The sequence below is a fragment of the Streptomyces sp. NPDC057280 genome, assembly GCF_042668605.1.
In the GTDB taxonomy this organism is placed as follows: Bacteria; Actinomycetota; Actinomycetes; order Streptomycetales; family Streptomycetaceae; genus Streptomyces.
The window spans coordinates 599,126-1,457,652 of record NZ_JBHUYR010000001.1; the positions used below are offsets into that span (position 1 = coordinate 599,126).

At 71.9% G+C, this 858,527-nt stretch carries 795 protein-coding genes, 6 tRNA genes, 10 pseudogenes and 3 riboswitches (1 of these 814 cut by a window edge); of the genes and pseudogenes, 388 read left to right on the forward strand and 423 right to left on the reverse strand.

The genetic code is table 11. The features are described 5' to 3' along the window. The 4 genes from ACFUO4_RS02665 to ACFUO4_RS02680 all read right to left on the reverse strand — a co-directional run. Positions 1 to 48: the 5' portion of an MFS transporter gene (locus tag ACFUO4_RS02665; RefSeq protein WP_383479158.1), read on the reverse strand. Its footprint begins 1,251 nt before the window's first position; 48 of the gene's 1,299 nt are visible here — the first part of the coding sequence; the start codon lies at positions 46 to 48; the stop codon falls past the left edge of the window. Beyond that, positions 45 to 1,151, reverse strand: a complete 1,107-nt coding sequence (locus ACFUO4_RS02670; RefSeq protein ID WP_383479161.1) for a PLP-dependent cysteine synthase family protein — start codon at positions 1,149 to 1,151, stop codon at positions 45 to 47. Before ACFUO4_RS02670 ends, ACFUO4_RS02665 begins: the two co-directional genes overlap by 4 nt. Positions 1,152 to 1,289: 138 nt before the next feature. Beyond that, positions 1,290 to 1,697 (reverse strand): hypothetical protein, encoded by a 408-nt coding sequence (locus ACFUO4_RS02675; protein WP_383479164.1) that lies wholly within the window; start codon positions 1,695 to 1,697, stop codon positions 1,290 to 1,292. A 179-nt stretch (positions 1,698 to 1,876) separates the two neighbouring features. After that, positions 1,877 to 2,329: a hypothetical protein gene (locus ACFUO4_RS02680; protein ID WP_079309449.1), complete on the reverse strand. Its 453-nt coding sequence runs from the start codon at positions 2,327 to 2,329 to the stop codon at positions 1,877 to 1,879. Positions 2,330 to 2,526: 197 nt separating this feature from the next. On the opposite strand from ACFUO4_RS02680, the gene ACFUO4_RS02685 reads away from it, so the two are divergent. The 3 genes from ACFUO4_RS02685 to ACFUO4_RS02695 are packed head-to-tail and all read left to right on the forward strand — an operon-like array spanning position 2,527 to position 4,488. Further along, positions 2,527 to 3,054, forward strand: coding sequence for a hypothetical protein (locus ACFUO4_RS02685; RefSeq protein ID WP_383479169.1), 528 nt, complete (start codon positions 2,527 to 2,529; stop codon positions 3,052 to 3,054). Beyond that, positions 3,041 to 4,111: a tyrosinase family protein gene (locus ACFUO4_RS02690; protein ID WP_383479172.1), complete on the forward strand. Its 1,071-nt coding sequence runs from the start codon at positions 3,041 to 3,043 to the stop codon at positions 4,109 to 4,111. Before ACFUO4_RS02685 ends, ACFUO4_RS02690 begins: the two co-directional genes overlap by 14 nt. A gap of 26 nt (positions 4,112 to 4,137) precedes the next feature. Then, complete coding sequence (locus ACFUO4_RS02695) at positions 4,138 to 4,488, forward strand: VOC family protein (RefSeq protein ID WP_383479175.1); 351 nt, start codon at positions 4,138 to 4,140, stop codon at positions 4,486 to 4,488. 76 nt (positions 4,489 to 4,564) lie between these two features. Here the strand turns inward: ACFUO4_RS02695 and ACFUO4_RS02700 are convergent, their stop codons facing one another. Beyond that, positions 4,565 to 5,995 (reverse strand): DHA2 family efflux MFS transporter permease subunit, encoded by a 1,431-nt coding sequence (locus ACFUO4_RS02700; RefSeq protein ID WP_383479178.1) that lies wholly within the window; start codon positions 5,993 to 5,995, stop codon positions 4,565 to 4,567. Between the two features lie 169 nt (positions 5,996 to 6,164). On the opposite strand from ACFUO4_RS02700, the gene ACFUO4_RS02705 reads away from it, so the two are divergent. Continuing rightward, a complete protein-coding gene (locus ACFUO4_RS02705; protein WP_383479181.1) occupies positions 6,165 to 6,656 on the forward strand; it encodes a MarR family winged helix-turn-helix transcriptional regulator in 492 nt (163 codons plus the stop codon). 46 nt (positions 6,657 to 6,702) lie between these two features. On the opposite strand, the gene ACFUO4_RS02710 is transcribed toward ACFUO4_RS02705, so the two are convergent. After that, complete coding sequence (locus ACFUO4_RS02710; RefSeq protein ID WP_383479184.1) at positions 6,703 to 7,536, reverse strand: calcium-binding protein; 834 nt, start codon at positions 7,534 to 7,536, stop codon at positions 6,703 to 6,705. 170 nt (positions 7,537 to 7,706) lie between these two features. On the opposite strand from ACFUO4_RS02710, the gene ACFUO4_RS02715 reads away from it, so the two are divergent. The 6 genes from ACFUO4_RS02715 to ACFUO4_RS02740 all read left to right on the forward strand — a co-directional run bounded on the left by ACFUO4_RS02715 (position 7,707) and on the right by ACFUO4_RS02740 (position 14,507). Next, positions 7,707 to 8,912: a metallophosphoesterase gene (locus ACFUO4_RS02715; protein ID WP_079309444.1), complete on the forward strand. Its 1,206-nt coding sequence runs from the start codon at positions 7,707 to 7,709 to the stop codon at positions 8,910 to 8,912. Between the two features lie 64 nt (positions 8,913 to 8,976). Further along, positions 8,977 to 9,510, forward strand: a complete 534-nt coding sequence (locus ACFUO4_RS02720) for a CbrC family protein (RefSeq protein WP_079309443.1) — start codon at positions 8,977 to 8,979, stop codon at positions 9,508 to 9,510. 149 nt (positions 9,511 to 9,659) lie between these two features. Continuing rightward, a complete protein-coding gene (gene mscL / locus ACFUO4_RS02725; protein ID WP_059190926.1) occupies positions 9,660 to 10,106 on the forward strand; it encodes a large conductance mechanosensitive channel protein MscL in 447 nt (148 codons plus the stop codon). Positions 10,107 to 10,273: 167 nt separating this feature from the next. After that, positions 10,274 to 12,481, forward strand: coding sequence for an MMPL family transporter (locus tag ACFUO4_RS02730; RefSeq protein WP_383479189.1), 2,208 nt, complete (start codon positions 10,274 to 10,276; stop codon positions 12,479 to 12,481). Positions 12,482 to 12,579: 98 nt separating this feature from the next. Then, positions 12,580 to 13,833 (forward strand): sensor histidine kinase, encoded by a 1,254-nt coding sequence (locus ACFUO4_RS02735; RefSeq protein ID WP_383479192.1) that lies wholly within the window; start codon positions 12,580 to 12,582, stop codon positions 13,831 to 13,833. Further along, the gene (locus tag ACFUO4_RS02740; protein ID WP_383479195.1) at positions 13,830 to 14,507 is read left to right on the forward strand and encodes a response regulator; all 678 of its coding nucleotides are present in this window, start codon (positions 13,830 to 13,832) and stop codon (positions 14,505 to 14,507) included. Before ACFUO4_RS02735 ends, ACFUO4_RS02740 begins: the two co-directional genes overlap by 4 nt. Here ACFUO4_RS02740 and ACFUO4_RS02745 read toward each other — a convergent pair. From ACFUO4_RS02745 to ACFUO4_RS02755, 3 genes are read right to left on the reverse strand one after another with little or no spacing between them, the layout of a single operon-like run. Next, entirely contained in the window at positions 14,504 to 15,151 is a 648-nt protein-coding gene (locus ACFUO4_RS02745; protein ID WP_079309438.1) for a 3-oxoacid CoA-transferase subunit B, read from the reverse strand. The two genes, ACFUO4_RS02740 and ACFUO4_RS02745, sit on opposite strands and share 4 nt — an antisense overlap. After that, a complete protein-coding gene (locus ACFUO4_RS02750; RefSeq protein WP_383479198.1) occupies positions 15,148 to 15,843 on the reverse strand; it encodes a 3-oxoacid CoA-transferase subunit A in 696 nt (231 codons plus the stop codon). Before ACFUO4_RS02750 ends, ACFUO4_RS02745 begins: the two co-directional genes overlap by 4 nt. After that, positions 15,840 to 17,045 carry a thiolase family protein gene (locus ACFUO4_RS02755; RefSeq protein ID WP_079309436.1) on the reverse strand — a complete coding sequence of 402 codons (1,206 nt, stop codon included), beginning with the start codon at positions 17,043 to 17,045 and terminating at the stop codon, positions 15,840 to 15,842. Before ACFUO4_RS02755 ends, ACFUO4_RS02750 begins: the two co-directional genes overlap by 4 nt. A 71-nt stretch (positions 17,046 to 17,116) precedes the next feature. On the opposite strand from ACFUO4_RS02755, the gene ACFUO4_RS02760 reads away from it, so the two are divergent. Further along, a complete protein-coding gene (locus ACFUO4_RS02760; RefSeq protein WP_383479201.1) occupies positions 17,117 to 17,998 on the forward strand; it encodes a LysR substrate-binding domain-containing protein in 882 nt (293 codons plus the stop codon). A 39-nt stretch (positions 17,999 to 18,037) separates the two neighbouring features. Here the strand turns inward: ACFUO4_RS02760 and ACFUO4_RS02765 are convergent, their stop codons facing one another. Beyond that, the gene (locus ACFUO4_RS02765) at positions 18,038 to 18,775 is read right to left on the reverse strand and encodes a dienelactone hydrolase family protein (protein ID WP_383479204.1); all 738 of its coding nucleotides are present in this window, start codon (positions 18,773 to 18,775) and stop codon (positions 18,038 to 18,040) included. A 239-nt stretch (positions 18,776 to 19,014) separates the two neighbouring features. Continuing rightward, complete coding sequence (locus ACFUO4_RS02770) at positions 19,015 to 19,530, reverse strand: putative immunity protein (protein WP_383479207.1); 516 nt, start codon at positions 19,528 to 19,530, stop codon at positions 19,015 to 19,017. Between the two features lie 346 nt (positions 19,531 to 19,876). Here ACFUO4_RS02770 and ACFUO4_RS02775 point away from each other — a divergent pair, with 346 nt between their 5' ends. The 4 genes from ACFUO4_RS02775 to ligA all read left to right on the forward strand — a co-directional run bounded on the left by ACFUO4_RS02775 (position 19,877) and on the right by ligA (position 25,937). After that, entirely contained in the window at positions 19,877 to 21,292 is a 1,416-nt protein-coding gene (locus ACFUO4_RS02775) for a family 2B encapsulin nanocompartment shell protein (RefSeq protein ID WP_383479210.1), read from the forward strand. A 54-nt stretch (positions 21,293 to 21,346) separates the two neighbouring features. After that, a complete protein-coding gene (locus tag ACFUO4_RS02780) occupies positions 21,347 to 22,822 on the forward strand; it encodes a family 2 encapsulin nanocompartment cargo protein terpene cyclase (protein ID WP_383479213.1) in 1,476 nt (491 codons plus the stop codon). Positions 22,823 to 22,836: 14 nt separating this feature from the next. Continuing rightward, positions 22,837 to 23,712: a geranyl diphosphate 2-C-methyltransferase gene (locus ACFUO4_RS02785; RefSeq protein ID WP_079309432.1), complete on the forward strand. Its 876-nt coding sequence runs from the start codon at positions 22,837 to 22,839 to the stop codon at positions 23,710 to 23,712. 137 nt (positions 23,713 to 23,849) lie between these two features. Next, positions 23,850 to 25,937, forward strand: coding sequence for an NAD-dependent DNA ligase LigA (gene ligA / locus ACFUO4_RS02790; RefSeq protein ID WP_383479216.1), 2,088 nt, complete (start codon positions 23,850 to 23,852; stop codon positions 25,935 to 25,937). A 58-nt stretch (positions 25,938 to 25,995) separates the two neighbouring features. On the opposite strand, the gene ACFUO4_RS02795 is transcribed toward ligA, so the two are convergent. After that, positions 25,996 to 26,682 carry a TetR/AcrR family transcriptional regulator gene (locus tag ACFUO4_RS02795; protein ID WP_383479219.1) on the reverse strand — a complete coding sequence of 229 codons (687 nt, stop codon included), beginning with the start codon at positions 26,680 to 26,682 and terminating at the stop codon, positions 25,996 to 25,998. 53 nt (positions 26,683 to 26,735) lie between these two features. Between ACFUO4_RS02795 and ACFUO4_RS02800 the strand changes: the two genes are divergently transcribed. After that, the gene (locus ACFUO4_RS02800; RefSeq protein ID WP_383479222.1) at positions 26,736 to 27,857 is read left to right on the forward strand and encodes an FAD-dependent oxidoreductase; all 1,122 of its coding nucleotides are present in this window, start codon (positions 26,736 to 26,738) and stop codon (positions 27,855 to 27,857) included. Between the two features lie 34 nt (positions 27,858 to 27,891). On the opposite strand, the pseudogene ACFUO4_RS02805 reads toward ACFUO4_RS02800, so the two are convergent. Further along, a pseudogene (locus tag ACFUO4_RS02805) lies at positions 27,892 to 27,969 on the reverse strand (VOC family protein); the annotation flags it as partial. Positions 27,970 to 28,116: 147 nt separating this feature from the next. On the opposite strand from ACFUO4_RS02805, the gene ACFUO4_RS02810 reads away from it, so the two are divergent. After that, complete coding sequence (locus ACFUO4_RS02810; RefSeq protein WP_383479225.1) at positions 28,117 to 29,022, forward strand: NAD-dependent protein deacetylase; 906 nt, start codon at positions 28,117 to 28,119, stop codon at positions 29,020 to 29,022. A gap of 61 nt (positions 29,023 to 29,083) precedes the next feature. Here ACFUO4_RS02810 and ACFUO4_RS02815 read toward each other — a convergent pair whose 3' ends face one another. The 9 genes from ACFUO4_RS02815 to ACFUO4_RS02855 all read right to left on the reverse strand — a co-directional run bounded on the left by ACFUO4_RS02815 (position 29,084) and on the right by ACFUO4_RS02855 (position 41,684). Next, on the reverse strand, positions 29,084 to 31,204 hold the full coding sequence (locus ACFUO4_RS02815; RefSeq protein WP_383479228.1) for a PQQ-dependent sugar dehydrogenase: 2,121 nt from the start codon (positions 31,202 to 31,204) through the stop codon (positions 29,084 to 29,086). Positions 31,205 to 31,284: 80 nt separating this feature from the next. After that, the gene (locus ACFUO4_RS02820; protein WP_383479231.1) at positions 31,285 to 32,448 is read right to left on the reverse strand and encodes a sugar phosphate isomerase/epimerase family protein; all 1,164 of its coding nucleotides are present in this window, start codon (positions 32,446 to 32,448) and stop codon (positions 31,285 to 31,287) included. Between the two features lie 195 nt (positions 32,449 to 32,643). Next, positions 32,644 to 33,795 carry an inositol-3-phosphate synthase gene (locus ACFUO4_RS02825; RefSeq protein ID WP_383479234.1) on the reverse strand — a complete coding sequence of 384 codons (1,152 nt, stop codon included), beginning with the start codon at positions 33,793 to 33,795 and terminating at the stop codon, positions 32,644 to 32,646. A 327-nt stretch (positions 33,796 to 34,122) separates the two neighbouring features. After that, complete coding sequence (locus tag ACFUO4_RS02830) at positions 34,123 to 35,343, reverse strand: Gfo/Idh/MocA family protein (RefSeq protein ID WP_383479237.1); 1,221 nt, start codon at positions 35,341 to 35,343, stop codon at positions 34,123 to 34,125. A gap of 71 nt (positions 35,344 to 35,414) precedes the next feature. After that, positions 35,415 to 36,461: a substrate-binding domain-containing protein gene (locus tag ACFUO4_RS02835; RefSeq protein WP_059190947.1), complete on the reverse strand. Its 1,047-nt coding sequence runs from the start codon at positions 36,459 to 36,461 to the stop codon at positions 35,415 to 35,417. A gap of 250 nt (positions 36,462 to 36,711) precedes the next feature. Next, complete coding sequence (locus ACFUO4_RS02840) at positions 36,712 to 37,740, reverse strand: ABC transporter permease (RefSeq protein WP_383479240.1); 1,029 nt, start codon at positions 37,738 to 37,740, stop codon at positions 36,712 to 36,714. Next, a complete protein-coding gene (locus tag ACFUO4_RS02845; RefSeq protein WP_383479243.1) occupies positions 37,737 to 39,260 on the reverse strand; it encodes a sugar ABC transporter ATP-binding protein in 1,524 nt (507 codons plus the stop codon). Before ACFUO4_RS02845 ends, ACFUO4_RS02840 begins: the two co-directional genes overlap by 4 nt. 259 nt (positions 39,261 to 39,519) lie before the next feature. After that, entirely contained in the window at positions 39,520 to 40,701 is a 1,182-nt protein-coding gene (locus tag ACFUO4_RS02850; protein WP_383479246.1) for an ROK family protein, read from the reverse strand. 311 nt (positions 40,702 to 41,012) lie between these two features. Next, complete coding sequence (locus ACFUO4_RS02855) at positions 41,013 to 41,684, reverse strand: DUF1707 domain-containing protein (protein ID WP_383479249.1); 672 nt, start codon at positions 41,682 to 41,684, stop codon at positions 41,013 to 41,015. Between the two features lie 504 nt (positions 41,685 to 42,188). Here ACFUO4_RS02855 and ACFUO4_RS02860 point away from each other — a divergent pair. Next, positions 42,189 to 43,046 (forward strand): methyltransferase domain-containing protein, encoded by an 858-nt coding sequence (locus ACFUO4_RS02860; RefSeq protein ID WP_383479252.1) that lies wholly within the window; start codon positions 42,189 to 42,191, stop codon positions 43,044 to 43,046. A gap of 65 nt (positions 43,047 to 43,111) precedes the next feature. After that, positions 43,112 to 43,498 (forward strand): YrdB family protein, encoded by a 387-nt coding sequence (locus tag ACFUO4_RS02865; RefSeq protein WP_383479255.1) that lies wholly within the window; start codon positions 43,112 to 43,114, stop codon positions 43,496 to 43,498. 107 nt (positions 43,499 to 43,605) lie between these two features. Here ACFUO4_RS02865 and ACFUO4_RS02870 read toward each other — a convergent pair whose 3' ends face one another. The 4 genes from ACFUO4_RS02870 to ACFUO4_RS02885 all read right to left on the reverse strand — a co-directional run bounded on the left by ACFUO4_RS02870 (position 43,606) and on the right by ACFUO4_RS02885 (position 45,643). Further along, positions 43,606 to 43,809, reverse strand: coding sequence for a cold-shock protein (locus tag ACFUO4_RS02870; RefSeq protein ID WP_059190954.1), 204 nt, complete (start codon positions 43,807 to 43,809; stop codon positions 43,606 to 43,608). 242 nt (positions 43,810 to 44,051) lie between these two features. Next, the gene (locus tag ACFUO4_RS02875; RefSeq protein ID WP_383479258.1) at positions 44,052 to 44,675 is read right to left on the reverse strand and encodes a histidine phosphatase family protein; all 624 of its coding nucleotides are present in this window, start codon (positions 44,673 to 44,675) and stop codon (positions 44,052 to 44,054) included. 101 nt (positions 44,676 to 44,776) lie between these two features. Then, positions 44,777 to 45,190: a cytidine deaminase gene (locus ACFUO4_RS02880; protein ID WP_383479261.1), complete on the reverse strand. Its 414-nt coding sequence runs from the start codon at positions 45,188 to 45,190 to the stop codon at positions 44,777 to 44,779. A gap of 93 nt (positions 45,191 to 45,283) precedes the next feature. Further along, positions 45,284 to 45,643: a winged helix-turn-helix transcriptional regulator gene (locus ACFUO4_RS02885; RefSeq protein ID WP_383479264.1), complete on the reverse strand. Its 360-nt coding sequence runs from the start codon at positions 45,641 to 45,643 to the stop codon at positions 45,284 to 45,286. 87 nt (positions 45,644 to 45,730) lie between these two features. Here ACFUO4_RS02885 and ACFUO4_RS02890 point away from each other — a divergent pair, with 87 nt between their 5' ends. Then, a complete protein-coding gene (locus tag ACFUO4_RS02890; RefSeq protein ID WP_383479266.1) occupies positions 45,731 to 46,711 on the forward strand; it encodes a zinc-dependent alcohol dehydrogenase family protein in 981 nt (326 codons plus the stop codon). Between the two features lie 26 nt (positions 46,712 to 46,737). On the opposite strand, the gene ACFUO4_RS02895 is transcribed toward ACFUO4_RS02890, so the two are convergent. Beyond that, a complete protein-coding gene (locus ACFUO4_RS02895; RefSeq protein ID WP_383479268.1) occupies positions 46,738 to 48,633 on the reverse strand; it encodes an ABC transporter ATP-binding protein in 1,896 nt (631 codons plus the stop codon). A gap of 93 nt (positions 48,634 to 48,726) precedes the next feature. After that, entirely contained in the window at positions 48,727 to 49,611 is an 885-nt protein-coding gene (locus ACFUO4_RS02900) for a helix-turn-helix transcriptional regulator (protein ID WP_383479270.1), read from the reverse strand. A 128-nt stretch (positions 49,612 to 49,739) separates the two neighbouring features. Here ACFUO4_RS02900 and ACFUO4_RS02905 point away from each other — a divergent pair, with 128 nt between their 5' ends. The 6 genes from ACFUO4_RS02905 to ACFUO4_RS02930 all read left to right on the forward strand — a co-directional run bounded on the left by ACFUO4_RS02905 (position 49,740) and on the right by ACFUO4_RS02930 (position 55,696). Beyond that, positions 49,740 to 50,162 (forward strand): cupin domain-containing protein, encoded by a 423-nt coding sequence (locus ACFUO4_RS02905; protein WP_383479272.1) that lies wholly within the window; start codon positions 49,740 to 49,742, stop codon positions 50,160 to 50,162. Between the two features lie 120 nt (positions 50,163 to 50,282). Further along, on the forward strand, positions 50,283 to 51,008 hold the full coding sequence (locus ACFUO4_RS02910; RefSeq protein WP_383479274.1) for an SDR family NAD(P)-dependent oxidoreductase: 726 nt from the start codon (positions 50,283 to 50,285) through the stop codon (positions 51,006 to 51,008). A 116-nt stretch (positions 51,009 to 51,124) separates the two neighbouring features. After that, on the forward strand, positions 51,125 to 52,336 hold the full coding sequence (locus ACFUO4_RS02915) for a GNAT family N-acetyltransferase (RefSeq protein ID WP_383482247.1): 1,212 nt from the start codon (positions 51,125 to 51,127) through the stop codon (positions 52,334 to 52,336). A 165-nt stretch (positions 52,337 to 52,501) separates the two neighbouring features. Then, positions 52,502 to 53,647, forward strand: coding sequence for an ABC transporter substrate-binding protein (locus tag ACFUO4_RS02920; protein ID WP_383479276.1), 1,146 nt, complete (start codon positions 52,502 to 52,504; stop codon positions 53,645 to 53,647). A 142-nt stretch (positions 53,648 to 53,789) separates the two neighbouring features. Next, the gene (locus ACFUO4_RS02925; RefSeq protein ID WP_383479278.1) at positions 53,790 to 55,049 is read left to right on the forward strand and encodes a sensor histidine kinase; all 1,260 of its coding nucleotides are present in this window, start codon (positions 53,790 to 53,792) and stop codon (positions 55,047 to 55,049) included. After that, complete coding sequence (locus ACFUO4_RS02930) at positions 55,049 to 55,696, forward strand: response regulator (RefSeq protein ID WP_383479280.1); 648 nt, start codon at positions 55,049 to 55,051, stop codon at positions 55,694 to 55,696. Before ACFUO4_RS02925 ends, ACFUO4_RS02930 begins: the two co-directional genes overlap by 1 nt. Positions 55,697 to 55,716: 20 nt before the next feature. Here ACFUO4_RS02930 and ACFUO4_RS02935 read toward each other — a convergent pair whose 3' ends face one another. Next, positions 55,717 to 56,406 carry an NADPH-dependent F420 reductase gene (locus ACFUO4_RS02935; protein WP_383479282.1) on the reverse strand — a complete coding sequence of 230 codons (690 nt, stop codon included), beginning with the start codon at positions 56,404 to 56,406 and terminating at the stop codon, positions 55,717 to 55,719. A 139-nt stretch (positions 56,407 to 56,545) separates the two neighbouring features. Then, the gene (locus ACFUO4_RS02940) at positions 56,546 to 56,791 is read right to left on the reverse strand and encodes a DUF5133 domain-containing protein (RefSeq protein WP_383479284.1); all 246 of its coding nucleotides are present in this window, start codon (positions 56,789 to 56,791) and stop codon (positions 56,546 to 56,548) included. Positions 56,792 to 57,087: 296 nt separating this feature from the next. On the opposite strand from ACFUO4_RS02940, the gene ACFUO4_RS02945 reads away from it, so the two are divergent. Then, positions 57,088 to 58,068 (forward strand): tetratricopeptide repeat protein, encoded by a 981-nt coding sequence (locus ACFUO4_RS02945; protein WP_383479286.1) that lies wholly within the window; start codon positions 57,088 to 57,090, stop codon positions 58,066 to 58,068. A gap of 40 nt (positions 58,069 to 58,108) precedes the next feature. Here the strand turns inward: ACFUO4_RS02945 and ACFUO4_RS02950 are convergent, their stop codons facing one another. Both ACFUO4_RS02950 and ACFUO4_RS02955 read right to left on the reverse strand, forming a co-directional pair. Then, positions 58,109 to 58,810 carry a hypothetical protein gene (locus tag ACFUO4_RS02950; RefSeq protein ID WP_383479288.1) on the reverse strand — a complete coding sequence of 234 codons (702 nt, stop codon included), beginning with the start codon at positions 58,808 to 58,810 and terminating at the stop codon, positions 58,109 to 58,111. 97 nt (positions 58,811 to 58,907) lie between these two features. Next, complete coding sequence (locus ACFUO4_RS02955) at positions 58,908 to 59,351, reverse strand: hypothetical protein (protein ID WP_383479290.1); 444 nt, start codon at positions 59,349 to 59,351, stop codon at positions 58,908 to 58,910. Positions 59,352 to 59,583: 232 nt separating this feature from the next. On the opposite strand from ACFUO4_RS02955, the gene ACFUO4_RS02960 reads away from it, so the two are divergent. After that, a complete protein-coding gene (locus ACFUO4_RS02960) occupies positions 59,584 to 60,906 on the forward strand; it encodes an alpha/beta fold hydrolase (RefSeq protein ID WP_383479292.1) in 1,323 nt (440 codons plus the stop codon). A 142-nt stretch (positions 60,907 to 61,048) separates the two neighbouring features. Here the strand turns inward: ACFUO4_RS02960 and ACFUO4_RS02965 are convergent, their stop codons facing one another. Next, positions 61,049 to 61,978 (reverse strand): ornithine cyclodeaminase family protein, encoded by a 930-nt coding sequence (locus ACFUO4_RS02965; protein ID WP_383479294.1) that lies wholly within the window; start codon positions 61,976 to 61,978, stop codon positions 61,049 to 61,051. Next, positions 61,975 to 62,712 (reverse strand): IclR family transcriptional regulator, encoded by a 738-nt coding sequence (locus tag ACFUO4_RS02970; protein WP_383479296.1) that lies wholly within the window; start codon positions 62,710 to 62,712, stop codon positions 61,975 to 61,977. The genes ACFUO4_RS02965 and ACFUO4_RS02970 overlap by 4 nt, the downstream gene beginning before the upstream one ends. Before the next feature lie 197 nt (positions 62,713 to 62,909). Between ACFUO4_RS02970 and ACFUO4_RS02975 the strand changes: the two genes are divergently transcribed. Genes ACFUO4_RS02975 through ACFUO4_RS02985 form a run of 3 tightly spaced genes read left to right on the forward strand, consistent with a single transcriptional unit; the run spans position 62,910 to position 65,832 of the window. After that, positions 62,910 to 64,232, forward strand: coding sequence for an amidohydrolase family protein (locus ACFUO4_RS02975; RefSeq protein ID WP_383479298.1), 1,323 nt, complete (start codon positions 62,910 to 62,912; stop codon positions 64,230 to 64,232). Further along, the gene (locus tag ACFUO4_RS02980; RefSeq protein ID WP_383479300.1) at positions 64,229 to 65,332 is read left to right on the forward strand and encodes a dipeptidase; all 1,104 of its coding nucleotides are present in this window, start codon (positions 64,229 to 64,231) and stop codon (positions 65,330 to 65,332) included. The genes ACFUO4_RS02975 and ACFUO4_RS02980 overlap by 4 nt, the downstream gene beginning before the upstream one ends. After that, positions 65,329 to 65,832, forward strand: a complete 504-nt coding sequence (locus ACFUO4_RS02985) for a carboxymuconolactone decarboxylase family protein (RefSeq protein ID WP_383479302.1) — start codon at positions 65,329 to 65,331, stop codon at positions 65,830 to 65,832. The genes ACFUO4_RS02980 and ACFUO4_RS02985 overlap by 4 nt, the downstream gene beginning before the upstream one ends. Here the strand turns inward: ACFUO4_RS02985 and ACFUO4_RS02990 are convergent. The 5 genes from ACFUO4_RS02990 to ACFUO4_RS03010 all read right to left on the reverse strand — a co-directional run bounded on the left by ACFUO4_RS02990 (position 65,825) and on the right by ACFUO4_RS03010 (position 71,636). After that, positions 65,825 to 67,264, reverse strand: a complete 1,440-nt coding sequence (locus ACFUO4_RS02990; protein ID WP_383479304.1) for a GH1 family beta-glucosidase — start codon at positions 67,262 to 67,264, stop codon at positions 65,825 to 65,827. The two genes, ACFUO4_RS02985 and ACFUO4_RS02990, sit on opposite strands and share 8 nt — an antisense overlap. A 98-nt stretch (positions 67,265 to 67,362) precedes the next feature. After that, complete coding sequence (locus ACFUO4_RS02995; RefSeq protein WP_383479306.1) at positions 67,363 to 68,382, reverse strand: LacI family DNA-binding transcriptional regulator; 1,020 nt, start codon at positions 68,380 to 68,382, stop codon at positions 67,363 to 67,365. Continuing rightward, positions 68,361 to 69,485: an alpha/beta fold hydrolase gene (locus ACFUO4_RS03000; protein WP_383479308.1), complete on the reverse strand. Its 1,125-nt coding sequence runs from the start codon at positions 69,483 to 69,485 to the stop codon at positions 68,361 to 68,363. Before ACFUO4_RS03000 ends, ACFUO4_RS02995 begins: the two co-directional genes overlap by 22 nt. A gap of 96 nt (positions 69,486 to 69,581) precedes the next feature. Further along, the gene (gene hppD, locus ACFUO4_RS03005) at positions 69,582 to 70,787 is read right to left on the reverse strand and encodes a 4-hydroxyphenylpyruvate dioxygenase (protein ID WP_383479310.1); all 1,206 of its coding nucleotides are present in this window, start codon (positions 70,785 to 70,787) and stop codon (positions 69,582 to 69,584) included. Positions 70,788 to 70,964: 177 nt separating this feature from the next. Beyond that, complete coding sequence (locus ACFUO4_RS03010) at positions 70,965 to 71,636, reverse strand: IclR family transcriptional regulator (RefSeq protein ID WP_383479312.1); 672 nt, start codon at positions 71,634 to 71,636, stop codon at positions 70,965 to 70,967. Positions 71,637 to 71,808: 172 nt separating this feature from the next. On the opposite strand from ACFUO4_RS03010, the gene ACFUO4_RS03015 reads away from it, so the two are divergent. Genes ACFUO4_RS03015 through fahA form a run of 3 tightly spaced genes read left to right on the forward strand, consistent with a single transcriptional unit; the run spans position 71,809 to position 75,064 of the window. Further along, positions 71,809 to 72,990: a homogentisate 1,2-dioxygenase gene (locus tag ACFUO4_RS03015; RefSeq protein ID WP_383479314.1), complete on the forward strand. Its 1,182-nt coding sequence runs from the start codon at positions 71,809 to 71,811 to the stop codon at positions 72,988 to 72,990. After that, positions 72,987 to 73,853, forward strand: a complete 867-nt coding sequence (locus ACFUO4_RS03020; RefSeq protein WP_383479316.1) for a hypothetical protein — start codon at positions 72,987 to 72,989, stop codon at positions 73,851 to 73,853. The genes ACFUO4_RS03015 and ACFUO4_RS03020 overlap by 4 nt, the downstream gene beginning before the upstream one ends. Next, a complete protein-coding gene (gene fahA / locus ACFUO4_RS03025) occupies positions 73,850 to 75,064 on the forward strand; it encodes a fumarylacetoacetase (RefSeq protein ID WP_383479318.1) in 1,215 nt (404 codons plus the stop codon). Before ACFUO4_RS03020 ends, fahA begins: the two co-directional genes overlap by 4 nt. A 4-nt stretch (positions 75,065 to 75,068) precedes the next feature. Here the strand turns inward: fahA and ACFUO4_RS03030 are convergent, their stop codons facing one another. Further along, positions 75,069 to 75,458 (reverse strand): MarR family winged helix-turn-helix transcriptional regulator, encoded by a 390-nt coding sequence (locus tag ACFUO4_RS03030; RefSeq protein ID WP_383479320.1) that lies wholly within the window; start codon positions 75,456 to 75,458, stop codon positions 75,069 to 75,071. Between the two features lie 105 nt (positions 75,459 to 75,563). Here ACFUO4_RS03030 and ACFUO4_RS03035 point away from each other — a divergent pair, with 105 nt between their 5' ends. Continuing rightward, positions 75,564 to 76,832, forward strand: coding sequence for a cytochrome P450 (locus ACFUO4_RS03035; RefSeq protein WP_383479322.1), 1,269 nt, complete (start codon positions 75,564 to 75,566; stop codon positions 76,830 to 76,832). A 36-nt stretch (positions 76,833 to 76,868) separates the two neighbouring features. On the opposite strand, the gene ACFUO4_RS03040 is transcribed toward ACFUO4_RS03035, so the two are convergent. The 3 genes from ACFUO4_RS03040 to ACFUO4_RS03050 are packed head-to-tail and all read right to left on the reverse strand — an operon-like array spanning position 76,869 to position 79,747. Further along, a complete protein-coding gene (locus ACFUO4_RS03040) occupies positions 76,869 to 77,891 on the reverse strand; it encodes a YihY/virulence factor BrkB family protein (protein WP_383479324.1) in 1,023 nt (340 codons plus the stop codon). A 57-nt stretch (positions 77,892 to 77,948) separates the two neighbouring features. Beyond that, positions 77,949 to 78,608 carry a response regulator gene (locus ACFUO4_RS03045; protein ID WP_383479326.1) on the reverse strand — a complete coding sequence of 220 codons (660 nt, stop codon included), beginning with the start codon at positions 78,606 to 78,608 and terminating at the stop codon, positions 77,949 to 77,951. Further along, positions 78,605 to 79,747 carry a sensor histidine kinase gene (locus ACFUO4_RS03050; RefSeq protein ID WP_383479328.1) on the reverse strand — a complete coding sequence of 381 codons (1,143 nt, stop codon included), beginning with the start codon at positions 79,745 to 79,747 and terminating at the stop codon, positions 78,605 to 78,607. The genes ACFUO4_RS03045 and ACFUO4_RS03050 overlap by 4 nt, the downstream gene beginning before the upstream one ends. Positions 79,748 to 79,985: 238 nt before the next feature. On the opposite strand from ACFUO4_RS03050, the gene ACFUO4_RS03055 reads away from it, so the two are divergent. After that, positions 79,986 to 80,630 carry a hypothetical protein gene (locus ACFUO4_RS03055; protein ID WP_383479330.1) on the forward strand — a complete coding sequence of 215 codons (645 nt, stop codon included), beginning with the start codon at positions 79,986 to 79,988 and terminating at the stop codon, positions 80,628 to 80,630. Here ACFUO4_RS03055 and ACFUO4_RS03060 read toward each other — a convergent pair. Together ACFUO4_RS03060 and ACFUO4_RS03065 are read right to left on the reverse strand one after the other, a co-directional pair. After that, positions 80,627 to 80,956 (reverse strand): hypothetical protein, encoded by a 330-nt coding sequence (locus tag ACFUO4_RS03060; protein WP_383479332.1) that lies wholly within the window; start codon positions 80,954 to 80,956, stop codon positions 80,627 to 80,629. The two genes, ACFUO4_RS03055 and ACFUO4_RS03060, sit on opposite strands and share 4 nt — an antisense overlap. 140 nt (positions 80,957 to 81,096) lie before the next feature. After that, positions 81,097 to 81,564 (reverse strand): winged helix-turn-helix transcriptional regulator, encoded by a 468-nt coding sequence (locus tag ACFUO4_RS03065; protein ID WP_383479334.1) that lies wholly within the window; start codon positions 81,562 to 81,564, stop codon positions 81,097 to 81,099. A gap of 93 nt (positions 81,565 to 81,657) precedes the next feature. Here ACFUO4_RS03065 and ACFUO4_RS03070 point away from each other — a divergent pair, with 93 nt between their 5' ends. Beyond that, on the forward strand, positions 81,658 to 82,161 hold the full coding sequence (locus tag ACFUO4_RS03070; protein ID WP_059190992.1) for a PaaI family thioesterase: 504 nt from the start codon (positions 81,658 to 81,660) through the stop codon (positions 82,159 to 82,161). Between the two features lie 98 nt (positions 82,162 to 82,259). Then, on the forward strand, positions 82,260 to 82,727 hold the full coding sequence (locus ACFUO4_RS03075; RefSeq protein WP_383479336.1) for a hypothetical protein: 468 nt from the start codon (positions 82,260 to 82,262) through the stop codon (positions 82,725 to 82,727). Here ACFUO4_RS03075 and ACFUO4_RS03080 read toward each other — a convergent pair. Beyond that, positions 82,709 to 83,920, reverse strand: coding sequence for an MFS transporter (locus ACFUO4_RS03080; RefSeq protein WP_383479338.1), 1,212 nt, complete (start codon positions 83,918 to 83,920; stop codon positions 82,709 to 82,711). The two genes, ACFUO4_RS03075 and ACFUO4_RS03080, sit on opposite strands and share 19 nt — an antisense overlap. 352 nt (positions 83,921 to 84,272) lie before the next feature. On the opposite strand from ACFUO4_RS03080, the gene ACFUO4_RS03085 reads away from it, so the two are divergent. Next, on the forward strand, positions 84,273 to 84,947 hold the full coding sequence (locus tag ACFUO4_RS03085) for a hypothetical protein (protein WP_383479340.1): 675 nt from the start codon (positions 84,273 to 84,275) through the stop codon (positions 84,945 to 84,947). 48 nt (positions 84,948 to 84,995) lie between these two features. After that, complete coding sequence (locus ACFUO4_RS03090) at positions 84,996 to 85,352, forward strand: antibiotic biosynthesis monooxygenase family protein (RefSeq protein ID WP_383479342.1); 357 nt, start codon at positions 84,996 to 84,998, stop codon at positions 85,350 to 85,352. Between the two features lie 17 nt (positions 85,353 to 85,369). Here the strand turns inward: ACFUO4_RS03090 and ACFUO4_RS03095 are convergent, their stop codons facing one another. Continuing rightward, on the reverse strand, positions 85,370 to 86,107 hold the full coding sequence (locus ACFUO4_RS03095; protein WP_383479344.1) for a VOC family protein: 738 nt from the start codon (positions 86,105 to 86,107) through the stop codon (positions 85,370 to 85,372). Positions 86,108 to 86,489: 382 nt separating this feature from the next. Between ACFUO4_RS03095 and ACFUO4_RS03100 the strand changes: the two genes are divergently transcribed. The 3 genes from ACFUO4_RS03100 to ACFUO4_RS03110 are packed head-to-tail and all read left to right on the forward strand — an operon-like array spanning position 86,490 to position 89,845. Further along, complete coding sequence (locus tag ACFUO4_RS03100) at positions 86,490 to 87,599, forward strand: LLM class flavin-dependent oxidoreductase (protein ID WP_383479346.1); 1,110 nt, start codon at positions 86,490 to 86,492, stop codon at positions 87,597 to 87,599. After that, entirely contained in the window at positions 87,596 to 88,996 is a 1,401-nt protein-coding gene (locus tag ACFUO4_RS03105; RefSeq protein WP_383479348.1) for an NtaA/DmoA family FMN-dependent monooxygenase, read from the forward strand. Before ACFUO4_RS03100 ends, ACFUO4_RS03105 begins: the two co-directional genes overlap by 4 nt. A gap of 24 nt (positions 88,997 to 89,020) precedes the next feature. Next, positions 89,021 to 89,845, forward strand: a complete 825-nt coding sequence (locus tag ACFUO4_RS03110) for a DUF1684 domain-containing protein (RefSeq protein ID WP_383479350.1) — start codon at positions 89,021 to 89,023, stop codon at positions 89,843 to 89,845. Between the two features lie 31 nt (positions 89,846 to 89,876). Here ACFUO4_RS03110 and ACFUO4_RS03115 read toward each other — a convergent pair whose 3' ends face one another. Both ACFUO4_RS03115 and ACFUO4_RS03120 read right to left on the reverse strand, forming a co-directional pair. Beyond that, a complete protein-coding gene (locus ACFUO4_RS03115) occupies positions 89,877 to 90,659 on the reverse strand; it encodes a DUF899 domain-containing protein (protein ID WP_383479352.1) in 783 nt (260 codons plus the stop codon). A gap of 139 nt (positions 90,660 to 90,798) precedes the next feature. Beyond that, positions 90,799 to 91,686, reverse strand: a complete 888-nt coding sequence (locus tag ACFUO4_RS03120; protein WP_383479354.1) for an SDR family NAD(P)-dependent oxidoreductase — start codon at positions 91,684 to 91,686, stop codon at positions 90,799 to 90,801. 71 nt (positions 91,687 to 91,757) lie between these two features. Between ACFUO4_RS03120 and ACFUO4_RS03125 the strand changes: the two genes are divergently transcribed. Continuing rightward, the gene (locus ACFUO4_RS03125; RefSeq protein ID WP_383479356.1) at positions 91,758 to 92,693 is read left to right on the forward strand and encodes a LysR family transcriptional regulator; all 936 of its coding nucleotides are present in this window, start codon (positions 91,758 to 91,760) and stop codon (positions 92,691 to 92,693) included. Positions 92,694 to 92,888: 195 nt separating this feature from the next. Next, positions 92,889 to 93,737: a YhjD/YihY/BrkB family envelope integrity protein gene (locus ACFUO4_RS03130; protein ID WP_383479358.1), complete on the forward strand. Its 849-nt coding sequence runs from the start codon at positions 92,889 to 92,891 to the stop codon at positions 93,735 to 93,737. 10 nt (positions 93,738 to 93,747) lie between these two features. Here ACFUO4_RS03130 and ACFUO4_RS03135 read toward each other — a convergent pair whose 3' ends face one another. Together ACFUO4_RS03135 and ACFUO4_RS03140 are read right to left on the reverse strand one after the other, a co-directional pair. Next, positions 93,748 to 94,182 carry a VOC family protein gene (locus ACFUO4_RS03135; RefSeq protein ID WP_383479360.1) on the reverse strand — a complete coding sequence of 145 codons (435 nt, stop codon included), beginning with the start codon at positions 94,180 to 94,182 and terminating at the stop codon, positions 93,748 to 93,750. A 20-nt stretch (positions 94,183 to 94,202) separates the two neighbouring features. After that, positions 94,203 to 95,360 carry an aromatic acid exporter family protein gene (locus ACFUO4_RS03140; protein ID WP_383479362.1) on the reverse strand — a complete coding sequence of 386 codons (1,158 nt, stop codon included), beginning with the start codon at positions 95,358 to 95,360 and terminating at the stop codon, positions 94,203 to 94,205. A gap of 168 nt (positions 95,361 to 95,528) precedes the next feature. Between ACFUO4_RS03140 and ACFUO4_RS03145 the strand changes: the two genes are divergently transcribed. After that, positions 95,529 to 96,443, forward strand: coding sequence for a glycoside hydrolase family 16 protein (locus ACFUO4_RS03145; protein ID WP_383479364.1), 915 nt, complete (start codon positions 95,529 to 95,531; stop codon positions 96,441 to 96,443). Here the strand turns inward: ACFUO4_RS03145 and ACFUO4_RS03150 are convergent. Next, positions 96,406 to 97,413 carry a helix-turn-helix transcriptional regulator gene (locus ACFUO4_RS03150; protein ID WP_383479366.1) on the reverse strand — a complete coding sequence of 336 codons (1,008 nt, stop codon included), beginning with the start codon at positions 97,411 to 97,413 and terminating at the stop codon, positions 96,406 to 96,408. The genes ACFUO4_RS03145 and ACFUO4_RS03150 overlap by 38 nt on opposite strands. 107 nt (positions 97,414 to 97,520) lie before the next feature. Between ACFUO4_RS03150 and ACFUO4_RS03155 the strand changes: the two genes are divergently transcribed. Together ACFUO4_RS03155 and ACFUO4_RS03160 are read left to right on the forward strand one after the other, a co-directional pair. Further along, the gene (locus ACFUO4_RS03155; RefSeq protein ID WP_383479368.1) at positions 97,521 to 97,943 is read left to right on the forward strand and encodes a VOC family protein; all 423 of its coding nucleotides are present in this window, start codon (positions 97,521 to 97,523) and stop codon (positions 97,941 to 97,943) included. Between the two features lie 14 nt (positions 97,944 to 97,957). Continuing rightward, complete coding sequence (locus tag ACFUO4_RS03160; protein WP_383479370.1) at positions 97,958 to 99,052, forward strand: winged helix DNA-binding domain-containing protein; 1,095 nt, start codon at positions 97,958 to 97,960, stop codon at positions 99,050 to 99,052. Positions 99,053 to 99,059: 7 nt separating this feature from the next. Here ACFUO4_RS03160 and ACFUO4_RS03165 read toward each other — a convergent pair whose 3' ends face one another. Beyond that, positions 99,060 to 99,515 (reverse strand): Lrp/AsnC family transcriptional regulator, encoded by a 456-nt coding sequence (locus ACFUO4_RS03165; RefSeq protein ID WP_383479372.1) that lies wholly within the window; start codon positions 99,513 to 99,515, stop codon positions 99,060 to 99,062. 79 nt (positions 99,516 to 99,594) lie between these two features. Between ACFUO4_RS03165 and ACFUO4_RS03170 the strand changes: the two genes are divergently transcribed. After that, positions 99,595 to 100,695 (forward strand): Glu/Leu/Phe/Val dehydrogenase dimerization domain-containing protein, encoded by a 1,101-nt coding sequence (locus ACFUO4_RS03170; protein WP_383479374.1) that lies wholly within the window; start codon positions 99,595 to 99,597, stop codon positions 100,693 to 100,695. Here the strand turns inward: ACFUO4_RS03170 and ACFUO4_RS03175 are convergent. Both ACFUO4_RS03175 and ACFUO4_RS03180 read right to left on the reverse strand, forming a co-directional pair. Next, positions 100,650 to 101,903, reverse strand: a pseudogene (locus ACFUO4_RS03175) (sulfite oxidase). The gene ACFUO4_RS03170 and the pseudogene ACFUO4_RS03175 sit on opposite strands and share 46 nt — an antisense overlap. Before the next feature lie 294 nt (positions 101,904 to 102,197). After that, positions 102,198 to 102,677 carry a DUF5709 domain-containing protein gene (locus ACFUO4_RS03180; protein ID WP_383479376.1) on the reverse strand — a complete coding sequence of 160 codons (480 nt, stop codon included), beginning with the start codon at positions 102,675 to 102,677 and terminating at the stop codon, positions 102,198 to 102,200. A 312-nt stretch (positions 102,678 to 102,989) separates the two neighbouring features. On the opposite strand from ACFUO4_RS03180, the gene ACFUO4_RS03185 reads away from it, so the two are divergent. The 12 genes from ACFUO4_RS03185 (at position 102,990) to ACFUO4_RS03240 (ending at position 120,606) form a co-directional block, all read left to right on the forward strand. Beyond that, positions 102,990 to 105,047: a DUF1996 domain-containing protein gene (locus ACFUO4_RS03185; RefSeq protein ID WP_383482250.1), complete on the forward strand. Its 2,058-nt coding sequence runs from the start codon at positions 102,990 to 102,992 to the stop codon at positions 105,045 to 105,047. Between the two features lie 60 nt (positions 105,048 to 105,107). After that, complete coding sequence (locus tag ACFUO4_RS03190) at positions 105,108 to 105,596, forward strand: hypothetical protein (protein WP_383479378.1); 489 nt, start codon at positions 105,108 to 105,110, stop codon at positions 105,594 to 105,596. Positions 105,597 to 105,788: 192 nt separating this feature from the next. Then, positions 105,789 to 106,655 carry a DUF4132 domain-containing protein gene (locus ACFUO4_RS03195; protein WP_383479380.1) on the forward strand — a complete coding sequence of 289 codons (867 nt, stop codon included), beginning with the start codon at positions 105,789 to 105,791 and terminating at the stop codon, positions 106,653 to 106,655. Continuing rightward, positions 106,652 to 111,559, forward strand: coding sequence for a DNA-binding protein (locus ACFUO4_RS03200; protein ID WP_383479382.1), 4,908 nt, complete (start codon positions 106,652 to 106,654; stop codon positions 111,557 to 111,559). The genes ACFUO4_RS03195 and ACFUO4_RS03200 overlap by 4 nt, the downstream gene beginning before the upstream one ends. 80 nt (positions 111,560 to 111,639) lie before the next feature. Continuing rightward, positions 111,640 to 112,800: an AAA family ATPase gene (locus ACFUO4_RS03205; protein WP_383479384.1), complete on the forward strand. Its 1,161-nt coding sequence runs from the start codon at positions 111,640 to 111,642 to the stop codon at positions 112,798 to 112,800. Between the two features lie 104 nt (positions 112,801 to 112,904). Continuing rightward, on the forward strand, positions 112,905 to 116,426 hold the full coding sequence (locus ACFUO4_RS03210) for a DUF5682 family protein (RefSeq protein ID WP_383482253.1): 3,522 nt from the start codon (positions 112,905 to 112,907) through the stop codon (positions 116,424 to 116,426). Further along, positions 116,423 to 118,291, forward strand: a complete 1,869-nt coding sequence (locus tag ACFUO4_RS03215) for a hypothetical protein (protein WP_383479386.1) — start codon at positions 116,423 to 116,425, stop codon at positions 118,289 to 118,291. The genes ACFUO4_RS03210 and ACFUO4_RS03215 overlap by 4 nt, the downstream gene beginning before the upstream one ends. Before the next feature lie 102 nt (positions 118,292 to 118,393). Continuing rightward, on the forward strand, positions 118,394 to 118,570 hold the full coding sequence (locus ACFUO4_RS03220) for a hypothetical protein (RefSeq protein WP_383479388.1): 177 nt from the start codon (positions 118,394 to 118,396) through the stop codon (positions 118,568 to 118,570). Further along, positions 118,567 to 118,794: a DUF6480 family protein gene (locus ACFUO4_RS03225; RefSeq protein ID WP_383479390.1), complete on the forward strand. Its 228-nt coding sequence runs from the start codon at positions 118,567 to 118,569 to the stop codon at positions 118,792 to 118,794. The genes ACFUO4_RS03220 and ACFUO4_RS03225 overlap by 4 nt, the downstream gene beginning before the upstream one ends. Before the next feature lie 89 nt (positions 118,795 to 118,883). Next, positions 118,884 to 119,609, forward strand: a complete 726-nt coding sequence (locus tag ACFUO4_RS03230) for a nucleotidyltransferase family protein (RefSeq protein ID WP_383479392.1) — start codon at positions 118,884 to 118,886, stop codon at positions 119,607 to 119,609. Continuing rightward, positions 119,606 to 119,863: a BON domain-containing protein gene (locus ACFUO4_RS03235; RefSeq protein WP_383479393.1), complete on the forward strand. Its 258-nt coding sequence runs from the start codon at positions 119,606 to 119,608 to the stop codon at positions 119,861 to 119,863. The genes ACFUO4_RS03230 and ACFUO4_RS03235 overlap by 4 nt, the downstream gene beginning before the upstream one ends. After that, positions 119,860 to 120,606, forward strand: a complete 747-nt coding sequence (locus ACFUO4_RS03240) for a metallophosphoesterase (RefSeq protein WP_383479395.1) — start codon at positions 119,860 to 119,862, stop codon at positions 120,604 to 120,606. Before ACFUO4_RS03235 ends, ACFUO4_RS03240 begins: the two co-directional genes overlap by 4 nt. Here the strand turns inward: ACFUO4_RS03240 and ACFUO4_RS03245 are convergent. Then, entirely contained in the window at positions 120,557 to 121,285 is a 729-nt protein-coding gene (locus ACFUO4_RS03245; RefSeq protein ID WP_383479397.1) for a YoaK family protein, read from the reverse strand. The two genes, ACFUO4_RS03240 and ACFUO4_RS03245, sit on opposite strands and share 50 nt — an antisense overlap. A 181-nt stretch (positions 121,286 to 121,466) precedes the next feature. Next, positions 121,467 to 123,170, reverse strand: coding sequence for an NAD-dependent malic enzyme (locus ACFUO4_RS03250; protein WP_383479399.1), 1,704 nt, complete (start codon positions 123,168 to 123,170; stop codon positions 121,467 to 121,469). Between the two features lie 203 nt (positions 123,171 to 123,373). Here ACFUO4_RS03250 and ACFUO4_RS03255 point away from each other — a divergent pair, with 203 nt between their 5' ends. The 9 genes from ACFUO4_RS03255 to ACFUO4_RS03295 all read left to right on the forward strand — a co-directional run bounded on the left by ACFUO4_RS03255 (position 123,374) and on the right by ACFUO4_RS03295 (position 134,436). Further along, positions 123,374 to 124,297: a LysR substrate-binding domain-containing protein gene (locus tag ACFUO4_RS03255; protein WP_383479401.1), complete on the forward strand. Its 924-nt coding sequence runs from the start codon at positions 123,374 to 123,376 to the stop codon at positions 124,295 to 124,297. A 96-nt stretch (positions 124,298 to 124,393) separates the two neighbouring features. Further along, the gene (locus ACFUO4_RS03260; protein WP_383479403.1) at positions 124,394 to 125,038 is read left to right on the forward strand and encodes a dihydrofolate reductase family protein; all 645 of its coding nucleotides are present in this window, start codon (positions 124,394 to 124,396) and stop codon (positions 125,036 to 125,038) included. 11 nt (positions 125,039 to 125,049) lie between these two features. After that, positions 125,050 to 125,568, forward strand: coding sequence for a DUF664 domain-containing protein (locus ACFUO4_RS03265; protein ID WP_383479405.1), 519 nt, complete (start codon positions 125,050 to 125,052; stop codon positions 125,566 to 125,568). Between the two features lie 271 nt (positions 125,569 to 125,839). After that, complete coding sequence (locus tag ACFUO4_RS03270) at positions 125,840 to 126,907, forward strand: LacI family DNA-binding transcriptional regulator (protein WP_383479407.1); 1,068 nt, start codon at positions 125,840 to 125,842, stop codon at positions 126,905 to 126,907. Between the two features lie 331 nt (positions 126,908 to 127,238). Continuing rightward, a complete protein-coding gene (locus ACFUO4_RS03275) occupies positions 127,239 to 128,630 on the forward strand; it encodes an ABC transporter substrate-binding protein (RefSeq protein WP_383479410.1) in 1,392 nt (463 codons plus the stop codon). A 1-nt stretch (position 128,631) separates the two neighbouring features. Beyond that, positions 128,632 to 129,510 (forward strand): carbohydrate ABC transporter permease, encoded by an 879-nt coding sequence (locus tag ACFUO4_RS03280; RefSeq protein ID WP_383479412.1) that lies wholly within the window; start codon positions 128,632 to 128,634, stop codon positions 129,508 to 129,510. After that, positions 129,507 to 130,436: a carbohydrate ABC transporter permease gene (locus tag ACFUO4_RS03285; RefSeq protein ID WP_383479414.1), complete on the forward strand. Its 930-nt coding sequence runs from the start codon at positions 129,507 to 129,509 to the stop codon at positions 130,434 to 130,436. Before ACFUO4_RS03280 ends, ACFUO4_RS03285 begins: the two co-directional genes overlap by 4 nt. A 33-nt stretch (positions 130,437 to 130,469) precedes the next feature. After that, on the forward strand, positions 130,470 to 132,596 hold the full coding sequence (locus ACFUO4_RS03290; RefSeq protein ID WP_383479416.1) for a beta-galactosidase: 2,127 nt from the start codon (positions 130,470 to 130,472) through the stop codon (positions 132,594 to 132,596). Positions 132,597 to 132,624: 28 nt separating this feature from the next. Continuing rightward, complete coding sequence (locus ACFUO4_RS03295; RefSeq protein ID WP_383479418.1) at positions 132,625 to 134,436, forward strand: RICIN domain-containing protein; 1,812 nt, start codon at positions 132,625 to 132,627, stop codon at positions 134,434 to 134,436. A 58-nt stretch (positions 134,437 to 134,494) separates the two neighbouring features. Here the strand turns inward: ACFUO4_RS03295 and ACFUO4_RS03300 are convergent, their stop codons facing one another. The 7 genes from ACFUO4_RS03300 to ACFUO4_RS03330 all read right to left on the reverse strand — a co-directional run bounded on the left by ACFUO4_RS03300 (position 134,495) and on the right by ACFUO4_RS03330 (position 141,479). Next, the gene (locus tag ACFUO4_RS03300; protein WP_383479420.1) at positions 134,495 to 134,935 is read right to left on the reverse strand and encodes an OsmC family protein; all 441 of its coding nucleotides are present in this window, start codon (positions 134,933 to 134,935) and stop codon (positions 134,495 to 134,497) included. A 41-nt stretch (positions 134,936 to 134,976) separates the two neighbouring features. Then, positions 134,977 to 135,705 (reverse strand): hypothetical protein, encoded by a 729-nt coding sequence (locus tag ACFUO4_RS03305; protein WP_383479422.1) that lies wholly within the window; start codon positions 135,703 to 135,705, stop codon positions 134,977 to 134,979. A gap of 12 nt (positions 135,706 to 135,717) precedes the next feature. Next, a complete protein-coding gene (locus ACFUO4_RS03310) occupies positions 135,718 to 136,248 on the reverse strand; it encodes a SigE family RNA polymerase sigma factor (RefSeq protein ID WP_383479424.1) in 531 nt (176 codons plus the stop codon). Between the two features lie 308 nt (positions 136,249 to 136,556). Then, the gene (locus ACFUO4_RS03315; protein ID WP_383479426.1) at positions 136,557 to 138,467 is read right to left on the reverse strand and encodes an SMI1/KNR4 family protein; all 1,911 of its coding nucleotides are present in this window, start codon (positions 138,465 to 138,467) and stop codon (positions 136,557 to 136,559) included. Between the two features lie 76 nt (positions 138,468 to 138,543). After that, positions 138,544 to 139,371: a peptidoglycan-binding protein gene (locus tag ACFUO4_RS03320; protein ID WP_383479428.1), complete on the reverse strand. Its 828-nt coding sequence runs from the start codon at positions 139,369 to 139,371 to the stop codon at positions 138,544 to 138,546. Between the two features lie 252 nt (positions 139,372 to 139,623). Further along, the gene (locus ACFUO4_RS03325) at positions 139,624 to 140,274 is read right to left on the reverse strand and encodes a response regulator (RefSeq protein ID WP_383479430.1); all 651 of its coding nucleotides are present in this window, start codon (positions 140,272 to 140,274) and stop codon (positions 139,624 to 139,626) included. Beyond that, positions 140,262 to 141,479 carry a sensor histidine kinase gene (locus ACFUO4_RS03330; protein ID WP_383479432.1) on the reverse strand — a complete coding sequence of 406 codons (1,218 nt, stop codon included), beginning with the start codon at positions 141,477 to 141,479 and terminating at the stop codon, positions 140,262 to 140,264. The genes ACFUO4_RS03325 and ACFUO4_RS03330 overlap by 13 nt, the downstream gene beginning before the upstream one ends. A 135-nt stretch (positions 141,480 to 141,614) precedes the next feature. On the opposite strand from ACFUO4_RS03330, the gene ACFUO4_RS03335 reads away from it, so the two are divergent. The 5 genes from ACFUO4_RS03335 (at position 141,615) to ACFUO4_RS03355 (ending at position 145,565) form a co-directional block, all read left to right on the forward strand. After that, the gene (locus ACFUO4_RS03335) at positions 141,615 to 142,115 is read left to right on the forward strand and encodes a hypothetical protein (protein WP_383479434.1); all 501 of its coding nucleotides are present in this window, start codon (positions 141,615 to 141,617) and stop codon (positions 142,113 to 142,115) included. Positions 142,116 to 142,197: 82 nt separating this feature from the next. Then, positions 142,198 to 143,283 carry an ABC transporter substrate-binding protein gene (locus tag ACFUO4_RS03340; protein ID WP_383479436.1) on the forward strand — a complete coding sequence of 362 codons (1,086 nt, stop codon included), beginning with the start codon at positions 142,198 to 142,200 and terminating at the stop codon, positions 143,281 to 143,283. 20 nt (positions 143,284 to 143,303) lie between these two features. Continuing rightward, the gene (locus ACFUO4_RS03345) at positions 143,304 to 143,687 is read left to right on the forward strand and encodes a VOC family protein (protein ID WP_383479438.1); all 384 of its coding nucleotides are present in this window, start codon (positions 143,304 to 143,306) and stop codon (positions 143,685 to 143,687) included. 106 nt (positions 143,688 to 143,793) lie between these two features. Beyond that, positions 143,794 to 144,540 carry an SDR family oxidoreductase gene (locus ACFUO4_RS03350; RefSeq protein WP_383479440.1) on the forward strand — a complete coding sequence of 249 codons (747 nt, stop codon included), beginning with the start codon at positions 143,794 to 143,796 and terminating at the stop codon, positions 144,538 to 144,540. Between the two features lie 92 nt (positions 144,541 to 144,632). Further along, positions 144,633 to 145,565 (forward strand): sigma-70 family RNA polymerase sigma factor, encoded by a 933-nt coding sequence (locus tag ACFUO4_RS03355; protein ID WP_383479442.1) that lies wholly within the window; start codon positions 144,633 to 144,635, stop codon positions 145,563 to 145,565. Positions 145,566 to 145,602: 37 nt separating this feature from the next. Here the strand turns inward: ACFUO4_RS03355 and ACFUO4_RS03360 are convergent, their stop codons facing one another. Continuing rightward, positions 145,603 to 149,298, reverse strand: a complete 3,696-nt coding sequence (locus tag ACFUO4_RS03360; RefSeq protein WP_383479444.1) for a family 78 glycoside hydrolase catalytic domain — start codon at positions 149,296 to 149,298, stop codon at positions 145,603 to 145,605. Between the two features lie 256 nt (positions 149,299 to 149,554). On the opposite strand from ACFUO4_RS03360, the gene ACFUO4_RS03365 reads away from it, so the two are divergent. After that, the gene (locus ACFUO4_RS03365) at positions 149,555 to 150,163 is read left to right on the forward strand and encodes a TetR/AcrR family transcriptional regulator (protein WP_383479446.1); all 609 of its coding nucleotides are present in this window, start codon (positions 149,555 to 149,557) and stop codon (positions 150,161 to 150,163) included. 29 nt (positions 150,164 to 150,192) lie between these two features. On the opposite strand, the gene ACFUO4_RS03370 is transcribed toward ACFUO4_RS03365, so the two are convergent. After that, positions 150,193 to 150,693: an NUDIX domain-containing protein gene (locus ACFUO4_RS03370; protein WP_079310018.1), complete on the reverse strand. Its 501-nt coding sequence runs from the start codon at positions 150,691 to 150,693 to the stop codon at positions 150,193 to 150,195. Between the two features lie 144 nt (positions 150,694 to 150,837). Then, entirely contained in the window at positions 150,838 to 151,707 is an 870-nt protein-coding gene (locus ACFUO4_RS03375) for an alpha/beta fold hydrolase (protein ID WP_383479448.1), read from the reverse strand. Positions 151,708 to 151,936: 229 nt separating this feature from the next. On the opposite strand from ACFUO4_RS03375, the gene ACFUO4_RS03380 reads away from it, so the two are divergent. Further along, positions 151,937 to 152,506 (forward strand): TetR/AcrR family transcriptional regulator, encoded by a 570-nt coding sequence (locus ACFUO4_RS03380; protein ID WP_383479450.1) that lies wholly within the window; start codon positions 151,937 to 151,939, stop codon positions 152,504 to 152,506. 90 nt (positions 152,507 to 152,596) lie between these two features. On the opposite strand, the gene ACFUO4_RS03385 is transcribed toward ACFUO4_RS03380, so the two are convergent. The 4 genes from ACFUO4_RS03385 to ACFUO4_RS03400 all read right to left on the reverse strand — a co-directional run bounded on the left by ACFUO4_RS03385 (position 152,597) and on the right by ACFUO4_RS03400 (position 155,630). After that, a complete protein-coding gene (locus tag ACFUO4_RS03385) occupies positions 152,597 to 153,511 on the reverse strand; it encodes an RNA polymerase subunit sigma-70 (RefSeq protein WP_383479452.1) in 915 nt (304 codons plus the stop codon). 11 nt (positions 153,512 to 153,522) lie between these two features. Then, positions 153,523 to 154,077, reverse strand: a complete 555-nt coding sequence (locus ACFUO4_RS03390) for a dihydrofolate reductase family protein (protein ID WP_383479454.1) — start codon at positions 154,075 to 154,077, stop codon at positions 153,523 to 153,525. 112 nt (positions 154,078 to 154,189) lie between these two features. Next, positions 154,190 to 154,891 (reverse strand): SDR family oxidoreductase, encoded by a 702-nt coding sequence (locus ACFUO4_RS03395; protein ID WP_383479456.1) that lies wholly within the window; start codon positions 154,889 to 154,891, stop codon positions 154,190 to 154,192. Positions 154,892 to 154,982: 91 nt separating this feature from the next. Then, on the reverse strand, positions 154,983 to 155,630 hold the full coding sequence (locus tag ACFUO4_RS03400) for a DUF6461 domain-containing protein (RefSeq protein WP_383479458.1): 648 nt from the start codon (positions 155,628 to 155,630) through the stop codon (positions 154,983 to 154,985). Positions 155,631 to 155,936: 306 nt separating this feature from the next. Between ACFUO4_RS03400 and ACFUO4_RS03405 the strand changes: the two genes are divergently transcribed. After that, positions 155,937 to 156,248: a hypothetical protein gene (locus ACFUO4_RS03405; protein ID WP_383479460.1), complete on the forward strand. Its 312-nt coding sequence runs from the start codon at positions 155,937 to 155,939 to the stop codon at positions 156,246 to 156,248. Between the two features lie 29 nt (positions 156,249 to 156,277). On the opposite strand, the gene ACFUO4_RS03410 is transcribed toward ACFUO4_RS03405, so the two are convergent. After that, complete coding sequence (locus ACFUO4_RS03410) at positions 156,278 to 156,613, reverse strand: hypothetical protein (RefSeq protein ID WP_383479462.1); 336 nt, start codon at positions 156,611 to 156,613, stop codon at positions 156,278 to 156,280. Positions 156,614 to 156,856: 243 nt separating this feature from the next. Between ACFUO4_RS03410 and ACFUO4_RS03415 the strand changes: the two genes are divergently transcribed. After that, on the forward strand, positions 156,857 to 157,681 hold the full coding sequence (locus tag ACFUO4_RS03415) for an NAD(P)H-binding protein (RefSeq protein WP_383479464.1): 825 nt from the start codon (positions 156,857 to 156,859) through the stop codon (positions 157,679 to 157,681). Positions 157,682 to 157,700: 19 nt separating this feature from the next. Here ACFUO4_RS03415 and ACFUO4_RS03420 read toward each other — a convergent pair whose 3' ends face one another. Continuing rightward, positions 157,701 to 159,374, reverse strand: a complete 1,674-nt coding sequence (locus ACFUO4_RS03420) for a serine/threonine-protein kinase (RefSeq protein WP_383479466.1) — start codon at positions 159,372 to 159,374, stop codon at positions 157,701 to 157,703. A 137-nt stretch (positions 159,375 to 159,511) separates the two neighbouring features. Here ACFUO4_RS03420 and ACFUO4_RS03425 point away from each other — a divergent pair, with 137 nt between their 5' ends. The 3 genes from ACFUO4_RS03425 to ACFUO4_RS03435 all read left to right on the forward strand — a co-directional run bounded on the left by ACFUO4_RS03425 (position 159,512) and on the right by ACFUO4_RS03435 (position 161,845). Then, complete coding sequence (locus ACFUO4_RS03425; protein WP_383479468.1) at positions 159,512 to 160,756, forward strand: MalY/PatB family protein; 1,245 nt, start codon at positions 159,512 to 159,514, stop codon at positions 160,754 to 160,756. A 143-nt stretch (positions 160,757 to 160,899) separates the two neighbouring features. Further along, complete coding sequence (locus ACFUO4_RS03430) at positions 160,900 to 161,247, forward strand: hypothetical protein (RefSeq protein ID WP_383479470.1); 348 nt, start codon at positions 160,900 to 160,902, stop codon at positions 161,245 to 161,247. 13 nt (positions 161,248 to 161,260) lie between these two features. Continuing rightward, on the forward strand, positions 161,261 to 161,845 hold the full coding sequence (locus tag ACFUO4_RS03435; RefSeq protein ID WP_383479472.1) for an SMI1/KNR4 family protein: 585 nt from the start codon (positions 161,261 to 161,263) through the stop codon (positions 161,843 to 161,845). 203 nt (positions 161,846 to 162,048) lie between these two features. On the opposite strand, the gene ACFUO4_RS03440 is transcribed toward ACFUO4_RS03435, so the two are convergent. From ACFUO4_RS03440 to ACFUO4_RS03450, 3 genes are read right to left on the reverse strand one after another with little or no spacing between them, the layout of a single operon-like run. Next, positions 162,049 to 163,065 (reverse strand): zinc-binding dehydrogenase, encoded by a 1,017-nt coding sequence (locus ACFUO4_RS03440; RefSeq protein ID WP_383479474.1) that lies wholly within the window; start codon positions 163,063 to 163,065, stop codon positions 162,049 to 162,051. 11 nt (positions 163,066 to 163,076) lie between these two features. Beyond that, positions 163,077 to 163,937: a fumarylacetoacetate hydrolase family protein gene (locus tag ACFUO4_RS03445; protein WP_383479476.1), complete on the reverse strand. Its 861-nt coding sequence runs from the start codon at positions 163,935 to 163,937 to the stop codon at positions 163,077 to 163,079. Between the two features lie 27 nt (positions 163,938 to 163,964). Continuing rightward, entirely contained in the window at positions 163,965 to 164,825 is an 861-nt protein-coding gene (locus ACFUO4_RS03450) for an IclR family transcriptional regulator (RefSeq protein WP_383479478.1), read from the reverse strand. Between the two features lie 49 nt (positions 164,826 to 164,874). On the opposite strand from ACFUO4_RS03450, the gene ACFUO4_RS03455 reads away from it, so the two are divergent. Beyond that, the gene (locus ACFUO4_RS03455) at positions 164,875 to 166,587 is read left to right on the forward strand and encodes an IlvD/Edd family dehydratase (protein WP_383479480.1); all 1,713 of its coding nucleotides are present in this window, start codon (positions 164,875 to 164,877) and stop codon (positions 166,585 to 166,587) included. A gap of 20 nt (positions 166,588 to 166,607) precedes the next feature. Here ACFUO4_RS03455 and ACFUO4_RS03460 read toward each other — a convergent pair whose 3' ends face one another. The 5 genes from ACFUO4_RS03460 to ACFUO4_RS03480 form a co-directional block, all read right to left on the reverse strand. Next, on the reverse strand, positions 166,608 to 167,516 hold the full coding sequence (locus tag ACFUO4_RS03460; RefSeq protein WP_383479482.1) for a GlxA family transcriptional regulator: 909 nt from the start codon (positions 167,514 to 167,516) through the stop codon (positions 166,608 to 166,610). A 10-nt stretch (positions 167,517 to 167,526) separates the two neighbouring features. Further along, entirely contained in the window at positions 167,527 to 168,126 is a 600-nt protein-coding gene (locus tag ACFUO4_RS03465; protein ID WP_383479484.1) for a cysteine hydrolase family protein, read from the reverse strand. 96 nt (positions 168,127 to 168,222) lie between these two features. After that, positions 168,223 to 168,822, reverse strand: coding sequence for a dihydrofolate reductase family protein (locus ACFUO4_RS03470; protein WP_383479486.1), 600 nt, complete (start codon positions 168,820 to 168,822; stop codon positions 168,223 to 168,225). A 12-nt stretch (positions 168,823 to 168,834) separates the two neighbouring features. Next, the gene (locus ACFUO4_RS03475) at positions 168,835 to 169,695 is read right to left on the reverse strand and encodes a metalloregulator ArsR/SmtB family transcription factor (RefSeq protein WP_383479488.1); all 861 of its coding nucleotides are present in this window, start codon (positions 169,693 to 169,695) and stop codon (positions 168,835 to 168,837) included. 33 nt (positions 169,696 to 169,728) lie between these two features. Next, complete coding sequence (locus ACFUO4_RS03480) at positions 169,729 to 170,910, reverse strand: MFS transporter (RefSeq protein WP_383482256.1); 1,182 nt, start codon at positions 170,908 to 170,910, stop codon at positions 169,729 to 169,731. A 185-nt stretch (positions 170,911 to 171,095) separates the two neighbouring features. Here ACFUO4_RS03480 and ACFUO4_RS03485 point away from each other — a divergent pair, with 185 nt between their 5' ends. Next, positions 171,096 to 171,506, forward strand: a complete 411-nt coding sequence (locus ACFUO4_RS03485; protein ID WP_383479490.1) for a hypothetical protein — start codon at positions 171,096 to 171,098, stop codon at positions 171,504 to 171,506. A gap of 4 nt (positions 171,507 to 171,510) precedes the next feature. Here the strand turns inward: ACFUO4_RS03485 and ACFUO4_RS03490 are convergent, their stop codons facing one another. Next, positions 171,511 to 172,092 (reverse strand): heme-binding protein, encoded by a 582-nt coding sequence (locus ACFUO4_RS03490; RefSeq protein ID WP_383479492.1) that lies wholly within the window; start codon positions 172,090 to 172,092, stop codon positions 171,511 to 171,513. A gap of 231 nt (positions 172,093 to 172,323) precedes the next feature. Between ACFUO4_RS03490 and ACFUO4_RS03495 the strand changes: the two genes are divergently transcribed. The 6 genes from ACFUO4_RS03495 to ACFUO4_RS03520 all read left to right on the forward strand — a co-directional run bounded on the left by ACFUO4_RS03495 (position 172,324) and on the right by ACFUO4_RS03520 (position 177,572). Further along, positions 172,324 to 173,568 (forward strand): sensor histidine kinase, encoded by a 1,245-nt coding sequence (locus ACFUO4_RS03495; protein WP_383482259.1) that lies wholly within the window; start codon positions 172,324 to 172,326, stop codon positions 173,566 to 173,568. Continuing rightward, positions 173,565 to 174,212, forward strand: a complete 648-nt coding sequence (locus ACFUO4_RS03500; RefSeq protein WP_079309995.1) for a response regulator transcription factor — start codon at positions 173,565 to 173,567, stop codon at positions 174,210 to 174,212. The genes ACFUO4_RS03495 and ACFUO4_RS03500 overlap by 4 nt, the downstream gene beginning before the upstream one ends. A 117-nt stretch (positions 174,213 to 174,329) precedes the next feature. Beyond that, positions 174,330 to 174,959 (forward strand): DUF6629 family protein, encoded by a 630-nt coding sequence (locus ACFUO4_RS03505; RefSeq protein WP_383479494.1) that lies wholly within the window; start codon positions 174,330 to 174,332, stop codon positions 174,957 to 174,959. Positions 174,960 to 175,047: 88 nt separating this feature from the next. Then, positions 175,048 to 175,677: a hypothetical protein gene (locus ACFUO4_RS03510; RefSeq protein WP_383479496.1), complete on the forward strand. Its 630-nt coding sequence runs from the start codon at positions 175,048 to 175,050 to the stop codon at positions 175,675 to 175,677. A 69-nt stretch (positions 175,678 to 175,746) separates the two neighbouring features. Continuing rightward, positions 175,747 to 176,472 carry a DUF1775 domain-containing protein gene (locus ACFUO4_RS03515; RefSeq protein WP_383479498.1) on the forward strand — a complete coding sequence of 242 codons (726 nt, stop codon included), beginning with the start codon at positions 175,747 to 175,749 and terminating at the stop codon, positions 176,470 to 176,472. A gap of 128 nt (positions 176,473 to 176,600) precedes the next feature. After that, positions 176,601 to 177,572, forward strand: a complete 972-nt coding sequence (locus ACFUO4_RS03520; RefSeq protein WP_383479500.1) for an NAD(P)-dependent alcohol dehydrogenase — start codon at positions 176,601 to 176,603, stop codon at positions 177,570 to 177,572. Positions 177,573 to 177,577: 5 nt separating this feature from the next. Here ACFUO4_RS03520 and ACFUO4_RS03525 read toward each other — a convergent pair whose 3' ends face one another. Next, complete coding sequence (locus ACFUO4_RS03525) at positions 177,578 to 178,099, reverse strand: MarR family winged helix-turn-helix transcriptional regulator (protein ID WP_383479502.1); 522 nt, start codon at positions 178,097 to 178,099, stop codon at positions 177,578 to 177,580. Between the two features lie 40 nt (positions 178,100 to 178,139). Between ACFUO4_RS03525 and ACFUO4_RS03530 the strand changes: the two genes are divergently transcribed. Together ACFUO4_RS03530 and ACFUO4_RS03535 are read left to right on the forward strand one after the other, a co-directional pair. Then, the gene (locus tag ACFUO4_RS03530; RefSeq protein ID WP_383479504.1) at positions 178,140 to 179,054 is read left to right on the forward strand and encodes an EamA family transporter; all 915 of its coding nucleotides are present in this window, start codon (positions 178,140 to 178,142) and stop codon (positions 179,052 to 179,054) included. Continuing rightward, entirely contained in the window at positions 179,051 to 179,863 is an 813-nt protein-coding gene (locus ACFUO4_RS03535) for a class I SAM-dependent methyltransferase (RefSeq protein WP_383479506.1), read from the forward strand. Before ACFUO4_RS03530 ends, ACFUO4_RS03535 begins: the two co-directional genes overlap by 4 nt. Here ACFUO4_RS03535 and ACFUO4_RS03540 read toward each other — a convergent pair. The 3 genes from ACFUO4_RS03540 to ACFUO4_RS03550 all read right to left on the reverse strand — a co-directional run bounded on the left by ACFUO4_RS03540 (position 179,850) and on the right by ACFUO4_RS03550 (position 183,292). Further along, positions 179,850 to 181,046 carry a barstar family protein gene (locus ACFUO4_RS03540; RefSeq protein ID WP_383479508.1) on the reverse strand — a complete coding sequence of 399 codons (1,197 nt, stop codon included), beginning with the start codon at positions 181,044 to 181,046 and terminating at the stop codon, positions 179,850 to 179,852. The genes ACFUO4_RS03535 and ACFUO4_RS03540 overlap by 14 nt on opposite strands. A gap of 49 nt (positions 181,047 to 181,095) precedes the next feature. Next, positions 181,096 to 182,268 (reverse strand): serine hydrolase domain-containing protein, encoded by a 1,173-nt coding sequence (locus ACFUO4_RS03545; RefSeq protein ID WP_383479510.1) that lies wholly within the window; start codon positions 182,266 to 182,268, stop codon positions 181,096 to 181,098. Positions 182,269 to 182,362: 94 nt separating this feature from the next. Continuing rightward, on the reverse strand, positions 182,363 to 183,292 hold the full coding sequence (locus ACFUO4_RS03550) for a LysR family transcriptional regulator (protein WP_383479512.1): 930 nt from the start codon (positions 183,290 to 183,292) through the stop codon (positions 182,363 to 182,365). Positions 183,293 to 183,407: 115 nt separating this feature from the next. On the opposite strand from ACFUO4_RS03550, the gene ACFUO4_RS03555 reads away from it, so the two are divergent. Further along, on the forward strand, positions 183,408 to 184,700 hold the full coding sequence (locus ACFUO4_RS03555) for an MFS transporter (protein ID WP_383479514.1): 1,293 nt from the start codon (positions 183,408 to 183,410) through the stop codon (positions 184,698 to 184,700). 47 nt (positions 184,701 to 184,747) lie between these two features. Here the strand turns inward: ACFUO4_RS03555 and ACFUO4_RS03560 are convergent, their stop codons facing one another. Further along, on the reverse strand, positions 184,748 to 185,977 hold the full coding sequence (locus ACFUO4_RS03560; protein ID WP_383479516.1) for a PP2C family protein-serine/threonine phosphatase: 1,230 nt from the start codon (positions 185,975 to 185,977) through the stop codon (positions 184,748 to 184,750). A 271-nt stretch (positions 185,978 to 186,248) separates the two neighbouring features. Here ACFUO4_RS03560 and ACFUO4_RS03565 point away from each other — a divergent pair, with 271 nt between their 5' ends. The 4 genes from ACFUO4_RS03565 (at position 186,249) to ACFUO4_RS03580 (ending at position 193,760) form a co-directional block, all read left to right on the forward strand. Next, positions 186,249 to 187,355: a serine hydrolase domain-containing protein gene (locus tag ACFUO4_RS03565; protein ID WP_383479518.1), complete on the forward strand. Its 1,107-nt coding sequence runs from the start codon at positions 186,249 to 186,251 to the stop codon at positions 187,353 to 187,355. A 122-nt stretch (positions 187,356 to 187,477) separates the two neighbouring features. Further along, positions 187,478 to 189,958: a SpoIIE family protein phosphatase gene (locus tag ACFUO4_RS03570; RefSeq protein ID WP_383479520.1), complete on the forward strand. Its 2,481-nt coding sequence runs from the start codon at positions 187,478 to 187,480 to the stop codon at positions 189,956 to 189,958. Positions 189,959 to 190,126: 168 nt separating this feature from the next. After that, the gene (locus ACFUO4_RS03575) at positions 190,127 to 192,802 is read left to right on the forward strand and encodes a SpoIIE family protein phosphatase (protein ID WP_383479522.1); all 2,676 of its coding nucleotides are present in this window, start codon (positions 190,127 to 190,129) and stop codon (positions 192,800 to 192,802) included. A gap of 136 nt (positions 192,803 to 192,938) precedes the next feature. Continuing rightward, on the forward strand, positions 192,939 to 193,760 hold the full coding sequence (locus ACFUO4_RS03580) for a chitosanase (protein WP_383479524.1): 822 nt from the start codon (positions 192,939 to 192,941) through the stop codon (positions 193,758 to 193,760). A gap of 25 nt (positions 193,761 to 193,785) precedes the next feature. Here the strand turns inward: ACFUO4_RS03580 and ACFUO4_RS03585 are convergent, their stop codons facing one another. Together ACFUO4_RS03585 and ACFUO4_RS03590 are read right to left on the reverse strand one after the other, a co-directional pair. Further along, positions 193,786 to 194,784, reverse strand: a complete 999-nt coding sequence (locus ACFUO4_RS03585) for a CU044_5270 family protein (RefSeq protein WP_383479526.1) — start codon at positions 194,782 to 194,784, stop codon at positions 193,786 to 193,788. Next, positions 194,777 to 195,439, reverse strand: coding sequence for an RNA polymerase sigma factor (locus ACFUO4_RS03590; RefSeq protein WP_079312558.1), 663 nt, complete (start codon positions 195,437 to 195,439; stop codon positions 194,777 to 194,779). Before ACFUO4_RS03590 ends, ACFUO4_RS03585 begins: the two co-directional genes overlap by 8 nt. Positions 195,440 to 195,651: 212 nt before the next feature. On the opposite strand from ACFUO4_RS03590, the gene ACFUO4_RS03595 reads away from it, so the two are divergent. Next, the gene (locus ACFUO4_RS03595; RefSeq protein ID WP_383479528.1) at positions 195,652 to 197,016 is read left to right on the forward strand and encodes an FAD-dependent oxidoreductase; all 1,365 of its coding nucleotides are present in this window, start codon (positions 195,652 to 195,654) and stop codon (positions 197,014 to 197,016) included. 62 nt (positions 197,017 to 197,078) lie between these two features. On the opposite strand, the gene ACFUO4_RS03600 is transcribed toward ACFUO4_RS03595, so the two are convergent. Together ACFUO4_RS03600 and ACFUO4_RS03605 are read right to left on the reverse strand one after the other, a co-directional pair. Next, entirely contained in the window at positions 197,079 to 198,080 is a 1,002-nt protein-coding gene (locus tag ACFUO4_RS03600) for a zinc-dependent alcohol dehydrogenase family protein (RefSeq protein WP_383479530.1), read from the reverse strand. Between the two features lie 75 nt (positions 198,081 to 198,155). Next, complete coding sequence (locus ACFUO4_RS03605) at positions 198,156 to 198,788, reverse strand: GNAT family N-acetyltransferase (RefSeq protein ID WP_383479532.1); 633 nt, start codon at positions 198,786 to 198,788, stop codon at positions 198,156 to 198,158. A gap of 90 nt (positions 198,789 to 198,878) precedes the next feature. Between ACFUO4_RS03605 and ACFUO4_RS03610 the strand changes: the two genes are divergently transcribed. Continuing rightward, positions 198,879 to 199,844 carry a DUF1152 domain-containing protein gene (locus ACFUO4_RS03610; protein WP_383479534.1) on the forward strand — a complete coding sequence of 322 codons (966 nt, stop codon included), beginning with the start codon at positions 198,879 to 198,881 and terminating at the stop codon, positions 199,842 to 199,844. Between the two features lie 97 nt (positions 199,845 to 199,941). Further along, the gene (locus tag ACFUO4_RS03615) at positions 199,942 to 200,445 is read left to right on the forward strand and encodes a lamin tail domain-containing protein (protein WP_383479536.1); all 504 of its coding nucleotides are present in this window, start codon (positions 199,942 to 199,944) and stop codon (positions 200,443 to 200,445) included. 18 nt (positions 200,446 to 200,463) lie between these two features. Here ACFUO4_RS03615 and ACFUO4_RS03620 read toward each other — a convergent pair whose 3' ends face one another. Next, a complete protein-coding gene (locus tag ACFUO4_RS03620; protein WP_383479538.1) occupies positions 200,464 to 201,465 on the reverse strand; it encodes a hypothetical protein in 1,002 nt (333 codons plus the stop codon). Next, on the reverse strand, positions 201,462 to 201,824 hold the full coding sequence (locus tag ACFUO4_RS03625; protein WP_383482262.1) for a PadR family transcriptional regulator: 363 nt from the start codon (positions 201,822 to 201,824) through the stop codon (positions 201,462 to 201,464). The genes ACFUO4_RS03620 and ACFUO4_RS03625 overlap by 4 nt, the downstream gene beginning before the upstream one ends. Before the next feature lie 181 nt (positions 201,825 to 202,005). Between ACFUO4_RS03625 and ACFUO4_RS03630 the strand changes: the two genes are divergently transcribed. Together ACFUO4_RS03630 and ACFUO4_RS03635 are read left to right on the forward strand one after the other, a co-directional pair. Then, positions 202,006 to 204,393 carry an ATP-binding cassette domain-containing protein gene (locus ACFUO4_RS03630; RefSeq protein WP_383479540.1) on the forward strand — a complete coding sequence of 796 codons (2,388 nt, stop codon included), beginning with the start codon at positions 202,006 to 202,008 and terminating at the stop codon, positions 204,391 to 204,393. Between the two features lie 73 nt (positions 204,394 to 204,466). Continuing rightward, positions 204,467 to 204,820 (forward strand): ArsR/SmtB family transcription factor, encoded by a 354-nt coding sequence (locus ACFUO4_RS03635; RefSeq protein ID WP_383479542.1) that lies wholly within the window; start codon positions 204,467 to 204,469, stop codon positions 204,818 to 204,820. Between the two features lie 8 nt (positions 204,821 to 204,828). Here the strand turns inward: ACFUO4_RS03635 and ACFUO4_RS03640 are convergent, their stop codons facing one another. Further along, positions 204,829 to 205,494: an SDR family NAD(P)-dependent oxidoreductase gene (locus tag ACFUO4_RS03640; RefSeq protein WP_383479544.1), complete on the reverse strand. Its 666-nt coding sequence runs from the start codon at positions 205,492 to 205,494 to the stop codon at positions 204,829 to 204,831. A gap of 270 nt (positions 205,495 to 205,764) precedes the next feature. Here ACFUO4_RS03640 and ACFUO4_RS03645 point away from each other — a divergent pair, with 270 nt between their 5' ends. Beyond that, the gene (locus ACFUO4_RS03645; protein WP_383479546.1) at positions 205,765 to 206,844 is read left to right on the forward strand and encodes a hypothetical protein; all 1,080 of its coding nucleotides are present in this window, start codon (positions 205,765 to 205,767) and stop codon (positions 206,842 to 206,844) included. On the opposite strand, the gene ACFUO4_RS03650 is transcribed toward ACFUO4_RS03645, so the two are convergent. Both ACFUO4_RS03650 and ACFUO4_RS03655 read right to left on the reverse strand, forming a co-directional pair. Then, a complete protein-coding gene (locus ACFUO4_RS03650) occupies positions 206,837 to 207,523 on the reverse strand; it encodes a maleylpyruvate isomerase N-terminal domain-containing protein (protein ID WP_383479548.1) in 687 nt (228 codons plus the stop codon). The genes ACFUO4_RS03645 and ACFUO4_RS03650 overlap by 8 nt on opposite strands. 71 nt (positions 207,524 to 207,594) lie before the next feature. Beyond that, positions 207,595 to 208,632 (reverse strand): hypothetical protein, encoded by a 1,038-nt coding sequence (locus tag ACFUO4_RS03655; protein ID WP_383479550.1) that lies wholly within the window; start codon positions 208,630 to 208,632, stop codon positions 207,595 to 207,597. A 275-nt stretch (positions 208,633 to 208,907) separates the two neighbouring features. On the opposite strand from ACFUO4_RS03655, the gene ACFUO4_RS03660 reads away from it, so the two are divergent. The 3 genes from ACFUO4_RS03660 (at position 208,908) to tgmB (ending at position 210,568) form a co-directional block, all read left to right on the forward strand. Next, entirely contained in the window at positions 208,908 to 209,192 is a 285-nt protein-coding gene (locus ACFUO4_RS03660) for a hypothetical protein (protein WP_383479552.1), read from the forward strand. A 190-nt stretch (positions 209,193 to 209,382) separates the two neighbouring features. After that, entirely contained in the window at positions 209,383 to 209,574 is a 192-nt protein-coding gene (tgmA, locus tag ACFUO4_RS03665) for a putative ATP-grasp-modified RiPP (RefSeq protein ID WP_059191096.1), read from the forward strand. Positions 209,575 to 209,590: 16 nt separating this feature from the next. Then, positions 209,591 to 210,568 (forward strand): ATP-grasp ribosomal peptide maturase, encoded by a 978-nt coding sequence (gene tgmB, locus ACFUO4_RS03670; RefSeq protein WP_383479555.1) that lies wholly within the window; start codon positions 209,591 to 209,593, stop codon positions 210,566 to 210,568. A 3-nt stretch (positions 210,569 to 210,571) separates the two neighbouring features. Here tgmB and ACFUO4_RS03675 read toward each other — a convergent pair whose 3' ends face one another. Then, positions 210,572 to 210,793, reverse strand: a complete 222-nt coding sequence (locus ACFUO4_RS03675; RefSeq protein ID WP_383479557.1) for a hypothetical protein — start codon at positions 210,791 to 210,793, stop codon at positions 210,572 to 210,574. 102 nt (positions 210,794 to 210,895) lie between these two features. Continuing rightward, the gene (locus ACFUO4_RS03680; RefSeq protein WP_383479559.1) at positions 210,896 to 211,351 is read right to left on the reverse strand and encodes a DUF2269 family protein; all 456 of its coding nucleotides are present in this window, start codon (positions 211,349 to 211,351) and stop codon (positions 210,896 to 210,898) included. Positions 211,352 to 211,530: 179 nt separating this feature from the next. On the opposite strand from ACFUO4_RS03680, the gene ACFUO4_RS03685 reads away from it, so the two are divergent. Further along, positions 211,531 to 212,499 carry a GlxA family transcriptional regulator gene (locus ACFUO4_RS03685; RefSeq protein WP_383479561.1) on the forward strand — a complete coding sequence of 323 codons (969 nt, stop codon included), beginning with the start codon at positions 211,531 to 211,533 and terminating at the stop codon, positions 212,497 to 212,499. Positions 212,500 to 212,506: 7 nt separating this feature from the next. On the opposite strand, the gene ACFUO4_RS03690 is transcribed toward ACFUO4_RS03685, so the two are convergent. Next, the gene (locus ACFUO4_RS03690; RefSeq protein ID WP_383479563.1) at positions 212,507 to 212,695 is read right to left on the reverse strand and encodes a DUF5133 domain-containing protein; all 189 of its coding nucleotides are present in this window, start codon (positions 212,693 to 212,695) and stop codon (positions 212,507 to 212,509) included. A 240-nt stretch (positions 212,696 to 212,935) separates the two neighbouring features. Here ACFUO4_RS03690 and ACFUO4_RS03695 point away from each other — a divergent pair, with 240 nt between their 5' ends. Next, complete coding sequence (locus tag ACFUO4_RS03695; protein ID WP_383479565.1) at positions 212,936 to 213,283, forward strand: hypothetical protein; 348 nt, start codon at positions 212,936 to 212,938, stop codon at positions 213,281 to 213,283. 56 nt (positions 213,284 to 213,339) lie between these two features. Here ACFUO4_RS03695 and ACFUO4_RS03700 read toward each other — a convergent pair whose 3' ends face one another. Together ACFUO4_RS03700 and ACFUO4_RS03705 are read right to left on the reverse strand one after the other, a co-directional pair. Next, the gene (locus tag ACFUO4_RS03700; RefSeq protein WP_383479567.1) at positions 213,340 to 215,112 is read right to left on the reverse strand and encodes an ABC transporter ATP-binding protein; all 1,773 of its coding nucleotides are present in this window, start codon (positions 215,110 to 215,112) and stop codon (positions 213,340 to 213,342) included. A gap of 95 nt (positions 215,113 to 215,207) precedes the next feature. Next, a complete protein-coding gene (locus ACFUO4_RS03705) occupies positions 215,208 to 216,065 on the reverse strand; it encodes an aldo/keto reductase (RefSeq protein ID WP_383479569.1) in 858 nt (285 codons plus the stop codon). 265 nt (positions 216,066 to 216,330) lie between these two features. Here ACFUO4_RS03705 and ACFUO4_RS03710 point away from each other — a divergent pair, with 265 nt between their 5' ends. Further along, positions 216,331 to 217,218, forward strand: coding sequence for a Gfo/Idh/MocA family protein (locus ACFUO4_RS03710; protein ID WP_383479571.1), 888 nt, complete (start codon positions 216,331 to 216,333; stop codon positions 217,216 to 217,218). Positions 217,219 to 217,255: 37 nt separating this feature from the next. Here ACFUO4_RS03710 and ACFUO4_RS03715 read toward each other — a convergent pair whose 3' ends face one another. The 3 genes from ACFUO4_RS03715 to ACFUO4_RS03725 form a co-directional block, all read right to left on the reverse strand. After that, positions 217,256 to 218,218, reverse strand: a complete 963-nt coding sequence (locus tag ACFUO4_RS03715; protein ID WP_383479573.1) for a phosphotransferase enzyme family protein — start codon at positions 218,216 to 218,218, stop codon at positions 217,256 to 217,258. 49 nt (positions 218,219 to 218,267) lie between these two features. Continuing rightward, the gene (locus tag ACFUO4_RS03720) at positions 218,268 to 218,594 is read right to left on the reverse strand and encodes a hypothetical protein (RefSeq protein ID WP_383479575.1); all 327 of its coding nucleotides are present in this window, start codon (positions 218,592 to 218,594) and stop codon (positions 218,268 to 218,270) included. A 70-nt stretch (positions 218,595 to 218,664) separates the two neighbouring features. Beyond that, positions 218,665 to 219,564, reverse strand: coding sequence for a GNAT family N-acetyltransferase (locus tag ACFUO4_RS03725; protein ID WP_383479577.1), 900 nt, complete (start codon positions 219,562 to 219,564; stop codon positions 218,665 to 218,667). Between the two features lie 277 nt (positions 219,565 to 219,841). On the opposite strand from ACFUO4_RS03725, the gene ACFUO4_RS03730 reads away from it, so the two are divergent. After that, entirely contained in the window at positions 219,842 to 220,390 is a 549-nt protein-coding gene (locus tag ACFUO4_RS03730) for a hypothetical protein (RefSeq protein WP_383479579.1), read from the forward strand. Between the two features lie 174 nt (positions 220,391 to 220,564). Beyond that, entirely contained in the window at positions 220,565 to 221,641 is a 1,077-nt protein-coding gene (locus ACFUO4_RS03735; RefSeq protein ID WP_383479581.1) for a PP2C family protein-serine/threonine phosphatase, read from the forward strand. On the opposite strand, the gene ACFUO4_RS03740 is transcribed toward ACFUO4_RS03735, so the two are convergent. After that, a complete protein-coding gene (locus ACFUO4_RS03740) occupies positions 221,628 to 223,877 on the reverse strand; it encodes an MMPL family transporter (protein WP_383479583.1) in 2,250 nt (749 codons plus the stop codon). The two genes, ACFUO4_RS03735 and ACFUO4_RS03740, sit on opposite strands and share 14 nt — an antisense overlap. 142 nt (positions 223,878 to 224,019) lie before the next feature. Here ACFUO4_RS03740 and ACFUO4_RS03745 point away from each other — a divergent pair, with 142 nt between their 5' ends. After that, a complete protein-coding gene (locus ACFUO4_RS03745) occupies positions 224,020 to 224,226 on the forward strand; it encodes a hypothetical protein (protein WP_194082130.1) in 207 nt (68 codons plus the stop codon). A 37-nt stretch (positions 224,227 to 224,263) separates the two neighbouring features. Here ACFUO4_RS03745 and ACFUO4_RS03750 read toward each other — a convergent pair whose 3' ends face one another. Then, positions 224,264 to 225,394: a sulfite oxidase gene (locus ACFUO4_RS03750; protein ID WP_383479585.1), complete on the reverse strand. Its 1,131-nt coding sequence runs from the start codon at positions 225,392 to 225,394 to the stop codon at positions 224,264 to 224,266. Between the two features lie 115 nt (positions 225,395 to 225,509). On the opposite strand from ACFUO4_RS03750, the gene sthA reads away from it, so the two are divergent. The 3 genes from sthA (at position 225,510) to ACFUO4_RS03765 (ending at position 229,644) form a co-directional block, all read left to right on the forward strand. Next, the gene (sthA, locus tag ACFUO4_RS03755) at positions 225,510 to 226,919 is read left to right on the forward strand and encodes a Si-specific NAD(P)(+) transhydrogenase (RefSeq protein ID WP_383479587.1); all 1,410 of its coding nucleotides are present in this window, start codon (positions 225,510 to 225,512) and stop codon (positions 226,917 to 226,919) included. A gap of 290 nt (positions 226,920 to 227,209) precedes the next feature. Continuing rightward, positions 227,210 to 228,682: an APC family permease gene (locus ACFUO4_RS03760; RefSeq protein WP_383479589.1), complete on the forward strand. Its 1,473-nt coding sequence runs from the start codon at positions 227,210 to 227,212 to the stop codon at positions 228,680 to 228,682. A gap of 11 nt (positions 228,683 to 228,693) precedes the next feature. After that, complete coding sequence (locus ACFUO4_RS03765; protein WP_383479591.1) at positions 228,694 to 229,644, forward strand: hypothetical protein; 951 nt, start codon at positions 228,694 to 228,696, stop codon at positions 229,642 to 229,644. Between the two features lie 6 nt (positions 229,645 to 229,650). Here ACFUO4_RS03765 and ACFUO4_RS03770 read toward each other — a convergent pair whose 3' ends face one another. The 5 genes from ACFUO4_RS03770 to ACFUO4_RS03790 form a co-directional block, all read right to left on the reverse strand. Next, complete coding sequence (locus ACFUO4_RS03770; RefSeq protein WP_383479593.1) at positions 229,651 to 230,790, reverse strand: HoxN/HupN/NixA family nickel/cobalt transporter; 1,140 nt, start codon at positions 230,788 to 230,790, stop codon at positions 229,651 to 229,653. A gap of 133 nt (positions 230,791 to 230,923) precedes the next feature. Beyond that, entirely contained in the window at positions 230,924 to 231,778 is an 855-nt protein-coding gene (prcB, locus tag ACFUO4_RS03775; RefSeq protein WP_383479595.1) for a proteasome subunit beta, read from the reverse strand. Between the two features lie 172 nt (positions 231,779 to 231,950). Further along, positions 231,951 to 232,886, reverse strand: coding sequence for a YbhN family protein (locus ACFUO4_RS03780; protein WP_383479597.1), 936 nt, complete (start codon positions 232,884 to 232,886; stop codon positions 231,951 to 231,953). Positions 232,887 to 233,319: 433 nt separating this feature from the next. After that, on the reverse strand, positions 233,320 to 234,792 hold the full coding sequence (locus tag ACFUO4_RS03785; protein ID WP_383479599.1) for a hypothetical protein: 1,473 nt from the start codon (positions 234,790 to 234,792) through the stop codon (positions 233,320 to 233,322). 166 nt (positions 234,793 to 234,958) lie between these two features. Then, positions 234,959 to 235,372 (reverse strand): YybH family protein, encoded by a 414-nt coding sequence (locus ACFUO4_RS03790; protein ID WP_383479601.1) that lies wholly within the window; start codon positions 235,370 to 235,372, stop codon positions 234,959 to 234,961. 90 nt (positions 235,373 to 235,462) lie between these two features. On the opposite strand from ACFUO4_RS03790, the gene ACFUO4_RS03795 reads away from it, so the two are divergent. Further along, the gene (locus ACFUO4_RS03795) at positions 235,463 to 236,134 is read left to right on the forward strand and encodes a nucleoside/nucleotide kinase family protein (RefSeq protein ID WP_383479603.1); all 672 of its coding nucleotides are present in this window, start codon (positions 235,463 to 235,465) and stop codon (positions 236,132 to 236,134) included. 63 nt (positions 236,135 to 236,197) lie between these two features. On the opposite strand, the gene ACFUO4_RS03800 is transcribed toward ACFUO4_RS03795, so the two are convergent. Further along, positions 236,198 to 236,566, reverse strand: coding sequence for a winged helix-turn-helix transcriptional regulator (locus ACFUO4_RS03800; RefSeq protein WP_383479607.1), 369 nt, complete (start codon positions 236,564 to 236,566; stop codon positions 236,198 to 236,200). Between the two features lie 103 nt (positions 236,567 to 236,669). On the opposite strand from ACFUO4_RS03800, the gene ACFUO4_RS03805 reads away from it, so the two are divergent. Next, on the forward strand, positions 236,670 to 237,515 hold the full coding sequence (locus ACFUO4_RS03805) for an NAD(P)H-binding protein (RefSeq protein ID WP_383479609.1): 846 nt from the start codon (positions 236,670 to 236,672) through the stop codon (positions 237,513 to 237,515). Between the two features lie 36 nt (positions 237,516 to 237,551). Here ACFUO4_RS03805 and ACFUO4_RS03810 read toward each other — a convergent pair whose 3' ends face one another. The 6 genes from ACFUO4_RS03810 to ACFUO4_RS03835 form a co-directional block, all read right to left on the reverse strand. Next, on the reverse strand, positions 237,552 to 239,381 hold the full coding sequence (locus ACFUO4_RS03810) for a hypothetical protein (protein WP_383479611.1): 1,830 nt from the start codon (positions 239,379 to 239,381) through the stop codon (positions 237,552 to 237,554). A gap of 13 nt (positions 239,382 to 239,394) precedes the next feature. Then, entirely contained in the window at positions 239,395 to 241,086 is a 1,692-nt protein-coding gene (locus ACFUO4_RS03815; RefSeq protein WP_383479613.1) for a hypothetical protein, read from the reverse strand. Between the two features lie 2 nt (positions 241,087 to 241,088). Further along, positions 241,089 to 241,991, reverse strand: coding sequence for a carbohydrate ABC transporter permease (locus ACFUO4_RS03820; protein ID WP_383479615.1), 903 nt, complete (start codon positions 241,989 to 241,991; stop codon positions 241,089 to 241,091). After that, positions 241,988 to 242,908, reverse strand: a complete 921-nt coding sequence (locus ACFUO4_RS03825) for a carbohydrate ABC transporter permease (protein WP_383479618.1) — start codon at positions 242,906 to 242,908, stop codon at positions 241,988 to 241,990. Before ACFUO4_RS03825 ends, ACFUO4_RS03820 begins: the two co-directional genes overlap by 4 nt. 125 nt (positions 242,909 to 243,033) lie before the next feature. Then, a complete protein-coding gene (locus ACFUO4_RS03830) occupies positions 243,034 to 244,356 on the reverse strand; it encodes an extracellular solute-binding protein (RefSeq protein ID WP_383479620.1) in 1,323 nt (440 codons plus the stop codon). A gap of 276 nt (positions 244,357 to 244,632) precedes the next feature. Next, positions 244,633 to 245,763: an ROK family protein gene (locus tag ACFUO4_RS03835; RefSeq protein WP_383479622.1), complete on the reverse strand. Its 1,131-nt coding sequence runs from the start codon at positions 245,761 to 245,763 to the stop codon at positions 244,633 to 244,635. Positions 245,764 to 246,092: 329 nt separating this feature from the next. On the opposite strand from ACFUO4_RS03835, the gene ACFUO4_RS03840 reads away from it, so the two are divergent. The 6 genes from ACFUO4_RS03840 to ACFUO4_RS03865 all read left to right on the forward strand — a co-directional run bounded on the left by ACFUO4_RS03840 (position 246,093) and on the right by ACFUO4_RS03865 (position 255,797). Further along, entirely contained in the window at positions 246,093 to 247,001 is a 909-nt protein-coding gene (locus ACFUO4_RS03840) for a BadF/BadG/BcrA/BcrD ATPase family protein (protein ID WP_383479624.1), read from the forward strand. A 180-nt stretch (positions 247,002 to 247,181) separates the two neighbouring features. After that, on the forward strand, positions 247,182 to 249,116 hold the full coding sequence (locus ACFUO4_RS03845; RefSeq protein WP_383479626.1) for a phosphatase PAP2 family protein: 1,935 nt from the start codon (positions 247,182 to 247,184) through the stop codon (positions 249,114 to 249,116). A gap of 93 nt (positions 249,117 to 249,209) precedes the next feature. Then, positions 249,210 to 251,537 carry a phospholipid carrier-dependent glycosyltransferase gene (locus ACFUO4_RS03850; protein WP_383479627.1) on the forward strand — a complete coding sequence of 776 codons (2,328 nt, stop codon included), beginning with the start codon at positions 249,210 to 249,212 and terminating at the stop codon, positions 251,535 to 251,537. A gap of 124 nt (positions 251,538 to 251,661) precedes the next feature. Beyond that, positions 251,662 to 252,585, forward strand: coding sequence for a MurR/RpiR family transcriptional regulator (locus ACFUO4_RS03855; RefSeq protein WP_383479628.1), 924 nt, complete (start codon positions 251,662 to 251,664; stop codon positions 252,583 to 252,585). A gap of 376 nt (positions 252,586 to 252,961) precedes the next feature. Further along, positions 252,962 to 253,339: a hypothetical protein gene (locus tag ACFUO4_RS03860; RefSeq protein ID WP_383479629.1), complete on the forward strand. Its 378-nt coding sequence runs from the start codon at positions 252,962 to 252,964 to the stop codon at positions 253,337 to 253,339. Between the two features lie 100 nt (positions 253,340 to 253,439). Beyond that, entirely contained in the window at positions 253,440 to 255,797 is a 2,358-nt protein-coding gene (locus ACFUO4_RS03865; RefSeq protein WP_383479630.1) for a SpoIIE family protein phosphatase, read from the forward strand. 247 nt (positions 255,798 to 256,044) lie between these two features. Here the strand turns inward: ACFUO4_RS03865 and ACFUO4_RS03870 are convergent, their stop codons facing one another. Both ACFUO4_RS03870 and ACFUO4_RS03875 read right to left on the reverse strand, forming a co-directional pair. Continuing rightward, positions 256,045 to 256,707 (reverse strand): peptidoglycan-binding protein, encoded by a 663-nt coding sequence (locus ACFUO4_RS03870; RefSeq protein ID WP_383479631.1) that lies wholly within the window; start codon positions 256,705 to 256,707, stop codon positions 256,045 to 256,047. A 60-nt stretch (positions 256,708 to 256,767) separates the two neighbouring features. Continuing rightward, the gene (locus ACFUO4_RS03875; RefSeq protein WP_383479633.1) at positions 256,768 to 257,595 is read right to left on the reverse strand and encodes a hypothetical protein; all 828 of its coding nucleotides are present in this window, start codon (positions 257,593 to 257,595) and stop codon (positions 256,768 to 256,770) included. A gap of 231 nt (positions 257,596 to 257,826) precedes the next feature. Between ACFUO4_RS03875 and ACFUO4_RS03880 the strand changes: the two genes are divergently transcribed. The 3 genes from ACFUO4_RS03880 to ACFUO4_RS03890 all read left to right on the forward strand — a co-directional run bounded on the left by ACFUO4_RS03880 (position 257,827) and on the right by ACFUO4_RS03890 (position 262,096). Further along, positions 257,827 to 258,582 carry a TetR family transcriptional regulator gene (locus tag ACFUO4_RS03880; RefSeq protein WP_383479635.1) on the forward strand — a complete coding sequence of 252 codons (756 nt, stop codon included), beginning with the start codon at positions 257,827 to 257,829 and terminating at the stop codon, positions 258,580 to 258,582. A 169-nt stretch (positions 258,583 to 258,751) separates the two neighbouring features. Continuing rightward, complete coding sequence (locus ACFUO4_RS03885; protein WP_079308970.1) at positions 258,752 to 259,165, forward strand: Zn-ribbon domain-containing OB-fold protein; 414 nt, start codon at positions 258,752 to 258,754, stop codon at positions 259,163 to 259,165. A gap of 165 nt (positions 259,166 to 259,330) precedes the next feature. Then, entirely contained in the window at positions 259,331 to 262,096 is a 2,766-nt protein-coding gene (locus tag ACFUO4_RS03890; RefSeq protein ID WP_383479637.1) for a hypothetical protein, read from the forward strand. 63 nt (positions 262,097 to 262,159) lie between these two features. On the opposite strand, the gene ACFUO4_RS03895 is transcribed toward ACFUO4_RS03890, so the two are convergent. Continuing rightward, complete coding sequence (locus ACFUO4_RS03895; protein ID WP_383479639.1) at positions 262,160 to 262,540, reverse strand: PPOX class F420-dependent oxidoreductase; 381 nt, start codon at positions 262,538 to 262,540, stop codon at positions 262,160 to 262,162. 90 nt (positions 262,541 to 262,630) lie between these two features. On the opposite strand from ACFUO4_RS03895, the gene ACFUO4_RS03900 reads away from it, so the two are divergent. The 3 genes from ACFUO4_RS03900 (at position 262,631) to ACFUO4_RS03910 (ending at position 266,038) form a co-directional block, all read left to right on the forward strand. Beyond that, positions 262,631 to 263,674, forward strand: a complete 1,044-nt coding sequence (locus ACFUO4_RS03900) for a hypothetical protein (protein WP_383479641.1) — start codon at positions 262,631 to 262,633, stop codon at positions 263,672 to 263,674. Positions 263,675 to 263,725: 51 nt separating this feature from the next. After that, entirely contained in the window at positions 263,726 to 264,547 is an 822-nt protein-coding gene (locus ACFUO4_RS03905) for an SAM-dependent methyltransferase (RefSeq protein ID WP_383479643.1), read from the forward strand. Between the two features lie 111 nt (positions 264,548 to 264,658). Further along, positions 264,659 to 266,038 (forward strand): S1 family peptidase, encoded by a 1,380-nt coding sequence (locus ACFUO4_RS03910; RefSeq protein ID WP_383479645.1) that lies wholly within the window; start codon positions 264,659 to 264,661, stop codon positions 266,036 to 266,038. 72 nt (positions 266,039 to 266,110) lie between these two features. On the opposite strand, the gene ACFUO4_RS03915 is transcribed toward ACFUO4_RS03910, so the two are convergent. Continuing rightward, positions 266,111 to 266,275, reverse strand: a complete 165-nt coding sequence (locus tag ACFUO4_RS03915; RefSeq protein ID WP_165951053.1) for a hypothetical protein — start codon at positions 266,273 to 266,275, stop codon at positions 266,111 to 266,113. Between the two features lie 137 nt (positions 266,276 to 266,412). Further along, positions 266,413 to 267,576, reverse strand: a complete 1,164-nt coding sequence (locus tag ACFUO4_RS03920; protein ID WP_079308929.1) for an ROK family transcriptional regulator — start codon at positions 267,574 to 267,576, stop codon at positions 266,413 to 266,415. A gap of 167 nt (positions 267,577 to 267,743) precedes the next feature. Between ACFUO4_RS03920 and ACFUO4_RS03925 the strand changes: the two genes are divergently transcribed. Genes ACFUO4_RS03925 through ACFUO4_RS03940 form a run of 4 tightly spaced genes read left to right on the forward strand, consistent with a single transcriptional unit; the run spans position 267,744 to position 272,247 of the window. Beyond that, the gene (locus tag ACFUO4_RS03925; protein ID WP_079308930.1) at positions 267,744 to 268,709 is read left to right on the forward strand and encodes a carbohydrate ABC transporter permease; all 966 of its coding nucleotides are present in this window, start codon (positions 267,744 to 267,746) and stop codon (positions 268,707 to 268,709) included. 19 nt (positions 268,710 to 268,728) lie between these two features. Next, positions 268,729 to 269,655, forward strand: a complete 927-nt coding sequence (locus ACFUO4_RS03930; RefSeq protein WP_383479648.1) for a carbohydrate ABC transporter permease — start codon at positions 268,729 to 268,731, stop codon at positions 269,653 to 269,655. A gap of 10 nt (positions 269,656 to 269,665) precedes the next feature. After that, positions 269,666 to 271,009, forward strand: coding sequence for an ABC transporter substrate-binding protein (locus ACFUO4_RS03935; protein ID WP_383479650.1), 1,344 nt, complete (start codon positions 269,666 to 269,668; stop codon positions 271,007 to 271,009). A 38-nt stretch (positions 271,010 to 271,047) separates the two neighbouring features. Then, a complete protein-coding gene (locus ACFUO4_RS03940) occupies positions 271,048 to 272,247 on the forward strand; it encodes a Gfo/Idh/MocA family protein (RefSeq protein WP_383482265.1) in 1,200 nt (399 codons plus the stop codon). 29 nt (positions 272,248 to 272,276) lie between these two features. Here the strand turns inward: ACFUO4_RS03940 and ACFUO4_RS03945 are convergent, their stop codons facing one another. From ACFUO4_RS03945 to ACFUO4_RS03990, 10 genes are all read right to left on the reverse strand, one after another. Then, positions 272,277 to 272,972 (reverse strand): L,D-transpeptidase, encoded by a 696-nt coding sequence (locus ACFUO4_RS03945; RefSeq protein ID WP_079308933.1) that lies wholly within the window; start codon positions 272,970 to 272,972, stop codon positions 272,277 to 272,279. Between the two features lie 216 nt (positions 272,973 to 273,188). Further along, entirely contained in the window at positions 273,189 to 274,484 is a 1,296-nt protein-coding gene (locus ACFUO4_RS03950; RefSeq protein WP_383479652.1) for an MFS transporter, read from the reverse strand. A 65-nt stretch (positions 274,485 to 274,549) separates the two neighbouring features. Beyond that, positions 274,550 to 275,341 carry an SDR family NAD(P)-dependent oxidoreductase gene (locus ACFUO4_RS03955; protein WP_383479655.1) on the reverse strand — a complete coding sequence of 264 codons (792 nt, stop codon included), beginning with the start codon at positions 275,339 to 275,341 and terminating at the stop codon, positions 274,550 to 274,552. Positions 275,342 to 275,369: 28 nt separating this feature from the next. Next, a complete protein-coding gene (locus ACFUO4_RS03960) occupies positions 275,370 to 276,287 on the reverse strand; it encodes an SDR family oxidoreductase (RefSeq protein ID WP_383479657.1) in 918 nt (305 codons plus the stop codon). A 103-nt stretch (positions 276,288 to 276,390) separates the two neighbouring features. Then, entirely contained in the window at positions 276,391 to 276,765 is a 375-nt protein-coding gene (locus ACFUO4_RS03965; RefSeq protein ID WP_383479659.1) for a DUF4180 domain-containing protein, read from the reverse strand. Positions 276,766 to 276,810: 45 nt separating this feature from the next. Continuing rightward, a complete protein-coding gene (locus ACFUO4_RS03970; protein WP_383479661.1) occupies positions 276,811 to 277,440 on the reverse strand; it encodes an MBL fold metallo-hydrolase in 630 nt (209 codons plus the stop codon). Further along, positions 277,440 to 278,525, reverse strand: coding sequence for an S-(hydroxymethyl)mycothiol dehydrogenase (locus tag ACFUO4_RS03975; protein WP_383479663.1), 1,086 nt, complete (start codon positions 278,523 to 278,525; stop codon positions 277,440 to 277,442). Before ACFUO4_RS03975 ends, ACFUO4_RS03970 begins: the two co-directional genes overlap by 1 nt. A 90-nt stretch (positions 278,526 to 278,615) precedes the next feature. Then, entirely contained in the window at positions 278,616 to 279,047 is a 432-nt protein-coding gene (locus tag ACFUO4_RS03980; protein ID WP_383479665.1) for a transketolase, read from the reverse strand. Positions 279,048 to 279,118: 71 nt separating this feature from the next. Further along, complete coding sequence (locus tag ACFUO4_RS03985) at positions 279,119 to 279,547, reverse strand: spore germination protein GerW family protein (RefSeq protein WP_079308938.1); 429 nt, start codon at positions 279,545 to 279,547, stop codon at positions 279,119 to 279,121. 53 nt (positions 279,548 to 279,600) lie between these two features. After that, positions 279,601 to 280,440 (reverse strand): (2Fe-2S)-binding protein, encoded by an 840-nt coding sequence (locus ACFUO4_RS03990; RefSeq protein WP_383479667.1) that lies wholly within the window; start codon positions 280,438 to 280,440, stop codon positions 279,601 to 279,603. 172 nt (positions 280,441 to 280,612) lie between these two features. Between ACFUO4_RS03990 and ACFUO4_RS03995 the strand changes: the two genes are divergently transcribed. The 9 genes from ACFUO4_RS03995 (at position 280,613) to ACFUO4_RS04035 (ending at position 291,510) form a co-directional block, all read left to right on the forward strand. Further along, positions 280,613 to 281,605: a FecCD family ABC transporter permease gene (locus tag ACFUO4_RS03995; RefSeq protein ID WP_383482268.1), complete on the forward strand. Its 993-nt coding sequence runs from the start codon at positions 280,613 to 280,615 to the stop codon at positions 281,603 to 281,605. Then, positions 281,602 to 282,609, forward strand: a complete 1,008-nt coding sequence (locus ACFUO4_RS04000; RefSeq protein ID WP_383479669.1) for a FecCD family ABC transporter permease — start codon at positions 281,602 to 281,604, stop codon at positions 282,607 to 282,609. Before ACFUO4_RS03995 ends, ACFUO4_RS04000 begins: the two co-directional genes overlap by 4 nt. Beyond that, a complete protein-coding gene (locus tag ACFUO4_RS04005) occupies positions 282,606 to 283,439 on the forward strand; it encodes an ABC transporter ATP-binding protein (RefSeq protein ID WP_383479671.1) in 834 nt (277 codons plus the stop codon). The genes ACFUO4_RS04000 and ACFUO4_RS04005 overlap by 4 nt, the downstream gene beginning before the upstream one ends. Before the next feature lie 33 nt (positions 283,440 to 283,472). Then, on the forward strand, positions 283,473 to 284,495 hold the full coding sequence (locus tag ACFUO4_RS04010; RefSeq protein WP_383479673.1) for an ABC transporter substrate-binding protein: 1,023 nt from the start codon (positions 283,473 to 283,475) through the stop codon (positions 284,493 to 284,495). Positions 284,496 to 284,584: 89 nt separating this feature from the next. Beyond that, positions 284,585 to 285,763, forward strand: a complete 1,179-nt coding sequence (locus ACFUO4_RS04015; protein ID WP_383479675.1) for an acetyl-CoA carboxylase biotin carboxylase subunit family protein — start codon at positions 284,585 to 284,587, stop codon at positions 285,761 to 285,763. Beyond that, positions 285,760 to 287,424, forward strand: coding sequence for an IucA/IucC family protein (locus ACFUO4_RS04020; RefSeq protein ID WP_383479677.1), 1,665 nt, complete (start codon positions 285,760 to 285,762; stop codon positions 287,422 to 287,424). The genes ACFUO4_RS04015 and ACFUO4_RS04020 overlap by 4 nt, the downstream gene beginning before the upstream one ends. Next, positions 287,421 to 288,614: an MFS transporter gene (locus ACFUO4_RS04025; protein WP_383479679.1), complete on the forward strand. Its 1,194-nt coding sequence runs from the start codon at positions 287,421 to 287,423 to the stop codon at positions 288,612 to 288,614. Before ACFUO4_RS04020 ends, ACFUO4_RS04025 begins: the two co-directional genes overlap by 4 nt. Further along, positions 288,614 to 290,311: an IucA/IucC family protein gene (locus tag ACFUO4_RS04030; RefSeq protein WP_383479681.1), complete on the forward strand. Its 1,698-nt coding sequence runs from the start codon at positions 288,614 to 288,616 to the stop codon at positions 290,309 to 290,311. The genes ACFUO4_RS04025 and ACFUO4_RS04030 overlap by 1 nt, the downstream gene beginning before the upstream one ends. Next, complete coding sequence (locus tag ACFUO4_RS04035; RefSeq protein ID WP_383479682.1) at positions 290,308 to 291,510, forward strand: type III PLP-dependent enzyme; 1,203 nt, start codon at positions 290,308 to 290,310, stop codon at positions 291,508 to 291,510. Before ACFUO4_RS04030 ends, ACFUO4_RS04035 begins: the two co-directional genes overlap by 4 nt. On the opposite strand, the gene ACFUO4_RS04040 is transcribed toward ACFUO4_RS04035, so the two are convergent. Further along, positions 291,507 to 292,967 carry an aldehyde dehydrogenase family protein gene (locus tag ACFUO4_RS04040; RefSeq protein WP_383479684.1) on the reverse strand — a complete coding sequence of 487 codons (1,461 nt, stop codon included), beginning with the start codon at positions 292,965 to 292,967 and terminating at the stop codon, positions 291,507 to 291,509. The genes ACFUO4_RS04035 and ACFUO4_RS04040 overlap by 4 nt on opposite strands. A gap of 185 nt (positions 292,968 to 293,152) precedes the next feature. After that, entirely contained in the window at positions 293,153 to 293,443 is a 291-nt protein-coding gene (locus ACFUO4_RS04045; RefSeq protein WP_383479686.1) for a hypothetical protein, read from the reverse strand. Positions 293,444 to 293,612: 169 nt separating this feature from the next. Here ACFUO4_RS04045 and ACFUO4_RS04050 point away from each other — a divergent pair, with 169 nt between their 5' ends. From ACFUO4_RS04050 to ACFUO4_RS04060, 3 genes are all read left to right on the forward strand, one after another. Next, the gene (locus ACFUO4_RS04050; RefSeq protein WP_059191167.1) at positions 293,613 to 293,966 is read left to right on the forward strand and encodes a nuclear transport factor 2 family protein; all 354 of its coding nucleotides are present in this window, start codon (positions 293,613 to 293,615) and stop codon (positions 293,964 to 293,966) included. After that, positions 293,954 to 294,190, forward strand: coding sequence for a hypothetical protein (locus tag ACFUO4_RS04055; RefSeq protein ID WP_383479688.1), 237 nt, complete (start codon positions 293,954 to 293,956; stop codon positions 294,188 to 294,190). The genes ACFUO4_RS04050 and ACFUO4_RS04055 overlap by 13 nt, the downstream gene beginning before the upstream one ends. 4 nt (positions 294,191 to 294,194) lie before the next feature. After that, a riboswitch (ZMP/ZTP riboswitch) is annotated at positions 294,195 to 294,278 on the forward strand. Between the two features lie 22 nt (positions 294,279 to 294,300). Then, the gene (locus tag ACFUO4_RS04060; RefSeq protein WP_383479689.1) at positions 294,301 to 295,170 is read left to right on the forward strand and encodes a bifunctional 5,10-methylenetetrahydrofolate dehydrogenase/5,10-methenyltetrahydrofolate cyclohydrolase; all 870 of its coding nucleotides are present in this window, start codon (positions 294,301 to 294,303) and stop codon (positions 295,168 to 295,170) included. On the opposite strand, the gene ACFUO4_RS04065 is transcribed toward ACFUO4_RS04060, so the two are convergent. Together ACFUO4_RS04065 and ACFUO4_RS04070 are read right to left on the reverse strand one after the other, a co-directional pair. After that, on the reverse strand, positions 295,149 to 296,039 hold the full coding sequence (locus ACFUO4_RS04065) for a CU044_5270 family protein (protein ID WP_383479691.1): 891 nt from the start codon (positions 296,037 to 296,039) through the stop codon (positions 295,149 to 295,151). The genes ACFUO4_RS04060 and ACFUO4_RS04065 overlap by 22 nt on opposite strands. Then, positions 296,032 to 296,571 carry an RNA polymerase sigma factor gene (locus ACFUO4_RS04070; RefSeq protein WP_079308947.1) on the reverse strand — a complete coding sequence of 180 codons (540 nt, stop codon included), beginning with the start codon at positions 296,569 to 296,571 and terminating at the stop codon, positions 296,032 to 296,034. Before ACFUO4_RS04070 ends, ACFUO4_RS04065 begins: the two co-directional genes overlap by 8 nt. Before the next feature lie 106 nt (positions 296,572 to 296,677). On the opposite strand from ACFUO4_RS04070, the gene ctaD reads away from it, so the two are divergent. Together ctaD and ACFUO4_RS04080 are read left to right on the forward strand one after the other, a co-directional pair. Next, entirely contained in the window at positions 296,678 to 298,273 is a 1,596-nt protein-coding gene (gene ctaD / locus ACFUO4_RS04075; protein ID WP_128112121.1) for a cytochrome c oxidase subunit I, read from the forward strand. Beyond that, positions 298,270 to 298,581: a hypothetical protein gene (locus tag ACFUO4_RS04080; protein ID WP_383479693.1), complete on the forward strand. Its 312-nt coding sequence runs from the start codon at positions 298,270 to 298,272 to the stop codon at positions 298,579 to 298,581. Before ctaD ends, ACFUO4_RS04080 begins: the two co-directional genes overlap by 4 nt. Here the strand turns inward: ACFUO4_RS04080 and ACFUO4_RS04085 are convergent. After that, entirely contained in the window at positions 298,578 to 300,545 is a 1,968-nt protein-coding gene (locus ACFUO4_RS04085) for an RICIN domain-containing protein (protein WP_383479695.1), read from the reverse strand. The genes ACFUO4_RS04080 and ACFUO4_RS04085 overlap by 4 nt on opposite strands. A 205-nt stretch (positions 300,546 to 300,750) precedes the next feature. On the opposite strand from ACFUO4_RS04085, the gene ACFUO4_RS04090 reads away from it, so the two are divergent. Continuing rightward, positions 300,751 to 301,980: a glycosyltransferase gene (locus tag ACFUO4_RS04090; protein WP_383482271.1), complete on the forward strand. Its 1,230-nt coding sequence runs from the start codon at positions 300,751 to 300,753 to the stop codon at positions 301,978 to 301,980. Between the two features lie 65 nt (positions 301,981 to 302,045). On the opposite strand, the gene ACFUO4_RS04095 is transcribed toward ACFUO4_RS04090, so the two are convergent. Further along, positions 302,046 to 302,699: a TetR/AcrR family transcriptional regulator gene (locus tag ACFUO4_RS04095; RefSeq protein WP_383479697.1), complete on the reverse strand. Its 654-nt coding sequence runs from the start codon at positions 302,697 to 302,699 to the stop codon at positions 302,046 to 302,048. A gap of 191 nt (positions 302,700 to 302,890) precedes the next feature. On the opposite strand from ACFUO4_RS04095, the gene ACFUO4_RS04100 reads away from it, so the two are divergent. After that, complete coding sequence (locus ACFUO4_RS04100; protein WP_079308952.1) at positions 302,891 to 304,138, forward strand: YncE family protein; 1,248 nt, start codon at positions 302,891 to 302,893, stop codon at positions 304,136 to 304,138. A gap of 127 nt (positions 304,139 to 304,265) precedes the next feature. Here ACFUO4_RS04100 and ACFUO4_RS04105 read toward each other — a convergent pair whose 3' ends face one another. Further along, positions 304,266 to 306,128 (reverse strand): endoglycosylceramidase, encoded by a 1,863-nt coding sequence (locus ACFUO4_RS04105; protein WP_383479699.1) that lies wholly within the window; start codon positions 306,126 to 306,128, stop codon positions 304,266 to 304,268. 87 nt (positions 306,129 to 306,215) lie between these two features. Continuing rightward, positions 306,216 to 308,180 carry a GTP-binding protein gene (locus ACFUO4_RS04110; protein WP_383479701.1) on the reverse strand — a complete coding sequence of 655 codons (1,965 nt, stop codon included), beginning with the start codon at positions 308,178 to 308,180 and terminating at the stop codon, positions 306,216 to 306,218. A 226-nt stretch (positions 308,181 to 308,406) separates the two neighbouring features. Here ACFUO4_RS04110 and ACFUO4_RS04115 point away from each other — a divergent pair, with 226 nt between their 5' ends. Continuing rightward, entirely contained in the window at positions 308,407 to 309,510 is a 1,104-nt protein-coding gene (locus ACFUO4_RS04115) for an XdhC family protein (RefSeq protein ID WP_383479703.1), read from the forward strand. Between the two features lie 91 nt (positions 309,511 to 309,601). Here ACFUO4_RS04115 and ACFUO4_RS04120 read toward each other — a convergent pair whose 3' ends face one another. Next, on the reverse strand, positions 309,602 to 310,522 hold the full coding sequence (locus ACFUO4_RS04120; protein ID WP_383479705.1) for an aminoglycoside phosphotransferase family protein: 921 nt from the start codon (positions 310,520 to 310,522) through the stop codon (positions 309,602 to 309,604). A gap of 217 nt (positions 310,523 to 310,739) precedes the next feature. Next, a complete protein-coding gene (locus ACFUO4_RS04125; protein WP_079308954.1) occupies positions 310,740 to 311,240 on the reverse strand; it encodes a metallophosphoesterase in 501 nt (166 codons plus the stop codon). A 159-nt stretch (positions 311,241 to 311,399) separates the two neighbouring features. Between ACFUO4_RS04125 and ACFUO4_RS04130 the strand changes: the two genes are divergently transcribed. Beyond that, positions 311,400 to 313,355 (forward strand): glycosyltransferase family 2 protein, encoded by a 1,956-nt coding sequence (locus tag ACFUO4_RS04130; protein WP_383479707.1) that lies wholly within the window; start codon positions 311,400 to 311,402, stop codon positions 313,353 to 313,355. A gap of 70 nt (positions 313,356 to 313,425) precedes the next feature. Here ACFUO4_RS04130 and ACFUO4_RS04135 read toward each other — a convergent pair whose 3' ends face one another. The 4 genes from ACFUO4_RS04135 to ACFUO4_RS04150 form a co-directional block, all read right to left on the reverse strand. Then, a complete protein-coding gene (locus ACFUO4_RS04135) occupies positions 313,426 to 314,244 on the reverse strand; it encodes a hypothetical protein (protein ID WP_383479709.1) in 819 nt (272 codons plus the stop codon). A gap of 55 nt (positions 314,245 to 314,299) precedes the next feature. Beyond that, entirely contained in the window at positions 314,300 to 315,274 is a 975-nt protein-coding gene (gene rfbB / locus ACFUO4_RS04140; RefSeq protein ID WP_079308955.1) for a dTDP-glucose 4,6-dehydratase, read from the reverse strand. Further along, positions 315,271 to 316,338, reverse strand: a complete 1,068-nt coding sequence (locus ACFUO4_RS04145; protein ID WP_079308956.1) for a glucose-1-phosphate thymidylyltransferase — start codon at positions 316,336 to 316,338, stop codon at positions 315,271 to 315,273. The genes rfbB and ACFUO4_RS04145 overlap by 4 nt, the downstream gene beginning before the upstream one ends. Before the next feature lie 141 nt (positions 316,339 to 316,479). Beyond that, a complete protein-coding gene (locus ACFUO4_RS04150) occupies positions 316,480 to 318,927 on the reverse strand; it encodes a SpoIIE family protein phosphatase (RefSeq protein ID WP_383479712.1) in 2,448 nt (815 codons plus the stop codon). Positions 318,928 to 319,127: 200 nt separating this feature from the next. On the opposite strand from ACFUO4_RS04150, the gene lanKC reads away from it, so the two are divergent. The 4 genes from lanKC (at position 319,128) to ACFUO4_RS04170 (ending at position 325,574) form a co-directional block, all read left to right on the forward strand. Next, on the forward strand, positions 319,128 to 321,734 hold the full coding sequence (gene lanKC / locus ACFUO4_RS04155; RefSeq protein ID WP_383479714.1) for a class III lanthionine synthetase LanKC: 2,607 nt from the start codon (positions 319,128 to 319,130) through the stop codon (positions 321,732 to 321,734). A 50-nt stretch (positions 321,735 to 321,784) separates the two neighbouring features. Next, entirely contained in the window at positions 321,785 to 321,901 is a 117-nt protein-coding gene (locus ACFUO4_RS04160; RefSeq protein WP_079308957.1) for a SapB/AmfS family lanthipeptide, read from the forward strand. 122 nt (positions 321,902 to 322,023) lie between these two features. Beyond that, entirely contained in the window at positions 322,024 to 323,730 is a 1,707-nt protein-coding gene (locus tag ACFUO4_RS04165; RefSeq protein ID WP_383479716.1) for an ATP-binding cassette domain-containing protein, read from the forward strand. Continuing rightward, positions 323,730 to 325,574 (forward strand): ATP-binding cassette domain-containing protein, encoded by a 1,845-nt coding sequence (locus ACFUO4_RS04170; RefSeq protein WP_383482274.1) that lies wholly within the window; start codon positions 323,730 to 323,732, stop codon positions 325,572 to 325,574. The genes ACFUO4_RS04165 and ACFUO4_RS04170 overlap by 1 nt, the downstream gene beginning before the upstream one ends. Here ACFUO4_RS04170 and ACFUO4_RS04175 read toward each other — a convergent pair. Next, positions 325,497 to 326,186 (reverse strand): annotated as a pseudogene (locus ACFUO4_RS04175) (LuxR C-terminal-related transcriptional regulator); the annotation flags it as partial. The gene ACFUO4_RS04170 and the pseudogene ACFUO4_RS04175 overlap by 78 nt on opposite strands. Positions 326,187 to 326,288: 102 nt before the next feature. Between ACFUO4_RS04175 and ACFUO4_RS04180 the strand changes: the two are divergent. After that, positions 326,289 to 328,469 carry a PP2C family protein-serine/threonine phosphatase gene (locus ACFUO4_RS04180; RefSeq protein ID WP_383479718.1) on the forward strand — a complete coding sequence of 727 codons (2,181 nt, stop codon included), beginning with the start codon at positions 326,289 to 326,291 and terminating at the stop codon, positions 328,467 to 328,469. A gap of 69 nt (positions 328,470 to 328,538) precedes the next feature. Here ACFUO4_RS04180 and ACFUO4_RS04185 read toward each other — a convergent pair whose 3' ends face one another. After that, positions 328,539 to 329,873, reverse strand: a complete 1,335-nt coding sequence (locus tag ACFUO4_RS04185; protein ID WP_383479720.1) for a S1 family peptidase — start codon at positions 329,871 to 329,873, stop codon at positions 328,539 to 328,541. Between the two features lie 199 nt (positions 329,874 to 330,072). On the opposite strand from ACFUO4_RS04185, the gene ACFUO4_RS04190 reads away from it, so the two are divergent. The 5 genes from ACFUO4_RS04190 (at position 330,073) to ACFUO4_RS04210 (ending at position 337,124) form a co-directional block, all read left to right on the forward strand. After that, positions 330,073 to 330,486 carry a PaaI family thioesterase gene (locus tag ACFUO4_RS04190; protein WP_383479722.1) on the forward strand — a complete coding sequence of 138 codons (414 nt, stop codon included), beginning with the start codon at positions 330,073 to 330,075 and terminating at the stop codon, positions 330,484 to 330,486. Positions 330,487 to 330,947: 461 nt separating this feature from the next. Next, complete coding sequence (locus ACFUO4_RS04195) at positions 330,948 to 331,163, forward strand: hypothetical protein (protein ID WP_079308961.1); 216 nt, start codon at positions 330,948 to 330,950, stop codon at positions 331,161 to 331,163. 117 nt (positions 331,164 to 331,280) lie between these two features. Next, positions 331,281 to 332,087, forward strand: a complete 807-nt coding sequence (locus tag ACFUO4_RS04200) for an HlyD family efflux transporter periplasmic adaptor subunit (RefSeq protein ID WP_079308962.1) — start codon at positions 331,281 to 331,283, stop codon at positions 332,085 to 332,087. Beyond that, on the forward strand, positions 332,084 to 334,306 hold the full coding sequence (locus tag ACFUO4_RS04205; protein ID WP_079308963.1) for an NHLP family bacteriocin export ABC transporter peptidase/permease/ATPase subunit: 2,223 nt from the start codon (positions 332,084 to 332,086) through the stop codon (positions 334,304 to 334,306). The genes ACFUO4_RS04200 and ACFUO4_RS04205 overlap by 4 nt, the downstream gene beginning before the upstream one ends. 1 nt (position 334,307) lies before the next feature. Further along, a complete protein-coding gene (locus tag ACFUO4_RS04210) occupies positions 334,308 to 337,124 on the forward strand; it encodes an NHLP bacteriocin export ABC transporter permease/ATPase subunit (RefSeq protein WP_383479725.1) in 2,817 nt (938 codons plus the stop codon). A 179-nt stretch (positions 337,125 to 337,303) separates the two neighbouring features. Here ACFUO4_RS04210 and ACFUO4_RS04215 read toward each other — a convergent pair whose 3' ends face one another. After that, positions 337,304 to 338,134, reverse strand: a complete 831-nt coding sequence (locus ACFUO4_RS04215) for an alpha/beta fold hydrolase (RefSeq protein WP_383479727.1) — start codon at positions 338,132 to 338,134, stop codon at positions 337,304 to 337,306. A 124-nt stretch (positions 338,135 to 338,258) separates the two neighbouring features. Between ACFUO4_RS04215 and ACFUO4_RS04220 the strand changes: the two genes are divergently transcribed. The 3 genes from ACFUO4_RS04220 to ACFUO4_RS04230 all read left to right on the forward strand — a co-directional run bounded on the left by ACFUO4_RS04220 (position 338,259) and on the right by ACFUO4_RS04230 (position 341,142). Continuing rightward, positions 338,259 to 339,764, forward strand: a complete 1,506-nt coding sequence (locus ACFUO4_RS04220; RefSeq protein ID WP_383479729.1) for an MFS transporter — start codon at positions 338,259 to 338,261, stop codon at positions 339,762 to 339,764. A gap of 130 nt (positions 339,765 to 339,894) precedes the next feature. Next, on the forward strand, positions 339,895 to 340,902 hold the full coding sequence (locus ACFUO4_RS04225) for a Ppx/GppA family phosphatase (RefSeq protein ID WP_383479731.1): 1,008 nt from the start codon (positions 339,895 to 339,897) through the stop codon (positions 340,900 to 340,902). A 69-nt stretch (positions 340,903 to 340,971) separates the two neighbouring features. Next, entirely contained in the window at positions 340,972 to 341,142 is a 171-nt protein-coding gene (locus tag ACFUO4_RS04230; protein WP_179143358.1) for a hypothetical protein, read from the forward strand. Here the strand turns inward: ACFUO4_RS04230 and ACFUO4_RS04235 are convergent, their stop codons facing one another. Further along, a complete protein-coding gene (locus tag ACFUO4_RS04235; RefSeq protein ID WP_383479733.1) occupies positions 341,143 to 341,619 on the reverse strand; it encodes a hypothetical protein in 477 nt (158 codons plus the stop codon). It lies immediately after the preceding gene. 257 nt (positions 341,620 to 341,876) lie between these two features. Between ACFUO4_RS04235 and ACFUO4_RS04240 the strand changes: the two genes are divergently transcribed. Next, positions 341,877 to 342,275, forward strand: a complete 399-nt coding sequence (locus tag ACFUO4_RS04240; RefSeq protein WP_383479735.1) for an STAS domain-containing protein — start codon at positions 341,877 to 341,879, stop codon at positions 342,273 to 342,275. Positions 342,276 to 342,411: 136 nt separating this feature from the next. Here the strand turns inward: ACFUO4_RS04240 and ACFUO4_RS04245 are convergent, their stop codons facing one another. Beyond that, complete coding sequence (locus tag ACFUO4_RS04245; protein ID WP_383479737.1) at positions 342,412 to 342,834, reverse strand: protease inhibitor; 423 nt, start codon at positions 342,832 to 342,834, stop codon at positions 342,412 to 342,414. 324 nt (positions 342,835 to 343,158) lie between these two features. On the opposite strand from ACFUO4_RS04245, the gene ACFUO4_RS04250 reads away from it, so the two are divergent. The 4 genes from ACFUO4_RS04250 (at position 343,159) to ACFUO4_RS04265 (ending at position 347,902) form a co-directional block, all read left to right on the forward strand. Further along, on the forward strand, positions 343,159 to 343,710 hold the full coding sequence (locus tag ACFUO4_RS04250) for a hypothetical protein (RefSeq protein ID WP_079308969.1): 552 nt from the start codon (positions 343,159 to 343,161) through the stop codon (positions 343,708 to 343,710). Positions 343,711 to 343,916: 206 nt separating this feature from the next. Further along, the gene (locus tag ACFUO4_RS04255) at positions 343,917 to 345,509 is read left to right on the forward strand and encodes a purine-cytosine permease family protein (RefSeq protein WP_383479739.1); all 1,593 of its coding nucleotides are present in this window, start codon (positions 343,917 to 343,919) and stop codon (positions 345,507 to 345,509) included. An 81-nt stretch (positions 345,510 to 345,590) separates the two neighbouring features. Then, positions 345,591 to 346,760, forward strand: a complete 1,170-nt coding sequence (locus ACFUO4_RS04260; RefSeq protein ID WP_383479741.1) for a lactate 2-monooxygenase — start codon at positions 345,591 to 345,593, stop codon at positions 346,758 to 346,760. Between the two features lie 164 nt (positions 346,761 to 346,924). Beyond that, entirely contained in the window at positions 346,925 to 347,902 is a 978-nt protein-coding gene (locus ACFUO4_RS04265; RefSeq protein WP_383482277.1) for a 2-hydroxyacid dehydrogenase, read from the forward strand. Here the strand turns inward: ACFUO4_RS04265 and ACFUO4_RS04270 are convergent. The 3 genes from ACFUO4_RS04270 to ACFUO4_RS04280 form a co-directional block, all read right to left on the reverse strand. Beyond that, on the reverse strand, positions 347,877 to 349,493 hold the full coding sequence (locus ACFUO4_RS04270; RefSeq protein ID WP_383479743.1) for an RICIN domain-containing protein: 1,617 nt from the start codon (positions 349,491 to 349,493) through the stop codon (positions 347,877 to 347,879). The genes ACFUO4_RS04265 and ACFUO4_RS04270 overlap by 26 nt on opposite strands. Positions 349,494 to 350,001: 508 nt before the next feature. Beyond that, on the reverse strand, positions 350,002 to 350,379 hold the full coding sequence (locus ACFUO4_RS04275) for a toxin Doc (protein WP_383479745.1): 378 nt from the start codon (positions 350,377 to 350,379) through the stop codon (positions 350,002 to 350,004). A 3-nt stretch (positions 350,380 to 350,382) separates the two neighbouring features. After that, a complete protein-coding gene (locus ACFUO4_RS04280) occupies positions 350,383 to 350,628 on the reverse strand; it encodes a hypothetical protein (protein WP_383479747.1) in 246 nt (81 codons plus the stop codon). A 136-nt stretch (positions 350,629 to 350,764) separates the two neighbouring features. Between ACFUO4_RS04280 and ACFUO4_RS04285 the strand changes: the two genes are divergently transcribed. Continuing rightward, complete coding sequence (locus ACFUO4_RS04285) at positions 350,765 to 351,298, forward strand: methylated-DNA--[protein]-cysteine S-methyltransferase (RefSeq protein WP_383479749.1); 534 nt, start codon at positions 350,765 to 350,767, stop codon at positions 351,296 to 351,298. Positions 351,299 to 351,310: 12 nt separating this feature from the next. Beyond that, the gene (locus tag ACFUO4_RS04290; protein ID WP_383479751.1) at positions 351,311 to 352,033 is read left to right on the forward strand and encodes a 2OG-Fe(II) oxygenase; all 723 of its coding nucleotides are present in this window, start codon (positions 351,311 to 351,313) and stop codon (positions 352,031 to 352,033) included. On the opposite strand, the gene ACFUO4_RS04295 is transcribed toward ACFUO4_RS04290, so the two are convergent. Continuing rightward, positions 352,030 to 352,641, reverse strand: a complete 612-nt coding sequence (locus ACFUO4_RS04295; RefSeq protein WP_383479753.1) for a hemerythrin domain-containing protein — start codon at positions 352,639 to 352,641, stop codon at positions 352,030 to 352,032. The genes ACFUO4_RS04290 and ACFUO4_RS04295 overlap by 4 nt on opposite strands. 172 nt (positions 352,642 to 352,813) lie before the next feature. Here ACFUO4_RS04295 and sigJ (ACFUO4_RS04300) point away from each other — a divergent pair, with 172 nt between their 5' ends. Beyond that, positions 352,814 to 353,737 (forward strand): RNA polymerase sigma factor SigJ, encoded by a 924-nt coding sequence (gene sigJ / locus ACFUO4_RS04300; RefSeq protein ID WP_383479755.1) that lies wholly within the window; start codon positions 352,814 to 352,816, stop codon positions 353,735 to 353,737. Continuing rightward, entirely contained in the window at positions 353,734 to 355,179 is a 1,446-nt protein-coding gene (locus ACFUO4_RS04305) for a cytochrome bc complex cytochrome b subunit (RefSeq protein ID WP_383479757.1), read from the forward strand. The genes sigJ (ACFUO4_RS04300) and ACFUO4_RS04305 overlap by 4 nt, the downstream gene beginning before the upstream one ends. On the opposite strand, the gene ACFUO4_RS04310 is transcribed toward ACFUO4_RS04305, so the two are convergent. Beyond that, positions 355,180 to 355,644 (reverse strand): hypothetical protein, encoded by a 465-nt coding sequence (locus tag ACFUO4_RS04310; protein ID WP_383479759.1) that lies wholly within the window; start codon positions 355,642 to 355,644, stop codon positions 355,180 to 355,182. A 48-nt stretch (positions 355,645 to 355,692) separates the two neighbouring features. After that, entirely contained in the window at positions 355,693 to 357,936 is a 2,244-nt protein-coding gene (locus ACFUO4_RS04315) for a glycoside hydrolase family 9 protein (RefSeq protein WP_383479761.1), read from the reverse strand. Positions 357,937 to 358,284: 348 nt separating this feature from the next. On the opposite strand from ACFUO4_RS04315, the gene ACFUO4_RS04320 reads away from it, so the two are divergent. Further along, positions 358,285 to 360,666 carry a SpoIIE family protein phosphatase gene (locus ACFUO4_RS04320; protein WP_383479763.1) on the forward strand — a complete coding sequence of 794 codons (2,382 nt, stop codon included), beginning with the start codon at positions 358,285 to 358,287 and terminating at the stop codon, positions 360,664 to 360,666. Between the two features lie 16 nt (positions 360,667 to 360,682). On the opposite strand, the gene ACFUO4_RS04325 is transcribed toward ACFUO4_RS04320, so the two are convergent. Beyond that, positions 360,683 to 360,916, reverse strand: a complete 234-nt coding sequence (locus ACFUO4_RS04325) for a hypothetical protein (protein ID WP_383479765.1) — start codon at positions 360,914 to 360,916, stop codon at positions 360,683 to 360,685. Between the two features lie 91 nt (positions 360,917 to 361,007). On the opposite strand from ACFUO4_RS04325, the gene ACFUO4_RS04330 reads away from it, so the two are divergent. Then, the gene (locus ACFUO4_RS04330; RefSeq protein ID WP_383479767.1) at positions 361,008 to 361,670 is read left to right on the forward strand and encodes a DUF4232 domain-containing protein; all 663 of its coding nucleotides are present in this window, start codon (positions 361,008 to 361,010) and stop codon (positions 361,668 to 361,670) included. Positions 361,671 to 361,762: 92 nt separating this feature from the next. Then, positions 361,763 to 363,019: an arsenic transporter gene (locus tag ACFUO4_RS04335; RefSeq protein WP_383482280.1), complete on the forward strand. Its 1,257-nt coding sequence runs from the start codon at positions 361,763 to 361,765 to the stop codon at positions 363,017 to 363,019. Positions 363,020 to 363,031: 12 nt separating this feature from the next. Here the strand turns inward: ACFUO4_RS04335 and ACFUO4_RS04340 are convergent, their stop codons facing one another. Then, entirely contained in the window at positions 363,032 to 364,924 is a 1,893-nt protein-coding gene (locus ACFUO4_RS04340) for a ricin-type beta-trefoil lectin domain protein (protein WP_383479769.1), read from the reverse strand. 320 nt (positions 364,925 to 365,244) lie between these two features. Beyond that, positions 365,245 to 366,171 (reverse strand): helix-turn-helix domain-containing protein, encoded by a 927-nt coding sequence (locus ACFUO4_RS04345; RefSeq protein ID WP_383479771.1) that lies wholly within the window; start codon positions 366,169 to 366,171, stop codon positions 365,245 to 365,247. 63 nt (positions 366,172 to 366,234) lie between these two features. On the opposite strand from ACFUO4_RS04345, the gene ACFUO4_RS04350 reads away from it, so the two are divergent. Then, positions 366,235 to 367,032 carry a phytanoyl-CoA dioxygenase family protein gene (locus ACFUO4_RS04350; RefSeq protein ID WP_383479773.1) on the forward strand — a complete coding sequence of 266 codons (798 nt, stop codon included), beginning with the start codon at positions 366,235 to 366,237 and terminating at the stop codon, positions 367,030 to 367,032. A gap of 7 nt (positions 367,033 to 367,039) precedes the next feature. Here the strand turns inward: ACFUO4_RS04350 and ACFUO4_RS04355 are convergent, their stop codons facing one another. From ACFUO4_RS04355 to ACFUO4_RS04365, 3 genes are all read right to left on the reverse strand, one after another. Then, complete coding sequence (locus ACFUO4_RS04355; RefSeq protein ID WP_383479775.1) at positions 367,040 to 368,011, reverse strand: aldo/keto reductase; 972 nt, start codon at positions 368,009 to 368,011, stop codon at positions 367,040 to 367,042. A 70-nt stretch (positions 368,012 to 368,081) separates the two neighbouring features. Then, positions 368,082 to 368,597 (reverse strand): flavoprotein, encoded by a 516-nt coding sequence (locus ACFUO4_RS04360; protein WP_383479777.1) that lies wholly within the window; start codon positions 368,595 to 368,597, stop codon positions 368,082 to 368,084. A 9-nt stretch (positions 368,598 to 368,606) separates the two neighbouring features. Next, positions 368,607 to 369,065, reverse strand: coding sequence for a nuclear transport factor 2 family protein (locus tag ACFUO4_RS04365; protein WP_383479779.1), 459 nt, complete (start codon positions 369,063 to 369,065; stop codon positions 368,607 to 368,609). Positions 369,066 to 369,201: 136 nt separating this feature from the next. Between ACFUO4_RS04365 and ACFUO4_RS04370 the strand changes: the two genes are divergently transcribed. Then, entirely contained in the window at positions 369,202 to 369,759 is a 558-nt protein-coding gene (locus tag ACFUO4_RS04370) for a TetR/AcrR family transcriptional regulator (RefSeq protein ID WP_383479781.1), read from the forward strand. 9 nt (positions 369,760 to 369,768) lie between these two features. Here ACFUO4_RS04370 and ACFUO4_RS04375 read toward each other — a convergent pair whose 3' ends face one another. Together ACFUO4_RS04375 and ACFUO4_RS04380 are read right to left on the reverse strand one after the other, a co-directional pair. Beyond that, positions 369,769 to 369,957: a ferredoxin gene (locus ACFUO4_RS04375; protein WP_383479783.1), complete on the reverse strand. Its 189-nt coding sequence runs from the start codon at positions 369,955 to 369,957 to the stop codon at positions 369,769 to 369,771. Between the two features lie 13 nt (positions 369,958 to 369,970). Beyond that, entirely contained in the window at positions 369,971 to 371,185 is a 1,215-nt protein-coding gene (locus ACFUO4_RS04380; protein ID WP_383479785.1) for a cytochrome P450, read from the reverse strand. 375 nt (positions 371,186 to 371,560) lie between these two features. On the opposite strand from ACFUO4_RS04380, the gene ACFUO4_RS04385 reads away from it, so the two are divergent. Next, positions 371,561 to 372,184 (forward strand): LysE family transporter, encoded by a 624-nt coding sequence (locus ACFUO4_RS04385; RefSeq protein WP_383479787.1) that lies wholly within the window; start codon positions 371,561 to 371,563, stop codon positions 372,182 to 372,184. 168 nt (positions 372,185 to 372,352) lie between these two features. On the opposite strand, the gene ACFUO4_RS04390 is transcribed toward ACFUO4_RS04385, so the two are convergent. Continuing rightward, entirely contained in the window at positions 372,353 to 372,787 is a 435-nt protein-coding gene (locus ACFUO4_RS04390) for a nuclear transport factor 2 family protein (protein WP_383479789.1), read from the reverse strand. A 157-nt stretch (positions 372,788 to 372,944) separates the two neighbouring features. Here ACFUO4_RS04390 and ACFUO4_RS04395 point away from each other — a divergent pair, with 157 nt between their 5' ends. Continuing rightward, on the forward strand, positions 372,945 to 373,394 hold the full coding sequence (locus ACFUO4_RS04395) for a nitroreductase family deazaflavin-dependent oxidoreductase (protein ID WP_383479791.1): 450 nt from the start codon (positions 372,945 to 372,947) through the stop codon (positions 373,392 to 373,394). 111 nt (positions 373,395 to 373,505) lie between these two features. Here ACFUO4_RS04395 and ACFUO4_RS04400 read toward each other — a convergent pair whose 3' ends face one another. After that, positions 373,506 to 374,510: a cation diffusion facilitator family transporter gene (locus ACFUO4_RS04400; protein ID WP_383482283.1), complete on the reverse strand. Its 1,005-nt coding sequence runs from the start codon at positions 374,508 to 374,510 to the stop codon at positions 373,506 to 373,508. 135 nt (positions 374,511 to 374,645) lie between these two features. Between ACFUO4_RS04400 and ACFUO4_RS04405 the strand changes: the two genes are divergently transcribed. Together ACFUO4_RS04405 and ACFUO4_RS04410 are read left to right on the forward strand one after the other, a co-directional pair. Beyond that, on the forward strand, positions 374,646 to 375,674 hold the full coding sequence (locus tag ACFUO4_RS04405) for a glutathione S-transferase family protein (RefSeq protein WP_383479793.1): 1,029 nt from the start codon (positions 374,646 to 374,648) through the stop codon (positions 375,672 to 375,674). 23 nt (positions 375,675 to 375,697) lie between these two features. Then, positions 375,698 to 376,006: a DUF4235 domain-containing protein gene (locus ACFUO4_RS04410; protein WP_383479795.1), complete on the forward strand. Its 309-nt coding sequence runs from the start codon at positions 375,698 to 375,700 to the stop codon at positions 376,004 to 376,006. Between the two features lie 32 nt (positions 376,007 to 376,038). Here the strand turns inward: ACFUO4_RS04410 and ACFUO4_RS04415 are convergent, their stop codons facing one another. The 3 genes from ACFUO4_RS04415 to ACFUO4_RS04425 form a co-directional block, all read right to left on the reverse strand. After that, on the reverse strand, positions 376,039 to 376,431 hold the full coding sequence (locus tag ACFUO4_RS04415) for a VOC family protein (protein ID WP_059194651.1): 393 nt from the start codon (positions 376,429 to 376,431) through the stop codon (positions 376,039 to 376,041). 79 nt (positions 376,432 to 376,510) lie between these two features. After that, positions 376,511 to 376,975: a pyridoxamine 5'-phosphate oxidase family protein gene (locus ACFUO4_RS04420; protein ID WP_383479797.1), complete on the reverse strand. Its 465-nt coding sequence runs from the start codon at positions 376,973 to 376,975 to the stop codon at positions 376,511 to 376,513. Positions 376,976 to 377,026: 51 nt separating this feature from the next. Further along, a complete protein-coding gene (locus ACFUO4_RS04425; protein ID WP_383479799.1) occupies positions 377,027 to 377,746 on the reverse strand; it encodes a TetR/AcrR family transcriptional regulator in 720 nt (239 codons plus the stop codon). A gap of 126 nt (positions 377,747 to 377,872) precedes the next feature. Here ACFUO4_RS04425 and ACFUO4_RS04430 point away from each other — a divergent pair, with 126 nt between their 5' ends. The 3 genes from ACFUO4_RS04430 (at position 377,873) to ACFUO4_RS04440 (ending at position 382,989) form a co-directional block, all read left to right on the forward strand. Beyond that, positions 377,873 to 379,378 carry an APC family permease gene (locus tag ACFUO4_RS04430; protein WP_383479801.1) on the forward strand — a complete coding sequence of 502 codons (1,506 nt, stop codon included), beginning with the start codon at positions 377,873 to 377,875 and terminating at the stop codon, positions 379,376 to 379,378. Positions 379,379 to 379,462: 84 nt separating this feature from the next. Then, entirely contained in the window at positions 379,463 to 381,103 is a 1,641-nt protein-coding gene (locus tag ACFUO4_RS04435; protein WP_383479803.1) for an amidohydrolase, read from the forward strand. Between the two features lie 182 nt (positions 381,104 to 381,285). Continuing rightward, positions 381,286 to 382,989, forward strand: a complete 1,704-nt coding sequence (locus tag ACFUO4_RS04440) for a hypothetical protein (RefSeq protein WP_383479805.1) — start codon at positions 381,286 to 381,288, stop codon at positions 382,987 to 382,989. A 72-nt stretch (positions 382,990 to 383,061) separates the two neighbouring features. On the opposite strand, the gene ACFUO4_RS04445 is transcribed toward ACFUO4_RS04440, so the two are convergent. The 5 genes from ACFUO4_RS04445 to ACFUO4_RS04465 are packed head-to-tail and all read right to left on the reverse strand — an operon-like array spanning position 383,062 to position 387,404. After that, on the reverse strand, positions 383,062 to 384,312 hold the full coding sequence (locus ACFUO4_RS04445) for a cytochrome P450 (protein WP_383479807.1): 1,251 nt from the start codon (positions 384,310 to 384,312) through the stop codon (positions 383,062 to 383,064). Beyond that, the gene (locus ACFUO4_RS04450; protein WP_383479809.1) at positions 384,309 to 384,914 is read right to left on the reverse strand and encodes an ATP/GTP-binding protein; all 606 of its coding nucleotides are present in this window, start codon (positions 384,912 to 384,914) and stop codon (positions 384,309 to 384,311) included. Before ACFUO4_RS04450 ends, ACFUO4_RS04445 begins: the two co-directional genes overlap by 4 nt. Beyond that, positions 384,895 to 385,266: a DUF742 domain-containing protein gene (locus tag ACFUO4_RS04455; protein WP_059194658.1), complete on the reverse strand. Its 372-nt coding sequence runs from the start codon at positions 385,264 to 385,266 to the stop codon at positions 384,895 to 384,897. Before ACFUO4_RS04455 ends, ACFUO4_RS04450 begins: the two co-directional genes overlap by 20 nt. Beyond that, a complete protein-coding gene (locus tag ACFUO4_RS04460) occupies positions 385,263 to 385,673 on the reverse strand; it encodes a roadblock/LC7 domain-containing protein (RefSeq protein ID WP_109494137.1) in 411 nt (136 codons plus the stop codon). The genes ACFUO4_RS04455 and ACFUO4_RS04460 overlap by 4 nt, the downstream gene beginning before the upstream one ends. 6 nt (positions 385,674 to 385,679) lie before the next feature. Then, complete coding sequence (locus ACFUO4_RS04465; RefSeq protein WP_383479812.1) at positions 385,680 to 387,404, reverse strand: ATP-binding protein; 1,725 nt, start codon at positions 387,402 to 387,404, stop codon at positions 385,680 to 385,682. Between the two features lie 331 nt (positions 387,405 to 387,735). Between ACFUO4_RS04465 and ACFUO4_RS04470 the strand changes: the two genes are divergently transcribed. Then, on the forward strand, positions 387,736 to 389,541 hold the full coding sequence (locus ACFUO4_RS04470; RefSeq protein ID WP_383479814.1) for a helix-turn-helix domain-containing protein: 1,806 nt from the start codon (positions 387,736 to 387,738) through the stop codon (positions 389,539 to 389,541). On the opposite strand, the gene ACFUO4_RS04475 is transcribed toward ACFUO4_RS04470, so the two are convergent. After that, positions 389,519 to 389,995, reverse strand: coding sequence for a GNAT family N-acetyltransferase (locus ACFUO4_RS04475; protein WP_383479816.1), 477 nt, complete (start codon positions 389,993 to 389,995; stop codon positions 389,519 to 389,521). The two genes, ACFUO4_RS04470 and ACFUO4_RS04475, sit on opposite strands and share 23 nt — an antisense overlap. 102 nt (positions 389,996 to 390,097) lie before the next feature. Here ACFUO4_RS04475 and ACFUO4_RS04480 point away from each other — a divergent pair, with 102 nt between their 5' ends. Next, the gene (locus tag ACFUO4_RS04480) at positions 390,098 to 390,460 is read left to right on the forward strand and encodes a DUF1304 domain-containing protein (RefSeq protein WP_097271723.1); all 363 of its coding nucleotides are present in this window, start codon (positions 390,098 to 390,100) and stop codon (positions 390,458 to 390,460) included. Further along, positions 390,457 to 391,014 carry a TetR/AcrR family transcriptional regulator gene (locus tag ACFUO4_RS04485; protein WP_059194663.1) on the forward strand — a complete coding sequence of 186 codons (558 nt, stop codon included), beginning with the start codon at positions 390,457 to 390,459 and terminating at the stop codon, positions 391,012 to 391,014. The genes ACFUO4_RS04480 and ACFUO4_RS04485 overlap by 4 nt, the downstream gene beginning before the upstream one ends. A 4-nt stretch (positions 391,015 to 391,018) precedes the next feature. On the opposite strand, the gene ACFUO4_RS04490 is transcribed toward ACFUO4_RS04485, so the two are convergent. Together ACFUO4_RS04490 and ACFUO4_RS04495 are read right to left on the reverse strand one after the other, a co-directional pair. Then, positions 391,019 to 391,870, reverse strand: coding sequence for a hypothetical protein (locus ACFUO4_RS04490; RefSeq protein WP_383479819.1), 852 nt, complete (start codon positions 391,868 to 391,870; stop codon positions 391,019 to 391,021). 60 nt (positions 391,871 to 391,930) lie between these two features. Next, positions 391,931 to 392,887, reverse strand: a complete 957-nt coding sequence (locus tag ACFUO4_RS04495) for a GlxA family transcriptional regulator (RefSeq protein ID WP_383482286.1) — start codon at positions 392,885 to 392,887, stop codon at positions 391,931 to 391,933. A gap of 80 nt (positions 392,888 to 392,967) precedes the next feature. Here ACFUO4_RS04495 and ACFUO4_RS04500 point away from each other — a divergent pair, with 80 nt between their 5' ends. After that, positions 392,968 to 393,918, forward strand: a complete 951-nt coding sequence (locus ACFUO4_RS04500; protein ID WP_383479821.1) for an NADP-dependent oxidoreductase — start codon at positions 392,968 to 392,970, stop codon at positions 393,916 to 393,918. A 21-nt stretch (positions 393,919 to 393,939) separates the two neighbouring features. On the opposite strand, the gene ACFUO4_RS04505 is transcribed toward ACFUO4_RS04500, so the two are convergent. Together ACFUO4_RS04505 and ACFUO4_RS04510 are read right to left on the reverse strand one after the other, a co-directional pair. After that, the gene (locus ACFUO4_RS04505) at positions 393,940 to 395,046 is read right to left on the reverse strand and encodes an NAD(P)-dependent alcohol dehydrogenase (RefSeq protein ID WP_383479823.1); all 1,107 of its coding nucleotides are present in this window, start codon (positions 395,044 to 395,046) and stop codon (positions 393,940 to 393,942) included. Between the two features lie 40 nt (positions 395,047 to 395,086). Continuing rightward, entirely contained in the window at positions 395,087 to 396,541 is a 1,455-nt protein-coding gene (locus ACFUO4_RS04510) for an aldehyde dehydrogenase family protein (protein WP_383479825.1), read from the reverse strand. A 115-nt stretch (positions 396,542 to 396,656) separates the two neighbouring features. Here ACFUO4_RS04510 and ACFUO4_RS04515 point away from each other — a divergent pair, with 115 nt between their 5' ends. Together ACFUO4_RS04515 and ACFUO4_RS04520 are read left to right on the forward strand one after the other, a co-directional pair. Continuing rightward, positions 396,657 to 397,094 (forward strand): MarR family winged helix-turn-helix transcriptional regulator, encoded by a 438-nt coding sequence (locus ACFUO4_RS04515; protein ID WP_383479827.1) that lies wholly within the window; start codon positions 396,657 to 396,659, stop codon positions 397,092 to 397,094. A 206-nt stretch (positions 397,095 to 397,300) separates the two neighbouring features. Continuing rightward, entirely contained in the window at positions 397,301 to 397,681 is a 381-nt protein-coding gene (locus ACFUO4_RS04520) for an anti-sigma factor antagonist (RefSeq protein ID WP_383479829.1), read from the forward strand. A 6-nt stretch (positions 397,682 to 397,687) separates the two neighbouring features. Here the strand turns inward: ACFUO4_RS04520 and tuf are convergent, their stop codons facing one another. Beyond that, positions 397,688 to 398,881 carry an elongation factor Tu gene (gene tuf / locus ACFUO4_RS04525; RefSeq protein ID WP_383479831.1) on the reverse strand — a complete coding sequence of 398 codons (1,194 nt, stop codon included), beginning with the start codon at positions 398,879 to 398,881 and terminating at the stop codon, positions 397,688 to 397,690. Positions 398,882 to 398,936: 55 nt separating this feature from the next. After that, on the reverse strand, positions 398,937 to 399,890 hold the full coding sequence (locus ACFUO4_RS04530) for a ribose-phosphate diphosphokinase (protein WP_383479833.1): 954 nt from the start codon (positions 399,888 to 399,890) through the stop codon (positions 398,937 to 398,939). Between the two features lie 217 nt (positions 399,891 to 400,107). On the opposite strand from ACFUO4_RS04530, the gene otr(A) reads away from it, so the two are divergent. Next, positions 400,108 to 401,964: a tetracycline resistance ribosomal protection protein Otr(A) gene (gene otr(A), locus ACFUO4_RS04535; protein ID WP_383479835.1), complete on the forward strand. Its 1,857-nt coding sequence runs from the start codon at positions 400,108 to 400,110 to the stop codon at positions 401,962 to 401,964. A 9-nt stretch (positions 401,965 to 401,973) separates the two neighbouring features. On the opposite strand, the gene ACFUO4_RS04540 is transcribed toward otr(A), so the two are convergent. Beyond that, positions 401,974 to 403,164 carry a cytochrome P450 gene (locus ACFUO4_RS04540; RefSeq protein ID WP_383479837.1) on the reverse strand — a complete coding sequence of 397 codons (1,191 nt, stop codon included), beginning with the start codon at positions 403,162 to 403,164 and terminating at the stop codon, positions 401,974 to 401,976. Between the two features lie 200 nt (positions 403,165 to 403,364). On the opposite strand from ACFUO4_RS04540, the gene ACFUO4_RS04545 reads away from it, so the two are divergent. Next, a complete protein-coding gene (locus ACFUO4_RS04545; protein WP_383479839.1) occupies positions 403,365 to 404,006 on the forward strand; it encodes a DUF4230 domain-containing protein in 642 nt (213 codons plus the stop codon). Here the strand turns inward: ACFUO4_RS04545 and ACFUO4_RS04550 are convergent, their stop codons facing one another. From ACFUO4_RS04550 to ACFUO4_RS04575, 6 genes are read right to left on the reverse strand one after another with little or no spacing between them, the layout of a single operon-like run. Further along, positions 404,007 to 405,770 carry a complex I subunit 5 family protein gene (locus ACFUO4_RS04550; RefSeq protein ID WP_383479841.1) on the reverse strand — a complete coding sequence of 588 codons (1,764 nt, stop codon included), beginning with the start codon at positions 405,768 to 405,770 and terminating at the stop codon, positions 404,007 to 404,009. Then, positions 405,770 to 406,117, reverse strand: a complete 348-nt coding sequence (locus tag ACFUO4_RS04555; protein WP_383479843.1) for a sodium:proton antiporter — start codon at positions 406,115 to 406,117, stop codon at positions 405,770 to 405,772. The genes ACFUO4_RS04550 and ACFUO4_RS04555 overlap by 1 nt, the downstream gene beginning before the upstream one ends. Beyond that, positions 406,117 to 406,851 (reverse strand): hydrogen gas-evolving membrane-bound hydrogenase subunit E, encoded by a 735-nt coding sequence (gene mbhE, locus ACFUO4_RS04560; RefSeq protein ID WP_383479845.1) that lies wholly within the window; start codon positions 406,849 to 406,851, stop codon positions 406,117 to 406,119. Before mbhE ends, ACFUO4_RS04555 begins: the two co-directional genes overlap by 1 nt. After that, complete coding sequence (locus ACFUO4_RS04565) at positions 406,848 to 407,108, reverse strand: hydrogenase subunit MbhD domain-containing protein (protein ID WP_383479847.1); 261 nt, start codon at positions 407,106 to 407,108, stop codon at positions 406,848 to 406,850. The genes mbhE and ACFUO4_RS04565 overlap by 4 nt, the downstream gene beginning before the upstream one ends. Continuing rightward, positions 407,101 to 407,553, reverse strand: coding sequence for a monovalent cation/H+ antiporter complex subunit F (locus ACFUO4_RS04570; RefSeq protein ID WP_383479849.1), 453 nt, complete (start codon positions 407,551 to 407,553; stop codon positions 407,101 to 407,103). The genes ACFUO4_RS04565 and ACFUO4_RS04570 overlap by 8 nt, the downstream gene beginning before the upstream one ends. Continuing rightward, positions 407,550 to 407,732: a hypothetical protein gene (locus ACFUO4_RS04575; RefSeq protein ID WP_383479851.1), complete on the reverse strand. Its 183-nt coding sequence runs from the start codon at positions 407,730 to 407,732 to the stop codon at positions 407,550 to 407,552. Before ACFUO4_RS04575 ends, ACFUO4_RS04570 begins: the two co-directional genes overlap by 4 nt. 218 nt (positions 407,733 to 407,950) lie before the next feature. Between ACFUO4_RS04575 and ACFUO4_RS04580 the strand changes: the two genes are divergently transcribed. Beyond that, entirely contained in the window at positions 407,951 to 408,502 is a 552-nt protein-coding gene (locus ACFUO4_RS04580) for a VanZ family protein (protein ID WP_383479853.1), read from the forward strand. Positions 408,503 to 408,505: 3 nt separating this feature from the next. Here the strand turns inward: ACFUO4_RS04580 and ACFUO4_RS04585 are convergent, their stop codons facing one another. Beyond that, the gene (locus ACFUO4_RS04585; RefSeq protein ID WP_383479855.1) at positions 408,506 to 409,279 is read right to left on the reverse strand and encodes a sulfite exporter TauE/SafE family protein; all 774 of its coding nucleotides are present in this window, start codon (positions 409,277 to 409,279) and stop codon (positions 408,506 to 408,508) included. Between the two features lie 186 nt (positions 409,280 to 409,465). On the opposite strand from ACFUO4_RS04585, the gene ACFUO4_RS04590 reads away from it, so the two are divergent. Further along, positions 409,466 to 410,701, forward strand: coding sequence for a ricin-type beta-trefoil lectin domain protein (locus ACFUO4_RS04590; RefSeq protein ID WP_383479857.1), 1,236 nt, complete (start codon positions 409,466 to 409,468; stop codon positions 410,699 to 410,701). 27 nt (positions 410,702 to 410,728) lie between these two features. Here the strand turns inward: ACFUO4_RS04590 and ACFUO4_RS04595 are convergent, their stop codons facing one another. Then, on the reverse strand, positions 410,729 to 410,965 hold the full coding sequence (locus ACFUO4_RS04595) for a hypothetical protein (protein WP_383479859.1): 237 nt from the start codon (positions 410,963 to 410,965) through the stop codon (positions 410,729 to 410,731). 65 nt (positions 410,966 to 411,030) lie between these two features. On the opposite strand from ACFUO4_RS04595, the gene ACFUO4_RS04600 reads away from it, so the two are divergent. The 3 genes from ACFUO4_RS04600 to ACFUO4_RS04610 all read left to right on the forward strand — a co-directional run bounded on the left by ACFUO4_RS04600 (position 411,031) and on the right by ACFUO4_RS04610 (position 414,038). After that, positions 411,031 to 412,071 (forward strand): PHP domain-containing protein, encoded by a 1,041-nt coding sequence (locus ACFUO4_RS04600; RefSeq protein ID WP_383479861.1) that lies wholly within the window; start codon positions 411,031 to 411,033, stop codon positions 412,069 to 412,071. A gap of 40 nt (positions 412,072 to 412,111) precedes the next feature. Next, a complete protein-coding gene (locus ACFUO4_RS04605) occupies positions 412,112 to 412,786 on the forward strand; it encodes an HAD family hydrolase (protein ID WP_383479863.1) in 675 nt (224 codons plus the stop codon). 295 nt (positions 412,787 to 413,081) lie between these two features. Beyond that, the gene (locus ACFUO4_RS04610) at positions 413,082 to 414,038 is read left to right on the forward strand and encodes an SDR family NAD(P)-dependent oxidoreductase (RefSeq protein ID WP_383479865.1); all 957 of its coding nucleotides are present in this window, start codon (positions 413,082 to 413,084) and stop codon (positions 414,036 to 414,038) included. Between the two features lie 6 nt (positions 414,039 to 414,044). On the opposite strand, the gene ACFUO4_RS04615 is transcribed toward ACFUO4_RS04610, so the two are convergent. Both ACFUO4_RS04615 and ACFUO4_RS04620 read right to left on the reverse strand, forming a co-directional pair. Further along, positions 414,045 to 415,649, reverse strand: a complete 1,605-nt coding sequence (locus tag ACFUO4_RS04615) for a helix-turn-helix domain-containing protein (RefSeq protein WP_383479867.1) — start codon at positions 415,647 to 415,649, stop codon at positions 414,045 to 414,047. After that, positions 415,646 to 415,951, reverse strand: coding sequence for a helix-turn-helix transcriptional regulator (locus ACFUO4_RS04620; RefSeq protein ID WP_079083292.1), 306 nt, complete (start codon positions 415,949 to 415,951; stop codon positions 415,646 to 415,648). Before ACFUO4_RS04620 ends, ACFUO4_RS04615 begins: the two co-directional genes overlap by 4 nt. A 103-nt stretch (positions 415,952 to 416,054) precedes the next feature. On the opposite strand from ACFUO4_RS04620, the gene ACFUO4_RS04625 reads away from it, so the two are divergent. After that, on the forward strand, positions 416,055 to 417,083 hold the full coding sequence (locus ACFUO4_RS04625) for an SDR family oxidoreductase (RefSeq protein WP_383479869.1): 1,029 nt from the start codon (positions 416,055 to 416,057) through the stop codon (positions 417,081 to 417,083). 86 nt (positions 417,084 to 417,169) lie between these two features. Here ACFUO4_RS04625 and ACFUO4_RS04630 read toward each other — a convergent pair whose 3' ends face one another. The 3 genes from ACFUO4_RS04630 to ACFUO4_RS04640 all read right to left on the reverse strand — a co-directional run bounded on the left by ACFUO4_RS04630 (position 417,170) and on the right by ACFUO4_RS04640 (position 419,812). Continuing rightward, positions 417,170 to 417,403, reverse strand: coding sequence for a hypothetical protein (locus ACFUO4_RS04630; RefSeq protein ID WP_383479871.1), 234 nt, complete (start codon positions 417,401 to 417,403; stop codon positions 417,170 to 417,172). An 84-nt stretch (positions 417,404 to 417,487) separates the two neighbouring features. Then, entirely contained in the window at positions 417,488 to 418,777 is a 1,290-nt protein-coding gene (locus ACFUO4_RS04635; protein ID WP_383479873.1) for an ROK family protein, read from the reverse strand. A gap of 105 nt (positions 418,778 to 418,882) precedes the next feature. Continuing rightward, positions 418,883 to 419,812 carry a DUF3626 domain-containing protein gene (locus ACFUO4_RS04640; protein ID WP_383479876.1) on the reverse strand — a complete coding sequence of 310 codons (930 nt, stop codon included), beginning with the start codon at positions 419,810 to 419,812 and terminating at the stop codon, positions 418,883 to 418,885. A 110-nt stretch (positions 419,813 to 419,922) separates the two neighbouring features. Here ACFUO4_RS04640 and ACFUO4_RS04645 point away from each other — a divergent pair, with 110 nt between their 5' ends. Continuing rightward, positions 419,923 to 420,417, forward strand: a complete 495-nt coding sequence (locus ACFUO4_RS04645) for an FBP domain-containing protein (protein ID WP_383479878.1) — start codon at positions 419,923 to 419,925, stop codon at positions 420,415 to 420,417. Position 420,418: 1 nt separating this feature from the next. Here the strand turns inward: ACFUO4_RS04645 and ACFUO4_RS04650 are convergent, their stop codons facing one another. After that, on the reverse strand, positions 420,419 to 421,420 hold the full coding sequence (locus ACFUO4_RS04650) for a zinc-binding alcohol dehydrogenase family protein (protein ID WP_383479881.1): 1,002 nt from the start codon (positions 421,418 to 421,420) through the stop codon (positions 420,419 to 420,421). Between the two features lie 107 nt (positions 421,421 to 421,527). Here ACFUO4_RS04650 and ACFUO4_RS04655 point away from each other — a divergent pair, with 107 nt between their 5' ends. Further along, positions 421,528 to 422,109: a CGNR zinc finger domain-containing protein gene (locus tag ACFUO4_RS04655; RefSeq protein WP_383479883.1), complete on the forward strand. Its 582-nt coding sequence runs from the start codon at positions 421,528 to 421,530 to the stop codon at positions 422,107 to 422,109. Between the two features lie 10 nt (positions 422,110 to 422,119). On the opposite strand, the gene ACFUO4_RS04660 is transcribed toward ACFUO4_RS04655, so the two are convergent. Further along, positions 422,120 to 422,704 (reverse strand): TIGR03086 family metal-binding protein, encoded by a 585-nt coding sequence (locus tag ACFUO4_RS04660; protein WP_383479885.1) that lies wholly within the window; start codon positions 422,702 to 422,704, stop codon positions 422,120 to 422,122. A gap of 117 nt (positions 422,705 to 422,821) precedes the next feature. Here ACFUO4_RS04660 and ACFUO4_RS04665 point away from each other — a divergent pair, with 117 nt between their 5' ends. Further along, entirely contained in the window at positions 422,822 to 424,057 is a 1,236-nt protein-coding gene (locus ACFUO4_RS04665; protein ID WP_383479887.1) for an aromatic acid exporter family protein, read from the forward strand. 130 nt (positions 424,058 to 424,187) lie between these two features. After that, positions 424,188 to 425,393 (forward strand): lactonase family protein, encoded by a 1,206-nt coding sequence (locus tag ACFUO4_RS04670; protein ID WP_383479889.1) that lies wholly within the window; start codon positions 424,188 to 424,190, stop codon positions 425,391 to 425,393. Here the strand turns inward: ACFUO4_RS04670 and ACFUO4_RS04675 are convergent. Both ACFUO4_RS04675 and ACFUO4_RS04680 read right to left on the reverse strand, forming a co-directional pair. Further along, positions 425,361 to 426,086: a DUF2470 domain-containing protein gene (locus ACFUO4_RS04675; protein WP_383482289.1), complete on the reverse strand. Its 726-nt coding sequence runs from the start codon at positions 426,084 to 426,086 to the stop codon at positions 425,361 to 425,363. The genes ACFUO4_RS04670 and ACFUO4_RS04675 overlap by 33 nt on opposite strands. Positions 426,087 to 426,182: 96 nt before the next feature. After that, on the reverse strand, positions 426,183 to 426,791 hold the full coding sequence (locus ACFUO4_RS04680; protein WP_383479891.1) for a TetR/AcrR family transcriptional regulator: 609 nt from the start codon (positions 426,789 to 426,791) through the stop codon (positions 426,183 to 426,185). 129 nt (positions 426,792 to 426,920) lie between these two features. On the opposite strand from ACFUO4_RS04680, the gene ACFUO4_RS04685 reads away from it, so the two are divergent. After that, positions 426,921 to 428,540, forward strand: a complete 1,620-nt coding sequence (locus ACFUO4_RS04685) for a cytochrome P450 (protein WP_383479893.1) — start codon at positions 426,921 to 426,923, stop codon at positions 428,538 to 428,540. A 276-nt stretch (positions 428,541 to 428,816) separates the two neighbouring features. Here the strand turns inward: ACFUO4_RS04685 and ACFUO4_RS04690 are convergent, their stop codons facing one another. Continuing rightward, complete coding sequence (locus ACFUO4_RS04690; RefSeq protein ID WP_383479895.1) at positions 428,817 to 429,632, reverse strand: pentapeptide repeat-containing protein; 816 nt, start codon at positions 429,630 to 429,632, stop codon at positions 428,817 to 428,819. Between the two features lie 140 nt (positions 429,633 to 429,772). Between ACFUO4_RS04690 and ACFUO4_RS04695 the strand changes: the two genes are divergently transcribed. After that, positions 429,773 to 429,973, forward strand: a complete 201-nt coding sequence (locus ACFUO4_RS04695; RefSeq protein WP_383479897.1) for a DUF5999 family protein — start codon at positions 429,773 to 429,775, stop codon at positions 429,971 to 429,973. A 1-nt stretch (position 429,974) separates the two neighbouring features. On the opposite strand, the gene sigJ (ACFUO4_RS04700) is transcribed toward ACFUO4_RS04695, so the two are convergent. Then, entirely contained in the window at positions 429,975 to 430,868 is an 894-nt protein-coding gene (gene sigJ / locus ACFUO4_RS04700) for an RNA polymerase sigma factor SigJ (protein ID WP_383479899.1), read from the reverse strand. Positions 430,869 to 431,233: 365 nt separating this feature from the next. Here sigJ (ACFUO4_RS04700) and ACFUO4_RS04705 point away from each other — a divergent pair, with 365 nt between their 5' ends. Continuing rightward, complete coding sequence (locus ACFUO4_RS04705; protein ID WP_383479901.1) at positions 431,234 to 432,298, forward strand: hypothetical protein; 1,065 nt, start codon at positions 431,234 to 431,236, stop codon at positions 432,296 to 432,298. Here the strand turns inward: ACFUO4_RS04705 and ACFUO4_RS04710 are convergent. From ACFUO4_RS04710 to ACFUO4_RS04755, 10 genes are all read right to left on the reverse strand, one after another. Beyond that, positions 432,263 to 432,976, reverse strand: a complete 714-nt coding sequence (locus tag ACFUO4_RS04710) for a hypothetical protein (protein ID WP_383479903.1) — start codon at positions 432,974 to 432,976, stop codon at positions 432,263 to 432,265. The genes ACFUO4_RS04705 and ACFUO4_RS04710 overlap by 36 nt on opposite strands. An 83-nt stretch (positions 432,977 to 433,059) precedes the next feature. Continuing rightward, the gene (locus tag ACFUO4_RS04715; protein ID WP_383479905.1) at positions 433,060 to 433,803 is read right to left on the reverse strand and encodes a PIG-L deacetylase family protein; all 744 of its coding nucleotides are present in this window, start codon (positions 433,801 to 433,803) and stop codon (positions 433,060 to 433,062) included. A 15-nt stretch (positions 433,804 to 433,818) separates the two neighbouring features. Next, positions 433,819 to 435,120 (reverse strand): alpha/beta fold hydrolase, encoded by a 1,302-nt coding sequence (locus tag ACFUO4_RS04720; RefSeq protein ID WP_383479907.1) that lies wholly within the window; start codon positions 435,118 to 435,120, stop codon positions 433,819 to 433,821. Between the two features lie 101 nt (positions 435,121 to 435,221). After that, entirely contained in the window at positions 435,222 to 436,247 is a 1,026-nt protein-coding gene (locus ACFUO4_RS04725) for a LacI family DNA-binding transcriptional regulator (protein WP_383479909.1), read from the reverse strand. Positions 436,248 to 436,326: 79 nt separating this feature from the next. Further along, positions 436,327 to 437,739: a BNR repeat-containing protein gene (locus ACFUO4_RS04730; protein ID WP_383479911.1), complete on the reverse strand. Its 1,413-nt coding sequence runs from the start codon at positions 437,737 to 437,739 to the stop codon at positions 436,327 to 436,329. Between the two features lie 24 nt (positions 437,740 to 437,763). Then, complete coding sequence (locus tag ACFUO4_RS04735) at positions 437,764 to 438,084, reverse strand: L-rhamnose mutarotase (RefSeq protein ID WP_126275736.1); 321 nt, start codon at positions 438,082 to 438,084, stop codon at positions 437,764 to 437,766. 17 nt (positions 438,085 to 438,101) lie between these two features. After that, positions 438,102 to 439,181: a rhamnose ABC transporter substrate-binding protein gene (gene rhaS, locus ACFUO4_RS04740; RefSeq protein ID WP_383479914.1), complete on the reverse strand. Its 1,080-nt coding sequence runs from the start codon at positions 439,179 to 439,181 to the stop codon at positions 438,102 to 438,104. 96 nt (positions 439,182 to 439,277) lie between these two features. Further along, the gene (locus ACFUO4_RS04745) at positions 439,278 to 440,252 is read right to left on the reverse strand and encodes an ABC transporter permease (RefSeq protein WP_383479916.1); all 975 of its coding nucleotides are present in this window, start codon (positions 440,250 to 440,252) and stop codon (positions 439,278 to 439,280) included. Continuing rightward, entirely contained in the window at positions 440,245 to 441,285 is a 1,041-nt protein-coding gene (locus ACFUO4_RS04750) for an ABC transporter permease (RefSeq protein ID WP_383479918.1), read from the reverse strand. The genes ACFUO4_RS04745 and ACFUO4_RS04750 overlap by 8 nt, the downstream gene beginning before the upstream one ends. Before the next feature lie 84 nt (positions 441,286 to 441,369). Then, positions 441,370 to 442,887: a sugar ABC transporter ATP-binding protein gene (locus tag ACFUO4_RS04755; protein ID WP_383479920.1), complete on the reverse strand. Its 1,518-nt coding sequence runs from the start codon at positions 442,885 to 442,887 to the stop codon at positions 441,370 to 441,372. A 273-nt stretch (positions 442,888 to 443,160) separates the two neighbouring features. Between ACFUO4_RS04755 and rhaI the strand changes: the two genes are divergently transcribed. From rhaI to ACFUO4_RS04800, 9 genes and pseudogenes are all read left to right on the forward strand, one after another. After that, positions 443,161 to 444,321, forward strand: coding sequence for an L-rhamnose isomerase (rhaI, locus tag ACFUO4_RS04760; protein ID WP_383479922.1), 1,161 nt, complete (start codon positions 443,161 to 443,163; stop codon positions 444,319 to 444,321). A 136-nt stretch (positions 444,322 to 444,457) separates the two neighbouring features. Further along, entirely contained in the window at positions 444,458 to 446,497 is a 2,040-nt protein-coding gene (locus ACFUO4_RS04765; protein WP_383479924.1) for a bifunctional aldolase/short-chain dehydrogenase, read from the forward strand. Positions 446,498 to 446,505: 8 nt separating this feature from the next. Then, a complete protein-coding gene (locus ACFUO4_RS04770) occupies positions 446,506 to 447,933 on the forward strand; it encodes a rhamnulokinase family protein (protein WP_383482292.1) in 1,428 nt (475 codons plus the stop codon). 71 nt (positions 447,934 to 448,004) lie between these two features. Further along, a complete protein-coding gene (locus tag ACFUO4_RS04775) occupies positions 448,005 to 448,760 on the forward strand; it encodes a (Fe-S)-binding protein (RefSeq protein ID WP_383479926.1) in 756 nt (251 codons plus the stop codon). Next, on the forward strand, positions 448,757 to 450,241 hold the full coding sequence (locus tag ACFUO4_RS04780) for a LutB/LldF family L-lactate oxidation iron-sulfur protein (RefSeq protein ID WP_383479928.1): 1,485 nt from the start codon (positions 448,757 to 448,759) through the stop codon (positions 450,239 to 450,241). Before ACFUO4_RS04775 ends, ACFUO4_RS04780 begins: the two co-directional genes overlap by 4 nt. Next, positions 450,238 to 450,894, forward strand: a complete 657-nt coding sequence (locus tag ACFUO4_RS04785; protein WP_383479930.1) for a lactate utilization protein C — start codon at positions 450,238 to 450,240, stop codon at positions 450,892 to 450,894. The genes ACFUO4_RS04780 and ACFUO4_RS04785 overlap by 4 nt, the downstream gene beginning before the upstream one ends. 101 nt (positions 450,895 to 450,995) lie before the next feature. After that, positions 450,996 to 451,142: pseudogene (locus ACFUO4_RS04790) on the forward strand (ABC transporter ATP-binding protein); the annotation flags it as partial. Between the two features lie 149 nt (positions 451,143 to 451,291). Continuing rightward, the gene (locus ACFUO4_RS04795; RefSeq protein WP_383479932.1) at positions 451,292 to 452,527 is read left to right on the forward strand and encodes a glycosyltransferase; all 1,236 of its coding nucleotides are present in this window, start codon (positions 451,292 to 451,294) and stop codon (positions 452,525 to 452,527) included. A gap of 92 nt (positions 452,528 to 452,619) precedes the next feature. Continuing rightward, positions 452,620 to 453,045 (forward strand): DUF3224 domain-containing protein, encoded by a 426-nt coding sequence (locus ACFUO4_RS04800; protein ID WP_383479934.1) that lies wholly within the window; start codon positions 452,620 to 452,622, stop codon positions 453,043 to 453,045. Between the two features lie 36 nt (positions 453,046 to 453,081). On the opposite strand, the gene ACFUO4_RS04805 is transcribed toward ACFUO4_RS04800, so the two are convergent. The 3 genes and pseudogenes from ACFUO4_RS04805 to ACFUO4_RS04815 form a co-directional block, all read right to left on the reverse strand. Next, on the reverse strand, positions 453,082 to 454,008 hold the full coding sequence (locus ACFUO4_RS04805; protein WP_383479936.1) for a hypothetical protein: 927 nt from the start codon (positions 454,006 to 454,008) through the stop codon (positions 453,082 to 453,084). A gap of 83 nt (positions 454,009 to 454,091) precedes the next feature. Next, positions 454,092 to 454,661, reverse strand: a complete 570-nt coding sequence (locus ACFUO4_RS04810) for a hypothetical protein (protein WP_383479938.1) — start codon at positions 454,659 to 454,661, stop codon at positions 454,092 to 454,094. A 148-nt stretch (positions 454,662 to 454,809) separates the two neighbouring features. Beyond that, positions 454,810 to 454,926, reverse strand: a pseudogene (locus ACFUO4_RS04815) (ABC transporter permease); the annotation flags it as partial. Between the two features lie 168 nt (positions 454,927 to 455,094). Between ACFUO4_RS04815 and ACFUO4_RS04820 the strand changes: the two are divergent. The 4 genes from ACFUO4_RS04820 to ACFUO4_RS04835 all read left to right on the forward strand — a co-directional run bounded on the left by ACFUO4_RS04820 (position 455,095) and on the right by ACFUO4_RS04835 (position 459,572). Beyond that, positions 455,095 to 455,880: an ABC transporter ATP-binding protein gene (locus tag ACFUO4_RS04820; protein WP_383479940.1), complete on the forward strand. Its 786-nt coding sequence runs from the start codon at positions 455,095 to 455,097 to the stop codon at positions 455,878 to 455,880. A gap of 3 nt (positions 455,881 to 455,883) precedes the next feature. After that, complete coding sequence (locus ACFUO4_RS04825; protein WP_383479942.1) at positions 455,884 to 457,194, forward strand: FtsX-like permease family protein; 1,311 nt, start codon at positions 455,884 to 455,886, stop codon at positions 457,192 to 457,194. 171 nt (positions 457,195 to 457,365) lie between these two features. Continuing rightward, a complete protein-coding gene (locus tag ACFUO4_RS04830; RefSeq protein WP_383479944.1) occupies positions 457,366 to 458,223 on the forward strand; it encodes an AAA family ATPase in 858 nt (285 codons plus the stop codon). Further along, positions 458,220 to 459,572, forward strand: coding sequence for a VWA domain-containing protein (locus ACFUO4_RS04835; RefSeq protein ID WP_383479946.1), 1,353 nt, complete (start codon positions 458,220 to 458,222; stop codon positions 459,570 to 459,572). Before ACFUO4_RS04830 ends, ACFUO4_RS04835 begins: the two co-directional genes overlap by 4 nt. Before the next feature lie 28 nt (positions 459,573 to 459,600). On the opposite strand, the gene ACFUO4_RS04840 is transcribed toward ACFUO4_RS04835, so the two are convergent. The 4 genes from ACFUO4_RS04840 to ACFUO4_RS04855 all read right to left on the reverse strand — a co-directional run bounded on the left by ACFUO4_RS04840 (position 459,601) and on the right by ACFUO4_RS04855 (position 462,836). Next, complete coding sequence (locus tag ACFUO4_RS04840; RefSeq protein WP_383479948.1) at positions 459,601 to 459,966, reverse strand: cupin domain-containing protein; 366 nt, start codon at positions 459,964 to 459,966, stop codon at positions 459,601 to 459,603. Between the two features lie 72 nt (positions 459,967 to 460,038). Continuing rightward, positions 460,039 to 461,019 carry a threo-3-hydroxy-L-aspartate ammonia-lyase gene (locus ACFUO4_RS04845; RefSeq protein ID WP_383479950.1) on the reverse strand — a complete coding sequence of 327 codons (981 nt, stop codon included), beginning with the start codon at positions 461,017 to 461,019 and terminating at the stop codon, positions 460,039 to 460,041. Further along, on the reverse strand, positions 461,016 to 461,687 hold the full coding sequence (locus ACFUO4_RS04850) for a transcriptional regulator (protein ID WP_383479952.1): 672 nt from the start codon (positions 461,685 to 461,687) through the stop codon (positions 461,016 to 461,018). Before ACFUO4_RS04850 ends, ACFUO4_RS04845 begins: the two co-directional genes overlap by 4 nt. 183 nt (positions 461,688 to 461,870) lie before the next feature. Beyond that, positions 461,871 to 462,836 (reverse strand): pirin family protein, encoded by a 966-nt coding sequence (locus tag ACFUO4_RS04855; protein ID WP_383479954.1) that lies wholly within the window; start codon positions 462,834 to 462,836, stop codon positions 461,871 to 461,873. A gap of 143 nt (positions 462,837 to 462,979) precedes the next feature. On the opposite strand from ACFUO4_RS04855, the gene ACFUO4_RS04860 reads away from it, so the two are divergent. Genes ACFUO4_RS04860 through ACFUO4_RS04870 form a run of 3 tightly spaced genes read left to right on the forward strand, consistent with a single transcriptional unit; the run spans position 462,980 to position 464,314 of the window. Beyond that, a complete protein-coding gene (locus tag ACFUO4_RS04860) occupies positions 462,980 to 463,471 on the forward strand; it encodes a MarR family winged helix-turn-helix transcriptional regulator (protein WP_383479956.1) in 492 nt (163 codons plus the stop codon). Further along, the gene (locus tag ACFUO4_RS04865; RefSeq protein ID WP_383479958.1) at positions 463,468 to 463,917 is read left to right on the forward strand and encodes a MarR family transcriptional regulator; all 450 of its coding nucleotides are present in this window, start codon (positions 463,468 to 463,470) and stop codon (positions 463,915 to 463,917) included. Before ACFUO4_RS04860 ends, ACFUO4_RS04865 begins: the two co-directional genes overlap by 4 nt. A 49-nt stretch (positions 463,918 to 463,966) precedes the next feature. Then, the gene (locus tag ACFUO4_RS04870) at positions 463,967 to 464,314 is read left to right on the forward strand and encodes a tetratricopeptide repeat protein (RefSeq protein ID WP_059194731.1); all 348 of its coding nucleotides are present in this window, start codon (positions 463,967 to 463,969) and stop codon (positions 464,312 to 464,314) included. Between the two features lie 68 nt (positions 464,315 to 464,382). On the opposite strand, the gene ACFUO4_RS04875 is transcribed toward ACFUO4_RS04870, so the two are convergent. Further along, positions 464,383 to 465,768 (reverse strand): PepSY-associated TM helix domain-containing protein, encoded by a 1,386-nt coding sequence (locus tag ACFUO4_RS04875; protein WP_383479960.1) that lies wholly within the window; start codon positions 465,766 to 465,768, stop codon positions 464,383 to 464,385. A gap of 136 nt (positions 465,769 to 465,904) precedes the next feature. Here ACFUO4_RS04875 and ACFUO4_RS04880 point away from each other — a divergent pair, with 136 nt between their 5' ends. Continuing rightward, entirely contained in the window at positions 465,905 to 466,552 is a 648-nt protein-coding gene (locus ACFUO4_RS04880; RefSeq protein WP_383479962.1) for a peptide deformylase, read from the forward strand. A gap of 38 nt (positions 466,553 to 466,590) precedes the next feature. Here the strand turns inward: ACFUO4_RS04880 and ACFUO4_RS04885 are convergent, their stop codons facing one another. Then, a complete protein-coding gene (locus ACFUO4_RS04885; RefSeq protein WP_383479964.1) occupies positions 466,591 to 468,015 on the reverse strand; it encodes a dihydrolipoyl dehydrogenase family protein in 1,425 nt (474 codons plus the stop codon). Positions 468,016 to 468,137: 122 nt separating this feature from the next. Between ACFUO4_RS04885 and trxA the strand changes: the two genes are divergently transcribed. After that, positions 468,138 to 468,524: a thioredoxin gene (gene trxA / locus ACFUO4_RS04890; protein WP_194083483.1), complete on the forward strand. Its 387-nt coding sequence runs from the start codon at positions 468,138 to 468,140 to the stop codon at positions 468,522 to 468,524. A gap of 25 nt (positions 468,525 to 468,549) precedes the next feature. Here trxA and ACFUO4_RS04895 read toward each other — a convergent pair whose 3' ends face one another. The 3 genes from ACFUO4_RS04895 to ACFUO4_RS04905 are packed head-to-tail and all read right to left on the reverse strand — an operon-like array spanning position 468,550 to position 471,533. Then, positions 468,550 to 469,728, reverse strand: coding sequence for a 4-hydroxybenzoate 3-monooxygenase (locus ACFUO4_RS04895; protein WP_383479967.1), 1,179 nt, complete (start codon positions 469,726 to 469,728; stop codon positions 468,550 to 468,552). Between the two features lie 39 nt (positions 469,729 to 469,767). After that, complete coding sequence (locus tag ACFUO4_RS04900) at positions 469,768 to 470,802, reverse strand: LacI family DNA-binding transcriptional regulator (RefSeq protein ID WP_383479969.1); 1,035 nt, start codon at positions 470,800 to 470,802, stop codon at positions 469,768 to 469,770. 50 nt (positions 470,803 to 470,852) lie between these two features. Next, positions 470,853 to 471,533, reverse strand: coding sequence for a TetR/AcrR family transcriptional regulator (locus ACFUO4_RS04905; RefSeq protein ID WP_383479971.1), 681 nt, complete (start codon positions 471,531 to 471,533; stop codon positions 470,853 to 470,855). A gap of 99 nt (positions 471,534 to 471,632) precedes the next feature. Here ACFUO4_RS04905 and ACFUO4_RS04910 point away from each other — a divergent pair, with 99 nt between their 5' ends. Next, positions 471,633 to 472,196, forward strand: a complete 564-nt coding sequence (locus ACFUO4_RS04910; protein WP_383479973.1) for an NAD(P)H-dependent oxidoreductase — start codon at positions 471,633 to 471,635, stop codon at positions 472,194 to 472,196. A gap of 69 nt (positions 472,197 to 472,265) precedes the next feature. On the opposite strand, the gene ACFUO4_RS04915 is transcribed toward ACFUO4_RS04910, so the two are convergent. Beyond that, positions 472,266 to 473,171 (reverse strand): LysR family transcriptional regulator, encoded by a 906-nt coding sequence (locus tag ACFUO4_RS04915; RefSeq protein WP_383479975.1) that lies wholly within the window; start codon positions 473,169 to 473,171, stop codon positions 472,266 to 472,268. A gap of 130 nt (positions 473,172 to 473,301) precedes the next feature. Between ACFUO4_RS04915 and ACFUO4_RS04920 the strand changes: the two genes are divergently transcribed. Further along, a complete protein-coding gene (locus ACFUO4_RS04920; protein WP_383479977.1) occupies positions 473,302 to 473,493 on the forward strand; it encodes a hypothetical protein in 192 nt (63 codons plus the stop codon). 31 nt (positions 473,494 to 473,524) lie between these two features. On the opposite strand, the gene ACFUO4_RS04925 is transcribed toward ACFUO4_RS04920, so the two are convergent. Both ACFUO4_RS04925 and ACFUO4_RS04930 read right to left on the reverse strand, forming a co-directional pair. Continuing rightward, on the reverse strand, positions 473,525 to 474,406 hold the full coding sequence (locus ACFUO4_RS04925) for an LLM class F420-dependent oxidoreductase (protein ID WP_383479979.1): 882 nt from the start codon (positions 474,404 to 474,406) through the stop codon (positions 473,525 to 473,527). Positions 474,407 to 474,479: 73 nt separating this feature from the next. Next, a complete protein-coding gene (locus ACFUO4_RS04930; RefSeq protein ID WP_383479981.1) occupies positions 474,480 to 475,448 on the reverse strand; it encodes a TerC family protein in 969 nt (322 codons plus the stop codon). Positions 475,449 to 475,686: 238 nt separating this feature from the next. Here ACFUO4_RS04930 and ACFUO4_RS04935 point away from each other — a divergent pair, with 238 nt between their 5' ends. From ACFUO4_RS04935 to ACFUO4_RS04945, 3 genes are all read left to right on the forward strand, one after another. Continuing rightward, complete coding sequence (locus ACFUO4_RS04935) at positions 475,687 to 476,661, forward strand: alpha/beta hydrolase (protein WP_383479983.1); 975 nt, start codon at positions 475,687 to 475,689, stop codon at positions 476,659 to 476,661. 118 nt (positions 476,662 to 476,779) lie between these two features. After that, entirely contained in the window at positions 476,780 to 477,757 is a 978-nt protein-coding gene (locus ACFUO4_RS04940) for a helix-turn-helix domain-containing protein (RefSeq protein ID WP_383479985.1), read from the forward strand. A gap of 9 nt (positions 477,758 to 477,766) precedes the next feature. Beyond that, complete coding sequence (locus ACFUO4_RS04945) at positions 477,767 to 478,357, forward strand: S1 RNA-binding domain-containing protein (protein WP_383479987.1); 591 nt, start codon at positions 477,767 to 477,769, stop codon at positions 478,355 to 478,357. Here the strand turns inward: ACFUO4_RS04945 and ACFUO4_RS04950 are convergent. After that, a complete protein-coding gene (locus ACFUO4_RS04950; RefSeq protein ID WP_383479989.1) occupies positions 478,320 to 478,676 on the reverse strand; it encodes a hypothetical protein in 357 nt (118 codons plus the stop codon). The two genes, ACFUO4_RS04945 and ACFUO4_RS04950, sit on opposite strands and share 38 nt — an antisense overlap. A 147-nt stretch (positions 478,677 to 478,823) precedes the next feature. Between ACFUO4_RS04950 and ACFUO4_RS04955 the strand changes: the two genes are divergently transcribed. The 3 genes from ACFUO4_RS04955 to ACFUO4_RS04965 all read left to right on the forward strand — a co-directional run bounded on the left by ACFUO4_RS04955 (position 478,824) and on the right by ACFUO4_RS04965 (position 481,288). Then, positions 478,824 to 479,651 (forward strand): aldo/keto reductase, encoded by an 828-nt coding sequence (locus ACFUO4_RS04955; protein WP_383479991.1) that lies wholly within the window; start codon positions 478,824 to 478,826, stop codon positions 479,649 to 479,651. A gap of 138 nt (positions 479,652 to 479,789) precedes the next feature. Further along, a complete protein-coding gene (locus ACFUO4_RS04960) occupies positions 479,790 to 479,966 on the forward strand; it encodes a hypothetical protein (RefSeq protein ID WP_383479993.1) in 177 nt (58 codons plus the stop codon). 131 nt (positions 479,967 to 480,097) lie between these two features. Beyond that, positions 480,098 to 481,288, forward strand: coding sequence for a CaiB/BaiF CoA transferase family protein (locus tag ACFUO4_RS04965; RefSeq protein WP_383479995.1), 1,191 nt, complete (start codon positions 480,098 to 480,100; stop codon positions 481,286 to 481,288). 10 nt (positions 481,289 to 481,298) lie between these two features. Here the strand turns inward: ACFUO4_RS04965 and ACFUO4_RS04970 are convergent, their stop codons facing one another. Further along, positions 481,299 to 481,868: a PadR family transcriptional regulator gene (locus ACFUO4_RS04970; RefSeq protein ID WP_383479997.1), complete on the reverse strand. Its 570-nt coding sequence runs from the start codon at positions 481,866 to 481,868 to the stop codon at positions 481,299 to 481,301. A 25-nt stretch (positions 481,869 to 481,893) separates the two neighbouring features. Continuing rightward, positions 481,894 to 482,679, reverse strand: a complete 786-nt coding sequence (locus ACFUO4_RS04975) for an SGNH/GDSL hydrolase family protein (protein WP_383479999.1) — start codon at positions 482,677 to 482,679, stop codon at positions 481,894 to 481,896. A gap of 169 nt (positions 482,680 to 482,848) precedes the next feature. Between ACFUO4_RS04975 and ACFUO4_RS04980 the strand changes: the two genes are divergently transcribed. After that, entirely contained in the window at positions 482,849 to 483,688 is an 840-nt protein-coding gene (locus ACFUO4_RS04980) for a DUF2182 domain-containing protein (protein WP_383480001.1), read from the forward strand. Between the two features lie 152 nt (positions 483,689 to 483,840). Next, a complete protein-coding gene (locus ACFUO4_RS04985; protein WP_383480003.1) occupies positions 483,841 to 484,500 on the forward strand; it encodes a DUF1326 domain-containing protein in 660 nt (219 codons plus the stop codon). Between the two features lie 79 nt (positions 484,501 to 484,579). Here the strand turns inward: ACFUO4_RS04985 and ACFUO4_RS04990 are convergent, their stop codons facing one another. Then, positions 484,580 to 485,359, reverse strand: coding sequence for a TSUP family transporter (locus ACFUO4_RS04990; protein ID WP_383480005.1), 780 nt, complete (start codon positions 485,357 to 485,359; stop codon positions 484,580 to 484,582). A gap of 115 nt (positions 485,360 to 485,474) precedes the next feature. Here ACFUO4_RS04990 and ACFUO4_RS04995 point away from each other — a divergent pair, with 115 nt between their 5' ends. The 4 genes from ACFUO4_RS04995 (at position 485,475) to ACFUO4_RS05010 (ending at position 488,604) form a co-directional block, all read left to right on the forward strand. Then, positions 485,475 to 485,843 (forward strand): hypothetical protein, encoded by a 369-nt coding sequence (locus ACFUO4_RS04995; protein WP_383480007.1) that lies wholly within the window; start codon positions 485,475 to 485,477, stop codon positions 485,841 to 485,843. A 67-nt stretch (positions 485,844 to 485,910) separates the two neighbouring features. Beyond that, on the forward strand, positions 485,911 to 486,588 hold the full coding sequence (locus tag ACFUO4_RS05000) for a DUF3105 domain-containing protein (protein WP_383480009.1): 678 nt from the start codon (positions 485,911 to 485,913) through the stop codon (positions 486,586 to 486,588). Positions 486,589 to 486,693: 105 nt separating this feature from the next. Further along, positions 486,694 to 487,371: a hypothetical protein gene (locus ACFUO4_RS05005; protein WP_383480011.1), complete on the forward strand. Its 678-nt coding sequence runs from the start codon at positions 486,694 to 486,696 to the stop codon at positions 487,369 to 487,371. A gap of 315 nt (positions 487,372 to 487,686) precedes the next feature. Continuing rightward, the gene (locus ACFUO4_RS05010) at positions 487,687 to 488,604 is read left to right on the forward strand and encodes an NADP-dependent oxidoreductase (RefSeq protein WP_383480013.1); all 918 of its coding nucleotides are present in this window, start codon (positions 487,687 to 487,689) and stop codon (positions 488,602 to 488,604) included. On the opposite strand, the gene ACFUO4_RS05015 is transcribed toward ACFUO4_RS05010, so the two are convergent. Further along, positions 488,601 to 489,980, reverse strand: coding sequence for a glycoside hydrolase family 43 protein (locus ACFUO4_RS05015; RefSeq protein WP_383480015.1), 1,380 nt, complete (start codon positions 489,978 to 489,980; stop codon positions 488,601 to 488,603). The genes ACFUO4_RS05010 and ACFUO4_RS05015 overlap by 4 nt on opposite strands. Positions 489,981 to 490,215: 235 nt before the next feature. On the opposite strand from ACFUO4_RS05015, the gene ACFUO4_RS05020 reads away from it, so the two are divergent. The 4 genes from ACFUO4_RS05020 (at position 490,216) to ACFUO4_RS05035 (ending at position 493,997) form a co-directional block, all read left to right on the forward strand. Continuing rightward, complete coding sequence (locus tag ACFUO4_RS05020; RefSeq protein WP_383480017.1) at positions 490,216 to 491,640, forward strand: amidase; 1,425 nt, start codon at positions 490,216 to 490,218, stop codon at positions 491,638 to 491,640. 26 nt (positions 491,641 to 491,666) lie between these two features. Next, positions 491,667 to 491,885: a hypothetical protein gene (locus ACFUO4_RS05025; protein WP_383480019.1), complete on the forward strand. Its 219-nt coding sequence runs from the start codon at positions 491,667 to 491,669 to the stop codon at positions 491,883 to 491,885. Between the two features lie 133 nt (positions 491,886 to 492,018). After that, on the forward strand, positions 492,019 to 493,503 hold the full coding sequence (locus ACFUO4_RS05030) for a flotillin family protein (protein WP_383480021.1): 1,485 nt from the start codon (positions 492,019 to 492,021) through the stop codon (positions 493,501 to 493,503). Positions 493,504 to 493,541: 38 nt separating this feature from the next. Further along, a complete protein-coding gene (locus ACFUO4_RS05035; RefSeq protein ID WP_383480023.1) occupies positions 493,542 to 493,997 on the forward strand; it encodes a type II toxin-antitoxin system PemK/MazF family toxin in 456 nt (151 codons plus the stop codon). A gap of 28 nt (positions 493,998 to 494,025) precedes the next feature. On the opposite strand, the gene ACFUO4_RS05040 is transcribed toward ACFUO4_RS05035, so the two are convergent. Then, on the reverse strand, positions 494,026 to 494,841 hold the full coding sequence (locus ACFUO4_RS05040; RefSeq protein ID WP_383480025.1) for a TIGR02452 family protein: 816 nt from the start codon (positions 494,839 to 494,841) through the stop codon (positions 494,026 to 494,028). Between the two features lie 277 nt (positions 494,842 to 495,118). Between ACFUO4_RS05040 and egtA the strand changes: the two genes are divergently transcribed. The 5 genes from egtA to ACFUO4_RS05065 are packed head-to-tail and all read left to right on the forward strand — an operon-like array spanning position 495,119 to position 499,898. Continuing rightward, on the forward strand, positions 495,119 to 496,594 hold the full coding sequence (gene egtA / locus ACFUO4_RS05045) for an ergothioneine biosynthesis glutamate--cysteine ligase EgtA (protein WP_383480027.1): 1,476 nt from the start codon (positions 495,119 to 495,121) through the stop codon (positions 496,592 to 496,594). Further along, positions 496,591 to 497,901, forward strand: coding sequence for an ergothioneine biosynthesis protein EgtB (gene egtB / locus ACFUO4_RS05050; RefSeq protein ID WP_383480029.1), 1,311 nt, complete (start codon positions 496,591 to 496,593; stop codon positions 497,899 to 497,901). The genes egtA and egtB overlap by 4 nt, the downstream gene beginning before the upstream one ends. Continuing rightward, the gene (egtC, locus tag ACFUO4_RS05055; protein WP_383480031.1) at positions 497,901 to 498,680 is read left to right on the forward strand and encodes an ergothioneine biosynthesis protein EgtC; all 780 of its coding nucleotides are present in this window, start codon (positions 497,901 to 497,903) and stop codon (positions 498,678 to 498,680) included. Before egtB ends, egtC begins: the two co-directional genes overlap by 1 nt. Continuing rightward, positions 498,677 to 499,639, forward strand: coding sequence for an L-histidine N(alpha)-methyltransferase (gene egtD / locus ACFUO4_RS05060; protein WP_383480033.1), 963 nt, complete (start codon positions 498,677 to 498,679; stop codon positions 499,637 to 499,639). Before egtC ends, egtD begins: the two co-directional genes overlap by 4 nt. Positions 499,640 to 499,682: 43 nt before the next feature. Next, the gene (locus ACFUO4_RS05065) at positions 499,683 to 499,898 is read left to right on the forward strand and encodes a dodecin (protein ID WP_059194767.1); all 216 of its coding nucleotides are present in this window, start codon (positions 499,683 to 499,685) and stop codon (positions 499,896 to 499,898) included. A 24-nt stretch (positions 499,899 to 499,922) separates the two neighbouring features. On the opposite strand, the gene ACFUO4_RS05070 is transcribed toward ACFUO4_RS05065, so the two are convergent. Further along, positions 499,923 to 500,414, reverse strand: coding sequence for an HAD family acid phosphatase (locus ACFUO4_RS05070; protein ID WP_383480036.1), 492 nt, complete (start codon positions 500,412 to 500,414; stop codon positions 499,923 to 499,925). 95 nt (positions 500,415 to 500,509) lie between these two features. Between ACFUO4_RS05070 and rpmF the strand changes: the two genes are divergently transcribed. The 4 genes from rpmF to ACFUO4_RS05090 are packed head-to-tail and all read left to right on the forward strand — an operon-like array spanning position 500,510 to position 505,216. Continuing rightward, positions 500,510 to 500,680: a 50S ribosomal protein L32 gene (rpmF, locus tag ACFUO4_RS05075; RefSeq protein ID WP_097271518.1), complete on the forward strand. Its 171-nt coding sequence runs from the start codon at positions 500,510 to 500,512 to the stop codon at positions 500,678 to 500,680. 7 nt (positions 500,681 to 500,687) lie between these two features. Then, positions 500,688 to 501,839 carry a GTP-binding protein gene (locus tag ACFUO4_RS05080; protein ID WP_383480038.1) on the forward strand — a complete coding sequence of 384 codons (1,152 nt, stop codon included), beginning with the start codon at positions 500,688 to 500,690 and terminating at the stop codon, positions 501,837 to 501,839. 27 nt (positions 501,840 to 501,866) lie between these two features. After that, the gene (locus tag ACFUO4_RS05085) at positions 501,867 to 502,874 is read left to right on the forward strand and encodes an LLM class flavin-dependent oxidoreductase (RefSeq protein WP_383480040.1); all 1,008 of its coding nucleotides are present in this window, start codon (positions 501,867 to 501,869) and stop codon (positions 502,872 to 502,874) included. Between the two features lie 11 nt (positions 502,875 to 502,885). Beyond that, positions 502,886 to 505,216, forward strand: coding sequence for an ATP-binding cassette domain-containing protein (locus ACFUO4_RS05090; protein ID WP_383480042.1), 2,331 nt, complete (start codon positions 502,886 to 502,888; stop codon positions 505,214 to 505,216). Between the two features lie 16 nt (positions 505,217 to 505,232). Here the strand turns inward: ACFUO4_RS05090 and ACFUO4_RS05095 are convergent, their stop codons facing one another. From ACFUO4_RS05095 to ACFUO4_RS05125, 7 genes are all read right to left on the reverse strand, one after another. Then, on the reverse strand, positions 505,233 to 505,883 hold the full coding sequence (locus ACFUO4_RS05095; protein WP_383480044.1) for an SDR family NAD(P)-dependent oxidoreductase: 651 nt from the start codon (positions 505,881 to 505,883) through the stop codon (positions 505,233 to 505,235). 92 nt (positions 505,884 to 505,975) lie between these two features. Beyond that, positions 505,976 to 506,827, reverse strand: a complete 852-nt coding sequence (locus ACFUO4_RS05100; RefSeq protein ID WP_383480046.1) for a lysophospholipid acyltransferase family protein — start codon at positions 506,825 to 506,827, stop codon at positions 505,976 to 505,978. After that, entirely contained in the window at positions 506,827 to 507,594 is a 768-nt protein-coding gene (locus ACFUO4_RS05105; RefSeq protein WP_383480048.1) for a GNAT family N-acetyltransferase, read from the reverse strand. The genes ACFUO4_RS05100 and ACFUO4_RS05105 overlap by 1 nt, the downstream gene beginning before the upstream one ends. 156 nt (positions 507,595 to 507,750) lie before the next feature. Next, positions 507,751 to 508,776 carry a hypothetical protein gene (locus ACFUO4_RS05110; RefSeq protein ID WP_383480050.1) on the reverse strand — a complete coding sequence of 342 codons (1,026 nt, stop codon included), beginning with the start codon at positions 508,774 to 508,776 and terminating at the stop codon, positions 507,751 to 507,753. 124 nt (positions 508,777 to 508,900) lie between these two features. Continuing rightward, the gene (locus ACFUO4_RS05115; RefSeq protein WP_383480052.1) at positions 508,901 to 509,650 is read right to left on the reverse strand and encodes a succinate dehydrogenase/fumarate reductase iron-sulfur subunit; all 750 of its coding nucleotides are present in this window, start codon (positions 509,648 to 509,650) and stop codon (positions 508,901 to 508,903) included. Beyond that, positions 509,647 to 511,596 carry a fumarate reductase/succinate dehydrogenase flavoprotein subunit gene (locus ACFUO4_RS05120; RefSeq protein ID WP_383480054.1) on the reverse strand — a complete coding sequence of 650 codons (1,950 nt, stop codon included), beginning with the start codon at positions 511,594 to 511,596 and terminating at the stop codon, positions 509,647 to 509,649. Before ACFUO4_RS05120 ends, ACFUO4_RS05115 begins: the two co-directional genes overlap by 4 nt. 2 nt (positions 511,597 to 511,598) lie before the next feature. Then, complete coding sequence (locus ACFUO4_RS05125; RefSeq protein WP_383482295.1) at positions 511,599 to 512,270, reverse strand: succinate dehydrogenase; 672 nt, start codon at positions 512,268 to 512,270, stop codon at positions 511,599 to 511,601. Positions 512,271 to 512,390: 120 nt separating this feature from the next. On the opposite strand from ACFUO4_RS05125, the gene ACFUO4_RS05130 reads away from it, so the two are divergent. Next, positions 512,391 to 513,275, forward strand: coding sequence for a LysR family transcriptional regulator (locus ACFUO4_RS05130; RefSeq protein WP_059194780.1), 885 nt, complete (start codon positions 512,391 to 512,393; stop codon positions 513,273 to 513,275). A gap of 1 nt (position 513,276) precedes the next feature. Here the strand turns inward: ACFUO4_RS05130 and ACFUO4_RS05135 are convergent, their stop codons facing one another. The 4 genes from ACFUO4_RS05135 to ACFUO4_RS05150 all read right to left on the reverse strand — a co-directional run bounded on the left by ACFUO4_RS05135 (position 513,277) and on the right by ACFUO4_RS05150 (position 518,103). Next, on the reverse strand, positions 513,277 to 513,732 hold the full coding sequence (locus ACFUO4_RS05135) for an ester cyclase (RefSeq protein WP_079312838.1): 456 nt from the start codon (positions 513,730 to 513,732) through the stop codon (positions 513,277 to 513,279). A gap of 118 nt (positions 513,733 to 513,850) precedes the next feature. Further along, the gene (locus ACFUO4_RS05140; protein ID WP_079312836.1) at positions 513,851 to 515,986 is read right to left on the reverse strand and encodes a bifunctional diguanylate cyclase/phosphodiesterase; all 2,136 of its coding nucleotides are present in this window, start codon (positions 515,984 to 515,986) and stop codon (positions 513,851 to 513,853) included. Further along, positions 515,983 to 516,804 (reverse strand): SAM-dependent methyltransferase, encoded by an 822-nt coding sequence (locus tag ACFUO4_RS05145; RefSeq protein WP_079312834.1) that lies wholly within the window; start codon positions 516,802 to 516,804, stop codon positions 515,983 to 515,985. The genes ACFUO4_RS05140 and ACFUO4_RS05145 overlap by 4 nt, the downstream gene beginning before the upstream one ends. A 345-nt stretch (positions 516,805 to 517,149) precedes the next feature. Further along, complete coding sequence (locus tag ACFUO4_RS05150; protein WP_079312832.1) at positions 517,150 to 518,103, reverse strand: SCO0930 family lipoprotein; 954 nt, start codon at positions 518,101 to 518,103, stop codon at positions 517,150 to 517,152. 246 nt (positions 518,104 to 518,349) lie between these two features. Between ACFUO4_RS05150 and ACFUO4_RS05155 the strand changes: the two genes are divergently transcribed. The 3 genes from ACFUO4_RS05155 (at position 518,350) to ACFUO4_RS05165 (ending at position 520,515) form a co-directional block, all read left to right on the forward strand. After that, complete coding sequence (locus tag ACFUO4_RS05155; RefSeq protein ID WP_383480058.1) at positions 518,350 to 518,961, forward strand: hypothetical protein; 612 nt, start codon at positions 518,350 to 518,352, stop codon at positions 518,959 to 518,961. A 16-nt stretch (positions 518,962 to 518,977) separates the two neighbouring features. After that, on the forward strand, positions 518,978 to 519,742 hold the full coding sequence (locus ACFUO4_RS05160) for a DUF4239 domain-containing protein (RefSeq protein WP_383480060.1): 765 nt from the start codon (positions 518,978 to 518,980) through the stop codon (positions 519,740 to 519,742). A 236-nt stretch (positions 519,743 to 519,978) separates the two neighbouring features. Further along, positions 519,979 to 520,515 (forward strand): hypothetical protein, encoded by a 537-nt coding sequence (locus ACFUO4_RS05165; protein ID WP_059194786.1) that lies wholly within the window; start codon positions 519,979 to 519,981, stop codon positions 520,513 to 520,515. Positions 520,516 to 520,615: 100 nt separating this feature from the next. On the opposite strand, the gene ACFUO4_RS05170 is transcribed toward ACFUO4_RS05165, so the two are convergent. Then, positions 520,616 to 521,098, reverse strand: a complete 483-nt coding sequence (locus ACFUO4_RS05170; RefSeq protein ID WP_079312828.1) for a hypothetical protein — start codon at positions 521,096 to 521,098, stop codon at positions 520,616 to 520,618. A gap of 332 nt (positions 521,099 to 521,430) precedes the next feature. Here ACFUO4_RS05170 and ACFUO4_RS05175 point away from each other — a divergent pair, with 332 nt between their 5' ends. Then, positions 521,431 to 522,099 carry a class F sortase gene (locus ACFUO4_RS05175; protein ID WP_383480063.1) on the forward strand — a complete coding sequence of 223 codons (669 nt, stop codon included), beginning with the start codon at positions 521,431 to 521,433 and terminating at the stop codon, positions 522,097 to 522,099. 33 nt (positions 522,100 to 522,132) lie between these two features. Here ACFUO4_RS05175 and ACFUO4_RS05180 read toward each other — a convergent pair whose 3' ends face one another. Both ACFUO4_RS05180 and lysX read right to left on the reverse strand, forming a co-directional pair. Beyond that, complete coding sequence (locus ACFUO4_RS05180) at positions 522,133 to 522,981, reverse strand: polysaccharide deacetylase family protein (protein WP_383480065.1); 849 nt, start codon at positions 522,979 to 522,981, stop codon at positions 522,133 to 522,135. Between the two features lie 89 nt (positions 522,982 to 523,070). Continuing rightward, a complete protein-coding gene (gene lysX, locus ACFUO4_RS05185) occupies positions 523,071 to 526,337 on the reverse strand; it encodes a bifunctional lysylphosphatidylglycerol synthetase/lysine--tRNA ligase LysX (protein ID WP_383480067.1) in 3,267 nt (1,088 codons plus the stop codon). An 89-nt stretch (positions 526,338 to 526,426) separates the two neighbouring features. Here lysX and ACFUO4_RS05190 point away from each other — a divergent pair, with 89 nt between their 5' ends. Then, positions 526,427 to 526,888: a universal stress protein gene (locus tag ACFUO4_RS05190; RefSeq protein WP_383480069.1), complete on the forward strand. Its 462-nt coding sequence runs from the start codon at positions 526,427 to 526,429 to the stop codon at positions 526,886 to 526,888. A 15-nt stretch (positions 526,889 to 526,903) separates the two neighbouring features. On the opposite strand, the gene ACFUO4_RS05195 is transcribed toward ACFUO4_RS05190, so the two are convergent. Together ACFUO4_RS05195 and ACFUO4_RS05200 are read right to left on the reverse strand one after the other, a co-directional pair. Further along, positions 526,904 to 528,643: a RyR domain-containing protein gene (locus ACFUO4_RS05195; protein WP_383480071.1), complete on the reverse strand. Its 1,740-nt coding sequence runs from the start codon at positions 528,641 to 528,643 to the stop codon at positions 526,904 to 526,906. A gap of 143 nt (positions 528,644 to 528,786) precedes the next feature. After that, a complete protein-coding gene (locus tag ACFUO4_RS05200; RefSeq protein WP_383480074.1) occupies positions 528,787 to 529,605 on the reverse strand; it encodes an alpha/beta fold hydrolase in 819 nt (272 codons plus the stop codon). A gap of 73 nt (positions 529,606 to 529,678) precedes the next feature. Between ACFUO4_RS05200 and ACFUO4_RS05205 the strand changes: the two genes are divergently transcribed. After that, positions 529,679 to 530,152, forward strand: a complete 474-nt coding sequence (locus ACFUO4_RS05205; RefSeq protein ID WP_383480076.1) for a MarR family winged helix-turn-helix transcriptional regulator — start codon at positions 529,679 to 529,681, stop codon at positions 530,150 to 530,152. A gap of 1 nt (position 530,153) precedes the next feature. Here the strand turns inward: ACFUO4_RS05205 and ACFUO4_RS05210 are convergent, their stop codons facing one another. Then, a complete protein-coding gene (locus ACFUO4_RS05210) occupies positions 530,154 to 531,320 on the reverse strand; it encodes a CapA family protein (RefSeq protein ID WP_383480078.1) in 1,167 nt (388 codons plus the stop codon). A gap of 203 nt (positions 531,321 to 531,523) precedes the next feature. Here ACFUO4_RS05210 and ACFUO4_RS05215 point away from each other — a divergent pair, with 203 nt between their 5' ends. The 4 genes from ACFUO4_RS05215 to ACFUO4_RS05230 all read left to right on the forward strand — a co-directional run bounded on the left by ACFUO4_RS05215 (position 531,524) and on the right by ACFUO4_RS05230 (position 534,503). Beyond that, positions 531,524 to 532,072, forward strand: a complete 549-nt coding sequence (locus ACFUO4_RS05215) for a sigma-70 family RNA polymerase sigma factor (protein ID WP_383480080.1) — start codon at positions 531,524 to 531,526, stop codon at positions 532,070 to 532,072. 136 nt (positions 532,073 to 532,208) lie between these two features. Beyond that, positions 532,209 to 532,724 (forward strand): hypothetical protein, encoded by a 516-nt coding sequence (locus ACFUO4_RS05220; RefSeq protein WP_383480082.1) that lies wholly within the window; start codon positions 532,209 to 532,211, stop codon positions 532,722 to 532,724. Positions 532,725 to 532,906: 182 nt separating this feature from the next. Further along, positions 532,907 to 533,557 (forward strand): zf-HC2 domain-containing protein, encoded by a 651-nt coding sequence (locus tag ACFUO4_RS05225; protein ID WP_383480084.1) that lies wholly within the window; start codon positions 532,907 to 532,909, stop codon positions 533,555 to 533,557. 73 nt (positions 533,558 to 533,630) lie between these two features. Continuing rightward, positions 533,631 to 534,503, forward strand: a complete 873-nt coding sequence (locus ACFUO4_RS05230; RefSeq protein ID WP_383480086.1) for a hypothetical protein — start codon at positions 533,631 to 533,633, stop codon at positions 534,501 to 534,503. On the opposite strand, the gene ACFUO4_RS05235 is transcribed toward ACFUO4_RS05230, so the two are convergent. The 3 genes from ACFUO4_RS05235 to ACFUO4_RS05245 are packed head-to-tail and all read right to left on the reverse strand — an operon-like array spanning position 534,496 to position 538,780. Then, positions 534,496 to 535,359: an Fpg/Nei family DNA glycosylase gene (locus tag ACFUO4_RS05235; protein WP_383480088.1), complete on the reverse strand. Its 864-nt coding sequence runs from the start codon at positions 535,357 to 535,359 to the stop codon at positions 534,496 to 534,498. The genes ACFUO4_RS05230 and ACFUO4_RS05235 overlap by 8 nt on opposite strands. Positions 535,360 to 535,381: 22 nt before the next feature. Beyond that, complete coding sequence (locus ACFUO4_RS05240; RefSeq protein WP_383480090.1) at positions 535,382 to 537,469, reverse strand: SpoIIE family protein phosphatase; 2,088 nt, start codon at positions 537,467 to 537,469, stop codon at positions 535,382 to 535,384. A 45-nt stretch (positions 537,470 to 537,514) separates the two neighbouring features. Continuing rightward, positions 537,515 to 538,780, reverse strand: a complete 1,266-nt coding sequence (locus ACFUO4_RS05245) for a DUF6777 domain-containing protein (protein ID WP_383480092.1) — start codon at positions 538,778 to 538,780, stop codon at positions 537,515 to 537,517. 82 nt (positions 538,781 to 538,862) lie between these two features. Here ACFUO4_RS05245 and ACFUO4_RS05250 point away from each other — a divergent pair, with 82 nt between their 5' ends. After that, positions 538,863 to 540,284 carry a lipase maturation factor family protein gene (locus ACFUO4_RS05250; protein ID WP_383480094.1) on the forward strand — a complete coding sequence of 474 codons (1,422 nt, stop codon included), beginning with the start codon at positions 538,863 to 538,865 and terminating at the stop codon, positions 540,282 to 540,284. 33 nt (positions 540,285 to 540,317) lie between these two features. Here ACFUO4_RS05250 and ACFUO4_RS05255 read toward each other — a convergent pair whose 3' ends face one another. From ACFUO4_RS05255 to ACFUO4_RS05300, 10 genes are all read right to left on the reverse strand, one after another. Then, entirely contained in the window at positions 540,318 to 541,259 is a 942-nt protein-coding gene (locus ACFUO4_RS05255; protein ID WP_383480096.1) for an aldo/keto reductase, read from the reverse strand. Continuing rightward, positions 541,256 to 542,011, reverse strand: a complete 756-nt coding sequence (locus ACFUO4_RS05260) for an SDR family NAD(P)-dependent oxidoreductase (protein ID WP_383480098.1) — start codon at positions 542,009 to 542,011, stop codon at positions 541,256 to 541,258. The genes ACFUO4_RS05255 and ACFUO4_RS05260 overlap by 4 nt, the downstream gene beginning before the upstream one ends. A 136-nt stretch (positions 542,012 to 542,147) precedes the next feature. Continuing rightward, positions 542,148 to 542,624 (reverse strand): hypothetical protein, encoded by a 477-nt coding sequence (locus ACFUO4_RS05265; protein WP_079310745.1) that lies wholly within the window; start codon positions 542,622 to 542,624, stop codon positions 542,148 to 542,150. A gap of 76 nt (positions 542,625 to 542,700) precedes the next feature. After that, positions 542,701 to 543,831, reverse strand: a complete 1,131-nt coding sequence (locus ACFUO4_RS05270; protein WP_383480100.1) for a winged helix DNA-binding domain-containing protein — start codon at positions 543,829 to 543,831, stop codon at positions 542,701 to 542,703. Beyond that, positions 543,828 to 546,851 carry an alpha-mannosidase gene (locus ACFUO4_RS05275; RefSeq protein ID WP_383480102.1) on the reverse strand — a complete coding sequence of 1,008 codons (3,024 nt, stop codon included), beginning with the start codon at positions 546,849 to 546,851 and terminating at the stop codon, positions 543,828 to 543,830. The genes ACFUO4_RS05270 and ACFUO4_RS05275 overlap by 4 nt, the downstream gene beginning before the upstream one ends. A gap of 27 nt (positions 546,852 to 546,878) precedes the next feature. Further along, positions 546,879 to 548,894, reverse strand: a complete 2,016-nt coding sequence (locus tag ACFUO4_RS05280) for an endo-beta-N-acetylglucosaminidase (protein ID WP_383480104.1) — start codon at positions 548,892 to 548,894, stop codon at positions 546,879 to 546,881. Next, on the reverse strand, positions 548,891 to 550,147 hold the full coding sequence (locus tag ACFUO4_RS05285) for a glycosyl hydrolase (protein ID WP_383480106.1): 1,257 nt from the start codon (positions 550,145 to 550,147) through the stop codon (positions 548,891 to 548,893). Before ACFUO4_RS05285 ends, ACFUO4_RS05280 begins: the two co-directional genes overlap by 4 nt. Before the next feature lie 40 nt (positions 550,148 to 550,187). After that, positions 550,188 to 551,018, reverse strand: a complete 831-nt coding sequence (locus tag ACFUO4_RS05290) for a carbohydrate ABC transporter permease (protein ID WP_079310741.1) — start codon at positions 551,016 to 551,018, stop codon at positions 550,188 to 550,190. After that, the gene (locus ACFUO4_RS05295) at positions 551,015 to 551,920 is read right to left on the reverse strand and encodes a carbohydrate ABC transporter permease (RefSeq protein ID WP_383482298.1); all 906 of its coding nucleotides are present in this window, start codon (positions 551,918 to 551,920) and stop codon (positions 551,015 to 551,017) included. Before ACFUO4_RS05295 ends, ACFUO4_RS05290 begins: the two co-directional genes overlap by 4 nt. Positions 551,921 to 551,928: 8 nt before the next feature. After that, entirely contained in the window at positions 551,929 to 553,218 is a 1,290-nt protein-coding gene (locus ACFUO4_RS05300) for an ABC transporter substrate-binding protein (protein ID WP_383480109.1), read from the reverse strand. Positions 553,219 to 553,470: 252 nt separating this feature from the next. Here ACFUO4_RS05300 and ACFUO4_RS05305 point away from each other — a divergent pair, with 252 nt between their 5' ends. Together ACFUO4_RS05305 and ACFUO4_RS05310 are read left to right on the forward strand one after the other, a co-directional pair. Further along, positions 553,471 to 554,481, forward strand: coding sequence for a LacI family DNA-binding transcriptional regulator (locus ACFUO4_RS05305; RefSeq protein ID WP_383482301.1), 1,011 nt, complete (start codon positions 553,471 to 553,473; stop codon positions 554,479 to 554,481). Between the two features lie 107 nt (positions 554,482 to 554,588). Next, a complete protein-coding gene (locus ACFUO4_RS05310; protein ID WP_383480111.1) occupies positions 554,589 to 555,932 on the forward strand; it encodes an amidase in 1,344 nt (447 codons plus the stop codon). Positions 555,933 to 556,031: 99 nt separating this feature from the next. Here ACFUO4_RS05310 and ACFUO4_RS05315 read toward each other — a convergent pair whose 3' ends face one another. Further along, on the reverse strand, positions 556,032 to 556,205 hold the full coding sequence (locus ACFUO4_RS05315; RefSeq protein ID WP_383480113.1) for a hypothetical protein: 174 nt from the start codon (positions 556,203 to 556,205) through the stop codon (positions 556,032 to 556,034). A 396-nt stretch (positions 556,206 to 556,601) separates the two neighbouring features. Here ACFUO4_RS05315 and ACFUO4_RS05320 point away from each other — a divergent pair, with 396 nt between their 5' ends. Next, a complete protein-coding gene (locus ACFUO4_RS05320; RefSeq protein WP_383480115.1) occupies positions 556,602 to 557,405 on the forward strand; it encodes an SDR family oxidoreductase in 804 nt (267 codons plus the stop codon). An 8-nt stretch (positions 557,406 to 557,413) separates the two neighbouring features. Here ACFUO4_RS05320 and ACFUO4_RS05325 read toward each other — a convergent pair whose 3' ends face one another. From ACFUO4_RS05325 to ACFUO4_RS05350, 6 genes are all read right to left on the reverse strand, one after another. After that, positions 557,414 to 557,644, reverse strand: coding sequence for a hypothetical protein (locus ACFUO4_RS05325; protein WP_079310738.1), 231 nt, complete (start codon positions 557,642 to 557,644; stop codon positions 557,414 to 557,416). Between the two features lie 76 nt (positions 557,645 to 557,720). Then, positions 557,721 to 559,226 carry an SDR family NAD(P)-dependent oxidoreductase gene (locus ACFUO4_RS05330; protein WP_079310737.1) on the reverse strand — a complete coding sequence of 502 codons (1,506 nt, stop codon included), beginning with the start codon at positions 559,224 to 559,226 and terminating at the stop codon, positions 557,721 to 557,723. Between the two features lie 103 nt (positions 559,227 to 559,329). Continuing rightward, complete coding sequence (locus tag ACFUO4_RS05335; RefSeq protein ID WP_383480117.1) at positions 559,330 to 560,649, reverse strand: wax ester/triacylglycerol synthase family O-acyltransferase; 1,320 nt, start codon at positions 560,647 to 560,649, stop codon at positions 559,330 to 559,332. 148 nt (positions 560,650 to 560,797) lie between these two features. Continuing rightward, the gene (gene glgC, locus ACFUO4_RS05340) at positions 560,798 to 562,018 is read right to left on the reverse strand and encodes a glucose-1-phosphate adenylyltransferase (RefSeq protein ID WP_079310736.1); all 1,221 of its coding nucleotides are present in this window, start codon (positions 562,016 to 562,018) and stop codon (positions 560,798 to 560,800) included. A gap of 53 nt (positions 562,019 to 562,071) precedes the next feature. Next, on the reverse strand, positions 562,072 to 563,223 hold the full coding sequence (gene glgA / locus ACFUO4_RS05345; RefSeq protein ID WP_383480119.1) for a glycogen synthase: 1,152 nt from the start codon (positions 563,221 to 563,223) through the stop codon (positions 562,072 to 562,074). A 40-nt stretch (positions 563,224 to 563,263) separates the two neighbouring features. Further along, a complete protein-coding gene (locus ACFUO4_RS05350; RefSeq protein WP_383480121.1) occupies positions 563,264 to 564,019 on the reverse strand; it encodes a (2Fe-2S)-binding protein in 756 nt (251 codons plus the stop codon). 210 nt (positions 564,020 to 564,229) lie between these two features. On the opposite strand from ACFUO4_RS05350, the gene ACFUO4_RS05355 reads away from it, so the two are divergent. Next, positions 564,230 to 565,426: a DMT family transporter gene (locus ACFUO4_RS05355; protein ID WP_383480123.1), complete on the forward strand. Its 1,197-nt coding sequence runs from the start codon at positions 564,230 to 564,232 to the stop codon at positions 565,424 to 565,426. A 30-nt stretch (positions 565,427 to 565,456) separates the two neighbouring features. Here ACFUO4_RS05355 and ACFUO4_RS05360 read toward each other — a convergent pair whose 3' ends face one another. Beyond that, entirely contained in the window at positions 565,457 to 566,572 is a 1,116-nt protein-coding gene (locus tag ACFUO4_RS05360; RefSeq protein WP_383480125.1) for a transglycosylase family protein, read from the reverse strand. A 281-nt stretch (positions 566,573 to 566,853) separates the two neighbouring features. Between ACFUO4_RS05360 and gndA the strand changes: the two genes are divergently transcribed. Next, a complete protein-coding gene (gene gndA, locus ACFUO4_RS05365; RefSeq protein WP_383480127.1) occupies positions 566,854 to 568,293 on the forward strand; it encodes an NADP-dependent phosphogluconate dehydrogenase in 1,440 nt (479 codons plus the stop codon). 424 nt (positions 568,294 to 568,717) lie between these two features. Here gndA and ACFUO4_RS05370 read toward each other — a convergent pair whose 3' ends face one another. Further along, positions 568,718 to 569,065, reverse strand: coding sequence for a GNAT family N-acetyltransferase (locus tag ACFUO4_RS05370; protein WP_097271422.1), 348 nt, complete (start codon positions 569,063 to 569,065; stop codon positions 568,718 to 568,720). Between the two features lie 31 nt (positions 569,066 to 569,096). Beyond that, positions 569,097 to 569,516: an aspartate 1-decarboxylase gene (panD, locus tag ACFUO4_RS05375; protein ID WP_383480129.1), complete on the reverse strand. Its 420-nt coding sequence runs from the start codon at positions 569,514 to 569,516 to the stop codon at positions 569,097 to 569,099. A 191-nt stretch (positions 569,517 to 569,707) separates the two neighbouring features. On the opposite strand from panD, the gene icmF reads away from it, so the two are divergent. Continuing rightward, positions 569,708 to 572,935, forward strand: a complete 3,228-nt coding sequence (gene icmF / locus ACFUO4_RS05380; RefSeq protein ID WP_383480131.1) for a fused isobutyryl-CoA mutase/GTPase IcmF — start codon at positions 569,708 to 569,710, stop codon at positions 572,933 to 572,935. 72 nt (positions 572,936 to 573,007) lie between these two features. On the opposite strand, the gene ACFUO4_RS05385 is transcribed toward icmF, so the two are convergent. Next, the gene (locus tag ACFUO4_RS05385) at positions 573,008 to 573,769 is read right to left on the reverse strand and encodes a DeoR/GlpR family DNA-binding transcription regulator (RefSeq protein WP_383480133.1); all 762 of its coding nucleotides are present in this window, start codon (positions 573,767 to 573,769) and stop codon (positions 573,008 to 573,010) included. 89 nt (positions 573,770 to 573,858) lie between these two features. Between ACFUO4_RS05385 and ACFUO4_RS05390 the strand changes: the two genes are divergently transcribed. Beyond that, positions 573,859 to 575,040 (forward strand): MFS transporter, encoded by a 1,182-nt coding sequence (locus tag ACFUO4_RS05390; RefSeq protein WP_079310729.1) that lies wholly within the window; start codon positions 573,859 to 573,861, stop codon positions 575,038 to 575,040. Positions 575,041 to 575,563: 523 nt separating this feature from the next. Then, positions 575,564 to 575,800, forward strand: a complete 237-nt coding sequence (locus ACFUO4_RS05395) for an HAD-IA family hydrolase (RefSeq protein ID WP_383482304.1) — start codon at positions 575,564 to 575,566, stop codon at positions 575,798 to 575,800. 58 nt (positions 575,801 to 575,858) lie between these two features. Here ACFUO4_RS05395 and ACFUO4_RS05400 read toward each other — a convergent pair whose 3' ends face one another. Continuing rightward, positions 575,859 to 576,620 (reverse strand): FadR/GntR family transcriptional regulator, encoded by a 762-nt coding sequence (locus tag ACFUO4_RS05400; protein WP_079310728.1) that lies wholly within the window; start codon positions 576,618 to 576,620, stop codon positions 575,859 to 575,861. Between the two features lie 304 nt (positions 576,621 to 576,924). On the opposite strand from ACFUO4_RS05400, the gene ACFUO4_RS05405 reads away from it, so the two are divergent. From ACFUO4_RS05405 to ACFUO4_RS05455, 11 genes are all read left to right on the forward strand, one after another. After that, entirely contained in the window at positions 576,925 to 578,289 is a 1,365-nt protein-coding gene (locus ACFUO4_RS05405; protein WP_079310727.1) for an ABC transporter substrate-binding protein, read from the forward strand. Further along, positions 578,286 to 579,200 (forward strand): carbohydrate ABC transporter permease, encoded by a 915-nt coding sequence (locus ACFUO4_RS05410; protein ID WP_383480137.1) that lies wholly within the window; start codon positions 578,286 to 578,288, stop codon positions 579,198 to 579,200. The genes ACFUO4_RS05405 and ACFUO4_RS05410 overlap by 4 nt, the downstream gene beginning before the upstream one ends. Positions 579,201 to 579,297: 97 nt before the next feature. Then, positions 579,298 to 580,152 carry a carbohydrate ABC transporter permease gene (locus ACFUO4_RS05415; RefSeq protein WP_079310726.1) on the forward strand — a complete coding sequence of 285 codons (855 nt, stop codon included), beginning with the start codon at positions 579,298 to 579,300 and terminating at the stop codon, positions 580,150 to 580,152. Between the two features lie 8 nt (positions 580,153 to 580,160). Beyond that, positions 580,161 to 582,143 carry a hypothetical protein gene (locus ACFUO4_RS05420; RefSeq protein ID WP_383480139.1) on the forward strand — a complete coding sequence of 661 codons (1,983 nt, stop codon included), beginning with the start codon at positions 580,161 to 580,163 and terminating at the stop codon, positions 582,141 to 582,143. Then, on the forward strand, positions 582,140 to 582,487 hold the full coding sequence (locus tag ACFUO4_RS05425; RefSeq protein WP_079310725.1) for an L-rhamnose mutarotase: 348 nt from the start codon (positions 582,140 to 582,142) through the stop codon (positions 582,485 to 582,487). Before ACFUO4_RS05420 ends, ACFUO4_RS05425 begins: the two co-directional genes overlap by 4 nt. Before the next feature lie 18 nt (positions 582,488 to 582,505). Continuing rightward, on the forward strand, positions 582,506 to 583,414 hold the full coding sequence (locus ACFUO4_RS05430; RefSeq protein ID WP_383480142.1) for an amidohydrolase family protein: 909 nt from the start codon (positions 582,506 to 582,508) through the stop codon (positions 583,412 to 583,414). 85 nt (positions 583,415 to 583,499) lie between these two features. After that, positions 583,500 to 584,543: a zinc-binding dehydrogenase gene (locus ACFUO4_RS05435; RefSeq protein WP_383480144.1), complete on the forward strand. Its 1,044-nt coding sequence runs from the start codon at positions 583,500 to 583,502 to the stop codon at positions 584,541 to 584,543. After that, complete coding sequence (locus tag ACFUO4_RS05440; protein WP_383480146.1) at positions 584,540 to 585,301, forward strand: SDR family oxidoreductase; 762 nt, start codon at positions 584,540 to 584,542, stop codon at positions 585,299 to 585,301. Before ACFUO4_RS05435 ends, ACFUO4_RS05440 begins: the two co-directional genes overlap by 4 nt. Next, a complete protein-coding gene (eda, locus tag ACFUO4_RS05445; RefSeq protein ID WP_383480148.1) occupies positions 585,298 to 585,927 on the forward strand; it encodes a bifunctional 4-hydroxy-2-oxoglutarate aldolase/2-dehydro-3-deoxy-phosphogluconate aldolase in 630 nt (209 codons plus the stop codon). Before ACFUO4_RS05440 ends, eda begins: the two co-directional genes overlap by 4 nt. Continuing rightward, entirely contained in the window at positions 585,924 to 586,961 is a 1,038-nt protein-coding gene (locus ACFUO4_RS05450; RefSeq protein ID WP_383480150.1) for a sugar kinase, read from the forward strand. Before eda ends, ACFUO4_RS05450 begins: the two co-directional genes overlap by 4 nt. Positions 586,962 to 586,981: 20 nt before the next feature. Next, positions 586,982 to 587,998 (forward strand): aldo/keto reductase, encoded by a 1,017-nt coding sequence (locus ACFUO4_RS05455; RefSeq protein ID WP_383480152.1) that lies wholly within the window; start codon positions 586,982 to 586,984, stop codon positions 587,996 to 587,998. On the opposite strand, the gene ACFUO4_RS05460 is transcribed toward ACFUO4_RS05455, so the two are convergent. Together ACFUO4_RS05460 and ACFUO4_RS05465 are read right to left on the reverse strand one after the other, a co-directional pair. Then, entirely contained in the window at positions 587,952 to 591,815 is a 3,864-nt protein-coding gene (locus ACFUO4_RS05460; RefSeq protein ID WP_383480154.1) for a glycoside hydrolase family 2 TIM barrel-domain containing protein, read from the reverse strand. The genes ACFUO4_RS05455 and ACFUO4_RS05460 overlap by 47 nt on opposite strands. Positions 591,816 to 591,918: 103 nt before the next feature. Continuing rightward, positions 591,919 to 593,844 (reverse strand): ABC transporter ATP-binding protein, encoded by a 1,926-nt coding sequence (locus tag ACFUO4_RS05465; RefSeq protein WP_383482308.1) that lies wholly within the window; start codon positions 593,842 to 593,844, stop codon positions 591,919 to 591,921. 147 nt (positions 593,845 to 593,991) lie between these two features. Here ACFUO4_RS05465 and ACFUO4_RS05470 point away from each other — a divergent pair, with 147 nt between their 5' ends. From ACFUO4_RS05470 to ACFUO4_RS05480, 3 genes and pseudogenes are all read left to right on the forward strand, one after another. Beyond that, positions 593,992 to 595,023: a YbhN family protein gene (locus ACFUO4_RS05470; protein ID WP_383480156.1), complete on the forward strand. Its 1,032-nt coding sequence runs from the start codon at positions 593,992 to 593,994 to the stop codon at positions 595,021 to 595,023. A gap of 39 nt (positions 595,024 to 595,062) precedes the next feature. Next, positions 595,063 to 595,521: a hypothetical protein gene (locus ACFUO4_RS05475; RefSeq protein ID WP_383480158.1), complete on the forward strand. Its 459-nt coding sequence runs from the start codon at positions 595,063 to 595,065 to the stop codon at positions 595,519 to 595,521. 34 nt (positions 595,522 to 595,555) lie between these two features. Beyond that, positions 595,556 to 595,683: pseudogene (locus tag ACFUO4_RS05480) on the forward strand (enoyl-CoA hydratase); the annotation flags it as partial. Between the two features lie 45 nt (positions 595,684 to 595,728). Here the strand turns inward: ACFUO4_RS05480 and ACFUO4_RS05485 are convergent. From ACFUO4_RS05485 to ACFUO4_RS05495, 3 genes and pseudogenes are all read right to left on the reverse strand, one after another. Next, positions 595,729 to 596,631, reverse strand: a pseudogene (locus tag ACFUO4_RS05485) (NAD(P)/FAD-dependent oxidoreductase); the annotation flags it as partial. Beyond that, positions 596,628 to 598,019 (reverse strand): FAD-dependent oxidoreductase, encoded by a 1,392-nt coding sequence (locus ACFUO4_RS05490; RefSeq protein ID WP_383480160.1) that lies wholly within the window; start codon positions 598,017 to 598,019, stop codon positions 596,628 to 596,630. The gene ACFUO4_RS05490 and the pseudogene ACFUO4_RS05485, both read right to left, overlap by 4 nt. Next, the gene (locus tag ACFUO4_RS05495) at positions 598,016 to 599,443 is read right to left on the reverse strand and encodes an FGGY family carbohydrate kinase (protein WP_383480162.1); all 1,428 of its coding nucleotides are present in this window, start codon (positions 599,441 to 599,443) and stop codon (positions 598,016 to 598,018) included. The genes ACFUO4_RS05490 and ACFUO4_RS05495 overlap by 4 nt, the downstream gene beginning before the upstream one ends. 279 nt (positions 599,444 to 599,722) lie before the next feature. Here ACFUO4_RS05495 and ACFUO4_RS05500 point away from each other — a divergent pair, with 279 nt between their 5' ends. The 3 genes from ACFUO4_RS05500 (at position 599,723) to ACFUO4_RS05510 (ending at position 603,470) form a co-directional block, all read left to right on the forward strand. Next, positions 599,723 to 600,700 (forward strand): hypothetical protein, encoded by a 978-nt coding sequence (locus tag ACFUO4_RS05500; protein WP_079307297.1) that lies wholly within the window; start codon positions 599,723 to 599,725, stop codon positions 600,698 to 600,700. A gap of 36 nt (positions 600,701 to 600,736) precedes the next feature. Beyond that, positions 600,737 to 602,254 (forward strand): amino acid permease, encoded by a 1,518-nt coding sequence (locus ACFUO4_RS05505; RefSeq protein WP_383480164.1) that lies wholly within the window; start codon positions 600,737 to 600,739, stop codon positions 602,252 to 602,254. 157 nt (positions 602,255 to 602,411) lie between these two features. Then, positions 602,412 to 603,470 (forward strand): mechanosensitive ion channel family protein, encoded by a 1,059-nt coding sequence (locus ACFUO4_RS05510; protein ID WP_079307301.1) that lies wholly within the window; start codon positions 602,412 to 602,414, stop codon positions 603,468 to 603,470. 55 nt (positions 603,471 to 603,525) lie between these two features. Here the strand turns inward: ACFUO4_RS05510 and ACFUO4_RS05515 are convergent, their stop codons facing one another. After that, complete coding sequence (locus ACFUO4_RS05515; protein WP_079307303.1) at positions 603,526 to 605,061, reverse strand: M1 family metallopeptidase; 1,536 nt, start codon at positions 605,059 to 605,061, stop codon at positions 603,526 to 603,528. A gap of 207 nt (positions 605,062 to 605,268) precedes the next feature. Between ACFUO4_RS05515 and ACFUO4_RS05520 the strand changes: the two genes are divergently transcribed. From ACFUO4_RS05520 to ACFUO4_RS05545, 6 genes are all read left to right on the forward strand, one after another. Then, positions 605,269 to 607,491, forward strand: a complete 2,223-nt coding sequence (locus ACFUO4_RS05520) for an NADP-dependent isocitrate dehydrogenase (RefSeq protein WP_383480167.1) — start codon at positions 605,269 to 605,271, stop codon at positions 607,489 to 607,491. Positions 607,492 to 607,709: 218 nt separating this feature from the next. Then, on the forward strand, positions 607,710 to 608,573 hold the full coding sequence (locus ACFUO4_RS05525; protein ID WP_079307307.1) for a helix-turn-helix transcriptional regulator: 864 nt from the start codon (positions 607,710 to 607,712) through the stop codon (positions 608,571 to 608,573). Then, complete coding sequence (locus ACFUO4_RS05530; RefSeq protein WP_079307309.1) at positions 608,570 to 608,764, forward strand: DUF397 domain-containing protein; 195 nt, start codon at positions 608,570 to 608,572, stop codon at positions 608,762 to 608,764. Before ACFUO4_RS05525 ends, ACFUO4_RS05530 begins: the two co-directional genes overlap by 4 nt. 27 nt (positions 608,765 to 608,791) lie before the next feature. After that, positions 608,792 to 609,355 (forward strand): hypothetical protein, encoded by a 564-nt coding sequence (locus ACFUO4_RS05535; RefSeq protein WP_383480170.1) that lies wholly within the window; start codon positions 608,792 to 608,794, stop codon positions 609,353 to 609,355. 40 nt (positions 609,356 to 609,395) lie between these two features. Further along, the gene (locus tag ACFUO4_RS05540) at positions 609,396 to 610,184 is read left to right on the forward strand and encodes an N-formylglutamate amidohydrolase (protein ID WP_383480172.1); all 789 of its coding nucleotides are present in this window, start codon (positions 609,396 to 609,398) and stop codon (positions 610,182 to 610,184) included. Between the two features lie 104 nt (positions 610,185 to 610,288). Beyond that, the gene (locus tag ACFUO4_RS05545; RefSeq protein ID WP_383480174.1) at positions 610,289 to 611,506 is read left to right on the forward strand and encodes a cytochrome P450; all 1,218 of its coding nucleotides are present in this window, start codon (positions 610,289 to 610,291) and stop codon (positions 611,504 to 611,506) included. 19 nt (positions 611,507 to 611,525) lie between these two features. Here the strand turns inward: ACFUO4_RS05545 and ACFUO4_RS05550 are convergent, their stop codons facing one another. From ACFUO4_RS05550 to ACFUO4_RS05560, 3 genes are read right to left on the reverse strand one after another with little or no spacing between them, the layout of a single operon-like run. Then, positions 611,526 to 612,014, reverse strand: a complete 489-nt coding sequence (locus ACFUO4_RS05550; RefSeq protein WP_383480176.1) for a hypothetical protein — start codon at positions 612,012 to 612,014, stop codon at positions 611,526 to 611,528. Continuing rightward, positions 612,011 to 612,586 carry an RNA polymerase sigma factor gene (locus tag ACFUO4_RS05555; RefSeq protein WP_383480178.1) on the reverse strand — a complete coding sequence of 192 codons (576 nt, stop codon included), beginning with the start codon at positions 612,584 to 612,586 and terminating at the stop codon, positions 612,011 to 612,013. Before ACFUO4_RS05555 ends, ACFUO4_RS05550 begins: the two co-directional genes overlap by 4 nt. Positions 612,587 to 612,645: 59 nt before the next feature. Next, entirely contained in the window at positions 612,646 to 614,076 is a 1,431-nt protein-coding gene (locus ACFUO4_RS05560; RefSeq protein ID WP_383480180.1) for a S8/S53 family peptidase, read from the reverse strand. Between the two features lie 148 nt (positions 614,077 to 614,224). Here ACFUO4_RS05560 and ACFUO4_RS05565 point away from each other — a divergent pair, with 148 nt between their 5' ends. Beyond that, on the forward strand, positions 614,225 to 616,789 hold the full coding sequence (locus ACFUO4_RS05565) for a CHAT domain-containing protein (RefSeq protein WP_383482312.1): 2,565 nt from the start codon (positions 614,225 to 614,227) through the stop codon (positions 616,787 to 616,789). Between the two features lie 73 nt (positions 616,790 to 616,862). Here the strand turns inward: ACFUO4_RS05565 and ACFUO4_RS05570 are convergent, their stop codons facing one another. After that, on the reverse strand, positions 616,863 to 618,653 hold the full coding sequence (locus tag ACFUO4_RS05570) for a LuxR C-terminal-related transcriptional regulator (RefSeq protein ID WP_383480182.1): 1,791 nt from the start codon (positions 618,651 to 618,653) through the stop codon (positions 616,863 to 616,865). Positions 618,654 to 618,750: 97 nt separating this feature from the next. Here ACFUO4_RS05570 and ACFUO4_RS05575 point away from each other — a divergent pair, with 97 nt between their 5' ends. Together ACFUO4_RS05575 and ACFUO4_RS05580 are read left to right on the forward strand one after the other, a co-directional pair. Next, positions 618,751 to 619,836 carry a M12 family metallopeptidase gene (locus ACFUO4_RS05575; protein WP_383480184.1) on the forward strand — a complete coding sequence of 362 codons (1,086 nt, stop codon included), beginning with the start codon at positions 618,751 to 618,753 and terminating at the stop codon, positions 619,834 to 619,836. A 155-nt stretch (positions 619,837 to 619,991) separates the two neighbouring features. Beyond that, complete coding sequence (locus ACFUO4_RS05580; protein WP_383480186.1) at positions 619,992 to 620,240, forward strand: hypothetical protein; 249 nt, start codon at positions 619,992 to 619,994, stop codon at positions 620,238 to 620,240. Positions 620,241 to 620,266: 26 nt separating this feature from the next. On the opposite strand, the gene ACFUO4_RS05585 is transcribed toward ACFUO4_RS05580, so the two are convergent. The 11 genes from ACFUO4_RS05585 to ACFUO4_RS05635 form a co-directional block, all read right to left on the reverse strand. Continuing rightward, on the reverse strand, positions 620,267 to 621,400 hold the full coding sequence (locus tag ACFUO4_RS05585) for an LLM class flavin-dependent oxidoreductase (RefSeq protein WP_383480188.1): 1,134 nt from the start codon (positions 621,398 to 621,400) through the stop codon (positions 620,267 to 620,269). Further along, positions 621,393 to 622,466: an LLM class flavin-dependent oxidoreductase gene (locus ACFUO4_RS05590; protein ID WP_383480190.1), complete on the reverse strand. Its 1,074-nt coding sequence runs from the start codon at positions 622,464 to 622,466 to the stop codon at positions 621,393 to 621,395. Before ACFUO4_RS05590 ends, ACFUO4_RS05585 begins: the two co-directional genes overlap by 8 nt. Beyond that, complete coding sequence (locus ACFUO4_RS05595; RefSeq protein WP_383480192.1) at positions 622,463 to 623,833, reverse strand: NtaA/DmoA family FMN-dependent monooxygenase; 1,371 nt, start codon at positions 623,831 to 623,833, stop codon at positions 622,463 to 622,465. The genes ACFUO4_RS05590 and ACFUO4_RS05595 overlap by 4 nt, the downstream gene beginning before the upstream one ends. A gap of 19 nt (positions 623,834 to 623,852) precedes the next feature. Next, positions 623,853 to 625,055, reverse strand: a complete 1,203-nt coding sequence (locus ACFUO4_RS05600; RefSeq protein ID WP_383480194.1) for an LLM class flavin-dependent oxidoreductase — start codon at positions 625,053 to 625,055, stop codon at positions 623,853 to 623,855. Between the two features lie 192 nt (positions 625,056 to 625,247). Further along, positions 625,248 to 626,006 carry a GNAT family N-acetyltransferase gene (locus ACFUO4_RS05605; protein ID WP_383480196.1) on the reverse strand — a complete coding sequence of 253 codons (759 nt, stop codon included), beginning with the start codon at positions 626,004 to 626,006 and terminating at the stop codon, positions 625,248 to 625,250. Positions 626,007 to 626,028: 22 nt separating this feature from the next. Continuing rightward, entirely contained in the window at positions 626,029 to 627,051 is a 1,023-nt protein-coding gene (locus ACFUO4_RS05610; protein WP_383480198.1) for an ABC transporter substrate-binding protein, read from the reverse strand. Positions 627,052 to 627,106: 55 nt separating this feature from the next. Then, a complete protein-coding gene (locus ACFUO4_RS05615) occupies positions 627,107 to 627,892 on the reverse strand; it encodes an amino acid ABC transporter ATP-binding protein (protein WP_383480200.1) in 786 nt (261 codons plus the stop codon). Then, positions 627,889 to 628,875, reverse strand: coding sequence for an amino acid ABC transporter permease (locus ACFUO4_RS05620; RefSeq protein ID WP_383480202.1), 987 nt, complete (start codon positions 628,873 to 628,875; stop codon positions 627,889 to 627,891). Before ACFUO4_RS05620 ends, ACFUO4_RS05615 begins: the two co-directional genes overlap by 4 nt. A gap of 166 nt (positions 628,876 to 629,041) precedes the next feature. Continuing rightward, complete coding sequence (locus ACFUO4_RS05625; protein WP_179143282.1) at positions 629,042 to 629,191, reverse strand: hypothetical protein; 150 nt, start codon at positions 629,189 to 629,191, stop codon at positions 629,042 to 629,044. Positions 629,192 to 629,223: 32 nt separating this feature from the next. Continuing rightward, positions 629,224 to 629,332, reverse strand: a riboswitch (SAM riboswitch). Between the two features lie 39 nt (positions 629,333 to 629,371). Continuing rightward, a complete protein-coding gene (locus tag ACFUO4_RS05630) occupies positions 629,372 to 630,238 on the reverse strand; it encodes a glutathione S-transferase C-terminal domain-containing protein (RefSeq protein WP_079307332.1) in 867 nt (288 codons plus the stop codon). 118 nt (positions 630,239 to 630,356) lie between these two features. Further along, the gene (locus tag ACFUO4_RS05635; RefSeq protein WP_383480205.1) at positions 630,357 to 630,479 is read right to left on the reverse strand and encodes a putative leader peptide; all 123 of its coding nucleotides are present in this window, start codon (positions 630,477 to 630,479) and stop codon (positions 630,357 to 630,359) included. 141 nt (positions 630,480 to 630,620) lie between these two features. Between ACFUO4_RS05635 and ACFUO4_RS05640 the strand changes: the two genes are divergently transcribed. Then, positions 630,621 to 630,908, forward strand: coding sequence for a DUF1905 domain-containing protein (locus ACFUO4_RS05640; RefSeq protein WP_079307333.1), 288 nt, complete (start codon positions 630,621 to 630,623; stop codon positions 630,906 to 630,908). 12 nt (positions 630,909 to 630,920) lie between these two features. Here the strand turns inward: ACFUO4_RS05640 and ACFUO4_RS05645 are convergent, their stop codons facing one another. Continuing rightward, positions 630,921 to 631,784, reverse strand: a complete 864-nt coding sequence (locus tag ACFUO4_RS05645) for an LLM class flavin-dependent oxidoreductase (RefSeq protein WP_079307335.1) — start codon at positions 631,782 to 631,784, stop codon at positions 630,921 to 630,923. 238 nt (positions 631,785 to 632,022) lie between these two features. On the opposite strand from ACFUO4_RS05645, the gene ACFUO4_RS05650 reads away from it, so the two are divergent. Then, positions 632,023 to 633,138, forward strand: a complete 1,116-nt coding sequence (locus ACFUO4_RS05650) for a glycoside hydrolase family 19 protein (RefSeq protein WP_383480207.1) — start codon at positions 632,023 to 632,025, stop codon at positions 633,136 to 633,138. A gap of 15 nt (positions 633,139 to 633,153) precedes the next feature. Next, the gene (locus tag ACFUO4_RS05655; protein WP_383480209.1) at positions 633,154 to 633,912 is read left to right on the forward strand and encodes an NPP1 family protein; all 759 of its coding nucleotides are present in this window, start codon (positions 633,154 to 633,156) and stop codon (positions 633,910 to 633,912) included. Positions 633,913 to 633,990: 78 nt separating this feature from the next. Here the strand turns inward: ACFUO4_RS05655 and ACFUO4_RS05660 are convergent, their stop codons facing one another. The 4 genes from ACFUO4_RS05660 to ACFUO4_RS05675 form a co-directional block, all read right to left on the reverse strand. Further along, positions 633,991 to 634,626, reverse strand: a complete 636-nt coding sequence (locus ACFUO4_RS05660; RefSeq protein ID WP_383480211.1) for a hypothetical protein — start codon at positions 634,624 to 634,626, stop codon at positions 633,991 to 633,993. A gap of 22 nt (positions 634,627 to 634,648) precedes the next feature. Further along, positions 634,649 to 636,847 carry a glycoside hydrolase domain-containing protein gene (locus tag ACFUO4_RS05665; protein WP_383482315.1) on the reverse strand — a complete coding sequence of 733 codons (2,199 nt, stop codon included), beginning with the start codon at positions 636,845 to 636,847 and terminating at the stop codon, positions 634,649 to 634,651. Between the two features lie 271 nt (positions 636,848 to 637,118). Continuing rightward, positions 637,119 to 638,366: a serine hydrolase domain-containing protein gene (locus ACFUO4_RS05670; RefSeq protein WP_383480213.1), complete on the reverse strand. Its 1,248-nt coding sequence runs from the start codon at positions 638,364 to 638,366 to the stop codon at positions 637,119 to 637,121. Between the two features lie 46 nt (positions 638,367 to 638,412). Further along, positions 638,413 to 638,823 (reverse strand): hypothetical protein, encoded by a 411-nt coding sequence (locus ACFUO4_RS05675; RefSeq protein WP_079307343.1) that lies wholly within the window; start codon positions 638,821 to 638,823, stop codon positions 638,413 to 638,415. Positions 638,824 to 639,053: 230 nt separating this feature from the next. On the opposite strand from ACFUO4_RS05675, the gene ACFUO4_RS05680 reads away from it, so the two are divergent. From ACFUO4_RS05680 to ACFUO4_RS05695, 4 genes are all read left to right on the forward strand, one after another. Further along, positions 639,054 to 640,037: an ArsR/SmtB family transcription factor gene (locus ACFUO4_RS05680; RefSeq protein WP_383480216.1), complete on the forward strand. Its 984-nt coding sequence runs from the start codon at positions 639,054 to 639,056 to the stop codon at positions 640,035 to 640,037. Positions 640,038 to 640,175: 138 nt separating this feature from the next. Beyond that, positions 640,176 to 640,424 carry a hypothetical protein gene (locus ACFUO4_RS05685; RefSeq protein WP_383480218.1) on the forward strand — a complete coding sequence of 83 codons (249 nt, stop codon included), beginning with the start codon at positions 640,176 to 640,178 and terminating at the stop codon, positions 640,422 to 640,424. Continuing rightward, positions 640,421 to 640,798, forward strand: a complete 378-nt coding sequence (locus tag ACFUO4_RS05690) for a hypothetical protein (RefSeq protein ID WP_383480220.1) — start codon at positions 640,421 to 640,423, stop codon at positions 640,796 to 640,798. Before ACFUO4_RS05685 ends, ACFUO4_RS05690 begins: the two co-directional genes overlap by 4 nt. Before the next feature lie 35 nt (positions 640,799 to 640,833). After that, entirely contained in the window at positions 640,834 to 641,946 is a 1,113-nt protein-coding gene (locus ACFUO4_RS05695; protein WP_383482318.1) for a hypothetical protein, read from the forward strand. A gap of 27 nt (positions 641,947 to 641,973) precedes the next feature. Here ACFUO4_RS05695 and ACFUO4_RS05700 read toward each other — a convergent pair whose 3' ends face one another. From ACFUO4_RS05700 to ACFUO4_RS05715, 4 genes are all read right to left on the reverse strand, one after another. Next, positions 641,974 to 643,518, reverse strand: a complete 1,545-nt coding sequence (locus ACFUO4_RS05700) for a serine/threonine-protein kinase (RefSeq protein ID WP_383480222.1) — start codon at positions 643,516 to 643,518, stop codon at positions 641,974 to 641,976. Beyond that, on the reverse strand, positions 643,515 to 644,309 hold the full coding sequence (locus ACFUO4_RS05705; protein WP_383480224.1) for a serine/threonine protein kinase: 795 nt from the start codon (positions 644,307 to 644,309) through the stop codon (positions 643,515 to 643,517). The genes ACFUO4_RS05700 and ACFUO4_RS05705 overlap by 4 nt, the downstream gene beginning before the upstream one ends. 304 nt (positions 644,310 to 644,613) lie before the next feature. Continuing rightward, positions 644,614 to 644,687 (reverse strand) — tRNA-Pro (locus ACFUO4_RS05710). Between the two features lie 81 nt (positions 644,688 to 644,768). After that, entirely contained in the window at positions 644,769 to 646,196 is a 1,428-nt protein-coding gene (locus tag ACFUO4_RS05715; protein WP_383480226.1) for an MFS transporter, read from the reverse strand. A gap of 176 nt (positions 646,197 to 646,372) precedes the next feature. On the opposite strand from ACFUO4_RS05715, the gene ACFUO4_RS05720 reads away from it, so the two are divergent. Continuing rightward, complete coding sequence (locus ACFUO4_RS05720; RefSeq protein ID WP_383480228.1) at positions 646,373 to 646,957, forward strand: TetR/AcrR family transcriptional regulator; 585 nt, start codon at positions 646,373 to 646,375, stop codon at positions 646,955 to 646,957. Positions 646,958 to 647,044: 87 nt separating this feature from the next. On the opposite strand, the gene ACFUO4_RS05725 is transcribed toward ACFUO4_RS05720, so the two are convergent. The 7 genes from ACFUO4_RS05725 to ACFUO4_RS05755 form a co-directional block, all read right to left on the reverse strand. Then, positions 647,045 to 648,379, reverse strand: a complete 1,335-nt coding sequence (locus tag ACFUO4_RS05725; protein WP_383480230.1) for an MFS transporter — start codon at positions 648,377 to 648,379, stop codon at positions 647,045 to 647,047. Positions 648,380 to 648,516: 137 nt separating this feature from the next. Further along, positions 648,517 to 649,467, reverse strand: a complete 951-nt coding sequence (locus tag ACFUO4_RS05730) for a VOC family protein (protein WP_383480232.1) — start codon at positions 649,465 to 649,467, stop codon at positions 648,517 to 648,519. After that, a complete protein-coding gene (locus ACFUO4_RS05735) occupies positions 649,464 to 650,558 on the reverse strand; it encodes a 4-oxalomesaconate tautomerase (RefSeq protein WP_383480234.1) in 1,095 nt (364 codons plus the stop codon). Before ACFUO4_RS05735 ends, ACFUO4_RS05730 begins: the two co-directional genes overlap by 4 nt. Next, positions 650,555 to 651,259 (reverse strand): 4-carboxy-4-hydroxy-2-oxoadipate aldolase/oxaloacetate decarboxylase, encoded by a 705-nt coding sequence (locus ACFUO4_RS05740; RefSeq protein ID WP_383480236.1) that lies wholly within the window; start codon positions 651,257 to 651,259, stop codon positions 650,555 to 650,557. Before ACFUO4_RS05740 ends, ACFUO4_RS05735 begins: the two co-directional genes overlap by 4 nt. Further along, the gene (locus tag ACFUO4_RS05745) at positions 651,256 to 652,005 is read right to left on the reverse strand and encodes a PIG-L deacetylase family protein (protein WP_383480238.1); all 750 of its coding nucleotides are present in this window, start codon (positions 652,003 to 652,005) and stop codon (positions 651,256 to 651,258) included. Before ACFUO4_RS05745 ends, ACFUO4_RS05740 begins: the two co-directional genes overlap by 4 nt. A 51-nt stretch (positions 652,006 to 652,056) precedes the next feature. Continuing rightward, positions 652,057 to 652,707 (reverse strand): GntR family transcriptional regulator, encoded by a 651-nt coding sequence (locus ACFUO4_RS05750; protein WP_079307360.1) that lies wholly within the window; start codon positions 652,705 to 652,707, stop codon positions 652,057 to 652,059. Between the two features lie 91 nt (positions 652,708 to 652,798). Beyond that, complete coding sequence (locus ACFUO4_RS05755) at positions 652,799 to 653,653, reverse strand: LysR family transcriptional regulator (RefSeq protein ID WP_383480241.1); 855 nt, start codon at positions 653,651 to 653,653, stop codon at positions 652,799 to 652,801. 68 nt (positions 653,654 to 653,721) lie between these two features. Between ACFUO4_RS05755 and ACFUO4_RS05760 the strand changes: the two genes are divergently transcribed. Further along, on the forward strand, positions 653,722 to 654,630 hold the full coding sequence (locus tag ACFUO4_RS05760) for a DMT family transporter (RefSeq protein ID WP_383480243.1): 909 nt from the start codon (positions 653,722 to 653,724) through the stop codon (positions 654,628 to 654,630). Positions 654,631 to 654,679: 49 nt separating this feature from the next. On the opposite strand, the gene ACFUO4_RS05765 is transcribed toward ACFUO4_RS05760, so the two are convergent. Then, positions 654,680 to 655,189, reverse strand: coding sequence for a hypothetical protein (locus ACFUO4_RS05765; RefSeq protein WP_383480245.1), 510 nt, complete (start codon positions 655,187 to 655,189; stop codon positions 654,680 to 654,682). Positions 655,190 to 655,312: 123 nt separating this feature from the next. Between ACFUO4_RS05765 and ACFUO4_RS05770 the strand changes: the two genes are divergently transcribed. Continuing rightward, the gene (locus ACFUO4_RS05770) at positions 655,313 to 655,660 is read left to right on the forward strand and encodes a cupin domain-containing protein (RefSeq protein ID WP_383480247.1); all 348 of its coding nucleotides are present in this window, start codon (positions 655,313 to 655,315) and stop codon (positions 655,658 to 655,660) included. A gap of 23 nt (positions 655,661 to 655,683) precedes the next feature. Here the strand turns inward: ACFUO4_RS05770 and ACFUO4_RS05775 are convergent, their stop codons facing one another. Then, a complete protein-coding gene (locus ACFUO4_RS05775; RefSeq protein WP_383480249.1) occupies positions 655,684 to 656,709 on the reverse strand; it encodes a LacI family DNA-binding transcriptional regulator in 1,026 nt (341 codons plus the stop codon). 131 nt (positions 656,710 to 656,840) lie between these two features. Here ACFUO4_RS05775 and ACFUO4_RS05780 point away from each other — a divergent pair, with 131 nt between their 5' ends. Genes ACFUO4_RS05780 through ACFUO4_RS05800 form a run of 5 tightly spaced genes read left to right on the forward strand, consistent with a single transcriptional unit; the run spans position 656,841 to position 661,361 of the window. Beyond that, positions 656,841 to 658,007, forward strand: a complete 1,167-nt coding sequence (locus ACFUO4_RS05780) for a phytanoyl-CoA dioxygenase family protein (RefSeq protein ID WP_383480251.1) — start codon at positions 656,841 to 656,843, stop codon at positions 658,005 to 658,007. Between the two features lie 15 nt (positions 658,008 to 658,022). After that, positions 658,023 to 658,799, forward strand: coding sequence for an SDR family oxidoreductase (locus tag ACFUO4_RS05785; RefSeq protein ID WP_079307364.1), 777 nt, complete (start codon positions 658,023 to 658,025; stop codon positions 658,797 to 658,799). Positions 658,800 to 658,843: 44 nt separating this feature from the next. Beyond that, complete coding sequence (locus ACFUO4_RS05790) at positions 658,844 to 659,848, forward strand: Gfo/Idh/MocA family oxidoreductase (protein ID WP_383480252.1); 1,005 nt, start codon at positions 658,844 to 658,846, stop codon at positions 659,846 to 659,848. Then, complete coding sequence (locus tag ACFUO4_RS05795; protein WP_383480253.1) at positions 659,845 to 660,873, forward strand: Gfo/Idh/MocA family protein; 1,029 nt, start codon at positions 659,845 to 659,847, stop codon at positions 660,871 to 660,873. Before ACFUO4_RS05790 ends, ACFUO4_RS05795 begins: the two co-directional genes overlap by 4 nt. An 8-nt stretch (positions 660,874 to 660,881) precedes the next feature. Next, complete coding sequence (locus ACFUO4_RS05800; RefSeq protein WP_383480255.1) at positions 660,882 to 661,361, forward strand: GNAT family N-acetyltransferase; 480 nt, start codon at positions 660,882 to 660,884, stop codon at positions 661,359 to 661,361. Here ACFUO4_RS05800 and ACFUO4_RS05805 read toward each other — a convergent pair. Genes ACFUO4_RS05805 through ACFUO4_RS05825 form a run of 5 tightly spaced genes read right to left on the reverse strand, consistent with a single transcriptional unit; the run spans position 661,352 to position 666,295 of the window. Continuing rightward, entirely contained in the window at positions 661,352 to 662,371 is a 1,020-nt protein-coding gene (locus ACFUO4_RS05805) for a Gfo/Idh/MocA family protein (RefSeq protein ID WP_383480257.1), read from the reverse strand. The two genes, ACFUO4_RS05800 and ACFUO4_RS05805, sit on opposite strands and share 10 nt — an antisense overlap. A gap of 13 nt (positions 662,372 to 662,384) precedes the next feature. Next, on the reverse strand, positions 662,385 to 663,284 hold the full coding sequence (locus ACFUO4_RS05810; protein WP_383480259.1) for a sugar phosphate isomerase/epimerase family protein: 900 nt from the start codon (positions 663,282 to 663,284) through the stop codon (positions 662,385 to 662,387). Then, the gene (locus ACFUO4_RS05815) at positions 663,281 to 664,195 is read right to left on the reverse strand and encodes an ATP-binding cassette domain-containing protein (RefSeq protein WP_383480261.1); all 915 of its coding nucleotides are present in this window, start codon (positions 664,193 to 664,195) and stop codon (positions 663,281 to 663,283) included. The genes ACFUO4_RS05810 and ACFUO4_RS05815 overlap by 4 nt, the downstream gene beginning before the upstream one ends. A 4-nt stretch (positions 664,196 to 664,199) precedes the next feature. Beyond that, the gene (locus ACFUO4_RS05820) at positions 664,200 to 665,276 is read right to left on the reverse strand and encodes an ABC transporter permease (RefSeq protein WP_079307428.1); all 1,077 of its coding nucleotides are present in this window, start codon (positions 665,274 to 665,276) and stop codon (positions 664,200 to 664,202) included. Then, the gene (locus ACFUO4_RS05825; protein WP_079307375.1) at positions 665,276 to 666,295 is read right to left on the reverse strand and encodes a sugar ABC transporter substrate-binding protein; all 1,020 of its coding nucleotides are present in this window, start codon (positions 666,293 to 666,295) and stop codon (positions 665,276 to 665,278) included. Before ACFUO4_RS05825 ends, ACFUO4_RS05820 begins: the two co-directional genes overlap by 1 nt. A gap of 289 nt (positions 666,296 to 666,584) precedes the next feature. On the opposite strand from ACFUO4_RS05825, the gene ACFUO4_RS05830 reads away from it, so the two are divergent. The 3 genes from ACFUO4_RS05830 to ACFUO4_RS05840 are packed head-to-tail and all read left to right on the forward strand — an operon-like array spanning position 666,585 to position 670,047. After that, the gene (locus ACFUO4_RS05830) at positions 666,585 to 667,349 is read left to right on the forward strand and encodes a PfkB family carbohydrate kinase (protein WP_383480264.1); all 765 of its coding nucleotides are present in this window, start codon (positions 666,585 to 666,587) and stop codon (positions 667,347 to 667,349) included. Next, entirely contained in the window at positions 667,349 to 669,226 is a 1,878-nt protein-coding gene (iolD, locus tag ACFUO4_RS05835; protein ID WP_383480266.1) for a 3D-(3,5/4)-trihydroxycyclohexane-1,2-dione acylhydrolase (decyclizing), read from the forward strand. The genes ACFUO4_RS05830 and iolD overlap by 1 nt, the downstream gene beginning before the upstream one ends. A gap of 35 nt (positions 669,227 to 669,261) precedes the next feature. Next, entirely contained in the window at positions 669,262 to 670,047 is a 786-nt protein-coding gene (locus ACFUO4_RS05840) for a GntR family transcriptional regulator (RefSeq protein ID WP_079307379.1), read from the forward strand. Between the two features lie 8 nt (positions 670,048 to 670,055). On the opposite strand, the gene ACFUO4_RS05845 is transcribed toward ACFUO4_RS05840, so the two are convergent. Together ACFUO4_RS05845 and ACFUO4_RS05850 are read right to left on the reverse strand one after the other, a co-directional pair. After that, the gene (locus ACFUO4_RS05845; protein WP_383480268.1) at positions 670,056 to 671,039 is read right to left on the reverse strand and encodes an aldo/keto reductase; all 984 of its coding nucleotides are present in this window, start codon (positions 671,037 to 671,039) and stop codon (positions 670,056 to 670,058) included. 84 nt (positions 671,040 to 671,123) lie between these two features. Next, positions 671,124 to 671,792, reverse strand: coding sequence for an NUDIX domain-containing protein (locus ACFUO4_RS05850; RefSeq protein WP_383480270.1), 669 nt, complete (start codon positions 671,790 to 671,792; stop codon positions 671,124 to 671,126). A gap of 214 nt (positions 671,793 to 672,006) precedes the next feature. On the opposite strand from ACFUO4_RS05850, the gene ACFUO4_RS05855 reads away from it, so the two are divergent. Beyond that, positions 672,007 to 672,210, forward strand: coding sequence for a cold-shock protein (locus ACFUO4_RS05855; protein WP_079307383.1), 204 nt, complete (start codon positions 672,007 to 672,009; stop codon positions 672,208 to 672,210). A gap of 88 nt (positions 672,211 to 672,298) precedes the next feature. Beyond that, entirely contained in the window at positions 672,299 to 673,951 is a 1,653-nt protein-coding gene (locus ACFUO4_RS05860) for a DEAD/DEAH box helicase (RefSeq protein WP_383480273.1), read from the forward strand. Positions 673,952 to 674,066: 115 nt separating this feature from the next. Here the strand turns inward: ACFUO4_RS05860 and ACFUO4_RS05865 are convergent. Beyond that, positions 674,067 to 674,140: transfer RNA gene (locus tag ACFUO4_RS05865), tRNA-Pro, on the reverse strand. 118 nt (positions 674,141 to 674,258) lie between these two features. Here ACFUO4_RS05865 and ACFUO4_RS05870 point away from each other — a divergent pair. The 4 genes from ACFUO4_RS05870 (at position 674,259) to ACFUO4_RS05885 (ending at position 678,227) form a co-directional block, all read left to right on the forward strand. Then, positions 674,259 to 674,774, forward strand: coding sequence for a DUF309 domain-containing protein (locus ACFUO4_RS05870; protein WP_383480275.1), 516 nt, complete (start codon positions 674,259 to 674,261; stop codon positions 674,772 to 674,774). 49 nt (positions 674,775 to 674,823) lie between these two features. Further along, positions 674,824 to 675,597, forward strand: coding sequence for a precorrin-6A synthase (deacetylating) (cobF, locus tag ACFUO4_RS05875; RefSeq protein WP_383480277.1), 774 nt, complete (start codon positions 674,824 to 674,826; stop codon positions 675,595 to 675,597). 97 nt (positions 675,598 to 675,694) lie between these two features. Further along, positions 675,695 to 677,767, forward strand: a complete 2,073-nt coding sequence (locus tag ACFUO4_RS05880) for an MDR family MFS transporter (RefSeq protein ID WP_383480279.1) — start codon at positions 675,695 to 675,697, stop codon at positions 677,765 to 677,767. Between the two features lie 43 nt (positions 677,768 to 677,810). Further along, positions 677,811 to 678,227 carry a hypothetical protein gene (locus tag ACFUO4_RS05885; RefSeq protein WP_079307389.1) on the forward strand — a complete coding sequence of 139 codons (417 nt, stop codon included), beginning with the start codon at positions 677,811 to 677,813 and terminating at the stop codon, positions 678,225 to 678,227. Here the strand turns inward: ACFUO4_RS05885 and ACFUO4_RS05890 are convergent. Continuing rightward, positions 678,214 to 678,960, reverse strand: coding sequence for a cobalt-precorrin-6A reductase (locus ACFUO4_RS05890; protein ID WP_079307391.1), 747 nt, complete (start codon positions 678,958 to 678,960; stop codon positions 678,214 to 678,216). The genes ACFUO4_RS05885 and ACFUO4_RS05890 overlap by 14 nt on opposite strands. Before the next feature lie 50 nt (positions 678,961 to 679,010). Here ACFUO4_RS05890 and ACFUO4_RS05895 point away from each other — a divergent pair, with 50 nt between their 5' ends. Beyond that, positions 679,011 to 679,799 carry a TIGR01458 family HAD-type hydrolase gene (locus ACFUO4_RS05895; protein WP_079307393.1) on the forward strand — a complete coding sequence of 263 codons (789 nt, stop codon included), beginning with the start codon at positions 679,011 to 679,013 and terminating at the stop codon, positions 679,797 to 679,799. Between the two features lie 21 nt (positions 679,800 to 679,820). On the opposite strand, the gene ACFUO4_RS05900 is transcribed toward ACFUO4_RS05895, so the two are convergent. Continuing rightward, complete coding sequence (locus ACFUO4_RS05900; protein ID WP_079307395.1) at positions 679,821 to 680,594, reverse strand: sulfite exporter TauE/SafE family protein; 774 nt, start codon at positions 680,592 to 680,594, stop codon at positions 679,821 to 679,823. A gap of 100 nt (positions 680,595 to 680,694) precedes the next feature. After that, on the reverse strand, positions 680,695 to 681,882 hold the full coding sequence (locus ACFUO4_RS05905) for a thiolase family protein (protein WP_383480283.1): 1,188 nt from the start codon (positions 681,880 to 681,882) through the stop codon (positions 680,695 to 680,697). A gap of 109 nt (positions 681,883 to 681,991) precedes the next feature. Here ACFUO4_RS05905 and ACFUO4_RS05910 point away from each other — a divergent pair, with 109 nt between their 5' ends. The 5 genes from ACFUO4_RS05910 to ACFUO4_RS05930 all read left to right on the forward strand — a co-directional run bounded on the left by ACFUO4_RS05910 (position 681,992) and on the right by ACFUO4_RS05930 (position 684,859). After that, positions 681,992 to 682,789, forward strand: a complete 798-nt coding sequence (locus tag ACFUO4_RS05910; protein ID WP_383480285.1) for an alpha/beta hydrolase — start codon at positions 681,992 to 681,994, stop codon at positions 682,787 to 682,789. 12 nt (positions 682,790 to 682,801) lie between these two features. After that, positions 682,802 to 683,092 (forward strand): WhiB family transcriptional regulator, encoded by a 291-nt coding sequence (locus ACFUO4_RS05915; protein WP_383480287.1) that lies wholly within the window; start codon positions 682,802 to 682,804, stop codon positions 683,090 to 683,092. Next, positions 683,089 to 683,568 carry a Dps family protein gene (locus ACFUO4_RS05920; protein WP_079307397.1) on the forward strand — a complete coding sequence of 160 codons (480 nt, stop codon included), beginning with the start codon at positions 683,089 to 683,091 and terminating at the stop codon, positions 683,566 to 683,568. The genes ACFUO4_RS05915 and ACFUO4_RS05920 overlap by 4 nt, the downstream gene beginning before the upstream one ends. 28 nt (positions 683,569 to 683,596) lie before the next feature. Beyond that, the gene (locus ACFUO4_RS05925; RefSeq protein ID WP_383480289.1) at positions 683,597 to 683,929 is read left to right on the forward strand and encodes a DUF3140 domain-containing protein; all 333 of its coding nucleotides are present in this window, start codon (positions 683,597 to 683,599) and stop codon (positions 683,927 to 683,929) included. A gap of 117 nt (positions 683,930 to 684,046) precedes the next feature. Continuing rightward, positions 684,047 to 684,859 (forward strand): SAM-dependent methyltransferase, encoded by an 813-nt coding sequence (locus ACFUO4_RS05930; RefSeq protein WP_383480291.1) that lies wholly within the window; start codon positions 684,047 to 684,049, stop codon positions 684,857 to 684,859. 35 nt (positions 684,860 to 684,894) lie between these two features. Here the strand turns inward: ACFUO4_RS05930 and ACFUO4_RS05935 are convergent, their stop codons facing one another. The 9 genes and pseudogenes from ACFUO4_RS05935 to ACFUO4_RS05975 all read right to left on the reverse strand — a co-directional run bounded on the left by ACFUO4_RS05935 (position 684,895) and on the right by ACFUO4_RS05975 (position 693,648). Continuing rightward, on the reverse strand, positions 684,895 to 686,139 hold the full coding sequence (locus ACFUO4_RS05935) for an amidohydrolase (protein ID WP_383480293.1): 1,245 nt from the start codon (positions 686,137 to 686,139) through the stop codon (positions 684,895 to 684,897). A 75-nt stretch (positions 686,140 to 686,214) separates the two neighbouring features. Next, positions 686,215 to 686,904, reverse strand: coding sequence for an SDR family oxidoreductase (locus tag ACFUO4_RS05940; RefSeq protein WP_383480295.1), 690 nt, complete (start codon positions 686,902 to 686,904; stop codon positions 686,215 to 686,217). After that, positions 686,901 to 687,770, reverse strand: a complete 870-nt coding sequence (locus tag ACFUO4_RS05945) for a cupin domain-containing protein (protein ID WP_383480297.1) — start codon at positions 687,768 to 687,770, stop codon at positions 686,901 to 686,903. Before ACFUO4_RS05945 ends, ACFUO4_RS05940 begins: the two co-directional genes overlap by 4 nt. Next, positions 687,767 to 689,110, reverse strand: coding sequence for an amidohydrolase family protein (locus tag ACFUO4_RS05950; protein WP_383480299.1), 1,344 nt, complete (start codon positions 689,108 to 689,110; stop codon positions 687,767 to 687,769). The genes ACFUO4_RS05945 and ACFUO4_RS05950 overlap by 4 nt, the downstream gene beginning before the upstream one ends. Positions 689,111 to 689,132: 22 nt before the next feature. After that, complete coding sequence (locus tag ACFUO4_RS05955; protein ID WP_383480301.1) at positions 689,133 to 690,113, reverse strand: alpha-ketoacid dehydrogenase subunit beta; 981 nt, start codon at positions 690,111 to 690,113, stop codon at positions 689,133 to 689,135. After that, a pseudogene (locus ACFUO4_RS05960) lies at positions 690,101 to 691,079 on the reverse strand (thiamine pyrophosphate-dependent dehydrogenase E1 component subunit alpha). The gene ACFUO4_RS05955 and the pseudogene ACFUO4_RS05960 overlap by 13 nt, the downstream one beginning before the upstream one ends. After that, positions 691,066 to 692,406, reverse strand: coding sequence for a M24 family metallopeptidase (locus ACFUO4_RS05965; RefSeq protein ID WP_383480303.1), 1,341 nt, complete (start codon positions 692,404 to 692,406; stop codon positions 691,066 to 691,068). Before ACFUO4_RS05965 ends, ACFUO4_RS05960 begins: the two are co-directional and overlap by 14 nt. 52 nt (positions 692,407 to 692,458) lie before the next feature. Then, positions 692,459 to 693,091: a helix-turn-helix domain-containing protein gene (locus ACFUO4_RS05970; RefSeq protein ID WP_079307404.1), complete on the reverse strand. Its 633-nt coding sequence runs from the start codon at positions 693,089 to 693,091 to the stop codon at positions 692,459 to 692,461. A gap of 101 nt (positions 693,092 to 693,192) precedes the next feature. Continuing rightward, positions 693,193 to 693,648, reverse strand: coding sequence for an ion channel (locus ACFUO4_RS05975; RefSeq protein WP_383480305.1), 456 nt, complete (start codon positions 693,646 to 693,648; stop codon positions 693,193 to 693,195). 152 nt (positions 693,649 to 693,800) lie between these two features. Between ACFUO4_RS05975 and ACFUO4_RS05980 the strand changes: the two genes are divergently transcribed. The 6 genes from ACFUO4_RS05980 to ACFUO4_RS06005 all read left to right on the forward strand — a co-directional run bounded on the left by ACFUO4_RS05980 (position 693,801) and on the right by ACFUO4_RS06005 (position 699,685). Beyond that, on the forward strand, positions 693,801 to 694,130 hold the full coding sequence (locus tag ACFUO4_RS05980; protein ID WP_383480307.1) for a hypothetical protein: 330 nt from the start codon (positions 693,801 to 693,803) through the stop codon (positions 694,128 to 694,130). A 186-nt stretch (positions 694,131 to 694,316) separates the two neighbouring features. Continuing rightward, positions 694,317 to 695,123, forward strand: a complete 807-nt coding sequence (locus tag ACFUO4_RS05985) for an SAM-dependent methyltransferase (RefSeq protein WP_383480309.1) — start codon at positions 694,317 to 694,319, stop codon at positions 695,121 to 695,123. Positions 695,124 to 695,162: 39 nt separating this feature from the next. Continuing rightward, complete coding sequence (locus ACFUO4_RS05990) at positions 695,163 to 696,566, forward strand: glutamine synthetase (RefSeq protein ID WP_383480311.1); 1,404 nt, start codon at positions 695,163 to 695,165, stop codon at positions 696,564 to 696,566. A gap of 1 nt (position 696,567) precedes the next feature. Then, complete coding sequence (locus ACFUO4_RS05995) at positions 696,568 to 697,674, forward strand: amidohydrolase family protein (protein ID WP_383480313.1); 1,107 nt, start codon at positions 696,568 to 696,570, stop codon at positions 697,672 to 697,674. Positions 697,675 to 697,698: 24 nt separating this feature from the next. Further along, positions 697,699 to 698,226 carry an NUDIX hydrolase family protein gene (locus ACFUO4_RS06000; RefSeq protein WP_079307412.1) on the forward strand — a complete coding sequence of 176 codons (528 nt, stop codon included), beginning with the start codon at positions 697,699 to 697,701 and terminating at the stop codon, positions 698,224 to 698,226. A gap of 172 nt (positions 698,227 to 698,398) precedes the next feature. Next, complete coding sequence (locus tag ACFUO4_RS06005) at positions 698,399 to 699,685, forward strand: hypothetical protein (protein ID WP_383480315.1); 1,287 nt, start codon at positions 698,399 to 698,401, stop codon at positions 699,683 to 699,685. A gap of 112 nt (positions 699,686 to 699,797) precedes the next feature. Here ACFUO4_RS06005 and ACFUO4_RS06010 read toward each other — a convergent pair whose 3' ends face one another. Further along, positions 699,798 to 700,682 (reverse strand): DMT family transporter, encoded by an 885-nt coding sequence (locus ACFUO4_RS06010; RefSeq protein ID WP_383480317.1) that lies wholly within the window; start codon positions 700,680 to 700,682, stop codon positions 699,798 to 699,800. Positions 700,683 to 700,718: 36 nt separating this feature from the next. Between ACFUO4_RS06010 and ACFUO4_RS06015 the strand changes: the two genes are divergently transcribed. Both ACFUO4_RS06015 and ACFUO4_RS06020 read left to right on the forward strand, forming a co-directional pair. After that, on the forward strand, positions 700,719 to 701,615 hold the full coding sequence (locus ACFUO4_RS06015) for a LysR family transcriptional regulator (RefSeq protein WP_383480319.1): 897 nt from the start codon (positions 700,719 to 700,721) through the stop codon (positions 701,613 to 701,615). Positions 701,616 to 701,671: 56 nt separating this feature from the next. After that, entirely contained in the window at positions 701,672 to 702,673 is a 1,002-nt protein-coding gene (locus ACFUO4_RS06020) for a glycoside hydrolase family 43 protein (RefSeq protein WP_383482322.1), read from the forward strand. Between the two features lie 30 nt (positions 702,674 to 702,703). Here the strand turns inward: ACFUO4_RS06020 and ACFUO4_RS06025 are convergent, their stop codons facing one another. Then, complete coding sequence (locus tag ACFUO4_RS06025) at positions 702,704 to 703,702, reverse strand: LacI family DNA-binding transcriptional regulator (RefSeq protein WP_079308420.1); 999 nt, start codon at positions 703,700 to 703,702, stop codon at positions 702,704 to 702,706. Between the two features lie 129 nt (positions 703,703 to 703,831). Between ACFUO4_RS06025 and ACFUO4_RS06030 the strand changes: the two genes are divergently transcribed. Together ACFUO4_RS06030 and ACFUO4_RS06035 are read left to right on the forward strand one after the other, a co-directional pair. Continuing rightward, positions 703,832 to 704,992, forward strand: a complete 1,161-nt coding sequence (locus tag ACFUO4_RS06030) for a Gfo/Idh/MocA family protein (RefSeq protein ID WP_383482325.1) — start codon at positions 703,832 to 703,834, stop codon at positions 704,990 to 704,992. Between the two features lie 86 nt (positions 704,993 to 705,078). Next, positions 705,079 to 705,990, forward strand: a complete 912-nt coding sequence (locus ACFUO4_RS06035) for a TIGR01777 family oxidoreductase (RefSeq protein WP_383480321.1) — start codon at positions 705,079 to 705,081, stop codon at positions 705,988 to 705,990. A 54-nt stretch (positions 705,991 to 706,044) separates the two neighbouring features. Here ACFUO4_RS06035 and ACFUO4_RS06040 read toward each other — a convergent pair. The 8 genes from ACFUO4_RS06040 to tdh all read right to left on the reverse strand — a co-directional run bounded on the left by ACFUO4_RS06040 (position 706,045) and on the right by tdh (position 712,369). Then, a tRNA-Pro gene (locus ACFUO4_RS06040) sits at positions 706,045 to 706,118 on the reverse strand. An 81-nt stretch (positions 706,119 to 706,199) separates the two neighbouring features. Beyond that, positions 706,200 to 707,507 carry an MFS transporter gene (locus ACFUO4_RS06045; protein WP_383480323.1) on the reverse strand — a complete coding sequence of 436 codons (1,308 nt, stop codon included), beginning with the start codon at positions 707,505 to 707,507 and terminating at the stop codon, positions 706,200 to 706,202. A gap of 95 nt (positions 707,508 to 707,602) precedes the next feature. Further along, complete coding sequence (locus ACFUO4_RS06050; protein ID WP_079308418.1) at positions 707,603 to 707,962, reverse strand: MmcQ/YjbR family DNA-binding protein; 360 nt, start codon at positions 707,960 to 707,962, stop codon at positions 707,603 to 707,605. A 30-nt stretch (positions 707,963 to 707,992) separates the two neighbouring features. Beyond that, positions 707,993 to 708,526 carry a GNAT family N-acetyltransferase gene (locus ACFUO4_RS06055; protein WP_383480326.1) on the reverse strand — a complete coding sequence of 178 codons (534 nt, stop codon included), beginning with the start codon at positions 708,524 to 708,526 and terminating at the stop codon, positions 707,993 to 707,995. After that, positions 708,523 to 709,107: a helix-turn-helix domain-containing protein gene (locus tag ACFUO4_RS06060; protein ID WP_383480328.1), complete on the reverse strand. Its 585-nt coding sequence runs from the start codon at positions 709,105 to 709,107 to the stop codon at positions 708,523 to 708,525. Before ACFUO4_RS06060 ends, ACFUO4_RS06055 begins: the two co-directional genes overlap by 4 nt. A 35-nt stretch (positions 709,108 to 709,142) precedes the next feature. Then, positions 709,143 to 710,051, reverse strand: coding sequence for a LysR family transcriptional regulator (locus tag ACFUO4_RS06065; RefSeq protein WP_383480330.1), 909 nt, complete (start codon positions 710,049 to 710,051; stop codon positions 709,143 to 709,145). 37 nt (positions 710,052 to 710,088) lie between these two features. Beyond that, complete coding sequence (locus ACFUO4_RS06070) at positions 710,089 to 711,306, reverse strand: glycine C-acetyltransferase (protein WP_383480332.1); 1,218 nt, start codon at positions 711,304 to 711,306, stop codon at positions 710,089 to 710,091. 34 nt (positions 711,307 to 711,340) lie between these two features. Beyond that, positions 711,341 to 712,369, reverse strand: coding sequence for an L-threonine 3-dehydrogenase (gene tdh / locus ACFUO4_RS06075; RefSeq protein ID WP_079308414.1), 1,029 nt, complete (start codon positions 712,367 to 712,369; stop codon positions 711,341 to 711,343). 232 nt (positions 712,370 to 712,601) lie between these two features. Here tdh and ACFUO4_RS06080 point away from each other — a divergent pair, with 232 nt between their 5' ends. Next, positions 712,602 to 713,210 (forward strand): GPP34 family phosphoprotein, encoded by a 609-nt coding sequence (locus ACFUO4_RS06080; protein WP_383482328.1) that lies wholly within the window; start codon positions 712,602 to 712,604, stop codon positions 713,208 to 713,210. A 40-nt stretch (positions 713,211 to 713,250) separates the two neighbouring features. Here the strand turns inward: ACFUO4_RS06080 and ACFUO4_RS06085 are convergent, their stop codons facing one another. The 5 genes from ACFUO4_RS06085 to ACFUO4_RS06105 all read right to left on the reverse strand — a co-directional run bounded on the left by ACFUO4_RS06085 (position 713,251) and on the right by ACFUO4_RS06105 (position 717,604). Continuing rightward, entirely contained in the window at positions 713,251 to 713,829 is a 579-nt protein-coding gene (locus ACFUO4_RS06085; protein ID WP_079308413.1) for a GAF domain-containing protein, read from the reverse strand. Positions 713,830 to 713,912: 83 nt separating this feature from the next. After that, positions 713,913 to 714,512, reverse strand: a complete 600-nt coding sequence (locus tag ACFUO4_RS06090) for an ATP/GTP-binding protein (RefSeq protein WP_079308412.1) — start codon at positions 714,510 to 714,512, stop codon at positions 713,913 to 713,915. Further along, positions 714,490 to 714,861, reverse strand: coding sequence for a DUF742 domain-containing protein (locus ACFUO4_RS06095; protein ID WP_079308411.1), 372 nt, complete (start codon positions 714,859 to 714,861; stop codon positions 714,490 to 714,492). Before ACFUO4_RS06095 ends, ACFUO4_RS06090 begins: the two co-directional genes overlap by 23 nt. A 2-nt stretch (positions 714,862 to 714,863) precedes the next feature. Then, on the reverse strand, positions 714,864 to 715,307 hold the full coding sequence (locus ACFUO4_RS06100) for a roadblock/LC7 domain-containing protein (protein WP_059194969.1): 444 nt from the start codon (positions 715,305 to 715,307) through the stop codon (positions 714,864 to 714,866). Between the two features lie 92 nt (positions 715,308 to 715,399). Beyond that, positions 715,400 to 717,604 carry an ATP-binding protein gene (locus tag ACFUO4_RS06105; protein ID WP_383480336.1) on the reverse strand — a complete coding sequence of 735 codons (2,205 nt, stop codon included), beginning with the start codon at positions 717,602 to 717,604 and terminating at the stop codon, positions 715,400 to 715,402. Positions 717,605 to 718,496: 892 nt separating this feature from the next. On the opposite strand from ACFUO4_RS06105, the gene ACFUO4_RS06110 reads away from it, so the two are divergent. Genes ACFUO4_RS06110 through ACFUO4_RS06125 form a run of 4 tightly spaced genes read left to right on the forward strand, consistent with a single transcriptional unit; the run spans position 718,497 to position 724,258 of the window. Further along, positions 718,497 to 719,423: an AAA family ATPase gene (locus tag ACFUO4_RS06110; RefSeq protein ID WP_383480338.1), complete on the forward strand. Its 927-nt coding sequence runs from the start codon at positions 718,497 to 718,499 to the stop codon at positions 719,421 to 719,423. Then, positions 719,420 to 720,487, forward strand: a complete 1,068-nt coding sequence (locus ACFUO4_RS06115) for a hypothetical protein (RefSeq protein ID WP_383480340.1) — start codon at positions 719,420 to 719,422, stop codon at positions 720,485 to 720,487. The genes ACFUO4_RS06110 and ACFUO4_RS06115 overlap by 4 nt, the downstream gene beginning before the upstream one ends. Continuing rightward, positions 720,484 to 722,970, forward strand: coding sequence for a hypothetical protein (locus ACFUO4_RS06120; protein WP_383480342.1), 2,487 nt, complete (start codon positions 720,484 to 720,486; stop codon positions 722,968 to 722,970). The genes ACFUO4_RS06115 and ACFUO4_RS06120 overlap by 4 nt, the downstream gene beginning before the upstream one ends. Before the next feature lie 37 nt (positions 722,971 to 723,007). After that, positions 723,008 to 724,258 carry a toll/interleukin-1 receptor domain-containing protein gene (locus tag ACFUO4_RS06125; protein ID WP_079308407.1) on the forward strand — a complete coding sequence of 417 codons (1,251 nt, stop codon included), beginning with the start codon at positions 723,008 to 723,010 and terminating at the stop codon, positions 724,256 to 724,258. Positions 724,259 to 724,847: 589 nt separating this feature from the next. Here ACFUO4_RS06125 and ACFUO4_RS06130 read toward each other — a convergent pair. The 3 genes and pseudogenes from ACFUO4_RS06130 to ACFUO4_RS06140 form a co-directional block, all read right to left on the reverse strand. After that, positions 724,848 to 726,377 (reverse strand): annotated as a pseudogene (locus ACFUO4_RS06130) (diguanylate cyclase domain-containing protein); the annotation flags it as partial. Positions 726,378 to 726,541: 164 nt separating this feature from the next. Beyond that, positions 726,542 to 727,807, reverse strand: a complete 1,266-nt coding sequence (locus ACFUO4_RS06135) for an MBL fold metallo-hydrolase (RefSeq protein ID WP_383480344.1) — start codon at positions 727,805 to 727,807, stop codon at positions 726,542 to 726,544. A 71-nt stretch (positions 727,808 to 727,878) separates the two neighbouring features. Further along, positions 727,879 to 728,718, reverse strand: coding sequence for an MOSC domain-containing protein (locus ACFUO4_RS06140; protein ID WP_383480346.1), 840 nt, complete (start codon positions 728,716 to 728,718; stop codon positions 727,879 to 727,881). Between the two features lie 149 nt (positions 728,719 to 728,867). Between ACFUO4_RS06140 and ACFUO4_RS06145 the strand changes: the two genes are divergently transcribed. Together ACFUO4_RS06145 and ACFUO4_RS06150 are read left to right on the forward strand one after the other, a co-directional pair. Beyond that, positions 728,868 to 730,046 (forward strand): Glu/Leu/Phe/Val dehydrogenase dimerization domain-containing protein, encoded by a 1,179-nt coding sequence (locus tag ACFUO4_RS06145; protein ID WP_383480348.1) that lies wholly within the window; start codon positions 728,868 to 728,870, stop codon positions 730,044 to 730,046. A gap of 138 nt (positions 730,047 to 730,184) precedes the next feature. Beyond that, positions 730,185 to 730,805 (forward strand): TetR/AcrR family transcriptional regulator, encoded by a 621-nt coding sequence (locus tag ACFUO4_RS06150; RefSeq protein WP_383480350.1) that lies wholly within the window; start codon positions 730,185 to 730,187, stop codon positions 730,803 to 730,805. A 145-nt stretch (positions 730,806 to 730,950) separates the two neighbouring features. Here the strand turns inward: ACFUO4_RS06150 and ACFUO4_RS06155 are convergent, their stop codons facing one another. From ACFUO4_RS06155 to ACFUO4_RS06185, 7 genes are all read right to left on the reverse strand, one after another. Further along, entirely contained in the window at positions 730,951 to 731,709 is a 759-nt protein-coding gene (locus tag ACFUO4_RS06155; protein WP_383480352.1) for an SIMPL domain-containing protein, read from the reverse strand. A gap of 114 nt (positions 731,710 to 731,823) precedes the next feature. Beyond that, entirely contained in the window at positions 731,824 to 732,609 is a 786-nt protein-coding gene (locus ACFUO4_RS06160) for an SGNH/GDSL hydrolase family protein (protein WP_383482331.1), read from the reverse strand. Between the two features lie 145 nt (positions 732,610 to 732,754). Next, complete coding sequence (locus tag ACFUO4_RS06165; protein ID WP_383480354.1) at positions 732,755 to 733,471, reverse strand: DUF6250 domain-containing protein; 717 nt, start codon at positions 733,469 to 733,471, stop codon at positions 732,755 to 732,757. Then, positions 733,455 to 734,504 carry a GDSL-type esterase/lipase family protein gene (locus ACFUO4_RS06170; protein ID WP_383480356.1) on the reverse strand — a complete coding sequence of 350 codons (1,050 nt, stop codon included), beginning with the start codon at positions 734,502 to 734,504 and terminating at the stop codon, positions 733,455 to 733,457. Before ACFUO4_RS06170 ends, ACFUO4_RS06165 begins: the two co-directional genes overlap by 17 nt. After that, positions 734,501 to 737,224: a Tat pathway signal sequence domain protein gene (locus ACFUO4_RS06175; protein WP_383480358.1), complete on the reverse strand. Its 2,724-nt coding sequence runs from the start codon at positions 737,222 to 737,224 to the stop codon at positions 734,501 to 734,503. Before ACFUO4_RS06175 ends, ACFUO4_RS06170 begins: the two co-directional genes overlap by 4 nt. A gap of 213 nt (positions 737,225 to 737,437) precedes the next feature. Then, positions 737,438 to 738,358: a peptidoglycan DD-metalloendopeptidase family protein gene (locus ACFUO4_RS06180; RefSeq protein ID WP_383480360.1), complete on the reverse strand. Its 921-nt coding sequence runs from the start codon at positions 738,356 to 738,358 to the stop codon at positions 737,438 to 737,440. Positions 738,359 to 738,362: 4 nt separating this feature from the next. Then, a riboswitch (cyclic di-AMP (ydaO/yuaA leader) is annotated at positions 738,363 to 738,531 on the reverse strand. Positions 738,532 to 738,837: 306 nt separating this feature from the next. Continuing rightward, positions 738,838 to 740,919 carry an alpha-galactosidase gene (locus ACFUO4_RS06185; protein WP_383480362.1) on the reverse strand — a complete coding sequence of 694 codons (2,082 nt, stop codon included), beginning with the start codon at positions 740,917 to 740,919 and terminating at the stop codon, positions 738,838 to 738,840. A 180-nt stretch (positions 740,920 to 741,099) separates the two neighbouring features. Between ACFUO4_RS06185 and ACFUO4_RS06190 the strand changes: the two genes are divergently transcribed. Then, on the forward strand, positions 741,100 to 741,897 hold the full coding sequence (locus tag ACFUO4_RS06190) for a tyrosine-protein phosphatase (protein WP_383480364.1): 798 nt from the start codon (positions 741,100 to 741,102) through the stop codon (positions 741,895 to 741,897). Between the two features lie 17 nt (positions 741,898 to 741,914). Here the strand turns inward: ACFUO4_RS06190 and ACFUO4_RS06195 are convergent, their stop codons facing one another. From ACFUO4_RS06195 to ACFUO4_RS06290, 20 genes are all read right to left on the reverse strand, one after another. Beyond that, positions 741,915 to 742,037 (reverse strand): DUF6126 family protein, encoded by a 123-nt coding sequence (locus ACFUO4_RS06195; RefSeq protein WP_079308396.1) that lies wholly within the window; start codon positions 742,035 to 742,037, stop codon positions 741,915 to 741,917. Next, complete coding sequence (locus ACFUO4_RS06200; RefSeq protein WP_079308395.1) at positions 742,034 to 742,666, reverse strand: helix-turn-helix domain-containing protein; 633 nt, start codon at positions 742,664 to 742,666, stop codon at positions 742,034 to 742,036. The genes ACFUO4_RS06195 and ACFUO4_RS06200 overlap by 4 nt, the downstream gene beginning before the upstream one ends. A 76-nt stretch (positions 742,667 to 742,742) precedes the next feature. Then, positions 742,743 to 744,128, reverse strand: coding sequence for an aspartate aminotransferase family protein (locus ACFUO4_RS06205; RefSeq protein WP_383480367.1), 1,386 nt, complete (start codon positions 744,126 to 744,128; stop codon positions 742,743 to 742,745). Then, complete coding sequence (gene dxs, locus ACFUO4_RS06210; protein ID WP_383480369.1) at positions 744,125 to 746,086, reverse strand: 1-deoxy-D-xylulose-5-phosphate synthase; 1,962 nt, start codon at positions 746,084 to 746,086, stop codon at positions 744,125 to 744,127. Before dxs ends, ACFUO4_RS06205 begins: the two co-directional genes overlap by 4 nt. 27 nt (positions 746,087 to 746,113) lie before the next feature. Continuing rightward, complete coding sequence (gene ispG, locus ACFUO4_RS06215) at positions 746,114 to 747,271, reverse strand: flavodoxin-dependent (E)-4-hydroxy-3-methylbut-2-enyl-diphosphate synthase (RefSeq protein ID WP_383480371.1); 1,158 nt, start codon at positions 747,269 to 747,271, stop codon at positions 746,114 to 746,116. Between the two features lie 4 nt (positions 747,272 to 747,275). After that, on the reverse strand, positions 747,276 to 748,298 hold the full coding sequence (hpnH, locus tag ACFUO4_RS06220; protein ID WP_059194988.1) for an adenosyl-hopene transferase HpnH: 1,023 nt from the start codon (positions 748,296 to 748,298) through the stop codon (positions 747,276 to 747,278). A 5-nt stretch (positions 748,299 to 748,303) separates the two neighbouring features. Then, entirely contained in the window at positions 748,304 to 748,945 is a 642-nt protein-coding gene (locus ACFUO4_RS06225; protein ID WP_383480374.1) for a 1-hydroxy-2-methyl-2-butenyl 4-diphosphate reductase, read from the reverse strand. A gap of 1 nt (position 748,946) precedes the next feature. Then, positions 748,947 to 750,938 (reverse strand): squalene--hopene cyclase, encoded by a 1,992-nt coding sequence (gene shc, locus ACFUO4_RS06230; protein WP_383480376.1) that lies wholly within the window; start codon positions 750,936 to 750,938, stop codon positions 748,947 to 748,949. 119 nt (positions 750,939 to 751,057) lie between these two features. After that, positions 751,058 to 752,185, reverse strand: a complete 1,128-nt coding sequence (locus tag ACFUO4_RS06235; protein WP_383480378.1) for a polyprenyl synthetase family protein — start codon at positions 752,183 to 752,185, stop codon at positions 751,058 to 751,060. Further along, positions 752,185 to 753,579, reverse strand: a complete 1,395-nt coding sequence (gene hpnE / locus ACFUO4_RS06240) for a hydroxysqualene dehydroxylase HpnE (protein ID WP_383480380.1) — start codon at positions 753,577 to 753,579, stop codon at positions 752,185 to 752,187. The genes ACFUO4_RS06235 and hpnE overlap by 1 nt, the downstream gene beginning before the upstream one ends. Then, entirely contained in the window at positions 753,576 to 753,716 is a 141-nt protein-coding gene (locus ACFUO4_RS06245) for a DUF6380 family protein (protein ID WP_383480382.1), read from the reverse strand. The genes hpnE and ACFUO4_RS06245 overlap by 4 nt, the downstream gene beginning before the upstream one ends. Beyond that, a complete protein-coding gene (hpnD, locus tag ACFUO4_RS06250) occupies positions 753,716 to 754,666 on the reverse strand; it encodes a presqualene diphosphate synthase HpnD (protein WP_079308391.1) in 951 nt (316 codons plus the stop codon). The genes ACFUO4_RS06245 and hpnD overlap by 1 nt, the downstream gene beginning before the upstream one ends. Further along, positions 754,663 to 755,565, reverse strand: a complete 903-nt coding sequence (gene hpnC, locus ACFUO4_RS06255) for a squalene synthase HpnC (protein ID WP_383480385.1) — start codon at positions 755,563 to 755,565, stop codon at positions 754,663 to 754,665. The genes hpnD and hpnC overlap by 4 nt, the downstream gene beginning before the upstream one ends. Before the next feature lie 384 nt (positions 755,566 to 755,949). Further along, on the reverse strand, positions 755,950 to 756,741 hold the full coding sequence (locus tag ACFUO4_RS06260; protein WP_079308390.1) for an ABC transporter ATP-binding protein: 792 nt from the start codon (positions 756,739 to 756,741) through the stop codon (positions 755,950 to 755,952). Then, positions 756,734 to 757,669 carry an ABC transporter permease gene (locus tag ACFUO4_RS06265; RefSeq protein WP_383480387.1) on the reverse strand — a complete coding sequence of 312 codons (936 nt, stop codon included), beginning with the start codon at positions 757,667 to 757,669 and terminating at the stop codon, positions 756,734 to 756,736. The genes ACFUO4_RS06260 and ACFUO4_RS06265 overlap by 8 nt, the downstream gene beginning before the upstream one ends. A gap of 96 nt (positions 757,670 to 757,765) precedes the next feature. Further along, the gene (locus ACFUO4_RS06270) at positions 757,766 to 758,611 is read right to left on the reverse strand and encodes a glycosyltransferase family 2 protein (RefSeq protein ID WP_079308423.1); all 846 of its coding nucleotides are present in this window, start codon (positions 758,609 to 758,611) and stop codon (positions 757,766 to 757,768) included. A 47-nt stretch (positions 758,612 to 758,658) separates the two neighbouring features. Continuing rightward, on the reverse strand, positions 758,659 to 759,438 hold the full coding sequence (locus tag ACFUO4_RS06275) for a CDP-alcohol phosphatidyltransferase family protein (RefSeq protein ID WP_179143324.1): 780 nt from the start codon (positions 759,436 to 759,438) through the stop codon (positions 758,659 to 758,661). After that, entirely contained in the window at positions 759,416 to 760,477 is a 1,062-nt protein-coding gene (locus ACFUO4_RS06280; RefSeq protein WP_383480389.1) for an iron-containing alcohol dehydrogenase family protein, read from the reverse strand. Before ACFUO4_RS06280 ends, ACFUO4_RS06275 begins: the two co-directional genes overlap by 23 nt. Beyond that, complete coding sequence (locus ACFUO4_RS06285) at positions 760,465 to 761,217, reverse strand: sugar phosphate nucleotidyltransferase (RefSeq protein WP_383480391.1); 753 nt, start codon at positions 761,215 to 761,217, stop codon at positions 760,465 to 760,467. Before ACFUO4_RS06285 ends, ACFUO4_RS06280 begins: the two co-directional genes overlap by 13 nt. Next, a complete protein-coding gene (locus ACFUO4_RS06290) occupies positions 761,214 to 763,007 on the reverse strand; it encodes a DUF5941 domain-containing protein (RefSeq protein ID WP_383480393.1) in 1,794 nt (597 codons plus the stop codon). Before ACFUO4_RS06290 ends, ACFUO4_RS06285 begins: the two co-directional genes overlap by 4 nt. A gap of 277 nt (positions 763,008 to 763,284) precedes the next feature. Between ACFUO4_RS06290 and galE the strand changes: the two genes are divergently transcribed. The 3 genes from galE to idi all read left to right on the forward strand — a co-directional run bounded on the left by galE (position 763,285) and on the right by idi (position 766,103). Further along, on the forward strand, positions 763,285 to 764,250 hold the full coding sequence (gene galE, locus ACFUO4_RS06295; protein WP_383480395.1) for a UDP-glucose 4-epimerase GalE: 966 nt from the start codon (positions 763,285 to 763,287) through the stop codon (positions 764,248 to 764,250). Between the two features lie 135 nt (positions 764,251 to 764,385). Then, a complete protein-coding gene (locus ACFUO4_RS06300) occupies positions 764,386 to 765,321 on the forward strand; it encodes a cation diffusion facilitator family transporter (RefSeq protein WP_079308384.1) in 936 nt (311 codons plus the stop codon). A gap of 188 nt (positions 765,322 to 765,509) precedes the next feature. Next, positions 765,510 to 766,103, forward strand: a complete 594-nt coding sequence (gene idi, locus ACFUO4_RS06305; RefSeq protein WP_079308383.1) for an isopentenyl-diphosphate Delta-isomerase — start codon at positions 765,510 to 765,512, stop codon at positions 766,101 to 766,103. A gap of 6 nt (positions 766,104 to 766,109) precedes the next feature. Here idi and ACFUO4_RS06310 read toward each other — a convergent pair whose 3' ends face one another. Next, entirely contained in the window at positions 766,110 to 766,598 is a 489-nt protein-coding gene (locus ACFUO4_RS06310) for an ATP-binding protein (protein WP_079308422.1), read from the reverse strand. A 174-nt stretch (positions 766,599 to 766,772) separates the two neighbouring features. After that, on the reverse strand, positions 766,773 to 767,411 hold the full coding sequence (locus ACFUO4_RS06315; RefSeq protein WP_383480397.1) for an HdeD family acid-resistance protein: 639 nt from the start codon (positions 767,409 to 767,411) through the stop codon (positions 766,773 to 766,775). Between the two features lie 65 nt (positions 767,412 to 767,476). Between ACFUO4_RS06315 and ACFUO4_RS06320 the strand changes: the two genes are divergently transcribed. Then, the gene (locus tag ACFUO4_RS06320; protein ID WP_383480399.1) at positions 767,477 to 768,226 is read left to right on the forward strand and encodes an enoyl-CoA hydratase/isomerase family protein; all 750 of its coding nucleotides are present in this window, start codon (positions 767,477 to 767,479) and stop codon (positions 768,224 to 768,226) included. A gap of 3 nt (positions 768,227 to 768,229) precedes the next feature. Here ACFUO4_RS06320 and ACFUO4_RS06325 read toward each other — a convergent pair whose 3' ends face one another. Both ACFUO4_RS06325 and ACFUO4_RS06330 read right to left on the reverse strand, forming a co-directional pair. After that, positions 768,230 to 768,865, reverse strand: a complete 636-nt coding sequence (locus tag ACFUO4_RS06325; protein WP_383480401.1) for a DJ-1/PfpI family protein — start codon at positions 768,863 to 768,865, stop codon at positions 768,230 to 768,232. A gap of 218 nt (positions 768,866 to 769,083) precedes the next feature. Then, positions 769,084 to 770,043 carry a GlxA family transcriptional regulator gene (locus ACFUO4_RS06330; protein ID WP_383480403.1) on the reverse strand — a complete coding sequence of 320 codons (960 nt, stop codon included), beginning with the start codon at positions 770,041 to 770,043 and terminating at the stop codon, positions 769,084 to 769,086. Positions 770,044 to 770,156: 113 nt separating this feature from the next. Here ACFUO4_RS06330 and ACFUO4_RS06335 point away from each other — a divergent pair, with 113 nt between their 5' ends. The 3 genes from ACFUO4_RS06335 (at position 770,157) to ACFUO4_RS06345 (ending at position 773,758) form a co-directional block, all read left to right on the forward strand. Beyond that, complete coding sequence (locus tag ACFUO4_RS06335; RefSeq protein ID WP_383480405.1) at positions 770,157 to 771,026, forward strand: hypothetical protein; 870 nt, start codon at positions 770,157 to 770,159, stop codon at positions 771,024 to 771,026. 159 nt (positions 771,027 to 771,185) lie between these two features. Further along, positions 771,186 to 771,317 carry an LPFR motif small protein gene (locus tag ACFUO4_RS06340; protein ID WP_252100555.1) on the forward strand — a complete coding sequence of 44 codons (132 nt, stop codon included), beginning with the start codon at positions 771,186 to 771,188 and terminating at the stop codon, positions 771,315 to 771,317. Positions 771,318 to 771,397: 80 nt separating this feature from the next. Continuing rightward, entirely contained in the window at positions 771,398 to 773,758 is a 2,361-nt protein-coding gene (locus tag ACFUO4_RS06345) for a Tex family protein (protein ID WP_383480407.1), read from the forward strand. 56 nt (positions 773,759 to 773,814) lie between these two features. Here ACFUO4_RS06345 and abc-f read toward each other — a convergent pair whose 3' ends face one another. After that, positions 773,815 to 775,458: a ribosomal protection-like ABC-F family protein gene (gene abc-f, locus ACFUO4_RS06350; RefSeq protein WP_383480409.1), complete on the reverse strand. Its 1,644-nt coding sequence runs from the start codon at positions 775,456 to 775,458 to the stop codon at positions 773,815 to 773,817. Between the two features lie 62 nt (positions 775,459 to 775,520). After that, complete coding sequence (locus ACFUO4_RS06355; protein WP_079308376.1) at positions 775,521 to 776,543, reverse strand: oxidoreductase; 1,023 nt, start codon at positions 776,541 to 776,543, stop codon at positions 775,521 to 775,523. Between the two features lie 66 nt (positions 776,544 to 776,609). Here ACFUO4_RS06355 and ACFUO4_RS06360 point away from each other — a divergent pair, with 66 nt between their 5' ends. Then, the gene (locus tag ACFUO4_RS06360) at positions 776,610 to 777,554 is read left to right on the forward strand and encodes an FAD-dependent oxidoreductase (protein ID WP_383480412.1); all 945 of its coding nucleotides are present in this window, start codon (positions 776,610 to 776,612) and stop codon (positions 777,552 to 777,554) included. A 10-nt stretch (positions 777,555 to 777,564) separates the two neighbouring features. Here the strand turns inward: ACFUO4_RS06360 and ACFUO4_RS06365 are convergent, their stop codons facing one another. Together ACFUO4_RS06365 and ACFUO4_RS06370 are read right to left on the reverse strand one after the other, a co-directional pair. Continuing rightward, entirely contained in the window at positions 777,565 to 779,268 is a 1,704-nt protein-coding gene (locus tag ACFUO4_RS06365; protein WP_383480414.1) for a BCCT family transporter, read from the reverse strand. Positions 779,269 to 779,360: 92 nt separating this feature from the next. Beyond that, positions 779,361 to 781,307: a Xaa-Pro dipeptidyl-peptidase gene (locus ACFUO4_RS06370; protein ID WP_383480416.1), complete on the reverse strand. Its 1,947-nt coding sequence runs from the start codon at positions 781,305 to 781,307 to the stop codon at positions 779,361 to 779,363. Between the two features lie 184 nt (positions 781,308 to 781,491). On the opposite strand from ACFUO4_RS06370, the gene ACFUO4_RS06375 reads away from it, so the two are divergent. Both ACFUO4_RS06375 and ACFUO4_RS06380 read left to right on the forward strand, forming a co-directional pair. After that, the gene (locus tag ACFUO4_RS06375) at positions 781,492 to 782,994 is read left to right on the forward strand and encodes a M1 family metallopeptidase (RefSeq protein ID WP_179143323.1); all 1,503 of its coding nucleotides are present in this window, start codon (positions 781,492 to 781,494) and stop codon (positions 782,992 to 782,994) included. A gap of 233 nt (positions 782,995 to 783,227) precedes the next feature. Next, complete coding sequence (locus ACFUO4_RS06380; RefSeq protein ID WP_383480418.1) at positions 783,228 to 784,115, forward strand: arginase family protein; 888 nt, start codon at positions 783,228 to 783,230, stop codon at positions 784,113 to 784,115. A 337-nt stretch (positions 784,116 to 784,452) separates the two neighbouring features. Here the strand turns inward: ACFUO4_RS06380 and ACFUO4_RS06385 are convergent, their stop codons facing one another. Genes ACFUO4_RS06385 through ACFUO4_RS06395 form a run of 3 tightly spaced genes read right to left on the reverse strand, consistent with a single transcriptional unit; the run spans position 784,453 to position 786,938 of the window. Next, positions 784,453 to 784,941: a hypothetical protein gene (locus ACFUO4_RS06385; RefSeq protein ID WP_383480420.1), complete on the reverse strand. Its 489-nt coding sequence runs from the start codon at positions 784,939 to 784,941 to the stop codon at positions 784,453 to 784,455. Positions 784,942 to 784,960: 19 nt separating this feature from the next. Next, positions 784,961 to 785,440 (reverse strand): macro domain-containing protein, encoded by a 480-nt coding sequence (locus ACFUO4_RS06390; RefSeq protein WP_383480422.1) that lies wholly within the window; start codon positions 785,438 to 785,440, stop codon positions 784,961 to 784,963. A gap of 40 nt (positions 785,441 to 785,480) precedes the next feature. Then, positions 785,481 to 786,938, reverse strand: coding sequence for an amino acid permease (locus ACFUO4_RS06395; RefSeq protein WP_383480424.1), 1,458 nt, complete (start codon positions 786,936 to 786,938; stop codon positions 785,481 to 785,483). Between the two features lie 247 nt (positions 786,939 to 787,185). On the opposite strand from ACFUO4_RS06395, the gene ACFUO4_RS06400 reads away from it, so the two are divergent. Beyond that, entirely contained in the window at positions 787,186 to 787,899 is a 714-nt protein-coding gene (locus ACFUO4_RS06400) for a helix-turn-helix domain-containing protein (protein ID WP_383480426.1), read from the forward strand. Between the two features lie 32 nt (positions 787,900 to 787,931). Here ACFUO4_RS06400 and ACFUO4_RS06405 read toward each other — a convergent pair whose 3' ends face one another. From ACFUO4_RS06405 to ACFUO4_RS06420, 4 genes are all read right to left on the reverse strand, one after another. Then, on the reverse strand, positions 787,932 to 790,112 hold the full coding sequence (locus tag ACFUO4_RS06405) for a 3-hydroxyacyl-CoA dehydrogenase NAD-binding domain-containing protein (protein ID WP_383480428.1): 2,181 nt from the start codon (positions 790,110 to 790,112) through the stop codon (positions 787,932 to 787,934). 44 nt (positions 790,113 to 790,156) lie between these two features. Next, positions 790,157 to 791,371: an acetyl-CoA C-acetyltransferase gene (locus ACFUO4_RS06410; protein ID WP_079308365.1), complete on the reverse strand. Its 1,215-nt coding sequence runs from the start codon at positions 791,369 to 791,371 to the stop codon at positions 790,157 to 790,159. Between the two features lie 35 nt (positions 791,372 to 791,406). Beyond that, positions 791,407 to 792,549: an acyl-CoA dehydrogenase family protein gene (locus tag ACFUO4_RS06415; protein WP_079308364.1), complete on the reverse strand. Its 1,143-nt coding sequence runs from the start codon at positions 792,547 to 792,549 to the stop codon at positions 791,407 to 791,409. 190 nt (positions 792,550 to 792,739) lie between these two features. Beyond that, a complete protein-coding gene (locus ACFUO4_RS06420; RefSeq protein ID WP_383480431.1) occupies positions 792,740 to 793,879 on the reverse strand; it encodes a CaiB/BaiF CoA transferase family protein in 1,140 nt (379 codons plus the stop codon). Positions 793,880 to 794,079: 200 nt separating this feature from the next. Between ACFUO4_RS06420 and ACFUO4_RS06425 the strand changes: the two genes are divergently transcribed. Further along, positions 794,080 to 795,258: a saccharopine dehydrogenase family protein gene (locus ACFUO4_RS06425; RefSeq protein ID WP_383480433.1), complete on the forward strand. Its 1,179-nt coding sequence runs from the start codon at positions 794,080 to 794,082 to the stop codon at positions 795,256 to 795,258. 7 nt (positions 795,259 to 795,265) lie between these two features. On the opposite strand, the gene ACFUO4_RS06430 is transcribed toward ACFUO4_RS06425, so the two are convergent. From ACFUO4_RS06430 to ACFUO4_RS06450, 5 genes are all read right to left on the reverse strand, one after another. Beyond that, positions 795,266 to 795,922 (reverse strand): maleylpyruvate isomerase N-terminal domain-containing protein, encoded by a 657-nt coding sequence (locus ACFUO4_RS06430; protein WP_383480435.1) that lies wholly within the window; start codon positions 795,920 to 795,922, stop codon positions 795,266 to 795,268. Between the two features lie 56 nt (positions 795,923 to 795,978). Beyond that, positions 795,979 to 796,140, reverse strand: a complete 162-nt coding sequence (gene mmpA / locus ACFUO4_RS06435) for a morphogenic membrane protein MmpA (protein WP_383480437.1) — start codon at positions 796,138 to 796,140, stop codon at positions 795,979 to 795,981. Positions 796,141 to 796,269: 129 nt separating this feature from the next. Next, positions 796,270 to 796,959 (reverse strand): endonuclease V, encoded by a 690-nt coding sequence (locus ACFUO4_RS06440; RefSeq protein ID WP_383480439.1) that lies wholly within the window; start codon positions 796,957 to 796,959, stop codon positions 796,270 to 796,272. A gap of 38 nt (positions 796,960 to 796,997) precedes the next feature. After that, on the reverse strand, positions 796,998 to 797,327 hold the full coding sequence (locus tag ACFUO4_RS06445) for a plasmid stabilization protein (protein WP_079308359.1): 330 nt from the start codon (positions 797,325 to 797,327) through the stop codon (positions 796,998 to 797,000). 45 nt (positions 797,328 to 797,372) lie between these two features. Continuing rightward, entirely contained in the window at positions 797,373 to 798,428 is a 1,056-nt protein-coding gene (locus tag ACFUO4_RS06450) for a WD40/YVTN/BNR-like repeat-containing protein (protein ID WP_383482335.1), read from the reverse strand. A 325-nt stretch (positions 798,429 to 798,753) separates the two neighbouring features. Here ACFUO4_RS06450 and ACFUO4_RS06455 point away from each other — a divergent pair, with 325 nt between their 5' ends. Then, entirely contained in the window at positions 798,754 to 799,170 is a 417-nt protein-coding gene (locus ACFUO4_RS06455) for an SsgA family sporulation/cell division regulator (protein WP_059195027.1), read from the forward strand. Between the two features lies 1 nt (position 799,171). Here ACFUO4_RS06455 and ACFUO4_RS06460 read toward each other — a convergent pair whose 3' ends face one another. After that, the gene (locus tag ACFUO4_RS06460; protein WP_383480442.1) at positions 799,172 to 800,014 is read right to left on the reverse strand and encodes an isocitrate lyase/phosphoenolpyruvate mutase family protein; all 843 of its coding nucleotides are present in this window, start codon (positions 800,012 to 800,014) and stop codon (positions 799,172 to 799,174) included. A 109-nt stretch (positions 800,015 to 800,123) separates the two neighbouring features. Beyond that, on the reverse strand, positions 800,124 to 800,783 hold the full coding sequence (locus ACFUO4_RS06465) for a GPP34 family phosphoprotein (RefSeq protein WP_383480443.1): 660 nt from the start codon (positions 800,781 to 800,783) through the stop codon (positions 800,124 to 800,126). Between the two features lie 294 nt (positions 800,784 to 801,077). Here ACFUO4_RS06465 and ACFUO4_RS06470 point away from each other — a divergent pair, with 294 nt between their 5' ends. The 4 genes from ACFUO4_RS06470 to ACFUO4_RS06485 all read left to right on the forward strand — a co-directional run bounded on the left by ACFUO4_RS06470 (position 801,078) and on the right by ACFUO4_RS06485 (position 805,770). Next, positions 801,078 to 802,706: an ABC-F family ATP-binding cassette domain-containing protein gene (locus tag ACFUO4_RS06470; RefSeq protein WP_383480445.1), complete on the forward strand. Its 1,629-nt coding sequence runs from the start codon at positions 801,078 to 801,080 to the stop codon at positions 802,704 to 802,706. 183 nt (positions 802,707 to 802,889) lie between these two features. Then, positions 802,890 to 803,666 (forward strand): dimethylargininase, encoded by a 777-nt coding sequence (ddaH, locus tag ACFUO4_RS06475; protein WP_079308355.1) that lies wholly within the window; start codon positions 802,890 to 802,892, stop codon positions 803,664 to 803,666. Positions 803,667 to 803,891: 225 nt separating this feature from the next. Next, on the forward strand, positions 803,892 to 804,866 hold the full coding sequence (locus ACFUO4_RS06480; RefSeq protein WP_079308354.1) for an acyl-ACP desaturase: 975 nt from the start codon (positions 803,892 to 803,894) through the stop codon (positions 804,864 to 804,866). 64 nt (positions 804,867 to 804,930) lie between these two features. Next, positions 804,931 to 805,770 carry a hypothetical protein gene (locus tag ACFUO4_RS06485; RefSeq protein WP_383480448.1) on the forward strand — a complete coding sequence of 280 codons (840 nt, stop codon included), beginning with the start codon at positions 804,931 to 804,933 and terminating at the stop codon, positions 805,768 to 805,770. A 5-nt stretch (positions 805,771 to 805,775) separates the two neighbouring features. Here the strand turns inward: ACFUO4_RS06485 and ACFUO4_RS06490 are convergent. Further along, positions 805,776 to 805,851, reverse strand: a tRNA-Trp gene (locus ACFUO4_RS06490). A 90-nt stretch (positions 805,852 to 805,941) separates the two neighbouring features. On the opposite strand from ACFUO4_RS06490, the gene ACFUO4_RS06495 reads away from it, so the two are divergent. Next, positions 805,942 to 807,345, forward strand: a complete 1,404-nt coding sequence (locus ACFUO4_RS06495; RefSeq protein WP_383480450.1) for a hypothetical protein — start codon at positions 805,942 to 805,944, stop codon at positions 807,343 to 807,345. Between the two features lie 41 nt (positions 807,346 to 807,386). Further along, a complete protein-coding gene (locus tag ACFUO4_RS06500) occupies positions 807,387 to 809,183 on the forward strand; it encodes an AAA family ATPase (protein WP_383480452.1) in 1,797 nt (598 codons plus the stop codon). 3 nt (positions 809,184 to 809,186) lie between these two features. Here ACFUO4_RS06500 and ACFUO4_RS06505 read toward each other — a convergent pair whose 3' ends face one another. The 4 genes from ACFUO4_RS06505 to ACFUO4_RS06520 all read right to left on the reverse strand — a co-directional run bounded on the left by ACFUO4_RS06505 (position 809,187) and on the right by ACFUO4_RS06520 (position 811,872). Then, complete coding sequence (locus ACFUO4_RS06505) at positions 809,187 to 810,362, reverse strand: ribonuclease inhibitor (RefSeq protein ID WP_383480454.1); 1,176 nt, start codon at positions 810,360 to 810,362, stop codon at positions 809,187 to 809,189. Next, positions 810,359 to 811,687, reverse strand: a complete 1,329-nt coding sequence (locus ACFUO4_RS06510; protein WP_383480456.1) for an SDR family NAD(P)-dependent oxidoreductase — start codon at positions 811,685 to 811,687, stop codon at positions 810,359 to 810,361. The genes ACFUO4_RS06505 and ACFUO4_RS06510 overlap by 4 nt, the downstream gene beginning before the upstream one ends. A 30-nt stretch (positions 811,688 to 811,717) precedes the next feature. Next, positions 811,718 to 811,789: transfer RNA gene (locus tag ACFUO4_RS06515), tRNA-Glu, on the reverse strand. A gap of 11 nt (positions 811,790 to 811,800) precedes the next feature. Further along, positions 811,801 to 811,872: transfer RNA gene (locus ACFUO4_RS06520), tRNA-Ser, on the reverse strand. A gap of 97 nt (positions 811,873 to 811,969) precedes the next feature. Here ACFUO4_RS06520 and ACFUO4_RS06525 point away from each other — a divergent pair. Continuing rightward, positions 811,970 to 814,441, forward strand: a complete 2,472-nt coding sequence (locus ACFUO4_RS06525; protein WP_383480458.1) for a hypothetical protein — start codon at positions 811,970 to 811,972, stop codon at positions 814,439 to 814,441. 28 nt (positions 814,442 to 814,469) lie between these two features. Here the strand turns inward: ACFUO4_RS06525 and ACFUO4_RS06530 are convergent, their stop codons facing one another. Beyond that, positions 814,470 to 814,715: a WhiB family transcriptional regulator gene (locus tag ACFUO4_RS06530; protein ID WP_179143289.1), complete on the reverse strand. Its 246-nt coding sequence runs from the start codon at positions 814,713 to 814,715 to the stop codon at positions 814,470 to 814,472. A 197-nt stretch (positions 814,716 to 814,912) separates the two neighbouring features. Between ACFUO4_RS06530 and ACFUO4_RS06535 the strand changes: the two genes are divergently transcribed. Beyond that, complete coding sequence (locus ACFUO4_RS06535) at positions 814,913 to 815,704, forward strand: VOC family protein (RefSeq protein WP_383480460.1); 792 nt, start codon at positions 814,913 to 814,915, stop codon at positions 815,702 to 815,704. 186 nt (positions 815,705 to 815,890) lie between these two features. On the opposite strand, the gene ACFUO4_RS06540 is transcribed toward ACFUO4_RS06535, so the two are convergent. After that, positions 815,891 to 816,904, reverse strand: coding sequence for a LacI family DNA-binding transcriptional regulator (locus ACFUO4_RS06540; RefSeq protein WP_383480462.1), 1,014 nt, complete (start codon positions 816,902 to 816,904; stop codon positions 815,891 to 815,893). Positions 816,905 to 817,043: 139 nt separating this feature from the next. On the opposite strand from ACFUO4_RS06540, the gene ACFUO4_RS06545 reads away from it, so the two are divergent. Continuing rightward, positions 817,044 to 817,904, forward strand: coding sequence for a hypothetical protein (locus ACFUO4_RS06545; protein ID WP_383480464.1), 861 nt, complete (start codon positions 817,044 to 817,046; stop codon positions 817,902 to 817,904). A 12-nt stretch (positions 817,905 to 817,916) separates the two neighbouring features. On the opposite strand, the gene ACFUO4_RS06550 is transcribed toward ACFUO4_RS06545, so the two are convergent. Then, entirely contained in the window at positions 817,917 to 818,897 is a 981-nt protein-coding gene (locus tag ACFUO4_RS06550; RefSeq protein ID WP_079307631.1) for a multicopper oxidase domain-containing protein, read from the reverse strand. A 189-nt stretch (positions 818,898 to 819,086) separates the two neighbouring features. Here ACFUO4_RS06550 and ACFUO4_RS06555 point away from each other — a divergent pair, with 189 nt between their 5' ends. Together ACFUO4_RS06555 and ACFUO4_RS06560 are read left to right on the forward strand one after the other, a co-directional pair. Beyond that, positions 819,087 to 821,567, forward strand: a complete 2,481-nt coding sequence (locus tag ACFUO4_RS06555) for a ThuA domain-containing protein (protein ID WP_383480466.1) — start codon at positions 819,087 to 819,089, stop codon at positions 821,565 to 821,567. A gap of 44 nt (positions 821,568 to 821,611) precedes the next feature. Then, positions 821,612 to 823,756, forward strand: a complete 2,145-nt coding sequence (locus ACFUO4_RS06560) for an OmpL47-type beta-barrel domain-containing protein (RefSeq protein ID WP_383482338.1) — start codon at positions 821,612 to 821,614, stop codon at positions 823,754 to 823,756. 14 nt (positions 823,757 to 823,770) lie between these two features. Here ACFUO4_RS06560 and ligD read toward each other — a convergent pair whose 3' ends face one another. Next, positions 823,771 to 824,796 carry a non-homologous end-joining DNA ligase gene (gene ligD, locus ACFUO4_RS06565; RefSeq protein ID WP_383480468.1) on the reverse strand — a complete coding sequence of 342 codons (1,026 nt, stop codon included), beginning with the start codon at positions 824,794 to 824,796 and terminating at the stop codon, positions 823,771 to 823,773. Between the two features lie 74 nt (positions 824,797 to 824,870). On the opposite strand from ligD, the gene ACFUO4_RS06570 reads away from it, so the two are divergent. Continuing rightward, complete coding sequence (locus ACFUO4_RS06570; RefSeq protein WP_383480470.1) at positions 824,871 to 825,941, forward strand: ATP-dependent DNA ligase; 1,071 nt, start codon at positions 824,871 to 824,873, stop codon at positions 825,939 to 825,941. Between the two features lie 52 nt (positions 825,942 to 825,993). Here the strand turns inward: ACFUO4_RS06570 and ACFUO4_RS06575 are convergent, their stop codons facing one another. Further along, positions 825,994 to 827,184 carry a zinc-dependent alcohol dehydrogenase gene (locus tag ACFUO4_RS06575; protein WP_079307637.1) on the reverse strand — a complete coding sequence of 397 codons (1,191 nt, stop codon included), beginning with the start codon at positions 827,182 to 827,184 and terminating at the stop codon, positions 825,994 to 825,996. 212 nt (positions 827,185 to 827,396) lie between these two features. Here ACFUO4_RS06575 and ACFUO4_RS06580 point away from each other — a divergent pair, with 212 nt between their 5' ends. Then, positions 827,397 to 828,407 carry a DUF3048 domain-containing protein gene (locus tag ACFUO4_RS06580; RefSeq protein WP_383480472.1) on the forward strand — a complete coding sequence of 337 codons (1,011 nt, stop codon included), beginning with the start codon at positions 827,397 to 827,399 and terminating at the stop codon, positions 828,405 to 828,407. 19 nt (positions 828,408 to 828,426) lie between these two features. On the opposite strand, the pseudogene ACFUO4_RS06585 reads toward ACFUO4_RS06580, so the two are convergent. After that, a pseudogene (locus ACFUO4_RS06585) lies at positions 828,427 to 828,885 on the reverse strand (MarR family winged helix-turn-helix transcriptional regulator); the annotation flags it as partial. A gap of 173 nt (positions 828,886 to 829,058) precedes the next feature. Between ACFUO4_RS06585 and pcaH the strand changes: the two are divergent. The 5 genes from pcaH (at position 829,059) to ACFUO4_RS06610 (ending at position 833,740) form a co-directional block, all read left to right on the forward strand. Continuing rightward, entirely contained in the window at positions 829,059 to 829,832 is a 774-nt protein-coding gene (pcaH, locus tag ACFUO4_RS06590; RefSeq protein WP_383480474.1) for a protocatechuate 3,4-dioxygenase subunit beta, read from the forward strand. A 6-nt stretch (positions 829,833 to 829,838) separates the two neighbouring features. Further along, a complete protein-coding gene (pcaG, locus tag ACFUO4_RS06595) occupies positions 829,839 to 830,444 on the forward strand; it encodes a protocatechuate 3,4-dioxygenase subunit alpha (protein WP_079307641.1) in 606 nt (201 codons plus the stop codon). Next, positions 830,441 to 831,766 (forward strand): 3-carboxy-cis,cis-muconate cycloisomerase, encoded by a 1,326-nt coding sequence (pcaB, locus tag ACFUO4_RS06600; RefSeq protein WP_383480477.1) that lies wholly within the window; start codon positions 830,441 to 830,443, stop codon positions 831,764 to 831,766. The genes pcaG and pcaB overlap by 4 nt, the downstream gene beginning before the upstream one ends. Next, positions 831,763 to 832,884, forward strand: coding sequence for a 3-oxoadipate enol-lactonase (gene pcaD, locus ACFUO4_RS06605; protein ID WP_383480479.1), 1,122 nt, complete (start codon positions 831,763 to 831,765; stop codon positions 832,882 to 832,884). The genes pcaB and pcaD overlap by 4 nt, the downstream gene beginning before the upstream one ends. A 64-nt stretch (positions 832,885 to 832,948) precedes the next feature. Further along, positions 832,949 to 833,740 carry an SDR family NAD(P)-dependent oxidoreductase gene (locus ACFUO4_RS06610; RefSeq protein ID WP_383480481.1) on the forward strand — a complete coding sequence of 264 codons (792 nt, stop codon included), beginning with the start codon at positions 832,949 to 832,951 and terminating at the stop codon, positions 833,738 to 833,740. A 1-nt stretch (position 833,741) separates the two neighbouring features. On the opposite strand, the gene ACFUO4_RS06615 is transcribed toward ACFUO4_RS06610, so the two are convergent. Then, on the reverse strand, positions 833,742 to 836,426 hold the full coding sequence (locus tag ACFUO4_RS06615) for an ATP-binding protein (RefSeq protein WP_383480483.1): 2,685 nt from the start codon (positions 836,424 to 836,426) through the stop codon (positions 833,742 to 833,744). A gap of 274 nt (positions 836,427 to 836,700) precedes the next feature. Here ACFUO4_RS06615 and ACFUO4_RS06620 point away from each other — a divergent pair, with 274 nt between their 5' ends. Continuing rightward, the gene (locus tag ACFUO4_RS06620; RefSeq protein WP_383480485.1) at positions 836,701 to 837,744 is read left to right on the forward strand and encodes a DUF2510 domain-containing protein; all 1,044 of its coding nucleotides are present in this window, start codon (positions 836,701 to 836,703) and stop codon (positions 837,742 to 837,744) included. 168 nt (positions 837,745 to 837,912) lie between these two features. Here ACFUO4_RS06620 and ACFUO4_RS06625 read toward each other — a convergent pair whose 3' ends face one another. Continuing rightward, positions 837,913 to 838,527, reverse strand: a complete 615-nt coding sequence (locus tag ACFUO4_RS06625; protein WP_079307653.1) for a TetR/AcrR family transcriptional regulator — start codon at positions 838,525 to 838,527, stop codon at positions 837,913 to 837,915. 238 nt (positions 838,528 to 838,765) lie between these two features. Between ACFUO4_RS06625 and ACFUO4_RS06630 the strand changes: the two genes are divergently transcribed. Both ACFUO4_RS06630 and ACFUO4_RS06635 read left to right on the forward strand, forming a co-directional pair. Further along, complete coding sequence (locus ACFUO4_RS06630; RefSeq protein WP_383480488.1) at positions 838,766 to 839,584, forward strand: phosphatase PAP2 family protein; 819 nt, start codon at positions 838,766 to 838,768, stop codon at positions 839,582 to 839,584. Next, positions 839,581 to 840,588, forward strand: a complete 1,008-nt coding sequence (locus ACFUO4_RS06635) for a hypothetical protein (RefSeq protein ID WP_383480490.1) — start codon at positions 839,581 to 839,583, stop codon at positions 840,586 to 840,588. Before ACFUO4_RS06630 ends, ACFUO4_RS06635 begins: the two co-directional genes overlap by 4 nt. A 5-nt stretch (positions 840,589 to 840,593) precedes the next feature. On the opposite strand, the gene ACFUO4_RS06640 is transcribed toward ACFUO4_RS06635, so the two are convergent. After that, positions 840,594 to 842,648, reverse strand: coding sequence for a phosphocholine-specific phospholipase C (locus ACFUO4_RS06640; protein WP_383480492.1), 2,055 nt, complete (start codon positions 842,646 to 842,648; stop codon positions 840,594 to 840,596). Between the two features lie 249 nt (positions 842,649 to 842,897). On the opposite strand from ACFUO4_RS06640, the gene ACFUO4_RS06645 reads away from it, so the two are divergent. Next, entirely contained in the window at positions 842,898 to 844,238 is a 1,341-nt protein-coding gene (locus tag ACFUO4_RS06645; RefSeq protein ID WP_383480494.1) for a hypothetical protein, read from the forward strand. Here ACFUO4_RS06645 and ACFUO4_RS06650 read toward each other — a convergent pair. Further along, positions 844,229 to 845,566, reverse strand: coding sequence for a PLP-dependent aminotransferase family protein (locus ACFUO4_RS06650; protein WP_383480496.1), 1,338 nt, complete (start codon positions 845,564 to 845,566; stop codon positions 844,229 to 844,231). The two genes, ACFUO4_RS06645 and ACFUO4_RS06650, sit on opposite strands and share 10 nt — an antisense overlap. Positions 845,567 to 845,664: 98 nt before the next feature. On the opposite strand from ACFUO4_RS06650, the gene ACFUO4_RS06655 reads away from it, so the two are divergent. From ACFUO4_RS06655 to ACFUO4_RS06690, 8 genes are all read left to right on the forward strand, one after another. Further along, positions 845,665 to 846,288 carry a DJ-1/PfpI family protein gene (locus ACFUO4_RS06655; RefSeq protein ID WP_383480498.1) on the forward strand — a complete coding sequence of 208 codons (624 nt, stop codon included), beginning with the start codon at positions 845,665 to 845,667 and terminating at the stop codon, positions 846,286 to 846,288. Between the two features lie 129 nt (positions 846,289 to 846,417). Further along, positions 846,418 to 847,491 (forward strand): Rieske 2Fe-2S domain-containing protein, encoded by a 1,074-nt coding sequence (locus ACFUO4_RS06660; RefSeq protein ID WP_383480500.1) that lies wholly within the window; start codon positions 846,418 to 846,420, stop codon positions 847,489 to 847,491. Next, positions 847,488 to 847,658 carry a hypothetical protein gene (locus ACFUO4_RS06665; RefSeq protein WP_383480501.1) on the forward strand — a complete coding sequence of 57 codons (171 nt, stop codon included), beginning with the start codon at positions 847,488 to 847,490 and terminating at the stop codon, positions 847,656 to 847,658. Before ACFUO4_RS06660 ends, ACFUO4_RS06665 begins: the two co-directional genes overlap by 4 nt. Beyond that, positions 847,651 to 848,589 (forward strand): PDR/VanB family oxidoreductase, encoded by a 939-nt coding sequence (locus ACFUO4_RS06670; protein ID WP_383480503.1) that lies wholly within the window; start codon positions 847,651 to 847,653, stop codon positions 848,587 to 848,589. Before ACFUO4_RS06665 ends, ACFUO4_RS06670 begins: the two co-directional genes overlap by 8 nt. Before the next feature lie 129 nt (positions 848,590 to 848,718). After that, positions 848,719 to 849,687, forward strand: coding sequence for an ABC transporter substrate-binding protein (locus ACFUO4_RS06675; RefSeq protein WP_383480505.1), 969 nt, complete (start codon positions 848,719 to 848,721; stop codon positions 849,685 to 849,687). After that, positions 849,684 to 850,457, forward strand: coding sequence for an ABC transporter permease (locus ACFUO4_RS06680; RefSeq protein WP_079307667.1), 774 nt, complete (start codon positions 849,684 to 849,686; stop codon positions 850,455 to 850,457). Before ACFUO4_RS06675 ends, ACFUO4_RS06680 begins: the two co-directional genes overlap by 4 nt. Beyond that, the gene (locus tag ACFUO4_RS06685) at positions 850,454 to 851,233 is read left to right on the forward strand and encodes an ABC transporter permease (RefSeq protein WP_383480507.1); all 780 of its coding nucleotides are present in this window, start codon (positions 850,454 to 850,456) and stop codon (positions 851,231 to 851,233) included. Before ACFUO4_RS06680 ends, ACFUO4_RS06685 begins: the two co-directional genes overlap by 4 nt. Positions 851,234 to 851,253: 20 nt before the next feature. After that, on the forward strand, positions 851,254 to 852,066 hold the full coding sequence (locus ACFUO4_RS06690; protein WP_383480509.1) for an ABC transporter ATP-binding protein: 813 nt from the start codon (positions 851,254 to 851,256) through the stop codon (positions 852,064 to 852,066). Here the strand turns inward: ACFUO4_RS06690 and ACFUO4_RS06695 are convergent. The 5 genes from ACFUO4_RS06695 to ACFUO4_RS06715 form a co-directional block, all read right to left on the reverse strand. Further along, entirely contained in the window at positions 852,038 to 854,176 is a 2,139-nt protein-coding gene (locus tag ACFUO4_RS06695; RefSeq protein ID WP_383480511.1) for a discoidin domain-containing protein, read from the reverse strand. The two genes, ACFUO4_RS06690 and ACFUO4_RS06695, sit on opposite strands and share 29 nt — an antisense overlap. 78 nt (positions 854,177 to 854,254) lie before the next feature. Next, positions 854,255 to 855,820, reverse strand: coding sequence for an alpha-amylase family glycosyl hydrolase (locus tag ACFUO4_RS06700; protein ID WP_383480513.1), 1,566 nt, complete (start codon positions 855,818 to 855,820; stop codon positions 854,255 to 854,257). A gap of 33 nt (positions 855,821 to 855,853) precedes the next feature. Then, entirely contained in the window at positions 855,854 to 856,720 is an 867-nt protein-coding gene (locus ACFUO4_RS06705; RefSeq protein ID WP_383480515.1) for a carbohydrate ABC transporter permease, read from the reverse strand. Continuing rightward, positions 856,717 to 857,673 (reverse strand): carbohydrate ABC transporter permease, encoded by a 957-nt coding sequence (locus ACFUO4_RS06710; protein WP_079307675.1) that lies wholly within the window; start codon positions 857,671 to 857,673, stop codon positions 856,717 to 856,719. The genes ACFUO4_RS06705 and ACFUO4_RS06710 overlap by 4 nt, the downstream gene beginning before the upstream one ends. Before the next feature lie 2 nt (positions 857,674 to 857,675). Beyond that, a partial coding sequence (locus ACFUO4_RS06715) for an extracellular solute-binding protein (protein WP_383480517.1) occupies positions 857,676 to 858,527 on the reverse strand: 852 nt, incomplete at its 5' end.

Sequence of the window (858,527 nt, forward strand, 5' to 3'; positions counted from 1 at the left end):
CTGGACGCTGCGTTCGTACGTGCGGACCTGTGCGAGGGTGCCCTTCACCGGCTCTCCTCCTCCGCCTGGTCGCCCGGGTCCGCCGTGAGCGGATCGGCCACGGTGGTGCAGCGGGTCCAGCGGGTCACCTCCTTCTCGTCCGCGCGGCCGATCACCTCGGGTTCGGGCGCGGGCGGGGAGTCGAGCAGGCCGTGGGCGGCGCAGTAGTCGTCGTCGAACACCGTGCCGAGGTAGCGCTGCGGCCCGTCGGGGAAGATCGCCGCGATGCGGGTCCGAGCGGGCAGGGTGCGGGCCAGCCATCCGGCGACCAGGGCGACCGCCCCCACGCTCCAGCCGCCGGTCGCGTAGTGGGACGTGGCCAGTTGACGGCAGGTCCACACCGCCTCGGCCGGTGCCACCCAGTGGACCTCGTGGAAAACGTCGTAGGCGACGTTGCGGGGATAGATGCTCGACCCCAGGCCGCGCATCAGCCGCGGCCGGGCGGGCTGTCCGAAGATCGTCGAACCGATGGTGTCGACCCCGACCACCGTCACCTCGGGGTAGAGCTGCTTCAGCACGCGGGAGACCCCGGCGGAGTGTCCCCCGGTGCCCACGCTGCACACCAGGACGTCGATGTGGCCGAGTTCGGCGGCCAGTTCCAGGGCGAGCGGGGTGTAGGCGCTGGTGTTGTCGGGGTTGTTGTACTGGTCCGGGCACCACGACCCGGGGTGCTGGTCCAGCAGGGAGCGGACCCGCTCGCGGCGGGCCTGCTGCCAGCCGCCGGTGGGGTGCGGTTCCGCGACGACGTCGACCTCGGTGCCGTACGCGGTCAGCAGCCGGGTCATGGACGGCTCCAGACCGGGGTCGGTGACCAGGGTGACCGGGTGGCCGTGGACCAGGCCGGCCAGGGCCAGGCCCAGGCCGAGGGTGCCGCTGGTGGACTCGATGACCCGGGCGCCGGGTCGCAACTCGCCGCGGGCGCGGGCCCGTTCCACCATGTGCAGACCGGGCCGGTCCTTGATACCGCCGGGATTGAAGCCCTCCAGCTTGGCCCAGAAGCCTCGGTCCGCGGGAGTCAGTGGCTCGGACACCCGCAGCAGCGGCGTGTCGCCCACCAGCGCCGCCAGGGCGGACCGGTCGGGCGTGACGGTGGTGTGCGTCTGTGACTGCATCTCGTTCGCTCTCGCTCGATGAATACGCGTGCGTGCTCATCTCGCGCCTCGGGCCGGACGGCGGACGGTGACCTGTCCGTGCGTGCGAAGCCCGTGGCGCGGCAACCGACACGGTGCGGCCGGCTGCGGACGGGAGGTCTAGATGCGCCACCGCGAGGTGCGAACGAGCGCGGTCCTGCCGGCACGTCTTCCGCGGCGGCGATACGGCGTCCGGCCGGCGACCGGCCCCACCCGGGCCACGGATACGCCGACGAGTACGGCGGTCCCCACCTCGGGGGGCGCGTGCTGCGCCGCTTGACCCGTCACCAGGACGGCTGCGTCCAGGGCGCATTCCTCGTCGCCGTGGTGCCGATGAGGCCCGTGGGGCGCCGGGTCGCCCGCGACCGACGCCAGCTGTGACGTGACGGCGGAGTGCGGCCGTCCCTCCCCGCCGGACACGCCGTGGACGAGGGCGCACAGGCCGATCACCGCCGGCAGTGCGGCACGCAGCAGGACGAGCAGCGAGTGCCCCAGGGCAGGCGTGGGCGTACGGAAAGGTGACGGCACAGGTCCTCCCTGCGCACGCCGCCTCTTCGGTCACGGCTGATGCAGCCGGCGACCGAAGGGAGCGTGACGGGCGTGGTGGTGGGAGCGGGACGGAGTCGACGGCGGCGATGCCGCGTCCACGGTCGTGGTGGGCGGGTGCAGACGCGAGGTCTGTCGACCGCCACTCGCGACCCCGGCCTCTAGACCTGTCGCACCACGGACGATCCGCGAGCGGCAGACGGCACGGCGGCGAGCACCGGCCCACCGAAGGCCCGCTGGGCCAAGTGCGTCCCAGTAACGGCGGATTCGCCAACCGACACTGCAAAGGACGGGGGCGTCAGTACCGGTCCTTGCTGTGGCTGGCCGGACACGCAGTGCTCGTTCGGATGCGAGAAGCCGTGACCCTCACGCGGCTCGCCTGTCGCGGCGAGCCGGGACACGGTCTGTTCGTCGGTCACGTCGGCCTCCACGGCGACCGAGACGACTGCGAGCCCCGTCACGCCGGTGACCAGGTGTCCTTCGGCGCTCTCGGCATGGAGGCCATGGGTGAACACGACGCCGAACAGCAGCACGGCCAGGGCCGACACCCGCAGCGGCGGACCCGCAGCGACGCGGACCCGCGGCACACGCAAGAGTGACCAGGCCGTAATCATGCCGTGATACTAGCGGCTGACGGACCTGGGACCGCCAACTCCCGCGCCACAGCGCTCAACGCGCCACGACATGACCGATTTGCATCGGCGAGGTGCTCACCACGCCGACACCACGCGGTTCCGGTACGCCCTGCTCACCGCCCCTCGTTCAGACGCCCCCGGTCGCGCGGACGGACGACGGATTCAACGCTGGAGACATGGCACCATCCCCAGCCGCACCCAGCACGGCCGCCCTCACCAAGGGGGGAGCCTCGCTGGTGGACCTGCTCGTCGACGCTCCCGAGATCCGGATCGCCGTCACCGGCCCCCGGATGCTCATCGAGCAGCTGATCCTGGTCACCACCCTCTCCCCCTTCGACGGCTGCACCGCCCCCCGCCTCCAGGAACTCGCCGACACCCTGGAAGGGAGCATTCACTGCGGCCTGGTCGGCGTTCAGCCCGCACGGATCGAGGTCGCCTCGAACCGTTCCGGCGTCCTGCTCCAGATCGACCTGGGTCCCGCGAGCATGTACCAGAGCGAGCTGGCCCTCCGGACGAGGACCGGTGAGACACTCCGCGCGCTGATCAGCCGGCTGCTGAGCGACGACCCCGGCCGCCCGTTCTTCGCGGGGCTGTTCGCCGTGCCCGCCACCGGCCACCTGGAACACCAGCATCCATCCGGCGACGAACCCCCTCACCCCGGCCACGACCACCAGGGCGGAGGGCACAGCCATGGACATCCGTAGGAACGCCGTCGACCTCACCTCCCAGGAACGAGACAGGTTCCTGGAAGCCGTCATCCGCCTCAAGCACCGGCCCGCCCCGGCGGGCCCCGCGGGCGTGAGCGTCTACGACCAGTTCGTCGCCCTGCACAGCGCCGTCATGACCGTGCTCCCGCCGGGATCGCCCCCGAACCCGCCCGTCAACTACGCCCACTGGAACATCGGGTTCTGCGCCTGGCACCGCCAGTACGTCAGACAGTTCGAAAAGGCGCTCCAGGCCGAGGTGCCCGGCGTCACCGTCCCCTACTGGGACTGGACCGATCACACGGGCGCCCTCGACCGGCTGTTCACCGGCGGCTTCCTGGGCTCTCTCCACTCCGGCACCCCCGCACCGCTCACCGACAGTGTGCTGCGCAGCCCGGTCCCACCGGCCGAGCGCCCGGCCTGGTGGCCGACCGACATCCCGGGAGCGAAGGGTTTCCCGATCCACCCCCTTCTGGCCGAGGGCTTCGGGACCAGACTGGCCAGGGGAAGAGGCGCACTCACATGGCCCCCGGGCACGGCACAGATCGCCCAGCTCGAACAGCTCGTGCGGCAACAGCCCGGCGCGCACCCCTTCTGGTTCTTCTGGGCAGCGCTGGAAGAGGGCTTCATGGCCCAGGCCGCGGGCGGGTCACAGGTGTTCGCCCCCACCCACAACACCGGACACAATTTCATCGGCGGCCACATGTCCGGTGCCTTCTCGCCCAACGATCCCGTCTTCTGGCTCCACCACGCCAACGTCGACCGCCTGTGGGCCACTTGGCAGACCCGGCGCCTCGCCGCAGTCCCCGGTTCGAAGCCGAAGGACCACTACCCGCCGCCGCAGCAGCCCTCGCCGTCCACCGGCAAGCCACAGCCGCCCGGCCATGGCCTGAACGACAGGATGTGGCCGTGGGTGGGCGCGACGCCCGGCTACGAGACGGCCCAGCCACCCCAGCTCAAGGCGCTCCTGCCGGACTTCTCCGGCGACGACGCCGTGACCGTGCTCGACGTGCTGGACACGCAGACCATGGACGCCGCGGGCTACCGCTACGCCTGAGCGAGTCGACGATCCAGGAGTCAGTCATGATCAGCGGTGCGCATGTCATCGTCTACAGCCAGGACGCCGAGAAGGACCGCGCCTTCATCCGTGACGTCCTCGGTTTTCCCGGCGTCGACGCGGGCGGCGGGTGGCTCGTCTTCAAGCTGCCCCCGGCCGAAGTCGCCGTACACCCGACGGACGGCCCGCCCCAGCACGAGTTCTACCTGATGTGCGACGACCTCGACGCTCAACTCGAGGCGTTCCGCGCCCAGGGCGTCGAGGTCAGCCGCCCGATCAGCGAACAGCGCTGGGGCAGACTGACGGCGGTCCGGCTCCCGAGCGGCGCCGAACTTCCGCTGTACCAACCGCTGCACCCCGTCGCCCACAGCTTGTGACCCCACGGCCGTGCTGGTGGCGGCGCGGAACCCGGCGTACGGGTCCGGCCGGCCGCCCCGCGCGCTCCGGACGCGGTCACGCGTCGACCGCCTCGCGTCGGCCGGCCGGCCGGGTCGACGCGGCGACGCGGGCCGCGCGGTCCGGCATGGTGAAGGCGAAGAGCGCGGCGACCGCGGAGACGGCCGCGAGTACGAGGTAGGCGTGCTGGAAGGCGGAGACGGGCGGATGGGCGTCGGCGCCCGTGCCGACCGCGGTGGCCGAGGCCAGCACCACGGTCACCACGGCGGGTGCGGCGGCGTTGGCGGCCTGCCGTACCACGGTGTTGAGGGTCGAGGCGTGCGAGACGTCGGCCTTCGCTATGCCGGTGAACGAGGCGACCGTGGTCGGCATGAACACCCCGCCCATCGCCGCGCCGAGCAGGAACATCAGCCCCCGGAACGCCCACAGTGAGGACTCCGCGTCCAGCCGGGAGAAGGCCACCAGCACCAACGCCACCCCGAGCAGTCCGCAGCCCGCGATGCGGCGCGGCCCGACCCGCGCGTAGAGCGGGCCGACGAGCTGGACGGTGAGCAGGACACCGAGAGCCTCGGCGAAGGTCGCGGAACCGGACTCCCATGCGCTCAGACCCAGGCCCTCCTGGAGGAAGAGCGGGCCGAGGAACATCGCCCCCATGAAGCCGATGAAGCCGATGAACGCCGTGATGTTGGTGTCGCGGAAGAGCCGGTCGGCGAAGAGGCTGACCCGCAGGGCCGGTTCGGACACCCGCAGTTCGACCGCCACGGCCGCCGCCAGCAGGACCACGCCGCCGATCAGCCCGGCCAGCACCGGCGGGCTCCCCCAGCCCATCTCAGCGCCCTCGCTCACGCCGAACATCAGCCCGGCGGTGCCGAACGCGGTGAGCACCAGGCCCGGCACGTCGAGGCGGCCGGGGACGTGGTCCCGGTGCCGGTCCAGGAAGAGCAGTCCGAAGACCAGCACCGCGACGCCGATGGGGAGGTTGGCGTAGAACACCCAGCGCCACGACAGGTGGTCGACGAGCCAGCCCGCCCCCATGGGGGCCAGGGCGGGCGCCACCTGCTGCGGGATGATCATGTAGCGGGAGACCTTGACCTGCTCGGACAGGCTGAAGGTGCGGTAGAGCAAGGCGGCGGTGACCGGCAGCAGGATCCCGGCCGCCAGGCCCTGGAGGGCACGCCAGGCGACGAGTTCGCCGAGCGAGCCGGCCCCGCCGCAGAGTCCCGAGGCGAGGGTGAAGACGGCGAACGAGACGAGCACCGTGCTCCGGCCGCCGAAGCGGTCCCCGAGCCACGCCGACACGGGGACGGCCAGGCCGACACAGACGGGGTAGACCACGACGACGGCATCGAGGCCCGCGGTGGCGAGCCCGAAGTCCCGTCCGATGGAGGGCAGGGCGACCGTGGTCCCGGCTCCGTCCACGATGGACATGAACGCGGTGACGACACAGACGACGGGGACGACGATGCGCTGGGTGAGGCGTACGGACACATACTGAGCATACTCAGTTTGAGTAACCTCAGTGTTTCCAGGAGCCCTTCCTCCGCACCGGGACGGCCGGTCGCCCGACGGCCCGCCGCCCGCATGCGGTAGGAACGGACACGCGGCGCACAGCAGTTGTGGCCCGAGAAGACAAGCCGACGACGACGGGAGCGCCACGGTGAGGGACGTACCGGGCAGCAGCGATCCATTGATCGACGAGATGTTCGCCACCACGCACCGGCTGCGGACCTACGTCGACGGACGGCTGGCCGAGAAGGGCACCTCCGTGGCACGGCTGCGCGCCCTGCGTTTCCTCGCCCACACCGCCGAGCCGATGCGGATGCGCGACCTCAGCGACATGCTGGGCATCGCCGCCCGCACCGCGACCAGCCTGGTGGACGCCCTGGAACGGGACGGCCTCGTGGCACGGCTGCCCCACCCCACCGACCGTCGCGCCCATCTGCTCGCCCTCACCGACGCGGGCCGCTCCCGCCACCAGGAGGCGGAGGACCTGGACCGGGAGGCCCTGAGCACGGCCACCGGCGCCCTCACCGCCGAGGACCGCGCCACCCTGCGCACGCTCCTCGGCCGCATCCGGGACACGGTCGACGCCGCCCCGAAACACCCCCAGCCCGCCGGTACGACACCGGGCGGACGTCAGTCGGAGTAGGCCGGTACCGCGACATCGACGGCTGTTGTGCGTGATGCCAGTCGGTTCAGGAGCGTACGTCCACGTAGTCGCCGGCCGCCTTGGCGGGCCCCGTGGTGGACGAGCCGGGGAAGTTCCAGCGCCAGTAGCCGTCCTTGACCGCCTTCACGGTGGTGCGCAGGGTGCCCGTGCTGCTGGTGTTCACCGTGGCCACCGTGGTGTAGGTGCTGCTGCCCTTGGGCCGGAACTGCAGCTTCACCGCCCGGCCCGCGTACCCCGCGTACCGGTAGGTGTCCCAGTTGGCCCGCACCAGTTTGCCGGTGACGGTGATCCGCGCACCCTTCACCACCGGTTCCGGGGCGGCGTCGACGGTGAGCCGCGCGGCGCGCTTGAGGGCGAACGACCCTGCCCCGGGGGCGAAGACGGAGTCGCCGTCGACCGCGTCGACCAAGGCGTCCACCGACCAGGTGCCCGCGTTGGCGTTGGCCAGGTCCACCGGGTCGTCGCTGCCGGGGGCCGGGTGGGCGTTGACCGTGAACGTCGTCGTGCACGACGTGGCGGTCTCGCAGAACGCGTCGGTGGTGTAGAAGCCCCCGTGAGGTCCCTTCAGGTCCACATCGGCGAAGGACAGCCCGGAGTCGTCCGATCCGGTGACCGTGACCGGGAAGACCACGTCGCGGGTGATCCCCACGATGACGTCATGCCCGGAGTTGACCACCGCGCCGCCGACCACGGGCGCGCCGGCCGGGCTGTCGGACACGGCACCAGCCGAAGCCCCCGCCCCCACCAGCGCGAGGGCGACGGCACCCACCACCGCACCGCGCCTCGCTGCACGGGCCGGTGAGGAGACCTCACGCCCGTCGGTCTGTCTGACGCCCGCCATCGCGACGTACCGGCTCATCGATCCTCCAAAGGAGACGCACCGCGCCTCCAACCACTGCCCCAGCGAGGGAAGTTGGCGGCAAGCACGGAAAACAGGGCTGTGTCGCCCCGTACGACCACCGAACCGGCCCGACCGTTGCCCGGCAGCAGGCATCATGTGTCGGACAGGACAGCAGGAGGAGCAGCAGCGTGACCGACACCAGCGACACCCGGCCCGCAGACGGTGCGGCACCAGAGGCCCGGCCGAGTCCCGTGCTCCGTCTGGTGCGCTACCTCCCCTTGATCGCCCCCGTGCTGCTGTGGACCGTGCCCTGCGGGGTGCTGCTGTTCACCGGCCAGCACTGGCCGCTGCCCGTCACGCTGGCCGGCACCCTCCTGTGCGCCCTCGGGCTGGTCGGTATGCCGTTCGCGATGGTGCGTGGCCACGGCCGGCGCCAGCAGGACCGGGCGGCGATCATCGGTGACAGCCTCCTGGGCGGCAGCTGGGTCCTGTTCACCTGGTCCGTGCTGCTCGGCGTGCTGCTGCGACCGGCCCTGAGCCTGGCCGGTGTCGGGGACGGACAGGACCGGGCCCGTATCGTCACCTGGTCCGTTCTCGGTGTGACCGCCGCGCTGCTCGCCTGGGGGTCCTACGAGGCCCGGCGCGTCCCCCGCGTACGCGAACTCGACGTCCGCCTCCCGCGCCTGGGAGCCGGGCTCGACGGCACCCGAGTCGTCCTCGTCACCGACACCCACTACGGGCCCCTCGACCGCGCCCGCTGGTCGGCACGGGTCTGTGAGGTGGTGAACACCCTGGAGGCCGACCTGGTCTGCCACACCGGCGACATCGCGGACGGCACGGCCGAACGCCGCCGCGCCCAGGCCACCCCGCTCGGCACCGTGAAGGCCACCCGGGCCCGGGTGTACGTCACCGGCAACCACGAGTACTACAGCGAGGCCCAGGGCTGGGTCGACCTCATGGACGAGCTGGGATGGGAACCGCTGCGCAACCGCCATCTGCTGCTCGAACGCGGCGGCGACACCCTCGTCGTCGCCGGCGTGGACGACGTCACCGCCGAATCCTCCGGCCTGGCCGGGCACCGCGCCCATCTCGCGGGGGCCCTCGACGGCGCCGATCCCGATCTCCCCGTGCTGCTCCTGGCCCACCAGCCCAAGTTCATCGACCAGGCCGCCGCCGCAGGCGTCGACCTCCAGCTCTCCGGGCATACCCACGGCGGTCAGATCTGGCCCTTCCACCACCTGGTCCGCATCGACCAGCCCGCCCTCGCCGGCCTCACCCGGCACGGCACCCGGACCCTCCTCTACACCAGCCGCGGCACCGGCTTCTGGGGCCCGCCCTTCCGGGTCTTCGCCCCCAGCGAGATCACCCTGCTGGTGCTCCGCTCCGCCCCGTAGGACCTGGTCCGTCCCGTCCGCCGGACAGCTTGATCGGGGGCTGTCCGGCCAACAGACTGCACGGGTGAGCCCTCGACTTCCCGTCTTCCGCTATCACCCCGATCCGATCGCCAGCGGGTCCCTCCGCGAGAGCACCGAGACCTGTGCGTGCTGCAACCGCGCCACGGGGTGGATCTACACCGCGACGTTCTACACCGCCCAGGAGGTCAGCGGGAGCTTCTGCCCGTGGTGCATCGCGGACGGCAGCGCGGCCGAACGGTTCGACGGCGAGTTCATGGACGCCTACGGACTCGCGGGCGTCAGCGAGGAGATCCTGCACGAGGTCACGCGTCGTACCCCCGGCTTCCACGCCTGGCAGGATCCGCACTGGCTGACCCACTGCGACGACGCGGCCGCCTTCCTCGGCGAGGTCGGCCACCGCGAACTCGCGGCCCACCCCGAGGCCCTCGACCAACTCCGGCAGGATCTGCGCCTCGGCGGCCGGCACGACGCTGCGCGACTCGAGGAGTTCCTGACCCACCTCGGCGAATCCGCCACCGCGATGCTCTTCCGCTGCACCGTCTGCGGCACCCACCTCGCCTACGCCGACGCCTCGTAATCGAACGCGTCCGACGGCCAGGCTCCTGGGTTCACTTGAACGAGTGAGGCAGTTGGACGCCGGACAGGTCGAACGGCAGCATGGCCGCCGTCGGCCGCCCGGCCGTCGTGTTCCCGGTGCCTCGTCGCACCTCATCTCGGGAGTGTTCAGTGCTCAAGGGTTTCCGTTCGTTCCTGCTGCGCGGCAACGTCGTCGATCTGGCGGTCGGCATCGTCATCGGTGCCGCGTTCACCGCGGTCGTCACCGGATTCGTCACCGCGTTCCTCACACCGCTGATCGGTGTGGCGACCGGCGCGGTCGGCGACTTCAGCAAGCAGGAGTTCACCGTCGCCGGGACCGCCTTCCCGTACGGGGCCTTCCTGAACGCCCTGATCAGTTTCCTGCTGGTCGCCGCCGTGATCTACTTCGCCGTCGTGCTCCCGGTGGGCCGGCTCCAGGAGCGCTTCAACCCGGTCAAGGACCAGCCGGTCGCCAAGGTCGACTGCCCGGACTGCCTGAGCACCGTGCCCGCGGCGGCGGTCCGCTGCGCCTTCTGCACCGCCGAACTCGCCGGCCGCCCCGGGTTCCCGGCCCAGGCGACCGCGTCCGTCGGCTGACCGACCTCCGCTGATCCGCCCAGCGTCTCCTCCTTGAGGATGAGACGGGCGAGCTGCCTTGGTGCCCTCGTATCAAGCGCAAGTGCGGACAGCCGCACGATGCCCGGACACGTCCGGTCCGGCCAGGCTGGTGACACATCCCGAACCAGACCTGGAGACCCGTTTCCGTGGCTACCTTGCTCTACCGGCTGGGCCGAACCGCCTTCCGGCGTCGCTGGCTTGTGACCCTGTTGTGGGCGGTGATCCTCGGCGCCGTCGGCGTCGGTGCCGCCAAGGCGCCCGCCGCCTCCGACAGCGGTACCTCCTTCATGCCCGGCATCGAGGCGCAGAAGGCCTTCGATCTGATCGGAGAGCGCTTCCCCGGCTCGTCCGCGAACGGGGCGAACGCGCGGATCGTGTTCGTCGCCCCCGACGGCGAGAAGGTGACGGCCGCCGGCAACCGGGCCGCCATCGGCGCCTTCGTCAAGGAGGCCGGGGCCGCGCCCCAGGTCTCCGGCGCCGTCGACCCGTTCGCCGCGAAGGCGGTGAGCAAGGACGGCACCACCGCGTACGCGACCGTCACCTACAAGGTCGAGGCCGACGATCTCACCGACGCCGACAAGGCCGTGCTGGAGAAGGCCGTCGACCAGGCCCGCGACTCCGGGCTCACGGTCGAGGTCGGCGGCACCGCGCTCGCCGAGCAGCCGGCGGCGGGCGGCTCCTCCGAGGCGATCGGCATCGTCCTGGCCGCGGTCGTCCTGCTGATCACTTTCGGCTCCCTGGCAGCGGCGGGGCTTCCGCTGCTGACCGCCGTCATCGGCGTCGGGATCAGCGTGGCGGGCGTCCTGGCGCTGGGCAGCGTCTTCGGGCTGTCCATGACCACGGGCACCCTCGCCTCGATGCTCGGACTCGCGGTCGGCATCGACTACGCCCTGTTCGTGGTCTCGCGGTACCGGGAGGAACGCGCGAACGGGCACGACCCGCGTGAGGCGGCCGGTCTGGCAGTCGGCACGGCCGGTTCCGCCGTCGTCTTCGCCGGACTCACCGTGGTCATCGCGCTCGCGGGCCTGTCCGTGGTGGGCGTGCCGATGCTGACGAAGATGGGCCTGTGCGCGGCGGGCGCGGTGATCGTCGCCGTACTGATCGCCCTCACTCTGGTCCCGGCCCTGCTGGGCATGTGGCCCCGTGCCGTGCTCTCCCGCGCCACCCGCAAGGGCGGCCGTGCCACCGCGGCGGCGGACAACGGCGGTACGCGCTGGGCCCGGTTCGTGCTGCGCCGCCCGGTCGCCGTGCTGGTGACGACCGTCGTGGGCCTCGGCGCCCTGGCCCTGCCCGTCACCCAGCTGGACATGGGGATGCCGGGCGCGGAGTCCAAGCCGGTCTCCTCGACCGAGCGGCGTGCCTACGACGCGCTCGCGCACGGCTTCGGCGCGGGCTTCAACGGCCCCCTGACGATCGTGGTCGACGCCCGGGGTGCGGACGACCCCGAGGCGGCCGCGGCCGCGATCGCCCGGCAGATCGGTGGCACGCACGGGGTGGTGTCCGTCTCGCCCGCACGGTTCAACCCGGCCGGCGACACGGCCCTGTTCTCCGCGGTCCCGGCCACCGGCCCGAACGACGAGAAGACCCAGGACCTCGTCCACACCATCCGCGCGGAACGCGCCGCTCTGGAGCGGGACACGGGCGCGACGTTCGAGGTCACCGGCAGCACCGCGATGGACATCGACGTCGCCCAGGCCCTCCAGGACGCCCTCGTGCCCTACCTGGCCGTCATCATCGGCCTCGCCCTGGTGCTGCTGCTCGTCGTCTTCCGTTCCGTGCTCGTCCCCGTCAAGGCCGCCTTCGGCTTCCTGCTGAGCGTGCTGGCCGCCCTCGGCTCGGTGGTCGCCGTCTTCCAGTGGGGCTGGGGCGCGGGACTGCTCGGCGTGGAGCAGCCGGGCCCGATCATGAGCCTGATGCCGATCTTCCTGGTGGGCATCGTCTTCGGCCTCGCCATGGACTACGAGGTCTTCCTCGTCGCCCGGATGCGGGAGGCCTACGTCCACGGCGACCGGGCACCCCAGGCCGTCGTCACCGGCTTCCGGCACAGCGCACGGGTCGTCAGCGCCGCGGCCGTCATCATGATCGCGGTCTTCTCGGGGTTCGTCGGCGCCGCCGAGTCGATGATCAAGACGATCGGTTTCGGACTCGCCGTCGCGGTGCTGTTCGACGCGTTCGTCGTCCGCATGGCGCTCGTGCCCGCGGTACTGGCCCTGCTGGGCGACAAGGCCTGGTGGCTGCCGAAGTGGCTCGACCGGCTGCTGCCCCGCGTCGACGTCGAGGGCAGCGGCCTGGCCGGGACACGCCCACAGGCCGCCGGCGAGCAGCCCGCGGCGCCGGATCCGGTCCGCGTCTGAGCGGTACGACGGAGGCCGCGGCACCCACACCGGGGCGTCGCGGCCCACCGTATGTGAGCATGACCTTCTCCCCCTCCTCGGATCGCCCTCGGAGTGCGATGAACACAAGCCGGCAGCGCTGGGCAGCGGCACGCCCCCAAGCCGCCGAGGCGGGGGCGCTGGCGCTGGCGGCCGTGGTCACGATCAGCGGTGTCGTGTTCACCCGTACGTTCATGTCCACTCCGCCGCTCTGGCCCGCCCTCGCCCTGGCCGTCGTCGCCTGTGCCGCACTCCACTGGCGACGCGTCCGGCCGGTGCCGGTGCTGGCCGTCACCCTGCTGTGCACCATGGGCGTCGGCGCGCTCGGCTATCTGCTGACGCCGCTTCTGATGGGACCGCTGCTGGCCGCGCAGTACTCGCTGAGCGTGCACTGTCCGCGCCGCACCACCTGGAGCAGCGCGCTGGCCGCCGCCCTCGGCATGGTGGCCACCGGACTGTTCTTCCCGCCGTTCGAGCGCTCGCCCGTCCTGTCCATCGTCAACCCGACGGCCTGGGTGCTGCTGGCCGCGGCCTTCGGCAGCTACGTCCGGGTACGCCGCGAGTACGCCGCCGCCCGCGCCGAACACGCCGCCCGGGAACGTGAGGAGGAGGCCAGGCACCGGGTGTTCCAGGAACGGATGCGCATCGCCCGGGAGTTGCACGACGTGGTCGCCCACCATCTGACGCTCGCCGACGCCCAGGCCTCGACCGCCGCCCATCTCGCGGCGACCCACCCCGACCAGGCGCTGGACATCATCGGCAAGCTGCCGCAGACCACCTCCGCCGCCCTGCACGAGCTCAAGGCCGCGGTCGGGCTGCTGCGCCAGGACTCCGATCACGGCGACGACCTCACCCCGGCGCCCGGACTGCGCGACCTGCCCGCCCTCGTCGAGACGTGCGCGGCGGCCGGCCTGACGGTGACCGTCGGCGTCGAGGGACACGAGCGCCGGCTCACCCCGGTGCTGGACCTGACGGCGTACCGGATCGTCCAGGAGGCGCTCACCAACGTCAGCAAGCACGCCGCCACCCCGGCCGCGCGAGTCCGCCTCCGCTACGCCCCGCACCGGCTGACCCTGAGCGTCACCAACGACGCGGCCCCCGGCGGACCGCCGGACATCACCGGAGGGTTCGGTCTGGTCACGATGCGCGAGCGGGCCACCGCCGCGGGCGGCACCTTCCACGCGGGCCGCCGCCCGCAAGGCGGCTTCGAGGTCGCCTGCACCCTCCCGCTCGACGACCGCGACGAGAGCCCCGGGGAAGCTCTCGGGGAAGACCTCGGGGAACTCCGTCACGGCAGCCGCGCGACCCGTCCTCACGAAGGCCCCGCCCTATGACCATCCGCGTCCTGCTCGCCGACGACCAGGCGCTGCTGCGCGCCACCTTCCGCATCCTCATCGACTCCGTCGAGGACCTGACCGTCGTCGCCGAGGCCGCCGACGGCCAGGAGGCCGTCGATCTGGTGGCCGAGCACCGTCCCGACGTGGTGCTCATGGACATCCGGATGCCCAACCTCGACGGAGTGTCCGCCACCGCCGCCATCTGCGCCCGGCCGGAGCTCTCCGGGACTCACATCCTCGTCCTCACCACCTTCGAGAACGACGAGAACGTCGCCAAGGCCCTGCGGGCCGGCGCGAGCGGCTTCCTCGGCAAGGGCGTCAGCCCCGACGTCCTGCTGGCCGGCATCCGCACGGTCGCGGCGGGCGAGGCCCTCCTGTCGCCCGCCGCCACCCGGGCCCTGATCGCCCGCTTCCTCGCCACGCCCGAAACCGACGGCTTCCTGGCCCTGCCCGACGCCGTCCAGGCCCTCACCGACCGCGAGCGCGAGGTCGTGGCTCTGGCCGCGCACGGCAAGTCCAACGCCGAGATCGCCGACCGGCTGGTGCTGAGCCCGCTGACCGTACGCAGCCACATCCACCGCGCCATGACCAAACTGGACGCCCGCGACCGCGCCCAACTGGTCGTCATCGCCTACCAGAGCGGCCTGGTCAAGCCCCACCCGCACCGCTAGGGCAGCGTGATGCCGCACCGGTGCGCGAGTTCGCCGGCGTCGATGCCGTACGTCTCCCGGATGCGTACGCCATCGGGGCCGACGTCGAAGACGCCGTGGTCGGTGTAGACGCGGCTGACGCAGCCGACGCCGGTGAGCGGGTAGGTGCAGCGCGGTACGAGCTTGGGTTCGCCGGTGCGGGTGAACAGGGTCATCATCACGTAGACGTCCTTGGCGCCGATGGCGAGGTCCATGGCACCGCCGACGGCGGGGATGTCGTCGGGTTTCCCGGTGGTCCAGTTGGCGAGGTCACCGTTGAAGGCGACCTGGTAGGCGCCGAGGACGCAGACGTCGAGATGTCCGCCGCGCATCATGGCGAAGGAGTCGGCGTGGTGGAAGTAGGCCGCTCCCGGCAGTTCGGTCACCGGGACCTTGCCGGCGTTGGTCAGGTCGGGGTCGATCGCGTCGCCCTCGGCCTTCGGGCCCATGTTGAGCATGCCGTTCTCGGTGTGCAGCACCACACCGGAGCCGGCCGGCAGATGGTCGGCGATCTTGGTGGGCTGTCCGATGCCGAGGTTGACGAAGGACCCGGCCGGGATGTCGCGGGCGATGACGGCGGCCAGCTCGTCCATCGAGAGACGGTGGTCGGTGTACGCGGTGGTCATCGTGCCCCCTGGACGGTGTAGTGACGGGCCGTCACCTGGACGATCCGGTCGACGTAGATGGACGGGGTGACGACGGCCTCGGGGTCGAGTTCGCCGGCCTCGACGACCTGCTCGACCTGGACGATGGTCGTGGTCGCCGCGGTGGCCATGACCGGTCCGAAGTTGCGGGCGGTCTTGCGGTAGACGAGGTTGCCCAGCGTGTCCGCGGCATGGGCGCCGATCAGCGCGTAGTCGCCCTTGATCGGGTACTCCAGCAGATACGTGCGGCCGTCGATCTCCCGCACCTCCTTGCCCTCGGCCAGCGGTGTGCCGACCGCGGTCGGGCAGTAGAAGGCGCCGATCCCGGCCCCGGCCGCGCGCATCCGCTCGGCGAGATTGCCCTGCGGCACCACCTCCAGCTCGATCTTCCCGGCGCGGTAGAGGTCGTCGAAGACCCAGGAGTCGGCCTGGCGCGGAAAGGAGCACAGCACTTTGCGCACCCGTCCGGCGGCCAGCAGCGCGGCCAGTCCGACGTCGCCGTTGCCGGCGTTGTTGGACACGATCGTGAGGTCCTTCGCGCCCTGCCGGATGAGCGCGTCGATCAGGTCGAAGGGCATCCCGGCCAGTCCGAATCCGCCGACGAGGACGGTGGAGCCGTCCTCGATCCCGGCGACCGCGGCGTCCGCGCTCTCGACGATCTCCGCCCGGCTCATCGGCCCTCCCCCGTGACATCGCAGTTCTCCAGTACGACGGCCAGGCCCTGGCCGACCCCGATGCAGATCGCGGCGACGCCGTAGCGCTGCCCCGTCTCGCGCAGCACCTTGGCCAGCGTGGCGAGGACACGGCCGCCCGAGGCACCCAGCGGGTGGCCGATGGCGATGGCGCCGCCCTTCTGGTTGACGATCGCGGGGTCGATCTTCCACGCGTCGAGGCACGCGAGGGACTGCACGGCGAAGGCCTCGTTGAGTTCGACGGCGCCCACCTGGTCCCAGCCGATCCCGGCCCGGGCCAGTGCACGGTTGGCGGCCTCGACGGGGGCGTAGCCGAAGGCCTGGGGTTCCAGGGCCATGACGCCACGGCCGGCGATGCGGGCGATCGGGTCGGTCCCGATCGTGGCCGCCGCCCGCTCGCTGCCCAGCAGCACCGCGGAGGCACCGTCGTTGAGCGGGCTGGCGTTGCCCGCGGTGATGGTGCCGCCCTGTTCGGGGGTACGGAAGACGGGCTTGAGCCCGGCGAGCGTCTCGGGCGTGGAGCCGGGGCGGATGCCCTCGTCGCGGGTCAGGTCCACGCCCTCGACCGGCGCGACCAGATCGTCGTAGAAGCCGGACTCCCAGGCGGCGTGGGCGAGTCGGTGGGAGCGGGCGGCGAACTCGTCCTGCCGCTCCCGGGTGATGCCGAAGCGCTCCCGGAGCTGTTCGTTGGCCTCGCCGAGGCTGATCGTCCACTCCTTCGGCATGCGCGGGTTGACCAGCCGCCAGCCGAGCGTGGTGGAGACCGCGGTGACATCGCCGACCGGGAACGGCTTCGCCGACTTCGGCAGCACCCACGGCGCCCGCGTCATCGATTCGACGCCACCGGTCAGCACCACCTCGGCGTCGCCGGACTCGATCGTGCGGCTCGCCGTCATCGCCGCGTCGAGGCTGGAGCCGCAGAGCCGGTTGACCGTGGTGCCGGGCACGCTGACCGGGAGTCCGGCGAGCAGTGCCGCCATGCGGCCGACGTTGCGGTTCTCCTCGCCGGCGCCGTTGGCGTTGCCCCAGACCACGTCGTCGATCGCGGCGGGGTCGAGGTGCGGCACCCTGGCGAGCGTCGAGGTGATCGCGGCGGCGGCGAGGTCGTCGGGGCGGACGCCGGCCAGCGCGCCGTTGAAGCGGCCGAACGGCGTCCGGGTGGCGGCGTAGAGGAATGCGGTCATGGTGACGACGGTAGTCCGCGCGCTAGATATCCTGAAGTACGTATATCCGCGTCGATTGATATGGACGACATATGGATCTTCGCCACCTCAGGTACTTCGTCGCGGTGGCCGAGGAGCGGCACTTCGGCCGTGCCGCCGAGCGGCTGCACATGGCGCAGCCACCGCTCTCGCAGCAGATCCGCCAGCTGGAGGCGGAACTCGGCGTCGAGCTGCTGCACCGCACCACCCGTCGCGTCGACCTCACCGAGGCGGGCCGCGCCTACCTGGAGCGGGCGCGCGCGATCCTCGCCGAGGTCGACGAGGCCGCCCAGCACGCCCGCCGGGTCGCCGCCGGGTCGGTGGGCCACCTCGCGATCGGGTGCGTGGGATCGGCGACGTACAGCCTGCTGCCCGCACTCTCCCGGCGGCTCACGGAGGAACTCCCCGGCGTCGACTTCTCCTTTCGCGGCGAGATGCTCGCCCCCGACCAGGTCGAGGCGCTGCGCACGGGCGCGATCGACGTCGCGCTGCTGCGCCCGACGGCGGCCGACCTGTCCCTCGCGGTGCACACCCTGCGCCGGGACCGGCTGGTGGTCGCCGTGCCGGTCGGGCACCGGCTCGCCGGGCGCAAGCGGCTGCGCGTCGCGGACCTCGCCGGCGCCGACCTGATCGTGCACTCGGCCGACCGCCGGTCGGTGATGTACGACGTGGTGCTGGGCCTGCTGCGGGACGCCGGCGTCGAGCCGCACATCCGGCACGAGGTCGGCGAGACCTCGACGCTCGTCACCCTGGTGGCCGGCGGCCTCGGCGTCGCCGTCGTACCCGAGCCCGTGACCGCGCTGACGCTCGACGGCGTGGCCTATCTGCCGCTGGCCGGGGCCGGCGCGCGCGTGGAACTGGCCGTCGCCCACCGCGCCGACCGCGCCGAACCGCATCTGGCGCGGACGGTGGGGATCATCCGGTCGGCGTTCTGAAGCGTCGTACGACGCCCGGCCCACGCCCGTACGGGAGGCTCAGGTCCTGCCGGACAAGGTGCGGCCGAGAAGGGCCAGCAGGCGATCCCAGTGGAGCCGCAGGGCGGTGGCGTCGAAGGCGTCGGTGTCGGACATGGTGAAGCCGTGGACGGTACCGGGGTAGATCTCGGAGGTGTAGGTGACACCCGCCGCGTCCAGGGCCTTGTCGAGCTCGCCGAGGGCCTCGGGCGTCAGGTCGCTCTCGGCATGGCCGAAGTGGACCTCCGCGGTGAGCTCGGCCAGGCTGTCCGGTCCGTCGGCTCCCACGGGGGCGTGGAACGCGGCGAGGGCGGCCACCCGGCCGGGGTGAGCCGCGGCGGTGCGGGTGGCCGACAGGCCGCCGATGCAGTAGCCGGTCACCGCGACCGGTCCGGCGCTGACCTCGGGCTGAGCGGTGAGGAACCCGAGGTAGGCGTCCGCGTCGCTCAGGACGCGTTCCGGGGTGTGCGCCTCGATCAGGGGCATCAACCGGGCGAAGATCGCGGGCCGGGCCTCTTCTCCGATGTGCTCGGGGAGGTCGGTCACCGGTGCCGGGCCGTGCCGGTAGAAGAGGTTGGGCACGAGCACGTAGTAGCCGTGTGCGGCCAGTTGACGGGCCATGTCCCGCAGCACGGGCCGGATGCCGAAGCCGTCCGGGTACATCAGCACGCCGGGGTGGTGCGCGCCGTGGTCGGGGAAGGCGGCGAAGGCGTCGGCCCGGCCGTCCGCGGTGGGAATCAGCAGCGTCGAGACGGTCATGAACTCTCCTGTCGTGGTGGATGTGTCGAGCCTGCGATCAACACGACGGAGGCGGAGCCCGCGCGGCGGCACGGGCTCCTCGGTCCAACAGCGGGCCCGCACCGGCCCGTTCGGCGCTCAGAACAGCACCGGGTCACCTGTCCGTGTGTGGCGCGATGCCGTCCCGGTAGTCATGTTCCGCAACATAGCCCAGCGAGCAGGACCGTCGTCAACCCGTCCGCTCCACGCCGTCCGTGGGGTCAGCAGTCGAAGACGGACCAGCAGATGTCGTTCCGCAACCGCTGGTCGTCGAGGACCAGTTCGCGAATCGTCTCCGGAAGCTGATCACGCTGCCATCGGCACTCGCGTCGGCCCGCCGCCTCGCTCTCGGTTTTCGGTGCGGCGGCGCGTACGGCTTTGATCGCGTAGGCGGCCGCGCCGAGTTCGTGCGCGGCGACGTGTGCGACGACCGCGGCCTGACCGGCGGCGTAGGCGGCGTGCCGGGCCGCTCCCCGCAGGTCGCGAGCGGCGCCCATGGCATGGCCGCCCGCCGCCCGGGCCTCCATCATCCTGACCTCGCCGCGTGTCCAGGCGCGGGCGTGCTCGATGGCCCGGCGCGGACGCGGGTCCTCGGGCCGCGCCGTCTCGAAGAGGCCGAGGACGTGTTCCGCGCAGGCTGCCGCCCAGAGGGCGAGGAGATGGTGATCGGCGTCGGTGAGGGTGCCGCCCCGGCGGATCGTGACGAAGCGGGGGTCCCTGACCTTCGGGAGGATCACGGTGGGTCTTCCTTCCTGCCGGCTTTCGCATCGGTGCGGCTTGATCATGTATCACTCGACCGCTGCCGGACGCCGTTCGGCCTGGTGAGAGGCCTACGGGCCCTGCGGCGGCCCGCGAAGAGTGGCGCGATGTCGCTCTTGGACCGATAAACCGTATTCGAATGATTGTCACCGCTTCGAAGGAAGCAGCTGGCTTCTCCGGGCGAGGCGGCGCAACCGGCCGTTACGGTCCTGCGGTGGATGGATCACCGCCGCCGTCCCGTTCCGTCGCCCCATCCTCCCCGACTCCCGACCGGCGCACAGCTGTGCGCCGACCGTCCGGCCACACAAGGAGCAGCCCACCCCGATGACCGTGGACAGCAGCCCGGAGACCGAGGCCGCACCAGCCGCGCCGCAGCAGTCCCTGAGCACCGCCGCCGCGCGCAACCTCACCACCACCACGAAGTCCGCCCCGCAGATGCAGGAGATCACCTCCCGCTGGCTGCTGCGGATGCTCCCCTGGGTCGAGACCAAGGGCGGCGCCTACCGGGTCAACCGGCGGTTGCGCCATACCCTCGGCGACGGTCGCATCGAGTTCGTGCAGGAGGGAGCCACGGTCCGGGTGATCCCCCGGGAACTCGGCGAACTGGCCCTGCTGCGGGGCTTCGAGGACCTGGACGTCCTCACCGCGCTCGCCGACCGCTGCGCCCAGCGCGACTTCGCCGCCGGCGAGGTCATCGCCTCGCGCGGCAGCCCGGCCGACCGCATCCATCTGATCGCCCACGGGCGGATCAGCCAGTCCGGTGAGGGCAAGTACGGCGGGGAGATCGCCATCGCGGTCCTCGCCGACGGCGCCCATTTCGGTGAGGACGCCCTCCTCGACCCGGACGCCCGCCACGAGTACACGGCCACCGCCGAGACCTCCGGCACCCTTCTCACCCTCTCCCGCGCCGACTTCGCCGCCGTACGGGACTCCGCTCCCGGCCTTCAGGCCCACCTCACCGAGTTCGGCTCCAGCGCACGGCGACCGCAGAACAAGCACGGCGAGGCGGAGATCGCCGTGTCGGCCGGCCATGTCGGCGAGGTCGACGTGCCGAACACCTTCGTGGACTACGAGTTGAAGCCCCGGGAGTACGAACTCTCCGTCGCGCAGACCGTCCTGAGGATCCACACCCGGGTGGCCGACCTCTACAACGGGCCGATGAACCAGACCGAGGAGCAACTCCGGCTGACCATCGAGGCGTTGCGTGAGCGCCAGGAGCACGAGCTCATCAACAACCGCGAGTTCGGGCTGCTCCACAACGTCGACTTCAAGCAGCGCATCCAGCCCCACTCCGGCCCGCCCACCCCGGACGACATGGACGATCTGCTCTGTCGCCGCCGCGGCACCAAGTTCTTCCTCGCCCACCCCCGGACGATCGCCGCCATCGGCCGCGGCTTCAACGCCTACGGGCTCTACCCGGACCACGTCGATGTCGGCGGGCAGTCCGTGCCGGCCTGGCGCGGGGTTCCGATCCTGCCCTGCAACAAGATCCCGATCAGCAGGGAGCAGACCAGCTCCATCATCGCCATGCGCACGGGCGAGAAAAGCCAAGGGGTCATCGGCCTGTGGCAGACCGGACTGCCGGACGAGGTCGAACCGGGGCTCTCGGCGCGCTTCATGGGCATCAACGAGCAGGCCGTCATGTCCTACCTCGTCAGCACGTACTACTCCGCCGCGGTGCTCGTGCCCGACGCGCTCGGCGTCATGGAGAACGTGCAGATCGCCCGCGGTCGCGACTGACGCCCCCTGCGCGCTGAGCGAGCCTGTCCCCGACACCACAGCAAGGAGTAGTGGATGCCCGAATCCGGGCCCCCTGGACCGTCCATCCCCGGGCAGCGGTCGCTGCCTTCCGGCGCCGTGCCGGAGGTTCCGACCCCGGCCGTCCCCGATCCTCCGATCACCGCGGCCGCCTTCGGACTCGATGCCGTACTGCATCCGGCGACCGCTCCCCCGCCGCCTTCGCCGGTCGCCGGCACGCCTGCCGAACCCTCTGCCGAACCCGTCTTTCAGCGGGTCCTGGGCGGGCCGACCGGACTGGGCACCAACTCGCTGTCACTGGCGGGCAGTTCCACGGGGACGGTTCCGTCACCACCGGCCACTGTCACGGAATCCGCCGCTCCGCCCCTGCCGGAGGCCGTGCCCGCGCCCTCGTCAGAGACCGCGTCGGGGGTCGAGCGGGTCCTGGGCGGACCCACCGGCCTGGGCACGGCCTCGCTGTCCCTCGCCCGCACCGCGCACCGGCCGCCGCCGGAATCAGTCCCGGCGCCCCCGGCCACCGCGCCACCCGCCGAAGGCCAGGCCGTACCCGGCCTCTACCACCACCCGATCCCGGAGCCCGACCCCGCGCGCGTCGAGGAGGTGAGCCGGCGGATCAAGCGCTGGGCCGAGGACGAGGTCCAGCTCTATCCCGAGGAGTGGGAGGGGCAGTTCGACGGCTTCTCGGTCGGCCGGTACATGGTCGGCTGCCATCCCGACGCCCCCACGGTCGATCACCTCATGATCGCCACCCGGCTGATGGTCGCGGAGAACGCGGTCGACGACTGCTACTGCGAGGACCACGGCGGCTCACCCGTCGGCCTCGGCGGCCGCCTCCTGCTGGCCCACACCGCGCTCGACCCGCTCCACACCACCCCGGAGTACGCGCCGTCCTGGCTGGAGTCGCTCGGCTCGGACCCGCCGCGGCGCGCCTATCGCAGTGCCATGGACTACTTCACCGCCATGGCCTCGCCCTCCCAGGTCGACCGCTACCGCCACGACATGGCCCGGCTGCACATGGGTTACCTGGCCGAGGCCGCCTGGGCCGAGACCGACCACGTCCCGGAGGTGTGGGAGTACCTGGCCATGCGCCAGTTCAACAACTTCCGCCCCTGCCCCACCATCACCGACACCATCGGAGGCTACGAACTACCAGCCGACCTGCACGCCCGGCCGGAGATGCAGCGCGTCATCGCCCTGGCCGGCAACGCGACCACCATCGTCAACGACCTGTACTCGTACACCAAGGAACTCGCCGCCCCCGGCCGGCACCTGAACCTGCCCGTGGTGATCGCCGACCGGGAGAAGCTCTCGGAGCGCGACGCCTATCTCAAGGCGGTCGAGGTCCACAACGACCTCATGCACGCCTTCGAGGCGGCGGCGGCCGACCTGGCCGCGGCCTGCCCGCTGCCCCCCGTGGTGCGCTTCCTCAAGGGCGTGGCCACCTGGGTCGACGGCAACCACGACTGGCATCGCACCAACACCTACCGCTACAGCCTGCCCGCCTTCTGGTAAGGAACGGACACTCAGTGACCACAGAAATCACCCCCACCGTCTCTGCGACGATCCCGGCCCCCGCGACCCCCTACCAGGGGGACATCGCCCGGTACTGGAACAACGAGGCGAGGCCGGTGAACCTGCGCCTAGGTGACGTGGACGGGCTCTACCACCACCACTACGGCATCGGCCCGGTCAACCACGAAGCCCTCGGCGATCCGGAACACAGCGAGTACGAGAAGAAGCTCATCGCCGAGCTGCACCGACTGGAGTCCGCCCAGGCCGAGTTCCTCCTGGACCACCTCGGCCCCGTCACCGCCGACGACACCCTCGTGGACGCCGGCTGCGGGCGCGGCGGCTCCATGGTCATGGCCCACCAGCGCTTCGGCTGCAAGGTCGAGGGCGTCACCCTGTCCGCCACCCAGGCCGACTTCGGCAACGGGCGGGCGCGGGACCTGCGGATCCAGGACCATGTGCGCTCCCGGGTGTGCAACATGCTCGACACCCCCTTCGAGAAGGGCAGCATCACCGCGTCGTGGAACAACGAGTCGACCATGTACGTCGACCTGCACGACCTGTTCGCCGAGCACTCCCGCTTCCTGAAGGTGGGCGGCCGGTACGTGACCATCACCGGCTGCTGGAACCCCCGCTACGGCCAGCCGTCGAAGTGGGTCTCCCAGATCAACGCCCACTTCGAGTGCAACATCCACTCGCGGCGTGAGTATCTGCGGGCGATGGCCGACAACCGGCTCGTGCCGCAGACCGTGATCGACCTGACCCCGGACACCCTGCCCTACTGGGAGCTGCGGGCGACGTCGTCGCTGGTCACCGGGATCGAGGAGGCGTTCATCGAGTCGTACCGGGACGGCTCCTTCCAGTACGTGCTGATCGCGGCCGACCGGGTCTGACGGCTGGCGACGGCAGGCGTGGCGGCTCGGTGAGGGCCGCCACGTCTTGCGTATGATCACCGGCCGCCCGGTGGGGCTCGCCTCGCGCGCCGGTCGGCGGCGGGGCGTTGTCAGTGGCGGCGTGCAAGATGATCCGCATGACGACACCAGCTGCACAGATCGTGGATGCCGCCGCCTACGCGCAGGCGGTCGAGGACGCGGTGAAGGCCTCGGCCGCCTACTACGAGGGCGGCACCTCGCCCCTGGACGACGACACCTACGACCGGCTGGTGCGCGGCATCGCGCAGTGGGAGGACGCCCACCCCGACCAGGTGCTCCCCGACTCCCCCACGGGCAAGGTCGCCGGCGGCGCGGTGGAGGGGGACGTCCCGCACACGGTGCCGATGCTCAGTCTCGACAACGTCTTCTCCGCCGCGGAGTTCACCACCTGGGCCGCCTCACTGGCCCGCCGCATCGGCCATGACGTCACCCGTTTCAGCAGCGAGCCGAAGCTCGACGGGCTGGCCATCGCCGCCCGCTACACCCGCGGCCGGCTGAGACAGCTGATCACCCGCGGGGACGGCACGGCCGGGGAGGACGTCAGCCATGCGATCGGCACCATCGAGGGCCTGCCCGACACCCTGTCCGAGCCGGTCACCGTGGAGGTCCGCGGCGAAATCCTGATGACGACGGCCCAGTTCGAGCACGCCAACGAGGTGCGCACGCAGCACGGCCAGCAGCCGTTCGCCAATCCGCGCAACGCCGCGGCCGGCACCCTGCGCGCCAAAGAGCGTACGTACACCGTACCGATGACGTTCTTCGGCTACGGCCTGCTCCCGCTGCCCGGCACCGACACCGCTCTCGCCGACCGGCTCGGAAAGAGCGCGCACAGCGAACTGATGGCGCAGGCAGCCGCGTTGGGGGTGAACACCACCGCGTCGACCTCCGTGCCCGGCACCACCGCCGACGGCGTCGAGGAGGTGCTGGCCCGGGTCGAGGAGATCGCCGCGCTGCGCGCCGAGCTGCCGTTCGGGATCGACGGCGTCGTCATCAAGGCCGATCTGGCCGCCGACCAGCAGGCCGCCGGTTCCGGCAGCCGCGCCCCGCGGTGGGCGATCGCCTACAAGCTGCCGGCCGTGGAGAAGATCACGCGGCTGCTGGAAGTGGAGTGGAACGTGGGCCGCACGGGCATCATCGCCCCGCGCGCGGTCCTGGAACCGGTCGAGATCGACGGCTCCACCATCACCTACGCCACCCTGCACAACCCGGCCGACATCACGCGCCGCGACCTGCGCCTGGGCGACCACGTCATGGTCTACCGGGCCGGCGATGTCATCCCCCGCGTCGAGGCCCCCGTCGCCCACCTGCGCACCGGCGACGAGCAGCCCATCGCCTTCCCCGAGGTGTGCCCGCGCTGCGGGTCGGACATCGACACCAGCGAGCAGCGCTGGCGCTGTACCAACGGCCGCAACTGCCACCTGGTCGCCTCCCTCTCCTACGCCGCGGGCCGCGACCAGCTCGACATCGAGGGCCTCGGGCACACCCGGGTCGTCCAGCTCGTCGACGCCGGTCTGGTCGCCGATCTCGCCGATCTGTTCACCCTCACCCGCGAGCAGCTCCTGGCCCTGGAGCGGATGGGCGAGACCAGTACGGACAACCTGCTGTCCGCGCTGACCGCGGCCAAGGGGCAGCCGCTGTCCCGGGTGCTGTGCGCGCTCGGGGTGCGGGGCACCGGCCGGTCGATGTCCCGGCGGATCGCCCGTCACTTCGCGACCATGGACCACATCCGGGCCGCCGACGCCGAGGCGATGCAGCAGGTGGAGGGCATCGGCACGGAGAAGGCGCCGTCCATCGTCGCCGAACTCGCCGAACTGGCCCCGCTCATCGACAAGCTCGTCGCGGTCGGGGTCAACATGACCGAACCCGGCGCGACGCCGCCGCCCGCTGCGGACGCCGGCCCTGCCGAAGCGCCCGAGGAGGCTGCGACAACGGACCTGCCGCTGGCGGGGATGACCGTCGTCGTCACCGGCTCCATGACCGGTGCTCTCGAAAAGCTCTCCCGCAACCAGATGAACGAGCTCATCGAACGCGCCGGCGGCCGCTCCTCCTCCAGCGTCTCCAAGAAGACGACCCTGGTGGTCGCCGGCGAGGGCGCCGGCTCCAAGCGTGCCAAGGCAGAGGACCTCGGCATCCGGCTCGCCGAGCCGGACGAGTTCGCCGCACTCGTCGCCGGCTTCCTGTCCTGATCCGCACGAACGGGGTCTTCGTCGGCGTCCCCTGCTTCGGGGATCCCGGCGAAGGCGCTCAGGACCGGGCGAGTCTGGCGGCCACGGCGTCGAGGACCCAGTCCAGGCCGGCCTCGAAGGATTCCTCGGCGTCCACGTGCGTGGCCTCGTGGACGGCCTTGGACAGCGCCGGGAAGCGTCCCGTGGCCAGCATCCTCGTCACGTGCGGGCCGTTGGCGCGCTGCCAGGCGCTCTTGGACCGGCCCGTGGCGCGCTCGGCGCGCAGGTTCGCCACCTCGCGTCTGATCGCACCGGTGGTGTAGGCGCTCACGGTCTCCGCGGCGCGCATGGCGGTGTCGATGTCGGCGAGTCCGTCCAGCGCGGCCAGTCTGGCCTCGGTCACGGCGAGGCCGTTCGGGCCGAGGGTCGGACGGCTGCCGAGCAGGTCGGCCAGCCATTCGTGGCGGAGCACGGTCTGCCGAGTGCGGTGGGCGAGGACGCGCAGAGTCTCCCGCCAGTCAGCGGGCCGCGCCTCGGGGAGGATCTCGGCCTGGACCTCGTCCACCATGAGGTCGAACAACTCCTCCTTGGTGGCGATGTAGCCGTACAGCCGCATCGGTCCGGCCTTCAGGCGGGCGGCGACCTTGCGCAGTGACACGTCGTCCAGTCCGCCCTCGTCGGCCAGCGCGATGGCGGCGGCGACGATCCGCTCCCGGTCGAGCGGTACGGGGCGCGTCGGCGGCTCCGGCCGGTCCCACACAGTCATGGCCACATCGTACTGTTGCGATGCGGCGTATCATAGCAATACAGTGTATCGACATGAGGCATCGTATCGCCGTGGTCGGAGCCGGTCCCGCCGGTCTCACCCTCGCCCGTGTCCTGCACCGCCACGGTCACCCCGTCACCGTCTTCGAACGCGATCCCGCCCCCGATGCCCGGCCTCCGGGCGGCACGCTGGACCTGCACGCGGGGTTGGGTCAGCTCGCCCTGGACAAGGCGGGGCTGCTGGCGGAGTTCCGGGCCCTGTCCCGCCCCGAGGGGCAGGCCATGCGCATCCTGGACACGGACGGGACGGTTCTGCGCGACTGGCGCCCCCGCCCGGGCGACGAGGCCAATCCCGAGATCGACCGGGGGCAGCTCCGCGACCTGCTGCTCGGCCCGCTCGACGTGCAGTGGGGCCGGGGCGTGGCAGAGGTGGTGCCGCAGACCCACGACGATGGCGCACTCGTCCGCTTCGAGGACGGGCGGCCGGAGGCATACGACCTCGTGATCGGCGCGGACGGCGCCTGGTCCCGGGTCCGTCCGGCCGTCTCGTCGGTGACGCCGCACTACACGGGGGTCACGGCGGTGGAGACCTCCCTCGACGACGTCGACGCGCGCCATCCCGAGCTCGCCCGGCTGATCGGTGACGGCTCGCTGGCCGTGTACGGGGTGAACCGAGGTCTGGTCGCGCAGCGCAACAGCGGAGGCCACGTCAAGGTGTACGCCCAGTTCCGGGTGCCGCAGGACTGGCACAGGGACCTGGACCTGTCCGACGTCGACTCCACCCGGTCGAGGCTCCTGGCCCTGTTCGACGGCTGGGCCGCTCCCGTTCTCGAACTCCTGCGCCGCGGCACCGCTTTCACCCCTCGCCCGCTGTACGTCCTCCCCGTGTCACACACCTGGGCGCACGTCCCCGGGGTGACGCTCCTGGGCGACGCCGCCCACCTGATGCCGCCGTTGGGGGCGGGCGCGAACCTCGCGATGCTGGAGGGCGCCGAACTCGCCGAGGCCGTCGCCGCCCGGCCTGAAGACCTGGACAAGGCCGTCCGCGTCTTCGAGGAACAGATGTGGGCACGAGCGGGCCGGTGGGCGGAGATGACGACGGCCGGCCTGGAACGCCTCGTGAGCCCCGACCCCGCCCAGGCCCTGACCCTCTTCGACGAGGTGCAGCCGTCCTGATGCAAGGGTGCACGGCCAGCCGGGCCGGGGTCGGTCAGGCGCGGTCGTGGAGCGTGAGCTGGTAGCCGCCGGGGTCGGCGAACGTGAAGGTGCGGCCGAAGGGGCCTTCGAGGCCAGAATGCTGGCCGGCCTGACCGAGAGCGAACAGTCGGAGGCGTTCCGGTTCCTGCAGAGCACGGTCCGTTCCCTGCGCGATGCCCCTGGGGACGCCTAGCGGATCAGGAGCCGAAGCCCCGCGCGGTTTCGTACGCTGGCGGACATGCGGATGCGTCCCACCCTTCACTGGACCCCTCCCTCCGACCTGCCTCCGGGCACCACCGATCTGCGGCCGGTGGTCGAGGCGGTGCGCGCCGGTGGTGTCCTCGTGCTGACCGGGGCGGGCATCTCCACGGAGTCGGGCATCCCCGCCTACCGGGGCGAGGGCGGCAGTCTCAGCCGGCACACCCCGATGACGTACCAGGACTTCACCTCCAGCCCGCGCGCCCGGCAGCGGTACTGGGCGCGCAGTCATCTCGGGTGGCGCACGTTCGGCCGCGCGCTGCCCAACGCCGGTCACCGGGCCGTGGCCGCGTTCGCGCGGCACGGGGTGCTCTCGGGCGTGATCACGCAGAACGTCGACGGTCTGCACCAGGCCGCGGGCAGTGCGGGGGTCGTGGATCTGCACGGGCGGCTGGACCGGGTCGTGTGTCTGTCGTGCGGAGCGACCAGTCCGCGCGGCGACCTCGCCGTACGGCTGGAGGCGGCCAACGCCGGATTCGCGCCGACGGCCGCGGAGATCAACCCCGACGGAGACGCCGATCTCACCGATGCCCAGGTCGGTGACTTCCGGGTCGTGCCCTGCGGGGAATGCGGCGGCGTGCTGAAGCCGGATGTGGTGTTCTTCGGTGAACCGGTGCCGGTCCAGCGGATCGAGCACTGCCGGCGGCTGGTCGAAGAGGCGTCCTCGCTGCTGGTCCTGGGCTCCTCGCTCACGGTGATGTCGGGGCTCAGATTCGTCCGTCAGGCCGCCCGGGCCGACAAGCCGGTCCTCATCGTCAACCGGGACCCGACCCGGGGCGACCAGTTCGCCGTCACCCGCGTCGCGCTCCCCTTGGGGACCGCCCTCACCACGATCGCCGACCGGCTGCACATCGCCGTCGACGACGGGCAGCCGGCGGCGTGGTGAAGTGGAACGCGGGGCGCCCTGGTGAGGGCGCCCCGCTGGTGTGTTCTCTGTCGTCAGTCGGTCAGTCCTCCGGGGTCAGGGCGACCTCGGCGCTGCCCGACAGGGACGGCAGGCCCGCCGGGGGCGTGTCCGTGTAGGTGGCGTTGAAGACCGCCTTCAGGTTGTCCGAGCCGGAGTGACCGCCGTCCACGAACGTCTTGAAGGAGCCGGAGCAGCCGTTGCTGGTGGACAGCGGGTGGCCGTGGGTGTCGTGGCCGAGGATGAAGGAGACGCTGACCTTGGCGCAGTCCACGGGCTGGTCGTCGGTGACGGTGACCTGCCAGGTGACCGTGTCACCCCAGTGGAACGGGGTGCCGCCGTGCGGGGCCGGGTCGGTGGTGAGCGAGACGACCGGCGCCTTGTTGCCGACCACGACCGGAACCGAGGCGGAGGCCGAACGGCCGGTGCTGTCGGTGACCTTCAGCGTGGCGTCGTAGACCCCGTTCTTGTCGAAGGTGTGCTTCGGGTTCGCCTCCCTGGAGTCGACCGTGCCGTCGGCGTCGAAGTCCCAGGCGTAGCGCAGGGCGTCGCCGTCGGCGTCCTTGGTGCCGGCGCTGGAGAACTGGACCGTCAGCGGACTGGTGCCGTTGACCACGTCCGCCGCGACCTTGGGCTCCGGGGTGCGGTTGCCCCGGACGAAGTCGATGCGGGAGAGCTGGGCCTCGGGCAGTTCCGCGAAGTACCCGGTGCCGTACTCCAGAACGTACAGCGCGCCGTCGGGGCCGAACTCCGCATCGATCGGGCCGTCCGTGACGATCCCGGGGATCGCGTCCTCGATCTTCAGGACCTCGTTGTTCTTGCCCAGGGTGAGCGCTTTCATCTGGTCGCGGGTCCACTCGTAGAAGAGCGGCTTGCCGTCGAAGTACTGGGGCCAGCGGTTGGCGGCCTTGTTGTGCTTGTCGTAGCGGTACGCCGGGCCGCCCATCGGGCCGATGCCACCGGTGCCGAGTTCGGGGAACTTCGGGGTGGCGCCGTAGCCGTAGACGATCTCCGCGTTCTCGACCGGGGGCAGTTCGCTGCGGCCGGTGTTGTGGCGCGAGTCGTTGACGGGCTTCGCGCAGTTGAAGGCGCCGCTGGAGGTCTGGGTGGCGAAGTCGTAGTCCTGGTAGGGCTGGTCCGTGGTCACGCAGTACGGCCAGCCGTAGTTGGCCGGACGGTCGATGACCATCCAGCGGCCCTGACCGGCGGGGCCGCGGCCCGGGTTGGCGGTGTTGGCGTCGGGTGAGTAGTCGGCGACATAGACCTCACCGGTCCTGTCGTCCACGCCGAAGCGGAAGGGGTTGCGCAGGCCCATGGCGTAGATCTCGGGCCGGGTCTTCGCGGTGCCCGGCGCGAAGAGGTTGCCGTCGGGTATCGCGTAGCCGCCGTGGCGCTTGACCTTGATGCGCAGGACCTTGCCGCGCAGGTCGTTGGTGTTGCCCGCGGTGCGGCGCGCGTCGTAGGCGGGGTTGCGGTCGGGGCGGTCGTCGAGCGGGGCGTAGCCGTCGGAGGAGAACGGGTTGGAGTCGTCGCCGGTCGACAGGAACAGGTTGCCCTTGTGGTCGAAGTCGATCTTGCCGCCGACGTGGCAGCAGATGCCGCGGTCGGCGGGCACGTCGATGATCTTCTGCTCGGTGTCGTAGTCGAGCTTGTTGCCGACGAGCTTGAACCGCGAAAGCCGGGTGACGCCCTTGTACTTGGCGAAGTCCGCGGCCGTGCCGAACTGCGGTGCGTCGCCTTCGTTGACGCCCGGCGTGGCGGGGTCGTCCATGGGGGTGTCGAGGCGGGGCGAGTAGTAGAGGTAGACCCAGTGGTTCTTGGCGAACGCGGGGTCGATGGCGATGCCCTGCACGCCTTCCTCGTCGTGCTGGTAAAGCCCCGCGGGGCTCTTCTTCATGTCGGCGGCAAGGAAGTTGACGCCGCTCTTGGGGTCGTGGATGCGGACCTCGCCGGTGCGTGCCGTGTGCAGCACCCGCCGGTCGGGCAGGACGGCCAGGGCCATGGGCTCGCCCGGGCGGTCGTTGAGGGTGACCTTCTGGAAGTCCGACGAAGTCGGCGGGGTGGGGTCCGACGGGTGGGCCTGGGCTGCGGGAAGCGGCAGCAGCCCGACGGCTCCGGCCAACGCGGCCGCCCCGAAGAGGGTGACGATCCGTCTGTTACGCACTCAGAACTCCTTTGGTCTGGCCGGCGGGTGACAAGAGACCAGGTGGAAAGCCGGGTGAAGGCACGGCAGGTGACGTCGCGTCAGTTGCAGGCGCGCAGGGCCGCGAGGTTGTCGTAGCCGATCTTGGCGAAGTCCAGGGACTGGCCGGGCACGGTCGTGCTCGGTGCGTTGTCCTGCTCGACCATCGGGTTGTGGTAGTTCTTCGCGCCCACCCGGGTGAAGAACTTCCGGTAGTCGATGTCGCCCGTGCCGAAGGGCACCATGTCGTAGCCCAGGCCGCTCTGGAGGTTCACGACGCCGTCCTTGGCGTGGAAGAGCGGGAAGCGTTGGGTGTTGCGGACCACGAGCGCCGCCGGGTCGAAGACGTCCTCGCGCTGCGAGCCGTCGTGGGCGGTGTACGTGTGGAACTTGTACTGGGCCACGTGGGCCCAGAACACGTCCAGCTCCAGATACACGTTCTTGCGGTCCGTCACCTTCAGGAAGTACTCCAGCTTCCGGATGCCGGAGCTGCGGGTCGGCTGGCCCTGGGCGTCGAGCGGGCCGCCGTCGAGGAGGAAGTCGTAGGCCGCGTCGTGGTTGTGGGTGTAGAGCTTGATGCCCTCGCGGCGGGCGATGGCGCCCAGGGTGTTCCACTTCTCCGCGGCCACGTCCCAGTCCGCGCGGAAGCGGGTGTTGGTGGGGTCGGCGCCGGTCCCCATGTGCTCCATGCCGAGGATGTTGGCGATCTCCAGGAAGCGCTTGAAGGTGTCGAGGTCGGACGAGGTCAGCGGCCAGGACGGCGGGATGTAGCCGTGGCTGCCCTGCGCCCGCAGGCCGTACTCGTCGAGCCAGGAACGCATGAGCTTCGCGCCCGCCACCGTGCCCAGATCGGCGCCGCCGGGCGCGTTGGCGTGCTGGCCGTAGCCGGCGAACTCCACCTGGCGGTAGCCGAACCGGGACAACTGCCGGAACACCTCGCGGAAACCGGAGGGCAGGTCGGAGGCGAGCGGATCGCGGCCGATCGCGTCACGGACGGTGTAGAGGATGATGCCGCGCTTGTGCGGGGGCACCAGAGCGGAACGCCCCCGGTCACCGGCGGCGGCTTCGGCTCTGTCCTGCGCGAGGGCGGGCGAGGCGCCGAAGACCGGGGCGGCGATCGCCACGGCGGCGGTGGCGGTGCAGGTGCTGAGGAAACGGCGGCGGCTGACGCCGAGCGTGCGGCGCAGGGCGTCGTCGGTGACGGCTTCGTCGTTGAACGCGGTCACAGGGGTCTCACTTTCGTTGTCGCGATGCTGCGGGTGCCTGACGGACGCCGTCTCACCAGAGGGCCGGCGAGCCGCAGGAGGTGGCCGCTGGGCGGCCGGACAGTGCGCGCGGGGGGTGGAGTTCAGAACGAGCGGACCTTCGTCGTCGCTCGTGAGGGGAGGCGGCTTGGGCTGCTGCCGCCCGGGGATGAGGGGTCAAGAAGCGTTGCGCAGGCGGTCGGCGAACGACAGCAGCGCCGTGAACTGCTCCGTCAGCCCCGACGGTCCCGCGTCGGGGTCCTTGAAGTAGAAGCCCAGCTCCGGAAGGGGGCCGGACAGGCCCGCCTCGTGGGCGCGGGCGACCAGGCGGGCCAGGTCCAGCACGAGCGGAGCGGCCAGGGCCGAGTCGCAGCCCTGCCAGATGGTCTGCAGGATCATGCGCGAGCCGAGGAAGCCCTCGAAGGCCACGTGGTCCCAGGCGGTCTTCCAGTCGCCGAGCACGGGGACGTCGTCGATGTGCACCTCGCCCTGCGGGGTGTGTCCGAGGGTGTCGGCCAGGACGCGTTCCTTGCCTGCGTTCTTCGCCGCCGCCGCGCCCGGGTCGGCCAGCGCCGCCCCGTCGCCGCCGCCGAGGAGGTTGGTGCCGGACCAGGCCCTGACGTGCAGGGCGCGTTGGACGAACATCGGGGCGAGCGCGGCCCGCAGCAGCGTCTGGCCGGTCTTGCCGTCGCGGCCCGCGTGGGGAAGTCCGGCGGCCGCGGCGGCTTCGGTCAGGGCCGGGGTGCGCAGCCCGGTGGACGGCGTGAAGTTGACGTAGGGGCAGCCGGCGCGCACGGCGGCGGCCGCGTAGAGGGAGCTGGCCGGCAGCCGTACGGCGTCGGGTGCGGGCAGCGGCTCCGTGGAGGAGACGTTGACCACGACCACGCGGGCCAGTGCGTGGCGTTCGCGGAACGCGGTGAGGTCGGCGGCGAAGTCCGCGATGAGTTCCTCGTCGTCGCGAGCGTCGTCCGGGAGCGGGCCGCCGATGCGTATCTCCTCGTCGGCGGCCCGGAGTTCGGCGCGTACGGCGGGGGCGAGCCCGTGCGGCAGGACGCCTGCCTCGGTGAGCTGTTCGGCCCGCTTGGGCAGCGGGCAGTGGGCGGTGTCGTGGCCGCCGAAGACGAGCGTGGACAGGGCCGGCAGACCGGCGCCGTCGAACGGCTGTGTCTCGGTGACCATCCCGGTCGGCGCGTGCAGTCCGGCGGTGACCGCCGCGCATCCGGTGACGGCGGTGGTGGCGACCGATCCGCGGGCTCCGACGAACCAGACGCCGGTGCGCGCGGTGCGCTCGCCGGTCCGGGGCTGCGATGCGTTCACGTCGTTGTTCACGAACTGCCTCCGTGCCATGTCGCTGTGCCGAGGTGGTGTGGAGGACGGTGGGTGGGTGGCCCGGAGGCCTCCCGCCCACCGCCGGCATTCGGCGGCTTCGGCCGCACTCCGGGAGGGCTGATCCCGGATGCGGTTACGGGGGTTGGGTCGGTCTCGGGAGTCGGCCGTACGACCTGTCGGCGCCGTCAGTGTCGAACCACTGTGTGGTTCCTGTGCACGAAAGGGACCGTAGCCCCGTTCGTCTGCGGCGGGAACCCCTTGTGCACGAAGAAGACAAACTTCTTCCCGAGCGAGGACAAAGCGCAGTCACGGCCAAGCAACTCCACTTCACCGCCGGTCGGTTGTCGCGACCGGCGTGTAGACGGAGTTCTTCTCGGCGCTCTCCTCCACCGCGGCGAGCACCCGCTGCACCTGGAGCCCGTCCGCGAAGGACGGCATCGGGTCGGTGCCGGACGCGATGGCCTCGACGAGGTCGCGGGCCTGGTGGACGAAGCTGTGCTCGTAACCGAGGCCGTGGCCCGGCGGCCACCACCCCTCCAGATAGGGGTGATCCGGTTCGGTGACGACGATCCTGCGGAACCCCGCCGTCGCGGCGGGCTCCTGATGGTCGTGGAAGGACAGCTCGTTGAGGCGCTCCAGGTCGAATGCGAGCGAACCCAGCTCGCCGTTCACCTCCAGCCTCAGGGCGTTCTTGCGGCCCGACGCCATCCGGGTGGCCTCGAACACGGCGAGCGTCCCCGAGGAGAACCGGCCGGTGAAGACGGCCGCGTCATCCACCGTCACCGGCCCGCGCCGAGAGCCGCCCGAAGCGGTCAGGCCGGAGGAGGCACCGTCCAGGCGCGGCCGTTCCTTGATGAAGGTCTCCACCTGCGCCGAGACCCCGACCAGCGGCTCCCCCGTCAGATACTGCGCGAGGTCGACGATGTGCGCGCCCAGGTCGCCGAGCGCCCCCGAGCCCGCGTGCTCCCGCTGGAGCCGCCACGTCAGCGGGAAGTCGGGGTCGACCAGCCAGTCCTGGAGATAGCTGACCCGCAGGTGACGCAAGGCTCCGAGCCTGCCGTCGGCGATGAGCCGGCGGGCGAAGGCGAGGGCGGGCACCCGCCGGTAGTTGAAGCCCACCATCGCCAACTGCCCACGGGCCCGGGCCGCTTCGGCGGCCGCGACCATGGCCTCCGCCTCGGCGACCGAGTTGGCCAGGGGCTTCTCGCACAGTACGTGCTTGCCCGCCTCCAGTGCCGCGATGGCGATCTCCGCGTGGCTGTCACCCGGTGTGCAGACGTCGACGAGCTGGACGTCGTCGCGGGCTATGAGGGCACGCCAGTCGGTCTCCGCCGCCGCCCAGCCGTGCTTGGCGGCCGCAGCCCGCACGGCGTCCGCGTCGCGGCCGGCGATCGCGGCCAGGACCGGCCGCAGCGGCAGGTCGAACACGTGCCCGACGGTGCGCCATCCCTGTGAGTGGGCGGCACCCATGAACGCGTAGCCGACCATGCCCACGCCGAGCGTCGGCGGTGCGGTCCGGTTGTCCCTCGGTTCCCTACGGACTTCCATACGGATTTCCTCCTCGTCGGAGTGTCACTGACTCATCGCTGTGGTCGAGCGGGGCCCGTGGCCCGGGCCGGTCAGATGAAGCCCGTCGGCAGGTACTGGTCGACGTTGTCCTTGGTGACGACGGCCGAGTAGAGCGTCAGCGAGGACGGGATCTCGAACTCGGCGAGACCACCGACGCCCTTGCTCTGGCCGAGCGCGCGAGCGAGGTCGATCGCGGAGGCGGCCATGGTCGGCGGGTACAGGACGGTCGCCTTGAGGACGCTGTTGCCGGCCTTGATGGCGTCCATCGCGGACTTGGCACCCGCACCGCCGACCATCAGGAAGTCGTCGCGGCCGGCCTGGTCGATGGCGCGCAGCGCGCCGACGCCCTGGTCGTCGTCGTGGTTCCAGAGGGCGTCGAAGTTCGACTGGGCCTGGAGGAGTTGGGCCATCTTGGCCTGCCCGGACTCCACCGTGAAGTCGGCCGCCTGGCGCGCCACCTTCCTGATGTTCGGGTAGTTCTTCAGGGCGTCGTCGAAGCCCTTGGTGCGCTGCTGGGTCAGTTCGAGGTTGTCGAGACCGGCGAGTTCGACGACCTTGGCGTTCTTCTTGCCCTTCAGCTGCTCGCCGATGTAGTGCCCGGCGTTGAGGCCCATGCCGTAGTTGTCGCCGCCGATCCAGCAGCGGTAGGCCTGCGGGGAGGCGAAGACGCGGTCGAGGTTGATGACGGGGATGCCGGCCCGCATGGCCTGGAGACCGACCTGGGTGAGGGCCTTGCCGTCGGCCGGGAGGATCACCAGGACGTCGACCTTCTTGTTGATCAGCGTCTGGATCTGGCCGATCTGGGCGGCGGTGTCGTTGGAGCCCTCGGTGATCTCCAGGGTGACGTCGGAGTACTTCTTCGCCCGGCTCTTGGCGTTGTCGTTGATGGCGTTGAGCCAGCCGTGGTCGGCCTGCGGGCCGGCGAAGCCGATGGTGACGGCCTTGCCGGGCTTGTCGTCGGCGACCGGGGCGTTGTCGGCGGCCGGTTCCTGGTCCTTGGTCTCGTTGCTGGTGCAGGCCGTCAGCAGCGCTCCGGCGGACACGGCCGCGGTGCCGAACAACAGTGCTCTGCGGCTGGTGGCGGGGGTTCTTGCCATGGTGGATCGACCCTTCGACTGGGCGGTGTGCGTCAGGACGGGGTGGCGGGGGGCCGGACGGCGGTGTCAGGGGCCGCCGTCCGGCGGCGTACGGCACGGGCGGCGTCCGGGCGCCGGCGTGCGGCGAGCGGCACGGGTGGCTTCTGGCGTCTCCGCACGGCGTACGGCACGGGCGGGGCTCCAGGCGTCCCTGTGCGGCGTACGGCGCGGCGGCGTCAGGTGTCCCCGCGCGACGTACGGCACGGCGGCGTCAGGTGTCTCCGTGCAGTGAGCGGCGCTGGACCAGGACGGCGGCGACGATGATGGCGCCCTTCGCGATCTGCTGGACGGCGGTCTCGAGGTTGTTGAGGGCGAAGATGTTGGTGATCGTGGTGAAGATCAGCACGCCGAGGACGGAGCCGACGATCGTGCCGCGGCCGCCGCTGAGCAGCGTCCCGCCGATGATCGCCGCGGCGATGGCGTCCAGCTCGTAGAGGTTGCCGTTGGTGTTCTGGCCCGAGCCGGCGAGCACGATCAGCATGAAGGCGGCGATGCCGCAGCACAGTCCGGACAGCAGGTACAGGTACAGGCGTTGGCGGCGGACGTCGATGCCCGCCAGGCGTGCCGCTTCCGCGTTGCCGCCGACCGCGACGGTGCGCCGGCCGAAGGTGGTGCGGTTGAGCAGCAGCCAGCCGATGACGGTGACCGCGGCGAAGATCAGGACGAGGGGCGGGATGCCGAGGACGTAGGCGTCCCGGCCGCCGAGATCGAGCACCGACTGGACGGTCACGACCTGGGTGCTGCCGTCCGTGATCTGCAGGGCCAGGCCCCGGGCGGAGGCGAGCATGGCCAGCGTCGCGATGAACGGGACCATCCTGCCGTAGGCGATGAGCAGCCCGTTCACCAGCCCGCAGCCCACCCCGACGACCACGGCGGTGAAGAGGATGCCCGCGAACCCGAAGTCCTGGGTGGCCACGGTCGTCGCCCACACCGAGGCGAGCGCGACCATCGCGCCGACCGACAGGTCGATGCCGCCGCTGGTGATGACGAACGTCATGCCGACGGTGACGACGCCGATCACGGACGCCTGGGTGAGCACGAGTTGCAGGTTGCTGGTCGCCAGGAACTCGTCGGGCGCGGTGATCCCGCCGACCGCGACGAGAACGGCGAGGACTCCGAGCAGGGACAGCGTGCGCACGTCCCACCGCAGTCCGGTCAGGCGTGAACTCCCCTTCTCGTCCGCGGATTTCGCGGCGGGGGTCGGCGCGTCCTTCGGCGCCGCGGTGGCCGGCTGCGTCATGACGTCGGGCTCCCTTCCATCACAAGATCGAGTACGCGGTGCTCGTCGAGCTCCCGGGCGTCCGCCGTGTGGACGACGCTGCCTTCGCGGAGCACGAGCACCCGGTCGGCGAGGCCCAGGACCTCGGGCACTTCGCTGGACACGAGGAGTACGGCCAGGCCCTCGTCGGCCAGCCTGCGGATCACGGCGTAGAGCTCGGCCCGGGCACCGATGTCGACGCCCCGGGTCGGCTCGTCCAGCAGCAGGACCTTGCAGCCCCGCAGCAGCCAGCGGGCGAGCACCGCCTTCTGCTGGTTGCCGCCGGACAGGGTCCTGATCGCGGTGTCGGGGTTGTCCGGCCGCAGGGACAGTTCGCGGACCGCCTGGTGGGTGGCGGCGCGTTCGCCGCGCCGGTCGATCCAGCCCGCGCGGGCGAACCGGGACAGGGTGGAGACGGAGACGTTGCTGCTGACGGACTCCAGCATCAGCAGCGCCTGTGCCTTGCGTTCCTCGGGCGCGAGGCCGATGCCGGCGCGCACTGCGGCGCGTACGCTCCCGGGGCGCAGGGGGCTGCCGTCGACCAGCACCCGGCCGGCGTCGGGTTTACGGGCCCCGTAGATGGTCTCCAGGATCTCGGAGCGCCCCGAGCCGACCAGTCCGGCCAGACCGACGATCTCCCCGGGCCGCAGCTCCAGGTCGACGGGCGCGAACTCCCCTCGCCGGGTGAGCCCTTCGACCTTCAGCACCGGCTCCCGCCGCGCGGCGAACCCGGCCGCGGGGCGTTCCGGGAAGACGTACTCCACGTTCCGCCCGGTCATCAGGGCCACGACCTCGCGGGTCGGGGTCGACCCGGCGGGCAGGCCGCCCGCGACCGAACGGCCCTCCTTGAGGACGGTGACCCGATCGCCGATGCGGCGGATCTCCTCCAGGCGGTGCGAGATGTAGATGACGGCGACCCCTTCGGCGGTCAGATCGGCGACGATCCTGAAGAGGTTGTCGACCTCTTCGGGGTCGAGCGCCGCCGACGGCTCGTCCATCACGATCAGCCGCACCTCGTGGGAGAGGGCGCGGGCCATGGAGACGATCTGCTGCTGGGCCGCGGACAACTCCCCGACGAGCCGCCCGGGTTCGATCTCCGCGTGGCCGAGGCGCTCCAGCAGCCGCGCGGTCGCGGTGCGGGCGGCGGCGCCGCGCACCACGAATCCGGCGGAGGTGGGTTCGTGTCCGAGGAAGACGTTCTCGGCGACGGACAGGCCCTCGATCAGGTCGAGTTCCTGGTAGATGGTGGCGATGCCGAGGCGCATGGCGGCGATCGGTGACCCCAGGGTGACGGGCTCGCCCCGCCAGGTGATCTCACCGTCGTCGGGCTGGTGGGCACCTGCGAGCACTTTGATCAGCGTGGACTTGCCTGCGCCGTTCTGGCCGAGGAGGCAGTGGACCTCACCGGCCTCGACTTCGAGGTCCACACCGTCCAGGGCGCGGACGCCCGGGAAGGACTTGGTGATGCCGGACATGGTGAGCAGGGGTGGTTGTGGTGCCATGAGGTATCCCCTCGGCGGATGCGGGCCGTGAGTGGGCAGGGCGGGGCTGTGCAAGGCAGGGCTGTGCAGGGCTGGGCGGGGAGGCGCCGAGCAGGGGGCAGGCCTGACGTGGCCCTGAGGTCGCTGTCAGGGTGTCTTGGGATTGCCGAGGCACCCTGGGGTGTGCGGTGTCACCGGCAGGGTTGCGATGACACTTGATGGACGTGTTGCCACACGTTTCTTGCTACAGCTACGGCTATGGCTGCGTCCGCCGCGTCGGTCAGGCCGGCGAGAAGACGTGGTCGCTGATGAGGCGGGCGGCGCCGATGGCTCCGGCCACCGGCCCCAACTCCCCCAGTACGATCGGCAGGTTGCCGGTGGCGAGCGGCAGGGACTGCCGGTACACCTGGGTCCGGACACTGGCCAGCAACGTGTGACCCAGTCCGGTCACACCTCCGCCGATGACCACCAGTCCCGGGTTGAAGAAACTGACGAGTCCGGCGACGACCTGTCCCAGACGTCTGCCGCCTTCACGGATGAGTTCCAGAGCCACGGTGTCTCCCGCCGCGGCGGCGGCCGACACATCTGCGGCGGTCAGACTTCCGGCCGTCTCCAGCCGGGTGGCGAGATACGCCGACCGTCCCTCGCGGGCGGCCTGTTCCGCGTCCTCGGCGAGCGCGGCGCCGCTGAAGTGGGCTTCCAGGCAGCCCCGGTTGCCGCAGGCGCAGGGCCGCCCGTCGGGCACGGCCTGAATGTGCCCGATGTCGCCCGCGCTACCGGTGACACCCCGGTGGACACCCCCGCCCACCACGATGCCGCACCCGATACCGGTACCGATCTTCACGCACAGGAAGTCACCCACGGAACGCGCGACACCCGCATGCTGCTCCCCCATCGCCATCAGGTTCACGTCGTTGTCGACCATCACCGGACAGCCCAGCTCCTGACTGAGCGCCTCCCGCACCGGGAAACCGTCCCAGCCCGGCATGATCGGCGGCGCCACCGGCACACCCTCCGGGAAACGCACCGGCCCCGGAACACCGATACCGGCCCCGTCGAAACCCTCCGCAAGCCCGGTGGCCCTCAACTTCGCCGCCATGGACAGGACCTGCTCGAACACCGCGACCGGACCCTCACGCACGTCCATCGGCTGGTTGAGATGACCGAGGATCTCCAGCTCCGCATTGGTGACGGCCACGTCGACCGAGGTCGCACCGATGTCGACACCGAGGAAACGCAGCCCCGGGTTGAGCCGGATGTTGTGGGAACGGCGGCCACCGCGCGAGGCGGCGAGCCCATCGGCCACCACCAGGCCCGTCTCCAGCAGCCGGTCCACCTCCACGGCCAGCTTCGACCGCGACAGATCCACCAGGTCGCCCAACTGGGCGCGGGAGTTGGCCCCGTGGTCACGCAGCAGACGAAGCAGCCGCGCCTGATGCGCGTTCTCGGGCCGAGCAGTCATCCGTCGCACGGTCCCTCCTCCCCTCACCCACGGCCGGGAGCCAGGCGCCGTCTCCACCGACCGCGCCACCAGGCTGTCGGAAAGGAACGTAACAACCATTATCCAGAGTGGGAAGTACTTGCGCAGGAGTAGAGCAATCTTTTTCCACACTCAGGACAAAGTCGAGGCGGCGGGGACACCGAGGGGATACGGAGGACCGCCGAGGGGGATGCGGAGGGCCGCCGCCCCTGCGGAAGGGGACGGCGGCCCTCATGTCTATGTCGTTGATGCGGCAGCGTGTCTATGTCGTCGGTGCGGCAGCGCTGACGGAGTCAGTCCCCGGCCGGCCGGGAGGAAGGCCTGCGCAGCAGCCACTGCCGGAACCCCCGACGCGGCGGACGCACCACCACGCTGCCGTAGGCCTTCTGGCCGACCAGCTCCACGCGCAGCCTGACCGGTGTGCCGTCCGGCGGCGCCTGCGTGGGACGGTGTCTGAGCGGGCAGTGGATCCGGGTCAGTTCGTCGGCATCGATCTCGATGCCCGGCCCCGTGACGAGCGTCAGGGTCTTCCCCGTCATGGCGACGTCGATCTGCAGCGTGTCCTGGGTGATCACGGCCTCGGTGAAGTCGAGCGTGACGTCGCACCAGCTCACCGCGAGCTCCAGCCGCCGCGGCAGCACCCAACGCCCCGTCCGCTTGACCGCCCCGCTGAACACGTGGTCGATCCGGACGACGTCCTTGGGCACCACGCCCCAGCTCCCGGCACCGCCCGCGGGGGTCGACGCGACGGGCAGATCGGCGGTGAGCCCGGCCAGTTCGCTCAGCGTCCGCGCCGACAGGGCGGCTTCCACCCGCTCGTCCAACTCGTCCGCCGTCAGCAGGCCGTCCCCCGCGGCGATCCGCAGTACGTCCACCACCCGGTCACGGTCGGCATGGGAGGCACGCAGCTCGGGCGACGAACCGGGGCCGGAGGGCGTTCCGTTGGGCGACATCTGTCCCGACATGCTTCCGTCCTGCTCCTGTCCGACGTCTCCGCGCGGCGCGGGCAGCGGCGATGCACGGCATACGACATCCATCATGCCGGGGCCCGCGCACGACGACAACGGCTTCCCGGGCGCCCGTTGAGAGGTGCTTGCGCCCTGGCCCACGTCCGTCCTGGCGGCGCCGAGGCCGATCAGCCGGGCGACCTCGTCCTCGGTGCTGCGGTCCGCCGGCGCGGGCGGAGACTCAGGGTATGGCCCAGGGATCATGCAGGGGAAAACCTTTTCAGCGGCCGCGTCATGGCTCGTAGACTCACGGGTGTGGCATTCATGAGCACCCCGCACTGCTGCTTCCTGTGATCGGAAGGCGTTGAGGGCGAGGCCGTACGGCGTCGCCCTCCTCGGTGTGCCTGCCGCGTGAACCACGTTCCCGAAGCTGCCCGTTCCTCCCGGAAGGCAGTGACGCCGACGCTCTGAGCACGCGGACAGGCACGGACTCTTCCCCTTCGGCCCCGCCAGGAGCGCCTCGTGCCCGTATTGCTTCCCCCTGCCCTCGAACGATCCCTCGACCTGCTGCGCTGCCCGACCTGCCGCTGGCGTCAACTCCGCCCCGCGCGGGGTGTGTTGCGCTGCCCGGTGGGTCACACGTTCGACATCGCCCGCCACGGCTACGCGGGCCTGCTGACCGGCACGCGTGCCACCAGCGGCGACGACGCGGCCATGGTCCAGGCCCGGGACCGTTTCCTGGCCACCGGCGCCTACGCGCCCATCCGCCAGGCCGTGGCCCGCCTGGCGGCCGGTGCCGCGCCGGAGCGGGGCACGGTCCTCGACGTGGGGTGCGGCACGGGCTACTACCTGGCCGGCGTACTCGACCATCTGTCCACCGCCCGTGGACTGGGGCTGGACACATCGGTGCGTGCGCTGCGCTCGACGGCCCGGGTCCATGACCGAGCCGCCGCGATGGCCTGGGACGCCTTCCGTCCCTTCCCGCTCGCCGACAAAGTCGCCGACGTCGTGCTGAACGTGTTCGCCCCGCGTAATCCGGCCGAATTCCATCGTGTGCTGCGTCCGGCCGGCCGACTGGTCGTGGTCCGTCCCACCGGTCGGCATCTGGCCGAGGTGCGCCGCCGGTTGCCGGGGATGGTCACGGTCGACCGGTCGAAGGAACAGCGCCTGCACCGGGCGCTGGCCCCCTGCTTCGAGGCCGTCGACACCGAGCGGGTGGAATACTCCGTCCCCCTCGCCCGGAGGGAAGTCCGGGACCTGGTGGCGATGACACCGAGCGCGCGGCACGTGACCGATACCGATCTCGACGACATCGACCGCCTGCCCGACCGGCTCACCGTCTCGGTGCTGGCCACCGCCTACCGGCCGTGCCCCGGCTAGGCTGACGGCCGCGAAGGCCACGACAAGACCCGGTCCGGTCGGACAAGGTGAAAGGCAGGACGCTGATGACCTCCGGTCCCGGACTGGGCTACCACCCCGTCATGCTCGCGCTGCGGCTCGTCCTGGAGCTCACCGCGTTGGTGTGCTTCGGATACTGGGCCTGGCACGTCTCCCCGCAGGGGCTGCGGTACGTCACGGTGGTGGCCGTACCGGCACTGGTCGCCGCGGCCTGGGGGGTCTTCGCGACGCCCGGTGACGAGTCCCGCTCCGGAAACACGGTCGTGGCGACCCCCGGCCCGGTGCGGCTGCTGCTCGAACTCGCCGTGTTCCTCGGCGCCGCGGCAGCCCTCTACGCGGCGGGGGCCCGCACCCCCGCCCTGGTGCTCACGATCGTGCTGGTGGCCTATCACGCCGCCGCCCTCGACCGGATCGCGTGGCTGTTCCGGCACTGACGCGCACGCTCCTCGGCAAAGGCGAAAAAGTGCGCCGCCCCGCAGACTGAACTGCGGGGCGGCGCACCCGATCACGCTCGCGATCCCGTTGCCCTGCCGGGCCGGGGTCAGGCGGGGGTGATGTTCTCCGCCTGCGGGCCCTTCTGGCCCTGGGTGATGTCGAAGGTGACCGCCTGGCCCTCCTGCAGCTCACGGAAGCCGGAGGCGTTGATGTTGGAGTAGTGCGCGAAGACGTCCGGGCCGCCGCCGTCCTGGGCGATGAAGCCGAAGCCCTTCTCCGAGTTGAACCACTTCACGGTTCCGCTGGCCATGTTGATGCCTTTCCGTAGACGTACAGGAACCGCGCCGCGCGGCCCTGGAGGTGATCGTCCTGGTCCAGCACTGCACAGCAAAACGCCCACGCCAAAGCGCGGGCAGGTACTGCGAACCACGACAGCCGGGACTGACGCTACACGGCGAAACGGATCATCACCAGAGAGCAACAAGCATGAAACCCCGCCAATGGACTACGGCAACATCACGGCGGGCCCGTACGGCAGTTGCCGCTCCGGCCTCAGCAAGGCGCGCGGAGCGGCGGCGGGAACCCGGTCCAGCGCAGGTCCTCCGGGAGATGACTCATGTCGTTGAGGACCAGGACCCCCGCGGGCCGGTCCGGGGCGTAACGGATGACGGTGAGCGCGGCGTTGCCGGGGTTGAGCCCCGTCCAACGCCAGGCCGGGGCGTCCATCGCGGCGCGTACCAGCCAGGAGACGAGAAACGCGTGGGTGACGACCAGCTCGTGCCGAGGCGCGTCTCCCTCGTCGGCCGGCCCGGTGAAGTCGCTGAGCGCCTGGCGGGCCAGCTCCGCACCGCTCGCACGCTCCTCGGCCGTCACCCACGCGAAGCGCGCCACCATCGCGTCAGCGAACGCCGGCGGCAGCTCATCCCGCTCCGGGACGTAGGGCACGTAGTCACCGGCCGCCCGGGACTCCAGCAGCGGCACGTCACCCAACTGCTCCCCCACCAGCCGTGCCGTCTGCGCCGCACGGGGCAGCGGACCATGGTGTACGGCGGTCAGCGGTACGCCGTGCAGGCGCTTGCCCAGCAGCTCGGCCTGCCGTCTACCGGCTGAGGTCAGCTCGTTCTCGTCGGGTGTGGCCTCGCCATGGCGAGCGAGATACAGGTATCGATCTTGCATGCCGAGACGGACGCCACCCCACGAGCCCTCGGTTCCCGCCCGTCGGGATCCGCATCCCGCCCCCGAGCCGACGTGGATGCCTCGGCGAGCGCGTGGCGTCGTCACTCGGCGTCGAGTTGGTGGTCGGACCAGACGTAGGTTTCCGGCAGCAGGTCGGTGACCGGGACGGTGCGGACGTGGTCGCCGTTGCCGACGATGACCTTGAGGGCGGGGAAGTAGTCGAAGAGCACCTGGCGGCAGCGGCCGCACGGGGGCACCACTCCGCGGTTCCGGTCGCCCACGGCGACGATCGTGTCCAGGTCGTAGGCGCCCTGGGCAGCCGCCGTACCGATGACGACCAGTTCGGCGCAGGGGCCGCCGGTGAAGTGGTAGGCGTTGACCGCGGTGACGATCCGGCCGTCCGCGGCGCGAGCCGCGGCTGCCATGGTGTGGTGGTCCCCCCGGCAGCGCGTGCGGGCGATCCGCGCCGCGGCCTCGATGAGTTCGTGGTCGACGGGGTGGGTCTGCGTGGTCATCTTCACTGCCTTCGTCAGGGGTCAGGCGACGTTCGCGCAGGTGACGGCGGCACGCAAGCCAATATCAGCGGTGCATTCGTGCCGTCAGCCGGTTCACCCCTCGGCTTCGGCCCTCTCCTGGAAGGTGGTGATGGCCTCGCCGTTGTCCCGCGCCCAGTTCGTCAGGACCTCGATGGGCTCGACCAGGGTCCGGCCGAGGTCGGTGAGGTGGTACTCGACGCGCCGCGGTGCCTCGGCATGGCGTTCGACCAGACCGTATCGCTGGAGTCGGCGCAGTGTCTGCGTGAGGACCTTCCGGGAGATGCCGCCGATGAGGTCGACGAGCTCGCCGTGCCTGCGGGGCCCGCTGCTGAGACCGTAGATCACGAGCACGGCCCATTTGTCGGAGATGATCTCGACCGCCAGGCGCGTGGGGCAGTCGGCGAGGAAGGCGGGACCGGCCACGTTCTGCATGAGGATCGAAGGTACCAGGAGGTAACCGACGGCTTCGTAACGTCTTCCGCGAGTGACGAAACCAGCGCCAGATGCGGAGGATCCACCATGCAACGAGTCGTCGTGTTCGACGAGTTCGGCGGGCCGGAGGTCATGCACGTCGTCGAGGAACCGGTCGTCGACCCCGCCGCCGGCGAGGTGCGCGTCAGGATCGAGGCGTTCGCCGTCAACCCGCTCGACCTGATGATGCGCTCGGGCACCTCGCCCGCGCCCGTCCCCCTGCCCCACGCCCGGCTCGGCGTCGAAGGTACCGGCGTCGTCGACGCGTTGGGCCCCGGCACCACCGGACTGAAGATCGGCGATCCCGTCATCCTCGCGGCTGTCCCGGACCCGAGCGCCCGGGGCAGTTACGCCGCGTACACGACGCTCCCGGCGAGCCAGGTCCTCCCCCGGCCGGCCGGGCTCGGCGTCACGGAGGCGGCGGCCGTCTGGGTCGCGTACTCCACCGCTTACGGCGCGCTCGTCGAGAAGGCGGGCATGCGGCCCGGTGACCACGTCCTCGTCAGCGCCGCGTCCGGCGGTGTCGGCCGGGCGGCGATCCAGATCGCCCGCCAGATCGGAGCCGTCCCCCTCGCCCTCACCCGGCACACCGCACGCAAGGACGAACTCCTCGCCGCCGGTGCCGCCGCCGTCATCGCCACCGACCACGAGAACGTCGTCGACGCCGTCCGCCGCCACACCGACGGAGCCGGCGCCGACATCGTCCTCGACGTGGTCATGGGCCCCGGTCAGCAGGAGCTCCTGAAGGCGGCCCGGCCCGGCGGAACCCTGGTCGCCGCGGGGTTCCTGGACCCCCGGCCCACCCCGTTCCCGGCCGGCTCACCGCTGAGGATCTTCAGTTACCGCAGCTTCGAGCACACACTCGACCCCGCCGTGGTGAAACGCATGGCGGCCTTCCTGAACGCCGGTGTGCGCCTCGGCGCGATGCGGCCCGCCGTCGACAAGGTGTTCACCCTCGACGACGTCGTCGCCGCACACCGTCATCTCGAGGCGGGTCTGCACTCCGGGAAGATCGTCGTCACGGTCTAGCGAACCGCGGACGGGAGAAGGCGCTCTCAGGAGCCGGTGGTCGTCCGGGCGTGCGGCGGGCCGGCCGGTCCGGGCAGTCCGCTGAGGCCCGCTTCCGGGATCGCCGGGCCCGGGTCCGGGTCCGATTCCGCGCTCTCGCCGAGAAACCCGCCCGACTGGTGCTGCCACAGCTTGGCGTAGGCGCCGTTCGTCGCGAGCAGTTCCTCGTGGGAGCCCTGCTCGACGACGGTTCCGCGGTCGAGGACGACGAGACGGTCCATACCGGCGACCGTGCTCAGACGGTGGGCGACGACCAGCGCCGTGCGTCCGTCCATCAACCGCCACAGCGCGTCCTGCACGAGGATCTCGCTCTCCGAGTCCAGTGCGCTGGTCGCCTCGTCGAGGAGCAGGATCGGGGCGTCGCGCAGGATGGCCCTGGCGAGGGCGACGCGCTGGCGCTGGCCGCCCGAGAGCTTCACGCCCCGCTCCCCCACCAAGGTGCCGAAGCCGTCGGGGAGTTGCTCGGCGAACTCGGTGACGTGCGCGGCCGCGGCCGCCGCGTGGATCTCCTCGTCGGTGGCGCCGGGCCGGGCGAAGGCGATGTTGTCGCGCAGGCTGCGGTGGAACATGGCGGGTTCCTGCGGGACGTACGCGATCAGTGAGCGCAGGTCGCTCTGGCGGAGCCGGCTGATGTCCTGACCGCCGATGACGATGCGTCCGTCGTCGATGTCCGACATCCGCAGCAGGAGGCGCGTGAGGGTGGTCTTGCCGCCGCCGGACCGGCCGACCAGGCCGATCCGGGCGCCCGCGGGCACGTACAGGTCGAGGCCCCGGAAGATCGGCTGCGCGCCGGCGTGGGCGAAGGTCACCGCCTCGAAGCGGACGCCGGTGCCGCACGGTGCTAGCGGTTCCGGTCGCGCCGGGTCGAGCACGGTCGGCGGGTCCAGCAGCAGCTCCGTGAACTGCGCGGCCTCGGTCATCGAGCTTTCCAGGCGCCGGTAGATCTGGTTGAACTCGAACATGATCTGGGTCGCGTTGGAGTAGTACGTGAAGGCGACCACGACCTCCTCCACGCCCTGGCCCGGGCCGCCGAAGGCGATCGCGACCAGCAGGCCCAGCACGTTGGTCAGCACGGACATCGGGGCGATCAGGGTGTCGACGCGCAGATTGCCGTAGTCCCACGACCTGAGCGTCAGACGCCGGGAGTCGGCGACCCGCCTGCGGTGTTCGTCGGCCTCCCGGTGCTCGGCGGCGAACGCCCGGATGGTCTCCATGTTCATCAGGCTGTCGGCGACATGGCCGGAGACCCGCGCGAGCGCCGCCTCACGGTCGTTGACGAGCCTCTGCCGCCGCCGGATCAGGGGCGTGGCGGCCACCACGGTCAGCCCGATCATCACGAACAGACCGACGACGAGCATCGGTTCGTAGCTCCAGAGCACCACGGCGCCGAACACCAGCGGGACGAGACTGCCCACGATCCGGTACGTCACCGTGTCGACGAAGTCCTCGAAGCGCTTGCCGAAGCTCAGCACCCGCTTGGTCAGGGAGCCGGCGAAGTTGTCGTGGAAGAACGCCGCGTCCTTGGCGAGGAGTTCGTCCATGCCGCTCACATACAGGTGTTCCATGCCGAGCGCGTCCACGCGGTTCAGGCAGTGCTGCCCGATCCGCCACACGACCTCGGCCAGCAGCAGCGCCCCGCCGAAGCCCAGTACGTACGGCAGCGCCGAGCCGAGGGTGAGACCGCCGCCGTCGGAGGCCTGACCTGCCAGCTTGGCGATCAGCAGGGGGGCGACGTAGCGGGTGCCGATGTTGCCGAGCGCCGGCAGCAGCAGCGCGGGCAGGGCCAGTCGTCGCAGTCGCATCAGCTCCTCGCCGTAGCGGCGCAGCGCCAGAACGACCGCGCTCCTGCCCGGCGTCGGTCCGTGTGTGTCTGTGGTCCCCATCACGCTCCCGGTGGTTCGGAAGTCGGAAGTTTCCCGTCAGGGGAGGTACTCAGTCCAGGCATTTATCGCGGACCGGCGAAAACCGGACACCGCTCAGTCGACGTGGTGGGACGGCTGGTCGGCGGTCCCGGCGTTTTCCGTGGCGGCCCATGTGGCCAGCAGGCGTAGGGCGTCGTGGTCGGGTGTGCCGGGGGCCGCGCTCAGTGCGGTGAGGGTCAGGCCGGGCAGGGCCGGGAGTTCCAAGGCGTCGAAGTCGAGGGTGAGGACGCCGACCACGGGGTGCCTGACGGCCTTGCGGCCGGTGTGGTGCAGGTGCACGTTGTGTCTGGCCCAGGCCGTGCGGAACTCCTCGCTGCGGGTGACGAGTTCACCGACGAGGCCGGTCAGCTCACGGTCGTGCGGGGCCCGCCCGGCCTCGGTGCGCAGCAGGGCGACCGTGGCGTTCACGGACTGCTCCCACTCGGGGAAGAAGTCGCGCGCACGCGGATCCAGGAACTGGAAGCGGGCGATGTTGACCGTCTGCACGCTGCTGTCGGCGTACAGCGGTGCGTACAGGGCGCGCCCGAGGTGGTTGATGGCGACGATGTCCGTGCGGCCGTTGCGGATGAAGGCCGGGGAGTCGGTCATGGACTCCAGGACGCGCAGGACGCTCTCGGGCAGGGCGCCGCGGGCCGGCCGGCGGCGGGCAGGGCGTTTGGTGGCGGCGCGGGCCAGGTCGTAGAGGTGGGCGCGTTCGGCGTCATCGAGCTGGAGGGCGTTGGCGACGGAGTCGAGGACCTCTTCCGAAGCCCCGGCGAGGCGCCCGCGCTCCAGGCGGACGTAGTAGTCGATGCTGACGCCGGCGAGCAGGGCGACTTCCTCGCGGCGCAGACCGGGCACCCGCCGGTTGCCGCCGTACGCGGGCAGGCCGGCCTGCTGAGGGGTGATCTTGGCGCGGCGCGAGGCGAGGAACTCGCGGATGTCGCTCTCGGTGCTCACGCCTTCCAGGCTAGATCGGGTCGCGCAGGTGTGCGGGGTCCTGTCAGTACCTGTCACGGCAGGCCCTTCCCCAGCACCCTGAACCGGGGTCTCCTCGACCTGCCGTCCCGTACGTCCGGAAAGAGATCATGGAACTCGTCGCACAGCAGCCCACCGACAAGGCACCCGCGCACTGGTTCACCGGCGACGTCTGGTTCGACCGGCTCCACGCCGGCCAGGAGCCGTCCCGGATGAACGTCAACCTGGTCCGGTTCTCCCCCGGCGCCCGCACCCACTGGCACATCCACGCCCTGGGCCAGACCCTGCACATCGTCTCCGGCATCGCCCTGATCGGCACCCGCGACGGCACGGTCCTCGAAGCCCGCCCCGGCGAGACCGTCTCCTGCCCGCCGGGCGGGGAGCACTGGCACGGTGCCGCCCCCGACCGCTTCATGGAGCACATCGCCCTGTGGGAGGTGAAGCGCGACGGCGGCGCGGAGGTCGTCTGGAACGAACCGGTCACCGACGAGCAGTACGCCCGCCCCCGGGCGAGGCAGGTGTACGTAGCCTGAACGGACGCGGAGCACGCCCGCGGAGGCCGGAACGGAAGGAGACACCTCCATGCGAGGAGCAGTCGCACGGCTTTCCCACGAAGCGCACGCCCACCGGCGGGGCGCGGGGGTGGTGGGGTCGTGAGCCGGATTCTGGTGACCGGGTCCGGCGACGGGCTGGGACGCGCCGCGGCGGATGCGCTCTTGTCCGCGGGGCACGACGTGGTCGTGCACGCCCGGAATCAGCAGCGCCTCGCGGGCCTCGCCCCGCTGACCGACCGCGGGGCGCGCGCCGTCGTGGCCGACTTCACCGAACGTGACGCCGTACGACGGATCGCCGCCGAACTGAACGACGCGGAGCCGCTCGACGCGGTCATCCACAACGCGGGCGTGTGGAGCGGGCCCGCGGTCATGCCGGTCAACATCATCGCGCCGTACCTGCTCACGGCGCTGCTCCCCGGCCCGCGGCGCCTGGTGTACCTGAGCAGCAACTCGCACTTCGGCGGGCGGCCCGCGCTCGACGGGGTCGACTGGTCGGGCAGGGGGGCGGGGTCGTACTCCGACAGCAAGCTGTTCGTCACCACGCTCGCCGCCGCGGTGGCCCGGCTGCGCCCGGACGTGGTGAGCAACGCCGTCGACCCGGGGTGGGTGCCGACCAGGATGGGCGGGCCCGGTGCACCGGACGACCTGGAACTCGGCCATCGAACCCAGGAGTGGCTCGCCGCCGCGGACGACCCCGAGGCCCTGACCACGGGCGGGTACTGGTACCACCGCGAACGCCTGCAGCCGCACGCGGCGGTCCATGACGAGGCGTTCCAGGACCGCCTCCTGGAGGCCCTGGCCAAGGAGACGGGAACCGCGCTGTGAACTGATGCCCCCTGCGGCCGGTCATAATTCGCTTGATCCCGTCACGTGACGTCGCTGCACTGTGCGGGGCACCACTGGTCGTGGTGGCCGGGCACTTCGAGGAGGCGGCGGCAGCAATGGAGATACGTTCCACGACCGACGAGGAGCTGGAGGTCTTCGTCGACACGGTCCATGCCGCGTTCGGGCGCTTCCCCGAGACCCCGGTCGACGGCGGTGGGCTGTGGTGGTCGGCGCTCGAGACGGACCGCTGCCTGCTCGCCCTGACGGCGGACGGGCGGCCCGTGGGCACCGCCGCCTCGCACGCCTTCGAACTCACCCTGCCCGGTGCGGCCCTGGCCTCGGCCCCGGGCGTCACGGCCGTCGGCGTGCTGCCCTCGCACCGGCGCCAGGGCGTGCTCAGCGCGATGATGCGCCATCAGCTCGCCGAGTTCCGGGACCGCGGGGAGTTCCTCGCGGTGCTGCTGGCGTCCGAGGCCACGATCTACGGCAGGTTCGGCTACGGCCCGGCCACCTACACGGGGCGGCTGACGGTGCCGCGCCGACAGGCCGGCCTCAGCGCTCCCCGGGCGGGCCAGGCGGCCGACACCGGCTCAGTCGAGGTGCTGCGGCGCGCCGAGTGCGGCGAGCTGCTGGAGGAGGTCTACGACCGGTATCGCCGCGCCCAGCCCGGCGCGCTGTCGCGCCCGCACCGCTGGTGGGCTCTGCGCGCCGGACAGCCGCCGATCTCCCCGGCGCCGCGCTACGTCGCCGTGCACCGCGACGCCGACGGTGTGCCGGACGGATACGCCAGCTACTCGCTCGGCGAGCACGAGACCCTGAAGGTCGACGAGACCATCGCCACCGGCAGTGCCGCCTTCACGGCCTTGGCCCGGTTCCTGCTCGGCCACGACCTGGTCGGCAAGGTGGTGTTCCGGCACGTTCCGCCGCAGCACCCGCTGCGCTGGCAGCTCGCGGACTTCCGCGCCGCCGAGGTGGGCGGTGACACGGACTGGCTGTGGGTGCGGCTGCTGGACGTCCCGCGGGCGCTGACCGCGCGCGGCTGGTTCACGAACGGCGAGCTCGTCCTCGACGTCGAGGACCCCTTCCTCGCGGAGCGGCACCGCTGGCTGCTGACCGTCTCGGAGGGCAAGGCGGACTGCGTTCCGACGCACCGGGCGCCCGACCTCTCCCTGGACATCCGCGATCTGGGCTCGGTCTACCTCGGCGGCACCGCCCCGAGCACGCTCGTCCGTGCCGGACACATCCGAGCCCACCATGCCGACGCGGCCCCGCTCGCCGACGCCCTGTTCCGGGGCGATCAACTCCCGCACTGCCTGCACTGGTTCTGACCGGGTTCGGTGCCCGCGTTCAACCGAACGGTTGAACGCGGCTTCCACCCCACAGACCGCTCCTCTCTCCGAACGGACGACGCGGAACCCGGGCCGCCGGCAGCAGACTGGCCATGGCCCGCGGCGCCCGGGCTCCCACCCCCCGATCAGAGAGGCCCCGTTCGCATGTCCACTCTTCCCAGCAGAAGGCGCGTCCTGTCCGTCGGCGCCGGCGCCGCCGTCGGTGCGGGCGTGTTCGGCACCTCGGCGGTCCCGGCGGCGGCCGCTCCCACCGCGTCCCGGCAGCGGACCGGGCCCGAGGAGACCCGGACGCTGGACGAGCTGTACCAGGCCGCCCTGGCCGAAGGCGGGAAGCTGGTCATCTACGCGGGCGGCGACACCCCGACCCAACAGGACGCCACCAAAGCGGCGTTCAAGGCCCGCTTCCCCGACATCGACCTGACGCTCGTCGTCGACTACAGCAAGTACCACGACGTCCGGGTGGACAACCAGTTCGCCACCGACACCCTCGTCCCCGACGTCGTACAGCTGCAGACGGTCCAGGACTTCGTCCGCTGGAAGGAGCAGGGCCGGCTGCTGCACTACAAGCCGTCCGGCTTCTCCAAGGTGTACGACGCCTTCAAGGACCCCCAGGGCGCGTGGGTGGCCGGCGGCGTGATCGCCTTCAGCTTCCTGTACGGCACGGCCGCGGTCGGCTCCGACGCACCGCGCAGCCCGCTGGACCTGGTCGACCCGAAGTGGAAGGGCAAGATCGCCTCGTCGTACCCGCACGACGACGACGCCGTCCTCTACCTCTACAGCCTCTACGCCCGCCAGTACGGCTGGGAGTGGGTCGCCAGACTCGCCGCCCAGGACGTGCGGTTCGCCCGCGGCAGCAACTCCCCCGGCGACGCGGTCCGCTCCGGGCAGAAGGCGATCGGCATCGGCGGCTCGGGCTCGGCGCTGCCCGCACCCTCGTCCCCCGTGCAATCCGTGATCACGGACGGACACCCCTTCATGGCCTGGGGCCAGCGCGTGGCCATCCTCAAGGAGGCCAGGAACACGACGGCGGCCAAGCTGTTCCTCAACTGGCAGCTGTCGACCGAGCGGCAGCAGGGCTCCTTCAACGGCTGGTCGGTGCGCACCGACATCACTCCCCCGACCGGGCTGAAGCCCATCTGGGAGTACCCGAACGCCCACGTGGACGGCTTCCCCCGCTTCATGGCCGACCGTGCCGCGGTGGAGCGCTGGAAGCAGACCTTCGCCCTGTACTTCGGCGAGGTCAAGGGCGATCCCACCCCCGGCTGGCTCGGTCTTCACCCCGGGGCGTGACGCGAGGCGGTGCCCTCCCGTACCCAGACGGCACCGCTGCTCCCGTCGGTTCCACAGGCACCGCTCTTCACATCAGCCCTACAGGCAGCGGATAAACTCGGCCTCCCTGTCCCGGTGGATCATTCGTCCAGGGGGTAAGCCGTTGTCCGACCTGGACGCCGTGCCCGCTCACATGTCGGGCCGCCTCAGTCGTGTCGCCCTGCGGCAGCTGCCGCATCTGGTGTTCTTCCTCGTCGTAGGGGTCGCCCTGATCCGGCTGATCCGCCTGAACATCCCGCTGTGCTGGGAGATCGTGACGATCAGCGGGCTGCTCTCGGTGACGTACGCGGCCGGCCTGGCGTCGTGGACGGCGCTGGGCGCGCGCGGCCGCGCGCTCTGGGTCGCCCTGCTCGTCGGGGTGTGGGCGGCCCTCGTCATGCTCGCCCCGCTGCCGTTCACGGGCTCCTACGTGTGGTGTGCCGTGCCGCTGGCCGTGGTGGCGGTGCGCGCGCTCGGGCCCCGCTCCGTCGTGGTCGCCGTCCTGGCGATCACCGGCGTCCTGCTCGGCCGGCTCACCCACGACGCGGGGGGATTCGACCCGGAGCTGGTTCTGGTCCCGGTCGCCGCGGTCTGGGGCACGGTCGCCGTGTACCGGACGCTGCAACGGACCCTCGCGGAGCGGCAGCGGCTGGTGGAGGAGTTGCGCAGCACTCGGGACTCACTGGCCGAGGAGAGACACCGCACCGGTGTCCTGGAGGAACGCGCGCGCATCGCCCGGGACCTGCACGACACCCTCGCCCAGGAGCTGTCCGGCAGTCTGATGCTGCTGCGGGCGGCCGAGCGCGACTTGGGTGAGCGTCCCGACGTGGCGCACAGCCGGGTGCGTGCCGTCGTGGAGGGCCTGGACGTCGGCCTCGTCGAGACCCGGCGGATCATCCGGGACCTCACCCCGTCCCCGGTCACCCAGGCCGGCCTTGAGGACTCGCTGCGGCTGCTGTGCGCCCGTGCCCAGTTGGAAGGGGCCGCGGCCGACGTGGAGTTCCGCACCGTGGGAAGCCACCGTCCCGAGCTGGACGAGGAGACGGCGACCACCGTGTTCCGCGTTGCGCACAGCATGGTCGCGAACGCCCGCGAACACGCCCGTGCCAGTCGGCTGCTGGTGACACTCCACCATCACCCCGACCGCGTCGAGTTGGACGTGCGGGACGACGGTGTCGGCTTCGCCCCGGCCGACACCGGCACGCCGTCCCGGTCCGGCCGCGGTCTCGGTCTCCCCTCGGCCCGTGCCCGGCTGCGGGAGCGCGGTGGTGATCTCGCCGTCGAGAGCCGGCCCGGTCGCGGCACCCGGGTCCGGGCCACCGTGCCGGCCCGCCGTCGCCCGGCCGCCGCCACGGCCCAGCCGCTGACCTCGGCAGTGCCCTGATGACGCCCTCCCCGCTGCGTCTGCTGATCGCCGACGACCATGCGGTCGTCCGCGCGGGGCTACGGGCCCTGCTGGAGGGCGCCACGGACCTCCACGTCGTCGCGGAGGCGCACAGCGGTGAAGAGGCGGTCCGGCTCGCGCTCGAACTGAGGCCGGACGTCGTCCTGATGGACCTCCGTTTCGCCCACGGTGACGGCGGCATCGACGGCGTGGAAGCGGTACGCCGGTTGGCGTCGGCGGCGCCGGGGCTGCCGGTGGTGATGCTCACCAGCTATTCCGGACGCGCCGACGTCGTACGGGCGTTGGAGGCCGGGGCCCGCGGTTACGTTCTCAAGGCGGGCCCGCCCGACGAACTCTTCCGTGCCGTGCGCAGCGCCGGTGCGGGCGGCATCGGGCTCGCGCCCGAGCTGGTCGGCCATGTGGTCGGCCAAGTCGTCAGCCCCGCAGCGGAACTGACGCAGCGTGAGACGGAGGTGGTCCGGCTGATGGCCGACGGGCACAGCAACCGCTCCATCGCGCGGTCCCTGCACCTGAGCGAGGCGACGATCAAGACACACCTGATCCGGATCTACCGCAAGCTCGGCGTGGACAACAGAGCGGCCGCGGTGTCCGAAGCCGTGCGTCGCGGGCTGCTGGAACTCACCTGAGGAACGGGGCGGGACCCGTCCTAACGGGCGCCCTGGATATGGAAGTTGAAGTCGGCGTGGCCAAGCGTGCCCATCAGGCGCAGCCAGATCGGCAGCAGCATCTCGGTGCCGCGGGCGGTCTCGATGCCGCCGAGGTCGATGACGCTGTGCTCGGGCCAGCCGAAGGACACCAGCAGCTCGGTGACCTGCTTCTTGGCGCCGGTGTCCGCGCCGGAGACGAACACGTTGTGCGGCCCGGCGACGCGTGTGGGCTCGACCATGACCGCGCAGGTCATGGTGTTGAGGGTCTTGACGACCTTCGCCTCCGGGAAGGCCCGCTGGATCTGCTCGCCGAGACTGTCGGTGTTGACGGGGTCGAGCGTGGGCGGCATACCGGCGGAGAAGTCCAGCGGATTGGCGACGTCGATGACGACCTTGCCCGCCAGGTTCGCGCTGCCCGCCGCGTCCAGGGCCGTCAGGGCGGCGGTACCGGCGGTCGTGTTGACGATCGTCTCGCCGAGGGCGGCGGCCTCGGCGAACGGCTTCAGCTGCACGTCGGTGTGGTCGGCCTGCCAGGCGGCGAACGGCGGGTTGCCCATGCCGTCGGGGTCGGTGCGGGCGAGGGTGGCCTGCGGATCACGGGTTCCGATGACCACCTCATGGCCGAGTGACGCGAGCTTGGCGGCGATCGTACGGCCGACGATGCCGGTGCCGAGAACGGCGTAGCGCATGAGATTCGGTCCTTCCCCGATGTGGCGGGACGGCGTTGATGCGTCCAGCTCCCGGGGATGAACCTAGGGCGAGTCGTCCGGTATTCCCAGCCACCGCGTCCGGAATTGCCGGGCACCGGACGACTCGCCCGTCCGGCGGTCAGGCCGCCAGCGTCTTGTCCTCGTGCGCGGCGCTCTTGGCGTGCGCCTTGTAGCGCCGCAGCAGTTCGTCCGCCGCGGCCAGGGCCTCGTCGACGGTGCGGGCACCTGTCAGTACGCAGAGCGTGTACGTGGCGTCCTCCAGCGCACGGCCGCACCGCTTGCCACCCGACGCGTCGTAATCGATGCGGGCCTCGGCGAAACGCGCCAGCGCGGTCCGCAGTTCTCTCTCAGCCGGAAGGATCATCGCGAGTCCCCTCTTCACCTGTCGCCCTCTGACACCGCCGCTCGACACCCCGTGCCGCCCGGCAGCCACCAAGTGCCCCGCTGCGAAGGATCTACGCACTCAGACCCAGGTAACGCTCAGGTCACGAATCCGACGCGCGGACCTCCCGTACCCCGCCGTGCCGGTTGACGAGCCTCCGCCGGGCCCGCGGCCCACCGCGTCAGGAAGGCCCGCAGCGGGAAGACCTCCGTCGGTGCCGTGCCCCCTTGACCAGGGCCACGTCCCACCCGGCCTTCGGGAGTGGATACCCTCTGCCGATGTCGAACAGGTCGGTGGCGGCGGGTGTCACGCTCGCCGGTGTGATGGCGCACTGCGGAGGAAGCCCGTTCGGTGCCGTGAGGTTTCTGGTGGGCGCGATCGCCTCGGCGCCGGACGCCCCGGAGCCGTACGCGGCCCTCGCCGAGCTGTGGCGGGACCGGCGCCCGGAGCTCGAAGAGGATCTCCGGCGGAACGCCTCCCTGAGCGCCGTGGTGGCGCAGGCGTACTTCTTCTTCCTCGACGGGGAGATGGATGACGCGGTGATGGCGCTCGGCTCGGCGACCGGCGCGCGGCCCGACGTGGCATGGGGTGCCGCCCCGTGGTTCGGCGATGCCCGGCTGCTCGGCGCGGTGCGTGCCGAGGCCATGGCGGAGGCGTGTCTGCGGACCTTGGACTACGGCCATGACCTCGACTCCGATGCCATGCGGGAGCGGTTCAGCCCCTGGTTCCGCGCCGTCGACGTCGTCTCCGCACGCAGTCCCGTGCCGGAGCCGCTGGCCTCCATGGCGCGCCTTCCGCGGGCCTGCGGCCGCTACGACCTGGCCTTCGCCGTGTGCGATCGCGCGCCCGGACCCGCCCTGTGGACCGAGGTCGCACGAGCCGCCACCTGGCGGGTGATGGGCCGGCTCGACCAGGCCGCGACCGCCTTCGAACGGGCGCTGGCCCTGGAACCCGACAACTGGTCGGTCCATCTGGACCTCGCCGACGTACGCGCCGAGCAAGGCGACTTCGCCCGCGCCGCGGCTCAGGCCGAGCAGGGTCTGGCCCACGCGCCCGGCGAGGTCTCCCTGCGCGCCGCGGCCGCCGCCTACCGCACCCGCCTGTCCGGCTCGTCCGACGATCTCCGTGCGCTGATCGCCGTGGCACCGCAGGTCCCGAACCCCGGCTACCGCGACTTCCTGATCGACCAGGCGTGCGCGGCGGACGGACTGCCCCCCGAACTGGTGGCGGAGGCCCGGCGCACCACGCACCAGGCCTGAAGACGGGGACGGGCGAATATCCCGTCCCCGGCGTCCGGCCCTACGCCGGAATCATGACGGTGAGCCACTGCGCGTCGCGGGGACGATAGCCGTGACGTTCCATCAGGCCCGCCACGATCGCCGGGACATGGCCGGCGCCGTACACGACGGCCACCCGGATCGGCTCATCGCCGCGCTCGGCGCAGATCTCGCCCAGCGCGGCGAGGAGCCGTGCGTCGCGGCGGTCGGTCATGGCGTGCTCGATGGGATCGTCCGCCAGCCATTCCGCCCGCAGCGTGGCCGGCAGGTCGTCGACGGCCAGGTCCTCGTCGAGGAAGGCGCGCGGACCGCGCAGCGCGAACACCAGGCCCATCACGGGAGCCCCGATCAGCAGGAGCAGATACATCCACCGCGGCAGTGCCTTCAGGTCCGCCATCGCCTCCGCCGCCGTCACGTCCGGGTTGATCACCGGTACGGCGTCCGGGATCAGCACGTCGTCACGCTGCTCCGCCAGGCCGTTGCGCCGGCGCCGCGGGGCGAACCGGTAGGCGAGGGTGAGGGCACTCACTCCGGCCGACTTCCCCCTGATGCCCTCCAGCACGATGAGGTCGCACTCCTTGAGCCTGCCGCGTACTTGGGAGTAGAAGGTCGGCGAGGCGACGTGCAGCATCGGGAAGATCACGAACTCGAGCGGCTTGTCCCGCCGCCGCATGGTGATCACCGCGGATCTCACGGCATACCCGGTCACTTCGATGATCTGCATCGTCGCCCCCCGTACCCCCGTGCACCTCGGCCGCCCCCCTGACGCCCGTATCAGGACACGAGCCCGCCCGGGGGCGCGGTTCCCTACGGCGGGTCGGTCAGGGGCGGTGGGGCCGAGGTCGGCGGCGACCCGTCGGCGGTGCGGCGGCCTCCAGGAACTCCTGGGCGGCGCTCCGGAGCCTGATCCAGCGGAGTGACGAGCGTGGCGTCAAGCAGCAGGACAGCAGCCGCAGTTGGACCATCCGTGTCGGCATCGGGGCAGGCAGGGATGACGGGACGGCGGCGAACAGCGGCACGTCGTCCTGTTGCCGCAGCACGGCTGCCGCGGCGGTGCACCAGGTCCCGGGCGAGCAATCCTCGTTGCGTGTGGCGAGCAGTGCCGCGAGCACGACGCCCTCGGTCTGAGCGAGGAACGCGTCCCCGTCGACGTCCCAGGTCTCCAGACACCGATCGATCCGACGGGCCAGGGCCGGGTCGGCCTGCGGAAGCAGCATCAGCTCGCCCGCGAGCCGGACCGCCGCGGTGATCGGATCAACCGTCATCACAGCCTTTCCCATGGCCGGTTCGGACAGGGCGTCATATTACTGAAACGTAACCTACCTACCGCTACCCGCGGTAACCCAAGCGGCGCTACCGTCCTGACACTTCGTCTAAGAGTGGCATCGGAGCAGCGGTGGGACGACCGCCTCCGGATGCCCGCGTCCCGCCCGACCGGCCCGTCAGGTCACCGAGCCGCACCTGAAGCTCGGCCTCCCCCATCTCCGGAGGTCTCGCATGCCCGTTCCCGTACGTCTCGCCGCCGCGGCCGTCACGGCCGCCACGTGCCTCATCGCCTCGACCGTCCCGGCTCTCGCCTCCGACGCCGGCACCGTCGTCTCCCGCGGCGTCACCATCCCCGCGTTCTACAACCCGCCCGCGACCTTGCCGAACGCCGACGGAGCACTCGTCCGCAGCGAGCCGCTGCCGCTCGCGCTGAGCCTGCCCGGAATCGACGGTCCGCTCCCCGGCAGAGCCACCCGCCTGATGTACAAGTCGACCGACTCCAACGGCCGGCCCGTGGCGGTGACCGGCGCCTACATCGAGCCGTCCGCCGCCTGGCAGGGCACCGGCCCCCGGCCGCTGGTCGCCCTGGCTCCCGGGACCATGGGCCAGGGCGACCAGTGCGCCGCCTCCCTCGGTCTCGAGCATCCCCTCCAGCTCAACGGGCAGACCGTTTCCGTCGGTTACGAGGACCTGGCCGTCTACCGCCTGCTCGCCAAGGGCATCGCCGTCGTCGTGACCGACTACGCCGGCCTCGGCACGACGGACCGGCTGCACACGTACGTGAACCGGGTGGACGAGGCCCACGCGGTCCTGGACGCCGTCCGCGCCGCCCGATCGCTCCCCGGCACCTCGCTCACCACCGCCTCACGCGTGGCCCTGTTCGGCTACAGCCAGGGCGGCGGCGCCACCGCCGCGGCCGCCGAACTCCGGTCCGCCTACGCCCCCGACGTCCTGATCGCCGGCACCTACGCCGGGGCGCCGCCCGCCGACCTGACAGAGGTCACCAAGGCCATCGACGGCAGCGACCTCGCCGGCGCACTGGGCTGGTCCGTCAACGGTTTCCTCCAGTCCGACCCCGCGCTGCGGCCGATCGCCGACGCCCATCTCAACGCGGCCGGCCGCGCGGCGCTCGACGATCTGTCCACCATGTGCGTGGGGGACGCCCTGTTCGCGTACAACTCGGCGCGGAGCACCGCCTGGACGACCGACGGCAGGTCCATCAGCGACGTCATCGCGGCCGAACCTGCCCTCCAGGCCTTCCTCGACGAACAGCGCATCGGCACCACCCGCCCGAGCGGGCCGGTCCGGCTGGCGACCGGCACGAGCGACGACCTGGTCCCGCACGCGCAGGCGCGCGGTCTCGCTGTGGACTGGTGCCGGCTGGGCGGCAACGTCACCTACAAGCCGGTGGTCCTGCCCTGCGCGGGCAGCTCGCTGATCAACCACTTCGCACCCCTGCTCACCGACCAGGGCGACGCCGTCTCCTGGCTGACCGATCGACTCAACGGCAAGCCGGTCGCGTCCACCTGCGCCCTGCTGCCGTTCCAACCCTGACGGCACCCCTCGCCTCACCCCGGGCTCCGCTCACGCCTTCACCCCGGCCCGGTCCACGCGAACGCCGTGGACCGGGCCGTCGAGGCGCGTCAGGGCGGCACGGCCTTCCCCGCGCCTGGCAATCCCAAGCCGGACGGCTGCCCTACCCGGCCTGCCGGCCCGTCACCGCGCTGTGCACGACGTACGCGGCCGCCACGTCCAGCACCGCGTGCCCGGTGGACTTGTACACCGTGAGCTCGTCCGGTGTGCGCCGGCCGGGGGCCGAGCCGTCGAGGACCGCGCCCAGGAGGGTGACGGTCCGGTCCGGCGGCAGTCCCTGCAGTTCGTGGGCGCCGGAAGGCGGTGGCGTGGCGGCCGCTCCGGGCCACTCGGCGTAGAGCGTCGCGTCCTGGACGGTGGCGGCGTCCAGCTCGTGACCCTGCGAGCCGCCGACCGAGCTGACATGGGTGCCCGGGGCCAGCCAGTCACGGCGCAGGACCGGGGTGGTCGCGCCGGTGCAGCAGTAGACCGTGGCCGCCTGACGTACGGCTTTCTCGATGCCGTCGGCCGCGCGGCCGACGGGGTGCAGGGCGGCCGTCGCGCGAGCCGCCTCGTAGTCGCGGCCCACCACGGTGACGGGCTCGTCGGGCCGGAGCACGGCCAGCAGGCCGACCTGCGCGCGGGCCTGCACGCCGGTGCCCACGACGACGACCGGACCGGGGCGGGCCAGGGCCAGGGCGCTGTGGGTGGCGGACGCCGCGGTGCGCCATGCGGTGATGGGCTCCGCGTCCATCACCGCCAGGGGGCGGCCGTCCTCGGAGTCGAAGAGGGCGACGATGCCGCGATGGGTGCTGCGGCCGGGGTGGCCGGGGTCGGCGAACACCGTCACCAGTTTCGCTGCGAGGCCCTGCCCGGGGACGTATCCCGGCATGGCGCCCAGCAGCCCGTGCGGGGTGAAGGCAGCCGACCGCGGCGGCGCCGAGGCCCGGCCCCGCGCCACGGCGACGAGCGCGTCTGCGACCGCGGTCATGAGGCGGCGGGGGTCGAGAGCGGCCAGCGTGGCGGCTTCGTCGAGCAGGAGCAGCTCGCTCATACGTCCACCACCCCGCCCGCCCGGCACAACAGACCGGTCAGCGTGTCGACCGCCGAGGCGAGGGCGTCGCCCAGCGCCGGCAGGTGCGCCTCGTCGATCTCGGCGGCGGGGCCGACGAGGGTGATCGCGCAGACGGGCGCTCCGGGCACGGGTACGACCGCTCGGCTGACGGACGCCACGAACTGGTCGTTGCGCCCGTGTTCGACGGCGTGGCCGGCGGCCTCGGTCCGGGCGATGTCGGCGAGCAGGCCGGTGTCCCCGTCGAGGGGCTGCCCCTGTGCGCGGGCCGCGTCGAGATAGGGACCGCGCGCCTCGGGCGTGAGCGCGGCGACCAAAGCGAGCGGCCCGGCGAAGCGGTGGGCCGGCAGCCGGTCGCCGAGCAGGGTGCTGATCATGGCGAGGCGGTCCGGCCGGACGACGTCCACGACGCGTGAACCGTCGCTCTCCAGGACCTGGAGGTTGGCCATCAGGCCGGTCTGCGCGGACAGCTTCTCCAGCACTGGACGGGCCACCGAGGTCAGGGAGTTGCGGGCGGCCCGGGCCGACAGCAGGAGTACGGCCGTGCCGGGCAGGTAGCGGTCGTCGGCGCGCAGGACCCAGCCGCGCCGGACCAGGTCCACGAGGATCCGGTAGGCGGTGGCCCGGTGCAGCCCGACCTCGTCCGCGAGCTCGGTGAGCCGGGGCGGTCGGGGCGCCCGGCCGACGGCCTCGATCAGATCCAGCGCTTTGTCCACGGCCGTACGCGGCGCAGGGGGCGCTTCTGGCACTTGTGGCGCTCGTGGCATGGAAACCCTTCCGGCAGCTGCGTGCGGAGCCTCCCGGTGGGGCATGTCGCTCGCCGGGGTCCGGGGGTAGGGTACCGCTTGTTTCGTTGACCGAGAGCGCCGTTACCTACAGCGCAACAAGGTCGCCTATCGAGGGAGTGGTGAGCTTGACGAGCGACACAGCCGGAGCGGCGCCGCCGTTCGCGCCGCCCGGGCCGGGCGCGGTCGTCGTCTACCGGGGCGCCACCCTGTTCGACGGGACCGGCAGCCCGCCCCGGCCGGGCACGTCGATCGTCGTCGACGGCTCCGTGATCCGGGCCGTCGTGGACGACACCAACCCCGCGGGGTACGTCGAGGGGGCTGAAGTCGTCGATCTGACGGGGCAGTTCGTCACCCCCGGGCTCGTCGACGCACACCAGCACCTCGCCACGCCACCCGACCGTCCGGCCGCCGAGGCCGTCCTGCGCCGTCTGGTGCACAGCGGGGTCACCGCCGTCAGGGACATGGCCGACGACCTGCGGCAGATCGGCGACCTCGCCCGGGCGGCACGGGTCGGGGAGATCCCCGCACCCGACATCCACTACGCGGCGCTCATGGCGGGCCCCGGCTTCTTCGACGACCCCCGCACGCACCAGGTCACCCAGGGCGCGGTGGCGGGCGAGGTCCCCTGGATGCAGGCCGTCACCGACACGAGCGACCTGCCGCTGTCCGTCGCCCTGGCCCGCGGCACCTCCGCGGCCGCGATCAAGGTGTACGCCGACCTCGACGCCTCCCTCGTCGCCGCCATCACCGCGGAGGCACACCGGCAGGGCATCCCGGTGTGGGCGCACGCCGCCGTGTTCCCCGCGTCGCCGGGCGACGTCGTCGCGGCCGGTGTGGACAGCGTCTCGCATGTCACCCTGGTCGCTCACGAGGCGGCGACCGGGCCGCTGACGTCCTACAAGGACAAGCCGCCCGTCGACCACGCGAGCCTGGTCACCGGCGAGGACGAGAGACTGGAGAAGCTCTTCGCCCGGATGCGCGAGCAGGGTGTCGTGCTGGACGCGACCGCCGGTCTTTACGCCTCCCGCGAGTTCGCGACCGATGACCCGGAGGCGGCCGAACGCGCCGCCCGCAACACGGAGTTGGCGATCGCCCTGACGCGGCAGGCGCACCGCGCGGGAGTCGAACTGGCCACCGGGACCGACTACGAGACACCGCCCGATGAGCCGTTCCCCGCCTTGTACGAGGAACTCGCCTTTCTGGTACGGCGATGCGGCCTCCCGGCGGCGGACGTGCTGCGCTCGGCGACCCTCGTGGGCGCCCGCAGCGCCGGCGCCGGACACCTCACCGGCAGTGTGGAACCGGGCAAGCTGGCCGACCTCGCGGTGTTCGCGTGCGACCCGCTGGCCGACATCGACTACCTGCGCACCATCACTCTGACCGTGAAGCGGGGCCGACGCTTCCCGCGCGCCGCCCGCACCACCGACCGACCCGGGGGGAACCGTTGACCGGCACGCCGATGATCATCAACGCGCTCGGCCAGCTCGACAATCCCAACGCCCCGCAGTCGCTGGCCGCCGCGGGCGACCTCAACGCGAGCGGCGAGCAACTCACCGTCGACGCCCGCACGCTGGCCGAGGCACGCGCCTCCGGACTGACGGCCGTCAACATCACCCTCGGCTATGTGATGGGCGACCTGACGCCGTACGAGCACACCCTGCACGAGATCGACGTGTGGGACGCCGTCGTCGCCCGCCACCCCGACGACCTGCTGAAGGTCACCGGCGTCGCCGACCTCCACACCGCGCACCGCGACGGGCGGATCGGTGTCATCTACGGCTTCCAGAACGCGGAGGCCGTCGGGGACGACGCCGGCCGGGTCGCCGTCTTCGCCCACCGCGGGGTCCGCGTGGTGCAGTTGACGTACAACCAGGCCAACCGGCTGGGCGGTGGTTCGATGGCGCCCGCCGACACCCCGCTGACCGCCTTCGGGCGCGAGGTGGTCGACGCGCTCAATGAGCAGCACCTGATGGTCGATCTCTCGCACAGCGGCGAGCGGACGTGTCTCGACGCGGCCGAGCACTCCTCCGTGCCGGTGTCGATCAACCACACCGGATGCCGGGCGCTGACCGATCTGCCGCGCAACAAGACGGACGAGGAACTGCGCCTGGTGGCCTCCCGGGGCGGTTTCGTCGGCATCTACTTCATGCCCTTCCTGAACCCCACCGGTCATGCGAGCGCGGCCGACGTGGTCGAGCACCTCGTGCACGCCGTGAACGTGTGCGGAGAGGACCACGTCGGCATCGGCACCGACGGACCGGTCACCGCCATCGACGACCTCGACGCCTACCGGGCGCGGCTCGCCGAGCATGTGGCGCGCCGCCAGGAGGCGGGCGTGTCGGCGGCCGGGGAGCGCGCGGACACCTTCCCGTTCGTGGTCGATCTGCGCGGTGTGGAGCAGTTCCGTGAGTTGATACGCCTGTTGGAGCAGCGTGGCTGGTCCACGACACGAATCGAGAAGGTCATGGGACGCAACTTCGTCGCGTACGCGGAACGGGTGTGGCGAACCCCCGACACCGACCGGCCTGCCCTGGGAGGCGCGCAGTGAGTGAGCACGGCAACGGATCCGCACCGCGCAGGATCTTCATCGACAAGCAGAGCCCGCAGGCCTTCCAGGCTCTGGTGAAGACCTCGGAGGCGGTGAGCGCCACGGCCGCCGAGGCGGGGCTGGACCGGACGACCGTCGAGCTGGTCAACCTGCGTGTGTCCCAACTGAACGGCTGTGCCTACTGCCTCGATCTGCACACCCGCAGGGCCCTGCGCGCGGGTGAGTCGCCGCAGCGACTGGGCGTCCTGGCGGCCTGGCGGGACGCCGACGTGTTCACCCCCGTGGAGCGTGCGGCGCTGGAGCTCGCGGAGGCGACGACCCACGCGACCGACTCCGCCGCCCAGGAGGCCGCCTACGAGGTCGCCCGTCGCATCCTCACCGAGGACCAGATCTCGGCCGTGATCTGGGTGGCCGTCACCATCGGCGCGTTCAACCGCGTCTCCATCATGAGCAAGCACCCGGTGACGGCGCCGCGCCAGGCCGCCGCCACCGTCAATTGAGTGACGCGGCAGCTGCTGCGCTGTGCTTCCGCACCACTTCCCGGTACCACAGCGCACTGTCCTTCAGCGTGCGGCGCTGGGTCTCGTAGTCCACGTGGACGATGCCGAAGCGCTTGGAGTAGCCGTAGCCCCACTCGAAGTTGTCCATCAGCGACCACACGAAGTACCCCCGCAGATCCACACCGGCGGCGAGGGCCCGCTGGGCGGCGGCGAGGTGACGGTGGATGTAGTCCACCCGCTCGGGGTCGTGCACGGCGTGACTGCCGTCGGGACCGACGCTGACCTGGTCCTCGAAGGCCGCCCCGTTCTCGGTGATGACCAGCGGCTGGCCGGGGAACCGGGCATGCAGGTCCAGGAGGAGTTCCTCCAGGCCGTCGGGGTCGATGTTCCAGCCCATGGCGGTGTGCGGGCCGTCCGTCGCGTGGAACTCCACCTGCGGTGAGCCGGGCCAGGGCGAGCCGCCGACGTCCTTGTGGCCGTCGTTGTTCTGGCGGGGCGCGCCGCCGTCCCACAGGCCGACCGTGGTGGTGGCGTAGTAGTTGACGCCGAGCAGGTCCAGGGGCTGGTGGATCCGGGCCAGGTCACCGTCCTCGACGAACGCCCAGTCGGTGATCCCCGCGGTGTCCTCGATGAGGTCCTGCGGGTAGCGGCCGCGCAGCAGCGGCTCGGTGAAGGCCCGGTTGGCGAGGGCGTCGATCCGTCGTACGGCCTCCTCCGCGCCCTCTCCCTTGCCGCGCAGCACATGGAAGTTGAGGGTGATCGAGTACTGCGGGTCGTTGGTGGTGACCGCCCTGAGCTGCTCGACCGCGAGACCGTGGGCGAGGTTGAGGTGGTGCACGGCGGTCAGTGCCGCGGCGCCGTCGGTGCGGCCGGGGGCGTGCGCGCCGGAGCCGTAGCCGAGGTAGGCGGAGCACCAGGGTTCGTTGAGGGTCGTCCAGATCGCGACGCGGTCGCCGAGGGCCTCGCCGACGATGCGGGCGTAGTCGGCGAAGGCGTGGGCGGTGGCGCGGTTGGTCCAGCCGCCCTCGTCCTCCAGCGCCTGGGGCAGGTCCCAGTGGTAGAGCGTCGCGACCGGGGTGATGTCCCGGGCGAGCAGACCGTCGACCAGCCGGCTGTAGAAGTCCAGGCCCTTGGGGTTGGCGGGGCCGCGGCCCGTGGGCTGTATGCGCGGCCAGGCGAGGGAGAAGCGGTAGGCACGCAGGCCCAGCGACGCCATGAGGTCGAGGTCGGCTTCGAGGCGGTGGTAGTGGTCGGCGGCGACGTCCCCCGTGTCGCCGTTCCAGGTCTTGCCCGGGGTGTGGGAGAAGGTGTCCCAGATCGAGGGGCCGCGCCCGTCCTCGTCGGCGGCGCCCTCGATCTGGTAGGCGGCGGTCGCGGAGCCGAGGAGGAAGTGCGCGGGGAAGGACAGAGGCGGCTGCTGAGCTGTCGTCATGCGGAGTTCTCTCTGCTGGTGTCGGCCGGGGACCAACGCGATGTTAACGTTAACAAGCTGCCCAGGTCTTCACCCTGACGAACCTTGCTTCCCGTCGGTCAGGGTCGGGGCGTGCGGGGAGCCGCGGTGCTGCGCCGTACGACGAGGTCCGGGGCGATCTTGTGGCGTTCCGCGGGCTCCCCGCCCAGCATCCGCACCAGCACCTCGATGGCACTGCGGCCGACGTGGGCGAAGTCCTGCCGGACCGAGGTCAGGGCCGGGACCAGATATCCGGCGCCCTTCATGTCGTCGAAGCCGACGACCGACACGTCCTGCGGCACCCGCACGCCCCGCTCGGCGAACGCGGCCAGGACTCCCATCGCCATCTGGTCGTTTCCCGCGAAGACCGCGGTGGGCAGGGCCGCGTCCGCGGCACAGAGTTCGCGGGCGAGACGGAATCCGCTCTCCGCGCTGAAGTCCCCTTCCAGCAGGGCCCCTTCGGCTCCCGCGGCGGCGAGTTCCGCCCGCCAGCCCTCGACGCGGGCCCGGGCGTCGAAGGTGCGCAGCGCACCCGTGAGGTGGGCGATGTCGCGGTGTCCGAGGTCGGTCAGGTGGCGGACGGCGAGACGGGCGCCGAGTTCCTGGTCGACCTCGACGAAGCTCAGATCGGGGCTGGGGACGTTACCGGACATCACCACCGCGACCGGGACCCCGATGGCGAGGCGGGTGAGTGCCTCGACGGCGACGGGACGGTCGGCGACGACCGCGATCGCCTCGACCGACTGGTCGGTGAGCCGCCGCAGCGTCTCCACGAGGTCACCGGTGGTGCTCTCGCCCTGCCGGCTGGCCAGGCTCACCCAGTAGCCGGCGTCCTTGGCGGCCGTCTCCACGCCGAGGAGGATGCGGGGCAGCTCGAACAGGTCGGAGCCCACGATCACGACACCGATCGTCGAGGAGCGGCGGCTCTTGAGGGCTCTGGCGACGCTGTTGCGGCGGTATCCCAGCTTCTCGATCGCCGCCTCGACCCGGGTCCGGGTCTCCGGGCGGACCGACGGATGGCCGTTGATGACACGGGAGACGGTGATGTGCGAGACGCCGGCCTCCCGGGCCACGTCGATCATGCCTGGCGGCCGGTCCATGTCACTCGTCCTCTGCCCTCAACCTCAGCAGGCGGCCTCGCGCCCTGCGCCGATACTGTCACAGGCGCAGGAACGTGGGTCGAGCCCCGACCAGGCAGCGCCGCCAGCCAGTCGGCGAGGATCCGGTTGACCTCGGCGGGGCGTTCCTGCTGGATCCAGTGGCCGCAGCCGTCGAGGATTTGGGACGAGATCAGCCCGGGAAGCGTGACCGGGTAGGCGTCGATCGCGTCGGCCAGCCAGGTCGTGGAGGCGTCCAGGCTGCCGCCGACGAACAGCGACGGCTGAGTGATCGGGGCGCCGTCGAAGGCGGCGAGGTCCTCCCAGTCGCGGTCCATGTTCCGGTACCGGTTGAGCGCGCCGGTCAGGCCCGTGCGCTCGAACTCCCCGGCGTAGAAGTCGAGTTCGTGCTCCCCGAGCCACCCGGGCAGCGGGCCGCGCGGGAACCGGTCGCGCAGCGTCCCGCCCTTGCTGACGAAATGCGGAGCGGGAGCGCCGGGTGGCGGCATGGTGTCGCCGGACAGTGCCGCGTAAAAGCCCGCGAGCCAGCCCCGTACATCGGGCTCGATCTCGGCCTCGGCGCGGCCCGGCTCCTGGAAGTAGGAGACGTAGAACTCCTCTCCCCCACCGAACTCCCCTTCCCCGCCCTGCTCTTCCGCTCCGCCCATCCGGGCGAAGAGATCGCTGGGGCGGGGCCCACCGCGTGGGGCGTACGGAACGCTGAGCAGCCCCACCGCCCGGAAGACGTCCGGCCTGAGCAGAGCGGAGTTCGCGGCGATGGCGGCGCCCCAGTCGTGGCCGACGACCACCGCCAACTCCTCGCCCAGGGCGTGCACCACCGCGACGTTGTCCTCCACCAGGTCCAGCATCCGGTACGCGGCCACGGCGGCGGGCTTGGCCGAGCGGCCGTAGCCGCGGACGTCGACGGCCACCGCGCGGTACCCCGCCGCCGCGAGCGCGGGCAGCTGATGGCGCCAGGAGTACCAGGATTCCGGGAAGCCGTGAACGAGCAGCACCAGCGGCCCGGTGCCCTGCTCCACCAGGTGGATGCGGCCTCCCGGCGAGTTGACCGATCGGTGGGCGGCTTCGACGGCGTGCGGCGTCATACGGCTCCTCCGAACTCCCGGACTCCCGAACCCCCGTACCGCCGATCCTGCGCAACCCCCCGCCCCACGACCAGCCCGTTTGCCGGTTCAGCAAAATCAGAAGTTGCCGCGCTTCGCCTGCTCGCGCTCGATCGCCTCGAACAGGGCCTGGAAGTTGCCCTTGCCGAAGCCCAGTGAACCGTGGCGCTCGATGAACTCGAAGAAGACGGTGGGCCGGTCACCGATCGGCTTGGTGAAGATCTGCAGCAGGTAGCCGTCCTCGTCGCGATCGACGAGGATGCCGCGCGAGGCGAGTTCCTCGATCGGGACCCGGACGTTGCCGATGCGGGCGCGCAGCTCGGGGTCGGTGTAGTAGCTCTCCGGGGTGGCGAGGAACTCGATGCCCTTGGAGCGCAGGATGTCGACGGTCCTGATGATGTCGTTGGTGGCGAGGGCGAGGTGCTGGGCGCCGGGGCTGCGGTAGAAGTCGAGGTACTCGTCGATCTGCGAGCGCTTCTTTCCGACCGCCGGCTCGTTGAGCGGGAACTTCACGCGGTGGTTGCCGCTGGCGACGACCTTGCTCATGAGCGCCGAGTACTCGGTGGCGATGTCGTCGCCGATGAACTCGGCCATGTTGGTGAAGCCCATGACGCGGTTGTAGAAGTCGACCCACTCGTCCATGTGGCCGAGCTCGACGTTGCCCACGACGTGGTCGAGGGCCTGGAAGATGCGCTTGGGCTCGCCTTCGGGCTTGACGTAGCCGGAAGTGCGGGCGACGTAGCCGGGCAGGTAGGGGCCCGTGTAGCGGGAGCGGTCGATCAGGGTGTGGCGGGTCTCGCCGTAGGTGGCGATGGCGGCGATGCGGACCGTGCCGTGCTCGTCGGTGACGTCGTGCGGCTCCTCCAGGACGGTCGCGCCCTCCGCGCGGGCGTGCTTGATGCACCTGTCGACGTCCGGCACCTCGAGGGCGATGTCGATGACACCGTCACCGTGGCGGCGGTGGTGGTCGAGCAGCGGGCTGTCCGGGTCGACGCCGCCCTTGAGCACGAACCGGATCGCTCCGGAGCGGAGCACGAACGCGTGGTGGTCACGGTTGCCGGTCTCGGGTCCGGAGTAGGCGACCAGCTCCATGCCGAAGACCGTCTGGAAGTAGAGCGAGGCCTGCGTCGCGTTGCCCACCGCCCAGACCACCGCGTCCCACCCGGTCACCGGGAACGGGTCGCCCGCAGCGTCGTACTCCACGAGCCCGACCAACTGCTTGAGCTGCTGCAGATCGAGTTCCGCGAGACGCTCCTGGCTCGTGAGGGTCTGCTCGATGCTCATGGTCATCCCTTTCGGTGTGCGTGTCACCAACGCGTGGCGGTAGAACACACCGGGACCCCTCGCCTGCACAAGAGTCGCCTCTCAGGCTGTTCAAGCTGCTCAGTTTGTCTCATCCAGCACGGCCTTCACTGAGCAATATGCCCAGCGGAAAGGGAACGTTCGTGTCGTCGGACGCCGTCAGGGCGTGCCGAGGGACGACAGCCGTACGGCCGCCGCCTTCACCTCCGCGGCGACCGACTCGACGTCGAACTCGTGCATGGCCACCACTCCGACCGATGCGCCCGCCGAGCCCGGCACCCGGAACCCCGCGGCGATCCCGGTGGCACCCTGCTGAAGCTGTCCCGAGGTGAGGCTGTAGCCCAGCTCCCGGGCCCGCACGATCTCGTCCGGCTCGTCGGGCAGCGGCGGCTGCGACGCGAGGATGGCGACGCCGTTCGCCCCGCGCTCCAGCGGATGCCGGACGCCGATGCGGTAGCCCACCTGGACCGGGCCGTGCTGAACCGTCGGCTGCGCACCCGCCACCGGGACACACTCGCGCGCGCCGTGCGCCAGCGTCAGGAAGGCGGAGGCGCCGGTGGCGTCGGCGAGTTCCTGGAGCACCGGTTGCGCCACCAGCACGAGCTGGTGCTGGAACCGCCCCGCCAGCGTGGCGGCGCCGGCTCCGAGCCGCACCCGCTTGCCCTGCCGCGAGACCAGCAGGTGCTCCTCCAGCGTCTGCACGATCCGGTACGCGACGGCCCGGTCGATCTCCAGCTGCGCCGCGAGGTCCGCCACCGTCAGCCCCTCGGCCGTCAGAGAGATCAGGTCCAGTGCCCGAAGCCCACGGTCCAGACCTTGCAGGGTGGCCATCGACACCTCCGAGAGAACGGCAGGCCCCTTCGGGCGCCACGTCACGCCACGTCGGACCCACGGGCGGCGTCCAGGACGACGGCCCGACCTTGACTGACCTGCCGCCCCGAACCTACCGTCCGTTTGTCGCTAGCATCGCACAAAATTGTGCGCTGAGCGCGCAAGGAGACTCGTGCCGTACTACCACCAGGCGGGGGCGGTTCCGCCGAAACGCCACACCCAGCACCGGGACCCGGACGGGAACCTCTACTACGAGGAGCTGATGGGCGAGGAGGGCTTCTCCTCGGACTCCTCGCTGCTCTACCACCGGCACATCCCGTCGGCGGTGCGGGAGTACCGGGTGTGGGAGCCCGGCGACCAGACCCTGGTCCCCAACCACCCCCTCGTCCCCCGCCATCTCTCCACGCACAAGCTCTTCGCGGACGGCGGCTCCGGTATCGACGCGGTGACCGGCCGCAGGCTGCTGCTGGGCAACGAGGACGTACGGCTGGCGTACGTCGTGGCCGACACGGTCAGCCCGTACTACCGCAACGCGATCGGCGACGAGTGTCTGTACGTCGAGGACGGCCACGCGCGCGTGGAGACGGTCTTCGGCGACCTGGAGGTGGGCGACGGCGACTACGTGATCGTCCCGCGGGCGACCACGTACCGGATCGTCCCGGACGGCACCGTGCGCGTCTACGCGATCGAGGCCAACTCGCACATCGGCCCCCCGCGGCGCTATCTGTCCCGGCACGGCCAGCTCCTGGAGCACGCGCCGTACTGCGAACGGGACTTCCGCCTCCCGGTCGGGCCGCGGCCCGCCGAGGGCGAGAACATCGAGGTGTACATCAAGCACCGTGGCCCGGGCGGGGTCGTGGGCACCGTCCACACGCTGCCGCACCACCCCTTCGACGTCGTCGGCTGGGACGGCTGCCTGTACCCGTACGTGTTCAACATCCGTGACTTCGAGCCGATCACGGGCCGGGTCCACCAGCCGCCGCCGGCCCATCAGGTCTTCGAGGGCCACAACTTCGTGATCTGCAACTTCGTGCCCCGCAAGGTGGATTACCACCCGCTGGCCGTGCCGGTGCCGTACTACCACTCCAATGTCGACTCCGACGAGGTCATGTTCTACTGCGGCGGCGACTACGAGGCACGCAAGGGGTCCGGGATCGGCCAGGGCTCGATCTCCCTGCACCCGGGCGGTCATCCGCACGGCCCCCAGCCCGGCGCGATGGAGCGCTCGATCGGGGCGGAGTTCTTCGACGAACTCGCCGTCATGGTCGACACGTTCCGTCCCCTCCAGCTCGGCGAGGCCGCACGCGCGACCGACGACGGCACATACGCCTACTCCTGGGAGCAGAACCGATGACTGTGCCGATCCCGCCGGTGCTCATCGGCCTGTTCGACGACGCGGCGGTCTTCCCGCCCGGCAGCCTGCCGCTCGAGGACGCCGTGCCGGCGCACGTGGCGCACCGTGGAGGCGCGCACGCGGGGCTGGTCGGCGCGTTCGTGCTCGCCGCCAAGGACATCGACCGGCTCGCCGAGCTGACCGCCGACCTGCCGGAGGGCTCCTTCGACCTGTCGGTGACCGTCGCGCTGCCGGGTGTCTCGGACGCGCTCGCCGCGGCGCGGCGGATTCCGGCCGTGCGGCTGGTCGGCCTTGAGGTCGCCGTCCCGGACGGCGTCGCCGCCGACTCGGTCGTACCCGCGCTGGTCGAGGCCATCAACGACGGCTCCGACCTCACCGTGTACGTCGAGGTGCCGCGCGACGACCGGCGTGAGGCGCTGCTCGCCGCGCTTGCCGGGACGCCGTACCTGGCCAAGTTCCGCACCGGAGGCGTCCGCGCCGAGCTCTACCCCGACGAGCGCGAACTCGCGGCGGCCGTCCTGGCCGCGACCCGGGCCGGGGTGGCGTTCAAGGCGACCGCCGGGCTGCATCACGCGCTGCGCACCACCGATCCGGAGACCGGCTTCGAGCAGCACGGCTTCCTCAACCTGCTCCTCGCCACCGACGCGGCCCTGAAGGGTGCCGGGGAGGCGGAGCTGGTCGCGCTGCTGGCCGACCGCGGCGGCGGCCGGGTCGCCGAGCGGGTGCGCGCCCTGTCACCCGAAGTCCGTGACGTTTTCCGCTCGTTCGGCACATGCTCCGTCGCCGAACCCACCACCGAGTCGGCCGGCCTCGGCCTTCTGCCCGCCACCGTCGTCGCCGACCTGACCGAGGTGTCCGCATGACCAGCACCACCCAGCTGACCGTCCCGGCCGACTCCCTCTTCGGCCTGATCAACCTGCCCTACGGCGTCTACTCCACGCCCGGCCAGGAGCCGCGCGTCGCGACCCGCTACGGCGACCACGTCATCGACCTGGCCCTGCTGCTGGACGACGACGTCTTCGCCCGGCCGAGCCTCAACGCCTTCATGGCGCAGGGCCACACCCGCTGGGTCGAGGTCCGGGCCGGGATCACCGAGCGTCTCCGGGGCGAGATCCCCACCGAGGCCGTCCACGACCTGGGCGCGGTGACCCTGCACCTGCCCTTCGAGGTCGCCGACTACGTCGACTTCTACGCCTCCGAGCACCACGCCTCGAACCTGGGCAGGCTGTTCCGGCCCGACAACCCGGACCCGCTGATGCCGAACTGGAAGCATCTGCCGGTGGGTTACCACGGCCGCGCGGCCTCCGTCGTCGTCTCGGGCACGGACGTCATCCGCCCCTCCGGGCAGCGCAAGGGCCCCCAGGACCCGGCACCGGTCTTCGGTCCCTCGACGCGCCTCGACATCGAGGCCGAGCTGGGCTTCGTCCTCGGCACCGGCAGCGCCATGGGCGAGTCCATCGGCGCCGAGGACGCGGAACGGCACATCTTCGGGGTGGTGCTCTTCAACGACTGGTCCGCGCGCGACATCCAGGCCTGGGAGTACGTCCCGCTCGGCCCCAACCTGGGCAAGTCGTTCGCCTCCACCGTCTCCCCGTGGGTGGTGCCGCTGCTCGCGCTGGACGCGGCGAGGGTCCCGACCCCGGTCCAGGAGCCGGCCGTACTGCCGTATCTGCGCATGGAACAGCCCTGGGGTCTCGACGTGGACCTCTCCGTGGAGTGGAACGGCCAGGTCGTCTCCCGGCCGCCGTACGCCTCCATGTACTGGTCCCCCGCCCAGATGCTGGCCCACCAGACCGTCAACGGCGCCCCCTCGCGCACCGGTGACCTGTTCGCGTCCGGCACCGTCTCCGGCCCGGAGAAGGAGCAGCGCGGTGCCTTCATCGAACTGACCTGGGGCGGCAAGGAACCGATCACGGTCAACGGCCAGGAGCGCACGTTCCTGGAGGACGGCGACGAGATCGTCCTCACCGCGACCGCCCCGGGCGCCGACGGCACCCGGATCGGCTTCGGCGAGGCCCGCGGCCGGATCCTCAGCGGCAAGCGTCGTCGCAGCGGCGACGCCCTCGATCGTTGATGCGTCAACGACGCCGTTCGGCACCGGAAACCGGGAGAGGCCCACACCGGCCCGGTCGTCTCGCCGTGTGCCCCTGATCGGTGATCACCACGAACGCGCCGCGCGCGTCCTCCGGGCACTCCTCGCGCACCACCAGCCCCCGTCCGGCCATGCGCGCGATGTGGTGGGACATCCGGCTCTTCTCCCACTCCAGAGCCCGAGCCAGGTCCAGACAGCGCCGCCGGCCCTCCGGCACGTCGGTCAGCTGGACCAGTACCGCGAAGTCGGCGGCGGACCGGCTCGGCTCCGCCTGCAGCGTGCGTGACAGCCGACCGCTGAGCTTCTCGTGCAGCCGGAGGAAGTTCCGCCAGACATGCTGCTCCTCCGCTGCCGGCGGACGCACGCTCTTCTCCATGCGGGGAGTTCAGGCGTAGTTGATAGTTCACCAAGTCGGCCAGTCACCCAGTGATGCCGCGCACACCCCGCCTGAGCTGCACCGCTGCCGTGTTAGCGTCCGGCCGTGATCCCTCCGGCACCGGATGTAACCGACACACGCGACCCACTCGGCCTGCTCGACCTGTTCGGCACCCCGTTCGTCGACGACCCGTATCCCTGGCTGGACCTCCTGCGGTCCGAGTCCCCCGTGCACCACGACCCCGGCACCGGGTTGTGGCTGGTCAGCCGGTACGCGGACGTGCGCCATGTGTTGATGCGCCCGGACGTCTTCCTGCCGGACAACGCGCAGCACGCCGTCACCCCGCTGCCCGTCCCCGTACTGCGCGTTCTGGTCCGGGCCGGTTTCACGCTGCCGCCCGCGCTGGCCAACAACGGCTCCCCGAGCCATCCCGGACTGCGCCGGCTGGTCACCCGGTTCTTCAACGCGGGGCGCGTCGCGGCCGCTGTCCCGGTGATCGAGCGCATCGCCGCCGAACTGCTCCAGCCGGTGCCCGCCACGCTCGACGCGACCGGCGACGCCGACCTGTTCCCCTCGTTCGCCCAGACCCTCCCCTGCCGCGTACTGATGGAACTCCTCGGTGTCCGCGGCGTCGACCCGGCCACCCTCATCCGCTGGAGCGACGCCTCGCTGGAGCTGTTCTGGGGCAGGCCCGCACCGGAACGGCAGCTGGAGCTGGCCGGGCTCGTCGCGGACTTCCACCGGTGGCTCACCGACACCGTGCGCGGCGGTTCGGCGCCCGCGGACTCGTTCATCGGCGCGCTGGCCCGCCACCGGCTGCCCGACGGCAGGTTGCTGGACGTCGAGACCGCGGTCGGCATGTGCTTCTTCGTGTTCATCGCCGGCCAGTCCACCACCGGGCAGCTCATCGCCACCGTGTTGAGCCGGGCGCTGGCCGAGCCCGGCCTGTGGCCCCGCATGGCCGGGGAGGCGGGTCTGGCCGAGGCCTGGGTGGAAGAGGTGCTGAGGCGGGAGCCGCCGGTGACCACCTGGCGCAGGATCACCGCGCGGGCCACGGAGCTTTCCGGGGTACGTCTGCCGGCGGGCGCCGAACTGCTGCTGATGCTGATGGGCAGCGGATCCGACCCGGAGGTCTTCCCGGCCCCGGAACAGATGTGCCCGCACCGGGAGAACATCCGCCACCATCTGGCCTTCGGCGTCGGACGCCACCGGTGCCCGGGTGCGTCGCTGGCGCGCACGGAGGCCGCCGTGGCGCTGCGCGCGGCGGCCCGCCACCTGCCCCGCGTACGGCAGGCGGCGGGACCGTCGGAGACTCCCATGCTGGGCCTGCTGTCCTTCCGCGCCCCGACGCGGGTGGCAGTGGAGCAGCGGTAGCGAGACAGGCCTGTGAGCTGAGAGCTGACGTCCGCTTCAGAGCCCGTCCGCGAGCCGGCGCCGGTCCTCCTCGTCCCACTTCCTGGTGTCGCGCGGCTCGGTGTACGGCTCCGCGTCCGGTGGGAGTCCGCCCGCGACGGCCCGCTGCCGTGCCGTCTCCGCGTCGAACTCCAGGCCCAGCAGGATGGCCAGGTTGCTGATCCACAGCCAGATCAGGAACACGATGACGCCGGCCATGGTGCCGTACGTCTTGTTGTACGAGGCGAAGCCGGCGACGTACAGGGCGAAGCCGGCGGACGCGACCAGCCAGATCAGCAGGGCCAGGACGCTGCCCGGCGTGATCCAGCGGAACCCCTTCACCCGGGCGTTCGGCGTCGCCCAGTACAGGATCGCGATCATGATCGTGACCAGCAGGACGAGCACGGGCCATTTGGCGATCGCCCACACGGTCAGTGCCGTGTCCCCCAGCCCGAGCGCGGTCCCCGCCTGGTGGGCCAGGCCACCGGTGAAGACCACCATCAGCGCACTGGCCACCGCCAGCACCATCAGGACGACGGTCACCCCGAGGCGCAGCGGCAGGACCTTCCACACCGGACGCCCCTCCGGGATGTCGTAGACGGCGTTCGCGGCACGGATGAAGGCCGCCACATAGCCGGACGCCGACCACACCGCCAGGACGAGGCCGACGATCGCCATGACCGAGCCGGTGCCGGCCCGGTCCTGCAACTGCTGCACGGCCTGGGTGATGATGTCGCGGGCCGAGCCCGGGGTGAGCTGCCTGAGGTTGCCCAGCACACTGTCGGTGGCCGACTTGCCCGCCACACCCAGCAGGGAGACGAGCACCAGCAGGGCCGGGAACAGCGACAGCACCCCGTAGTACGTCAAGGCCGCCGCGCGGTCGGCGAGTTCGTCGTCGCGGAACTCGCGCAGGCTGCCCTTCAGCGCCGCGCCCCACGCCTTGGCGGGCAGCTTCCCCTGTGTGTCCGGTGCCCGCTCCTCCACCTCGGGGGGCGGCCCGAACCGCTCCTCGTCCTCGCGCCCGCTCTTCCGCCATCTCATGGCCACCGGGTAACCACAACGCCCGGCACCACACCGGGCCCGCCGGGTCGGGGTGGTTCACAGCAGGCCCAGGTCACGGGCGTGCAGGGCGGCCTGGGTGCGGTCGCGCAGGGCGAGGCGGGTGAGGATGCGCGAGATGTGGTTCTTGACGGTGCCCTCGCTGAGATACAGCTGGGCGGCGATCTCCCGGTTGGTCCGGCCGCGCGCCACGAGCCGCAGGATGTCGATCTCCCGTGGGCTGAGGCCGGTGGCGACGGCGGCCGGGCCGACCCCGGGCGGGGGTGCGGGCAGAGCCGCGGCGAGCCGGCCGGCCACCGAGGCGTCGAGCTGGGTGACTCCCGCGTGCGCGAGGCGGATCGCCTGCGCCAGCTCCTCGGCCGGCAGGTCCTTGAGCAGATAGCCGCCGGCGCCGGCCCGCAGGGCCCGGACGACGTACTCCTCGTCGTCGAACGTCGTCAGCATCACGACCCGGCACTTCGGTGCCCGGTCGCGCAGCACGGCCACGGCCTCCACGCCGTCGAGCTCGGGCATCCGTACGTCCATCAGCACGACGTCGGGCCGCAGCTCGACCGCCTTCGCCACGGCCTCCCGGCCGTTGACCGCCGTCCCCACGACCGTGATGCCCGGCCGGATCGAGAGCAGGGCCGCGATGCCGTCCCGGATCAGCTGCTGGTCGTCCACCACCAGCACGCGGACCGCCGCCGGTTCCTGGCTCACCGCTCGTCCCCGCCGCCGCGTGGCACGAGCACCGTGAGCCGGGTGCCCCGGCCCGGCGCGCTGTCGATGTCCACGCTGCCCGCCACCAGGTGCACCCGTTCCCGCATGCCGGTCAGGCCGAAGCCGGCCGTGGTCTCGGCCGGGGCGAAACCGCGGCCGTCGTCGGCCACCGTCAGCCGGGCCCCGTCCTCGGCGAGCCGCAGATCCACCGACACCTGGGAGGCGCGGGCGTGGCGCAGCGCGTTGGTCAGCCCCTCCTGCGCGGCCCGGTGCAGCGCGGTCAGCGCGGCCGTGCCGTAGCCGTCCTCCTCGCCCGTCACCGCCACGCTCACGCGCGGACCGGCGCCGCCCTGCCGTACCCATCCCGCGAGCGCGGTCGACAGCGCCGGGCGGGCCGCCTCCTCGCGCAGCGCGCGCACCGACTGCCGTACGTCGCCCAGCGCCAGCCTCACCGACTGCCGGGCCTCGGTCATGGCCCGCCCGGCGGCGTGCGGGTCGAGCGCGGCGAACTCCGAGGCGATCTCCAACTGCACGGAGATCGCCGTGAGATGGTGGCCGAGACTGTCGTGGATGTCGCGGGCCAGCCGGTTGCGTTCGGTCGCGGCGGACAGCTCCGCGACGCGTGCGGCGTACTCCTGCACCTCGCGCCGGGCCCGTTGTTCGCCGACGGCGACGGCGGCCATCGAGATCGCCAGCACCAGGCCGACCCCGAGCATCAGCAGGTCGGACACGTACTCCATGTCTCGGTACCAGTCCCGGGTCGCCAGGAGGCGGAAGGTGAGCGGTCCGGCCAGACACAGCGCGCCGAGCACCAGCGCCGCCGTACGGCCGAGCGCGAAGTAGGCGGTGAACGGCAGGAGCACGAACAGCACCCGGGACAGCTCCGAGGCGTCCAGGCCGACCACCGCCACCGTCAGCACGCACTGCGCGAGCAGCAGCGGCACCGGTGGCAGGCTCCTGCGGCGTCCGGCCACCTCTGTGGCCGCCAGGGCCGCGAGCGCGGCGACGAAACCGGCCGTGTGCCAGGACAGCAGGCCCGGGCCGTCGCCCAGATCCGCCGCCAAGTAGTAGAGACCGCCGAGGAGGACCGCGCCGTACAGCAGCGGTGACACCCACGGCACCGGCACATACGCCGCCATGCACACCCCCCACCCCCGGTACCACCGCCCAGGCTAGGCCGGACAGGCGCGCACGGCGACGGTCCCAGCGGAACCGACCCCCGCGGCCGGCCGGACGAGGCCGATCGGCACATGCCGAACGGCACCCTGTCCGCCCGGGCGGCGGTGACCGTCGGCACCTGCCCCGAGCCGCTCCCCACTTCCTACGGTTTCGCCCTGACCCCTCACCCATCGACGAAGACGAACCGGAGTCGGCCCCATGTCCTCACCCTTCAGCCCCGCGCCCGCCCCCGCCCGGCCCCTACGCCTCGGCGCCCTGTGCGGGGTGCTCGCCGGGCTGCTCATCGCCCTGCCCGCGCTGGTCGAGGCGTTCACCGGCGAGACCACCGCCACCAGCCTCCTCCTCGCGCTCGCCCCCGCCTTCGCGCTGCCCTTCCTCACCGCGCTCCACCAGCGGCAGCGCACCGCCTCCGGCCGCTTCGGGGAGACCGCCTACGTCGTGAACCTCATCGGCCTCGGCCTCTTCGGCGGGGCGGCGTTCGCCGCGAACGTCGTCCTGTTCCATCTCGACGACGACACCATCGAAACGGAACTGACGGGCCCCACGCTGCCGACGCTCGCCGGCTGCGCGGCCGTCTTCGCCCTCGGCTGCGCGCTGTTCGGGGCGGCGACGATCCGCGCCCGCACCCTCCCGAGGGTTCCGGCCTGGGGGTACGCCGTGGTGCTGCCCTTGTTCGCCTTCGTGACCGCGCTACCGGATTCGGTCCTCACCAGCGCCCTGCACATCGTGGTCGGCACCGTCCTGGTGTGGCTGTCGACCGCCTTGTTGCAGTCCACACCGCCGGCCACGTCGGCCGAGGCGGGCTTCGCTGGTCACGGGACAGATCAGCCGGCCACCCGCTAGGTCCATTCCGCCCGCGCCCAGTCCAGCTGCTCCTCGCTCAACAAGGGGTCGAACCCCTCGGGGAACATCAGCATGAGCGGCTGGGGCCACATGCTCTCGGGCCCGTGCTCCTCGCAGTGCAGGGCTACGAGATGCGGCCCCGCTCCGCAGGCCTCGTGGCGGTACACGCGGTCGTGTGCCTGGCAGAAGTACCAGAACCTCGTGCAATCGTCGTCATCGCCCGGCTCGTGGAAACCCGGGTCGCGGACGATCTGCGTCACCGGTTCCTGCCGGTTGTACGGAGGGATGGGGCGCGGATCGCACCACAGCAGTCGAGGAGGGAGCACACCGTCATTCTGGTCCAAGGCCGAAGCGCCGGAGCCTGTGGCCCGGTTCCGGCGCTTCGGATCACCGGGTCAGTTCAGGCCGGTCGATCGGATCTGGACCTGATGCGCGGCGAAGACTCGGCGCCCCCCGCGTAGCCGCGTCAGGTCAGGGGCCGCGCTCCCGACCCCGGCTTCACCGTCACGTCCCTCGGAGTCAGCGCGCCGTGGTCACCGGTGCAGGCGACGACCGCGCGGACCGGGCATCCGCACGCGGAGTGCCGCATGTCGAGGACCGGTCCGGCCGGATCCGGGGTGTGCGTCTCGCCCCACTGGCGCAGAGCGACGAGCACCGGCCACAGGTCCCAGCCCTTCCGGGTCAGCCGGTACTCGTTGCGGGAGCGGCTGCCGGGTTCGCGATACGGGACGGTCGTGAGGATGCCGGCCTCGGTCAGCTTGCGCAGCCGGTCGCTGAGGACCGCCTCCGACAGGCCGATGTGCCTGCGGAAGTCGTCGAAGCGGCGCACGCCGTTGGCCGCGTCCCGCACGATCAGCAGCGTCCACTTCTCCCCCACCACGTCGAGGGTGCGCTGCACGGAACAGTTCTCGGTGCTGAATGCGAGCCAGTCCACCGGACCATGATAGCCAGCTGGCTTCGTCATTGACAGTCAGGTGCGGACAGAGCTAGCTTCGCCGTACAAAGTCAGCTGGGAGGGCGCACACGCATGGGACGCACACGCACATACACCTGGGACGACCCCATGGTCACGGCCGGTGCCGTGGGCCGCTCGTCCGGCCTGGACTTCCTGCGTGACGTCCTCGACGCCCGGCTTCCGGCGCCGCCCATATCCGCCACCCTCGACTTCACGCTCGACGAGGTGTCCGAGGGCCGCGCGGTCTTCTCGCTCACCCCGGGCGAGGAGCACTACAACCCGATCGGCAGCGTGCACGGCGGCGTCTACGCCACCCTTCTCGACTCGGCGCTGGGCTGCGCCGTGCAGTCCACGCTGCCCGCGGGCATGGGCTACACCTCGCTCGACCTGAGCGTGAAGTTCCTCAAGCGGGTGTCGGTGGACACCGGCCCGGTCCGGGCCATCGGCACGATCGTGCACCGCGGCCGGCAGACCGCTCTCGCCGAGGCCACGCTGGTCGACGCCGAGGACCGGGTGCTGGCGCACGCGACCAGTTCCTGCATGCTCTTCCCGCTGCCGCCGACGGCAGCCGCCTGAGACGACCGCGCACTGCTCTGTTCGAGTGGTGCGCGCGGGCCCACGGTCGTAGCGTCGGAAGCGGGACATCCGTCGGCCAGCGGCAGCGGAGATCGGCCATGCAGCTACGCGCACTCACCACGACGGCCGCGCTCTTCGCCGTGGCCACCCTCGTCACCGCCGCGGGCACCTCGCCCGCGGCCCGGCCCGCCCCGGCGCCCGTGACGCAGACCGTCCAGCCACGCACCACGCCACCGGTCCTCGTCGACTGCCTGTGGCACGCCCAGGTACGTCCGACGGACTTCATGCTCGCCTGCGGGGACGGCAACAGCCGTCTGGCCTCCCTGCACTGGACCCGGTGGGACGCGGGTGCGGCCCGGGCCGAGGGCGTGAACTGGGTCAACGACTGCAAGCCGTACTGCGCGGCCGGGCACTTCCACGCCTACCCGGTGACCGTACGACTGGACCGTGCACGGCCCTGGAAGAAGCAGCCCCAGGTGTCGCACTACTCCCGGATCACGCTGACGTACCCGGCCGCCCGGCCGGAGCAGTTCGGCCCGACCGTGTCCTATCCGCTCTGGGACTGAGAGGCGGGGACCTGCTCGGGCTGGGCGCCCGCGATCACCTCGGAACGGCTGCCCCCGCGGTCCAGGAAGCCGCCCATGAACGCCAGGCCCAGTCCGGCGACGCCCAGCGCCGCGCCGACCAGCGACGGGGACGCCCAGCCCCAGCCCGCCGAGATCGCGAGGCCGCCGAGCCAGGCGCCGCCCGCGTTCGCCAGGTTGAAGGCGGAGTGGTTGGAGGCCGCCGCCATGGTCGGCGCGTCCTTCGCCTTGGCCATCAGCAGCATCTGGACGGGCGTGGTGATGAGGGCGCCCATCGCGCCGATCAACGTGATCGTCATGAGGGCGGGCACGGTGCTGTGGACGGTGAAGTAGAACGCCACCAGCGCCGCGGACATCAGCGCGAGTCCCGCGTACAGCGTCGGGCGCAGGGCGCGGTCCGTGAGCGGGCCCGCGACGAGCGTGCCGAGGGTCATGCCGACGCCGTAGAGGGCGAGGACCAGCGTGGTGGAGGAGTCGGACAGGCCCGTGAGGTGGGTGAGCATGGGCACGAGGTAGCTGTAGACGGCGAAGAATCCGCCGAATCCGACGACAGCCGTGGCCAGGCCGATGGCCACTTGCTTGTTGCCCATGGCCCGCAGTTCATGCCGGACGCCGGTCTGCGGGCCGCGCGGCTGATGGGGGACGAAGAGGGACAGCGCCACCAGGGCGACGAGGCCGATGACGGCCACCGCGACGTACGCGGCCCGCCAGCCCAGCTGCTGCCCGAGCGCCGTACCGGCCGGGACGCCCACGATGTTGGCGACGGTCAGCCCGAGGAACATCTTGGAGACCGCGCGTGCGGCCCGGTCGGGGGCGACCAGCCGGGACGCCACCACCGCCCCCACGCCGAACAGGGCGCCGTGGGGCAGTCCGGCGAGGAAGCGCGCGGCGAAGAGCAGGCCGAAGCCGGGGGCGAGCGCGGACGCGACGTTGCCGACGACGAACAGCCCGGACAGGAGCAGCAGCAGCCTCTTGTGCGGGATGCGTGCGCCGATGGCCGTCAGCACGGGGGCACCGACGACGACACCCAGCGCGTAGGCGGAGACGATGTTGCCGGCCTGTGGCACGGACACGCCGATTCCGTCGGCGATCTGGGGCAGCAGCCCCATCGTGGCGAATTCCGTCGTACCGATGCCGAAAGCGACAACAGCCAGGGCCAGGAGAGCCAGTGGCATGGCGCAGGAGAACCTTTCGCAGGTGGTGCAGAAGTACGAGGGGGCGGGTCCGGGCCGTCTCGAAGCGGCTTCCCTCGCCCGGCATCGTCGCCCGGCGCCCCCCAGGGCATGGTGAGCCCACAACGAGTGCAGCAGCCTGGCGGAGCGGGGCATTCCAAGATCCCGGCCCGCTTTCCATGACTCACGTCACACCCGTGTCGGCACCGCTCGGCGCATGCGCCCTCCCGTGCCTCCGTGCGCCCGCGCTCTCGGCCGGTTTTCGACCGCCGGTCGAGCACTCGTTCGGCGCGCTGGGTAGTTGTCCCGCGTCGGCGCAAGCAGGTGCGGGAGGCACGCGCAGGGGGCTGAGACTGTGGCACGCCCGTCATGGACGTCCGATCCGGTCGAGGAACAGCGTCGTCGCAAGCGGGATGTGGTGCGCCGGCTGCGCGCCCAGGGACGTTACGGGCCGCGGTTCCGCGATGTCCTGCCCTCGTTCAGCGTGCTCGCGGCCCTGGTGTGCGCGGCCGTGGCCGGACTCGCCGCGGGTTTCCGGGCCGCTGGTGTCGTGGTCCCGGTCGCCGGCGTGCTGCTCACGGCGGTCGTCCTCACGATCGTGATCAGGCGCCGCCGCCCCGGCGCTCGACGCCGTCGCGGCCACTACACGCCGGAGGAACTGCTGGAACTCGACATTCAGGGGTTGGCCCTGGCCGTGGCGCGGATGCTGCGCCGGGACCGCTGGAAGGTGCGCCTGTTACCCGCGCCCGACCGGCCACGGCTGTGCGCCCGGCACCAGGACGGGCGGCGGCTCGACGTGGCCTTCCGGCCGGTGGCGGAGCCGTTGCCGGACGAGGCCGTGCCGCACCCCCGGGCGCACGGGGAGGACCCGGACTCGTTCATCCATGTCGTCGTGCACCGGGGCACGTTCCGGGCCCGTGACGTCCGCTGGGCCCGCCGCGAGGGCCGGACCGTCCTGCTGGACGGCCCGGCCCTGGCACGCTGGGCGGACGGGGCTCCCCTCGACCAGCTGCTCGCCGGGGACCACTGACCGGCCGGGCTCGCCCCTCGCGAGCCTCACCAGGAACACTGTGGTGCCATGAGCGATCACGCGGAAGCGTCTGCCACGCCCGTCCCCGCCTTCGAACCGCCCTACTACGTGGCCGTCTTCACGACGATACGAACCCCGGACCAGACCGGCTTCGGCGAGACCAACCGCCGCATGGAGGAACTGGTGCGTGACATCCCCGGGTACCTGGGGATGGAGCACGCGCAGGATCCGGGCGGGCTCGGCATCACCGTCGCGTACTTCCGCGACTCCGACGGCCTCAGGCAGTGGCAGTCCCACCCCGAGCACCGCGCGGCACAGCGACGCGGGCGGGCCCAGTGGTACGAGAGCTACACACTGCATGTGGCGAAGGTGGAGCGGAGTCACGGATTCATGCGCGCGGACTGATCGGCAGTGAGGCGGATCTACTGGGCGAGGACGCAGAACTCGTGGCCCTCCCTGTCGGTCAGGCACGTCCACGCCACGTCCCCCTGGCCGATGTCGAGGTCGGCCGCGCCCAGGGCGCGCAGCCGGGCCACCTCCGCCGCCTGGTCGTCGCCGGGGTACGGCAGCAGGTCGAGGTGGAGGCGGTCCGGCACTGTCTTGGCGTCGGGTGTGCGGAGGAACTCGAGATACGGGCCGCCGCCCTTGGCGGACCGCAGCGACGCGTGGTCGTCGGCCACCTCGTGCACGGTCCAGTCCGTCGCCTCGCCCCAGAACCGGGCCATGGCCCGCGGGTCGGCGCAGTCGACGACCACCGCGGCGACCGGCCCGGTGTCCCGGTAGATCTCGCGCGGCTCCAGCACACAGAACTCGTTGCCCTCGGGATCGGCGAGGACCGTCCACGGCACGTCGCCCTGTCCCACGTCGGCGGGGGACGCCCCGAGCGACCTCAGGCGTGCGATCAACTCGGTCTGGTGGTCGGCGGAAGTGGTCGCGAGGTCGAGGTGCACACGGTTCTTCACCGCCGACTTGGCCTCCGGCACGGGCACGACGTCGATGCCGAGGACGACCGGGTCCGGCCAGACGAGGCCACCAGGCGGTCCGACATACGTGGTCACACCGGCGCTGTACGCGCTCCAGCCGAGCGCCTCCGCCCAGAACCGGCCGACCGCCGAGGCGTCGAGGGCCTTCACGTTCACCATCACGGGTCGCAGCGCCATGCGGGTGATCCTATGCGGGGCGGATCACCTTGCAGGACGACGTCCCAGTGGGCCCGGGAGCCGCCGCCTGACCGGGGGGCGGCGCCGAGACGCCCTTGACATCCGGCGGGGCAGGCGACGTACGTTGAACTCGCGAAATTCTGACGGGTGGAGGCCCTCGATGCACGTTCCTGGCGCGGCACCGCACGGTGTCTGCTCGGGTGCGTGGCTGATCATCCGGCGGCATGTCGACTACTGCCGCACCTCCTCCGCCGTCTGTCCTTCCGTACGCGTCTGACGACCCTCTGCTCCCTGCCGGCCCGCCTCGCCGGCCGTCTCGTCGTGGCCTCGCCCTTCTGCGCTGTGCGGCCGCGATTTCACGCGTCCTCGGAAGGAACTCCCCTTGTCCCGCCCTGCCCTGCACCTCGCCGTCGAGCTCGACGGCGACGGCGCTCATCCCGCGGCCTGGCGCCGCGCCGCCCACGCCCCCGACCAGTTGCTCACCCCGCGCCGCGTGGCCCAGGTCGCCGCCGTCGCGGAGAACGCCGGGTTCACCCTGATCACCCTCGACGACGGGGTGCTGCCGCCGGGGGCCTCGCCGAACCCGGTGGGCCGGATCGGCGCGGTGGAACGGGCCGCCTTCGTCGCCGCCTCCACCAGCACCATCGGCATCGCGCCCGTCGTACCGCTCACGTACGCCGAACCCTTCCATGTCTCCAGCCAGTTGGCGTCCCTGGACCATGTCTCCGCGGGCCGCGCCGGGTGGGTGGTGACCGAGGAGGAGGAGCCGGAGGCGGCCCGCGCCTGGGGGCGCCCGCTCGTCGGCGGTGCCGAGGACCGGGCCCGGGAGTCCCGGGACGGGCTGGAGGTGGCCCGGGCGCTGTGGGACTCGTGGGAGGACGACGCGGTCATCCGGTCCGTCGCCACCAGCCGCTATCTCGACCGGGACCGGCTGCACTACATCGACTTCACCGGGGAGACGTACGCCGTGAAGGGCCCGGCGATCGTGCCGCGTCCGCCGCAGGGGCAGGTCGTCGTGCTGGGCCGGCCGGACCGGGTGCCCGCCGCACAGTTCGACGTCGGCCTCGTCGGGGGGCATGACCTGGCGTCCGTCACCGCGGCCGCCGCCGGCGCAGGTACGGCCCGTGTCTTCGCCGAGGTCGAGGTCGCGCTCGACACCCCGGACACCGACGCCGCCGCGCGTGTCGCCGACCTGGAGGCGCACGCGCCGTGGACCGATCGGGGGCGGCTGCGGCACATCGGCTCGGCCGATCAACTCATCGCGCTGCTGGGCGAGTTGAGCCGTCACGTGGACGGCGTACGGCTGCATCCGCTGGTGCTGGACGAGGATCTGGCCGTCCTCTCCCGTCTGGTGCTGCCCGCCCTGTCCGAGCGGCGCCTCGTCGCCCGCCCGCTGCCGGGCACCTCCCTGCGCGCGGCCTTGGGGCTGGCGCGCCCCGCCAATCGCTTCGCCGCCGCATCCGCCGCATCCGTCCCGGAGGACGCCCGATGACCCGCACCGACCCGCTCGACGTCCCCCGGCCGCACGCCCAGCTGCACTTCGGGGTCTTCTTCCAGGGCGTCAACCACTGGACCATCTGGTCGGCCCCCGAGAGCGGTTCGCAGATCGACCCGGCCTCCTTCCGGAAGGTCGCCCAGACCGCCGAACGCGGCCTGTTCGACGCGTTCTTCCTCGGCGAGGGGCTGCGGCTGCGCGAGGTCGACGGCAGGATCCACGACCTCGACGTGGCCGGACGGCCCGACGCCCTCACCCAACTCGCCGCGCTGGCCGCCGTGACCCGCCGGATCGGCCTGGTCTCCACCTCCAACTCCACCTTCAACGAACCCGCCGACCTCGCCCGCCGCCTCTCCGGCCTCGACCTGCTCTCCGAAGGCCGGGCCGGCTGGAACGTGGTGACCACCGACAACGCCTGGACCGGCGCCAACTTCCGCCGCGGCGGCTACCTCGACCACGCCGACCGCTACCGGCGCGCCGAGGAGTTCCTCACCGTGGCCCGCGCGCTCTGGGACGGCTGGGCGGACGGGGCCGTCGCCGCGGCGCAGACCGCGTCCGCCTGGACCGCGCCCGGTGCCGTACGCCAAGTCCGCCACCGCGGACCGCAGTTCGACGTCGATCTCGCCCCGACCCTGCCGCGCAGCGCCCAGGGCCACCCGGTGATCTTCCAGGCCGGCGACTCGGGCGAGGGACGTGACTTCGCCGCCCGCAACGCCGACGTGATCTTCTCCGCGCACGGCAACGACTTCGACGACGCGCTGGCCTTCGCCGAGGACATCCGCACCCGGCTGCGTGCCGTGGGGCGGCCCGACGACGATCTGCGGATCCTGCCCGGCACCGAGATCATCATCGGCGCCACCGAGGAGGAAGCACAGGAGAAGAAGCGCTGGATCCGGCTCCAACAAGTCACCCCCGCCACCGCGTTGGGCATCGCCACCCTGCTGTGGGGCATCGACCTGTCCGACCGCGACGCCGACGGACCGCTGCCCGCGGAGGACCCGGTCGTCGCCGAGAACGACGGCTCCTTCGGCGCGCGGCGCGTGGCCGACCCGAGGGCGGTCGTGGCGGAGTGGCGGGCGAAGGCGGAGGCGCACGGCTGGTCGCTGCGCGAGACCGTGATCGCGCTCGGTCCGCAGCGCGGCCACGTCGGCACCCCGGCCGGTCTGGCCGACAAGTTCGCCCACTTCGTGCGGCACGGGGCACTCGACGGCTTCAACGTGACGCCGTACCTCATCCCGGACGGCCTCGACGACATCGTCGACCTGCTCGTCCCGGAGCTGCAGGAACGCGGCGTCTACCGCACCGAGTACACCGGCACGACCCTGCGCGACCACCTCGGCCTGCGCGAGCCCCTCACCCACCGCTCCGCCGCCGAACAGCGCCAGGCCGGCTGACCGAACGCCCCCGAAGGAGACGTCATGACCATCGAAGCGACCGCCACCGACCTCCAGGCCTTCACCGAGAGCTGGCTGGAGTGGTACCGCGCCCAGGAGACCCGGCTCGCCGACCCGCACGGGTTCCTGGCGATCACCGGCCTGCACTGGCTCGACGAAAGCCCCCAGCGCTTCCCCGACGCACCCGGCGCCTGGCACACCGGCCCCGAAGGCGTCGTCGTCACCCTCGACGAGGGCGAGGAACTGGTCGTCGACGGCACACCGGTGCGCGGTGAGCACCGCTTCGGCGTGCTGCCCGAGCGCGGCGGCGTCAACGCGGTCTGGGGTGATGCGGTCATCGAGGTCGCCAAGCGCGGCGGTCACGACATCGTCCGCCCCCGGCACCCGGACGCCGAACTGCGCACGGCCTTCACCGGCACCCCCGCCTACGCCCCCGACCCGCGCTGGGTCGTGCGGGGCCGGTACCTCCCCTTCGACGAGCCGCGTCCGACGACCGTGGGCGCCGCCGTCGAGGGCCTCGAGCATGTGTACGACGCCCCGGGCCGGATCGAGTTCGAGCTGGAGGGGCGCGAGCTGTCCCTGACCGCGTTCCCCGGCTATGCCGAGGGCACCTTGTCGGTGCTGTTCACCGACGCCACCTCCGGGGTCACCACCTACGCCGCCAACCGCTCCCTGACCGTCGGTCCGCCGGCGGCCGACGGCACGGTGACCCTGGACTTCAACCGCGCCGCCAACCTTCCGTGCGCCTACACCGACCTCGCCACCTGCCCGCTCCCGCCGGCCGAGAACCGGCTGCCGGTCGCGATCGAGGCGGGTCTGAAGATCCCCCGCGAGCGCGGGGGCGCCTGAGCGGACCCTCTCGGCCGTCGACGCCCGCCCGTCAGTGGCAGGGGCCTCGGCGGCCGAGGGTCTGCACCGGGGTCGCGCCGGGCCGGGTCCACTGGGCCACGGGGCGGCTGGTCGGGCCCCAGGTGGGGTTGCCGTCCGCGTCCGAGCGCCAGGACCAGCAGGCGTCGTGCCCCTCCGGCCAGCCCTCGGGCTTGTCCTCCCACCTCTCGCCGCGGCCGTAGGGCGTCATGTCGAGCAGGGCGAGGGAGAGATTGAGCGGCTCGTTGCCGCGGCCCGTCGTGGAGTACGTGAGGAAGGTGCGGTCGCCCTCGCGCAGGAAGCAGGTGAGGTGTCCCATGTCGCCGCCGACCGGGGCGGGCGTGTCGCGCACCGAGTACCAGGGCTGGGTGTAGCCCATGAACTCGACGAAGGGGACCACCTCCTCCCAGGGGCCCGTGGTCAGGACGGCGAAGGAGACACCCCTGGCGTTGAGGTAGACCGCGTCCTTCAGGTGCCAGGCCGCGGTGGTGCAGCCCTCGCACTGGCCCTGGTGCGGCGCGCCGTCGTACCACATGTGCTTGTAGACCACGAGCTCGTCGCGGCCCTGGAACAGGTCCAGGAACGGGACCGGACCGTCGGCGCCGACGACCTCGGCCGTCCCGTCGAACTCCACCATCGGCAGCCTGCGCCGGTCCGCGGCGATGGCGTCGCCCGCACGGGTGTGCGCCTTCTCGCGGACCAGGAGCTCGTCGCGGGCCTTCTGCCAGGTGGCCAGGTCGACGACGGGCGGTCGGCCGGTGAGCGCGGTGGTCGGGTCGTCCGGTGTGCTCGTCATGGTGCGTCCTCCGTGGTGTTCTCGTGCCGGGCAGCGGCGTACGCCGTCCTGGGACGGTCACCGGAAGAGACTCCGGACCCGACCGAAACTCATCGCCGCGACGCCACGAGGTCCCGACGACGGCGCGGCGGCCGGTCGCTCAGGGGGTGACGAGCCTGTCCTGTTCCACCGGTGGTGTGCCGTCGTGCCAGGGCAGAGCCGCGCCGAACCGGACGAGTTCGCCGTAGAGGGCGGGATCGACGCGTTCGGCGAAGATCAGGTCGAGCACCGCGACGGCGGCCTGTGACGGTGACTGGGCGTGGCTGTAGTCGCTGAACCAGGGGCGGGAGGTGGCGGTGTCGACCATGCCGGGACAGACAGAGGCTACCAACGTGCCGGTGACGAGGTCGTGTTCGCGGCGTTCGGCGGCGACCGCGCGGACCGCCGCCACCTGGGCCACCTTCGAGGGCACGTTCAGCCAGACCGGCCAACCCGCCTCCGTCGCCGTCCCGTTGTGGATCGCGGCGCGCCAGGACTCGACCGCCTCCTCGACCTGCTCCAGGCTCACGTTCTCGAAGAGGTGGTGCAGCCGCGGGTCGAGATGGCCGAGCGTGCCGAGACTGCTGGCCACCACCAACAGGCGGCCGCCGGGGCGCAGTACGGGGCCGAAGGAGCGCAGGACGGCGTGGGTGGCGGTGTTGGACACGTCGATGAACTCGTCGGCCCGCGCTGCCTGTGAGTCCTCGGGGAGCAGGCGGGTGACGGCGTTGGAGACGACGACGTCCACGCCGCCGTACCGGCTTTCGAGTTCCTTGGCGAGGGCGGCGACGGCGTCCGAGTCGGTGACGTCCAGGACGCGGCCCTCGACGCGGGCGCGGGTGGCCGGCAGCCGGCTGACTTCGCGGGCGGCGTCCTCGACGCGCTGAGGGTTGCGGCCGGTGAGCAGGACGAGGTCGTCGGGGTGCAGGCGGGCCGCCAGGCCCTCGACGAGGGCGCGGCCGAGTCCTTGGTTGGCGCCCGTGACCAGGGCGATGCGTGAAGCACTCATGACGACCACGCTAGGAACGCCGCGTCCATGAGTCCAACGAAAGTTCGGCAAGCGTGGTATGCGTAATCGTCATGGACTTCACGGATGTGTCGCTGACCTCGCTGCGCGTCTTCCGTGCCGTCGCCGAGCAGGGGACCTTCACCGCCGCCGCCGACGCGCTGGGATACACGCAGTCGGCGGTCTCCCGGCAGATCGCCTCGATCGAACGGGCGGCGGGCGCCGAGCTGTTGGAGCGGCGCCGCGACGGTGTACGGCTCACCGCCGCCGGACACGTCGTCATGCGCCGGGTGACGGTGGTGCTCGACGAGATCGACGCCACGGCACGCGAGCTGTCCGGTCTGCCGGAGCAGGCCGGCACGGTCCGCCTGGGATGGTTCCCCAGTGCCGGGGCCGTCCTGCTGCCCAGAGCCCTGGCCGCGCTGCGGCACACCGACCCGGGCCTCACCGTGGTGGGCCGGGAAGGCAGCACTCCGGCGCTGGTGCGCGCCCTGCGGGCGGGCAGCCTCGACCTGGCCGTGCTCGCGTCGGCGCCGCCCTTCCGGCCACCGGACGCCGAGTCCCCGCCGCTGGTGCTGCGGACGCTCAGCGAACGTGCGCTGCGCCTCGCGGTGCCCGCCGGTCATCCGCTCGCCCGGGGGGAGTTCGTGGACGTGGCCGATCTGCGGGGGCAGCGCTGGATCACCGGGTCCGGCTCCGGGGAGGACCGCCTGCTGGGGGTGTGGCCGGGGCTGGACGAGCGGCCGGAGATCGCCCACACCGCCCGCGACTGGCTGGCCAAGCTCCAGCTCGTCGCCGCCGGCTGCGGGCTGACGACCGTACCGGCGTCCCTCGCCTGCGCGGCGCCCCCGGGCGTCCGCGTCCTCCCGGTCCGCGGCGGACCCCAGGAACAGCGGCGCCTGCTCCTCGCGCGCCTCCCCCACCCGCCGGCCGAGCCGGTCACCCGGGTGGCGGCGGCCCTTCGCGCGGTGGCCGTCGCTCTGGAGGCCGAGACGGACGGCGACCGCTGAGCGGGCCGAGCGCGCGATGAGGTTTCGGCTCGGGGCGCGGAGCGGGCGCCCCGATCGGGTCGGGCGTCGAGCGGGTCCGGCGCCGAGCGGGTCCGGCGCCGAGCGGGCGCCCCGATCGGTCCAGCACCGCTCGACGCCCAGGTCGGTGACGCCTTGACTGGCCTGAGAGGCGCGGGGCCACAGGTGGGAGGCGGGATGGCGTGGACGGCGCGGCTGAAGCGCCTGCGGACCCACGCCGAGCAGCGGTTCCCGGTCATCGTCGAGCTGACGGACCGGCTGCTGTCAGGGAACCTCCTGGACGCCGGGACGAGGCTCGCCGCGCAGGCGTTCCTGGCGGTGATCCCGCTGCTGTTCGCGATCGCCGCGTTCACCCCGCACAGCGTCCGCGAACAGCTGAAGGAGTCGCTGCGCGCCATGTTCGGTCTGACCGGCCAGGCCGACGTGGAACTCGACCAGGTACTGGGCGGCTCCGCCGACGACGGGCTGCGCGAGACGACCGGCGCCGTGGGCCTGGTGGTGGCGCTGGTCTCGGCCACCAGCTTCAGCCGGGCCATGGCGCGGGTCTGCGAGCGGGCCTGGCGGCTGCCGAAGTCGGCGACCAGGATCGCGGCCTGGCGCTGGCTGGTGTGGCTCCTCGTGCTGGTGCTCGTCGTGCTGCTCCAGGGGCCCATCCGCGACGGCTTCGGCGCCGGGGCGTGGCTGGGCGTCCCGCTCTTCTTCGTCCTGAGCACCGGCCTGTGGCTGTGGACGCAGCGGCTGCTGCTGGCCGGCCGGGTCCCCTGGCTGCCGCTGCTGCCCGGAGCGCTGCTCGCCTCGGCCGCCACGAGCGCCCTGGGCCTGACGGCCCGGCTCTACATGCCCGCCGCGCTCAACCGGACCCTCGAGGAGTACGGCTCCCTCGGTGTGGTCCTGACGCTGCTGTCCTGGCTGATCGTGGTGTGCGCGACGGTCACCTTCGCGGTGACGAGCGGTGCCGTGCTGGCGGAGGAGCCACCGCTGAACCACGTGCTGTGGCGGGGCGGCCCCCCGCCCCGCCGTGGCTGAGAACGCAGGCTCAGTCGATGCAGAACTCGTTGCCCTCGACGTCCTGCATCGCGATGCAGGACTCGTTGACGCCGTCGGCCTTCAGAAGCTGCACACGCACCGCGCCGAGCGCGAGCAGCCGCGTGCACTCGGCCTCCAGCACGGCAAGGCGCTCCTCGCCCACGAGCCCGGTGCCGACCCGCACGTCGAGGTGCACCCGGTTCTTGACGACCTTGCCCTCGGGGACGCGCTGGAAGTACAGCCGCGGGCCGACGCCTGTGGGATCGCTGCAGGCGAACCAGGCGTCCCGGTCCTCGGGGGGCTGGGCCTCGTTGTAGGCGTCCCAGGTGGCGAACCCGTCCGGGGGCGGCGGCGCCTCGTATCCCAGCACTTCGCACCAGAAACGGGCGACGCGCTCGGGCTGCGCGCAGTCGAAGGTGACCTGGAATTTCTTGATCGATGACATCGGCGCACCCTAGCAAGGCGTCAGGCCCGTTCCGCCCCCAGATGGTCGGCCAGGCGGTGCGCCTGGGCGAGCAGCGTCCCGTACGTGACCAGCGCGTCGGGGTCGTCGGGTGCCGCGCCCGGGAACTGCCGGCGCAGGGCGTCGAGGCTGCGCCGAAGCTCGGCGGCGGCGTCGTGCAGCGCGCGCCCGGTGGTCTCGTCCCGGCCGTCCGCGGAGAACCGGTACTCGCCGTAGAGGTGCACGGCGTGCGCCGTCTCGCGCAGGAAGTCCGCGTAGGCGGCGGTGACCGACTCGGCCGGCCTGGCCGTGGCCCCCTCCGCGGCCTCGCGCATCGTGCGGGTCACACCCGCCGTGTGGACGGCGACGTAGTCCAGCACGGCCAGTGCGTCGGCGTACGTCGTACCGTGCGGGGCCGCGTCGCGCCGGAGCGGCCGCCTGAGGTTGCCCCGGAGGCTCTCCTCGCTCCAGCCGATCGCCGACCTGGCCTGGTCGACGAGGCGTCCCAGCCGCAGGGCGCGCTGGTGCCGTACGCCGGCGTCGTGGCCGTCCCACTCGGCGGCGGTGAGCGCCTCGGCCACGTCGTCCAGGATGTCGCGGGCCTCACGGGCCGCCTCGGCCAGCGCGGCGCGGGTGTCCCGCAGATAGGTCGGGGGCCGGATCAGCGCGTTGACGGTCACCCCGACCAGCGCGCCGAACGCCGCCTCCGAAAGGCGTGCGGCCGCCCCGGCGAGCGTGACCTCGCCGCCGGTCAGGACGAACAGTGCCCCGGTCGCGCCGAAGATGCCCTGGCTCCCCAGCCGCCGCCACTGTCCCAGCAGCAGGACCAGCGGCAGGACGAGGGCCATCGTGACCATGGCGTTGCCCAGCAGCATCGCCGCGGCGGTCGCCACCATCGTGCCCACCGCGATCGCCGCCAGCTGCTGCAGCCCGTGCGCGACCGACCGGTACACCGTCGACTCCACCAGCGCGACCGCCACCCACGGCGCCACGAGCGCCATCGGGGCGGCCAGCCACCACCCCGCGACGGCCCACGCCACCCAGGCCGCCAGCGCCGCCTTCCCGGCCTGCGCCACCACGTCCCGCTCACGCCCCGGCTCCGCCCAGGCGCGTCGCACGGCCGTCACCGCGTTCCCGGCGCGCCACCTGAACGCCCGGGTCGTCCTGCCGATCCACTCCATGCCTCACCAGGTGCCACATCTGGGACGAACCGCACCTGGGACCGCCACTGCGGCTCCGGGCACGGCGGAGTACGGTCGTCCGGTTCCCGGCCCGTCGCGGGGGTGGCTGCCCGCCGGCTCGCGCGCGAGGATGCTTCTTCGAGCCGGTGAGCATCGAGGGAGCCTCGGATGGGTTCACATGCGGCGCCGCACCACCACCGCAAGGCCTTCCTGGTCGCCTCCGCGGTCGTACTGACCACGGCCCGCCTGCTCGGACTCCCCCGCGCGGACGGGGCACCGGCCGCCGGTGCCGCCGACGCCTGCCGCAGTACGAGCGTGAACCTGCCCCGCGGTGACTGCGGGCCCTTCTGGCAGGTCCTCGCGGAGGACTTCAACGGCGACGTGGTGCCGCTGGGCGCGTTCAGCGACTGCGACCACGACGTCGACACCTCCGCCGCCCACTGCGGGGGTCTCAGCGGCTCGTACCGCGACAACTGGTGGGCCTATCCGACCGGTTGGCGCGACACCGCCAACGACCGGGGCCGGGACGTGGTCGGTGTCTATCACCCCGAGGACACGGTCAGCGTCGGTCCCGCGGCAGACGGCGACGGGCGGATGACCATCCGGATGTGGCGGCCCGCCGACGGCGGACCCGTGCACGCCGCCGCGGTGGTCCCGCGGGCCGTGATGGAGATGGCGTACGGCAAGTACAGCGCGCGGATCAAGGTCACGAAGCCGGCGCCGGGTTACAAGTCCGCCTGGCTGCACTACGGGGGCGGCTGCGAGATGGACCATCCCGAGGGCGAGTGGACCGGCGAGCTGACGGCCTTCCACCATCCGTGCGGGGGCGGCGAGCAGGGGTACTTCCCGGGCGCGGACGACTGGACCGAGTGGCACACCGTCTCCACGGAGTGGACGCCGGGTCGCGTCCGCTTCTTCGTCGACGGCCGGCAGATCGGACAGGACACCCGCGAGGTGCCCGACCAGCCGCTGTCGTGGGTGCTGCAGAACGAGAGCGCGCTGGAGGGGCCGGGGGCGGCGCCGGGCAGCAGCGCCCAGTTGGACATCACGTGGGTCGCGGCGTACGCGTACGACTGGAAGTAGCCCCACGGGCCGCGCGGCTGTAGCGGGCGGCCAACTCCGCGAAGGCCGTCGCCAGTTCCGGTGGACCGACCACTTCGATGCCGGCGTCGAAGTGGCCGATGGCGGTGGCCAGTCCGGTCCATGACCAGGAGCCGAGGGTGAGCCGGCAGTGGTGGGGGCCGAGTTCCTCGACGGTGCCGTCCTGGGCGAAGGGCGCGACGTCGGCGGCCGGGAGGTGCAGGACGACTTCGCCCCGGCAGGGCCAGTCGGTGGTGGCGCCGTCGTTGCCGCGGAACCGGCCGGTGACGAAGGTGGCGACGTCGCCGCCGGGGAGTTCGCGCGGGGTGAAGCGGGGGCCGGTGGGGGTGCGGGGGCGGATGCGGTCGACGCGGAAGGTGCGCCAGTCCTCGCGGTCGAGGTCCCAGGCGACGAGGTACCAGCGATCCCGCCAGGTGACCAGGTGGTGGGGTTGCACGCGGCGACGCTCGACGGTCGCGGTGCCGTGCCCCGGGGTGTGGTCGAGGCGCAGTTCCTCGCGGGCATGGACGGCGCGGCTCAGTTCCCGCAGCACCTGGGCGTCGACGCGCGCGGCGTCGGGGGCCCCGGGCGCGGGAACGGCGGTGACGCGCACCAGGTCGATACGGTGCCGCAGGCGGGGCGGCATGACCTGGCGGAGGGTGGCCAGGGCGCGGCCGGCGTCCTCGGCGACGCCGGTGCCGGTGGCCGCGGTCCGCAGCGCGACGGCCAGGGCGACGGCCTGGTCGTCGTCGAACAGCAGGGGCGGCAGCTGGGTACCGGCCGCGAGGCGATAGCCGCCGCCGGGCCCTTTGACGGTCGTGATCAGGTAGCCGAGCTCGCGCAGGCGGTCGATGTCGCGGCGCACGGTGCGCGCGGTGATGTCGAGCCGCCCGGCGAGCTCCTCGCCGGACCAGTCACGGTGGGTCTGCAGCAGGGACAGCAGAGCGAGCAGCCGGGAGGAGGTTTTCCACATGGGCTCCATGGTCGCCGAGGTAGCGGACACAACCTGTCCGCTACCTCCGTCAGGGTGGCGTACGAGCCGGTCACCGGGCCGTGCCACATCGAGGCGAGGAGCAGACCATGTCCGTCACGACCACCACCCACCTCAACTTCCGGGGCGCGGCGCGTGAGGCGCTGGACTTCTACCGGTCCGTGTTCGGCGGCCGCACCGTCGCCGTCACGTACGAGGACGCCGGCGCCGTACGGGACGAGAGCGAGGCGGACTGGGTGATGTGGGGCGAGGTGACCGGGGACGACGGCTTCCACGTCATGGCCTACGACGTGCCCGCCCACCTGCCCTGGAACCCGGGCGAGAACCCGTTCTTCGTCTCCGTGCGCGGTACCGACACCGAAGAGCTCGGCACCCTGTGGGGCAGGCTCGCCGAGGGCTCGACCGTCGTACGTGCGCTGGAGCCCGCGCCGTGGGCGCCGCTGTACGGCATGCTCACCGACCGCTTCGGCGTCACCTGGGTGCTCGACGTGGCCGTCCCCTACGGCGCCTGAGCCCGACGAACGCCATGACCGTCCTCGACGACCGCGCCCTCAACCGCGCCACCCTCGCCCGCCAGCATCTGCTCACGCGCGCCGACGCCTCCGTGCCCGAGGCGGTGGCCCACCTGTGCGGACTGCAGGCGCAGGAGCCCCAGGAGCCGTTCACCGGGCTGTGGTCCCGGCTCGCCGGCTTCGCGCCGGGGCAGCTGGACGAGGCGATGACCGGCCGCACGGTGGTGCGCACGCACCTGATGCGCCGTACCGTCCACCTCGTCACCGCGGACGACGCGCTCGCCTGGCGGGCCCGCCATGACGCGATGCTGCGCGGGCGGGTCCTGGGCACCTACCGGCGGGAGTTGGCCGGCCTCGACCTGGACGAGGTCGCCGCCGCCGCGCGGGCGGTCATGGCCGATCAGCGGCCCCGCACCCTGCGCGAGCTGGTGCAGGCCCTCGAGGACCGCTGGCCCGGGCCGCCGCGCCGGGTCCTGGGCGAGCTGGTCGTCGCGGCCCTCGTACCCATGGTCCAGCTGCCGCCGCGCGGCCTATGGCGGCAGTCCGCCGGCGTGCGCAACGTGCCGTTGGCCTCCTGGCTCGGACGGGACATCGATCCGCTGCCCGCCGGGGACGGCGACCCCGTCGGGCGGCAGCTGATACGCCGCTACCTCGCCGCGTACGGGCCCGCCGCGGGTGCGGATCTGCGCGCCTGGTGCGGTCTGTCCGGACTTCCCGCCGCGGTCCGAGCCGTACGCGATGAGCTCGTCGTCTTCCGGGACGCCCGCGGCCGGGAGCTGTTCGACCTGCCCGACGCGCCCCGACCCCATCCCGGCACCCCGGCGCCCGTCCGCTTCCTGCCGGCCTTCGACAACGCCCTCCTCGGCTACCACGACCGGAGCCGCGTCGTCGACGCCGCCCATGTCGGGGTGTCCGTCGCGGGCCACCGCACGGTCCTGGTCGACGGACGTGTGGCCGCGACGTGGGCAGTACGCGACGACCGGCTCCGCATCAGCCCCCTGCGCCGCCTGACCGCGTCGGAAGAGGACTCCGTGCGCGCGGAGGCCGGGGAGTTGGCCGCCTTCCTCGACGAACGGATCGAGCACATCCACCTCGACACGGCCGCCTGACACCCGCTCACGGCAGCGGATCGAGCACCGGGTTCGTGAGGTGCTGGTAGATGATCGAGGTGCGAAAGCCCACGATCTCGCGCCGGTTGGTGAACTGGTCCAGCAGGAAGGCGTGCAGGTGGTCGATGTCCTGGGCCGTGACGTGGACCAGGAAGTCGTCGCTGCCCGCCATCGTGTAGACGGAGACGACTTCCGGGAGCCGGGTCACCGACTCCTCGAAGGCCGTGACGACGTCCCGGCGCAGCGGCCGGATCTGCGTGGCGACCATCGCCTGCACCGAGCGGTTGAGCGCGCGCAGGGAGACCTGGGCCCGGTACCCCTCGATGATGCCGCGCTGCCGCAGCAGCCTGGTGCGTTCGAGGCAGGTGGACGGCGCGATGCCGAGCTTCTCGGCGAGGGCGCGGTTGGAGAGCCGACCGTCCTTCTGCAGATGGTGCACGATCGCCGAATCAACTTCGTCCATGGTCCCCTCCATGAGCCGGATTCCGAATTTCCTTCGGGCGAAAGCCAGTTGGGCCGTTCGTCACCCTAGCTTCGACCGTATGAGCCAAGCATTCGCACACGAAGAGGTCGTCGTCAGCCGCGGCCGGCGGTCCGGACTGCCGATCATCGTCGCCATCCATTCGCGCGCGCTCGGACCGGCCGCCGGCGGCTGCCGGATGCGCCGCTACGACACCTGGCGGGACGGACTCACCGACGCGCTGCGGCTGTCGGAGGCCATGACCTACAAGGCGGCCGTGGCCGGCCTGGACTTCGGCGGCGGCAAGAGCGTGATCGCCCTGGACCGGGACACCGACCTCACCGCGGAACTCCGCGAGGCCGCCCTCGAGGACCTCGGCGAACTGATCGCCCCGTGGCAGGGGTCGTACCGCACGGGCCCCGACATCGGCACCGGCCCGCAGGACATGGTGGTGCTCAAGAGGTTCACGCCGTACGCGTACTGCGCGCCCGAGGAGCACGGCGGCACCGGCGACTCCGGCGGTCCCACCGCCACCGGGGTCCTGGCCGCACTGCGCGCCGGGGCCCGGCATGTCTTCGGTGACGCCTCCTGCGCCGGCCGCACGGTGGTCGTCAGCGGGTTCGGTTCGGTCGGTGGCCGGATCGCGGCCGCACTGGCCGCCGAGGGCGCGCGGGTCCTGGTGTCGGACGTCGAGGAGTCGCGCCAACAGGCGGCGCTGGACGCCGGGTTCGGATGGGTCGAGCCGGACGAGGCCCTGTCCGTACCGGCCGACATCCTCGTCCCGGCCGCGGTCGGCGGCGTCCTCAGCGAGGAGAGCGTGCCCCGACTGGGGGCGCCCCTGGTCGTCGGCCCGGCGAACAACCAGCTCACCGAGGACGCCGTCGCCGACACCCTCGCACGCCACGGAGTCGTCTGGGTGCCGGACTACGTGGCCAGTGCCGGCGGCATCATCTACACGCTCAGCCGGGAATCCGACCACGACAGCGACGAGGCCGCCCGCAAGCGGGTGGACGGGATCGCGGACACCGTCAGCCATGTGCTGGACGTGGCCCGTTCGACCGGCGTCACCCCGCTGCGGGCGGCCCGGCAGCTCGCCGAGGCCCGGCTCGCTCGTGCGACTGCGGCGGGCGCATCGCGTCAGACCACAGTCACCGGATGCCGCACCACGGCGTCGAACAGATAGCCCTGGGTGTTCGCCACGGTCGTGTCGGGCTGGGTGCGGCCGGCACGGTCCGTGGCACGGGCGAGCAGACTGTACGGTCCCGGCGCCGGCGGCCGCCAGTCGGTGGACCAGCGGACCCAGCCGTCACGGTGCCCGGCGTCGAGCAGCCGGGCCCGCCGCCAGCGCACCCCGCCGTCCGTGCTGACGTCCACACGGACGATGCCGCCGCCCCCGGACCAGGACCGGCCGGTCAGCCGGTGTTCCCGGCCCGCCTCGAGGCTCGCGCCTCAGGCGAGTTCCCAGGCGCTCTTCACGGTCTGACGGGTCAGCGGGGCGCTGCCGCCCGGCGGGTAGGCATCGCCGAAGAGCCGGTAGAAGTCCGTGTTCCAGGGCGAGTACAGGGGCTGGGCCGAGACCTCGATGTCGCCGACCCACTTGATCGACGCGATCCCGACCCAGGACGGAACCAGGACGCGCACCGGGTGGCCGTGGTCGTACGGCAGCGGCTCACCGTTCATCTCGTACGCCAGCAGCACGTCGTCCAGCGCCTTCGACAGCGGCAGCGGGCGGCGGACCCGGCCGAGGTCGGTCCCGTCGGCGGTCACGTAGGTGGCGTCCAGGCCCCGGGGCATCACGTCCACGGCGGCGCGGCCGAGCCCCGCGTGACGGAGCACGTCGGCGAGCCGCACCCCGCGCCAGCGCGCGGTGCCGATCGCTCCCAGGGTCCAGGCGGTCCCGCTGACGGTCTGGCCCTGCTGGGAGGTGAAGTAGCTGCGCCCGTTGCCCGCGCACTCCACGAACGCGGTACGGGTGACGGCGGGGAACCGCTTCAGGTCGTCGAGGGAGAACTCCACGGCGCGGCCGTGGACCAGCCCGTCGCCGTGCACGGTCAGGGTCCAGTCGGCGGCGTCGAGGACCGGGGTGGAGGTGTGGTTGCGGACGAAGAACCGCTCCACCGGCGTGTGATGCCCGGTGCCCGCGAAAGAGGCGAACCGAGCCTCCGCATTGGTGCCGCGCACCGTGAACCACTCGTCGGGCAGCGGCTTGACGATCCCCGGTGAAGTGGCCGCCGCAGCAGGGGTGTCGAGTCCCGCGGGGACGGCGAGGGCGCCGCCGGCCGCCGCCAGCAGCCGGAGCATGTCCCGCCGCGAGACCCCGTCCGCGCGGGCCTCACCGGCCAGCCACTGGCGGAGTCTGTGACGGTCGTAGGCGGTTTCGGGTGTGCGCATGGAGGTCTGCCCTTTCAGGAGAACGGCCAGGGGCGAGGTGGGGGTTGGGCACGCCGGGTGCGCGCGTGCGCGGCGTCCGCACGTCGCGAAGCGGCGCGTGTCAGCGTGGGAAACCGCGCCAACCGGCCGGTGCGGCCCGGCCGTTGCGCCGCTACTCGTGAAAGATCAACAACAGCCGTGTGAAGCGAGCGCGCGGTACCGCTGAACGGCGGGGCGGCGTCGGCTGAGGATCATGCGGGCCATCGTACGAGGAAACCCCGACCCCTGACAGGGGCAGCCGTCACTCGTCACTCGTCACTCGTCCACCCGGTCCTCCCGGTCCTCCCGTACGACGTGCACCGCGGCCTCCTCCGCGCCCGCCGCGCCGCCGTCGATGCCCTCGTCCTCGGCGACCAGTTCCTTGGTGGTGTCCTCGTGGGCCCCCTCGTCCGGCGCCACCAGCCGGCCGGCGCGGTCGGCGCCGACCTCCGGATCGCGCGGCTCGCCCGTCGCCCCGGGGGTGTCCCCGATCCCGTCCCCGGCCGGTTCCGTCACGTCGGCGACCTCCTGGCGCAGCCGCTCGTCCAGGGACTCCCCTTCCCGCTGCTCCGCCGCCGTGGTGCCGGTCTTGGTCACGCCCAGCGGCTTCTCGGGCGGCGAGTACCCCTCGTCCAGCATGTCGTCGTAGGTGCGCTCGTCGACCGCGTCCTGGAGATCCAGCGGAGCGGCGTCCTCCTGCTCCTCGTTGCCGCCTGTGGGCTGGTAGACCTCGTCGGCCATGTTCTCGTCACTCATGATCGCCTCCCGGACGTGCTGGGTGGGTGCTTCTGTCTGCGGGGAGTACCGAGTACCCAGGGCGTGACACCTGTCGTCGGACGAGTTTTCGGGGCCGGACGAGGGGTCTGACCTCCTACGGAGCCGCACGGCTCATATGAGAGTGCTGTGAATTTCCGAGGCGGTTGAACACGGGCCGCCCGGCATCCGTATGGGGCCGGGGGATTTCCATGCCGGACGGACCACCACCGACGCAGGAGTACTTCTGTGGGACGCAGTAAGCGCAGACGCCCGACAGGGGCCCGGCGGGCCACCTTTGCCGCCGTGGCTCTCATGCTGGGAGGCGGTGGCCTGGTGGCCGCGAACGTGTACGCCTCCGCGACCGAGGACACCTCCTCTCCGACGACCCTGTCGGCCGAGGGTGGTTGGGGAGCGGGCACGATCGACTGCCCTGACGTGGGTGACGCGTTGACCAGCGTGCCCGACGGCGCGCGGGCGGACGTCGACAAGGAACTCGCCCAGCTGGACCAGCAGACGGCCCAGGCCTATCAGCAGTTGCAGGACCCGGCGCTGCAGAACCGTGAAGCCGCCGTGAGCCAGGTCGTGCAGCCGCTGTCGGAGAACCGGGCGGCCACGATCCAGCGCATAGCCGCCGCGCTCGAACGGACCGGCGAACGCCCGGAGGGCCTCGACCAGTTGGCGCCGTGCACGCTCCGCGAGTCCGACGACCAGGCCGACGGAGAGGGCCAGGACGGGCAGGGCGACCAGAACGGTCAGGACGGTCAGGACCAGGGTGGCCAGCAGGGTCAGGACGGTCAGGACGGTCAGGATCAAGGTGGCCAACAGCAGGGCAACGGCGGCCAGTCCGGCAACGGCCCCGTCGCCGCCGACTACGCCGACATCACCACCGCGCCGCCCGCCGCACCGGCCCCGAACCCCGGCGCCGACGCCTCCAAGGGCAGCTTCGTCACCAGCTGCGGCGTGAACGCCAATGGCCTGTTCAACTCGGACAACGTGATCGTGGCCCCCGGCGTCTCCAACGGCGCCCACCACTTCCACGACTATGTCGGAAACCAGGCCAACAACGCCTTCGCCGACGACAACGAACTGGCGGGCGGCGACACCAGCTGCGTCGACCAGGGCGACAAGTCCTCGTACTACTGGCCCGTCGTACGGCTGCAGAACGGCACCCAGGAGCAGGACGCGGGCAGCCCCGGCGGCGGTATCGAGGGCAACGCGGGTGAGATCGTCACGCCCAAGGAGGTCACGCTCACCTTCGTCGGCAGCCCGACCAGCAAGGTCACGGCCATGCCCCGGCTGCTGCGCATCATCACCGGCGACGCCAAGGCGTTCGTCAACGGCACCGCCAACGCCAACGCGTCCTGGAGCTGCACCGGCTTCGAGGACCGCCAGCTGAAGGACAAGTACCCGCTGTGCCCGCAGGGCAGCGACGTGGTCCGCACCTTCAAGTTCCAGAGCTGCTGGGACGGCCGCAACATCGACAGCGCCAACCACCGCACCCACGTGGCGTTCGCCCAGGCCGACGGCTCCTGCGCCAACGGCTTCAAGGCGATCCCGCAGCTCGTCCAGCGCATCGTCTACGACATCGACGCGCCGAGCCTGCAGGACGGGGGCCGCACCACGCCGCTCTTCGCGGTGGACGCCTTCCCCGAGCAACTGCACAAGCCCGTCACCGACCACGGCGACTTCATCAACATCTTCGACGAGAGTCTGATGAACGAGATGGTCGGCTGCATCAACGACGGCAAGCAGTGCGGCGCGGGCACCGGCGGGGGCGGGGGCGAGGAGCCCGGGAACGGCGGCGACAACGGAGGCAACGGCAACGGGGGCAATGACAACGGCGGTAACGACAACGGCGGGGGCGGCAACGGCGGCGGTGGCAACGGCGGTAACGACGCCGGTGGCAACGACAACGGGGGTGGCGGCAACGGGGGCAACGGCTCGGACGGTGGTGCCACGCAGGAGCCCGGTGGCGGTGGCGACAACACGACGGCCCCCGCGCCCGGCTCCGGCTCCGGCTCCGGCGACAACGGCGGCTCCGGCGACGAGCCCCAGGAGCAGCCGACGCCGACCGCCGAAGAAAGCACCGCACCGGCCGCCGACGAGCCCAGGACGTACACCTCGCCCTCGGCCACGCAGCGGCCCGACACCCAGTCCCCGGCGGCCGACGACGACACGGCAGGCGCCTCCGAGAGCAACCCCTCGACCAGCGCCGTGGCGCAGCCTCCGCTCGGGGCTCAGACCGAGCCTCAGGGCGGCGGGGGCAGCCTCGCGGAGACCGGCACCCAGCTGTGGCCGGCCGCGGCGGGCGCGGTACTGCTGATCTCCGGGTTCGTTCTGCTACGACGCACCAGGCGCCGTTACATGTGAGCCCACCCCGCGCCGATATCGGAGTGCGGGCGGACCTCGGGACATGTCAGGGTCGCTGCCGTGACCCTGATGAACGTCCTCGTCGATTTCGCCCGCACCGGCCGGATCGGGCCCCTGGAGTGCGGAATGCCCCTGACCGAGGCCGAGGAACTCCTCGGTCCGGGGCGCCCGCACCCCGCGATCCGATTGAAGGGGCCGGACATCGACGGCTACCCGTACGCCTGGGGCGGGTTGAAGCTGACCGTCACGCGGCGGGCGGTGAGCGGTCTCGCGATCGAGCTCTGGAGCCCGACCGTGCATCTGCCCGCCCTGGTGCTGCCCGACTCGGAGTCGTACGAGGCCACCGTGGACCGCGAGCAGCTCGTGACGGCGCTGGACAGTGCGGGCTGTGCGCACTACGTCAACGACCGTCTCACGTTCGGCAGTCAGTCCAGCATCGTCACCCGCCCCGGCGACGTGTGCGCGGTTTTCGGCCTCCCGGGCCGGGACGACCAGGTGCCGCACCGCGACCGCCACTACCTCCATGTGATGCACAAGCACACGGACTGAACCGCGACCGGGGCACGCACCGCGGGCTCCCGTCCGCCTCCCCGCTCCACCCGTCGAGGCCTTGTCCACGGCCTGCGGGGCCGATTGTCAGTGATCGCCGCTAACGTTCCTCGCATCGTCGCACTGGCGCCGGGATGTCCCCGGTTGAACTGTGCTTTCTTCTTGCTGCGCTGATGCGGAAGGCGGGGACTCGTGGGTTGGCTCTCGGCGGGTGACGGGTATGAAGTCGCCCTGGTGGACGGGCGGGTGGCGGCGCGTGCCACCTCGGGCCGGGCGGCGGGGCGGCAGTTGAAGTCGCTGCCGCGCGCGCTGCGGGACCACCCGGAGGTGGACCGGCTGCGGCGGTTCGCCGAGTGGCTGGATCGGCACGCCGCGGCCTGTGTCGCGCAGGTCGACTCCTGGATGGTGTCGTCGCTGCCCGTGCCCACCGGTCTGCTGGCCCGGGTGTGGCCGGACGAGGCCTGGCAGTCGGCGCTGCGTGACATCGCGGTGGTGGGCGACGACCCGGACGAGGTCGGGTTCCTGCGCGGGGCCACCGAGGACGGCGAACTGCGCGTGGTGAACCTGGACGGCGAGACCGTACGGCTGTCGCCGCGCACGGTCACGCTGCCGCACCCGGTGCTGCTGCCGGACCTGGAGGACATCCGGGAGTTCGCGGCGGAGCTGGGCATCGTGCAGCGGGTCGAGCAGATCCACCGGGCGACCTGGCAGCGGCCCGACGACCTCGATCCGAAGGCCACCGAGATACGCGAGTTCACCGGCGGCTCCTTCCGCTCCCGCTTCGCCCTCGCCGCGCGCGCGAGTTCGCTCGGCTACCGGGTCTCCGGTGGCTACTCCACGGCCCGGGTGCGGGATGGCGGGCGGACCGTCGAGGCCGCGGTGTGGATCGGGGAGCCGTACTGGGAGGACACGGTGGAGACCGGCGCCCTGACCTGGCAGGACCAGGACGGGCGGGCCCTGCCGCTGCGGGAGGTCGGGCCGGTGGCCTGGTCGGAGGGGATGCGGATGGCCGCGGCACTGTACGCCGGGCGCGTGATCGAGGAGGGCAAGGGCGCATGAGCGGGGGGACGCAGGTGTCGTACGAGGAACTGCTCGCGGCGGGCGCGGTGTTGCCGCCGGACGTCGAGGGGGCGGGCGAGCGCGCGGTGCCGCTGACGGCGCGCAGCTACCGCCATCCCGGTCTGGACGACCGTGTGGTGGTGCGGCTGGTCGCCGGTGAGCTGGGCGCGGCCGAGGACCTGGCAGCCGGGTTCCTCGGCATGGAGCAGGACGCCGAGCCGGCCGTCGTGGGCCTGGGGCTGCGTCAGTCGCTGGGCTTCCCGGAGTGGGTGCTGGTGCACCACCCCGAGGACGGCCACCACGCCCTGGGGGTGGTGCCGGACCTGGAGCGGGCGGCCCGGCAGGCGAAGTCCCGGCCAAAGGCCGCGCTGGACGCCTACCTGGAACTCGGCGGGCGACTGGCGGCGTCGGTGCCGCACTTCCTGCCGACGTTCTACGAGCAGGCGGGCCGGGTGTTCCTCGCCGAGGAGAACGCAACCTACGCCGCCCAGTTGTTCACCCGCGCCCGCAAGGCCGAGGCGGAGCACGGGCTGACGGTCGAGGAGGAGCGCCTCGACGCGGTGTTCCTGGAGTTCGCACTGGCCGGCGCGCTGCCGGTCAAGGTGCTGTCCGCGTACGGCAAGGAGCTGGCGGCGCGGGTGTCGCCGCAGGAGGCGCTGCGCCGCTTCACCCGGCTGTGTCTGCGCCGTACCGCGGGCGGTCTGCCGCCGTCCGCGCAGATGGCCACCGACCTGCGCAGGCTGGCCCGGGCCGCCGGGCAGGACACCGACCGTGCCGAGCAGGACTATCTGGCCGAGCTGCTGGAACTTCCGGCGACGCTGCGGGCCGCGGCCGGCTGGTGGAAGGGCCACCGGGCCGCCCTGGTGGCGCTGGCCGAGCGTGAACGGCGGGTGCGGGGAGCCCTGTTGGACATGCTGCCCGCCGGGTCCGACGACGACCTGCCAGCGATGTGGCTGGAGGTGCTGGAGTCCTCGGGCGCCACGGCCGGGCTGTGGGACGGCTCCCTGCCCGCCGAGGAACGGCCGTCGGACGGTACGGCGGGCTGGCTGGAGCGCTTCCTGGTGTTCCGGGAGCGGGCCCGGTCCTGGCGCGGCTCCACCCGGATGCCGGAGCTGTACCCGCTGGTGGAGCGAGCGGCGGACCGGCTGCGCACGGAACTCGCGGCGTCCGGGCGGGCGTTGAAGGTGCAGCAGGACATCGACCTGATCGACCTGCTGCTGTCGCTCGACGTGCCGGTGGCCGCGCCGGGCAAGGACGAGCATCTGCCCCTGCAGAGCTGGGCCATGGGCGAGGGACAGCGGGACCTGGTGCTGCTGGGCGCCGACTCCCGGTTCCGGGACGCCTTCCTGCGGGGCGCGGACCAGTTCCACAACCACGACCAGGCGCACCGCGCGATCCGTCTGCTGGCCGACTCCCCCGGCGGCCGGCCCTGGCTGGCGGAGTGGGTGAGTTCGGTCGTACGGCGCTTCAGCGCGGTCGGTCTGCCCGGCCTGCCGAACGCGCTGACCCGGCTGGGCTGGCTGCCCGCCGAGGCGCTGGCCCTCGCGGAGGACGACGTCCGCGCGGCGGTCGGCACCGACCTCGCCCCGGTGCTGGCCCGCACCCTGCGCGCCGGGCTCTTCGACGAACTCGGCTGGCCCGCCTGGGAGGAGGCGACCGCCGCCCTCGTGCCCAAGGACCGGGTGGAGGACGTCGTCGTCGCCGACGCCTGGCCCCACCTCGTGGTCGCGGGCAAGGCCCAGGCCCGCGTCATCGGCGTCGACGGCACGCTGCTCACCCACGATCTGCGGCTGCCCGCGAACGACGTGTCGGGAGACCCGGGCTTCCACCACGTGGACGGTGAGCTCCTCGTCTACTGGAACTCCCGCAAGGACGGCCTGCGCGGCTACTGGCACTCCCGTGCCGACCGCGTCGAGTCCCTCAAGGGCCCGCACGGCACGCGCGGCACCGAGATGGACTGGTACCGGGCCAACTTCCCGATCACGCTGCCCCTGCCGGACGGCGGCCGGATCACCGGCCGCGGCGTCCTGCACGCCGGGGACACCACCCTCCCCGACGAACGGCCGCTGCTCTTCGACGGCTCCTCCTACTGGGTGTGGCACGCGGACTCCGAGGACCGCGAGGCGCACGGCTGGTACGAGTACGACCCGGCCACCCACGAGCGCGGGCGCATGAGCAAGCCCGCGTTCCTGGCCGACGCCCTGCGCGACGCGCCCGAGGGCAGTGAGTACGCGGGCGGACGGCTCCGGCCGTCCCTCACCGCCGGCACCACCCCGGTTTGCGTGCCGGTGGACGGACTGACGGGCCTGCGGCTGGTGAAGCTGCCCGACGGCTCGCATCGTGCCGAGGACCTCGCCGGACGCACCGTCACCGTGCCCGCGCAGGCGGGCCGTCCGACCGCGCTCGTGACGTTCCCCGGCGCCGAGCGGCCCAGCGCCGTGGTGCGCAACAACTGGCAGCTCGAGGTGGTCGACGCCGACGGCGTCGTCACCGCCTGGGGCAAGACCGACCGCACCCCCGGGGTCTTCGGCGAGGGCACGTTGCTGCTGCCGCCCGTCCAGTACTGGGACTGTCTGACACCGCGCGACCCGGAGGGCTCGAAGGCGCTGCGGGGCGTCGACCGGGACACGGCCGCCGCGCTGCTGGCCGCCGCGGCGAGCGAGACCGACGAGGCGCTGCCCGACGCGATCCGCGCCCTGCTGCCGGTCACCCACGAAGCGCTTGTGAAGGGCATCGCCGGCGTGGCCCGCTACGCCGCGGCGCAGCAGGCCGTGCTGGACGCGGCGGCGACCCGGCTCACCCTCGCCCTCGAAGGCGGCCTGGAGGACGAGGGGCCGGCCGGACCGCCGGACCGGCTGCTGACGGACGCGATGAACGGCCTCGGGGTGTCCCGCCGGTACTGGTGGAACCGCGACGACGAGGCCGACACCGTCTTCCGTGCCCTGCGCGTCCTGGCCCGGGCCACCGGACTCGCCGACACCGCCCTCCCCGACCGTCCCGACGTACGGCTGCACCTCGACGGCCACGCCCTGCCGAGCGGCGAACCGGACCTGGAGACCCTCCTCGACCGGGCCACCGCCCTCGCCTACCGGGCGGCCTCCGCCACCACCGCCGAGGAGCACCGGGAGGTACTGCGCACGCTGCTGGGCGAGTTCGACCGGCTCGGGCTGGTGCCGGCCGCGTCCGCGCACTGGCGCAAGGTGGGTCTGCACCTGGAGGCGGCCCCGCTGCGCACCCCCGGCGGCGACTGGCGCGAGGGCGCTTGGAACGGCGTGCTCCCGCTGGACGGAGGTGCCTTCGTCGCCGTGACGGGACGCCGAGCGCTCGACGACGACGGCTGCACCTTCACGGGCTACTTCCACGACCCGGCCGGACGGTTCGAGACACCGCGGCCCTACAAAGCGGTGTCGTCGGAGCCGCTGGGCGAGGCGGCGGCCACAGGACGCCTCGGCACCTTCCTGGCGGAGCTGGCGGAGCGCGGTCCGGCGCCCTGGTTCCCGGAGGCCGCCGAGGAGTTCGCGCGGCTGACCGGCGTGACCGACACCATGGCCCGGCTGATCGTGGCCGGCCTGCCGGGGATCGACGTCTACGAGCGGAGTTTCCTGAGCGCCGAGGCCCGCGCCCTCATCGGGGTGAAGGCCGCCCCGGCCGCGGTGGCCAAGGACGAACTGAGCGGCGTCGACGGTGCCGTACGGGCCGCCGTCGTGGGCGCGCTGCTGCCCGCCGAACCCGCCCGCCTGTGGACCGAAGGGCCGGACGTGGCCGCTGCCGCCGCCGTGTGGAACGCCAAGGTGGGCAGGCGGGTCGCCGTGCCCGAGGCGCTGCTCAGCGACGCGGTCCGCGCCTTCCGCCACTCGACCTGGCCGGTCCGGGAAGCGCTGCCCGCGCTGCTGGACCCGGCCGGTTCCCCGCAGCTGAGCCGGGACCTGGAGTGGGCGGTCAGCGGCGACCGGGTCCGGCCCGTCGGCAACGACACGGACGGCTTCACGGCGGGGACCCTCACCGGCTCGGTCGGCCTCGTCGCCTGGCTCGCCCACCGGTTGCCCGCGGGCGACCCGGTCCGCGCCGCCCTGCCCCCGGCCCTCACCGCGGTGCGGGAACGACTGGCCCACCCCGGACTCATGCTCGACCTGGGGCGCTACATCAGCCTCCCGGACTTCCGGAAGACCGCCGGTGCCCCCACCGAGATCGGCGCGGGCTTCGAACGGTACGGCGCCGTCGTCCTCTCCACCCACGACGACCAGCCCGCCCCGGGCCTGCGGGTCGCCCTGCTCGACGAGGCCGGGCAGGACCCCTACCTGCCCGCGGTCCGCGTCGACGATCAGCGGCCCTACGCCGCCGAAGCGGCCCTGCGCCTCGTCCGCGACCAGCGGTTCGCGGCCCTGCTCGCCGACCCGGGGGAGCCGATCGCCGGCGCCCGGGACAAGGACGGCACCTGGTGGCCCCAGGACCCGAGCCGCTCGGTTCCCGACCTGGTCACGGAGGCCGCCAAGGAGTACGGCCTGGGCGAGGACGCCGCCACGCTCTATCTGATGCTGCTCGCCATGCCCGACCCGACCGACCGCATGACGGCCCGGTGGACGGGCTGGAAGCCGGCCCGGCTCAAGGCCGCCCGCGCCGAACTCGCCGCCGGCGACCTCGTGGTCGAGGCCACCCGGACCCGGGCCGGACGCTCGCTGTTCCTGCCGGGCGGCTGGGCCGAGCAGTCCGCGCCGCGCGTTCCGCTGGAGCGCTGGAAGCTGCCGCTGTTCGGCGAAGTCACCGACGAGCACGTGCCGTTCGGCGTGATCGTGCCACTCGAACCGGCCGCGGACCTGTACCGCCGGGCGTGGCGGCGCGTCCAGGACGGTGACGCTCCCCGGTTCGAGGAGCTGAAGAAGGCGCGGCGGGGACGCCGCCGCTGACGCGCCCCAGCAGTCCGGGGCGCCGCCCACCAGCGGCGCCCCCTCACCCACACAGACCTACCTCCCCAGCAAGGACCTCCATGACCCTGACCGACACGGCGACGGCCCTGCCGCCCCGGCAGACCCTGCCCGCCGAAGAACGCTTCGCCACCGAACTCGCCTTCCTCGCCGCCCACGACGACGGCCCCCGTCCGCCCGGCTGGCTGCTGACGCCCCGCGCGGTGATCACCTTCGTCTGCGGCAGCGACGGCGAGACCCTCAAACTGCCCGAGGCCCATCCGGGGCTGCCGGACGAACTCGTCGTCGCCCCCAAGTTCGTCGGCGAACGCGCCCTGGTGGAGCGGTGCGTGGTCACCCTCGCCGGAGAGCGCGGCCTGCTCCTGGTCGGCGAGCCCGGCACCGCCAAGTCGATGCTGTCCGAGCTGCTGTCGGCCGCCGTCAGCGGCACCAGCGCGCTGACCGTGCAGGGCACCGCGGGCACCACCGAGGACGCCCTGCGCTACGGCTGGAACTACGCCCTGCTCCTCGCCCAGGGCCCGACCCCGCAGGCGCTCGTGGACTCGCCCGTGCTGGCCGCGATGCGCGCCGGGCAGGTGGCCCGGGTCGAGGAGATCACCCGCTGTCTGCCCGAGGTCCAGGACGCGCTGGTGTCGATCCTGTCCGACCGGCGGATGAGCGTGCCCGAGCTGTCCGGCACCGTGGACGCCCAGGTCGCCGCCGCTCCCGGGTTCACCGTCATCGCCACCGCCAACCTCCGGGACCGCGGGGTGTCGGAGATGTCCGCCGCCCTCAAGCGCCGCTTCAACTTCGAGACCGTGCACCCGATCGCCGACGTCGAGGCCGAGACCGCCCTCGTCAAGCGGCAGGCCACGGCGGCCGTCGAACGGGCGGGCGCCGCCTTCGGCGTCGATGACGCGGTGCTCGACGTCCTGGTCACCGTCTTCCGCGATCTGCGGGCCGGCCGCTCGGCCGAGGGCTGGGACGTGGAGCGCCCCGGCACGGTGATGTCCACCGCGGAAGCGGTGCAGGTCGCCGCCTCCCTGGGGGTGGCCGCCGCCTATCTGCCCGGCGGCGACTCCCTCGACCTGGTCCCCGGCCATCTGCTGGGCGTGGTCCGCAAGGACGACCCGGCCGACCACGCACGGCTCCTCGGCTACTGGGACGGCCCCGTGCGCCGCCGCGCCGAGGACGGCTCGGCGACCTGGCGACGCCTCTGGGACCTGCGGGAGAACCTCCGGTGACACTCGTTCAGGAACCGGCGGAAGAGCCCTCGGTGACGCTCGTCCAGGAACCGGCGGAAGAGCCCTCGGTGACGCTCGTCCAGGAACCGGCGGAGGAGCCCTCGGTGACGCTCGTTCACGATCCGCGGGCGGCCCTCACCGCCCTCGCCGACTCGGCCGTGCCGTACCTGCTGGGCGTACGGCACCACAGCCCGGCGCTCGCCGCCGCGGTGCCCGCCCTGCTGGACGCCTCCGGCGCCGACGTGGTGTGCGTGGAACTGCCCGCCGACTTCCAGCCCTGGCTGAGCCACCTCGGCGCGCCGGGCACCGTCGCCCCGGTCGCGCTGGCCGGGGCCGGCGAGGACGGGCGGCTCGGCTTCTACCCGTTCGCCGACTTCTCGCCCGAACTCGCCGCGATCCGCTGGGCCCGGGAGCGCGAGGTGGAGGTCGTGTGCTGCGACCTGCCCATGTCGGACCCGCGGTGGGCCGGCGCACCGACCGGGGACCCGCGCACCCCGGCCGACCGGACGCCCACGGCGTTCGCGGCGGCGCTCACCGAGGCCGCCACGGGCCGGGACGGCGACGACATGTGGGACCGCAGCGTGGAGGTCCTCGCGCCGGGCTGCACCCCCGAGGCCGTCCGCCGCGCCGCCCTGTCCGTCGGCTGGGCACTGCGCCGCGACGCCGAGTCCACGGGCGGGGTGCCCGGGGTGGACCTGGCGCGCGAGGCGTACATGCGTGAGACGATCACCCGCGCCGCGTCCGGAGGACGCCGGGTCGCGGCCGTCGTCGGTGCCTTCCACGCACCGGCGTTGACCCTAGGCGCAGCCGCAGGAGGCGAGACGGCCGCCGGCGAGGAACTGCCCGCCGTCGTCACCTCCCTCGTCCCGTACGCCTTCGATCTGTTGGACTCCCGTTCCGGATACCCGGCTGGCATCCGCGACCCGCGCTGGCAGCAGGCGGTGTTCCTGGCCGCGGGCGATCCGGAGCGGCTGCATGAGGCCGCCGCCCGTGCGATCACCGACGTGTGCCGGGAGCTGCGCGCCGGCGGGCATGTCGCCGGCACCGGTGAGGCCCGGGAGACCCTGCGGGTGGCGGGTGACCTGGCCCGGTTGCGGGGGCTTGCCGCGCCCGGGCGCGGCGAGGTGCTGGAAGCGCTGACGACCGTGATGGGCCAGGGGGAGTCCCTGGGCCGCGGCCGGGCCCTCGCCAAGGCCCTGGAGACGGTGCTGGTCGGCACCGACCGGGGTCGGGTCGCCCCGGGCACGCCCCGCTCGGGGCTCGGCCCGTCCGTCGAGGCCGAACTCGCCGCGCTGCGCCTTCCCGGCCCCGACGACCCCACCGCGCGCGAGCTGCGGCTGGACCCGCTGCGTTCGGCCCTGGACGGCCGCCGCGAGATCCTCCTCCAGCGGCTCGCCGTCTGCGGCGCCGGGTACGGCGAACCGGTCCAGGTGTCCGGCACGGGCGACGCGTCCGCGCTGACCACCCGGTGGCGGCTGTCCTGGACCCCGGCCGTGCCCGTCCGCCTCGACCTGGCCGGCATCCGCGGCGTCACCGCGGCCCGGGCCGCCGAGGGCACCCTGCGCGAGACCTTCCGCAGGGAGTCGGCGGAGGGCGGCCCCACCAGCGCCCTCGTGCTCACGGGGCTGCGCGACGCCGCCCGCTGCGACCTGCCCGCGCTGGTCGCGGAGCGCCTGGCGGACGCCGCCGAGGTCCTCCCCGCCTGTGCCACCCTCTCCGAACTCCTCGCCGCCCTCGACCTGTTGGAGGCACTGCGGCGCGGTCACCTGCCCGGCACCACTCCCGAGGGCCGGCAGGCGGCGGCCGAACTCGCCGCCGAACTGCTGGAGTCGGCGGTGCGGTCCCTGCCGGGGCTGGCGGGCAGCGACGACCCCGAGGAGACGGGCGCCCTCATCGCCCTCGCCTCCCGGGCCGGCGAACACCGCCTCGGGCTGCGCATGGACGACGCCCTGAGCGACCTCGCGCGCACCGGCTCCCCACTCGTCCAGGGAGCCGCACTCGCCGCCCGTGTCCTGCTCGACCTCGACGACGCGGACACCCTCGGCTCCCGCGCCGCGGGCTGGATCGACACCGCCACCGGCCCTGACCAGCGGCAGGCGCTCAGCCGCCGTCTCACCGGCCTGCTCGGCGGAGCCGCTCCCCTGCTCCAGTCGGCGCCGACCGCGCTTGACCCCCTTCTCGACCGGATCGACGCCCTCACCGACCAGGGGTTCCTCGACCGACTGCCCGCCCTGCGCGGTGGGTTCGACACCCTGAGCCCGGCCGGCCGCCACCGGCTCCTCGACACGGTCACCGAGCGCCTGGGCGACCGTCTCGACCTCTCGCTCGGCGCCTCGCCAGACCTGCTCGCGCTGTGGACGGCGGCCGACGCGGCGGGCCGGGCGGCGGTCGCATCACTGCGCCCACCGCTGGGCACGAGCCTGCCCCCGGCGCAGGACACGTCGGTCACGCAGGCTCCCCACGCCCCGGCACCGACGCCCTCCCGCCCCCAGCCCGACGCGGCCCCCCACCTCACTCCCACCGACCGCTGGCGCCTCCTCCTCGGCCGCGAGAGCGAGAAACTCCCGCAGAACGCCCGCCGTTACGCCCACGCGCTCGACGAGCTGTACGGCACCGGCCGTGGTGAGGGCTCCGCGGACCTGGGCCGTGCGGGCGGACAGGGCGGCGGCCAGGACGCCTCCTTCCCGACCGCCCGCGAGTGGGCCGAGGAACTCGACGCGCTGTTCGGCGCCGACGTCCGCGAGGAGGTCCTCGCCCGGGCCGCCGACCAGGGCCGCGCGGGCGTACTCACCGAGCTCGACCCGAAGGCCGTCCGCCCTTCGGTCGACCTGCTGACGTCCGTGCTGAACCTGGCCGGCGGGATGCCCGAGCAGCAACTGGCCCGGCTGCGCCCGCTGGTGCGCCGGCTGGTCGACGAACTGGCCAAGGAGCTGGCCACCAAGCTGCGCCCGGCACTCACCGGCCTGGCCACACCCCGTCCGACGCGCCGCCCGGGCGGCCGCATCGACCTGCCGCGCACCCTGCGGGCCAACCTCGCCCACACCCGCAGGACCGAGGACGGCCGCACCCTGGTCGTGCCGGAGCGACCGGTGTTCAGCACCCGCTCCCGCAGGGAGGCGGACTGGCGGCTGGTCCTGGTGGTCGACGTGTCCGGGTCGATGGAGGCGTCGGTCGTCTGGTCGGCGCTGACCGCGGCCGTCCTCGGCGGAGTGCCCACGCTCAGCACGCACTTCCTCGCCTTCTCCACGGAGGTGATCGACCTGACGGACCGCGTCGACGACCCGCTGTCGCTGCTGCTGGAGGTCCGGGTCGGCGGCGGCACGCACATCGCGGCCGGTCTGGCGCACGCCCGGTCCCTGGTGACCGTCCCCAGCCGGACCCTCGTGGTGGTGGTGAGCGACTTCGAGGAGGGGTATCCGCTCGGCGGACTCCTCGGCGAGGTACGCGCCCTCGCGAGCTCAGGGGTGCATCTGATGGGCTGCGCCGCCCTGGACGACACCGGCACCCCGCGCTACTCGGTCCCCGTGGCCCAGCAGCTGGTCGCGGCCGGGATGCCGGTCGCCGCCCTCAGTCCCCTGGCCCTCGCCCGCTGGGTGGGGGACCGTCTGCGCGGAGAGGCCCGATGAACGCCGAACTTCCTCCCGTGGCGCCCGAGGTGGTCGCCGCCGCCGTGGAGCAGCTGACGTCCCGGCTGCGCAAGAAGCTGGACGCCACGATCGAGACGTACGCGACGCTGCCCGTCACCGTCGACGGCACCGTACGCCGGGTGCGGTGCGGTGAGGACGCCGAGGTCACACTCACACCCGGGCCGTCCGGCGCGGTCACGGACGCCGGTCAGGCGGAGTGCAGCTGTCTGCTCGCGCCCCGGTGCCTGCATCGCACGGCGGTGCTGGGCGCCGCTCCGGTGGCCGACGCGGACTCGGCCGTCGAGACCCCGGAGCCCTCGCCCCGGAACGCGCCCGGTGACGCGCCGGAACCCGCGGCTTCGGGGCAGGACGTGGACGCCGGACAGCCGAGCGCCGGGCCGACCCCCGCGCAGGTGACCGCCGCGGCCGGGCTGTGGGCAGCGGCGGCCGCGCTGCTGGCGGCCGGGGTGCCGGGCGCGGGTGCCGTACCGCAGGCCGAGCTGCTGCGCGCGGCGCACACCGCCCGGCTCGCCGGGCTGCACCGGCCGGAGGCGGCGGCCCTACGGGTGGTACGTGCCGTACGCGCCGCCCGCGCCCGGCACGACGGCCACCGGCTGGCCGACCTGGTGGCGGCGTTGCGGGAACTGCTCCTCACCAGCGGCCTGTTGGCCACCGCCGACCCGGACCCGGCCCTCGTCGGCACCGCGCGGCGCGCCTACCGGCCGGGCGGTGGGCTGCGGGTCCACGGGGTGTGCCGGGAGCCGGTGATCTCTGCCACCGGCTACGGCGGGGTCGTCACCCATGTCCTCTCCGACGACGGGCGGTGGTTCTCGGTGGCCGACGTCAAACCCGGCGGGCCGGCCCGGGCGCGGGGTGCCGCCACGGCCACCGTGGCGCTGGGTTCCGGCAGCGTCGATCACGCCCAGCTGTCCCGAGGCGGACTGCTGATCTCGGGCGCGACGCTGTCCCCGGACGGTCGCCTGGGCGCCGGCAAGGGCGTGCGGGCCACCCCGGTGCCGGGCCTGTCCTGGACGTCGGGCCCGCTCACCGGCCTGTTCTCCCGCTCCTTGGCCGAGGCCGCCGCGGCCCGGCTCGCGGTCGGCGCGACGAGCGCTCCGGAGCGGTCGGGACAGGGCGCCGAGGAGCTGATCGGCTGTGACGTCATCGTCGTAGGAGCGAACGAGGATCACCTGTTCGTACGGGAGTTGGCGCCCGACGGGGCGGACGGGGAGGGACTGCTGTTCCGGCTGGTGCCGGCCAATGGCCACCCCGGTCTGGCGCACGTGGCCAACTTCCGCAGGCTGGCCACGCGGCCGGGGCTGCAATTGCGTCTGGTGGGGCGCCTCGATCCCGACCGGGCCGCGACGCTGCGGCCGCTGGCGGTCGGACCGCTGCCGGACGGCGCGGCGACCCTGCGGCTGCCCGCCGAGTGGGCGGGGCACGCCGATCTGGGCTACGACCGCCTCGAAGGCGCGCACTTCCCGCCCGCCGAGGAACTGCCGGCGGTGACCGCGGTGTCCGCTCTCCCTCCGGACCCGGTGGCCGAGGCGCCGCTGTGGCGGTTGCGGCGCCTGGTCGAGGTGGCGGTGTCCGGGGGCCGGCGCGCCGCCGCCGAACCCGCGCGTGACGGCGACCGCGTAGCAGGGGCCGCCGCCCTGCGGCGCCGCGGCTTCCGGACAGCCGCGGACCTGGCGGAGGCGCTGGCCGCGGAGGCCGACCGGCGGAGCCGCGACGTGTTCGGGCGGACCCAGCAGTCCGATCCGGACGGGTACGCGCGGGCGTGGCTCGCCGCGGCCGTCTGTCTGTCCGGCACGGAACGGGCCCTGGTCGAGGCGACCTGGCGACCGCAGCCCGTCCTGGCGTGATCACCGGGCTGCCGTTGTCCCCTGCGACGCCGCTTGTCGTGTCACCGGCCGTCGACAGGGGTACCCGGCGGGTCGATCGCCACCCCGTCAGGAGTGATCACGATGACCTATCCGACCCCGTCACAGGCGGAGGGGGACCGGGAAGAGCCGGACACGCAGGACACGGCCGACGAGCCGGCGCCCGAGCGTACGACGCCTTCGCAGGCGGAGGGCGAACGCGACGACGGGGCCGGCCGCGCCGCCGGCCCGACCGACAGCCCGCAGGAGCGTGAGCCATGACCAGCCCCGACCCCGAGCCCAGGCGGACGACGGGACTCGAACCCGGGGGCGGGGTGCCGCCGGGCGAGACACCGCCCGCCGAGTCCGGCACGTCCGGCATCTCCCACCCCGAGCCACCGGAACTCCGCAAGGCCTGGGGCCCCGTACCGCTCGTCCTGATCATGCTGCTGGTGGCGTTGTTCGTGATCGGGCTGATCGGCATGGCCGTGGTCCTGATCGCCTAGCGGAGCCGAGTGACGCGTCCGTGTCGCGGACCGTACGCCGGGTACTCGGGGCGCTCTGGCGAAGAAAGGTCAGTGAAGAAGGGGCAGTGATGACGCAGCACGGGGACGACACGGCGGGTCGGCGTAGCGACGTGGCCGAACTGCACCTGGCCTCGGAGGAACCGGAACCCCTCCTCCGCGGCGGTGCGCTCGCGCACGACGCTCTCACCGACGACGCCGCCCTGGAGGAGCTCCCGGTCGACCGCAACCAGGCCATCCTGCGGGCGGCGAAACGGACCGGGGCGCTGCTGAAGCAGACGGGGTTTCCGTTCGCCCTCGCCGGGAGCGTCGCCGTGTACGCGCACGGCGGCGTCCAGAACCTTCAGCACGACGTCGACTTCTGCATCCGCCCCGAGGACGCCGAAGCCGTCGCGGAGGCCTTGCGGGCGGCCGGTCTGCCGGTCCGCAGGCCGCCCGAGGACTGGCTGCTGAAGGCCACCTGCCTCGGGCAGCAGGTCGACCTCATCTTCGAGCTGGCCCATCAGCCCGTCACCACGGAGCTGCTGGGGCGGGCCGAGAACCTGTCGGTGGACTCGGTGCACATGCCGGTCCTGTCGCCGACCGACCTGATGCGCAGCCTGATGGCGGCCTTCTCCGAGCACCACTGCGACTTCGGTGCGGTGCTGCCCATCGCCCGCACCCTGCGCGAGAAGATCGACTGGGACGACGTACGCCGCACCTGCGCGGGCGCCCCGATGCCCGACGCCTTCCTCTACTTCCTGGAGCGGCTGGACGTCATCCCACCCCAGCAGCCGCGCGAAGAGGTGCCGCGATGACCGAACCCGCCGGGAACATCGAGTACCGCGTCGCCCACCTCCGCGAGCGGTTCGCCGCCGAGGAGCTCGGGGAACTCGGCGTCCGCGTGGAGGTGCGCGGTCAGACGGTCGTGATCACCGGCACGGTCCCCTCGACCGAGTGCCGGGACATCCTGCTGCGCACCGCCCGCCGGGAGCTGGCCGAACTCGCCGTGCACAGCGATGTCGTCGTCGCCGAGAACACCTCACCCGACCATGCGGAGGAGCTGTCGTGATCCGTGTCGCCGCCGTCGGTGACATCCACATGGGTGCCGAGAGCCAGGGACTGCTGCGGCCCGCGTTCGACACGCTGCCGGACTGCGCCGACCTGCTGCTGCTCGCCGGGGACCTCACCCGGCACGGCACGCCCGAGGAAGCCCGTGTCGTGGCACGCGAGGTGCAGGGGCTGGCGGTGCCGGTGGTGGCCGTACTCGGCAACCACGACCACCATGACGATCAGCCGGAGAAGGTCACCGGCATTCTCCAGGACGCCGGTGTGACCGTCCTGGAGGGGCAGTCCACCGTCCTGGACTGCGCGGGCACGCGCGTCGGCGTCGCCGGGACCAAGGGGTTCGGCGGCGGATTCGTGGGGCGCAGCGCGGGCGAGTTCGGGGAGCCGCTGATGAAGGAGTTCGTCCGCTACTCCCGGCGCTGTGCCGACGGCCTGCGCGAGGCGCTGGAAGAGGTGCGGGAACGGGACTGCGAGGCGCGGATCGCGCTCACCCACTTCTCCCCGGTGGCCGACACCCTCGCCGGTGAGCCCCTGGAGATCTACCCCTTCCTCGGCAGTTACCTCCTGGCCGAGGCGATCGACACCGGCGGCGCCGACCTCGCCGTCCACGGCCACGCCCACATGGGCACCGAGCACGGGATGACGGCCGGCGGCGTACGGGTCCGCAACGTCGCCCAGCCGGTGATCCGCCGGGCGTTCAACGTGTATCAGCTGCACACCGCGGACGAGGGCGCGGCGCGGGTGTAGCCGACACGGACAGCGCGACCAGAGCCGCCCCCGCCGCCTCCACGGCAAGCGTCCCCTGCGTGCCGGTCAGTCGGACGCTGAGGGCTCCGAGTCCGGCCCCCGCGAGCAGCGTGAGGACGCTCAAGGTGCGTCGGAGGTCACCGGGTGCCGAGCGTTCCGCGGCGCGGCTGCCGATGAGGCCGGTCAGGGTGCCGGTCATGACCGTGGTCGTCAGCTCCGGTACGCCCACGCGTCGGACGGCCGCGTTCTGCAGGCCCAGCGCCACGGCGCAGACGAGCACCTGTACCGAGCGGTGACCGTCCGCCGCCGCGGCGAGGGCGAGGAGGACGGACTCCGTCGCCGCGCACAGGGCAAGCAGCGTACGGGAGTCGACGCGGTGCGGTGGCACCGCGCGGATCAGGAGCGCGCCGACGGCGAAGCCGGCGAGCGCGGTCAGCGGTCCGCTCGCCGCGTGCCCCGGCGCACCGCTCAGCGCCAGGCCGACGAGGACGACGTTGCCGGTCATGTTGGCCACGAACACATGGCCCAGGCCGAGCAGGCTCACGGCGTCGATCACTCCGCTGAGGAGGGTGAGCACGAGCAGCGGTATCGGGAGCCAGTCGTGCCGGGGATCGGCGAGCAGGGCGCTGCGCAGCAGGGGCGTGGGGCGGCCGGTCTCCGGCCGGTTGCGGGAGTTCATGTGGTCGTCCGTTTCCGACCCTCGGACCGGCTTCCCCGTCGTCGTTGTTTCCGAGCCTCGGACCGGCTTCCTTGTCGCCGTCCGTTTCCGAACCTCGGACCGGCTTCCCTGTCGCCGTCCGTTTCCGAACCTCGGACCGGCTTCCTTGTCGCTGTCCGTTTCCGAGCCTCGCCATCGCTGCTCAGACCGCGGTCACCGGGCGGTACACCGGCTCCCACATGGCCGCGCGGACCCGTTCCTCGACCGTGGCGTCGATCGTCGTGCGCGCCACTCCGTCCTCGGCCGCCGCGCGGGCCACGGCGACGGCCACGGCGGTGGAGGTGCGGCGCAGTTCGTTCGTGAGCGGCAGGATGGCCGCCCCGGGTGCGGTGGGGTCGACCTGGGCCGCGACGGCATGGGCCGCGGCGGCGAGCATGCCGTCGGTGACGCGGGTGGCGCGGGCGACGACGGCGCCCAGACCGAGTCCGGGGAAGACCAGCGCGTTGTTGGCCTGGCCGATGAGGTGGGTGACCCCGTCCCGGGTGACCGGCTCGAAGGGACTGCCGGTGGCGACCAGGGCGCGGCCGTCGGTCCAGTCGAGCAGCTCGGCGGGGACGGCCTCGGCGAGCCTGGTCGGATTGGACATCGGCAGGATGATCGGGCGGTCGGCGTGCGCGGCCATGGCGCGGACGACGGTCTCGGTGAAGGCGCCGCCCTGGCCCGAGGTGCCGATCAGGACGGTGGGCCGCACCCTGCGGACCACCTCCTCCAGGGGGATGCCGCCGAGCTTGTCGTCCCGCTGCCAGTCGGCGACCTCGTCGGCCGGGCGGGCGTAGGGCAGCTGGAAGTCGCGCAGGCCGTCCTGGTCCTCGGTGAGCAGCCCGTACCGGTCGACGGCCCAGATACGGCGGGTGGCGTCCTCGTGGCCGAGTCCGTCCGCGGCGAGGGCGTCCCGGAGCTGGTCGGCGACGCCGATCCCGGCCGTGCCCGCGCCGAAGACGACGACGCGGTGCTCGCGCAGCGGCATCCCGCTGGCCCGGACGCCGGACAGGACGGCGGCGAGGTTGACCGCGCCGGTGCCCTGGATGTCGTCGTTGAAGACGAACCGCTCGTGGCGGTAACGGTCGAGGATGCGGCGGGCGTTGGCCGGTCCGAAGTCCTCGAAGTGCAGCAGCGCGTCGGGGAAGAGCCGGCTCACGGTGGTGACGTAGGCGTCGATGAAGGCGTCGTAGGTCTCGGTGTCCACGCGGGGGTGGCGGTTGCCGAGGTAGAGCGGGTCGTCCAGGAGCTGCTCGCGGTTGGTGCCGACGTCGAGGACGACGGCCAGGGTCCGGGCCGGGTCGATGCCGGCGGCGGCGGTGTAGACGGCGAGCTTGCCGACGGAGATGTCGATGCCGCCCACGCCCCAGTCGCCGATGCCGAGGATGGCCTCGCCGTCCGTCGCCACGACCAGGTCGACGTCGGCGGCCGTGAGCTCGGAGGCGCGCAGTGCGCGCTCGATGTCCTCGGGTGCGTCGACGGAGAGGTAGATGCCGCGCGGGCGCCGGTACTCGTTGCTGTACCGCTCGATGGCGGTGCCGACAGTCGGGGTGTAGACGATGGGCAGCATCTCGGAGAGGTGGTCGCCGACCAGCCGGTAGAAGAGGACCTCGTTGCGGTCGTGCAGGGCGGTCAGGTACACGTTCTTGGCCAGGTCGCTGGGCTGTGCGGTGTACTGCGCGTAGGCGCGGTCGGCCTGCTGGTCCAGGGGCAGCACGCGGGGCGGGATGAGTCCGTCGAGGCCGAGGGCGCGCCGTTCGGGCGCGGTGAAGGCCGTGCCGCGGTTCAGCCGGGGATCGGCGAGGACGGCCCGGCCGCGGGCCGATGTCTCGAAGCCTCGGGTCTGCGGGTTCCACCGGGTGTTCATCGTCGTTCTCCCTGAAGGGGCGGGTCGGGCTGGAGGGGCGGGTCGGGCTGAAGGGCCGGGTCGGGCTGAAGGGCCGGGTCGGGCTGAAGGGGCGGACTGAAGGGGCGGTCGGGGCTCACGGCCGGGTTCCATCGTCGTCTTGCCTTATTCGATGCGTCCAATGCCTGAGTACGTCCAAATGCATGCACCCCTAGCATGGGTTCATGGACGTGCAGGTACTGCGGTCGTTCCGGGCCGTGGCGGAGGGTGCGACCGTGACGCAGGCCGCGGCGGAGGCGCATCTGACCCAGCCGGCCCTGTCCCGGGCCCTCAGGCGGCTGGAGCGCGAGGTCGGCGCCGAGCTGTTCCAGCAGGTGGGCCGGGTGCTGCGGCTGACGCCCGCGGGGCAGGTGTTCAAGGAGCACGCGGACGCCGTACTGGACCGGCTGGACCAAGGGCTGCGGGCGGTGCGGGAGACGGTGTCCCCGGAGTCGGGCCTGATCCCGCTGGCGTTCCTGCACTCCCTGGGCACCTGGCTGCTGCCGTCGCTGATCACCGGCTACCGGGAGCGGTTCCCTCTCGCCCGCTTCGAGCTGCGCCAGGGCAGCGAGGCCGTCCTCCTGCAGACGCTGCTGGACGGCACGGCCGACCTGCTGCTCACCGCCGAGGACCCCGGCCATGCGCTGGTGACCTGGCGGCGCCTGCTGGTGGAGCCGCTGTGGCTGGCGGTGCCGCCGGGGCACCGGCTGGCCCAGCGCCGCCGGGCGCGGCTGGCCGAGGTCGCCGACGAGCCGTTCATCATGCTCCGGCACGAGCAGGGTCTGCGGGCCGTCACCGAGGCGCTGTGCCGAAGGTCCGGCTTCACTCCGCGTGCCGGCTTCGAGGGCGACGAGGTGGCCACGCTGCGCGGCCTGGTCGCGGCAGGCCTCGGCGTCTCGCTCCTGCCCCGCCCGCACTCCGCCGCCCCCGCCGGACGCCGCGCACCCCGCTACCTCGAGGTCACCGACGTGGAGACCACCCGCGACATCGGCATCGCCTGGCTGACGTCCCGCACGCTGCCGGCGAACTCCCGGCGCTTCATCGACCACGCCCTGGACCACGCGGCGGCGGTCGCGGAGCAGGAGCACGTGTCCGCGCAGGAGCAGTGAACCCGCCGGTCCTTTTCCGGCGAACGGCGGGATCGGCGATTAGTTTCGGCGACGGGCGGAGTCTCACCACCGTCGTCGACGCCTCAGGAGGAACACATGGCACAGCTACTGCGCGTACAGAACTTCATGGTCTCGAGTGACGGCGTCGCCGCCGGTGAGAACCAGAGCCTGGAGAACCCGTTCGGTCTCGACGGGGTCGAGCGGCTGTTCTCCTGGGCCGGTGCGACGGCGAGCTGGCCCAACCGCACCGACCCCGGTGGCAGCCGCGGCCTGGACGACTACTTCGCCCGGGACTTCAGGAACAACATCGGCGCCGAGATCATGGGCCGCAACAAGTTCGGCCCGCAGCGCGGCCCGTGGCAGGACCACCAGTGGCGCGGCTGGTGGGGTGAGGAACCGCCGTTCCGCACCCCGGTGTTCGTGCTGACCCACCACCCGCGCCCCTCGATCACCCTGTCCGACACCACGTTCCACTTCGTGGACGCCGACCCCGCCACCGCGCTGGAGCTGGCGCGGGAAGCGGCGCAGGGCAAGGACGTCCGGCTCGGCGGCGGGGTCACCACCGTGCGCGAGTTCCTCGACGCCGACCTCGTCGACACCCTCCATGTGGCGGTCGCGCCGGTGAAGTTCGGGTCCGGACTGCGGCTGTGGGACTCCCCCGACGAGCTGCGCGACCGCTTCCATCTGGAGGTCGTGCCCAGCGCGAGCGGCGTGACCCACCACCTGCTGTGGCGCAAGTGACGGGAAGGCCGATGCCCCCACGCGTGCAGGACAGCGAAGTCAGCACCCTGCTCAGGGTGTTGGGCGCCCAGCGACGCCATGTGCTCGGCATCCTCGACGGCCTGGACGGGGCCGAGGAGGAGGCGCTACGACGGCCCGTGCTGCCCTCGGGATGGCACTGCCTGGGGATGGTCCAGCACCTCGCTCTGGACGTCGAGCGCTTCTGGTTCCGGGCCGTCGTCGCCGGGGACGAGGAGGTGATCCGCGGTCTGCCGGACGGTGACGAGGCCTGGCGGGTGGCCCCCGGTGTACCGGCGGCCGCCGTGCTCGACGGCTACCGGCGGGAGGTGGAGCTCGCCGACGAGGTCATCGCCGCCACCGCCGCCGACGCCCCCCTGGCCTGGTGCCCGCACGACCTGTTCGGCGAGCCGCACCTGCACACCCTGCGGGACGTCCTGCTGCACGTCATCACCGAGACCGCGTGCCACGCCGGACATCTCGACGCGGCCCGCGAACTCATCGACGGCCGCCGCTGGTTGGTCCTGACCTAGGGGTCTGTTCGGCGTTCAGCCCCGGTAGGCGACCGGCCCCCGTCAACATACCCGGAGGGGGTAGCGGCGGGCCGGATCGTCGTCCCGGAAGACCCGGCGAAGGAAGCCTTATCCGTCCCGAACCCTTGACGAGTCCCGTATGACTGCGTAGACATGTCCGCGTAGACATGACTGCGCAGTCATTGAAAGGATGCCTGCCGGCAGTCGGACTCCGATCAAGTGGTCGGCACATGGGATCAAGTGGTCGGAAAACGGTCGACGGGAGACACACATGGCGCCAGGGACGAAGCGCGGCGGGACCTCCGCGGCGCCGAGCGGCGTGGACGTGGCCCGGCTGGCCGGGGTCTCGCAGAAGACGGTCTCCAGGGTCTTCAACGACGAGCCGTACGTCTCCGCCGACGTGCGCAGACGCGTCCTCGACGCGGCCGAGCAGCTCGGTTACCGGCGCAACAACGCCGCCCGGGCGCTGGCTTCGGGACGCACCCGCTCCATCGGCGTCGTCACGCTCGGCACCGCCCTGTACGGCCCCGCCTCGCTGCTCATGGGCGTCGAGCGGGCCGTACGGGACTTGGGGTACGCGCTCCGGGTGGTCAACACGATGGAAGGCGATCCGGCGGGCGTCGCCGGCGCGGTCGGCTCACTCCTCGACCAGGGCGTGGACGGCATCGTCATCTCCGAACCGATCGAGGAGGAGGGCGCCGCGGCAGAGTCACCCCTGCGTGTCGATGTTCCCGTCCTCGTGCTGGGCGCGCCCTCACCGGTGACCGCGCCCCTGGTGCTGACCGCGGGCGGCGGCGCCGCTCCGATGGCCCGGGCCGCGACCGAACACCTTCTGGAACTCGGTCATATGACGGTCCATCACCTCGCCGGTCCGCAGCGGTGGTTCGCCGCCCGCGACCGCCTGGGGGGGTGGCGGGCCGCGCTCACCGCGCACGGGCGGACCGTGCCCCCGGTCATCGAGGGCGACTGGTCGGCCGCGTCGGGATACGCGGCGGGCCGGGAACTGGCCCGGGACGCCGGGGTCACCGCCGTGTTCGCCGCGAACGACGACATGGCGATCGGTCTGGTCCGGGCCCTGACCGAGGCGGGCCGGCGGGTGCCGCAGGACGTCTCCGTCGTCGGCTTCGACGACATTCCCGTCGCCGCCTATGTGACGCCTCCCCTGACCACGGTGCGGCAGCTCTTCGACACCGTGGCCCAGGAAGGGCTCAAGCGTCTGGTGCACGCCATCGAGAACCCGGACGCGACACCGCTGCCGGCCACCGAACCACCGGTCGACCTGATCGTCCGGGCGTCGAGCGGGCCGCTCGCGAAGGGGGGACGGGACACCGGACACTGACCGCCTGCTGACCCCGGCACCTCCGCCCGGGCGCCGTACCCGCACCGCCGGGACCCGCCCCGGACCACGCCGAGCCGCACCCGCACACGACGGGCCGCACCCCCGGGTCCTCCCCGGCCTTCCGCGCCCCGCCCCGCCCGGCCGCGACCGCGCCTCCACGGAACGCGACGTACGCGCCGGCCTCCCCTGACTCCGTACGCACCGCCCGGCCGTGTTCCGGCCTCCGCGCCCCGGCCGACCCGTGCGCGCTCCTCGACGCGCCGCACCCCACCATGCCCCCGCACGCCCTCGCCAGGCGTGCCGCCATCTTCGCCTTCGGCGGGAGTTCACCATGCCCAACTTCGCCTCCGCGTCCACCGTTTCGCCGATGAGCCGTCGGCTGTTCCTCACCACCACGGGCGCCCTGTCGCTCGGCGCCGCCCTGACCGCGTGCGGCGGCGGCGACTCCGGCGGTTCCTCGGCCGCCACCAAGCCGGTCGCCCAGGCCGACATCGACAAGGCGATGACGACGCCGACCGAGCTGACGTTCTGGACGTGGGTCCCGAACATCGCGAAGGAAGTCGCCCTCTTCGAGAAGAAGTACCCGGCCGTCAAGGTCAAGGTCGTCAACGCCGGTCAGGGCACACCCCAGTACACGAAGTTGCGGACGGCCCTGAAGGCCGGCAGCGGCGCCCCCGACCTGGTGCAGATCGAGTACCAGGCCATCCCCACCTTCACGATCACCGACAGCCTGCTGGATCTGCGCCCGTACGGCGCCTCCGCGCTCAAGTCGACGTTCGTGGACTGGACTTGGGGTCAGGTCAGCGGGCCGGACGGCGAGATCTGGGCGATACCGCAGGACACCGGCCCGATGGGCATGCTGTACCGCAAGGACATCTTCGACCGGCACGGCATCGAAGTGCCCGGCACCTGGGACGAGTTCGCGGCCGCAGCCCGCAAGCTGCACAAGGCGGACCCGGACGTCTACCTCACCAACCTCGCCGCCAACCAGGTCGCCGCCTGGCACGGACTGCTCTGGCAGGCGGGCGCCGAGCCCTACGCCACCTCCGGCAAGAGCGACCTCACCATCCGCGTCGACGACGCCGTCTCCCGCAAGCTGGGCGCCTATTGGGGCGGCCTCGCGAAGGAAGGCGTCATCGGTGTCGAGCCCGACTTCACCGACTCCTGGTACGCCGCCCTGAACAAGGGCAAGTACGCCACCTGGATCACCGCCGCCTGGGGTCCGGTGTTCCTCTCCGGTTCCGCCAAGGCCACGGCCGGCAAGTGGCGGGCGGCCCCGCTGCCTCAATGGGACGCGGCCAAGCCGAGCTCCGGCAACTGGGGCGGCTCCACCACCGCGGTCATCCGCTCCACCAGGAACCCCATCGCCGCCGCCGTGTTCGCCCAGTTCCTCAACAGCGACCCGGCCAGCGCGAAGATGTTCGCGACCGAGCAGTTCTTCTTTCCCGCCACCAAGGCCCTGCTCACCGACGCCGCGTTCGTCGCGGACGCGCCGTCCTTCTACGGCGGCCAGAAGGTCAACCAGGTCTTCGCCGACATCAGCTCCACCGTCAACTCCTCTTTCCAGTGGCCCCCGTTCCTCGACCAGGCGGCGACCGACTGGACGGAGACCGTCGGCAAGTCCCTCGCCGACCGGACCGACACCGTCCGCGCGCTCGGCAGCTGGCAGTCGCGCATGACGACGTACGCCAAGAACCAGGGCTTCACCGTCAAGGGGAGCTGAGATGACCGCCGCACGCCGCCACCGGGCGGCCGGACCCCTGTTCGTCGCCCCGTTCCTGTCCCTGTTCCTGCTGCTCTTCCTCGCCCCGCTCGGCTACGCCGCCTACCTCAGCCTGTTCCAGAACCGGCTCATCGGCGGCAACGTCTTCGTCGGCCTCGACAACTACACCCAGGCCCTGTCCGATCCCCAACTCCTGCACGGCGTAGGCAGGGTGGCCCTGTTCTTCGTCGTCCAGGTGCCCCTGATGCTGGCCCTGGCGCTGCTGTTCGCGCTCGCCCTGGACAGCGGCCTGCTGCGGCTCGCGCGGGTGATCCGGCTCGGCATCTTCGTCCCGTACGCGGTGCCCAGTGTGGTCGCCGCGCTCATGTGGGGCTATCTGTACGGGCCGGACTTCGGTCCGTTCGCCCAGCTGAGCCGCGATCTGGGGCTGCCCGCTCCGGACTTCCTCAGCGACGGCTGGATGCTGGGCAGCCTGGCCAACATCGTGACCTGGGAGTTCGTCGGCTACAACATGATCATCCTGTACGCGGCCCTGCGCACCATCCCCCACGAGCTGTACGAGGCGGCCGCGATGGACGGAGCGGGCGCCTGGCGCATCGCCTGGTCGGTCAAACTCCCCGCGCTGCGGCCCGCGTTGCTGCTCACCCTGCTGTTCTCCGTCATCGGCAGCTTCCAGCTGTTCAACGAACCCAACCTGCTGATGAAGATCGCCCCGGACGTCATCAGCTCCTCCTACACCGCCAACCTCTACGCCTACTCCCTCGCCTTCACCGGTCAGCAGGTCAACTACGCGGCCACGGTCTCCTTCCTCCTCGGCCTCGTCATCGTGATCGCCTCCTACGCCGTCCTGCTCACCGCGAACCGCAGGAGGACCCCGTGACGACCACGACCCCGACGGCCACCGCCGTCCCCGAAGCCACCGCACCCGAGCCCACCCCGCGCGGGGCACGGCCCCGCGCCCGCCGCAGCACCCCGCTGACCATCGCCATGCTGGCCGCGCTCGGCTACTTCCTGCTCCCCCTGTTCTGGCTGCTCATCGCCTCGACCAAGAGCACCCAGGACCTCTTCAACAGCTTCGGCCTGTGGTTCTCGCACGCCCCGCAGCTGCTGACCAACATCAAGGAGACGTTCACCCAGGACGACGGCGTCTTCGTGCACTGGCTGCTCAACACGGTGCTGTACGCCGTCGTCAGCGCGGTCGGCGCGGCGCTGCTCGCGGCCGCGGGCGGGTACGGGTTCGCCAAGTTCCGTTTCCGCGGCGACCGGTTCGCCTTCAACCTGGTCCTCGGCGCCGTCATGGTCCCGACCACGGCCCTGGCGATCCCGACCTACCTGCTGTTCGCCAAGGCCGGCCTCGTGAACACCCCGTGGGCGATCATCCTGCCGTCCCTGGTCAACCCGTTCGGCCTCTATCTGATGCGCATCTACGCCGCCGACGCCGTCCCCGACAGCCTCCTTGAGGCCGCCCGCATCGACGGCGCCGGCGAGGCCCGCATCTTCTTCCGCATCGCCCTGCGACTGCTGGGCCCCGGCCTGGTGACGGTCCTGCTGTTCACGCTCGTGGCGACCTGGAACAACTACTTCCTGCCGCTGATCATGCTCAACGACCCGAATCTGTACCCGATCACGGTCGGCCTGGCCTCCTGGGCCGCACAGGCCCAGAACGGCGGCGCCGGGGCCAGCAGCGACATGCTCGCGCTCGTCGTGACCGGCTCACTGCTGTCCATCGTGCCGCTCGTCGTGGCCTTCCTCATGCTCCAGCGCTACTGGCAGAGCGGCCTGGCCGCCGGCGGCGTCAAGCAGTAACCCCCCTCACCCCATGCTTCGGAGGATTCCTTCATGGCGGCTCTGCCTGCCCGCGTCCTGTTCGGTGCCGCGTACTACCACGAGTACCAGCCCTACGACCGCCCGACCGAACGCCTCAAGACCGACCTGGACCTGATGGCCGACGCCCACGTCACCGTGATCCGGGTCGGGGAGTCGGTGTGGTCGACCTGGGAGCCTTCGAGTGGCCGCTTCGATCTGGACTGGCTCCAGCCCGTCCTGGACGGCGCCCACGAGCGCGGCATCTCCGTCGTCCTCGGCACCCCGACCTACGCGGTCCCACCATGGCTGGCCCGCCAGTACCCGGAGATCACCGGCGAGGGGCGGACCGGCGAACGGTTCGGCTGGGGCGGACGCCAGGAGGCCGACTTCACCCACCCGGCGTTCCGCTTCCACGCCGAACGCGTCATCCGCAAGATCCTCGCCCGGTACGCCCGCCACCCCGCGGTCATCGGCTTCCAGGTCGACAACGAGCCCGGCCTGCACCTCTTCCACAACCACGGCGTCTTCCAGCGCTTCGTCGACCATCTGCGGGACAAGTACGGCGACGTCGAGACCCTCAACCGGGAATGGGGCCTGGTCTACTGGTCACACCGGCTGTCCACGTGGGCGGACCTGTGGACACCGGACGGCAACCAGCAGCCCCAGTACGACGTCGCCTGGCGGGAGTTCCAGGCGCGGCAGGTCACCGAGTTCATCGGCTGGCAGGCCGACCTCGTCCGCGAGTACGCCGCCGCGGACCAGTTCGTCACGACCTGTATCTCCTACACCCGCCCCGGAGTGGAGGACGACGAGCTCACCGACCGGCTCGACATCGCCTCCGGCAACCCCTACTACGACATGCAGGACGGCCTGCTGCTGCCCGACCCCACCCCCGACGGCCACGAGCAGCTCTGGAAGACCACCGGCGTGTGGGCGCTGTACCAGACCGCCGACTGGATGTTCTCCTCCCGCCAGGAGCCGTTCCTGGTCACCGAGACCAACGCCGGTTCCATCGGCTTCCCCTGGGACAACCGCCCCGCCTACGACGGGCAGTGGCGCCAGGCGGCCTGGGCGCTGGTCGCCCGCGGTGCCCGCATGATCGAGTACTGGCACTGGCACACGCTGCACTTCGGCGCCGAGACCTACTGGGGCGGCATCCTCCCCCACACCGGCCGGCCGGGGCGAACGTACGCCGAACTCGCCCGTCTGGGAGCCGAGTTCGAGACCGCCGGTCCACTCGTCGCCGGGCTGACGCCGGACGCGGACATCACGATGGTGTACTCGACGCCGAGCAAGTGGCTGATGCAGAAGTACCCGCCGCTGGCCCAGCCGGACGGCAGCCCGGACCCGGCCGCCTACCACCGCTTCTTCGACCCCTTCTACCGCGGCGCGTTCGAGGCCGGCCGCCAGGTCCGCATCGTCCACGCCCGCCAGCTGCACGACCCGCGCGGCGAACGGGACGGCCTGGCCCCCGAGGAGGCCGCACGCCGCCATCCCGTCCTCGTCGTCCCGGCCCTGTACCTCGCCGCCGACACCACGCTGGACTGGCTGGCCGCCTACGCGCACGCCGGCGGCCATCTCGTCCTGGGCCCGCGCACCGGCTACGCCGACCAGGAGGCGCGCGCCCGCGCCGAACGCGCCCCGGGCCGGCTCGCCGAGCACGCGGGCGTGTCCTACGACGAGTTCAGCAACCTCACCCAGGACGTCCCGGTGCGTCCGGCAGCCGGCAGCCCGCTGCACCTGCCCGCCGATGCCACGGCGACCCGGTGGGCGGACGGCCTCACCGTCGCCGACGCCGACGTGCTGGCCGACTACGACCATCCGCACTTCGGCCGCTGGCCCGCGGCCACCACCCGACGCCACGGCGCGGGCCGTATCACCTGCGTGGGCACGGTCCCCGGCCGCGTCTTCGCGCGCGAGCTGGCCGCCTGGCTGGCACCGGCCGCGCCCGGAGCCTGGCGGGACCTGCCGGCGTCCGTCACCGCGACCACCGGCACGGCCGCCGACGGCCGGCGCGTCCACGTCGTCCACAACTGGACCTGGCAACCGGCCGCCGTCCAGGCGCCCGTGGACCTCACCGACGTCCTGACCGGGGCCGCCGTCCCCGCCGGGACCGCACTCGACCTCGGCCCGTGGGACGTACGCGTCCTCGTCGCCTGACCCCACCCCACAGTCCCCTGGAGAAGACATGCTCAGGAGAAGACCGGCCCGGGCACTCGGCACCGTCCTGGCCGCATCGGCCATGCTGGCGCTGCCCCTGGCCAGTGCCCACGCCTACAACCCGACGGGCGGCGTCCTCTATCAACTCGGCGACGAGCCCTGCCTCAAGGGGCGCGGCAACTGCGCCGTCTACCCCAAGTCGGCGCAGCTGCCCGGCGGCAGGCTGGTCGCCTCGTTCGAGAAGTCGACGGTCGTACCGGCCACCGGCTCCGCGGACGGTCAGACACTGCCCGTGTACAAGAGCGATGACGACGGCACCTCGTGGCAGCCGCTGTCCGAGGTGAAGGCTCCGGCGTACCTCTCCAGGGACCCCAAGTACGCGAAGTACACGAGCAATTGGACGAACCCCTATCTGTACGTGCTCCCGCAGGACGTCGGGAGCCTGCGGCGCGGCACGCTGCTGCTGGCGAGCGTGGTGTCGGGCGACGACGCGTACTACCAGGAGCACAAGGCCGCCGACCCGAACTGGGTCCCGTCCAACGACGGCGACCGCGGCGACCTGGCGATCGCCCTGTACTCCAGCACCGACGCGGGTGTGACCTGGCGGGTCGTCAACGTCATCGCCACCGGCGGATGGCAGGGCGGCAGCGCCGGCGCGATCGGGCGGAACGTCGCGGCGGCGAACACGACCCGGCAGGTGGACCCGCTCTGGGAGCCGTACCTCATGGTCCACCAGGGCCGGTTGGTCTGCTACTACTCCGACGAGAACGACTACACCGGCTTCGACCCGGTCACCGGCGTCCCCACCCTGGACCCCGCCAACGCCACCGCCCCCGACTCCCACGGGCAGATCCTCGTCCACAAGACCTGGGACGGCCGTAGCGCCCGCTGGAGCAGCCCGGTCGTCGACGTCCCCGGCCTGACGCAGGACATGGGCGACGGGAAGACGGAGATCGGCGGCGGCCGGCCGGGGATGACGAACGTCGTGCGGACAACGGACGGCAAGTGGCTGCTGACGTACGAGTACTGGGGCGGCGGCGCCGATGTCCGGTACCGGCTGGCCGACGACCCGCTGAAGTTCCACGCCGCGACCACCGACGGCGCCATCACCTCGCTGCCCGCCGACCCCGGCAGCCGCCCGCTCGCCACCGGCGGCAGCCCGGTGATCATCCGGCTCCCCGGCGGGCGCCTGGTCTACAACGCGGCCGGCAGCGGCGACGTCTGGGTCAACGACAGCGGGCGCGCCGACGGCGTGTGGAAGGAGTACCGGACGACCTCACGGGCCGGGTACAGCCGCAACCTCCAGTACGTCCGCGGCACCGGCCGCGTCGCGATCCTCAACAACCAGGGGACGTCGACGATCGCCTTCGCCGAAGTGGACCTGGGCCGTTCGGCCGGCGCCTACCACCAGCTGGTCAACCGCAGGACCGGCCAGGTCATCGGCACCGGGAACCGGACCAACGACGCCAGTCTCGGCAACGGCGACGTCCCCGACGTACGCCTGGAGAGGCCCGGTTCCGCCGGAAACCCGGACACCCAGTACTGGCATGTGGTGACCGAGCCGAACGGCGGCGTCAGCCTGCTGAACAAGTCGGGCGGCCGGGCGGCGGCGATCTGGACGGGCAACGCGACCGCCGGGCAGCGCATCGGCCAGTGGGTCGACAACAGCGCCACCGGCAGCTGGAACCTCGTCAGGACGGCGGACGGCTACTACAGGCTCCAGTCGGTCAAGAACCCGAGCCTGTATCTGAGCGGTGCGTCCGCGGACGCACCGCTCACCCTGGAGAAGGCCGTGACGGACGGCTCGCAGGACTGGAAGCTCGCCCTCGGCCGCGGCTGAGTTCCCGCTTCGCGCTGCCCGAGCGCAGCCCGTCGCCCTCGGGCAGCGCGAAGCAGGGTCAGGCCTCCTCGACCGTCGCCGTGACCGGCGTGCCGATCTCCACCGTGCGGCTGACCGTGCAGAGCCGGTCGTGGGAGGTCTTCACGGCCCTCGGCAGGATGGCCCGGGCGCGGTCGGCGCCCTCCCCGTCGGGGAAGGCGACCGAGAAGGTGACCGTGAGGTCGGTCATCCGGTTGCCGAGGTCGTCGCTGACCTTGTTGCCGGTGACCGTCACCGAGAACGCGGAAGGTTCCGCGTGACGGCTGGTGGCGATGTCGACGTCCACGGCCGTACAGCCGCCGATCGCGGCGAGCAGCAGCTCGACCGGGGTGAACTCGGTGTCGCCGTCGGCACCCGAACCGGTGCCGAAACTGATGGTGCCGCCGCGGGTGTTGGTCGCGGTGAAGTGGCCGGTGCTGGTTCGCTCGACGGTGACGGTGCGCACGGGAGTGTCGGTCATGCCGTCGACCTTACGGCTACGGCGCACGTGCGCGGCGCTCCTCATTGCCGCATTTCCGCCAGTTCCTCACCATCGGCTCCGTAGACGCGGAAGACGGGGCCGTCCACCGGCTGGATCAGCCTCCTCCGCTCCTTCTCACCGACCGGCGCGCTGATGGCGTACGAGCTCACGAACGAGGGCCGGCCGGGCAGCCGGACGATGGGAAGCAGGGTGGTCCGGCCGTGCTGGGTCATGGTGATCCGGGTGGCGGGTGTCTTGCCGGTGTAGGCGAACACGGACACCACCCCTTGCGGGAACGGATACCAGTCGAGGGCCATGGGCACGCCCTTCTGGTCCACGTCCAGCGGCCCCACGCACGACGGCTCGGGGTCCAGCGGATGCTTGGGGCAGTACTCCCGCTCCTTCAGCAGGTACCACATGCCGAGTCCGGCATCGATCCGCTCCCCTGGACGCACCACGCGTACCGGCGAGGGGGCGTCGCCGGTCTCGGACGAGGGGGACGACAGGGGAGTCGGCGCATCGGCACTGCCGACGGCGTGGGAGGGGGCGGCGTCCTGGTCGAGGGCCACCTTGCCGGCCACCGGGATGAGCAGCAGCGCGGCCACGGAGGCGGTCACCAGCCTGCGGCGCCGTCTGATGGCCGCCGCCCGGCGGACGATTCCCTCCCTCGGGAACGCCGGTGGCGCGCAGTCCGCCACCGCCTCGTCCAGCATCCGTCGGATATCGGGGTGTGAGGGCTGCGGGGGCTGCGGCGAGAGGTCGGTCTTCATGTCGGGCACTCCCTACACCCCATTCGCCATGGTGGAGGCGTACTCGGACAGCGCCGCGCTGGAGCGCAGCTTCTTCAGCGCCCGGCTGGCCTGGCTCTTCACCGTGCCGACCGAGCAGCCGAGGAGGTGTGCCGTCTGCTGTTCGCTCAGGCACTCCCAGTAGCGCAGCACGACGATGGCCCGCTGCCGGGGCGGCAGGGTGGCGAGGGCGGCGAAGAGCTCCGACCGGGTGTCGTAGCTGTCGGGGCGGCCGGCGTCCCCGGCGGGGCTGCGCTGTTCGGGCAGGTGGGGTGTGAGGAGCTGCACGACCCGTCGTTTGCGCTGCCGGGTGGTGTTGTTGTTGATCAGGGCGCGCCGGACGTACTGGTCGGGGGCGTCCAGGGTGCGTATGTGGGACCAGCGCAGATAGATCTTCGCCAGCGTGACCTGGACGAGGTCCTCCGCCTCGTGATGGTCGCCGTTGGTCAACAGGTAGGCGGTGCGCAGCAGTCGTGACCATCGGGCGGCCGCGTAGGTCTCGAAGTCCGACAGCTCGTCCCTCACAGGCTCCGCCGCACCACCTCCTGCCGCACCGCCTCCCGGTTCCCGGCCCAAGGCCCCCACCGCCTCTCTTCGATCGGCGGTGGGCGTACACGTCCTGGTCGTCGTACGCACGCTGAGTTCCCCCGATTCCTTCCACTGCCGCGCGCTGGTCAGGCGCGCGTGAACTCCTCCCTGTAACACCGCTCGCGAAGGCCGCAGGTTGCATGCGTGACGAATTTTGGGTCGCGTGAGCGCCCGGCCGCCGGAGTGCGGCGCCGGACCAGGCCGCCGGAGTGCGGCGCCGGCCCAGGCCGCCGGGGGTACGCCGGCTAAGGCCGCCCCGCCACGGCGACGGTCCAATATCCCTCGCCGGGGCCCGGCGGGCGGCGCCAGGACCGGGTGCGGAGGGTGTGCAGGCGTCCCTGGGTGAGGGCGAACCTCGGGAGGCGGACGCCGAATTCGGCGGCCAGGCCCTCCAACGCGCGCCGCTCGCCCAGGCGCTGGTCACGGGGTTCGTCTCCCGGGAAGAGCCGGTGCGGGTCCAGGGCGCCCGGCACGGTTCCGCGGCTGTCGGTGCTGTCGCGGCGGACGGTGAAGGCGTACGTCTCCTCGCCGTTCTCGGCGACCGACAGATGGAAGACGCCGGGGCGCTGTGCGTCGAACGGCTCGCTCCACACCGTCACCACCCGGGTGCCCCGCGAGGCGGCGACGCCCGGGGAGACGAACCACCGCTCGTCGAAGGAGGCACCGGGGTCGGCCTGGAGGGCGAAGCTCCAGCCCGGGCCGGCCCGGCCCACGGAGACGGTGGCCTCGTCCGCCCACGGCGCGCCGCCCTGGCCGCCACGTGGCCGCATGCGGGACTCCCACACCATCACCGGCTCCTCCAGGGCGGCGGTCTCGCCGGCGCCGACGCGTCCCGGAAGGTCGGCCGGTTCCACGCCTTCGACGAGGAGGAAGCGGTACGACCCGAGCACGTTGCCGGGTTGCACCTCCGTCAGCCAGGCCAGGCCCGGCGGATCCAGGTCGGGCGTGGGCGCCGGGGTGTCGCCGCTGTGCCCGGCGCGGGGCGTGGCCAGCAGTTCCCGGCCGCGTTCCGCCGTGATCACGGGGCCGAGGAGCTGATCGGCGTACAGGCCCACGGGGGCGAGGTGGTCCGGGCCGAGGGGCCGCCACCGGGGCAGCGCGGCGCGCAGTGTGCGCCAGGCCGCGTCCGTCTCGCCCCAACGGGCCTGCTCGCGCGCCTGATCGACCGCCTCGCCGAAGGGGCCCTCGGGTGTGTAGCGGTACGTGCCGGCCCCCACCTGCCGCACGGCCTCCTCCACCGCGGTCCGCTCGGCGTCGGAGAGGGTCCCCAGCCGTGCGGCCAGTGTCCGGTCCTCGCGGTTCATCCGTACGTCCTCGGCCGCCAGCACCGGCACCAGCTCCGCCGCGTACCGCGGGTCGGCCACCAGTTCCTGGAAGGACACCAGGTAGGTCTCCCCCAGCAGTCGGCGGATCTGGTCGCGCAGGGCGCCCGCCCGGGGTCTGCCGTGCGAGCCCGCCTCCGCCAACGCCGTCGCGGCCTGCTCGTACCGGCCCGCCAGGGCGTCCAGGCGGGCCGCGTCGACCGAGTCGTCCAGCGCCTGCGTCGTCGCGTTGACGAACTCCGTCCCGGCCCGCCGGGAGCGGTCCGTCTGGAGGCTGTGGAACTCCCGGTACATGTCCTGCATCCACGCCCGGAACGACGGGTACCGCTCGGGCGGACTGGCATGCCAGGACGCGTACGAGTACAAGGCCCACTCGCCCTCGTCGTCCATGTCCCCCGGGTCCAGCAGGACGTACACCATGTCCGAATCGACGTCGAGTTGCAGCGCCCGGTCCCACATCCCGGCGAGCAGTTCGTCCTCCGGCGTGCGGTCCTCGGACTCGTAGGGGAAGTACTCGGACAGGCCTGCCTCGTCCTGATGCCACCTGACCTGCCCGGTGCCGGCGAGGAGCCAGACGAAACCGCCCGCGTGCCGCCAGCCGTCCGTCACCGCCAGGAACGTCCGGTACGACGGCGGCAGTCGGTGTCCGAGCCGCTCCTCCAGGTCCGCTATCCGCTCCTCGGACGCGCCGGGGAACCCCAGCCATCGCGCCCGCACGGCTTCCTCGTCCGCCGCGTTCCGCTCGTCGGCCGGCTCGTCCGACTCCTGTGCGTCCGCCCACTCCTGACTCCACCGCTCCAGGAACGGCCGCCAGTCTTCGATCTTGTCCGCCATGGGATCGATGCTGCCAGCCCCCACTGACAACGAGCCTCGCCGCCCACCCCACACCGGCTCGGACCCAGCCCCTACCTCACGGCTCCGAGGTCTCGGATTCCAGGGCCTCCCGGGTCTCAGCGCCGTACACGCCCGGCTCGTCGTCGAGGACCACACGCGTGACCTGGTAGCCGCGCACGGCGCTCTCCACCTGGCTGTCGTAGGTACCGTCCGCGTCGCCGCTGTAGAAGCCGACCTGGCGCAGCCGGAGTTGGAGTTCCGTCACCTCCGGCCCTTTGTCGCCGAGGCGGAGAACCGGGGCCTGCCCGCCGGAGGAACTCGGCGTGGGGCCACCGCCGGTGGCGGTGGGGGCGGCGCCGGACGCCGTCCCGGTCGGGGTGGGGGAGCCGGTCGGGGTGGCCGGGGCCGCGGTGCCGGAGGCTTCCGCCGCCACGGTGGCGGAGGGGGACGGGTGCGTCGGGGACGCCGGCGGCGAGGCGGACGGGGACAAGGAGCCGGTGGCCGACGGCTGTTCGTGCGGGAGGCCCGCGCGGACGCCGCCGGACAGGGAGTCGTCGCGCTCGGGGCTGTCGTACCAGAAGAGCCCGCCGACGAGGCATCCCGTCAGGACGACGACTCCGGTGGCTCCCAGTCCGGCGGCCGTCAGGGTCCGCCGTCGGCGCCGCCGTGCGGAGTCGGCGGGATCACGGTCCGTGGCATGGTCCGGCTCGACCGTGCCGGCCGGGACGGGCGCCGTCGGCGGGAACGGGGGCGAGGGCAACTCCCCTGCCCCGCCGGTCGGTTCGTCCGCCGGATCACTCCCGTCGTCCTCCGAAGCAGGCGGCTCCTCGTCGCCGACCTCCACGAACGGCCGGATGCGTACCGGATCGAAGTCCTCCGCGGCCGCGGCCTCCGCCGTACGCACCGCACGGTGAGCGTCTGAGGCACGGCGGGCGCAACCGCACGCCGGGGTTCCGTCCGCGGCCCGGGCCGTTCCGCACTCCGGGCAGACGGGGCCTGCCTGTTCACTCACTCGTGCTCCTTCTCCGTACAAGAGCCAGAGTCTAGACAGAAAAAGCACACACAACGCGCACAACAGTTCGATGATCGGAACCCCGGCGTCCGCACCGCCGGGAATCAGCCATCCGCCCGTGAGGCGCGGCGGGATGATCGCGCCCTATGCGGTCGCAACGCCCAGGAAGCGCAGCACCGCCAGGACGCGGCGGTGGTCGGCGTCGGCCCTGGGCAGGTCGAGCTTGGTGAAGATGCTGTTGATGTGCTTGGCGACCGCGCTCTCGCTCACCACCAGCTCGGCGGCGATGCCGGAGTTGGACCGGCCGCCCGCCATCAGCTCCAGCACCTGCCGCTCGCGGGGGGTCAGCCGGTCGAGCGGATCGCTGTGCCGGCGCACCAGCAGCTGCGCGACGACCTGCGGGTCGAGCGCGGTGCCGCCGGCCGCCACGCGGCGTACCGCCTCGGTGAACTCCTCGACGTCGGCGACCCGTTGCTTGAGCAGATAGCCGACGCCCGAGGTGTTCGTGGCGAGAAGATCGGCGGCGTACCGCTCCTCGACGTACTGCGACAGCAGGAGCACGGCGGTACGCGGATACTGGCGGCGGATCACCAGCGCGGCGCGTACTCCCTCGTCGGTGAAGGCGGGCGGCATGCGCACGTCGACCACGGCGATGTCGGGCCGGTGCTCCTCGACGGCCGCCAGCAGCCCTTCCGCGTCGGCGACTTGCGCGCACACCTCGAAGCCGGCCGTCTCCAGCACCTTGGCCACGCCGATGCGCAGCAAGACGGAATCCTCGGCGATCACGGCGCGCACGGCAGCTCCACGGTGACGACGGTCGGGCCCCCGGCGGGGCTGCGGCAGGAGAACGTACCGTCGACGGACGCGACGCGCTTGGCGAGCCCGGCGAGCCCGGTGCCGGCGCCGACCGTCGCGAGATCCGCGCCGCCCGTGCCGTCGTCCGTGACGATCACCCGCAGTGTCTCCTCGATCCGCGCCACGGTCACGTCCGCCCGGGTCGCCCGGGCGTGTTTGACCACGTTCGTCAGGGCCTCGGAGACCACGAAGTACGCCACGGCCTCGATCGTGGGTGAGGGGCGCCGCGGCAGGTCCACCGCCACACGCACCGGGATCGGGGTGCGGGCGGCGACCCCGGACAGCGCGGCGTCGAGGCCGCGGTCCTCGAGGACGGCCGGATGCAGGCCGCGCACGAGGTCGTTCAGCTCGGCGATCGCCTCCTTCGCCTCGCGGTGCGCGTCGTCGATCACCTTGCGGGCGTCCTCCGGCAGGTCGCCGAGGGTGGCCCTGGCCAGGCCCAGGTTGACGGCGAGTGAGACGAGGCGCTGCTGCGCGCCGTCGTGCAGGTCGCGCTCGATCCGTCGCCGTTCGGCGTCGGCGGCATCGAGCACGCCGGCCCGGCTCTCGGCGAGGTCCGCGACCCGGCGGGCCAGCTTCTCCGCGCGGCTGGGACCGAGCAGGACCTCGGCCGCCCGGGTCTCCAGCCGCATCAGGGCGCCGGTCAGCCGGGGCCCGAGGAACAGCAGGGCGAGGCCGCCGGCGGTGATGTACGCAGCCTGCGGGGTGTACCCGAGGTCGGTGACCCGCCACTGCGGGGGCAGCGCCCAGATCCACACATAGAGGGAGGCGGCCGCGACAGCGGCGGCCCAGAGGGCGAGGACGGCGAGGTCCAGGACGGCGAGCGGCGGACCCGCCACGGCGTGGTAGCAGGCCTGCCGCCACAGGGCCCGGCCGGTCAGCCTGCGCATCACCGACTTCCTGTTGACGGCGGGGCGCGGGAGGTCCTTGCCGACGAGCGCCCGGTAGCGCCGCCGCTGCCCGGCGGTCAGCAGGGGGGTCACCACGAGCGTGAGCAGCACGGGCAGCGGAATCACGGCAGGCGCCCCCGCGATCGCACCGGCCAGCCAGAGCCACAGAGGGATGACGGCGAGGTGGAGCGGCAGGCCGGCGGCGACGAGCGCCATCCGGTGTCCCGCCGGCCGCAGCCACGTGGTGAGTTGCATGCGTCAAACGGTAAAGCCGCTGGCCATCCCTCTGCCATGACGCTCTTGCCCGGTTCCGGGGTGCACTTTTCTCCACCCCGGATCGGCACCCTGCGTGACTGACGGCGCCCTGGTGTGCCGCGGAGGGTGGAGCACATGAAGGGAAGAGCCGACGGGGAGCGGGAGAAGACGATGCGTCAACTGGTGTTGTGCGATGAGGATGTGGCCGGTGCCGGGGTCCTCCCGCACCACGAAGAGGCGGCGGAGCCGCGTCCGGCGCGGGGCATGCGGCGGGCCGGGTGGCTGCTGGTCGCCTGCGGGCTCGCCCTGCTGCCGTGGTTGTACGTGCTGGCCACCGGCCTGCCGGCCACCGCGACCGCGGCGCACTGGCCGGTCGCCTGGGTCGGGCTGGACGCACTGGAGGCGCTCGGCCTGATCGCCACCGGCCTCCTCGCCGCCCGCGGCGACCGACGGCACGCCCTGACCGCCGCCGCGAGCGCGACGCTGCTGGTGGTGGACGCCTGGTTCGACACCACGACCGCGGCCCCGGGCGGCGACTTCGCCACCGCGATCGCCATGGCACTCGGCGCCGAACTGCCCCTCGCCGCCCTGTGCGGCAGGCTGGCGCTGCGAGCATTTCCTCTGTCAGCCGGGTGATCCCGACGAAACCGCCAAGTCTTTGTCGTGGATCATCGTGGAGTTGCATCCGAGAGAAGTGCCTCCAGGGGGAACCACCACTATGAAGACGACCGAGCCGGCCGCCGTGCGGATCGGTGTGCTCGCCCCGCTCACCCGGCCCGGCTGGGTCGAGGCGGGTCAACATCTGCTCGCCGGGATCGAGTTGGGCACGCGCGAGGTCAACGCGGCCGGTGGGATCGCCGGCCGGCCGCTCGAGCTCGTGGTGCGGGACACCGCGGCCGATCCGGAGAAGGCCGTGGCGGCCGTCGACGAGCTGGCGGGTCAGGGGGTGGCAGCTCTGGTCGGCGAATATCACAGCGTCGTAGCCCGTGCCGCGGCCACCCGGGCCGACGCCCTCGGGCTGCCGTACCTCTGCTCGTCGGCCGTGCTCGACGCGCTCACCGAGCAGCCGACGGAGTGGGTGGCGCGCCTGTCGCCACCGCAGTCGCGCGGCTGGCGGGTCTACGCGGACCATCTTCTCGGCGCGGGCCACCGCCGTGTCGTCGTGGCGACCCAGCCGAGCGTCTACTGGGCGACCGGCACCCGTGTCCTGCGGGACCACTTCGCGGCGCACGGCGGCACGGTCGTCGAACTCGACGTGAGTGAGCTCGCCCCCGCCGCCGTGTGCGACGCCCTCCTCGACCGGCGCGCGACGGCCCTTCTCCTGCTGGTCGGCCACCCGGAACCGGCCGTGCCGATCGTCCGGGCCGTACGCCGTGACCCGCGCCTCACCGAGGTCCTGCTCGGCGCTCCGGCCGGACAGCCCGAGTTCGCCACGTGGGCGACGTCGCTGGGCGCCGACGGCACCGCGATCCCGTTCCTGCGCTATCTGCCCGAGCGCCTCACCCCGCTCGGGGCACGCGTCGAGGCCGACCTGCGCGCACGGCTGGCCGGCGCGCCGTCGTTCGTCGCCTTCGAGGGCTACGACACGATCGTCGCCCTCGCCGACGCGCTGCGCGCCGGCGGCACGGACCGGGCGGCCGTCGCCGCGTCCTGGCCACGGATCGCGGTCGAGGGCACCCGCGGCCGCATCAGCTTCTCCCGCGCACCGGGCATCGGCGTCCGGCAGTGGACCTGGCCGCCGATCCAGGTCGTGGACCGCGATCCGGCGGAACCCGGCCGCTTCCGGGTGCTTCGCACCGGCTGAGACAGGGAAGGCTCGCGATCATGGTTTCGGTGGTGCAGAACGTCGCGATCGACTGTGCGGACGCCTATGAGCTGGCCCGGTTCTGGAGCCGGGTGACCGGCCGTCCGCTGCATCCTGAGGACGGCCCGGGCAGCCGGGAGACTCAGGTGCAGCTGGCGCAGGGCCCGGTGCTGTACTTCAACCAGGTGCCCGAGCCCAAGACCGTCAAGAACCGCGTCCACCTGTGTCTGCGTCCCGAGACCTCGCGCGATCAGGAGGTGGCACGGCTGCTGGGCCTAGGTGCCACGTTCGTCGCCGATCACCGCGATCCCGACGGTTCCGGCTGGGCGGTCCTCGCCGATCCGGAGGGCAACGAGTTCTGCGTCCTGCGCAGCGACTCCGATCGGGCCGTCATGAACGCCTGACGCACCCGCCCCGGCTTTCCCTCGCCACGTGTCACAAAGACGGCCGCTGCCCGGTCTTCTCTTGTGCAGAGCAATGTTCTCCAGGGAATCCCGAGAGGAAGCCGTGATGAAGGTCGTAGTGATCGGTGGCACCGGGCTCATCGGCTCGAAGGTGATCGACCGGCTCGAAGAGCACGGTCACGAGGCCGTCGCGGCCGCGCCCAGCACCGGCGTCGACACGCTGACGGGTGAGGGACTGGCCGAAGTCCTCAAGGACGCGTCGGTGGTGGTCGACGTGTCGAACTCGCCTTCTTTCGAGGATGCGGCGGTCATGGAGTTCTTCCGCACCTCCACGGCCAACCTTCTCAAGGCCGAGGCCGAGGCCGGCGTCGGGCATCACGTGGCGCTGTCCGTGGTCGGCACCGACCGCCTCCAGGGCAGCGGCTACTTCCGCGCCAAGCTCGCCCAGGAGGAGCTGATCAAGGCGTCGGGGGTGCCCTGGACCATCGTCCACGCCACGCAGTTCTTCGAGTTCGCGAAGGGGCTCGCCGACGGGGTCACCGAGGGCGACACGGTGCGGTTGCCCGCCGGCAAGATCCAGCCCATCGCCTCCGACGACGTGGCCGCGGCCGTCGCCCGCGCCGCGGCCGGATCGCCGGTCGGCGGGGTGGTGGAGGTCGCGGGGCCCGAGGCGTTCGAGCTGGAGGAGTTCATCCGCAGGGGCCTGACCGCTCTGAATGATCCCCGCAAGATCGTCACCGACCCGCAGGCCACCTACTGGGGCGCCGAGTTGCAGGAGGACACGCTGCTGCCGGGCCCGGGCGCGCACATCGCCGAGACCCGCTTCGCCGACTGGCTCGCGCGTCGGCGGTGATCCAGGCCGTCGGCGGCCCGGACGAACTACGCTCCTGGAAGCGACACTGACGGCGGCGTCCGGGACCGCGGAGAAGCAACGAGGGAGCAGTCGTGACGTCCAGTGACAGCGGCGCCGCACCACCGGACCGCACGACGAGGGACCTCGATGACGCCGTCTCGGTGTTCCTGCAGCAGAGGGGGCGTCTCTTCGGCATCGCCTATCGCGTGCTCGGCAGTGTGACCGAAGCCGAGGACGTGGTCCAGGAGGTGTGGCTGCGCTGGCAGAAGACCGACCGTTCCGTGGTGGACAACCCGGTGGGCTTCCTGTCGACGACCACGACGCGGCTGGCCATCAACGTGGCGCACTCGGCGCGGGTGCGTCGGGAGTCCTACATCGGACCGTGGCTGCCCGAGCCCGTCGACACGAGCGCGGACCCGGAAGTGGGCGCGGAGCGCGCGGAGGCGCTGGAGCTGGCCCTGCTGCTGGTGCTCGAGCGGCTCAATCCCACCGAGCGCGCCGCCTACGTGCTGCGTGAGGCGTTCGACTACGGCTATCCCGAGATCGCCGCCATGCTCCGGCTGAGCCTCGCCAACGTACGGAAGATCGTGAGCCGGGCCCGCCGGCACGTGCTGGACGAGACGCGGGCGCCGGTGGACACCGCCGAGCACCGGCGCCTCCTGAACGCCTTCGTCACGGCTGCCCGGACGGGCGACGTGGCCTCGTTGGAGGCCCTCCTCACACCCGACGCCGTCAGCCTGTCCGACGGCAACGGCGTCCGGGGCTGCGCTCGCGTCCCCGTGCTGAGCGCGGCCGGCGTGGCCCGGCTGTCGAGCCATCGGTCGGGATGGCGCGACACGGAGACGGAGGCGGTCGCCGCCAACGGCCGTCCGGGCGTCCTGATCAGCCGAGAGGGGCGGCCCTTCGCCTTCCTCACGGTGGTGGCCTCGCAGGAGGGCATCCACCAGGTGCTGTGGGTGTTCAACCCCGACAAGATCGCCGCGTTCCTCGGCTCCCGGTCCCGTGGCGCCGCAGCCCTCGGCTGAGACCTGCCCGGCGGCCCCCTCCCCGGTCTCCGGCCGGTCAGGCGTTGAAGCGGTACGAACCCGCTCGCGCCCGGTACACCTCGTACGCGGCGCCCCCCGAGGTGTCCTGGCGGACGTGGTGCACACCGCGGGGCGCGCTGACGGGCCCGCCCTGGGCGGGAACCCAGATCTCGGCCTCGGTGTTGTACGGGACGGTGACGGCGAGGGCGATCCTGCCGTCCGCGCGGCGCCGCCACTCCGACGACACCGTGCCGCGCACCGTGTCGATCGAGGCGGTGACGTGGTCGAGGGTCGCGGGGGCGAGGTCGGTGTCCTGAGTGTCCTTCGGGACCCGGCTGTTGACCGCCGCGGCGGGGATGTACGGGCGAACGCGCAGCGTTTCGTAGGCGGTTGACGTCGGCCTGATCCCGGCGAGGCTCTGGTAGAACCAGGTCGCCACGTTGGAACGGTAGTGGTGGTTGACGGACAGCCGGTCCGTCCACTGCTCCCACAGCGAGGTGGCGCCCTTGGCGATCTGGTACACGTAGCCGGGTGTGCCGGTCCGGGTGACGGCCTGCAACGCGACGTCCGTGTAACCGTGTTCGCTGAGGATGTTGAACTCGTAGCGCGAGCCGTACATGTCGTTCTGGAGGTGCTGGTCGGCGGCCACGATCCGGTCGGCGAGCAGCTTGGCGAGGGACTTGGTGTTCTCGTCGACCGTCTTCGTCCCGGCGAGGTGGCGGGGGTCGTCGGGGTCCAGGTCGGAGCCGGGGACGAGGCCGAAGGCGATGGCCATGGCGTTCTCGCTGGAGATACTGCCCCGGGTGAAGCACCCCTTGGTCTCGTCCCAGTAGTTCGCGATGAACGCCTTGCGCAAAATACGTGCCGACTGCGCGTAGTGGGCGGCGCGTTCGGTACGTCCGAGGCGGCGGCCGACCTTGTCCATGTAGTCGCAGAAATGGATGTAGAAGGCGAGGCTGATGACGGCGTTGCTGCCCGGGGCCTCCGCGCCGGAGTAGGCGCCGAGGGAGGCCTCGAACTCGTAGTCGTTCTCGGCGGTGAACAGCGTCTCGTAGTACCTCAGGAGCGCGTCCTGGTGGTCGTAGAGCTCGGCGAACAGGGTGCTGTTGCCGTAGTACGTGTAGAGCTCCCAGGGGATGACGAAATAGGCGGAGTCCCAGGCCGGAACCGCCTTCCACGCAGCGTTCCAGCCGGGCGTGCGGTCGTAGCCGTAGCCGCCCTTGGCGACCGGGACGATCATGGGCAGTTGGCCGGTGGAGATCTGGTTGTCGGGGAAGTGCCGGAGGTAGGTGGTGAACAGGGCGTTGACGTCCCAGGTCAGCGACTGCGACTCGGAGCTGGCCATGGCGTCGCCGGTCCAGCCGTTCTTCTCTCTGGACGGGGTGTCGGTGGGCTTCTGCACGAGGTTGTTCTGCTCGGCCCATTCCAGGTTCCGCTGAAGGCGGTTGAGCAGGGCGTTGTCGGTGCCGAAGGTGCCGGTGCGGGCGAAGCCGGAGCGGGCGACGCCCACCGTCAGCACGTCCAGGTCCCGGGCCGGGTCGGGGGCGCGCCCGAGAGCCGCTTCGAGGTTCATCACCTCCAGGAAGCGGAAGCCGAAGTGGCTGAACTGCTGCTCCCAGGTCTGCGTCGGACGCCTGCCGAGGGTGTAGTAGTGCGTCTGAAGGTTGGCGTCGTGCTGGAAGTTCTCCTCCTCGACGGCGAGCGGTGAGGCGGCCGTGCCGTCGCCGCCGACAATCCGGTTTCCGCCGCGGATCCGCAGGGTCAGGCCCTCCCTGTCGGGGCGGACGCCGGTGAGGGACAGCCGGACGAGGCCGGTGAGGATCTGGCCGTAGTCCAGGACCCAGATGCCGGAGCCCGGGGCCGTCTCGGTGATCGACACCGGGCGCAGGGTCTGGCTCACCAGCACCGGTTCCGCCTCATGGGCTCGCACGGCGGCCGGCGTGAAGCCGTCGGGGACGCTCGTGGCCGGGAGCGGGCCGTGGTGCTTCGGCGCCGGGCTCACGCAACTGCCCGGCGGTATCAGGACGGTTGCCGCCCGCCAGTCCCGCCCGGGACGGTGGCCGGCCCGCCGCCACTCCCCCAGCTCGTCCGCGCGCCGGGCGTCGTACTTCTCGCCCGAGTAGACCGAGTCGAAGCTGGTCGGACCGTCCGCGGTGAGCCAGCCCTCGTCCGTGACGAGGGTCGTCGCCGAGCCGTCCGCGTACGTCACCACGAGCTTGGCCCGCAGCCGCGGCTGGCCGGCGTAGGGCGCGAGTTGCCAGTACCACTCCTGAGGGGTCGTCACCCCGTACCAGCCGCGGCCCAGTTCGGCGCCGACGACGTTCTCCCGGCCCGCCCTGAGCAGCGCGGTGACGTCGAAGGTGTCGTACAGGACGGTGCGGTCGTAGGTGCTCTGGTCGGTGAGCAGCCGGGGCACGTTGGTACGGCCGGCGGTGGCGCGTCTGCCGTCGACGGTGAGGGGGTCGCCGTTGACGGTGAAGGTGACGTTCCCGGCCGCACTGAGGTGGAGCCGGGCCCGGGTGATGCGCCGCCCGCGGGGCAGGGTGAACGCGCGGCGCAGGAGCGGTGCCGGGGCGGCGATGGGGAGGACGGCGTTCTTGGCGGGGATGTAGGGGTTCTTGGGCGGGAACGTCAGACCGTCGAGGGTGGCGGTGCCGCTCTCGAACGGATTGGCGCCGGTCGTGAGGTCGGCGGCGAAGTCACGGGCGCCGGTGCCGGTCACCGTGACGCGGCGGACGGTGGCCGAGGTGCCGCCGGCGAAGCCGAAGCTGCCGTGGCGGCGGATCTCGTCGCCGGTGAGGGTGCGGGTGTCGACCTCGACGTCGTTGACCCTGGTGGTGACGGTCAGGCCGTGGACCTCGACGACCACGGTGTGGTCCCGGGCGGCCCAGGTGTCCTTGGTCAGACCGGTCGAGGCGGGGAGGTCGACCGTGCCGACGGGGACACTGCGGGTGCCCGCGGTGGTGGGGTTGGTCTCGCTCTGGGGGTCGTACCGGTTCACACCCCAGTCTGGCTCCGAAGTGCCGTCGTCGACCCAGGTGTTGCCGGCGTAGTGACTGGTCCTCATGACCAGTTGCATGGCGTCGCCGGTCCGGCGGAGGGTCCAGTTGAGGCCCTCGCCCCAGGTCTTGCCGATGGGCTCGGCTCGCAGGAGCAGGGAGAGGCCCCCGGTGGGGTCGGGTCCGCCGCGGAAGACGACGGTCGCGGTCTGATCCTGCCAGTCGTGGTCCTGCGCCACCCGGCCACCGATCCAGCGGGCGCCCGCCCAGTCCGCCTCCCCCTTCAGCAGCCCCGTCTCCCACCGGGCGGGCTCGCTCCAGGGCCCTGGCCCGTCCTGCTCGTCCCAGGTCCGCACCCGCCAGAAGTACGCCTGCTCCGACCGCAGTGGCCCGCCGCGGTACGGCACCCCGGTGCTGACGGACCCCGTCACCTTGCCGGTGCGCCAGACGTCCGAGGCGCCGGGAGCGCTGCCGACCTGGATCTCGTACGCGCTCTGCCTGCTCACCGGGGGCAGCCAGCTGAACGCCGGTGCCGTCTCGGTGCCCAGGGGCGCGACGCGGGAGTTGACCTGAAGGTTCGCCGGCGCGGAGTTGCGCCCGCCGGCCGCCGCGGCCACGGCGTCCGGTGCCGCGGCGAGCGGGAGGGCGGCCCCCACGCCGCCCGCGGCCACCGCCGTCATGATGCCGAGCAGGTGCCGGCGGCTCAATGCGGCGGTTCTGTTGTCCTCGTCCACAGCTCACCTCGTTTGAAACGTTTCAATACCTTCCAAGCGGAAAGCTTACGAACGGGTCGGGCCGAAACACAATGGGTGTGCCGGGTCCGGGTTCTCCCAGCGTGAGGGCGACCGACCCACCCCTGGGAGGCGGCGAAGAGTACGATCAACGTTCGTCATCAGGGCGACGCGTACCGCCCGGCGTTACTCGGCGCTGCCTACCCCCCGCCGCCCGCCGCCGCCCGCCACCGGCCGCGCCGGAGAAAGTGAGCAGCTTGTGGGTGAGGCGAAAGCGCGAGGTCCGTACGCCAAGACGCCGGCCCGCCGGGCCGAGATCGTCCGGGCGGCCCGCGACAGCTTCGCCGAGAAGGGCTACGCCAAGGCCTCCCTGCGGGACATCGCCGAACGCGCAGGCATCACCCACGCGGGCCTTCTCCACCATTTCCGCAACAAGGACGAGCTCCTGGCCGAGGTGCTCGCCCGGCGCGACACCGACGAGTGGGCCCAGGGAGTGAGCCGGGTCGACTCGCTCGACCGGCTGGCGCCCTACCTCGTGGAACTCATCCGGCACCATCAGAAGGCGCCCGAGCTGATGCGCCTGTGGATCGAACTCGCGGCAGCCGCCTCACGTCCGGACCACCCGGCCCACAGCTACTTCGTCGAACGCTACGAACGGGGTCGGGGCCAGTTCGCCGGGGGCCTCTCCGACGAGCCGTCCCGCGCCCGCCTCCGCAAGGACGTGACCCCTCAGAGCGCGGCGGTCCTCTTCCATGCCGTCCTCAACGGCCTCCAACTCCAGTGGGTGCTCGACCAGGACCTCGACATCCTGGGTCCGGTCACGGACTTCGTACGGCTGCTCTTCGACGACGCACCCTCAGACGACTGACCGAACCGGCCCGGCGTTCTTCCCGCACCTCATGCCCTTTCGGCACGGTCGGCGAAGTAGCGGTCCAGGATCTCCTGACTGTCAGGGGTGAAAGTCCGTTCGCGAAGGATCCGCGGCAGGTCGGACTCGCCGATCCAGGCGTGCCAGGCGACCTCCCGCGCGTCCGGCGTGACGGCCCGCGGAATGACGGCGTCGCACACCCCGAGCCAGTGCGGGCTCAGCCCGCTGCGGTTGAGGAACGTGAAGCGCAAGCGCACCGCCGCCGACACCCCCAGCTCCTCCTCCACCTCGCGGGCGGCCGCCTGCTCGTAGGACTCCCCGACCCCCACCGCTCCGCCGATGCCGACCTCGTGATGCCCCGGGAACCGGGGCACCTGCTCAGCACGCCGATGGACGAGGAGGTGACCCTGCCGGTCGTGACACACGACCACGGCGACCCGGTGCAGCCAGCCCTCCCGGACGGCGTCCCTCCGGCTCACCGGCCCCAGCACACGGTCCTGCGCATCGACGCGTTCCACGACTTCGTCCATGCCGCACACGATCGCAGAGCCCACTGACAGCGGCCCGGCACGCTCACCTGTGGGCGGCTCGATTCATCTCGACGACGTGGCCGCCACGGGGAGGCAGCAGCCGGCCGAGTCGGCGGAGTCACGGGCGGGACGCCGACCTGGCCCTCAGGCGACCGCGTTCAGCAGGTCGGCCAGTACGTCGGGACGTTCCAGTGCGATGAAGTGGCCCGCTTTGGGGACCTGGGTGAAGTCGGCGGCCGGCAGCAGTCGCCTGTTGGCTTCCCGGTCGGAGGGGCGGGACCAGTCCTTCTCGCCGTAGACGAGGTGGACGGGCGCCTTGATCTCGGGGTAGCGCGAGCGGGCCGCGATGAGGCTGGGCAGGGCCTGGTACACGGCACGGGCGACGGTCGGGTAGCCCGGGCGGGCGCCCACCCGGAGCAGCTCGTCGACATAGTCCTCGCGCAGCGCGCTCTTGTCGCCGAGGCCGCCCTGAAGGATCGCGCGGAGGGCGGGCCTGGGCTCGGCCTTCGCGATCAGCGGGCCCACGCCGGGTGCGAGGACGCCGCTGACGACCACGCGGGCCAGGAGGCTGGAGCGGGCGATGCCGCCGCGGAAGTCGTACGTGTTCACCGCCACGACACGCCGCACTCGGTCCGGCAGCTCGGCCGCGGTGGTCAGGGCGAGCACCGCACCCATGGACTCCCCCACCAACGTCACGTCGTTCAGGTCGAGTTCGGTCAGCAGCCGCTCGACGCCCGCACGCATCGCAGGCTCGTCGTACGACGCTCCGGGCACGATCTCGGAGTAGCCCATCCCCGGCAGGTCGAGGGCATGGACGGTGTAACGGTCCGCGATCAGCGGGAGGAGGTGGCGGAAGTGCTCGGCCTGGGTGCGCACGGTGTGCAGCAGGACCAGAGGAGCGCCGGTGCCCGCCGTGAGGTACCGCAGCTCCCCCTCCCGGCCGCCGCGAGGGGGGATCGTGTGGCTGGTGGTCCCCGGGATGTGCATCGCGGGACGTGACTCGTGGCTGGTCATCTCGCCGACTCCTTGTGCGTGAGGGATCGACCAAAGGGCCACGACTCTCACCGGAGCATCGGAAACCGATCGGTCTCCACAAAGGTAAACCGATCGGTTTCCACCCGCAAGCCGAATCGGCGGGACGCGCGCACCGGGACGCCCCGGCGCCCACCACTCCCTTCACCGCCCTTCACTCACCGTAAACCGATCGGTTTCCAATGGGCCGGAATCGAGTTACCCTCGCCGTATGACCACCGAAGCACTGCCGAGCTCCCGAGAGCGCCTGCTGGAGGCAGCGGCCACGCTCACGTACCAGGAGGGCGTCAACATTGGCGTCGACGCGCTGTGCAAGGCGGCGGGAGTGTCCAAGCGCTCCATGTACAAGCTGTTCGAGAGCAAGGACGAGCTGCTGGCGGCGAGCCTGCTGGAACGCGCCTCCGCCTATGTGACGACACTCCTTCCCGCGACGGACGACGACCGGTCGCCGCGCGAGCGGATCCTGTACGTCTTCGGACAGGCGGAAGCGCTGGCGGCCGCACCCGACTTCCAGGGCTGCCGGTACCTGGTCGTACAGATCGAACTCAAGGACCCGGAGCATCCCGCGAGCCGGGTGGCCCGCCGGGTCAAGGAGAACCTGACGGCCTACTTCCGCAACGAGGCCGAGCGGGGCGGGGCGAGCGACCCCGACCTGCTGGCCCGGCAGCTGATCCTGGTCTTCGACGGCGCCAGCGCCCGCGCGGGGATCAAGGCCGACACTCAGGGCGGGCTCGTCATTCCCACCGTGACCGCCCTGCTCGACGCGGCGGACCTGCGCTGACACCCCGCCGGCCTCGCGGGCATCCAGCGGCTCGCCGCCTGCCGAGCCCGGCGCGCCGACCGCGGCCACGCTGCTCGACGCGGCAGGTGCTCACGGCGCTTCAGGGAAGCCGAACCGCTTGACGAGCCCTGGATCCCCGAACGCGTTGATTCTCGCGATGCCCGTCGTGGTGACGGTGAGCACGAGGATGCCGTAGGCCCGACCGTTGAGGTAGCCGACCGCCGCGGGCTGGCCGTTCGCGCCGGTCGGCAGCAACCGCCAGGTTCCCGGCGAACCCAGGACGTGCTGGACGAGATAGGGCACGCATGTGGCACGGCCGTCGAACCATGTGCGCCACGGCGTCGCCTCGATCCTGGCGTCGGCACGGAGCAGTCGTTCAAGGGCCGGACCATCGGCGTCCTCGATGGCCGCGATGTAATCAGCGAGTACGCTGCTCAGCTTGCCCGGCTCGCGTGTCTGCTCGACGTCAGGAGGCTCCTGCGCCAGTCGCGCACGCGCGCGCTGCAGCGTGCTCTTCACCGCTGCCGTGCTGGTGCCCATCACCTGCGCCACGTCCGACGCCGGCCACTCCAGCACATCCCGCAGGACGAACACCGCCCGCTGGCGGCCCGGCAACTTCTGGAGCGTGGCGATCAGCGCGATGCGCAGGCTGTCGCGCGCCGCCACGATCGTCGCCGGGTCGAGCATGGAGTCGGGAAGGGGTTGAATCCATGGTGCTTCCGCAGCCGTCGGCGGGGTCATCGGGTCGTCGGCGGGTCCGCCGAGGCCCGCGGGCAGGAAACGCCTACTACGGTGCGACAACGCGGAAAGGCAGGTGTTCGTGGCGATCTGGTAGAGCCAGGTGCGCACCGACGACCTGCCCTGGAAGGCCTCGTACGAACGCCAGGCACGCACATAGGTCTCCTGGACCACGTCCTCGGCGTCGTCCACCGATCCGAGCATGCGATAGCAGTGCGCCAGCAGCTCGCGCCGGTAGCGTTCCGTGTCCGTCGCGAAATCTCCCATCCCGATCGCCGCTACGGGGCATAGGTGAGCGTGACGACTCCTGTCGCGTTCGGCGTTGCCGACACGAACCGCAGCGAGCGCGGCGACGCACTGTCGAAGAGCCGCCTGCCCTCGCCGACGACAAGGGGATGGACGCCGAGGTTCAGCTCGTCGATCAGGTTCTGCTCCAGCAGAGTCCGCGTCAGCGTGAAGCTGCCGTACATCACGATGTCGCCGCCGGGCTGCTGCTTGAGCTTCGCGACCGTCTCTGCCGCTTCACCGGCGAGGACGGTGGCGTTCCAGGGCAACGGGCCGCGCAGCGTCCTCGTCACGACGAGCTTGGGAAGGGCGTTCATCGCCTCGGCGTACGGCCCCGTGTTGCGCGACCACGCCTTCTCGAGGATCTCGAAAGTCGCCCGCCCCAGCAGAAAGGTGTCGCTGGCCAGGAGAGCGTCGGTGGCCCGCCGGCGCGAGATGTCGTCGAAGTAGTCCAGTGCCCAGCCGCCGCGTTCGATCTCGCTGAATCCGCCCGGATCCTGAACCACGCCGTCGAGCGTGATGAATGCCCCCGCGATGAGCTTGCGCATGATGCTCTCCGTCCCCGGGTCGGAGGTTCCGGCCCTCGCACAGAAAGACTCGGGTCGGCTCCGAAAGGAATCGGTCGGCGCGGCCGGCTGCACGCTCTCCCCGACTTCAGGGCTACTTCGCGAGCTGGGGGTACAGCGCGGCCAGGTCACCGGCCAGGCCCGCCTTGACCTGGCGGGAGATGTCATCGGCGAGGACCTCGTGGGCGCCGGTCTCGATGCCGTCGAGGGCGAGGGCGGCGACGTCACGCGGGTCGGACTTGGGGGCGTCGACGCCGGACGCGAGGTCCGTGTCGACGTAGCCGACGTGCAGGCCGGTGACGGCGATGCCGCGCGGCTGGAGTTCGAGGCGCAGGGAGTTGGTCTGCGACCAGAGCGCGGCCTTGGAGGCGCTGTAGGTGCCGCCGAGCGCGATCCAGGACAGCACGGAGTGCACGTTGAGGAGGTGGCCGCCGCCGTTGCGTTCGATGATCGGCACGAAGGCGCGGGCGACGAGGAGCGGACCGTAGAAGTTCGTCTCGAACTCCCGGCGCACGTCGTCGACCGGGGTGTCGAGGAAGGACCCGCCGACCGAGGCGCCGGCGTTGTTGATCAGCACGGTCACGTCCTGCGCCTGCGCGGCGGCCGCCGCGACGGAGGCGGGGTCGGTGACCTCCAGGGCGACCGGGACGGCGTCCGGGTGCGTCACGCTGCGCGGGTCGCGGGCTGTGGCGTAGACCTTGGCGGCGCCTCGTGCGTACAGCTCTTCCACCAGAGCCTTGCCTATGCCGCGGCTGCCGCCGGTGACGAAGACGTTCGTGCCCTTCAGAACGGTCATGACTGCAAGCCTCCACAGATAGGAAACCGATCGGTTTCCATCACGGTAAACCGATCGGTTTCACAATGCAAGCCGATGGGGGCGGCCTGTCTCACAGCCGTTCGCCGGTGAACGCGGCCGCCGGCAGCTCCGCCTCTGTCTCCTCCCAGGGGATCCAGAGGTCCGACTCTGCTTCCAGGAACCGCAGGAACGCCACGTCACCCGGCTCGTCTGCGCCGACGACGAAGCCGAGGGCGGCTTCGGCCGGGACGCCGTTCGTGAGGTGGGGCAGACCGGGCTCGAAGGATGTCACCGGTTCTCCATGGAGGGCATAGCCGACGCGGCTGAAGCCCTTGGCGTTGCGATGGATGCTGAACGCTCTCCCCGCCCGGGACAGTGCGGCGAGGTAAGTCCCCGTGCGGCACTGGAATTCCTCCAGCGCATACGCCCAGCCCGCCGCCGAGCCCGCTCTCACGATGGTGTCGGGCGGGTCGGGGAGGAAGCCTCCGTCCGTCAGACGGGCGACCTCCGCTTCGTCTTCCCAGTCCAGGAAGTCGAGATCACTGATGTGGTCGTCCGCGTTCCTGGTCAGCAACTCGTACGCCGCGGAGCGCGTGAGCGGGACGATGTGAGGCTCCTCGGCGCCGATGCCGCGCAGCAGTTCGTACGGCGAGAGACCCTCGCTGAGGGTGAGCGTGAAGCCGAGGTCGTACGCGTCGGCTATCCAGCGCAGGCCGTTCCGTTCATGTCCCCCAACCATCAAGCCGTCCTCCCGTCCTCATGGCCTGCCCGTCTCCGGCGCCGACCCCGTCTTGGCTCCCACAGCCCCTCCCCAAACCCGCCCCCATCAAGGGCAGGCGCACGATAACCGCCGACACTGACGATGAGGGCCGGGTCAACACTCCCTGCGCTGTACGCTCCCTTCACGGATCGACGCAGTTCTGGGGGCGGGATGCCTGGGTACGGCCGTACGGAGACTGAGTGGGACGAGCTGGTAATTGCCGGTCGCTCCTTCCTTGTCGAGCGAGCGAAGCTGGGCAGGCTCACCTCGTACACGGAGCTCAATGTGACCCTCGCCAGGCGAACAGGCTTCCGTGCCTTCGACTTCGAGCGTGCTGACGAGCGGGCCGCGATGGGCCATCTGCTCGGGCTGATCGTCGAACGAGATCAGGAGATCGCCCCGTCGGACCCGCCCCTCATGCTCTCGGCCCTGGTCAACTACTTGGGTGCCAACGACGCCGGCCCCGGCTTCTATCAACTGGCCAAAGAACTCCGGCTGCTTCCCATGAGCGCGTCAGCAGACGACAAGTTCGGCTTCTGGGCCCAGCAGGTGAAGCGACTCCACGAACGCCACGAAAGTGGCCCCGCCGTGGCCTGAACCGTCACCGCCGCCCCCTCCCGCAGCTCTCAAGGTGACGCCACGAAGCCCGCGGACAGGTCGAGAGGGAAGGGGGCGCCAGGAGAGGTCGGGGTCCAGCCCTCGCGCAAGGCGTGCTCGATGGCACGGGCGACGTCGGACGGCCGTATCGGACTGCCTTCGCGGCCAAGCCAGTTGCTCAGGTGCGGCTGGTCGGTGGTCACCACGAGCGTTGTGCCCGGGCCCGGGCTGTCCGCATGCTCGACCGCGTAGGTGCACGGAGTCCAGGCCATGCCCTGGAAGTAGGTCGGCCGGCGGCGCAGGCGCCAGCGATACGCCGTGCCGTCGACCACGATGCGCCGTGCGCCCTTGCGTCCCAGTGCCATGACTCCCCCCTCGACGGGGCCGATGCTAGCGACTCGCACTCCGGGCTTCGCAGGAATATGCGTGCCGACTACCGGCACCGCTCAACGTCCCCGCGCCGCACGGTCGTAGGCAGGGAGACGTAGGTCAGTTGGTTCCCTGTGCCGATGTCACTGTCGTTCGGCCCTCTTAGGGTCGGTACAGCCAGGGATCGTCCTCAGACCGAGGCCCAACCAGCCCAACCAGCCCAACCAGGAGGAAAATCCGTGATCGTCGTCACCGGTGCTACCGGCAACGTCGGCCGTGCTTTAGTCGAGCGGCTCGTTGCCGAAGGACAGTCCGTTCGGGGCGTGAGCCGCGATCCGATGCGGGCCGCGCTTCCCCCGGACGTAGAAGTGAACCACCTTGAGTCGGAAGGGCTGTTCGACGGCGCCTCGAAGCTCTTCCTGCATGTGCGGGCCACCGGCGACCACACGGAGAGCGTCCTCGAGCGGGCTCGCGCCGGCGGTGTACGACACGTGGTCATGCTCTCCTCGGGGATCATCCGGGAGGGCGCCGACGAGACCCACCCGATCCACCTCATGCACGCGCGTGCCGAGCAACTCGTCCGGGACAGCGGCATGGAGTGGACCTTCCTGCGGCCCAACGCGTTCTCCACCAACGCCTTCCAGTGGGCCCCGCAGATCCGGCAGGGCGACTCCGTGCACGCCCCCTTCGCCGGCGCCGTCTCCGCGCCGATCCACGAGGACGACATCGCCGCCGTGGCCGAGCGGTGCCTGCTCGACCCGGGCCACGAGGGTGCCGTCCACCGGCTCACCGGGCCCGCGGCGACGACCAACGCGGGGCAGGTCGCCGCGATCGGGCAGGCCCTCGGACGCGAGCTGACCTACGTCGAGACTCCCACCGAGGAGGCTGAGGCCACGCTCTTCCCGGAACTGCCGCGGCAGACGGTGCGAGCCCTGCTCAAGTCCTTTGCGGCGACGGTCGATTCCCCACCCGAGATCACCTTCGAGGTCGAGAGCATCACCGGTCGCCCGGCCCGGACCTTCGCGGAATGGGCCGAGGACCACCGGGCCGACTTCGCAGCATGAGCTTGCGTCGGCATGCCTGTCATTCCTCGGCCGGGTACACGTCGGTGACCTTGCCCTGAAGGGTCGCCGCCAGGTAGCCCGACCCGTAGTCGTCGCTGAGATAGACGGCCAGGCCCTTCGGAGTGTCGAGGAGGTCGTTCGGCGACTTGACCACCACGTATCGAAGGTCCGGATCCGGGACGTTCAGCCTCTTGTCCGCCTCCTTCAGAAGCCCGGGAATCTTGTCCCAGGCGACGCCGTCAAGCGTGAAGGGTTGATAGCCGCCCATCAAGCTGCCCTTGCTGAGTCCCTGCTCCACGCCCCTCCCCGGACGGTACGTGTAGCTGTCGTACTTGGTCTTGCTGCCCTTCACCATCACGTTGACCGACACGTACTCGTCGTAGACGGTGAAGTCTCCGTACGTGTCCCGCCCCGTCTCGTCCTCCAACGCCTTGATCGCGGTACGGATGTTGGCCGGTGTCAGCATCGAGCCGGTCGCGAGGGGCTCTTCGGACGGCTTCGGCGTCGATGACGTGGACGCGGATGCCGACGCGGATGTGGAGGGGGACGAGGACGTAGGCGTCGAAGGGCCCGTGCCCAGGTTGTCGCCCTTGTTGTCGTCCAGGGGCAGGAGCCACCACAGCAGGCCCACGGCGCCGGCGAGGGACACGCCCGACACGGCCCGCAGCACTGTCGTACCCGTGCCGCGTCTGCGGGTCGTCGTCGACATCGGTGCCGTGGGCGGTGGGGGTGATATCTGGACCGGGGGTCCGGGGAGGACCGGGGGTGGTCCGAAGCCCGTCGACGGCGGTGGCGCTTGCGGTGGGGTGAGGGGGTAGGACGTCGGTTCGTCACGCGGGGGCGTCGGCAGCGACTCGATCTCCGCCAGTCGTCGGTCCAGTTCGGCCGCGGACGGGCGTGCCGCCGGGTCCCGTACCAGCACCCGCATCAGGAGCTCGCCCAGGGCACCGGCCCGCACCGGGGGCGGCACGTCCTCGTGGAGGACCGCGGCGAGGGTGGCCAGGGTGGTGCCTCGGCGCAGGGGGTGGTGGGCCTCCACCGCGGTGTACAGCATCATCGCCAGCGACCACAGGTCGGAGGCGGCGCCGCCTTCCTGGCCGGTGATGCGTTCCGGGGCCATGAAGTCGGCCGTGCCGATGATGGAGCCGGTGGCGGTGAGGGTGGTCGACTCACGGATCGCCGCGATGCCGAAGTCGGTCAGCACCGGGCGGCCGTCCGGTCGCAGCAGCACGTTGGCGGGTTTCACGTCCCGGTGCTGGATGCCCGCGTCGTGCGCGGCGGTCAGCGCGGCCAGCACGCCGCGGCCGATCCGGGCCGCCTCGGCCGGTGGCATCGGGCCCTGGGCGAGGCGGTCGGCCAGGGAGCCGCCGCTCACCAGCTCCATGACCAGCCAGGGGTACGTGCCGTCGCCGCCGTCGACGATGTGGTGGATGGTCACCACGTTCGGGTGGTCGATGCGGGCCAGCGCCCTGGCCTCGCGCAGTACCCGCTCGCGCAGCATCCGCGCGCCCTCGGGGTCGTACTCGGCGAGGTCGCGGTCCGGCGGGCGGACCTCCTTGACCGCCACCAGCCTGTGCAGCACCAAATCCCTGGCGCGCCAGACCGTGCCCATCCCACCGCCACCGAGACGGGCCTCCAGTTCGAAGCGCCCGTCGACGACGCGTCGTTCGGCGCGTCTGTCTGCCTCACTCATGGGCCGGAGCCTAGCGGGCCGGACCGACCGCCTTCCGCCGCCCCTGGCTGCGACGATGCTTGACTTCGCTCGGCCCGGCTGGCTCGGTGGTGCGTGGTGCACAGCAGCCCCGTCCGTCCCACCCCAGGGAGAGCAGAATGACCGGTCGCATGGATCAGGACCCCGACGGCGCGGAGGTCCGGCGGACGGACCCGCTCGCGCAGCTCACCCTGGAGCAGCTGCGGCAGCGGACCAGCATGAAGTGGCGCACGCACCCCCGGGACGTGCTTCCGCTCTGGGTCGCGGAGATGGACGTGCCGCTCGCTCCGCCCGTGGTCGAGGCCCTGCGGGCGGCGATCGAGCTGGGGGACACCGGGTATCCGTACGGGACCGCGTACGCCGAGGCCCTCGCCGCGTTCGCCGCCGAGCGGTGGCAGTGGGACGGGGTGCGGGTGGAGCGCACCGCGATCGTGCCGGACGTGATGCTGGGCATCGTCGAGGTGCTGCGGCTGCTCACCGATCCCGGCGACTCGGTCGTGGTGTGTGCGCCGGTGTACCCGCCCTTCTACGCGTTCGTCTCGCACGACGCCCGCCACGTCGTCGAGGCGCGTCTCAGTGCCGATCTGCGGATCGATCTGGACGCCATGGAGGACGCCTTCGTGCGGGCCCGAGGCGACGGGCGGCGTGCGGTGTTCCTGCTGAGCAACCCGCACAACCCGACCGGTGTCGTCCACACCCGCGAGGAGTTGGAGGCCGTCGCCTCCCTCGCCCGCCGGCACGGGGTGCGGGTCGTCTCCGACGAGATCCACGCGCCCCTGGTGCTGCCGGGCGCTGTCTTCACCCCGTTCCTCAGCGTGTCCGGCGCCGAGAACGCATTCGCGCTGGCCTCCGCCACCAAGGCGTGGAACCTCGCCGGTCTGAAGGCGGCCCTGGCGCTCGCCGGGCCCGAGGCCGCCGACGAACTCCGGCTGCTGCCCGAAGAGGTCGGCCACGGGGCCAGCCACCTCGGCGTCATCGCGCACACCGCGGCCTTCCGCAAGGGCGGCGACTGGCTCGACGACCTGCTGCTCGGCCTCGACGCCAACCGGGACCTGCTCGGCCGCCTGGCCGCCGAACACCTCCCCGGCGTGCGATGTCACCGCCCCGAGGGCACCTACCTGGCATGGCTCGACTGCACCCGGCTGGGACTGCACACCGAGGCGGGCGGCGACGGACCCGGCGTGGTCAGCGACCTGGCCGGGCCCGCGAAGTTCTTCCTCGACCGGGCGCGCGTCGCGCTCAGTTCGGGGCATGTCTTCGGCTCCGGCGGCGAGGGCCACGTACGCCTCAACTTCGCGACACCGCCCGCCGTCCTGCGCGAGGCGGTGACCAGGATGGGGCGCGCGCTGAGTGACCTTCAGTGAGCCCCGGTTGTCGCGCCGGGCCGGCTCTGTCGCACCGTCCTCCGGGCGGATGGGATTATTTTTCCCACGGCGCAGGGGCCAGGTGCTCGGTCGCGGCCGCGGCGGACGACGCCGGGCCGCGCGTACACACGGGGAGTGGTGGGGTGACGGTGCGTTCCGTGGGACGGTACTGCGTGCCGCTCCTCGTCAACCTGTTGATCGGCGTGCCGGCGATCGCCGTGTGGGAGTCCGCCCGTTGGTACGCCGCCCACGGGCACTGCGGACTCGATGATCTCGACCGGCGCGATCTGGGCGGCTGCACCTACCCGCAGATCGACCACAGCGGTCCCGTCCTGCTGTTCCTCGTCATCACGGGGCTGTTCGTGCTGCTGCTCGTCCTGATCGCCGACGTTCTTCTCCCCCTGCGCCGCGAACGCCCGCTCAAACCATGGCTGTTGACGCTACCGGCCGTCGTGCTGCCCTATCTCCTTCTGCTCGGTTCGGTGGACTGACAGGATCGGCCGCATGACAGCATCGGTCACCGAGTCCTGGGCCCGCATCGAGACCTGGCTCGCCCGGCACGCACCGAGGGCGTTCGCGACCCTGGAGCCTCCAGCGGAGGCCGCCGCCGTCGCGGCGGCGGAGGAGGCCGTGGGACAGCCGTTCCCCGAGAGCCTCCGGCAATCCCTGCTCCGGCACAACGGTTCGGGGCATCAAGCCCTGGTGCCGCCGTTCTGGATGCTGCTGGACGTGCGGAACATCGTCGACAGCCGCCAACGGCGCATGCGGATCTACGGTGATGAGCCTGCCGATCGCGAAGATGGCGACCCGGAGTCGGAGTACGGGCCTTGGTGGCACGCGGAGTGGATTCCCTTCGCCGCCGACGGCGCAGGTGACTATCTCGTCGTGGATCAGCGGCGCCACGGACGTCGGGGGCGGATCGGCGACGCCGATCACGAGACCGGCTGTTCCTTCGCCCCTTCTCCCGTCTGGGCCTCGCTCCCCGCCCTGTTGGACGCGACGGCCACCGCCCTGGAGACGGGCGAACCGATGGAGGGCTACCGCCGGGTCGCGGTCGACGAGACCGAGTTGGAGTGGGAGGACGCCTGAGGCGGACATGAACATGGGGCCCGCTCCGCGCATCACGCGGAACGGGCCCCATCATTGAGCGCTGGGCAGGCCTTGCACCTGCATTTCCCCGCAGGAAGCGGGGCGTCTTTCCTTGGACCACCAACGCAGCGCCGGTTGTTCGCAGTTGCGGTGACCGGCTCAAGATCAAGCCTACCGTATGCGCGGGGGTGCTTCCGACCGCCTCAGTCCCGGCGTGGATCGACGAGGATCTTGGGACCGAGGCCCGTGTCCGGAGGGCGCTTTCCGGCGAGTACGGCACCGACCTCCGCCAGGCCGACCGTCGCGGCGACGAGGGGACGCGGGTCGACGCTGCCCTCCGCGTACGCCCGAACGGTCGCTTCCAGACCGGGAGATGCCGACAGTACGCCCACCGCGGTGACGTCCTTCAGGGCCAGCGTCCGGGTGTCGACGCGGCTGGGTTCGCCGGCGATGCCGACGTAGACCACACGCCCGGCGGGCTCGACCGACTCGACGGCCAGGCCGGGGAGATGGACGGCGTTGGTGGCGTCGACGACCGCGTCGTAAGGCCCGTCGGGCAGGGAGTCCGCGCGCCAGACGTGCTCGAAGCCGAGGTCGCGGGCGAACGTGAGGGATCTGTCCGTCGCTCCCATGAGATGGACCTCCGCCCCGGCGGCCCGCACGAACATGGCGGTGAGCAGGCCGATCGTGCCGGGACCGAGGATCAGCACCCGGTCGCCGGCACCGGACGCGGTGGCACGGGCGGCGCGCAGGGCGGTGCCGCCGGGTTCGACCAGGGCGCCGAGTTCGGCGTCGACGGTGTCCGGCAGGGCGTGCAACGAAGCGGCGGGGACGGCCAGTTGTTCGGCCAGGGCGCCGGGGCGGTCGCCGCGGATGCCGACCTCCTGCCGCTGGTCGCACACATGGTGCCGGCCGCGTCGGCAGCGGCGGCACGTTCCGCAGCCGAGCATGGTGTCCCCCATGACGCGTCGGCCGAGCCACGCGGGGTCCACAGCGTCGCCGACCGCCGCCACGCGTCCGGCCCACTCGTGTCCGAGCCGCATCGGGTAGGCGGCATGGCCCTGGTGGAGGTAGGCCATCGCGCCGGTGAAGAACTCGACGTCGGTGCCGCAGACGCCGACGCGTTCGACGTCGACGACGGCTTCACCGGGTCCCGGCACCGGCGCCGGGACCTCCTGGACCGCGTACTCCCCCGGCGCGGTGAGGACGAAGGCGCGCATGGGCGGGCGCGTCACCGCGGGGCGAGAACGTGCTGGCGCTGGGTGCCGAGGTGCTTGATGCCGAGTTCCATGACATCACCGGGCTGGAGGTAGACGGGCGGGGTGAGGCCCATGCCGACGCCGGGCGGGGTGCCGGTGTTGATGAGGTCGCCGGGTTCCAGGACCAGGAACTGGCTGAGGTAGTGCACGATGAAGTACGGGTCGAAGATCATCGTCTTGGTGCTGCCGGTCTGGCGGCGCACTCCGTTGACGTCCAGCCACATGTCGAGGGCGAGGACGTCGTCGATCTCGTCGGCGGTGGCGAGCCAGGGTCCCGCGGGGTTGAAGGTCTCGGCCGACTTGCCCTTGGCCCACTGGCCGCCGCGTTCCAGCTGGAAGCCGCGTTCGCTGACGTCGTTGACGACGACGTACCCGGCGATCGCGTCCCGGGCGTCGTCGACGGAGTCGAGGTAGCTGGTCCGGCGGCCGATGACGATGCCGAGCTCGACCTCCCAGTCGGTCTTGGTGGAGCCGCGCGGGATGCGGACGTCGTCGTTCGGGCCGACCAGGGTGTTGGGCGACTTGGTGAACAGGATCGGCTCGTCGGGGACGGCCATGCCGCTCTCGGCCGCGTGGTCACGGTAGTTGAGGCCGATGCACAGGATCTGGTGCGGGCGGGCGATCGGCGCGCCGACGCGTTCCCCGGCGAAGCGGGACACCTGCCCGGCGGCCACGCGCGCGGCGACGACGGGCCGGACGCGGTCGATGCTGCCCGAGCCGAAGAACGCCTCGTCGAAGTCGGTGACGGTGTCGGACAGATCGACGTAGGTGTCGTCGTCGATCCGGGCGACGGGCTTCTCGGCGCCGGGCGCGCCTATGCGCATGAGGTACACGGCTCGGTCTCCAGGGATTCAGCGGGTTCAGGGGGTGCGGGGGGTGCGGACGGGGCGATGGGGTGCGCTCAGGGGGCCGAGCGCGGCGCGGACCTCCTCGACGGCATCGACCAGGCTCCGCAAGGGGGTTCGGTAGGTGAGGGCGCTGACGCTCACGGCTCCGGAGGGGGCGGCCGGAGACGTGGCGTAGACGGGCAGGGCGAGGCAGTTGACGCCGGTCTCGTTCTCCTGGTCGTCGACGGCGTAGCCGCGCTGCCGGGTGGCCTCCAGTGCGCGGTGCAACTCCTCGGCCGTGCACAGGGTTTGCGGGGTGCGGCGCTCCAGTGGCGTGCCGCCGATCCACTGTCGTACGGCGTCGAGCGTGTCCAACTCGTGGGCGAGCAGGACCTTTCCGACGCCGGTGGCGTGGGCGGGGTTGCGGCCGCCCACGGTGGAGGTGAGGCGGACGGCGCCGGCCGGTGGGTCGACCTTGGCGCGGTAGACGACCTCGCGGCCGTCGAGGACCGCGTAGTGGGCGGTCTCGCCGAAGCGCCCGGCGAGGGTCTGGAGCAGCGGCCGGAGGCGGACGTGGTCCGGGCGGGCCTCGTGGTGGGCGAAGGCCATGCGCAGGAACTCGTCGCCGAGCAGATAGCGGCCCCGGGCGTCCTGGTCGGCGAGGCCGGCGCGGCGCAGGGCGCGCAGCGCCCTGTGCACGGTCGGCTTCGGGCTGCCGATCACCCGGGTCAGCTCCTCGAGGCCCACTCCGTCGGGGTAGCCGGCCAGTTCCCTGAGCACGGCGAGCACGCGGTCGGAGCCGACCAGGCGGCCCTCGCCGGGGCCCGGGTCGGCCGGCCCGGAGTTGTCCTGGTCGGGGTCTGTCGAGCCGTCGTAGGTCTGCGTATGCTCCATGGCGTTCCACAGATTAGACCCGTGTGTCGATTGTTGGAAGGAGCTTCGGGTGACGCTCCGCAGCGCCCAGTGGTACGCCGGGCAGGACCGCAACGCCTACATCCACCGGGCCTGGATGCGCCGCGGTGTCCCGGACGACGCGTTCAGCGGACGTCCGCAGATCGCGATCGCCAACACCGCCTGGGACCTGACCCCGTGCAACGCCCATCTCGACGAGGTCGCGTCGTCCGTCCGCGACGGGGTGTACGAGGCGGGCGGTATTCCGCTGGACCTGCCGGTGGTGTCGCTCGGCGAGACCAACGTGCGGCCCACCGCCATGCTGTGGCGGAACATGGCGGCGATGGCCACCGAGGAGATGCTGCGCGCCAACCCCATCGACGGGGTGGTGCTGTTGGGCGGCTGTGACAAGACGATCCCGTCGCTGCTCATGGCCGCCGCGTCGGTCGACCTGCCCGCGGTCGTCGTGCCGGGCGGACCGATGCTCACCGGGACCTTCCGCGGCACGCCACTGGGCTGCGGCACGGACGTGTGGCGGCTGTCGGAGGAGGTGCGGGCCGGGACGCTGACCCAGGAGGAGTTCACCCGCTCCGAGTCGGCGATGATCCGCAGCCGAGGGCACTGCAACACCATGGGCACCGCCTCCACGATGGCCCTGGTGGCCGAGGCCCTGGGCACGGTGATCCCCGGCGTCGCCGGGACGCCCGCGCCCGACAGCCGGCTGCTGCAGGCCGCGCACCGCACGGGGCGGCTGGCGGTGGACATGGTCGCCGCCGACCGGCGCCCGGCCACCTTCCTGACCCGGGCGAACTTCCACAACGCGATCGTGGCGCTGGCCGCGATCGGCGGCTCCACCAACGCGGTCGTCCATCTGCTGGCCGTCGCCGGGCGGTTGGGCGTCGAGTTGAGCCTCGACGACTTCGACCGCATCGGCTCGCACGTGCCGGTGCTCGTGGACCTCCAGCCGGCGGGCCGCTTCCTGATGGAGGACCTCCACCGCGCCGGAGGACTGCTCGCGGTGCTGCGCGAGGTCCGCGACCTGCTCGACCCCGCGGCGCTGACCGTCACCGGCGAGCCGCTGGTGGACCATCTCGACGACGCCCCGATCTGGGACCCGGAGGTCATCCGCCCCCGCGCCGAACCGCTGGTCGCCGAGGGCGGCATCGCCGTCCTGCGCGGCAACCTCGCCCCGCACGGGGCGCTGATCAAACCCGCGGCGGCCTCTCCGCACCTGCTGCGCCACCGGGGCCGGGCGGTCGTCTTCGACAGCATCGAGGACTTCCACGCCCGTGTCGACGACCCCGACCTGGACGTGGACGCCGACTCCGTCCTCGTCCTGCGCGGCTGCGGCCCCAAGGGCTACCCGGGCATGCCCGAGGTGTCGAACATGCCGCTGCCGAAGAAGCTCCTGGAGCAGGGCGTACGGGACATGGTCCGGGTCTGCGACGGCCGGATGAGCGGGACGGCGTACGGCACGGTCGTGCTCCACGTGGCGCCGGAGGCGGCGGCTGGCGGCCCGCTGGCCCTCGTGCGCACCGGGGACTTCGTCGTCCTCGACGTCGAGGCGCGCCGCATCGACGTCGACGTGCCGGACGACGAACTCGCCCGCAGAACCCCGGACAAGGCCACCGTCGCCGGTTTCGCCAGTCCCCGGCGCGGCTGGGAGCGGCTCTACGTCGACCACGTCCTCCAGGCCGACACCGGGGCCGACCTGGACTTCCTGGTGGGGTCCAGCGGCTCGGAGGTGACCCGGGAGTCGCACTAGGTGTGCTGTCCGGGAGGTGCCTACGCCGCCCGGGCGCGCAGTCGGCGCAGCATGCGGGCGTCCTCGAAGCCGACCGAGCGGGCGGCCGCCTCGAGGGTGGCGCCGTGGCCGATGAGGTGCTGGGCGCGTTCCAGGCGGAGGGTCTGCTGGTAGCGCAGCGGGGTCAGGCCGGTGGCGCGGGTGAACAGACGGGTGAGGGTGCGTTCGCTCACTCCGACCGCGGCGGCGAGGGCGGGCAGCGGCAGCGGGTGGTCGAAGCGGGCGTCGATCAGGTCCTGGACGTGGTGGACGGTGTCGTCGAGGTGGGACCGGTGCCGGAACATCGCGCTGGACTGGGCGTCGTGGCCGTTGCGGCGGGCGTAGACGACCATGTCCCGGGCGACCTTGGCGGCGACGGCGGGTCCGTGCCGGCCGGCGACCAGGTGCAGGGCGAGGTCGATGCCGCTGGCGATGCCGGCCGAGGTGATGACACGGTCGTCGGCGGTGAACAGGACGTCGCGGACGACGGTCGCGCCCGGGTGGCGCCGGGCCAGCTCGTCCTGCACGTCGTGGTGCGTGGTGCAGCGGCGGCCCTTGAGCAGCCCGGCCCGCCCGAGCGCTTCGGCTCCGGCGCACACGCTGGCCACCGTGCCGCCGCGGTCGTGGTGGTCGCGCAGGGCCCGCAGGGCGGGGGCGCCGATCTCGGGCGAGTCGGCGAGGGTGACCGCCTGCCAGCCGGGCACCACGACGAGATCCCCGGGCCCGAGCTCGGGCCAGTCGAGTCCGGCCACCAGCGGCACCCCCTGCGCGGTGGGCACCTCGGTCCGCTCGGCGACGTAGGTGAGGGTGTACGGGTGCCCGAAGTCCGCGGCGGTGGAGAAGACCTGCGCGGGTCCCGCCAGGTCCAGCAGATGGACCCCGGGCACCAGGAAGAAGACGACGTGGCTCACGATCCGGTCATCATGCCCGAGGCCGGGCCGCGGCCTCCAGCCCGGCGACGGTGGCGATGGTGGCGAAGCGTCCGGCGAGGGCGTACTCGGTACGCCGTACGACCTCATCGGCGGGCAGGGTGCGGGGGTCGGCCAGCAGCTCGGCATTGCTCAGGCCGGCCGGGGCGTCGCGGTGCGGGATGGGGTTGGTGGCCGTCGCGTCGACGACGAAGGTGACGCCGTAGCCGAGGTCGCTCGCGACCCGCGCGGTGGTCTCCACGCACTGCTCGGTGCGGATGCCGCAGACGGTGAGTTCGCGGATGCCGTGCTCGGTCAGCAGCTGCTGGAGGTTGGTGGTGGTGAACGCGTTGTGCGAGGTCTTGTGGATCAGCGGCTCGCCGTCCGCCCGCTCCAGCTCCTCCATCAGGCGGACGTGGCCTAGGGCGGGGTCGAAGACGTCGGCGCTGCCGGGCTCCGAGTGCAGCACCCACACCACCAGATCCCCCGCCTCGCGGGCCAGCCGGACGAGACGGTTCACCTTGTCGGCGATCTTCGGGTCGGAGATGGTCTCCCACAGCGGGCGGGCGCGGAAGGACTCCTGGACATCGATGACGATGAGGGCTCGGGTCATGACCCCAGCCTGGTCCGGCGGCCGGGGCCGCGGACAGGCCGGATCGGGTCCGGGGGCGGACCGATCCGGTCACCTGTCCCGTACGGCCGGGACGCGTCAGCGGACGCGGTCGTAGGTCAGGGCCATCTCGCCCGACTCGCCGGTCTCCCGGTGGGTGAGCGTCCACTTCGAGGCCGGCAGACCGTCGTCGAACAGCCGCTCCCCGCCGCCGGCGATCTCGGGGCAGACGATCAGATACAGCCGGTCGACCAGGTCCGCGGCGAGGGCCGCCTTGATGACGCTCGCGCTGGTGTTGATGAGGATGTCGCCCTCGCCGGTGGCCTTGAGGTCGGTGAGGACCTCCGCGGTCGGGGCGTTCACCACGCGGGCGCGGCTCCACGGCGCCTCGGCGAGGGTCGTGGACAGGACCACCTTCTCGGTGTCCACCAGCCACTTCGCGTAGCCGCGGTCGCGCGGGTCGGCGTTGTCGTCCTCGGCGACCGAGGGCCAGAACCCGAGGAACCCCTCGGCGTTGCGCCGGCCGAGCACCACGGTCGTGGCGTTCTCCCAGATGCGGGTGAGGTGGTTGCGGGCGACGTCCGTGACGGCGTACGGGACGATCGCGCCGAGGTCAGCGGGGCCGCCGGGGCCGTTGTAGCGCCCGTCGAGGGTGAGGTTGATGTTGGCGGTGATCCTGCGTCCGGTCGAGTCGTTCATGATGGCGCTTCCTTATCCCTTGGTCCGTGCGTGTGTGGTGCCCTTGGTGGTGGTGCGCGCTGTGCCGGCGGAGTCGGCGAGATGGTCGGTGAGGTGGACGGCGAGGTTGTCGAGCACCTGCTCCCAGCCGGTTCCGATCCCGGCGATGTAGGGGGCCGCTTCGACGGTCGTGCCGGTGATGCGCAGGCCGAGCCGGAGCCGCGTCCCGTCCGGGACGTCGGCGAGGCTCAGGTCGTAGTGGCCGGTGAACGAGACCGCCCCCGAGCGGTCCAGCACCGAGAGGTCGAACACGAGATGCTCGGCCTCCGTCGCGGTGTGGACCCGCCCCTCGGAGCGGTAACGCCCTTCGGCGTCCCGGTACTCGAGGACGGCTCGTCCGCCGGGCCGTGCCTCCAGGAGGCACTCGCTGACCGTCATCGACGGCGGCGCCCACCAGGAGGCGAGCAGGGCCGCGTCGGTCCAGTGCCGCCAGACGAGGTCCCGGGGTGCGGCGAGGGTGCGCTCGAACGAGAACGTCCGCCCGTCCGCCCACCGCTCCCGGTCCGCGGCCGCGGTCTCCGCCTCGATGGCGGCGCGGTAGCGGGCGATGACGTCCCGCTCGCCCGCCTGCGCCCCCGCCGTCTCGACCAGCTCCCGCAGCCGCCGCTCCAGGGCCGCCAGGGGCGCGGTCTCGACCGCGTAGACCCGGCGTTGCCCCAGCGGGAAGACCGTCACGAGGCCGGCCCGGGCGAGGGTCTGCAGGTGCTTGGTGGTCTGTGGCTGCCGCAGCCCGGTCAGCTCCGCCAGTTCACCGACGGACCGGGGCCGCTCGACGAGGAGTTCGACGATGCGCCACCGCGCTCCGTCCCCCAGTGCTGATGCGATCCGCTCCATGCCCTGAAGTATTCACTACAAAGAATATTCTCGTCAAGGAATTTCTCCGACTGCCCCGGCCGCCCGGCCCGCTCGCGCTCCCCATGCCGCGAACGCCATGACGGCGACGGCGACCGCGACGATCCCGGCACCGACGAACAGCGGCGCCCGGTAGCCCAGGCCCGCGGAGAGGGCCAGGCCGCCGAGCCAGGCGCCGAGGGCGTTGCCGACGTTGGAGGCGGACACGTTGGCACTGGCGGCGAGGGCCGCCCCGTGGGCGTGGTCGGTGACCCGGGTGATCATGCCGGGGACGGCGGCGAAGCCGGTCAGCCCCATCAGGAACACCAGGACGACCGAGGCGGGGGCACTCGCGGCCAGCAGGCCGAACACGGTGAGGGTGACGGTCAGTCCGAGCAGGGCGAGGATCAGGGCGCGGTCACGGTCACGGTCGGCGGCCCGTCCGCCGACCGCGTTCCCGACGACCAGGCCGACGCCGTACACCATGAGCAGCCAGGCGACTTCCGTCGCGGAGAAGCCGCCGACCTCGGTGAACGTGTAGGCGATGTAGCTGAACGCGCCGAACATGCCGCCGTACCCGAGGGCGGTGGCGGTGAGGGTGAGCCAGACCTGCGAGGAGCGGAAGGCGCGGAGTTGGGCGCGCGGGCCGGCGGGCGGGGCCGAGTCCGCCTCGGCGGGCGCGGGAACCAGGGCGGCGATCCCCGCCAGCGCCAGGACGCCGATCGCGGTGACGGCCCAGAACGCCGAGCGCCAGCCCCAGCGTTCGCCGACCAGCGCGCCGAACGGCACACCGAGCACGTTGGCCAGGGTGAGCCCGGCGAACATGACCGCCACCGCACGGGCCTTCCGCTCGGGCGCGACCAGGCCGCGGGCGACCAGCGAACCGATGCCGAAGAACGAGCCGTGGCACAGGGCGGCGACGATCCGGCCGAGCATCATCACCGGATAGTTCGGCGCGACGGCGCACAGCAGGTTGCCGATGACGAACAACGCCACCAGGCCGACCAGCACCTGCTTGCGGGGCAGCCGTGCCGTCGCCGCCGTGAGGGCGATCGCACCGACCGCGACACTGAGCGCGTATCCGGAGATCAGCCGGCCGGCCGCCGCCTCGGACACCGCGAAACTCGACGCGACCCGCGGCAGCAGTCCCGCGATCAGGAACTCGGTCAGCCCGATCCCGAACCCGCCGAGAGCCAGCGCGATCAGTCCCGGCGGCAGCCGCTCCCGTTCGCCGGTACGCCGTGGGCGCTGGTTGGATGTGCCGTCGAACGTCCGTGTTCCATCCCTGAATCGGCTCATGATCCACCCTCACCCGCCGCGGCGGAGCGGTCCATGGACAAAAGCCCACGGCCCTTGGACGATCGGCCGCGGCGTGCGGCGACCACCGGAGGAGTACCGGAGCGATGTCACCCAAGTCACCGAAGTCACCGAAGGTTCTTCACGACCCCGCGACCGGCGAGGTGGACCTCACCGCCCCGGCCGCCGAACTGCACCGTCTGGCGCGGGCGGTGGCCGAGGGCGCGGGACTGCTGTGGACCACGGCAGGGACGGACGGCGCTGCCCTGGCGGGCGTCGAGGTGAGGGACGCCCCGGGACCCGGGATCCGCATCGGCCTCGACCCCGCCCGGCGAGTCCTCCTCATCGACGGCGACAGTGACGCCCGTACCCTCTTCGCGGCCAACCTGCGGGCCATGGCCGACGCGGAGGACGGCGGGCACCTCCACGTCGATCATTTCCCCGACCATCCCTACCTGGCGGAGGGTTCCCTGCCGCTGGTGGTCAGCAGCCCGCACGGGGGAATGCCGCGGCGCTGAGCCGTCAGCGGCCCGTGACCGCCTCCGCGCCCGCCTGCGCGTACTTCTCGTCCAGGGCGCCGGACGGGGCGCCCGCGACGCCGATGCCCGCGATCGGTGCGTTCTGGGCGGTGACGGGGACGCCTCCGGCCAGGAACAGGGTGCCGGGGATGTCCTTCAGGTTCGGGGCCTGCTTCAGGCGCTCGGCGAGCTCGGAGGTCGGGGCGTTCCAGGAGACGGCGGTGTACGCCTTGCGCTCGGCCGACTCGTACGACTGCGGGCCGGCGCCGTCGCCGCGCAGCGTGACGACGGTGTTGCCGTTGCGGTCGACGACGGCGACCGTGACCCGCTGGTTCTCCTTCTCGGCGGCGTCGAGCGCGGCCCGGGCGGCTCGGGTGGCGGCGTCGATCGTCAGGTGGGTGGACGTGGTGGTGGCCCTGGCCGGGGCGGAGGCCACGGCGGCAGCGGCGGGCGCCGCGGCCGGTGCGGAGGCGTTGGCGGAGACCGCGCCGAAGCCCGCCAGGGCGACGGCGCCGAGCACGGCACCGCCGAGGGCGACACGGGCGCGGCGGGAGACCTTCTTGCGCTGGGGCTGCACGGCGTTCATGGGTCGTCGACTCCTTCGGTGGGCGGGCGGCTCGGTCGCCGCCCCGTTTCCTGCTCTCCACCCTCGGCCCGGAACCGGGCCCGGCCGGTCGGCGTTCCGGCTCGCTCGGGAGCGCGGGACGGATGACACGGGGGTCGTCCGATCGGTTGACCCGCGGGGCCCGTGGAGCCGGTGACAATGGAGGTGTTTGCCCAGTTCAGCGCCCGCAGCCAGGAAGGGGGTGAGCCCCTGATGCCCGCGCATCACGACGAACCGAGCGCCGTGGACACCCGCTGGCTCGGTCTCGTCCTGCACGCCGCGTTCTTCCTGCTGCTCGGCGGCGCCCTCGCCCGCTTCCTGCTGCGCCATCCCGGCGAGCCGCGCACGCCGTGGATCATCGCGCTGTGCGTGGTGCTCGTCGTCCTGCATCTGGTGGGGCCGAAGGCGGGCGACCCGGGGCCCCGGCACTCCGCGTGGCTGGCGCTCGTCGTCGTGGTGTGGATGGTGCTGGTCGTGCTCGCGCCCAGCTTCGCCTGGTGCGCGGTGCCCCTCTTCTACACCGGCCTGCGCACGCTGCCGCCGCGCGCGGCGCTCGTCCTGGTGGCGGTGCTGACGGTGTTCGTCGTGGCCGCGCAGGTGCAGCTCGGCGGGCGTTTCGACCCGAACCTGGTGCTCGCGCCGCCCGCCGTCGCCGCGCTCGCCACCGCCGTCTTCCTCCAGATGGAGCGGCAGACCGACCGGCAGCGCGCCCTCATCGACGACCTCATCCGCACCCGCCGCGAACTCGCCGCCTCGGAACGCCGCGAGGGCACCCTCGCCGAGCGGGAACGGCTCGCGATGGAGATCCACGACACACTCGCCCAGGGCCTGTCCAGCCAGCGGATGCTGCTCCAGGCGGCGGACCGGGTGTGGGACGGCGAACCGGACAAGGCCCGCGCCCACGTCCGCACCGCCGCCTCCGTCGCCGAGCACAACCTCGCCGAGGCCCGCCGTTTCGTGCACGACCTCGCACCCGCCGACCTCGCCCGCGGAGGCGGCCTCGACGAGGCGCTGCGCGCGTTGGCCGCCCGGGAGTCCGGTGGGCAGGTGACCGTACGGGTCCACGTGGACGCCGACGAGGAGCGGCTCACCCGGCTGCCGGACCGCGTCCAGTCCGCCCTGCTGCGCATCGCCCAGGGCGCCCTGGCCAACGTCCGCGAGCATGCCGGAGCGAGCGGCGCCGCGCTCACGCTCACCCTGCTCGACGACGAGGTCGTCCTGGACGTCTCCGACGACGGCCACGGCTTCGACCCCGCCGCGCCGCCCGGCACCGCCGAGGGTGGGCGCGGCCACGGTCTGCCCGCGATGCGGGCCCGCCTGCGGGCCCTCGGCGGCACCCTGACCGTGGAGTCCCGGACCGGCGAGGGCACGGTCGTGTCCGCCGCGGTCCCTCTGGAGGCGCGCGGTCCCTCTGGAGACGCCCCGATGACCCCTGACGACCGCCGGGAGACGCCTTGACGACCCCCGACCGTTCCCGCCGCGTGCGCATCCTGGTCTGCGACGACCATGCCGTCGTACGGGCCGGACTGCTCGCGCTGCTCGACAGTGCCCCGGACATCGAGGTCGTCGGGGAGGCCGGCACCGGTGAGGAGGCGCTGGCGCTGGCCGCGAAGCTCACGCCGGACGTGGTGCTGATGGACCTGCAGCTGGGGGAGGGCATCGACGGCGTGGCGACCACCCGCCGCCTCACCTCCGCGCCAGGCGCCCGCCCGCACGTCCTGGTGCTGACGACGTACGACACCGACGCCGACATCACCCGCGCCATCGAGGCGGGCGCCACCGGCTATCTCCTCAAGGCCGAGCGCCCCGACGAGCTGTTCGCGGCGATCCACGCCGCCGCCGAGGGCCGCACCACGCTGTCGGCGCCGGTCGCCGGCCGGGTGATGGCCAACCTGCGCAAGCCCCGCCCCGCCCTCACCGACCGGGAACGCGACATCCTCGCCCAACTGGCCCGCGGCATCGGCAACCGGGACATCGCCCGCGCCCTGTTCATCAGCGAGGCCACCGTGAAGACCCACCTCCGCCGCATCTACGACAAGCTCGGCGTCGACACGCGGGCAGGCGCGGTCGCGGTCGCCAAGGAGAGGCGCCTCCTGCCGTAAGGAGGGTCCGTGCGGTTTCCGGCCACCCTCCCGCCGACGTGACCGTGTCGCCCCGGCCTACGCTCCACGCGGACGTAACGTGGTGGCGGCCGATGCCGTGAACCCCTGGGTGGCGTGATGTGTTGGAGTGCGACGGCCGACCTGGTCGCCGGTACGGCGGTCGCGGGCGTCGGTGCCGCCTGTGTGGCGCGGGTGCGTGAGCCGCGTGATCTCCCGCTGGCCGGGCTGCCGTTGCTGCTCGGGGCGCATCAGATCGTCGAGGCGCTGGTGTGGAACTCCGGTGGCGGCAGCGGCGCCGCGACGGTGGTGTGGGCCGTGATCGCGCTGCCGGTACTGGCCGCGGGAGTGCCCTTGGCCGTCTGGTGCGCGGCTCCGCCACGGGCCCGGCGCCGCCTGGCCCTTCCGCTGGTGACCGGCGCGGCGACCGCGGCGGCGCTGGCCCACGCCTTGGCCTCCGGTCCGGTGACGGCCGAGATCCGCGGCCACACGATGGGCTACTCGATCGGCCTGTCGCACACTCCCCTGCTCATCGCCGGGTATCTGCTGGCGACCGTGGGCTCCTTGCTGCTCTCCGGTGACCGGCGGCTGTTCGTGCTGGGGGTGCTGGTGGCCGTGGGTGCGGCGGTCTGCTCGGCGTTGTGGCGGCTGGAGTTCGTCTCGACATGGTGCGCGCTGGCCGCCCTCTGCTCGGTGGTACTGCTCGGCTGGGTCCGCTCACGACCGCGTGGCGCGGTGGCCGCGGCCTGACCCCGACGATCCGCGGAGCCCCTGACGTCACCGGTCTTTCCGAAAGCCGCCTGCGCGCCGCGGCCCCGTGGGACAGGATGAGCGGGTCATGTACCCGCACGTCAGCCACCGTCCAGCGCCTCTGCCCGTGTTGCGGGCCGCGGTGTTCGCCGTCGTCGGCGCCGTGCTGGGGGTGAGCGCCCACCATCTGTTCGGCGCGGAGTCCGTGCCGTGGGCGCAGGCGTCGACCGTGGCCGGCGGGCTCTTCGGGCTGGGTCTGGTCGGCGTACGGCGACCACGGCATGTGGGCACGGTCGTCGTGTTCAGCGTGGCGGGACAGTCCGGGCTGCATCTGTGGCTGACGTTCACCACGCACCCTCCGCGAGCCCAGGGCCACATGCACCACGCCGGCCCCGCGACGGGTCATGAGCGGCTGCACGACTCCGTCGCGATGACCGTCGCCCACGCGCTGGTCGCCGTGCTCGTCGCGGTGCTGCTGCATCGCGCGGACGCCGCCTGCTGGACGCTGGTCCGCGGGGTGGGCGCGGCGCTGGGCTCGGTGCGGGCCCAGGTCGCCGCCGCCCGGGCGCTGTTCACCCGGCCACGGGTGGCCGGGCCGCTCGATGTGCCGGTTCCGGTACGGGCCGAGCGCGCGCGGGCGACGCTCACGGGGACCGTCCTCGCGCACGCGGTGGTGCGGCGGGGGCCGCCATCGGGTCGGGCAGTTCTCGTCAACTGACCTGATCGGGGCGCGCGTTCGGCTTCGCCGTGCGGCGGCCCCGGCCATCCCCCATGCCTGGAGACACCCATGTCCCGCATCACCCGCCGGCTGGCCGTCGCGGCCGCCGCCGCGGCAACCGCCGTGCTGTTCACCGCCGTTCCGGCCGCCGCCCATGTCGAGGTCGAGTCGGACGACGCGCAGGCCCTCGCCGAGAACGCCGAACTCGCCTTCACCGCCGAGTCGGAGTCCGCCACCGCCGGGATCACGCAGATCCGGGTGGTCCTGCCCAAGGGCATCGCCCCGTCCGACGTGACGTACGGAAAGGGGCCCGAGGGCTGGAAGTTCACCACGACGGACGACGGCTACACCGTGAAGGGCGCCGCGCTGAAGGTGGGCGCCGACGCCGAGTACTCCGTCGTCGTACGGCAGTTGCCCGACGCGAAGGAGCTGGCGTTCAAGACCCTCCAGACGTACGGCGACGGCAAGGTCGACCGCTGGATCGAGCTGGGCGAGTCCGGCGACGACGACGGGCACGGCCACGGCGAGGGCAACCCGGCCCCGGTGCTGAAGCTGAAGGCGGCCGCGCCGGGGGCGACACCGGTCGCCCCCTCCCCCAGTGCGTCCGCGAGCGCGTCGGCGACGCCGACCGCCGAGGAGTCCAGCACCTCGCCGACCCCGCAGGCGGCCGACAGCGAGACGGAGGACGACGGCGGCCTGTCCGCGGGGGCGTGGGTCGCGATCGCGGCGGTGCTCGTCCTGGCCATGGCCGTGGCCCTCGTGTTCGTACGACGCAGGGGCGGCGCCCGGCAGTAACGCGGCCACGCTTGCCCCAAATGCCCCCGCATCCCGGCGAGTTCGGGGTGCGGGGGCTGGTCGTGGGGGTGGTCCGGGAGGGACGATCCGGGAGGACACCGTCGAACCGGCGCGGAGGAGTGCCCCCGATGAAGGCCATCGTCCAGTACGCGTACGGCTCCACCGAGACTCTGGAACTGCGGGACGTCGAGCGTCCCGTGCCCCGCGACGACGAAGTGCTGGTGGAGGTGCGTGCCGCGGGCGTCGACCCGAGCGTCTGGCATCTTATGACCGGGCGGCCCTACATCGCCCGGCTCAGCCCTGAGCTCGGCCTGCGCCGGCCCGCTCACGTCGTGCGCGGGTGGGACGCGGCGGGGCGGGTGGCGGCGGTCGGGGAGAAGGTGACCGGGTTCAAGCCGGGGGACGAGGTGTTCGGGCAGTGCGACGGCTCGTTCGCCGAGTACGCGCGCGCCAGGTCCGACCAGCTCGCCCCGATGCCCGCCGGCCTCTCCTTCACGCAGGCCGCCGCCCTGCCCGTCTCCGGCGTGACCGCACTCCAGGCCCTCGACCTGGCCCTCCCGCGGCCCGGCGACAAGGTGCTCGTGATCGGCGCCTCGGGTGGCGTGGGGACGTACGCCGTGCAGCTCGCCGCTCATTACGGGGCCCGGGTCACCGGGGTGTGCGGGCCCGGCGCGGCGGATCTGGTCCGGTCGCTGGGGGCGGCCGACGTCATCGACTACACCCGGGAGGACGTCACCGACCGGCCCGTCCGCCACGACCTCGTCGTCGACACCGCCGGGAACCGTTCCCTGACCCGGTTGCGCCGGGTCCTCACGCCGCGGGGCACGGTCGTGTTCGTGGGCGGGGAGGACGGCGGGCCCGTGCTGGGCGGCCTGGACCGCTGGGTGCGCGGACTGGTGCTGTCGCTCTTCGTGGGGCAGCGCCTGCGCCCGTTGTTCGCCCGCACCCGGCAGCCGGATCTGCTCCGCCTGAAGGCCCTGGCGGAGACGGGTGCGATCGCCCCGGTGATCGACCGCACCTATCCGCTGGAGGAGGCCGTGGCCGCCGTACGCCATCTGGAGAGCGGGCATCCGCGGGGCAAGCTCGTGGTCACCGTCTGAACGCGTCAGCTCTCCGTCGGGGGTTCCAGGCGGGCGAGCCAGGTGGCGAGGAGCTTCTCGAGGGTCTCGGCCTCGGCGGGGGTCAGCAGGTCCAGCAGCCGGCGTTCGTTGCGGATGTGGTCGGTGAAGGCCCGGTCGATGAGTTCGCGGCCGGCCCGGGTGAGGGCGACGATCCGGCCTCGCTGGTCGCCGGCGGAGCGGCGGCGGGTGACGAGTCCGGCCCGCTCCAGACGGTCGATGCGCTTCGTCATCGCGCCGGTGGTCACCATGGTGTGCGCGGCGAGCTCGCCGGGTGCCCGCTCGTAGGGTTCACCGGCGCGGCGCAGGGCGCACAGGACGTCGAACTCCCCCTCGCCGAGGCCGTAGCGGCCGTAGACGAGCACGAGTTCCTCGGTGAGCCGGTCGGCGAGGCGGTGCAGTCTGCCGATCACTCCCTGCGGGCCGACGTCGAGGTCGGGTCGCTCGCGGCGCCAGTCGGCCTGGATGCGGGCCACACGGTCCGGCGTTCGCCGGTCTTCCACGGACATGGACCTCATATTAGCTTCCCGGGAAGTTATATTGGCTTCCATGGAAGCCAATTCCCGATGGGTGGCGCTGACGGCGGTGGCACCGGTGGCGTGGGGCACCAACTACTACGTCACCCACGAGTTCCTCCCGACGGACAGCCCGCTGTACGGGGCCGCGCTGCGGGCGCTGCCCGCCGGTCTGGTGCTGCTGGCCCTCGCCCGGCGGCGGCCGCACGGGGTGTGGTGGTGGCGCTCGGCGGTGCTCGGGCTGCTGAACGTGAGCGTGTTCTTCGTCCTCGTCTACGCCGCCTCGCAACTGCTGCCGACGAGTGTGGCCTCGACCGTCATGGCGGTGTCCCCGCTGACGATGATGCTCATCGCCTGGTCCCTGGTCGCCGAGCGGCCCGGCGCCGCGCATCTCACCGGCGCCGCGATCGGGCTCGCCGGAGTCTGTCTGATGCTGTTCACCGGCGCGGAGGGGGTGAGCGTGCCGGGGGTGCTGGCCTCGGGCGGGGCCATGCTGGTGTCGGCGTTCGGCCACATCCTGACCAAGCGGTGGAACGCCGGTGGCGCGGTGCTCGCCTCGACCGCCTGGCAGCTCACCGCCGGGGCACTGTTCCTGCTGCCGGTCGCGGCGGCCGTGGAGGGCCCGCCGCCCGCCCTGTCCGCACCGTCGCTGCTCGCCTTCGCGTACGTCTCCGTCGTCGCCACGGCACTGGCCTTCACGGTGTGGTTCGCCGGGCTGCGGCGCCTGCCCGCGGGGACGGTCGGGCTCATAGGGCTGCTCAATCCCGTGACCGGTGTCCTGCTCGGCACGGTGGTGGCGGGCGAGGCGCTGACCGTGCGGCAGCTGTGCGGTCTGGGGCTGGTGCTGCTCGGGGTCGCGCTCGGCCGACCGGGACGCGCGAGACCGGTGCCCCGGGCCCGTGCCCGCGACCTGCAACGCCCCCTGAGACAGGGCAAGGTGGAGGGGTGAGCGAGCGGAGCTTCGATGTGTGGGCCGCCGGCGACCCCTACGAGCGGTACATGGGCCGGTGGAGCCGACGGGTGGCCGACACGTTCGTCCGGTGGCTGGACTGTCCGCCCGAGGCCCGGTGGCTGGACATCGGCTGCGGTTCGGGGGCGCTGACCTCGGCGGTGGCCGTACGGTGCCGGCCCCGGGCGCTGCTGGGTGTGGAGCGGTCCGCCGGGTTCGCGGCGGCGGCGCGCGCCGCCGCTTCCCCGCCCGCCCGGGTCGCCGTGGCGGACGCCCAGGCGCTGCCGGTGCGGGACGCGGTCTTCGACGCGGCCGTCAGCGGGCTGGTGCTCAACTTCCTTCCCGATCCCGGCCTCGCGCTGGCGGAGGCGGCGCGGGTGGTGCGGCCGGGTGGCGTGGTGGCCGCGTACGTGTGGGACTACGGCGAGGGCATGGGGTTCCTGCACCACTTCTGGGCCGCCGCGACCACGGTCGACCCGTCGGCGGCGGCCCATGACGAGGGTCGCCGCTTCCCGCTCTGCCGTCCGTCCGCGCTGCGTCCGCTGTGGACCGGAGCGGGGCTGACCGAGGTGACGGTCGCCCCGGTCGAGATTCCCACCCTGTTCACGGACTTCGACGACCTGTGGAGGCCGTTCCTGTCCGGTCAGGGCCCGGCACCCGGGTACGTCGCCGCCCTCTCCCCCGATGTCCGCGAGCGGCTGCGGCGGGCGCTGCACGAGCGGCTGCCGGCGCGGGCGGACGGGACGATCGCGCTCACGGCGCGCGCCTGGGCCGTACGGGGACGTAAGCCGGGAGCTAGCGCAGCGTGACCGTGGCGCCGCGTGCTTCAAGGAGGCGCACGATGTCCTCGAAGTAGGTCAGCTCGGACGCGGGGTCGGGGAACACGTCCGCGAACGCCTCTCGCGCCACCTGGGAGTCGTGCCAGACCAGCGTGAAGGGCGGGGCGATGCCGAAGCCGCCGCCCAGGCAGTCCTTGAACGCGTTCCACTCCCGCCCGAAGTACCCTCCCGGTCCGACCAGCGCCTCGGCCAGCGCGCAGTACAGGCCGGGCCGGTCGGTGACGAACCGGCCGTCGAGATGGTGGACGCCACCGGAGCGGTCCGGGCCCTGTGCACTCGGGTCGGGAGTCGTCAGGTCGAGCCACTCCTGCCTGCCCTCGGTGCCGTACGGCGCCCAGAGGTTGCGGGTCGCCGGGACGCCCCGGTACCAGGTCTCCCAGACCGGACGCGCCGCCGTCGAGGGCCGTTCGGGGCCGCCGTCGGTGAGCTTGATGTCGAAGAGGTCGGCGCCGAGGACCGAGGGGCGTGCCGTCTCGATGCGCAGATGCACGGGCAGCCGGTACATCTCCCGGCCGTTCCGGTCGAGCGCCCGCAGCTCCACCCAGTCCTGGTCGTACTTGCGCCGCCTGTGCAACACCGTGAGCAGCGGCTCGGCGGGCTCGCAGCCGATGAGGTGCAGCGGCACGGCGGGGTGGCCGTGGCGCGGCACGAACAGGCCGTCGATCTCACGGCATTGCCCGGCGGACGGAAGGCCCCTGCGGGGGGCCGTGAACATCTTGAACACCGGCTCGGCGGGCAGGGTGTGCTGCCACTGCCATTCCTCCTCGACCCCGGCGCCCACGACGACGTCGACCAGCCCCGGATCATCCGCGTTCGGCCGGTGGGCCAGCACCACGGTGTCGACGAGGGACCACCACTGCATCGGCTGTTCCTCGTCCCAGACCTCCACGCACACCTCACCCAGCAGCGCGGTCGCCTCGCCGTCCGGCGCCAGCGCGTCCCGCAGCGGGCCGTCCGGCGCGCAGCCGCGCAGGGTCAGGACCTCACGCCGGGGCGGCGGCTTGTCGACGAAAAGTCCCTCGACGCCGGCGCACCGCCCCCAGTACTCCTCCTCGAGGTCCGCGTCCACCTGCACCAGCAGATACCGCACCGGGAAACCCCGCTCCCAGACCGCGTGTCCCACGCCGCCGCCCACCCCTGTCCCGTCGTCCACAACGGCACACAGTAGGTCGGCGGCGACACACTGAGCACGGGGATTTCCGCTAGGCGTGCGGGCCGCGCACCAGGGCGCAGACCAGGTTCTCCTCGATCTTGCGCATGCGCTCCACCTGGGCGGCGTCCGTGGCCTTGTTGATCTGGGTCGTGGCGGAGAACGTCACCGAGCGCCGCCCGTCCGGGGTGGCCGCGACGAACTGCGTGTAGCCGAGGGTGTTGCCGGTGTGGCCGAACACGGCACCGCACCGGGTGTCGTACCGGAAGAGCGCCAGTCCCGCCCGGTTGTGTCCCGGCCCCGCGGGCTCGGAGGAGCCCTCGATCCACCGCCGCTGCGCGTGGATCTCGCGCCCGCCGAAGAGCGCCCCGCCGACGTAGCCCTGGATGAAACGGGTCATGTCGGCCGGCGTGGAGACGATGCCTCCGGAGGCCCACACGCCGGACATGCCCAGCACCTCGCTGACGTCCTCCGGGGCGGCCCCCGGCTCGACGGCGTAGCCGTGCATGTAGGGCTTCGGCATGCGGTAGCCCTGCGGAAGGCTCGTGCGGTGGAGGCCGAGCGGCGCGTAGACGAGGTCGCGCAGGAGGCGTTCGTACCGTGTTCCGGTCGCCGCCTCGGCCATCAGCGCGACGGCGATGTTGTCGGAGTTGGAGTACTGGTAGCGGCTGCCCGGGGTGAAGCGGAGCGGCTCGTCGGCCACGTAGTCGAGCAGGCGGCGGGAGTCGAAGTGGTGGCGTGGGTCGGCGATGATCTCGGCCCGGAACGCGGGGCTCTCGGAGTAGTCCGGCAGCCCGCTGGTGTGCTGGAGCAGTTGGCGCAGGGTCACCGCGCCCCACGCCTTGGGCAGTTGGGGCAGGCGGTGGCGCAGGGTGTCGTCGAGGTCCAGTGCGCCGCGGTCGGCCAGGGCAAGGGCGACGGCACCACTGAAGGCCTTGGCCGTGCTGGCGATGCGCATGTGGTCGTCCGGGCGGGGCGGGCGGCCGGTGCGGACGTCGGCGGCGCCCGCGGTGAGGACGCGGGTCTTTCTGCCGTAGTCCAGGACGGCGATGACGGCGGGTGGGCCGCCCTCGCTGCGGACGAACCGGTCGAGCTGCTCCTGGAGTCGGTGGTCGTCGCCGCGCGTCGGTGTCGCGGACGCGGGGCCGGAGGCGGTGACCGGGGTCAGTACGGCCACGCAGAGGGCCGCCACGGAGGCGGCGCGCAGGCTGGAACGCAGAGGCATCGAGGGCTCCCGGGGGTGGGCTTGACTGCGGTCCAGCCTGTCCGCCCCCGCCCGTCACCTGCTTCTTGTGCTGCTGCATCCGGCCCAGTGGCGTTCACTGCGCCCAGTGCGGCGTCCACACCTGCCGGGTGCCGTGCCCCTGCCGGGCGGCGTCGAGGTGAGCGCGCAGGGCGGTGAGGGCCGGGTGGGGGTTGTCGGCGCGCCAGATCAGGGAGTGCGGGTAGACCGGCATCGGGTCGTGCAGGGCGATGCGGCGCAGGTCGTGGTCGGCGGGCCAGCCGAGGCGGGTCTGCGCGCCGACGAGGGTGGCCAGGGAGGGCGAGTCGGCGATGGTGTCCAGGAGCGGGTCGGTGCCGAAGTCGGGTCCGGTGGCCTCGATGGTGAGGCCGAACGCGGCGGCGAAGTCGTCGTAGTAGGCGGCCCACTCGGTGCCGTCGACGAGGCCCGGCATCCAGATCCGGTGGCCGACGAGCCGGTCCGGGGCGACGGAGCGGGCCGCGGCGAGCGCGTGTCGCGGGCCGGTCAGCAGCTGGACGGGCTCGTCGTGGACGCGGGCGGTGGCGATGCCGTCGGGGAGCCTGCGGGCGGGGAGGGTGACGGCGCGGAAGGACGCGTCGATCGTGCCGGAGCGGACCGCTGCGAAGGCCTCTTTGGCGTCGAAGAGGGTCACCACGTCCAGTTCGACGTCCGGATGGGCGCGATGGAAGCCGCGCAGGACGTCCGCCGGGGCCAGCCGGCGCCCGATGACGTCCACGCGCAGCGCGCGGCGGCCGGGTCGCACGGAGGCGACGGCCCGTTCCTCGGCGTCGAGGAGGGCCCGGGCGTGGGGCAGGAACGCCTGGCCGTCGATGGTGAGCCGCACTCCTCTGGCCGTGCGGGTGAACAGCCGTACAGCCAGGTCCTTCTCGAGCGCGGCGACGCGTTTGGAGACCGCCTGCTGGGTGATCGACAGGGTCGCGGCGGCGTCCTGGAAACGTCCGGCGTCCGCGGCCGTCACGAACGTGCGCACACCGACGAGGTCCATGGCCGCCATCGTAGAGCCACAACCATTGGTTGTGTCCGGGCCGCGTGGCGGTTGTTTGATCCGCGCGGGCCCGGCCCGGTTGGATGTGCGGGGTCGGCGAGAGGCGGTGCGGTGCATGGGGGCGAGACGTTCGCTCGGGCGGTCCTTCGGGTGGCTGTGGGCGGCCTACGGGGTCAGCGCGCTCGGCACCTGGCTCGCCTTCGACGCGTTCGCGCTGGTCGCGATCCTCGTCCTGCACACCGGGCCGGCCCAGGTGTCCGCGCTGTCGGCGGCCGGGCTCGCGGTCGGGGCGGTGGTGGCGGTGCCGCTGGGGCCGTGGGTGGAGTTCCGCCGGAAACGGCCGGTGATGATCGGGATGGACCTGGTCCGGTTCGCCGCGCTGATGACGATCCCGGTCGCGTTCGCCCTCGGCCGGCTGACGTTCGGACAACTCCTGGTTGTGTCGGTGCTCGTCGCCGCGGCCGACATCACCTTCACCGCGGCGTCCGGCGCGTGCCTCAAGGCGCTGGTGCCGCGGGAGGACCTGCTCGTCGCCAACGGGCGGTTCGAGGCGACGACCTGGAGCACCACCATGGTGGGCCCGCCGCTCGGCGGTGCCGTCGTCGCCGTGTTCGGGCCGGTGACGACCATCGCCGCCAACGCGGTCAGCTTCCTGCTCTCGGCCGGAGGGATCCGCGCCATGGGCGGCACCGAGCCCCGGCCCTCACCCCGCCCGGACAGCGCGAAGCTCCGGGCCGGCGACCTCCTCCACGGCTGGCGCTTCCTCCTCACCCACGCGACGCTGCGCCCCCTGTTCTTCAACAACGCCCTCGTGAACGGCCTGATCATGGCGGCCCAGCCGCCCCTCGCCGTCCTCATGCTCGGCCGTCTCCACTTCACGCCCTGGCAGTACGGGCTCGCCTTCGCCCTGCCGTGCCTGGGCGGCCTGATCGGATCGCGGCTGTCCCGGCGCCTGGTCACCCGGTTCGGTCAGCGCAGGGTCCTGCTCGTCGCCGGCACGCTGCGGGCGTGCTGGGGACTGGGTCTGGCCTTCGTCGGGCCCGGAGCGGCGGGGCTGGTCCTCGTCATGGCCGTGGAGTTCGGGCTGATCACCTGCGCGGCCGTGTTCACGCCCGTCCTGGCGACCTACCGGCTGGAGCGCACCCCGGCCGACCGCCTCGCCCGGACGCTGTCCGCCTGGTCCATCACGGTCAAGCTGTCCATCGCCGCGCTCACCGCGCTGTGGGGCCTGCTCGCCGCCGCCACCGGCCCGCGCGTCGCCATCGCCACCGCCGGACTGCTGCTCCTCGCGACACCGCTCCTGCTGCCGCGGCGAGCGCTGGGGGCGGGCGAGGCCGTCGGGGACGAGGAGGACAACGGGAACGACGGGGACGACCGCACGGACCCGGCGCTCACCACCGGGCGCTGACCGGACCGCCTCACGGCCGTACGACGATCAGAACCGTGCCGCCCGCCTCACAGCCGCACCACGATCAGCGCCGTGTCGTCCGTCGCCCCTTCCGTCGGCAGCAGTTCCAGCAGCACCGCGTCCGCCATCGCCGACGGATCGGCCTCGCGATGCCGCAGGAGGGCCTCCGCCAGGCGTGCGAGGCCCGCGTCGATGTCCTCGCGGCGGCGTTCCACCAGTCCGTCGGTGTACAGGACCAGCGTGTCGCCCGTACGGAAGTCGGCCGTCGCCTCGGGGCGTGAGACAGGGTCGGGGCTGGCGTCCAGCGGCGGGTCCGTGGCCGCGTCGAGGAACTCCACCCGGCCGTCGGCGTGGACCAGCGCCGGTGGGAGATGGCCGGCGCTGCTGTAGGTGATGGTCCGGGCGTCGAAGTCGACGAACGTGGTGGCCACGGTGGCGGACTCGGCGCCGGGGACGACGTTCGCGTACCGGCCCAGGACGTCCAGGGCCTGCGCGGGCCCCTCGGCCACCCGGGACGCGGCACTCAGCGCGCTGCGCAGCTGGCCCATCACACAGGCCGCCGCCAGTCCGTGCCCGACGACGTCGCCGACCGCGACGCAGATGCGGTCGCCGCCGATCCGTTCCACGAGGTCGTACCAGTCGCCGCAGACGTTCAGCGCGCCGACGGCGGGCCGGTAACGTACGGCGGCTCTGTGGTCGCGCACCTGCCGGGGCGCCGGGAGCATCGCCTCCTGAAGGGCCAGGGCGACCTCGCGCTCGCGGGCGTGGGCCTTTCTCAGCCGTTCGTTGACCTCCTGCAACTCCCGGGCGCGGATGTACAGTTCGGCCTCCAGCGCGCGGGCCCGGGTGCCGACGGGGCCACCGCGGTCACGGATGAACTCGGTGACCTCCTCCACCCGGTGCACCAGGAGGGCGACCTTCCCGTCCGGCCCGAACACCGGAGCGTTGACCGGGCTCCAGTAACGCTGCTCCCAGCACCCCGGCTGCTCCAGCGACTCGACGTCGTAACGCTGGACGGCCATGGTGTCGCGCTCGCCGGTGGCCAGGACGCGCTGCAGTGAGGCGGCCAGGTTGCGCATGCCGGAGGCGGCCGGGTCCTCGGGGTTGTCGGGGAAGACGTCGAAGAGGTAGCGGCCGACGAGCTGCTGCCGGCTGCGTCCGGACATGCGGACGAACTCCTCGTTGGCGTCCACGTACACCAGCTCGGGCGTCAGGACCGCCACCATGCCGGGCAGCGCCTGGAACACCGCTGCGTAGTCGATCCCAGCGTCCGCCATGGCTCTGCCGCCTCACTGCCGATATCGCCTCACTTCCCACGATATGGGCCCACGGGGTCACCCGGTGGATCTGCCGCAGACGCGGGGTCCGGCAGGCCGGCCGGCCCTGACAGGGCGCGGGCGCCCTCCTGCATCCTGATGCCTGATCCGCGGGATGCGCTCGATACGCCGGACACGGATTCCCCGGTGAACGGGGCCGGCCGGCTCCACCCCGCCCACCGGCCGGAAATTCGGTTGCCGCCCGCCCCTCGCCGGGGGCTAGATTCCGCGCATGGCAGACATCCAGGGTTCGTACGACGACCTGTTCATGGCCGTGCCCAACGCGCTGGCCGCCTTCCTGGACGAGGGCGACACCGGTGGCTCGGCGGCGGTGTACGTCGACGGCAAGCCCGTGGTGGACGTGTGGGGCGGGCACGCGGACGCCGGGCGGAGCAGGCTCTGGGAGCGGGACACCGTGACCAACGTCTTCTCGGTGACCAAGACGATGACGGCCCTGGCCGCGATCATCCTGGTGGACCGCCTCGAACTCGATCTGGACGCGCCGGTCGCCCGCTACTGGCCGGAGTTCGCCGCGGCGGGCAAGGACAAGGTGCTCGTACGGCATCTGCTGTCGCACACCGCGGGCCTGCCCGACTTCGACGGGCCCGTCGCCGAGATCTACGACTGGCCCGCCGTCACGGCCCGGCTCGCGGGGCTGGCCCCGCAGTGGGAGCCGGGGACCGCGGCCGGATACCACTCCCTCACGCAGGGGTTCCTGGTGGGCGAGGTGGTGCGCCGGATCACCGGCCGCAGCCTGGGCACGTTCTTCGCCGAGGAGGTGGCCGGGCCGATCGGCGCCGACTTCCGCATCGGCGTGGGCCCCGAGGACGACCATCGTGTGGCGCTCGCCGTCCCGCCGCCCGGGCACGACGAGGACTACACCGCGAGCGCGCCGAACGCGGAGCCCAAGCCCACGACCGCGACCGCGCTCCGGGTCCGGGACGCCAACAGCACGGCCTGGCGCCGGGCCGAGATCCCCGCGGCCAACGGCTACGGCAACGCCCGCTCCGTGGCCCTCGTGCAGTCCGTGATGGCCTGCGCGGGCGGGATCGGCCCGGTCCGGCTGATGTCCCCGGCCGGGCCCGCGCGCGCGTGGGAGGAGCAGTTCGACGGCGAGGACCGCACCCTGGGCATGCCGATGCGGTGGGGCCTGGGATACGGCCTGTTCGGCACGGCGTACGGCTGGGGCGGGTGGGGCGGCTCGCTCGTCATGGTCGATCCCTCGGCACGTATGGCGGTGGCATACGTGACCCACCAGATGCGCGAGCCCGCGAACGACCAGCGGGGCCTGGAGATCGTCTCAGCGGCCTACGAGGGCCTCCAGGGCCTGTCCACCTGACACCGCACGCGGCCCACGCCCCGAGCCCCCACCAATCCCCTCCGCCCAGGTGCGCCGCAGGCGTCTCGTGGCGCATTCTTGCTGTGTCGCCCGAGCGGCGGCACAGCGACGAGGCAGGGCTGATGACTGGGAGCGGCGAGGACGCGCACCGGGCGCCGGGACGGCTGGCCGCGCTGCTGATCGACGCCTCGACGGAGGCGATCGGCGCGGCCGGGGGTCACGCCGGCGGTGTCTACCTGCGCTCGCACACCCCGGGTGTGCTGCGGCTGGCCGTGCTGGCCGGGCTGCCGGGGCCGCTGTTCAAGCCCTGGTGGCGGCTGCACGTCGACCGGCCCTTCCCCGTCGCCGACGCCTACCGGCTCGGGGTGGACGTGGTGCTGCCGAACTCCACGGAGACGATGCGCCGCTATCCGCAGTTCGCGGCAGGTCTGCCGTTCCAGTTCGGGTCGCTGTACGTGCCCGTGGTCGGGGCGTCGGCGACGTACGGCGTGCTGACCGTGCTGCGGCCCGCGGCCACCGACGCCGCGGAGGTGCTGTCGGCGCGGGAGCGGCTCACCCGGGTGGCCGAGGAGCTGGCCGCACGTCTGGAGGACCACCCCGAGACGGTCGCCTGGGACGGTGAGCCCCAGTGCGTGCGGCCGCCGACCGCGCACCCGTCCGTGGGGCGGCTGGGGCGGTTCGCGTGGGACCCGGCGAGCGGTGTCGTCACCGCCGACGCGTCGCTGCACGCCCTGCTCGGCGTGACGCCGGCCGAGTTCGACGGCACGGTCCAGGCGCTCGCGCGGGCCCTGTCCCCGGCCGACACGGAACGGGTGCTGGCGGCACTCGAGGAGACCGCCGCGAGCCGGCCCCCACCGTCGCTGCCGCTGTACGTGCGGGCCCCGGACGGCGGCCTGCGGCTCATGGAGTTCTGGACCCCGGACCCCGGTCCCTCCGACGCGGGCTCCCGGCCCGTGCGGGGGTTCGTGCTCGATCCGGGGCCTTCGGTGGCGGGCGACGCGGCCGCCGACCTGCTGCCGGAGGGCGTGTTCTGCCTGGACCGGCTGGGGCTGGTCGCCTACGCCAACCCGCGCGCGGCCCAGCTGCTGCAGCAGCCGCGCGATCTGCTGCTCGGGCGCTCGCTGTGGGACGGCGTGCCCTGGCTGAACCAGCCCGACTTCGAGGACCATCTGCGCAGCGCCCTGCTGTCGCCGGAACCGGTGCATCTGCACGTACGGCGGCCTCCCGACCCGGCGCAGGACTCCTACGAGGGCGACTGGCTGGCCCTGTCGGTGTATCCCGGCCCGGACGTGCTGACCTGCACGGTCCAGCCCACGAGCCGGATGCCGGACTCGGCGCAGGCCGCGGGCGGCGCCGGTACGGCCGGCGCGACCTCGCTGGCCCCGCTGTACCGGCCGATCGTCCTCGCCATCGCCCTGACGGAGGCCGTCACCGCCCGTCAGGTCTCCGCCGTGGTGATGCGCGAGCTGCTGCCGGCGTTCGGCGGCCGGCGGTTCGCGCTCTACCTGCTCCAGGACCGCCATCTGTTCCTGGCCTGGGAGTCCGGTTTCCCGCCGGGGTTCCTCGCCCCGTTCGACGGGGTGGGTCTCGACGAGCAGTTGCCGGGCGTCGAGACGCTCACCACCGGCCGGCCGCTGTTCTTCGACTCGATGGAGCAGCTCTCCGCGGCCTATCCGGGCATTGCGCTGGACGCCACGGAGGGTGCCCGTGCCTTCCTGCCGCTGATCGCCTCGGGGCGTCCGGTGGGCTCCTGCATCCTGGGCTTCGACGGGCGGCGCAGCTTCAGCGGCGAGGAACGCTCGGTGCTGACCGCGCTCGCCGGGCTGATCGCGCACGCCATGGAGAAAGCCCAGCGCTACGAGAGCGAGGCGGCCCTGGCGCGGGGACTCCAGCAGGCGTTGCTGCCCCGCCGGCTGACGGACCATCCGCTGGTGGAGACCGCCGGCCGCTATCTGCCGGGCACGCAGGGCATGGAGGTCGGCGGGGACTGGTACGACGTCGTCGAGTGCGGGGACGGGCTGGCCCTGGTGATCGGGGACGTGCAGGGGCACGGGGTGCAGGCCGCGGCCACCATGGGCCAACTGCGCAGCGCGGTCAGGGCGTTCGCGCTCAGCGACCGGCCGCCGGACGAGGTCATGAGCGGCACCAACCACCTCCTGATCGACCTCGACCCCGGTCAGTTCGCGAGCTGTTGCTACATCCGGCTCGACCCGGCCACCGGACTGGCCCGCGCCGCCCGGGCCGGCCATCCTCCGCCCCTGCTGCGCAATCCCGACGGCAGCACCCGCGTCCTCGACCTGCCCGGCGGTGTCGTCCTCGGCGTCGATCCCGGTGCCCGCTACCCGGTCACCGAGTTGCAGGTGGAGCCCGGCGCCGTCCTCGCGCTCTACACCGACGGTCTCGTCGAGCGGCCCGGCGTCGACATCGACGACGGCATCAGCGCCCTGCGGGTGGCCCTGAGCCGGGCCGGCAACCCCTCGACGCGCCTCGCGGACCTGGCAGACCGCCTCACCACGGCGGCCCGGCACACCGCCGAGCGGCCGGACGACATCGCCCTGTTGCTCGCGACGCGGCGCCCGGAGCGACGGCGGTGGCAGCGGTGAGCCGCCACGACCGTCCCGTAGCCGTGGCTGCGGCAACCGGAACCGCACCGGTGCGGGCGAGCCGTCGTACCCGACCCACCGGACACGCGGTGTCGAGGTGTCGTGCAGGTCGGGTCACAGACTGTGACGCCTCTCGCCTCATGGGGCCGTGCAGTGTAGACATGGCACATGGGCCGACTCTCGCAGCGTGACGCGGGCCCGTCGCGGCGCGCGCGGCCGGAGGTGCGGTCGGCGCTGGGCGGACGCAGCGTCGCCGGACAGGTGTTCGTCCTCCAGGTCGTGATCGTGCTGCTGCTGGTCGTGGCCGCCGTGGTGGCCCTGGTGCTCCAGGTGCGGCACGACAGCACGACCGAGGCCCGCAACCGCTCGGTCGCCGTCGCCCAGGCCTTCGCCAACGCGCCCGGCACCCGCGAGGCGCTGGACGACCCCGATCCGACCGCGGTGCTGCAGCCCCGGGCCGAGGCCGCGCGCAAGGCGACCGGCGTGGACTTCATCGTCGTGCTCAACACCGACGGCATCCGCTACACGCACCCCAAGCCGGACCGTATCGGCAAGAAGTTCGTCGGCAACCTCGAGCCCGCGCTGGCCGGACACGTGGTGACCGAGGAGATCAACGGGACCATCGGGCAGCTGGTGCAGGCGATCGTGCCGATCAAGGACCCGGACGGGAAGGTCGTCGGCGCGGTGTCGGCCGGTATCACCACGGCGCACGTGGGCGGCGCCGCGGACGAGCAGCTGCCGTTGCTGATCGCCATGGCGGCCGGCGGCCTCGCGGTGGCCACGGCGGGCACCGCCCTGGTGAGCAGACGGTTGCAGCGCCAGACGCGTGGCCTGGGGCCGCACGAGATGACCCGCATGTACGAACACCACGACGCGGTGCTGCACGCCGTGCGCGAGGGCGTGCTCATAGCGGACGGCGAGGGCCGGCTCCTGCTCGCCAACGACGAGGCGCAGCGGCTGCTGCACCTGCCCGCGAACGCCGAGGGCCGACAGGTCGGTGAGCTCGGTCTGCCGCCGGACACCGCCGATCTGCTGACCTCCGGGCGGGTCGCGACGGACGAGGTGCACCTGGTCGGCGACCGGCTGCTGGTCATCAACCAGCGGGCCACGGAGCTGGAGGGCGGCCCGGCGGGCACCGTGGCGACCCTGCGCGACTCCACCGAACTGCGGGCCCTGTCGGGCCGGGCGGAGGCGGCGCGGGAGCGGCTGAACATGCTCTATGACGCCGGGGTGGGCATCGGCACCAGCCTGGACGTCACCCGTACCGCCGAGGAGCTGGCGGAGCTGGTCGTGCCCCGGTTCGCGGATTTCGCCACCGTGGACCTGTTCGACGCGGTGCTCGGGGGCGGCCAGCCGGAGGCGGGGACGGAGCTGCGGCGCACGGCGTTCAGCGGCATCCGCAAGGACGCGCCGCTGTATCCGGTGGGCGAGCGGATGCGGCTGGTCGCGTCCGCTCCGCAGGCCCGTGCCCTGCGCTCCGGTCAGGCGGTCCTGGAGTCCCGGCTGGCGGAGTCGCCGGGCTGGCGGGCCCAGGATCTGGAACGCACCTCGCAGGTCCTGGAGTTCGGCATCCACTCGCTGATCGCCGTGCCGCTGCGGGCGGGCGCGCTGGTGCTCGGCGTGGTCAACTTCTGGCGCTCGCAGAAGCCGGAGCCCTTCGACACCGACGAAGTGGCCCTGGCGGAGGAGCTGGTGACGCGGGCGGCGGTCTCGATCGACAACTCCCGCCGTTACACGCGCGAGCACACCATGGCGGTCACCCTCCAGCGCAGCCTGCTGCCGCGGAGCCTGCCCGAGCAGAACGCCCTGGACATCGCCTACCGCTATCTGCCCGCGCAGGCGGGCGTGGGCGGCGACTGGTTCGACGTCCTGCCCCTGTCCGGCGCCCGGGTCGCGCTGGTCGTCGGCGATGTCGTCGGCCACGGGCTGCACGCGGCGGCGACGATGGGCCGGCTGCGCACGGCGGTCCACAACTTCTCCTCGCTCGACCTGCCGCCCGACGAACTGCTGGTGCTGCTGGACGAACTCGTCGGCCGCATCGACCAGGACGAGACCCAGGAGGGCGACAGCGCCCCGGTGACCGGCGCGACCTGTCTGTACGCCGTCTACGACCCCGTCTCCCGGCGCTGCACCCTGGCCCGCGCCGGCCACCCGCCGCCCGCGCTGATCCACCCCGACGGCAGTGTGGAGTTCCCCGACGTGCCCGCCGGTCCCCCGCTGGGCCTGGGTGGCCTGCCGTTCGAGACCGTCGACCTCGAACTCGCCGAGGGCAGCAGGCTGGTGCTGTACACGGACGGACTGGTCGAGGACCGGGAGCGGGACATCGACGTGGGTCTGGAGCTGCTGGCCGCCGCACTGGAACGGGCCGGTGAGACGCCCGAGGAGACCTGCCAGGTCGTGCTGGACTCCAAGCTGACGGCCCGCCCCAGCGACGACATCGCCCTGATCGTGGCCCGCACCGGCGCGCTCGACCCCGGGCGAGTCGCCGAGTGGCAGGTGCCGTCCGACCCGGCGGCGGTCGGGCGGGTACGGGCCGACGTCACCCGGCAGCTGGCCCGATGGGGCCTGGAGGACCTGGAGTTCACCACCGAGCTGATCCTGAGCGAGCTGGTGACCAACGCGATCCGCTACGGCGGTGAGCCCATCCGGGTCCGGATGCTGTACGACCGCACCCTGATCTGCGAGGTCTTCGACAGCAGCAGCACCTCGCCCCATCTGCGCTACGCGGCGATGACGGACGAGGGCGGGCGCGGCCTGTTCCTGGTCGCGCAGCTCGCCGAGCGCTGGGGCACCCGCTACACGCCGGGCGGCAAGGTCATCTGGGCGGAACAGCCGTTGCCCTAGCGGGTCTTCCTTCTCGTTGATTGGTACGAACCTTCGACCGAAAGGTTGTTCTTCTTGCGCGGCATCTGATAGGAAACCTTCCTATCAGTGTCACGTACGGCCAACTCCCCACCCCCCACCTCCCTTTGGAGCCGCCGTGAAGCACCACGCGCGCACCTCGCGCCGCACCCTCCTCACCCTGATCGGCGCGTCCCTGGCGTCGGTCCCGCTCCTCAACAACTCCCCCCGCGCCGCCGCCCTTTCCGCGGCGGTCGGGCTCGACGACCCGGCGAAGAAGGAGATCGCCATGAAACTGGTGTCGAGCGCGGAGAACTCCTCGCTCGACTGGAAGGCGCAGTACAAGTACATCGAGGACATCGGCGACGGCCGCGGCTACACCGCGGGCATCATCGGGTTCTGCTCGGGCACCGGCGACATGCTCGACCTCGTCGAGCTCTACACCGACCGCAAACCCGGCAACGTCCTCGCCCGCTACCTGCCGGCGCTCCGCCGGGTCAACGGCAGCGACTCGCACTCAGGTCTGGACCCGAACTTCCCGGCGGACTGGCGCCGGGCCGCACAGGACACGGAGTTCCAGCGGGCCCAGAACGACGAGCGCGACCGCGTCTACTTCAACCCCGCGGTCCGTCAGGGCAAGACCGACGGACTGCGCGTGCTCGGCCAGTTCGCCTACTACGACGCCATCGTCATGCACGGCGACGGTGACGACCCGACCAGCTTCCGCAACATACGGGGGCGGGCCCTGAACCGGGCCCGGCCCCCGGCCCAGGGCGGCGACGAGGTCACCTACCTCAACGCCTTCCTGGACGCCCGGGTGTGGGCCATGAAGCAGGAGGAGGCCCACAGCGACACCAGCCGCGTCGACACGGCCCAGCGGGTGTTCCTGCGCAAGGGCAACCTCGACCTGAACACACCGCTGGACTGGAAGGTGTACGGCGACAGTTACCACATCGGCTGACCGCCCCGGGGCACCGCGGTCCCGGCTACGGGCGCTGACCGATACGGTCCACGACGCCCAACTCCTCCCGGGCACGCAGCTCGTGGTACCAGTCGCGATGCTTGAACTTCCCGTCGACCAGGTCCGCGGTGCTCCCCTTCAGCCGCAGCCCCAGATACGTGTAGTCCGTCGCGTCGAAGATGAACGCGAAGTCGAACTTCGGGTAGGAGACGGCGACTCCCTCGCGGCCGAGGCCGTCCAGCGCGTCACGGTCGATCCGGATGCCGTGGATCCGGGCGACCGCCTCGAAGGTGGCCGCCTCCAGCCCGGGCGGCATGATCCGCGGGACCACGAAGAACTGGACGGCGTTGGCGAACGCCACACTGTCGATGTCCTCCTGACGCATCGGCTTCTCGCGAGCCTCGCCCGACCCCACCGACAGGTCCGCCTTCTTGTCGTCGGTGCTCATGCCCATCCGCAGCCTGTCCAGGAGCTCGTCCGGCTGCGTCGGCCACTGCGCCAGCTGGGCGTACCTGGTCGGCGGCCACATCACCTGGTGCTCGCCGAGCGGCGGATCGCGGTGGACCTTGCCGTACTCCTGGCGCCTGGAGGGCTTGGAGCCGTCCACGGACATCCAGCTCTCGTCGGTCCAGGTCCTGCGCTTCCCGCCCTTCACATAGGTCCGGGTGACGAACATCTTCGAGTACACGTACTGGTCATCGCGCGGAACCGGCGTCCCGGTGCCGTCGGCACGGGATCGCGCCGCGGCCTTGTGCAGCAGCTCGGCCGCGCTGAGCGTCCCCATCCGCGGGGCGTCCGCGCCCTCGCCCCCGTCATGCCGGCCGGCCACGAGAACGCCACCGGCGACCGCCGCCGTGGCGGTCCCCACCACCGCGACCCTGAGCATCAGCCGGCGCGGCAGATCGCCCGGACGGCCCTCCCGCACGATGGCGCGCCGCAGCCGGGCGCGGGCCGCGAAACGGGCGTCGTCGGTGAGCGGGGCCACGTCGGCCTCGAACTCGCGCACCGCAGTGAGGTCATCCACGATCGGTCTCCTCGTTCTCCTCGGTCTCCTCGTGAAGGGCTGTGGGGTCCGCCCCGCCCAGTGCCTCGCGCAGCCTGGTCCGCGCCCGGTTGAGTCGGGAGCGCACCGTGCCCACGGGGATGCCGAGGGCCTCGGCAGCCTCGGCGTAGTCGAGATCGCCCCAGGCGATCACCAGCAGCACGTCCCGGTAGCGTGCCGGCAACTTCGCCAGCGCGCCCGCCAGTTGGGCGCGGGAGTGCTCGGCACCGACCCTCGCCACCACCCGGTCGGCCAGCGCCTCGCCGCCGTCACCGGTCCCCCTCGTGGCGGCACGCGCGAGCGCCCTGAGCCGTCGCGCCTCGGCGCGCCGGTGCTGGCCGACGAGGTTGGTGACGATCCCGTACAGCCACGGACGGGCGTGCGGTCGCGTCAGGTCGTAGCGGTGCCGCTGCTGGAACGCGATGACGAAGGTCTCGGCCATCAGGTCGTCGGCCGCCTCGGCGCCGAGCCGTCGGGCCGCGTAGCGGTGGATGTCGTCGGCGTACCGGTGGAAGAGGATCTCGAAGGCCTCGGGTTCCTCCCCCGAACGCTCGACGACCGAGGCGTCGGACTCGACGCCGTCGCGGGGAACGACGTCGGGGAGGTCCTCGACGCGTGGATCGCCTGTCGATTGCATGCGGTTCCCTTGAGGTCATGGGCATGGTCGACTGCTGTTGGCCGATGCCCGTGATCGAGTTCCCGCGCCGCATGAGAGAGTGCTGCCACGGCCCGTCCCGCTCATAAAGTAACCTTATGAGCTCATAGATCGGACCCGCGTACCGACTTAGGCTTGCCTTAGTTTAGGCTTCCCGTCGAGATCGCTCGTCGCCTCTCGAAGGGAACCTGATCATGCCCCGCCCCCTGCGGGTAGCCATCGTCGGCGCCGGCCCGGCCGGCATCTACGCCGCCGACGCTCTGCTCAAGTCCGACGTGGCCGCCGAGCCCGGTGTGTCCATCGACCTCTTCGAGCGGATGCCCGCCCCGTTCGGGCTGATCCGGTACGGCGTCGCCCCCGACCACCCCCGCATCAAGGGCATCGTCAAGGCCCTCCACCAGGTCCTCGACAAGCCGCAGGTCCGCCTCTTCGGCAACGTGGACTACGGCACGGACATCCACCTGGACGACCTGCGCGCCTTCTACGACGCGGTGATCTTCTCGACCGGCGCCATGGCGGACCGCGAGCTGAAGATCCCGGGCGTCGAGCTCGACGGCTCCTACGGCGCCGCCGACTTCGCCTCCTGGTACGACGGCCACCCGGACGTCCCGCGCACCTGGCCGCTGGAGGCGGAGAAGGTCGCCGTCCTGGGCGTGGGCAACGTGGCCCTCGACATCTCCCGCATCCTCGCCAAGACGGCGGACGAGCTGCTGCCGACCGAGATCCCGCCGAACGTCTACGAGGGCCTCAAGGCGAACAAGGCCGTAGAGATACACGTGTTCGGCCGCCGCGGCCCGGCGCAGGCGAAGTTCTCCCCGATGGAGCTGCGCGAGCTGGACCACTCCCCCAACATCGAGGTCATCGTCAACCCCGAGGACATCGACTACGACGAGGGCTCGATCGCCGAGCGCCGGGGCAACAAGCAGGTCGACATGGTCGCCAAGACCCTGGAGAACTGGGCGATCCGCGACATCGGCGACCGCCCGCACAAGCTGTTCCTGCACTTCTTCGAGTCCCCCACCGAGATCCTCGGCGAGGACGGCAAGGTCGTCGGCCTGCGCACCGAGCGCACCGAGCTGGACGGCACCGGCAACGTCAAGGGCACCGGACAGTTCACCGACTGGGACGTCGACGCCGTCTACCGCGCGGTCGGCTACCTCTCCGACAAGCTCCCCAAGCTGCCCTGGGACATCGACTCGGGCACCGTCCCGGACGCTGGCGGCCGGGTCCTCCAGGAGAGCGGCGAGCACCTCACGTCGACGTACGTCACCGGCTGGATCCGGCGCGGCCCGGTGGGTCTCATCGGCCACACCAAGGGCGACGCCAACGAGACGGTCGCGAACCTGCTGGACGACTTCGCCAACGAGCGTCTCCAGACGCCGGCTTCGCCCGCCCCCGAGGCCGTGGAGGAGTTCCTCGCCGAGCGCGAGATCCGCTTCACCACCTGGGAGGGCTGGTACAAGCTGGACGCCGCCGAGAAGGCGCTGGGCGAGCCCGAGGGCCGCGAGCGCGTGAAGATCGTCGAGCGCGAGGACATGCTCAAGGCGAGCGGCGCGTGAGCGCGTTGCCGTAGGCGAGGCGAAGGGGCCGGGAGGTGCACTCCCCCGGCCCCTTCGCGCGTTCAGCGGTGGTCGACGGTGACGACGATCTTCCCGACCTGCGAGCCGGTCTCCATGTAGCGGTGCGCCTCGGCGATGTCCGCCAGGGCGAAGGTCCGGTCGACGACCGGTGCGAAGACGCCCGTGCGCAGTCCGGACGCGACGAACGCCTCCGCGCGGCGCAGCCGTTCGGGGTCCCGGGTCGTCTCGTGGAGGGTGTACGTCCGCATGTTCAGCGCGGGCATGCCCAGGTCGAACCCCGGGTACGGGGTCGGCTGCCCGCTGAGCGCCCCGTACAGCAGCAGGGTGCCGCCGGGGGCGACCGCCCGGGCCAGGTCGACCACGCCGGGCCCCGCCACGGCGTCGAAGACGAACTCGGCGCCCCGCCCGGCGGTACGGCCGAGGATCCGCGCGGTGACGTCCTCCTCCTCGGTCACGATCACGTCGGCCGCGCCCGCCTTCCGCAGCGCCTCCGCCTTGGCGCGGGTGCGTGTGGTGGCGAGGGGGACGGCGCCGACGCTGCGGGCGACCTGGATCGCGGCCAGGCCGACGCTGCTGGAGGCGGCGGTCAGGACGACCGTGTCCCCGGCCCGCATCCCGGCGACCTCCACCAGTGCCCCGTACGCCGTCACGTACGGCATCCACACGGCGGCGCCCGCCACCGCGTCGAGCCCTTCGGGGCGGCGGACGACCGCCCGGGCGGGGACGATCGCGCGCTCGGCGTAGACGCCGTACTCGTTCATCGAGAACGCGGGCACCACGCTGACCGGTTGGCCGGCCGCGAACCCGGTCACGCCCGGGCCGGCGGCCTCGACGACGCCCGCGGCCTCGGTGCCGAGCCGGGCGGGGAACTCCTTGACGGGCTCGATGTACTGTCCGCCGCGGAACAGCACCTCGGCCCGGTTGAGGCCGATCGCGTCCACCCGGATCAGCAGTTCGCCCGGGCCGGGCTCGCCGACCGCCGCCTCTTCGAGCCGCAGCACCTCGGGCCCGCCGACCTCATGGAACCGCACCGTCCTGACCATGGCTCTTCCCCCTTCGACCGGGTGTACAAGTTCGACAGGCGTCGAACTTTGATGGCCATCGTAATAGAGGAGGGTCTACGGCCGGTCGAGATTTCCGGTCGCACGCCCCAGGCACGCGACCGGTCCCAGGTCGGGTACCGGGATCTCCCGGAAGCCCAGCCGGTCGTAGAAGGCGCGGGCCGGGACGTTGGCCGTCGCCATGACCAGGTGGACGGCCGGGACCCCGCGGTCCGCCAGGGCCGCGAGAAGCGTGCGCATCAACTCCCTGCCGTGTCCGCGCCCCTGCCACTCGGGGAGCAGGTCGATGTGCAAGTGGGCGGGGTACGCGGCGAGTTCGGGGACGATCATCCGCTCGGGGTCGTGCAGGAGCCGGATCATCAGCTCGTCCGGCGTGCCGGGGGCGGCACTGCCCTCGGGGTACCGGTCGGCGACGAGCGGGAGCCACTTGGTGCGGAACTCCGCGGCGAAGCGGGGGGTGTCGGCGACGCCGAGGATGTAGCCGACGGCCTGCCCCTGACCGTCGTCGAGCACGAAGGCGAGCTCCGGCTCCAGCTCGACGTACGGCTGCGCGAAGATCGCCGGGAGGATGGTGGGGTCCGCGTAAACCGGCCTGGCGTCCAGGCCGTTGTGCGCGGTGCGGATGCAGATGTCGTCGAGGGCGGCCCGGTCGCCGGGGCGGTACCGGCGGATCACTGCTGGCGAGGTCATCGCAGCATCCTGACGGCTTGGGAGCGCTCCCACAAGCCTGCCGCGCCCAACTCGCTTGCCGTGGACCCAAGATCGCCTTACCGTCCTGCGGTGTTCTCCCTCCACGAGCCTGCCCTCTTCACCCGTCTGCGTACCGCGCGGCGGGTTCTCGTCGCGGGTGCGGGCGGCGGTTTCGACGTCTACGCCGGCCTGCCGCTGGCGCTCGCCCTTCAGGCCGCCGGGAAGGAAGTGCACCTGGCCAACCTGTCGTTCGCGGACCTCTACGGGCTGGACCTGGACGCCTGGCTCGATCAGGACGTCGCGGCCGTGCGCCCCGACACCGCCGCACGCGGGGACTACTTCCCCGAGCGCACCCTGGCCCGCTGGCTGGACCGGCAGGGTCTGCCTTCGACGGTGTACGCCTTCCCGCTCACCGGGGTGGTCCCGCTGCGGGCCGCCTATCGCACCCTCCTCGACCACGTGGGGCCGGTGGACGCGATCGTGCTGGTGGACGGCGGCACCGACATCCTGCTGCGCGGCGACGAGCACGGGCTCGGCACCCCGGAGGAGGACATGGCGAGCCTGGCGGCGGTGGCCGCACTGGACGACGTACCCGAACGGCTGGTCGCCTGCCTGGGGTTCGGGGTGGACGCGCATCACGGCGTGAACCACTCCCTGGTGCTGGAGAACCTGGCCGCGCTGGACCGCGAGGGCGGTTACCTGGGCGCCTTCTCGCTGCCGCGCGAGAGCCGCGAGGGCGCCCTGTACCTGGACGCGGTGGCGCACGCCCAGGAGTGCACGCCGGACCATCCGAGCATCGTCAACGGCTCCGTCGCGGCAGCCGTGCGCGGCGACTTCGGGGACGTGCGCTTCACCGAACGCACCCGGGGCAGCGAGCTGTTCATCAACCCGCTGATGGCCCTGTACTTCTGCGTGGACGCGCCCGCCCTGGCCCGGCGCAACCTCTATCTCCACCGGCTGGAGAACACCGCGCTGATGCGGCAGATCCACTCCGTCATCGCGGAGTTCCGCGACGAACTGCCCCGGCAGCGGCCGCCGCGCGCCTACCCGCACTGACAGGGTCACATTTCGGGGAATCGGCCGTGACCGTACAAGAAGGTTGTATACGCTCCAGGTTCTTCTTCACTGAAGCTTCACAAAGGGGGGCTTTGTCATGCGTATACGTCTTGCCGCCACCACGGCGGCAGCGGTCACCGCAACAGGGGCGCTCATAGCGCTCACCGCGGTGCCCGCGCAGGCGACCGAGTACTCGTCCGCGCTGAAGATCCGCGGGACCCAGTACGACGCGCCCGGCCGCGACTCCAACACCTGCGCCACCGGGAACACCGACGACGAGTACGTGACGATCAAGAACTACTCGTCGACCAAGACCGTGAACCTCAAGGGGTACTGGGTCGAGGACGCGGCGGGGAACTACTTCGAGTTCACCGCGAACCACTACCTCCAGCCCGGCGACTACGTGAAGCTGCGCGGCGGCCACGGCACCGACTCGGACGCGAAGAACGTCGTGTACCGCGACAACTGCAACTTCATGTGGAACAACGACAAGGACACGATCTACCTGTTCAAGCCGGCCGGCAGCCGGGCCGACGTCCACTCCTACACCAAGAGCGGATCCGACCCGGACGGCAACGGCTACATCAAGTTCCACAGCTGAGCGGGCGGCGCGGCCCCGTCAGCGAGGGGCGAGGTCGCGCCGGGCCACCACACCCAGCACCAGGACCAGCAGGGTGAGCGCGGCCGCCTGGGCGTACGCGCCGGCGAGGTACACGGCGGGCAGCGCAAGCCCGCTCCACAGGAGCAGCGACGCCGCCCGGACCGCGAGGATCAGCAGGCCGAGCACCGCCAGGGCCGGCGCCGCGCTGCCGGTCCCCGGTTCCGCGCGGCGGGCACGCAGCAGCAGCCAGCCGAGGGCGGCGAGGACGAAGCAGGTGGCGGGGGCCCAGGCGAGATCGACCACGGTGGGCAGCAGCGCGACGGACCCGCCGGTGACGACACAGCAGGCCAGGAAGGCCAGCCCGGGAGTGCCGGCGGGCAGTGCGGCGGGCGGCGCGTCGCGGTGGTACGCGGCGCACACGGCGAGGGCCGGCAGCCAGGCGAACATCGCGTTGGCGGTGACGAAGTACGGGGCGGACAACGGCCACTCGGTCACCAGCGGCTCGATCAGCGGCCACAGCGAGGGCAGCGCGGCCAGCAGCACGGCGGCCCGGGCGAGGCGCCGGCGGTCGTGGACGAGGGCGAAGAACGTGACCGTCCACAGCAACGGCAGCACCCATCCGGCGATCGCGACGACGGTCGGCAGCGGACCGCTGCCGGTGAAGCCGGTCAGGAACAGGTCCCATTCCCGGGGGCCGCGGGTGGCCGACCAGGTGACGCGCAGTACCTCGTCGGAGACGATCACCGCCGCCTGGAGCAGTACGGCGTACAGCGCGAAGTTCCGGACGGCCGAGCCGAACAGGGCGTAGCGCCGGGGCGCCCCGGTGGCCGCCAGTCTGCTGCGCACGGCGAGGGCGACGATGCTGGCGACCTCGCCGAGGGTGGGCCTGCTCTGGTCCTGGGTCTCCTGGTCGACGTCCCAGAGATAGACCTCGACCATCTCCTCCTCGCGGGCCTCGCGGTAGTAGGCGGGCAGCAGGCGCAGCACGGTGCGGTAGCGCGCTTCGAGCAGGGTCGTCATGCGAGTCCTCCCGCGAGTCCGGGTCCGGTGACGGGCGGGGTGCCGCCGGCCTTGCGGCCCTCGGCGATGCGCTGCTTGGCGGCGCTGGCGCCCGCGGCCATCCGCTCCGCCTCGGCGTCGAGGGCCCGCATGCCCTCGTCGGTGAGGCGGTAGTAGCGCCGGAGCCGGCCCTGCTGCACCTCCTCGCGGTCGAGGACGATCAGTTCGTCCGCGGTGAGCCGGTCGAGTACGCCGTACAGCGTGCCGACGCGCAGCTGGACCGCGCCGTCGGACAGGTCCTCGACCTCGCGCAGGATGCCGTAGCCGTGTCGCGGCTCGTCGGCCAGGGCGGTCAGGACGAAGAACGCCGCCTGTGTCATGTTCCTCGGTGCCATGAAACTGAATATATCGGCCGCCGATATATTCTGCGAGCCGTACACACACTTCGGATCGGGCGGTCAGGAATGGAGAAGCGCGGGTCCCGGGTGCGGATCTAGCCTGAGAGCCACGCCGCCTCGGCTCCGCCGAGCGCCCCGGCCCGACGGAGGAGAGACGACCACCATGGCCAGGAAGACGGACCCGCGGACCGCCACGCCGCACGTTGCCGACAGCCACGATCTGATCCGCGTGCACGGGGCGCGCGAGAACAATCTCAAGGACGTCAGCATCGAGATCCCCAAGCGCCGGCTGACGGTGTTCACCGGGGTGTCCGGCTCCGGCAAGAGCTCGCTCGTCTTCGACACCATCGCCGCGGAGTCGCAACGGCTGATCAACGAGACGTACAGCGCCTTCGTGCAGGGGTTCATGCCGACGCTGGCCCGTCCCGAGGTCGACGTCCTCGACGGCCTGACGACCGCGATCAGCGTGGACCAGAGCCGGATGGGCGCCGACCCGCGCTCGACCGTCGGCACCGCCACCGACGCCAACGCGATGCTGCGCATCCTGTTCAGCCGGCTCGGCAAGCCGCACATCGGCCCGCCGAGCGCGTACTCCTTCAACGTCGCCTCGGTCTCGGCGCAGGGCGGCCTCACCGTCGACCGGGGCAGCGAGAAGACCAAGACCGAGAAGGTCACCTTCAACCGCACCGGCGGCATGTGCACCCGCTGCGAGGGCCGCGGCACGGTCACCGACATCGACCTCGCCCAGCTCTTCGACGACTCCAAGTCGCTCAACGAGGACCCGTTCACCATCCCCACCTACACCGGGGACGGCTGGGTGGTGCGGGTGATCAGGGAGTCCGGTTTCTTCGACCCGGACAAGCCGATCCGCAAGTTCACGAAGAAGGAGCGGCACGACTTCCTGTACCGCGAGCCCGTCAAGGTGAAGATCAACGGCGTCAACCTCACCTACGAGGGGCTGATCCCGAAGCTCCAGAAGTCGATGCTGTCCAAGGACCCCGAGGCGATGCAGCCGCACATCCGGGCGTTCGTGGAGCGCGCGGTCACCTTCGCCGTCTGTCCGGAGTGCGACGGCACCCGGCTGACCGAGGGCGCCCGCTCCTCGAAGATCGAGGGGATCTCCATCGCCGACGCCTGTGCGATGGAGATCAGGGACCTGGCCGACTGGGCGCGCGGACTGAACGAGCCGTCGGTGGCCCCGCTGCTCACCGCGCTCCAGCACACCCTGGACTCGTTCGTCGAGATCGGCCTCGGCTATCTCGCCCTCGACCGGCCGGCCGGCACGCTCTCGGGCGGTGAGGCGCAGCGCGTGAAGATGATCCGCCATCTCGGCTCCTCGCTCACCGACGTCACGTACGTCTTCGACGAGCCGACCGCGGGCCTGCACCCGCATGACATCCAGCGGATGAACGACCTGCTGCTGCGCCTGCGCGACAAGGGCAACACCGTGCTCGTCGTGGAGCACAAGCCGGAGATGATCGCGATCGCCGACCATGTCGTGGACCTCGGTCCCGGCGCCGGTGTCGCGGGCGGCGCCGTCTGTTACGAGGGCACCCTGGAAGGCCTGCGGGCCTCGGGCACCATCACCGGCCGGCATCTCGACGACCGGGCCACCGTCAAGGAGAGCGTGCGCAAGCCCTCGGGCGCGCTGGAGATCCGGGGCGCGACGGCCAACAACCTCCAGGGCGTCGACGTCGACATCCCGCTCGGTGTCCTCACCGTCATCACCGGCGTCGCCGGGTCCGGCAAGAGCTCGCTGGTGCACGGCTCGGTGCCGCTCGACGCGGGCGTGGTGTCGGTGGACCAGAGCCCGATCAAGGGCTCGCGGCGCAGCAACCCCGCGACCTACACCGGGCTGCTGGAGCCGATCCGCAAGGCCTTCGCCAAGGCCAACGGCGTCAAACCGGCCCTGTTCAGCGCCAACTCCGAGGGCGCCTGCCCCACCTGCAACGGCGCCGGCGTCGTCTACACCGACCTCGGGATGATGGCCGGTGTCTCCACCACCTGCGAGGACTGCGACGGCAAGCGGTTCGACGCGTCGGTCCTGGAGTACCGGCTCGGCGGCCGGGACATCAGCGAGGTGCTGGAGATGTCGGTGACCGACGCGGAGGAGTTCTTCGGCTCCGGCGAGGCCCACACCCCGGCCGCGCACAAGATCCTGGAGCGGCTCGTCGACGTCGGCCTCGGCTATCTCACCATCGGCCAGCCGCTGACCACGCTGTCCGGCGGTGAGCGGCAGCGCCTGAAGCTCGCCACACACATGGGCGACAAGGGCGGCGTGTACGTCCTCGACGAGCCGACGACCGGTCTGCACCTCGCCGACGTGGAGCAACTGCTCGGCCTGCTGGACCGGTTGGTGGACTCCGGCAAGTCCGTCATCGTCGTCGAGCACCACCAGGCGGTCATGGCCCACGCCGACTGGATCATCGACCTCGGCCCGGGCGCGGGCCACGACGGCGGCCGGATCGTCTTCGAGGGCACCCCGGCCGACCTGGTCGCCGCCCGCTCGACCCTCACCGGCGAGCACCTCGCGGACTACGTGGGCGCCTGACCCGGAGCACCCCCGCCCCCTCGGAGCGACCGCCGTACCATGACCGGACCGCAGTCGCCCCGAGGGAGCCCCCATGGCCCGCCCCCGCACCGCCCCACGGACGGTGGAGCACCCCGCCTTGGCGGAGGTGTCGCTCCAGCAGGTGCTGGAGGCCCTGGTGGACCCGGTACGGCGGGCCGTGGTCCGCCAACTCGCGGGCGCGGGTGCGGAGATGAGCTGCGGCACCTTCGACGTGGCGGTGTCCCGCTCCACGCTGACACACCACTTCAACGTGCTGCGCGAGGCCGGGCTGATCCGGCAGTACTACGTCGGCACCACCAAGATGAACGCCCTGCGCACCGATGAGATGCAGGAGCGCTTCCCCGGTCTGCTGACGGCCCTGGTGGACGCCTCGGCCCGGGAGGACCGGCACCCCGCCGGCCTCTGAGGCCGGGCTCAGGAGTCGAGGTCGTCGGCGAAGTGCCGGAACCCGTGCCGGTCCCGGTGCAGTTCCCACAGGGTGTCCGCCAGGGCCTCCGGGTCCTTGCGGGGGTGCCCGGGGATGATCGCGCCGGGGATGACCAGCTGGGCGACATGGATGCCCTCGGGCGCGAGGGTGTCGTGCAGCAGATGCCCGTACGCGCTCTCCGCGGCGAACGCGATCGACGTACCCGCGCGGTCCGGGTGCGGGACGACGGCGGTGCCGCCGTTGACGAACAGGATGGTGCCGCGGCCGAGTTCGCGCATGCCGGGCAGGACCTGCTGGACCGCGGCGACCGGGCCGTAGACCGAGAACTCGACCGGGCCGGCGAGGTCGGTGTGGGTGGTCTCCAGGACGTGGCGCATGAAGCCGGGCTGCGGGACCGGGCTGTACTGGAGGACCTCGATCGGGCCCAGCGCCGCCCGCGCCTCGTCGAGGGCGGCCGCCAGGGCCTTCGGGTCGCGTACGTCGGCGGTGAACGCGCGGGCCGTGACGCCCTGGCCGGTCAGGCCGGCCGCGAGGGACGCGACGCGCTCGGGGGTGCGGGCGACGAGGGCGACGTCGAAGCCCTCACTGCCGAACCGCCGGGCCACGGCAGCGCCGAGTCCGGGGCCGGCTCCGATGATGGCGATGGTGGTCATGGCCCCATCCTTCCCCCGCCGGGGCCGGAGCGCGCCACGGCGAACAGGACCCGCCCCGATGCGGATGGTGGGCGGGCCCTGTTCGTGCCGGTCATTGTGGTGGTCGCGTCGGCCGCGCGACACGGGTGAAGGACGCCCTCCCGAAGCGCGCCCCGCACACCCCGAGTGATCCGGACCGCGGGGGGCTCGTCCCGTCGGCCGACCCCGCCCGATCTCCTTCCGGCTGCGGCGACGATACTGGGGGCACCTGCCCCCACCCCAGATGGACTCATGCCGATCTCCGCCACCACCGCCTCGCCCACCACGACCCCCGCCACCGTGTGGCAGCTGCGCGGCCGCCACGCCGACTCCGCCGCGGTGGACGTGCTCCGCGCCTCCCACCTGCGACAGCTGAAGGACGACGGGGTCGTCGACGACTTCCAGGAACTTCCGGAGGAACGGGTCTTCGAGGCCCGCTGGCGGGTCGAGGACGACGTGACCGTGCGGGCCCGGCTGACCCTCACCGACGAGGAGTGGGTGCTGGTCGCGGAGGCGGAACGGGCCTGGAACATGGCCTGGCCCTCCCCCGTCGGCATGTTCTGGCCGGTCGGGGAGAGCCAGGAGGCGCAGTGGGATCAGGACGCGGTCGCCGGTCTGCGCTTCCGCGAGGTCAACCGGCTCACCGAGGACGACAAGGAGATGCGGCGCCTGCTGAAGAGCTGCGCGCGCGAGTCGTGGGCGGTCCATGTGGTCGTGCACGAGGCCATGACCCCCGACGAGCGCGGCCTGCGCCCCCTGGCCGGGCTGCTGCCGCGGGGGCTGGCGCACCGGGTGGTGGAACACCGCGCCGCGCCGCACCAACTGCGGGCCGTCAACTGGGCGTTGAAGGACCTCGACGTGCAGGTGCCGCGCGGCGGCGCCGTCGTCCTGCCGCCGCTGCCGCCCGGTCACGACGCCGACGAGTTCTCCGTGCGCAGTGTCTTCCTCGACGGGACTCCGCCCGGGGAACTGATCGACGTCCTCACCCGGTTCGCCGCGCTGCCCAGGCCGTTGCCCGGCGACGCCGGGGAAGCGGTCACCGAGCTGCGGGAGAAGTGGGGGCTGCTGACCCTGGAGGAGGAGCTCGCCCGGCAGCGCGAACTCGTCGCCATGTACGCGGAGGCGCTCGACGCCATGACCAAGTCCCGGGACCTGTACCGGGAGGCCGCCGAACGCGCCAACGAGGCGCTCGCCGCGTACCGCGAGGGCCGCGCCGCCGAGCCGACGGCGCCGCCCGCCGAGCAGCCGCCCGCGTCCCCGCTGCACCAGCTCACCCGGACCTTCGAACGCCTCAAGCGCAAGCCCCCGAAGGGCGGCGACGGCGTCAGCTGAACAGCGGGATGCGGTCGGCGTCGGCTCCCAGCGAGCGGCGGTCGGCATCCGTGAGCGGCGCGCGGCCGGTGGCGGCGCGGGCGTAGTGCTCGTCGCTCCACGCCACGGGGACGGGACGGCCCAGCAGCCCGTCCAGGGTGGCGCGCACCGCGGCCAGGCCCACGGCTGACGGCCCCGGCACGCCGGGCAGGTCCACGACGAGGTCGAGATGGTGGATCGTGGCCTCGACGGCCAGGGTCGTCATCAGGTCCCCGGTGGTCAGCACATGGCCCTGCGTGGCGACGAGGCGGTCCCGGTCCGTCGCCGCGGCGGCCGTGACCGTGGCCGCTGCGGTCTCCAGGTACAGCTCCCGCAGCTGACGGAAGTCCAGGAACATGCTGGCGCCCACCCGGCTCCAGCGCCGCCCGTTGGCCGCGCCGACGGGATCGGGCCGCCAGTCCCGCCAGTAGGTGACGGCGTCACGGTCGGCGGGTCCGGCGGCCGGCGTGTGCAGGGCGACCAGGGCGCGCTGGCAGTCGGAGACACAGTGCAGGATCAGATCGCGCACCGCCCAGCCCGTGCAGCCGGTCGGCCGCCAGGACTCCTCGTCCTCCAACGGCCGGACCACGTCCGCGAAGGCCGTGTAGGCGCCGCGCAGCACCGCGGACGGTGGCGTGGGGTCCAAAGGCACGTCGGTCATGACGCCAGCCTAGGCGCCGCGCGGCTGCCTGAGGGGACGCGGTCTGATCGTCCCGACCGGCCGACGGTGTGTCAGTCCGCCGTGCGCTGGGCCCCGGCGAGCGGGCGTTCCGTCGCGTTCGGGCGCGGCGTCGGGGAGGCCAGCCGTACGACCAGGGCGGTCAGCGCGGCGAGAGCCGCGCACACGGCGGCCAGTCCGGCGGCCCAGGCCGGGGCGAGGGTGAGGTCGAGAGCGTGGGACAGCCGGCCCGCGTCGAAGCGGGCCGCGTACAGCTGGGTCGCGGCCAGGGCGGCCGGCACCAGGACCGCGAGGGTGAGCGCCGGTGCCGTCGGGCGCAGGGTCACCAGCAGGGCGAGGAGCAGGCACAGGCCGGACAGGCCGAGGACGAGGCCGTAGCGGCGCAGGGAGACACCGTCCTGGTGGGCCGGGAAGTACGCGGCGGCGCAGACGAACAGCGCCAGGGCGGCGAGCCGGCCGGGCCAGGCGGGCGGGGCGGCGCTGCGGAAGCGCACGCGTGCCGTGCGCGGCAGCGGCGCCCCCTCGGGAGGCGCCGGGGGCGGTGCCGCGGCGGTCTCCTCCGGTTGCTGCGGCGGGTGGCCGCCGCCGCGTTCGTCGGCCAGGCGGCCGATCAGCTCCACGAGGTCCTCGACGGGCCGGCCGGTGGCGGCCGCCCGCACCGCCTCCTGTCCGCAGTGGGGTTCCAGCGGAGCCTGCTGGAGGAGGGCCATCAGCCGGGTCACCTCCTCGACGGGGCGGGACGCGGCCGCGGCACGGATCGCCTCGTCGGCTCCGGAGGCGTCCCGCGGTGGCCGGGTCAGCAGGACCACGAGCCGGGTGACGTCGTCCACGGAGCGGTTCACCCCGACCGCGCGGAGCGCGTCGGCGGTGGCCCGGGCGTACCCGGGTGACTGTTCGAGCAGGGTGATGAGCTGGGCCACCTCGTCCAGGGGGCGATCGGCCACGGCGGCACGGACCAGCCCGTCGACCGGATCGCCGTACGCCGGGACGCTCGCGTCCCCTCGGTCGCCGGTCGGCGCGAAGGGGCTGATCGGTTCCGTGACGGGTATGGCGGGTTCGTTCGACTGAGGTGCTGACGGGCGACTGGTCATGCGCGGATCTCCAAGCGGATGAGATGCGGCCGCTGCTGCGCCCCCCGAAGCGCGACACGCAACGTTACGGTGACCATTACTAGGTGTCCGGGCCCGACCCTGCCACTCGGATGGGCCACGGGTATGACGGACCGCCGACGGCCCACGCCCCTGCACTCCCACTGGTGTGCGACGGCACCGGTTCGAGCCTTGTCGGCCATACCCGTGCCGGGAACGGGAATCCGTGAAGAGATGCACACATCCTGATACGGCACATCCCGATTCGAGGAGGGCCCGTGGACACCAGCACCGTGATCGTCGTCGCCGCGGTGATCGCGGCGGTCCTGCTGGCCGCGGCCGTGGTCGTCTTCGCACGGCTCCTGCGCACCCGGCGGGACTTGAGGCGGGCCGGGCTGCCGACCGGTCCGCGGTGGGTCTTCTGGGGTGCCCTCGCCTACTTCCTGCTGCCGGCCGACCTGTTGGTCGACCCCGTGTATCTGGACGACATCGGTGTTCTGTTGCTCGCTCTGCGCAGCATGCGCGCGTACGCGCAGCGTGACGAATTCACGGATACGGCCTGATCACACGCCCCGACGTCCCCATCTGTCTCCCCCGTCCCCGCCTCCCCAACCGCCCCTGGTCACACAGAGTAAGGAAACCAATCACCCGTTCGATTCGTATAAGTCTCAGGAGGCCGACGGCAGTCGGCGACCCGGGCGACGGTGCCAGTGACCGCCGCCGGCTCGGCGCAGCATCCACGAGGGAGAGACGATGCAACCGTTCGCGCTCAACTACGCCCGCCCGGCAGCACAGTCGGAGTCCACCACTCCGTATGTGTACGACTCCGGACGGCAGTTGAACGTGCTCTCGGACGGGCGGATAGCCGCCCACGACCTGGCGTTGCTGAGAGAGCTCGGTACGACGACGTCAACTGCCGGTTCGAAGACCCACTTCGACGACTGAACACGGGTCGGCGTACATGACCGTGTTGATCCTGACCTGTGAGGCCGACGTGACGGCCGACATGGTGGTCGTCCACCTCAACGCGTCCGGGGTGCCGGTGGTCCGGCTCGACCCGGCCGACCTGACGGGGAGCGCGGCGCTGTCCGGGGAGTACGTGCACGGCTCCTTCCGCGGCCATCTGTCGTCCGGAGGGCGGCTGGTGAGCATCAACGGACTGCGGTCCGTGTGGGTGCGCCGGCCGGGCACGGCCGCCACCCGGGCCGCCCAGCCGTCCCAGTGGCTGACGGAGGAGGCGTCGCAGGCGCTCTACGGCATGCTCCGCAGTTCGCAGGCGCGGTGGATGAACCACCCGGACGCGGCCCGCCGGGCCCGTCACAAGCCCTGGCAGCTGCGGCTGGCCCAGCGCTCCGGGCTGCCCGTTCCGGCCACGCTGATCACGACCTTTCCGCAGGCCGCCCGGGAGTTCGCCGAGCGCTACCCGGATCTGGTGGTCAAGCCGGTGTCGGGGGCACACCCGCAGGATCCGCCGCGGGCGGTGCCGACCAGCAGGGTGGCGCCGGACGCGGACTTCGGGGCCGTGGCGTACGGTCCGACGCTGCTCCAGCGCCGGATAGCCAAGCGGGCGGACATCCGGCTCACGGTGGTGGGTGAGCGGATGCTGGCCGCGCGCAAGTCCACGGCGGCGGACCCGGACGAGGTCGACGTGCGCTTCGCCTCCCCCACCCATCCGTGGCAGGCCACCGAGGTGCCGCCACGGGTCGCCGACGCCGTGCGCGCCTATCTGCGCGGTGCCGAACTGGCCTACGGAGCCTTCGACTTCGCGGAGGACGCCGACGGGACGTGGTGGTTCCTGGAGTGCAACCAGTCGGGGCAGTTCGGCTTCGTGGAGGTGGAGACGGGTCAGCCGATCGCACGCACCGTCGCCGAGTGGCTGGCCCGTCCCGTGGCGGGCGAGGGGGCACAGGTCAACGGCGCGAACACCGCGCTCACCTGAGGGTCACAGCTGCCCGGGGCCGGGCATGAGCGCGTTGCGCTGCCAGCCCGGGGGCGGCGGGGGCGGCGAGGGCAGCTCGCCGAGGTGGGCACGGCTCATGGACTGGAGGGGCTGCATGACGAACTCCAGTTCCCTGCTGACTCGCTCGGCCTCCCTGCGAACCTGAGTGGGTACGTCGCCGCGCTCCGCGATGAGTCGGTCATAGATGGGGGAATCCTGGAACACCCGTCAACGTGCCTTTCGTGTCACGGCCCACAGGTATGGGCACGGCTGTCAAGTCTAGGCGTCCCTGCACCCTGCGGGGTGAATTCCTCCGTTCGGCTTGACTCACGCTCCCGTGGTGGAGCCGGGCCGGACGATCATGAGGACGGTGACGGTGGCCCAGAGCAGGTTGAAGACGCCGGTGAACAGGGCGAGTTGGGCGGTGCCGGACCGCTCGACGGGCTGCCCGGCGTCGAGCTGTTCGAGCAGTTCCGACTGCCGGGGCAGGACGAAGGCCACCAGGACGCCTGCCGCGGCGGCGGTCAGCGCCATGGACGCGATCAGCCAGCCGCTGCCCAGCACCCCCATCGCGGCGGCCGTGGCGAAGCCGAGGAGCGGAACGGCCAGCCCCAGGCCCGCGTAGACGCGGCAGATGCGGTGCAGCAGGGCGACGGTGCCCGTGCTCGCCGGGTCGGCGCCCGACCTGCGGGCCGCGGGCGGGAACATGCTGGCCGCGACGGTGACGGGGCCGACGGCGACGATGGCCGCGAGGACGTGCAGGGACAGCAGGAGCTTGGTCATCGGGTGAGGTCCAGGGTCGGTCGTGGGTGGTCGGCGGCCCACGTTAGGGATCTTCGCAGCCGTCGCACAGAGGCTGGAACGACAGGAGGCCACGGATTCTCGCCAACCGATCTGACGTCGGCCTTTCCTGCTGTCCCCCTGTCGTGGCCGCTGGCGGGAACCCGCCTATCGTGGCCTTTATGCACACTGTGGCGATCCTGGCTCTCGACCTGGTGGTGCCGTTCGACATGGCGGCGCCGATGCAGGTCTTCGACTGGACGCGGCTGCCCGACGGCCGCGGGGCCTACCGGGTCCGGCTGTGCGCCGAGTCGCCGGAGGTGCGGGCCGACGGCGGTTTCTCGCTCCGGGTCGAACACGGCCTCGAGACGCTGGCGGACGCGGACACGATCATCGTGCCCGGCTGCTCCCCCGAGGCCGGCCCCACCCCCGCCCCCGTCCTCGACGCGCTGCGGCAGGCCGCGGCGGCGGGCACCCGGATCGCCTCGGTGTGCGCGGGCGCGTTCGTGCTGGCGGAGGCCGGGTTGCTGGACGGGTTGCGGGCCACCACGCACTGGGTGGCCGCGGGCGAACTGGCCCGCCGTTTCCCCGGGGTCCGGGTGGAGCCGGACGTCCTCTACGTCGACAACGGCCGGATCCTCACCTCGGCGGGTGCCGCCGCGGGCCTCGACATGTGTCTGCACATGATCCGGCGGGACTTCGGGTCGGCCGTCGCCGCCGATGCCGCGCGGATGTCGGTCATGCCCCTGGAACGGGAGGGCGGCCAGGCCCAGTTCATCGTGCTGGACCATCCGCCGGTGCCGCGCGGCTCGACCCTCGAACCGGTCCTGGAGTGGATCGAGGACAACCTGGCCCGCGAGATCACCCTCGCCGCGATGGCGGCCCGGTCGGGGATGAGCGAACGCACCTTCAGCCGCCGCTTCCGCGAGCAGACCGGCACCACTCCGCTGCAGTGGCTGCTGCGGGCGCGGGTGCGGCGCGCCCAGTACCTGCTGGAGAACAGCGACCACCCGATCGAGCGCATCGCGCGGCAGGCCGGGTTCGGTTCCCCGACCGCGTTCCGCGAGCGGTTCCGGCGCGTCGCGGGAACCACTCCACAGTCCTACCGGGCGGCGTTCCACGGGAGTTCACGCTCTCCCGTGTCCCGCTAGAAGCGGCTCAGAGCAGGGCATCCGCCTTGGCGACGGCATCCGGGACGGCGTCGGCGCCCATCAGGACGCACAGGGTGTAGCTCACATCCTCCAACTCCCGTGCGACCGTGGCGTCGCTGCGCTCGGCGTGGGCGATCTGAAGCGACGCGTACTGCGTGAGCAGCTTCCTGACGACCTTCGGGTCCGGCACCAACACGGAAAAGCCCCTCTCAAGCAAGACGGATCGGTCCACGGGCCCGGTTCCGGCATGCTCACATCTCCCGCACCCCGGCCCGCATTTGACGGAATCCTGACGCTCCGTGCCCGAGTGCCGGTCGAATCCGGACTGCGGGAGACCCACAGGAGTGACGTTCCGGCGAGCGTGGAACCGACCCGCTTCCCCACGGGCCGTCGGCAGTTGAACAGGGCGCATCCCTTCGCACGAACGGTGTACGCCATGAACTGCCTCCCCCGCCTCCTCTGCGGGATCTACGTCGCCACGAGCGCCGGACTCGCCTGGACCTCGGTCCTGCAGTACCGTCACGGCCCCACGTGGGCCGTGTATCTCTTCGCCGCCGCGAGCCTCGTCCCGGTCATCGCCGTCGTCCGCGAGGCCGAGTGGCACGAGCAGCGGACGGCCGCCACCCCGGCCGGGTACGCGGTCGGCCTCGACATCGCCGAGGCCGCCGACGACGTCGTACAGGCCGAGCTCGACGCCGCGTGCTGCGAGCGCTGGTGGACGAGTTGCGGCACGGACCACGACACCCGCTGCCCGCACCGCGTCCCGCGCAGCAGCGCCGCCTGACGGACCGCCGTCACGCGAGTGCCCTCCGGGCGCCGGGACCGCCCGGAGGGCACCGCTCAGGCCACCTGCCCGCTGTGCAGCGCCGTGTACGCACCGCCCCGGAGCAGGAGTTCCTCGTGGGTGCCGATCTCCTGGATGCGGCCGTCGCCCAGCACGACGATCCGGTCCGCGCCCCGCACGGTGGACAGCCGGTGGGCCACCACGAAGGTGGTGCGGCCGTGCAGGAGCCGGGCGAGAGCCTCCTGGACCAGGGCCTCCGAGCGGGTGTCCAGTGCCGAGGTGGCCTCGTCGAGGACGAGGACCCGGGGGTCCCGGATGAGGGCGCGGGCGATCGCGAGGCGCTGGCGCTGGCCGCCGGACAGCCGGGCCCCGCGCTCGCCGACGACCGTGTCCAGGCCCTGCGGCAGCCGGTCGACGAACTCCAGCGCGTTGGCGTCCCGCAGGGCCGCCCGCACGGCCTCCTCGTCGGCCTCGTCCTCCATGCCGTAGGCGACGTTCTCCCGGATCGTGCCGTCGAACAGGATGGACTCCTGCGGCACCACCGACACGAACCGGCGGTAGGTGCGCAGGTCGAGGTCGTTCATGTCGGTGCCGTCGAGCAGCAGCCGGCCCGAGGTGGGACGGATGAAGCCGATGACGAGGTTGAGCACGGTGGACTTGCCCGCTCCGGAGGCGCCGACCAGGGCGACGGTCTCGCCGGGCCGCACGGAGAGGGTGAAGTCCTGCACGGCGGGCCGCTCGCTCTCCCCGTACACATGGCCGACCTGCTGGAAGTCGACGGCCCCGCGGACCTCGCCGACCTCGGACTTGCCCGCGTTGTCCTCCAGTTCGGGCGCCTGGAGCACCTCGCCCACCGAACGCACCGATTCCAGGCCCCTGGTGATGACCGGGGCGAGCCCCGCCAGCGTCGTCGTGGAGTTGGTCAGGGTGGTCAGGAACGCGCTGAGCATCACCACGTCGCCGGGGGTGACGCCCCAGACGCCGTAGTACGACACCAGCGCGGCGCCCGCGAGGACGAGCACGCCGACGACGTTGAGCACCACCCAGGCCAGCGAGCCGAACCGGCCGTTGACGAGGTCGAGGCGGTTGCCGGAGGTGAGCAGGCGGTGCAGGGTGCCGTCCATCCGGCGCAGCGCCTTGCGCTCCAGTCCGTGGGCGCGGGTGACGGGGATCAGCCGGGTCATCTCGGTGACGCGGGACGACAGGGTCTCGACCTCGTGCCGGAAGCGCTCGTTGTGGGTGCGCAGCCGGGCCCTGAGCCGGGCGACGACGAGCGCGGCGGCGGGGACGACGACGAGGAACACCGGCAGGAACTCCGGGGTGCGGATGCCGATGATGACGAGCCCGCCGATGAGCACGGTGCCCGCGCCGAGGCCGGTCTCGGCGGTCTGCTGCACCATCTGCTCGACGGTCTCGACGTCCCGGACGACCTTGGCCTGCAACACGCCCGCGCTGACCCGGGAGTGGTAGCCGATGGACAGCTGCTGCATGCGGGTGCACAGCGCGGAGCGCAGCGAGGTGCCCATGCGGCGCACGCTGCCGTACAGCAGACGGACGTACAGCACGTGCAACGGGTAGTTGACCAGCAGGATCAGCAGGATGATCCCGGTGCTCAGCCAGAGGTCGCCGATCGGACCGTGCTGGACGACCGTGTCGATGATGGACGCGGTGATCAGCGGCAGCAGCCAGATGGGGCTGTGCTTGACCGTGAAGACGCCGACCGCCGCGGCGAGGCGGCGGCGGTCGGCGCGGAACAGGTAGGCGAGGGTGCGGATGGGGTGCTCGCCCCGGTAGCGGTGGTCGAGCGGTCTCTCCAACGGCGAGGCCATTGGCGGCGGTCCTTCCCGACGTACGGATGGCCGGGCGGGCCTTCCGACAGCGCCCACCCGGCTGGGCAAGCGCTCTCTGCCCCTGCGTCCCGGGGCTACACCTGGTCGAGCGTGGCAATCTCCGCGGCGCTCAGGGTGAGGTCGGCCGCCGCGAGGGAGTCGAGGATGGTCTCGGGCCGGCTGGATCCCGGGATCGGGACGACGACCGGCGACTTGGCGAGCATCCAGGCCAGGCACACCCGCTGCGGGCTCACCCCGTGCGCCTCGGCGATCCGGGCGAACGGCGCGTAGGCGGAACCGAGTTCCCGCGCCCGGGAGATACCGCCGAGCGGGCTCCAGGGCAGGAACGCGATGCCGAGCTCGTCGCACAGCTCCAGCTCCGGCTCGCTGGAGCGGAACGCCGGGGAGAACTGGTTCTGCACGGAGACCAGCCGTCCCCCGAGGATCTCGTTCGCCTGCCGGATCTGCTCCGGGTTCGCGTTGGAGATCCCCGCCATCCGGATCTTGCCCTCGTCCAGCAGGTCCCGCACGGCACCGACGGAGTCGGCGTACGGCACCCGCGGGTCGGGGCGGTGGAACTGGTAGAGCCCGATGGCCTCCACCCCGAGCCGGCGCAGCGAGGCCTCGCAGGCCGCCCTCAGGTGCTCCGGGCGGCCGTCGAGGGTCCAACTGCCGTCGCCGGGCCGCAGATGGCCGCCCTTGGTGGCGACGAGGACGTCCTCACCCCGGTCGTGGGAGGCGAGGGCCTTGGCGATCAGGGTCTCGTTGTGGCCGACCTCGTCGGCGTGCAGGTGGTAGGCGTCCGCGGTGTCGATGAGCGTCACGCCCGCGTCGAGGGCGGCGTGCAGGGTGGCGAGGGAGCGCGCCTCGTCCGGGCGTCCCTCGATGGACATGGGCATTCCGCCCAGGCCGATGGCGCTGACCTCGACGTCACCGATGCGTCGCGTGTGCATGGGGTGTGACCTCTCTGCGGCTGCCGTACGGGTGCGCATGTCCGGTCGATCGGCACATGGCCGCCCGGCCGGACACCTGTCTCAGCCTGAACCGGTCCGGGCCCGCAGGTCCAATAGAAGAAAGAGAACGCATTCAGCACTGCGGGGACTGAATCGCGCGGTACGTCGACCGGTGTGCGACCCGTCTCCCCGATCCGCTTGCGCGGACTTCGGGTACGTGTGGCACGCTCGCCCTCGACCAGCGACGACGGTGAGAGGCGGCGGCATGCGCATCGGACTGCTCGGCACCGGCCCATGGGCCGAGGGGGCGCACGCGCCCGCCCTGAGCGAGCACACGGAACTGGACTTCGCCGGGGTGTGGGGCCGCCGCCCGGACGCCGCGAAGGAGCTGGCGGGCCGGTTCGGCACCCGGGCCTACGACGACGTCGACGCGCTCCTCGCCGACGTGGACGCCGTCGCGGTGGCGCTGCCGCCCGGGGTGCAGGCCGAGCTGGCGGTACGGGCCGCGCGGGCGGGCTGCCATCTGCTGCTGGACAAGCCCCTCGCGCCGACGGTCGAGCAGGGCCGGGCCGTGGTGGACGCGGTACGCGAGACCGGGGTCGCCTCGGTCGTGTTCTTCACGACGCGCTTCCAGGCCGTGACCGAGGCGTGGATCACCGAACAGGCGGCGGTGGACGGCTGGTTCACCGCGCGCGCCGAGTGGCTGGGCGCGGTGTTCACCACCGACAGCCCCTTCGGCGCGTCGCCGTGGCGGCGCGAGAAGGGCGCGTTGTGGGACGTGGGCCCGCACGCGCTGTCGGTGCTGCTGCCGGTCCTCGGCGACGTACGACGGGTCGCGGCGGCCGCGCACGGTCCCGCGGACACCGTGCACCTCGTCCTCGAACACGCCGGTGGCGCGTCGAGCACGCTCACCCTGAGCCTGACCGCGCCGCCCGCGGCGGCGGGCGCTGCCGTCGAACTGCGCGGTGAGGCGGGAGCGACCCTGCTGCCGCGCAGCCCGGAGGGCGCGGTGCCCGCCCTGGTCCGCGCGGCGGACGCCCTGCTCGCCGCGGCCCGCACCGGCCGACCGCACCCGTGCGACGCCGCGTTCGGGCTGCGGGTCACCGAGATCCTGGCGACGGCCGAGGGCCTGCTGGGCGGGGAACACCCCTGACGGACGCGGCGGTTGACGGTCGGGCGGCGGCTGAGGTTCAGGTCGCGACCGTCTCCGCGAGGCGAGCCACAGCGGCCGGGTCCGGCAGGGTGGTCAGGGTGTCGACGACCTTGTCGGACGCGAACTCGCGTTGTTCCGCGGTCACTTTCGGGTCGATCGCGCACTCGGCCTGGACGTACACGAAGTTCAGGTCCGTGGCGAAGAGCATCGAGAAGGAGTCGAGGCCCGTGATCCGGGCGGGCCCTCCGGCGTCCGCGTAGGCGTGGACGAGGCGGCGGGCGGCCTCGGTGGAGAAGTCGTTGCCGCCCGCCCATACGAAGAGCGCGCGGGCGAGTTCGCGTGCCGCCGGGATGACGCCGGCGTTGTCCCAGTCGATGAGGGTGGGGCCGTCCGGGCCGACCAGGACGTTCGGGGGCTGCATGTCGAGGTGGGAGGTCACCAGACCGTCGGGGCCGGACGGCGTGACGTGCCGCGCCAGCTCCGGCATCCGGGTGTCGAGGAACCGGGCCAGTTCGTCCGACCACTCCACGGCCGCCTGCCGCACCTCCTTCAACAGACGGGCCCAGTCGGCCTCCTGAGGGCACTCCTCGTACCAGGCGTCCGGCCTCTCCGTGGCGCCCTCGCCGGCCCGGTGCAGGAGGGCCAGCGTCCGCCCGCACCAGCCGAGCGTCTCCGGGTCGGTGGGGTCGGCCGGGCGGCCGCCGACCCAGTCGTACACCTTGACGTGGGAACCGTCGAGTCGCGTGACGTGGGAGCCGTCGCGGTTGGGCAGGAGCCGGGGCGCGGAGATCCCCAGCGCTTCGGCGGCGTCCCGCAGTGCGGCCTCGCGCCTCACCTGGTCCTCGTCGCAGCCGAAGAGCAGTTCCTTCACCGCCCAGGTCGTACCGCGCCCCGACAGCTTCCAGATCTGTCCCAGCGCCCCGCGGGCGACGGGGGTCACGGTCCACGGTCCGCCGCCGAGTCCGTAGCGGTCGGCGATGGCGTCGGCTGCTCGCTGCACAGGGGGTCCTCTCCACGGTCGCGACCACCCAAGATCCCAGGTGCGGCGGCTAGTCGTCGAACGGTTTGTCGCTCCACCGGAACCAGGCCCGGTCCCCCTCGATGTGCAGCAGGAACTCGGGGACCGGGCCGTCCGGCGAGACCAGCGACACCCGCCGCCGGATCTCGTCGTAGACCCGCTCCCACTCCTCCCAGTGCCCCTCGTCATCCCGTTCGGCGAGGGCGAGTTCCCGCGCGAACAGGTCGCGTACGGCGTCGTAGCCGGGCCCTGCCGTGAAGTGGCCCGACAGCCACGGGAAGTCGGCTTCGTCGATGAGGATCTCCCCCACCGGATCGTCGCCGCCGCGCACCTGCCAGACCTGGCTGTCGAACCCCACTGCGCCTCCGTCATCCGGTGCCGATGCTCGAGTTCACCTTGTCATCCGGCACTGACAGAGGCCGTCGTGGCTACCGCGCGTCGGCCGGGAGACGGAAGTTGACCCGCTCCCGGGTCACGGGATAGCCGGCCTTGGCGAAGTGCGCGGCCATGGGGAAGTTGCCCTGGTCGGTGGCGGCGACGATGTACTCGGCGCCCTGCTCGACGAGGTAGTGGGTGCACTCGGTCAGCAGGTCGTAGGCGTAGCCGTGGCCGCGCTGCTCCGGGACGACGCCGATGAAGGCGACGATCGGGGCCTGGTGGTTGCGCGCGGGGATGTGGATGCCGGCCAGCTCGCCGTCCGGGGTGCGGGCGACCTGCCACCACTCGCGCGGGGAGGGGCACCAGCGGAAGAAGTCCAGTTCCTCCTGGGCCGCTCGGTCGAGGCCGCCTTCCTCGGCGGCCTTCGCGCTGTGCGCGTCGAGGGTGGCGGAGTGGATGCGGCGCAGGGCGTCGAAGAAGACGGCGTCGTCGGGCTCGGGAGCGTGGACGAGGCGGCCGGTCCGCTCGGGCAGGCCGCATTCGGGGGTCCAGCGGTAGTGGAAGCGTTCGACGAGGAGTTCGTACCCCGCGGCTCGCGCGGCCTCGAAGCGGGCCTCGACCGCGGGACGCAGGGCCGGGTCCTCGCGCCAGCCGGGCGGCAGGCTGAAGTCGATGTCGACGCGCCAGGGCGCCGTGCGCAGAAGTTCCGCCGCCGCCTCGGTCTCCCCCTCGGCCAGGTCGAGGCGGTCGACGCAGAGCGGCTCGGTGTCGTCGGGGCCGCCCCACCAGGCGGCGCGCGCGACGGTCCGGCCGTCGCGCAGGGCGATCCGCTGCCAGTCGGGGCGGTGCCGGGTCAGCGGATGCGCGGCGCGCACGCCGAGCGGGTCGGGAAGCGTGTCGAATTCGTGGGCGGTGCTCTCGTCGAGCCCGCGGATGACCAGACCGGTCATGGGTTCCTCCGGGATACAGGCGGCGTGAAGCGCTCCCGGGAACTCACACGTGCACGCCCGGGGCAACGGGAAGGGAGCGCTGGATGTCGGTGAACTGCATGGCACTCGCCTCCTTCCGTCGGTCCTGGGGCGTGACGGGGACACGGTAGAAGGTCCAACGGGGCACGCGCCAGCGGTTTTCCGTGCCGCTCGCGGTGCACAGGGATCGCCGCTCGTGTTCAAGGGCGAGCGGGGCACTCGGTGACGGTCGGAGAAATCCAGGCCCGGGAGGGAGACCATGAACGTGCCGACACGGAAGTCCGCCGACGCTCCGGCGCGGGACAGGATGCTGGGCATCTACCTCAACGACCATCTGGCCGGCGCCGCGAGCGGGACGGCGCTCGCCCGCCGCATGGCCCGGGAGCATCACGCGTCGGCGTACGGCAACGACCTGGACAAACTGGCGACGGAGATCGCCCAGGACCGCCGGGCGCTCGCCGCGCTGCTGGGGGACCTCGGCGTTCCCGTGCGGCGGTACAAACAGGGTCTCGCCCGGCTGGCGGAGCGGATCGCGCGGGTGAAGCCCAACGGCCGGCTGCTGCGCCGCTCCGGTCTCGCCGTGCTGGTCGAGCTGGAGGCGCTGCGGCTGGGCGTGCAGGGCAAGGCGTCGCTCTGGCGCGCGCTGCTGCCGGTGTCGGCGCTGGAGCCGCGTCTGGACGCCGATCGCCTCGAGCAGTTGTTGCGGAGGGCGGAGCAGCAGATCCGGACCCTGGACTCCCTGCACGCCAAGGCGGTCGTCGAGGTGTTCCGGGTCCGTCCCCGGCCGACGGAGCGCACGGCGTCCTGACGCCGGCGAGGGCAGGCATGCGCGCCACGGACCCCTGCCGTCCCTCTCGCCCCTTGCACTCGTCTCGCCCCTCGCACTTCTCTCGCCTCTTGCGCCCCTACCGCCCCTCCCGGCCCCTCCCGGCCCCTCCCGCCTCGGCGTGCGTCCCACCGTCGTACGGAGGACCGTGGAGGCGTGGGTATCGAGCGGGAGGCGGACCAAGGGGGTTGGTTGCGTGGGGCGCCGCCGCCCGGGTGGGTGCGGGTCCTGCCCGTCGCGTTGCTGGCGGGGGTGTGCGCGGCGACCCTGGCGAGCCCCGAGCCGCTGGACATCGGCTTTCTGCTGGGCGCGATCCCCCCGCTGGCCGTGCTGTCGTACGGCCCCGCGGCGACGGCGGTCCTCGGCGGCCTCGTCGTGGCCGTCCTGGTCGCCCCGGCGTTCCGGCTCGACGACCCCGGAAACGCCGACCTGCTCACCGTGGGGTTCGTCGCGGCACTGAGCGTGGTCGTGTCCTTCGTCCGCAGCCACCGTGACGCCCAGCTGGTCACCGAGCGGGCGGTGGCCGAGGCGGCGCAGCGCGCGGTGGTGCCGCCGTTGCCCGCACGGGTGGGGTCCGTGGGGTGCGCGGGGCTGTACCGGGCGGCCCAGCGCGGCACGCTCGTCGGCGGCGACTTCTTCGACGTACGCCGGGGGCCGCACGGCGTGCGGGCGGTCATGGGAGACGTCCAGGGGCACGGGCTGGCGGCCGTCGCCACCGTCGCCTCGCTGCTGGGCGCGTTCCGGGAGGCGGTGCTGGACGAGCCGGACCCGGAGTCGGTGGCGGCGCGCCTGGACCGCCGGCTGGTGGTGGACTCGGCGGACGTGCCGCACGCCGAGCTGTTCGCGACCGCCGTGCTGCTGGACTTCGCCGCCGACGCCCGGTCCGTACGGATCGTGGTGTGCGGGCATCCGGCACCCGTGCTGCTGCGCGAGGGGCGGGCCGTCGAGCTGGAGGTGACGGCGGGCGCGCCGCTGGGGCTGGGGCTGGGCGACGCCGGGTCTCCGGCCGGGCTCACCCTGCCGCTGCTGGAGGGTGACCGGCTCTTCCTGGCGTCCGACGGGGTCACCGAGGCGAGGGACGCGGGCGGGGCGTTCTATCCGCTCACCGAGCGGCTCACCGGCTTCATGGACCTGGAGCCGGCGGTCCTGGTGGAGCGCGTGTGGCGGGACCTGATCGGCCACTGCGGAACCGCCGTCGACGACGTGACGATGCTCGTCCTCAGCCCTGCATGACCTTGGGCCGCTCCTCGGCCGGCTCCCGCTCCCCCTCCGCGTCGATGTGCGGCAGCATCCGGTCCAGCCACCGGGGTGTCCACCAGGCGTGCCGGCCGAGCAGCGTCATCACGGCCGGCACCATCAGCAGCCGCACCACGGTCGCGTCGATCAGCACGCTCACCGCGAGACCCAGCCCGAGCATCTTGACCACGATGTTGTCGCTGACGATGAACGCGGCGAACACGCTCACCATGATCAGCGCCGCGCAGGTGATGACCCGCGCGGTGATCTCCAGCGCGTGCGCGACCGACGCCTTGGCGTCCCCGGTGCGCAGCCAGGCCTCATGGACGCGGGACAGCAGGAAGATCTCGTAGTCCATGCTCAGCCCGAAGATGATCGCGAACATCATCATCGGCACATAGCTCTCGATGGGCACCTTGCCCGAGACGCCGAGCGCGGGCCCGCCCCAGCCCCACTGGAAGACGGCGACGACGACACCGTAGGAGGCCGCGATCGACAGGACGTTGAGGACGGCGGCCTTGAGGGCGACGAGCAGGCCACGGAACACGGCGAGGATGATCAGGAAGGCCAGGCCGACGACCACGCCGATGATCAGCGGGAGCCGGCTCGCGACGATGTCGCGGAAGTCGACCTGGGCCGCCGTCGTGCCGGTGACGTATCCCTGGGCGTCGGTGCCGGAGACCGCGGCGGGCAGGGTGTCGTCGACCAGCCGGTTCGTCAGGTCCGTGGTGGCGGCGCTCTGCGGCGACTCCTTCGAGTAGACCGTGCCGATGAGGACGTCGCCGTCCTTGGTGGGGGTGAGCGGGGTGACGAAGGACGCGCCGGACACGCCGTCGAGGGTCTTCCCGGCCTGGGTGGCGAGGTCGGAGCGCTGCGAGGACGGTACGGACGTCTGGTCGATGACGACGGTGAGGGGACCGTTGGAGCCGGGCCCGAACGCGTCGGTCATCAGGTCGTAGGCGCGCCGGTCGGTGAAGGAGGTCGGGTCGGCGCCGTCGCCGATGTGGCCGAGCTGGATCGAGAACACCGGGATGGCGAGGACGGCCACCGTCACCACGCCCGCGGCCAGATAGCGCAGCGGATGGTGTTCGACGCGCTGGGCGTAGCGGTGCCAGGTGCCCTGCGGGGTCTCCCCCGGGGCCGCGTCGGTCTCGGCGACGGGACGGCGCACCCGGTAGCGGTCGATCCGGGTGCCGATGAGCCCGAGCAGGGCGGGCACCAGCGTGAGCGCGCCGAGCACCGCGGAGACGACCGTCACGGCGGCGGCCAGGCCCAGTTTGCTGATGAAGGTCACGCCGGACGCGGACAGGCCCGCCAGGGCGACGATGACCGTGCAGCCGGAGACGAGCACGGCGCGGCCGCTGGTGGCGTTCGCGCGGCCCGCCGAGGTCACCGGGTCGGCGCCGTCCATGAGGTGCTGCCGGTGCCGGGTGATCTGGAACAGGGCGTAGTCGATGCCCACCCCGAGGCCGATCATCGTGGCCAGGGTCGGCGAGACGGTGGCGAAGGTGAACGCGGCGGCGAGCAGCCCCAGACAGGCCAGCCCGCCGATCGCGCTGAGCAGCGCCGTCACCAGCGGCAGTCCGGCGGCGATGACACTGCCGAAGCCGATGAGCAGGACGACGATCGCGACCGCGAAGCCGATCAGTTCGCTCACCCGGTCGTCGGCGGCGGGCCGCGCCAGTTCGCCGAGCGGCCCGCCGTACTCGACGTCGGCGCCGGCCGAGCGCAGCGGCTGCACCGCACTGTCCACGCCGTGCAGGTAGTCGTCGCCGAGGGTGGAGGGCTGGACGTCGAAGCGGACGGTGACGTACGCCGTCTTCGCGTCCTTGGACAGCGGTCCGACCGGCGTGGTGGAGACGGTCAGGGGGTTCTGGACGGCCAGGACGTGCGGCAGCTTCTGCAGATCACCGACCGTCGTGGACATCTGGGAGTCCAGCGAGGTCAGCGCCTTCTGCGTGTCGTGCACCACGATCTGGCTGCTGTAGCCGCCGGCTGCCGGGTCGTGCTTCTTCAGGACGTCCAGGCCTTGCTGCGACTGCACGTCCGGCAGGGAGAAGTTGTCCTCGTACTCGCCGCCGACGGACCGGTTGAGGATCTGCAGGGCGACGATCGCGACGAGCCAGGCGACGAGGACGATCACGAAGTGGCGGGCGCACCACTGTCCGAGCCGCCGCAGCCCCCCGGTGGCGGCGGGCCCCCCGTCCTCTGGCGTGCTGCGGGTGGGTGACATGGCATGGCCCCTTGCTCGCTACCCCCATTAGACGCCCGCACGATCCCACCGGCATCCGGGGCAGGGTCTCTTCCGGATGCAGACGGCGCTCCCCGGGTGAATGGTGATATCGGACCCGACGACGACCCGAGGAGCACACATCATGCCGACGTCACAGCCCGAAGCGGCCGGGCCCTCCGAGGACCGCGCCACCCCCGACGACCTGCTGCACACCCGGACCGGCACCGAGGTGTCCGCCGAGGACGTGGTGCTCGCCGCCGGCCGCGACCTGACCCCGCGCAACCTGGAGTGGGCGAGGCGCAAGCTGGAGGCCGAGGGGCCGGCCGCGCTGGAGAAGCTGCTGCCGTAGCCGTACGGCCTTCCGGGCCCGGCCCGCGTCGGGCCCTTCAGGCGTGCGCGTCCCCGTCGAGGCAGAGGACCGGCACCCGCTGGACGAGGTTGACGGCGAAACCGCCCCGGTTCCACGGCTGGTCCAGTGGCTGGGTGCGGCCGTCCGCGTCGGTGGCCCGCGCGGTCAGCGTGTGCTCGCCCGGTGTCGCCGTCCAGGCGGAGCGCCAGCGGCGCCAGGCCCAGCGGTGCCCCGCGTCCGGCTCCAGTTCGGCGTCCTGCCAGGTCTGTCCGGCGTCCGCGCTCACCTCGACGCGGGTCACGGGCGCCCGCCCCGACCAGGCGCGTCCTTCCAGCGGCACCGGGCCGGGCCGGACCACCCGGGTCCGGGACATGAAGTCCGGGAAGCCCGGCGGGACCAGCAGGGCGCGCGGCACGATCCGGGTGACGGGTTCGCCCGCGTCGCCGGGCTGCTGGCGCAGCCGGTAGGCGACGGACTGCTGGAATCCCTCGAAGGCGGTGTCGGCGACGGTCACCTCCCGCAGCCACTTCACGTGCGCCATGCCGTACCAGCCGGGCACGACCAGGCGCAGCGGGCGCCCGTGCTGCGGCGGCAGCGGGGCGCCGTTCATCGCGTACGCCACGAGGACCTCGGGCTCGGTGCCGGTGGCCGTCCCGATCGGCAGGGCGCGCTGGTAGTCCTGCTCGACGCCGCGCTCCACACCGTGGTCCGCGCCGGTGAACACCACGTCCACGGCGCCCTGTTCGACCCCGGCCTCCGCCAGGAGCAGCCGCAGCGGCACTCCGGTCCAGTCGGCGGTGCCGACGGCCTCGACCAGCCAGGGCTGGCTGACCGGCCGGGGCGTCAGCAGGGCCCGGCCGTTGCCCGCGCACTCCAGCGTCACCCGCGTGCTGACCTGCGGGAACGCCCGCAGGTCGGCGGGGGTGAGGCGGAGCGGGCGGCGGACCAGGCCGCCGACGGTCAGCTGCCAGTCCGTGTCGTCGGGGACGTACGGGATGTCGTAGTGCGTCAGCACGTAGTGCAGGCCGGGCGGGGTGACGTCGTAGCGCAGGGCTTCCAGCGGCAGTCCGTGGTTGCGGGTCGCGAGGGCGAGTTCGTCCCGGCCGATGCCCTCGTCGGGGGCGGCCAGCCGGGCGGGGGCGCTCGCGTCGTCGAGTCGATGGCCCATGACGGCATTGTCGCGCCGCGCGGACGGCTCGGCACCCCGCCGCTCAACTGATCATCGGCGCCGGTGAGTTGTCCGCTCTTCCGGAGCGGGCCGTTGAACTGTCACACTCCTGAGGGTGCCCGACTTCGACTTTGACCTGCTCGTCATCGGATCCGGCCCGGGTGGCCAGAAGGCCGCCATCGCCGCGGCCAAACTGGGCCGCCGGGTGGCCGTCGTCGACCGCCCCGACATGGTCGGCGGGGTCTCCATCCACACCGGCACCATTCCCTCCAAGACGCTGCGTGAGGCGGTCCTGTACCTCACCGGCCTCACCCAGCGCGATCTGTACGGGCAGAGCTACCGGCTGAAGGAGGACATCACCGTCGCCGATCTGACCGCGCGCACCCAGCACGTGGTCAGCCGCGAGGTGGACGTCATCCGCAGCCAGCTCTCCCGCAACCACGTCTCCCTCTACGCCGGAACCGGCCGTTTCGTCGACGCCCACACCGTCGCCCTGCGCGAGGTGACCGGTCACGACCGTCTGCTCAGCGCCGAGCACATCGTCATCGCCACCGGCACCCGGCCCGCCCGGCCGGACAGTGTCGAGTTCGACGGGCGCACCATCATGGACTCCGACAACGTCCTCGCCCTCGAGCACGTGCCGCGCTCGATGGTCATCGTCGGGGCGGGGGTCATCGGCATGGAGTACGCGTCGATGTTCGCCGCGCTCGGCAGCAAGATCACCGTGGTGGAGAAGCGGGCCGGGATGCTCGACATGTGCGACGTCGAGGTGATCGAGTCGCTCAAGTACCACCTGCGGGACCTCGCCGTGACCTTCCGGTTCGGGGAGACGGTGGCGGCGGTCGAGCGGCATCCGCGCGGCACGCTGACGATCCTGGAGAGCGGCAAGAAGATCCCCGCCGACGCCGTGATGTACTCGGCGGGCCGGCAGGGCCTGACCGACGACCTCGACCTGGACAAGGCGGGCCTGTCGGCGGACCGGCGCGGCCGGATCACGGTCGACGAGTTCTACCGCACCGCGGTGCCGCACATCTACGCCGTCGGCGATGTCATCGGCTTCCCGGCGCTGGCCGCGACGTCGATGGAACAGGGCCGCTCGGCCGCGTACCACGCCTTCGGGGAGCCGGTCGGGCAGATGCACCACCTCCAGCCCATCGGCATCTACACCATCCCCGAGATCAGCTTCGTGGGCCGGACGGAGGACCAACTCACCGAGGACAGCGTGCCGTTCGAGGTCGGTATCTCCCGCTACCGCGAGCTCGCCCGCGGGCAGATCATCGGCGACTCGCACGGCATGCTGAAGCTGCTGGTGTCCCCCCAGGACCGCACCCTGCTCGGCGTGCACTGCTTCGGGACGGGCGCCACCGAGCTCATCCACATCGGCCAGTCCGTGATGGGCTGCGGCGGCACGGTCGACTATCTCGTCGACGCGGTGTTCAACTACCCGACGCTCGCGGAGTCCTACAAGGTCGCCGCCCTGGACGCCACCAACAAGCTCCGCCAGATCGACCGTATCGGCGACTGACCGCAGGCTCCGGCTCCGCCCCGGGCAACGCTCCTGACCTGCGGCGGAGTTGGAAGCGGCAGATTCCCCTCCGGCCAATCTTGAAAGGCCGACGGGGAGGGCTATCATCACTCGCACACACGGTGTGACCGTCCGCCGACGCAGTGCTGAACGGTGTCTGCCGCCCCCCTTTGTGCCGCCCCTTGCCCGAGGCCATCCCTCGCCGTGGGAGGCGGGTTCCACCCCCCACCCCCCAACGCCGTCGGGGTCCTGGTCGCCCCCGCGTCGTGCACGACGGAAAGCAGCAAGTCATGAGCAACAACAGGGGCAGAGGGCTGCAAGCAGGCGCCCTCGGAACCTTCGACACGGTGGTGATGGCCGTCGCGGGCAGCGCCCCGGCGTACTCGATCGCCGCCACCACTGCCGTCCTCGTCGGTGCGGTGGGCCTCGCCAGCCCGGCCGCCCTGCTGTACTGCGCGATCCCCATGCTGGGCATCGCCCTGGCGTTCAGTCATCTCAGCCGCATCGACGTGAACGCGGGCGCCAGTTACTCGTGGGTGGGCCGAACGCTCCACCCCTTTCTCGGCTTTCTGAGCGGCTGGGCACTGGTGGTGTCGGCGACCATCTTCATGGTGGCCGGCTCGCTGCCCGCCGGGTCGATGACCCTGGCCCTGTTCGACGAGGAACTCGCCGGCAGCACCGCGCTGTCCACGCTGGTCGGCGCGGGCTGGTTCGTGGTGATGCTGCTGGTCGTGCTCGGCGGCGCCCGGCTCACCGTCCGCGCCCAGCTGCTCATGTCCGGCATCGAACTCGCGATACTCGCCCTGTTCGCGGTGCTGGCCCTGTTCCACTCGGACAACGCCCGCGCGTTCGACTGGTCCTGGTTCGGCTTCGGCCAGTTCGACGGGGTGTCCGGCTTCGCGTCCGGGGCGCTCATCGCCGCCTTCTACTACTGGGGTTGGGACGTCACCAGCAATCTCTCCGAGGAGACCCGCAACAGCCGTCGTACGACCGGTCTCGCGGGCCTGATCGGGCTGGGCGTCGTCTTCCTGCTGTTCGAGGCGTTCACCATCGCCGTGAACGTGGTGCTGTCCTCGCGGCAGATCGAGGAGAACGACGCCAATGTGCTGGCCGTGCTGGGCGAGGAGATCTGGCCGGGCTGGGGCGGCAGGCTGCTGGTCGTGGCGGTGATGCTGTCGACCATCGCCACGCTGGAGACCACCCTCCTACAGGTCACGCGCTCGCTGTTCGCGATGGGCCGCGACCGTACGATGCCGTCCGCGCTCGGCAGGGTGCACCGCCGCTGGAACACGCCGTCGGTGGCCATCGGCGTGGTCGGCGTGGTGGCGCTGGTGATGCTGATCGCCTCCAACCTGCTGGGCACGGTGGGCGACATCCTCTCCGACGCGATCTCGGCGATCGGCCTCCAGATCGCCGTGTACTACGGCCTCGCGGGTCTCGCGGCGGTGGTCGCCTACCGCAAGACGCTGCTGAGGTCGGCGGCCCACTTCCTGCTCGGCGGCGTGTGGCCGCTGCTGGGCGCCGTGTTCATGTTCTGGGTCTTCGTGGAGTCGCTGAGCGAGCTGAGCGCCGCGGCGATCACGATCGGCATCGGCGGTCTCGCCGCCGGGCTGCTGCCGATGCTCTGGTACTGGCGGCAGGGCAGCGACTACTACCGGCCCGCCAGACTCGACGCCACGCACACCGTCGAGACGGACTACGTCCCCGACCGCCTCGTGGTCGCGCAGTCCCGTGCCCACGAGGGTCTCCCCACCGACTTCTGAGGGAGCCGGTAATGGCGCGAGACCGCTTCACCCTCGACTTCGACCCCGACTGCGGCGACACGGCCCTCACCGACGCCCGCCACGACATCGTCATCGGCCGCTGGCAGGGTCTGCGGGAGCTGCTGCGCGCGACCGGCCCGGACTGGCTCAGCCGCGGCCACCGGGTCCGGCTGCTCGCGCAGGCCTGCGCGAGCAGTTCGACGGCCGAGTCCTGGCTCGCCGCCGAACCGCACAGCGCTGACGCGCTGGTGCTGCGGGCGGCGACGGAGACGGCCCGGGCGTTCAACCTGGCGATCGCCGCGGGCCGTGGCGTGCCGATCGACCCGCAGCGCATCGACACCGCCGTGCTCGCCTGCCTCCAGGCCGCCGACGCCTACCTCGACGACCCGACGCCCTGGATCTCCCTGATCTCCGTCGCCCGGCTCTATCCGTCCGGGGTGCGCAGACAGGAACTGGCCCGCTGGTGGGACGAGTTGCACCGCCGCGACCCGTACAGCGTGGAGGGCCACCTCCAGATACTCCACTACTACTCCTCCCGCTGGCACGGCACGCACGGCCTGATGTACGACTTCGCCCGCGACGCCGCCGGGGTGGCACCGCCGGGATGCGCGCTGCCGGTCCTGGTCCAGTACGCCCGCGTGGAGGAGTACCGCTACGCCCTGGACGCGGCCCAGGGGCGACGGTCCGCGGTCGGCCTCGCCGAGCACTGGACCCACGACGGCGCCGTCAGCGACGTACGCCGCACCTGGCACCGGTGGTTCGCCGACCGCCCGCGGGGCGTCGCCCCCGGCGAGCTGCGCGACCTCAACTACCTGACCCACGCGGCCTGTCACGCGGGCCTGACGGACATCGCGGGCCCGCTGCTGCGCCTCCAGGGCGCCCTCGCCACGCGCACCCCCTGGTCGTACACGGGAGATCCGGAGAAACAGATCCTGAAGTGGCGCAAGGACCTTCGGCTCTGAGCGCGGTCAGTCCGCCAGGGCCGCCGTCCACTTCTCCTCGATCCGGCCGGCCTTCCACACCACCAGCGCGACGATCCAGGTCAGCACGAACAGGCCTACGACGGCGAAGCCGAGGGTGTTGAGGTCGAGTCCGGCGATCCAGGTCCAGAACGGGCCGTGCAGATCGAGCCTCTCGGCGAGCAGGCCGAGGAGTTCGACCGTGCCGATGAGCAGGGCGACGGCGACGGACAGCCCGGTGATGGTGAGGTTGTAGTAGACCTTGCGGACCGGCTGGGAGAAGGCCCAGCCGTAGGCGAAGTTCATGAAAGTGCCGTCGATCGTGTCCAGCAGGGACATGCCGGCCGCGAACAGGACGGGCAGGCACAGGATCGCGTACCAGGGCAGCCCGGACGCGGCGCCCGAACCGGCCAGGACGAGCAGGGCGACCTCAGTGGCGGTGTCGAAGCCGAGGCCGAAGAGGAGACCGAGCGGGTACATCTGCCACGGCTTGGTGACCGACCCCGTGACGCGGCCCAGGAGCCGGTTCATGAAGCCCCGGTTGTTCAGGTGCTCCTCCAGCGCGGCCTCGTCGAAGTCTCCCGAGCGCATCCGGCGGAACACCTTCCAGATCCCGGCCAGGATCACGAGGTTGATGCCGGCGATGACGTACAGGAAGGTCCCGGAGACGGTCGTACCGATCAGGCCCGTGACGTCGTGCAGCGAGGAGCCGTCGTCGCGGACGGGGCCCGCGAGAGCCTTCACGCCCAGCGCGAGCAGGAAGGTCAGGCCGAAGACGACGCTGGAGTGGCCGAGCGAGAACCAGAAGCCGACCGACAGCGGCCGCTTCCCCTCCCCCATCAGCTTGCGGGTGGTGTTGTCGATCGCGGCGATGTGGTCGGCGTCGAACGCGTGCCGCATGCCGAGCGTGTACGCGGTGACCCCGATGCCGATGCCGAAGGACTTCGCGCCGACGCTGTAGTGCCCGGGCGCCACGAGGACGACCAGGGTGAACCAGCCGACGACGTGCAGGAAGAGGATGAACGCGGCCATCCCCCCGACCCTGATCCACTCCTCACGCGTCATGGAGCCGAGGACGCGTTGCCGGACCCCGGCGCTTCGGGCGGCCGGGGCGGGGAGGGGCGGAGCGGAGTCAGGGGCGACCGGCATCGGGAGGATCTTTCGTTCGGCGAAGCGGCCGCTACAGGCAGCCTTGTGCCATCCTCCGGTAACTGCAACTCATGTGCAGTAAAGGCCGTGGCAGATCTTTCCCACGGGAGGGGAAAGAGCGTGGTGGCGGGGGTCAGGGTGTCGCGTTGGGGCCGTCCGGGCGGGCGCGCCGCTGCGCCACCATCTCCCGGCTGAGCTCCTCCGTCTCCGGCTCCGCCAGCCGCTCGAAGCCGTCCTCGGTGATGAGCGACACGATCGGGAAGATGCGGCGGCTGATATCGGGGCCGCCGGTCGCGGAGTCGTCGTCCGCCGCGTCGTACAGCGCCTGGAGGGCGGCGAGCGCGGCCTCGCGCCGGGACATGCCGCGCCGGAACAGCTTCTTCAGCGCGCCCCGGGCGTACGGCGAACCGGACCCCTCGGCGTGGAAGTCCTGCTTCTCGTACAGCCCCCCGGCGACGTCGAAGCTGAAGATGCGGCCCCGCTCACCCTCGGGTGCCGAGTCGTCGTACCCGGTGAGCAGCGGCACGACCGCGAGGCCCTGCATGGCCTGGCCGAGGTTCTGCCGGATCATGCCCGCCAGGCGCCGCGCCTTGGCGTTGAGGGTCATCGGGATGCCCTCGATCTTCTCGAAGTGCGTCAGCTCGACCTGGTACAGCTTCACCATGTCGAGGGCGAGACCGACGGTGCCCGCGAAGGCGACGGCCGTGTAGTCGTCGGCCGGGTGCACCTTCTCCAGGTCGCGCTGGGCGATGAGGTTGCCCATCGTGGCCCTGCGGTCGCCCGCGATGAGCACGCCGTCGCGGTAGGCGAGGGCCAGCACGGTGGTGCCGTGCGGGAAGCTGTCGGGGGCGGCACGGACGTGGTCCGGGAAGGGCTTGCGGGTGGGCAGCAGGTCCGGGCGGTGGGCGGTCAGGAACTCGGTGAAGGACGAGGTCCCGGGAGTGAAGAACTCCTCCCCCAGTCGCCCGCCTTGCTCACTCGCCGTCATCGTGTTCCCCCCTGGTCGTCTCCGGGCCGACAAACGAGTCCTACCTGAAGTCCACGGAGCGGAAACACGGGTCGGGGCCACAGGAGCCGCATCGGTCGGGCTCAGAGGGATCGCACGGGGCGGGCTCAGAGGGATCGCACGGGGCGGGCTCAGAAGGATCGCGCGGTCGGGCTCAGAGGGCTTTGCGGCGTACCAGTACGGCCAGGACCGCCAGCCCTGGAATCAGCGGCAGCCACACCGTCAGCAGGCGGTAGCCGAGGACCGCGGAGGCGGCGGCCGCGCCCGGGGCTCCGCTCGCCGTGAGGGCGAAGGCGAGGGCGGCGTCGAGGGAGCCGAGGCCGCCGGGCGTGGGCAACAGCGCGGCGGCGCTGCTGGCGGCGACGTACAGGAGGGCCACCCGGGCCGGGGCCAGGGAGAGGGCGACGGCCTGGGCGACGGCGATCAGGACGAGGGCGTGCAGGGCGGCGAAGGCCAGCTGGCCGCCCCAAAGTGCCGCCGCCCGGGGCGGGTTGGCGTGCACGGCCCTGATGTCCGCGAGGACGGTCGCGAGGGCGCGCCGGCACCGGGACCAGGCCAGCAGGAGGGTCACGCACACGACGGTGGCGAACAGGGCGGCGAGGACCGCGAGATGCGACAGCGGCATCCGCAGCACGCCGGGGCAGGCGACTACGAGGGTGACGATCAGGACCGCCCGGACGACCGCGGCGGTGGCCCCCTTGACGGCGAGGGCGCTCACGGCGCGCCCCGCGCTCAGACCGCAGCGCATGAGGAAACGGAGGTTCACCGCACCGGCGCCGAGCCCGGCGGGCAGCAGGTGGTTGGCGGCGCCGGCGGCGAACTGCGCGGCCACCAGCCGCCCTTGGGGCAACCGCGGTACGACCGCGCCCTGTTGGGCCAGCGCGGCGCACACCCAGGTCGCGGCGGCCGCGACCCCGCCCACCAGCAGCCAGCCCTGGTCGGCGACGGCGAGCCGCACGGCCCCGCGTTCCAGCATCGGCCAGTGCCGCCGGGCCAGACAGGCGGTGCCGACCAGGACGGCGAGGGTGACGGCGGTCTGGCAGCAGACCCGCCTTCGAGAAGTGCTGACGACGACCGGCCCGGACGTCACCGCACACCACCCGCGAACCCCGGCAGCGCCGGGAACACCGACCGCACGAGCCCCGCACGGGCCCTGAGCGACCCGAGCGTCTTCCGCCGCCGCCCACCGGACCAGACCGGTCCGGCGACCATTCGACACCAGCCTCCCGGCGGGACCGCCACGGGAACCATTCGCCGCCGACTTCCCGACCCGACCGGCGCGGACGCCACGCACCACCACCCGCCGGCCCTGACCGGCGCGGATGTCATGCGCCACCACCCGTCGACCCCGACCGACACAGGCGTCACTCGCCGCTGCCCGCCAGCCCCGACCGACACACGCTTCACTCGCCGCCACCCACCGGGACCGACCGGCCCGGATGCCGCGCGCCACCCCCACCCGCCGGCCCCGACCGGCGTGGACGTCATACGCCACCCCCCGCCGGCCCCGACCGACACGGGCGTCATTCGCCATCACCGTCCGGGCCCGGCGGTGCCAGTCGCACCAGTACGCCGTCCGTCTGGTACGGCGTCCAGTTCCGGGCGTACCGGGCCGTGCCGCCTTCCGGCGGGGTGAGGTACGCGACCGGGATGCGGCGGGCCGTGGCGCGGATCTCGGCCGCGGTGGAGTTGGCGTTGTGGCCGCCGGTCGCCGCCGAGGAGCAGCCGGTGTAGTAGGCCACGGGGATGGCCTCGTGCCCGGTGAGCAGACAGGGCGGGCGGACGCCGAGGCGGTGCAGCTCGGCCGCGGTGCGCTCCCATCCCTGCCGGGAGGCGGTGGAGTTGGACACCGTGCGGTGCAGGACGCTCAGCTGAACGGCCAGATGCAGGGTGAGGCCGAGGGCGAGCAGGGTCGCGGCCACGGGACGCCAGCCGCCGTTCGGCCTGGTGGCCAGGTGGAGCACCGCTTCGGCGACCGGGAGCGCGAGCAGCGCGTAGGCGGGCAGGAGGAAGCGCGGCGCGGCGTATCCGATCATGAACAGGTACGGGACGGCCGCCGTGACGGCGCAGGCGAGCGGTACCAGGCTGCGCTCGGTGCGGCCCGCGCGGACGGCGACGACGAGCCCGAGCACGGCGAGCAGCGGAAGGACGTACCACCACACGGTGATCAGCGGATTCGGCATCGAGCCGGTGCACGGCCGGCACAGCGCACGCCCCGCCAGGCTGCGCAGCTGGTCGTCGACGGCCATGTTCCAGCCGAGGCCGCCCTGGATGCGGGAGGCCTCGTGCAGCCGCTCGCCCAGGCCGCCGAAGGACACGTACGCCTCGATGATCCACTGCACCGCGCCGAGGGCGAGCCCCGTGACGAGCGCGGCGAGCGGCCGCCACCGCCGGGACATGACCGCGAACACGAACAGGGGCACCGTCACCCACACCGCGTCCGTGGGCCGCATCCACGCCATGAGGGCGGCGCCGGCCAGGACACCCCAGACACGGCCCTTCAGGAAGCAGCCCACGGCGATCAGCGCGCCGATGGCGACCCAGTAGTTGGGCATGGCCTGCGGGCCGTAGAAGATCGTCACCCACAGGGAGGCGAACAGCGCCCCCGCGCCCGCCAGGACCCGGAACCGGAACAGTCCGCGCCACACGCGCAGCCCCAGGTAGAGGCCGAGTCCTGAGAGCACGGCGAGGTAGACGCGCAGCAGTTCCGTGGACGTCGACCAGGAGGCGATCGGCGCCACCAGCAGGGAGACGCCGCGGGCGCGCGGTGCGCTGAAGAAGGCGGGTGGCGCTCCGGAGCCGACCTGGCTGACGTACACCGCCTCGTCCCAGCCGAGGCCCATCCCCGGCCGTACGAGCAGCAGCTGCGCGAGGACGAAGACTCCGGCGACGGCCGCGAGCAGCGCGTCGCCCCGCCAGTACCGGAGCGTGACGGGCACGGTCGCCCTGTCGCTTCGTCGTCCTTCGGCGAGCAGGGCATTCATGCCGTGCGCCATCGTCCACCCCTTACCCCGTCGATGCCATGGAGGTGCTCGGCTCTGGTCAGGAGCCGTCAAAAGAACAGAAACACAGCCAAATTAACCCGCAGCCACGCCGTGCGCAGCGCGATGTTCGCCCAGCTGTATGACGATAGGTCAAATGGACTGGTTCCGGTGGGGCGGGTCAGTCGTGCGGGAACGAGTGGTGCTCGTGCGCGACGAGCCAGCGGCCGTGCTCCTTGCGCAGACCGAAGGTCAGCCGCAGCCGCAGGGAGGGGTGTTCGGCGAGTTCCTCGGGGGTGCCGCAGCGCAGCAGCGCGTGGGCCCAGGCGACATCGGGGCCGGCGGTGACGTCCAGGGTCTCGATGTCGAAGCAGGCGCCCTGGGCCTGCCAGACGAAGAACGGCGGCCAGGCGGCACGGTAGGCGGCGAGACCGTGGATGCCGTGGTGGGGCGGCGGTACGTCGTACATGACGAGGTCCTCGGCATGGTCGGCGACGACGCCGTCGAGGTCGCCCCGGTGGACGGCGTCGGCCCACTTCGTGATCAGCGCGCGGATCTGCGCGGCGTCGTCGGTCTCGTCGTTCTCCTCGGACACGGTGGCGGCTCCCTCCTGCGTCCCCCTCTCCCTTGTCTCCCTGTGTCCCGGGCCCTGGTCACCGCATGACCGGGTGGCACACTCTCCAGTGTGCCGCTGACATTCGACGACCTGCTCGTTCGCGCCCGCTCCCTCGCGCGGGGCGACCGGCGCGCGATCCTCGGCATCGCGGGCAGCCCCGGCGCGGGCAAGACGACGCTCGCCGAGACACTGGTGCGCGAGCTGAACGCCGGCGGTGAGCCATGGGTGGCGCATGTCCCGATGGACGGTTTCCATCTGGCCGACGTCGAACTCGACCGGCTGGGGCTGCGGGACCGCAAGGGCGCGCCGCCCACCTTCGACGCGGCGGGCTACGCGGCGCTGCTGCGGCGCTTGCGCGCCGAGGAGGACACCGGTGACGTCGTCTACGCGCCCGGCTTCGAGCGGGTACTGGAGCAGCCGATCGCCGGTGCGGTGCCGGTGCCGCCGTCCGCCCGGCTGGTGGTGACCGAGGGGAACTATCTGCTGCTGGGCACAGGGGCGTGGCCGCGGGTGCGGGAGCAACTGGACGAGGTGTGGTTCTGCGAGCTGGAAGAGGGCGAGCGGATCCGGCGCCTGGTGGCCCGCCACGAGGAGTTCGGCAAGGGGCACGAGGAGGCCGTGGCCTGGGTCCTGCGCACGGACCAGCGCAACGCCGAGCTGGTCGCGTCGACCCGGGACCGGGCGGACCTGATCGTGCCGGTCGCCACGCTCGGCACACCGGGGCGTCAGGTGGTGTCGTAGGCGAGCGGACCAGGCGGTCGGGGTCAGCCCGGGGCACCGACGCGTGGACCGGCCGGCGGTGTGTCAGGCCTCGTCGTAGGCCTGCCTGGCCTGCTCCACCTCTCCGAGGTGCTCGGTCGACCACTCGGCCAGGTGTGCGAAGAGCGGGGCGAGACTGCGGCCCAGTTCGCTGATCTCGTACTCGACGCGCGGCGGTACTTCCGGGTGGTACGTCCGCACGACCAGCCCGTCCCGCTCCAGCTGGCGCAGCCGCTGGGTCAGCACCTTCGGCGTGATCCTGGTGATGCGCCGCTCCAGCTCGACGAACCGCTGCCGACCGTGCGCGTGCAGGCTCCACAGGATCGGTGTGGTCCAGCGACTGAACACGATGTCCACGACCGGCCCTATGGGGCAGGCGAGTTCGGGTTCCGTGGCGGTGTCCGCGACCTGCATCCGCATCCCTCCGAGGTAGTCACTTTCCTCTAGGTACCTACTATATCCACGGTGTTAGCGTCCCTTCATCGGCAACAAGGCCGGTTTCACAAGGGAGTTGCTCATGATCGTGGTGACGGGGGCGACGGGGAACGTCGGCCGGGAGCTCGTCCGCACGCTGGCCGCATCCGGTGCTCGGGTGACGGCGACGTCCCGGCGGATCGCCGAGGGGGATGTGCCGGACGGAGTCCGGGCGCAGCGGGGGGAGCTGACGGACCCCGAGAGCCTCAGGCCCGTGTTCGACGGCGCGGAGGCGCTGTTCCTGCACGACGGCGGTCCCGTCGCGCATCTGCTCGATGTGCCGCATCTGCTGGACGTGGCCAAGGCCGGCGGGGTGCGGCGGGTCGTGCTGCTGTCCTCGCTGGGCGTGCTGACCAGGCCGGAATCGGCCTCGCACGGCGGCACCGGCCGTGCCATCGAGGAGGCCGTACGGCGGTCCGGCCTGGACTGGACGCTGCTGCGGCCGGGCGGCTTCCACTCCAACGCGTTCCAGTGGGCGCAGTCCGTACGCGAACAGCGCACCGTCGCCGCGCCGTTCGGCGACACCGGGCTCCCCACGGTCGACCCGGCCGACATCGCGGCCGTGGCGGCGATCGCCCTGCGCGAGGACGGACACGCGGGCCAGGCCTACGAGTTGACCGGCCCCGTGATCGTGACGCCCCGTCAGCAGGCGGCGGCCCTCGGCGAGGTGGTGGGTGAGCCGGTCCGGTTCGTCGAGCTGGGCCGGGACGAGGCACGGGCGCGGCTGCTGCGGTTCATGCCCGAGCCGGTGGCCGACACCACCCTCGACGTCCTCGGCGCACCCACGGCGGTCGAGCAGCGGGTCAGCCCCGACGTCGAGCGGGTCACCGGCCGGGCACCGGGCACGTTCGCGGAGTGGGCGCGACGGAACGCGGCGGCGTTCCGCTGAGGCCTGTCCGCTGCCGCTCCGGGCGCGCGGCCGGGATCACACGTGCAGGGTCAACTCCGGTTCCCCGTGGGCGTCTCCGGCAGGATCGCCGATGACCGCCGTGAAGGCTTCGGTGCGGACCGTCAGGCCGGAAGCGCTCTGCTCGAAGGTGGGCACGAACTCCCTGCCGGGTCCGTAGCGCACCGCGAAGACGTGCAGGCCCTCGGGCGCGTCCGGCACCGGCCCGGCCTCCAGGGCCGTCGACGAGACCAGATGCCGCCAGCCCTCGTCGGGGTTGCCGTAACCCCGGGGGTCGGCGGCGAGGGCGAACGCCGCCTGTTCCTGGGTCTGCTGCGAACGGGCGTCGAAGTGGTCGACACCTTCCGACTCGGGGTGCGTCAGCCGCAGTTCACCGGCGGCGACGACCTCGGCGTCGGAGGTACGGCGCACCCGGTCGCCGTCGTCCGCGGCATAGGGCAGCCCGGCGAGCAGGTAGGGCGTGCCGGGGAGGCGTTCCACCGCGACCGTCGTCCACAGGCTCGTGCCGTCGGTGACGTACAGGGAGCGCACATGCCGCAGGACGTGGTCGCGGCCGACGACGGGCTTGGTCACCAGCTTGGCCGTGAGGCCGTCGGCGCGCAGGTCGCGGACGCGGACCTCGCCCATCGGCCGGCACAGCAGGAAGCCGTCGACGACCGGGCCGAAGCCGTGCTGGCGGTTGACGGCGGCGGGGAGGCAGTAGGTGCCCGCGGCCTCGACCAGCGCCGGGGTCATGTGGTCGTCGAAGGCCACCGAGACCGTACCGGCGCGCAGTTGGTGCCGGGCGAGGAGGGGCGACGGCTCGCGGTGCCAGCGTGAGGTGTCCTGGATCTGCCAGATCAGCATCCACGCGAAGTGGCCGTCGACGCCTCCGTCGTCCTTGACCGCGTGCCGGGCCCAGCGGCTGTCGCCCCGGTAGCGCCCGAGGTCGGAGCCGATGCGGGCACCGAAGTAGCGCAGTCCCAGGACCGATTCGAAGGCGGAGTGCTGCTCGCTGTAGCGCGGGCCGCCGTTGTCGAAGCCGCCGTTGGTCAGGCGGGCGTCGATGTAGCGGGCGAGCGCCTCGCCGTCCTCGGCGAACATCTCCGCGCCGCTGACCCGGTGGGCCTGGGCGAGGAAGGACAGGGAGATCGGACCGTAGTTGTTGTCGTACGCCCCGCCGTGCTCGGGCGGCAGCAGCGCGCCCCGGTCGGCGACCCTGTGGTCACGGATCTTCCCGACGTACAGCTCGATCGCGCGGGCGCGGACCGACTCGCCTTCCTCCGGCGGGAGATGGCGGGCGAGCATCAGGCCGCCGACGACACAGCCGATCGCCTGGTTGCCGGCCTCCTGCGGGTTGAAGAAGGTCGCCTCGGTGAGCCAGCGCCAGTAACCGCGGGCCACGTCGAGGAGTTCGGCGCGCTGGACGTCGTCGACCACACCGTCGGCCGCGTCGAGGAGGTTCACCGCCTGGAGCAGCGCCCACACCGTGCTCGGCCAGTCGCCGATGGGGTGGGCGCCGGCCGCCAGGGTGTAACGGGCGTACGGCAGACCGGAGTTGCGGAGCCTGAGATTCGGGTAGCCGGGGTTGTCGTCGACGTAGACGCGCTCGCGCAGATGGAAGGCGAGGCTGCGGCGGACCGCCTCCGGCAGCCGGTCGTCCTTGGTGCGCTGCCAGGCGAAGGCGAGCAGGGAGGTGATGCCGAGGGAGGTGTCGCCGATGTCGTCGTCGCAGTCGGGGTGTTCGAGGTTGCCCTCGGGGGTGAGGCGGGCGAGGGCCTGCTCGGTGACGTCGGCGAGGACGGCGTCGTACGCCTCGGGGGTGTCCGGCAGGTCGTGCAGCGGGCCGAGCTGGCGTGGGAGGTGCAAGGAGATCAGCCCTTCATGCCTGAGAGGTGGCGCGCAGTGCGAGGGTCAGTGTCTGCGGCCCGTGTCCACCGAGGTAGACGCGGTTCCCGGTCGTCGCGTCGGTGCCGCCGGTCACGGTGTAGTCCTGTCCCGGGTCGTAGCGCAGTACGTCGCTGCGGTCCGGTCCGGCGAGCGGTTCGCCCGCCTCGACGGCGGCCTCCACCCGGATCTCGTCGTCGCCGACGCGGTAGGTCAGCGGTTCGGTCGTCATGCACCAGCGGCCGTCGCCGAGCGGTACGGCGCCCTGCGGCTCGCCGCCCGGCCGGAAGGTCAGTTCGAGCGCCCAGGGCACCGTGGGGCCGCTGATGTCGATCCGCAGGTCGGCCCCGTCGTCCCGCAGGTCGACCTCGATCCGGGTGGTGTGGGAGACCTCGTCCTGCGGGCGGTCGGGGAAGGCCATCGCCGCGGAGAAGCGGCCCTCGTCCACCAGCCGGTAGGCGCCGTCGTCGCGTCTGCGGTCCTTCGGGAGCGGCTGGTAGTAGGCGCTGGTGAGGGTCTGGGTGAGCCGGTACCGGTGGTCGGCGAGCCGTTCCATGTCGGCGGCGCGGAACGGCCCCAGGTCGAAGAACGCCCGCGAGAGGCGGACCGCGTCGAGGACGGCGGCACCGGCGAACAGGCGCAGGAAGGTGGGGTTGCAGGCGAGGCCCGAGCGGATGCGCCGGTGCTCGGGCACGTCGGAGCCGCCGTACACCACGGTGTGCGCGCCGGCCGAGACGTGGGCGGCGAGGCGTGCGGTGGGGAGGTACCGGTCGCGCGGGAGCCGCTCCGCGTCCGGGGCCGGCAGGACGCGGGCCAGGTCCGGGGTGAGGAGGGTCTGGGCGAGCAGGTCGGGGTCGTGGATGCCGTCGGCGGCGGCCAGGCGGGCCGCGCGGGCGAAGTCGCCCCGGCCGGTGCGGACCGCGAGCAGCCGGTAGGGCGGCAGGTAGGGCCACAGCGCGAACGGCATCCGCTGGTCCTGGCGGCGCGAGTGGACGGTCTCCACGGTGGCGTCGGGTCTGATCAGGTCCAGGGTCGCGGTGAGGTTGCGTTCGACATGGTCCACCAGGTCGGGGCGCCCGAGCACCTCGGCCAGCAGCAGCAGCGCCGGGTTGGTCACGACGGAGGCGTAGACGGCGCTGCGTTCCGAGTACAGGCCGTCGGCGTCGATGTCGACGCCCTCGGCGAGCCACTCCTCGGCGCGGGCGAGCAGCCGGTCGTCGGGGAACGACCGGTGCAGCCGGGCCAGCGCCGCGGACAGCTCCCAGCGGTGGTTGGGGGTGTGCACCCCACCGGTCAGGAGGCTCTCGGTGGCGGCGCCGGCGATCTCGGCCAGCGCCGCGGTCACGTCGGCCAGTTCGGGCCCCGCGCCCGCGGCGAGGACGTGCGCGTCGCACACGTCGTTGACGGTGAACGCGGAGTCCGGCGGCGACTGCACGTTGTCGCCGCCCGCGAAGAGGCCGGAGGCCGTCTGCAGGGACCGCAGGGCACGCAGGTGGGTGAGCGCGGCGGCGACGGCCCGCTCGCTGCCGTGCAGGGCCGACTCCGGCGAGCGGTATGCCGCGACCAGGGTCTTCACCCGCCGGGCCAGGGCGCGGTGCGGCTCGATGAACTCCGCCGACGGGTCGGCCGACCCGTCGGCGGCGAGCGCCGCCGCGCGGACGAACTCGTGGTCGATCGCAGCGGGCAAGGTCAGTCCTTCAGACCGGCGTTGATGTCGGCGCCCATGACGTACTTCTGGAAGACCAGGAAGATCGCGATCAGCGGGATCATGGAGATGACGGACGCGCCCAGCAGGACCGACCAGTTGATGTTCTGCGCGCCGACGATGCTCTGGATGCCGATCTGGACGGTGAACTTGTTCGGGTCGTTCAGCATCAGCAGCGGCCAGATGTAGTCGTTCCAGCGCCACTGGAAGGACAGGATGGCGAGGGTCAGCATGATGGGGCGGGACAGCGGCACCATGATCCGCACGAAGATCGACAGTTCGCGGGCGCCGTCGATGCGGGCGGCCTCCACGAGTTCGTCGGGGACCGTCAGGAAGAACTGGCGGAACATGAAGCATCCGGTCGCGGTGAGCACGGCCGGGAGGATGATGCCGGCGAACGAGTTGTAGAGGCCGAGGTTGCGGACGACCAGGAACTCGGGGGCGAGCATGACCTCGCCGGGCAGCATCGTGGTGGCGAGGATGCAGAGGAAGAACGCCTTGAGCCACTTGTTGTCGTACTTCGCCAGCGCGTAGCCGGTGCAGCAGCTGACGCCCACCGTGAGGATCGTCGTGATCACGCACACGAGGGCCGTGTTGATGAAGTACTGGGAGAAGTTGGCGCTGTCCCAGGCCGCCTTGAATCCCGACAGGGTGGGGTTGTGCGGGACCAGCGTCAGCGGATAGGAGAACAGGTCGCTGGCCGGCTTGAAGGAGCTCAGGACGAACCACAGCACCGGAATGCCGTACAGGCACGCCATGATCCACAGCAGGGTCGTCGCGGCCACCGCCTGCCGGAGCCCCCCGGTGGGCGTCTTGCGGAGCCGCTTCTTCGCAACGCTCCGCTGGGAGGTGACCTTGGCCGGGCGCGGGATGTCTGTGGTTGTCATCGGTTCTCCACCCGCCGGTTGACGATCAGCTGGATGATCGCGACGGCCATCAGGATGAGCATGAGCACGAAGGACGCGGCGCTCGCGTAGCCGATCTGGCCCCGTTTGAAGCCGGTCTCGTAGATGTACTGGACGAGCAGGTTGTTGGACGTGCCGGGGCCGCCGTTGTTGAGGGCGACGAACACCGGGTACTCCTTCATCGCGTTGATCGTGTTGAGCAGGATCACGATGAACGAGGTGGGGGCGATGCTCGGCAGGGTGATGCTGAAGAACTGGCGCCAGGGGCCGGCGCCGTCGAGCGAGGCGGCCTCGTAGTACGACACCGGTACGTTCTTGATGGCCGCGATGAACAGCAGCATGGTGAAGCCCGTCCAGGCCCAGGCCGCCGCCATCACCACCACGAGCAGCGAGAGGTCCGCGTTCGACTGCCACGGCACGGCGTCCCCGCCGAACTTCTCGATGACGTAGTTGACCAGTCCGAAGTTCTCACCGAACATCCACCGCCACAGGACGCCCACGACGATCGGCGACAGCAGCCACGGGATGAAGAAGACGACCCGGGCGACCGACCCGCCCTTGGCGTGCTTGCTCACCACCAGGTTGGCGGCGAGCAGCGAGACCGCGAAGTTCAGCGGGACGAACAGGACGGTGTACAGCAGCGTCCGGGTCAGCGCGTCGTAGAACGTGGAGTCCCCGAACAGGTTGTGGTAGTTGTCCAGCCCGATCCACTGGAACGCACCCACGCCCGTGTAGTTCGTGAACGAGTAGAGGAGACCGATCACCGCCGGCCAGACGAAGAACAGCGAGAAGAGCACGACGTTGGCCGCGATGAGGACGAGCGGCGCAAGGGTGTACTTGCTGCGTCTCCTGGGCGGACTCGGCGAGCTCACCGACACGACCGAGGCGCGTTTTGTCATCTTCCTGTCTCCGTGCTGGTGGAAGGGATTGCTGTGGGCTCAGGCCCTGAGCCCGGCGTCGGGCGGGCGGCCGGGGCCGGGCGGCGGGGTGGGGACGCCGCCGCCCGGGCGCCGGTGGCCTGCGATCAGCCGCCGACCTGCTGGTTGTAGCCGTCGACGATGTTCTGCAGGGCCTTGTCGGCCGACTGCTGGCCGTTGATCGCCTTGCCGAGTTCCGTCTTGGTCGGGTCCTCGGTCAGGCTCTTGCCCTTCAGCACCCACTGCGTCTGCGCGTTGTTGAAGTAGCCGGAGATCGGGTCGTACAGCGGGATCTCCTCGTTGTAGAGCTTGAACGCCGCCTGCGCCGCCTCGGACTTGAAGGGGTAGGCCGGGTTCAGGCCGCTCTCGACCGGCAGGAAGCCGGACGTCTCGCACAGCACCTTGTAGTGGGCCGGCTCGTACAGCCAGGTCAGGAACTTCGTGGCGGCCTTGGCGGCGTCGCCGTTGTTGTTGAAGCCGACCACCATGCCGCCGCTGTTGACGTCACTGGCCTGCACCGGCTGGGCCGGGGTCGGGACGCTCGCCCACTCGAACTTCTTGATGCTGTCCGCGAAGGAGGCGACCTGCCACACGCCGGACCAGTAGGCGACCACGTCACCGCTCTGGAACATGGCGGACGGGTCGGCGCCGGAGGTCCACACCGACTTCGGCATGATCTTGTCGTCGTTCCAGCCGACGAAGGTGTTCACGGCCTTCTTGGTCGCCGCGTCCACCGAGAACTTGCCGGAGTCGTCGGCGTGGACGTACTTGCCGCCCAGCTCGTACACCATGGCGCGCAGCCGCGACGGCGACTGGTCGAAGGTCAGGGAGTACTTGGCCTTGGTCTTCTCGCGGACCGTGTTGGCCGCCTTGATGAACTCGTCCCAGGTCCAGGTCTTGTCGGGCGAGGTCGGGTAGTCGACGCCGGCCTTCTCGAACAGCGACTTGTTGATGAACATGCCGGACGCGGTGACGTCCGAGGGGATGGACAGCACCTTCCCGGAGGAGTCCTTCGCGAGGAAGTTCTGGTTGATCTTGTTGCTCTTGTTGTCGGCGATGGACTTGAGGTCGAGCAGCTTGTTCGACCAGATCGGGTCCAGCGCCGGGACGGCGGCCACGTCGGGCAGGGAGTTCGCCTGCGCGGCGTTGTGCAGCTTCGTGGTGTAGCCGTCGTAGGGAATGTTGACGAGCTTGATCGCGACGCCGGTCTCCTTCTTGTACTGCGCCACCATCTTCTTCCAGCCCGCGTCCTGTCCCGGAACCGTGGAGATCCAGAACGTCAGCGACTTGGAGGTGCCGCCCGAGCCGGAGCCGCCACCACAGGCGGTCAGCAGCAGGGCACCTGCCGAAGCCACGGCAGCGAGGGGAACCAGGCGGCGCACACCGCCGCGGCCGAGTCGGCGAGAGCGCCGCACACCCACAGTGGTCATCTTCGATCCCATTTCGTGATTAGGGGACGGAGCACGGCGCCGACAGGGGCGGCACGGGTGCATTGTGCAAGAAAGGGGTGCTTTCCCAGGGCGCGGCCTCGCCCGGCCGCGTCGCCTTGACGGGTGGGATCCCCGGCCATGAGGGCCGTCGTCGCACGAGCTCACCCTCGTGCGGCTGCCGTACGTCGCGTACGGCCGGGACGCTCACCCTGAGCCGGTGTTCCCGACCGGCTTAGAAAGCGCTTGTCCGGACATTGGCAGACCGATGCGGAACCGTCAATCCTTCGTCCGCAGGGTGTGGGTCACGGTTTGGACTCCCCGGGCCACCGCGAGCCGTGCGGCCCCCACCACGGTGCCTAGCTCGCCGAGCGTGCTGCTGACGACCTCGGTGGGCCAGCTCAGCCGCTGCAGCTCGGCCCGCACCCCGGGCAGGAGCTGCGGATCGGAGCCGGTGCTGCCGCCGAGGACGAGCAGGCCGGGGTCGAGTACGGCGGTCACGGCGGCGGCCAGCCGGCCCACGTCCACGGCGTGCCGGTCGACGACCGCGCGGGCCGCGGCCCGCCCCTCGCCGGCCAGCGCGAAGAGCTGCTCCGCGGTGTGCGGGCAGGGCCCCTCGCCGTCCCGCCAGGCCTCCTGGGCCCGGCGCAGCAGGGAGCGGGCGCCGATGTACTCCTCCAGCGCCTCGTGGCGCGGCTCGAGGTCGTCGTCCCAGGGATAGGGCAGCCGGGCGAGCTCTCCCGCGGCCCCGTTGGCACCCGAGAGCACCCGGCCGCCGACGACGATGCCGAGACCGATGCCGACGCCGATCCGCAGATAGCCGAAGGTGTGCCGGCCCTGGGCGGCGCCCTCGTGCAGCTCGGCGAGGGCGGCGCAGTTCACGTTGTTCTCGAGGTGGACGGGCACGCCCCGGGGCAGCGTGACGGCCACGGCGTCGAAGACGGGCCCGGCCTTGGCGGTGGCGGGCCGCATGCCCGCGCCGTCCTGCTGTGCGGCGACGTCACCGACGGCGACGACGATGGAGCGCACGGGCGCGTCGGCGGGCAGCGTGAAGAGCGCCTCGCGGACGACGTCGGCGGCGTCGGCCCGGGAGCCGGTGGCCTCGGCGAGCAGGGAGCCGTCCAGGGCGCAGCCACGGACCCGGGTGAGGGCCGGCCCCAGGTCGATGGCGAGTACGGCACCGGCGGCGGGTCCGAGCCGGTAGACGGCGGCGTTGCGGCCCGTGCCGCTGGACGCGGTGCCGGAGTGGGCGGCGAGCCCGACGCTCTCCAGCTCCGCGACGGCGGAGGACACCGTCGGCTTGGACAGCCGCGCCAGGCTCGCCAACTGCGGCCGGGTCGCACTGCCCGCCTCGGCGAGCACGGTGAAGACAGCGTTGGCGCTCTCGGTCAGACGGGGGGCGATCGCCACGTCGTGTTCCACATATCCCCCACAGGTCACGGGCCGCGCTCCCGGTTCGATCGCGTTCGATCGACTCGGCGGAAGGCGGCGACGGTATGGCTCGGGCAGCACGCGTTCCCGCCCCCGCGGCGGCCCGGACGGGCCTACCCAGGGGTCGAGCGTGTGAAGCCTCTTGACGCACTGTACTTCGTTAGTTAACTTCCTAACGAACGTCACGGTACTCGCCTGCCGTGGTCCGTCAGAAGCCCGTCCCGGGGCTTCCCTAGCTCCTCAACTGCCCTTCCTCCAGGCACGGTTCGCCCGCCGTCGCAGCACTACGCAACGACGAAAGAGGATCCGTGCAGGAAGCCTCGTTTTCCGGCCCTCTCGTGCTCGGCATCGACGTGGGCGGCACCAAGACGCACCTGCGTGCGCTCGCGGGAGACACCCCGGTGGCCGACCATGTGCGCTTCAGTGTGGGCTGGCGGCCGCACGACCCCGTGGCCGCCGCCGGCTGGCTGGCCGCGCTGATCGCCGAAGCCCTGCCGCCGGGCGTGCGCCCGTCCGCGCTCGCCGTGGGCGGGCACGCCTGCGAGACCCCTCGCCAGTGCGCCCAGATCCGCACCGCACTCCAACTCCACTTCGACGTCCCCGCGCTGGTCGTGGGCGACGCCGAACTCCTCGCGCCCGCGGCGGGCCTGGACAAGGGCGTCGGCCTGGTCGCCGGGACCGGTTCGGTCGCGGTGGGCAGGACCGCCGACGGCGCGCTCGTCCAGGTCGGCGGCTGGGGCGCGGTCCTCGGCGACGAGGGCGGCTCGGCCGGTCTGGTCCGCGAGGCCGCCCGCGCCGTATGGGCCGCCCACGACCGCGGTGAGGAGCCCGACGCACTCGCCGCCGGGCTCGTCGCCGCGTTCGAGGTGCCCGAAGTACCGGCCCTCGGCGCGGCGCTGGAAGGCGCCCAGGACGTCTCCGCCGAGTGGGGCCGCCGCGCCCCGGCCGTGTTCGCCGCCGCCGCAGCGGGCTCGCACCTCGCCCGCACGGTGATCGCCGACGGCGGCCGCGCACTCGCCGCCCTGGTCGCACGCCTCGCCGCACGCGGCGTCGCGGTCGACGACGTGGTGGTGGCGGGCGGCACGATCCTCGCCCAACCCCTGTTGTACGACGCCTTCACCACCGCCCTCGCCGAGAGCGTCCCGACAGCGCGGCCACAGCCGCTGCGGGTGCCGCCGGTCGCGGGGGCGGTGGCGCTGGCGCGTTCACTTCTGTGACACCCGCCGGACGCCGGGCCCACCCCCGTCCGACACGACTCGCCCGTAGATCTTCGCTCGTACGCCGCAGAAAGCGCATACGGCCCGTCCGTCCTCCCGCGCCCCACGGCGGTCCTTCGCACGACTCCCCCGGCCGCACGGCCGAGGAGCCCGAGAGCAGAACTCAAGAGAGGCAGCCGCATGCCGTCAACCGCCGGGCACCGCTCGCACTCGCCGGCCACTGAACCCGCCCCGAGCAGAAGGGGGTTCCTCCGCACCTCCCTGGGCGTGTCGGCCGGGGTACTGGCCGCGCCCACCTTCGCCTCCTGGCTGGGCGCCGCCGACGCCAAGGCCGCCACGGCCCCGCTCGCGTTCGTCGACGACTACAAGACGAACCTCCCGACGAACCTCACGCCCGAGACCAACGCGGTGGTCCGTGCGCTCGGCGGGTTCGCGCGGATATGGAAGACCGGCGGCGCCTGGAACACCGGCACGCCCCTGCGGCCCGAGATCCTGCGCGCCAACATGCGCTACTGCGCCCGCCTCACCGCCGCGCGCACGGACGCACAGGCGAAGGAGGCGTTCCTCTACGACCGCCAGCACCAGAGCTACGCGATGATCGCGGGCCTGGGGCCGCTGGCCGACCTGTACAAGGCGGGCGCCAAGGCCGTCACGTCGATCACCAGCGCCCCGGACGGCACCCCGCCCGCCAAGATCGACGACGCGGTCCCCGCGGACGCCCCGGCCGGCTCCGCGCTCGGCGCCGGCTCGCACGACTCGGCGCTCGGCAAGGTCGCCGAACTGGTCGACACGGTGCGCGGCAACTGGGCCTCGGGCAACCCGTCCAAGTACGCCTACCAGTACCCGCGTCCCTGGCGCATGAACGAGGACAGCGAGGTCGTCGACACCGGCGCGAAGGACGCGCTGGGCTTCCCCGTGTACGACTCCGAGGTGATCGTCGCTCCCCAGCTGCTGCGCCAGCGCAACACCTCCCCGACCGACGACGGCGGCTTCCCCAGCGGCCACACCAACGCCTTCCACCTGGCAGGCCTGGCCTACGCGTACGCCGTGCCGGAACGCTTCCAGGAGCTGGTGACGCGGGCCTTCGAGCTCAGCCACACGCGGATCATGGCGGGCATGCACTCCACGGTCGACGTCATGGGCGGCCGCATCATGGCCACCGCCCTCGCCGCCGCCACGCTGGCCGACCCGGCGAACGCCGACCTCAAGGCCGCCGCCCGCGCCCAGGCCCTCGCCTTCTTCCAGGCGAAGACCGGCACCACGGCGGACACCCTCTTCGCCTACGCCCACCCGGAGTCCGGCGACGCCTACGCCGACCGCGACGCCAACGCCCGCCTGGTCACACCCAAGTTGACGTACGTCCTCACCCGGCACGGCCGCAGCGAGCCGCTCACCGTGCCCAAGGGCGCCGAGGTGCTGCTGGAGACGCGGCTGCCCTACCTGGACGCGGACCAGCGGCGCGAGGTGCTGCGCACCACCGCGCTGCCCTCGGGGTACGTCCTGCTGGACGGCTTCGAACAGTGGGGCCGCCTCAACCTGTTCGCCGCGGCGGACGGCTACGGCTCCTTCGACACGGACGTCACCGTCACCCTCGACGCGTCGGCCGGCGGCTTCCGGGCGGCCGACAGCTGGCGCAACGACATCGACGGCTGCGGCGGCCTGACCAAGCGGGGCACCGGCACGCTCACCCTGACCGGGCACAACCGCTACACGGGCGGCACCGTCGTGAAGGAGGGCGTCCTGGCCGCGGCCTCCGCGCACGCCCTCGGCCACGGCGCCGTCCGCGTCTCGGGCGGCACGCTGACGGTGGCGACGGCCAAGTCGGTGCAGATCCACGGCGGTTACGCCCAGGAGACCGCGACGCTCGACGTCACGCTGCGCACCGGCCGCGGTCCCGCGCTGGAGATCACGCGGCGCGCGGTGCTCGGCGCGGGCAGCGTGCTGTCGCTGCGCCTGGACACCGAGAAGCCGCCGGCCGTCGGCAGTGTGGTCCGCGTGCTCAGCGCGGCGGGACTGCGCGGCCGGTTCGACCGGGTGGAGCTGAACTCCGAGACGCTGCGGGCCGTACCCGTCTACACGGCGGAAGGTCTGTCGGTACGACTCCTGAAGCGGTGACGTCCCCGCGGGGCGGGAGCTGATGCAGAGTAGGCGCATGAGGCGTCCTCGCATCGCTCCCGCTCCCGTGCGGCCCCGGTCATCGCGGGGCGGATGATGGCGCGCGAACTGCACACGGTCCTCGACCGGGAGCCCCTCCCCACCGCCCCCGCGCGCCCGCCGCGTCGGCGGCCCTGGCCCGTGCCGCTCCTGGTGTGCGTGCTGCTCGCGCAGATGGCCGTCGCGATGGTGACGACGGCGGTGCAGCAGACGCCGACGATCGACGAGCCCGTGTACGTGGCCACGGCCACCGACTATCTCCACGAGCACCGCGTCCGCTACAACCCCGAGCACCCGCCGCTGGGGAAGCTGGTCATCGCGGCCGGCCTGGCGTTCGCCGACCCGCACTACGATCTGTCCTTCGCCGGCGACCAGGGGCAGGTCGGGCGGCATCTGCTGTACGAGTCCGGCAACGATCCCTGGCGGGTGATGCTGTGGGCCCGGTTGCCGGTGATCGCGCTGACGCTGGCGTTCGGGCTGGTCGCGTTCGCGTTCGCGCGTGACCTCATGGGCCGGGCGGGCGGTCTGGTGGCCCTCGCCCTGTACGCCTTCTCCCCCGACCTCATCGCCCATGGCTCCCTCGCGACCCTCGACGTGCCGGCGGCCGGGTTCCTGCTGACGTCGGTGTGGCTGCTGTGGCGGGCCCGGCACCGTCCCCGGCTGTACGTGCCGCTCGCCGGGGTGGCGGCCGGGGCCGCGCTGGCCACGAAGATGAGCACGCTGGCGGCCGTTCCGGTGCTGCTGGCACTCGCGGCGTGGTCGGTGTGGCGCGCGGCCGCCGAGACCGGGGGCGGGAGCGGGGCCAGGGCCGGGGAGCGCAGCGCGGGGGGCGTGGCATCGGCTGCGGGGGGCGCTGCGGGAACGGCCGCGGGCGGCGCGGCGACGGTCACGGGCGGCGCGGCGACGGTCACGGGCGGCGCGGCGACGGTCACGGGCGGCGCGGCGACGGTCACGGGCGGCGCGGCGACGGTCGCGGGCGGCGCGGCGGAGACCGCGGGTGGCGCGGCAGAGACCACGGGTGGTGACGCGTCGGTCGCGGATGGCATCACGCCACTCGCGGGCCGCGCGGCGGCGGAGGTCGCGGGCGGCGGGGCGGAGACCGCGGGCGGCGGGGCGGAGACCGCGGGCGGCGGGGCGGAGACCGCGGGTGGCGGGGCGGAGACCGCGGGTGGTGACGCGTCGGTTTCGGATGGCATCACGCCACTCGCGGGCCGCGCGGCGGCGGAGGTCGTGGGCGGCACGGCGGAGACCGCGGGCGGCGCGGCGACGGTCGCGGGCGGCGCGGCGACGGTCGCGGGCGGCGTGGCGGAGACCGCGGGTGGTGACGCGTCGGTCGCGGGCCGTATCACGCCGCTCGCGGGCCGCGTCGCGTCGGCCGGCGACGGCATCGCGTCGGCCGGCGACGGCACCACGCCGACCGCCGCCGGCGCTGCGTCGGCCGTACGGAGTCGGCGGCGGGCGCTGTGGCGGGCGCTTGCCGGGGCCGTCGTCGTGGCGCTGGGCGCCCTGGTCGTCGTATGGGTGTCGTATCTCGTGGTCGATCCGCGGCTGCGGTGGGCGCCGGAGGAGCCGGTGCCGGTCGTGCACGGGCTGCGCGCGGTGCTCGTCGATCTGCTGCCGTTCCCGGAGGCCTACCGGGACGGGATGCGGGTGCAGTTCGGGTTCGAGGACTACCCCTGGCAGGGCTTCCTGTTCGGGCGGCTCTACACCGGGTCCCTCTGGTACTACCTGCCGGCCGCGCTGCTGGTGAAGACGCCGCTCGGCATGCTCGCCCTGTGGGCCGCCGGTGCCGTCGCCGTCGTGGCGGTGCGGCGGTTGCGGCCCGCGGCGCCCTACCTGCTGGTGCCCACCGCCGTGCTGCTCGGCGCGGCCATGACCGGGTCACGGGACTTCGGCACCCGGTACGCGATCTTCGTGCCGATGTTCCTGGCGGTGGCGGCGGGCGGGGTGCTCGCGCTGCGGCTGCGGAGGGCGGCGGCGGTGACCGGGGCGCTGGTGCTGTTCGTCGCGGTCAGCTCGCTGCGGACGTACCCGTTCTACCTGCCGTACTCCAACGAGGCGTTCGGGGGTCCGGACCGGACGCATCTGCGGCTGCACGACTCCAACGTGGACTGGGGCCAGGACCTGGGACGGCTCGCCGACCGGCTCCGGGAGCGGTATCCGGGCGAGCGGATCTGGCTCGTGTACAAGGGCGCCGGAGTGCCGTCCTACTACGGCATCGAGGCGGCCGATCCGCGCAAGGCGCCGGCGGCCGAGGTGCGCGGACTGCTGGTCGTGTCGGACTCGGCGGCCGCGAAGGCCACGGGCCGGCTGGCCGAACTGATCGACAGTGCCCGTTCGATCGACCATATTGGTCATTCGATCACGGTCTACCGACGATGACACCCGCCCCTCGTGAGCCACTTGAGCATGCGTCCGCCGGGCTCCGAGGGCCGGTCCACAACCCCTGGTCACGGCGGTGCGTGAGCTATGTTGAGGCACTGTGGAAGACAAAGGAGACGCACCCGTGCCGTCGCTGCAGCAGGCACGTGCGCAGGCATCCGCGATCACTTCGGGGAAGTCGGTTCCGGAAGCGGAGGCCTCACCGACTTCCCAGCTCAGGACCCTCTTCGACCGGCCACGGCTGTCTCCCGGGCAGCGCCGGATCGCGCAGTATCTGATCGAGCACATCACCGAGGCGGCGTTCCTTTCGATCACCGACCTCGCGGAGCGGGTCGGCGTCAGCCAGCCGTCGGTGACGCGGTTCGCGGCGGCGGTGGGGTTCAGCGGCTACCCGGCGCTGCGCGAGAAGTTGCAGTCGATCGCGCTGGGCACGCTGGCCGGCGGGCCCGCGGCGGCCGAGGAGAACCGGGGCAACGAGCTCCAGGCCGCGGTCGACGCCGAGATCGAGAACCTGGAGAACCTGCGCCGTGACTTCGCCGACCCCGACCAGGTCATCGACATCGGCCGCGAGTTGTCGGCGTCGACACCGCTGACCGTGCTCGGGGTGCGCATCTCGGTCTCGCTGGCGGAGTACTTCGCCTACGCGGCCCGGCGCGTCCATCCCGACGTGCGGCTGGTGACGCTGGGCGGGAGCGTCGCCTACGACGCGCTGCTGCAGTCGCGCGAGGCGGGCGGCACCTGGGTGCTGGCGTTCTCGATGCCCCGGCACGCGCAGGAGACGCTCACGGCGGTGCGGGTGGCGCGCAGCGCGGGCCTGAAGGTCGCTCTCATCACCGACCTGGCGCTCGGGCCGGTCGCCGACGAGGCGGACGTCGTCTTCGCCACCGGCACGGGCTCCCGCCTGGTCTTCGACTCCTACGCCGCTCCCGGCGTGATGGCCGCCGCGCTGCTCCAGGCCATGACCGACGCCGACCCCGAGCGCACGCAGGCGCGGCTCGAGGAGTACGAGCAGATCTCCGAGCAGCACCAGTTCTTCCTGCGGGACTGACCCGCACCCTCGGCCCCTTCGGCCACTCCCGACGAACATCCTCACAAAGGGATCAACCCGCCCAAATCACGCATGAATGTTTTCATACGCCTTGCAAAGAGGACGGCATATATAAATACTGCTCACGGATCGCGACCGGGCCGCTCCCGGAAGGCGTTCCGCACCCCCGTCCCCACAGCCGCCACACCCCGCAGTTCCCGCAAGCACGGACATCCGAAGCCCGCCGTCTCCTACCCGCGTCGGCGCCCCGGATGCCCGGTCGGGCCTCGCCTCAGCGAGTGCCCGTGGCGGCGGCCCCGGTCATCCCCTAGGCCGGGGCCGCCAAAAAAACCGTCGGACCACCCCACACGACGCCGCACACCCGGAAGCGATCACCATGACTGTGACGACGACGACACGCATCAGCCCGGACTGGCCCTGCCAGGTCAAGCTGCCCGGCAGCTACGACTGGGAACGCTCGGCCGCCAGGTGGCTGCGCGAGCTGGTGCCGGCGCGCTACGCCAGCTACCCGGCGTTCATCCGCCACCCGGTCCTGCTGGCCCGGCATGCGCAGATCCAGGTCCAGCACGAGATCCGGGTCGCGCGCACCGCGCTGCAGACGGCCCGCGCCGACCTGCCGGGGCTCGGGCTGCCCGAGTCGGTCATCGAGCACACGATCAAGCTGTACGCGGCCGAGGTGATGCAGCTCCAGCACATCGCGCGCAGCGTCCGCGCGGTCACCGGCGCCTTGATCGACCACAGCGCCGGGCGATGACGCCGTACGTGGGCGAAAGTTCCCCGACCGGGCACTTTCGCCTGAAGACGGTCCCGGCAAGACGACCGTCGCGGTGCGTTCCGTGTGCGATGCTCATGGCGTGACGAGCGAGCCCGCCATCCCAGCGGAGTCCGGTTCCGCGCCCGACACGGTCGCGCTGGCCAGGATCGTCGCCAGGCAGCGTGCCGAGATGGACCGGCTGCGGGACCAGGCTGCGACCTCGGCCGTCGTGGAGCGGGCGAAGGGGGCTGTGATGGCCCTGACCGGCTGTTCCCCTGACGCCGCCGGGGAGGAGCTGGCCAGGCGTGCCAAGGCCGCCCACCGCACGTTGCTCGAGGAGTGCTGGCTCACCCTCGGCGACCTGGTGCCGCCCCTGACCGCCGCGACGCCCGAACCCGGTACCCCTGCCACCGTGCCCGAGGTCCCGTTCGCCCTGCGCAGCACCGCCGACCTCGGCCGGCTCGGCAAGGCCCTGGTCCGCGTGGGCACACCCCAGGACCTGGCCCGCTGTCTGCTCGAACACCTGTCGCCGGGCGCCGAGGCCGACGCGATCATGATCTTCGCGCGGCTGCCCGCCGGTGGCCTGGAACTGATCGGGCACGCCGGCATGGACGAGACGCTGGCCGCCCAGTGGCGCCAGGTGCCGCCGGTCAGCGGGGTCGCCGCCATCGAAGCGCTCCGCAGCCGGGAGCCGCGCTGGCTGGAGGACATCGACGCGGACAGCGAGCGGTACCTCCTCATCGGCGACCCTCCCGAGCGCTGGCGGTCCCGCGCCTGGGTGCCCGTGGTCGCGCGGGAGACGGCCGAGATCTGCATCGGCTTCCTGCGCGCCCGGGGCGGGCCGTTCACGCCGCACGAACGGGAGCACCTCCTGGCGGTCGCCCGGCTGTGCTCCGGCCGGCTGCGCGCCTTCGACGCCCGCACCGAGCCGGCCGGCGCGGGCCCCGTGCAGGAGGTGTTCGACGCACTGCCCGGCGCCAGTCTGCTGCTCACCCCGGTGCGCGCCGCGTCCGGCGAGGTCGAGGACTACCGCGTCGCCGCCGCGTCCGCGGAGGCGTTCGACGCAGTCGGCCGCACCGGCCGCGAACTGATCGGCCGGCGGCTCCTGGAGTGCTTCCCGGACCTCGCGGGCGAACCGCTGTGGCACGGCTGCCTGCACACGCTGACCACCGGTGAACCGTACGACGGCGAGCCCTTCGCCCAGCAGGCGATGGTCGCCGGGGTCGCCGAACTGTCCACCTACACGGTGCGGGTGGCGAAACTGGGCGGTGCGCTCGCCGTCACCTGGATCCGGCACGACTCCTCCGACCTCCAGGAACAACGGCTCGCCGACGTCCAGCGACTGGGCAACCTCGGCTGGGCGAACTGGAACCTGCTCACCCATGAGGTCGGCTGGTCCTCCCAGGTCTACGCCGTGCTCGACCGCGACCCCGCCGCCGGCCCCCTGCGCATCACCGCGCTGCCCGAACTCGCGCTGGCCGAGGACGCGCCCGCGCTGGCCGGCGCCCTCGGGGACCTCGTGCGGCACGGCCGGCCGCTCGCCATGCCCTTCCGGATCAGGGCCGCGGACGGCGTCCGGCACCTGCGGATCGTCGCCGAGGCGGTCACGGACGTGCAGGGCAGCCCGGTCGAGGTGCACGGCTTCCTCCAGGACCTCACCGCGCAGCGCAGCGCCGAACTCGCCCTCGTCGAGAGCGAGCAGGCCATCATCACGCAGCACGACGTCCTGCGCGCCGAGCGCACCCTCGCCGCCAGCCTCCAGCACGCGCTGCTCCCGCTGCCCACCCGCCCGCTGCGGCTGGCCGGACTGCGCGTCGAAGTCGCCTATCTGCCCGCCCAGTCGGGGGTCCATGTCGGCGGGGACTGGTTCAGCGCCATCGAACTGCCCGACGGTGACGCCCTGTTCGTCGTCGGCGACGTCGCCGGGCACGGCCTCGACGCCGTCGCCACCATGGCCCAGCTCCGGTTCACCGCCAAGGGCATGGTCATCACCGGCTCGTCGCTGACCGGTGCGCTGGCCCGGCTCAACACCCTGCTGCTGCACTCCCGCGACTCGCACGGCACCGCCACCATGGTCCTGGCCCGCTACTCCCCCGCCGAACACCGGCTGGTGTGGGCCCAGGCCGGGCATCCGCCGCCGTTGCTGCACCGCGACGGCGAGATCCGCTATCTGGACCGGCCGGGCGGCATGCTCCTCGGGGCGAGCGCCTCACCGGCCTTCGAGGAGGCCGACATCCGGCTGGAACCCGGCGACCGGCTGCTGCTCTACACGGACGGGCTGGTGGAGCAGCCGCCGGAGGGCATCGACCGCGGGCTGAAGCGGCTCTCCGAGGCGGTCCTGAGCCATGGGGCCGACGGACCCGCCGCACTGCGCCCCCTGTTGACGGACCTGCTCGAAGGGGAGCGGCGCGACGACGTGTGTGTGGTGGACATCCGGGTGCCGCACGACGAGATCTGACCTCCCGACCGACCGGTCGCCGGTCACGGCGCGTCGTCGTCGCGGTGTCGCCAGTACCAGATCGCGCCGATGACGAGGGCCAGCAGGAAGACGGCCGGGAGGACGAGGCCCGGGACGCGGGAGAGGGACATCGGCGTGGCCTTCGGTGCAAGGTGCGCTTGGGTCACCCATGATGACGCCCCGCGCCACCTTGTCCGCGCTTCTTTTGCTGTGCGTTGCCCGGCGTTCGACAGGTCCCGCGCCGCAGTCAGCCGCCGCCGGTGGTCGTCCTGGATTCCAGGTCGCGGCGGGTGTCGTCGCCGTAGACGCCGGTCTCGTCGCCGCGGATGCCGTACCAGAGCTGGAATCGGGCGACGGCCTCGGTGAGGTCGGGGCCGTAGGTGCCGTTGGTGGAGCCGTTCTCGTAGACGTTCGGGATGCGCAGCAGGCGTTGCTGGAGGTCGGTCACCTCGGGGCCGCTGTCGCCTTCGCGCAGGGTGCCGGCGCCGTCCGGGTCGGTCGTGGCGGGTGCGGTCATGGCGGGTGCGGTCGGCGAGGCCGGCGCGGTGGAGGGCGAGGGGGACGGGGCGGGTGCGGCGGCGCCGTCGGCCCGGCCCGGGAGCAGCAGGGCGCAGCCGAAGCCGACCAGGGCCGCGGCGCTGACGGCGACCACGATCGCGGCGCGGCGCAGACCGGGACCGAAGCCGAAGCCGCCGCGGACGGGCGGCAGTTGCTGAGTCGCGCTCTGCGCACCGAAGTCCTCGTCGTCGGACAGTCGTCGCGGCATCACCACGGACTCGAAGCCGGTGACGCGCGGGGGCATGTCCTTCATGAGTTCGGCGAGGGCGTCCGTGCGGCGCGGGCGCAGCACACGGATCGGTTCGAGGACCGACCGGTCGTCCGGCTGCCCGGGCTCGGGCGTTGTCGACACGTGGTGCTCCTTCCGTCCCCCGTGCTTCACGTAGGGATACGGGTCGGACGACTCGGGAGTTCATCCCGACCTGCCGGCCTCCAGGAACCGGTGCAGGGACGTCTTCACCGCGGTGACGAAGGCGTCCCTCGTCCCCTCCGCCAGCACCTCCAGTGACAGATAGGGGTTCAGGTCCTCCAGCTCGACCAGGAGCAGTTCGCCGCCAGGGGCGCGGCAGGCGTCGACGCGCTGGATGCCGTGGTCGAGGGTGTTCCAGTCGATGAACCGGCGGGCGAACTCCAAGTCCTCCGCGGTGGGTTCGTAGGGCTCCAGCTGCCAGCGCCGGTCGGGGTGCGGGGCGTAGAGGGCGTACTGGAAGTCGTGGTCGACGAAATAGAAGGACACCTCGTAGGCGAAGTCGACGCAGGGCTGGACCAGGACGTCCCCGGTCGCGAGGGCGCGTGCCTCGTCGGCCGGGACGATCCTCAGGCCCATGGAGTCGGCGCCGAGTTTCGGCTTGACGACGTACCGGTCCGTGTCGGGCAGCCGGTGCAGGTCCTCGGCGCGGTCGACGGTGGGGATGACGGGGTGACCTGCCGCGTGGAGGTCGAGCAGGTACTGCTTGCCCGCCATGTCGGCCTTGCCGCAGAGCGGGTTGTAGACGCGCGCTCCGGTCGCCGACGCGCGCTCGCGGAAGGCGTCGTAGGACTCCTGGTACGTGAGCACCGGGCCGCTGTTGCGTATGACGACTGCGTCGAAGGCGTCCATGAGCGCCACGGCGTCCCGCGGGTTGCACAGGGCGAGATCGAAGTCCGCGCGCAGCCGTGAGGTGAGGAAGATGTCCTCGTCGCAGTACCGCCGCCCGCGGGCCTCGTAGGCGAGGTCGGTGACGTAGAGAATGCGGGGCATGCGGGCTTCTCCTCGGTGTGTCTCCCCGCCGACGGCGGGAGGCGATCGTATGCGGCGGGCGACCGTCGAACAAAATGCCGGATCGCCAGGTCACAGGCCTGCCGTCGTCCTCGTGGACGTCGGCGCGAGGTCGTCGGGCCCCCAGACGCAAACGCACCCCGAGTGCACTCAGTCCCCCATCCTGAGCGCACTGAGTGCCATTCGGGACGTACCGGTGCTACGTTCCCGTCCATGAGCTCCAGCAGCGCGGCGCCCCGGCGCGGCGAGAAGACGGAAACGGCGGCCGCCAAGCCGCCCATGCGGGACGCCCTGGTCGCGGCGGCGTTCCAGCTGTTCCTGGAGCGGGGGTACGAGCAGACCACGGTCGACGACATCGTGGCGCTGGCCGGCGTGGGCCGGCGGTCGTTCTTCCGCTACTTCCCCTCCAAGGAGGACGTGGTCTTCCCCGACCACGAGCGCTCCCTGGCCGACGTCACCGACTTCCTCGCGGCCGGCGACGACGCGGACGACCCGGTGCTGCGGGTCTGCGAGGCGGTCCGGCTGGTGCTGCGGATGTACACCGAGAACCCGACCTTCTCGGTGCAGCGCTACCGGCTCACCAAGAAGGTCCCCGGCCTGCGCGCGTACGAGCTGTCCGTGGTGTGGCGCTACGAGCGGGCGTTCGCGGAGTATCTGCGCCGCCGCCTCGCCGGGCGGCGCGACGGCTCGCTCCGGGCCGACGTGATCGCGGCGGCCGTCGCCGCGGCGCACAACAACGCGCTGCGGTCGTGGCTGCGCTCGGACGGCAAGGGCGACGTCGGCACGGAGATGGACCACGCGCTCGGCTACGTCCAGTCGGCCTTCGGCCCGTCCCCCGCACCCGCCGGCCCCGGACCGTCCGACGACTCCGAGGATGTCGTGGTCCTCGTCTCCCGCCGCCGGGCGCCGCTGTGGCGGGTCGTCCAGGAGATCGAGGCCACGCTGGGGCGCGAGCCGGGACAGGGCTGACCCGGCCGAGTCGACCGGCCACCGAAATTCTGGGGTACCGAGTGCCTTTACGGATGACACTGAGTGCCATACGCTGCGGATGTGCACGGTGGCACGGAGCGCCGCGCACGTCCGTGCCCGGGTGACCCGCGCACGGCGGATTCCGGTCGAGCGCAGGGAGTTGACCAGCGTGTACCACTACTCAGGAAGCGTTGCTCATCCGTCATCCGGTGCCGCGGCGGCCGTCCTCGAACCCGCGGCCCCCGACCAGAACGCCATGGTCTTCCAGCGCTGCAACTGGTGCGGCACCGCCATGTACCACCGGCTGCTGTGTCCGGTCTGCCAGGGCAGCGACCTGCGCACGGAGCGCAGCGAGGGGGTCGGGACGGTCCGGCACTCCACCGTGGTGCACCGCAACACCCCCGCCGCCCGCAACGTGTCGATGATCGAGATGGCCGAGGGCTTCGTCGTCCGCGGCCGGGTCATGGGCCCGCCCATCGGCATCCACAGCGGCGACCGGGTACGGCTGTCCACGGCCAAGGACCCCGTCCGCGGCGAGCCCGTCTTCCAGCTGCTCGACGAGCCCTACCGCGCCTGGACCTGACGGTCGGAGCAAGTCCGGCCGCTCTTCGCTGGCTTGATCGCATCGTTCGGCGGTTTTCCTCCCCTCACACAGACAACCCACAGGTCTTCCTCGCCCGTCCTCTGAGGCGCGAGAGGCTCCCGGGACCGACGGGACGCCTGCGCTCGGGGTTTTGAGGAGAGGGACTTGATCCGTGCCCGGCGAATATGTGTGACCGCCGTGGCGGTGCTGGCGGCCCTGGTGGGCTCGCCCGGACCGGTGCAGGCGCAACAGGCGCCTGATGCGGGGGTGTCAAGTGCGAGTGGGGAGAACGGGCTGCCGCCAGGGTGGCGGATCGACGGGGAAGGGCCGGCGCGGGAACTGATCTGGCGCGCCTCGAAGCCCGTCCCCATGGGAGACGCCCGCGTCGAGTTCCGGGCCGGGGACCGGCTGCTCGGGGTGCCCCGGCCGGCGAAGGACGGGCGCACCTTCCGGCTGGACCTGGCCGAAGCCGCCGGAGGTCTGACCGACCTTCAGGTGACGGCCGGCGGACGTCGGTTGGACGCGGCTACGAGCCACCGGGGCAAGGTCTCCGGGGCCGTTCCGCAGCGGCCGGCCGCACTGCCCGCCAACTCCGTCGACCCCGGCAGGCCCGGTGCGTACCGCACGGTCAGCGGGGAGTACAAGCTCGACTCGGTGCGGCTGCCCGGCTACAAGGAGCCGATCGAGATGCGGGCCGAGGTCGTGGCCCCGAAGGGCGCCACCGGCGCCCGGCCGCTCGCGCTGTTCCTGCACGGCCGCCACTACACCTGCTACAAGCCGGGCTCCGAGGACGACGTGACCGGCGACTGGCCCTGTGCGAACGGCTACAAGCCGGTCCCCAGCCACCTCGGTTACCTGCGCGACCAGCGGCTCCTGGCCTCCCAGGGCTATGTGACGGTGTCGGTCTCGGCGAACGGCATCAACGCCCAGGACGCGGACGCCGACGACGCCGGCGCCCAGGCGCGCTCCTCACTGGTGCGCCTGCACCTGGCCCACTGGGCCGACTGGGCCGCCCGGCCGAACACCGCCCCGGCCGCCGTGCGCCAGGGGGCGAAGGCCGATCTGTCCCGCGTCCTGCTGGTGGGGCACTCGCGCGGCGGCGAGGGCGTCAACCGGGCCGCCATGGACAGCCTGTACCCGGCGCCCGCCGCCCAGGACGGCTATCGGGGTCCGGTGCGCTGGAAGGTACGCGGGACCGTGCTCATCGGACCGACGATCTTCGGCCAGAATCCGGTGGCGGACGTGCCGTCCGTGACGCTGCTGCCGGGCTGCGACGGCGATGTGTCGGACCTCCAGGGCGAGGTGTTCACCGATGGGACGCGCGGGATCAGCCGCGGCCGCGCGCTGCACAGCGCGGTCTACGTGGTCGGCGCCAACCACAACTACTTCAACAGCGAGTGGACCCCGGGCCAGGCCAAGGCGCCCGCCTGGGACGACTTCGGCAAGGACGAGGAGCGGCCCGACCCGGTGTGCGACCCGGGCACCGCGACCCGGCTGACCGCCGATCAGCAGCACAAGGCGGGCGCCACCTACATCGCCGCCGCGGCACGGCTGTTCCTCGCGGGCGACGACAAGGTGCGTCCGCTGCTGGACGGCTCCGGCAAGCGGGCCCCGTCCGCGGACCCGGCACGGGTGCTGACCCACGCGGTCGGCGGCCGGCGTGCGGGCGGCTTCCTGCCGGACGGCCCGGTCACGGTGACCGGCGCCCGGCTGTGCTCGGCGATCGACCCCGATCCCGCCGCGGCCTGTCTGCCCGCCGACACGAAGGGGGCGTCGCCGCACTTCGCGTGGTGGGAGACCGGGCGGGAGAAGGGTCGCCGCGCGGTCGACCTGAAGTGGTCGGCGCCGGGCACCGCGGCGCGGGTCACCCCGGACAAGCCGCTGTCCCTGGCCGGTTCGCAGAAGCTCGCACTGCGGGTCTTCGTGCCGCCGAACACCACCGGCACCAAGCTCGACGTGTCCGTCACCGACGCCGCCGGCCGCACGGCCGGTCTCGGCCGCGTCCAGGTGGACGGCCTGCCGGGCACCGACCGCACCGCCTCGTACTGGGCGCGCGAGGTACGCGTACCGCTCACCGCCGCGACCCGCGCGGGACTCGACCTCGGGCACGTCAAGTCCCTCGCGCTGACCCCGCGTTCCGGCTCGGGGCAGGCCTGGCTGATGGACGCCTGGGGCTGGGCCCCCGGTACCCCGGCGGTCACGGCGGCGGCCCTGCCCCGTGTCGACGTCGGCCGCACGGTCGTCAAGGAGGGCGACTCGGGCACCGTCACCTACCGCGTCCCGGTCCGGATCTCCGGGCACGGCAGCGGCCAGGTCCGGGTGTACGTGCTCGACCCCGAAACCGGCATCGGCACGGAGAAGCTGGTGACCATGCGCCCCGGCAGCACCGCCATCGACGTACCCGTCGAGGTCAAGGGGGACACCACCTTCGACTACGACCAACAGCACGACATCGCGGTCAAGGCGGTGCGGGGCGCCGTCGTGGGCGCGCACCGCGGCGGGATCACCGTCCAGAACGACGACCCCGAACCGGTGATCACCCTGGCCCCGGTCACCGACCGGGTGACCGAGGGCGGGACGCTCACGTGGCGGCTGTCGCTGGCCGAGCCCGCGGCCGTGGACATCTGGACGCCGGTCCGGGTGCTGCCGGTCGCGGACGGGGCCGAGCTGTCCACGAAGGACGTGGACCCGCAGTGGCTCCTGGACTACTCCGGTGACGTGCCGGACCCCGAGCGGCCGCTGTCCCGGGCGAACCTGTGGGTGTGGCTCAACATCCCGGCGGGACACCTGAGCACGGACTTCGACGTCGTGACCATCCGGGACCAGGTGGCCGAGCCGACCGAGTCGATGCGTCTCGCGCTCACCGACGACGACGCCGAGCCGCTGCCCGACCGCCCGGTGCTGACCGGGACGGTGCTGGACGCCTCGTAACGGGGCCGCACACACCCGAGGGGGGCACGGACGAGTCGGTCCGTGCCCCCCTTTTTCCGGTCGTCACAGGGTGATGCGGAGGCCCACGGTGCCTTCCGCACCCCGGCGCAGCCGACTGCCGAGGAGGCTGAGCCGGCCCATGATGCCGTACTTGCGTGCGATCAGTGTGCGGTACCGGGCGCTGGTCTCGGCGTCGCAGATCTCGGCGGTGGCCGGTACCGGATCGCCGGTCGGGTTGCCGCGCAGGTCACAGGGGCCGACGAGGACGTCGGCCCGGTTCCGGATCCGCTTGACCTTCCAGGAGTCGGCGACCGTCCACACCCCGAGGGCGTCCCCGTCACGTACCACCCACACCGGGGTGGGGACGGGGGTGCCGTTCTTGCGGTAGCTGGTGATCAGCAGGTACTTCCCGGCACCGAGCCGGTCCAGCGGTGTGTGACTCATGGCGGGAGTCTAGGCAGCGGGCGTGGGGGCCGCCGCCAGGGCACATGAACAATTCGGTTCACCTCTTGTTTCGTCCGAGGGATGCTGGTCATGACGGACCGGACAGGGGGCTTCTGCGTGACCTGGAATGCCGAGCACGACGTACGGGGCCCGCTGGAAGTCGTCTGCGACGAGTCGGGGTCGGACGGCGAGAACCTGACGCGCGGCAACACCGATGTGTTCGCGCACGGCAGTGTGTCCCTGCCGGTGAAGCTCGCCGCCGCGTACGTCCAGGAGGTCCGGGACCGGATCCGCTCACCCGCCACCGAGTACAAGGCGGGCCATCTGCTGCGGGAGAAGCACCGGGACGTCCTGGAGTGGCTGCTCTCGCCCTCGGGTCCGATCGACGGCCACGCCCATGTCCATCTCACCGAGAAGGCGTACTTCGTCGTCCACCGGACCGTCGACCTGCTGCTCGGTGACGGCACCGAAGCGCTCGTCCTGTACCGGGAGGACCGGCCGCTGGTCGGCGCGGAGCGATGGCGGGACTTCCTCGACGCCGCCAACCGGCTGCTGCGGGTGCGGCTCGACGGGGCGGCGGACGATGCCGTCGACGGCTTCTTCCGTACGGTGGACGTCTTGCGGTCCGCCGGTCCCCGGACGGACGTCCTGGAGCGGCTCACGGCGGCCCGGCCCCGCGCCGACGCCTACCGGGCGCGGCTGCTCGAAGGGCCGCCCCTCATCCCGGTACTGAATCCGCTGCTGCCCGCCGTCGTGCACACCGTCGCGCACTGGAGCGCGGGCGGGCGGACGGTGCGGGTGGTGCACGACCGGCAGAACATGCTCACCGAGCAGCGCATCGCCTGGATCGAGGAGCAGGCGATGCGGGCCGGCGTCGGATTCGACGGCATGGAACTGGTCCAGGCGCGGTGGGATCCGCGGATCCAACTGGCCGACTTCCTCGCGGGGATCGCCCGCAAAATCGCCTCCGACGTGCTGGGCGGCCATGTCGATCCGGTGCTCGTGGCCCTGCTGCGCCCCTATGTGGGGCGGACCTCGGTGTGGGGCGACGAGCGCAGCTGGGCGGTGCTCTCGCCGGGCCCGGTGGACGGAGTTGCCCCCGCAGTCTCGGCAGACGTCAACTTCGCGGTCTAGATTGCGCCTTGACGCCGTATCCGAGCAGGCACTCCAGGAGAACCGAGCCCCGTGACGGACCACTCGCCAACCGCCGCCGCGTCCCTGCGCGGCCGGATCAACACACTGCAGCCGCACACGGCGCGGATCTGGAACTACTGGCTGGGCGGCGGGGACTACTACGAGGTGGACCGGGTGGCGGGCGACCGCATCCGTGAACTCCACCCGGCCATCGACGAGTACGCCCGGGCCGACCGTCAGTTCCTGGGCCGCGCGGTGCGCCATCTCGTCGCCGAGGCGGGCGTACGGCAGTTTCTGGACATCGGCACCGGCCTGCCCACCGCGGACAACACGCACGAGGTCGCCCAGCGTCTCGCCCCGGACGCGCGGGTCGTCTACGTCGACAACGACCCGCTCGTCCTGGCCCATGCCCGTGCCCTGCTCACCAGCACGCCCGAGGGCCGCACCGACCACCTCGACGAGGACCTGCGCAACGTGGACGCGATCCTCCAACGGGCCGCCGTCACACTGGACTTCACCCGCCCGGTCGCGCTGATGCTGCTCGGCGTGGTCATCTTCATCGACGACGACGAGGACCCGTACGGCATCGTCCGCCGCCTCGTGGACGCGTTGCCCGCCGGGAGCCACCTCGTCCTGTCGCACACCGTCATCCACCCGGCGATGCCCGACGTGGACGCGGCCGTCCAGTTCTGGAACGCGCACGGCACGCCCCGGCTGACCCAGCGCACACCCGACGCGGTGGCGCGGTTCTTCGAGGGTCTGGAGGTGCTGGCGCCGGGCGTGGTGTCGTGCTCGCGGTGGCGGGCCGAGGGCGCGGACGGGTCCGAGCCGGCCGAGGTGGCGCTCTACGGCGGAGTCGGCCGCAAGAAGTGATCCCCGTCGTGGTGAACACGGCAGCCGTGGAGCGCGTATGAAGGGAGGGCACTCGACTTCCCCGAGGCCCCGCGGTGTTGCCGCCGCACGTTCGGGGTTCGGGAGCCATGCATGAGGCACGCACGACGACGGATGGTCCGGCGAGTGACACGGCTGGCCGCGGTCGGCGGACTCCTGCTGGGCGGCACGATGGTCACCCGCGCCGTCGCGAGCGAACCCGAGGGCCCCTCCGCCTTTCCCCGTACGACCGCGGCGTCCGCGGCGCAGACCGGCACCGAGCTGGTGTCACGGCTGGGCACCTCCCGTACCGCGGGCAGCTGGATCGGGGACGACGGCCGCGAGGTCGTCGCCGTCACCGACCAGGACGCCGCCGCCGAGGTGCGCAAGGCGGGTGCCACGGCGAAGGTCGTCCCGCACAGCATGGACCAGCTCAAGTCGGCCACGGGGACGCTGCGTTCGGCACCCCGGGTGGCCGGGACGGCGTGGGCCGTCGACTACCGGACCAACGAGGTGGTGGTACGGGCCGACCGCACCGTCTCCGCCGCCGACTGGAAGCGGCTCACCGAAGTCGCCGAGGGCATCGGCCGTTTCGTGCGCATGGAGCGCACCGAGGGCACCTTCACCCCGCGCATCAACGGCGCACAGCCCATCCTGTCGACGGGCGGGCGCTGTTCGGCGGGCTTCAACGTGACCGACGGACAGCAGGACTTCATCCTCACCGCCGGGCACTGCGGGCCCACGGGGTCGGTCTGGTTCGCGGACAACCGGGGCCGCACGCAGCTCGGCGAGACGACCGTGCAGAACTTCCCCGGCGCCGACTTCTCCCTGGTCAAGTACGACAGCATCCGGGCGGGCGACGGGGCGGCGGTGGTGTCCGTGGGCGGCGGCAAGGGTGTGCTGATCACCGGCGCGGCCGATCCGGCCGTCGGGCAGCGGGTGTTCCGCAGCGGCAGCACCAGCGGGCTGCGCGACGGTCAGGTGACGGGGCTCAACGCGACGGTCAACTACCCCGAGGGCACGGTGACCGGGCTGATCGAGACGAACGTGTGCGCCGAACCCGGGGACAGCGGTGGCCCGTTGTTCTCGGAGGGGATCGCGCTCGGTATCACCTCGGGTGGCAGTGGTGACTGCACGTCGGGCGGTACGACGTTCTTCCAGCCGGTGACGGCGGCGCTGAACCAGCTCGGGGTGCAGCTGCTGGTGTCGGCTCCCGCGGGCGGCGGGCAGCAGAGCACGGCACCGACTCCGTCCGCCTCCGCCCCCCAGGGCGCGGCCGCTCCGGGTGCGGCCACGCCGGGGTCGTCGGCGCCCGCGACGAGCGGTGGCGCGGAGGGTGAGACGTTGCTGGCCCGGCTCACGGACACCCGGAACGTCGGCCCGGGGCTGCTGGTCGTCGGGGGCAGTCTGATCGCGCTGGTGGCGACCCGGTACATCCGGGCGGAGCAGGACCGCAAGGCGTACCAGCGGTACTACTCGGCGACCTGGGGGTGACGCCGGACAGGGAAAAGGCACCCGTGGACACGGGTGCCTCAGGTGGCCTTGAGTGTCTTCCGAGGCTGGATGTCAGGCCGGCTGGGGGGCCGCGGCGGCCCACTCCAGGACGAGCCGCTGGTACTCCTCGCGCTGCTCGCCGCTCAGTGTCCCGCCCGACCGGAACCACAGGGCCCGGATCTCCTCGTTGACCTCGTCAGCCGACCTGTCGGAGGCGGGTTCAACACTGGTGGACATGATGTGAAGCATACGGGCCCTGACGTGAAGGCCACGTGAGTAAGTACGAGCAATACGGACATTTCGGACCGTGTTGCTGATCACGTCCATCTGTCCGCCCCGGTCAGGGAGTTCACGCAGCTCAGACGTGGCGGAACTCACGCTTCCGCGCTGCCGAGCACCAGGACCTGGATGGCCAGGACCGCCGCTCCGCGCGCCCAGTCGTGAAAGTCGGACACCTTGGTCTCCAGGTCGATCGGCGCGGCGAGCGGGTGCCGGTGGACGCGGATCGTGTCGTCCACGACCTTGCCGGCCACGTCCATCAGGCCCACGCCCTCACCGGCGAGCAGGATCTTCTGCGGCATCGCGAAGTTGGCGATCTGGGCGATCAGGGTGCCGAGTGCCCGCGCGGCCTCGTCGACGACCCGGGCCGGCATGGCCTCGCCCGCGGCGGCGAGGGCGAGGATCTCCTCGTAGCTGTGGTCGCGCCCGGTCGCGGCCCGCACCTGGTAGCGGATGCTGGGGATGGCCAACAGGGAGACGGCGCTGCCCCGTTCACCCTCGGGGGTGAGCGGGCCGTTGGGGGTGACGATCCAGTGGCGCCCGAAGCCCCGGTCCTCCTCGGCGTAGGGCACCCGCCGCCCGTTCAGCACGAGTCCGTAGCCGATGCCGGCGCCGATGGTCAGCACGACGAACCTCTCGAGGCCGCGGCCGGCGCCGAACCAGGTCTCCGCCTCGACGAGCGCGGCGACGTCGTTCTCCACGACGACCGGCAACCCCGTGCGGTCCTCGACGAGTTCGGCGAGCGGGACGTCCCGCCAGTCCAGGAACGGTGACTCACCCACGACGGCACGCTCCTGGACCAGCCCGCCCACACCGACGCCGATCCCGGCGACCCGCGAGGGGTGGGCTCGGGACAGCTCGTCGGCCATCTCCGCGAGCACGTCGGCGACTTCGGCGGGGTCGTGGGTGGTGAGGGCGCGGTCGTGGCGGGCGACGATCTCGCTGCGCAGGGTGGTGACGACGCCGTAGACCATGTCACCGGTCACCTTGAAGCCGATGAAGGAACGGGAGTCGGCGACGACGTCGAGCGGCTGCGAGGGGCGGCCCTGGCGCACCCCGGCGGGGCCGCCCGCCTCGGGGACCTCGATCAGCAGCCCGGACTCGATGAGCGGCTTGGTCAGCCGGGTGAGGCTGCCCGCGGACAGGTCGAGGCGACGCGCGAGTTCGGTGCGCGACAGCGGCCCGTGGACGAGCACCTCGATCGCCACCGAGCGCTCACCGGGACTCAGGGGGTGCCAGCTGGCGGCTGCTGCGGTCATGGCGATCAGTATCCCCCGGTTATTTCTTTCACGATGGAAGCAATGTGGCCACTCTAGACGCAGTCGATGGCCGAGAAAAGATACATGCACGCCCCTTGACGCCCTCATTCTTTCGCCACAAAAGTAAGTGGCCGAGGACGAGCCGCCGCAGACGAGGGAGTCTCCCGATGACCATCGCCTCCAGCAGCCCTCCGTCGCGCCTCCCCGTGGGTGGCGCCGAGGGCGTACGGACGACACCGAGGACTCGGAAGGCGAGAGCCCGGGAGGGCGGCGGGGACGGCCGGCTCGCCGCGGTGTTCCTCGCACCGGCGCTGCTGGGCTTCCTGGTCTTCCTGCTCTGGCCGACGCTGCGGGGCATCTATCTGAGCTTCACCCGCTTCAACCTGCTCACGCCCGCGGAGTGGGTGGGTCTCGACAACTACGACCGGATGGTCCACGACCCGATCTTCTGGGACTCGCTGCGGGTCACCGTCGTCTACGTGGTCATCAACATCGGGGTGCAGACGGTGTCGGCGCTCGCCATCGCCGTGCTGCTCCAGCGACTGACCCAGTCGGCGGTGCTGCGCGGCATCGTGCTCACGCCGTATCTGATGTCGAACGTCGTCGCGGGCATCGTCTGGCTCTGGGTCCTGGACACCCAGCTCGGCATCGGCAACGAGATCATCGCGGGCCTCGGTTTCGATCGCATCCCGTTCCTCAACGACCAGACGTGGGCGATCCCGACGATCGCGCTGATCAACGTGTGGCGGCATGTCGGCTACACCGCGCTGCTGCTGTTCGCGGGACTCCAGGCCATCCCGAACGACATGTACGAGGCCGCCAAGGTGGACGGCGCGAGCGAGTGGCGCATGTTCTGGCGGATCACCCTGCCGCTGCTGCGCCCGGTCCTGGCGGTGGTGCTGATCATGACGGTGATCGGATCGTTCCAGGTGTTCGACACTGTCGCCGTGACGACCAACGGCGGTCCCGCGAACGCCACCAACGTCCTGCAGTTCTACATCTACGGCTCCGCCTTCGGCCGCTTCCAGTTCGGCTACGCCTCCGCGATGTCGGTGGCGCTGCTCGTGGTGCTCAGCGCGATCACCGTGCTCCAGTACCGGATCACCCGCGCCGGCCAGACCGACCTCGGCTGAGGAGAGGGGAGACACCGACATGGCCGCTGCGACCGCCGTGACGAGTCCCGTGTCCGTACGACCGCTCAGGCGCCGCCCCTCCGTGGGCCGGATCGCCGCCTGGGTGGTGATGGCCGCGATCGTGCTCGTGACCCTGCTGCCCTTCTACTGGATCCTGCGCACCGCGCTGTCCTCCAACACCGCGCTCGCCGCCCACCCCGGCGACCCGCTGCCCGTCGACTTCACCACCGGCGGCTTCGAACGGGCGCTGGGCCTGCAGTCCGCGCAGGAGGCGATCGCCCAGGGCGGGGCGGGCGGCGGGCTGAAATTCTGGCGCTATCTGATCAACTCGGTCGTCGTCTCGACCCTGATCACCGTCTGCCAGATCTTCTTCTCCGCCATGGCCGCCTACGCCTTCGCCCGGCTGCGCTGGCGCGGCCGGGACAAGGTCTTCGGGCTCTTCCTGGCCGGGCTGATGGTGCCGACCATCTTCACGCTGCTGCCGAACTTCGTGCTCATCAAGCAACTCGGCCTGATCGACAACCTGTTGGGCATCGCCCTGCCGACGATGTTCATGACGCCGTTCGCGGTGTTCTTCCTGCGGCAGTTCTTCATGAACGTACCCCGCGAGGTCGAGGAGGCCGCCCTGCTCGACGGCGCCGGAAAGGTGAGGATCTTCTTCCGGGTGATGCTGCCGATGGCGTCCACGCCGATCCTCACGCTCGGCGTGCTGACGTACATCGCCTCCTGGAACGACTACTTCTGGCCGCTGATGGTGTCCTACAGCGACAGCTCGCGGGTGCTGACCGTGGCGCTCGCCATCTTCCGGGCGCAGACCCCGCAGACCGGTTACGACTGGTCCGGCCTGATGGCGGCCACGCTCATCGCGGCCCTTCCCATGCTGCTGCTCTTCGGCGTCTTCGCGCGCCGCATCGTCAGCACCATCAGCTTCACCGGCGTCAAGTAAGGGGCCAGGCATGCGAATTCGTACCGTGATGGCGCTCACGGGAGCGCTGACGCTGTCCCTGGTCTCCGGGTGCGCGCAAGGTGGCGCGGCCGGCTCGGGCGCCGGCTCCGTGACGTACTGGCTGTGGGACGCCAACCAGCTGCCCGCCTACCAGGCCTGCGCGAAGGGCTTCGAGAAGGAGAACCCGGGCCCCGACGTCAAGATCACACAGATGGGGTGGGCCGACTACTGGACCAAGCTCACCGCGAGCTTCATCGCGGGCACCGAGCCGGACGTCTTCACCGACCACATCCAGAAGTTCGGCCAGTTCGCCGACCTCGACGTGCTCGAACCGCTGGACGACCTGGGCATCGACGACTCCGCCTACCAGGCCGGGCTCGGCGCGAACTGGATCGGCCGGGACGGCCACCGCTACGGCGCCCCCAAGGACTGGGACACCGTCGCCCTCTTCTACAACAAGAAACTGACCGCGGCCGCCGGCCTCACCGCCGAGCAGCTCAACTCCATGTCCTGGAACCCGGAGGACGGCGGCACCTTCGAGAAGGCCATCGCGCATCTGACCGTCGACCGCAACGGCAAGCGGGGCGACGAACCGGGCTTCGACAAGAACCACGTCAAGGTGTACGGCCTCGCCACGGGCGGCGCCGGCGACAGCGACGGGCAGACCACCTGGAGCCCGTTCACCGCCTCGGCGGGCTGGAACTACACGGACAAGGCCCGCTGGGGCACGGCCTACGAATACGACAGCAAGACCTTCCAGTCGGTGATCGACTGGTACTTCGGGCTGGCGAAGAAGGGCTATCTCGCGCCCTACACCGACTACACCGACGGCGCCAACCCGGCCAACGCGCAGGTGGCCTCCGGCAGGGCGGCGGCGGCCTTCGACGGCGCCTGGATGATCTCGACGTACTACGGCACCAAGGGCCTCGACGTCGGCACGGCCGTCACCCCCACCGGCCCGAGCGGCAAGCGCGCCACCATGATGAACGGCCTCGCCGACTCGGTCACCAGACACGCCCGCAACAAGGAGGGCGCGAGGAAATGGGTGCAGTACCTGGCCTCGAACGAGTGCCAGAAGACCGTCGGCGGCTACGGCATCGTCTTCCCGGCCACCCCTGACGGCACCGCGGCGGCCGTGGCGGCGTACCGGAAGAAGGGCATCGATGTGTCCGCCTTCACCGAACCGGTCACCGACAAGCGGCACGCCCGGACGTTCTCGTTCCCGGTCACCGACTACGCGGCGGACGTGTACGCGCTGATGCGGCCGGCCATGCAGGACGTCTTCGCCAACGACGCCCCCGTGAGCGGGCTGACCAAGACCAACGACCAGATCAACTTCATCCTCGGCCAATGACTCGGCCCATGACTCGACCAGTGAAAGGCATCTCCTCCATGACGTTCTCCCTCGGCATCGTCGGCGCCGGGCAGTTCTCGGGCCAGTTCGCCAAACTGTTCCTGGCCCACCCCGGTGTCAGCGACGTCCATGTCACCGACCTCCTGCCGGATCGCGCCGAGCAACTCGCCGCCGCCGAAGGCCTGTCGGGCACCTTCCCCTCGTACCAGGCCATGCTGGAGTCGGAGGACGTCGACGCGGTCGCGATCTTCACCCAGCGCTGGACGCACGGTCCGCTGGTCCTCCAGGGCCTGAACGCCGGAAAGCACGTCTATTCCGCGGTCCCCATGGCGATCACCACCGAGGAGATCGCGGCGATCATCGACACGGTCAAGGCGACCGGGCTGACGTACATGATGGGCGAGACCAGCCACTACAACCCGGCGACCGTGCACGCCCGCAACCAGATCGCCGAGGGGGCCTTCGGACGGCTCTTCTACGCCGAGGGCGACTACGTCCACGACATGGACCTGGGCTTCTACGAGGCGTACCAGTACAGCGGCGGCGACAACTGGAAGGCCACCGCCAGCTATCCCCCGCTGCTGTACCCGACCCACTCGGTGGGCGGGGTGCTCGGCGCCTGGCAGACGCACGCGGTGAGCGTGTCGGCGATCGGTGTCGTGGACGACCGCGGGGACGGGGTGTTCGACAAGGAGGTCAGCCAGTTCGGCAACGACTTCTCCAACGCCACCGCGCTGTTCGAGGTGGCGGGCGGCGGTTCGTTCCGTACCAACGAGTTCCGGCGGGTGGGCTACCCCTCGCACATCCGCGAGTCCCGTTTCCGCTTCTTCGGCACGGAGGCGAGCATGGAGCAGCTCGCCACATACGCGCTGTGGCAGGACAAGAAAGGCGTGAAGGACATCAGCGAACTGCTGGAGCCCAAGCCCACCTTGTCCCCTGACGACCCGTCACTCCAGCACATCGCGCCGGACCTGCGGGCCGCCTTCACCTCCGGCTCGGCGCCGGTGCACGACCGCTCGCGGCTGCCGCGGGAGTTCGACCACCTGCACAACGGCCACGAAGGCAGCCACCACTTCCTGGTGGACGACTTCGTCACCGCGGTCAACTCCCGCACGCTGCCGTCCGTCAACGCCTGGGTGGCGGCCCGCTACACCCTGCCGGGCATCGTCGCGCACGAGTCCGCGCGGCAGGGTGGGGTACGGCTGGAGATCCCGGACTTCGGGGACGCACCGCGGTAACCGGCCTGCGCCGCAGGCCGGGTGGCCGATCAGGTGCCCGGCTTGCGGCCGTAGATGAAGACGTCGTCGCCCTTCTTCAGCAGCGACCAGTACTTCTTGGCGTCCTTCTTGGTCATGTTGGTGCAGCCGTGCGAGCCCGGCGGGTTCCACATGCTGAGGTTCACCGAGTGGAAGGCCTGGCCGCCGTCGAAGAACTGGCTGTACGGCATGGGCACGTTGTAGATGTTCGAGACGTGGTCGATGTCCCGCCAGTAGATCTTCTTCAGACCGGTGCGGGTCTCGTAGCCGTCACGGCCGGTGCGCACCGGGACGGGCCCGTAGACCAGCCGGTCGCCGTCCTGGATCCAGCTCAGCTGGAGGGTGAGGTTGACGCAGGCGATCCGGCCCTTGTTGGTCGGGCACTTGCCTTCCTTGTTGGGGTTGTTGCCGACCGCCTTCTGCTTCTTCATCAGGTCCATCACACCCCAGGTGACGGAACCGGCGTAGCCGACGTTGGGCTTGATGCCGTGCTTGTTCTGGAAGGCCTGGATGGCCTTGCAGTCGGTCGTCGACTGCTTGCCGTCGACCGTGAGGCCGAGGAACTTCTCGACCTGCTTCTGGTACGGCCCGGTCTGCGTGGTGCAGCTCGCCGCCTGCGCGGGCGCGGCGCCCATCGCGAGGGTGAGCGGTGCGACCAGCCCGGTGAGTGCGAGGGCGACGGCCCCTCGTCTGCGTATGTCCCCCATGGTGGGCGGTGCCTTCCTGTTCCGTGTCCGGTGCGATCTCCCTGTTTGACCGGTACACCGGGGCGGCGGTTGTATGCCGGCTCAGGCTGTGACCAAACGGTGAAATTCCAGCTCGTCGCAGCGGCGTAGCGGCTCCACCGCACGGCCGAGGACGTCCGGGCCGCGCGGGCCGCCGGCTCCGTGACCGGCGGATGTCCGCGGAGGACGTGGACCGGATCATCGGGGCTGTGGCACGGGTGCGGTGACGGGGGCGCGGTCCGGGAGTTCGCGGCGGGCGCGGACCGGCGAGAGGAAGACCGGCAGGAAGGCAGTCGCCAGCAGCGCCCCGCCGGCCCACAACGTGACCCGCACACCGGCCAGCTCACCGAGTGCGCCGGAGACCGCCGCACCGAGCGCGAGCGCGCCGGTCAGGACGAAGCGGAACGTCGCGTTCATCCGGCCGAGCAGCTCGTCCGCGGTCATCCGCTGGCGCAGGCTGACGCCGAGGACGTTGTCCGTGCCGGTCTTGAACAGGGCCAGCGTCCAGCCCGCGCCGGCGAGCCACAGCCACCCGCCCCGGTCGATCAGGGGCACCAGCAGCGCGGCGGGCGCGAGGGCGACACCGGCCAGCCCGAGGGACCGGCCGTAGCCCAGCCGGCCGGCGAGGGGGCGGGCGCAGCGGGCGCCCAGCAGGAGACCGAGGCCGCCCGCCGCCCAGAACAGCCCCAACGCGGCGGCGGGCAGGTCGAGTTCACGGACGAACACGACGGGCAGCATGGTGTTGACGATCTGCATGCCCACGTTGGTGAGGGCAGCGGTGAGCGCGAGGGCGCGCAGCTCCGGGTTGCCGAAGACGTGGCGCAGGCCTTCGGCGATCTGCGCCCCCAAGGTCGCCGGCCGTTCCCGTCCCGCGGGTACCTGCGGACGCCGGATCCGGGTGAGCTGGAGCGCGGAGGCCAGGTAGGTCACCGCGGTGCACAGCACGGCCACGGGGGCGCTGAGGAGCTGGACCAGAGCGCCGCCCGCGCCGCGCCCGGCGACGTTGCCCACGGCCTGCAGGCCGACCATGGCCGCGTTGGCGGGCACGAGGGCCTCGCGGCCCACGAGACGGGGCAGTGTGCTCTGGGAGGTCACGTCGAAGAACACGGTCGCCGCGCCGTTGAGCAGCACGACGGCGTAGAGCTGGCCGAGGGTGAGCGTGTCCGTCCACCAGGCGAGCGGGACGGAGGCGTACAGGACGGCACGGCCCAGGTCCGCCAGGATCAGCACCCGACGGTGGCGCATCCGGTCCACCCAGGCCCCGGCGGGCAGCCCGATGAGCAGGAACGCCAGTGTGCTGAGGGTGGCGAGCGCGCCGACCTGTCCGGGTCCCGCGTCGAGGGCGGTGACCGCGATCAGGGGGACGGCGACGTAGCTGACGTTCGCGGCGAGCTGGCTGAGGGCGCTGGCGGCGAAGAGGGTGCGGAAGTCGGGGGCGCGCCAAGGGGAGTCGGGCAGTGTGGCGGCGTGGGCGTCGGGTTGGGTCTCGGGCACACGAGAACGCTGCCCGACGCCGTCCGTGCAGCACAAGTGAATAGATCTACAGCGAATGTTAAGCGTTACTTCGCAGTGGGAGGCGTGCGCCGGGCGCGCCGGAAGCCGCTGTCGCCCGCGGTGAGGCCCCCGTCCACGACGAGGGTGGTGCCGGTGATCCAGGAGGCGTCGCGGGAGGCGAGGAAGGTGATGGCGGCGGCGATGTCCTCGGGCTCGCCGACGCGGCCGAGGGGGTACAGCGGGCGGAGGAGGGCGAGTTCGTCGTCGCGGCCCTCCCAGGCGGTGGTGCGGACGGTGCCGGGCGCGACGAGGTTGACGCGGACGCCCCGTTCGGCGGCGTGCCCGGCGAGGGTGCGGGTCAGGGAGCCCAGGCCCGCCTTCGCGGCGCTGTAGGCGTGGTTGCCGAAGTCCGCGAGGCCGTTGACGGAGCCGACGTTGACGATCGCGCCGCGGCCTGAGGCGGCCAGGTGGGGCAGGGCGGCGCGGGCGCAGCGGTAGGCGCCGGTGAGGGTGATGTCGAGGTCGGCCGTCCACGCCTCGTCGGGTTCGTCCTCGAAGAGCGGGGCGTCCGGCGTGCAGTGGAAGGCGTTGTTGACCAGGACGTCGAGGGTGCCGAAGGCGGCGACCGCGTGGGCGACCGCCGCCTCGACCGCCGCCCGGTCGCCCACGTCACAGCCGCACGCCTCCGCCGCCAGGCCCTCGTCCCGCAGGCTCGCCGCGGTCTTCCCGGCCGCCTCGGTGTCCCGGTCGGTCACCAGCACGCGCGCGCCTTCCGCGGCGAACCGTCGGGCGGTGGCGGCGCCGATGCCGCGGGCGGCGCCGGTGAGGAGGACTCCGTACCCCTGGAAACGTGTCATGCGGCCGAACCGTAGGCGGCCCCGCCCGTCAGCGGTAGCCGGTGACGTCGGCCGGCTTGCCGGCGTCCTGGACCTCCACGATGTAGCGCCACGCGTCGGGGCGGCTGCCGTCGAGGTCGGTGAAGCCGTAGATCCGGGCGAGGCCGCCGCTGGAGAGGGACTGTCCGTTGAGGCGGGACACGTCGGGGTCGGCGGCGAGGGCCGCGACCGCCCGGCCGACATAGCGCGGGGTCTCGGAGATGGCGAAGTGCGGGACCTGGGTGAGGGCGTCGCGCCAGTTGTCCTCACGTACGCCGAACCCTTCGAGCATCATCTCCGAGCGCAGCCAGCCCGGCGTGAGGGCGACGGCGGTCGCCCCGCGCGGGCCCACCTCGTGGCTGAGCGCGAAGGCCATCCGCAGGACGGAGGACTTGGCCAGGTCGTAGAAGAAGGTGTTGCGGTAGTTCGCGCCGTTGTACTCGGCGGTGCCGTCGGTCATCTCGACGACCAGGCCGCCGGGGTGCCGCAGGAGGAGGGGCAGGGCGTGGTGGCTGGTGATCGCGTGGGTCTCGACGCCGAGCCTGAGCAGCCGCAGTCCGTTGTCGAGGTCGTGCTCCCACACCGGGCTCTCCCACTCGAAGAGCCGCTCGCCGCCCCAGACGTCGTTGACGAGGACGTCGAGGCGGCCCTGTTCGTCGGCGATGCGGTCGACCAGCGCGCGGACCTGCGCCGGTTCCAGGTGGTCGGTGGGGACGGCGATCCCCTCGCCGCCCGCCTCGGTCACCAGGTCCGCGGTGTCCTCGATGGTCTCGGGGCGGTCGTACTCCGAGCGGCGTTCGCGCGTACTGCGTCCCGTGACGTACACGGTGGCGCCGGCCGCCCCGAGCTCCACGGCGATGCCCCGTCCGGCTCCCCGTGTCGCCCCGGCGACCAGCGCGACCTTGCCCTTCAGCGGCTGTGCTGCCATGTCCGAACCTCCCGTACGACCGTTGGTGTCGATTCCACGGTCTCCGGTAAGCCGGACATCTTCTGTCGCCTTTTACATCGGCTGCCGCGTTTTCAGGGCCGGGTCACCCGGCCGGGCGCAGCCGCTCGCCCAGTTCGTCGTCGTTCGCGACGATCCACACATGCCCGCCCTGGTTGGTCTCGCGCACGAAGTCGCGCAGCGCCGCGCTCTCGTCCAGGTGACGGGAGACGTCCCCCACGACGGCGAGTCGCACCCGGTAGTTCACGAACTTCTGCAGGACCGCCCCGGCGACCCCCGACCGCAGCCGGAAGAACTCCTCCGCGACGCGCTCGGCGGGCACGGCGACCACGTCGGCGCCCCGCCCCATGGCGTCTCCGATCAGATCCAGCGCGGCGCGCTCGCCGTCGAGCGCGGGTCCGTCGGGCGTGCAGCGCAGCACGGTGACGCCATGGAGGTTCATGAGTTCGTCTGTGGTCATGACAGGCGAGCCTAGCCGTGACCCGCCTTGGGCCCGGGGGGATTTTCAGTGCCCCCGGGCGATCCACTCCTCCAGGTGCGGGGCCTCCGCGCCGATGGTCGTGGAGTCACCGTGCCCGGTCAGGACCTTCGTCTCCGGCGGCAGCTCCAGCAGCCGGGCGCGGATCGAGTCGATGATCGTCGGGAAGTGGCTGTACGACCGTCCCGTCGCCCCCGGTCCGCCGGCGAACAGCGTGTCGCCCGTGAAGACGGTGGCGAGCCCGGGGTCGTAGAGGCAGACCGCGCCGGGCGCGTGCCCGGGGGTGTGCAGGACCCTCAGGTCGGCGCCCGCCGCCTCGATGACCTGGCCGTCCTGGAGGTGGGCGTCGGGGTCGCGGTCGGGGTGGGTCTGCTTCCACAGCGGCAGGTCGTCGGGGTGCAGCCAGATGGTGGCGCCGGTGAGGTCCGCCAGTTCGGGCGCGGCGTCGATGTGGTCGTTGTGGGCGTGGGTGCACACGATCGCCGTCAGACGGCGCTCGCCCACGGCTTCGGCGATCGCCCGGGCGTCGTGCGCGGCGTCGATGACGATGACCTCGTGTTCGTCGCCGACGATCCACACGTTGTTGTCGACGTCCCAGGTGCCGCCGTCCAGGCTGAACTGGCCGGAGGTGACGAGGCGTTCGATGCGGGCGGTCATCAGAGCACCACCACCGAGCGCAGGACATCGCCGTGGTGCATGCGCTCGAACGCCTTCTCCACGTCGGTGAGTTCGATGGTCTCGGTCACGAACGCCTCCAGGTCCAGGCGGCCTTGCAGATGCAGGTCGATCAGCATGGGGAAGTCGCGGCTGGGCAGGCAGTCGCCGTACCAGGAGGACTTCAGCGCGCCGCCGCGGCCGAACACGTCCAGCAGCGGCAGTTCGAGCTTCATCTCCGGGGTGGGGACGCCGACGAGGACGACGGTGCCGGCGAGGTCGCGGGCGTAGAAGGCCTGCTGGTAGGTCTCCGGGCGGCCCACCGCCTCGATGACGACGTCGGCGCCGAAGCCGCCGGTCAGCTCGCGGATCGCCTCCACCGCGTCCGTCTCACGCGAGTTGACCGTGTGGGTGGCGCCCATGGTGCGGGCCTTCTCCAGTTTGCGGTCGTCGATGTCCACCGCGATGATCCGCGCCGCACCCGCGAGGTTCGACCCGGCGATCGCCGCGTCCCCGACGCCGCCGCAGCCGATGACGGCGACGGTGTCGCCCCGGCCGACGTTGCCGGTGTTGATCGCGGCGCCGATGCCGGCCATCACTCCGCAGCCGAGCAGGCCCGCGACCTGCGGGGAGACCGACGGGTCGACCTTGGTGCACTGGCCGGCCGCGACCAGCGTCTTCTCCGCGAACGCGCCGATTCCCAGGGCCGGCGACAGCTCGGTGCCGTCGGTCAGCGTCATCTTCTGCTTGGCGTTGTGGGTGTCGAAGCAGTACCAGGGGCGTCCGCGCAGACAGGCCCGGCACTGCCCGCACACCGCACGCCAGTTGAGGATCACGAAGTCACCGGGCGCGACGTCGGTGACGCCCTCCCCCACCGACTCCACGACACCCGCGGCCTCATGGCCGAGCAGGAAGGGGAAGTCGTCGTTGATGCCGCCCTGTTTGTAGTGCAGGTCGGTGTGGCAGACACCGCACGCCTGGATCTGCACCACGGCCTCACCCGGACCCGGGTCGGGTACCACGATCGTCTCCACCCGGACCGGCTCGTCCTTGCCCGGTGCGATCACGCCGCGTACTTCCTGCGCCATGGTGGTGAACCCTTCCTTCGGCCCTGTCGTTCCTCCCCCGACCCTACGGGTAACCGATCAGTAACGGCACGGGAAGCGGAGCCCTCCGGCTCAGGTCAGGAACTCGCGTACGGCCCGGCCGAGCGCCGGCTCGTCGTGGGTGTCCGCCGCGCCCGGGACCAGCAGCCGGTGCGGTACATGGACCAGGGTCTCGGCGACGTGCCCCGCCGCGATCCCCGGTCGGCCCGGTCCGACGAGGACGACGTCCGCGCGGTCGGCGGCGAGGACGGCCGTGCGCGGGCCGATCTCGTCGAAGGGACGGACGGTGGTCGCGTAGAGCACCGTCACGTCCAGCCCGGCGGTGGCGCGCAGCACCGGGTCGATCGTGGCGCCGACCGCGAGGGCCACGCCGCCGAGCCCTTCCCGTACGCGTTCGAAGCCCTGCCCGCCGCCGCGCGGCTCGGCGTGGGACCCGGCGGAGACGTGCACGTACGCCCGCTCCCCGTCCCGCACCGTGCTCAGCACCCCCTTTGACAAGTCCACAGGAATGTGGCTGTCTCTTTGCCCGGTCCGGATGCCTCGAGTCCCCGACCTCGGCGGGGTGAACTCCGGGATCAGGGGCGGCGGTTGCGCTTGCGCACCAGGGCACGTACCGACCTCGACCCCACGATGCCGACCAGCATGCCCGCGAGCGGGAGCGCGAGGTCGACCCAGGGGTCGCGGATGGGCTTGTAGACGGCCGCGCCGTCCTTGATCTCGATATAGCCGAGCGGCCGGGCGTCGACACCGCCTCCCCCGCCGCCTCCCTCGCCGCTCAGCGCGGCGCCGCTCCCCTGCCCCGCACCGCCGCCGAAACCGAAACTGACCCGGGCGACGGGGACGACGGTGATGCCGTCCCCGGTGATCGGCTCGCCGTACACCGCACTGACGGTGGCCTTGCCACCGAGCTTCTCGGCGAGGCGTTCCAGCAGGGTGGTGGAGGCGTCGACGGCGCCGAGTTCGGTGGACGGCGTGGACGCGGAGGTCTCCTGGGCTGCGGTCATCGCCTCACCCTAGGCCGGAAGCCGCCGCTCCGGCAGGGGAGTTGGCGTTTGCCCTAGCTCTCCAGGCGGCGCAGCCGTTCGGCGTCACCGGTGCGCGGGCAGGTGGAGCAGGCCTCGGCCGGGCGGATCGCGTAGAACATGCAGCAGCCGGTACGGGTCCGGGTCGGATGGCGGCGGCCGTCCGCGCCGGCCAGATGGCGGAAGTCGGCGCCGGTGGGGTACGGCGGTACGGCCACCGGCAGCACCTCGGTGGCGGCTCTGATCGCGGCGCCTTCCTGGCCGAGCATCCGTCCGAGATACCACAGGGCGGAGACGAGGTCGTCGGAGACCATGCCCCACAGCGCACGTGAGCGGCGGCGCGCGACGGGGCCGATCGCGGCGAGCAGGGGACGCATGTGATCGGCGAGCGCCATCCTCAACTGGGCGCGCAGCTGCTCCTCCTGAGGAAGGGTCAGGGCGCCGGGCCGTCCGGCCACCGGGTCGTCGGCCAGACAGGCGAGTTCGCTTCCGGGGTTGATGGTGTACGTCCCCGAGGCGAGGTCGAGGCGGAGATCCTCGGGGCGGATGCGCGGCACCCGGCGTTCGAGGTACCAGGGGCCGCCCATGAGCATGCCGACGGTCCAGGCGTAGTCATGCAGGGCGCGGGAGGCGGCGACGTCCGGGCGGGGGCGCACACCGTAGCGATCGTGAACGCGGGCCGCCTCCGCCTCGACGAAGGCGTCCAGCGCGCCGCGTTCGGTGGCCAACTCGGCAGCCGTCACGCCGCCTTGCGCCCCCGCCGCACGGGCGAGCCGTACGTCCAGCGCGCCACAGACGCCCGCGAGCCGCCGATAGACGTCACCCAGGGCTTGGGCGACGGTACCGTCCGGCGAGGTCTTCAGGGCCACGGGCATCGACGCGCTCCCCACAGAGTGATTTCATAGGCAAGGCTTACCTTACCTCGATCAAGAGATCTCCACGTCAGGCCGCACCACAGCATTCTCACAGCCGGTTGAAAACTAAAGCAAGGCTCACCTAAGCTCACCGCTCGTGACTGCGACCCAACGGGGTGCACCCGCCACAGGTGTGCCCTTCCGTGCCTTCAGGCACATACCGCTGCTCCTGGCCGGCCTCGCCGCCCTGACCCTGTGCACCGCGCTGAGCCTCGCGCTCGGCGCCCGCTCCGTACCGCTCCCCACCGTGGTCGACGCCCTCTTCGGCGGCGCCCACGGGCGGGACGCGCTCGTCGTGACCGGTCTGCGGCTGCCGCGGACCGTCATCGGCCTCGCGGTCGGCGCCGCGTCGGGCGTCGCCGGTGCCGTTGCGCAGGCAATCACCCGCAACCCGCTCGCCTCGCCGACGACCCTCGGCATCAACGCGGGCGCGTCCTTCGCGGTCGTCGTCGCAATCTTCGCCCTGAAGCTCAACGACCCGGTCGAATATGTGTGGTTCGCGTTCGCCGGGGCCGCCGCGGCCGCCCTGTTCGCGCAGGCACTGGCCCGCCGCGCGGGGGACATCGATCCCGTACGGCTCGCGCTGGGCGGCACCGTGCTCCAACTCGTGCTGCTGTCCTGGACATCCGCGGTGATGCTGCTCAACCAGCGCACCCTCGACGAGGCCCGCTTCTGGCTCGCCGGTTCCCTGGCCGGGCGCCCGCTCGACACGCTGTGGCCGGTCCTGCCGACGCTGCTGCTCGGGATCGTCGTCGCGCTGGCCGTCTCCCCCGCTCTCAACGCCCTTGCCCTGGGCGACGATTCGGCCCAGTCCCTCGGTGTCCCGGTGGCCCGCGTCCGGCTCGCGGGCGGCATCGCGGTCGTCCTGCTCGCCGGGTCGGCGGTCGCGGTGGCGGGGCCGGTCGCCTTCATCGGCCTGGCCGCCCCCCATCTCGTACGGCCGCTGCTCGGCGGCGACCACCGGCTGCTGCTGCCCGGCTGTCTGATCGCGGGTCCCCTGCTCCTGCTGTCGGCCGATGTGCTCGGCCGGATGGTGCTGCGCCCCTCGGAGCTGGAGGTCGGCATCGTGACCGCGTTCCTGGGCGCGCCCCTGCTGGCAGTGCTGGCCCGGAAGGTGGCCCGATGAGCGGCATCCGTACCCGGGTCCCTCTCTTCGCCGCCCTCGGACTTCTGGCGCTCTTCGCACTGCTCACCGTCTCCCTGACGACCGGTGAGATGCGCATCCCGGCCGGCACGGCCCTGCGTGCCCTCGTCGGGCTCGGCGACCGGGGTGACGTCCTGGTGGTGCAGCAGTTCCGGGCGCCCCGCGCGCTGGCGGCGATCGCCGGCGGTGCCGGGCTCGGGGTCGCGGGCTGTGTGCTGCAGCGGCTGTTCCGCAATCCGCTGGCGTCCCCGGACGTCATGGGGGTGACCGGCGGGGCCTCGCTGGGCGCGGTCGCGCTCCTCGCGGCCGGCGCCTCGCAGACCCTGATCCCCGTGGGGGCGCTGGCCGGCGGGCTCCTGTCGGCCCTGCTGCTCGGCGTGTTCGCCTGGGGCTCCGGGCTCTCCGTCACCCGCCTTGTGCTCACCGGCCTCGCGGTCCAGGCGGGCCTCGCCGCCGCCGTGAACCTGATGATCGTGCGCTTCCCGGCCGAGCTCGCCGGCTCGGCGCTGCAGTGGACGACGGGGTCGGTGTACGGGCGGACGTGGACGGAGGTGTGGGGAGCGGGCGGCGCCCTGCTGGTCGCGCTCGCCGCCGCGCTCGTCCTGCACCGCCGCCTGGCCGTGCTCGACCTCGGGGACGACTCGGCGGGCGCTCTCGGCCTCAACACGGCCACCGCACGCCTCCAACTCCTCCTCCTGGCCGTCGTGTCGGCGTCCCTGGCCGCCTCCCTCGCCGGTCCCGTCACCTTCGTCGCGCTCGCCGTGCCGCACATCGTGCGCTTCCTCACCGGGCCGCCGACCGCCGTGTCCCTCGCCCTCGCCGCCCTCACCGGGGCCGTACTTCTGCTCGCCTCCGACCTGGTGGTGCAGCACCTGCTGCCGATCGAGGGGCTGCCGGTCGGCGCGGTGACGGCCACGCTCGGCGCGCCCTGGCTGCTGGTGCTGATGTTCCGGCAGAGCTCACCCGTCCGGAGGACCCACGCATGACCGCAAAGACGCCAGTGACCACGCCCAACCAGCTCGCCACCGAGGCCCTCGACCTCCGCTACGGCGACCGGCTCGTCGTCGGCGGCCTCGACCTCACCCTCCCGGGCGGTGCCGTCACCGCGATCGTCGGCCCCAACGCCTGCGGCAAGTCGACGCTGCTGCGCGGCCTGAGCCGCCTGCTGGCCCCGGCCGCCGGCACAGTCACCCTCGACGGCTCCGACATCCACCGCATGCCGGCGAAGGCCCTCGCGCTGCGCATGGGCCTGCTGCCGCAGCAGCCGGTCACCCCGGAGGCGATCACCGTCGAGGCTCTCGTACGGCTGGGCCGCTACCCGCACCAACGGCTGCTGAGCCCCTGGTCGGCGGCCGACCAGAAGGCGGTCGACGAGGCTCTGGAGCGCACCGGCACCGCGTCCCTGCGCGACCAGCCCGTGGACCGGCTCTCCGGCGGTCAGCGGCAACGCGCCTGGATCGCCCTGGCGTTGGCGCAGGACACCGAGCTGCTCCTGCTCGACGAGCCCACCACCTTCCTCGATCTCCGGCACCAGCTCGACGTGCTCGACCTGGTCGCCGAACTGCACGCCGAGGCGGGCCGCACCGTGGTGATGGTGCTGCACGACCTCGGACAGGCCGCCCGTTACGCGGACCACATGGTGGTCCTCAAGGACGGCCGGCTCGCCGCCGCCGGAGCCCCGGCGGAGGTCCTCGACGCGGAGCTGGTCAAGTCCGTGTTCGACGTGGACTGCCGGGTCGTCCCCGACCCGGAGACCGGCACCCCGCTGGTCGTCCCGAGAAGCAGCGCGGCCCGGCGCTCCACCGCGGCCGCCTGACCCGCTCACCTACCCAGAAAGAACCCACCCCCCATGTCCCAGCGCTTCACCCTGCCCGGAATCAGGAAGATTCTGGCCACCCTGCTCGCCGTGATACTCGGTACGACCGTCCTGGCCGCCTGCGGCGGCTCCGACTCCGGCTCCGACGGCTCCGCCGCCGCCAAGCCCGCCGCCGGCTCGGCCGCTTTCCCGCGCACCCTGAAGACCGTGATGGGCGACGTGAAGATCCCGTCCCAGCCGAAGCGGGTCGTCGTCCTCGACACCGGCGAGCTGGACGACGTCACCCTCCTCGGCATCGACCCGGTCGGCGCGGTCGCCCCGCACTTCAAGACCGAGGGCGGCTTCCCGACGTACCTCAAGGGCGAGTTGAAGGACACCGCCGACGTCGGCCCGCTCCTGGAGCCCGACCTGGAGAAGATCGCCTCCCTCGAGCCCGACCTGATCCTGTCCTCCAAGATCCGCCACGAGAAGGTCTACGACAAGCTCAGCGCGATCGCCCCGACCGTCTTCACGGAGACCACCGGCGGTGTCTGGAAGGAGAACCTCAAGGTCCACGCCGAGGCGCTGGGCCTGGAGAAGGAGGCCGCGGCCAAGCTCAAGAAGTACGAGACGCAGGCCAAGGCGCTCGGTGAGGCCATCAGGAAGAAGGACGGCGGCACCATGCCGACCGCGTCCGTGGTCCGCTTCATCGCCGGTCCGACCCGGCTGTACCAGTCCAACTCCTACAGCGGTGTCGTCCTGAACGACATCGGCTTCGAGCGGCCCGCCTCGCAGGTCTCCAACGACCCCGAGGTCACGATGAAGGACGTCAGCCCCGAGCAGATCGACCAGGCCGACGCCGACCTGATCTTCGTCACCTCCGCGGACGTCGACGACAAGACCCAGAAGAAGCAGGTCACCTCCAACCCGGTGTGGAAGGACCTCCCGGCCGTCAAGGCCGGCAAGGTCTTCGAGGTGCCGGACGAGACCTGGATGTCCGGCATCGGTGTCCAGGCCGCGGAGCAGATGCTCGCGGACGTCGCGAAGGCCACCGGCGTCGAACTCCCCGCCAGGTAACTCCCGCTGAACCGGGGCGGGCCGCACGGCTCCCGGCCGGGCCCGCCCCCGTCAACCCCCCACCCGCTAGCGGAAGTTCCCCCTCACTCATGCGCCTGTACCTGCTCGCCCTCAATCCGACCGACTCCGTCACCGAGGGCTTCCTGCCCGCCGCGCACCGGCTGGGCCTGGACGTCACCGTCCTCACCGACCAGCCCGCCGCCCACCGCGCCACGTATCCCGACGTCGAGGTCCTGGAGTGCGACGTCCGTGACTTCCGGGCCGTCGTCACCCGCATCTCCACCCACCACCACCCCGACGCGGTCTTCACCAACAGCGACCACCTCCAGACCCAGGCCGCCCTGGCCGCCGCCTACTTCGACCTGCCCGGCAAGGACTGGCGGACCGCGCTGCGCTGCAAGGACAAGGCGGAGATGCGCCGCCGGCTCGCCGCCGCGGGCGTGGACACGGTCTGGTCGACCGAGATCACCGAACCGAGCGCCGCCCTCACCGACGCCCCCTACCCCTGTGTGCTGAAGCCGCGCGAGGGCGTCGCCAGCGAGGACGTCGTCCTCGTCGACGGACCGGAGGAGCTGGCCACCCGCGCCAAGGAGATCTTCGCGCGCCGCCCGGACGCGGTCCTCGTCGTGGAGGAGTACCTCCCCGGCGAGCTCCACACCCTGGAGACCCTCGGCGACGGGCAGGTCCGGCACGTCCTGGGCGGCTTCCACACCGAGCTGTCGCCCCCGCCGTACTTCATCGAGGAACGCCTCACCTTCGTCCCGGCCCACCCCGAGGCGGTGGTCTCCCAGGTCCTCGCCCAACTGGACGCGCTGGGTGTCGGGTTCGGCGCCTGCCACACGGAGTTCGTGGTGCACGAGGGCCGGGCGCGGATCATCGAGGTCAACTACCGGGCCATCGGCGACCAGTGCGACCTGCTGCTGGCCCGGCTCCTGGAGATCCCCCTCTTCGAGCACATCCTCCGCACCCATCTGGGCGAGCCGCTCCCCGCGGACCTCGGCACCCGCCGCGACGGAGCCGCCCGCCTGGAGTACCCGTGCGCCGACCGCGCCGGCCTCCTCACCGAAGCCCCGCCTGCCACCGAACTCGTCGTGGACGGCGTTCACCTGACGTACCGTCCGCTACGGCCGACCGGGGAGCGGCACGAGCTGTACCGCACCAACCGCGACTACCTCGGTGTGCTGCGCGCCACCGGCACCGACCAGCCGACGGTGGACCGGGTGACGGCCGACTTCCTGGCGGGCCTGCGCTGGGAGATCCAGCCGTGACGGCCGACACGATCCGGGCCGAAGCGACCTGTGACGCACAGCTGCTGACCCGTGTCCTGAGCGCTCTCCTCCGCGAGGACGTCGTGGGCCTGCGCACCCGCAGCAGCCTCGTCGAACGCCCGGACGGCCCCTGGCTGCGACTGCCCGCCGAGGGCGACGCGCTCCTGCTGCCCGTCGCCGAGGACGGCTTCCAGTGCGAGTACGCGGCCCGACTGCCCCTACTGGTCCGCGAGTCGGACGGCAGGGAGCTCAGCTCGTACGACACCGTCCTCACCGCGCTGCGCGCGCTCGCCGACCCTGTCGACCGTGAGGGCTACGACGCCTTCGCCGAGGAGTGCCGGCAGACGCTGGCCACCATGCGGCTGCACGCGACCTCACCGGTCGGCTTCGGCACGGACTCCACCCGGTGGCCGCCGCTCGCGTACGACGCCCTCGCCGCCCGCCTCGACCATCCCGTGTATCCCACGGCACGCGGACGCGCAGGGCTCACCGAGGATGACCTGCGCGCCTACGCACCGGAGTTCCACCCGTCCTTCGCCCTGCGCTGGCTGGCCCTGCCCCGCGAGTCCGTCACCGTCGCCGGCACGCTCCCGAAGTTCTGGCCCAGTTGTGGCGACCTCGGGCTGGCGGCGGCCGAGGGCACCCATCTGCCGCTGCCGGTCCACCCGTTGACCGTGAACGCCCTGCGGGAGGCGGGCCTTCCCGAGGGTGCCCTGTTCGCCGAGCGCACGCACCTCGACGTCGTACCGACCCTGTCGATGCGCACGGTGGCCGTGGACGACACGCACCATCTCAAACTCCCCCTCACCACCTCCACGTTGGGCCTGCGCAACAAGCGGTCCGTCAAGCCCGGCACCCTCGTCGACGGCGCGGCGGGACAGCGGCTCGTCGAGGCCGTGCTCGCCCGTGAACCCCGGTTCCGGGACACGATCCTGCACGCCGACGAGACCACGTACGCCCATGCCGGGCACGAGTTGCTGGCCGTGCTCTGCCGCCGCTTCCCGGCCGGTCTTGACGGCGCCGAGGTCGTACCGCTGGCCGCCCTGCTCGCCGAAGCGCCCGACGGTCGGCTGGTCCTCGACCACCTGGCCGACCGCTTCCACGGTGGCGACCGGCTCGCCCTCCTTGACGCCTTCCTGACGCTGCTCTTCGACTGGCAGACCACGCTGTTCGGGTACGGCATCGCGCTGGAGTCGCACCAGCAGAACATCTCGCTGGTGCTGCAGCCGGGACGTCTGCGGCTGCTGTTCAAGGACGACGACGGGCCGCGGATCAACCCCGAACGGCTGGGTGCGGTCCTGCCCGGCCCGTGGGGTTTCGACGACGCCCGGACCCATGTCACCGGCGACGGTCCGGTGGCCGACGTGTTCGCCACGATCACCGTCCATCTGTGCGCGGGCGCCTACGCGTTCGGGCTGCCGCGGCAGCGCCGGGCCGTGCTCGATCTCGTACGGGCCCGGCTGACGGAGGCGGTGGACCGGCTCGGCGGTGACGCCGGGGAGGTGCTGCGGGCCCGGGTGCTGCGGGCGCCCCGGCTGCCGGTGAAGGCGATGGTCACGGCCGGGACGCTGCTGTCCAAGGAGCGTTCGGGCGCCACCGACGTCAACAAGCACTACACCACCGGACCCAACTACCTGCTCCCGGACGGGGGTCCGGCATGAGCGCCGCGCAGGCCGTCCGAGTGCCGCGCGGCGGCTTCGGGCGGGGCCAGGTGCACGCCGTGGCGGGCTGCTACTTCGTGGCGTCCTTCGCGGCCCTCGGTCTGCCGCCGTATCTCACCGAGATTCTCCCGGAGTTGGGCGACCGCCAGGCCCGCTGGGCGGGGGTGCTGTATGTCGTGCCGACCGTGTTCGGCGCGCTGGCGGCCCCGCTGTGGGGGCGGCTCGCCGACCGCTACGGGCGCAAACGGCTGCTGCTGCGGGCCCAGTTGGGGCTCACCGTCGCGTTCCTGCTGGCCGGCTGGGCCGACTCGCTGGCGACCTTCACGCTGGCGCTCGTCCTCCAGGGCGTCCTGGGCGGCACGTTCGCCGCCTCCAACGGATATCTGGGCGCGGCCCTGGAGGGCCCGGCCCTGTCCAAGGCGCTCACCCTGATGCAGGGCAGCGCCCGGGCGGCGCTGGTGGTAGCGCCGATCGTGGTCGGCACGCTGTCCGGCTGGTTGTCGCCGCACCGCCAGTACGCGCTGCTCGCCGTACTGCCGCTGACGGCCGCGCTGCTGCTCGCGGCCCTTCCGGAACCGGGGGCAGCCGAGCACCGGGAGACCGACACCGTCGCCCCTCCCCAGACGGCTCCCGTGCTCTCGCTCCGGGCCCTGTACACACTGGAGTTCGCGTTCGTGTTCTCCACCGTCATCTCCTTCCCGTACCTCATCGCCCTGGTCGACGACCGGCTGCCGGGCACCTCGCCCACGCTGTCCGGCGTGCTCTTCGCCCTCCCCCACCTGTGCTATCTGGTGGGCGCGCTGGCCGTGCACGCCGCCTTCCGGGACCGCCCCCGGGCCGGGATCGTGCTCGGGTTCGCCCTCATCGCCCTCGGTCTCGCCGGACACGGCCTCGCCGCGCACCTGCCCGCACTGATCGCCGTACGGCTGCTGCTCGGCGCCGGTCTCACCCTCGGCCTGGTGTGCCTGCAGGTGCTGGCCGCGGAGTGCGCCAGAGGGCGGGCGCCCGGCGGCATGTTCGGTTCCCTCGAGTTCTTCTCCAAGGCCGGCGCGGTCGTCGCGGGCCTCGCCGCCGCCGCGGGCAGCGCCCGCTTCGGCCCGGCCGCTCCCGTGCTGACCGGCGCCGCCGCGGCCGCCGTCACCGCCGTGGCGGCCCTCCTCTCCTCCATGACCCCCCGCTGGAGCCGCTGATGCCCCCGCTCGCCCCCACTCCCGAGCGCACCGCCCTGCCCACGGCCGACGAGGTGGTGGCCCACACCCTGCTCAACTGTCTGCTGCGCGAGGTGTCCGGGCCGGAACGCCAGAGTGTCGTCGCCGACGGCACGCTCCTGCTCCGGCTGCCGCGCCGCGGGGTCCTGCTGCGCGTCGCCCTGCGCCGCACCTCGCTCCTCGGCGCGCACCGCTTCACCGGGCCCGTCCACGAACAGCGCGGCACCGACTGGGCCGAGGTGGACTGGCGGCGTCTCGCCGAGTACACGCGCGACGAGCTGTCGCTGCGCAGCGGCGTGCCCAACGAGGAGTTCCTGGAACAGGTCGCCTCCAGCCACGCCTCCGTGACGACCGCGCTCAGCACGCCGAGCACCTCGGCGACCGACGCCTACCTCGCCTCCGAGCAGTCCCTGTTGTTCGGCCACCGCTTCCACCCCACCCCCAAGGCCCGCACCGGCGACCCGCACGCCTGGTCCGCGTACGCGCCGGAGGCCGGGGCGGTCTTCCCGCTGCGGCACCTCGCCGTGCGCGAGCACCTGATCGCCGAGGAGGCCGCCGAGCCGTCGGCCGTGGCCCCTCTGGACCGTCCGCGCGCCGACGTCCCGGACGGCTACCGGCTGCTGCCCGCCCACCCCTGGCAGTACGAGACGCTGCGCGACCATCCGATCCTGCGCGCGGCCCTCGGACGCGGCGACGTCCTCGACCTCGGCCCGGGCGGGCGGCCGTTCGCGGCCACGGCGTCCGTGCGCACGCTGTACGACGGGGAGACCTTCCTCAAGTTCAGCCTGAACGTGCGGATCACCAACTGCCTGCGCAAGAACAGTACTTACGAGCTGTCGGGCGCCGTCGCCCTGACCCGCGCGCTCGCCCCGGCCCTGGCCGACCTCGCCCGCCGCTTCCCCGGCAGCGCCGTGCTCCGTGAGCCCGCCTACCGCACCGTCGCCCTGCCGGGCCCCGACGGCACCCCGGACCGGGAGCTGTTCGAGGGTTTCGGCGTCATCGTCCGCGAGGGCCTGCCCGCACGCCTCGCGCCCGGCACCACCCCGCTGCTGGCCGCCGCGGTGGCCGACGAGTACCCGACCAGCGCCGCGCAGATCTCCCGGCTCCTCGGCACCCCGGACGCCCGCGCGGCCCTCGACTGGTGGTCGGCCTATCTCGACCTGCTGATCCCACCGGTCCTGGCCGCCTACTTCGACCACGGCCTGGTCCTGGAACCCCACCTGCAGAACGTCCTGGTCTGCGTGGACCGTACCGGCCTGCCCGCCCAGGTCCTCTTCCGCGACCTGGAGGGCACCAAGCTGATCCCCGAGCACCACGCCGACGCCCTGGCCGCGCTGCCGCCCGAGGTCGCGACGCCGATGACGTACGACGCGCAGCGGGGCTGGGACCGGGTCGTCTACTGCCTGCTGGTCAACCATGTGGCCGAGCTGCTCGCCGCCCTCGCCGACCTGCACCCGCGGGCGGAGGCCGCGCTGTGGCACCGGGTGCGGGCGACGCTCCGGGCCTACGCGGACCGCCACGGCTGCCCGCCCCGCCTGGCCGCCCTCCTCGCCGGCGTCCCGCTGCCCGCGAAGGCCAACCTGCTCACCCGCTGGGAGCGCAAGGCCGACCGCGAGGCCGGGTACGTCCGCCTGCCGTCCCCGCTCGCCGAGGACATCCTGACCGGGAGCACCCGATGACAACGACACGCACGGTCCACGACCACGTCCGGTCCTTGCCCGCCGGCGAACTCCCCGCCTACGTCTACGACTTGGCGGCCCTCCGCGCCCACGCCGCAGCCGTCCGGGACGCGCTCCCCGAGCGCGTGGAGCTCTACTACGCGGCCAAGGCCAACCCCGAGCCGGAGATCCTCGCCGCACTCGGTCCGTACGTCGACGGCTACGAGGTCTCCTCGGGCGGCGAACTCGCCCACGTCGCCCAGGCCGTGCCGGGCCGCCCGCTGGCCTTCGGCGGGCCCGGCAAGACGCCGGACGAGGTGACGGGGGCACTGGAGCGGGGAGTCGACCGCTTCCACGTCGAGAGCGCCTACGAGCTGCGGATGCTGGCCGAGCTGGCGCGGCGCAGCGGACGGCGGGTCGCGGTGCTGCCGCGCGTCAATCTCCCGCTCTCGGACGGCTCGCTGGCGGGCAGCTCACTGGCGATGGGCGGGCGCCCGACCCCGTTCGGCATGGACCCGGACGAGGCCGCCGAGGTGGTACGCGCTCTCGCCGACGGCGCCTACCCGCACCTCGAACTCCGAGGCGTCCACGCCCACTTGGCGAGCGGTCTGGAGGCTCCCGACCTCCTCGCTGCGGCCGCGGCCGTGGTCGCCTGGGCCACCGGCCTGGGTGTCCCGCTCGCCGAGGTCAACGTCGGCGGCGGCATGCACGTCGACTACGCCGACCCCGGGCGCCGCTTCGACTGGGCGGCATACGGCGGCGGGCTCGCCCGACTCGCCGCGAGACACCCGGAGTTGACGCTGCGGATCGAGCCGGGGCGGGCGCTGACGGCGTACTGCGGCTGGTACGCCACGGAGGTGCTGGACGTGAAGCGCAGCCACGGCGAGGAGTTCGCCGTGGTCCGGGGCGGCACCCACCACCTGCGGACCCCGGCGACGAAGGGACACGACCAGCCCTGCTCCGTGCTCCCGGTCGAGGCGTGGCCGCATCCCTGGCCGCGCCCCGCCGCCGAGGGCCAACAGGTCACGTTGGCCGGGCAGTTGTGCACACCGAAGGACACCCTCGCGCGTCGGGTGCCCGCCGCCGGGCTGCGGGCCGGTGACCGGGTGCTGTTCTCGCTGGCGGGCGCCTACGCCTGGAACATCTCCCACCACGACTTCCTGATGCACCCGCGGCCCGGCTTCCACTTCCTGGACGCCGGGCCGGAGCAGGACCGCTAGAAGGGGTAGTGCGCCTGCTGGGTGGCGATGGTCACCCAGCGGGTGTTGGAGAAGGCCTCGATGCCCCAGCGGCCACCGAAGCGGCCGTACCCGGAGGCCTTGAAGCCGCCGAAGGGGGCCTGCGGCTCGTCGGCCACCGACTGGTCGTTGATGTGCACGATGCCGGTGCGGATCCGGCGCGCGACCGCGAGGCCGTGGGTGGCGTTCTCGGTGATGATGCCGCAGGTCAGGCCTTTGTCGGTGTCGTTGGCGACGGCCACGGCGGTGGCGTCGTCGGCGAACGTCTCCACCACGCACACCGGCCCGAACGCCTCCGCGTGATAGAGCTCGGCGTCCTTCGGCACGTCCGTGAGCACGGTCGCCGGGTGGACCGCGCCGTCCGGCTTGCCGCCGCCGGTGAGGACCTTCGCGCCCTTGGCGACCGCGTCCTCGACCAGCCCGGCCACGCGCTGCGCGGCGGAGGCGGCGACCAGCGGCCCGACCACGGTGTGCGGGTCGGAGGGGTCGCCGGCCTGGAGCGAGGCGGCCTTGGCGGTGAACTTGCGGGTGAACTCCTCGGCGAGGGACTCGTGGACGAGGATGCGGTCGCCGGACATGCAGATCTGCCCGGCGTTCATGAACACGCTGAAGGTGACGGCATCGACGGCGTAGTCCACGTCCGCGTCGGACAGTACGATCACCGCGTTCTTGCCACCCAACTCCAGGACGGCGGGCTTGAGATGACGTGCCGCGTGCTCGCCGATGATGCGGCCCACGTTGGTGGAGCCGGTGAAGTTCACGGCCCGGACCCGCTCGTCGGCTATCAGGGCCTCGGCGATCTCGGCGGCGTCCGCCCGGTCGTTGGTGATGACGTTCAGCACGCCGTCCGGCAGCCCGGCTTCACGCAGCACGTCGGCCACGAACAGAGCGCAGGCTATGGGCGCGTCCTCGCTCGCCTTGACGACGACCGTGTTGCCCGCGGCCAGCGGCGCCGCGACCGCGCGTACGCCGAGGATGACCGGTGCGTTCCAGGGCGCGAACGCGGCGACCACGCCCACCGGTTCACGCACCGCGAGACCGAGCGCGCCCTGCTCCTGTGCGGTGAGCACCTCGCCGCGCGGGGCCGTCACGGCGGCCGCCGACTCGCGCAGCATGTTGGCGGCGAGCGCCACGTTGAAGTACGCCCACGGCCGGGTGCCGCCGGCCTCGCCGGCCATGAGTTCGGCGACCTGGTCGCCCTTGCTCTCCAGCAGGTCGGCCGCCTTCAGCAGGATCGCGCGCCGGGCGAAGGGGGCCAGCACCGCCCACTCCTCGAACGCCGCGTCGGCCGCGTCCACGGCCCGCCGCACGTCCTCGGGGCCCGCCGCCGCGACGGTCGCGTACACCTCCCCGGTGTAGGGGTTGAGGTCCTCGGCCGTGCGGCCGGAGGCGGCGGGGACATCCTTGCCGCCGATGAGGAGTTCACGGGTGATGGGCATGATGCGGACCTCTTCGTTCGCCACCGATATGTGCGCATTGCGTGAATATGTTCGCCACGTGAAACAAGATTCACCTGCTCACCGCATGCTCCGCGCGCCCCCCGGGCAATGTCAAGGGCCGCCCGGATGCCCGGACGGCCCTTGGTGTGGACGTGCGCGTACGACTCCGTACGCGGATCAGACGACTACTGGATACCCGGCAACAGCCCGGTGACCGGGGCGGCCAGGTCGGTGATCTGGGTCAGCTGGTTGAGGTCGTTCAGACGGTTGAGCTGGGCCAGCTGCTCGGACGGGCGCGGGATCTCGGCCTTGCGCTCCGCGGGGATGTCGCTCACGGACAGTGAGTCGAGCGTGGCGATCGGGCTGAGCTGGGCGGCGTCGGCGTCCGCGGGGGCCGCGCTCGCCATCGGGGCGGCGAGGCCGGTGACACCGGCGGCGAGACCGACGACGGCGACGATACGTCGAGTGGAGATCATGTCGTGAGCAACGCCGGCACGCGCGGCGCGGACACGGGTGCCGGGCGGCTCTCACCCGTCAGGCGCAGTGCCCGGGTTGCGCTTGCCGAGACCGGCGGGGCGGAGGAGTCTCGAAGGTGAGACCCGGGCGGCCCCTCCCCTCGGGCCGCGGGCCTCACAGGAGGTCATCATGGGCGCGTTCAGCACGGAGACATTGCGTCAGGGCATCGAGGGAGACAAGGCCGCGAATCTGCTGTCGCTCTACGCGGACGACGCGGAGCTGCGCATCGTGGACCGCAACACCCAGCCCAGCAATCCACGGGTCCTGCACGGCCGGAGCGAGATCGGCGAGCTTCTGGAGGACGTCTACAGCCGCGACATCAAGGCGCACAAGCTGGAGAAGTGCATCATGCAGGGCGACCAGGTCGCGTACACGGAGTCCTGCGAGTACTCGGACGGGGTCCGGGTCTTCGCCGAATCCATGATCACGCTGCGGGACGGCAAGATCGCCGAACAGATCATGCTCCAGGCATGGGACGAGTAGGGAGAAGTCTGCCGAAGGTCCAGATCACGTCCCGGTTGACCTGGACCTTCTCGGCGCGTGCGGGCCTCGGCCGGTCGTTCCCGGTGCGCTCCCGGCGCACCCTGCCGGCCGCGACGGCGGCCCGGCTGGCGTCCGCCGCACTGCTGCGGTCGGCGCTACGACGGACCCGGCCCCGCGCGCTCCCCCCGACCCCGCACCGCCGGATCAGGAGGCGCCGGGGTTAGTCTGGGGGCGGGCCGTGACTGGCGCTGAGGTGGAGCACCACCGGGGAGCGGCCCGTACGACATGAAGCCGTGCGCCTGGGCGAACCCGACTGTCAGCCCAGGAGTGGATCATGACCCAGGCACGTCTCATAGACGGCACCGCGCTCGCCCGACGCATCGTCGAGGACACCGCCGAGCGCGCCGCCGACCTCACCGCACGCACCGGCACGACGCCGTGTCTCGCGACCGTACTGGTCGGTGCGGACCCCGCCTCCGTGACGTACGTCCGGATGAAGCAGAACCGTTCCCGCAAGGCCGGGATCGCCTCCCGGCACGTGGAGCTGCCCGCGGCGACCACGACCGAGGAACTGGTGAGCACGCTCCGGCAGCTCTCCGCCGACCCCGCCGTGCACGGCATCCTGCTCCAGCACCCCATGGGCGCCCACATCGACGAGCGGGCCGCGTTCGAGGCGATCGCCCCCGAGAAGGACGTCGACGGCGTCACCTTCGCCTCGTTCGCGACGATGAGCTTCGGGCTGCCGGGCTTCGTGTCCTGCACGCCCGGCGGCATCATACGGCTCCTCGACGCCTACGACGTCGACCCGTCCGGCAAGCGGGCCGTGGTCGTCGGCCGCAGCGCGATCCTCGGCAAGCCCGCCGGCATGCTGCTGCTCGCCCGGGACGCGACGGTGACGTACTGCCACTCCCGTACGGCGGACCTGTCGGCGGCCGTACGGGAGGCGGACATCGTGGTCGCCGCCGTGGGCCGGCCGAAGCTCATCAAGGGCCAGGACATCAAGCCCGGCGCGGTCGTGATCGACGCCGGCTACAACCCGGGCAACATCGGCGACGTCGACTTCGACTCCGCGGTGGAACGGGCCTCCCTCATCACCCCGGTGCCGGGCGGCGTCGGTCCGATGACGATCGCGACACTGCTGGAGCAGACCGTGGACGCGGCCGCCCGGCAGCTCGGGGTGGGTCAGCCCGTCCAGGCGCTGTAGTCCATGACGTCACCGGCTTTCACGCCGTACTCGGGCTCCGCCTTCGTGAAGGTGGTCTCCAGGCCGAGTACGGCGCCGGTGGCCGGGTCCATGATCAGCATGCGGCGGGTGCCGGACTGCTCGTAGACGTACGCCTGTCCGCGCCGCCCCAGCCGGTCCGTCACCTGCCCCACCGGCTTCAACCCGTCGGTGCCCGCGAGCAGTTGGGCCAGCGCGGCCGTCTCGCGGGCGCCGAGGTGCCAGGTGTCGAGCACGTAGTCCACGGCGTCCAGGAGTTCACCCGTGTCCAGCGGGGTCTTGCTGTACGCGGCCTCCTGGAGATAGGCGCGCAGCCGGGCCACGTCGTGCGGGGGCGGGGACTGCGGCGGGGCGTCGCTCCAACTGGGCGGGTACGTCCGGGTGGTGCGGTGCCGGCCGTCGTCGACGGTCTCCGTGTGGCTGTCGTCGGCGTTCCAGCGGACGATGCGTTCCTCGGGGTAGGTGATCGGCGGCTTGTCGTCACTCATGCCGAGGCTCCAGGTCCGCACGTGGGTGCCCTTGCGGAGCACGGCCGAACCGTCCGCCACCCGCGCCCGCTCCGCCAGGGTCTCCAGGGGTACGGGGGTGGAGTCGGCCCGTACGACCAGCGGGCGGGGCGCGGCGGCCGCCGGGGCGGTGGTCTGGCCGGTGAACAGCAGGGCCGAGACCAGCGCGGCGACGACTCCGCCGGCCGCCAGCCCCCAGTACAGTCGGGGGCGGCGGGCGGTCCGCTGCCGCAGCAGCGCGTCGAGCCGGCGCTCGGCGTGGTGGTCGAGGGGGCCGTCGCCGTAGTGAGGGCCGTCGGTGGGCACGGGGTTGGCGCGGCGCAGGAGGTCGAGTTCGTCAGCCATGGCCGTTCTCCTTCACAGCGGCGGTGGTCGTGGGGCACATCCGGTCGATCTCGGCTCTCAGCCGGCGCCGGGCCCGGTGCAGCCGCATCGACGCGGCGCGGCGGCCGCAGCCGAGGACGACGGCGACCTCCTCGATGCCGAGTTCCTCCCACGCGGTGAGCCGCAGCACCTCCCGGTCGGCCGGGGAGAGCCGGGCGAGGGCGTCGTGCACCCAGGCGCCGGGGGTCTCCGCTTCCGGGCCCTCCTCGATATGCCGCCCGTGTGCCGTGTCGTCGTTGCCCAGCCGGTCCACCAGGCGCCGCCGGCGCCCGTGTCCGCGTACCGCGTTGGCCAGGCAGTTGCGTGCCACGCCGTACAACCAGGGCAGCGGGGCCGGCGGCAGGTCGGCGCGGCGTCGCCAGGCGACGGTGAACACCTCCGCCACCACTTCCTCCACCTCGCTCGGCCGCCCGTCCAGTCGCCGCGCGACATAGCGGCTGACCGCCCAGTAGTGCTCGCGATAGGCAGCGGCGAAGTCGTCGTCGTTGCTCATGTTCCGTTCGTGTCCGGCACCCTCGGGATCGTCACAGCCGTCCTCGGTGATTCTCCTCGCCTCCCCGGAGTGTGACGTCCGGGCGGGGCGCGGACACAGGCGGGGCATGAGACACCTGAAGTGGCTGACGACCACGGATCACAAGACGATCGGGACGCTGTACCTCGTCACGTCGTTCGCGTTCTTCTGCATCGGTGGCGTGATGGCGCTGCTCATGCGCGCCGAGCTCGCCCGGCCCGGTCTTCAGATCATGTCGAACGAGCAGTTCAACCAGGCGTTCACGATGCACGGCACGATCATGCTGCTGATGTTCGCGACGCCGCTGTTCGCCGGCTTCGCGAACTGGATCATGCCGCTCCAGATCGGCGCCCCCGACGTCGCCTTCCCTCGCTTGAACATGTTCGCCTACTGGCTGTACCTGTTCGGCTCGCTCATCGCGGTCGGCGGCTTCCTCACCCCGCAGGGCGCGGCCGACTTCGGCTGGTTCGCCTACAGCCCGCTGTCCGACGCCGTCCGCAGCCCGGGTGTCGGCGCCGACATGTGGATCATGGGTCTGGCCTTCTCCGGCTTCGGCACCATCCTCGGCTCGGTCAACTTCATCACCACCATCATCTGCATGCGCGCGCCGGGCATGACCATGTTCCGCATGCCGATCTTCGTGTGGAACGTGCTGCTGACCGCCGTCCTGGTCCTGCTCGCCTTCCCGGTCCTGGCGGCCGCGCTGTTCGCGCTGGAGGCGGACCGCAAGTTCGGCGCCCACGTCTTCGACGCCGCCAACGGCGGGGCCCTGCTGTGGCAACACCTCTTCTGGTTCTTCGGCCATCCAGAGGTGTACATCATCGCGCTGCCGTTCTTCGGCATCATCTCCGAGGTCATCCCGGTCTTCTCCCGCAAGCCGATGTTCGGCTACATGGGCCTGATCGGCGCGACCATCGCGATCGCCGGCCTGTCCGTGACGGTGTGGGCCCACCACATGTACGTCACCGGCGGTGTGCTGCTGCCGTTCTTCTCCTTCATGACGTTCCTCATCGCCGTTCCGACCGGCGTGAAGTTCTTCAACTGGATCGGCACGATGTGGAAGGGCTCGCTGTCCTTCGAGACACCGATGCTCTGGGCCACCGGCTTCCTGGTCACGTTCGTCTTCGGTGGCCTGACGGGCGTGATGCTCGCGTCGCCGCCCCTCGACTTCGCGGTCTCCGACTCCTACTTCGTCGTCGCCCACTTCCATTACGTCGTCTTCGGGACGGTCGTCTTCGCGATGTTCTCCGGCTTCCACTTCTGGTGGCCGAAGTTCACCGGCAGGATGCTCGACGAGCGCCTCGGCAAGATCACGTTCTGGACGCTGTTCATCGGCTTCCACGGCACGTTCCTCGTCCAGCACTGGCTGGGGGTGAACGGCATGCAGCGCCGGATTCCGGACTACCTGGCGGTGGAGGGCCTGACACCCCTCAACACCCTGTCGAGCATCTTCTCGCTCGTGCTCGGCGCCTCGCTCCTGCCCTTCTTCTACAACATCTGGAAGACGGCCAAGTACGGCACACCGGTCACGACCGACGACCCCTGGGGCTACGGCCGCTCCCTGGAGTGGGCGACCAGCTGTCCCCCGCCGCGGCACAACTTCCTCACCCTGCCCCGTGTCCGCAGTGAGTCCCCTGCGTACGACATGCACCACGCCCCGGCACCGGAGTTGACGGCACAGTGACGTTCTTCAACGACATCGAGGGCCATCTGCTGCTCGCCGCCACCCGGCAGGAAGGCCGCACGGCCGCCGAGCGGTTCACCGCACCCCTGCACTGGCTGACGGACAGTCAGCGGACCGAGCTGGAGCATCGCTTCGAGGCGGAGTACCTCGCACTCGCCCGCACCTCCTGGCAGCGCACGGCAGTGCGGGCGGCGAGTCTGCGGGACGAGTACGAGGCGAGGTACCGGACGCTGCGCCGACGACTGCTGGCGGGTCTGCTGCTCACCTGCGCGGCGGTCGTCGGCGCCTTCGCCCTCTGTCCGCGCTAGTTCTGCGTCCACTTCTGGTTGCTCTGGCCGTTGCACGTCCACAGCACCATCAGCGTGCCGTTCGCCGTGGCGGCGTTGTAGGCGTCGAGGCACAGACCGGCGTTGACGTTGGTGATGGTTCCGTCGCTGTTGACGTTCCACTTCTGGTTGTTCTGGCCGTTGCAGGTCCAGATGATGACCTTGGTGCCGTTGGAGGTCCCGCTGTTGTCCGCGTCGAGGCACTTGTTGCCGTACACGACGAGTTCCTTGCGGGAGGTGTACGTCCACTGCTGGTTCTGGCCGCCGTTGCAGTCCCAGAGCTCGGCCTGGGTGCCGTTGGTGAGGGTGTTGTCGAAGACGTCGAGGCAGCGGCCGGAGCCGCTCCCCGTCACCAGGGTGCTGTTCGCGCCGGGCAGCGGGCGGACGGTGATGTCGGCGAGCGTGGGCGCGCCCGTGAAGGTCAGCGTGTTCGAGGAGCCCTTGGACAGGCCGGCCATGACCGAGATCGTGCCCTGGGAGGCTCCGGTGGGCGGGAAGGAGACGGTCGTCGAGCCCTGGCCGTTGACCTTGAGGGTGGCGGTGCGGGCACCGGAGGTGCTGTTGGTGTAAGCGACGTCGACGGTCTTGATCCCGGTGCTTCCGGCGGCCACGCCGGTGAAGCTCGCCGTGCCGGTGTAGGTGGTGGCCGGCTGCTCGGTGCCGCCGGTGACCGTCAGCATCACGGAGCCGCCCGCCGGGACACTGGTGGTGTAACTCGTGCCGTACGAGCCGAGGTCGGCGCGGGCCCACAGGTCACGGACGGTGGCGTTCGCGTTGGTGAGACCGAGGTCGGACCAGCGGACGGTGATGTTGTGCGCGGCGGAGGTGCGGTTCATCAGCACGACGGCACGGTTGCCCTGGCCGGACAGGACCTTGCCGTACACCTGAAGGCCTGTGGTGTCCTCGGCGACCTTGACGCCCTGGAGGCCGCGCGCGTCCTGGTCGACGGCGATGACCTCGGGGTTCTTGAGGATGTTCGCCGTCTCGGTGGACATGGTGGCCAGGTTGTTGCCGGCCAGGAGGGGTGCGCCGGAGAGGGCCCACAGGTTCATGTGGGTGCGGTTCTGGGCGGCGGTGAAGCCGGACGTGCCGACCATGAGCATGTCGGGGTCGTTGTAGTAGCCGGTGTGCTGGGCGAGCGGGTGCAGTCCCTGGTCGAAGTTGGACAGCATGTTCGTCTGGGACGGGCTGTTGCCCCAGAAGATGATGTCGGTGCTGGTCCGGTACATCGGCGCGAGCCCGGGGGCCCAGTTCCAGGGGTTCTGGTTGCCCCAGTTGCAGATCGAGAGGGTGAGCGGACGTCCGGTGGCGGCCGTCGCCCTGGCCACCGCGTCGCTGATCGACTTGTACGTCGTCGCCGCGTCGAGGCCTTCCGCGTCACCGCCGCACCAGTCGACCTTCACGAAGTCGAAGCCCCACTGCGAGAACTGGAGCATGTCCTGGTCGTAGTGGCCCTCGCTGCCGGAACCGGGGGCCGCGGGGCGGCCGGTCGGGTAGTAATAGCCACAGCCGTCCTTGCCGGCGTCGGTGTAGATGCCCGCCTTCAGGCCCTTGCTGTGGATGTAGTCGGCGATGGCCTTCATGCCGCCGGGCCACTCGGACTCGTCGACGGTGATGTTCCCGGCGCTGTCCCGGGTGCCCTGCCACCATCCCTCGTCGATGTTGATGTACCTGTAGCCCGCGTCGGGCAGCCCCGCCGCCACGAACGCGTCGACCTGCTGCTTGATCACGTCGTGGTCGATGGCGGCGGCGAAGCTGTTCCAGGAGGCCCAGCCCATCGGCGCGGCGGGCACGGCGATCTGCCGGCTCGTCGCCGCCTGGGCCGGGGCGGGCTGGGCGAAGAGCAGGGCGGCGGTGGCGGTCAGAGCGAGCACGACGGCGCGTACGACGGCGGATCCGGTACGGCGTACGCGCCCGTCGCGGGGCGTGCGGGGTGCGGGAAACATGCGGCTCCTTCGGAGGGGAGGAACGCTCGGCTCGGTCGATATATCGAACAAGGACCGGAGAGTCGAACGTATCGCGCGCCGAAAGTAGAGCGGCGGGAGTCGGAAGTCAACGGCTGTGACAGGCGTGAACTCGCCCTTTCGCACGGGTCGTTCACCCCTCGCGGGCCGCGTTCCCGACATACTGACGCTCGTGCGCGTAGCAATCATGACGGCGGGTTCGCGGGGCGACGTGGCCCCCTTCACTGGGCTCGGGCACGGCCTGCTGCGGGCCGGGCACGAGGTCACCCTGGTCACGCACGGCTCCTTCGAGCCGCTGGTGGCAGGCTCGGGGCTCGGCTTCCACGCCCTGCCGGTGGACCCGCGGACGGTTCTGGAGTCCGAGCGCGGGAAAGGCCTGCACCGCAGTGCCACCGGCCCCGGCAAGCTACTGCGAGCGGTCACGATGGCACGGGCACTGGCGGGCACGATGGCCGACGACCTGGTGGCGGCGGCCCGCGCCGCCGACGCACTCCTCCTGTCGGCCTCCCTCGCTCCCCTCGGCCACACCATCGGGGAGGGCCTCTCCCTGCCGACCCTCGGCCTCAGCCTCCAACCGGTGGCCGCGACAAGGGAGTTCGCCCCGCCCATGCTCGGCGGCGGCTCCTGGGGCACGCTCGGCAACCGGCTGGCCGGACACGGCGTGAGCATGGCCATCGAGCACGTCTTCTCGTCGGTGGTCCCCGAGGTGCGCACCCGACTGGGCCTGGGACAGGTGCGCAGCGGCACGGCGCTGCGCCGCCGGGAGCGCCGCAACTGGCCCGTCCAGCACGGCTTCAGCCCACTGGTGGTGGCCCGGCCGCACGACTGGCGGCCCGGTCTGGACATCGCGGGCTACTGGTGGCCGTACGACGTCTCGACCGAACTCCCGTCAGATGTACGGGAGTTCCTGGACGCGGGCCAGCCCCCCGTCTTCGTCGGCCTCGGCAGCGCCACCGTTCCCGACCCCGAACGCCTCAGCACCGAGATCGTGCGGGCACTGCGGCGGGCGGGGCTGCGTGGGGTGTTCCAGCAGGGCTGGGCCGGGCTCGCAGCCGACGGCGAGGACATGCTGACCGTCGGCGAGATCGCCCACTCGGTGCTCTTCCCGCACATGGCCGCGGTCGTCCATCACGCGGGGGCGGGAACGACGGGAGCGGGGCTGAGGGCCGGGGTGCCCGCGGTGCCGGTACCGATCCAGTTCGACGCGGGGTTCTGGTCGGAGCGGCTGGTCTCGCTGGGCGTGGCCCCGACGACGGTACCGCTCCGCCGCCTCACCACGGACAGACTGGCGTCGGCCTTGACGGCGATCGCGCGAGACGCCGGGTATCGGGAGCGAGCGCGAGAGCTGGGGGCACGCATTCGCAAGGAGGACGGGGTAGCCCCTGTGCTGGAGGCCGTGAACTGCCTGAGTGGGTGAGCAACAACGCCCTATAGGGGCGCGGGGGAACTGCGCGACCAGCCCCCACGGCGCCGCACAAGAAATCAGTCCCCCCACCCCACGGGCCGCAAGATCGCCAACAACTGCCGCACCAACTCCTCCACCACCTCGTCCAGCGAGGCATCAACCCACCCCGAACTCCAGTCATGGAGCAACCCATTGACGGCCCCGATGAACGCCGTCGCCGGCAGCCGATAGTCCCGAGGCACCGCCTCCCCCCGCACCACCGCCTCCCCCGCCTCCGCACACACCAGATCCACCCACTGCGCGCGCCGGGCCAGCCGTTGTTCCTCCATCCGCGAGCTGACCCCGATGATCTCGACGAACGTGATCCGGATCCGGCGCGGGTCACTGGTGACGTTCGCGGCGTACGCCCGGAAGATCGCGGCGACCCGCTCGGCCAGCGGCAGCGCCTCCGAGTCGGCCACCGCCGCCAGCACCGCCTCCTCCGCCCAGCCGTTGACCTGTAGGTGCAGCGCGGCGAGGACGTCCTCCAGCGTGCGGAACTCCTCGTAGAACTGCCGCGTGGACAGCCCTGCGGCCTCACTCAGCGCGGCCACCGTCGTGTTGCGGTAGCCCGGCGTGCCGCCGAACAGTTCCAGCGCGGCGTCCAGGAAACGGCGGCGCCGTTCGGCCTGCCGTTCCTCCGCGGTCTTGCCGCCGTAGCGGCCGGTCGGCGCCTTGAGCCTGCCCGCCACGGTCACCTCCGTTGATCGCCCACTGGCTCGCCAATTTTGTCGTGCGCGGAGTCTTGTGGACAGGGCGCCCCTTCCTTACTTTTCAGTAAGTTGACTCTGAAAGCATCTGTATTCAGTTTCCGAGAGCCGCCTTTCCGAGTCCCGATTTGGCATGTCCTACTCATGAACCCCACTCAGAGGAGAGAGCCGTCATGCCTGCCTTCAGAACCCGGCACCTGTGCACCCTGGCCGCCGCCGTCGCTCTGACCGCCACCGTCCCGGCGGCCTCCGCCGCCTCCGCGGCCGATGCCGCCGCCCTGCGCGAGGTGCTGTTCGTCGGCAACAACTGGGACGGCACCGCCGACGTCCTCCAGTCCACCGGAAGTCTGGCCAAGGTCGGCCGGATCAACGTCATCCCCGACAAGGACGCGCGGATGGCGGAGATCAACGCCGATCCGATCAGGTGGATCTACTTCATGGCGATCCGCAACGGCGTCGGCGAGGGCCACGACCAGTTCGCCGACGACATGTACACCACGCCGGACGGCACCTCGGTCGTCGTCTCCCGGCCGAGTTTCGCCGACGTCGTGTCGATCAACCTCGCCACCGGGAAGATCAACTGGCGCTTCCCCGTGTCGGGTTACCGCTCCGACCACATGGCCGTCTCGCCCGACGGCACGCGGGTCGCCGTGTCCGCCTCGACCGCGAACACCGTGCACGTCCTCGACATCAACACCGGCAAGCAGGTCGGCAAGTTCGCCACCGGCGACAAGCCGCACGAGAACATCTTCAGCAAGGACGGCAAGTACATCTACAACATGGCGATCGGTGACGTGAACACGAGCACCGACGCCCCGTGGCTGGACTGGACGAAGGGCGACCGGCACATCACGGTCGTCGACGCGACGACGTACCAGCAGGTCAGGACCATCGACATGCGGCCGAAGCTGGATGCGCTCGGTCTCACGGACTACTCCGACGCGGTGCGCCCGGCCGTGTTCTCGCCGGACGAGTCCAAGCTGTACTTCCAGGTGTCGTTCTTCAACGGCTTCTTCGAGTACGACCTCGCCACGGACCGGATCACCCGGACGAAGACCCTGCCGAAGAACCCGGCGACCAGCGACGACCGCACCACGTTCGTCAACGACTCGCGCCACCACGGGCTTTCGATGAGCCCCGACGGCAGCAAGCTGTGTGTCGCCGGGACCATGGACGACTACGCGACCGTCGTCAACCGCAGCACGCTCCAGGAGGGCCCGCTGGTCACCGCGTCCAAGCCGTACTGGGCGACGGTCAGCGGCGACGGCAAGAGCTGCGTCATCTCCGAGAGCGGCGCCGACCAGGTCACGGCGATCGATTTCGCCACCGGGCAGAAGACGGTGTCCGTGCCGGTGGGCGACCACCCGCAGCGGGTGCGGCTCGGCCATGTCGCGGCGAACTGGACGAGCCCGGCGTCCTGAGGGGGCGGGTGCGGTTGTGCGTCGGGTGCGGGCGCGTCGTGGCTTGTCGCGCAGTTCCCCGCGCCCCTGAAGGCACCAGAACTGGTCCGACCTCACCGACGCACCCCGCACCCGACACCCGACCGTCTCAACCGAACTTTGAGGCCATCCACGTCCCGAGTTCCGCCTTGGCCGCGTTCAGCACGTTCGCCGACGGCGTCGTCGCCCCGTTGGTGACCAGCGCGTAGTGCAGGGCACCGGAGTCCCCGTCAGTGAGCAGCACGCGTCGGCTGCCCGTGCCGCCAGGTTCGACGGCCGTGCCGATCGGGGTGGACGTCATATAGGCCGGCGGAGCGTACGCCGTGCCCAGGTCGGAGACGACCGTGGTCGTCGCGGTCGGGAAGGAGGCCGGCAGATGCAGTTCGGTGGGGGCCGTGCCGCTGCCCGAGCGCCACACCAGCAGGCCGTACTGTCCGGAGCCCACCAGGGCGGACACGTTCGGCAGTGAGCTGGGCACCGGGTTCCAGGTCAGGGTGGTGGAGCCGTCGCGGGAGCGGTCCTCGTAGGTAAAGGCGAGGGTGCTGCCGGAGGTCGCGCTCGGGTAGAGGCGGTCCAGGAGCCGGGCGTCCTGACGGAGCGTCACCGCACCGTTGCCGTCGAGGCGTACGGCGGACAGGTCCTCGTCGTTCCAGCCGTCCCCGCTGGTCTGCACCTTGTCGGGGTTGCCGTTCATCAGCTCGCTGTGGCGACCGTTGTAGATGTCCCACTGCCATTGCGAACCGGACAGCACCGGGCCCGAACCGGCCGGTGACGTCCACCAGTTGGCGCCCTTCACCCGGGAGTCCAGGGCCTGGTACATCGCCTTGAGGACGGTCGGCGCCTTGCCGGCGGTGGAGCCGTTCAGGGGGTGGCCGAACTCGCTGACGACGGCCGTGGTGCCGAGCGCGGAGGCGCGGTCGCGGACGGTGCCGAAGTCGCTCACGTACTGGCCGTCCGAGGCGTTGCCCCACATGAGGATGCCGGAGATGGCCTTCTGGTCGTAGAAGTGGGTGTTGAAGACGTACCGGGAGCCGAGGGAGCCGGCGTCGAGGAGACCGCCCTCCTCCTTGCTGACGTTGCCGTTCCAGAAGAGGTTGGGCTCGACCAGGGCCGGCTTGTCCTGCCAGCCCGCCGCGTCCATGCGGGCCCGGAACTTCACGTAGAACGGCCACAGCAGGTCACGTTCCCAACTGCGGCTGGCCTGACCGGAGTCGTAGGTGCCGGCGTACGGCTCGTTGTAGGGGTCGAAGCCGAGGACGCCGGCGAACTCCTCGGTGCTCACGTTCTGCCTGATGTAGGCCATGACCTTCTGGGCCGTGGCGAGGAAGGCGTCCTGGAGGCCGTACCTGTTGTGCCAGAAGTCGTACTGGGCGGCCTTCACCGCGCCGTTCTGGGTGATGTTCTGGCCCCACACGAAGCAGATCCCGCACGATTCGTCGGGGTAATCGCCCAGGTCCACAGCCCACTTGGGGGCACCGTCACCCGTGTACCAGCTGTCGTCGTCGAAGAGGTACCGGGAGTAGAGGTCCTGGTGGAAGTCGGGGTAGACGCGGATGCCCGCGTCGAGGAAGGCGCGCATCTGGGCGGTGGCGGCGGACAGGTACGCGGTGTCGACCTGGCCCTGCACCGGTTCGGCGTAGGCCCAGGAGAGCAGGAAGCGGACGGAGTTGCCGCCGCCGAGGGCGCGCAGGGCCTTGGCCGACTTCTGGGCGTCTGCGACGGAGGCGAAGGGCAGGCCGTGGTTCTCGGCGAGCTTGGTCTCACCGGAGACGTTGTAGCCGCGCAGTACGACCTCGCGGCCGAGTCCGTCGACGAAGCGGCCGCCGGACACCGTGAGCGCCGTGCCGTCGAAGGAGAGGGAGTCGGGGACGGTGGCCGCGGTGGCGGGCGGGGAGCCCGCCACCGTGAGGAAACCGCAGAGTCCGCAGAGGACAACCAGGACAACCAGCAGACGCGCCCGGATATTCGGCATGTTCACTACAGTCCGGTGATATCAGGACACCGTCAATACCTTCTGACTCATGAGTAAGTCTCAGGTTTTCTCGGCTCTTTGACCCCACTAACCCCTTCGGCCTGTTACGTTCAGCAGGTACTCCTTGCGGTTGAGGGGGTTGAGGTCGGTCCGCGGACGCTCGGGGACGTCGTCCCCGCCCGCCACCGGCGCGTAGTCCTCGAAGCCGCTCTCCCACTCGGCCTCGCCGCGGGTCAGCCCGGGCAGCCGCTGTTCGAGGCCGTGCACCCGGGCCGCCGGAACCACGCCCTCCAGCACGCACAGCGCACCCCGCGTCCGGGTGGTCTCCGGCACCGCGCGCGCCGCGGACAGCACCGGCAGCAGGGCGCCCAGCGTGTCCGCCGGGGCCTCCAGCCGGAAGCGGTGCATCGGCTCGTACACCCGCGTGCCCGCCCGCCGCAGCGCCTCGGCGAGGACCAGCGGGGTCAGGCCGCGGAAGTCGGCGCCGGTACTGGACATGCTCTTGTCGAAGCCCTGGTGGGCGTGGCTCTGCCGGGGCCAGTAGCCGGAGTGGGTCATGGTGACCGCGCAGTCGGCGACCTGCCAGCCGTGCAACCCCTGGGCGAGGGTCTCGCGGACGGTGTCCTCGACCGCCCGGAAGAACGCGTACGGCATCGCGCCCAGCTCCACCGCCAGGCCGAAGGTGACGCCGGTGCCGGGCGGGGCCGGGTCGACGCGCAGACCGACCGTGGCGAGGAAGGGGTTGGCGTCCTTCTTGATGAACTCGGCGGCGGCGCCCGTCCCCGCCGGGCGTTCGATGCACAGCGGCGTGGTCTCCCGGAAGCCGACGGCGAGCCCGAACTCCTCGGCGAGGGTGGCCTCGATGACCTCCTTCTGGACCTCGCCGTAGAGGGAGACCGACAGCTCCTGGCGTACCTCGTCGTGGCGCAGGTCGATCAGCGGGTCCTGCTCGGCGAGCCGGGTGAGGGCCAGGTGCAGGGCCCTGCGGTCGGTGCCCGGGCCGGGGACGACGACGGTCTCCAGGGTGGGCGGGGAGAAGAAGTGGCCGTGCTGTTTGCGGGGTTCGCCGATCGTGTCGCCGATGCGGATGTTCCCCAGCCCCCACAGCCGCGCGATCCGGCCCGCCGAGACCGCGTCCGCGCGGACGTCGGTGCCGTGGTCGAAGACGCTGACCGCGGTGACCCGGCCCTCCTCGCGCCGGGGACCGAAGGGCACACGGTCACGGGTGCGCAGGGTGCCGGAGAACAGCCGCGCGTACGCGACCTTCTCCCCCGCCGGGCCCCGCTCGACCTTGAACACGCTGCCGGAGACGGGCCCTTCGGGGTCGCCGTCGGCGGCGGGCAGCAACTCCTTGATCCCGCCGATCAGTTCGGGCACTCCGGCGCCGGTGACGGCCGAGCCGAAATACACCGGGTGGACGAGGGCCTGCCGGGTCTGGGCGACGAGAGCGGACCGCAACCGCTCGTCCGCGAGCGTCCCGTCGACGTACGCGGCGAGCAACTCGTCGTCGTGGTCGGCGAGGACGTCGGGCGCCACCGCGCCGGCCACGAACGCCGCGTCCCGCGTGCCGGGGTCCACGACTCGCCCCATCGGCACGATCGCGGGCGTGAGCCGCTCGGCGAGGGCGTCGAGGACACCGTCGTGGCGTGCCCCGCGGCGGTCGATCTTGTTGACGAAGATCAGCGTGGGGATGCGCAGCCGCTGGAGCGTCCGCATCAGGACGCGGGTCTGGGCCTGGACGCCCTCGACGGCCGAGACGACCAGCACGACCCCGTCGAGCACGCCGAGGACCCGCTCCACCTCGGCGATGAAGTCGGGGTGGCCGGGGGTGTCGATGAGGTTGACGGTGATGTCGTCGACCGCGAACGAGACGACGGCCGACTTGATGGTGATACCGCGCCGGCGCTCCAGCGCGAGGGAGTCGGTCTGCGTACTGCCGGCGTCGACGCTGCCGATCTCGTCGATCACTCCGACCGAGTGCAGCAGCCGCTCGGTCAGGCTGGTCTTACCGGCGTCGACATGGGCGAGAATCCCGAGGTTGAGCAAGTGCACGAAGCGTCATGTCCTTCGAAGAGGGGGTCATTCCTTCTTGGGTGGACATGCGTGCAGTGCGCACTACTGCTCTCCTTCATCGGTGGTCGACGGGGCCCTTGCAGTGCAGCAGATCGGCGCGCGGGGCGGCAACGGATTAACGCCCCACCCCCGTCTGGAGTGTGGCGATACGGAGCTGCCGGGGACCCGGATGCGACGCTTGCGGCGGTCGTGAGAGGAGCGGATCGTGCGTGAGATTCTCCCGGCGCTGAGCGCCTGGTACGCGGCGGGAGCGCCGTTCGGGCTGGCGACCGTCGTCGCGGTGAGCCGCAGCGCGCCGCGTGATCCGGGCGCGGCCATGGCGGTCGGGCCCGGGGACGAGGTCGTCGGCAGTGTGTCCGGGGGATGTGTCGAGGGGGCCGTGTTCGAGCTGGCGCAGGAGGTGGTGACGAGCGGGGAGGCGCAGCTCCAGACCTTCGGGTACAGCGACGAGGACGCCTTCGCGGTCGGGCTCACCTGCGGCGGCGAGATCACGCTGCTGGTGCGGCCCGTCACGCCCGCGCTGGACCCGGCGTTCGGCGAGGTGGCCGAGACCGTGGCCGCGGGGCGGCCGGTGACCGTCGCGACGGTCACCGACGGGCCCGCCCCGCGCGGCGCGACCCTCGCCGTGTGGCCGGACCGGGTCGCCGGAAGTCTGGGGGCGACCGGCCTGGACGCGGCGGTCACCGCCGACGCGCGCGGTGAACTCGCCCTCGGGGCGACGGGCCTGCGGCACTACGGTCCGCGCGGCGAGCGCCGGGAGGACGCGGTGAGTGTCTTCCTGCACTCCTTCGCCCCGCCCCCGCGGATGCTGGTCTTCGGCGCCATCGACTACGCCGCGGCCGTCGCCCGGATCGGCGACTTCCTCGGCTACCGGGTCACGGTCTGCGACGCCCGCCCGGTCTTCGCCACCCCCAAGCGCTTCCCGCCGGGCGTGGAGGTCGTCGTGGACTGGCCGCACCGCTACCTCCAGGGCACCGACACCGACGAACGCACCGTGATCTGCGTCCTCACCCACGACCCCAAGTTCGACGTCCCGCTGCTCCAGGAGGCGCTGCGCCGGCCCGCCGCGTACATCGGCGCGATGGGCAGCCGGCGTACCCACGAGGACCGGACGCAGCGGCTGGTCGACGGCGGACTGACCGGCCGTGAGCTGTCCCGGCTGCGCTCCCCGGTGGGGCTCGACCTCGGCGCCCGTACACCCGAGGAGGTGGCCGTCTCCGTCGCCGCCGAGATCGTCGCGCTGCGGTGGGGCGGCACGGGCACCCCGCTGACGGCGACCGCGGGCGCCATCCATCCCGAGGCGACCTGACGCAGGAAGCCGTGCGGGTGGTCGCCCTCGCGGCGGTCGTCGTGGCGCTGCGGGTACGGCGGCGGCACCGAACCGCAGCGCCGCCCGCGCCTCACCCGTAGCGCCGGTGATCCTCGACGACCTGCTCCAGGTGAGCGAGGGCCGCCGTCACCCGCGCCGGGTCCTGCTGGAAGAACGGGTCGTCCGGGACCGGCAGCGACCCGGCCAGTGCCCAGCCCCGGGCCCGCGCCCAGGTCGCGTCGTCGGCGTCGACCGCCTCGCGGAAGGCGTCGCGGCCCCGCGGCGGCAGGAACATCCACGCGGGCTGGAGGTCGACCGCCGGGTCGGCGACGGCGAGCGTCCCGAAGTCGATGACGGCACTCAACCGGCCGTCCCGCATCAGCAGATTGCCCGTCGCCAGATCACCGTGGATCCACACCGGCGGCTTGTGCCAGGCGGGCGCGGCGAGGGCCGCCTCCCACACCTCCGTCACGGCGTCGATGTCGACCATGCCCGTGCCCGCCAGCGCCGCCAGCTTGGGCCGGACGCGCGCCTCGGCGGCCAGTGAGTCGCGCGGGTCGCCCAGGGGGACGCCGCGGAAGGCGTTGCTCTGCTCGGGACCGGGACCGCCGGTCGCGTCGACGGCCTGGAGGGCGTTGACGAACCCGGCCAGGTCCAGCGCGGCCCGCACCGGGTCGGCGAGCGCCTCGGTGGTCGCCGTCTCGCCGTCCAGCCAGCGGTACACCGACCAGGGGTAGGGGTAGCCCTCGCCCGGTTCGCCGATCTCCAGCGGTTCGGACACGGTCAGGGGCAGATGGGGAGCCAGCCGGGGCAGCCAGCGGTGCTCGCGGGCCACCTGCCCGGCCCAGTGGGAGTAGCGCGGCAGCCGTACGGACAGTTCGTCGCCGAGCCGGAAGGTCGCGTTGTCCATGCCGGACTGCGGCACCGGGGTGAGCGGGAGGTGGGCCCATTGCGGGAACTGGGCGGTCAGCAGACGGCGTACGAGCGTGGTGTCGATCAGCACGCCGTCCATCTCAGCGGGGCGACGGCGGCGGCGTCCAACGAATTAGGGGGTTGAGACCCGCTCCCCTGGGTAGGCGGCGCGCAACGGAAGAGGACGTGCAGGCGATGCGCAGCCTCTTCGGCACACCTCTTCGTGGAAGGAGGTCCGTGACAGCGCACACACGCAGCGCCCGGGCCGCCTCCGGACACATGGAGCGGCCCGGATCCCCGTGAGGTGCCACGTCCGGCTACCGCGGAGGCAGCCGGTGCAGCAGCACATCGTCCAGGCGGCCGTCCTCGACGGTCGCCGTCATGTACGTGCAGTGCGGTTGACGCCGCCGGTCCGTCGGGGAGCCAGGGTTGAGCAGCCGCAGCCCGGTCGGGGCGGTGGTGTCCCAGGGGATGTGGCTGTGTCCGAAGACCAGCACGTCGGCGTCGGGGAACCGGGCGGCACAGCGTGCCTCGCGGCCCTGCGCGGGGCCGGTCTCGTGGACCACCGCGAAGCGCAGGCCGCCGAGTTCGGCGTACGCGACCTCCGGCAGCCGGGCCCGCAGGTCCGGTCCGTCGTTGTTGCCGTGGACGCCCACGAGGCGGCGGCTGAGCTGCTCCAGCAGGTCCAGGGTGGCCGTGTCGACCCAGTCGCCCGCGTGGAACACCACGTCGGCGCGCGGGAGTTCGGCCAGCAGCGGGGCCGGGAGCTGCTTGGCGCGCTTGGGCAGATGGGTGTCGGACAGAAGAAGCAGACGCACGCGGTCAGACTATCCGGGGAAGATCGTCAACCTTGACACGATCGGTATGCGATCCGAGCGGTGGTCGCAACATCAACCACTACGGCGTCGGGTTAGCATCTGGCCACAAGCACCGCACCATGACAGAAACGACAAGCGACCCAAGGGGGACCGAGCCTCATGCCGGTCAAGGTCAGCGTCGTCGTCCCCGTGTACAACCCCGGGGTCTACATCGAGGACTGCATCGCGTCTCTGAAGAGGCAGTCACTGCCTCCCGACGAGTACGAAGTGATCTTCGTCGACGACGGTTCCACCGACTCAACGCCCGGCCGGCTCGATGAGCTCGCTGCCGAGGACCCACGCGTCCGAGTCATCCACCAGGAGAACTCCGGCTGGTCCGGCAAGCCCCGCAACGTCGGGATCGAGGCCGCCCGGGGCGAGTTCGTGATGTTCGTCGACAACGACGACTACCTCGGCGACGAGGCCCTGGAGCGGATGTACGACTACGGCGTGGCGAACGGCGCCGATGTGATCGTGGGCAAGATGGCCGGCAAGGGCCGTCCCGTGCCCGTCGAGCTGTTCCGCCGCAACCGCCCGCACGCGAGCGTCGAGAACGCGCCGCTGATCGACAGCCTCACCCCGCACAAGATGTTCCGCCGGGCCTTCCTGGACGACATCGGCCTGCGCTTCCCGGAGGGCCGGCGGCGGCTCGAGGACCATGTCTTCATCGCCGAGGCGTATCTGCGCGCGGACAACGTGTCCGTGCTCAGCGACTACGTCTGCTACTACCACGTACGCCGGGACGACGCCTCCAACGCCGGTTTCCAGCAGTTCGAACCGGCCGGGTACTTCAAGAACCTGCGGGAGGCCCTCGACGTCGTCGAGACCTACACCAAGCCGGGCGATCTGCGCGACCGCCTCTTCCGGCGCTGGCTGCGCAACGAGATGGTCGAGCGGATGCGCGGCCGGCGTCTGCTCGGGCTGCCCGAGGACTACCGCCGGGCCCTGTTCGCGGAGATCCACTCGACCGTCGTCGACCGCTTCGGGCCCGGTGTCGCGGCCGGTCTGCCGCCCGCCCAGCGGGTGGTGGCCGCGCTGATCACCGCCGACCGCTACGACGACCTCGTGGCGTTCGCCGAGTGGGAGGCCGGGATCGCCCTGAAGGCCGTTCCGGAGGGCGTCGAGTGGCGGGACGGGGTGCTGGAGGTCTCGCTGAGCGCCGAGTTCACCTCGGGCGGCGAGCCGATGCGGTTCCCCGCGCAGGGCGCCCTGGCGACGGACGCGCCGCCGCTGGACGCGGCCGAGGCGGTCGCCTGGGTGTGCGCCGACTCCGTGGCCCGCTTCGACAAGGCCGCGGGCGATCTGCTGCTGCGGGAACGGACCAGCGCCGCCCAGCACTTCCAGCCCGTGCGGGTCGTCCGGGAGACGGTGTCCGACCGGGGCGGTGACCGCGTGCGGCTGGTGCTGCGGGCGACGGCTTCCGTCGATCCCGCCACGGCGGCGGGCGGGGCGGCGCCGGACGACGGTCTGTGGGACGCGTTCGTGCGGGTCCGGCTCGGCGGCTGGACCAAGGAGTGCCGGCTGGGTCCGGCCCCGGACGGGAACCGGCCCCGGCCGCAGGCCGGTCTGGGCGGCGGGCGCGTGGTCCTGCCGTACTGGACCCATCCGCACGGCAACTTCGCCCTCGACGTGGACCGGGCCACCAAGCGGCTGGGCCTCGACCGGGTCACGCCGGGCACCGTCGCCGTCGACGGCGCCCGGATCAGCACGGCCGTGCCGTTCCAGGTGGCCGAGGAGACCAAGGTCCTGCTGCGGCTCGGCGCGGCCGGGATCGTCGATGTGCCGGGCACCCTCTCCCCCGCCGCGGACGAGCGGCTGGGGTCGGTGCTGGAGGCCGATCTGCCGCTCGCCGAGCTGAGCGGCGCCCGGTGGCGGGTGGCGCTGAGCCCGGTGCCGAACGCGCCCGAGCCGCGCTTCCTCGTGCTGCCGCTCGCCCTGCGCGTCTCCGGGGACACCGTCCGTCCGGTGGCCGCGCCCGGCCACGGCGGCGCGCAGCGGCTGGCCCGCAAGGTCCGGCGCGCCCTGGGCAGGGTGCTGCGCGGGGCGGCCCACCGGGTCAGGAACCGCGGCAAGTAGGCGACAGCGACCGAGCGCGGCCCCCATGGAGTTCATGGGGGCCGCGCTCATGTGCTGTCCGGGACCGGGATCACTTCTTGGCGTAACGCGCCTTCAGCGCACTGCGCTTGTTGGTGCCCTCGGCGTTCTTGCCCTTCTCGATGATCACCAGGTTGTGGTAGAAGTGCACGCCCACGACGTTGAGGTCCGTGTAGCTGGGCTGGTAGTGCTCGTCCACGAACTCCTCGTAGTTGAGCCCGTCCGCCAGCCGCTTGAGCATCGCCATGCTGGTGTTGGGGTCGTCGAGGTCCTCGCTGCCCATCCACTCGGGCCAGTACGACGACTGGGTGTCTTCGACGACGTAGATGCCGCCGTCCTTGAGGCGCGGGAAGAGCGTGGCGAACGTGGTGAGGACGTGCGGGGGACGGTGGCTGCCGTCGTCGATGATGACGTCGAGGTCCCCGATCTTGTCGGCGACGGCGTTCAGCGACGAGGGGTCGGACTGGTCGCCGATGAACGTCGTGATGCGGTCCTCGTCGACATGGGACTTGTCCTGGATGTCCATGCCGAAGATCTGCGCCTTCGGGAAGAACGCCTTCCACATGCGCAGCGAGGCGCCGCCCTGACCGGGCCGGTTGTAGCCGCCGATACCGATCTCCAGCAGGTTGAACTCCTCGTTCTTCAGGTGCTGGAGGTGCTTCTGGTAGTGCTGGGTGTAGCGGTGCGCGCCCCACTTGTCCGTCTTGAAGTGCACGGCGAGTTTGTTGAGGTCGTGGGAGATGGCGTCGATGCCGGTGGGCTTCTTCTTGACCGGCTGGGGCGGCTGACCGGAGATACGTCGCTTCAACTGGCGCACGACACGCACGTTCTTGTCACCCAACACGTTCTTCACAGTTGTTCTGATCGACATAGCTCGACGTATTCCTTTCCTGGGGCCGGCTGTCGGGCCCACGGTCGGACCGTGCTTAGTGAGGGGTGATGCGTCGCTTGAGCGGCTCCCACCAGGTGCGGTGGGCGCGGTACCAGGCGACGGTGTCGGCGAGGCCGGTGGCGAAGTCGTGCCGGGGAGCGTAGCCGAGTTCGGTGCGGATCTTGGCCCAGTCGACGGAGTAGCGCAGGTCGTGGCCCTTGCGGTCCTCGACGTACTCGACCATGTCCCAGCCGGCGCCGCATGCCTGGAGCAGCAGCCCGGTGAGTTCCTTGTTGCTCAGTTCGGTGCCGCCGCCGATGTTGTAGACCTCGCCGGCCCGGCCCGCGGTGCGGACGAGGTCGACGCCCTGGCAGTGGTCGTCGACGTGCAGCCAGTCGCGGACGTTGCGGCCGTCGCCGTACAGCGGGACGTTCCTGCCGTCGAGGAGGTGGGTGATGAAGAGCGGGATCACCTTCTCCGGGAACTGGCGCGGCCCGTAGTTGTTGGAGCAGCGGGTGACGCGGACGTCCAGGCCGTGGGTGCGGTGGTAGGCCAGGGCGAGCAGGTCGGAGGAGGCCTTGGAGGCGGAGTACGGCGAGTTCGGCGCGAGCGGGTGGGTCTCGGGCCAGGAGCCCTCGTCGATGGAGCCGTAGACCTCGTCGGTGGAGACGTGCACGAACGGGCCGGTGCCGTGCCTCAGAGCGGCGTCCAGCAGGGTCTGGGTGCCGACCACGTTGGTGAGCACGAAGTCGGCGGCGCCGGCGATCGAGCGGTCCACATGGGACTCGGCGGCGAAGTGCACGACCTGGTCCGCGTCGGCCATCAGCTTGTCGACCAGCTCCGCGTCCCGGATGTCGCCCTGCACGAACTCCAGCCGGGGATGCTCGAGTTCGAGGTTGTCCAGGGTGCCGGCGTAGGTGAGCTTGTCCAGCACGGTGATCCGGGACGCGTCGGAGTCCGCCGAGGCCAGGAGCCTGCGCACGTACTGGGAGCCGATGAAGCCGGCGCCGCCGGTGACGAGGAGGTTCATGAACGGATCTGCACCTTGCTGTGGTCTCCGAGCACTAGACGGTGGGCAGCGGGCATACCGGTCGTCGGGGTCACCTCGACGTGCCGGCCGATGAGGGAGGACTCTATACGCCCCACGCCCCGGATCGAGGAGTCCCGCAGCACGATGGAGAACTCCAACTCGCTGTCGGTGACCCGGCAGTTCTCGGCGACCGAGGTGAAGGGGCCGACGTAGGAGTCCTCGACGACGGTGCCGGAGCCGATGATCACGGGTCCGACGATGCGGGAGTTGACGATCCGCGCGCCTTCTTCGACGACGACCCGGCCGACGAGTTCGCAGCGCTCGTCCACCTCGCCGTCGATGCGGTGCGCGACGGTCTCCAGGACGGTGCGGTTGACCTCCAGCATGTCGGTGACGTTGCCGGTGTCCTTCCAGTAGCCCCTGATCACCGTGGAGCGGACGTCGGCGCGTGCGTCGATGAGGTGCTGGATGGCGTGGGTGATCTCCAGCTCGCCGCGCCAGGACGGGGCGATGGCCCGGACCGCGTCGTGGATCACGGGCGTGAACAGGTAGACGCCGACCAGGGCGAGATCGCTCTTGGGGGTCTCGGGCTTCTCCTCCAGGCCGATCACCTGGCCCGCGGCGTCGAGCTCGGCGACACCGAAGGCGCGCGGGTCGGGGACGTGGGTGAGGAGGATCTGCGCGTCGGGGCGGTGGGCGCGGAACCCGTCGACGAGGGCGGCGATGCCGCCGACGATGAAGTTGTCGCCGAGGTACATCACGAAGTCGTCGTCGCCGAGGAACTCCCGGGCGATCAGCACCGCGTGGGCGAGGCCGAGGGGGCGCTCCTGGGGGATGTAGGTGACCTGCAGGCCGAACTTCGAGCCGTCGCCGACCGCTTCCTCGATCTCGGCGGCCGTGTCCCCGACGATCATGCCGACCTCGGTGATCCCGGCGGCCGCGATGGACTCCAGGCCGTAGAACAGGACGGGCTTGTTCGCCACGGGAACGAGCTGCTTGGCCGAGGTGTGGGTGATCGGCCGCAAGCGGGTACCGGCACCGCCAGAGAGGACTAGAGCCTTCATCTGGTTCACCTTAGTCCCGTTCACCCGTTGCCGACCGTGCGCGGCGTGGCTTGCATGCTACGCAAAGGCCGAGGTGGCACGGGGTGGCTTCGAGCGGCCGGCGCCGTGCGCGATCGGTTCATGGTGCACTCGTACGAGTGGTCAGAAAGTGACCTCGCTCCACACCTGCTTGCCGCCGCTGACCGGCAGGCTCCCCCACGCCGCCGACATGGCCTCGACCAGCAGGATGCCGCGGCCGCCGGTGGCCTCCCACCCGATGCTGGTCGGCTTGACCGGGGTGCGGGGCGAGGCGTCGGCGACGGCGACGCGCAGCCGGTGGTTGACGAGGGTGAGGTCGAGGCGGACCCGGCCGTCGGTGTGCACGAGGGCGTTGGTGACGAGTTCGGAGACGATGAGCAGGACGGCGTCCTGGGCGTCCTCGGGCACGTTCCAGGAGCGCAGGGTGCGCCGGGTGAAGCGGCGGGCGTGGCCGACGGCCTGGGGGACCCGCCACACCGTCCAGTTCTCGCGCAGCGGGTGCGAGGCCATTCCGTCGTAGCGCACGAGGAGCAGGGCGACGTCGTCGCTGCGCCGGGCGTTGCCGAGCAGGGCGTCGGCGACGAGGCCGAGGTGGGCCGGGTCGGAGGCGGACAGGCCGTGCGCGAGGCGGTCCATGCCCTCGTCGATGTCGGCGTCGGCGGACTCCACCAGGCCGTCGGTGGCCAGGGCGATCACGGTGCCGGGCCGCAGCCGCAGCGGCGTCATCGGGAAGTCCGCCTGGGCGACCACGCCGAGCGGCGGGCCGCCCTCGGTCTCGGCGATCTCGGTCGTGCCGTCCGGGTGCCGCAGCACCGGCGGGAGGTGGCCGGCCCGGACGCACCAGGCGGAGCCCTCCTCCATGTCGAGGTCGACGTAGGCGCAGGTGGCGAAGAGGTCGGTCTCCATGTCCGTCAGGAGCCGGTTGGCGTGGGAGACGACGACGTCCGGGGGGTGGCCCTCGACGGCGTAGGCGCGCAGGGCGGTGCGCATCTGGCCCATGAGGGTGGCGGCGCCGGCGCTGTGGCCCTGGACGTCGCCGATGACGAGGGCGACGTGGTTGTCGGGCAGCGGGATCACGTCGTACCAGTCGCCGCCGAGCTCCAGTCCGGCGGTGCTCGGCAGGTAGCGGGCGACGGCGATCGCGCCGGGGAGCTTGGGCAGCCGGCGGGGCAGCAGCTGGCGCTGGAGCATGCCGACGAGTTCGTGCTCGGCGTCGAAGGCGTGGGCGCGCATCAGGGCCTGTCCGGCGAGCCCGGCGGAGGCGGTGAGCAGGGCGCGTTCGTCGGGGCCGAACTCGTGCGGGGTGTCCCAGCCGATCAGGCAGGCGCCGGCCATGCGTCCCGCGGCGGGCAGCGGCAGCACGGCGAGGCCGCCGGGGCCGACCTCGGCGAGGGCGGGCTCCAGGGCGGTGCCGGCGGGCCAGATCTGGGCGCGGCCCTCGCTGAGGGCGGCGGCGAGGGTGGGCATGGCGCGCACGGGGGCGTCGGGCCACTCGGTACGCCACTCCAGGCGCCACAGCTCGGGCCAGGACTCGGGGTCGGGCGGGTCGAGGACGGTGACGACGAGCCGGTCGTTCTCCAGCTCGGCCAGCGCGATCCGGTCGGCGCGCAGCGGCTTGCGCAGGGCGGAGACGACGGCCTGGCTGACGTCGCGGACGGTGCCCGCGGTGGCGAGGGCGGCGGCCAGGCGCTGGACGCGGGCCACGTCGGTGACGTCGGAGCGCAGGGTGGAGGCGTCGGCGACGGTGCCGACGAGGCCGGCGGGGCGGCCCTCGCCGCCGGGCAGAAGCCGGCCGCGCAGTCTGAGCCACTTGGGTGGTCCGGTGGGCTGCAGGGCCCGGAACTCCAGCTCGCGGTCGCCCAGGGACATGTGGTCGGCCTCGGTGACGGACATCAGGCTGGGCAGGTCCTCGGGCACGGTGAGCGCCAGCAGGGTCTCCACGCGGCCGTCGAAGTCCTCCCTGCGCAGCGCGAACAGGTTCAGGATGTCGTCGCCGACCTCGATGAGGCCGGTGTCCATGGCCAGGCTGAACGCGTCCGGGGGCAGTTCCCCGCCCTCGGCGGCCGCGGCCGGGGCGGGGCAGGCCACGGCGTCGGCGAGGAGCTCCAGGCACTTGCGGTCGTCGGTGTCGAAGCCCTCGGGGCGCTCGCTCACGGCGACGAGACAGCCTCCGCCGTCGCGGCGGGCGGGCAGGGCCGCCAGATGGAAGTCCCGGGACGGCAGGCGCCGTGCCTCGGCGCACTCGGCGAGTTCCTCCGGGCCGAGCCAGGCCGGCCGGCCGCCGCGGTGCGCCTCGGCCACCGGGGAGCAGCCGCCCAGGGGATAGGCGTCCCGCAGCCCGTACAGGGTGCGGGGCACCCCGGCCGCGTCCACCAGGCAGAGCAGCTCGCCGTCCTCGCTCGGGGCGTACACGGCGGCCAACGAGGCCCCGGCAAAGACGAGCACCTGTTCGAGGACGCTCCGCAGCCGTTCGGGGGAGTCGGGACCGGCCGTGAGCGCTTTGAGGGCAACTTCGGCACGCAGCGTTCTCGTCCTGCGCCCCGCAGCTCCCTCACTGACCACGTCCGCCATTACAGCGCTTATGAGGCACGCGCGCAGCCCCTGTGACCGTTCCGTGGAGTGTCCGCGGGGGGGGTGGCGCGGGGTCGGGATCGAAAGTCCCCGAACAAGTCTCTACGCATGCGTTCCGCACGGTGATCTCGTGACACCGGTGACTGTCCGTGGCCGCCCTGCCCGCTGGAAGCTCTATTCCGGGCCAAGGAGGGGGAGGCATGGACAAGCGGTACGAGGTGTACGCGCTCGCCGACCGGCACTTCTACGACACGCCGGACCGGCTGTCCGCGGGAGCGCGCGAGGCGGCTCCGCTGTTCGAGGCGGCGCGGCGCGAGGTGCCGGCCGGCTGGGACGCGGCGCGCATCGGCGACTGGCTGACGCTGACGCCGCTCGGCCCGGACGGCCGGCCGGTGGCCGGTCCGGCGCAGGGCTGGAAGGTCCACGCCTCGGCCACCCGGGCGAACGCGGAGCGGATCGCGGAGGTCGTGTGGGACTACTGCGTGCCGCGTCGCATCCCGTTCAAGTTCGTGCCGGGACCGCATCTGCTGCATCTGCGGAACACCAAGTACGCGCCCCGCGACGGCAGCGGCAAGTTCGTGACCCTGTACCCGGCCGACGAGGAGCAGCTGCACACGGTGCTGCGCGAGCTGGGCAGGCTCCTGGAGGGGTTCGAGGGGCCGTACATCCTGACCGACCTGCGCTGGGGCGAGGGGCCGCTCTATGTCCGCTACGGGGCGTTCGCACGCCAGTTCGTGGTCGACGAGCGGGGCTCGCTGGTGCCGGCGGTGCGGGACGGCGAGGGGGCCCTGGTGCCGGACCGCAGGGCGCCGTCCTTCCAGGTCCCGGAGTGGGTGACGCTGCCGGCCTTCCTGGCCCCTCATCTGGCGGCGCGCAACACCACGACGGTGGGAGAGCTGCCGTACCGCATCGAGAAGGCGCTGCACTTCTCCAACGGCGGCGGGGTCTACGCGGGCACCGACACCCGGGACGGCGGCAAGGTCGTCCTCAAGGAGGGCCGGCCGCACGCGGGCCTCGCCGCGGACGGGGCGGACGCGATCGCCCGGCTGGAGCGCGAGAAGTACGCGCTGGAGCGGCTGGCGGGGACCGGAGTGGTGCCGGAGGTGCGGGACTGGTTCACGCTCGGCGACCACCGCTTCCTGGTCATGGAGTTCCTCGAGGGGCGGCCGCTGAACTCGTTCTTCGCCGAGCGGCACCCGCTGCTCACCCCCGACCCCGATCCGCAGGCGGTGGCCGACTACACCGCGTGGGCACTGCGCGTCCACGCCGGTGTCGAGCGGGCGGTCGAGGCGATCCACGCGCGCGGCATCGTCTTCAACGACCTGCACGTCTTCAACATCATGGTCGGGCCCGACGGGGAGTCCGTCTCCCTGCTCGACTTCGAGGCCGCCGCGCCCATCGACGAGCAGGGCCGCCAGGTCGTCGCGCACCCCGGCTTCTTCGCCCCGCCCGACCGCACGGGCGCCGACGTCGACCGTTACGCGCTGGCGTGTCTGCGGATCGCCCTGTTCCTGCCGGTCACCACGCTGTTCGTGGTCGACCGCGGCAAAGCGGCCCATCTGGCGGAGGTGATCCTGCGTCAGTTCCCGGACGTACCGAAGGAGTTCCTGGACGAGGCGGTCGCGGAGATCACCCGGAACACAGGGGCGTCGGCGCCCGCACTGGTCAAACCCTTCGTCGAGCCCGCCGACTGGCCCTACAGCCGCGACTCCATGGTGAAGGCGATCCTCGCCTCGGCCACCCCCGAGCGCGACGACCGGCTCTTCCCGGGCGACATCACCCAGTTCAACGACGGCGGCGGACTCGGCCTCGCGCACGGCGCGGCCGGCGTACTGTACGCGCTGGACGCGGTCGGCGCCGAGCGGTACGAGGAGGGCGAACGCTGGCTGCTGGCGCGCACCGCGCCGCCGCCGACGGGCACCCCGCTCGGGCTGTACGACGGGCTCGCGGGCGTCGCCCACGTCCTGGACCGGCTCGGCCACCGGCAGCGGGCCCTCGACCTGGTCGGCTCGATCCTCGCCGAACGCTGGCAGAACCTCTCCTCCGACCTGCACGGCGGGCTGGCCGGCCTGGGCCTGGTCCTCGCCGAACTCGCCCGCACCACCTGCGAGTCGGAGCTGCGGGACCGTGCCGCGGAGGCCGCCGACATCCTCGTACGACGTCTCGAGGAACCCCTCGCGGACAGCACCCGGCGGCGCCGGGCCGGGCTGTTGCGCGGGGCGAGCGGGCCCGCGCTGTTCCTGCTGCGGGAGTACGAACGCACCGGTGAGGAACGGCTGTTGAAGGCGGCCGGAGCCGCGCTCCAGCGGGACCTCGACGTCTGCGTCACGCACCCCAACGGGTCGCTGGAGGTCGACGAGGGCTGGCGGACGCTGCCGTACCTCGGCGAGGGCAGCGCGGGCATCGGCATGGTGCTGGACGACCATCTCGCCCACACGGGGAGCGAGTTGGCGGACGTCCGGGGCGGCATCCTCACCGCAGCCACCTTCCGCTTCTACGTACAGCCAGGGCTCTTCCAGGGCCGGGCCGGGCTGATCCTGCATCTCGCCCGTACCGCCACGCCCGGAGCCCGGGACCGGCTCGCCGGGCAGATCGACGGGCTCGGCTGGTTCTCCATGTCCTACCAGGGCCAACTGGCCTTCCCCGGACACCAGATGATGCGGCTGTCGATGGACCTGGGCACCGGCACGGCCGGCTGTCTGCTCGCGCTCGGCGCGGCCCTCGACGCCGGGGCGGATGCGCATCTGCCCTTCCTGCCGCCGCTCGGGCGGCCCCACAGCGCGGTTCCGCGAGTGACGGAGCCGTGATCCGACCCCGTCCCCACGGGTGACGACAACACCGATGAGAGGAAACCGACATGGCACTTCTCGACCTGCAGACCATGGAATCCGACGAGACGACGGGCGGCGGCGGCAACAGCAGCCTCAGCCTGCTGTCCTGCGTCAGCGCCGCGAGCATCACGCTCTGTCTCTGACGAGCGCGGGTGCCTGAGGCTCCGGGCGGTCCGCTCCCGCGAGGGAGGGGCCGCCCGGGGTCCGCACGTTCCCGGAAAAAGGCCGGTCCGGGGTGGGTCCGCACGTCGGAGGGAAGGGCTGTATGACGACACCACCGGCAGCGCGTACGACGGGGCTCGGACCGTTCGGACTGCTCGGGCCGGCGCCCGGACGGTGTGTGGCCCTGGGACTGGTGAGCACGGCGGCCGTCGGCGCCGGGCTGCTGCTGCCCGCCGCGCTGGGCCGCGCCCTCGATCTGCTGCTGGCCGGAGCGCCGGCGACCCGGTGGGTGGCGTACTGCGCCGCGCTCGTGCTGCTGCTCGCCCTGCTCGACGCGGCCGAGACCGTGCTCGGCGGCACCCTCGACGCCCGCACCACCTCCTGGCTGCGCAGGCGGCTGACCGGCCATGTCCTGGCCGTCGGCCCGCGCGCCGCCGAACGCTTCGGGCCCGGTGACCTCGTCGCCCGCCTCGTCGGCAACGCCGCCCAGGCCGGCACCGCGCCGACCGCCCGCGCCGCCCTGCCGGCCGCCCTCGCGGGCCCGGTCGGCGGACTGGTCGCCCTCGCCCTGATCGACCCGTGGCTCGCGGCCGTCCTGCTGGCCGGGGCACCCGTCCTGGCGCTGCTGCTGCGCGCCTTCGCCCGCGACACCCGCGAGTGTGCCGCCGACTACCAGCGCGAGCAGGGCCGGATCGCGGCGGCGCTCGCGGAGGCCGTCGACGGGCACCGCACCATCCGGGCGGCCGGTGCGGCGGAGCGGGAGAGCGCCCGCGTCCTGCGGCCGCTGCCCGCACTGTCCCGGGCCGGACACCGCATGTGGCGGGTGCAGGGGCGGGCCGCCGGCCAGTCCGTCGCCGTGGCGCCGCTGCTCCAGCTGGGCGTGGTCGCCGTCGCCGGTCTGCTGCTCGTCCGGCACCGGGTCACCGTCGGCGAAATGCTCGCCGCCTCGCGGTACGCCGTCCTCGCCGGCGGTGTCGGCATGCTCGTCGGGCAGCTCGCCGGCCTCGCCCGGGCCCGCGCGGCCACCGGCCGGCTCACCGAGGTACTGGCCGAACACGCCCCGCCGCACGGCGACCGGACGCTGCCGCCCGGCCCCGGCCGGCTGGAACTGCGCGGGGTGACCGCCCGGCGCGGCGACCGGGTGGTCCTGGCCGGCGTCGACCTCGTGGTGCCCGGCGGGACGACCCTGGCCGTGGTCGGCCGGTCCGGCACCGGCAAGTCCCTGCTCGCCGCGCTCGCCGGACGGCTCGCCGACCCGGACGCCGGGGAGGTGCTGCTCGACGGTGTCCCGCTGCGCGAACTGACCCACGACGAGCTGCGCGGGGCGGTCCGGCACGCCTTCGACCGGCCCGCACTGCTGGGCGGCACGCTGGAGGAAGAGATCGGCCTCGGTCCCACGCCCGCCTCCCCCGCGCGCGTCCGTGCAGCCGCCCGCACCGCGCACGCCGACGACTTCGTCAACCGGCTGCCCGCCGGGTACGCCACGCTCTGCGCCGACGCCCCGCACTCCGGCGGCGAGGCCCAACGCCTCGGCCTCGCACGGGCGTTCGCCCATGACAGCCGCCTCCTCGTCCTCGACGACGCCCTCTCCAGCCTCGACACCGTGACGGAGGCACAGATCACCACGTCCCTGCTCGGCTCCGGCACACACGGCACCCGCCTGCTGATCGCCCACCGCGCGGCGACGGCGGCCCGTGCGGACGCGGTGGCCTGGCTGGACGGCGGACGGGTCCGGGCGGTGGGACCGCACGAGAAGCTGTGGCAACTGCCGGACTACCGGGCGGTGTTCGCGGAGGGGGAAGAGCCGTGATCGCCCGGCGCGGGCTGCGCTTCCTGCGGGACCGGTGGCGGGTCGTCGTACGGCTCGCCGTGTGGTCCCTGCTGGAGACCGGGCAGACGTTCCTCACCGGGTACGCCCCCGCGCGCGCCCTGGACGACGGGTTCCTGGCGGGGCGGCTGCACACCGGGCTGGCCTGGCTGGGGGTGGCCGGGGCCGGGGTGCTCGTCGGGGCTTTCGGCACGGCCCGGGTCCACACGGCGGTGGCCGAGCTGGTGGAACCGCTCAGGGACGGGCTGGTGAGGCGGGTCGTGGCGCGCGGGATCCGGGAGGGGGACCCCGCGGCGCTGTCCGGGCTCACCCAGCAGACCGAGATCGCCCGGGACACCTTCGCCGGGCTGGTGATGGTGTCGCGCTCGTTCGTGTTCACCGCGGCCGGCGCGCTGATCGGCCTGTTCTCGCTCGCCCCGCCCCTCCTCCTGGTCGTCGGCCTCCCCCTGCTCGCCGGGCTGGCCCTCTTCCTGGCGACACTGCGTCCGCTGGCCCGCCGCCAGGAGGCGTTCCTCGTCGCCGACGAGGCGCTCGCCGAACGGTACGGCGCGCTCTGCCCGGGCCTGCGGGACATCACCGCGGCCGGGGCGGAGGAACGGGTGGCCGCCGACACCGGGCGCCACATCGACACCGAGCGACGCGCCGCGGCCTCGCTGGCCCGCTGGGGCGTGCTGCGGGTGGCCGCCCTGACGATCGGCGGCGAGCTCCCGATCGTGCTCCTGCTGGTGGCCGCCCCCTGGCTCCTCGGACAGGGCGTCACTCCGGGCGCCCTGGTCGGTGCGCTGTCCTACGTCACCCAGTCCCTGCTGCCCGCCCTGCGCAGCCTGGTCCACGGCCTGGGCACCAGCGGCTCACGGCTGGTGGTGGTCCTGCGGCGGCTGCTCCGCGAGGACGGCCCGGCATCCGCCACCCCGACCGGCCGGCCGCGCCACCCCGCCGACGGTCCGACCGATGTCGCGGCCCTCACCCTCAAGTCCGTCACCTTCGCCTACGGCCCCGCCGCGGCCCCCGTCGTCGACGGCCTCGACCTGGAACTGGCGCCCGGCACCCATCTGGCCGTCGTCGGCCCGAGCGGCATCGGCAAGTCCACGCTCACCGCGCTGGTCGCCGGAGTGCTGGAGCCCGGGCACGGCGTCATCCGGATCTGCGGGTATCCGGTGCCGGGGGCCGAGGCCGCGTCCCGCCGGGTACTGGTCCCGCAGGAGGCGTACGTCCACTCCGGCACCCTGGCCGAGAACCTGGGACTGCTGCGGCCCGACCCCGTGCCCGAGGCGGAACTCCTCGCCGCCGCCGAGGCGGTGGGGCTGCTCCCCCTGCTCGACGCGCTCGGCGGACCCGCCGCCCCGGTCGACCCGGCGGCGCTCTCCGCGGGGGAACGCCAGCTGATCGCCCTCACCCGGGCCTGGCTGTCGTACGCCCCGCTCGTGCTGCTCGACGAGGCGACCTGCCATCTGGACCCGTCCGCCGAGGAACGCGCGGAGCGGGCCTTCGCCGCGCGGCCCGGCGGCACGCTGGTGGTCGTCGCACACCGCATCAGCTCGGCCCGCCGGGCCGACCGGGTCCTGGTCATGGATGGCCGGACGACGGCGTACGGCACCCACAGAGATCTGCTGGAGCGCTCGGCGCTCTACCGCGACCTCGTCGGCGGCTGGTCGCCGGTGCCGTCACAGCCAGCCCTCGCCCTGGGAGATCCGGATCGCGTCGATGCGGTTGCGGGCCCCGGTCTTGCGGTTGATGGCCGCCATGTAGTTGCGCACGGTCCCGTGGGACAGGTGCAGGCTCCCGGCGATCTCCGCGACGGAGGCCCCCTCGGCGGCCAGGGATAACACGCTCAGCTCCCGCCGGGTCAGCGGCATCTCGGCGGCCTTGAGGAAGCCGAAGCCCAGCGAGTCGTCGACGAAACGTTTTCCTTCCGCGACCCGGCGGATCCCCCGGACCAGGCGCTCCGGCGAGCCCTCCTTGTCCACGTAGCCGAGCGCCCCCGCCTCCACGGCCCGTTTCAGCAGGCCGGGGCGGTTCGCGCTGGCGAGGACGAGGAGGCGGGGCGAGGACGTGCCGGCCGACCGGGCGGCGAGTTCGCCGAGCGGCGGGAGCCCGTAGCTGTCCGTGCACTCCAGGTCGGCCGCGCAGACGTCCGGCAGCAGGGATCGCAGCCGGCCCGGCGCGCTGCGCCACGGGGTGTCGTAGACCCCCAGGTCAGGTTCCCTGCGCAGCCACTCCGCCAGGACCGATCTGACCAGACACTCGTCGTGCACCAGAAGAACCCGGATCACTGCCCGTCCCCTCGCGTTGCCGTTCGCCGGTTCCATGGGTGAGAAACGTCTGCCCCATTGTTCGCGTCCGGCACCTTTCCCAGGCGCGAAGAACAAGCCATCAGGGTGCGCGGGGGCGCACTGGCGGCTCTCGTACGCCGCCGCGCGCTTCGACTGCAGGGGCATGGGCCAGGGCGGACGGGGTAAGGCGCGGCTGCCACCGGGTCCGGTCCGCTCGCCGTGCGCGTCCTGCCGCCAGGGGGCAGATTTGATCCCGGAGCCCGTCGCATGCCGGGCTCCGGGCCCTTCGGGGCGCGCGAGGAGGTGGTCGGCGTGTCCGACGGGCCGAGGGCCACGCAGGCGCCGGCGACCGCCCGGACGCGGGTCGGCAGGCCGCTGCTGTCCCTGGCGCTGGCCTCGATGATGGACGAGGTGCACGCCCACTCGGGCGCGGTGTACCTGCTGGCGTCCGGCGAGCCGGTCCTGGAGATGGCGGTGATGGCCGGGCTGCCGCGGGCCTTCGCGGCGCCGTGGGAGCGGGTCGGGCTCAGCGCGCCGATCCCGGTCGCCGAGGCGGTCCGGGAGCGGCGGCTGGTGTGGGTGGGCGGCGAGGAGGACATGGCCCGCCGCTATCCGCGGATCGCGGTGGTGCTCCCCTACCCGTTCGCGCTGGCCGCGCTGCCGGTGGCGACGGACACCAAGGTGCACGGCGCGATCTTCGTGACCTGGCCCGGCTCGCATCCGCCGGAGCTGTCCGACCGGGAGCGGGACCATCTGAGCGCGGCCTGCGGGCGGCTCGCGGTACGCCTGGAGCGGGCCGCCGAGGAGAGCCGCCCGGTGTTCCCGGAACCGGATCTGCTGGCCGGGACGGCGGTCGGCGGGGCGGCGGGCACACTCGGCACGGTGGAGGCGGCCCGGATGGTGTCCCGGCTGCCGTACGGACTGTGCTCGCTCGATCTGCACGGCCGGATCGCCTTCGCCAACGCGGCGGCGGCCGAGCTGATCGGCGTCCCCGTCAGCAGCCTGCTCGGCACCCAGCTGTGGGCGTCGGTGCCGTGGCTCAACGACCCGGTGTACGAGGACCGTTACCGGGCCGCGCTGATCAGTCAGCAGACGACGTCGTTCGTGGCGCTGCGGCCGCCCGGCGACTGGCTGTCGTTCCGGCTGTACCCGAGCACGACCGGACTGAGCGTGCGCATCAGCCGGGCGCGGGCGGTGGCGGAGATGAGCCGGAGCGCTCCGCAGGGGGACGGCGCCCCTGCCCGGCTGGTGACCATCTCGCAGGTGCTGAGCCTGGCCGGGGCGCTCACCGAGGCGGCGGGCGTGGAGGACGTGGTGCAGCTCGTCGCGGACGAGATCGTCCCGGCGGTGGGCGGGCAGGCCCTGGTCATGCTGGGGTCCCGGGCGGGGCGGCTGCATGTGCTGGGGCACCGCGGCTATCCCGACCCGCATGTCGTGGAGCGGTTCGACGGGCTGCCGCTGACCGAGCCGACGCCGGGGACGCACGCCCTGAACAGCGGGGTGCCGGCGTTCTTCGACTCGCGGCAGGAGCTGGAACGCCTGTATCCGGTCCGGAACGCGACCCCGGACGGGTTCGCCGCCTGGGCGTATCTGCCCCTGATCGCCTCGGGCCGGCCGGTGGGCACATGTGTGCTGGCCTACGCCGAGCCGCATCCCTTCCCTGCGGACGAACGGGCGGTCCTGACGAGCCTCGGCGGGCTGATCGCCCAAGCGCTGGAACGGGCGATGCTGTACGACGCCAAGCACCGGCTCGCCCACGGCCTCCAGGAGGCCCTGCTGCCCCACTCGCTCCCGGCGCTGCCCGGCATCCAGGCGGCCGCCCGCTATCTGCCGGCCACGCAGGGCATGGACATCGGCGGCGACTTCTACGACCTGGTGCCCTCGCACGGGGTGGCCTCGGCCGTCATCGGGGACGTGCAGGGGCACAACGTCACGGCGGCCGGGCTGATGGGGCAGATCCGGACCGCGGTACGGGCGTACACGACCGTCGGACAGGTCCCGCAGGACGTCATGAGCAGCACCAACCGGCTGCTGATCGACCTGGGCTCGGACCTCTTCGCCAGCTGTCTGTACCTACGGCTGGACCCGGCCCACGGGCGGGCCGTGATGGCGCGGGCGGGCCATCCCCCGCCGCTGCTGCGCCGCCCGGACGGCAAGGTACGCGTCCTCGACCTGGCCGGCGGCCCGCTGCTGGGCATCGACGGCTCGGCGGTGTATCCGACCACCGAGGTCGAGCTGGCTCCGGGCAGCGTGCTGGTCCTCTACACCGACGGCCTCATCGAATCGCCCGGGGTCGACATCGAGGACGCGCTCGCCGATCTGGGCCGGCGGCTGGCGGCGGCCGGGGATCTGCCGCTGGACGCGTTGGCGGACGAGCTGGTGGGGCAGGGTGGCGCCGAGCAGGAGCGGATCGACGACGTGGCGTTGCTGCTGCTGCGGGCGCGGTGACACGAACGCGGTCCGGCCCTCCCGCCGGAGGGTCGGACCGCGTGTCCGTGGAGCGCTGGTGAGGCGGGGTCAGTGCGTCTCGGTCAGGCCGGAGTCGCCGTTGTCCGCGCCGGCGCCGACGTCCTGGCCGGTGTCCTCGCCGCCGACCTCCTGACCGGCCTCTTCACCGCCGACCTCCTGGCCGGCCTCCTCGCCGCCCACTTCCTGGCCTGCGCCGGCCTCCTCGCCCGCACCGGCCTCGTCACCGGCACCCGTCTCCTGGCCGCCGCCCGCCGCGTCGCCCGCGCCGAGGGTCGCACCGACCGCCTCCAGGGCGGTGGTGACCGGCTGGAAGAAGGTCTCGCCGCCGACCGTGCAGTCGCCGCTGCCACCGGAGGTCAGGCCGATGGCCAGCCCGTCCTGGGTGAACAGCGAGCCGCCGCTGTCGCCGGGCTCGGCGCAGACGTCGGTCTGGATGAGGCCGGTGACGGTGCCCTCGGGGTAGTTCACCGTGGCGTCGAGTCCGAGGACCTGGCCGTCGTTGAGCCCGGTGGTGCTGCCCATCCTGAAGACCTGGAGACCGACCTCGGCGTCGGCGGCCTGGGAAATCTGCACGGTCCGGCCGTCGCCGACGTTGACCTCGCTCGGCGCGACGGTGGCCGGGTCGTCGTACTTCACGAGCGCGAAGTCACCGTCGCCGGGGAACGTGGCCTGGTCGACGGTGGCGATCGGCTGGCCGTCCTGCGCGTCGGACCACTCGGCCGCCGCGACCCCGCAGTGACCGGCCGTCAGGAAGGCCGGGCTGCCGTCGCCGGCGGTGACGTTGAAGCCGGCCGAGCAGCGGGCGCCGCCGCCGAAGATGGCGTCGCCGCCGGAGACGAAGGTCTTGAAGGTGCCGGCCGACTTCTTGATGGTGGCCATGCCCGAGCCGAGCGTGTCGACCGTGGACTCCAGCTGGTCCCACTTGGCGCCGGTGACCGTGCTGTCGGCGGTGACGAGGATCTTGTTCGTCCTGGGGTCGACGGCCCACGCGGTGCCCGGGATGGTCGCCTTGGCCTTCAGCGTCTGCGCGCCCGAGGCGAGTTCGGCGAGGCTGTTGTCGACCTCGCGTATCTTCGCGCCGGCCTTCTCGGCCTGGACGATCACGTTGTTGTTGTCGCCCGAGACCACGTTGACGACGAGCTGCTTCTGGCCGGTGTCGTAGTACGAACCCGCGAAGGCCTCGCCGAGCAGTTCCTGGAGCTGTGAGGCGAGATCCGATGCGTCCGACGCCTTCAGCGTCTTCGGGGCCGCCGCGGCCCCGTTGGACGAGGAGCCGTCCTGGGAGGCGTTGGCGTTGGGCAGGAGAATCGCCGCCGCTCCGAGCGCCACCACGCCGCCTGCCGCGATCGCGGTCTTGCGCTTGGGGATTCGCTTGTGACTCAAACTTCTCGACCTCCTGAAGGACGGGGTCAGTGCCACCGTTCGTCGGCGGCTGTTCGGGGCGCCTGGATGGCAGTGGGTACGCAGGAGGCACGTGGGGCGTTCAATTCCGTTTGTTGGCAGTCCCTTTGCAGTACCGAATCGGCCACGAGACCGGCCGGGGTCCGCGTCCGGCGGCGCGGGAGCGGGAACAATCCCCCATATGACGATGACCACCGCCGAAGCCGACAAGATCCTCTCCGCCAACTTCGCCCCTTGGGTGCTCGATCTGGGCCTGTCGGTCGAGTCCCTGGGCGACGACCGGGCGACCCTGCGCCTTCCCTGGTCGGACCGGCTGTCCCGGGAGGGCGGGGCGCTGTCGGGACAAGCGCTGATGGCCGCCGCGGACACCGCCACCGTGATCGCCGTGGCGGCGGCGCGAGGCGGCTACGGGCCGATGACGACCGTGCAGCAGTCGACGTCGTTCCAGCGCGCGGTGTCCGGTGCGGATGTCCTGATCCAGGCGGTGATCACCAAGCTGGGCCGGCGGATGGCGTTCGCGGACATCACGATGACCGACGCGGACTCAGGCGAACTCACGGCCCACGCGAGCACGGTCTACGCACTTCTCGGCTGACCACCCGACCTGACACGGTCCGCGACCGGCCGGCGACGGTCCGTCTCGAAGTTCCCGCGGAATCCCGGCTTCAGCGAATCTGCACATCCCATACCCAACCAAGTCACCGTGCGCGGCGGATCTGCACAAGCGTGCTCCGCCGCGTACGTCATTGGGGCGGGAGTGTCGGATTCACTTCCCGGGCCGCAAGTCCTTGTGTGAACCGAAGACGTGCCGGGTGTGAAGAAGTCGCCGCCGAGACGTGCGCACGCCTGCACGGTTCGGCACCTGTGGGACTCAAGTGCCCAGGTGAGGCGGTTGGTTGATTGGAAGCCCGGGCCCGGCGCGTGCTTACATCCATCGCACCGCGGCAGCCGCCGAGGCCTTCCGGAAACGGATGCCCGGCGCCTGCGGCACGCGGTCGCCCCAGCCAGGGGTCCGCTCCCCCCCTTGTGAATATCCATATGAAGGGAAGTTCCACCATGAACTCCACCCCCCAGGTTGAGACCGTCGAGATCTCCGACGCCGAGCTCGACAACGTCTCCGGCGGCCTGCAGCTGAACGCCCTGGGCACCGTCACCGGCCTGGTGGACGGCGTCGCCCCGGTCTCCGGCCTGGTCGACACGGTCGTCGGCACGGTCGAGGGCACCACCGGCCTCTCCGTGGCCCCGGTCACGAACCTGGTTGCCGGTCTCTGATCGCACCTCGTGCCGTGAGTCCCGGAGCCGCTCCCCGGCTCCGGGACTCACGGATGTCCTGACTGAGCCGGCTGCCGTCAGCCGGTCCTTCCTCGTTTTCAGGTGAGGGAAAGTTCCGTGCAGTTCCGCCAACAGGCCCTCGCCAAGCTCCAGTCACCGGAGGAGCTCGACCTTCCGGTGCGGTTCGCCCGCCCGCAGGGCTGGCTCGCGCTGTCCGTGACAGTGGTCGTGATGGCCGCCGCGTCGGTGTGGGCGGTGACCGGTTCGGTGGCGTCCACGGTGGCCGCGCCCGCCATCCTCACGCACGGGCAGGGCAGTTACATCCTGCAGAGCCCGGTCGCGGGCCAGGTCACCGCCGTCCTCGCGAAGCAGGGCGAGCAGCTGCCCGCCGACGCCCCCGTACTGAAGGTGCGGACCGCCAAGGGCGACGCCGTCGTCCGCTCGGTCGCCGCGGGCCGGATCACCGCACTCGCCGCCACCATCGGCCAGATCATCCAGACCGGCGCCGATGTGGCGGCCGTGGAGAAGGTCGCGCACGCCTCCGACCCGCTGTACGCCACCGTGTACGTCCCCGCCGAGAACGCCGCCTCGATCCCCGCGCACGCCGCCGTGGACCTGACGGTGTCGTCGGTGCCGACGCAGGAGTACGGCGTGCTGCGCGGCCATGTGAAGTCGGTGGACCGTTCGGCGCAGTCGGCGCAGCAGATCTCCGCGTTCCTCGGCGACAGCCAGCTGGGCGAGCAGTTCACGAAGGACGGCAGGCCGGTGGCCGTGACGGTGAAGCTGGACAAGTCGTCCGGCACGAAGAGCGGTTACCGGTGGTCGTCCGCGGACGGGCCGCCGTTCGCCCTCACCTCCATGACCGTGGCCCGGGGTTCGATCCGGCTCGCCGACCAGCGTCCCGTCGATTGGCTGCTGCCGTGAGCACCGCACAGGAGACCCGCGGCCGCCGCCGGTCGGCCCCGCCCAAGCGCCCGGTGCCGAAGGGCAAGGGCAGAGCGGTCCGCACACCCACCGTTCTGCAGATGGAGGCCGTGGAGTGCGGTGCCGCTTCCCTGGCGATGGTGCTGGGGCACTTCGGCAAGCACGTCCCGCTGGAGGAGCTGCGCATCGCGTGCGGTGTCTCCCGCGACGGCTCGCGCGCCAGCAACCTGCTCAAGGCGGCCCGCGGTTACGGCCTCACGGCCAAGGGCATGCAGATGGACACGGCCGCCCTCGCCGAGGTGAAGGCACCGGCGGTGCTGTTCTGGGAGTTCAACCACTACGTCGTCTACGACGGCATGGGCCGCCGCTTCGGCCGTCGCGGGGTCTACATCAACGACCCCGGCAAGGGCCGCCGGTTCGTGCCGATGGAGGACTTCGACTCCAGCTTCACCGGCGTCGTCCTGATCATGGAGCCGGGCGACGGCTTCACCAGGGGCGGGCGCAAGCCCGGGGTGCTGGGCGCGATGCCGGCCCGGCTGCGCGGCACGGCGGGCACCATGCCGGCCGCGGTGCTGGCGAGCCTGCTGCTGGTGCTGGTCGGCGCGGCGGTGCCCGCGCTGAGCCGGGTCTACATCGACATGTTCCTCATCGGGGGCCAGACCTCCCTGCTCGGCGTGCTGTTCGCGTCGATGGGGACGTGTGTGGCGCTCACCCTGGTCCTGACCTGGTTGCAACAGGCCAACCTGCTGCGCGGCCGCATCATCTCCTCCACCCTCTCCAGCGCCCGCTTCCTGCGCCATCTGCTGCGGCTGCCGGTGACGTTCTTCTCCCAGCGCAGCCCGGCCGACCTGGTGCAGCGCCTCCAGTCGAACGACGCGGTGGCCGAGACGCTGGCCCGCGACCTGGCGGCGGCGGGCGTGGACGCGGTGGTCGTCGTCCTCTACGCCGTCCTCCTCTACACCTACGACCCGCAGTTGACGTTCGTCGGCATCGGCGTCGCGCTGCTGAACATCGTCGCCATGCGGGTGGTCATCCGGCTGCGCGCCACCCGTACCGCCAAACTCCGGGCGGACAGCGCCCGGTTGACCAACACCGCCTACACGGGCCTGCAGTTGATCGAGACGATGAAGGCGACCGGCGGCGAGGACGGCTACTTCCGCAAGTGGGCCGGGCAGCACGCCACCACCCTGGAGGAGCAGCAGCGGCTCGGGGTGCCGTCCGCCTGGCTGGGTGTGGTCGCGCCGACGCTGGCCTCGCTGAACAGCGCGGTGATCCTGTGGATCGGCGGCATGCGCGCCGTCGAGGGTGGCATCTCGGTCGGCCTGCTGGTCGCCTTCCAGTCCCTGGTCACCCGCTTCACGGCCCCGATCACCCGCCTCAACGGCGTCGCGGGCCGCATCCAGGACTTCGCGGCGGACGTGGCCCGGCTGAAGGACGTGGAGAACTTCCAGGCCGACCCGCTCTACGGCCGGCCCGGCGGCGCCGAGTCGACGCGCCGGCTGCACGGGCACGTGGAGCTGCAGAACATCTCCTTCGGCTACAACCCGCTGGACAAGCCCCTGCTGACCGGCTTCGACCTGACGGTCGGCCCGGGTCAGCAGGTGGCGCTGGTCGGCGGCTCGGGCAGCGGCAAATCGACGGTCTCCCGGCTGATATCCGGGCTGTACGCGCCCTGGGAGGGGGTCATCCGCATCGACGGCCGGCGCCTGGAGGACATCCCGCGTGGTGCCCTCGCCTCCTCCGTCTCCTTCGTCGACCAGGACGTCTTCCTCTTCGAGGGCTCGGTCCGCGACAACGTGGCGCTGTGGGACCCGTCGATCCCGGACGACGCGGTGGTGGACGCGTTGCGGGACGCCGCCCTGTACGACGTGGTGATGCGCCGCCCCGGCGGCATCAACAGCCGGGTCGAGCAGGACGGCCGCAACTTCTCCGGTGGTCAGCGCCAACGCCTGGAGATCGCGCGGGCGTTGGTCCGGCGGCCCAGCATCCTCGTCCTCGACGAGGTGACGAGCGCGCTGGACGCCGAGACCGAGCTGACGGTGATGGACAACCTCCGCAAGCGCGGCTGCGCCTGTGTGGTGATCGCGCACCGGCTGAGCACCGTGCGCGACAGCGACGAGATCGTCGTGCTCCAGCACGGCACGGTCGTGGAACGCGGACGGCACGAGGAGCTGGTGGCGCGCGGGGGCGCGTACGCGGCTCTGGTCAGGGAGCGCTGAGATGACAACCGCACCCGAAGGGGACCTGGTTCTCCAGGCCCTCGGCTCGATGGGCACGCCGTACGACCTCGCCGGGCACAACCGCCTGGACCTCGAAGGGCCGCAGGTGCTGTGGCTGGTGGCGTCGGGGGCCGTGGACCTGTTCGCGGTGGACGCCGAACAGCAGGGCCACTGGCACCACCTGGGCCGCCTGGAGGCGGGCTCGCTGCTGCTCGGCCCGACGCCGGGACCCCAACACACTCTGGTGGCCCGCCCGTTGCGGGACTGCGTCGTCCACCGCATCGCACTGCGCGAGCTCTACCAGCCCGCGAACACCCAGACCTGGTCCTACGACGAGTACGGCAACCCGCAGTACGTCCCGCCGACGACGAGCCCGCTGGAGTACGCCCTCGCTCTCGGTGTCGGCCGCAGCCTGTCCATCCTCTTCCAGGCGCCGATGGCGAGCGAAGGCGCCGCGGAGATCACCGACGACGACGTCTTCTGGATGCAGGTCCCGCCGGGCAGTGTGCAGTACGGCTCGCTGTACGGCGCGGAGGCCGCCGCCGACCTGCTGATGGACCCGGCGGTGTGGCAGTCCATGGTCGACCAGCAGTACCGGCTGCTGACCACGCTGGACCGCTGGATCGAGCAGCTGGAGCGCACCCACGAGACGCGCACCGCCGAGGGCATCAGGGCCGGTGAGGCGGTCCGCGCGCAGGCCGACCGGACGCTGCTGGCGTCGATCGGGAAGTCGTCGGGCAAGCGGGCCACGGCGGCCGACGCGGACGCCTCGTACGCGGCGTGCAGGCTGGTGGCGCAGGCTGCCGGGATCACCCTGGCCGACCCGGCGCAGTCCGGCACCGGCAGCGACCGGCTCGACCCGGTGGAGCAGATCGCGCTCGCCTCGCGGGTGCGCGCCCGGGCCGTCCGGCTGGACGGCACCTGGTGGCGGGACAACGTCGGCCCGCTGGTGGGTCACCGGGCGCTGTCCGGGGCGCCGGTCGCACTGCTGTGGCGGCGGGGCGGTTATGTGGCGGTGCATCCGGCGACGGGCCGGGAGACGCCGGTCGAGAAGGCCAACGCGGAGGAGTTCGAACCGCGCGCGGTGATGTTCTACCGCCCGTTGCCCGACCGCGCTCTCAGTCCCCTGCGCCTGCTGCGGTTCAGCATGCAGAACATGGGCGGCGACCTGACGAACCTCCTGCTCAGCGGCCTGGTCACGGTGGCGATCGGCGCGATCGTGCCCATCGCCACCGGCAAGGTGCTCGGTGAGTTCGTACCGAAGGCCCAGACGCATCTGATCGTCCAGGTCTGTCTGGCGGTGATGGTCGGCAGCTTCGTCGCCGCCACCTTCATGCTGCTCCAGAACCTGACGATCCTGCGCCTGGAGGGCCGGATCGAGGCGACCCTCCAACCGGCCGTGTGGGACCGGCTGCTCAGGCTGCCCACCAAGTTCTTCACCGAGCGTTCGACGGGTGAGCTGGCGAGCGCGGCGATGGGCATCAGCGCGATCCGCCGTCTGCTGGCGGGAGTCGGTCCGGTGGTCGCCCAGTCGGTGACCGTCGGCGCGATGAACCTGGGGCTGCTGTTCTGGTACAGCGTGCCGATGGCGTTCGCGGCGATCGGCATGCTGGTCGTGATCGCCGGGGTGTTCCTCGGGCTCGGACTGTGGCAGGTGCGCTGGCAGCGGCGCCTGGTGGTGCTCGGCAACAAGCTCAACAACCAGGCCTTCCAGACCCTGCGCGGACTGCCCAAGCTGCGGGTCGCGGCGGCCGAGAACTACGCCTACGCGGCCTGGGCCGCGCAGTTCGCGCGCAGCCGGGAGCTCCAGCAGAAGGTCGGGCGCATCAAGAACCTCACCACGGTGATGGGCGCGGTCTATCTGCCCGTCTGCACGCTGCTGATGTTCATGCTGCTGGCGGGCCCGGCGCGCGGGTCGATGTCGGCGGCGGCGTTCCTGAGCTTCAACACCTCGGTGACGATGGTGCTGACGTCCGTGACCCAGCTGACGGGTGCCTTCGTGTCGGCGGTGGGCGCGCTGCCGCTGTTCGAGGAGATCAAACCGGTCCTGGAGGCCACCCCGGAGGTGCGCACGGCGAGCACCCGGCCGGGCCCGCTGACCGGCGGGATCGAGGCGCGCCGGCTGTCCTTCCGGTACTCGGACGACGGCCCGCTGATCCTCGACGACGTGTCCTTCGAGGTGAAGCCGGGCGAGTTCGTGGCGATCGTCGGCCCGAGCGGCTGCGGCAAGTCGACGCTGCTCAGGCTGTTGATCGGCTTCGACCCGCCGGTCTCCGGCAGTGTGCTGTACGACGGGCAGGACCTGGCCGCCCTTGACCAGTCGGCGGTGCGCCGGCAGTGCGGGGTGGTGCTCCAGCACGCCCAGCCGTTCACCGGGTCGATCATGGACGTCATCTGCGGCACCGAGCCGTACACCCCGGAGGAGGTGATGGCGGCGGCGCAGATGGCGGGGCTCGCGGAGGACATCCAGCGGATGCCGATGGGGCTGCACACGATCGTCTCCGGCAGCGGCGCCGTCTCCGGCGGCCAGCGTCAACGGCTCATGATCGCCCAGGCGTTGATCCGCAGGCCGCGCATCCTGTTCTTCGACGAGGCGACCAGCGCCCTGGACAACGAGACGCAGCGCACGGTCATCGAGTCCACCAAGGCCCTCAACGCCACCCGCATCGTCATCGCCCACCGCCTGTCCACGGTGCTGGACGCCGACCGCGTGATCGTGATGGAGGACGGCAAGGTCGCCCAGCAGGGCCCGCCCGCGCAACTCCTCGCGGACACGAACGGGCGACTGCACGAGCTGGTGCGACGGCAGATGGCGTAGGGGTCGCGAAGGAGAGACGGCGGGGCGCTGCGCGTCCTGCCGGGCCTGGACCGGACCAGACCAGACCAGACCAGACCGGACCGGGTCGGCGTGGATGCCGGTGTCGGCGTCGGCGTCGGCGTCGGCGTCGGCACCGGCATCGGCATCGGTGTCGGTGTCGGTGTCGGTGTCGGTGTCGGTCAAGGCATACGCGGTTCCCGCGGCCGGTCGTCCGCGTACGCCCAGGTCGCCAGCGCCCGCACCGCCGCCGCGAACCGGTCCGGGTGGCGCAGGAACTCCATGTGGATGCCGGGAAACTCCACCCAGGGCGCCCCGATCCTGCGGGCGATCTCGACAGAGGGGCGGGCGTAGTAGGTGTCGCGGTCCTCCACGCCGGCGCCGAGGACGATCGGGAACGGCGCCGACCGCAGCGCGTCCTCGTCGGGGCGGAAGCCGGCGAAGCCGGGCCACTCGGTGCCGAAGAGATGGTCCTGGTTGCCGAGGAACCGCCGCCACAGGTCGTCCGGCCAGCGATACGTCCCCTCGCCGCGGACCGTCTCGGCGAACCGGCGGCCCGCGGCCGCGGCTCCGCCCAGCGCGTAGCGGCCGGCCACGTCGGCGAAGAAGGCGCGGGCCGGGTCGTCCGCGGGCAGGACGTTCACGGCGGGGGGTTCATGGGCGATCAGGCCCACCAGGCACGCGGGGCGCAGGGCGGCCAGCGTCAGCCCGATGATCGCGCCCGCGCTGTTGCCGAACACCAGCGCCCGGCCACCCGCCGGCCCCTCGATGAGCGCGCGGGCGTCGGCCGCCTGTTCGGCGAGGTCCAACGGCGCCCCGGTGCGGCCGGTGCTGCGGGAGTTGCCGCGCCGGTCGTAGGTGATGACCGTGAACGCGTCGGCGAGGTCCGCCGCGACCTGCGTGTAGTAGCCCGCGTCCCCGCCCGCCCCGCTGATCATCAGCAGCGCCGGACCGCTCCCCCGCACCTCGTAGTACAGCTCCGCGCCCTCGACCTCGAACGTGCCGCTGGTCACACTCGACCTCCCTCCCCAGCGAAACGTTGCCGTTTCGCTGGAAGTGCTCTAGCCTCGACGTGTACGAAACAGTTTCGTTTACAGCCTCGTAAAATCCGAACGACTTCCCTGGAGTGGTTCCGCCATGTCCCAGAAGACCCTGACCGAGAACGCCCAGGCGGGCGCGGTAGAGGCGCCGTCCGACGCCTCCTCCGGCAAGCGGTGGTGGATCCTCGCCGTCATCGCCCTCGCCCAGCTGATGGTGGTCCTCGACGCCACCATCGTGAACATCGCCCTGCCCTCGGCGCAGGCCGACCTCGGGTTCTCCGACGGCAACCGGCAGTGGATCGTCACCGCCTACGCGCTGGCCTTCGCCTCCCTCCTGCTGCTCGGCGGCCGCATCGCCGACCTCTTCGGCCGCAAGACGGCGTTCCTGATCGGAGTCGTCGGCTTCGCCGGCGTCTCCGCGCTCGGCGGTGCCGCGACCAACTTCGAGATGCTGGTCACCGCCCGTGCTCTCCAGGGTGCCTTCGGCGCCCTCCTCGCGCCCGCCGCGCTGTCGCTGCTGAACACGACGTTCACCGACGCCAAGGAGCGCGCCAAGGCCTTCAGCGTCTACGGCGCCATCGCCGGCGCCGGCGGTGCGGTGGGCCTGCTGCTCGGCGGCATCCTGACCGACGCCCTCGACTGGCGCTGGACCCTCTACGTCAACGTCGTCATCGCCGTCGTCGCCTTCGCCGGCGGCTGGATCCTGCTGCACAACCACCGCGACGCCGAGAACGCCAAGCTGGACGTCCCGGGCACGGTCCTGGTCGCCGCCGGTCTGTTCTCCCTGGTCTACGGCTTCTCCAACGCCGAGACGCACGACTGGGGCTCGCCCTTGACCTGGGGCTTCCTGATCGCCGGCGGTGTCCTGCTGGCCGCCTTCTCCTGGTGGCAGACCAAGGCCGCGCACCCGCTGCTGCCGCTGCGCATCCTGCTCGACCGCAACCGCGCCGCCTCCTTCCTCGCCGTGCTGATCTCCGGCGGCGGCATGTTCGGTGTGTTCCTCTTCCTCACCTACTACCTCCAGCTCAACCTCGGCTTCAGCCCGACGAAGACCGGTCTCGCGTTCCTGCCGATGGTCGCCGCGCTGATGGTCACCGCCCAGGTCGGCACGACCAAGCTGGTGCCGCGGCTCGGCCCCAAGGCCGTCATCCCGCTGGGCTTCGGCATCGCCGCGGTCGGCATGGCCTGGCTGACCGGCATCGGAGTCGGGTCCTCGTACTCCAGCGCGGTGCTGCCGCAGCTGATCGTCGTCGGCCTCGGACTCGGTCTGGTCATGCCGCCCGCGATGCAGCTGGCCACCGGCGGAGTCGCCGCGGAGGACGCCGGTGTCGCCTCCGCCACCGTCAACGCCATGCAGCAGGTGGGCGGTTCGATCGGTACGGCGCTGCTGAACACCCTGGCCGCGAGCGCCGCGACCGACTACCTGGCCGGCAAGGACCCGAGCAACAAGCTGGTCCAGGCGCAGGCCACCATCGAGAGCTACACCACCGCCTTCTGGTGGTCGGCGGGCCTGTTCGCGGTCGGCACGCTGATCGCGTTCCTGCTCTACCGCCGCGGAGTGCCGGAGCAGGACCCGGACGCCGCACCCGTGGTCCACATGTAGTTCCCCCGAGCAGAGGGGCCGCCGTCACCAGGGAGACGGCGGCCCCTCTTCGCTGCCGCGCCTGGCCGGATAGCGCGCATCACACCCCGGCGCGGTGAGGGACGGCCCCGAAACGGGTACTCACGGGTCCATGCGAATCAGCGTGGTGGATGTGGGGTCGAACACGGTCCGGCTGGTGGTGGCGGACGCCGAGGGCGGGGTACCGCTGCCCGTGCACACCGCGAAATGGCGGCTCCGCCTGTCCGAACAGGTCAAGCCGGGCTGCCCGGTGCCCGAGGAGGCCGTCGACAGACTCGTCGCCGCCGTGGCCGAGGCGGACCGGACGGCGACCGAGTGGGGCTCGGCCCCTCCGCTGGCCTTCGCCACGGCGGTGGTGCGCAGCGCGCCGAACTGCCGTGATGTGCTGCGTGCCGTACGGACCCGTACCGGCGTCGAGCTGTGCACGCTGCCGGGTGAGCTGGAGGCGGAGCTGACCTTCCTCGGGGCGCGGCGCTGGATGGGCTGGCGGTCGGGGCCGCTGGCCCTGCTGGACATCGGGGGCGGCTCCCTCGAAGTGGCCTTCGGGCGCGGCAGGTTGCCGGACTTCGTGGCCTCGCTGCCGCTGGGGGCGGGCCGGCTGACCCACGAGTTCTTCGGCGCCGACGACCCGCCGTCGCCGGAGCAGCTGCGGGCGCTGCGGCGCCGGGTCCGGCATCAACTGCGGGACGTCGCGGCCCGGATCCGCTGGGAGGGGCCGCACTCGGCGGTGGCCACGTCCCGTACGTTCCAGCAGCTGGGCCGGTTGTGCGGGGCGCGGCCCGGACGGCACGGACCGTTCGTGGAACGGGAGTTGCGCCGCTCGGACCTGCGTGCGGCGATCACCCGGCTCGCCGGCCTGCCCGCCGCCGAGCGCGCCCTGCTCCCCGGCATCTCCGCGCCCCGGTCCGGCCAGAGCCTGGCCGGCGCGCTGGTCGGCCACACGGCGCTGAAGCTGACCGGCATCAAGGCCGTCAGCATCTGTCCGTGGGCGATCCGCGAGGGCGTCCTGCTGCGCCACATCGAGGACGGCCCGTCCTGGTGGGCCGGGATCAGCCGTCGCAGCGAGGAGAACGGCGGCCAGGAACCCGTGCCGCTGCGCATCGCGGCCGCGAGGAACTGAGAGGGCCCCGACGAACCGGGCGTCGCGACGGCCGGAGAGGGCCGCGACGATCTGAGAGAGGAGAGCGTGATGACCCACGACAAGAAGCACCCCGAGACGGTCACGGAGCAGGTCCTGCGCAAGATCGAGGAGGCGGAACGCCACACCCGGGACACCGAGGAACAGCGCCGCCGACGGGGCGAGGCCGGCGAGGCCATCACCCCCAACACCCGCGCCCAGGAGGAGTCCGAGGGCGAATAGCTAGGGCGCCCGCCGCGGGGACACGCTGTCGTCGGCCCCCGCGCACCAGACGCCGTGCCACACCACCCAGACGTGGCCCCCGGGCCCGTGGTGGACGTGCAGCCCGTCGACGACGGCCGACAGGGGCAGGTCCCGGGTCCCGTCCTCGTCGGCGCGGTCCAGGGTGATCGTCGTGTCGTCGGTGCCGGCGACGGTGATACCGGTGCGGTCCGCCGTGAGGACGATCCGGCAGATCTCGGCCGTCGTACGGGCGAGGAGACAGCCGTTCACGCGGTGCGCGGCGTCCAGGAGGGCGACGACGAAGGCCGTCGGCGCCTCGATCACGCCGATGACCGCGGCAGCGGCGGCGTCCGAGGCCGCCGTACCGCCTTGTCTCGGGAAGTGCGCCGTGAACTCCATCTCCAAGGCGGGCTCCTGGAGCCCGCACTCGGTGAGCAGCGGAGGCTCCTCCGCGCTCGTCCGTACCGGCGGGCCCACGCCCCACCCCCTGCGTCGAAGCGGATGCGGCCGGGGACCGGGGCAGCACCGCGACTGTACGACGCCGGGGGCCGCTTGAACAGGGCCCTCCGCGAGGGCTTCCAGCAGCTGAAATCCCGACTGGAAGTCAATGTCCCCGCTTGGAATTCACCGGGTCGGATGAAGCAGAGCTTGTCCGGAGCCAGAGCCGGGATGCCGGGTACCCGGCCGGGGTGAGAACGCACATCGAACACCGCCCCGTCCGAGGGGGAGCCGAGATGACACCGGAGTCCGGCGACCGCGCCCCCGATCCTGCCGACGGCACCGACACCGGCACCCCGGCGGCGAACCCGTACGCCCGCACCTGTCCGCACGGCACGCTCACGGTGGTCGAGGCCTCGGGCGAGATCGACATGGCGAGCGCGGGTGCCCTCGCGGAGCATCTGTCGGCCGCGACGGCGGGCCCGCGACCTGACGTCACGGTCGACCTGCGCACGGTCGCCTTCTTCGACTGCTCAGGGCTGCGCGTGCTGTGCCGGGCCGAGTCCCGGGCGCGCGAGCGCGGCGGCCGGCTGCGGGTGGTCTCGGAAAGCCCCCGTATACGACGGCTGTTACGGGCCTCGGGCCTGCTCGGCCGGTTTCCGCCGCTGCCTGGTGTCCCCGGACAGCGGCCGTGACTGCGAAGGCCGACCGGGTGGCCCCACTCCGCCCGGCCGGCCCTCGGTGCGAGATCACGGGGGTCCTCGTGACGGCGCCCGCGCTCCCCAGCCACGGGCGGCCGTCCGGTTGCACGGGAACCCCGCGACCCCGGCTCTAGAAGGTGAAGAGGCTCGCCCCGAGGGAGCCCTTCACACACTCGTTGGCGAAGGTGCGCTCGTAGGAGACGCGCTTGCCCTGCCAGACGCCGTCGACGGTGACGACCACGGGGTTGTACTCCTTGGTGCAGTGGACGTCGTCACGGGCCTGGAACGCGTCGAGGTCGCCGCCCACGCCGCGCAGTTCGGCGCAGGCCGCAGCCGCCGCAGGATGTGTCCCGGAGGCGGTCGGGGCGCAGGTCAGGGTGACCGCGCGGGCCGGGGTGGCGGTGGCGGCGCTGTCGCCGTGGCCCAGGGTGAGGACCAGGGCGGAGGGGGCGTAGAGCGAGTCCGGGGCGGCCAGCGCGGCTCCGGTGAGGGGGCCGCAGACGGCGCCGGCCGTGAGGGCGAGGGTCGCTGCCCAGCGCGCGGTGTTCCGCATGGTGTGCATCCTTCCGCTGATACGAGGGTGGTGCCGCGCCCGGCACGGTCGGTGCCGGGGCGGCGAGCGCGAGTCTGCCGAGTCCGCGGCCGGAACACACATCGACCCCACGCGTTTCAGTAACCTTTCGTGTTGAATCAGTGGCGCGAAGTCACGGAATTCGAACACCGGATCCCAGTAACCACGCGGTTCTTGATCGTCGTTCCCGACCGAATGGCCGGTTCATACCGGCTCTGCAATCGGCCTGAAACATTCCGGTTGAGCTCTCGGCGCACTCCGTCCCGTCCCCTTGCGTTCATGTTCCGGTGGAGTAATCGTCATTACATGATTACGACCGAGCAACGAGAGCAACTGCGCGGCTGGTTCGCCGGGCGCCTGCCCGACGACCTCTTCGAGGAACTGGCCGAACTGACCGTCGACCGTGAGGAGATCACCGTCGTAGGCCGCATCCCCGCACCCCGGCTGGCCGAGGGCGCCTCGGCCACCGAGCGGGAGGCGGCCGTACGGAGCCGGATGCAGGAGTTCCGGGAGCGCACCCGCGAGGCCCGGATCGAGGTGGCCCGCGAGGCCGAGCACCGGTTCCGCCGCAAGGTGTCCTGGGGCGTGGAGTGCGCCGGGGAACGCGCCCTGTTCACGCACGTGGCCGCGCCCGTGATGACCCGGCTGCGGCAGCCCGAGCGACAGGTGCTGGACACGCTCATCGCGGGCGGCGTGGCCCGCAGCCGCAGCGACGCGCTCGCCTGGTGCGTCCGTCTGGTCCAGAAGCACACCGACGACTGGCTCACCGAACTGCGCGACTCCCTCGAACACGTCCAGCGCGTACGGGCCCAGGGGCCCGACGCCGAGCCGGAGGACGCGCCCACGGACACCGAGTGATGGAGGTTTCGCACATCCGCGACACGAATGATGGACAAACCGTCCTCTGGTGCGGGCCTTGACCCCGGCCTTACCGTCGGCAGACCCCCGAGAGGACGGCCTCCTCTCCCGCCGCCCACCCCCGCGACGACGACCGGCCGCCCCCGACAAGCCCCTCCCCCGCGCCACGACGCGCTCCACCGCCGGTCCCCCTCGTTGGAGCCCCCTTGTCCCCGCAGCCCCCGCAGCCCGACCCCTCGTCCGCGCCGTCCCTGACCGAGGTCGAGACCCACGGTGTCGACCGCATCCCCGACGCGGACCGCACCGCCACCCCGCTGGACCTGTTCCGGCTCGCCTTCGGCGGCGCCAACACCTTCTCCACCTGTGTGCTGGGCGCCTTCCCGATCCTGTTCGGCCTCTCCTTCTGGCAGGGCCTCGCGGCCACCCTGCTGGGGGTCGTCGCGGGTGCGCTGATCCTGTGTCCGATGGCGGTGTTCGGACCGGTCAACGGCACCAACAACGCCGTCTCCTCCTCGGCGCACCTGGGTGTGCACGGCCGTGTGGTCGGCTCGTTCCTCTCCCTGCTGACGGCGATCGCGTTCTTCTCCATCTCGGTGTGGAGCTCCGGCGACGCCCTGGTCGGCGGCGCCCACCGGCTGTTCGGACTGCCGCGCGGCGATCTGAGCTACGTCGTGGCGTACGCGCTGTTCGCCTGTCTGGTCCTCGCCGTGTGCGTGTACGGCTTCCGGTTCATGCTGTTCGTCAACAAGGTCGCGGTGACCTCGGCGAGCGTGCTGTTCCTGGCCGGCGCGATCGCCTTCGCCGGCGACTTCGACCCGTCGTACGCGGGCGTCTTCACGGACTCGGCGGACGCGGCGACGCAGTCCCTGTTCTGGCCGTCCTTCATCGGCGCCGCCCTGATCGTGCTGTCGAACCCGGTGTCGTTCGGCGCGTTCCTCGGCGACTGGTCGCGCTACATCCCGGCGAGCACTCCGCGCCGCCGCGTCATCGGCGCGGCGTTCCTGTCGCAGATCGCCACGCTGCTGCCGTTCCTGTTCGGCCTGGCGACCGCCAGCATCATCGCGACCAAGGCCCCGGACTACGTCGACCCGGCCGCACCCGACTTCGTGGGCGGACTGCTCGCCATCTCGCCGAGCTGGTTCTTCCTGCCGGTGTGCCTGCTGGCGCTGATCGGCGGCATGTCGACGGGCACGACCGCGCTGTACGGCACCGGCCTCGACTTCTCCTCGGTGTTCCCCCGGCTGTCCCGGGTGCAGGCGACGCTGCTGGTCGGCGTCGCGTCGATCGCGTTCATCTTCGTCGGGCGGTTCGGCCTGGACCTCGTCCAGTCCATCTCGACGTTCGCCACGATGATCATCACCTGCACCACGCCATGGATGGTCGTGATGATCCTGGGCTTCTACACCCGGCGCGGCTGGTACGACCCCGACGCGCTCCAGGTCTTCAACCGCCGTCAGCGCGGCGGCCGTTACTGGTTCGCGCACGGCTGGAACTGGCGCGGCATGACCGCCTGGTGGGTCTCCGCGCTGCTCGGTGTGCTCTTCACCAACATCCCGGGCCAGTTCGTGGGCCCGCTGGGCGACCTCGCCGACGGGATCGACATCAGCCTGCCGCTGTCGCTGGTGGTCTCCGCGGTGCTGTTCCTGACACTGCTGCGGGTGTTCCCCGAACCGCGGGCCGTGTACGGGCCGGAGGGTGCGCGGCTGGCACGGACCGTCGACGTGCCGGTGCCCGCCATCACCGGGCCGGGCGCGGAGTGCGGCGAGCCCGAGCCGGTCACGGTGGCGAACGGCGGCTGACCCCGGTGTTCTGAGCGGCCCTTACTCGCCAGTATCGTCGGAGCGCAACGCGTTCTCAGCGACGAGAGGCGGGACCCACGGATGGCCAGGCACTGGGCGGATTTCCAGTACGAGATCTATCTCAACGGGCTCTCGGGGGCCGTACCGCGGCTCCCGACCGATCTGACCCGCCTGGAGGAGCTCACCGAGCAGCGGCTCGGGCCGGGGCCGGTCGGGTACGTCGCGGGCAGCGCGGGCGACGGCAGCACGGCCCGCGCCAACCGGGCCGCGCTGGAGCGGCGGCGGATCGTGCCGCGCATGCTGCGGGACGTGCACGAGCGGGACCTCGCCGTCGAGGTCCTCGGCCGGCCCCTGCCCGCCCCGCTGGCCCTGGCACCGGTCGGCGTGCTGTCGATCATGCACCCGGACGCCGAGTCGGCCGCCGCCCGGGCCGCCGCCGCACAGGGCGTGCCGTACATCCTGTCCTCCGCCTCCAGCACGCCGATGGAGCAGGTCGCGGAGGCGATGGGGGACGCCGAGCGCTGGTTCCAGCTGTACTGGCCCAAGGACCCGGAGGTCGCCCGGAGCTTTCTGCGGCGGGCCAAGGCGTCCGGGTTCACCGTGCTCGTCGTCACGCTGGACACGCCGCTGCTGGCGTGGCGGCCCCGTGACCTGGACCAGGCGTACCTGCCGTTCCTGCACGGCGTCGGCACCGCCAACTACTTCTCCGACCCGGCGTTCCAGGCGGCGCTGGCCAAGCCGGTGCACGAGGACCCGAACGCGGCGGTGCTGCATTTCGTGGGCATGTTCGCGGACCCCGCGAAGACCTGGCCCGACCTGGCGTTCCTGCGCGAGAACTGGGACGGCCCCATCGTACTGAAGGGCATCCAGCACCCGGACGACGCCCGGCTGGCCGCCGACGCGGGGATGGACGGCGTGATCGTCTCCAACCACGGAGGCCGGCAGGTCGCCGGGGCGATCGGCGCCGCCGACGCGCTGCCCCGGGTCGCCGAGGCGGTCGGCGACCGGCTCACCGTCCTGTTCGACAGCGGCGTCCGCACCGGCGACGACGTCTTCAAGGCACTCGCGCTCGGCGCGCGAGCCGTGCTCGTCGGACGGCCGTACGTCTACGGCCTCGGCCTCGACGGTCAGGCCGGCGTCGAGCACGTGATCCGCTGTCTGCTCGCCGAACTCGACCTCACCCTCGCCCTGTCCGGACACGCCACACCCACCACGGTGGGCCCCGCCGACCTCACCGAGGCCCCCGTATGACCGACCCCGAGGCCGAAGGTCCCGCCGTGGCCGACCCCGGATCCGAAGGGCCCGCCGTGACCGACCCCGAAGCCGAAGGACCCGCCGTGGCCGTTCCTGAGAACCAAGGGCCCGCCGCGACCGCCCCCGAGACCCAAGGGCCCGACACGACCGCCCCGAAGAACGTGCTCGCCGTCATCGCCCCGCATGTCGGCGGCCGTACCGCCGGTGCCGGGCTCGCCACGCTCTTCCCCGGCGAGGCCGAGGTCACGGTCGTCGAGCGGACCGACGAGGACCCCGAAGCCCTGCGCGCGGCGCACGTCGTCGTCACGGCCCTCGCCCCGGTCACCGCCGAACACCTCGCCGCCGCACCCGAGTTGCGGCTGGTGCAGTGCGCGAGCCACGGCTTCGACTACGTCGACGTCGAGGCCGCCCGGGAACTCGCCGTGCCGGTCTGCACCATCGGCTCCAGCGGCGCCGAGGCGCGGAACGTGGCCGAGCAGACCTTCGCCCTGATGCTCGCGCTGGCCAAGCAGCTGGTCCCGGCCCACAACGCCCTCGTCGAGGCCGACTGGGCGCTCCCCCGCCTCCAGCGGTCCCTGACCGAACTGTCGGGCAAGACGCTGGGCATCGTCGGCCTGGGGCAGATCGGGCGCGAAGTCGCCCGGCGCGCGGTCGCGTTCGACATGAGCGTCGTCTACGCGGGACGGCGCCGGGTGCCGGAGGAGACGGAGGCACGACTGGGCGGTGCCCGCCATGTGCCGCTCGACGAACTGCTGCGGGTCTCGGACTACGTCTCCCTGCACGCGCCCCTCACCGACGACACCCGCCGTCTCCTCGACGCCCCGCGGCTCGCGCTGCTCAAGCCGACCGCGTTCGTCGTCAACACCGCGCGGGGCGCGCTGATCGACCAGGACGCCCTCGCCGACGCCCTGGGGAAGGGCGCCCTGGCCGGGGCGGGCCTCGACGTCTTCGACCCCGAACCGCCCACCGCGGCCCTGCGGTTGCTGCGCGCCCCGAACGTGGTGCTGTCGCCGCACGTCGGGGGCGTCACCCGGGAGACGCTGGTGCGGATCGCCCTGGCCGCCGTCCAGAACGTGGCCGGCTATCTGGCGGGCGATCCGCCCCGGGACATCGTCAGCGGGCCCGCCCCCGCTCGCTGAGGTCGACGGCCCGCACGGACGGGGCGCCGGAGCCGGCATCCGAGAGGGCGCCGGTGCCGGGTGAGACGGGGTCCGTCACCCAGCGCTGCTGGTCGGAGCCGTCACGGACCTTGACGACGATGTCGGCGTCCGGCTCCCCGCTGGTGGAGGTGACGGCGAGCTGGTCGTCCCAGCGGGTGAGCAACTCGCCCTGCACGGTGATGTCGTAGCGCACATCGGCGGCCCGCTTGCTCTTGTCGTCCGCGCAGGTGCCGAGGATGACCACACCGGCGTCGGCGTGCGAGTCGAGGCACAGGTCGGGGTCGGCGGCACTGCGCAGCAGCCCGTCGTCCTCGTCGTAGGTCCATTTCTGGGTGTCGTCGTCCGAGCAGGTCTCCAACGCGGTCGCGGCGCCCTTCCGCACCGTGCCCCGGATATCGAGGCAGAGGTCGGAGCCGACGTTGCGCAGCCTGGATCTGCTGGGCGCCAGGGGGAGTTGGGCGGTGCCCGGCGGGGACGCGGAGACCCCGTCCGGGGCCGACTCGCTGCCGGTCGCGCTGGTGGAGGCGGCCGGGTCGACGCCGCCGTCGTCCGACCACAGGCTCGTGGCGAGCACACTGGCGATCAGCCCGGCGGAGGCGAGGCCCACACCGGTCAGCAGCACCCGGGAGGAGCGGGGGCCCTCGGGGGGACGGCGGCCGGGCGAGGGGATGCGGGACAGCAGCCGCCGGCGTCCGCCGCCGTGCCGGCCGCCACCCTGCCCGCGGGAGTCCGGCACGCCTTGCCCGCGCCGGGAGTCGAGATAGCGGCGGGCGCCCCAGCCGAGCACGGCCTCGGCGAGCAGCATGCCCAACCCGCCCTCGAAATGACTGAGTTGTTCGGCGGCGAATCGGCAGTAGGGGCACTCGTCCAGATGCTGCTGGACATCCGGCAGCAGTGCTCCGCCGCGGCGAATCGGGACGTCGAGGAGGCGGTTGTAGAACCGGCAATCCTTGGTCGGCGCGAGTTCCCGATGGGCATGTACACAACCCTCACGGAATTTGTCACGCGCCTGTTCGAGAGCGGCCTCGGCGCTGACGGTGTCCATACCGAGCAGGGCGGCGGGGACGGCTATCGGCTCGGCCTCGACCTCGGTGTGCCAGAGCAGACAGCGGGCGAGTCCGGGCAGCGCGAGGAATGACCGCTCGGCGAGTTTGCGATTTTCGGGCGTCATGGACTTCGCCGCCCGCATACCGCGACCGCCAGCGGGTTTCACGAGGTCCGGAAGAACGCCGGATATTCGGTCCTCGGTCGACCACTCGCGGACCGTGTCCCGCGCGCGTACGAGGAGGCGGGGGCGCAGCGCGGTGGCGGGCTCGCCGAGGGCGAGCCGGTCGAGGACTTGGTGGAAGGCGGCCGCGGTGACCATCGAGGCCACCTCCGAACGGGCGGCCAGGCAGATGACGGCGTACTCGTGGACCGGCTGCCAGTGGCGCGCCATCAGCAGCGCGGCCGACTGGGCCGCCTCGCCGTCCGGACGGCCGCGCAGATGGGCGGCGAGGTCGTCGTCGGATTCCCCCGGAACGCCGCCGGGCGGCGGGTACGGAGGGCGAGGGGGGTGGGGGGTGGGCACTGAGCGGGTTCCTTCCCACGCATGTGGTTCTGTGCTTCAACTCTCCGAAAAGGAGCGGGGACGGATGTCCTCTTCGGTGAGGCGCGAGGAGCGTGAATTCACGGCGGCTCGTCCGGCCCGGTTCCCCACGGGACGAATGAAGACCCGGCCTTTACCCCCCGCACGGGTAGTTCACCCTTGCACAACGGGGTCATGACCAACAAGGCACTTGAGCAACATCAGCATCATTGAAAGATAGTCAGAAACAGGGCCGGCGCAGCTCTCCCCGCCTGGCTTTCGCTATTCCACACGCCCCGTGTGAAACACGCGCACGCGCCGGGGCATCGCGCACGCTCCCGGCGCGCACCACCCCGTAGTGCACTGGTATCGGCCCCTCGGAGGCCACGCACAGGACGGCGGCTCTCCTGTGCGCAACCGGCCGCCGACCCCGATCCTCCCGCCCTCGGTCGGCGGCCCCGAGGGCAGACCGGGGTCGGCCAGGCCGGCCGATGCCTCGTGTGACGCGCCCTCAGATCTGCCAGGAGCGCAACCGGTCCGCGGCGCCGTAGACGTCGGTCTTGCCGGAGATCAGGTCGCGGGCGAGGTCGACGAGGGCGCCGTAGGGCGGGTCGATGCCGACGCCGCTGACGAACATGTACGCCACCGCCGTCGCGCAGGCGAAGCGGGCGTTGGCCGCGGGCAGTGGTTTGAGCAGGGCGAGGGTGTGCAGCAGTGCGGCGGCCCGCCAGGCGGGGTCGGAGTCCACGCCGAGCCGGGGCGGGTCGACGCGGTGCCGGGCGACGGCGGCCACCAGCGCCGAGAAGTCGTTGACCGTGGGCTGGTCCGGCAGGACCTCTTCATGGCGCTGGAGCAGCCAGGGGACGTCGATGTGGACGACGGAGGCCATCGGTCAGACGGCCCGCCGCTTGCCGTGCCCGGCCGGTTCGTCGTCGGGAAAGGCGGCGGCGAATTCGTCGGCATGGGTCGCGAAGAACCGCCGGAACGCCTCCGCGCCTTCCTTCAGGGCGCGATGCCGCGCGATGTCGGCGGCGGCCGCCTCCCGGACGAGGGCCTTCATCGACGTACCGCGCTCCTTGGCGATCTGCCGCAGGTCCTCTAGCTCACGATCACTGAACTCCACGTTGAGAGCTGGCATGCCCCAACGGTACCGCCGGGGTACTCAACCGTAAATACCCCCAGGTCACCGCCACTCCAGGCAGGTACCTCCGGCACCGAGCACGACGTCCGAATCCCGCCGGTGACCGGCCGCCCGGCGCAGCAGACTCGTAGCCATGGACACGGACACGCACACGCACACGGACACCCACACCGGCACGACGACCTTCACGACGATCGAGAGCCCGCTCGGCGTACTGCTCCTCGTGGCCCGGGCAGGAGTGCTCAGCTCGCTGTCGATGCCGGGGCAGCGCACCGCACCGGCCGTCCGCGCCGACTGGCGGCGCGACGACGACGCCTTCACCGAGGCCACCGACCAGCTCACCGCGTACTTCGCGGGCCGGCTCACCCGGTTCGACCTGCGGTTCGCCACCGACGGCACCGACTTCCAGCGGCGCGTGTGGCAGGCGGTCGACGCGATCCCGTACGGCACCACGACGACGTATGGAGCGCTCGCCGCGCAGCTCGGTGTGGCGCGGGCCGACACCCCGGCCGTGGGTGCGGCGCTCGGCGCCAACCCCCTGCTGATCGTCCGGCCCTGTCACCGGGTGATCGGCGCCGACGGCTCGATGCGCGGGTACGCGGGCGGCGTGCAGCGCAAGGTCCGGCTGCTCACGCACGAGGGCGCGCTGCAGCCGACGCTCCTCTGACGGGAGGCTTTCATGACCCTCACCCTGAACCAGGCGCGCCGCCGCGCCGCCGGGACCGACTGGGACGCGCTCGCCGCGGAGCTGGACGAGCACGGCAGCGCGTCCACGGGACCGTTGCTGACGCCCGCCGAGTGCCGTGACCTGGTGGCCCTGTACGAGAAGCCGGAACTGTTCCGCACCACCGTCGACCTGGCCCGGCACCGCTTCGGCTCGGGCGAGTACCGGTACTTCACCCACGACCTGCCCGCCCCGGTGGCCGCGCTGCGGGCCGCGCTCTACCCGCGCCTGCTGCCGATCGCCCGGGACTGGGCCGCCCGGCTCGGCCGTGCGGCACCCTGGCCCGACTCCCTCGCCGAGTGGCTGGAGCGCTGCCACGCGGCCGGGCAGGACCGGTCGGCGCAGATCCTGCTGCGGTACGGGGCGGGCGACTGGAACGCCCTGCACCGGGACGTGTTCGGCGAGCTGGTCTTCCCGCTCCAGGTCGTCGTCGGGCTCGACGTGTACGGCACGGACTACACGGGCGGCGAGTTCCTGATGGTGGAACAGCGGCCCAGGGCGCAGTCCCGGGGCACGTCGACCGTGCTGCGGCAGAGCCACGGCCTGGTCTTCACGACCCGGGACCATCCGGTGCGCACTCGCCGCGGCTGGTCCGCGGGCGCGATGCGACACGGCGTGAGCACGGTCCACTCGGGCCACCGGCACACCCTGGGCCTGGTCTTCCACGACGCCTCCTAGGCGCGCGCCCAGAGCCCCTTGCGCCGGTAACCGGCCTCCCAGAACAGCCGGTTGAGGACGCGGACCGGCGGGGGCATGCTGCCGAGGAACCTGGCACGGGCGGCGGGCGGGGCGCCGTCGACGACCCACGGCACGAACACCGCGGCCCCGCGCACCCCTTGGGTCTCCCGGATGCGGCCGATGAAGGCACCCCAGTCGGCGTCCGTCAGGACGTCCTGGAGCAGGGGCAGGGCAGCGTCCTCCTCGTGCTTGAGGTGGTCGTCGAGTGTGGCGGTCAACGCCCGGACCAGATCGCCGAGTTCGGGCGCGCGGTCGGTCAGCGCGGTGTCGACGGCGGCCAGCAGCGGGTCGATGCGGGCGTGCTCGTCCTCCATCGCGTCGAGCAGCGCGAGCTCGCGCGGCCGCCCGGCGACCCGCTCCCTGACGCGCGGCCACAGCCCGGCGTCCTCGGCGGTGTGGTGGACGTGCAGCTGGTGCTGGAAGTTCTGCCAGCCGGCCCGGACCGCGGGGGTGCCGGCCCGTCCTTCGGCGACAGCGTCGGCCAGCCGGGCCAGATCGCGGCGGAAGGCGTCGTGGGACGCGTACATGGCGGTGAAGTCGATGGGCACGGGTCCTCCTCGGTGCCCGCGGATGCGGACTCCCGGTCAAGAGGCCGCCGCGCCGCGACGGTGTGACAGGGCGCCCTTTCCGTGAGGCGCACGTCACATTTCGGCCTTTCGATGTCACATGCACGCCCCCGGAACCCCTCGCACTAGTGAGCGCGTACCGGGAGGCCCACGCATGTCCAAGATTCGTTTTCCCGAGGCCGACGAGGCGACGGACGTCTTCGTCGGCCATCGTGAGCTGCTGTTCGGCATCGTCTACAACATGCTGGGCAGCGTCGCCGACACGGAGGACGTCCTGCAGGAGACCTGGCTGTCCTGGACGGCCCGGCGCCGGATCACCGACTCGCCTCTGGACGGGATCGCCAACCCGCGCGCCTATCTCGTCCGTATCGCCGTGAACCACGCCCTCGGCCGACGTGCCGCGATCAACCGGCGGCGCGAGACCTACGTCGGCCCGTGGCTGCCCGAGCCGCTGGTCGCGGACGACACCGCCGACGACGCCGCGGTGCGCACCGAGTCGGTGTCCCTGGCGATGCTGGTGGTCCTGGAGTCCCTGACCCCGCTGGAACGCGCGGTGTTCGTGCTGAACGAGGTGTTCGGGTATCCGCACACCGAGATAGCCGAGATCCTCGGCCGCACCCCGGCGGCGGTACGGCAGGTGGCGCACCGGGCCCGGGACCATGTGCATGCCCGGCGGCCGCTGTACGAGGCGCATCCGCGGGTGCGGCGGGAGGCGACCGAGCGGTTCGTGGAGGCCGCGCTCGGCGGGGACATCGGCGCGCTGATGGAGATCCTCGCGCCGGACGTGACGGTGTGGACGGACGGGGGCGGCAACCGTCGGGGCGCGGGGCTGCGCCCGGTGCGCGGCCGGGACAAGGTAGCGCGCCTCATCGACGGGTTCCGCTCCCGCGGTGCCTCGCTCGACCTGGAACTGCGCTACGGGCGGGCCAACGGCGACGCGGCGGCCGTGCTGTTCGAGGACGGGATGCCGTACGCGGTGATGGTCATGGACCTCACGCCCGAGGGCGACCGGGTGTCCGACATCTTCATCGTCGCCAACCCCGACAAGCTCGGGCACATAGAGCGGCAGGAACGATGAGCGGGGAGCGGATCGCCGACTGGTTCGACGACCGGCTCGGCATCCACTCCCTCGGCCGGCGCTATCTGCGCAAGGTCTTCCCGGACCACTGGTCGTTCCTGCTCGGCGAGATCTGCCTCTACAGCTTCGTCGTGCTCATCCTCAGCGGCGTGTGGCTGACGCTGTTCTTCCATCCCTCGATGAACGAGGTGACGTACCACGGCAGTTACGTCCCGCTCAACGGCGTGCGGATGTCCGAGGCGTACGCCTCCACGCTGGAGATCAGCTTCGACGTGCGCGGCGGGCTGCTGATCCGGCAGTTGCACCACTGGTCGGCGCTGGTGTTCGTGGCCGGGATGCTGACGCACATGATGCGGCACTTCTTCACGGGCTCGTTCCGCAAGCCGCGCGAGGTCAACTGGGTGTTCGGCTGGACCCTGTTGTTCCTCGGGCTGTTCGAGGGCCTCTTCGGCTACTCGCTGCCGGACGACCTGTTGTCGGGGACCGGACTGCGGTTCGTCAACGGGGCGCTGCTGGCGGTGCCGGTCGTGGGGACGTATCTGTCGATGTTCCTGCTGGGCGGCGAGTTCCCCGGGAACGACATCGTGGCCCGGTTCTACTCGCTGCACATCCTGGTGATCCCGGGCATCATGGCGGCCCTCGTCGTGGCCCACGTCCTCCTGGTCGTGTACCACAAGCACACGCAGTTCGCGGGCCCGGGCCGGACCGAACGCAACGTCGTGGGCGCGCCGTTCATGCCGGTGTACCTGGCGAAGGCGGGCGGCTTCTTCTTCCTGGTCCTCGGCGTCCTCACGCTCATCGCGGCCGTGGCGGGCATCAACCCGGTCTGGCAGTACGGTCCCTTCCGCGCCGACCAGGTCTCCACGGGCGCCCAGCCGGACTGGTACCTGGGCTTCGCCGAGGGGCTGGTGCGGATCATGCCGGGCTGGGAGATCACCCTGTGGGGGCACACGCTGGTGCTCGGCGTGCTGATCCCGATCGTGGTGTTCCCGCTGCTGCTGGTGTTCATCGGCGCCTACCCGTTCGTGGAGGCCTGGATCACCGGCGACCGCCGGGAGCACCACCTCCTGGACCGCCCCCGCGACCGCCCGGTCCGCACGGCGATCGGCGCGTCCTGGATCAGCCTCTATCTGATCCTGCTGGCGGGCGGCGGCAACGACATCGTGGCGACCCGCCTCCATCTGTCGATCAACACGGTGACGTGGCTGGTGCGGATCGGGGTGTTCGTCGTCCCGGCGGCGGTCTTCGTCGTGACCCGGCGCATCTGCCTTGGCCTGCAACTCCGGGACCGGGAGCTGGTGTCGCACGGCCGGGAGACGGGCGTGATCAGGCGTCTCCCGCACGGCGAGTACGTCGAGGTCCACGAGCCCCTCGACCAGGCCCGCCGCCACACCCTGACCGCGCACGAACGGCCGAAGGAACTCGTGGAGCACGAACGCTAGTCACCAGGCCGGGCGGGGGTCGCGCAGGTGTTCCGGGGTCTGGTGGGAGCGCCAGCCCTCCCCATGCTGGTCCGTGCGGACGAGGTAGCCCGGACTCGGCGCGAACTCGAAGGTCTCCGGGGCCGGGTCGTGGAGGCGTACGGTCCGCGGGAGTTCGATCTCGACCAGCTTCCCGTCGTGGATCATCCAGAGCCCGAAGCAGTCGTCCTCCTCGTCGTGGATGAGGACCTGCACGGACTCCGGACGGTCCCACGGCAGCGACTCCAGATGCTTCAGCAGCCCCGTCCGCGACCCCACCCGGACGAACTCCGAGGCCCAGCTGTACATCGTGCCGGCGCCGAGGGAGCTGGGGACGGGCACGAACTTGCCCTTCCAGCTCCGCTCGTCGTCGTACTCCAGGAGGGGCTCCATGACCTGCCCGGAATTGCCCAGTGCCAGCACGATGACCTCCGCGATTCTGCTCATGGGCGGAGTATCACGGTGCGCGTGGAGCCCCCGCGAACCGTTTTCCGTCTACGCCTGGTCCGCCACGAAGGAGGCCATCCGGGCCAGGGCGGAGTTCCAGTTGATGGTGTGCTCGTTGGTCGACCAGGACTGGATGTCGTCGATGTAGCAGAACTGGCCGACGCAGCCCTGGAGCTTGCTCTGTGCGTAGGGGTCCTGGATGCCGGAGTTCGGCCCGCCGGCGAGGGTGCCCTTGGGCGGGTTCGGCAGGTTGGGGTCTAGCTGATGGGCGTACCAACGGCTGTGCTGGTTGTGGGAGTTCACCTCGCCGTAGCCGGTCACGTACGACATGTTCAGCGCGTTGCGGCCGAAGAGGTAGTCGACGCTCTGGAGGGCGCCGTCCCGGTACTTCGTGGCGCCGGTGATGTCGTACGCGGTGGCGATGACGATGCCGTTGTGCAGGATCTGGTGGTTGGAGCCCCAGTCGTAGAGGTTGTCGGCGGGCGCGTACGGCATGCCGTACGCCTGTGACTTCAGCGTGGTGAGGTAGCGGTCGGCGCCCTTGACGACCGACTGGCGGACCTTGTCGCGGCCGGGCAGCTTGCTCGGCACGGTCGCGAGGTCGAGGCGGGCCGCGGCGGCCGTACGGGCCCAGTCGTAGCCGAGCGGGCCGAAGATGTCGGCGGTGTGGACGGGCGAGTTGAGGACGTAGTCCGCGAACTGCTTCTCCCCGGTGGTGAGATACAGCTCGGCCGCCGCCCAGTAGAACTCGTCGGTGGCGTCGGTGTCCGGGTAGGCGCCGCCGCCGGTGCCGTCGTTCGGGTCGGCGTGCAGGGCGGGGTGCGCGAGCGCCGCGGTCCAGGCCGTGCGGGCGGCGGCCAGGGTCTTCGCCGCGAACGCCTTGTCGTAGGGCTTGTAGAGACGGGCCGCCTGCGCCGCGGTGGCCGCGAGGTTCAGGGTCGCCTCGGTGGTCGCCGGGTGCAGTTCACGCTTCTGCGGGTCCTCGCTCGGCAGCAGCGGCAGGCCGGTCCACGCCTCGTCGTGGATCTTGTGATGGGCCATCCCGGCCAGCGGCTGCCCCGCGGGCACCTGCATCTTCAGCAGGAACTCCAGCTCCCAGCGGCTCTCGTCGAGGATGTCCGGCACCTTGTTGCCGCTCTCCGGGATGGCGAGGGTGCCGTCGCCGAGCTTGCCGGGCCGTCCGGTGCGGGCGTGCAGGGCACGCTCGTAGGTGCTCAGCAGCTCCCAGGTGGAGATGCCGCCGTTGACGACGTACTTGCCGTGGTCGCCGGCGTCGTACCAGCCGCCGGTGACGTCGAGCTTGTAGTCGCAGACGCCGGGCTGGCAGGGGACGGCGGAGTCGCCCTGGTTGGGCGCCACGTCGACATGGCCGGCGGCGCGGCTGTAGCCGGGGCGCAGGTCGTCGCGGATCGCGATGCCGCTGCGCTGGGTGTAGTAGTACTTCAGCGCGTCCAGGCGGAGCTGCCGGTAGGCGTCGGTGCCGATGTCGAAGGGGCGGCTGGTCTCCCCGTCGGCGACCAGCGTGTAGCCGGTGCCGGCCTTCCGGTACGACCCGAAGTCGATCGAGTGGACGTTCTGCCCGGAGGACGCGTCTACGCCCCGCGGCGTGGTCGACCCCTTGGCCACGACGGTCCCGGAGGCGTTCTTCAGCTGCCAGGGCAGCTTGCCCGTCGCGTCCGTGACGAGCGTGGCGTTCTTCGGACCGGACGGCAGATAGGCGACCTGGTTCACGCGCACCCGCGGCCCGGTGTCGGGCTCGTACACCTCGGGCGGCACTCCGCCGAGCAGGGACACGTCGTCCATGCAGAACGTCCAGGGGTCCGCGCTGCCGCCGAGCTGGAAGCCGACCTGCGCCTGGGTGGCGTCCACGGGTGAGGTGAAGGTGTAGGAGTAGCTGTTGCCGGAGACGCTGAGCTGCGGGCTGACCTCGAAGTAGGTGTCGTACGGAGCCACTTGGAGCCCCACGATCGCGCGCACGACATGCCCGTCGGGCAGACCGTCCGCGGTGAAGGCGAACTTGTACGTCTCCCCCTTGACCAGCGTGACGTCGTTCTGGCCGACGGCGGCGTCCCAGCGGTTGGTGGTGCCGCCCGGCACGTCCGCGCACAGCTTCCCGCCGGACACGCCCGCGGTGACGTTGCTGGTCGCCCACCAGGGATCGGTGCCGTTGTCGAAGGTGCCGTTCTTGAGCTGCTCGACCTCGTCGGCGGTCGCCGGGGAGGTCGGCGCGGCGACAAGTACCGCTCCCAGCAGGGCCGTCAGGGACAGCAGGGTGGTGTTGCGTCTTTTCACGTCCGGGCTCCTCCGGTGAGCTACGGGCGGCGCATGGGAGCGCTCCCAAGAGACGGTCGGAGGCCATGCTTGTTGCAGGCATGACACCTCGTCAACGGTCCGGACCGGACTGGTTGCCCAGATCCCCCGGACGGGTGCCGAACTCCGGCACCACGCAGGGTCGTCGAGGGTGCGGAGCCGCATGGCCGCCCCCACCCGCCACATCGGCCGGATTTACCTCTTGACCCCCGGGCGGCCCCGCCATCGGGTGGCTGAGGGGGTTCCCGTCCGCGCCCGGGCCGGACGCACTAGGCTGGAACTCAAGTGACTGCCTTGTTCACTGTGAGTGTCCGCAATGGAGTGGCGACGATGAGCCCGGACTACCCGTTCGACGATGCCGCGACGGCACGGGCTGTCATCGACGAGCGGGGCAGAGTCGTGGAGTGGAACCGCGGCGCGGAGCGGCTGCTCGGACACCCGGCCGCCGACGTCGTGGGCCGTCCCGCCGAGGACCTGCTGGCCGACGACGACGTCCCGGGGGCCTTCACCCCGGCCGAGGCGCGCTGGGACGGCACGGTCACGCTGCGCCACCGCGACGGCGGCACCGTGTCCGTGTGGCTGCTCGCCCACCACCGCCCCGCCGAGGACGGCACACCGGGCGACTGGCTCGTCGTCACCCCGTTGGAGGGCGGCGGCCCCCGCTCCGCCGACGACCCGCTGGCCACCGCGGCGCTCGTGCAGTCGCCGTGCGCCGTCGCAGTCTACGACGACCGGCTGCGGCTGAGCCATCTCAACGACGCCATGACCGAGGTGATAGGGCTCCCGGAGGAGCGCATCCGCGGCCTGCGGCTGTCGGAGATCGGCGGCAAGCCGCAGAGCGCGGAGCTGGAGGGGCATCTGCTGCGGGTGCTCACTTCCGGCCGGGCCGAGGATGTCCAGGCCTACATGCGCACCGGCGGCGAGCCGCTGGCGCACGCCTGGCTGGCCCGGATGGCCCCGGTCACCGACCGTGAGGGGCGGGTGCGGGGCGTCTGTCTCGCGGCGCACGACTTCACCGAGAACTACCTCGCCCGCGAGCGGCTGCAACTGGTCAACGAGGCGAGCGTCCGCATCGGCAGCACGCTCGACGTCACCCGGACGGCTCAGGAGCTCGCCGACGTCTGCGTGCCCGCGCTCGCCGACTTCGTCAGTGTCGACCTGCTGGACCCGCAGGAGGACGCCGATCCGCTGCCGCCGGTCGCCGCGCCGATCGGGCTGCGCCGGGCGGCCCACCAGTCGGTCAACCCGGGCACTCCGGAGGCGGTGATCAAGCCTGGGCAGATCGAGGTGTACCCCGCCTCCTCGCCGCAGGCGGACTCGCTGGTGGCGGGCCGTACGATCGTCGCCACCGTGGCCTCCGGGCAGCTGGACGAGTGGCTGAACTGGAACCGGGCGCGCGGCGAGGCCGTGCGGCAGTTCGGCGTCCACTCCACGATGTCGGTGCCGATCCAGGCCCGCGGTCTGACCCTCGGGGTCGCGGTGCTGACCCGGTTCCGGCGGCCTGATCCGTTCACCCCTGACGACGTGCTGCTGGCCGAGGAGGTCACGGCCCGCGCGGCCGTCTGCATCGACAACGCCCGCCGTTTCTCCCGCGAGCGGGAGACCGCGCTCGCGCTCCAGCGCAGCCTGCTCCCCCGCTCGCTGCCGCGCACCGCGGCCGTGGCGGCGGCCTCGCGGTATCTGCCGGCCGCGCGGGCCGGGGTGGGCGGCGACTGGTTCGACGTGATCCCGCTGTCCGGGATGCGGGTCGCGATGGTCGTCGGCGACGTCGTCGGCCACGGCATCCAGGCCTCCGCCACCATGGGCCGGCTGCGCACCGCCGTGCGCACCCTCGCCGACATCGACCTGGCTCCGGACGAACTCCTCACCCACCTCGACGACCTGGTCGTACGGCTGTCCACGGAGGCCGGTGCCGAGGGCAGTCCGGGCGAGGTCGGGGCGACCTGTGTGTACGCGGTCTACGACCCGGTGTCACGGCGCTGCACGCTGGCCCGGGCCGGCCATCCCGCACCGGTGCTGATCCCGCCCGGCGGCGCACCCGAGCAGCTCGACCTGCCGTCCGGCCCGCCGCTGGGCGTGGGCGGGCTGCCCTTCGAGTCGACCGAGCTGGAGCTGCGCGAGGGCTCGGTGCTGGCGTTCTACACGGACGGGCTGGTCGAGTCCCCGGAGCGTGGCATCGACGCCGGGCACGAGCTGCTGAGCCAGGCGCTGGCGGTGTTCTCCGATTCGCTGGACGAGACCTGCGACCGGGTCCTGCACGCCCTGCTGCCGGCCGGCGGCTCCACCGACGACGTGGCCCTGCTGCTGGCCCGCACCCGGGGGCTGCCCTCGTCCCAGGTGGCGACCTGGCACATCCCCGCCGACCCCGCGCTCGTCGCCCCCATCCGCAAGCAGGTCGTCGACCAGCTCGCCACCTGGGAGATGTCGGAGGCGTCGTTCACCGCGGAGCTGGTGGTCAGCGAACTCGTCACCAACGCCATCCGGTACGGCGCCCACCCCATCCGGCTGCGCCTGATCCACGACGCGACCACGCTGATCTGCGAGGTGTCCGACACCAGCCACACGGCCCCGCATCTGCGCCGCGCCAAGACCTGGGACGAGGGCGGCCGCGGGCTGCTCCTGGTCGCCCAGCTCACCCAGCGCTGGGGCAGCCGGCACACCACCGACGGCAAGACGATCTGGGCGGAGATCGGGCTGATCGAGGAGGAGTGACCGTTCAGGGCCTGCCCTACGGCTCCTCGGTCAGCACCAACGGCTCGACCAGCAGCGGGTGTTCGCGCTCCAGCCGGTCCAGCGCCTCCAGCAGGTCGATCCGCGAACCGGCGACGACACGGGTGGTGCGCGGTTCGGCGCGTGGGTCGTCGACCGTCGGGGCGGGCTGTTCGACGGCGGAGGCGCGGGACGCCCTCGGCTCGGTGCGGGCCAGGGGCTGAGGCGTGAGCTTTTCCGGCCATGGACGCATCGGACTCGGCCGAGGGCGCGAACTTTTCCGGCCGTGGACGCATCGGACTCTCATGACGGGGCACAACGCGCCGTACGAGGAGTGAGACGACATGGTGAACACGTACCGGCCCGTACGCCGGGCCTCCCTGCTCGTCGGCGCGGCCACCGTGCTGAGCCTGCTGACCGCCTGCGGTGGTGGCGGCGCGGGCGACGCGGCGACCGCGCCCTCGACGCCGCCCGGCACTGCCGCGCCGGCCACCAGCGGCGTGACCTCGGCGACGCCCTCGGTGCCACCGAGCGCCGGCCCGACCTCACCCACCCCCTCGTCGCCGCCGATCGCGAGCCCGGCCGCCGGCACCCGCTGCCACACCTCCGAGCTGGAGGCGGTCCTCGGCCGCAACGACCCGGGGGCCGGGCAGGAGAACTTCCCCGTGATTCTCACCAACACCTCATCACGGACCTGCACCGTCCGCGGCTATCCGGGCGCCGCCTTCGTCGACGCCGCCGGCAAGCAGCTGGGGCCGGACCCCGAGCGCTCCCCCGGCACGCCCACGACCGTGCGCCTGGCGCCGGGGCAGAGCGCCTGGTCGGGCATCACGTTCGCCAACCCGCAGATCAGCGGCGCCCGCACCGCCAACCCCGACGCCCTGCTGGTGACCCCGCCGGACGAGCGGGAGCCGCTGAAGGTGTCGTGGTCGGCGGGAGAGGTGCCGGTCTCCGGAAACGAGTCCACGGTCTCCCTGACGGTGTTCGGCAAGGGGCCCGGCGCCTGACCGATCCCCGCGCCCCCTACCATCGCGATCTCTTACCCGGGCCTGCTCTCATCGCAGGGCACGGCTCGACCACGCTCCGAAGGATCCCCCCCCTGAACACCCCGCTCGCCGAAGTCCTGTCCATAGCCCTGCTCGTCGCCGTACTCGCCTGGGCCGTGAGCCGACCACGCGGTCTGCCGGAGGCGGTGCTGGCGGTCCCGGCAGCCGGGCTGGCGATCGCCACCGGCGCCATCTCGCCGGAGCACGCGTGGGCCGAGGCCGAACGGCTCGGACCGGTGGTCGGCTTTCTCGCCGCGGTGCTCGTGCTCGCCCACTTCTGTGACGTCGAGGGGCTCTTCCGGGCGTGCGGGGCGTGGATGTCCCGCCGGGCCGCCGGCCGCCCCGGCACCCTGCTGGCCTCGGTGTTCGTGCTCGCGTCGGCGATCACGGCGGTCCTCAGCCTGGACGCCACCGTGGTGCTGCTGACGCCGGTCGTGCTGGCCACCGCGGCCCGCAGCGGCGTACGGGCCCGACCGCATCTGTACGCCTGCGCGCATCTGTCGAACACCGCGTCCCTGCTGCTGCCCGTGTCCAACCTCACCAACCTGCTGGCCTTCGAGGCGAGCGGGCTGAGCTTCACCCGGTTCGCGGCCCTCATGGCGCTGCCCTGGCTGGTCGCGATCGGCGCCGAGTACCTGGTGTTCCGGCGCTTCTTCGCGGACGACCTCAAGGCCGCCGTCGCCGTTCCCGACGCAGGTGAGGCGCCCGAGCTGCCGGTGTTCGCGCTCGTCACCGTCGGCTGCACGCTCGCCGGGTTCGTGGTGGCGTCCGCCGTCGGTGTCGAGCCGGCGTGGGTGGCGCTCCTGGGCGCGCTGGTGCTGGCCGGCCGGGCGCTGGTGCGGCGGCGGGCCACGCCGCTCACCGTGGTGAAGGCAGCGGCGCCGGGGTTCCTGGCGTTCGTGCTCGCGCTGGGCGTGGTGGTGCGCGCGGTCGTCGACAACGGCCTCGCCGACGCCCTGCGCCGGGTGATCCCGGAGGGGTCCGGGGTGGTGGCGCTGCTCGGGCTCGCCGTGCTGGCCGCCGTGCTGGCGAACCTGATCAACAACCTGCCCGCGGTGCTGGTCCTGCTGCCGCTCACGGCGACGGCCGGGCCCGGTGCGGTGCTGGCGGTGCTGATCGGCGTCAACATCGGCCCGAACCTGACGTACGCCGGTTCGCTGGCGACGCTGCTGTGGCGGCGGATCGTGCAGCGCGACGGTCAGGACGTCGAGCTCGGCGAGTTCACCCGCCTCGGTCTGCTCGCCGTCCCGGCCGCGCTGGTGCCGGCCACGCTGGCCCTGTGGGGCGCGATCCAGCTGATCGGGGTCTGAGGGGCGCCGGCGTCAGTGCCGGCCGCCGCCGTGCCCGCCGTAGCCCCCGTAACCGCCGCCGTACCCGTACCCGCCGCCGTACTGACCGCCCCCGTCGCAGGAGTTCGTGTAGTAGCAGGGGACGTCGGTCGGATACGCGGTGCCGGTGGTCGGCGCCGCGGTCGACGGGGTCGGGGACGGCGTCGGTGTGGGGGCCGCCTTCTTCGGGGTGGGCGTGGGGGTCGGGGTGGGGCCGGACATGGCGTCCCAGTTGACCCACTCCATCTGCAGGTCGGCCTTCGAGGTGTCGAAGACCCAGCGCTGGACGGCGCTGTCGTCCTCGCGGGACTTCAGGACCAGGGCGCCGGTGCCGTCGGTGGCGGCGGGGGTCAGGGCCAGGTCCTCGTCCCAGCGCGGCACCAGGTTGCCGCGCGCCGTGAAGTCGTACCGGACGTCCTTGTCCTCGGCCTTCCCGGGGCCGGTGCACAGGGCCAGCTGCACCGAGTAGCCGAGGTGGGAGTCGAGGCAGAGCTCGGGGTCCGCGGCGCTGCGCAGCAGTCCGTCGGGCTCGTACGTCCACTGCTGCGCGGCGGCCGAGGAGCAGTCGGTCACCTCGGTCTCGGCGCCCTTGACGGCCTTCTTGCCGGCGACGGCGACGCACAGCCCGGAGTCGACGTTGTGGATCCGGCCGCTCAGGGTGCCCTGCCCCTTCTGGCCCGAGCCCACCAAGGTCGGGTCGGTGGTGGAGTGGTCCGTGCCGGCGCCGGGCGTGTCGGAGGCGCGGGCGCCCGCGGCCGGGGCGGTGTCGTCGCTGTCGCCGAGGGACCACAGGACCAGCGGGAGCACGACGAGGGCGCTCGCGGTCGCCACGGCCGCGGTGAGGTTGCGGCGGCGGGCGGCGGCCTTCTTCGCCGAGTGCCGTCTGCGGCTTCTGCGCGTCGACGCGGGGCCCGCGGCACGAGAAGCGGGCGGTGTGCCGGGGACGGAGGGGGCGGTACGGGGAAGGGGCGGCGCGTCGAAGAAGGGCTCGCCCGCGATGGTGTGGGCGCCGGCCGCCGCCGGTGCCTCCGGCGAGGGTGCGTCCGCCGCCTCCTGGGCGGCCCGGGTCTCCGCGTAGGCGCGCCCGCCCCAGCCGAGGACCGCCTCGGCCAGGGCGACACCAAGGCCCTGGTCGTTGAACTGGTTCAGCTGGTCGGCGGTGTGCCGGCAGTGCTTGCAGCGGTCCAGGTGGGCGCGCAGGTCGGGGTCGACGTCGATGCCGCCGCGCCGGTAGGTCACGTCGAGCATCCGCAGGAAGCTGCGGCACTCCTGCTCGGGCGCGAGTTCGCGGTGGACCTGGAGGCACTCCTCGCGCAACCGCTCGCGGGCGCGGCCCAGTTCGACGCGGACGTCCTCCTCCTCCAGGCCCAGCAGGGCGCCGGGTATCTCCAGCGGTTCGCCCTCGACCTCGCTGTGCCACAGCAGCGCGCGGGCGGACTGGGGCAGCCGCTGGAACGCGCCGGACAGCAGCCGCCGGTCGGCGGGCGGCAGCAGCCGGGCCGAGGCCCGCTCCCCGTCGCCGGCCCCGGAGCGCAGTTCGGGGTGGAGTTGTTCGCGTCGGCGGTCGGTGTCCCATTCGGCGGCGATGCGTCGCACGGTGACGAGGATCTGCGGGCGCCAGGCGGCCGTCGGTCCGTTGTGCCGCAGGGACTCGCCGAAGAGCCGGGTGAATGCGGCGGTGGTGAGCATTCCGGCGGAACGCGGTCCGTCGGTGCACAGCCGGGCATAGACGAAGGCCGCTTCCCAGTGCCGGTCGAGGAGTTCACCGACGGGGTGGAGGGCGGGCGCCGTTCCCGTCCACTTCTTCAGCTCCGCGCTGAGTTGTGCGTCCGTCACGTCGAAGAGGCGGCCCGGGGCGGTGGAATTCGGCAGGCCTGCGTCTTTCACGGCGGCATTCCTCTCGGGGGCGTGCACAAAAAAGTCCATACCAATAGGCATGGGGTCCCGCCGACGACAGCTCTTGTGGAGCGCGGGGGATCTACGGGAGGGGGCCGCGCACGAACCGGAATCTTCTTGTCCGCGCGCCGACAAGGCCCCACCTTTGCACAGGTCAGCGAGATGTAACAAGAGACCCCGCGGTTTTGTGCATTGCGTGCGCATCACGTGTTTTAGACGATGAGTCAATATGCGAGAGGGTTAAGGAAAGCCCTTCCTGCGACCAACCATTGAACCGCCACTCCAGCGAGTGTCCGGCGGGTCCACGCGCGTCACGTGTCAACCATTGGGCCGCGGGACCGGTACGCGCCGGGCGGCATGCCGAATCGCTCACGGAAGACACGGTGGAAATGGAAGGGGCTCACGAACCCCGATGCCGTGGCCACCCGTTCCACCGGCAGGTCGGTGGCCTCCAGCAGTCGCGCGGCGTGCCGCAGCCGCGCCTCGCGCAGGGCACGCATCGGCGACTGTCCGACCTGCCGGGTGAACAGGTGCGCCAGCCGGGAGGGCGACAGCGCGACACGCCCGGCGAGGGAGTCGACGGTGTGGGGCGCGCCGGGGTCGGCGGCCATGAGTTCCTGCACGCGGGCGATGCGCGGGTCGAGGCCGGGGGACGGGGGACGCCGGCGTGCGGCTCCGGCCGTCAGCAGGACGATCTCCTCCAGTGCGCACAGGGCGAGTTCACGCGCGACGGTGTCGTGCGCCACGGCGATGCGGTCGTCCGGGGCCTCGCCTCCCGGCAGCGGTTCCGCGGCGCCGGGAGGCCGGCGGGCGTCCGTGCGCATCCGGTGGAACGCCGACTCGACGCGGGCGCGCAGCGCGGCCGGGGCCGGGGTGACGACGTACAGGCCGGCGCCCAGGTCGTACGGGCGCAGCCAGGGCAGCCAGGAGGGGCGGGCCTGGCAGTGCGCCCACCAGAACCGCCAGTGCGGGGCGTCCGGCGCCACGCCGTAGCCGTGCGGGGAGCCGGGGGCGAGGACGACGAGGTCGCCGGCGCCGGCCCGGGTCGCGGCCGAGCCGTGGCGCAGTTCCCCGCCACCGGACGTGGTCCAGGTGAACAGCCAACTGTCCGACCCCTGCGGCCGGTTGACGACATAGCCCGGCGGCTCGTCGTAGCGGCCGAGCACGACCAGACCCGCGGGCGGCGCGGGCACACCCGCGGCAGCAGCCTCGGGCAGTCCGTCAGCGGTCACGGGCATCCTCCTGAACTCGCCTCCCACCTAGCGTGACACGCGGACGAACACCGGCCGAGGAGGGGACGCATGACCGTCATGGACAAGGAAGCCGCCGACCGTGTGAGGCAGTTCGAGGAGGAGGGGTTCCTCGTCGTCCGCGGGCTGTTCGGGGCGGACGAGGTCGACCGGCTGTGCGCGGAGTTCACGGCCCTGCACGCGGCCGGGCCGGTGCGCGGGCACTTCGAGCCGCGGCCCGGGGACGACCCGCTGGCGGTGTGGCCGCGGGTGATGCAGCCGCACGAGATCAACGCGCTCGCCCGGCGGATGCTGCTCGACGCGCGGCTGCGGGGTGTCCTGGAAGGACTGCTCGGCGAGGAGGTGCTGGCCGCGCAGAGCATGTTCTACTTCAAGCCGCCGGGGGCGCGCGGGCAGGCGCTGCACCAGGACAACTTCTATCTGCGGGTCGAGCCGGGGACGTGTGTCGCGGCCTGGGTGGCGTGCGATGTGATCGACCGGGAGAACGGCGGCCTGGAAGTCGTTCCCGGTACGCACCGGATGGACCTGTTCTGCCCGGAGGAGGCGGACGAAGGGGTGTCGTTCGCCCGCGAGTACGTGCCGCCGCCGGCGGGACTCGACGCGGTGCCGGTGGACATGGCGCCGGGGGACGTCCTGTTCTTCAACGGCAGTGTGGTGCACGGCTCGCAGCCGAACCGGAGTCCGTCGCGGTTCCGGCGCTCGTTCATCGGGCACTACGTGGGGGCGTCCGCCGAACGGATCGGGGCGTACTACCGGACGCTGTCGATGCGGGGAGAGCGCGTCGCCCTGCGGGAGAGCGAGGGCGCGGGTCCCTGCGGGACGGAGTTCGCACCGCAGGGACCGCACTGAGCAGCGGTCATCCGTGGCCGACGATCGGCCGGGCGGTGTACGGCTGCTCCAGTTCCTCGATCTCCTTCTCGCTGAGGGCGAGTTCGACCGCCGCGACCGCGTCCTCGATGTGGTGGGGCTTGGCCGCGCCGACGATCGGAGCCGCCACCGTGTCCTGGTGGAGCAGCCAGGCCAGCGCCACCTGGGCCCGCGGGACACCGCGGTCGCCGGCGATACGGGTGACCGCCTCGACGATGGTGCGGTCGTCCTCCTGGTAGAGGCGGTTGCCGAAGTTGTCGCCCGCGCTGCGGTCGGTGACCGTGCCCCAGTCCCGGGTCAGCCGGCCCCGGGCGAGCGGGCTCCAGGGCAGCGCGCTGACGCCCTGGTCGGCGCAGAGCGGGAGCATCTCGCGCTCCTCCTCGCGGTAGAGGAGGTTGTAGTGGTTCTGCATGGAGACGAACTTCGTCCAGCCGTGCTTCTCCGCCGTGTACTGCATCTTGGAGAACTGCCACGCGTACATCGAACTGGCCCCGAGATAGCGGACCTTGCCGGCCTTGACCAGGTCGTGCAGGGCCTCCATCGTCTCCTCGACCGGGGTGTGCGGGTCGTAGCGGTGGATCTGGTAGAGGTCGACGTAGTCGGTGCCGAGGCGGGTCAGGCTGTGGTCGATCTCGGTCATGATCGCCTTGCGGGACAGTCCGCCGCCGTTGGGTCCGGACCGCATCCGGCCGTGCACCTTGGTGGCGAGGACGATCTCGTCGCGGTCGGCGAAGTCCCGCAGCGCCTTGCCGACGATCTCCTCGCTGGTGCCGTCGGAGTAGACGTTCGCGGTGTCGAAGAAGTTGATGCCCGCGTCGAGCGCCTGCCGGATCAGCGGCCGGGACGCCTCCTCGTCGAGGGTCCACTCGTGCACACCGCGGTCGGGCAGGCCGTAGGTCATGCACCCCAGACAGATCCGCGACACGTCCAGGCCCGTCGAACCGAGCTTCACGTACTGCATCGTTGCTGCTCCTGCCTTCCGAGTGGTTACGAAGGGGAGCGTACGGTGTCCGGCCGCGCCCCCTCAGGGGTCACCGGTCGAGCAGGTCCAGCGCCCGTTCCCAGCCGAACTCCGCCCCCGGCTCGCCCGCGAACGGCGGCCCGAACCGCACGCCCATCCCCCGCAGTCGTATCAGGCTGTCCTGGTAGGCTGGGTGGGCGGCCAACGCGTCGGCCACACACGGCAGTACGGCCATCGGGACGCCCAGGCCGTACGCCTCGCACAGGGTGGCCACGGCGAGGGTGTCGGCGAGGCCGGCCGCCCATTTGTTGACGGTGTTGAAGGTGGCGGGCGCGACCACGACGGCATCCGGCGGCGGGAAGGGACGGGGCTCGCCCGGGGTGCGCCAGGCGGAGCGGATCGGGCGGCCGGTCTGCGCCTGGACCGCGGCGGTGTCGAAGAACCCGTTCGCCGCGACGGGGGTGGCGATGACGCCGACCTCCCAGTTCCGTTCCTGGGCGGCGGTGATGAGTTCGCCCACGTCGGCGGCGATGCCGGCGGCGCAGACGACGACGTAGAGGAAGGGTTTCTGAGCCTGTTCGATCACTCCGGAACCCTACTGAAGGGGGAACGACCGTCCGCGCTCGGCTTCGGGACGCGGGCCGACGATACGACGCTCCTTCTCCTCGATCGGGACGTCGTTGATGCTGGCCTCGCGCCGGGTCATCAGGCCGTGCTCGTCGAACTCCCAGAGCTCGTTGCCGTAACTGCGCCACCACCGGCCGTCGGCGTCGAGGGACTCGTACTGGAAGCGGACGGCGATGCGGTTGCCGTCGAACGCCCACAGGTCCTTGCGCAGGGCGTACTCCTGCTCACGCGCCCACTTCGCGGTGAGGAACGCGACGATCTCGTCCCGGCCGGTGACGAAGGTGTCGCGGTTGCGCCACACCGAGTCCTCGGAGTACGCGAGCGCCACCTTGTGCGGGTCGCGGGTGTTCCAGGCGTCCTCGGCGGCCTGCACCTTGCGGGCGGCGGTCTCGCGGGTGAACGGCGGCAGGGGCGGGCGGTCGGTCATGTCAACCTCCGTGACCAGAAAGGGAGAACGCACGTTCTCCTTGCTGCTGCTACCGTAGGAGAACGCACGTTCTCTCGTCAAGGGACATCAGTGGGGGACGTCAGCCAGCGTCAAGGAGTGCCGAGGAGTGACCCTCATGGACAGCGCGACCGCCCGGGAGCAGGCACTGGACGCCGCGGAGGAGCTGTTCTACGGCCGCGGCATCCAGTCCGTCGGCATGGACGACATCCGTGGCGCGTCCGGCGTCTCGCTCAAGCGGCTCTACCAGCTCTTCCCCGCGAAGGAGCAGCTGGTGGAGGCCTACCTGGAGCGCCGCGACGAACGCTGGCGCGGGCGGCTGGCCGAGCACGTCGAGGGCCACACGGACCCCGAGGAGCGGATCCTCGCCGTCTTCGACTGGCTGGAGTCGTGGTTCGGCGAGGACGGTTTCCGCGGCTGCGCGTGGATCAACTCGTACGGCGAACTGGGCGCGACCTCGGCCCGGGTGACGGCCCGAGTACGGGCGCACAAAGCGGCGTTCCGGCACTACCTGGACGGCCTGGTGGCGGACGCGGGACTGCCCGGCGCGTCGGCCGGGCACCTGTTCCTGCTCGCCGAGGGGGCGATGGTGACGGCGGGCATCACGGGGAGCACCGCCCCGGCGCGGGAGGCGCGCGAGGCGGCACGGCTGCTGATGCGGGCCGCGGCCCGGTGACGACAGGCCCTAGGTCACGGTGATGGCGCCCACGGGGCAGGCCCGGGCCGCCTCGCGGACCATCGGGCTGCCCGCCCCGTCCTCCCGGTCGGGCAGCAGTGCGCTGAACCCGTCGTCGTCCTGGGTGAACACGGCCGGGGCGGCCAGGGCGCACTGGCCGGCGCCGATACAGACGTCCTTGTCGATGTCGATGTGCATGGCCTCGAGCCTCTTACCAGGTCACGGGGAGTTCCAGCATCCCCTGGATCGTGTCGCCGGGCTTGAAGGGGATCTCGTCCGCGGGGACGGCGAGACGGAGTGCCGGCAGCCGGGTGAAGAGGGTACGCAGGGCGATCTCCATCTCGGCGCGGGCCAGGTTCTGGCCGAGGCACTGGTGGATGCCGAACCCGAAGCCGACGTGGTGGCGGGCCGGGCGGTGCCAGTCCAGGGTGTCGGGGGCGGGGTAGACGTCCTCGTCACGGTTGATGACCGAGGTCGAGAAAACCACTCCGTCGCCCGCCCGGATGGTCTCGCCGCCGGCCTCGATGTCCTCGGTGGCCAGCCGCAGCAGCCCGTCGGCGATCGAGAGCACGCGCATCAGCTCCTCCACGGCGACGGGCAGCAGCTCGGGCCGCTCACGCAACTCGGCCAGCCGCTCGGGGTGTTGGAGCAGGGTGAAGGTGCCGAGGGAGAGCATGTTGGCGGTCGTCTCGTGTCCGGCGACCAGCAGGATCGTGGCGAAGGAGATGACCTCGGCACGGTCCAGCTCCCCGGCGCGCAGCCGGTCGTGGACGAGTTCGTCCAGCACGCCGTCTCCGGGCCGCTCCTGCTTCAGCTTCCGGTCGATCAACTCCTCGAAGTAGGCGTCCAGTTGATCGCGCGCGTCCTGGGTGTCGGCCGCCCTCGGGCCGCGCAGCAGCCGACGCGACTGCCCCTCGAAGAACTCGTGGTCGGCGTACGGCACCCCCAGCAGGGCGCAGATCACCATCGAGGGCACCGGCAGCGCGAAGGCGCTCACCAGTTCGGCGGGCGGCCCCTGCGCGACCATCGCGTCGAGCCGCTCGTCGACGATCCGCTGGATCTGCGGCCGCAGTTCGGCGGCCCGGCGCAGGGTGAAGCTGGGCACCATCATCCGCCGCTGCGCGTGGTGCTCCGGGTCGTCGACGCCGAGCAGCGCCACCCTCCGGTTGCGTACCGCCGCGAAGCGTTCGGTGGGTGCGGGGAAGCCCGGGCGGGTGCGGTCGGCCGACAGGCGCGGGTCGGTGAGGAGGGCGCGGGCGAGGGCGTGCCCCGTCACCAGCCAGGCCGGCCGACCGTCGTAGAGGGTGATGCGGGCCAGCGGGCGGCCGTCGCGCAGGGGGGCGTAGGCGGTGGGCGGGTGGTAGGGGCAGGTGCGGTCCTGCGGAAAGGCGACGGGTTCCGTTTGCGTGCGGGGCGTTGCCGTCATGGAAGACCTCGCAGACGAAGTGAGCTTCGTGCCCGATGCTTGACGCGGCATCGCGCAGATCTTCATTAGATGCCCGGGGCATCTATGCGGCGACGAGAAGTTCGGCCAGATCGGCGGCGGCGGGAGGTTGGCCGGAGATGCTCGCTCGGGAATCGAAAACGGTTCGCCGGGGGCGGCTCGCTCGGGAATCGAGAACGGTTGCGCCGAAGGAGGCTCGCTCGGGAACGAAAACCGGTTGTGGGCGAAGCCGGCTCCGGCTCAGAATCCCGGCATGCCTACGACGCACCGCGCCCTTCTGCCGCTGACCGCCGCCGCCACGCCGGTGCGGTTCCAGCAGCAGTCCGGCCGTCCGGAGGGACCGACACCTCCCGCCCCGTGACCGGGGCGCTCGTCGCGGGCCTGCTGGCGGGCTACGGCATCGCCATGCCCGTCGGCGCCGTCGCGACGTACCTCGTCTCGCTCACCGCCCGTACGTCCCTGCGCACCGGTGCCTGCGCCGCCCTCGGCGTCGCGGCCGCCGACGGGCTGTACGCCCTGCTGGCCACGGTCGGGGGCACCGCCCTGGCCGCCGCGCTGCGTCCGGTGCTCGGGCCGCTGCGCTGGGCCTCGGCCCTGCTGCTGCTCGCCCTGGCGGTCCGGGGCGCGGTCGTCGCCGTACGCCAGTACCGCGGCCGTCGCCCGGGCGTCCGTACCGAGCCTCCACCGCCGAGCCCGGCCCGTGCCTTTCTGGCACTGCTGGGCATCACCCTGCTCAACCCGACGACCGTGATCTACTTCGTGGCCCTGGTGCTCGGCACCCGGACCGCGGACCCCGTCCGGCCACTGGAGCAGGGCGTGTTCGTCCTGGCGGCGTTCGCGGCGTCCGCGAGCTGGCAGCTGCTGCTGGCCGGCGGCGGGGCACTCCTCGGCCGGACACTGACCGGCCGGCGGGGGCGACTGGTGACGGGCCTGGTGTCGAGCGCGGTGATCGCTGCGCTGGCGGTGCGGATGATGCGGTGAGGCGGGCGGCCACGCGCCGCTCAGGAGCGGGAACCCGGGCGACGACCCGCCAGCGGGCAGAGATCCGGCCGGCGGCCCGCGAAGGGGCGGGGACCCGGGCGACGGCCCGTCAGCGGGCAAGGGCCCGGGCGGCCGCCGGCCAGGGAGCGAGGCCTGGACGACCTGCGGTCAGGGGGCGAAAGCCCGGGCCACCGCGAGGCTGTCCTCGTACACGTGGTGCCGGGCGATCAATCCGTCCTCGACCGTCAGGTGCAGGGCGAACCTGGCGCGATAGGGGCGGCCGGTCCCCCTCGCCGTCTGCCGGATCTCGCCGAGGACCACCGCGTCGGCACCGTCCACCAGGACCCGCTCGATCCGGGTGTCCGCCTCACCGGGCGCGTGGTGCGCGGCCAGCTCGCGGTAGTGGGCGGCGGCGTCCGCGCGGGTCGCGCGGTGGCGGATCCACGGGGTGGCGGCGCGACCGTGCTCGTCCTCGGGCCAGTTCAGTTTCCAGTCGGCGGGTTCGGCGTACAGCTCGGCGATCCGCTCCGGGTCGCCCTGGCCGATGCGCCGCAGCAGTTCGGTGATCACCGCGCGGGTCGTGGTCTCGGTGGTGGCGGCCATGGGTACTCCTCCCCTTCGGCGGTTGCCACTGTGCCCCGAGGGGACCGGGCGGGGCGATTACCCGCGAGGTCATGGCGGGGCGGATGAATCCGCTGCGCTCCGGTGTTGTGGGCGGAGGCGGTCAGCCGCAGGACACGACGACGATGGGACGGATGCCATGCCTCTCGAGGGCGAGTACGAACCCAGCCCGACCGCGTGGGTGCGCGAGCAGGTGGAGCTGTACGAGAGCTCCGGCGGTACCGAGGGAACGACCCTGATGGACACCGGAATGCCCGTGATCCTGCTGACGACCCTGGGCGCCAAGAGCGGCAAGATCCGCAAGACGCCGCTGATGCGGGTCGAGCACGGCGGCCGGTACGCCGTGGTCGCCTCGCAGGGCGGCGCGCCCACGCACCCGGTCTGGTATCACAACATCAAGGCCGACCCCCATGTGGAGCTCCAGGACGGACCCCGGAAGCGCGACATGATCGCGCGGGAGGTCACCGGCGCCGAGAAGGCCGAGTGGTGGGAGCGGGCCGTGGCGGCGTATCCCCCGTACGCGGACTACCAGAAGAAGACGGACCGCGAGATCCCGGTCTTCGTCCTGGAACCGTCCCCGGAGGCCTGACCGGACGGCCCCGGTGACCGGTGAGCTGCCCGGCCGGCCCCGGTAAAAAGATCTCCGGAAAAAAATTCCGGGACGGGGTGCATGAAGCCCCGTCGGCCGGGCACCAGAGCCTCAGGCCCCGCCGCGCTCCCCCGTCGCGGCGGGGCTTTCTCGTGCCTCGCGCGCGGGCCGGTCGGTGATGTCGAGGAAGATCTGGTCGGCCTCGGTGAAGGTGTCGGCGACGTGCCGCTTGATGCGTACGGCGACCTCCTCGACCCGCTCGCTGTCCAGCCCCGGCACCAGGTCGACGCGTGCCGCCACCAGGACCGATTCCAGCCCCGTCATCATCGTGAACAGTGCCTCCACGCTGTCGATCTCGGGCTGCTCCTGGAGCAGTGCCCGGATCCGGTCGCTCGTCTCCGCGTCGACGGCCTCCCCGATCAGCTGGTCGCGCGCCTCACGGCCGAGCCGGTAGGCGACGTAGACGAGCAGCGCCCCGATCGCGAGCGACGCGGACGCTTCCCATACGACCTGCCCGGTGACCATGTGCAGGGCCATGCCGGCCATGGCCAGGCTGACGCCCAGCACCGCCGTGCCGTCCTCGGCGACAACCGTGCGCAGCGCCGGGTCGCGCAGGCCGTCGCCCAGGCCGCCCTGCCGGTGCGTCTGATGGAGCGCCCGCGCCAGCGACGCACCCTCGGCGACGAAGGCGACGCCGAGGACGACGAGCCCGGCGATGTATCCGCTGAGCTCCTCCTCGGCTCCGTTGCGCAGTGCCTCGAAGCCCTGGAAGAAGGAGAAGCAGCCGCCCATGACGAAGATTCCCACGGCGGCGAGGAGCGACCAGAAGAACCGTTCCTTGCCGTAGCCGAAGGGGTGCCGTCGGTCGGCGGGGCGGCGGCTGCGGCGCAGGGCGGCCAGGAGGAAGACCTCGTTGAGGCTGTCGGCGACCGAGTGCGCGGCCTCCGACAGCAGGGCCGGGGAGTGCGCGAGCAGACCGCCGACGGCCTTGGCGACGGCGATGACCAGATTGGCGGCGAGCGCCACCAGGACGGTGACCCGCGTTCTGCGGTCCGCCTGGTGGCCCTCGGTCACTTCTGCCGGGGCCGGTGGTGATTCCGGGCGCCGCGTGTTCAGGGATGCGTTCGAGGTCGTGTTCGAAGATGTCCCACTCACCTTCGCCGACTGCCCCGACTGGCGGGGCTCACACGCCGAAATCTGGGAACGCGGTCATGGAACACCCGCACGGCGACAGGCACGACAGGAGGCGGCATGACTGGCTCGGACGGAGGCAACAGCGCGTACGGGAGCCGCACGTTCCAGCGGTCCAAGGCCCACTTCACGGACCGGATCACCGCGGACGGCCGCGACGGCTGGCCGGTGGAGCCGGGCCGCTACCGGCTGGTGGCCAGCCGGGCCTGCCCCTGGGCGAGCCGGGCCCTGGTCTCCCGGCGGCTGCTGGGCCTGGAGAGTGCCCTGTCGCTCGCGGTGGCCGACCCGATCCAGGACGACCGCAGCTGGCGGTTCACCCTCGACCCCGACGGCCGCGACCCGGTCCTGGGCATCCGCTGTCTCAGCGAGGCCTATGACCGGCGGGAGACCGACTACCCGGGCGGGGTGAGCGTGCCGGCGATCGTGGACGTGCCCAGCGGGAAGCTGGTCACCAACGACTACCAGCAGATCACCCTCGACCTCGCCACCGAGTGGCGCGCCCTGCACCGGGAGGGCGCCCCCGACCTGTATCCGCAGGCGCGGCGCGACGAGATCGACGCGGTGATGGCGGATGTGTACGAGGACGTCAACAACGGCGTGTACCGGGCGGGTTTCGCCACCGAGCAGGCGGAGTACGAGGCCGCCTGCTCGGCGGTGTTCCGGCGGCTGGAGCTGCTGACGCCGCGGCTCGCCCGGCAGCGCTATCTCGTCGGCGACACCATCACCGAGGCGGACATCCGGCTGTTCACCACGCTGGTACGTTTCGACGCCGTCTATCACGGCCACTTCAAGTGCAACCGCTGGAAGCTGGCGGAGAACAAGGTGCTGTGGGGGTACGTCCGCGACCTCTACCAGACGCCGGGCTTCGGTGACACCGTCGACTTCGACCACATCAAGCGGCACTACTACCAGGTGCACACCGGCATCAACCCGACGCGGATCGTGCCGCTGGGACCGGATCTGTCGGGCTGGCTGACCCCGCACCACCGCGAGGAGCTGACCGGCCGGCCGTTCGGCGACGGGACTCCGCCGGGGCCGCCGCCGCCCGACGAGCAGGTGTCACCGCAGGGCCGGCCCACACCGAAGTAGCGGAACGCACGAAGGAGAGACACATGGCCAAGAAGAACAAGAAGAAGCTGAAGCTCCCCCTCGCCTACAAGCCCCTCGGTTTCGTGCTGGGCTGGTCGAGCGGGGCGCTGGCCGGGATCGCGTTCCAGAAGACGTGGAAGGTGATCCGGCACGAGGACAATGCGCCCGACGCCCTGGACCGGGACCGGACCTGGGGCGAGATCCTGTTCGCGGCGGCCGTGCAGGGCGCGATCTTCGCGGTGGTGCGCAGCGCGGTGGACCGCACGGGCGCGAAGGCCATCGAACGGTCCACCGGTGTCTGGCCGACCGCTGACGACGGCGGCCGGGACTGACGCGACGTCAACTCCGCCTGCGCACCCCGCCGTCAGCCGGTCTTGGGCGCGGTCGGGGTGACGCGGCGCAGGGTGAAGGAGTGGCCCGCCGGGTCGGCGTAGCCGCGCTCCTCGAACGGGCCGGAGGCGTCCTTCGTCTCCAGCGGGCGCCCGCCGAGCCCGATGACCCTGCGCTCCGCCTCGTCCAAGTCGTCGACGACGAAGTCGAGATGGGCCTGCAGGGCGTTCTCGGGACGCGGCCAGCTCGGCGGCGTGGCGTTCATGTCCCGGCGGAAGGCCATCCGCATCCCGTCGGCCCCCCTGATCTCCACGCGGTTGGCGGTCGCGTCCGTCTCCTCGCCCTCCAGGAACTCCTTGTAGAACCCGGCGAGCTTCTCCGGCTCGGCGCAGTCGAGCACCACGACGCCCGCTTTCACCAGTGCCATGTCTCCTCCGTACGGTCCGGGGCGCGGGGCGTTCGTGCCCCGCGGCCCTGTACCTCACGGATAACCCCGTCCGCCCGGTTCAGTCGGCGACCAGCCACTCCCCGTCCCGCATCAGCTCCCGCCCGACGAGCTCGTCGGGCTCCCGCCAGGCCTGGACCCGGACCGGGCGGACCCTGAAGTACTCGTAGGGGGTGGCGAGTTGGCGGGGATCGAAGCCGGTCTTCGCCGCGAAGCGGTCGCCCTCCTCCTGGGACAGTTCGGCGAGGGGGATCGTGTCGACGGTGCCCTCGATCATCGTGACGTCCCTGGTCGGCCCGATGCCGAGCCGGGTGCGGCCGGTCGTGCGCAGATTGCGGCCGGTGGGGCTCTTGGCCGGAGTGGCGAGCAGCAGGGTGGCGCCGTCCCAGAGGAAGGACAGGGGGACGAGGAACGGCACTCCGCCGTCCGCGTCGGCCGTCGCGACCCAGACGTCCTCGTCGTGCTCCAGGCGGTGCAGGGTGTCGTGCTTGCGCTGTTTCGCGGGGCGTGCGGGCGGGTTCGCCATCGGTGGCCGGTCTCCTGAGGTCGTCGTGCAGGGTCATGGACAGTCTTGCGGTCAGGTGTCCGTCCCGTCCCGGATCTCGGTGAGCCGGGCCGCCGCCGCGCTCAGCAGCAGGTCCAGTGCCATCGGATACGAGCTGCGCGGCATGTCCGTCACGAGATGGCGGGCGGTCGCGGCGATGTGCGGGTGGGTGTCGGCGGGCAGCCGGGCGTACGTCGCCCGCCAGACGGCCGCCTCCGCCTCCCGGGCCGGCCGGGGCAGGGCGGTGCTCGCCGAGTCCAGGGCGGCGAAGGCGAGTGCCTGGTCGACGAAGGCGTGGTAGATCCGTACCGCTTCGGCGTCGGGGAACCCCGCGTCGCGCAGCACCCCGATGATGGTCTCCACGGCCTGGATCTCGTGGTCGCGCCCGGTCACCCGGTGTGAGCTGAGGACCGCGGCCCGGGGGTGGGCGAGCGCCCCGGCGTGCATGCGCAGGCCCAGGTCCCGCAGGTCGGCGCGCCAGTCGCCGGTGGGCCGCCAGCTGCGCAGGGTGCGCCCGATGAGCTCGTCGGCGACGGCGAGCATCAGGTCGTCGGTGTGCCGGAAGTACCGGTAGAGGGAGCTGGGGTCGGCGCCGAGGGCACGGCCGAGACGGCGCACCGAGAGGGCCTCGGCGCCGTGCTCCTCGATCAGCCGCATGGCCGTCTCGACGATCAGCCCCTCGGACAGGACGACACCCTGCTTGGTGGGCCTTCTGCGCTGCCGCGCGGTGGGCGGGACGACGCGGTCGGTCATGGCGTGCCTCCGTGGGTCCGATGGCCGCACCTTATGACAACACCGTTGACCTGTTAACCCCCCGGCCAGTTTCATGTCGCCTCACCGGGGCCGACCAGGCCCCCCGGTGCGAGCGGAGAACCGGCCATGCCCGACACACCCCCACCACCCCATGCGTCTCCCGCGCAGCCGGTGCTGCGCAGGTCCCTCGGCGTCCTGGACGGCGTCGCCATCGCCGCGTCCAGCACGGCCGCGACCACCAGCATCGGCATCGGCCTCGGCGTCACCGCCGGGGTCGTCGGACTGCACCTCCCGGCGATCATGCTGCTGGCGTTCCTGCCGGTCCTCGGCATCGCCGGCGCCTACGCCCGGCTCAACCGCGTCGAGCCGAACGCAGGCAACGGCTATGTGTGGGTGGGCCGTTCGCTCACTCCCTGGCTGGGCTTCCTGGTCGGCTGGGTGAACATCGTCGCCACGGTGGCGTTCCTCGCCTACACCACGGCCGTCACCGGCTCGGCCCTGATCCAGCTGGCCGGGGACGCCGGAGTGCACCGGCTCGGCGGACTGGCGCTGGACCCCGGATCGACGGCGCAGACGACGCTCCTCGGGGTCGTGGTCCTCGCCGCGGTCACCCTGACCGCCGTCACGGGAGTGCGGACCGCGGCCAGGTTGCAGGCCGGGCTGCTGGTCTTCGAGTACGTCGTGCTGCTGGGCTTCTGCGGATACGGCATCGTCACCGGCCCGCACGCCTTCAGCTGGAGCTGGTTCGACCCGTTCGGGATCCCGTCCGCGACCGCGCTGGCCCAGGGCCTGCTGCTGTCGGTGTTCTGTTACTGGGGTTTCGAGGCCGCGTTCAGCGTGTCCGAGGAGGTCCGCGACCCCCGGGACGCCTCCCGGGCGGGTCTGACGACACTGTTCACGATGCTCGGCCTGTTCCTCCTCGGCTCGATCGCCTTCCAACGCGTGCTGTCCGAGCAGGAGCTGGCGGGCCACGGCGCCGAGGGCCTGGCGTTCTTCGGCGACCGGCTGGCCGCGCAGCCGCTGGCCGCGCTCCCGCTGGTGGCGCTGATGTTCTCGGCCGTCGCCTCGCTCCAGGCCGGGGTGATCCCGACGGCCCGCGGGATGTTCGCGATGAGCCGGGACCGTACGCTCGGACCGGTGTGGTCCAAGGTCAGCCGCCGGTACGGCACTCCCGCCGCCGGGACCGTGCTGATCGGCGCGCTGGCGGCCGGGGTCGCGCTCCTCGCCCTGGTCATTCCCCGCCTGGCGGACATGATCATGGCCACGGTGAGCGCGATCGGCATCGTGGTGGCGCTGTCGTACGCGCTGACCGCCCTCGCGGCCGCCGCCCGCTTCCGTTCGCTGCTGCGCGAGGACTGGCGGGAGGGCGTACGGGCCGTGGTGCTGCCGACGCTCAGCGCGCTGGCCCTGCTCGGGCTCGGCGGCTATCTCGGCTGGTCCTTCTACACCTCCACCGATCACTTCGCGCTCCGCGCGGACAACGGCTGGTTCCTGCTCAGCACTCCCCTGGCGATGATCGCGTCCGGCTTCGTGGCGGCCGCGTGGGCCAAGTGGGTGCGCGGCTCGGCCTACTTCCGCACCGGCGAGGGCACCGACGCGGACTCCCCTCGGCTGCTCCCGACACCCCACTGAGGCTCCGCCCGCCCCTTGCGCGGCGCGCCCCTTCCGGGCGCACCGAAGCTCGACGCACCTCACACGACCTCCAGGAAACGGACCATGTACGCAGATCTGCTCTTCACCGGCGGCCCCGTCCTCACCCCCGAGGGCCGCACCGCGACCGCCGTGGCCGTCACCGGCGACCACATCACCGCCGTAGGACGGGACGAGGTCCTGGACCTGCGCGGGCCGCGGACCGAAGTGGTGGACCTCGCCGGGCGGTTGCTGCTGCCGGGGTTCCAGGACGCGCATGTCCACCCGGTGCCGGCCGGCCTCGAACTGACGCAGTGCGATCTCACCGGCACGAGGACCGCCGCGGAGACCGTCGCCGCGGTGCGCGCCTACGCCGACGCGCATCCCGAGCGGGCGTGGATCACCGGCGGCGGCTGGTCCATGGAGGCCTTCGAGGGCGGCACGCCGACGAAGGAGCTGCTCGACGCGGTCGTCCCCGACCGGCCCGTATACCTGCCCAACCGCGACCATCACGGCGCCTGGGTCAACAGCCGCGCCCTCGAACTGGCCGGCGTCACCCGCGACACGCCCGACCCGGCCGACGGACGCATCGAGCGGGACGCCTCGGGCTCGGGCGAGCCGAGCGGCACCCTCCAGGAAGGGGCGATGCAGCTCGTCGGACGCCTCGCCCCCGCGGCCACCCCGGCCGACCGGCTGGCCGCCCTGCTGCACGCCCAGCGCCATCTGCACGCGCTCGGCATCACGGCCTGGCAGGACGCGCTCGTCGGGGACTTCCTCGGCATGGACGACCCCGCGGAGGCATATTCGACAGCGGCCCGGGACGGCTCCCTGACCGCGCGTGTCGTCGGCGCGCTGTGGTGGGACCGGGAGCGCGGGGCAGAGCAGATCCCCGAACTCGTCGAGAAGCGGGTCGCGTTGAGCCACGGCCGGTTCCGGGCGGGCACGGTCAAGCTGATGCTGGACGGGGTCGCCGAGACCGGGACGGCGGCGCTGCTCGACCCGTATCTGGACCGGTGCGGCTGCGCCACCGCCAACCGCGGCACCAGCTTCATCGATCCCGGGCAACTCCCCAAGTACGTCACCGAGTTGGACGCACTCGGCTTCCAGTGCCACTTCCACGCCCTGGGCGACCGCGCCGTACGCGACGCGCTGGACGCGATCGAGGCCGCGCGTGCCGCGAACGGACAGAGCGACACGCGGCCCCACCTGGCACATCTTCAGGTCGTCCACCCCGACGACGTACCGCGGTTCGCCGCACTCGGCGCCACCGCGAACATCCAGCCGCTGTGGGCGGCGCACGAACCGCAGATGGACGAGCTCACCATTCCCTTCCTCGGGCCCGAACGGGCCGCGTGGCAGTACCCGTTCAATGCGCTGCTCAGCTCCGGCGCCAGGCTCGCGGCGGGCAGCGACTGGCCGGTGAGCAGCCCCGATCCGCTGGCGGGCATCCATGTCGCGGTCAACCGGCAGGCGCCGGACGCGGACGACGCGCCGGTGTTCCTGCCGGCCGAACGCGTCGGTCTCACCGAGGCGTTGACGGCGTACACGGCGGGTTCGGCGTATGTGAACCATCTCGACGACACCGGGGAGGTGCGCGCGGGGGCGCTGGCGGACCTGGTCGTGCTGGACCGCGACCCGTTCGACATTCCGCACACGGAGATCGCCAAGACGCGCGTGGCGCTGACGTACGTCGGGGGCGCGCGAGTATACGCAGCTCAAGGGGCATGAGCAGTAACGGAGATCACGGTCGGGTCACGGCGTAGATCATCTACTCTCTGGGAAGTCTCGTTCCGCTTCTCGATTCAACTTTCGCGCCACGAAGGCGAGTTCGAGTGCATGGGCGGTCTCCCCCTGGACCGCCCAACCGCAGGGGTGGGGGGTTCTGCGCGCCGTCTCCCGAAAGGAACCACATGCCTCAGGCCGTCACGTCCGACCTGCCCTCCGACGCCCCCACCGGCCACCACCAGTCCACGGAGGCGGCCGCCGCTCTGATCCGCCTCCTGACGCAGCACATCAAGGGGCTCACCGAGCGGCACCGAAGTTCCCAGACCTCCGTTCAACAGCGGCTGGACGCGCTCCGCTCCCCCCGCGCGGGGTCCGCGCTACGGCTGGAGGGAGCCCTCCGCTCGGCGCGGCCCGCGTACCTGCCTCCCGACGAGCAGGGCCTCGCCCGGCTACGGCAGCTGGATGCCGGCCTGCGGGTGATAGAGGCCGCCTTCCCCCAGGTCAGCACCGACGCCGAGATCTGCCGGCTGACGTGCACGATGCTGGAAGGCGCCTGGCGCAGCCGGGCACTCACCCCGCCGCGCGAGGAGGAGCAGGCGGCGGTCTGCGACTGCGCCCTGTGCCACCGGTTGCCGACGCCCCCCGTCCGCACACTGGACGACTACGACTGGCGGCACAGTGCCGGCCGTCCGCTCACCGTCAAGACCTGGCCGTACCGCCGGGAACTCGACAGCGTGCTGACCGGTGGCTGGTCCTGGACCCGGCAGATGAACGACCTGGAGCACGACCTCGGCCACCGGCACCGCTACGAGGACGACATCCTCGTCTTCCACGAGTACAAGCGCGTGATCGACACCATCGACACCACCCGCCTCACCCAGCTCATCGAGGACCGCTTGGCGGAGAACTTCAGCACCAACACGGCACGGGCCCTGGTGGCCGGGCTCTTCGCGGCCCACAAGCGGGCCGTCGACGAGTACTGGCTCCAGCAGCACAGCACGGGCAGCGTCACGCTCCCGCAGTCCAACCCGCTGAGCCACAGCACCTATTCGGCCCTGCAGATGATGGACTGCCTGTTCTGGCACGTCGCGCCCGACAGCGAGCTCTGGCAGGAGGAGAACCTCGCCTCGCTGCTGCTGTGCCGTGTCATCGACGACATGGCCGACGTCCGGGCCGACGCCCTCACCGGCGAGATCAGCAACTTCTGGCTCGCCGACCTGCCCACCCACACCAAGGCCCTCTACGGCGCCAGTGCCATCGCCCTCGTCAAGTACGGCTGCACGCCCGAGGCGCACGAACCGATGTGGAACACCTGGCTGATGACCACGACCATCGTGTGGATGGGGCTCACCGGCCGCCACGCCCTGTGGTTCGACGGCATCACCGAGGGCCTCCCGCCCGCCGAGGCCTGCCCGCTGTGCGAGCTGCAGCCCGACCCGTGCACCGGCATCCTCACCGACGGCACCGAGCTCACCCTCGCCCCGCGGGCGACCGTACCCGCGCTGAGCGCCCGGGCCGCCGAGCTGTCCGCCCGGTGCCAGGAGCAACACCCGCGGGCCTGGCCCCTGTTCGACGCGGAGCTGCACGCCTTCGAGGCCGTGCACGGGCCCTGGTCCGGCGACGTCGACAACGCGTGGGAGATCCTGCGCCGCACCTTCATAGCCGGGGTGGAGACCTCCATGGCCGCCTCACCGGGCCGCGCCCGTGCCGTCCAGGTGGACGCCGGCGTCGTCGGGTCCGAGAGGTTCCACGCCCTGCACGACCCGCGCACCGGCAGGGAGGACATCGCGCTGCTGGCGTACATGTTCGCCTGCGCGCACCCGCATTTCCTGTGGAACGCCATGGGATACGTGCCCGCGGACGTGGCCGGGGACTGGCTCGACGGCTGACGCCGCAGACACCGCCGCCGCCCGGGCCGGGGCTCCGGCCGGGCGGCGGCGGTGTCAAGAACGGCGGTGGTGTCAGACGGAGAACTCCACCGGCAGGCTGTCGAGCCGGGACTCCCAGGTGGAGGCGGTCGAGGAGAGCTCCTCCGGCGGGACGGCCAGCCGCAGGCCCGGCAGCCGGTGCAGCAGGACGTCGACGCCGATCTCGATGATGGACTGGCCGATGCTCTGTCCCGGGCACTCGTGGGGTCCGGAGCTGAACGCCAGGTGCGCCTGGTTGCCCTGCACGGTGACGGCCGCGTCGGGCCGCACCTCCGGATCGACGTTCCCGGCGGCCAGACCCAGGATCAGCAGTTCGCCCTCCTGGATGTGATGGCCGCCCAGTTCCAGGTCGGAGGCGGCGAACCGGCCCGGCAGCACCGACAGCGGCGGGGTGTCCCACATGACCTCCTCCACCACGGAGGAGATGGTCAGCTGCCCGCTCACCAATCCCGACAGGCGGCCGGCGTCGGTGAGGACCAGTTGCAGCACCCGGGCCAGCAGGTTGCTGGTGGTGGTGTGCGCGGCGATCAGCACCAGCCGCAGATGGCTGACGACCTCGTCGTGGTCGAGGCCGGCCGGGTGCTGGATGAGGGCCGTGGCGAAGTCGGAGCCCGGCTCGGCCCGCTTGCGCTCGGCGAGTTCGGAGAGGATCTGCATGATCCGGCCGTTGTGCTCCAGGGCGCCCTCGCCGCCCTTGAGGACCTGGGCGCACGACTCGACCAGACGCCGCCCTTCGGCCATGGGAAGGCCCAGGATCCGGGTGAGCACGAGCATCGGCAGGTACTCGGCGTAGTCGGCGACCAGGTCGGCGCGCCCCGTGTCGGCGAACGCGTCGATCTGCTTGTTCGCGAAGAACGTCGCATGGCGCCGTACACCGCGGCTGGACGCCGCGAGCAGCCCGTCGGTGACCGCGCCGCGCAGCCGGCGGTGCGGTTCGCCGTCCTGGGAGATGCAGTCGGGCCGCCAGCCGATCATCGGGATCAGCGGGTGCGTGTCCGGGATGTGTCCCTCGCGCCAGTCCCGCCAGATCCGCGCGTCCCGGCTGAACTGCCGCGGGTTGTCGAGCACCCGCCGGTTGTCCCGGTAGCCGAGGACCAGCCACGCGGGCACGTCGCCCTCCAGCAGGACCGGCGCGACCGAACCGTGCTCCTTGCGCAGCCGCTCGTAGATCCCCTGCGGATCGGTCGCCGCCTCCGGCCCGTACAGCCGCGCGACATCGGCTCCGCCGTGGGCGACGGGGCAGCCGCGCGGGGTGTCGGCGCCGTTTAAGGGCTGTTCGGTCATCGGGACTCCAGAGCGACGGCGGAGCGGTCCTTCAAGTGACGTATCAGGGTGACCAGTACGTCCCGGCTGGAGGCCCGGTCGCGGGCGTCGCACGCCACGACCGGGATGTGCTCGGGGATGTCGAGGGCGTCGCGGATCTCCTCGACCGGGTAGTCCTTGGAGTCCGGGAAGACGTTCAGGGCGACGACGAAGGGGACGTTCTGCCGCTCCATCTCCTCGATCGCCCGGAAGCTGGAGGCGAGCCTGCGGGTGTCCACCAGCACGACCGCGCCGAGCGCGCCCTTGAACAGACCGTTCCACAGGAACCAGAACCGCTCCTGGCCGGGGGTGCCGAACAGGTACAGCATCAGGCTGTCGTTGAGGCCGATCTTGCCGAAGTCCAGGCTGACGGTGGTCTCCGTCTTCTCCGCGACGCCGATCAGGTGGTCGACGTCGGCGCTGGCCTGGGTGAGGGTCTCCTCGGTGGTCAGCGGCTTGATGTCGCTGACCGAGCGGACCATCGTGGTCTTCCCGGTGCCGAAGCCGCCGGCGATCATCACCTTCACCGAGCGGGTGCCCTCGTCACCCGGCCCGCCGGGGTGGTCAAAGCCTTTCAAGTCCACTGAGTACCTCCTCAAGCAGCGCGAGGTCGGGCCCGCGGCGGGCGTCGTGCGCCGGGATGGGGTCACGGGCTTCCACGCGGTCTGCCTCCAGCAGGTCCGCCAGCAGCACCGCGAGTATGTTGAACGGCAATCCGAGGTGGGCGCCGAGTTCGGCGACCGACAGCGGATCACGGCAGCGCCGGAGGATCTCCTCGTGCTCGTGCTGCATCCCCGGGGCGGGGGCGGTGCGGGAGACGATGAGGGTCGCCACGTCGAGACTCGACGCCGAACCGCCCGGTCCGCTGCGTCCTCCGGTGAGGACGTAGTAACGCTCGAGACCGGACGGGTCCGTGGGCCGGCGGGGAGCACTCATGCAGAGTGCTCCTCCAGCCGCGGAGTGGTGCCGAGGAGCTCGCCCATCCTGCGGGCCAGATCCCTCATCTGGTGCCCGAGCAGGCCCTGGTCGAGGCCTTCCCGGGCGAGCACGCCGAGATACGTCTCCACGCCCGCGCGGACGACGAAGAGGTGGCCGCCGTCGACCTCGATCATCGCCAGCCGCAGCTGCCCCGCGTATTTGGGGAACTGCTCCGCGACGGGCTGGGCCAGCGCCTGCAGGCCGGCCACCACCGCCGCGAAGCGGTCCACGTCGTCGGGGTCCTCGGCGCCGAAAGAGGTGATGGCCTTGCCGTCGCTGGAGGCCACGAGGGCGAAACGGATCTCCGGGATGGACTCCACGAGATCACGGAGCGCCCAGCTCACGTCGGTTCCCTGTTGCGTCATGTCGACTCAGTCGCTCTCTTCAGTGCGGTGCTCGGTGGACTCGCGGCCGTCGGCCGGGGCGCCGTTGCCCCGGTCCGGGTCGGACTCGCGTCCGGCGGTGGCGAAGGCGGCCAGGCCGGCGAAGGACGCGTCCGGCGGGACGGCGGAGACGGCGGACGTCTCCTCCTGGGTCCGCTCGGTGCGCTCGCCCGGCTGGTGCCGGGCCTCCTCGCTCCGCCTGCTTCTTCGCCGGGGCAGTCCGCCGGGCGTGGTCTCCGCGGTCTCGCCGGCTTCGACGGTCTCCGCCGAAGCGGCCGGTGTCGTCGGGATCTCCTCCCTGACAGGGGCCGGGGCGGAGGCCTGCACCACCGGTGCCGCCGCGGGCAACGGGCTGAAGTACTTGTGCGGGACCACCACGACCACCGAGGTGCCGAGCCACGGCGAGTCCGCGAAGGTGACGCGGATGCCGTAGCGCCGGGCGAGGATGCCGACGACCCGCAGGCCGATGGTGGCGTCCTCGGAGACACCGCCCAGTCCGGGACCGGAGCCGGTGCCGGCGAGGGCCTGCTCGGCCTCGCGCTTCTTCTCCTCGCTCAGCCCCTTGCCGGAGTCCTGGATCTCGATGCCGACACCGTTCGGCACCTCCTTGCCGGAGACGAGCACCGGCTCGGTGGGCGGCGAATAGCGGGCCGCGTTGTCGAGGAGGTGGGCGAAGATCAGCGTGAGGTGGTCCACCAGACCGCCGTCGACGCCGAGTTCGGGCAGCTGGCGTACGTCGATCCGGTGGAAGTCCTTGATCCGGCCGATGCCGCCGCGGACCACGCTGAGCAGCCGCTGCGGTTCCTGCCACTGCCGGCCGGGCCGGTCCGAGCCGCCCAGCACGCCGATGCTGGCGGCGAGACAGTCGGCGGGGCCGATCTCCTGGTCGAGTTCCATGAGTCCCCGCGCCACGGACGGCAGCCGGCCGTGCTCGCCCTGCATCTCGTGCAGCCGGCCGCGCAGCTTGCTGGTCAGCACATGGATGCGGTTGCCGATACCGATGACGGCCTGCTCCGCGGCGGTGGACCGGTCGAACTCGCGCTCGACGCCGATGAGCGCGGTCCGCAGGACCTTGCGCAGCTCGGCCTGGAGCTCCGAACTCACCTTGGCGCACTGGCTGGTGACCGGCAGCAGGTCGTCGACGGCGTCACCGGCGCGCAGTTGCTCCAGCGCCTCCGGCAGCTGCTCGTCGGCGAGCCGGGCGACGGCGGCCAGCTGGTGGGCCAGCTGTTCCTGCCAGACCTCGGCCTGTTCGGCGAGCTGGGCCTCGTAGCCCGCGGCCTGGTCGGTCAGCCGCGCCTCGTAGGCGTGGGCCTGTTCGGCGAGCCGCTCCTCATAACCGGCGACCTGCTCGGCGAGCTGGGCCTCGTAGCCCGCGGCCTGGTCGGCGAGCCGGGCGTCCTGGGCGGCGTGCTCGGCGGCGAACTTCCGCTCCAGGCCCGCGACATGCTGCTGCCACTGCTGGGAGTGCTCGGCCTGCGCGCTGCGGAAGCCGCTCTCGGCCTGGTGGAGCCGCTTGCGGGTGCGGAGCAGGAGCCGGACGCACACCGAGCTCGCCGCCGTGGCGGCGGCGCCGGCGACGGCCGCGGTTATTCGCTCCGAGCTCATGAACGTGGCGGCAACCGTCCCGCCTCCTAAGGCCAGCGGCATCAGCCACCAGCTGTACCAGGCGACCGGGGCCCGCGCCGCCGGCGGCGGAGTGGCGAGTTCCATCTGCATCCTTCGAGGCAACACGATCGAACAGGGGGATGTGCAAGGGGGGAGCGCACTGTCCAATGCGCACCGCAAGACGACCGATCACGACCGGGTCAACTCGCAGCGCCGCAGGGGAGCTTATCGGGTTTGAACCCGAAAGGATCAACTCCCCGGGCCCGCCGGAGGTGAGGGTTCCGTCACTGTCCGCCAGTATCGAACAGTCGACAAATGCCCATACTGACCAGCACGGTTGTGAGAACGGACGTTGTCATCGGGTGACAAACCGCCACCCCACGCCTGTCCGACGCTGATAAGCCCTGACGTATTACTGATGGGTATCGTCGCCGTCGTGTCGAAGAGAGCCGCCATGGTGACCGACGACGGGGGCGGTCCGTTCGCGGAACTCCCCCCGGATCTGCACCATCACCTCAGACCGTTCTTCGCCGACATCACCGAGGAGGTCGTACGGGCGATCAGAACCGAGATCCCCGAGTACGCGCGCCCCGCGGACGACACCTACATGCAAGGGGTGCACCGGGGTGTGGACCACGCGCTGCGGGGGTTCCTGGAGCGGATGGCGAAACCGGACAGCGACTGGGAGCCGGTGCAGGAGACCTACCAGCGCATCGGGCGCGGGGAGGCGGAGGAAGGGCGCAGCCTGGACTCCTTCCAGTCGGCGCTGCGGCTCGGTGCGCGCGTGACGTGGCGCCGGGTGAACGCGCTCGTGGACGCCGATCTGCTGCCGCGGACCATCCTGGGCGCCTTCGGCGAGGCGTTGTTCCTGCACCTGGACGAGATGGCCGCGGCGACGACCGCCGGGTACACCGAGGCCCGGCTGCACGCCGCCGGTGAGCTCCAGCAGCGCCGGATGCGCCTGGTCGACCTGCTGACCGCCGACCCGCCGGCGTCGGCGGAGGCCATCGCGGAACTGGCGCACAGCGCGCGCTGGCCGGTACCGAAGTCCCTGGCGGTGGTGGCGATCGACCACACCCCCCGGACACCCGCACCCCCCTGGCCGACCCCACCCAGCACCGCCATGAACCCACCGGCATCGACGCCCGTGCCCCTTGCGAGGCCGTCCACGGCGACGGGCGGCCGACCGGACCCGAAGTCCGCACCCCCGCACGGCGGATCGGCTCCCGGGCCGACAGCCACGGTGGAGGGACGGGTTCCGAACTCGGCACCGCCGCCCGGCGGACCGGACCCGAAGCACTCGCCCTCGGCGGGTGGACAAGGCCCGCGGGCTGCGGTGGCGCCAGGCGGGCCGGCCGCCAGACCATCGCCGCCGCCGGGCAGGCCAGTCTCAGGATCGGCATCCGCGACGGGCGGGCCGGACCCGAAACGCTCGCCCTCGGCGGGCGGGCAAGGCCCGGGGGCTGCGGTCTCGCCAGGCGGGCCGGTCACCCGGTCATCGCCGCCGCCGGGCAGGCCGGGCCCGGGGGCGACAGCCGCGATGGGCGGGGCGACCCGGAGAACGTCGCCGGCGACGGGCGGCCCGGTCCCCACGGCGGCTCCCGTGGCGGGCGGGGGGAAGCCGTCGCCGCCGACGCACGGCCCTGCGGGGCAGCCGGCGTTCCCTACCCGTGGGCCCATCGTGCCGCCGGAGTTTCTCGCGCGGTTCGATGTGCAGCCGGCCGTGCTCGTGGTGCCCGATCCGGAGGGGCCCGGGCGGGCGCGGGCGGTGGCCGGGGCGTTGCAGGGGCTGCGGGCCGCGATGGGGCCGACGGTGTCGCTGCAGGAGGGCGCGCGGTCGTTGCGCTGGGCGTCCGAGGCGCTGGAGCTGGTGCGCCGGGGTGTGCTGTGGGACGCCGAAATGGTGCGCTGCCAGGACCACTTGGCCACGCTTCTGCTGCTGCGCGACGACGCCCTGGTCGACGCCATGGCGGAACGCCGGCTGCGCCCGCTGGAGCAGGTGCGGCCACCGCAGCGCGAGCGCCTCGCGGAGACGCTGCTCAGCTGGCTGAGCAGCGGCCACAACGCCAGCGAGGTCGCCGTCCGGCTCGCGGTGCACCCGCAGACGGTGCGCTACCGCATGCGCCAGCTGGACGAGTTGTTCGGGGATCACCTCCACGACCCCGTGGCCCAGTTCGAGATGATGCTGGCGCTGCGGGCGCTGCAACTGCGCCGGGGTGTCAGAGGGTCCGGCGCAGAGTGAGCAACTGCGGGCCGAATCCGTTGCGTTCGTAGAAGCGGATGGCGTCCGTGTTGGCGCTGTAGGCGGTCACCTCGACCTGCTCGGCGCCCGCGTCCCTGGCCCAGGCGAGGAACTCCCCCATCAGGCGTGCCCCGGCCCGGGCCCGCCGGTGCGCCGGGCGGACGTACATGCTGATCAGCGTGGCCGAGCTGACCAGCCGTCTGTCCGTCGGCCCGCTCACCGCTCCCATCAGATGGCCGACGACCTGCCCGTCGTGGTCGACCACGAGCACCAGCCGGGTCGGGTCCTCGACGGCCGCGGTGAACGACTCCGCGCCGTGCTCCCGGGGCCAGTCCACGTTGATCGTCGCGTCCCGGGTGCCGCCGTCCTCCGCGAAGAGCCCCGCACTGGAGGCGACAAGTCCCGGTATGTCCTCCGCGCGGGCCCGCCGCACGATCACGTCCTGATCACTCATGCCCGCACCCTAGCGACCGCCGCCGACATCGTGGACACCTGTCCAGCTATAATGGACACCTGTCCAAGAAGCCAGAGACAGCTGCACACCTCGAGGGAGATCATGGAAGCCGTCGCGAACGTTCTGGTGGGCCTGGTGGCCGCGCTGCACGCGTACATCCTGGTGATGGAGATGTTCCTGTGGCAGAAGAAGCCGGGGATGCGCTTCCACGGCTTCGACCGGGACATGGCCAAGGCGACCGCCGCGATGGCCGCCAACCAGGGTCTCTACAACGGCTTTCTCGCGGCCGGCCTGGTCTGGGGCCTGATCGCCGCGGACCCGACCGGCTTCCGCGCCCAGGTCTTCTTCCTGTCGTGCGTGATCGTGGCGGGCGTGTACGGCGCGGTCACCGCCAACGTCCGCATCCTCGTCGCGCAGGCCCTGCCCGGTGCGCTGGCGCTGGGCGCGGTCCTGCTGGCGCGGTGACGGCCGCCGAGGACCCGCGGGCGGCCCGGACCCGCGAGAAGCTGCGCCGGGCGCTGCTCGCCGAGTGCGCCGAACGCCCGCTCGCCGAGGTCGGCGTGGCAGCCCTGGTGCGCCGGGCGGGGGTCGGCCGGGCGACGTTCTACGTCCACTACGCCGACCTGGAGGCCCTGGCCGTCGACGCCTGCGCCGATGTCGTACGCGAGGCCGTGGAGGCGCTGCACGCCTGGCGCGGCCGGCCCGACCCGGTGCACGCGCCGCCCGCGCTCCCGGAGTTCTTCGCCTCGCTCGCCCCGCACGCCGGCCTGTACCGGGCACTGCTGAGCCCGGGCGGCGGCGGTCCGCTGGGCCGGGTGCTGCACCGGGACCTGCGGGCCTACAGCCTGCGCGAGCGGGAACTGGCGGGCGCCGCCGACGCCCCGCTGGTGGCCTCGGCGGTCGCCGCCACCTTCGCCGGGGTGCTGGCCGACTGGCTGCACGGCCTCCTGGACGGCGACGCCCGGGACATCGCCGACCAGGTCTGGCAGTTGCTGGTCGCCCTGCACGCGAGTCGGTGACGGATCAGGCGCAGAGCTTGCCCGTCACCCGCGGCCAGGCCTCCACGCCGTCGGGCGTACGGACGTACGCCGTGCCCTTGTCGGCGGTCAGCCACAACTGCCAGTCCCCCCGGCGGTATCCGGTGTCCTCGGCGTCGGCGGGCAGACGGACGTCCCCGTCGTACGGGGCCGTCAGCATGTCGCTGCCGAGCACCCCGTGCGGATCGCGGGCGTAGATCCGGCCGTCCCTGCCCTCGCCCAGACCCAGGAAGTGTGCTTCCTGCCAGTCGCAGTGGGCGGAGCCCACCGAACTGCTGATGACGGTGAGCGGCACGCGCTTGCCGCCGCGGTCCGTCCAGATCTCGTACTCCTGGGAGTCGGTGAAACCCGGTTCGAACTCGGCGGGGTCGCAGGAGGCGCTGGTCTCGGGGCCCCAACCGGGCCTGTCCTTCTGGTCCTTGGCGACGATGACCGCCACCTTGGTCCGGCCGTCGACGTCGTACGAGAACAGGACGCGGCCGCCCTCCTCGCGCTCGACCCGGTAGCCCTCCCGCGGCACGCCGGGCTGCTCGATGTCGAAGTAGGCCTTCAGCCCCTCCTCCGGCGTCTCTCCCCCGTCGCCCTCGCTCCACGGCTCGCTGCCGCCGGCGGTGTCGATCGGCCAGTCGCACTCCAGCGCGCGGGCCGCGGCGCCGGTGTTCACGAGGTCGGAGCGGTCGTCCTTCTCCTCGTCCCAGGCCTTGCCGGCGATGTGGAGCGGCCCGCTGTACGGCGTGGGCGGGGCGGTGCCCTTGACCACGAGGTCGCCCTCGGCATCACCGCATCCCACCGCCGCCACGGCCAGCAGCGCCGTCACGGCCACGAATCCTCTGCGCATACCCACCCCTGTTCACCCGTCGCCGTTCCGTTCCTCTGACGCGGCAGTGCGGGAAAACGTTCAGCGGGCCGCCTGGAACGTACGCCGGTACGCCTGCGGCGACACCCCGATCGCCGCGTGCAGATGCTGGCGCAGCGAGGCGCCGGTGGCGAAGCCGACCGCGCCGGCGATCTGGTCCACCGACAGGTCGCTGGACTCCAGCAGGTGCCGGGCGCGGGCCACGCGCTGCTGGATCAGCCAGCGGCCGGGGCTGAGGCCGGTCTCGTCGTGGAAGCGGCGGGCGAAGGTACGCAGGCTCATCCTGGCGTGGGCGGCGAGCTCGGTGAGGGTGAGGGGCTCGTCGAGGCGGGTCAGGGCCCACTCGCGGGTGGCGGCGGTGCTGGTGGCCCCGCTCACCGGCACGGGCTGTTCGATGTACTGCGCCTGCCCTCCGTCGCGGAACGGCGGCACGACACAGCGCCGGGCCACCGCGTTGGCCAGTTCGCTTCCGTGGTCGGTGCGGACGATGTGCAGGCAGACGTCCACGCCGGAGGCCGCGCCGGCCGAGGTGAGGATGCGGCCGTCGTGGACGAACAGGACGTCCGGGTCCAGCTCGACGTCCGGGTGGAGCCGCCGGAACGGCTCGGTCACCTGCCAGTGCGTGGTGGCCCTGCGGCCCTTGAGGAGGCCCGCCGCCGCGAGCACGAAGGCCGCCGTGCAGATCGACACGATGCGGGCGTCCGGGCGGATCAGGGCGAGCGCGGCGGCGACCTCGGCGGGCAGCTCGACGGGGATGTGGTCCGAAGCCATGGAGGCGACCACCACGGTGTCGGCCGTGGCGAGGATCTCCGGGCCGTGTTCGACCCCGATCGTGAAATCCGCGTTGCTGCGCACCGGCCGGCCGTCGACGCTGCACGTCAGCACCTCGTAGTGCCCGTCGGCGGCGCCGAAGATCCGGCTGGGGATGCCCAGCTCGAAGGGGTAGACGCCCTCCAGGGCCAGGACCACGACGCGTTCGACCCGCCGCTGTGCACGCATGACACTCATGGCACGATCCTATCGAAGGTTGGCAATCATGCCATTTCCCGAGGAGGCGGGCCCCGGCAGGCTGGTTGACCATGAGCACTGTGAAGACGATGCGAGCCATCAGCCAGGACACCCTCGGCGGTCCCGAGGTCCTCAAGGAAGTGGAGCTGGAGCGGCCCGCGCCGCGTACGAACGAGGTACTGGTCCGGGTCCGGGCCGCCGGGGTCAACCCCACCGACTGGAAGCACCGCGCCACCGGCGGCTTCCTGGGCGAGCCGCCCTTCGTCCTGGGCTGGGACGTGTCCGGCGTGGTCGAGGCGGTCGGGATCGGCGTCGCCCGCTTCAAGCCGGGCGACGAGGTGTTCGGCATGCTGTCGTACCCGTGGGGCCACGGGTCGCACGCCGAGTACGTCACCGGTCCGGCCCGCTGGTTCGCGCACAAGCCGGCCTCGATCGACCACACCGAGGCGGGCGCGCTGCCGCTGGTCTCGCTGACCGCCTGGCAGGCGCTGGTGGAGTACGCCGACGTGCAGCCGGGCCAGCGGGTGCTGGTCCACGCGGCGGCCGGCGGCGTCGGGCACGTGGCCGCGCAGATCGCCAAGGCGCGGGGCGCCTACGTGATCGGCACGGCGAGCGCGGGCAAGCACGAGTTCCTGCGCGGGCTGGGCGTGGACGAGACGATCGACTACCGCGAGACGGACTTCACCGACGCGGTCAAGGACGTCGACGTCGTCCTGGACACCATCGGCGGTGACACGTCCGTGCGCTCGCTGCGGGTGCTGCGGCCGGGCGGCATCGTGGTGTCGATCCTGCCGGTCGGCTCGAACGAGTTCTTCGAGGAGGCCGAGCGGCTCGGCGTCCGGGCGCTGCGCATGCTGGTCGACGCCTCGCACAGCGGGATGGCGGCGATCGCGGACCTGGTCGAGACGGGCAAGCTGCGCCCCACCATCGCCGGCACCTTCCCGCTGGCCGACGCCGCCGAGGCGCACGCCCTCGGCGACACCGGCCGGACCACGGGGAAGCTGGTCCTCACGGTCGACTGAGTCGGACCTAGTCGGACCGAGTCAGAAAGTCAGGACCGGCTTGATCGCCTTGCCGGCTCCCATGTCCCGCACCGCCTGGTCGATGTCCGCGAACGCGTACGTGCTGACCAGGCGGTGCAGCGGGAGCCGTCCCTCCTTCACCAGCCGGACCAGGGCGGGGATGAAGGACTGCGTCTCGGCGTCGCCGAGGGTCAGCCCGACGACCCTCTTGCCGCCGAGCAACCCGTTGACGTCCAGGGCGACTTCGGTGCCGAACGGCGGGGCGCCGACGACGACCAGGGTGCCGCGGGCCCCGAGCGCGTCCACGCCCTGGCGGAGCACACCGACGTTGCCGGTGGTCTCGACGACCCCGTCGGCACCCTGGCCGCCGGTGATCTCGGCGAGGGCCTTGCCGAGGTCCTCGTCACCGGCGTTCACCACATGGGTCGCCCCCAGCTCCCTTGCCAGGGTGAGGCGTTCGCCGACCCGGTCGACGGCGACGATCGTCGTGGCGGGGGTCAGGGCGGCGGCCATGACCGCGGAGAGGCCCACCGCTCCGGCGCCGAGGACGACGACCGTGCTGCCGGTGACCGGCTTCAGTACGTTCCAGACCGCGCCGACGCCGGTCTGCACCCCGCAGCCCAGCGGGGCGATCGACGTCAGCGGCACCTCAGGGTCGACCTTGACGAGGCTGCGCTCGTCCACCAACGCCCGTTCGGCGAACGAGGACTGGCCGAAGAAGTGGCCGCCCAGCGGTTCGCCGCCCCGGCTGATGGTGCTGCTGCCGTCGGCCCGCCGGCCGCCGATGAGGTTGAGCGGCAGCCAGGTGGCGCAGTACGCGGGGTGGCCGCCGTCGCAGTTGCGGCAGGCGCCGCAGGACGTGAACGACAGCACGACATGGTCGCCCGGCACGACCCCGGTGACGGCCGGGCCCACGGCCTCGACGACCCCGGCGCCTTCGTGGCCGAGCACCCCGGGCAGCGGGAAGGGCAGGCCGCCGCTCGCGACGCCGAGGTCGGTGTGGCACAGCCCGGTGGCCACCATGCGGACGACCGCCTCACGGGGTCCCGGCTCGTCGAGCTCGACGTCGGCGAGGGTGAAGGGCGCCCCGCCGGACTCGACGACCGCGGCACGGGTGGGGATGGACATCGTACGGACTCCCTTTTCTTTGCTGCCGGTTCGGGGCGGTTCAGCCGAGCGAGACGACGACGGACTTGACCTTGGTGTAGGAGGCGAGCGCCTCGGGGCCGTACTCGCGGCCGAAGCCGGAGTCCTTGACGCCGCCGAAGGGGACGGCGGGGTCGAGCATGGCCCAGTCGTTGACCCAGACGATGCCCGCCTGGAGCCGGTCGGCGACGCGGTGGGCGCGGGCGAGGTTGCTGGTCTGGATGCCCGAAGCCAGGCCGTACGGGGTGGAGTTGGCGAGGCGGACGGCCTCGTCCTCGGAGTCGAAGGGCTGCACGGTGAGGACCGGGCCGAAGATCTCCTCCTGGATCACCCGGGAGTCGTTCGGGAGGTCGGCGATGACGGTGGGCTTGTAGTAGTAGCCGCCGTCCAGGTCGAGGCGTTCACCGCCGCAGACGATGCGGCCGCCTTCCTTGCGGGCGAGTTCGACGTATTCCTCGACCTTCTTGAGGTGCTTCTCCCCCGCCATCGGGCCGACCACCGTCTCCGGCTGCCGCGGATCACCCAACGGCACGCCGGGCACGGCCTGTTCGAGGATGCCGAGCAGGGTGCTGTACACCGAGCGGGCGACCAGCAGCCGGGGGCCGCCCATGCAGAACTGGCCGGAGTTGAAGACGAAGGCCTTGATGACCGCGCCGACGGCCTGCTCCAGGTCGGCGTCCTCGAAGACGAGGTGGGCCGCGTTGCCGCCCAGTTCCATGGTGACCGGCTTGAGGTTCTCGCCGGCGACGCTCGCGGCGTGCCGGCCGACCGCGGTGGAGCCGGTGAAGGCGATCTTGTCGACGCCGCTGTGCCGCAGCAGGGCCTCACCGGCGACCGGCCCGGTGCCGGTGACGACGTTGACCACGCCGTCGGGGACACAGGCCCGCCGGAACAGCTCGGCCATGTAGAGCGCGCTGAGCGGGGTCTCGTCGGCGGGCTTGTGCACGACCGTGTTGCCGGCCGCGAGCGCCGGGGCGATCTTCGAACCGGCCAGGATCAGCGGGAAGTTGAACGGGGTGATCGCGGCGACCACGCCGAGCGGCTCACGCCGGGTGTAGGCGAGGGCGTTCAGGGGGGTGTCGCGGTGGGAGCCGTGCAGGGAGTGGGCGAGGGCGGCGAAGTGCTCGTAGTCGTTGGCCGCGTTGGTGACGTCGACGGCATGGGCGAGCGTGATCGGCTTGCCGACGTCGAGGCTCTCCAGACGGGCGATGTCGTCGGCGTTCTCCCGGATGAGCTCGGCGATGCGGTGCAGCACCCGGCCGCGCTCCCGGCCGCTGAGGCCCGACCAGGAGCCGTCGTCGTAGGCCTCGCGGGCGGCGCGTACGGCCGCGTCCACGTCGGCGGCGCCCGCCTCGGCGACGGTGGTGACGACCGCGCCCCGCGACGGGTCGACCACCTCGGTGCGGGCCCCGTCGGCGGCCTCGCGCCACTGTCCCCCGATGAACAGCCGCCCGGGTTCGATCTCGAAGGTGGTCATCACCACTCCTCAGCCTCATTGCCAAGATTTCAACCAACAGGATTCCTGTTGGTTCGCAGGTATGTCCGCAGTCTCATTACAGACAGGTTTCCTGTCAATGCCCTAGGGTGAAGTCATGCTCGACTCCCAGGCGGCCAAGACGGCCCCGTCCCTGCTCTACATGGTCAAACAAGTGGAACTCGTCGTGCGGTCCCACCTCGACGAGCTGGTCAGGCCGTCCGGGATCACGGCACTGCAGTACACCGCGCTGACCGTCCTGGAGCGACACGACGGGCTCTCGGCGGCGCAGCTGGCGCGGGACTCGTTCGTGACGGCCCAGTCGATCGCCGATCTCGTCCGGTCACTGGAGAACCGCGGACTGGTGCGCCGGGAGCGCAATCCGCGCAATCGCCGGGAGCTGCTGATCCTGCTGACCGACGCCGGGCGCGAGCTGCTCGCGCAGTACGAGGAGCCGGTCCGCGAGCTGGAGGAGCGGATGGTCCGCGACCTCACCGGGCACCAGACCGAGCAGTTCCGCCAGGCGCTGTCCCGCGCGTGGCACGCCCTGTCCTGAGACTGGGTCGCAATTCACAGACATATGTCAATCGAACATGCTCAAATTCACTCCATCGAGGGTAACTTGCAGGGCGGGGAAAGAACTTGAACGCACTCCGGGGGCGGTGACACCGCGGCAGCTCGTACGCTCGCTGCACGATGTCACCCCAGCCCCCGGTGACCTGCACCCCGTCGCTCGAAGGGCCGGTTGGAGGCGATGTCGTCGTGCAGCAGGAACCTGCGCCGATCGGTCGACACCTGCGCGTCCGCGAGGACCGGGGGCACACGGTGCTGGAGTTCCGCGGCGAGATCGACATCGCGGCCGCCCTGGAGATCGTCCCGCACCTGGACCGGGCGACCGGGCGCGAGCACTCCCGGGTCGTGATCGACCTGCGGCAGGTGGAGTTCTTCGACTGCTCCGGCCTCCGGCTGCTCTACCGGGCCCGCAGCAGGGTGCTCGACCACGACGGGCAGCTGCACCTGGTCTGTGTGCACCCCCTCACCCTGCGCATCATGAAGGTCACCGGACTGCACCGATTACTGCCGCCGTACGCGACGCTGGACGCGGCCCTGGGACAGTCCGAGGCCACGTCCGGGTCGCTGTGACCGCTGCTACTTGAGGATCCTGGTGACCTGACCGGCGCCGACGGTCCGGCCACCCTCACGGATGGCGAACTTCAGCCCCTCCTCCATGGCGACGGGCTGGATCAGCTGCACGTTCATCGTCGTGTTGTCGCCCGGCATGACCATCTCCGTGCCCTTGGGCAGCGTCACCACCCCGGTGACGTCGGTGGTGCGGAAGTAGAACTGCGGGCGGTAGTTGTCGAAGAACGGCGTGTGCCGGCCGCCCTCGTCCTTGGACAGGATGTACGCGCGCGCCTCGAACTCCTTGTGCGGGGTGACCGAGCCCGGCTGGATGACGACCTGCCCGCGTTCGACGTCGTCGCGCTTGATGCCGCGCAGCAGCAGGCCCACGTTCTCGCCCGCCCGGCCCTCGTCGAGGAGCTTGCGGAACATCTCGATGCCGGTGACGGTCGTCCTGGTCTTCGTCTCGTGGATGCCGATGATCTCGACCTCCTTGTTGACGTGCAGGACACCGCGCTCGATCCGGCCGGTGACGACGGTCCCGCGCCCGGTGATGGTGAAGACGTCCTCGATCGGCATCAGGAACGGCTTGTCCACGTCCCGCTGCGGCTCGGGCACAGCCGTGTCGACGGCGTCGAGCAGCTCCAGCACCGACCGCGTCCACTGCTCGTCGCCCTCCAGCGCCCTGAGCGCCGACACCTTGATCACGGGCACGTCGTCGCCGGGGAACTCGTACTCGGTGAGCAGCTCGCGCACCTCCAGCTCCACCAGCTCCAGGATCTCCTCGTCGTCCACCATGTCGGTCTTGTTGAGGGCGACGACGATGTACGGCACGCCCACCTGTCGGGCCAGCAGGACATGTTCCTTGGTCTGCGGCATCGGCCCGTCGGTGGCGGCGACGACGAGGATCGCGCCGTCCATCTGGGCCGCGCCGGTGATCATGTTCTTGATGTAGTCGGCGTGGCCGGGGCAGTCGACGTGCGCGTAGTGCCGGCGCTCGGTCTGGTACTCGACGTGGGCGATCGAGATGGTGATGCCGCGCTGCCGCTCCTCGGGCGCCTTGTCGATCTGGTCGAAGGGCGTGAACGGGTTCAGGTCGGGAAACCTGTCGTGCAGCACCTTCGTGATGGCCGCGGTGAGCGTGGTCTTGCCGTGGTCGATGTGCCCGATGGTGCCGATGTTCACATGCGGTTTGGTCCGCTCGAACTTCGCCTTCGCCACTGGGGCCTCCAGGTCACCTGACGGGTGCCGGGCCGAACCCGGCTCTCCCTCCTGTCTATTCGCTCGGCCGCGCGTCGAACAGGGCGCTGACGGACTCGCCGTTGTGAATGCGCCGCACGGCCTCGGCGAGCGCCGGGGCGATGGACAGGATGCGCAGCTTGTCGGTGCGCTCCTCCTCGGGCACCGGCACGGTGTTGGTGCACACGATCTCCAGCACGTCCGGCTGCTCGCCGATCCGCTTGAGCGCGCCGGCCGCGAACAGGCCGTGCGTGCAGGCCACCCGGATCGAGCGGGGCTTCAACTCGCGCAGCCGGTCGAGGAGTTCGAGGACGGTGCTGCCCTTGGCGATCTCGTCGTCCAGGACGATGACGTCCCGGTCCGTCACCTCGCCGATGACGTCGCTGATGCTGACCCGGTCGTCCGCGAACCGCTGCTTGGCCCCGGCGGCGACCTGCGCGCCGATGAGCCGGGCGAAGGCGGCGGCCTCCTTGGCGTTGCCGAGGTCCGGGGAGACGACGGTGGTGCGCGTCAGGTCGTACTGCTGGAAGTGCGCGGCCAGTTCCCGCAGCGCGTGCAGGTGGTCGACCGGGACCGAGAAGAAGCCGTGGACCTGCGGCGAGTGCAGGGTCATGGCCAGCACCCGGCTGGCGCCGGCCGACACCATCAGGTCGGCGACGAGGCGGCCGCCGAGCGAGATGCGGGGCGCGTCCTTCTTGTCGGAGCGGGCGTAGGAATAGTGCGGCATGACCACGGTGATCCGGCGGGCCGAGGCGCCGCGGGCCGCGTCGCACATCAGCAGCAGCTCGACGAGGTGCTCCTGGACGGGCCTGACCAGCGGCTGGATCAGGAAGACGTCCCGTTCCCGGCAGTTGGCCTGGAGCTGCACCTCCAGACAGTCGTTGGCGAACCGGCTGACCCGCGTGGGGCAGAGCGGCACACCGAGATGCGCGCAGACCTCCGCCGCCAGCTCGGGGTGGGCACTACCGCTGAACACGGCGATGTCTCGCACGATCCGCTCCTCGCATGATCATCTCGGGCTGCCGTCCCTCATGCTACTGACCAGCGAAGTGCCGGTGACCAGCGATATTCGCTTGCGCCGCGCCCGCACCGCCCGGCCATGATGGAGCCGTCCGTGTTCCCTCACGTCAGGAAGACCCGCATGCGCCGACTCCTCGGAATCCCCCAGCCCCTCCACAGGCCCACGGTTCTCGAGGACTCAACTCAGCATGCACACCCTGAACATCGGAATTCTGGCCCACGTCGACGCCGGTAAGACCAGCCTCACCGAGCGGCTGCTGTTCGACCACGGCGCGATCGACCGGCTCGGCAGCGTCGACGCCGGTGACACCCGTACGGACGACGGGGTGATCGAGCGACAGCGCGGCATCACCATCCGCTCGGCCGTCGCCGCCTTCACGGTCGGCGACACCCAGGTCAACCTCATCGACACCCCGGGGCACTCCGACTTCATCGCCGAGGTCGAGCGCGCCCTGGCGGTCCTGGACGGCGCGGTCCTGGTGCTCTCCGCCGTGGAGGGTGTCCAGGCGCAGACCCGCGTCCTGATGCGCACCCTGCGCCGGCTGCGGTTGCCCACGCTCGTCTTCGTCAACAAGGTCGACCGGGCGGGCGCCCGCGCGGAGAGCCTGCTCGACGACGTCCGCCGCAGGCTGACCCCGCACATCGCGCCGCTCACCACGGTCCGCGGCATCGGCACCCCGCGGGCCCGCGTGACCACACTGCCGCTCGACTCCCTGGCCGAACCCCTCGCCGACGTGGACCCGGACATCCTCGCGGCGGTCGTCGACGGCCCCGCACCCACCCCGGCCGACCTGCACAAGGCCCTCGCCGCACACACCGCCGACGGCTCCTTCCACCCGGTCCTCTTCGGTTCCGCGCTCGGCGGCGAGGGCGTCGGCGACCTGGTCGACGCTCTCGTGCGGTACGTCCCGCCGGCACCGACAGCCGTGGGCGGCCCGCCGCGCGGCACGGTGTTCGCCGTCCGGCCCGGCCCCGGCGGCGAACGCACGGCCTATCTCCGGCTCTACGACGGTGAGGTGACCGAGCGTCAAAGGCTGACGCTGCTGCGGCGCGACGCCGACGGCCGGACCGCCGAGGTCTCCGGCCGGGTGACACGCCTGGACGTCATCGGCGGCTGCGGTCCCCTCACCGCCGGGAACATCGCGGCGCTGACGGGTCTCTCGGGCGTCCGCGTGGGCGACCGGCTGGGTGAACTCGGCGAGCAGGACCCCCAGTTCGCGCCGCCGACCCTGGAGACCGTGGTCACCGCCCGCCGCCCCGACCAGGCGGCCCGGCTCCGCTCCGCGCTGCTCGCCCTGGCCGACCAGGACCCGCTGATCCACGCCCGCCCGGCGGCCGACGGCAGCACCGCGCTGCTCCTGTACGGCGAGGTCCAGATGGAGGTGCTGGCGGCCGGCCTCGCCCAGGACTTCGGCATCGAGGCGGACTTCGCGCCGGGCCGGGTGCGGTTCCTGGAGCGCCCGCGCGGGGTCGGCGAGGCCTGGGAGGAGAACCCCTGGCTCGACGGCACCCGCCACTGGGCGACGATCGGGCTGCGCGTGGAGCCGGGCGAGCGCGGCTCCGGCGGGGTGTTCACGTACGAGACCGAACTCGGCGCCCTCCCCCGGGCCTTCCACCAGGCCGTCGAGGACACCGTGCACACGAGCATGCGCACCGGGCTGAGCGGCGCGGCCGTGACGGACTACCGGGTCACCCTGATCCGCTCCGGTTTCGTCGCCCCGCTCAGCACGGCCGGTGACTTCCGCGGGCTCACCCCGTACGTGCTGCGCCGCGCCCTGCAGCGGGCACGGACGCGGCTCTACGAGCCGTACCACGCCTTCGAGACGGAGATCCCGCTCGACGCGCTGGCGCCGGTGACCGCCCATCTCGCCTCCCTGGGAGCGGAGTTCACCGGCACGACCGGCGGCGGCACGGCGTGGGTGATCACGGGAGAGCTGCCGGCCCGGCGGGTGCGCGCGATGGAACTGCGGCTGCCGGGGCTCACGCACGGGGAGGGGGTGTGGTGGTCCCGCACGTCCGGCGACCGTGAACTGCGCGCGCACTGACCGGCGTCGTCACCACGACACGGGCAGCCGCAGCGGACTGCGGGTCATCTGTCCCACCCGCCACTCGATCGTCTCCGGCGTGAACTCGGCCCGCAGCTGCGGGAAGCGGGCGGCGAGGTGGTGCAGGGCGAGTTCGAGTTCCAGGCGGGCCAGCCAGGCGCCGAGGCAGTGGTGGGGTCCGGCGCCGAAGGCGATGGTCGGTGAGGTGAGGGGCGCGGACAGATCGGGCGGCCCCGGCGGGAAGACGTCGGGGTCACGGCCTGCGGCGTTGGTCTGGACGGCGACCACAGCGCCCACGGGGATCAGCACTCCGCCGACCTCGACGTCCGCGACCGCGCGCCGGATCAGACCGGGCAGCACCCGCCCCTCACTGAGCGGCACGGTGCGCAGCAGCTGCTCGGCCGCGGTCGCCGCGGCCTCCTCGTCGCGGGCGAGCAGCGGCCAGCCGTCGCGCCCGTCGGTGAGGAGGTAGACGACGGCGTTGCCGAGGGCGCTCATGGTGGTCTCGTGCCCGGCCACCACCAGGCCCAGCGTGAGGGTGATCAACTGCCGTTCCTCGATGCCCAGTTCGTCACCGGCTGCGACCAGGCCGCTGACCAGGTCGTCGCCCGGTTCCTTGCGCCGCTCGGCGATCAGTCCGGCGGCGAAGACACCGAACTCCGTCATCGCCGCCACGACCTCCTCGGCCGTGTGGGCGCCGCCGGACAGGGCGTGGCCGGCCCAGTGGCGGATGCGGTCGCGGTCCAGGTGGTCGAGCCCCATGAGCCGGCAGATCACGGACACGGGCAGCGGCCGGGTGAACCCCCCGATGATGTCGGCGGGTTGCGGCCGGGCCGCGAAGTCGTCGAGCAGCGAGGCCACCACGGAGGCCACCCAGGGCCGCCAGCGGGCGATGGCCCGCGGGGTGAACGCCCGCTGGACGGTGCCGCGCAGCCGCTGGTGGGCGGGGCCGTCCTGGTTGAGCAGCCCGTCGGGGTCGTCGAGCAGGTTCGGCACGACGAGCAGCGGCGGGGCGTCCTCCGCGTGCAGCGACCGCCGGTCGAACCGGGGGTCCATGAGCACCTGCCGCACCTCGGCGTACCGGGTCACGAGCCACACCGGGGTGCCGCTGGCGAGGGTGAGGAGCCGGGGCGGTCCGGACTCGGGAAGGCTGATGCGATGCATGGGGCACAGGGGCCGGGACGCGCTCTCCGCACTCATCCGGTTCTCCAGAAGCGCCGTTCGGAAGCGGCCTTCCACGCTAGTGCGCCGCCCGCGCTCCCGTCAGGGCGCCAATCGGCCAACGCCCCGGTCTGCCAAGGGCTTTGGGGGGCATTCGTTGAAGGAGGAAGGAGGGCCGTCGCATGACGACTCCCACTAGGAGCACGACTCCCACTAGGCGCGTGACTCCCATCAGGCGCATGTCCAAACGCATGCCCGGCTGGGCGAAGCTGGTGAGTGCCGTCGTTCTGGTGCTCGTCGTGTTCTTCGCCGGTATCCGCTTCAGCCTGCTCCCGGGCCTCAAGGACCTGTTCGGCACCGAGACCCACGACCGTTCGGGGCCCGCTCTGCTCCAGTCCATCCAGGACATCAGCCGCTACGACGCCGCCTCCGGCAACTTCCAGGTCGTCGTGGACCTGGAGAAGGACGCCAAGTACCTGCCCGACGCGATCCGCGGCAGCCGCACCCTGTACGTCGGGGCGGGCACCGTCGACGCCTTCGTGGACCTCGGCAAGGTGGGCGAGAACGACGTGAAGGTCAACGACGACCGGACGTCCGCCACGCTGGTGCTGCCGCACGCCCAGCTCGGCAAGCCCGCCCTCGACGCCGACCGCTCCTACGCGGTGTCGAAGCAGCGGGGTCTGCTGGACCGGCTGGGCGATCTGTTCTCGGACAACCCCAACAGCGAGCAGGCCGTGCAGAAGCTCGCGGTCAAGCACATCCGCGACGCGGCGAAGGAAAGCGCGCTGACCGGGCGCGCCGAGAAGAACACCACGGACATGCTCGAAGGCCTGCTGCGCTCGCTCGGCTTCAAGGAGGTGAAGGTCACCTACAAGGCCTGATCAGGAGGTCAGGATTCCCGGCAGGGCCAGCGCCCCGAGCAGTCCGGCGCCGACCAGCAGCCAGGCCACGTAGTCCCCGATGTGCCCGGACTGCAGCCGGCGCAGCGGCAGCGCCCAGCCCGGGGCGGCGAGCAGCTTCGGGCGGGTGACCGCCACCGCGGCGAGGCCCAGGGCCAGCAGCGTCGAGGTGATCCCCAGCAGGACACCGGGCGGCGTCCAGTGCACCGGGGCCACCACGACCCCACCGGACCCGGCTTCGTTCACGGCGTGGGCGACCACGTCACCGAAGCCGGGTGCCACGCCGACCGTGAGCGACCCGGCGAGCAGCAGTGCCGGGACCACCGTCATCGTGCCGGGGACCCGGCGCAGCCGTTGCCCGGTCTCGGGATCCTCGCCGGAGCCGGTCGTCTCGTAGCCGCCGTCGTCGGACGGCCTGGGCCCGAGCCCGAGGAACACACGGGCGGCGACGCGCAGGACGGCACCGGCCGTGACGGCGCTGACGGCGACGTAGAGCACGGTGAGGGGGCCGCCCGCGGCCTCCTCGGTGACGGCCTTGCCGAGTGCCGTGCCGAAGGGCGGCAGTCCGGCGAGTCCGAGGCCGCCCAGGGTGAACAGCACGGCGACACCGCGCAGTCGGCGTGCCCTGCCGTGCAGGGCGTGTTCGTCGACGCTGCCGTAGCGGTCGAGGAGGATGCCGGTGCAGGCGAACAGGGCGGCCTTCACGCCGGCGTGGCCGAGCAGGTACAGGGCGACCCCGTCGTCGGCCTCGGGCTTGAGGAGGCCGATGCCGATGAGGAACAGGCCGGTGTGGGCGACGGTCGAGTAGGCGAGCAGGCGTTTGATGTGGCGCTGGTACCAGCACATGACGGCGCCGACCGCGGCGGTCAGCACGCCGAGCACGACGAGCAGCCGGTGCAGGTCGGCGGCCGGGACGCCACCGGGCCCGGAGAACACGGTGGTGTAGACCCGCCAGACGCCGTAGGCGCCGAGTTCGACCATCACGCCGGACAGCACCATGCACACCGGGGTGGGGGCGACGGCGTGGGCGTCGGGCAGCCAGAAGTGGAAGGGGACGGCGGCGGCCTTCACCAGCAGCGCGGTGAGGACGAGGACGAAGGCACCGAGGACGAGCGCGTCGGGCGGACCGTGCGCGTCGAGGCCCCGCCCGATCTGGGTCAGCGCCAGCTCGCCGGTACGGGCGTACAGCAGTCCGAGGCCCATCAGCAGGGCGTACCCGCCCAGCGAGGTGATGACGGCGAAGGTGAGGGCGCCCTGCACCGCCTTGGCCTCCTCCACCCGGTGGCCGGTGAGGGCGTAGGCGCACACGCTCATCAGCTCGAACCACACGAAGGCGTTGAACAGGTCGCCCGCGAGCGCGAAGCCGCACATGCCGGCCTGGAAGAGCAGCATCAGCGCCGGGAACGAGCCCGCGTGCCGGCGCGGCGGTTCGTCGAAGTAGTGCCAGGAGTACGCGAGTGCCGCGAGCGTCAGCAGCGAGGCGAGCGCGGCCATGCCGAGCCCGGGCCCGTCGCCGACCAGGACGATGCCGACGCTCTCGCCGTTCACGGGCACCCAGCCGCCGGCCCACTCGACCATGGGCGGCGAGGAGTCGAGCAGCAGCACGATCGCGAGGGCGGCCGTGCCCGCCGACACCGCGCAGCCGGTGGACTCGGCGACGACACGGGGCAGCCGGCGGCCCCCGGCGACCAGCAGCGCGGCCCCGCAGAGGGGGACGGCGACGAGCAGCGGCAGCAGGTCGTTCATCAGCCGCGCAGCTCCGAGAGTTCGTCGGGGTCGACCGTGCCGTGCCGCTTGGAGACCTGGACGACGAGCGCGAGCAGCAGCGCGGTGACGGTGGCGCCGACCACGACGTCGGTGAGGGTCAGCGCCTGGACGACGGGGTCGACGACCGGCCGGGAGCCGGGCTTCAGGTCGGAGAAGACCGGCGCGGTCGCGTCGTCGCGGTAGCCGACGGCCAGCAGCAGCACGTAGGTGGCGGACTGGCACACGGACAGACAGCCGACGGCGTGGATCAGATTGCGGCTGGTGGCGAGGCCGTAGCAGCCGGCCAGGAAGATCCACGCGGCGACGAGGTACGGCAGGACGCCCATCACGTCCCCTCCTCGATCTCGACGGCCTGGTCCAGGAAGCGGGCGAGCAGCACCACGACCGCGCAGGCGACCTCCATGCCGACGGCGGCGTTCAGCAGCGGGACGGTGCCGCCGGAGGAGAGGGTGTTGAAGGTTCCATACGGCAGCAGCGTGTTGGCGAGGAAGGCGGTGCCGCCGATCAGGCCCGCGATGCCGGTGACGAGGTAGGCGGAGACGGCGAGCGCGTCGCCGACCTCGTAGAGGCCGACCGGGCGGATGCGTTCCAGGGCGCGGTAGTCGGCGCCCAGGTAGAGCAGGTGCAGGGAGGTCGCGGCGACGACGCCGCCCTGGAAGCCGCCGCCGGGGCTGAGCTGGCCGTGGGCGACGACGTAGAGGCCGGTGAGCAGGGCAAGAGGGAGCACGGCGAGGGCGTAGCGGCGGACCGGGCGGGCCACCGGCTCGGGTTCGGGGCGGGCGCGGTGCTCGTCGCGGGTCTGGCGCAGCAGGACCACACAGCCGAGGACGGCCGCGAACAGGATGGTCGTCTCGCCGAGGGTGTCGAAGGCCCGCTGGTCGAAGTTGATGGAGGCGATGGTGTTGGCCGTGTGCCGGGCGAGGGATGCGCGCACGGCCCGGTCGCCGTACGGGTGCCGGTCGCCGCCGAAGGCCGGCAGGTCGAGGCACGCGGCCACGAGCAGCGCGGCGAGAGCGCCGCCGCCGACGGCCACGAGCCACAGCCGGGCGCGCCGGCTCACTCCGGGTGCCCCTTGCCGCGGGCGCGCCGTCTGACCTTGCGGACCGTCAGCAGCAGCAACAGCGGGGTGAGCGCGGAGCCCACGGCGAGCTGCGACAGACCCACGTCGGGTGCCTGGAGCACGGTGAACAGCACGGCGAGGACGACGCCGAGGACGGACAGCACGAGCGCCTGGCGCTCCGGGTCGCGGACCGCGACGGCCGTGGTGGCGGTGGCGCCGACCAGCAGGAGGACGACGACGATCACGGCGTCAGCCACGGCCGGCCCCGGGGAATCCGCCGGACAGCGCGCGGGAGGCGAGGACGTTGCCGCCGATCAGCAGGGCTCCGATCACGAGGAGTTTCACCATGGCCCGGCTCGGCCCGGTGGCCGCGCACACGACCCCGACGACCACGGCGCCGAACCCGGCGACGACCCAGGTGACGCCCCAGGCGCGGGGCGGGTCGTCGGCCAGTTCGTCGGCGAGCAGCCGGGCGAAGACGAGGGTGCCGACGGGGCCGAGCAGCGCGAGCACCAGGGCGAGATCGACGTACGACGGCCGGGTGTACCCCTGGGAGAGCAGCAGGAGGGCCGGGCAGACCAGTGCGGTCGACATGTTCTGGGCGACCACCCGGCGGCGCAGCGGGCCGGTGGCGACGCCCCACACGACGGTGCCCAGGCCCGCGCCGAGCGCGACGGTCGCGGCGAGGATCCAGCCGTTCACCGGGCGCTCACCACCCGCCGGGCGGCGGTGGCCGCGAGCGCCGCCACACCTGCGGCGCTCGCACCGACCACGAGTTCGAGGGTGTCCACCATGCTGATGAGGACCAGCCACAGGGCGGCGAGCGCGCACCACCAGGCGAGGGCCTCGGCGGCGATGAGGAGCGTCGTGCGCCGGTTCATGCGCCACCTCCTCGGGACCTGCCGGCACGGCTTGCGCGCCATCCAAACACCGTCCCGGGGGCGGGTGGCGGCGGCGCGCGCGGGTCTCAGCCCGGAGTGCCCCGCCCGTACGAAGGGAAACCGCGGGCGCTCTTGAGCGGACGGGGCGGCCCCGCATTCTCGGCGGGTTCGGGGGTAATCGCCTTACGACGCAGGGAAGTTGAAGTCTGGAGGATCGCATGGCCCGAGCAGCGCTACGTCCGCGTTCCGCGTTCCGCCTGCGCACCGCCAGGTCCGACAAGCCCGATAAACCCGATAAACCCGAGCCCGCCGCGAAGCCGCGGCGCAGTCCCTTGGCGGTCGTCCGCCGGGTGGTGGCGATGGTGGCCGCGTTCGCCTTCATGGTCGCGTTCGCGGTGGTGCTGGCCCGGCTGACGCTGGAGCCGTCGCCCGCGTCGGAGGCGCTGACCCACACCAATCTGCACCCGGGCCGGTCCCTGCGGGCCTATCTCGACCAGCCCGAACTGCGGGACGCCGTCAAGCAGATCGGCGGCAACCTGCTGCTGGGGGTGCCGTTCGGCGTGCTGGTGCCGATCCTCGCGCCGCGGACGCGCGGGGTGCTGCGGGTGCTGCTGCTGACGGCCGTCGTGATGCTGCTGGTGGAGTTCGCGCAGGGCGCGCTGATCACGGGGCGGGCCTTCGACATCGACGACGTCATCCTGAACACCACGGGTGCGCTGATCGGCTATCTGCTGCTGGGGCGGCGGCTGAGCCGGGCGGTGCACCGCTGAGGGTCAGCGCGTCGACAACTGGACGATGGCCACGGTGCCGACGACCACGATGAGGGTGCGCAGGACCGCGGCGGGCAGTCTCCGGCCCGCCGCGGCGCCGATCTGCCCGCCGGCGGCGGACCCGACCGCGAGCAGCGCGACGGCCGTCCAGTCGAAGTCGGCGGCGAAGAGGAAGAAGGCCGCGGCGACGGTGTTCACCAGGGCGACGAGGACGTTCTTGACGGCGTTGAGGCGTTGCAGGCTCTCGTCGAGGCGCAGGCCCATCAGGGAGACGTAGATGATGCCCTGGGCGGCGGAGAAGTAGCCGCCGTAGACGCTCGCCAGGGTCAGCCCGACGAGCAGCGCCGGGCCGCCGTCGGCAGGCACGGCGGCCGGGCCGGTGCGGGCGCGGCGCTCGCGGAGCCGTCGGCCGATCAACGGCTGGAAAGCGACGAGCACGAGCGCGAGGCCCACCAGCACGGGCACGATCGTCTCGAACGCCGCGGCCGGCAGAACCAGCAGCAGCGCGGCCCCCGTCAGTCCGCCGAGCACCGCGCCGGCGCTCCACTTGAGCACCCGGCCTCGCTGCCCCGCGAGTTCCCTGCGGTATCCGACGGCGGCGCTGATCGAGCCGGGGACCAGGCCGAGCGCGTTGGACACGGTGGCGGTCACCGGGGGCAGGCCGGTCGCGAGCAGCACCGGGAAGCTGATGAGCGTGCCCGACCCGACGGCGGCGTTGACGGCACCGGCGCCGACACCCGCGGCGAGGACGGCGAGTATCTCTCCGAGGCCTTCCATGGGGCGATCCTAGGAACCGGAGGCTTCGGCGCCGGCCGAAGTGTCCCGGCACCCGGGCACCACCCGCTCAACTCCTGGTCCGTACCAAGGTATTGACGGACTCTTATCTCACTCCTTAAATCAAGAGGCGACGCCTTCACCCCCCACCTCAGTCGGCGCATCAGCCGCCGTACGGAAGGGAGAGCCGTGGCAGCCCCACGCCTGCTCCGGAAGTGCCTGTTCGCCGCCCTGTCAGCCGTCCTCGTCGGCTCCGCCGCCACCGCGCAAGCCCAGACCCGGCAGCCGGACGCGGCAGCGGCAGCCGCGGCGGTGGTCTTCTCCGACACCTTCGACGGCCCCGCCGGCGCTTCCGTCGACACCTCGAAGTGGCAGATCGAGACCGGCGACAACGTCAACAACCACGAACGGCAGTACTACACGGCCGGCAACCGGAACGCGGCCCTGGACGGCCAGGGCCATCTGGTCATCACGGCCCGCCGCGAGAACCCCGCCAACTACCAGTGCTGGTACGGCACCTGCCAGTACACCTCGGCCCGGCTGAACACCTCGGGGAAGTTCACCGCGCAGTACGGGCACGTCGAGGCGCGCATGAAGATCCCGCGCGGGCAGGGCATGTGGCCGGCGTTCTGGATGCTCGGCACCCCCGTCAACTGGCCGGACTCCGGCGAGATCGACGTCATGGAGAACGTCGGCTTCGAACCCTCCACCGTGCACGGTACGATCCACGGCCCCGGCTACTCGGGTTCCGGCGGCATCGGCGCGGCCTACAGCCTCCCGGGCGGGCAGGCCTTCGCGGACGCCTTCCACACCTTCGCCGTCGACTGGGCACCGGACTCGATCACCTGGTCGGTCGACGGCACCGTCTACCAGCGGCGCACCCCGGCCGACCTCGGCGGCCGCACCTGGGTCTTCAACAAGCCGTTCTTCCTGATCCTGAACCTCGCGGTCGGCGGCTACTGGCCCGGCGACCCGGACGGCTCCACCGTCTTCCCCCAGCAGCTCGTGGTGGACCACGTCTCGGTGACCACCGGCGACACCGCCACCGGCGCCGCGATCAAGGGCCTCGCCGGCAAGTGCGTCGACGTCGCCGGCGCCAACCCCGCGAACGGCACCCCCGTACAGCTCTACGACTGCAACGGCACCGCCGCCCAGCAGTGGACCGCCGGCACCGACGGCACGCTCCGGGCGCTCGGCAAGTGCCTGGACGTGACGGGCGGCGGCACCGCGGACGGGACCGCCGTGCAGCTCTACGACTGCAACGGCACCGCCGCCCAGCGCTGGACCGTCACCGCCGCGCACGACATCGTCAACCCGCAGGCCGACAAGTGCCTGGACGTGACCGGCAGCAGCTCGGCCAACGGCACCCGGCTGCAGATCTGGACCTGCACGGGCGGCGCCAACCAGAAATGGACGGTCGGCTGACCTTCCCCAACGGCCGGCTGACCGGCCCTAGTGCCGGGTCCAGGTGAACTTGTCGCCGCCCACCCAGCGGACCACGTCCGGGTCGTCCAGGTCGTGGACCGTGATGCCGAACGCGGCGGCGGCCTCCAGGACGTCGGTGACGGTCTTCGCCTCACCGACCACTTCTCCGTCGATCTCCACGATGCGGAACGGCGGCGTTCCGGGCTGCACCCCGAGCACCATGATCCGCGGGTGGGAGATGTGCGGGCTCGCGACTTCGGTCATGCAATAGAGCGTAGAACGCATTCCGGACAGGGGAACCCTGAAGGGGACGCCGCGGAGGTGGTGGCATGGAGCCGGTGCAGGCACTCGACCGGATCGCCTTCCTGCTGGAGCGGTCCCTCGCGCCCACCTACCGGGTGCGCGCCTTCCGTACGGCCGCCCGGGTGCTGGCCGGCCTGCCGGAGGCCGAGCTGCGCGAGCGGGCGGCCGCCGGGACGCTGGAGACGCTGAAGGGCGTCGGTCCGAAGACCGCACAGGTGGCGGTCGAGGCGCTGGCCGGGCAGGTGCCGGGATATCTGCGGAAGCTGGAGGACGAGGCGGCGAAACGGCCCGCCACCCGGGGCGGCGAGGGCCTGCGGGCCCTGCTGCGCGGCGACTGCCATCTCCACTCCGACTGGTCGGACGGGGGCAGCCCGATCGAGGAGATGGGCCGGACGGCGGCGGAGCTGGGCCACGAGTGGGCCGTGCTCACCGACCATTCTCCGCGCCTCACCGTGGCCCGCGGCCTCTCCCCCGAGCGGCTGCGCGAGCAGCTGGACGTGGTGGCGGAGCTCAACACGACCTGGGCGCCGTTCCGGCTGCTCACCGGCATCGAGTGCGACATCCTCGACGACGGCTCGCTCGACCAGGAGGAGGAGCTGCTGGAGCGGCTCGACCTGGTCGTGGTCTCCGTGCACTCCAAGCTGCGCATGGACGCCCGCTCGATGACCCGCCGCATGGTGGCCGCCGTACGCAATCCGCACGCCGACGTCCTCGGACACTGCACCGGGCGGCTGGTCACCGGGCGCGGGCGGCCGGAGTCGGAGTTCGACGCGGACGAGGTGTTCGCCGCGTGCGCGGAGTCCGGCACGGCGGTGGAGATCAACAGCCGGCCCGAGCGGCTCGACCCGCCCCGGCGGCTGCTGCGCCGGGCCGTGGCCGCAGGCACGCTCTTCTCGATCGACACCGACGCGCACGCGCCCGGCCAGCTCGACTGGCAGATCCTCGGCTGCGCCCGCGCCGAGGAGTGCGAGGTGCCCCCCGAACGGGTGATCACCACGTGGTCGCTGGAGGAACTGCTCACCTGGACCGGGGAGCGCCGGACGCCGTCCCGAGTGACCGGCTCCTGAGGTGGTACCCGTGCGGTGAGGCAAGGAAAGGACGGGGCGCATGGAACGGGCTGCCGTGTTCGACGTCGACGGCACACTCGTCGACACCAACCATCTGCATGTGACGACCTGGTGGGAGGCCTTCCGCCAGGCGGGACACCGGGTGCCGATGCACGCCGTGCACCGCGCGGTGGGGCTCGGCTCCGAGGACCTGATCGCGCACCTGCTCGGCGACGACCGCGACAAGGACGAGGACGAGCAGCTCAGCGCCGCGCACAAGGCCCTTTACGGGCAGTACTTCGACCGGCTGCCCCCGCTGCGGGACGCCGGACGGCTGCTGCGGCGGCTGGACCACGAGGGCTGGACGGTGGTGCTCGCGACGTCGGCGGGCGGTGCGGAGCTGTCCGCGCTGCGCCGGGCGATCGGCGCGGACGACGCGATCAAGGCGACCGCCAGCGCCGACGACGTCACCGAGGGCAAACCGGCGCCGGAGCCCGTCGAGCACGCCCTGGAACTGGCGGGCGTCCCCGCCGAGCGGGCGGTGTTCGTGGGCGACACGGTGTGGGACATGAAGGCGGGCAGCCGGGCCGGGGTGCGCTGCGTGGGCGTGCTGTGCGGCGGCATCCCGCGCGCCGACCTCGTCGGGGCGGGCGCGGAGGCGGTCTACGACGACCCCGCCGACCTGCTCTCCTCGCTCGCGGACAGCCCGTTCGCCTGGCTCGCGTCCGGCGAGTGACGCACCTCACGCCATAACGCGACAGCCCGGGGAACACGCAAGGGTGGTTGCCCGTTGAACCACACGTGGGTACGGACGGGACAGTGTCCCCGGGCCTCACCTTTTGCCCACAGGGACGATCGTTCGGCTGAAGCCCTGTGGAGCCTTTCGCCGAGAGGCGACCGCCGTCCGTGCCCACCACAGACCGCCCCGACCGTGATTCCCCCGTCCGGTCGGGGCTTCCTCTTGTCCGCCGGCCGTACCGGCCCGGCGCGCGCTTGACTTCGAGCGCACTCCAATTCGTAGCGTTCCGGGCATGAGCACTGCACAGCACAAGATCGGTTCGGGATACGACGCCCACAGCACGGCCGACGACGTCCTCGCCGGCATCGACCTCTCCGGGAAGCTCGCCATCGTCACGGGCGGCTACTCGGGACTCGGCCTGGAGACCACCCGTGCGCTCACCAAGGCGGGCGCCCGCGTGGTCGTCCCGGCCCGCCGCCCCGACACCGCCCGTGAGGCGCTGGCGGGCATCGACGGCGTCGAGGTGGACACCCTCGACCTCGGCGACCTGGACAGCGTCCGCGCCTTCGCCGAGCGCTTCCTCACCTCCGGCCGCTCCATCGACCTGATGATCGACAACGCGGGGATCATGGCCTGCCCCGAGACCCGGGTCGGCCCCGGCTGGGAAGCCCAGTTCGCCACCAACCACCTCGGCCACTTCGCCCTGGTCAACCGGCTGTGGCCGGCGATCGCGCCCGGCGGCGCCCGCGTGGTCTCGGTGTCCTCGCGCGCCCACCACTTCTCCGGGATGCGCTGGGACGACGTCCACTGGCGGCAGGGCTACGACAAGTGGGAGGCGTACGGGCAGGCGAAGACCGCGAACGTCCTGTTCGCCGTCCACCTCGACAAGCTCGGCGCCGGTCAGGGCGTACGCGCCTTCTCCCTCCACCCCGGCGGCATCCACACCCCGCTCCAGCGCCACATCCCCAAGGAGGAGATGATCGAGCGCGGCTGGATCGACGAGGACGGCACCCTCCTCAACCCCGGCTCCTTCAAGACCCCGCAGCAGGGGGCGGCCACCCAGGTGTGGGCGGCGACGTCGCCGCAGCTGGACGGCATGGGCGGGGTCTACCTGGAGGACTGCGACATCGCCGAGCCCGCCGTCGACGGCGAGACGAGCGGCGTCAAGGCCTGGGCGACCGACCCGGAGCAGGCGGCCCGCCTGTGGGAGCTGTCGGCGGAACTGACCGGCGTGAACGCCTTCGCCTAGACAGCCTCAGTCGTCCTCCCCCGCGGCCGCGGGGTCGGGATCCTCGCCGACGGTGTACGTGTCCTTGACCTTCACCTCGGAGACCCCGCGGCCCTCCGGGAAGACCCGCCGCCAGTCACCGATGACGTGCAGCTCGTCGGTGCCCATGGCGCGCACGACCGTCAGGCCCTCCTCGTGGGCCTTGAGCGCCTTCATCCAGAGGTTGGCGAAGGCCTGCGAGCGGATGAGGTGCATCCAGTCGGGGCGGTACAGCTCCCGGTTGTAGTTCGACTCCCCCATCGTGGAGACGAACTTGGAGTACATCGCCTTCACGTACTCCAGCGTCACGTCGTCGTCCTCGGCGATCGCCCGGTCCCGGGCCTCCTTCAGCGCGACCCGGAACTTCTCCAGCAGACCCTCGGTGGCGCCCGAGGTGAACGACTCGTGGATCTCCGGCGGGTCGCACAGCCCGTACTTCGGCCCCGACAGTCGCAGCAGCAGCCGCAACGTCGGTTCCGTGACCCAGAGCGGGCCGGGCTCGTCGCGGTTGCCGATCGGGTTCGGCAGCTCGGCCTCGTGGTCCCAGGCCGGCGGGGTGATCAGATGGACGCCCGCCCGGCGGCGGTCGTGGTCGAAACCGGTGGAGTGCTCCAGCTGACCGATCGGCAGATGCGTCTTGAGCGCGGACAGATAGGCGCCGTTGATGTCGAGCGCGGTCACCTCGTGCAGGCCCGGCGGGAGTTCGGTGCGGGCCCACTTGGGGCGGGCCTCCCAGATGCGGTCGGCGCCCCGGGCGGTCTGCTTGCGCAGGATGTCCGGGATCCAGGGGTGCGCCACGACGTCGTACCGGCCGCCCTTGCGGGTCTCGTCCAGCAGCGCCATGGCGTCCGGGATCGCCTTCTTCACCAGCGCCGCGGTCGCGGCCTCCAGGTCCCCGCCGTGCTGGGCGAGGGCGGCGGCGACCGCGGAGGCGATGAGGTCGGGTTCCTGGGAGCCGGCGGCCTGCATACGGCGTCCTACGGGGACGACGCGGACGGGTTTGACGGCGTGAGCGGGCTTGGCCGCTTGAGCGGGCTTGGCGATGTGAGCGGGCTCGACCGCTTGAGCGGGCTTGGCGGCGTGAACGGGCTCGGGGGCGTGAGCGGGCTCGGCGGTGCGGGGCGGCTTTTTCTCCGGCCCGGGTTCCGGAGCGGGCGCCGCCGGTGTCGTCGTACCGCAGTCGGCCGGGTCCAGGTGCTGCGGGAACCCGGCGACCTGGTGGTGGGCCGGGGCCCCGCACAGCACGCAGGGCTGCGGCGCGGCGAGGGCCTCGACCTCGTCGGACTCATCCGTCTCGGCCTCGGCGGTCGCGGGCTCTGCGCCCTCCTCGGCCGCCTTCTCCTCCGGCCGGTCCGCCAGCTTGGCCTGGGCGCCCTCCAGGAAGTACGCGTACTTCTCGCGCACCTCCCCGCTCGGGTCCCGCCCGGTCTCCCAGCCGCCCACGGTCGAGGGGCTCACCCCGAGGGCCTGGGCCACCTGGGCGCGGGAGAGGTTGAGGCCTTCGCGCAGGGCGCGCCGTACGCCGACCGGCGGCAGCGGCACCTCCTGGCGGGCGCCGGCCAGCAGGGCGTCGATCGCGTCGAAGTCCGTCATCGGGCCACCGCCCTCGGGCCACCGGAGCGGCGCTTCCGTACGGGCAGGGTCTCGCAGGCCCGGGTGGGTCCGGCGAGGAGGTCGAGGACGTCGATGCCGAAGTGCGCGGCGAGCGCGTCGCAGTCGGCCAGGCTCCAGGCGGCGCTGCCGGACTGGCGGCGGCTCACCTGCGCCTGGCTCACGCCGAGCGCGACGGCGACGTCCGCCTGTGACTCACCCGTCGCGTGCATCAACGCGGCCACCGACGACCTCACCCGTTCTCCCAAGGACAGTCCCACCCCGCCAACCCTACCCGGCCTCATGCGTCAGCCGTATGAAGCATGCCCTCCACGCATGGGCGCGTCGGGTGCGGCTGCCCGGGTACTCGGGGTGCTTCCCGCAGCGCACGCCCGAGAGGAGCCGAAGGTGAGCAGCACAACGGGCAGCAGGATCGTCGTCACGGGCGCCACCGGCAACGTCGGCACCAGTGTGGTGCGGCTCCTGTCGGAGGATCCGGACGTCGGTTCCGTGGTGGGGCTGGCGCGTCGGGCCCCTGAGTGGTCGCCGCCGAAGACGGACTGGGTCACCGTCGATCTGTCCTCCGAGGAGACGGACCTGGCGGCGGAGTTCACCGGTGCGTCCGCCGTGGTGCATCTGGCCTGGGCGTTCCAGCCGACCCACGATCCGGCGACGACCTGGCGCACCAATGTCCTGGGGTCCATCCGGGTGTTCGAGGCGGTGGCCGCCGCCAAGGTGCCGACGCTGGTGCACACGTCGTCGGTCGGCGCGTACTCACCGGGTCCGAAGGACGAGGCCGTGGACGAGTCGTGGCCGACGCACGGCTGGCCGGACGCCGCGTACTGCCGGGAGAAGGCCTATCTGGAGCGGGCCCTGGACACGTTCGAGCGCGACCACCCCGAGGTGCGGGTGGTGCGGATGCGGCCGGCGTTCCTGTTCAAGCGGGAGTCGGCGAGCGAGCAGCGCCGCATCTTCGGCGGCCGTTTCCTGCCCGGGCCGCTGGTCCGCCCGGAGCTGCTGCCGTTCCTGCCGGACATCCCGGGCCTGCGGGTGCAGGCCCTGCACACGGACGACGCGGCCAAGGCGTACCGGCTCGCCCTGCGTTCAGACGTCCGCGGTGCCTTCAACCTCGCGGCGGAGCCGCTGGTGGACGCCGAGCTGCTGGGCGAGCTGCTCGGCGCCCGCCCGGTCCGCCTGCCGCGCACCGCGGCCCGCTCGGCGATCGCCGCCGCCTGGGGCCTCCATCTGCTGCCCGCCTCCCCGCACCTCTTCGACGCGGTCCTGCGCCTGCCCCTGATGGACTGCACCCGAGCCCGCACAGAACTCCGCTGGCGCCCGGACCACACGGCGACCGAGGTGCTGGAGGAGTTCCTGCAAGGGCTCCAGCAGGGGGCCGGGACGGCCACGCAGCCGATGCGGGGACGGAAGGCGGGCTGAGCCGGCGAGCACACAGCTGATTGCGCAGCTGATTGCGGGCCGGGAGACAGGCTCAGCCCGGGCCCGCAATCAGTGGACGGTCTCCGTCAGTCGGAGGGCTCCTGTGGCTCCGGATGTTCGGGGTGCACGGTGGAGGAGTGGGGTGCGCCCTGGCGGCCCGTGCCTGCCTGGTCCGTGTCGGGGACGTCGGTGGTGGGTTCGTTCTCGTCGGGCGGTTCGGGAGTCGCGTCCCAGCGGTCCTCCCCCTGTCCGGCCACCTGGTCCGGCAGATCCCTCGGGACGGGTTCGCCGTCCGGACCGAGACGGTGCTTGTCAGCCACGGCGTCCTCCCTTCACGTCGTACGGAAGACACGCGAGTACCTCCACCGGTCGCCGGTGAAACCCGGTGACCGGCATGCGGGCCCTCAGTGCGGGCTCCGCTCCTCCAGGGCCGTGCGCCAGGCGGGGTGCGGTCCCTCGGGGGCGGGTTCGGGACGGCGGCCGCCGCGGGCGAAGAAGTCGGCGAGCGGCAGGATCGCGGCGCCGACGGTGACCGCGTCGGGGCCGAGCCGGCCGAGGTCGATGGTGACCTTCTCGGCCGGGTGCCGCAGGGCGTACGAGGCCGCGTGGCGGCGTACGGCGGGCAGGAAGCGGGTGCCCAGCTGGAGACCCGCCCAGCCGCCGATGAGGATGCGTTCGGGCTGGAAGAGGTTGATGAGGTCGGACAGGCCCGCGCCCAGGTACTCGGCGGTCTCCTCCAGAACGGCCAGCGCGACGGGGTCGGCGGCGCTGTCACCGGCCGGGTAGGCGGCGGCGAGCATCGCGGTCAGCGCCGTCTCCTCGTCGGTGCCCTCGGGCGGCCGGCCACCCTCCTCGCGCCAGCGGTCGAGCAGTGACTCGGCTCCCGCGTACGCCTCCAGGCAGCCGAGTGCGCCGCACCGGCAGCGGCGGCCCCGTACCCGTACCGTCAGATGCCCCCACTCGACCGCCCGGCCGTTGTCCACCTCGGGCGTGACCAGGCAGGCGCCGACGCCGGAGCCGAAGAGGACGACGACCGCGTTGTGCGCGCCGCGTCCGCCGCCGAACCACATCTCGGCCTGGCCGAGGGTCTTGGCGCCGTTGTCGATGAAGTACCGGACGGTGTCGGGGAGCCGGGAGGTCGAGCGGAGCAGGGCCTCCAGCGGGACCGCGTCCCAGCCGATGGTCTGGCCGTGGACCACCGCTCCGCGCTCCGGGGTGCGCTCCACGATGCCGGGGACGCCGATGCCCACGCCGAGGAGCTGCTCGGGGGCGATGCCCGCGTCGGCGAGGACCTCGGCGACGCCGTCGCGGATGTGCCCGACGATGACCTCGACGTCGTAGCGCTGCTGGGTCAGCGGCCGTTCGGCGCGGGCCAGTTCGGTGAGGGTCAGGTCGAACAGCTCGACGCGGACCCGGGTCTCGCCGACATCGACGCCGATCATGTAGCCGCTGCCGGGGGCCACGCGCAGCAGGGTGCGGGGGCGGCCGCCGTCGGAGTCCACGCTGCCCGCCTCCTCCAGCAGGCCGTCGGCGACGAGGTCGGCGACGACGTTGCTGACCGAGCCGGAGCTGAGGCCGGTCGCCGGGCCGAGTTCGAAGCGGCTGAGGGGCCCGTCGAAGTAGAGCCGTTGCAGCACGGCTGTCCGGTTGGCCCGCCTCAGATCGCGTACCGTGCGCCCGTTCCGCCCCGCCATGTGGCTCCCCTCCGACCCCTGTCCGACCTGCAACATACCGCTGCGGGGGCACGGAAGGCGACTTTCCCCACCCTCTTAATTCACGATGTGAACTATGAAGGCCTCCTAGGCAGTCGTCTCGTCGGGCGCACCTGCGTCCGGGGCGTGGCCGGCCGACGCGTAGGCGTCTTCGACACCGTTGGCGGTGCCCGCGCCCTCCGGGGCGCCGTAGCGGGCGAGGGTGTGCCAGACCATCTTCAGGGCCTGGAGGTCGTGGCGGCCGGTGCGGGCGGCGTCGCCGAGGAGCCTCGGGTGGATGTGGCCGTCCTCGGCGATGCGGGCGCCCAGCTCGGCATATTCCTCGCCCCGGTAGTCCGCGCGCCGGCGCAGTTCCGGCACGCTCAGCCGGTATCCGGGGTGCCACTCCACGGGGCAGGGCAGCAGCCGGGCCGCCGCCTCGACGGGCGTGCCGCGGTAGCAGGCGTCCAGCACGAGCGCCTCCACGTCCCCGGCGAGGGTGACGCCGCCGTGGATCTGGGCCTCGATGTAGTCGTTGAGGGCGTCCTGGTGGTCCGCGTCGGCCAGGGCGATCAGGGACATCCCGGCGGCCACGCCGAAGTGGGCGGGCTCGGCGGCGCTGTCGGGGTAGCAGAAGGTGGCCCTGGGCAGGGCGGCGCCGGTCAGCCGGAAGTGCGAGGAGCCGAACCTCGGGGCCGCGCCGACGATCTGCCGACGGAAGTTCAGCGCGCCGTACACGGGCCGGTCGTGCGGGGCGGCCTCGTCGTAGGCGCCGCCGAAGATGCGGCTCTCCCACCGCCAGCGATCGCCGCCGGGGTGCACGGTCAGACCGCCGTTGCTCGTTCCCGTCACGAACTGGGAGTGGTAGCCGCCGTCCCGCAGCAGCGCCTCCAGGATGGGCAGCCCGCCGACCGACCGGTCCGGGTGGAAGTTCAGCGTGATGCGTACGTCGGGGTCGACGGCCGGCCCCGACGACCGTGCCGCCACGTGCCGCAGCGCCGCCCGGGCCCGCGGTGACCGGACGCCCTCGAAATTCACTGGCTCCTCCTCGGTGGGGGCGACTACCCTGACAGAACACAGAACCTAGGGGTACTAGGTAATTCGCCCACATGTTTCGCCTCAAGCGAGACTCCCAAGGAGGCTCCTCCATGAGATCACTCACCGAGCACGACATCCGCAATGCTTTCGTCAATTGCTCCAAAGGAGAGGCCAAGCGGCTGGCCGTGCCCCGCGATCTCGACGAACGCCCTTGGGACGATCTGGACTTCCTCGGCTGGCGAGATCCCGGAGCGCCGGACCGCAGCTATCTCGTCACCGAGCGGCGAGGGCGCCCGGTCGGCCTGAGCATGCGGCTCGCGTCCGCGCACCGCGGCTTTCTGCACCGCAGCATGTGCTCGCTGTGCCTGACGACCCACCCGGGCGGCGGCGTCGCGCTGATGACCGCCCGCAAGGCGGGCGCGGCCGGGCGTGACGGCAACTCGGTCGGCCTGTACATGTGCTCCGACCTGGCCTGTTCGCTGTACGTCCGAGGCAAGAAGGTGCCGCAGAGCACACTGCGGATCGAGGAGAGCCTGACACTGGAGGAGCAGATCGCCCGCACGACGGGCAATCTGTCCGCCTTCCTCGACAAACTGGACGCCTGACTCAGTCCAGGTCAGCCACGGCCAGCACGATCTTGCCGCGGTTCGCCCTGTCCTCCAGCCGCTCGTGCGCGGCGCGCGCCTGTGCGAGCGGCAGCACCGTCTCGACCGGCACCCGGTAGACGCCCGCGGCGACCCGGTCGGCCAGCTCCCGCAGGTCGGCCCGGGGGTCGTAGCCCTGCAACTGCCGGTTGGTGAGCTGGAAGCCGTGGATCGTCACGTTCTTCGGGTAGAAGTCGCGGGTGTCGATCGTGCTGGGCTCCAGCGCCACGTTGGCGAGCGCGACGACCCGGCCGCCCTGCCGGACCTGGCGCAGACTCCGGCCGAAGGCCGCGCCCCCGACGGTGTCGAGGACGACCTCGGCACCGCGCCCGTCGGTCAGCCGCAGCACCTCCTCGACCTCGGCGTCACCGGGGTGCGCGGAGGTGTCGACAGTGACGTCCGCCCCGAACTGCCCCGCCCAGGCGGCCTTCTCGGCCGATCGGGCGAGCGCGATCACCCGTGCCCCCGCGTCGGCGGCGATCTGCACGGCCGCGGTGCCGACCCCGCTCGCCGCGGCCTTCACCACCACGGTGTCGTCCTTGCCGACCTGGGCGAGATGCCGCAGGCAGTACCAGGCGGAGAGCCACGCGATGGGCAGGCCGGCCGCCTCGACCAGGCTCACGCCGTCGGGCAGCGCGACCACCTGGGTGGCGGGCACGACAGCCAACTCGGCATAGAAGCCAGGGGACTTCCCCGCGTCCAGGGCGACGACCCGCTGCCCGGCCTCGAGCCCTTCCACCCCCTCGCCCACCTCGGCGATCACACCGGACGCCTCGGCGCCCGGAATCAGCGGGGGCTTGCCGGCGCGGTGGTAGACACCGCGCCTGACGAGGGCGTCGGCGCGGTTCACACCGGCCGCCGCGATCCGCAGGAGCACCTCCCCCGGCCCCGGCACCGGCTCCGGCACCTCGACCTCGACCAGCACCTCGGGCCCGCCGAACTCGTCGATCCGCACCGCACGCATACCCCACCCGCTTCCACACGTCGTTGACACCGCTTGAACAGGTGTCACCTTGCGACACTGGTTCAAGGGGTGTCAAGGTCTGGCTCGCGGAAGGTAGGCTCGACGTCGTGACCGCGACCAGTACCGACCCCGATCTCGTCTTCCCGTTCATCGGGGGTCGTCCCTGCCTGAACTTCGTCGCCACGCTCGGCAAACGGCACGCCACGCCCAAGGAGCGGCTGCCGGACCCCGCCGCCCTGGCGCGCTGGCTGACCCAGGCGGAGCTGGCCGCGGGCGAGGAACCGGTGCGTGTGAGCGCGCGGGATCTCGCGGACGCCCGGCTGCTGCGCGAGGCCGTCCACCGCTTCGTGCGGGCCGCGATGGCAGGAGAGACGCCGGACGCGGCCGACGTCGAGCTGATCAACACAACGGCCGCGCGCCCGGATCTGGCACCCCAGTGGGGGGCGGTGCGCTGGACTGCGCGGCATCCCGCGCGGGCGGCTCTGGCCACCGTCGCGCGGGACGCCGTACTGCTGGCGGGCGGGCCGTTGATGGCGCGGGTCAAGGAGTGCGAGAACCCGGAGTGTTCCCTGCTGTTCCTCGACGACTCCCAGGCCCGGCGGCGCCGTTGGTGCTCGATGGAGCGGTGCGGAAACCTCGCGAAGATCGCCGGTTACCGGTCCCGCACCCGGACCGCCGGCACCGCGTGACCGCGGGGGCTCAGGGCTTCCAGTGCGGGTCGCGGCCGAGGAAGGCGAGCAGGGACTCGGCGCGTCCCGCGCCGTCCGGCACCTGCCGTGCGGGGGCGAACACCTGGTAGGAGTCGCGGAGATGGTCCACGAGGCGGTCCGCGACCGGCCGGATGCCCTCGGCGAGCTCCTCCGTGAGCGGTAGGTCCTGGCCCGTCGCGACGGCGATGTCCCAGGCGTGCACGGCCGCGTCCATCGCGGCCGCCGCGGCGGCGAACGGCAGGGGCAGCGGGCCGAGCGGCGTGGGCACCGCCTCGGCGTCCGCGGGCAGCCCCGCGTACGCGGCCGCCACCGCCCGCAGCACCTCGTCGAGCTGCCCCGACGGGTCCGCGGCGAGGGCGTCCTCGGGGTGGAAGGGGTCGGAGTCGGGGCGCCCGCCGGTGATCGCGAGACCGTAACCCTGCTGGTCGATCCGCGCGTGGTTCAGCACCTGGCGTGCCGTCCATTCACTGCACGGCGTCGCCGCTCCCCAGGCCCCCGCCGGCACCCCCGCGACCACCTCACGGAGATAGTCGTGCGCACCTGTGAGAACCTCGAACCCTCGGGTGTCCGCCATCACTGGTCTCCCCTCTTGCCGCCGACCTGCTGTTGCCAACAATCTAGGCATCCTTGCGGACAGCTACGGTCCGCAATGAGTACGACCCTGCACATGTGAAAGAGGAACTACCTGAGGATGCTGGATGTACGTGAGCGGATGACGTCACTGGTGCGCTTCGTGAAGCGCCGCAGAGACCCCGCGGTCGTCCATGCGCTGCGGTCCGCGGCCGCGGCGACGATCGCGTACGTCATCGCGCTGCGCCTGAGCCCGGAGCCGGCCCCGCTCACCGCGCCCCTGACCGCGCTGCTGGTCGTCCAGGTCACTCTCTACGCGACCCTCACCAACGGCATCCGCCGGGTCAACTCCGTGGTGGCCGGTGTGCTGGTCGCCATCGCCTTCAGCCTGCTGGTCGGACTGACCTGGTGGAGCCTCGCGCTGCTGATCCTGGCCTCGCTCGCGGTGGGGCATCTGGTGAAGGTCGACGAGTACGTGCCCGAGGTGGCGATCAGCGCGATGCTGGTCCTCGGGGTGACGACGGTCGGGGACACCGCGTGGGCGCGGGTGCTGGAGACGCTGATCGGGGCGGTCGTCGGGCTCGGCTTCAACCTGCTGTTCGCGCCACCGGTATGGGTGGACGAGGCGGGCGAGTCGATCGAGGGGCTGGCCCGCCGGGTACGCCAGTTGATGCTGCGCATGGGCGAGGAGGCGGCGGGCCGCACCCCCGTGGAGCACGCGCGGGAGCGGCTGCACGAGGCTCGCCGGCTCGACCACGACATCGTCGAGGTGGACGCCGCCCTGCGGCAGGCCGAGGACAGCCTGCGGCTCAATCCGCGCGTCCGGGAGGGGCTGCTGCACCGGGTGGTGCTCCGCACCGGCCTGGACACGCTGGAGATCTGCACGGTCGTGCTGCGGGTCCTCGCCCGCACCTTCGCCGACCTCGCCAAGGAACGCGACCCCGAGCCGCTGTTCGACGCGCAGTCGGGCGCCGCCGTGGACCAGCTGCTGTCCGAGATCGCGGACGCCATCGTCAGCTTCGCGGTGCTGGTCACCGCCCATGTCAGCCAGAGCGCCGAGTCGGCCGAGGAGCGGCTCGCCTCCGAGCTGCGGCAGGCCGCGGCCACCCGCGACAAGCTCGCCCAGCTGCTGCTGGAGGAGGTGCAGCGCGACGCCCGTCAGTGGCAGCTGCACGGGGCGGTGCTGACCGAGGTGAACCGCATCCTCGACGAGCTGGACACCGAGCACCGCTCGCGCCGGCTCCTGGAGGAGCTGGACCGCACGTCCCAGGACCAGCGCGAGCGGCTGCCGCGGCTGACCAAGTTCCAGGAGCGCGTACGCCGGAACCGGCTCGCTCCCGCGAGGCGTTCCCGGTGAGGTGACCGGCAGTGGCGTGCCGCGAGGCGTTCCCGGTGAGGTGACCGGCAGTGGCGTGCGCGGGTTTGCGTACGGGACGCGGTCCGGGTCATGGTGGCTGCCGACCGGGCAACCGACCTGAGGTGCGTGCATGGGCAGGGGCGACTGGAGCAGGCGTCGGTTCGTCGGCGCGCTCGCGGGCACGGCCACGGTGACGGTGCTTTCCTCCTGCGACGACGCCGGGCCCGAGCCGGCCCGGACACCGCGGGCGGTGGCGCCCGAGGCGGGTCCGAGCACCGCCGGCCCGTCGCCCTCCCCCGCCCCGCCCGGCCCCCGCCCCCTGGCCGTCGGCGCCTACACCTCCGTCGAGGACGGCGGCACCGGCATCGCCTTCGCCACGTACGACACCGAGACGGGCAAGGTGACCCGGGGCAGCACGCTCACCGGCGTCGGCGACCCGTCGTATCTCGCCCTGCACCCCGACGGCCGCACGCTGTACGCGGTGAACGAGCGCGAGAAGGGTGCCGTGACCGCCGTACGGCTCTCCGACCGCGTGGTGCTGGGCAGCCGGAGCACGGGCGGCGGGGCGCCCTGCCATCTGTCGGTGCATCCGGGCGGGCGCTGGCTGCTGAGCGCGAACTACGGCGACGGCAGTGTGGCCGTGCATCCCCTCGACCCCTCGGGGGCGATCGGCGAGCGCGCCGATCTCGTCACGCACGCCACGCCGAAGCCGGGGCCGGGGCAGGAGGGCCCGCACGCGCACCAGTTCGTGACGAGCCCGGACGGCGGTCATCTCCTCGCCGTCGACCTGGGCACGGACACGGTCTACACGTACCGCCTCGACGAGCGGACCGGAAAGCTCAGCGAGGTCGCACAGGCCCACACCCGGCCGGGAGCGGGTCCGCGGCATCTCACGTTCCATCCCGGCGGCCGGTACGCGTACCTCGCCAACGAGGTCGACAACACCGTCGCCGTCTGCGCCTACGACGCCGGCACCGGGCGTCTCACCATCGGCGGGGCGCAGTCCACGGGCACCGGCTCGGGGACCAGCTATCCGGCGCAGTTCGTGGTCGCGCCGGACGGCGGGTACGCCTACCTCGCCAACCGGGGGCACAACAGCCTCACGCGCTACGCGGTGGAGGCGGACGGCGCCCGGCTCAGGCTCCTGGACACGGTGCCGGTGGCCGGCGACTTCCCGCGGCACATCGCCCTGGCGCCGGACGGCACGCTGCTGTTCGCGGCGAACCAGCGGTCGGGCACGGTGAGCGTGTTCCACGTGGACCCGGACAGCGGTCGGCTGCGGCTCGCGGGCAGGCCGTTCGCGTCACCCGTCGCCGTCTGTGCGCTGCCGCTGTAGCGCACGCGGGCAGGAGGCCGAGGCGGCCTGGCCGAGCAGGACGTGCATGCGCTCGGTGAGCTGTCCGACGTCGTCGGCGGGCCGGTGGAAGGGCAGGCGTACGTCGCCGTGGGCGCGGGCGCGCTCGATGCGCAGGGTCAGTCCGTGCCGGTCGATCGCGACGGGCTGGACCTTGACGGCGCCGTGCAGGCTGTCGGGTTCGACGAGCCGGGTGAGGCGCTCGACCGCGTCGGAGTGGCAGTCGGCGAGATGTGTCAGCAGCCGGGCCTCGGCCGTGGCCAGCGGATCGGGCGCGGCGGCGGTGAACTCGCCGAGGTCGACGACGACGGCGCCGGACGGCTGCCGCAGGACGACCCGCGTCGCCGTGAACGCCAGCCGGTCGTCCTCGGGGGCGAACCAGCCGGCCAGCCACAGCCGGGCCCGGATACGGTTGCGCAGGGGAACGGGCGAGACGTCGGCGAACTCCAGCACGGCGGACGGCTCTCCGCGCGGTGCGCAGATCGCGGCCGCGAGCAGCGCGCTGTCGTCGGGGACGTCGAGGAGCACGCGGCCGTCCTCGGCGACCGCGTGCGCGCCGACGAGTTCCTCACGACCGCCGTCCGCGGTCACGGCGCACGACCATGCGGTGGCGAGCACCGAGCGCGCCCGCTCCGCCGCGGAAGGCGCGGCCGCCCAGCTGTGGCTGTCACCGATCCCAGCACCCATCCCAGACCTCCTTAGGTAAGCCTTGCCTAACCTATCGGAGATCGGAGTGCCCGCCAACCACCACCCCTGCCGCTTCGCGAAAGTTCAGACGCCGAGGACGCCCAGCAGCGCACGGGCACACAGGTCGCGCACCTGCTCCCGGGACAGCTCCGCGCCCCTCAGCCACTCCAGGCAGACCGCCGTGACGAACGCCAGCCAGCCGCGCACGGCGAGAGTGATCTCGGGCCGCGCCTCGAAGCCGGCGCCGAACTCGGGATCCGCGGCCAGCGCCGCCAGGATCTGGCGCTCCTGCGCGGCCAGCGCCTGCTGATAGACCTTGCGCACGGCCTGGTCCCCGGCCGCGTCGGCCCGGTGGAAGGCACGGAAGCCGTGCGCGTGGGCCTCGACGTACTCCAGGAACGTGTCGAGTCCCGCGGCCAGTTGCTCACGCACCGGGACGCCGGGGACCGCCGTGGTCATGCGCAGCATCCGGCCGCTCTCGCGCTCGACGACCGCCGCGAAGAAATCCCGCTTGTTCGGGAAGTAGTGGTAGAGCAGCCCGCGTGAGACACCGGCGATCTCGGCGACGCGCTCGATCCACACGTCGTCGTACGGGCTCTCCGAGAACAGCCGCGCTCCGACGGCGAGGAGTTGCTCCCGGCGCTCCTCGGTGCTGAGCCGGCGGCGGGTGCGCTCCCCCTGGTTGGCGGCCATGACCGCACCTTATCCCGACCACGGTTCCTTTACTTGACGCCGGTTCAACAACGGGACCAGACTTGAGCACGCTATTGAACCCACGTACAACACGCCCCAACCCGCCCCTGTACCGAGGGAGATCGCGTCATGGCGGAGACGAGCACCCAGGCGACGCTGCCAAAGGGGTTCCGCAGCGCCGAGCAGGGCTGGCCCGAGCTGCACCGCATCCCGCATCCGCCGCGGCGGCTGCCCCTCCTCGGCGATGTGCTCGGGGCGAACCGCCGCACCCCGCTCCAGGACTCCCTCAGGTACGCCCGTCAGCTGGGGCCGATCTACCGGCGCAAGGCCTTCGACCGGGAGTTCGTGTTCGTCTGGGGCGCCGAGCTGGCCGCCGACCTCGCGGACGAGACGCGGTTCGCGAAGCACGTGGGGCTCGGGGTGGCCAACCTGCGGCCGGTCGCCGGAGACGGGCTGTTCACGGCGTACAACCACGAGCCGAACTGGCAGCTGGCGCACGACGTGCTCGCCCCTGGCTTCAGCCGGGAGGCCATGGAGGGCTACCACCCGATGATGCTGGCCGTGGCGGGGCAGCTCACGGACCACTGGGACGCGGAGCTGGCGACGGGCCGCACGGTGGACGTGCCCGGCGACATGACCAAGCTGACGCTGGAGACGATCGCGCGCACCGGTTTCGGCCATGACTTCGGCTCCTTCGAACGCTCGCGTCCGCATCCCTTCATCGCGGCGATGGTGGGCACGCTGACCTATGCGCAACGGCTCAACTCGGTGCCGTGGCCGGGGCTGCTGCGCCGGGCGGGGCGCCGGAACGAAGCCGACATCTCCTACCTGAACCGCACGGTAGACGACCTGGTGTGCGAGCGCCGCAGGACCGACGCCGGCGATGGGGATCTCCTCGACCGGATGCTGTGGACCGCGCATCCGGAGACCGGTGAGCGGCTGTCCGCGGAGAACGTCCGCCGTCAGGTGATCACGTTCCTGGTGGCCGGGCACGAGACCACCTCGGGCGCGCTGTCCTTCGCCCTGCACTACCTCTCCCGCCACCCGGAGGTCGCGGCGCGGGCCCGCGCGGAGGTGGACCGGGTGTGGGGCGACGCGGAGTCACCCGGCTACGACCAGGTGGCCCGGCTCCGCTACGTCCGCCGGGTCCTCGACGAGTCGCTGCGGCTGTGGCCGACGGCGCCCGCCTTCGCCCGGGAGGCGCGCGAGGACACGGTGCTGGCCGGGAAGCATCCGATGCGGCGGGGCGCGTGGACGCTCGTCCTGACGCCGATGCTGCACCGCGACCCCGAGGTCTGGGGCGCGGACGCCGAACGGTTCGATCCCGACCGCTTCGACCCGAAGGCGGTACGGCAGCGCGCCCCGCACACCTTCAAGCCGTTCGGCACGGGCGCCCGGGCCTGCATCGGCCGCCAGTTCGCCCTGCACGAGGCCACGCTGGTGCTGGGGCTGCTTCTACGACGGTACGAGCTGGTCGCCGACCCGGCCTACCGGCTACGGATCGCCGAGCGGCTGACCCTGATGCCGGAGGGGTTGCGGCTGGGGTTGGAGCGGCGCCGGGCGGGGGTGCCGGTCGGGTCTGTGGCGGGGTCGGGGGCGGAGGCGGGGTCGGGGGCGGAGGCGGACTCGGTGGGTGCGGCGGGCTCGGGGGCCGAGGCGAACTCGGGGGCCGAGGTGGCCTCGGGGGCTGGGGCGGAGGTGACGCCGGGGGCGGAGACGCGGTGCCCGGTGCACCGGGTTGGGGAGTGAGTCCGGCGCAGGCGCCGGGCACCCGGCGGTCGTCGGCGCCGGAGAGGAGGCCGCTGTCAGGCGGCGCGGTCAACCCCGCGGTCTTCGAAGTTCGGTAGCAGGCCACCGTTACCGGACGGGCCTCAATCCCCCGCCCCTCGAAGCCCGGCGGCAGACCGCCGCCACCCGACGCGCCTCAATCCCCCTCGAAGCCCGGTAGCAGACCGCCGCCACCCCACACGCCTCAACCCCCCACCCCTCAAAGCCCGACAGCAGACCACCACCACCCGGCGCGAATCAGCCCCGCGTCCAGTGCTCCGGACGCGTGACCGATGCCGGCAACCGGGTGCCCGCGCTCCCCCTCGCCGCGTTCACCTGGGGCTGGGTCAGGAAGAAGGCGTCGGTGAGGTCCGCGTCCGTGAGGTCGGTGTCGCGGAGGTCGGCGCCGATCAGGTCCGCGCCGCGCAGGTCGGCGCCGGTGAGGTCGGCGGCGATGAGGTAGGCGCCGCGGAGGTTCGCGCCGCGCAGGTCGGCGTTGCGGAGGCGGGCGCCCATGAGGTCCGCGCCCCGGCGGTCCTTCTTCTTGCCGCGGGTGCCGGCCCGGACCAGTTCGCTGGTCCGCAGCAGGAGCACGTTGACCTCCTGGCGGTGCGCGCCCACATCCAGCGCGCCCAGTTCCTCGGGCGTCCGGAGCGTGAGTTCCTCCGTCCGCTCCAGCATGCGGCGCAGCTCGGCGTGGACCGGGCGGGCGGCGGGGAGGGTGAGCGCCTCAGTGAGATACCAGAGCAGTTCGTGCAGCTGGCGCACGACCGGGAAGACGTCGAACATGCGGCGCGCGTGCTCACGCCCGCCGGTCCGCCAGTCCGCGCCGCCGAAGGTCACCTGCGAGACCTTCTGCCCGGCGCCGAAGCAGTCGTAGACCGTACAGCCGGTGAAGCCCCGCTGCCGCAGCCGGGCATGGATGCCGCACCGGTGGTCGTCCTGGAGGTTGGCGCAGGGCTTGCCGGCCGGCTTGTCCACGGCGAAGTCCGTGGAGGCCGTGAAGGGCAGGGCAACGCAGCACAGCCCGAAGCAGTTCCCGCAGTCCCCGCGCAGGGCTGTGTGATCTTGCATGTGTCCAGGATACGGAACGAGAACTCACCGATGAATTTCCCGCGGTGTGGGGGTCTCCACATACAGCGGAAAACAAACTCGGCTACCACTGAGGTGCAGCCGACGGAAGCAGGAGCAACCCCGCATCGAGGAGAGACGTCATGTGCAGCCACCAGCCCGCGTGCCCCACCGCCGAGAGCCCCGACCACCACGCCGCGGTGATCGTCTCGGCCCACCCCGAACAGGGCTGGAGCCTGCTGTGCAACGGCACCATCGTCTTCGACGACACCGGTGAACTCCTCCCCGACGGGCGGGCGGTGAGCCCGCACCGCCCGGTCGGCGCGATGCTGGTGGCCGCCTGACTCAGCCCTCGGTGGCCGGCACGTCGAGGCGGGCGAGCCGCTCGGGGTCGGCCAGGATGTGCAGTTCGGTGATCCGGCCGTCCACGACGGTGACGCCCATGACGGAGAGCAGCCGCCCCTCCTGGGCGTTGAACACCCCGATCGCGCCGTTGACCAGCGCCAGCTCCGCGTACTGCGCGAACTGGCGGAAGAGCATGGCCTGTTCGGCCACCGGCTTGGCACCGCGCACCAGCTTGGACACCGCCGCCCCGCCGACCAGCGCACCGGAGTCGGCTCGCAGCACGACATCCGGGTCCAGGACCGCGAGCAGGGCCTCGAAGTCCCCGCCGCGGGCGGCGGTCATGAAGGCGTCGACGACCTGCCGTTGCCGTCCGAGATCGGGTTCGGCGGACGGGGTGGCGCCCTTGACCCGGCGCCGGGCGCGGCTGGCGAGCTGCCGGGTGGCGGCCGGAGTCTTCTCCACGATCGCGGCGATGTCGTCGAACGGCACGGCGAACATGTCGTGCAGCACGAACGCGAGCCGTTCGGCGGGCTCCAGGGTCTCGAGGACCACGAGCAGGGCGAGCCCGACGGAGTCCGCCTGGAGCACCTCCTGCTCGGGGTCGATCCGCGAGAGCGGGGTGAGCACGGGGTCGGGGACGAAGGTGTCGTCCAGCGGGTCCTCGCGGCGCGTGGTGCGGGAGCGCAGCATGTCGAGGCAGACCCGTCCGACGACCGTGGTGAGCCAGCCGCCGAGGTTGCGGATCTCGTCCGCATCAGTCCGGCCGAGCTTCAGCCAGGCCTCCTGCACGGCGTCCTCGGCCTCGGCGAGCGAGCCGAGCATGCGGTAGGCCACCGCCTTGAGATGCGGCCGGCACTCCTCGAAGCGGTCGGCAAGCAGTTCGCTGTCCCTCATCCCATCCCCCACAGGTGTCAGTCGCGCACTCCATGATCACATCACACACCGGAGAACCGGACTTACCAGGAGGCACGTACACGCCCCATACTGTCCGCACTGCCGTTCTGCCCGGGGGAGCACGAGGTGCACGTTCGGTTCCGCGTCGCGCTGGGAGTTCGCCTCGCCGCGGTGCTGGGCGTGCTCGCGTTCCGGTACGGGGACTCGAGCATGTCGCGCGGCAAGCGCGGGGCGGGCCGCCGCCACTACACGTGCCCCGTCCCCGACTGCAGTGGCACGCGTTCCACGCCCAAAGGGCGTGCCGGCCCGCCCAGTTGTCCCGAGTGCGGCACACCCATGGTCCCCGACGGCTCGCCCTCTGGAGGATGAGACCTGTGCTGTCCGGGCTTTCCCAGGCTGCCGGAAAAGCCCTCGGTGGCGCGCGTTTCACCGTGGTGAGCGTGTTGCCGGTGGCCGTGCTCACCGGCTACGTGACCGCGCTGGTCGTGTCCGGCGCGTACGCGGGTGACACAGTCGACGTCGGGCATCTGGCCGACCGGGCGAAGGAACATCCCGAATGGCTGGCCGTCGCCGCCTTCGGGTGCCTTCTGGTGGGGCTGTTGCTGCGCCCCTTCCAGGTCGCTCTGGTGCAGATGCTCGAGGGCTACTGGCGGGGGCGGGCGGTGCCGGAGGTGGCAGCGGCACTCGCGACCGAGCGGCACCGACGACGCCTGCACACGGCCTTGGTGGTCAGCGACGTGGTGGTGCCCGAGACGCCGGTGACGCACTTCCAGGACGCGGTCCTCCTGGCGCGCCGCAGGAGCCGGGCGGCTCGGATCGCCGCGCGGGCCGAGGACCTGATGCTGCGCTATCCCACGGGTCCGCATCCGATACCCAGCGCCGCGGACGAGGACGACGACCGGCTGATGCCGACCATGCTCGGCAACATCCTGCGGGAGGGGGAGGACACGAGCGGCCGACGGTACGGGCTGGATCTGTCGACCGTGTCCCACCGCCTGTACCCGCAGCTCTCCCCCAAGCTGACCACCGCCGTCAACCAGCAGCTGGATCTGCTCGACACCACCTGTGCGCTGAGTGTCTGCTTCGGACTCGCCACTGTCGCCGGCAGCCCGCTGCTGGGCCGCCTCGACCTGTGGAGCCTGGCACCCCTGGTGACCGCCCTGCTGAGCATGGCCGCCTACCGCGGCTCCCTGCGGGTCGCCGCCGACCACGCGGAACTGCTGGCCGCCGCGTTCGATCTCCACCGGTTCGACATGCTGACGGCGCTCCATCTGAAGCTGCCGTCCACCCCGGACGAGGAGTACGAGTGGAACACGGCGCTCACGGAGTTCCTCGCAAGTCCCAAAACCCTGGCCAAGGACGAACTTCCCGGCCTCACGTACGAGCACCCTGCGTCAGGCCCCGCCGGTCAGGGTGACGGCTCCGCCTAGGCCCTGGACGTTCACCACAACCGTCCTCGTCTCGCCCGGGGTCGGCAGCGCCGACGCGAAGACCGGCTGCGACAGGTCCCCGAAGAACCGGACACCTGACGTCAGTTCGACCCGCCCGGCCAGAACCGTCCACTCGGGCGGCAGCGTGATCTTCACGTCCGCCCACAGCACCGTGACATCGACGACCATGCGCGGTTCCAGAGGGAAGTCACAGCCCGACAGATCGATGTGCACCCTGCCGAACAGCAACGCCCGCACGATCAGCTTCTTCGGCGCGGTACCCGCCATCCGCGGCTTCACCGGCGGATGGAGCAGCGAGGTGAAACGCCGGACGCCGGTGTCGATACGGGTGTCGGACCTGCCACGGAACAGCGCCACGACGACTCCTCCCACGATGAGGGCGACCGGTGCCTGGCGCGACAGGTCCGGCAGCCGCGGTACGTCGAACCGGAGCGCGAGGACACCGGCGCCGACGCTCATGAGGGCCAGGGGCCCGCCCAGTTGTCCGCGTGGTACGGCCGCCCGCAGCACCAGGACCATGCCGGCGAGGACCAGCAGCGTCGGTACGGCCACCGACAGGGCCGCCAGAACCTCTCGCAGGCCCGCCACACCACCGACCGCCCAAGCCGTGCCCATGGCCACCGCACCGAGTCCCAGCGCGACACGTATCCGACTCACTCCCGGTCCCTCGTCCTGCACACGGGCGGGGTCGCCCTGCTCATCGGGTCGCACGAGGATAGCCGCGCACCGCTGAGGTCCCGCTACCGGGCGAAGACTTCGAAGGCCACGGCCGGTTTCCCGCCGAACCGCTCCCCCGTGGCCGTGGTGTTGCCGGTCAGGAAGCCGCGGACGTACGTCTCCGGGTCCTCGTCGGTCAACGCCTCGATGTACGTGCGGTGTTCGAGCAGCGAGCGCACCGCGCGCTCCAGGCCGGGCGTCGCGTCCACCGCGTGGGTGGGTGAGGACGAGCCGGCGACGGCGACCCAGCGGACGCCGTTCCAGGGCTCCAGGCCCTGTTCCGCCAGTTCCGGGAAGATCCAGCGGTTGCCCGCGTCGCCGGCCGCGTCGAGGGTGGCCCGGCCCACCGCGACATGGTCGGGGGTGTTCCAGGCGACGCCGCCCCACGTGTCACGGTGGTTGAGGGTGATCACCAGCTCCGGCCGGTGCCGGCGGATCGCGGCGGCGATGTCCCGGCGCAGCGCGGTGCCGTACTCGATCACACCGTCCCGGTGATCCAGGAACTCCACGGCCGACACCCCCACGACCGCGGCACTGGCCCGCTGCTCCTGCTCGCGCAGCGGGCCGCACTTCGCCGGCTCCAGGGTGTCGATGCCCGCCTCGCCGCGGCTGGCCAGGACGTAGGCGACCTCGCGTCCGGCGTCCGTCCAGGCGGCGATCGCCGCGGAGCAGCCGTACTCGAGGTCGTCCGGGTGGGCCACGACGGCGAGGGCGCGCCGCCAGTCCTCGGGCATGGGCTGGAGCTGAGTGATCGTCGGCTCGGTCATGCCCGCACAGTAACGTCACACCTCGTCGCGCGTCAGCGCCAGCAGCCGGTCGAGGACGCGCGGGCCGCCGGCCCGGACGCCGTCGTGCTCGAACTCGTCGGTGACCCAGGTGCGCAGGCCGCGGACGGCGCGGGCGGTCTGGAGGGAGTGGGTCGTGTCGACGTACATGTCGTCGTGGTAGACCGCCGCGGCGACCGGGACCGTGTTGGCGGCGAGGCGGGCGCTGTCGTAGAGCGGCTTCCAGTCGGTGCGGGCGGCGAGGAGTTCGGCGGTCTCCCGCAGGGGGCGCAGGGCCGGGTCGGTCTCGAACATCCAGGGGTGGATCGACTCGCCGGTGAACAGCACGGGCCCGTCGCCGGTGAGCGCCTTCGCGGCGTCGAACTGGGGGAACTCGGCGCGGACGCGTTCCGCGGACCAGGCGGTGGGGCGGTCGTCCTGGCCGTAGATCGCCTCGTGGATGAGAGCGTACAGGGGGTGTCCGGCGTACGACAGGAGGCCCTGGACCTCTTCCTGGAAGGCGTCGGCGAGGGCCGGGCCCTGCGGGGTGCGCACGAAGGCCTGTTCCAGGAGGAAGTGCAGGCGGTGGCTGCCCTCGCCGCCGCCGAGGACGATGCCGAGGGACTGGAAGGCCTCGACGGTGAGGCGGTAGCCGTTGGGGAGGACCACCTCGTGGTGGAGGAGGTGGTCGGCGATACGGCGGGCGCGCTCGACGTCCTGCGGGTAGCGGGCGTAGTGGGCGGCGACCTTGCGTTCGATGCGCGGGTAGGCCGCCCGGTAGACGTCGTCGGCGTGGGCGTCGAGGGAGGGTAGGCCGCCGGTGATCACGGCGGCGCTGAGGCCCTCGGGGGCGGTCGAGAGGTAGTTGACCGCGCAGAAGCCGCCGAAGCTCTGGCCGAGGACGGTCCAGGGGGCGCCGCCGGTGAGCTGCGGGCGGATGGTCTCGCAGTCGCGGACGATCGAGTCGGAGCGGAAGTGGGTGAGGTAGTCGGCCTGTTCGGCGGGGCCGCCGCGCAGCGGGAGCGTCTGCCGGTTGGCGGGCGTGGAGTGGCCGGTGCCGCGCTGGTCGAGCAGGAGGACCCGGTACTCCTTCAGGGCACGGCCGAGCCAGGCCGGCTTGCCGACGAAACGGTTGGCGCCGAAGCCCGGGCCGCCCTGGAGGTAGACCAGCCACGGCAGGTCCTGCCGCGCCTTGTCACCGGCGACCACCTCACGGGCGTAGAGCTCGATCGTCTCCCCGTCGGGGGTGTCGTGGTCGAGCGGCACGGTGAAGTGGTGGTCGGTGAGGACGACGCCGGGCTGGCGGTAGGTCGCGGTCAACGGGGCTCCCGGGACGGACGGACGTGCGGACGCGTCCCAGTTCAGCACATGCCCGTCCGATATCCGATGCCTGGGATCATGAAATCGGACTGAACGGCGGATCAGCGGGCGGAGAGGCTGGAGCGGCGTACGACCAGTTCGGGCTGGAGCACGACCCGGCGGTGCTCGTGCCGGCGTGGCGCGGTCTCCGCCTCCGTCTCCTCCAGCAGCAGTTCGGCGGCCAGGGCGCCCATGGTGACCGCGGGCTGGCGGACCGAGGTGAGCGGGACGGCCGCGGCGGCGGCGAACTCGATGTCGTCGTACCCGACGATGGCGAGGTCGTCGGGGACGTTGATGCCGGCCGCGTACATGGCCTGGAGGACGCCCAGGGCGAGCAGGTCGTTGGCGCAGAAGACGGCGGTGGGGCGGTCGGCGAGGCCGAGGAGGCGGGCGCCGGCGTCCCGGCCCGCGGCGACGTCGAGGCGCTCGGTGGGCAGTTCGCGCAGCACGTCGGGGCCCAGGCCGGCCTCGGCGAGGGCGTTGAGGGCGCCGGTGCGGCGGTCGCGGACCTGGTTGAAGCCGGGCGGGCCGCTGACGTACGCGATGCTGCGGTGTCCTGCGTCGATGAGATGCCGTACGGCCAGGGCGCCGCCGGCCACGTCGTCGACGGAGACCGAGCACTCCGTGGTGCCCTCGGCGACGCGGTCGACGAGGACGAAGGGGATGCCGTGGCGCCGGAAGCTCTGGATGTTGCGGCCGGTCGCGTCGGCCGGGGTGAGCAGCACACCGCGCACCCGCTGCTCGGCGAAGAGCGAGAGGTACTCGGCCTCCTCCCCCGGGCTCTCCGCGCTGTTGCAGACCATCACGCCGAGCCCGGCGTCGCGGGCGGCCCGCTCGGCGCCGCGGGCGACATCGACGAAGAAGGGGTTGCCCATGTCGAGGACGAGCAGCCCCATGATCCGGCTGCGTCCGGCGCGCAGCTGGCGGGCGGACTCGCTGCGGACGTAGCCGAGCCGGTCGATCGCGGAGAGCACGCGCGCGCGTGTCTCGGTCGCGACGGAGTCCGGGCGGTTGATGACGTTGGAGACCGTGCCCACCGACACTCCGGCGGCGCGGGCCACGTCCTTGATACCCACCGACTGGGCCATCGGGCAGGAACCTCCAGGTGAAAGAGGGGCGGCGGGCCGGCCATCACATTACCGGCACTCCGCCCCGAAGCGATCCCGGTCAGGCGGGCAGCGCGAAGTCCACGACGTGGAGCGCCGACGGCGTCGTACCGCTGGACTTCTCCTGGTACATCACCGACAGGACGTTGTCCTGGGCGATGCGCGTCTCGTCGATCACGACCTCGCCGAAGGCGTTGAGGCCGCTGCCGTCGTACAGGAGCGTCCAGTCGGTGTGGCCGGAGGCCTTGGAGGCGCCGGCGATCCGGCCGAACGGGAAGATCGCGTAGGCGTTGTCGTACTTGTCCAGGACCAGCTTGGTGCGCTGGCTGGAGTTGAGGGGGACGGGGATCTCGGTCTTCTGCCAGGTGCCCGCGGCGTTCTTGCGGACGTGGAAGGCGCGGCCGTTGGCGGTGCGGTCGGCGACGTAGTCGGTGGTGCACTGGCCGAAGCGGCCGGGGACATAGCTGATGATCGCGTGGGGCAGGCCGGCGGAGTCGGTGAACTGGCTCTCCTGGTTCATCAGGGAGTGGTCCGGGTTCAGCGCGTCGATCACCAGGCCGGAGTCGGTGACGGCGACCTTGTCGCTGCCGCCGGTGGTGCCGACGACGGTGCCCGCGTTGTTGCGCCAGGTGCGGCCGCGGTCGTCGGAGTAGACGTAGCCCGTGTCGTGGTTGGTGATGCCGCCGGAGGAGCACATCACCGCGCCGTTCTGCTCGCGCCAGGTGAAGAACGAGTGCAGCCGGCCGTTCCGGTCGTAGTCGATGCCGTGCAGATACATGTTGCGGGCCGTCGAGGAGCCGTGCTCGCTGGTGTATGTGCCGGTGGAGCTGGACCACTCCCCGAGGGCGGTCCAGGCCGACCCGTCGTACTCCGCGAGCGCGTTGCGGCCGTTGCCGGAGATCGCGACGCGGTAGCTGAGCTGGAGCCTGCCCTCGGGGGTGGCGACGAACTGCGGGTAGGTGAACTGCGACGTGAGGGCGAGCCCGTCCAGGGTGGACTGGGGGGCGCCGAAGCGGGCGGCCGTCCAGCTCAGTCCGGCCGGGTTGTCCATGAGCCCGGCGACGGACTTGACGTAGGTGAAGCCGTCGCTGTGCGAGTCCATGTTCAGGTGGAGCCGGCCGTCGGTCCTGGAGACGCCCATGGAGATGACGTTGTGGGAGTCGTCGGCCTTGAGGGTGTGGCCGACCCGGACCGTGGACCAGGTGCTGCCGCCGAGGACACGGCGGCCGACGACGGCGTTCTTGTCGGCCGTGTACCAGACGGCGTACTGGTAGCCCTTGTAGGTCAGCAGCCCGTTCTTCTGGAACGAGTTGTTGTTGACCAGGCCGTCGTAGGAGACGAAGAAGACGGCCTGGCCGTCGAGGGTGGTGCTGCCCGTCTGGGTGACGGAGGGGCCGGGAACGGCGGCCCGCGCGATGCCCGGTGTTGCCACGGCGGCCAGTATCGCGGACGCGAGGACGGTACGTCTCTTCATGCAGGCGGCTCCTGAAGTCGGAAGTCAGGCGAGGTGGAACACTTCGGTGAGCGGTTTCATGGCCTCGTCGGGGCGGGCGCCGTCCAGCGACTCGAAGAACGGCGCCATCTCCCGCTGCCAGCGGGCGTTGACCTCGGTGGCCTCCATGCCGGCCTGGGCGGCGGCGAAGTCCTCGGTCTCCAGATAGCCGACCAGCAGGCCGTCTTCTCTGAGGAAGAGCGAGTAGTTGTGCCAGCCGGTGGCCGAGAGCGCGTCCAGCATCTCCGGCCACACGGCGGCGTGCCGTTCGCGGTACTCGTCCAGGCGGTCCGCACGGACCTTCAGAAGGAAGCACACGCGCTGCATCAACGACCCTCCAGGGCCTAGAAGTTGAACTGGTCGATGTTCTTGGCGTCGAACACGGTCGGCTTGCCGAGGTTGATCACCCCGTCCTTGCCGATGGTGTACGTGGTGTCGCCGGCCTTGAAGGTCTCGCCCTCCTTGCCGGTGATCTGGCCGGAGGCCAGGGCGACGGCGGTGCGGGCGGCGAGGTCGCCGAGCTTCGCCGGGTCCCACAGCTCGAAGCCCTCGACGGTGCCGTTCTTGACGTACTTGCGCATGTCGTTGGGGGTGCCGAGGCCGGTCAGCTTGACCTTGCCCTTGTACTTGGAGCCCGACAGGTACTGGGCGGCGGCCTTGATGCCGACGGTGGTCGGGGAGATGATCCCCTTCAGGTCCGGGTACTGCTGGAGCAGGCCCTGGGTCTGCTGGAAGGACTTCTGGGCGTCGTCGTCGCCGTAGGCGACCTTGACGAGCTTGATGTCCTTGTACTTCGGGTCCTTCAGCTCCTCCTTCATGAAGTCGATCCAGACGTTCTGGTTCGTCGCGGTCTGCGCGGCCGACAGGATCGCGATCTCGCCCTTGTAGCCGATCTGCTCGGCGAGCAGCTGCACCTCGGTGCGGCCCAGGTCCTCGGCGGAGGCCTGCGAGACGAAGGCGTTGCGGCAGTCGGGCTTGGTGTCGGAGTCGTAGGTGACGACCTTGATGTCGTTCTTCATGGCCTGCTTCAGCGCGGTGCACAGGGCACCCGGGTCCTGCGCGGACACGGCCATCGCGTCGACCTGCTGCTGGGTGAGGGTGTTGACGTAGGAGACCTGGCCCGCGGTGTCGGTGGCGCTGGAGGGGCCGACCTCCTTGTAGCTGGAGCCGAGCTCCTTCAGGGCCGCCTCGCCGCCCTTGTCGGCGGAGGTGAAGTAGGGGTTGTTGACCTGCTTGGGCAGGAAGCCGACGGTCAGACCCTTCTTGGTGGCCGCGTTCGGATCGGCCTTGGCGGTGGAGGCGGCCGAGGCGCTCTCGTTCTCCACGTCCTTCTTGGTGGTACCGCCACAGGCGGTAAGCGCGAGGGCGAGAGAGGTTCCGGCGGCGAGAGCCGCGCAGGCATGGCGGAGGGATGACTTGCGCATGGCGAGGGTTCCTTTGAAAGAAGGGTGAGTGGAGATACCTAAGGGGCGCGGGGAACTGCGCGACCAGCCACGACGGACCGGCAGCTTCAAACGGCGCTAAGACGTGAGCCTTCGTGCCCTGGCCACTGCGATCTGCTTGGCAACTCGCGGCCCAAGCACCGACAGCACGAGCAACACACCCGTGACGACGATCTGCGACTGCGCCGAAACGTCCTGAAGGCTCATCACGTTCTGCAACGCCCCCAACAGGAACACCCCGGCAATGGCGCCACCGAGCGTCCCCTTGCCACCGTCGAAGTCGATCCCACCGAGCAACACCGCCGCGATGACAGACAGTTCAAGCCCAGTCGCGTTGTCATACCGAGCGGACGCGTAGTGCAGCGCCCAGAAGACGCCGGTCAGCGAGGCCATCAGCCCGGTCACCGTGAACAGGATGAGCTTCTGCCGCTTGACGCGGATGCCGGCGAACCGCGCGGCCTCCTCGCTCGCGCCGACGGCGAACGTGGCCCGCCCGAACGCCGTGGCGTGCAGCACGATCACGGCGATCACGAGCAGCACGAGGAAGGGTACGAAGGCCTGCGGGACGAACGTGTCGCCGATCCGGCCGGCCGCGAAGTCCAGGTACTGGGTGGGGAAGTCGGTCACCGAGTCGGAGCCGAGCACGATCTGTGCGATGCCCCGGTAGGCGGCGAGGGTGCCGATGGTGACGGCGAGGGAGGGCAGCCCGAGCCGGGTGACGAGCAGGCCGTTGATGAGGCCGCAGACCACGCCGAGCAGCAGGCAGACCGGGATGATCGTCTCGATCGTCATGCCCTGGTTCCACAGGTAGCCCATCACGGCGCCGGAGAGACCGGCGGTGGAGGCGACGGACAGATCGATCTCGCCCGAGACGACCAGAAGGGTCATGGGGAGGGCGACCAGGGCGATCGGAAGGGTGTTGCCGATCAGGAACGACAGGTTGAGGGCGTTTCCGAAGCCGTCGACCGTTGCGAAGGACAGCAGGAGCACGACGATCAGAACGGCGCCGACGACCGTGTCCCAGCGGACGGCTCGCGTCAGAGACTCAGGCATGGCGGGCGTTCCTCTTCTTCAGGGCCGAGGCCACGCGCAGCGCGACGATCCGGTCGACCGCGATGGCGAGGATGAGCAGGATGCCGTTGATGGCGAGCACCCACACGGAGCTGACGCCGAGGGCGGGCAGCATGCTGTTGATGGAGGTCAGCAGCATGGCGCCGAGGGCCGCTCCGTAGACGCTGCCGGAGCCGCCGGTGAAGACGACGCCGCCGACCACGACCGCGCTGACGACGGTCATCTCGTAGCCGGTGCCGGTGCCGGAGTCGACGTTGCCGAACCGGGCCAGGTACATCGCGCCGGCGAGTCCGGCCAGGGCCCCGCAGAAGGTGTACGCGGCGAGGATCCGCTTGCGGACCGGGATGCCGGCGAGGCGGGCGGCCTCGGGGTTGGAGCCGAGGGCGTAGAGCTCGCGGCCGCTGCCGAAGTGCTTGAGGTAGTACGCGGTGGCCACCAGGACCACCAGTGCGATGAGGGCGAGGTAGGGGACGGCGGAGATGCCGCCGGAGCCGAAGTCGATGAAGCCGTCCGGGAGGCCCGCCGCGGTGATCTGCCGGGAGCCGACCCAGATGGAGTCGATGCCGCGGATGATGTAGAGCGTGCCGAGGGTGACGACGAGCGCGGGCACCTGGCCGAGGCTGACCAGGAGGCCGTTCAGCAGGCCGAATCCGATGCCCATGAGGACGGCGAGGGCGATCGCGACGACCGTGTTCCCGCCGCCCTGGAGGTAGGTGCCGGCGGCGAAGGCGCTGATGCCGAGGGTGGAGCCGACCGACAGGTCGACGTTCCGCGTGATCACGACCAGGGACTGCCCGGTGGCGACCAGCACCAGGATCGTCGCGTTGAGCAGCAGGTCCTTGATGCCCTGTTCGGAGAGGAACTCGCTGTTGCCGGCCTGGGTGATGACGATCATCACCAGGAAGACGACCAGGATGGCGAGTTCGCGCATCTTGAAGACGCGGTCCACCAGCCGGGTGCCGCTGGACCTGGGCACCTCGGTGACGGGCGCCTTGTCGGGGGTGGTGACCGTCATGCGGCGGCCCTCCGGAGGACAGGGGACGTCGTGGTGGGCCTCATGCGGCGGCCCTCCCGAGGACAGGGGACGTAGTGGTGGGCCTCATGCAACGGCCCTCCCGGTGGCTGCGGCCATCACGGTTTCCTCGGTGGCTTCGGAGCGCGGGATCTCGGCGGTGAGCCGGCCCTCGTGCATCACGAGCACGCGGTCGGCCATGCCGAGGATCTCGGGCAGGTCGGAGGAGATCATCAGGACGGCGACGCCGTCGGCGGCGAGTTCGCTGAGCAGCCGGTGCACCTCGGCCTTGGTGCCGACGTCGATGCCGCGGGTGGGCTCGTCGACGATCAGCACCTTGGGGCCGGTGGCGAGCCACTTGGCGAGGACGACCTTCTGCTGGTTGCCGCCGGACAGGGTGTTGACCGTGTCGGCGATGCGGGCGTACTTGACCTGGAGCTTGGCGGCCCAGTCGAGGGACCGGCTGCGTTCGGCGCCGCGGTCCATCAGGCCGGCCTTCACGGTGGTACGAAGTCCGGTGAGGCCGATGTTGCGCTCGATGGACATGTCCATCACCAGGCCCTGGGCGCGCCGGTCCTCGGGGACGAGGGCGAGGCCCGCGGCCATGGCGGTGGAGGGGGCGCCGTTGATCAGTGGCTTGCCGTCGACGGAGACATCGCCGGCGTCCCAGCGGTCGATGCCGAAGACGGCCCGGGCGACCTCGGTGCGGCCGGCGCCGACGAGTCCGGCGAGGCCGACGATCTCACCGCGGCGCACCTGGAAGGAGACGTCGGTGAAGACACCCTCCCGGGTCAGCCGGTTCACCGTCAGGGCGACTTCGCCGGGGCGTACCTCCTGCTTCGGGTACAGCTCGTCGAGGTCGCGGCCGACCATGCGGCGCACGAGGTCGTCCTCGGTCATGCCGTCGATGGGCTCGCTGGAGATCCAGGCGCCGTCGCGGAGCGTGGTGACCCGTCGGCAGATCTGGAAGATCTCCTCCAGGCGGTGGGAGATGAACAGGACGGCCGCGCCCTGTTCGCGCAGGGTGCGCACGACGCCGAAGAGCCGGGCGACCTCGCTGCCGGTGAGGGCGGCGGTCGGCTCGTCCATGATCAGGACGCGGGCCTCGAAGGAGAGCGCCTTGGCGATCTCGACGATCTGCTGGTCGGCGATGGACAGGCCGCGCGCGGGGCGGTCGGGGTCGAGTTCGACGCCGAGGCGCCGCATCAGGGCGGCGGTGGCCGCGTGGGTGGCCTTGTGGTCGATCCGGCCGAGGGCCTTGCGGGGCTGGCGCCCCATGAAGATGTTCTCGGCGATCGAGAGGTCGGGGAAGAGCGTGGGCTCCTGGTAGATCACGGCGATACCGGCGTCGCGGGCGTCACCGGGGCCGTGGAAGACGACGGGCTCGCCGTCGAGGAGTACCTGACCGGCGTCCGGTCGGTGCACCCCTGCAAGGGTCTTGATGAGAGTCGACTTGCCCGCGCCGTTCTCGCCGGCGAGGGCGTGCACCTCACCGGGAAACAGCTCCAGGGAGACGTCCCGCAGGGCGCGTACGGCTCCGAAGGACTTCGAGATGTCCTTGAGCGCCAGCACCGGGGCCGGTCCCGCGTCGGACGGGTGGGTCATGAGGGGCTCCTCGACGACGCCCGGGGACTGCCCTCACGGCGTCGTGAAAGGTTTCAACTTGGTTGCCGGGACGTTAGGCATGGCGCCCATGTCACGTCAATGGGTTCGTGTCGAAAAAATTTCGAGACTCATAGGTCACGGCCGGGTCACGTGCAACAGGCTTGGTCGCAGGGCTTGACACCCCACCGGTCGACTCATACTTTCCCGTCTTGAATCGTTTCACAGTGAAGCTGTTCAGGAACCCTTCGGACCCGACGTCACAGGAGCCCTCAAGTGACCGAGCTCGCCGCGGTGAAGGCCGCGCTCAAGACACAGGCAGTCGAGACGCCGTCGTGGGCGTACGGGAACTCGGGAACGCGTTTCAAGGTGTTCGCGCAACAGGGCGTTCCGCGTGATCCCTGGGAGAAGCTCGACGACGCCGCACAGGTGCACGCGTTCACCGGGGTCGCGCCGACCGTGGCGCTGCACATCCCGTGGGACAGGGTGGCGGACTACGCGGCCCTGGCCAAGCATGCGGAGGAGCGCGGGGTGAAGCTCGGCGCGATCAACTCCAACACTTTCCAGGACGACGACTACAAGCTGGGCAGCATCTGCCACCCGGATGCGGCGGTGCGCCGTAAGGCCGTCGATCACCTGCTGGAATGCGTCGACATCATGGACGCGACCGGGTCGAAGGACCTGAAGCTGTGGTTCGCGGACGGCACGAACTATCCCGGGCAGGACGACATCCGGTCCCGGCAGGACCGGCTCGCCGAGGGCCTCGCCGAGGTGTACGAGCGGCTGGGTGACGGGCAGCGGATGCTGCTGGAGTACAAGTTCTTCGAGCCGGCCTTCTACTCGACGGACGTGCCGGACTGGGGGACGGCGTACGCCCACTGCCTCAAGCTCGGTGAGAAGGCGCAGGTCGTGGTCGACACGGGGCACCATGCGCCGGGCACCAACATCGAGTTCATCGTCGCGACGCTGCTGCGCGAGAACAAGCTCGGCGGATTCGACTTCAACTCGCGGTTCTACGCGGACGACGACCTCATGGTCGGGGCCGCCGATCCGTTCCAGCTGTTCCGGATCATGTACGAGGTCGTGCGCGGGGGCGGGTTCACGCCCGAGGTCGCGTTCATGCTCGACCAGTGCCACAACATCGAGGCGAAGATCCCAGCGATCATCCGGTCGGTGATGAACGTGCAGGAGGCCACGGCGAAGGCGCTGCTGGTCGACCGGGACGCGCTGAGCGCGGCGCAGGCTTCGGGGGATGTCCTTGAGGCCAATGCCGTGATCATGGACGCGTACAACACGGATGTGCGGCCGTTGCTTCGTGAGGTGCGCGAGGAGATGGGGCTGGACGCCGATCCCATCGCCGCGTACCGGCGGTCGGGGTGGGCGGCGAAGATCGTGGCTGAGCGGGTGGGTGGGCAGCAGGCCGGGTGGGGGGCGTAAGCGCATGTCTGGATCTGTTTCGTGGCGGGGTGCGGGCCGGATGTGGCTGGTCGCGCCCGCGCGGCGGTAGCCGCACATTCGACACAGCCCCGCGCCCCTTGACACCTCATCCCCCTTCTAGAAGGAGCCGAAAGTCATGGCTACCCATCCCGAAGCTGCTGCCCTCCTCTCCCGCTCCCATCGGCTCGGTGCCGACCCCCGTAACACCAACTACGCCGGTGGCAACGCGTCGGCGAAAGGTATCGACAGTGATCCCGTCACCGGGGGTGATGTGGAGCTGATGTGGGTCAAGGGGTCCGGTGGGGATCTCGGGACGCTGACCGAGGCGGGGCTAGCGGTGTTGCGGCTGGACCGGCTGCGGGCGCTCGTCGATGTCTACCCGGGTGTCGAGCGCGAGGACGAGATGGTCGCCGCCTTCGACTACTGCCTGCACGGCAAGGGCGGCGCCGCTCCCTCCATCGACACCGCGATGCACGGGCTGGTCGACGCCGCGCATGTCGATCATCTGCACCCTGATTCCGGGATCGCGCTGGCCTGTGCGGCGGACGGGGAGAAGCTGACCGCGGAGTGTTTCGGCGACACCGTGGCCTGGGTGCCGTGGCGGCGGCCCGGGTTCCAGCTGGGGCTGGACATCGCCGCGATCAAGGAGGCCAACCCGCGGGCGATCGGTGTCGTCCTGGGCGGGCACGGCATCACGGCCTGGGGCGCGACCGCCGAGGAGTGCGAGCGGAACTCGCTGCACATCATCCGGACCGCCGAGAAGTTCCTGGAGGAGCGCGGCAAGGCCGAGCCCTTCGGGCCGGTCATCGAGGGCTACGCGGCTCTCGGCGAGCGTGAGCGGCGCGAGCGGGCCGCCGCGCTGGCTCCTCATGTACGGGCCATCGCCTCGCAGGACCGGCCCCAGGTCGGGCACTTCAACGACTCGGACGTGGTGCTGGAGTTCCTGTCCCGGGCCGAGCACCCGCGGCTCGCCGCGCTGGGCACCTCCTGCCCGGACCACTTCCTGCGGACCAAGGTGGCGCCGCTCGTCCTCGACCTGCCGCCCACCGCCCCGCCGGCGGAGGCGATCGCGCGGCTGAAGGAGCTGCACGCCGCATACCGTGAGGAGTACGCCGCCTACTACCAGCGGCACGCCCTGCCCGACTCCCCCGCGATGCGCGGCGCGGACCCGGCGATCGTGCTGATCCCGGGGGTCGGGATGTTCTCGTTCGGGAAGGACAAGCAGACCGCCCGGGTCGCCGGGGAGTTCTACGTCAACGCGATCAACGTGATGCGGGGCGCGGAGGCCGTGTCGTCGTACGCGCCGATCGAGGAGTCCGAGAAGTTCCGGATCGAGTACTGGGCCCTTGAGGAGGCCAAGCTCCAGCGGATGCCGAAGCCGAAGCCGCTGGCCACCCGGGTCGCGTTGGTGACGGGTGCGGGCAGCGGGATCGGCAAGGCGATCGCGCAGCGGCTGGTCGCCGAGGGTGCGTGTGTCGTGGTCGCCGATCTCAACGGTGACAACGCGGCCGCGGTCGCCGAGGAGCTCGGTGGGGCCGACAAGGCCGTCGCCGTGACCGTCGACGTGACCTACGAGGAGCAGATCGCCGAGGCCTTCAAGGCCGCCGCGCTCGCCTTCGGCGGGGTCGACCTCGTCGTCAACAACGCCGGCATCTCCATCTCCAAGCCGCTGCTGGAGACGTCGAGCAAGGACTGGGACCTCCAGCACGACATCATGGCCCGCGGCTCCTTCCTCGTCTCGCGCGAGGCGGCCCGGGTGATGATCGCGCAGCAGCTGGGCGGCGACATCGTCTACATCGCCTCCAAGAACGCCGTGTTCGCCGGGCCCAACAACATCGCCTACTCCGCCACCAAGGCCGACCAGGCCCACCAAGTCCGGTTGCTGGCAGCCGAGTTGGGCGAGCACGGCATCCGGGTCAACGGCGTCAACCCGGACGGTGTGGTGCGCGGTTCCGGGATCTTCGCCGGTGGCTGGGGTGCCCAGCGGGCGGCTGTGTACGGCGTGGAGGAGGAGAAGCTGGGCGAGTTCTACGCGCAGCGGACCATCCTCAAGCGCGAGGTGCTGCCCGAGCACGTCGCGAACGCGGTCTTCGCGCTGACCGGTGGGGAGTTGACCCACACCACCGGTCTGCATGTCCCCGTCGACGCCGGCGTCGCGGCCGCCTTCCTGCGGTGAGCGCGCCCGTGAAGTCGTACGCCGCGGTCGACCTCGGCGCGTCCAGCGGGCGTGTCATGGTCGGCCGCGTCGGCCCCGACAGCCTGGCGCTGACCGAGACGCACCGGTTCGTGAACCGGCCGGTGCGGCTGCCGGAGGGGCTGCGGTGGGACGTTCTCTCGCTGTACGCCGGGGTGCTGGACGGGCTGAAGGCGGCGGGGCGGGTCGACTCCGTCGGCATCGACAGCTGGGCCGTGGACTACGGTCTGCTCGACGCCGACGGGACGCTGCTCGGCAACCCGGTGCACTACCGCGACTCCCGGACCGAGGGGGTCGCGGAGAAGGTGTGGGCGACGGTCCCCGCGGCGGAGCTGTACGCCGCGACCGGGCTGCAGTACGCGCCGTTCAACACGCTGTACCAACTGACGGCCGATCAGCTCACGCATGCTCAGCGGCTGTTGATGATCCCGGACCTGCTGACGTACTGGCTCACCGGCGAGCAGGGCACCGAGCTCACCAACGCCTCGACCACCCAGCTCATCGATCCCCGGACGCGCGACTGGTCGTACGACATCGCCTCCCGGCTGGGAATCGACCTCGGGTTGTTCGCGCCGCTGCGACAGCCCGGTGACCCTGCCGGGGTGCTGCGGCCCGAGGTGCTGGAGGAGACGGGGCTGCGCGGACCGGTGCCGGTGACGACGGTCGGTTCGCACGACACCGCGTCCGCGGTGGCCGCCGTGCCGGCCGCGGCCGGTGAGCGGTTCGCGTACATCTGCACCGGCACCTGGTCGCTGGCGGGCCTCGAACTCGACGCCCCCGTGCTGACGGAGGAGAGCCGGGCCGCCAACTTCACCAACGAGCTGGGGCTCGACGGCACGGTCCGGTATCTGCGCAACATCATGGGGCTGTGGCTGCTCCAGGAGTGTGTACGGGCCTGGGGCGAGCCGGAGTTGGGGGCGCTGCTCCTCGACGCGGCGAAGGCGCCGGCGCTGCGCTCGGTGGTGGACGCCTCCGATCCGGTGTTTCTGGCGCCGGGCCGGATGCCGGAGCGGATCGCCGAGGCGTGCCGTGCCTCGGGGCAGCCGGTGCCGCGGACGCCCGGGGAGATCACCCGCTGCATCCTCGACTCGCTGGCCCTCGCGCACCGCAAGGCCGTCGCCGAGGCGCAGCGCCTCGCGGGGCAGGAGGTCGATGTCGTGCACATCGTCGGCGGCGGCACCCGCAACGCGCTGCTGTGCCGGCTGACGGCCGACGCCTGCGGGCTGCCGGTGGTGGCGGGCCCGACGGAGGCCGCGGCCCTCGGGAACGTGCTGGTGCAGGCGCGGACGCACGGGCTGGTCGGCGACCTCGCGGACGGGCGGGCCCTGCTCACCCGCACCCAGCCGCTGACCCGGTACGAGCCTCAGGGTGACACGGCGCCGTGGCGCGCGGCGGAGGCCCGGCTCGCCACATGGTGAGCGGGGTCTCCCCCCGGCGGCGAGTCCGCATTACCCTGCACTCATCCGATGATCGATCACAAGGAGCCGCGATGCGTGTCGCCCTGTTCCTGACCTGTGTCAACGACACGCTCTATCCGGACACCGGGCGCGCGGTGGTGAAACTGCTGACCAGGCTGGGCGTAGAGGTCGACTTCCCGATGGCCCAGACCTGCTGCGGGCAGGCCCACTACAACACCGGGTACCGGCATGAGACGGAGCCGATGGCCCGGCATTTCTCCGATGTTTTCGGGGAGTACGAGGCGATCGTCACCCCGTCCGGTTCGTGCGGGGCGATGGTGCGGGAGCTGTATCCGCGGCTGGGTGAGCGGGCGCGGGCGGAGGGGCGCGGGGACGGGCTCGCGACCGCGCTGGCGCCCGTGGTGCCGAAGACGTACGAGCTGACGGAGTTCCTGGTGGACGTGCTGGGGGTGACGGATGTGGGCGCGTACTACCCGCACAAGGTGACCTATCACCCGACCTGCCACGGACTGCGCGGGCTGGGGCTCGGCGACCGGCCCCGGCGGCTGCTCCAGGCCGTGAAGGGGCTGGAGCTGGCGGAGCTGCCGGGGGCGGAGGAGTGCTGCGGTTTCGGCGGCACCTTCTCCCTGAAGAACTCCGACGTCTCGGCGGCGATGGGCGCGGACAAGGTGCGCAACGCCGAGTCGACCGGCGCCGAGGTGCTGTGCGCGGCCGACAACTCCTGCCTGATGCACATCGGCGGGACGATGGCCCGGCTGCGCACGGAGATGCGGCCGGTGCACATCGCGGAGATCCTGGCGAGCACCGAGGAGGAGCCGGCGGCATGAGCGGGACCTTTGTAGGGATGCCGGCCTTCCCGAAGGCCGCGCACGAAGCGGTCAACAACCCGACGCTGCGCGGCAATCTGCGGCATGCCACGCACACCATCCGCGCCAAGCGCGAGAAGGCCGTCGCCGAGGTCTCCGACTGGGCCGAGCTGCGCGAGGCGGGCAAGCGGATCAAGGACCACACGCTCCGCCATCTGGACGACTACCTCGTCCAGTTGGAGGAGTCGGTGACGGCGGCGGGCGGCATCGTCCACTGGGCGGCCGACGCCGACGAGGCCAACCGGATCGTCACCGAACTGGTCAAGGCCACCGGCGAGTCGGAGGTCGTGAAGGTCAAGTCGATGGCCACGCAGGAGATCGGGCTCAACGAGGCGCTGGAGGCGGCGGGCATCCACGCCTACGAGACCGATCTCGCCGAGCTCATCGTGCAGTTGGGCAAGGACCGCCCCTCGCACATCCTGGTCCCGGCCATCCACCGCAACCGTGGCGAGATCCGGGACATCTTTGCGAAGGAGATGAGCGAGTGGGGGCGCCCGGCCCCCGAGGGCCTGACCGACACGCCCGCCGAACTCGCCGAGGCCGCCCGCCTGCACCTGCGCGAGAAGTTCCTGCGCGCCAAGGTCGGCGTCTCCGGCGCCAACTTCATGGTCGCCGAGACCGGCACCCTGGTGGTCGTGGAGTCCGAGGGCAACGGACGGATGTGTCTGACCCTGCCGGAGACGCTGATCTCGGTCGTCGGCATCGAGAAGATCGTGCCGACCTGGCAGGACCTGGAGGTCTTCCTCCAGACGCTTCCCCGCTCCTCGACGGCCGAGCGCATGAACCCGTACACGTCGACGTGGACCGGAACCACCGACGGCGACGGGCCGAAGACCTTCCACCTGGTCCTCCTGGACAACGGCCGCAGCGACACCCTCGCCGACGAGGTCGGCCGCCAGGCTCTGCGCTGCATCCGCTGCTCGGCCTGTCTGAACGTCTGCCCGGTCTACGAGCGGGCCGGCGGCCACGCCTACGGCTCGGTGTACCCCGGCCCGATCGGCGCCATCCTCAGCCCCCAGCTCCGGGGCACGGCAAGCGAGATCGACGCCTCGCTGCCGTACGCCTCGTCGCTGTGCGGGGCCTGCTATGAGGTGTGCCCGGTCGCCATCGACATCCCCGAGGTGCTGGTGCATCTGCGGGAGCGGGTCGTGCAGGGCGGGGAGGTGACGCGCGAGGGCAACAAGGTGGTGCTCAAGCCGGCCAAGGGGCATGCCGCCGAGCGGGCGGCGATGCGGGCGGCCCGCTGGGCGTTCGCCCGTCCCGGCGCGGTGCGCGCGGGGCAGCGCCTCGCCTCCCGCACCCGTCGGCTGCATCCGCGCCGGCTGCCGCTGCCGGGCCCCGGCAAGGCGTGGAGCGAGACACGGGATCTGCCACCCGTGCCCGCGGAGCCGTTCCGTGACTGGTGGCAGCGCACAGGCGGCGGAAAGGGCGGTGCCAAGTGAGCAGCAGGGAACGGATTCTGGGCCGGGTGCGGCGCGCGCTCGCCGATGCGCCCGGCGAGGACGCCCCGATCGAGCGCACGTATCTGCGCGAGCACGGTGACCGTACGGTCGAGGAGACCATCGAGCTCCTGGCCGAGAACCTCGCCGACTACCGTGCGATCGTCCACCGTTGCACCCCGGACGACCTCGCGGTGACCCTCGCGGGGATGCTGGCCGCGCGCGGCGCGAAGACGGTGCTCGTGCCGCCGGGGCTCGACCCGTCGTGGCTCACGGACCTCGACGCCGAGCAGGTGCCCGACCGGCCGGAGAGCAGCCCGCACGAGCTGGACCGCATCGACAGCGTGGTCACGGCCTGCGCGGTCGCCGTCGCCGAGACCGGCACGATCGTGCTGGACGGCGGTCCGGACCAGGGCCGCCGCCGGATCACGCTCGTGCCCGACCACCACATCTGTGTCGTCCGGGTCCCGGACCAGGTCGTGGGGTCGGTGCCGCAGGCCCTCGAACGCCTCGACCCGGTCCGCCCGTTGACGTGGATCTCCGGTCCTTCGGCGACCAGCGACATCGAGCTGGACCGGGTCGAGGGGGTGCACGGTCCGCGCACCCTGGAGGTGGTGCTGGTCGGCGCTCAGCCCAGCGCCGAGGCCAACTCGTAGCGTCCGGAGGGCAGTCGGTAGGAGGCGGTGCCGTCCGTGAAGTCCCAGGACGCCACGCCCCGGACGCGGGACGGGGGCGTGCGGCCCTCGACGCCGGGTGAGTCGCGGTCCTTGACGGGGGCGCTTCCCGGGCGTCCTCACCCCGGCGGAGCTGCACGAGGCGCCGCGGCGGTCGGTGGACGCGGACGCGCTGGGGGTGGCGCGATCAGGTGCGGTTCGCATCGGTGGCGGACGCCCAGGCGGGCTGACACGCGAGCCGGCATACGAAGGGCGAAGAGTTCAGCAACTCTCCGCCACTATCAAGCTATAGCGCACAGGGGGGCTTGCCGCAAGGCCCCCCTCATGCCGCAGAATCTCCGGCCTGACCGCCTGGACCAGCGGAAACGGGAGTGTCGAAGTGCGTGTGTTGCTGATGTCGTACGGGTCGCGTGGGGATGTCGAACCGCTTGCGGGGCTGACGGCGGCGCTGCGGGAGCTCGATGTGGAAGTGCGGGCGTGTGTGCCTCCGGACGAGGAGCTCGCGGCGCTGCTGACCGGTGCCGGGGCGGAGGTGGTGCCGTTCGGCTCGTCGGTGCGGGCGCTGGTGACGGGGGCCCGGGGGCCGTCCCCCGATCTCGCGTTCAAGGTCGCGGCCGAATTGGTCGCCGGCCATTTCGGGGAGGTGGCCAAGGCGGCCGAGGGGTGTGACGCGCTGCTGGCGACCGGCCTGATGCCGGCCGGCGCACGCTCGGTGGCCGAGCATCTGGGCATCCCCTACGTGCTCGCCTGCTTCCACCCGTGCGGGCTGCCGTCGTCGCGGTACGCGCCGCTGAAGCGGCCGGGCAAGCCCAACCCGCCGGGCGTGACCGACCTCAAGGAGCTGTGGCGCCTGGACGCGGAGCGCGTGAACGCGCTGTACGGCGAGGCCCTGAACACCCACCGGGCCGCCCTAGGGATGCCGCCGGTGGACAACGTCCGCGACCACGTCCTCACCGAGCGGCCGTGGCTCGCGGCCGACCCGGCGCTGGGCCCGTGGCAGGAGATGACGGACCTCGAACTCGTGCCGACCGGCGCGTGGATCCGGCCGGACGACCGCCCGCTCCCGGACGACCTGGCGGCGTTCCTGGCCGCCGGTGCGCCGCCGGTGTACGTGGGGTTCGGCAGCATGGCCATGCATGCCGCGAGCGATGTCGGACCGGTGGCGATCGAGGCGGTCCGCGCGCAGGGGCGCCGGGTGCTGCTGGGGCGCGGCTGGGCCGATCTGGCGCTGGTGGACGGCCAGGACGACTGTTTCGCCGTCGGCGACGTCAATCACCAGCTGCTGTTCCCCCGGGTGGCCGCCGTCGTCCATCACGGTGGCGCGGGGACGACCACGACGGCGGCGCGGGCGGGCGCTCCGCAGGTGATCGTGCCGCAGGTCGCGGACCAGCCGCTGTGGGCGGCCCAGGTGGCCGAGCTGGGCATCGGCGTGGCGCACGACGGCCCGCAGCCGACCCTGGCGTCCCTGTCGGCCGCGCTGGAGACGGCGCTGTCCCCGGAGACGCGTGAGCGGGCCAGGGCCGTGGCGGGCAGGATGCGCACCGACGGGGCGATGGTCGCCGCGAAACTGCTGATCGACGAGATCCGCCGGGAGAGGCCGCCCGTGCGGGCGTGAGGGGCGCCGGTGCCGGGCCGGTGCGGTCGTCCGTGGTGTCCCAGGGGTTTCGGCGAAGGGCCGTTGTCAGTGGCGCGTCCTAGGCTCGGGGCATGAGAGCTTCGGGAACGTTCAAGGTCGCGGACTTCACACCGGCCCCGGTGCCGGCGCCGGGCATCGAGACGGCGGTGCCGGTCGGTGTCGCCACGATGGAGAAGACGTACGAGGGCGAGGTCACGGGGCGCTCGGCAACCCTGTTCACCGCCGCGTACGACCAGGGCACCGGGGTCGGTACGTATGTCGCGATGGAGTCCTTCGAGGGCTCGCTCGGCGGCCGCGCGGGCGCGTTCAACTTCGCCCACTCGGCCACGACCCTGGGCACGGACCGACAGAGCGAGTTCTTCGTGATCGTCCCGGGCAGCGGCACGGGTGCGCTGGCCGGGATCACCGGTTCGGGCGGCATGGCGATCGACGCGGACGGCACGCACCGGGTGTGGTTCGACTACGAGCTCGACGCCCAACGGACGTCCGACGCCTAGCCCTTGCTCAGCCGACGCCCAACGGACCTCTGAGGCCTAGCCCTTGCTCTGCCGCCGGGCCGCGTCCCGTCCCAGGATGCCGAACGCCCACCGTTCGTTGAAGCCCGCCACGAAACCGACGGCGCACCAGAAGCCCCAGAAGTCCGTGCCCTTGACCGGTGACCCCGGCTTCCCGGGCGCCGGGCAGATGTCGGCCGCCGTGGCGGGCACCTCGAAGACCGGCACGATGCCGCCGGTGAACAGGAAGTACACGGCCAGGGCGAGCACCCAGCCGACGAACACCCGGTAGAGGCCCTCGTGCCGCATGCTGCGGGCCATCTGCCCCGGGACGACCACGCCCTCCCGGCCGTTGGTCTGCCGCCGCGCCAGCTGGTCCGCGCTGCCGCGCAGCCGTACCAGCACACTGAGCACCGCGCCGAACGCGCCGACGCCACCGCACACCACGGCGCCCAACAGGCTCCAGCGATCGGTGCAGTTGAGGGTGACGCCGAGCGCGCCGAGCAGGCCGACGCCGCCCAGCAGCGGCACCGCGAGCAGCACCAGGCTCGCGGCCGAGCCGAGCCCGAGGCCGATGTTGAGGCCCCGGCTGACGGCCGTCGCGCTGTCCTGCGCCAGCCGTCCCCGCAGGTCGGCGATCTCCTGGTCGAGATACTCGGTCAGGTGCTCGTTGGGCTTGGCGTCGCCGAGCCGGGGGTCGCTCAGCGCGTTGCCGAGCACCCGCAGGACCGTGACGCGAGCCGACACTCTCGTGTGCGGCTCGAAGGCGCTCTGCGAGGCGCCGTAGAGCAGTTGAAGCTGAAGCTGCTGTTCGGGATAGAGATCACCGAATTGCACATAGGCCCGGTCCAGTCCGACCGGCACCACATCCATCAGTCCTTCGGGCCGCAGCTCGCTGTCCGCCCGGTCGGCCGATGCACGCGTTCCCCGCCACCACGGGTGACGGTATCCCCCGTTGTCCCCCATGGACTGGGTGTACCCGCCCGGGCGGGCGCCGGGAAGGCCCGCCGCCGCACCAGTACGGTCACCGACGTCACGGACCCGTCACGTCAGCTGAAGACGATCGGGCAACCGCGGCGCACGGAGTGCTGGGCGGCGCGGAGGTAGAGGGCGACGTAGAAGGCGGCGTCCAGGTCCTCGGCCCAGGGGCCGGGACGGGCGGCGGCGATCTCCTCGGCCTGGCCGTCGAGGAACCAGTTGGTCAGGTCGAGGGTGGTGGCCGGGACGGGCAGCATCGGCGGCAGCCCGATCGCCGTCGCCAACCGCTGGGCGAGGGCGAGCACTTGGGGCGCTCCCGCCACCACGGTCGTATCGGTGTAGGCGGAGCCCACGGGCAGTTCGATCGTCTCGTCGAGCGGGACCGGCACCAGCACCGACCAGCCGCAGAGCATCTCTTCCTCGTCCGGGGTGAGATGCGCGCGGCAGAGCGCGACGAAGCCGTCCATGGAGGGGCTGAGCTTCTCCTCGAACTCCAGCCCCTGGCATGCCGCCGGCACCTCGAACCGCGGCAGGCCTCGCCCGCTCAGCCTCTCGTCGAGGGCCGCAGCGATCTCGCCGTACCCGCCCTCGTACCCGGCGCGCCAGTCCTCCGCGCCGACATCCACCAGATAGACACCCATGGCGGCAATCTACGAGGCCCCACTGACACTTCACTCCAGCAGCCCTCTGTCCTCCAGAGAGGCCCGCGCCACGTCCCGCGCCAACCGCCGTCAGCTGTCCACCTGTTGGTGTACACGGCCAGAGGCAGGGAGAACATCGCCGGGACGGGATCGTGCAGTGGAGATGCTGGACGACCGCGTCCCAGAGGATGTAGCGGCGGGTACTCGGATACTCGCCGCAGCTCCCCTCGTTGCGCGCGAGGCAGCCGTCCGGAGGCGCGGTCATGGAGCCGTTGCATCGGGCGGGGCAGCGGGTCGGCGCGTTCGGGTGACCCGCACGGGGTGGTGCTGAGTACACCTCCGGATACGGGTTCTGCGCCCCGTGTGGCCTGGCCTTCGTCTCCGTAGCTTCGTTGGCGGGGCACAGGGGGTGCCCGGCCGAGAGGTGATGACGATGTTTCGCACAGGCTCGCGACGCAGGCACGACACGGGACCCGCCGCCGAGGCGCTGCGGCTGGTCAAGGTCACCAAGACCTACGGCAGCGACGACAGCGCCGTGACCGCCCTCGACGGGGTCACGCTGGGCCTCGCCCGGGGCACCTTCACCGCGGTCATGGGACCGTCGGGGTCGGGGAAGTCCACGCTGCTCCAGTGCGCGGCCGGACTCGACCGGCCCGATCACGGCATCGTGGTCGTGGACGGCACCGAGCTGACCGGCGGCACGGAGGCGGAGCTGACGAAGTTCCGGCGCGGGCGGGTCGGCTTCGTGTTCCAGCAGTACAACCTGCTGGACACGCTGACCGTCGCGCAGAACACGGTGCTGCCGCTGAAGCTGGCCGGGCGGCGCGTCGACCGCGGACGGGCCCGGGAGATCCTGACCCAGGTCGGGCTCGGCGACCGGCTGGGCCACCGCCCCGACCAGTTGTCCGGCGGTCAGCGGCAGCGGGTCGCGATCGCCCGGGCGCTGGTCTGCGAACCCCGGGTGATCTTCGCCGACGAGCCGACCGGCGCCCTGGACACGCGCAGTGCGCGCACGGTGCTGCGGCTGCTCCAGGAGGCGGTGCGGGTGCACGGGCGGACCGTGGTGATGGTGACGCACGACCCGGTCGCCGCCAGTTACGCCGACTCGGTGCTGTTCCTCGCGGACGGCCGACTTGCCGGTCAGCTGCACGCGCCGACCGCGGACGCGGTCGCCGAACGCCTCGCGCACCTCGGCGACGACGTGACGGCGGGGGTGTGAGCGATGTTCGTACTGGCCCTGCGGTCGATCCGGCGACGCCCCGGACGGTTCCTCGCGACGCTGCTGTCCGCCTTCCTGGGCGCGGCGATCATCATGACGTTCAACTCGATGCACGACACGGCGGCCGGGAGCGGCGTCGACTCGGTGAGCTCGAACACGCTGACGACCGCGGCGAGCGTGGTGGGTGGTTACGGCTCGCTGCTGGTGTTCTTCGCCGTCGCCTCCACGCTGACGGTGAACGTCCGTCAGCGGGCCGCCGAGCTGGAGCTGCTGCGCTGCTCGGGGGCGACTCCGGCGCAGCTGAAGCGGATGGTCGTCGGTGAGGCGCTGGCCGTCGCCCTGGTGGGCGCGGCGCTGGCGATCGGGCCCGCGATGCTGGGCGGGCGGGCGCTGCTTGAGGTGTTCCGGGACAGCGGCCAGGTGGCGGAGTCGGTGGACTACTCGTTCGGCTCGATCGCGCTGCTGACGGGCGTCGGCATCACGCTGGTCGCCGCGGTGGGCGCCGCGTTCCTCGCCGTGCGGCGGGCGACACGGGGGCAGCGGCGGCGGGCCAGGGCGCGGACGTTCCTCGCGTACGCCGCACTCGCGACCGGCGTCCTGGGGGTGTGCGGCACCTTCCTCATGAAGGCGACGGACGAGGCGCTCATGGCGCCGCCCGCGTACGGGGCGATCCTGCTGTCGGTGGGCTTCGCGCTGCTCTCGCCGCGGCTGCTGAAGGGGCTGCTGGACCGGCTGGCGCTGTCCGGGGCGAGCGGCTGGCTGGCGGTGCGCAATCTGCGGGAACGGGCCGGTGAGCTCGCCGGGACCCTGATGTCGCTGATCCTGTTCACGGCGGTGGCCGCGACCACGCTCACCGTGCAGGCGGTGGAGAGCGACGAGGTCGCGGCCTCGGGGCTGGTGAAGTCGGTGGACGCGAAGAATCTGGAGACGCTGAACTTCACGGTCGTCGGGATCATCGTGGTCTTCGTCTGCGTGATGCTGGTCAATTCGCTGTACGCGGCGACCACGTACCGCAGCCGGGAGTTCGGCCAGCAGCGGCTGGCCGGCGCGACGCCCGGTCAGGTGCTCGGCATGGTGGGCGCCGAGGGGCTGGTCCTCACGGTCGCCGGGGTCTTCTTCGGCACGGTCGCGGCGCTGGCGGGGATCGTCCCGTTCACCGTGGTCCGCAGCGACGCGGTGCTGCCGGGGCAGGCCGTCGGCATCTGGCTCGCGGTCGTGTCCGTCGCGGCGGCGGTGACGGTGGGGACGGGCCTGGCGACGGCCCGGAAGGTGCTGCGCACCCCGGCGACGGAGGCGGTGGCGCTGGCGGCGTGAACGAACGGTCTGCGGGAGAGGAGGGGCGGCCCCCTGAGCGGCCGTCCCTCCGCTCCCGCCGCACCGCGCCGGAAACCGATCGGTCCACCGGGTGACAGAAGGACTGAACAAGCGCTTAGATAGGTGGACCAGCACGCGACCCCAGGACCCGCCACCGCCCAGGAGGCCCCGTTGTTCAGTTCCGTCGACGACGTCTCCGCACGCCTCGCCGAGACCGGCTACCTCGCCTCGCCCGCGGTCGCCACCACCGTCTTCCTCGCGGACCGCCTCGGCAAGCCGCTCCTCGTCGAGGGCCCCGCCGGCGTCGGCAAGACCGAGCTCGCCAAGGCCGTCGCCGAGATCGCGGGGGCCGAGCTGGTGCGGTTGCAGTGCTACGAGGGCGTCGACGAGTCCCGGGCGCTGTACGAGTGGAACCACGCCAAGCAGCTGCTGCGCATCAGCGCGGGCCGCGACGAGACCTGGGACGAGACCCGCACCGACATCTTCAGCGAGGAGTTCCTGCTCACCCGACCGCTGCTGACGGCGATCCGGGGCGACGAGCCGAAGGTCCTGCTGATCGACGAGACCGACAAGGCGGACGTCGAGGTGGAGGGCCTGCTCCTGGAGGTGCTCAGCGACTTCCAGGTGACGGTGCCCGAACTGGGCACGATCACCGCCACCCGGCGCCCCTTCGTGGTCCTCACCTCCAACGCGAGCCGTGAGCTGTCCGAGGCGCTGCGCCGCCGCTGCCTGTTCCTTCACATCGGTTTCCCCGAGGAGGAGCTGGAGCGCCGGATCGTCCGGCTCAAGGTGCCGGGCCTCGACGCGGCGCTGGCCGAGTCGGTGGTCCGGGTGGTGGGCGCGTTGCGGGCGATGGATCTGCGCAAGGTGCCGTCGGTCGCGGAGACCATCGACTGGGCGCGCACCCTGCTCGCGCTCGGCGCCGACTCGCTGGACGAGACCGTCGTACGGGACACCCTGGGCGTCCTGCTCAAGCATCAGGACGACGTCCTGAAGGCGGCCGCGAAGCTCGACCTGGACGCGCTGTGACCACGCCCGTCGCCGAGCGGCTCACCTCGCTCGTCGCCGCGCTGCGCGCCCATGGCATCCGGATCGGGACGGGCGAGACCGTGGACGCGGCGCAGGCGATGGCGGCGCTCGGGTTCCAGGACCGGGAACTGCTGCGCGAGGGGCTGGCCGCGACACTGCTGCACGGCACCGCCCAACGGCCGGTGTTCGACCCGGTCTTCGACCTGTACTTCCCGCGCGGTGTCGGCGCGCCGGAGCCCGGGACCGCGGACCGGGACGATCTGCGCGACCGGCTGGCGGCGGCGCTCGCGGCGAACGACGAGGCGTTGCTGGCCCGGCTCGCGGTGGAGGCCGTCGACGGCTTCGGCGGCTACGGTTCCTCGCCGGGCTCGGACGGCTGGTCGTCCTACCAGACCCTCGACCGGATCCGCCCCCAGACGCTGCTCGCGCGGGTCCGCGCCGACGTCCGGGCGCAGAACGGGAGTTCGGGGTTCGCGGACCGGCTTCTCGACGACGAGATCCGGCGCCGGATCGAAGCGTTCCGGGGGATGGTGGCGACGGAGGCACGGCGGCGGGTCGCCGAGCGGCGCGACCGGGACCAGATCGCCCGCCGCGCGGTGGCGCCGACGGCGGACCGGGTCGACTTCCTGTTCGCCGGGAAGGACCGGCTGGCCGAGCTGCGCAGGACGGTTCAGCCGCTCGCCCGGAAGCTGGCGACGCGGCTGGCCGCCCGTCGGCGCCGGGCCGCCCGGGGCAGCATCGATCTGCGGCGGACCCTGCGCGGCTCGCTGTCCACGGGCGGGGTGCCGATGCGGCCGGTGCTGCGCCGGCGCCGCCCGGCACGGCCCGAACTGGTGCTGCTGTGCGATGTGTCGGGCTCGGTGGCCGGGTTCTCCGACTTCACGATGCTGCTGGTGCAGGCGCTGCACGACCAGTTCAGCAAGGTGCGGGTGTTCGCCTTCGTCAACCGCATCGACGAGGTGACCGGACTCCTGGAGCACGGCGCGGCCGACGCGGCGGGACTCGGCGCCCGCATCCAGGCCGAGGCGACGCTCACCGGCTGGCACGGCAGCAGCGACTACGGCGTCGCCCTGGGGGAGTTCGCGGAGCGGCACGGCGACGCCATCGGCCCCCGCACGACCGTGTTCGTCCTCGGTGACGCCCGGACCAACATGAGCGATCCGAACCTCGCGGCCGTCCGGCACATCAGCGAACGGGCCCGCCGGGTCTACTGGTTGAACCCCGAGCAGCGCTCCCAGTGGGGCACGGGCGACTCCGCGGCACCCGAGTACGCCGAGCTGGTGGAGATGCACGAGTGCCGCAACGTACGGCAGTTGGGCGCGCTGGTGGGACGGCTGCTGCCGATCTAGTCGACAGCAGCCCTTCTCGCCGTGCCCGTCACCCCTCGGCAGGCTTGGCGTACTCGTTGGCCATGCTTCCGGCGAAGTCGTAGACCACGCACTGTTCGTCGCCCACCACCCAGGCGTCGTGGCCGGGCGAGATCACGAAGACGTCGCCGGGCCCCACCTCGGCCTCGCCGCCGCCGTCCATGACGACGTGCATGCGGCCCTGGACGACATAGCCGTTGTGGTGCACTTCGCAGCTCGTGGTCCCGGCGAGGGGTGCCACGGACTCGGACCAGCGCCATCCGGGTTCGAAGGTCCCCACGGCGAAGTCGAGGCCGGTGAGGTGGACCGCTTCCAGGTGGCCTCGCGGGAAGTCCCGCCGTTCGTCCGGCTTGTCGAGGGTTTTCGTCTCCAGCATGTCGGCTCCCTTCACCACACGCCCCACTCCATCGTCCGCCTGTCCACTCGGCGCCGCCATTCGGGTGAGGCGTCAGTCCCCCGCGGAGCCGCAGAGCTCGGCGAACCGCGCCGCGTCGACGTTCCCCCCGGAGACGATCACCCCGACGCGGCGCGGCAGCCCCGCCACCCGGCCGGACAGCAGCGCGGCCAGCGGTGTCGCGCCGCTCGGCTCGACGACGATCTTCAGGTGCTCGAAGGCGAAGCGCATCGCGTCCCGGATCTCGTCGTCGGTGACCAGCGAGATCCCGTCGACGAGCCGCTGGTTCACGGGGAACGTCAGCTCGCCCGGGGTGTGGAGGGCCTGCCCGTCGGCGATGGTGCGGGGCACCGGGATCTCGACGCGCCGCCCGGCCTCCAGCGACCTCTTGGTGTCGTCCCCGGCCTCCGGTTCGACGCCGACAACGCGGACGCCGGGATACAGCCCCTTGGCCGCCGTGGCGCTCCCGGCGATGAGCCCGCCGCCACCGACGGGCACCAGGAGGGCGTCCAGCTCCCCTGTCTCCTCCAGGAGTTCCAGGGCGGCCGTGCCCTGTCCGGCCATGACATGCGGATGGTCGTACGGCGGGATCAGGGCGAGGCCGCGCTCGGCGGCCAGGGCTTCGGCGATGGCCACGCGGTCGCCGGTGTAGCGGTCGTACGAGATGATCTCGGCGCCGTATCCGGCGGTGGCGGCCCGCTTGGAGGGCGGGGCGTCCTCGGGCATGACGATCACCGCGGTGCTGCCGAGCTCACGGGCGGCGAGGGCGACCGCCTGGGCGTGGTTGCCGGAGGAGTAGGCGGCGATGCCGCGGGCCAACTGCTCGGGGGTCAGGCGGGAGGCCGCGTTGTAGGCGCCGCGGAACTTGAAGGCACCCATCCGCTGGAAGTTCTCGCACTTGAGGAAGACCTCGGCGCCCACACGCCCGTCGAGGCTGCGCGAGCGCAGTACCGGGGTGCGGTGGGCGACGCCCTTGAGCTGGTCGGCGGCGGAGCGGATGTCGTCGAGGGTGACGGGCGGGGGCGCGGTGGTCACGCGGGTCCTCCGGGAGGGGTCGTGGCGCGGGCCTGGGAGAGGTAGCTGTAGGCGGAGGCGCGGGAGATGCCGAGGCGGGCGGCGACCTGCTCGATGGCGCGGCGCACGGCGAAGACGCCGCGCTCGTCGAGGCTGCGGAACAGCTCGAGGCGGCCGGCGCGGTCGAGCGCGCCCCACGGCTGGTGCCGGTGGGTGTCGAGGATGACGTCGACGACGGAGTCGATGTCGTCGCCGAAGGTGGTGACCGGCAGTTCGGCGGGGGCGGCGGCGCCTCCGGCCAGGGCGCCGAGCAGTGCGTGGGCCTCGCTGACGGCGGTCACGTCGAGATTGACGCACAGGGCACCGAACACGGTGCCCGTGGAGTCGCGCAGCACCATCGTGGACGACTTCACGGTTCTGCCGGTAGCCGTGCGCGTGACGTAGTTCAGCTCGTCGTGTGCCGCGTCGCCGCGGGCCACGATCCGCAGGCCGATCTCGCTCATCGCCCCGCCCACCGCCCGCCCGGTCACCGATCCGGCGAGGGCGACGACGGACTTCTCAGGCTTCCGGTAGTCGTGCAGCACCACCTCGCACAACGGCCCGAACGTCGCCACCAGCCCGTCGACGACCGGCGTCAACGCGGCGACGATCGCGTCCCGCTCGGCTTCCAGGGCTCGCTCGGACGTCATGGCGTACTCCCGACACTCTCGCGACCGACCAGCGAATTCAGACTACACGTCTAGCCATTGGACGTACAGTCCAGCCCTGTCCATCGCTCCCGGGAATACGCGTGGGCTGCGCGCGCCCACGACAAAGCCGCCCGCCGGTTTCCCGTGGCGGGCGGCTGGTGCCGTGGTGTCCGGAGGGCGGAGTCAGCGCACCCTTCCACGCGGCTTCAGCGGCACCGGCGGCAGCTCCGGGGCGGGCAGCGGAGCCCCGTCGTACCCCTTCACCTCGCCGAACCGCGTGCCCGTCATCCAGTCGGCGCGGGCCTGCTCGATCTCCTCCTGGGACCGCCCGATCCAGTTCCAGAACATGATCAGCTCCTCCTCGAACGGCTCCCCGCCCAGCAGCATCAGACCCGCGTCCGACGCGGCGCGCAGCGGCAGTTCGGTGCGTCCGCAGCCGAGGTAGAGCATGGAGCCGGGCAGGACCGGGACACCGTCCACGTGAGCCTCCCCGGACATGGACAGCACCGCGTACTCGAAGTCCGGTTCCAGCGGGAGGCGTACGTCCGCGCCGGCGGCGAGCGCCAGGTCGGCACCGACGATCGGGGTGTACGTCGTCCCGGGCGAGGTCGCGCCGTCGAGGTCGCCGAGGATGAGGGTGGCGGTCACGCCGGGCGCGGTGATCCGGGGCAGCTCGGCGTGGTGCTCGAAGCGCGGGTCGGTGTGGCGGTGGCCGTCCGGGAGGGCGACCCACAGCTGGGCGCCGTGCAGGAAGCGGGCGTGCGACTTGGGGCTCTCCTCGGAGTGGCTGATGGCCCGTCCGGAGGTCATGAGGCCCAGTTCGCGCGGGCGGATCGTCTGGAGGCTGCCGGTCGAGTCGCGGTGCAGGACCTCGCCCTCGTGCAGCCAGCTGACCGTCTGCAGGCCCATGTGGGGGTGCGGGGGCACCTGCATGCCGGGCTCGTCGGCGATGTCGTCGGGGCCGTAGTGGTCGACGAAGCACCACGCGCCCACCATGCGGCGCCCGAGGTTCGGCAGCAGCCGGCGGACCTCGCTGGACTCGCCGAGCTTGACGGTGCGCGGGCTGAGGAGTTCGCGAACGGGCTCCGCCACCACGAAGCCGCGGCCGCCGCACAGGGCGGGAGCCGCCTCGCGATCAAGATTGCTCATGACGCCCAACCTAGCCCCGAGGACGGCATCCCGTCAGTCCGTCGTCCGGGCTGCCTCACCGGACGGCACCGCCCCGCCTCGACTTCCGCGGCGCCTTCCGAAAATAGTAGCCATGTATATAGTAGCCATGTAATGTATCCGTCATGAGCAAGGGCTACGAGAAGGCGACACCCGGTTTCCTGGTGTGGCGACTGTCGATGAAGTGGCGGACCGCGGTCGACCGCGCGGTGGCCCCGCTGGGCCTCACACACGCGCAGTACTCCCTGACCGCGTCCCTCTACGGCATGCAGCGCGCCGGCGAGCGCCCCAGCCAGCGACGCCTGGCCGACCAGACCGGCCTGGAACCGCTGTACGTGTCCAAGCTGGCGCGCTCCCTGGAGTCGGCGGGCCTGCTCGAACGCACCCGGGACCCGCGCGATCCGCGCGCCGTCCAGCTGGCGCTGACCGAGCAGGGCCGGGACACCACCCGGCAGGCCATCAAGGTCGTCCAGGGGCTGCTGGAGCAGCTCCTCGCACCGCTCGGCGGGCTCGACAGCCCGCGCACCCGGGAGTTCAGCGCCGAACTCGCGACCCTGCTCGACGCACCTCTCGATCCACCAGCCGGCATCAGTGAGTCCGACAAGGAGCAGTCATGACCACCACCACACCTCCCCTGCTGAACCCGCGCGTCATAGCCCTGGCCCACTATGCGGCCCGAGCGGTCCTGGAGCAGGTGCTGGCCCGCCACGACGTGACGTTCCAGCAGTCCGTCTCCCTCCGCCTCGCCGCCGTCGCCGACGGGCCGATGGAGCGGAAGGAACTCGTCGACGGCGTCGTCAGCTCCCTGAAGATCGACGCCGCGGAGGCCTCAGCCGTCGTCGACGAGCTGATCGCCGCGCGGCTCCTGGCCCCCCAAGAGCCGTCGCGGGTGCGGATCACGGACGCCGGACGGAAGCTGTACGACACGACGTCCGCCGAGACCGCTCCCCTCAGCGCCCGCGTCTACGCCGACATCCCCGAGGAGGATCTCGCCGTCGCCGGACGGGTCCTGACGCTCATCACCGAGCGGGCGAACGCCGAACTCGCCGCCCTGAACGGTTAGTGGAATATTCAATCACCGCGCTCCGTTGACGGCGTCGAAGGAGGTCAGAGTGGACATGACGTACTACGACCACGGAACGCCGGCGGAGCGCTGGGAGCGCGCGCGGATGTTCTTCGACGCCAAGGACTACGCCGCCGCGGCGCGCGTCCTGGGCAAGCTGGTCGAGGAGGTGCCGGAGCAGACCGGACCGCGGCTGCTGCTGGCCCGCTCCTACTACCACTCGGCCCAACTGCGCCGCGCGGAGGCCGAGCTGCGCATCATCGTCGAGCGCGACCCGGTCGAGCACTACGCCCGTCTGATGCTCGGCCGCACGCTGGAGCGGCAGAGCCGGCACGAGGAGGCCGAGCCGCATCTGCGCCTGGCGTCCGCGCTGGCCGGCGACTTCGACGAGCTGTAGCCGAACCCGAAGCACACGACCGGGGCCCGGTTCCCTTCAAGGAACCGGGCCCCGTCGTCGTACCCGCGTCAGGCGTGGCGCTGCCGCCGGTGCGCGATCTCGCCCAGCACCACGTCGACCACGAGGAACCCCGCCAGCGGAATGCCGAGCAGCGGCACGAAGTAGCCGAGGACCGCGATGACCGCGACGCACGGCAGCAGGATCTGCGGGGGCACCTTCTGCCAGGCGCCGCGCGGGATCGGACGGCCGAAGGCGCTGCCGCGGCCGCGCATCCACCACATGCGGTAGCCCCACACGATCAGCAGGATCAGGGAGAGCGCCACGAGCATGAGGACGATCTGGTTGCCGAGGCCGAAGAGGGTGCCGGTGTGCAGGTCGATGCCCCAGCGGGTGAGCTTGGCGAGCACCGGGTAGTCGTCGAACCGCAGCACGTCGGTGACCTGGCCGGTGGCCGGGTCGACGGCGACCGCGTCCTGCTTCTCGGGCCAGCTGCGCTGGATCTGCTTCACGACGTACGCCGACGACGCGTCGGCCGGCGGGACGACCTCGACGGGATCGCCGAGGCCTTCGGAGCGCGCCGCCGCCAGGACCTTGTCGAGGCCTACGCCGTGCTCGGCGTCCCCCGTCGAGGCGGCGGCGCCGTGCCCGGAGTGGTCGCCGCCGGCGGCCGCGGACACCGAGGGCGTGGTCTGGTTGAGCGAGCTGCGCAGGTCGTCGATGCTCGCACCGGCGTAGGTGGACCAGGTCAGACCGGTCACGGACAGGAAGAAGAAGCCGAGGGCGGCCCAGGCGCCGACGGTGGCGTGCAGCCCGAGCGTGCGGCGCCGTCCTTCGGTACCGCGCACCTTGCGCCGGGCCCGGCGCCGGCTGAACCACAGCACCAGGCCGGCCCCGGCGATGACCCACAGCCAGCTCGCGGCGAACTCCGAGTAGAGGCGGCCGGTCTCGCCGAGGTGCAGATTGCGGTGGAGCTCGGAGATCCAGGTGCGCAGCGGCAACGCGCCCGTGGAGCCGTACTGTTCGAGGGCTCCCTCGACCTTGCCGGTGTACGGGTCGACGAAGACGGCAAGGGTGTGGTCGGGGTCGACGCCCTTGACGCCGGACAGCAGGACCCTGGTGGTCGCGTCGTCCGCCGGGGAGGGCCGGACGGCCGCGACGGAACCTTCGGGGTGGGCCTCGCGGGCGGCGGTGACCTGCTCGGATATCGGCAGCTTGGCGTCTCCGACGGCGGAGACGGTCATCTCGTCGGCGTACAGGATCTTCTCGGCCTGGAACGAGGTGGTGTACAGGAATCCGGTGACCGCGGCCACCAGCAGGAAGGGCGCGACGAACAGGCCGGCGTAGAAGTGCAGGCGCAGCACCAGCGGGCGCAGCGGCGCCCAACTGCCGGATGTCGGCGGCGGGTCGGCGGCTTTCGGGGCCTCGTCGGCGGTCGTCGCGGGAGCGGAGGTCATCGGCGGTCTACTCCGGGGGGTGGGGACGTGCGTGGCTTGTTTCGGTCGGTCCAGTAGTCGGTTGAAACCCGCCCTGAGTTCCCGGGGGTTGAAGTGGTCTGCGTCACACGGGTGGACGGCATGGCATCCTGGCGCGATGGCAACTCCCCCTGATCACCAGCCCCTTGCCGAGCTGGTCGAGGAACTCCTCGCCACCGACGGTCCGCTGCCGATCGTGGCGGCCGGCGATCCGGTGCTGCGGCGCGGTACCGAGCGCTTCGAGGGCCAGCTGGACTCCGCGCTGCTGGCCCGGTTTGTCGAGGCACTGCGCGTCACCATGCACGCGGCCCCCGGGGTGGGCCTCGCGGCCCCGCAGGTGGGGGTTCCGCTGCGGATCGCGGTGATCGAGGACCCGGCGCCGGTGCCGGACGAGGTGCGCCTCGCGCGGGGGCGGGTGCCGCAGCCGTTCCGGGTCCTGGTCAATCCGTCGTACGACGGGGTCGGCACCGTGCGGGCCGCGTTCTTCGAGGGCTGTCTGAGCGTCCCGGGCTGGCAGGCGGTCGTGGACCGGTTCGACCGGGTGCGCCTGACGGCCGAGGACGAGCACGGGCGGTCGGTGGACGAGGTGTTCTCCGGGTGGCCCGCCCGGATCGTGCAGCACGAGACGGACCATCTGGACGGCACGCTGTACCTGGACCGGGCGGAGCTGCGCTCGCTGTCCTCGAACCAGGCGGTGGCGGAGCGCTGGGCGCAGCCCACGCCCAGGGAGGCCGCCGCCTCCCTGGGCTTCCGGCTGCCGGAGTGACGGTCAGCCTTCAGCTGCCAGCTGTCAGCTGTCAGCTGTCAGCTGTCCCGGAACGCCTCCAGCAGGCGCAGCCACACCTCGCTGATCGTCGGGTAGGCCGGAACGGCGTGCCACAGCCTGCCGATCGGCACCTCTCCGGCGACGGCGACGGTCGCGGAGTGGATGAGCTCGCCGACGCCCGGGCCGACGAAGGTGACGCCGAGCAGGATCTCGCGTTCGAGGTCGACGACCATGCGGGCGCGGCCGCGGTAGCCCTCGCCGTACAGGCCGGCGCCGGCGACGTTGGCCAGGTCGTAGTCGACCGCGCGGACCCGGTGGCCGGCCTGTTCGGCTTCGGCGAGGGACAGGCCGACGGCGGCCGCCTCGGGGTCGGTGAAGACGACCTGGGGTACGGCGGAGTGGTCGGCGGTCGCGGTGTGCGCGCCCCACGGGTCGGCCTGCACGTCCGTGCCGGAGGCGCGGGCGGCGATGGCGGCGCCGGCGATGCGGGCCTGGTACTTGCCCTGGTGGGTGAGGAGGGCGCGGTGGTTGACGTCGCCGACGGCGTAGAGCCAGTCGGTGCCGGTGACGCGGAGGCTGTCGTCGACGTCGAGCCATGAGCCGGGTTCGAGGCCGACGGTGTCCAGGCCGATGTCGTCGGTGCGCGGGGCGCGGCCGGTGGCGAAGAGGATCTCGTCGGCCTCGATGCGGTCGCCGCTGTCGGTGACGGCCACGACGGTGCCGTTCTCCCGGGTCACCGACCGGACCGAGGTGCCGGTGCGGACGTCGACGCCGGCCTCGGTGAGCGCCTCGGCGACCAGTTCGCCGGCGAACGGCTCCATGCGGTTGAGCAGGCCCTTGCCGCGCACGAGGAGGGTGACCCGGGAGCCGAGGGCCTGCCAGGCCGTGGCCATCTCGGTGGCGACCACTCCCCCGCCGACGACGATCAGCCGGCCCGGCGCGGCCTGGGCGCTGGTGGCCTCGCGGCTGGTCCAGGGCTTGACCGCGTCGAGTCCGGGCAGGCCGGGCAGCACGGCGCGGGTGCCGGTGCAGACGGCGACGGCGTGCCGGGCGGTGAGGACCTTGTCGCCCACCGTCACGGTGCGCGGGCCGGTCAGGCGGCCGTGGCCGCGGTAGAGGTCGGCCCCGATGCTGTCGAGCCACCGGATCTGGCCGTCGTCCTTCCAGTGGGAGGTGTACTCGTCACGGCGGGCGAGGACCGCGGCGGTGTCGAGGGGGCCCTGTACGGCCGGGGCGAGGCCGGGCAGCCGACGGGCGTCGGCCTGGGCGATGACCGGGCGCAGCAGGGCCTTGCTGGGCATACACGCCCAGTACGAACATTCGCCGCCGACCAGTTCGCTCTCCACGACCGCGGTGGAGAGGCCGGCCGCGCGCGTGCGGTCGGCGACGTTCTCCCCCACGGGCCCGGCTCCGAGGACTACTACATCGTAAGAGGAGTACACAGTGGATTCCGTTTCCGTCATAGGGGTCAGTCTGCTGGGTGGTGTGCGCTCGGGCCACATGGGTACGCGCGCGGAATACGTACGCGACGGGCCGTGTTTGTGCGCATGGCTAGGGCCCGACATCAGGAAGAGGGATGCACGCCATGAGCAACACCGTGGAGCTCACCAAGGAGAACTTCGACCAGACGGTCACGGACAACGACTTCGTCCTGATCGACTTCTGGGCGTCCTGGTGCGGGCCGTGCCGTCAGTTCGCGCCCGTGTACGACAAGGCCGCCGAGGAGAACCCGGACCTGGTCTTCGGGAAGGTGGACACCGAGGCGCAGCCGGAGCTGGCCGCGGCCTTCGGTATCCAGTCGATTCCCACGCTGATGATCGTCCGTGACCGGGTGGCCGTGTTCGCGCAGCCGGGCGCGCTGCCGGAGGCGGCTCTGACGGATGTGATCGGTCAGGCCCGCAAGCTGGACATGGACGAGGTCCGCAAGGCGGTCGAGGAGCAGCAGGCGAACGCGGAGCAGAACGGCCAGTAGTGGCGCGGTACTTGCCCTGGGGTGCTCACGGCTCCAGGGGAAGTCCCGTGTAGTTCGCGGCCAGTTCGGCGGCGGCGTGCCGGGACGCGGTGATCCGCCGCAGCCGGGCGAGCTGGAGCCGGTCGTCGAAGGGGTCGGCGTCCGGGCGGGTGTGCAGCATCGCCGTCATGTCGTACGAGAACCGGGTGGCCTGCCAGACCCGGGCGAGGGCCGACTCGGAGTAGCGGTCCAGGAGTTGCCCGGAGCCGGTGCGGTGCAGTTCCGCGAAGGCATGGGCGAGCAGACGGACGTCGGAGACCGCGAGGTTGAGGCCCTTGGCGCCGGTCGGCGGGACGATGTGGGCGGCGTCGCCGGCGAGCAGGAGCCGGCCGTGCCGTAGCGGCTCGTGGACGTAACTGCGCATCGGAGTCACGGACTTGGCGGTGATCGGGCCGCGGTTCAGCGTCCAGTCGGCGTCGATGGCGAAGCGGGCGGCGAGTTCGTCCCAGATGCGGTCGTCGGGCCAGTCGGCGGTGTCGGTGCCGTTCGGGACCTGGAGGTACAGCCGGGACACCTGCGCCGAGCGCATGCTGTGCAGGGCGAAGCCGCCCGCGCCGCGCGCGTAGATCAACTCGTCGCAGGACGGGGCGACATCGGCGAGGATGCCGAGCCAGGAGTACGGGTGGTCGTGGGCGTAGGCCCGCCCCGTCCCGGCCGGGAAGGTGTCGCGGGCGATGCCGTGGAAGCCGTCGCAGCCGACGACCCAGTCGCAGTGCACGGTCTGCTCGCGGCCCTCGTGCAGGAACCGTACGACGGGCGTCGCGGACTCCGGCTTCTCGATCGTGAGCGCCTCCGCCTGGAACAACAGCGGCGGCCCGTCGGCCAGTTGAAGCGCGACGAGGTCCTTCACGATCTCGGTCTGGGCGTAGATCGTCACCGTGCGGCCGCCGGTGAGGACGGGGAAGTCGATGTGGTGGCGTTCCCGGTCGAAGCGCAGCTCGATGCCCTGGTGGACGAGGCCCTCCGCGCTCAGCCGGTCGGCCGCGCCGCACGCGCGCAGGGCGTCGACCGTGCCCTGCTCCAGCATTCCGGCGCGCTGGCGCTGCTCGACGTACTCCCGCGTGCGCGCCTCCAGGACGACGCAGTCGATGCCCTCGTGGTGCAGCAGCCGGGCGAGGAGCAGTCCGGCGGGGCCGCCGCCGATGATGCCGACCGTCGTGCGCATGACCCGTCTCCCCTCGGTGAGCGGTTGCGCGACAGCCTTTCAGCTCGACTCGCGGTGCACCACCGTGGCTTCCAGCACCTTGTGGGTCTCGGGCGGCGCGGCGGGGTTGCGCACCGCGCGGTCGACCAGTTCGGCGAGGTCGCGGCCGGAGGGCAGTTCCAGGCGGACGGTGCTGAGCCGGGGGCGGAGCAGCCGGCCGAGCATGAGGTCGTCGGCGCCGATGACGGCGGTCCGGCCGGGGATGTCGATCCCCTGGTCCTGCAGGGCGCGCATCAGCAGCATCGCGTACTCGTCGTTGTACGCGAACACCGCGTCCAGGCCGAGTTCGGGCCAGCGGGCGGCGAGTCGGGCGGCGGCCTCCTCGGTGTACGCGAGGGGCAGGTCGGTGACGGTGGCGCCGGTGCCGCGCAGGGCGGCGCGCACGCCGGCCAGGCGGGGCAGGGAGAAGGCCTCCAGGCCCTTCTCCTCGGGGACGACGACGCCGATCCGGCGCCTGCCGCGCTCGTAGAGGTGGCGTCCGGCGCGGTGGCCGACGGCCTCGTGGTCCATGAGCAGCGCGTGGGCGCCCTCGACGGTGTCGGGGCCGAGGGTGACGACAGCCCGGGCGCCGGAGCGCTTGAGGACGGCGACGCCGTTCGGGCCGAGTGCGGCGCCGGGCACCAGGACGGCGACGGGCCGCAGCTCGGCCCAGGCACGGGCGGCCTCGTCGCCGTGCAGGCCGACACTGCCGTGCTGGACGACGGTGTAGTCCAGGCGGCTGAGGGCCCACTGGAGCTCGTTGATGAACTGGCCGTAGAGCTGGCCGACGGGGATGGTCGGGGCGGGCATCAGGACCAGGCGGCTGTGTCCGGCGCGCAGGCTGCGGGCGGCCGCGTGCGGCACGTATCCCAGCTCTTTGGCGGCCTCGTGGACCCGGCGTCGGGTGGGTTCGCTGATCCGGACGGCGCTGGTGTTGTTCAGGACGTAGGAGACGGTCGCGCGCGAGACGCCTGCCAGGCGGGCCACATCGGCGCTCGTGGGCACGGAGCGCGGTGCGGGGGCCCCGGGGGCGGGCGTTTTCGGTATCTGCACCATGACGGGACGCATCTTTGCAGAACCTGTGGAGGCCGCTCCCGGCGGGGCTCTCAGGCGGGCGGCGCGGTCTGCGTGACCCGGGCGACGAGGTCGGTCCAGCCGGCCTCCAGCCGCTCCATGGGCATCCCGCACTCCCTGGTCAGGTGGTGGATCTGGGCCGGGTCGAGGTATGCCAGCAGCGTCCGCGCCAGCAGCTCGCAGTCGGCGTCCGGCACGATCTGGCGCAGCAGGAGCGTCACGTGCATGCCCACGGCCCGGTACGAGGGGTGGGAGTACCGGCGGGTGGGCTCCGGCTCGGCGGCCAGGTGGAGGTCCAGCTGCTCCACCGAGCGGTACAGCATGGCCACGCCGAAGGCGCGCAGCCGCTCCAGGGGCGGTGCGCCGGGCCCCAGGGGCGGCGGGCCGCTCATGAAGTCCGCCTGGAGCTGCCGCGCCGAGTGGTCCAGCAGCGCCATGAGCAGGCCGGTGCGGTCGCCGAAGCGGCGGAAGACGGTGCCCTTGCCGACCTGGGCGGCGGCGGCCACGGCCTCCATGGTGACCCCGGCCGCGCCGTGCTCGGCGATCAGCCGGGCGGCGGCCTCCAGCAGCCGGGCCCGGTTGCGCGCGGCGTCGGCGCGCAGGCACGGCTCCTCCTCGCGGGTGCCGAGCTGGAACAGCTCGGTCTCACGAAGAGGATCTTGGGACCGCGGGAACGGCGGCAGATCGGCGGACATGACGACAGCGTAAAGCATCGGGAATGAAACTGGACCACGGTCCGGTTAGGGTGATACACAGTAAACGGACCCCGGTCCGGATTGTGACGGCAGTGTTTCAGCATCCCTGGAGTTAGCATGTCTGTTCGTATCCTTGCGCTCGTCGGCAGCCTTCGCGCCGGTTCGCACAACCGCCAGCTCGCCGAGGCGGCCGTCAAGTTCGCTCCCGAGGGTGCGACCGTGGAGCTGTTCGAGGGCCTGGCCGACATCCCGTTCTACAACGAGGACATCGACGTCGAGGGCAACGTCCCGGCCCCCGCCGCCAAGCTGCGCGAGGCCGCCCAGGCCGCCGACGGCTTCCTGTTCTTCGTCCCCGAGTACAACGGCACCATCCCGGCCGTCCTGAAGAACGCCATCGACTGGCTGTCCCGCCCGTACGGCGCCGGCGCCTTCGGGGGCAAGCCGGCCGCCGTGGTCGGCACCGCGTTCGGACAGTTCGGCGGCGTGTGGGCGCAGGACGAGACCCGCAAGGCCCTGGGCATCGCCGGCGCCAAGGTGCTGGAGGACGTCAAGCTCTCCATCCCCGGTTCCGTGGTCCGCTTCGCCGAGACCCACCCGGCCGACGACACCGAGGTCGCCGAGCAGCTGACCGAGGTCGTCGCCCGCCTGCACGGCCACGCCGGCGAGACGGTCGCCGCCTGATCGTCAGCACCTCGCGGAAGGGGCCGGAGCTCTTGGAGCTCCGGCCCCTTCCGTATGCGGTTCGGCGTGTCAGGCGACCGCGGTCGGGGCCAGCTCCCTCAGCTCGGTCAACGCGGCCTCCACCGCGGGGCGTTCATGACCGCCGCGCCGGGTGCAGGTGAGGAACCTGCGGTGCGGGTCGCGCGTGCACGGCACCCGGGCGATGGGCAGGTCCGGGGTGAGCTGGGCCAGCCGCGGGATGAGCGCGACGCCGAGCCGATGGGCGACGAGCTGGGCGGTGACGTTCCAGTCCACGGCCTGATGCACCACCTCGGGACTGAACCCGGCCTCCCCGCAGGCGGAGATGACGTGCGTGTGGCAGGGGCTCTCCGGCATGGGCGCGATCCAGTCCTCGCGCGCCGCCTCCGCCAGGTCGACGCGGTCCCGGCCGGCCAGCGGATGGCCGGCGGGCACGACGAGGTCGAACGGGTCGTCCAGGAGCGGCCGTTGATCGAATCGGGCGTCGCTCAGCGGCGGGTTGGACGGGGTCGCCTCGACGATCGCCAGGTCGACCTCGCCCTCGAAGAGCAGGTCGAAGCTCTCCGGCACCTGGGCCTCCCGGATGCGTACGGCAAGCCGCGGATACCGCTGCTGCAGCCGGACCGCCATCGGAGCCAGCAGCACCGAGATCGCCACCGGATACCCGCTCACCCGCAACGGCCCGGCCGGGGCGCCCCGTTCGGCCCGCAGATCGAGCTCGGCCTGCTCCCAGCGCGCCTGGATGGCGTCGGCGTGCGTGAGCAGGCTCTCGGCGGCCGGAGTCAGACGTACCCCCCGGCCCTGCGGTTCGAGGAGGTCGACGCCCAGGTCGCGGGCGAGCTGACGGATCTGCTGCGAGGCGGCGGACGGGGTGAAGTGCAGGGCGCGGGCGGCCGCGGTGACCGTGCCGTAGTGCGCGACCGCTCGCAGGACGTGAAGCCGGCGCAGGTCAATCATGAAGGCCACGCTTCAAGGTGCCGTCCAGAAAGTCAACCTGGACGTGTACGAAAGCGATGCCGCACCCTGGATCGTGTCGCGACGGTCCCATCCGTGCCGGCCAACCGGCCACGACGTACGAGGAGTTCTCATGTCCAGCACGACCCGCACCGGCTGCCCGCACTGCGGCTGGCCGGACGACGCCGAGCCGTTCCAGGTGGTGTCCCGGCACGCGACCGCCGCGGGCAGCACGCTGTGGACGCGGTGCGGCTGCGGTTCCCTGCAGGTCCGCACCGTCGACGACCGCGGGACGCGCATCGTCTCGCGCAGCGGCCCCGCGTAGCGCGTGGTCTCCCGGCAGACCCGGCCCGGCCTCAGTCGAGCCCGGCGAGCCGCTGCACCGCCGGAGCCGCGAAGCGTTCGATGAAGGCGGCCGGTTCGGCGGTGCGCGGTGAGAGGATCACCGTCTCGATGCCGAGCTTGGTGTAGCCCGTGATGTCCCGGGTGAAGGCGTCGAGGTCGCCGGTCGCGAGCGGCTCGCCACTGTAGGCGACGGTCTTGCGGATCGTGTCGTAGTCGCGGCCCTCGGTGTCACAGTGGCCGCGCAGGACGTCCAGCTTGTGCGCGACCTCCTCCGGGGTGGTGGTGAAGAGGTTGCAGGCGTCGCCGTACCGGGCGACCAGCCGGAGCGTCTTCTTCTCACCGCCGCCACCGATCATGATCTCGGGGCGCGGGCTGCTGACCGGGGCCGGGACGCACAGGGTCTCGGCGAGCCGGTAGTGCTTGCCCTCGAACGGGCCGTTCGCCTCGGGGTCCCACATCTGCAGGCAGATCCGCAGGGTCTCCTCCAGCCGCTCGAAACGCTCGGCGACGGGCGGGAACGACACCCCGAGGCCCGCGTGCTCCCGGTCGTACCAGGCCGCGCCGATCCCGAGCGTGGCCCGGCCGCCGGACAGCACGTCGAGGGTGGTGGCGATCTTGGCGAGCAGTCCGGGGTGGCGGTAGGTCACCCCGGTGACCAGGGCGCCGAGCCGCACCGTGGAGGTACGGCCGGCGAGGTAGCCGAGGGTCGTGTACGCCTCCAGCATCGGGTCCTCGGCGCCGCCGTTGAACTCCATCTGGAAGTAGTGGTCCATCACCGACAGCCAGCCGACCCCCGCGGCCTCGGCGGCGGCGCCCGCCGCGCCGAGTTCGGCGGCGAGCGCCGGGCCGCCTCCGGGGTGGTCGAACCGGTTGATGTGCACGCCGACCCGCATGGCGGTCTCCGTTCCGCTGGACCTTCGTCGTCCTTGCCGACGCTAGAACTTCGAGCGCTCTCGAAGTCAAGGGCTACGGCTGAGAGACACGCTCCCGCTGCTCCTGCTTCTTGGCGGCGCGCAGGCTCGTGAAGGTCGTCACCGCGAGGACGAGCACGATGAAGCCGAGCGAGAACGGGATGCCGATCTCGGGAACGTGCACGCCGGACTCGTGGAGCGCGTGCAGCAGCAGCTTCACGCCGATGAAGCCGAGGATGATCGACAGACCGTAGCTGAGGTGCACGAGCCGCTTGAGCAGCCCGCCGATGAGGAAGTACAGCTGGCGCAGGCCCATCAGGGCGAAGGCGTTCGCCGCGAAGACGATGTACGGCTCCTCGGTGAGCCCGTAGATCGCGGGGATGGAGTCCAGGGCGAACAGCAGGTCCGTGGAGCCGATGGCCAGCATCACCACCAGCATCGGGGTCATGACCCGCTTGCCGTTCTCCACGATCCACAGCCCGGTGCCGTGGTAGCGGTCGGCGACGCCGAAGCGCCGCTCGACCATCCTGAGCATCGTGTTCTCCTCGTACTCCTCCTCGTGGCCCCCTTTGCGGGCGTCCTGGACGAGCTTCCAGGCGGTCCAGATCAGGAAGGCGCCGAACAGGTAGAACACCCAGGAGAACGCCGAGATGACGGCCGCCCCGGCCGCGATGAACCCGGCGCGCAGCACCAGGGCGAGCAGCACGCCGACCATGAGCACCCGCTGCTGGTACTGCGACGGCACCGCGAACTTGGACATGATCAGGACGAAGACGAAGAGGTTGTCGACGCTCAGCGACTTCTCGGTGATGAACCCCGCGAAGAACTCCCCGGCCGGACCGCCGCCGCTGAAAACGAGCAGGCCGATCCCGAAGAGACAGGCCAGCAGCACCCAGACGACGGTCCAGACACCGGCTTCCTTGACGGACACGTCGTGCGGTGTGCGGCCGATGAAGAAGTCGACGGCGATCAGCACGCACAGGGCGGCGACGGTCACCAGCCAGGTGGTGAGGGAGACGTTCACGTGATTGCTCCTGGAGCGGGTGGGGCCGCGGGCGGGGCCTTGACAGCGTTGTCCCAGGTTCCGATCCCTTCCCCCACCGGAAGGTGAACAACGGGTCACGACCTGGCAAGATCGGCGTTCACGCCGGTGCCACCCGCCGTTCGGCGGGCAGGTTCCGCCGGACGGCGGCATCCGGAGTGCGGGACACCGGGCCAATGATGGGCACTCGAGCCGCCGCATCCCCGCGTGAGGAGAAGACATGAGCCTGGTCCCGCCGCCCTTCGATCCCGAGCTGGCCGCCGCCCTGGAACTGATCAAGGACGTGGTCTCCCCCGGCCTCACGCTCGACCAGATCGACGAGATACGCCAGGGACCGGGGATCGCGCTGCTCGCCGAGCTCGACCTCACCCTCGACGGCTTCTTCGAGGTCGAGGACCGCACGGTGCCGGGCCCCGAGGGCGCCCCCGAGATCTCGCTCCTGATCTGCCGCCCCGCGGCTCCGCCCGCCTCGGGTCCGCGGCCCGTCATCTACCACGTCCACGGCGGCGGCATGGTCATCGGCACCAACCGGGTGGGTGTCGACGTCCCGCTGGCCTGGGCGAAGGAGCTGGACGCGGTCGTGGTGTCGGTCGAGTACCGGCTGGCTCCCGAACATCCGCATCCCGCGCCGGTGGAGGACGTGTACGCCGGGCTGGTGTGGACGGAGGAGCACGCCGCGGACCTGGACGCCGACCCGGAGCGGATCGTCATCGCGGGCGCCAGCGCGGGCGGCGGCCTGAGCGCGGCGCTGGCCCTGCTCGCGCGGGACCGCAAGGGGCCGCAGGTGACCGGGCAGGTCCTGATGTGCCCGATGCTGGACGACCGCAACGACACTCCGTCCGCCCACCAGATGGCGGGCGTGGGCGTCTGGGACCGCACGGCCAACGAGACCGGCTGGACGGCCCTGCTGGGCGAGGCGCGCGGCGGCCCGGACGTCCCGGCGTACGCCGCACCGGCCCGCGCCGAGGACCTCTCCGGCCTGCCGCCCGCTTTCCTCGACGTGGGCTCCGCGGAGACCTTCCGGGACGAGGTCGTCGCCTACGCGTCCCGGATCTGGCAGGCGGGCGGAGTGGCGGAGCTCCACGTCTGGCCGGGCGGCTTCCACGGCTTCGACGGCTTCGCCCCGCAGGCGGCGTTGTCCCAGGCGGCCCGGTCGGCTCAGCTGCGGTGGCTGCGGCGGTTGCTGGGGAGCTGAGGGGGCGGGTTCGGCGCCGGGGCTCTGAAGCCTGTGCGGTGAGGGACAGCACGGCCCGCACTCGTACCCACACCCGCCGCCCTCCCCATTCCCCACCCTCATCGCGCACCATGGACCCATGAAAGAGCTGGCCGGGCGCCTGACCGCGCTGGACCCGGACGCCGGGGCCGCGGTGCAGGTCATCGCCTACTTCGATCGGCTGGCCGAGTCGCGGGCCGGGCTGGAGGCGCTGGTGCGGGGCGCCGCCGTGCTGGCCGGGGTGCCCGCGCGGCTCGTCGACGGGGAGCGGCGGGTGCGGGTGCGCATCGAGGCCGACGGCACCCGGCGGGACTCCCCGGTGCCGCCGGACCCGGCGTGGCCGTCCGCCGCGTTGTCGCCGGACGGTGTTCCCGCGCTGTGGCTGGAGCGGGCCGGGGCGGAGCCCAGCGTGGTGGACGCGGTGATCCTGGAGCGCGCCGCCGGTGCCGTACGACGGGTGCTCGACCGTACGCGGGGGCGGGTGCCGGCGGATGATCCCGCGTTGGTGGAGACGCTGCTCGACGCCACGGCCCCCGAGTCGGCGCGGCTGCACGCGGCACGTCGGCTGGGCCTGGCCCCGGAGGCACACGCGCGTGCCCTGGCCCTGGCCGACGGTCCGCCCCAGGTCGTCCCCGAGCCGGCCCCGGACGAGCCGCCCGCGGGAAGAGTCGGCGTGGGCCCCGCCGTCCCGGTGCTCCGGTTGCCCGAGTCCTGGGGCGCCGCCCGTATCGCGCTGCGGTTCGCCGCGGAGGAGCCCGGCCGTCGTGTCGTGCGCGCCGAGGCGCTGGGCAGCCTCGCGCTGCTCGCCGACCTCGTCGCGCCCGGCGCCGAACCCCCCGCCGACGTACGGGCGTTGGAGGCGGCAGCGGCGACGGCGCCCTGGCTGCTGGCGACGCTGGACGCGGTCGCCTCGACGACGAGCCTCAGGGCGGCCGCCACGGAGATCAACGTCCACCACTCGACGCTCCAGGACCGCCTGGCCCACGCGGAGCATCTGCTGGGCTGGCCGGTACGCACGCCGCAGGGCCGCTTCAGGCTGCAACTGGCGCTGACGCTGCGCCACTTGGCTCGCGCTTAGGCTTGGAGCATGTTGGGTGGACCCTCCGAGAACCCGGAGCTCTGGACCTTCCTGGAATCACTGCACCTCGGCGAGTTCCTCTCCGGCACCGTCGCGGCGATCGAACCCTTCGGTGTGTTCGTGGCGCTGGACGACGGCCCCGCCCATCCGGTCTTCCCCGGCGTCGGGTTCATCTCCGTCGCCGAACTGTCCTGGCAGCGCTTCGAGACCGCCTCCGATGTGGTGCGGGTCGGACAGCGCGTGTCGTGCGAGTTCCTCCAGTTCGACACATGGAACCTGGAGGCCCGGCTGTCCCTGAAAGCGGCACAGCCGGACCCCTTCCAGCGCTTCGCCGACGCCGTCGCGGTGGGGCAGAAGCTGTCCGGCCAGGTCACCAAGCTGATCCCGTTCGGCGCCTTCGTCGAGGTCGCCGACGGGCTGGAGGGGCTGGTCCACCTGCGGGAGCTCGCCTGGACACCGGTGGAGACCCCGTCGGATGTCGTGCGGGTCGGCGACGAGGTCACGGTGGTCGTCACCGAGATCGACCGGGAGCGACGCAGGATCTCCCTCTCCCGACGGCAAGTCACCGGAACTCGTGGACGACCTCGATCTCCCCGATGATGTGGGCGTTGAACTCGTCCAGCTCCTCCGCCGGTACCCACAGCTCCAGGATCGTCCGGCCGCCCGCCTGCTGGACGGGGTAGCGGCGCAGGAAGTCCGCGTCGACCTCGAAGCGGGTGACGTATCCGACGCCGCTGTGCCTGACGTTCCAGTCGCGGGCGATCTTCACGGCGTAGTCCTCGTTCAGGACGGGGTAGAAGATCGGCTGCTCGGGCAGCCGGGGCGGCCAGGCGCGCCAGTTCAGCTCGCGCACCAGGGCCAGCTCCTCGGGGCCGGTGGGGCGCCAGAGGGTGGTCGTGTCGGGGCGGGGGCTGGTCATGGCTGTGCTTTCGGTCGGGGTGGAGCCGCGTCGAGTGGGCGGTCGTCGTCGTGAACATATCCGCTGATCAGGACCCGGGGCACATCATTTTCGTCACGGCATACCCGCGTTTGCAATTAACCCGCGTCTGCAATTACAGTCGCCTGCATGAGTACGTCTTTCCCCACCGTGACCCTCAACAACGGCATCGAGATCCCGCAGCTCGGCTACGGCGTCTTCCAGGTCCCCGACCCCGAGACCGCAGCGGCCGTCACCTCGGCCCTGGAGGCCGGCTACCGCAGCATCGACACGGCGGCGATCTACGGCAACGAAGCGGGCGTCGGCCAGGCGCTCGCCGCGTCCGGCATCGCCCGCGACGAGCTGTTCGTCACCACCAAGCTGTGGAACGCCGACCAGGGCTACGACGCCACCCTCAAGGCCTTCGACGCGAGCCTCGCCAAGCTGGGCCTCGACTTCGTCGACCTCTATCTGATCCACTGGCCCACCCCCGCCCGTGACCTGTACCGCGAGTCGTGGCGGGCCATCGAGAAGCTGGCCGGCGAAGGGCGCGTCCGCGCCGCGGGCGTCTCCAACTTCCAGCCCGCCCATCTGCGGCGGCTGCTCGACGGCAGTTCGCTCGTCCCGGCCGTCAACCAGATCGAGCTGCACCCCGGCCTCCAGCAGCGCGAACTGCGCGCACTCCACGCCGAACTGGGCATCGCCACGGAGGCCTGGAGCCCGCTCGCGCAGGGCGCGGTGCTGGGTGAGCCGGTGCTGACGTCGATCGCCGAGCGGTACGGCAAGTCGCCCGCCCAGGTGGTGCTGCGCTGGCACCTCCAGCTCGGGAACGTCGTGATCCCGAAGTCCGTCACCCCGGCCCGCATCCGCGAGAACGCCGACGTGTTCGACTTCGCCCTCAGCGACGAGGAGATGACGGCGATCGCCGGGCTCGACCGGGGGCTGCGGACGGGCCCGCACCCCGACACCCTCAACTAGGGGCGTCCCGACGCGCGGCTCGGACGGGCTCCGCGAGGAGCCGATCCGGGAGGAGTCGCCGCTCGACGCCATGGGCAAGGTGTTGGGGGACCCATCGCGATGAGGCTGGTCGCGCCCGCGGGAGAACGGAGAAGCATCGTGACGACCCACCACGCCGCCGACCTGACGGCGGACCCTTCACCGGCACCGATAGAGCGACTGGACGAGGAGATCATCGCCCTGCTGGCCCGCCGCCGCGCCATGGCCCAGGAACTGCCCCCTCCCTCGCGTGCCCGCGCGGTGATGGTGCTCTGCCATCCGAGCCGCCCATCGTGACCACGTGAGGGGGGAGAGGACGCGTACGGGCTGCGCGTCCTCCCTCCGGATCCGTCACGGCCGGTGTGTGGTGCGTTCCGCACCGGGGGCGGGTTGGCAGGGGCGGAAACCGGGCCGTACAAATGGGCCGCATGAGCCTACCGAAGCTGCCCCTCTCCGGGATCACGGTCGTCAGCCTGGAGCAGGCAGTCGCCGCTCCCTACGCCACCCGGCAGCTGGCCGACCTGGGGGCCAGGGTCATCAAGGTGGAGCGCCCGGGCGACGGCGACTTCGCACGCCGGTACGACACGACGGTCCACGGCCACTCCAGCTATTTCGTCTGGCTGAACCGCTCCAAGGAATCCCTCACCCTGGACCTCAAGGACCCCCGGGGACTGGAGATCCTGCACCGGCTCCTCGACGGCGCCGACGTCTTCGTACAGAATCTCGCCCCCGGAGCGACCGACCGGCTCGGCCTCGGCACGGACGCGCTCGCCGAGCGGTACCCGCGGCTGATCCCGTGCACGATCTCCGGGTACGGCACCGACGGACCGTGGGCGGACCGCAAGTCGTACGACCTGCTGGTGCAGTGCCAGACGGGGCTGGTGTCGCTGACCGGGACGCCCGGGGAGCCGGCACGGGTCGGGATCTCCGTCGCGGACATCGCCGCCGGGATGTACGCCTACACCGGCGTCCTCACCGCCCTCTACACGCGCGCCACCACCGGCACGGCGCACGCGGTGGAGGTGTCGCTCTTCGAGGCCCTGGCCGAGTGGATGAGCCAGCCGGCCAACTACACCCGCTACGGCGGCTCCCAGCCCCCGCGCCTGGGCACCCAGCACGCCACCATCGCCCCGTACGGCGCCTTCACGGCCGCCGACGGCAAGGACGTGCTGTTCTCGATCCAGAACGAGCGCGAGTGGGCCGCCCTGTGCGCGGAGTTCCTCGAGGACCCCGGGCTGGCCGAGGACCCGCGCTTCGCCACCGGTTCCGACCGGGTCGCCCACCGCGACGCGATCAACGCGATCGTCGCCGAGCGCTGTGCCCGGTCCGGGGCCGCCGAGATCCTCAAGGACCTGGAGGCCATCGGGATCGCGTGCGCCGGGGTCAACGACGTGGCCGCGTTCCTCGACCACCCGGTGCTGGCCGCCCGCGGCCGCTGGCGCGAGGTGGGCGTGCCGGGCGCCACCGTGCAGGCGCTGCTGCCGCCGGCCGACCTCGCGGGGCTGCCCGCGCGCATGGACCCGGTACCGGCCGTCGGCGAGCACACGGAGGCGATCCTGCGGCAGCTGGGCCGTACCGGCGACGACATCGAGGCGCTGCGCGCCGACGGTGTGGTCTGAGACCCCGGGTTCAGGCCTCGGTTCGCTGTGCGAGGCGTTCGAGGACGGTGTCGGCCCAGCGGAGGTTCCCGCGCTCGAAGGCCATGCCGCCGAGGAGGGTGAGGTAGGGGCCGATGCGGTCGGCCTCGGCGAAGTACTCGTCCTCGGTCCGCCCGGCCAGCATGCGTTCCTGCATGCGCTCGTAGCGGGCCAGTTTCGCGGCGGAGCGTTCCCTGCGCTCGGCGACCGCTTGCAGTACGGCACGGATGTCGTCGCGCTCGGCGATGTCGAGGCACTGGACCTTGACCATGACCTCGTCGCGGATGGCCGTCGGCTTGGCGGGCGCGTGGGCGACGTAGGACCGCAGGACGTCGAGCCCGGCGTCGGTGAGGGAGAAGAGCCGCTTGTTCGGGCGGCGTTCCTGCTGGACCACGCGGGCGGAGACGAGCCCTTCGCTCTCCATGCGCTCCAGCTCGCGGTACAGCTGCTGCGGGGTGGCCATCCAGAAGTTGGCGACGGAGGCCTCGAAGCCCTTGGCGAGGTCGTATCCGGAGGCCTCGCCCTCCAGGAGGGCCGCCATCACCGCGTTGCGCAGAGCCATGCACTCAACCTAACAGCCGGTTCGATCAGTCCAGGGCGAGGACCGGGAGCAGTTCGGGGCGCTTGGCCCGCCGTCCGTCACCGGACGAACGGCCCCGCACCCGCCGTACCAGCCACGGCCCCAGGAAGGAACCGGCCCAGCGCAGTTCACCGCCGACGGCCCGCAGCCCCGAGGCCGCGCGGGGGTCGGCGGGCAGGTCCCGGGTCCAGCTGTCGTCGCTGCCCGGCAGGGCGAGCGTGTGGGCGACCGCGGCGGCGATGCGGGCGTGCCCGAGGGGACTGGCGTGCAGCCGGTCGGGGCTCCACAGCCGGGGGTCGGTGACGACCGGGGGGCCGGCGGTCTCGGCGACCAGGACGCCGTGCCGGGCCGCCGCCTCCCGGATACGGGCGTTGAGGGCGGCGACGCGGGGGCCGACCGGGCGGGCCAGCGGGGTGATCCGGGAGACGTCGGGGAAGGTCAGCGTCACCACGCGGGCGCCCTGGCCGGTGAGCGCGGCGAACATCGCCTCCAGCTGTCCGGCCACCTCGTCGGCGTCGAAGCGGGGCCGCAGCAGGTCGTTCACCCCGGCGACGACCGTGGCCAGGTCGGGCTTCAACGCGAGGGCGGGCGCGAGCTGTTCGGCCCGTACCTGTCCGGCGAGGCGTCCACGGACGGCGAGGTTGGCGTAGAGCAGCCCCGGCGATTCCCGTACGAGCTGCTCGGCGAGCCGGTCCGCCCACCCGCGCAGACCCTGCGCGTCGTCGCCGTCACCGAGCCCTTCGGTCTGACTGTCGCCGAGGGCGACGTACCGCGCGTACCGGCTGTCCACCATGGCCGCCCCGCTTCGTCATCGAGCACTGAACTACACACCTAGTCGCATTATTGACTATAGCTGCTCCGTGCGTTCACTCCGTGCGTTCGCGGCACCTCCCCCGTTCGGACGCGGTCGCGTCGCGCGGCGACCTGTGCTGTGCTGGAAGCAGTCGCGGGAGAGCACGCCGATGCGTCACAGCCGTACGTCCGTCGTCGCCTCCGCTCCGCCGGTCGCGCCGACCGGAGCGGGCGGCGGGCTGCTGCCGGCGAAGGATCTCGCGGCCGCCTGGATCCTCGTCGTGCTGATCGCGGTGCCCGCCTGGGTGCTGACGATCGGCCAGGCCCGCGACATGGGGGTCGAGCCCGGCACCATGGGGATGGCGCTGCCGCTGTTCCTGCTGCTCTGGGTGACGATGATGGCGGCGATGATGCTGCCGTCCATGGCGCCGGTGGCGATCACCTGGGTCCGGGGCATCGGCCGGCAGTCCTCCGGCTGGGTCCGGACCGCCCGCACCGTCGCGTTCATCGCGGGATACCTGCTGGTGTGGACGGCGTTCGGGCTGCTCGCGTACCTGGCCCTCGCCCTCACCGGAAGCCTCGTCGACGACCACCCCACCGCCGGCCACTGGATCGGCTCGGCCGCCTTCCTGCTCGCGGGCCTGTACCAGCTGGGCCCGCTGAAGCACGTCTGCCTGCGGCACTGCCGCGACCCGCTGAGCCATCTCGTGCGCTACTCGGGCTTCCGCGGGCCGGTCCGCGATCTGCGGGTGGGCCTGCACCACGGCGCCTACTGCGTCGGCTGCTGCGCCGGGCTGATGGTCGTCCTCGTGCCGCTGGGCGTCATGAACGTGGCGGCGATGGCGGGGCTGGCCGTGGTGATCTTCCTGGAGAAACTGTCGCCCCGCGGTGTGCTGCTGGGCCGCTTCGTGGGCGTGGTGTTCCTCGTCCTGGCCGTGCTCGCGCCCTTCCAGGACTGGCTGCTGCCGGGCCTGCAGGACTCGATGCCGGCGATGGACGACGGCATGTGATCCCCCGCGCGTGACCGGGTGGGTTCCGCGTGAGGGGCGGGAGGTGCAAGCTGGAAGGGAGACCGTCTCCCGATCCCGGGACGACCGGGCTCGGCACACGCGGTCTCGCCACTCCGAGTGAGCTCCCCGGGGCTCGGCAGGAGGGAAGCGAGATGACTGAACAGGCCACCACCACTGTGCCGCGCTGGCATCTGACCGGCGACTGGTTCGATGTGTGCAAGTGCGCCATCCCCTGCCCGTGCACGTTCGCACAGCCCCCGACGTACGGCGACTGCGAGGGCGTCCTGGCCTGGCACATCCGGGAGGGCAGCTACGGCGACGTCCGGCTCGACGGCCTCAACGTCCTGATGCTCGGCTCCTTCACCGGCAACGCGTGGGCCGGCGAGCACACCGACCCCTACGCCGCGGTCTTCCTCGACGAACGCGCCGACGAACAGCAGCGGGCCGCGCTCGGAGCCGTCTTCGGCGGCGAGGCGGGCGGCTGGCCCGCGCAGTTCGGGGAGATGTTCCACCCCGAGATGCGCGGCATGGACGTGGCCCCCGTCCACATCGAGGTCGACGAGGACCTCGCCACGTGGCGGGCCGAGGTGCCGGGCCGGGTCACGGCGGTCGCCGAGGCCCTCGGCGGCCCCACCACTCCCGACGGCGCCCGCGTCCAGGTCCACAACGCCCCCGGCGCCGAGGTCGGACCGGGCCAGATCGCCACATGGGGCCGGGCCACCACCGACCGCGCCAACGCCTTCGGCTTCACCTGGGACCGCTCGGGCAAGTCGAGCAAGCACTTCCCGTTCGACTGGAGCGGCCCGGACTGACCAGGGTGGGTGCGGCCCGGACCGACCCGGGTGGGGGCCAGGACTGACCCGGGTGGGGTGGCCCCTTCCCCGGACCGGCTCAGCTCAGCGCGGCGATGCCGTACGACGCCCCCAGCGCGGCGGCCAGTGTGCCGAGCAGCAGGCGCAGTGCGGTCTCCGGGACGTGGGGCTGGAGGTGGGCACCGAGGTAGCCGCCGATCAGGCCGCCGAGGCCGCAGGCCAGGCCGAGCGGCCAGTCGGGGGCGACGTCTCCTGAGCCCGTCAGGGACAGCAGGGCGAAGGCGCCGGCGCCGACCAGCGAGGTCGCGAAGGTGGAGGCCAGCGCGGCCGGTGCGACCTGGGCGACCGGCAGACCGCGGCCGACCAGCAGCGGGCCGAGCAGCGAACCGCCCCCGATGCCGTAGACCCCGCCGACGATCCCCACCGCCAGGGCGAGACCCGTCACGGTGCGCGGGGACGGCATCGCCGCCGCGGTGACCCGTGCCGGACGCAGCGTCCTCGTGATCAGCCACAGGCCGAGCGGCAGGAGGAGCAGCGCCACCAGGAGACGGAACACACCCGGCCCCGGCACCGCGAAGACCCGTACGACAGCACCGATCAGCACTCCTGGCAGCGTGCCGGCCACCAGCAGCCGCGTCAGCGGGCCCCGCAGCCGCCCGGCCCGGTGGAAGCGCACCAGCGCTCCCGGCCCGGCCACCACGTTGAACAGCAGGTTCGTCGGCGTGACGGCCGAACTGGGCACGCCGAACACGCTCAGCTGCACCGGCAACAGGAACACCGCGCCGGACACCCCCACCGGCGAGGTGACCACCGCGATCAAGAGCCCGGCGACCAGCCCGCCGATCTCCGACTCTCCCAACCCCGCCCCCTGTGCCGAGCCGCTCTCCCCTGCGAACACCGGACACCCTGCCCCAACTGCCTCCCCCACCGCACCCTCACCTACCCTGAGACCTCGAAAGGGCGGGGAATCGACGATGCGTGCGCGGCGGCGGACCGGAGCCGTGGTGTGGGGCCTGGTGGTGGCCCTGGCCACGCTGCTCGGCGTGGCCTGTCTGTGTGCCCGGGGCCCGCAGCCGCCGGCGGAGCACGCACCCACGGCCGTCGTCCTCGACATGCCGGGCCAGCAGGTACGGGAACACGTCTGCGTCTCCTCCGGCCACGACCGGTGCGGCGGAAAAGCCGTCGTCGGCAAGCCGAGCACCGCACCGGGCCCGCACCCCCAGCCGCTCGCCCCTCCCACCCGGGTGGACACCCGGCCGGCCCTCGCCGTACCCGCCCGCGCCCCGTACACGGCGGAGCCGCGCGCCCCCGACCTCCACGCCCTGCAGGTGCTGCGGACCTAGACCGGACGCCGATCCCCGTCCGTCAACCGGCGTCCGCCGGTCTCCGCTGCCCACAAGGGACTTCACCATGGCCTCCGCCAACTCCAAGAGCACCAGAACGAACCCGAAGAAGAACAGGAACTCCCACGCCTCCAAGGCCGAGGCGCGCCGCGCCCGCGTCGAGGAACAGCGCCGCGCCGAGCAGGCCCGCGAGCGCCGCAACCGGATCATCACCGTCACCGTGTCCGCCGCGATCCTCGCCGGCCTCGTGGGCGGCGGCTGGTATCTGCTCGACGCCGCCGACGCGAAGGAACAGGCCCAGGCGGCGCCGGTCTCCGGCGAGAAGACGTGGGCGAAGCTGAGCCAGACCCACGTCGACAAGACGGTCGACTACCCGATGACACCGCCCGTCGGCGGCGACCACGCCCCCGTCTGGCAGAACTGCAACGGCGACGTCTACACCGACCCGATACAGAACGAGAACGCCGTGCACTCCCTGGAACACGGCGCGGTCTGGATCACGTACAACGACAAGGCCTCGGACGCGGACGTCAAGGCGCTCTCCGACAAGGTCGCCAAGACGCCGTACACGCTGATGAGCCCCTACCCCGACCAGTCCTCGCCGATCACGCTGTCCGCCTGGGGCCACCAGCTGAACGTGACGAAGAAGTCCGATCCCCGGGTGTCCGAGTTCCTGGAGAAGTACGTCCAGGGCAGCCAGACCCCGGAGCCGGGCGCCGCCTGCACCGGCGGCAAGTCCGCGTGAGCACGGTCGCATGACGACCGGCGGCCGGGTGCCACGCACCCGGCCGTCCGGGCATGCTTGCCCTCTCCTTCGAAACCGCCACCACCACCCAGGGGGACGACACCGGTGAGCGACGACAGCCCTCGCACCTACGCTCCGCTTCCGGACCGCCCGGGCGACCGCCGTGCCGCCTTCCAGGCGCACGCGGCGGAGCTCATCGAGTTCCTCGGCGCCGAGCCGCCCGCCACGGCGGGCCCGGGCCGGGAGTGGGAGCACGAGGCGCGCTCGATCGTCCGGCGCACCCTGCGCGCGGCGGACGCGCCCCCGGACGGACTTCTCGAGCGGCTGGTCCGCACCGGGGTGCACGACCCGGACCCCAGCTTCAACCGGCAGTTCATCGAACCGGCCGTCCGTCTGTACGGCCGTCGCCGGGTGAAGGCGGCGCTCATCGACGTGCTGCGCACCGGCAGCGACGAGGAGCGGGCCGGCGCCGCCCGCGCCTGGTACTGGACGGGGGTGTCCGTGCGCTACCTCGACGGGGAGAACCGCGTCATGACGCCCGAGAGCCGGGCCGAGGTCGACTCGGTCGCCGATCTCGGGGCCGAGTGGCAGGAGGCGGCGCTCCGGGAGTTCGTCGCCAACGAGGACCTCGACGTCCGCCGCTGCATCCTCCCGGGCCTCGTCCTGAACGCGCAACGCCAACCGGCCGAGCTCCACGGCCTGGTGACCGAGGCGGTGCGCATCGCCCGCACCCATCCGGACGCCTACCTGCGGCATCGAGTCGAGATCCAGGTCGGGGGGTAGGGGCCGGGGCGCGTCATGCCGCCCCGAGTCCGCCGCTCAGGCCCGGCAGCGCAGCATCACCAGGGGCGGGTGGGCGAGCAGGCCCGTCCCCCTCGAAGGCCTCACCGATCGCGTCGTACCGCTGGACACTCACGCGGCGGCGAGTCTCCCTCCGCGCGGTCCGGCGCCCGTACTGGCAGATGCCACGAAGAGGCCGGCCGCCCGACGCTCGTGTCACCCAACACGTCTCACCTCACACGTCCGGGAACAGGGATCGGCCCCGCGGGTGTTGAAGGCGGGGTTCTGTTCCCGACTGCGAGGTGCGGTGGTCAAGTGATGAAGGCGGTACGGTTCCACGCGTACGGCGAGATCGACGTGCTCCGCGTCGAGGACGTGCCACGCCCGTCACCCGGGCCGGGGCAGGTGCTCGTCGAGGTCCGGGCGGCCGGCATCCAGCCCGGCGAGGTGATGATCCGCAGGGGCGCGCGGCACGGCCGCTGGCCGGCGACGTTCCCCTCCGGGCAGGGCAGTGATCTGGCCGGAGTCGTGGTGGGCCTCGGCCCCGAGGTGCGCGGTTTCGCGGTGGGCGACGAGGTGCTGGGTTTCACCCACAACCGGGCGAGCCATGCGGAGTTCGTCGTGGTCGACGACGTGAACCTGGTCTCCCGGCCGCGGGGGCTGCCCTGGGAGGTGGCCGGGTCGCTGTACGTGGCCGGCACGACCGCGTACGCCACCGTGTTCGCCGTGGACCCCGGCCCCGGGGACACCGTCGTGGTGTCCGGCGCGGCGGGCGGTGTCGGGTCGCTGGCCGTGCAGTTGGCGCGACGGCGCGGTGCCACGGTGATCGGGCTGGCGAGCGAACGCAACCACGCGTGGCTGAAGGAGCGGGGGGTCCTCCCGGTCGCGTACGGCGAGGGCGTGGCCGATCGGGTCCGGCAGGCGTCCGGCGGGCGGGTCGACGCGTTCATCGACACGTTCGGCGACGGATACGTGGACCTGGCGGTGGAGTTGGGCGTGCGGCCCGAGCGGATCAACACGATCCGCGACTGGCAGGCCGCCGCCCGGGTCGGCGCACGGACCTACGGCGAGGGCTCGGCGGCCTGCGCGGTCGTCCTCGGCGAACTGGCCCGCCTCGCCGCCCGCGGCGAGCTGGAGGTCCCGGTCGCCCGCACCTACCCGCTGGAGCAGGTGCGGGACGCGTACCGCGAACTGGAACAGGGCCACACCCACGGCAAGATCGTGCTGCGCCCCTAGGCCCAGGCTCCCACCGGGGTGAACGAGCTGTCCTGGCGGAACAGGGCCGTGCCGTCCGAACGCTCCACCCTGAGCTGGTAGTTGTAGTGGCGCAGGTAGTAGCCGGGGTAGTTGTACGACTCGAAGCGGAGCGAGCCGGTCGCCGTGCCCGTGCGGGCGATGAACGTGGCGTCCTTGGCGAAGGTCGAGGTGCCGTCGTTCGCGCCGAAGCGGGCCCGGAAGTCCCAGTGGCGCAGGTAGTTGCCGGAGGAGTCGCGGAACGAGTAGCCGTTCGCGTCGGCCAGGCCCGCGACGACCGTGAAGGTCGAGGCCGTCTTCTCGGCGGTGGTGCTGGAGCCGGTCACGACCGGCAGGTTGAGCAGGGCGGACTGGTTCTGCCAGTACCGGGTGGTGTAGTTGGCCGACTGGAAGGAGCGCGTGACGTTCTTCGCCAGCGCCGGGCCGCCCGACACGGTCTCCTTGATGACCGTGAAGTGCCGTGCCGTACCGGAGATCGCGGGCAGGGCCGTCGGCGCGGACCAGGTGGCGAAGGTGTCGTAGCTGTCGCTGTAGTAGTACTTGCCGTCGCCGTAGCCGTCGAAGAACAGCCGCCAGGCGCCGTTGTCGAGCTGTACCAGCGCCGGGCCCTCGCGGTAGCTGCCCCAGCCCGCCCAGTCGCCGGTCCTCGAGATCGTGTAGGGGCCGGCCAGCGACGCGGCCGTGGCGTACTCGATGTACTTGGTCGTCTCGTTCTTGGTGAAGGCGTGGTAGGTCGAGCCGATCCTCACGATGAACGTGTCGATGTGGTTCGCGCCGATGCCGGACAGGGCCGCCGGTGAACTCCACGCCGTGAGCACGGAGTTGGTCGCCTTCAGCAGATACGGCGTGAAGATCCACTCGTCGCTGGTGAGCGAGCAGGACACGATGACGTTGACACTGCCGTCGCTGTCGACGAACCACTCGGGTGCCCACGCCCGGGACAGGTTGGCGATGGGGACCGTGTAGTCGTACAGGAAGGTCCAGTTGACCCGGTCGGAGCTGCGGGCGAAGCCGATGGTGGTGCTGACGTCCTGCCAGGTGTGCGTGGTGTAGGTGAGGTAGTAGTAGCCGTCGGTGTGCTTGAAGACGCTGGCGTCACGGATCCTGTTGCTCGGCGGCGTGTAGGCGGACGCCTGGACGAGCCGGAAGTCGGTGGCGTCGTCGGCCTGGTAGACGTTCACCGTGCCGTCGTTGCTGTCGAGGAACGGCACGATCGTGTAGCGGGTGGCGGAGCCGCTCGGCGGTGCCGCCGCGAAGGCCGCCCCGGGCAGCTCGCCCAGCAGGACGGCCGAGGCGGGCAGCACCGCCATGGCGCGCAGCAGGGTACGGCGTGACGGCATGGGGGGTCGTGTGGTCACGGGCGGCTCTCTCTCGGACAGGACGCGGCTCAACGTCCGGAATGCCGAACAAGGTTCGGAAAGTCGATCAGAAGGTAGAGGTGAGGCCCCGGTGCGTCAATGGTTTGCGCACGACCTCACGAGCCCTGTGAGGCGGCTGTGCCGAGCGTCGAACGGCCGTCCCCGCGGCGGGTGTTCCGGCGAAGCGCTTGCAGACGTTACCGTTCGGTAGGCAACGTCACCGGAGGTGTCCCGTATGACGCACGACCGTTCCGCCGGCCTGGTGGAGACCGCACGCGCGCTGGCCGACGGCACCGTCACGGCACGGGCCCTCGTCGAGCGGACGCTCGCCAGGATCGAGGCCGGGCAGGGCTCGCTGAACGCCTTCCGGATCGTCCGTGCGGAGGCCGCGCTCGCCGAGGCGGACGCGGCTGACAGGGAACTCGCGGCCGGCGTGCGGAGGCCGCTGCTCGGGGTGCCGGTGGCCGTGAAGGACGACATGGACGTGGCGGGCGAGCCCACCGCGTTCGGCTGCCGGGGCGAGTTCCCGCCGGTCGCCGAGGACGGGGAGGCGGTACGGCGGCTGCGGGCCGCCGGGGCGATCGTCGTGGGCAAGACCAACACGTGCGAGTTCGGGCAGTGGCCCTTCACCGAGGGGCCCGCCTTCGGGGCCACCCGCAACCCGTGGAACGCGGACCACACGCCGGGCGGGTCGTCGGGCGGATCGGCCGCCGCCGTCGCCGCGGGACTCGTGCCGGCGGCCCTCGGCTCCGACGGCGCCGGGTCGGTACGCATCCCGGCCTCCTGGACCCACCTCATCGGCATCAAGCCGCAGCGCGGCCGCATCTCCACCTGGCCGCGCGGCGAGTCCTTCCAGGGCATCACCGTCAACGGCACCCTGGCCCGCACCGTCGCCGACGCCGCCCTCCTGCTCGACGCGGCGAGCGGCAACCACGCCCTCGACCCGCACCGCCCGCCGTCGGTGGACGCCTCGGGGGCCGCCCGCCGCGACCCCGGCCGCCTCCGCATCGCCCTCGCCCTGAAGCCGCCGTTCACCGCCCTGCCCGCCCGGCTGCAGCCGGCGGTACGGGCGAAGGTCGTCCAACTCGCCGAGCAGCTGGCCGCGTTGGGCCACACGGTCGAGGAGGCCGACCCGCCGTACGGCCAGATCGGGCTCACCTTCATCCCGCGCGCCACCGCCGGCCTCGCCGAGCGCGTCGGCGAAGCGCCCTTCCCCGCGCTCCTCGACCGACGCACCCGCGACGCCGCCCGGCTCGGCCGCCTTCTCGGCGGGGCACCGCTGCGGGCGGCACGGCGGGCGGAGGCGGTCCTGCACCGCCGTATCGGCGCCTTCTTCACGTCGTACGACGTCGTCCTCGCCCCCACCACGGCCGCTCCCCCGCCCCGCATCGGCTCGATGCTCCCGCTCGGTGGCTTCGCCACCGACCGCGCGATGATCGCGGCCTGCCCCTACGCCTGGCCGTGGAACGTGCTGGGCTGGCCCGGCGTCAGCGTCCCGGCGGGATTCGTGGACGACGGCCTGCCGGTGGGGGCGCAGTTGCTCGGGCCGGCCCACAGCGAGCCGCTGCTGATCTCGCTCGCGGCGCAGCTGGAGGCGGAGCTGCGCTGGCACGAGGCGTGGCCGCCGCTGCGGGTCGACGCCGACTCGCCGGCCGCGTAGCGGGGTCGGGCCCGTACCCTGTGACCATGGACGATGCGTCGATGGTCGGGCTCATGGGGCGGGTCACCGGAACGGTCGGGCCCGGGCTCGTCGGCGAGGTGATCGTCCGGGTGCGCGGCGGTGCCGAACACTTCCTCGCCTATCCGGCCACCGGCAGCGACCGCACCGAGCGGGGTACGGTCGTCATGGTGGTGGAGTACCAGCCGCCGAGAACGGTCTACGTGCAGGCGGCGTACGACAGTTGAGCGAGCCTTGTCGCAGGTGAGAGCCGTTTGCGTCAAGGTTGCGACAAGAGTTCGTCAGGGTCTGTACCCCGGCTGCGCCGAGGCGCACACTCCCTTCGTTCGGTGCCGAAAGGGCACCATGCAAAGGGGGCGTATGCCGATGGTCATCGGCGTCGTTGCGGGGATCGCAGTGGGTGCTGTCCTCGTTCTGATCGGTGTGTTCAAGATGATGTGGCGGGTGGCCGAGCCCAACGAGGCGCTCATCATCTCGGGTTCCAAGCACAGGACCGAAGGCCTCGAAGAGGGCATGGGATTCCGTATCGTCACGGGGCGCGGCACGCTGGTGCTGCCCGGCGTGCAGGCGGTGCGCAAGCTGTCTCTCGACCTCAACGAGACCGAGCTGCACGTGGACTGCGTGACCCACCAGGGCATTCCGCTGAAGGTGCGGGGCGTGGTCATCTTCAAGGTGGGCGACGACTTCGTGTCGATCGCCAACGCGGGGCGCCGCTTCCTCGACCAGCAGAAGCTGATGTCGGAGCGGGTGCACAACGTCTTCGCCGGTCATCTGCGGTCCATCGTCGGCGGGTTGACCGTCGAGGACATGATCCGCGACCGGGAGAAGCTGACCGGGCAGACCCGGGCCGCATGCGGCACGGAGATGGAGAAACTGGGCCTGATCGTGGACTCGCTGCAGATCCACGAGATCGAGGACCCGACCGGGTACATCCAGAACCTCGCGATGCCGCACGCCGCCGCCGTCCAGCGGGACGCGCGGATCGCGCAGGCCGAGGCGAACCGGCTGGCCACCGAGGCCGAGCAGCAGTCGTTCGCGCGGATGGCGGAGGCCACCCGGGACAGCGAGATCCTCCAGGCCGGCTACCAGGCCGAGCGCGACAAGGCCGCCGCCAAGGCCCAGCAGGCCGGACCGCTCGCCGACGCCGCCGCCCGGCAGGAGGTCGTCGTGCAGATGACCCGGGTCGCCGAACTGGAGGCGCAGCGCACCGAGCAGCAGCTCCAGGCGGACGTGCGCAAGCCCGCGGACGCGAGGGCGTACGAGAAGCGCACCCTGGCCGAGGCCGAGCGTGACGCGCGTATCTCGGCGGCACAGGCCAAGGCGAAGGAGACCGAGCTGGCCGCCGCGGCCGAGGCGACGCGGGTCAAGGCGGCCGCGGCCGCCGAGGCCGAGGCGACCAAGGCACGCGGTACGGCGACGGCGGCCTCGACCCGCGCCACCGGTGAGGCCGAGGCCGCCGCGGCCCAGGCCAAGGGCCTCGCGCAGGCCGAGGCGACGAGGGCCAAGGGACTCGCCGAGGCGGAGGCCATCAAGGCGCGGGCCGCCGCCCTCGCCGAGAACCAGGAGGCCGTGGTCGCCCAGCAACTCGCCGAGAACTGGCCGGAGATCGTACAGGCCGGGGCGTCCGCGTTCGGGAACGTCGACAACATGGTGGTGCTCAACGGCGCCGACGGCATGGCGGACATGTTCGCCAAGGCGCTCACCATGGGCGGCACGGGCCTCGGCCTGGCCCGCCAGCTGCTCGCGTCCATGAACCAGAACGGTCAGGCGCCGGCCGGGACTTCGTCCCTGAACGGGCTCGCGCCGCAGCCACCGGCGCAGAAGGTGCCCGTGGCGGAGAGCTAGCCGGCAGCGGACACGGGGGCACCCCTTAGGGTGCCCCCGTGACTGCGTTTACCCATGAGACCGATGAGAACGTCCCCGGCCGCTTCGGCGCCACCGCCACCACCGAGGCCGACCCCCGCGAGGTGGGCCGGGTGCGCACCGAGTACTCGCCCGCGCACGACGGCGACCCGGACCCCGGGGAGATCGTGTGGACCTGGGTGCCGTTCGAGGAGAACGACGGGCGCGGCAAGGACCGGCCCGTGCTGGTGGTGGCCAGGGAGGCGGCCGGTACCTTCCTCGCCGTGCAGCTGTCCAGCAAGCGGCACGACGGCGACCGCGAGTGGGTGGCGATCGGGAGCGGGCCCTGGGACCGGTCGGGCCGCGACTCCTGGGTGGATGTGGACCGCGTGCTGCGACTGCACGAGGACGGCATGCGCCGGGAGGCGTGCGCGCTCGACCGCGGCCGGTTCGACCTGGTCAGGAGGCGGCTGCACGAGCGCTACGGCTGGACCTGAAAACCCCTTACGGCCAGCCTGAAGCGTCTTACGGCTGGACCTGGAACACCTTCTCGAAGGCGCCGCGCACCACGGTGCCGGACGTGCGGTCAAGGACCCCGAAGACGACGTGCTCGAACGCCGTGTGGAACCGACCTCCGGGGGCCAGCAGCGCCTGGAAGGCACCGGCCACCTGCACCGGGTCGTTCTGGAACACCCCGCATCCCCACGCCCCGAGCACCAGCCGCCGGTACCCCTCGGCCGCCGCCACCTCCAGCACCCGCTCGGCGCGGACGGCGAGGGCCCGCGGCAGCTCGCCGGCCCGCTCCGGCGCCGTACGACGCACGACACCGGCGTTGGGCGCGGCGGCCGTCAGGAAGCCGCAGCGGTACGGCTCGTCCAGGAGCCGTCCGCGGTCGTCGCGGAAGACGGGGACGGCCGGTGAGTGGATGACCCGGTCCGTGTAGAACGGGTCGCGGTGGGCCCGGTGGTGGTCGTAGAAGTCCCGGGTCTCCCGCACGCACGCGTACAGCGCGGAGGCCCGGCACAGGGCCTCCTCCTGGGCCTGGGCGCCGTTGAGATAGCCGCCGCCCGGGTTGCGGGCCGAGGCGAAGTTCAGGACGGCCGGGCCGCCGCCGAGCCGGCGCGCGGCCTCCAGGCTGCTCTCGCCGGTGACCTCGACGAACAGCTCCACCGGTGTCCAGGACGGCACGGCCACCTGCTCCGGCCCGTACAGCCGGGTACCGGCCCGGGCCGCCTCGACATCCGCCGCGACGGACACCTGGCGCCCGTCGGAGGCGCGGTAGAACCCCGCCTCGACGATCTGTTCCGTCTGCTGTGCGATGCCCCGCAGGCGCGCGCTCATGGCGCCACCCCCGTGGGCGCCTCGATCGCGCGCCGTGCGCGCTCCCCCGTCGTGCTCATGCCCGCATCGTGGGCGATGCTGGTCGTACGGTGCAACGGAGTTTCCCCACCTCGAGAACACCCGGGAAACACGCAGGAAACGGAGATTACCGACCCCGAACGCGGCAAGGCGCACCCTTGTGCGATTCGCTTCGAGGGTTTTGGGTGGGACGAGCAATGCCGGTCCGGCCAACATCATCCGGGCCGGTGGCATGGTGGAATCTCAGGAGGATCCCGACATGTCCGATTCGGTTACCGACTGCAGCGACTGTACGGAGCCCCGCACCGCTCTGTCCGCCGCCGAGGTGGAGGCGCTGGTCAGGGGCATCTGCTTCAAGACCGGACCGCCCCGCACCGTCGGGGTCGAGGTGGAATGGCTCGTCCACGAGCTGCGCACTCCGCAGCTCCCCGTCACACCCGAACGACTCGAAGCGGCCTACGCCGCACTGGGGACCGTGCCCCTGAGCTCGGCGCTCACCGTCGAGCCCGGCGGCCAGCTGGAGCTCAGCTCGCCGCCCGCCGCCTCCCTCATGGAGTGCATCGGCACCGTCTCCGCCGACCTCGACGCCGTCCGCACGGCGCTCGCCGGGCATGATCTCGGCCTCGTCGGCCTCGGCAACGATCCGTGGCACTCGCCCCGCCGGTATCTCCACGAACCCCGCTACGACGCCATGGAGGCGTGCCTCGACCGCACCGGTCCGGCCGGCCGCGCCATGATGTGCACCTCCGCGTCCGTGCAGGTCTGCCTGGACGCCGGCTACGAGGAGCCGGGCCCGCTCGGGCACGGGCGGCGCTGGTGGCTGGCGCACCAGCTGGGCGCGGTCCTGGTCGCCGCGTTCGCCAACTCTCCGCTGGTCGGCCGCGAACCCACCGGCTGGCTCTCCACCCGGCAGCTGCTGTGGATGGAGATCGGCGCGGGCCGGGCGGGCGGACCCCCGCTGGCGGGCGACCCCCGTGCGACCTGGGCGCGGCACGTGCTCGACGCCCCGGTGATGTGTATACGGCGGGACGAGGGGGCCTGGGACGTCCCGGACGGCATGACCTTCCGGGAGTGGACCCGCTCCGGCGTGCCGAGGCCGCCCACCCGCGAGGACCTCGACTACCACATCACCACCCTCTTCCCGCCGGTCAGGCCGCGCGGCTTCCTCGAGCTGCGCATGATGGACGCCCAGCCCGGCGAGGACGGCTGGATCGTGCCGCTGGCGGTGACGACGGCGCTGTTCGACGACCCCGAGGCCGCCGAGACCGCCTACCGCGCGGTGAAGCCGCTGGCGGAGCGGACGCAGGGGCTGCCCGCCCCGCACAACCCGCTGTGGCTGGACGCGGCCCGCACCGGCCTCGCCGACCCGGAACTGCACGAGGTGGCCGTGGAGTGCTTCACGGCGGCCCTCGACGCCTTGCCGAGGCTCGGCGCGACCGACGAGGTCCGGGACGCCGTGGCCGCGTACCTGGACCGCTACGTCCGCCGGGGCCGCTGTCCCGCCGACGACCTGCTGGACGGGCTGCACGGCACGGACCGTGCCGACGACCTGCTCCTCGGCGCCCTCGAGGCCCGCGTCGGTACGGACCGGCCGCACGGCAAGGACCCCGCCGGCACGCCACCGGACCGGCCGCACGACGACGACCTGGCCGACGACCTGCTGAACCGGCCGCACGGCACAGGCCACGCCGACATACCTCTGGACCGGCCGCACGGGAAGGACCTCCGCACATGACCGACGCCGCCGAGACGCTCCGCGTACGGGCGCTGACCACTCTCACCACGGCCCGCGACCGCACGACGCTGCTGACCAGCTGCGTCGACGACCCCGACCTCACCGCCCAGCACTCGCCGCTGATGTCCCCCCTGGTGTGGGACCTCGCCCACATCGGCAACCAGGAGGAGCTGTGGCTGCTGCGCGGGGTCGCGGGCCGGGAGGCGATGCGCCCGGAGATCGACGGCCTGTACGACGCCTTCGAGCACCCGCGCGCCGAACGGCCCAAGCTGCCGCTGCTGCCGCCCGCCGAGGCCCGGCAGTACGCGGCCGAGGTGCGCGGCAGGGTGCTGGACCTGCTGGAGTCGACCGCCTTCGGCGGCACCCGGCTCACCGAGGCCGGTTTCGCCTTCGGGATGATCGCCCAGCACGAACAGCAGCACGACGAGACGATGCTGATCACTCATCAGCTCCGCAAGGGCCCCCAGGCCCTGACCGCGCCCGACCCGGAGCCGGCCCCGCTGCACACCGGTCCGGCCGAAGTCCTCGTCCCCGGCGGCCCGTTCACGATGGGCACCTCCGACGAGCCCTGGGCACTGGACAACGAACGCCCCGCGCACCGGCGCGAGGTGGCGCCGTACTGGATCGACACCGCGCCGGTCACCAACGGGGCATACCAGGAGTTCATCGAGGACGGCGGCTACCAGGTGGACCGCTGGTGGTCGCCGGCGGGCTGGGCGCACATCCGGGAGCACTCGATCGACGCCCCGCTGTTCTGGCGCCGGGACGGCGACCAGTGGCTGCGGCGGCGGTTCGGCGTCACCGAGGTGGTGCCGCCCGACGAGCCGGTGGTGCACGTCAGTTGGTACGAGGCCGACGCGTACGCCCGCTGGGCGGGGCGCCGGCTGCCGACGGAGGCCGAGTGGGAGAAGGCCGCCCGGCACGACCCGACCACGGACCGCTCGATGCGTTACCCGTGGGGCGACGCCGACCCGGCGCCCGAGCACGCCAACCTCGGTCAGCGGCATCTGCGCCCGGCCCCCGCGGGCAGTTACCCGAAGGGTGAGTCGCCGCTGGGCGTACGCCAGTTGATCGGCGACGTGTGGGAGTGGACGTCGAGCGACTTCCTGCCGTACCCCGGTTTCCAGGCGTTCCCGTACAAGGAGTACTCGGAGGTGTTCTTCGGCCCCGAGTACAAGGTGCTGCGCGGCGGCTCGTTCGCCGTGGACCCGGTGGCCTGCCGGGGCACGTTCCGCAACTGGGACTACCCGATCCGGCGGCAGATCTTCTCCGGCTTCCGCACCGCCCGGTCCGCGGAGGGCGTCTGATGTGCCGTCACCTGGCCTATCTGGGGCCCGAGGAGCCGCTCGGCACATTCCTGGTGGCGCCCCCGCACGGCCTGTACCGGCAGTCGTGGGCGCCGCGCCGCCAGCGGTACGGCACCGTCAACGCCGACGGTTTCGGCGTCGGCTGGTACGCGCCGGGCGATCCGGTGCCGGCCCGCTACCGGCGGGCGGGCCCGATCTGGGCGGACCTGTCCTTCGCCGACCTGGCGCGGGTGGTCCGCACCGGCGCCCTCCTCGCCGCCGTCCGGGACGCGACCCTCTCGGGCGCCGACGCCGAGGCCGCGGCGGCGCCGTTCGCGAGCGGTCCGTGGCTGTTCAGCCACAACGGGGCCGTCAAGGGCTGGCCCGGCTCCCTGGCACCGTTGACGGAGACCCTCCCGGCAGCGGACCTGCTGGCGATGGAGGCCCGCAACGACTCGGCGTTCGTGTGGGCGCTGGTCCTCGCCCGGCTCCGGGCGGGCGACGAGGAGGGGCAGGCGCTGGCCGACACGGTCCTGGAGGTCGCCGAGGCGGCCCCCGGGTCCCGGCTGAACCTGCTGCTCACCAACGGCGAGTCCATCGCCGCGACCGCCTGGGGCGACACGCTCTGGTATCTCGCGAGCCCCGGCCGCAGCACGGTCGTGGCCTCCGAGCCGTACGACGACGATCCGCACTGGCAGGAGGTCCCCGACCGCACCCTGCTCGCGGCCAGCGGCACGGACGTGCTGCTCACACCGCTCAAGGAACCGTCCATGGAACCACCGAAGGAGCCCCGCACGTGAGTCCGTTCCTTCTCACCCGCACTCTGCCCGAGGACGCCACCGAGGCCGCCCTGCGCGCCGACGTCCTGCACGGCCTGACCCGCACCCCGAAGACGCTCCCGCCGAAGTGGTTCTACGACGCCCACGGCAGCGAACTCTTCGACCGGATCACCGAGTTGGAGGAGTACTACCCCACTCGCGCCGAGCGCGAGATCCTCGTCGCCCGCGCCGGTGAGATCGCCGCGGCGACCGGGGCCCGCACCCTGGTCGAACTGGGCTCCGGCTCCTCGGAGAAGACGCGGTACGTCATCGACGCGCTCACCGGGCTGCACACGTACGTGCCGGTCGACGTCAGCGAGAGCGCGCTCACCCAGGCCGGTCACGCGCTCATCGCGGAGCGGCCGGCGCTGAGCGTGCACGCGCTGATCGCGGACTTCACCGCCGAACTGGCCCTGCCCGAGACGCCGGGCCCCCGGCTGGTGGCGTTCCTCGGCGGCACGATCGGCAACCTGCTGCCGGCCGAGCGGGCGGTGTTCCTGGCCTCGGTCCGCGCCCTGCTCTCCCCCGGCGACGCCCTGCTGCTCGGCACGGACCTCGTGAAGGACGAGAAGGTGCTGGTCAGGGCGTACGACGACGCGGCGGGCGTGACGGCCGCGTTCAACAAAAACGTCCTGACGGTCGTCGACCGCGAGCTGGGCGCCGACTTCGACCCCGGCGCCTTCGACCATGTGGCGCTGTGGGACGCGGAGAACGAGTGGATCGAGATGCGGCTGCGGTCCCGTACCGCGCAGACGGTGAAGATCCCGGCGCTGGACCTCGCCGTGGACTTCGCGGCGGGCGAGGAGCTGCGCACCGAGATCTCGGCGAAGTTCCGGAAGGACGGCGTGCGGGCCGAACTGGCCGCCGCGGGCCTGGAGTTGTCCCACTGGTGGACGGACGAGGAGGGCCGCTTCGCGCTGTCCCTGAGCCGGGTGGGGTGACGGACGGCTCGCGCTCGGCCGTCGCCTGGGGCACGGTGGTTCCATGACGAATCACACCTATCGGGTGACCGAGATCGTCGGCACCTCGCCCGACGGCGTCGACCAGGCGATCAGCAACGGGATCAGCCGCGCCTCCCAGACCCTGCGGAACCTCGACTGGTTCGAGGTGACGCAGGTGCGGGGCCAGATCGAGAACGGTCAGGTCGCGCACTGGCAGGTGGGGCTGAAGGTCGGTTTCCGCCTGGAGGAGTCGGACTGACCGTCCGGCTCAGGTCCGTCCTGCTCAGGTCCGCCCCTCCCGCTCCTGCGCGTTCTTCAGCGCGGCGGAAGGGGCGGTCCAGCGGGCCCGTACCACCGTGAAACCGGTCTGTTCGGCGTCGGCGCAGACCAGTTCGTCGTCGTCGACCAGCACCCTCACCTCCCGGGTGCGGTCGAGGCGGCGGAGGATCTCCAGCTTGGTGCGCCGGGCGGGTCTGCGGTCGTTGTCCCGCCGCATGTAGATGCGTCCTTCGGGCAGCCCCTGCGCGGCGAGCCAGTCCAGCGTGTCCTGCCGGCAGCGCTCGGGCCGGCCGGTGAGGTAGACGACCTCGCACTCCTCGGCATGCTCCAGGACCAGTGCGATCCCCTGCGGGATCGGCGGGTCGGCGGGCGCGGCGGCGAAGAACCCGTCCCAGTCCCGCGGCTTCCGCTCCAGGAAGTGCTGCCGGTGGGCGGTGTCCGCGAGGGTGTTGTCGAGGTCGAACACGGCCAGGGGACGCTTGCTGCTGTCGTTCACGGCACTCACCCTAACCAGAGATCAGCAATTGTTAATGGGATCCATTTTCATGTAGCGTCCTCGGTGCTCGCTGCCCCACCGAGGAGGTCCCTGTCATGGCTGTCCCCAAGCGGAAGATGTCCCGCAGCAACACCCGCCACCGCCGCGCGCAGTGGAAGGCGGCCACGCCGTCGCTGGTGCCCGTCACGATCGACGGCGTGCGTCACCTCGTACCGCAGAACCTGGTCAAGGCGTACGAGCGCGGCCTGCTGCGTCCCGAGGGCTGAGCGCCTGATGCCTGAGCTCGTCCGTCTGCCCGTCACCGTCCTGTCCGGCTTCCTCGGAGCGGGCAAGACCACGCTGCTCAACCACGTCCTGGCGAACCGCGAGGGCCTGCGGGTCGCCGTGATCGTCAACGACATGAGCGAGGTCAACATCGATGCCGCGCTGGTGCGAGGCGGCGAGGCGGCGCTGTCGCGCACCGAGGAACGCCTGGTCGAGATGACCAACGGCTGCATCTGCTGCACACTGCGCGACGACCTGCTGGAGGAGGTCGACCGGCTGGCCCGGGAGGGCCGGTTCGACCACCTGCTCATCGAGTCGTCGGGCATCTCCGAACCCCTGCCCGTCGCGGCCACCTTCGCCTTCGCCCGTGACGACGGGGCCACCCTCGGGGACGTCGCCCGTCTCGACACCATGGTCACGGTCGTGGACGCGGCCAACTTCCTGCCCGAGCTGGACAGCGGCGACGAACTCGCCGAGCGCGGCCTCGCCCCGTTCGAGGACGACGAACGGACGGTGAGCGATCTGCTCGTGGACCAGATCGAGTTCGCGGACGTCCTGGTCCTCAACAAGCTCGACCTGGTCGACGCGGACGCCGCGGCCCGGCTCCGTGCGGCCCTGCGCCGGCTCAACCCCGTCGCCCGCATCATCGACGCCCGCCACGCCCGGGTGGACCTCGGACAGGTCCTGGGCACCGGCCTGTTCGACCTGGACCGCGCGCAACAGGCGCCCGGCTGGGTCCAGGAGCTCAACGGCGAACACGTCCCCGAGACCGAGGAGTACGGCGTCTCCTCCACCGTCTTCCGCTCCGAACTCCCCTTTCATCCGGGTCGGTTGTGGAACTTCGTGACGGAGGGCCTGGACAGCGGCATCTACGGCCGGATCCTTCGCTCGAAGGGCTTCTTCACCCTGGCCAGCCGCCCGCACGTGACGGGCCTCTGGTCCCAGGCCGGTTCGGTGGCCCGCTTCGAGCCGTCGGCGGCACGCGACGACGAGGCGCCGTACGCGCAGGAGCTGGTGTTCATCGGCACGGGGCTGGACCCCGCGGGGCTGCACAGGGCACTCACGGCCTGCCTCATGGGGCCGGACGACGGTACGCCGTTGCCCGATCCCTTCCCGGCGTGGGACACGTACGGGATCGACGACGCCTGCGAGCACGGCTGACGGAATACCGGCCCCCTGCTCAGCGTCATGACAGACGTGAGCCTCAGCCAGCAGACCGTCCGGTTCTCCGTCCTCGACCGTTCCCGCACCCGCGAGGGGCACTCGAACGCCGAGGCCCTGCGGGACACCGTGCGGTTCGCGCGGGAGGTGGAGGCGCTCGGCTATCACCGGTTCTGGGTGTCGGAGCATCACGGCGTGCCCGGTGTCGCCGGTTCCGCGCCGACCGTCCTGGCGGCGGCCGTGGCGGGCGCCACGCGACGCATCCGGGTCGGCACGGGCGGCGTGATGCTGCCGAACCACCGGCCCCTGGTCGTGGCCGAACAGTTCGGCGTGCTGGAGTCCCTCTTCCCCGGCCGCATCGACATGGGCCTGGGCCGCTCGGTCGGCTTCACCGACGGCGTCCGCAAGGCGCTGGGCCGCGACAAGGACGACGCCGACGACTTCGCCGCCCAGCTCGACGAACTGCTCGGCTGGTTCGCCGGCACCTCTCCGACCGGGGTCCACGCCCGCCCCACGGAGGGCCTGACCGTCCCGCCCTTCGTCCTCGCGATGGGCGAGGGCGCCGCCATCGCCGCCCGGGCGGGACTGCCGATGGTCATCGGCGATCTCCGGAACCGCGAGAAGATGCGCCGCGGCATCGACCACTACCGCGCCCACTTCCGCCCCTCCCCTTGGGCGAGCGAGCCGTACGTCGTGATCTCCGGCACGATCGCCGTGGCCGCGACACCCGAGGAGGCCCACCGCATCCTCGTCCCCGAGGCCTGGTCGATGGCCCACTCCCGCACCCACGGCACGTTCCCGCCCCTGCCCCCGGCCGACCGCGTCACCTCCCTCCCGATGACCCCCAAGGAGCGCGGCATCTACGAGTCCGGTCTCACCGGCCACCTCGCGGGCACCGAGGAGCAGGTCGCCCACGAGCTGGAGACGGTGCTCAAGGAGACCGGCGCCCAGGAGGTACTGGTCACGACGAGCACGTACGACCGCGACGCACTGCTGGACTCCTACCGGCGGCTGGCCACGATCGTCTCCGACTAGAGTTCCCCCTCATGCACACCCCACATGACCCGTATGTCCGTGTCCGCGGTGCCCGGGAGCACAACCTCAGGAACGTGGACGTCGACATCCCCCGGGACATGGTCGTCGTGTTCACCGGGGTCTCCGGGTCCGGGAAGTCGTCGTTGGCGTTCGGGACCGTGTACGCGGAGGCGCAGCGGCGGTACTTCGAGTCGGTGGCGCCCTATGCGCGGCGGCTGATCCATCAGGTCGGGGCACCGAAGGTCGGGGAGATCACCGGGCTGCCGCCGGCCGTGTCGCTGGAGCAGCGGCGGGCCGCGCCGACGTCGCGGTCGTCGGTCGGGACCGTCACCAATCTCTCCAACTCGCTGCGGATGCTGTTCTCGCGGGCCGGTGACTATCCACCGGGGGCCGAGCGGCTCGACTCGGACGCGTTCTCGCCGAACACCGCGGCCGGGGCCTGCCCGGAGTGTCACGGGCTGGGGCGAGTGCACCGGACCAGTGAGGAGCTGCTCGTCCCCGACCCGTCCCTGTCCGTCCGCCAGGGTGCGATCGCCGCCTGGCCCGGGGCCTGGCAGGGCAAGAATCTGCGCGACATCCTCGACGCGCTCGGGTACGACGTGGACCGGCCCTGGCGTGAACTCCCCGCCGAGCAGCGGGAATGGATCCTGTTCACGGACGAGCAGCCGGTCGTCACCGTGCACCCGGTGCGGGACGCCGACCGCATCCAACGGCCGTACCAGGGCACGTACATGAGCGCGCACCGCTACGTCATGAAGACCTTCTCGGACTCCAAGAGCCCGACCCTGCGGGCGAAGGCGGAGCGGTTCCTGAGCAGTGCGCCCTGTCCGGCGTGCGGGGGCAGCCGGTTGCGGCCGGAGGCGCTGGCGGTGACGTTCGCGGGGCGGACCATCGCCGAGCTCGCCGCCCTGCCGTTGACCGACCTGGCCGGGCAGCTCGTCGCGGACGGCGAGACCGCCCGTGTCCTCACCGACGACCTGCGGTCCCGTATCACACCCGTCCTCGAACTCGGCCTCGGCTACCTGAGCCTCGACCGGGCGACCCCCACCCTCTCCGCGGGCGAACTCCAACGCCTGCGCCTGGCCACCCAGTTGCGCTCGGGCCTGTTCGGTGTGGTGTACGTCCTCGACGAGCCGTCCGCCGGGCTCCACCCGGCCGACACGGAGGCGCTGCTGACCGTCCTCGCGCGGCTGAAGGCGGCGGGCAACTCGGTGTTCGTGGTGGAGCACCATCTCGACGTCGTGCGGGGCGCGGACTGGCTGGTGGACGTGGGGCCGCTCGCCGGTGAGCACGGCGGCCGGGTGCTGCACAGCGGCCCGGTGGCGGAGCTGGACTCGGTCGAGGAGTCGGCCACCGCCCGGTATCTCTTCGACCGCTCGCCCGCCCCGGTGCGTGAAGTACGCAGCCCCGGCGGGCAGTTGAAGGTCGGCCCCGTCTCCCGCCACAACCTGCGTGCCGTGACCGCGGAGTTCCCGCTCGGTGTCCTCACCGCCGTGACCGGCGTGTCGGGTTCGGGCAAGTCCACCCTCATCGGGGAGATCGCGGAGGATCTCACGGGCATGGGCCGGCTGGTCTCGGTCGACCAGCGGCCCATCGGACGCACCCCCCGCTCCAACCTCGCCACCTACACCGGCCTGTTCGACGTCGTCCGCAAGGAGTTCGCGGCGACGCAGGAGGCCCGCCGGCGCGGCTTCGGTGTGGGGCGGTTCTCCTTCAACGTCAGCGGCGGGCGCTGCGAGACCTGCCAGGGCGAGGGGTTCGTCAGCGTGGAGCTGCTGTTCCTGCCGAGCACCTACGCGCCGTGCCCGGACTGCGGCGGCGCCCGCTACAACCCCGAGACCCTCGAAGTGACGTACCGGGGACGGAACATCGCGCAGGTGCTGGACCTCACGGTGGAGTCCGCGGCGGACTTCTTCGCCGACACCCCGGCCGTCGCGCGCAGCCTGCGCACGCTGCTCGACGTGGGTCTCGGCTATCTCCGGCTGGGCCAGCCCGCCACCGAGCTCTCCGGCGGCGAGGCGCAGCGCATCAAGCTCGCGAGCGAACTCCAGCGCGGCCGTCGCGGCCACACCCTCTACCTCCTCGACGAGCCCACCACCGGCCTGCACCCCGCCGATGTCGACGTCCTGATGCGCCAGTTGCACGGCCTCGTCGACACCGGCAACACCGTCATCGTCGTCGAGCACGACATGTCGGTCGTCGCGGGCGCGGACTGGGTGATCGACCTGGGCCCGGGCGGCGGCGACGAGGGCGGGCGGATCGTCGCGGCCGGGCCGCCGGCCGAGGTGGCACGCGCGGAGGGCAGCGCGACGGCAACCTATCTGGCACGCGCCTTGGGCTGAACTCCCCTCACAGGCCTCACTGTTCCAGGACCGTATGCCCCTGCCCTCCGGCGTCGTGCAGCTGCCACAGGCGGTCGGCGACCCGCGCCGGTTCGACCCGGCGGACCACCATGAGGTGGACGGCCCGCAGCGGGCTGCCGGCGAGGTCCCTGGACAGCAGCGCGGTGTACGTCCGTAGAGCGGCCCCGGCGACCTCGCTCGGCGCGCGGCCGGGATCCGGGTGCTCCGCGGTGCCGTCGGTGACGAACAGCAACGCGCCGCGTCCGGCCGCCCGCATGCCCGGCAGCACGGCCTGTACGGCGGCCGCGGCACCGACGACGTGCGACGCCAGCGCCCGCTCCAGCTCGGCCGCTCCGGTCTCCAGCACCGACGCGCCCGGGACCGCGTCCGAGGGCGGGCCGAAGCACAACACCGCCGCGGGGCCCTGCCGTTCGGCGAGCACCGCCAGGGCCCGCGCGAGTTCGACGGGGTCGCTCGCGTCGGCCGGGTACGACTCCGTCGCGACGCCCTCCGCGGTCAGGTCCAGGGTCAGCGCGGCGAGCCGGGCGGGGTCGCGGGCGACGAGTCCCACGGGGTGCCCGGCCCGGGCGAAGCGCCGGGCGACCGCGGCGCCGACCCCGGGCCCGGCGCCGACGACATGGACCGGTCCGGGGTGCGCGCTGTTCATGTCCACTCCCTCGATGGCGTGTTCGCCGCAGGCATGGCCTGCCGAGGAAGAGTCTCAGGACGGTCCGCCGGTGTCGACCGATCGGCCCGCGCCTACGTCACCACCGCCGAGTGGATCCACCCTGGTTGGACCGTCGCTCCCGGCTGGGCGGCCCGGGCGAGCGAACGCCGGTCGGGATGACTGCCGTACGGAATGGCCTCCCGTATCTCCACCTCCGCCACCAGCCCCCGCGCCGACACCACCCGCCACACCGAGGCGAGCAGACTGTCCTCGCCGACGAACGCGGGCGCGGTGCTCGTGCGGTGAGCGGGCGCTGTGCCTCCGAGGCGGGCACCGGAGGCCGTACCGCCGTCCAAGCGGTAGCGCAGACGTACCGGTTGGACGGGGACCCGCGCGTCCAGGGCGGCCTGGAAGGCGGCCCGCCGGAAGGTGCCCTGGGCGCGTCCGCACCAGGTGCTGCCCTCGGGGAAGACGCCGACCGCCTGGCCGGCGCGCAGCGCGCGGGCGATGTGGTCGACCGTGTCCGGCAGGCCGCGCAGCCGGTCCCGGTCGATGAACAGGACTCCGCCCCGGGCGGCGAGCGCGCCCGCCACCGGCCACCGCCGGATCTCGGCCTTGGCGACCATCCGCGCCGGGCGCACGGCGCCGAGCAGCGGGATGTCCAGCCAGGAGATGTGGTTGGCGACCAGCAGGGTGCCGCCGGTGGGCGCGGCGGTGCCGGTGACACGGACCCGGACCCCCGCGGCCCGTACGATCCACCGGCACCACCGCCTGACCAGCTCGGCGGGGATCCTCCCGCCGAACGGCAGCAGCACGACCCCGGCGAGCACCAGGGCCACGACCGCCGCGAGCCGCAGCACGGCACGCGGTACGGCCGTGGCGGACCCCGTCGGCTCCACACACGTCCCCGGGGTGCAGGGCGCGCTCGGCAGCCAGACGCTCATCAGGCCGGTACGAGGGAGAGGAAGTGCCGCAGATAGCGCGGGTTGACCCGGCGCATCGACAGCAGCACGTACAGATCGGCGACCCCGAAGTCCGGGTCGTGGGCGGGCTCCCCGCAGACCCAGGCGCCGAGCCGGAGGTAGCCGCGCAGCAGGGCGGGCAGCTCGCTGCGTCCGGTGGCGGACGCGCCGGGGACCCACGGCAGCAGCGGGCGTACCCGGTACTCCTCCGGCGCCAGGTGCTTGGCCCGCACCCGGTCCCAGGTCGCGGAGGCCAGCGCGCCGCCGTCGGCGAGCGGGACGGAGCAGCAGCCGGCCAGCCACTCGTGGCCGCGGTCGACCATGTAGCGGGCGATGCCGGCCCAGATGAGCGAGATGACGGCGCCGTCGCGGTGGTCGGGGTGCACGCAGGAGCGGCCGACCTCGACCAGGCCGGGGCGCAGGGCGTCGAGCGGGGTCAGGTCGAACTCGCCCTCGGAGTACAGCCGTCCGGCGACCGCGGCCCGCTCGGGCGGCAGCAGCCGGTAGGTGCCGACGACCTGTCCGGTGAGGGTGTCGGTGACGAGCAGATGGTCGCAGTAGGCGTCGAAGGCGTCGGCGTCGAGCCCCGGCTGGGGGCCGGCGAGCAGGGCGCCCATCTCGCCGGCGAACACGTCGTGCCGCAGCCGCTGAGCGGCACGCACGTCGGCCTCGTCGCGGGCGAGGGAGACGGTGTAGCGGGTGGGGGCGGCGGAGAGGGGCGGGGAGTCCAGAGCGGATACGGCGGTCATGGCTCACTCCAGGTCACGGGCCGGTCGGCCTGAGGGGGAAGAACAGGCCGGCGGGTACGGCCTGCGCGTACCTGTTCTTCCGATGCCGTCTGGCCGGTACATGACCGAGGGCGGGAGCCGGGATGTGAGGTTGTTGAACGCCGTGGTCCGTGGCCGTCACGTGGCCGGGACGCAACCTCCCAGCCAGTAGCGCGTCTCCGCCTCGTCGAGGACGCGCTCCAGGACGAGGTCTCCGGTCATGTTCGGGAAGAACCGGCCGGACGGCCAGCTGCGCTCGTAGGCCGGCGGGTCCAGCACGAGCAGGCGTACGCCGTCGACGACGGGGATGTCGGCGGGGGTGCCCTCGTTCCACACCCATTCCCCGCCGGGCGTCATGAGGTTGAAGGAGCCCACGGTGTGCACCTGTCCGGGCGCGTCCCGGCACACGGCGACCTCCTGCGGCGACGGGGCGTGGCCGGGCACGTGACCGCCGCCGACGAGGAGGTCCGCGAGGAGGGTGTGCAGCTGGAAGTTGTCGCCTATGCCGTGCATGCGCATCCGGTAACCGGTGCCGGACGGGCGGTGCAGGACGACCAGCGGTTCGTCGTCGAGGACGAGCAGGGCGTACTTCAGGCACTTGAACTGGTGCCCGGTCGTCTCCTCGACCGCCGTGACCGCCCGTACCAGCCGGGCGCGCAGCGAGCTGTCCAGCGTGGTGCGCACGCCGGGGTCGTTGAGCAAGGCGAGGCAGGCCATCTCGAACTGGGGCAACGACAGCCAGGCCAGGGCCGCTTCGGGTCCCACCCGTTCGAAGAGGGCCGGGTGGGCGTCGCTGTCGTCCGGGTGGGGGTGGTCGCCGCCGCCGGTCTCCTGCCAGCGTTCGCAGAACTCCCCGATCTCGGCGAGCGTTTCGGCCAGTTCCACGAAGACGTACGGTGCGCAGGGCCGCGGGTCCGCGCCGCGCTCCACGCACGCGCCGACGATCACCGCCACGACGCCGCGCGGCCCCGGCGGCACCTCCGGCAGCAGCGCGGCGAGCCGGGGTGCGGCCTGCGCGGTCTCCTGCGGGCCCGCTTCGCCGAGGCTGCGGTGCAGCTCCTGGAACGCGCGCTCCGCCCCGTCCGGGTCCTGTCCGCGCACCGCGGTCTCGAAGGCCGTGACGGCGTCGAGGAACCGCTCCCCCGTCTGTGTTCCGAAGATCATGCGCACAGGCTATCGAGGCAGGGACGGCGCCAGGCCATCGAGGCGGGGAATGCGAGACGGGGCCGGGGAGCACCACTCCCGGCCCCGCCCGTCCGCACCGTGCCGGCGAACGTCCTTGTCCGGCCTACCTCTTGGCGACCTTGCGCGTGGCCCGCAGCCACTCCTTGTTCATGCTCGTGATGGACACCAGCGGGATGCCTTTGGGGCAGGCGGTCGCGCACTCGCCGGTGAGGGTGCAGCCGCCGAAGCCTTCCTCGTCCATCTGCGCCACCATGTCCAGCACCCGCGTCTCCCGCTCCGGCGCGCCCTGCGGCAGGACGTTGAGGTGGTTGATCTTGGCGGAGGTGAACAGCATCGCCGCCCCGTTCGGACACGCCGCCACGCACGCCCCGCAGCCGATGCACTCGGCGTGCTCGAAGGCGAAGTCGGCGTCCGGCTTGGGCACCGGCGTGGCATGGGCCTCGGGAGCGGCACCCGTCGGCGCGGTGATGTAGCCGCCGGCCTGGATGATCCGGTCGAAGGCGGAGCGGTCCACGACCAGGTCCTTGATGACCGGGAACGCGGAGGCCCGCCAGGGCTCGATGTCGATGGTGTCGCCGTCTTTGAAGGACCGCATGTGCAGCTGGCAGGTGGTGGTGCGCTCCGGGCCGTGCGCGTCGCCGTTGATGACCAGGGAGCAGGCGCCGCAGATGCCCTCGCGGCAGTCGTGGTCGAAGGCGACCGGGTCCTCACCGCGCAGGATGAGCTCCTCGTTGAGGGTGTCCAGCATCTCCAGAAACGACATGTCGGAGGAGATGCCGTCCACCTCGTAGGTGGACATGGCGCCTTCGGCGTCGGCGTTCTTCTGCCGCCAGACGCGCAGGGTGAGCCTCATGCGTAGCTCCGCTGGGTGGGGTGGACGTACTCGAAGACCAGGTCTTCCTTGTGCAGGACGGGAGCGGAGCCGGTGCCGGTGAACTCCCAGGCGGCCGCGTAGGCGAACTCCTCGTCCTTGCGGGCGGCCTCGCCGTCGGGGGTCTGGGACTCCTCACGGAAGTGGCCGCCGCAGGACTCCGCGCGGTGCAGCGCGTCCAGGCACATCAGCTCGGCGAGCTCCAGGTAGTCCACGATCCGGTTGGCCTTCTCCAGCGACTGGTTGAACTCCTCGCCGGTGCCGGGGACCTTGATGCGCCGCCAGAACTCCTCGCGGATCTGCGGGATGCGCTCCAGGGCCTTGCGCAGTCCGGCGTCGGTGCGGGCCATGCCGCAGAACTCCCACATGAGTTCGCCGAGTTCGCGGTGGAAGGAGTCGGGCGTGCGGTCGCCGTCGACGGCGAGGAGCAGGTTGATGCGGTCCTCGGTCTCCGCCAACACCTCCTGGACGGCTGGGTGTTCGGCGGTCACCTGGCCCTGGTTCGGGTTGCGGGCGAGGTAGTCGTTGATGGTCGCCGGCAGCACGAAGTAGCCGTCGGCGAGACCCTGCATCAGCGCCGAGGCGCCGAGCCGGTTCGCGCCGTGGTCGGAGAAGTTGGCCTCGCCGATCGCGAACAGGCCGGGGACGGTGGTCTGGAGGTCGTAGTCGACCCACAGCCCGCCCATCGTGTAGTGCACGGCGGGGTAGATCCGCATCGGGACCTCATAGGGGTCCTCGTCGGTGATCCGCTGGTACATGTCGAAGAGGTTGCCGTACTTGGCCTCGACCTCCTTGCGGCCCATCCGCCGGATGGCGTCGGCGAAGTCCAGATACACACCCTGCCCGCCGGGGCCGACCCCGCGCCCCTCGTCACAGACGTTCTTCGCGGCGCGGGAGGCGATGTCACGCGGGACCAGGTTGCCGAAGGAGGGATAGATGCGCTCCAGGTAGTAGTCGCGCTCGTCCTCGGGGATCTGGTTCGGCGGCCGGTCGTCACCCTTGGCCTTCGGCACCCAGATCCGGCCGTCGTTACGCAGCGACTCACTCATCAACGTCAGCTTGGACTGGTGGTCGCCGGTACGCGGAATGCAGGTGGGGTGGATCTGCGTGAAGCAGGGGTTGGCGAAGTACGCGCCGCGCCGGTGGGCCCGCCAGACGGCGGTGGCGTTGGAGTTCATGGCGTTGGTCGACAGGTAGAAGACGTTGCCGTAGCCACCGCTGGCCAGGACGACAGCATCCGCGAAGTACGTGTCGACCTTCCCGGTGATGAGGTCCCGCGCCACGATCCCCCGCGCCCGCCCGTCGACGACGATCAGATCCAGCATCTCGGTCCGCGGGTGCATCTCCACGTTCCCCGCGGCGATCTGCCGGCTGAGCGCCTGGTAGGCGCCGAGCAGCAGCTGCTGACCCGTCTGGCCGCGGGCGTAGAACGTCCGCGAGACCTGCACGCCGCCGAAGGACCGGGTGTCGAGCAGCCCCCCGTACTCCCGCGCGAACGGCACACCCTGCGCCACGCACTGGTCGATAATCTCGACGGAGATCTGCGCGAGCCGGTGCACGTTCGACTCCCGCGCCCGGAAGTCGCCACCCTTGACGGTGTCGTAGAACAGCCGGTGCACGGAGTCGCCGTCGTTGCGGTAGTTCTTCGCCGCGTTGATGCCTCCTTGCGCGGCGATGGAGTGGGCGCGGCGCGGGGAGTCCTGGTAGCAGAACTGGACGACGTGGTAGCCCTGTTCGGCGAGCGTGGCGCCCGCCGAACCGCCCGCGAGGCCGGTCCCCACCACGATCACGGTGTGCTTGCGCCGGTTGGCCGGGTTGACCAGCTTGGCCTCGAAACGGCGCTTGTCCCAGCGCTCGTTGACGGGCCCGGCAGGCGCCTTGGTGTCGGCGACCGGTTCCCCGGTCACGTACTCCGCATAAGAGGTCATGTTCAGCTCACCACTCCGGTCATGACGCCCACGGGTACGGCGATGAAGCCGGCCGTGAGCAGCAGTGCGAGGACGTCGGCCGTGGCCTTCAGGGCGCGGTCGCGAGTGCGGCTGCCGGCGCCGAGGGTCTGGGCGGCGCTCCAGAAGCCGTGCCGGACGTGCAGGCCGAGGGCGAGCATCGCGACGATGTAGATGACGTTGCCGTACCAGGTGGAGAAGGTGTCCACGACGTTCTGGTAGGGGTGCCCCTCCTGGAAGCCGCCCGAGTGCACGGTGCCGGTGGTCAGGTCCAGGAGGTGCCAGACGATGAAGAGGCCGAGGATGATGCCGCCCCAGCGCATGGTGCGGGTCGCGTAGCTCGCCCGCGGCTTGCTGTGGACGTACTTGGTGGGGCGCGCCCGGATGTCGCGGCGGCTGAGCTGGTAGGCGGAGACGGCGTGCGCGACGACCGCGACGACGAGGACGACGCGGATGACCCACAGCGTCCACTCGTAGTGCATGAAGGGCTCGCCGAGGGTGCGCAGCCAGTGCGCGTAGTGGTTGAACTCGCCGGCCCCGAAGAAGATCTTCAGGTTCCCGATCATGTGGACGACCAGGTACGACAGCATGATCAGCCCGCTGACGGCCATCACCGTCTTCTTGCCGACGGAGCTGTCCCACACGGTGCGTGCCATGGACGGCCGTCGGTCCGTCCGCGTTGCCAGTGCCATGTTCATGAACGCTAGGGCCGTCCGGCCCCATCGGTCCAAGACATGGTCCGGCTCGTTTCCATAGGCAGGGCCTATCCTACGAGGATGCAGTTCACCCAGCTCCAGTACTTCGTGGCGGTCGCCGAGACCAGGCACTTCACCCGGGCCGCGGACCTGGTCCACGTCGCCCAGCCGTCGCTGTCCCAGCAGATCAAGGCGCTGGAGCGGGAGCTGGGCGCGGACCTGTTCCTGCGGGCGCGGGGCAACATCACCCTCACCGACGCGGGCGAGGCCCTGCTCCCGCTCGCCCGCCGCATCCTGGCCGACGCGGACACCGCCCGGTACGAGGTGCAGGAACTGGTCCAGCTGCGCAGCGGCCGGGTCCGCCTGGGCGCGACCCCCAGCCTGTGCACCGGCCTCCTCCCGGACGTCCTGCGCGCCTTCCACGACCGCTATCCCGGCATCCGCCTCCTCATCGAGGAGGGCGGCTCCCACGACCTGGTCCGCGAACTGGCCCGCGGAGCCCTGGACCTCGCGCTGGTCGTCCTCCCGCTCCCGACCCCGTCCCCCGCGCTGACGACGGTGGAGCTGCTGCGGGAGGACCTGGTGGTGGTCTCGTCACCGGAGGCTCCCAAGCCCGGCGACGGCCGCCGCACCGTACGCATCGCCGACCTGGAGGGCGAGCGTCTGGTGATGTTCCGGCACGGCTACGACCTGCGCGAACTGACGGTCGCCGCGTGCCGCGCCGAGGGCTTCGAGCCGGACTTCGCGGTGGAGGGCGGGGAGATGGACGCGGTGCTGGGGTTCGTGCGTGCCGGGCTGGGGGTGGCCGTGGTGCCGCGGATGGTGGCGGCGCGGTCGGGGCGCGGGCTACGGGTCACCCCGCTGGCCCGTCCCGGACTGCACCGGACGATCGCCCTGGCCCACCGCAGCGACGTGGCTCCGCCGCGTGCCGCGCGGGAGTTGCAGCGGATGCTGCTCGAGAGGTGACCTACCGCGCTCTGCGCTCCGCCGCGGCCTGTCGTACGGCGTCCAGCGGGACCTTCGCCTGTTCGCACAGCGTGGCCAGGTCGAAGTAGATCGTCTCGCCGGCCATCAGGCCCTGTGCGAAGGGGACGACGTTGGTGAAGGGCACCTCGAAGGCACCCCCGCCGGGCGGGACCCCGAGCCAGTCGCCCCGGCTCGTGCCGCGCAGGGTTCCCCACACCACGATGACCTCGTCACCGAAGGCGATGCCCTCGTCCTGCGGGGCGAGGTCCGGGAAGGCGACGAAGTACTGCTGTTCGTACGCGGCCCGCACCGCGTCCCGTCCCTGGCTGCGCAGCCCCAGGGCCTGCGTCTCCAGGAAGCAGTCGTCGACGAAGGTCTGCAGGATCGAGTCGATGTCCCGCGCCGCCTCGGCCTCACGGTGGGCCTCGAAGAGGCGACGCATGTTGGTGACGTCCATGTCCGCGCTCCCTCAGGGTGCCGGTGACCCCTCTTCGATCGTAGGAAGGGGGGCACCGGACAGCCACCGCTCAGGGCACCGGACAGCCACCGCTCGGGTCACCGCACGGCCGGGGCCCTCACCCCGTCGCGTCCACCAGCGCCAGCTCGTGCAGCCGCTCCGGCGGGCCCGGGCGGGCGTAGTACCAGCCCTGGGCCGTGTCGCAGCCCAGTATCCGCAGCTGCTCGGCCTGGGCGCCGGTCTCCACGCCCTCGACCGTGACCGCGAGGTCCAGGCTGTGCGCGAGCGAGACGATGCCCTCGACGATCTTCAGGTCGACGGGGTCGGCCGGGAACTGCTGCATGCTCTGGGTGAAGGAGCGGTCCAGCTTGAGGATGCTCACCGGCAGACGGCGCAGGTTCGCCAGGTTCGAGTAGCCGGTGCCGAAGTCGTCCAGGGCGATGTCGACGCCCATCTCGGCCAGCCGGCGCAGCGGCTTGAGCAGGTCGTCGTCCGCGCCGATCAGCGCCGACTCGGTGACCTCCAGGCAGAGCGCGTCCGGCTCGACGCCCGTGCGCTCCAGGATGTCCACCGTGTCCTGCACCAGGCCGGGGTGGGTGAGCTGGCACGGCGAGAGGTTGACGTTGATGCGCATCGGCCCCGCGTCCGCGTGCCGCTCGCGCCAGTCACGGGCCTGGCGGACGGACTGTTCCAGCACCCAGCGGCCCAGCGGGACGATCAGACCGGTGTGCTCGGCGAGCGGGATGAACCGGTCGGGGCCGAGCACCCCGTGCTGCGGGTGCAGCCAGCGGACCAGGGCCTCGGCGCCGCGGACGCTGCCGTCGCCGAGGTGGACCAGCGGCTGGTACTCGATGAAGAACTCGCCCCGGTCCAGGGCCGTGGGCAGCGCGGTCGTCAGGCCGTGCCGGGTGATCGCCCGCGCGTCCGCCTCCGCGTCCGCCAGCTCGAAGCGGTTGCCGCCCGAGGCCTTGGCCCGGTACATCGTGATGTCGGCGCTGCGCAGCACCTCGGCCGCGCTGCGCTCCCCCGCCGGGCCCTCGACGATGCCGATGCTGCCGCGCACGGTCAGCTCACGGCCGTCGACGCTGACCGGGGCGACGAGCGCGTTCATGATCCGCGAGGCGAGTTCGTCGACCTCGCGCTCGGTGTCGGTCCCCGTCGTCAGCGCCACGAACTCGTCACCGCCCAGACGGGCGACCATCTCACCGGGCGCGGTCGTGCACGACTGGAGCCGGTCGGCGACCTCCACCAGCAGCCGGTCGCCGGCCGCGTGGCCGAGGCTGTCGTTGATGGTCTTGAACCCGTCGAGGTCGAGGTAGCACAGCCCGAACCGCTGCCCCTCGCCCGCGCCGAGCGCCTTCTCCAGGCGCTCGAAGAAGAACGTGCGGTTGGGCAGGCCGGTGAGCGCGTCGTGCGTGGCCTCGTAGCGCAGCCGGAGGTTGAGGAGCCGGCGCTCGGTGGTGTCCTCCATCAGCGCCAGCTGGTACTGCGGGTTGCCGTCCGCGTCGCGCAGCAGGGAGACCGTGAGGTTGGTCCACAGGACCGTTCCGTCAGGGCGGGAGAACGCCTTCTCCACGTGGTAGTGCTCGCGGTCGCCGCGGACGAGTTCGTCGTAGAGGGTCCAGGTCTGCGGCGCGTCCTCGGGGTGGGTCCACTCCGCCACGTTGCGGCCGAGCATCGTCTGCTCGGTGATGCCGAACATCCGCAGCAGCGCCTCGTTGACCTGGAGGATGTTGCCTTCGAGGTCGGCCATGCCGATCCCTATGGCGGCGCCCTCGAAGACCGCGCGGAAGCGGGCCTCGCTCGCGTGCAGCGCCTGCGCGACCACGCCCTGCGCCTTCAGGGCGGCCGCGGAGATCGCCTCCTGCTCGGCCAGCGTCCGCTCGCGCAGCGCCTGCGCGAACCCGGCGGCCATGGCGTGCTGGAGGCGGGAGGCGCGCACCCGCAGGTCCTGCTGGTCGCCGTCGCCGCCGCAGTACAGCACCAGATAGGCGTCGACGCAGTCCAGCGTCCGGCTGAGCGCCTCCGGGTCCGTGCAGTGCACCGTGACGAGGGCGGCACCGACGGCCCGGGCCTCGTCGGCGTCGAAGGTCCTGGCCCGCAGCGCCTCGCTCAACCGGCGGGCCAGCGGCAGGAGTTGCTCCTCGAACTCGGGCCGGGTCGAGGACGTCGTGGTCACCGGGAACACCGCCCGGCTCCAGATCGTCGCGAACCGGCGCAGTCTGTCCTCCGGCCCGTCCGGCTCGGCGATCACGCGGTACGCCCCACGCCGGCGAACCCGGAGAACGCCCAGGGATCCTCGTCCTCAGGGTCCCAGGTCTCCGTCTCCGGCCGCCAGTGCGGCATCGGCACCAGTCCCGGTTCCACCATGTCGTACCCCTCGAAGAACCGCGCGATCTGTTCGCGCGAGCGCATGATCAGCGGGTTGCGAATGTCCTTGTACACGTCCACCGCGCCCCCGGCCCGCTCCGCGGGCAGCGGGATTCCCTCGTACGAGGCATGCGTGAGCACCAGCAGGCTGCCGGGCGCGAGCGCGTCGCGCAGCTCGGCCACCGCCCCGTACGGGTCGTCCTCGTCTTCCACGAAGTGCAGTATGGCAACGAGAAGCAGGGCCACCGGCCGGTTCAGGTCGATCAGTTGCTGTACTTCGGGGCTCGCGACGATCTCCTGCGGCTTGCGCAGATCCGCCGCGACGACGCCCGCCCGCTCGTTCCCGGCGAGTACGGCTTCGCTGTGGGCGACGGCCACCGGGTCGTGGTCGACGTAGACGACGTGCGCGTCGGGCCTGGCGGCCTGGGCCACCTCGTGGACGTTGCCGAAGGTCGGGATGCCCGAACCGATGTCCAGGAACTGGGAGATGCCCTGCTCGGCGGCGAAGCGCACCGCCCGCCGCATGAACGCCCGGTTCGCCTGCATGATCTTGGGCAGTCCCGGCATGAACTCCATTGCCTTGCGAGCGGCTTCCCGGTCGACCTCGAAGTTGTGCGAGCCGCCCAGGTAGTAGTCGTAGATCCGCGAGACACTGGGCACCGAGATGTCGATGCTCCGTGGGGCCCAGGCGGGACGCTCCATCTAGCTCTCCAAGGCTTCAGGCGATCCGGTGTTCGAGCTGAGGCTACTGATCGCCTGCCAAAGGAGCGAGCGGAACCGGAAATTGACCGTCCGTTCCCGGTCACTGCCTGCGGCACGTGCCGAGTTGACGTTGCCACAGAAGCGGTGATTCACGGCAAACCGGTCCGCCCCCTGCGTGCGGTGCGCAGGGGGCGGACCGGTGGGTCGCGCACGCCGGCCGTTCGTCCGGCACTCTCGCTGAATCCTCGTGCCTCCCTTCCGCGATGCGTCACTGACGGGAGTCGGGCGGTCAGCCCTGGGGAGTTGACCTTCGGGTCGGCCGGGAGGGGCGACCCGCGTTCCTGCTCACTTCTTCGGCGCGCCGACCGGCTTTCCGTCGGGCGAGACGGCGTACCAGGTGCCGCCGACGCCCTGACCGTTGGTGTCGCCCGGCTCCTTGTCCTGGGCGAAGGTGTAGATGGGCCAGCAGTTGATGGTCTGCTGCTTGACCCCGTCGGGCCGGGTGAAGCTCATCAGGCCCTTCTTCTGGACACCCTTGGTGTCGTTCGCCTCGACGGGGCCGACGGCCGGCCACTTCTCCAGGCAGGCCCCGGTGCACCGGGAGATCGGGTCGGGCCAGGCGGTGTCCTTGAGGAAGCGGTAGACCGTCATGCCGTTCTTGTCGACGACGATCTCGCCCAGGTTGGGGTCCTCACGGGTGGACAGTCCGGGCAGCGAGGCCAGCGAGGCCTTCTTGCCGGTGGGGGCGAGCGCGTACCACTTGCCGCCCACGCCCTGGCCGTTGACGTCGCCCGCGTTGACGTCCTTGGCGTAGCGGTACGCCGGCCAGCCGGCGATCGTCAGCTGCTTGCTGCCGTCGGCGCGGGTGACCTCGCCGAGCAGCGCCTTGTCGATGCCCTCGCCGGCCGAGGCGTCGTCGGCCGGCACCGGGGGCCAGGTCGTCGCGCAGTCGCCGTCGCAGTTGGACTTCGGCGGCTCGGCGGTGTCCGTGTCGAAGCGGTAGAGGGTGAGGCCGGCGTTGTCGGTCAGCACCTTGCCGAGCTCGGGGTTGGTGACGACGGCGAGCTTGCCCGCGGACTTGGCCGGGGACTCCGGGCTGCTCGCCGAGGGGCTCGCGCCAGCGTTGCCGATGCCGGAGCCGATACCGGAGCCCGCGTTTCCGTAGTCACCGGCCGCGGCCGTCGCGCCCACGTTCTGACTGCTCGCGGACGGGGCTGCTTCCTGGCCGCACGCCGTCGTCAGCGCCAGCACCGCCGCAGCGCTCGCCACGAGCGATGCACTCCGCCAGGAGGTCTTCATCGTCAACTCCCCATGTTCGTACTGGTGTTGCAGCGCCCTGCTGCGCCGCCGCACGGCCATGGGTACGGACGGAAGTGGCTGTTGTGTTCAACCGGGGCACATTTTTCTTTCCGGAAGCTGTGACAGCGGTCCACCGCGAGACGCGAGATCCCCTCCTCAAACCCCTGCGCGGCTCGCTCACTCCTTTGGGGCAATCACCCGCCACCCGGGCGCACCGCGGCGCGTTCTGGGTTCATGATCTGCGTCGTGCATCGACCCGAACCGACCCAATACGCCCCTGCCATACGGGTGTTGGCCGCCCTGGCGCTGGCGTGGCTGTGCGTCGGCGCACCGGCCGGCACCGCGCGGGCCGACGCCTGCGCGTCCGCGTCGACCGGTCCGGACGGCACGGTCGCGGTGGCGGTCGCCGGCAGCGGCGGCCTGACCTGGCCCACGCCCCCTCCGGGGTGCCCCACGCCGACTCCCCCGCCGCCGTGCCCCACGCCGACCCCCACACCGACACCGACCCCCACCCCGAAGCCGACCCCCACGCCCACGCCGACCAAGGCGAGCCCCACCCCCAAGCCCACCCCGAAGCCCCCGCCGAAACCGACCCCGCCACCCCCGGCCCCGCGGCCCGCGGCCCCCGCCCCGCGCCCGACCCCCACGCCCACCCCTACACCGACCCCGACACCCGAGCCGTCGCCGAAACCGACCCCGCGACCGACTCCGACCGCGACCCCGACTCCGGTGACCTACCCGGCGTACCACGCGCCGGCCCCGCACCGGACCCCGCACCACGGCACCTCGCCGCTCACCTTCGTCCTGCTCATCGCGGCGCCCGCCATCGCCGCCGTCGCCGCGCTGCGTCCGCGCTGATCCCTGGAGGCCTCCCTTGCCGGAATGGCTTGTTCTCACCCTCGCGATGCTGGCCGCCTGCGCCGTGGTGGTCCTCATCACCGTCATCCGCCATGGCGCGGCGTCGGAAGACGAGGACCCCGACGAGACCCCGGACGTCATCGAGTACATGACGATGTGGATCGGCGTGGTGTACGCCATCGTCCTGGGCCTGGCCATCGCCGGGGTGTGGGAGGGGCGCGGCGCCGCCGAGGACCACGTCCAGGCGGAGGCCGTCGCCCTGCACGAGGTCTCGGAGCGGGTGCGGGTCTATCCGGCCGACGCCCGTGACCGTATTCGGGAGGATGTCAACGCCTATGTCGGACACGTCGTGAACACCGAGTGGAAGACGATGGCCGACAAGGGTGAGGTGACCGAGCGCGGCGCCCAGCTGCTGGAGAAGCTCCGCCAGGACGTCACCGACTACGAGCCGGCCAACGACTTCGAGGCCCAGGCCTACCAGCCGCTGGTCGACCAGGTGGCCGCGGCCGACGCGGCGCGCACCGCCCGGACCAACGCGATGGGCGCGACGATGCCGGGGGTGGTGTGGTTCGGGCTGATCGCCGGGGCCGTCATCACCATCGGCATGGTCCTGGCCCTCCAGATCCGCAGAACGCCGCGCGAGCTGATCCTCGCCGGACTGTTCTCCGCACTGATCGCCTTCCTGCTCTTCCTGATCTGGGACTTCGACGCGCCCTACAGCCGGGGCATCACGGCATCGGCAGAACCGTTCCTGAACCTGTTCCCGGGCATCAAGGGCTGAACCTGTCCCTGGGCATCAAGGGCTGACGGGGGCTGACAGCCCCTCACCTGACGGGCACCCAGCGGGGACGCCGCCACGCCGTCGGCGTCCCCCGGCCGGCCCACAACCGTGCCCCATTCGCCCGACAGCGTTCGCGCAGGTGTGCGCACCTTCCTAGCGTTCCGATCATCGAGGTGCATTTCCGGCAAAGGCGGAAAAGGTCCGCAGCTGCTCCTCGGGGACCCGGAGGACTCACCATGCGCGCGATACGCGTAGCTTCGGCCGCACTGCTGGGCGTAGGCGCCCTCGCCCTCTCCGCTCCGGCCGCCGTGGCGTCCGGCGGCGGCAACATCACGCCGTTCGGCTTCAGCGTCATGCCCTCCACGATCGCGGCGGGCGGCCAGGTCACCCTGCAACTGGACCGGGACAGCGGTGGCTGCACGGGGTCCGCGACCGTCAGCTCGGGGGTGTTCGACACGATCACCATCCCGGGCAACCGGTCGTCGGCGACGGCGGTGGTGGACTGGGACGCCAAACCGGGCGCGGTCTACAAGGTGACGTTCTCCTGCAACGGCGTGAGCGGTTCGACGGAGCTGACCATCGCCACCGGCCGCACCACCCCGACCAACCCGACGCCGTACCCGTACCCCGACCGGGGCGTACACGCCGGTGAGGGCGGCAGTGTCGCCGGTTTCGACCTCAAGGAGATCGGACTGGGCGCGGCGCTCATCGCCGGCTCGGTCGGGGCGGCGTACCACTTCTCGCGGCGCCGCACCGGCGAGGACGGCGCCTGACCGCACCCCGGCGGCACCGCACAGGCCTTCGCCCCGGACCTTGGAAGAGGTTCCGGGGCGAAGGCCTGTGCGGTGCGCGTCCGCGAAGAGGGAACGGAGCTCAGATCCGCTTCTCTGAGCGGCGGCGCATCCAGAACAGGCCGCCGCCGATGACGGCCGCCGCGACGAGTCCGCCACCGATGGCCATGTCGGTCGGGGTGGCACCGCTGGAGCTGCTGCCGCCGAGACCGCCGCGGACGGCGCCGATGACGGTGAAGGCGGTCGGGTTCGTCAGACGCCCGTTGGCGCACATGACGGTGATGCTGTGCGTTCCCTGCCGGGCGTTGTTGTCGACCCTGGCGGTGCCGCTCGCCAGGCCGCCGGACGAGGTCAGAGTGACCGTCGGGAAGGCGTCGGAGCTGGCGGTCGCGGGCGCGTTGCAGTTGTTGACGGTGATGTTCAGCTGCCCGCCGCGGGCGATGGCGCTCGGCAGGGCGGTGACGTTGGACGGGGTGTTCATGCCGTCGGCGACGGCGGTGGGGGCGGCGAGGCCCAGGGCGGCGACCGCGGCGCCGGCGGCCACCAGGGCACGGGTAGTACGCATGTGATCCTCCGCGGGAGGCGCCCCGGGAACCGTCCCCGGTGGATCGGCGAGAAAACGCCTCCCAGAAAGACCCTCAGATGCCGTGCACGCGGGCGCATTTCGGCGATGGTCCGTCCTGGTGAGAGGACACGCCGACCGAAAAGCGCACAATCGGATATTGCCGCAGGTCACGGACCGTCAGAAATTTCCTGTGCGCGTCGACTCGGATGGCGCACCCACACCGGTGGCGGCCACCCGTTCGCCTTTGCCCCGTCGCCGGTTCCGTGCCCGGCATTTAGCGTGCTCGTATGCGCGAATGACGTGGCGACGGCCGCGTCGAGAGGGGAATGCGAATGTCTGCGTCCGAGTTGGCCGATCTGGCCGAAGAGGAGGAGCAGCGGAAGAGGCGCGCTCCTTGGGGCGTGATAGCGCTTGTTCTGCTGACCGGCCTCGCGCTCATTCGGAACGGTTCGGGAGAGTTCGACGTGGGTCCGCCGCAGCCGGCGACGGCGGCTGCGGCGGACAGCCGTGTGCCCGGGACCTTCTCCGGGTCGGCGGCGCCGCTGTCGTTCTCCGAGCCCGAGCGGGTGCGGATTCCCGCGATCCAGGTGGACGCGCCGGTCATGCCGGTCGGTCTGGACAACGAGGGCTGGGTGGGCGCGCCGCCGCCGGAGGACCCGAACCTGGCGGGCTGGTTCACCGGCGCGGTCTCGCCCGGCGAGAAGGGCACCGCCGTGGTGGTGGGCCATGTCGACAACAGGTCGGGCCCCGCCGTGTTCTACGGACTCGGTGCGCTGAAGAAGGGAAATCGCGTCGAGGTGCGGCGCAAGGACGGGAAGACGGCCGTTTTCGAGATCTACGGCATCGAGGTCTTCGAGAAGCAGAACTTCCCGGGCGACCGTGTCTACGGCTCCAAGGGCACTCCCGAATTGCGGGTCATCACCTGCGGGGGCGGTTTCTCGAAGCAGAACGGTTATGCCGGGAACGTCGTCGCGTTCGCCCGCCTGGTCGAGGTCCGCTGAGCGTTCCCCGACCGGGCGGGCCGGCGGTCCGGCTTATGCGTAGTGCCGTCTGGGGACGGTCACGTGATATCCGGAGTCCAGGAGCTGCGGCAGATACTCGCGCAGCGCCCGGACGCTCTGGGAGCGGTCGCCCCCGGCGTCGTGGGAGAGCACCACGACGCCGGGGGCGGCGCCGTTCTCGACCCGTCGCTCGATGGTGCGGGCGCCGGGTGTGGTCCAGTCGAGGGTGTCGACGGTCCAGGCGAGGGGTTCCATGCCGAGTTCGGCGCCGAGCTGGAAGGCGGCGCGGTTCCAAGCGCCGTAGGGCGCGCGGAACCACTGGGGGCGTTCGCCGTAGGCCTCCTCGATGACGTCGCTGGTGCGTTCCATCTCGGAGCGGATGCGGCCGCGGCTGAGGCGGGTCAGCAGCGGGTGGGACCAGGTGTGGTTGCCGACGATGTGCCCCTCGTCGGACATGCGTGCCAGCAGGTCCTTGTTGTCGACGGCCATCTCGCCGCAGACGAAGAACATCGCGCGGACGTCGTACTCGGCGAGGGTGTCGAGGACGGCGGGGGTGTAGCGGGGGTCAGGGCCGTCGTCGAAGGTCAGCACCATGGCCCGGCCGCGTCCGTGCATGCGCAGCAGCGGTTCGCGGCGGACCGGGGTCCGGCCGGGGGCGGTGCGGGGCGGGCCGTATCCGGTCAGGGGCTGGAGCCGGTAGGCGGAGGGCTTGAGCGGGCGGCGGGCCGGGGGGCCCGCGGCCGGGAGCGGGGGCTTGACCGGGTCCTCGCCGCCGAGCGCCGCGACCAGCCCGGCGGTGCCGGCCGCCCCGACGGCGGCGGCACCGGCGAGCAACGCACGGCGTCGCGTGAGCAGCCGGGTGAGCAACTGATCCTTCGTCATGACAAATCAGTCGCCCGAACCATGGCCGACGCACCAGGACAGCACCGGTGCGGCGGCAGGAATTAACCCGCCCGGCCTATGACGGGCCGTCAGTGGCGGCGTACGAGCGGGAACGGGAGGGTTTCCCGGATCGTCAGCCCCGTGAGGAACATGACCAACCGGTCGACGCCGATGCCGAGCCCGCCGGTGGGCGGCATCGCGTATTCGAGGGCGTCGAGGAAGTCCTCGTCGAGTTCCATCGCCTCGGGGTCTCCGCCGGCGGCGAGCAGCGACTGCGCGGTGAGGCGGCGGCGCTGTTCGACGGGGTCGGTGAGTTCGGAGTAGGCGGTGCCGAGTTCGGTGCCGAAGGCGACGAGGTCCCAGCGCTCGGCGAGCCGTGGGTCGTCCCGGTGCTGGCGGGTGAGCGGGGAGACGTCGGTCGGGAAGTCCTTGTAGAAGGTGGGCAGCTGCGTCTTCTCCTCGACGAGGCGTTCGTACATCTCGAGGACGACGTCGCCGCGGCCGTCGTCGGGGGTGTACGGCACTCCGGCGCGGTCGCACAGCCGGTGCAGCCGGGCGAGTCCGGTGTCGGCGGTGACCTCGTCGCCGAGGGCCTCGGAGATCGCGCCGTAGACGGTCTTGACCGGCCAGGCCCCCGAGATGTCGTACTCCTGCCCGTCCTTGCGGGCGATCGGCGAGCCGAAAGCGGCCGTGGCGGCGCCCTGGATCAGCTCGCGGGTGAGGTCGAGCATCACGTCGTAGTCGGCGAAGGCCTGGTAGGCCTCCAGCATCGTGAACTCGGGGTTGTGTTTGTAGGAGACGCCCTCGTTGCGGAAGGTGCGGCCCATCTCGAAGACCTTCTCCAGGCCGCCGACGCAGAGCCGTTTCAGGTACAGCTCGGGGGCGATGCGCAGATACAGGTCGAGGTCGTAGGCGTTGATGTGGGTGGTGAAGGGGCGGGCGTTGGCGCCGCCGTGGATCTGCTGGAGCATCGGCGTCTCGACCTCCAGGTAGCCGCGCTCCAACAGGCCCTGGCGCAGGGCCTGTACGGCGGTGGAGCGGGCGCGGACGACGTCGCGGGCTTCGGGGCTGGCGACGAGGTCGAGGTAGCGCATGCGGACCTTGGTCTCGGGGTCGGTGAGGCCGCGGCGTTTGTCGGGCAGGGGGCGCAGGCACTTGCCGATCAGCTGCCAGGAGGTGACGAAGACGGTCGGTTCGCCCTTGTCGCTGGCGCCGGCCGTGCCGGTGGCGGTGATGTGGTCGCCGATGTCGGTGTCCGACCTGAAGCGGTCCACGCCGTCCTGGGTGAGGGCCAGTTGGTGGTCCCCGGACCAGTCGCGCAGCGTGACGAAGACGATGCCGCCGAAGTCCCGCACCCGCATGATCCGCCCCGCGACGGTGACGTGCTCGCCGTCGCGGACGTCGGCGAGGGCATGGGTGCGGGCGGGGACGCCCACCGGGTAGGGGTCGATGCCCTCGGCCCTGAGCCGGGTCAGTGTGCGGCGGCGTACGCGGGCCTGTTCGGGCAGGCCCGCGTCCGGATCGGCGGCCCGGGCCTCGTCCCCTCCGGCGAGGCCCAGCGCCGACAGCGACGGCAGGCCTTCCGTGGTGGCCGGCCGCGGCCCGGCCTTCGGGTGCCCCTTTCCCCAGAGTTTGCGCAGCGACGGTACGGAGACGAAGCCCTCGGCGATTCCGGAGGCGAGGCCGATGCGGGCGAGGGCGCCGGTCTCGCCGTAGCAGATGAAGCGGGGGTACCACTCGGGCCGGTACTTGGCGTTGGAGCGGTACAGGGCCTCCAGTTGCCACCACTTGGAGAAGAACAGCAGCAGGCGGCGCCACAGGCGCAGGACGGGTCCGGCGCCGATGCGGGCGCCCTCCTCGAAGACCGAGCGGAAGACGGCGAAGTTGAGGGAGATCCGGCGGACGCCCAGCTTGGGGGCGGCCGCGCAGAGTTCGGCGACCATGAACTCCATGACGCCGTTGGGGGCGCTGCGGTCACGGCGCATCAGGTCCAGGGAGACGCCGTCGCGGCCCCAGGGCACGAAGGAGAGCAGGGCGAGGAGCTTGCCGTCCTCGCTGAGCGCCTCGACGAGGAGGCAGTCGCCGTCGGCCGGGTCGCCGAGCCGGTCCAGGGCCATGGAGAAACCCCGTTCGGTCTCGGTGTCGCGCCAGGCGTCGGCCTTGTCGACGACCTCTTCCATCTCGGCGTCGGTGAGGGCGGAGTGGCGGCGGATGCGGCAGTGGGCGCCGGTGCGGCGCACGCGGTGCACGGCCTGCCGGGTGACGCGCATGTCGCGGCCGTTCAGGTCGAAGTCGGCGACGTTGAGGATCGCCTCGTCGCCGAGTTGGAGGGCGCCGAGTCCGGCGCGGGCGAAGGCCTTGGCGCCGTCCTCGGAGGCGCCCATCGCGGCGGGCGCCCAGCCGTGCCGGCGGGCCGCGTCGAGCCAGGCCGCGATGGCGTGCGGCCAGGCCTCGCGGTCGCCCACGGGGTCGCCGCTGGCGAGGCAGACGCCGGCTTCGACGCGGTAGGTGACGGCGGCCTTGCCGCTGGTGGAGAAGACGACGGCCTTGTCGCGGCGGGTGGCGAAGTAGCCGAGGGAGTCCCTCTCGCCGTAGGCCCCCAGCAGGGCGCGGATGCGGTCCTCCTCGTCGCCGTGCAGGGCGGCTTCCATGCGCTGGGAGCGGAAGAGGGTGGCGGCGGCGTTGAGCAGCGCCAGCGCGCCGAAGAGGCCGAGCAGGAAGTACAGGGCGCGTGGCGGGGTGCCGTCGAAGGAGCGGCCGGAGACCAGACCGCCGCAGACCCGGTTGGCCGCCCACAGCAGCCGCTGGCCGCGGGGCAGTGTGCCGGGGAAGAGTTCGACCAGGCCCCAGCCGACGAGGATGCCGAGGACCAGGCCGAGGATCAGCACCCCGACGGCGCGGCGCACCGCGGCCCGGCGCGAGTCGGCGTAGAACTCGCCGCGGGCGACGACGAGCAGGGCGAGGGCCAGGCAGCACACCACCAGGGACGGGACGGAGTCGGCGTACAGGCCGACGGCCACGCCGAGGGCGTCGACGAGGACGAGCAGGCCCAGGTAGACGACCACCAGCCACCAGGCGACGCGTTTGCGGGCGGCGGTCGCGCCGGCGAGGAGGAAGAGGAAGACGGCGTAGGCGAGGTTGGCGGAGACCGGGACGATGAGGACGTCGAGGAAGCGCACGACGGGGCGCAGCGGTCCGCGCAGCGGCGGGATGAAGGCCAGCAGCAGACAGAGCAGTCCCAGGGCCCCGAAGAAGGTGGCGAAGCCTTCCGGGACCCTGCTGAGCCGGCCGATGCCGGGCCGTCGTATCGGCCCCTTGGTGTCCTTCGCCCGGGCGGACTCGACGGTGGCGGTCATGTTCCGACTGTAGGAACTGCCCGGCGACCTCGCCCGTCGGGAGGTCCCGCGTGGGGGCGGGGCCGGTGCTGTCCGATAGCCTCCGTGCCGTGACGGAACAGCACTCGCCCCAGTTCGAGCGGGGCACGGACGGGCCGAAGGTCATCGTTGTGGGAGTGGACGGCTCCGATTCCTCCCTCCGGGCCGCGGCATATGCCGCCGGCCTGGCCCGCCGCCAGCACGCGCTCCTCGCGGTCGTGTACGTGCGGCCGGTGATGACGGCGGGTGCGGCGATGGGCGCGCCGGTCGCCGAGACGACCGACGAGATCGCCGAGGAGCTGGTCGCCCAGATCCGGGAGGCCACCGAGCGCACGAAGGGGATATTCGACGTGCGCTGGGAGTTCCACACCTTCCCCGGTGACCCGTACGGCGGCCTGGTGAAGGCGGCGGACGAACTCAAGGCGGACGCGGTGGTGGTGGGCGCCTCGGAGCAGGCCGGCCACCGGATCGTCGGCTCGGTGGCGGTGCGGCTGGTCAAGGCCGGGCGGTGGCCGGTGACGGTGGTGCCCTGAGGTCCGCCGCCGTCGTCATGAACCTGCGGGGGCCAGCCGGATGATCTGGAAGCCGGCGGTGGCGAGGACGACCGGCAGGACGCGTACGGCCTCGCGGTCCTTCTCGCGCGCGGTCTCCGTGAGCTCGGCCCAGTCCTTCATGTCGGGGTGGGTCCTCGCGTCGTCATCGCGGTCCGGACCGTAGACGTAGCCTTCCGCGCGGTGTGCCCGCAGCCAGCGCTTGTGCTCCATTTTGGCGAGCCGTTCGACCTCGGTGTCGGCCAGCACGAAGGGGGGCGCGGGGTCCACGCGGGGAGCGATCGCGCAGTCGATCTCCCGCAGTTTCTCGCCGATGGCCACGGCCGCCCTCCGGTTGTCCTCCTGTTTCGGCGGGGACAGCCGGTCCCACGGAACCACCGACGCGTGGGTCTGTTCCGAGTCCCCTCGGTTGCTGCGTGCCGCCTGTTCGTAGTGCTCGTGCATGACCCGTGCGAGGTGTTCCACCAAGTCGTCCCCGAGGAGATCGGGACGGCAGGCGGCGTCGAGGACGCCGAAGGTGCGCAGCCGCCCGTCCAGGTCGTCCAGCAGGGCGGAGTCGTCGTGGCCCAGGGACACCCCGAAGGGACCGGGCTCCCGCAGCTGGAGGACGAGGCCGCCGGGCGCGACGCGCCATGCCTCGAAGGCCGACAGCGCTATGGAGAGGGACGTGTCGTCGGAGGGGCCGGCGACGTAGACGCGCTGAGCCGGTGAACCCGTCGCGGACAGCAGGGCGTTGACCGCCGAGCCGGTCTCCTCGATCTCCTTCGGCTCGATCCGGCAGACCTCCGGGAGGAAGCCGTACTGGTCCCTCAGGCGGCGGAGTTCCGCCGTGGCCGAGGCTCCGGCCCAGGTGATCGGCAGCTTGTCCGTGCCGGGGCGCAGCCGCCAGCGGCGGGCGAGTTCGACGACCAGGGCACGGGCGAACGGGGAGACGCCGACGATCAGACAGTGCGGCGGCGGGGTGGCCGCGTCATGCTCCTCGATCCGTTCCGTCGCGGCGAGTCGCCGTGCCGCCAGCACGTCCACGTTGAAGAAGTCGAGGCGTACCCGTCCCCGTGACGCGCCCATGAGGTGGCGGGCCTGGAGCGCGCTGCACAGGTCCTGGTCGCCGATCGCGGCGTGGACGTGGAGGGCGTGGGTGGGGTCCTGGACGAGTTCGCGGACCGTCGCGGCGATCAGTACGTTGTCACCGCTGTCTTCCGCGCAGGCGTAGACGGCGCTCGCGCGGGCCACGCCCGCCGCCCGGAGCGCCTCGAGGCTGCTGGGATCGCCGGCCACGGACAGACCTCCGTCGTCCTCGGTCCCGGCGGCGGACACGACCACCACGGTCCGGCCCGCCTCGCGCAGCCGGGCCGCGAGCATCTGGGCCGCGCTCCCGGCACCGCAGACCACGCTGTGACCGCGCAGCCGGGCCAGCCGCAGCCGGCGCAGTTCGTCGGCGCCCAGCAGCCGCACCGCCTCGACGAGAGCGGAGAGGGTGGCGAGCGGTGCGAGGAAGCGGGCCCATTCCAGGGCCCAGGGCAGGGACCCGGTCCCGTTCAGGGGGTCGGCGTCGAGGACGAACAACTGGCAGGAGTAATAGAGCAGATCGAAGAAGCCGTGCCCGAACTCCGGGTGCTCCTCCAGATACTCGCGGAATCCGACGTAACCCAGCACGAGCCCCGTCACGGCGAGGACGACGGAAACGAGCTGGAGAACCGGGACCCGGCGAACGAGCCGGCTTCGTTGCGTGGTCATGCCCCACCCTGTGCGTCGGCGTGGCACCGACCCCCCTGGTGACAGCGGCGCCACAGGTCACTCATGGTCGAGCCCTGCGTACGGACCGTCAATCCCCATGCTCCGTTGGACTGTTGAGCGACCGGGCCGCGGCACCCGTCACCCTACAGGTCGCCGAGGAAGTCCAGCAGGAGGGCGTTGAACTCCTCGGGCTTCTCCAGGTTCGGGAAGTGTGCGGCGCCTTCCACGAGGACCGAGCGGCCTTGGGGGGCGGTGTGGGCGTAGAGCTCCGCGTCGGCGATCAGGTCCGGTGAGTCAAGGGCGCCGTTGATCATGAGGACCGGTATGGCGAGCTTGCGCACCCGGGGCCAGGTGTCGGTCATGGGGACGTGCCAGTCGCGCTCGCCGGGGGTGTGCTTGGCGATGGTGTGCAGGGCCATCTCGCGCAGCCGGTCCAGGAGGGCCGGATCGATGTCGGCCGGGGTGCGGAACGGGCCCGCCATGGCCCGCAGGAACACGTTCAGCCAGGCCTCGATGTCACCGGAGTGCAGGGTGCGGGCCGACTCGGCGACGATCTCCCTGGTCTTGTCGTAGGTGTACTCGAAGTCACTGACCGAGGCGCCGCTCAGGACGGCCCCCCGGACCAGCTCCGGGTACTCGATCGCGGTGTCACCGGCGATCGCCCCGCCCATCGACACGCCGACCAGGACCGCGGGACCGGCATCCAGGTGCTTGAGCAGGCAGGCGAGGTCGTCGGCCCAGCGGAAGGGCTCGCCGGCGTTGGCGGACCAGCCGTGTCCGCGGACGTCGGCGGCGACGACCCGGTACCCGGCCTCGACCAGGGCCGGGGTCTGGTCCTCGAAGAGACGGTGGTCGACGTAGCCGGAGTGGAGCAGGACGACGAGGTCGCCGGTGCCGGTGTCGCGGTAGGCGAGGTCGCCGTCGGTGGACGGGAAGCGGACCAGTTCCGAAGCAGCTGTCATGACACCCAAGGTGTCATCTTCAGAGGATTTTGACAACCTAGTTGTCATGATGGGTTCGGGGCATGATGTCCCGGTGAACGACATCGACGCCCCGCTCCCTCCTGACGACCTCGGCCACCGCGTCTCCGAGGTGTTCGACCTCGTCGGCGCCCTCTACCGCCGCGGCCTGCGCAAACTGGAGCAGAGCGAGAAGGACGAGGGCGTCTCCGTCGGCGTACGGTCCGTGCTCGTGCTGCTGCGCCGGTACGGGCCCATGACGGTGCCTCAGATGGCCCGGCTCATGGCGCTGACCCGGCAGTTCGTACAGCGCATGGTCAACGACGCGGTGGCCGAGGGGTGGGCGGAGGTCACGCCAAACCCCGCGCACCAGCGCTCCTCGCTCATCCGGATCACGAGCGCGGGCGAGGTGCTCATCGACGCGATCCTGGCCCGCGAGCACGCCGTGAACCGGCAGGTCGGAGGGGGTCTGACCGAGGCCGAGCTCACGGCGTGCCGACGTGTGCTGAAGGAGATGCTGCGGACCTTCGACGAGGTGGACGTCGACTGAGCTACTCCCCCATCGTCAGCCCGTCCTTCGCCGCACCCCGGCTCAGCACCACGTCCCGGATGCGGTCGCGTACGCCGCCCAGTTCGGCACCGCCCTCGATCGCCTTGTTGAGGTTGACGACCCGGCCGGCGTCGATGTCGAACAGTTGCGGAACGAACTCCGCCTTCCGCACCTCCCAGCGGCCACCCGGCCGCGCGGGCGGGGCGAAGGTGAAGCGGCCGACGGTCGACTGATTGCCGCGCGGGTCCTGGGCGCCCTCGTAGTTGAACATCTCGCCGGCGATCTGGTCGCCCATGCCGTAGATCACCCAGGTGCCGTTGACCTTCTCGTAGGCCTGCGGGATGTGGGCGTGGGTGCCGAGGATCAGGTCGATGTCGGGGCGGTCGCCGGTGCGGGCGGCGGTGAGCGAGCGGGCCAGCGCGAGCTGGCGGTCGTCGGGGGCGTCCTGCCACTCCGTGCCCCAGTGCACCGAGACCACGACCACGTCGGCGCCCGCCGCCCGGGCGGCCCGCGCGTCGCCGACGATCTCGTTCTCGTCGATGAGATTGACGGCCCAGGGCTGCCCGGCGGGCAGCGGATAGCCGTTGGTGTCATAGGTGTAGGAGAGGTGGGCGACCTGGGCGGCGCCCGCGCGCAGGATCGTGACCGTGCGCGCCTCGCCTTCGGTGCGGGCGGTCCCGGCGTGCCGTACGCCTTCGCGGTCGAGGGCGTCGAGGGTGCGGCGGATGCCCTCGGCGCCGTCGTCGAGGCTGTGGTTGGAGGCGGTGGAGCAGCCGTCGTAACCGGTGGCGGCGAGGCCCTGGGCGACCTCGGGCGGGGACTTGAAGGCGGGATAGCCGGTGTAGTCCCCGTTCGCGCCGTAGACGGTCTCCATGTGACACAGCGCCAGATCGGCCCGGGAGACGAGCGGTTCGACGCCGGAGAGCATCGGGCGGAAGTCGTAGCCGTCGCCGCCCGCGTCGAAGCGGGCGCGGTCGATGATGGAGGAGTGCGGGAGGACGTCCCCGGAGGCGACGAGCGTGAAGCCGCGGGCGGCGCCGCCGGACGGGGCCGGGTGGCCGCCGCGGGCGGACGGGTCGGGTTTCTCGTGGCCCCGGGCCTGGCAGGCGGCGCCCGCGGCGAGGAGCACAGTCAGGGCCAGGGCCACTTGTCGACTGCGTGCAATCATCAGCTCACCCCACTGTGATCATATTTACGCACAAATAGGTACGAAGCTGAGCACGGCCGCAAACGGACCGGCGGCCTTCTTTCAACCGTTGGGCGAGGCGGAGGGGACCGTTCGTCGTACCGTTCGTCGACGCGATCGACCGCCCGCCGCAGATCCGCGCGCACGCCCTGTCCCTCACCGTCACCCTGCGATGCCATACGGCCATGACGGCCGGAACCACGCTCACGAACGGGACGACGACCGCCGAGCACGAGCTCGCCGCACTGCAGCGGGAGCACGGCCGGCCTCTCTTCGCGCTGCTCCTGCGGCTGTGCGACGGAGACCGGCAGCGCGCCGAGGACCTGGTCCAGGAGACCCTCGTCCGCGCCTGGCAGCACCCTGAGGCGCTGCGCGCCGACGACTTCGACTCCGTACGGCCCTGGCTGCTGACCGTGGGGCGGCGGCTCGCGATCGACGCGCGGCGGGCCCGGCAGGCGCGGCCGGCGGAGGTCGGGGACGCGGTCCTGGAGAACGCGCGGGTGTGCGCCGATCACGCCGAGCGGGCCGCCGCGGCCCTCGATGTGCGGCAGGCTGTGAAGACACTCACTCCGGAGCACCGTGAAGTCCTGGTGCTCGTGTACTTCCAGGGGGCGAGTGTGGCGGAAGCCGCGGAAACCCTCGGAATTCCTCCCGGTACGGTGAAGTCCCGCGCGTACTACGCGCTGCGCGCCCTGCGCCGGGTCCTTCCGGGCTACGCGGCCGACCTGCGATGAAACTCATGGTGAAGCAAAGCCTTCGCAAAGCGCCTTGCTGAGGACCATGGTTGAGTAATCGGCTGTCTTCATCCGTGTTCCCGACTGGGAGCCCGGCGACGGGCGACGCGCACGCACCGGAGGAAGGCAGGAAGGGATGCAGCACAGAGGTCAAGAGAGCACGGACGGCGCCGGCGGCGGTGAACTCACCGTTCCCATGGCCTGGTTGTACGCCGAGTACATCGCCGACGAGCTGCTGCGGACCGGCGATCTCATGCCGCCGACGTCCTTCGAGTTCCGCGCCGGGCGGGACGCCCTCGCGCTGACCATCTTCCTGTCCGACACCGACGGCGAGCTGTCCGGCATCCGGGTCGTCTCCCAGCTGGAGACGTGGCTGTCGCTGACGGCGTACGACCAGCCCTGGCAGGACTGGGTCCGCGGCCGCATGGCGCGGCTCGCGGCCGAGGCCCGCGACCGCGGCGGCCCCGCGCCCGATCTGGACCTCGCGGAGGCGGCCTGGCGCTGGCTCCAGGAGACCGAGCTGCTCGCCCCCGATCTCAACGCGGTGCCGGGCGGCGGCCCGGTGATCGGCGAGGACGAGGGCCCGAAGGTGTGGACGCCGGCCTGGCAGCTGGGACTGCCGCTGGGGCATCTGGCCATCCACCTGTTCTAGCCACACCCCGCCCGCGTTCAATCCGTCCCGGACTTTTTTCGGACGGGACCAATCCTCGTGCCCGGCCGCTCCGAATCCCTTGGTTGCGATTCTGTCTGGGGCTTGAGTGATTCGGCGGTCCGGTGCGTACCGGTGGGAGCAAGGAGTAACCCCACCCGCACCCAACGGCACGAGGATTCCGCATGAGGTCCCAGGAGAGGCATCGCGACGTCGCCGCGTACGCGCTCGGCGTGCTGGACGAGGCGGACGCGTTCCGTTTCGAGGACCACCTCATGGAATGCCCGAGGTGCGCCGCGGACGTCACCGAGTTCGGCCCGATCACCCGGCAGTTGCTGCTGTACCGGCGTTCCACGCCGCAGTTCGTGCACCCGATGGCCAAGCCGGGCCCGCGGCTGCTGGACCGGCTGCTCTCGGAGGTCGGGGCGCGGCACCGGGCCGGCCGCAGGCGCTTCCTCTGCGCGGTCGCGGCCACCGTCGCCTTCGCGGTGGCCGGCCCCGGGCTCGTGGCCCTCGCGGGCGGCGGCGAGAGCGCCGTGCAGATCGACGCGACCGACGCGCGGTCCGGCGTCTGGGCCCAGGTGACCGCCGAGGACTACACCTCGGGCAGCCAGCTGGAGCTGAAGGTGAAGGACGGGGCGGGCCCCCGCACCTGTCGCCTGGTCATCATCGGCACGGACGGCTCCGAGGAGACGGTCACCACCTGGAGCGTCCCCCGCCACGACGCCCGCGAACTCACCATGCAGGGCTCGTCGTCGCTGCACCCCGACCAGATCGCCCGCTACGAGGTGCGCTCCTCGGACGGCGAGCATCTGGTGACGCTGAAGTCCGGCTGAGTCCGGGCGAACGCGGGACCCGCCTCCCGCGTCTCAGGAGCGACACGTCTGCCGTCTGCTCCCGGGGGAAAACATGCGGGCATCCATCGCGCGAACTCTCGCCGTCCTCGTACCCATCGCGCTGTTCACGGCCGGATGCGGCAGCGAGAAGGCCGGCACCGGCGACGCCCGGTCCGCCCCGACCGGGGACCGCGCCCGTGAGGTGGCAGCCGCGTGGGACGGCTCGAAGGCCGCCGGGGTGTGGCGCGCGGGCTACTACCCGCTGTCGGACGTCGTCCAACTCCCCGAGAACGCCTTCCGGAACGAGGACGACAAGATGGCGTACTCCGCCGAGAACTACGTCCTGGACGCCGAACTGCCCACCGGATCACCGCAGAAGGGCAAGGTCGAGTGGGAGAGCGGAAGTTCGCTCAGCCTGCCTCTGATGGACGCGCGGAAGGCGTACGACAGCGTCGCCCGCGGTGGCGACGACGGACCGCATCTGACCGTGACGTCGGTGAAGCTCGGCAGGACGACCCTCGTCACCAGCCGCGGGCCGGCCACCGTGCCGGCCTGGCTGTTCACCCTGGACGGATACGACACCCCGCTCAAGCGCGTCGCGCTGGAGCCCTCGGTGCTGCCCGGGTCACCGATCGAGCCGCTGGAGAACGCCACCGATGATCTGATGGAACTCCAGCAGCTGGTCGAGGTCGGCCGGGACGGCCGGTCCGTCACGGTCCTCGCGGGACACGGCGCCTGCGACGACGGGGCCGGCGTGGAGGTCCTGGAGACGGCCGGCAGCGTGGTGCTGTCGGGGTCGATCGTCGGGGCGAGCGACGGGGACTGCACCGCCCAGCTGCTGTTCCAGAAGGTCACGGTGAAGCTGAAGCGGAAGCTCGGCGACCGGGTCCTGCTGGACGCCTTCACCGGAGCGCCGGTCACCCAGCGCCGCCTACCCACTACTTGAGCAGCCGCGACAGCCTGCGGTCCGCGAGCGGCTTGCCGCCGGTCTGGCAGGTGGGGCAGTACTGGAGCGAGGAGTCGCTGAAGGAGACCTCGCGGATGGTGTCGCCGCACACCGGGCACGGCTCGCCGGTGCGGCCGTGGACGCGCAGGCCGCTCTTCTTCTCCGCCTTCAGGCGCCCGGCGGCCACACCGTGCGAGCGCTCGACGGCCTCGGTGAGCGTGGCACGCAGGGCCGCGTAGAGGCGGGCCGTCTCCTCGGGGGTGAGGGACGCGGCGAGTTTGAACGGGGACATCTTCGCCGCGTGGAGGATCTCGTCGCTGTAGGCGTTGCCGACCCCCGCGATGAGGCTCTGGTCGCGCAGGGCCCCCTTGAGCTGACGGCGTTCGTTCGCCAGAAGTCCCGCGAGGCGCGCCTCGTCGAAGTCGTCGGCGAGCGGGTCGGGGCCGAGGCGGGCCACGCCCGGGACCTCCTGGGGGTCGTGGACGACGTACACGGCGAGGCGCTTCTGCGTCCCGGCCTCCGTCAGGTCGAACCCGGCGCCGGTCTCCAGGGCCACCCGCAGGGCGAGGGGGCCCTTGCCGGGGCGGGGCATACCGCTGGGCAGCTGGTCCTTCCAGTGCAGCCAGCCCGCGCGGGCCAGGTGGGTCACGAAGTGCGGGCCGCCGTCCGTGACCAGGTCGAGGAACTTGCCGTGCCGCCGCACCTCGGTGACCTCACGGCCTTCCAGGGCGGCGAGCGGCGGATCGTACGTCTTCAGGACACTGATCGCGACGGGCAGCACCCGGACGATCTCGTGGCCGACCAGGTGCTCGGTGAGGAAGTCCTTGAGCGCTTCCACCTCGGGGAGTTCCGGCATACGTCCAGGGTGCCATCCCCCGTCACGCGCGTCCCGGGACGACGAACTCGCACCACACGCACTTGCCGCCGCCCCGCGCCTCCACACCCCACACGTCCGCGAGCAGGTCGACCAGGAGCAGACCGCGGCCGGAGACCCCCGACTCGCCCGCCTCCCGGCGGCGCGGCAGGGCGCTGGAGGAGTCCTCGACCTCGACGCGCAGCCGGCGCTCGGAGCCGGCCAGGACCCGCAGGGTGACGATGGCGGAGCCCTCGGTGTGCATGAGGGCGTTGGTGATCATCTCGTCGGCGACCAGCTCGATCTCGTCGGCCCTCTCGCCCGAGCCCCAGGCCCGGACGGCGGCGCGGATCATGTGCCGGGCCTCGGACAGCGCCTCCGGGTCGCCGGGGGCGACGTGCTGCTGGAGCCGTCCGCCGGACTGCGGGGCTTCCAGGCCCCGGCGGCGCAGCAGGAGCAGCGCGACGTCGTCGTCGCCGCCGCGTTCCTCGGCCACGTCGATGAGCCGGTCGGCGAGGTCGCGGACGTCGGCGGGGCCGGTGCCGATGAGCGCGGTGAGGGTCTGCATGCCGTCGTCGAGGTCGGCGCCGGGCTGTTCGACGAGGCCGTCGGTGCAGAGCAGCAGGGTGTTGCCGGGGTCGAGCTCGAGGGTGGCGACGGGGTACTCGAGGCTGTCGAACTCGGCGGACAGGCCGAGCGGCAGCCCGCCCGCGACGGGGACCCGGCGGCAGCTGCCGTCGACCTGGCGCACCAGCGGGTCGATATGGCCGGCCCGAACCACCTGGACGACCCCGGTCGCGAGGTCGGCCTCGGCGTAGAGGCAGGTCGCGAAGCGGTCGGTGTCCAGTTCGTGGAGGAAGACGGAGGCGCGGGCCATGACGGTGGCGGGCGTGTGGCCTTCGGCGGCGTAGGCGCGCAGCACGATCCGCAGCTGGCCCATGACGGCGGCGGCGTGGGTGTCATGGCCCTGGACGTCGCCGATGACCGCGCCGACCCGGCCGCCGGGCAGCGGGATGAGGTCGTACCAGTCGCCGCCGATGTCCCGGCCGAGGGAGCCCGCGGCGGAGCCGGCGCGGTAGCGGACGGCGACGTCGGCGCCGCGCACACTGGGGATGGTGCGCGGGAGCATGGCCTGCTGGAGCCCGGAGGCGAGGTCCTTCTCCTGCTCGTAGAACATGGCCCGTTGCAGGCTCTGCGCGATGCTGCTGCCGAGGGCGACCAGGACGTTGCGGTCCTCGGGCGAGAACCCGCTCCGGTCGCTGTAGAGCAGGCCCATCGCACCGATCGGTCGGGCCTGCGCGATCAGCGGAAGGTAGGCGGCGGCGGTGATGTTCAGGTCGGTGAGGTGCGGCCACAGCAGCGGGTAGCGCTCGGCGAACTCCTCCGGCGACTCGATGAAACGCGGGGTCAGCGTCCGTACGACCTCGCTCATCGGGTACTGCTCGTCGATGCCTGTGAGGTCGGTGCCGGGCACGAAGCTGCCCGCGGGGCCCTCGGCGATCAGCCGGATGCGGCCCGCCTCGACCAGACCCATGACCAGGCTGGTGGCGCCGAGGTGGGTGAGGCCGTGGGTGTCCTTGAGGACCTCGATGACGTCGTCGACCGAGCGGGCGTAGGCGAGGGCGGCCGTGGTGAGCTGGACGACGTTGGTCTGCTCCTGGCGGGCGGCGTCCAGGCTGGCCTGTTCGCTGCGGGCGGCCAGGTCGTCGAGTTCCTGGGTGGCGTCCCGGACGATGCCGACGATCCGGCGCGGGCGGCCCGTCTCGTCGCGCCGGATGTAGCCCTGGGTGTGGGCCCAGCGCAGCGATCCGTCGCGGCAGCGGATGCGGAAGTAGGTGCCGTAGTTCTCGCTGCCGTCCTTCATCGCCTGGGAGACCAGGGCGTCCAGCCGGTAACCCTCGGGCGCCGGGACCCGGATCGCGAGGGTCGCGGGGTGGCCGTCGTATTCGTCGGGGCGCAGGTCGAAGACCTCGTGGGCCTGTGCGTCCATGTGGAACAGGCCGGTGTCCAGGTCCCAGTCGAAGCTCCCCATGCGGTTGAGCGCCAGAATCGGGTCCGGGTGGGCGGGCCAGTCGTCCGGGAGTGACAGGGCGCTCGCTCCCCGATCAACCATGGGCCCACCTTGCCAGCATTTGTCCGATTCTTCGACTGGGGACCGTCAGTCGCCGAAGACGTCGGTGGGGCTGTCGAAGATGCTGTCGGTGGCGGCGGGCTCGTCGGCCCCGCTCGGTTCGTCGGGGCTGTCCGGGATGAGCCCGCCGCCGTCGGGCAGGTCGGGGGTGTCCGGGACGGTCTCGGGGCCGATGTCCTGCCCGGTGTCCGTGGGCTGCGCGGCCGAGGGCGGGGCGGGGACGGTCTGGGTCTGCGGCGCGGTCGTCGGGGGCGGCGCCGTGACGGTGGCGGCGGGGCAGGCGGGGTCCTGCGTGCCGGGCGCAGCGGCGACGGGCGTGCCGGGGGACGCGGCGACGGGCGTGCCGGGGGTGGGGGTGACCGTCGGGGTGACGCAGTCGGGCGTGAGTGGCAGCTCGGCGGAGGGCGGCGCGCTCGCACTCGGCCCGGTCGTCCAGGGACTGGGGGTCGGCGTCGGCGGTGGTGCCGACGTCAGCGGCTCCGGCCGGGGTACGACGTGGTCATGGCGTACGTCGTCTCCGCAGCGTCGCTCGATCCAGGTGTTCTGGACGACGTCGAGGATCGTGATGCGGGTGGCGGCCTGCGGTGCGGGGGTCACCACGATCACCCGGTCGGGCCGGTAGCCGGACCAGGACTGCCCCTTGGTCCCGGGGTTCCCGCTCGGCATCGCCGAGGGCGTCAGCGGGTTGCCGCAGGCGCAGCGGACCCGCGGTACGCCCCGGTTGTCGACTAGGACGGCGGTGCCGGACTGCAGGACGGCCGGGAAGCTGGTGGCCTGTCCGGCCCGGTAGCCGTGGTCGGTGACACGGGTGTCCGCGCGCAGCACGACCGAGGTGAGGGAGCGCAGATAGGCGGGGACCGAGGCCTGTGCGACGCCCGCCACCTGCGCGAAGGCGCGCCCCTTGGCCGGGTCGGCGCTCAGGTGCGCGATCTGCCGGTTCACGTCACAGCTGCCGGTGCGCGCGGTGCCGCCGTAGAGGCCGGGTGTGGCGCCGGAGACGGAGCGGACGCCCGGCTGCCGGGATGGCTGGGGTTGCTGCGTTCGGGTGACGGGCGCGGGGGTGGCCGTCGCGGTCGCCGTGGACGCGGTGAAGGGGTCGGGCCCTTGGGCCGCGACGGGCTGGAGGAAGAGTTCCCCGCTCGTGCTCGCGCTCGTGTCGTTGCCGCCTGCGCAGCCGGCGACGATCAGCGCCGCCGAGAGCGCGCAGGACGTGACGAAGGTTCCGGTGAAGGTACGCACCGTGGTCTCCCGCCTCATGCCGGGCAGTTCGTCACCATTGTTTGCTTCACTCACTTGGGTTACGCAAGCGGAGCTGCGGTACACGCAGAGTGACCTAGGCTTCCCGCGCGACAATGGCAGGGAGGAGCACCTGGCCGTGGACTGGTTCACCGCATCCGGCTACTGGCTGAGCCGACTGGTCTTCCAGCGGGCTCTGGCCGGCGTGTATCTCGTCGCGTTCCTCACCGCCGCCCTCCAGTTCCGGGCACTGCTCGGCTCACGCGGTCTGCTGCCGATCCCCCGCTACGTCCAGCGGATGCCCTTCAAAGCGGCCCCGAGCCTGTTCCATCTGCACTACTCGGACCGCTTCTTCGCCGCCTGCGCGTGGACGGGCTGCGCGGTGTCGGCGGCGCTGCTCGCCGGCCTGGACTCCCGGCTCCCGCTGTGGGCGGGCATGCTGCTGTGGCTGCTGCCCTGGCTGCTGTACTTGTCGATCGTCAACGTCGGCCAGACCTGGTACGCCTTCGGCTGGGAGTCGCTGCTGCTCGAAGTCGGCTTCCTGGCCGTCTTCCTCGGCAACGACGACGTGGCGCCGCCGGTCGTGGTGCTGTTCCTGCTGCGCTGGATCCTGTTCCGGGTGGAGTTCGGCGCGGGGCTGATCAAGATGCGCGGGGACGCGTGCTGGCGGAAGCTGACCTGCCTGGACCACCATCACGAGACCCAGCCGATGCCGGGCCCGCTGAGCTGGTTCTTCCACCATCTCCCGCGTCCGCTGCACCGGGTCGAGGTGGCCGCGAACCACGTCACCCAACTCGTCGTCCCCGTCCTCCTGTTCACCCCGCAGCCGCTGGCCACGGCCGCCGCCGCGCTGATGATCGTCACCCAGCTGTGGCTGGTCCTGTCCGGCAACTTCTCCTGGCTGAACTGGATCACCATCGTGCTGGCCCTGTCCGCGGTGGAGTTCCCCTACGACGCCCCGTCGACGCCCGACGCGCCGCTCTGGTACGAGATCGTCGTCCTGGCCGTCGCCGCGCTGCTCGTCTGCCTCAGCTACCACCCGGTGGCGAACATGGTCTCCCGCCGCCAGGTCATGAACCGCTCCTTCGACCCGCTCCATCTGGTCAACACCTACGGCGCGTTCGGCAGCGTCAGCCGCGTCCGCTACGAGGTGGTGGTCGAGGGCACGGCCGACGACGTACCGCGGGAGGACTCGGACTGGCGGGAGTACGAGTTCAAGGGCAAGCCCGGCGACCCACGGCGCTGGCCCCGCCAGTTCGCCCCCTACCACCTGCGGCTGGACTGGCTGATGTGGTTCGCGGCCCTGTCGCCCGGGTACGCGGGGTCCTGGTTCGGCACCTTCGTGGAGCGACTGCTGGAGAACGACCGCGACACCCTGAGGCTGCTCCGCCGCTCCCCGTTCCCGCCCGACGCCCCGCCCCGCTACGTCCGCGCCCGCCTCTTCCGCTACCGGTACACGAGTTGGCGCGAGCTGCGGGAGACGGGCGCGTGCTGGGAGCGGACGTATGTGCGGGAGTATCTGCCGCCGACACGGCTGGCCGGGGCGGCTCAGAGGCCGTAGCCGCGGCGGTCATACGTCGCTGCAGGGCGATCCTCAGGACGGCTCCGTCAGCAGTCCCGTCTCCCGCAGCTCCTGCCAGAAGGCCTCCGGTACCGGGGTCGCGAACTGGTCGGCGCCGTCGTGGACTTCGGCCGCCGAACGGGCACCGATCAGGACGCTCGTGACGGCGGGGTGGGCGGCGCAGAAGGCCAGGGCGGCGGCACGCAGGGTGATGCCGTGCCGCTCGGCGACCTCCTTCATGCGCAGGGCACGGCGCAGCACCTCCTCGGGCACCCGGGTGTAGTCATACGTCGCCCCGGGCTTCGGGTCCGCCAGCAGACCGGAGTTGAAGGCACCGCCGACGACGACGGAGACGCCCTTCGCGAGCGCGGCGGGCAGCAGTTCGGCGGCCGCGCTCTGATCGAGCAGGGTGTAGCGGCCCGCGCACAGCACCACGTCGACGTCCGTGTCACGGACGAAGCGGGTGAGCATCCCCGCCTGGTTCATGCCGGCGCCGATCGCGCCGACGACACCCTCGGCGCGGAGCTTCTCCAGGGCCGGGTAGCCCTCTCGGAAGGCCTGTTCGGCGTGGTCGTCGGGGTCGTGCAGATAGACGAGGTCGACGCGGTCGAGGCCGAGGCGTTCGAGGGAGGCGTCCAGCGTGCGTCGGATGCCGTCCTCGGTGAAGTCCCAGACGCGGCGGTGGGTGGCGGGGACGGCGAAGCCGTGCGCCAGGTCGTCGCCGCGGTCGGCCGACGGCTCCAGGCGGCGGCCCACCTTGGTCGAGATCAGGTACGCGTCGCGCGGGTGCGCGCGCAGGGCCGCGCCGAGGCGGCGTTCGGACAGGCCGAGACCGTAGTGGGGCGCGGTGTCGTAGTAGCGGATGCCGCGGTCCCAGGCGGCGGTCACGGCCGCGTGCGCCTGCTCCTCGGGGACCTCCGAGAAGAGGTTGCCCAGGCCGGCGCCTCCGAGGCCGAGCCCTCGCGGGGGTCTCACCGGCCCGCCGGTCGCAGTCGCAGGCCCTGCATGCCGCCGTCGACGGCGAGGGAGGTGCCGGTGGTGGCGCCGGAGAGGGGGCTCGCCAAGTAGGCGATGGCACCGGCGACTTCGTCGGCGGAGACGAGGCGGCCGGTGGGCTGGCGGGCCTCCAGCGCGGCGCGTTCGGCGGCGGGGTCCGGGGCTTGGCCGAGGAGGCGGCCGATCCACGGGGTGTCCGCCGTGCCGGGGTTGACGCAGTTGACGCGGATGCCCTCGCGGACGTGGTCGGCGGCCATGGCGAGGGTCAGCGAGTACACCGCGCCCTTGGTCGCGCTGTACAGGGCGCGCTGCGGGAGGCCCGCGGTGGCGACGATGGAGCAGGTGTTGACGATCGCCGCGTGCGACGACCGGCGCAGGTGCGGGAGGGCGGCGCGGGCCGTGCGGACCATGCCGACGACGTTGACGTCCAGGACGCGGTGCCATTCGGCGTCGTCGTTGTCCTCCACGGTGCCCTGGGCACCGATCCCCGCGTTGTTGACCAGGACGTCGAGGCCGCCGAACTCGGCGACGGCGGCGGCGACCGCATCACGGACGGAGGCGTCGTCGGTGACATCGGCCCGCAATCCGAGCAGGGGCTTGGTCACGGACGACGGGTCGAGGTCGAGGACGGCGACCTGGGCGCCGCGCGCGGCCAGGAGTTCCGCCGTGGCCCGGCCGATGCCGGAGGCGCCACCGGTCACCAGGGCCTTGAGACCCTCGAAGTCGGTCATGCCGCGTGTCCCTTCTCGTTCGCTTCGTCGGCGAGATCTTCTGCCCAGAAGGGTCCCTCCGGGAACGTGTGGCGCGCGATCGAACCCGGGCGCCAGGGCGGCCGAGAAGACCGGCACGCCGAACTCGGCGGTGTGCTCAGTCGCCGGAGAAGCCGAACACCCCCAGGTGGCTCGGCTCCGCACCGGTGTGCAGGACGACGTACAGGCCGGTCCACCGCACACGGCACTCGTCGAGGAGCGTCCCGCCGGGGCCCGGCCCCTGGTCGAGGGACGCGTAGGCCCGGGTCACCGCCTCCTGGAACTGGTCGGGAGTGGGGTGCTCGGTGCCGAAGTGGTGTCTGACGCGGTCCGGCGCGAGCGGGCGCAGGGTTCCGTGGTCCTGGACGTCGTGGTCCGAGGGGGTGGTGGCCGTGTGGACGACCCGGTCGACGTCCAGGATCGTGTGGGTCCCCTCCTCCTCCATGAACTCCTCGTCCGCCCAGAGCTCCGCGAGGCTCCCGTACGTGTCGTCGTCTGCGTACTCCTCCTCGAAGACCTGCGCGTGCAGTGCCTTCAGGGACTCCTCGACGGTCCCCTCGAACGGGGTGACGTACTCCCAACCGCTGGCACCCATGCGTGCCCCCCTCCCGATGCGACATCCGCAAGATCGATGCCACTCTAGGCATCGCCACTGACAACGCCGCGGGCGGTCAGCCGGGCAGCACCCGTGCCTGTCCCGCGGGCAGCTTGGTCCACCAGTGGGCGTAGCGGCGGTAGACCGACGGGTCCCTGTCCGCCAGGAACGCGAGCAGGGCGCGCGCCTCCTCGGCCAGGGCGTCCCACGCCGCGTCCGGGAGGTCGTGGAAGGCGGTCGCCTCGATGCCGCCCCCCACGGGACGCCAGACACCGGCCACGTACCCGTCGACGAGCAGCGTCGGCAGGACGTCGCCGTTCACGCGGGTCACCAGCTTGCGGTACTCGGGCGGGACCACCCGGCTGCGGTCGTCGTACGCCAGCAGGACGCTGTCCCACATGGGGAGGAGGCGGGGTGGGGCGGCGGTGTCGGCGGGTGGGCGCGGGCCGCCCCGGACGTCGTACAGCATTCCGCCCTCGGGGCCGGCGATCACCTCCAGCGTGTCTCCCAGTTCCTTCAATGCCGCCCGCACACGCGCCCGTTGGACCATGGCGAACTGGGCGATGTCCGCCGCCGACGCCGGTCCGAAGCCTTCCAGGTAACGCAGGACGAGGTCGGACAGTGCTCCCTCAGGATCGCCGGTGAAGCGGCCTTCGGGCGCGGCGACGTACGACGGGGAGTACTCGAACGACCATGGCCCGCCGGTCGGTACGTGCACCAGTGGGACGTACGACCGCAGCCCCCACCACGCTCCGTCCTTCTTCTCCTCTCCCACCCGCTCCGCCAGCCAGCCCGCCAGGTCGCCGTTCGAGCGCGGGGAGGCCGCGAACTCCAGGAGCCCCGGCTCCAGTTCGGCGGCGTCCGCCGGGGTGAGCCCCGCGGCGGCGAAGCGGTAGCCGAGCCGGGAGGCGTACAGCGTCGGCTGCATCGCCTCCCGGACCGTGCGGTAGTCGTCGCGGTGGACGGTGTGCAGGGTGATCCGCAGCAGGGTCGCCTTGACGAGCGTGCGGTCGGCGAAGGCCGCGTCCAGCTCGGCCGGGTCGAAGCCGTCGAGCCGGTTCCACAGCGCGAGATACGGTGACGCCGGCTGCTGCGCCTGGAGGGCGAGGAGCCGCCGGACGGCATCGGCGGCGCCCAGCGGCTCGCGGCGCAGGAGCAGCTGGCGGGCGAGGGTGGCCCGGTTGAGTTCCCGCGCGGTGATCGTCACGAACGGGATTGTGCCCTTCGGAACCTCAGCGTCACCAGTTGGAAGGGGCGCAGTCGCAGGGTCACCCGGTCGCCGTCACGGGCCACGATCTCCGTCAGCGGCCGCTCCAGCAGGTCGGTCGCCACCACGTCCGCGACCTCGAAGCCGGTCGTCAGGGTGGCCCTGGCCCGGCCTCCATGGGCCTCGTGCAGGCGGATCACCACATCGCCGCTGCCGTCGTCGGCCAGCTTCACCGCGGTGATCACGACGGCGTCCCGGTCGACCGTGACCAGCGGCGTGACCTCGCCGGCGCCGGTGAGCCGCCGTTCGGGCAGGTTGATCCGCCAGCCCTCACGGACCGCGTCGCCGATGCCCGCACCGGGGATCAGGGCGTGCCGGAAGCGGTGGACGCCCTGGTCGGTCTCGGGGTCGGGGAAGCGCGGGGCACGCAGCAGGGAGACCCGGACGGTGGTGGTCGTACCGCCGTCGCCGTCCGTCCGTACCGTGCGGGTCACGTCGTGCCCGTACGTCGAGTCGTTGGCGACGGCGACGCCCCACCCCGGTTCCTCCAGGTGGACGAAGCGGTGGTTGCAGGCCTCGAACTTGGCCGCCTCCCAGCTGGTGTTGGTGTGGGTGGGGCGGTGGAAGTGCCCGAACTGGGTCTCGGACGCGTACCGTTCGGCGTGCACGTCCAGCGGGAAGGCCAGCTTCAAGAACTTCTCCGTCTCGTGCCAGTCGACCTCCGTGTCAAGGAGCAGCCGCCGATCCCCCGGTGCGAGGGACAGCAGTTGGGTGACGCGGGAGGAGCCGAAGGTGCGGACGATCCGCACGCCGGTCTCGCCGTCGGCGACGACCTCGTCCGCGGTCGTCAGATCGGTGACCGTGTGGCGGTAGAACTCGTCGACGTCCCAGGCGTCCCACATGTTCGGGAAGTCGGGGTGGAGCTGGAGGAGGTTGGCGGCGGTGCCCGGGGCGATCGTCTCGCGGTCGGCCTCGATGTCGTGGACCGAGACGACCAGTCCGTCGCCGTCGATCTCGATGCGCAGGAGGCCGTTGTCGAGGAGGTGACCTCCGGCGGGGCGCGGGGTGATCCGGGTGCGGCCTTCGGCGGCCGGGGTGCCGGCGCCGCCCGCCGGGATGCCGGCACGGGTGTGCGGGGTGGCGTTGAAGACCAGCTCCCGGTCCCCCTCCCCCGCCAGGGCCCGCTGGGCGGCGTCGACGATCGCGTTCAGTTCCCCGGCGATCCGCTCGTACGTCTTCCGCGCCTCGCGGTGCACCCAGGCGATGGACGAACCGGGCAGGATGTCATGGAACTGGTGGAGCAGGACGGTCTTCCAGATGCGGTCCAACTCCTCGTAGGGGTAGGGGAATCCGACCCGCACGGACGCGGTCGCCGCCCACAGTTCGGCCTCCCGCAGGAGGTGTTCGCTGCGCCGGTTGCCCTGCTTCGTCCTGGCCTGGCTGGTGAGGGTGGCGCGGTGCAGTTCGAGGTACAACTCCCCTACCCACACCGGCGGTTCCGGGTACTCTGCCTCGGCCTTCTCGAAGAACTCCGCCGGGCTCTCCCACACGACGGTCGCCGAGCCTTCCAGGTCGCGCAGCCGGGCCGCCTTGGCGATCATCTCGCGGGTCGTGCCACCGCCCCCGTCGCCCCAGCCGGTCGGCGCGAGGGAGTGCCGGGCGAGGCCCTTGTCCTTGAAGTTGCGGGCCGCGTGGGCGATCTCGCTGCCCTTCATGGAGCAGTTGTAGGTGTCGACGGGCGGGAAGTGCGTGAAGATCCGGGTGCCGTCGATGCCCTCCCAACGGAACGTGTGATGCGGGAACTTGTTGGTCTGGGACCAGGAGATCTTCTGCGTCAGCAGCCACTTGGAGCCCGCCGCCTTGATGATCTGCGGCAGGCCCGCCGCGAAGCCGAAGGTGTCCGGCAGCCAGGCCTCGTCGTTCTCGATGCCGAACTCGTCGAGGAAGAACCGCTTGCCGTGCACGAACTGGCGGGCCATCGCCTCCGAGCCCGGCATGTTGGTGTCCGACTCCACCCACATGCCCCCGGCGGGCACGAACCGCCCGTCCGCCACCGCCTTCTTCACCCGCGCCCACACCTCGGGCCGGTGGTCGCGGACCCACGCCCACTGCTGGGCCTGCGACATGGCGAACACGAACTCCGGCTCGTCCTCCAGCAGAGCGGTCATGTTGGAGGTCGTACGGGCCACCTTGCGGACCGTCTCGCGCAGCGGCCACAGCCACGCCGAGTCGATGTGCGCGTGGCCGACGGCGCTGATGCGGTGGGCGGACGGCACGGCGGGCTCGGACAGGACAGTCTCCAGGCGTACCCGCGCCTGTGCGGCGCTGCCGTTCACGTCCTGGAGGTCGACGGCGTCCAGGGCCCGGTCCACCGCCCGCACGATGTCCCAGCGGCGCGCCGAGTCCACCGGCAGCTCGTGCATCAGCTCGCCGAGCACCTCCAGGTCGAGGACGAGCTGCCACACGGTCTCGTCGAAGACGGCGAGGTCCATGCGGGTGAGCGTGTACTGGGGCTCGCTGCCCGCGGTCTCCTTGTCGCCCAACCGCGTGGGCAGGAAGGGGTGGTAGTCGAGGATGACGGGGTTGGAGGCGGCCTCGACGTGCAGCCGCACCTCCTCGCCGCCCTCGACGGGCGCACCGATCCTGACCCACTGGTTGCGCGGGTTGAGGCCCTTCACCGGGGTGCCGTCGGGCCGGTAGACCAGGCCCTCGCACTGGAAGCCGGGCATGTTCTCGTCGAAGCCGAGGTCGAGGAGGGCCTCGACGGTCTTCCCGGCCCACGCTTCGGGGACCGTCCCGGTGACCCGGAACCAGCTGGTGCCCCAGGGGGCGCCCCAGCGGGCGCCGACCTCGATCGGTACGGGCTCGGCCGCCAGCCCTTCGGCGACCGGCACCGGCTCGCCGGGGGCGTGCCAGACCGCCACCTCCAGCGGCACGGACTCGGGGTACACGGCGGGGCGGACGCGCTCGTCGAGGACCCGCTTGAGCCGGGCCTCGACCAGACGGCGGTCGTCATGCATGGGGCACTCCAGGGTGAGGGTGGTGGGTTACCAGGTGTGGGTGACGGAGACGGGCGCCGACGACGTGTACAGCTCCCCCACGGCCCGCAGTTCGAACCGCGCCGCCCGCTCGCCCTGTTCGGGCTGGAGGCCGCCGACGAAGTAGGCGTTCTGGCAGGTGCCGCCGAGGAAGCGCCGGGTGCCGTCGGGGAGGACACGGTGCAGGGTGTGGTGGCGTACGGCGTCGGGGGCGGGGTTCCAGGCGAGGCGGAGGTCGCCGCCGGACGCGGCGGTGACGCGGAGGCCGGTCGGAGGCGCGGGGGTCTCGACCGCGTCCCTGACGGCGATGCCGCCCAGCCGCCACCGCACGGGGCCGCCCTCCGTCGGGGTCAGCCGCACGCCGAGCGCATGGATCATGCCGGTCAGGCCGGTGAGCCGTACCGTCGCCGTCTGCCAGCCGGCGACCGCACCGCCGTTGACCGGGTTCACCGGCAGATACCTGTACGGCGGCGTCGACCCGGCCGACGCGGGCTCACCCGTCGCCACCGCGAGCTCGACGTTCACGGCGCCCGCGTCGGTCCGATGCGTCAGCTCGACCACCGTGTCCTCACCGATCGGCAGCCGTGTCGCATACACATCCACCACCGTCGGCGCGTCCAGTTCACCGTCCACCAGGACACTGCTCCCGCCGCGCCACGCGTCCGCGAAGTCGAAGCCGACCACCGGCCGCCGCCCCTCCGTGCGGACCACCCACTGCCGCGACGGCAGCCGGTCCTGGAGGCCGAGGTGGTTCCAGGGCCTGTCCGAGGTGACCGCGCCCTCCTCGTACCATCGCAGCCCGCGCCCGGTGTTGAACACGCTCGCGAAGGGCACCGCCGTCACCGTGGACCGGTCGGCGACGGACACGGCCGGTGCCCGCCAGGAGTCCGTGGTGTCCGGCCGGGACGGGTCGAGTGAACGGCCGCTCCAGAAGCGGTCGTCGGCCGCGTGGAAGTCCTCGGGCGTACGGGTCGCGGGCAGGTGGTTGCGGGTCCACTCGGGCCGGTACAGGCCGAGCGAGGTGATGTGGGCGCGCCCGCTCGGCACGATCGCGTCCCAGTTCACGGACGTGTTCCAGCCGTTCGCCTCGACGTCCACGCCCGCCCACAACTGGTGACGGCTGCGCCCCAGTTGGTCGGCGCGGGTCCCCGAGGAGGCGAGGCTGCCCGCCGTCCACCGGAAGTCCACGAACATGTCGTCGGCCGCCTCGAAGAAGGCCTGGTTGCTGCTGTTGAGGGCGCCCTGCCAGCTCACCGACCCGTTCACGGTCATCGAGTCGTACCAGGTCACCCGCTGTCCCCGGGCGGCGGCAAGCGACTTCAGCTCCCGCACGAAGCCGAGCATGGCGGCCCCGAGCGCGCTGTCCCCGCCGCCGGTCTCGGCGTTCACGAACCACCCGTCGAAGCCGTACGCCGCGGCGACGGCCACGAGCCGGTCGGCCAGCGGATACCGCCCGGCCGCGTCCTTCTGCACCAGATCCCGCGTCCACCGCAACTGCCCGCCGTACGCGACCGGCGGCAGGAAGACGTTGCCGAGGACGGGCACGCCGTGCCGGTGCGCGGCGTCCACGATCGGCGCGTTCGGCGCGAGGATCAGGCCCTCGCCGGAGGAGCCGCCCCAGAAGACGAGTTCGTCGACGTACGCCCAGTGCGCGAACGCGTAGTAGTCGGCCGTCGCCGCACCCTGCGAGGGGTTGCCCGACGTCGGCCCGAAGGAGACCAGGGACTGGATACGGGCCTGCCCGGAGCGGGCGGTCGGGTTGGCCGGGGTCGGCGTGAAGCGTGGGGCGAGCGGGACGGACGCGGCGTTGAAGGCGAGGTCGGGGTCGTCGGCGGCGCGCCAGGACTTCAGGCTGCGCCAGGTGATGCCGGTGCCGGGACTGCCGGAGGGCAGCGAGTCCGGGTACCAGTAGGACGCGTACGGCTGGAGTGCGGCCGCCGCTCTCGGAGCCGCCGTGGCGGGCGACGAGGGCAGTACGGTCGCCGCGGCCGCTGCGAGCAGGACCGTGCGTCTGGTGGGGTTCACGAGCGGGTGCCTCCTTGTGGGGTGGGGAGTACCTGGTCGGACGTGACGGTTTCGGTGATGCCGCGGGCGGCGAGGTGGTCGGCGTCGGCGGCGTGGGTGTCGAGGACGGTGGTGGGTCGGGCCCCGTCGGCGACGAGCCGGAAGAAGGCGTCGTAGACGGGTCCGCCGGGGGCGCACATCGACCGCCTCGACGGGTGCGCGGGGACGACCAGGGCCGTGGTGCGCGGGGCCGGGGCGTAGGTGTGCTCGCGCGCCGCCTTCGCCAGGACGCGGGCGATGTCCTTGGGCCGGCGGTCGTTGGTGAGGAGGCCGAGACCGTATTCGAGCGACGGGAAGTCCGCCAGTTCCCTTGACACGTCGTGCGAGCACCACCAGGTGATGCCCCACAGGCCGGTGCAGTCCAGGGCGCCCGCGACGGTCGCCTCGGTGAAGGCGGCGGCGTGCTCGGGCGGGACCAGGGGCGCGGGGGCGCCGACCTCCTGGAGCCAGACGGGGCGGTGCGGGTCGTCGGCCCAGGCCTTGCTCAGCTCGACGAGGTAGGCGGCGTGGTGTTCGGTCGGCACGGAGGTGCGGCCGTGGCGCTGGGCGGTGCCGTTGAACACCCAGGAATGCACGGCCGTGACGGCACCGAGGCGGGCGGCCTGGGCCGGGGTGAAGGGCTGGTCGTCCTGGTACCAGGTGGCGTCGTACTCGGCGTGCAGATGCAACCGGCCCGGCGCGCCCTCCTCGCACGCGGCCAGCAGCCGCGTCAGCCAGGCGTCGATCTGGTCGGACGTGGCCCGGTCGGGGTCGGGATGGGGGCCTGCCGAGAACTGGTTGACCTCGTTGCCGAGGGTCATGCCGATGAAGTTGGGCCGGTCGGCCAGGGCGGCGGCGAGCGTCCGCAGATAGGCCGCCTGCCCCTCGACGACGTCCGGGTCGGTGAACAGATTGCGCCGGTGCCAGGTCCTGGTCCACGCCGGCAGGAAGTCGAAGCTGCTCAAGTGCCCTTGCAGGCCGTCGACGTTGACGTCCAGGCCGCGTTCGGCGGCGGCGTCGGCCAGCCGCACCAGCTGGTCGACGGCGGCGGGACGGATCAGGGTGCGGTTGGGCTGGAAGTACGGCCACAGCGGGAAGACCCGGATGTGGTCGAGGCCGAGCTCGGCGATCGAGTCGAGGTCGGCCCGTACGGAGTCCAGGTCGAAGTCGAGCCAGTGGTGGAACCACCCTTCGCTGGGGGTGTAGTTGACGCCGAAGCGCACGGCAGAAGGCATGCGGTGTCCTTGCGACTCAGGAAGTGGCCCAGGGGGTGGTTCAGCCCTTGACCGCACCCTCGCCCACCCCGCGGAAGAAGTACCGCTGGAGACAGGCGAAGAGGGCGATCAGCGGGGCCACGGCGATGACCGTGCCCGCGGCGACGAGGCGTTCGTCGTTGGCGAAGGTGCCGTGCAGGTAGTTGAGGCCGATGGTGAGCGTGAACTTGGACGGGTCGCTCAGCACGATGAGCGGCCACAGGAAGTCGTCCCAGGCACCCATGAAGGCGAAGATCGCGACGACGGCCAGGGTGCCCTTGACGGACGGGACCGCGATCCGCAGGAACCGCTGCCACACGTTGGCGCCGTCGACGTAGGCCGCCTCCTCGATCTCGTACGGCAGGTTGAGGAAGGCGTTGCGCATCAGCAGCACGTTCATCGCGCCGATGCAGCCCGGCAGGACCACCCCGATCAGGGTGTTGTTCAGGCCGAGCTCCCGCATGGTCGTGAACTGGGCGATGATGATGCCCTCCACCGGCACGAGCATCGCCAGGATGAAGGCGAGGGTGGCGACCCGGCGGCCCCGGTAGCGCAGACGGGCCAGGGCGTAGCCGGCGAGGGCGGCGCCGACGCAGTTGGTGACGACGTTGGCGGTGGCGACCTTCAGCGAGTTGAACGCGTAGTCCCAGACGGGGATGGTTTCCGAGACCCGTTCGTAGTTGTGCAGGGTGGGGTGGTGGGGCAGGAAGGCCGGCGGGGAGCTGTAGATGTCCTCGGTGGGACCCTTCAGGGAGGTCGACAGCTGCCACAGGAACGGGCCCACGGTCAGGGCGAGTACGGCGAGCAGCAGCACGTACCGGAGGACCAACTCCCCTGTGCGTACCCGGGTCATGACGCACTCCTGCGGTCCGCCCGCAGCACGAGCAGCATCAGGGCGACGGTGACGACGAAGACGACGACGGAGATGGCGGAGGCGTAGCCGACGCGGCCGGTCAGTCCGGTGCCGGTGCGCTGGACGAGCATCACGAGCGTGGTGTCCTCACCCGCCGGGCCGCCGCTCGGGCCCGCCATCAGGTACACCTCGGAGAACACCTTGAAGGCGGCGACCGAGGACAGCGCCCCGACCAGGGCCATGGTCGAGCGGACGGCCGGCACGGTGACCGTGAGGAAGCGCCGTACCGCACCCGCCCCGTCCACGGCCGCGGCCTCGTGCAGTTCACGCGGGACGTTCGCCAGCGCCGCCAGATAAATGATCATGTAGTAGCCGAGGCCCTTCCAGACCGTGACGGCCATCGCGCTCATCAGGAGCAGCCACTGGTCGCTCAGAAAGCCGACCCGGCCCACCCCGATCGTCTCCAACAGCGCGTTGATCAGGCCGCGTTCGTCGAGGAGCCACACCCAGATCAGGCCGACCACCACGATCGAGGCGACGACCGGGGTGTAGAAGGCGGACCGGAAGAAGGTGATGCCGGGGATGTTCTTCTGCACGAGCAGGGCGAGCAGCAGCGGCAGGACCACGAGGGCGGGGACGACTCCGAGGACGTACACCGCACTATTGCGCAGGCCGATCCAGAACATGTCGTCGTGCAGCAGCTCACGGAAGTTGGCGAGCCCGACGAACTCGCCCGGGATCAGTGTGCGCCGGTCGGTGAAGGCGTTCACCAGGGTCGACACGAACGGGTACAGGATGAACGCGCCGATGACGAGCAGGCCGGGCGCGGCGAAGAGCCAAGGGCTGGTGGGCAGTTGGCGCCGGACACGCACGGCACGTGTCCGGGGCCCGGTCGACGGCATCAGCATGACTAGCCCTGCTGCCGGAGCAGTGTGTCGCAGGCCTTGACAGCGTTGTCAAGAGCTTCCTTCGGGCTCTCCTTGCCCTGGAGCGCCTTGGCGACCTCGTTGCGCAGCGCCGTCTTCATCTGCTCGCTGAACAGCACCGGCGTGTAATTGACCGCGCTCTTCAGCGACTTGGCGGCGGCGACCCGCACCCGTGTCTCGTCCGTCCCGTCCTCCTTGGTGAAGTACGGGTCGTCCAGGGAGCCGGCGGTGCTCGGGAAGATGGCGACCTGCTTGGCGAAGGACATCTGGTGCGCGGCGTCGGTGACGTAGTGCGCGAAGGCGACCGCGGCCGGCTTCCTCTTGGTCTGCGCGTTCACCATCACGCCCATCACGTACATGTTGACGTGGCCGGTGCTGGTGATCTGGTCGGTGATGCCGATGTTCTTGTACAGGTTGGGCGCCTGCTTCTTGAAGTTGCCGAGGTCGAGGGCGCTGCCGGGGTTCATGGCGACGGCCTCGGTGAGGAACTTCTTGCCGGACGACTCGGGGGTGGCGGTCAGCGCCTGCGGGTCGAGGGCCTTGGCGTCGTACAACTGCTTGTACTTCGCTAGGAGTTCGACGCCCTTCGCGTCGTTGAAGGCGAAGGCGGTGCCGGCGGGGTTCATCAGCGGGACGCCGTAGCGGCCGAAGTCCTCGATGGTGGGCACGTTGGCGAGGGTGGAGACCTCGCCGTCGCTGTTCTTCGCGATCTGGAGGGCGTCGCTGAAGAGTTCGTCGTACGTCTTCGGCGGCTGGTCGGGGTCGAGGCCCGCCTTCTCGAACAGGGACTTGTTGTAGAACAGCGGCCCGGTGTTGAGGTACCAGGGGAAGGCGTACGTGCCGGTCATGCCCGGTATCCGATGGCTGGCCCAGGCCCCCTCCAGGTACTCCTTCCTGTACTGCCCGGCCGCCTTGTCGAGGTCGAGCGCGAGGCCGGCCTTGGCGAGCGGGGCGACGAGGTCCGGGGAGACGTTGACGACGTCGGGCAGGGTGCCGCCGGCGGCGTCGGCGCTGATCTTGTCGGCGTAGCCCTCGGCGGGCTGGTCGACCCATTTGACCTCGGTGCCGGGGTACTTCTTCTCGAAGTCGGCGATCAGGCCCTCGAAATACGGCTTGAAATTGGCCCTGAGGTTCCAGGTCTGGAAGGTGATGTCGCCCTCGACCTTGCCGGAGGCGTCGGTCGAGCCGCCGTCGTCGCCTCCGGAGCCGCAGGCGCTCAGCGGCAGGACGAGACAGACGGCGGCGGCGACCAGGGCTCTGCGGGAAACGGGCACGGCGAACGGCCTCCTTGGGCAACGGGTCGGTGCGGCGGAGTGGACGGATGTGCGGTGGGTCGGCCGACGACGCAGACCCTGCACGCCCCGCCGAGGGCCCGTCAATAACCCTCACAGAGCTAATCGAATTAGTGACTAATGCGGTTTAGCTTCTTGAGCGCTGAACCGTATTAGTGCATGCTGGCGCGAAATCCTTCGCAGGAATGGGGAAGCACGGTGTCAGGCAAGCGCTCACCGGCCCGTCGGCCCACGATGAAGGACATCGCGCGGCATGCCGGCGTCTCCCAGAGCGCGGTCTCCTTCGCCCTGAACGGCCGGCCCGGGGTCTCCGAGGAGACCCGGGACCGGGTGCGGCAGGTCGCCGAGGAACTGGGCTGGCGGCCCAGCACGGCGGCCCGCGCCCTGTCCGGCGAGGGCGCGGCCACGGTCGGTTTCGTGCTGGCCCGCCCCGCGGACACCCTCGGCGTGGACTCGTTCTTCCTCCAACTCGTCTCGGGCATCCAGGAGGTGCTCGCGGAACGTCATCTCGGGCTGCTCTTCCAGGTGGTGGAGGACGTCGCCGACGAGTGCGCGGTCTACCGGCGCTGGTGGGCCGAGCACCGGGTGGACGGCGTGCTGGTGGTCGACCCGCGCACCGCCGACCCGCGTCCCGATCTCCTGGACGAACTCGGCCTGCCCGCCGTGGTGATCGGCGGCGCGCCCGACGAACGCCACCCCGGACTGTCCACGGTGTGGGCGGACGACGCGGGCGCGATGGCCTCGGTGGTGGACGGCCTCTACGCCCTCGGCCACCGCCGGATCGTGCACATCGCGGGCCTGCCCGGCCTCGCCCACACCGAGCGCCGCATCCGCACCCTGCGCGCCGAGGCCGAGCGGCGCGGCCTCACCGGGGTGCGGTCGGTGACCACCGACTACTCCGACGCCGAGGGCGCGGCCGTCACCCGCCGGGTCCTGGAGTCCGCCGACCCGCCGACCGCGCTGATCTACGACAACGACGTGATGGCCGTCGCCGGCGCCGCCGCCGCGACCGAGCTGGGCCGGTCGGTGCCGGCGGACGTGTCCGTGGTCTCGTGGGAGGACTCGGCGCTGTGCCGCATGGTCAAGCCGTGGCTGTCCGCTCTGTCCCGGGACAGCGTCGAGTTCGGACGCACGGCGGCCAGGGAACTGACCGCGCTCCTGGACGGCGGACCGGCACGGACTGTGCGCGTTCCGGTGCCGCGACTGATCGAACGGGGCAGCACGGGAGCGGCCCGCGAGGCCTGACGCCGGACCCGGAGGGCGGGTCGGCGTCGGACAGCGTCGCCCTCTCGACTCCGCGACCGAGCCGGGGCACAGTTCTCCCTACATACTCGCCAGTACGAGGAGAGACCGTGACCAGCTGGACCGGCCGGACCGCCGCCGAGATCGCCGCCGCCGTGCGGGAGAAGCGGGCCACGCCCCGCGAGGTGGTGGCCGAGCACCTCGCCCGGATCGAGCGGCTCGACGGCCGCGTCGGCGCCTTCCGCACGGTACGGGCCGAGGCGGCGCTCGCCGAGGCCGACGAGGTGGGGGCCCGTGCCGACCTGGCCGAACTGCCCCTCGCCGGGGTGCCGGTGGCCGTCAAGGACAATCTCGCGGTGCGGGGCGAGTCCAAGCGCGTCGGCTCGGCGGCCACGCCCGACACGCCGTCGGCGGAGGACCATGTGACGGTCGCCCGGCTGCGTGCCGCCGGCGCGGTGGTCGTGGGCCTGACCAATGTGCCCGAGCTGTGCGTCTTCGGTACGACCGAGGGCGTCCACGGCACCGCCCGCAACCCGTGGGACACCTCGCGCACGGCGGGCGGCTCCTCCGGCGGCAGCGCGGCCGCCGTCGCCGCCGGCCTGGTCCCGATCGCCCTCGGCAACGACGGCATGGGCTCCTTGCGCATCCCGGCGGCCAACTGCGGCCTCGTCACCATCAAGCCGGGTCACGGCGTGGTCCCGGCGGGCGTCAGCGACGGCGACTGGTTCGGCATGTCCGAGAACGGCCCGCTGGCGACGACGGTGGAGGACGCGCGGCTGATGCTGGGCATCCTGGCGGACGCCGAGTTCGTACGACCGGCCGAGTCCGGGATGCGCAAGGTGGCCGTCTCCCTGCGCAGCCCGATCGCCGGCATCGCGATCACCGCGCCCTACAGGACGGCCGCCCGGGACGCCGCCGAGGTGCTCATGAAGGCCGGCCACCAGGTGCGCCGCGCCGACCCGTCGTACCCTATGTCGCTGAGCTTCACCTCGCTCGCCCACTGGACGGCGGGCACGGCGGAGGACGCCCAGGGCCTGGACCCCTCCCTGCTGACCCGGCGCACCCGGGTGCACGCGGCGGTCGGCCGCCGTTTCGTGAAGACGGTCGGCACCGGCACGGCCCGCGAGGAACTGCGCCGCCGTTTGGAGCCGTTCTTCGAGGAGTACGACATCCTGCTCACCCCGGCGCTGGCCCGCCGCTCCCCCGCGTCGGCGCCCTGGCACGAGCGCGGCTGGCTGCGCAACGTCCTGGCCAACACCAACTACTCGCCCCTGACCCCGCCGTGGAACCTCACCGGCTGGCCCGCGATGGCGGTCCCGTTCGGCACCCTGCCGTCCGGCGCCCCCACCGCCGTGCAACTGGTCGGCCGCCCGGGCTCGGAGGCGGTGCTGCTGGAGACGGCGGAGCAGCTGGAGAAGCTGCATCCGTGGCAGCGGACGGCACCGCTGGACTGAGCCGGGTCAACCCCGTTCGTGTGGGTGCACATGCGGATCGGCATGGGCGTGCGTGGCGCACACCCATGCCGACGGCGATCGCGAAGGGGACCGACCGGGTCAGTCCACGCTGGGCAGGATGTGGGGCTCGGCCAGGTCTTCTTCGTAGCCCGCGAGGCGGATGGGGGCGGACCGCGCCCAGACGTCGAGGCTGCCGAGCTGGCCGGGCCTGCGGCCGGCGCGCTCCGGACGTTCCTTGGGGCGTTGCTCGCGATTCGTCTTCTCCGGTGTCACCGCGCACTCCTTATGTGTCGGGTCACCCTCGGGGCGTACCAGCCAGGATGCGGCCTGGCGCCGGACGCCCGCTCGGGTCTGAGTCAAATCAGTTCGGACGCGGTGGCGCCGGTAACTCTGATGAGTACAGGCCGTGGTGATCGGCTTGCCCCAGGACGGACCGTGGGTGTGGGTGGGACCCCGTACTGCTGTCCGTCGGCTACAGATTAACCAAATGAGCAGGGGTCCGCTCTATGGGGCTGAAAACATGGGGTAACTATCACAAGTCCCCTGTGTTGATTGGCTCGTTTATGCAGGTATTTGCCCTGATATGCCCTGCCGACGAGCTCACCCGTTCGGCCTACACGCCTGTCGGCTCCCCTGTCATCTGACGGTCCGTCATGAGACGGTACGCCGATGACGTCGTCGTACGGGCTGGCCGGGAAGGCCGCCGTCGTCACCGGTGGGACGCGTGGCATCGGGCGCGAGGTCGCCCGGCAGCTGGCGGACGCCGGGGTGCTGGTGTGCGTGACCGCGCGGGACGCGGCGGACGTCCGGCGGACCGCGGCCGAGCTGGGCGGCGTCGGGGTGGCGGGCAGCGTGGCGGACCCCGCTCATCTGTCGGAGGTGACCGCGCTCGCCCTGCGGGCGTTCGGGCGGATCGACGTCGTCGTCAACAACGCGGCGACCAACCAGCCGTACGGCCCGCTGATGGACGCCGAACCGGACGCCTGGCGGACGGCGTTCACCGTGAACGTCGAGGCACCGCTGCGGCTCGTGCAGTGCGCGTGGCGGGCGTGGATGCGGGAGCACGGCGGTTCGGTGATCAACGTCTGCACGGAGGGCGCCACGCACGTCGGGCCGCACATCGGCGCCTACGGCACCAGCAAGGCGGCCCTCCTCCATCTGACCCGGCAGCTCGCCGGGGAGCTGGCCCCTCGCGTCCGCGTCAACTCCGTCTCGCCCGGTCTCGTCCGCACCGAGATGGCCCGCTTCGTGTGGGAGCCGGGCGAGGCGGAGGTCGCCGCGGGGCTGCCGCTCGGCCGGATCGGGGAGCCGGCGGACGTGGCGCGGGCCGTCGTGTGGCTGGCCTCGGACGCGGCCGAGTGGATCACCGGGGCGGATCTGCTGGTGGACGGCGGGACGCGGGTGCGGGCGGCGCACCCGGGCGGGTACGCCGTCCACGACCGGCTGCGGTCGTACACGCCGCCGCAGCCCTGAGCGGGCGCTTACGGGAAGAGCGCGATCCCCATGAGGACGATCAGCACGACGAACGCGACGAGCGCGATCGTGCCCCAGGTCCAGGGGTGTTTGTAGGGGTCGTGGGCGCCGCCGCGGGGCCGGTCCTCGGGGAGGACGGGGTGCGCCGGGCGGTCGCTCGCGTAGAACTGCTCGTCGGTGGGGTAGTGGTTGCGCGGGTCACCGAGAGCGCGCGGATCGATGTTGTGCGGACTGGCCATGACTCACTCCTGGCGCGGTAGTCACCAGGGTCCGGGTTCCCATTCGGGCGCCGCGTGACACGTCACGGCCGGCGCGTCACCACTTCCCGGGCGCGTAGTCCTTGAGGAAGACGCCGTAGAGGTCCTCGCCCTGTTCGCCGCGCACGATCGGATCGTAGACCCGGGCCGCGCCGTCCACCAGGTCGAGCGGGGCGTGGAAGCCCTCCTCGGCGAGGCGCAGCTTGTCGAAGTGGGGGCGCTCGTCGGTGATCCAGCCGGTGTCGACGGACGTCATCAGGATGCCGTCGGTCTGGAACATCTCCTGGCCGCTGGTCCGCGTGACCATGTTCATGGCGGCCTTGGCGGCGTTGGTGTTGGGGTGGCCCGCGCCCTTGTAGCCGCGGCCGAAGACGCCCTCCATCGCGGAGACATTCACGACGTAGGCCCGGCCGCTCGCCGCCTTCTTCGCGGCCTCGGCCATGCTCGGGCGCAGCTTGCTGATCAGGATGAACGGCGCCGTGTAGTTGCACAGCTGGGTCTCGAGCAGTTCCACCGGGGAGATCTGCTCGATGGTCTGCACCCAGGTGTTGGTGTCGACGACGTCGGGGACGAGGCCGCCCGCGTCGATGGCGGTGCCGTCGAGGTGCTTGGCGACGCTGGCGTTGCCCGCGACGAGCGCGAGGTCGGCGACCTGCTGGGCGTCGATGCCGGAGATCCCGGCGGGCAGCGAGGCCAGGCCGTCGACGGCGCCGGAGCCGAAGGCGCCGATGACGTGGTGGGCGGGCAGCTCACCGGCGGGCAGCGGGGCGCTCTCGCCCTCGACCAGGGCGGCGTACGCCGAGGGCAGGCGCCGTACGGTCTGGGTCGCGTTGTTGACCAGGATGTCGAGCGGACCGGCCTCGGCGACCTGGTCGGCGAGGGCGACGGCCTGGGCCGGGTCGCGCAGGTCGATGCCGACGACCTCCAGGCGGTGCATCCAGTCCCCGGAGTCGTCCATGGCCTTGAAGCGGCGGATGGCGTCCTTGGGGAAGCGCGTGGTGATCGTGGTGTGGGCGCCGTCGCGCAGCAGCCTGAGCGCGATGTACATGCCGATCTTGGCGCGGCCGCCGGTGAGCAGGGCGCGCTTGCCGGTGAGGTCGGCGCGGACGTCGCGCTTGGCGCGGTTCAGCGCGGCGCAGTCCGGGCAGAGCTGGTGGTAGAAGTAGTCGACTTCCACGTACCGGGTCTTGCAGGTGTAGCAGGAGCGGGGGCGCTGGAGTATCCCGGCGATCTTGCCGGCCTCGGTGACGGACGACGGCAGGATGCCCTCGGTCTCGTCGTCGATGCGCTGGGCGGAGCCGGTCGCGGTGGCCTCGGTGACCGCCTTGTCGTGGGCGGTCTTGGCGGCCCGGCGCTCCTGGCGGCGGCGCTGCTTGACGGTGCGGTAGATCCCGGCGGTGGCCCGGCGCACGGCGATCGCGTCCGGGTGGTCGACCTCCAGCTTGTCGAGCTCGTCGAGCACGCTGAGGCAGACGGCCAGCCGCTCGGGGTCGATCCCGGGGCCGTACACGACCTCGTCCACGGCCTCGTCCGTGATCGCCGAGCCGTCCTCTGTCACCGTCATCGCGCTGCCGTTCCCTGCTGCCCCGTGCGGCGCTCCGACCGCGTCCGCTTTCGAACGGGGAATTCTACGGAGCGCCGGGCCGGTCCTCCAAAAATCGGGAGGGTCAAGCCTCGCAGGCGGTGATGAGCGTCTCCACCTCCGCGGTGAGCGCCCGGGCCAGGACGTCCAGATCCGGCACCGCCTCCGCGTCGGCGACCAGGCCGTAGTGGACCTGGCCGCGGTACGTCGAGACGGCGATCGCCAGGGACTGGCCGCGGGCCAGCGGGGCGAACGGGAAGACCTGGGTGACCGGGTTGCCGCCGAGCTTCAGGCCGAGGCTGGGCAGCGGCACGCTGGTGACGAGGATGTCGAACCAGAGCCGGGCGGCCTGGCTGACCAGAGGCCCGCCGAGCCGGTGGCCGAGCGCGGGGACGTGGTCGGCGAGGAGCGCGACGGCACCGGCGCCCCGGTTGGGTCCGGCGTCCTTCTTGCGGTCCATGGCGGTGCGCACGGTGTCCAGGCGGGCCAGCGGGTCGGGGTCGTCGACCGGGAGCCGTACGAGGTAGCCGGAGAGGCGGTTGCCCTGTGGGTGGGCGGTGCGCGGGCGGCGCTTGGAGACGGGGATGAGGGCGCGGGGCGCGACGCCGTCGCTGCCGTCGCCCCGCTCGTCGAGCCAGCGCCGCAGGGCCCCCGCGACGACGGCGATGAGGACGTCGTTGACGGTGCCGCCCCGTATCTTGCGGACGCGGTGCACGTCGTCGAGGTCGATGACCACCCCAGCCGTACGGCGGGTGCCGCTCGGCTCGGCGGTGAGGGCCGCCGAGGAGCGCACGCCGACCGTGGAGAGCGCGACGGACGCTCCGATGTCGAGAGCCCGGCCGACGTCGGAGACGGCTCCGCGGACCAGCCCGGGCAGCTTGCGCACGTCCGGGAAGAAGCCCTTCGACGGCTGCTCGGGGCGCGGCGTGCGGGCCGGCATGTCCATCGGGTCCAGGATCGCCGCGGCCAGCGTCAGGGCGCGCAGACCGTCGGCCAGGGCGTGGTGGAACTTGAAGAGCACGGCGAAGGAGGCACCGTCCTCCCCCGGCAGGACATGCGCCTCCCACGGCGGCCGGCCGCGTTCCAGCGGGCGTTCCATGAGCCGGCCGGCGTCGGTGTGGAAGTCGGCGGTGGGCGCGTGCAGCCGGACGTGGTCCAGGGGGTCGAAGTCGGGGGCGGGTTCGCGCGTCGCCCCTCCGAAGGCCAGCGGCTGCCAGACGTCCCGGATGCGCATCCGCAGGCCGGGCACCGCGGCGGCCCGGGCCGCGAGCAGGTCGGCCGCGTGGGCGCCCGCGGTGGGCGAGTGCGCCGAGAAGACGCCGAGGGCACCCAGGTGCATGGGGTGCTCGGCGGACTCGATGTTCCAGAACGCCAGGTCGAGAGGGGCGAGCAGATCTGAAGTCAATGGCTTGCCTCGCGTCGACGACGGGTGAACAAGCAGTCAACCGCCCCCGGGCGATTACGGTCAAGTACGATCAAGCTACGCACAGTTAACAGCAGATTAAGTCCGGCCCTCCGCGCCCCAGGGTTCACTGGCGCATCGGAGGCGGAGCTCAGGACACCTGCTGGCCCTTCCCGAGTGCGATCACCCCGCCCTTGGAGACCGTGTAGAGCTCGGCGTCGCGCTCAGGATTCACCCCGATCGTGGCACCCGGTGGCACCTCCACGTTCTTGTCGAGGACCGCGCCCCGCACCACCGCACCCCGCCCGATCTTGACGTTGTCGTGCAGCACCGACCCCTGCACGACCGCCCCCGGGTCGACCACCACCCCGGGCGACAGCACCGACCGGGTGACCTGCCCCCGGATCAGGCAGCCCGCGCTGATGATGGACTCGCTGGCGATGCCGCCGGCGTTGAAGCGGGCCGGGGACAGCTGGCCGGAGTGGGTGTAGATGGGCCACTGCCGGTTGTAGAGGTTGAAGGCGGGACGCTCGGCGATGAGGTCCATGTGGGCGTCGTAGTACGCGTCCAGGGTGCCGACGTCCCGCCAGTAGCCGCGGTCCCGGTTGGTCTCGCCGGGGACGTGGTTGGCGCTGAAGTCGTACAGCTGGGCCTCGCCGCGCTCGGTGAGCTGGGGCAGGATCGAGCCGCCCATGTCGTGCACCGAGCGCTCGTCCTCGGCGTCCCGCTGGAGAGCCTCTATCAGGGCCTTGGTGGTGAAGATGTAGTTGCCCATGGAGGCGAAGACGCACTCCGGGTCGTCGGCGAGACCGGGCGGGTCGGCGGGCTTCTCCAGGAAGCGGTCCACCGTGAGCCCGTCCGAGCCGGGGGTGATCACCCCGAACTGCGACGACTCCGAGCGCGGGACGCGGATCCCGGCCACCGTCACGCCCGCCCCGCCCTCGATGTGCTGGGCGAGCATCTGGCGCGGGTCCATGCGGTACACGTGGTCGGCGCCGAACACCGCGACGTACTCGGGCCGTTCGTCGTAGATCAGGTTGAGGGACTGCAGGATCGCGTCCGCGCTGCCCAGGTACCAGCGGGGTCCGAGCCGCTGCTGGGCCGGGACGGGGGTGACGTAGTTGCCGAGCAGGCTGGACATCCGCCAGGTCGTGGTGATGTGCCGGTCGAGCGAGTGCGACTTGTACTGCGTCAGCACGCAGATGCGCAGGATGTCTCCGTTGACGAGGTTGGACAGGACGAAGTCCACCAGGCGATACGTTCCGCCGAAGGTGACCGCGGGTTTCGCGCGGTCACCGGTCAGGGGCATCAGGCGCTTGCCCTCTCCGCCCGCCAGTACGATCCCGAGCACCGAAGGTCCACCACGACGCATGGTCGCTCCCCTCACCCTGGTTGTGACCCATGCCTGCCCCTGCCCGGGGCGCACTACGCCTGTTTGAGGATCTCCTCGTAGAGCCGCACCGTCCGCCGGGCGACCGCGTCCCAGCCGAACTCCCCCACCGCGCGCTCCCGTCCGGCCTCGCCCATCCGCCGGGCGCCCTCCGGATCACCGAGGACCGAGTCCAGCGCGCGGGCGAGGGCTGGCTCGAAGTCGTCGTCCACCGGCACGAGCAGCCCGGTCTTGCCGTCGTCGACGACCTCCGGGATGCCGCCCACGCGCGAGGCCACCACGGGGGTCCCGCACGCCATGGCTTCGAGGTTGACGATGCCGAGCGGTTCGTACACCGAGGGGCAGACGAACACCGCCGCGTGGGTGAGGAGTTGGATCACGTCGGGGCGGGGCAGCATCTGCGGGATCCAGTGCACGCCCTCACGGACCCGGCTCAACTCCTCGTACAGCTGCCGGAATTCACGGTCGATCTCCGGGGTGTCCGGCGCTCCGGCACACAGCACGACCTGGGCGGCGGGGTCGATGTCCCGTACCGCGCGCAGCAGATGGGGCACGCCCTTCTGGCGGGTGATGCGGCCGACGAAGAGCACGAAGGGCCGGTCGGGATCGAGACCGATGCGGGTGAGGGCATCGGTGCCGTGGTCGGGGCGGTAGAGGGTGGTGTCGATGCCGTTGTGCACGATGTGCACCCGGGCCGGGTCGAGGGCCGGGTAGCAGGCGAGGATGTCCTCGCGCATGGCGCCGGAGACCGCGATCACCGCGTCGGCGGACTCGATCGCGGTGCGCTCGGCCCAGCTCGACAGGGCGTATCCGCCGCCGAGCTGCTCGGCCTTCCAGGGGCGCAGCGGCTCCAGGGAGTGGGCGGTCATCACGTGCGGGATGCCGTACAGGAGCTTGCCGAGATGGCCGGCGAGGTTGGCGTACCAGGTGTGGGAGTGCACGAGTTCGCGGCCTTCGAGGCCCGCGGTCATCGCGAGGTCCACGGAGAAGGTGCGCAGCGCATCGTTGGCGGTGTCGAGCACGGACCAGGGGCGGTGGCGCACCACGCCCACGCCGCGGCCCTCTCCCCAGCAGTGCACCTCGACGTCGGCCAGGGCGGCCAACTCCCGGGCGAGGAACTCGACATGGACGCCCGCGCCGCCGTACACGTCCGGCGGGTACTCCCGGGTCAGCAGGCCCACTCGCACCCGGAACCCCCTGTTCTCAGCGGCTGGTTGCCCTTCATGGTCACCCAGATGCGGCGCGCGGGGAAGAGCGCGGGGGTCGTGTGAAGCAACAGTCGCCGCAGACGCCTCCGCCGGGGACGCGGTAGTAGAGGCAGCAGCTGCGGCGCCGGAAGGCGGTGCCGGTCAGGGTGCCGGTGCCGGCGAGGAGGGGGTGGGCGAGGAGTTCCGTGGTCAGGGCGCGGGTGCGGGCGGCCACGTCGGTACGGCCGTGCGCGCGGGCCCAGCCCGACAGCTGGCGGGCGGCTCCGGCGAGCGCGGAGGCGGCGTTGCCGCGCAGCAGGCCGGGGGCGAGGCGGTGGCGGGCCCGCAGCGCCGCCGCCAGCGGCTCCAGGTGCCCTTCCATCACGACCGCCGCGAGGGTCCCCGCGTCGCCGGGCAGCGCGTGCACCTCGGTGAGCCACAGGTCGTCGGGGGCGCTGCCCTCGGCGTCCCAGCGCAGCAGCCGGGCGTCGAGGTCGGGGACGTGGCCGTAGAGCACGGCGCAGCCGAGGGCCGCGGACCACAGGCGGGCGGCGAGGCCCTGCTGGGCGATCGAGGCGGCGATCCGCATCTCCGGCGCCTGAAGGGAATCGGCCACCTTGCGGATACGAAAAGTCACGGATTCTCCGTAAACGTCCGACTTTTCGATGTCGTACGCCCGTGCGAGCGTCGGCAGCGTTGAACGCGGCGGCGCACCCGTGCGTAGTAGGAAGAAGCCGCCGAGCGGGCGGAGCGCGGCGAGATCGGCGTCGAGGTCCACGAGGAGCAGTAGTACCAAGGCCCTTAGGGGGCGGCATCAGGGGGGCGCGGGGCAGTGTCACCCACCCTGGGGAGGACTGACCCTCCGTAGTACTCCATCGGCAGTAGGACCCATTGCGTGCTCAGGTACGACGACGGGAATGGCATTCCACGGCATCGTGTTGCACATGGAAGCCGACCGTTCGCCGCGCCGGGGCCGAAAGCCCCGCTTCACGCAGAGGAGCTGCTGATGAGCGCCCTCGCGTTGTCCGTCGTCCTGTCGCTCGTCTCCGCCGTGGCCTACGCGGGCGGGGCGATCGTCCAGGAGCAGGTCGCGGTGTCCTCCCCCGAGCAGCAGTTCGCGCCGCTGCGCCGGCCCAGCTGGTGGGCGGCGGTCGCGCTGAACGGCCTCGGCGGACTGCTGCACGTGGTGGCGCTGGCGTTCGGCCCCCTCAGCCTGGTCCAGCCGCTCGGCGCCCTGACCATCGTCTTCGCCCTGCCCATGGCCGCGCTGTTCGTCGGCCGCAGGGCCGGGGCGACCGCGTGGCGCGGCGCGATCATGGCGACTGTCGGTCTCGCCGGTCTGCTGTCCCTGGTCGGCGCATCCGACGCGCAGTCCCTGGACACCGCCCAGCGGGTGGCCGTCGCGACGGTCACCGGCATCACGGTCGTCGCCCTGATGATCGCGGGCCGGGCCGCCCACCGGCACCCGGCGGTGCGCAGCATCCTGCTCGCCACCGCCTCCGGTATCGCGTTCGGCATGTCCTCGGTGTTCACCAAGACCGTCGCGGTCGACTGGACCGGCGGCGTCTCGGTGGCCGACGTGCCCTCCCTTGCCGTGATCGCGGTCCTGGCCACGGCCGGCATGCTGCTCTCCCAGGCCTCCTACCGGGGCGCCGGCCTCGCGGCTCCGCTGGCCACGCTGACCGTCGTGAACCCGGTGGTCGCGGCCGTCGTCGGCATCACGATGTTCGGCGAGACCTTCCGCTACGGCACCACGGGCACCGCTCTCGCCCTGAGCTGCGGTGTGGTGGCGGCGGGCGGCCTGATCCTGCTGACGTCGGAGCGGATCGCCCGCACCGAGTCGGTACCGCAGGAGCCGGTGCGGCTGCCGGCCCAGGCCGGGGACCCGCAGGCGGACGAGCTGCGGGTGCAGGTGCCCGCCTCGGCCGCGGAGCTGCTCGCGTCCCTGCCCGGTCAGCCCGGTCAGACCCGCGAAGAGGTCCTGGTGTCGGCGGCCGGGTCGGCGGTACGGGAGGACGTCCTCGTCGCGACCGCCGAGGCGGCCCTGGAGGACGTCGACGTCCTCGTACCGGCGCCGCAGCCGGACGACGCCGACGCCCTGGACACCGAGGAGCGCCCGATCTTCTACGTCGGCCCGCTCTACGGCGCCTCCTACATCCCCATGCCGGTCCTCGACCGGCACCGCATGAGGGTCAAATCCTGAGGGGCGGGGTCCTGATCCCGAGTCCCGGGATCAGACCCTGACCCCTCCGGCCCGGAGATAGGCGACCGGGTCGACATCGGTACCGAAGCCGGGCCCCGTCCGCACCTCGAAGTGCAGATGCGGGCCCGTGCTGTTGCCCGTGGAGCCGGAGCGCCCGATGCGCTGTCCGGCGCTCACGCTCTGCCCTGCCTTCACCGAGATCGCGGAGAGATGGGCGTACTGGGTGTAGCGGCCGTCGGAGTGCCGGATCACCACCTGGTACCCGAACGACCCGGCCCACCCGGAGGCGACCACCCGTCCGGCGGCGACGGCCTTCACGGACGTGCCCGTGGGGACGGCGAAGTCCACGCCGGTGTGATAGCCCTTCGACCAGGCGGAACCGGCCTTGTGGTACGGGGTGCCGGTGGGGGCGTCGACCGGGGCGACGAGCCGGTGGCCGGTCTCCTCGGTGTCCTTCGCCTTCTTCTTCTCGGTGGCCGGGCTGGTGGACGTCTGCGTCGTGACCGTGGCCGCCTTGCCGCGCAGGCTGAGCCGCTGCCCCGGCAGGATGAGGTCCGGATCGGCGCCTATGGTCTTCCGGTTGGCGGCGTACAGCCCGCGCCAGCCGCCCTTGACGTCCTCCCGGCCGGCGATGCCGGAGAGGGTGTCGCCGTGGACCACGGTGTACATCTCGGCGGAACCGGCCCTGGACTGCGGCGTGGTCTGCGGCTGCACGTCCGGGACGGCGGCCTTGGTGCCCCCGGCCGGATGGATGTCGGGGGTGTCCCCGCCCCGGGTGAGCCCGGCCCGCACCGAACACACCGGCCAGGCGCCCGACCCCTGTCCGTCCAGGACCTTCTCCGCGACGGCGATCTGCTGGTCCTTGGTGGCGAGATCGGCGCGCGGGGCGTACCGGGTGCCGCCGTAGGCCTCCCAGGTGGACTGGGTGAACTGCAGCCCGCCGTAGTAGCCGTTGCCGGTGTTGATGCTCCAGTTGTTGCTCGACTCGCAGGCGGCGACCTTGTTCCAGGTGTCCACGTCGGCGGCCTGCGCGGTGCCGGCGCCGATGAGCGGGATCGCCATTCCGGCGCCGCCCGCCGTCACAGTGAGCGAGGCGCGGTTGATCCTGTTCGGCTGATACCGGCGGTGCCGGCCGCGTACGGCCATGGAGCTCCCCCTACGACGTACGTCAGAAGGGCCAAAAGTAAGCGCCCCGAACAGGCCATGACAAGACAGCAATCGGCCGCCTCTTGCCGAATACCGTTCCCGCAAAGGGACGTTGGCGGCTCTACGACGGCTGCACTCCGCGCCGTCCGGGAAACTGCGCAGCTGAACAGGACAGGGCCCGCGATCCGTATCTGCGTAGGCTGCTAACCAGCACGACCGGCACCACCGGCATAACCGATACACGACCTACGCGATCCACTGGATCTTTGGGAGCAGACGGTATGAGCACTACAGCGCAGATCGGCGTCACGGGCCTCGCGGTCATGGGCAGTAACCTCGCCCGCAACTTCGCCCGCAACGGCTATACGGTCGCGGTGCACAACCGGACGGCGTCCCGTACGCACGCCCTCGTCGAGGAGCACGGCAGCGAGGGCGACTTCATCGCCGCCGAGACCGCCAAGGAGTTCGTCGCCGCCCTGGAGCGGCCGCGCAGGCTGGTCATCATGGTCAAGGCCGGTGATCCGACCGACGCGGTGATCCAGGAGTTCGCCCCGCTCCTGGAGCCCGGCGACATGATCATCGACGGTGGCAACGCGCACTTCGCCGACACCCGGCGCCGCGAGCGCGAACTCCGTGAGAAGGGCATCCACTTCGTCGGCACCGGCATCTCCGGCGGCGAGGAGGGCGCGCTCAACGGGCCCAGCATCATGCCCGGCGGCTCGAAGGAGTCGTACGACTCGCTCGGCCCGATGCTCGAGAAGATCTCCGCGAAGGCGAAGGACGGCGCGCCCTGCGTCACGCACGTCGGTGCCGACGGCGCCGGGCACTTCGTGAAGATGGTGCACAACGGCATCGAGTACGCCGACATGCAGCTCATCGGTGAGGCGTACCAGCTGCTGCGCGATGTCGCCGGCTACTCGCCCGCGCAGATCGCGGAGATCTTCCGGACCTGGAACACCGGCCGCCTCGACTCCTACCTGATCGAGATCACCGCCGAGGTGCTGTCCCACGTGGACGCGGCCACCGGCAAGCCCTTCGTGGACGTGGTGGTGGACCAGGCCGAGCAGAAGGGCACCGGCCGCTGGACCGTGCAGATCGCCCTCGACCTGGGCGTGCCGGTGTCCGGCATCGCCGAGGCGGTCTTCGCCCGCTCCCTCTCCGGGCACGCGGCGCTGCGCGAGGCGTCCCGCGGCCTCGCCGGGCCCTCGGCCACGCCGCTGAGCGAGGCGGAGGCGGGCGCGTTCGCCGACCGGGTCGAGCAGGCGCTGTACGCCTCGAAGATCGTGTCGTACACGCAGGGCTTCCACGAGATCGCGGCCGCGCGCGAGGAGTACGACTGGGACATCGACCTCGGTGCCGTCTCCGCGATCTGGCGCGGCGGGTGCATCATCCGGGCCGCGTTCCTGGACCGTATCCGCGCCGCGTACGACGCCCGGGCCGATCTGCCGAGCCTGCTGTCCGACGAGACGTTCGCCCGGGAGATCGCCGACGCGCAGGACGACTGGCGCGAGGTGATCGTGGCGGCCACGCGCCAGGGAGTGCCGACGCCGGGCTTCTCGGCTGCGCTCGCGTACTACGACGCGCTGCGCGCGGAGCGGTTGCCCGCGGCGCTCACGCAGGGCCAGCGGGACTTCTTCGGGGCGCACACGTATCGGAGGGTGGACCGGGACGGTTCGTTCCACACGCTGTGGGGCGGGGACCGGTCGGAGGTCGACGCCTGAGGAAGAGGCCGACTTGGTTGGCGGTGCGTCTGCAGGGGCGTGGGGGTTGGTCGCGCAGTTCCCCGCGCCCCTGCGGCGTTCAGCTGCCCGCTGTCATCAAGTGCACGTCCCTCAGCTCAACGGTGGGCCGGGTTCCGGGTTGGGGACCGGTTCCGGGCCCGGTGGGATCGGTGAGGGGTTCGGGGGCTGCGGAGGCTCCGGCGTCGGGCCCGGGCCCGGTGGTGGGGTCGGGTTCGGGGGCTGCGGGGGCTCCGGAGGGGGACCCGGGGTCGGGGTGGGGCCCGGGGTCGGGTCCGGGTGGACCGGGTCCGGGTAGGGGGTCGGGGGGTTCGTCATCGTGTCCTCCAGCCAGGGGGAACGTCGGCTCTGGACTTCTCCCCCGCCTACCCGGTCCGTGGCGGGCCAGTCACTCGTACGGGGGGGATCAGAATCCCTCCGGGTGGGCCTTCAGCCACTCCTTCGCCGCGCGCAGCAGCTCGGGGTCGGCGGCCGGGGCCTCGTCGGGGTGGCGGGCGGCCCACTTGACGACGTACGGGCACAGGGGTGCCACGGGCACGCCCTCGCGCGCGGCGATGGTGTAGAGCTCGCGGGCCAGGGAGCCCGCGATGCCCTTCCCCTCGTGGGCCGGTTCCACGATCGTGTGGACGGGGACCAGGGCGCGCGCCGGTGCCTCGAGGACGAAGTACTGGATGTGGCCCACGACTTCGCCGCCGCCGATCGCCTCCAGGCGGCCGGCCGGCCGGTCGTCGCGGATCTCGATGTCGTCGCTCATGGGCACGCTCCTGGTGTCGGCCGTGTGTGCCTCAGGCCGGTACGGCCTGCGGGCTGCGCTCCTGGTCCGAGCCCGGCACCGGCTCCGACGGGTCCGCGCCCAGGGCCACGATGCGGTTGTCGTGGTCCACGTGCACGACCCGGGGTTTCAGTGCCCGCGCCTCGGCGTCGGTCACCTGAGCGTAACTGATGATGATCACCAGATCGCCGGGATGGACGAGATGGGCGGCGGCCCCGTTGATGCCGATCACCCCGGAGCCGCGCTCGCCCTCGATGACGTACGTCTCGAGGCGGGCACCGTTGGTGATGTCGACGATGTGGACGAGCTCGCCGGGCAGCAGGTCGGCGGCGTCGAGCAGGTCCGCGTCGATGGTCACCGATCCCACGTAGTGCAGGTCGGCCTGGGTGACGGTGGCGCGGTGGATCTTGGATTTGAACATGGTTCGGAACACGGAAACTCCCGATTCGTCTGCTCCCTGCCCGCTTTGTGCAGGTCAAGGGCGTCTCCGGGAGCGTACAACCATTCGCATGTCCGGTCAGCCGTTGCCCCTCGACGTGTGACGGCAGCCACTTCCACTGATTTACTAGGACGTCCTAGTATCTTCTGTGTCCCGCACCACCACGCCCTGCCGGGAAGGCCCCCATGAGCGCTCTGCATCGACCCGTGCACCCCGTCCGCCTGGTCACCGCCTCGGCTCTGTTCGACGGGCACGACGCCTCGATCAACATCATGCGGCGCATCTTCCAGTCCCAGGGCGCCGAGGTGATCCACCTCGGACACAACCGGTCGGTGCGGGAGATCGTGGACGCGGCGCTGGAGGAGGACGCACACGGCGTGGCGGTCTCCTCCTACCAGGGCGGGCACGTCGAGTACTTCGAGTACCTGGTCGAGTCGCTGCGCTCCCGGGGAGCGGGGCACATCCGGGTGGTGGGCGGCGGAGGCGGCGTCATCGTGCCCGACGAGATCGCCCGGCTGCGCGGGAGCGGGGTGACCATCTTCTCCCCGGAGGACGGACAGCGGCTGGGCCTCGCCGGCATGGTCAACTCGGTGGTGCGGGACTGCGACTTCGACCTCTGGGACGACGGGCCGGCCGATCCGGCCGCCGTGCTCGCCGGTGACCGGTTCGCGATCGCCCGCGCCATCACCGGCGCCGAACTCGGCAAGCTGCCCACGGGATTCCTGGAGCGGCTGCGTTCCGCCGCGGCCCGGGTGGTACCGGTGCTCGGCATCACCGGCACCGGCGGCTCGGGCAAGTCCTCGCTGACCGACGAACTGGTGCGCCGGTTCCGCGTCGACCAGCAGGAGAAGCTGCGGATCGCGGTGATCGCGGTCGACCCGACGCGCCGCCGCGGCGGTGGTGCCCTGCTCGGCGACCGGATCCGGATGAACTCTCTGGACGGCGACCGGGTGTTCTTCCGGAGTCTGGCCACCCGCGGCAGCCACGAGCTGCCCGAGCACCTGTCCGAGGTGATCGACGTCGTGAAGGCCGCCGGGTTCGACCTGGTGATCGTCGAGACGCCGGGCATCGGTCAGGGCGACGCGGCGATCGTGCCGTTCGTCGACACCTCGCTGTACGTGATGACGCCGGAGTTCGGCGCCGCCTCGCAGCTGGAGAAGATCGACATGCTCGACTTCGCCGACGTGGTGGCGATCAACAAGTTCGAGCGGCGCGGCGCCAAGGACGCGCTGCGCGACGTGGGCCGCCAACTGGTCCGCAACCGCGAGGCGTTCGGCATGCGGCCCGAGGACATGCCGGTGTACGGCACGTCGGCGGCGACCTTCAACGACGACGGGGTGACCGCGCTCTACCAGCATCTGCGGACCGCCCTGGCCGAGAAGGGGCTGCCGCTTTCCGAGGGCGCGCTGGCACCGGTCGACGTGCGCCACTCCTCGGGCATCCGGCAGGTGGTCCCCGCGGACCGGGTGCGCTACCTCGCCGAGATCACCGACACCGTCCGCGCGTACCACGCGGAGACCGCGCGGCTCGCCGAGGCGGCCCGGCGGGTGCAGCGCCTGGCGGCGGTCAAGGACGAGCTCGTCGCGGCGGGCTCCGACGCCGGGAACGTCCAGGCGCTGCTCGACGACGCCCACAGGCGGCTCCCGCTCGACGTCCGGGAACAGATCGACGGGTGGCCCGCCGTCGTCGCCTCGTACTCCGGCGACGAGCAGGTCGTGACGATCCGCGACAAGGAGATCCGCACCAAGCTCACCCGCGAGTCCCTGTCCGGCAACAAGATCCCCCGCGTCGCCCTGCCCCGCTTCACCGACCACGGTGAACTGGTGCGCTTCTGGCGCGCCGAGAACCTGCCCGGCCGTTTCCCCTTCACGGCCGGGGTGTTCCCCTTCAAGCGCGACGGCGAGGACCCGGCCCGGATGTTCGCCGGCGAGGGCGACCCGTTCCGCACCAACCGCCGCTTCAGGATGCTCTCCGAGGGCCAGCCGGCCACCCGGCTGTCCACCGCCTTCGACTCCGTCACCCTCTACGGCCGCGACCCCGACGAACGCCCCGACATCTACGGCAAGGTCGGCACCTCCGGTGTCTCGGTGGCCACCTTGGAGGACATGAAGGCGCTCTACGACGGTTTCGACCTCGTCGCGCCGACGACCTCGGTCTCCATGACCATCAACGGGCCCGCGCCGACCCTCCTGGCGTTCTTCCTGCACACCGCGATCGACCAGCAGATCGAGAAGTTCCGCACCACGGAGGGCCGGGACCCCTCGCCCGAGGAGGCGGCCGGACTGCGCGCCCACGCGCTCGCCACCGTGCGCGGCACGGTGCAGGCCGACATCCTCAAGGAGGACCAGGGCCAGAACACCTGCCTGTTCTCCACCGAGTTCTCCTTGCGCATGATGGCGGACATCCAGGAGTGGTTCATCGCCCACCAGGTCCGCAACTTCTACTCGGTGTCCATCTCCGGCTACCACATCGCCGAGGCCGGCGCGAACCCCATCAGCCAGCTCGCCTTCACCCTGGCCAACGGCTTCACCTACGTCGAGGCCTACCTCGCCCGGGGCATGCACATCGACGACTTCGCCCCCAACCTGTCGTTCTTCTTCTCCAACGGCATGGATCCCGAGTACTCGGTGCTCGGCCGGGTCGCCCGCCGGATCTGGGCGGTGGCGATGAAGGAGAAGTACGGCGCGAACGACCGCTCCCAGAAGCTGAAGTACCACGTCCAGACCTCGGGCCGGTCCCTGCACGCCCAGGAGATGGACTTCAACGACATCCGCACCACGCTCCAGGCGCTCATCGCGATCTACGACAACTGCAACAGCCTGCACACCAACGCCTACGACGAGGCGGTCACCACCCCCACCGAGGACTCCGTGCGCCGCGCCTTGGCCATCCAGCTCATCATCAACCGCGAGTGGGGCCTGGCGATGAACGAGAACCCCCTGCAGGGCTCGTTCGTCATCGACGAGCTCACCGATCTGGTGGAGGAGGCGGTCCTGCAGGAGTTCGAGCGGATCAGCGAACGCGGTGGTGTGCTCGGCGCCATGGAGACCGGCTACCAGCGCGGCCGCATCCAGGACGAGTCGATGCTCTACGAGCAGCGCAAGCACGACGGCACCCTGCCCCTGATCGGCGTCAACACCTTCCGCAGCCCGCACGCCGACACCGCCGAGCCCGCCGTCGTCGAACTCGCCCGCGCCACCGAGGAGGAGAAGCAGTCCCAGCTGGAGCGGGTCCGGGACTTCCAGACCCGCCATCAGGAGCCCGCCCACGCCGCCCTGGCCGCCCTCAAGGAGGCGGCGGTGAGCGGGGACAACGTCTTCGCCGTCCTCATGGACGCCGCCCGCGTCTGCTCGCTTCAGCAGATCACCGAGGCGTTCTTCGAGGTCGGCGGCCAGTACCGCCGCAACGTCTGACCAGGGACGGGACAACAGAGAACACAGTCACCCGGCTGGGAGCCGTCGGCGGGCGACGGCGAGGGCACGGGCTCAGACGGTGCGGACGACCGTGCCGCCGTCCTCGAGCGCGGTGACTTCGTCGCTGGGGGCGGTGAGGTCGGTGACGAGGGTGTGCACGACGGTGGCGGGGCCGACGTGGGCGTGGGCGGTGTGGCCGAGTTTGCTGCCGTCGGCGGCGGCGATGACACGGCGGGCTGAGGTGATGGCCGCCTTTTTCACGGCGGCGTCGTCGAGGTCGTAGGCGGTCAGGCCGTCTGCCGCGGTCAGCCCGCAGCAGCCGATGATCGCGGTGTCGAAGCGCAGCGCGGCCAGGGAGGCGAGGGTGAGGGGGCCGGTGAGGGCCCCTTCGGCGGCGCGGGGCCGGCCGCCGGGCACGACGAGGGTGGCGGGTCCGGGTGTCTCGGCGAGCAGGTGGATGGCCTGCAGGGACAGGGGCATCACGGTGACGGGCCGCTCGCGCAGCAGGCGGGCGGCCTCCAGGCAGGTGGTGCCGCTGTCGAGGACGACGGTCTCGCCGTCGGCGACGAGGGCGCAGATCTCGGCGGCGATGCGCTGTTTGGCGGCGATCGCCTCGTGGGCGCGCAGGGCGAAGGGGGGTTCCTCGCCGCGCAGCAGCAGGGTGCGGGCGCCGCCGCGGACGCGTTCGAGGACGCCCTGGGCGGCGAGGGTGTCGAGGTCGCGCCGGATGGTCATCTCGGAGGCACCGGTCAGCTCGGCCAGTTCCTGGACGGTGGCGCGGCCGGAGTCCCTGACGGTCTTCGCGATCAGCCCGTGCCGGTCTGCGTTGCTCATGCCGCGATTGAACACCATCGAGAAATGAACAAGCAATCTGTTCATTTTCCCGGCTTTCAAACATGGACAATGTTCGTTACGGTGTCGGCATGGACCGTCCCCTGCGAGCCGCCCGCGCGGCCACCTATGTCTACTTCGTCCTGTGCGGCACCCTGCTGGGCACCTGGGTGGTGCAGATCCCCGCGATCGAGGAGCGCGTGGGCATCAGCCACGCCACGCTCGGTGGGCTGCTGGTGGTGCTCGGGCTCGGGACCTTCGTCGGGATGCAGGTGGCCGGTCCCCTCACCGACCGGCTGGGCGCGCGCATCGTGGTGCCCGCCGGCGGTGTCCTGTGCGGCGCGGCCCTGGTCCTGCCCGGTCTCGCCCACGATCCGTGGACGCTGGGCGGTGCGCTGCTGGTCTTCGGGCTCTGCAACGGCTGCCTGGACGTGAGCATGAACGCCCACGCCGTGCACGTGGAGAAGGCGTACGGCCGTCCCGTCATGTCCGGCTTCCACGCCACGTTCTCCGTCGGCGGCGTCCTCGCCGCACTCGCCGGAGCGGGCACGGCGGCCGCGGGTCTGCACCCGGCCGCGGCCATGGCCGCCACGGGAGCCGTGGGCATCGTGATCGCCCTCATGGCCGCACGAGCCCTCCTGCCCGCAGCCGCCCCCGCTCCCGCCGAGGCGCCCGCCGAGGGCAGCGGCACCACGGGCCGGGTCTGGCTGCTGGCCGCCCTCGCCCTCATGGTCATGCTGTGCGAGGGCGCCGCCAACGACTGGAGCGCCCTGCACCTCAGGGACGTCCTGGGCGCGTCCGCCGGCACGGCCGCCTTCGCCTACGGCACCTTCGCCGCGGCCATGACCGTCGGCCGGCTGCTCACCGACCGCCTCGCGACCCGGTTCGGTTCCCTGGCGATCCTGCGCCACGGCGCGGTCATGGCCGCCGCCGGCATCACCCTGGTGGCCCTCGGCCCGTGGCTGTGGGCCGCCTTCACCGGCTGGGCCCTGTTCGGCCTGGGCCTGTCGGGCTGTGTCCCGCAGCTGTTCAGCGCCGCCGGACACGCCGACCCCGCGGCCGCCGGCGCCAACGTCTCACGCGTCGCCGGACTCGGCTACCTCGGCATGCTCGCCGGCCCCGCCGTCATCGGCTGGCTCACCCATCTTCTCGCGCTCAACCACACCTTCCTCCTGCTCACCTTGCTGTGCGCCACCACCGCCGTGGCCGCCGGCGTCCTGCGCACCGGACCCGACCGCGCCGGCCGGCCCGAGATGGTGTCCGGCACCCACTGACCGGTTGTCGGCACGGCCCCTGACAACCGTGCCGACAGCCACCGACCTGCAGGGGACGGCCTCCGACGCCCCCTCCCGACAACCACCCGCCCACCTGCACGGCACGCCCCCGGAACGCCGACGCCACGGAGCCTCATGTCCGCCGACCGCCGCCGCATCGTGCTCTTCGACCTCTTCGGGGTCATAGCCCGCCACCAACGCCCGGGCGCCCTGGAGAAGATGGCCGCCCGCTGCCACGCCTCCCCCGACGCCTTCGCCACGGCCTACTGGACCCACCGCCCGCCCTACGACGCCGGCCTGCGCACCGCGTCCGCGTACTGGACCGACGTGCTGCACGCACTGTCCCGCCCCGCCGACGCCGCCACGATCGAGGAGCTGCGGCTCACCGACATCGACAGCTGGTCCCGCGTCGACGACGGCATGGTCACCTACGTACGGACCCTGCGGCACCGCGCCCGGGTCGCCCTGCTGTCCAACATCCCGGCGGACCACGCGGACGCCTTCCCTCGCCGCCCAGCCCTGGCTGCGCGACCTCGACCACGTCGCCTTCTCCGGGAAGACCGGTGCGGCCAAACCCGGCCGGGCCGCCTACCTGCACTGCGTCCTCGCCCTGCGGGCGACCCCCGCCGACTTCCTCTTCGTCGACGACCGTGAGGAGAACGTCCGCGCGGCGCGGGCCGTCGGCATGGACGGACACCTGTTCACCGGCCAGGACGCACTCGCGGGCGTCATCGACCGATGGCTGGCGCCGCGTTCATGAGCAGTCCGCTCACCGGCCGCCGGGCACCCCTCCGGCCCGGGCAGGTGCCGGTCCGCGGTCAGCCGAACAGGCGCCGCTGGATCTCCCGCCGGTAGTCCTCCAGCGTCCGGTCGAGGTGGACGGCGGTGGCCTCCGCGGCCTCGTCCGGGCGGCCGTCGCGGATGGCCCGGTAGATCGCCTCGTGCTCCTCCACCGCGGCCGCGGTCCCCTCGTTGAAGCTGTCGTGGATGCCGATCGCGCTGGACTGGCGCTGGAGCCGGCGGGCGTCACGCACCGCGCTGCCGAGGAAGGTGTTGTGGGAGGCCGCGGCCAGCGCCGCGTGGAAGTCGTCGTCGCCCTGGTTGAAGACGTCGACCTCACCGTTGACGTACCCGTGCCGGCACTGCTGCATCGCGACCTCGATGGCGCGCAGTTCGGCCGGCGTGGCGCGGGTGGCCGCGAGTCTGGCGGCGGCCGTCTCCTGGACACGGCGGAACTCGAACAGCATGAGCACGTGATCCAGGTCCACGGGCCGGAAGAAACCGCCCCAGCGGCTGGTGATCAGCATGCCTTCGTCGTCCGCGACGAACAGACCGCGGCCCTTGTGCGCCCGGACCCGGCCGAGCGCCGAGAGGATCTTCACCGCTTCCCGGACCACCGCTCGACTGGTGTCCAGCTGCTGGGCCAGGTCGATCTCCGTGGGCATCCGGTCGCCGGGGACCAGGCGCGACTCCGCGATGAACTCGAGGATCCGCTCGGCCACGACCTCGTATCCGGGCCGGTAATCGCGTCGCTCGTCCGCGCCGTTCACCACTGCTGGCACGGCGGGCGTCTCGTTCATGTGTCCTGCCTCCGGTGACTGCGGCGAGGGTGAGTGATCAGGTTTGAAGCCGCGCTCATCGTACCTCGGCCCAGTATAAGTCGTACTCATTCTTTCGAACTTGATCACGAACTCCTGGGCAACTTGGCCGCGTTAATGAGCTTTTGCCCAGTTAAGGCCGCCCAGGGAGTCGCTCCGATTCCTCTACTGGACTCCAAAAAAAGCCGTACACACCCCTTGACGCCTCCTTCGATATGGCGGCTAATTTCTTCCGCAGCGGCAATGACAGAGCCGTCAGCCTCACGCAAAACGAGTGGAGTCGCACATGTCCGTCTACAAGCCTTCCGTCACCCGGGAGACAGGGACCAGCAGGAGACGTGCCGCACTGCTGGCCGGCTGTGCCGCCACCGTGCTGCTCACCGTGACCGCCTGCGGCGGGAGCGGCGGTTCGGGCGGCACGGCCAAGGACGGATTCACTCAGGCCGCCCAGAGCGACGGGGCGTTGACCGTGTGGGTGGACGCGACCCGTATGGCCGCCGCGAAGCAGTACCAGGCGTCGCACCCGAGCGTGAAGCTGCACATCGTCAGCTACGACGGCGACGCCAACGGGTCCAACTACCTCCAGACGAAGGTCCAGTTGTTCAACCGCACGGGCAAGGGCTGGCCGGACGTCGTCTTCAGCTCCCAGAACAACGAGGCGAGCTGGGCCGTCGACGCGAACTTCGCTGCGCCGCTCAACAAGGGCCTGATCCCGCAGGCGACCCTCGACGGATTCGCCAAGGGCGCCAACGACGTCTGCACGGTCAACGGCACCCTGTACTGCCTGCGCAACGACCTCTCCCAGACGGTGCTCTGGTACAACGCGCCGCTGCTGAAGAAGTTCGGCTACACCGTCCCCACGACCTGGGAGGAGTACCAGGCGCTGGGCGAGAAGGTCGCCAAGGAGCACCCCGGCTACCTCGTGGGCGACGCGGGCGACTCCTTCACTCCTGAGATCTACCTGTGGGCGAGCAAGTGCGGCGCCAACCACATCACCGGCCCCAAGGCCGTCTCGGTCAACACCACCAGCGAGGCCTGCACCAAGATGGCCAAGCTGCTGGACGTACTGATCAAGAACAAGTCGATGTCCATCAGCGGCGTCTTCAGCACCGACTTCACCAAGAACAAGGGCCCCAAGATCCTGCTCATGCCCGGCCCGGCCTGGTACGGCGGCGCGGTCTTCCAGAGCGGGCTCAAGACCCCGGCCAAGCAGATCGCGGTGGCGCCCATGCCCCAGTGGCAGGGTGACAGCTCGCCGTCCACCGGCAACGTCGGCGGCGGCACCTGGCTGCTGTCCCAGCACTCCACCCACCTCAAGGCGGCCACCGACTTCCTGAAGTGGGTCACCACCGACAACGCCTACCAGGGCGAGAAGGCCCCCGGCTTCCCGGCGTACGCGCCCGCCGCCGAGAACTGGCTGAAGGCGCAGGCCGCTTCCGGGTACTACGCCAGTGACCTCACGGCCCTCAAGGACGCCGCCTCGCAGGTGTGGTCCGACTGGGGATCGGGCCAGTTCAGCCAGGAGGCGATCTGGGCCGCCACCGTCAAGCCCGGCCTGACGCAGGGCAAGACCATCGAGTCGCTGCTGCCCGCCTGGCAGGACTCGATCGTCAAGTACGCCAAGTCCAACGGATACAAGGTCTCCGAGTGACCGTCACCCACTCCTCCGCCGGCTCTGTCCGGGGGCGCCCTCGCGGCACCTCCCGGCAGAGCCGGGCCGGCATGGCCTTCGTCGCCGGCTACGTACTGCTGCTGATCGCCTTCGGCGTCCTTCCCACCTGTTACGCCATCTACTTCGCGTTCACGAACGCCGGAGGCGCCTTCACCGGCTTCTCCAACTTCGTCACCACCGCGCAGGACTTCCGCTTCGTCGACTCCCTCGGCCACGTGGCGATGTACCTGGTCTTCTGGCTGCTGTCGCTCGTGGTGTTCGTGGTGGTCCTGGCGCTGCTCCTGCACCGGCTGTCCTCCGGGCCGGTCAGTCAGGCGCTGCGCTTCCTCTACTACATCCCCGGAGCCCTCGCGGGCGCCGCGAGCGTCCTGGTGTGGCTGTTCATGCTCGACCCGACGGTCAGCCCGGTCAGCTCGCTGCTGGAGACGCTGGGCTTCCACACCTTCGGCGAGGTCATCGCCCCCGGAAACCTGGCGCTGCTGTTCACGATCATCGCGTTCTGGACCGGCGCGGGCGGCTGGATCGTCGTCATGTACGGCGCGCTCAACAACATCCCCAAGGACGTCATGGAGGCCGCGCGCATCGACGGCGCGAACGGCTGGCAGACCGCCTGGCGGGTGCAGATCCCCATGCTCCGCAAGTGGATCGTGTACATGGTGATCCTGGCCTTCGCGGGCGGCGCCCAGCTCTTCGTCGAGCCGCAGCTGCTCTCCCTCGCCAGCACCGGCGTGGCCGGCCGCGACTACTCGCTCAACCAGCTGACGTACGACTTCGCCTTCCAGATGAACAACATCAACGGCGCCGCCGCGGTCTCGGTGGAGCTGCTGGTCGTCAGTGTGTCGGTCGCCGGTGTCTTCGTCGCACGATCGGGGTTCTTCGATGCCGACTAAGACCCGACCCACTCCTCCTCCCACCGCTCAGGGCGCGAACGCGACCAGCCGCACCCGGCACGGGGAAGCGCGGCAGCGCCGCCGGCCCCCGCGGAACGTGGCCTCCCGGCTGCTGGCGGGCTCGGTCCTCACCGTGTTCGTGGTGTTCTTCGTGCTGCCGGTGGTGTGGCTGCTGCTCGCGGCGACCAAGACCGACCAGCAACTCGTCCACGACAACCCGCTGTCCTTCGGCTCCTGGCACGCGCTGAAGGCCAACTGGCACGCGCTCACCGCCTTCCAGGACGACGCCATCCTGCTGTGGCTGCGCAACTCCGCCGTCTACGCCGCCATCTCCCTGGTCATCACGCTCTGCCTGGCCATCCCGGCCGGCTACGCGCTGGCGATGACCGAGTTCCGCGGCCGGCACACGCTCCTGATCGCGACCCTCGTCGTGATGCTGATGCCGAACGCCACGCTGGTGGTGCCGCTGTTCCTGGAGATCAACGCGGTGCATCTGATCGGCACGATGTGGTCGATCATCCTGCCGTACTCGTTCTACCCCTTCGGCGTGTACCTGACGTACATCTACTTCACCACCGCCGTGCCCAAGGACCTGCTGGCCGCGGCCCGGATGGACGGCTGCTCCGAGTTCGGCGTCTTCCGCCACGTGGCCCTGCCGCTGGCGACGCCCGTCATCGCGCTGGTCGGGTTCTTCAGCTTCGTCGCCAACTGGACGAACTACTTCCTGCCGTACGTGATGCTCCCCGAGAGCGACCAGATGCCGGTCCAGGTCGGCGTCGGCAGCCTCCTCAGCAACGTGCCCTCGTTCAACCCGACCGCCGGCGACCTCGCGATCGAACGCCCGCAACTGGCACTGGCCACGCTGGTCGCCATCACCCCCGTACTCGTCGTGTTCCTCTTCGCCCAGCGCTTCCTGGTCAGCGGAATGCTCGCCGGCGCCACCAAGGAGTAACCGCTCTCATGTCCTTCAGCCCGCACTCCGACGCCTCCGGCGACCCGACACCCGAGGTCGAGGCCACGGTCCCCGTGCTCGAACCCCCCGGCTGGGCCGTCTCGCAACGCGCCCTGTTCGACCTCCTCGACCACGCCTGGCGCCGCTTCGCCCGCGACTTCACCGGCCCCGACGGACGTCTGAACTACACCGGCCCGCTGACCACCCGCGACGGCGTGGACGACTTCTACGAGGTCTTCTTCAACTGGCCCCAGCTGTACCTCCTCGGCGGCGCAGACGACCTGCTGCCCGCCAGCGAGAAGCACTGGGAGGGCGTCACCAAGCAGCTGACCGAACTGGACATGCTGCGCGACGAGTACGAGCGCGGCTACGACTGGTTCCACCAGGGCGAGAGCCTGCTGCTGCTCTACTTCCTGTGCATGGCCGCCCCGGACCGCTGGCGGGAGCGCGCCCTGCGCTTCGCCGAGTTGTACGTCGACCCCGCCAAGGGCAACTACGACCCCGGGCACCGCATCATCACCCGCCCCCACAACGGCAGCGACCCCGAGCGCACCGGCCTGTTCGACGGTGACGTGTACCCGTGGCTCCAGAAGGAGGCCGACACCTACGGATACCCGCTCGAGTGGATCCCCGAGGCGCAGGGCGGCGGCCCGTTCCCGCTCTCCTCCGACCCGCGTCTCGGCGCGCAGATGCGCGACCGGATGGGCGTCGGCGACACCGCGATGAACCTCGCCGCGGCCGGTCTGGTCCTCAACGCCTGGATCCTGACCGGCGAGGAGCGCTACCGGGACTGGATCGTCGAGTACGTCGGCGCGTGGCGGGAGCGCACCGAGGCGAACGGCGGTGTCCTCCCCGACAACGTCGGCCCGGACGGCGTCGTCGGCAGCCTGCTGGAGGGCCGCTGGTACGGCGGCCACTACGGCTGGTCCTGGCCGCACGGCTGGCACAGCCTCGGCCACGCGGCCTGTGTGGCGGCGCTCGCGGCGGCCACGGTCACCGGCGACGACGACTACCTCTCCATGATCGCGACCTCGCTCGACACCCTCATAGGCAACGCCAAGGTCATGCCCCACACGGAGGCCGACTCCAGCCTGCCCTCCAAGTGGGCCGTGGAACTCGGTCCGGACCGGCACACGCCGACGCCGCACCTGCCGTTCCGCCACAACGACTCCGGCTGGTTCGACTACAACCCGGCCACGCCGCCCGTGCCGGTGGCCCTGTGGCACCACACCTCCTCCGAGGCCGACCGGGCCCGGCTGGAGGGACTGCGCGAAGCGGACGGCATCGACTGGCGCACGGTGCGGCCGTTCCGGTCCAAGGAGGACTCCGGGCACGAGAAGGCGTGGTTCGCCTTCCTCGCCGGCGACGACCCCGACTACCCCGAGCGCGTCCTCGCCATGGCGCAGGCCCAGATCCGGCACCGGCTGCGGCGCATCGACCGCTACCGCGACCTGGACGTGCCCGAGGCCGACATCCATGTGTGGCAGCTGTGCAACCCGGTGGTCACCGAGGCCCTCGTGCAACTGACCTGGGGCGGCCCGCAGGTGCTCTATCAGGGCGGCCTCCAGCAGGCCCGGCTGCGCTACCACGACGCCGACGCCCGCCGGGCCGGCCTGCCCGCCGACGTGGCCGCCCTGGTCACCTCCATCGACCCCGAGGCGACCACCGTCGAGCTGGTCAACCTGGCCCCCGAGACCGACCGCACGGTCATCGTCCAGGCCGGCGCGTTCGCCGAGCACACCATCACCGGCGTCCGGTACACGGCCTGCACGGACGACGGCTGGATCGGCGACATGTACGACTACGGACACTCCGAGCCGGTGGTCTCCGAGGCGGAAGTCCCCTACGAAGGCTCGTATCTGACGGTGCGCCTGCCCGCCTCCACCCGTATCCGGCTCACCCTGCGACTGGGGCTGCGCACCCGCACCCCCAGCTACGGCACGCCGTTCGACGCGTCCAACTCCCGTGACACGACAGGGGAATCGGCATGAAGCGCATCGCCCAGACCATCAGGCTCCGGCCCGAGCACCGCGAGGAGTACCTCCGGCTCCACTCGGCGGTGTGGCCCGGCGTCGAGGCCGCCCTGCTCCGGGCGAACATCCGCAACTACAGCATCTTCCTCCACGGTGACGTGCTCTTCGCCTACATGGAGTACATCGGCGACGACTTCGAAGGGGACATGGCGTCCATCGAGGCCGACCCCGAGACCCAGCGCTGGTGGAAGCTCACCGATCCCTGCCAGGAGCCCTTCCCCGACCGGGGCGAGGGCCGCCAGTGGACCGAGCTCCCCGAGATCTGGCACCTGAACCCGCCCAGCGACGACGCCACCGCCTGAGCCGACGTGGACCCCCTTGTGAACGCACCCGTGCTGGTCGACGCCCACCACCACCTGTGGGATCTCTCCCACCGCCCGCAACCCTGGCTCGACGACCCTTCCGTGGCGTCGATCCGCCGCACCTTCACCCCCGACGACCTGCGCTCCACCGCCACCCACGCGGTCGCGGGCCGGCGCCTGCACGGCACGGTGGTCGTCCAGTGCATCCCGGACGTGCCCGAGACCGAGGACCTGCTCGCGCTCGCCGATCAGGAGCCGCTGATCCAGGCCGTGGTCGGCTGGGCCGACCTGGCCTCCCCGGCGATCGGTGACGTGCTCGACCGGCTGACCGCCGGACCGGGCGGCCGGTATCTGCGCTCCCTGCGACACCTGGTCCAGGGCGAGACCGACCCCAACTGGCTGCAACGACCCGATGTGGAACGCGGGTTGGGGGCGGCCCGCGACCGCGGACTGCGCTACGACGTGCTCGTGCGCGACCACCAGCTCGGCCAGGCGGTCCGGCTCGCGGAACGCTTCCCCGACCTGCCCCAGGTCCTCGACCACGCGGGCAAGCCGGACCTCGTCCGCCAGGAGGTCGCCGACTGGGAACGCGGCATCCGGCGGCTGGCCGCACACCCGCACGTGGTGTGCAAGGTCTCCGGGCTGATCACCGAGGCCGACCATGAGAAGTGGACCGTCGACGACATCCGCCCCGCATGGGACGTCCTGGTCTCCGCCTTCGGCCCCGAGCGGTTGATGTTCGGCTCCGACTGGCCGGTCGCCAACCTGGCGGGCGGCTGGAACCGGTGGGCCGCCACCGTGGACGAACTGCTCACCGGCTGGAGCGAAAGCGATGTCCACGCGCTTCTGGCCGGCACCGCGACCGCGTTCTACGGACTCGCCCCCGTCGCCGGAGCCGGCGACGCGACGATCCGCACGACGACCTGACCCCGCCCCGCCGACCCTCGCACCGAACCCGCGCCGGACGCACCACCCCGCCTGCTCCGGTCCGCGCCGAAGGGACTCCGCACCCATGCCACTTGCCGCCCGCTACTTGTCCGCCCGCACTCTCGACACGGCTCCGGCTCCCAGCACACCGCCGGGTCCCGGCGAGGTGGAGTTGGCCCCCGCTTACGTCGGTATCTGCGGCACCGACCTGCACATCTTCCACGGCGACATGGATGCCCGGGTCGCCGCACCGGCCGTCCTGGGGCATGAGATGGCCGGGCGGGTCGTCCGTGTCGGCCCGGGCGTCGAGGGCTGGGCGCCCGGGGACGCGGTCACCGTGATGCCGCTGCGCTGGGACGACACCTGCCCGGCCTGCCGCGCGGGCCACCAGCACATCTGCCAGCACCTGGACTTCATCGGCATCGACTCCCCCGGCGCGATGCAGCAGCGCTGGACCGTGCCCGCCACCACCCTCATACGGCTGCCCGACACCCTGCCCCTGGACCGGGCCGCGCTGGTGGAGCCCACCGCGGTCGCCGTGCACGACGTGGGCCGGGCGCAGGTCGCCGCCGGTGAGAAGGTGGTGGTGGTCGGCGGCGGTCCGGTGGGTGTCCTGATCGCGCTGGTGGCGCAGGCCGCCGGCGGGGATGTGCGGGTGGTGGAGCTGAGCGCCCACCGGCGGCTGCTCGCCGAGGAGTTGGGGCTTGTTGTGTGGGACCCGGCCACCGACCACGTGGCCGACCTGGTCGGGGAGTGGAGCGGGGATGCGGGTGCGGACGTCGCCTTCGAGGTGTCCGGCGCGCAGGGCGGCGTGGACACCGCGGTCGATGTGCTCGGGGTGCGGGGGCGGCTGTGTCTGGTCGCGATCCATCCGAAGCCGCGTGAGATCAATCTGCACCGCTTCTTCTGGCGCGAACTGACCCTCGTCGGCGCCCGGTTGTATGACCGCTGCGACTTCGAGAAGGCCGTCGCCCTGGTGGCCGAGGGCACGGTTCCGGCCGACCGGCTGATCAGCAAGGTCGTCCCGCTCACCCAGGCCCCGGCCGCGTTCGAGGCGCTGGAGGGCGGCGGTGACGTGATGAAGATCCTGGTGGACTGCACCGACGAGGCCCGGGAGGCCGCTGTATGAACGCCTTCGACCTCACCGGGAAGCTGGCCGTGGTCACCGGGGCCCGGCGCGGCATCGGGCGGGCCATGGCCCGCGCGCTCGCCGAGGCCGGCGCGGACATCATCGGGGTGAGCGCCTCCCTGGAGGCCTCCGGCAGCGCCGTGGAAAAAGACGTGCTCGCCGCGGGCCGTACCTTCGAGGCGATCCGCACCGACTTCGCCGACCCCGCCGCGGTGCGGGAACTGGGCGCGGACCTGGCGGGCCGGGAACGGCCGGTGGACATCCTCATCAACAACGCGGGCACCATCCGCCGCGCCCCGGCAGGCGAACACACCGACGCGGACTGGGAGTTGGTCCTCCAGGTCAACCTCAGTGCGCAGTTCGCGCTGACCCGGGCGGTCGGTGCGGCGATGGTGGCCCGCGGCCAGGGCAAGGTCGTCTTCACCGCCTCGCTGCTGAGTTTCCAGGGCGGCATCACGGTGCCCGGTTACACCGCCGCCAAGCACGGTGTTGCGGGTCTGACCAAGGCGCTGGCCAACGAGTGGGCGCCGCACGGGGTGAACGTCAACGCCATCGCGCCGGGTTACATCGCCACCGACAACACCCAGGCCCTGCAAGACGACCCGGTGCGCAGCAAGGCGATCCTGGAGCGTATCCCGGCCGGCCGCTGGGGCAGCGCCGACGACCTCGCGGGCGCCACCGTCTTCCTCGCCTCCGACGCGGCCGCCTACGTCCACGGCGTCACCCTGCCCGTCGACGGCGGATGGCTGGGCCGATGAACGCCGACCTCGCCGGCCTGCTCACCGAGGCGCGGATCGTGCCGGTCCTGACCGTGCCCGATGCCGCCATGGCCGTTCCGCTGGCCCACGCCCTGGCCGCGGGCGGTGCCCGCTGTGCGGAGGTCACCTTCCGCACCCCGGGCGCCGAGGAGGTCGTGAAGGCGATGGCCGCCCAGGGCGACCTGGTCGTCGGCGCCGGTACGGTGCTCACCGTCGAGCAGGCGGAGCGGGCCGTGGCGGCGGGAGCGCGCTTCGTCGTTTCCCCCGGACTGGATCACGAAGTCATCGCGTGGTGCCAGGAGTGGGGTGTGCCGGTGGTGCCGGGCGTCGCCACCGCGACCGAGGTGATGTACGCCTTGCGGGTCGGGCTCGACGCCGTCAAGCTCTTCCCCGCCGAACCGCTCGGTGGCCGGGCGATGCTGCGGGCGCTGGCGGCGCCCTTCCCCGGGCTGCGGTTCATGCCGACGGGCGGGATCGATGCCGCCGCGCTGCCCGGCTATCTCGCGGAGCCTTCCGTACTCGCGGTCGGCGGCAGCTGGATGGCCACCCCCGCTCTTCTCAAGAGCGGTGACTTCGCCGAGATCCGCCGACTGACCGCCGAGGCCGTGGAACGGAGCACGCCATGACCGACGTGATCGCCCTGGGCGAGGTCATGCTGCGCTTCGATCCCGGTGAGGGCCGCATCCGCACCGCCCGTACCTTCCAGGTGTGGGAGGGCGGCGGCGAGTACAACGTCGTGCGCGGGCTGCGGCGCTGCTTCGGCCTGCGCACCGCCGTCGTGACCGCGCTGGCGGACAACGCGGTGGGCCGTCTCGTCGAGGACCTGATGCTCCAGGGCGGCGTCGACACCTCGCTGATCTGCTGGGTGCCCGACGACGGCATCGGCCGCACCGCCCGCAACGGCCTCAACTTCGTCGAGCGCGGCTACGGCATCCGCGGCGCCCTCGGCGTCAGCGACCGCGCCCACACCGCCGTCTCCCAACTCCGCAAGGGGGACATCGACTGGGACGCCCTCTTCGCCACGAAACCCCGCTGGTTCCACACCGGCGGCATCTTCGCCGCCCTGTCGGACACCACCGTCGACGTGGCCGACGAGGCGATGGCGGCCGCGCGCCGGCACGGTGTCACCGTCTCCTACGACCCCAACTACCGCCCCAGCCTCTGGGCCGACCGCGGCGGACCGCAACGCGCCCGCGACGTCGACCGCCGCCTGGCCCGGCACGCCGACGTCATCGTGGGCGCCCTCGGCCTGGCGGGCGAACACCCGGGCGCCGTGCGGTTCACGGCCGACGAGATGCCGGACGCTCTCGCCGCCGTGACCGACCTGATGCCCGACGCCCGGGTCCTCGCAACGACCCTGCGCGAGGTGCCCTCGGCGGGTGTGAACGACTGGACCTCGGCGGCCTGGTCCGCCGAGACGGGATACGTGACCGGACCGCACATGCCCGGCCTGCACGTCCTGGATCGCATCGGCTCCGGCGACGCCTTTGCCGCCGGGCTGATCCACGGCCTGCTCGCCGGTCACTCCCTGGAACGCGCGCTCGCCTACGGCACGGCCCACGGCGCCCTGGCCATGACGACCCCCGGTGATGTCTCGATGGCCACCCTCGCGGAGGTCGAGGCGCTCATCGCCGGCGGCTCGGCCCACGTCCGACGCTGAACGACCCTCAGGAGCATCCCTTGCACCGCCGGAAGATCCCTCACACCCCCGTCGAACTCACCGAACTCGGCTTCGGCGCCTCGGTGATCGGCAACCTCTACCGGGTGACCGAGCCGCAGGCCGCGGCGGACGCCGTCGACGCCGCCTGGGACGCGGGCGTCCGCTACTTCGACACCGCGCCGCACTACGGCCTGGGCCTCTCCGAACGCCGGCTCGGCGCCGCCCTGCGCGACCGCCCCCGCGATGAGTACGTCATCTCCTCCAAGGTGGGCCGCCTCCTGGTCCCCAACGAACACCCGACCGGCGTCGACGACCAGGGCTTCGTCGTCCGCGACGACCTGCGCCGGCAATGGGACTTCAGCCGCGACGGCGTACTGCGCTCCCTGGAGGCCACGCTGGAGCGCACCGGCCTGGACCGCATCGACGTCGTCTACCTCCACGACCCCGACGAACACTGGCAACAGGCCGCCGACGAGGCCATGCCCGCCCTGGCCGACCTGCGCGACCAGGGCGTGATCGGAGCGATCGGCGCCGGCATGAACCAGTCCGCCATGCTCGCCCGCTTCCTGCGCGAGACCGCCGCCGACGTGGTCATGCTCGCCGGCCGCTACACACTGCTCGACCAGTCCGCCCTCGACGACGTCCTGCCCGCCGCACAGACCCACGGCAAGAGCGTCGTCGCCGTCGGCGTCTTCAACTCCGGCCTGCTCTCCAAGGACCGCCCCGCCGAAGGCATGAAGTACGACTACCAGAACGCCCCGACCGACCTGGTGCGGCGGGCCCGGGCCATCGCCGAGGTCTGCGCGGCGCACGGCACCACGCTGCCGACCGCCGCCATCGCCTTCCCCTTCGCCCACCCCGCCGTCGTCAACGTCACCCTCGGCATGCGGACCGCGGAACAGGTCCGGCGCAACGTCGAACTGCACGCTAGGACCGTCCCCGACGGCCTCTGGGCGGCACTGCGTGAGCAGGGCCTGATCAGGGCCGACGTCACTCCGCCGCCGTCGGCCGCCGGGACAGCTGCGTCGCCGCGGTGACGTCCGTGATCGGGCGCAGCCGGTAGGTGTAGGTGTAGTCCCGGTCGGCGAACAGCTTGTATTCGTCGTGCGTGTGCGCGCCCCAGCTGTTGTCGCCGCCGACGCCCATCTGCCGGTGGTTCACCCGCAGGACGACCTCCTGGCGCGGGGTGAGCTGGTAGTCGTGGCGGGCGCCCACCGAGAGGTCCTCCGGGGTGAAGCGGGAGGCGTTGACCTCCAGCAGCGGCTCGCCGCTCACCAGCAGGCCGGTGCCGCCCCGGCCAGTGAGGGCGGCCCAGCGGACATCGGTCCTGTTGCCGTTCTCCTGCGGCCGGATGTAGGAGGTCCACTGCTCGGCGACCGAGCCGGAGCAGAGGCCGACGTCGGTGCCGTCGTTGCGGTCCCAGTGGTTCTCCTCGGGGCCCCGGCCGTAGTAGTGGATCTGGTCCAGACGGCCGGGGAGGAACAGGAGGGTGCCCACCTCCGGGATGTACGGCAGTGAACTCGCCCCCGGGTGCAGCGTGTTGTCGACCTTGATCTCGCCGTTGCCGAAGACCGTGTAGGTGGTGGTGTACGTCGACTCCGTGGTCGTGGGGAGCGTGCCGCCGACCTCGATCCTGACCGCCCTGTCCCGTACGGCACTCACGGTGACGTCGGTGACCTTGCGGCGGGCGCCCGCGTCGCGCCACGTCTGGTTGCGGGTGTGCTGGCCGTTGCCGTGGTCGTTGTCGGTGGGCGCCCGCCAGAAGTTGGGGACGGGACCGGTGGCGATGAGCCGGCTGCCGTGGGCCTCGTACGACGTGATGACGCCGGTCTTCTTGTCGATGGTGACGGTGAAGTCCGTGCCGGTGACAATGACTTGTGTCGGGCCGTCGTCGTAGGTCAGGTGCGGCACCTCGTCCAAGGGCAGCGGTGTGACGGCGGGGCTGCCCGCGTCCAGCGGGAGTTGGGCCTTGGCCACCTCGAAGCCCGGCCCGGCCCATGGTGTGCGTTCCTTGGTGGTGAAGGACAGCTCCAGGAAGTACTCCGTGCCGGGCGCCGGGTCGGCCGGCAGCCGTACGGGGACGGTGATCGTCTTGCTGGACAGGGGTGCCACGTCCAGCTGGTCGCGGCTCAGCCTGCCGTGCCGGACCGGCTTCCCGTCGGCCACCAGCGTCCAACGTCCGTCGAATTTCCGGAGGTTGGTGAACAGGTACTCGTTCGTCAGAGTCACCGCGTCCGCGTCGCCCGTGGCGTTGATCGCCTGGTAGATCCGTTTGATCTCCGCCGCTTTGCCGGTGTGGCCGCGGTCGGCGGTGATGATGCCGTCGGCGACGAAGTTGCCGTCGTTGGGGTTGTCGCCCCAGTCGCCGCCGTACGCCAGGAAGGTCTTTTCGCGGGGGCGTTGTGCCGTGCGACCGACGCTCGCCGCGTCGAACCAGAACCGGACGCCCTCGTCACCGGGGCCCCGGCTGCCGGAGGCCAGCTCGGCGGCGCTCAGGGCCCGGGCGTAGACCCGCGCCTTGCGGATGGTGCCGCTGAACTCGCGGGTGATGTTGTCGACGTCGGTGGCGAGGGCGAGCGGCGCGGTGTTGCTGCTGGGCCGCCGCGTGGTCGTGCGGGTGGCCCGGACCGTGCCGTCGACGGACAGGGTCAGGGTGCCGGCCTCCGCGTCGAAGACTCCGGCGACGTGGTGTTCGCTGCCCGTCCAGTCGCCCGGTAGGGCCCAACTGGTGGATACCCACTGGCCGCCGCCGTAGATGAAGAACTCCAGGTTTCCGTCGCTCTGCTTCAGGGCGTACTGGGTGTCGCCCTTGGCGACGATCGGCTGGTGGTAGCCGAGGACGTGCGGGGTGATCCAGGCTTCCAGGGTGAGGGAGCCGGTGAGGTCGAGGCGGTCGTCGCGGGCGAAGACCGTGCCGCCCGAGACGCCCCTCGCCCGGTCGAACGAGCCGCTGGGCGCGATGAGTTCGCCCCGTATCCCGCCGGGCCCCTCCTCCGTGAACCGCTGTCGCGCGGGCGTCGGCCAGTTCAGGGACTGGTCCACGAAGTCCCAGATCCAGCCGCCCTGGAGGACGTCGTGGGCGCGGATCACGTCCCAGTACTTCTTGAAGTTGCCGTTGGAGTTCCCCATCGCGTGGCAGTACTCGATCATGACGTACGGCCGGGTGTCGGTGGTGTCCTTGGCGCGGTCCTCGACGCGGGCGGGGCTCTCGTACATCTCGGAGCGGATGTCGCTGACGCCCGGGCGGTCGTCGCCCTCGTACTGCACGACGCGGGTGGTGTCGTAGGACTTGATCCAGTCGTGCATGGCGGTGAACGTGCTGCCGGCGCCCGCCTCGTTGCCGAGGGACCAGATGACGACGGAGGCGTGGTTCTTGTCGCGGTGGACCATGTTCTGGGCGCGGGCGACGCAGGCGGCGGACCAGTCGGCGTGGTTGCCGGGGTACTCGCCGCGGATGCCGTGGGTCTCCAGGTTGGTCTCGTCGACGAGGTAGAGGCCGTACTCGTCGGCTAGTTCGTACCACTGCGGGTTGTTGGGGTAGTGCGAGGTGCGGACCGAGTTCATGTTCATCCGCTTGATGATCTCGATGTCCCGGATCATGTCGGCGCGGGTGAGGGCGGTGCCTCGGTCGGGGTGCATCTCGTGGCGGTTGGTGCCGCGGAAGGACACCGGCCGGCCGTTGATGCGCATCAGGCCGTCCTTGAGCGCGAACTCGCGCAGTCCCACCCGGTGGGAGAGCGTCTCGGTGACCTTGCCCGACGGGCCGCGCAGCCGCAGCACCGCCGTGTACAGGTACGGGTGTTCGGCCGACCAGAGCCGCGGCTCGGGTACGGCTCTCGCCGTCCGTACGGTCGTGTCCTCGCCGACCGTCCGCACGTCGGCGGACTGCTGGAGCGGGCGGGACCAGACGGGGTGGCCGTCGGCGTCGTACAGCTGGGTCTCGACGGTGTACGCACCGGCGTGGCCCGCCGCGTAGGCGCGGACGCTCGCCGTCACCGACAGCTGCGCGGAGGCGTAGTCGTCGCCGAGCGGGGTGTCCAGCTTGAAGTCGCGCAGGTGCACGGCCGGGGTGGAGTAGAGGTGGACCGAGCGGAAGATGCCGCTCAGCCGGATCATGTCCTGGTCCTCCAGCCAGTCGCCGTCGGAGTAGCGGTAGACCTCGACGGCGATCTGGTTGGTGCCGGGCCTGAGATGGTCGGTGATGTCGTACTCGGCGGGGGTGAAGGAGTCCTCGCGGTAGCCGACGAGTGCGCCGTTGATCCACACGTAGTGCGCCGACTTCACGCCCTCGAAGTGCAGGAAGGTGCGCCGCCCGGACCAGCCGCGGGGCACGGTGAAGGTCCTGCGGTACTGCCCGACGGGGTTGTAGCGGGTCGGGGCTGCGGGCGGCTGCGGCTCCTCGCCCAGGCCGTTGGGGCCCCAGTAGGGGTAGGTGATGTTGACGTAGATCGGGCGGTCGTAACCGTGCTTCTGCCAGACGGACGGGACGGGGATGGTGTCCCAGTCGCTGTCGTCGAGGTCGGTGGCGAAGAAGTCGGGGTCACGGTCGTCGGGGCGCTCGGCGTGGGCGAACTTCCACCGGCCGTCGAGGCTCAGCCGGTAGGGCGAGTCCGTGCGGTCGGCCGCGAGGGCCTGGCCGAGGGTCGCGTACGGCATGAGGGTGCTGTGGGGCGGCTGGGTGCCGAGCCGGAAGACGTCGACGCGGCCGTTCCACTCGGGGGACTCGGCGGCGGCACGGGCCGTGCCGGCGGTCCAGGAGGGGAGGGCCAGGGCGCCGGCGAGGGCGGCCCCGCCCTCCAGGAGCCGGCGGCGGCTGACGGGCGTCCGGGTGGGGGACTCGGAAGTGTGCGACATGACCGTTGCCTTCCTCACTACGGCCGGGTGACCGTGCGGCTTTGAGGGAGCGTCAGATCCTGTTCGGCGATGTTGGGAAACCGAACGCACACTAGGTTCTGTGTCAGATGGTGGCAATGATGCTGTCGAGCTTTGTGTCCTTCTGATCGATGTCACGGCCGACCTTGGCCGGATCCCGTTCCTCGAACTGGGTGCGGTGCAGTTCGGCGTAGCGTCCGCCGGCCGCCAGCAGCTCGTCGTGCGTGCCGCGTTCGACGATCTGTCCGGCCTCCACGACGAGGATCTGGTCGGCCGCGCGGATCGTGGAGAGCCGGTGCGCGATGACGATCGCGGTCCTGCCCTCCAGCGCCTCCGTCAGCGCCTCCTGCACCGCCGCCTCCGAGGTGTTGTCGAGGTGGGCGGTGGCCTCGTCGAGGATGACGACGCGCTGGCGGGCCAGCAGCAGCCGGGCGATGGTCATGCGTTGGCGTTCGCCGCCGGAGAGCCGGTAGCCGCGTTCGCCGACCACGGTGTCGAGGCCGTCGGGCAGGGACCGTACGAGATCGTCGAGGCGGGAGCGGCGCAGGGCGTCCCACAGCTCGTCCTCGGTCGCGGTGGGGCGGGCCAGCAGCAGGTTGGCGCCGACCGTGTCGTGGAAGAGGTGGCCGTCCTGGGTGACCATGCCGATGGTCTCGCGCAGGGAGCGGGCGGTCAGGTCGCGGATGTCCTCCTCGCCCACGCGCACGGCGCCCTCGTCGACGTCGTACAGGCGCGGCAGCAGCTGCGCGATGGTCGACTTGCCGGCGCCGGAGGAGCCGACGAGGGCCACGGTCTGGCCGGGTTCGGCGCGGAAGGAGATGCCCTTGAGGACCTCTTCACCCCCGCGGGTGTCGAGGGAGGCGACCTCCTCCAGGGAGGCCAGCGAGACCTTGTCGGCGGACGGGTAGCCGAAGCGGACGGCGTCGAACTCGACCGCGACCGGCCCCTCACCGACCTCGCGGGCGTCCTCCTTCTCCTCGATGAGCGGCTTCAGGTCCAGCACCTCGAAGACCCGCTCGAAACTGACCAGCGCGCTCATCACCTCGACGCGGGCACCGGCGAGGGCGGTGAGCGGGGCGTAGAGCCGGGTCAGCAGCAGGGCGAGGGAGACCACCGCGCCCGGTTCCAGGGTGCCGCGCAGGGCGAACCAGCCGCCGAGGCCGTAGACGAGCGCGAGGGCCAGGGCGGAGACCAGGGTGAGGGCGGTGATGAAGACGGACTGGGCGGTCGCCGTGCGCACGCCGATGTCCGCCACCCGCCGCGCGCGGGCCGCGAACTCCTCGGATTCCTGCTCCGGACGGCCGAACAGCTTGACCAGGGTGGCGCCGGGCGCGGAGAAGCGCTCGGTCATGCGGGTGCCCATCGCCGCGTTCAGGGCGGCCGCCTCACGCTGCATGCGGGCCATCCGGCTTCCCATGCGGCGGGCCGGGATCACGAAGACCGGCAGCAGGGCGAGCGCGAGCAGGGTGATCTGCCAGGACAGGGTGAGCATGACGGCGAGCGTCAGCAGCAGGGTCACCAGGTTGCTGACCACTCCGGAGAGGGTGTTGCTGAACGCCCGCTGCGCACCGATGACGTCGTTGTTGAGTCGGGAGACCAGTGCTCCCGTACGTGTCCGTGTGAAGAACGCGACCGGCATGCGCTGCACATGATCGAACACAGCCGTCCGCAGATCGAGGATGAGTCCCTCCCCGAGCGTGGCCGACAGCCGCCGTCCGAGGATGCCCAGGGCCGCTTCGGCGACCGCGATGAGCGCGATGAGCAGGGCGAGCCGGACGACCGTGCCCTCGTCGTCGCCCGTCACGATCGCGTCCACGACATGGCCGGCGAGGACCGGGGTGGCGACGGCGAGCAGCGCGGTGGCCACCCCGAGCACCACGAACTGGGCGATGCGGGTGCGGTGCGGGCGGGCGAACGCGCCGATGCGGCGCAGCGTCGCGCGGGCGAAGGGGCGGGTCTCCGTCTGCGCGTTCATCACGCTGTGCAGCTGTGTCCAGGCTGTGGTTTCCATGCTCATGGGAGCGAACGTAGGACCTCAAGCGTTGTTGAGGTCAACGTTCCCGGAAGAATCACACACCGCCCCGGAAGAATCGCTCACCGTACGTCCGCTCACCGTACGTCCCCCTCCCCCGCCGCGTCCCCCTCCCCGAAGGATCCGATGACCGTCAGCAATGCCCCGTCCCCCCTGCCGCAACCCGCAGTTGGTGCGGCGCGGAAAACCTCTGAGGACGTGAGCCCCCGCCGCGTCCCCCTCCCGCTTCCCGGCCGCAGGGTCCGGCAGATCCTGTGCCTGCTGCCGCTGCTGCTCGTCTCCGTGGTCGCCGTGCGGCACCGCTCGGTGCTCGCCGAGGGCTTCGGTCATCTGCGGTCCGCCGAGTGGCCGTGGCTGCTGGTCGCGGTCTGCGCCACCTGTCTGACGTGGGTCGCCGCGGCCTGTACCCGGCAGGGCGCGGTGGTGGAGCGGCTGCCCAGGCGGCGGCTGCTCGCCACGCAGTTCGCGGCCGGCGCCGCCAACCATCTGCTGCCGACGGGGCTCGGCGCGAGCGCGGTCAACCTGCGGTTCATGACCGTGTGCGGGGTGCCGCTCGCCCGCTCCTCCGCCGCCCTCGCGCTGTATCTGCTCGCGGAGTCGGTCGGCCGGCTGGGGCTGCTGGCCGCGCTGCTGCTGATGTTCCCCGACGCGCTGAGTCTCGGTTCGCTGCTTCCCGAGGAGGCGGTCGGCGTACTGCTGCCCGCGCTGGGGGCGGTGCTGCTGGTGGCGGCCGGGGTGCTCGTTCTCGTACGCCGGGTGCGGGCGGCCGTGACGGCGTTCCTGCGCACGGCGCTGGGAGAGCTGCGCGAGGTGCACACCCGGCCGTCCAGGGCGCTGGCGCTGTGGGGCGGGTCGCTGGCCTTTCCCGCGCTCCAGGCGGCGGGGCTGGCCGCGGTGGGACAGGCCCTGGGGCTGCCGGTGCCGCCGCTGCACATGGCGGTGGCGTACCTGGCGGCGACGGTCGCGGTCGCCCTGGTGCCGACACCGGGCGGACTGGGCTCGGTGGAGGCGGCGCTGGTGGTGGCGCTGGTGGCGGCGGGCGGACCGGCGGCGGTGGCGACGGCGGTGGTGCTGGCCTACCGGATCATCACCGTGTGGCTGCCGCTGCTGCCGGGGGCGTTGACGCTGGGGGCCCTCGTGCGGCTGAAGATCATCTGATCGACCGCGCTCGAAGATCGTCTGCGGTACAACGGCCGCATGGACATCACCGCTCTCTCCGAGGCCCTCGACCAGATCGAGGACGGCGCTGTCGTGCACCACGGCTTCACCGACTACCTGCGGGACTACGAAGTCGTCGTCTACATGACCGCCGATCCGACCACGAGCATTCCCCCGGCCCACCTGCGCTATCTGTTCCGGTACTGCGTGGCGGCGCGCTGCGAGACGTCCCTCGTCCCTCGGGTGTGGCAGAAGTCGCTGGACGACCGTCTCATCGACCACGCGACGGCCGACGGCCTCGACGGCTGGGTCTGGGGTGTGAAGTGGGCCAATCTGGAGAGAGCGCGGGTGCTGCCCGAGTCGGACGCCGCGCGGCGATGGGCCGATGAGCTGGGGATCGACCTCCACACGGTCCGCATCGAGATGCAGGTGCACGACCTCGACCTGGTCTTCTCCGAGCTGGAGATCACCGAACTGCCGGCGTCCTGGGAGAAGTAGCCCCGGTCGGGCCCGTCGCCGCCTTCCGGGAGTTGAGGCGGACGAGAAGGCTCGGGTGGCGGTGCTGTGGGGCGAGGGCGGCACGTTCTGCGCGGGCGCCGACCTCAAGGCCCTCGGCACCGAGCGGGCGGCAACCCGGTGACGGAGGACGGCGACGGCCCATCACGAATCCACGACCGCAGCGGCAGCCTGGGCCCCCGGAGGGCGCAGGGCCGCGGCGGCGGCCCGGGCACCCGAGCGGGCAGCTCCGGCCGCGCTCTCCCCCGGGTGCGTCAGGCCTCCGGCGGCGAACACCCCGGGGCGTGACGTCGCCCCGGCGTCGGCGACGAGCCTCAGCCCGCCCCGCCGCGCCAACTCGTTCTCGGGCACGAAGCCGCCGGTGAACACGACGGTGTCACAGGCGAGTTCGGCCGTACGACCGTCCCGGTGCCGGACGCGGACGCCCGACAGGCGGCCGTGGCCGAGGAGTTCGGCGACGCCGGCCCCGGTGAGGAGGGGAACCCCGCGACGGAGGCGGGCGTCCTGGGCGCGGACGAGCGACACCTGCGCGCGCTCGGCCTCGGTGACCAGCGCGACGACCTCCGCTCCCGACGCCCGTACGGTGTCGGCGGCCCGGTACGACACCGGCTCCGCGCCGACGATCACCGCACGGGTGCCGATCCGCTGCCCGAACAGATGCACCGCCTGCTGGAGTTCACCGGTGGTGTAGACGCCGGCGGGACGGGTCCCCGGCACCAGGCGGGCGGCGCGGGGGCGTTCGCGGGCGCCGGTGGCGAGAAGGATCACGCGGGCCTCGATCGTCTCCGGCCCGCCCGGGCCGACGGTGTTCAGCGCGAGGGGGCCGGCCCAGTCGAGGGCGGTCACGCCGGTCCGTACGACCGCACCGGCGCTCATTGCGGTCTCGACGAGCCGTCGGGCGTACGCCGGGCCGGTCAGGGGGCGCCGCCAGGAGCCGAAGCCGCCGTGCGCGCAGTGCCGCGGCACTCCCCCGGCCCGCTGCTCCCGGTCCAGCACCTCCACCCGCCCGGCGCCGGAGGCGGCGAGACGGGCGGCGGCGGTGAGCCCGGCGGGGCCCGCGCCGACGACGAGGACGTCGACCTGTCGCGTCATCCGCGGGCCTCCTCGAACAGCTGCCGCACGGCCGCCCCGCAGTAGAACCCCTGGCAACGCCCGCCCCGCGCCCTGGTCCGGCGCCGCAGCCCGTCCAGGCTGCCCGGCGGGATCGCACTCGCGAGGGCGTCACGGATCTCGCCCCGCGACACGCGCTCGCAGTGGCAGACGAGGGTGCCGTACTCCGGGTCGGCGGCGATCAGGTCGGGACGTCGGTACGGGCGCGGGAGCGCCTCGCCCAGGTTGGGCATGCGGACCGGTTCCAGTCGGCGCGACGGCCCCAACTCCACCCCATTGTGGTCCAGTTGCCCGATCACGTACGCGGCGATGGCGAGCGACGCCGTCAGCCCGGTCGAGCGGATGCCGCCCACCGTGAGGTACGCCTGCTCCGGGTGGGCCGTGATGCGGTAGTCGTCGTACTCGGTGGCGGCGCGCAGGCCGGCGTATACGGCGGTGACCTCTTCGTCGAGGAGCTCGGGCAGGATGCGGCGGCCCTGCTCGCGCAGGCGCGTCAGACCGTCGGCGGTCGACTGCGTGGCCCGCTTGTCGTCGAGGTCCTCGGCGGTGGGGCCGAGCAGGACGTTGCCGTACACCGTGGGCGCGACCAGGACGCCCTTGCCGAGTGCGGTCGGGACGGGCAGCAGGATGTGCCGGACGAGGGCGCGGGCGAACTTGTCGAAGACGACGAGCTGGCCGCGGCGCGGGGTGACGGTGAAGTCGTGGTGGCCGAGGTCGCGGTCGAGGGTGTCGGCGTGGAGGCCGGCCGCGTTGATGGTCCAGCGGGTGCGCAGGTCTCCCCGGTCGGTCGAGAGTACTCCCTGACTCACCTTCCGCACACGGCAGTTGAGGTGCAGGTCCACGCCGTGCCGGACGGCCTGGGTGGCGTACGCCAGGGTCGTCGTCCAGGGACAGATGATGCTCTCGCCGGGGACGTGGAGGGCGCCGAGCGCGCCGGGGCCGAGATGCGGCTCGCGGTCGTACAGTTCGGCCCGTCCCAGCAGGCGGGTCTCCTTGTGGTCGTTGCGCTCGGCCTTCTCCGCGAGACGGGGCAGCGCGGCGAGTTGCTCCTCGTCCCAGGCGACGAGCAGGGCGCCGACGGGTTCGACGGGGATGCCCGACTCGGCGGCGTACTCGGCGAGCCGGCGGGAGCCGTCGCGGACGAGGCGGGCCTCCAGGGAGCCGGGGACCGCGTCGAAGCCGGTGTGGAGGATGGCGGTGTTGGCCTTGGAGCTGCCTTGCCCGACGTCGTCCTGGGCCTCGACGACCGCTGTGCGCAGCCGGGGACGGCGGGCCAGTTCGCGGGCGATGGCACTGCCGACGACTCCGGCACCGATGACGACCACGTCGTACGGCGTGCCGGGGAGGGGGCCGTGGGTGGTGACCGTCATGCGGGGGTCCGGTCGAGGAGGGCGCTGACCTCGGCGCGGAAGCGGGCGCGGCGGTCGGCGGCCTCGTCGGCGGTGATCCGGGGTTCGTGGACGACGGACGGCTGCCGGTCCGGAAGGACCTCCGTGACCTTCTGGCCCGGCTCCGCGCCGAGCCTGGCCAGGGCGGCGGCACCGAGGGCGGTGGCGTCGGGCAGGGCGGACACCTCGACGGGGCGTTGCAGAAGGTCGGCCTGGGTCTGCATGAGCAGGGCGGAGCGGGTCAGGCCGCCGTCGACGCGCAGGGTCTCCAGCGGGGACTCCAGGGCGTCCACGAGCTCGGCGACCTGCGCGGCGATCCCCTCGCACAGCGCCCGCACCAGATGGCCGGCGGTCGTGTCGAGGCCGAGCCCGGTGAGCGAGCCGCGCAGGTCACCACGCCACCAGGGGGCGGCGAGTCCGGCCAGCGCGGGCACGAAGGTGACTCCGCCGGTGCCGGACACGGAGCCGCCCACCACGTCGAGGTCCGCGGCGCCCTTGATCACCCCGAGGTCGGCGAGCCATTGCACGGCGGACGCGGCCGTGTACACCTGACCGTCGAGGCAGTAGCTGGTCCGGCCGTCGAGGCTCCAGGCGACGCAGCTGACCAGTCCCGAACTGCCGCGCCTCGGGGTGTCGCCGGTGTGGGCGAGCAGGAACGCGCCGGTGCCGTAGGTGCATTTGGCGCCGCCGGGTGCGGTGACGCGCTGGGCGAGGAGCGCCGCCTGCTGGTCCACGGCGAGTCCGGTGAGGGGGATCTCAGGGCCGAACTCCGCTGTGGTTCCCACCGGTTGAGCGTTGCCGACGATCCTCGGCAGGCGTTCGCCGGCGAGTCCGTACAGGTCGAGGGCGCGGGGTGACCACTGCGTGCGGTCGAGGTCGAGGAGCTGGGTGCGGCTCGCGGTCGCCGCGTCGGTGACGTAGGCGCCGGTGAGGCGGTGGACGAGCCAGGCGTCGGTGGTGGTGACGACGCCCTCGCGGGTGAGGTGGCGGCGGATCCACGCCATCTTGGGTGCGGCGAAGTACGGGTCGAGCGGCAGGCCGGTCAGTGCGCGCAACTCCTCGGCGTGCGGGGCGAGTTCCTCGCAGACGCTCTCGGCGCGGCGGTCCTGCCAGACGAGGGCCGTGGTGAGCGGGCGGCCGGTGGCGGGGTTCCAGGCGAGCACGGTCTCGCCCTGGTTGGCCAGGCCGAGCGCCACCACGGGTTCCCGGGCCTCGGCGAGGGCGCGGCGGCCCGCCTCGACGACGGACGCGTACAGCTCCTCGGGGTCGACCTCGACGAGACCGCCGGGCAGGTGCCGCGGGCGCACCTCGGCGAACCCGGCGCCGATCACTCCGCGTTCGGGGCAGACGACGAGCGCCTTGGTGCCGGACGTGCCCTGGTCGACGGACAGCACCGGACCGGTCATCGGGCCCCTCCCTCGGCGATCACCACGGCGCCAGCCTGCCGCCGCCCGCCGCACCGCGTCAAGCGACCCTGACCGTCGGTGAATCTTCAACCACCAGATCTTTCAACTTCCTTTCATGTCAACGGAGTTGGAAGAGATCGGGAAATCGAAGGAGCTGCGGAACCTCCCCCTCTATAGTGGCCGCCGACCGGCACGAGCTCCTCGACCGCCGCCCGGAGGAGGGCTGTTGTTACTCCACCCTGCCGTCCCGCCCCGCCCGCCGAACGGGACGGACGGCTGATGGCCAGAGAAGGAGCACGCCCCGTCTACGACCCCGCGGGCCAGGACACCGCCCTGCGGGCCACCCTCCAGGAGGTGCGCACCGGACGCTGGATGTCGATGCGCCGGCTGCTCGGCGAGACGACGTCCTGGTGGCAGTGGACGCAACGCACCCAGGTCCTGGCCGCGGCCGCCGCGGGCACCGACGTGGTGCGGACCTGGCTGGCGGAGGAACCGCACAGCGTCCCGGGCACGGTCATGCACGCCAGGGTCGCCGTCGAGCGGGCGCTGCGCGCCCATCGCGAGCAGCACGCCCGCACCCTCGACCTGTGGCGGGAGGCCTGGCAGGCGAGCCACACGGCGACCCAGGCGGCACCCCAGGACCCGGTCCCGTGGGTGTGTCTGCTGGCGCTGGCCCGGCTCGACCGGGAGCGGCGCTGGGAGGAGCACCGGGTGGCGCCGCCCGGGCCGATGCTGCCGCCGGGCCCGTGGGGCCTGCTGGCGGAGGCCGACAAGCGGGACCCGTACAACCGCGAGGCCCACCACCGGATGCTCCAGTTCCTCTACGAGCACGGCACCTCGGGCCGGCTCGCGGAGGCGGTCGGCTACGCCCACTGGGCCGCCGACACCGCGCCGCCGGGCTCGGCGCTGCACGTCCTGCCGCTGTACGTCCGGGTCGAACGCTACCGGCGCTCCGGCGGCCGCGACGCCGCGCTCGACCTGCACTGGGTCGCCGAGGATGCCACCCGGGAGGCACAGCGGGCGCGGTACGCCTGGTTCGAGCAGACCTTCCCCGCCGAGCGCTCCCCGCTGGACCTGAACCACCTCGCGCACGCCCTGTGGGGCGCGCTGCAGTTCCCGGAGGCGGCCCGGGTGTTCGACGCGCTCGGCCCGTACTGGACGCCCGTGCCCTGGGCGTACCGCAGCCCCGCACCCGGCGACCGCGGGCAGGCCCTGGAGGTCTTTCTCCAGGCCCGGGCGCGCTGCCGCCCCGCGTAACCCCCCACCACCCCGTTCTCTTCCGGAGGTTTCCGCATGTCCCGTACCAGCCACGGTCCGTCGAAACCGCACGACGAGGAACAACGCCTGCGGGAACTCGGCTACCGGCCCGTCCTCGCCCGCCGCATGGGCGGCTTCGGCAACTTCGCGATCAGCTTCTCGGTGATCTCGATCCTGTCCGGCTGCATGACCCTGTACGGCTTCGGCCTCGGCGCGGGCGGCCCCGCGGTGATGCTGTGGGGCTGGGCGGGCGTCGGCCTGTTCGTGCTGTGCGTGGGCCTCGCGCTCGCGGAGGTCACCAGCGCCTATCCGACCTCGGGCGCCCTGTACTACATGGCCGACCGGCTCGGCGGGCGCCGCTGGGGCTGGTACACCGGCTGGCTCAATCTGCTGGGCCTGCTGGGCGCGATCGCCGGAATCGACTACGGCGCGGCCCTGTTCACCGGGGCGTTCATGAACCTCCAGTGGGGCTTCGAGCCGACACCGGAGAAGACGATGCTGATCTTCGTGGCGATCCTGCTGCTGCACGCCGTGCTGAACCTGTTCGGGGTCCGCCTCGTCAGCCTGCTCAACTCCGTCAGCGTCTGGTGGCACCTGGCCGGTGTCGCCCTGATCGTCGGCGCGCTGGCGATCGTGCCCGACCACCACCAGTCGCCGTCCTTCGTGTTCACCGAGTTCGTCAACGACACCGGCTGGTCAAGTCCCCTGTACGTGGCGGCGATCGGCCTGCTCCTCGCCCAGTACACCTTCTCCGGCTACGACGCCTCGGCCCATCTGTCCGAGGAGACCTCCAACGCGTCCGTCTCGGCCGCGCGCGGCATCGTGCGCTCCATCTGGGTCTCCTGGATCGCCGGTTTCGTGCTGCTGACGGGACTGACCTTCGCCATCCAGGACTACGACGCCACCCGGGCCACCGACACCGGGGTGCCGCCCGCGCAGATCCTGCTCGACGGCCTCGGCACCGACGGGGCGAGCGCGCTGCTCGTCGTGGTGATCGTCGCCCAGCTGTTCTGCGGCAACGCCGAAGTGGCCGCCGCCAGCCGCATGGTGTTCGCGTTCAGCCGGGACGGCGCGCTGCCGGGCTCCGGGCTGTGGCGCAAGGTCAGCGCCCGCACCCAGACGCCGGTCGCCGCGGTGTGGCTGTCGGTGGTGGTCGCGGGTCTGCTCGCGCTGCCCTCCCTGTACTCGGCGACGGCGTACGGCGCGGTGACCGCCATCAACGTCATCGGCATCACCCCGGCGTACGCCATTCCCGTGCTGCTGCGGCTGCGCGCCGGGGACCGTTTTCAGCCGGGTCCGTGGAGCCTCGGCCGGTGGAGCAGGCCGATCGGCTGGACGGCCGTGACGTGGGTGGCGTTCGTGACGGTCCTGTTCTGCCTGCCGCAGTCCTCGCCGGTGACGGTCGACACGATGAACTACGCGTCCGTCGCCCTGGCCGTCGTACTGATCCTGGCCACGGTGTGGTGGTACGCCGCCCGTCGTACGTACGGAACCCCCACCACCGCCGCCTACTCCGACCAGGAACAGGCCGAACTCGCCGAAGGCATCGTCTGAAACCCCGCCGTCCGGCTCCCGACCGGCTACGAACTCCTGTGCCCGATACGGCAGGATGAGCGGTCGCGCCGACCCCACGACCCGCGCGGTCGGCGCGAGCGCACATCCAGCAACTCGAACAGGTGGCAACGTGACGGCATTTCAACGGGATCTCACCATGGACGACCTGGTCGTCGCCGGAATCCCCGTGGTCGCGGGCTTGGTGGCGGCGTTCCTGCTGCGCATGGTGCTCAAGTGGCTCGGCAAGCACGCGGACCGCACGAAGTGGACCGGTGACGACGTCATCGTGGCGGCGCTGCGGACGGTGGTGCCCTGGGGTGCGATCGTGGGCGGGATCGCCGTCGCGGCGGCGGCGCTGCCGCTGCGGTCGGGGTTCCAGCGCAACACCAACAACGTGCTGACCGTGCTGATGATCTTCGTGGTCACGGTCGCGGCGGCCCGGCTGGTGGCCGGTCTGGTGCGGACGGTCACCCAGTCCCGCTCCGGGGTGGCGGGCTCGGCCACGATCTTCGTGAACATCACCCGGGTCCTGGTCCTGGCCATCGGCTTCCTGGTGGTGCTCCAGACGCTGGGCATCTCGATAGCGCCCCTGCTCACCGCCCTCGGCGTCGGCGGTCTCGCGGTCGCCCTCGCCCTCCAGGACACCCTCGCCAACCTCTTCGCGGGCATCCACATCCTCGCCTCCAAGACCGTCCAGCCCGGCGACTACATCCGGCTGAGCAGCGGAGAGGAGGGCTATGTCGAGGACATCAACTGGCGTCAGACGACCGTGCGCGCCCTCTCCAACAACCTGATCGTCATCCCCAACGGCGAGCTCGCCAAGTCGAACATGACCAACTTCATGCGTCCCGAGCAGCAGTTGACGATCCTCGTCCAGGTAGGTGTCGCCTACGACAGTGACCTGGAGCAGGTCGAGCGGGTCACCTGCGAGGTCGTCACCGAGGTGATGACGCAGGTCGAGGGCGCCGTCCCGGAACACGAACCGCTGGTCCGCTTCCACACCTTCGGCGACTCCCGGATCGGCTTCACGGTGATCCTCGGCGTCGGCGAGTTCAGCGACCAGTTCCGCATCAAGCACGAGTTCATCAAGCAGCTCCACAAGCGCTACCGCCAGGAGGGCATCCGCATCCCGGCACCCGCACGGACGGTGGCCCTCCAGCAGGGGTCGGTGACGATCCCGCAGCAGCGCGACGCGCACATCGAGGTGACTCCGTAGGGTCCGGGGCGGACCGGTCCCGGGGACCGGTCCGCCCCGGACCGCTAGCCGCGCGTCACAGGGTCGCCGAGTTGTCGTGATGCCCGCTCGGCCGGTTCTGCGGCTGCCGCAGCGACGAACTCACCGGCGTCACCGTCCAGTCCGGGTGGCCGGGCATGCGCGGGGTCTTCGTGCCGTAGAGCCAGTCCCGCAGGAAGCCGGACTGGTCCTGGCCGGAGATCTCGGAGGCGACGGCGATGTAGTCGGCGGTCGACGCCGAGGAGTTGCGGAAGCGGTCGAGGAAGGTGCTCTCGATCGAGGCGAAGACCGGCTCGCCGACCTGCTGGCGCAGGGCGTACAGGACGAGGACGCCGCCGAGGTAGCGCTGGCTGTCGAAGAGGTTGGCCGCGTTCGGGGCGGCGACCGGGCCGGAGCTCCGACGCCACAGGTCGCCCTTGGCGTAGGTGTCCTTCATCCGGGCTTCCATGGTGGTCAGGCCCAGCGAGTCGGCCCAGCCGCGCTCGTAGCGGTAGAGCAGCCCGTAGAAGTCGGCGTGGCCCTCGTTGAGCCACAGGTCGGCCCAGGTGGCGGGGCTGACGCTGTTGCCGAAGTAGGAGTGGACCAGTTCGTGCATCATGTGCGAGCCGATCTTCGGCTCGGCCTGGAGCAGGTAGTTCGGCTTGTAGAGGGTCAGGGTCTGGGTCTCCAGGCCCGTGAAGTCGAAGGCCGTCGAGGAGTCGTTGTTGCACGGCAGCAGGCCGTACGTCTCGAAGGGATAGGCGCCGAGCCGCTGCTCGAGCCAGCTCACCAGGTTCGGGGTGAGGGCGAGCGCGGGCTCCAGGGCCTCGGCGCGGGCGACGGGGACGACGTCCCGCAGGGGCAGGCCGTTCGGGCCCTGGCGGTCCTTGACCACGTAGTCGCCGACCGTGATCTGCACGAGTTCGGTGGCGATGGGTTCGCGGGAGCGGTAGGTGTACGCGGTCCGGCCGTCGCCGAGGTCCTCGGTGCCGGTCAGGCTGCCGCTCGCGACTCCCTTCAGACCGGCCGGGACGGTGATGCGGACGGTGAGGTCCGCCTTGTCCGCCGGGTGGTCGTTGCACGGGAAGACGGTGTGCGCCGAGTTCGGCTGCGGGCAGACCGCGAAGCCGTCCGGGGTGGGCACCCAGGCGGTGTGCGCGAGGGTGCGGCGCGGGTCCGCGGAGTACGTCACGGTGACCGTCGCCCGGCACCCGGCGGGGAGACAGCGGGCGGGGGTGATCCGCAGCTTCTCTCCCGCCTGCTCGAAGGCGGCGTCCCGGCCGCCGACCGTCACCGTGCGTATGTCCAGGCCGAGCGCGTCCAGCGAGAAGCGGGTCAGGGCCTCGGTGGTGGTGATCGTCAGGGTGACGGTGGCGTCGACGAGCCTGGTCGTGGCGTCGTAGGCGAGGTCCAGGTGGTAGGCCGACACGCGGTAGCCGTCGTTGCCGAGGTCCGGGTAGACGGGGTCCCCCAGGGTCTCCGGGCCCGCCACGCCGCTCCTGGCCGCGGCCTGCGCCGGGGCTCCCCCGATGGTCAGGGCCGCGGCGGTGCCGATCAGCGCGGCGGGTGCCGTCACTCTGGTGCGATATCTCATGGTCCGCTTTCGCTCGGGCGGCCGGGGTGGTCGGTTCCGGCCGTCGGATGAGTGTGATCACCTTCCTTCACTCCAAGATCGGGTGCGCGGGTTGCATGAGTGGGCACCCGAAATCCGACCGTGCGTGCGAGGACCCCTGTCGAGCCGGGCTCGGTCACGAGATATCTTGATGTCGAGCAATGTTGCAGACGTGGAGCGGAGCACCCGGTGACTGACTCGACCATCATCTATACGCACACTGACGAGGCCCCGGCCCTGGCGACGTATTCCTTCCTGCCGGTGGTCCAGGCGTACGCCTCGCAGGCGGGTGTCGCCGTGGAGACGCGGGACATCTCGCTGGCCGGCCGCATCATCGCGGTGTTCCCGGAGTACCTGACCGAGGACCAGCGCATCCCGGACGCCCTGCACGAGCTGGGCGAGCTGGCGAAGACGCCCGAGGCCAACATCATCAAGCTGCCGAACATCTCGGCCTCGATCCCGCAGCTCAAGGCCGCGATCGCCGAGCTGCAGGCGCAGGGCTACGCGCTGCCGGCCTACCCGGACGACCCGAAGACCGACGAGGAGCGGGACATCCAGGCCCGCTACGACAAGGTCAAGGGCTCCGCCGTGAACCCGGTCCTGCGTGAGGGCAACTCCGACCGCCGCGCCCCCGTCTCGGTCAAGAACTACGCCAAGACCCACCCGCACCGCATGGGCGCCTGGTCCGCGGACTCCAAGACCAACGTCGCCACCATGGGGCAGAACGACTTCCGCTCCACCGAGAAGTCCGTCGTGATCTCCGAGGCCGGCTCGCTGAAGATCGAGCTGGTCGCCGAGGACGGCGCCACCACGGTGCTGCGCGAGTCCGTACCGGTCCTGGAGGGCGAGGTCGTCGACGCGTCCGTGCTGCACGTGGCCGCGCTGCGCGAGTTCCTCACCGCGCAGATCGCCGAGGCCAAGGCCCAGGGCGTGCTGTTCTCCGTGCACCTGAAGGCCACGATGATGAAGGTCTCCGACCCGATCATCTTCGGCCACGTGGTGCGCGCGTTCTTCCCGAAGACGTTCGCGAAGTACGGCGAGGTCCTCGCCGGCGCCGGTCTGTCCCCGAACGACGGTCTGGGCGGCATCTTCAAGGGCCTGGAGACGCTCCCGCACTTCGGCGAGGAGATCAAGGCCTCCTTCGACGCCGAACTCGCCGAGGGCCCGGCCCTGGCGATGGTCGACTCCGACAAGGGCATCACCAACCTGCACGTGCCGTCCGACGTCATCGTCGACGCCTCGATGCCGGCCATGATCCGCACCTCCGGCCACATGTGGGGCCCGGACGGCCAGGAGGCCGACACCCTCGCGGTGCTCCCGGACTCCTCGTACGCCGGTGTCTACCAGGCCGTGATCGAGGACTGCCGCGCCAACGGCGCCTACGACCCGTCGACCATGGGCTCCGTCCCGAACGTCGGCCTCATGGCGCAGAAGGCCGAGGAGTACGGCTCCCACGACAAGACCTTCGAGATCAAGGCGGCCGGCACGGTCCGTCTGGTCGACCAGGCCGGCAACGTCCTCATCGAGCAGCCGGTCGCCGAGGGCGACATCTTCCGCGCCTGCCAGACCAAGGACGCGCCGATCAAGGACTGGGTGAAGCTGGCCGTCACGCGCGCCCGCGCCACCGGCGACCCGGCCGTGTTCTGGCTGGACGAGACCCGCGCGCACGACGCCAACCTGATCGCCAAGGTCAACGCGTACCTGCCGGAGCACGACACCGAGGGCCTGGACATCCGCATCCTCGCCCCGGTCGAGGCCACCAAGCTCTCGGTCGAGCGCATCCGCCGCGGCGAGAACACCATCTCCGTCACCGGCAACGTGCTCCGCGACTACCTGACCGACCTCTTCCCGATCCTGGAGCTGGGCACCAGCGCCAAGATGCTGTCGGTCGTCCCGCTGATGGCGGGCGGCGGCCTGTTCGAGACGGGCGCCGGCGGCTCCGCGCCGAAGCACGTCCAGCAGCTGGTCAAGGAGAACTACCTGCGCTGGGACTCCCTCGGTGAGTTCTTCGCGCTGGTCCCGTCCCTGGAGCAGTACGCGACGGCCACGAACAACCCCAAGGCCAAGGTCCTCGCCGACACCCTGGACCGCGCCACGGCGACCTTCCTCAACGAGGACAAGTCCCCGACCCGTCGCGTCGGCGGCATCGACAACCGCGGCAGCCACTTCTACCTGTCCCTGTACTGGGCGCAGGAGCTGGCGGCCCAGACGGACGACGCGGACCTGGCGAAGGCCTTCGCCCCGCTGGCGGAGGCGCTCTCCGCCAATGAGCAGAAGATCGTCGACGAGCTGAACGCCGTCCAGGGCAAGCCGGCCGACATCGGCGGCTACTACCAGCCCGACCCGGCGAAGGCCGCGGCGGTCATGCGCCCGTCCACCACGTGGAACGAGACGCTGGCGTCGCTGAGCTGACGCGGCCCCGGTCGAACGACGTCCGCCCCGGTCGGCACCTGCCCGGCCGGGGCGGACGTGTGTCCGCGGGGGCCCGTCCGTACGGCAAAGAGACTTCCGGGACGCAATTGCGTGGACCAAATGTCTCGACTCAACTCCTCGCGGGTACAGGTAGGTTGAGTGCGGGGCACAATTGCGTCGAGCAATGCTCCGCGGCGCCGATTGCGAGGGGTGAGGCGATGGCCACGGCAGGGGGGCCCACGGTACGACGGCGTCAACTCGGCGCGGAGCTGCGGCGATTGCGGGAGCAGGCGGGCAGGCGGATCGAGGATGCCGCCACCCACCTGGAGTGCTCGATGTCGAAGATCAGCCGGGTGGAGACGGGACAGGCCCCGATCAAGGCCCGGGACGTGCGCGACCTGCTGGAGTGGTACGGGATCGCCGACCCGCAGCGCATCGAGACCGTGATGCAGATCCACAAGGACGCGCAGCAGCAGGGCTGGTGGGCCCACTACGGCGACGTGCTGCCCTCGGGCATGGCCACCTACGCGGGCCTGGAGGCCGACGCCCGCGTCCTGAGGTCGTACGAGTCGATGGTGGTGCACGGCCTGCTCCAGACCGAGGACTACGCCCACGCGGTGATCGCCGCGTTCCAGCCCAACCGGCCCGACGAGACGGACCAGTTGGTGCGCTTCCGCAAGGAGCGCCAGGCCCTCCTCACCCGGCAGCCCGACCCGCTGGAGCTGTGGGTGGTGATGGAGGAGAGCGCACTGCGCCGACCGGTCGGCGGCAAGGAGGTCATGACCGCACAGCTGCGGCATCTCGCGGAGGTCACCGCCCTGCCGAACGTCACCCTCCAGATCATGCCGACGTCGAAGGGCGCCCACGCGGCCCTGTCCGGCGCCTTCTCGCTCCTCGAGTTCGAGCCCCACACACCCACCGTCGTCTACGTCAACTCCATGGCAGGCAACGTCTATCTGGAGAAGGAACGCGACGTCCGCTCCTTCATCCAGACCTTCGACCTGCTCCGGGCCGCGGCTCCGGACCCGCAGGAAGCGGCCGTCCTCCTGGAACAGATCACAAGGGAGATGCAGGACTCATGAACCCGCACGCCATATGGCACAGGAGCAGCTACAGCGCGGGCAACGGAGCGTGCGTCGAGGTCGCCCTCATCGAGGGGGCGGTCACGGTCCGGGACTCCAAGGACACCGGTCTGCCGGTGCTGGCCTTCACGCCACAGGGGTGGCGCGCGTTCCTCCGAGCGGCCGGCGACGACCGCCCGCACCGAAGCTGACCGACCGACCGGCCAGGGGGGCTGCCCGTGTACGACGTCTTGACCACTCAGACCACCGCGTCCGACTCGTTCTACGCGGCGGACACCGTGGTGGCCGCGGCCGGGGTCGTCGCCACCGTCGTCGTGGGCTGGTTGGGGATCTGGGCCGTCCTGCACGTGGCACATCCCCGGCGCCGGCTCACCTACACGGTCACCTACGCCCCGCTGGTCCCCGGTGTCCACGACGGGAGCCTGGTCATCAGCCACAACGGCACCCCGCTGGCCGACCCGCACATGGTCACGGTGACGCTCACCAACCCCGGGCGGCGGGACATAGCCAGCAGCGCCTTCGACCGCGGCGAGCCGTTCCGCATCCGGCTCGCCGTGCCGTACGCGAAGCTGACGAAGACCGCGTCCGAGCCCAGCGACGCCCAGGCTCCCCCGGCCCGGGTGCGCGACGCCGAACTGCGCATAGGCCCCGGGCGCCTCGGTTCCGGGACGACGGTCACCTATCAGGTCCTCGTCGACACCGTCCCCACCCACGAATGCCGGCACTCCCTCCTGGACGTCCAGGTCCAGTGCGTCAGCGCCTCCTCGCCGAGCATGGTGTGATCGTGTCCCGCACCCTCCGCGACGCCCCTGGAGCAGCCGCATGTCCTTCGCCGCACCGCCCTTCGACCTCCTGACCGGCGCGGCCCGCTCCCCCGTGATCCTGCACGTCCCCCACTCCGCCCGCCGCATCCCGGCGGACGTGCGGGCCGGGATCGTCCTGGACGACTCCGCGCTGGAGCGGGAGTTGGACCACATCGTGGACGCGCACACCGCGGAGCTGGCCGAGCGGGCGGCCGGGCTGTCGGGGGTGACGCCGTGGCGGTTCGTGAATCGGCTGGCGCGGCTGGTCGTCGATCCCGAGCGGTTCCCGGACGAGCGGGAGGAGATGCTCGCCGTCGGAATGGGCGCCGTGTACACGCGGACCACCGACCGGAACGTGCTGCGGCCAGCGGACACCGACCCCGAGCCGCTCCTCGCGCGGTACTTCCGGCCGTACGCGCGGGCGATGAGCGAGGCCGTGGCCGAGCGGCTGGCCGCGGCGGGGCGGGCCGTGATCGTCGACGTGCACTCCTATCCGAGCGCGGCCCTGCCCTACGAGCTGCACGGCGACGGTCCGAGGCCCCCCGTCTGTCTCGGCACCGATCCCTTCCACACGCCGCCCGAACTGGTCGCCGCCGCGCGTGCGGCGTTCGGGGAGGTGGGGCTGGACAGCCCGTTCAGCGGGACGTACGTGCCGCTCGAGTTCCACGGACGTGATCCGCGGGTCTCCGCGCTGATGGTGGAGATCCGGCGGGACACGTACATGACCGAGCCGGGCGGGCCCGCCGGTCCCGGGCTGGAGCGGCTCGCCTCGGCGCTCGCGGCGCTCGTCGACGCCGTGTCCCGCTGACCTCCCGCCGGCCTCCGGCTGCCGTGTCCCGCCGGCCTCCCGCCGACCTCCGGCTGGAGCACTCCCGCGCGACACCCGGCCGCACCGCGGTGAGGGTGGAAGGCATGACCGAGGAGACCACCACGCTCACCGGCCCTCCCGTACGGGACTGGCCCGCCCTCGACCTGGCCGGGACGGAGTTCGACCCGGTGCTGGCGGAGCTGATGCGGGAGGGGCCGCTGACCCGGATCCGGCTGCCGTTCGGAGAGGGGTGGGCGTGGCTCGCCACCCGCTACGAGGACGTCCGGCGGATCACCAACGATCCGCGGTTCAGCCGTACCGCCGGCATGGACCGCCAAGTCACCCGGCTCGCCCCGCACTTCGCCCCGCAACCGGGCTCCCCCGCCTGGGCCGACCAGCCCGACCACAACCGGCTGCGCAAGGCCGTGGCCGGCGCGTTCACGGTCGCTGCGATGAAGCGGCTGCGGCCCCGCGCGCAGGAACTCCTCGACCCGCTGGTCGCGGGGATCGTACGGGACGGTCCGCCCGCCGATCTCGTCGAGCGGGTCCTCGAACCCTTCCCGGTGACCCTGATCTGCGAGGTCATGGGGGTGCCCGCCGCCGACCGGCCCCGGATGCACGCCTGGGCGGCGCAGATCGTCTCCACCAAGGGCGGGGCCGAGGCCTCCGCCGAGGCCAAGAAGGGCATGTTCGGCTGGATCGCGGACACCGTCCGGGCCCGCGCCCACAGCGACGGCGACGACGTGTACTCGCTGATCGGCGCGGCCCTGCGGCGCGGCGAGATCAGCGAGAGGGAAGCGGTCGGCCTCGCCGCGCCCCTGCAGATCGGCGGTGAGGCGGTCACCCACAACTGCGGCCAGACGCTGTACCTGCTGCTGACGCGCCCCGAGCTGATGGAACGCATGCGGCACCAGCCCGAGGCGCGGGCGACCGCCCTCGACGAACTGATGCGCTACATCCCGCACCGCACCGCGGTCGGGCTCGCCCGGATCGCCCTGGAGGACGTCGAGGTGGGCGGGCAGCTGATCCGCGCGGGCGACCCGGTGTACGTCTCCTATCTGGCCGCCAACCGTGATCCGGACGTCTTCCCCGACCCGGACCGCATCGACCTCGACCGGGATCCCAACCCGCACCTGTCCTTCGGCAACGGCCCGCACTACTGCACGGGCGCGGTGCTGGCGCGGCTCCAGATCGAGCTCATGGTCGGCACGCTCCTGGACCGGCTGCCGGGGCTGCGGCTCGCGGTCCCGGCCGACCAGGTGGCCTGGCGCCGGAAGACGATGATCCGCGGGCCGCAGTCCCTGCCCGTCACCTGGGACTGACCCGGGCGACGGGCACGGCTCAGACCGTCAGCCAGTCGGTGACGATCGCCTCCCTGCCGGTGCGCAGCCGCAACGCGAAGGGACCGGCGGGGGAATCGGCGTACGTGAAGCGCCCCATGTCGTCGGTGGTCAGCGGGGCTCCGGTCTGCGGCCCGCTGAGCACCTCGACCGACGCCTGCTGGGGCGGCAGCACCTGCCCCATCAGACCGTCCCCCGTGACCTCCACGTCCACGGTGACCTCACCCGCGCGGAAGGTCAGCATCCGCGGCACGTCCGTGGCTCCCCTGACGGGGATCGCGTCCACCACCGAGTCGAAGGTCAGCTCGGCGATCCGGGCGTCGAGGTCATGTAAGGCATAGGCCTCCACGGCGATCTGCCGCAGCTGGGCCGGTACCGGGTCGAGGATGCCGGCGGCCCGGCGGAGCTCCTCCTCCAGCAGGTCCGCGTCGGCGTCCTGACCGTCGTAGGCCTCGTCGAACGTCTCGTCTTCGTCCATCTCGTCCCTCATACCGCCCCCCGTGCCTCGAGTCGGGCCCGCAGCCGGCGCAGACAGCGCTGGCGCAGCGGTCCGATGCTGCCCACCGCGATACCCAGCGCGGCGGACACCTCCTGGTAGCTCGGCGGCGGCGACGCCATCAGGATGCGCAGCAACTGCCTGCACCGCTCGCCGAGTTCCTCGAACTCCTGCCACAGACGCCGGACGCGCTCGCTCTCCACGGCCGCCTCCTCGGAGTCGAGGAGTGACTGCTCCGGCGTACGGTCCTCGCTGACCCGGTCGAGCAGCTGCGGATCGTCGGTGGGCGTCAGCCGCCTTAAGCTCTTGAGCACCTTCAGGCACTCGTGGCGCGCGGTGCTGGCCAGCCATGAACCCGCCTTCTGCGGTTCACGGATGCGGCCCAGGTGCTGGGCGAAACGGAACCACACCGTCTGGTAGACCTCGTGCGCGTCGGCGTCGCTCAGCCGGTGCGCGCGCACCACGGACCACACCAGTGGGCTCAGCCCTTCCACGAGCGCCTTCCAGGCCGCCGCGTCGCCGTCGACGGCGGACCGGACCAACGCGCCGACATCTGCTCGGTCCACGTCCCCACCCCTCGTGTACGGCAAGTCATCGTACGCCGTGGAGGGGGCGAGTTCGGCCCTCATGCCCCAGGAGAGAGCTGTACGACCGTCCCCTGGCGCCAGGTGGGCGGAATGAGCGCCGGTACGTGCGCCCCGCGCACCTCCGCGAACTCGGTGTTGGCGGCGAGCAGTTGCCCCCGCGCGGCCCGCGGGTCGGTCTCCTTGTGGGCGGTCATGTGGGCCGCGACCAGGGCGGCCGCGGCCGGGGTGGCGAAGGAGGTGCCGCTCCAGTGCGCGTACCCGTCGAACATCACCTGGTCCGGCTTGGCCGAGGTGCCGTCGTCGCTCAGCACACCGGTGTGACGGGGGTGCTGGCAGGTGCAGAGGTAGGTGAAGTTGAAGCGGCAGGCGTCGTAGGTGGAGTGCTGGTACACGTACGGGATGGGCGCGTCGAAACCGGTGAGGGTGCTGGTGAGGCGCTCGCCGGGGGCGTAGGCGTTGACCCAGGAACCGTGGTTGCTGAAACAGGCGCCGTGGTCGCCGTCGGTGCGCAGGGCGCCGATCGACAGGACGCTGTCCGCGTACTCGGGCAGCGAGGCGTAGGCGGCGGGCCAGAAGGGCGTCGCGCTGGCGTTGTTGCCGGCCGCGGCGACCAACAGGGTGCGCTGCTGCCGCAGTTCTCGCATGAAGGCGTCCACGCCGAGCAGGCCGTCAGTGCGCCCGTTGGAGGTGCCGGCGGAGAGGCTGATGATGTCGGGCCAGCCGTCCCGGTCGACGGCGGCGAACAGGGCCTCGCCGAAGTCGGATTCGAGGATCGCGCCGGCGTCGTTGAGGGTGTTGCGCACGGTGATGTTCGTGTTGGGCGCCACGGCCGCGATGATGCCCGCGATGAACGTGCCGTGCCCGACGTAGATCTTGAGGTTGCCCTGGTCGTCGGTCTCGGTGCCGTGCAGGTCGCCCTGCACGTGCGAGAGCAGCGGGACCAGCGTGTGGTCGTGGGTGAGGCCGTTGTCGATGACGAGGACGCCCACGGCGGTGCCGGCGTCGTGACCGGCCTCCGCGGGGGCCGGGTTGGTGCCGCCGGTGAGCGGGGCGGGCACCGGCTCGTCGCCGGGGCAGGAGTTGACCGCGATGGACACCACGTGGTTGCGGCTGACCAGCCGGCGTCCGGCGCGCCCTTCTGGTTCGCGCATGGCGCGCAGGGCGTTCGCGACGGCCCGGTCGGCGCGCCGGTCGCCGTGGCCGGGGTCGCCGACCTGGATGCGGGTGATGCCCGAGCGGTTGGTCTCCGGACCGGCGCGGCGGACCTGGGCGCCGTTGAGGCCCGTGGCCGCGTCGAAGTGGTCGCGCACGGTGCGCTCGACGAGCGCCGCCTCCTCACCGTCCCGGGCGAGGACAACACCCTTCTCGTAGATGAACTCGGCCGCGTCGTCCGGTCCCATCGCGAGGGGGACGTCGGGCATCGAGCGTTGGATCTGGTCGAACTGCTCCGGGAATCGCTGAGGTGCCATGGCGTGTCCTCCCACTTGAGCGACGGTCGTCAGTCAGAGTCTCGGGGCCGGCGATTGATACAGCGCCAAACCTGTGTGGCACCCGACCCGGAGCACTACCATCCGTTGAGTGACAGCGGGAAGCGAATCGGTTCTCGAACTGCTGCCCATGGTGTTCGCCGCGCCCAAGCAGGCGGTGGCGAGGGCAGAGGAAGTACTCGGCTCCGCTCCCTCACCGCTGCACGCCTCCGTGGCCCACCAGGTGATCGGCATCTGGCAGCGCGACTGGGGCGACATGAAGCTCGCGCTGCACCATCTGCGCCGCGCCCGCGACCTCGCCGTACGCGCCGAGTCGACCGACCGGGAGGGCGATGCGCTGGCCGCGCTCGGCGTGGCGCTGGTGACCGCGGGACGCACCCGGCAGGGCCTGGACGCGCTGGAGCGGGGTGTCAGGGTGAGCAGCGGGCACACCCGCGCGCGGGTGCTGTTCCGGCGCGCCTACGCCTCATGGGTGCTCGGCCGGCACCGGGAGTCGCTGGAGGACGTACGCCGGGCGATTCCCGTGCTGCGACAGATGGACGACGTGATCTGGACGGCGCGGGCGCTGACGCTGCGCGCGACCGTGCACCTGGCGGTCGGTGCGGTGGAGCGGGCCGAGGCCGACTTCGCGGCGGCCGAGTCGCTGTTCGACACCACGGGCCAGGAGCACGACAAGGCGGACGGAGTGGAGAGCCGGGGGCTCGCCGCGTTCCGGTCCGGCGACATCCCGGCGGCGCTGCGGCTGTTCGACGAGGCCGGGGACCGGTACGCCAAGCTCGGCACGCCCTCGTTCATGCTCTACATCCGGCGCTGCGAGGTGCTGATGGCGGCCGGTCTCGCGCCGGAGGCGCTGGCCGAGGCGGACGCGGCGATCGCCGTGCTCGACGGGATCGGCGGCCAGTCCACCCTCAAGGCCGAACTCCTGCTGGCGGCGGCCCGGGCGGCCCGTCGCGCGGGCGATCCGCACACCGCGATCGCGCGCGCGGCGCTCGCGGTGCGGCTGTTCGCCGCGCAGCGGCGGCCCTGGTGGGAGACGCATGCCCGGCTGGTGCTGGTCGAGGCACGGCTCGCCGCCGGGCGCGGCTCGGGACGGCTGGTCGCCGACGCGGCCGAGGTCGCCGAGCGGCTGGCCGGGTTCGGCGCGCCGGCCGCGCCGGAGGCGTCCCTGCTCGCGGGCCGGATCGCGCTGGGCCTGGGCTGGACGGCGGACGCGGAGCGGCATCTGGCCGTCGCCGCCCGCAGCCGGCACAGCGGTCCGCCGCTGGCGCGGATGACCGGCTGGGCGGCGCAGGCGCTGCGGGCCCGGGCCGCCGGATCGCAGCGGGGCGTGCTGGAGGCCTGCCGCCGTGGTCTGGACGTGCTCGACGACCACCGGATGACGCTGGGCGCCTCGGAGTTGCGGGCCCGGGCCACCGAACAGGGTGCGGAGCTGGCCGCGTTGGCGCAGCAGGCCAGCCTGGACTCCGGCAGTCCGCGCCGGCTGCTGGTGTGGAGCGAGCGCTGGCGGGCCACCGCGCTGTCGGCGCCGCCGACCCGCCCGCCGGCCGACCCGGAGCTGCTGGGCGACCTGACGGCGTTTCGGGAGATCGCGGCCCGCGCGGAGGCCGCCCGCATGGAGGGCCGGCCGATTCCGGCGCTGGAGCGTGAACAGCGCCGTCTGGAGCGGGAGATACGCGGCAGGACCCTGCACATCCGCGGGGACGCGCCCGGCTTCGGCAGCCGCTTCGACCCCGGCCGGCTGCTGGACCGCCTCGGGGACGTGCTGCTGGTCGAACTGGCCGTGCTCGACGGGCGGGTTCAGGTGCTGCTGTGCGGGCAGGGGCGGGTGCGGCGGTTCGAGGCCGGACCGCTCGCCGAGGCGGAGACCGAGGCGGAGCATGTGCAGGCCGGGCTGCGGCGGCTCGCCCACCCCGGGGCGGAGGCCCGGCTGCCGGTGGTGGAGGCCATGGGCCGCCGTCTGGAGGAGCTGCTGCTCGGCCCGGCGGCGGCGCATCTCGGCTCCGGTCCGGTCGTGGTCGTACCGCCGGGCCGGCTGCACCGGGTGCCGTGGGCGCTGCTGCCGTCGCTGCGGGAGCGGGTGCTCAGTGTGTCGCCGTCGGCGAGCAGCTGGCTGCGGGCCCACGAGACCGAGCCGCCGCCCGGGGGACGCCAAGTGCTGGTGCGCGGACCGGGGTTGGCGACCGAGGGTGCCGAAGTGTCCGAACTGGCCGGCCGGTACGGCGGATCGACGGTGCTGGAGGAGGACGAGGCGCGGGTGCCGCGGGTGTTGGAGGAGCTGGACGGGGCGGCGCTCGCGCACATCGCCGCGCACGGCACCTTCCGGGCCGACAGTCCGCTGTTCTCCTCCCTGCGGATGGCCGACGGGCCGATCGTCGTGCACGACTTCGAACGCCTGGACCGCAGCCCGTACCGGATCATCCTGTCCTGCTGCGACACCGCCCGCTTCGCCTCGGTCGGCGCGGACGAGCTGCTCGGCCTGGTCACCGCACTGCTGCCGCTGGGCACGGCGGGCGTGGTGGCGTGCACCGCGCCCGTGAACGACGCGGCGGTGGTGCCGCTGATGCTCGCGCTGCACAAGGGGCTGAGCAGCGGGCTGTCCCTGGCGGAGGCGCTGCGGGACGCGCGGGCGGCGCTGCCGGGCGACGCGACCCACCAGGCGACGGGATGGGCGTTCTCGGCGTTCGGCGCCGCGTGAGGCGGGCCGGGTGGTACGGCGGCCTGACCCCTCCCCCGATTACGGGGGTCAGACCGCCGGTCGGTGGGTCGGCTCAGGCCGACTGGGCGTCGGGCAGCTCCACCAGCCACGGCAGCGCGCCCCGGTCGTTCGCGCCGAGGCGGGCGTACGCGCTGTAGAGGTGGTTGCCGACGGTGCGGATGGACAGCGTCAGCTTCTCCGCGATCTGCCGGTTGCTGAGTCCGGCCGCGGCGAGCGTGACGATCTGCCGCTGACGGGCGGTGAGTTCGCCGAGGACCAGCCCGGACAGGGCCGGGGTGCGGGCGCCCTGGCAGCGGCGGGCGAGGGCGACGGCGCGGGTGCGTGAGGTGCGGGCGGCACGCGGGTCGCGGTGGGCGCGCACGGCCTGCGCGTGCGCCTCGGCCGCGAAGAGCAGGAACCCGCGCTCCTCCAGCCGCTCGGCGGCCCGGTCCAGCGCGGGGCCGTCGCCGCGGGCGAGCGCGTCGGCGTGCTGCGCGAACACGTCGTCGCCCGGCAGCCGCCCGGTGGTCCGCCCGGGAGCACCGAGGCGTACGGCGTCGTAGGCATCGGTGACGACGTCCAGCGCTGTGTCGATGTCGCCCCTCGCCGCCGCCAGCCACGCCGTCACCTGGCCGGCGACGTCGTCGTCCGGGCCGGTCACCTCCCCCGACTGCGCGACCGCCAGGGCGAGTTCGGTACGGCAGGCCGGGTCGTCCGGCGTCTGCCGCAATCCCTCCCTGGCCCAGGCCGCCGCCTCCCGCAGCTCTCCGCGCAGCCGCGCGAACCGCGCGCGGACGGCCGCGTAGCGGGCCGGGACCGGCTGCCCCTCCGCCACCAGCCACTCCCCCACCGGCGCGTCCGTGGTCCGGACGTCGGCCCGCTCGATCCTGGCCGCCAGCGCGGCGGCCTCCGCGGTCAGCGCCGTCGCGCACTGTTCCGGCCTGCGGGCCAGCCGCCGCGCCCGCAGCCTGCCGGCCGCGGCCCGCAGCACCGGGCCGTGCAGGGGGTGGGCGAGGCGTACGGCCCCGTCGTCATCGACGTGGACCAGTTCGTCGGCTTCGAGGCGTTCGAGGGCGGGCAGGTCGAGTCCGTCCATGGGAAGCGGCAACGGCTCGGCGAACGCCAGGAGTTCGAGCGTTGCGCGGTCCGCGCAGTCCAGGACCCGTGCCGTCTGTTCCCGCACGGTCGCCGTCACCGGGACCGGCCCCCGCCACGCCCGGTCGTCGGTGCCGGGCAGCCGGGTGAGCAGACCGCCCTCGCGGACCGCGCCGAGCAGATCGCGCAGCAGCCGCAGATCGCCGCGGCACAGCCGGTGCAGCCGGTTGACGGTGAGCGGCTCGAGACCGCCCCCGACACCGGCCGCGGCGAGCTGGGCGGTCTCCTCCTGCGGCAGCGGCTCCAGCAGCAGGCGCGGCAGCAGCTCACCGGTCCACAGCCGGGAGACGGCCGAGGGCACTGCGGTGCCGTCGGTGGTGACGACCAGCAGCCGGGTGCGGCCGTGCACGGCGAGCTGGTGCACGAGCGCGGCCGAGGCGTCGTCCAGCAGATGGGCGTCGTCGACCAGCAACAGCCGTACGGCGGAGAGGAGTTGGACGGCGCGGTGCAGGGACACCGTCTCGGGCAGCAGATGGGCGAACGCGGCGAACGGGATGTGGCGGGTCTCCGGGGTCCCGGCCACCCTGGCGCAGTCGGTGCCGCGGACGGCCTCCGTGACGAGCCGGGTCTTGCCGCAGCCCGCCGGGCCGGTGACCACGATGCCGTGGTGACCGGCCGACGACGACCGGCGGATCAGCTCGAGTTCGTCCTCCCGGCCGGTGAACGGCCAGGGCAGTTCCAGGGTTTTCGCGTCCCGTTCGAAAGTCATCACACCTACAAGAGGCCGAGTACTCACTCCTGATACACGGGGACTTGAGTAGCCCTCGACTCAGGCGCCCGCAGGCGGGCGACGGCACTCTTGGCGCATGGCTTCCCGCTACTGCTCCCTCGCGCAGCAGTCGGCCCCCGTCTTCACCCCGGGGTTGACCGCCGAGCGACTGAGCGCGCTGATCGGCGGGAGCCGGATGTGGGTCAACAACACCGTCCTGCACTACTACTTCTTCGACGGCGACTCGGACGCCTCGGTGATCGCGGTTCCCGGCAGCGGGGCGACGCGGCGGGTGTCGTGGGTCGGCGCGGAGGAGCAGCGGGACGTCGTACGGGAGTGTTTCCTGGAGTGGCAGGATCTCGGCATCGGTGTCACGTTCGCCGAGGTGCGAGACCGTTCCGAGGCGGAACTGCGGATCGGGTTCCAGCTCGGTGACGGCTCCTGGTCCACGGTGGGCAAGGACGCCCTCCAGGTCGGACTGCACGAGCGCACCATGAACTTCGGGTGGGACCTGACCGCGCCGGGGGAGCGCGGGACGGCCCTGCACGAGATCGGGCACGCGCTGGGCATGCACCACGAGCACCAGAACCCGTTCGCCGGGATCCACTGGGACGACGAGGCCGTCTACGCCGAACTGGCGGGCCCGCCGAACTTCTGGACCCGGGACAAGACGTTCTTCAACATTCTGCGCAAGCTCGACACCGCCGAGGTGAGCGGCTCCGCCTGGGACCCCCAGTCGATCATGGAGTATCCGTTCTCGGCGGGGCTGATCCTGGAGCCGGAGCAGTTCCGTGCGGGGCTGACCCCGCCCGGGACGCTCTCGCCCTCGGACAAGGAGTACGTCCAGCGCTGGTACCCGTCGGTCGGCCCCACACTGCCGCCCGCGCTGGTGCCGTTCCGCTCGGCGCCGCTCGGCCTCGGCCCGGGCGAACAGGCGGACTTCACCGTCCTGCCGCCGGAGACCCGCGACTACAGCGTGGGCACGTTCGGCGACAGCGACACCGTGGTCGTGGTCTTCGAGGAGCGGGACGGGGAACCCCGCTACCTCGCCGGCCAGGACGACGGGGGAACACCGCACAACGCCACCGTCAGGGCCCGTCTCGTCAAGGGCCGCCGCTACTTCGTCCGTGTGCGCCTGTACTCCGCGTGGGGTTCGGGGGAAACCGCGGTCATGTGCTGGTGACAGCACGTACGGACCGCACACGGGCGAGGCTGGACCACTGTCCGGCGCCGGGGGAATGGCCGGCGCTCGTTGCCTTCGGGGGAGGGAAACGAGCGCCGGCCACGCGGCGTGCCACGGGGGTCGCGAAGCGCGACGGCGCGGTCTACGATCCGCTCATGCTTGCGACGGAAGGCAGCACGGTCCCGGAGCTGGAGCACCAGCTCCGCCTGATCCTCTGGCTGTTGCCGATCACGGCGGTGCTGTGTGCCGCCTTCTGCGTCTCGTTCCTCGGCGCGATGCGCCGCTCCCGGACCGCCGGCGCGACTCACGTCGCCACCGCCAACGCCCGCAACGCGCTGGCGACCGCGCTGCTGGCCGCGTTCCTGACGGCGTGCTGGGGCGGCGCCGCACTGCTGCTTCAGTAGCGGGCTGCCGTCCGCGCTCCCGAGGGTCAGCTCGACTGGAAGGAGTGACCCCGCCGGCGCCACTCGGCGGCGAGCAGTTCGTAGGAGCGCACCCGGTCCGTGTGGTCGTGGGTGATGGTCGTGATGAGCAACTCGTCGGCGTCCGTGGCCTCTTGGAGCTGTTCCAGTCGGTCCGCGACCGTGGCCGGTGAGCCGACGAACTGGGTGTCGAGGCGGTCCTGGACCAACTCCTGGTCCGCCTCCGTCCAGGGGTGGGCGCGGGCCTCGTCCGGGGTCGGGAACTCGATGGCGCCCTCCGCGGTGCGGATGCTGCGCACCCACGGGCCGTAGCCGGTGGCCAGTTCGCGTGCCGTGGCGTCGTCCTCGGCGACCACGACGTCGGCGGAGACGCTGACGTAGGGCTTGTCGAGGACGTCGGACGGCTGGAAGAAGGACCGGTAGCCGTCGACGGCTTCCAGGACCGTCGCCGGGCTGACGTGGTAGTTCGCGGCGAAGCGCAGGCCCCGCGCGCCCGCCACCTCCGCGCTGGTCCCGCCGCTGCTGCCCAGGATCCACACCTCCACCTCGGCTCCCTCGCCCGGCACCACATGTGCCTCGACGCCGTCCGGGGTGCGGTAGGTGCCGGCCAGCAGGGCGAGGAGATCGTCGATCTGCTCGGCGTAGTCCTGCGATTCGGCGCCGGGGAGCAGCAGCAGTTTGCGCTGGAGGGCGATGCGGGGTGAACCCAGGAGGCGTTCGAAGGAGAAGCGGGGCGGGATGACGAGGCCGTTCGGGGCGTTTCCCGGAGCGGGCGGCTCGACGGCCGGCTGTCCCGGTGGGCGTCCGCCCGAGCGGCCGACGCCCAGGTCGAGGCGGCCCGGGTGCAGGGCGTCGATGAGGCCGAACTCCTCCACGGTGTTCAGCGCGGTGCGGTGGCCGAGCTGTACGGCCCCGGAACCGAGCCGGATCGTGGAGGTCGCGGCGGCCGTCAGCGCGAGGACGACCGCCGGGGACGTACCGGCCACGCCGGGGTTGAGGTGGTGCTCGGCGAACCAGTAGCGGGCGTAGCCGAGTTGCTCGGCGCGCCGGGCGAGGTCGATGGAGTTGCGCAGGGCGTCGGCGGCGGTCGAGCCGGTCGATATGGGGACCAGGTCGAGGACGCCGAGGGGGATCTCAGGCATCTTCGGACTCCTCCCGTACGGGTGCCCACGCGAACGGCGGGTCCGGGATGTCACGTCGGAGCACCGGGGCGACCGCCGACTGGAACAGCTCCAGTGAGTCGCGGTGCTGAGTGTCCGTCAAACCGCTCGCGTCGGCGTGCAGATGGAGCACGGTGTGGCCGAACTGCTCGTGGTAGCGGTGCACCTTGTCAATGATCTGCTCGGGGCTGCCGATCAGGGCGGAGCTGCGGTCGACGAAGTCCTCCAGGGTCTCGAAGACGACGGGCAGGCCCGCCTTCTCGTAGAAGGCCAGATTCGCCTCGAAGATCGGCCGGTAGATGTCGAGCGCCTCCTGGGAGGTGCGGGTCACCAGCAGTCCGGCCGTCCCGGCGCCGACCGCGATCCGTGCCGGGTCGTGTCCGTAGTGCTCCCAGCGTTCGCGGTAGTAGCGGATCAACTCGGCGTACGGCTCCATGGGGTTGGTGACGTTCGCCGAGAACAGCGGGTCGCCGTAGCGGGCGGCCAGGTCCACCGACTCCTTGCTGGTGGCGCTGCCGTGCCACACCCGGACCGGGCGCTGGTACGGCCGCGGCCACACCTCGGCGTCCTTCAGCGGCGGCCGGAAGCGGGTGTCGGCGGTGACCTTGTCCTGGCGCCAGATCTGCCGGAACACCTCGTAGCTCTCGGCGTTGCGGTCCCACTGGTCCTCGGGCGTGACGTGGAAGAGGTCGCGCTGGGCGGCGCCGTTGCCCTTGCCGATGATGAGGTCGAGGCGGCCCTCGGAGAGGTGGTCGAGGGTGGCGTAGTCCTCGTAGGCGCGCACGGGGTCGAGCAGGCTGAGGGTGGTGACCGCGGTGAACAGGCGGATGCGCCGGGTCAGGGCGGCGACATGGCTGAGGACGACGGTCGGCGAGGAGGAGATGAACGGCCGCTCGTGCCGCTCCCCCACCCCGAACCCGTCGAAGCCCAGCTCCTCGGCCAGCACCGCGTTGTCGAGCACCTCGCGGAACCGCTCGTGCGTCGACTTCCGCACGCCCGTGACCGGGTCCGGCCGGTGCACGATCAGCGTGATGGCGAGGAACTTCACGACGCCGCCCGGACGTCGGAGGCGTCGGGGTGGGCGAGGCCGAGGTGGTCGCGCAGGGTCGTGCCCTCGTACTCGGTGCGGAACACGCCCTGTTCCTGGAGGAGCGGCACGACCTGGTCGGCGAAGACGTCCAGGCCGCCCGGGGTGATGTGCGGGACGAGGATGAAGCCGTCGCTGGCGTCGGCCTGGACGTAGTCGTTGATGGTCTTCGCGACCGTGGCCGGGGTGCCGACGAAGTTCTGCCGGTTCCCGGACTCGATGACCAGGTCGCGGATGGACCAGTTGTTGGCCTCGGCGAGCTCGCGCCACTCGCGGGCGGTGGCCAGCGGGTCGCGGTACATGCGGACCTGGGCGCGGCCCTTGGAGATGTGGTCGCCGCTGACGTCCGGGTCGATGTCGGGCAGCGGGCCGTCCGGGTCGTAGGCGGACAGGTCCCGGTTCCAGACGAACTCCAGGTGCTTCAGGGCCGTTGCCCCGCTCACCTGCTGGCGGCGGACCTCCTTGGCGAGCTCCTCGGCCTCCTCGTCCGTGTCGCCGAGGACGAAGGTGGCGGCGGGCAGGATCAGCAACTGGTCATGGCTGCGGCCGTACTTGGCCAGGCGCCTCTTGACGTCCGTGTAGAAGGCCTGGCCGCTCTCCAGGGCGGCGTACCGGCTGAAGATGGCGTCGGCGCTCGACGCCGCGAACTCGCGGCCCTCGTCCGAGTCGCCCGCCTGGAAGATCACGGGGCGGCCCTGCGGGGAGCGCGGAACGTTGAACTGGCCGTGGATGTCGAAGTGCTGGCCGGTGTGGACGAAGGAGCCGGCCTTGGCGTCGCGCAGGAACCGGCCCGTCGCCTGGTCGGCGAGGATCTCGTCGCCCTGCCAGGAGTCGAAGAGCTCGTGCGCGGTGGCCAGGAACTCCTTGGCGCGGGAGTAGCGCTCCTCCTGCGGAAGGAAGCCGCCGCGGCGGAAGTTCTCGCCCGTGAAGGCGTCCCAGGAGGTGACCACGTTCCAGGCGGCGCGGCCTCCGGAGAGGTGGTCGAGGGAGGCGAACTGGCGGGCCACCTCGTAGGGCTCGTTGAAGGTGGAGTTGATGGTGCCGGTCAGGCCGAGGTGGTCGGTGACGGCGGCGAGCGCGGCGAGGACCGTGAAGGTGTCGGGGCGGCCGACGACGTCCAGGTCGTATATCTCCCCGCCCTGTTCACGCAGTCGGAGGCCCTCGGCGAGGAACAGGAAGTCGAACATGGCGCGTTCGGCGGTCTGCGCGAAGTGCACGAAGGAGCTGAACTCGATGTGGCTGCCGGCCCGCGGGTCGCTCCACACGGTGGTGTTGTTCACGCCCGGGAAGTGGGCGGCCAGATGGATCTGCTTCAGCGGCTTGGTCATGTCGGTCGGTCCTTCCGGCTCAGGCTGCGGCGTAGCGGTTGGCGGGGCGGGCCAGGCCCAGCAGGCCGCGCAGGGTGTCGGCCTCGTAGGCGGTGCGGAAGGCGCCGCGGCGCTGGAGTTCGGGGACCAGGCCCTCGGTGATGGCCGGGAGGTCGTGACCGAGGACGGCGGGGCGCAGCCGGAAGCCGGTGAGCCCGGCGGACTGGAACTCCTGGAGCAGGTCGGCGAGTTGGGCCGCGCTTCCGGCGAAGACGCGCGCGTCGCTCTCGTACGGCTCCCCCGCCACGTCGTCGAGGCGTTCCCGGCGGGCCGTGGCCGCCGCGGGGTCGTCGTCGAGGAAGACCACCAAGTCACCGAAGACATGAACGGGTTGGCCGGCGCGGCCCGCCGTCTCCTGCTCCGCGCGGATCTCCGCGACGATCGCGCGGGCGTGCTCGGCGTCGCGCGGCGTGACGTACCCGACGTCGGCCTGGCGGGCCACCAGCCGGTACGGAACGGTCTGGTGGGCGAGGGCGGTGACCAGGGGCTGGCCCTGCGGCGGGCGCGGGGTGATGGAGGGGCCCTTGACGCTGAAGTGCTTGCCCTCGAAGTCGATGTAGTGCAGCTTGTCCCGGTCGATGAAGCGGCCGGTGGCGACGTCCCGTATCTCGGCGTCGTCCTCCCAGCTGTCCCAGAGCCGGCGCACGACCTCGACGTAGTCGGCGGCCTCGTCGAAGTACTCGCTGACCAGGTCCTGCCCGGCCGGGCTCTGCAGCTCGTCCAGGGTCAGCCGCGGGATCGTGCGCCGTCCGAAGTGGTCGGCCTCGTCCGGGCGGGGCGCGATCTGCACCCGCAGTCCGGCACGGCCGGTGCTGACGTAGTCGAGGGTGGCGATCGCCTTGGAGATGTGGAACGGCTCGGTGTGGGTGGCGATCACGGTGGGCACCAGGCCGATGTGCCGGGTGAGGGGCGCGATGCGGGACGCGATCAGTACGGCGTCCAGGCGGCCGCGGACCTGGTCGGTGCGGCCGTCCAGTCCGCCGAAGACCGAGGACTGCAGGCCGAGCCCGTCCTCCAGGGTCACGAAGTCGAGCAGCCCGCGCTCGGCCTCGGCGACCAGGTCGGCCCAGTAGGCGGCGGTGAACAGGTCGCGGGGGCGGGCGACCGGCTCGCGCCAGGAGGCGGGGTGCCAGCCGGTGCCGTCGAGGGCGACGGCGAGATGCAGCGGGGAAGAAGGGGACACGAGGGGTGCCTTCCTGGAGATCCGTAGGCGAGAACACCGGCCCGGGCACACGGCACTCAGGACACGGCGGGGTGGAAACGGGTCAGGGGCGACAGAGAGCGCCGGCGACGCGCTGGAGGTCGATGTGCAGGCGGAGGTAGGGGATACACACGTCCCTGCCTCCCGTCCTGCCGGCGCGCGCCTCGTCACAGCTCACAACGCCCGCGCCCCGGCGTCTGTTCCTGGGGTGCGCACCTGAAGGATGGTCGTGCGGCGGCGCAGCGTGAAGCCGAGCGACTCGTACAGCCGGATCGCGGTGGTGTTGTGGGCGGCGGCGTGCAGGAACGGGGTCTCGCCGCGCTCTCTGATGCCCGCGGCGACCGCGCGGACCAGCCGGGTGCCCAGGCCCCGGCCCCGGTGGGCGGGGTCGGTGCAGACCGCGCTGATCTCGGTCCAGCCGGGCAGGTGCAGCCTCCCCCAGCCTTCGGCCGGGGGGACCCCCATCTCGCTTCGCTCGCCCGCCAGGGCGATGAGCCGGCCGCGGTGCCGGATGCCGAGGTAGGTGCCGAGGTGGACGGTGCGGGCGAGGAAGGGGCCGGGGCGGGTACGGGCGACGAGGTCCAGGATGTCCGGGACGTCGTCGGGGCCGAGCCGCACGGCCTCGGGGTCGGGTTCGGCCCGCAGATGGGTGTCCACGAGCTGGACGCCCTGGCCGCCGCCGACGACGTCCCAGCCGGCGGGGACGCCGTCGACTCCCTTGACGCGGGCGGTGGTTGCCGGACCGAGCAGCCGGTGCAGGTCGGCCCAGGCGGCCGGGTCGGCCGGGTCGGCGAGCGCGGCGAACGCGTACACGTCCGCCGGGTAGCGCGCCGCCCGGCCGGCCCTTTCGGCGAACCCGGCGTGCGGGCCGTCGAGCGCGGCCCACACGGGGTTGTCCAGCAGGCGGGTGCCCAGGGCGGTCTGGTGGACCACGATGGCCTTTCCGAGGAAGCGGTCAGGAGTTGGTCAGCGGCAGGCCGGGCGGGTTGATCTCGGACTTGGCGACGGCCTCGCCGGAGAGGTTCCAGGCCTTGAGCCACTTCGCGTACTGCCCGTTGTCGATCAGGTAGTTGATCGCGGCGGCCAGCGGCTTGGCGAGGCCGCTGTCCTTCTTGGCGGTCGCGGCGATCAGCCCCTGGAGCGTCTCACCGGCACCGGAGAACTGGCCCGCGATACGGGTCGCCTGGGGCGTCTTCGCGGTCTGCGTGGTGTGGTACGAGAGGTTGGGGCTGGGGCCGAAGTAGGCGTCGATCTTGCCGCTGTTGAGGGCCAGGTAGAGGCTGTTGGTCTCCTGGAAGTACTTGACCGTGAGCTTCTTGCCCTCCTTCTCCAGCTTCGCCTTCCACTCCAGGAGGATCTTCTCCTGGTTGGTGCCGTTGCCGACGGAGACGGTCTTGCCGGCGAGGTTCTCGTAGTTGTTGTCGAAGTTCCAGGTGTTGTCCTTCTTCACCTCGAAGGCGAGGTCGTCCTTGCGGTAGGAGGCGAACTCGTACTTCTGCTTGCGCTCCTCGGTGTCGGTGACGTTGGAGAACGCGACGTTCACCTTGCCGCTGTCGAGGCCGATGAAGAGGTTCTCCCACGTGGAGCGCTGCACCTCGGGCTTGACGCCGAGGACGGCGGAGACCAGCCGGGCGAGGTCGATCTCGGAGCCGGTGAGGGTCTTCTGGTCGCTGCCGATGAAGCCGAGCGGCGGGGCGCCGGAGGGCAGGGTGCCGGAGCCGATGACCAGCTTGCCGCTCTTCTTGATGTCGGCGGGGAGCAGGGAGCTGATGGACTTCACCTCGCCGACCTTCAGCGCGGTCTCGGTGGCCGCGCCGTTGGACAGCCGACCCACGGTCACCGTGCCTGCCGCGTCGTTCGTCTGGGTGGCGGCGTCGCTGTCGCCCCCGCAGGCGGCGAGCCCGGTGGCGAGGGTGGCGACGGCGGTGGCCGCGGTGAGGCCTCGTATCAGGCTGCGTCGGGTGAGGTGCGTGCGCATGGCTGTCCTTGTCGTGTGAGTGAGAGGTGAAACGGGAGGAGAAAGAAAGCGGCGGTCAGAGGACCTTGCTGAGGAAGTCCCGGGTCCGCTCGTGCTGGGGCTTGTCCAGCACTTCGGAGGGCGGGCCCTGTTCGACGATCTTTCCGCCGTCGATGAAGACGACCCGGTCGGCGATCTCGCGGGCGAACCCGATCTCGTGGGTGACGATCACCAGGGTGGTGCCGCTCTTCGCCAGGTCCTTGATGACGGCGAGGACTTCACCCACCAGCTCGGGGTCGAGGGCGGAGGTCGGCTCGTCGAAGAGGATGACGCCGGGCCGCAGCGCGAGGGCGCGGGCGATGGCGACGCGCTGCTGCTGGCCGCCGGACAGCTGCCGCGGGTAGGCGGACTCCTTGTCGGCGAGGCCGACCCGGTCCAGGAGTTCACGGGCGAGTTTCTGGGCCGCGTCCCGGTCGAGCTTGCCGGTCGCGACCGGGGCCGCGGCGACGTTCTCGAGCACGGTCAGGTGCGGGAAGAGGTTGAAGTTCTGGAAGACGAACCCGATGTTGCTGCGCTGGGCGAGAATGGCCCGCTCGCTGAGCTCCTTGAGGTGGTCGCCCTGCTTGCGCACGCCGATGAGTTCGCCGTTGACGCTGACGTACCCGATCTCGGGCTTCTCCAGGTGGTTGACGACCCGGAGCAGGGTGGACTTGCCGGAGCCGGAGGGGCCGAGGATGACGGTCACCTCGCCGGGGCGGACGGTGAGATCGACGCCGTCCAGGACCCGGTGCGACCCGTACCACTTGTGCACGTCGTGGACCTCGACGGCGGCCGGCACGATCTGGAGGGTCTCGGTGCTCATACGGCGGCCTCCCGGCGGATACGGGCGCGCAGGTCGCTCGCTCCGGTGCGCAGTTTCTGGAGCGGGGTGGGCGGCAGGCTGCGGGTGGCGCCCCGGGCGAAGTAGCGCTCGACGTAGAACTGGACGACGGAGACGACGGTGGTGAGGATCAGGTACCAGACGGTGACGACCAGCAGCAGCGGCACGATGTCGCCTGGGTAGGTGGCGCCCATCGTCTGGGCGGCGCCGAACAGGTCGAGCAGCGACACGTAGAACACCAGTGAGGTGGCCTTGACCAGGTCGATGAGCTGGTTGACGTAGTTCGGTGTGATGGAGCGCAGGGCCTGCGGGAAGACGACCTTGCGGAACTGGTAGCCGTTGGGCAGTCCGAGGGCGGCGGCGGCCTCGTGCTGGCCCTGGTCGACGGAGAGGATGCCGCCGCGGACGGCCTCGGCGGCGTATGCCGCCTGGTTGAGGCTCAGGCCGACGACGGCGACCACGATGTCGGTGGCGAGCCGGGACTCGTCGAAGGTGAAGAAGGCCGGCCCGAAGGGGACGCCCACGCTGAGGGTCTGGTAGAGGGCGCTGAAGTTGTAGAGGAAGAGCAGGATGACGATCAGCGGGATGGAGCGGAACGTCCAGATGTAGATCCAGCTGACCGCCCGCAGGACCGGGCTCTTCGACAGCCGGGCCAGCGCGAGCAGGATGCCGCCGAGGAGACCCAGCACCGCACTGTAGGCGGTGACTTCGAGCGTGACGAGCAGTCCGTCGAGGATCGTCGGCCGCAGGAACCAGTAGCCGAAGCGGTCCCACTGGTAGAAGGGGTTCGTCACCAGGCCGTGCACGAACTGGGCCGCGAGGACCGGGACGACGGCGGTGGCGATCCACCGGCCGGGGCGGCGCAGGGGCAGAACGCGCTGGGCCGCGAGGGGCTTTGACGGGGCGTCGGATGCGGGCGGCGGCGCATCGGTGAGAGACACGGCGGCGCCTGGGGGTTCGCTCATGGAGGGGCTCCGGCGGGAGTCGATTCCCCGGGGTACGGCGAACGAGGCGGGTCACGACCGTGGAGGTGTGACCCGCGAGGACGCACGGGCACCGGGGCTTGGTGGACAACGGCACACCGCGGGGGCGGTGTTCGTCTTCGGGGGCGGGGCTGCGGAGGTGGAGAGGTCAGCCCCGACAGCGGGCACGGCCCGGTGCGGTACACAGTGCGCTGTTCACGCGGAGCAGATCGACGGCCCGGTCGGCGACGAGCAGGTCCACGTACGGCAGTACGCAGCCGTCGGAGCGGCGCGGGGCCGTCCTGGGAGCTGCGTACATGTCCGTCACCGTGTTCTTCCGGCCCGTCGGGGCCCTCGCGCTTACCGATATGTCGTCGGTCCGGTCGTCACCTGGGGCACCCCACCGCGGAGCGAGGGTTGCCGGTCAGCTAGCCAGGGCTTGTCGCTGACGCTCATGACCGTTCTGGGGCGTAAGTAAAGACATGTCCCCGAACGGATGTCAACGCCGTTCCACCACGTGGGCGCTGTGCGCGGCCCAGTCCAGGATCTGCACGGCCGACCCGGCGGCCTCCAGGCCGCGACAGCGGGCGTGGTGGCGGCGGGCGATGCCGTCGAGGTCGAGGTGGGCACCGAAGGCGGGGTGGGCGGCCAACCGGCGGGCGTACGCCCACAGTTCGGGATGGTCGGCGATCCGCTGCACGGCGGAGGCGTCCAGATGATGGCGGTGCACGGTGTCGAGCTGGACGAGCGTGACCCACAACTCGACGTCGGCCGCGGTGATCTGATCGCGGATCAGGTATGCGCGTCCGACGAGCCAGCGGTCCAGCGAGCCGAGGGTCTCCAGCAGCTTGTCGAGCGCGGCCGGGTCGCCGCCGGCCGATCCAGCGTTCTGGGCGGCCCGCTCGATGCCGTCCGCGCACAGCCGCTCGACGGCCTCCGTCTCCGACTCCGCGCCGCACGGGTACAGCGCCGCGCGGCCGCCGCCGAAGTGCCGGGCCAGGTCGCGGGTGATGTCCGGGGCGTGGGTGCTGACGATGCGGCCCGACCAGTCGTCGCTGAGGACCGGCCCGGCGGCCGCCCCGGTGTAGCGGTGCGCGCTCGCCTCGTACAGCGGGCGCAGTGCGGAGTGTCCGCCGTCGGGACAGTCGGGGACGGCGTCCAGGAAGGTCACGGGGCAGGCCTCGGCGAGGCCGAGCAGGCTGTGCGCGACGGCGATGCGCAGGCCGTCGGGACATGCGGTCGACAGGTGCAGGCGGTAGCGGCGGGGCACGGCGTAGTGCCCGCTGCGCGCGTCCCGGCCGATCCGGCCCCGGAACGCGGGGGTGGACTGCGTGGTCGGGACGGGGGCGAGCGGTGTGACGGACATGGATCTCCCCGGGGATGGGCGCGCGGACGTACGCGCGGCGGAAGCGACGTCGGGCCAGAAGGAGGGGGCGCGGCCGTGCGAGGCGGCACGGCGGACGCGACGGGGAACGGCGACCGGGTCAGCCGCGGGCGCGGATGGCGCTGCAGACGCGCTGGAGGTCGATGTGCCGGCGGGAGGTGAGAAGAGGCGACGGCCGAGACGTGCGGCTCACGCGACCGTCGGCCGGTTCAAGGCGCCCCATGTTTCCCTACCTGTTCACTAGGATTCCCATCTGGAGTGTCGATCGGCCGCCGCGCGACGTCAAGAGGGCGTCCACGGGCCGGTCACCGACCGGTGAAGGTCTCCTCCGGGGGCGCCCGGAGATCCCGTACGCTGACGCCCCATGGAACTGGTCTTCACCGGTCGGGTGATCGAATGGCGCGGCCCGGCGCCGTACTACTTCGTCCCCGTGCCGGACGAGGAGTCCGCCGACATCCGTGAGGTGGCGACGGCGGCCTCGTACGGCTGGGGGGTGATCCCGGTCGAGGCGAGCATCGGCGAGACCGCCTTCACCACGTCGCTCTTCCCGAAGGACGGCGGCTATCTGCTGCCGCTCAAGGCAGCCGTCCGGGGACCCCGGAGCCTCACGACCGACGACGAGGTGACCGTCCGGATGACCGTCGTCCTGTGACCGGGGGACGGCTCACGCGATGGCTTCGGCCAGCAGGTCGATCTGGTCCAGCCCCGACCCGGTCGGTACGAAGATGAGCTCGTCGCAGCCGGCCGCCTCGAACGCGGCGACGTACTGCGTGACCATCTCCGGGCTCACCGCCGCGCTCCCCGCGACCTGCTGGGCGACGTCGCCGAGGAAACCGTAGTAGTCGAGCAGATAGCCGTCCGCCTGGGCGCGGGCGTCGGGGCCCAGGCCGAAGTAGGCCAGGGACAGCTTGCGCGGTGAGCCCGCCCGGCCCGCCTTCTGCCAGGCCGCGTCGACGCCGGCCGCGGCCTCGGCGAACATGTCCGGCGTGCCGCCGCCCATGATCCAGCCGTCGGCGAACTCGGCGACCCGCCGGAAACTGGCCTCGCTGCCGCCGCCGAGGATCAGTTCCGGACCGCCCTCGCGCACCGGCCGCGGCCCGATCGCGCCGGCGAACCCGCGCTCCTCCCCCGCCCACACCCGCTTCAGCTCCCCGAGCTGCTCCTCGAACCGGCGCCCCCGGCCCTTGGTGGAGAGCCCGCTGGCCTCGTAGTCGTCGTCGCGTCCGCCCAGCCCGAGGCCGAGCACGAACCGGCCCCCCGATATTCGTTCCAGCGAGGCCGCCTGCTTGGCGAGCAGCGCGGGGTTCGTGTACAGCGGCGTGAGCAGCACGCTGGTCGTCAGCCGGATGCGGCTGGTCACCGCGGCGGCGGCGGTGAGGGCGATGAGCTCCTCGTAACCGCCGTACACCAGGCGTCCGATGGTGCCGAGGGTGCTGAACCCGGCGTCTTCCGCGCGCTTCGCCCAGTCGAGGAGGGTCTGTGCCTCGGTGCCGGGCACCGTGTTGGGAAGGCCGATCCCGATGTCCATCTGCGCTCCGTTCCATGCATGGGGAACACACAGTCGCCGCCATCATGCCTCCGGGCGGGGCACTTCGGCCGAGCGGGTCGGCAAGTGGCCGGCAACTCCCTTCCCTCAAGGCTTACTTCACCCCTTGACGGAACTGGTCCAGACCTTTAGGTTCCGGGTCAGCAACGGGGCAGCAGACCCCCGTGCGACGCCCGCTCACCCCCCACCCCCCATCACCCCCCTCAGGAGCGTCCCCACCATGCCCTTCTCCCTTCGCGCGGCCCGACTCCCGGTGCTCGCCGCACTGTTCGCCGTCCTCACCGCACTGCTGACCGTGACCCCGGCGCACGCCGCGAGCGGCTCGATATCCGGGCTCGCCGGCAAGTGCGTCGACGTGGCGGGCGCGAACGCCGCGAACGGCACCGCCGTACAGCTCTACGACTGCAACGGCACGGGCGCCCAGATCTGGTCCAACTCCGGTGACGGCACGCTCCGGGCGCTCGGCAAGTGTCTGGACGTCGTCGACCGCAGCACCGCCGACGGGGCCGCCGTCCAGCTCTGGGACTGTTCGGGCAGCGCCAATCAGCAATGGGTGGTGACCGCGGCCCGCGACATCGTCAACCCGGCCGCGAACAAGTGCCTGGACGTCCGGGACAACAACAGCGCCAACGGCACCCGGCTGCAGATCTGGACCTGCTCCGGTACGGCCAACCAGAAGTGGAACGCGCCGGCGAGCGGCGGGGGCGGCACCCCGTCCGGGTTCGTGGTGTCGGAGGCGCAGTTCAACCAGATGTTCCCGAACCGGAATTCGTTCTACAGCTACAGCGGGCTGGTCGCGGCGCTGAGCTCCTACCCCGGCTTCGCGAACACCGGCAGCGACACCGTGAAGAAGCAGGAGGCGGCCGCCTTCCTCGCCAACGTCAACCACGAGACCGGCGGTCTGGTGTACGTCGTCGAGCAGAACACCGCCAACTACCCCCACTACTGCGACTGGAGCCAGTCGTACGGCTGCCCGGCCGGCCAGGCCGCCTACTACGGTCGCGGCCCCATCCAGCTCAGCTGGAACTTCAACTACAAGGCGGCCGGGGACGCGTTGGGCCTGGATCTCCTCAACAACCCCTGGCTGGTGCAGAACGACGCCTCCGTGGCCTGGAGGACCGGCCTGTGGTACTGGAACACCCAGTCCGGCCCGGGCACCATGACCCCGCACAACGCCATGGTCAACCAGGCGGGCTTCGGCCAGACGATCCGCTCCATCAACGGCTCCCTGGAGTGCGACGGCAGGAACCCGGCGCAGGTGCAGAGCCGCGTCGACGCCTACAACCGGTTCACCTCGATCCTCGGCGTCTCGCCGGGCGGCAACCTCTACTGCTGACAAGGAACCGCGATCATGCCCAAGTTGAGACCGCTCGCCTCGGCCCTCCTCACCGCCCTGGCCCTCGTCGTGACCGTCCCCACGTCCGCCCACGCGAACGTCCTGACCCTGCTCCCGCAGAACGCCGACGGCCTGGAGCAGACGTTCTCCCCGGCCTACGACTACGACGGCGACGGCTGCTACGCCACCGCCGCGATCGGCGCCGACGGCACCCTCAACCCCGGTCTGAAGCCGGGCGGTGACGTCAACGGCCACTGCCACGACTACGCCCAGCTCGCCAACGCCAACACCTACTCGCGGGCGAAGTGCAACAACGGCTGGTGCGCGGTGATGTACGCCAGCTACTTCGAGAAGGACCAGGCCACCCTCGGCCCGGCCGCCATCGGGCACCGGCACGACTGGGAACACGTCGTGGTGTGGATCAGCGGTGACCAGGTCCAGTACGTGTCCGTGTCCCAGCACAGCGGCTACCAGGTGGCCGCTCGCTCGTCGGTCCGCTTCGACGGCACGCACCCGAAGATCGTCTACCACAAGGACGGTCTGTCCACCCACTGCTTCCGCTTCGCGGGCGGCAATGACGAGCCGCCGGAGAACGTCACGGGCGGCTGGTTCTTCCCCCGCCTGGTCGGCTGGAACGGCTACCCGGCCGGCTACCGCGACAAGCTCCTGGGCGCGGACTTCGGCTCGGCCACCCTCAAGATCGACGACGGTGACTTCCAGTACGCCCTCGGCATCTCCAAGCCGTCCGGCATCCCCTTCGACCCGAACGCCTGAGGGCGACATCGTGAGGGGCCCCGCGCGCTTTCGCCCGCGAGGCCCCCCCGTCCGCCGCTCGACGGCCCCCTGCCGGTGTCAGGCGCCCAAAGTGAGCGTCCCCGCCCCCTGGCCCGGTTTGTCCTCCCAGCCGCGGATCCTGGCCGCGAGCCGCTTCAGGCGCGCGTCCGAGGGGGGTACGTCGATCTGGAAGTGGGACTCGTTCGGACGGCGGAAGTCCCCACCCCAGGCCACCACGTCCTGGCACTCCTCGAGGATGTCGCGGACCGTCGCGAGTTGGTGGGGGAAGAGACCGCCCTCGGCACCGTCCGGGTACCAGGTCGGGCGGATCGCGATCGCGGTCCCCGAGGCGTGGTTGGTCGCGTGGCCCTTCAGTGTGCCGTCCGCGGGGCGGAAGCCGATCACCTCCCCGTCGACGAGGGTGTCGATCTCGTAGTGGTAGCGGCGGATGACGTGGATGAGCACGGTGGCGGCCTCGCCGAGGCGCAGGGCCACGGACACCGAACTGCCCGGCACCTGACGGGTCCAGATGACTCCCGACTCGTCGGCGTCCGGTTCGATCGACCAGCCGTTCGCACTGGATACGGGCTCGGTTCCGGACGACGCGGACGCCGGGGAGGGGACCGCGAGGGTCGCGAGGCCCGCCGCCGCGGTCAGACCGACTCCCGTGCGCAGTACGCAACGGCGCGGCAGACGTGTGGATGAGACGGTCATGCCTGTCCTTTCTGAGGGGGTGTCACAGACCGCGCAGGGGCGCGTTGTACTTCTCGAACACCCGGTGGAGGCCGAGCATCGCGGTGCCGTAGGCGTCAGCCCGCCCTTCGCTGTCATTGCCGTTGTAGCGGGCCAGGGTGCGGCGGGTGTCCTCGTCGCCCGTGAACATGGACGGCCGGGGCACGCCGACGTCGTTGGCGCCCTCGATCAGGACCGTCGGCACGGTCCGGATGTTGTAGTCGTGGTTGTCGTGCAGTTGCTGCCAGACGTTCCACAGGTCGTTCTCGTCGGAGGGGAGCATGAGCCTGCCGCCGATCAGGCCGGCCAGGATGCAGTGGTTGCGGCCGCGGATGGCGGTGGCCGCGAAGATCTGCGCGAGACCGGTGCTGGAGTCGGTCTTCGTGCTCAGCCCCGTCCCGTTGTAGTGGTCGATGACCGCCTCGTCGCCGATGACGTCCAGGCTGTTGTACATCCGTATCTCCCAGAGCAGCGGGGCCTGGATGATGGCCTTGCGCATCTTGAACGTGCGCGCGAGCTGGGTGACCAGCCCGTCGAAGCTCATCACCAGGTCGAACGCCTCGGTGGTCGACCGGTAGGTGAGCACCTGGGCGCCCTGGTTCCCGCCCGTCTCCGGCACGCCCATGCTGTTGAGGAGATACGACTGGACGTCCGCGAGCAGGGCGCCGCGCAGGGACATGTCCATGGTGACGTCCAGGATTCCGGTGACCTGCTCGGTGCCGTAGGTGTTCTGGCCGGCGTCACGGCCGGACACGATGTTGTTGTCGATCTCGATGAGACCGCTGTCCGCTCCCACCGAGACCGTGGAGATCTGGTCGAACGCCCAGTCGTCGGGCAGCGGATAGCCGAGGTTCCCGGAGAATCCCGTGGACATGTCGCAGACGAAACTCGCCGAGGTGTATCCCGCGGCCGCGACGCGGCTGCACACGTTGCGGGGCCCGTAGATGCCCGTCAGGTACCCCTGGCCGTGTTCGTTCATGATGTCCCGGATGCCCCGGAAGTGCGGCAGGACATGGTCGGTCACCTCGTGGTCCAGCGCGTCGAAGTCGACGGCGAAGTAGATGCGGGTGCCGGGTTTGAAGCCGTAGTACTTGGCCCGCTCGATGGCCGCGAAGGCGTCGGCGATGCCCTGCTCGCGGCGGAAGTAGGCCGCCTCCCCGCCCCAGGTCTGGTAGATCGGGAAGCAGCTCAGTCCGTGGGCGGCCATCCGGCTCAGCTCACCGATCTTGATCTTCTTGTCGAGTGAGGTGCCCGGGACGTTGGACAGGTAGCGGCCCACGATCTGGTATCCCGCGTCCCTGAGCGCCACCGCCCGCGCTTCGGTGACCTCGGTGACGCAGTCGGCCGCGGTCCCCCTGCGGGTGGCGTCACCGGTGGACACCAGCAGCGAGGCCCAGGTCTGGAAGTCCCCGCGGCCGGTGACCGGGAGCTTCGCGAAGTTCTGGAAGCTGCGCACGCGGTCGGCCAGGCCGGCGTCGAAACGGCTGTCGAAGGACACCCCGACGCGCTTGTTGAAGATCATCGCGGCGGTGAAGAGACTCACCCACGTCCCCGACGAGCCCTCCGACAGCAGGTTGTTCCTGATGCCCTGCTGGGTGCCGGGGCCGAAGACCCCGTTCGCGACGTCGTCGCTCATGCCGATCTCGTACTGGATCGCGAACATGAGCGCCCTCTGCACGTCCCGTGAGAAGTGCCCGTCGCACGGCACGATGAAGAAGTTGCGGCGGCCGACATAACGGCCGTTCATCCACTGCTGCACCGCGCGGGTCAGGTCGCTGCCGCCCTCGATGACGACATACGCGTCCATGGTGAGCAGCGCCTTGAACACCTTGGGCGCCACACCGTCCGGGAAGACGCCGCCGACGCCCATGTTCTGCGTCAGCTCACGGATCGAGGCCGCGACGGAGCCGTTGTACGTGCCGTCGATGCCGCCGCCGTCGTAGCCCTTGCAGTACAGGGCCGACTGCACGATCTTGAGGATCTTCTCGTGCCGGGTGCCCGCGTTGATGACGGGGTGGCGGGCCTGGAGTGTGGCGAGCGTCGTCGGGCCGAAGTTGTCGGACAGGGAGGTGATGCCCAGCTCGTACTGGAGCGCCCGGGTCAGCGCGAACATGACGGCCCAGCCGGTGCGGCCGTTCTCCTCGACCTTCGGGATTCCGGCGACGTCGTAGGAGTTGATGAACTTCTGTGCCTCGATGACCATGTGGTCGGCCACGCTGTGTCCTTTCACGCGCGCCTGGGCGCAGACGAGGGGGGTCGGCTCCGTCGTGGGTCGTGTCTGCGAGGCCGCGTCAGCAGCGCGGGACGCCGTCGATCCAGTGGGACGTGGGCTGAACCTAACGAGGCCGCGGTTGCCGTGGTCCTGACAAATGTCAGGGCGCGCGAGGAGACCACGGCGTCCGACCGCGCCCCCGCCCACGGTGCGGGAGCTGAGGGACGCGGTCGGCGTCCGGGGTTCAGGCCCCGGACGGGTCTCAGCGGTGTTCGGGCAGGTCCGACTCGGCCGGCAGCGTGGACGGCCCGGACCGGGCGGACGCCGACGCCGTCGAGGCCGGCTTCTTGCCGCAGAACGCGGCCTCGAGCGTGCCGCCGAGCGCCGTGTTGGCGGAGCCCTTGTTCGAGGTGTTGGCCATCGCGGAGAGGCTGCGCCGGCCGTCGCGGGTCGCGAAGGCGTAGGTGTAGTACCCCTGCACGGTGCCGGTGTGGCCGTAGATCTGCGTCCCGCAGGACAGGTCGTAGCGGCGCAGACCGAGGCCGTAGAAGCGGGTGTTGGTGGTGTCGGTCGGGGTGACGGTGGTCATGGCGTCCAGCATCTTCGGGGACAGCAGCCTGCCCCGCATCAGCGCGGTCGTGAAGGTGTTGAGATCCGCCGGGCTGGAGATGACCGCGCCGGCCGACTGCGCCCAGGAGACGGTCTGTTCCGTGGAGTCCACCAGGGGCTCGCCCTCCTCGTCCGGGTGCAGATAGCCGCGTACGTGGAGCCCCGCGATCCGGACGTCGGGGTGCACGTACGAGGTGTTGCGCAGCCCCAGCGGCTTGATGATGCGGCGCTGGTACTCCTGGGCGACCGGCTTCCCGGTGATCTTCTCGATCAGCATGCCGACGACCACGAAGTTGGTGTTGGAGTACTTGTACGCGACCCCCGGTTCGGTGGTGCGGGGCTCGCTCAGTGAGAGGTCGACCAGCTCCTGGTAACTGAAGACCCGGTTGCGTACGGCCTCGAAGCCGGGCACGGTGTGTTCGAACATCGCGTCGGTGTAGTCGGCGAGGCCACTGCGGTGAGTCAGCAGGTGCCGCACGGTGATCCGGTCGTCGGGCAGCAGCCCGGGAAGGTACCGGTTCACCGGGGCGTCGAGCTCCAGTCTTCCTTCCTGTACGAGTTGGAGCAGGACCACGCTGGAAAAGGTCTTGCTGACGCTTCCGATGCGGAAGCGGGCGCGGATGTCCATGGCGGCGCCCGTGTCCCGGTCGCGTACTCCGACGGTGCGGACCTGGACGCCCTTGGGGCCGGTGAACCGGGCCATCGCTCCCGGTGCGCCCTGGGCCATGGCGGCGTTCAGCGCGGCGACGACGCCGTCCATGTCGGGGGCGGGGGTGGTCGCGCGCGCGGCGGCGGGAGCGGCAGGAGCGGCGTGGGCGTTCGTGGTGGGGACGACTCCGACCGCGAGCGCGGCGATCAGGGTGGCGCCGGCGGCCAGGCGGCGGCGGTTGTTCGACGTCATGTCAGTTCCTTGGGTCAAGAAGAGCGGTGGGCGGGAGCGGTCCGCCCTAGGGGCACTGCCTGATCTGCTGCTTCCACACGTTCGGACTACCGGTGTTCAGGTACCAGTCGTTGACGTAGCCGCTGTAGCTGTTGCCGACCTCGACCCGCATCCAGTACCGGTAGTTGGGGTTGTCGTAGGCGCCGTCGCCCAGCGTCCAGCAGGTGAGGCCGACCTGGTTGCCGTTGTAGAGGCGGCTGTAGGCCTCGGCGATCGGGCCGTACGTGTAGCCGGGACCGGTGCGTACCTGGAGCCAGGAGCCGGGGTCGATGCCGGTCACCGTGGTGCAGGGGATCGTGGATCCGGATATCTGGCACGGGTAGGTCGCTGCGTCGGCCGGCGTCGTCGTGCCCAGCAGGGTCAGGGCGGTCGCGGCGACGGTCGCGAGGCCGAGGATCTTTCGGCGGACGGAGTTCATGACGTTCCCCCTCGTCGTTGTCAGGGTCGCGGGGGCACAGCGATGGGCGCGGTCGGTCAGCCGCCACCGTCCCCCGGGGTCGGACACAGTCTGGGCACAGGCAGAGGCGTGCCCCAGCATTTCGAAGGACTTCAAAACGCGTCCCGGTCGGCGGTTTTGCTCAGGCTCTTCGAAACCTTTGCCGAAACCCGTGCGTCCCAAGAGGTGGTGGCCGTCAACGGGGGGTGCTCATGGCCCGGTTCTCCGAGTTGTGTCTGGGGCCACTGGAGACAGTGCCGGTATCCGTGGTGGCGCAGCCCGGCGTCACCCTGATGTCCCTCGTCGCGGATGCGCTCGGCGGTCGTTCCCAGGGGCTGCACCCCACCTGGCGGCGTGCGCTGCGCTCCGCGGTGCCCGAGGGCGCGGAGGCGGTGCTGCGGCCGCTGTTCACCCCGGAGTACTCGATGGTTCCCGACTGCCTCACGCCGACGGCACCCCTGTGGGAGACCGATCTCTCGGTCCAGCTCGAACGCCTGGCCGACGTCCCGCCCGTACAGCTGTTGCGGGAGCTGGAGACGGACTTCGGGGGGACGGTTCCCCGGCAGTGGCAGTCGGTCGTCGACCGGCCGAAGGCCTTCATCCACGCGTACGCGGCCATTCTCGGCGCCGTGTGGGAAGCCTTCGGGCCGATCTGGGCGCGGGCCGGTTCCCTGCTGGCCCAGGAGACCGAACGCGTGGGGGTGGCGGTCGTCAGCAACGCCCTGCCGCCCGTCCTCGCCGGGCTGGGGCCCAAGATCCGCTTCGCCGGGGAGACGCTGTACGTGCCCGATCCGCACCCCGAGACGTTCGAGCGGGGCGCCCGCCGGGTGGTGCTGGTGCCGATCGTGTCGGGCTACGGCGCCTCGGTCTTCAGCTTCGACCGTTCCGACGCCGTGTGGTTCGGCTATCCCGTGCCCGGCCTGAACACGCTGTGGACCACCCGGGAAGCCACCGCCGAAAGAGACAGGCTCAAGCTCGTGGTGGGCACCCTCAGGGCCGGAATCCTGCGCGAGCTGGCTCGCCCGTGCACCATGGGCTCCCTGGCCGCCACCCTCAACTGCACGCCGGCGACCGTGACCTATCACTGCGGTCAGCTGGAGGCGGCCGGGCTCATCACCCGGGAGCGGCAGGGACAGCACGTGGTGGCGCGGCACACGGCATCGGGCGGGGCGCTGGTCTCCTTGCTGTCGGGGTGAGCTCACGGCCGGATCCCGCCCGCCACCCTGACATCCGTCAGGACCGCCGGCCCCCTTCCCCTTTCTAAGGTTCGAGTCGTCTTCCAGGCCCCGGCGGTACGGCGGGGCGCCCTCCACAGACAGGAAGAGACGGCTCCCATGCGCCCGTTCCGCTCCACTCTCGCCACGGCCGGCGCGCACGGCTTCCGCGACCACCCCGACAACGCCGAGGGCGACACCGACCAGCCCGCCGACTTCAGCCTCGGCAGCGTCCGCATCACGCTGGAGAAGGGCTCCTACGTCGGCCGGCAGATCGCCTTCGGGGTCGGACGGCGTGATCCGCTGCTCCCCCTGGTGGCAGGGCCCGCCCGCCGCTCCCGCTTCCCGGCATTCACCCGAAAGGCATGACCATGCGCAGAATCCTGCGCGGCGCCGCCGCGCTCGCCCTCACCGCCGCCGCCGTTCTGACCGGCGCCGCCCAGGCCCAGGCCGAGGGCGGCACATGGGACGGCTGCCCCTACGGCGCCGTCTGCATCTACCCGCAGAACGTGACCCCGGCCAACAACCCGCACCCGAGCCACATCTTCTACTCCTACGGCTTCCACCCCATCTACAACCAGTACGGCAACCACTGGATCCTCAACAACCAGTACGACGGCGCCCTCGTCGAGCTGTGCAAGTCGGTCAACACGGACTGCCACGAGTCCATCCCTCCGCAGGAGGGCTGGTACGTGGACCTCACGCCGATCAACTCGCTCAACCTCAGGGAGCACTACCTGTGAGGCGCCGCCTTCTCGCTGCCGCCGCCGCACTGCTGATGATCGGCGGGGCGGCGGGGTCCGCCGCCGCCGACGCCCCGGCCCGGCAGCCGGGCCGTCCTGCCGCCGCGTCCGCCGAGGTGCCCGCCGGGGTCAGCGCCGGGGTCGCCGTCTTCGACCGGCAGACCGGTACCTTCACCGAGCAGCTCAACACGAGCACCCGCTTCCGGTCCGCCTCGGTCGTCAAGCTGCTGCTGGCGCTGGACTACCTGTGGAACCGGGGCCCCGACTACACGGTGCCGGCCGCCGACCGGGCGTGGCTGGAGCCGATGCTGCGCGCCAGCGACGACGACGCGGCCAGCGCCTACTGGTCGGACCACGGCGGTACGGCGATCATCACCCGCATGGTCAGCCGCCTCGGCCTCAAGGACACGGCACCGCCGCCCACCGGGTACGAGGGCTACTGGGGCTACACCGCGCTCTCCGCCCGCGACACGGTGACGATCTACCGCTACCTCCTGGACTCGGCGCCCGGCCCCGTGCGCGACTTCGTGATGGGCAACCTGCGCCAGTCCACCCGATGCGCCTCGGACGGCTTCGACCAGCACTTCGGTGTCGCCGGGGCGTTCACGAAGCCCTGGGCGGTGAAGCAGGGCTGGTCCGGGTCCTCGTTCGAGAAGGGCACCTGCGGCCCGGTGCGCACCACGGCCACGACCGAGACGGCCCGCCCGGCTCCGGCCGCCGCCGCGGACGTCGACCTGACCCGGCCCGCGCTGCACAGCACGGGTACCGTGGGCGCCGGTGACCGCTCCATCGTGGCCGTGTTCACGCTGCATCCCGTCGGCACGTCGTACGGGAAGGCGTACACGGACATCGGCCGGCTGACCCGCTCCCTGAACGTCCCCGGAGCCACGCGGCCCGCGGGATGGTGGTACGGCACCTGGAGCGACCATGTGAACGTCCGCCCCGACCCCGGCACCGGCAACGCACCGCTCACTCAACTCCCGGCAGGCGTCGAGGTGCTGGTGGGCTGCCAGGCCAGGGGCGAGGTGGTGAACGTACCGCCTTACACCAATGAATGGTGGGCGTACCTCCCCCAGTACAACGGCTGGATCTCCAACATCTACATCAACTCGCCCGACAACAAGATGCCGGACGTCAAGGACTGCTGAACAACCGCGCGCGACGGCTCCGCCACCTCACCCCCCGTAGTCGGCGAGGTAGCGGAGCACCTTCTTGACGTGGGGCTCCACGCGCTCGGGGACACCGCCCTCCGTGATGACCGTGCGGTCGCTCGTGCGGTAGCCGGCCGCCATCAGCGCGGGAAGGTCCGCGGCGGGCATGTTCGCCTTCTTGAACTGCTGGTCGAGCCAGCACACGTACAGCGACATCGTGGAGATCGCGTCCGGTGCCGACATGTAGTCCTTGTCACCGTCACCGTCGCCGTCGACCGCCCAGGCCCGGAACACCGAGGGCGTCCACATGGCGATGCCGAACTCCTCGCTCTTCGGGCGGGACGCGTTGACGTCGAAGCCGCTCTCCGCCTTGAGCATGGCGGCGAGGAACGCGGGCGTGACCTCGGCGTCGGTGCAGCGGTGGGCGGCCTTCACGATGACCGGTCGCAGTGCCTCGGGTACGTCGGAGTCCTCCGGGATCTCCCCGTCGGCCGGGCTGTGCGTGACGATGACGGCCGGCGCATCCCGCCCCTGGTCTTCATCGTCGTCTCCCCCGCCTCCGCCGCCGCCGAGCAGCGCGACCCCGGTGATGGCGGCGGCCGACACCGCGGCGACCGCGACGGCGGCGACCGGAAGCAGTCGGCGTCGGCGGCGCGGGCCCGCCAATTCCTCGATCCGGGCGGACAGACTCTCGGCGGTGTGCCGCAGGCGGGCCGCGTGATCGGGCGCCAGACAGTCCTCGATGAGGCGGCGCCAGTGGTCGTCGAGCCCGGCGTCCAGGCGCAGCGGCGCGGTGCCCCGGGCGTAGGCCTGCGCGGCGAGCGAGCGGGCGCGGGCGGTGGCGCCGGGGAACGGGTGGAGGCCGCCGGTGAGCACCTGGTGGGCCAGGACGCCGAAGGCCCAGATGTCGGCGGTCGGCCGCACCATCGTCCCGTCCGCCCCGGTGCGCTGGGACCACCACTCGGGCGGCACATGGTCGAGCGTGCCGAGCGGCGGCACATAGGCGTGGGTGCCCTCCAGTTCGGTGGCCAGGCCGAAGTCGGCGAGCCAGACCGCTTCGTCCGCGCCCAGCAGCACGTTGGCGGGCTTGAGGTCGCCGTGCACCCAGCCGGCGCCGTGCATATGGGCGAGTCCGGCGGCGACGCCGCGCAGGACCCGCACGGCGTCCGGGATCGGGCGGCCGGTCGCGGCGGCGTCCAGCACCTGGCGCAGACTGGCCTCGGCCCGGTCCATGACGAGCGCGATGGCACCGTCCAGTGCGGGCAGGTCCGGCGCGTCCACGGTGCACACCGCGTGGGTCCGTACGAGGTGCGGGTGATCCGCCTCGGCACTGAAGCGCACCTCGCGCGCGACGAGTTCGCCGAGCGCGGCACGCTGACCGGGTGCCAGGGCGCCGGTCGGCAGCACCTTCACCGCCACGACCGTGCCGTCGTCGACCGCGCGGGCCTCGTACACGGTCCCCCAGCCGCCCGACCCGATGACGGAGTCCAACTGCCAGTCCTCGATGCGGAAACCCGCCGGCAGACGTGGCGTGTCGAGAGCGCCCTGCTCGGCGCCTGAGGAGGTCATGCGCCGCTCTCCTGCGGGGCGGGCCGTCTGTGGGACGGCAACAGGGCCAGGTGTTCCTCGCGCACCAGGCCGAAGCGCAGGGCGAGGGAGGCCAGTCGGGCGCGCTTGACGCCGGTGCGGGCGTTGCCGTCGGCTCCGGGCTCGTCGCCGAGGTCCAGGCGCAGCTTGGCGAAGGCCAGGTAGTCGATGTGGTAGTTCACCGCGGAGCGGGTCAGGCCACGACAGCTCTCCAGCGGGCGAAGCCGCTCCGCGATGTCCCCGGCGCCCGGCAGTACACCGTCCGAGGGGTCGCGCAGCCGTGGCTCGCACAGGGCCACCAGCACCAGGAAGTACTTCGCCGTGGCGTCGAGCGCGTAGGGATGCACGGTCAACTCCCCGGCGCCGGGCGAGGACTGCTCGTCCAGGTAGGCGTGCTGCGGGGCGAACACCTTGAAGTCGACGGTGCCGCCCAGCGCGGGCAGGACGACTCGGGAGAACTCGAAGGGCACCGGCGCTCCGAGCCGGCCCGGCGCGACGGTGATGTATTCGCCGGCCCCCTCCAGGTTCTCGACGACATACGCGGTGTCACGGCTGAAGTTCGACAGCCGCCAGTAGTCCTCGGCCGCTTCCAGCCGTCCCGCCCGCCGGGAGATCCCGGGGTCGGGCAGGACGATGGAGACGGTCCGGCCGCCGGGCGTCCCGCGTCCGAAGTCGGCCACGTCGCCCGGTCCCATGTGCAGCAACTCGGGCCCGCCGACGGGGACTTCGCCCGGCCGTGACGGGCCGGGCGGCTGCACGATGATCGTTTCCATACCGACTTTCCCCCGATGTGGTCGCCAGGATTGTAGGGGCGCAGGGCGCCTACCTCGGTCACAGTCGCCGTTTCGTCGCCTCGGGAGTCCGCACCGGCTTGTGGTCAAAAGCCGCACGCGTGACATCGTTATCCATGCCAGGCACCGTGAACGGGCCGATTCCAGGGGCGAGAGCACGAGGCACGACCACTAGGACGATCGGCCGAACATCTCGGTTCCCTGTGCGGGGCTGACCTTGAGGCAGGAAACGGCCCACACGAAAAGGGTCCCCGCAGGCTCTCGCCCGCGAAGACCCTTCACACCGTCGGGACGACAGGATTTGAACCTGCGACCCCTTGACCCCCAGTCAAGTGCGCTACCAAGCTGCGCCACGTCCCGGCCGCGATCGCCACGGGTGTTCCGTGTGAACGCGCAGGTAAACCCTACCTCACGCGCGCGGCCGGTCCGGCTGGCGGGACGTCAGCCCCGGGTGCCGACGGCCTCCGCGGGCGCCGGCGCCGGCGCGGTGACCTGCCGTACGGCCCGCCGGACGGGGACGAGCAGCGCGGCCAGGGCCGCCGCGAGCAACAGCAGCGCCAGCAGCGTGAAGCCGTGGGTGTATCCGGACTCGTACGGCAGACCGGACGGCTGGAGGTGGCCGGTCACCAGGACGCTGGTGACGGCGGCGCCGATGGAGCCGCCGATGGTGCGGATGTTGGCGTTCATGCCGGTCGCGGCGCCCGTCTGGTCGGCCGGGACGCTGCCCACGATCAGGTTGGCCATGGAGGCGAAGGCGAGCCCGATGCCGAGGCCGAACAGGCCGGAGACCAGGGCGACCTGCCACTGCTCGTCGTGCCACGCGGCGAGCAGACCGACGGCCGCCGCACCGAGCGCGGCGCCCGTCACCAGCAGCGTCTTCGCCCCGAACACCGGTTCCAGGCGGCCGCCGACCACACCGGAGACGAACATCGCCACCAGCATCGGCAGCATCAGGAGCCCGGCCGCGGTGACGCTCGCGCCGAAGCCGTACCCGGCCGCCGTCGGCGTCTGGACGAACCCCGGCAGGAAGGACCACAGCGCGTACATGCCCGCGCCGAACAGCAGCGCCACGGTGTTCGTGGTCCACACGGCGGGCAGCCGCATCACCCGCAGGTCGATCAGCGGGGTACGGGAGCGGGCCTCGGAGGACAGCCACAGCGCGAACAGCACGACGGCCAGGGCGAACAGGCCGAGCACGCGGGCCGATCCCCATCCCCAGACGGCGGCCTGGCTGAGCGGCAGCAGCAGCGCCACCAGCCACGCCGACAGCAGCCCGGCACCGAGCCAGTTGACGCTGCCCTCGGCCCGGTTGGGCGACTCGGGCACATACCGTACGGCGATGAGCGTGGCGACCGCGACGACGGCGACCGGGATCCAGAACAGCCAGCGGTAGTCGAGCGCGGAGACGATCGGCCCGGCGGCGACGATGCCGACGCCACCGCCCGCGGCGATCACGGCGGACAGGTTGCTGATGCTCTTGCTCACCTCGGACGCGGCGAACTCGTCCCGGATAATGCCGAAGGACAGCGGGAACAGGGCACCGCCGACGCCCTGGACGACCCGGGCGACGATCAGGACGCCGATGTTCGGCGCCAGCGCGGCCAGCAGACAGCCGACCGCCACGGTCGCCAGGACGGCGACGAGGGTGCGCTTCTTGCCGGTCAGGTCGCCGACGCGGCCGAGGATCGGGGTGAAGATCGACGCGGACAGCAGGTACGCCGTCATCACCCAGGTCGCGGTGGACTGCGAGGTGTGCAGGGCGTGCTGGACGGTCGGCAGGGCCGGCGCGATCAGCGACTGGAGCATGGCGAAGACGCCGGCGCCGGTCGCGAGGACCGCGAAGGTGAGACGGGTGGAATTGCGGGGCATGGAGAAGCCTCTCCGAGCACGAGGGTGCGGCCGGAGCCTCTTGGGAGCGGTCGCGGAAAGGACGAAGGAGGCACCTCGACTGCTAAAGTGGAGGTACGCCTCCACTCTATCGGAGGCCTGCCTCCGCTTCAACCCGTATCGGAGGTACACCTCCGCTTCACCTCCGGGAGGCGCCCGTGACCACCCAGTCCTTCCCCGTCACCGAGCTCGTCGCGGCGCGCCGCCCCACCCGGAAGGACGCCGCCCGCAACTACGACGCCCTGCTGGCCGCGGCGCGGGAGGCGTTCGCCGAGCACGGCGCCGAGGCGGCGCTGGAGGACATCGCGCGCCGCGCAGGAGTCGGCATCGGCACGCTGTACCGCAACTTCCCGACGCGGCGGCATCTCTTCGAGACGGTGTACGCGGACGAGGTCAACGCGTTGTGCCGGCTGGCGGTGGAGGTGGCGGACCGGGAGCCGTGGGAGGCGCTGGCGGTCTGGCTCGACCGGTTCGCGGGGTACATGGTGACCAAGCGGGCGGTGCGGGAGGCGCTCGACGGGGAGTCGGAGGTCTTCGCCGCGTGCCGTGAGTCGATGTTCGCCGCGGGGGGTCCGTTGTTCACGCGGGCCCAGGAGGCCGGTGAGGTGCGGCGGGACATGGAGTTCGGGGATCTGCTGCGGATGGTCTCGGGGATCATGGCGACGGCCTTCGAGGACGAGGCACAACGGGACCGGGTGCTGGGGATCGCCTTGGACGGCGTACGCAGGCACCGGGGAGCCTGAGAGCGGCCGTGAGCTGTCATGGGAAGCCGGCCACCGCCCCTGACTCCGCGGTGGCCGGCTTCGGCCTTTCCCCTGTCATGGCCCAGGTCAGTGTGAGCCGACCAGCTCCTGCCCGCTCCCGGCCCGCACACCCGGCTTGACGCTGCGCAGTGCGGCGGCGCCGATGAAGACCGTCGACCAGACGCCGGTGATCGCGAAGGCGGTGAAGCCCCAGTCGCCGTTCCCGGCGGCGAGCAGCTGCCCGCCCAGCCACGGGCCGAAGACCGCGCCGAAGCGGCCCATGCCGGAGGTCCAGCCAACGGCCGTGGCACGGTTGTCCGGCGTGGAGCGGAGGGACACCGTCGCGTAGATCATCGTCTGGGCGCTGTTGAGGAAGACGCCGGTGAGGAAGACGATCACCATGGTCAGCGTCTGGTCCAGGTGCACGCCGAGCAGATAGACCCCGACCGCCGTCAGCGCGAACCACAGGGCCGAGATGCGCGGGGCGCCGAACCGGTCGGCGGCCCGGCCCGCGATCAGCATGCCCACGATGCCGCCGACGTTGAAGACGACCACGAAGGTCAGGGCGTCGGCGAGGGCGTAGCCCTCGGTGCGCATCAGGGTCGGCAGCCAGGTGGCGACGCCGTAGACCAGGAGCAGACCTCCGAAGGAGGCGCACCAGTAGAGCAGCGTCTGGAGCCACTCGCCCCCGCGGAACAGGTTGGCCAGGGCGTCCCAGCGGTCGGCGGCGGACTTCTTTCCGGACTTGGCGACGGGCAGCTCGACGTCGTACCGGGTGGCCAGCTCCCGCGCCTCCTCCGTGCGGCCCTTGGCGACCAGGAAGCTCAGCGACTCGGGCAGGAACCTGGCGAGCACCGGCGCGAACAGCAGCGGCAGCACGCAGACCCAGAACGCGGCGCGCCAGCCCACCGGGTCGATGAGCCACTTGGCGACGCAGGCGGAGAGGATGCCGCCCGCGTGGTGGGCGGTCATCAGCACGCCGATGGTGAGGGCGGCGCGGCCGCGCGGGGCGTAGTCGGAGACCATGCTGATCGCGGTGGGCAGCAGACCGCCGAGGCCGACGCCCGCGAGGGTCCGGCCGAGGCCGAAGACCTCGGCGCCGCCCGCGAGGGCGCACAGGCCCGAGGCGAGCGAGAAGAGGGTCACGCAGCCGACCATCAGCTTCTTGCGGCCGATCCGGTCGGCCACCGTGCCCGCGGTCAGCGCGCCGACCAGCATGCCGAACGTGGCGTAGGAGCCGAGGTCGCCGGCCTGGTCGGCGGTGAGCCCGAAGGTCCCGGTGGCGAGCAGGTGCGGCAGCACGGAGCCGTAGATGAACATGTCGAGGCCGTCGAAGAGGACGGCCAGCCAGCACAGTCCGACGACCAGTCCGGCCAGTCCGGTGCCGCGGGCGGATGCGGTGGCGGAGGGGGAGGAAGACATCGTTGGTTACCTCTCGTACTTGGTGCGCCAGACGCTAAGGAGCCGTCCGCCGAACGTCAACGTTTTTGTCAACAATCCCATCGACAGTTGTCGGCGGTCGGCCCCGGAAACGTCCAGTGGGTGCGCGAAATCCCTGGTCAGGCGACCGGCGGGGTCCCGTGCGTGTGGAACGACTCGATGGTCTTCAGGCCCCAGGCCTGGCCCTTCTTCCGCTCCTCCTCGGTCCAGGTGATCAGCGGCCAGTCGGGCGCGAGCACCAGCCGGGTGAGCGGGTTGCACAGCTCGATCCGGTTGCCGCCCGGCTCGTAGACGTAGAGGAAGAACGTCTGCTGGATGGCGTGCTTGTGCGGCCCGGTCTCGATGAACACCCCGCTGTCGATGGCGAGATCGGCCGCCCGCAGGATGTCCTCGCGGGTGTCGGTCGCGAAGGCGATGTGGTGCAGCCGCCCGGCGCTTCCGGTCCGGTCCGAGGTGTAGACGACGTCGTACGACTTGTTCGTGTACGTCAGCCAGCGCGCCGCGATCTTCCCGCTGTCGAGCCGGATCTGCTCCGTCGGCCGGGCGCCGAGGACGTTCTGCTGGAACTCGGCGTTGGCGAGCACGTCGGCGGCGAGGAAGTTGATGTGGTCGAGCCGCCGAACGCCCACGCCCCGGTTGGGTTTGGCCTGCGGCTGGTTCTTCAGCGCGGGCCTGAGCTCCTCGGGAGCCCGGTAGTGCTCGCTCTCCCAGTAGAGGGCGTGCTCGTGGCCGTCCGGGTCGGTGGTGACGTAGAGCTTCCCGAGGCCGGGTTCGTCCTCGACCCACTTTCCGGTGCCGCCCGCCTCCTCGTCGGCCTTGATACGGCGGTGGAGGGCCTCCTCGCCGGAGGTGCGCAGGGCGAGCCGGCCGAGGCCGGGCCGCTCGCGGGCGGTCAGGACCAGGCTGTGGTGCTCGTAGTCGTCGAAGGTCCGCAGGTAGACGGTGTCACCGTCCTCGCCGTTGACCGTGAGGCCCAGGTAGTCGGTGAAGAAGGCGACGCTGGCGTCCAGGTCGGGGGTGAACAGCTGGGCGTGGCCGATGTGCGCGATGTCGCCGAGGGGCGGAGTCATCGGTGACCTCCTTGGGGTCGTGCGGCGGCCCGGGGGAAGACGGTGCCGTCGAAGATCTTTCGGGCCGTGCGCACCACGGCGGTGCGGCGGGCGGAGGGCAGGCCGTCGGGGCCGGTGCCGAGGCTGCTTTCGATGTCCAGGAAGCCGGTGGGATGTTCTATGCGCATGCGGTCGCTGCCGGGCGAAAGCACCGCGAGCTTCGCGCCCACGCCGCCGTCGATCCGCAGCCCGGCGGCGACACTGGCCGCGCCGAGCACACCGATCGAGGTGTGGCAGCGCACGGGTATGAAGGTGCGGGTGCAGATCGCGCCGCCCTCGCGGGGCGGGGCGAGCAGGGTGAGCTTCGGGACGGTCGTGTCCGACACGTCCCCGAGTCCCATCAGCCGGCCGGCCGTCAGCCGGATCTCGCGCAGCTGGTTGGCGAGCGCCAGGTCCGCCTCCAGCCCCTGGGGCGTCTCGTACCCGGTGACCTTGAGATCGGCCGCGGCGATCAGCACGGTCGGCATGCCGTTGTCCACGCAGGTGACCGGGACCCCGCCGATGAGGTCGCGGGCGTGACCGGTGGGCAGCAACTGCCCTGCTCCGGCGGGGAATTCGATGACGACCGCGGCGGCGGTACCCGGCACTCCGGAGATCCGGGCCTCGCCCGTGCAGTCGACCCGGCCGCCCGGAGTGGGGAAGGTCGCCGTGGCGAGGTCGCCGCTGTTGACCATCCGGATGCGGACGGAGGTGGAGTCCTCCCCCGCCGGGACCAGGCCGCGCTCGACGGCGAACGGGCCGACCCCGGCGAGGATGTTGCCGCAGTTCTGACGGTCGCTCACTTCCGGTCGGTCGACGGCGACTTGGAGGAAGAGGTAGTCGACGTCGGCGTCCGGGTCGGACGACGGCGAGACCACGGCCACCTTGCTGGTGAGCGGGTGCGCCCCGCCGAGGCCGTCGATCTGCCGGTCGTCGGGGCTGCCCATGATGCGCAGGAGCAGCTCGTCCCGTGCGGCGGGGTCGGCGGGCAGGTCGCCGGCCAGGAAGTAGGCACCCTTGGAGGTGCCGCCCCGCATCAGCAGGCAGCGCACCTCCTCGGGCCCGAAGGTCACGGCCGTTCTCCCGCGTACTCCTCGTACGTCCGGTACTCGACGCCGAGCCGCTGGAGGGTCTCCCGCAATCCGTAGCGGTCCAGGCCGAGTTGGCCGTCGAGGAAGGCGGCGCGGGTGGCGGCCTCCTTGGCCTCGCGGGCCTCGGACCTCTCGACCGTCTCGCGGACGCGCTCACGCGGGACGACCGCCACACCGTCGTCGTCGGCGAGGATCGCGTCGCCGGGACGGACGACCTGGCCGTCGATGGCGATCGGTACGTTGACCGAGCCGCCGGTGGCCTTGACAGTGCCCTGCGAGGAGACGGCGCGGGACCAGGCGGCGAAGCCCATGTCGCGCAGCTCCTGGGTGTCACGGATGCCGGTGTTCAGCACGACGCCACGAACGCCACGCCGTTGCAGGGCGGTTGCGAAGAGCTCGCCGAACAGGCCGTCCGTGCAGGGGGAGGTGGTGGTGACGACCAGGAGGTCGCCCTCGCCGCACTGCTCGACAGCGGCATGGATCATGAGGTTGTCGCCGGGCCAGCTGAGCACGGTGACGGCGGTGCCGGCGACCCGTACGCCCTGCTGCACGGGGCGAATCCCCGGGCCCAGCAAGCCCGTTCGGCCCATCGCCTCGCTCACCGTCGCCACGCCGTAGCCGGCCAGCGCGTCGACGTCCTTCAGCTCCGCCTTCGGCGGGTCGGTGACGATCACGCCGCTCATGCCAGCTCCTTCGCGATCTGCGGGTAGGGGCGCATGTACGCCTCGGCCATGGTCCTGTGGGCCAGGCCCAGGTTCGGCCCCGCGTTGCGCTTGAGCTGGACACCGCGGCGGACGGCGAGGTCGGTGTAGTAGTCCCACAGGTGCTGCTGGGCGCCGAGGCACTCCATGGCCTTGCGCTTGGTGTCCCACACCTCGGTGATGTCGAGGAGGACCTCGGGCCTGAAGCCGCTCATCTCGGGCTGGTGCGGCTCGAAGAAGAAGACCGGCGGCGCGCCGATGATCCCGCCGGGGCCGGGGTAGCCGATGGCCTGGGCGAGCACCCGGGCCTCCAGGGCCATGCGGTTCGCGGCCGGGTGGTCGCCGTTGTACGGGTCCTCGGTGGGGTGGGTGAGCACGACGTCGGGCTGGGTGTCGCGGTACACCTCCACGAGCCGGTCGGTCAGTTCGGGGGTGACCAGCAGCGGGTAGTCGCCGGCGTCGAAGAAGCGGATCCCGGCGCCGAGGGTGGCGGCGGCGCGTTCGGCCTCGTCCCGGCGTATCGCCTTGATCTCCTCCAGCTTCTTCCCCTCGCGCCATGCCTTGGCGGACTCGCCGCGCTCGCCGAAGGTCAGACAGGCGATGGTGACCTTCTCGCCGCGTGAGGCCGCGAGGGCGATGGCCCCGCCGGCCCGCCACACGAAGTCGCCGGCGTGTGCCGTGACGACGAGTGTGGAGCGTGGGGTGGCGGGCGCGTTGGCCTGGGTCATTGCTGCAATCTCCCTTGTTCACAGGTGAGCGCCCGCCCCAGTCCGTCGTGATCAGTCGCGCAGCGCCTCGATCACGCTGGTGAGGTGGGCGCGGACGGCCGCTTCGGCCGCCTGCGGGTCCCTGGCCCTGATCGCCTCGATCATCGCCAGGTGCTCGTTCAGGGAGTGCTGCGGACGTCCCGGGCGCAGCGCCAACTGGAAGCGGTGGCGCACCAGTTGGGCGTTGAGCCGCTCCAGCAGGTCCACGGCGGTCCGCTGGCCGGAGAACTCCCGGACCTTGGCGTGGAGCTCCTGGTTGAGCTCGGAGTACGTCACCGGCTCGCCGTCGGCGACGGCCTTGGTCATCGCCGTGCCCAGCCCGGTCAGCTCGGCGAGCTGCTCGTCACTGGCGGCGACGGCGGCCTTCGCCGCGCAGAGCCCTTCGAGGACCATCCGGCACTCGGTGATGGCGACCGCTTCCTCCACGGTCACCACCCGCACCCGGGAACCCCGGTTGCGGATCCGCTCGACGAGGCCCTGTGCCTCCAGATCGATGAGCGCGGCCCGGATGCTGGCCCGTGTCACACCGAACTGCTCGGCGAGTTCGTTCTCCACCAGCCGCTGCGCCGGTGCCATCTCGCCGTGCAGGATCGCCTGCCGCAGCTGCGCGAGCGCATGCTGTTTGGCCTGCTCCCCGGTGCTCGGACGGGCTTCTTTCGGCATCGTTGCCCTCCCTGAGTGAGTGCCTGTCGAACGTAAATCTAGCCAAACAAGATTGTCAACAATTTTGTCTGCCGTATTGCCCGCAGCACCTTCACGCCTCCCGGTACAGCGCCGTGAGCAGCTCCATCACGGTCTGTGTCGCCGGATGCGGATCGTCCCGCCACCAGGCGAGCCGCACGGCGATCGGCTCCCCGTCGCGCACCGGCCGGTAGACGACCCCGGGCCGCGGGTACTGGTTGGCGGTCGACTCGGCCGTCATCCCGACGCACCGGCCGGTGGCGATCACGGTCAGCCAGTCGTCGACGTCGTGCGTCTCCTCGGTGGCCGGGCGGGCCTCCGGCGGCCACAGGTCGGGGGTGGTGGTGCCGGTACGGCGGTCGACCAGCAGCGTCCGCCCCGCGAGGTCGGCCATCCGCACCGACCGGCGCCGGGCCAGCGGATCGTCGGCGGCCATCGCGCACAGCCGCCGCTCCAGGCCGACGATGGCCGACTCGAACCGCCGGTCGTCCAGCTCCCGGCGTACGACGGCCAGATCGCACGCGCCCTCCGCGAGCCCGGCGGTCGTCGAGTTGACGCGCACCAGGTGCAGGTCGGTCTCCGGGCGCTCCCGGCCCCAGCGGCGCTGGAAGGGCAGTGTGTGCCGGCCGAGCGCCGCCCAGGCGTAGCCGATCCGCAGATGGGCGTGGCCCGAGGTGGCGTCCCGGACCAGGTCGTCGACCTCGGCGAGCACCCGGCGGGCGTGCGCGACGACCCGCACCCCGGTACCGGTCGGGGTCACCGCGCGCGAGGTGCGCCGCAACAGCCGTACGCCCAGGGAGCGTTCGAGCGAGGCCAGGGTGCGGGAGACGGCCGCCTGGGACACCCCGAGGGCGAGGGCGGCGTCGGTGAAGGTGCCTTCGTCGACGATGGCGACGAGACAGCGCAGCTGCCGGAGCTCCACATCCATGACCCAAGCGTATAGATCAGGACGCGGATGCATTTTGCGCAAGCGGTGACCGCGCCGACGATCGGCGTATGCAAGGAGCCCCCGCACGCCCCACCGCCCCGCCCCTGCCCGCCACCGGCGCCCCGGAGCGCTCCGGCGTCCCGGTCGCCGGGGTGGCGGCCATGGCCGGCAGCGGACTGTCCAATCAGGTCGGCGCCGCGATCGGTTCGCTCGCCTTTCCCGTCATCGGCCCGGTGGGAGTCGTGGCGGTACGTCAGTACGTGGCCGCTGTGGTGCTGTTGACGGTCGGCAGGCCGAAGCCGAGGTCGTTCACCTGGCGTCAGTGGTGGCCGGTGCTGCTGCTGGCCGTGGTGTTCGGGACGATGAACCTGTCCCTCTACACGGCCGTCGACCGCGTCGGGCTGGGGCTGGCCGTGACCCTGGAGTTCCTCGGCCCGCTCGCCATCGCCCTGGCCGCCACCCGGCGTCGGGTGGACGTGTGCTGTGCGCTGCTGGCGACCGCGGGGGTCGTGACGCTGATGCGGCCGCAGCCCTCCGCCGACTACCTGGGCATGGGGCTCGGGCTGCTGGCGGCCGCGTGCTGGGCGTCGTACATCCTCCTCAACCGCACCGTCGGCAGCCGGTTGCCCGGAGCGCAGGGCTCGGCGGCCGCGGCGGCGGTCTCGGCGCTGATGTTCCTGCCGGTCGGGATCGTGGTCGCCGTACGCCATCCGCCGACCCTCGCGGCGGCCGGCTGTGCGGTGGCGGCCGGGGTGCTGTCCTCGGCGGTGCCCTACCTCGCCGACCTGTTCACGCTGCGGCGGGTGCCGGCCCCGGTGTTCGGCCTGTTCATGAGCGTCAACCCGGTCCTGGCGGCCGTGGTCGGGTGGGTGGTCCTCGGGCAGGGGCTGGGCGGGCCGGAGTGGGCGGGGATCGCGGCCGTGGTCGGGGCGAACGCGCTCGGCATCCTCACGGCGCGGCCCCGGCGGTCCGTTTGACGCCTCGGCGGAGGCGCGCTCCCGCCTCCTTCATGCCTCGACCGCTCCGTCACTTGATGACGGCGTTGGCCACCACCACCCCCACCCCCAGCAGCGCGTCCACCGCGCCGATCAGCAGGGCGGCGGCCCACGGACGGTGGGCCCAGCGGGCCGTCACCAGGCCCAGCCCGAACAGCAGGGAGATGTTCAGGGCGAACGCCGGGTACTCCACGCCCTTCGCGGGCCACCAGCCCCAGCCCGCCCCGGCCAGGACCGCGACGGTGGGCAGGACGGCCGCGATCAGGGGCCACTCGTTGACCAGCGTGCGCAGGGCGTCCCCGCGGCGGTGCGGGGTGCGTTCGGCGATGTAGTGGGCGTAGCCGTGGGCCAGGGCGGAGGCGAAGGCCGTGACCAGGAGCCACAGGGCGTCGTAGCGGCGGCTGTCCTGGGAGGTGTGGCCGTACTGGGTGAGCGCGGCGACCATCGAACAGGCGAGGACGGCGCCGTAGACGCCACCGAAGAGGACGGCCTCGCGGGTGTCGTGCGGATGCGGGTGCGGTACGTCGGCGGCCTGTGCCATGCCCTCCACCATCACGTCCCTCGGCCTGGCCCGCCAGTCGCGACGAAGTGTCCTCCCACCTGGGCCGATACCCCACACCCTGTCCACGGCCGAGGAGTGCGCGCGCTGGCTAGGGTCGTCCCCATGAGCCACAGTTTCGTAGTCCACGTCGCCGACGCCGAGCTCGAACCCGAGCCCCTCGCCCCGGAGCAGATCGTCTCCGGGACGCCCGAGGTGACCGGGAAGGTGGTCTGGGAGTCGGCGGACGGCAGGCAGATCCGCGGTGTCTGGCAGATCACGCCGGGCGTCGTCACGGACACCGAGGCGGACGAGCTGTTCGTGGTGATCAGCGGCTCGGCCACGGTCGAGGTGGAGGACGGGCCGACGCTTCGGGTCGGGCCGGGTGACATGGCCGTACTGCGCGCGGGTGACCGCACGACCTGGACCGTGCACGAGACGCTCCGCAAGGCGTACGCCGTCAATCTCGGCTAGCCGGCGACTGGGCGGTCACGCCGTCAGTCCCGGCTGGGCATGTTGTACGGGGTCACGACCTGGATCGCGGACGGCAGTGTCGGTCCCGCCGGGGGCAGTGCGCCGTGGGCCCGCATGACGAGGTGGCAGGCCTCGCGCAGGTCCTGGCGCAGGTCGTGATGGAGGACCGCGGAGAGGCGGTGCTCGCTGAGCAGGCGGGTGTTGTCGTGGTCGAGGTCGTGCGCGATGAACACCGCGCACTCCCGGCCCAGGTCCTCGAAGGCGCGCAGGGTCGCGATGTTGCCGCCGCCGATGGAGTAGACGGCACGGATGTCCGGGTCGCGGGCGAGGGCGGCGCGGACGAGGTCGTACTGCGTGGCGTCCAGGCCCTGGCCCTCGGCGATCTCGACCAGGGCCCGGCCCGGGTGGTGGGCCCGCATGGCGCTGCGGAAGCCCATCTCACGCTCCTCCTCGTTGCGGAAGAAGCCGCTGCTGAGGCTGGTGAGGACGTTGCCGGGCCGGTCGCCGAGCCACTGGCCCATGAGGTACGCGGCCGTCGCCCCGGCCGCCCGGTTGTCTATGCCGACGTAGCCGAGGCGGGCGCTGGCGGGCAGGTCGGTGACCAGGGTGACCACGGGGATGCCGGCGGCGACCAGGCGGCCGACGGCGGCGCTGACCTCGGGGACGTCCGGGGCCTTGAGGATCACGCCCTGGGACCCGCGCCGGGCTATCCGGTCCAGGGTGCGCACCTGCTCCTCGACCGGGCCGGTCTCCCGGAAGTGGAAGCGGGAGCGCACGACCGCCGGGTGCAGGGCGGGCAGTTCCGCCTCCAGGGCGGCCCGGACGGCGGTGCTGAACCGCTCGGGCGTCTGCATCACGATGTCGATCATGAACGTGCGGCCCACGAGCCGGACCTGGGTGCGCTGCCGGTCGAGGTCGGCGATGGCCTGCTGGACCTCGCGGGCGGTGCTCTCCCGGACGCCGCCCCTGCCGTTCAGGACCCGGTCCACGGTGGCCTCGCTCAAGCCCGCCTGACGTGCGATTTCCCGGATCGGGAAGGGGTGGCCCATGGACAGGCTCCTTGAGGGGTTTTTGATGGCTCCGTGCCGGTTGTTCGACGGGTTTGTACTGACAAGAATGACAGCGCTGCGTCGTCCCTGTCACCCGAGCGCTGCGTCGCCCCGTCACCGAGAGGACGCCGATGTCCTTCACCGCCGTACACCGCCGGGCCTGGCTGTCCCAGCAGGACTGCGACCTCGCCGCCCTGCGTCCGCTCGTCGAGCGGACCACCGACCCGGCCGACTACCCGTACGCCGAGGCCGTGGAGCGCAACGTCCTGCTCTACGACAGTGAGCGCGTCGGGGCCGCCGAGGACCGCCGTGAGGTCCAGGAGGAGCTGGTGCGGGCCCTCACCGACGGGCCCGGAGTCGTGGTGTTCCGGGGCGCGTTCCCCGATGCCGCGGTCGTGGACCGGGCCACCGCGGTGTTCGAGGCGCTGATCCGCGAGCAGGACGCGGCGGGCGCCACCGCCGGGGACCACTTCGCGAAGCCCGGCGCCAACGAACGGGTGTGGAACGCGCTGGAGAAGGCCGCCCTGTACGACCCGGCCGCGTTCGCCGACTACTACGCCAACCCCGTCCTCGCCCTGGTCTCCGAGGCCTGGCTGGGCCCCGGCTACCAGGTCACCTCCCAGGTCAACGTCGTCAACCCGGGCGGCCTCGCCCAGACCGCGCACCGCGACTACCACCTCGGTTTCCTCTCCGACGAGGTCGCCGCCGCCTATCCCGCCCATGTGCACCGCCTCTCCCCCGTGCTCACCCTCCAGGGCGCGGTCGCGCACTGCGACATGCCGGTGGACTCGGGGCCGACGCTCTACCTGCCGTACTCGCAGACCTTCGAGCCGGGTTACCTCGCCTGGCGGCGGCCGGAGTTCCAGGCGTACTTCAAGGAGCACCACGTCCAGCTGCCGCTGGCCAAGGGGGACGCCGTCTTCTTCAACCCGGCGCTGTTCCACGCGGCCGGCACCAACCGCACCACCGATGTCCGGCGGGTCGCCAATCTGCTCCAGGTGTCCTCGGCCTTCGGGCGGGCCATGGAGACGGTCGACCGGGAGACGATGGCGAACGCGGTCTACCCCGTGCTGCTGCGCCGCGCCACGGAGGGCGCGAGCGAGGAATGGCTCGCCAACGTCATCGCCGCCAGCGCCGAGGGCTACCCCTTCCCCACCAACCTCGACAGCGATCCGCCGGTCGACGGTCTCGCCCCGCCCTCCCAGGCGGATCTCGTCCGGCGGGCGCTGCGCGAGCGGTGGACGCCGCGGACGCTGCGGGACGGGCTGCGGGCGGCCGCCGAGCGGCGCGAGAGCTGAAGGGGCACAGGTCTCATGGGACTTCTCGACGACAGGATCGTCCTCGTCAACGGCGGCAGCCAGGGCGTGGGCGCCGCGATCGCGCGGGCCGCGGTGCGCGAGGGCGCGGTCGTGGCCGTGTCCGGACGGCGCCCGGAGCCGGGCGAGGCGCTGGTGGCCGAGCTGACGGCGGCGGGCGGCAAGGCGATGTTCGTACGGGCCGACCTCGCGGACGCCGAGCAGGCGAAGGCGTCGGTGGCGTCCGTGGTGGCGGCGTACGGCCGGATCGACTGCCTGGTGAACTCGGCGGGGCTCACCTCCCGGGGCACGCTGCTCGACACCACGCCCGAGCTGTTCGACCAGCACATCGCGATCAACCTGAAGGCGCCGTTCTTCGCGATGCAGGCCGCGGTCGCCGACATGGTCGGGCGGGGTGCGCCCGGCACGGTCGTCAACATCATCACGTCCTCGGCGCACGGCGGGCAGCCGTTCCTCGCCCCGTACGTCGCCGCGAAGGCCGGGCTGATCGGCCTGACCCGCAACGCCGCGCACGCGCACCGCTGGGACCGGGTGCGGATCAACGGCCTGAACATCGGCTGGACGGCGACCGAGGGCGAGGACGCCACGCAGAGGGCCTTCCATGGCGCCGGGGACGACTGGCGCGAGGAGGCCGCGGCGAGGCTGCCGATGGGCAAGCTGGGCCAGCCGGACGAGATCGCCGACTTCGTCGTCCTGCTGCTGTCCGACCGGTCCGGCGTGGTCACCGGATCGGTGATCGACTGGGACCAGAACGTCCTCGGCGGACTCGACTAGCACCACCGTTCTGACGTAAGAACCCTCAAGGAGCTGCAACCCTCATGCGCATCGGAATCCTCGGCCTCGGCCGTATCGGCGCCTTCCACGCCGAGACCCTGTCCGGACTCGACGCGGTCGAGTCCCTCGTGCTGACCGACCCGTTCGCGGATGCCGCCAAGGCCGCCGCGGAGAAGTTCGGCGGCGAGGTCGTGGACTCGCCCGAGGCCCTGCTGGCGGCCGGCGTGGACGGCATCGTCGTCGCGGCGGCGACGGACGCCCACCCGGCGCTGATCCTGGCCGGTGTCGAGGCCGGCATCCCGGTCTTCTGCGAGAAGCCGGTCGCCAAGCACATGAGCGAGGGCGTCGCGGTCCTCAAGGCGATCCAGGGCACGGACGTGCCGATCCAGATCGGCTACAACCGGCGCTTCGACGCCGGGTTCGTGGCCGCACGGGCCGCCGTGCAGAGCGGCGAGCTCGGCAAGCTGCACACCGTGCGCTCGACGACCCTGGACCCGGCGCCGCCGCCCGCCGCGTACGTCGCCGCCTCGGGAGGCATCTTCCGGGACTGCTCGGTGCACGACTTCGACATCATCCGCTGGGTGACCGGCCGGGAGGTCACCGAGGTGTACGCCGTCGGCGGCAACCGCGGCGCCGACTACATCAAGGCGGCCGGCGACGCCGACACCACCGGCGCGATCCTCACCCTGGACGACGGCACGATCGCGGTGATCTCCAACTCCCGTCACAACAAGCGGGGTTACGACGTCCGCATGGAGCTGCACGGCTTCGAGGACTCCATCGCGGTCGGCCTGGAGGACAAGCTGCCGCTGCGCTCGGTCGAACCCGGGGTGACGTTCCCGGCGGGGACGCCGCACGACTTCTTCATGGACCGCTTCACCGCCGCCTACCGCGCCGAACTCACCGCGTTCACCGAGGTCGTGGCCGGCACCCGGCCCTCCCCGTGCACGGTGGAGGACGCCCTGGAGGCCGGCTGGATCGCCGAGGCGTGCACACTGTCCCTGCACGAGCACCGCCCCGTCACCATCGAGGAGGTACGGCAGACATGACCGAGCCGGGCCGGGAACCACTGCGCATCGGAGTCCTGGGAGCCGCGCGGATCACCGCGAGCTCCCTCATCGCCCCGGCCCGGACGACCGGCCACCGCGTCGTCGCGGTGGCCGCCCGCGACCGGTCCCGCGCCGAGGAGTTCGCGCGCGAGCACGGCGTAGGGCGGGTCGTCGACTCCTACGCCGAACTGATCGCGGACCCCGAGGTCGAGGTCGTCTACAACCCCCTCGCCAACGGTCTGCACGGGCCGTGGAACCTCGCCGCCCTGGCGGCGGGCAAGCACGTGCTGTCCGAGAAGCCGTCGGCGAGCAACGCCGGGGAGGCCGCCGAGGTGCGGGAGGCGGCGGCGAAGTCCGGGACCGTCTTCATGGAGGCCTTCCACTACCTCTTCCACCCGGTCACCCGACGCCTGCACGAGCTTCTGGAAAGCGGTGAACTCGGCGACCTCCAGCGGGTGGAGACGATGGTCGCCATCGCCGCGCCCCCGGACACCGACCCGCGCTGGTCGCTGCCGCTGGCCGGCGGCGCGATGATGGACCTGGGCTGCTACAGCCTGCACGCCGTGCGCATGCTCGCCCCGTTCGGCGGCGGCGCGCCGCGGATCGTGTCCGCGCGCGGCGGCGAGCGGGCGGGGGCCCCGGGCGTGGACGAATGGCTGGACGTGGAGCTGGAGTTCCCGGGCGGGGCCACGGCGTCCGCGCGCTGTCACATGGCGTACGACGGTCTCGACATGAGCTGCCGGATCATCGGCAGCCGGGGTGAGGCGACCGCGACGAACTTCGTGCTGCCGCACCTCGACGACCGGGTCGTGGTGCGCACCGACGCGGGCGAGCGCACGGAGCGGCTCGGCACCAGGTCGTCGTACACCTACCAACTCGACGCGTTCGCGGCGCGGGTGCGCGAGGGGACGCCGGTACCGCTGGACGCGGACGACGCGGTGGCGGCGATGGAGCTGATCGACGCGAGCTACCGCGCGGCGGGCTTCGCGCCGCGGCCCCGGTCGGCGGCCCCGCACCTGTCATGATCGACGGCATGGCCGTGCACATCGTCCCCGCCCGGGTCACCGACATCCAGCAGGTCCTCGCGGATCACTCCCGCTACTGGGGCGACCGGGACCTTCGGTCCCTCCATCTCCTGGCCCTGGTCCAGGAGTTCGGGTCGACGTGTCTGCTGGCCCGGGCCGAGGACGGCATCCGCGGCTATCTCGTCGGGTTCGTCACGCCCGACGCCACCGGGTACGTCCATCTGATCGCGACCCGCGACGACGCGCGCGGCACCGGGCTCGGCCGCCGGCTCTACGACGCCTTCACCGAGGCCGCGCGGCAGCAGGGCGCGGTCCGGCTGAAGGCCATCACCTCCGTGACCAACACGGGATCGGTGGCCTTCCACCGCGGTCTGGGCTTCGACGCCCGGGTCCAGGAGGACTACAACGGTCCCGGGCAGCCGATGGTGGTCTTCGACCGCCCGCTCCCGGAACCGGGTCAGGCGCTGCGGGAACCGGGTCAGGCGTAGAGCTCCGGTCGCTCCACCAGCTCGACCTCCACCCGCCCGCCGTCCGTCAGCGCCCGCACCCCCGCCTCGCAGACGGCGGCGGCCGCGTAGCCGTCCCACACGCTCGGCCCGGTGACCTCGCCCCGGCGGGTGGCGTCGGCCCAGGCCTGGAGCTCGCGGTCGTAGGCGTCGGCGAAGCGGTCGGTGAAGTCCTGGGCGATGGTGCCGCCCCAGCGGCCGGCCATGTTGGTGACCATGGCGTGGCCGTCGCCGATGCGGGCGGTGCCGCGTTCGCAGACCACCTCGGCCTGCACCTGGTAGCCGTAGCCGCAGTTGACGAAGATCTCCACGTCGGAGATCGCGCCGCCGTCCGTCTCGAACACCACGAACTGCGGGTCCTGCAGACCGTCCGGAGCGTTCACCGAGGGTCGCGGCCGCAGCACGGTGACCGCGGTGATCTCCTGGCCGAGCAGCCAGCGGGTCACGTCCGTCTCGTGCGCCACCGAGTCGCTGATGAGCATCTCGCTGGTGAAGAAGGGCGGGCTGGCCGCGTTGCGATGCCGGTTGTGCAGCAGCAGCGGACGGCCCAACTGGCCGGTGTTCAGAAGGGCCTTGAGACGTACGTACTCGGGGTCGTAGCGCCGCATGAAGCCGACCTGGACACGGCGGCGGCCCAGTCGCCGTTCGGCCTCCAGGACGCGCAGGGCCGAGGCCGCGTCCGGGGTGAGCGGCTTCTCGCACAGCACCGGGAGGTCGCGTTCGAGGGCGGCCAGCAGCGCGGCCTCGTGCGCGGGGCCCGAGGAGGCGATCAGGACGGCGTCGACGTCGTCCGCCGTCATCGCCGACAGCGGGTCGGTGTAGGCGGTGCAGCCGTCGACGCGGGCCGCCACGGCCTTGGCGCGCTCCGCGTCGATGTCGACGACGGCGCTCACCCGAGCCCCGCTGACGACCCCCTGGATGCGCCGCACATGGTCGGCGCCCATCTTTCCCGTTCCGATGACGGCGACTCGGAGAGTGTCGCTCCGCGCCATGTCGTCGCCCCCTTCAGGCGCCGCAGGACCTCAGGAACTTGCGGGTGCGCACCGCGATCGGCAGTGGCTTGTCCGGCGCGCACGGGTACATGTCCTGCTCGACGATCGCGAACAGCTCCACGCCCAGCTTCTGCGCCGCCACCAGCACCGGCTCCAACTCCGGCACGCCGGAGGGCGGTTCGCACATCACCCCGCGCTGCACGGCGGGGCCGAACGGCACCTCGTTCGCCACCACGTCGGCCAGGATCGCGGGGTCGACCTGCTTGAGGTGCAGATAGCCGATGCGTTCGCCGTACGTCTCGATCAGCTTGACGCTGTCGCCGCCGCAGTAGGCGTAATGCCCGGTGTCCAGGCAGAGGTTGACGAGTTCGGAGTCGGTCGAGTCGAGGAAGTGCTCGACATGGTCCTCGGTGTCGAGGTGGGTGTCGGCGTGTGGATGGACGACGAGGTCCAGGCCGTACACCTCCTTCACCTCGTGTCCGAGCCGTTCCATGCCCTTGGTGAGGTGGGCCCACTGTTCGTGAGTCAGCTCCGGGGGTTCGAGGAGCTCGGCGGTCTTGTCGTCCCGCCAGAACGACGGGATGACTACGAGGTGCCGCGCGCCCATCGCCTGGGTGAGCGCGGCGACCTGGCTGACGTGCCGCCAGGTCGACTCCCACACCGAGGGGCCGCGATGCAGCCCGGTGAAGACCGTGCCGGCCGAGACCTTGAGGTCGCGCCGGGCGACCTCGTCGGTGAGCCGGGCCGGGTCGGTGGGCAGATAGCCGTACGGGCCCAGCTCGATCCACGAGTAGCCGGCCTCGGCGACCTCGTCCAGGAACCTTTCCCAGGGCACCTGCCGGGGGTCGTCGGGGAACCAGACGCCCCAGGAGTCGGGGGCGGAGCCGACCCGGATGCGGTCCAGGGCGGTCACGGCGCGTCGTCCTTCGCCACCACCGGGGCCTTGAGGTCACCGGCCTCGGGAAGCTCCTCGACGTCCACTCCCCGCACCTGCGCCAACTCGTGCTTGAGGGCGGCGAGTTCGGAGCCGCCCGCCATGTGGTTGGTGAGTTCTTCCAGGCTGACCTCGTCGCGGGAGGCGTTGAGCTCCATGGTGCCCAGCCGCAGCACGCTGAAGTGGTCGCCGACCATGTAGGCGTGGTGCGGGTTGTGGGTGATGAAGATGACGCCGAGGCCGCGGTCGCGGGCGGCGGCGATGTACTTCAGCACCACACCGGACTGCTTCACACCCAGCGCGGCGGTCGGCTCGTCCAGGATCAGCACCCGGGCGCCGAAGTAGACGGCGCGGGCGATCGCCACGGACTGGCGCTGACCACCGGAGAGCGTGCCGATCGGCTGCTCCAGGTCGTCGAGGACGATGCCCATGTTGCGCAGCTCCTCGTCGGCGGTCTTCTTCATCCGCTCGATGTCGAGGCGCCGCAGCGGCCAGGGGCCCTTGGTCATCTCGGAGCCGAGGAAGAAGTTCCGCCAGACCGGCATCAGCGGGACCACGGCGAGGTCCTGGTAGACGGTGGCGATGCCCTTGTCGAGGGCCTCGCGCGGGGTGGAGAAGCGCACCGGGGCACCGTCGACGAGGAATTCGCCCTCGGTGTGCTGGTGCAGGCCCGAGATGATTTTGATCAGCGTCGACTTGCCCGCGCCGTTGTCGCCGAGCACACAAGTGACCTGTTTGCGGTGGACTTTGAGGTCGACGCCGTGCAGGGCGCGGATGTTGCCGTACGACTTGCCCGCGTTGCGGAGTTCGACGATCGCGCCGTCGCTCCCCTGGGGGACGGTGTCGGCGAGGATGGCCCCATGGGTTCCCTGGGTTTCGTTGGATGTCATCACGTCACCTCCGGGTCGCCGTACGGCTGACCCACAGATTGATCAGGACGGCGCCGAGCAGCATCACGCCCAGGAAGGCCTTGAACCAGTCCGGGTTCCACCCGGCGTACACGATGCCCTGCTGCACCATGCCGAACATGAACGCCCCGAACACCGGGCCGATCGCGGAGCCGGCACCACCGGTCAGCAGACAGCCGCCGATGACGGCCGCGGAGATGTAGATCAGCTCCTGGCCCACGCCCTCGCCGGACTGCACGGTGTTGAAGGAGAACAGGTTGTGCATGCCCACGAACCAGGCGCCGAACCCGACCAGCATGAACAGCGAGATCTTCGTGAAGGTCACCGGGACACCGACGGCCCGCGCCGACTCCTTGTTGCCGCCGACCGCGAAGATCCAGTTGCCGTACTTGGTGCGCAGCAGCACCCAGGTCGCCAGCGCCGCGAAGACCAGCCAGTACACGATCGTGATCTTGATCTGTACGCCGCCGACCTCGAAGGACGAGGCGAAGATCTTCTTGGCTCCGGAGAAGCCGTCCATGTCGCTGATGTCGTCGGTGGCGACGTTGCCGGTGACGAGCTTGGTGACGGCCAGGTTCACGCCCTGGAGGATCAGGAAGGTGCCCAGCGTGATCAGGAAGCTCGGCAGGCCGGTCTTGACGACCAGCCAGCCGTTGAGGAACCCGATCGCGAGCGACACGACCAGCGCGGCGACGACGCCCATCCACACGTTCAGCGTGAGCTCGTAGGCGAGCATGCTCGCGGTCAGCGCGGAGGTGATGACGGCGACGCCGGACGAGAGGTCGAACTCGCCGCCGATCATCAGCAGCGCGACCGGCAGGGCCATGATCCCGATGGTCGACGACTGGTAGAGGATGTTGGCCATCGAGCTGCCGTCGCGCACCGGCGGCGCGGCGATCAGGAAGAACACGTAGACGGCGACGGCGCCGAGGAAGACGCCCACCTCGGGGCGAGCCAACAGCCGCAGCGCCAGGGGACGTTGGGCGGTCCGGCCGTCGGTCTCCTTCGGGCCGGGGGCCGGCGGTGTGGTCACCGCCGGCTCGGCGTGCTGGGTCATACGGATCACCGGGTGCCCTTCGCGGCGTACTGCGCGACCGCGTCGACGTTGGACTTGTCCACGAACGCGGGACCGGTCAGCACCGGCTGCTCGCCGCCGCCCATGTAGTTGCCGTTGTTCTTGTAGAGCCACAGCGAGTCGACCGCCAGGTAGCCCTGGAGGTACGGCTGCTGGTCGACGGCGAAGGCGATGGTGCCCTTGCTGATGGCGCCGGTCAGGTCCTTGTTGAGGTCGAAGGTGGCGACCTTGGCCTTGCTGCCGGCGTCGGACACGGACTGCGAGGCGGTCAGCGCGATGGGCGCGCCCAGGGCGACGACGTAGTCGATGGACTTGTCCTGGCTGAGCTTGGCGGTGATGGTCGACTTCACGGACGGCATGTCGGCGCCGTTGACGTTGACCGTCTGGAACTTGCCCGAGAACGTCTTCTTCACGCCGTCGCAGCGCTGGGTGAGACCGATGTTGCCCTGCTCCTGGATGACACAGACGGCGCTCTTGGCGCCCTCGTCGTTCAGCCGCTTGCCGAGCGCCTCACCGGCGACAGTCTCGTCCTGGCCGAAGAACTCCAGCAGACCGAGCTTCTGCCATTCGCTGACACCGGAGTTGAGACCGACGACGGGTATCTTCTGGCCCTTCGCCTTGGCGATGACGTCCTTCAGGGCGTCCGGCTTGGCCAGTGTGACCGCGATGCCGTCGACCTTCTGGTCGATGGCGTTCTGCACCAGGGTGGCCTGGCCACCGGCGCTCGGGTCGTTGGTGTAGATCAGCTTGACGTTGTCCTTGGCGGCGGCGGCCTCGGCGCCCTTGCGCACGATGTCCCAGAAGGTGTCGCCGGGCGACTGGTGGGTGACCAGGGCGACCGTCATGCGGGGGGTGCTGGCCTTGCCGGCGGAGGCGCCGTCCGCGCTCTCCTCCGACTTCTTGCCCCCGGAACTGCTGGAGCAGCCGGCGAGGGTCAGGGCAGCGGCCGCCGCCAACGCCACCACCGGGGCGAATCTGCGGGACTGAGAGCGAGAAGAGCGGTCCATCTTTCCTGCACCTCACTGTGCTTACGGGGGAAAGGAAGAGAGATCTCGGTGATCCGAGGCCCGGGATCTTGGCATGTCCGGGTCGCGTGCCGCAAATACGGCGGTTGTACTGGGACGGAATCAAATCCCTGGGCGTGCCCGCTGTCAATACTTTGTTAAGACATCATTTCACGAACAGGTCCGAATGTAAGTACAAAGTATTGACACAGTCACCTCCCGCGTCCTACACCTGAGACTCGCAGGCCCCCGCGAGGGGCGCACGTCCAGCCGAGTCCGAGGAGCATCGCGCATGGCCGGATCCGCCCAGCCCTTCGACTTGATCACGATCGGTCGCACAGGAGTCGATCTTCACCCACAGCGGTCGGGCGTGCCGGTGAGCGATGTGCAGACCTTCGGGAAGTTCCTTGGCGGTTCCGCGGCGAACGTCGCCGTCGCCGCCGCCCGGCTGGGACGCTCCGCCGCCGTCCTCACCGGTACCGGCGAAGAGCTGGACTACTTCGCCATCCGCTCGGCCCGCATCTTCTGGATCACCGGCACCGGTCTGAGCGAGGAGCCGAGCCGCTCCGCGACCCTCGCCGCCCTCAAGTCCCGTGCAAAGGCGGCCACGACCGTGTTCGACCTCGACTGGCATCCCCTGTCTTGGGGCGATCCCGAGGAAGCGCGCCCCTATTACGCGGAAGCCCTGCGCCACGCGACGGTCGCGATCGGCGACCTCGACGCGTGCGAGATCGCCACCGGGGTCCGTGAACCCCGGGCGTGCGCCGAGGCGTTGCTGGCGGCCGGGGTGGAACTGGCCGTGGTCAGGCAGGGCCCCAAGGGTGTGCTGGCGGTGCACCGCGACGGCCGCAGCGCCGAGGTGCCGGCGGTGACCGTCGAGGCCGTCAACGGCGTCGGCGCGGGCGACGCCTTCGGCGGCTCCCTCTGCCACGGTCTGCTGTCCGGCTGGGACCTGGACCGCGTCATGCACTACGCCACCGCGGCCGGCGCCCACCACGACCACCCGGAACACCCCGCCCCCTGCCTCCCCCTCCAAACAGCCCCGGAGACCTCCTGATGAGCACCCCCACCCGCCGCCTGACCGTCGCCCAGGCCCTGGTGCGTTTCCTGTCCGTGCAGTACACCGAGCGCGACGGCGTACGCCAGCGGCTGATCGCCGGTACCTGGGGCATCTTCGGCCACGGCAACGTGGCAGGCGTCGGCCAGGCCCTCCTGGAAGCGGGCGAGGAGGCGATGCCGTTCCACCAGGGCCGCAACGAACAGGCCATGGTGCACGCGGCCGTCGGCTACGCCCGCCAGCTCGACCGGCTCTCCGCGCAGGCGGTGACGACGTCCATCGGCCCCGGCGCCACCAACCTCGTCACCGGCGCCGCCCTCGCCACCATCAACCGCCTCCCCGTCCTGCTCCTCCCCGGCGACTACTTCGCCTCGCACGCCCCCGACCCGCTGCTCCAGCAACTGGAGCACCCCACCGAGGCGGACGTGTCGGTCAACGACACCCTGCGCCCGGTCTCCCGCTACTTCGACCGTGTCACCCGCCCCGAGGCCCTGATCCCGTCCGCCCTGAACGCCATGCGGGTCCTCGCCGACCCCGCCGAGACGGGCGCGGTCACGCTCGCCCTCCCCCAGGACGTGCAGGCCGAGGCGTACGACTGGCCGGAGGAGTTCTTCGCCGAGCGCGTGTGGCACGTACGACGTCCCGCGCCCGACCCCTACGAACTGGCGGAGGCCGTGGCGGCGATCCGGGCCGCCGAGCGTCCGCTGATCGTCGCCGGCGGCGGGGTGCACCACAGCAGGGCCGAGGAGGCGCTCACAGCATTCGTGGACGCCACCGGCATCCCGGTCGCCTCGACGCAGGCAGGCAAGGGCTCGCTGCGGCACGACCACCCCGCCGACCTCGGCGGCATCGGCCACACCGGCACGGCCGTCAGCGACGACCTCGCGCGCACCGCCGACCTGGTGATCGGCGTCGGCACCCGGTACACGGACTTCACCACCGCCTCCGGCACCCTCTTCCAGAACCCGGACGTCCGGTTCGTCAACCTCAACATCACCGCGTTCGACGGCCACAAGCTGGCCGCGCGGACGCTGGTGTGCGACGCGCGGGCAGGGCTGACTGCGTTGACGCAGGCGTTGGCGGATCACCGCGTGAACTCGGTTCACGAGGCCGAGTACCGCGCCGGCAAGGAACGCTGGGACGCCGTCGTCGACGCCGCTTTCACCGCCGTCGACGAGAACGCCGTCCCGACCCAGACGCAGGTGCTCGGCGCGCTGGACGCGGTGGTGGGGGACGAGGACGTCGTCATCAACGCGGCCGGCTCGCTCCCCGGCGACCTGCACAAGCTGTGGCGGGCCCGCAGCCCCCGCCAGTACCACCTGGAGTACGGCTACTCCTGCATGGGCTACGAGATCCCGGCCGCGATCGGCGTCCAGCACGCCACCCCCGACACCCCCGTCTGGGCACTGGTCGGCGACGGCACGTATCTGATGATGCCGACCGAGATCGTCACGGCCGTCCAGGAGGGCCTGCCGATCAACCTCCTCCTCATCCAGAACCACGGTTACGCGTCCATCGGCGGCCTGTCCGAGTCGGTCGGCGGCGAGCGCTTCGGCACCGCCTACCGCTACCGCGCCGCCGACGGCACCTTCTCCGGCGCCCCGCTCCCCGTCGACCTGGCCGCCAACGCGGGCAGCCTCGGCATGGACGTGCTGCGCGCCAAGACGGTCCGCGAACTGCGCGAGGCGCTCGCCGCGGCCCGCGCCTCCGACCACCCGACCTGCGTCTACGTCGAGACGGACACCGCCACTCCGACCGCTCCCCCGGCCGAGGCCTGGTGGGACGTGCCGGTGGCCGAGACCGCGTCCCGCGAGGCCGCCGTACGGGCGCGGGAGACGTACGACCGCGAGGTTGCCGCCCGCCGCCCGCACCTGTGACGCCCCGCGCCCGCTCCCCCCAGAGAGGTACCCCCATGGCGAAGACCGGCGGTCACTCGCGCACCGCTACCGCCCCCGCGCTCGACTCCCTGGACTTCGCCCTGGACCGGGGCAGTCCGGTGCCGCTCTACTACCAGCTCGCCCAGCAGCTGGAGGCGGCGATCGAGCACGGGGCCCTCGCCCCGGGGAACCTCCTGGGCAACGAGATCGACCTCTCCGTACGCCTCGGCCTGTCCCGCCCGACGGTCCGCCAGGCCATCCAGACCCTGGTCGACAAGGGGCTGCTGGTCCGGCGCCGCGGAGTGGGCACGCAGGTGGTGCACAGCCAGGTCAAACGCGGGCTGGAACTGAGCAGTCTCTACGACGACCTGGAGGCGGCCGGGCAGGGGCCGACCACGCAGGTGGTGCGCAACGAGCACGTCCCGGCCGCCGCCGACGTGGCCGCCGCGCTCGGCATCGCGGAGGGCGCCGACGTCGTCGTACTGGAACGGCTGCGTGCCACGCACGGACAGCCGGTCGCGATCCTCTGCAACTACCTGCCCGCGACCCTCCTCGCACTCGACACCGCCCGGCTGGAGTCGACGGGCCTGTACCGGCTGATGCGCTCGGCCGGCGTCACCCTGCACAGCGCCCACCAGACCATCGGCGCCCGCTGCGCCACGGCCGAGGAGGCGGCCCGCCTCGACGAGCGGGAGGGTGCCGCGCTGCTGACGATGCAGCGCACGGCGTACGACGACACCGGGCGGCCGGTGGAGTACGGAACGCACATCTACCGCGCGTCCCGGTACGCCTTCGACTTCCAACTGCTCGTCAGACCATGAGCTGTCGTCTAGTGGGCCCCGTCCAGACGGGCCCGCTGCTCCTCGGTCAGTTCCAGGTCGACGGCGGCCAGGTTCTCCTCCAGCTGGGCCAGGCTCGACACCCCGGCCAGCGGGACGATCGGCAGGGCACCGCCGATCTGCCAGGCCAGGACGACCTGGTTGACGGTCGCGCCGGTCTCCTGGGCCACCTCCCGCAGGACCTTCAGCCGGGCCGGGGTGCCCGGGTGGTCGAAGTCGGCGGGGAGACGGTCCGGATGGGTGTAGGCGCCCTTGAGCAGGGGTGAGTAGGCGACCAGAGTGAGCGCGGGCTCCTCACGCAGATAGGAGAGGAGTTCCGCGCCCGCGTGGCCGAGGCTGCCGTCCGGCCAGAAGTCGTCCGGCACGTCGAGACGGGGCCGCAGATGGCTGTGGGCGTACTGGAGCACCTCGTAGCCCGGCAGTCCCGCCGCGGCGGCGGTCGCACGCGCCCGCTCCACCCGCCACACGGCGTGGTTGCTGACGCCGAGCAGTCCGACCGTGCCTTCCGCGACGAGTCCGGCGAACCCCTCGACCGTCTCCCGCAGCGGGACGTCGCGGTCCTCGATGTGCGCGTAGAGCAGGTCCAGCTTGTCCACGCCCAGCCGCTCCCGGCTGCGCTCGGCGGACTCGCGGATGACCTTCGCCGACAGGCCCTCGGCGTTGTCGGCGTAGCCGGTGCCCGGTGCGAGGGGGCGGGCGCCGAGCTTGGTGGCGATGAAGACCTCCGCGCCGATGCCGCGGCTGCGCCGCCAGCGGCCGAGGAGTCCCTCGCTCTGGCCGCCCTGGCCGCCGTCCTCCCAGTAGGCGTAGTTGTCGGACGTGTCGATGAAGTTGCCGCCGGCCTCGACATAGCGGTCGAGGAGGGCGAAGGACGTCTCCTCGTCCGTGCGCGAGCCGAACAGCATCGCACCGAGGGCGAGGACGCTGACCTCGCGGCGGTGCTTCGGATCGGTGCCGATGGTGCGGTACTTCATGGGGTTCCCCTCCCGTCGCGCACCCTCGGTCGGGGTGCGCGAACGGGAGTCTTCAACTTGAAGTGCGCTCCAGCGCAAGGGGTTTCACGCCCTCGGTGCGAACGGCCCCTCCAGTGCGGCCCATTGGAGCAGCATGATCGTCTTGGCGTCGGCGATCTCGCCGGTGCGGATCATCTCCAGGGCCCTGCGGAAGGGCAGTTCGAGGATCTCGATGTCCTCGCCCTCCTCGTCGAGGCCACCGCCCTCATGGGTGCGGGTCGACGGGCCGTACTCGGCGGCGTAGAAGCTGACGCGCTCGGTGACGGAACCGGGGCTCATGTAGACGTCGAAGACGTGCCGGACCTCGCCGATGGTGTGCCCGGTCTCCTCGACCACCTCGCGGCGCACGGCGATCTCCGGGTGCTCGTCCTCGTCGTCGAGCAGCCCGCCCGGGGTCTCGACGAGCATGCCGTCGGGGTGGCCGTTGACGTACACGGGGAAGCGGAACTGCCGGGTGAGCAGGACGGTTTCGCGGTCGGCGTCGTACAGGAGCATGGTGGCGCCGTTGCCGCGGTCGTGCGTCTCGCGCTGCTGGGTGCGCCAAGTGCCGTCCGCGTGCTGGAAGTCGAAGGTGGTGGCCCGCTCGACGTACCAGTGGCTGGAGAGCAGTTTCACGTCGCGGACCTTGACCCGGGGGTTGCCGGTCAGATCCAGGCCGGTGCGGTCGAGCCCGGTGCGGCCGCGGCCGTCCGGGGTGTCGATGCCGGCGGTCATCGGACACCGGCCGGGAGACGGAGGATGTGCGAGTCGGTCATGCCCGCCTTCTATCATCCCGAGCGCCGAGCCGCGTGACGTGTTAGGATCTCAGAGTTGCAGTTGTGGTACCCATGAACCTATGTGCGCCTGACGGGAATGTTTATCCATCAGGCGCATTATTTGTTTTTCCGGCATCTCCGGATGGGGCCTCTGCCTACTGAAGGAGAAAGTCATGGCACAGGGAACCGTCAAGTGGTTCAACGCTGAAAAGGGATTCGGCTTCATCGAGCAGGACGGCGGCGGCCCCGACGTCTTCGCCCACTACTCGAACATCCAGTCCCAGGGCTTCCGTGAGCTCCAGGAAGGCCAGCGCGTCGCCTTCGACGTCACGCAGGGCCAGAAGGGCCCCCAGGCGGAGAACATCGTCCCCGCCTGATCGCCGGACGCGTATTCCGCTCACCGGGGTCCGCACCGTCTTGGTGCGGACCCCGGTTTGTGCTGTTTCCAGGAAGGCAGACCACCGCATGTCCCGCAGGCCCCAGAAGTCGAACCGGCGCGCCTCGTCCCCCTCACCGTCCGCGTCGCCGTCGAAGGAATTCCGGCTGCCGGAAAGCACCACTCCCGCACTTCCCGCCGTCGAGGACTTCGCCGACCTGGACATGCCCGCGGGGCTGCTGAAGACCCTCACCGCACAGGGCGTGACCACGCCGTTCCCCATTCAGGGCGCCACCCTGCCGAACTCGCTCGCCGGCCGTGACCTGCTCGGCCGCGGCCGCACCGGCTCCGGCAAGACCCTGGCGTTCGGGCTCGCGCTCCTGGCCCGTACGTCCGGGCTGCGCGCCCAGCCCAAGGCGCCGCTGGCGCTCGTGCTGGTGCCCACCCGGGAACTCGCCCAGCAGGTCACGGACGCGCTGGCGCCGTACGCGACGGCCGTCAACCTGCGGATGGCCACCGTGGTCGGCGGGCTCTCCATCACCAAGCAGGCCGCCACCCTCCGGCGCGGCGCCGAGGTACTGGTGGCGACGCCGGGCCGGCTCAACGACCTCGTGGAGCGCGGCGACTGCGTGCTCGACCAGGTCGGCATCACGGTGCTGGACGAGGCCGACCAGATGACCGACATGGGGTTCCTGCCGCAGATCACCAAGCTGATCCAGCAGGTACGGCCGGACGGGCAGCGGATGCTGTTCTCGGCCACCCTCGACCAGAACATCGACCGTCTGGTGCAGCGCTTCCTCACCGACCCGGTCGTCCACTCCGTGGACCCCTCCGCCGGCGCGGTGACCACCATGGAGCACCACGTGCTGCACGTCCTGGACGAGACCGACAAGAAGGCGGTCACCACGCGCATCGCGGCGCGTGACGGCCGGGTCATCCTCTTCCTCGACACCAAGAGGTCCGCGGACCGGCTGGCCAAGCGGCTGCTGTCCGTCGGGGTCCGGGCGGCGGCCCTGCACGGCGGCCGCTCCCAGCCGCAGCGCAACCGCACCCTGGAGCAGTTCAAGAACGGCCAGGTCACCGCGCTGGTGGCGACCAACGTCGCGGCCCGGGGCATACACGTCGACGACCTCGATCTCGTCGTCAACGTCGATCCCCCGACCGACCACAAGGACTACCTCCACCGCGGTGGCCGCACGGCCCGTGCCGGCGGTTCCGGCAGCGTGGTCACGCTGGTCCTGCCCGACCAGAAGCGGGAGGTCACCCGGCTCATGTCGGACGCGGGCATCCGCCCCCGGACGGCCCGCGTCACGTCGGGCGACGCCGCGCTGACGACCATCACCGGCGCCCGCGAGCCCTCCGGCGTGGCCGTCACCATCGAGGTCCCGCAGCCGGCGGCACCGGCGGCGTCCCGCCCGGACCGGAAGGCCGGGGCCAAGCCCGGGGGCCGGTCCGGACGTCGACGCCGCGGCGGCGGCGAGGCCCAGACCCAGGCCCCGGCCTCGACGGGCGGTGCCACCAGGGCGGGCGGCGAAGGCGCCGGCCGCCGCTCCACTGCCGGCAAGGCCAAGAGCGGTGCCCCCGCCGCGGGGGGCCGGACCTCCGCCACCCGCCGGTCCGGGACCGGCGGTACCGCGAGCCGCGCGGCCTCCGGTCAGGCCGCCCGCACGTCCGGTCAGGCCGCCCGCACGTCCGGCGGCCGCCGCTCGGCGCCCCGCCGGGCCACGGGGGGCGCTGCCTAGAACACGCGGAGGGGGCCGGTCACAGACCGGCCCCCTCCGCCACAGCACAACCGAAAGGCCGTTTCAGATGCCTCTGAAACGGCCTTTGCGATACGACTTCCACGATGTGGAGAAGTCGGGACGACAGGATTTGAACCTGCGACCCCTTGACCCCCAGTCAAGTGCGCTACCAAGCTGCGCCACGTCCCGGTGCGTTTCGCGCGCGGTGCAACCGCGTGATCACGCGTTGAGTACTTTACCGCACGCCGGGGACCGCTTCGAAGAGGGCCCGGTGAGGAGCGCCTGGGGGGCGCGGGACAATCGGCGTATGGGCAGCACATCCTCAGGACGGCCGACCGGGGCGCGGGACCGTGACGACGAGGGGCGGGCGCGCAATGCCCGGCCGCGGGACGGGCTCGGGCGGCCGCTGCCGTACGGCGCGGACGGTGTCGAGCGGCAGCCCGAGGGGGTGGTGCGGACGCCGGAGCAGTCCGTCGTGGAGGCTCAGGAGCTGCTGGACGCGGGGAAGCCGTTCCATGCGCACGAGGTGTTCGAGGACGCCTGGAAGTCGGGGCCCGAGGAGGAGCGGGAGCTGTGGCGGGGGCTGGCCCAGCTCGCGGTGGGGCTCACGCACGCGGCCCGGGGCAACGTCACGGGCGGGGCGCGGTTGCTGCGGCGCGGGGCCGGGGCGGTGGAGGCCTGGGCGTCGCGGGCGGCGCGGCCGCAGCCGTACGGCATGGATCTCGCCGGTCTCGCCGGGTGGGCGCGGGAGCTGGCGCAGGACGTGGAGGACGGCGGGCAGGACGTCGACCCGCGGGCCCGGGCACCCCGCCTGCGACCGTGAGCCGGGACGCGGTGCCGTCACTGTCAGTGGCGTACGGCAGACTCGGGGCGTGCGAAAGATTCATGTCATCGGTATCGGCGCGGGCGACCCCGACCAGCTGACCCTCCAGGCGGTCAGGGCGCTGCGGGACACGGACGTGTTCTTCGTCCTCGACAAGGGCGAGGTGAAGAGCGATCTCACGGACCTGCGCCGGGACATGCTGCACACGCACATACCGGAGGGGACGTACCGCGTCGTCGAGGCGCGTGACCCCGACCGCGACCGGACCGCCGGCGGCGCGGCCTACTCCCCCGCCGTCGGGGACTGGCGCAGCGCGCGGGCGGCCATCTACGAGCGGCTGATCGCCGAGGAGCTGGGCGAGGACGAGACCGGCGCGTTCCTGGTGTGGGGCGACCCGGCGCTGTACGACAGCACGCTGGGCATCCTGGAGGAGATCCTGGAGCGCGGCGCGGTGCCGTTCGCGTACGACGTCATCCCGGGCATCAGCAGCGTCTCCGCGCTCGTGGCGCGGCACCGGACCGGGCTGAACCGGGTCGCCCGGCCGGTGCAGATCACCACCGGTCGGCGGCTCGCCGAGGGCTTCCCGGAGGGGGTGGACGACGTGGTGGTGATGCTGGACGCGCACCAGACCTTCCGGCAGTACGCGGACGACGACATCGACATCTACTGGGGCGCCTACATCGGCACCCCGGACGAGATCCTCGCCTCCGGACCGATCGCCGAGGCCGGGCCGCGGATCGAGCGGCTGCGGTCGGAGGCGCGGGAGCGCAAGGGCTGGATCATGGACACGTATCTGCTGCGCCGCAACCCCGGGCAGCCTTAGGGCCTCTCCTGCGACCTGATCCGCCGGACAGGCCCTAGGGCACCCAAGCGGGCCCGTCCCGCATGCGGGGCTGGGCCACCGGTGTGATCGTGACCTCGTGACGATCACCGAGGAAGCCGCGCCGCCCGCCGCCGAGCCGCCGGTGCTGGACAAGCGCCAGCGGAACGTCGTCTTCGTGACGATCATGCTGGGGATGCTGCTGGCGGCCCTGGACCAGACGATCGTGGGCACCGCGCTGCCGACGATCGTGTCGGACCTCGGTGGTGCCGCGCACATGTCCTGGGTGGTCACCGCCTATCTGCTCGCGGAGACGGTCTCGACCGCCCTGGTGGGCAAGTTCGGCGACCTGTTCGGCCGCAAGGTGGTCTTCCAGGTCTCGGCGATCGTGTTCATCACGGGCTCGTTCCTGTGCGGTCTCGCCGGGAACATGACGCTGCTGATCGCCTGGCGGGCCGTGCAGGGCGTCGGCGCGGGCGGCCTCATGGTGACGGCGATGGCGCTGATCGCCGACGTCATCCCGCTGCGCGAGCGCGGCAAGTACCAGGGCGCGATCGGCGCCGTGTTCGGGGTGGCCACCGTCATCGGGCCGCTGCTGGGCGGGCTGTTCACCGACCATCTGACCTGGCGCTGGGCGTTCTACGTCAACGTGCCGATCGCGATCGTCGTCGTGATCGCCGCGGCCCGCACGATCCCCGTGGTGAAGTCGGCGTCCCGGCCGGTCATCGACTACCTCGGCATCGCCCTGGTCGCGGCGGGCGCCAGCGCCCTGATCCTGGCGACGAGTTGGGGCGGCAACGAGTACGCGTGGGGATCCGGCGTCATCATCGGCCTGTTCGTCGGCGGCGCGATCGCGCTGGGCCTGTTCTGCTGGGCGGAGACCCGGGCGAAGGAACCGATGCTGCCGATGCGGCTGTTCGCCAACCCGGTGTTCACGGTCTGCTCGATCCTCAGCTTCATCGTCGGCTTCGCCATGCTCGGCGCGATGACGTATCTGCCGAGCTACCTCCAGTACGTCGACGGCGACTCGGCCACAGTCTCCGGAGTCCGCACCCTGCCCATGGTCATCGGCCTGCTCATCGCGTCCGTCGTCAGCGGCAACGTGGTGAGCAAGACCGGGCAGTACCGGCTCTTCCCAATCGCCGGCTCCCTGGTGATGGGGCTCGGGCTGTATCTGATGTCGCTGATGGGGCCGGACACCGGGGCGTGGCTGGAGTCGCTGTACATGTTCGTGCTGGGCACCGGCATCGGCCTGTGCATGCAGGTGCTGACGATCGCCGTGCAGAACACCGTCGAGTACGCCGACCTCGGCACCGCGACCTCCGGCGTCACCTTCTTCCGCACGCTGGGCAGTTCGTTCGGCACCGCCGTCTTCGGCACGATCTACGCCAACACCCTGGCCCCGAACCTCAAGGACGCCGTCGCCGAGGCCGCCCGGGCGGGCAGCGGTGTCGCTCCCGCGACCATCGCCAAGGCGGCGACCAGCCCGGAGGGCGTGCACCAGCTACCGGCGGCCGCCGCCTCGCCGATCATCGACGCCTACGCCGACACCATCCAGACCGTGTTCCTGTGGACGGTGCCGGTCGCGGCCCTCGGCTTCGTCGTGGCGCTGTTCCTCAAGCAGGTGCAGTTGCGCGACAGTGCCCGGGCCGGCTCGACCGACATGGGTGAGGGGTTCGGGCAGCCGTCGGGGGCGGACTCGCAGCGGGTGCTGGAAGCGGCCGTCGGGAAGATCATCGGCGGGACGGATCTGGACACCGCGCGCCGGATCATGGCGGACTCCGACACCCGCCTCGACATCGCGGGCGCGTGGGCGGTGATGCAGGTGGAACTGTTCACGCGGCTGGTGGGGCACGCCAGCCTCGGGCTGATCGCCGCCCGCCGTCACATGCCGCCCGAGGTGCTGCTGCCGGTCTTCGACCGGATGGTCGAGGAGGGCTATCTGAGCCGCGCGGGCTCCCTGTTCTCGCACACCGAGGCGGGCGCCCGCGAGGCCCGGGTCATCAGCAAGGCCTGGGCGAGCTGGCTGGAGGAGCGGGTGCAGCAGGACATCGGCCGCCCGGCGGGCACCGATCTGCGGGCCGCGGTGGACACGATCTCCAAGCGGCTGCTGGTGGAGGACCTCAGCACCGGGCTGCCGCAGCGGCAGCCGGAGCTGGCCGCGAGCCACTGAAAACCGGATGCCCGGCGGCCCGGGCCGCCGTCATACTCCCGGCATGTCTCCCGTCCGCTTCCACGATCCCGGCCTGACCTCCTACGACTTCGCCGACTCGGCTCTGGTCCGCTGCCCGCGCTGCGACCGGGTCGCCCACTACGAGCGGCACACCCGTCCCGAGGCGCGGGTGGTCTGCCGGTCGTGCGGGCTGTGCCGGACCAGTCGCTGCTGTGGTCGGCCGCCGCTGTGGCTGCGCTCCGAAACCAGGCACGGCGAGATCTGGGCGTACAACCTCGAACACCTCGATCTGATCCGCCGGTTCGTGGCGGCGGACCTGCGGGAGCGGGACCCCTGGTACGAGCACGGCCGGAAGATGACCTGCGTCGGGCGGCTGCCCGCCTGGATCAAGAGCGCCAAGAACCGCACCGAGGTGCTGCGCGTGATCGAGCGGATGCGGGCCTCAGTCATCGCGGGCTGAGGCCGAGCCGCTGAAGGACCGCGGCGACATCGGGCACGGCCGTCACATCTGCGGGCAGGGGTGGACGTCGTACGACCACGACCGGGAGCGCGAGCCGGCGGGCGGCCGTGAGTTTGGCGGCCGTCGCCGCTCCTCCGCTGTCCTTCGTCACCACGACGTCGATGCAGTGCGTGGTGAGGAGGGTGGTCTCGTCGTCGACGGTGAACGGGCCGCGGGCGAGCAGGACTTCGGTGCGCGGCGGCATGGGGGGCTCGGGCAACTCGACGGACCGTACGACGAAGTGAAGCTCCGTCAGGTGGGCGAAGGCGGCGAGACCCAGGCGGCCCGTGGTGAGGAACACCCGGGGGCCGAGCAGGGGGAGCAGACCGGCGGCCTCCGCCAGGGAACCGACCGGGTACCAGCGGTCCTGCGGGCCGGGTCGCCAACCCGGGCGGCGCAGGACCACCGCCGGGACGCCGGTCGCCGCGGCGGCGCGGGCGGCGTTGGCGGTGATCGCCTCGGCGAAGGGGTGGGTGGCGTCGACGAGGGCGTCCACGCGCTGGTCCCGCAGCCACGCGGCGAGCCCGTCGGCGCCGCCGAAACCGCCGATGCGGATGTCCCCGGTGACCGTGCCCGGCCGGGTCACGCGGCCGGCAAGGGAGGTGGTGACCCTGACGCCGGGCAGTGCGGTGAGCGCGGCGGCGAGTTCCCGGGCCTCCGTGGTGCCGCCGAGGATGAGGACGTGGGGGGACATGGGGCAGAGCCTACGGTGGTCGCCCCGGGCACTCTCGCTATGGTCCGGGCATGACGTCTGTGCGTGCTGTGCTCATCGACATCGACGGTGTGCTCACCGTTTCCTGGGAGCCGCTGCCCGGCGCCGTCGAGGCGCTGCGGGAGATCCGGGCGGCCGGGCTGGGAGTCGCCCTGGTGACCAACACGACCTCGCGGACGCGGGCGTCGATCGCCGGGGCGCTCGCGGGGGCCGGCTTCCCGGTGGCGGCGGAGGACATCCTGACGGCGCCGGCGGTGACGGCCGCGTATCTCGCCGAGCACTTTCCGGGGGCGCGGTGTGCGCTGCTCAACAGCGGGGACGTGCGGGAGGACCTGGAGGGCGTGAGTCTGGTCGAGGACGATCCGGACGTCGTCGTGGTGGGGGGCGCGGGGGAAGAGTTCGGGTACGCGGCGCTGAACCGGGCGTTCGGGCATCTCCAGCGTGGGGCGCGGCTGGTGGCGATGCACCGGAACCTGTACTGGCGTACCGGGGACGGGTTGCAGTTGGACGCGGGGGCGTTCCTGGCCGGGCTGGAGCAGGCGGCGCGTGTCGAGGCGGTGGTGACGGGGAAGCCGTCGCGGGCGTTCTTCGCCGCCGCGCTCGCCCGGCTGGGGGTGGGTGCGGACGAGGCGGTGATGATCGGGGACGACGTCGAGTCGGACGTGCTGGCGGCGCAGGCGGCCGGGGTCACCGGGGTGCTGGTGCGGACCGGGAAGTTCCTGCCGCAGACGCTGCGGGACGCGAGCGGTACGCCGGATCATGTGATCGACTCGTTCGCGGAACTGCCGGCGCTGTTGCGGGCCTGGTCGGCGCAGGAGTAGGCGGCGCAGTGTGCGCGGACGTCAGCGCAGGAGCAGTTGCAGGCCGCCGACGATCGTCGCCGCGATCACGAGTTGTTCGAAGAGTCGCTGGTTGATCCTGTTCACAGCCCATTTGCCGATGAACGCGCCGGGCACGACGAACGCCACGAGTGCGGCGTCAAGGAGCAGCGACTTCCCGTCGATCAGCCCGAGACCCACGCTGAAGGGCACCTTGGACGTGTTGACGATCAGGAAGAAGAAGGCGGACGTGCCCAGGAAGCCGAGCTTCCGGAAGCCTGCCGACAGCAGGTACAGCGACATCACCGGGCCGCCCGCGTTGGCGACCATGGTGGTGAAGCCGCCGAGGACGCCGTAGGAGCGGGCCTTGATGCGGCCCGCCCGGGTGGTGACCGCGTCCGGGTCGTCGTCGGCTTCGGCGGTGCGGCGGCGCCAGATCGTCACGCCGGCCATCAGCAGCAGGATCGCGCCGATCGACGTCCGGACGATCGCGTCGTCCGCCCACACCAGGAACAGCGTCCCGAAGACCACGCCCGCCGCGACGGCCGGGAACAGCCGCCACAGGGTGGGCCAGTGGGCGTGCCGCCGGTAGGTGAGGACGGCGAGCACGTCCCCGGCGATGAGGATCGGCAGCAGCACGCCGGTGGAGGCGCGGGCGGGCAGGACCGCGGCGAAGACGGCGAGACTGACGGTGTTGGCGCCGCTCACGGCGGTCTTGGAGAAGCCGACGAGCAGCGCCGCGAAGGCGAGTGCGGCGAACCCCCAGCCGGAGATGTCCCAGAGCGTGATCGTGTTCATGCGGAGACCGATGCTATGCGCAGCTATCCGGCCACCGTAAGGAGCGTCTCGCTGGTTGGTCCCACTCGGCGGGACCCCGCCTGGCCCTGCCCGCGCGTGGTCAGTGCCGCTCCACCAGCACCGCGCTCCCCTGCCCCACCCCCACGCACATCGTGGCCAGCCCGCGCTCCGCTCCCGTGCGGCGCATGCGGTGGAGCAGGGTCGTCAGGATGCGGGCGCCCGAGCAGCCGAGCGGATGGCCGAGGGCGATCGCCCCGCCGCTCGGGTTCACGAGCTCGGGGTCGATGCCCAGCTGGTCCACGCACGCCAGCGCCTGGGCGGCGAACGCCTCGTTGAACTCGGCCTCCTGGACGTCGCCGATGCCCCAGTCGGCGCGGGCCAGCACTTTGCGGGTGGCGGGGACGGGGCCGATGCCCATGACGTCCGGGTGCACACCGGCAGAGGCGCCGGCGACGTAGCGGCCGAGCGACTCCAGCCCCAGGTCGTTCAGGGCCTCTTCGCTGACCAGGAGCAGGCCCGCCGCGCCGTCGTTCATCGGCGAGGCGTTGCCCGCGGTGACGGTGCCGTCCGGCCGGAACACCGGCTTGAGGCGCCCGAGTTTCTCGACGGAGGTGTCCTCACGGATGCACTCGTCGAGGTCGACGACGACGCCGTCCGGGCGCTCCACGGGCAGGAGTTCGTCGTCGAAGTGGCCGTCCTTGCGGGCCCGGGCGGCGAGTTGGTGGCTGCGCAGCGCGAACTCGTCCTGCCGGGAACGGGAGATGCCGTGGCGGGTGGCGACCTCCTCGGCGGTCTCGCCCATGGAGAGGAGGCCGTGGAGTTCCTTCATGGCCGGGTTGACCAGGCGCCAGCCGAGGCGCGTGTCGACGGTCTCGATGCGGTGCGGGAGGGCTTCGTCGGGGCGGGGCAGCACGAAGGGGGCGCGACTCATCGACTCGGAGCCGCCGGCGAGCACGATGTCAGCCTCGGCGGCGGCGATGGCGCGGGCGGCGGTCGTGACGGCTTCGAGGCCGGAGGCGCACAGCCGGTTCACCGTCGCCCCGGGCACGGAGTCGGGCAGGCCGGCGAGGAGCGCGGCCATGCGGGCGACGTTGCGGTTGTCCTCGCCGGCCTGGTTGGCGGCGCCCCAGTAGACGTCGTCGATGCGCGCCGGGTCGAGCGCGGGTACGTCGGCGACGAGCCCGCGGATGACGGTCGCGGCGAGGTCGTCGGGACGTACGGAGGACAGCGCTCCGCGCAGCTTTCCAAGGGGGGTGCGGCGGGCTGCCGCGAAGTGGACGGGGCGCACGGCGGACTCCTGACCTGTTAATTAGCGCTGCTAGTTTTGGACTATAGACCGCCTGTCACCCACCTGGGAAGATCCCCCCGGGACCTTCACCGACGCAGCTGGAGGAGACATGACCGAGGCCCGCGAGCACCCGCTTCCCGGGATCGTCGTACGGGAGTGGCCGCACCCGGCGCCCCGCTACCTGGCCCTGCTGGTGCACGGGTACGGGGAGCACATCGGCCGGTACGAGGAGCTCGCCGGCGTCCTGGTCGCGCACGGCGCGGCCGTCTTCGGGCCGGATCACCGGGGGCACGGGAAATCGGCGGGCGAGCGGGTGCTGGTCGAGGACTTCGAGGACGTGGTCACCGATGTGCACGCGGTGGCGGACCTGGCCCGCGCCACTCATCCGGGCGCACCGCTGGTCCTCGTCGGTCACTCCATGGGGGGCCTGATCGCCGCCCGCTTCGCCCAGCGGTACGGCACCGAGCTCACCGCGCTCGTCCTGTCCGGGCCGGTCATCGGCGACTGGTACCTCCCCCGGCAGCTGCTCGCCCTCGACGAGATCCCGGACACCCCCATCAGCACGGCCTCGCTCTCCCGCGACCCCGCGGTCGGGACGGCGTACGCGGCGGATCCGCTGGTGTGGCACGGGCCGATGAAGCGGCCGACGGTCGAGTCGTTCGTACGAACGCTGGAGGCCGTCGCCAAGGGCGGTGACGTGGGCCCGCTCCCGATGCTGTGGCTGCACGGCGACGACGACCGGCTGGTGCCGCTGTCGGGCAGCCGGGGCGGGGTGGAGCGGCTCAGCGGGGGCAGGCTGACCGAGCGGATCTATCCGGGTACCCGGCACGAGGTGTTCAACGAGACGAACCGGGCGGAGGTGTTCGCGGACCTCACACGCTTCCTGGAGGGCGTCTTCCACGGTTGATCGTCACGGCGTTTGCACCGGTTCGCCCTGGGCACCCGCGCCCGCATGGAGTGGTTGCGGTACGCGGCCTGCGTGGGAGAGGACCCCGAGCTGTTCTTTCCCGTGGGCACGGAGGGCCCCGCGCTGCGCGAGATCGCGGCGGCCAAGCGGGTCTGTGCCCGCTGCCCGGTGACTCCCGACTGTCTCGAGTGGGCGCTCCGCAGCGGACAGACCTCGGGTGTCTGGGGCGGCACCTGCGAGCGGGAACGCGACGCGCTGCTCCGTACCGGCACGAACCATGCCCCAAGGAGGAGCACCGTATGACTGTGGTGAAGAGCACCCTTCCCGACGCCGCCCGCGAGGTGGCCGGAGAGGCGTTGCAGGGCACCCTCGTGGATCTGCTCGGGATCTCGCTCGTCGGCAAGCAGGCGCACTGGAACATCGTGGGTCCGCGCTTCCGGTCCATCCACCTCCAGCTGGACGAGGTGGTCGCGACGGCCCGCACGTACTCCGACACGGTGGCGGAGCGCGCCGCCGCGCTCGGCCTGCCGCCCGACGGCCGGCCCGAGACGATCGCCGCCGCCTACGCGCTGCCCGGCGCGAAGGAGGGCTGGCTGCGGGACGACGACGTGGTGCAGTTGATCGTCGAGACGCTGGAGTCCGCGATCGGCCGGCTGCGCGACCGCATCGACGCCACCGACAAGGCCGACCCGGTCACCCAGGACCTGCTGATCGGCATCACCGCCGAACTGGAGAAGCAGCGCTGGATGTTCGAGGCGGAGAACTGGCCCCGGGACTGACCGCGAACGCACGACGAAGGAGGCCGCCATGACGGACGCCCTCGAACTCGACGCGCTGTGGGAGGACTTCCACCGGGCCGTCAACATGACCTCGCAGGAGCTCGCCGCCTGGCTGCGCGTCAGCGACGCCGCCGAGGAGACGGAACCCGTGCCGGAGCACGCCGGCACCCCCACCGGACAGCATGTCCTGGCGATCCTGCAGAAGCGGCGCAGGGACCTCACCGACGACGACATCGAGGTCATGTACGAGGTGGTCGACGCCGTCTCCGCCCAGGCCGACGTCGAGAACGAACCCGAGCCCGAGGAGACCCGGCGGCGGCACCGGCTGATGACGCTGGGGCACGATCCGCTCAGGCCGTAACGCCTGCGAGCGGCAAGGGTGTTGACGCGAAAGAGGTGGCCGAAGACCGACTCCGCCGCGCCCGGATGATCGTGAAACACTGCTCGCAGTCCTGCCGAGCGAGCAGAGGAGTCACACGTGACCGGGACCGAGCCGGCCGCCCCGCGGATCGACACGACCAAGCCGCACCCGGCCCGGGTCTACGACTGGTATCTCGGCGGCAAGGACAACTACCCGGTCGACGAGGAACTCGGCCGCCGGATCGCCTCGTTGAGCGGTGACGCGCCGCGGGCCGCGCGGGCCAACCGGTGGTTCATGCACCGGGCCACGCGGGAGTTGGTGGGCTCGGCGGGGATCCGCCAGTTCCTCGACATCGGGACCGGCATCCCCACCGAGCCCAACCTGCACCAGATAGCGCAGCGGGTCGCCCCGGACGCCCGGGTCGTCTACGTCGACAACGACCCGATCGTCCTCGCCCACGCCGGCGCGCTGCTGCGCGGTACCGAGGAGGGCGTGACGGAGTACGTCCAGGCCGACGCCCGCGAGCCGGAGCAGATCCTCGAACGGGCGGGCAAGATCCTCGACTTCGAGCGTCCCATCGCCCTCTCCCTGATCGCGCTGATGCACTTCATCGCGGACGAGGACGGCGCCCACGACATCATCGGCACCCTGGTCGACGCGCTGGCGCCGGGCAGTTGTCTGGTGCTGTCGTGCATGACGGCCGACTTCGAGCCGGAGGAAGTGCACCAGGGCATCGCCGCCTACAAGGCGTCCGGCGTCACCCTCGTCGCCCGCGACCGGGCCGAAGTGGGCCGCTTCTTCACGGGACTCGACCTCGTCGAGCCCGGGATAGTGTCCGTACGGGACTGGCGCCCCGAACTCGCGGAGGGCGAGTCGGACATCGGCCCCGGGCCGGTCTCCCTGTACGGCGCGGTCGGCATCAAGCCGTGAGGCGGCTCAGCGTCAGGCCGTGAGGCGGTTCAGCGTCAGGCCGTGAGACGGCTCAGGGCTGCCGACACCAGCGTCCGTACGCCGGGGGCCAGTACTGACAGGTCGGGGGCGAAGAACGGGCTGTGGTTGTCGGGCACGTTGCCGAACCGCTCCGCGTCCGTCTCCCCCGGGACCGTCTCCCACACCTCGTGCGGCGTCGAGGTCACGTACCAGTAGTCGTACGGCACTCCCGGCGGCGCGAGCAGGGAGAAGTCCTCGCTGCCCATCTCCGGTCCGAAGTCGAACACCGCGTCGGCGCCGAACAGTTCGCGGTGCACGGCCGCGATCTCCCGGTCGAGGGCGGCGTCGTTGACGGTGTTCGGATAGCCGGGGACCACGGTGATGTCCGGCGGCACCGGGCAGCCCGCCGCCATGCACTCGCCCTCGACGATCCGCCGCACCGCGGCAAGGATCCGCTCCCGCACCCGGTCGTCCTGGCTGCGCAGGTTCAGTGCGAGCCGCGCCTCGGCGGGAATGATGTTGCTCTTCGTACCGGCGTGGAACTGCCCCACCGTCAGCACCGCCGAGTCCTTCGCGGCGACCTCCCGGGAGACCACCGTCTGGAGCCGGGTGACGATGTGCGCGGCGGTGACGACGGGGTCCACGGTGGACTCGGGGCGCGAGCCGTGGCCGCCGACGCCGGGCACGACGACCTCGACGCCGTCGGACGCCGACATGATCAGGCCGGGGGTGTGCGAGTAGCAGCCGGTGCGCCCGGGGACGACATGCTGGCCGAAGACCACGTCCGGGTACGGGAAGCGCGCGTGCACCCCGTCCGCGGCCATCACGCCCGCTCCCCCGCCGGCCTCCTCGGCGGGCTGCCCGACCGCCACGAGCGTCCCGGACCAGGCGGCACGCCCGGCGGCGAGCGCCTCGGCGGCTCCCGCGAGCCAGGTGACATGGCAGTCGTGCCCGCAGGCGTGCATCACGCCGTCGACCGTCGAAGCGTACGGCAGCCCGGTCGCCTCCTGTACCGGCAGCGCGTCCATGTCGCCGCGCAGCCACACCACGGGCCCGTCCCCGTTGGCCAGCACACCGACCACGCCGGTGCGGCCCACGCCCTCGGTCACCGTGAACCCGGCCGCGCGCAGCCGCGCCGCGAGTCGGGCGGCGGTGCGGTGCTCCTGGAAGGACAGCTCCGGGTGGCGGTGCAGATCGCGGTAGAAGTCCTCCAGGTCGCCGGTCTTCAGCCCGGCGGTCAGATCCTCGGTGAGCCGGGCGACTGCGGCGGGGTCGGTCATCGCGCTCCCTCTCTCCTCGAAAGTGGCCTTCCTGACCGGGTTCCCCGTCACGGCGGCTCCACCACGGGGCCGGGTTCAGCCCAGCAGCCATCCCCCGTCCACGGCCAGCCCCACCGCGTTGACCGACCGGTTGCGCAGCAGGAAGTCCACCGTGTCCACGACGTCGGCCATCGCCGCGAGCCGCCCGGTCGGGGTGCGCTCCCGCAGCCCCGCCAGCACCTCGTCCGGCTTGTCCCGCCAGTAGGGGCTGTCCCCGACCACCCCCGGGTGGACGGCGTTGACGCGGACGGGCGCGAGCTCGACGGCGAGGGTGTGCACGAGGCCGGTGACCCCCGCGTTGACGGTCGCCACGGTCGTCGCGCCCGGATAGGGCCGCTCCTTGGCCTGCCCGCCGAACAGCACGATGGCGCTGTCGGCGTGCAGGCCGGGGCGCAGGGCGTGCACGGCCTCGGTGTAGCCGACGAGCTTGAGGGTGACGAGGTGAACGGCGGCGTCGACGTCGTAGGCGGCCACCCGGTTGTCGTCGCGGGAGACCCCGGCCAGCACCAGATGGTCGACGCGTCCGACACCGGCCAGCGCGGCACCGATCTCGCGGGGCCGGGAGAGGTCCAGGGCGAGGCCGCGGGCGCCGACCTCCTTGGCGGCGGTGTCGGTGCGGTGGGCGTCCCGGCCGGTGATCAGCACCTCGTCACCGCGTCCCGCGCGCATCCGGGCGAACTCCCGGCCGATGCCCGAGGTTCCGCCGATCACCATGACACGGTTCATCGCACGCCCCTCAGATAGTCCCAGTCCCGGGTGAAGCGGTAGGAGTGCCGGGACGGCGGCTGCGGGGCCTGCGTCTCCAGCCAACGCACCGGCCCCGCACCGGCGTTGGTGAACCCGTGCACACAACCGGCGCCCGCCCAGGCGAGATCGCCGGGCCCCAGGTGGTACCGCGCGTCGTCGAAGGTCGCCTCCACCACCCCTTCGAGGATCAAGTACGTCTCCTCGAAGGGGTGGTCGTGGGTGCCCGCGACGCCGTCGACGGCGTACTGCACCATGAACATCGTGGAGGCGACCGCGCCCAGGTCGGCGTCGACCATCATCTTGACCGTGATCCCGCTGTAGACGAGCAGGGCGGTCCGCATGCTCGCCGACACCGCCAGCAGGTCCTGGGACTGCTTCCCGGGGTCCATCTGCGCGGGCTCGAAGTGGCCGAAGGAGCGGGTGCGGGGGTCACGGACGTCGATCCGGACGGGGTCCCGGGCGGGCAGGTCGGGCACGGGCTGGGTGTCGTGGCCGTAGCGGGCGCGCGGCACGGGCGCGAGCATGTCCGCCCAGCGCGCGCCGGTGTCCCCCACGCCCCACCAGGCGTGCGGGACACCGGTCGGCAGCAGGCCGTAGTCGCCCTCTTCGAGGAGGTACGACCCCTCGGGCACGTCGAGGATCACGGCCCCGTCGAGGAGGTGGAAGCTCTCCTCGTACGAGTGCACATGGGCGCCGATCCGGCCGCCCGGCCGCAGCTCGCAGAGGCCGAAGCCGGTGTGCACGCTCCCGTCCGCCTCACCGACCAACTCCCGCCTGTGGTAGCCGTGTTCGCCGAACTCGGGCGTCGGGACCTCGGCGGCGCGGCGCACCAGGTGCGCGGTCACCGGGCCGCCTTCGCCGCCAGGAGCCGGTCGCGGGACTCCTGGACGAGGCGCCGGGCGCGCGCCACGTCGGCCGTCAGCCTGCCGTCCCGCTTGCGGATCACGCCGTCGACGATGACGGTGTCCACGTTGGAGACGTCGGCGGACAGGGTGACGGCGGCAGCGGGGTCGTGCACGGGGGCGACGTTCAGCGCGGTGGCGTCGATCGCGACGACGTCGGCGCGCTTGCCGGGGGTCAGGGAGCCGGTGCGGTCCTCCAGGCCCGCCACATGGGCACCGTTGCGGGTGGCGATCTCCAGCATCTGACGTGCCGTCAACATGGTGTTCGGCACGGGCATGTTGGCCTGCCAGCAGTCCGCGTTGAGCCGGGCGCGCTCGGCGCCGAAGGCCGCGCGGATCTGGGTGAACATGTCGCCGGGGACGGTGGTGACGACGTCGATGCTGAGCGACGGGCGCAGTCCGTGCTCGATCGCCTTCATCACCGGTGGCCAGCCGTGTCCCATCTGTGTCTCGACCTGCGGCGCGATGGACACCGTACCGCCGCTGTCGGCGACCATCCGCCACTCGTCCTCGTGGAGGTAGCAGCAGTGGATGTAGGTGGTGTCGGGGCCGAGGAGGCCGAGGTCGTGGAGCTGTTTGACCATGCCGAAGCGGCCGGCGAGGCGGCCCATCGCCACGTGCACGGTGATCGGGATGCCCAGGTCGCGGGCGAGGGCCCATTCGGCGGTGACGACGTCGTTGACGCAGAACCCGGGGCCGCGGGTGGCGAGGGCCAGGGTGAGCAGGCCGGTGTCGGAGGCGAAGTACTCGGTGCGGATGCGGCGTACGTCGTCGCCCGGTATCGCGATCTTGCTCTCGAACCAGTAGTCGGCGAGGGAGGTGTTGGCGCTGCCGTACGCGTACTGCGCCCGGATGCCGGACTCGGTGAGGGCCTGGATCGCGGCGTCGGGGTGGGCCGGGGTGTTGTTGATGTGGGACCAGTCGACGAGCGTGGTGATGCCCGCGTTGAGGCACTCCAGGGCGCCGGCCAGGTTCGCCGCGTACACGTCCTCGGGGGTGTAGAGCGGGGCGAAGGTGTCGAGGATGTCCACGAAGTAGTCGTCGAGGGTGGCGTCGGGGGCGACCCCGCGGATGGACGCCTCCCAGGTGTGGCGGTGGGTGTCGACGAAGCCGGGGATGACGATCCGGCCGGTCATGTCGAGGACTTCGGCGTCCGCGCTGATCTCCGGCCGCACGGCGGCGATCCTGCCGTCCTCGATGAGGACGTCACCCCTCGGCAGGTCCCCGATGTCGGGGTCCAGGGAGAGCACGTGCCCGGCGCGAAGGAGTATCCGACTGCTCATCGCCCTTCCTTCCATGGGGTGTTCAGTACGCCGCCAGGCTCCTGACGGCCGTCACGACCTTGTCGACCGTGGGGATGACCCGCTCCTCCAGCGCGTCGGCGAACGGCAGCGGCACGCACTCCCCCGCCACCCGGCGCACGGGCGCGTCCAGCAGGCCGAAGCCCTCGTCGGCGACGATGGAGACGACGGTGGCGCCCCAGCCGCCCTGGTACGGGTTCTCCTCGACGGTGACGAGCCGCGAGGTGCGGGCGAGCGAGGCGAGAACGGTACGCATGTCCAGCGGCACCAGACAGCGCAGGTCGACGACCTCGGCCTCGACGCTCTCCTCGGCGAGCAGCGCGGCGGCCCGCAACGCCAGCGGGACCATGGCGGCGAGGGCCACCAGGGTCACGTCGGCGCCCTCGCGCACGACGGCCGCGCGGCCCAGCTCGACCACATGATCCGGCGGCGCAGGCGCACCCTTGGACGCCAGCAGGCCCTTGTGCTCGAAGAACACCACCGGGTCGTCGCTGCGGATCGCCGCCGCCATCATGCCGACCACGTCGGCGGGCGTGGCGGGCGCGGCGATCTTCAGTCCGGGGACGGTCAGCGCCCAGTTCTCGGTGGCCTGCGAGTGCTGGGCGCCGAAACCGAGCCCGCCGCCGTTGGCGGTGCGAACGACGAGGGGCACGGTGACCTGACCGCCTGTCATGTAACGCACTTTGGGTATCTCGTTGGCGAGGTAGTCCCAACAACAGGCCAAAAAGTCCGAGAACATGATCTCGGCGACCGGCCGCATGCCGGTCATCGCGGCGCCCATCGCCGCGCCGACGATGGCCTGTTCGGAGATGGGCGTGTCCCACACCCGCGCCGGCCCGAACTCCTCGATCAGCCCGGCGGTGGTCTTGAACACGCCCCCCGCCGCACCGATGTCCTCCCCGAGGCAGACCACGGCCGCGTCCCGCCGCATCTCCCGCGCGATGCCGTCGGCGACGGCCTCCCTATAGGTGATCACGTCCGCCATGCGGCACCTCCGTCCGCCCACACGTCGGTCAACGCGTCCCCCGGCTCGGGCGCGGGAGCGTTCTTCGCCGCGTCGACCGCCTGTCGTACGGCCTCCCGCGCGCGCTCGTCGGCCGCGGTGACCGTGGTCGCGGGCACCCCGAGCTCAGTGAGCCGGCCGCGAGCGATGTCCAACGGATCGTGCCTGAGCCAGCGTTCGACCTCCTCGGCCGGACGGTACGTGGCCGGGTCGGACCTGCTGTGCCCGAAGTGCCGGTAGGTGGCCGCCTCCAGCACAGCGGGCCCGTCTCCGGCCCGGGCCCGCCCCGCGAGCCGGGCCACGGTCTCGCGCACCGCCACGACGTCGTTGCCGTCGACGCTCTCGCCGGGGATGCCGTAGGCGGGCGCCCGGTCGGCCGCCGGTCGGGCCACCGCGGTGACGTCGGCGATCGGCGTGTATTCCATGTAGAGGTTGTTCTCGCAGACGAACAGCACGGGCAGCTTCCACACGGCGGCCAGGTTCAACGCCTCGTGGAAGGCGCCGATGTTGGTGGCGCCGTCCCCGAAGAAGGCGACCGCGATCTGACCGGTGCCGCGCAGCAGGGCCGACCACGCGGCACCGGCCGCCATCGGGAGGTGGGCGCCGACGATGGCGTAGGAGCCGAGCATGCCGGTGGCGGCCTTGGTGAGGTGCATGGAGCCACCCTTGGCGCCGCACAACCCCCGTGGCCCTGCTCATGAGTTCGGCGAGGCACTCCTCGGGGCCGGCGCCGCGGGCCATCGCGTGGTGGTGACCCCGGTAGGTGGCGAAGACGTAGTCGTCGGCGCGCAGGGCCGCGCTCGCGCCGACGGCGATCGCCTCGTGGCCGGCGGCGAGGTGGGTGGTGCCCTTGACGAGGCCCTGGAGGAAGAGGTCGTGGGCGGCCTTCTCGGTGCGGCGGATGAGGACCATCCGCTCGTACATCGCGAGGAGTTCAGCGGTGTCCATCGCCGGCACCCGTGGTGTTGAGATGGGACTGCGACTCCCGCCGCGTGTTCAGCTCGCCGCCGACCGTCCAGTACTTGCGGCCCGCGACGAGGAGTTCCTCCGCCGGGAACCTGGTGATGACCTCGCAGCCGTCCGCGGTGACGACCAGCTCCTCCTCGATGCGGGCCGCGGACCAGCCGTCGGCGGCCGGCCAGTAGGTCTCCAGGGCGAACACCATGCCCTCTTCGAGGACTTCGGGGTGATCGAGGGAGACCAGGCGGCTGAAGATGGGCTTCTCCCAGATCGACAGGCCCACCCCGTGGCCGTACTGGAGGGCGAACGCGGCGGTCTCGTCGGCGAAGCCGAACTCCTCCGCGCGCGGCCAGACTCGGACGATGTCGGCGGTGGTGGCGCCGGGGCGGACGAGGGCGATGGCCTGGTCCATGTACTCCCGGCAGCGCACATACGCGTCCCGTTGGGCGCGGGAGGCGCTGCCGACCGCGAAGGTGCGGTAGTAGCAGGTCCGGTAGCCGAGGTGGCTGTGCAGGATGTCGAAGAAGGCCGGGTCGCCGGGGCGGATCAGGCGGTCGCTGTAGACGTGCGGGTGGGGTGAACAGCGTTCGCCGGAGATGGCGTTGACGCCTTCGACGTACTCGCTGCCGAGGTCGTACAGGACCTTGCTGACCAGTCCCACGCACTCGTTCTCCCGCACCCCGGGGCGCAGATACCCGTACAGCTCCTCGTAGGCCGCGTCGACCATCGCGCAGGCCTGGGTGAGCAGGGAGATCTCGTCGCGGGTCTTGGTGCGGCGGGCCTCCAGGAAGACCTGCTGGCCGTCGACGACGTCGATGCCCTCGGCGCGCAGCGCGGCCAGGACCGGCATCTCGGCGACATCGATGCCCAACGGCTCGCCCGCCAGGCCGTGTTCGCGCAGTTCGGCGGCGATCTTCGCGGCCACGTCCGCGGCGATGCCCGCGTCCGGGTGGAAGGCACCGCGCAGGGTGGAGATGCCGGCACGGGCGCCGGTGGGCGGGCCCTCCTTGCCGTCGCTGTAGTCCAGCCACGGGTTGTACAGCTGGTGGTGGCGGGCGGCGGAGCCGAAGTCCCAGACGACCGGGTCGCCGTCGCGCACCAGAAGGGCGAAGCGGATCAGCTTGTCCATCGCCCAGGTACCGATGTGCGTGGCGGTCATGTAGCGGATGTTGGCGAAGTCGAAGCTGAGCACCGCGCCGAGCGAGGAGCGGTTCAGGCTCTCGTGGAGCCGGGCCAGCCGCTGTCGGCGCAGCCGGTCGAGGTCGATGCGCTGTTCCCAGTCGACGGCGTTGGGTCCGAATGTGCGGATCGCCATGGCGACCACCCCCACTGCGGAGTGAACGACCGCACGACGAGGGTGTCAAGCCTCACTGAACACTTCGGTCGGCCACGAACCAGACGCCCACGGCCGGCTCGGTGCCGTCGTTGCGGTACCGGTGAGGGGTCGTGGACTCGAAGGAGAGGGCGTCGCCGGGGCGCAGGGTGGTCTCGTCGAAGCCGAGCGTGAGAACGAGCTCGCCGGAGAGCAGATAGCCGTACTCGGTGCCGGCGTGCCGCATGAGGCCACCCGAGGTGGACGAGGAGCCGCCGGGCCGGTACGTCACGAGCAGGAAGTCCACGTCCGTCCCGGGGACGTGCCCGAGCCGCTCCCACACCACCCCCGAGTCCAGCTCCAGAACTTCCCGGTCACCTGGGGTGATCAGGGGGCCGATCCGGCGTACGGGATCGGCGGCGAAGGCCGCGAGGGCGTGCGGCAGCGAAGGGCCGGCGGCCGCCACGGCGGGCTCCCCCGTCTCGAAGAGCGACTCGACGGAGATGCCCAGCGCGGTCGTGATCGCGTACAGCGTGCTCACCGACGGCTGGCTCTTGCCGGTCTCGATCTGGGAGACCAGGCTCGCGGAGACGCCGACCTCGCGGGCCAGGGCGCGCAGACTCACGCCGCGCTCCTGGCGCGCCTGGCGGATGCGGGCGCCGACGGGCGGAACGTCGGCTGGGGACACGGGCGGCACCTCTCATGGGCGGATGTGTGCAGTGTCATTGAACAGCCGTCGCGGTCCGCCGCACCAGGGCATCGGCCGAACGCAGGAGAGCCGACGCGTGCTCACTTCCTGTCCACCAACCGCTCCAGCCGGTCGAAACGCTCATGCAGCGCACGCACCGCCTCCTCGCCCAACTCATGTGCTCCGTAAGCCAGATGGTGCCGGCGCTTCTGCTCCCGTCCGACGAACCAGGTGGCGAGCGCGGCGGTGACCATGCCGTACGTGGTGATCCCGACGACCATCACGACCGCGCCGACGACCCGGCCCCACGGGGTCACGGGGAAGAAGTCGCCGTACCCGACGGTCGTCGCGGTCTCGATCGACCACCACAGGGCCTTCGGGTACGACGTCAGATTCGCGCCCCGCGCCCCCTGCTCGGCCCCGACCACGGCCCATGACCCGGCCAGCATCACCGCGACCAGCACGGCCGTCGCCGCTCCCGCCGCCTTCAGATGCAGGGAACGGCCCTCCCGGCCGAGCAACAACGCGACCGCCCTGGTGAGAAATCCGGGCAGCATGACGACTCCTTGGGACGCGGACGGGCCATGGGCCCAGTGTCGGCGCCGCCCGCGGGGCGGGCATGCCGGGCGGGGCGTTCGAGTTGCCGCGCGGCCACGACCGATGTGGGCTGTGAGGGCCCCTTGGAGAACGCCGGAGGACCGGAGGACCCGTGACCCCTCAGCCCCGATCCGTGCCGGAGACCTTCGCGTTCGCCTGCGGCTCCTGCGGGCACGGCTGGGAGGCCACTTTCCGGGTCATGTTCTTCACCGACCCGCTGGACCCCTCGGGCCTGACCACCCAGGAGTACGTCGACGAGGCGGGCCGGGCCGTCAGATCGCCGCTCGCCGAAGCGGTCTGCCCGCGGTGCGGCGGCCGGAACGTACACGTCCTGGAGGCGGGCCTCGCCGAGCGGGCCCGGAAGGCGGCACAGGAACACGCCGCACACCCGCCGCGCCACCGCCCCCGTTTCCCCCACCGCTCCCCCGAACGGCCGGACTGAGCCGCACTCGGACGCGCTCCCTCCCCTCTGCTCCCCTCTGCTCCCCTCCCCTCCCCTCCGCTCCCCTCTGCCGATTCCCGGGACATCGTGATCATCGGGCGGCACAATGGCCCCTGCGGTCGGCGGTGCCACGATCGCCGGAGCTCAGGATCGCGGGATCGCAGGGGCGAGGAGAGGACGGACGACGTGAGTGACACCCCCGCCAGCGGGTCGTCGAGACTCAACACCGCCGTCGCGCACAACGCGCGCGTGTGGAACTACTGGATCGGCGGCAAGGACAACTACGAGGTCGACCAGAAGGTCGGCGAGCACGTCGCCACCATGTTCCCGATCATCCGGGACATCGCCCGGGCCGACCGCGAGTTCCTCGGCCGCGCGGTGACCCATCTGGCCGCCGACCGCGGGGTACGGCAGTTCCTGGACATCGGCACCGGTCTGCCCACCGTCGACAACACCCACGAGATCGCCCAGCGCATCGCGCCGGACGCGCGGATCGTCTACGTGGACAACGACCCCATCGTCCTCGCCCACGCCCGCACCCTGCTGACCAGCACCCCCGGGGGCGTCACCGACTACATCGACGCCGACGTCCACGACCCGGCCGCGATCCTCGAACGGGCCGGAGGCACCCTGGACTTCACCCGTCCCGTCGCCGTGATGATGCTGGGCATCCTCAACTTCGTCCTCGACTACGACAAGGCCCGGGACATCGTCCGCCAGGTACTGGCCGCGGTCCCGTCCGGCAGCTGCCTCGTGCTGACCCACCCCACGTTCGACCACGAGCTGGGCGGCGCGGGCCAGATCCCGGCGATGAAGTTCTGGAACGAGAACGCCACCCCACCGATCACGGCCCGCAGCGGCACGGACATCGCCGCGTTCTTCGAGGGCCTCGACTTCCTCGACCCGGGCCTGGTGTCGTGCTCGCAGTGGCGGCCCGACGTGAACTCGCCTGTCGTGGTGCCGCAGTTCGGCGCGGTGGCCGTGAAACCCTGACGCGGGACCCGTACCGGCAGACCCCGCCGTGGAGGACGTATGACCACCCTTGCCGACCCCGTACCCGGCGGACGTCCCGGTGACGTCGACCGCGCCACCGCGCTGAGCGGTGAGCTGTCCGGGAGAGGCGTGCACGGGGTGGTGCTGAGTTACGTCGACACCGCGGGCGTCGGCCGGGTGAAGACGGTCCCCACGGCGAAGCTCGCCTCGGCGGCGGCCTGGGGCGTCGGCATGTCCCCCGTGTTCGACACCTTCCTCGCCAACGACTCCATCGTGACGACCGACGTCCTGGGCTCCCCCGACGGCGACCTGCGTCTCTACCCCGACCTCGACCAGCTGGTCGTCCTCGCCGGACAGCCCGGCTGGGCGTGGGCGCCGGTCGACCGGATCACCCAGGAGGGCGAGCGGCACCCCGGCTGCACCCGCACGCTGCTGCGCCGGATCGTCGCGGACGCCGGGCTGCGGCACGGCCTGACCTTCAAGGCGGCCGTCGAGGTCGAGTGGGCGGTGGGCCAAGGCCCGGCGGCCCGGGGCGACTTCACACCCGCGCTGTCGGGTCCGGCCTACGGGGCCGTCCGCCAGGTCGAGTTGAGCGACTACACCGCCGATCTGCTGTCGGCGTTCGCGGCCCAGGGCGTCGAGGTCGATCAGCTCCATCCCGAGTACGCCGCCGGGCAGTTCGAGGTCTCGGTCGGCGCCCTGGACCCGGTGGCGGCGGCCGACCGGAGCGTGCTCGTACGCCAGACGATCCGCGCGGTCGCCCAGCGACACGGGCTGGTGGTCTCGTTCGCCCCGGCCGTCTTCGCCGAGGGCGTCGGCAACGGCGGCCACCTCCATCTCTCCGCCTGGCGCGAGGGCGTCAACCTGCATGCGGGCGGCGGGGGCCGGTACGGGATGACGGCGGACGCGGAGGCGTTCGCGGCGGGCATCCTGACCCACCTGCCCGCGCTCACGGCCGTCACCGCCCCGAGCCCGGCGAGCTGTCTCCGCCTCAAACCCTCCCAGTGGGCCGGGGTGTTCACCGCCTGGGGACGCGAGACCCGCGAGGCCGCGATCCGTGTCGTCACCGGCACGACAGGCTTGCGCGACCAGGCCGCCAACCTGGAGGTCAAGCCGGTCGACCTGGCGGCGAACCCGTATCTCGCCCTCGGCTCCGTCATCGCGGCGGGCCTCGACGGCATCGCCTCGGCCGCCGTGCTCCCCGAGGAGATCACCGGCGACCCGGCCCGGCTCGACGCCGACCGGGCGGCGGCCCTGGGGGTACGCCGACTGCCGGCCTCGCTCGCCGAGGCGGTCGCCGAGTTCCGCGAGGACGCGTGTCTGCGGGACGCCCTCGGCCCGGTCCTCGCCGACGCGGTGATCGCCGTACGGGAAGGCGAGATCGCGTCCGTCGCCGGGCTGGACGACGCCGGGATCGCGGCGGCGTACCGCTGGAAGTACTGACATGACGACGGTCCACGAAGCGCTCGCGCGACTGAGCCTGATCGACCACCACTGCCACGGCGTGGTCACCGAGGACCTCGACCGGGACGGCTACGAGGCCCTCCTCACCGAGGGCGGCCGCTGGCCGGGCAGCGGCATCTCACCCTTCGACACCCCGGTCGGCGTCTCGGTCCGCCGCCACTGCGCCCCGCTGCTGGACCTGGACCGGCACGCCCCGCCGGAGGAGTACCTGACGCGCCGGGCGGAACTGGGCGCGACGGAGGTGAACCGGCGCTTCCTGGCCGCGGCGGGCACCGGCACCTACTTCCTGGACACCGGCTTCGGCCCGGCCGAGCTGGCCGCGGACGCCGTGCACGAGGTCGTACGACTGGAGAGCGTGGAGGAAGCGCTGGTGGCGAAGGGCGTCGAGCCCGACGACTACGCCGACGCCTTCCGCACGGCCGCGCTCGAGGCCGTCCGCCGCCCGCGGGTGGTGGCGGTGAAGTCGGTGGCGGCCTACCGCACGGGGTTCGACCTGGACCCGGCCCGTCCGTCGGCCGCGGAGGTGGAGCGGGCGGCCCGGGAGCGGCTTGCGGCGGGCGGGCGGCTGACGGACCCGGTCCTGGTACGGCATCTGCTGTGGACCGCCGTCGACCTGGGCCTGCCCCTCCAGCTCCACACGGGCTTCGGCGACAACGACATCCGCCTGCACCGGGTCGACCCGACCCACCTCACGGACTGGCTGCACCTGACCGCCGGCACGATCCCGGTCCTGCTCCTGCACTGCTGGCCGTACCAGCGGCAGGCCGGCTATCTGGCCGCCGTCTTCGAGCAGGTGTACCTGGACGTCGGCCTCACCCTGCACCACGTGGGCCCGGCGCGGGCCCGGGCCGTGCTGGAGGAGGCACTGGAGATCACACCGTTCCGCAAACTGCTGTACAGCTCCGACGCCTACGGTCTGGCCGAGTTCTACCGGCTCGGCGCGCTGGCGTTCCGCCGGGGACTGGGCGAGCTGCTCCAGGACCGGGTGGACGCCGACGAGCTGGGCCGGCCCGACGCGCTGCGGCTCGCGGAGTGGGCGGGAGCACACAATGCGCGTCGGGTCTACCGCCTTTCCGGCCCCTCCTGAAAGTATGATCAAGCAATGTCTGACATGACCGAAACCACGCCCGGCTGGCTCACGACCGACGACCTCGAGCAGGCGCGCGCCCGGATGCCGATCCTGTACGTCGAGGCGGTGCCCGTGCGCGTCGACGACAGCGGCGAAGTCACCAGCGTCGGCCTGCTGCTGCGCATCGGCCCCGACGGAACGGTCAGCCGGACGCTGGTCTCCGGACGCGTGCTGCACCACGAGCGCGTCCGCGACGCCCTCATGCGCAACCTGGAGAAGGACCTCGGCCCGGTGGCGCTGCCCCGCATCCCCACCGCCCCGCAGCCCTTCACGGTCGCCGAGTACTTCCCGACTCAGGGCATCACGCCGTACCACGACCCCCGTCAGCACGCGGTGTCGCTGGCCTACGTCGTCCCGGTCACCGGCGACTGCCGCCCCCGGCAGGACGCCCTCGACCTGGTCTGGTTCAGCCCCCAGGAAGCACTGTCGGAGGCGGTGCAGAGCGAGATGCCGGGCGGCCACGGGGTACTGCTGAAGCAGGCGCTGGCGCATGTGGGATGCGTGATCTGACCTTCGGCGGGGCCGGTTCGTCCCCGGGAGGCGCCGGCGGGTCAACGGGAGGGGAAGGCGGGGCAGGCCCGGCGTACAACCGTTCGGCGCCGAGGGACGTCTGATCTTCGGGAACGCGTTCCCCGAGGTTCACCCACCCGTCACCACCCCCCACTGCCGCGAAGGACCCTCCATGCGTCACGCCGCACCCGGCATCCGTACGCTCCGACAGGCCACCGGCGCAGTCGGCGCCCTCGTGCTGACGGCGCTCGGCGCCGCGCCCGCCGTCGCCGCCGACCCCGCCCCCACGCCCCACCTGGTGCTGGGCGAGATGGCGCCGAGGGTCGACGGCCTGAAGCCGGGCGGCACCTACGACGTCACCCCGGTCTCCTTCACCAACACCGGCACCGAGGCGCTCGACAAGGTCTACCTCCAGTACTCGGTCACCCGCGGCCTGAGCCACACCGAACTGCCCTCCAACTGCATCCGCTACGACGTCGGTTCCTACGACGAGCTGCCCGAGAAGTCCTACGCCATCTGCGAGTTCGACCAGACCGTGGAACCGGGCGTCGTCTACGCCCCCGAGAAAGCGCTGACGCTCAACGTCCTCGACTACGCGCTGCACGACGAACTCCGCGTCGTGGTGGACGTCGACGGCTCGCTCCCCGGCGACGAGACCGGCCGGCCGGTGCCCGGCACCGGCCCCGCCGTGAAGCTCGTCGAGAAGCCCGACGCGACTCCGGCCGAGCCCGGCAGCGGCGAGCACGAGGGCTGGGACGACGCCAGCATCTCGGTGAACGCGGCGAACACCGCCGACCTCCAGCTGACCGCCGGCAAACTGAGCGGCAAGGTCGGCGACACGGTGTCGCTGGAGGTGAAGCTCACCAACGCCGGTCCCGGCTGGGTCCTCGGCGAGCTGGACAACTCCGTGACGAAGATCCGCGTCACCGTCCCGGCGGGCACCACCGTCACCAAGACCGCGCCCTGCACCAAGGTCGGCGCCGGGGTCTACGAGTGCGGCACCGCCCAGCGCTGGCTCAAGGAGAACGCCGTCGAGAAGCGCACCTTCAAGCTGCGCATCGACAAGGCCGTGACCGGAGCGAAGGCCTCGGCGAAGCTGACGGGGCAGGCCCGGCCGTACGACAAGAACCCGGAGAACGACAGCCTCACCATCCCGCTCGAGGTCACGGGCGGCTCGTCCGGCAACGGCGGCGGGTCGGCCGGCACCGACGGCGGCTCGTCGTCCACGGGCGGTGGCTCCGGGAGCGCCACCTCCGGCGGCTCCGGCTCCGGCGGCTCGACCACGTCCGGCGGCTCCTCGACGTCCGGCACCTCCGGGTCCACGACGACCGCCGACGGCGACCTGGCCAGCACCGGTTCCGGCGCGACGCTGCCCCTCGCGGGCGCGGCCGCTGCGGCGGTCGCCGTGGGCGCGGGCACGGTGCTGGTCGTACGACGCCGCAGGGCGACCCAGCAGTAGCCCTCGCAGCCGTCGAGAGGGAGCCTTGGCACAGAGGTCCCGGTCGTCGCGAGGGAGCCGGGACTCAAGGGCTCCCGTCGTCGAGAGGGAGCCCTGACGCAAAGGCTCCCTCTCACCCCCGCCCCGCCCGCACCGCCCCCGCACTCGCCCCCACCACCAACCCGATCGCCCCGCACTGCAGCAGCGACAACCCCTGCCCCAGCACCAGCCAACCCGCCGTCGCCGCAAGCGCGGGCGCCAGGCTCATCAGGACCGCGAACGTCGCCGCGGACAGCCGGCGCAGGGCGAGCAGTTCGAGGGTGTACGGCACCCCGGAGCTGAGCACCGCGATGGCGAGGCCCAGCCCGAGCACGCCCGGCTCCAGCAGGGCCGTCCCCGACGCCCCGATGCCCAGCGGCAGGCTCACGAGCGCGGCGACGCCCATCGCGATCGCGAGACCGTCCAGACGCGGAAAGCGGGCGCCCGCACGGGCGTTGAGCAGGATGTACGCCGCCCACATCGCCCCGGCACCCAGCGCGAACGCCGCTCCGCCCACGTCGAGGCTCCCGAAGTCGCCGCCGCTCAGCAGACACACCCCGGCGAGGGCGAGGCCTGCCCAGAGGAAGCTCGCCGCGCGCCGCGAGACCAGCACCGACAGCAGGAGCGGGCCGAGGACCTCCAGGGTGACGGCCGCGCCCAGCGGGATGCGGGCGATGGACTGGTAGAACAGGAGGTTCATGCCGCCGAGGGCCAGGCCGAAGCCGGTGACCACCGCCCAGTCGGTGCGCGAGTGGCCGCGCAGCCGGGGCCGGGTGACGGTCAGGAGCAGCACCGCGGCGAAGGCGATCCGCAGGCCCACCGTGCCGAGCGCCCCGGCGCGCGGGAACAGCAGGGCGGCACAGGCCGATCCGAACTGCACCGACACCGAACCCGCCAGCACGAGGCCGACGCCGACGAGGCTGCCGCGCCCCGCGGGATGCCGTACGAGAGGGCGTGAGCTGGTCACCGTGGTGGTCATGGCGTTCACGCTAGGCAGCCGGCGGCTCCGCGTGAAATGCCGATTTCCCTGCGGTTATGCTCTGGAAGCAAGACCGTGGAACTGCGGCACCTGCGGGCCTTCCTCGTCATCGCCGAGGAAGGCAACATCACCCGTGCCGCCGCCCGCCTCCATGTGAGCCAGCCCGCGCTGTCGCGGACGCTGCGCCGGCTCGAGGACCATCTGGGCGCCCGCCTCGTCGACCGCTCGACCCATCATCTGGAGCTGACCACGCAGGGCCGTGTCTTCCGGGACAAGGCCGCCGCCGCGCTGTCCGCCGTGGACACCGCCCTGGACCCGGGCGGGCTGCGGAGCTGGCCGCTGCGCCTCGGCCATCCCTGGGCGGCGCTCGGCGACCACACCGTCGCGCTGCTGCGCCGCTGGGACGAGATCCACCCCGGCACCCGTCTCGAACTGCTCCGCGTCGACGACCGTACGGCGGGCCTCACCCAGGGCAAGGTCGACGCGGCCCTGCTGCGTGGGGCCGTCACCGCGCCGGGGCTCCGCACCGAGCTGCTGACCTGGGAGGAGCGGGTGGTCGTCCTCCCGTCGGACAGCCCCCTGACGGGCCTCCCCCGGGTCACCCTTTCCGATCTGGTGGACCGTCCGATCGCCGTCAACGTCGTGTCCGGTACGACGACGATGGACCTGTGGCCGCCGACGGCCCGCCCGTCCGCGACCATCGAGGTGAGCAACACCGACGAGTGGCTCATGGCCATCGCGGCGGGCCGGGCCGTCGGTGTCTCCACGACGGCCACTCCCGGCAACCACGCCCATCCTTCCCTGGTCTATCGCCCGCTCACGGACGCGCCGCCCGTCCCCGTCGTCCTCGCCTGGCGCGAGGGCGCGGGACACCCGGCCCTGCCCGACCTGATCACCCTCGCCCACGAGGTCCTGGCCGGACCGAGGCCCTGATCCCGGCCGTCGCAGCACGTCGCCGTATTGTTCGGCGCGTGGTCGACACCTCACTGATGCGGCTGCCCGGCATGCCGCTGCACGATCCGTTCGTCGTCGCCGACGAAGAGACCCTCACCTACCACCTCTACACCTCCAACGACCCGTCCGTGTCCGGCGTCGAGGGCACCGGCACGATGGTCTACCGCAGCCACGACCTGCGCGACTGGACCCCTCCCGTGCCGGTCTTCCTCGCCGCCGACCAGGAGAACCTCTGGGCGAAGGACGGCGGTTGGGCGCCCGAGGTGCACAAGTGGGCAGGCAGGTACTACCTGTTCACCACCCTCCACGATGAGAACCACCCCCTCCCCGTGCCGCCGCCCAACCAGTGGGGCACCCCGTTCCAGCTGCGGAACCACCTGCGCGGCACCATCACCGCCGTGTCCGACTCCCTGCTGGGTCCGTTCACCGCCGTCGACCTCGAACGCCCGACCCCTCCCCCGCACTTGATGACCCTCGACGGAACGCTCCACGTGGACCGGGACGGGCAGCCCTGGATGGTCTACGCGCACGAATGGCTGCAGACGGTCGACGGCACCATGGAGGCGATCCGGCTGGCCCCGGACCTGACGGAGACCATCGGCGAGCCGGTGTTTCTCTTCAAGGCGTCCGACGCCCCCTGGCTCGGCGAGCAGATCCCCGCCGGCCTCCCGGGACAGCTCCCCCCGTACATCACCGACGGCCCCCAGCTGTACCCCACCCCGGACGGCTCGCTGCTCATGCTGTGGTCGACCTACGAGAAGAACACCGTCGGCCCGGACGGCAACATCAGCGGCGGCTACGTCCAGACGTACGCCGTCTCCGAGTCCGGCGACCTGCGGGGCCCATGGCTCCAGCGGCGGCCGCTGGTGCGTGAGGACAGCGGGCACGGCATGCTGTTCCGCACCTTCGAGGGCCGGCTGATGATGATCCTGCACCGGCCGTTCGAGAACGCCCGGGGGAAGCTGTACGAAATGGAGCTCGACGGCCATGAGCTGCGGGTGGTCCGCCAGTGCACCGACCTCGACGGCGGCGGCTGACCGTCTGCGGTGAGGGCACGAGCGCGCCGGCTAGCGGGGCGGTGCCGTGGTGCCGCGCACCTCCAGGACGGGCGTGGCGAGTTCGACCTCGCGCGGCCGGTCCGGGTCCTCGATCCGGTCGAGCAGCCGCTGGGCCGCGCGCCGGCCCACGTCGTGGCCGGCGTTGTCCACGGTGGTCAGCCACAGATGGCGCAGGCGGGAGAGATAGGTGTTGTCGTAGCCGACGACGGACAGGTCCCGTGGCACCTGGAGCCCGCTCTCCTCCGCCGCCGACAACGCGCCGACGCCGGTCATGTCGTTGACGGCGAAGATCGCGGTGGGCCGCTGCGGGCGGTTGAGGAGTCGTACGGTGGCCCGGTAGCCGCCCTCCTCGGTCAGGTCCCCCTGTTCCGTGACCGCCGTGCCGGCCAGCCCGTGCTCCCGCATCACCGCCTCGAAGCTCCGGCGCCGCAGCTCGCCCACGGCACCCTGCGCGGCGATGTGCGCGATGTGCCGGTGACCGAGCCCGATGAGGTGCTCGGTGGCGAGCCGGGCGCCCTGTTCGTCGTCGTTGGCGACGACGTCCACCCCGGGCAGCTCCGGTTCACGGGCGCCCGCGACGACGGTGGGGATCTGCCCGGCGGCGGTGCGCAGTGCCTCGGGGTCCTGGAGCGTGCCGACCGCGATCAGACCGTCGACCCGCAGCTCGGTGAAGGTGCGGGTGAGGTCCTCGCCGAGCCGGCGGTTGAGGTGCCCGTCGGCGAGCAGGGTGTGCAGTCCGCTGTCGTAGAGCCGGGAGTTGAGCGCGTCGAGGAGTTCCACGAACCAGGGGTTGCGCAGGTCGTTCAGGAGCACGCCGACCGTGCGGGTGCGGCGCTCGCTGAGGCTGCGGGCGGCGGCGTTGGGCCGGTAGCCGAGTTCCTCGACGGCGGCGAGGACGGCCGCGCGCTTCTCGGGACGTACGCCCTCGGAGCCGCGCAGCACCAGCGAGACCAGCGACTTGGACACGCCGGCGCGCTCGGCGACGTCACGGATGGTCGGGGTCCTCATGCATGGACCGTTCCATACCGTCCGTTCGCCTCGCAATCCCTTGACACCCCCGGTCGCACGGCTCCATCGTGAGCGGCGGAGGCTTTGGAACGGTCCAAAACTCCGGGGCAGGTACGAGGAAGGGCGGTCATCGTGGACAGGCTCGGCATCGCCGTGGTGGGTTTCGGCTGGATGGGGCGGGTGCACACCCAGGCCTACGCCCGGCTGCCGCACCATTTCCCGCAGTTGCCGCTGCGGCCGGAGCTCGTGACGGTCGCCGACGAGGTGCCCGGCCGCGCCGAGCAGGCCGCGCAGCAGTACAGCTTCGCGTCCGCGACCCGCCACTGGCGCGAGGTGGCCGCGGATCCGCGGGTACGGGCCGTGAGCATCACCGCCCCGAACTTCCTGCACCGCGAGATCGGCGTCGCGATGGCCGAGGCGGGCAAGCACATCTGGATCGAGAAGCCGGTCGGCCTGACCGCCCAGGACGCCGGCGCGGTGGCCGACGCGGTCGCCAAGGCCGGCGTCCAGGGCACGGTCGGCTTCAACTACCGCAACGCGCCCGCCGTCCAGGCCGCCCGGGAGCTGATCGCCGCCGGCGAGATCGGCACCGTCACGCACATTCGCGTCCGCCTCTTCAGTGACTACGCCGCCCATCCCGAGGGCGCCCTGACCTGGCGGTACGAGCTGGAGCGCGGCGGCAGCGGAGTGCTGGGCGACCTCGCGTCGCACGGCGTGGACCTCGCCCGCCATCTCCTCGGCGACATCGAGTCGCTCACCGCCGACACCGCGGTCTTCGTCCCCGAGCGGGCCCGCCCCACCGGCGCCACCGCGGGCCACACCCGCGCGACGGGCGGCGAGCTGGGCCCGGTCGAGAACGACGACTACGTCAACTGCCTCCTCCGCTTCGCCTCCGGCGCCCGAGGCGTCCTGGAGGCCTGCCGGGTCTCGGTCGGCGAACAGAACAACTACGGCTTCGAGATCCACGGCACCACCGGCGCGGTCTTCTGGGACTACCGCCGCATGGGCGAGCTCGGCGTCAGCCGGGGCACGGCCTACCAGGACCAGCCCGTCAGCACGGTCTACGTCGGCCCGGGCGCGGGCGAGTTCGGCGCCTTCCAGCCGGGCTCCGCCAACACCATGGGCTACGACGACCTGAAGGTGATCGAGGCGTACGGGTTCCTCCGGTCGATCGCCGAAGGGACCCCGTACGGCGCGACACTCGAGGACGCGGTGGCGAGCGCGACGGCACTGGACGCGATGACGCGGTCCGCGCAGCGGCGGACGTGGGTGGACCTCGGCACGGCATGAGTGATGTCACAGGCTCTCCGTGGGTTCGGGCGCAGCCACCGGAGTAGGTTGGTTTCAAATTTGAAACACCTGCCTGGGAGAACGCCATGCGCGTCGCGGTCACCGGTTCCACCGGCCTCATCGGATCCGCCCTCACCACCTCGCTCCTCTCCGACGGCCACCAGGTGGTCCGCCTCGTCCGCGACGGGACGGCGCCCGCCACCGGTGACGGCAGCGAGTCGGCGTGGTGGGACCCGGCCGCCGGGACGGTCCGGCCCGGCGCGCTGGACGGGGTCGACGCGGTCGTGCACCTGGCCGGTGCCGGGATCGGGGACAAGCGGTGGAGCGCCGCGTACAAGGCGGAGATCCGCCGGAGCCGGACCGCCGGGACGGACACGATCGCACGGGCCTGCGCCGAGGCGGCCACTCCTCCGCGCGTGCTGGTCTCCGCGTCCGCGACCGGCTACTACGGCGACACCGGTGAGCTGGTCATCGAGGAGAGCGCGCCCGCGGGGGACGACTTCCTGGCGGACGTGTGCGCCGCCTGGGAGGCCGCCGCCGAACCGGCCCGGGAGGCCGGCGTCCGGGTCGTGCATCCGCGCACCGGCCTCGTGGTCTCGGCGCGGGGCGGCGCCTTCGGCAGGCTGCTGCCGCTGTTCCGCTTCGGTCTGGGAGGCCGGCTGGGCTCGGGCGAGCAGTACTGGCCGTTCATCTCGCTCACCGATCACATCGCGGCGCTGCGGTTCGCGATCGCCGCCGACGAGCTCTCGGGGCCGGTCAACTTCACGGCCCCCGAACCGGTGACGAACCGTGCCGTCACCGAGGCGCTGGGCCGGGCGCTGCACCGGCCGACGCTCGCCGCCGTGCCCGCGTTCGCGCTCCGGGCGGCGCTCGGGGAGTTCGCGACGGGCATCACGTGCAGTTGCCGTGCCGTGCCGTCGGCCCTGCTCAAGGCCGGATTCGACTTCGCCCACCCCACGGTCGACGAGGCACTGGGGTCCGTGCTGCGGGCAAACTGACGGCACGAAGAAGGGCCTTCACAGACTGTCGCCTGTGAAGGCCCTCTCACACCGTCGGGACGACAGGATTTGAACCTGCGACCCCTTGACCCCCAGTCAAGTGCGCTACCAAGCTGCGCCACGTCCCGGTGTCCGTCTGACCTGGGGTTTCCCCCGGCCGAACGTGCAGTGAAACAATACCGCACTCGGGTCGGTGGTCGCGCACCCGTTTATCGGGAAGGCGAAGCCACGGCGTCGGCGCGCACCAGGTCGCGTATCGCCGGCACCGAGAGCAGGGCACCGCAGACGACGAGGCTCATCACCCCGGCGACGAGCAGCACGTGGTCGGCACCGAGGGCCGCGGCGGACGGGCCCGCGAGTGCCTGGCCGACCGGCATCAGGGCGAGGGAGCCGGCGACGTCGTAGGCGTGGATGCGGTTGAGGGCGTCGGGCGGGACCTGGGTCTGGATGCTGGTCGACCACATCACGCTCCAGAACGCCATGCCCGTCCCGGCGACGGCGGCTCCGGCCATCATGGCGGGCACGCCGAGGCCCGCGCCGACGGCCGCCGGGAAGGCCCCGAAGCCGACCAGGGCGATCGATCCGGCGCGCAGCATCCGGTGCGGGCGCAGCCGCAGGGCGAGGAGTCCCCCCACGACGGTGCCGGCGCCGAGCGCGGAGTTCACCAGGCCGTAGGCGCGCGGGCCGTGGTCCTGGACGACCTCGGTGGCGACCAGCGGGACGGTGGGGCCGGACACGGAGATCATGTACAGGCCCCAGATGGCGATCACTCCCCACAGCCAGGTGCGGGCCCTGAACTCCCGCCAGCCGGTGACCAGATCGGCCCGGAAGGTGCTGGCCGCCCGCGGCGCCGGTCCGTCGTCCGGGGCGCGCGGCGGCAGTCTGAGCGCCAGCAGGCACAGGGCGCTGACCGCGTACATGGCGGCGTCCACGGCGAAGACGCCGCCGGCCGAGGCGAAAGCGACGAGCAGTCCGGCGAGGGCGGGGCCGGCGAGCTGGGCGCCGGCCTCCGCGATGCGTATCGCGCCGTTCGCGCCCTGCACATCGCCGGCCAGCCGGGGAACCGTGCTGGCGACGCCGGGCTGGAACAGGGCGCCCGCCACGCCGTTGACGAAGCCGATGGCGCAGATCTGCCACAGCACCACATGCCCGGAGAAGAAGAGCGCGGCGGCGAGGGTCTGGGTGCCCAGCCGCACCACGTCGGCGCCGATCATCACCTTGCGGGTGTCGAACCGGTCGGCGATGACGCCGCCGAAGACCACGAGCCCGGCGAAGGACGCGGCCGAGGAGGCCATCGCCAGGCCCACCGCGCCCGCCCCGTAGCCGTGCTCCAGCAGGCCGGCGGCGAGGGCGACGGGGAGGATCGTGTGGCCGAGGGCGGCGACGGCCCGCGCGACGAAGAACAGGGCGAAGTCCCGCGACCAGACGGCCGGCACGGCCGCCTCGCACGCCGGAACAGGAGCGACGTCGTCGGCGCTCGCGCCGTACGCCTCCCCCTTCGACGACACCCCGGTCATCCGCACACCCCTCCCGGCACCACCCGCACCCGCATGTGTCCCACTCGCCACGCCTTCGGATCATGCCACGGGGCACTGACAGCCCCCGGGGAATTTCACTCGCCGACCGGACGCCCCAACTCCGGATAGCTGTCAAGGAGTCGGGGCGGGGCGGCCTGGCGCCAGGAGTCGGCCAGGATGTCCCGCAGTTCGTCCTCGTCCTCCAGGGCGGCGAGGCGGGCCCGGACCCAGGCGAACTGCGCCTCGTGATCGGCGATCCAGAACTTCTCCGGCTCGGCGAGCACCAGTTCGTCCCGCTCCTCCTTGGGGCAGCGGACCGCGAGGGAGGTCTCCTCCTCGGGCAGCGTGGCGAACATCTTCCCCGCGACCCGGAACGTGGGCATGCTCCAGGCGATCTTCTCCGTGGTGTCCGGCAGGGACAGGGCGATACGGCGTACGTCTTCGGCATCCGGCATGACACGCACCGTAGCGGCTGCCACTGACAATCACCTGGTGGGAGCGGTTGTCCCCAGGTTCTTGTAGTAGAGGGTCGTCCCCCGGAGGACTCCGGCCGGGTCGGCCGCGTAGTCGGGGATCACGCCGGCCCTGGTCCATCCGGCCGAGGTGTACAGGCGCTCCGCCAAGCTGTCGGTCTCCGTGTCGAGGTGGAGCAGGGTGATGCCGTCGTCGGCGGCGGCCTGTTCGGCGGTCGTCAGGAGCCTGCGTCCGAGCCCCCGCCCTCGCGCGTCCCGGTGCACCATCAGCTTGACCAGTTCGGCGCGGTGCCGGCTGTTGGGCTTGTCGGGGAAGGCCAGGCTGACGGTGCCGAGCGCCCGGTCGCCGGCGCGGGCGATCCAGACGGCGAGTTGTCCGGACGCCGCTGCGGCCGCCCGTCCCTTCCACCAGGCGACGGCCACCGCGCGGTCGAGGGGCGCGAGGAAGCCGATGGAGGCGCCGCCGTCGACGGTGTCGGCCATCAGGTCGGCCAACTCCTCGGCATACAGCTGCACTTGATCCGCGTCGAGCCGGGTGACGATCACGGCAGCACCACCGCCAGCACGTACCGCACCGGCTCCGGCCCGGCGCACCGGAACCGTGTCGGCCCCCACACCCGCAGCCGCAGACAGTCCCCGGCACCCAGCCGGTGCCCGACGTCCTGCGCGGTCATGTCCAGAGCGCCTTCCAGGACCCAGATGTGCTGTTCGAGGCCGGGCACGGGCGGCCTGTCGTACGCGATGTCCGAGCCCGGGGCGAGCCGTCCCTCGACGAGTTCGCCGCGCAGCCCGCTGTGGGGCGGTGACACGGAACGCCGTACGAAACCGGAGGCCCGGTCCTCCCACACGGGCTGCTCAGCGGCCCGGACCAGCAACGGGGGCTCGGTCTCGACCTCGCTGAGCAGCTGGGACATGGTCCGCCCGTAGGCCGCGCACAGACGGTTCAGCAGGGAGGCGGTCGGGCTGCTCTCCGCACGCTCGGCCCGGGACAGGGTCGACTTGCTCACCCCGGTCCGGTCGGCCAGCTCTCCCAGGGACCAGCCGCGTTCGGCACGCAGTTCGGCGAGACGCGCGCCCAGTCGGACATCGACGGGGTCCGGGGCGATCCCGGCTTCGGCTTGTTTCATATTCGGGACGATATCCCGCATATGAAACAGGCAGGTTACGTCCCGCTCTCAGCCGCCCCGGCCAGCGCCTCGATCACCGGCCGGATCAGCGGATGCCCCTCCGCGCCCCGCCGTACCGCCGCGAACACCCGCCGGGTGGGCGCGATGCCGTCGACCGGTCGTACGACGACACCTGTCAGGTCCATTCCGATCAGCGCCGAGCGCGGTACGAGCGCCACGCCCGCGCCGGCCGAGGCGAGGGCGACGACCGCGCGGAAGTCGTCCGAGGAGTGTTCGAGACTGGGCTGGAAGCCCGCGTTCTCGCAGGCCAGGACCACGACCTCATGGCAGGGGTTGCCCGGGTAGGGGCCGATCCACGGGTCCTTGGCCAGTTCCGCCAGCGGCACCTCGCCCGCCTCCGCCAGCCGGTGGCTCACCGGGACGACCGCGTCGAAGGGCTCGGCGTACAGAGGGACGTGGGTCAGACGGGGGTCGTCGGCCGGGGGCGCCCCGCGGTACTCGACGGCGACCGCGACATCGACCTGCCGGTCCAGGACCATCGGCAGACTGGCGTCGCCCTCGGCGTCCTGGACGCGGATGCGGATGCCCGGGGAGGTCACGGCGAGCCTCGCCACCGCGGGCGCGACGACCAGGGCGATGCCGGTCGCGAAGGAGGCGACGGTGACCGTGCCGGCCTCGCCCGAGCCGTACGCGGCCAGTTCCGCCTCGGCGCGCTCCAGCTGGGCGAGGACGGCGTTGGTGTGGTTCAGCAGGATCTCGCCGGCCGCGGTGAGCCGTACGCCCTTCGCGCCGCGTTCGACCAGGCGGTGCCCGGTCTCCTGCTCCAGGGCCGTGAGCTGCTGGGACACCGCCGAGGGCGTGAGATACAGCGCGGCGGCAGCCGCCGTCACCGTACGGTGGTCGGCCACCGCCCGGAGGATGTGCAGCCGCCGCGCTTCGATCATGGGATCGATTGTCTCAAATGCCCCCGTGTGCTCGGGCTCAGCCCGCCGACTCCCCGGAGGCCGCCGCTTCCAGCTCGGCCCGCGCCGCGACGAAGGCGTCCACCGCGCGGTTCACGTCCTCGGTGGAGTGCGCGGCCGACAGCTGGACGCGGATACGGGCCTGGCCCTGCGGCACCACCGGGTAGGAAAAGCCGATCACGTACACGCCGCGCTCCAGGAGCAGCTCCGCGAGGCGGCCGGCCTTGGCCGCGTCGCCGATCATCACGGGGGCGATGGCGTGGTCGCCGGGGAGGATCTCGAAGCCCTCCTCCGTCATCCGGCGGCGGAACAGGGCCGTGTTCTCGTTCAGCCGGACCCGCAGGTCGTCGGCCGACTCCAGCAGGTCGAGGACCTTGAGGGAGGCGGCGGCGATCACCGGGGCGAGCGTGTTGGAGAACAGGTACGGGCGGGAGCGCTGGCGCAGCAGGGCGACGATCTCCGCGCGGGCGGCCACATAGCCGCCGGACGCGCCGCCGAGCGCCTTGCCGAGGGTGCCGGTGATGATGTCGACGCGGTCCATGACGCCGTGCAGCTCGGGGGTGCCGCGGCCGCCGGGGCCGACGAAGCCGACGGCGTGCGAGTCGTCGACCATGACCATGGCGTCGTAGCGGTCGGCGAGGTCGCAGATCTCGGCGAGCGGGGCCACATAGCCGTCCATGGAGAACACGCCGTCGGTAACGATCAGTCGGCGGCGCGCGTCGGAGGCGTCCTTCAACTGCCGTTCCAGGTCGGCCATGTCGCGGTTGGCATAACGCAGGCGGCGGGCCTTGGACAGCCGGATGCCGTCGATGATCGACGCGTGGTTGAGGGCGTCGGAGATGACCGCGTCCTCGGGGCCGAGGAGGGTCTCGAAGACACCGCCGTTGGCGTCGAAGCAGGACGAGTAGAGGATCGTGTCCTCCTGGCCGAGGAACGCCGAGAGGCGGGCCTCCAGCTCCTTGTGCACCTCCTGCGTGCCGCAGATGAAGCGCACGGACGCCATGCCGTAGCCCCAGCGGTCGAGGGCCTCGTGGGCGGCGGCGACGACCTCGGGGTGGTCGGCGAGACCGAGGTAGTTGTTGGCGCAGAAGTTGAGGACCTCACCGGGACGGCCGCCCGCGGTGACGTTCACGGTCGCGGACTGCGGGGTGCCGATGACGCGCTCGGGCTTGTGCAGACCGGCGGCGCGGATCTCGTCGAGGGTGGCGCGGAGATCGTCACGGACAGAGTCGAACATGGGAGTGGCTCCTAAAGGGTTACGCAGTCCAGGGTTACGCAGTCCAGTCGAGGATGACCTTGCCGCCGCGGCCGCTCGCGGCGTCCGCGAACGCCGCCTCGTAGTCGCGGTAGCCGTAGCGGCCGGTGATCACGGGGGCGAGGTCGAGGCCGCCCTCCAGGAGGACGGACATCGCGTACCAGGTCTCGAACATCTCACGGCCGTAGATGCCCTTGATGGTGATCATCGAGGTGACGACGCGGGCCCAGTCGACCGGGAACTCCTGCGCGGGCAGGCCGAGCATGGCGATCCGGCCGCCGTGCGTCATGTTGGCGATCATGTCGCGCATCGCGGTCGGATTGCCGGACATCTCCAGGCCGATGTCGAAGCCCTCGCGGAGCCCGAGGGAGCGCTGGCCGTCGGCGATCGAGGACTCGGCGACGTTCAGGGCGAGGCTGACGCCGATCTTGCGGGCGAGGTCGAGCCGCTCCTCGCTGACGTCGGTGATGACGACGTTGCGGGCCCCGGCGTGCTTGGCCACGGCCGCCGCCATCAGGCCGATCGGCCCGGCACCGGTGATCAGCACGTCCTCGCCGACCAGCGGGAAGGACAGCGCGGTGTGCACGGCGTTGCCGAACGGGTCGAAGATCGCGGCCACGTCGAGGTCCACGGGGACACGGTGCACCCACACGTTCGAGGCGGGCAGGGCGACGTACTCCGCGAAGGCCCCGTCCCGTCCGACGCCGAGCCCGACCGTGGCCCGGCACAGGTGGCGGCGGCCGGCGAGGCAGTTGCGGCACTTGCCGCAGACCAGGTGCCCCTCGCCGCTGACCCGGTCGCCCACGGCGATGTCGACGACGTCACGGCCGGTCTCGACGACCTCGCCGACGAACTCGTGCCCGAGCACCAGCGGCGTACGGATCGTCTGCTGCGCCCACCCGTCCCAGGACCGGATGTGCAGATCGGTACCGCAGATGCCGGTGCGCAGCACCTTGATCAGTACGTCGCCGGCTCCCACGGCGGGTTCGGGGACGTCCGCGAGCCACAGTCCGGGCTCCGCCTTCTCCTTGACCAGCGCCTTCACCGCTACGGCTCCTGAGGGTGCGTTCCCGCGCGCGGGCACGCCGAAGAGGCCCGCAGCCGGGAAGAGGGGTGGAATCGCGTAGCAATCTGCCGTACGACGCCCCCTCAGGTCCATCGAGGTTTTCTTAAGCGCCGCCGCAGATCTTCTTCACGCCACCCCTGAGTGGGGAACACCGCCGCCGACCGGCCCGTTGGGAGGGGCGAGGATGCCTGCGACCGATGTGGAGCCGCTGATGAACACCGCACGTGATCTCGCGATCGTCGCCCTGGAGGCGGGCCAGGACAGACCTGTGGAACAGGGCGATCTGTCGCTCGCGCTCGCGGCCTCCGAGCTGCTCGACCTCGTGGAGGCGGGCGCCCTCGCGGTGGACGGCGACCATGTCGTGCCCGGCGCGCAATCGGCGCCGGTCGACCGCCTGCTGACGGAGGCCGCCGCCACCGCCGTACGACAGGAGCCGTACGAGTCGGTCGAGGACTGGCTGTGGCGTCGAGGTGAGGGGCTCTCCTCTGCGTACGGCTCCGCCCTGGAGCAGGAGGGGCTGACGGCCCGCCCGCGCGGGCTGCGGATCGCCCGGCAGGCCGGACGCGCCGAGCTGGTGGACTCGCCGGAGCGGCACCGCGCCGAGGAGCGCCGGGACTCGGGCGAGCCGGTCTTCGCCGCCCTGGCCGCCGCGGCCGGCATCCAGGACGAACCGGCCGGTGACCCGGCGGACTTCACCGACGACACCGTCACGACCGTGCTGGCGGCCGTCGGGGACGCGGTGATGGAGCTGGAGGCGGTGCGGCAGCGCCGAGCGATCGAGAGCGCCGCCTTCGACAACATCTGGCGGGGCGGGGTGTGAGGGGCAGCGGGGCGTCAGGACGTACGAAGTCAGCACACGTTCACAAGGGCAGGCCGTCCGCCTCCATCCGCTCCACGCGCGCGACGAGTTCGGCCGCCGCGGACTTGATCGTGTCCAGACCGCTCTTCCCCCAGGGCCGCGGCTCCACATCGGCGACGCACACCGTGCCGAGGACCATGCCGCCCCGGTCGACGAGCGGTGCGCCCAGATAGGAGCGGATGCCGAACTCGTCGACGACGGGATTGCCGGCGAACCGCGGATAGTCGCTGACGTCCTCCAGGACCAGCGCCTTGCGCCGCACCACCACATGCGGGCAGAAACCCTGGTCGCGCGCCAGCCGGCGGCCGAGCTCCGGCTGGGGCCCGTCCGCGTCGGCGAGGACCGGCCGGACGGCGGGGACGTGCAGTCCGGCGAAGAACTGCCCGTACTCGTCGAGGAAGTTGACCATGGCGTACGGCGCCCCGGTCACCTCGGCGAGCCGGTCGGCGAACGCGTCGAGCGCGGGCTCCGGGCGCCCTCCCAGACCCAGCCCGTGCAGTCGGCGGGCCCGGGCCGGGGCCTCCTTGTCCTCGGGGGTGAGCAGCAGACGACCGGCGGGACGCACCGGGTCGTAGCTCATCGGCGGGTTCCGGCGCGGTGGGCGAAGGTCATATGCGGCTCCGTGGAGTTGTGGGCGGCAGGGGGAGAAAGGTGGACAGGCGATCACATGTGGGCGCCGTGGCTCGGCGCGGGTGCCGGGGCGTGGGCGATGAGGTGGCGTACGAGGGTCAGCAGGGTCTGGACACCCGAACTGGAGATCCGGGCGTCGCAGCGGATGACGGGGATCTCCGGGGCGAGGTCGATGGCCGCGCGGACCTCCTCGGGGTCGTAGCGGTACGAGCCGTCGAACTCGTTGATCGCGACGATGAATCCGAGGCCGCGCTGCTCGAAGAAGTCGACGGCGGCGAAGCAGTCCTCCAGGCGCCGGGTGTCGGCGAGGATGACCGCGCCGAGCGCGCCCTCCGAGAGCTCGTCCCACATGAACCAGAACCGCTCCTGCCCGGGCGTGCCGAACAGGTACAGCACATGTTCCGGGTCGAGGGTGATACGGCCGAAGTCCATGGCAACCGTCGTCTCGACCTTGTTCTCGATGCCGTCGAGGTTGTCGGTCGCGGCGCTGACCGTGGTGAGCAGTTCCTCCGTGCTGAGCGGGGCGATCTCGCTGACCGCGCCCACGAAGGTCGTCTTGCCTACTCCGAAGCCTCCGGCCACCAGGATCTTGAGTGCGGTGGGGAAGGGGTCAGAGCTGTCGTCGTAGTCCATCGAGCACTGCCTCCAGAAGAGCCCGGTCAGTCGGGTTGTGGTGGAACTCCGGGGGTTTGGTGGTGAGCGCCCCGCAGTCGACGAGGTCCGACAGCAGCACCTTGGTGACCGCGGCCGGCAGCTTCAGATGTGCGGCGACCTCGGCCACCGAGACGGGCGCGCGGCACAGGTCGAGCGCCAGCGTGTGCTCGGGGCCGAGGTAGCCGAGGGGGGTGGCGCCGGTGACCATCACCTGCGACAGGAGGTCGAGCGCGACGGTGGGCCGGGTACGGCCGTTGCTGACCGTGAAAGGCCGCACCAGGCGTCCGGCCGCGTCGTCGAGCCAGGGCCCGTCGCCGGCCGCCGCCACGCTCAAGGCCTCATCACCGGGGACGCCGGGGACTCGACGGCGTGCTGCCGGGGTGCGGTCACCAGATAGGGGCGGACGCTCTTGACCAGCATGGCCATCTCGTAGCCGAGGACGGCCGCGTCGGCCTCGCGGCCCGCGAGCACGGCGAGACAGGTGCCGGAGCCCGCGGTGGTCACGAACAGCAGCGTGGAATCGAGTTCGACGACCACCTGACGGACGTCTCCGCCGTCACCGAAGCGGACGCCCGCGCTGCGTCCGAGGGAGTACAGGCCGGAGGCCAGGGCGGCCATGTGGTCGGCGCTGTCGGTGTCGAGCCCGTGGACCGACTTCACGAGCCCGTCGCAGGACAGCAGGACCGCGCTGGTGGTGTGCGGTACGCGCTGCACGAGGCCGCTCATCAGCCAGTCGAGATCGGATACATGGCCGGTCGGCGCTTCGCTCGCCATGGTGGATCGACTCCTTGAGGTACGAAGGTCTGCGGGAGCGCTGGGGGTGGTGGTGGGGGTGGAGAGGGGGGTGTGGGCGGTGGCAGGGGTGGTCATCCGGCTGATGCGCTCCCGTCGTGCCGGGTGGGGGTGTGGTCGGGGCGGGCATGGGCCGGGCTTGTGTGACCGGGATCGAGGTGACTCGGGGCCGTGGGGGACGGGCCCGTGTCCGTCCGGCCTGTGTCCGTCGGGCCCGTGTCCGTCAGCCTGGGACGGCTCCGATCCGTGTCGGTGATCGGGTCCGTGTGCATGTGCATGTGCATGTGCATGTGCAGTGCGTCCGTGTGGGGCGGCGTGTCCCTGTGCGATGCGTCTGTGTGGGGCGTCTCCCTATGGGCCGCGCCCACGTGCGTCGCCCCCATCGAATACGCGCTGAGGTCCAGGCCTCCGGTGGTCTCCGCTTCCATGTGCTGCTGGGCCTCGGCGAGGCCGATGCCGCGCTGGAAGGCCGCCATGAGCCCCGGGTCGTGCCCGGCGAGGTACTCGGCGTCCGGCCGTGGCGGCGTCGGGCCGTCGCGGAGCTGGGGTGCGATGTGCTCCTGGGCGCGGCGCCGGGGCAGTTGGGGCTTGCCCATGGTGCCGCGGACGGTGCCGGTGCGCGGGGTGGGCGGCATGGCGGCGCTCTGCGCCACCAGCCGCCGGTCGTCGGGCCGGATGCCCGGCACGGCCTCCGCCGGATTGGGCCGCTCCTGCTGGCTGCCGCGCACGGGCAGAGGTACGGCGGGCTCGCCTCCCGCCGCCGCTGCTCCCGAGCCGCGCGGGGCGTCCGGCTGCCGAGCGGGCCGTGCGACGGGACCGTCGCCGGGAACGACCCGCTGCGGCCCGGTGTCTCCGAGGGCTCCCGGCCCAGCCGCTTCCTGCGGATACGGCCGCGGCGGCACGGAGGTGCCCGGCGCACCCGGCACCGGCATGGACGGCCGTACGTCTCCCGCCGTGCCGCGAGCCGATCGCGGCGCCCCGACAGGCGCCGGACCCACACCCGCTCCCCCGCCGCCGGGCCCGGCCGCCCCCGTCCCGTCCGGGGCCCCGGGTACGGCCCCGGGCACACCCGGCTCCGTGCCCAACAACCCTTGCGGTACGACGAGTACGGCCTGGACCCCGCCGTAGATGTTGGTCTGCAGCCGGACGTTGATGCCGTGCCGCCGGGCCAGCTGCGAGACCACGAACAGCCCGATCCGGCCGTCCGCCAGCAGGCTCCCCACGTTGACCTGGTCGGGGTCGGTGAGCAGGGCGTTCATCTTGTTCTGCTCGGCGACGGGCATGCCGAGGCCGCGGTCCTCCACCTCTACGGCGAGTCCGGAGGTGACCAGGTTGGCGCGCAGCAGGACTTGGGTGTGGGGGGCGGAGAACACCGTGGCGTTCTCGACGAGTTCGGCGAGCAGGTGGATGACGTCGGCGACGGCGTGCCCGCGCAGGGTGCCGTCGATGGGCGGGACGAGTTTGACGCGGGAGTACTGCTCGACCTCGGCGATGGCCGAGCGCAGCACCTCGGTCATGGAGACGGGGTGGCTCCACTGCCGGCGTGAGACGGCGCCGCCGAGCACGGCGAGGTTCTCGGCGTGGCGGCGGATGCGGGTGGCGAGGTGGTCGACGTGGAAGAGGCCCTTGAGGAGGTCGGGGTCCTCGATCTCGTTCTCCAGCTCGTCGAGGATGGAGATCTCCCGGTGCACCAGGGACTGCAGGCGCCGGGCGAGGTTGAGGAAGACTTCCAGCTTCTGCTCGCTGCCCGCCTGGCTGGACAGTTGGGCGGCTTGGACGACGGCGGTGACGGCGCCGTCGTGGGCGCGGGTCAGGTCGGCGGCGAGCAGGTCGAAGTCGTCGGCACCGTCGGGCGGGCCGCCGCGCGGGGCGCGCTGGGGCGGCCCGTCGCCGCGCCGCAACGCCTCGACGAGGGCCCGCAGATCGGCCTCGCCGCGTGCGGTGGTGCGGCGCAGGGCGCCGAGGCGGTCGCTGACCGACCTGGCGGCGCGGTCGGCGGCGACGGCGGCGATGAGGATGGCGGCGAGCGCCACCGAGATCGCGCCGGCGAGGACGCCCCAGAAGGTGAGGCCGGGCCGGGCGCCGGTGGAGCGGACGGTGAAGAGGACGGCCGCGGAGGCGGCGAGGGCGACCGCGATGGGCGGCAGCACGGCGAGCCGCAGCAGCTGAGGCCGTATGTGGGTCTCGGTCAGTGTGGTCGCGGGCCGGACGGCCGGCTTCCCGTGCCGACCGCCCTCACGACGGTCGGCGCGTACCGCCGGTGCGCGGAGCTGAGACATCGGAGTCCTCGTGCCGGTCCGGGTACCGGCCCGGTGGGCGGGCTGGTCGCCGGGCGGGCTCCCCTGGCCCCGGCCGGACTGGATCGCCTGTCCTCGGGCTGGTTGCCCCGTCTGTCCACGGCCGGGCCGGCCCGCGACCCCACCGCTGGACGGGTTAGCGGCCCCGCGGCCGGACTGGTTCACGGGCGCGCGGCCGGACTGGTTCGCGGGCCCACGGCCGGGCTCCCGGGGCCCGGTGCGCGTTCCCGCCGGTTCCCGGGTGCGCTCGCCACGGGTGGCACGCACTCCGACGCGGTCGTCGGTCACCGGCTTCCCCCGGCTCCCGGTCGCGGTCGAGCTGGGGGGATCCCCATCGCGTCGACTCCCTCCTCCGGTCTGGTCCTCACGACTCGATGTCGGTCGAGAGCGCCGGGATTCCGTCCCTGCGTCGCCCGACGACCACTCACAGTAGTCGGCAACGCATCATGTGCGGTGGGCAGTTGACAAACTCGTACGGGGAGCGTCCCGCTCTGGTATGAGGGTTCGCACGGGAGCCCGATAAGACCTTCGAGCGGCTGACCATGTTGCATCCAATACCGATCGCCGCTGGTCAGAAACGGCCACATACGAAATCCAGATATTGGGCGCGTCCGATGCACCGGAGCTCCGCTCCCACACCCCGCACCCCTCCCCCGAGGTTCAGCGCCCCCACCCGGCCCCGGTCGAACGACGGCGGCGCCGGCACCGACCGTGACCGTCCGTTGTTTCGGATGCGACTCCTCCGCAGCGGTTTCTGAGGCGATTCCGGCCGAGGGATCCGCTGTGCGACCAGGCGGGTACAGAATGGTGATCGTCGCGCGCCCCGTGAAGTGCCGCGCGCCAGGACCCGGTTGTCCCCTGTCCCGGAGGAAGCGTGCTCCAGTACGAGAAGGAGTTCGACCCCGTCATCGCCGGTCGTTCGTCCACGGAGGCTTCCGCAGCCGGTTACGCGGCCGACGACGAGGTGTACGTCTTCGACGACGAACGGCTGGTGCTCGCGGTCAACGTGGCGCTCAAGACGGGCCGGCCACTCCTGCTGTTCGGGCCTCCGGGCTCCGGGAAGTCGTCGCTCGCGCCCAACGTGGCGCGCGAACTCGGCTGGGGGTACCACGCCCATGTCGTGACGGCCCGCACTGAACCGGAGGACCTGCTCTGGCGGTTCGACGCCATGCAGCGCCTCAACGACGCCCAGGCCAACGCCCTGCAGGTCATGGATAATTACTACACGCCCGGGCCGTTGTGGCGGGCCTTCGAGGAGGGTTCGGACAGGCGGCGCTGTGTGGTGCTGATCGACGAGATCGACAAGGCCGACCCAGATCTGCCCAACAGTTTGCTGGGCCCGCTCGGTTCGTTGTCCTTCACTCTGCCCTGGGACGACAGCCGACAGGTAACGGTCGCCGAAGAACACGCCCCACTCGTCGTCATCACCACCAACGACGAGCGGGAACTGCCACGCCCGTTCCTGCGCCGATGCATCGTCTTCGAACTGCGCCCGCCCTCCCAGCAGCATCTGCTTCGGGTGGCGGAACAGCATCTGGGTGCGCATTACGACAAGCGGCTCGCCGAACTCGTCGCCGACCACCTGCTCGGCATCCGCGACCATCGCGCCCACACCCCGGCGGGCCCGAGCACCGCTGAGTACCTGGACGCCCTGAAAGCCAGCCACCGGCTCCATGTCACGCCCGGTACGCGCGAATGGGACGTGCTGGAGGCCGTCACCCTGCGGAAGCGGGAATGGCGACACACAGTTCCGGACGCCCCACGGGACAGCGCACACGACACCTCCGGACGCAGGCCATGAGCACCCGGGGCGAAGTTTTTCTCGGCGACCTGGTGAAGTCCGTGGCGCTGTTACGGCCCGGCGACCGGGAGACGTCCGAGGCCATCGCACACCTCCTGGGATTCGAGACGACGGTCCCGGTGGTCGACCCGCCGCCCGCCCCACCCACGGCAAGAACACCGCCGCCTCCTGTCACGGTGGCCCCGCAGCACATCACCGGGCCCGAGAGCCCGCCGTGGACACGCCCAGCACCCGCAGACGCCGCGCCGCCGCTCCGTTCTGCCCTGCCCGAGCATCCTGACCTGGCACCCCGTCTTGCTGAGCGCCCGCTCGACTTCGCCCTGTCCCGCATCTCGCAGCCCGGCGAGGATGACGAGAAGCGAGCGCCATCAGAGGGCCGCCCCACCTCGAGCCCCCACTACGACGGGTCCGACGAGGGTGTGCTCCCGACGGTGCCCGACCCGCCCTGGACGCCGGAGTGGGCGCGCGGGGTGATGGTCGCCGTCGTCTCCGCACCCGTGGCGAGCCGTCGGCTCGACCAGCGGGTCCTGATGCGGAAAGTGTCCAGGCAGCAGGCGATGCGGTCGGTGCCGTGGCAGCGCCGCCCCAGCACCCGGCGCGGCGTTCAGTTGCTGCTCGACCACAGCGCGGGCATGGCCCCCTTCCAGGACGACCGGCGATGGCTGCGCGCCCTGCTGGAGAGCGTCGCCGGACGAGACCGGGTCGAGGTACTGCGGTTCACCGGGTCGCCGTTACGCGGCGTGGTGCGCACGGCCGGCACCGCGCCAGAGGTCTACCGTCCGCCCGCCCCGGGCACCCCGGTCGTCCTCGTGTCGGACCTCGGCCGGGTGAGACCGCCCTTCACCGGTGGTGCGTCGGCCCGTTTCGACGAATGGCTGGACTTCATCGACGGCGTACTGCACGCCGGGTGCCCTCCCGTGTGCGTCTCACCATTTCCGGCGCGGGTGTACCCGCGATCGGTCCGCGGCAGAGTAGCCCTGATCCCGTTCGACCGGCGGATCTCGCTGCGGCACGCGCGGGAGGCGACCCGGGCGGTCCATCGTCTGCTGGAAGAGCGGTCGTGACGTATTACGCTGCGCTGATCACGGAGTTGACGGAACACCGGCCCGACGTCGTTGAACTGGCCGGCTGTCTCTCGCTGGCCCTGAGCGTCGACCGGGCCTTCCTGCGGCGGGCCCGACTGCGGTTCCTGCCCCGCACGACGGCCGGGGTCGAGGCGGAGCTGTGGTTCTCTCCCCTGGTGGAGACGGCGGGTCGGCAGGCGTTGCTGCTCGATCCCGAAGCAGCAGAGTATCTACGGGTGGAACTCGCCCGCCAGAAGCCGGAGTTACTGCGGGAGATACGGGCCTTCACCGCGACCGAGCATGTGCACGCCCCGCTCGTCGTACGCCTGTACGAAGACCTTCTGTGGTCCGGCCTCGATCCGGCGGGCGTCGAGGAGGCCGGAATTGACCGGCAGGCCGAGCGGATCCTGCGGGCGGTGTCCGGGCAGGGCGCAAGCGCCTCGGCCGCTGACGACATGGGGCGGTGGGTGTTGCACTACGCTCACCGGGTCCCCGACCGCCTGCTGCGGCGGGACACACTGTGGAGCATCCAGGTCGCGGCCTGCGAGCGTCTCGGGCTCGAACCGCCCGAGGCGCCGCTGCGGGCGGAGATCACCGCACGGGCACGCGCCTGCGTGCAGGAAGTCCTGCCGGTCGGCGTGACGGTCCGCTCCGATGGCATCGTCCTGAGCCGACCTCCCGCGCCCGGGGCCCGTCTGCTCCACGCCGGCGGCACCCGGCACAAGGTGCGGCTGGACGTGCGTGGCGCGTTGTCCCACACCAACGAACCGATCCGTCTGGAGCTGCCCGCGGGCCAGAGCGTGCACCTGCCGTTCACGGTGGTGCAGCGCCTCGGCCCAGACGGCGGCGTGCGCATGACCCTCAGCCACCCGGGCACGGCACGCGACATCGCGGTCTCCGACCACCTCGGCTCGGGGCCCGGCGCGGCACACTGCGCGGTGCTGCTGCCCGACGGCACCATCGTGCTGCACGACGGGGACGGCGCGGAGAACGGCCGTATCCCGGCGGACGGACCGCAGGACGCACGCAGTCGCGTGCTGCTGTCCGCCGACGGGAGCGAGGTGTCGTACCTCCAGTACGGCGAGGACGTGGAGCGACTCCTGGCCCCGGGCTCCCGTTACATACCGGCCCTGCCCAGAGAGTTGCAGCACTCGGACCAGGCGGACGGATCGGCCCCGTTCCCGGCGTCCGCCCGGATCGCGCAGGCGTACACCGATGGCCGGATCACCGTGGCACCCCGGGAGGGCGGTTCGTCGGACGCCCGGGTCATCGGCCAGGTCCCGTGGCGGGTGTCCTGCCTCGCGGTCAGCGACGACGAGCGGTGGGTCGCGGCCGTCGGCAACGACTCCCTGCTGCTGGAGCTTCCCGTGGGCCCAGGCCTACGGCCCCGGGAGACCCGGCTGGCCTTCTGCGCCACCTGGGTCTCGGCCTGCTCCGACGGCAGCTGGGTTGTCGTCGGCCACGGCGGGCCGGTGGAACTGCACACGGAGGACGGCTCCGGCTACCACGTCGTGCCGGACCTCGAACGGGCCGCCGACACCGCAGTCCCCGCTTGGAGCGTGGGCCGCGTCCTAGTCGAGGCCGACGAGCAGCAGGTGCGGGCCCTACGCCGACTGCCCGGCGTGGAATGCCTGTTGATCCGCCCGAGAGGGATGCTCGCGGAGGAGGCCGAGGGGTTCACCGACCGGCTGACTGCCCTGCGCCGAGGCGGAGTACGTGTCGTCGTCGGCATCGACCTGGCCGGCCTGGCCGAGGAAGATGTCCTGGGCGTCGTACGACGGTGGCTCGACGAGGACGTCGACGGGCTGGCCTTCGCGGCCGGCGCCGAACTCACCGAGGTACTGCTGGATGACGTCCGACACTTGGCGGACGGCTACGACGACCGTCTGCTGGTGTGGGATCACGAACATGGCGGACCGCATGTGGCGCCTGCGGCTTCCCTTGTCTCCGTACTCGGGTTCGCGCTGCGCAGCCGGACCGTGCCGGGTGCCTTCGACGAGGCTATGGCACAGCTCAGGAGCGCGATCGCCAGCATCTTCGCCAACGCCGAGGCGGCCGCCTTCCAGTGGGGGCTCGTTCTGTCCCCGGCGGTGCCGGCTGCCCAGCGGAGTCTGGCCGCAGCGACCCTGCTGTCCCTGCCTGGCTGTCCCGTGCTGCCGGGCGACCTCGTCCTCCAGGAGAACGCCCACCGGCTGTCCCGATTGCTGGAACTCCGCCGCAACCATCTCGCACTGCGGCGGGGCGGTTGTGACGTCGTCGACGTCGGCACACCCAACGTGCTCGCCGTGCTGCGCCGATATCAGGACGACGTACTCCTGTGTCTTGTCAACGTGGCGCAGACTCCGGCCCAGGCGGTGGTGCGTACGGCGGAAACGACCCGACTGCAGGACGCCTTTGACAGCTCGCTCCTCCCTGCGGCCCACGAGACGACGGTCCTCATGTATCCGGGAGCCGTCCGCTGGTTCCGGCTGCTCACCCCGTAGGCACATATATCAACGACCCGTCCGCAGGAGCCCGTTCATGGCACGGCCCAGAATCTTCGTCAGTCACAGCTCAAGCGAGCGCCGCTGCGCCGAGCGGGGCTGCGCGTGCGTCACGCACCGGGAGGCGGTGACGGCGCTGCTGGACGAGCTGGGCTGTGACGCCGTGGTCGATCGTGGCGTGCTGCGGGCCGGCGACCAGTGGCATGCCAAACTGATGCGCGAACTGGCCTGCTGTCAGGGCATGGTGCTTCTGATATCGCCGCACGCCCTCGACTCGTACTACGTGTTCGAGGAGGCGATGCTGTCGATGTTCCTGTGGGAGGTGACCGAGGAACGGTTCCTCGTCCTGCCGGTCATGCTGCCCGGGGCGGGCCGCACGGAGCTCCAGCGGAGCCGGATGGGGAAGCTGGATCTCGGTCGGCTCGACATGGTCGACTGGACCGCTGCCGCCGCCCACACTCCGCCTGGCAAACTGGGCGAACGGCTGCAATCGTTGGTGGAGCGCCACGGCTCGCTGCCCTATCCGCTCGTGACCGAGTATGTCGCGGCTCGCGTCGAGGACGTCTCCGCGGCCACGTTGTCGGACATCGCCCGCGAACTGGGCGTGGCCCACCTGGCTTACGCCCACGACCACACCAACTATGTCGTCTCGGCAGGCCTGTTGAGCGAGCGCCCGGTGGCAGGGGTGGGTGCGGCGTGCGCGATGCGCACCGCTCTGCATCGGCTGCTGCCCGCCCTGCGCCAGGAGGACCGCCGGGAGATCCTCGACGTGGTTGTTCCTTTCGCCCGCGTTCCGGCGGCGGCGGCGCAGGAGTTGCGGGACCTGTGCGCCGCGGCGCCGGAGGGGCGGGTGGCTCTGCTGTCGGCGCAGCGGACGGAGACGGCGCAGATGTACGTGCGCAGGGCCAGCGAACTGCCGCTGCCCTGGCCGATGTGCACGCCGGTGCCACGGCCGGGCATGGACTTCGTGGACAGTGTGATCGCCGAGATCCGCGACTTCCTGGAGAACGAGTTCGACGTCGTGGACGACGAGGTGCACGCCTGGCTGGCCCTGCAGGAGGCGGAGTCCGGCCCCGTCACCATCGTGCTGGGCGTGCAGCCCGACCCCGAGATGGTGCGGCGGCTGTTGACCGAGTTCCCAAAGCTGCTGTTCCTGTTCGCCCACGGCCGGGCTGACGCGGTCGCGGAGTCAGCGGGACACACCCGTCTGACCTCCCTGACGCCGGGACAGGAGCGGGAATTGCGGCAGACCTACCGGCAGTTCTTCAGCCAGTGGATCCGGGCGTGACGCGTACCCGCACACCAGGGAGGTAGCGGCGCAGGGCCTCCAGATCCGTGTCGCCGTAGGGCAGGCGGTCTCGCCAGGACAGTTCGCGCAGTTTCTTGGCCCGCCCGAGCGTGGCCAGGGAGGAGGGTCGGACCGCCGAGTCCACTTCGATGAACATGACGCCGGTCTTAGCTGCTCCCGTCAGGTCCATGAGAGCGGTACACCCGGTCATGGCGAGGGAGCGGAGCCGCTCGCAGGCCTGCAGGGCGTCGAGCGACTGGACCACCGTGTTGTCGGCGATCAGCAACGTCCGCAGATCGGGCAGCTCCCGCAGGAAGCCGAGGTCGGCGATGTCGCCTCGACAGACGAGGCGGTGGACACGGGTGAGGTCCGCAAACCGGGTGATCTGCTCGGCGGAACTGATCTCCACGGCTCTGGCAGGCACGGGGCCCAGGCCGGAGCGAGTCGGCCAAGCGCGGACGAAATGCCCCTGCATCGCCGGTCTCTGCGGGAGCCACGTGTGGGCGGGGGCCTCGGGGAAGTCCTGGACGGCGGACCGTTCAGGGAGCGCCCGGGCGGTGCGTCGCTCCGGCACTATCTCCCGGACCTGCGCACGCCGGTCCGCCGCCGAGCGGGACCGCTTCTCCTCGTACATCTGCAAGTCCGCCGCCCGCAGGATCTCTTCGTCCGACTTGCCGCAGGACGCCCAGGCGCTGCCGAGGCTGGCACCGACGCGTACGAGGCGCCCCTCGACCCACATCGGCACCTCAAGGGCGGCCCTGAGACTGTCCTGTACGGCCGGCAGCCGGGCCGCGGTGAGTCCATCGACCAGTACGACGAACTCGTCACCGCCGTAACGGGCCACGGCGTCGCCGTCCTGCCTGCCGTGTCTCAGCCGTCGGCCGACCTCGATGAGGACAGCGTCTCCGGTGCCGTACCCGAAGCGTTCGTTGACCTCGGCCATCCCGTCGAGGTCGCAGAAGAACACCGCCAGGCCCCGTGTCCGGTCATCCCCGCTCCCCTCGGGGGCGACCGTGTGGTGGTGGAGACCCTCCTCGTGCGGGTTTCCACACAGGCGCGCGGCCAACCGGAATCGCAGTTCGGTCATGTTCAGCAGCCCGGTCAGCGGGTCACTGGTGGCACTGCGCGTGAGGCGCAGCTCGCGGCGCTTGCGGTCCTCGATGTCCTCGACGTGAGTGAGCAGGAAGCGTGGCCCGTCGGCGATGTCCGCAACCACGGAGTGCCGCAGCCAGACCCAGAGATGGGTACCGTCCTGGCGGCTGAGCCGCACCTCTGCCCGACCGCCGTCGGTGGACGAGTGCAGCAGGATCGCCATGTCCTCGGGGTGGACGAGTTCGGCGAAGGACAGTCGGCACATCGCGGAGGCCGACCGCCCGAGCATGCGGCACAAGGCGTCGTTGGCGCGCACGATCCGGCCGTGTGGCTCACCGTCCAGCTCGGCCAGGGCCACGCCGGATGGGGCGTACTCCATGGCCTGCCGGAAGCTCTCCTCGCTGGCCCGCAGCGCCTGTTGCTCCGTCTCCCGCCGGACCAGAGCGACCTGCATGTCACCGCGCAGGCGAACGTTGCTGATGCCTGCGGCCGCCTGCAGGGCGTACATCTGCAATGCCTCGCGCCCCCAGGAGCCGGGGCGGCGGTCATTGAGCGGACGGTCCACCGACAGCACGCCGATCAGCTCGTTCTGCGCACCCGGCCGGTACAGCGGCGCGAAGAGCCGGTCGCCAGGCCGCCAGCCGTCCGGAAAGGGCAGCACGGGCTCGTCGCCGTACCGCGGCAGGTCTCCTTCGAGGAACAGCCGGCCTTCGGGAAACGGCACGAAGCGCAACTCGCCCCAGGCCTCGCCCGCGCTCAGGCGGCTGTCCCAGGTCTCGCGGGAAGTCGTGATCCCCTCCCGGGGCAGCTCCTGGGGATCGGTGCCCGCTACCGCGGCGACGACGAGGTCCCCGTCCGTCTGCACGAGATGGACGCTGCTCAGTCCATATCCCAGGCTCGCGACCAGACCGTCTGCGATGGTCTGCACGATGTCGGCCAGGCTGCGCGCCGTGTTCATGTCGGCCATGGCCTGCTGCAGCTGCCGCAGCGACTTCAGACGGACGTACGGCTCACTCTCGGTTTCTATCGGTCCGCTCACCCCGCCCGACGGGCTGCCGTCGCTCTCCACGGAGGCCCCCCAACTCCCCTGTTCCCCTCTGAGTGGTCAGGATAGGGCGTGCGAACGAAGGAGACTGCCGCCGTAACTGCAGGATCGGTCGACGGTTTGGCGTCTCGTCTCGGCCGAGCGGATCAGCCCGCCGGAACCGCCTCCGGCTCCCCGCTCCCCTCGCTCCTGCCCTCCCCCTCCGGTTCCGCCGCGTCCTCCTGCGCCCGCGCCGCCCCCTCGGACGTCGCCTTGATCGCGGCCTCGGTGACCAGTTCCGCCGTCGGCCAGCCCCCGGAGGGTGCCGTGGCGACCCCGCGCCACCACGGAGCCACCGGCACGCCCTCGCCCGTCGGCTCGAACGGCTCACCCGGCTTCGGCAGGGCGATGCGCGTGCCCTCCGCTCGGGCCGCCGCGATGGTGCCCTCCCCCGGCTCCGCCCACGCGTGCGTGGCCAGGTTGAAGGTGGCCCAGTGGATCGGCAGCATCAGACCGGTCGACGGGCCGCCCTGGAGGTCGAGGTGGGCGCGCATGCCCTCCGCCGGCGTCATGTGGATGTCCGGCCAGAAGTCGCTGTACGCGCCGATCTGGATCATCGTGGCGTCGAACGGGCCGTGCTCGGCGCCGATCTCCTTGAAGCCGTCGAAGTAGCCGGTGTCGCCGCTGTGGTAGACCCGGTGGGCCTCCCCCTCGACGACCCAGGACGCCCAGAGCGTGTGCTGTGTGTTGCGCAGACCGCGGCCGCAGAAGTGGCGGGCCGGAGTGGCGGTGAGGGTGAGGCCGCCGACCTTGGTCGCCTCGTTCCAGTCCAGCTCGCGCAGCCGGTCGGCGGAGACGCCCCAGTGTTCGAGGTGGGCGCCGACGCCGAGCGGCACGGCGAACAGGGTGTCCGTGCCGGCCAGCGCCTTGATCGTGGGCGTGTCGAGGTGGTCGTAGTGGTCGTGGGAGATGACGACCACGTCGACCGGGCCGAGCGCGGCGAGCGGCAGGGGCACCGGGTGGAGCCGCTTGGGTCCCACGAAGGGGAACGGGGAGCAGCGCTCGCCCCAGACCGGGTCGAAGAGCACCCGGTGGCCGTCGATCTCGGCGAGCACGCTGGAGTGGCCCATCCAGGTCAGCCGCAGCCCTGTGACGGGCGGCTTGGAGATGTCGGCGAGGGTGGTCGGGTGCACCGGGATCGTGCCCTTGGGTGAGCGGAGCGGCCGCTCCTCCTTGTCGAAGAAGACCTTCGCGAACTCCAGCGTCGAGCCCGAGGGCCGGATCCGGGCCTCGCCCCCGGGGTTCTGGAAGACCCCGTCCTTGAAATGGGGCGACCTGCGGATGCGGGCGAGGCGCTCACCGCTCGGGTCCACGCCGAAGGCATCGGGCTGCAGGCTGCGGAGCCCGGAGCTCAGGGAGCCGAAAACGGACACGGTACCTCCAGGTGGAGTCGGTGAGACTTCCATTATGGTCGGCCTCTCCGACAATCCCCGGAACACCCTGGTCACGGCTGCGTGAACGGCACCTCGGCCGCGCCCCACGCCGTGACGTCCACCTCGTCGCCGACCGCCACCTTCCCCTGCCGCAGCACGGAGAACTTCACGCCGAACACCGTGCCGGCGGCTCCGCGCCGGTATCCGGCCAGGCTGCGGATGGGTTCGGGGCCGTCCTTGGCGCCGCGTTCCTGGTCCACCAGGGTGACGGCACAGCGGACGGCGAGCTTCGCGTAGGCCAGTTCGGTGTCGCCGATCCGTATGCGGTGGGCGCGGTCCTCGGTGTGCGGGACGTCCCAGCCGCCGATCACGATGTTGGGGCGGAAGCGGTTCATGGCCAGGGGTTCCGCGCCGCGTTCGGCGAGCTTTCCGTTGAGCAGGTCGAGGCTGGACCGCGACAGGACGTGCAGGGCGCCGCTGTCGGCCCAGCCGGCGGTTCCCGGCGTCCGGCCGTCGGTCACCCGGTCGTGCTCCGGCGGCACCCGCACGAGCCGGCTGGGGGCGCCGAGCACCTCGGAGAGCCACCGCGCGACGGTGTCGCCCTGGTCGATGCCCCGGTACGGCGTCCCGAACAGCTCGACCGGTCGCCGTACGCCGGTGGTGTCGACGTCGACGGCCACCTCCCCGTGGTCCGGCGCCCGGAGCGTGAGCCGCTCACCGGCCGCGTCGATGCCCGGCAGGATCAGCGCCAGCCCCGGATGGCGCCGCTGCGTCCGGAACACCCCCTCCTCGCTGACGACCATGAAGGAGCGGTCATGGGCGAGACCCGCCGGCGTCACCACCGCCTCGCTCGCCGAGATCCCGGCGCACCCCTTCACCGGGTAGTACGTCAACTCGACGACCTTGACCATGCCCGCCCCCTCCGACGATCAATACGTTCCCAAAAGGAACCTATCGAGGGCGACCACTACTCCGTCAATCGCGTTTCCCACGAATTGACAGCGACTGATACATGTCAAGAAGATACTGACCCTTCATTCAGTAATCCCCAGGAGCCCCTATGACCACCCCCCTGCTGTCGCTCACCTGGACCGACCACGTCACCGGGCGCCAGGGCTTCCTGGTCGTCGACCGGCTGGTGCGCGGAGTCTCCAGCGGCGGGCTGCGGATGCGCGAGGGCTGCACCCTGGAGGAGGTCACCGGGCTCGCCCGCGGCATGACCATGAAGGAAGCCCTGCACTACAACCCCCAGGGCCGATACGTCCCGCTGGGCGGCGCCAAGGGCGGCATCGACTGCGATCCCCGGGACCCGGCGGCGTACGACCTGCTCGTGCGGTTCCTGCGCGCGATGCGACCGTACGTAGAGAGCTTCTGGACCACGGGTGAGGACCTCGGCCTGACCCAGGACCTGGTGGACCGGGCGGCGGCCGAGGCGGGGCTCGTGTCGTCGATCCAGGCCGTCTATCCGCTGCTGGACGACGAGAAGGCGGCCCGCAAGCGGCTCGAGGACGCGTTCGCCGTAGAGGTGGACGGCATCGGGCTCGACGAACTGGTCGGCGGCTGCGGAGTCGCCGAGTCGGTGCTCACGGCCCTGGACCGGGCCGGGGTGCCGTACACCGGGACGCGGGTCGCCGTGCAGGGGCTCGGCACGATGGGCGGGGCCACCGCGAGGTTCCTCGCGCGCGCGGGTCTGACGATCGTCGCCGTCGCCGACATCAAGGGAACGATCGCCAACCCCGACGGCCTGGACGTCGAGGCGCTGCTCGCCGCGCGGGACGCCTACGGCAGCGTCGACCGTGCCGTGCTCCGGCCCGGCGACCGCGAACTGCCGGGCGACGCCTGGCTGTCCACCGACGCGGAGGTGCTGGTGCCGGCCGCCGTGTCGTACGCGATCGACGCCGCGAACCAGGAGCGCGTCACCGCCCGTTGGATCGTCGAGGCGGCCAACATGCCCGTCCTGCCCGCGGCCGAGGCGCTGCTGGCCGCGCGGGCCGTCACCGTGCTGCCGGACGTGGTCGTGAACTCCGGCACGAACGCCTGGTGGTGGTGGACCCTGTTCGGCGACATCGGTGCCGACGCGGACGAGGCGTTCAGCCACACCCGCCGCTCCATGCGCGCCCTGGTCGAGCAGATGCTGGCCCGCGCGGAGGCCGACGGGACGTCCCCGCGCGCCGCCGCCCACGCAATCGTCGCGGACCGGCTGCCGGCGATCGCCGAGCGGTTCGGGTGGTACCGGTAGGGGTCCGGGGGGCGCGTCTCCCACGCACCGGCACTGGTACCGACAGACGGAGACCGCGCCTCCCCGCGCACCAGCACTGGTACCGGTAGGAGCGGAGGTCTCGCCTCTCCGTCCACCGGCACGGATTAGGGTGGCCGCGTGGCGAGAGTGCGGTTGAGCGTGGCGGAGCGGCGCGAGGAGTTGCTGCGGGCCGCCATCGAGCAGATCGAGGAGCGGGGCGTGGCGGCGGTCAGGATCGCCGACGTGGCCTCGTCGCTAGGGGTGAGCAACGCGCTGGTGCTGTACCACTTCTCGACCAAGGAGAAGCTGGTAGCCGCCGCGTTCACGTACGCCGCCGAGGACGACCTCGCCCAGCTGCGCAAGCTTCTCGGCCGCCGGACCACGGCGCTGCGACGGCTGCGGTCGGCCGTGCGCTGGTACGCGCCCACGGGGCAGGCCAAGGGCTGGCGGCTGTGGATCGAGGGCTGGGCGGCCTCCTTGCGTGAGCCGGCCCTCCAGGAGGTGACCCGCGATCTCGACAAGCAGTGGAAGGCGGCGATCGCCGAGGTCATCGCGGAGGGCGTGGCCGCGGGCGAGTTCGGATGCCCGGACCCGGCCGCCTCGGCCCTTCGGCTGACGGCCCTGCTCGACGGACTCGCCGTCCAGCTGACCTCGTACCCGGGCGCCGTGTCCCGGGCACGCGCCCAGGAGTGGGCGGACGAGGCACTGGCCCGGGAACTCGGGCTGGGAGCCGACACGTTGAGCGCCCAGGAGCGCTGAAGGGGTGGGCCCGACCGGCCAAGGGACCCTCGAACCAGCCTGACCGGCCCAAAGGCCTTCAGACCAACCCCACCGGCCCGAGGACCTTCAGACCAGCTCGACCAGCCCAAGGACCTTCAGACCAGCTCGACCAGCCCAAGGACCTTCAGACCAGCTCGTACACCGCCGTGACCGTCGCCGTGGCCTTGATCTCCCCCGGCGTCAGCGGTACTGCGCCGAAGCCGGCCGGCGCGTCCGCGGAGATCGGCGGGGACGGGGCGAAGTAGCCGGTGCCGCCCTCGTTCAGGGAGACGAGGCGGCCGAGGTGAAGGCCGCTGAGACTGGCGTACTGGGCGGCCTTGGCGTGGGCGTCGTCGTGCGCGGCCTCGCGGGCGCGGGCCTGGAGCGGGCGCCGGTCGTCGAGGTCGAAGACGACGGAGGCGATGCGGCCCGCGTCGCCGGTGGCGTCGGTGACGGCCTGGAGGAGCGCGCCGGTGGCGGCCGGTTCGCGGACCTTGATCGAGAAGGACTGGGCGGCCTGGTAGCCCTTCAGCGTGGCCTCGCCGTCCGTGTAGTCGTAGACGGGGCTCAGGGAGACGTTCTCGGTCCGGATGTCCCGGTCGGCCACGCCTTGAGCGCGGACCGCCTCCAACAGCGCGGCGGACGCCGTGTTCTGCGCCTCCAGCGCGGCCTGCGTCGTCTTGCGGACGGCCTCCACACCGGCGCCGACCAGGGCGATGTCGGGCTCGCCGACCGCACTGCCCTCGCCGGTCACGGTGACGGTGGCCGGAGCCGTGGCGACGGCGAGCGCGGAAGCGCGGCCGCCGGTGCCGGCCGCGAGGGCCGCCGGGGCCGCGACGGTGGGCAGACCCAGGGCCAGGAGGATCACGGCGACCGCCGTGACCGGCGTACGGGGATCGGGCATGCGCGTCCGGTCCTTCCGGGGTGGGGTGACAGTGCGGTCATCCCAGCACCACGTCATGGACCGGACCGCGCACCACTCCCGCGCGGTCACCTCACTGGTGGAGCACGCCCCTGGTCAGGCCACCTTGGCGATCCGCATCTTGATGTCGTCCGGGGACAGCGCGCCCTTGGCCGTCACATGGTCGCCCGAGGACTCGCCGCGCAACCGCCGCCCGATCCACGGCACGAGGTACTCCCGCGCCCAGTGGACGTCGTCGCGTCGCACGTCGAGCGTGCCGCGGGGCGGGAGCGGGGGCCACGGCTGGTCGGGGTCCGCGGGGACCTCCAGGCCGAGCACCTGGCCCGCGCGCAGCGCCACGCGCGTGTGCCCCTCGGGAGAGAGGTGGAGCCGGTCGCCGTCCCAGGCCCGGCGGTCCTGCACGGTCTTGAGCGACCACAGGTCGAGCACGGGACAGCCGTACCGGTCGGCGATGGCCCGCACATGTCCGTTGTACGTCGCGATCTTGCCGCGCAGGTGCTTGAGCACCGGCACGCCGCGAGTGTCGAAGCCGGTCGTCACCATGACGGTGCCGGCGACGGCGGTGAGCCGCTCGATCGCCCGCTCGAAGCGCTCGGCGACCTCGTCGGGGTCGGTGCCGGGACGGATGATGTCGTTGCCGCCCGCACAGAAGGAGACCAGGTCGGGGGCGAGTTCCAGGGCCTTCGGGAGCTGGTCCTCGAAGATCTGGTCGAGGAGTTTCCCGCGCACGGCGAGGTTGGTGTACCGGAAGTCGCCCTCGGGACGCCGGTCCGCGAGAAGCACCGCGAACCGGTCGGCCCAGCCGACGAACGCCCCGTCGGGGCCGGGATCGCCCACGCCCTCGGTGAAGCTGTCCCCCACCGCAACGTACGACCCGATCACTGCTCTGCTGTCACTCTTCGAATCGTCTGCCACATCGGCCCATGATTCCCCTTCGAATGTGACCTACGCGACCGTAAGGAAGGGTTGACGCGCGGTGATATAAGCCACTCCTAAAGTGTTGGCCAAGCCCGGAATACCTCTCCGATCAGGGATGTTGTGGGCTCGACCGCCACACCCGGAAGTCGCTGAAGCGGAAGTGGCTCCATGTGGTGCGGAAGGCGAAGTGGCCACCGGTGTACGGCTCGGGGTCGCGGTAGTCGAAGACGAGCTGCCCGTTGACCCACCACCGCTGGGTGGAGCCGTCGGAGACGATCCGGACCCGGTGCGGCCGGTTGGCCGCGAGCAGCGGCTCCGTGTAGTCGTAGATCAGCGGCCGCACCCCGGCCTCGCCGACGTAGCGGCGCAGCCGGGTGGTGGTGTTGGTGTTGGCGCCGTAGCCGACGTAGTACGTCCTCAGGTAGTCGTACTCGGCCAGGGCGCCGCCGCGTTGTGTGGCGAAGAGGTCGTCGGGGGAGCGGACGTCGGTCGCGTTCCAGAAGTTGTTGAGGTCGGAGACCCGGTCGTTGACGCCGCCCGCGGAGACGGGGGTCGCCGTGTACTCGATGACGTACGGACCTTCGAGGCGCCGGCGGAACCAGATCGTCGCGCCGGCGGGGACATCGGACTCCAGGACGCCGCGGGAAGCGGTGACGGTGCCGCCCTTCTCCAGCTCGACGGCCCACTGGCCGAGGCCGTGGCGGAAGTCGTCGTGGGCGAGGAGACGGCGGTGGCGGGGCGTCGCGCTCGCGCCGGTGGCGGGGGCGAGGGCAGCGAGGGCGGCGCCTGCGGCGAGGGCTCCGAAAGCTCTACGCGTGGTGGTCATGGGAGACGGCTCCTTCCAGAAGGGCGATCAGTCGGTCGGCCACCTTGCGATGGCCTTGGGCGCTGGGGTGGACGTCCCCGTTGAAGTCGCCCTCCGCCGGGGCGAGCCAGCCGCTGGTGTCCACGAACTCGACACGTCGGTCCGCGAGTTCGGCGACGACGGCCGCGATGTCGTCGGCGTGTGCCCCGGTGAAGGGCCGCAGCGCGAGGATGCGCGCGTGCGGTGCGGCGGCCCGCAGCGTGTCCAGGTAGGCGCGGTAGGCGGCGCGGAACTCCGCCGAGCCCCAGGCGGTGTCGTTGGTGCCCTGGTTCACCACGATCACATCGGCGCGCCGGTCCGAATAAGCCCTGGATCCCGCGTAGTTCCAGCCGTACGCGTCGGACGCCGTCGGCACTCCCCCGTTGCCCGTCCGGAGCACGCCCTGCCGTCCGAAGCCGACCTGGGTCAGGGAGGCGTGCAGGGCGTCGGCGACCAGCGTGGGGTAGGCGGCGGTGCCGTCGGCGCAGTCCGAGGCGTTCACCTCGCACAGGGCCATGACGCCCTGCGTGACGGAGTCACCATAGAAGGCGAACCGCGGCTTGTGCACCGGCCGTTGCGGCAGCAGCCGCCCGCGCACACCGGTCAGCACGACGCCGGTCTCCAGGGGCGGGGTCCACCGGTTGGCACGGGAGAACACGTCCTTGACCGACAGTTCGACCCGGTGCGGGCCGCGCCCGGCGGCGGTGATCTCGAGGTCCTCACGGTCGACGGCGTACAGCCGTTTCCGGCCACCGTCGACGGAGACGTAGATCTGCGCGGGCACGGTGACCGACGAGACGTCGAACAGGGCGTGGACGCTGTCCCCGGTGAACCGGAAGCCCAGCCGGGAACCGGAGTTGACGGTGACCGCCGCCTCCGCGGTGCGACCCCAGTGGCCCTCGTAGGCCAGGCGCCGGTCGTCCGGCCGTACGAGGTCCTCGGCGGCCCTCACGGGCTGCACCGCCCCCATGACCAGGCCCGCGGCCACCGCAGCGATCAGTGCGGAACGTCTCATGACGGGATCCGATCGCCGATCAGGGCGAGGTTCTGGATCGCCGCGAGCGCCCACTGGGCCGAGGAGTTGGTGGAGATCCAGGGGATCTCCTCGGTCGTCCGCAGCACGGCCGGCGCCTTGATCGTCACCGGGTTCCAGTCGTTGGACGGGAAGTAGGTGTCGCTGCCGGTGAAGAACTCCTTCCATGCGCGCGTGGCGAGCGTCGGGTCGTCCTTGTGCCGCGCCGCGTAGGCGGTGATCCGCGAGTGCGCGGCGGGCAGCGCCGACTTCCAGGTGGAGCCGGTGAGTTGCTTCTTCTGGGCGTCGGTGGCGTTGTAGTACTGCGCGTAGTTCAGCCAGGCGGTGCGGAACTCGGGCTCCTCGTCGCCGAACAGGGACACGAGTTCGCTGTTGGTCTCGACGAGGCCGAAGACGGCACTCAGGTGGGACACGCTCACGGCCGTGCTCGTGGTGATCGCGAATTCGCCGGTGTCCGCGTCGAGCAGACCCGTGCCGGTGAAGAAGCCGTTGGGCTGCGCGGCAATCGTCCGCAGCGAGTTGACCAGCTTGGCCTTCGCCTTCTCGGCGTTCGGACCCCGTCGCTCCCACTCGGTGAGCCAGGCCGCCGAGATGCCGCCCCAGTCGGTGCCGAAGCCGACCGACAGCGCGTGCCGGTCACCGGGCGTGTAACCGTCGGTGCGGACCTTGCGCTGCGGGTCGACCGCCAGGAACGTCCGTTCCACGTCGACGAGTTCGGACAGCAGGTCACCGGTGCGTTCGTCGCCGGTGAGGAAGTACAGGAAGCGGCGGTTGGCGGCCGTGGAGATGCGGACCTGCTTGGCGCTGTCCGCCCAGTGCTGCACACCGTGCCGGGTGCCCAGGCCTGCCCACTTGCCGAGGTGGTAGACGTCGACCTCGCCGGTGTGCCGGGTCATCGCCTCGGCGAACCGGAACACCTCGGCGGAGCCGGTGCGCAGGAAGTGGTACCAGAGCCAGAGGTCGGTCCCCAACTCCGAGTTGTCCCAGGCGTATCCGCCGACGTCGTACCGCCAGACGTGCCGGTCGTTGTCGTAGGTGTGCTGGACGTCGCCGTAGTCGAGGAAGCCGTACCAGCGGTGTTGTTCACGCTGGTCGCGGTAGTAGGCGAACAGGTCGTCGAGACGGTCCTCGATCGCCGAACGCGCCGCAGTGGACCGGTCGACGGGCGCCCAGTCGCCGAACACCCCGGCGGCGTGCAGCCGCCCGGGCGTCGCGGTGAGCAGCGGCGGGGTCGCGACCGCGACGGCCTGCGCGGCGAGAACACCGGCGGGCGGGGTCTTCTCGACGGCCCAGAAGGTCAGTTCACTCGTGCGTGCGATGCCGTACGGGGTGCCGAAGCCCGGCTCGTAGTCCTCGTACGTGATCTCCAGACCGCCGTCGGACTGCTCCTCGTACGTGTCCTGCCCCAACCCGTCGTGGTAGAAGCGCAGGTCGAGCGGCTGGGCCTCCGGCGAGTACAGCCATACGGTGGCCTCGGCGGCGTCTCCCGCCGCTCCGCGTACGTCCAGCTGGGCCGGGTGGCGCTGCCAGAAGTCCCGCAGCCCGAAGGAGAGTCCGCCGCTCGCCCCGCCGACGTAACCGAGGCCTGCGGCACGGCGGCCGGCCGCGGCGTGGATCCAGCCGTAGCCCGCCTTGGTGCGCTTGCGGACGGTGTAGCCGTCGGCGTTGGGCTGGGTCAGGGTGTAGTCGCCCCAGGCCGGGATGTAGGCGAGGCGGTCGGCGACCCGGGTGTCCCAGGTCGCGGTGTCGGGCAGCCGCTCACCGGCGATCTGCGCGGCGCGCAGCGCGGCCCCGGGGTCGCGGCGCAGTCCGGTGATGCCCTGGACGGCCTCCCCGAACAGACCGCCGCCGGAGTCGGCGAACCGCACATGGCGGTCGTAGGGCCGGTCGCTCAGCGGCACGGTGAAGCGGACGCCCAGACCGCGCAGGAAGTCCCCCCGGTCCGAGCCCGGCGTCTGCTCGCCGTCCCAGACGAAGGTGTGCACCAGCCGGAAGGAGTCGGCACCGGCGAAGAAGGAGAAGCGCAGGGTGTACGGCAGCCAGGCCCGCCCGCCGTCGCGGTGCCGGCCCTCGACGCGGACGACGGCCCGGACCGGACCGTCCTGCTCCACCTCGACCTTCTCGACCCGGCCGGCGAAGTGGGAGACGTCCGCGCCGTCCCGCACCGACTCCTGCCGCAGGGCGACGAGCCTGCCGTCGCGGGCGATCTCGGCCGACCCGCGCCGCACACTCCGTACGACGGTGTCGGAGCCCTTGACTCCGAAGACGGCCGTGATGACACCGGTCGACACCTCGACGCGGCCCGCGGACCGGGTGACCGCGACCTTCTGCTCCGGTGTGGCCGGGGTGCCCGCCGCGAGCTTGTAGGCGGAGGCCTTCGCAGCGCCCGGCGCGAGGGCGTGCGCCGTCCACTTCACCGAGCCGTCGGGCCAGTGGCCGGTGACCCAGCTCTGGACGGGGACGTCGTCGCCCGCGGCGGTCGTCAGCCGGAAGGTCTGCCCCGGCCGGTGCGCCCCGCGCGCCCATGGCACGCCCCAGGTGGTGCCTGCGTGGACGTCGGGCGCCGAGCCCTCCAGCCAGTGCAGTTCGGTGTCGTCGGGGTCCGCCGCGGCGGCGGTGCGGGACAGCGCCCAGGAGAACTGGGCCACGGCGGCCGCGGCTGCGGCGCCCTTGATGACGGTGCGTCGGTCGACGCCGGGCACGGGGACCTCCGGATGCGGGTGCGGATGCCATGACGGGCAGAAAGCGCTTGCATCGCTTCGGAGTTCACTGTGGTCCCAGCCTCCCCTCCCTGTCGACGGTTCGGGCAGCCGCGCCACAAGACCGCAATGAACCGATCATGAAACGGCAAGACCCCACACCGAAGGCCGGACCCGGGGATCGGGATCCGGCCTTCGGTGGCATCGGGGGGAGCGTCAGCCGACGGCGACGCCCTTCGAGCGGAGGTACGCGACCGGGTCCACGTCCGAGCCGTAGTCCGGCGTCGTCCGGATCTCGAAGTGGAGGTGCGGACCGGTCACGTTGCCGGTGGCACCGGAGAGGCCGACCTGCTGGCCCTCGGTGACAGTCTGGCCGGACGAGACCGACAGCGAGGACAGGTGGGCGTACTGCGCGTAGTAGCCGTCGGCCAGCTTGATGACGACCTGGTTGCCGTACGCGCCGCCCCAGCCGGCGGAGACGACGGTGCCCGCACCCACGGCCTTGAGCGGGGTACCGGTCGGGACGACGAAGTCGACGCCCGTGTGATAGCCGCTGGACCACATGCTGCCGGCCACGTGGTAGCCCGTGCCGACGGTGGCGCCGGAGACGGGCAGGGTGAAGCCACTGGAACTGCCGGCCGACTCGCTGCTCCGGGTGGCGGTCGTCGTGTCCGAGGAGGACGAGGACTTCTCGGAGCTCGTCGACCTGTCCGCGCTCGCCGGCTTCTCGGTCCTCGCCGCCGCCTTCTTGCCCAGCGTGAGCTTCAGGCCGGGATGGATGAGCGAGGGGTCGGAACCGACGGCCTCACGGTTGTCCGAGTACAGCTTCTTCCAGCCGCCGGTGACGTGCTGTTCGTCGGCGATCTTCGAGAGGTAGTCGCCGGCCCTCACCGAATAGGTGCGCACGGTCGCGGTGTTCGCGGCGCCCTTCTTCTGCGTGGCCTTCTCGGTGGCCGTCTTCGCGGCGACCGGAACGGACTGGACCGCCTTTTCAGAAACGGACTGGCCGGTGGCCGCGTGGGCGCCGGCGGCCCCCATCAGAGGCAGGGCGAGTGCGGCGCCACCGGTTCCGGCGACGGCGATCGAGCGGGTGAGCCGCTGGGACTTGGGGCGGCGGTGCTTACCCTTCGCGGGCATGGGGAATTCCTCTCCGGCGCCTGCGAGGTGAGCTGTCGGGTGCGGACTGGAGATGTCCGGACGCACCGAGGTGCGACTTAACCCCAAGCCTGTTCCGGAAGACCGGTCCAGGCGGTTGTACCTGTGGGTCCCCCGCTCCTGCCGTTCACGGGTGAGTTGTGCGGATTCCGGTCGGCGGCAGGATTGGGCGTCCGTCCGGATTGGTGGCGAACGTAAGCGAGGAAGACGCAAAGGGACAAGTAAGAGGTTCCAGGGTGATTGCGTTCCTCTTGATCCGCCGCGAAATTCACGGTCACCCTCCGTGTTGTGGCGGCCTTCCCGGAACGCAATCACCCAGTTTTTGACGGCGAATTACGTGAACATGACGGACGACTCAGGGTCACCGATATGACGCTGCTCACGTGCCGTTTTCACAGCTTCCCCGATTCCAGAGCGAGTTGGAATGAAGGCTACGCAAGCCGTCAATTCGGACAGAAAGTTCAGATGCGACGCAGTCGCAGAACTGCCGCATCCAGATCGCCCCGCAATCCCACCCGCAGCCCGTGATGCTGCAATACGGCTCCTCTGTGGATTTCGCCCGTTTCGCGGCATTCATACGAGGCCGTGGGGTCGAGGCCGCGCAGACGGAGCGCCGGAACGGGTTCGCCGTACCGCTGCGACTGGAGCCAGGCCAGGACGACGGTCTCGTCCCCGAGGACGTACTGCACGGCGCTCAGTCCGTCGCCCTGCGGCGCCCGCAGCCGGTACTGGTCGCCACGCTGCACGAGCGGCCGGATGCCCTTGTAGAGCTCCACCCACTCGCGGGCCTCGGCGAGCTCCTCCTCGGTCCACTCCGTGAGGTCCCCGCCCACCCCGAGCACTCCGGCCATGGCGCTGACGAAGCGGAAGCGCAGCGAACTGACCCGCCCGTTGAGCTGGGTGTTGGGGCTGTCGGTGACCCAGGCGGCCATCACGCGCGCGGGGTGGATCTGGCTGAAGCCGTGCTGGATGGCGAGCCGGTCGAGCGGGTCGGTGTTGTCGGAGGTCCACACCTGGTCCGTGCGGCTCAGCACGCCGAGGTCGATCCGGCCGCCGCCGCCCGAGCAGGACTCGAAGGCGACGCCGGGGTGGGCGGCCCGCAGCCGGTCCAACAGGGCGTAGAAGGCCTGCACATGGTCGACCCAGAGCCGCTGCGGATAGGCCTCGCCGGGCCAGCCCGCGTCGGTGAAGCAGCGGTTGAAGTCCCACTTCACGTAGTCGATCGGGGCGCTGGACAGCAGGGCGTCGAGCTGCCCCCAGAGGTACTCCTTGACGTCCTCGCGCGCGAGGTTGAGCACGAGCTGATTGCGCAGTTCCGTCCGCTTTCGTCCCGGCTGGAACTGCACCCAGTCGGGGTGTGCCCGGTACAGGTCGCTGTCGGGGTTGACCATCTCGGGCTCGACCCAGATGCCGAACTGCATGCCGAGCGCGTGCACATAGTCGGCGAGGGGCTTCAGGCCGCCCGGGAAGCGGTCCCGGTTGACCGTCCAGTCGCCGAGTCCGGCGCGGTCGCTGGTGCGAGCGCCGAACCAGCCGTCGTCGACGACGAAGAGCTCGACCCCGATGGCCGCGGCTCGCCGCGCGAGGTTCCCCTGCTGCTCCTCGGAGATGTCGAACTGGGTGGCCTCCCAGGAGTTGAACAGCACCGGCCGGTCCTGCTCGGCGTCCGGGATGACGTACGTCCGCTGGTAGGCGTGCCACGCGCGGCTGGCGCCGCCGAAACCGCCGTCGCTCCACAGCCCGGCGAAGACGGGGGTGGTGAACGCCTCCCCCGCCGCCAGGCTCAGCAGCCCCGACTCGTCGTACCCGGCACCGCCGGTGATCTGCACGCGCGCGTCGGGGAGCTGGGCCACCGCGATCCGCCAGGAGCCCGACCAGCCGAGCGCGCAGGCGTAGACCTCGCCGCGCTCCTCGCCGGCGTCGGTGTCCAGGGCGACCCAGGGCAGGTGCTGGTGGCCGGTGTGGCCGCGGCGGCTGCCGATGACCTTCTCACCGTAGGTGAGGGGGGCGCGCACGAGCCGGGACTCGGCGGCCCAGCGGCCGTGCAGCTGGGAGAGCCGCCAGTCCTCGCGGTCGGGCAGCGTCCAGGTGGCGGAGTCGGCCCGCAGCAGCTCCAGGGCGTCGTCGCCCTGGTTCTCCAGGGTGGTCCAGCGCTCCACCACGTCGCCGCGCATCCGGTAGTGCAGCGTGACGACGAGGCCGCCGTCCCGGAACCGCAGCCGCAGCTCGTCCGTGGCCGTGTCGGTCTCGTACGTCTCGAAGCTCCACTCGGTGCCGCGGCGCTCGCCGGTGCGCACCGACAGGGCGGGGCGGACGAAGCGAGGGCCGCCCTCGACCGGGTACTCCTCGCGCCCGTCGAGCGGGGACTCGAAGGGCCAGTAGTCGGGCAGCGGACGGACCGCGAGCGCCTCGGCGTCCGCAAGGGCGATGGTGGGGCCCCAGTGCAGATGCAGCAGCTCGTCGCCCTCGGTGAGGTGGACGGCGTAGCTGCTGGCGGGCCCGGTCAGGAGCCAGGTGCGGCCGTTGGGGGCGATCTCCAGCATGGAACCTCACAGATACGAACAGGGGCGAACAGTGGCACTCAAGTGTCAACATCATCGAGGCCTGAGGTGCCCGGATGCAAACGCCTGTGGACAACTCATTGCCCCAGGAACCTATGTCGTATCGTCAGGAGCGTGCCCGTCGACGAGCCGCGGCGACGGGGCCGGCTGGGAGGAGCCCCCGTGACGCAGCAGATCCCGTCGACCGAGCCCGAGCTGGCCGGAGTGCGCAACTTCCGTGATGTGGGCGGTCTGCCGACCGAGGACGGCCGGCGGGTGCGGTACGGAGTGCTGTTCCGCAGCGGCCATCTCGCGCACGCCACCGACGAGGACGCCGCGTTCCTGGACTCCCTGGGGCTGCACACGATCTTCGACTTCCGCAACGCCTCGGACCAGAAGCTGGAGGGCCCGGACGTCGAGCTGCCGGGGGTGCGCAATGTGAACCTGCCGCTGAGCGACCCGGCGGACGGCGCGGAGTTCTGGAAGATGGTCCGGGACGGCGAGATCGAGCAGCTGCGCGAGATCCTCGGCGACAACAAGGCGGCGAACCGGATGATCGCCTCGTACCGGAAGATCGTGAAGGAGCGCACCGCCGAGCACGCGCGCGTGCTGCACTCCCTCGCCGAGGACAGCGTCCCCGCGCTGATGCACTGCGCGGCGGGCAAGGACCGCGCGGGTCTGTCGATAGCGGTGACGCTGCTGGCGCTCGGGGTGGAGCGGGAGGCGATCGTCGCCGACTACCTGGAGTCCAACGCCAAGCACCGCCGCTACAAGGTGAAGCGCAGCAGCAGCTCGGCCGCCGCCTACTCCCCCGAGGTCATGGAGCTGCTCGCGCCGCTCTTCGACGCGCGCGCGGAGTATCTGGAGGCCGCCTTCGAGACCATCGAGGAGACCTGGGGCGGCGTCGACGCCTATCTGGAGCAGGGGCTCGGCATCACGCCGGAGATCCGGGAGCGGCTGCGCGAGCGCCTGCTCGACTGACGGTTCACTGCACCGCCTTACTGCCCGGCGCCCACCTCGAAGAGCAGGTAGATGAAGGCCGCGAACACATGGCCGACCGCGATGTAGATGATCAGCCGCACCCACAGGGCTCGCGGGAACTTCTCCTCCATGTCGGTCATGGCGTCTCTCCAGGGGTCGGGCCCAGGCACAGGGTGGCCGTGGGGCTCTGCAGCAGGGTGTGGACGAAGAGCAGCTCGGTCCCGTCGGGGTCCTGGGCCGCGATGCGGTGCGGGGTGAGCGAGTCGAAGTGCGCGCTGTCGCCGGGGCCGAGCCGGTGCGTGGTGTCCCCGAGGCGCAGTCGGAGCCGGCCGCGCAGCACATACAGCCACTCCTCGCCGGGGTGGACGCGCACGATGTCGCCCTGTGAGCCGTACGGCACCTGCACCCGCAGGGCCTGCATGCCGCGTCCGGCCGCCCCGGCCTGCCAGTAGGTCCAGCCTCCGGCGGCGGTCGGTTCCATCTCGGCGGCGCGCACCACGGCGTCCCGTTCGGTGACCGTCTCGCCGAGCAGTTCGGAGACCGTCGTACCGTAGACACGGGCGAGCGCGAGCAGCATCGGCAGCGAGGGCTGGCGCTGCCCGGTCTCCAGCCGGGAGAGGTGCGCGGGCGAGAGGCCGGCGCTGCGGGCGGCGGCCTCCAGCGTCAGGGAGGCGCGACGGCGCAGGGCCCGCAGCTGCGGCGCGACGGCGGGCAGGGCGTCGGCGGGCGGGGAGTCGGCCGGGCCCGGCTCGGATTCCGGAGAGCTCATGCTCTCCATTCAGCCGGAGGCTTGCCTCTGCGGCAAATTTCTTGCCTCAGAGGCAAAAAGCCTCCTGGGCGGACGGCTACCTGTTGGCCACCGCCTGCTTCACGAGCGTCTTGCCGAAGTCCCACATCAGCCCGCCCCCGCCGTGCGCGTCGTCCATGATCTCCGTGAAGGCGTCGACGAAGCGGTCCACCTCCCGTTCCCCCACCGTCAGCGGCGGAATCAGCTTGATCACCTCCAGGTGATCGCCGGACACCTGCGTCAGGATCCGGTGCCGCTGGAGCAGCGGTACGACGACCATCTGGGCGAACAGCCCCTTGCGCGCGGCCTGGAGCATCGCCCAACGGCTGCGCAGCGCCAGCGACTTGGGCCGCCCGAACTCGATGCCGACCATCAGGCCCCGGCCGCGCACGTCGGCGAGCAGCTCGTACTTGTCGACGAGCGCCCCGAGCCGGGACTTCAGCAGTTCGCCCGTCGCCCGGGCGTTGGCGACGATCTGCTCGTTCTCCATGACGGACAGCACCGCGAGGCCGGCCGCCATGGCCTGCGCGTTGGACCCGAAGCTCGCCGAGTGGATCAGGACGCGGTCGATCGACGAGTAGACCTTCTTGAAGATCCAGTCCTTGCCGAGCGTGGCGCCCACGGGCACATACCCGCCGGACAGCGCCTTCGCCACGCACACCAGGTCGGGTTCGACGCCGTCCTCGTGCTGGTAGGCGTAGAAGTCGCCGGTGCGCCCGAGCCCGGTCTGCACCTCGTCCGCGATGAGCAGCGCCTTGTGCTTGTGCAGCAGCTCCTGCGCGGCGCGCAGATAGCCGGGCGGCGCCTCGTGGACGCCCTTGCCCTGGATCGGCTCGACGATCAGGGCGGCGACGTCGCCCTTCTTCAACTCCCTTGCCAGGGAGTCGAGATCACCGAGGGGTACGGCGGTGTCGGGCAGCAGCGGGGCGAAGCCGTCCCGGAAGCCGTCCTCGCCGTTGACCGACAGCGAGCCGGTGGTCAGGCCGTGGAAGGCGTGGTCGCAGTACAGGACGCGGGGCTTGCCGGTGGCGCGGCGGGCGAACTTCAGTGCCGTCTCGACCGCTTCGGTGCCGCTGTTGCCGAAGAAGACCCGGTCCAGATGCGGGCTGTGTGCGAGCAGCTTCTCCGCCAGCAGCCCGGGCAGCGGCTGGCAGTCGAAGCGGGTGAGGTCGGCGAGGCCGGCGTCGAGGACGTCGTGCAGCGCCTTGCGGACGACGGGGTGATGGCGCCCCAGGCCCATCACCCCGAACCCGGCGAGCATGTCCAGGTAGTCGTTGCCGTCGGCGTCCCAGAAGTAGGCGCCCTCGGCCCGCTCGTAGACCTTGTCGAAGCCGATGGTGTGCAGCATGCGCGGGAGCTGGTGGTTGAGGTACTTGGTGTGCAGCTCGTAGCGCTCGGCTCCGCGTTCGGCGAGGAGTCTGCCGAGGTCGAACTCGGTGGTCATTCAGCCTTCTCCTTCATGGGGCCGTCGGCTTGCTCCTCGACGGCCGGCGTCTCCTCGGCCTCCTTGACGGCCAGCGTCTCCTCGGCCTCCTTGACGGCGAGGCTCGCGCTGATCTGCCCGGCGATCTCGACCGGCGTGAGTCCGATGTCGGCGAGCACCTCGCCGCGCTTGGCATGCGCGAGGAACTGCTCCGGGATGCCGAACCGCCGTACGGGTACGTCGACTTCGGCGTCTCCCAGGGCCAGCGCGACCGCGGCGCCGACCCCCGCCGCCCGGCTGTTGTCCTCGACGACCGCGACCAGCCGGTGCCCGGCGGCCAGGCCGGGCAGCGCCGGGTCGACCGGCTTGACCCAACGGGGGTCCACGACCGTGCAGTCGATGCCCCGGGCTTCGAGCAGCTCGGCGGCCTGGAGGCAGACGGGCGCCATGACGCCGACGGCGACGAGCAGCACTTCGGGCGTCTTGGCGCCGCGGTGCAGCACGTCCAGGCCGCCCACCCGGTCCACCGCCGGGATCGACGGTCCGACCGACTCCTTCGGGAACCGCACCAGCGTCGGCGCGTCGTCCACCGCGACGGCCTCCCGGAGCTGCGCCCGCAACTGGTCGGCGTCGCGGGGCGCGGCGATCCTGAGGCCGGGGACGACCTGGAGGATCGACATGTCCCACATGCCGTTGTGGGAGGCACCGTCGACGCCCGTGATCCCGGCCCGGTCCAGGACGAAGGTGACTCCGCAGCGGTGCAGGGCGACGTCCATCAGCAACTGGTCGAAAGCGCGGTTCAGGAAGGTGGCGTACACGGCGACGACGGGATGCAGGCCACCGGTCGCGAGCCCGGCCGCCGAGACGGCCGCGTGCTGCTCGGCGATGCCGACGTCCCACACCCGGTCCGGGAAGCGTTCGGCGAACTTGCCGAGGCCCACCGGGTGCAGCATGGCCGCCGTGATCGCCACGACGTCCTCGCGCTCCTGACCGATCCTGACGATCTCGTCGCCGAACACCGAGGTCCAGGAAGGCCCGTTGGACGGCGAGAGGGGCTCGCAGGTGAGCGGGTCCATCACGCCGACGGTGTGGAAGTGGTCCTCCTCGTGGGCGAGGGCGGGTTCGTAGCCGCGCCCCTTCTCGGTGAGGCAGTGGATGAGGACGGGCCCGTGGAAGCGTTTCGCGCGCCGCAGCGCCGACTCGACGGCGCCGATGTCGTGTCCGTCGATGGGGCCGACGTACTTGAGCCCCAGGTCCTCGAAGAGCCCCTGCGGCGCGAAGGCGTCCTTGAAGCCCTTCTTCGCCCCGTGCAGCGCCTCGTAGACCGTCATGCCGATGACGGGGGTGCGCTGGAGCACGTCCTTGCCCCAGGCCAGCACCTTCTCGTAGCTGTCGGTCGTGCGCAGGGTGGCCAGGTGGTTGGCGAGGCCGCCGATGGTGGGTGCGTAGGACCGCTCGTTGTCGTTGACGACGATGATCAGCGGCCGGTCCTTGGCGGCCGCGATGTTGTTCAGCGCTTCCCAGGCCATGCCGCCGGTGAGCGCGCCGTCGCCGATGACCGCGACCACATGCCCCTTCTCGCCCTGCACCTGACGGGCCTTGGCGAGTCCGTCGGCCCAGCCGAGCGCGGTGGAGGCGTGGCTGTTCTCGACGATGTCGTGCTCGGACTCCTCGCGCGAGGGATAGCCGGACAGACCGCCCTTGCCGCGCAGCTTGGAGAAGTCCTGACGCCCTGTCAGGATCTTGTGGACGTAGCTCTGATGGCCGGTGTCCCACACGATGCGGTCGACCGGCGACTCGAAGACCCGGTGGAGCGCGATGGAGAGTTCCACCACCCCCAGGTTGGGCCCGAGGTGTCCGCCGGTCCTGGCGACCGAGTGCACCAGGAACTCTCTGATCTCTTCGGACAGTTCACCGAGTTCCGTCTCGGACAGCGCCTTCAGGTCGCGTGGTCCCCGGATGTTCTCCAGAATCGTCACGCTCGGGCCCCCTTCGGTCCGTGCTGTTCAGCTCACGGTGACGGCCGGCTCCCCCGACGCGACGCCGTCCTGCTCCATCTGTTCGGCGATCTTCATCGCTTCTTCGATGAGGGTCTCCACGATCTTCGACTCGGGGACGGTCTTGACGACCTCGCCCTTCACGAAGATCTGCCCCTTGCCGTTGCCGGAGGCGACCCCGAGGTCGGCCTCCCGCGCCTCTCCGGGACCGTTGACCACACAACCCATCACGGCTACCCGCAAGGGCACCTCCATGCCCTCCAGGCCCGCCGTGACCTCGTCGGCCAGCTTGTAGACGTCGACCTGGGCGCGCCCGCAGGACGGGCACGACACGATCTCCAGCCGCCGTTGCCTCAGACCCAGGGACTCCAGGATCTGGATGCCGACCTTGACCTCCTCGGCGGGCGGCGCGGACAGCGACACCCGGATGGTGTCGCCGATCCCCCTGCTGAGGAGCGCCCCGAAGGCGACCGCCGACTTGATGGTCCCCTGGAAGGCGGGACCGGCCTCCGTGACCCCGAGGTGCAAGGGGTAGTCGCACTGCTCGGCGAGCAGTTGGTACGCCCGCACCATCACCACGGGGTCGTTGTGCTTGACGGAGATCTTGATGTCCCGGAACCCGTGCTCCTCGAAGAGCGACGCCTCCCACAGCGCCGATTCCACGAGCGCCTCCGGTGTCGCCCTGCCGTGCTTCTGGAGCAGCCGCCGGTCCAGCGACCCGGCGTTGACCCCGATCCGGATCGGCGTGCCGTGATCGCGGGCGGCCCGCGCGATCTCCTTCACCTTGTCGTCGAACTGCTTGATGTTCCCGGGATTGACGCGGACGGCCGCACAGCCGGCCTCGATCGCCGCGAACACGTACTTGGGCTGGAAGTGGATGTCCGCGATCACCGGGATCTGGGACTTGCGGGCGATGGTGGCCAGCGCGTCCGCGTCGTCCTGCGTGGGGCAGGCGACGCGGACGATCTGGCAGCCGGACGCGGTGAGTTCGGCGATCTGCTGGAGGGTGGCGCCGATGTCGGACGTACGGGTCGTCGTCATCGACTGCACCGACACCGGCGCCCCGCCCCCGACCGCCACCGGCCCGACCTGGATCTGCCGCGACACCCGTCGCTCGGCGATCGGCCGGACCGGCATCTCGGGGACACCGAGGGAGACGGCGGTCATGACCTCACTCCCGGTTCCCGGAGACCGTCTCGCGCATCGCGCGCAGCGACTCCTTGAGCGAGCCCATGGTGGCGAGGACGGCGGTGGGCTCGTAGCCGCAGTGCGCCATGCAGTTGGCGCAGCGCGGGTCCTTGCCGCGGCCGTACTTGTCCCAGTCGGTCTCCTCGATGAGTTCGCGGTACGTCGGGACGTAGCCGTCGCTCATCAGGTAGCAGGGGCGCTGCCAGCCGAACAGGGAGTAGTTCGGGATCGCCCACGCGGTGCACGGGAAGTCGACCTTGCCCTCCAGGAAGTCCAGGAAGAGCGGGGAGTGGTTGAGCCGCCACTTGCGCCGGTTGCCGCCCGCGAAGGCCTTCTTGAACAGCTCACGGGTCTGCTCCACGCCCAGGAAGTGCTCCTGGTCGGGGGCCTTCTCGTAGGCGTAGGCGGGCGAGATCATCATCTCGTCGACCTTGAGGTCGTCGTTGAGGAAGTTGAGCACCTCGATGATGGTCTGCGGGGTGTCGGTGTTGAAGAAGGTCGAGTTGGTGGTGACCCGGAAGCCGCGCTTCTTGGCCTCCTTGATCGCCTCCACCGCCTCGTCGAAGACACCTTCCTTGGCCACCGACTCGTCGTGCCGCTCACGCAGCCCGTCGATGTGCACGGCGAAGGCGAAGTAGGGCGAGGGCGTGAACTTGTCCATCTTCTTGCGCAGCAGCATGGCGTTGGTGCAGAGGAAGACGTACTTCTTCTTCGCCACCAACTGCCGCACGATCTCGTCGATCTGAGGGTGCATCAGCGGCTCACCGCCGGCGATGGACACCATCGGCGCACCGGACTCCAGGACCGCCCCGACGGCCTGCGCCACCGGCATGCGCTGCTTGAGCACCCCCGCCGGATGCTGGATCTTGCCGCAGCCCTCGCACTTCAGGTTGCACGCGAAGAGGGGTTCCAGCTCCACGATCAGCGGGAACTTGTCCCGCTTGCGGAGCTTCTGTTCGGCCAAGTATGTAGCGACCTTGATGGACTGACGCAGCGGCATGGCCATCTGGCTCACCTCCTGGGGAGCAGCAAGGAACGGTGCCATTCGTAGAAAGCGGGAAGGACGGAACGAAGGACGCGGAAAGCCGATATTCCACCGCGCACCGTGCCGATCCGGACGAGTTCATGTTCTGGAGCGTCCACGACCACCCGGACGGCCGCAACGGGGCGTGGGCCCGTGCGCACGGCGCTGTGGAGCGTGGATGCGGACTCCATGTCGACGGCGATCGCGCCGGTCGCGAGCAGATCGGAGCGTTCATGCCCGCGTACGACGTGATCGGAGCCGGTGAGGGGTCCGGTGTGGACGGTGCGTCCGGGCAGGGCCCGCACCAGCTCCTTGACGAGTAGGTCGGTCCCCACACACGGAACGGTTCCCGCCGCATCCCGGGTCTCCTCGGCGACGACGAGGTCGCCCGGGTGCATGCCGGGCGCGAGCCCGGCGCAGAAGCCGGTGGCGAGCACGGCGGCGTCGGCGAGGGCCGGCTCCGCGAGGGCCCGGGTGACGGCCCGCTGGGCCGCCTTGGGGCCCATGCCCGTGCGGAGGACGGTGACCGGTCCGTCGGCGCCACCCCGGTCGCCGCTGCGCAGGGCCAGGTGCTCGATGCCGAGCGCGCAGGCGATCAGCAGCGGGGCCGGGGCGGGCGGGGTGTTCATCTCATCCCTCCCCCGCCGGTGAGAACGGCTCTCCGTGGACGTACCGGCCGAGTGCCGTGAGCGGGAAGACCTGCCGGTAGAGGTGGTAGTTGATGGAGAAGTCCCAGGGGAAGCCGGTCCCGGTGAAGTAGGGCTCGTCCCAGGAGCCGTCCTCCCGCTGGGTGGCGGCGAGCCATTCGACGCCCCGCTCGACGGCCTTGGAGTCCTTCTCGCCGGCGGCCAGCAGGGCCATCAGCGCCCAGGCCGTCTGCGAGGCGGTGGAGGCGCCGCGCCCGCTCCATTCCCTGGAGTCCTGGTAGGAGCGCAGGTCCTCGCCCCAGCCGCCGTCGTCGTTCTGGACGGACTCCAGCCAGGTCACGGCCCGGCGGATCGCCGGGTGCGCGGCGGGGATGCCGGCGGCGACCAGGGCGGGGACGACGGACCCGGTGCCGTAGATGTAGTTGACGCCCCAGCGTCCGAACCATGAGCCGTTCGGCTCCTGTTCGGCGAGCAGCCACTCGATGCCGCGCCGGGTGCGCGGGTCGTGGGCGAGTCCCTCGACGGCCAGCATCTCCACCACGTGGGCGGTGACGTCGGCGGACGGCGGGTCGATGACCTCGCCGAAGTCGCAGAACGGCAGCCGGTTGGGGAAGGGGCTGGTGTTGTCGACGTCGAAGGCGCCCCAGGCCCCGTTCCTGGACTGCATGCCGAGGTTCCAGCGCACCCCGCGTCCGATGGCCCGCTCCACCCGCTCCGGATCGTGGTGCCGGACCCGGCGCAGTGCGAGGACAACCTCGGCGGTGTCGTCGATGTCGGGGTAGTTGTCGTTGTGGAACTCGAACGCCCAGCCGCCCGGCGGCAGTTGGGGGCGCTTCACGGACCAGTCGCCGGGCCGGACGATCTCCTCGCCCAGCATCCAGTCCGCCGCCTTGACGAGCTGCGGATGGTCGGGGGCCACCCCGGCGTCGACGAGGGCGATGGTCGCGAGGCAGGTGTCCCACACCGGCGACTGACAGGCCTCGATCATCCGGGCCCCGTCCTCGCGCCAGACGGCGAAGCGGTCCAGGGACGCCAACCCCTCGCGCATCACCGGGTGTTCGAGGTCATAGCCGAGCAGGTGCAGGGCGATGACCGAGTACACGGCCGGCGGCTGGATGCCGCCCCAGCAGCCGTCGTTCTCCTGCCGCTCGATGATCCAGCGGGCGGCGGAGTTCATGGCCGCCCTTCGCAGTCTGCGCGGGGCGACCTTGCGCAGCTGGTGCAGCGCCTTGTCGAGCCGCTGGAAGGCGCCGTCCCAACTCGCCACCGGAGCAAGCGGCTTGGCCGGGTTGGGATCGTCCGGATCGGTGTGCAGCTCGTCCAGCGGGAAGGGCGCGGGCCGCACCGGCCGCTTGGCGGAGACGATCGTCAGCGGGACGATCGTCTGCCGGGCCCAGCAGCCGAAGTCGTAGATGTTGAGCGGCATCCACTTCGGGAAGTAGATGAGTTCGGGCGGGAGTTCGGGCAGGTCCTCCCACTTCCACCAGCCGAACAGGGCGAGCCAGATCCGGGTGAAGACCCGCGCCGAGGCGATCCCGCCCCGCTCCCGGATCCACGCGGAGGCCTTCGCCATGTGCGGCGCGTCGGGGGCGTCCCCGGCCAGACGCAGGGCGACGTACGCCTCGATGGTGGTGGAGAGTTCGCCGGGGCCGCCGTAGAAGGAGGCCCAGGTGCCGTCCTCGCGCTGCTCGCCGCGGATGAAGAGTCCGGCGGCGCGGGTGGTCGACTCGTCGCGGATGCCCAGGAACTGGCGGAGCAGCAGGTCCTCGGCGTCCATGGTGACGTTGGTCTCGAGGGTGCCCTTCCACCAGCCTTCGGCGTCCTGCCGCGCCAGCAGGTGGTCGGTGGCGCGCCGGACGGCGGACGCGGCGGCTTCGCGCACCCCGGCCGCCACGGGGGTGTTGATGTCGGTGTCGCTGGCCGCGGCAGCGCGGGGCGGCAGTGCCCCGGTGCTTCCGTCGGTCGTCGCTGTCATGGCTTCCCCTTCGTGCAGTGTGCAAGTGGTGCTCTGCTGTGGGTCCGCCGTCGGCCGGTGCCCAGTGGTGCCTTCGGCACCGGCCGGCGACTACGCGAGGGCTATTCGACCGATAGTGATCATCTCTTTCGAACGACGACGAAGTCGGCGAGGGCCGTGAACTGCGCCCGTACCCGGTCGGGCATGTCGATGGTGTCGAGCGCCTCGATGGCGATGGTGTGCTGACGGCGCGCCTCCCGGGCCGTCCAGTCCCGGCCGCCCGCCTCCTCGATGAGGGCGGCGCGGGCCGCGAACTCCTCCTCGGAGAAGTTCTCGAAGTCGCTGCTCTTGGCGTCGGCGGCGAGGATCTCGCCGAGCCGCTCGGCGGCCGGACCGTCCGCCGCGAGCGCGGCCACCACCGGCAGGGACTTCTTGCGCTGGCGCAGGTCGCTCCAGGTCTGCTTGCCGGTGGAGACCGGGTCGCCCCAGATGCCGAGGAGGTCGTCCACGGCCTGGAAGGCGAGGCCCAGGTGGTAGCCGTACTTCTCCAGGGTGTCGGCGGTGCGGTCGTCCGCGCCGCCGAGCACGGCGCCGATGGAGCTGGCGCAGGCCAGCAGGGCGCCGGTCTTGTTGCCCTCCATCTCCAGGCACTCCTCGACGCTGACGCGGTCGCGGTGCTCGTAGGAGATGTCCTGGGCCTGGCCGTCGATGAGGGCGCGGGTGGCGGAGGTCAGGCGGCGGGTGGCGCGGCCGGCCTCCACGGTGCCGAGTTCGAGGAGCACCTCGTTGGCGAGCGCGAAGAGGGCGTCGCCGACGAGGATCGCCTGGGCGGGGCCGTGCACCTTCCAGACGGTGTCGCGGTGGCGGCGCTGCTCGTCGCCGTCCATCAGGTCGTCGTGCAGCAGCGAGAAGTTGTGGACCAGCTCCACGGCGACGGCGCCGGGGATGCCGGCCTCGGGCTCGGCGCCGGTGACCTCGGCGGAGAGCACGGCGAGCGCGGGACGTACGGCCTTGCCGCCGTCGCCGGCCGTGGGGTTGCCCTCGGCGTCGATCCAGCCGAAGTGATAGGCGGAAACGGTGTCCATGGGAGCGGCCAGGCGATCGATCGCCGCCCGCAGTACCGGTGTGGTCAGGGTCCGGCCGCGCTCCAGGAGCGCGGTCACGTCCACCGCGTCGGCAGCCTTCGAGGCCGGGGGCACAGTGGGCACAGTCTCTCCTCTTGTTGCGGTACCGGGGGTGCGGGGGCCTGCCGCATGCTGATCGAGCATCACGCCGCCTCCTCTACGTCGAAGAGGTGACTCGGGCGGGGCCGGCCCAGGGCGCTCAGCGCGGCGTCCGCCGCACTCACGCCACTGCGGACCGCACTCTCCATGGTCGCGGGCCACCCAGTGGCGGTCCACGCTCCGGCCAGGTAGAGGCCGGGGGCTCTGGTGCGGGCGCCGGGCCGCAGCCGCCCGACGCCGGGGGCGGGATCGAACGTCGCCGTCCGCTCCCTGGTCACGAAGAAGTCCTTCACCTCGGCACCCCGGGTGCCGGGCAGCAGTCGCTCCAGCTCCGGGAGGTAGCGCTCCCGCAGTACGGCGACGGGCTCGTCGATCTCGTCCTGAGCGGCCGACTGCGACAGCGCGAGGTACTGGCCCGCCCGCAGCCCGGAGGCGTCGGTGCGGTCGAAGACCCACTGCACCGGGGTGCCGAGGGCCGCGAAGAAAGGCTTTTCCAGCACCTTGCGGTCGTAGACGACATGCACGTTGAGGATCGGTGCGGTGCCGATCCGCAGAAGATTTTCCGGAGCGTCCAGCGCACCCTCGGGCAGCAGGTCATGGGCCTCGCGCTGGGGTACGGCGAGGACGACGGCGTCCGCCCGCAGCGTCTCGCCGGGAACCTGGACGGTCCACGCCCCGTTCTCGTCAGTGGAGATGGAGGTGACGCGTGTACGGACCTCGGTACGCACGCCCGCTGAGTCGAGCGCCTTGCGGGCGAGCCGGTCATGCAGTTCGCCCAGCGGGACGCGCGCCCATCCGATGTCGGCCGCGCCCGGGTCGGACAGCAGACCGGTCTTGAACACCATCGCGGCGAGCCCCAGCGAGGCGTCGCCCGCGACCGCGTTGAGGGTGGCGACCCCGACCAGGTCCCACAGGGCCTCGACGGCACGCGCCGACTGACCGTGCGCGGTCAGCCAGCTGCCGAAGTCCTGCGAGTCCAGGTCCGGATCGGCGAGGTCGAGCCCCTTGAGCGCGAGCGCGGCCCGGCCCACCTTGGCGCGGTCGGCCAGCGAGAGATGCGGGTACGTGGCGAGGCTGCGCCCCAGGTGCAGGGGCACCGGCAGCGCGTCCCGCCGCAGCCTGCCGAGCCGCCGTCCCTCGGGCTTGTCGACGTCGAGCACGGGCACGTCGAGACGATCCTGCAGCGGCGCCAGCGCGGTGCCCTCGATGCGGTCGAGGAACCAGCGGTAGGCGGTGCAGCAGCGCAGATACACGTGCTGTCCGTTGTCGACGGTCAGTTCGCCGCGCTGGAAGGAGAAGGCGAGGCCGCCCAGGCGGGGCCGGCCTTCGAGCAGGGTGACGCGCACGCCCGCGTCGGCCAGCGCGAGCGCGGCGGTGATGCCGGCGAGCCCGCCGCCGATCACGACGGCGTCCCGCCCGGACTGATGGCCGTCGTTCATCGTGCACCCTCCCCTGCGCGGCCGCCGCGGTGCTTGATCGGTGCGCGGCCGGCCGTTGCAGTCAGGGACGCATCGCCCTGCCGGAGGGTTGCCTGCCACTTTTCTCCGGTGGCATCACCTTGGACCGTTTTGTCCATCAGGCGCGCCTCCTGACGGCTCCACGGGTCACATGCCGGGCGTCCAGTCCGGACAGCCCGCGTACGGCGACGTACGCCTTCTCCCGGCCGGGCAGCGAGACCCGGCCGCGCAGCACGGCCTCGGGGTCGCGCTCGATGCGGTCCAGGAGGCGGCGGTAGATCCCGGCCATGGCGGCGACACAGGCGCCGCTGCGCCGGTCGAGCATGGGGAGCAGCCGGTAGCCCTCGGCGAAAAGGGCGCGGGCCCGTCGCACTTCGAAGTGGACGAGGCCCGCGAAGTCGGAGCCCTCCGGTGGGGTCGGCCCGCTGAACCCGGCCGAGCAGCCGAACTTCGCGAGGTCGTCGGCCGGAAGATAGGTGCGCCCGTCCCCCGCGTCCTCGCGGACGTCCCTGAGGATGTTGGTGAGCTGAAGCGCGAGCCCGAGCGTGTCGGCATACTCCGGCGCGCGCTCGACGCCGCGCGCCCCCGGTTCCGTACCGAACACGCCGAGCGAGAGCCGCCCGATGGCGCCCGCGACACAGCGGCAGTAGACCTTCAGGTCGTCCCAGGTCTCGTAGGTCTCGCCGCGGACGTCCATCAGGACGCCGTCGATCAGCTCGTCCAGGCCGCCGAGCGGGATCGGGAACGCCGTCGCGGCATGCGTGAGGGCGACCGCGACCGGGTCGGTGTCGTCCTCGTCGACCGCACCCTCGCGCACCCGGGTCAGCATCGCCCGGGTGTCCTCAAGTCTCGCAGCCTTCACGTCGGGCGCCAGCGAGCCGTCGCCGATGTCGTCGACGCGGCGCGAGAAGGCGTACAACGCCGACATCGCGCGGCGCTTGGACACCGGCAGCAGCCTGATGCCGTACGCGAAGTTCCGTGCCTGCTGTCCGGTGACGGTCTCGCAGTAGCTGTAGGCGGCGAGTACCGGTGCGGACACGTGTGGTTCGGCCTCCACGGTCCGGATCACCCCTCTCCTCGCAGAGTCACGCCCACCTCGCGCAGCAGCTGGAGCCTGCCGGGCTTGGGCGGGCCGGGAAGTACGTCGTATTCGGCGGCGGCGATCGCCCGGATCGCCGCCCTTCCCCCCGCCACGAACCCCGCGAGCAGCAGCTTCAACCTGCCGTGGACGCTACCCACCAGAGGGGCGCCTTCATTCAGGAGACTGCGAGCGCGTTCTGCTTCGTACGCAACCAGTGCGCGCACCGATGCGCCTGCGGTCCCCGTGGCGAGATCCGCCTCCTGGACATGGAAGTGCTTCATGTCCGCGGCGGGCAGATAGATGCGGTCGCGACCGAGGTCCTCGGTCACGTCCTGGAGGTGTTCGACGATCTGCAGCGCCGTGCAGATCGCGTCGGAGAGGCGGACCCGCTCCGGGGTCGAGGTGCCGGTGACGGCGAGGACCAGGCGGCCGACGGGGTTGGCCGACAGTTCGCAGTACGCGAGCAGGTCGTCGTAGGTCTCGTACCGCGTGACCAGCTGGTCCTGGCGGTTGGCGGCGACCAGGCCGAGGAAGGGTTCGGGGGTGAGCGCGCGGCGGCGGACCGTGGGCTGCAGGCGGCGCAGCAGGGGGTGGCGGGGCTCGCCGGTGAAGACGCGGTCGAGGTCGGCCTCGAAGGCGTCCAGCATCACCAGACGGTCGCCGGCCTCCTCGGGGGAGACGCCGAGGAGCCGGGCGTCGGCGCCGCCGGGGGCAAGGTCGCCGTCGCCGATGTCGTCGACGAGGCGGGCGAAGCCGTAGACGGCCATGAGGTCGGCGCGCCAGGCCCGGGGCAGGAAGAAGGGGGCCACGGGGAAGTTCTCGCCCGCGGCCTTGTCGAGTGTGCCGCGCTCCGGATCCGAGGCGCGGGCCCTGTCGGTCCCGGTCACCGCCGACTGCCCGGGGCGCGGACGGCACATGCGTTGAGCTGGGGAGTCTCCGTAGCCATAGCCGTCACATCTCCCGTTCTACACCGCCGACCCAATGCACACTATTTCGGACACGCCGCCCGGCCTTCCGCGCGTCGGCCCTGGTTGAGGGTGTGGGGCATTATCGCCCCACTTGCCGCGATTCGGGACCGGTACAGCTTACGTTGTACAGCGCCGCAAGGATCGTCGGGGTGTCCTGCACATCACAACAACACACCGATTGACTTCAAGATTCCTTCGGGGTACCGAAGTTGACGTTTCCTTTGCAGACGCGGGGCCCCGCCGGAGCAGTTCCGGCGGGGCCCCGCGAAGCGTCATGACCCGGTTCGTCCACGCCCGCGTGGACTACTTGCCCGTGAACTTCTCGTACTCCTTGAGGACCTCGTCGGTCGGGCCGTCCATGCGCAGCTCGCCGCGCTCCAGCCACAGCACGCGGTTGCAGGTGTCACGGATCGACTTGTTGTTGTGACTGACGAGAAACACCGTGCCGGCCTCCTTGCGCAGTTCCCGGATGCGCGCCTCGGAGCGCTTCTGGAACTTGCGGTCACCGGTGGCCAGCGCCTCGTCGATCATCAGGACGTCGTGGTCCTTGGCGGCGGCGATGGAGAACCGCAGCCGGGCCGCCATGCCGGAGGAGTAGGTGCGCATCGGCAGGGTGATGAAGTCGCCCTTCTCGTTGATGCCGGAGAAGTCGACGATCTCCTGGTAGCGCTCCTTGATCTGCTCCCGGGACATGCCCATGGCGAGGCCGCCCAATATGACGTTCCGCTCGCCGGTGAGGTCGTTCATCAGGGCCGCGTTAACGCCGAGCAGCGAGGGCTGGCCGTCGGTGTAGACCTTGCCGCTCTCGGCGGGCAGCAGACCGGCGATGGCGCGCAGCAGCGTCGACTTGCCCGAGCCGTTGGAGCCGATGAGGCCGATGGCCTCGCCGCGGTAGGCGACGAAGGAGACACCGCGCACGGCGTGCACCTTGCGCACCCCGCGCTCCTCGCCGCGCTTGACGATCCGGCTGAGGGCGGCGGTGGCGCTGCCCTTGCCGGACTTGGCGCCGTTGACGCGGTAGACGATGTGCAGGTCGTCCGCGATGACGGTGGGACGGGGGTCCTGCGGGACCGCCTTCTGCTCGCTGTCAGCCACGGCCGTACCTCTCTTCCGCCTTCCAGAAGTAGACGAACCCGAACGCGCCGGCGAGCACCGCCCAGCCGAGGGCGAAGAGCCACACGTGCGGGGGCAGGTACTCGGAGCCGTAGCCGTCGATCAGGGCGAAGCGGACCAGGTCCATGTAGATCGCGGCCGGGTTCCACTGCAGCACCTCGGTGACCCAGCCCGGCACGTCCTTGCCGGCGAGCATGGCCGGGATGCTGAACATGACGCCGGACGCGTACATCCACGTCCGCAGCACGAACGGCATCAGCTGGGCGAGGTCGGGGGTCTTGCTGCCCATGCGGGCGAAGGTCAGGGCGAGGCCGGTGTTGAACACGAACTGCAGGACCAGGGCCGGGACGACCAGCAGCCAGGACAGGCCCGGGTAGCTGCCGAACGCCACCATGATCATGACCAGCACGATCAGGGCGTAGAGCAGCTGCTGGAGCTGCTGGAGGGCGAACGAGATCGGCAGGGACGCCCGCGGGAAGTGCAGGGCGCGCACCAGGCCCAGGTTGCCGGAGATCGCGCGCACGCCCGCGAGGACCGAGCTCTGGGTGAAGGTGAAGACGAACACGCCGGTCACCAGGAACGGCACGTAGATGTCGTGCGGGATGCCCTTCCGGGCGCCCAGCAGCAGACCGAAGATGAAGAAGTAGACCAGTGCGTTCAGCAGCGGGGTGGCCACCTGCCACAGCTGGCCGAGCTTGGCCTGGCTGTACTGGGCGGTCAGCTTCGCCCGCGAGAACGCGAGGATGAAGTGGCGCCGGTCCCAGAGCTGGCGGACGTAGTCGGCGAGCGAGGGGCGGGCACCGCTCACGGCCAGCCCGTACTTGGCGGCGAGCTCGGCCGCCGTCAGGCCCTCGTCGGGCGACGGAGGGGCGGTCACCGCGACTCCGCCGTCATGCGTTGTCTCACTCACTGGTGGAAACTTTCGTCTTCGAGATGCGCAGCCTGTGCGGGCTTGGGCATGAGCCAGGGCCGGGTGCCGGCCCGGCCGCTCTCTGGTTCGAGCTTGTCAGATGACCGGGGGCCGGCCCAGTCGGGTCAGCCGCCACACGGTACGCCACTTCATGGGCTTGCGTGGGCCGCACGCAGTCGTCCAGCCTTCCCGGAATCCGCCGAACCATGCCTTCAGCGCGGGCCGCGAGGGGCGGCGCAGCAGGGTGAGCAGCATCCAGACCCCGAGGTAGACCGGGACCAGGAGGGCGGGGAGGTTGCGGCGGGCGAGCCAGACCCGGTTGCGGGCGACCATGCGGTGGTAGACCGCGTGCCGCGAGGGCGCGGTCGTCGGGTGGTACAGCACCATGTCGGACCGGTAGTCGATCATCCAGCCCGCGTCGAGGGCCCGCCATGCCAGGTCGGTTTCCTCGTGCGCGTAGAAGAATTCGTCCGGGAGGCCGCCGACTTCGGCGAAGACCTGGGTGCGGACGGCGTTGGCGCCGCCGAGGAAGGTGGTCACGCGCGAGGAGCGCATCGGGTCCGCCGCGCGCAGCCGCGGGACGTGGCGGCGCTGGGTGACGCCGGTGTCCGGGTCGGCGATGCGGAAGCTGATGATGCCGAGCTTCGGGTCCTCGGCGAACGCGGTGCGGCACAGCTCGGCGGTGTCGTGCTGGGCGAGGAGGCCGTCGTCGTCGAGGAAGAGCAATATGTCGACATCGCGGCCGCTGGGGCCGAAGGCCTCGATGCCGACGTTGCGGCCGCCGGGGATGCCGAGGTTCTCGGGCAGCTCGATGGTGCGGACGCCCGCGGGGACGTCCGGGACGGGCGAGCCGTTGCCGACGACGACCACCTCGACGCGGTCGCCGTCCTGCTTGGCGACCGAGTCGAGCAGGGCGCGCAGTTCCTCGGGCCGGTTGCCCATCGTGATGATGACGGCGCCGACCTTCAGCGGCGCGCCGGCGGGGGCGCTCACTTGAGCCTGCTCGACGCGAGGATGGACACCAGGTGCAGCAGGGTCTGGAGCAGCGCGATGCCGGCCAGGACCGCGACCCCGAGGCGGGACCAGAACAGGTCGCCGCGCATCTGATCGGCGATCGCGAGGACCAGGATCAGCAGGGACGCCTCGATGCCGAGGATGAGGCGGTGGAACTTCAGCAGCGACGCGGCCTTGCGGGCCAGCGCCATGCCGGAGGAACGCATCTCGGCCGCCGACTCCTGCACGGGCGGCTTGCCGGTCTGGTGGCGGGCGACGCCGACGAGGTCGGTCTCCGCCTTGATCAGGATGGCGCCGAGCGCGGCGAGCGTGCCGAGGAACGCCCACAGCCAGTCGATACGGCCGCTGCCGAACAGGTCGGCCGAGCGCAGCCCGAAGCCGACGAGGACGGCGGCGTCGGTCAGATAGGCGCCGACCCGGTCGAGGTAGACGCCGTTGAGCGAGTACTGCTTCTTCCAGCGGGCGATCTCGCCGTCGACGCAGTCCAGCAGCAGATACATCTGCACGCAGACCACACCGAGGACGGCCCCCGGGATCCCCGGCACGATCAGTGCCGGGGCCGCGAGGACGCCGAAGACGGTCATCAGGTACGTGAGCTGGTTGGGCGTGACCCTGGTGTTCACCAGGTAGCGGTCCACCCGCAGGGACACCTCGCGCATGTAGAGGCGCCCCATCCAGTGCTCACCGCTGCGCCGGTCCTTCACCCCTGCGGGGTGCACGACCGGACGGAGTTCAGCTACCGATGGTCTTGACATAGTCGACGTAGAGATCCTTGATCTGGTCGGTCTTGAGGTCGAGGTGTTCGAGGATCGTGTACCGGCCGGGCCGGGTCTCGGGGGCGAACTCCACGGCGCGGACGAACTCGTCCACGCTGAAGCCGATCTCCTCCGGGAGCACCGGCAGGCCGTGCCGGCGCAGCACCTCCGCCATGAACGCGGACTCCTCGTGGGCGCCGCGCAGGAACATCGCGAAGGCCGCGCCGAGGCCGCACTGCTCGCCGTGCGCGGCGGCGCGTTTGGGGAACAGCAGGTCGAAGGCGTGGTTGATCTCGTGGCAGGCGCCGGAGGACGGGCGGGAGTCGCCCGAGACCGACATCGCGATACCGGTGAGCACCAGCGCCTCGGCCAGTACCTGGAGGAAGCCGTCGTCACCGACGCCGCCGGGATGCCGCAGCACGGCTTCGCCGGCCTGGCGGGCCATCGCGGCGGCGAGGCCGTCGATCTTCTCGCCCTTGACGCGGTTGGCCAGCTCCCAGTCCGCGACCGCGGAGATGTTGGAGATGGCGTCCCCGATGCCGGACCGCACGAACCGGACGGGAGCCTGCCGGATCACGTCGAGGTCGATGACGACCGCGATCGGGTTCGGCACGCCGTACGAGCCGCGGCCCGCGTCGTTGTCGAGGGTGGCGACGGGCGAGCACAGGCCGTCGTGCGCGAGGTTGGTGGCGACCGCGACCAGTGGCAGGCCGACCCGGGCCGCCGCGAACTTGGCGCAGTCGATGATCTTGCCGCCGCCGAGGCCCACCACCGCGTCGAAGTGGCCGGCCTTTATGTCACTGGCCAGCTGGACCGCGTCGTCGATGGTGCCGCCGCCGACCTCGTACCAGGTGGCGCCGGGCAGCGTCGGCTCCAGCCGGGCGCGCAGCCGGGCGCCCGAGCCGCCGCTGACCGCTATGGCCAGCTTGCCCGAGTGCGAGACCCGCTCGTCGGCGAGCACGGAGGCCAGGTCGTCGAGGGCACCCGGGCGGATGTCCACGACGACCGGCGAGGGGATGAGCCTCGTCAGTACTGGCACGCGATCTCCCGTCCGCGGGCGAGATCGTCGTGGTTGTCGATCTCCACCCACTGCACGTCACCGATCGGTGCGACGTCGATCCTGAAGCCGCGGTTCACCAGTTCCTGGTACCCGTGCTCGTAGAACTGCTGCGGGTCGGTCTCCCAGACCGTCTTCAGCGCGTCGGCCAGCTCGGGGGCTGCGTCGCCCTCGATGAGCGTGACACCGATGTACTCGCCGGTGGCCTCGGCGGGGTCCATCAGCTTGGTGATCTTCTGGACGCCCTTGGCGGAGTCGACGACGACCTTCATCTCCTCGTCCGCGAGGGGCTTCACGGCGTCGAGGGCCAGGATGATCTTCTTGCCCTCGCCGCGCGCGGCGAGCAGCGTCTTCTCGACCGAGACCGGGTGCACGGTGTCGCCGTTGGCGAGGATCACGCCGTCCTTGAGGGCGTCACGGCCGCACCACAGGGAGTAGGCGTTGTTCCACTCCTCGGCCTTGTCGTTGTCGATGAGGGTGAGCTTGAGGCCGTACTTCGCCTCCAGCGCCTCCTTGCGCGCGTACACGGCTTCCTTGCGGTAGCCGACGATGATCGCGACCTCGGTCAGCCCGATCTCCGCGAAGTTGCCGAGAGTGAGGTCGAGAACCGTGGGTTCGCCCTCTATGCCCGCGGGGCCCACCGGCACCAGAGCCTTGGGAAGGCTGTCGGTGTAGGGGCGCAGACGCCGTCCGGCGCCGGCCGCCAGCACGAGGCCGATCATGCGGGTTCTCCTTCATCGTGTACGGCGGGCGCCCCGGAGGACACCCAGAAGCGGATGCTCTCGAAGAGCACCACCAGGGCCACGGCCACGGCGAGAGCCGTGAGCGCGACCGTGAACTGCGAGGCGGTGAGCACCGCGGCGAGGACGGTGACGAGCAACGTCCGTCCTTCGTGCCCCCCGATGGCGCGCACCAGCCAGGCCGGGGGCGCGCCGGCGTTGCCGCGGATGCGGTACACCGTGTCGTAGTGATGGTAGGCGACCGCCGCCACCAGCCCGAAAGCCGCAGGAAGGGCTCCGTTCACGTCCGCTTGTGCCGCGAGGATCAGCACGGTGCAGTACTCGGCCGCCCGGAAGAGCGGGGGGATCAGCCAGTCGAGGGCGCCCTTGAGGGGGTGCGAGACGGCTTCGGCCGACAGCAGGACGTAGAGCCCGGCGAGCAGGACCACCTGCCAGGCGGGACCCCAGAGCCACGCCGCCAGCACCACGGCGATCGCGCCGGCGGCGGCGCTGAGCGGGGCGGTCCTGCGCACCGGGCCCGGCAGGTACCGGGCGATCAGCTCGGCGAGCGGTCCGCTGTCCGCGAGGTCGGCCAGCGCCTGCGCCGCCCGGTCCGTGCGCCGCGCCTTGCGGGTCAGCGAGCGCAGCACCCGGCCCGCCGTGGTGTACGTCGCTGCGAACGCGCAGCCGATGAGCAGCGCGTAGAAGGTGATGCGCGGGGTGGTCAGCGCCGTGAGGACCGCGATCATCGCCCAGCGTTCGCCGATCGGGAGCACGATCATGCGCCGCACCCACACCGTCCAGCCGACGCTGTCGAGCTTGCCGGACAGTGCCGCCGTAGGACTGGTGTTGGCGGTGGCGTCGTGGTTGGCCTCGTTGAAGGAGAAGTCGACGACGTGCCGGCAGGTCTGCAGGATCATCGCGCCGAGCGCGAGCGCCCACACGTCGTCGCCGCCACGGGCCGCTCCCAGCGCGAGGCCCGCGTAGTAGGCGTACTCCTTGGCCCGGTCGAAGGTGGCGTCCAGCCAGGCGCCGAGCGTGGAGTACTGCAGGGAGTAGCGGGCGAGCTGGCCGTCGGTGCAGTCCAGGACGAAGGACGCGATCAGCAGGACGCCCGCCGCGACGAAGCCGCCGCGGGTGCCGGTGGCCGCGCAGGCCGCCGCTATCAGGGCGGTGATCAGGGAGGCGGTGGTGACCTGGTTCGGGGTCAGGCCCCGGCGCGCGCACCAGCGGGCGATGTAGCGGGAGTACGGGCTGATGCAGTACGTCGTGAAGAAGCCGTCGCGGGACTTCACGGCCGACTTCAGGCGTACGGCTTCGTCGTCGACGGCGGCGACGGCCTGCCGTGCCTCGTTGCGGGCCTGCGGGTCGGCCGGGACGACGGCGACCAGGCTGCCGAGCTCGGGGTGGTGGACGCCGGCGTCGTCGGCGTCCAGCGCGGCGACGACGCGGTCGGCGAGATGGTCGACTGCGACCGCCGTACCGCCGCCGGCGCTGTTCTCCCGGGCCATCGCGCGGGTCAGGGCCTGGCGGCCGGCCGGCTGGGCGGTGACGGCGCCGGGGATCGCGGCGAGCGGGAAGCGCGGGTCCGTCAGGCCCAGGCGCAGGGCGTGCAGGTGGCCGACGAAGCCGGCGTCGACGACGGCGACGCGCTGGTCACCGGGGACCTGGGCGAGGAGCGTCTCGGCCTCGGCGGCGTCGGAGGCGGTCCGGACGTCGAAGCCGAGGGACCGCAGATCGCCCTCGATCGACGATCCGGGGACCGGCTGACCGGTGAGGATGGCGGTCGACAACCGAACTCACTCCCTGGGTGCCGACGTCTGCACGCCGGCGAGTACACGGTGGGGGCGCCCCTTGCCGGTGACGGCCGGGCGGCATGTCGGCAGAGGCTATCGGATACCGGGAAGCCCGCGTTCACCGCCCGTTCACGGGCCGATCGACGGCGGCTCCCCCGGCCTTTGCCGCGATCATCATGGGCGATCACGGGCCCCGCCCACAAACCGCGTACCGCAGGATCGGGCATCTGGGACATAGCGTCGGCCGTCCCCGCCCGGCATAGGGTGGGCGACCATGACATGGCTGATCACAGGCGGAGCGGGATACATAGGGGCCCACGTGGCGCGGGCCATGACGGAGGCCGGTGAGCGGGTCCTCGCGCTGGACGACCTCTCGGCCGGGGTTCCCGCGCGGCTTCCGGCGGACGTCCCGCTGGTGCGGGGTTCGTCGCTCGACGCCGGGCTGCTGAAGCGGGTCCTCGCCGAGCACGAGGTGACCGGCGTGGTGCACTTGGCCGCGCGCAAGCAGGTCGCCGAGTCGGTGGCGCAGCCGACGCGCTACTACCAGGAGAACGTCGGCGGTCTGGCGACGCTCCTGGAGGCGGTCGCCGAGGCCGGTGTCGGCCGGTTCGTGTTCTCTTCGTCGGCGGCCGTGTACGGCAATCCGGACGCGGAGCTCATCACGGAGGACACCCCGTGCGCCCCCGTGAACCCGTACGGCGAGACGAAGCTCACCGGCGAGTGGCTGGTGCGGGCCGCCGGGCGGGCGCACGGGATCTCCACCGTGTGCCTGCGCTATTTCAACGTGGCGGGGGCCGCGGCGCCCGAGCTGGCCGACACGGGCGTCTTCAACATCGTGCCGATGGTCTTCGACCGGCTCACCCGCAACGACGCCCCGCGCATCTTCGGCGACGACTACCCGACGCCGGACGGCACGTGCGTCCGCGACTACATCCATGTCGCCGACCTGGCCGAGGCCCATCTCGCGGCCGCCCGACGGGTCGGGGACCGCGCCGGCGACCTGACCGTCAACATCGGGCGCGGCGAAGGTGTCTCCGTTCGGGAGATGGTCACGGTCATCGGTGAGGTCACCGGCGACCGGCGGGAAGCCGTCGTCGAGCCCCGGCGGCCCGGTGACGCGCCGGTCTCGGTCGCCTCGGCCGAGCTGGCCGCCCGGGAGCTCGGCTGGAGTGCCCGGCGCGGGGTGCGCGAGATGATCGAGTCGGCGTGGGCCGGCTGGCAGCTGCATCACGGCAAGTGAGCTGAGGGTGCCCTGACCTGCGGTTCGTTTGCGCAGGTCAGGGCACATGACAACGGTGTTCAGTGCCGCGTTGCCCGATACCCCCCACCCGTAGTTCACTGTGAAGCCAGGCGGAGATCACAGGAGGCGGCTTCCATGGGGGCAGGGCACGATCACGGGCACGCGCATGCGCCCACCGGCGGTACGGCGACCGCGGCGTACCGCGGCAGGCTGCGGGTGGCCCTGTCGATCACGCTCACCGTCATGGTGGTCGAGATCGTCGGCGGCATCATGGCGGACTCCCTCGCCCTGGTCGCGGACGCGGCGCACATGGCGACGGACGGACTGGGCCTCGGCATGGCGCTGATGGCGATCCACTTCGCGAGCCTCCCGCCGAGCGGGAAGCGCACCTTCGGCTACGCCCGCGCCGAGATCCTGGCGGCGCTCGCCAACTGTCTGCTGCTGCTCTGCGTCGGCGGGTACGTCCTGTACGAGGCGATCCAGCGGTTCATCACGCCCGCCGGCACCGAGGGCGGGCTGACCATCGTGTTCGGCGCGATCGGTCTGGTCGCGAACATGATCTCGCTGTCCCTGCTGGTGCGCGGCCAGAAGGACAGCCTGAACGTCCGGGGCGCGTTCCTGGAGGTCGCGGCGGACGCGCTCGGCTCGCTGGCGGTGATCATCTCGGCGGTGGTGATCCTGACCACGGGCTGGCAGGCCGCCGACCCGATCGCCTCGCTCGTCATCGGCCTGATGATCGTGCCCCGCACCTGGAAGCTGCTGCGCGAGACCCTCGACGTGCTCCTGGAGGCGGCCCCCAAGGACGTCGACATGGACGAGGTGCGGGCGCACGTCCTGGCCCTGGACGGTGTCGAGGACGTCCACGACCTGCACGCCTGGACCATCACCTCCGGGATGCCGGTGCTCTCCGCGCACGTGGTGGTGCGCTCCGACGTCCTGAACGCGATCGGCCACGAGAAGATGCTCCACGAGCTCCAGGGCTGCCTCGGCGACCACTTCGACGTGGAGCACTGCACCTTCCAGCTGGAGCCCGGCGGGCACGCGGAACACGAGGCACGGCTGTGCCACTGAACGTCCGGTACGTCCGCCTACATCCCGTGGTGGACGGAATGCAGCGATCCGGTGCACGGTTGCGTCCTTGACCTCACAGCGCCGTTCCGGACGGTTCCCCGGCCGCCGCGCCGGGCACCATCAACGGCCGGGAGTGTCGTATCCGTACGGCACACTTGGGGCGCGTAAGACCGATGCGAAGGATGGGTATGCCGATCACACCTGCCACCGCGACGCACAGCTCGTCGAACGGCACCGCTGACCCGATTCTGCTGGAACTGGTCGACGAGGACGGCGTCACGATCGGCACCGCGGAGAAGCTCGCCGCCCATCAGCCACCCGGGCAGCTGCACCGCGCCTTCTCCGTGTTCCTCTTCGACGAGCAGGGCCGGCTGCTGCTCCAGCAGCGGGCGCTGGGCAAGTACCACTCCCCCGGGGTGTGGTCCAACACCTGCTGCGGCCACCCCTACCCCGGCGAGGCCCCGTTCGCGGCGGCGGCCCGGCGGACGTACGAGGAGCTGGGCGCCTCCCCGTCGCTGCTCGCGGAGGCGGGCACGGTGCGCTACAACCACCCGGACCCGGAATCGGGCCTGGTGGAGCAGGAGTACAACCACCTCTTCGTCGGCCTGGTGCAGGCACCGCTGCGCCCCGACCCGGAGGAGATCGGCGCGACGGCCTTCGTGACCCCGGCCGAGCTGGCCGAGCGGCACGCGAAGGACACCTTCTCGGCCTGGTTCATGACGGTCCTGGACGCGGCCCGGCCCGCGGTGCGGGAGCTGACGGGCCCGAACGCCGGCTGGTAGCCGCTCCTACGGCACCCGCACGGACGCGAGCGGCAGGGCGGCCCAGATCACCTTGCCGCCGTTCGCCGTGTGCTCCACGTCGCACACGCCGCCCGCCTCGCGCGTGACCTCGCGCACCAGCAGCAGCCCCCGCCCGCCCTCGCCGCTGTGGTCGGCTTCCAGGGCGGTCGGGCGGTAGGGGTGGTTGTCCTCGACGGACACCCGCACCCACTCGGCGCCGACGGCCACCTCCACGGCGAGCATCGGCGACAGCAGGGCCGCGTGCCGCACCGCGTTGGTGACCAGCTCGGAGACGATCAGCAGGAGCCCCTGCACGAGCTCGTCCGAGACCGGCACCCCCTGCCGCAGCAGCAGATCCCGTACCGCGTGCCGTGCCTGCGGGACCGAGGCGTCCACGGCGGGGGCGGTGAACCGCCAGACGCCCTCGTAAGGCAGCGGGTGCGGGTCCGCGCCGCCTGGTGGGCGCGGGCCTGACCCGCGCCCGTGGTTCTCCATCGTCCGGTCGCCACCCTCGCGCTCGATTGTCACCACACGTCGAGTGTTGGTAACACTGCGCTTCCCCCCGGATGACTGAACAGAAGTCAGCAGATATCGAGCGTTTGTGATCGCTCACGCACGATCCAGGCATATACGGGATCACTCCCGCCGCAGTCGTGCCGCGTTTGCGAACTATTCGGGTTGTACGGGTTTGGTGGTCGACTCGCTCGTTCCGCTTTGTGCGTCGCCCTCGGCGGTGAGCCGGTCCGAGACCATGCCCACGATGCGCCGGCCGCCGTAGCCGGTCGCGATCAGGCCGAGGCCGTCGAAGAGGAGCGCGAGGGAGAAGAAGCAGCCGATGACGTATTTGCTGCTGCTCGGCCAGGAGGCCAGCACGAGAATGCCGAGGAGCAGACCGAACGCGCCCTGCACCAGGGTCCAGCCGAACTGCGGTCCCCTCACCACCAGGCTGCCGACCAGCCGGAACACCCCTCCGGTCAGGAAGAGCAGCGCGGCGAACATGGTCAGCGCCTCGGCCGCCGCCTCGGGCCTGCGGATGACGACCACACCGGCCGCGATGTTCAGGGCGGCGACGACCACGCCGAGCCAGAAGAAGTTGGTCCCGCGGGCCTGGATCGCGTGCAGCAGTCCCACGGCGCCGCCGATGAGCAGCAGCCAGCCGAACAGGAGCATCGAGGTGAGTGTGGCCACGCCGGTGTAGATCAGCCCGACGAGTCCGGCGAGGACCAGGATCACGCCGAGTGCGGCGATCCAGCCGAACCCCCGCCGCAGTTTCGCGGTCTCGCTCGTGCCCTTGCCGTCGCTCGCCATCGGCACCTCCCTCGCCCGGGCCCCTCCCCGATCGTACGGTCGGGGGGTGCGGTTAGCATCCGGCCATGGAGCCCCAGCTGCAGCACGGCGTGACCGGCTCGGTCGCCACCGTCGTCATCCGCCACCCGGAGAAGCGCAACGCCATGACGGCCGCGATGTGGCGGTCGCTGCCGCCGCTGCTCGACACGCTCGCCACCGATCCGGACGTAGGGGCGCTGGTGCTGACCGGTGAAGGCGGGACGTTCTGCGCGGGGGCCGACATCTCCACGCTGCGGGGGTCGCCGGAGGAGGCGCAGGGGCTGGCGGTCGCGGCCGAGGAGGCGCTCGCGGCGTTCCCCAAGCCGACGTTGGCGGCGATCCGGGGGCACTGCGTGGGCGGCGGCGCCCAGCTCGCGGCGGCCTGTGATCTGCGGTTCGCGGAGGAGGGCGCGTTGTTCGGGGTGACACCGGCGAAGCTGGGGATCGTGTACCCGGCGTCCTCCACGCGCCGGTTGGTGGGTCTGGTGGGGCCGTCCGCCGCCAAGTACCTGTTGTTCTCGGGCGAGTTGATCGACGCGGAGCGGGCGCTGCGCACCGGACTCGTCGACGAGGTGCTGCCGGAGGGCGAACTGGACAAGCGGGTGGCCGAGTTCACCCGGGTCCTGGTGTCCCGCTCGCAGTTGACGCAGGCGGCGGCGAAGGAGTTCGCCAACGGGGTGACCGGTCGGGACGATCACTGGGTCGAGCAGGCGCGCGGCAGCGGCGACACCGCGGAGGGCGTCGCCGCGTTCCTGGAGCGCAGGCAGCCGTGCTTCACCTGGACGACGTCCGGGTGAGGGCTACGTCAGGATGAAGCGGCTCTTGGTGCGGAACTCCTCGACGAGGTGAACCGGGGCCTTCTCCGGCGAGCCGGCGTCGTAGGGCGGCTGCGGATCGTACTCCGTCAACAGCTGGACGGCCTGGGCGTGTTCGTCGCCGGCGATCCTGCCGAGCAGGGTGAGACCCATGTCGATGCCGGAGGAGACGCCGGCCGCGGTGACGTACTTGCCGTCGACGACGACCCGCTCCCCCGTGGGTTCGGCGCCGAACTCCTTCAGGAAGTCGAGGGCCAGCCAGTGCGAGGTCGCGCGACGCCCCTCCAGCAGTCCGGCGGCGGCCAGCAGCAGGGAGCCGGTGCACACCGACGTCGTCCAGGTGCTGCCGGCGTCGGCGGCGCGCAGCCAGTCGAGCAGCACCGGGTTCTCCATCTGCGGGGTCTGCCCGGGCCCGCCGGGGACGACGACGATGTCGGGGTCCGGCACCTCGGCCAGGGACTTGTCGGCCGTGATGGCGAGGTTCCCGGTGTCGGTGCGGACCGGTCCGGTGTGCTCGGCGACGAAGACGGTCTCCGCGTCGGGGAGCCGGCCGAGGGTCTCGTAGGGCCCGACGGCGTCGAGCGCGGTGAAGCGGTCGAAGAGGACGATGGCGATCTGCACGGTGTCTGTGATCCCTTCGGTGGGCGGGTGCGGGGGTGGAACGGGCGGCGGTCCCGGGCCGTGTTCGCGCTGCCTTCATCAGCGGGCGGGCGCGACGGACCGGTGACGGTCTCCGTGCCGCCTACAACGGGTGGCGCGGGACGGGGTCCGGGGTCGTCCGTGCGGCCCTCAGTGGGCAGGCGCGGGACGCGGGTCCTGGGGTCGTCTCCGTGCGGCCCTCAGTGGGCAGGCGCGGGACGGAAGCGGCGGCGGTATTCCGCCGGTGCGGCGCCGAGGGTTCTGACGAAGGCGCGGCGCATGGCCTCGGGGGTGCCGTAGCCGCTGGCGCGGGAGATCTCCTCGACGCCGTCGGTGGTGTCCTCCAGCAGGCGCCGGGCGTGTTCGAGGCGGACCCGGTCGACATAGCGGCCGGGGGTCGTGCCGGTCTCGGCTTGGAAGGCGCGGGCGAAGTGGCGCGGGGAGAGCCGGGCCCGGGCGGCGAGGGACTCCACGCTGAGGTCGCCGTCCGGATGCTCGGTGATCCACTGCTGCACCTCGCGCAGGGGCTCGCGCCGCGCGGTCTGGGTGGCCAACTGGGCGCTGAACTGGGCCTGGTTGCCGGGCCGGCGGAGGAAGACGACCAGATAGCGGGCGATCGTCAGCGCCACGTCCCGGTCCAGGTCCTCCTCGACCAGCGCGAGGGCGAGATCGATGCCCGAGGTGACGCCGGCGGAGGTGGCGACGTGGCCGTCCCGGATGTAGATCGGGTCGGGTTCGACGTCGACGGCCGGGTGGTCGCGGGCGAGCGTGTCGCTGTACGCCCAGTGGGTGGTGACGCGGTGACCGTCCAGGAGGCCCGCGGCGGCGAGCAGGATCGCGCCCGTGCACACCGAGACCAGGCGCTCGGCACGCGGCCCGTTCTCCCGCAGCCAGTCGGTCAGGCGCGGGTCGGGACGGCGGGTCCCCTGCCCACCGGGGACGAGCAGGGTGTGCGGGGTGGGCGCGTCGGGCAGGGCCAGATCCGGGACGAGGGTCAGGCCGCTGGAGGTGCGCACGGGGCCGCCGTCCAGGGAGGCGGTACGGATGCGGTAGGTGCCCGGCGTGTGGTTCTCGGCCCCGGCGAACACCTCCAGGGGGCCGGTGACGTCGAGGCTCTGCACATCGTCGAAGAGGACGACGAGGACGGTTCGCTGCGTCATGCCGTCGATTCTTGGCGGGGTCCGGGATGGCCGCAATGACGAGCACCCCACCTTTCCTGCCATGGTCCGTCAGCCCAGAGGTGACGTACCAAGCGGTTGGTAACCTGCCGGGCATGACTTCTGCCGCCCTTGCGCCGCGGTCCGGCCGCCGCTGTCACAACGTGCTCAACTCCCTGCACGCCACGTCCTACTTCGCGCCCGAGACGGACGCGGAACTGGCGGCGATCGGGATCACCCACCCCCGCGCCGTCAACTTCGCGGTGCGGGCCGCCGCGATGGGCCCGGTGGCGGCCGGGGTGGTGACGGCGGCCTTCTACAACTACAAGCACGACCTGGTCGCCACGCATGTCCCGGCGGTGTGGTCGATCGCCTCCCCTCAGGCCGTGCTCGCGGCACGCGCGCGTGCCGTGGACGCTTCCCTGAGGCGGCTGCTGGGCGCGGAGGCGGTGACGTCCCCGGAGATCGCGGAGGCCGCGGAGCTGGCACTGCGGGCGGCCGAGGCCTGTTCGCGCAGTGCCCGCCCGCTGTACGCGGCGCACGCGGACCTGCCGGTGCCCGAGGAACCGCACCTGGCGTACTTCCACGCCACGACCCTGCTGCGCGAGCACCGGGGCGACGGCCACCTCGCCGCACTGCTGGCGGCGGGCCTGGACGGCCTGGAAGCCCTGGTGACCCACACCGCGACCGGCCGGGGCATGACCCCGAAGTGGATCTTCACGACCCGCGGCTGGACCCAGGAGGAGTGGGACGCGGCGAGCGACCGGCTCCGGGACCGGGGGCTGCTGGACGAGGCGGGCGAGCTGACCGAGCGGGGTGTGGCGCTCCGTGAGGAGATCGAGGCCATGACGGACCGGCTGGACCGGGAGCCGTACGAACACCTGGGCGCGGAGGGCGTCGCCCGCCTGACGGAACTCGGCACCGGGTTCGCGCGGGCGGCCGTGGCGGCGGGGGCTTATCCGGCGGATCTGATCGGGAAGGGCTGAGGCTCGGTTCTGGTCGTGAAGGGCTGCGGCTCGCATCTGATCGTGACGGGCTGAGGCTCGGATCTGATCAAGAAAGGGCTGAGGCCGGGAATGGCGTGGCACGGGTGAGGTACCCGGGGGCTGTCCGGTCACCGTGGCCGGACGGGAAAGGAGACCCCCGTGTTCCGTGCCATCGCTGACGTACTGCGCCAGATCGGCGGCGCCATCGCCACCGTCGTGACGCTGCCCTTCCGCGCCCTGGCCCGGCTCTTCGGCGGAGCCTCGGGTTCCACCCGCAGTCGCCGGGCCTGATGGCCGCGCCCTGATCCCCGAGTGTCCGTGCCGCCTGCCACAATTGCCGCGCAACCTCAGTGAGAAGGCGGTACGGGATCGTGACGACAGGCACCCCCATCGGCGTTGGATCCATCGAAGGAAGGATCGCCGAGGAGCTCGGCGTACGGGAGCGGCAGGTCAGAGCCGCCGTGGAGCTGCTCGACGGCGGTTCGACGGTGCCCTTCATCGCTCGCTACCGCAAGGAAGCGACCGAGATGCTCGACGACGCGCAGCTGCGCACGATCGAGGAGCGGCTGCGCTATCTGCGGGAGCTGGAGGAGCGGCGGACGGCGATCCTCGAGTCGGTGCGCGAGCAGGGCAAGCTCACCGAGGAGCTGGAGGCGCAGATCCGCGGCGCCGAGACGAAGGCGCGCCTGGAGGACATCTACCTGCCCTTCAAGCCCAAGCGGCGCACCAAGGCGCAGATCGCGCGTGAGGCCGGGCTCGAACCGCTCGCGGAGGGCCTGCTCGGCGACCCGACGGTGGACCCGCTCGCCGCGGCTGCCGCGTTCGTCGACGCCGACAAGGGCGTCGCCGACCCGCAGGCCGCGCTGGACGGCGCCCGCGCGATCCTCACGGAGCGCTTCTCCGAGGACGCCGACCTGATCGGTGAACTCCGCGAGCGCATGTGGGTGCGCGGGCGCCTGGCCGCGAAGGTGAAGGACGGCAAGGAGGAGGCGGGCGCCAAGTTCGCCGACTACTTCGACTTCTCCGAGCCGTTCAAGGAGCTGCCCTCGCACCGGGTCCTGGCGATGCTGCGCGGCGAGAAGGAGGACGTCCTCGACCTCGTCCTGGAGCCCGAGGAGCCCACGGACGGTCCTTCGTCGTACGAGGGGATCATCGCCCACAAGTTCGGCATCGCCGACCGTGGCCGCCCCGCGGACAAGTGGCTGAAGGACACCGTCCGCTGGGCCTGGCGCACCCGCGTCCTCGTGCACCTCGGCATCGACCTGCGGCTGCGGCTGCGCACGGCCGCCGAGGACGAGGCGGTCGACGTGTTCGCGAAGAACCTCCGCGACCTGCTGCTCGCCGCCCCGGCCGGCACCCGCGCCACGCTGGGCCTCGACCCGGGCTTCCGTACGGGCGTGAAGGTCGCCGTGGTCGACGCCACCGGCAAGGTCGTCGCCACCGACGTCATCTACCCGCACGTCCCCGCCAACAAGTGGGACGAGGCGCTCGCCAAGCTGGCCGTGCTCGCCGCCCGGCACTCGGTCGAACTCATCGCGATCGGCAACGGCACCGCGTCCCGCGAGACCGACAAGCTCGCCGGTGAACTCATCACCAAGCACCCGGAGTTGAAGCTCACCAAGGTGATGGTGTCCGAGGCGGGCGCGTCCGTGTACTCGGCCTCCGCGTTCGCCTCGCAGGAACTGCCCGACATGGACGTGTCGCTGCGCGGCGCGGTCTCCATCGCGCGCCGCCTCCAGGACCCGCTGGCCGAACTGGTGAAGATCGACCCGAAGTCGATCGGCGTCGGCCAGTACCAGCACGACCTGTCCGAGGTGAAGCTGTCGCGCTCGCTGGACGCGGTGGTGGAGGACTGTGTGAACGGCGTCGGCGTGGACGTGAACACCGCGTCCGCCCCCCTGCTCGCGCGCGTCTCCGGCATCACCTCCGGACTCGCCGAGAACATCGTCTCCCACCGCGACGCCAACGGCCCGTTCAGGTCCCGTACGGAACTGAAGAAGGTGGCCCGGCTCGGCCCCAAGGCCTACGAGCAGTGCGCGGGCTTCCTCCGCATCCGCGGCGGCGACGACCCGCTGGACGCGTCCAGCGTCCACCCGGAGGCCTACCCGGTCGTGCGGCGCATGGTGAAGACGGCCGGCCAGGAGGTCGCGTCGCTCATCGGCAACACGGGGGTGCTGCGCTCGCTGCGGCCGCAGGAGTTCGTGGACGAGACGTTCGGTCTGCCGACCGTGACGGACATCCTCAAGGAGCTGGAGAAGCCGGGGCGTGACCCTCGGCCGGCGTTCAAGACGGCCACCTTCAAGGAGGGCGTCGAGAAGATCTCCGACCTGGCTCCCGGGATGATCCTGGAGGGCGTCGTGACGAACGTGGCGGCCTTCGGGGCGTTCATCGACGTCGGTGTCCATCAGGACGGGCTGGCGCATGTGTCCGCGCTGTCCAGGACGTTCGTTAAGGACCCGCGCGATGTGGTCAAGCCGGGTGACATCGTCAAGGTGAAGGTCCTCGACGTCGACATTCCGCGGAAGCGGATCTCGCTGACGCTGCGGCTCGATGACGAGAAGGCTCCGCAGGGGCAGCAGGGTCAGGGTGGCGGGGGTGAGCGTCGGCAGCGTGGCGGGCGGCCGCCTCAGCAGCGCCAGCAGCAGCGGCAGGCTGCGCCTCCGGCCAACAGTGCGATGGCTGATGCTCTGCGCAAGGCCGGTCTGCTGGATTCGAAGAAAAAGGGGCGGTAGCGGTTGTGGGGGAACTGCGGGCCGGTTGTGGCTGGTCGCGCAGTTCCCCGCGCCCCTCAGGGGGTTTCGGTCACCTTGCCTGCACTGACCTCCAAGCGGCGCGTCACCCTCACCGCGTCCAGCATTCTGCGGTCGTGGGTGACCAGTAGGAGCGTGCCCTCGTAGGCGTCCAAGGCCTGTTCCAGTTGTTCGATCGCCGGCAGGTCCAGGTGGTTCGTGGGCTCGTCCAGGACCAGGAGGTTCACTCCCCGACCCTGGAGCAACGCCAGCGCCGCCCTCGTGCGCTCGCCCGGGGACAGGGTCGCCGCCGAGCGCAGGACGTGGTCCGCCTTCAGGCCGAACTTGGCCAGCAGGGTGCGGACTTCGGCCGGTTCCGTGTCGGGGACGGCCGCGCCGAAGGCGTCCAGCAGCGACTCCTCGCCATGGAACAGCTTGCGGGCCTGGTCGACCTCGCCGATCAGGACGCCGGAGCCGAGGGACGCCTGTCCGGAGGCCAGCGGCAACCGGCCCAGGAGGGCGGCCAGCAGGGTCGACTTGCCGGCGCCGTTCGCGCCCGTCACCGCCACCCGGTCCGCCCAGTCGATCTGGAGGGAGACCGGGCCCAGCGTGAAGTCGCCGCGGCGCACCTCCGCGTCGCGCAGGGTCGCCACGACCGACCCGGAGCGCGGGGCCGACGCGATCTCCATGCGCAGTTCCCACTCCTTGCGGGGCTCCTCGACCACGTCGAGGCGCTCGATCATGCGCTGGGTCTGACGGGCCTTCGCGGCCTGCTTCTCGCTGGCCTCGCTGCGGAACTTGCGGCCGATCTTGTCGTTGTCGTTGTTCGCCTTGCGACGCGCGTTCTTGACGCCCTTGTCCATCCAGGAGCGCTGCATCTGGGCCCGGTCCTGGAGGGCCGCCTTCTTGTCGGCGTACTCCTCGTAGTCGTCGCGGGCGTGCCGGCGGGCCACCTCGCGCTCCTCCAGGTAGGCCTCGTAGCCACCGCCGTAGAGGTTGATCTGTCCCTGGGCGAGGTCGAGTTCGAGGACCTTGGTGACCGTGCGGGTGAGGAACTCGCGGTCGTGGCTGACGACGACGGTGCCGGCGCGCAGGCCCTTGACGAAGCGTTCCAGGCGCTCCAGGCCGTCGAGGTCGAGGTCGTTGGTGGGCTCGTCGAGAAGGAAGACGTCGTAGCGGGACAGGAGCAGGGAGGCGAGGCCGGCGCGGGCCGCCTGGCCGCCGGACAGGGAGGTCATCGGCTGGTCGAGGTCGACGGCAAGGCCGAGGGAGTCGGCGATCTCCTCGGCGCGTTCGTCGAGGTCCGCGCCGCCGAGGTCGAGCCAGCGCTCCAGGCTGGTGGCGTAGGCGTCGTCCGCGCCCGGGGCGCCGTCGACGAGCGCCTGGGTCGCCTCGTCCATGAGCCGCTGGGCCTCGGCGACGCCGGTGCGGCGGGCCAGGAAGGCGCGGACCGTCTCGCCGGGGCGGCGCTCCGGTTCCTGCGGGAGGTGGCCGACGGTCGCGGTCGGCGGGGAGAGCCGGAGCTCGCCCTCCTCCGGTGCGGTCAGCCCGGCGAGCAGCCTGAGCAGGGTGGACTTGCCCGCGCCGTTGGCGCCGACCAGCCCGATGACGTCACCGGGCGCGACAACGAGGTCGAGCCCGGTGAACAGGGAGCGGTCGCCGTGGCCGGCGGCGAGGTTCTTGGCGACGAGGGTGGCAGTCATCAGGGGACCGATTTTAGCGAGGGCGGCCGACCGGTCCGCTCCGGCTTCGCGCCGGCTCCCGGTCAGTGCGCCATCGCCTCCACCAGCACGCTCCCCGACGTCCGTGCCACCACGAACGCCTCCCCCTTCACGGCCCTGGCGTCCAGGGCGATCCGGTGCCGGCCCGCCTCCAGGACGCCGTCGAAGACCTCCTGGGCGTGCGTGCGGAAGAGCCGGTCGAGGCGGTACGCGGTGAGGCGTACCCGGCAGGGCGAGGTGACCTCGACGCCCGCCTCGCCGTCGGCGGCGACCAGGCGGGTCAGCCGGCGCTGTTCCTCGGGGCGGCGGTCGAGGGCGTGTTCGATCTGGGCGACGAGGAGGGGGACGATCGGGGCGAGTCCGTTGACGTACGTCACGTCCACGCCCGCGCGTTCGAAGGCGCGGCGCACGGAGGCACGTTCCTCCTCTCCGATCGCCCGGCCGAAGGCGACGGCTCCGTAGCCGCGCAGTTCGTCGGCGGGGACGCCGTCGGCGTCGTGGGCGATGTCGGCGCCGATGCCGATGGTGCGCAGGGCGGCGGCGAGTTTGGCGAGGAGGGCGACGCGGGCGCCGATCAGCAGGACGCGGCGGCGTGGGCTCGCGGTCCCGGAGGTGAGCAGGGAATCGAGGGCCGCGCGGTAGTCGGTGCCGCGGAACCGGAAGGGGCCGATGCCGTGGTAGCCGTTGAGCTCCAGGTCGGCCCGTTCGTCGGTCTGCCAGGCGAAGTCCCGCCAGATGTAGTCGGCGCCCTCCTTCTCGATGACGGCGGTGACGGCACCGCAGGCCAGGTCCTCGCACTCGGGGCAGCCGTAGATGACATAGCGCCCGTCCGGAAGCGGGGCGTCCGTCTCCAGCAGGAGGCTGCGGACCTGGGCGGTGAAGATCGAGGGCGGTACGTCCGAGGCGAGGGGGGAGACGGCGTCGAGGTCGGAGAGCTGGAAGAGCAACGGTCGTCCGTCGACGATGAAGTCCACGAAGTCGCGGTGGACTTGGTAGTCACCGTTGACGAGGACTCCACCGGCACGCATCGCCGGTGCCAGGCCGAAGGTCGCGTACTCGGCAGACATGCTGTGAGTATTCCCGCAGGAAGCGCCCTCTGAGCACGGCATGGCACATTCCGCTACGGTCCGGTCGTGGACAGTGAGCTGAGCAGCGAAGTCATAGTCGTCGGCGGGGGCGTGATCGGGCTGACGACGGCCCTGGTGCTGGCCGAGGGCGGGCGCCGGGTGCGGGTGTGGACGCGGGACCCCGTCGAGCGGACCACCTCGGCGGTTGCCGGGGCGCTGTGGTGGCCGTACCGGATCAGGCCGGTCGCGGCGGCGTGGGCGCTGCGCTCGCTGGACGTGTACGAGGAGCTGGCGGCCGACCCGGACCGTACCGGCGTACGCATGGTCGAGGGGGTACTGGGCGAGGAGAAGCTGGACGACGGGTTCGACTGGCTGACCGCCCGGCTGCCCGGGTTGCGCCCGGTCACCGCCGAGGAGTACGCGGGGACCGGGCTGTGGGCGCGGTTGCCGCTGGTCGACATGGCGGTCCATCTGCCGTGGCTGCGGCGGCGGTTCGTGGCGGCGGGCGGCGTGGTCGAGACGCGTACGGTGTCCGGTCTGGCGGAGGTCGAGGCGCCCGTGGTGGTCAACTGCACGGGGCTCGGGGCGCGTGAGCTGGTGGCGGACCCGTCCGTGGTGCCGGTGCGGGGGCAGTCGGTCGTGGTGGAGAACCCGGGCATCCGTACGTGGGTGGTGTCGACGGGCGCCGACGGGGAGATGGCGTACTTCTTCCCGCAGCCGGGGCGGCTGCTGCTCGGCGGTACGGCGGTCGAGGACGCGTGGTCGACGGAGCCGGATCCGGCCGTGGCGGAGGCGATCGTACGGCGGTGTGCGGCGCTGCGGCCGGAGATCGCGGGGGCGCGGGTGCTGGGGCATCGGGTGGGGCTGCGGCCGGCGCGGGACGCGGTCCGGCTGGAGCGTGAACTCCTGCCCAGCGGGCGGGTGTTGGTGCACAACTACGGGCACGGCGGGGCGGGTGTGACGGTGGCGTGGGGGTGTGCGGAGGAGGCAGCGGGGCTGGCCTCCCCCTGAACTGCATTGCTCAGCCGTGATCGTGGCCCAGCGGGTCGCCCTCCGTCTCCGTGCCCGGTCCCGGGCCGACCTTGATCTCGAAGTCGCCGTCGTACTTCTTGTGGCCCTCGATCACGGCGAGTTCGACGGCCTCGGAGCCCATCTCGCCGCGCACGATGACCGGGTCGCGGCGCAGGTCGCGCATGAGGGCGACGCACATGCCGATCATCACGAGCACGAAGGGCGCGGCGGCGAGGATCGTGAGGTTCTGCAGGCCGGTGAGGGCGTCGCCCTGGCCGCTGCCGACGAGCAGCATGATCGCGGCGACCGCGCCGGTGACGATGCCCCAGAACACCACGACGAACCGGCCGGGTTCGAGGGCGCCCTTCTGGGAGAGCGTGCCCATCACGATGGAGGCGGCGTCGGCTCCGGAGACGAAGAAGATGCCGACGAGGATCATGACGAGCAGGCTGGTGGCGGTGGCGATGGGGAACTCCTGGAGGACGCCGAAGAGTTGGCCCTCGGGGGTGTCCTCGCCGGCGAGCGCGCCGCCCTCCTTCAGCTTCATCGCCGTACCGCCGAAGACGGCGAACCAGATCAGGCTGACCGTGCTGGGGACGAGGATGACGCCGCCGACGAACTGGCGGATGGTGCGGCCGCGGCTGATGCGGGCGATGAACATGCCGACGAACGGCGTCCAGGAGATCCACCAGGCCCAGTAGAAGACGGTCCAGCTGCCGAGCCAGTCGGCGACGCCCTTGCCGCCGCTCGCCTCGGTGCGGCCGGCGAGCTGGGGCAGGTCGCCGAGGTAGGAGAAGATCGAGGTGGGCAGCAGGTCGAGGACGATGATCGTGGGCCCGGCGACGAACACGAACACAGCCAGGATCAGGGCGAGCACCATGTTGGTGTTGGACAGCCACTGGATGCCCTTCTCGACACCCGAGACGGCCGAGGCGACGAAGGCCAGGGTGAGGACGGCGATGATGGCGACGAGCAGTCCGGTGCTGACGTCGTCCATCCAGTCCAACTCCTGGAATCCGGAGCCGATCTGGAGCGCGCCGAGCCCGAGGGAGGCCGCGGAGCCGAAGATGGTGGCGATGATCGCGAGGATGTCGATGACCCGGCCGGCGCCGCCTTCGGCGTGCCGCTCCCCGATGAGCGGGGTGAACACGGCGCTGATGGTCTGACGGCGGCGCTTGCGGTAGGTGCTGTAGGCGATGCCGAGGCCGACGACCGCGTAGATCGCCCAGGGGTGCAGCGTCCAGTGGAAGAGGGTGGTCGCCATCGCCGTCTCCATGCGGTCACCGGAGTCGGCGGGGTCCGTGCCCGGCGGCGGGGTCGTGTAGTGGGCGAGGGGTTCGCTCACGCCGTAGAACATCAGACCGATGCCCATGCCCGCGCTGAACATCATCGCGACCCACGACACGGTCCGGAACTCCGGCTCCTCGCCCTCGGCGCCGAGGTGGATGCGGCCGTAGCGGCTGGCCGCGAGCCACAGCGCGAAGACCACGAAGCAGGAGGCGGCCAGCATGAAGGCCCAACCGCCGTTCTTGATCAGGCCGTTGAGCATCTTCGTGGAGACGCTCTCCAGCGAGTCCGTCGCCGTGGAACCCCAGATCACGAAGGCCACGGTGATGACGGCGGTGACACCGAACACCACGCGGTCGGTGGTGTGGTCGCGGGGAAGACCTGCCACGCCTTCCCCGCCACCCCTTTTCTTCATGTCTTCCGTCATTTGCGGCACCTTCTCCCGAAACCCATGGATACGGCCTACCACAGGTACCGCGAATGACTCGGTTTTCAACCGTCGATGTCGGATTACTCCTGTTACTCCGGGATGCGCTGGAGTGATCGCGGCGCCTGGACGCCGTCGAGTTCCGTGGCCTCCGGTACGACGCCGGCGGCGCCGTGCGTGGCGTGCGCGAAGGCCGGGGCGCCGCCGACCAGCGGGACGCTCGCCCTCGTGCGGGACAGGTCCAGCGTGAGGGTGGGTGTGGTGGACGGCGGGTCGATCAGATCCTTGTCCGTGCCCGCGACGATCAGGGCGAGCCGGTGGCCGGCCGGGACGACGTGGTCGGTGGCGGCCAGGTCGAGGGTGATCGTGTACGCCTTGCCCGGGGTGAGCGGAACGCCCTTGCCGGGGTGGGCATAGGTGCCCAGGTCGGCCCAGCCGCGGCTGACGACCTCGTAGTCGACGTCGGCGGTCTTGGCCTGGGTCACCTTGAAGCAGGCGCTGTCACCTGCGGTGCTGACGCCCCAGCAGGTACGGTCGGCCAGGGTGCTGATGCCCTCGCCGCTCGCCGCGTAGTCCCGGATGGTGTTCGGGCCGAGGTCCACGAGGACGGCCGAGAGGTGGGCCGTCGAGGTGGTGGGCGTGGCGGTGACGGTGACCTTGGAGGAGCCGGAGATGCGCAGGTCCTTGGTGAGGGCGCCGGTGGTGAAGCCCGCCTTGTCGGGGGTGGAGCTGTCGATCTGCGCGGCCCAGTCGGTCTCGCTCAGCGCCGGGTTGTCGGTGAAGGTCTCGGTGCCGGTGGCCTTGGTGAGGCCGAGGGTGCCGACGCCGGGCAGGGTGCCCTGGGCGGGGCGCAGGGTGGTGGCGCTGGTGCCGCGCGGGGGCCAGACCTTCGACGTCACCCACTGGTCGGGGTGGCGTTCGATGTCGGCCATCGGCTCGCGGTCGATGCCGTTGTCGTAGCCGAGGAGTTCGTGGTCGAACCAGCGGTGCAGGGTGTCGACCCAGGTGGCGCGGCGGAAGTCGAAGGGGTCGACGTGGCCGGTCTGGGAGAGCCAGATCTTGCGCTCGACCCTGTTCTTCGCGAGGGCGTCCCACCACTGGCCGAGATGCTTCATGCGGACGTTGAGGTCCTGCTGGCCGTGGATGGCGAAGACGCTGGCCTTCACCTTGGCCGCGTCCTTCACGTAGTCGCGCTCGGTCCAGAAGCCGGTCCAGTCGCCGGTGCGCGGGGCGCCGTCGACGATCTTCTGCTGGACGGCGGCGCACTTGGCGCGGGCGTCGGGGCTGTCGACGTAGTCGGAGAGCCAGTCGGGGCCGGAGTCGTAGAGCGGGGCGCCCTGCTGGAAGTAGTAGTCGTACCAGGAGGAGATGGCGCTGATCGGGACGATGGTCTTCAGGCCCTTGACGCCGGTCGCGGCGACACCGTTGGCGATCGTGCCGTCCCAGCTCTTGCCGATCATGCCGGTTCTGCCGTTGGTCCAGGCGGCCTTGGCTCTTGTGGTGCCCGTACGGCTGGTGTACGCCGTGGCGCGGCCGTTGAGCCAGTCGACGACCGCCTTGGCGGAGAGGATGTCCGAGCGGCCGCCGACGTCCACGCAGCCGTCGGACCGGTTGGTGCCGGCGAGGTCGACGCCGACGAAGGCGTAGCCGCGCGGCACGAAGTAGTTGTCGTAGAACAGCGGCATCTGGACGACGTTGCCCTGGGCGTCGTACGTCTTCTTCTGGCTCTCGTTGCCGCGCCCGCAGCAGGAGTAGTACGGGCTGGCGTCCATGATGACCGGAACCTTGCGGCCCTGTCGGGCGAGTTCGCGGGGGCGGACGATGTCGACGGCCACGCGGTCCTTCTTGCCGTCACCGTCCCCGTCGAGGCCGGTGTCCACCCAGACGGCCTCGCGGACGGCGTTCTGGTAGGAGTAGACGGGTTGGCTCTCCCGGGGCTTGGCCTGTGCGGCGGCTGGGGTGAGGAACGTGGCCAGCAGGGCGGCGGTGGCCGCCGTCGCGAGCGGTCTCCAGATCGTGAAGCGCGTGCGTATCGGCATGGCGCGGACGGTACATCGGTCAACTCCTGTGCAAAAGAGGGCCGTTCGACGCGTGTAGTGGCATGGGACCACTCATGACGGCCGAATGGCGATCGTGTGACAGCAGTGGGCGTGGACACGCCTGGGTCCACAGGTGATGAATAGGCTTCGAACAGACTTCGTGCCCCTACGACTTGGAGCTTTCGTGCACCGCAGAATCATCGCGCCGGGCGCACTCGCTGCCGCGTCCGTCCTGCTGGCGATCCCGGCATCGGCCGCGAGCTACTCCCCTGGCGCCCCGGGCATCGGCGACCCCTACTACCCGGCCTACGGCAACGGCGGATACGACGTCTCCCACTACGACCTGCGGCTGAAGTACCAGCCCGCCACGGACGAGTTGGAGGGCACGGCGACCCTTCTGGCCCGCACCACACAGGACTTGTCCCGCTTCAACCTGGACTTCCTGCTGGAGGTCTCCGAGGTGCGGGTCAACGGCGCGAAGGCGTCGTTCACCACGTCCGGCGAGCACGAGCTGGAGATCACACCCAAGTCGCCGCTGCCGAAGGGTACTTCGGTGACGGTAGTGGTGCGGTACAGCGGGGTCCCGTCGTCGAAGCAGGCGTACGGCTTCACCAGCTGGCACCGCACTCCGGACGGCGGGGTGGGCGCCAACGAGCCCGAGTCGGCCTGGTGGTGGTTCCCGAGCAACGACCACCCGCTCGACAAGGCCACCTACGACGTGTCCGTGCTCGTGCCGGACGGCAGTCAGGCCATCTCCAACGGTACGCTCCAGTCGACGAGTTCACGTCTCGGCTGGACCCGCTGGAACTGGCGCTCCGACAAGCCGCAGGCCACGTATCTGGCGACGCTGGCCGTCGGCAAGTTCGACATCACGACCGGGAAGACCGAGAGCGGGATTCCGGTCGTCAACGCCTACAGCAAGAACCTCGGCGCCAACGACGGTGCCGCGCGGGCCAGCATCGAGCGGACCGGAGAGGTCGCCGACTGGCTGAGCGAGTACTTCGGGCCGTACCCCTACAACGCGCTCGGCGGATACGTACCGGACACCACCACCGGGTACGCGCTGGAGACGCAGACCCGGCCGTACTACAGCCCGCGGCAGTTCGCGAACGGCTCCAACGTGTCGGTGGTCGTGCACGAGCTGGCCCACCAGTGGTACGGCGACCTGGTGTCCGTGTCCGGCTGGAAGGACATCTGGATCAACGAGGGCTTCGCACGCTACGCGCAGTGGCTGTGGTCCGAGCACGAGGACGAGGGCACCACGCAGGAGCTCGCCGACTACGTGTACGCCTCGCACCCGGCCGACGACCCGTTCTGGACGGTGAAGCCCGGTGACCCGGGTCCGGAGAACCAGTTCGACATCGCCGTCTACGACCGGGGCGCGCTGGCGATCCAGGCGCTGCGCAACGAGATCGGCGACGACGCGTTCTTCGCGGTCCTGAAGGGCTGGCCGCAGAAGTACGCGTACGGCAACGCCTCGGTCGCCGACTTCCAGAAGTACGCGGAGGACGTGTCCGGGCAGTCGCTGTCGGCGCTCTTCGACACCTGGCTGTTCCAGCCGGCGAAGCCGGCCGCACCGGTGGCGCGAGCCGCCTCGATCGCCAAGGCGTCGGCCGCGGGGGCCTCGGCCGCTCCGGCGCAGCCGAAGTCGTGGAAGAAGATCGCGGCGACGAACGACGTGCACTAGGCGCTCCGCCGGGGGGGTGCCGTGATGGGTCGTCTGTCGTCTGCGGCGCCGTAGTGGCTGGTCGCGCAGTTCCTCGCGCCCCTTTGTGGCGTGCCAGGAGGGGTACTCGGCAGGTGGCGCAGGGCGCCTCGCCGGACGTGGGCGCTGCCGCGCTCCGCGCCCTGCCGCGGTCTACGGTGGGCCCACGCGCCGGACGCGTGGGCCGGCCGGCGCCGCCTGACGAGGGAGTCGGAGTGCGGGACGTCGCGATCATCGAGGCACCGTCCGTGCTGGGGCTGCGGCCGACCGGCGTCGAGGAGCTGCCCCGGGCACTGCTCGACGCGGGTCTGGCCGACGGCCTCGGCGCGGCGTCGGCGGGCAGGGTGGAACCCGGTCCCTACGACCCGGAGCGCGACCCGGAGAGCGGGGTGCTCAATCCGGCCGGGATCGCCGAGCACGCCGTACGGCTGGCGGACGCGGTGCGCGGGGTGCTGGACGACGGGCGGTTCCCGGTGGTGCTGGGCGGCGACTGCAGCATTCTGCTCGGCAATCTCCTCGCGCTGCGCCGCCGGGGACGTCACGGCCTGCTGTTCCTCGACGGCCACACCGACTTCTACCAGCCCGAGGCGGACCCGGTCGGCGAGGTCGCCTCGATGGAGCTGGCCCTGGCCACGGGGCGGGGGCCCGCGGTTCTCGCCGATCTGGAGGGGCTGGGGCCGCTGGTGCGCGACGGGGACGTCGTCGCGCTGGGCTTCCGGGACCAGGCGGAGATGGCGGTGTTCGGGGTGCAGCCGCTGCCGGAGGAACTCCACGCGCTGGACCTCGACCGGGTGCGTGAACTGGGGGCGGGTGCCGCGGCGCAGCAGGCGGTGGAGGCGTTGACCGGTGAGGGCGGCGGCGCCGGGTACTGGGTGCATCTCGACGTCGATGTGCTGGACGACGCGGTCATGCCCGCCGTGGACCACCGGCTGGACGGCGGGCTGAGCTGGGAGGAGCTGGAGACCGTGCTGCGCACGGCCCTGTCCGGCACCAGCGCGGTCGGCCTCGACGTCACGATCTTCAACCCACGCCTGGATCCGGACGGAAGCATCACGAGCCGCCTCACGGAGTGCCTGCTAGGGGCGCTGGCGGCACGGGGTTGATCCGGGAACGGCGGCACATCCGACAGGGCGGGGCTGACGCGGCTACGGCGTCACGTCCGACAGAGCGCGGCTGATCCGGGAGCGGCGTCACGTCCGACGCGGGCGTGGCTGATCCCGGCACGGCGTCACGTCCAGCGGGGCGCGGCCGATCCCGGCACGGTCACGTGCGACGCGGGCCCGGCTGATCCCGGCACGGCGTCACGTCCGGCAGGGCGAGGCCCGATCCCGGCACGGCGTCACGTCCGGCAGGGCGGAAGCTGGTCCGGCTGCGGCGTCATGTCCGGCGCGGGCGCGTCGGTGTCGCGCGTGGCGGGACCGTTCGCCGGGCCGGCCCTGCTCACGACGTGTCCGCTGCTCGTGCCGGTGTCCCGGGGCCGATCGGCTCGCCCAGGATCCGGCTTGCCAGCTTCTCCGCCAACTCCGGTAGGTGGTCGTGGAGTTCGGCTCGCGCGGCGGTCAGGTCGGAGTCGATGCGGGTCGCCGCCTGAGCCAGGAGTTCGTCGCGTTCGCGGAGGCCGTCGGCGCGGGCCTCGGCGATGAGCGCCGCGCCCTCCGCCTCGGCCCGCTGACGGGTACGGGCCGCGTCATGGCGGGCGTCGGCGAGCTCGGCCTCGATCTCGGCGCGCTTCTCCTCGGCCAGCGCGCGGAGCTGCTCGGCCTGCGCGGCGACCCCGTCCGTGGCCTGCTCGCGCGCCTCCAGGACCCGGTTCATCCGGCGCAGCAGCGGGACGAGACAGAGGAAGCAGACGGCGAACAGCACCACCCCGACCGCCAGGTCCTGGACCTGGGGGTTCAGCGGGCCGATCTCCACCGGGATGAGGTCCATGCCGCCTCCTGCCGTCCCGTCAGTCGCCGTGGTCGTAGATCGTGACGGCGATCCCCCGCCGGACGAGCCGCTCGGCGATCAGCGGTTCGACGCGGGACCACTTGCCCCCGGCCAACCCGCACCCTATCCGGGGCATGTGGACCGAGGCCCCGAGTTCCACGGCCTTGTCGGCGAGCCGTCCGAGGGCCGCGTCGATCGCCTCGTACCGGACGGGGACGCCCTTGCTGCCCGTACGGGTGCCGCGCTGGCCGACCAGGTTGGCCACCCAGACGTAGGGCTCGACCTGGATGAACTGGGCCGCGCCCAGCCCGAAGTCGTTGGCGGACCGGCCGCGGTGCCAGGCGCGGTACGCCGCCTCCGGCTCCGGCCACCGGCGCGAGAGCGCCAGCACGAAGCCCTTTCCCCATCCCCCGATGTCGTTGCAGACATGGGCGATCACCTTGACGCCCTTCACGGAGGGAACGGTGGCGTCACCCCGGACATAAGTGATCCCCGACATGACGCCACCGTAGAGGCCGCCACTGACAACGGCCCCTGGATTACTTGGTGAGCTCGGTCAGCTCCTGGTCCGTCGTCCGCTCCACCCGGCGCCGGACCGCGTACCAGCCGGCGACGAGCATCGCCGCGATCACGGGGATCAGCAGCAGGGTCTTGCGGCCGACCTCGGGGTCGTTCGCCATCATGCCGAGGCAGGCCAGCAGGAAGGCGATCGTGGCGATCTCCGTGACCGGGCTGAACGGCAGCCGGAAGGAGGGGCGGGTGACCTGGCCGGCCCGCGCGCGGCGGACGAAGACCAGATGGCAGACCATGATGATCACCCAGGTGCTGATGATGCCGAGGGAGGCGACGTTCAGCACGATCTCGAAGGCCTGGCTCGGCATGAGGTAGTTGAGGCCGACGCCGAGCACACACACCGCGCAGGTGAGCAGGATGCCGCCGTAGGGGACCTGGCTGCGGTTCATGCGGGCGGTGAACTTCGGGGCCGAGCCCGCCGTCGCCATGGAGCGCAGGATGCGGCCCGTGGAGTAGAGGCCGGAGTTGAGGGACGACATCGCCGCCGTCAGGACGACCAGGTTCATCACGTCGCCCGCGCCCTCGACGCCGATCTTCGACAGGACCGTGACGAAGGGGCTCTCGTCGGCCGAGTAGACCGAGCCGGGGAGCAGCAGGGCGAGGAGGACGACGGAGCCGACGTAGAACAGGCCGACCCGCCACATGATCGAGTTCACCGCGCGCGGGACGACCTTCTCCGGCTCGGCGGTCTCGCCCGCGGCGACGCCGACCAGCTCCAGCGCGGCGTACGCGAAGATCACGCCCTGCATGACGAGGACGACCGGCATCAGGCCGTGCGGGAAGACGCCGCCGTTGTCGGTGATCACGTGCACGCCGGGGGTCGTACCGCCCACCTCGTGCTGGGTGGCCAGCAGGAAGATGCCGACGAGCATGAAGCCGACCAGGGTGGCGACCTTGATGATCGCGAACCAGAACTCCATCTCGCCGAAGATCTTCACCGAGATCAGGTTCACGGCGAGGACGACCGCGAGGGCGATGAGCGCCAGCGTCCACTGCGGGATGTCGGTGAACAGGCTCCAGTAGTGCGTGTAGAGCGCGATCGCGGTGATGTCGGCGATGCCGGTCGTCGACCAGTTCAGGAAGTACATCCAGCCGGCGACGTACGCGCCCTTCTCGCCGAGGAACTCGCGCGCGTACGACACGAAGGAGCCGGAGGACGGGCGGTACAGGACGAGTTCGCCGAGGGCCCGGACGACGAAGAAGGCGAAGATCCCGCAGACCAGGTAGGCGATCGCGAGCGCCGGGCCGGCGTTGTGGAGGCGTCCTCCGGCGCCGAGGAAGAGACCGGTGCCGATCGCGCCGCCGATGGCGATCATGTTGACGTGGCGCGCCTTGAGGTCCTTGCTGTAGCCGGCGTCACCCGCGTCCGCGGGCGTCCGGGCCACCTCGGTGGCTGTGGCCGTGTCCACGGCGTCCTTGCTCACAGGGGGTACCACTCTCTGGTGCGGGGGCGCCCGAGCGGGTCGCGCTCGGTGTCCTGACGTACGTATGGCCTGTGCGCTCGGTGGAGGCACAGACCAAGGGGCCACCTTCCCCCGAACCCCGCGGGTCACGCGGTGGCGGACCTCACACAGCGGGACATGTCACATGATCGGGGAGGGTGGGCGCGAGTGATCGGGAAGGGTGCGCGCGAGGTTTCACAGCACTGGTGAGACAGCGATACTGCTGCACATGACGACCGACACCGGGAAGCCGACCCTCACCGTCGATGAGCTGGCGGCGCGTGCGGGCGTCACGGTTCGCACCGTGCGCTTCTACAGCACCAAGGGGCTGCTGCCGCCGCCGGTGATCGGTCGGCGCCGCGTGGGCCACTACGGCAGGGAGCACCTGGCCCGGCTGGAGCTCATCGAGGAACTGCAGCACCAGGGGATGACGCTGGCCGCGATCGAGCGGTACCTGCGGCAGCTGCCGCCCGACCTGAGCCCGCACGACCTCGCGATCCACCGCGCGGTCGTCGCCTCCTGGGCGCCCGACACCGTGGAGACGGCGGACCGGGCGGAGTTGGAGCGGCGGTCGGGCCGGTCGCTGGCCGACGCGGACATCGAGCGGCTCGCCGCGATGGGCGTCGTACAGCCCGACGGCGACGGCTTCCGCTTCGACGCGGGGCTGCTGCGGCTCGGCGTGCGGCTGCTCGACGTACCGCTGTCCCAGGGGTCGATCATGGCGGCGCGGAACGTACTCGTGGAGCATGCGCGCCTGGCGGCGCACGAGCTGGCCGAGCTGTTCCGCGGCGAGGTGTCCGAGCGGGACGCACAGGACGTGAAGTCGCTGTCGGCACATATGCACCCGATTGTGGTGCAGGCCTTGCTGACCACGTTCCAACGATCACTGAGGGAGGAGCTGAGCGGGTGGGTCGAGGGGGCAGAGGCAGGCGGACCCTCCTGACACGTTGAGGATCCGCCCGCTCAGGAAACCGCTCACCGCGCGTCCGTGAACGTCTCCCCCTTCTCCGCCTTCTCCACCAGCAGCGCCGGCGGAGTGAACCGGTCGCCGTACCGCTCGGCCAGCTCGCGCGCGCGGGCCACGAAGCCGGGCAGGCCGCCCTCGTAGCCGTTGATGTACTGCAGGACGCCGCCGGTCCAGCCGGGGAAGCCGATGCCGAAGATGGAGCCGATGTTGGCGTCGGCGACCGACGTCAGCACGCCCTCCTCCAGGAGCTTCACGGTGTCGAGGGCCTCGGAGAAGAGCATGCGCTCCTGCATGTCCCGGAACGGGATCTCGGCGCCCTCGCGGGTGAAGTGCTCGCGCAGGCCCGGCCACAGACCGACGCGCTTGCCGCTGTCGTCGTAGTCGTAGAAGCCCGCGCCGCCGCTGCGTCCCGGGCGGTCGAACTCGTCGACCATGCGGTCGATGACGGCCTCGGCGGGGTGCGTCGGCCAGGTGCCGCCCGCCTCCTCGACGGCCCGCTTGGACTCGTTGCGGATCTTGCGCGGGAGCGTGAGCGTCAGTTCGTCCATCAGGGAGAGGACCTTGGCGGGGTAGCCCGCCTGGGCGGCTGCCTGTTCGACCGACGCGGGCTCGATGCCCTCGCCGACCATCGCGACGCCCTCGTTGATGAAGTGGCCGATCACGCGCGAGGTGAAGAAGCCACGCGAGTCGTTGACGACGATCGGCGTCTTCTTGATCTGCCGGACCAGGTCGAAGGCGCGGGCAAGCGCCTCCTCCCCCGTCCGCTCGCCCTTGATGATCTCGACGAGCGGCATCTTGTCGACCGGCGAGAAGAAGTGCAGACCGATGAAGTCGGCCTGGCGCTCCACGCCCTCGGCCAGGGCGGTGATCGGGAGGGTGGAGGTGTTGGAGCACAGCAGGGCGTCCGGTTCGACGATCCCCTGGATCTCCTGGAAGACCTTGTGCTTGAGCTCGGGGTTCTCGAAGACGGCCTCGATCACCGCGTCGCAGCCGGCGACGTCCTGCGGGTCGGCCGTGGGCGTGATGCGGGCCAGCAGCTCGTCGGCCTTCTCCTGGGTCGTGCGGCCCCGGCTCACCGCCTTCGCGCACAGTTTCTCGGAGTAGGCCTTGCCCTTGGCCGCCGCCTGAGCGGACACGTCCTTCAGGACGACGTCGATGCCCGCGCGGGCGCACGAGTACGCGATGCCCGCGCCCATCATCCCGGCGCCCAGAACGGCGACCTTGGTCACCTGGCGCGGCTCGATGCCCTGGGGGCGGTTGGCGCCGGAGTTGACGGCCTGGAGGTCGAAGAAGAACGCCTGGATCATGTTCTTCGAGGTCTGCCCGGCGGCCAGTTCGACGAAGTAGCGGGCCTCGATGACCTGCGCGGTCTCGAAGTCGACCTGGGCGCCCTCGACCGCCGCGGCGAGGATGTTGCGCGGGGCCGGGTAGGGAGCGCCGCCCGTCTGCTTGCGCAGGTTGGCCGGGAAGGCGGGCAGGTTGGCCGCGAACTTGGGGTGGGCGGGGGTGCCGCCGGGGATGCGGTAGCCGGGCTTGTCCCAGGGCTGCTGCGACTCGGGGTTGGCCTCGATGAAGGCGCGCGCCTTGGCGAGCATCTCCTCCTGGGTGGCGGCCACTTCATGGACCAGGCCGTTGTCCAGGGCGCGCTGCGGGCTGTACTGGGTGCCCTGGAGCAGCACCTTCAGCAGGGCGTCGGTGATGCCGAGGAGGCGGACCGTGCGGACCACACCGCCGCCGCCCGGGAGGAGGCCCAGGGTGACCTCGGGGCAGCCGATCTTGGAGCCCGGCGCGTCGAGGGCGACGCGGTGGTGGCAGGCGAGGGCGATCTCGAAGCCGCCGCCGAGGGCCGCGCCGTTCATCGCGGCGACGACCGGCTTGCCGAGGGTCTCGATGCGGCGGAGGTTGCGCTTGATGGCGAGGCCGCCGTCGAACAGCTCCTGCGCGGTCTCCGGGGTGACCCGGATGAGGTCGCGCAGGTCGCCGCCCGCGAAGAAGGTCTTCTTGGCGGAAGTGATGATGATGCCGCGGATGGAGTCCTTCTCGGCCTCCAGGCGGTCGGTGACGTGCGCGAGGGAGTCGCGGAACGCCTGGTTCATGGTGTTCGCGGACTGGTCGGGGTCGTCGAGGACGAGCGTGACGACGCCGTCGCGGTCCTGCTCCCAGCGGATGGTCGTGGACTGAGTGCTCATGTGGAGGTGCTCCGTGTGATCCGTCGTGTCCGTCGGGAGGGGGGTCAGATGCGCTCGACGATGGTGGCGATGCCCATGCCGCCGCCCACGCACAGGGTGGCGAGGCCGTACCGCTTGTCCTGGCGCTCGAGTTCGTCGATGAGCGAGCCGAGGATCATGGCGCCGGTCGCGCCGAGCGGGTGGCCCAGGGCGATGGCACCGCCGTTGACGTTGACCTTGTCCAGGGACAGGCCCATGTCCTTCACGAAGCGCAGGACGACGGCCGCGAAGGCCTCGTTGATCTCGACGAGGTCGATGTCGTCGATGGTCAGCCCGGCCTTGGCGAGGGCCTTGCGGGTCGCCGGGGCAGGGCCGGTGAGCATGATGGTCGGCTCGGAGCCGGAGACGGCCGCGGAGATGATCCGCGCGCGCGGGGTGAGCCCGTAGCGGTCGCCGACCTCCTTGGAGCCGATGGCGACGAGGGAGGCGCCGTCGACGATGCCGGAGGAGTTGCCCGCGTGGTGGACGTGGTCGATCTTCTCGACCCAGTGGTACTTCTGCAGGGCCACCGCGTCGAAGCCGCCGAGCTCGCCGATGTCCGCGAAGGAGGGCTTCAGCTTGGCGAGGGAGTCCGCGGTGGTGCCGGGGCGCAGGTGCTCGTCGTGGTCGAGGACGGTCAGGCCCGCACGGTCCTTGACCGGGACGACGGACCGCTCGAAGCGGCCTTCCTTCCAGGCCGTCGCCGCGCGCTCCTGGGAGAGGGCCGCGTACTCGTCGACGTCCCGGCGGGAGAAGCCCTCGATGGTGGCGATGAGGTCGGCGCCGATGCCCTGCGGCACGAAGTTCACGGCGAGGTTGGTCATCGGGTCGTTGAACCAGGCGCCGCCGTCGGAGGCCATCGGCACCCGGGACATGGACTCGACGCCGCCCGCGAGGACCAGGTCCTCCCAGCCGGAGCGGACCTTGGCGGCGGCCAGGTTGACGGCCTCCAGGCCCGAGGCACAGAAGCGGTTCTCCTGTACGCCCGCGACCGTGTCGGGCAGTCCGGCCGCGATGGCGGCGATGCGGGCGATGTCGGAGCCCTGGTCGCCGACCGGGCCGACCACGCCGAGGACGATGTCGTCGATCGCGGCCGGGTCGAGGCCGGGGAAGCGGGCGCGGATCTCGTGGATGAGTCCGACGACCAGGTCGATGGGCTTGGTGCCGTGCAGGGCGCCGTTCGCCTTGCCGCGTCCGCGCGGGGTGCGGATCGCGTCGTACACGTACGCTTCGGTGCTCACAGGGAGGCCTTTCGAGGGTGGGTCGAGGGTGAGGGTCAGCCCAGCAGGGAACGTCCGATGATCTCCTTCATGATCTCGGTCGTGCCGCCGTAGATGGTCTGGATACGGCCGTCGGTGAAGGCCCGGGCGACCGGATATTCGCTCATGTAGCCGTAGCCGCCGTGCAGTTGCAGACAGCGGTCGGCGACCCGCTTCTGCAGTTCGGTCGCCCACCACTTGGCCATGGAGGCGTGGACCGCGTCGAGCTCCCCGTTCGAGTGATCCTCGATGCAGCGGTCGAGGAACGTGCGGGTGACGGCGCACTCGGTGGCCATCTCGGCTATCTCGAACCGGATGTGCTGCTTGGTGGCGAGCGGCCGGCCGAAGGCCTCGCGTTCCTTGACGTACTCCGTGGTGATCTCCAGGAGGTGCTCGGCGGCGGCGATGGCGGAGACGGCGATGCTCAGCCGCTCCTGGGCGAGGTTGGTCATCAGGTGGAGGAACGCGCCGTTGAGCTCGCCGAGGAGGTTCTCCTTGGGCACGCGCACGTCGTGGAAGAACAGCTCGGCCGTGTCCTGTGCCTTCTGGCCGATCTTGTCGAGGTTGCGGCCCCGCTCGAAGCCGTCCATGCCGCGCTCGACGACCAGCAGCGACAGGCCGTGGGCGCCGCCCTCCGGGGTGGTCCTCGCGACGACGATCACCAGGTCGGCGAGGATGCCGTTGGAGATGAACGTCTTGGAGCCGTTGAGCAGCCAGTGGTCGCCGCGGTCCTCCGCGTGGGTGCGGATGCCCTGGAGGTCGGAGCCCGCGCCGGGCTCGGTCATGGCGATGGCGGTGATCAGCGAACCGTCGCAGAATCCGGGCAGCCAGCGGCGGCGCTGCTCCTCGGTGGCCAGGCCGGTCAGGTACGGGCCGATGATGTCGTTGTGCAGGCCCAGGGCGAGTCCGGGGGCGCCCGCGCGCGTGAACTCCTCCGCGAGCACGGCCGAGTACCGGAAGTCGGGGGTGCCGCCACCGCCGTACTCCTCGGGCACGGCGAGGCCGAGCAGGCCCTGCTTGCCCGCCGCGCGCCAGGCCTCGCGGGAGACGATGCCGTCTTTCTCCCACTGCGCGTAGTGCGGCAGCACCTCCCGGTCGAGGAAGGCACGCACGGTGTCGCGGAACGCGTCGTGCTCGGGGGCGAAGATCTGCCGTTTCATTCCGCGTCGGGGCCTTTCATGGGTTCCTGGCCGTTCATGGGCTTCTGCACCTTCATCGGATGCCGGGACCCGATCGGTTCACGGCCCTTCGCCGGATGTCGGGATCTGATCGGCTCGCCGCCGTTCGTCGGATGCCGGGTCGGTTCACGGCCCGACACCGGATGCCGGGGCCCGGTCGGTTCTCCGCCCGTCACCGGCTCTGGTCCTTGGTCAGGTCCGGTACGTGCCAGTCGCGGGCCACCTCCGCGGTGTCGGCGCCGGGCCTCGCCGGGCCGGTCCGTACCGCCGTCGGGGTCGCGGAGAAGCGGGGTGCGGGGGCGGGCTGGGTGATGCCGCCGTGGTCGGTGAAGGTGCCGCGGGCGGCGAGGTGCGGGTGGTGCGGGGCCTCTGCCAGCGACAGGACGGGTGCCACGCAGGCGTCGGTGCCGTCGAAGGCGGCCGTCCACTCGTCCCGGGTACGGGACCTGAAGCGGGCGGCGACGGCCTCGCGCAGCTCGCCCCAGCGGGTCCAGTCCTTGCGGGCGTCGGCGTGCTCGGGGATGCCGAGGACGCGGACGAACTCGTCGTAGAACTGCGGTTCCAGCGCGCCGACCGCCATGTACCGGCCGTCGGCGGTCTCGTAGGTGCCGTAGTACGGGCAACCGCCGTCGAGGAGGTTGGCGCCGCGCCGGTCCTGCCAGCCGCCGGCCGCGACCATGCCGTGGATCATCGCGGCGAGATGGGAGGTGCCGTCCACGATGGCGGCGTCCACGACCTGGCCGGCGCCGGTCACGCGCGCGTGGTGGAGGGCGGCGAGGACGCCGACGACGAGGTAGAGGGAGCCGCCCGCGTAGTCACCGAGGAGGTTGGCGGGGACGGCCGGGGGTGCGCCGGGGTCGCCGATCATGCCGAGGGTGCCGGTGAGGGCGATGTACGCGATGTCGTGCCCGGCGCGCTCGGCGAGGGGCCCGTCCTGGCCCCAGCCGGTCATCCGCCCGTAGACCAGCTGGGGGTTGCGGGCCTGACAGGCGTCCGGGCCGACACCGAGTCGCTCGGCGACGCCGGGGCGGTAGCCCTCGACGAGGATGTCGGCGTGCGCGGCGAGGTCGAGGACGCGGGCGGCGCCGTCCGGAGCCTTGAGGTCGACGATCACCGAGCGCTTGTTGCGGTTGGTGACGTCGTACGCCGGGTTGATCGCGAGGCCGGGTCCGCCGGGCCTGTCGACGCGCACCACGTCGGCGCCGAGGTCGGCCAGGAGCATGGCGGCGAACGGACCCGGGCCGATCCCGGCGAGCTCGAGTACGCGCACGCCGGTCAGCGGGCCCTGCCCTGGCGTCGTTGCCGTGGTCATCCAGCCCCCATGCCGTCCGGCCCACCTGGGCGTGACACAACTGATGTAACACCAGTGATGCTAAGAAGCCGCTCCGCAGGACACAAGAGCCTGAACGAGCAAGCGCTTAGCCAATTTACCGATGGGTCACCGTCCGCGCCTTTCTGCTGTCACGCTAGCCTCGGCCACCGACAACGGCGTGCCGGCGGACGAGAGGTGTCATGAGCAGGCTGAACAGAACGGACCGTCCGTACGACATCGTGCTCTTCGGAGCGACCGGTTTCGTGGGGACGCTCACCGCGCAGTACCTCGCCGCGCACGCGCCCGAAGGGCTGCGGTGGGCCATCGCGGGCCGCAGCGAGGAGAAGCTCGAGGCGCTGCGGGAGCGGCTGCCGGGCGGCGCGGAGATCGGTGTGCTGCGGGCCGACGTGGCCGATCCCGCCTCGCTGCGGGCGCTCGCCGAGCACGCGCGCGTAGTGGCCACGACGGTGGGCCCCTACGTGACGTACGGCGAGGAACTGGTCGCCGCCTGCGCGGAGACGGGTGCGGACTATCTCGACCTCACCGGTGAGCCGGAGTTCGTGGACCTGATGTACGTCCGCCATGACGCACGCGCGCGGGAGACCGGGGCGCGGCTGGTGCACGCCTGCGGTTTCGACTCGGTGCCGCACGACCTCGGCGCGTACTTCACGGTGCGGCAGCTGCCGGAGGGGGTGCCGCTGCGGGTGGACGGGTTCGTGCGGGCCGACGCGATGTTCTCGGGCGGTACGTTCGCCTCGGCGCTGAACCAGTTCGCGCGCGGCCGGCAGATGCTGGCCGCCGCGCGGGACCGGGGGCGCCACGAGCCGCGCCTGGTGGGGCGCCGGGCCACGACCCCGAACGGCGCGCCGCGGTTCGCCGGGGAGGTCGGCGCCTGGGCGCTGCCGTTGCCGACGATCGACGCGCAGATCGTGGGCCGGTCCGCCAGGGCGCTGGAGCGTTACGGTCCCGACTTCCGCTACCGCCACTACGCGGCCGTGCGCCGGCTGCCGGTGGCGGTGGGCGGAATCGCCGCCGTCGGCGCGCTGTTCGCGGCGGCCCAACTGCCTCCCGCGCGGCGCTGGTTGTCGGGCCGGGTCAGGCCCGGGGACGGCCCGAGCACGGAGAAGCGGGCGAAGAGCTGGTTCTCGGTGCGTTTCGTGGGTGAGGGCGGCGGCCGTCAGGTGTTCACGGAGGTCTCGGGCGGCGACCCGGGGTACGACGAGACGGCGAAGATGTTCGCCGAGGCGGCGCTGTGCCTCGCCTTCGACGACCTTCCGGCGACGGCCGGGCAGGTCACGACGGCGGTCGCGATGGGGGACGCGCTGATCGAACGGCTGCGGGCGGCGGGGATCGTGTTCCGGGTGGCGAAGAGCAGGTAGCGACGGCTCAGCCCAGGATCAGCGGCAGCTTCTTGCCCAGCTCGCCCAGTTCGGCCCGCTCCGCGTCCGTCGGCGGGCGGCGTCCGGTGCCGACGAGGAGGGCGTCCGTGTCGGTGAACGAGGCGGGGAACGCGGCCCCGGCGATCTGCTCCAGCAGCTCACGGGAGCGTGCCGGCCCCTCGCTGGGCGGTGCCGCCGCGTCCGGGAGGTGGGCGACGAGGTCGAGGTGGTGCAGCGTCCACTCCAGGACGTAGGCGCCGAGGTAGTCGCCGGCGGTGAGGACCATGTCCTGGGTGCTCACCCGCCCGGCGGGGTCGGCGAGTTCGGCCGCGCGTCCGGCGGCGGAACCGACGTCGTCCAGGTGGAACTTGAGCAGACGCGGCTCCTGGTAGGCGGCGGCGAGCCGGACGATCAGTGCGTCGAGCGGGTCGTCCCCGGTGGGCGGCTCGTCGGCGACGTGCCAGTAGGTGACGGAGTCGGCGGTGGGCTCGGCGTCAGCGGGGGTGACAAGGGTGATCAGCACGTCCTGGGCGTCGATCACCAGATGGCACACGAGGTCCCGCACCAGCCACCCGGCACAGCCCGACGGCTTGTCGAAGTCCTGGTCCGGAAGGTCCGCGACGGCCTTGCGCAGCGCCGCCCACGTCCGCGAGAAGAGATCCACCCTCGGCAAGCTAGTGCGCCGCCGAGACACCCCACAAGCGCATTGCCGGGCGCGCCCTACAGCGGCCAGGTGGCGACCGTGTAGATCATCCCGCAGATCCAGGCGAGCCCCGCGAGCACGGCCAGGACGAGCGCGGCCATCACCGCCCGCTCGACGGGCCGGTTGGGGTCGGCGAGGGGCTTCGGGGAGCGCTGGCGGGGCATACGGTGCGTCGTCATGCGGCACAGCCTGCCGATCATGCCGACGCGCCACATCCGTACAGATACTCAGTTCACGTACTCAGGAGCCGAGTAGGGCCTCCACGCGCGCATTCGTCGCAGCGAGGAAACGGCCTCCACGCGCGCGTCTCAGGCCGTCGCCTCCTTCAGCGCCCTCCGGCACAGCGCGTCCGCGTGGCGGGTGGTCTCCGGGAGGCGGTACTCGGGGGTCAGGGACAGGGTGTGGGCGCAGGCGTTGTCGAGGGTGGTGCGGTGGCCCACGGAGACGAAGACCGGCTTGACGGAGTCGCGGGTGCGGACGGCGCGGCCGACCTCCTCGGTGCCCGCCAGGAGCGGGCTGGTGCTGCCGCGCGGGGTGGCCGGGTCGTCGTACGTGAAGGTGAAGGGGTTCTTCGCGACGCCGATCGTGGGGAGGTCCAGGAGGACGCCCAGGTGGCTGGCGAGGCCGAAGCGGCGGGGGTGGGCGAGGCCGTAGCCGTCGCAGACGATCAGGCCCGGCGGGCAGGGCAGGGCCTCCAAGGCCGCCAGGACCGTGGGGATCTCGCGGAAGGCGAGCAGGCCGGGGACGTACGGGAAGGAGACGCGGCCGACCGCCGTGGCCTGAGCGACGACCTCCAGGGTCGCCGCGTCGAGGACGACCGCCGCGGCCGCGACGACGTCCCGCTCGTCGTCGTAGGCCACGTCGACGCCCGTCACCCGGCCGGTTCCGGATGGTGGGCCGGATTCGTCGAGCACCACTTTCGCCCGCAACTCGTCCTGCACGGCGCGGGCTTCGTCCTCGGTCGCGGGCCAGCCCGCGGGAATGCGTACGGTCGTCATGATGTCGACGAGCGTACGCACTCCCCTACGGGCTCGGGTCAGCCCTTTCGGCCCAGCGCCTGCTTCAGCTGGCTCTTGTTCATGTCCGAACGGCCGCTGATGTTGCGCCGCTTGGCCTCTTCGTAGAGCTGGTCGTAGGTCGGGCCCTGCGAACCCTTGCCGGACCGCTGGCCGCCCCGCTTGCCGGACGACATGTCCTGCGTGGAGGTGCGGCTCGCGGTCTTGGACTCGCCGGAGCGGGCGCGTTCCTTGTTGACCGTACGCGCGGCGATCTCCTCGGCCCGGCCGGTGCTCTCGCCCCGGTCCTGGGCGCTCTTCTTGATGTGCTCGTACTGGCGTTCCCTCTTCGGGCTCGAACCGCGTGGCATAGGGCTCTCCTTTCGCGCTCGGCGACCGGGTACCCACTTCCGCGCTCAGTTCTCCAGCCGGGCCACCCGCCCCTTCTCGCCGGCCGCCCAGCAGCCCAGGTCGGGGGTGCAGTCCACGGTGTCGTAGGAGCCCGTGTCGACCGTGCGCCAGGTGCGGCCGCCGTCGGTCGTGAGGTCGGTGCCGGTGGGGCCGACGGCGAGGGCCGCGGTGCGGCTGTGCGGGAGCCAGGCGACGCCGGAGCGGTAGGCGGGCGGTGAGGTGGCGGCGGGCTGCCAGGTGCGGCCGCCGTCCCCGGTCACCGCGCCCGCCTGCGGGGAGGCCTGGTCCGCGCGGTAGTCGCCGCCGACCGCGAGACCGTGCGTGCGGTCGCGGAAGGCGAGGGCGAAGACACCCTTGGCGGGGTCCCCGGCCGGGATCGGGGTGTCGGTGGCCGTCCAGGTCAGGCCGCGGTCGGAGGAGTGGAGCACGCGCGCGCGTGCCGCGCCTCCGGTGGCGAGCCAGACGTCCTTCGGACCGGAGGAGACCAGGCACTGGCCGCTCGCGGCGAACCCGGCCTCGCCCTCCAGCGCGGCCGGCATGCCGTCGTTCGGGAGCACCTTCCAGGAGCGGCCGCCGTCGTCCGTCGACAGGATGCGGAACTTCCCGTCCACGGGATCGCTCATCGCCAGCCCGTGCCTGCGGTCGAGGAAGGTGAGGCAGTCGTAGAAGGCCCGCGCGTCGGTGTTACGGAAGGACTCGGTCCAGGTGGCTCCGCCGTCCTCGGTGCGGTACACCCTGGACGCCTCGCCCTCGCCGATCGCCAGGACGACGGCCCGCCGCGCGTCGAAGGCCTCGATGTCCCGGAACTGCAGCTCCTGCGCCCCGGGCGGCGACACGTTCCGCCAGGTCGCGCCGCCGTCCGTGGTGCGCAGCACGGTCCCCTGGGTGCCGGACACCCACGCGGTCGTCCGGCTGACGGCGGACAGACCCCGGAACCGTACGTCCGGAGTACCGCTGTTCTTCAGCTCCCAGTGCGGCGCCCGATGCTCCGGTGCGTGCGCCTGCGCGGGTACGGCCGTCAGCGCGGCCAACGCCGCCGCGCAGGCCACCCCCGCGGCCATCCGGGTACCGGCTCGCATCCTGCGGCTCGTACGTATCGTCCGTCGCGTGTTCCCCAAGCGCCTCATGGCGGGCGAAGCTAGCCCACGCGCGCGTGGCCGTCCAGATGGGGTCCTGGGCGTCACAAGTGCCCTTCGCGGCACGGCAGGTCGGCTGCGTCACTCCCGTGCATGAAACGCGGTGACCGAGGTCACTCGATTCCGGTGTGCACGGATGGGCCCGTTCCGACGTCTCTTCCTTTGTCCGGGCCCGACCGCCCGGAGGTCGGTCCAGCCGTCCCAACCGTCCGTCCAGCCGTCCGTTCAGTCGTCACAAGGGAGCAAGGCGTTGTCCACCGTCATCGAGCAGCCCGTAGAGGCCCGCCTCGTCGCCGCCGCGCCGCGGATGCCGAGCATTCCCGCCACCTTGCACTACGACCGGCGCGACCCGTTCGCCGTCCGGATGACCTTTCCGGCGCCGGCCACCCTGGAGGGCGTGGACGTCTGCTGGACGTTCTCCCGCGAACTCCTCACCGCGGGCATGACGGCCCCCGAGGGCCACGGCGACGTACGCGTGCGGCCGTACGGCTACGACCGCACCGTGCTGGAGTTCCACGCCCCCGAGGGCACCGCCGTCGTGCATGTCCGCTCGGGCGAGCTGCGGCGTTTCCTGGAGGCGACGGCCGAGCTGGTGCCCGTCGGTCTGGAGCATCTCCAGCTCGACCTCGACCAGCAGCTGGCCGAGCTGATGCGGGACGCCTGCTGACCTACCGCTGACGGCCCCCGCCCAGCAGCGCGTTGAGCTCGCCGTAGTCGAACCCGCCGGCCAGCGAGTCGTACGTGCCCGCGTCCAGCAGCTCCCGCGCGGCGCGGTGCACCAGGGCGTGCACGGCCATGGGGATGCCCGCGCCCGCGCTCACGCGCGCGACGCCGAGCGCCGCCAGGTCCGCGACCGGTGGGGCGCCAGGGCCGACCATGATGTTCACCGGGCCGTCGACGCCGTCGACGAGCTCCTTCACGATCCCCGGGTCGACGGCCCCGGGGACGAAGATCCCGTCGGCGCCCGCGGCCCGGAAGGCGGCGGCCCGTTCCAGGGTGTCATCCACTCCCCCGGCGCCGCGCAGGAACGTGTCGATCCGGGCGTTGACGAACAACGGCACGTCCGCAGCGTCGGCGGCAGCGCGGGCGGCGGCGATCCGCTCGGCCTGCTCGGCGACGTCCCGCAGCGGTCCCGCGCCCTCCCCGTACAGCGCGTCCTCGATGTTCACGCCGACCGCGCCCGCCGCGAGGACCGCGCGGATCGTGTCGGCGACTCCTTCCGGGTCCTCGGCGTAGCCGCTCTCGACGTCCGCGCTGACGGGGACGTCCACGGCGGCGGCGATGTCCGCGACGACCCCGAGGGCACGGTCCCGGTCCACCCGGTCGCCGTCCGCCGCGCCGAGGCCCCACGCGAGCCCGGCGCTGGTGGTGGCGACGGCCGCGGCTCCCGCGTGAGCGACGATCCGGGCGCTCGCGGTGTCCCAGGCGTTGGGCAGGATCAGCGGGCGTCCGGGGACGTGCAGGGCGTGGAAGGCGAGGGCGCGGTCGCGGAGCGAGGTCTGCTTGGTCATGCGTTCACTCAAGCAGCGGGAGCGGGCCGGGGCTGGCAGGAAAACGACATCGACGTGAGGCAGACCGGCGAGGGACGCCGCCCCCGCCCCGCAGGCTCCCGTCGGCCTCTCAGGCCCCCGCCGGCACGGCCGCGCGCGACAGCGCGGACCTCAGCTCCTCCCCCGCCTTCCGCGTCACATCCCCCGCCGCCCCGCTGCGCCCGGCCAGTTCCGCCAGCCGGTCCTCGTACCGACCGCGCTCGTCCCGGCTCAGCAGGGTGCGCAGTCCGGCCGCGGCGGCCAGGGTGACGACGGCCGCGTCCCGGTCGGAGACCTCCGCGGTCGGCACCGGCCCTTCGAGGATCCGCCGCGCCTCCGCCCGCAGCGCGTCCACGGCGGCGACGCGCTCCAGGGCGTACTCGACGGTCGGGAACACTCCAAGGGCCCGCCGCTTCTCCGCGCGGAGGTAACCGCCGGCGGCCAGCTGCTCCCGCACCGCGTCGAGCGTCACGCGCGCGTGCAGCGGCACCCAGCTGTGCCAGTGGTGCGGCCGGGACTCCCGTACGAGTTCCAGGAGCCCGTCGAGGACGGCGTCCCCGGTGTCGGAGTCCAGGTCGGCGGGGGTGGCGATGCCGTCGTCGTCGAGGAGCAGCCCGCGCCGGGCCAGTTCGGTGAGGGCGCCGGCCCGCACGAGGTGATCGACGTGGATCGTGTCGGTGAGTTCGTTGCGCGTGGTGTCCCAGGCCAGCAGGTAGAGCCGGGCGGGCAGGGACAGCGAGCCGTCGGGCACGGGGCCTCCTACAGATCGGTTCACATTAATTCGATTGACGGTCTCGACGCCGCTGCCTACCGTGGACAACGCTTCTGCTGCCGTCGATCGGAGAAGGACGTTGCTCCTCTGAGGTCATGAGACACCGCGTCACACACCTGAGGTGTGTGCGCCGCGTGCGACCTCGGCGTTCGAGCCGTCCTTGGGTGCAGGGCTTTTCTCATACCCCTCTTCTGCCCGCGGAGCCTCCCTGTGGTCGCAGGTGTTCTCGATACGCGTTTGCCCCTGACCGCACCGAGCAACCGCGAGGCCTGTATGTCCGCTTCCCTCACCTGTACCTCCCTTGCCTTCTCCTGGCCCGACGGCACCCCCGTCTTCGAGGACCTCGACATCGCCTTCGGCCCCGGCCGCACCGGCCTCGTCGGCGTCAACGGGTCCGGCAAATCCACCCTGTTGAAACTGATCGCCGGTGAACTCACCCCGGCCGACGGCACCGTGCGGGTCGCCGGCGAGGTCGGCCATCTGCCGCAGAACGTCACGCTCGACACCACCCTGCGGGTCGACGAGGTGCTCGGCATCGCCGCCCAGCGGGCCGCACTGCACGCCATCGAGGCGGGCGACGTGTCCGAGGCGCACTTCGAGACCGTCGGCGACGACTGGGACGCGGAGGAGCGCGCCCTGGCCACCCTCGGCGAACTCGGCCTCGGCCACATCGGGTTGGACCGCACGGTCGGCGAGGTGTCCGGCGGCGAGTCGGTGCTGCTGCGGCTGGCCGCGCTGCTGCTGCGCCGGCCCGACGTGCTGCTCCTGGACGAACCGACCAACAACCTCGACCTGTACGCCCGCAGGCGCCTGTACGCGGCCGTCGCGTCCTGGTCCGGGGTCATGGTCATCGTCAGCCACGACCGTGAACTGCTCGAACTCGTCGACCAGATCGCCGATCTGCGCGCCGGCGAGGTCACCTGGTACGGCGGCAACTTCTCCGCCTACGAGGAGTCCCTCGCCACCGAACAGGAGGCGGCGGAGCGGATGGTGCGGGTCGCCGAGGCCGATCTGAAACGGCAGAAGCGCGAACTCGTCGAGGCCCACTCCAAGTTGGCACAGCGCACGCGGTACGCCAACAAGATGTACGAGAACAAACGAGAGCCGAGGGCGGTGATGAAACTGAAGCGGCGCTCGGCGCAGGTCTCCGCGGGCAAGCACCGCATCATGCACGAGGGGAGGCTCGCCGAGGCCAAGGAGCGGCTCGATGAGGCGGTGGAGGCCGTACGGGACGACGACGTGATCCGCGTCGACCTGCCGTACACGGCCGTGCCGCCGGGCCGTGACGTGCTGACGCTCATGGATCTGGAGCCGGCTTACGGCGCGCGCGTGAAGGGCGGCTTCGACCTGCGCGGTCCCGAGCGGGTCGCGCTGGTCGGCCGCAACGGCGCGGGCAAGACGACGCTGCTGCGGACGATCGCCGGGGAGCTGGCGCCGGTGTCGGGCGAGGCGCACGCGCATGTGCCGCTGCGGTTCCTGCCGCAACGGCTCGACGTTCTCGACGACGAGCTGTCGGTCGCCGAGAACGTGGCGCGGTTCGCGCCGGCCGCCACCAACAACCGGGTCCGGGCGCGGCTGGCCCGCTTCCTGTTCCGGGGCGCCCGCGCCGACCAGAAGGCGGCGACCCTGTCCGGCGGCGAGCGCTTCCGGGCGGCCCTGGCGGCGCTGATGCTGGCCGAGCCGGCCCCGCAGCTGCTGATGCTGGACGAGCCGACGAACAACCTCGACATGGCGAGCGTGCGACAGCTGACGTCCGCGCTGGAGTCGTACGAGGGAGCGCTGATCGTGGCCAGCCACGACCTGCCGTTCCTGGAGTCGATCGGCATCACGCGGTGGCTGCTGCTGGACGGCGAGCTCCGGGAGACGACGGCGGAGGCCGTCGCGGAGATCGACGAGGCGTGAGGGCACGGCGCCGGCGAACCGCCACGGAGGTGGAGGGCGCCGGCGCCGGGTTACTGCCGAGTATCTCAGGAGGGCCACAGCCTGGCCCCGGGGGTTTTGTGTGCGCGGGCCCGCCCTGCATGATGGCGGACCGGTGCCGCTTTTTCCGGGGCGCCGCCACCTGCCGCCGTTACGGAGTTCCCAGTGCCCAGCAAGAAGGCCCTCATCCGCCGTCCCAGCCCGCGCCTCGCCGAAGGCCTGGTGACGCACATCGAGCGCGAGAAGGTCGACGTCGACCTCGCGGTCGAGCAGTGGGAGGCGTACGCCGAGGCCCTGCGCACGCACGGCTGGGAGACGATCGAGGTGGACCCGGCCGACGACTGCCCGGACTCGGTGTTCGTCGAGGACACGGTCGTCATGTACAGGAACGTCGCCCTGATCACCCGGCCCGGCGCCGAGTCGCGGCGCGAGGAGACCGCCGGGGTCGAGGAGGCCGTGGCCTCGCTGGGCTGCTCGGTGAACTGGATCTGGGAGCCGGGCACCCTGGACGGCGGTGACGTCCTCAAGGTCGGCGACACCATCTACGTCGGCCGTGGCGGCCGTACCAACGCGGCGGGCGTCCAGCAGTTGCGCGCCGCCTTCGAGCCGCTCGGCGCGCGGGTCGTCGCCGTGCCGGTGAGCAAGGTGCTGCACCTGAAGTCGGCGGTGACGGCGCTGCCCGACGGCACGGTCATCGGGAACATCCCGAAGGTCGACCGGCCGTCGCTGTTCCCGCGCTTCCTGTCGGTGCCGGAGGAGGCCGGCGGTCACGTCGTGCTGCTCGGCGGTCACAAGCTGCTGATCTCGGCGAGCGCGCCGAAGACCATCGACCTGCTGGCCGACCTCGGCCACGAACCGGTCGTGGTCGACATCAGCGAGTTCGAGAAGCTCGAGGGCTGTGTGACATGCCTCTCGGTCCGCGTACGGGAGCTGTACGCCTGACGAGTGAGCGGATCATCCGTTCAGCCCCGGGACCTGCGGTCCTGGGGCTTACGCATATGCCCCGAAACATCGTGGGAACACAGGCTGATCAGGGATCTTTACGTCACGCTTAACCTACGGCTTCGTAACCTACGGTTTCGTAGCCTACGCTCTCGTAGGTACCGGCAACCGCTCACCGGTCACCCGGCTCTGCTCCCCTGTGTTACGCGTCCCCCTGGAGTTCTTGTGACGATCACTTCCCCTCACCTCGGCAGCCCCGCCGTCTGGACCGACGCCAAGCTGCTGTACGCGCTGGAGGAAGTCGTCGAGACCGAGCTCAACCGGCATCTGAAGGTCGCCAAGGACTGGATGCCGCACGAGTACGTCCCGTGGAGCGACGCCCGTAACTTCCCCGGCTTCTTCGAGGACGGCGAGGCCTGGGACAAGGAGCAGTCGAAGGTCACCGAGATCGGCCGCATCGCGCTCGTGGTGAACCTCCTCACCGAGGACAACCTCCCCAGCTACCACCACGAGATCGCCTCCCTGTTCGGCCGCGACGGTGCCTGGGGCACCTGGGTGCACCGCTGGACCGCCGAGGAGGGCCGGCACGGCATCGTGATGCGCGACTACCTGCTCGCCTCGCGTGCGGTGGACCCGGACAAGCTGGAAGCGTTCCGCATGCAGCACATGTCGGAGGGCTTCGAGTCCGACAACCGCCACTCGATGCTCCACTCGGTCGCCTATGTCGCCTTCCAGGAGCTCGCGACCCGCATCTCGCACCGCAACACCGGTCACCAGTCCGGCGACCCGGTCTGCGACCGCATGCTGGCGCGCATCGCGACCGACGAGAACCTCCACATGGTCTTCTACCGCAACCTCCTGAAGGCGGCGTTCGAGCTCGCGCCCGACCTGACCATGCAGGCGGTCCGGGACGTGGTCGTGAACTTCCGGATGCCCGGCCACGGCATGCCCGGCTTCGAGCGCTTCGCCGCGCAGATGGCCATCGGCGAGGTCTACAACATGCGCATCCACCACGACGACGTCCTCCAGCCGGTCCTGCGTCACCTGAAGGTCATGGAGATCGACGGTCTCGGCCCCGAGGGGCAGCGGGCCCAGGACGAGCTCGGCATGTTCATGGGCGGCCTGGACGCGGAGGCCCTGAAGTTCGACGAGAAGCTGGCGGCACGCAAGGCGCGCATGGCGGCCCGCGCGGCGGGCTGACCGCGGCCGGGGCCCCGTCGATTTTCCGGTGCGGTCCGGCCCCGACCAGCGGCATCATGCCGCCATGCGAGAGAACACCAGGGCGGAGCGGGCGGTCGGGTTCCTGCTCGGCCTCGTCGACGAGGAGACCGCCGTACGGGTCCGGGCCCGGACCGGCCTGCCGGAGCCCGAGAGCCCCGCGCAGGCCCGGGGCCGCGTCACGCGCGCGTGGACCTGGGCCCGCCGTCTCGAGGCCTCCGTCGCACTGTGGATCCTGGAGAACGACGACCCGCAGCTCAACGCCGTGCTGTGGCGGCACATCCCGACCGACGCGGGCCTGCGCCGCGCCATCGCGCGCGGGGTGCCGTTCACACCCGGTCGCGTGGGTCCGCTGCCGGTCGACGCGACCCTGCCCGGGCAGGAACCCGAGGTTCCCGAGGCCTATGTCCGCCTCGGCCTCGTCGGCGCCCTGCGCGAGGTCGGCACATGGAGCGAGGGGCGCACCGCCGCGTCCATGGTGCTGACCCGCGCCGACTGGGAGACGGTCGGTGCGGCGGACCGCGACCACCCGCTGCCCGGTTACGCCCGGTGGGCGCTCTCCGTCCGCCCGGACTGCCCGCCGTCGGTGCGGGCCGGTTTCGGTACGCACGCGAAGTTCACCCACCGGCTGCGCCAGGCGGGCGTGTTCGAGAGCCCCGCGGACTACGTAGCCTCCGACGGCCCGGCGCTGCGGGTCCTCGAGGTGCTGTCGCTGGGTCAACTCCTGTTCCCGGCACGGCTGAAGGAGGCCGAGGACGCCCTGCGGCCTCTGGTCCAGGAGCACTTGGGCGACAACGAGGACGCGTGGGCCGTCCTGGCCCAGCTCACGGAGACGTTCCACGGGAACACACCGGAACTGATCGTCACGGCCGGCGCCATCGCGTGAGAGGGGGCGGGGCGGCTGGATTCGAACCAGCGTGCTTCAGTTTTGGAGACCGACGCGCCTGCCTCTGCGCTACGACCCCGCCCTTGGCGCCCGATCGTAATGCCTTGGCCCCATGTCAGTGGGCCCTGGTACCAATGAGCCACGGGGGAAACGCATTTCGGGGGGCAGGACATGGCGTACGGGGAGCGGGGGCGGCGTCCCCCGGTGGTCGACCTGGCCGACCGGCGGGCGCTGGAGGCGTACCGCCCGGCCGATCCGGAGGTCGTGGCGCAGGCGCGGCGGCTCAAGGAGGCCGCGCTGCTGGACTTCGGGCTGACGGAATCGGCGGTGGCGTCCTGGCTGTACGCCAAGTGTCATCACCAGATCCCGACGACCGCGATCGACACGGCGGCCGTGGTGGCGTCCGGCGACGGCAGCTGTCTGCTGCTCTACAACCCGGACTTCTTCACCGGACTCGGCCTGGACGGCGTCAAGTTCGTCCTGTTCCACGAGGCACGCCATCTGGTGCACCGCCATCTGTTCGCCGACCCGGAGCTGCGGGACGACCCGGTCTTCGAGCTGGCCGCCGAGGTGTCCATCAACCATGTGGCGCTGCTCCGGCTCGGCAGGACCGGACTCCCGCTGCTGGACGGCCGGCCGACGGGCATCGACCCGCGCACGGTGTACGAGCACTACCGCGCGGACCTGACGGCGCACGGCCTGGAGCCCGTCCCGTACGAGACGTTCACCGAGACGGACATGCGGGTGTACGGCGAGCTGAAGCGCATGCACCGCCCGCCGGTCCCGGAGCACCGCCTGTGCGTGCACATGCGGGACGGCCTCGTCCCCGCCGACCAGGAGACCGTCGACGCGGTGACGTCGTCCGCGCTGCTCAACTCCCTGCTGGCGGCCCGGCGCGGGCACGCGGGCGCGGAGCGGGAGCTGCTCGACCTGATGGGCCGCACCGAGGACGGGAATGCGCGGGCCGCCCGGATCTGGGGAAACCTGGGCGCGGGCATGCTGCGCGGCGAGACCACGCGCACGCGCACGGTCGACTGGTGGCAGCGCTGGCTGGTCGACGTGCTCGGTTCCAGGCTGCGCGACGGCGAGCGGCTGGTCTACCCGAAGAAGCGGGGCGCGCTGCTCGCCGCACTCGGTCAGGACCCGATGCTGGCGCGCCGCGGCCCGGTGCGGGACAAGGTGCTGGTCGTCGCGTACGACACCTCGGGTTCGATGCCGCAGCACGTGATCGCCTGGCTCACCGAACTGGTGGGCCGCATCGACGGCGTGGAGGCGCACTGGCTGTCCTTCGACGGCGTGGTGATGCCCTTCAAGCCGGGCGAGCGGGTCTACGGCGGGGGTGGCACCAGCTTCCAGGCGGTCGCGGACTACGTGGAGGGGCGCACGGAGGTCAACGGGCGCCGTTTCGATGTGAGTCCGGACGCTGTCGTGATGCTGACCGACGGATACGCGCCGCCGATCACGCCCGCCGAGCCGGACAAATGGATCTGGTTGATCACCGAGGGCGGCAGCGAGTGGCCCGAGACGCATACACCGGCGATGGCCTGCCATCGCGTCACCACCGGATCGCGGTAGCACCCGACGGATCGCGGCAGAACACCACAGGATCACGGCACATGACCACGGACACACAGCAGTCGACCGTCTCGCGGCTCGAGTCCTTCATCGACGCGATGATCGACATGGGGCAGACAGGCCAGATCTTCGGCGAGCACGGCATCGGCAAGACGGCGACGTTCTTCTCGCACCTCGCCCGCGCCCACCCCGGCACGAGCCTGGTGTACGTCCCGGCGGCGAACCTGACACCGGACGACCTGCTCGTCAACGCGCCGGTGCGCGATCCGCACACCGGTGAACTGGTGCTGCGCCAGCTGGTGATGAGCCAGTTGAAGCCGGGCACGCCGTTCGTGCTGCTCATCGACGACTCGTTGCAGGCGGGCGACACCATCCAGTCGCAGCTGATGCAGATCGCCTGCAACTGGACGCTGGGTGAGCACGATCTGCGGGCGCTCGGCTGCGTCGGCGTCTTCCTCACCGACAACGAGTCGCTGTCGGAGACGTCGTCCCGGCGCGGTGACCTGGCGCTCCTGGACCGCATGGTCACGCTGCGGATCACCGCCAACGACACGTCGTGGCGTCGGCATCTGGCGGCCAAGTACCGCCCGTGGGACCTGCGTCCGGTGTTCTCGCTGTGGGCGTCCCTCTCCCCCGCCCTGCGCGAGCTGCTCTCCCCGCGCACGCTCGACCATGTCCTGGCCAACGCGAAGGAGGGTTTCCCGCTGCGCTGGGGCCTGCCCTTGGTCGACGGCGACCGGCTGCGCCTCGCCGACCCTGGCCCGGACGGAAAGCCCGGGCAGAACCGGACGCGGGAGATCCTGGACCGGATCGCCGAGGCGGTGGGCGTGGCCAACCCGTCCACGATTGCCGACCCGGTACGACAGGTGGTGCGCGCCGCGTTGCGCAACCGCTGGACGGTGCTGCTCCAGGGCCCGCCCGGCTGCGGCAAGACGGAACTGGTGCGGGAGACGGTGCGGGCGGGCCTCGGCCGGGAGCCGCTGTACTTCTCGCTGCCGGTGACGAACGTCGAGGACCTGTGCGCACCGATCCCGTCGGCCGACGGCACCCTCGACAACCTCCTCGCCGCGCACTTCACCGGCCCCGAGCCGAAGGCGATCGTGTGGGACGAGTACAACCGGCCCAAGGACAAGGCCGCGTTCGCCAAGCTCATGGAGATCACCCAGGAGTGGTCGCTGGCGGGGCGGCGGATCGAGAACCTGCGCGCCCAGATCGCGGTGCAGAACCCGCCGTACCATCTGGGCCGCAAGCTGCTGGTGTCGCGGAACAACATCGCGCAGGCGACGCGTTTCACGGCCTCCCTGGAGGTGGCGCCGGAGGACATCCCGGCCAACGAGTGGCTGCTGGCCCGCTACGGCGCGGACGCCGAGACGGTCCTGGAGTGGTGGAAGCACGACATCGACGACGACGGCCGCGCCTGGATCACCAAGCGCACCCTGGAGCGGCTCATCAAGCTGCACCGGCGCGGGCTGCCGCTGGAGATGGGCACGGTCTATCTCGGTGACGGCGAGTACGCGCCGGTGCCGCTCACCGCGCTCCTCGACCGCCTCAGGGGCCGCGAGGTCACCGGGCTGCGTGAGCTCGCCCGGGACGCCGACGCCTGGGAGGCGAGGCTGCGGCGGGCCGCCGAGCGGTCCGGGGAGGGCGGGAACGACAGTGACGTGGTCCACCAGATCCTCGCCAACGCGGAGTTGTCCCAGCTGAAGAAGCACCGCGCGGTGGTGGCCCGGCTGGTGGCGTTGCTGCCGGCCAAGCTGCGGGCGACGTATCTGGTGGGGGCGTCGGAGAAGCAGCAGCGGTTCTGGACGGAGGTGTTCATGGGGATGCGGAGCCGGTAGCTGTCAGGCCTCGGGCGGGGCCGTGCGGTGCACACTGCGGACGGCGGCCACGTCGGCCGGGACCGCCGGTCGCGGTACGTGCGCGCTGTGCGCCTCCAGGCGCCGTTTGACGCTCGCCGCGATGCCCTGTCCCAGCACGAAGCGGGTGGCCGTGACGGCGTGGGGCGCGGTGTCGAGGAGGCGATGGGCCTCGCGGCTGCGCATGCCGGTGTGGGTGAGGACCAGGTGGGTGAGCTGGTGCCGTTCGGCCGCCAGGGTGTCGGCGATGGTGCCGGCGGCGGCCAGGTCGAGGTGGTTGTCCGCCGCGCCGAGGACCGCGGCCGCGCGCACCCGCCCGAGGTCCAGCAGGGTGACCCCGGCCGCTGTGGCGGCCGTCACCAGCCGGGCGGCGGCCCGCGGTCCGATGCCGTTGCTGGCGACGGCGAGCCGGGTGAGCCGCCCGTACGGCGCCCGCTCCAGCGCGTCCGCCAGCCGGTCTGCGCCCGTGTCGCCCAACCGGGCGGCGGACACGTACAGTTCGTCGATCGCCCCGGCGGCGACCACCGCGCCGAGCGCCTCCGCGCCCGCCTCGCCCAGCGGGTTGCCGCCGACGAAGAGCCGCTCGATGCGGCGCCCGTTCTCCGCGGCGGCGAGCAGGGCGTCGGCGAGGACCACGGCGCCGCTCGCGTCGAGGCCGGTCTGGACGAGGTCGAGGGTGCGCAACGACCGCGCCGACTGGATGAGTTCGGCGGCGGCGCGGCCCCCGCCGGAGCCGAGGGGGTTGCGTTTGAGCCACACCCCGGTGACGACCTGCGGCGAGGCGCGCAGCTGGTCGGCGATCCGGCAGGCGCCGCCCGCGGTGATCCCGTTGCAGCCGAGGTAGAGCGTCTCGACCTCCGCACTCGCCCCGGCCACCACCTCGGCCCCGGTGTCGCCCAGCCCGTCGGTCCCGAGCAGCAGATGCCGTACCGGAGTCGGGCCCTGCCCCAGCGCCTGGGCGACCAAAGACGCCCCCTCGGCTCCCAGTTCCTGCTTGCACAGGTCGAGGCGCCCGTCCGGCAGCGCCGTACCGGCCGGGAAGTCCAGCCGCTCCCCCGCGGGGCGCCCGGCCCTCAACCAGTCCAGCAGCGGGCGGAGTTCGGCGAGCGGACGCGGTACGACGGACGGCACTCCGGCGAAACCGCTCGTCTCCTCCGTCACCACTCCGCCTCCTGGTAGTCCTTGAGGAACACCCCGGACAGGGGCTCCCCCGCCTCCCCGCGCACGATCGGGTCGTACACCCGGGCCGCCCCGTCCACGATGTCCAGCGGCGTGCGGAACCCCGCCTCGGCCATGCGCGCCTTCTTCGGTGCCGGGTTCTCGTCGGTGATCCAGCCGGTGTCGACGGCACACATGTGGACGCCCTGGTCGGCGAGTTCGGCGGCGCTGGTGCGGGTGAGCATGTTGAGGGCGGCCTTGGCCATGTTGGTGTGCGGGTGGCCCGCCATCTTGTTGCGGACGGCGAAGCGGCCCTCGACGGCGGTCACGTTGACGACGTACCGGCGCGGCCGCGGCGAGGCCAGCAGCAGGGGCAGCAGCCGGTCGCACAGCAGGGCCGGGGCAAGGGCGTTGACGAGCTGGGTCTCCAGCACCTCGGCCGGGTCGAGCGCGCCGAGCCGGGCCGACCAGGAGTTCTCCGGGGACGGGTCGGGCAGCAGCCCGGCCTCGTCCGCCTCGCGCAGGGCGACGGGCAGGGACGCGGCACCGCTCCCCAGCATCCGCATCGGCCTGAACCCGGGTGCCTGCCGGACCCCTTCGGGCAGGGCGTCGTACTCCCCGGCGGCGAGCAGCGCGTACGACTCCGGTGGTCTGCGGACCGTCTGGGCGGCGTTGTTGACGAGGATGTCGAGCGGTCGGCCCTCCTGCCGCAACTCCTCGCACAAGCCGAGCACTTGGCGCGGGTCGCGGAGGTCGACGGCGAGGACGGTCAGCCGGTCGAGCCACTTCGCGCTGCCCGGCTCGGCGCGGAAGCGGCGCAGGGTGTCGTGCGGGAAACGGGAGGTGACCAGCAGCTCGGCGCCGTCCCGCAGCATCATCAGGGCCAGCTGGAAGCCGATCTTCACGCGGCCGCCGGTGAGCAGCGCGCGGCGCCCGGTGAGGTCGGTGCTCAGGGCGCGGCGGGCGGTGTTGTCGGCGGCGCAGGACGGGCAGAGCCGGTGGTAGAAGGAGTCGACCTCTCGATAGGGCGACTTGCAGACATAGCAGGTGCGCGGCTTGCGGAAGACGCCCGCGGTGCCCGGCCGGGTCAGCGGTGCGTCCTCGCGCCGCTCCGGGGCGCCCGTCGCGGTCGCGGCCATCGCCGCCGCGTCGGCGGCCGACATCTCGGCGCCCCGTGTCTTGCGGCGGCGCAGGCGGCCGTCGCGGGCGAAGGAAGCGGCGACCTGCTCGGCACGCAGCCGCACCGGGTCGTCGACGGGCAGGGCACGCAGCTTGCCCACGACCTGGTGGAAGGCGGTCAGTTCCGCCTCGCTGATCGCCTCGCCCATGTGCCGTCCCCGCCCGTGTTCGCCCTACCGTGGTCCCGACCGGATTCGAACCGGCGTATCCGCCTTGAGAGGGCGGCGAGTCTGCCTCTGCTCTACGGGACCCCGCGCACGCATCCGGACGACCGGATTCGAACCGGCGTGGTCGCCTGAGCAAGGCGGTGCGCCTGCCTCTGCGCTACGTCCGGGTGCGCCCCCGGATCCTAGCCGCACTCCGATCGGCCGGTCGCACGGATTTACGGGACGCCGCGGCGGTGCAACGGTGCCCGCAGGGGGTGACACACCATGGCGCAGACCCATGAGTGGATGTTCTACGAGGTCATGTGGCGCGGCTGGGCGGGCCGGGACCGGGTCCCGTATCCCGTGCCCTGGTGGGCGCAGCAGGCCTTCCGCCACTGGAGCGACGACTTCGACTCCGGCACCTACGACTCGAAGGAGGCGGCCTTCGCCTCCAACGCCCTGTACCGGTACTGGCACATGGTCGGTGTGAAGGACCATCGCCAGGAGTCACTGATCGGCCAGGCGGGCGAGATCGAGCCCGTCTACGACAAGTACAGCCTCTGCTTCTTCCTGCACGACCCGGCGACGGGTGCCCTGCGGCTGCCTCAACTCCCGGACGGGGGAAGGGTGGAGCAGCGGACGGAGGCACCGCATCTGCCGGTGATGCTGACGACGTTCCGCACGCCGGACGACGTGGAGTTCGTGCAGCGCACCTTCGCGACGACGGTCGGCGCGAACCAACGGGACCTGGTGGTCACGCGGGTGACCGTCGGCAGCCCCACCGGGCGGCCGCGCGAGGGCCTGTTGTGCGCGGCCGTGCTGCCGGCCGGGCCGAGCGGCTTCCAGCGGCACGACCGCGACGGCCGCCAGATCACCGACCGGCGTCTGACGTATCTGCGTCATCTGCCGGACGAGCAGCGGGTGGAGACCAACGCGGGCTGGGGCCCGGTCTTCGACACCGCGCCCGAGCAGTACGGGGTCTACGGCAACCCTGACTTCTCCTTCGATCCGGACGGCTACCTCACCCGCAGCCCGTTCCACGACCTGGTCACCGGCGGCAAGCTCAACGGCGCCCTGGAGGCGCAGGACCAGGTCGCGGGATTGTGCAGTGCGGTGTTCGCCTGGCCGTTCCGGGTGGCGGAGAGCGAGGTCTTCGAGATCGCCGTACGGCTGCCCGTCGACCTGTTCAGCGGCGCGGCCGACCTCGCGGAGCTGCGGGGCACGCCGGTCGCCGAACTGGAGGACGCCAACCGGGCGTTCTGGACGTCGAAGATCCTCGGGCAGGGCGTGCAGCCGGGCCTGCCGCGCCCGGTGGCCCACCTCACGGACCTGTTCCGGCAGGCCCGTACCCAGCTGCTCATCCTCTCCGACCACGGCGAGATCCACCCGGGCCCCACGGTCTACGACTCCTTCTGGATCAGGGACTCCTCCGTCGAGGCGACCGCCTGCGCGCTGGTCGGCGACTCAGCCCTGGCCGAACGGCAGTTGCGTACGCACTACCCGCTGAAGTTCAACCTCGGCACGGGCCGGATCGGGCCATGCGCCGAGTACGGCTTCTACGGCGGCCCGCACGAGAAGGAGGACCGCGAGTGGGACAGCAACGGCCAAGCGCTGTGGGCGATCGGCCGTTTCGACCGGACGATCGGTCAACAGGCGGCGTTCGGGGCCAAGTTGTACGTCTCCTATGTGCGGGAGGCGGCCCGCTGGCTGCGCGACAACCGCGACCAGTACGGCCTGCTGCACAGCGGCTGGAGTGCCGAACATCTCGGTGATCGCGACAAGCCGCACTACTGGGACGACTTCTGGGCGCTGGCCGGGCTCTACGAGGCCGCGCGCCTCGCCGAGCGGATCGGGGCGCCGGAGGCCGGTGAACTCTGGTCCGTCTTCGACGACTTGAAGGCGGCGACGGGTGACTCGATCCGCTGGGTGCTGGGTGAGCAGCGTGCACGCGGCGCCTGGGAGACGTACATCCCGACCGGGCCGGGCGACGTCGGACGCCTGGACTCGACGATGATCGGGGCGGCGGCGTACTTCCACCCGCTCCGCCTGCACATGGGCAGCAAGCTGGGCGACGACATCGACCGCGCCGCCCGCAGCACACTCGACACCCTGTACGCGCGCTTCGTCACCGGCGGCTACCGGCACGAGGCCGCCTGGCAGGCGTACGGGCCCTATCTGACCCTGCAGTTGGCGCACGCGTACCTGCTCGCCGGGGACCCGGAGCGGATGGACGCGCTGCTCGGCTGGACGGTCGCGGCGGGGTTCCCGAGCGTGGCGGGGCGCGCGGTGGCGCTGGGCGCGTGGAACGAGCAGCACGCGTTCCCGATCGCGTCCGACTTCCGGGACGTCCCGTACGGCCGCTGGTACATGGGTGACATCCCGCACGGCTGGGCGGCGGCCGAGTATCTGCTGCTGATCCGCGACATCCTCTTCTTCGAGGCGGACGAGGACCACGACCCGCACCTGTACATCGCTCCGGGCGTACGACCGCACTGGGTGCCAGGGAGTGAACCGGTCACCGTGGACGCGGCGCCGACGCTCTTCGGCGCGCCCTTCGGCTACCGGCTCACGCACGACCCGGCGGAGCGGAGGGTGACCGTGGACATCACGCAGGCGCCGGAGGGGGTGAGGTTCGTCTACCCGTGCCGGTTCGGCGAGGTGCGGTCGGCGGAGGCGGACGGACACGGGCTCGACCGGACGGGCCAGGACGTGCGGGTGCCGGCGGGGACGGGGCGGTTCAGCGTGACGTACACGTGATGCACGTGGTGCCCGGCGTACGCCCTGCTCAGCGGGACGTCCGCCGGATCTCCAGCCGTTCCTTCTCCGACAGGCCGCCCCACACGCCGAAGCGCTCGTCGTTGTCGAGGGCGAACTCCAGACAGGCGGAGCGGATCGGGCACAGACCGCAGATCCGCTTCGCCTCCCGTACGGAGCTGCCCGGCTCGGGGAAGAAGAAGTCCCCGCCGGTCTGCGCGCACAGCGCCTCGTCCTGCCAGTCCAGGTCGGGTGGCGTGATCGTCTCGATGAGCATGGGCAGGATCGTGCCGGGCGGCGAAAAACGTTCGATCAACGCGGGATCAACGCCGCGCTCCCAGGCCTCCGGCCGTCCCGATCCTGCTCCGCCGCACCCCGTGACGCACGGCGGCGCGCGGTATTGCGGGGCGTTTGTCAGTGGGCAGTGCGAGACTCGGCAGTGCACTGGACGTGACCCCTCGGAGGAGGGCAAGGATGCTCACCACCAGCTATGTCACCGGCGCACCGAACTGGGTCGATCTCGGCACCCCCGACATCGACGGCGCCGCTTCCTTCTACGGAGCGCTCTTCGGCTGGCGCTTCGAGCCCGGGCCGCCCGAATCCGGCGGTTACGGCTTCTTCCAGCTGGACGGGAAGACCGTGGCGGGCGGCATGCCGTCCCCCGCGGAGGACGGCCCGCCGTCCTGGACGGTGTACTTCCAGACCCCCGACGCGGACGCCACGGCGAAGGCCACCGAGCAGGCGCACGGCAAGGTGCTGATGCAGCCCATGGACGTGATGGACCAGGGCCGGATGGCGATCCTCGCCGACAAGGCGGGCGTCCCCTTCGGCATCTGGCAGCCCGGCCGCCTCAAGGGCCTGGACGTGACCCAGGAGCCGGGCTCGCTGTGCTGGGTCGAGCTGTACACGGCGGACCAGCCGATGGCCGCGTGGTTCTACCACACGGTGCTCGGCCTGGAGACCTACGGCGTCGACTTCCCCGGTGGCACGTACACGACGATCAACCCGGCCGGCGCCTCCGAGGACGCCATGTTCGGCGGCATCGTCCCTCTGGCCGACGACCCGACCGAGGCGGAGGGCACCCCCTACTGGCTGCCGTACTTCGAGGCCACGGACGTGGACGAGGTGGTGTCCAAGGCGGAGGCCGGGGGCGGAAGGGTCCGGATGCCGGCGACGGACGTCCCGGGGGTGGGCCGGGTGGCGCGACTGGCCGATCCGTACGGGGCACGCTTCGCGGTGATCAAGAGCGCACCGGCACAGGGTTGACCTGGCGGTCCAGGAGCCGAGGGGGCCCGGGCGGCCGAGCCGGGATTCGTTTCCGTCCACGGCGGGCGGCGTCGTGACGGCCTTCTGCGACGCCCGGGGGCGTGAGCGGGCGGGGACGCTGTCCGCCGTTCACGCCCACGAACCCGCCGCGCCGGTGCACGCAGGGGCGGTCCGTCCCGACGAGCCCTAGGCGGATTCCCGCCGCACCAACGTCGTGGGCAGTACCACCCCGGACATCGTGTCCCCGGCCCCCTTCAGCAGCAGCCGGGCCATCAACCGGCCCATCTCCTCGATGTCCTGGCGGATCGTCGTGAGGGGCGGGTCGGTCTGTTCCGCGATCGGGAGCATGTCGTCGAAGCCGATGACGGCGACGTCGTCGGGGACGCGGCGGCCGTGCTCGCGCAGGACGCGCAGGGCGCCGGACGCGGTCAGGTCGTTCGCGGCGAAGACGGCGTCGATGTCCGGGCAGCGGTCGAGGAGCTCGCGCATCGCCCGCTCACCACCGGCCGGTGTGAAGTCGCCCTCGACGACGAGGCGCGGGTCGGCGTCTCCCATGACGTCCCGGTACCCCTCCAGCCGGTCCACCGCCGACGTCTGGTCGAGGGCGCCGGTGATGTGGGCGACGCGGCTGCGGCCGAGGTCGACGAGATGCCGTACGGCGTCCCGGGCGCCGCCGCGGTTGTCGCTGTCGACGTAGACCACGTCGTCGCCCGTGCCGTCGCTCCAGCCGGGCCGGCCGCCGAACACGGTGGGGATTCCGGCCCGTTGGATCAGGCCGGGCAGCGGGTCGTCCAGGTGAAGCGAGAAGACGAGCGCCCCGTCGACATGGCCGCCGGCGAGATAGCGGCCGACGCGGGCGTGGTCGTCGCGACCCTCGGTGAGCAGCAGGACGAGTTGGTTGTCGTGGGCCGTCAACTCCTTGCTGATGCCGCGGAGTTGCAGCGCGAAGAAGGGGTCGGCGAAGACCCGGGTCTCGGGTTCGGCGACGACGACGGCGATGGCGTCGTGCCGTCGCGTCACAAGGCTGCGGGCGGCCTGGTTGGGGACGTACCCGAGCTCCTCCACGGCCCGCCGCACCCGCTCCACGAGCGGCTCCCGCACCCCGTCGCCGCCGTTCACCACGCGGGACACGGTGGCCCGCGAGACCCCGGCCCGCGCGGCCACGGCCTCCAGCGTGGGACGCGGCACTGTCTCGCTCACTTCGGGCCCTCCTCCTGGTTGCGGCCCAGGATAGCCCTGGCCGGGGCCGACGGTGAGAGCGCTCTCGGGAGGACGGAAAGGCGGTTGCGGCGGTGAGCGTGACGGCAAGAGGATCACCGTATGACTTCGGGAAGTGCCCATGGCCGCTGAGCCCCGCCTCGCGCCGTACGCCCGGCTGCCCAGTGCGTATCAGGGCCGGGACGTGCTGCACAGCACCGTCGACGCGTTCGGGCGGGCGCACTGGCTGCTGCGCGACTCGGCGCGGCGGGGCAACGCCTACGACGCTCTGCTCGTCACGGTCGAGGGCGGGCACGACCGTACGACACGTCTGCGGTCCGTTCACGCCCGCTTCCCGCGGGTGGACGCGCTACCGGACGGCGCTTTCGTGGTGGCCGACGCCCGCCGGCAGGACGGGGTCGATCAGGTACAGGTGTTCGACTCGTCAGGACGGTCGTCCTACGGCTTCGACGTCGGTGACGCCATCGAGCACCTGCTGACCGACGAGTCCGGCGACCTGTGGGTGGGCCACTTCGACGAGGGCGTCGGCAGTGACCCGCTCTGCGATCCGGGGCTGCGGTGCTGGAGCCGTGCCGGGGAACCGCTGTGGCAGTACCACCAGCCCTCGGAGGCCGGATGGTTCCTGGACTGCTACGCCCTGAACGTCGACCGTCGCTGCACCTTGGCGTACCCGTACACGGACTTCCCGCTCCTGGAGGTCCGGAGCCGAGGCCAGGCGCGCATCCGCACCACGCCCGTCCGGGGCGCGAAGGGGGTGGTGGTCCACGGCCCTCGTGTCGCGCTCTACGGCGGGTACGGCGACGAGCACGACCGGCTCCTCCTCGGCAGCCTGACCGACTCGGCGGTCGAGCCCGTCGAGGAGACCCGTCTGCTCCGCGCCGACGGGGCGCGATCGGGCCGCCGGCGGGTCGTCTGCCGCGGTCCGCGTCTCTATGTGCAGGAGGAGCCCGGCATCGACTGGGCCCTGTACGACATCGGTTGACGCCTCGCGTCCTCAGTGCGCGTGCCCGGACGTGTGCTCGTGCGGCTCATACCCCGGAATCGTGCCGTCCGTCTTCTTCACCAGGAACAGCCCCACCATCCCCATGTCCGAATGGCTCTGGACATGGCAGTGGTACATCCACGCGCCCGCTCCGACGCCTTCCCCCGCGATCACCTGGAAGCCGAAGGAGTCGGCCGGGCCCACGATCTTGTTGTCGATGACCTGGCTCGGGTCGTCGGGGCCGGTGAGGGTGCCGGTGCGGTTGTCCGCCCAGCGGTGACCGTGCATGTGGAAGGTGTGGTAGTACTCGCCGTGCGTGATCATCACGAACTCGACCCGATCGCCCACGGTGGCCTCGAAGTCGGGGCCCGAGTGGGCGGGCTTGTTGTTGATGAGCATGTCGTTGAAGACGATCGTGTGGGTCGCGTCCGGGAGGACGTCGCCCTTGCGGCGGACGATCACCGGGCCGTACAGGCCTTTGCGGATGCCACCCGTACCGTGTTCCGTGCCGACCACGTGGTCGTGGTAGTGCCAGTACCCCGCGCTGCCCGCCCGCCAGGTGCCGTCCTTGCGGCGGCCGGGGGCGTGGGTGCGCCACGTGTAGGTGCGGGTGCCGCCCGGTTCGACGTCGCTCTTGTTCAGCTTCGTGCCGTCGCTGGAGATTTCGTAGTCCAGGCCGTGGACGTGGAGGCTCGCCGTCACGTCCATCGTGTTCTCGAACTCGATGTGCAGGGTGTCGCCCTCGTTGAGTTCGATCAGCGGGCCCGGGATCGTCGCCTTGCCCTTCTCGAAGCCGTAGCCCATCTGCCCGTCGGCGAGCTTCTCGGCGTACAGCTTGATGTGCCGGACCTCCCCGCCCGCCGGGGCCGTCCTCGCCGGTGTGTCGGCGCTCGCGGCCTCCGGCGCGACCGACAACGATGTCGCGACGGTCCCGGCGCCCACGACGGCCGCGCCGCCCAGCAGCATCCGTCTGTTGAACCCGCGCCTGTCCATGCGGAACTCCCCAGCCTGGTAAGGAATTTGCAGAGACGTACCTGTGACGAACCTGTGAGACGGTACCGGCCGTTCCGCTGTTTATCCACACTCAGGACAAAGTTGACCCCAACTCGGTCATAGGTATTGGCGAGGTGCGCAAAGACGTCTAGCTTCCTTGGCGCTGTTGCTGTGACCGAGGAGGTGCCCATGCACTTACGAGGGTTGAGCACGAGAAGACGGATCGGTGTGGCGGGTGTGACCGCCGGGGTCGTCGTGGCCGGGTTGCTGTCCGGTCCCGCCGCCACCGCGCGCCCGGCGCCCGAACCACCGCTGACAACGATGTCCGTCAAGTCGCCGCCGGGCGGCGCGAATGTACGGGTGCTGCTCTTCTACGGGTCCGCCGCGGCCGGCGAGGAGTCGCCCGTGGTGAACGCCGGGATCGAGGCGATCGAGAAGATCGGGCTGTCCGGGCCCACGAACCAGCGCTTCAAGACCGTGGCCACCGACGACGCCTCGGTCTTCACCGACGAGACCGAGCTGGGACGTTACAACGCGATCGTCTTCCTCACCGGGGGCGGTGACATCCTCGATCCCGAGCAGGAGGCGGGACTCGAGGCCTACATGGAGGCGGGCGGCGGGTTCGTCGGCATCCATGACGCCGCGCGCGCCGAGCCGTACTCGGACTGGTTCACGGGGCTCGTCGGCGCCCGTCCCGCCGCCTCCAGTCCGACCGCCGTACAGCGGGCCGTGGTGGAGGTGGGCGATCGGCAGCATCCGGCGACGAAGGATCTGCCGGTGCAGTGGAAACGGCCCGATCAGTGGTTCAACTGGGCCAAGAACCCCTCGGGTTCCGTGCACACGGTGGCCCGGGTGCGCGAGTCGACCTATCAGCCCGGCGACGGGAAGAACGGCTGGGACCACCCGGTCAGTTGGTGCCGTGACTACGACGGCGGGCGTTCCTTCTACACTGGCATGGGCGGCACCGTCTCGTCCTACGACGAGACCGACTTCCGTGCGCATCTACGCGGCGCCCTGCTGTGGACGACCCGGCTCGTGCGGGCGGACTGCAAGGCCACCATCACCGGCAACTACAAGGCCGAGCGCCTCACCCAGCCCAATCAGCCGGGCCAGAACGACCAGATCGGCGAGCCGCACGGCCTGGTCACCGCGCCCGACGGGCGGGTGCTCTACATCGGCCGGGGCGGCGCCGACGCCTCCCAACCGGTGATCACCGACTGGAACAACCCCGACATCGGCAAGGGCAAGGGCGAGATCCACGTCTACGACCCGAAGACCAAGAAGGTCACCCTCGCGGGCGCCCTGACGGTCTTCGGCAACAAGGGCGGCGGCGACGAGCTGGTGAAGGTCGAGGAGGGGCTCCTCGGCATCGAGCTGGACCCGCGGTTCGAGGAGAACGGATGGGTGTATCTGCACTACACCCCGCACTCCCGGATCAACCGCGAGACCCGGATGGCCGAGCGCCGCGTCTCCCGCTTCACCCTCGACCTCGCCACGAACAAGCTGGATCTGGGCAGTGAGAAGGTGCTGCTCAAGTGGCCGGTGCAGATCCACAGTTGCTGCCACGCGGGCGGCGGGATGACCTGGGACTCCAAGGGCAACCTGTACATCGCGACCGGTGACAACAACTCCAGCCGCTTCAGCGACGGTTACTCGGGCAACAACCCGGAGCCGAACTACAAGGGCGTCTCCTTCGCCGACGCGCGCCGCACCGCCGGCAACACCAACAACCTCAACGGCAAGATCCTGCGCATCCACCCGGAGGCCGACGGGACGTACACCCTGCCCGCCGGGAACCTCTTCACCGGGCAGGAGACCGACGAGGGGGGCGGCAAGACGCGCGGCGAGATCTATGTGATGGGTGTCAGGAACCCGGCCCGCATCTTCGTCGACAAGAAGACCGACATCCTCTACGCGGGGTGGGTCGGCCCGGACGCCTCGGCGCCCTCCACCACCTGGGGCCCGGCGAAGTACGACACGTTCGCCGTCATCACCAAGGCGAGCAACCGGGGTTGGCCGTACTGCATGGGCAACAAGCAGCCCTACCGCGACCGCAACCTCCCCGACCCGGCGAAGCCGCTGGGCTGGTACGACTGCGACCACCCGAAGAACGAGTCCCCGAACAACGACGGCCTCGTCAACCTCCCGCCGGTCACCGGCAACAACATCTGGTACTCGCCCCAGGGCGGCGCCCCGGACTTCCCGCGCGACGCGAACGGCGTCCCGTCCTACAAGCAGGAGGAGTCCACGTATCTGCTGCCGTGGCTGAAGGGCGGCGGGCAGGCCGCCATGAACGGACCCGTCTACCGCTACGACGCCAGCAGCACGAGCGGCGTGAAGTGGCCCTCGTACTGGGACGGCAAGTGGTTCGTGGGCGACTTCTACGACGCCGACCAGCCGCGCAACGCCGTGATCACCGACCCGAAGACCCATGGTGAGGGTGGACTGCCCGTGCACTCCGAGTCGTTGAAGAAGATCGTCCCGATCGGCAACGACGGCATCAAGAACCTCATGGACTGGAAGTTCGGTCCGGACGGCTCGCTGTACGTCCTCGACTACGGCCGGGGTTTCTTCACCTCGGACGCCAAGTCGGCGCTGTGGCGGGTCACTTACACGGGCGGTGGTCCGACACCGGCCGCCGATCAGCTGGCCAGGGGGGCGGCGAAGTGACACGGCAACGAAGAGTCCTCACCGCCCTGTTGGCGGCGGTGCTGATGCTGCTCGGCCTCCAAGCCGTACCGAGTACGGCACAGCCCGAGCAGGCGGCCGCCGCCCAGACCCTCACCTGGACCGCCGGCGACGACATCACCAAGTACACGTCGGCGCCGACGACCGCCGTGGCCGGTCAGGCGACGATCGTCTTCGAGAACAGCGCGGCCACCGGCAACACCACCGGCATGCCGCACACGTTGACCTTCGTCACGAGCGACCCCGAGTTCAACAGCGATGTGCAACTCAACATCCTGGCCAACCCGAACGACGACATGGGCGGCCGGCACACCGCCGAGGTCACGCTCACCCCGGGCCGCTACTTCTACCACTGCACGATCCCGGGCCACGGCTCGATGCAGGGCATCCTCGTCGTGACCGAGGGCGGCGGTTCGGACACCACTCCGCCACAGACGTCCGCGCAGGTCACCGGGGCGCAGAACGCGCAGGGCGAGTACGTCGGTTCGGCGAGCGTCGCCATCAGCGCCACGGACGAGGGCGGTTCCGGGGTCGACAGCGTGCAGTACGCCATCGGCGACACGGGCGAGTGGCTGCCGTACACCACCCCGGTCGTCGTCGACCAGGTCGGCAGTCACAAGATCCGCTACCGGGCGCTCGACAAGGCCGGGAACGTCTCCGCCGAGAAGAGTGTCTCGTTCACGGTGGTGCCGCCGGCCTCGGACGACACCACGCCGCCGGACACCTCGGCCACGGTGAGCGGTCAGCAGGACGCCGACGGGGCGTATTTCGACATGGCGACGGTGACCGTGTCGGCCTCCGACACCGGCTCCGGGGTCAACACCATCGAGTACGCCCTCGGCACCGGCGCCTGGCAGCCGTACACCGCGCCCGTGATGGTGCACCAGCTCGGCACCCACACCGTGCGCTACCGGGCCACCGACAAGGCGGGCAACGTGTCCGCCGAGAAGAGCGTCCAGTTCACGGTCGTCGCGACCCCCACGCCGGACACCACCCCGCCGGTGACGGGCGTGACCGTCGAGGGCACCAGGAACTCGGACGGCGCCTACATCGGCAACGCCAAGGTGACGGTGAGCGCGACGGACGAGGGCGGGTCGGGGGTCGACCGGGTCGAGTACTCGATCGACGGCGGGCCGTACCTCGCGTACGCCACCCCCGTGGTCGTCGATCGCGCGGGCACCCACACCCTCGCCTACCGGGCCACCGACAAGGCGGGCAACACCGCCGCCGCGCGCACGGTGACCTTCACCGTCGTCTCCAGCCAGGTGCCCGCGCCCCACTGCGCGGAGTTCGACGAGCGGTTGACGGTGATCGTCGGTGACGTCGACTCCGGCGTGCCGAACCGGCTGACCAACAACCGGTGCCGGATCAACGAGTTGATCGAGGACGAGAAGGAGTGGACGTCCCACGCGCTGTTCCTCAAGCACGTGAAGACGGTCCTGGACAAGCTCCTCAAGGAAGGCGTCCTCGACCAGCGCGAGTACAACGCGATCCAGAAGGCCGCCCGTCAGTCCGGGATCGGCAAGCCCGGGCAGACAGAGGGCTACCGGAAGATCCTCGACGGAAGCGCCGAGTCGTTCGCCAAGTGGCAGCAGGTGGGCGGTGGTTCGTTCGGGCTGAACGCCGACGGGTCCATCACCTCCGGGACCACCAAGGGCGGGCTCGGCATGCTGTGGTTCCCCGAGCGCAAGTACGGCGACTTCTCGCTCCGCCTCCAGTGGCGCGACGACGCACCCGGCACCGGGAACGCCAACGCCGGTGTGTTCGTGCGCTTCCCGTGGGTCCACGACCACCCCGAGGAGTCCCGCCCGGAGTGGGTCGCGATCAAGTACGGGCATGAGGTGCAGGTCCTGGACCGGCCCGACGGCGACATGTACAAGACCGGGTCGATCTACGGGTTCGACCGCGTCGGCCTCGCCGGCGCGGGTGTGACGCAGAAGGGCACCTGGAACGACTACGAGATCCGGGTGGTCGACCAGCACTACTCGGTCTACCGCAACGGCGTGCTCATCAACGAGTTCGACAACACCGGCGGCCAGGAATTCGTCCCGCCGCGCTCGGACGACCCGGGCACGGACGGCAGGCGGTTCGCCTCCGGCTACATCGGGCTCCAGGTGCACGGCACGACGGACGTCATCTCCTACCGGGACGTGCGGATCAAGGAGTTGTAGTCCGGTCCTGCGGATCAAGGAGCTGTCGTCCCGTCCTTACGGGCTCTGCTCGGCTGTACCCGCTTGGGCTCCCCCGGCATCTTCGGATACTCGGGCGGGTACGGCAGATCACCGAGCCCGTGGTCGTGCTCGTCCCGGCGGGCCAGTTCCAGCAGGGCCTCCAGCGAGAACGCGTGATCGTCCATGTCCGCGTGCACATCGCCGAGTTCGGCGAAGCGCGCGGGCATGGTCGCGAGATCGAAGTCCTGCGGATGCGCCACGCCCACCTCGTCCCAGCGCAGGGGGGCGGAGACGGGGGCGTGCGGTCGGGGTCGTACCGAATAGGCGGAGGCGATCGTGCGGTCCCTGGCCGTCTGGTTGTAGTCGATGAAGATGCGCTCGCCGCGCTCCTCCTTCCACCACTTGATCGTCACATGGTCCGGCATCCGGCGTTCCATCTCCCGCCCGACCGCGATCGCGGCCCGCCGGACCTGGGTGAAGGTCCACCGGGGTTCGATCGGCACGAAGACGTGCAGGCCGCGCCCGCCGGACGTCTTGGGCCAGCCGCGCAGTCCCCCGAACTCCTCCAGTACGGCCCGGAGTTCACCGGCGGCTCGGACGGCGTCGTCGTAGTCGGTGCCGGGCTGCGGGTCGAGGTCGATGCGGAGTTCGTCGGGGCGGTCGACGTCGTCGCGCCGTACCGGCCACGGATGGAAGGTGAGCGTGCCGAACTGGGCGGCCCACAGGACCGCGGCCTCCTCCGTGGGGCACATCTCGTCGGCACTGCGGCCGCTCGGGAAGGCGATGTGGGCGGTCGGGATCCAGTCGGGCATGTTCTTGGGCGCCCGCTTCTGGAAGAAGTTCTCGCCCGTCACGCCGTCGGGATAGCGTTCCAGGGTGGTGGGGCGGTCGCGCAGGGCGCGCAGGATGCCGGGGGCGACGGCGATGTAGTACCGGGCCAGGTCCAGCTTCGTGAAACCGCGCTCCGGGAAGAAGATCTTGTCCGGGCTGGACAGCCGTACGGTCCTCCCGCCCACCTCAAGCTCCACCGCGTCACCCATGCGAGCCACGGTAGGCCAGCCGGACAGTATGCGCATACCGGGCGAAATCCACCCACGGCCAGCAGAATCGGAGCATGGATCTGCCGGTCATGCCTCCCGTGAAGCCCATGCTCGCCAAGTCGGTCGCGAAGATCCCGCCGGGCATGCAGTACGAGGCGAAGTGGGACGGGTTCCGGGCCGTCGTGTTCCGGGACGGAACCGAGGTCGAGCTCGGCAGCCGCACCGGCAAGCCGCTGACCAGGTACTTCCCGGAACTCGTGGAGGCGCTCAGGGAGCGGGTGCCCGAGCGCTGTGTGCTGGACGGGGAGATCGTCATCGCCCGCGACGGACGGCTCGACTTCGACGCGCTCACCGAGCGCATCCACCCGGCCGACTCCCGGGTGCGGACCCTCGCGGAGCGCACGCCGGCGTCGTTCGTGGCCTTCGACCTGCTGGCGCTCGCCGACGAGTCGCTCCTCGACGTCCCGCTGACCGACCGGCGGGCCCTGCTGACGACGGCTCTGTCCGAGGTCACCCCGCCGGTCCACCTCGCGCCGGCGACCACCGACATCGACGTGGCCCAGAACTGGTTCGAGCAGTACGAGGGAGCCGGCCTCGACGGCGTGATCGCCAAGCCGCTCGGTCTGCACTACCTCCAGGACGAGCGCGCGATGTTCAAGATCAAGCACGAGCGGACCGCCGACGTGGTCGTGGCGGGCTACCGCCTCCACAAGAGCGGGCCCGTCGTCGGCTCCCTGCTCCTGGGGCTGTACGACGACCGGGGCGCCCTCCAGCACGTGGGCGTGTCGGCCGCCTTCACCATGAAGCGGCGTGCGGAGCTGGTCGAGGAGCTGGAGCCGCTGCGCATGGACGACGTCACGGGACATCCCTGGGCCGCCTGGTCGGACGAGACCGCGCACGAGACGGCACGGCTGCCGGGGGCACCCAGCCGCTGGTCGGGGAAGAAGGACCTGTCCTGGGTGCCGCTGCGGCCCGAGCGGGTCGCCGAGGTGGCGTACGACCACATGGAGAACGGGGCGCGCTTCCGGCACACGGCCCGCTTCCGCCGCTGGCGCCCGGACCGCACGCCGGAGAGCTGCACGTACGGGCAGCTGGAGGAGCCGGTGCGCTACGACCTCGACGAGATCCTCGGCACGGCCGGGTGAACCAGGGCTTGTGCCGAGCCAGGGCTTCCGTCGAGTCCGGGTTTCCGCCGAGTCAGGGCTTCATCAGGACCTTCACCGCGCCGTCCTGCTTGCGCTGGAACATCTCGTACGCGTGCGGCGCCTCGTCGAGCGGCACGCGATGCGTGGCGAAGTCCTCGACGCCGAGCACGTCCTCGTCGGTCAGGTACGGCAGGATCTCGTCGACCCAGCGGCGCACGTTCGCCTGGCCCATGCGGAGCTGGATCTGCTTGTCGAACAGGGTGAGCAGGGGCAGCGGGTCGGCCATGCCGCCGTAGACGCCGGACAGGGAGATGGTGCCGCCGCGGCGGACCAGGTCGATGGCCGTGTAGAGGGCGGCGAGCCGGTCGACGCTGAAGCGCTCCGCGAACGGGCCGCTCAGCTTGCGCGGCAGCAGGGCCGTGGCGTTCTGGGCGAGGCGGGCGGCGGCGCTGCCGTGGGCCTCGGTGCCGACCGCGTCGATCACGGCGTCGGGGCCGCGGCCGTCGGTGCGGTCGCGGATCGCCGCGACGAGTTCCTTCTCGCCGTCGAAGTCCCGCAGGTCGAAGACCTCCACGCCGCGCTGCCGCGCCCGGCGCAGCCGCTCGGTGACCAGGTCGACCCCGAACACCGTTCCGGCGCCACGCAGTTGGGCGACCCGGCAGGCCATGTCACCGATGGGCCCGAGGCCGAGCACGGCGACGCTGCCGCCCTGCGGGACATCCGCGTACGCGACCGCCTGCCAGGCGGTGGGCAGCACGTCGGAGAGGTAGACGAAGCGGTCGTCGGGCGGCCCCTCGGGCACCTTGATCGGGCCGAACTGGGCCTGCGGAACGCGCAGGTACTCGGCCTGCGCGCCCGGTACGGCCCCGTACAGCCGGGTGTAGCCGAAGAGCGCGGCGCCCATGCCCTCGCCGGTGACCTGGGTGGTCTCGCACTGGGTCGGCAGGGAGTTCTCGCACATCCAGCAGCTGCCGCAGGCGATCTGGAAGGGCACGACCACGCGGTCGCCCGCCTTGAGGTCGGGCACCCCGGCGCCGACCTCCTCGACGATGCCCATGGGCTCGTGACCGAGGATGTCGCCCGGCGTCATGAACGGGGTGAGCACCTCGTACAGATGCAGGTCGGAGCCGCACAGCCCGCTGGAGGTGATGCGGATGACGGCGTCCGTCGGCTCCTGGATCTTCGGATCGGGCACGTTCTCCACCCGTACGTCCCTCTTGCCCTGCCAGGTCACTGCCTTCATGGCGGTCCACTCCCTCTGCCCGTGCGGAGGCGCCCCGGGTACCCGGCCGAACCGTGCCGAACCACTCCGAAGCGCCACGCTGGGCCGCTCGGCGTAGCAACGCGCTCCCTCAGAGGTATTCACCCGGGCCGATCAAATCCGAGCGGGTATGGCCACCAATGAACAAATAAGCGCACAATCAGTGAAACGAGACTTGGGTGGCGACGGTGGGCATGGGACGACGGGCGCGCACGAGACGCGCCGGTACTTCGGCGGCACTCCTGGCCGCCGCGCTGACGGTTTCACTGGCGGCGGGCTGTACGGGCACGAACGGGTCCGGCCGGGCGGACGACGGCCGGGCGCCCGACCGGACGCACGGCGAGAGCCGGACCCCGGACGAGAGCCAGGAGCCGTCGGTGAGCGGGCTGACCGGTGCCTCCCCGCTCGCCGTGAAGATCGACAACGTCCGGGGGGCCCGGCCGCACACGGGCACCGACTCCGCGGACATCGTCTACACCGAGCAGGTCGAGGGCGGTCTGAGCCGGCTGATGGCGGTCTACGCGACCAAGCTCCCGAAGGTCGTCGGGCCGGTGCGCAGCGCCCGGGAGTCCGACCTGGAGCTGCTGCGCCAGTTCGACCACCCGACGCTCGCCTTCTCCGGCGCCCAGGGGAAGCTGATGCCGCTGATCAACAAGGCGCCGCTGGACCCGCAGACGCCCGGCAAGACCTCCGGGGCCTACTTCCGCGGCACCGAGAAGGCCGCCCCGCACAACCTCTATCTCCGGCCGAACCGGCTGCTGCCCGCCGCTCCCGGCGCGGACGCCCTGACGACCGGCTTCACCTACGGCTCCGCCCCGTCCGGCGGCAGGAAGGACACCTCGGAGACCGTGCGCTACCCGGCGGCCACCTACTCCTTCACCTGGTCGTCGAGCCGGAACCGCTACCTGGTCTCGATGGACGGCACGGCGGCGGTGACGACCGGGGGCAAGCGGCTCGCCCCGGCAACGGTCGTCGTGCAGTACGTCAAGATCCGCAAGTCCGGCTTCCACGACTTCCTCGGCAACAACACGCCGTACACGGAGACCGTGGGCTCGGGGAAGGCGAAGGTGCTGCGCGGCGGGAAGGCGTACGACGCCCGCTGGGAGCGCGACAGGGCGACGGACGGCACGACGTTCACGACGGGCGACGGCGACCCGGTGAACTTCGCCAAGGGCCAGGTGTGGGTGCTGTTCGTGAAGGCCTAGCCGGCTTCCCGGCCCAGGGCTGTGCCGCGAGGGGTTCCGTCGGATTGCGGAGCCCCTCGGCCGCGTCCGCGACCCGCTGGATCAGCTCGAAGAAGACGGACTGCTCGGCGGCGGAGAGCGGGGCGAGGAAGACCTGGTTCATGCGGGCCGTGCGGAGGGTCAGCTTGCGGTGGGTGCGCACCCCGTCGTCGGTGAGGCGCAGCAGGAAGCGGCGGCCGTCCTGCGGGTCGCGCACCTTGTCGAGCAGCCCGCGGCGGCCGAGCCGGCTGATCACCTCGGCGATGGTCGACCGGTCGAGCCCCACCCGCTCCCCCACCGTGCGCTGGTCCAGACCCGGCTCGGCGACGAGCGCGTTGAGGACCGCGAACTGCGGTGAGGTGATCTCCTCCGAGACCATCGTGTTCCACAGCAGGTAGTGCGCCTGCTGGAGACGGCGGGCCAGGTGCCCGGGGTGGGTCGTGAGGTCCACCGCAGCCATGTGCGCTCCCGAGAGTCGGATTCGTACGTGCACTGAACAATACCGGCGGCAGACCGAGCTGTCTGCGGGCCGGTCAGCCGAGCGATCTCCAGGCCTTGACGCGATCCCCGTCCGATGGCAGCGTGAAGGAAACTTCACCAGAATAGTCAGTGCCCTGAGTAATTGGATTCCTCATGACCCTCACCCAGCACGACATCGACCAGGAGATCGCGGCCGAACACGCCGCCTACGAGAAGCGCCTCGCCGAGGGTGGCCCCGTGGAGCACCAGCCGCGCCGCGACTACGCCCCCTACCGCTCCTCGGTCCTGCGCCATCCGAAGCAGCCGCCGATCACCATCGACGTGTCCAAGGACCCGGAACTGGTGGAGCTGCACTCCCCCGCCTTCGGGGAGCGGGACATCACCGAGATCGACAACGACCTCACCCGGCAGCACGACGGTGAGCCGATCGGCGAGCGCATCACCGTCTCCGGGCGGCTCCTCGACCGTGACGGGCGCCCGATCCGCGGTCAGCTGATAGAGATCTGGCAGGCCAACTCGGCGGGCCGGTACGCCCATCAGCGCGAGCAGCACGACGCCCCGCTGGACCCGAACTTCACCGGCGTCGGCCGCACCCTCACCGACGCCGACGGCCAGTACCACTTCACGACCGTCCAGCCGGGCCCGTACCCGTGGCGCCAGCACCTCAACGCCTGGCGCCCGGCCCACATCCACTTCTCGCTGTTCGGCACGGCGTTCACCCAGCGGCTCGTGACGCAGATGTACTTCCCGGCCGATCCGCTGTTCCCGTACGACCCGATCATCCAGTCGGTGACCGACGACGCGGCCCGCCAGCGCCTCGTCGCGACGTACGACCACAACCTGTCGGTACCGGAGTTCTCGATGGGTTACCACTGGGACATCGTGCTCGACGGACCGCACGCCACCTGGATCGAAGAGGGACGCTGACCTGCCATGACCAAGATCGACACCAGCCGTCCGGAGACGGTCCTGCCGACCCCCTCGCACACCGTCGGCCCCTTCTACGGCCACGCCCTGCCCTTCCCGGGCGGTGAGGACATCGCCCCCGCCGGCCACCCGGACACGATCGCCGTGCACGGCTACATCTACGACGGCGCGGGCACCCCGCTGCCGGACGCGTTCGTGGAGCTGTGGGGCCCGGACCCGGACGGCAACATCCCGCGGGTCGACGGCTCGATGCGGCGCGACGGGGCCAGCGGCGGGTTCATGGGGCGCACCGGTGTGGAGTTCACCGGCTGGGGCCGCAGCCAGACGGACGCGAGCGGCCACTGGTCCGCGCGGACGCTGCGGCCGGGTGCGCGCGGACAGAGCGCTCCGTACCTCAGCGTCTGCATCTTCGCGCGCGGCCTGCTGGTGCACCTGTACACCCGCATCTACCTGCCCGGCGACGACGCGGCACTCGCCGCCGATCCCCTGCTGTCCCGGGTGGACGAGGCGCGCCGGGGCACGCTGATCGCGACGGACGGCGGCCACGGCACCTACCGTTTCGACATCCGCCTTCAGGGCGAAGGCGAGACGGTCTTCCTGGAGTTCCAGTGACATCTGCCCCGGAGCCGGACGCCGGCCTGCTCGCCCCCGGGTGGGCCGGTTCCCCCGCCGCGTCCGCGACGAGCGACGCCGCGTACCTGCGCGCGCTGCTCGACGCGGAGGCCGCGCTGACCCGCGCGCAGGCCGTGCTGGGCCTGGCGCCCGAGGCGGCCGGCACGGCGGTCACCGCGGCCGCCGGGTCGGACGCCTTCGACGCCCGGGACCTCGTGGTCCGGGCGCGGGCGGGCGGCAATCCGGTGATCCCGCTGGTCGCCGACCTGACGAAGGCGGTGGGGGCGCAGTACGGCCCGTACGTCCACCGGGGCGCGACCAGCCAGGACATCCTGGACACGGCGACGATGCTGGTCGCCGCGCGCACCCTCGACCTGATCCGCGCCGACCTCGCGCGGACGGAGACGGCGCTGGCCCGGCTGGCCGCCGACCACCGGGACACGCCCATGCCGGGGCGCACGCTCACCCAGCACGCCGTACCGACGACCTTCGGTCTGAAGGCCGCCGGCTGGCGGTCCCTGGTGCTGGACGCCCGGGACCGGGTGACCACCGTACGGAACTCGCTCCCCGCCCAACTCGGCGGCGCGGCCGGGACCTTGGCCGCCTTCACCGCGTACGGCGCCGAGGACCCCACCGCGCTCGTGGCGGCGTACGCGCGCGAACTCGGCCTGCGCGAACCCGAGCTGCCCTGGCACACCCTGCGCACCCCGATCGCCGACCTCGCGGGATGTCTGGCCTTCGCGGCCGGGGCCCTCGGCAAGATCGCCACGGATGTGCTGACGCTGGCCCGCACCGAGATCGCCGAGCTGGCGGAGGGCAGCGGCGGCGGATCGTCGGCCATGCCGCACAAGGCGAATCCCGTACGGTCCACCCTCGTCGCCGCCGCCGCGCGGCGGGCGCCGCAGCTCGCCGCGACGCTGTACGGCTCGCTGGCCGCCGAGGACGAGCGGCCGGCCGGCGCCTGGCACGCCGAGTGGGAGCCGCTGCGGGACCTGCTGAGGCTGGTCGGCGGTGCGGCCCGCGATGCCGCCGAACTCACCGAGGGGCTGCGGGTGAACGCGGACGCCATGCGCGAACACCTCGATCTCACCCACGGGTTGATCGTCTCCGAGCGGCTGTCCGCCGACCTGGCTCCGGTGCTGGGCCGGGCCCGCGCGAAGGAACTGCTGACCGAGCTCGCGCGGCGCACCTACACCGAGGGGCGCTCCCTGACGGAACTCCTGGCGGAGCAGCCGGAGTTGGAGAAGGCCGTCGACCTCGACCCCGCCCACTACACCGGCGCCGCCGGAACCCTCACCGACCGTGCTCTGGAGCGACGTTGACCGCCACACTCCTCAACCACCACACCGAAGGCCCCGCTTCGGCGGCTCCGCTCCTGCTGGGCCCGTCGCTCGGCACGTCGTACGCCCTGTGGGACAAGGTCGCGCCGGAGCTGTCGATCACCCACCGGGTGGTCCGCTGGGATCTTCCCGGGCACGGCGGGAGCCCGGCCGATCTGATCGGCCCCGGCGCCACCGTCGCCGACCTCGCCGAACTGGTGCTCGCGCTCGCCGACTCCCTCGGCATCGAGCGCTTCGCCTACGCCGGGGTGTCGCTGGGCGGCGCGGTCGGCCTGCACCTGGCCGTCCACCACCCGGAGCGGCTGTCCTCGCTGGCCGTGATCTGTTCCTCGGCCCACTTCAACGGGGCGAAGCCCTGGGAGGAGCGGGCCGCGCGGGTCCGCGCCGAGGGGCTTGACTGGCTCGTGGAGAGCGCGGACGCCCGCTGGTTCACGCCCGGATTCAGCGTGCCCCGGCTGGTCCAGGACCAGCGGGACGCGGACCCGGAGGCCTACGCCGCCTGCTGCGACGCGCTCGCCGCGTTCGACCTGCGGGAGCGGCTGCCGGAGATCGCCGCGCGGACGCTGCTGGTCGCCGGCCGGGACGATCAGGCGACGCCGCCCGCGCATCTGCGCGAGATCGCCGACGCGGTGCCCGGTGCCGCGCTCGTCGAGATCCCGGGCGCCGCGCATCTGGCGCCCGCGCAATGCCCGGAGGCCGTCCTGACGGCCCTGCGCGCGCACTTCGACGGCGGGGCCAGGCGGGGCATGGAGGTACGGCGCGAGGTGCTGGGCGACACCCATGTGGACCGGGCGCAGGCCCGGCAGACCGCGTTCACCGCCCGCTACCAGGACTTCATCTCGCGCTACGCCTGGGGCGAGATCTGGACCGACCCCACCCTCAGCCGCCGCGAACGCAGCATGATCACACTGACGGCCCTGGTCGCACACGGCCACTACGACGAGCTGGCCATGCATGTGCGGGCGGCCCGGCGCAACGGGCTCACGCCGGACGAGATCGGGGCCGTGCTGCTGCAGACGGCCGTGTACTGCGGGGTTCCGGCGGCGAACTCGGCGTTCGCGGCGGCCCAGCGGGTGCTGGCGGAGGACGGCGAAGCCTGACCCTGCTGGTCGTACCCTCACCCGCATCTGCCACATGCCTCCGCCGGGCGCCTACGGTGGAGGCATGTCGACTGTTCTGATCACCGGCGCCACCTCCGGCCTCGGCCGCTACGTCGCCTTCGAGCTGGTCCGCTCCGGGCATGTGGTCCTCGCCCACGGCCGCGACCCGGGCCGTACCGAGCGCCTGGTCGAGGAGCTCCGCACGGAGGGCGACGCCGAGGCGTTCGTCGCCGACCTGTCCTCGCTGGCCCAGGTGCGCGAGCTCGGCGCGCATGTCGCCGGCGCGCATCCCGACCTGGACGTGCTGATCAACAACGCGGGGGTGGGCGCCGGTTCACCCGGCTCGGCCCGCGAGCTGAGCGCCGACGGCCACGAACTGAGGCTCGCCGTGAACTACTTGGCGCCGGTGGCCCTGACCCGCGCCCTGCTGCCGACGCTGCGCGCCAACACCCCGGCCCGGATCGTCAACGTGGGCTCGGTGGGGCAGAACCCCGTCGACTTCGACGACATCGAGTTCCGCCGCGGCTATGACGGCTTCGCGGCATACTGCCGGGCCAAGTTCGCCCTGGCGGCCCATACGTTCACCCTGGCCGAGGAGTTGGCGGACACGGGCGTCGCGGTGAACGTCCTGCACCCGGCCACGTTCATGGACACGGCGATGGTCCGCGAGGGCGGCGTCCCGCCCCGGAGCACGGTGGCGGACGGCGCCCCGGGCGTACTGGCCCTGGCCACCCGGGAGTTGGGGACGGGCGGCTACTTCGACGGCCCGAACAGGGCGCGGGCGCACGAGATGACGTACGACAGCGATGTGCGGAAGCGACTGGCGGCGGTGACCGATCAGTTGCTCACCCTGTGAGCTAGCGCAGTCCCCGTCCCGTCTCCAGAACCTCCCGCGCCTGCGCCACCAACCCGTCCGCCCCGCAGGACCTGGCCAGCGCCAGCCCCCGCTGGATCTCCGCCACCGACCGCGCGGCGATCCCGTACTCCACCCGGGCGGCCGCGTGTTCGTACTGGCAGGGCGAGGCTTCCAGGTAGGTCACCGCCTGGGACAGCAGCCGCATCGCCCGTTGCCCCGTCTCCAGCGCGGCGGCGCACCGCAGTGCCTCACCGATGGCGGTGTCGGTGCCGAACCGCTCGGCCCGTCGCCGCGCGTCCGTGGCGAGTTGGGCGGCGCGGGCCGGGTCCTGGCCGGCCAGGGCGCGGGCGAGGTCGAGGGCCCAGGGGACCATGACCGGGTTGTGGTGGCCGCGGGCCGCCGCCGCCTTCTCCGCGGCCTCCAGTTCGTTGATGCCGTCCTGGGTACGGCCCACGGCCAGCAGCAGCCGGCCGCGGACCGAGCGCGGGTCGGGCAGCACGATCGTCGACGGGTAGGGCGGGGCGAAGCCGTACTGCTCGGCGATCTCCCAGGCCGCGTCGACATGTCCACGGGCGAGCAGCGTGTCGACGAGATTGCAGGTGGCCGACCAGTACAGCGGCAGCCCGCGGGCGACCCGGTCGGCGATGCGCAGCGACTCGCGCAGTGACTCCTCGGCCTCCCTGAGGCGGCCGCGCCTGCGGTGGTTGAAGCCGAGGAAGGCGTGGGCGAGGGCGAGGTGGCCGCCGCTCCAGCCGGCGGACTCGTAGGTGCGCAGCGCGTCGGTGAACATGCTCTCCGCGCGGTCGAGCCGGTCGGTGTAGGTGTAGGAGCTGGCCAGCATCATCAGGATCTCCAGGCCCCACTCGGTGTCGGTCCAGCCGAGTCCGGGGGCCAGGCGGCCGTTGACGAGGGCGCGGTCGCTGAGTTCGACGACGACCTCGGCGTTCTCCCCGTGGGTCATGGCGTCGAAGCCGCGCAGGATGAGCAGGGCCCGCTCGGAGTTGTCCCGGCCCGCGCAGCCCGAGGCGAGTTCGGCGAGCCGCTCGGAGCGGCCCGGGGAGCCGGCCTCGCCCGCGTGGATCCCCTCCCACATGTACTGCACGGCCTTGAGCCGGAGTTGGGACGGCCCGGGTTCGTGCCGGGCGGCCTCCGCCTCGACCGTGCGGACGGCGTCGTCCAGCTGGTCGTTGTGGATCAGGGCCTGGGAGAGGCGGACGACGGCGTCGACGCGCTCGGCGCTGTCGAGGCCCGGCATGGCGAGCGCGGACTGGAGGTGGTCGACGGTGGTGGCGGGTGCGGTCAGGAGGGTGGCGCAGCCCAGTTCGTAGAGCACGCGCGCGTGGGACTCCGGCCGGGGCGGTTCCAGCAGGGCCCGCTCCAGACAGCGGCGGGCCGCGTCGGGTGCGCCGACGGCGAGGTGTTCGCGGGCGGCCTCGCGGAGCTGCTCGACGAGTTCCTCGTCGTCGTCCGGGTGGACCTGGAGGAGGTGCCGGGAGGCCATCGCCGCGCCGAGCCCGGAGTCGGTGACGACACGGGCGGCGATGCCGTGCATCGCGGTGCACAGCGCGGGCGGGATGGAGTTGTAGACGGCGCTGGCGATGAGCGGGTGGACGAACTCCAGGTCGCCGTCGCCGGTCGGGGCGACGGCGGGGTCGGGTTCGGTCAGGATGCGGGCGCTGCGCAGGAGTTCGGCGCAGCGGACGGCGTCCTCGGTGCTCATGGTGGCGAGCTTGGCGACGAGGCCGACGGAGATGCCGGTGCCGAGGATGGCGGCCGCCCAGGCGAACCGGGTGGCCTCGATGCCGAGGCCTTCGAGACGGGCGACGAGGCCGCTGCCGCGGGCGGAGCGGTTGAGCGCGCGCAGTTCGGGGGCCTGGGCCTCGACCGGTTCGAGTTCGCTGTCCTGGACCTTGGCGAGGAGTTCGACGGTCTCGTAGGGGTTGCCGCCGGTGACGGCCCACACCTCGCGGCAGAAGGGGGCGTCGGCGTGTTCGCCCAGGGTGGCGCGGGTCAGCCGGGCGGTGGCGTCCGGGGTCAGCGCGCTGAGTGTGGCGACGGGGGCGTCCGCTGCCGTGGCGACGGCGTCGAGGTGGCGGGCGCTCTCGCCGCCGACCTCTCCGGGGCGGCGCGCCACCACGACCAGGACGGACAGGTCGTCGAGGCGCTCGACGAACGCGGCGAGCCAGCGCAGCGTCTCCTGGTCGGCCCAGTGGGCGTCGTCGATGACGAGGACGAGTGGCCAGTCCCTGCGGGCGAGGCGGCGTACGGCGGCCACGAGGCCGTCGTTCACGCCCTGCGGGTCGGCGTTGCGCTCACCGGGCTCGGTCAGGCCGAGGGCGGGGCCGGCGATGTCGTACCAGTCGCCGAGGTACTCGCGCGCCTCCTCCGGCATCAGGGACACCAGGGCGGGCTGGAGCAGCTGCCGCAGCACGTTGAAGGGGACGGACCTGAGGGTCTCGCCGCCGCGGGCGGACCAGACGGTGCAGCCGCGCGCCTCCGCCATGCGCCGTGCCTCGGCCAGCAGCGCGGTCTTGCCGAGTCCGGCCTCGCCCCGGAACACCAGGACGCTGCCCGAGGACGAGCGGTCCGCGCGCAAGGTGTCGATCGCCCGGTCGACGGCGGCGACCTCTTCGTCGCGCTCCCACAGGGCGGCCGAGGCGGCCTGTGGGGGCCGTACCTCCGTCATCCCGTTACCTCCCCAAGTCGCCCGAACGACGTACAGATCTCGAGCGTAGCCGTCCGATCGGCCACGTGGAGGGCGGTCCGGGGAGCTGTTCCCTCGACGGGTGACAGCGAGTGCGGGCGGGCGACGCGAAGCGCCCGCGGCCGGCACGTCAGGGACGTCGGAACCGTCAACCGGCCACGCAGCGGGCGGGACTTGTACGACTCGTCCCGAAGTGACCGTCAATACGCGCCCGTCCTCTCATCCGCCTTTCACCGACGCCTCATACGGTGGGGGCATGACGCAGGTGACTCCTCCCGGTTGGTATCCCGATCCCGGGCAGACAAGTGACGGTCCCGCCACCGAGCGCTGGTGGGACGGCAAGGCATGGACGGACCAGACCCGCCCGGCGGGATCGGCTGCCGCATGGGGTCCTCCGGCGCAGGTCCACGACGCGGGGGCGTATCCGGCCCACGACGCGGGGACGTATCCCGCCTACCCGATGTATCCCGCCCAGCCGCCGGCCGGGGGGCGGCGCGGGCTGCGGACGGGCATAGCCGTCGCGGTCGCCGTCGCGGTCCTCGCCAGCATCGGCGTGGGCGTGTGGGCGCTGACCCGTGACGACGGCGGGGGCGGCGGCACCGCCAACTCCCAGCAGGGGCCCGGAGGCAACGGCGGCACCGGTGGTCCCGGCGGCCAGGGCGGTCCCGGTGGCCAGGACGGCGGCCAGGGCGGGCCGGGCGGCAACGGCGGGCCCGGAGGAGGCTCCGGTGGCGCGTCGCCCTCGCCGCAGGAGTCGGAGGCGCCGAAGATCGAGAGCGGTTCGGTGTCCGACGCGATCAGCGGGATCAGCATCCCGATTCCGGACGGCTGGTACGGCCAGGAGATCCAGGTCGGCGCGTCGGTCACGTCCGACGCCTCCTACAAGTGCCCCGGCGAGACGTCCAAGACGTGCACGAAGGGCGGCGCCTACTCCGCGCCCGCCTCCGTCCTCGGCCATCAGGACAAGACGGCCGAGGCGGTCGCCAAGGCCGACATCAAGGCCAACGCCGACGAGTCCTACGGCGGCACGACCTACGGCTCGATCACCTCCCACGACGTGCTCGCCTCCAAGGCGGTGACCGTCGCCGGGCAGAAGGGCTACCTGGTCCGCTGGAAGGCGGTCACCAGCAAGGGCGCCGACGGGTACGTCGAGTCGCTCGCCTTCCCCTCCCCCGCCGACGCGCGGCAGATCGTCGTCGTGCGCTTCGGCGTCGACGTCGGCGAGAAGCAGTCGGTCATCGACGAGATCACCAAGGGGATCAAGGTGTCGACGGGCGGCGGCAGCGGCCAGGACGTCTAGAGCCGGCCTGCCGGACAGCAGTCGGCCGGGTGGGGCGCCTCTCCGCTCAAGAGGAACCCCACCCGGCCGGGGGGTGCGCGCCGCCCCCGTCCCCACGGTGCGGCGCGAGCAGGTCACCGTCCAGTCATCCCGTGGACGGCGGCCTGGGTCTTCTGAGGTCCTACGTCGTCATGTCAGCCCCAGCGCGGGCAGCACGACCGCGTCGACGAAGCGGACCAGATAGTCGGGATCGGCGTACTCCCCGTCCACCACGGGCCGCGCCCGGATCACACCGAACAGCTGGGCCGGGATGTACTCCAGCGCCGGCTGGTCCGCGGCGATCTCACCGCGTTCGACCCCGCGCTGGAGGATCTCGTTCAGCGAGGTGATCTCGGGGTGGACGAGCGCCTCGCGCAGCGCCGTCGCCAGTTCCGCGTCCTGCGTGACGGCGTGTCCCAGCGCCTGGAGCAGTTTGGTGTCGCCCGTCGACCACCGGCCCGCGGCCCGCGCGACCTCGCGCAGGTCGTCCGCGAGCGACCCGGTGTCGATGCCCTCGAACTTCGACACCCGCCGCGAGCGCAGCGCGGCCACCACGAACTGGGGCTTGGTCTTCCACTGCCGGTAGAGCGTGGACTTGCTGCAGCGCGTACTGGCGGCCACTCCGTCCATCGTCACGGCCTCGTAGCCGCACTCCCGGATCTGTTCGAGCACGGCGTCGAAGAACTCCTGCTCACGCTCGCGCGAGATTTTGGAGCGGCGCGAGGCGGCGACCGTCTCCGGTCCGTCCGCGGCCTGCGACGTCATGGGGTCCTCTCCTCGTTCTCAAGTGCGGCTCAAGCGGCCGCGGCCAGAGTGCTAGGGCTGCATTCCCAGTGTGGCGTATGTCTATCGATACTCGAGTGTACCGGTACTGGACCGTATCGGTACACTGGCGTATCGGTACGCACCCGTATCGATGAGTGGGGAACCGAGGAGCATGAGTTACCGGCGCTCCGGGGGTCACCAGCTCAGCCCGCACCACCGTCAGCGAAGGGGCCGGGGGATGAATGCCCGCACCGAGCCTTCCGAAGGAGAGACCGAGGCAGTAGCCCGGCCTCCGCTCGTCCGTGAGCTCCTGCTCGTCGCAGGGCTCTTCCTCGTCTACAAGTTCGGCCGCCAGCTGGCGGCGGGGCACACCGGCGAGGCCTTCGACAACGCGCACCGCGTGTGGGACCTGGAACGGGCCGTCCATCTGCCCGGCGAGGGCTCGGTGCAGAACCTGCTGCTGCACGGCGACACCCTCGTGCACATCGCGAACACCTACTACGCGACGATCCACTTCCCGGCCACCGCGGCCTTCCTGATCTGGCTCTATCTGCGCCGGCCCGGGCACTACGTGTGGGCCCGCCGCGTCCTCGCCGCCGTCACCGCCGCCGCCCTGGCGGTGCACCTCGCGTTCCCGCTGGCCCCGCCGCGCATGCTCGCCGCGGCGGGCCTGGTCGACACCGCGAAGGTGTACGGGCCGTCGGTGTACGGTCCGCCGCAGACCGACCACCTCTCGAACCAGTTCGCCGCGATGCCCTCGCTGCACTTCGGCTGGGCCCTGATGGTGGCAATCGGCCTGATCGTGGCGACCAGGTCGCGGTGGCGCTGGCTGTGGCTGCTGCACCCGCTGCTGACGCTGACGGTGATCGTCGGCACCGCCAACCACTACTGGCTCGACGCGATCGTCGCCGCCGCCATGCTCGGCATCGCGCTCGCGGTGCTCCGCCCGCCGGCGACGAAGCCCGTCGCCCCCGCGACAGAGCCCCCCGCCGAGAAGACCCCGGTCCCCGCCGACGCGGACGCCGATAAGAACGTCCTGGTCGGAGCGGGTCGATGAGCGCCACCGTCCTCGCCGTCGCCCTGTCCCTGTTCTCCGCCGTCGCCTACGCGGCCGCGGCGGTCGCCCAGGAACGGCTGGCCGCCCGCGACCCCGGCTCGGGGATCGCACGGATGATCACCTCGGGGGCCTGGTGGGGGTCGGTCCTGCTGAACGCCTCCGCGGCGCTGCTGCACGTGGTGGCCCTGAAGTACGGCCCGCTCACCGTCGTCCAGCCGCTCGGCGCGCTCACCCTGGTGGCCGCCGTGCCGATGGGCGCGCGCGTCGCCGGGCGGCGGGTCAGCGCGACGGAGTGGCGGGGTACGGCGTTCACGCTCCTCGGGCTGGCCGCGATCCTGGTCACGGCCTCCGGGTCGGCCCCCGACGCCGTGCTGAGCACGCCCGAGGCGCTCGCCGTCGCCGGTGTGACGGCCGCGCTCATCGGTCTGCTCGCCCGCAAGGGCGCCCGCCCCGGGCTGCGGCACGCGACCGGTTCCGGCTTCGCCTCCGGGGTCGCCTCGGCGCTCACCCAGACGGTGACGGTGGCGGCGACGGACCGCTCGGCGTCGCTGCTGAGCGTGCAGGTGATCGGCGTGGCCCTGCTGGTCGCGGCGTTCGCGGCGGCCGGTCTGCTGCTGTCGCAGGTCGCCTACCGGGGCGGCCTCGGTGCCCCGCTCGCGATGGTGACCCTGGCGAACCCGGTGGCCGCCGCGATGATCGGCCTCTCCCTGCTCGGCGAACGCCTCCAGGGCGGCGCCGCGGGCGTCCTGCTGGCGCTGGCCGGAGCAGGCGTGGCGGCGTGGGGTGTGGTGCTGCTGACCCGGGTGACACCGCAGCCGGCGGGCGCGCCCAGCATGGTCGTCGCCTCCGGCGGGGCCGCCACGAAGGGCACCGCCGACCCGGTGGCCGCCGTCACCGACCACCCCGTGGCCGCCGTACTCGCTCTGGAGTCCGCGAGGGCGGCGACCGAGCAGGGGCTGCTGCCCCGGCAGCCGAAGCAGCCGGGGCATCTCACGTCCCGCTGATCCGGCTACTCGGCGATGATCGCCGGGTCGCTCACACCCGGCCGCCCGTTCTCGACGTGCCCGGCGAAGCCGCGCAGGAACGCGGGGTCGGCGTCGGCGGTGACGGTCAGGTCGTACCAGCGCCGGCTCGCGGCGAGGTCGACGGTGCGCCTGACCGTGGCGCCGGGCCGCACGGTCACGGACGTGGCGGCACCGCCGTACCCGTTGACGATCTTCAGCCGGACGCTCCCCGTGCCCTTGTTGGTGAAGGTCAGCTCGACGTCGTCCCCGCAGGTCCGCGCGGTGACCTCGGGACCGGCCGTCCTGTTGGCGCCCTTGAAGGAGCGCACGAACCCGTTCGGGCCGTGCACGGTCAGGTCGTACGAGCCGTTCGAGTACGCCGAGTTCCAGGTGTCCGCGACGGACTTGCCGGCCTCGGTGGTGTAGGTCCAGGGCCCGTCGGTGCGGTTGCCGGACGTCACCAGGAAGCCCGCGCCCGCCTTGGTGCCGGAGGCGAAGGTCAGCGTGAACGTGCCGGCCGCCGCGTCGACGGAACCGTCCACGCGCGGGGCGTACTTCAGCGGCCGGGCCGGGCGCAGGCCGCGCTCCTGCTTCGGCAGCACCGGGTGGGCCGGCGGGGTCGGCACGTAGTCGGGGTGGCGCAGGCGGTCCGGCGGTGCGTAGCCGGCGGTGTCCGGGAGGGCGACCGGCCTGGCGTCCGTGCGGGAGAAGTCGAAGGCCGCGGTCAGGTCACCGCAGACGGTCCGCCGCCAGGGCGAGATGTTCGGCTCGTGCACCCCGAAGCGGCGCTCCATGAACCGGATGATCGAGGTGTGGTCGAGGGTCTCGGAGCAGACGTAACCGCCCTTGCTCCAGGGCGAGACGACGAGCATCGGCACCCGCTGGCCGAGCCCGTAGGGACCGGCGACATGACCGGTGTCGCCCTTGAACAGGTCGAGGGCCGGGTCGACGGTCGACTTGCCCTGCGCGGCGGAGGCCGGCGGGAAGGCCGGGACGACATGGTCGAAGAAGCCGTCGTTCTCGTCGTACGTGATGAACAGCGCGGTCTTCGCCCACACCTCCGGCACGGACGTCAGCGCGTCGAGGACCTGGGCGATGTACCAGGCGCCGTAGTTGGCGGGCCAGTTGGGGTGCTCGGTGAAGGCCTCGGGGGCGACGATCCAGGAGATCTGCGGCAGCTTGCCGCCCTTGACGTCGGCCTTGAGCCGGTCGAAGTAGCCCTCGCCCTTGGTGTGGTCCGTGCCGGTGCGGGCCTTGTCGTACAGCGGGTCGCCGGGCTGGGCGTTGCGGTACTGGTTGAAGTACAGCAGGGAGTTGTCGCCGTAGTTGCCGCGGTACGCGTCGTTGATCCAGCCCCAGGAGCCGGCCGCGTCGAGCCCGTCGCCGACGTCCTGGTAGATCTTCCAGGACACGCCCGCCTGCTCCAGGCGTTCGGGGTACGTCGTCCAGCCGTAGCCGGCCTCGTCGTTGCCGAGGACGGGGCCGCCGCCCTTGCCGTCGTTGCCCGTGTAACCGGTCCACATGTAGTAGCGGTTGGGGTCGGTCGAGCCGATGAACGAGCAGTGGTAGGCGTCGCAGACGGTGAAGGAGTCGGCGAGCGCGTAGTGGAACGGGATGTCCTTGCGCTCCAGGTACGCCATCGTCGTCGAGCCCTTGCTGGGCACCCACTTGTCGTACTTGCCGCCCGCGAAGGCCGCGTGGCCGTCGTTCCAGCCGTGCGGGAGGTCCTGGACGAACGCCAGGCCCAGGTCGTCGTGGTCGGGACGGAACGGCAGGATCTCCTTGCCCGCGCTGTCCTTCTGGTGCCAGACCGACTGTCCGTTCGGCTGCTTGACGGGCCGCGGGTCCCCGAAGCCGCGGACGCCGCGCAGCTTGCCGAAGTAGTGGTCGAAGGAGCGGTTCTCCTGCATCAGGACGACGATGTGCTCGACGTCCTCGATCGATCCCGTGCGGTGGTTCGCCGGGAGCGCGGCGGCACGCTGAATGCTGCTGGACAGCGTGGTGAACGCCGTGGTGGCGCCCGCGACTTGGAGGAATCTGCGCCGGTTGACTTCGGGCATGGGTGGGGTCTGCCTCTCATCCAGAGGTGCGGATGGCCGGAACGTGACGGAAGGTGCGCGCAGCGAGTGTTCCAAGAGCACCAAACGTCAGGGAAGGGTCCGGTGACGCGGATGTGAAAGTCGCCGGTACGCGAGGTGCTCCGGGCAGGGCGTTGCCCGGCGTTCGCCCGAATGGCTTCGCACGGCGTGCCGCCGCGCCCGCGGTCGGCGGGAATGGAGCCAGCACGCACCCCGAGCGTTGGAGACCTCATGAGTGGCCCGCCCGAGCCCGGTGGCTCCGCGTCCGCCCCGCAGGACATCACCCCCGCGGAGGGCGCCGGCAGGCGCGGCTCCCGGCCGGGGCGGATCGCACGGAGCACGGCCTCGGCCGTCCTGATCGTGCTGACCTGCCTCCTCGTGCCCGTCGCCCTGCTCACGGTGTGGGTGCACGACATCGCGCTCGACACCGACCGCTATGTCGCCACGGTCAAGCCGCTGGCCACCGACCCGGCCATCGAGGACGCGGCCGTCCACCGCATCAGCGAGGCCGCCGACGTACGCGTGGACGGTGACCGGGCCGCCGCGGACATCGCGGCCTGGCTGACGTCGCAGGGTCTGCCGCCGCGCGCCGCCGCGGCCGTGCGCAACCTCGGCCCGCAGCTCGACTCCGCCGTCGACAACACGGTGACCAAGGTCGCCACCCGGTTCGTCGAGAGCGACCGCTTCGAGAAGGTGTGGACGAACGCCAACCGGGCCGCCCACACCGCCGTCGTGCACGCGCTCACCGGGGAGGGCCGCGGGGCCGTCGGGGTCAGCGGCGGCACGGTGACGCTCGACGTCGGCACGGCCGTCGACCGGGTCAGACAGGAACTGGTGGACGCCGGGCTGTCCCCGGCCTCGAAGATCCCCGACGTCGACAAGCAGATGGTGCTCTTCCACTCCGACCAGCTCGGGAAGATCCGCAAGGGCGCGCATCTGCTGGACGTGATCGGTGACTGGTTCCCGGTGCTCGTCGTGGCCCTCGGCGCGGCCGGGGTGCTGCTGGCCCACCGCCGGCGCCGCGCCCTCGCGCGCACCGCCCTCGGCGCGGCCTTCGCCTGTCTGCTCGTGGCCATCGCCCTGGTCGTCGCCCGCCACTACTACCTGGACCACCTCCCGCCCCAGATCCAGTCCCAGGCCGCCGCGGCGGCGGTCTTCGACACCCTGCTGCACTTCCTGCGGATCAGCCTGCGGACCGCGATCGTGCTCGGCGTCGTCATCGCGCTCGGCGCCTATCTCATCGGCCCCGGGCGGCTCCCCGTGGCCGTGCGCAGGACGTCGGAGCGCACCGCGGACTCCGCGGCGACCTGGGCGTACGGCCACCAGGTCCGCACCGGGCGGGCCGGGACCTGGACGCAGGACCACCGGCGGTGGATCACGCTGGCCGCCCTGTTGATCGTGGCGCTGGTCTTCGCCTTCTGGAACCATCCGACCGTCCTGACGATCCTGCTCCTGGTGCTCGTCCTGCTGGCCGTGCTGGCCCTGGTCGCCCTGCTCGCCGCCTCGGGCCGCGCCACGCTGGCCGCCGAACAGGGGGCAGCGGTCGGCCGGGACGACGGAGATCAGCTGTAGGCGTCCTCGACGGCGACTCGTCGCACCGTCCGCAGCGTCGCACGGAGACGGTCCAGGTCGGTCGAGCCCAGGGCGAGGCGGAGTGCCTGCGGTGTGTGGGTCGTGGTGGTGAAGGGTTCCGCGGTGCTCACCGAGATGTGCCGGCGCGCGAGGGTGGCGGTCAGCCGGTCGGCGCGGGCGTCGTCGGGCAAGGGCAGCCAGACGAAGTACGACGAGGGGTGGCCGACGAGGGGCAGGCCCGCCAGCTCCTCACGGGCGATCGCCTGGCGGGCCTTGGCGTCGTCCCGCTTCCGCGCTTCCAGGTGGTCGACCGTGCCGTCGTCGAGCCAGCCGCAGGCGATCGCCGTGGTGAGGGCCGGGGTGTTCCAGGTGGTGGCCCGGATCGCGCGTTCGAGCGCCGGTACCCGGTCGGCGGGGGCGACGACGAAGCCGACCCGGAGGCCGGTGGCGACGTTCTTGGACAGTCCGGTGACGTGGACGGTGATGTCCGGCGCGGTGGCGGCCAGCGGCGGGGGCGGGTCCTCGGCCAGGTAGGCGTAGGAGGCGTCCTCGATGACGAGCGAGCCGTGCCGTCGGGCGATCTCGATCAGGCGGGTGCGCTCGTCGGCCGGCATGACCCGGCCGAGGGGGTTGTGCAGGGTCGGCATGGTGTAGATCGCGCGTACCGGGCGGCGCGCACACACCTTGGCGAGGGCGTCGAGGTCCGGTCCGTCGGGGGTGACGGGGAGGGGCTCCAGGTCCAGCCGGAAGGCCTCCGCGAGCACCTTGAAACCCGGGTAGGTGAGCGCGTCGACGGCGACGACGTCACCGGCGCCGAGCGTGGCCATGACGGTGACGGCCAGGCCGTGCTGGGCGCCGTTGACGACGAGGATCTGATCCGGGTCCGCGCCGAGGCCCCGGCGTCTCAGGTGCCGGGCGATGGCGGCCCGGTCCTGGGGGCGGCCGCGGTGGGGCTGGTAGCTCAGCAGCGAGTCGAGGTCGCCGGAGCCGGCGAGGCCGCGCAGGGCCTGCCGCAGGAGGTCGGCCTGGCCGGGCAGCGAGGGGTAGTTGAAGTTGAGGTCGACCGCGTCGGTGGCGACGACCTGAAGATCGATGCCGTGGCCGGCGGGCACCGCGATGTCCCGTACGAAGGTGCCGCGGCCCTGTTCCCGGCTGACCAGGCCCATCGCCTCCAGTTCGGCGTAGACCCGGGTCGCCGTCACCACGGCGATGCCCTCCCGCGCGGCCAGCCCGCGGTGGGTCGGCAGCCGGGTGCCCGCGGCGAGCCGTCCGGAGCGGATGCCGGACGCGAGCGCGTCGACCAGCGTCTTGTAGCGCGGGGCTGCCATGGGCCGAAGTGTATCCATGACAATTCTTTGACTGTCCTGGTCGCGGGTTCTTACGGTCGCCACAGGCCGGGACCCACTCCTCCGGAAGGACAGCCACCGTGCACATCGCCATCCTCACCTTCGAGGGCTACAACGAGCTCGACTCCCTGATCGCCCTCGGCGTGCTCAACCGCGTGAAGACCGACGGGTGGCGCGTCACCATCGCCACCCCGACCCCGAAGGTGACGTCGATGAACGGCGTCACCATCGAGCAGATGTCGACGCTGGAGGAGGCGTGCGCCGCCGACGCCGTCATCGTCGGCAGCGGCATCGCCACCCGCGAGGTCGTCGAGGACGAGACGATCATGAGCGTGCTGCGCGGCCTAGACCCGGAGCGTCAGCTCATCGCGGCCCAGTGCTCCGGCGCGCTCGTGCTGGCCAGGCTCGGCCTGCTCCACTCCGTCCCGGCCTGCACCGACCTCACCACCAAGCCCTGGGTCGTCGCCGCCGGCGTCGAGGTGCTCGATCAGCCCTTCTACGCCCAGGGCAACATCGCCACGGCCGGCGGCTGCCTCGCCTCGCCCTACCTCGCCGCCTGGGTCATCGCCCGCCTCGAAGGCCACGAGGCCGCGGAGAGCGCGCTGCACTACGTCGCCCCGGTCGGCGAGAAGGAGGAGTACGTCGAGCGCGCCCGGCGCACCATCACCCCGTACCTGCCCGCCCCCGCGACGGCGACGGCCTGAGACATCGGGCCGCGCGGGCCCCTCAACTGGCCTTCTCCACCGCGCCTTCCGTGAGGCGGAAGCCGTATTGCGCCCCCTCGGCGGCCTTCCCGACGATGACACCGTCACCGACAGACGGGAGCCGCAACGATGCCGCACACCACCGCCTTCGCCCGCAACCAGTGGTACGTCGCCGCCTACAGCCATGAGGTGGGGCGCGAGGAGCTGCTGGGCCGCACGATCCTCGGTGAACCGCTCGTCTTCTACCGCACGGAGGAGGAGGGCACGCCCGTCGCGCTCGCCGACCGGTGTGTGCACCGCCGGTACCCGCTGCACGAGAAGCCCAGCCGGCTCGACGGCGACCGGCTCGTGTGCGGGTACCACGGGTTCACGTACGACACGAGCGGCACCTGTGTGTACGTGCCGGGGCAGAAGCGTGTTCCGCGCACGGCCCGCGTCGCGTCGTACCCGATCGTGGAGCAGGACTCGCTGATCTGGGTGTGGATCGGCGACCCGGCGCTCGCCGACGCCGGCACCATCCCGCGGGCCCGGCACCTCGACTCCCCCGGCTGGGTCACCGTGCGCGGCATGGAGCCCATCGACGCCGACTACGGCCTGCTCGTCGACAACCTCCTCGACCTCTCCCACGAGACGTATCTGCACGGCGGCTACATCGGCACCCCGGAGGTCGCCGAGACGCCGATCACCACGGAGGTCGACGAGGGCGCGGGAATCGTCCGGGTCAGCCGGCACATGGACGACGCCGAGTGCCCGCCGTTCTACGCCAAGTCGACCGGGATAACGGGGCGGATCACCCGCTGGCAGGACATCGAGTACCACGCGCCCTGCCTCTATCTGCTGCACAGCCGGGTCGCGCCGGTCGGTGTGGTGCCCGAGGCGGACGGCAGCGACCCGGGCGGCTTCCACACCGAGGTCACCTACGCCATCACGCCGTCCGAGGACGGCAAGGTGTACGACTTCTGGGCGGTCTCGCGGGACTGGGCGACGGACGACACCGAGGTCACCGAGTTCCTGCGGGGCAACAACCACACCGTCGTCATGCAGGACGTCGACGCCCTCAACCTGCTGCAGAAGACGCTCGGTTCGGAGCGTACGGGGTACCAGGAACTCAGCATCAACATCGACACCGGCGGCCTCGCCGCCCGCCGTATCCTCGCCCGGCTGGTCGAGGAGGGCGACAAGCCCGTGGAGAAGGTCCTGTGAGCAACACCCCGACCGGCGAGATCTACCGCATCGACTGGCTGCCGGGTACGGACATCCTGCACGGCACCTGTCACTGCGGCCGCGAGCACACCGCGCAGGACCCGATCGAGATGTGGGAGTGGATGCTGGCCCACCCGCAGGGGCACGAGGTGGCAGCCGATGACTGACGTGTACGAGACCGAACTCGTCGTCGAGCGACGGGAGTCGGCCGCCGACGGAGTGCTCGCCCTCACCTTGCGCCACCCGCTCGGCGAACCGCTCCCCGCCTGGGAGCCCGGCGCCCATGTCGACGTCGTGCTCGGCCCTGGCCTGGAGCGCCAGTACTCCCTGTGCGGTGACCCGTCCGACCGCACCGGCTGGCGGATAGCCGTCCTGCGCGAGCCGGACGGACGCGGCGGATCGGCCCATGTGCACGAGCAGTTGAGGCAGGGCGACAAGGTCCGCGTACGCGGGCCGCGCAACCACTTCGCCCTCAAGCCCGCCCCCCGCTACCGCTTCATCGCGGGCGGCATCGGCATCACCCCGATCCTGCCGATGCTGGCGGCGGCGGAAGCGGCGGGGGCGGAGTGGTCGCTGCTCTACGGCGGCCGGACGCGTCGGTCCATGGCGTTCACCGAGGAGTTGGGCCGTTACGGCGATCGCGTCACCGTCGCTCCCCAGGACGAGACCGGACTCCTCGACCTCGCCCCGGTGCTCGACGGCGTCCCCGAGGACACGCTCGTCTACTGCTGCGGGCCCGGGCCGCTCCTGGACGCGGTGCAGGCGCGCTGCCCGGCCGGGCTGCTGCACCTGGAGCGGTTCACGCCGAAGGAGCAGGAGGCCGGCGAGGACACGGAGTTCGAGGTCGAGCTGGCGCGCAGCGGCACGACGGTGACCGTGCCGGCGGACGTCTCCGTGCTCGACGCCGTGCGCGCCGCCGGTGTGGAGGTGCTGTTCTCCTGCACCGAGGGCACCTGCGGGACGTGTGAGACCGATGTCCTGGACGGTACCCCGGACCACCGGGACTCGGTGCTCACGGAGGAGGAGCAGGCGGCCGGGGAGACGATGATGATCTGTGTGTCCCGGTGCCGGGGACGGAGGCTCGTTCTCGACCTGTAGTTGATTGTCAACAATATTGTCAGCCGGCGCCATTGACCGCGGCGGCCGCAGACTCTACTTTCGCGCAGTGCACTACTGTGCGCCCTGCGCACAACCTGTCGGAACAATGAAGTCTGCACAGGAGGAGCCATGCGTCGTCTGCTCGCCGCGGTCGCGGTCGGAGCATTCCTGGTCACCGTGACGGCCTGTGGCTCGTCCGACGGATCGGGATCGTCGGACAGTTCGTCATCCGCCGGCACCACGAAGGTGAAGGTCGGGGTCATTCCGATCGTCGATGTCGCCCCGCTCTATCTGGGCCAGAAGAAGGGCATCTTCAAGAAGCAGGGCCTGGAGCTGGAGATGACCCTCGCGCAGGGCGGCGCGGCGATCGTGCCCGGCGTGGCCAGCGGCCAGTTCCAGTTCGGCTTCTCCAACTCGACCTCGCTGATGGTCGCCCAGTCCAACAACGTGCCGGTGAAGGTCGTCACCAACGGCATCGCCTCGACGGGCGTGCAGGGCAAGGACTTCGGCGCGCTCGTCGTCAAGGGCGACAGCCCGCTGAAGTCGGCGGACCAGCTGGAGGGCAAGAAGGTCGCGATCAACACCCTGAAGAACATCAACGAGACGGCCGTGCGCGAGTCGGTGCGCAAGGCGGGCGGCGACCCGGACAAGGTCAAGTTCGTCGAGCTCGCCTTCGACCAGATGCCGGCCGCGCTCGACGGCGGGCAGATCGACGCGGCGATGGTCGTCGAGCCGGCGCTGGCCACCGTGAAGAGCCAGGGCGGCCGGGAGATCGCCTCACCGCTGGTCGACGTCGCCCCGAACCTCACCGTGGCGATGTACTTCACCTCCACGTCCTACGCGTCCCAACACCCGGACGTCGTCGAGAAGTTCAAGGCGGCCGCCGCCGAGTCCCTCGCCTATGCCGACGCCCACCCGGACGAGGCCCGGGCGATCGTGACGACGTACACGAAGATCCCGGCGGCCGTGCTGGCGAAGGTGACGCTGCCCGCCTGGCCCGCCGAACCGGACCGCGCCTCGCTCGACGCGCTGGAGAAGCTCGGCCAGGACGACGGTCTGTTCAAGACCGCCCCCGACCTGGACAAGCTGCTGCCGTGAAGGGACTGAACCTCGCTCTCGGTGCGGCCGGGCTCGCGGTCTTCCTCGCGCTGGGCGAGGCGGTGCCGCGGCTCGGCCTGGTCAAGGAGGAGTACTTCCCGCCCACCGGCCGGATCGCCGGCGCGCTGGCCGACGAACTCTCCGACGACACCTTCTGGACCGCCCTCGGCGACACCCTCACCGGCTGGGGCCTGGGCCTGCTCATCGCCTCGACCGCCGGCATCGTGGCAGGCGTCGTCATCTCGGTGGTCCCCTACCTGCGGGACGCCACCGCCTCCACCATCGAGTTCCTGCGCCCCATCCCGTCGGTCGCGCTGATCCCGCTCGCGGTCCTGCTGTACGGCACCGAACTGAGGTCGGTTCTCCTCCTCGTCGTGTACGCCTCCTTCTGGCAGGTGCTGATCCAGGTCCTGTACGGCGTCCAGGACGTCGACCCGGTCGCCGAGGAGACGGCACGGTCGTACGGTCTCGGCACCTGGGCCCGGGTCCGCCATGTGCTGTGGCCGACCGCGCTGCCGTACGTGATGACCGGGGTACGGCTCGCGGCGGCCGTCGCGCTGATCCTCGCCGTGACCGCCGAACTCGTCATCGGCGCACCGGGGTTGGGGCAGCGGATCGCGGTCGCGCAGAACTCCCAGGCGGTACCCGAGATGTACGCTCTCGTCGTGGTCACCGGCCTGCTGGGCCTGCTCATCAACGTGGGTGCCCGCACGGTGGAGCGGCGGGCGCTGGCCTGGCACCAGTCGGTGCGCGGGGAGGTGGCGGTGTGAGGCGCGTCCTGCTGCGGGTCTTCTTCGTGCTCGCCCTGCCCGTACTCCTGGTCGGCGTCTGGTGGCTGGCCTCGGACGGCAGCACCAACGTGTTCTGGCCGCCGCTGCGCACCATCCTGAAGACCTTCCCGGACGTCTGGACGGCCGACCGCCTCCAGGACGACGTCCTGCCCAGTCTGCTGCGCCTGACGGCCGGTTACGCCTGCGCCGCCGTCGCGGGTGTCGCGATCGGCACGGTCATCGGCTCGTACCGCAAGGTGCGGGCGTTCTGCGAACCGGTGCTGGAGTTCCTGCGGGCGGTTCCCCCTCCCGTCCTGGTGCCGGTCATCATGCTGTTCGCGGGCATCGGCGACACCATGAAGATCGCCGTGATCGCCAGCGGCTGCGTCTGGCCGGTCCTCCTCAACACCGTGGAGGGCGTACGGGCGGTGGACCCGGTGATGGCGGAGACGGCGAAGTCGTACGGCATCTCCGGCGTCGCCCGTCTCAAGGACGTGGTGCTGCGCTCGGCGAGCCCGCAGATCTTCGCGGGGCTCCGGCAGGCGCTGTCGATCGGCATCATCCTCATGGTCATCAGCGAGATGTTCGCCGCCAGCAACGGCATCGGCTTCACGCTCGTGCAGTTCCAGCGCAGTTTCGCGATCCCCGACATGTGGACCGGCATCCTGGTCCTCGGTCTGCTCGGCTTCCTCCTCTCCATGGTCTTCCAGGTGGTCGAGCGGCGGGTGCTCGGCTGGTACCACGGTCTGCGGGCCTCGGCCCGGCGGTCGCCGTGACCCTCACGAAAGGGCGGTCCATGCACGCACTGGTCGTATCCGGCCTGCAGAAGGTCTACGAGGGGTCAGGGCGCCGGGTGGAGGCGGTCCGCGATCTCACCTTCACCGTCGAGGCGGGCGAACTCGTCTGTCTCGTCGGCCCGTCGGGCTGCGGCAAGACGACCCTGCTGAAGTGCATGGGCGGCCTGCTCACCCCGACCGGCGGCGAAGTGCGCCTCGCCGGGGAGAGGGTGAGCGGGCCGCCGCCCGGGATGGCGTTCGTCTTCCAGGAGTACGGACGCAGCCTGTTCCCGTGGATGCGGGTCGGCGAGAACGTCGAACTCCCGCTGAAACGCAAGGGCTTGAGCAAGGCGCGGCGCCGGGAGCTGGTCTCCGACGCACTGGATTCGGTCGGGCTCGCGGACGCCGCCGGGGCGTATCCCTGGCAGCTCTCGGGCGGCATGCAGCAGCGGGTCGCGATCGCCCGGGCACTGGCCTACGAGCCCCAGGTGCTGCTGATGGACGAGCCGTTCGCGGCCGTGGACGCCCAGACCCGGGCCGATCTGGAGGATCTCGTACGGGGGCTGTGGCGGGAGCGCGGGATCACGATCCTGTTCGTCACCCATGACATCGACGAGGCCGTGTATCTGGGCCAGCGGGTGATCGTGCTCTCCGCCTCCCCTACCGTCGTGCAGGAGCAGCTCAAGGTCGATCTGCCGGACGAGCGCGACCAGTTGCACACCCGGGTGGCCCCGCGCTTCGCCGAGCTGCGGACCCATGTGTACGAGCAGATCCAGTCGGCGAAGCGCGGGGCGCCGTCCCTCGCTAAGACAGATACGCCTCCACCTCACTGAACTGGCCGGCGGGCCAGCCGGTGTTGGCGCTCACCGACAGGCGCAGGTAGCGGAGATTCGTGCCGCTCGGCAGGGTGACCGTGGCCGTGTTGCCGGTGGCCGGGTCGAAGCGGTAGCCGGTCGCGCCGACGACGGTGGAGTAAGCGGAGCCGTCGGTGCTGCCCAGCACGGTGACGGTCTGCGTGCGCGCGCCCCAGGCCGCGGACGGGGGCAGCTTCAGCACCAGCCGCCGGACCGCCTCCGTCGATCCGAGGTCGACGGTCCAGGACTGGGGGAAGGCGTTGTTGGTGGACTCCCAGTAGCTGTTCGCGTCGCCGTCGACGGCCTTGCCGGGCGTGTAGACGTCCTGGGAGCCGGTCGCGGTGGCCGGGCGTCCCTTGGCGAGGTTGCGGGTCGGGTCCGGGGCCGGGTTGCCCTGCCCGGGCTGCGGCCAGGTCGAGCAGTCGGACCAGGTGCTGCTCCAGCCGGAGTTGCCGCCGCCGTCGGTGAGCGTGAAGGTGCCGGAGCTCGCCGGGTAGGGGCAGTTGTAGACGCCGGCCGAGCCGACCGAGGTCGCCATGACGTTGCGGAAGGTCGCGGCGCCCTGGGCCTCCGCCTGGACGACGACCGTACCGGTATTGCGGACGGTCGCGCCGTCGACGGTGACGTTGCGGACCGGGTATCCCTGTCCACCGCCGGACACGAACTCGAAGGCGCTGTAGGGGCTGTCGGTGATGGTGGTGTTGGTGATGTTGACGGTGGCGTTGATGGCACTGTCGTAGGAGTCGACGCGCAGGGCGCCCATCGGGTGGTTCCAGTTGGGGTTCATCGCGCCCGCGCGGACGAGGGTGTTGCCGTCGACCGTGATCGTGCCCGCGAGGGGTGAGAACGGGTCGAGGAACTTCTGGTTGGAGATCGCGATGCCGCTGCCGAGGGCGTTGGTGTCGGAGACCAGGTTGTTCTTCACGGCGATGTCGGTGCCGCCGTAGATCGCGATGCCGTTGGCCAGGTTCGGCTGGCTGATGGTGTTGTTCTCGAAGCTGCTGTTGGTGTCCGGCGCGTACAGCGACCACATGGCGAGGGAGTCGTCGCCCTGGTTGCGCAGGAAGTTGTTGCGGACGCGGACACCCCGGGCGTTGCCGTTGAGATTGAGACCGTCGGCGGTGGTGTCGAGGATGCGGTTGTTCTCGACGACGAGGTTGTCGTTGTTGCCCATCAGCCAGAGGCCGACCTTGAGGTGCTGGAGCCACATCCCGGAGACCGAACTACCCGGTCCCAGCGCGCCGTTGACGAAGTTGTCCGGGTTGGAGTCGACGCGTTCGGTGACCTCTCCGATGACCGCGAAGTCCTTGATGTGGACGCCGCCGGACGAGCTGGACTGGTCGATGAAGCGGGAGGTGTGCACGACGGTGTGCCAGCTTCCGGCCCCTTGCAGGGTCACGTTCTGCACCCCGCTCAGCGAGGACGTCAGCTTGTAGTCGCCGGGCGGGATCCACACCACTCCCCCTTGGGCGGCGGAGATGGCGTCCCGGAAGGCCTGCGTGGAGTCGCCGTTGCCGCTGGGGTCGGCGCCCTTGGAGGTGACGGAGACGGACCCCGCGGGCTGCGTGGCAGCGGCGGCGACCTGCTCGAAGTCGGCGACGTCCACGGTGACCTGGGTGCCCGTGGCCTGGAAGGCGACCTTGTCGCCCGCCTGGAGGTTCTGGCCGAGCAACAGGCGGGCGTTGTCGAAGAAGTGGTGCTGCTTGGCGCCGGGGATCCAACTCGTGTCGATGTACGAGTACTTGGAGGTGACGGCCAGCGTCCTGGCGAGCTTGGTGCCGTTCACGTAGACGTCGAGCGAGCCGGACTGACCGTCGGGGACGCTGTAGGCGACGTTTACGGCGTTGGCCGCGCGCGGCACGGTGAACTCGACGCGCTGGCCGGAGGTCAGCCGTACCGCCTGCCGCCCGGACGCCTCGGAGGCGAGAGTGCCCTGCGTGTAGTCGGGGCCGATCTTCGCGCCGGTGGTCGTCGCGGACTCGGCCTCGACCGAGGTGAAGGGGAGGGTGGCGCCCGAGGCCGCGTGGGCGGTGGGGGTGACGGCGGTGAGGAGGCCGGCGGACAGGGCCGTGATCGTCAATACTGACATGCCCCTGACAGTTCTCTGCATGTGCTGATCCCTTCTCGGTGGGGGTGCGGGTTCAGGCTTGTTCGACGGCGGAGGCGTTCAGGCTCGGAGCCAGACCGCGACGTCCTTCGGGAGGCGTCCGGCGGAGTCCAGCGGGCCGCTGCCGAGGAGAAGCGCGCTGTGCGGGGGCAGCTCGGCCGGGGTGTCGGCGAGGTTCACCACACACAGCACGCCCTCCGCGCGGGCGAAGGCGAGCACGCCGTCCGGTGCGGGCAGCCAGGTGAGCGGGCCGTCGCCGAACTCCGGCCGCAGCCTGATCGCCTCGCGGTACAGGGTGAGCATCGAGCCGGGGTCAGCAGCCTGACGGTCGGCGGCGTAGCCGCTCCAGTCGTCCGGCTGCGGCAGCCAGGGCTCGCCCCCGAACCCGGCATGGGGCGCCTCGGCCGCCCACGGCAACGGCACCCGGCACCCGTCCCGCCCCGGGTCGGAGCCGCCGGACCGGAAGTGCATCGGGTCCTCGATCCGGTCGCGGGGGACGTCCACCTCGGGCAGCCCCAGCTCTTCGCCCTGATAGACGTAGACGGTGCCGGGCAGGGCCAGCGACAGCAGGGCGGCCGCGCGGGCCCGCCGGGTGCCGAGGGCGAGGTCGGTCGGGGTGCCGAAGGCCTTGGTGGCGAAGTCGAAGCCGGTGTCGGTGCGGCCGTAGCGGGTGACCGTGCGGGTCACGTCGTGGTTGCACAGGACCCAGGTGGCGGGGGCGCCGACCGGGGCGTGCTCGCCGAGGGTCTCGTCGATGGCCGTGCGCAGCCGCCCGGCGTCCCACGGGCAGGTCATGAAGGCGAAGTTGAAGGCGGTGTGGAGTTCGTCGGGGCGCAGATAGCGGGTGAACCGCTCGGTGTCGGGGAGCCACACCTCGCCGACGAAGATCCCGTCGTACTCGTCGGCGATCGCCCGCCAGGAGCGGTAGACGGTGTGGAGTTCGTCGCGGTCGACGTACGGGTGCGGGTCGCGGCCCTGGACGAAGTCCGGCAGGCGGGGGTCCTTGACGAGGAGGGCTGCCGAATCGATGCGGACGCCGGCGACGCCGCGCTCGAACCAGAAGCGCAGGATGTCCTCGTGCTCCTGGCGGACGGCGGGGTGGGCCCAGTTGAGGTCGGGCTGTTCGGGGGCGAAGAGGTGCAGGTACCAGTCGCCGTCGTCGAGCCGGGTCCAGGCGGGGCCGCCGAACTCCGACCGCCAGTCGTTGGGCGGGAGTTGGCCGTCGGCGCCGCGTCCGGGGCGGAAGTGGAACAGCGCGCGCTCCGGGCCGCCCGCGAGCGCCGCCCGGAACCAGGGGTGCTGGTCGGAGACGTGGTTCGGCACGATGTCGACGATGGTCCTGATGCCGAGTTCCCGGGCTTCCGCGATCAGCTTCTCGGCCTCGGCGAGGGTGCCGAAGGCCGGGTCGATCGCGCGGTAGTCGGCGACGTCGTAGCCGCCGTCCTTCAGCGGTGAGAGGTACCAGGGGGTGAACCAGAGCGCGTCCACCCCGAGTTCGGCGAGGTACGGCAGCCGGGCGCGCACCCCGGCGAGGTCGCCGGTGCCGTCCGCGTCGCCGTCGGCGAAGCTGCGGACGTAGACCTGGTAGATGACGGCGGAGCGCCACCAGTCCGTGGGCTGTCCCACTGGGGGTTCCCTTCTGTAGGCGTTCGGGCGGTGTCAGCCCTTCGTGCTGCCCGCACTGATCCCGGCGATGATGTGCCGCTGGAAGACCAGGAACAGGGCGACCATCGGGATGCTGGCGATGACCATCGCGGCGATGAGCACGGTGAGTTGGATGTTCTGCGACAGCTGGACGAGGGCCACGCTGATGGGCTGCTTGTCGGTGTCGGAGAAGACCATCAGCGGCCAGAGGAAGTCCTGCCACACGGCGACCAGCGCGAAGATCGACACGACGCCGAGCACCGGGCGGGACATCGGCAGCACGACCGACCACAGGACACGCAGCTTCCCGGCGCCGTCGATCTCGGCGGCCTCCAGGACGTCCCGCGGGATCTGGTCGAAGAACCGCTTGAGCAGGTAGAGGTTGAAGGCGTTGGCGACCGCCGGGAGCCAGATGGCGAGGGGGTCGTTGAGCAGGCCGAGGTCGGCGACGGTCAGGTACTTCGGCACGACGAGGGCCTGCGCGGGGACCATGAGGGTGGCGAGGATGCCGCCGAGGATCAGCTTGCCGAAGGCCGGCTTCAGCTTGGACAGGGCGTAGGCGGCGGCCGTGCAGAACACCAGCTGGAAGGCCCAGGCGCCGGCGGCCTGGACGACGGTGTTCCACAGGTGGGTCGGCAGTTGCATCAGGTCCCAGGCGTCGGTGTAGCCGTCGAGATGCCAGTGCTTGGGGACCAGGGTGGGCGGGGTCTGCGCGACCTCGTCGGGGGACTTCGCCGCGCCCGTGACCATCCAGTAGACGGGGAAGAGGAACGCCACCGCGAAGAGGAGGACGACACCGGTGAAGACCGTCCAGTACACGGCCCTGCCGCGCGGGCGGGCCAGGGTGGCCGGGGAGACGAGGGTGCGGGTGGCGGCGCTCATGCGCCCTCCTCTCCGGAGCGGGTCAGGCGCAGGTACACGGCCGAGAAGGCGCCCAGCAGGACCAGGAGCATGACGCTGAGCGCGCAGGCGCCGCCGAAGTCGTTGTAGAGGAAGGCGTACTTGTAGATCAGGTAGAGGACGGTGACCGTGGCGTTCTCGGGGCCGCCTCCGGTGATGACGAACGGCTCGGTGAAGACCTGCATCGTCGCGATGATCTGAAGGAGCATCAGCATCAGGATGACGAACCTGGTCTGAGGGATCGTCACATGCCGGACGCGTTGCAGCAGGCTCGCGCCGTCCAGTTCGGCGGCCTCGTACAGCTCGCCGGGGATGGACTGGAGGGCGGCCAGGTAGATCAGGACCGTGCCGCCGAGGTTGGCCCAGGTAGCCACGATCACCAGGGAGACCAGTGCGGTGTCGGCGCCGTTGGACCAGTTCGAGGTGGGCAGGTGCAGGAAGCGCAGGGCCTCGTTGGCGAGGCCGGCGCCGGGGTCGTAGAACCACTTCCACAGCAGCGCGCTGACCACCGGCGGGATCATCACCGGCAGATAGACGACGACCCGGAAGAACGCCTTGGCGTGCCGCAACTCGTTGAGCACCAGAGCCAGTACGAAGGGGACCGCGAAGCCGAGCAGCAGGGCGAGCAGGGTGAAGGTGAGGGTGTTGCGCCAGGCGGCCGTGAACTCGGGGTCGTTCCAGACGCGGGTGAAGTTGGCGGTGCCGACCCACTCGGCGCCCGAACCGGGGGTGTACTTCTGGAAGGCGATCACGATCGCGCGGATCGCCGGGTACCAGGAGAACAGTGCGAAGCAGAGCAGGCCGCCGATCAGGAAGGCGTGGGCGCGGAGTTGGTCGGCGAGGCGGCGCCGCCTCCGGTCCCCTGCCGGGGGCGGCGCCTTGACCGGTCGTACGGCGATGGCCTCGGCCGGTCGTCGATGAGCCGTCTTCGTCATGGTCAGCCCCGGGCGAGGATGCCGTCGATCTTGCCGGTGGCGTCCTTCAGGAGCTGGTCGATGTCGGCGTCCTTCTTGGTGAGGACGGCGGAGACGACGCCGTCGAGGACGGAGTAGATCTGCTGGGCGTGCGGCGGCTCGATCTTCATGTCGAGGGTGTGGTTGCCGTCGAGGAAGGCCTGGTAGTTCTCCACCGGGACATTGGCGTTGGCCTTCTTGACCTGCTGGTCCTTGGCGTCGGCGGCGCCGGTGAACAGCCGGGGTTCGGGCAGGCCGACGGGGGCGTCGTGCTGCTTGGCGCGGGCGTAGTCGCCGAGGAAGCCGTCACCGGGCGTGAGGAACATGTAGTCGAGCCACTTCAGCCCTGCGCGGATCTGAGCGGGGCTGGCCTTCTTGTTGAACATGTAGCCGTCGCCGCCGATGAGCGTTCCCTCGCCGCCGGGCATGGGGGCGAGCGCGAGGTCCTTGTAGTCGCCGCCCTTCTCCTTGACCAGGATCGGGATGTTGTCGGGGGCGGAGAGGTACATGCCGAGCTTGCCCGAACCCATCATCTGCTGCACGTCGTTGATGACGAGGAGCTGCTTGCTGCCCATGGAGTCGTCGGTCCAGCGCATGTCGTGCAGGTTCTGCAGGACGGCCCGGCCCTGCGGGGTGTCGACGGTCGCCTTCTTGCCGTCGGCGCTGACGACGTCGCCGCCCTGGGAGTACAGCTCGGCGGTGAAGTGCCAGCCGCCCTGGTTCTGGGCGCTGTAGTCGGCGTAGCCGACGGTGCCGTCGCCGAGGGCGGCGATCTTCTTGGCGTCGGCGCGCAACTCCGCCCAGGTGGCGGGGGGTTGCTCGGGGTCGAGCCCGGC

What these genes read in the sequence shown, in the direction of transcription:
- ACFUO4_RS02670 (WP_383479161.1), bottom strand. Translation starts at nt 1,151, where the DNA reads ATGCAGTCACAGACGCACACCACCGTCACGCCCGACCGGTCCGCCCTG.
- ACFUO4_RS02680 (WP_079309449.1), bottom strand. Translation starts at nt 2,329, where the DNA reads ATGATTACGGCCTGGTCACTCTTGCGTGTGCCGCGGGTCCGCGTCGCT.
- ACFUO4_RS02685 (WP_383479169.1), top strand. Translation starts at nt 2,527, where the DNA reads ATGGCACCATCCCCAGCCGCACCCAGCACGGCCGCCCTCACCAAGGGG.
- ACFUO4_RS02690 (WP_383479172.1), top strand. Translation starts at nt 3,041, where the DNA reads ATGGACATCCGTAGGAACGCCGTCGACCTCACCTCCCAGGAACGAGAC.
- ACFUO4_RS02695 (WP_383479175.1), top strand. Translation starts at nt 4,138, where the DNA reads ATGATCAGCGGTGCGCATGTCATCGTCTACAGCCAGGACGCCGAGAAG.
- ACFUO4_RS02710 (WP_383479184.1), bottom strand. Translation starts at nt 7,536, where the DNA reads ATGAGCCGGTACGTCGCGATGGCGGGCGTCAGACAGACCGACGGGCGT.
- ACFUO4_RS02735 (WP_383479192.1), top strand. Translation starts at nt 12,580, where the DNA reads ATGAACACAAGCCGGCAGCGCTGGGCAGCGGCACGCCCCCAAGCCGCC.
- ACFUO4_RS02740 (WP_383479195.1), top strand. Translation starts at nt 13,830, where the DNA reads ATGACCATCCGCGTCCTGCTCGCCGACGACCAGGCGCTGCTGCGCGCC.
- ACFUO4_RS02745 (WP_079309438.1), bottom strand. Translation starts at nt 15,151, where the DNA reads ATGACCACCGCGTACACCGACCACCGTCTCTCGATGGACGAGCTGGCC.
- ACFUO4_RS02750 (WP_383479198.1), bottom strand. Translation starts at nt 15,843, where the DNA reads ATGAGCCGGGCGGAGATCGTCGAGAGCGCGGACGCCGCGGTCGCCGGG.
- ACFUO4_RS02755 (WP_079309436.1), bottom strand. Translation starts at nt 17,045, where the DNA reads ATGACCGCATTCCTCTACGCCGCCACCCGGACGCCGTTCGGCCGCTTC.
- ACFUO4_RS02760 (WP_383479201.1), top strand. Translation starts at nt 17,117, where the DNA reads ATGGATCTTCGCCACCTCAGGTACTTCGTCGCGGTGGCCGAGGAGCGG.
- ACFUO4_RS02765 (WP_383479204.1), bottom strand. Translation starts at nt 18,775, where the DNA reads ATGACCGTCTCGACGCTGCTGATTCCCACCGCGGACGGCCGGGCCGAC.
- ACFUO4_RS02775 (WP_383479210.1), top strand. Translation starts at nt 19,877, where the DNA reads ATGACCGTGGACAGCAGCCCGGAGACCGAGGCCGCACCAGCCGCGCCG.
- ACFUO4_RS02780 (WP_383479213.1), top strand. Translation starts at nt 21,347, where the DNA reads ATGCCCGAATCCGGGCCCCCTGGACCGTCCATCCCCGGGCAGCGGTCG.
- ligA (WP_383479216.1), top strand. Translation starts at nt 23,850, where the DNA reads ATGACGACACCAGCTGCACAGATCGTGGATGCCGCCGCCTACGCGCAG.
- ACFUO4_RS02795 (WP_383479219.1), bottom strand. Translation starts at nt 26,682, where the DNA reads ATGACTGTGTGGGACCGGCCGGAGCCGCCGACGCGCCCCGTACCGCTC.
- ACFUO4_RS02800 (WP_383479222.1), top strand. Translation starts at nt 26,736, where the DNA reads ATGAGGCATCGTATCGCCGTGGTCGGAGCCGGTCCCGCCGGTCTCACC.
- ACFUO4_RS02810 (WP_383479225.1), top strand. Translation starts at nt 28,117, where the DNA reads ATGCGGATGCGTCCCACCCTTCACTGGACCCCTCCCTCCGACCTGCCT.
- ACFUO4_RS02830 (WP_383479237.1), bottom strand. Translation starts at nt 35,343, where the DNA reads ATGGAAGTCCGTAGGGAACCGAGGGACAACCGGACCGCACCGCCGACG.
- ACFUO4_RS02835 (WP_059190947.1), bottom strand. Translation starts at nt 36,461, where the DNA reads ATGGCAAGAACCCCCGCCACCAGCCGCAGAGCACTGTTGTTCGGCACC.
- ACFUO4_RS02840 (WP_383479240.1), bottom strand. Translation starts at nt 37,740, where the DNA reads ATGACGCAGCCGGCCACCGCGGCGCCGAAGGACGCGCCGACCCCCGCC.
- ACFUO4_RS02845 (WP_383479243.1), bottom strand. Translation starts at nt 39,260, where the DNA reads ATGGCACCACAACCACCCCTGCTCACCATGTCCGGCATCACCAAGTCC.
- ACFUO4_RS02850 (WP_383479246.1), bottom strand. Translation starts at nt 40,701, where the DNA reads ATGACTGCTCGGCCCGAGAACGCGCATCAGGCGCGGCTGCTTCGTCTG.
- ACFUO4_RS02855 (WP_383479249.1), bottom strand. Translation starts at nt 41,684, where the DNA reads ATGTCGGGACAGATGTCGCCCAACGGAACGCCCTCCGGCCCCGGTTCG.
- ACFUO4_RS02865 (WP_383479255.1), top strand. Translation starts at nt 43,112, where the DNA reads ATGACCTCCGGTCCCGGACTGGGCTACCACCCCGTCATGCTCGCGCTG.
- ACFUO4_RS02870 (WP_059190954.1), bottom strand. Translation starts at nt 43,809, where the DNA reads ATGGCCAGCGGAACCGTGAAGTGGTTCAACTCGGAGAAGGGCTTCGGC.
- ACFUO4_RS02875 (WP_383479258.1), bottom strand. Translation starts at nt 44,675, where the DNA reads ATGCAAGATCGATACCTGTATCTCGCTCGCCATGGCGAGGCCACACCC.
- ACFUO4_RS02880 (WP_383479261.1), bottom strand. Translation starts at nt 45,190, where the DNA reads ATGACCACGCAGACCCACCCCGTCGACCACGAACTCATCGAGGCCGCG.
- ACFUO4_RS02885 (WP_383479264.1), bottom strand. Translation starts at nt 45,643, where the DNA reads ATGCAGAACGTGGCCGGTCCCGCCTTCCTCGCCGACTGCCCCACGCGC.
- ACFUO4_RS02890 (WP_383479266.1), top strand. Translation starts at nt 45,731, where the DNA reads ATGCAACGAGTCGTCGTGTTCGACGAGTTCGGCGGGCCGGAGGTCATG.
- ACFUO4_RS02895 (WP_383479268.1), bottom strand. Translation starts at nt 48,633, where the DNA reads ATGGGGACCACAGACACACACGGACCGACGCCGGGCAGGAGCGCGGTC.
- ACFUO4_RS02905 (WP_383479272.1), top strand. Translation starts at nt 49,740, where the DNA reads ATGGAACTCGTCGCACAGCAGCCCACCGACAAGGCACCCGCGCACTGG.
- ACFUO4_RS02915 (WP_383482247.1), top strand. Translation starts at nt 51,125, where the DNA reads ATGGAGATACGTTCCACGACCGACGAGGAGCTGGAGGTCTTCGTCGAC.
- ACFUO4_RS02920 (WP_383479276.1), top strand. Translation starts at nt 52,502, where the DNA reads ATGTCCACTCTTCCCAGCAGAAGGCGCGTCCTGTCCGTCGGCGCCGGC.
- ACFUO4_RS02930 (WP_383479280.1), top strand. Translation starts at nt 55,049, where the DNA reads ATGACGCCCTCCCCGCTGCGTCTGCTGATCGCCGACGACCATGCGGTC.
- ACFUO4_RS02935 (WP_383479282.1), bottom strand. Translation starts at nt 56,406, where the DNA reads ATGCGCTACGCCGTTCTCGGCACCGGCATCGTCGGCCGTACGATCGCC.
- ACFUO4_RS02940 (WP_383479284.1), bottom strand. Translation starts at nt 56,791, where the DNA reads ATGATCCTTCCGGCTGAGAGAGAACTGCGGACCGCGCTGGCGCGTTTC.
- ACFUO4_RS02945 (WP_383479286.1), top strand. Translation starts at nt 57,088, where the DNA reads ATGTCGAACAGGTCGGTGGCGGCGGGTGTCACGCTCGCCGGTGTGATG.
- ACFUO4_RS02950 (WP_383479288.1), bottom strand. Translation starts at nt 58,810, where the DNA reads ATGCAGATCATCGAAGTGACCGGGTATGCCGTGAGATCCGCGGTGATC.
- ACFUO4_RS02955 (WP_383479290.1), bottom strand. Translation starts at nt 59,351, where the DNA reads ATGACGGTTGATCCGATCACCGCGGCGGTCCGGCTCGCGGGCGAGCTG.
- ACFUO4_RS02960 (WP_383479292.1), top strand. Translation starts at nt 59,584, where the DNA reads ATGCCCGTTCCCGTACGTCTCGCCGCCGCGGCCGTCACGGCCGCCACG.
- ACFUO4_RS02965 (WP_383479294.1), bottom strand. Translation starts at nt 61,978, where the DNA reads ATGAGCGAGCTGCTCCTGCTCGACGAAGCCGCCACGCTGGCCGCTCTC.
- ACFUO4_RS02990 (WP_383479304.1), bottom strand. Translation starts at nt 67,264, where the DNA reads ATGACGACAGCTCAGCAGCCGCCTCTGTCCTTCCCCGCGCACTTCCTC.
- ACFUO4_RS02995 (WP_383479306.1), bottom strand. Translation starts at nt 68,382, where the DNA reads ATGGACCGGCCGCCAGGCATGATCGACGTGGCCCGGGAGGCCGGCGTC.
- ACFUO4_RS03000 (WP_383479308.1), bottom strand. Translation starts at nt 69,485, where the DNA reads ATGACGCCGCACGCCGTCGAAGCCGCCCACCGATCGGTCAACTCGCCG.
- hppD (WP_383479310.1), bottom strand. Translation starts at nt 70,787, where the DNA reads ATGAGCATCGAGCAGACCCTCACGAGCCAGGAGCGTCTCGCGGAACTC.
- ACFUO4_RS03010 (WP_383479312.1), bottom strand. Translation starts at nt 71,636, where the DNA reads ATGGCCACCCTGCAAGGTCTGGACCGTGGGCTTCGGGCACTGGACCTG.
- ACFUO4_RS03020 (WP_383479316.1), top strand. Translation starts at nt 72,987, where the DNA reads ATGACTGTGCCGATCCCGCCGGTGCTCATCGGCCTGTTCGACGACGCG.
- fahA (WP_383479318.1), top strand. Translation starts at nt 73,850, where the DNA reads ATGACCAGCACCACCCAGCTGACCGTCCCGGCCGACTCCCTCTTCGGC.
- ACFUO4_RS03030 (WP_383479320.1), bottom strand. Translation starts at nt 75,458, where the DNA reads ATGGAGAAGAGCGTGCGTCCGCCGGCAGCGGAGGAGCAGCATGTCTGG.
- ACFUO4_RS03040 (WP_383479324.1), bottom strand. Translation starts at nt 77,891, where the DNA reads ATGAGATGGCGGAAGAGCGGGCGCGAGGACGAGGAGCGGTTCGGGCCG.
- ACFUO4_RS03050 (WP_383479328.1), bottom strand. Translation starts at nt 79,747, where the DNA reads ATGGCGGCGTATGTGCCGGTGCCGTGGGTGTCACCGCTGCTGTACGGC.
- ACFUO4_RS03055 (WP_383479330.1), top strand. Translation starts at nt 79,986, where the DNA reads ATGTCCTCACCCTTCAGCCCCGCGCCCGCCCCCGCCCGGCCCCTACGC.
- ACFUO4_RS03070 (WP_059190992.1), top strand. Translation starts at nt 81,658, where the DNA reads ATGGGACGCACACGCACATACACCTGGGACGACCCCATGGTCACGGCC.
- ACFUO4_RS03075 (WP_383479336.1), top strand. Translation starts at nt 82,260, where the DNA reads ATGCAGCTACGCGCACTCACCACGACGGCCGCGCTCTTCGCCGTGGCC.
- ACFUO4_RS03080 (WP_383479338.1), bottom strand. Translation starts at nt 83,920, where the DNA reads ATGCCACTGGCTCTCCTGGCCCTGGCTGTTGTCGCTTTCGGCATCGGT.
- ACFUO4_RS03090 (WP_383479342.1), top strand. Translation starts at nt 84,996, where the DNA reads ATGAGCGATCACGCGGAAGCGTCTGCCACGCCCGTCCCCGCCTTCGAA.
- ACFUO4_RS03095 (WP_383479344.1), bottom strand. Translation starts at nt 86,107, where the DNA reads ATGGCGCTGCGACCCGTGATGGTGAACGTGAAGGCCCTCGACGCCTCG.
- ACFUO4_RS03105 (WP_383479348.1), top strand. Translation starts at nt 87,596, where the DNA reads ATGACCCGCACCGACCCGCTCGACGTCCCCCGGCCGCACGCCCAGCTG.
- ACFUO4_RS03110 (WP_383479350.1), top strand. Translation starts at nt 89,021, where the DNA reads ATGACCATCGAAGCGACCGCCACCGACCTCCAGGCCTTCACCGAGAGC.
- ACFUO4_RS03115 (WP_383479352.1), bottom strand. Translation starts at nt 90,659, where the DNA reads ATGACGAGCACACCGGACGACCCGACCACCGCGCTCACCGGCCGACCG.
- ACFUO4_RS03120 (WP_383479354.1), bottom strand. Translation starts at nt 91,686, where the DNA reads ATGAGTGCTTCACGCATCGCCCTGGTCACGGGCGCCAACCAAGGACTC.
- ACFUO4_RS03125 (WP_383479356.1), top strand. Translation starts at nt 91,758, where the DNA reads ATGGACTTCACGGATGTGTCGCTGACCTCGCTGCGCGTCTTCCGTGCC.
- ACFUO4_RS03130 (WP_383479358.1), top strand. Translation starts at nt 92,889, where the DNA reads ATGGCGTGGACGGCGCGGCTGAAGCGCCTGCGGACCCACGCCGAGCAG.
- ACFUO4_RS03135 (WP_383479360.1), bottom strand. Translation starts at nt 94,182, where the DNA reads ATGTCATCGATCAAGAAATTCCAGGTCACCTTCGACTGCGCGCAGCCC.
- ACFUO4_RS03140 (WP_383479362.1), bottom strand. Translation starts at nt 95,360, where the DNA reads ATGGAGTGGATCGGCAGGACGACCCGGGCGTTCAGGTGGCGCGCCGGG.
- ACFUO4_RS03145 (WP_383479364.1), top strand. Translation starts at nt 95,529, where the DNA reads ATGGGTTCACATGCGGCGCCGCACCACCACCGCAAGGCCTTCCTGGTC.
- ACFUO4_RS03150 (WP_383479366.1), bottom strand. Translation starts at nt 97,413, where the DNA reads ATGTGGAAAACCTCCTCCCGGCTGCTCGCTCTGCTGTCCCTGCTGCAG.
- ACFUO4_RS03155 (WP_383479368.1), top strand. Translation starts at nt 97,521, where the DNA reads ATGTCCGTCACGACCACCACCCACCTCAACTTCCGGGGCGCGGCGCGT.
- ACFUO4_RS03160 (WP_383479370.1), top strand. Translation starts at nt 97,958, where the DNA reads ATGACCGTCCTCGACGACCGCGCCCTCAACCGCGCCACCCTCGCCCGC.
- ACFUO4_RS03165 (WP_383479372.1), bottom strand. Translation starts at nt 99,515, where the DNA reads ATGGACGAAGTTGATTCGGCGATCGTGCACCATCTGCAGAAGGACGGT.
- ACFUO4_RS03170 (WP_383479374.1), top strand. Translation starts at nt 99,595, where the DNA reads ATGAGCCAAGCATTCGCACACGAAGAGGTCGTCGTCAGCCGCGGCCGG.
- ACFUO4_RS03180 (WP_383479376.1), bottom strand. Translation starts at nt 102,677, where the DNA reads ATGAGTGACGAGAACATGGCCGACGAGGTCTACCAGCCCACAGGCGGC.
- ACFUO4_RS03185 (WP_383482250.1), top strand. Translation starts at nt 102,990, where the DNA reads ATGCTGGGAGGCGGTGGCCTGGTGGCCGCGAACGTGTACGCCTCCGCG.
- ACFUO4_RS03200 (WP_383479382.1), top strand. Translation starts at nt 106,652, where the DNA reads ATGAGCGGGGGGACGCAGGTGTCGTACGAGGAACTGCTCGCGGCGGGC.
- ACFUO4_RS03205 (WP_383479384.1), top strand. Translation starts at nt 111,640, where the DNA reads ATGACCCTGACCGACACGGCGACGGCCCTGCCGCCCCGGCAGACCCTG.
- ACFUO4_RS03215 (WP_383479386.1), top strand. Translation starts at nt 116,423, where the DNA reads ATGAACGCCGAACTTCCTCCCGTGGCGCCCGAGGTGGTCGCCGCCGCC.
- ACFUO4_RS03220 (WP_383479388.1), top strand. Translation starts at nt 118,394, where the DNA reads ATGACCTATCCGACCCCGTCACAGGCGGAGGGGGACCGGGAAGAGCCG.
- ACFUO4_RS03225 (WP_383479390.1), top strand. Translation starts at nt 118,567, where the DNA reads ATGACCAGCCCCGACCCCGAGCCCAGGCGGACGACGGGACTCGAACCC.
- ACFUO4_RS03230 (WP_383479392.1), top strand. Translation starts at nt 118,884, where the DNA reads ATGACGCAGCACGGGGACGACACGGCGGGTCGGCGTAGCGACGTGGCC.
- ACFUO4_RS03235 (WP_383479393.1), top strand. Translation starts at nt 119,606, where the DNA reads ATGACCGAACCCGCCGGGAACATCGAGTACCGCGTCGCCCACCTCCGC.
- ACFUO4_RS03245 (WP_383479397.1), bottom strand. Translation starts at nt 121,285, where the DNA reads ATGAACTCCCGCAACCGGCCGGAGACCGGCCGCCCCACGCCCCTGCTG.
- ACFUO4_RS03250 (WP_383479399.1), bottom strand. Translation starts at nt 123,170, where the DNA reads ATGAACACCCGGTGGAACCCGCAGACCCGAGGCTTCGAGACATCGGCC.
- ACFUO4_RS03255 (WP_383479401.1), top strand. Translation starts at nt 123,374, where the DNA reads ATGGACGTGCAGGTACTGCGGTCGTTCCGGGCCGTGGCGGAGGGTGCG.
- ACFUO4_RS03260 (WP_383479403.1), top strand. Translation starts at nt 124,394, where the DNA reads ATGGCACAGCTACTGCGCGTACAGAACTTCATGGTCTCGAGTGACGGC.
- ACFUO4_RS03265 (WP_383479405.1), top strand. Translation starts at nt 125,050, where the DNA reads ATGCCCCCACGCGTGCAGGACAGCGAAGTCAGCACCCTGCTCAGGGTG.
- ACFUO4_RS03270 (WP_383479407.1), top strand. Translation starts at nt 125,840, where the DNA reads ATGGCGCCAGGGACGAAGCGCGGCGGGACCTCCGCGGCGCCGAGCGGC.
- ACFUO4_RS03275 (WP_383479410.1), top strand. Translation starts at nt 127,239, where the DNA reads ATGCCCAACTTCGCCTCCGCGTCCACCGTTTCGCCGATGAGCCGTCGG.
- ACFUO4_RS03280 (WP_383479412.1), top strand. Translation starts at nt 128,632, where the DNA reads ATGACCGCCGCACGCCGCCACCGGGCGGCCGGACCCCTGTTCGTCGCC.
- ACFUO4_RS03290 (WP_383479416.1), top strand. Translation starts at nt 130,470, where the DNA reads ATGGCGGCTCTGCCTGCCCGCGTCCTGTTCGGTGCCGCGTACTACCAC.
- ACFUO4_RS03295 (WP_383479418.1), top strand. Translation starts at nt 132,625, where the DNA reads ATGCTCAGGAGAAGACCGGCCCGGGCACTCGGCACCGTCCTGGCCGCA.
- ACFUO4_RS03300 (WP_383479420.1), bottom strand. Translation starts at nt 134,935, where the DNA reads ATGACCGACACTCCCGTGCGCACCGTCACCGTCGAGCGAACCAGCACC.
- ACFUO4_RS03305 (WP_383479422.1), bottom strand. Translation starts at nt 135,705, where the DNA reads ATGAAGACCGACCTCTCGCCGCAGCCCCCGCAGCCCTCACACCCCGAT.
- ACFUO4_RS03315 (WP_383479426.1), bottom strand. Translation starts at nt 138,467, where the DNA reads ATGGCGGACAAGATCGAAGACTGGCGGCCGTTCCTGGAGCGGTGGAGT.
- ACFUO4_RS03330 (WP_383479432.1), bottom strand. Translation starts at nt 141,479, where the DNA reads ATGCAACTCACCACGTGGCTGCGGCCGGCGGGACACCGGATGGCGCTC.
- ACFUO4_RS03335 (WP_383479434.1), top strand. Translation starts at nt 141,615, where the DNA reads ATGAAGGGAAGAGCCGACGGGGAGCGGGAGAAGACGATGCGTCAACTG.
- ACFUO4_RS03340 (WP_383479436.1), top strand. Translation starts at nt 142,198, where the DNA reads ATGAAGACGACCGAGCCGGCCGCCGTGCGGATCGGTGTGCTCGCCCCG.
- ACFUO4_RS03345 (WP_383479438.1), top strand. Translation starts at nt 143,304, where the DNA reads ATGGTTTCGGTGGTGCAGAACGTCGCGATCGACTGTGCGGACGCCTAT.
- ACFUO4_RS03350 (WP_383479440.1), top strand. Translation starts at nt 143,794, where the DNA reads ATGAAGGTCGTAGTGATCGGTGGCACCGGGCTCATCGGCTCGAAGGTG.
- ACFUO4_RS03370 (WP_079310018.1), bottom strand. Translation starts at nt 150,693, where the DNA reads ATGGACGAAGTCGTGGAACGCGTCGATGCGCAGGACCGTGTGCTGGGG.
- ACFUO4_RS03375 (WP_383479448.1), bottom strand. Translation starts at nt 151,707, where the DNA reads ATGACCAGCCACGAGTCACGTCCCGCGATGCACATCCCGGGGACCACC.
- ACFUO4_RS03380 (WP_383479450.1), top strand. Translation starts at nt 151,937, where the DNA reads ATGACCACCGAAGCACTGCCGAGCTCCCGAGAGCGCCTGCTGGAGGCA.
- ACFUO4_RS03385 (WP_383479452.1), bottom strand. Translation starts at nt 153,511, where the DNA reads ATGGGAGATTTCGCGACGGACACGGAACGCTACCGGCGCGAGCTGCTG.
- ACFUO4_RS03390 (WP_383479454.1), bottom strand. Translation starts at nt 154,077, where the DNA reads ATGCGCAAGCTCATCGCGGGGGCATTCATCACGCTCGACGGCGTGGTT.
- ACFUO4_RS03395 (WP_383479456.1), bottom strand. Translation starts at nt 154,891, where the DNA reads ATGACCGTTCTGAAGGGCACGAACGTCTTCGTCACCGGCGGCAGCCGC.
- ACFUO4_RS03400 (WP_383479458.1), bottom strand. Translation starts at nt 155,630, where the DNA reads ATGGTTGGGGGACATGAACGGAACGGCCTGCGCTGGATAGCCGACGCG.
- ACFUO4_RS03410 (WP_383479462.1), bottom strand. Translation starts at nt 156,613, where the DNA reads ATGGCACTGGGACGCAAGGGCGCACGGCGCATCGTGGTCGACGGCACG.
- ACFUO4_RS03420 (WP_383479466.1), bottom strand. Translation starts at nt 159,374, where the DNA reads ATGAGTGAGGCAGACAGACGCGCCGAACGACGCGTCGTCGACGGGCGC.
- ACFUO4_RS03425 (WP_383479468.1), top strand. Translation starts at nt 159,512, where the DNA reads ATGACCGGTCGCATGGATCAGGACCCCGACGGCGCGGAGGTCCGGCGG.
- ACFUO4_RS03435 (WP_383479472.1), top strand. Translation starts at nt 161,261, where the DNA reads ATGACAGCATCGGTCACCGAGTCCTGGGCCCGCATCGAGACCTGGCTC.
- ACFUO4_RS03440 (WP_383479474.1), bottom strand. Translation starts at nt 163,065, where the DNA reads ATGCGCGCCTTCGTCCTCACCGCGCCGGGGGAGTACGCGGTCCAGGAG.
- ACFUO4_RS03450 (WP_383479478.1), bottom strand. Translation starts at nt 164,825, where the DNA reads ATGGAGCATACGCAGACCTACGACGGCTCGACAGACCCCGACCAGGAC.
- ACFUO4_RS03465 (WP_383479484.1), bottom strand. Translation starts at nt 168,126, where the DNA reads ATGACCCGAGCCCTCATCGTCATCGATGTCCAGGAGTCCTTCCGCGCC.
- ACFUO4_RS03470 (WP_383479486.1), bottom strand. Translation starts at nt 168,822, where the DNA reads ATGAACGACTCGACCGGACGCAGGATCACCGCCAACATCAACCTCACC.
- ACFUO4_RS03475 (WP_383479488.1), bottom strand. Translation starts at nt 169,695, where the DNA reads ATGGAGCGGATCGCATCAGCACTGGGGGACGGAGCGCGGTGGCGCATC.
- ACFUO4_RS03485 (WP_383479490.1), top strand. Translation starts at nt 171,096, where the DNA reads ATGTCACCCAAGTCACCGAAGTCACCGAAGGTTCTTCACGACCCCGCG.
- ACFUO4_RS03490 (WP_383479492.1), bottom strand. Translation starts at nt 172,092, where the DNA reads ATGAACGCCGTGCAGCCCCAGCGCAAGAAGGTCTCCCGCCGCGCCCGT.
- ACFUO4_RS03495 (WP_383482259.1), top strand. Translation starts at nt 172,324, where the DNA reads ATGCCCGCGCATCACGACGAACCGAGCGCCGTGGACACCCGCTGGCTC.
- ACFUO4_RS03505 (WP_383479494.1), top strand. Translation starts at nt 174,330, where the DNA reads ATGTGTTGGAGTGCGACGGCCGACCTGGTCGCCGGTACGGCGGTCGCG.
- ACFUO4_RS03510 (WP_383479496.1), top strand. Translation starts at nt 175,048, where the DNA reads ATGTACCCGCACGTCAGCCACCGTCCAGCGCCTCTGCCCGTGTTGCGG.
- ACFUO4_RS03515 (WP_383479498.1), top strand. Translation starts at nt 175,747, where the DNA reads ATGTCCCGCATCACCCGCCGGCTGGCCGTCGCGGCCGCCGCCGCGGCA.
- ACFUO4_RS03520 (WP_383479500.1), top strand. Translation starts at nt 176,601, where the DNA reads ATGAAGGCCATCGTCCAGTACGCGTACGGCTCCACCGAGACTCTGGAA.
- ACFUO4_RS03525 (WP_383479502.1), bottom strand. Translation starts at nt 178,099, where the DNA reads ATGTCCGTGGAAGACCGGCGAACGCCGGACCGTGTGGCCCGCATCCAG.
- ACFUO4_RS03530 (WP_383479504.1), top strand. Translation starts at nt 178,140, where the DNA reads ATGGAAGCCAATTCCCGATGGGTGGCGCTGACGGCGGTGGCACCGGTG.
- ACFUO4_RS03545 (WP_383479510.1), bottom strand. Translation starts at nt 182,268, where the DNA reads ATGCCTCTGCGTTCCAGCCTGCGCGCCGCCTCCGTGGCGGCCCTCTGC.
- ACFUO4_RS03550 (WP_383479512.1), bottom strand. Translation starts at nt 183,292, where the DNA reads ATGGACCTCGTCGGTGTGCGCACGTTCGTGACGGCCGCGGACGCCGGA.
- ACFUO4_RS03555 (WP_383479514.1), top strand. Translation starts at nt 183,408, where the DNA reads ATGGGGGCGAGACGTTCGCTCGGGCGGTCCTTCGGGTGGCTGTGGGCG.
- ACFUO4_RS03560 (WP_383479516.1), bottom strand. Translation starts at nt 185,977, where the DNA reads ATGGCGGACGCTGGGATCGACTACGCAGCGGTGTTCCAGGCGCTGCCC.
- ACFUO4_RS03565 (WP_383479518.1), top strand. Translation starts at nt 186,249, where the DNA reads ATGGCAGACATCCAGGGTTCGTACGACGACCTGTTCATGGCCGTGCCC.
- ACFUO4_RS03570 (WP_383479520.1), top strand. Translation starts at nt 187,478, where the DNA reads ATGACTGGGAGCGGCGAGGACGCGCACCGGGCGCCGGGACGGCTGGCC.
- ACFUO4_RS03575 (WP_383479522.1), top strand. Translation starts at nt 190,127, where the DNA reads ATGGGCCGACTCTCGCAGCGTGACGCGGGCCCGTCGCGGCGCGCGCGG.
- ACFUO4_RS03590 (WP_079312558.1), bottom strand. Translation starts at nt 195,439, where the DNA reads ATGCAATCGACAGGCGATCCACGCGTCGAGGACCTCCCCGACGTCGTT.
- ACFUO4_RS03595 (WP_383479528.1), top strand. Translation starts at nt 195,652, where the DNA reads ATGCCCCGCCCCCTGCGGGTAGCCATCGTCGGCGCCGGCCCGGCCGGC.
- ACFUO4_RS03600 (WP_383479530.1), bottom strand. Translation starts at nt 198,080, where the DNA reads ATGGTCAGGACGGTGCGGTTCCATGAGGTCGGCGGGCCCGAGGTGCTG.
- ACFUO4_RS03605 (WP_383479532.1), bottom strand. Translation starts at nt 198,788, where the DNA reads ATGACCTCGCCAGCAGTGATCCGCCGGTACCGCCCCGGCGACCGGGCC.
- ACFUO4_RS03615 (WP_383479536.1), top strand. Translation starts at nt 199,942, where the DNA reads ATGCGTATACGTCTTGCCGCCACCACGGCGGCAGCGGTCACCGCAACA.
- ACFUO4_RS03620 (WP_383479538.1), bottom strand. Translation starts at nt 201,465, where the DNA reads ATGACGACCCTGCTCGAAGCGCGCTACCGCACCGTGCTGCGCCTGCTG.
- ACFUO4_RS03625 (WP_383482262.1), bottom strand. Translation starts at nt 201,824, where the DNA reads ATGACACAGGCGGCGTTCTTCGTCCTGACCGCCCTGGCCGACGAGCCG.
- ACFUO4_RS03630 (WP_383479540.1), top strand. Translation starts at nt 202,006, where the DNA reads ATGGCCAGGAAGACGGACCCGCGGACCGCCACGCCGCACGTTGCCGAC.
- ACFUO4_RS03635 (WP_383479542.1), top strand. Translation starts at nt 204,467, where the DNA reads ATGGCCCGCCCCCGCACCGCCCCACGGACGGTGGAGCACCCCGCCTTG.
- ACFUO4_RS03640 (WP_383479544.1), bottom strand. Translation starts at nt 205,494, where the DNA reads ATGACCACCATCGCCATCATCGGAGCCGGCCCCGGACTCGGCGCTGCC.
- ACFUO4_RS03645 (WP_383479546.1), top strand. Translation starts at nt 205,765, where the DNA reads ATGCCGATCTCCGCCACCACCGCCTCGCCCACCACGACCCCCGCCACC.
- ACFUO4_RS03650 (WP_383479548.1), bottom strand. Translation starts at nt 207,523, where the DNA reads ATGACCGACGTGCCTTTGGACCCCACGCCACCGTCCGCGGTGCTGCGC.
- ACFUO4_RS03655 (WP_383479550.1), bottom strand. Translation starts at nt 208,632, where the DNA reads ATGACCAGTCGCCCGTCAGCACCTCAGTCGAACGAACCCGCCATACCC.
- tgmA (WP_059191096.1), top strand. Translation starts at nt 209,383, where the DNA reads ATGCAACCGTTCGCGCTCAACTACGCCCGCCCGGCAGCACAGTCGGAG.
- tgmB (WP_383479555.1), top strand. Translation starts at nt 209,591, where the DNA reads ATGACCGTGTTGATCCTGACCTGTGAGGCCGACGTGACGGCCGACATG.
- ACFUO4_RS03680 (WP_383479559.1), bottom strand. Translation starts at nt 211,351, where the DNA reads ATGACCAAGCTCCTGCTGTCCCTGCACGTCCTCGCGGCCATCGTCGCC.
- ACFUO4_RS03685 (WP_383479561.1), top strand. Translation starts at nt 211,531, where the DNA reads ATGCACACTGTGGCGATCCTGGCTCTCGACCTGGTGGTGCCGTTCGAC.
- ACFUO4_RS03695 (WP_383479565.1), top strand. Translation starts at nt 212,936, where the DNA reads ATGAACTGCCTCCCCCGCCTCCTCTGCGGGATCTACGTCGCCACGAGC.
- ACFUO4_RS03700 (WP_383479567.1), bottom strand. Translation starts at nt 215,112, where the DNA reads ATGGCCTCGCCGTTGGAGAGACCGCTCGACCACCGCTACCGGGGCGAG.
- ACFUO4_RS03705 (WP_383479569.1), bottom strand. Translation starts at nt 216,065, where the DNA reads ATGCACACGCGACGCATCGGTGACGTCGAGGTCAGCGCCATCGGCCTG.
- ACFUO4_RS03710 (WP_383479571.1), top strand. Translation starts at nt 216,331, where the DNA reads ATGCGCATCGGACTGCTCGGCACCGGCCCATGGGCCGAGGGGGCGCAC.
- ACFUO4_RS03725 (WP_383479577.1), bottom strand. Translation starts at nt 219,564, where the DNA reads ATGACCGGTCTGGTCATCCGCGGGCTCGACGAGAGCACCGCCCACGAA.
- ACFUO4_RS03730 (WP_383479579.1), top strand. Translation starts at nt 219,842, where the DNA reads ATGAACGTGCCGACACGGAAGTCCGCCGACGCTCCGGCGCGGGACAGG.
- ACFUO4_RS03740 (WP_383479583.1), bottom strand. Translation starts at nt 223,877, where the DNA reads ATGTCACCCACCCGCAGCACGCCAGAGGACGGGGGGCCCGCCGCCACC.
- ACFUO4_RS03745 (WP_194082130.1), top strand. Translation starts at nt 224,020, where the DNA reads ATGCCGACGTCACAGCCCGAAGCGGCCGGGCCCTCCGAGGACCGCGCC.
- ACFUO4_RS03750 (WP_383479585.1), bottom strand. Translation starts at nt 225,394, where the DNA reads ATGGGCCATCGACTCGACGACGCGAGCGCCCCCGCCCGGCTGGCCGCC.
- ACFUO4_RS03760 (WP_383479589.1), top strand. Translation starts at nt 227,210, where the DNA reads ATGAGCAACAACAGGGGCAGAGGGCTGCAAGCAGGCGCCCTCGGAACC.
- ACFUO4_RS03765 (WP_383479591.1), top strand. Translation starts at nt 228,694, where the DNA reads ATGGCGCGAGACCGCTTCACCCTCGACTTCGACCCCGACTGCGGCGAC.
- ACFUO4_RS03770 (WP_383479593.1), bottom strand. Translation starts at nt 230,790, where the DNA reads ATGCCGGTCGCCCCTGACTCCGCTCCGCCCCTCCCCGCCCCGGCCGCC.
- prcB (WP_383479595.1), bottom strand. Translation starts at nt 231,778, where the DNA reads ATGACGGCGAGTGAGCAAGGCGGGCGACTGGGGGAGGAGTTCTTCACT.
- ACFUO4_RS03785 (WP_383479599.1), bottom strand. Translation starts at nt 234,792, where the DNA reads ATGGCGCACGGCATGAATGCCCTGCTCGCCGAAGGACGACGAAGCGAC.
- ACFUO4_RS03800 (WP_383479607.1), bottom strand. Translation starts at nt 236,566, where the DNA reads ATGCAGGTCGCGGACACCGCCACGGAACCCGAACTCGCCTGCCCCATA.
- ACFUO4_RS03805 (WP_383479609.1), top strand. Translation starts at nt 236,670, where the DNA reads ATGATCGTGGTGACGGGGGCGACGGGGAACGTCGGCCGGGAGCTCGTC.
- ACFUO4_RS03820 (WP_383479615.1), bottom strand. Translation starts at nt 241,991, where the DNA reads ATGACAACCACAGACATCCCGCGCCCGGCCAAGGTCACCTCCCAGCGG.
- ACFUO4_RS03825 (WP_383479618.1), bottom strand. Translation starts at nt 242,908, where the DNA reads ATGACAAAACGCGCCTCGGTCGTGTCGGTGAGCTCGCCGAGTCCGCCC.
- ACFUO4_RS03830 (WP_383479620.1), bottom strand. Translation starts at nt 244,356, where the DNA reads ATGACCACTGTGGGTGTGCGGCGCTCTCGCCGACTCGGCCGCGGCGGT.
- ACFUO4_RS03845 (WP_383479626.1), top strand. Translation starts at nt 247,182, where the DNA reads ATGCCGTCAACCGCCGGGCACCGCTCGCACTCGCCGGCCACTGAACCC.
- ACFUO4_RS03850 (WP_383479627.1), top strand. Translation starts at nt 249,210, where the DNA reads ATGATGGCGCGCGAACTGCACACGGTCCTCGACCGGGAGCCCCTCCCC.
- ACFUO4_RS03860 (WP_383479629.1), top strand. Translation starts at nt 252,962, where the DNA reads ATGACTGTGACGACGACGACACGCATCAGCCCGGACTGGCCCTGCCAG.
- ACFUO4_RS03875 (WP_383479633.1), bottom strand. Translation starts at nt 257,595, where the DNA reads ATGCCCCGCATTCTCTACGTCACCGACCTCGCCTACGAGGCCCGCGGG.
- ACFUO4_RS03880 (WP_383479635.1), top strand. Translation starts at nt 257,827, where the DNA reads ATGAGCTCCAGCAGCGCGGCGCCCCGGCGCGGCGAGAAGACGGAAACG.
- ACFUO4_RS03895 (WP_383479639.1), bottom strand. Translation starts at nt 262,540, where the DNA reads ATGAGTCACACACCGCTGGACCGGCTCGGTGCCGGGAAGTACCTGCTG.
- ACFUO4_RS03900 (WP_383479641.1), top strand. Translation starts at nt 262,631, where the DNA reads ATGACGGACCGGACAGGGGGCTTCTGCGTGACCTGGAATGCCGAGCAC.
- ACFUO4_RS03910 (WP_383479645.1), top strand. Translation starts at nt 264,659, where the DNA reads ATGAGGCACGCACGACGACGGATGGTCCGGCGAGTGACACGGCTGGCC.
- ACFUO4_RS03915 (WP_165951053.1), bottom strand. Translation starts at nt 266,275, where the DNA reads ATGTCCACCAGTGTTGAACCCGCCTCCGACAGGTCGGCTGACGAGGTC.
- ACFUO4_RS03920 (WP_079308929.1), bottom strand. Translation starts at nt 267,576, where the DNA reads ATGACCGCAGCAGCCGCCAGCTGGCACCCCCTGAGTCCCGGTGAGCGC.
- ACFUO4_RS03925 (WP_079308930.1), top strand. Translation starts at nt 267,744, where the DNA reads ATGACCATCGCCTCCAGCAGCCCTCCGTCGCGCCTCCCCGTGGGTGGC.
- ACFUO4_RS03930 (WP_383479648.1), top strand. Translation starts at nt 268,729, where the DNA reads ATGGCCGCTGCGACCGCCGTGACGAGTCCCGTGTCCGTACGACCGCTC.
- ACFUO4_RS03935 (WP_383479650.1), top strand. Translation starts at nt 269,666, where the DNA reads ATGCGAATTCGTACCGTGATGGCGCTCACGGGAGCGCTGACGCTGTCC.
- ACFUO4_RS03940 (WP_383482265.1), top strand. Translation starts at nt 271,048, where the DNA reads ATGACGTTCTCCCTCGGCATCGTCGGCGCCGGGCAGTTCTCGGGCCAG.
- ACFUO4_RS03945 (WP_079308933.1), bottom strand. Translation starts at nt 272,972, where the DNA reads ATGGGGGACATACGCAGACGAGGGGCCGTCGCCCTCGCACTCACCGGG.
- ACFUO4_RS03955 (WP_383479655.1), bottom strand. Translation starts at nt 275,341, where the DNA reads ATGACACGTTTCCAGGGGTACGGAGTCCTCCTCACCGGCGCCGCCCGC.
- ACFUO4_RS03960 (WP_383479657.1), bottom strand. Translation starts at nt 276,287, where the DNA reads ATGGCAGCACAGCCGCTGAAGGGCAAGGTCGCGCTGGTCGCCGGGGCG.
- ACFUO4_RS03965 (WP_383479659.1), bottom strand. Translation starts at nt 276,765, where the DNA reads ATGACCACAGACGAACTCATGAACCTCCATGGCGTCACCGTGCTGCGC.
- ACFUO4_RS03970 (WP_383479661.1), bottom strand. Translation starts at nt 277,440, where the DNA reads ATGACCGCCCGCATCGAACGCCTCGTCACCTCCGGCCAGTTCAGCCTG.
- ACFUO4_RS03975 (WP_383479663.1), bottom strand. Translation starts at nt 278,525, where the DNA reads ATGGCGCAGGAAGTACGCGGCGTGATCGCACCGGGCAAGGACGAGCCG.
- ACFUO4_RS03985 (WP_079308938.1), bottom strand. Translation starts at nt 279,547, where the DNA reads ATGACCGCAGCCCAGGAGACCTCCGCGTCCACGCCGTCCACCGAACTC.
- ACFUO4_RS03990 (WP_383479667.1), bottom strand. Translation starts at nt 280,440, where the DNA reads ATGCCCGTGGCCCTGAAGACCTCGCCGGACGGTACCGTCGCCCAAGCC.
- ACFUO4_RS04000 (WP_383479669.1), top strand. Translation starts at nt 281,602, where the DNA reads ATGAGCGGCATCCGTACCCGGGTCCCTCTCTTCGCCGCCCTCGGACTT.
- ACFUO4_RS04005 (WP_383479671.1), top strand. Translation starts at nt 282,606, where the DNA reads ATGACCGCAAAGACGCCAGTGACCACGCCCAACCAGCTCGCCACCGAG.
- ACFUO4_RS04010 (WP_383479673.1), top strand. Translation starts at nt 283,473, where the DNA reads ATGTCCCAGCGCTTCACCCTGCCCGGAATCAGGAAGATTCTGGCCACC.
- ACFUO4_RS04015 (WP_383479675.1), top strand. Translation starts at nt 284,585, where the DNA reads ATGCGCCTGTACCTGCTCGCCCTCAATCCGACCGACTCCGTCACCGAG.
- ACFUO4_RS04025 (WP_383479679.1), top strand. Translation starts at nt 287,421, where the DNA reads ATGAGCGCCGCGCAGGCCGTCCGAGTGCCGCGCGGCGGCTTCGGGCGG.
- ACFUO4_RS04030 (WP_383479681.1), top strand. Translation starts at nt 288,614, where the DNA reads ATGCCCCCGCTCGCCCCCACTCCCGAGCGCACCGCCCTGCCCACGGCC.
- ACFUO4_RS04035 (WP_383479682.1), top strand. Translation starts at nt 290,308, where the DNA reads ATGACAACGACACGCACGGTCCACGACCACGTCCGGTCCTTGCCCGCC.
- ACFUO4_RS04040 (WP_383479684.1), bottom strand. Translation starts at nt 292,967, where the DNA reads ATGCCCATCACCCGTGAACTCCTCATCGGCGGCAAGGATGTCCCCGCC.
- ACFUO4_RS04045 (WP_383479686.1), bottom strand. Translation starts at nt 293,443, where the DNA reads ATGATCTCCACTCGACGTATCGTCGCCGTCGTCGGTCTCGCCGCCGGT.
- ACFUO4_RS04050 (WP_059191167.1), top strand. Translation starts at nt 293,613, where the DNA reads ATGGGCGCGTTCAGCACGGAGACATTGCGTCAGGGCATCGAGGGAGAC.
- ACFUO4_RS04055 (WP_383479688.1), top strand. Translation starts at nt 293,954, where the DNA reads ATGGGACGAGTAGGGAGAAGTCTGCCGAAGGTCCAGATCACGTCCCGG.
- ACFUO4_RS04060 (WP_383479689.1), top strand. Translation starts at nt 294,301, where the DNA reads ATGACCCAGGCACGTCTCATAGACGGCACCGCGCTCGCCCGACGCATC.
- ACFUO4_RS04065 (WP_383479691.1), bottom strand. Translation starts at nt 296,039, where the DNA reads ATGGCTGACGAACTCGACCTCCTGCGCCGCGCCAACCCCGTGCCCACC.
- ACFUO4_RS04070 (WP_079308947.1), bottom strand. Translation starts at nt 296,571, where the DNA reads ATGAGCAACGACGACGACTTCGCCGCTGCCTATCGCGAGCACTACTGG.
- ctaD (WP_128112121.1), top strand. Translation starts at nt 296,678, where the DNA reads ATGAGACACCTGAAGTGGCTGACGACCACGGATCACAAGACGATCGGG.
- ACFUO4_RS04085 (WP_383479695.1), bottom strand. Translation starts at nt 300,545, where the DNA reads ATGTTTCCCGCACCCCGCACGCCCCGCGACGGGCGCGTACGCCGTACC.
- ACFUO4_RS04090 (WP_383482271.1), top strand. Translation starts at nt 300,751, where the DNA reads ATGACGGCGGGTTCGCGGGGCGACGTGGCCCCCTTCACTGGGCTCGGG.
- ACFUO4_RS04100 (WP_079308952.1), top strand. Translation starts at nt 302,891, where the DNA reads ATGCCTGCCTTCAGAACCCGGCACCTGTGCACCCTGGCCGCCGCCGTC.
- ACFUO4_RS04105 (WP_383479699.1), bottom strand. Translation starts at nt 306,128, where the DNA reads ATGCCGAATATCCGGGCGCGTCTGCTGGTTGTCCTGGTTGTCCTCTGC.
- ACFUO4_RS04120 (WP_383479705.1), bottom strand. Translation starts at nt 310,522, where the DNA reads ATGGACGGCGTGCTGATCGACACCACGCTCGTACGCCGTCTGCTGACC.
- ACFUO4_RS04130 (WP_383479707.1), top strand. Translation starts at nt 311,400, where the DNA reads ATGCCGGTCAAGGTCAGCGTCGTCGTCCCCGTGTACAACCCCGGGGTC.
- ACFUO4_RS04135 (WP_383479709.1), bottom strand. Translation starts at nt 314,244, where the DNA reads ATGTCGATCAGAACAACTGTGAAGAACGTGTTGGGTGACAAGAACGTG.
- rfbB (WP_079308955.1), bottom strand. Translation starts at nt 315,274, where the DNA reads ATGAACCTCCTCGTCACCGGCGGCGCCGGCTTCATCGGCTCCCAGTAC.
- ACFUO4_RS04145 (WP_079308956.1), bottom strand. Translation starts at nt 316,338, where the DNA reads ATGAAGGCTCTAGTCCTCTCTGGCGGTGCCGGTACCCGCTTGCGGCCG.
- ACFUO4_RS04150 (WP_383479712.1), bottom strand. Translation starts at nt 318,927, where the DNA reads ATGGCGGACGTGGTCAGTGAGGGAGCTGCGGGGCGCAGGACGAGAACG.
- lanKC (WP_383479714.1), top strand. Translation starts at nt 319,128, where the DNA reads ATGGACAAGCGGTACGAGGTGTACGCGCTCGCCGACCGGCACTTCTAC.
- ACFUO4_RS04160 (WP_079308957.1), top strand. Translation starts at nt 321,785, where the DNA reads ATGGCACTTCTCGACCTGCAGACCATGGAATCCGACGAGACGACGGGC.
- ACFUO4_RS04165 (WP_383479716.1), top strand. Translation starts at nt 322,024, where the DNA reads ATGACGACACCACCGGCAGCGCGTACGACGGGGCTCGGACCGTTCGGA.
- ACFUO4_RS04180 (WP_383479718.1), top strand. Translation starts at nt 326,289, where the DNA reads ATGCCGGGCTCCGGGCCCTTCGGGGCGCGCGAGGAGGTGGTCGGCGTG.
- ACFUO4_RS04190 (WP_383479722.1), top strand. Translation starts at nt 330,073, where the DNA reads ATGACGATGACCACCGCCGAAGCCGACAAGATCCTCTCCGCCAACTTC.
- ACFUO4_RS04195 (WP_079308961.1), top strand. Translation starts at nt 330,948, where the DNA reads ATGAACTCCACCCCCCAGGTTGAGACCGTCGAGATCTCCGACGCCGAG.
- ACFUO4_RS04210 (WP_383479725.1), top strand. Translation starts at nt 334,308, where the DNA reads ATGACAACCGCACCCGAAGGGGACCTGGTTCTCCAGGCCCTCGGCTCG.
- ACFUO4_RS04220 (WP_383479729.1), top strand. Translation starts at nt 338,259, where the DNA reads ATGTCCCAGAAGACCCTGACCGAGAACGCCCAGGCGGGCGCGGTAGAG.
- ACFUO4_RS04225 (WP_383479731.1), top strand. Translation starts at nt 339,895, where the DNA reads ATGCGAATCAGCGTGGTGGATGTGGGGTCGAACACGGTCCGGCTGGTG.
- ACFUO4_RS04230 (WP_179143358.1), top strand. Translation starts at nt 340,972, where the DNA reads ATGACCCACGACAAGAAGCACCCCGAGACGGTCACGGAGCAGGTCCTG.
- ACFUO4_RS04240 (WP_383479735.1), top strand. Translation starts at nt 341,877, where the DNA reads ATGACACCGGAGTCCGGCGACCGCGCCCCCGATCCTGCCGACGGCACC.
- ACFUO4_RS04245 (WP_383479737.1), bottom strand. Translation starts at nt 342,834, where the DNA reads ATGCGGAACACCGCGCGCTGGGCAGCGACCCTCGCCCTCACGGCCGGC.
- ACFUO4_RS04250 (WP_079308969.1), top strand. Translation starts at nt 343,159, where the DNA reads ATGATTACGACCGAGCAACGAGAGCAACTGCGCGGCTGGTTCGCCGGG.
- ACFUO4_RS04260 (WP_383479741.1), top strand. Translation starts at nt 345,591, where the DNA reads ATGGCCAGGCACTGGGCGGATTTCCAGTACGAGATCTATCTCAACGGG.
- ACFUO4_RS04275 (WP_383479745.1), bottom strand. Translation starts at nt 350,379, where the DNA reads ATGGCCTCCGTCGTCCACATCGACGTCCCCTGGCTGCTCCAGCGCCAT.
- ACFUO4_RS04280 (WP_383479747.1), bottom strand. Translation starts at nt 350,628, where the DNA reads ATGCCAGCTCTCAACGTGGAGTTCAGTGATCGTGAGCTAGAGGACCTG.
- ACFUO4_RS04285 (WP_383479749.1), top strand. Translation starts at nt 350,765, where the DNA reads ATGGACACGGACACGCACACGCACACGGACACCCACACCGGCACGACG.
- ACFUO4_RS04290 (WP_383479751.1), top strand. Translation starts at nt 351,311, where the DNA reads ATGACCCTCACCCTGAACCAGGCGCGCCGCCGCGCCGCCGGGACCGAC.
- sigJ (WP_383479755.1), top strand. Translation starts at nt 352,814, where the DNA reads ATGTCCAAGATTCGTTTTCCCGAGGCCGACGAGGCGACGGACGTCTTC.
- ACFUO4_RS04305 (WP_383479757.1), top strand. Translation starts at nt 353,734, where the DNA reads ATGAGCGGGGAGCGGATCGCCGACTGGTTCGACGACCGGCTCGGCATC.
- ACFUO4_RS04310 (WP_383479759.1), bottom strand. Translation starts at nt 355,644, where the DNA reads ATGAGCAGAATCGCGGAGGTCATCGTGCTGGCACTGGGCAATTCCGGG.
- ACFUO4_RS04320 (WP_383479763.1), top strand. Translation starts at nt 358,285, where the DNA reads ATGAGCCCGGACTACCCGTTCGACGATGCCGCGACGGCACGGGCTGTC.
- ACFUO4_RS04325 (WP_383479765.1), bottom strand. Translation starts at nt 360,916, where the DNA reads ATGCGTCCATGGCCGGAAAAGCTCACGCCTCAGCCCCTGGCCCGCACC.
- ACFUO4_RS04330 (WP_383479767.1), top strand. Translation starts at nt 361,008, where the DNA reads ATGGTGAACACGTACCGGCCCGTACGCCGGGCCTCCCTGCTCGTCGGC.
- ACFUO4_RS04345 (WP_383479771.1), bottom strand. Translation starts at nt 366,171, where the DNA reads ATGCCCGTGACCGCTGACGGACTGCCCGAGGCTGCTGCCGCGGGTGTG.
- ACFUO4_RS04350 (WP_383479773.1), top strand. Translation starts at nt 366,235, where the DNA reads ATGACCGTCATGGACAAGGAAGCCGCCGACCGTGTGAGGCAGTTCGAG.
- ACFUO4_RS04355 (WP_383479775.1), bottom strand. Translation starts at nt 368,011, where the DNA reads ATGCAGTACGTGAAGCTCGGTTCGACGGGCCTGGACGTGTCGCGGATC.
- ACFUO4_RS04365 (WP_383479779.1), bottom strand. Translation starts at nt 369,065, where the DNA reads ATGACCGACCGCCCGCCCCTGCCGCCGTTCACCCGCGAGACCGCCGCC.
- ACFUO4_RS04370 (WP_383479781.1), top strand. Translation starts at nt 369,202, where the DNA reads ATGGACAGCGCGACCGCCCGGGAGCAGGCACTGGACGCCGCGGAGGAG.
- ACFUO4_RS04375 (WP_383479783.1), bottom strand. Translation starts at nt 369,957, where the DNA reads ATGCACATCGACATCGACAAGGACGTCTGTATCGGCGCCGGCCAGTGC.
- ACFUO4_RS04380 (WP_383479785.1), bottom strand. Translation starts at nt 371,185, where the DNA reads ATGACGGCAACGCCCCGCACGCAAACGGAACCCGTCGCCTTTCCGCAG.
- ACFUO4_RS04390 (WP_383479789.1), bottom strand. Translation starts at nt 372,787, where the DNA reads ATGGCCGCCACCACCGAGACCACGACCCGCGCGGTGATCACCGAACTG.
- ACFUO4_RS04395 (WP_383479791.1), top strand. Translation starts at nt 372,945, where the DNA reads ATGCCTCTCGAGGGCGAGTACGAACCCAGCCCGACCGCGTGGGTGCGC.
- ACFUO4_RS04405 (WP_383479793.1), top strand. Translation starts at nt 374,646, where the DNA reads ATGACTGGCTCGGACGGAGGCAACAGCGCGTACGGGAGCCGCACGTTC.
- ACFUO4_RS04410 (WP_383479795.1), top strand. Translation starts at nt 375,698, where the DNA reads ATGGCCAAGAAGAACAAGAAGAAGCTGAAGCTCCCCCTCGCCTACAAG.
- ACFUO4_RS04415 (WP_059194651.1), bottom strand. Translation starts at nt 376,431, where the DNA reads ATGGCACTGGTGAAAGCGGGCGTCGTGGTGCTCGACTGCGCCGAGCCG.
- ACFUO4_RS04420 (WP_383479797.1), bottom strand. Translation starts at nt 376,975, where the DNA reads ATGGCGAACCCGCCCGCACGCCCCGCGAAACAGCGCAAGCACGACACC.
- ACFUO4_RS04425 (WP_383479799.1), bottom strand. Translation starts at nt 377,746, where the DNA reads ATGACCGACCGCGTCGTCCCGCCCACCGCGCGGCAGCGCAGAAGGCCC.
- ACFUO4_RS04430 (WP_383479801.1), top strand. Translation starts at nt 377,873, where the DNA reads ATGCCCGACACACCCCCACCACCCCATGCGTCTCCCGCGCAGCCGGTG.
- ACFUO4_RS04435 (WP_383479803.1), top strand. Translation starts at nt 379,463, where the DNA reads ATGTACGCAGATCTGCTCTTCACCGGCGGCCCCGTCCTCACCCCCGAG.
- ACFUO4_RS04440 (WP_383479805.1), top strand. Translation starts at nt 381,286, where the DNA reads ATGCCTCAGGCCGTCACGTCCGACCTGCCCTCCGACGCCCCCACCGGC.
- ACFUO4_RS04445 (WP_383479807.1), bottom strand. Translation starts at nt 384,312, where the DNA reads ATGACCGAACAGCCCTTAAACGGCGCCGACACCCCGCGCGGCTGCCCC.
- ACFUO4_RS04455 (WP_059194658.1), bottom strand. Translation starts at nt 385,266, where the DNA reads ATGAGTGCTCCCCGCCGGCCCACGGACCCGTCCGGTCTCGAGCGTTAC.
- ACFUO4_RS04460 (WP_109494137.1), bottom strand. Translation starts at nt 385,673, where the DNA reads ATGACGCAACAGGGAACCGACGTGAGCTGGGCGCTCCGTGATCTCGTG.
- ACFUO4_RS04465 (WP_383479812.1), bottom strand. Translation starts at nt 387,404, where the DNA reads ATGGAACTCGCCACTCCGCCGCCGGCGGCGCGGGCCCCGGTCGCCTGG.
- ACFUO4_RS04475 (WP_383479816.1), bottom strand. Translation starts at nt 389,995, where the DNA reads ATGAGTGATCAGGACGTGATCGTGCGGCGGGCCCGCGCGGAGGACATA.
- ACFUO4_RS04480 (WP_097271723.1), top strand. Translation starts at nt 390,098, where the DNA reads ATGGAAGCCGTCGCGAACGTTCTGGTGGGCCTGGTGGCCGCGCTGCAC.
- ACFUO4_RS04490 (WP_383479819.1), bottom strand. Translation starts at nt 391,870, where the DNA reads ATGCGCAGAGGATTCGTGGCCGTGACGGCGCTGCTGGCCGTGGCGGCG.
- ACFUO4_RS04495 (WP_383482286.1), bottom strand. Translation starts at nt 392,887, where the DNA reads ATGCGTGCACAGCGGCGGGTCGAACGCGTCGTGGTCCTGGCCCTGGAG.
- ACFUO4_RS04500 (WP_383479821.1), top strand. Translation starts at nt 392,968, where the DNA reads ATGAGCACTGTGAAGACGATGCGAGCCATCAGCCAGGACACCCTCGGC.
- ACFUO4_RS04505 (WP_383479823.1), bottom strand. Translation starts at nt 395,046, where the DNA reads ATGTCCATCCCCACCCGTGCCGCGGTCGTCGAGTCCGGCGGGGCGCCC.
- ACFUO4_RS04510 (WP_383479825.1), bottom strand. Translation starts at nt 396,541, where the DNA reads ATGACCACCTTCGAGATCGAACCCGGGCGGCTGTTCATCGGGGGACAG.
- ACFUO4_RS04515 (WP_383479827.1), top strand. Translation starts at nt 396,657, where the DNA reads ATGCTCGACTCCCAGGCGGCCAAGACGGCCCCGTCCCTGCTCTACATG.
- ACFUO4_RS04540 (WP_383479837.1), bottom strand. Translation starts at nt 403,164, where the DNA reads ATGAGTGCGGAGAGCGCGTCCCGGCCCCTGTGCCCCATGCATCGCATC.
- ACFUO4_RS04545 (WP_383479839.1), top strand. Translation starts at nt 403,365, where the DNA reads ATGTCCAAACGCATGCCCGGCTGGGCGAAGCTGGTGAGTGCCGTCGTT.
- ACFUO4_RS04550 (WP_383479841.1), bottom strand. Translation starts at nt 405,770, where the DNA reads ATGAACGACCTGCTGCCGCTGCTCGTCGCCGTCCCCCTCTGCGGGGCC.
- ACFUO4_RS04555 (WP_383479843.1), bottom strand. Translation starts at nt 406,117, where the DNA reads ATGGGCGTCCTGCCGTACCTCGTCGCCGCGTGGATCTTCCTGGCCGGC.
- ACFUO4_RS04575 (WP_383479851.1), bottom strand. Translation starts at nt 407,732, where the DNA reads ATGAACCGGCGCACGACGCTCCTCATCGCCGCCGAGGCCCTCGCCTGG.
- ACFUO4_RS04580 (WP_383479853.1), top strand. Translation starts at nt 407,951, where the DNA reads ATGGCCCGAGCAGCGCTACGTCCGCGTTCCGCGTTCCGCCTGCGCACC.
- ACFUO4_RS04585 (WP_383479855.1), bottom strand. Translation starts at nt 409,279, where the DNA reads ATGGAAGGCCTCGGAGAGATACTCGCCGTCCTCGCCGCGGGTGTCGGC.
- ACFUO4_RS04595 (WP_383479859.1), bottom strand. Translation starts at nt 410,965, where the DNA reads ATGACCGAAGTCGCGAGCCCGCACATCTCCCACCCGCGGATCATGGTG.
- ACFUO4_RS04600 (WP_383479861.1), top strand. Translation starts at nt 411,031, where the DNA reads ATGGAGCCGGTGCAGGCACTCGACCGGATCGCCTTCCTGCTGGAGCGG.
- ACFUO4_RS04605 (WP_383479863.1), top strand. Translation starts at nt 412,112, where the DNA reads ATGGAACGGGCTGCCGTGTTCGACGTCGACGGCACACTCGTCGACACC.
- ACFUO4_RS04610 (WP_383479865.1), top strand. Translation starts at nt 413,082, where the DNA reads ATGAGCACTGCACAGCACAAGATCGGTTCGGGATACGACGCCCACAGC.
- ACFUO4_RS04615 (WP_383479867.1), bottom strand. Translation starts at nt 415,649, where the DNA reads ATGACGGACTTCGACGCGATCGACGCCCTGCTGGCCGGCGCCCGCCAG.
- ACFUO4_RS04620 (WP_079083292.1), bottom strand. Translation starts at nt 415,951, where the DNA reads ATGAGGCCGGGTAGGGTTGGCGGGGTGGGACTGTCCTTGGGAGAACGG.
- ACFUO4_RS04635 (WP_383479873.1), bottom strand. Translation starts at nt 418,777, where the DNA reads ATGGCGGGGCGGAACGGGCGCACGGTACGCGATCTGAGGCGGGCCAAC.
- ACFUO4_RS04645 (WP_383479878.1), top strand. Translation starts at nt 419,923, where the DNA reads ATGAGATCACTCACCGAGCACGACATCCGCAATGCTTTCGTCAATTGC.
- ACFUO4_RS04650 (WP_383479881.1), bottom strand. Translation starts at nt 421,420, where the DNA reads ATGCGTGCGGTGCGGATCGACGAGTTCGGCGGGCCCGAGGTGCTGGTC.
- ACFUO4_RS04660 (WP_383479885.1), bottom strand. Translation starts at nt 422,704, where the DNA reads ATGGCGGACACCCGAGGGTTCGAGGTTCTCACAGGTGCGCACGACTAT.
- ACFUO4_RS04665 (WP_383479887.1), top strand. Translation starts at nt 422,822, where the DNA reads ATGCTGGATGTACGTGAGCGGATGACGTCACTGGTGCGCTTCGTGAAG.
- ACFUO4_RS04670 (WP_383479889.1), top strand. Translation starts at nt 424,188, where the DNA reads ATGGGCAGGGGCGACTGGAGCAGGCGTCGGTTCGTCGGCGCGCTCGCG.
- ACFUO4_RS04680 (WP_383479891.1), bottom strand. Translation starts at nt 426,791, where the DNA reads ATGGCCGCCAACCAGGGGGAGCGCACCCGCCGCCGGCTCAGCACCGAG.
- ACFUO4_RS04685 (WP_383479893.1), top strand. Translation starts at nt 426,921, where the DNA reads ATGGCGGAGACGAGCACCCAGGCGACGCTGCCAAAGGGGTTCCGCAGC.
- ACFUO4_RS04690 (WP_383479895.1), bottom strand. Translation starts at nt 429,632, where the DNA reads ATGCAAGATCACACAGCCCTGCGCGGGGACTGCGGGAACTGCTTCGGG.
- ACFUO4_RS04695 (WP_383479897.1), top strand. Translation starts at nt 429,773, where the DNA reads ATGTGCAGCCACCAGCCCGCGTGCCCCACCGCCGAGAGCCCCGACCAC.
- sigJ (WP_383479899.1), bottom strand. Translation starts at nt 430,868, where the DNA reads ATGAGGGACAGCGAACTGCTTGCCGACCGCTTCGAGGAGTGCCGGCCG.
- ACFUO4_RS04705 (WP_383479901.1), top strand. Translation starts at nt 431,234, where the DNA reads ATGAGACCTGTGCTGTCCGGGCTTTCCCAGGCTGCCGGAAAAGCCCTC.
- ACFUO4_RS04715 (WP_383479905.1), bottom strand. Translation starts at nt 433,803, where the DNA reads ATGACCGAGCCGACGATCACTCAGCTCCAGCCCATGCCCGAGGACTGG.
- ACFUO4_RS04725 (WP_383479909.1), bottom strand. Translation starts at nt 436,247, where the DNA reads ATGGCCCAGTCGGTGGGTATCAAGGACGTGGCCCGCGCCGCCGGAGTG.
- ACFUO4_RS04730 (WP_383479911.1), bottom strand. Translation starts at nt 437,739, where the DNA reads ATGAAGAGACGTACCGTCCTCGCGTCCGCGATACTGGCCGCCGTGGCA.
- ACFUO4_RS04735 (WP_126275736.1), bottom strand. Translation starts at nt 438,084, where the DNA reads ATGCAGCGCGTGTGCTTCCTTCTGAAGGTCCGTGCGGACCGCCTGGAC.
- rhaS (WP_383479914.1), bottom strand. Translation starts at nt 439,181, where the DNA reads ATGCGCAAGTCATCCCTCCGCCATGCCTGCGCGGCTCTCGCCGCCGGA.
- ACFUO4_RS04745 (WP_383479916.1), bottom strand. Translation starts at nt 440,252, where the DNA reads ATGCCTGAGTCTCTGACGCGAGCCGTCCGCTGGGACACGGTCGTCGGC.
- ACFUO4_RS04750 (WP_383479918.1), bottom strand. Translation starts at nt 441,285, where the DNA reads ATGACGGTCACCACCCCCGACAAGGCGCCCGTCACCGAGGTGCCCAGG.
- ACFUO4_RS04755 (WP_383479920.1), bottom strand. Translation starts at nt 442,887, where the DNA reads ATGACCCACCCGTCCGACGCGGGACCGGCCCCGGTGCTGGCGCTCAAG.
- ACFUO4_RS04765 (WP_383479924.1), top strand. Translation starts at nt 444,458, where the DNA reads ATGGCTACCCATCCCGAAGCTGCTGCCCTCCTCTCCCGCTCCCATCGG.
- ACFUO4_RS04775 (WP_383479926.1), top strand. Translation starts at nt 448,005, where the DNA reads ATGCGTGTCGCCCTGTTCCTGACCTGTGTCAACGACACGCTCTATCCG.
- ACFUO4_RS04780 (WP_383479928.1), top strand. Translation starts at nt 448,757, where the DNA reads ATGAGCGGGACCTTTGTAGGGATGCCGGCCTTCCCGAAGGCCGCGCAC.
- ACFUO4_RS04800 (WP_383479934.1), top strand. Translation starts at nt 452,620, where the DNA reads ATGAGAGCTTCGGGAACGTTCAAGGTCGCGGACTTCACACCGGCCCCG.
- ACFUO4_RS04805 (WP_383479936.1), bottom strand. Translation starts at nt 454,008, where the DNA reads ATGGGGGACAACGGGGGATACCGTCACCCGTGGTGGCGGGGAACGCGT.
- ACFUO4_RS04810 (WP_383479938.1), bottom strand. Translation starts at nt 454,661, where the DNA reads ATGGGTGTCTATCTGGTGGATGTCGGCGCGGAGGACTGGCGCGCCGGG.
- ACFUO4_RS04820 (WP_383479940.1), top strand. Translation starts at nt 455,095, where the DNA reads ATGTTTCGCACAGGCTCGCGACGCAGGCACGACACGGGACCCGCCGCC.
- ACFUO4_RS04825 (WP_383479942.1), top strand. Translation starts at nt 455,884, where the DNA reads ATGTTCGTACTGGCCCTGCGGTCGATCCGGCGACGCCCCGGACGGTTC.
- ACFUO4_RS04840 (WP_383479948.1), bottom strand. Translation starts at nt 459,966, where the DNA reads ATGCTGGAGACGAAAACCCTCGACAAGCCGGACGAACGGCGGGACTTC.
- ACFUO4_RS04850 (WP_383479952.1), bottom strand. Translation starts at nt 461,687, where the DNA reads ATGACGTCCGAGCGAGCCCTGGAAGCCGAGCGGGACGCGATCGTCGCC.
- ACFUO4_RS04855 (WP_383479954.1), bottom strand. Translation starts at nt 462,836, where the DNA reads ATGAGCAATCTTGATCGCGAGGCGGCTCCCGCCCTGTGCGGCGGCCGC.
- ACFUO4_RS04860 (WP_383479956.1), top strand. Translation starts at nt 462,980, where the DNA reads ATGAGCAAGGGCTACGAGAAGGCGACACCCGGTTTCCTGGTGTGGCGA.
- ACFUO4_RS04865 (WP_383479958.1), top strand. Translation starts at nt 463,468, where the DNA reads ATGACCACCACCACACCTCCCCTGCTGAACCCGCGCGTCATAGCCCTG.
- ACFUO4_RS04875 (WP_383479960.1), bottom strand. Translation starts at nt 465,768, where the DNA reads ATGACCTCCGCTCCCGCGACGACCGCCGACGAGGCCCCGAAAGCCGCC.
- ACFUO4_RS04880 (WP_383479962.1), top strand. Translation starts at nt 465,905, where the DNA reads ATGGCAACTCCCCCTGATCACCAGCCCCTTGCCGAGCTGGTCGAGGAA.
- ACFUO4_RS04885 (WP_383479964.1), bottom strand. Translation starts at nt 468,015, where the DNA reads ATGACGGAAACGGAATCCACTGTGTACTCCTCTTACGATGTAGTAGTC.
- trxA (WP_194083483.1), top strand. Translation starts at nt 468,138, where the DNA reads ATGAGCAACACCGTGGAGCTCACCAAGGAGAACTTCGACCAGACGGTC.
- ACFUO4_RS04895 (WP_383479967.1), bottom strand. Translation starts at nt 469,728, where the DNA reads ATGCGCACGACGGTCGGCATCATCGGCGGCGGCCCCGCCGGACTGCTC.
- ACFUO4_RS04900 (WP_383479969.1), bottom strand. Translation starts at nt 470,802, where the DNA reads ATGGTGCAGATACCGAAAACGCCCGCCCCCGGGGCCCCCGCACCGCGC.
- ACFUO4_RS04905 (WP_383479971.1), bottom strand. Translation starts at nt 471,533, where the DNA reads ATGCTTTACGCTGTCGTCATGTCCGCCGATCTGCCGCCGTTCCCGCGG.
- ACFUO4_RS04910 (WP_383479973.1), top strand. Translation starts at nt 471,633, where the DNA reads ATGTCTGTTCGTATCCTTGCGCTCGTCGGCAGCCTTCGCGCCGGTTCG.
- ACFUO4_RS04915 (WP_383479975.1), bottom strand. Translation starts at nt 473,171, where the DNA reads ATGATTGACCTGCGCCGGCTTCACGTCCTGCGAGCGGTCGCGCACTAC.
- ACFUO4_RS04920 (WP_383479977.1), top strand. Translation starts at nt 473,302, where the DNA reads ATGTCCAGCACGACCCGCACCGGCTGCCCGCACTGCGGCTGGCCGGAC.
- ACFUO4_RS04925 (WP_383479979.1), bottom strand. Translation starts at nt 474,406, where the DNA reads ATGCGGGTCGGCGTGCACATCAACCGGTTCGACCACCCCGGAGGCGGC.
- ACFUO4_RS04935 (WP_383479983.1), top strand. Translation starts at nt 475,687, where the DNA reads ATGAGCCTGGTCCCGCCGCCCTTCGATCCCGAGCTGGCCGCCGCCCTG.
- ACFUO4_RS04940 (WP_383479985.1), top strand. Translation starts at nt 476,780, where the DNA reads ATGAAAGAGCTGGCCGGGCGCCTGACCGCGCTGGACCCGGACGCCGGG.
- ACFUO4_RS04945 (WP_383479987.1), top strand. Translation starts at nt 477,767, where the DNA reads ATGTTGGGTGGACCCTCCGAGAACCCGGAGCTCTGGACCTTCCTGGAA.
- ACFUO4_RS04950 (WP_383479989.1), bottom strand. Translation starts at nt 478,676, where the DNA reads ATGACCAGCCCCCGCCCCGACACGACCACCCTCTGGCGCCCCACCGGC.
- ACFUO4_RS04955 (WP_383479991.1), top strand. Translation starts at nt 478,824, where the DNA reads ATGAGTACGTCTTTCCCCACCGTGACCCTCAACAACGGCATCGAGATC.
- ACFUO4_RS04965 (WP_383479995.1), top strand. Translation starts at nt 480,098, where the DNA reads ATGAGCCTACCGAAGCTGCCCCTCTCCGGGATCACGGTCGTCAGCCTG.
- ACFUO4_RS04970 (WP_383479997.1), bottom strand. Translation starts at nt 481,868, where the DNA reads ATGGCTCTGCGCAACGCGGTGATGGCGGCCCTCCTGGAGGGCGAGGCC.
- ACFUO4_RS04975 (WP_383479999.1), bottom strand. Translation starts at nt 482,679, where the DNA reads ATGGTGGACAGCCGGTACGCGCGGTACGTCGCCCTCGGCGACAGTCAG.
- ACFUO4_RS04980 (WP_383480001.1), top strand. Translation starts at nt 482,849, where the DNA reads ATGCGTCACAGCCGTACGTCCGTCGTCGCCTCCGCTCCGCCGGTCGCG.
- ACFUO4_RS04985 (WP_383480003.1), top strand. Translation starts at nt 483,841, where the DNA reads ATGACTGAACAGGCCACCACCACTGTGCCGCGCTGGCATCTGACCGGC.
- ACFUO4_RS04995 (WP_383480007.1), top strand. Translation starts at nt 485,475, where the DNA reads ATGCGTGCGCGGCGGCGGACCGGAGCCGTGGTGTGGGGCCTGGTGGTG.
- ACFUO4_RS05000 (WP_383480009.1), top strand. Translation starts at nt 485,911, where the DNA reads ATGGCCTCCGCCAACTCCAAGAGCACCAGAACGAACCCGAAGAAGAAC.
- ACFUO4_RS05010 (WP_383480013.1), top strand. Translation starts at nt 487,687, where the DNA reads ATGAAGGCGGTACGGTTCCACGCGTACGGCGAGATCGACGTGCTCCGC.
- ACFUO4_RS05020 (WP_383480017.1), top strand. Translation starts at nt 490,216, where the DNA reads ATGACGCACGACCGTTCCGCCGGCCTGGTGGAGACCGCACGCGCGCTG.
- ACFUO4_RS05025 (WP_383480019.1), top strand. Translation starts at nt 491,667, where the DNA reads ATGGACGATGCGTCGATGGTCGGGCTCATGGGGCGGGTCACCGGAACG.
- ACFUO4_RS05030 (WP_383480021.1), top strand. Translation starts at nt 492,019, where the DNA reads ATGCCGATGGTCATCGGCGTCGTTGCGGGGATCGCAGTGGGTGCTGTC.
- ACFUO4_RS05040 (WP_383480025.1), bottom strand. Translation starts at nt 494,841, where the DNA reads ATGAGCGCGCGCCTGCGGGGCATCGCACAGCAGACGGAACAGATCGTC.
- egtA (WP_383480027.1), top strand. Translation starts at nt 495,119, where the DNA reads ATGTCCGATTCGGTTACCGACTGCAGCGACTGTACGGAGCCCCGCACC.
- egtB (WP_383480029.1), top strand. Translation starts at nt 496,591, where the DNA reads ATGACCGACGCCGCCGAGACGCTCCGCGTACGGGCGCTGACCACTCTC.
- egtC (WP_383480031.1), top strand. Translation starts at nt 497,901, where the DNA reads ATGTGCCGTCACCTGGCCTATCTGGGGCCCGAGGAGCCGCTCGGCACA.
- ACFUO4_RS05065 (WP_059194767.1), top strand. Translation starts at nt 499,683, where the DNA reads ATGACGAATCACACCTATCGGGTGACCGAGATCGTCGGCACCTCGCCC.
- rpmF (WP_097271518.1), top strand. Translation starts at nt 500,510, where the DNA reads ATGGCTGTCCCCAAGCGGAAGATGTCCCGCAGCAACACCCGCCACCGC.
- ACFUO4_RS05080 (WP_383480038.1), top strand. Translation starts at nt 500,688, where the DNA reads ATGCCTGAGCTCGTCCGTCTGCCCGTCACCGTCCTGTCCGGCTTCCTC.
- ACFUO4_RS05085 (WP_383480040.1), top strand. Translation starts at nt 501,867, where the DNA reads ATGACAGACGTGAGCCTCAGCCAGCAGACCGTCCGGTTCTCCGTCCTC.
- ACFUO4_RS05090 (WP_383480042.1), top strand. Translation starts at nt 502,886, where the DNA reads ATGCACACCCCACATGACCCGTATGTCCGTGTCCGCGGTGCCCGGGAG.
- ACFUO4_RS05095 (WP_383480044.1), bottom strand. Translation starts at nt 505,883, where the DNA reads ATGAACAGCGCGCACCCCGGACCGGTCCATGTCGTCGGCGCCGGGCCC.
- ACFUO4_RS05100 (WP_383480046.1), bottom strand. Translation starts at nt 506,827, where the DNA reads ATGAGCGTCTGGCTGCCGAGCGCGCCCTGCACCCCGGGGACGTGTGTG.
- ACFUO4_RS05105 (WP_383480048.1), bottom strand. Translation starts at nt 507,594, where the DNA reads ATGACCGCCGTATCCGCTCTGGACTCCCCGCCCCTCTCCGCCGCCCCC.
- ACFUO4_RS05110 (WP_383480050.1), bottom strand. Translation starts at nt 508,776, where the DNA reads ATGATCTTCGGAACACAGACGGGGGAGCGGTTCCTCGACGCCGTCACG.
- ACFUO4_RS05115 (WP_383480052.1), bottom strand. Translation starts at nt 509,650, where the DNA reads ATGAGGCTCACCCTGCGCGTCTGGCGGCAGAAGAACGCCGACGCCGAA.
- ACFUO4_RS05120 (WP_383480054.1), bottom strand. Translation starts at nt 511,596, where the DNA reads ATGACCTCTTATGCGGAGTACGTGACCGGGGAACCGGTCGCCGACACC.
- ACFUO4_RS05125 (WP_383482295.1), bottom strand. Translation starts at nt 512,270, where the DNA reads ATGGCACGCACCGTGTGGGACAGCTCCGTCGGCAAGAAGACGGTGATG.
- ACFUO4_RS05130 (WP_059194780.1), top strand. Translation starts at nt 512,391, where the DNA reads ATGCAGTTCACCCAGCTCCAGTACTTCGTGGCGGTCGCCGAGACCAGG.
- ACFUO4_RS05135 (WP_079312838.1), bottom strand. Translation starts at nt 513,732, where the DNA reads ATGGACGTCACCAACATGCGTCGCCTCTTCGAGGCCCACCGTGAGGCC.
- ACFUO4_RS05145 (WP_079312834.1), bottom strand. Translation starts at nt 516,804, where the DNA reads ATGGAGCGTCCCGCCTGGGCCCCACGGAGCATCGACATCTCGGTGCCC.
- ACFUO4_RS05150 (WP_079312832.1), bottom strand. Translation starts at nt 518,103, where the DNA reads ATGAAGACCTCCTGGCGGAGTGCATCGCTCGTGGCGAGCGCTGCGGCG.
- ACFUO4_RS05165 (WP_059194786.1), top strand. Translation starts at nt 519,979, where the DNA reads ATGCGCGCGATACGCGTAGCTTCGGCCGCACTGCTGGGCGTAGGCGCC.
- ACFUO4_RS05170 (WP_079312828.1), bottom strand. Translation starts at nt 521,098, where the DNA reads ATGCGTACTACCCGTGCCCTGGTGGCCGCCGGCGCCGCGGTCGCCGCC.
- ACFUO4_RS05175 (WP_383480063.1), top strand. Translation starts at nt 521,431, where the DNA reads ATGTCTGCGTCCGAGTTGGCCGATCTGGCCGAAGAGGAGGAGCAGCGG.
- ACFUO4_RS05180 (WP_383480065.1), bottom strand. Translation starts at nt 522,981, where the DNA reads ATGACGAAGGATCAGTTGCTCACCCGGCTGCTCACGCGACGCCGTGCG.
- lysX (WP_383480067.1), bottom strand. Translation starts at nt 526,337, where the DNA reads ATGACCGCCACCGTCGAGTCCGCCCGGGCGAAGGACACCAAGGGGCCG.
- ACFUO4_RS05195 (WP_383480071.1), bottom strand. Translation starts at nt 528,643, where the DNA reads ATGACCACGCAACGAAGCCGGCTCGTTCGCCGGGTCCCGGTTCTCCAG.
- ACFUO4_RS05200 (WP_383480074.1), bottom strand. Translation starts at nt 529,605, where the DNA reads ATGACAGCTGCTTCGGAACTGGTCCGCTTCCCGTCCACCGACGGCGAC.
- ACFUO4_RS05210 (WP_383480078.1), bottom strand. Translation starts at nt 531,320, where the DNA reads ATGATTGCACGCAGTCGACAAGTGGCCCTGGCCCTGACTGTGCTCCTC.
- ACFUO4_RS05215 (WP_383480080.1), top strand. Translation starts at nt 531,524, where the DNA reads ATGACGGCCGGAACCACGCTCACGAACGGGACGACGACCGCCGAGCAC.
- ACFUO4_RS05220 (WP_383480082.1), top strand. Translation starts at nt 532,209, where the DNA reads ATGCAGCACAGAGGTCAAGAGAGCACGGACGGCGCCGGCGGCGGTGAA.
- ACFUO4_RS05225 (WP_383480084.1), top strand. Translation starts at nt 532,907, where the DNA reads ATGAGGTCCCAGGAGAGGCATCGCGACGTCGCCGCGTACGCGCTCGGC.
- ACFUO4_RS05230 (WP_383480086.1), top strand. Translation starts at nt 533,631, where the DNA reads ATGCGGGCATCCATCGCGCGAACTCTCGCCGTCCTCGTACCCATCGCG.
- ACFUO4_RS05235 (WP_383480088.1), bottom strand. Translation starts at nt 535,359, where the DNA reads ATGCCGGAACTCCCCGAGGTGGAAGCGCTCAAGGACTTCCTCACCGAG.
- ACFUO4_RS05240 (WP_383480090.1), bottom strand. Translation starts at nt 537,469, where the DNA reads ATGGTTGATCGGGGAGCGAGCGCCCTGTCACTCCCGGACGACTGGCCC.
- ACFUO4_RS05260 (WP_383480098.1), bottom strand. Translation starts at nt 542,011, where the DNA reads ATGACCGACTTCGAGGGTCTCAAGGCCCTGGTGACCGGTGGCGCCTCC.
- ACFUO4_RS05265 (WP_079310745.1), bottom strand. Translation starts at nt 542,624, where the DNA reads ATGGGTGCCAGCGGTTGGGAGTACGTCACCCCGTTCGAGGGGACCGTC.
- ACFUO4_RS05275 (WP_383480102.1), bottom strand. Translation starts at nt 546,851, where the DNA reads ATGCATGACGACCGCCGTCTGGTCGAGGCCCGGCTCAAGCGGGTCCTC.
- ACFUO4_RS05285 (WP_383480106.1), bottom strand. Translation starts at nt 550,147, where the DNA reads ATGCCTTCTGCCGTGCGCTTCGGCGTCAACTACACCCCCAGCGAAGGG.
- ACFUO4_RS05290 (WP_079310741.1), bottom strand. Translation starts at nt 551,018, where the DNA reads ATGACCCGGGTACGCACAGGGGAGTTGGTCCTCCGGTACGTGCTGCTG.
- ACFUO4_RS05295 (WP_383482298.1), bottom strand. Translation starts at nt 551,920, where the DNA reads ATGCCGTCGACCGGGCCCCGGACACGTGCCGTGCGTGTCCGGCGCCAA.
- ACFUO4_RS05305 (WP_383482301.1), top strand. Translation starts at nt 553,471, where the DNA reads ATGAAGGACATCGCGCGGCATGCCGGCGTCTCCCAGAGCGCGGTCTCC.
- ACFUO4_RS05320 (WP_383480115.1), top strand. Translation starts at nt 556,602, where the DNA reads ATGACGTCGTCGTACGGGCTGGCCGGGAAGGCCGCCGTCGTCACCGGT.
- ACFUO4_RS05325 (WP_079310738.1), bottom strand. Translation starts at nt 557,644, where the DNA reads ATGGCCAGTCCGCACAACATCGATCCGCGCGCTCTCGGTGACCCGCGC.
- ACFUO4_RS05330 (WP_079310737.1), bottom strand. Translation starts at nt 559,226, where the DNA reads ATGACGGTGACAGAGGACGGCTCGGCGATCACGGACGAGGCCGTGGAC.
- glgC (WP_079310736.1), bottom strand. Translation starts at nt 562,018, where the DNA reads ATGCGTCGTGGTGGACCTTCGGTGCTCGGGATCGTACTGGCGGGCGGA.
- ACFUO4_RS05355 (WP_383480123.1), top strand. Translation starts at nt 564,230, where the DNA reads ATGAGCGCCCTCGCGTTGTCCGTCGTCCTGTCGCTCGTCTCCGCCGTG.
- ACFUO4_RS05360 (WP_383480125.1), bottom strand. Translation starts at nt 566,572, where the DNA reads ATGGCCGTACGCGGCCGGCACCGCCGGTATCAGCCGAACAGGATCAAC.
- gndA (WP_383480127.1), top strand. Translation starts at nt 566,854, where the DNA reads ATGAGCACTACAGCGCAGATCGGCGTCACGGGCCTCGCGGTCATGGGC.
- ACFUO4_RS05370 (WP_097271422.1), bottom strand. Translation starts at nt 569,065, where the DNA reads ATGAGCGACGACATCGAGATCCGCGACGACCGGCCGGCCGGCCGCCTG.
- icmF (WP_383480131.1), top strand. Translation starts at nt 569,708, where the DNA reads ATGAGCGCTCTGCATCGACCCGTGCACCCCGTCCGCCTGGTCACCGCC.
- ACFUO4_RS05385 (WP_383480133.1), bottom strand. Translation starts at nt 573,769, where the DNA reads ATGAGCAACGCAGACCGGCACGGGCTGATCGCGAAGACCGTCAGGGAC.
- ACFUO4_RS05390 (WP_079310729.1), top strand. Translation starts at nt 573,859, where the DNA reads ATGGACCGTCCCCTGCGAGCCGCCCGCGCGGCCACCTATGTCTACTTC.
- ACFUO4_RS05400 (WP_079310728.1), bottom strand. Translation starts at nt 576,620, where the DNA reads ATGAACGAGACGCCCGCCGTGCCAGCAGTGGTGAACGGCGCGGACGAG.
- ACFUO4_RS05405 (WP_079310727.1), top strand. Translation starts at nt 576,925, where the DNA reads ATGTCCGTCTACAAGCCTTCCGTCACCCGGGAGACAGGGACCAGCAGG.
- ACFUO4_RS05420 (WP_383480139.1), top strand. Translation starts at nt 580,161, where the DNA reads ATGTCCTTCAGCCCGCACTCCGACGCCTCCGGCGACCCGACACCCGAG.
- ACFUO4_RS05425 (WP_079310725.1), top strand. Translation starts at nt 582,140, where the DNA reads ATGAAGCGCATCGCCCAGACCATCAGGCTCCGGCCCGAGCACCGCGAG.
- ACFUO4_RS05435 (WP_383480144.1), top strand. Translation starts at nt 583,500, where the DNA reads ATGCCACTTGCCGCCCGCTACTTGTCCGCCCGCACTCTCGACACGGCT.
- ACFUO4_RS05440 (WP_383480146.1), top strand. Translation starts at nt 584,540, where the DNA reads ATGAACGCCTTCGACCTCACCGGGAAGCTGGCCGTGGTCACCGGGGCC.
- eda (WP_383480148.1), top strand. Translation starts at nt 585,298, where the DNA reads ATGAACGCCGACCTCGCCGGCCTGCTCACCGAGGCGCGGATCGTGCCG.
- ACFUO4_RS05450 (WP_383480150.1), top strand. Translation starts at nt 585,924, where the DNA reads ATGACCGACGTGATCGCCCTGGGCGAGGTCATGCTGCGCTTCGATCCC.
- ACFUO4_RS05460 (WP_383480154.1), bottom strand. Translation starts at nt 591,815, where the DNA reads ATGTCGCACACTTCCGAGTCCCCCACCCGGACGCCCGTCAGCCGCCGC.
- ACFUO4_RS05465 (WP_383482308.1), bottom strand. Translation starts at nt 593,844, where the DNA reads ATGGAAACCACAGCCTGGACACAGCTGCACAGCGTGATGAACGCGCAG.
- ACFUO4_RS05470 (WP_383480156.1), top strand. Translation starts at nt 593,992, where the DNA reads ATGACCGTCAGCAATGCCCCGTCCCCCCTGCCGCAACCCGCAGTTGGT.
- ACFUO4_RS05475 (WP_383480158.1), top strand. Translation starts at nt 595,063, where the DNA reads ATGGACATCACCGCTCTCTCCGAGGCCCTCGACCAGATCGAGGACGGC.
- ACFUO4_RS05490 (WP_383480160.1), bottom strand. Translation starts at nt 598,019, where the DNA reads ATGACGGTCACCACCCACGGCCCCCTCCCCGGCACGCCGTACGACGTG.
- ACFUO4_RS05495 (WP_383480162.1), bottom strand. Translation starts at nt 599,443, where the DNA reads ATGACCGGTCCGGTGCTGTCCGTCGACCAGGGCACGTCCGGCACCAAG.
- ACFUO4_RS05500 (WP_079307297.1), top strand. Translation starts at nt 599,723, where the DNA reads ATGGCCAGAGAAGGAGCACGCCCCGTCTACGACCCCGCGGGCCAGGAC.
- ACFUO4_RS05505 (WP_383480164.1), top strand. Translation starts at nt 600,737, where the DNA reads ATGTCCCGTACCAGCCACGGTCCGTCGAAACCGCACGACGAGGAACAA.
- ACFUO4_RS05510 (WP_079307301.1), top strand. Translation starts at nt 602,412, where the DNA reads ATGGACGACCTGGTCGTCGCCGGAATCCCCGTGGTCGCGGGCTTGGTG.
- ACFUO4_RS05515 (WP_079307303.1), bottom strand. Translation starts at nt 605,061, where the DNA reads ATGAGATATCGCACCAGAGTGACGGCACCCGCCGCGCTGATCGGCACC.
- ACFUO4_RS05525 (WP_079307307.1), top strand. Translation starts at nt 607,710, where the DNA reads ATGGCCACGGCAGGGGGGCCCACGGTACGACGGCGTCAACTCGGCGCG.
- ACFUO4_RS05530 (WP_079307309.1), top strand. Translation starts at nt 608,570, where the DNA reads ATGAACCCGCACGCCATATGGCACAGGAGCAGCTACAGCGCGGGCAAC.
- ACFUO4_RS05540 (WP_383480172.1), top strand. Translation starts at nt 609,396, where the DNA reads ATGTCCTTCGCCGCACCGCCCTTCGACCTCCTGACCGGCGCGGCCCGC.
- ACFUO4_RS05545 (WP_383480174.1), top strand. Translation starts at nt 610,289, where the DNA reads ATGACCGAGGAGACCACCACGCTCACCGGCCCTCCCGTACGGGACTGG.
- ACFUO4_RS05550 (WP_383480176.1), bottom strand. Translation starts at nt 612,014, where the DNA reads ATGAGGGACGAGATGGACGAAGACGAGACGTTCGACGAGGCCTACGAC.
- ACFUO4_RS05560 (WP_383480180.1), bottom strand. Translation starts at nt 614,076, where the DNA reads ATGGCACCTCAGCGATTCCCGGAGCAGTTCGACCAGATCCAACGCTCG.
- ACFUO4_RS05565 (WP_383482312.1), top strand. Translation starts at nt 614,225, where the DNA reads ATGGTGTTCGCCGCGCCCAAGCAGGCGGTGGCGAGGGCAGAGGAAGTA.
- ACFUO4_RS05570 (WP_383480182.1), bottom strand. Translation starts at nt 618,653, where the DNA reads ATGACTTTCGAACGGGACGCGAAAACCCTGGAACTGCCCTGGCCGTTC.
- ACFUO4_RS05575 (WP_383480184.1), top strand. Translation starts at nt 618,751, where the DNA reads ATGGCTTCCCGCTACTGCTCCCTCGCGCAGCAGTCGGCCCCCGTCTTC.
- ACFUO4_RS05580 (WP_383480186.1), top strand. Translation starts at nt 619,992, where the DNA reads ATGCTTGCGACGGAAGGCAGCACGGTCCCGGAGCTGGAGCACCAGCTC.
- ACFUO4_RS05585 (WP_383480188.1), bottom strand. Translation starts at nt 621,400, where the DNA reads ATGCCTGAGATCCCCCTCGGCGTCCTCGACCTGGTCCCCATATCGACC.
- ACFUO4_RS05595 (WP_383480192.1), bottom strand. Translation starts at nt 623,833, where the DNA reads ATGACCAAGCCGCTGAAGCAGATCCATCTGGCCGCCCACTTCCCGGGC.
- ACFUO4_RS05610 (WP_383480198.1), bottom strand. Translation starts at nt 627,051, where the DNA reads ATGCGCACGCACCTCACCCGACGCAGCCTGATACGAGGCCTCACCGCG.
- ACFUO4_RS05615 (WP_383480200.1), bottom strand. Translation starts at nt 627,892, where the DNA reads ATGAGCACCGAGACCCTCCAGATCGTGCCGGCCGCCGTCGAGGTCCAC.
- ACFUO4_RS05620 (WP_383480202.1), bottom strand. Translation starts at nt 628,875, where the DNA reads ATGAGCGAACCCCCAGGCGCCGCCGTGTCTCTCACCGATGCGCCGCCG.
- ACFUO4_RS05625 (WP_179143282.1), bottom strand. Translation starts at nt 629,191, where the DNA reads ATGTACGCAGCTCCCAGGACGGCCCCGCGCCGCTCCGACGGCTGCGTA.
- ACFUO4_RS05630 (WP_079307332.1), bottom strand. Translation starts at nt 630,238, where the DNA reads ATGTCCGTCACACCGCTCGCCCCCGTCCCGACCACGCAGTCCACCCCC.
- ACFUO4_RS05635 (WP_383480205.1), bottom strand. Translation starts at nt 630,479, where the DNA reads ATGGGGCGCCTTGAACCGGCCGACGGTCGCGTGAGCCGCACGTCTCGG.
- ACFUO4_RS05640 (WP_079307333.1), top strand. Translation starts at nt 630,621, where the DNA reads ATGGAACTGGTCTTCACCGGTCGGGTGATCGAATGGCGCGGCCCGGCG.
- ACFUO4_RS05645 (WP_079307335.1), bottom strand. Translation starts at nt 631,784, where the DNA reads ATGGACATCGGGATCGGCCTTCCCAACACGGTGCCCGGCACCGAGGCA.
- ACFUO4_RS05650 (WP_383480207.1), top strand. Translation starts at nt 632,023, where the DNA reads ATGCCCTTCTCCCTTCGCGCGGCCCGACTCCCGGTGCTCGCCGCACTG.
- ACFUO4_RS05655 (WP_383480209.1), top strand. Translation starts at nt 633,154, where the DNA reads ATGCCCAAGTTGAGACCGCTCGCCTCGGCCCTCCTCACCGCCCTGGCC.
- ACFUO4_RS05660 (WP_383480211.1), bottom strand. Translation starts at nt 634,626, where the DNA reads ATGACCGTCTCATCCACACGTCTGCCGCGCCGTTGCGTACTGCGCACG.
- ACFUO4_RS05665 (WP_383482315.1), bottom strand. Translation starts at nt 636,847, where the DNA reads ATGGTCATCGAGGCACAGAAGTTCATCAACTCCTACGACGTCGCCGGA.
- ACFUO4_RS05670 (WP_383480213.1), bottom strand. Translation starts at nt 638,366, where the DNA reads ATGACGTCGAACAACCGCCGCCGCCTGGCCGCCGGCGCCACCCTGATC.
- ACFUO4_RS05675 (WP_079307343.1), bottom strand. Translation starts at nt 638,823, where the DNA reads ATGAACTCCGTCCGCCGAAAGATCCTCGGCCTCGCGACCGTCGCCGCG.
- ACFUO4_RS05680 (WP_383480216.1), top strand. Translation starts at nt 639,054, where the DNA reads ATGGCCCGGTTCTCCGAGTTGTGTCTGGGGCCACTGGAGACAGTGCCG.
- ACFUO4_RS05685 (WP_383480218.1), top strand. Translation starts at nt 640,176, where the DNA reads ATGCGCCCGTTCCGCTCCACTCTCGCCACGGCCGGCGCGCACGGCTTC.
- ACFUO4_RS05690 (WP_383480220.1), top strand. Translation starts at nt 640,421, where the DNA reads ATGACCATGCGCAGAATCCTGCGCGGCGCCGCCGCGCTCGCCCTCACC.
- ACFUO4_RS05695 (WP_383482318.1), top strand. Translation starts at nt 640,834, where the DNA reads ATGATCGGCGGGGCGGCGGGGTCCGCCGCCGCCGACGCCCCGGCCCGG.
- ACFUO4_RS05700 (WP_383480222.1), bottom strand. Translation starts at nt 643,518, where the DNA reads ATGACCTCCTCAGGCGCCGAGCAGGGCGCTCTCGACACGCCACGTCTG.
- ACFUO4_RS05705 (WP_383480224.1), bottom strand. Translation starts at nt 644,309, where the DNA reads ATGGAAACGATCATCGTGCAGCCGCCCGGCCCGTCACGGCCGGGCGAA.
- ACFUO4_RS05715 (WP_383480226.1), bottom strand. Translation starts at nt 646,196, where the DNA reads ATGCCCCGCAATTCCACCCGTCTCACCTTCGCGGTCCTCGCGACCGGC.
- ACFUO4_RS05725 (WP_383480230.1), bottom strand. Translation starts at nt 648,379, where the DNA reads ATGTCTTCCTCCCCCTCCGCCACCGCATCCGCCCGCGGCACCGGACTG.
- ACFUO4_RS05730 (WP_383480232.1), bottom strand. Translation starts at nt 649,467, where the DNA reads ATGACTCCGCCCCTCGGCGACATCGCGCACATCGGCCACGCCCAGCTG.
- ACFUO4_RS05740 (WP_383480236.1), bottom strand. Translation starts at nt 651,259, where the DNA reads ATGAGCGGCGTGATCGTCACCGACCCGCCGAAGGCGGAGCTGAAGGAC.
- ACFUO4_RS05745 (WP_383480238.1), bottom strand. Translation starts at nt 652,005, where the DNA reads ATGACCCAGGCCAACGCGCCCGCCACCCCACGCTCCACACTCGTCGTC.
- ACFUO4_RS05750 (WP_079307360.1), bottom strand. Translation starts at nt 652,707, where the DNA reads ATGCCGAAAGAAGCCCGTCCGAGCACCGGGGAGCAGGCCAAACAGCAT.
- ACFUO4_RS05755 (WP_383480241.1), bottom strand. Translation starts at nt 653,653, where the DNA reads ATGGATGTGGAGCTCCGGCAGCTGCGCTGTCTCGTCGCCATCGTCGAC.
- ACFUO4_RS05760 (WP_383480243.1), top strand. Translation starts at nt 653,722, where the DNA reads ATGCAAGGAGCCCCCGCACGCCCCACCGCCCCGCCCCTGCCCGCCACC.
- ACFUO4_RS05765 (WP_383480245.1), bottom strand. Translation starts at nt 655,189, where the DNA reads ATGGCACAGGCCGCCGACGTACCGCACCCGCATCCGCACGACACCCGC.
- ACFUO4_RS05770 (WP_383480247.1), top strand. Translation starts at nt 655,313, where the DNA reads ATGAGCCACAGTTTCGTAGTCCACGTCGCCGACGCCGAGCTCGAACCC.
- ACFUO4_RS05775 (WP_383480249.1), bottom strand. Translation starts at nt 656,709, where the DNA reads ATGGGCCACCCCTTCCCGATCCGGGAAATCGCACGTCAGGCGGGCTTG.
- ACFUO4_RS05780 (WP_383480251.1), top strand. Translation starts at nt 656,841, where the DNA reads ATGTCCTTCACCGCCGTACACCGCCGGGCCTGGCTGTCCCAGCAGGAC.
- ACFUO4_RS05785 (WP_079307364.1), top strand. Translation starts at nt 658,023, where the DNA reads ATGGGACTTCTCGACGACAGGATCGTCCTCGTCAACGGCGGCAGCCAG.
- ACFUO4_RS05790 (WP_383480252.1), top strand. Translation starts at nt 658,844, where the DNA reads ATGCGCATCGGAATCCTCGGCCTCGGCCGTATCGGCGCCTTCCACGCC.
- ACFUO4_RS05795 (WP_383480253.1), top strand. Translation starts at nt 659,845, where the DNA reads ATGACCGAGCCGGGCCGGGAACCACTGCGCATCGGAGTCCTGGGAGCC.
- ACFUO4_RS05800 (WP_383480255.1), top strand. Translation starts at nt 660,882, where the DNA reads ATGGCCGTGCACATCGTCCCCGCCCGGGTCACCGACATCCAGCAGGTC.
- ACFUO4_RS05805 (WP_383480257.1), bottom strand. Translation starts at nt 662,371, where the DNA reads ATGGCGCGGAGCGACACTCTCCGAGTCGCCGTCATCGGAACGGGAAAG.
- ACFUO4_RS05815 (WP_383480261.1), bottom strand. Translation starts at nt 664,195, where the DNA reads ATGACATCCAACGAAACCCAGGGAACCCATGGGGCCATCCTCGCCGAC.
- ACFUO4_RS05825 (WP_079307375.1), bottom strand. Translation starts at nt 666,295, where the DNA reads ATGGACCGCTCTTCTCGCTCTCAGTCCCGCAGATTCGCCCCGGTGGTG.
- ACFUO4_RS05830 (WP_383480264.1), top strand. Translation starts at nt 666,585, where the DNA reads ATGGCCGGATCCGCCCAGCCCTTCGACTTGATCACGATCGGTCGCACA.
- iolD (WP_383480266.1), top strand. Translation starts at nt 667,349, where the DNA reads ATGAGCACCCCCACCCGCCGCCTGACCGTCGCCCAGGCCCTGGTGCGT.
- ACFUO4_RS05840 (WP_079307379.1), top strand. Translation starts at nt 669,262, where the DNA reads ATGGCGAAGACCGGCGGTCACTCGCGCACCGCTACCGCCCCCGCGCTC.
- ACFUO4_RS05845 (WP_383480268.1), bottom strand. Translation starts at nt 671,039, where the DNA reads ATGAAGTACCGCACCATCGGCACCGATCCGAAGCACCGCCGCGAGGTC.
- ACFUO4_RS05850 (WP_383480270.1), bottom strand. Translation starts at nt 671,792, where the DNA reads ATGACCGCCGGCATCGACACCCCGGACGGCCGCGGCCGCACCGGGCTC.
- ACFUO4_RS05855 (WP_079307383.1), top strand. Translation starts at nt 672,007, where the DNA reads ATGGCACAGGGAACCGTCAAGTGGTTCAACGCTGAAAAGGGATTCGGC.
- ACFUO4_RS05860 (WP_383480273.1), top strand. Translation starts at nt 672,299, where the DNA reads ATGTCCCGCAGGCCCCAGAAGTCGAACCGGCGCGCCTCGTCCCCCTCA.
- ACFUO4_RS05870 (WP_383480275.1), top strand. Translation starts at nt 674,259, where the DNA reads ATGGGCAGCACATCCTCAGGACGGCCGACCGGGGCGCGGGACCGTGAC.
- ACFUO4_RS05885 (WP_079307389.1), top strand. Translation starts at nt 677,811, where the DNA reads ATGTCTCCCGTCCGCTTCCACGATCCCGGCCTGACCTCCTACGACTTC.
- ACFUO4_RS05890 (WP_079307391.1), bottom strand. Translation starts at nt 678,960, where the DNA reads ATGTCCCCCCACGTCCTCATCCTCGGCGGCACCACGGAGGCCCGGGAA.
- ACFUO4_RS05895 (WP_079307393.1), top strand. Translation starts at nt 679,011, where the DNA reads ATGACGTCTGTGCGTGCTGTGCTCATCGACATCGACGGTGTGCTCACC.
- ACFUO4_RS05900 (WP_079307395.1), bottom strand. Translation starts at nt 680,594, where the DNA reads ATGAACACGATCACGCTCTGGGACATCTCCGGCTGGGGGTTCGCCGCA.
- ACFUO4_RS05910 (WP_383480285.1), top strand. Translation starts at nt 681,992, where the DNA reads ATGACCGAGGCCCGCGAGCACCCGCTTCCCGGGATCGTCGTACGGGAG.
- ACFUO4_RS05920 (WP_079307397.1), top strand. Translation starts at nt 683,089, where the DNA reads ATGACTGTGGTGAAGAGCACCCTTCCCGACGCCGCCCGCGAGGTGGCC.
- ACFUO4_RS05925 (WP_383480289.1), top strand. Translation starts at nt 683,597, where the DNA reads ATGACGGACGCCCTCGAACTCGACGCGCTGTGGGAGGACTTCCACCGG.
- ACFUO4_RS05935 (WP_383480293.1), bottom strand. Translation starts at nt 686,139, where the DNA reads ATGACCGACCCCGCCGCAGTCGCCCGGCTCACCGAGGATCTGACCGCC.
- ACFUO4_RS05940 (WP_383480295.1), bottom strand. Translation starts at nt 686,904, where the DNA reads ATGAACCGTGTCATGGTGATCGGCGGAACCTCGGGCATCGGCCGGGAG.
- ACFUO4_RS05950 (WP_383480299.1), bottom strand. Translation starts at nt 689,110, where the DNA reads ATGAGCAGTCGGATACTCCTTCGCGCCGGGCACGTGCTCTCCCTGGAC.
- ACFUO4_RS05955 (WP_383480301.1), bottom strand. Translation starts at nt 690,113, where the DNA reads ATGGCGGACGTGATCACCTATAGGGAGGCCGTCGCCGACGGCATCGCG.
- ACFUO4_RS05965 (WP_383480303.1), bottom strand. Translation starts at nt 692,406, where the DNA reads ATGGCGATCCGCACATTCGGACCCAACGCCGTCGACTGGGAACAGCGC.
- ACFUO4_RS05975 (WP_383480305.1), bottom strand. Translation starts at nt 693,648, where the DNA reads ATGCTGCCCGGATTTCTCACCAGGGCGGTCGCGTTGTTGCTCGGCCGG.
- ACFUO4_RS05990 (WP_383480311.1), top strand. Translation starts at nt 695,163, where the DNA reads ATGACCACCCTTGCCGACCCCGTACCCGGCGGACGTCCCGGTGACGTC.
- ACFUO4_RS05995 (WP_383480313.1), top strand. Translation starts at nt 696,568, where the DNA reads ATGACGACGGTCCACGAAGCGCTCGCGCGACTGAGCCTGATCGACCAC.
- ACFUO4_RS06000 (WP_079307412.1), top strand. Translation starts at nt 697,699, where the DNA reads ATGACCGAAACCACGCCCGGCTGGCTCACGACCGACGACCTCGAGCAG.
- ACFUO4_RS06005 (WP_383480315.1), top strand. Translation starts at nt 698,399, where the DNA reads ATGCGTCACGCCGCACCCGGCATCCGTACGCTCCGACAGGCCACCGGC.
- ACFUO4_RS06010 (WP_383480317.1), bottom strand. Translation starts at nt 700,682, where the DNA reads ATGACCACCACGGTGACCAGCTCACGCCCTCTCGTACGGCATCCCGCG.
- ACFUO4_RS06015 (WP_383480319.1), top strand. Translation starts at nt 700,719, where the DNA reads ATGCCGATTTCCCTGCGGTTATGCTCTGGAAGCAAGACCGTGGAACTG.
- ACFUO4_RS06020 (WP_383482322.1), top strand. Translation starts at nt 701,672, where the DNA reads ATGCGGCTGCCCGGCATGCCGCTGCACGATCCGTTCGTCGTCGCCGAC.
- ACFUO4_RS06025 (WP_079308420.1), bottom strand. Translation starts at nt 703,702, where the DNA reads ATGAGGACCCCGACCATCCGTGACGTCGCCGAGCGCGCCGGCGTGTCC.
- ACFUO4_RS06035 (WP_383480321.1), top strand. Translation starts at nt 705,079, where the DNA reads ATGCGCGTCGCGGTCACCGGTTCCACCGGCCTCATCGGATCCGCCCTC.
- ACFUO4_RS06045 (WP_383480323.1), bottom strand. Translation starts at nt 707,507, where the DNA reads ATGACCGGGGTGTCGTCGAAGGGGGAGGCGTACGGCGCGAGCGCCGAC.
- ACFUO4_RS06050 (WP_079308418.1), bottom strand. Translation starts at nt 707,962, where the DNA reads ATGCCGGATGCCGAAGACGTACGCCGTATCGCCCTGTCCCTGCCGGAC.
- ACFUO4_RS06060 (WP_383480328.1), bottom strand. Translation starts at nt 709,107, where the DNA reads ATGAAACAAGCCGAAGCCGGGATCGCCCCGGACCCCGTCGATGTCCGA.
- ACFUO4_RS06065 (WP_383480330.1), bottom strand. Translation starts at nt 710,051, where the DNA reads ATGATCGAAGCGCGGCGGCTGCACATCCTCCGGGCGGTGGCCGACCAC.
- ACFUO4_RS06070 (WP_383480332.1), bottom strand. Translation starts at nt 711,306, where the DNA reads ATGTTCGACTCTGTCCGTGACGATCTCCGCGCCACCCTCGACGAGATC.
- ACFUO4_RS06080 (WP_383482328.1), top strand. Translation starts at nt 712,602, where the DNA reads ATGAACACCGCACGTGATCTCGCGATCGTCGCCCTGGAGGCGGGCCAG.
- ACFUO4_RS06085 (WP_079308413.1), bottom strand. Translation starts at nt 713,829, where the DNA reads ATGAGCTACGACCCGGTGCGTCCCGCCGGTCGTCTGCTGCTCACCCCC.
- ACFUO4_RS06090 (WP_079308412.1), bottom strand. Translation starts at nt 714,512, where the DNA reads ATGGACTACGACGACAGCTCTGACCCCTTCCCCACCGCACTCAAGATC.
- ACFUO4_RS06100 (WP_059194969.1), bottom strand. Translation starts at nt 715,307, where the DNA reads ATGGCGAGCGAAGCGCCGACCGGCCATGTATCCGATCTCGACTGGCTG.
- ACFUO4_RS06105 (WP_383480336.1), bottom strand. Translation starts at nt 717,604, where the DNA reads ATGTCTCAGCTCCGCGCACCGGCGGTACGCGCCGACCGTCGTGAGGGC.
- ACFUO4_RS06115 (WP_383480340.1), top strand. Translation starts at nt 719,420, where the DNA reads ATGAGCACCCGGGGCGAAGTTTTTCTCGGCGACCTGGTGAAGTCCGTG.
- ACFUO4_RS06125 (WP_079308407.1), top strand. Translation starts at nt 723,008, where the DNA reads ATGGCACGGCCCAGAATCTTCGTCAGTCACAGCTCAAGCGAGCGCCGC.
- ACFUO4_RS06140 (WP_383480346.1), bottom strand. Translation starts at nt 728,718, where the DNA reads ATGGTCAAGGTCGTCGAGTTGACGTACTACCCGGTGAAGGGGTGCGCC.
- ACFUO4_RS06145 (WP_383480348.1), top strand. Translation starts at nt 728,868, where the DNA reads ATGACCACCCCCCTGCTGTCGCTCACCTGGACCGACCACGTCACCGGG.
- ACFUO4_RS06155 (WP_383480352.1), bottom strand. Translation starts at nt 731,709, where the DNA reads ATGCCCGATCCCCGTACGCCGGTCACGGCGGTCGCCGTGATCCTCCTG.
- ACFUO4_RS06165 (WP_383480354.1), bottom strand. Translation starts at nt 733,471, where the DNA reads ATGACCACCACGCGTAGAGCTTTCGGAGCCCTCGCCGCAGGCGCCGCC.
- ACFUO4_RS06170 (WP_383480356.1), bottom strand. Translation starts at nt 734,504, where the DNA reads ATGAGACGTTCCGCACTGATCGCTGCGGTGGCCGCGGGCCTGGTCATG.
- ACFUO4_RS06180 (WP_383480360.1), bottom strand. Translation starts at nt 738,358, where the DNA reads ATGCCCGCGAAGGGTAAGCACCGCCGCCCCAAGTCCCAGCGGCTCACC.
- ACFUO4_RS06185 (WP_383480362.1), bottom strand. Translation starts at nt 740,919, where the DNA reads ATGCTGGAGATCGCCCCCAACGGCCGCACCTGGCTCCTGACCGGGCCC.
- ACFUO4_RS06195 (WP_079308396.1), bottom strand. Translation starts at nt 742,037, where the DNA reads ATGACCGACATGGAGGAGAAGTTCCCGCGAGCCCTGTGGGTGCGGCTG.
- ACFUO4_RS06200 (WP_079308395.1), bottom strand. Translation starts at nt 742,666, where the DNA reads ATGAGCTCTCCGGAATCCGAGCCGGGCCCGGCCGACTCCCCGCCCGCC.
- ACFUO4_RS06205 (WP_383480367.1), bottom strand. Translation starts at nt 744,128, where the DNA reads ATGACCACCGAGTTCGACCTCGGCAGACTCCTCGCCGAACGCGGAGCC.
- ispG (WP_383480371.1), bottom strand. Translation starts at nt 747,271, where the DNA reads ATGACCGCCGTCTCCCTCGGTGTCCCCGAGATGCCGGTCCGGCCGATC.
- hpnH (WP_059194988.1), bottom strand. Translation starts at nt 748,298, where the DNA reads ATGGCCATGCCGCTGCGTCAGTCCATCAAGGTCGCTACATACTTGGCC.
- ACFUO4_RS06225 (WP_383480374.1), bottom strand. Translation starts at nt 748,945, where the DNA reads ATGAACACCCCGCCCGCCCCGGCCCCGCTGCTGATCGCCTGCGCGCTC.
- shc (WP_383480376.1), bottom strand. Translation starts at nt 750,938, where the DNA reads ATGACAGCGACGACCGACGGAAGCACCGGGGCACTGCCGCCCCGCGCT.
- ACFUO4_RS06235 (WP_383480378.1), bottom strand. Translation starts at nt 752,185, where the DNA reads ATGCTCGATCAGCATGCGGCAGGCCCCCGCACCCCCGGTACCGCAACA.
- hpnE (WP_383480380.1), bottom strand. Translation starts at nt 753,579, where the DNA reads ATGAACGACGGCCATCAGTCCGGGCGGGACGCCGTCGTGATCGGCGGC.
- ACFUO4_RS06245 (WP_383480382.1), bottom strand. Translation starts at nt 753,716, where the DNA reads ATGGACAAAACGGTCCAAGGTGATGCCACCGGAGAAAAGTGGCAGGCA.
- ACFUO4_RS06270 (WP_079308423.1), bottom strand. Translation starts at nt 758,611, where the DNA reads ATGGGCAACCGGCCCGAGGAACTGCGCGCCCTGCTCGACTCGGTCGCC.
- ACFUO4_RS06275 (WP_179143324.1), bottom strand. Translation starts at nt 759,438, where the DNA reads ATGTCAAGACCATCGGTAGCTGAACTCCGTCCGGTCGTGCACCCCGCA.
- ACFUO4_RS06285 (WP_383480391.1), bottom strand. Translation starts at nt 761,217, where the DNA reads ATGATCGGCCTCGTGCTGGCGGCCGGCGCCGGACGGCGTCTGCGCCCC.
- galE (WP_383480395.1), top strand. Translation starts at nt 763,285, where the DNA reads ATGACATGGCTGATCACAGGCGGAGCGGGATACATAGGGGCCCACGTG.
- ACFUO4_RS06300 (WP_079308384.1), top strand. Translation starts at nt 764,386, where the DNA reads ATGGGGGCAGGGCACGATCACGGGCACGCGCATGCGCCCACCGGCGGT.
- idi (WP_079308383.1), top strand. Translation starts at nt 765,510, where the DNA reads ATGCCGATCACACCTGCCACCGCGACGCACAGCTCGTCGAACGGCACC.
- ACFUO4_RS06310 (WP_079308422.1), bottom strand. Translation starts at nt 766,598, where the DNA reads ATGGAGAACCACGGGCGCGGGTCAGGCCCGCGCCCACCAGGCGGCGCG.
- ACFUO4_RS06315 (WP_383480397.1), bottom strand. Translation starts at nt 767,411, where the DNA reads ATGGCGAGCGACGGCAAGGGCACGAGCGAGACCGCGAAACTGCGGCGG.
- ACFUO4_RS06320 (WP_383480399.1), top strand. Translation starts at nt 767,477, where the DNA reads ATGGAGCCCCAGCTGCAGCACGGCGTGACCGGCTCGGTCGCCACCGTC.
- ACFUO4_RS06330 (WP_383480403.1), bottom strand. Translation starts at nt 770,043, where the DNA reads ATGACGCAGCGAACCGTCCTCGTCGTCCTCTTCGACGATGTGCAGAGC.
- ACFUO4_RS06335 (WP_383480405.1), top strand. Translation starts at nt 770,157, where the DNA reads ATGACTTCTGCCGCCCTTGCGCCGCGGTCCGGCCGCCGCTGTCACAAC.
- abc-f (WP_383480409.1), bottom strand. Translation starts at nt 775,458, where the DNA reads ATGACTGCCACCCTCGTCGCCAAGAACCTCGCCGCCGGCCACGGCGAC.
- ACFUO4_RS06355 (WP_079308376.1), bottom strand. Translation starts at nt 776,543, where the DNA reads ATGTCTGCCGAGTACGCGACCTTCGGCCTGGCACCGGCGATGCGTGCC.
- ACFUO4_RS06365 (WP_383480414.1), bottom strand. Translation starts at nt 779,268, where the DNA reads ATGACGGAAGACATGAAGAAAAGGGGTGGCGGGGAAGGCGTGGCAGGT.
- ACFUO4_RS06370 (WP_383480416.1), bottom strand. Translation starts at nt 781,307, where the DNA reads ATGCCGATACGCACGCGCTTCACGATCTGGAGACCGCTCGCGACGGCG.
- ACFUO4_RS06385 (WP_383480420.1), bottom strand. Translation starts at nt 784,941, where the DNA reads ATGGACCTCATCCCGGTGGAGATCGGCCCGCTGAACCCCCAGGTCCAG.
- ACFUO4_RS06390 (WP_383480422.1), bottom strand. Translation starts at nt 785,440, where the DNA reads ATGTCGGGGATCACTTATGTCCGGGGTGACGCCACCGTTCCCTCCGTG.
- ACFUO4_RS06400 (WP_383480426.1), top strand. Translation starts at nt 787,186, where the DNA reads ATGACGACCGACACCGGGAAGCCGACCCTCACCGTCGATGAGCTGGCG.
- ACFUO4_RS06405 (WP_383480428.1), bottom strand. Translation starts at nt 790,112, where the DNA reads ATGAGCACTCAGTCCACGACCATCCGCTGGGAGCAGGACCGCGACGGC.
- ACFUO4_RS06415 (WP_079308364.1), bottom strand. Translation starts at nt 792,549, where the DNA reads ATGAAACGGCAGATCTTCGCCCCCGAGCACGACGCGTTCCGCGACACC.
- ACFUO4_RS06420 (WP_383480431.1), bottom strand. Translation starts at nt 793,879, where the DNA reads ATGACCACGGCAACGACGCCAGGGCAGGGCCCGCTGACCGGCGTGCGC.
- ACFUO4_RS06425 (WP_383480433.1), top strand. Translation starts at nt 794,080, where the DNA reads ATGAGCAGGCTGAACAGAACGGACCGTCCGTACGACATCGTGCTCTTC.
- mmpA (WP_383480437.1), bottom strand. Translation starts at nt 796,140, where the DNA reads ATGACGACGCACCGTATGCCCCGCCAGCGCTCCCCGAAGCCCCTCGCC.
- ACFUO4_RS06440 (WP_383480439.1), bottom strand. Translation starts at nt 796,959, where the DNA reads ATGACGACCGTACGCATTCCCGCGGGCTGGCCCGCGACCGAGGACGAA.
- ACFUO4_RS06445 (WP_079308359.1), bottom strand. Translation starts at nt 797,327, where the DNA reads ATGCCACGCGGTTCGAGCCCGAAGAGGGAACGCCAGTACGAGCACATC.
- ACFUO4_RS06450 (WP_383482335.1), bottom strand. Translation starts at nt 798,428, where the DNA reads ATGGCCGCGGGGGTGGCCTGCGCGGCGGCGTTGGCCGCGCTGACGGCC.
- ACFUO4_RS06460 (WP_383480442.1), bottom strand. Translation starts at nt 800,014, where the DNA reads ATGACCAAGCAGACCTCGCTCCGCGACCGCGCCCTCGCCTTCCACGCC.
- ACFUO4_RS06470 (WP_383480445.1), top strand. Translation starts at nt 801,078, where the DNA reads ATGTCCGCTTCCCTCACCTGTACCTCCCTTGCCTTCTCCTGGCCCGAC.
- ACFUO4_RS06485 (WP_383480448.1), top strand. Translation starts at nt 804,931, where the DNA reads ATGCGAGAGAACACCAGGGCGGAGCGGGCGGTCGGGTTCCTGCTCGGC.
- ACFUO4_RS06495 (WP_383480450.1), top strand. Translation starts at nt 805,942, where the DNA reads ATGGCGTACGGGGAGCGGGGGCGGCGTCCCCCGGTGGTCGACCTGGCC.
- ACFUO4_RS06500 (WP_383480452.1), top strand. Translation starts at nt 807,387, where the DNA reads ATGACCACGGACACACAGCAGTCGACCGTCTCGCGGCTCGAGTCCTTC.
- ACFUO4_RS06510 (WP_383480456.1), bottom strand. Translation starts at nt 811,687, where the DNA reads ATGGGCGAGGCGATCAGCGAGGCGGAACTGACCGCCTTCCACCAGGTC.
- ACFUO4_RS06525 (WP_383480458.1), top strand. Translation starts at nt 811,970, where the DNA reads ATGGCGCAGACCCATGAGTGGATGTTCTACGAGGTCATGTGGCGCGGC.
- ACFUO4_RS06530 (WP_179143289.1), bottom strand. Translation starts at nt 814,715, where the DNA reads ATGCTCATCGAGACGATCACGCCACCCGACCTGGACTGGCAGGACGAG.
- ACFUO4_RS06535 (WP_383480460.1), top strand. Translation starts at nt 814,913, where the DNA reads ATGCTCACCACCAGCTATGTCACCGGCGCACCGAACTGGGTCGATCTC.
- ACFUO4_RS06545 (WP_383480464.1), top strand. Translation starts at nt 817,044, where the DNA reads ATGGCCGCTGAGCCCCGCCTCGCGCCGTACGCCCGGCTGCCCAGTGCG.
- ACFUO4_RS06550 (WP_079307631.1), bottom strand. Translation starts at nt 818,897, where the DNA reads ATGGACAGGCGCGGGTTCAACAGACGGATGCTGCTGGGCGGCGCGGCC.
- ACFUO4_RS06555 (WP_383480466.1), top strand. Translation starts at nt 819,087, where the DNA reads ATGCACTTACGAGGGTTGAGCACGAGAAGACGGATCGGTGTGGCGGGT.
- ACFUO4_RS06560 (WP_383482338.1), top strand. Translation starts at nt 821,612, where the DNA reads ATGCTGCTCGGCCTCCAAGCCGTACCGAGTACGGCACAGCCCGAGCAG.
- ligD (WP_383480468.1), bottom strand. Translation starts at nt 824,796, where the DNA reads ATGGGTGACGCGGTGGAGCTTGAGGTGGGCGGGAGGACCGTACGGCTG.
- ACFUO4_RS06570 (WP_383480470.1), top strand. Translation starts at nt 824,871, where the DNA reads ATGGATCTGCCGGTCATGCCTCCCGTGAAGCCCATGCTCGCCAAGTCG.
- ACFUO4_RS06575 (WP_079307637.1), bottom strand. Translation starts at nt 827,184, where the DNA reads ATGAAGGCAGTGACCTGGCAGGGCAAGAGGGACGTACGGGTGGAGAAC.
- ACFUO4_RS06580 (WP_383480472.1), top strand. Translation starts at nt 827,397, where the DNA reads ATGGGACGACGGGCGCGCACGAGACGCGCCGGTACTTCGGCGGCACTC.
- pcaH (WP_383480474.1), top strand. Translation starts at nt 829,059, where the DNA reads ATGACCCTCACCCAGCACGACATCGACCAGGAGATCGCGGCCGAACAC.
- pcaG (WP_079307641.1), top strand. Translation starts at nt 829,839, where the DNA reads ATGACCAAGATCGACACCAGCCGTCCGGAGACGGTCCTGCCGACCCCC.
- ACFUO4_RS06610 (WP_383480481.1), top strand. Translation starts at nt 832,949, where the DNA reads ATGTCGACTGTTCTGATCACCGGCGCCACCTCCGGCCTCGGCCGCTAC.
- ACFUO4_RS06615 (WP_383480483.1), bottom strand. Translation starts at nt 836,426, where the DNA reads ATGACGGAGGTACGGCCCCCACAGGCCGCCTCGGCCGCCCTGTGGGAG.
- ACFUO4_RS06620 (WP_383480485.1), top strand. Translation starts at nt 836,701, where the DNA reads ATGACGCAGGTGACTCCTCCCGGTTGGTATCCCGATCCCGGGCAGACA.
- ACFUO4_RS06625 (WP_079307653.1), bottom strand. Translation starts at nt 838,527, where the DNA reads ATGACGTCGCAGGCCGCGGACGGACCGGAGACGGTCGCCGCCTCGCGC.
- ACFUO4_RS06630 (WP_383480488.1), top strand. Translation starts at nt 838,766, where the DNA reads ATGAATGCCCGCACCGAGCCTTCCGAAGGAGAGACCGAGGCAGTAGCC.
- ACFUO4_RS06635 (WP_383480490.1), top strand. Translation starts at nt 839,581, where the DNA reads ATGAGCGCCACCGTCCTCGCCGTCGCCCTGTCCCTGTTCTCCGCCGTC.
- ACFUO4_RS06640 (WP_383480492.1), bottom strand. Translation starts at nt 842,648, where the DNA reads ATGCCCGAAGTCAACCGGCGCAGATTCCTCCAAGTCGCGGGCGCCACC.
- ACFUO4_RS06645 (WP_383480494.1), top strand. Translation starts at nt 842,898, where the DNA reads ATGAGTGGCCCGCCCGAGCCCGGTGGCTCCGCGTCCGCCCCGCAGGAC.
- ACFUO4_RS06650 (WP_383480496.1), bottom strand. Translation starts at nt 845,566, where the DNA reads ATGGCAGCCCCGCGCTACAAGACGCTGGTCGACGCGCTCGCGTCCGGC.
- ACFUO4_RS06660 (WP_383480500.1), top strand. Translation starts at nt 846,418, where the DNA reads ATGCCGCACACCACCGCCTTCGCCCGCAACCAGTGGTACGTCGCCGCC.
- ACFUO4_RS06670 (WP_383480503.1), top strand. Translation starts at nt 847,651, where the DNA reads ATGACTGACGTGTACGAGACCGAACTCGTCGTCGAGCGACGGGAGTCG.
- ACFUO4_RS06675 (WP_383480505.1), top strand. Translation starts at nt 848,719, where the DNA reads ATGCGTCGTCTGCTCGCCGCGGTCGCGGTCGGAGCATTCCTGGTCACC.
- ACFUO4_RS06690 (WP_383480509.1), top strand. Translation starts at nt 851,254, where the DNA reads ATGCACGCACTGGTCGTATCCGGCCTGCAGAAGGTCTACGAGGGGTCA.
- ACFUO4_RS06695 (WP_383480511.1), bottom strand. Translation starts at nt 854,176, where the DNA reads ATGTCAGTATTGACGATCACGGCCCTGTCCGCCGGCCTCCTCACCGCC.
- ACFUO4_RS06705 (WP_383480515.1), bottom strand. Translation starts at nt 856,720, where the DNA reads ATGAGCGCCGCCACCCGCACCCTCGTCTCCCCGGCCACCCTGGCCCGC.
- ACFUO4_RS06710 (WP_079307675.1), bottom strand. Translation starts at nt 857,673, where the DNA reads ATGACGAAGACGGCTCATCGACGACCGGCCGAGGCCATCGCCGTACGA.